We start from the raw sequence: 922,746 nt of genomic DNA on the forward strand, positions 1-922,746 counted from the left end.
GTGGAGCTGGATCCCCAGTATTGAACGAGTAATAAAAATTGCCCCGTCGATGCTTGGACAATCTTGGATGGGTTCAGACTTCACCAATGATGATTTGATTAACCAATCTTCGATCGTCGTGGATTATGATCATAAGTTCGTAAAAGAAGAGACCATTGATGGTGATAAAACGTGGGTCATTGATGCCATAGCAAAGCCTGATGCACCCGTAGTATGGAGTAAGGTTCGTCTTTGGATATCTCAAAAAACGTTTATTCAACGTAAAGTTGAGTCTTATGATGAGTTTGATGAACTAGTAAATACGATGACGACTTACGATATCCAAGAAATGGGCAATCGCATGATAGCAACAAGAATGGTCATGATCCCTGCAGATAAGCCTGAAAATAAAACTGAAATGATCACTCATAAAGCGCAGTTTAACTTCTTAATCAATGATGAATTCTTCTCTCAAATGCAAATGAAGGCATTACGATACTAACTATAGGTGCTGAATATGCTTATTAAATTAGCTTGGCGAAACCTATGGCGACAGAAAAGAAGAACGATATTAACGGCCTCTGCATTAGCCTTGGCCTTATTACTTTCGTTGTTGATGCGTAGCATTCAAGAGGGGAGTTATACAGCAAATATCGAGAATGCCGCACGCTTATCAACTGGTCTTATTCAACTGCAAAACCCCGAATTCAAAGAAACGCAAAGTATTGATGATTTGTTGCCAATGAGTGACGACTTCATCGCCCCCACTAAGCAACAACCGAATATCCAATTTACCTTACCTCGAATAGAAACGTTTTCACTTGCGGCAGCAAAAGATAAGTCCAAAGGTGTATTGGTTGTTGGTGTCGATCCTCAACCTGAAAATACCTATTCATCTCTGGCAGATAAAGTGGTGCAAGGAGCGTATTTTACCGCAACGGATAAATCGGTATTGTTATCAGAAGGACTGGCGAGATATTTTCAGTTAAATGTAGGGGATGAAATTGTTCTCTATGGGCAAGGTTATCGAGGGCAAACTGCAGCAGGCTTATATGTAATAAAAGGCATTGTTCACTTTCCAATGCCAGATCTCAATAACCAATTAATCTACCTTCCGATTCAAGAAGCGGCGCAGCTCTTTAGTACTGAGAATCAGGTAACGTCATGGGTATTACATACACGTGATTTTTCTTTACTACCACAAACGGTTGAGCAATTACAAAAAGGATATGGGCAAGCTGTGTCTGTACGTCCATGGAACGATCTCAGCCCTGAAATGGAGCAGCAAATTCAAATTGATAGAGTGAGCGGTATCATCATGATGTACATTTTATATGGCATTGTGGGCTTTGGTTTGTTCGCCACATTATTAATGATGACCCTTGAAAGACAACGTGAATTTGGTGTGATGTTAGCGACGGGAATGGTTCGATTTCGATTATTAAAGCTATTAGTGATTGAATCTTTCTTTATTGGCTTATTAGGTATTCTTTTAGGCTTAGTTATCGCTATTCCGGTGCTTGGTTATCTCTATATCAACCCAATTACATTAACGGGTGACACCGCCAAAGCCATGCTTGAAATGGGGTACGATCCTGTTATTCCAGTATTAATCAGTGGGTGGCTTTTTATAAACCAAATGTTGATTGTTACAGGCTTACTTCTTTTATGCCTAATATATCCATTATGGCGTGTTTATCATCTCGATATTGTTACCGCATTAAAAGGAGGTTCTCATGCTACTTAAATTAGCGTGGCGTAATGTGTGGCGCAATAAAATGAGAACCTCAATTATGCTAGGAGCCATGATATTTGGTGTTGTAGGCGTGATTTTAATGATGGGTTTCATGTCTGGCTTTATTGATAATATGGTGAAAAATACTATTCAGTGGCAGACCAGTCATATTCAAATTCATCAAAAGAATTATGCGTTAAATCCGGATATCAATCTCGTTATTGATGAAGAAAAGGAAATCACTCAGCTATTAAATGATTCCTCAGAAGTGAAAGCATGGTCAAGCCGAACGTTAGTCAACGGCATGATAGCGTCAGCACGAAGTACCAGAGGTATTAAAATCAATGGTATCAATCTTCAAATGGAGAAAAAGATAACCCCGTTATCAGCGCATATCATTGATGGAAAATGGTTAAGTGCAACAGGTCGAAATCCCATTTTAGTATCGCAAAAAACCGCAGAGCGATTAAAACTGCGTGTAGGTTCTAAAGTGGTACTTACTTTTAGTGATACGACAGGTGAAGTGACTGGGGCAGCGTTTCGAGTCAGTGGTATATTTAAAACAGCGTCGAGCACGTTTGATGATGCCAACACTTACGTTCGTAAAGCAGATTTACAGAAAGTCGGAAAAGTATTCCAAGATCATGAAATAGCGATTTTATTAAACGACAATACAAAAGTAGAAGCGTTTAGAGATCAATTAATAGCAAACATAGATCCAGATAATAGTGTGCAAGATTGGCTGCAATTACAGCCTATTTTGTCAACGATGATGAGTTCTATGAATGCTGGTAATCAAGTTATCTTAGTGATTTTTATTGTCGCAATGGGTTTTGGGATCATTAATATTTTGTTGATGTCCGTATTTGAGCGAACTCGAGAGTTTGGTGTTTTGATGGCCGTTGGCATGAAGAAAGATCGGATTCGTTACCTAATCATTTTGGAGTCTGGATTTCTAGGGCTATTAGGTGGAGGGATAGGGGTATTACTGTCCATGTTATGCATAGCGGTGTTCAACCATACAGGTATCCCACTAGAATCCATGGCGCAAGGTCTTAATGCATTCGGTATTGATTCGGTACTTTATCCTAGTATTTCATGGCATCAATACGCAGTGGTATTCATTATGGTCTTCTTTGTTAGCGTGTGTGCAGGCCTGTATCCAGCACACCAGATCATTAAAAAGAATCCTGTTCAAGCAATGGCAGAAAAGCAATAAGGTGAGTGTATGACAATTCAAATTAAGCAACTATGTAAAACATACAATCAAGATACAGAGTTTCCAGTTCACGCCGTTGATCATCTTGATCTTACTATTGAGCAGGGAGAGTTTGTTGCTGTTATTGGCCCATCAGGTTCAGGTAAAACCACATTACTTAATATGCTTGGCGGTATTGATGCCGTAACGTCAGGAAAAGTGAGTATTGATAATCATGAATTAACTGAAATGGATGAAAAGCAGCTGATTGAGTTTCGACGAGACAATATAGGCTTTATCTTTCAAGACTACAGCTTATTGCCTGTTTTAACGGCATTAGAGAATGTTGAGTTTGTTATGCTGTTACAGGGTCACGAAGAGGCCGAGTGTAAATTACGAGCACAGCAATTATTAAAACGAGTTGGACTTGAAGATCAACAGCACAAGCGACCAGCTCAATTATCTGGTGGTCAACAACAACGAGTAGCCGTAGCTAGGGCATTAGCCCCACGACCTCGTTTTATTATGGCAGATGAACCAACGGCAAATTTAGATGCAAAGAGCACAGCAGAGCTGTTAGATATTATGGAAGCACTAAACCAAGAAGAGAATACAACGTTTATTTTTTCTACTCATGATTCCCGCGTATTTGAAAGAGCCAAAAGAATCATCGTATTTGAAGATGGCCAATTAAAAGAAGACAAACAACAATAATAATGTGAGATAGATCTTGACCTAAATCTGATAGTACATAAACTCCAATGATTAGTTTTAATTAAAGAAAGACGTAAGAGACTGTTCTTGCGTCTGATTCTATTCATTGACGAGGTTAAGTCATGTCTAAACGTGATTATTATGAAGTCCTTGGTGTTTCTAAAAGCAGCACAGAAAAAGAGATTAAAAAAGCATATAAACGTCTTGCGATGAAATACCACCCAGATAAAAATCAGGGTGATGCTCAAGCCGCTGATAAGTTTAAAGAAATTAAAGAAGCTTATGAAGTTCTAACCGATCCAGATAAGCGTGGTCAGTATGATGACTTTGGTCATGCAGCATTCCAAAATGGCGGTAACGGTGGTTTTGGTGGCGGCCATAGCCAAGGTTTTGGTGGGTTTGAAGATATTTTTGGCGGCGCATTTGGTGGCCGTTCTCGTGGCGGTTTTGGTAGTGGTGGATTTGAGGATATGTTCTCTCAACATCGTCAACCACGAGCGCAAAAAGGACAAGATCGTCAGTTTAATTTAACCGTTGATTTTGCTGATGCAATTAAAGGTTGCGAGCAGGTCATTGAATTGCCAGTGAATGGCGTAAATAAAAAGATCAATGTAAAAGTACCAGCAGGTATTGAAGACGGTGAAAAGATCCGTTTTGCGGGTAAAGGTGAATCAGGTATTAACGGTGGCCCAGCAGGGGATCTACTGATCCAAATTAATACTCGACCACACGCAACATTAAAACGTGATGGAAATGATTTAATTTGTCCTGTGACAACGGATTTTGTTACTGCAGCTTTAGGTGGTGAAGTTGAAATTCAGACTTTAGAGAGTCGTTTTAAACTAAAAGTACCAGCAGGAACACAAAACGGTCGTAAATTCCGCATGAAAGAAAAAGGTGTGAAAAGCCGTAAAGGTGTAACGGGTGATTTATTAGTTGAAATTACCGTAGCAACACCAACAAATTTAACGGAAGAGCAGAAAACATTGCTCATGAAGTTTAAAGAAATCGCATAACTAGCGGAAATATTTAACGAGAAAGGAGGCGTGAATATATGATGAGAAAAATCGGATTATTCATGCCTTTTTTGTTGTTTGTTAGTTATGAAATACAAGCAGAAATCCCCGGCCTTGCTCCAGAGAAAAAATGGGATTTAAATGGCTATGTAAAGTACATGGCAACCAATACCATTCCTAGCTCCTCCTTATATCCGTCTACCTTTGATAATTTAATTCACCAACGTTTTAATTTTGAATATCGTTTTTCGGATCATTTACGTGTGAATCTCGGCATGCGTAACCGCCTTATGTTTGGTGATACAGCTGAATACCCTAATTATGGAGAGTACATCTCTTATGATCCTGGTTACGTTGATTTATCGAAAAACTGGTTGGATAAAAAGGGCGTTGTGGGGAACTCACAGTTTGATCGCGCTTATATCAACTGGAATAAAAATGATTGGCAAGCGAGAGCTGGACGATTCCGTATCAACTGGGGAATGACGACGGTTTGGAATCCGAATGACATTTTCAATTCTTATTCCATTTATGATTTTGATTATGAAGAGCGTCCAGGAACGGATGCCATAATGGTAAGCAAAAAACTTGGTTTTGCTAGCTCAATTGATATGGCGTTTAACCCTAATTCAAACAGTGAACTTGATAGCTATGCAACACGATACCTTTTTAATAAACAAGGGTGGGACATGCAAGTTCTATTAGGTAAATCTCACCTTGATTATGTGCTTGGTGCCGGTTTTGCTGGGGATATTTATGGAGCAGGGTTGAGAGGCGAATTCAGTTGGTTTGAACCCACTCAGAGTCGTTATGACAACCAAGATCTTGTTGCATCCAGTGTATCAAGCCTTGAAATGGATTATCGATTTAACAGTGTGAATAATTGGGTGCTACAAGGCTCTGTTATGCATATATCTGAGCCACAAGATGTAGATAGTGCAATGAGCTATTTAAACCTCCCATTAACAGCGCGAACCCTCAGTTTTACCCACTGGACTTTGTATTCAAGCTTAGGTTTTGATATCTCTTCTTTATCACGCATGAATATCATGGGAAGTTATTATGATGACGGTTCATATTTTATAGGATTAAACCAAACTTATTCGTTATCCGATAACTGGCAGCTTATTGGGGTTGTGCAATATTTTGACGGCATCAATGATAGTGTATTTGGTGAAAACCCAAGTACCTTACTGTATGCGCAAGTGAAGTGGAGTTTTTAATATAATCATTTGCTCTCAAGCCTTTTTCTTTCGCCACTTTTGATTAATTACTGTGATTGGTATAAGTCTAGATTGCTTTTTGCTTTATCACGACATAACCACGCTGCAAACTCTCTAATCTTAGGAAGGATGGTAAGATTGGCAGTAATTGCCACAGGCCAAGCAATGGTAAAGCCATTCATCCATGCTGATACCCATTCAACACTGAATCCTCCCATTCTAATTGCCGACATAGAACCAGACATTAATAGTGCCATGGTAACTGAAGAAAGTAAGGCGGATACCCAAAATTGTTTTCTACTCATCGTTTCTCTCTTATTCTATTTAATAAATTAACGGGTTAGTTAGGTTGGTAAATTCAATAAGAATGAGTATATTGGTTTCATTAATGATAGAAAATAGCGAGAACTAGAAGTGTGAATTCCATATTTGGAAGTATTGATGATTTGTTTCTCTTCTGTAAAGTGGCTCAACTTGGGTCACAACAAAGTGCAGCGAAAGAGCTGAAAGTGCCTGTTTCAACGGTTTCACGCAGGATTTCATCTATGGAAGAGAAGTTAGGCGTTCGCTTATTAGAGAAAAGGGGACGAGAACTCGTACCAACAGAAACAGGGAAACACTATTATCAATTGCTTGAGAGTCAGTTTTCAGACTTAGAAAGTAACTGTCATCAACTTAATGAGCACATTGATGAAGTGACAGGGATGATCCGTTTATCTTTACCATATCGATTCTATCATCATTACGTTCGTGATTTGATCGTGGATTTTTTATTGGAATACCCAAAGACGCAAATTGAAATCAATCTATGTGCAGAAGATACATTACCAGCCACAGATCGAGATTTGGTACTGACTTTTGATATTAGCAGAGCCGATGGAATGATAGCTCGCCCTCTGTTTTTAGCAAAGCATGGTGTATTTGTGACGAAATCTTATTGGGAAAATAATCAAACAAAGAATATTGAAGAGTTAGATTGGATTCGATTGAATGATCAAAAAAATCTGACTTATACCGATGAGAAGCAAATCTTAAAGGAAATACATGTGCGTCCTAGGTTAGAGGTGAATGATCTTGACCAAGTTCTTCATGCTGCAATCAAAGGACTAGGGGCAGCTCGATTACCAGTGCATCTTGTTACTTCTGATATGGACTTAGTTGAGATCTTTCCTGATTATTCGTTTCCACCAAGGCAATCGTATTTAGTATATAAACAACGAAAATATCAACCTAAAGCATTAACGATTCTAGTAGAGCGGATTATTAGCGCGATGGAACGATAAAATCCAAGTGCGTTAACACTTGGATTTATTATTGAAATAGGGAAGCGTTAGTAAACGGTACACCACTCATTTTTCATATCGATTAAATACCAGTTATTACGCTGGTTAGCTTCATCCATCGCTTTATCTAAATGGCCAACACTTGATTTACGATCGTATTTCCACTCACGATCTTCGTCAGTGTGATGAACGATCATCGCCATTGAATTTGGCTGGCTAGTTGCCCATTGCATCATTGCATGGTCACCATCTGAGTTACCAACCGCTAATACTGGTTTCTTACCAATGATGTGTTGAATATTTTCAACCTTACCCGCTTTGTCATCAATGGTCAGGATTTCACCCAGTTTAGTGACTGTTGGATTGCCATTGTTGTAATCGTATTTGTATTTTAATGCGCTACCAATGATTTGTTCTTCAGGAATGCCATAAACTTCTGGTGCCCATGTACGCATGAAATCCACGCCACCGCCAGAAACGATATAAACTTTAAAATCATGATCTTGTAGGTAAGTGACCATTTCACGCATTGGTTTATAAGTAAGCTCAGTATAGGCTTTATTAAAATGTGGGTCTTTTGCTACTTCTAACCATTGTGCGACAGTTTGTTGATATTCTTCAACCGTCATGCCGCTGTGAGTTGCTGTAACTATGTCGAGTAAAGCCTTTTCACCACCAGCAAACACGCCTTTAATGTCGTTATTTAGAACAGATTTAAATGGTTCTTGTGTTTTCCATTCAGGGTGTTCTTTTGCCATGCTTTTTACTTGGTCCAGTGCGAATGCTAACTGAAAGTAGTAAGGTTTTTCTGACCATAATGTTCCATCGTTATCGAAGACAGCAATACGATCTTGTTCAGGTATAAATGTTTTTTTTGAGGTATCCGTAGATTGATCAACGTAGTTTACGATTGCTGTTTTACTTGCTCCATCTTGCCATGAAGGTAGTAGGTTTGGGTCACAATCTAAAGCCATCGCTGAAAAGGATAAGCCAGATAAGACTGCTAGGGCACAGAGTTTTTTCTTATTCATATTATTATTTACCTATTGTTTGTATCGTTTGAATACATTTATAAAGTCTAGCAATAAATGTCATGAAAAAAGGTTATAAGTGGTATAACAGCTTATACTGACTACTTGTTATATTAGATCCTATTCATAGTAGACGATATTTCATCAATCAACAGCTTAGCTTTATCACTTTTTATTTGTAACAACGTCATGAAGAGTAAATCGGTAATTACATTCTGAGCGGTTCTTGATGAGATGGATGAACTACGAAATTGTCTTTCATCTGCAATAGTATCAATACAAAAGTTAGCCAATTTACGTAGAGGGCTTTTCTTTGTACTTGTTAAAGCAATCACCGTTGCCCCTTTATCCATTGCTGTTTGTGCTGCCATTAGGATTTCTTTTCGGCTACCAGAATATGAGATAACGATTTGAACATCTTGTTTGGTTAAGGTATTCGCCGTTGCAATTTGAACATGACTATCTTGCTCAGTCAGTGCTGTCATTCCAATTTTCAGTAATTTGAACGCCAGATCTTTCGCTGTTAATGCGGAGCCACCAATCCCCACAATTTGAATACGTTGCGCTTGGTTAAGCAGAGTTGTGATGAGTTCAAATTCAGAGAAATTAATCGCGTTTGTCGTAGCAATCAGTGCGTGAGTTTTTTCTTGTACTAACTTCTGAGCAATGGTCAGGGAGGAGTCGTCACTATTGATCTTGTTATGGATAGGGCGCTCAGGTTCGAGGATGGCTTGTTTTCGACCAAGATCTTCAATAATCGCTAACTTGAATGCCGTAAATCCTTTAAACCCGAGCCGTTGAGTAAGTTTCACAATACTTGATTGCGATACGCCTACTTTAGCGGCAAGAGCTTGACTCGAATAGGAGCTGATTGAAGCTGGATCATCAAGAATAAAGTCCAAAATTTTTATCCCATTTGAGGATAAATTGCTTCTTTGGTTCTGTATCTTTTCTAAAATATTCATTCCATCTCATTTTTATTGAATTAATTATTCCAATTTTTCTTATATTATTCTTTTGTTTTTAACTCTGTATAACAAGTTGTATTTAAACAGTTTATTACATTTAGTGAACTGTTTTTACTTAATTTTAAAATGTATTTATTCCATCTATTTTGAGAGTTTAGAATAACTTTTGTTGTGATTTTGGTCACTTTATGGAATTTTTTATTCTTTATGATAGCAAGCATCAAAATTAAGCATTTAACTTTTAAAGAGTACAGATTATGAAAATCGATTTAACAACATTAGTAACAGAGAGCCGTAACAAAGCGAGTGAAAATATTGATGTGTTATCAACGGTAGAAATGCTAACCGTTATTAACCAAGAAGATCAAAAAGTCGCATTGGCTGTTGAAGCGATTCTTCCTCAAATTGCAGATGTTGTTGATGCCATTGCCGTTGCTTTTCAATCTGGCGGTCGTTTGATTTATACCGGTGCAGGTACTTCAGGGCGCTTAGGTATTTTGGATGCGAGTGAATGTCCTCCAACGTATGGTTCAAACCCTGATTTAGTTGTTGGCTTAATTGCTGGTGGTCACAAAGCGATTTTAAAAGCGGTTGAGAATGCTGAAGACAACCGTGAACTAGGTGCATCGGATCTACAAGATCTCGGTCTTAATGAGAAAGACGTTTTAGTTGGTATTGCGGCAAGTGGCCGAACACCTTATGTACTTGGTGCGATGGAATATGCGAAATCAGTAGGTGCAACGGTTGCGACACTAAGCTGTAATCCAAATAGCCCAATGACAGAGCTTGCAGATATTAACATGACACCTGTTGTAGGCCCTGAAGTGGTTACAGGCTCTTCTCGAATGAAGGCGGGCACAGCACAAAAATTAGTGCTGAATATGCTAACAACAGGAGCGATGATCCGTACTGGTAAAGTATTTGGAAACCTAATGGTTGACGTAGAAGCAACCAATGCAAAATTAGTTCAACGACAAAAAAATATTGTGATTGAAGCAACAGGTTGCTCAGAAGTCGAAGCTTCAGAAGCGTTATCTCAATGTGAGAATCACTGTAAAACCGCCATTTTAATGGTCTTGTCAGGGTTAGATGCACAAAGTGCGAAAGCTAAATTAGCACAACATAATGGCTTTATTCGAAATGCACTTTCAGACTAGTAATTGGTAACAAGGCCTTATACCAATCTGGATGAATCAAATGTTATCTAGGCTGGTACCTCAACGAACAAATTAAAAAGGAACAGAAGATGGCTAAAATAACCACTTCCATGATTCAAGAGATACTGACCGCAATTGGTGGCAAATCAAATGTCATTAAGTGTGGAAACTGTATGACACGTCTGCGCCTTACCCTTCATGATGATAATTTAGCAGATAGAGACACAATCAAACGCATTGCTGGTGTGATGGGACTGGTTGAAAGTGATGATCAATTTCAAATCGTATTAGGCCCAGGTAAAGCACAAACAGCAGCTGAGATGATGAATGAAATGATGGAAGGAGAGGAAGATAACTCTGCTTCAACAGCGACCGAAAGCCGAGATTTAAAAGACGTTGCATCAGAACATAAACAGAAATTGAAGAAAAAACAAACCAGCGCAGCACAACGTTTTTTGAGCAAGTTTGCTACCATTTTTACTCCATTAATTCCGGGGTTCATTGCTGCTGGTCTGTTACTTGGTTTCGCAACTTTACTTGATCAAATTTATATCATAGGTAATGAATCACCAAATGCGAATCTGGTGGATTTAATCCTTTATATGAAAGTCTTCAGTAAAGGCTTATTCAGCTTCTTAAGTATTTTAATTGGTTACAATGCTCAACAAGCTTTTGGTGGTTCAGGGGTAAATGGTGCGATCCTAGCGTCATTGTTTGTACTTGGTTATAACCCTGATGCAACCTCTGGTATTTATTCTGGTATGACGGATTTCTTTGGCCATGGTATTGATCCAAGAGGCAACATTATTGGTGTATTGATTGCTGCTATTATCGGTGCAAGCGTTGAGAAGAAAGTTCGCCAATACATGCCTGATAACCTAGATATGATTTTAACTTCGGTTGTGACGTTACTTATTATGGGTGCGGTTACCTTTGTGGTTATCATGCCGATTGGTGGTGTGTTATTCCAAGGCATGTCATGGTTATTCATGAACTTAAACGGTAACCCAATTGGTAGTGCAATTCTTGCGGGTCTGTTTTTAATCTCAGTAATGTTTGGTATTCACCAAGGCTTTGTACCGGTTTACTTTGCTTTAATGGATGCACAAGGCTTTAACTCACTGTTCCCAATCCTTGCGATGGCAGGTGCAGGTCAAGTGGGTGCTGCATTGGCTCTGTATGCAAAAGCAAATAAAGACGCATTGTTACGTACTCAAGTAAAAGGTTCTATTATCCCAGGCTTTTTAGGCATAGGTGAGCCACTTATTTACGGTGTAACACTTCCACGAGTGAAACCATTTATCACTGCTTGCGTAGGTGGTGCAGCAGGTGGCTTCTTTATCGGATTAGTTTCATACATGGGCTTACCCGTTGGTTTGAATACTGTATTTGGTCCATCAGGTATCGTTGCTCTACCTCTTATGACATCTAATGCAGGTATCTTTGCCGGAATGCTAGTCTTTGCAGCAGGTTTGGTCATCTCATACGTCGCTGGCTTTCTTGCAACTTGGTTCTTCGGAACAAAGAATGTTGATTTAAGCTAAGAGAAGAGTTCATAGAATAAATTAACGAATAAAAAGTACTTTCCCCTATAAGTACGCTAAGGCCTCACAGGTACCACTGTGAGGCCTTTTTTTATCAAAAATCAGACACCTCTGGTATAGCAACAAGAAAAGGGTACAATGCACGCAATTCTCATATTGTTAGGAAAGCTTGTGGCTCTTAAACCAACCATCTATAAATTTCGTGTCGCTTTAACAGACATGAATCGTGATCATTATGATTCATTGAATTTGACGATTGCTCAGCACCCTTCAGAAAACACTGAGCGCATGATGGCACGTGTATTGGCGTTTTGCTTAAATGCAAGAGAAGGTCTGGTCTTCACTAAAGGGCTATCAGAAGTTGATGAACCTGATATTTGGGTTCGTGAATATGATGATTCTGTTTCACTATGGATTGATGCCGGTGAGCCAGATGCGGATCGCATGAAAAAAGCAACGCGTCAGTCAAAAGAAACCAAAGTTTATAGCTTCAACTCAAAGTCAGAAGTGTGGTGGAAACAAAACCAAAGTAAATTTGCTCCTTATTCAGTTGATGTTGTTCGTTTTGATTGGGAACAAATTCAAGCGTTTGCCGCATTACTACAAAGAACGATGGATATTTCAGTGATGATCACAGGTGACTCTGCATTTATTTCAACTGAGCAGGGCGAGTGTGAAGTTACTTGGGAAACCTTACAATCAGTAGAATAAGTGATTTAGATTCATTTATTTGATTTTACTGTTTCAGTAATTAAATCTGGTTCATAATGCCTTCTGTTTAGCCTTTATTCAGAAGGCATTTTTTATGGAGCCGACTTTGATGGATCTTGGTTTATTATCTGCAATGTTTCTTATCTTTATAGGATCATTTGTTCAAAGCGCGATTGGTTTTGGACTTGCTATTGTTACTGCGCCACTGCTATTTTTAATTTCTCCTGATTACGTTCCTGCCCCAATAGTGATTGTCGGTTTATTCTTATCCATTATTAATGCGTATAAACATAAAGCGAATGTGTCTTTTCGAGGTTTAGGGTACGCATTTTTAGGTCGGATTCCCGGCTCTGTATTTGGTGGCTTACTGCTTTATTACGTAGATGCAAAACTGTTGTCTCTTTGGATTGGCGTAGTGGTATTACTTGCCGTTGCGATTAGCTTGCTTCCATTTCGTATTGAACCAAATAACTCAAGAATGACGATTGCAGGTTTCTTTTCAGGTCTCTTTGGCACCAGTTCTGGTATTGGTGGCCCTCCAATGGCACTGTTATTACAGCATCAAGAAGCAAACCTTATTCGAGCTAACTTATCCGCTTTCTTTGTTGTGAGTAGTTTTATTTCTCTTGCAGTGCAAGTACCTGCGGGATATATGAGCTTAAATCATTTATATCTTACGTTGCCATTACTTCCGGCTTCGGTTATCGGTTATCTGGTCGCAATGAAAGTAGTGGATAAAATCGATAAAGGAACAATAAGAAAGGTGTCTTTGGTGATGTGTTCGGTATCAGGTATTGCTGCGATAGTATTAGGAATGAGGTGAATGCCTTAACTTGTATTGCTAATTCAATATGGTGTGGTGTTAATAAAAATATCTATTGACCTGTCTAAAGCTTCATAGTCTATGCTTTATCAAGTAAACGGAAGGCGTTTTATTTCAAATGATTTATTTGAAGTGGTGCGCCTTCAAAAACGGTTTAAAACATTAGAGATAGACATGAAATTTAGAAGTGAAAAAGAATTCGATCATAAAGCAATTGAAAACGTAACTTATAAAGCGTTTGAAAACCATCCGCATCATGCTTCGGGTGCAAAACCAACAGAGCATAAAATCATTGAACGATTACGTGAGAATAATGCACTTACTCTGTCACTTGTGGCTGAGAAGGGTGACACCATCATTGGGCATATTGCATTTTCACCTGTATTAATTAATGGCAAGGATTCGAAATGGTACGGTTTAGGGCCTGTTTCGGTATTACCTGAGCATCAAAGTGAAGGCATTGGTTCCCGTTTAATTCGTTTAGGTCTTGAGCAATTAATCGAGCAAGGTGCGGAAGGGGCAGTGTTACTTGGTGAGCCAGAATATTATCAACGATTTGGCTTTAAATCGGATGAAAAATTAATATTAGAAGGTGTACCTGCTGAGTATTTCTTATGTCTGCCATTAACAGAAATTGAAATACCTCAGGGTGAAGTTAACTATCATCCGGCGTTCTTTGAATAAATAGAGCTGATAATTCGCTACATTGACATAAAAAAACCGCTGGAAGTTCAGCGGTTTTTTCATATTTAGCATTTAAGTTAATGCAAGATTAGCTTGGCGTGTTCAATCTTGTTTTAATCGCCAATTTTGCTTCTTCATTTGCTTGTAGTGTTTCTTCTTCAACTTTCTGACGCATCAGTGCATCAAAGGCAACACGTGCTTCTTGAGCAAGCTCAGACGCTGCTAATTTCGCTTCTTTAGCATTTGTCGAGTCATCAGTTAGTTGACGTAATTTTTCAATGATCTCATCAGGTGCATCACCTAAATCAACACTTGATTCACCACGAGCTAATGCTTCTTTACGTAATTGTTTTTTCAGCATCCAAATAGCATCGTTCGCTTCACGCTCTAGATCAGCCGCTTCAATTGCGTTATCACGTAGTTGTTCAAATCGTGCCAATGCTTGGCCTTCTTTGCTCCATGGATCAACATCTGGTAAGTCAGAAATATTGATAACAGGATCAACGTAATTATCTTGGTGCGATAAATCCAGCATGGCTGCTTTAACACCAGAGATCATTAGCATGATAGCGATAACTAATAGAGGTAAACCACCCACAATCGCTGCCGTTTGTAGTGTTGCTAGGCCGCCCATAAACATCAATGCAGATGGCATGAATGATAGAGTGAAAGCCCAGAACAGACGGTTCCAACGCATTGGGTCTTCAGTTACGTTCGTTTGTACTACTGACGCTAAAATGTAAGAGATAGAGTCAAACGTTGTCGCAGTGAAAATCACACATAACAAAGTAAACACAGCAATGACAAAAGTGCTGAATGGCAGTTGTTCTAAAACAGAGAAGATAGCACGAGTTGCGCCTTCGCTATTAAGAATACCAACAACGTCTAATTCACCAGATAATTGCAGTGATAAACCGTAGTTACCAAGGATGATGAAGTACATTGCACAGCCTAAAGAGCCGAAGAATACTGCACCTGAAACCATCTGTTTAATCGTTCTGCCACGTGAAATACGAGCAACGAACAGACCCATGCTTGGTGCAAATACTAGCCACCATGCCCAGTAGAAAATAGTCCAATCTTGTGGGAAGTGAGTATCTTCAAACGTACCCATACCACCAAACGGTTCTGCCCATGTCGCCATCACAAAGAAGTTAGATAGCATACGACCTATTGAATCTAAGCCTGTTTCCAACATAAAGATGGTTGGACCGCAAACTAATACAAACAGCAGTAAACCTAATGCACCCCAGAAGTTAATGTTACTTAAAATCTTAATGCCTTTGTCCATACCCATGTATGATGAGTAAGCAAAGATAGCGGTACAAACCATAAGTACTAAAATCTGGCTACCTGTTGTTGCAGGAATACCAAATAGGTAGCTAATACCTTCGTTGATAAGTGGGGCTGCTAAACCTAAGGTTGTTGCTGCGCCGCCCAATAGACCGAAGATAAACAGTACATCAATAACTTTACCCAGTTTACCAAAGCTGTTTGCTTCGCCAATAACAGGCATTAAAGCAGCAGATACTTTTAGTACAGGTTGTTTACGTACGTAGAAGAAGTAAGCAATTGGAATTGCAGGGATCATATAGATACACCAAGCAATTGGACCCCAGTGGAAAAGACCATAAGTCGCCGCCCAACGTACTGCTTCCTCACTGCCAGCTTCTAATTGAAACGGAGGGTTTTGGTAGTAGTATGCCCATTCAATCGTACCCCAGTACAAAATACTGGCACCGATACCGCCACAAAATAGCATTGCCGCCCAAGACGCCAGTGCAAATTCAGGCTTTTCATCTGGATCACCCAGTTTGATTTGGCCGATATCAGAGAACACGATGTAGATCATGAAGAAAAATGCCGCTAAACCTAGCCCTAAATAAGCAAAGCCCAGTTTGTCGGTCATGAATGTTTTAGCTACGGCAATCCACTCGGCACCTTCAGCTGGGAATACCAGTAAAGGAACTACAACCGCACAAAGCAGTAAAATTGCGCCGAAAAAGGTGGGTTTATCGATAAGCTCGAAGTGTTTTTTCATTTTTATTGTCCGTAATAAAAACAGATTTAATTAAGTTCACGCACCAATAATTCCCCATTCTGAGGGAGTTCAGACGGGTTCAACTTAAATAAATAGAGTATAAATATTGTGTGCGGATGTATTTTTGTAAGTAATGTAATGCTCGAAAATATTCAGGTCACGATTAACCTGAATCGAAGATAAAATAGTGCGAATTTGTCAATATGTCGACAAACTTATTTCTTTATTTTATGAAAAATGTGATCTAGATAACATAAAAATAAACTACGAAAAATCGCTGTTTAATAAACATTCTAAATGCACAAAAAGTGTTAATGGTTGGTTTTGATTGAACTTTAATGCTCTCGGTATCAATAACTAATCTTAAACCATCAAACAGTTGCATTCCTATTTTTAATGGGCGTATTCTACAAACAGATAACACAGACTAATTATAAATAGGGATGCATTATGATTTATCCTTTCACAAAACAAGACTCAACCGTTGACCACTATTTTTCACATGCCATTGCTGACCCATATCGTTGGCTAGAAGATGACAGAAGCGCTGAAACTGAAGCGTGGGTGAATAAGCAAAATGATGTCACCTTCGATTACCTTTCTCACATTGATTTTCGTGATGATATTCGAGCCTTAATTGCAAAAGGTCAGGATTACCAAAAAAACTCACAACCATTTAAACGTGGCGATTACACCTATTTTTATCAAAATGATGGCTTACAAAATCAGAGTGTCCTGTATCGCTCAAAAGAAGGGAAAGATATTGACGTCTTTCTTGACCCAAATACGTTCAGTGAAGAGGGAACCACCTCTTTAGGAACGGTTAGTTTTTCAAAGGATGCTTCATTAGTAGCGTATTCGATTTCAGAAGCGGGCAGTGATTGGCGCAAAATCTTCGTATTAAATACCGAAACCAAAGAACAAATTGAAGCGCCGATTGTAGACGCTAAATTTACCGATATCTCATGGTTAAGTTCAAAAGGCTTTTACTACTCAAGTTATGATAAGCCAGAAGGCAGTGAATTATCAGCAAGAACAGAGCAGCATAAACTCTATTTTCATGAGATAGGCAAACCACAAGCCGACGATGTTTTGGTGTTTGGTGGAAGTGAAGAAGAAAAACACCGTTACGTAAGTGGCTATACAACAGAAGATGATGCGTATTTGGTTATCTCTGCTGCTACATCAACATCGGGTAATAAACTGTTTATCGAACCATTAAACAGAGACGGGTCATATCGATTAACGGTACTTGATCATACAGATTCAGATACCTATGTGATTGAGAATGAAGACTCGCACTTGTTGATGTTCACCAACCTAAATGCACCCAATGGCAAAGTGGTATCTTATGATGTTGTCACCGGTGAGTGGACAGACATTATCCCTGAACAACCACAGCCATTAGATATCAGCGTTGGTGGCGGTACTTTGTTTGCAACTTATATGGTTGATGTACTGAGCCAAGTGAAGCAGTACGATTTTTCAGGTAATTTATTACGAGAAATTGAACTACCGGGTGAAGGCCAAGCAACGGGGTTCTCAGGTAAAAGGGAACAAACCGATCTATTCTTTACCTTTACTAACTACGTTACACCACCAACGATTTATCAATTTGATGTAAAAACCGGCGAGACGGAACTGTATTTAGCGTCTGCTTCACCTTTTGACTCAGAGAAGTTTGAATCGAAACAAGTGTTTTATACATCAAAAGACGGTACGCAAATCCCAATGCTTATCTCTTATCGTAAAGGCATTGAGCTTGATGGTAGTAACCCAACGATTCTATATGGATATGGTGGTTTTAATGTCAGCTTAACACCAAACTTCAGTGGCGTAATGGCCAGTTGGTTAGAGCTTGGCGGTGTGTATGCTATTCCTAATATTCGTGGTGGTGGCGAATATGGAAAAGAGTGGCATAAGGCAGGAACACAGCAACAAAAACAAAATGTATTTGATGACTTTATTGCTGCAGCGGAATTTTTAATCTCAGAAAAATATACCGACTCATCACATTTGGCAATTCGTGGTGGTTCAAATGGTGGATTACTGGTTGGTGCGTGCATGACTCAGCGACCAGAACTATTTAAAGTTGCTCTACCAGCGGTTGGTGTTTTGGATATGCTTCGTTATCACACTTTTACTTCTGGTGAAGGTTGGGCGTATGACTACGGCACTTCAGAGCAAAGTGAAGAGATGTTTAACTATCTATTAAACTACTCACCAGTGCATAACGTAAAAGAGGGCGTAGAGTATCCTGCGACATTAGTGACAACCGCTGATCATGATGATCGTGTTGTTCCTGCTCACTCTTATAAGTTTATTTCTGAGTTGCAAGCCAAACAATCGGGTGAGAACCCTGTGTTGATCCGCATCGATGTTAATGCCGGTCATGGTGCCGGAATGCCAATCTCGAAATCAATGGATTTAATGGCCGATGTTTACGCATTTACCTTAAGTAATATGAAGGTGAATCCGTTTGAGTGATTTGAGTTTAATACATTAATAGTTAAGAACACGACAAATTGAAATCACAATAAAAAAGCAGAATGAGGATTAAAATTCATTCTGCTTTTTTGTTAGTTAACTTAGCTAAAAATGCTTATGGTTGCTCAACCAATTCAGCGTCTTCTAGTTGTGAGCTTGTCATCATCTTATTTAATTTTGGTGCAGTGATTGCCATTACAATAGCGACCGCTAAAGTAACAAAACCAATGTTTTGGAATAGCTCAGTATAAACAGGCAGCGTATCCAGCGGATCAGTTAAATGCTCTGGCGTTGCACTGAATGTGGCTACATAACCACCAATGATGAAAGAAGCGGCTTGAGTCAAAAACCATGCCCCCATCGTAAAGCCCATTAAACGTTGCGGAACTAGACTTGCCACCATCGCAAGGCCAAGACCACTGATCATTAGCTCGCCTAAGCTTTGGAATAAGTACACCAATACCATCCACCAAACCGAAACCATACCGGCTTGGTCAGCAAACCAGTTACCCGCGGCTGCAACAGATAAGAAACCAAAGGCACACATGAACATACCAACAGTGAATTTACCTGGCATAGATAGGTCTTTGTTTTGGTTTCCATAGTAAGTGTATAGATAAGCCAATATAGGGCTACAGAAAATCACCCAGAATGGATTTAACGCTTGTAGACTAACAGGGTTAATGTCCATACCAAACAACTCAGAGTGGACGTTATTAATGGCAAAAAAGTTAAGTGATGTTGGCATCTGAGCATATAACACATAGAAAATGATCGCTTGCAGCATAAGAATGAAAGCCACAATCATTTTGTTGCGTTGTTCACCTGTTTCTTTAAACGTTTCTTTTAAGAAGAAGCCAACCACACCAACACCGATTAAACCGAGTGCTAAGTTTGCCATCATGATGTTTTGCAATAGCCATGCACACACTAGAGTAGATGCAACGGTACCAATTAAAACGATAAGCGCTTTGGTTTTGTTGAGAGGCAGAGCGTCAGGTTCAGAGCCAATCCCTTGCACTGTACTGCGCAATGAAAAGTAGCTAAATAAACTAGCGATAAGACCTAAACCACAGATGACAAATGCGTATTCATAACCATAATTATTAGCGATAACAGGGCTTATAGAAAGGGAAACCAGAGAGCCAATATTAATGGACATATAATAAAGAGTGAATGCGCCATCTAAGCGTGAATCACCTTTCTCATAACACTTAGCCAGTAGGCTTGATGGGTTTGCTTTGAATAAACCATTACCAACAGCGATAGCCCCAAGCGCCACATAAATAAAGTTAGGGTTTAAAATGGAGAAACCCATTAAAAAATAACCCAAAGCAAGAACAACGGCACCGAACACCATGGTGCGTTTTGTTCCTAGAACATAGTCTCCGACGTAGCCACCAACAGAGACAAGCCCATACACTAAGGCCGCAAATGCACCAAAGGTAACGAAAGAGTCTTGCATGCTAAAGCCAAGCTTATCTACGAAGTAGACGGCGAGGATCCCTTGAAGGCCGTAGTAACCAAATCGCTCCCATAATTCAATGAAAAATATCATCTTAAATGGTTTTGGTTGGTTTAATATACTTACTTTATTATCCATATTAGTTATTTCACCTAGCTGTTTGTTGTTATGTGCGCATTAAAAACTAATTATGAAAATTAAAACGTGATATTTGTTTGTTTTGTAATCTAGTCTTCGTGATCAAGCTCGCATTAGATTAAATGCTCTAATAATTAATCATTAGGAAAACCGAGTCGAGCAACGTAATTACGTGTCTACTAGGTTGCATAAGTTATTGATAGGTTGAAATTAAATATCATTAATGTAATCAAGTGGGATTTCAGAGCAATAAACAGCATTAGATTTGCTTATCTAAACTGATTATTTTTTGATGCATATAAAGCGTGAGGCGTGTTTAGGATGGGGGGAGCGTTTTTATATATCCTATAATTGATTGATTAATGAAATAACAATGAGGCCATAAATGATGAATATTAAGCCAATTAGAACTAAAGATGATTATAAAGCGACAATGGTTCGTATTAGCGAACTTACTAACAGCGATCCTGATGCACTACCTGATAATGAGTTTGATGAATTAGAAATGTTAACCGTTTTAGCAGAAGCATACGAAAATGGGCATTATAAAAATGAAGCAACAGATTCAGTAATCGGTCATTAAATTCAGAATGGAGCAGCTTGGGTAAGTGATAGTGATTTACAGCAATACTAGGTCAACGTAGTCGAGTGACTGAAATTTTGAAAGAAAGAGACGACTTTCTCTCGCCATGATTAGGACCTTAAATTGTAAGTTGGATATACCATTTGAGAGTCTGATTGGTGAATATCAATTGACTAAATAATAGGTAGTAGTAATGACTGCGAGGTATGGTTATTTTGTATGCTTATTGTTGATGCAGTTTAACTAGTGTTTTGGTTGTTTTTCCTATTATATTCAGTAAAAACGCATTCAATTTTTCATTTATCATTATAGAGGAGTTTTAGTAGTGATAGAGATAACATGGAAAAGAAGACCACAAAATTTATAAATGCTTACTTCCCATGGAATGAGGAGCTAGCAAAAGAATCTAAACCAGACCTACCTCATTATGAACCTGTTAAAGATTCACAAACCAAAGATGCTGCTTTTGAATATTCAATTGAGATAGCTTGCTCGCAAGATGAACTGAATACTTATCAAGTCGGTGTTTTTTCTTTAGGTAAGACTAAGGAAGAAGAAAGCATATCATCATGGCATAAAACACAAACCGACGAAGGTTTCACTCTACTTACTGCAAGCGTAAATATTAATGAACCTAAAAAACTTCATCGTGAATTTTTTCGTTTGAGTGGTAATGCAATTTCATTTGATGATGTAAAGCCAGTTAAGGTAGGTTCAGGGAGTCATACAGAATCTTTTGTTCCTATTAAACCTGCGCTTCAAGTAGGTGAACGTCTTGGTTGGCCTACTGAGGGATATTTTTATCATTTTATTGATGATACGTTAATTAATGAATATAAACTAAAAGGTTCAGGAAAATGGGCATTTCAAGTTACTCACTCAACGAAAGAAACTCTCACTGATGAGCTAGTGTCGGCTCATGATTATGCTTTTATTTTACTGCCGTGGAAAATTAATAATACAGTGATTGCACGTCAGCATTTGCTTTACCTTCCTCAAAAAATGTCGGTTAAGCAGTTTGAAGATATCGATTCAAATTGGTTAGATACACACGCTTGTTTGCTTGATGTTAATGCGATCGTTCAAAGCAGACATGAAGACAAACTATTGCGAGAACAAGAAGATGAGACGCTTCCTACTGCAATAATTCAAAGTGTTGGTCAATCAATAAGTTTTGATAATACTTATACAGCCCCATCAACTCCAAAGCTTCGTCATAATGTAGTTCCTGCTATTGAAGATACCGCGATACCGCAACGAACACCGATAGTCAATGTATGTAAGATAGACCTAATGGCTAAAGCCACAGAATTTGGTGATATGGCCGTTCTTGCCTTACCTGCATCTAGCGCCACTGGTAGCAGTGTATTGGGTACGCTAAGTAGCAATATAAGCAAATCAGTGGGGAGCTGGGCTTTATCTGATGCAGCAGTTAGTGGTATGGCGCGTTTAGGTGGTGGTATTATTGCTGCATTATGGCCATCACAATTAGGGGATGGTTCGCTTGATGGCAGTTTTCAATTTGATGCCTCAGATGCAATTAATACTACGGTTCGTTTTAATTTATACAAAGATGAAAATGGGGTTGAGCAAGTCGTTGGTATACATTCTGGCGATGGATATGCTTATGGCGAACGAGTAAAAAAGAAAGTCGCTGAGCAAAATGGTGATAAGTTCGTCATTGACCTTGAAGAGGGGATTACACTAACGTGGGTGCCCGATGGTGAAGAGTATAAGTTAGATCCAACTACAGAGCGTCCTGAGTATGACGGCTTAGATGTTCATGATGTATGGGTAAGGCCAATAGAAGAGCATGAGCAAGAATTAGGAACGGTACTTTACCCAGAAAATGAATTAGTAGAGTATATCGTTACATTCCCTGTTGATGCAGGTTTGCCGCCATTATATTTGGTGTTTAATAAACCATCTGGGGATTTAAAATTTGTACCAGCACCTAGAGGTGCGCCTCCTTTACCGGCATTTCCTGAAGCAAAAAAAGCTAAAGAAAAAACGTATGTTCAAGGAGGAGGGAAAAAAAGACCGAGATGGAAAGACAAAAAACGAATATATGAATGGGACTCTCAACATGGAAAGGTTGAAGTCTATGATAAAAATGGGAAACATTTAGGTGAATTTGACCATATTACTGGGAAGCAAACTAAGCCTAAAGATCCTACTCGTAAGGTGGAGAAGTAATTATGTATGAACTTAACTTTTTTGATAAAGATACAGAAGAATTGATTTATGAATTTGAACTAAATAATTTAAGTGATGAAAATGTATTTAGTATTTTTGGATTTTCGCTTGATGGAAATTGTGCAGATGTAAGTAAAGATCATTTGCTCCAAATTGAACGTCATGTTGATTTAAGGTTTCCTTCTGAAGATTATGATATATCAATATGTCAAGTTGAATGATAGCTGTTAGTTCATATCATTAGTGTAACTGGTTGGGATTTCAGAACAATAAACAGCATTATATTTGTTCATTTAAAGTAATTATTTTGATACGTATAAAGCTGAGGGCGTGTTTTGGCTGGATTGAGTGTAATGAATTTAGCTTCTGATGCCTTTGAAGTAGGTAAATAACAATCAAAAAAAATGACGATATATTGAATTGGTTATTAGGATAAAAGCAATAATTCAAATATCATATAAGTCTGTTTAGATAAAATTTAATGTTAATATTAACAGTAAGGTTAGAATTAATGGCTGAAAATGGGCCTCGTGAAGAAATCGCAAAGGTTGTATCTTCTGATTTGCTAAGTATTTTTAAATGGGAACAATATGGACCATATGATCAAGATTTCCCATGTAGAAAGCAAGATAAGCATTTAGACAAGGAAAAAAAACAAAAACATACACATCCTGTTGATGTGGTTTTTGGCTATAAAGACCCTTATAGCAATAAGAACGTTCTTTTTAATACTGATTTAAAAAGTTACGGTAAGGGGTCAATAAGCCCTACGAAGATAGAAGAAGCTTTAACGTCTCTGGCTAAGACTATAGATTGCGCAGAAAATAGCTCACACTGGCAAGCAAAATATCTAATTCCTGCCGGTGATTTTGAAGTCCGAGGCTTGTTGTTTGTTTATAACCATGATAACCAATACCAGAAAGGTTTTTATGATTTTTTCTATCCGCCAAAGCGAGAGAAAGGTCAAAAAGGTCAACAACCTAAGCCTGTTCAACTTTCAAAGATACCTGTACCTAAAGATAAAAAATTACACTTCGTTGAACCACTTCAGATTAACTATTGGATGACAATCGTCTCCGATATTAACGATATGATTCGTCATAGTACGTTTCCGAAAACTGAATTTGGATTTTATTACCCAGAGTTGACGTTCCACAAGGTTGTTTCTTCAGAGAAGTACCTCCCTGCAACTATTGAAATGCTGTCATCTCCTTTTATTATCATCAAACACGATGAGGTGTATGACATTGTTGGTGGTAAAATTAAATCCGTCTATGATCCTGGTTACGTTGTTTACTACAACCGAGATGCAAACACTGATAATGAGTTTCTATACCTTTTGGATCTGCTATCAAAGTATCAACTATTAAATGCTGAAAATAAAATTCGATTAAAAGTACCACATACTGGAACTAGTGGCTCAGCTCGCTCGCATTTTAATCGGGCACTAGAAAAGTATGCTCATGAATGGGGGTACGACGAAGAAATGAAGAAGAGACTCGATATTAAGTTGGAGTTGATTCCTTATAAGATTGAGTTCTATAACTCAGAAGATATTGGTTGGAAGGGTGTTCATGCATAAAAATTATCTTTATAGCGTTACGGATAAAGCTTTATTTGACGCACTTAATACATCGAAGATTAATAACTCTGAACTAAGGGACTTATTCTTGTCTCGGGGCGTAATCATATCGACCGAATCTAAAAGAGAAGAGCTTGCGCTTGAGTTTTCTAAATATAATCACGATTACTACGACCATCAAAGAATTGCTTCGGCTATGGGTGTGGTGCAGCGTAAAGAAAAAACGACGACGAGCGATTATGTCACTGAGGTAGAGCAAGAGTCTTTGGAAACGACGTTAAACGTTCTTAAGAAGCAAATTACCGAAGAAAAGGATTTATGTATCTGGCATGAAGACGAAAATGGTAATTTTATTGTTGATATCACGTATGAAACTCCTGATTACACTAAGTCTGATTTTAAGCAAATTGTTAAAAAAGAAGCGACTATTACTATCGAGAAAACGGGCTCTGGTTACACGGTAAGATATCCGGACAATCCAAAGGTAAAAGATTATGAAAGAACGATTCGAGAGTCTGTCGCATTAATTGCAGAAGAAGCAGGTCAGGAATTTGACTCTACTCGTATCAATTTGGCATCTATTGATGATCCCTCTGCTAGAACTAGTTTTTTCCAAAAATTGCTTTACAGAATGAGTGGGTTTCAGCCAATAGATGTAACGGACGTTTATGTGTTCCACCCGAAGCCAACAGATGATGAAAAAGATAAATCTGGGGATTCTGGCATTCACATTAGCAGAGCTTCCTTGAAGGGTGAGGGTGTACTTCAATCGGATGAGCTTCAAGATTTCTATAGTCGTGGTTTTTATATATCCAAAATTAGGTGGAAGTTTGAAGAGCAACTAGTGGGTTCGGACATCTATGTAATGGAAGCAATGTTCGGTAAACCAGAAACTTTTGAGGATTTTTCTTACATAACAAGAGGGAAATTCAAATATAAAAGTAAAGGTGAATATAACAAAAATCCATCTAAATTGGATAAAGTAGAAGAGCTACGAATATCTAGACTCATCGAAGACACTGCGCGTACAATAGTCGATGAAATCTTAGAAGAAACTCTAGGGGAGGGCGAAAATGAGTCGTCAGAGGCTGAAGTTACTACTGATAAACAGTAAAAAAAACGTACCAGAAATACTGTCCAAATTAAGACAACAATCTGATGAGCAGCATGACTTTACATTTCATAGCGTTTCACTGAGCGAATCGGATGCACTTTATGCTACGTATTCAGAAAAAGTTGAGTTTAGCGATGAAGCTTATGATCAATTTGGTAATGTTATCGATGAAATATCATATGTTACTTATCGGAACATTAGTTTTCATGTTGAGGTTCTTGATACGAATAAGCTACTGATGGTGATTTATAATTCACCTAAGTCGATACGAACTTTTTTAGACTGTTTTTCGAGACTTTTTGATTTTCAGGTAGGGTTTAGTAATCCAGAACTAAATTTAAAGTTATTTAAAAGCGTACTCGAAAGTGACCTTAGCGCCAAACTTGAAGGCACTGGAAAAGTAAAAGTTAGTCGTGTCGTGATAGATAAAGCGGCAAAAGCTACTATCGAAATAACGAGCATAAAAGACGCGTTTAAATCACTAGAGAAACTGATAGAAGGAAAGGTATATAAATTAGATAAGCTCAGTAGCTCAATTTATGTTGATGGCCAAACAGTTGACTTTGAACTTTCCAAAACATGTAGTTTAACGGTTAGAGATAGGAGTTTGAGTTATATTTTGCCATCAATCAAAAATACTCTCATAAATCAATAATTGCTTAATTAAAGGCAGTAAAGAAAGATGATAACCCAACTGATAATTGATATTGATATTGGTTGGGTTGTTATCAAATCCATCAGGTTAAGAATGTTTTTGACTACCGTACAGGTGTCAGGGGTGTCACGTTCTTCCATTCAAATACTAAAATAATTCTGATTATTCACCTAACACACCCAAAGCCCTTAATTTAAGCCCCTCAGTATACCCATTTATCTTCCAATGCTCTGGGCTCCAGCCTTTTACAAAGCGATGGAAATCAGCCCATGCGATGCAATACAGAGGTCGCCATTCTGCTTCTATCTCAAGGGCTGTTTCTAATTGGTTTTCCCCTAATGCGTGTTTGATTTGCTCAAAGTAGTGGTCGAGTAGTTCGCTCTCAAGCTCTGCGCATTTTTCTGGGGGAATACAACTACTGATAAATAAAATCACATCCTTCATGCCGCAGCCTTTTCCTATGTATTGGAAATCAACCGCAGCAACGTGTTTTCCATCTTCAGAAAAACAGAAGTTCGCTAATTTAGCATCACCATGTACAAGGGTTTGATAGCGGGTATTTTTAAGTGTTTGATCAATCTTAAGCGCAGCGTTTTTTAATGGTAAATCTGTTAAGGCTTCAAGCTCATCAGGGCGCGTGTCTAAATGCCAATAAGTACCCGTTTCCCATAATCCTATTGGCTGTGTGTCTAAGTGCTCGATATGAAAATACGCCAGCCAAGTTAAACAGGCTTTGGCTTCGTCTAATGATACGTCGGTTTTTACCAGAGGAAAGCCAGCGGTCGCCAGATCTTCAAGTACTAACACGAGCTCATTATCACGTTGCTCCACGTATAAACAACAGGGTACAGGGTTATACAGTGACACTGAGTTGGCATAATCTTGATACCAGTTAAGTTCCACTTGGTATGAATCAAGTTTACGTTGATGCGAGCGATCCGTATTCCAACCTCTAGGATGCACTTTAGGTTTTGGTAACGTGATTTGTTTGACGATAACCGAGGAGGTAGGAGCATTGCGTAAATGCAAACGCACCAATTCCCCATAACCGCCCCACAAGGTTTGTAGCGTATCAGTCTGAGTAATTGATGCGTTTTCGAAACCCGAAATACGTGATAAATCAAACATGTCGAGTTCCTTTATTTATCTAGCTTAATCTAGATTACTTATGGTTTGAGAAGTTGTCGCCTTTTGCCATGCGATCGTACATGATCACGTTTACCGCAGCCGCAAGGTTCATACATCCATTGGTTGGTACGTAAATCGTTTCACGACAGAAATCGGTGATCTCTTTTTTCAGCGTACCATCTTCAGGGCCAAAAATGTAAAACGCTCGTGGTGGGTGCTTGTAATCTGGCAGTGGTTTTGCGCCTTCAATCAAATCAACGGCCACAGGCACGCAATCTAGAGGAACGATGTCTCTTAGATCTTCAACACCGATTAACGGTAGGTTTAAATGCTGACTTTTTGTATCCGTACAAAACTGCTTAGCAATGTCATAACGCTTCCCTGTGTAGAATACAGAGTTTACGCCATAGCAACCCGCAGCGCGCATTACAGAGCCTACGTTTTCAGGTGTTTTTGGATTTACTAAACCAATACAAGAATAGCCTTTAGTCATTTTTACCGTCTTTCTCTTACAAAATTTGCGCGAAGTATACCTAAATTGATGCCATTCATATAGACTCATTAGAGAATTTCCTAAGAGAATGATTATGAAAACAGTAGCAATTTTGGTTGATGTGCAAAACATCTATTACACCACGCGTGATGTTTACCAACGTCATTTCGATTACAACACATTATGGGCAAAAGTAACCGAAGGAAGAACCGTGGTGGGAGCGAACGCTTATGCTATTGCCCGTAGCGACGATAAACAAAAGCAGTTTCATAATATTCTTCGTGGTATTGGTTTTGATGTTAAGTTAAAACCCTTTATTCAGCGTCGTGATGGCTCGGCAAAGGGCGATTGGGATGTAGGGATCACCCTTGATGCCATTGAACTGGCTGAGCAGGCGGATATTGTGGTTTTATTGTCTGGTGATGGGGATTTTGATTTACTCATTAAGCGAATTCAGTCACGTTTTAATAAAGAAGTTGAAGTGTATGGCGTAGCAGATTTAACTGCTAATTCACTCATTGATGCGGCAGATCGCTTTATTCCAATTGAAGATAATCTATTGTTATAAAACAGATTATTTATTGTAGGTCGTTGTGTTAAGTAATCTGTAATTGAGATAATTATCATTCTACGCCTTTCGACTCCTACTTTATTTTATAGAATGGGGAGGAGGGCAACGAAAAACGGCCTTTTTATAATTGGCTCACATCATAAAAAAGGATAATAATGAAATGAGTCAAGCAACACAGCAGCATTCCGATCCGGTTCCTATCGTGAGTAACGTGATACTTCACGCTTTTGATTGGAGCTATCAACGAATTACTGAACAAGCTGAATTAATTGCTCAATTGGGCTATCGCTCAGTGCTTGTTTCTCCTGCCATGAAATCTCTTAACTTGCCATCTGGAACTAAGTGGTGGCAGCGTTATCAACCTCAAGATTACCGTTTGATTGATAACCCTCTTGGCGATACGTTTGACTTTAAACGCATGGTTGAACGTTTAACTGAGCTTAATATTTGGGTTTATGTGGATGTGGTGTTTAATCACATGGCCAACGAATCGGATATTCGAGCTGATTTAGAATACCCAAATCAATGGGACAGAGAAGACTACGTTAAAGAGCCTGAAAAGTACGAGGCATTAACTTTATTTGGTGATTTATCTGAGCCTCTGTTTACTGAGAACGATTTTGTTGAAGCGTTTGGTATTGAGAATTGGAATGACAAATGGGAAGTGCAGAACGGACGTATTTCAGGTGGTCCACACGATCCCGGTTTACCGACATTAGCCGATAATGAACACGTTATTGCACAGCAACGTGCGTATTTAAAAGCGTTAAAAGCCATTGGTGTGAAAGGTTTTCGGATTGATGCCGCAAAGCACATGAGTCTTGAGCATCTTGAGAAAGTGTGGGACGAAGAGATCACGCATGATATTCATATCTTTGGTGAGATCATTACTGATGGCGGTGCAACAAAAGAAGAGTACGAAACCTTTTTAAGCCCATATTTACAAGAAACCAAATTAGGTGCTTATGATTTCCCTCTGTTTAATACGTTGTATCAAGCGCTAGAGGGAGAAGGGTCATTAACAAGCCTGATAGACCCGTATATTTACGGTATGGCGCTTTCTCCATTACGTGCAATTACCTTTGCTACCACTCATGACATTCCTAATAACCAGGTGTTTCAAGACCTTGTGATGTCTGAAGAACACGAATGGCTAGCTTATGCGTATCTGTTTGGACGTGATGGTGGCATTCCGCTTATTTACTCAGAGTATGAGATCAGTGGATTTAAAAATACGGAAGGTAAGCCACGCTGGAAAGATGAGTGGTGCTCTAAACGCATGACGCAATTGATTGGGTTTTATCATGAGATGTATGGCGAAACTCAAACGCAAGTTGAAGCCAGTGACGAGCACTTGGTGTTTGCACGAGGCGAGCGTGGTTTAGTCGCTATCAATAAATCTGATCATAATATTGAAGTGAATGTCGCGGTTAAGGCGGATATTGTTTGGTTAGAGCATACTTCTCAAACTTATCATGCACCGCAGCAAGGGAATTTGCGTTTCTTTATTCCTGCAAAATCGTATTTGCTGTTTTCTCGTTAATCGTTAGTTTTTAGAGCAAAATGTAATAAAAAAGGTGGATAATTTATCCACCTTTTTTGTTTGTTACATTGCTCATCTAAGATAATTACACTTTAAATTGATGCACGATATCACTTTGCTGATGAGCCAGTTCATTTAATGTTTGGCTTACATTAGCAATGTCGTTCATCGCTTCTTGGTTATTTTCTGCAATGTGGCTGATGTCTTCTAAGCTACGTGCAATCTCAGTTGTTGTTGCACTTTGCTCGTTCGCCGCTTGAGATATGTGATTACTCATGTGGCTGATCTCTTCAATTAAGTTTTGGATCATCACCATCGCATTATTGGCTTCGTTGGTTTGAGTAACGCTTTGCTGCATATCTTCAACACAGCTTTCAATCACTGTCGTGGTGGTTTTTGAACTTGATTGAAGGTTAGCAATCATCACTTCAATTTCAGAGGTCGACTTGGCTGTACGTTGAGCAAGAATGCGAACTTCATCAGCAACAACCGCAAAGCCACGGCCTTGTTCGCCGGCACGAGCTGCTTCGATAGCCGCATTAAGTGCCAGTAGGTTGGTTTGCTCAGCAATGTTATTAATCACATCCAAAATTGAGCCAATCTCGCTACTTACTTTCTGTAGATTTGATACGGCTTGTACTGATTCATCCAAACGAGAAGAAAGCTGCTCAATGGTCTCTAAGTTGTTTTTCATGACTTGTTGACCGTGTTCAGAAGCGGCTTCTACTTCTTGTACTTTTAGCAGTGAGCTTTCTGAACTTGATGCAACTTCAACAACCGAGTGTTCCATCTCTGTCATTGCCGCTGCAACGCTTGTGGTTTGTTCACGTTGGTTTAGCAGTTGTTGTTTCGCTTTTTCTGCGGTTGCGTTGTTATTTTGCGCCACTTCAGTCAGTTCGTCAGATGCACCACTTAACTGAATTAAAACTTTCTGTAGGTTGTCAGCAAGGGTATTAATATGACGAGATACACGGCTAAATTCGGTGTTTCGTTTGGTTTCAATACGCTGAGTCATATCTCCAGAGGTTAATGACTCTAGGATCTTAAGCATGTTTTGTAGTGGGGTACGAACTGATGTCGCTATATTAAAACCAATAAAGGTTGCTAGCAGAGAAACAACCACACCCAGTGCAATCCCTTTATAAAGGCTCTGTTGGTAAATGGTGTCTGCTTGTTGCAGTGAGTTTTGTAAATCTTGGTTTGCCAATTGATTAAATGAGGTAAGCAGGGTAATGGCTTTATCAATTTGCTGAGCAAGGTTTGAGATGTTGGTGTATAACGCATCATTAGCCGTTAGGTAGGCAAAGTGAGTATTTAGAATCCCTTCTTTTTGTCCTACTTCAGCGCTGAATTGTTTTACTGAATCATCAAATGTGCCTTTTAGCTCTGGCAATTGGTTTGCTAGCCCACGGTAAGCGTAGTTTAGATGCGTAACTGCTTTTTTGTTTTGATTAACAGCTTTATTAACCAATGCGATATCGTTACTTGCTAATGCATCCGAAGTAATAAGCTCTGCGTCTTCTAGTTTCACGAAGTAGCTTTTCGCCATCATCTTAACAGCGATACTTTCTTGGTCATTAATGTATTCTTTCATGCGTACACTTAACTCAGTGTAAAGACGCTGAAAGTTACGGATCGCTTGTTGTTTTTCATCTTCAGCCGTTAGTAGGGCTTGGTAGTTATCCATTGCTACTTTTGCTTCATTAAAATAAGCGCTTTCTATTTTAGCCAGTTCTGAACGTTGTTGTGCGCCCGTGTTTTTTTGTTGAGCGGTATTAATAAGTTGCTTAAAGGTATTTTTAAATTTGGTTTCTGCAACAGAAAATTGCTCACGAGCTTGCTGCATTTGAATAGGATCGCGAGTAGTAAGGAAATCTTTAAATGACTTATCAGCGGCAAGCAAGGAGACGCTTGTTTCGTTTGATAAGCTCACTAAAGGCATGGACTCTGAAGAGACAGATTGCATCTGTTTGTGAATATTGCTCGTTCCGTTGAGCATTAAGATAACCGTCGTAATAAATAGGATAACAATTAAGGAGAATCCTGCGTACATGCGACGAACTACCGAACTGTTCATGTTGTATCTCTCTTTCATCTAAAAGGGTATTAAGAGTGTGCAATGATGACTTTTTTGCTTGCGAGTCTTAAAATGGTTACAGTGATTATTCATAATATGATTAACACGTCACACAAATTGCGACCTTGTCTATAAAATTAACAATAACTGTTAAAATTTTTACATAATTTCGGGTGACTTCTCTGTTTGGGTTTTAGATGATTGCTTTTACTATTTCTCAAGTGATTGTTTTTGAGCTATTTGTAACGCATACTAAGTGAAAGTAAAAAATAAAATAGAATTCTGGGTATTATTGGAGGCGCTTCATGGCTGAAGAAACAATTTTTAGTAAGATTATTCGCAAAGAAATTCCTGCGGATGTGGTATATCAAGATGATTTAGTTACGGCTTTTCGCGATATTAATCCAAGAGCGCCAAGCCATGTATTAATCATTCCTAATAAATTGATCCCTACTACGAATGACGTAGAGCCAGAAGATGAATTGGTAATGGGACGTTTATTTACTGTGGCTAGAAAAATTGCACAAGAGGAAGGCATTGCTGAAGATGGTTACCGTTTAATCGTTAACTGTAACCCTCATGGCGGTCAAGAAGTTTACCATATTCACATGCATCTAGTTGGCGGTCGTCCTCTAGGTCCAATGCTACTAAGCTAATAGATATCATATAGAGGCTCCTGTTTTTTGGAGCCTTACTTTTCTAACGATGAGTTTCTTATAATAATGAATTCAATATTGAAGAAATCCACCATAGTTACTTTTGCTTTGCTGCTTTCTGGCTGTGCAAATATGTCTGTTGGCAATTTGTTTAGTCATTATTCAGCTCAAACTAATGATGTTTATCAATTAGTGAAAAGTGGTGAAGCAAAACAAGCTTATACTCTTGAAGAACAGGAAGTGGGTGGCCCAATTCTTGATAATATGGAGCTTGGTCGTATTGCTTTATTAAGCGAGCAATATGCGGAGAGTAAAACGGATTTTGAAGTAGCAGAGCAAGCCGCGAGAGTACAAAGTGATCAAGCGACTATCTCTGTTTCTGATTCAGCAAATCAAGTGGGCTCTTTAGTTACTAACGATAATTTAATTGACTATAAACCCGCGGATTACGAGTTAGGTTACTTGCATTTATATTTGTCTCTAAATTATCTAAAAAATAACGATTTAGAAGGGGCTTTAGTTGAGGTTCGTAAGGCGAACTATATTCAAGAGCAAGCCAAAAGAGACAGAGAAAAAGATTTACGAAAAGCAGAGAAAGAAGCAAAGAAAGAGGGCGTTAAGGCGAATGTTGGCGCGATTTTAGCGAATTACCCAGATGTTGGGAATGAACTTGCTGCAGTTCAAAATGGCTACCTTTTTTATTACTCTGGTTTGCTTTATGAAACCAATCGTTCGTTAAATGACGCTTATATTGATTACAAGCGTGCATTGGCCGTTGCACCAAATAATAAGACGGTGATCGAATCGGTTCAACGTGTTGCTCGTAAACTGGGTATGCGTAACGATATCAAAATGCTAGAGAAGCAATACGGTGCGTATCAAGTACCAAAACGCTCTGATAGTCGTGTGATTATTATTGATGAACAAGGTATTTTACCGCCATTGTCTGATTGGCGATTGGGCTTACCTATGTGGGATAGCCAAGGTAATTTTGTTCAATATAATTTAGCGTTACCTTACTATAAAAACATCAAACGTCAGGTATTTCCGCCACTAAAAGTGAATGGTAAGTCGTTAGCGAGTGATCAAGTTGCTGATGTGACATTAATGGCGAAAAACGATCTTAATGAACGCATTCCTGCAATGGTGATCCGACAAGCTTTACGTGTTGTTGCTAAAGATGAATTAAGAAAAACATCAAGAAACAGCAAAGAAGAAGAGTTAGTTAATGCGGTCTTTACTATCTTTAATACATTAACAGAACAACCTGATACACGTAGCTGGCAAACATTACCAGCTCAAATAAGTGTAACAAGTATGAGTATTGAGCCTGGAAAGAATCAAATTCAATATCAAGGAAATGAACTAGACTTTACAGTAAAGGAAGGACATACCGTTGTCGTCTGGTCATCTAGACAAGGAAACGCCGTCACTTGGTGGCATAAACAATTAGGGGAAATATAATGAAAAAATGGTTTATCGCACTTTTGTTACCACTGGCTTTGGCTGCGTGTAGTTCAAGTCAAACAGCAGGGATCAGTGTTGATAGCAGCACTCAAAAAGTTGTCTTTGGTGATAACGTATTGGGTAACCGTTTATCGGTAGAGCAGATCACAACACAAGACAATAATGGTTTGGTGCGTGGTATTGTGTCAGTTACAAGTAAATTTACGGGTGATCAACAGCTTCAATACCGTTTTTACTGGTATGATGAACAAGGTTTAGAGGTTAACGGTTCTGACTCTCCTTGGCGTACGTTTGTTGTTCGTGGTTTAGATACAATGAGCATTCAATCTGTGGCTATGAAGCCTGAAGCAACTCAGTTCCGTGTTCAAATTCGCACATTAGATTGATACTCATCTCTATGAATAGTTGACTACTCTGTTTATTAACATTATTTGGTCAGCTATTTATGTAGAAGGGTATGGTTTCTTTTATAAGATAAAGACTCACTAGAGGTAAAAATAAAATGAAGAAAAGTGTTATTGCATTATTAAGCTTGGCTGTATTACTTGGCGGTTGTTCAAACAAGGTAAGCTATGGCGATGCTCAAGCTGTTGAAACAACAACTGTAGATTTCGGTTCAACTGATTTACAAAAAATCGCAGGTGAGATGACTGAGAGCATGCTTTCTTCTGGTGCTGTTGCTCAAATTACTCAAGGTAATCGTCCAATTGTTTTTGTTGAAAGCATTAAAAACAAAACAAGTGAACACATTGATACGGAATCTGTAACGGATTCAATCAGCACTAAGCTACTTAACTCTGGTAAGTTCCGTTTTGTAGATATGGATCGAGTTGAAGCAGTTCGTTCACAACTTAACTTCCAAAATAATGATGAGCTAGTAAACCAAAACACAGCAATTCAGTTTGGTAAAATGGTTGGTGCTCAATACATGCTTTACGGCAACCTTTCTAGCATCGTGAAAAATGCAGGCAGCGACAAAGACGTATACTACAAAATGACAATGCGTTTAATGGATTTAGAAACAGGTCTAATCGAGTGGGCTGATGAAACTGAAATCCGTAAGCAACAAGAGAAAAGCCTACTAGGTTGGTAATCCTTCCTACGATGACTTAACTTCTATAAGCCAGAGCTAATCATGCTCTGGCTTTTTTGTTTATTTTCAATCAAAGCTTGGGTATTGGAGCCGAAAGGAGTATAAAGAGACTACATCCACCAAATGAGAGAAAAACGATGAAACTGAATAAGTTAGAAAACAAAAATCGCCGCATTCGTAAAAAACTGTACCTAGGTGAGTTTGCGATTCTTGGTTTCGAGGTGAGCTGTACTACTGAATTTAAAGATTTCGATCAATATGATGTATTCGTGGATGAGTTTATTGACTACATTAATAGCATTGACTTGTGCTTTGGTGGCGGTGGTCTTGAGCTATTTGAAGGCTTTATTTGTTCAACAGAGCGTTACCGTTCAGTAACAGAAGAAGAGCAATTAGCAGTAGCAAATTGGTTAGATGCACGTTCAGAAGTGAAGAAAGTGGAAGTTAGTGATTTAGTTGATGCTAACTACCTGTAATTTTGATTATCAATAAATCAGAATAAAAAAATCCGCCAATAATGGCGGATTTTTTATGAGTGCTATTTTTTCACGCATACCACGATGGCATTGCCTGATGAGGCTTCAAGTGGTGTGATTTTCTCGTAATCATGTTCAAACATATGAACATCAAAGTATGGCTCTAGCAAGGCTTTTAATTGGTCAAAATCAATGGCAACCATTGGGTGTTTATCATCCCAAATTTCTGTTACGCCATCTGTTGTCTTTTCTATTTTCAGCAATAGGTGCTGTTGTTCACCCTCGCCACAATAGTTCCAACCTGATTGAAAGCTAAATTGACTGCCTTCATGTTCTGCAGCGTGTTTTACAAATGAACGATTGTCGATTTTGTTTTTAGCTACAGAGTTAAAACAAAGCACACCTTCAGGCTTTAATGCGGCATGAGCACTTGCAATACATTCACTCAGTTTTTCTATATTTGCATTGTAATGAATGGAATAAAGAAAACAGGTGATTAAATCCAATGGTTCTTCAACTTTGAAATTACTCATGTCATGCAAAATAAAATTCGCATCAGGGTTACGCTGCTTAGCAATATCAAGCATGGGTTGGTTAATGTCTAAACCGCTTGCTTGGTAGCCATAATTAATAAAATGATGTACATGTGGGCCAGTTCCACACGCTAAGTCAAGATAATCTCTTCCTTGATTACCAAAGATTTGGTGTATACGACGTACAAAATTACTTTGTGATTGATAATCAATGTCAGCACACATTAAATCGTAATAGCCAGATAAATCAGTATATAAAGCGTTAGAGGACATTTTAGCCTATCCATTACAACACCAGTCTACTTTAAGTGTTTGATTAACTGCTTATTTTGAGAGGTATAAAAGAAAAACGTCTTATAAGGAATGACAAAGCGTTAAGCCTGAAGAGACGCGTAGGGCGCGGATAATAATTCAATTTGTAATGTTTGAATAGATAAAGTTAATCAATTTGTAAAATCATTTTTGTGAGTGATTTTGTCTCATGATCAAACTTATTATGACTCTGTGTTAAACTCGATTTACGCTTATTCTAATTCACTGATATAACGAGATTTTATGGATAAACAATTTAATGAATTTGGTTTAACTATTTCCCATGTTTCTGCTCTAAGCGGTGGATTAACCAATGCGTGTTTGAAAGTTGAAGCAAAGGAAGGCTCGTTTGTCTGGCGTCCAATATCTCTACAAGCAAAGATTCTAGGAGCGGATAGGGCGAAAGAACATGAAATTCTACAATCGTTATCTGGTGAGTATTTTTCTCCGAACGTATATGGAGCAAATGAAGAGGGATTATTAGTTGAGTGGCTTGAAGGTGAGGTTATTGCGCTTGATAAAGCCCAAGATGTCGCTGTCGATTTACTGTGTTCGGTACATCAAGTTTCATTAGATAAGTTAAGTGAACAAGTAAAAAATAAGCCGATGAGTTTAAAAGATCGAATTATTGATTATTGGAATTCGATTGTGCCAGAAAATCAAACACCAGAAATGAAAGCGTACTTTGAGCATTTCTCACAGCAAGATGAGCAAGCTTTCTTTTCTCATTGTTTATGCCATTACGATATTGGTGCATATAATATTATTGTTAAAGAAGATGGCTATGGTCTTATTGATTGGGAGTACGCCTCGATGGGCGATCCAAGCCAAGATCTCACATCTATGATTATTGCTAATCAATTTGATATGGATGATGTTATTTCACTGTATTGTCAAAAACGTCGTTTAAATATTGATGAGTGGAAGCGAGCGGTGATTCATTGGGCTCCATGGGTGACTTTTATGGGAGCGTTGTGGTTCTTATTAGGTCATCAATTACTCAAAAATACTTGCTATCAAGAGTTAGCTGAGCGAGAAATGAACAAAATAAGAAAATTATTGCCATTAAGTTAGAAATGAATCGGCAATAATCTAGTGTAGATCACTGTTCTCAGTATTGCTTCAGTTAAGAGATTTAAAAGCACAGTTTTCGTGGTAGATTAAATTCACTTATATGGAAAACTCTTACACAGAACAGGGGGAAACATGATTATTTATCTTCACGGCTTTGACTCAAATAGCCCAGGTAATCATGAGAAAGTAGTTCAACTTCAATTTATTGATGAAGATGTCCGTTTTATTAACTACAGTACACTGCATCCAAAGCATGATATGCAGCATTTGCTTAAAGAAGTGTATAAAGTGATAGAGCAAGCTGGTGATCCAAACCCTATTATTTGTGGTGTGGGCTTAGGTGGTTTCTGGGCTGAACGCATTGGTTTCCTCTGTGGTATTCGCCAAGTGATTTTTAATCCGAACCTGCATCCAGAAGTGAATATGGAAGGTCGTATTGATCGCCCAGAAGAGTATGCTGATATCGCAACTAAGTGTGTAGAAAAATTCAGAGAGAAGAATAAAGAAAACTGTTTATGCATTTTATCTAAAAACGATGAAATTCGTGATAATAGTGATTCTGCAGCTGAACTTGAGCCATACTACCAAATCATTTGGGATGAAAAAGAAACACACAAATTTAAGAAGATTTCACAGCATCTTCAAGCAATGAAATCATTTAAAGACGCGGAAACACTCATTTAAACAACCCTCTTTTTACTTAATGAAACATAATAAAAACCTCACATTATCGTGAGGTTTTTTGATCTAAACCAAAGAATTAAAATAATGTTACATTTCCTTTCAATTATATCAATTAATTTACACCTCTAAAAAAATCTTCTTCATAACATCTATATCTGCTTGATAACATCTGAAATACGGATATATAATGCGAAAAACAAGAAAAAGAAGCATATATTGCTCAACTTTGCGTAACGTGAACGCTGTTTCCTCAAGACTTACTCATTTCAGACAATCTAGATATTGCATTGTGAGGTAAGCACAAATTTTTTAATTCGAATGTGCGGGTTAAAACCTTTTTTATTTTTTAGAGGATAATTGTAATGACTAAAATTGTTATTGTTGGTGGTGGAGCTGGTGGTTTAGAGCTCGCTACAAAATTTGGTCGTACATTAGGTCGCAAGGGCCGTGCTGAAGTTACATTAGTAGATCGTAAAGCAAGTCACTTATGGAAACCATTACTACACGAAGTAGCAACGGGCTCACTGGATGAAGGTGTTGATGCTATCAGCTACCGTGCACATGCAAAAAATCACTCTTTCGAATTTCAAATGGGTAGCTTATGCGATATTAATCGCGAGAAGAAGTTTATTACTCTTGCAGAAATTAAAGACGAGCACGGTGATTTAATTATCCCTACTCGTCACATTGATTATGATTACCTAATTCTTGCAATTGGTTCTACATCAAATGATTTCAATACTCCGGGTGTTCGTGAAAACTGTATTTTCCTTGATAGCCCAGAGCAAGCACACCGTTTCCGTACAGAAATGAATAACCAATTCTTGAAACTGCACGCACATCCAACTCAAAAGACGGTTGATATTGCGATTGTGGGTGCTGGTGCAACGGGTGTTGAATTATCGGCAGAGCTTCATAATGCAGTTAAAGAGCTTCGTTCATACGGTTTCGGTGATTTAGATTCGGCAAAACTGAATGTGAACTTGGTAGAAGCGGGTGAGCGTATTCTTCCTGCGTTACCTCCTCGTATTTCATCTGCTGCACACAGTGAGTTAACTAAGCTGGGTGTGAACGTTCGTACTGCAACAATGGTAACAAAAGCAGATTCTGAAGGTCTTCATACGAAAGATGGCGATGTGATCCCTGCGCAAATCATGGTTTGGGCTGCGGGTATTAAAGCGCCTGATTTTATGAAAGACATTGCAGGTCTTGAAACTAACCGCATTAATCAGTTAGTTGTTAAACCGACGCTGCAAACCACACGTGATGACGATATTTTTGTTATTGGTGATTTGGCTTCGTGCGAAAAAGCAGACGGTGGTTTTGTTCCACCTCGTGCACAAGCTGCACACCAAATGGCAAGCCATGCGTTTAAAAACATCGTAGCCAAGATGCGAAGCCAAGAAATGAAGCCTTATGTGTATAAAGATCATGGTTCGTTAGTTTCTTTAAGTAACTTCTCAACAGTAGGTAGCTTAATGGGTAACTTAACCAAAGGTTCTATGATGGTTGAAGGTCGTATAGCTCGTGTTGTTTACATCTCACTGTATCGTATGCACCAAATTGCACTTCATGGCGTATTTAAGACGGCATTAATGATGCTTGTTGGTCGTATTAACCGTGTATTACGTCCAAACTTGAAGCTACATTAATCTTGTAGATAAACATAAATAGATTTAAAAGCAGAAATACTCCGGTGTTTCTGCTTTTTTTGTACCTAAATATGAAAAAATGTGCGCTAACTCACCGTAAATCATCTATAATGCGCGGCTAAATTAATAATGAATACATAGACTGTTTGCTTAAGGAATCCACTTTATGTCATTTTCATCTCAAGGTTTTGCACCTGAAATCGTAAAAGCATTAACTGAATGTGGTTATCAAAAACTGACCCCAATTCAACAAAAGGCTATTCCTTTAGCACGTAAAGGTCATGATATTCTGGCGAATGCTCAAACGGGTACAGGTAAAACTGCTGCGTTTGCATTACCAGTTATTCAACAATTATTAGATTCTAAGAAATCAACAACTCGTCGTACTGCACGAGCGTTGATCCTTGCTCCAACTCGTGAGCTAGCAGAGCAAATCGCAGTAAACATTGCTGATTACACTAAATACACATCATTGACAGTAACCTCTGTGTTTGGTGGTAAAAAAATGTCATCTCAAGAGCGTGCTCTAGAGCCGGGTGTTGATATTTTGGTGGCAACTCCGGGTCGTCTTCAAGAGCACATCGAAGAAGAAAACGTATCTATCGCTAATCTTGAGTTTTTGGTTTTTGATGAAGCAGACCGTATGTTAGATATGGGCTTTGTTAACGCTATTCGTAATATCATGATGGAAGTAAATACGTCTCCGCAAATCATGCTGTTCTCGGCGACATCTTCTGCTCAAATGAACAAGCTAGCGAGTGATATCTTACGTAAACCAAAACGTATCTCAGTTGATCCTGAAAACACAACAGCATCAACCATTGCACACGTTGTTTACCCAGTAGATGAAGAGCGTAAAACCGAGCTTCTTTCTGAGTTGATTGGTCGTAAAAACTGGCAACAAGTGCTGGTATTTGTGAACTACAAAGAAACAGCAAATGAGATCGTAAAAGAATTAAAACTGGACGGCATTAAAGCGGTTCTTTGTCATGGTGATAAAGCACAGAGTGCTCGTCGTCGTGCATTAGAAGAGTTTAAAGAAGGCAAAGCACGCGTGATGGTTGCAACAGATGTTGCTGCTCGTGGTCTTGATATTGCTGATTTACCTCACGTGATTAACTACGACATGCCTTTCTTAGCAGAAGATTATGTTCACCGTATTGGTCGTACAGGCCGTGCTGGCAAAAAAGGTCATGCGATTTCTTTTGTTAGCCGTGAAGAAGAGCTAACTGTGGTTCAAGTTGAAACATTGATTCAACAGCGTATTCGCCGTGTTGAACAACCGGGTTATGAGCCAAAGAACCGTGATGCTTACATTGATAAAGTAAACACGAAATCTGCATTTAAAAACCGTAAAGGTCGTACAAACAATCCAAATGAAGATCAATCTTCAGCTGAGCGTCGTATGCGTTTAAAAAATGTGATTCAAAATAAAGCACGCATTACTAAATTGAAGAAGTAGGGCTGAATTATGCAACGTGATTATACTTTTTCTTGTTTGGTAACTATGCCACGTCATGAGCTAGAAGAATTTAGCCACCGTGTCGTTAGCCGTATGGTTCCAGAAGAGACGATGCAAGAGATCTTTACGTTTGATCAAGAAGAAACGACGGATCAAGATCGCATGCAAACAGCGCAATTAGATGCGATGCTACGTCTTTCTGCTGTAGCGCTTGGTGAAGTGACACACGCTTTTTCTGAATCTGAAAATGCACAACAAAATAGCTTACGCATGATGCGCCTTATCTTATGGCACACTTATGCAATGCTATTTAATTTAGAAGAAGCGGTATCTTTAGAACAACACTGTGAATTAGTTGAGAAAATCTTAGCTAAGCCACCAACCGATGCGCTAAATTGGTTACCTGTATTATCAAAATTATTAAGTGACTATGCGGCGATTGCTGCGAAAAAATAAGTGATTTAATTGTCTCGTCCTAAAATACGTTGACGATTTTTAATTGAAAGCTAAGTGCGTACGCACTTGGCTTTTTTGTGTACTTGATTTGGTGTACTCATTCCCAAGCTTAAATGTGGCCGCATTTCATTATAAATAAAAATAGATTCTTCAACTAAATGCCTTAACTCCTCTAAATCTTTACAGTCATACAAAAGAAACTCTTGTTTAAGTATCCCATTTATTCGCTCTGCTAATGCATTTTGATAGCAATCATAACCATCCGTCATTGATGGCTTAATATCATTTTTATTCAATTTTTCCTGATAAACCTTTGAACAATACTGTAATCCTCGGTCTGAATGATGAATCGTACTCCTTTGATATTGACGGCTATCTATCGCCATATCAAGAGCTTTGACTACATCAGTAGCTTTCATTTCATCACTTAATTCATATCCCATTATCTTTCGACTATAAGCATCTGTTACTAAAGATAAATAATGAATACCTTTTTGTGATTGAACGTAAGTGATATCACTAACAAAAACCTCTTCAGATGCTTGAGGTGTTACTTCTTTAAGTAAATTAGGATGTTTTTTCATCCAATGCTTACTATAGGTAGTTTTTGTATAACTTCGTTTAGGTTTTACTAATAAGCACTCATTTCTTAAATAGGAAAAAAAGTTATCTCTGCCTAACTTTATGCCATGAGTGATGAATTTGGGCTTAAGTAAAAAATATAATTTTTTACCTCCAATACGAGGCATATATCGACGAATTTCTTGCACCATATTTTTAACCGGTGAAAGTTCAACGGCACGTTTCAGAGCTCTACGTTCTTGTTGGTATATACATTGTCTTGTAATGCCAAGTAGCTGACTAGCTCGCTCTAAGCTGATCATTTTCTGCTTTTGAAGACTTCTTGCTCCTTGGCAATATACTTTTTTCTAAGGCCTGCACCATGTTCTGCGTCCATGATATTCACTACTTCATTAAGTAATAAATTACGCATTCTTTCATCATCAAGCTCTCGCTCTAAACGTTTAATTTTTTGTGCAGGCGATTCTTTCGCTTTCGGGGATTTAGGCATAATAATCTTAGGTGATTGAGACCAGTCCATCTTACCGTGTTTTCTTAACCAAGTAAGTACGGTAGATCGACCTTGAATGCCATAAATGTTTTGAGCTTGCTTATAGGTCATATCGCCTTTTTCTATAGCGGCAACAAGCTGCAATTTAAAGCCTAATGAATAATCGCGTTGAGTTCGCTTATTCTTTGTTTTTTCTTGATTTGTCATATAAAAGTCCTAAATGTGTAAACACATTTCAGGACGAGACAAATTATAAAAACAAAAAGCCGAACTAAACAGTTCGGCTTTTTTTATGTAACGTGATTATTAAGATTGAAGACTTTCTTCTTCTGAATCAACTTCGCCATTATTTCTTGATTTAACAATTACAAGAGCTGCAATGGCTACCGCTGATACTACACCTGTAATGGTTGATAGCGTCATTGGTAAACCAAAACCTAGTTGGCTGTTGTTTAGAATGAAAGTAATACAAACACTTGTCATAAATACTGCAGGAACGGTTGTGATCCAGTGTAGTTTGTTATGACGAACTAGGTAAGCAGTTGCTGTCCAAAGCATCATTACCGCAGTCGTTTGGTTAGCAAAACCGAAGTAGCGCCAGATAATACCGAAATCTACTTGAGTTAGAATGCCACCAATAACAAATAGTGGTAGTGCCATTAATAGACGGTTACGTAATGTTTTTTGTTCCATGTTGAAGTATTCAGCAAGGATTAGACGGCTTGAACGAAATGCTGTGTCACCAGAAGTGATTGGTAGAATTACCACACCTAAGAAAGCAATGATGCCACCGAATGTACCTAATAGACCAAATGCAGAGCTGTATACCACATTACCTGGGCCACCGTTAGCAACCGCTGCTTGAAGTGCTTCCATACCATCAAAGAATGATAGAGCGATAGCACACCAGATAAGAGCGATAATACCTTCGCCGATCATCGCACCGTAGAATACGAAACGACCGTTCTTTTCATTTTCCATACAACGAGCCATTAATGGCGATTGTGTCGCGTGGAAGCCAGAGATAGCACCACAAGCAATGGTAATGAATAGCGCAGGCCATAATGGCAAATCATTAGGGTTCATGTTGGTGAACATTTGACTTGGTTCGTAACCACCTAATATTGAATGGTCACTAGAAATCGCAATCGCTGAAATAAGACCAACAGACATGAAGATGAGTAGGCCACCAAAGAGTGGGTAAAAACGACCAATGATTTTATCTACAGGAACAATTGTCGCAATAATGTAGTAGGCGAAAATGATAACTACCATTGCGGTCATGGTAATGCCTAAATTAAATTGGTCATTCATTAGGTTAGTTAACATGCTTGCAGGAGCTGATACGAATACCACACCAACAAGAAGTAGCAGTACAATCGCGAATACATTCATAAAGTGTTTTGCGCCATTACCTAAGTATTTACCAGTAATACTTGGTACAGAAGCACCACCATTACGAACAGATAACATACCTGAGAAGTAATCGTGAACTGCGCCTGCAAAAACACAACCTAGCACAATCCATAACATAGCTGCAGGGCCGTAAAGGGCACCCATGATTGGGCCAAAAATTGGGCCGACGCCTGCAATATTAAGAAGTTGAACTAAGTATACTTTTGGTGTCGACATTGGAACATAATCAACGCCATCTGTTTTTGTATGAGCGGGAGTTTGGCGGTCTTCTTTAATTCCGAATACTTTTTCTATAAAAGTACCATACAAAAAGTAACCACCGATAAGTGCAGCAACACAAGTTAAAAACCAAAGCATAATCCATTCCTTTTAAGAGTTAGCTAAGTAAATTTTAAAATTAGATGCTGTGTATAATACTGCTGGGCGTAAAGAGTTCACGCCCAAAAAAGGTGAGTGGTTATGATTTGCTAGTGAGTGGCTTTATAGCGGATTAAGTGGTTTTGATGATACTCACACGTTAATGATGAATACCTAAACGCTCTTTTATTTCTTTAAGATAACGTCGACTAACCTGTGCGATATGGCCATTTTGAGTCACTATCTCGCTAGTTCCGTTATCATGCAATTTAATCTCACGAATAAAGTGTGGATTAATTAAAAACTGGCGATGGCAGCGAATTAAAGGGGTCTTTTCTTCAAGTACTTTTAAAGTAAGTTGAGTGCAGGCTTTTTCTGTTTTAGACAGTAGCTCCACACCAGAGGCTTGGATACTTGCTACTTCAATTTCATTGGATGGAAGAAGCAAAATTCGGTTATGACCAGAGCAAGGGATCAGGTCAATATCGGGTTGGCTTAAAGGACTTAGATCTTGTTTCTGATCCGCTTGAATTAAACGCTTAATGGTTTTTTGTAATCGTGCTGGTTCTATTGGCTTTAATAGGTAATCAAACGCATTATCTTCAAACGCTTTAACAGCAAATTCATCGTAAGCGGTGACAAAAACAATGTTAGGCATGGTGTCAGGATCAAGCATGCTGATTAATTCCATTCCGGTAATCCTTGGCATTTGAATATCTAAGAAAACGACATCTGGTTTTAAAATATTAATTTGCTTTAGGCCGTCAATGGCATTTCCACATTCAGCAATAATATCGATATGACCAATTTCGTTTAATTGCTCTATTAATTCTTCTCTAGCAAAGAGTTCATCATCTATCACTATGGCTTTAAGCATGGTTTTTATTCTCTATTGGTAGGTGAATCGTTGCTTTTGTTTGTTGATTACTAATACAACTCATGGTTAAGCCAAAATTATCACCAAACTGGTTTTTTAAACGTTTGTCGACAATGGTGGTACCTAAACCATTATTTGAGTTTTGTTCAGTATATAACCCTGCATTGTCGATGACTTCTAAAATAATTTGATGATGTGAAGGGTAGGCTTTTATTGTTATTTCACCCGCTTCAAATAAGTTAGATGTTCCATGTTTAATGGCGTTCTCGACAAGAGGTTGCAAGGTAAATGTAGGCAATTTCAAACCGTATAGACTTTCATCAATATCCATATGTACGGTTAAACGATCAGCGAAACGAGCTAACTCAATTTCTAAATAAGATTGTACGTGATGCAGCTCTTCTCTTAAGGTGACTTGTTCAATGTTCTGTTTCAAGTTCATGCGGAAAAATTGCGATAAATGCTGAATCAGTTCTCTTGCGCGAGTTGGATCACGACGGATCACTGCACTAATAGTATTTAGTGCATTAAATAAAAAATGTGGGTTTACTTGGGCTTGAAGTACACGAAGTTCCGCTTGAGTAAGCAAAGATTGTTGTTGTAAATAACGTCCCGTTAAGATCTGGTTTGAGAGTAATTTAGCGATACCTTCGCCTAATGTTAGATTGATATAAGAAAATAGTTTCCGTTTTGGTTCATACAGCTTAATGGTGCCAATTACCTCATTATTTGCCCCGATAAGCGGAATAACAAGTGCCGATCCTAGTTTACATTTTTCACAAATAGAACATTGGTAAGGGTGTTCATCACCGTCAATGTACATAACTTTGCTACGTTTAATCGCTTTTTTTGTGTAGTCAGAAGCGATTGGCGTATCGGGTAAATGGTGGTCATCACCGATACCGATAAAGGCTAAAATTTTCTCTCTATCAGTAATTGAAACCGCACCAACACCAGTCTCTTCATAGATGATTTTCGCTATTTGTTTGCTGTTTTCTTGGTTGAAGCCTTGGCTTAAAATTCCAACCGAACGTTGGGCAATATTGAGCGCCTTATTTGAGAAGGCGGCAGAGTATTTTTCGTAAATAGCCTTTCTATCTTGAATGATACTCATGAACATGGCTGCGCCAATAGAGTTTGCGACTACCATTGGTAATACAATTGATGAGACAAGTGCATAAGCTTGGTCAAAAGGTTTTGCTACTGCCAAAATAATTGTCATTTGAAGTAACTCAGCGATAAGGGCAATCATTAATACGGTTCGAGGTCTAAATAATTGTTCAATTTGGTTTTTTCTAACAAAATAAAGATGAAATAAACCACCAAGCAAGCCTTCAGCTGTGGTTGATATTGCACAGGCAAGATCGGTAAAGCCGCCCATGGAATAACGATGTAGCCCTCCGGTTAAACCAACAAAGAATCCAACTAATGGTCCTCCTAAAACGCCACCCATTACTGCACCAATAGCTCGTGTATTTGCAATGGCATCTTGAATAGCGAGCCCGAAGTAAGTCCCTAGAATACAGAACCCAGAAAAGATGATGTAACATAGAAAACGGTGACTCCAACGAGCCGAAATTGTTGTAATTGGTAAGAAGAGAGGGGTTTTACTTAATAGGTAAGCAAGAACCAGATAGACACTTAATTGTTGTAATAACGAAAACACCAATTCCATTGGTTTACCTATTAAAATAATGACTGAGGCTATAGTGTAATCGTAAATTAATAATGAGTCTAAATAAGCAAGTTATATAAGTTAATCTTGTTAATGGTTTGTGTAAAACGACTTATTTATGAGACTTATATAAATGCAATGTAAGATTTCATAAATGATGGTTGTGATCTTCATCACCCGGAAATAAACTGCGCGCCTAAATACCTTTTTAATTTTTACACTTTTTTTTGAGGCTTCGGCATGTCAAACAAACTTGCAAACCCTGCACCATTAGGCCTAATGGCTTTTGGTATGACAACTGTACTACTTAACCTGCATAATGCTGGTTTCTTCCCATTAAACACAGCTATTTTAGCAATGGGTATCTTCTATGGTGGTACTGCGCAAGTAATTGCTGGCATCATGGAGTACAAGAAAGGTAACACATTTGGTACGACTGCATTTACTTCGTACGGTTTCTTTTGGTTATCTTTAGTTGCACTTATCCTTATGCCTGAAATGGGCCTAGGTCAAGCTACTTCAGCTACATTCATGGGTTGGTACCTATCTATGTGGGGTGTACTAACATTCTTCTTGTTCTTAGGTACATTTAACTACCCACGTGCAAAACAAGTTGTATTTGGTAGCCTAACTATTTTATTTGCATTACTTGCAGCTCGTGATTTCACAGGTAGCGTAGTAATTGGCCACTTAGCTGGTTACGTAGGTCTATTCTGTGGTCTAAGTGCAATGTACTTCTCTATGGCTCAAGTAATTAACGGTGAGTACGGTCGTACTGTATTACCTGTTGGTGAAGTAAAAGCTAAAGCTGAAACAGTAACTGCATAAGTTTTAAGTTTCTATGAAAAAGGCAGCTCATAAAAGAGCTGCCTTTTTTGTGTCTGTAAGAAAATGCTTACTTGTCTAAAGACATCAATGCTTCTTGTGTTTCCATAATTTGTTGCTGCAAATCATTAGAAGAGGAAATACCTAATTGTTCTTTTGCTTCTTCTTTTGATATTCCTAGGTGGCAACAAAGCATATCAATTGCCATTAAATGAGTTTCTTGCTCAGCCATGTCGTATCCTTGATTTTTTCGTCTATCATTGAATTAGTCACTAAAGTAAAACCAATTGAAGATGATGACAATACGACCAAAGTCTAAGACTCTTGATTCATGATTTTTATTTGTCGAAGGAAAAAGTCATGAGCAAAGGTAAATAAGCACAAAGAAAGTGTATCAAAGTGCGTCAAACCCTTGTATTTATAGAAAATGACATTATCTTATCGTTATGCCTGATTTATCGTGCTAGAAACGATAATCAGGGGTCTGCTCAATAAGACGATATACAAAAAATGAGCAGGTTGAATTAATAATTGGAGTAAAGAAATGAAGCGTATAGCGCTGTTTTTAGCAACAAACTTAGCGGTAATGATTGTATTCAGTATTGTTCTGAATATCGTTTACGCAGTTACGGGGATCCAACAAGGTAGTTTATCTGGCTTATTGGTAATGGCAGTATTGTTTGGTTTTGGTGGTTCACTAATCTCATTAATGATGTCGAAATCAATGGCACTACGTTCTGTAGGTGGTGAGGTAATTGAACAACCTCGCAATGAAACAGAGCATTGGTTATTAGAAACGGTTTCTCGTCAAGCTCAGCAAGTTGGTATTGGTATGCCAACGGTTGCTATTTACGATTCACCTGACATGAACGCATTTGCTACTGGTGCAAAGCGTGATGATTCACTGGTTGCTGTTTCTACAGGTTTATTGCACAGCATGACTCGTGATGAAGCTGAAGCGGTTTTAGCACATGAAGTTAGTCATATCGCGAATGGTGATATGATCACAATGACGTTAATGCAAGGTGTTGTGAATACCTTTGTTATTTTCTTATCTCGTATGATTGCTAATGCGGTAAGTGGCTTTACATCAAGCGATGAAGAGGGTGAAGGTGAAGGCGGAAGCTTTATGACGTACTTCATTGTGTCTACTGTACTTGAGTTAGCGTTTGGCTTCTTAGCAAGCTTCTTAACGATGTGGTTTAGCCGTCACCGTGAATTCCATGCGGATGCAGGTGCTGCTCAGTTAGTTGGCAAACAAAAAATGATTGCAGCTCTTGAGCGTTTACGTATGGGGCAGGAGTCTCAGCTAGAAGGTTCTATGATGGCATTTGGTATTAATGGTAAAAAATCGTTAACTGAATTGTTGATGAGCCACCCACCTCTAGAGAAACGTATTGACGCTCTTCGTCAAATGTAATCTTTAATTTGAAGATAAAAACCCGAGGTTTTCTCGGGTTTTTTTATATGTATAGATCACATAAATCTTTTACCAAAGATGATTACAAGTTATAGTCTGCACCTAATTTAAATTAATACATTTAGGATCTACCTTGACTAATAACGACATTCTACGACGCATTCGCTACACATTCGATTTCAACGATTCAAAAATGATTGCATTGTTTGCAGCAGCTGATCTGAAAGTAACTCGTGAAGAAGTATGTAACTGGTTGAAAGCTGATGACGATAAAGATTACAAAAGCTGTCAAGATGTACAATTAGCAACGTTCTTAAATGGTTTAATTAACGATAAACGTGGTAAGCGTGAAGGTGAGCAACCAAAGCCTGAAGAAAAGTTAACAAACAACATTATTCTGAAGAAACTACAAATTGCTTTAAACCTTAAAGCTGATGAGGTTTTAGATCTTCTAAAATTAGTTAACTTCCGTTTAAGTAAGCATGAGTTAAGTGCTTTCTTCCGTAAACCAGATCATAAGCATTACCGTGTGTGTAAAGATCAAGTATTACGTAACTTCTTACAAGCTGTACAACAAAACTTACGTGGCGAATCAACAGAAGAAGCTAAGTAATTATATAAGCTCTTTATTTAATAGAGAATGAATAAAAAAACCACTGAATAATCAGTGGTTTTTTTGTAGAGTTAAAAGCTCCATTGCATACTCATCACGATAATTCCGGGTAAGATAAAACCGGCTTCAACGCCAAAATAGTCTGTTAAATTATATTGAGCGGCGTGATATATGTAAGGGGCAAATCCAACACCAAATTTTTCTTTGGATGTTTTATAAATACCGCCATCGCCACAATCATCGAATGCATCAAAGAAAAACTCACCGGCATAAGAATAAATCCCTTTGATCACGACTTTATCGTTAACTTGATACCAATCTTTACGTACACCAATAAGCATACAGCGGTTAGCTTGGCTATTTAAAAAAGTACCAACCATTAAACTGTAATCTGATTCTTCGCTAAATTTACGTTCGATAGAAAAATACTGATTTCCAAAGTACTGGTGTGAATCAGGATCGTATGGCACTAAATGATACAAGAAAGAACCGGTATTCATTGAGTAAAGTGATAGAGATTCTGCACTTGTTCTGAAAGGAATAAGAGAAAGTAACAGAATAAATGTAAATAAATGAGGGTTCATAAATATAAAATGTTAAATAAAAAGGCGATTCATTATAATTGCTTTGTTCATAAATAAAAAGGGAGAGCCGTGATTGCTCTCCCATTATCGTTACTTAAGTGACTAAATTATAATTAATTTCTCATTGTTTGAGCGAATGTCGCCCCATCTTCAACTTCTGTTTCTGCGATTTCGCCTTCTGATTTTGCAACAATGGTATTTACTGCGGTATCACCAACCACATTTGATGAAGTACAGAACATATCGTTAATACGGTCAACGGCAGCAACAATTGCTAATCCTTCTGGTGGAAGTCCTAATTGGTGCAAGATAACACCAACCATAACAACGCCACCGCCAGGAACACCACCAGCACCAATAGAAAGTAATAGGATAGTAAAGCCTAGCGTGAATAAGTCGGCTGAATTAATAGGTTGTCCAAACGCATTTGCAACAAAGATGGCAGCAAGAGCGATATAAATAGATACACCTGACATGTTCATTGTTGCACCAAGTGGCACACCAAAACCAGCAACGGATTTAGATACGTTTAATTTCTCAGTCAATGTACGCATTGTTACAGGAATCGTTGCATTTGAACTTGCTGTTGATAGGGAGAATAGAATCTGCTCGCGAACGGCACGTAAAAATGTTTTTGGCGAAATCCCTGTTGTTAGGCCTACCATTATTGGATAGAAAACAAAAATCCAGAATACAAGCATAGCGATAACAAGAGCTACATAGCCTGCGACTGACATCAATGTATTTGCATCTAAAGTTGCTCCTAATTGAATCATAAGCGCGAATACGCCGTAAGGAGCAAGGCTCATCACTAAGCTAATTAGCTTCATCATGATTTCATTTGCAACTTTAAAGGTTTTAATTGCAGGGCCGCCACGGTGGTCAAGTGCCTGAATAGCTAGACCAGTAAGGATTGCCATAAAGATGATTTGTAGCATATCGCCACTTGCAAATGCTTGAATAGGGTTGCTTGGTACAATATTCGTTATTAGAGAAAAGATATCAGGTGTTTCTGTTGCTTTTAACTCAACCGTACCTGCAGCAATCGTTCCTGCTAAATTTGCGTCAGCGCCTGGCGCAAATATCATACCTACTGTCAATGCAGCAGCAATCGCAATGATGGTGTTAATAAGGTAAAGAGCAAAAGTTTTACCACCAAGACGACCAAATGAAGCAATGTCTTTTAATTCAACGATGCCACAAACAATGGAAACATAAACAAGAGGTACAACCAAAAGTTTAATTAGGGAAACAAACATTCCACCAACGCCTTCGGCAGCTCCTAATATAAATGAATCAAAAAAAGCAATGCCATTAAACATATATTGAATAGCAGTACCTATTAATAGGCCAGCGAATAAACCTATAAAAATTTTACTGGAAAGTGACTTTTTCATAATTTTCCTTTACTCCGGATATTGTGTTCACTAATGCGTGGTTTCTATAACGTTTCTCTATTGACTGAGAATTCAACAGGATGTTTACATATTGTTAATATATTTAAAAGAAAAAAATAACGTCCGATTTTTTAGAGAGAGAAGCTTGTTTCCGTATGCTTATTGAGCAATCAAACAATAAGAAATAAGAAAACCAATTACTTATAAGAAGTGTTTTGATATAGCTTTACGTTATAAAAGGACTTTTGAATGGTAAAATTAACTCTCATTTATGTGTTGTGTGTCACGTAAATGTGACGCCTTGTTGCGAGTGAATTCAATATTTAAAAGAAACTGTGATGTGTGCCATATCAATTAATCACAATGATCTTGATATAAAAGCAATAACGTATACCATTCCTGTCAATTTTATTAATAACGAGTTGACCCATGTATTTACGAAAATCGCTAGTCGCTGCAGCCGTTGCAGCAAGCTCATTATTTTCTTTTTCTGCTGTTTCAGCACAACAAGCAGACTTAATGATCACTGACGCAACAGTACTGACAATGAACGCTGCAAAAGACGTTTATGAAAATGGTGTTGTTGTGATTAAAGGCAATAAAATTTTAGCGGTAGGTACAGAAGAACTTGCTAAAAAATACTCAGCGAAGACCACATTAGATGTGGATGGCGATATTGTACTGCCAGGCTTAATTAATACTCATACACACGCTTCAATGACGGTTTTCCGTTCATTAGGTGATGATGTTCCTGACCGTTTGCACCGTTATATATTCCCTTTAGAAAAGAAATTAGTATCGCGAGACATGGTTCGTATCGGTGCTAACGTAGGTAATATCGAAATGGTAAAAGGTGGGGTGACCACTTATGCTGACATGTACTATTTTGAAGATGAAGTTGCAAAAACGGTCGATAAGATTGGTATGCGTGCAATTTTAGGTGAGAGCGTTATTAAGTTCCCTGTTGCTGATGCAGCAAATGCCGACGAAGGCATTCAATACGCCCTAAATGTTATCGAGCAATATAAAGATCACCCTCGTATTACACCAGCGTTTGCTCCTCATGCTCCATATACTAATACTACTGAAACACTGCAAAAAATTGCCAAGTTATCATTAGATCTAGATGTCCCTGTTATGATTCACTTAGCAGAATCTCATCGTGAAGAGGAAGTGATTGCTGAGCGTTCTAATGGGATGTCGCCAGTCGAATATATGCACAGTATTGGCGCGCTTAATAAGAATCTGATTGGCGCTCATATGATCTTAATTGATGACAAAGATATTGAGTTAGTAAAAGAAGCGGATATGGGTGTTGCTCATAATATGAGTGCAAACATCAAGTCAGCGAAAGGGGTATCACCAGCACTTAAAATGTACGATGAAAACGTGCGTATTGGTTTAGGTACAGATGGCCCAATGTCAGGTAACACACTAAGCATTATTGATGAGTTTAACCAAGTAGCGAAAGTTCATAAACTGGTGAATAAAGATCGTGCAGCAATGCCACCGGTAAAAGTCATTGATATGGCGACAATGGGTGCAGCAAAAGCATTACATATGGAAGATAAGATAGGCTCGCTAGAAGTAGGGAAATTAGCGGATATCATTGTGGTAGATACCAAAGCACCAAATATGTTACCAGTTTACAACCCATATTCAGCGTTAGTGTATTCTGCTAACTCGGGTAATGTTCGTCATACTATTGTTGATGGTGAAATTTTGATGAAAGATCGTGAACTATTAACGGTTAATGAAGATGAAATTCGTAAAGAACTGATTGAATTTACAAAGATTGTTCGTAAAACTGTTATCGATAGCGGTGAAGTTGTTCAATAATCTTTAATAAGAAAATGTTTGTTTAAAGCCAGTTGTTCTTCAACTGGCTTTTTTGCTATTTGCGTAATGAAGTCTAAGATCAATATATACCAATCATGTAATAGGTGCTGATATGGGACGATTGTTGATTATTCTTTTTGTGCTTTTTTCCTCTTTGTGTAAGCCTATTCATGCCGCTTTGATTGATACCTACATAGAGTATTATCAAGAACAACTTTTTTATCCTGAAATAACCCAACGTCTTTATAGCGATGATACTTTAAAGTGGAAGTCCCCCTTAGCAAGAAAATACCTTGAAAATCAACTCGCACTTCTCGCACTAGCTCAATTGAATGATTCTGTTACTGCTCGTTACTATCAGCTGCAAGATATGGATGGTGTTGAGTACGATGTTTTAGCAACTGATACATTAATCTATCTTCGAACTTATCAATCTAGTGTTTCAACAGAAGGAAAAAAATGGTTTTTTGGTGGACGAATAGAAGCGTCACTACCTAAACCACAACCAGAAACGATAAAAGGAATAATAAAAGCCATTGATGATCGTGATTTAGTGAGTTTTACTCATGCTTTAAGACCAAGTTCTGAGCAATATGAGGAGCTATATCTGCGTCTATTCAATTACTATCAACCTTATGAAGATAGCGAAAGTGTATTCATTAAAGAACGCTTGATTAGACCAAATCAAATCACTGACGTGAAAACCATTATTTATCGTTTACAAGTTTCTGGTGAAATTAATCATCAGGAAGCAGAGATGTTATTAAGGCAAAGTAATGGTCATTATGATTCATCTTTGGTTTTGATAATTAAAGAATTTCAGAAAAGACATGGTTTAAAACAAGATGGGATTATCGGTCCTAAAACTTTACATTGGCTGAATATGACAGCGAAAGAGCGTGTACGCATCATGGCATTAAATATTCAGCGTCTGCGCTTATGGGAGAATAAAAACTCGCATTTTGTATTAGTTAATATTCCATCTTATGAAATGGCTTATTGGCAGGAAGGGGAGTTAGTTTTTACGAGTAAAGTTATTGTTGGTAAACCTGAAAGGCGGACACCTATTTTTACTACTAGGTTAAATGCGATTGTGTTTAACCCTGAGTGGAAAGTACCAACAAAAATAATGAGAGAAGATATTTTACCAAAAGCATTAGACAATAAAGATTTTCTGCAATCACAAAATTTCGAGATTATTCCTACATGGTTAAGTAAAGACGTTATTTCTATTGACGATATTGATTGGGAGCAGGTGAGTGCAGAGACTTTTCCTTACAAGTTAAAGCAGAAATCGGGCAACACAAATGCTCTGGGAAGGTATAAATTCAATACGCCTAACCGAAATGCCATTTATTTGCATGATACGCCATCTCGTTCACTATTTAGTAAGCAGCATAGAGCATACAGTTCAGGATGCATTCGGGTTGAAAAGGCCTCGGAGTTTGCCCAATTGCTAATGAAAGAATCTCATTTCTCGACTCAAGATTATATGGATTATCATGAGTTACCAGAGACAAGCAAAGTTGCGTTGGATCAGCAGATATCCGTTTACACTATATATCAAACATCATGGGTTGGAGAAGATAACCAAGTGCAGTTTAGAAATGATATATACAAATATGATGAGTGGAGTAAAAGTCGAAATAGATAAAAATTAACAGATTGGATAGTGATAAAAAATCATTTATTGTTCAATAAGTAAGCTACATCGAACTCATAAGACAGATAAAAACGGCTGTTTATTATTTGACCAATTGATAATTGGTGTGTATCTTGCGCTCAGTTATTGATTGATCTATTTATAAGTGAGTCCTTTACTGCATGTCTGAATTTAGTCCATTACGTCGTAAGATCCTTCTTGGTGGCGCAGCTACTGCTGGCTTAAGTTTATTTCCTTCATTCTCTTTTGCTTCACAATTTGCAGAGACACCTCGTAAGTTAGCTTTGAGCAATTTACATACTGGTGAAGAGTTACAAACGGAATATTTCAATGGACGACAATATCAAAGTGCAGAACTTCATAAATTAAACCATTTATGTCGAGATTTCCGACGTAATGAAAGTATTGAAATGGATAAACGTTTATTTGATCAGTTATCAGCGATTCAAAATGTGATTGGTTGTGATACACAAGTTCAAATTATTTCGGGTTATCGTTCACCAGCTACCAATGAAATGTTACGTGGTAAGTCACACGGTGGTGTTGCGAAGAAAAGCTTACACATGCTAGGCAAAGCAATGGATTTTCGTTTAGAAGGTGTTCCGTTGGCTGAAGTAAGAAAAGCGGCATTATCATTAAAAGCGGGTGGAGTAGGCTATTACCCAGGTAGTAATTTTGTTCATATCGATACGGGTAGAGTTCGTTTTTGGTAACGAATACTTATTGAAAAAATGGCGACCAATGCGGTCGCCATTTTTGTATTCATTACTTGCTAATTAGGTTATCTCAATTGAGATAATACGAATTAGAAGTTAGCTGAACGTGGAGTACGTGGGAACGGGATAACGTCACGAACGTTGCCCATACCTGTTACGTAAGACACTAGACGCTCAAAGCCAAGACCGAAGCCAGCATGAGGAACTGTGCCGTAACGACGTAAATCGCGGTACCAGCTCATGTGCTCAGGGTCGATGCCCATTTCAATCATACGAGCATCAAGAACGTCTAAACGCTCTTCACGTTGAGAACCACCAATGATCTCACCAATACCAGGTGCAAGAACATCCATCGCAGCAACTGTCTTACCATCGTCATTTTGACGCATGTAGAATGCTTTGATGTCTTTCGGGTAGTTTTTAACGATAACTGGCGCTTTGAAGTGTTCTTCAGCAAGGTAACGCTCATGTTCAGAAGACATATCGATGCCCCACTCAACATCAAACTCAAAGTCACGACCAGAATCTTTAAGGATTTGGATAGCGTCAGTGTAGTCTACTTGTGCGAAATCAGAGCTTACGAATTGCTCTAGACGAGTGATTGCTTGTTTGTCGATGCGAGAAGCAAAGAACTCAAGGTCATCACGACGCTCAGCAAGAACCGCTTCGAATACATACTTAAGCATGTCTTCAGCTAGTTTAGCTACGTCATCAAGAGTAGCAAAAGCAACTTCAGGCTCAACCATCCAGAATTCAGCTAGGTGGCGGCTTGTGTGTGAGTTTTCAGCACGGAAAGTAGGACCGAATGTGTAAACTTTGCTTAATGCACAAGCGTAAGTTTCCGCATTAAGTTGACCAGATACGGTTAGGAATGTTTCTTTACCAAAGAAATCTTTGTCGTAATCAACATTGCCTTTGTCATCCATAGGAAGGTTCGCGTGATCTAACGTAGAAACACGGAACATTTCACCAGCACCTTCTGCATCAGATGCAGTGATCAGTGGAGCAGACATCCAGAAGTAGCCTTGCTCGTGGTAGAAACGGTGAATTGCTTGAGATAGACAGTTACGAACACGTGCAACCGCACCGATCACGTTAGTACGTGGGCGAAGGTGTGCAACTTCACGTAAATATTCAATTGAGTGACGAGTCTTAGCCATTGGGTAAGTATCAGCGTCTTCAACCCAACCTACAACTTTAACTTCAGTTGCAGCAAGCTCAAAATCTTGGCCTTTAGCAGGAGAAGCAACGATAGTACCAGTCACTTCAACAGAACAACCTGTTGTTAGTTTAAGAACTTCGTCGTTGTAATTATTTAAGTCATTAGGAACCACGGCCTGAATCGGGTCGAAACAAGAACCGTCATAAACAGCTAGGAAAGAAATACCAGCTTTAGAATCGCGACGTGAACGGATCCAGCCGCGAACAGTTACTTCACTGTCAACCGCTAGTTTACCGCTTAATACGTCTGTTACAGGCGCGTAAGTCATGTTAAATACATTCTCCATTGTTGTGCCACATGCACGAATATTTTTATTTCAAGAGTGACATATTACCTTTCTTATAGCTCGCATCAAGTGTTGTTACGCTATAAAGATAAAAATTCAGGATAAGAATCAATTTTCGTCCTAAATTCGTCGAAAAAAACATCAATATGGCTAGGTAGTATATACTTAAGTGCCACGAGTCTTGTCGTTTAGTAGGGAAGTAGAGTACTATCCCTGCTTCATAATATAGGTAATAGAGATTTTAACTAATGACAACTGAACTATATAAAGACTTCATGTTTGAAGCAGCACACCATTTACCACATGTACCAGAAGGTCATAAATGTGGTCGTCTTCATGGTCACTCTTTTTTAGTTCGTTTGTATGTTGAAGGTGAAGTTGATCCACATACCGGTTGGGTTGTTGATTTTGCTGAAATTAAAGCAGCGTTTAAACCAACGTATGATCGTCTTGACCATTACTACCTGAACGACATTAAAGGGTTAGAAAACCCAACAAGTGAAGTATTAGCTAAGTGGATTTGGAATGAAGTAAAACCAAACTTACCACTGTTAAGCAAAATCGAAATTAAAGAAACCTGTACAGCAGGTTGTACTTACCGTGGTGAGTAATTTCAGTTTGAATTAATGTGTTTATGAAGGTGCTTGTTTGAAGCGCCTTTTTTTATGACTGACGTATACGGGCGGTAATAGAAACCAGAGCATGATCGGTACTGAATTGGTCAATATCGAATCTTGGATTCACAATGTGTTTATCTGTCACCGTATAGTCAATGATTTCCAAAATATTGCCAGAAAATGAGCTATCAAACTCATTAGAAAGCAGTATGTAATCTAAAACAGATCCTTTCGCCCCGTGATAATGGGTGTGAGCACGCTTTTCTAATAAATCAGTGCCTTTTAATTCGCTATAAATATCCCAACTGTCTTTTAATTGAAATAGAGCTAAATAGTCAGAGCTAAACTTATCAAATCGCAACTCATGAGAGAGTAAGCCTTTGAACTCATCGTGAAACAAGGGCTTATTAAAATCGCCCATGACGACGACAGCTTGGCTTGTTTTTTTGCGTTGCTGAATAATATGGTTATGTAGAATATTCGCTTCCAACCCTCGTTGAACGGTAGATAGCCAAGATCCTAATTGTTCATCATGGAGTTGATTGAGGGAGGAAAGATTCTCTTCATCTATCTCGTTATTAACTTCAGGCTCTTTTGGGCGTTGAGATTTAAAATGCACCACATAGCAATCTGTTATACCCAAGTGAGGTAGTTCGATACTGGCATGAACGGGAATACGATTAAATTCAAACTGAATGCCAAATCGCTCAAGTTGTTCTTTTTCTGCAATAACGGGTTGAGCTCTCAAAATAGGGTAGCGTGAAGCGAAAGCCACAATAGGCGAGTTAAAGACATAGCCATCTTCAGATTTTGGTTCATCTACCGTACAAAAATACGCGTACCCCAGCTCATTGACTAGTGCTTCTAGTGCATTGGGACTAAATACTTCCTGAAAGCCAATTACATCAGAGTTTAATTCGGTAATTTTATCTCTAAACCAGCCTTGTTTTTTCAACCATTCATCTTGAGTCAGTATGTTTTCAAAATCGTAGAATGCATTAGGCGGCTCAACAAAGTTGAACATGTTAATGGTAGTAAAGATGAGGCTTTCAGGTGATGACAAAATACAAGCTCTTTATTTTTTATGATGAACTGAAGTGGATATATCTTAAGTGTAAAGGGGTTAGCTCACTCTTGCCAGTGAATAGTTTGATTTTAAAAGCTTATAAAAGTACATAGTTTGTCTTTCAAATGGTATAACTGACTCATAGTATTCTTCATCTAGCGAACAAGTTGATATATATGCGTATTTTACATACTTCAGATTGGCATTTAGGTCAAAATTTCTTCACAAAAAGTCGTCGTAATGAACATCAACAATTCATTACATGGTTACTTGAGCAAGTACAAGAAAATGCCATAAATGCGGTCATTATTGCTGGAGATGTGTTTGATACGGGTGCACCGCCAAGTTACGCACGTGAAATGTATAACCAATTTGTGGTGGAGATGAATAAAGTAAACTGTGAGTTGATTGTGCTTGGTGGAAATCATGATTCAGTTTCAACGCTAAATGAATCAAAACAATTATTGGCTCATTTGAACGCTCGAGTGATTGCCAATACCTGTGATGATTTATCCACCCAATTATTAACGCTTCCAGACAGTGATGGGACGGTTGGTGCTATTTTATGTGCGGTTCCTTTTATTCGCCCGCGTGACGTTGTCACTAGTATCGCAGGCTCAACGGGTGTAGAAAAGCAACAAGCACTCGGTGAAGCGATTAAACAACATTATCATCAGCTGTATCAAAAAGCGCTAGAGTTACGAAAAGAGTTAAATGTAGAAGTCCCTATTATTGCGACAGGCCATTTAACCGCGTTAGGGGTAAAACAATCGGATTCTGTTCGCGATATTTATATCGGTACGCTTGATGGGTTTGCAGCAGATGGTTTCCCGCCTGCGGATTATATTGCATTGGGTCATATTCATCGCCCGCAATTGGTGGCTAAATCTGAACATATTCGTTATTCAGGCTCACCCATTCCATTAAGTTTTGATGAGCTTAAATCTCAGAAACAAGTGGTGATGGTTGAGTTTGATAAACAAAGCGTCATTCAAATTGCGCCAATTAATGTGCCTATGTTTCAACAAATGAAGGCATTAAAGGGCGATTTGGAAACCATCGAAAAAGAGTTAGCTCAATTTCAAGAGTGTGAAGAAACGACTTGGTTATGTATTGAAGTAGAAGTACAAGATTACCTTTCCGATCTACAACAACGCATTCAGGCGCTAACTCAAGATCTTAACGTTGAGGTGCTGCAATTGCGTCGAGCAAGAAACCGTAGTGACCAAATGTTAACACAAGAAAAAACAGAAACCTTAGCTGAACTAACGCCTTTTGATGTGTTTACTAAACGTATAGAGCAAGAGACGTTTGAGACAGAAAAAGAGCAGCAACGAGCTGAAAGAATGACAGTGAAATTCAAGCAAATTCTGTCAGAAGTAGAACATAAAGATACGGATCCACAAGAAGGTGATGCATGAGAATTTTAAGTCTAAGTTTTTCAAATTTAAACTCATTAAAAGGTGAGTGGAAAATTGATTTCTCAGCATCTCCTTTTGCGGAAAACGGGTTGTTTGCGATTACTGGCCCAACAGGAGCGGGTAAAACGACGATTTTAGATGCGATTTGTTTAGCGCTTTATCATAAAACCCCTCGTCTTGGTGGTATTTCAACATCAAGCAATGAAATCATGACACGTGGGACTGCGGAATGTTCTGCGGAAGTGGAATTTGAAGTGAAAGGCAAAGCGTATCGTGCATTTTGGAGTCAGCGTCGCTCACGTGGCAAAGTGGATGGCAATTTACAAGCCGCTACCGTAGAGCTTGCAGAGGTGGACTCTGAAAAAGTATTAGCAACTCAAGTTAAAAAGAAAGATGAGCTAATTAATACCATTACAGGTTTAGATTTCTCTCGTTTTACAAAGTCTATGATGCTTTCTCAAGGGCAATTTGCTGCGTTTTTAAATGCGGATGCCAATGATCGTGCTGGTTTATTGGAAGAGTTAACCGGTACAGAGATCTACGGTCAGATCTCAGAAAAAGTGCATGAGCATTACACCGTATCAAAACAGAAATTGGCAGAACTTAAGGCAAAAGCTGAAGGGGTTGAGCTGCTTTCTGAAGAGGACAAACAAGCGCTAATTGATGAACAAACTGAATTGCAAGCCAACCAAGAACAGCAACAAGCGCAGTTAACCGAATGGCAAGCGCATGTTGAGTGGTGGAACGCAGAGGTTAAAAACCAACAGCAATACCAACAAGCGATTGAAAATCATCAATTAGCCTTGGATAAAGAAAAACAAGCGAGCGAACAATTACATCGTTTAGCACAAAGTGAACCCGCGGAAAAACTGCGTGCGCCTTATCAACTGTGGCAAGAAGCACAAGAGCGTTTTGATGAAGTGGTTAAAGAATTGAGTTTAACCGAGGTGTCTCATCAACAAAAAGCAAGTGATAAATTGACGCTTGAGTCTCATGTTATGTATCTAAAACAAGAGTTTGATGGCATTAAGGTGGAAAGTAAAACACTGGAGGCGTTAATTAATGATTCAGTGCAGCCGCTTGATACTAGAATAAGTCAATTAACTCAGCAGTCGCAGGAAAAACAGCAGAATATTGCCCACCTAACGACACGCTACGAAGAGAGTCACAAAAAACAACAACACTTAACGGTGACGTTATCTGATGTGACGGAAACATTGGCTCAGTTGGCAAGCTATGTTGAAAAGCATCAATCCGATGTGCAACTTGAGCGTTATTTAGGTCAGTGGAAGCATCAAGTTAGTTATATTTCACAGCAAGATAAAGAAGTGAGTGCGTTAAATAGCAAAGTGACATCAGCTAAGGCCACACTAGACGCTTTACTTGCGAATATGACGAAAAAAGAGACGGAACTACAGCAAGCTCAAGTTGTTGTTAATACTGAAGTGGATGCGTTAAAAGTTGCAGAGCTTGTATTACAGCAATCACAAAAAAAAGGCACAGAAGCACAACTGGCAGAGCAAGTCGCAGCACTAACCAATCGTCATCAATATCGTGTTGAATTGACTCATGTAAACAATGAGTATTTGCGAGCAACAAAAGAGCTGAAAAGCTTAGAGGTTACACAGAAAACGCAATCTGAAGAGATTCAGACGCTGGAAGCGCAGCGTACTGAACTCGGTTCGCAGTTTAAGCAGTTAGAGCAACAGGTAATTGATTTAACCACATTAATTGAGCAAGAAGGCGAGTTGGCAAAATATCGTGCTGAATTAATAAAAGATCAGGATTGTCCACTGTGTGGCTCAACACATCATCCATTGTTAGAACAGTCACAATCTCTTGATCTTAATGCCACAATGCAGCGTAAAAAAGAGGCTGAACAAAAGCGTGCAGAGATAGTTGAACAGGGCAAATCGGTACGTGAGCAACTGGATTCACTTAAAGTAAAACAAGAACATTGCCAATCTCAGTGCATGCAGTATCAAAATGTCGTTACATCTACTCAGCAGCAGTGGTCTGCCTTGTTAGAGGTCACTCAATTAACATTAAGTTTGGGCGACACAGATTCGATTAATCAATCTATTGCTGAATGCGAGGCTTTGTTAACGATACTTAATGTACAAGTTAAACAAGTACGCCAAGCGGATGACAAGTATCGAGCGCAGCAAAGTCAATTACAACAAGCTCAACACCGCTTTGATACTGTAATGACTGGATTAGAGTACGATCGTAAATCACATCAATCAGCGGCACAGCTACAGCTTGATGATTCGGTTAAATTAGAGCAACTGCAACAGCATGATGCTGAGTTGAAACAGCAATTGGTTGCTGAAATTGAGCAAACCGGATTTAACGCCCCTAAATTGGCGGAAATAGAATCGTGGTTTACGCAAAAAGAGCAAGATTTACAACGTATTCAGCAACAGATTTCGGAGCAACAAAGGTTTACTCAGCAGCAACAAAAGCTGCAGAGTGAGCATGGCCATTTATCAGATCAATTGAGTGAGTTAACTAACCAATTACAAACAACTCAAGCGGAGAACGTATTACTGACTTCAGATCTAGAACAGCAAAAAGAAAAACGTGTTGAGCTGTTTGGTCTGCAAGAAGTCAAAGTCGCACGTTCTGAAATGGCTGAGAAATTGGGTGATTCGGAGCAACGCTATCAGGTTGAGCAACAAAAGCTGCAAATTCTAGTACAAGAACTCGCGGTTATAGAAGGTAAGGTAACAAGCTTAAAACAAAGTCATGCTAATAATGACAAGTTAACAGCAGAGCGAAGTGGTGTATGGAAAGACGCATTATTGCAGAGTCCATTTGACACACTAGAGTTGTTCCAAGCCGCCTTGATTTCAGAAGAGGAGCGTCAACAGTTACTTGATCTGAAAACAGAAACACAACAAGCGATTGAACGAACAAGTGCGTTATTAGACAGTGCAAAACACACGAAAGAACAGCATTATCAAGTGCCAAAAGCGACAGAGTGGCAGTTAATGCCAAAAGAAGTAGTTGAGAGTGAATTGGCTCAAGTGAAGTCGTTATCTGAAAGCTTGGTGAAACGTGAAGGTGAGATTGCTCAAGCCTTACGCTCAAATGATGAACGTAAGAGCAACCAAAAGACTTTGTTTGAAGCAATAGAAGCGTATCAGTCTGAATACGATGATATTCAATATCTGCATTCATTAATTGGTTCGCAAAAAGGGGATAAATTCCGTAAGTTTGCCCAAGGGTTAACGTTAGAAAACCTCGTTTATTTAGCCAATAAGCAGTTAACTCGTTTACACGGTCGTTATGAGCTTAAGCGTAAAGCGAGCGATGGGTTAGAGCTGCAAGTGTTAGATACATGGCAGGGTGATGTGGTACGTGATACGAAAACCTTATCGGGTGGCGAAAGCTTCTTAGTTAGTTTGGCGTTAGCATTAGCGCTTTCTGATCTGGTTAGTCACAAAACGAGCATTGATTCGCTGTTCTTAGATGAAGGTTTTGGTACGCTAGATAGTGAAACGCTAGATATGGCGCTTGATGCTTTGGACAATTTAAACGCATCAGGAAAAATGATCGGTGTGATAAGTCACATTGAAGCGATGAAAGAACGTATTCCAGTTCAAATAAAAGTTACCAAACGCAGTGGACTAGGCGTGAGTGAACTAGAAAAACAATATAAAAAAGTCAGTTAATTTTGCAAATAGAGCAGTAAAAGGAATTTGAAATGGGAAAAACAAAACGTGAAGTAACGTTACGCTTTTTAGCTGAACCGGGCGATGTGAACTTCGGTGGTAAAGTTCATGGCGGGGCAGTAATGAAATGGATCGATTTAGCGGCTTACGCATCAGCGGCTGGTTGGAGTGGGAAATACTGCATTACAGCATACGCTGGCGGTATTCGTTTTGTTGAGCCTATCTTTGTTGGCAACCTTGTGGAAGTGACGGGTAAGGTCATTTATACCGGAACATCGTCTATGCATATTGCAATTGATGTGCAAGCAAGCGATCCCAAAGAGCAGAATAACCGTTTAACCACGCATTGTATCGTTATCATGGTGGCGGTAGATGGCAATGGTAAACCGACATCGGTGCCAGAATGGATACCAGAGACTGAAGAAGATATTAAATTAAGGGATTCTGCTATTAAGTTAATGAATATGCGTAAAGAGATTGGCGAAGAGATGGAAGCTCACGTTCAATATTTGAAATAAAAGAGAGTATCAATGCCATTAATTATTTGTTCATTATTATTGGTATTAATAACGATGTTTTGCTCTAGCCTCAAATTTTATGTATAGATTTGAGGCTTTTTTCTGTTCATATTAATTGTCATGGCAAAGTCATAAAATATTTGCAAAAGTTATAGGTTGGCAAATTTTTATATTCTTGTAGTTAGGTTAACCTTTTTTATACCTATTTATGAGTATTTATCTCATTTTCTGTACACTTAATTCATGTCTGAAATTTAGTGGTGATGAGAGTGAATGCAGTAAACAAATCGTTATTTTATAATGTTCGACAACATGCAAATCGTGAGTTTTTTTATCGATTGTTTGTTATTGCTTTCCCCATCACTCTGCAAAGTATTTTATTTTCCAGTAAAAGCCTTATTGATGTCTTCATGCTTGGTCAACTTTCAGAAGCTGACATTGCTGCTGTTGGCGTTGGTAGTCGTGCCATCTTCTTTACAACGATAATACTGACAGGAATAACAACAACAGGCGCTTTATTGGCAGCTCAGCATTGGGGAGCAAAGGATAATAAAGGCCTGCGAGAAACGACAGCATTAACTTGGCTTACTTCCACGTGTTCAGCATTGGTTATTGTTTTTCTTTTACAGTTCTTTGCCAGTTTTGTTATGCAGTTGGCATCTAAAGACCCTAGTGTTATTGCTCTTGGCGTGGAATATATTCAAATAACCAGTTGGAGCATGCTTGCGGTTGCTTTTACTGCGAGCCTTGGTGCTGGTTTCCGTTCGATACAGCAACCGGGAATTAGTACTTTTTTCAGTGGTATAGGCATTGTTCTGAATATACTACTGAATTGGGTTTTAATTTTTGGGTATTTAGGCTTTCCTGCTTTAGGTATAAAAGGTGCGGCCATTGCTACTGTGGTGAGTTCTATCATTGAAGTTGGTTTGCTTTATCTTTATTTACTCATGAAGAGTCATCTTTTAAAATTTGGTTTAAAAGAGATTATCCAAAGCCTTCAGGTAGATAAATTTCGTTCTTTTATTCGCTTAGCATTACCAACTACTACCAATTTTTTATTATGGGCAGGTGGGTTATTTGCGTATACCGCGATTATGGGACAAACAGGAACGGAAGGTTTAGCTGCCTTTGCAGTTGTTACGCCAATAGAGGCGGTTTCTCTTAGCTTTTTAATGGGGATAGCGAACGCATCTGGTGTGTTAGTAGGTAACCATATCGGAGCTAAAGAGTACGACAAAGTATATTATCAAGCGATGTTGATGATGATCATCGGCTTTGTGGTTACGATAGCTGTTTCTTTTTGTTTGTTTTTATCTAAAACTTGGATATTAGATTTATTTACTGCGTTAACACCTGAAACTCGAGAACTTGCTGATACTTTTGTGTCGATTCTTTGTATTGGTATTGTTTTACGCTCAATTCCAACGACACTAGTGGTTGGTATTTTAAGAGCGGGTGGGGATGTTAAATTTTGCCTATATCAAGACGTATTAACTCAGTGGTTTTTTGGTATTCCTATCGCTGCTTTAGGTGCCGTGTATTTTGGGTATTCGGCTGAAGTTGTCTATAGTCTTTTCTTTTTAGAGACGTTGTTTAAGTGGTTTGCTTCTATCTACCGTTTAAAAAGTAAGAAATGGATAAATAATTTAATAGATGTTAAAGGATAGGGGAAACAAGTTTATTTAAGGGTTGCATTGCCAAGTTCATTATATAGAATGGATCGGACTACTAGTTTGGTAGTTCGGTCAGTAAAGGATTTACGACCTATTATTATAAATGGAATGTGACTAATTAGGATGTACACATGATTTTCCAACTAACATCAGGCCCATTGTTAGAGCCTACAGAAGGTTCACCCCATCACACTGGTTTCAAATCATCAGTTGTTCTTTCTCTGCGTTTCTTCTCGTCTCAGTTTCTCGCGTTTCACTTCTTCTCGTATTTTCGATTTCTCCGTTTTTATTCGTAATTAATCAGCTCTAATTTCAACCGCGTTATCTTTGTGGGTAATTTCTTGCGCGTTGAATTTGACAAAAAATAAAACTAAAGCTCAAACTCGAATAAAAGTAAGGGAAACATTGTGAATTTAAAATTAATCGGAAGCTCACTTATTATTTCAGGTACTGCGCTAGGCGCTGGTATGCTGGCAATCCCAATGGTGTTGGCTCAATTTGGCCTACTTTGGGGCACGGCTTTAATGTTGTTTATCTGTCTTGGAACAACATATGCTGCTTTATTACTTCTAGAAGCGAGTATTAATGTTGGTGGTGGTTTAGGTATGAACACTATCGCTCGTAAAAGTTTAGGTAAAAGTGGACAAATTATTACTAATGGTCTGCTTTATGCGCTTTTAATCTGCTTACTAATGGCTTACATCCTAGGTGCAGGTGATCTATTAAATAAACTACTGCGTGGTGTTGGTTTTGAGCTGTCACTCATCCAAAGCCAGATTGCATTTACATTGGTGGCAGGCATTATTGTTGCTTCGGGAACTGCGGTTATCGATAAACTTAACCGTGTGTTGTTTGGCATTATGTTGCTGATGCTTGTTTTAACTCTTGTATTTTTAATTCCTGACATATCGTTTGAGAATATGACACAGGTGACGAATTCAAGTACGACCGATTTAGTTAAAACCAGTGCAATTATTTTTACCAGTTTTGGTTTTATGGTAGTTATCCCATCATTAGTGTCTTACAACCATGAAGCAACACCAAAACAGCTAAGAAATATGGTTATTCTGGGTTCATTAATCCCGTTAGTTTGTTACCTAGTATGGCTTTACGCCGTGGTTGGTAATTTAACCGCTGAACAACTGATTCATTTTACAAACGTCTCTGAGTTAATCTCTGTATTTAGTGCAGAACATGCATTTATTAGTGTTGTGTTATCTGGTTTTACAGGTCTTGCTTTATTAACCTCGTTCTTAGGTGTAGCAATGGCACTTTTCACTCAAAACCAAGATATGTTTAAACAGAACAAAGTAGTGACTTATGTTATTAGTTTTATTCTGCCACTGACTGGCGCTATTTATGCGGCTGATCAGTTCTTATCTGTTTTAAGTTACGCAGGGATCATCTTAGTTTTCTTAGCGGTCTTTGTACCTCTTGCAATGGTGGTAAAACTAAGAAAATCAGAGAATGCTGAGAAAACATACATTGCTGAGGGTGGGGTAGCGATGCTTATTTTCTCTTTTGCTTTTGGTGGTTTTCTTCTGATTTCACAAGTGATCTAACGTTATAAGCTCTTATTTATGGTGTTGTACATACTATGAATAAGAGCACATCATATCGACAGTCTAATTACAGTGTTGATATAAATTTGTTTCAAAAAGAATGATATACAATGAATTTTAAATTATTTGGTAGTGCGTTAATTTTATCTGGTACAGCATTAGGTGCAGGGATGTTAGCTATCCCTATGGTATTGGCACAGTTTGGATTGTTTTATAGCACTCTACTAATGCTAGTTATTTGTGCAGGAACAACGTACGCAGCTTTGCTATTAACAGAAGCATGTTCAAAAACAGAATTAGCATTTGGGATTAATACTGTAGCAAATAAGACCATTGGTAAAGGTGGTCAGCTTGTTACTAATGCTCTGTTTTACCTTTTATTATTTTGCATGTTAATTGCTTATATTTTAGGGGCAGCAGATTTAATTAAACGTATATTTTCTATGATGAATGTAGAAATGAGCATTGAATTTGCTCAGGTTGCATTCACCTTGTTTGCGAGTGCTTTTGTTGTTTGTGGAACACAAATTATTGATAAGTTAAATCGACTGTTGTTTTTCTTCATGATTTCAATGTTGGTATTGACTTTAATCATTCTAATTCCAGGTATGACAGCGGAAAATCTATCACAAGTAACAAACCACGATAAAGGTATGCTATTTGATACCAGTACGATTTTGTTTACTAGCTTTGCCTCTATGCCAGTAATTCCTTCGTTAGTTGCTTATAATAAAGAAGCGACAAAACAACAATTGCGAAATATGGTTATTCTAGGGTCGATCATTCCATTGATCTGTTATTTAGTATGGCTATATGCGGTTGTTGGTAACTTAACGGCAAATGAAATTACGCATTTTTCTAATATCTCTGATTTGATTCAAACATTCAGTGCGAAAAATGAATACATTGAAATTATTCTGTCGATTTTCACATCGTTAGCATTATTGACTTCTTTCCTTGGTGTGGCGATGGCTTTATATAATCAAAATAAAGATATGATTTCGCATAATAAGATCGTGACATATGTATGTACGTTTGTCCTACCTCTGTTAGGCGCTGGTTTAGCTGCGGATCAGTTCTTATCTGTACTTGGTTATGCTGGTGTTATCTTGGTTTTCTTAGCTATTTTTATTCCATTAGCAATGGTTGTAACGTTAAGAAAAAAAGAGACAGAGGAAGTGCATCAAAACCTTCATATTTATACAGCTGAAGGTGGTAAATTAGCTCTTGGTTTAACTCTTTTATTTGGTTTATTGCTATTAATTAGTCAAATTTAATAGATATTATGATCTGACCTGATACAGTTAACGTAATAGTTAAAGAATATTTACTGTAGAAGGTCAGCATTATGAAATACTTAATTATTGCATTTTCTGCTTTATTTTTAGCGGCATGCGCAACTCCTCCTCCTACTTCAATGCTCGATAGTGACTGGTCAACCTTTGGTTACGAAAGAGCCATGAAAGGACAAATCGCACAATCTGAATCACGATTAGATAAATTACTAGACGATCAAAATTTAAAATCGAGCAATTATCAAGCCTACTTAGCCGGTTACAAAAAAGGTCAGAATGAGTATTGTTCGCAAAATGCGTATATACTTGGTGTAACTGGTGGTCCATATAACGGAATATGCGACCTCATTGATTGGACTTTCCGAGAAGACTACAACAGTGGTCGATTTTCAACTGCGAATGGGATGTGAAAATAATCATTCGAAGTAAGGAGACATTACATGAAAGCATTTATAACCGTATTACTTAGTTCTTTGTTGTTTGCTTGCTCTACAACGGCACCAATTAGCTCAACGCAAGATAGTGACTGGAACCAGTATGGTTTTGAGAGAGGTTCTAAAGGGTGGAACCTAGAGACACAGGAGCAATTAAATAGTGCTTCAGACGGACAGCAAATAAAAGTATCTAATTATCAGGCTTATACCGCGGGCTACGCTAATGGACAGATGAAGTATTGTCAGCAAGATGCTTATGAATTGGGCATGAAGGGTGAGGTTTATACTGGTGTATGTGACAGCATAAATAAAGATTTTAAGTATGATTACTTACGTGGCTATCATTCACACACTAAAGATATGTAAATGACTTATGGTTTTGATATTAATAATGGCGGGAATTATTCCCGCCATTTTTTGTAATTAATCTACTTTAATAATATTAAAGCGTCCCATTTTCTTTAATATAGGGATGAACTCTTTGTTTACTTCAAGCATTACTTTTTTCGCTTTAGTATAAGCACTTAATTTATCGTTGCCGTTACCATGAGAGAATAGACGACTTTTCGGTTTATATTCACCATCAACTAATTCTTTCCAACGAACAATATAGTAATCAGTGGTTCTTACTTCACCAGAGAGTAGGGTACGTTTTTTAGTGATAATGTCAGGCTCAAGAGTATGAGGAAGACGTTCAAACAAACTAGGCGTATTTAATACTGCGTTCCAGCAGTTACCCCATAGTTCTTTACCCACTTTGTTTCGTTGTTTCACTGCTTCTTTTAATGCTTTTTCGCGGCCCTCTTTTAAGCAGCCAACGGAGCGGTTATACATACCATCATCAGGTGTATGGATGTGTATTTTTACGCAATTGAATGAATGGGAAATAAAGCGATAATCACTTTTCATACCTTTCCATTCAGCTCTTAACTTTTGCGCTCTAGGAGATAGAGTGTGCTTTTTCTTATTCATATTCATTATGTTGTGTGTTGATGCATTAATGACAATATTACATTAATTGAGCTTATTGTTAATAGTACAGTAGTGAGAAAGCGTAAAGTTTTTGTAAAAAATAAAAATATTTAAAATAATTGTAGTTTAGATAGCTGAATTTTGTAGTATTTTTTTGTAAAGCATAAAAAAAGGGACGATAAATCGTCCCTTAGTAATAGTATGTCATGCTCAATTAGCAAATAACTTTAATTGCTAGGCCACCCTGAGAAGTTTCACGGTACTTAGCATTCATGTCTTTGCCTGTTTCAAGCATTGTCTCGATAACTTTATCAAGAGATACACGAGGTGCTGATGCACGACGTAAAGCCATACGAGTCGCGTTGATAGCTTTAACTGCAGCAATACCGTTACGCTCAATACAAGGAACTTGTACTTGGCCAGCAACAGGGTCACACGTTAAACCTAAGTTATGTTCCATTGCAATCTCTGCAGCCATACATACTTGCTCAGGGCTACCACCCATAAGCTCAGCAAGACCTGCAGCAGCCATAGAACAAGCAACACCAACTTCACCCTGGCAACCAACTTCAGCGCCTGAGATTGAAGCATTCTGCTTGTAAAGACCACCGATTGCGCCAGAAGCCGCAAAGTAACGGATGTAATCTTTCTCAGTTACTGTTTGGATAAACTTATCGTAGTACGCTAGAACAGCAGGGATGATGCCACATGCACCATTTGTTGGAGCGGTAACAACTCGGCCACCAGCAGCATTCTCTTCGTTTACAGCAAACGCGTACATGTTTACCCAATCAACGACTTCCATTGGATCTTTAGACGTCTTTTCAGAAGTCAATAGTTGTTGGCGTAATGCTGCTGCACGACGAGGAACACGTAGAGGTCCAGGAAGGATACCTTCTGTGCTCATGCCTTTTTCCATACAGTCACGCATGGTTTTCCAGATCTTAGCAAAGTAAGTGCGAACTTCATCTTCTGCAAGAATTGCGTGTTCGTTTTTCATTACTAGAGTACTGATAGATAAGCCGTGCTCTTTACATAAATCAACAAGCTCAGAAGCGTAGTTGAATGAATAAGGAACTTGGATTGATGATTCTACTTCTTTACCAAAGTTTTCTTCATCAACAATAAAACCACCACCGATAGAGTAGTAAGTTTTAGAATAAGCAACTTCACCATCAATCCACGCATGGATTTGCATACCATTTTCGTGAAGTGAAAGGTTAGAAGTATGGAAGTTCATTCCACCTTCTTTTGGAAATTCTACCGTGTGGCAGTGCATGCCAACAGGTAAGCGCTCTGTTTCTTCAACACGAGCGATGAAGCCCGGAATAGAGTCAATATCTACGTGTTCTGGCGTGTTACCTGCCAGACCCATAATGATAGCGATATCAGTATGGTGACCTTTCCCTGTCAGTGATAATGAACCGTAAACATCAACAGTGATTTTAGTGATATCACGCAGTTTGCCCATGCCACGTAAATCGTCGATAAACTCTTTACCTGCTTTCATTGGACCAACGGTGTGGGAGCTAGAAGGACCAACTCCGATTTTGTAGATATCAAAAACACTAATCATGTAATTACCTCGAATAAGCCCCCAAAAGAGGGGGCTTTATTATCATTATTATTAACTTCGTTTAACTAAGTTTGTATTAGTTTACAAATTAGTTATTAAAGAGCGCCGTAGATTACAGAAGTAATCGCCGCAACACCACATAATGCTGTAAAGATTTGCACAGGTGCTGAAGTTTTGTACTTAGCCATTGCTGGAACTTTACGCATTGCGAATACAGGCATTAGGAATAGGATAGCGGCAATCATTGGCGCGCCCATAGTTTCAATCATACCTAAGATACTTGGGTTGATGATAGAAACGATCCATGTAGTAACAACGATGAAGATTAGAGATGCTTTTTCTAGCTTAGCAACAGGTGCTTTTGAGCGAGATTTAGCTAGGCCAACAAGACCTTCATGAGCACCAAGGAAGTGACCGAAGTAGCTTGAAGTAATCGCAGCGAAAGCAACGATTGGACCTAAGTAAGAGATAAGTGGTGATTCGTGTACGTTAGCTAGGTAAGAAAGTACAGAGATGTTCTGTGCTTGCGCTTGTGCTAGTTGCTCTGGAGACAGAGAAAGAACTACAGAGAAAACGAAGAACATAACGAAGCTCATTAGCATCATTGCCGCGCCACCAGTGATCATGTCAGTTTTTGCAACTGCATCGTCACCGTATACACGACGTTGTTCTTTAGAGAACTGGCTGATAACTGGGCTGTGGTTGAAAGAGAAAACGATGATAGGAATCGCTAACCAAACAACAGAAGGCATTGAACCCCAATCTGGGTCAACAGACATCATAGATGTGTTCCAACCAGGGATTAGGTATACAGAAAGAGCCATTAGGATGAATACAAGAGGGTAAACCATTGCTGAAGTTGCTTTCAGCATTAGTTCTTTACCAAATACTACACCACATGTCATCAGAGTGATAAGAACACCTGATAGTAACCAACGAGGAATAGATTCCATACCCATTTGGTTAACCATGAAAGAATCTACTGTGTTTGTAATACCAACACCGTAGATAAGTACAATCGGATAAATCGCGAAAAAGTAGGCAAAAGTGATTAGGTTCGCGCCTGTTTTACCGAAATGCTCTTCTACAGTATCAGTAATATCTGCATCTGGGTTTTTAGCTGAAAGAACGAAACGAGCCAAACTCTTGTGAGCAAACCAAGTCATTGGTGCAGCGATTAGAGCAAGAATAACTAAAGGCCAAAAACCACCAGCACCCGCTTTGATTGGAAGGAAAAGAACACCAGCACCTACAGCAGTACCGAACAGAGAAAGACACCAAGTGAAATCTTTATAAGTCCACTTAACTTTTTTTGCACCGATAGATGCAGTATTTGTTGTTTGCATAATTAACATACTCTTAATTTTTTGGAACAGGAATTTTAGGAACGGCGCTATTGTCGTTATTTTGACGAGAAAAACTTTGACCCAGATCCAGAAATGAAAAAAGATGAACGAAGATCCAAAAATAATTGATAATGATCACAGTAGTTGTAACTGTAATATTAGAAAAACTTATCGTTAATGATAAATTTTCTAAGCCGTTATGTAATTCATTGCGTGAATTATTTCGGCAGTTACGCCCCAAATGAGTTTTTTATCAAAAGGAATGAAAATCAGATTATATGTGTGCTTTTTGTTAAAAACGTGATGATTGTAGGTGTTTTTAGGGTTAATAAGATGATTTATCGGTGCCTCAAATGTGCTACTAACCTCACCGTAATCGATTGCGGTGGTATAATTTTCATCAATTAATGCAACGATAGGGGTTACTTTATAACCGGATATTGTTGGTATTGTGTTAAGTTTTACTAATGGTTTAATGTGTGCAGGATTAATGCCAATTTCTTCATTCGTTTCACGAATAGCTGTATGAATAAGAGACAAATCATCGGGTTCAGCCTTACCGCCTGGGAAGCTAATTTGACTAGGGTGGTGACGTAAATGTGGCGCTCGTTGGGTTAAAATTAAGTTGTAACCTGTTTCTCTCTTTACGATAGGAACAAGAACGGCTGCTGATTTAAAATCGCCATTTTTCAACAGAGGGTGGGAGAGCAAACTTGAGCTGTAATTTATCGGTTTATGAAGTAACAAATGAGAAAGTAAATGTGTGTCCATAAACCGATCCTTATCGTTATAAAATAGGTAAGATTTTGCTTAACTTGTGTAATGTCTCTTCATATTCTAGTTCAACTTGACTATCAGCAACGATACCACCGCCTGCTGATGCATATAAACTTCCTTCATAAGCAATTAGTGTGCGTATGGTTATACTGGTGTCCATTGTTCCACAGCGGCTAATGTAACCAATACTGCCACAATATAGATTACGACGATGAGGTTCTAACTCTTCAATGATCTCCATTGCTCTTATCTTTGGAGCGCCAGTGATAGAGCCACCCGGAAAAGAAGCTTTAAGCAGGTCTGTTGCAGAATATTCTGTATCTAGTACACCAGTAATGGTACTTACTAAGTGATGCACAGCAGGGAAAGACTCTATATCAAACAGTTTCGGTACTTTTACTGAGCCTGGTGTCGCAACACGACCTATATCATTTCTAAGCAAATCAACAATCATTAGGTTTTCAGAGCGATCTTTTGGACTATTACGTAATGTTTCTGCTTCTTGTCTATCAATCTCAGGAGAATTTGAACGCGGTCGGGTTCCTTTAATTGGTTTTGTTTCAATTTTTCTGTCTTTTACTTGTAAAAAACGTTCCGGAGAAACAGAGAGAATCGTTATTTCTGGAGTTTTTATATAAGCAGAAAACGGCGCACCATTTTGTGCTGCTAGTTTTTGATACGCTTCCCATTCTGAGCCTTGGTATTGTGCTTCAAATCGTTGGGCTAAGTTTATTTGGTAACAATCTCCTGATTCTAGGTAGCGCTGAATCACATCAAATTTTTTAGCATATTCAGACTCGGTCATGTTCGACTTCCAGTCTGATGTTAAGCTAAATGCAGTATCTACTTCTTTTATAGCAATAAATTGTTGAAGCCAATGCTGTCGATCACCACCTTTGGGTTGTATCAAATGCAATGTTGATGTTTTATTATCTGCCACCAGTGCCCAGTTATAAATTCCTATAGCCATATCGGCACTTAAAATGTCCTGCTGAGCCGTATTTGGAATACTTTCAACTCGGCGACCCAAGTCGTAACTGAAATAACCTAATGCACCACCAATAAAAGGTAAGTTTTCTATTGGTGAATGGTGGGGAATTAGACGTTCTTGATAATGATCAAGTAATTGGAAAGGACACGCTTCACTGGTTACAGGCTGTTTTCCTATTACATTAATTGTGGTGATAGCACCATGTGTTTGTAATGTAGCAATAGGATCAGCAACTAAAATGTCATATCGATTATCAATATGATTTTTCGCCGATGAGTTAAGCAACATCGCCCAAGGTTGATTTGCGATAGCTGAAAAGAAATCAATCACAGAGTTAGATTGATAATCAAGTTGAGTGATACTTAGTTTTGCATCTAATTGATTGTTCATTTTGAGTTTTATAACCAGAATGTGATGAGCAACGATAGCCTTGGATGGAGAGCAAGAGTATCATAATGCGTGTTCTAAAAGAAAATAATAGATGGCGATTGCTCACGTCATACACAATAAAAATCATCCTTAATTGCCATGGAAGCTTATAAAAAGAGGGCCCTATGATTAACGTTCACCAAGAAACATTGATTCGTAATGAAGATGTGATCAGTTCTGTAGCCGATGCTCTGCAATATATATCTTATTATCATCCGCTAGATTTTGTTCAAGCACTTGAAAAAGCGTATCACCGAGAAGAAAGCCAAGCTGCAAAAGATGCACTTGCACAAATCCTTATTAATTCTCGTATGTCAGCAGAAGGGCGTCGTCCTATCTGTCAAGATACGGGAATTGTGACTTGTTTTGTAAATATTGGTATGAACGTTAGGTGGGAAGGAGACTTAACGGTTCAACAAATGATTGATGAAGGTACCCGTCAAGCTTATACCAATCCCGATAATCCATTAAGGGCCTCAGTATTATCTGATCCGGCAGGTAAACGTATAAATACAAAAGATAATACGCCAGCAGTGGTTCATATTAATATGGTGCCGGGAAACAAAGTCGAGATTCAAATTGCTGCGAAAGGCGGTGGTTCTGAAAATAAGACTAAAATGGTAATGTTAAATCCATCAGATGATATTGCTGAGTGGGTAGAAAAGACACTTCCAACAATGGGGGCGGGTTGGTGTCCTCCTGGTATGCTTGGTATAGGTGTTGGCGGTACGGCTGAGAAAGCTGCAGTACTAGCAAAAGAAGCATTGATGGAACACATTGATATTCAAGATCTTATTGAACGAGGACCTCAGAATGCAGAAGAAGAATTGCGTCTTGATATTTTTAATCGTGTTAATAAATTAGGTATCGGTGCTCAAGGTCTTGGCGGACTTACTACCGTTGTCGATGTGAAAATTAAATCTGCACCAACGCACGCAGCCTCTAAACCTGTGTGTTTAATTCCTAACTGTGCTGCTACTCGTCACGTACATTTTACTCTTGATGGTACAGGCCCTGCGGACTTACAACCACCGAAACTTGAAGAATGGCCTGATATTACTTGGGAAGCGGGTGCGAACACTCGTCGAGTTAATCTTGATGAAATAACAAAAGAAGATGTTCAGGAGTGGAAAACGGGCGAAACGATCTTACTAAATGGCAAAATTCTAACAGGTCGTGACGCGGCACATAAACGCCTTCAAGGAATGATCGAAAGCGGTGAAGGTTTACCTGATGGCGTTGATTTTAATGGTAAATTCATTTACTACGTAGGCCCTGTTGATGCAGTAGGTGATGAAGCGGTAGGCCCTGCTGGCCCAACGACATCTACTCGCATGGATAAATTTACCGATATGATGTTGGCTACAGGCTTAACTGGCATGATAGGTAAAGCGGAACGTGGTCCAGCAACGGTTGCATCTATTAAAGAAAACAAAGCGGTATATTTAATGGCCGTTGGTGGTGCAGCTTACTTGGTTGCTAAAGCGATTAAAAAAGCACGTGTTGTTGCTTTTGAAGATCTTGGTATGGAAGCCATTTATGAGTTTGAAGTCGAAGATATGCCAGTGACTGTTGCCGTTGATTCAACAGGCGTAAATGCGCATCAAATTGGTCCAGATACATGGAAGGTAAAAATTGCTGAAATGAGTAATTAATTTACATCATAAAGCTTCTTAAATAATGAAAAAGCACTCATTTTGAGTGCTTTTTTTGTTTTTGTGTCTTTTATGTTAATCATTTGGGTGTAATATATAAGTAACTATTTGATAAATAAATGAGGGAACAATGAAGAAGTTAACAATCGGGTTATTCATTACTGTACTCGCTGGGTGCGCCTCCTCTGATGATGTAAAACAAGATAAGAACGTTGATGATTGGTTCGCAATAGGTGAAGCTAGAGCGAAAAATGGTTTTTTATTGCAGACAGAATCACGACTTGTTGACCGTTACCCTGAAGATAAAATCACAACCGAATTCTATAATGGTTATGTAAAAGGTCATGAAGCTGGCACAAAAGTCTATTGTTCTCAAAATCCATATATATTGGGATTAAGTGAAGAACCTTATTTCGGACTATGTGATCAAATCGATTCTAATTACTCTGATGAATATCAAAAAGGGAAAAAGCATAAAAAAGAATAAAAACATTGTTTTTTATAACTAATTTTATTTGTTGACTGGATGAACAAATAAATATGAGCAATAATTCTTTATGTAATCAATTAATAATGACAAGGAACGGCATATGTTCAAAAAGACTGCAATAGCCGCAGTACTTAGCTCCGTCTTACTCGTAGGCTGTGACAGTAAAGAGCCTAGTATTGCAGAGCCTGACTCTCGTCCAGCAAAGATCTTAACAGTTTCTGTTGGTGAGCATGAGACCTCACGCTTATTTCCGGCAAAAGCAGAAGCGGGTGATAAAGCCGTTTTGGCTTTTAGAGTTCCTGGGCAATTAAATACGTTAGATGTACATGCAGGGCAATCGGTTAATAAAGGTGAGTTATTAGCCACCATTAATCCTGATGAATATCGATTAATTCAAAAACAAGCTCAAGCACAATATCGTTTAATTGATGTACAATATCAACGAATTAAAAAGCTCAGAAAAGATAAAGTCGTATCAGAACAAGATTATGATACTGCGGTAGCAAATAGAAAAACAGCCAAAGCGTCTCTTGATCAAGCGACTGCAAATTTAAGCTACACAAAGCTTGTAGCACCATATGACGGTACGATTTCACTTCTTCCTACAGAAAATTTTGAATATGTAAATGCGAAACAATCAATTATGCATATTCAAACCAACGACATTTTGTATGTTGTTTTTCAACTCCCTGATTATCTGCTCCAACGTTTCAGTTTTACCGATGTATCAGCAACAGTTTCATTTGATTCGTTTCCAAACTCTACTTTTCCTCTTGAATTTGAAGAAATAGATACTGAAGCCGATCGTAAAACATCGAGTTACACCGTAAAAATGAGTATGCCTCGTCCTAAAGATTTAGGAATACTTCCGGGGATGTCTGGTCAAGTGAAAGTAACTATTCCTAAGGGCGGAAGTGAAAAACTGCCACTTTCAGCTATCGATCAAGATGGTGATACCACGTATGTATGGCGTGTGAAAGAAGATGGAATTGTTGAAAAAGTGGCAGTGGAATTAAATGAGAAACGCCAGGTAGTCTCTGGGATTGAAGATTCAGATCAAATTGTATCTTCAGGTATCGCAGGGCTAGAAGAGGGAATGAAAGTCCGTAAGTGGGTTAAGGAAAGAGGATTATAATAATGCAAAGATTAATGAAACTATCTTTACTTTCCAGTACGTTATTCCTTACTGCCTGTAATCCTGCTCCAACGGAAACGATTGTAGAAGTACCGAACGTTGTGATTAAAGACATTAATTCAAATGGGGTAAGCGATCGCCTTTATCTTCCTGCGGTAGCCACTGCTGCTGACCGATCTCATCTAAGTTTTCGACTTTCTGGTGAGATTAAAGAGCTAAATATAAAAGCAGGGGAAATCGTTAAAAAAGGTCAAGTTTTAGCTGTGTTAGATAAAACCGATTATAACATTGATGTTGATAATGCTAGAGCTCGTTATAACGTAGCAAACAGTCAATATAAGCGTTCAAAACCGTTAGTTGATAAAGGCTTGTTAGCCAAATCACAATTCGATGAATTATCAGCGCAACGACAAATTGCATTGGCGGATTTAGAGTTAGCAAAATTGCGTTTAAGTTTTACAGAGTTAAAGGCGCCAATTGATGGTGTTATTTCTCGAGTAAGTGTTGAGCAGTTTGAAAATATTCAAGTAGGACAACAGATCGTTAATATTAATAACCGAGATGCGGTAGATATTATTGTTCAAGTACCTGACAAGCTTTATGCAAAGCAACCAAATAAAGAGATAATTGAAAGCATTAAAGCAACCGTCCGTCTTGATAGTGGTGAGAGCTATTCCGCTAAAATTAAAGAATACACCACTGAGCCTGATCCTGATTCAGGCGCATATCTAGTTACACTGACAATGCCTATGCCTGAAGACCAATTTATATTGGATGGTATGGCAGTTGAGGTGGCAACGAGTGAAAGTGAAATTCGTTTATCAACTCAAGCTGGGATGGTAATTCCTATTGAAGCCATTTTTAATGAAGATGGTGACACTATTGATCTTGCTGAAAAATACGTATGGCTTGTTGATGAAAACAATACAGTGAAAAAACAAAAAGTAGTAACGACAAAAGCGACCTCATCTGGTTTACGAGTTGTTGAAGGTTTATCAACCGGTGATCGCATTGTAATAGCAGGGGTATCACGACTGCGTGATGGCATGTCAGTGAATGTTATTAATGCGGAGGAGAAAAAATGAGCCAAGAAAAAGGAATTGCAGCTTATTTCATACAGAATAAAGTCATCAGTTGGATGCTAACACTGATCTTTATGATTGGTGGTACATCCGCATTTTTTGGTTTAGGCCGTTTAGAAGACCCAGCGTTTACCATTAAAGATGCTATGGTCGTAACGAATTATCCTGGCGCGACACCAGAGCAAGTGGAAGAAGAAGTAACCTATCCACTAGAAAAAGCAATTCAACAATTAACTTATGTAGATGAAGTTAACTCGCTGTCTAGTCGCGGTTTGTCTCAGATCACTGTAACCATGAAAAATAATTATGGTCCTGATGATTTACCGCAAATTTGGGATGAATTGCGCCGTAAGGTCAATGACTTGAAACGTCAATTACCACCAGGTGTTGGTGAACCATCAGTTATCGATGATTTTGGTGATGTTTATGGGGTGCTTTTAGCCGTAACAGGAAAAGGCTACTCATATAAAGAAATCCTAGATTATGTTGATTATTTGCGTCGTGAATTAGAGCTTGTTGATGGCGTTAGTAAAGTATCTGTTAGTGGTGTTCAACAAGAGCAAGTGTTTATTGAAGCATCATTAAAGCGTATGACAAGTTTAGGAATTTCTCCTCAGACGTTGTATAGCTTATTGTCTAACCAAAATACGGTATCGAGTGCTGGTGCTGTAAAAATCGGAACGGAATATATTCAAATTCACCCAACAGGGGAGTTTGAAGATGTGGCACAGCTCGGTGATTTAATCATTACTGATGGTGGCGCTCAAGGGCTGATTTATTTAAAAGACATCGCAGAAGTTAAGCGCGGTTATGTTGAAGTGCCAAGTAATATTGTTAACTTTAATGGTAATTTTGCTTTAAACCTCGGTGTTTCATTTAGTGCAGGTGTTAACGTAGTTGAAATTGGTAAATTAGTTGATCAACGAATGGCTGAGCTTAAAGAGCAGCAGCCTATTGGTATTGATATCTCTGAAATTTACAGTCAACCAAAAGAAGTGGATAAATCGGTAAGTGGTTTTGTTGTCAGTCTTGGTCAGGCTGTTGCGATCGTAATTATCGTTTTACTTTTCTTTATGGGAGTACGTTCAGGCCTATTAATTGGTCTTATCTTATTATTGACCGTTGCTGGTACTTTCGTCTTTATGAAGTATTTTGCTATTGATTTGCAACGTATTTCACTTGGTGCCTTGGTTATTGCTCTTGGTATGCTCGTGGATAACGCCATTGTGGTGGTCGAAGGCATACTCATTGGTATGCAAAAAGGACGAACTCGTTTACAAGCAGCCACAGACATTGTGACACAAACAAAATGGCCATTGTTAGGAGCAACGGTTATAGCGGTAACCGCATTTGCGCCAATTGGCTTATCTGATGATGCGACTGGTGAATATTGTGGAACATTATTTAGCGTGTTGCTAATTTCGTTAATGCTAAGTTGGTTTACTGCTATTTCACTTACGCCTTTCTTTGCTTCATTATTCTTTAAAGAGAGAGTACAAAGCGAAGAAGAGAGTCTTGAAGAGAAAGATCCATACAATGGAATGATCTTCGTTATTTATAAGCGCTTCCTTGAATTCTGTATGCGTTACTCAGTTGCGACCATGGTTGTGCTTGTTATTGCTCTTGGTGGTAGCTTATATGGCTTTACTAAAGTAAAACAATCTTTCTTCCCGTCATCAACAACACCAATTTTTATGGTCGATGTATGGATGCCTGAAGGGACCGATATTCGTTCAACTAATGCGACATTAAAAGAATTAGAAGAGTGGATATTAGAACAACAACATATTGAACACGTAACAACAACCGCTGGTAAAGGTTTACAGCGTTTCATGTTGACTTATGCACCAGAGAAAAGCTATGCAGCTTATGGTGAGATAATGACTCGTGTTGATAACTATGAAGCATTACAGCCCTTGATGGCGAAGTTCCGTCAGCATATCGAAGATCAATACCCGCAAATTCAATATAAATTGAAACAAATTGAATTAGGTCCGGGTGGCGGTGCAAAAGTTGAAGCTCGTATTGTTGGTGCTGATCCAACGGTATTACGAGGCTTAGCTGCGCAAGTTATCGACATTATGCATAATGACCCAGGAGCAACAAACGTACGTCATGACTGGCGTGAGCGTACAAAAGTACTTGAGCCTCAATTTAATGAGAGTCAGGCTCGTCGTTATGGTATTTCAAAGACAGATGTAAACGAACTATTAGAAATGGCGTTCTCAGGTAAAGCAATTGGTGTTTACCGTGATGGTACAACATTAATGCCAATCGTTACTCGATTACCTGAAAATGAACGTGTTGATATCAGTACGATTGAAGGCATGAAAATTTGGAGTCCGGCACTGTCTCAATATATTCCATTACAACAGGTTGTTCTGGGCTATGATGTGATTTGGGAAGATCCACAAATCGTACGTAAGAACCGTAAACGTATGTTAACCGTAATGGCTGATCCAGATATTTTAGGTGAAGAGACTGCGGCAACATTGCAGAAACGATTACAAACACAAATTGAGGCGATCGATTTTCCTACGGGTTACAGTTTAGAGTGGGGCGGTGAATATGAATCGTCTCGTGATGCTCAGGCATCATTATTCCAAACGATGCCATTGGGTTATCTATTCATGTTCTTAGTTACTGTTTTCTTATTTAACAGTGTGAAAGAGTCTGTAATTGTGTGGTTAACGGTACCATTAGCTATTATTGGTGTAACCAGTGGTTTATTGCTGCTTAATACGCCGTTTGGCTTTATGGCCTTACTCGGTTTCTTGAGCTTGAGTGGTATGCTGTTGAAAAATGGTATCGTACTGCTTGATCAGATTGAAATTGAAATCAAGTCAGGTAAAGAACCTTATCATGCGGTGGTTGATGCGGCATTAAGTCGTGTGCGTCCCGTTTGTATGGCTGCGATTACAACAATTCTAGGTATGATACCTCTATTGCCTGACATATTCTTTAAGCCAATGGCGGTAACGATTATGTTCGGTTTAGGTTTTGCGACCGTTCTTACTCTAATTGTGGTTCCAGTTCTATATCGAATGTTCCACAGAATTAAAGTAGTGGAATACTAAAATAGACGCATAGAATAAATGTTCAAAAGCCCATATTAGAATATCTAGTATGGGCTTTTTTTGTGATATTCTATCTGTATCAATCTGGATAATACAAATGCAGTCCACATATTAGGAACAGTAAATGAGCCAATTAGATCAACAAGCAATAGAAAAAATCCAAAATTACAATGAAGAAGAGCGCTTTAATTACTTCATGAAAGAAGTGGTGGCAAATCGTCAAATTTGGATTTTAACCGATGAGCATGGTTGTGTAATGTTGAACACAGAAGAAGAAGATTGTGTTCCTGTATGGCCAAATCAAGAGTTCGCTGAAGCTTGGGCTACGGGTGAATGGGATGTGTGTAAAGCAGAATCTATCTCTTTGAATAAATGGCATAGTCGTTGGACTAATGGTTTAGAAGACGATGAACTAGCTGTGGTTGTATTCCCAAATCAGAATGAAGAAGGGCAAGTCCTTTTCCCCGACGAATTTGATTTTGAATTAACAAAACAAGAAAGAAAGCGTTAATCGAGTTTTGGGATTAGGTTATTTTTATGAGTAGAAATAGCCTAATTTTATGTCTTATAGTAAGTTAAGACATTGGCATTTAGTTCATTATTCCATAAACCATTACCGTTGAATCTTGATATGGGTTTTCAATTCGTGCTGCTCGATAAGGAGAGCACATTGGTTGTAAATGGTGAGCGACAAAGAAAGGTGAGCTAGCATCACATTCTTCTTTTGTATAATCGAACCATTCTGGACAAAACTCCAACATATCCTTCCAAATGAGATTATCTTCTAGCGGTACAGTAAATTGTCCCATCATTTTACCAAGATACTGCAAAGAGCTTAATTTCCCATTAATAAAAATAGCCTTAACTAAATTAGTTGCGGTGTTGTCTGTATTATTCATATTAAATCCCCGCAATTAAAGCAATACCAACACCAGCCGTGATAGTGCCAAATAAGTAAGCCATATAACGATATACTTGTTGCCATTCTTTCGATTGGGATTTATCTCGACAAGCTAAAACAAGTAAAGCGGTACACGGAGATAGTGTTATAAATAACGATGAAGTCATGGTGGTCGCCTTAATTTGAGTGTTAATGTGAAATACGAAATAAGTATTTCATGAACAATTCGTTTTAAGGGTATGAGAAAGGAAAACGTAAATCTAATTGGATCTAGTGATGTTAATAATAAGAGCTACTTATGATTTATAAAGCATAAGTAGCCATAGAAAGTAACCTTAGTTCTTTGATTTTAAATTTTAATTTAATGCGTCTTGATAGCGTTGCAATCCCTCATCAAGATCATGGATAAGATCTTCAACGTCTTCTAATCCAATGTGAACGCGGATCAGTGTTCCTTCAAAGTTTGGATTAGCAATGGTTCTTAATGCATTAAAACTTCGTGGTTCATTGGCAAGAATAAGACTTTCAAATCCTCCCCATGAATACCCCATACTAAAATGGGTCATACCATCAAGCAGTGCCGTTGTCGCTTTGCTATCAGACTGTTTTAAAACAAAGGAAAATAAACCATTACAACCTTTGAAATCACGTTGGTAAAACTCATGTCCCGGACAGCTTGCAAGAGCAGGGTGGCGAACATGATCCACTAATGGATGCGCTTCTAACCATTTAGCTACTTTGATGCTGCTCTTTTCATGCTGCTTTAAGCGAACGCCCATGGTGCGAATACCACGCATAGCAAGATACGCATCATCAGGTGAAATACATTGCCCCATCAAATAACTTTGCTCACGCAGTTGATCCCAATGTTTTTCGTTAGCAACCGCAGTACCTAACATGACATCCGAGTGACCAACGATATACTTGGTTGCTGCTTGTACAGATATGTCTACACCGTGATCAAACGGTGAGAAATTCACCCCCGCAGCCCATGTATTATCAAGCATAACCACAATATCGGACTCGTGCGCGATACGAGCAAGTAGCGGAACGTCTTGAACTTCCATTGTGATAGAGCATGGAGATTCAGTAAACAAAACCGTTGTGTTTGGGCGGATAAGTTCGCGAATACCTTCACCAATCATTGGGTCATAATAGGTGGTTTCTATCCCCATTCGTTTCAAGATGGTTTCACAATAGTCACGGGTCGGTTCATAGCAACCATCCACCATTAAAATGTGATCACCTGTTTTAACAAAGGCTAAAATAGTATTGGCGATAGCAGCCGTACCGCAAGGGTATAAAGCACAGCCTGCACCACCTTCAAGTTCAACCATGGCATCTTGTAGAGCAAAATGAGTTTCTGTACCTCGACGCCCATAGAAAAGCGTTTGTTTGGCACGGTTGATCATGGCGTGATTTTTTTCTGCAACCGTATTAAACACCACTGTAGAAGCGCGTTGTACTGGTGGGTTAACTACGCCTTTTGTCCATTTTTTGCTACGACCAGCGGTGACGTATTTTGTCTCTAGTTTTTCTGACATATGAATCCATTCAATAAAAAGTAAGCAATATACCCATAAAGCCAAAATGAGCACCAAATATCAAGGAATAAAGTGAATTGAGGTCGAATAAATTTTTTTTGCTGCTAAAATCACATCATCGTTAACCTCAGAGTTGAATATCAAATGCAACAGAATGAATTTGAAACATTAGTTAAAGCACTGTGTAAGAAAAAAAACCTTCCTCAAGTGCTAGAAGCATTAAAAGAATGCGAAGATCAAGACATCGTTGAAGCAGCACAATCGCTAGCGGGTCAATTTCGTCTTGCAGAAGTAGAAGGTGAGCAACGTATTTATCATGTATTTACGGATGAAGACGAAAACGGTGAAGAGCAAGAGCTTGCCGAGTGGATCATGAACGAAGGTGATGATGTTATTAAATTCATCGCTTGGTTCTTCTACGCAATGTTCGATATGAAGCAAAAAGAAACGTATCAAGCCGCAGGTAAAACGTATCAACAGCCAAAGCGTTCTTAAGTTTTAAAATAGACGTAAATGAATTGAATGAAACCGAGCCAATGTGAGCTCGGTTTTTTATTTATTATTTTTATTATCAATAAATTACGAGAAATATTTGTGATCCATGTCATTAGTGTAAATGCTCTACTTCACAGTTTTGTTGCAATAAATTAAACCTATTTCATTTTTTGTCTTAGATCAAAAAGTTATTACCTGTATCAATGTTAAAACATAAACAGTTCTTAAAAATTTATATAAATACTAATGGAGTTGGTTATGAGTGCATTTTTTATCCCTACAGTAAACTTAATGGGTGCAGGTTGTCTTACAGAAGCGATGGACAGCATTAAATCACAAGGTTACAAAAAGGGTCTTATCGTTACTGATAACGTACTAGTTGCAATTGGTATGGTTAAACAAGTATCAGATTTATTAGCAGAGCGCGGTGTTGAAGTTGCTGTGTTTGATGGTACGCAACCAAACCCAACAATCGGTAACGTAAATGCAGGTTTAAAAATTCTTAAAGATAATGAGTGTGACTTCGTTATCTCTTTAGGTGGTGGTTCTCCTCACGATTGTGCTAAAGGTATCGCTTTAGTTGCTGCAAATGGTGGTGAGATTGCTGATTATGAAGGTGTTGATCAGTCAGCTAAGCCACAATTGCCTCTAATTGCGATTAATACAACGGCTGGTACAGCATCTGAAATGACGCGTTTCTGTATCATTACAGATGAAGCTCGTCACATTAAGATGGCGATTGTAGATAAGCACACAACACCATTGATGTCTGTAAATGATCCTGAATTGATGCTTGCGAAACCAGCATCATTAACAGCAGCGACAGGTATGGATGCGTTAACGCACGCTATTGAAGCATACGTATCAATTGCAGCAACACCAGTAACGGATGCTGTAGCAATTAAAGCAATGGAACTTATCCAAGCGCATTTACGTACAGCGGTTAACGATGGTCAAAACCTAGAAGCTCGTGAGCAAATGGCTTATGCACAATTCATGGCGGGTATGGCATTTAACAATGCTTCTCTAGGTTATGTTCACGCAATGGCACACCAATTAGGTGGTTTCTACGACCTTCCACACGGCGTATGTAATGCGATTCTTCTTCCTCACGTACAAAGCTACAACGCTAAAGTATGTCCAGAACGCCTAAAAGACGTTGCAAAAGCAATGGGCGTGAACGTTGAAGGCATGACTAATGAAGAAGGCGCACAAGCTGCATTAGAAGCGATTAAACAATTATCACAAGATGTTGGTATTCCTTCTGGTCTAACAGAGCTTAACGCTAAAGAAGAAGATTTCGATACGCTTGCTGAAAATGCATTAAAAGATGCATGTGGTTTTACTAACCCTAAACAAGCGACGCACGAAGAAATCGTAAGTATCTTCAAAGCAGCAATGTAATTCTTATAGATAAAAGTATTAATTAGTTTAGAAAGGCCTAACAATAGTTAGGCCTTTTTTTTGATTCTTGCTTCCACGTTAGGGTATGCTTATGATCTTTTTATCTGATTAAGTCGTAGAAGATCTGATCTTCTCATTAAAAAAGGCAGTAAATTAGCATGGCAAACGTAAGAGCTCGTATAGAGTTAATGGTAGGGCAAAAAAGTAATATCCCTGCTGAGATGCTTTCATTTGAAGGGCTAGAGACTGAGAAAGAGCATGTTGCTGTTGTTTTTAATCAAGCCGATAAACATCAATCGACTCCCTTAGTACGTATGCATTCTGAGTGTTTAACAGGGGATGTCTTTCATTCATCTCGCTGTGATTGCGGTGAACAATTAGAAGAAACTATTAATCGTATGTCTGAAAGTGGCGGTATTATTTTATACTTACGCCAAGAGGGACGCGGTATTGGTTTATATAATAAATTAGATGCTTATGAATTGCAGAGCCAAGGTATGAATACCTATGAGGCCAATAATCATTTAGGATTTGGTGATGATTTACGTGACTTCAAAGAAGCGGCACAAATGCTTGAAGCACTGAATATATCTAAGATAAAGCTAGTTACAAATAACCCAAAAAAGATTGAGGATATTCAAAACTACGGTATTGAAATTGATGAAGTTGTTAATACTCACGCCCATGTAAAACAGGGCAATGAGCATTACTTACATTCAAAGGCCGCACACGGGCATAAGTTAAATTTTGATAAATAATATTGTCTTTATGATTAACTGTAAAAAACCCCACTTATTTGTTAATGCCGCTCGCTTAACAGCTAGTGGCTCTTTTTTTATAAGGGTAGCGCGGTGCTTTATAAAGCACTTGTCGCGGAAATGGTTTTCGCTTTCTTTTCTTTGGCAGGATTAGACGCTTTCCGCTTTCTCGTAGATTTTTCAGCTTCTTGGGCACTGTTCCTGGTGTTCGCCCTGAACACCACAGGAACTCATCTTGGATTAGCCTTAACGCATTAATAAAGCTTATTCTTAATGGTTCCATTTTATGAAAATCGGCCATTCTTTTCATTTCTAGACGAACGAGGTTATAAGAAATCAAAATCCCCCATAACTCTTGATATATTCCTTCTATTTTCAAGCTTCTAAGCACTGCTTGATTGTTAAGTTGACCTTGTTTTAATTCACCATAACCTTGTTCTATTTCCCATCGTTCCCAGTAAATTTCAACAATATCTTTCAATGGATAAGTCACAGGACACTCTAATGAAGTAATAAACCCTTTGATCTCTCCTTTCGGCTCAGGTATTAAAACTAAACGAGCTTGCCAGCTATCTCCGAGGTGAGGATATTTCTGTTTTGCATCAGGCGAAACTGGCATTTTAATCAGTTTATCGTAGTCTGAAAACTCTTCTAAAACGTCGTACCTAAATTTACTTTTTATTGGAGTTAACCAATGAGTATTTTTTCCTGCATTACGCCATGATTCAAAAAGTTCAGCGGACATAAAACCACGGTCAAAAAGAGTTAATGAATTATTTGGAGCGGAGCCAACTAATTGTTGTGCATAAGATATTTCACTATTGGTTATTGGTCCAAAAGCAGCATCTGAAATAAGGTGGGTGCGTGTAGACATGAGGGTAACAGCAAGAACTGAAGGAAATGTAGCCTTACCTGTCGCGTAGCCTAGCTTTTGGTTATCCTTAGTTTCAGGGGTTTTAAATTGAGTCCCGTCAACGCTCATGAGTTTAAGTCCACAAACTAAATCAGGCGATTCTTCTGTCTCCCATTTACTTGCAGTGGTATGAAATAGGTAACGTAATGGTTCATAACCAATACGCTGTCTAGCTTTTACGATACTACTTGTGGCCAAGGGAGGGAGTTCCCCTTTAGCATCAGGGAAGGCTAATTCTAATTTATCACAAACATCGCTAATGGAGCGGTTACGCATTAAGCCAATTCCAAGCACTAACCAAACAGCTTGTTCAGCAGGAAATCTGCGCTTTCTGATAGCGGCGCGACCAGTTTGGTTAACGGCTTCTGAAATCCACTCAATAGGAATATTTTTCCGAAATGAATCCATAGATTCAGGAAGGTGAAATTCTGCAGTTAATTGTAATTCACGAGAAAACTCAGACATAAAAAATCGGCCTTAAAATAAATTTAAGACCGATTATGAAGGCTGCAAAGGATCGTTCAAGTCCCTTAAACGATCGGCATTAACTTATTTGTGGGGTTTTTTATGAGCCACACAAAATTGGTAAAATAAATGATAAGGATTTGCATTTAGATTTAGAGTGAGTATATTACGCAAATAAAAATTATTATCATTAATGAATTCTTACAGTTTTCAATTAATGGTTTACAAGTCATATTCATTTGCTCAACAAGGACGATTCATGAATCACGTCAAATTTGCTCGAAATTTAATTACCGCATCTTTATTTGTTATTCCTTCTATTTCACAAGCAACGACTCAATCGGAAGTGGTAGAGCACTATGCTGATATCGCTCATGCTGTTTATAGCGATTCTTTATCTACAGCTCAAAAACTAGACAAAGCCATTACTACTTTTTTGAATAATCCTTCTAAAGATGGTTTAGAGACAGTAAAGCTTGCTTGGAAAGAGGCTCGTGTACCTTATCAACAATCGGAAGTTTTCCGTTTTGGTAATGCGATTGTTGATGAATGGGAAGGGCAATTAAATGCTTGGCCTTTAGATGAAGGCTTAATTGATTATGTTGCTGACGATTATCAATATGAATTAGGTAATGATGGCGCTAAAGCGAATATTGTTGCGTCTAAGTCAATAAAGATCGGTGCTGAAACGATTGATGTAACATCAATTAAGGCGGAGCAATTAGCAGACTTAAATGAGTTAGGCGGTTCTGAGGCAAATGTAGCAACGGGCTATCATGCCATTGAATTTTTACTTTGGGGCCAAGACCTAAATGGAACTAACTCTGGTGCAGGTGAGCGTCCATACACTGATTATGTTATCGGTTCTGCGTGTACTAACGGTAATTGTGAGCGCCGAGCTGAATATTTAAAAGCAGCTTCTGAATTGTTGATTAAAGACCTTTCTTGGATGGAAAAACAATGGAAAGAAGGTGAGAAAAATTATCGTGCTGAGCTTTTATCTGAATCATCAGAGCAAGGTTTGCGTAAGATGCTATTTGGTATGGGATCATTATCTCTAGGTGAGTTAGCCGGCGAGCGAATGAAGGTTGCATTAGAAGCAAACTCAACAGAAGACGAGCACGATTGTTTTTCTGATAATACACATAACTCTCATTACTACAACGAACAAGGTATCTATAACGTCTATACGGGAACTTATACACGAGCTGATGGTTCTCAATTATCTGGTCCGAGTATTCATGATCTCGTTGCAAAGAAAGATGCAAAAGCAGCAAAAGAGATTAAACAGCAGTTTGATGCAACTCGTACTCAAGTAGGTACATTGGTTTCTGCTGCGGAGAAGGATAATCAACACTTTGATCAATTGATTGCCGCTGATAACGCTGCTGGTAATGCATTAGTAAACAAATCAATTATGTCGTTAGTTTTGCAAACTGCTTCTATTGAACGTGCTGCAAACGTTATTGGCATTACAAGTTTAAATCCTGATACGGCTGATCATGAATTTTAATTCTAAGAAAAAGCAGTAATGCAATGATACCAGCCTAGAAATAGGCGTTAGCTCAATCACATTTCCCCCGATCTAGTGATTGAGCTCTTTTCTTTTTTCTATTGTGATTATTGAAATAATAACGATAACAATACCCATCGATACCCATAATAATATGACGATCAGGATGTGCGATTTTATGAAACCCGCAATGCTTGGAGCAATAACTTTATTATCTACATTTTCTTTTTCTTCTTTCTCAACTGATGTAAACCCTATTGATGTTGCTTCTGGTGGTAAAACAAGCGTAAAAAAAGAGGGGCAGAATGCTTTTTCCTTGCCTGCTGCAAACTTACCTATGAGTAAACGACTAGACTTTAGTGTCGGTAACAGTTTCTTTCGTAATCCTTGGGTACAAGCACCAGCTTCAACAGATGCCAGAGATGGACTCGGCCCTTTATTTAATACTAACGGTTGTCAGAATTGTCATATTAAAGATGGCAGAGGACATGCTCCTCGAGAAGGCGATACAAATGCCGTATCTATGCTTGTTCGACTAAGTATTCCAGCTTTTACTCCAGAGCAGAAAAAACGCATTATTTTAGAAGGGGTAATCCCTGAGCCTACTTATGGTGGGCAGCTTCAAGATTTCTCGTTATCTGGATTAAAGCCTGAGGGGCAAATACACATTACCTATAATGAGCTACCTGTAACGCTTTCTGATGGTTACGTTGTCACATTGCGAAAGCCAAATTTGGCTATTACCGAATTAGCTTATGGTGACATGGATGAGAATGTAATGATGTCTGCACGGATTGCCCCACCTATGATCGGTTTAGGTTTATTAGAATCTATCCCTGAAAAAACAATCCTTGGTTTTGCTGAACAACAAAAGAAGGAAAATAAAGGCGTTTCAGGTAAAGCAAACCGAGTGTGGGATGCAAAAACAAAGCAACTTGAATTAGGACGTTTTGGTTGGAAAGCTGGACAACCGACACTTATGCAGCAAAATGCGGCAGCGTTTAACGGGGATTTAGGCTTAACGAGTAACATGTTCCCAAAAGATGACTGTACTCAGGCTCAGACGGCGTGTGCGAAGCTTCCCCATGGCGGTGAGCCAGAGGTTAGCGATAAGATTTTAAATTTTGTTGAATTTTATTCTCAGCATTTAGCCGTTCCTATTCGTCGAAATGTAAATGTTCCTCAAGTAATTAAAGGTCAAAAGCTATTTAAAGATATTGGCTGTGAAAGTTGTCATAAAAGCAATATACAAACAGCAGAAATTAAAGAAAGACCAGCGTTATCTAACCAGTTAATTCATCCTTATACTGATTTACTACTACATGATATGGGAGAAGGGCTTGCAGATAATAGACCGGAATTTTTAGCTAATGGGCAAGAATGGCGAACGCCACCATTGTGGGGACTTGGCTATACACAGGAAGTGAATGGGCATACAGAAATGCTTCATGATGGTCGAGCTAGAAATGCATTAGAAGCGATTCTTTGGCATGGTGGCGAAGCTCAAACAACTCGTGATGCCGTAGTGAAACTATCAACGCAAGATCGCAATGCGTTACTTAAATTTCTGAATTCATTATAAAGGATAAGCAATGAAACCTAAGTATCTATTACTAAGCAGTACGGTTTTGCTTACTGCCTGTCAAAGTACTAGCCAAACCTCTACATCGAATGAAATGATTGAGCAAGTTTATGTTATTGAACAACAATCAGCTCAACGTTTAGCTGAATCAAGTTTACAACTAGCGCAAAAGTTTGAATCTTATTGTGTAAAGCAGGCTGATAAGCGAGAGGTTGAAGAGCAGTGGCAGCAAACAATGCATTCTTGGATGGCATTACAAGGACAAGAAAGGGGGCCTGAAGCGGCACTTGCATTAAATTGGAATATTCAATTTTGGCCAGATAAAAAAAACACAACGGGTCGAAAAATGTCTCAGTTATTACAACAAAATCAGAATTGGAATAGTGAGTTAATTCAACAACAAAGTGTGACAACTCAAGGTCTTGGAGCTGTTGAGTGGTTGTTATTTGACAAATTATCTACCTTGCCAAAACCTGAAGGGTGTCAGCTAGGAAATGCGATTACACGCAATTTGGCGCTTAATACGCAAAAAATAGAACAAGCATGGCAAGTTAATCCATGGTCTGAATTTGATCAAACAATGTGGTTAAATGAATATATAGCCTTGTTAGCGAATCAACTTGATTACAGTATGAAAAAACTGAGCCGTCCACTAGCAAAAATTGGGCAACCACGTCCATATTTTGCTGAGTCATGGCGTTCAGAAAAGTCATTAGCGTGGCTTAAATACAATGTTGAAGCAATGCGCACACTTTATATAGCTAATGGTGTCGGTCTTGATAATTATTTGCGTAAACAAGGACATGCAGAGTTAGCCGATCGAATTAATGATCATTTTGATTCTACATTAGCATCGTGGCCTGCATCTTCGTCGTTGTTTGCTGCATTGCAAACTAAATCAGGCTATCAAGATACACTCTCTTTATATAACAAATTAGAGTATTTGAAGTACTTAATTCATGAAGAAGTAGCGATAGAGTTGAATATTGTAATAGGGTTCAATGCAACTGATGGCGATTGATAATCATAAACGTAAGTTATTAAAAAGTAGTGCGGCTGCTTTGGCATTGTCACCGTGGCTAACAGCGTGTTCTTCTTCGTCGCTTCAGAGAGAAAAAGCGGCATTGGTATCTTGCTCTCGTACCGCTAATGGGCATTTTAGTGCAGTTGTTGCGGACAGTAACGGTTACCCAATTTATTCGATTCCACTACCAGAAAGAGGTCATGGTGTTGCTATCTCCCCTAATGGTGAGTTAGGTGTCGCATTTGCTCGACGCCCTGGTAACTATATGCAGTTGTTTAATATAGAAACCGGTAAAAGTTATGCCATTACAGTATCTAGCCCTGACCGCTATTTTTATGGGCATGGTGTATTTTCTTCTGATGGAGTGACTCTATATACCACTGAAGGTGAGAAGAAGACGAGCCAAGGTATTATTGGTGTTTATCAATTGCGTGGCCACAAGTTAGTTAAAGTAAATGAATTCTCTGGCTTTGGTATTGGCCCTCATGAAGTGATCCGTGTTGATGATACGACATTAGCGATAGGAGTTGGTGGAGTTCATACAGATGGTAGAACGCCTTTAAATTTAGAATCGATGCAACCAGTATTGGTATACTTGTCTACTGAGTCCGGAGAAGTGGTTGAACGTGTTGGATTAGCCGATCATAAGTTAAGCATTCGTCATTTATCTCAAACTCATGATGGACGGGTGTTATGTGGTCAGCAATATCGAGGAGAGCCTGAAGATGGTGTTCCCTTAGTGGCAATACATCAACGGGGTGGAGCCTTAATTCCGCTTAATGCTGAACCTGAAGAGTGGCTCAGATTTAATCATTATATTGCGAGTATTGCTGTATTAGGAACACATGTTGTCGCTACTTCTCCTCGAGGCAATTGTTATGGTGTTTGGGATCTAGAGACGAATCAATTAATTGAGATTGTGTCATTGGTTGATGCCTCTGGAGTCGTGGTGGAGCAAAGTGGAGTAAATCCGCCACAGTGGCATATAAGTTCAGGGGCAGGGAAAGTCGTCAACAGAACTGAAAGTGGGATGGTAACAAGTCATCAAACGAATGTGATGTGGGATAACCATTGGAATCGAATTCCCCTAAAATAATAGCCGTGCTATTCTTAGTGTAATTATTTTAGGAAGAGACAAATATGAGCTTACAATATCAAATTATTCCTGTGACTTCATACGAGCAAAACTGTTCAATCGTATGGTGTGATGAAACCATGAAAGGCGTTGTGATCGATCCAGGTGGTGATGTTCAATTGCTGAAACAAGCAATTGAGGCATTAAATGTTGATGTTGTGCATATGGTATTAACTCATGGTCATTTAGATCATGTAGGTGGTACAGAAGAGCTGGCTGCTATGACTAATGCAACGATTGTTGGTCCGCATAAAGAAGATAATTTCTGGTTGCAAGGTCTTCCAAATCAAAGTGAGCGATTTGGTTTCCCTCACACTGAGGCATTTGAGCCAAGTCAATGGCTAAATGAAGGCGATGTGATTGAGTTTGGTAATCAAAAATTAGACGTTCTGCATACGCCGGGCCATACTCCTGGTCATGTGGTACTGTTTAATCAAGAAGCAAAAATGGCATTCGTTGGCGATGTACTGTTTAAAGGTGCTATTGGTCGTTCAGATTTCCCTAAAGGGGACTTTGATACGCTTATTTCTTCTATCAAAACAAAACTGTGGCCATTAGGTAATGACATGAGATTTGTGCCCGGTCATGGTCCAGAGTCAACATTTGGTCACGAGCGTCAAACTAACCCATTTGTCGCTGATAAAATGCCACTTTGGTAAGAAATTTTGTAAAAGTGACGGACTTTTCACCATACAGTGTCGTCATGTCTATAAATATGGCGCGTTTTTTGGTATAAAACGCGCTTCGCCAATTCCAATACAACTATTTGGGTTACATTTTAGGAATTGACATCTTTTTTCCGCTATCAATTTGAGAGGGTAACTCACAAATATAGATATAGCGCAACGGAGTTTAAGTTTCATGAAAATTGCTCACAAACGTAAAGTTCAGTCTAAGCTGCATAAACGCATTAAAGCTAAAGTTACTGCACCAAAAACTGAAGTGAAAAAAGCAGCTAAACCTGCAAAAGTAGCTAAACCAGTTGAGAAAAAAGTGGAAGCAGTAGTTGCAGAAGCACCAAAAGCAGCAGCAACAGACATCGCACTTACGCCAAAGCAACAGACTGTATTTGACATTGTTTGTCAAAATCCTGAAGGCATCAATTCAAAAGAAATTGGTCTTGCAGCTGGTCAAGAAGAAGCAAAAGCGGCAGCATGGGCAACAGGTGGCTTGAAGAAGCTAGTTGAAGAAAACCTAGTTGTACGTGAACAACTTGCTGGTAATAAAGTGATTTATAAAGCGGCTTAATCGTTTAATAAACTATTTTATAGACACAAAGAAGCCGAGATTACCTCGGTTTTTTTGTGCCTTGAAAATGATGTTTAGATAGTACCAATTCCATTAATGACCATCTAATTATAAAAATAAAGGGCATACTAAGATGCCCTTTATTTTTGTCATTCTGATTGATGTGAATTTAGAATTTAAGTTTCACTTCAAGGCCGATAAACTGGTCGGTATAAGGCATACCCGCATCGTAAGCGTATTGAGCTGCATCACCATTACTAAACCATGCGTTGTAAGCTAGATTTACTTCTGTCTCATCACCCCAAGCATCGGTTACCCAGTAATGGATATGACCAACAGGGTTTAAGAAGAATAGACTCACGCTACCTAAGGTTTCAGAGCCCATCACTTCACCACCATTTTCAGTAATGCGAAGTTCTTGTTGAAGCATCACTTCACCGACAACAGCACCAAAGAATGGAGTAACGAATAAATCTTGAATAGATGGTACTTCAGCAAATGCCTCTACACCATACTCCCAGAAGAACGTTGACATTGTTGTCGAGTATAAGAAAGATTCAAATTCGTTAAAGCCTGCGTGACGAGCTGCTGTATAGTAAACACCACCAAAGTAAGGGTGCATTACATAGTTTAAGAAGTGCTCATCTTTATCCCATACAGGGCCTTGGCTTACGTTATCTTTCCACTTAGAGCCTAGGTTTTTAATGCTTGAATCTTCAGAATCCCACTTAGTGATGCTTTCTGGAAGAAAAGTCATTAAACCAACAGTTGCAACACTTAAACCAAGAATAGTGTATGACTGTTCCATTAGGTAGTCCCAATCACGCTCATCTGATACGCGAAGGTAGTGCGGTAATTGTGTGCTTTGTGCTAGGGAATCATTTTCAGCAACTTTAGACGGTGTCTCACCATCTAAGCGCATTGGAGAAAAATTAAATGACGCATTTGAACAATAGCTAGAGTAGATATTTGTAGAACAGTCGTTTTGATAATCCATATCATAAGCGCTATTAGTATCTAGTGCGAAAGCATTTGTTGATGCTGTACACCCTAAAAGCAAACTGGCTATTGCTTGTTTTTTCACGAAAAGTCCTTAATACAATTAAATTTCTGAGCTAGCTCACAATTATCTACTATTCGAGAAAAAATGCAAAACATAAAAAACAATAGCGCCCGTTTATCTAAATGTAATTTAGGTAAATGAGCGCTAAATAAGCAAAAAAATTTAAGTGTTATAAAGAACTGATAATTTGACTAGCAATAATAAGCACACCGAAAGCAACAACAGCTATTAATGCGCTATTTCCACCGATTACTTGGTATTCCGAACCTTTTTTAGTTTTTCTCGCTGAAATAACTAAAGCTACCGGCAAGAATAGAGCAAGAATAACAAGAGCAATAGCGGCATAGCCTAAAGCCATGATAAAGCCTTGTGGGTAGAACAAAGCAAATAACAATGGTGGCGTGTAAGTTAATAAAGCGGTCACAATTGATGATTGTTGCCATTTTTTAGATGAATCACGTAAAAATTCAAATAATCCCAAACTTACACCAATGAATGAAGTTAATAGCGCAAGATCGGCAAACAAAGAAAGTGCTTGTTGAATAAATTGGTGATCTATTGTGCTTTGAATTTCAGTGATGAATTGATTTAGTCCGTTTATTTGGCCAAATTCATTTTGTGACAACAAACCTAATGTCATTCCTTGCCAAAATAAGTAAACAATTAAAGGTAGGGAAGAACCCACTAATAGACTTATTTTGATCTTTTTAACATCTAACTCAAGGTAGTTCACGATTGCTGGAATACTGCCATGAAATCCAAACGAAGTGAAAATAACGGGTAATGCTGTGATAAATACACCTTGCTCAACAGGCAGTGCTAATAGATATTCTCCAGTAATACTTGGCGTTAAAAAGAACAGAATAGAAACTAACATAACTAATTTTAACGTGAATAAACCACGGTTAATAATATCAACTGTTTTCGTACCAAATGTAATGATGGTTGCAACAATACAGGTAAAGATAATCGTTGATGCAAAATTTGAAAGCTCAAAAGGAAGCAGTTCATTTAATTTAGAATGAAATTGTTCACTTCCTCCTGCAATGTAAGCCGCACACAAAGCGTAAAAAAGAAACAACATAGAGAAGGTTGCAACTTTTTGTCCATGTTTTCCTAAAAATTGACGAGCTAAACTATGAAGCGTTGCACTCTGTTCTCCGTATTGATGAACTTCTAACATCAGTAGACTTGTATAGCTCATGATTGCCCAAATACCAATCATTAATAAACTTGCTGTAAAGAATCCTAGACTAGCAGAAACAAGAGGTAGGGCTAACATGCCAGCCCCTATGGTTGTTCCTGCTATAATTAACGAGCTTCCAAGTACTTTTGTCTTCATATACTTCTTCTTTCTTAAATTAGAGTAAATTTGGGTGCTTATTTTCGATGGTAGAAATGTACGACTATTCTGAATTGAATACAATAAAAATGTACAATTATAAATACAATGACTGTAATTTTATGTTTACATATTGAGGTTGAAAGGCATTTTTATCAAAATAGAGTAAAATTAAAAGTAAGATGGTTTTTTAAAGTCACATATGTGATAAATTAGAAGTAATTATAGAAATATCAAAGAGGAAAGGTGCATGTTGCAAGTAGCAATGATTAGCACAGGCGAAGAAGTTTTACATGGTGATATTGTTGATACCAATGCTGCTTGGATGTCGCAACTTTTTTATCAACATGGCTTCAAATTATCAAATCGCTCTACTGTCGGCGATAACATTGATGCGTTAGCAGCAGAGATACACCATCAGACTAATCAAGCATCAATCGTAATTGTTAATGGTGGCTTAGGTCCAACCTCCGATGATATTTCTAGTGAAGCTGCTGCAAAAGTATTAAATACCAATTTGGTTATGTCTCAATATTGGCTTGATCGTATGCAAGCTCGTTACCTTGAACAAGGTAAAGAAATGCCACACAGTAATATCAAGCAAGCAATGCTACCTGAAGGTGCACAACTTATTGATAATCCGGTAGGGACTGCATGTGGATTCTTTATCGAAATAAACAAATCAATTGTTATTTTTACCCCAGGCGTACCGTCAGAATTTAAAGTGATGGTAGAGCACCAGATCTTGCCTCGAATGAAGCAATGGCATCCAATGGTTGAAGCGTCTGAATGTAGCCGTTTATTTACCTTTGGTTTATCAGAATCTGGTATTCAAGATAAGTTGCAACAAGTTCGTTTACCTCATGGCTTTGAAATTGGTTACCGCTCGGCACTTCCATTTATTGAAGTGAAATTGTTTGGCCCTAAAAATCATGATGGACGCTTTCCTACTTTAGAGAAAATGTATCATTTACTTGGTGATAATGTAGTGAGTGTTGATGAATCGATGCTACCTAACGTAGGTGCACTTTTAAATGAATTTTCACTAAACTTCACGGTTGCTGAACAAGCGACAGGTGGGTGGTTAACTAATTGGTTGCAAGAGGATGAACAAATTCGTTCTCATATGAAACAAGGTTGGATTTTATCATCTCAAGTTGACCAGCAAATGGCGGGACAAGATCCATTAGCTGCTGCGTTAGCATTAGCTGCAGCAACAAGAGAGAGAACACAGACATCAATTGGTTTATCTTCAGGACCAATGCTTGAAGGGAAAGTCGCAGTGGCACTTTCTACATCGTATGGCGAGTGGGGACAGTTGGTAAGTCTGAAGCGAGACTATAGCTATAATGAAATGCGCTCTATTATTTCAACACTAATGTTAGATATGTTGCGCCGTTGCTTAGAACGCAAACCTATGTTTGGTGAGTACCAATCGCTAAATAGAGAATCTGAAATCTATGTACCGCAAAGTGCGCTGTAGACACATTTCAGAATAAGACATAGAACCCAAATAAGCCCAATAGGATAACTCTTGTTGGGCTTTTTTATGCTTTTTTAACTAACGTTTGAAATTGTAGCCCTTCAATAACTAAGTCCGTTTTCGCTTTACAAACGCAGGGAAGAATTTCATTTGGTCCGATAAAAGCAAGGGGAAAAGATTGATATTCCACTTCGCCTGATACCAGAGTACAACGACAAGTACCACAATCGCCACTTCTGCATTGAGATTCAACAACCAGTCCTTGTTGCTCCATTACTTCTAATAAAGAACGATGTGACGTGTTGTGTAGCGTTATTATTTTGTTGATGTGTATTTTAGTCATGCTTAAAGAGCTTTCAGTTTATTTCCCTTAAGAAAGAGTAACACAAGCCATGAAATATTGAAGGTGATAAATGAGAAATTAATATATGGTTTCTTTGATATGCGCTAATTCAAAATAGCAATTTCGGCCATTTTCTTTTGCTTGATATAGTGCTCTATCAGCAGTATTAACCAGAGAATTCAGACTGAGTTGGTTTTCAGGATCTTTGTTATAACCAATACCGACAGAGATTGATAAATAGCACGAACAAGTTGATGCCTTATGTGGTATTAATAGCTTTTTCACTTCTATTAATAACTTATCTAATTTTTGGCGGATCTTTTCTGGCTTTATGCTCGGTATTAGGACGAAAAATTCGTCGCCACCATAGCGATATACTTGGGTCTCTAAACTATGAAAACCTTGCTTGATTAAACGACTCACTTGAATAAGAACTTCATCACCAGCAATATGGCCATAAGTATCGTTGTATTCTTTATAATGGTCGATATCGATCATTATCCCTGTGTACTCTTGATTCTGTTGTTGTTTTAATTGATTGAAATGAGCTTCAAGAGATTTTCTATTCCATACCTGTGTAAGGTGATCCGTTTGGGATAAATGCAAAAGTTGTTGGCGATTGTATTGGTTTTCAAGTGCGATGGATATGTAGCTTATGAGTTGTGAAAACAGTTCAAAATGGAAAGTTTGATACTGGTAGCTTTCTCTTGCTTGTATGGTGAACACCCCTTTTACTTCACCATTGATAGTAATAGGAGAGAACATAGCCGATTTAAATTGCACTTTGCTATCACAACGATCACCTAACATTGCTACTTTTTGTTCGCTGTTCATATGATTAAAATAAAAAGCAGAATTACTTTTTATGCAGTAACTCATATAAGTGGCTTCACTTTTACAATCGGTGATGTATGGCGTTTGCGCTGGTAAATTATTATCCAAGTAATGAATCGTAATTTGATCTTGTTCAGAGTTATAAAATCCCAGAGCGAGCGTATCTGTTTGAAACAGAGAGGCAAGGTCTTGCTGTATTTGTGGCAATGCATTTTTAATATCACTACTGGTATTAATGTAATGCCCAACTTTATTTATAACGGCTAAATTATCCGATAGTGATTTCATGGTACTTAGGTTTAATTTAGCAACGTTTAAGCGATACAGCTGTTGTAAATAATCACCTTCACGCTTAAGCAACTCTCTTCTTGAATTAAGTAATGAAGAGGTAAGGGTTTGATAATGTTTCTCACGAATATTGATATCATCGATGTCTTTTATTCTTAATAGAATGATATCGTTGAAACCATCGATAAGCTTGTCACTTTCTATTTTTTTTGCCACAGCTAAGCCAAGAGCAATAAATTGATCTAGTTTTTTATATTGCAAGCAACTAGTTAAAAAGTGGCAATATTCTAAGATCATTTCAGCATAATAATAATCATGCTCGGATATTTGCATATTCTCAATAGATAAGAGATGAAGTTTATCAGCTTGTTTGAATTCACCTGAATGGCTTGCTATCTCTGCTTTAATTTTGTAGTAAAACCCTAAATATCTTGGTTCATTTTTAATATCTTGATATAGCTTTTCAAGTAATTCATTTGCTTCGGCAAAAAGGAATTGCTTAGCTTTTATTTCTGCAATATTAAAATATGATAGGGCTGTGGCAGTCTTAGGACCATGTTGAGAAAGTAGTTCGGCAGCTTGTGTTAGGTAGATTAAGGCCTCATTAAAATTACCTATTTGACGGAAAATATCGCCAATGTTGTTTTTAATGATGCCCGTAATGTAACCATCACAAAACTGCTGCATTTTTTCGGCTTTTGTCAGAAACTTTTGAGCATAAAAGTAATTTCCGAGCATGCCATAAAGTGTGCCGATATTGTAATGACAGAAACAGATTAAAAATTCTTGTTGGTTTTGTTGACTAAAATTAATCGCATCAAAAAAGACACTAATAGAGTCAATGAGTTTTCCTGAGCGAGAAAGTTGATAGGCTTGAAAAATGAGCTCAAATTCAGTTGGGATCGTTTTTTTTTGCTTTGATGCTTCGACTATTAAAAGATTAAGACGTAACAGTACCTGCTCTTTTGAAGAAGCCATAGGTAATTGTCGTACTTGTTCGAGCAGCAACTCATTCCATTGATTCTTAGCCATAATTCTTTTTTATAATTTTTAGTCTAATTACAAGAGATTATCGCATGGATGTGTTTTTATATGAAGCGAAGTCTCATTTCTAAGTTGTTAAAAATGAAAATTGTGCGCAAGGTTGAATTATTATCCGCAAATCTATCAATAAGGTTTATTGCTGATAATAAAAAGCCGAGCATGAAAGCTCGGCTTCGGCGTTTATATATGTTTGTTTATAATTCGAAATCGCCTAAATCGTCCGCATCAACATCATTGTCAATTTGGCCTACTAGGTAGGAACTGATTTCGGTTTCTTGTGGAGCAACTTGAACGTTATCAGAACTTAACCATGAATTAATCCATGGGATAGGGTTCTGTGTTGCGCCTTCGTAAGCACTATTTAGACCAACCGCTTTCATGCGAAGGTTCGTAATATACTCTACGTATTGGCAAAGAATATCTTTGTTTAAACCAATCATTGAGCCATCTTTAAATAGGTAGTTTGCCCATTGTTTTTCTTGCTCAGCTGCTGCTTTAAATAGATCAAAACATTCTTGTTCGCATTCTGCTGCAATCTCAACAAACTCAGGATCATCTTGTCCAGTACGAAGTAAGTTCAACATGTGTTGAGTACTTGTTAGGTGTAATGATTCATCTCGAGCGATCAGCTTGATGATTTTTGCGTTACCTTCCATTAGTTCACGTTCAGCAAAAGCAAATGAACAAGCAAAACTTACGTAGAATCGAATGGCTTCTAATGCGTTAACTGACATTAAGCATAGGTACAATTTCTTTTTAAGCTCGCGTTTAGAAATAGTAATTTCTTGACCGTTTAAAACGTGTGTACCTTCACCGAAGCGATGATAATCATTTGTTGCTTGAATTAGATTATCGTAATAGTGGGCAATGTCTTTTGCGCGCTTTAAGATCTCTTCATTTTCAACAATATCATCAAAAATAACAGAAGGGTTATTCACGATATTACGAATAATATGAGTATAAGAGCGTGAGTGAATTGTTTCAGAGAACGACCAAGTTTCAATCCACGTCTCTAGTTCAGGGATAGAAACAAGAGGAAGCAGAGCAACGTTTGGACTACGACCTTGAATTGAATCAAGTAACGTTTGGTACTTTAAGTTACTGATAAAAATGTGTTGTTCGTGTTCTGGTAAGTTGTTGTAATCAATACGGTCACCAGAAACATCAACTTCTTCCGGACGCCAGAAAAATGAAAGTTGTTTTTCGATAAGTTTTTCAAAAATTTGAAACTTTTGTTGGTCATAACGAGCAACGTTTACCGAGTTGCCTAAAAACATAGGTTCTTTCAATTGATCATTTTTTTCTTGTCGGAAAGTACTGTACGCCATGGAAACCTCAATGTTATCAAAGCCAAAGAAATAGAAAAGGGCTCTTTATTTAAAAATTATGCCGATAGATACCTATACGAACTTAGGTACATATTGGATTAACCATTAAAGATGTTGAAACTAAAGATAATAAGCCCGCTAATGAAAGCGGGCTAAATATTAATGTGAAAACTTAGATCTTACAACCGCCGCCTGCACAATCGTCATCTTGTCCTAGGTCGTCTTGTGAGTCGCTAGCACCATCACGAGTGTTATGGTAGTAAAGTGTTTTAAGACCAAGCTTATAAGCCGTTAGAAGGTCTTTTAATAACAGCTTCATAGGCACTTTGCCATTTGGTTGAATGTTTGGATCGTAATTAGTATTCGCTGAAATTGCTTGGTCAACGAATTTTTGCATGATACCTACAAGCTGTAGATAACCATCATTTGAACCAATGTTCCAAAGTAGCTCATAGTTGTTTTTCAGATTCGCAAAATCAGGAACAACTTGTTTTAAAATACCATCTTTTGATGCTTTAACTGATACAAAGCCACGTGGTGGTTCAATACCGTTAGTTGCATTTGAGATTTGAGAAGACGTCTCAGATGGCATCAATGCAGATAGTGTAGAGTTACGTAGACCGTGTGTCTTGATCTCTTCACGCAATGTTTCCCAATCTAAATGCAATTCTTCATTACAGATAGCATCGATATCTTTCTTGTAAGAATCGATTGGTAGAATACCTTGAGCATAGGTTGTTTCATTGAAAGCAGGACATGCGCCTTGCTCTTTTGCTAGACCAACAGATGCTTTTAATAGGTAGTATTGAATCGCTTCAAATGTTTTGTGCGTTAAACCATTTGCACTACCATCAGAGTATTTCACACCATTTTTTGCAAGGTAGTAAGCGTAGTTAATAACACCCACACCTAATGTACGGCGGTTCATTGTTGATTTATATGCCGCTGGAAGAGGGTAGTCTTGATAATCTAAAAGCGCATCAAGAGCACGAACAGCAAGCTCAGCAAGCTCTTCAAGTTCTTCTAGTTTTTCAATTGCACCTAAGTTAAATGCAGAAAGCGTACATAATGCAATTTCACCTTCTTCGTCATTAACGTGAGTTAGTGGCTTAGTTGGAAGTGCAATTTCTAAACATAGGTTAGATTGGCGTACAGGCGCAACACTTGGGTCAAATGGACTGTGTGTATTACAGTGGTCAACGTTTTGAATGTAAATACGGCCAGTTGATGCACGTTCTTGCATTAGTAGTGAGAACAGCTCAATTGCTTTTACTGTTTCACGTTTAATCGACGTGTCTTGCTCGTATTGTTCATATAGGCGTTCAAATTCAACTTGATCAGCAAAGAACGCATCGTATAGCCCTGGAACATCTGAAGGTGAGAACAAGCTAATGTTTCCGCCTTTGATTAAGCGTGTGTACATCAGTTTATTGATTTGTACACCGTAATCCATATGACGAACGCGGTTCTCTTCAACACCACGGTTGTTTTTAAGAACAAGCAGAGATTCTACTTCACGGTGCCAAATAGGGTAGAACAGCGTTGCTGCGCCACCACGAACACCACCTTGTGAACAACATTTAACAGCTGTCTGGAAGTATTTGTAGAATGGGATACAACCTGTGTGGAATGCTTCACCATCACGGATTTCAGAACCAAGAGCACGAATACGACCCGCGTTGATACCGATACCAGCACGTTGAGATACATAACGAACAATAGAACCTGCTGTTGCATTAATTGAATCTAAGCTATCGTCACACTCAATTAATACACATGAGCTAAATTGACGAGTAGGAGTACGTACACCAGACATGATTGGTGTTGGCAGTGAGATCTTAAACTGTGACGTAGCATCATAGAAACGCTTGATGTAATCAAGACGAGTATCTTTTGGATATTTAGCAAATAGACACGCCGCAACAAGGATATAAAGGAACTGTGCACTCTCGTAAATTGCGCCCGTTACGCGGTTTTGAACAAAGTACTTACCTTCAAGTTGTTTAACTGCAGCATAAGAGAAGTCCATGTCACGATTGTGATCGATCATTTGATCCATTAGATCAAATTCTTCTTGAGTGTAGTCGTCAACAATATGTTTATCGTATTTACCAAGCTCGATAAGGTTCAGAACGTGGTTGAACAGCGTTGGTGGCTCGAATTGGCCATATGCTTTCTTACGAAGGTGGAAAACAGACAAGCGAGCAGCTAAATATTGATAATCTGGAGTGTCTTCAGAAATTAAATCAGCGGCAGCTTTGATGATGGTTTCATGAATATCAGAAGTCTTCATGCCATCGTAAAATTGGATATGAGATTTCATTTCGACTTGTGATACAGAAACATTATCTAGACCTTCTGCAGCCCATGTGATCACTTTATGGATCTTGTCTAGATTAATTTTTTCTGTGCTGCCATTTCGCTTAGTAACGGTAAGCTGTTGAGTCATTTGTCTACTTTTCCTTTAAATAAAGAACGAAGATGTAATTTTTGTAATTTTCGTTGTTAATTTGTGATCAAGCTCATAGTGGTGCGCTTTGAAATAAACACAAGATATAGGGCTTAATGATTAATTGACTACAAGATAGTGATTATTTTGCCTCTGATCAAGTTTCAAAATCATTGTCCCCTGTGGATAACCTATGAATTAAAAAAAACAGTAAGTATCTACTAACCTAATCACTTTAGTGATATCAAGGTGTGGGAAATGACGTTTTTTATTATGGTTGATAAGTAAGCAGTTAAAAAAATATTTTTCTTGATTTTTGTCGTTTATGAGGATCTTTGCATTTTAGAAAAAAATGATGATTTCTCATTCAATTTGGCATGATAAATGAAATGTGGAATTTAGGTATAGCAGTATATTAATTAAGGTTATAAATGGCTCTTTAATGAGACGCTTGTGTAATAAAAAGCCATTTAGTTTAAGAAAGAAGCAGTTGGTTACAATGTAGTGTGAACAATATAATTAACATCTACATTCTTACCAAGAGAGTAGCTATCGGTAAGAGGGTTATAATGCAAACCGGTAATACCGCGCTCTTGTAATGCGGTTTGATCTAACATTTTTAAGAGTTCAGAAGGGCGAATGAACTTATTATGATCGTGTGTACCTTTTGGTACTAACTTTAATAGTTGCTCTGCACCAACAATAGCAAATAAATAAGACTTGATATTACGGTTCAGCGTTGAGAAGAATACGTGCCCACCAGGTTTTACCATTTTCGCACAAGAGCGGATAACTGAAAGTGGGTCAGGTACGTGCTCAAGCATTTCCATACAGGTCACCACATCATACGTCTCAGGGTTCTCTTCAGCGTGTTGTTCAGCCGTTGATTGAACGTATTCGAGTTTTGTTCCTGTCTCTAAAGCGTGTAAGCGTGCAACAGTTAAAGGTTCTTTCCCCATGTCTAAACCAATAACATCTGCTCCTTGTTTTGCCATGCTTTCAGCTAAAATCCCGCCACCACAGCCTACATCAAGGACTTTTTTACCAAAGAGGCCATTTGCGTTTTCAAGCACGTAATTCAAACGAAGAGGGTTAATTTGGTGTAGAGGTTTAAATTCACCTTCTAAATCCCACCAACGTGAAGCCATATCTTCAAATTTTTTGATTTCTGCCGGGTCGACATTTAACTGCTGAGTCATAGTTAATATTCCTTTTTTATATCCCTCTATTATATACAGAAAAAAATGAGAAAGTGAGCATTTAAAATGGCGATTTTTTCAGCACATTTTCTGAGGTTTATCAAGAATATGATGCTCAGGTATGTGACTTGCTCCCGATTTCGCAGGATTCTTAAGCTTAAGAGCCATTTTGCAAATTAAAACGGTGCGAAATCCCACTTAACTGTGCTATATTTTGCAATCTTGCACGTTTATCAGTATTAATTATCTTGGTGCATAGAAGTAGTATTATTTGCTAAGGCAATTGATATTGATACGACAGAACTAATTGAGGGATATTGGCTCTATGAGCGATCTTGCTAAAGAGATCACGCCCGTAAATATTGAAGATGAGCTTCGAGGTTCTTACCTAGACTATGCGATGTCAGTAATCGTTGGTCGTGCTCTTCCCGATGTGCGTGATGGCCTAAAACCAGTACACCGCCGCGTTTTATTCGCAATGGATGTACTAGGTAATGATTGGAATAAACCATATAAAAAATCTGCCCGTGTTGTTGGCGACGTAATCGGTAAATATCACCCTCATGGTGATAGTGCTGTTTATGACACCATCGTACGTATGGCGCAACCGTTCTCACTACGCTATATGCTAGTTGATGGCCAAGGTAACTTTGGTTCTATCGATGGTGACTCAGCGGCGGCGATGCGTTATACCGAAGTTCGTATGGCGAAAATCGCTCACGAACTGTTGGCTGACCTAGATAAAGAAACTGTAGATTATGTTCCTAACTATGATGGTACAGAACAGATCCCTGCAGTATTACCAACAAAGATCCCGAACCTACTTGTAAATGGTTCATCGGGTATCGCGGTTGGTATGGCAACAAACATCCCACCACACAACTTAACAGAAGTGGTAAATGGTTGTTTGGCTTTCATCGAAAATGAAGAAATCACGATCGATGAGCTAATGAACTACATTCCAGGTCCTGACTTCCCGACAGCTGCATTGATCAGTGGTCGTAAAGGCATCGTTGATGCTTATAAGACAGGTCGTGGTAAAGTTTACATGCGTTCTAAAGCAAATATCGAAGCTGACAAGAATGGTAAAGAAACCATTATTGTTACAGAGATCCCTTATCAAGTTAACAAAGCTCGCTTGATCGAAAAGATCGCTGAGCTAGTTAAGGATAAGAAAGTAGAAGGCATTTCAGCACTACGTGACGAATCTGATAAAGATGGTATGCGTATTGTTATTGAATGTAAGCGTGATGCAGTAGGTGAGGTTGTTCTTAATAACCTTTACTCTCTGACTCAACTTCAAACTACATTCGGTATCAACATGGTTGCACTAGATAATGGTCAACCAAAATTATTCAACCTGAAAGAAATGTTGAAGTGTTTCGTTGATCACCGTCGTGAAGTAGTAACTCGCCGTACTATTTTTGAATTACGCAAAGCGCGTGATCGTGCTCATATCCTTGAAGGTTTAGCACTAGCATTAGCGAATATCGATGAAATCATCGAATTAATCCGTAATGCACCAACACCAGCAGAAGCAAAAGAAGGTCTAATCTCACGTGGTTGGGATTTAGGTAACGTTGCTTCAATGCTAGAGCGTGCTGGTACTGATGCTGCTCGTCCGGATTGGTTAGAGCCAGAGTTTGGTATTCGTGAAGGTAAATACTTCTTAACAGAACAACAAGCTCAAGCAATTCTAGAACTTCGTCTACACCGTTTAACTGGTTTAGAGCACGAGAAGATTTTAGATGAATACAAAGCACTATTAGATGAAATCGCAGAGCTAATGCATATTCTTGCAAGCACTGAACGTCTAATGGAAGTGATCCGTGACGAATTAGTGATGGTTCGCGACATGTACGGTGATGAGCGTCGCACTGAAATTGGCGCAGCGATCCATGACATCGACATGGAAGACCTAATCACACAAGAAGATGTTGTAGTAACTCTTTCTCGTGAAGGTTATGTTAAGTACCAAATTCTGAGCGATTACGAAGCACAACGTCGTGGTGGTAAAGGTAAGAGTGCAACTAAGATGAAAGATGAAGATTTCATCGAACGTCTACTTGTTGCGAATACTCATGATAATATCCTTTGTTTCTCTACACGTGGTAAAGCGTATAGCTTGAAAGTATTCCAATTACCTCAAGCAAGTCGTACTGCTCGTGGTAAGCCAATCGTAAACATTCTTCCTCTAGAAGAAGGTGAGCGTATTACAGCTATTCTACCAGTATCTGGATACTCTGAAGATAAGTTTATCTTCATGGCAACAGGTGATGGTACTGTTAAGAAAACATCACTAGATCAATTTGCAAAAGTTCGTGCAAACGGCTTAATCGCAGTAAATCTACGTGAAGATGATTCACTAATCGGTGTTGATATCACTGATGGTTCAAGTGAAATCATGCTGTTCTCTAAAGCAGGTAAAGTGGTTCGTTTCAACGAAGAACAAGTTCGTGGTATGGGCCGTACAGCTTCTGGTGTTCGTGGTATGAAACTGTCTGGTGAAGATCAGGTTGTTTCGTTAATCGTTCCTTCTAATGAAGGCGATATCTTAACAGTGACTCAAAATGGTTACGGTAAACGTACTGTTCTTTCTGAGTACCCTGCGAAGAGCCGTGCAACGCAAGGTGTTGTATCTATCAAAGTTTCTGAACGTAACGGCAGTGTTGTCGGTGCAGTTCAAGCTGAAGATGGCGATGAATTCATGATGATCACTGACGCAGGTACGCTAGTACGTACTCGTGTATCAGAAGTTAGCCAAGTGGGTCGTAATACTCAAGGTGTAACATTGATCCGTACTTCTGAAAATGAAAATGTAGTTGCACTGCAACGCATTGATGAAGTTGAAGAAGCTGAAATCATTGAAGGCGAAGAGGGTGAAGTAACAGAGGCAACAGTAACAACTGAAGCAACTGAGGCTCCTCAAGCTGATACCGATGCTGAGAGCACTGAAGAATAATTTATTCTGATGTTTCCAAATAAAAAGCCCGCTTAGAAATAAGCGGGCTTTTTTTATTATTATGTCTCGTCCTGAAATGTGTTTACACATTTAGGACTTTTATATGACAAATCAAGAAAAAACAAAGAATAAGCGAACTCAACGCGATTATTCATTAGGCTTTAAATTGCAGCTTGTTGCCGCTATAGAAAAAGGCGATATGACCTATAAGCAAGCTCAAAACATTTATGGCATTCAAGGTCGATCTACCGTACTTACTTGGTTAAGAAAACACGGTAAGATGGACTGGTCTCAATCACCTAAGATTATTATGCCTAAATCCCCGAAAGCGAAAGAATCGCCTGCACAAAAAATTAAACGTTTAGAGCGAGAGCTTGATGATGAAAGAATGCGTAATTTATTACTTAATGAAGTAGTGAATATCATGGACGCAGAACATGGTGCAGGCCTTAGAAAAAAGTATATTGCCAAGGAGCAAGAAGTCTTCAAAAGCAGAAAATGATCAGCTTAGAGCGAGCTAGTCAGCTACTTGGCATTACAAGACAATGTATATACCAACAAGAACGTAGAGCTCTGAAACGTGCCGTTGAACTTTCACCGGTTAAAAATATGGTGCAAGAAATTCGTCGATATATGCCTCGTATTGGAGGTAAAAAATTATATTTTTTACTTAAGCCCAAATTCATCACTCATGGCATAAAGTTAGGCAGAGATAACTTTTTTTCCTATTTAAGAAATGAGTGCTTATTAGTAAAACCTAAACGAAGTTATACAAAAACTACCTATAGTAAGCATTGGATGAAAAAACATCCTAATTTACTTAAAGAAGTAACACCTCAAGCATCTGAAGAGGTTTTTGTTAGTGATATCACTTACGTTCAATCACAAAAAGGTATTCATTATTTATCTTTAGTAACAGATGCTTATAGTCGAAAGATAATGGGATATGAATTAAGTGATGAAATGAAAGCTACTGATGTAGTCAAAGCTCTTGATATGGCGATAGATAGCCGTCAATATCAAAGGAGTACGATTCATCATTCAGACCGAGGATTACAGTATTGTTCAAAGGTTTATCAGGAAAAATTGAATAAAAATGATATTAAGCCATCAATGACGGATGGTTATGATTGCTATCAAAATGCATTAGCAGAGCGAATAAATGGGATACTTAAACAAGAGTTTCTTTTGTATGACTGTAAAGATTTAGAGGAGTTAAGGCATTTAGTTGAAGAATCTATTTTTATTTATAATGAAATGCGGCCACATTTAAGCTTGGGAATGAGTACACCAAATCAAGTACACAAAAAAGCCAAGTGCGTACGCACTTAGCTTTCAATTAAAAATCGTCAACGTATTTTAGGACGAGACATTAAAAAACGTCGAAAATGCCTTGTTCTGAATATAAGTTTGAGGCAATAACAAACGTTTTTTTGCCACAAGAAATACAAACAGGTGGACCAAACCACGCAGCATAGCATTCGCCACATGAATAATGAGCATTAATTAAACGTAAATGAGTTTTATCAGGAATTACGTTTAAAGCAGCTTGTTGTAATTTAATTTGTCTTTCATCTTTTATTATTGTTTTCATTCTAGCCAACTTTACGGTGTTAATGAGATACATAAATTTCATTAATGAGATACCTATAAAGGAGTATGATATGATATGGCTCGTAAAACAATAATGCAGATTGTGATCTAGATTATCTTTTTGAAAATAAAAAAGAGTGCGGAAGCACTCTTTTATAAGTCATTATTTATTTTATAAATTTTAGTTATTATAAGCGGTTTTTAGAGCAACAAATCGCTCGACTAAGTCATCGATAGAAGCTTGATCGTAAGCCTTTAAACCCGTCGCTATCATTCGCTTAGTACCATGACCCACTTCTTCACCGTTTTCAGTAAATTTAAAGTTTAACTTAACAATGCCACGTTTCCCTTCGATATCCATGGTTGCACCAGTGAATTCAACACTAGGCGCTGCAATATCTAATCGAGTAAATTCGATATCCATGCTTTCATAAATTACTAATGGGCGCTGGCAATTAATCATTAATTGTTTTTCTTCCATTAATGGAACCATGATATGAGGGAAGTTCATTCCTGAAAATTGAACATATTGTTTTACAACATGCTCAATAAACTCAGGGTTAAGATTTTTTTCACCGCTACGGCTTACGTGAAGGTATACTTTATCATTATCGTCTGAAAGCGAGTATTCACCTTGCTCTGTGTGGTTAATATGTAATGCTGTACCGTTAGATACCATACCTGCAAAATCGAAGTGCATTTTATTACTGATGCCAGTTTTGGATAATAAAACTGCAAATAATAAATCACCTGGAACACAGAAACGCTTAGAATCCACATCATGAATTGGGTTAAAATCACCAGCCACTTTTTTCGCAAAATCGCTTGCTTGTTGGCGTGTGAATTCAAATGAGTTATCTGTTTCTGAAAAATATTGATTTAACTGCATAATAAATTTGGTAAAAACCTAGCTAATGAAATAACTCGGCTAGTATAACCAATCTCTTCTCATCTAATGGTCTATCCAGTGTGAATAAACGTAAAAACAATCAGTTAAACGTTTCAAAATGTAGAAAAATTGACATTTACTTCACGATTATCTCGATATAATCACAAGTGAAGTACTCACATCAACCAATGTATTGATTTTATCTAAGGTTGAACACGTAAGGTTAAGGAATGAAATCGTTAATAACGGTAGGGCTAGTTTTTTCATTAATGGCACCAAGTTACCGTGCTCAAGCAGAAGAAAAGCAATCTGGAGATCTCGCTGCAGACATTGGTGCGGTTGGGATTCCTGTTATTGCAGGCTCGATAGCTTTATATAAAGAAGATTACGATGGCTTTTGGATGTTTGCTAAAGGTGCTACTTATACTTTAGCTGCAACACAAGCGTTAAAATATACGGTAAAAGAGGAGCGACCGAATGGAGAGGACAATTTAAGTTTTCCATCTGGGCATTCATCGTCTGCATTCCAAGGTGCTTCATACTTACAGTTCCGTTATGGTTGGGAATATGGGGTTCCTGCTTATATAGGGGCGAGTTTAGTTGGATATTCACGTGTAGAGAATGAACACCATTATTGGCGTGATGTAATTGCCGGTGCAGTATTGGCGACAACCATTCAATATTTGGTTACCGATAAGTACCTTGATTCAAATAGCGTCATGATTGCACCAGTGATCAGTGATGAACAAGTTGGAATCGCAGCATCTTTCTCATTTTAATTGGCAAATGGTGTACAAGCGAGTAAAATCAGCTCCCTTTTAATAATGCTAGGTGTACCACAATGTTTATTGGATTTGACTACGGAACCGCTAACTGTTCAGTTGCGACCATTCAAAATAACCAAACAAAATTACTAAAACTAGAAGGAGATAACACATTTATTCCTTCTGCGTTATGTGCACCTACTCGTGAAGCGGTTTCTGAATATCTATTTCGTATTTGGGGTGTTCAGCCAAGTACCGATATAAATGAACGTTTGCTCCATACCGCAATTTCATACAATCGTGAAGAAGATATCGATGTTGATGCTGAGTCGATGACATTTGGTCAAGCAGCATTAAATATGTACATCGAAGATCCTGAAGAAGTGTATTACGTAAAATCACCAAAATCATTCTTAGGTGTATCTGGTTTACGTGATGTACAAGTGAGTTTATTTGAGGATCTTGTTACTGCAATGATGAAAAACATCAAGAACAATGCAGAGCAAGAACTACAGCAAGATATTACGTCGACAGTAATTGGCCGCCCAATTAACTTCCAAGGCGCAGCAAGTGACGAAGCTAATGCACAAGCAATCTCAATTTTGTCACGTGCAGCAATGCGTGTGGGTTTTAAAAATATTGAGTTTCAATTTGAGCCAGTAGCGGCAGGTTTAGACTTTGAACAAACATTAACAGAAGACAAAACGGTTCTGATTGTTGATATCGGTGGTGGTACTACGGACTGTTCAATGATTCAAATGGGGCCGTCTTGGCGTGAACACCATGATAGAACGAAAGGGATCTTATCTCACAGTGGTTCTCGTATTGGTGGTAACGACTTAGACATTTACCTAGCACACCGCCAGTTTATGCCTTTACTTGGTTCACAAAGTCGAACTCATAAAGGTTTAGAATTACCAATGACGCAGTTTTGGAACCCAATAGCCATTAACAACATTGTTGCTCAATTGGACTTCTTTGGTTTTGGTAACCGTAAACATTTAATGCAGATGCTTAATGATACTCAAGAGCCAGAAAAAGTTGCACGTTTAATTAAACTTTATGATGAAAAGTTAAGTTACAAACTGCTACGCGATGCAGAGCAAACGAAAATAGCGTTGTCAGAATACGCTGAGAAAGCGGTAGATTTAAGTTATCTTGATGACGGTTTAACATTGAATATTTCTCAACAATGTTTAGCAGAAGCAATTGCGAAACCACAAGAGAACATTAATAAGTTGATTAAAGAAGCGATTGTTCAAGCTGGTACGACACCAGATATTATTTATGTAACTGGCGGTTCTGCTCGTTCTCCAATTCTGCGTTCAGCATTACAGCAGCAATTACCAAACATTGAGATTGTTGGTGGTAATTATTTTGGTTCGGTTACAGCGGGATTAGCACATTGGGCAAATTACTGCTTTGGATAATGAACTCCATTTTATTAATTGTTAATTTTCGAGCTGCATTGTCGCAGCTCGAATTGTATTAGGAAAACACAATGAAAACAGCACCAACAGAAATGACGTTTTTTGAGCGTTTTGAATCAGATATTTTATCGGGTAAGAAAGTGATCACAATTCGTGATGAATCAGAAAAGGATTATGTGGTTGGAACCGAAGTTGAAGTTAGCACTTATGAAGACAATCGTCGTTTTTGCCGATTAGCTATCGATAACGTTGAACCAATCAATTTTGATGATCTTAATCAGTACCATGCTGAACAAGAGAATATGACATTAGAAGAACTTAAAAATATTATCGAAGAAATTTACCCGAATAAAGGTCAACTTTACGTTATCTCTTATCATTTAGTTTAAAGGGAATAGAGGTCAATAATGGAATTATTATCTATCGACTTTTTAGGTCAGCCACTTCGTTTAGAAGGCTCAATGGCAGGTTGGCAGCAATTATTTTGGAGTAATACTCTCGTTGCTCAACACGCTGCATCAGCTGATCATAATGATCACTATCATCATGAGTTTCAGTTAACTCAAGGTGAAAAAATCATCACTTGTCAGTTAGAGGCCAAAGTGACTTGGCAACCATTCCTTATTGAATACTGCGTAATGATTGATGGTGAGTTAGTAGCAGAAGGCAGCCGTAACGAAAAAGACATTGAAAAACAGGTTCCGCATACTCCTATTAAAGCCGAGCGTAAATTCAGTTTAATAGGGTTAGTTTCATTAGGAATGAAGGCATTAAAAAGTGCCAAATTAATTAAGGTTGTTTTAGCTTCTGCAAGTCTTGCTGCATACTCGTGGTTATTCTCTATTGAATTCGCTTTATCTTTGATCGCCTGTTTGATGTTTCATGAGTATGGACATATAAAAGCGATGAAATATTTTGGAATGAAAACCAAAGGTATTTACCTTATACCATTTTTAGGCGGTTTAGCTCTGAGTGATGAGAAGATAAATACGCGATGGCAAGATGTTGTTATCTCGATTATGGGGCCATTTTTTGGTTTAATCCTTTCGCTTATTCTTATGGTGGTATATTGGATAACAGGGGAGATGTTCTTTGCTGGTCTTGCTGTATTTAATGCATTCTTAAATTTATTTAATTTATTACCAATACTCCCATTAGATGGTGGGCACGTTTTAAAAAGTATTAGCTTTTCAATGAACAGTAAGCTTGGTATTTTTTTATGTGCACTTGCTGCAGTTGGTGGTGTCATATTAAGTTACCAATTAGGCCTAGCACTATTTGGTTTTTTACTTATTATGGGGAGCTTAGAGATTGTATTTGAGTGGCGAGGTCGTCATCAAAGTCATTTATTACCACTGGATCGATACGGACAAATTATTTCATCGGTTTGGTATATAGGGTTAGTGAGTTCTTTAATTGGTATTATTTGGTATTTTGCAAGTAGCGGTGATGCTTTATTGCAATTACCTATGCAAATATTAGGAACTTAATCTCTAAAATTAAGATTATTAGCTCTTAATAGCTAAAAGGAATTTACGGATGTTTAAAAAATTAAAAGCGTCTCTTGGCATTGGTGCCGCAAAAGTGGATACCATTTTAGAAAATCCAGAGCTTTTCCAAGGGGATAAGCTTATCGGTGCTGTTCATATTCAAGGTGGTGATATAGAGCAGAAAATTGATGCTATTCATATCAAGCTGAACACAGAGATTAAAATTGAAAATGATAATGGTGTGAGTTATCAAACATTTACTCTATTCCATACACAAGCGGTTAATCCATTTATTATCCAAGCTGGTGAGCAGAAAAAATTACCATTTACGATTAAGTTACCTGATGAAACCCCAATTACTGCATTGAATGTTCGCAATAATCACTGCGACGTATGGGTTGAAACGGTATTAGATATTGATTATGCATTGGACCCAACGGATCGAGATCTATTGATTGTAAAACCATTACCAGTCGCTGGATCGATTATTCAGCAAGTTGAGCAAGCAGGCTTTAGTATGGTAAAAGCCGATGTTGAAAAGGGCTTTTTAAACGGAGGCCACTTCAAATCTCACTCTGGTTGTTACCAAGAAATTGAATTTAGAAGTAGTGGTTTTATTAATAAGAAAGAAATTGAATTGTCATTTATCTTAGATGGCAGTGTTCTTCATTGTTTAGCTGAGGTCGATCGTTCACTTGGGTTTAATCGTGGTGATCAATACATTTCATTTTCTTTAGGCTTAAATGCGTCTAGTGCTGAAATAAATAATGCCGTGCAACGAATTTTACGCGTATAAAGATTGACGAAGTACGGTGTAAATAAAAAGATTAAATGCATTAATAAAGCTCTCTACATTTAGAGAGCTTTATTTGTTTTATGCTTCTATAGCATTATAAAACGTTATTTTTGGTTCTTCTTCTAAAAGACCATCAAGGTTAGCAATCAAATCAGTAAAATGTGTTTCTTTACAATGTGAATCAAAAGCATTTTGGTCAGCAAACTGTTCTTGAAATAAAAATTTATGGTTATCTGATTGGTCTTGAAATAAACAATAGCGAAGACAGCCTTTTTCGTTACGAGTAGGAGCTAATATTGCTGTTAGTAGTTGATGTAATGCTTCTTCTTTTCCAGCTTTAGCGCAGAACTGTGCAGTCAAGTGAATCATTTTGTTTCTCCAATTTATTTATTATAAATAACGACCAGCTCGTTGAATAAATTCAATCTTGTAGCCGTCAGGATCAATAACGAAAAAGAACGTCGCTAATAACACACCTTCATGACCAAATGATTTAATGTCTGAAGTGTTAATACCATATGTATTTAGGCGCTTATGTGCCGTGTGAATACAATCCACACTTACTGCGATATGCCCATACCCGTTGCCGTGAACATAGGATTCATCTTGATTGTGGTTATGAGTTAATTCGAGTTCGAATCCTGTTTCAGAATTAGCAAGGTAAGTCAGTGAAAAATCATCAAAGTGATATTGATTCACGATATCTAGTTCTAGTGCATCACGGTAGAATTTGATGGAGGCAGATAAGTCATGCACTCTCACCATGCTATGTATTAGTTTTGTCATGGGTTCTCCTTGTGAACGAGAACATCATAATGAGAGTTTGAAGTAGGGTGGTAGTACGTGAGTACGACAAATGATAAATCTATTAAAATTAATGTGTCATTAAAGAGTTAAGAGTGTTTCTTGGGGTTTACGTGAATAAATTAGACAAGCGCAACGAAGTAACGAGGCAAAATTAGTGACCTCTCCGTTATGTTCTAATGCTTCTTTGTATATTGTTGAAATAAATCGAGGGACACTTAAACCTTGGTACTCAGCAATTTCTTCAAGTGTTTCCCAAAAGCTGGCTTCTAGTTTTACACTGGTAGCATGGCCATCAATTCGAATAGAGCGAGTGATGAATTGGTAGTTTTCAGTTGGCTGATGAGCAAATATTTCACACATAAATATCATAGGTCTGTTGAGTTATTGCATTATTCTGTATGGAAATGAAGCGAGAATCAAATAACTGGGAAATATCATTTTTGTGATCTTGATTCTTTTTTTGCATTAATGAGTTAAGAAACGTACAATAGCGCTCTTGTGAGTATTCCCGACCTTTGTGTGGTTGATTGATTCTCACAACAATTCTATATACAACGTATTTTTCGTTTATTAATTTTTAGCATGTGTTGCTTCGTGTGCAACACCACTGTAAAGGATAAAACATGCCTGTAATTACTCTTCCAGACGGTTCTCAACGTCAATTCGATAACGCTGTTTCAACTATGGATGTCGCTGCTGACATCGGTCCAGGTCTTGCGAAAGCTTGTATCGCTGGTCGTGTTGATGGTGTTCGTGTTGATGCGTGCGATTTAATTGAAAATGACGCTCAACTTGAAATCATCACAGCAAAAGATGAAGACGGTTTAGAAATCATTCGTCACTCTTGTGCGCACCTTTTAGGTCACGCAGTTAAGCAGCTTTTCCCTGAAGCTAAGATGGCGATTGGTCCAACAATCGATAACGGTTTCTACTACGATATCGATATGGAGCACTCTTTAACGCAAGAAGATCTTGATAAGATTGAAAAGCGTATGAAGGATCTTGCTAAGACCAAGTACCAAGTAATTAAGAAGAACGTAAGCTGGCAAGAAGCGCGTGATACTTTTGAAGCACGCGGTGAAACTTACAAGATTGAAATCCTTGATGAAAACGTATCTAAAGACGATCGTCCAGGTTTATATCACCACGAAGAATACATTGATATGTGTCGTGGTCCTCACGTTCCTAACATGAGCTTCTGTCAGAACTTTAAGATTCTGAACGTTGCTGGTGCATATTGGCGTGGTAACAGTGACAACAAAATGCTGCAACGTGTCTATGGCACTGCATTCCAAGATAAGAAGTTGCTTAAAGCACACCTTATCCGCCTAGAAGAAGCAGCAAAGCGTGATCACCGTAAAATTGGTAAGCAGCTTGATCTGTTCCATATGCAGCAAGAAGCTCCAGGTATGGTGTTCTGGCATCACAATGGTTGGACTATCTTCCGTGAACTAGAAGTATTTGTTCGTGAAAAACTAACTCAGTACGATTACCAAGAAGTAAAAGGCCCATTGATGATGGACCGCGTACTTTGGGAACGTTCTGGTCACTGGGACAAATACGCAGAAGCGATGTTCACAACAAGTTCAGAGAACCGTGAATACGCAATTAAACCAATGAACTGTCCAGGTCACGTTCAAATCTTTAACCAAGGTCTGAAATCATACCGTGATTTACCATTACGTATGGCTGAGTTTGGCTCATGTCACCGTAATGAACCATCTGGTGCTCTACACGGCATTATGCGTGTTCGTGGCTTCACTCAAGATGATGCACACGTATTCTGTACAGAAGCACAAGTTCAACAAGAAGTTAAATCTTGTATTGAAATGGTTTATGATACATATCAGACATTTGGTTTTGATAATATCGTAGTTAAGCTGTCTACACGTCCAGAACAACGCGTTGGTTCTGATGAAATGTGGGACCGTGCTGAGTCAGATTTAAAACTTGCTCTAGAGTCAATGGAGATTCCATACGAGATTCAAGAGGGTGAGGGTGCGTTCTACGGACCGAAAATTGAATTTACTTTGCATGATTGTCTGGACCGTGCGTGGCAATGTGGTACAGTACAGCTTGATTTTGCATTACCAGAGCGTTTAGGTGCAACTTACGTTGGTGAAGATAACGAACGTCACACACCAGTGATGATTCACCGCGCGATTTTAGGTTCACTAGAGCGTTTCATTGGTATCTTAATCGAAGACTATGCAGGCTTTTTCCCAACGTGGTTAGCTCCTGAACAAGCAATTGTTATGGGAATTACGGACAAACAAGCTGATTACGTACAAGAAATTGCAAAAAAACTGCAAAAAAATGGATTTAGAGTGAAAGCGGACTTGAGAAATGAGAAGATTGGCTTTAAAATCCGTGAACATACTTTGAAGCGTGTACCGTATATGCTTGTTTGTGGCGACCAGGAGATGGAAGCTGGAGAAATTGCAGTACGTACTCGTAAAGGTAAAGATTTGGGTAAATTCAAAATTGATGATTTTGTTGCATTCCTGCAGCAAGAAGTTAGTGCCCGAACGCTCAATACTGTGGAGGAATAAGGTATTAAAGGCGGAAAAAGAGCCCAACAGCCGGCTAAACAAAATGCTCATCGTCTAAACGGTGAAATTCGTGGCGTTAAAGAAGTGCGCCTAACAGGCCTAGATGGTGAATCAGTAGGTGTCGTTTCTCTAAACGAAGCTCTGGATGCAGCACTTGAAGCTGGTGTTGACTTAGTTGAAATCAGCCCAAATGCCGAGCCACCAGTTTGTCGTGTGATGGACTATGGCAAATTCCTCTTCGAAAAGGCGAAGGCTGCTAAAGAACAGAAGAAAAAGCAAAAACAGGTTCAGATCAAGGAAATTAAATTCCGACCTGGAACTGATATTGGAGACTATCAGGTAAAACTACGCAACCTGACTGGTTTCCTTGAAGACGGCAACAAAGTGAAGGTAACAATTCGCTTCCGTGGCCGCGAAATGGCTCACCAAAACATCGGTGTTGACGTTCTTAATCGTTTGAAAGCGGATACTGAAGAATTTGCAGTAGTCGAATCTTTCCCAACGAGAATTGAAGGTCGCCAGATGATTATGGTGTTGGCCCCTAAGAAGAAGTAATTTAGTGCATTCAAGTAATACAGCAGGGTAGCTGTTCGCAGTTACCCTGTTTTATTCGCCTAATTACTGTATGTTTAATCACGCAACAATGCGGAGTTATATTCATCATGCCTAAGATGAAATCAAACAAAGGTGCTTCTAAGCGTTTTAAGAAAACTGCTGGCGGTATCAAATTTAAGCACGCTACAAAACGTCACATCCTGACTAAACGTACTACTAAGAACAAGCGTCAGCTTCGTCCTAACTCTCTACTTCCAAAATGTGAAGTAGCAGCAGTTGCTCGTATGCTTCCATACGCATAATTTTTAGTATTTATTTATAATTTTAGTTTAGGAGAGACATAATGCCTCGCGTAAAACGTGGTGTACAAGCTCGTGCACGTCATAAGAAAGTTCTGAAACAAGCTAAAGGTTACTACGGTGCACGTTCACGTGTTTATCGTGTAGCTTTCCAGGCGGTAACTAAAGCAGGTCAATATGCTTACCGTGACCGTCGTAACAAAAAGCGTGTTTTCCGTCAACTTTGGATCGCTCGTATCAATGCTGCAGCTCGTCAAAACGAGATGTCTTACAGCCGTTTCATCAACGGTCTTAAGAAAGCATCTATTGAAATCGATCGTAAGATCCTAGCTGACATCGCTGTATTCGACAAAGTAGCATTCGCTGCTCTAGTTGAAAAAGCGAAAGCTGCTCTTTAATTAGAACAGTTTCAAGGCTTTAAGACTAAGAAAGGAGAGCACTAGCTCTCCTTTTTTTATGCCTGCAATTTATTCATATATTAAGCATCAACTTCCTAATTTCCTTTCTATCTGTCAGTTTCTGTAAAGCTTATACAACTAACGTAAAGTTACTTTTGATTTAAAAACAAAAGCCTATTATTCACTCAATTGATTCATTTAATGAGTATTGAAAATGCGTAAATTTACTGTTCTGTTGCTTTTGCTATGGCTGCCATCTTTTGTTTCATCACTTACTGAATTTGATAGTGTGATGGATTTACGTAAACAATTAATCGTCTTAACTGGTTGGCTTGGTTTTGCTTATATGGGCGCCGCTATTGTTCTTTCCGCTCGCTTTAAATGGACAGAACGATTAGTAAAAGGGCTAGATAAGGCTTATGGTTTACATAAAAAATTAGGGATTTCAGCTTTTATTGCACTGCTCTTGCACTGGTTAGTGATTAAAGCTGCGCATTGGGCTGTGCAACTAGGTTGGCTTGTTCGTCCAGCGCATGCAGGAAAAGAGAGAGTGATCACAGGTGTTGATTGGGTTTCTCTTGCAGAGAAAGTAGGTGATATATCGTTTAAGGTTTTTATACTTTTTACTATCATTAGCTTGGTTGAAAGAATCAGTTATAAAAAATTTAAAGGGATCCACAAAATTGGTGGAGCATTAATGTTGGCTGGTGTGTTTCATACGCTGTTTTTGATCAAATGGGATCTTTCATTAATCCCAATGAATATAGCTATTATACTTATCTCTGCTATCTCAGTTTGGTGCGCAATACTTTCACTAACGGGTTCTATTGGTAAGAAAAATAAAATAGGTGGTCAAGTAGTTCAGGTTGCTAAATTTAAAGATGATTCTGAATTTACTGTGGTGGCTCGTCTTCAAATTAAACTGGAGAGTGAACTGCGATATAAAGAGGGACAGTTTGCTTATATCAATTTTCATGACGGTGAAGCGCCACATCCATTTTCTATTCTAAATTATAACGAAAAGACAAGATTGGTTGAGTTTGGGATTAAAGATCTTGGGGATTATACGCATCAATTAGTTAACCAAATTGCAGTAGGAAAAAAAGCAACAGTGGAAGGCGGTTATGGTTACTTTCAAATCCCATCTGATATGAACCAAGTATGGGTAGGGGCCGGAATTGGAATCGTACCATTATTATCTCGAATGTATTGGTTACAAAAGAGCACCGACAAAACCACAAAAAGGATTGAAAAAATTCACCTTTTTTATTGTGTAAATAATGAGAAAGAAGCTTTTTTTAGTACGGAAATAAAAACTATTTTACGTAAGATGGATTTTATTGAATTACACCTTATCGAGTCAGATAAGGGCTATAGATTAACCTCTGAGCATATTCTAAAGAAAATTGATAATGAGTCATTTTCTGTTAGTTTTTGCGGACCTGAAGGGTTTGGAATGAGTTTAAAGCAAGGTTTGATGGCAAATGGTCTTCCTGAGGCATCATTTCATAAAGAAATATTTAAAATGCGTTAATCTGTATTTTGTATTTTTATTTAATTTTAAAGAGCCAACATAAACATATTGGCTCTTTTTTGAAATCTCTTTGGGCTTTATGCTGCAAACACTACAGGGAAATTCAACGTAGGGTGAGCTTGCACTAAGGTTTTGTGTCCATAAACATTCTCTATCATTTCTGCTGTGATTGCCTCCCATGGCGCTCCGTCTGCTTGCAGCTTTCCATCTTGAAGAACAATGACTCGATCAGAGTATTGTGCCGCCAAATTCAAATCATGCAGTACCACAATAACCGCAGCACCTTCGTTCGCTAACTCTCTGGCTAACTTTAATGTATTGTGTTGATGTGAAAGATCTAACGCTGATGTTGGTTCATCTAACATCACGATTTTCTGCTGATGTTGGCTTACTTGGGTTAGCACTCGCGCTAAATGAACTCGTTGCTTTTCACCACCAGATAGAGAGGGGTAGGCTCTTTCTGCTAAATGGTTTATTCCCGTCTTTTGCATCATGTTCGATGTGATTTCTCGTAATGCTTGATTGGATAACGATAATGGCAACCCTCCTAGCTCTATCACTTCATTTACATTAAAAGCAAAAGAGAGGGTACTGTGCTGAGGAAGTACTCCAAGTCGTGTTGCTAGTTCGTTACAATCCCATTGATCTTTTGCTTTTCCGAAATAACGAATGTCATTAAAAGAGGCGATTTCATCACATAACAATTTTAGTAATGTACTTTTTCCGGCACCATTTGGCCCAAGTAGTGTTGTGACTTCACCACAACGAAGATCTAAGTTAATGTCATCTAAAATTATTTTAGATCCAATGCGATAGGAAATGTTGCTGGCTGAGATAGCTAATGAAGAAAGGTTCATTAAATTTTACCTCGTTGGGTAAAGAGTAAATACAAAAAGAAAGGCGCACCAATAATGGCCGTCACGATACCAACAGGCAGTTCAGCAGGGCTAACGGCAACACGAGCAAACATATCTGCTGCAGTTAATAGAAGGCCGCCAAGTAATGCTGAAAGAGGCAGTAAGGTTTTATGGTTTGGTCCAGATAGCATACGACCAAGGTGAGGGATGATTAATCCAATAAACCCAATCATTCCAGATAAGCTAACGGTAATACCAACGCCGACAGCACTTAAAATGATCATACGTTTCTTTAATGATTGAACATTAATGCCTAAATGTTTTGCTTCTGCTTCACCAAGAAGTAGGGCGTTAAGTCCTGACGCATTTTTCATAAATAAAATAAGCAAGGTGATAAGACCAATACTTGCAAGCAGTAGGTCATTCCACTTTGCTCCGGCTAATGATCCCATAGACCATAACGAGAGATCACGCAGCATTTGATCATCGGCAATGAAATTCAAATAGCCAATTCCAGCACCAGATAACGCGCTGATAGCAACACCAGCGAGTAGCATAACGGTGATTGAGGTGCCAAATTTACTGGTTCCTAATCGATAGACAATGAGCGTGGTTATTGCGCCACCAAGAAAAGCAAAAATAGGTACAGCGGCAAAATTCATAAAAATAGGAAATTGCTGAGCAACGGATGAAAATAATACGATTGCCATTGCTGCACCAAGTGCGGCCCCAGCCGATACCCCAATGATCCCAGGTTCAGCAAGAGGATTTCGAAATAACCCCTGCATGACAACCCCAGAAATAGCCAATATGGCACCAACAAGCATACAAAGAATGGTTCTTGGCAGGCGAACTTGATGAATGATCAAATTAATGTGTGCCGGAATTTCAGCGGTTGACCAAGGAATAAGGCTATTAAAACTATCACTTAGCGTAATGTTCATTGGTCCTGTCGCAATGGAGCTTACTGCGATAATTAGCAGAGAAAAGCCACTTAACCACAGTAATTTTGAATAAGAGAGGTATTTTAACAACATAATAATCACTTAAGGGTAAAGAAGGGTATTCAAACGAGCAGCCTCATCAAGCGTTGCTAAGCCAAGGCCACCGACGAGTGCTGAGCCATCAATACCAATAATTTGTTTATTAATACCAGCAGGTGTGGAGGCTAAGGTTGGAATCGATTCGATAATTTTATCAATGCCTTTTAACTTCTTGATACTACGGTTGCTGACTAAAACAACGTCAGGTTGCATTGAGATCATGGCTTCCATTGAAATAGGTTTAAACGATGATATAGATGAGCTTGCAGGGTTATTTGCTCCTGCTAAATGGATCAATTCATCCATTGTCGTATCACTGCCAGCCACATAAGGTGCTCTGCCTTCATGCAATAAAAGGTAAATGACTTTTTTCTGTTTCGCTTTGCTTGGAATATTACTGTTTAGTAATGCGACCTTTTTATTTACTTGATCCTTGATGGCTTCTGCTTGCGATTGATGCTGAGTAATAGAAGCAATTTCGTCAATACGATTTAATAAGCCTTGAACCGTTGGCGTGGTGTTTACGATATTCACCTTTACATTCGATTGAGAAAGCAAATCTAGTGTACTTTGAGGCCCCATTTCGTCGGAACCAATAATTTGTGTTGGTTGTAAGGCTAATAACCCTTCTGTCGATAATTGACGGTGATAACCAATTTTAGGTAAAGACTGTGTCTGCGGCATTTTGCTCGTTACATCAACGGCAATAAGAGAGTCTTCTGCACCTAGCGCGTAAATTAGCTCCGTAACGGCACTTCCAGCACTAATAATACGCTCTTGTGCTGTACTAATGGATGAGAATGAAAGCAATGCTATAGCAAAGAAAGAGGAGGTAAGTTTAGAATTAATCATGATTTATTTTCGTCCATTAAAATTTGAGTTGCTTTAATATTGTTATCTTGTAAAAAGGCCAATAATTTCACCATATGCTGAATTTCAGCTGTTTTATCTGAGGCAATAACCACTTGAAAATCTGGCTTACTTTTTACTTTTTGTAGTAATGCGTTAGTAAAAGAAGGCCAAGTAGAATAAGAATGACCATCCAATCCCCAATATGGCGCTTGTTCTAATATATTAATGGTAAAAGACTTACTGTCTACGTCACTTACCGATTCGGTATCTGCAGTCGGTAAGCTCACTTCTAAAGATTGAAGTTTCACGGTAGCGGTGAGTAATAAGAAAACCATTACGATGAAAATAATATCGAGTAAAGGAGTCAGATCAGGCTGAATGGATTCTTCAGCAGCAGAGGAAGGTGACTTAATCATGCATTCACCTTGATGATTTTATGTTGGATGTTCTCACTCATTGAATCATTTGAGCTAAATACACCTTCAATCCACAAATTAGTGTAATTTAATGAATGCTCTAAACGTGACAAGATACGATCAGCCCATAAGCCTAGAAGTTGTGAGCTTGCGATAGCAGGTAAGGCAATGATCAAACCAATTGCCGTTGTACGCATTGCTAACCCTAAACCATCAGCAAGAATATTTGGTGTGATAGACCCCGTTGTTGCTGCTACATCTTTAAACATATCTATCAAGCCAAGAACCGTACCTAATAAGCCGAGTAATGGGCTGATCATGCCAATAAGAGCTAAAAGACGTAATCCAGAACGCAATTGATGGCGCTTTTCTTGAAGCCATAATCCAGCCACATCCTCTCGTAATCCTTTTTTAAAATCACGATGAGCAAGTAGCATGGCATTACCTTTTGCTGAGAGAGCACGACGTTTTTTCAATTCTTGAATAAAGGAGTGAATACCTTGTGCATCGTCTTTTTCTAATTGACTTAGCGTTGACTGTATTTTTTTATGAGAACAGCCAGAAAAAAGTAAAAGCTGAATGGTTCGTTCAAGTAACAAGGCAAGAGTGAGTAATGAGCAGCCTAATAGCGGTAAAGCCATAATGCCAAGTTGCGAATATAAGTGTGAAAAGTTAAGCATAGTTAAATCCGGTATAACTGATTAATTTAGTGAAAATCTGACAGGGATCTGCACACGGTGCGCAATCGCTTGGCCATTGATAACTTGAGGTGAAAATTGCCAATCACGAATCGCATTAAGAGCGGCTTCATCGAGAACTTGTGCGCCTGATGACGTGATTAACTCTTGTTTAATTTGTTTTCCATTTTCATTTAGCCAAATTTCATATAGCGCAGTACCTTCAATACCTTTACGCTGAGCTATGCGAGGGTAACGTGGTGCATCAGGGCGTTTTAAGAAACTCGGTTTTTGGACTAATTGTGGTTTTTCTGTTGCCCCTGATTTAGAAGCAACAGGTTTTGCTGCTGATTCTTTTTCTACAGGTTTATCTGTTTTCTTAGCCGTTTTAGTTGTTGGCTTAGTTTCTGCTTTTTCTTTAATAATGTTTTTTTTAGTTTCAATTGGCTTTGACGTTTTTGGTTTTTTAACCATTTTCTTTTTTGGTTTAGGTTTGGTGGATTTCTTCTTTTGCACTTGTTTTTGAACTGTTTTTTCAACAGTGCTTTGTTGCTTTGGTTGTTCTTTCGGTTTTGTTACTTCATTTTTTTTCGTTTGTACTGACTGATGAGGGGTAGGAACACTTGGTGCGACAAACTGGATGTTTACTTGTGATGAAGTACTACCGGTAGGCATAGCAAAGGCTTTTTTTTCAGGAACAGACCAAATAAGCGCGGTATGAATAGCTAATGAAATACCAGCTGCAGCTAGATAACGAAAGTTCAGCACGAATGTCTCCATTTAATTCAGTACTTTTTAAGATGACAATATTATAAACAAAACAAGAATGAGATCAATTATCAATTGCATTCTCATTTAAAAATACTTTATGATGTAAAAAGAAGCAAAACTCTTTGAAGTAACGAGTTAAAAAGAATTGAAATCATGAGAACAGAAATTGACTTAAATCAGCTACCTATTTCACTTGTCGGTGAAAGTACACCAGAGCCATTGCTGTATGCCTTTCAAAGAAAAGCATCCGCTCATGCAGGGGGAGGCGCAACACCAATCTCGGCGGATTTGTTTAATGAGCGTTTTTCTTCCGTTTCATCGGAAACCACACAGATAAGTAAACATCGTTGCCTTTATGTACATATCCCTTTTTGTCGTGTGCGATGCACTTACTGCAATTTCTTTCAACACGCTTCAAGCAAGCAACTAGTACAAGAATATTTTGATGCCTTATTAGTTGAGTTGAAATGGAAAGCACAGCTCGCTTGGACTCAAGCTGCGCCATTTCATGCGGTATATATTGGTGGTGGAACGCCTACGGATCTTACTGCAGATCAAATTGAACAATTGGGTAAAGCCATTCGTTCTCAGTTCCCATTAACCCCTGATTGTGAAATTACGCTAGAAGGGCGAATTAACCGTTTTGATGAAGAGATGTTTGATAAGTCATTAGAAGGTGGCTTTAATCGTTTTTCATTTGGCGTACAGAGTTTTAATACAAAAGTAAGACGCTCAGCCAAGAGGCTTGATGATAAAGAGTATGTATTACGTCGTATTCAAGAGTTAAGTGATTCAGAGCAAGCGCCCATTGTGGTTGATTTACTTTATGGCCTTCCTTATCAAACCTCCGAGATCTGGCAGCAAGATCTTAACGATTTTTTAGAGACAAACGCACATGGTGTTGATCTTTATCAGCTGATCGAAATGGGCGGAACCCCTATGAAAGGTATGATTGATAAAGGCAAATTGCCACAACCCGCATCAACCGAAGAAAAAGCCTATATGTATAAATATGGTGTGGAGTTCATGAACAAACATCATCTTAATCGCTTGAGCGTTAACCATTGGGCACGCAGTAATCGTGAAAGAAGCATCTATAATAGTTTAGCTAAAACCACTGCAGAGGTATTGCCAGTGGGGTGTGGTGCTGGTGGTAATCTTGGCGGTGTAGGCATTATGCAACATCGAACGTTAGATGCGTATATTCAGTCAATTAACGCTCAACAAATGCCGATTGCAATGATGACACAATCCGCTTCTTCAGCAGGATTATTCTCAATGATTAAAGCAGGGTTTGATCGTGGTGTTCTATCAAGAAAAGCATTAATGCAGCAGACGTCAGAGGATGTTTATCAATACTTAATGCCATTATTTAAACAGTGGCAAAACAATGGATTAGTTAAGGTTAATGCCGATTATTTAAGTTTAACGCTAGCGGGTGAATTTTGGGCAGTGACTTTAGCACAAAGTGTGATATCCGCTTTATCAATGACGAACAAACAGCCTGTTTTTAATGAACATGCTGCATAAATTTAATCAACATAATAAGAGTATTCCAGTGAATAAACACGTTATCGAATTATTAGAAAATGACCCATCATTATTACCAAGTGATATTGCTAAGCAACTGTCTATTAGTGAATTCGAAGTGGTTAAATCATTACCTAAAGAGATGGTGACTATGGTTTCTGGCCTGAAAACCCAAGAGATTTTAGAAGGGCTAGTAGGTTTTGGTGATGTAACGACCATCGTGCATTCATTTGGTTCTATCTTTGAAGTGAAAGCGCCGTTTCCAAAAGGGAAAGTTGCACATGGTTACTATAATCTGATGGGGCGAGAGGGGCAGTTACACGGTCACTTAAAATTAGATTTAATTCAAGATATCGCATTAATTAGCAAACCGTTCAGAGGGACAGAAAGTCATTACTTTGGCTTCTTTAATCATGAAGGGCATTCCGTATTTAAGATCTATTTAGGTCGAGATAAAAAGCGTCAACTTATTCCTGAACAAGTTGAAGCGTTTAATGTCTTAAAACAAGAATATAAATAAAAAATAGTCAGCTCAGCATACAACTCAGCACCAAATTTAAAAGGAAAGAAAAATGAACTCAAATGTTAAGCAGGAAAGATTACAAAGTCGTCTTGGCCCTGAAATTCAAGAGTTTCGAGACTCACGTAAAACCCTTCAATTAGCAACCGTAGATTGCGAAGGAAAGCCAAACGTAAGTTACGCACCTTTTGTTTTATTAGAAGATGGTTACTATGTCTTGATCTCAGAGATCGCACGCCATGCAAGAAACCTGTTACAAAACCCAGATGTATCGTTAATGCTTGTCGAAGATGAAGATTCATCGAAACAATTATTCGCTCGTAAAAGATTAACGTTTGATGCGACGGCGATTTTAATTGATAGAGAAGAAGCTAATTGGCAGCTTGCGGTTGATGAAATGAAACAACGCTTTGGCGATATTATCGACGGCTTGAGTTCGTTGGAAGACTTTAAAATGTTCCGTTTAAAACCCATTCAAGGATTGTTTGTAAAAGGATTTGGTCAAGCATTTCAAGTAAGTGGTGATGATCTTGTCGACTTTGTTCACCTAGATGAAGGGCATAAGAAAAGAACTGCTTAATTCCAGCTACATAACATCCATAGAATTTAAGACTAAAGCTCAATATTTTGAGCTTTTTCTGTATCTGGAATACCATATTAATTGTAGTAAATTACGGGGCTCTCTAACTTGTTAAAATGCTTGATAATTTCGTTGGCGTTTTTGATTATAAAATTGCAGAACATGTATTTATTATGATTGGTATCAGATCTCACTCGAAAAAGTAGTAAACAGAATAAGTGACCAATAATTTTGGCATGAATTTTAGTTTGATTGATTTTCAAGCGTGGAAGTGCCGTCGATCGCATATTTATTCATCAAATTAGGAACTAAATATTAACTTGATATCATTCAGTGTGAATTTTACTAAGTAACTGATTAATCTATTAATTAAGGGCTGAGTTGACCATGCAGGATGCAAATCAATCAAAGTTTGAGTTGAACGTAACCACGGTAGATATACCGCTCCAAGTCTATGAATTTACAGGTGAAGAAAAAATAGGTGAAAGTTACCAATTTGACGTTACTTTTATCTGCGAAGATCCCGATCTTATTTTAGAACAGTGGTTGCAACTGCCTGCACGACTAAGTATCTATGGATATAATGCAAATAGTGATGTCAATACTCGTTATGTTCATGGTGTTATTCAATCCATGGAGCAGATCAGTACATCATTTAGATTTAGCACGTATCGATTGTCGTTAGTTCCAGTATTTTCTCTATTATCACTTCGTCACAATTATCAGATTTTTCAACACAAACCAGTACATGACATCATTTCTGAAATTTATTCTAAAGCAGGCATTTTAAATCATCATTATGAAATTGAACTTCATCATGTTCATGAATACCGAGATTATTGTGTGCAATATGGTGAAACTGATACGCAATTTATACAGCGTTTAATGGCTGAAGAAGGATTAATTTCCTACTTTGAACATACAGAGTCGCAATCTAAATTAATTATTTCCGATGGTAAAGAAACACACACTAATCTCCATGAACTTGAATTTATGCCTGAAAATGGCATGGTTCAGGAGAGTGATGTTATTTATTCTTTGGCTAAAGAACAGAACATTCAAATCGGTAAATATGCAATAAAAGATTATGTTTTTCAGCAACCAAAGCAAATGATTAACGCTGAAAAGAGTACAGAGCAAGTAGAAGATACTGCGAGTGAAGAGGCGTTAGAGTGTTACGATTATCAAGCATTAAATCAAGCCAACCTTTATCTTGAAAGAAAACGCACTAATCAAATCGTATTGCATGGAGAGAGTGACAGTCCGCAATTAATACCAGGCTATTTTCAACCTATCTCTCATCATCCGATAGAAGAGTGGAATACTAATTGGTTAATTACTTCAGTGAATTATGAAGGGAGGCAACCGCAAGTGCTAGAAGAACTTGCAGAGGGAACCTCTCATTTTGAATCTCGTTTTCAATGTATTCCTTGGTCAGTTCCTTACCGTCTAGCAAAAATAGAGAAACCTCGCATTCATAATATTGATACCGCAATAGTAACGGGTCCTGAGAATGAAGAGATCTATTGTGATGAATATGGGCGAGTAAAAGTGCAATTTCATTGGGATAGAAATGGTCAAGCGGATGAGAAAACAAGTTGTTGGCTTCGTACCTCACAAGGCTGGGCTGGTAATCAATACGGTCAATTTGTACTACCAAGAATAGGACACGAGGTGATCGTTAGTTTTATTCAGGGAGATCCCGATAAACCCATCATCACAGGTTCATTGTATAACGGGGATAATAAACCACCATACACATTGCCAGAGCATAAAACACGCAGCACATTTAAAACATCAAGCTCAATTGGTGCAGATAATTTTAATGAATTACGTTTTGATGATAAAAATGCGTCAGAGCAGATCTATATTCATGCGGCGAAAGACATGGATAGTCAAATTCAAAACAACCGTACTAGTGAGATATTTAATGATGATCACTCTGTTGTGCATCATGATCAATTTCATCAAATCACCAAAGATAATCATCTGACTGTGCAATCAGATAATTTAAGCTCAATTAAAGGTGACGCACACCAGCAAGTATTAGGCTCTGTTCAACAAAAGATCCAAGGCAGTCGGCTTGAACAAATAGGCACAGAATTACACATTAAGGTGGGTAATAAAGCGGTCCTTGATGCTGGCAGTGAGCTGACCATCACCACAGGCAGCAGTACCATGAAACTTGATTCTGGTGGTATTCATCTATTGGGGACGGCCATTGATTTAAATAAAGGCGGCAGTGCAGGAAGCGGTAGTGGATATGCAGGTATTACAGCTACACAACCTATTATGAAGCAGAGTGAAACGGCAGGCAGTGCGGCTGCAATCGCAACGGCCTCTGAATACACAAGAAGTAAAATTAACGCTGCTCATCAGATAGAAGCACTAAAGACATCGGATCCTGTTTGTGAAGAATGTGAACAAGAGCAGGAATAAGAATAATGGAAATGCAGTGTTTTGATTCTCTGAATATTGATGACTTCACCTCCTTTTATTTGATGCTAGACACATGTCAGAGAGCAGACGTATTAAAAGAATTATATCAATTAGATACGGTGATTGAGCAAGAGCCTCTTTATTTGTATGAGCCTTGGAATGACATGATATCTGTCTCTCCTTATTTGGTAAAAGCAACGCCTGTTATTGCACAGTGGTTTGACAGTCAACGTGGTCAGCTAGACGGTTTCTTATTCAGTTCGGCGTTAGATCTAGAAAGCCTTGCAGAGCATTTAAGAGGCGTGATTAAGGTTCAGTCGCCTTACGGTTCATCCATCATATTGAAATCTGCGCATTCAGGGTGTGCCAATGTTTTATTCTCGACAGGAACTGATTGGTATTGGCAACACATTGATGAAGTTTGGCTTCCATATAAAAAGGGATGGGCGCATTACTTATCGCCTTGCTCTGAGATGAAAAGTGTCAAACCTTATCGTTTAACGGACGAACAATGGCAAGCGTTAGGAGAGTTAGTAACTGAAAATGCCTATGCCCATGTGCTTAATCATGTAGAGCACTTCTTCCCACATTGTTTAGTGGACGTGACAGATAAACAAAAATGGATTCAGTATTGGTTTGAGGCCGCTTATAGCAGAGGGTTTCAAAATGAATCTGACGTCTGTCTATTTATGAATGTGATGGGCTATTTAGGAAAAGAAGCGATCACAACCGATAAATATCCAAAAATCACAGAATTGATTTATCAAACATCACAGCAAACCCCATCACAAAGAATTAAACAAGCGGCTGATTTAGCCTATCAATATCGTCAATCTATGCAAAAGGATTTACAAGAATGAGCGAAGAAAACAATGCAGCCAAATGTGGCAATAAAAAAGACGCAAAAAACCCAGCAGGGTCTTGCCCTGTAAAGTTTGGCGTTATTGACATTGTTCCAGTTCGTTATGCGATTGATGATATGGATGATGAAGAGAAAGAGCAAAAACACCCATTGCTTGATACCCATAAAGGGAACGGTTTTTTTGATGTTGCTCATTCAAAATATACATTAAGACAATTAAGAGACGGTTGGCTTTACGTTTATAGCAATAAAGATAAAACCTTTCATGAATATCAGGTAAAAGGCACTCAATTCATTAAGATTGATTGGGGCTCAAATGAAGCCGATAAAGCACCAGAAGAGAGAGGGCAAGCAGGAGAGGCTAAAAGCTGTTTGTCTTACTCTAAGAATGACACATTAACCATATCATTTTCTCACCAACGCTGGACATGGCGTTTATGTGAGCACATGCGTTCAAATAACCAGTGTCGCAATGAATGGATGCGAACTGTCGACTTAAAAACCTATTCAAACACATTAGAGATAGAACACGGTGGTGGCATGCGTGATTTTGTTCATGCTGTTGCTGATATTGGAACTCCCAAACCCTCCGATGTCTTGTTTGAAAAAACATGTTCCCCATTAAAAGACGATGATCCTTCTGATGATGAGTTTCATCTCGCTACTCATAAGAAACCCGTATTAGAAACCGATTATCAATGCGATTTATTAGAAAAGAACAGCGCTTTGTATATCGCACTGGATGATCAGTTGGCAGATATAACGGATTTGTTTTTGAAGTTGTCAGAAACATACGTGCGTATTGTTGAACTACAAGGAACAGAGGAGGATGAGTACAAAGCTCAAATGGCTGAATTAACACGATCTTTAGCAAGGGTAACATTTAGTGATGATCAACTTCCTGAACATATTAAATCAGATCCAATTGAACGGTTAAAGCTAGAAATAGAGATAAATGAGTATTTATACCAAGAGCAAAATGTCCAACAATCTTCAGCATCTTATGAATATCATGTCGGCGAAGGGGTAGAAAATACCTCATGGTATAAGGCGTTAGAAGCGAAAAAACAAGCCATAAAAGAGCGGTTTAATTTTGAAATTAAAAAGGAACATACTTCTCAGTGGAAAAGGCAATATCGAAATTTTGATGAAATTCGATGGAATGAATTAAATGAATACCTATTTGAGCAATACGATAAATTATCAGAATTAGAAACATTAAATAGTAAGTTAGTTTATCAACATAAAGAGGTAACCGATGCCATTGAACAGATGGGTATCAATCCTATGTATTTTGGAATTGATAACCAAACAGAGGTTGGTCAACGTTATTTATCCGAACTATTTTCACCAATAACCGTTGAGCTTGTTCAATCGGCTTTTAATGTTCCGGAAATTAAGCATTATTTAGAAAAAATGCTAGATCTGAGTTACCCAAACAATTTATTAGCATTAGCCCCGTTTGCTTATTCAAAAGAAGTGGTGGATGAGTTAACTACTTACTCTGAAGGTGGGGCTGCACTTAATATGAGCAGCCCAAGCGACATGATCGCACTGCATACTCGGTTATCAGAATTCGATACATTAACAGGTGACGTAAGAATTCAAGATTCTGATTGGTACAAGTTGCTTCATATCGATATTAAAGCCGTTTTTGCCGCATTTATTGCCAGTAATAAAGCCAATCCGATACTGCAATTTCGACCTTCGATGGAGATGCTCAACGCAATTCAACCTCGTACTAATCAATTCAGTGTACTTAGTTTTATGACTCGCTTCAGAGTTCTCATCATGGAAAATCTAGCAGATAGCCATTTTATTGTTTCTGTAAACCCTAATTACCCTAAAGAACTGGCGGCATTTAATAAAAAATATGATCAGTTTTTATTATCTAACAGTAAAACAATGGCTGCGATTATTCGGAAAGAACAATTTGCAGCGGTGCTAGTACAAAAAGCGTCTGAATTTATTTCAGAGAACATGCCTCAAATGCTTAAGGTTTCGCAAAATGGATCAAGCTTAAATATAAAAGGAGCAATCAATAAAGGTGTAGCAGATAGTTGGGCTGCATATAAGAATACAAAGGCAGATCTTGTTAGTTTTTCGGAAAGGAAGTGGAAAGGATCAGCAAGTTGGAATGGGGCTGTTGCAGCATTAAACATTTGGAACTCAATAACCGTTTTTTCAAATTTACTTCAAAGAAACCAAGAGAGTAAGACGACAGAGGAATATAAATCAGTCGTCGCGGAGCTTGTTTATACGGCTTCTTGGACAGTAAATTCGTGCGCCTTGGTATCAAGAGACGCGGCATGGGCTGAAGTGATGAAAGATAAGCGTTTATTAGAACTACAGAGGAAGCAAGCACTTAAAGCAAATAAAAAACTCATTACTAAATTTGTAAATCTAACTCGATTAGTAGCTGTTACTGGATTAATTGCCAGTGTATCTGAAATTTATTATGTCTATAAGCGCTTAGATAGTCCTCTTTTATCAAAAGAAGAAAGGATGGCAGAAATTCTAAAATCAGGATCATTAGTAGGCCAAGCATTTATTTATTCTACTCAATTAATATCATGTTTTATGAATGGAACCATTGGTGCTATTTTTGCTCCTTGGATGGTTATAGGGTTGGTTATTTTTGGTGTAATTTATATTGCTGCAACGGTATTCATTAATATGTTTAAACGAACTGATATGGAGTTGTGGTTAGTGCAATCAATATGGGGAGCAAAGACGGCTAAGTGGTCACCAGAAATTGAATTAGTTAACTTGCAAAACATATTAAATAAACCAGTAGCCCAGATAAACACTGGAATAGTTAGAACGTATCAGTCAATTTCTGATTCAGACAAACAATGGACATTAACAATTGAGTTACCTGATTACTTATCTGATAAATGGTTTGGAATTAAAGTGATTAAAAGCACATCTAAAAAAGCAATAAAACATTATAATTTCATTGGAAATAATGAGGTCAACCAATCAGAAGTTGAAGCCAACTTCACTAAAGTAAACAATGATAATAATTGTTATAAAATGAAAATTGAACGTAACAATTCAGAAGTTATTTCCAATATAACCATTTATTTAGATGTTTTAGCTAATAGAACTCCTCATGTTATTTCTTATTCTGGATTTCAAGGTGGTAGTGGAGATATAAAGCTAAATGTAAATAAGGTTATTTCATTTAATGATTATTTAAAAAAAGAAAATTTAGATATGGAGATTGTGAGGTTAAATAATGCTAACTCATAAAGATATAGATAATAACGATAAAATAGAAACCATGAGAATGGATTTATACAACGAAGAAGTGCTTTATGAGTATGAAACCATAGAGCATCAATATTTGGGATATTTTGCTGGTGTTGGTTTTTTTAGTGTTATGAGTTGGATGTTATATGACTTTAGTCAAGATATGCTAGATACAGGTGGTGTGGTGGCATTTAGTTTACTTACCATTTTCATGACATTGTTTTTTATCTTTTTTGGTTCTGCAGACATAAAGCGGGTTTACAAATTCACTAAAAACGGAATAGTAACTGAGAAGGCAGATGTGGTACCAGAGTACGCTTATCAATGCATACGAATGATAGGTCGAGTGGGTGTCGTTGTATGTTTGATTGCCGTTGTTTTTGTTGGCCCTATGGCGTTCATTGGAGCTGGGACCAGTGCGTTACTCTCATTTAAACTGGTTAACTTTAGACTGAAACCTATGTTGTTTGAAAGTTTGTATTTTGATGAATCAGTAATAATAAAATCATCAAAGATAAATTATATAACGGTCGTTCCCAATGCTAACTTTCTATTGTCGTTAAATGGTCTTTTTTGTAATAAAGAAAATGTAGATGATATTTTTAATACCTTGAGGGAATTCTACCCAAATGGTTATTTTTATGAGGTAGAGGAAGAAGATGATATTTATGAGCATGAAAAATTTAAAGAGTTCTTACATCCAATGGATCAAGATTGATGTGAAATAGTAAGGGATGAAGTTAAATAATGCATGATAAAGACAATGAATTAGAACTTGAGCGTGAACTTCATGAGTTACCTATTATTTATCAATGGGAAGCTATTAGGTGCGATAGAGCTAGTTATGCTTTGCGCTGGATGATTGCTATTGGCTCGTCATTAATTGTTTATGGTGGCCTATATTTACTAATTAAAGATAGCGAAACGATAATTCCATTATTGCTAATGGGCATAGCTATGGCATTAGTATCGCGTTATTTATTTCTGGCAGATAATCAACATCATTATTTTTTAACGAAAAAAGGTATTCACTTTACAACAGAGCAGATAATCCCTGAAATGGCGTATAAAGTGATGAGAGGTTTTGCTTGGTTTGGTGTGGCGGTAAGTTTTTTTGCTGTAACTATAATAGGGCCAATGGCTTTTATTGGAGCTGGCGCTTGTGCATTGCTGTCATTTAAAATGACTGGTTTTAAATCAGTACCTCGCAGTTCTTTTGTATATTTTGTAGATGAATATACTGTATTTGATATTCAGAAAGAAAATACTTTTTCAATAATAAGTCATCCACATGATATATATGATTCATGTTATCGCTTGTATTATTTTCTTGAAGATAGAAATGAAATAAAAAAACAATTACTTCAGGTGATTAAAAAAAGTCATTATAAAATCATTAACCATCCAGATGATATTTATGACTATGCTCCATTTGAACCCTCTGAAAACCTGAACATAAACAATGCTAACTCATAAAGATATAGATAATACAAACAAAATAGAAACCATGAGAATGGCCTTATATAACGAAGAAGTGCTTTATGAGTATGAAACCATAGAGCATCAATATTTAGGGTATTTTGCGGCTGCCGGTTTTTTCAGTGTGATGCTTTGGTTTTTATATGATTTTAGTGATGATGGAATAGACGCAGGTGAAGCCATTATATTTGGTGGTGGTGGAACCATAATGACACTATTTTTAATTTTTTTTGCTTCTGCAGACATAAAGCGGATTTACAAGTTCACTAAAAACGGAATATTAACCGAGCAGGCAGATGTGGTACCTGAGTATGCTTATCAATGTATACGAATGATAGGTCGAGTGGGTGTCGTAGTATGTTTAGTTGCAGTTGTTTTTGTTGGCCCTATGGCGTTTGTTGGAGCTGGAGCGAGTGCGTTACTCTCATTCAAACTGGTTAACTTTAGATTGAAACCTATGTTGTTTGAAAGTTTGTATTTTGATGAGTCAGTGATATTTAAAACAAGCAAAGAAAATTATATAGATATTACAGCAAACACTAATGATACCTGCTCTTCGATGGGTTTTTTTTGTAATAAAGATAACGTAGAAGAAATTTTTAATACAATAAAAATATTTTATCCAAATGGATATTTTTTTGAAGTTATGAGTGTTGAAGATATTTGTGAACACGAAAAGTTTAATGAATTCTTACATCCAGCAGATCAGGATTGATGTGAAGTCGTAAAGGATGTGCTAAATAATGCATGATAAAGACAATGAATTAGAACTTGAGAATGATCTTTATAACGCTAAGGTTATTTATCAGTGGGAAGCAATTAGATGTGACAGGTTGGGGAATAAGCTGCGTTGGTTTGTATCTTTAGGTATTCCTTTTTTTGGTTATAGTTTTTTATTATTACTAATACAAGATATGGATGCGGTTCCAGTATTGTTTTTTATTGGTTTAATAATGACTTTTGTTATTCGTTATTTATTTCTGGCAGATAATCAGCATCATTATTTTTTAACGAAAAAAGGCATTCACTTTACAACAGAGCAGATAATCCCTGAAATGGCGTATAAAGTGATGAGAGGTTTTGCTTGGTTTGGTGTGGCGGTAAGTTTTTTTGCTGTAACTATAATAGGGCCAATGGCTTTTATTGGAGCTGGTGCTTGTGCATTGTTGTCATTTAAAATGACAGGGTTTGAGTCAAAAATCAGCAAGTCATACATACTTTTTTCTGATGAATATACATTATTTGATATTAGAAAAGAGGATACTTTTGCAATTATAAGCCATCCATATGACTTATATGCTTCATACGAATGGTTATTTTATTTTCCTAAAGACCGAGAAGAAATAAAGAAACATTTATTGAGTGTGTTTCGTAAAAGTAGATACGTTGAAATATATCACCCTAAAGAAATAGATAACTACGGTCCATTTGAACCCTCGAAATAGTAAAATCATAATACAACAAACATAAAAAAAGCGGCGATGACGCCGCTTTGAACTAGCCAATTAACGTTGAGTGCTATTTATTTTTAGAATTTATAGTCTAACTCAATGCCCCAGTTACGACCTGCTTGAGCCTGTCGGTCAATTCCTTCCTCACCAACTTCGGTTCCAATCATGTCGTTGTATAGCCAGTATTGTTTATCAAATGCATTAAATAAACCACCACGAAGAGTTAAATCCTTCATTGGTTTATAGTAAGCGGTTAAATCAACCAAGGTGTAGCCTGCAACATTGATGTTTTCATTGCCAACGTTTGACCATTTGTCTTTGCCAGCAACCATATTAATGTTTAATAAAGCACCGTAAGTGTAACCAACTGAGTCATAACCTAAGCCTAGGTTTGAAGTAAGAGGAGCAACACTGTCTATCGGAGCTCCCGTCTTTTTATCTCGACCTTCTGCGTAAGCAATGCTCAATTTAGAGTACGTGCCTTGAGGCGCATTGAAGGCTTCATCTAATAAATACGTTGAGTTAAATTCAATACCGTAAATTTCTGCTGAATCGATATTCTCTTTTGTATAATGCTCTTTACCGTCGTTCGGGCCACCAACGACTTTACCTATGTATTTTTGGTTGATGAAATCGGAATAATCATTATAGAAAGCAATTAACTCAAGTTGTGCGGCATTAGATTGAGCTCGAATACCTGCTTCATACGAAATACTGCTTTCTGCTTTTAGATCTGGATTTGCATCGATGACAGCGCCACTATCGTAAAAGTAGTACATATCTTGCAGAGTAGGGGCTTTAAATCCTTGGCTAATTTGACCAAGTACGCTGAAATTATTATTGATATGATAAACCGAACCTAGCTTAGCTGTGAAAGCGTCATTTTGACTATCAGGATATTCGGTTTTAAAGCCTTCATTGGTTTCAGGTTCTGCTTTGAATGAGTCATAGCGTAAACCTGCTGTTAGCACTAATTGTTCATTGAATAAGAAAGCTTGGTCTTGTGCAAAAATACCGTATTGAGTCATTGTTGCATCAGGCATATCGGTATGGCCCGGTCCAACGGTGCCTTTGTCGTATTTATAATCGGTGTTTTCAGTTGCGAACTTGTTTTGTCTAAAGCTTACACCATAAGTGATTTGATGGAATCCTTCTCCAAACTCGGCAATTTTATCAAATTGTGCGTCAAACTGGATAGAATCATCAGTAGCAATACGTTCACGCATACGACGACCACTACCATAAGGACCTGTTGAAGTATCGTAGTTTTCTGACAATGATTCAGTTTGTTGCACGTTTAATTTTGATTCTAGTGTATCGAATAGTGAATTATTCGCTTGCCATTCGTGCTCTAAACCAACACGTAATCGAGTGTTTGTATCTTTATTGTAATTGTCATAATAAGTAATGATTGGGGTGCCTCGACTCATCATCGAATAACCATTTTGTGATAATTCATCTTCATCGTATTGAGAGGTGAAGTATTCAACAGTAGCACCGATGCGATGTGAATCGTTTAATTGGTAAAAGGCTTTAGCAAGAAGGTTACCGATTTGTGCATCGGCTGGGTTAGCAGCACCGCGATCAGGACCTTCAATATCAGCACCATTTGAATGAGTTTGTGATTCATTGCCTTTTTTATACGTTAGCATGATCAGTGTTTCTAACTCTGCCGCACGCATTGCCCATGTGCCCGTTGTCTTTGAGCTTGTATCAATGCTGTTATAGCTAGTTTTTACTTCAAATGCGTTTTCATCGCCATCGGTTCTTAAGATATCTTCAGGATTTTTCGTTTCCATTAGCACTGTTCCGCCAAGTGCATCTGAGCCATATAGAGTAGAAGAAGGCCCTTTATTTACCTCAATTGCTTTTAGCGTATCTATTTCAATCGTACTTGGGTATTTACGTTGTTCGTTTGAACCTGGGTTATAAGGAGTAGGTTGTTGAACGCCATCAACTAGCATTTTTATACGGCTATCACTCATACCACGAATGGTAAATCCGGATAACCCAAAACGGCCACCACCATTAGCCGACACACCAGGAGTGTATTTCAGAGCATCTTGAATGTCGGTTGCCATTGTTTTTTCAATATCATCTGATGTGACTTTTGAAATCGAACTTGATGTGTCTTTAATGCTTTGCTCTGTACGAGTTGCAGAAACAACCACTTCATCAAACATGGTTGTTTCTTTATTTGATGAGGTTTCAGCGTGGAGAGTGGGAGATAGTGCAACGAGAATAGACGCTGCTAAAAATGTTTTTTTATTAGACATGAATTTTTCCTTTGAAGTTGTCCTCTCATAATTCGCCGGAGATAATACATATTACGAATGATAATTACTATCATTTTCATTTGATCTTTTCGTTTTTTGTTCTATGGCAGCAAAAATTGATTTGAAATAGGGAAGAAAGACAGTGGAAAAGAAAGAAATAGTGCAGATAGGGTAAGCAATTGGTTAAGAAAAGCACTTTTTTCTATTAGATTGAATATTTTATCTAATTCAATTTGGATTTAGCGCTGTGATTTATTACTATGTGTTGTTATATGTATTTTACTCGCAACGGATACCACCTATAAGTGGATGAGGAAACGATGCAACATCTAGACGAGATCATTGCCAATGCAACGGCAGAAATTGAACAAGCTGGCTCTTTAGTCGCTCTGGACGAAGTCCGTGTTCAATATTTAGGTAAAAAAGGCCACTTAACACTTCAACTTCAAGGTCTAGGTAAACTTGACCCATCTGAGCGTCGTGAAGCGGGTCAATTAATCAACAAAGGTAAGCAAGCAGTACAAGCAATGCTAACAGAGCGTAAAGACGCACTGCAAACGGCTGAGCTTGAAGCAAAACTTGCTGCTGAAACTATCGATGTGAGCCTTCCTGGCCGTCGTATCGAGAACGGTGGTTTACACCCTGTTACTCGTACTGTTGAGCGTATTGAGCAATTTTTTGGCGAGCTAGGCTTTAGCACTGAGTCTGGTCCTGAAATCGAAGATGCATTCCATAACTTCGACGCATTAAACATTGCAGAAGATCACCCAGCTCGTACTGACCACGACACCTTCTTCTTTAACCCTGATCTAATGCTACGTACGCACACATCAGGTGTTCAGATCCGTACAATGGAAAATGGTAAACCACCATTCCGTTTCATTGCACCAGGCCGTGTATACCGTAACGATTACGACCAAACACACACGCCAATGTTCCACCAAGTGGAAGGTATGTTAGTTGATGAGAACGTAAACTTTGCACAACTTAAAGGTATTCTTCACGATTTCCTTTGTAATTTCTTTGAAGAAGAAGTTGAAGTGCGTTTCCGTCCTTCATTCTTCCCATTCACTGAGCCTTCTGCTGAAGTTGATGTTAAGCGTAAAGATGGCAAATGGTTAGAAGTATTAGGTTGTGGCATGGTTCACCCTAATGTACTTCGTTCTGTTGGCATCGACCCTGAAAAATACTCAGGCTTTGCGTTTGGTATGGGTGTTGAGCGTCTAACTATGCTTCGTTACGGCGTAAATGACCTTCGTGCGTTCTTCGAGAACGATCTTCGTTTCCTTAAACAATTCAAGTAATTCGGGGCTAGAAACTTATGAAATTCAGTGAATCTTGGCTACGCGAGTGGGTTAAACCTGCTATTAACAGCGAAGAGCTAGCTCACCAAATCACAATGGCTGGTTTGGAAGTTGATGAAGTTGCACCTGTTGCTGGTGAGTTCACCGGCGTTAAAGTAGGTAAAGTGGTTGAGTGTGGTCAACACCCAGACGCAGACAAACTTCGTGTAACTAAAATTGATATCGGCGAAGAAGAGCTTTTAGATATCGTTTGTGGTGCATCTAACTGTCGTCTTGGTCTAACGGTTGCTGTTGCGACAGTTGGCGCAGTACTTCCTGGTAACTTTAAAATTAAGAAAGCAAAACTACGTGGCGTTCCATCACACGGTATGCTTTGTTCTTTCTCTGAGCTAGGTATCGATGTTGAATCTGAAGGTATTTTAGAATTACCTGAAGGTACAACACTAGGTGCAGATGTTCGTGATATTTTAGAACTTAACGACGTTGCTATCGACGTTGACTTAACAGCAAACCGTGCTGACTGTTTCAGCATTCGTGGTTTAGCTCGTGAAGTAGGTGTTCTTAACCGTGCAGACGTTACAGAACCTACTATTGCAGCAGTAGCGACAAGCATTGAAGATGCAGTATCTATCGAAGTTAAAGCAACTGAAGCGTGTCCACGTTACCTTGGTCGTGTTATCAAGAACGTAAACGCTAAAGCTGAAACACCAATTTGGATGCAAGAGAAACTGCGTCGTTGTGGTATTCGCTCAATCGATGCGATTGTTGATATCACAAACTACGTAATGCTTGAGCAAGGCCAACCTATGCACGCGTTTGATCTAGCTAAGATCGACGGTGGCATTGTGGTTCGTATGGCTGAGCAAGATGAGAAACTGACTCTTCTTGATGGCAACGAAGCAAAATTAAACGACAACACATTAGTGATTGCAGACCAAAATAAAGCACTAGCAATCGCTGGTATCTTTGGTGGTCAAGAGTCTGGTGTTACTTCTGAAACAACTGACATCATGCTTGAGTGTGCATTCTTCGCACCTGATCACATCCGTGGTCGTGCACGTGCATACGGTCTACACACTGATTCTTCTCTACGTTTTGAACGTGGTGTTGATTCAACGCTACAAGCAGCAGCAATGGAGCGCGCAACACAGCTTCTAGTTGAACTTTGTGGTGGTGAAGTAGCTCCTGTTGTTGCTGTTGAATCAGAAGCTGATTTACCAAAAGCAAACACAGTTGAATTACGTCGTAGCAAGTTAGATGGTCTATTAGGTCATCACATCCCATCAACAGATGTGGTTGAGATCCTTACTCGTCTAGGTTGTGCAGTTGAAAGTACTGACACAGGTTGGACTGCAAGCTCTCCATCATGGCGTTTTGATATTGCAATCGAGCAAGACCTAATTGAAGAAGTAGGTCGTATCTACGGTTACAATAACATTCCTAACCAAGCGCCTGTTGCTGCACTAAACATGAACGATCACAAAGAAGCAAACCAACCGCTTAAGCGTGTTCGTGATCTTCTTGTTGACCGTGGTTACCACGAAGCAATTACCTACAGCTTTGTAGAGCCAGAGCAACAAAAACTGATCGTGCCTGAGATTGAGCCGTTAATTCTGCCATTCCCAATCTCAGCTGAAATGTCAGCGATGCGTTTAAGCCTATGGACTGGTTTGATCAATACCGTTGTTCATAACCAAAAACGTCAACAACCACGCGTTCGTTTATTCGAATCTGGTCTGCGTTTTATTCCAGAAGAATCAGCAGAAAACGGCATGCGTCAAGAAATGATGCTTGCTGGTATCATCGCTGGTACTCGTGGTGAAGAACACTGGGATATCGCAACAAACACAGTTGATTTCTTTGATCTTAAAGGCGATTTAGAAGCGGTTCTTGAACTAACTGCTAACGAATTAGCGTATGAGTTTAAAGCGGCTAAGCACCCAGCACTTCACCCAGGCCAAACAGCAGCAATCGTTGTTGATGGTAAAGAAGTTGGTTTCATTGGTACAGTACACCCAGAGCTAGAGCGTAAGTTTGGCTTAAACGGTCGTACAATCATGTTTGAAATCGAGTGGGACGCAATCAATACTCGCGTTATTCCAGAAGCTGCATCAGTATCTAAGTTCCCTGCAAACCGTCGTGATATCGCGATCGTTGCAGACGAAGCAATTGCTTCTGGTGACATCGTTGCTGAATGTTTAGCATCAGGTGGCGAGCTATTAACTAGCGCGAAACTGTTCGATGTTTACCGTGGTCAAGGCGTTGAAGAAGGTAAGAAGAGTCTTGCAATCGCACTGACACTTCAATCTGTTGAGCGTACGCTAGAAGAGGCTGATATCACTTCAGCTGTTGATGCTATCGTTGCTGCAATTGGTGAGAAGTTCTCAGCAACACTGCGTGACTAATATACTTCTTTTCTAACGAAAGAATATAAGATCCAGTACTGACATTTGTTGGTACTGGATTTTTTTTATTCAAAATTTAAGATTTATAAATTAATCTTGATAACACATTCATGCATCTTATGTGAAACATATTAACTCCACCTTATTAACGCTAAATCAGTAAAGAAATAGGCGCTTTCAGTATATAATCCTGAAACCACAATAAGCGTGAGTTTATGGCTATTTAGCGGCTAAAACTAACTACAACATAATCATATAGATGGACTATCTTCAAATTTATTAATAAAAGTTTGGCCTTTATCACAGAGTTAAAAACAGAGTTTTATCCTGTTATTTTTAAATATTTAGGTTTAGATATTATTTCAATAACTTAGCATGGCAAATAATAAGAGATTTCAGTAGATAAGACTTATAAACTTGATCTTTATCTCATAAATGCAGCATTAAATTTTAGAAAAAAGTTGGCGAAAATCAGTCGGTTGGCATACACTGTCATTAGTTAAACAATGCAGATGCATCGTACTAACTGTTCAGTTTCCAGTTACAGCAATGCTGTGACTCTGTCTAACGTAACTTGAGGGTAGTTTTTATGGCACTCACTAAAGCTGATTTGGCTGAGACCTTATTTGAAAAAGTTGGATTAAGTAAACGCGACGCCAAGGAAACGGTAGAAGTATTTTTCGAAGAGATTAAGCAAGCTCTAGAGAGTGGTGAGCAAGTGAAATTATCAGGATTTGGTAATTTTGACTTACGCGAAAAGAGTGAGCGTCCTGGACGTAACCCAAAAACTGGGGAAGATATTCCAATTTCTGCACGCCGAGTTGTAACATTCAAACCGGGTCAGAAGCTGAAAGCTCGTGTAGAGAATCTACCTGTAGAAAAATAGTCTTGCCATTTTAGGCGAACAAGAGAGAAGCCGTGTGATGCAGTTAATCACATGGCTTTTTTATTGCCTGTAATATTAACTCTATGAAGTGAAAGGTTTATACCAATCGTAGTATAACTGCGTTGAATTATTTGATTGTAGAATAACGACTTATCGAAACTATTTCTGATCATTTACTACAGTGATTGGTATTATTCAGGTTGTTATCACAGAATTGTTTTTAATTTGTTATTGTTTTGTTTTTGTAATGGTACAGTTTTTAGTATTAAGTTTTACTAAAAACAGGAAGTGCCGATGGATCGCATTGCATTTATTAAAGACACACTGGATTTCTCTAAGCCAATAAAGTGCACAACTTGGTTATTAGACAATGGAACGCAAGTTAATTATTTAACTAGAGGAATCATCGAAATTGCGCCTAAAAATCCATCAAGTAAAGCAATCGTTTTATCTTCAGGTATTCATGGAAATGAAACCTCACCAATTGAAATCCTTAATGACATAATCAACGATATTCAAGATGGCTCATTAGTATTGCAGCATCCATGTTTGTTTATCTATGGGCATCCAGCAGCAACGCATCAACATATTCGATTCATTGATACCAATTTAAACCGATTGTTTTTACATCACCAAGCACCAGACGATGCTATTCAAGAAGTTGCTATTGCTAATCAATTAATGTCATCTGTTGATGATTTCTATGCTAAATATTCTGAAAAAGAAAAATGGCATTTAGATCTGCATTGTGCGATTAGGCGTTCTAAACATTATACTTTTGCAATACATCCTTTTAATCGTCATTACCAACGCTCTGAACCATTACTTCAATTTTTAAAACAGAGTCAGATAGAGGCATGTTTATATTCAGACGCGCCAGCATCTACTTTTAGTTGGTACAGCGCAGAGCATCATGGAGCACATGCGGCAACGGTTGAGCTAGGGAAGGTATCCCGAATGGGAGAGAATGATTTCTCGTTGCTGAGTGGTTTTATTCAAGGGTTAAAGCGATTTATTTCTTCTTCAGATACGAATGCTACAGAATTAAGTAATAGAGAGATTGCTGAGTATCAAGTCACTCGAAGCATTATGAAAAAAAGTGATGAATTTGAGTTCTCTTTTGCAGCGGATTTATCAAACTTTACCTACTTTGAAGAGGGCGAGTCATTAGCTCTTGATGGTGTTGACCACTACAAAGCAAATAGTGATGGCGAATCGGTTGTATTTCCTAACGCCAATGTAGAGATTGGCCATAGAGCGTGTTTGCTTGTACAAAAGTGTAAATAATATGCTTATCTGTCTTATAAATTGAGTCGATGAAGTGGAAGGCTTTACCTTGGACAGTAGCTTGATATGATAGAGGAAAAATATATAAGGACACTATTATGACAGCACCAAGCTGGGATCTTTCTATCGCATTCCAATCTCTTCAAGATCCGAAATTAAAACAGACTATTTCTCAATTAGAGCAACAGATTGCCGATTTCCCGCAGTTAGACTCTGATGCCGCTGTATCGCAATTGCAGCACGCTATTTTAATGAAAGAAGCTATCACTGTGAATCTTGCAACCGTGGCCAGTTATGCAAACTGCATTGCCTCGGTTGATTCTGCGAATAACGAAGCAAAAGCTTTAGTTAATCACATGACAAAGCTAGGCTCTGCATTATCACAAGTATTCAGCCCATTTTTAGATAGTATCGTAAATTCACCTCTTGAACAGTTTGAGCAGATCATTTCAGAAAATGAAGAACTGAATGCACATCGTTTTCTGCTTGAAGAAGAGCGCAAGCTTGTTGAAAACCGCTTAAGTGTAAAAGAGGAGCAATTGCTGTCTGCGATGAGTGTTGATGGTAAAAATGCATGGGGTAAGTTATACGATAATATAACAGGCTCTATGAAGGTCACATTGGAACTTGCTGATAGTACAGAAGAAGTGATGGGACTGTCACAAGCAGCAAGCATTTTATACGGCAGTGACACCTTACGTAGAGAACCTGCGTGGCGAGCGATTCAACAAGGTATGAAACAGAATCAAGAGAGTTTCTCTGCCATCTTAAATGCGCTAGCGGGTTGGCGTTTAACTGAATATCAAAAGCGCAGTAAAGAAAAATCGGTTCACTTTCTTGAGCCAAGTTTACATGGCAGCCGAATCGAGCAAGCCACGCTAGATAGTATGATGTCTGTGGCGAAAAAGAATCGAGAAGTAGGACAAAAAGCTGGGCGATTAATGGCCAAAATGTTTGGAACAGAGCAGCTAACGCCTTGGGATCAACTTGCATCAATGCCACCATTAGTTGGAGACGCTTCTAATTATAGTTTTGATGAAGCCATTGATATCATAAAAGATGCATTTTCAGGTGTATCACAAGAGATGGCTGATTTTGTTGATGTAATGGTGAAAAACGGTTGGATAGATGCAGCACCACAAGAAACCAAACGTCTTGGTGCTTATTGTACAAAGTTTGCTGACTCACGTACGCCATTGGTCTTCATGACGTGGGGTAACAGCATGTCTGATGTGCTTACTCTTGCTCACGAACTCGGTCATGCATTTCATAACTGGGTAATGCGAGACATGCCATTGTGCACGACACGTTACCCAATGACACTTGCTGAGACAGCATCTATATTTGCTGAAAACGTAGTACGTGATGCTTTGCTTGCAAAAGCGAAAACCAAAGAAGATAAAATTGAAATGTTATGGGAAGAGTTGTCATCAGCATTGGCATTGACGATTAATATTCCTGTTCGTTATGAGTTCGAAAAAGCATTTTATGAGCTGCGTTCATCAAAAGAGCTTGGTGCCGAAGATTTATCTGAGCTAATGCGTGTCACTTGGGAGGAGTGGTATGGTGACTCAATGAATGAAGCGGATTCACTTTTCTGGGCAAGCAAATTGCATTTCAGTATTCCTGAAGTAAGTTTCTACAACTACCCATACTTATTTGGTTATTTATTCAGTATTGGTGTGTATGCACAAAGAGAAGCGAAAGGGGCTGATTTCTATGGAGATTATATTAATCTTTTAAGAGATACAGGAATCATGCGAGCTGAAGAAGTAGTACAAAAACACCTACAAATGGACTTAACACAAGAGACATTTTGGCAGCAGAGTTTGGATAGAGTTAGTAACCAAATTGACGAATTTGAACGTTTGATAAGCGAATAGAATTGAACAGTAAATAATAATACCAATTCTATTAATTAGTTGTTCATTATTACAGGTTAAATCACTCAATAGTTGCGTTAAAAATTATTATTGTAGAATAACTACTTATAAGAATTTTTGCCTTACTCTTAAGTGATTTTCCTGCGTAATAAATAGATCACCTAATTAGTTACATTGGTATAAAAAGCGCCTCACTGAAAAGTAGAGGCGCTTTTTTTATCTATCAAACTTAAACTAACAGTAATTAGTCACGGAAGTTAGTGAATTGGAAAGGTTGACCAAAATCACCTTCACGAACTAGTGCCATTACCGCTTGTAGATCATCACGCTTTTTACCAGTGATACGCAGTTGTTCACCTTGAATCGCTGCTTGAACTTTGATTTTAGATGCTTTGATTTCTTTTACTAATTTCTTAGCAATTAGTGTATCAACACCTTGTTTAAAATCGATATCTTGGTAAAAATTCTTACCTGAGTGAACCGCATCTTTGATATCCATAGCACGAGCATCAACGCCACGTTTTGCTAGGTTACCACGAAGAATATCAACTAGTTGAGACAGTTGGAAATCATCTTCAGCTTTGATTTTGATGTTTTCGCCTTTAAGTTCAAAGCTAGCGTCAACGCCACGAAAATCAAAGCGAGTTGCAAGTTCACGTGTTGCGTTATCAACCGCATTCTTCAGTTCTACATTATCAACTTCAGAGACAATATCAAAAGCAGGCATAGTTTTAATCCTTAAATTAACGAGATGTTTTAATAGTATTCGATAACATGTCTAACATAGCCACGGTATCTTCCCAACTTAAACATGGGTCTGTAATAGATTGACCATAAGTTAGGTTATTTAAATCCGTCATTGGTTGGTTGCCTTCAACAATGAAGCTTTCAGCCATAATACCAACAACTTTGTTGCTACCAGATTCGATTTGAGCACAAATATCTTTGGCTACATCAAGCTGGCGGCGGTGTTTTTTCTGACAGTTAGCATGGCTAAAGTCAACGATTAGGTGAGGAGGCAAATCAACATCCGCTAAACGTTGGCAGGCATCTGTCACAGAATCGATATCGAAGTTAGGCTTATCATTACCACCACGAAGGATCACATGACCAAATGGATTACCTGCAGTGCGGTAAACTGTCATACGGCCTTGTTTATCTGGCGAGTAGAAAAAGTGAGAAGCTTTCGCTGCACGAATCGCATCCATAGCAATTTGAATATTACCATTTGTACCGTTTTTGAAACCGACAGGACATGATAATGCAGATGCCATTTCACGGTGGATTTGAGATTCAGTTGTACGAGCGCCAACAGCACCCCAAGTGATCAAATCAGCAATATACTGACCTGTGATCATATCTAAAAACTCAGTCGCTGTAGCTAAACCCAGTTTGTTGATATCAAGGAGCAGTTTACGAGCCTTATGTAAGCCAGCTTCAAGTGCATAGCTGCCATCTAAATTAGGATCTGTAATTAAGCCTTTCCAGCCCACAATCGTGCGCGGTTTTTCAAAATAAGTACGCATAACGATGAACAACTCATCTTTATACTGTTCTTGAATGTTTGCTAAGCGTTGTGCGTAATCCAATGCCGCTTCTGTATCGTGTACAGAGCATGGTCCCACAACAACTAAAAGGCGCTTATCTTTGCCAGTTAAAATTGCTTCAACCTGCGCACGAGATTGCTCGATATGTTCAGCAACATCGTCCGTAATAGGGTGAGCAGTCGTAAGCTCAGCTGGCGTTGGCATTGGGCCTAGAGGCTGAGTACGAAGTTCATCTGTTTGAAATGGCATAAAAGTTCGCCTGTTAATTCTTTTTTAATACACACCGACTAAGATAACGGAAAATGAGAGGGGATGAAACCCAAAACTTTTATTGTTAGCCACAATAAGTAAATAAAAGTTAACTTGTTGTATCTTTTGGACTTGAGTTGTTGGCAATGTATCGGTATGTTCACATTAATAACAACATAAATGGTATTTACGCGTTTACTGGAGCAAGCATGACAGACACAATTTTACCGACACTTAATCGTGTTGCGAGTTTACCTTCATATCAATCAGAGACAGACTCAGACGCTTCATTGTATGTATCTATTGCCGCACTTATTCAAGAACACTTGTTTTACCATCCAAAAGCGGTAATCAAAGCACCTGAAATGACGTCAATTGATGCTCAAAGTTTTGCTGCAATCATTGAAAGTGCGGCAGATGGAAAAACGCATTTTATTGATACACTAGCAAACGTGATTCTATCGAATGTTACTGAAGCGACAAAAGAAATCAAAATTGCATTTTCAGATGCAGATAGCGCGGCTTTTGCAGGTCTTCTTGCTGGCCAACTAGAAGAGAAAGAAGCCAATCCAATGATGGGAGTTCGAGGTGTGACTCGATACGCTTCTGACGCTAGCGCCGACCAATTTGCTCTAGAGTGTGAAGTGATCAAAAAGGTCATTGCAAACACATCAGCAAGTGTGCAAATCGTCGTACCATTTGTTCGTAATTTAAGTGATGCTGCAACCATTATTGATCGTCTAGCGATTCAAGGCTTACCGCGTGGTTTAGATAGTTTAAAAGTACACTTTGTGTGTGATGTGCCAGCTGCAGCATTAATGGCAGATAAATTACTGCAATACTTTGATGGTATGGTGATTAATGTTGATACATTAACACAGTTTACATTAGGCGTTGATAAGCAAAATGAAGCACTAGAACATCATTTTGATCCACAAAACGATGCGGTTATACACCTTATTGGACATGCAATTCAATCAGCGAATAAAGCAAATAAGCCAGTGTTAACCACCATTGATGAACTGGCTCAAAACCCTCGTATTCAAGAGTTGTTAGAGCAACTGAATGTCATGGATGTTGTAGTTACCGCGTAACTTAATGTTATTAAGTAGCAATAAAAAACGCCTTTATCTCGTTAAGCAATAAAGGCGTTTTTTTGTATCATAAGCTGTTTAATTATTTTTCGTCAGATATCTTTTCTATATCAATAATCTTTGAACGGTTAACAATGATTTTCCAGCGGTGCAACTGCGTGCTGTAATCATCCATTGTCTCTCTAATGACCAAATTAATTAAATGACGTTTCTCAACAGATTCTTTACTGACTTGACCATCATTTAAGTGATAAATCTTTTGAGATCCTTTCTCCATTAAACGAGCAATAGGGCGCAAATCAATCAGCATGGTTTCACGAGTTTGTTCATAACCACTCATGAATTTGGTAATGGCCATTTTAGTTTGACTTTTATAGGCTAAAACCACTTCTTCACGTTGCACAACACGGTGTTTACGTAATTTTTGAATATCAGAATCAAGCTCAGCAAACGTCATGTAATCAAGCCATTCTAATTTTCGTCCAACATAAGTATTACTTGTTGGGTCAAGGTAGCGTTTACGCCACTTAGGTTGTCCTTTACGTATCCAACGCCACATTACATCACGTAAGTCATCCTTAAAGACTTCACGCATGGCATAGATAAATGAGACCGCAAAAATGAAAGAGGCCGTAATTTCACCCAAGAAACCACGAGCTTGAATCACCATTAATGATACAAAGATCATAACCACAGCCGTTGCACCGCCTTTGACCATACGCTTAATATGTTTACCTAAAGCAAGGTTCTTTTCTTTAAGCACGATAGGGAATTCGATTAAACGACGCAGTAGACGCATTTTGTTTGACATACGAGTGATATCTTCCCGAGCTTTACGAGAGTTATAACTCTTATCTAAACGATGCAGATCTTCTTTTTCACAGAAATCGATAAGCTTCTCTTTCACTTCTTTATAATCTTCATTGCGTGGCATGTGCGCAATCAGAGAAAGGAACTTCTGCTCGGTGTACCAAGAAAGGTAATTGTCGATGTTTGCGTAGTAACGCTTTAGCGTATCGTCATAAGGTACGTTACGTCGTAACTTTCTAAGGATATCAATTGCGAGTTCAATAGCATCTTCAACTTCCTCGTGCGTAATGTCGTCACGAGTCGTATCGCTTAGTTGTTGTATCGCTTTTTCTAATGCAAGTGCATATTGATAGGCGTATAAACTCAAACTTAAACGATATTGTTCGCTAGATAAACGTCCACGTTGTGCAAGGCGAGAGTGCACAAGAGGTAGGTGGTTTTTATCACTAAAATAGGTTCGTTGGCTTTGAATCGAGTTGTAATAAAACTCAGATTCAGAAATCATATCCTTGTTTAATCCAAGCTCACCAGGAATAAAAAGAAACATTTCTAGTTCATGTTGTTTGGATTCTTCAACAATATGAGAAATTTTTAGTGATAAGCCATCCTTCTTACCAACTGTAATCACAGGAAATTCCTATAAAAATGCTAATTCATACAGCAAGCATATCAGAGTTCGGGTATAATCACCGAGTATTTTATTTAGGAATTGAAGTAATGGTTAAAATTGGTCAAATCAACAAATTAGAAGTAACAAAAACCGTAGATTTTGGTGTCTTTTTAGATGGCGAAGATTTTGGTTCAATTCTTCTTCCAAGTCGTTTTGTTCCAGAAGGCACAGAAGTAGGCGAAGCACTGGATGTGTTTATCTATTTTGATTCAGAAAATGAAGTGGTAGCAACAACTGAAACGCCAAAAGCACAAGTGGGTCAATTTGGACTAATGAACGTGATCGGTACAAACAGTATCGGTGCATTTGTGGATTGGGGCATTGCGAAAAAAGATTTGCTTATTCCATTTAGTGAGCAACGTGGTCGTTTAAATGAAGGTCAATCAATCCTTGTTTACGTATACACAGATAAAGCCTCTGGTCGTATCGTAGGAACAACACGTTTCAACAAGTGGTTAGATAAGACACCAGCAAACTACGAGAAAGGTCAACAAGTTGATATCTTAATTGCTGAGCGAACGGATCTTGGTTACAAAGCCGTTGTGAATGGCGAGCATTGGGGATTAATTTTCCACTCTGATGTGTTTGGCAAACTGTTCATTGGTAAGCAACTAAAAGCATTCATTAGTGATGTGCGTGAAGATGGTAAAATCTCATTATCACTTCAACGTCCAGGTAAAGCACGTATGGATGACTTAAGTGAAAAAGTGATTGCGACATTAGAGAAGAAAGACGGTTTCTTACCGCTAAGTGATAAATCATCACCAGATGCTATTTTTGCTGAGTTTAGAACCAGTAAAGGCACGTTTAAGAAAACCATTGGTGGTTTATATAAAGCAGGTAAGATCACCATCGAAAAAGACGGTATTCATTTAGTTAAATAACGTTTTTACCCAAAAAAATAGCCCGTAACTATTCCTGGTCACGGGCTTTGGGAAACGGCTCATCGCGAGCCTTGCGCTAATAATAAAATGGAAAGCATTACCTTATTTAGCGTAGTTCAAGGGCTCGTCCTGTCCAGTTTTTCTTCAATTTATTTTCTTTAATTAGATATCTTGATAATGGGTGATTTTATTACGTCCATTATGTTTTGAGTAATATAGCGCTTTATCCGCTTGTTCAATCACATCATCTAATAGTACGTTTGGTTTATTAATTGTCGTAATCCCAGCGCTCAGAGTAATGTCTTCATGAAGCGTATTATAGTTTGAGATTTGTGTACGTATTTGGTCGGTAAATTCAATCACTGACTCAATGTCATTATCTCGAATAAAAAGAATAAATTCCTCACCACCATAACGACCAGCTAACACATTAGGGTATTGAGCCATTGTTCTACCCACTATAGCGATCACCTTATCACCGACTAAATGTCCGTAATTATCATTAATACGTTTAAAGAAATCGATATCCAATAAAATAATCGAATAGGGCTTAAATTTGTTATTACTGTTACTCGATTTTATGAGTGGTGATACCTTGCTATGAAACGTTCCACGGTTGTACAAACCAGTGAGATAGTCTCTATTAAGTACATTAATTAATTTTCTGTGGCGATGGTTAAGTAACAGCATCAAAATTAAAATTAAAGCCGTTAAGCTGATCACTAAAGTCAGTAAGCTATACAGCAATGTATTTGTAGGTTGATTTAATTCATCTCGAGAGATACCAGAAATGATCGCCCAGTCCAAATAAGGGTAATAAATAAACAACACATCTTTTTGGTATGTTTTATTATCTAAAGTAATTTGGTAAGTGTAATCCTCAATATCCATACGAGAATGATCATTTGGAGTGGTTTGGTTTTGATTCATTTGTAAATTGTACGCATGAGCAGACTGGCGTATCTTCTCTAACAATCCATCAGCGTGAGAGCCTATTAGATCACGAACATTTTCGCCTTCATAGCTAGGGTGCAACAGCAGATTGCCATTTAAATCGATGACATATACATAGCCAGTTTCACCATACTGGTACTTGTCTAATTTATCTTTTAATAAACTTTTATCAATAAAGTGAAGAAGCTCATCTTTATACGCACTTGCGGATACGATCAGATCAGAGTCAGGTAAATAAACGGAGTAAGTGATTTTCTTTCTTGGCTTCTCATCCCCCGGATTCGTCCATAAGTACTCAACAAAATTATCATTATTCCCAATTTGTTGTTGAATATGAAGGTACTGGCCTACATTACGACCCTGAAAAATAGGGTGGTAAAGCAAATCTCCGTTCGAGTTTAGAATGTAAGGATAACCGGTATCCCCAATTTTACTGTCGTTAATATAATCTTGTATGAGTCTTCTTTTTTGCTCAGCACTTAATACTGGAGAGTTTTGAATTTGAGAGATAAATTCAGCAGAGGTTGTCACTATGCCTTTTAAATAACGCTTGATAGATTCATTAAGTGCAGTGTCTACAATATCGTAACTGGCTTCAATTGAGTTATTGAATGCTTGAAAGGACGAAGTTTTGATTGTTTTTTCAACAGATTTAAAATTTTTGACACTAAATGTAAGAGAAACTGCGGCCATTCCAACCAAGATTAAAATGATGATTGGCTGCAAGAATGACAAGCGTTGAAGACGAGATTGAGGCATAAGATAAAAATCCTTTTAACGGTACATGCAATTGTATTGGAAAGTATGGACTCTATCAATATGTTCTGATTTTATTCGGATTGAATGAGAAATAGACAAACGATTGATAATGAAAAAAAATTACTTGCAGACTGATTCTGAACTCGATAATATCAGCCTCGTTCTAAAGGAATGCGTCTGTAGCTCAGTTGGTTAGAGTACTACCTTGACATGGTAGGGGTCGGTGATTCGAGTTCACTCAGACGCACCATTCCTTCTGTTTGTTTTTGTCAAACAACAACTATTGATTTAGTCACAATAGGTTTTATAGAAGATTTAGAACACAGTGCGTCCGTAGCTCAGTTGGTTAGAGTACTACCTTGACATGGTAGGGGTCGGTGATTCGAGTTCACTCGGACGCACCATTATTTAAACGAAGAAGCCCACCTAGTGTGGGCTTTTTTGTGCCTGTGATTTACATCATCCTTTGATAATATCCTCAATCTTCAATATTTGGTAAATTTGCCTATTCATTTAGTAAAAATGCAGTTAGTTGATGCATTTCTGGTTCTTTTTTTAGTAACTCTTCATCTTGTGTCGTTCCCATACGACGTAAATAGTAATGTACTAAAGCTTTTCTAGTTGTGATTTCTAACTCTTTATTTTCCATAGCATAATCATCAGCAACGATAGATTGTTGTTTTTCAGATAAATAAGGGTTAGGTGTAATAGTTAATTTAACTTGGTGATTCCAATCATCATCATACTCTCGCGTATTTGGTGATTTATCCATTAAGTCAGGTTCGTTTCTAAAGCGGCTTAATACAAAATCGCGATAATTACTTCTATCTTCACAAAATGCTCTTACATGCCACCTAATACCATCATAGACCAAGCTATGAGGAGCAATGATACGACCTCGAACTTCAGGTGTAGATAGAGACACGTAGTCAATATCCACACGAAGATTAGCTCTTGCAGCAGCTATTAAACTTCGAACAATTTTTGGCGATATAGCCCTTTCAGGAACATTCAATACTGTCGATTGAGCTTCCCCCCAATTAAAGAATTCAAATGTTTCTTTTTGATTGTACTGTTGATGAAGCATCATAAGATATTCATGAGCAGTACCTTGAGTAAATAGAGGCTTAAAGCTATCTGCTGGTCTGTAACCTTTAATTGTCCTATCAAGGACCAATTGATCTTGGCCTGTAAGGCTAATGTACTTATTGATATCTCTAGAAGCCTGTTGGCGGCCTATATGAAAAGCGTCACATAGGTGATTTGTTGTCAGCCGGCCTTCCCACTGGGCTATGATTTCAATTAGTCGAAATCTTACTTGTTGGTCCCATTTAATATCTACTTGAATCATGCTCCTGCTCACAAATGTTACATGTTGATGTATACAGTATATACATGTATACAAAAAGTACATATATTTATTGTGGATATTGAGAAGGACGTATTAGATTCAGGAGCCATTGCTGTGAAAGCATAAAATTATATGGTAGGTGAAGTGTAGCCTGACTTATGTTGCCAAAAATTTAACTGGTTGGTTTTCAATCAAGAAAACAACAAAGATTGAGAGAAATACGATGATGAATGCAGGATTAACCAAAGTTATCACAATAAATTCTTATCAGAAAAACAAGATGTTTTCTGAGTATTCTTTTGACGCCCCCACTCAGATCACTGGCGGTAACGGAGAAGGCAAAACATCACTGTTAAGGCTCATTCCGTTCTTTTATGGAGCGACTGGCACGCAGATCGTCAGGAAATCGAATGTCAATAAGCCCTTTGCAGAATGGTATTTACCACACAACAACAGTTATATTGTTTTCGAGTACATTACTGCTCGTGGTCAAGTTGCTCATGTCATTTGTTATCGAAACCTTAGTACTAAAGGTGGCATTGTTTACCTTTTCGTTAAAGGTCAGTTTGAGCAATCAGTGATCATTAAACAAGGCAGCGAAGACAAGCCTTGCGCTATCGGCTGTACAAAGTTGGCCGCGGAGCTGAACGCCAACGGTTTGGATTACGAGTCGCGTATTACTAGCGTCAAAGAGTACCGAGAAATTATCCAAAACATTAATACAGGGTATTTGAGCAATCAGTTCCTCAGCTACTCTTTGTGCTCTGGTCGTCATGATGTCCGTCATATTGAAAAAATCACAGCGGCGTTGATTCAAGGTGAATTCAATATGGCCGACACAAAGGCGCTTTTCCTAGATATCCTCGAGCAAGGGAATAGCACATTAGAGTTTGGTGTGGATGCAAACAGAATTGAACAATGGTGTGATGACTACAACGGCCTAACAGCGTTCCTAGATAAAAAAGAAGCGTTCATTGAAGCTATTGCGAACAATAAGCAGATTGTCTATCTAACCACTCAGCTCGCAAGTGCCTTAATAACCATTCGTGATGCGTCTGAAAGCCTTGATGGATCTCTTAAGAAAACCGAACAGCAGCGCTCAGATTTTCTTGAAAACAGTGACAAGCAGATTGGCGAAATTAATCAAGGTAAGCTTGACAAAGAGGTTCAAAAGAGTGCTCTTCAACGCTCTATCACAAGTATTAACTCTGAGATCGAAGTACATCACAGCAAGCTTATAACATACGAAAATAGTGGTTATCCAGAGCTGTCCGTTAAGCTAAAGCAATTGCCAGAAATGGAAGACAGGGTGGCACAACAAAGACAAAGTTACGCAGATCTTGAAACTAAGGTAAATGATGCCAAAGCAAAGTATGAGAAAGACAAACAAAGCCTTGTTAGTAAGTTCAATAAAGAAAAGTCTGACCTAACAGAGCAAAAACTTGATGCCGAGAAAGAGTGCAAGGTTAAAAAAGACAAGATAGACGATGTATATCAGCCTCAGTTAAAGGAACTGACCCAAACCCATACGAGTTTTATAGCGGATAAATCTCTGGCTCTTATGGAACATAAGGCTGAACTCGCCACTCAAAAACAGCGACTAAAGAACCCAGATATTGATGAGCTTCTTATTGTGCAGAGAGAGCAGTTGGAGTCTGAGAAGGACAGATTGCAAGAACAAGTAGACACGTTAAAACACACGACAACTGTGAGTGAGAAGGAAGGAATCAACTTACAAACTAAACGTGAAAAGCTACTCGAAAGATTAGAGGCCACTCGTCGAAATATGCGCGATGCTGAAGCCAGGTTAAAAGTAGTCAGTAACCGATTAGACCCAGATTCAGGAACCTTGTTCTCGTTCCTGGAGGCTAATCGACAGGGATGGCAAAGCTCTCCACTTGGTCGTATTCTTACCGATGAGCTTCTGATGGACACGACACTCACGCCTTCAATGACTGATGATTCCGGTTCAATGTACGATTTATATATCGATACGAGCAATCTAGCCGATTGTAGTGTCACCAACAAAGCTGATGTAGAAGAGCAGGCTCAATTGATGGATCTTATCGGTGAGCTTGAAGATGCAGAGGCCGATTTCAATAAGAACATTTTGAAAAATGATTCGGCTGTTAAACAGTCAGCGCTTGAGTTGTCACGACTACGTAATGAGCTGCGAAATACTGAGGGTGACCTAGCACAAACTAAGATTAATCTTAAAAACAAGAAAATAGAGATTGCCCGTGCAAAAGAGGGCTTAGTCGAAAAAATTAATGTAAGCATCAAATCGATTGAGAAAGCTATAGCCCTGATTGATCAGGAAATCTCAGTGACGCTTGAACGTTTTGAAGAAGCAAAATTAAAGTTAAACAACGACAGGCTTACTCAAATTAGCAATGTTGAATCATCACTTGATCTCATGATTGGAGCTATCGACGAACTACTTGTAAAAAGTACTCTGACGTTAGGCGAGAACAAACAGCGCATCAAAGCGGAATATGAACAGCGGTTGAGTTACCAAGGCATTAGTGGTGAAATCTATCAACGCTACAAAGAAGAAATTGAATTTCTTGATAATGAAATCAAAAGCTTAAAAGTGAAGTCTCATAAAATCAAAGAATACGAGACATGGCTTGCTGTTTATGAAATGGATGACCCTAAGAGACGTGACGATCGCAATACTAAGGTCAAAGAACTTGAAACTGTGCAACAAGAGATTAAATCTTTTGAAATTAAACTGAACGAGTTGAGAGCCAAAGCTCATAGAACCAAAAAAGAGTTTGATGAGAAGCTCTCTATCTTGAGAAACCACAAACAGCGAGCTGACAGTGCAATCTCTCGCCTAACTAACTACGTGATGTTTGAGGGTGAAGAAGGCAGCCAAGAAGCGCTCGACTATAACGGCGATTTAAATTCACTATTGAGTGATGTGGAGAGCAAACTCCCAGAGTTAGAGAGGCTTACTAAGCTACGTAAAAAAGATATACAACAGATGGAAACTATCACTCTCAATCTTGGTGACGGGGAGCTGTATCGTTTCTGGAATGAAAGCAGCCGAAACACCATTACAGAGGATATTGTTGCTAGTGACTCTAAACGAATAGATATTCTAGAAATCATCATGAATGACATTATTCCTCAGGTGACCAGCATAACAATTGAAAGCGCGGTCAACATGGGGCGTATGCTCGTTGATTTCAAGCATCGGCTACTTGGTTTCGACCGTGATATTAAAAAGCTTGGTCGTAATATCTCTGAACAAGTAAAACTCAATAATACGTTCTCAGTGGTTGGTTCTATTGACATTAACGTTGAAAGTACACTTTCCAAGCTACAAGGTTGGGAAGATATTATTAACTTCTCTGAGATTTATGAAGAGTGGGATAAAACGGGATCTGCTGAGCTACCAACCAAAGAGTTTTACAATGCTTTAGATACGCTGACTTATCATATTAGTGCCGAGAAAGTTAAGAAGCCTACTGAGCTGTTTGACATCAAATTTGAAGTTATCGAGAACAACCAGCGTAAAACCGCCAAAACAGATAAAGATATGCGTGACTTAGCCAGTAATGGCACGAACTTGCTTATTCAATCCATGTTGTATTTAGCGCTACTGACTCAACAACGTGGATCAAGTCGACTATCAATAACTTACCCAACAGATGAGATTGGTAAGTTGACTGCAGAAAACCAAGCCAAACTGCTTAAAATGATGGGGGCACACAACTTCAATGTCATTGCTGCTCAACCTGATGGCAATAATCGTACAGCTAATTTATTCAAGTACCTGTACCACTTAACGCCTTACAAGAACATTTTTAATAAACCTAAAGTAAGCAAACTCGCGTTAGCCAAAGCCGCTGAAACTAGCACAGGAGTAGAAGCATGAAACCAGTATCACAAGTCTTAGAGTCTCTACTTAGTGGTTGTTTTATTTGCCCAGCAACTGATCGTGAAGCTTACAAGACGCTTAAAGAGGATCGTACATGCCGAGAAATCAATCAAGCGTTGACTCTTATGGGCCGCGAGCTCCAATGTACGAGTCGAACCAGTGCCTATTATGTCACCTATAAAAGTATTGACGACCACAATCGTCGTCAGGTGACCGCGTTGATGGGTAATGTACACGGTATAATTCGACCTTTGATTAAGTTCGTGGCGACAGTCAGTGAGGCTGCTCAAGTTGAAGCCGTGATGGTTGGTGGTGATGAGTTAAGTGTGCCTGTCCTGAGTGCGCAAATTCAATCGTCTCCTAGCTTGATGGAGAAACTCGATAGTATTTATCGACTCCCGAAAGTGAGTCGAAAAAAAGTGCGTGACAGTGCAACTGATAAACTCAATGTAGTCGTCGAATTCTTGGTTAAAGAAGGGGTGGCTCATTTAGTAAATAAAGAGCGTCAGCTCTATGTGATGACAGGAAAGTTAGATTTTATTTACGAAGTGCTCGATTTCATCGATACCCATGAAAAGATCGTTGAAGCAGTTAACAAAGCAAACGAGAACCAAGAGGAGTTCGACTTTTGATGAGCTCTCAAAATAATGGGAAACATGGTGGTGTCAATCACATGCTTAGCTTAATCAGCCAAGCAAAGGACACATTAACGCATGTTTTTGAAAATGGCACGATACGTGAAACTCATGAGAACGCCAACGACCTACGTAAATTAAAAGAAGCCCGTGTTGTTATCGTGACAAGCCGCGGCTACCGTGTGCATCCTAAAATGGAGGCACTGATGAACTATTTCCTTGAAACGGAAGCAAGTTCGTTTCTTGGGACTCAACACGCTGAGCGCATTCCAGAAATTCAGAGTCTCGCACAAGAATATCTTGAAGCTAAATTAAATGGCAAAAGAGAGGAAGAGGCTGATCGGTTTAATAGCTTAGAAGGTGTCGTTTATGAAATCACAATGGATTTGCAAGAGTCTTGTCGTCGCCTAAGAAACCGTATCAGTTATGATTTTGGTTATGGTCATACGCTCGCTCAAAAACAAAAAGAGAATCAAGTCGCGATAGAGCAAGCTGAAAAGCTTGTTAGTGGCATGAAAGCTTTTTCTTTTAAGTTGTTGAGTGAAATGGCTGGAGATAACTCAGAGCTCAATACCTTGTTTTGTACTGAAATGCACAGTGCTATTCGTAGTTGCCAGCAAGAGCTCGGCTCTATCCTAATTCAACTTCGAGCTTTGATGCTGAAGTATCGTAACCGAGAGCGTGATAAGGACCTGATCAATGCCTTTGAACGGTTTATTGATCAAGAGCCACATTGGACACCAAGTGACGATTTGATTTTGCCCGATGAGATAGCAAAGTACGATGGCATACCGACGTTTTGGCTTTCAGAGCCTATTCAATTTGCGCATCACCCAAATCCTGATGATATGGAGCAAGAGCTGGAATTAGCCGATATTGTTGAGAAAATTACGGTGCAGCCTGTTGAAAAAGAAGAACTTCCGGTTGTTGAAGAGGCTGAGCGCCGAGAATTGGCACTTGATGTTGAAATACAAGAGCTGATTGAAGCGGACATTGATTCTCATTGTGATACCTTTTTTGCTGAAGCCTTTATTGGCAAGGGAAAAACCAGCATTTCCGCTTTGGAATATTATGAGCAAATCAATAATGATTTGCCGGAAGATCTTGAACAGCTTACTTGCGCTAAAGATGTGTGGCTATTTAGCGTGCTTAATTTCCATAGTTCAATGCTTCCCGAAGATAGCAAAGGCTTTACCGTTGAGCCTATCGGGTCTTATACCTATTTAGCAAAAGGTAGCAATATAGGTTATGGCAACCTTCACTTAGAAGATGTATCTATAGCGAGGAAACTGTGAGTAGAATTATTGATAATATAACCAGTAGTGATTTAAATCGGCTTAAACAACTTTTTTCTCCAGCGAAAGTTAAAGACGGTACCAATGTAGTGCTGAGTGGCGTTTTTGAGATTTTTCACCGCGACTTTAGTGTTGGAATTACCAGTGGTGAAAAGTTACAGCTAACGTCTAGAGATATACGTCAAATTAGAAAAGTAATTAAAGAACAATCAGGCTTTGATCTTTTAACTGATCCTATTCCAAATTCTCGAACGGATATCGCTCAGTTCTTTCCAAATGAGAAGTTAAGCTCAAGGCCAGTCAAAGACAAGGTAATTAAAGTTTATGGGATTTTGTCCACGAACATAAATAATAAAACATACGACTTAGAAGAAGGCATGAACATTGAGATAGCTCTAAGTCATTTGAAGAGCATTGAGCACAGCCAAGTTGTTATTGTTGAAAACTATGAAGCGTTTTCTAAGTTTAGATTGGTGAAAACGGATATGGAGCCTAATCCTCTTATCGTCTACCGAGGAGATAAGGATTGTAGCGTGATATCAAAAGAAATTGCCCTAACTTTTCCAGATATAGAACTTGTCGCTTGGTTTGATACAGATCCTAAAGGTATTTCTTTAGCCTTTGCATCAGGTGCTGATTATATGCTTGTTCCAGATTTATCAAAAGAGGTGCTTAAACAACATGGGCGCTCAGATCTATTTAGTAATCAGTATCAAAATTGGGAACGAGTATCAGTACTAATTCCTTCTAATCTAGAGTTATTAATGTCTAATGTAGAAAAAGGGATAACCCAAGAATCAATAATGGCAAACGATATAAGTGTGAGTCTATATAAAATCTAGTTATGAGATTGTTCTAAATAGAGCATCACGAATTAGTTAAACAATAAAGATTTGTTATTAAAGTTATGCTAGAGCTAGTGTGGCTTTTTTATCTAATTTTTACCATTCCTTCTCCAATATCAATGTTTCCTCTCTAATTTAGTGTACAATATACTGCAAAAGTGCGATTTTACTTATTCAGATGACAAGTTATTAGAACTTGCTAAGCGCATGAAGGTTATAAAGCCCAATACCCAGACTGGAGCCAACGAGATGATATCAAAGCCTCATTAAAAGTAGAGCTAATTGTATTGTTGCATGAGTTTGGTTAGTCACCTGTGATGATGTGTACAGGGGCGTGCTAGAGTAGGTAGAGAATTTTAAGAAAGGAAAAAGTTAATGAGCAGTGATAATAATCAGAAGCAAACTGGTGATGTGGCAATTGATGAAATCAATTATTACTTAAAACAATATGAAGATCGTCGAGATGGCTTTCGTGGCAATCATAAACTGACGCGTAGATTGTCGATTTTGAGTGTTTTTTGGGCGGTGCTTTCTTTAGCTATATTATTCAGTGATGCTGTTCTTAAAGTAGACCTGGTTAAACTCAATCCTTATCAATTTGTTGGTTTTGATGTGGTTAACTGGCATTTAATTATATTTTGGCCAATAGTGATAGTTTTCCTCTCTATTAAAACGTTCAGCAAATTCTTTAAAGCACTTTGGTTATTGGAATTTGGTGTGTTTTTAGCCTTTTATTCTAAGGAAATGATTGCATTGTTTGCTGTAGTTCATATAACGCTGTTTGTTACATGTTATGCACTGAACAGAATGAATGGTTATACAAGAGGTTGGAGTCGAAATCGATTAGCAACGGAACATCTTGAACGATTAAAAAGGGAATATCAAATTGCCATCAAAGGGCAAAAAAAAGAGTTTGTGCGTATTGAACAAGAGAATACGCTCGCAAAGTTATCAGATATCGATACAAAGAATAGAGAAGCAACACATGCTGACATTGTTGGTGATTATATAGCGGTAAATAATGGCGCATTTAGTTGGATTAAAGGTTTAAAAAAGTAGGCTAGTTATGACAAATATTTTAAAATTAAATTACAAAAAAGCTGAATATCGAGATGATTATTCAGATTCTAGTGGTGAGTTTTGGCAGTGCGAGGCTCAAGAAAGTTTAATAAATAAACTTGAAATTACATTGCGAGAAGCAAAAGAATATAAAAAAATAGGGAGAAAGATAATAAAAAAACATGGTTATCTCATAATGCAATTCTTGTTTTTGGTCAGAGAGGTACAGGGAAAACTGTATTTTTGAGAAATTGTGAGAAGTTATGGAGCAAAGCTTGTAAGAAAGAAAAACAAAAAAACATACAGGAAGAAGAACTTAAGTTTCTGAATGTGATTGATCCAACAATGCTTGTAAATAACGACCATTTTTCTAATGTTATAATTGCTCAAATTTATTACGTAGTTGAAAAAAAGATTAAAAGTTTAAGTGGATGTCATGGTCTAAGTTCCGTTAGTGAACAAGAAAAGACGCATTTTTATAATTCATTAAAAAAATTAGCAGATGCACTTGGAAAGAAAGATGATTTTAATGGTCATTCAGGAATTGATAAAATTCTACAATATAATTCTGGTATTCAAATTGAAAGTTATTTCCATTTATTTATAGAGTCGGCAATTAATTTATTGGGGTGTCAAGCTTTGGTGCTACCAATTGATGATGTGGATATGGCACTTGGGCGAGCATTTGAAGTTGTAGATGATGTGCGTCGTTTACTCGGGTGTCCATATATTATTCCTATAGTTAGCGGTGATATGCGTCTATATGAACAAATGACAAATGTTCATTTTGATAGCAATGCTTATGATAATAAATCTAAAAATGATGATTTAATTGCTGAAGGGATCTTAGTATCAAAAGAGCTGACTACATCTTATTTAACAAAAGTTTTTCCTAATCAAATGAGAATTGGTTTACGACCGATAACACAAATTATACAAAATCTAAACATTGTAAATAATGAAAATGACATTGGATTGAAAATATCAGAATATTATAGCCTGATATTTAACCGATTTTATTTTCTATGTTCAAATGAAGAGGTTATAAATAATTGGCCTGAACCAGAGTCTGCACGAGAACTAACCCAGTTAGTACGTTCTATTAATCCTGAAGTGTTACGTGATAAAAGTATCAATCCGGTATGGATGGCTTACCAAAGTTGGGCTACACAAAAGAAAAACGGTGTTTCTTTTACTAATGCAATGTCATGGTTTACGCTTAATAATTTAGATAAGGGCTCTTCTTTTAATATTGAATCTTTAATTGCATTTAACCCTAAAATGCAAATGAGCAAAGATCGATATCCTTGGGCTAACAAATGTTTTTTTGGTTCTCAAAAAGATTCTTTAAACTCAATGTTTTCATTACAACCCAAGCAAGTGTCAGCTCAACTAAATGGCAATTTATCTATACTGGAGAGTGCATATAATGAAAAAAGTTATACTTTACGAAGTATGCCACCCTATGAATTTTTTGATGATAAAAAGTATATTACACAAGGTTCGATAAAAAATACAAACTCTTTATTATCTAACGAAAGTAAAATTAACGCTAATATATTACTCGATGTTTATACATATGGTGACTATTATTCAACATTATCAAATACATATCAGTATGTATTTTGTAGTCGTGCATTTGAATTGATCTTATTTTCATTCGTAAATAAGTCTATAGATATCGAAAAAGATATTTATAATATTCTTGGGCGTAGACCATTTTATTCAATATTTAATGCAAGTCCAACTAAAGTTATTCAGGATGGCGATTATGAAGAAGAGGTTGAAAAAGAAAGTGATTCTAAGCGATCTTCGGCAGAGATTCTGGCAGGTGAAATTAATATATGGAAAATAAATAATAGAGAGTTCTTTGACGAAATAAATTCAAGTGATCTTATATCTATATTTTCATTTATGTTTAATAAGACATTTTCTGCGCTAAATTTATATAAATCTAATAAAACTTATACCGATGAGCATTTAACAGATTTAGCAAGACGTTTTGAATTGATTCTTGTTAATTCAGCAATGACAGCATCAATTAAAGGCAATGCAATTAATGCTAATGTTGCTCAAACAGATAATTATAGTACGTTAAGAAATTATAAGGAATTTGAGAAGTATGACCGAACAATTACTAGAAATAATGAGAAATTAAAAGAAGAAAATATTGCTGATGGTTTTTGTGTGCGTTTTATAGATGTACTTTGGAAACATCCAATATTTGTTATTAATAAATCAAAAGATACTGAACCTTTGGAGCCACTATTTTCTTTAGGGAGAGGAGAGTTGGAAAGCAAATTAGCGAAGTTAAGGAAAGATTTTGAACTTAAAGATCTTAAGCTAGTATCTGCACTTAAAAAGAGATTAGATGGATTTGATGAAAAACAGAAAGATAAATTAATTTCTTTTATTAAAGAAAATAAAATAACAAACAAAACTTCATTAGTTGATCCAAAAGAGTTAAATGCTAACTTATTAAAAGCAATACAGTCATATATAGAGGGTGATGATGCTTAAAGTTAGTGATGAGAGTATCGCTTATGCTTCTTTACTTGCTTCTGATCGTTTTTTATTTAATGAGGTTGGTATTGAAAATAAAAAATTCTATTACAAGAAAAGAGTATTTTTGACTATCAACCATATATATTAAGGATGCTAAGAAATGAGGATATTACAGCTCTTATTTGTTCATTGAATCTTGATAAGATTAATTTGAAAAAACTATTATCATTATTAGCTGAAAAGTATTTAATTTGGCAAGGTGATCGTTTCGAAGTTAAGTTAAGTTATCTTGAGGAGTGGTTAGAACTAGCCTCTTTAATTGATGTTAGTTGGATTATTGCAAAAGCCTATAGTGATTTAGCTTACGATTGTGATATTAGTGAGCAGAATATTATAACATGTATTAAAGATAACCAGTGCCCTACAGCTCTTCAACAATTAAAAGGAAAGAAAGGTTTTGCTGATAATCATGTCCACCTTGGTGGACATGGATATACTGGTCCATCTCTACTAAGTTTTTCATTATATGGGGTAGAGGTTACTGGAAAAATTAAATGGCCAAGAAGACCTGAAAGCACTTTATTTGAGAGTGAACGATATAAAAAGAATGATTTACCTAAGTGGAGCGCCTTATTAGGTGATAATTTAGCAGCTTTTGCGTTTGATCATGATTATAAACGTGTAAATAAATTGCATATAAAGCCTCATATTAATATTGAGTTCAAAGGTGATGCGATTTCATATATTGAACGTGGTGAGTGTGCTAATTTTTCTCAGCATTGTTTATCACAATCTCATTGTTTATTAATTCCATCAGCGAATCGTTGGCTTTTATTTTGTACTGGCTTAATTTCTTTAAGTAAAGAAGCAGATAAAGCTCTAGATACTTATATTCGTATAAGCAATGTTTTGCGTAATTATATGATTGTAATGGGGGTTGGATTAGGTCAATTTGTAGAATCTTTTCATTTTCCACTTCGTAAGAGTAGACATTTAGGCTCACAAGATATTGTCGGTTTGGATGCTTTTAAATCAGATATATCAAAAGAAACAGTAAGGGAATTTAGAGTATCACCAAATATTGCTATTGGGAGTAATAGTTTTCCAGCAGATCCAAAGTCGTTGAAGGTTAGTTTAGAGGCACTCTTTAAAGAATCATTAGCAGAAAGGGTCCACTTTGTTTTGCATTTTACCAGAAGCGGCAAAAGCGAAGACAAAAGACAGTCTAAGTTTAGGGCTAATATTAAGAATCAAGTTAGACTTCTTCAGCAATTTCATGGTTCTGTTTCTTTTTCTGATACCGAGATAAAAGCATTTCAAATTGAAGATGAATCATTAAAAGTTGATTTGCGTAAAGCAATACGCGGGTATGATGTAGCAGGTAATGAAAACGAACTACCAATTGAGGTATTTGCTCCTGCTCTACGGGTTTTGCGTTCAGCTAAACATTCATCACAGAGTCTATTTACAACTCGTCATCAGAGACCTTTTTTAACTATTCATGCAGGTGAAGATTATAGTCATTTACTTTCTGGATTAAGAGCAATCGATGAAGCTGTGTATTTTTGTGATTATCAGTCAGGAGATCGAATTGGTCATGGACTAGCACTAGGGGTCTCGCCTAGTTCGTGGGCACAAAGGCAACAAACGGCTTATGTTACAATTGGTGAACATTTAGATAATCTTGTTTGGTGCTTTCAGAAGTCACTTGAAGTTATTCAGAAAGTGCCTAAATTTACTGGTGTTTTACATTTACTTCAAGAGAAAATTAATTTCTGGTCTGGCTATCTTTACGAAGAAGAACATTCATGTCGAAGTTTATACGAAGCTTGGAAGTTGAGACGAAATTGCCCTTATGCGTTAAATCTTGATGAGTTATCTAATGATAAGCCACCAGTTATAGATGGTAAGAACCCGTTATATCGTGATTGGATAATAGATTTTGACCAAATTCAATGCAACGCTAGTAGCCAAAAGGCATTCGTACTTTGGCAAAAATACATACTAGCTGAGTTAGATGTCCACTTTTTTAAGAGACGTGAAAAATCAGTAATTATTAACTGTAATCCCAAGCAAGGTTTTGAACCTTTTGGTTATAAGCATGGGACATACTTTGACTCTATATCAGCAGCAGAATTAGAGTTGTATGAAGCAATCCAAGATCTACAAATAGAAAAGTATGGGTCTCAAGAAATAATATTTGAAGCTTGTCCAACATCAAATATCTATATTGGGCGCTTTGAGTATTATCATGAGCATCCTATTTATCGTTGGAATCCACCTATTGAATCTTGGCTAAACGAGGGAGAACGTTTTAACAAGTTTGGTTTAAGACGTGGCGCAATTTCAGTATGTGTAAATACCGATGATTCAGCCTTAATGCCTACATCAATTCAGAATGAGCATAGAGTATTACAGCGAGCAGCTGTTGAGTATTATGGCGTTGGATCAAATAAAGCGGAAGACTGGATAGATCGTATTCGTCAAAAGGGTGTTGATGTATTCGAAGAGAATCACTTGGATTGGGTGAATTAGAAGCACTAAACATTAGTGGTAGTTAGTATAAATGTGAGTTGGTTATGAATGATTTAAAAGTTGCATGGGATGAGTTTATAGAAAGATGGCCTATTAGCACTGTGCAAAATATGACGTTGGAGCAATATGTTTCTACTGGTGATAAGGATACTTTCACATACTGGGTAGAGACAAAAACAGGTATCTTAGCAAATATAAAAGGTTCACCATCGACAAAATTTGGTATCTATAAGCAAAAAGGAATACCAAAAGAACGAAACGGAATGAGCCATGGAGAAGTATATTCTTGGCAATCAAGGTTTGGTGGTAATGAAGCAGATGCATTTTTTAATGTGAAAAAGCATATCTTAAATATTATTGAGGCTGCCCAGCGTGGTGATCTTGAAATGATTGATAATGTGGAATTAGCTCCATTATTTAAATGGAAAATAGCATTTTTATACCAAGATACCGTGTCACCAAAGATCTTGAATATTTTCTCACTTGATAAACTTCAAGAGATAACGGGACTATCTGGGCGAGGTTATTCTTATCCTCAATATTACGATGAAATTATGAAGAGTTATGATCCTAAAAGGGTTCAAAATGTAGCTGAATTTGGTCGTCAGATTTGGAGAGAGTTAGATAATAATCAAGAAATGGATAATACAGAGAGTTCTAATATGAAGATATGTCAAAGTTCTTTAAATACAATTTTATATGGTCCTCCAGGTACAGGTAAAACTTACACCACAATTAATAAAGCATTGCAGATTGTGGCTCCTGATTTTTATCTTAAAAATAAAGATGACCGTGAAAAATTGAAATGTCGTTTTGATGAACTCCTGAATAATAATCGCATTGGATTTGTGACTTTTCATCAAAGTTTTAGTTACGAAGATTTTGTTGAAGGCCTTAAAGCATCAACGACAGAAGGTAAGCAGATTAGCTATGATGTTGAAGATGGTATCTTTAAAAGTATGTGTAATTCTGCAAGCGTAAAAGCCACAGTTAATACTGAACAACAAGCGTTAGATATATCCAATAGAAAAATCTGGAAAATGTCATTAGGGGATACTTCTGGAGAAGATACTTTTATTTATCAGCAGTGTATTGAAAATAATTATGTTCTTTTAGGCTATGGTTATGACATAGATTTCTCTAATACATCTAATCGTAAAGAGGTAATTGAAACCTATCGTACTAATGAAGTTATTATTGACAAAGAGAGTAGTGATTACAGAGTCACATCGGTAAATAACTTTAAGAACGAAATGAGTATTGGTGATTTAGTTGTCATTTCTGATGGCAATCGTAAGTTTAGGGCGATTGCTGAAATTACGAGTGATTATATCTTTGATGAAACTTTAGTGAGTGATAGTGGATATTCTCAAGTAAGAAAAGTAACTTGGCATCGAGTGTATGAACCGTCATTACCTGTAGATGAGTTATTCAAAAAGAACTTATCTCAAATGACATTATATCGCCTTTATGGCGCAACTATTGATTTAGATAAGTTACAGGGTATCTTTTCATTACCTTCGATAGAAGACAAAACAGAAATAAGCAATGATCGTGTACTTATCATTGATGAAATTAACCGAGGTAATATCTCTAATATCTTTGGTGAGCTAATTACATTGATTGAACCAAGTAAGCGTAGTGGTGGCACGGAATCTTTGTCTGTGAAGTTACCGTATTCAAAAGAGACGTTTTCTGTACCATCAAACTTACACATCATAGGTACGATGAATACCGCAGATAAATCACTGGCACAGCTTGATATCGCACTTCGTCGTCGCTTTGAATTTGTCGAAATGATGACAAATTACGAGCTACTCAAAGATATTCCTAATATCGAAGGCATTAACGTTGCTAAGCTTGTAAAAACCATGAATCAACGTATTGAATTATTGTATGACCGAGAGCATACAATTGGTCATAGTTTATTTTTACCGTTACTTGGTAACCCAAGTCTACAATTATTAGCAGAGATCTTTGAGTTACAGATCTTACCGCTATTGGAAGAGTACTTCTTTGAAGATTGGGAACGTGTAGGGCAAGTACTTGGTGATCATTTAAAAGATAACCACGAGTTACGTTTTGTTATTGAACAATTTGGTAATAGTAAGATCGCTGAGTTAATGGGCGATGATTGGGAAGTGCCAGGAATACAGCCTTATTGCCGTAATCAAAAAGCATTTAAAAATCCTCAAGCGTATATCGGTGTTTATACTCGATGATAAGCAAAAAGAGCAATCCTATTGTTAAGGTGCGTGAGTTTGGTTTGTTGCTCAATGGCGGCGACAAATCAGACGTTGACTGCCATTCAATAACGAAAAAAGCATTTGAATGGTTATTAGTGAACGGACAAAGTGCTAATGAAAAATCAGTTGAATTAGTTAGAGTCAAAAAATACGGCAAAGACATAGCACTTCAAGTGGTTAACTATGTTGGAGTGATAGAAACGCCGTGTGGTACTCGTATTGAGATTCTACCTAAGATATCAGATCAACATGATTCAGAGACTGCGAAGAAAGTATTATTAAAAATGCTTTCAACGGTAAACAAGCTGTCTATGCAGCAATTTGAACAATCTTCTTTAAAGACAGTAAAACAGCCATTGTTTGAAGTGCTAATAGGGTATTTTTTAAAAGAGGTCGCTGATGTTGTTAAACGTGGTATCCGTAGTGAGTATAAGCGTGTAGAAGCAAAAACACCGTATTTGAAAGGGCAACTTCAAACATCAAAGCAGCTTCGTGAGCGTCCGGGGTGCCAAAATCGTTTTAACGTATCTTATGATCAATTTTCTTCTGATCGTTCAGAAAATAGATTAATGCATTCAGCATTGAAGCAAGTACTGAAATGGACAAAGAGCAATGAGAATCATCGTTTAGGTAAAGAGTTATTATTTGTCTTTGATGAGATCCCATTATCATCGAACTATTCTTTAGATTTCAGAAAGTGGTCTGTTGATCGCTCGTTAGTTCACTATCGGAGTGTGAAGCCATGGTGTGAGCTAATTTTGAGTTATCAATCTCCAATTGCTTTGTCTGGTGCGCATAAAGGGATTTCATTTTTATTCCCAATGGAAACTCTATTTGAGCGATATGTGGCGATAAAACTACAAAAAGATCTACCATCACATTTGAAGTTAAAAACACAAGCAAGCAGTCAGTCTTTGGTTTCTCATACTCCACCTAATACAGAGAAAGAGCAGGGTTGGTTTAAACTAAAACCAGATCTTGTCATTAGTGAAAAGAAAACCAATAAAGTGGTTTGTGTCGCTGATACTAAATGGAAGCGGATATACGAGAATCAAGGAACTGCTAAAGATAAATACGGAATAAGCCAATCCGATATGTATCAAATGTTTGCTTATGGTCATAAATACTTAGAAGGCGAGGGAGTAGTGTATTTAATTTATCCTAAGCATGCTCAGTTCAATGATTCGTTAGAGTCATTTAAATTTAGTGAAAAGTTAACGGTTAAAGCAGTCGCATATGATTTAGATTTAGATAAGTGTGATGCTTATTTTTAAAATAAGGGCAATAATTGCATCGGTTTGGTTGTGCTAGCTAGACTAGGTAGGTACTTTATATTGATTAGCCCAATCGAATAAGGCTAATCAATCGGAAACTTTTGCTTTTGGTGGAGGACGCGCATTATTCTAATGCTCTCTCCATCAATCATGTATGAAACAATCATTGATACTTCAGGAATAATGAGTAGTCGTCCTCTGATATTTTCACGTTGCACACCCATTTGAGGTTGATCTAACAAAGCCTCAACCGTCTGTTCGATGGTGTTATCTGTTCTTTCAGCGACACTTGGATTAAAGTCGTAAAGAAATTCAAATATTTTCTCACGATCATTTAAAGACTCTTCTTCCCAAAAGATCATTTATCTTTGACCTCGAATTCGAGCTTTACGCTCAGCCATAGTTTCTTTTGCTTCATTATGACTAATAAAGTTAGTTTTACCTGAATCGAATTTATCGAAAGCTAAATTCACTTGTTCAGTTAACCATTGATCGTGAGATAATGCTTTACGCTGTTGCTCTGCCATTTGCTCTGTCAGCTCTCGGCAAGCATCACTTAGAGTACGGCCTTGGCTCTCAGCAAATTGTTGAGCTAATAGCTTAACTTCATCATTAACACGGAATTGAATTCTAGTATCCATAATTTAGCCCTTAAAATATGTACGTACAAATGTTAGCACAATATTTAGTGGTAGCAACTAACAATCGGTTTAAGTACGACAAACACAGTGTTGTTTTTCGATATCAAAAAGTATCATGGAAGCGAACAATGCTGGGTTTATCCCATAAATAAATGAATCAATGGAAATATTTCATCACTGACACACAATGTAATTAAGTTAATGTTGAGAATAACTATTTAATGAGCAATAAAATGCCATAAACTCAGCAGAATCAAATGATAAAATCATTTATTACTTGTGCATACATCTTATTTTTATGACAATACTCGAAAGTTTTTATCAAACAGATGAAGTTGTGAGAAAAGTATGAAACAGAAAAAAAGTATTATTCTGGTAGCGTCGCTAATGTCTTCGTTAGTTCTTACTGGTTGTGCGTCAAACGATGAACTGATCGGACAACAAAAGCAGCATGCAGAACAAATTAACACCTTAGAATCAACAGTAAGTACGCTAGAGTCTCGAGTAACAACGTTAGAGAGCGAGTTACAAGCTCAAAAAGAAACTGATAAAGATATTTACCAAGAAGTAAACAAGCTAAATACAGAGCAAGGTAAATTGAAACAGCAAGCACAACAACAAGTTGAGCAAGCAGATAAGTTCTACACAATTAAACAAGACGATACGCTTTACAGCATTTCAGTTGAGTTTGGTTTAACAGTAGATGAATTACTTCAATTAAACCCAAAAATTGAAAATCCAAGACGTCTACTTATCGGACAAATCATCAACATCAAATAATGGTGTTAAATGAATAATGAAAAAGCCGCTAATCAATAGCGGCTTTTTTTATGGTTTGTGGAAGTGTGGATTATCTTTCTAAGGCTTCTTTAATTCGCTGCATCGCTTGAATAAGTACTTCACGAGGACAACCTAGATTTAAGCGAATAAAGCCTGAACCTTCATTGCCAAACGCAATCCCCATGCTTGGAACTATCCCAGCTTCTACTAATTTACGCTCTAGTTCTTTATCTGTTAGTCCAAGATCTCGGCAATCTACCCATGCTAAATAACCCGCTTCTGGTGGGGTAAAGCGTAGCTCTGGCAGTTCGCTTTCAATAAAAGTTGCTAGGGTAGTAATGTTCTTTTGTAGATAGGTTTTCAGTTCATTTAACCAAGGCGCTGAAGTTTGATAAGCAGCAGTGGCAGCACACATCGCCAAGCTATTATAAACATCCATGCCGTGAGCATCTAAACGGCGAACCAAACGTGCTTTTAACTCTTGATTTGGGATCATGAAATTAGAAATACGTACAGAAGACAAACCGAATGTTTTACTCGCTGCGGTAGCGACAATCAGTTTTTGTTGCAACTCTTTTGGCAATGATAATGCTGAATGGTAAGTGTTATCTCCCATTGCTAAATCGCCCCAGATCTCATCACTTAACAACCACACATCGTATTGATGACATAGCTCTGCTACAGCGGTTATCTCTTCTTTTGACCATGCTTTACCGACAGGGTTGTGAGGGTTACAGAAAATCATCACTTTAGCACCTTGCTGAAAACAAGATTCTAAATGAGCAAGGTCGATAGTGTAGTTTCCTTGCTGCTCAATTAATGGGTTCTCAACTAATACGCGGTCATTAAATTCAACGATTTTACGAAACGAACCATAACCCGGTGTTTGCATTACCACTTTATCATTGGTTTCTGTTAGCAATTGAATTGCCATTGAAAGCCCCGGTAATACACCGTGTACAGTGGTTATCCATTCTTTTTCAATGTGAATATGATGCTGCTGTTGATACCAAGTGATGATCGCTTGGTAGTAGTCATCATTACGTTCTGCATAACCAAAAATACCATGGTCTATGCGGTTATGAAGCGCTTCTAATACGTGTGGTGGCGCTTGAAAGTCGTAATCAGACACCCACATAGGTAATCGGTCTGTGCCATCTAATCCGAGCTTTTCTTTCATGAAATCCCATTTTAATGAGCCTGTGTTACAGCGGTTGTGAATGCAGTCAAAAGAAGTTGTCATGAGATAGCCTTATTTTACGTCAATTGGAGATAGTGAGTCGTTGTCTTGAGTTACTGGTACTTTTGCAATACCAAAGCCTGTGAAACCATAAATGATGGCGAAAATCACGCCTGTGTAACATTGAATTGCCCATGGTAGGTAATCAAGCGTTGCTACGCCTAGTGTGCTTGCCATGTAAATACCTGCTGCAGTCCACGGAACCAGTGGTTCGATAATGGTGCCGGCATCTTCAATGGTTCTTGAAAGGTTTTTTGTATCTAATCCCATTTTGCGATAAGCGTTTTGAAATAATTCACCTGGGATTAAGAGTGCAAGTTTGCCATCAGAAGTTGTGAGTACCACAGTAATGGTTGCAATCACAGTTGATAGAATTAACTGACCAGTGCTGTGAATAAGATGTAAGAAGCGACCTAACACCACATTTAATGCACCTGTTAGGCTCAAAATACCCGCGAAAGCAAAGGCACAAAATACAAGAAGAATGGTGCTCATCATTGAGAATAGACCACCACGATTAAGCAGTTTTGCAATATCTGGAACTAAACCATCTGTTGTGTGACCGTTAGTGTTCAACATATCGATATTGAAACCATTAACAAACGCTTGTAGTGCTTGTTGTAAGCTGAAACCTTGTAGAAATACACCGATAAGTAGAGCAAGAGCAGAGGCTGCAAGCATAAGAGGAAGTACTGGTTTTTTAGTTAATGCACCCCATAAGATCATGATTGGTGGTACGATTAATAGGATATTAAGGTTATATAGGCTTTCTAACCCTGCAAGAATATCTAATACTTTTTGAGGCTCGCTTACATTCGCAATATCACCATATTGGCCAGCGAAGAAGAAGACAACAGAAGCGATAACAAAGCCTGGCAGCGTTGTATAAAGCATGTGTTGGATGTGTTCGTATAATGTAGTGCCAGAAACAATAGGGGCAAAGTTTGTTGAATCAGAAAGAGGGGATATTTTATCACCAAAGTAAGCACCAGAAACCACCGCACCAGCAGCGGCGGCCAAGGATACGTCAAGACCTGCTGCTACACCCATTAACGCAACACCTACTGTTCCTGCAGATCCCCATGATGTACCAGTACACACAGAAACCACACTGGTAACAAAGAAAGCAGCGATTAAAATATATTGAGGGCTAATAACTTTTAATCCCCAATAAACCATGTAGGGGATAGTACCACTGATCATCCAACTTGCGATTAAGCCACCAACCGAGACTAAAATTAAGATAACTGGCATTGCTTTCGCCAATTTCTCAACAATAGCATTCATTATTTCATCCCAGTTGTATCCCATTTTGTATGCGATAAAACCAGTGAAGGTTGCTGAAGTAAGCAGTAGTGCTTCAATTTGTAGACCAAATAGGCCGTATCCAATAGCAAGTAGACCAAACATTACAGCGATAGGTGCTATCGCTAATGCAAAGGATGGAAGAGGCTTTGATTGTGTCATTTTGTATTCCTCGTAAACAGATGTAGGGTTGTTTTGTTTTTATGAGGTCATAATAAGAGTTCTATTAATTAGAATATGAGATACAGGTAACGCACCTATGTAAGCGCTTACATGGAGTTATTACCTAAGATGTTCATCACACTTTTAGGGCTTGTTTATCTGAAAAAGGTATAACGGTTTGTCGCTCGATCAAGCTGGCATTAAAGCGATGATTAGATGGTGGAACATAGCCAGTGTTTTTTATTTTTAATGCTAAATCAGCAGCATAGCTCGACATTTCATCAATAGGGTTGTGCATTGTGGTTAAGCGTGGGTAGAGGTATCGAGCCAATAAAACATCGTCAAACCCAATAATAGAAATATCGTCAGGTACACGAATATTGTTTTCATGTAAATTAGCCATTAAACCTGCGGCCATTACATCGTTAAAGGTAACCACAGCTGTGACTTCTGGGCATTGAGCCAATAATTGTTCACCAGCCAGTTCTCCACCTTGTTCGCTAAAGTTCTGATTTATTATCCAGTTTGGTTCAATAGTAATGTTGGCTTCTGCCATGGCATCGCGGTAACCGTTAAGGCGCTCTGTTCTGTCTTCAATAGGAAGATTACTGGTGACACAGGCGATCTTGCGGTGACCTTGTGAAATCAAATGAGCCACAGATTCTTTAGCTCCTGCTCTATTATCAATATAGACAGAACGGTTGGATATTTGTGGAATGGTACGGTTGAGCAATACCATCGAAGGGAGTTGAGCGCTGTATCGTAATAGGGTGGCATCATCTAGCATTTTTGCGTGAACCACCATGGCTTCACATCCTTGGCTTATCAAAAAATCCAACCCCTCTTTTTCTCGCTGTGCATCATGACCTCCGCTTACCACGACTAATTGGCATTTATGTGTACGTGCGACTTCTTCCACGTGTTTGGCTATTAGGGCAAAGAAAGGATCTGCTAGGTTGCCGGTTAATAATCCGAGGGTATTATTTGTTTTTTTAGCTAAGGCGCTGGCTCTTGCATCTCGTTGATAGTTGAGTTTACGAATGGCACTTTGTACTCGCTCAAGAGTCACTGGTTCAACATAAGCGGAATTATTGATTACGCGGGAAACGGTAGCGGTAGAAACTCTTGCTAACTTTGCAACGTCACTGATTGTCGCCATGATTACTACTTATGGTGATTAACATTAAGTCGGAGTGTAGCGCGGATTTTTCGATAAAGATGTTAGAACTATCAAATTCTGTGGAGCATACCGCTTATAATTACCTTCCTATCAATAGTCTTAAATATTTAATACATCATTCATTTATCTCATTGTATTATCTGATTGAGCACAAGGGTGTGCAGTATTATTTAAGGTTGGATATGTTTAAAAATAAATTAGCAGTGTTATTTACGTGTTTGTCTGTTTTTTCTTTTTCGGCTCAATCTGGGAGTTTTGATACCGTTACGTTAGGAAGTAAAGGTGGGATCCAAGATGGTAATTTAACGGCTTTTTTAATTAAAAGTGAGGCGGATTCTAATTTTGTTATGCTTGATGCAGGCTCTGTTGTTAATGGATTAATTGTTTCAGAGCAGAAAGGAGCGTTTAAAGATATTACTGTGCCAGACAGTTCTCCTTATACTAAAGTAGGTTACCTATTAAAGGATAAGATTAAGGGTTACTTTATCAGCCATGCTCATTTAGACCATGTTGCCGGTTTAGTTATCTCTTCTCCTGATGACAGTAAAAAACCGATATATGGATTAGCAGCGACAAATAAAGATCTCATGAAGAATTACTTTAATTGGTCAGCATGGCCTAATTTTGGTAACAAAGGTGAAGGCTTTAAACTGAGCAAATACAATTACGTGGATCTTCAACCGGGTGCTTGGAGTCCGGTAGCTGAAACAACAATGAGTGTGATGTCATTGCCTTTATCTCATTCTGGTGGGCAATCTACGGTCTTTATTCTAAAAGACAGTGAAGGGGATGTATTTGCTTATTTTGGTGATACAGGACCTGATGAAGTAGAGAAAAGTTCGGCAATGAAAACCGCGTGGTCTGCTTTAGCTCCTTTTGTAAAACAAGGGAGGTTAAAGGGGATTATTATTGAAGTTTCTTTTACCAACGAAACTCCAGATAAATCTTTATTTGGACATTTAACGCCAAACTGGTTAGTTAAAGAATTAAGAGTGCTTGAAGGAATGAATGGTAAAGGCTCTTTAAATGATCTAGATGTAGCCATCAGTCACATCAAATACAGCTTAAAGAACAGTGAAGATCCTAAAATTATCATCCAAAAGCAGTTAGCAGAAGCAAATAATCTAGGTGTAAACTTTATTTTTCCAGAGCAAGGTGATTCACTGCTGTTTTAAAAAAGTCATTGTAAAAATGGATATGGTCAATATAAAGACCATATCCATGCATTTGTTTCTTATCTCTTAAATCGTCGTCTCTACCTTTTTAAGCACGGCGATCTCATTGGGTACATCAATGTTATAAATATGCCCTTGGTCAGTATAAATAGTAAAGCCCGTTTTATGTGGGAATACTTTATCAACTTTTCCAGGTAATTTTATATTTGTTAAACCAGCACCAAGCTCTTTAAATCCCCATGAGTTAAGGATGAAGTGGGGAGAGGATTCTCGCTTTGCTTTTTCTGTTAATAAATAAGCGCCTTCATTTGATGTGAAAGAGGTAACACTATCTGGAGATGCTTTGATAAATGCATCAGAGAACCCTACATGGCTCGGTCTATTTTGGTCATAATAATAATATTTAATATATTCACCAAATTGTATCTCGGCTGCAATATCCCATATTCCTTGCCATGAAGTAATATCACCATCTTGTCGTATGGTTGAATACCCGTTTGTGTTTGTTTTTATATCTACGATATTGGTTAAATCATTTGCATGGTTAACTTTATCTGAGTAAATATTACCTCCACTGAAGATAGTTCCCCATGTAATAACATCACCATCAAGAGTTAAGGCCGCAAAAGAACCAGACGCGCCAACGATTTTTTTAACATTGGTCAGTTCAGTATCTAATTTATGCTCAGAGTGTTTTTTTTCTGGTGAATAATACGCAGGAATAGACACTTGCTCATAACCTCGGCCACATACTGGATCATAAGCCGGTTCATAGTCAGGATCATATATATCGCTTGAGTCATAGTTTGGTTCATCATTTTTTACAGGTACACATTTCTTACTGGCTTTAAAGTAAGTTTGCTCAAAACTATAATAATCATAGATGAATTCACCACCTTGAGTTCTGCTTCCCCAAGCACCAACGGTTCCATCTAGTTTAAGAAAAGCAAAAGCACTATCATTTGCAATAATAGTCTCTACATTTTGGCTAACTAATTCGCCTTGTGCTTTTGCTAGTTTTCCCCATCGATATAGATTGCCTTGATCAGTTAAAAGCGCGTAGTTACCTTTATAATCGTATTTTAGCTCTACAAGATTCTTTATATCGCCTTGTATATCACTGCATGATATTTTTCCGCTATCTTCAATTAAGCAAGCTTTGTCTTCTTCAGTTTGAATAATAGTACTGCTTTCACTTGTTAACATATCAATACCATTATCGATAGTTAACTTTTTAGTTGTGCCTTTAGTGCTACCAATAATATAAACATTGCCTGTATTGGTTAATATTGAAAAATAGTTATTTGCAGAAGTGACTTTTTTAACTCCTTCAGCGTTGATAGCATCAATTAAATCAACATTATCTTTTATTTTTGGACCCCAAAGGTAGAAGTCACCATTATTTTTTATACCAGAGAAGGCATTAGCATGCGCATAGATGGCGATAAACTGATGATTATCCATTGATGGGATTTTTTCAAAGCGTCTTTCTGCTTGATAAGCGTATTCTCCATCAAGAATATGGTTCCATTCTATAACTTGACCAGTATTAAGCAGAGTCACTTTACTATAACTATTTTCTACTTGTTGAATAGGAAATGCCTTAGTAAATGTTTTTACGAATGGCTCAGTTACTTGTTCTTTATAATTAAGTTGAGCAGATACAACAATAGGAGAAAGGTGTTCATTTTCTTTCAACTGATATTCACAATCATTTGAAACAGTAATGTTATCTATCGTCCAATTGCAAGATATGGTTTCTGAACCATCAGTAATATTATCTGTGGAAAAGACGACTTTTAAGTGATCTTGGTTAGAGTAATCATTTATTTTATCTGGGTAAATAATTGACTTTAAACTGATGCCATCAAGATTTACGTTTTTTTCTGGTGTTGTTACATGATTAACTACGGCTTTATTGTCGGAGGAGCTGTCACCACCACACCCAAATAAAGATAAAGCAAGCAAAGCAGTTAAGATATGTTTCATAATATACAATTCTATTTTAATTAATATAAATATATGTACTGCTTTGTAATCAAACAGCGTTATTATCGACATGCTACATTAAGGCTATTATTTATAAGTGCCTTTTAGTGAATAGTATTTTATAAGTGAAATGAATGCTAGGTATAAATTACTTAACTTAATGAATGTAAAAGTAATTAAAAAATGATAATACAAAACATTTTGTATATTTAATTATTAAGAGATTTAAGAGTAAGGTGACTACTATTGAATTCATCGTGAGGATAAATCTTTTATTAGAGTGAATACCTCTGACGATAGTTTAAAAATGTGATATCTTTCACAGAATTATTTTGTATGGAGAATCATTTTGAGAACTGAATTAAACACTAACCAAACACCAAAAGGGCAGCTACTTCTTCGAACTCTTTCTATGCCAGCAGATACTAATGCTAATGGCGATATTTTTGGTGGTTGGATTATGTCTCAGCTTGATTTAGCTGGTGCAATTTTAGCTCAAGAAATCTCTGGTGGACGTATTGTAACGGTTTCAGTGTCTAGTATTACGTTTAAAAAACCAGTGAAAGTGGGTGATGTGGTTTGTTGCTATGGTGAATGTGCAAAAGTAGGACGAACGTCAATGTCGATAGATTTGGAAGTGTGGGTTAAACCAATTAAAGAGGACGAAGTAAGTCACCGTTTCCAAGTGTGTGAAGCAACCTTTAATTACGTAGCAATTGACTCAAACGGAAAACCGCGCGCAATTCCAAAGCACTCTTAATGGAGATTGGTCTTAAGTAGAGCTTACACATGCAAGGGTGATCTCTGTTTAACATCAAAAAAGAACAGCCTGCTTAATGAAGATTGAGCAGGCTATTTTTTATCTATAATAGGTTATCTATAATAGGTGTGGTTTATTATGCTCAATCACAAGTAGTGATACAGAGATAAACACAATATCTTTAAGTAAAAAGAAGTTGGTTGTTAATACGCCATCAACGACTTTCCATGTATTTGGTGTAGTTGCTAAAAAGCTAAGTGTTGCAATAAAAGTAAGTAAAGCAAGGATCCCTGAATAGTAACCAATTTTAGGATTAAAGAAGCCAGCGATAAGTCCTATTGCAATTACAATTTCAGTCAATCCAATGATATTTGATACCATTTGTACTGACATAAATCCGTATATCCAGCCCATTAAAGGGTGGTTTGCAACTAATGGTTCGATAGCTGCCGCTTCTGTTGGGGTAAATTTAAAAATACCTATCCAAAGTAGGGTAAGTACGACACCAAAGACCCCAACTTTATAACCTAATGACGTTTCTTCTGAGATGGCTTTACAAGTTTGAGTATTCATTTTTATCTCCTGATTAATAAACTAAACTGTTTAGTTTAATTTATCGTTTATTTTGATACTGTCAATCAATTTTTGAACTAAACAGTTTATTTTGCTAAAATCACAGCATTAATGGAGAGTGATGTATGAAAGAAGAAAAAAGAGTAAACGCACTTAAAAAGACAATAGAGCTGTGCGCATTACATGGTTTTCATGGTACGAGTATGGATAAAATTACCGCGGCGACGGGGTTATCTAAAGCGACCATTTATAAATATTTTCAATCTAAAGAGAACTTAATTGCTAATGCATTAGAGCTGTTTAGCCAACAATCTCTTTCTTATGTTCAGGCTTTATTTGAAAATATAGAACTGACATTAGAAGAAAAAATTGCGCTTCGTTTTGAAGGCCTTGCTGGGTGTATTGATATTGAATCATTTAATGGCTGTTATTTTCAATTGGCATACAGTGAATACAGCAGTGAAGATCAAGGAATTACTGAGGTAAGTGCGCAATACAAACAACGCACACAAGAGTTATTAATCGAGTTATTTAAAAGACACGATATTAAAGATGCAGAATTGAAGGCCAAAAAAGCAGGGTTAGTTTATAACGGGCTATTGGCATCGTTACAGCTAACAAAAGATGCAGAGCTGATTGAACTCGCTCACCAAATGTTTTTAGGTATTATCTTTAAATCTGAATAATGTTTTACGTTTTTGTTTCATAGGGAATGAATCATGAAAGTTGCACGTTTAGATCATCTTGTTTTAACGGTTAACAGCATTGAAGTGACGAGTCAGTTTTATTCAAACGTGCTCGGAATGGATATCGTTACCTTTGGTGAGGGCAGGGTCGCCCTTACTTTTGGTGAGCAAAAGATAAACCTTCATCAATTGGGAAATGAGTTTGAACCTAAAGCTGCACAGGTTAAAAGCGGCAGTGCGGATCTGTGTTTTATTACTCATACGCCTATTAATGAAGTTCAAAGCCATATTGAATCACAAGGCGTGACTATCATTGATGGTCCAATTCAACGAACAGGTGCGATGGGCAAGATTATCTCAGTCTATTTACGAGATCCCGACGGTAATTTGATTGAACTCTCTAACTATTTATAACTCCTAATTAAGTAAGCCATATTACTTACACCTCAAAACCATTTTCTTAGCATATACTTATATCGTGTAGCGATAATATTAATCATAAAGGTTGACTTAAATTGAAATTCAACTAAATTAAACTAAACGGTTCAGTTTAATTTTAATAAATCAGTTTGCTGATAGGGGAAGTCGCAATGAAACCTGTAAAAATCACATTATATCGTTGGGCAGGCAGTTGGGGTCCATTTAAAGTCAATATCCCGTGTGGAGAGTGCACCTTAACGAAAGACATTCTTGAAGATACATTTAACACTGAGCTTGATGGTATTCCTATTGAGCTTGAAGTGAAAGATTGGCTGTCTTACTGGTGGGAGCCTTTAAAACTTAAAGCGTGGCACGCACCGATTATCATTGTTGAAGATAAAGTGATAAGCCAAGGTGAAGCGTTAAATCGTGGTGTTTTGGTTCAAGCGGTTATAGCTCAAGTTGCTAAGCGTGATGATATCAAGGGCAATGTAGTATTTGGTAAAGCAACATGTCCTTATTGTATTAAAGCAAAAGCGGCGCTGGATGAGGCCGGAGTTGAATATACTTATCACGATGTGGTGAAAGACAGTGCGGCTCTATATCGAATGATCCCAGAGGTTAAAGCCATTATTGGTGAGAAAACGCCTGTGACAGTGCCTCAAATTTGGTTGGATGGTAAATACGTTGGTGGCTTTGATGATTTATCTAAACAGATGAACACTGATGTGAAAGCGGGGCATTAATATGAATAAAAAACTGATTTTACTACTTATTCTTCTTGCGTCATTTGCTGCTGTGTATGTCAATTTCGGGCATTTATTGACACTTGAGCAGGTGAAAGTATTCCATCAAAACGTGCAAAATGACATACAAGCCAATTTGTTTGTATACAGTGCCGTTTACTTTATCTCTTATGTTGTTATTACGGCGTTGTCTATTCCTGGTGCAGCGGTTGTGACTTTGCTTGGCGCTGCATTGTTTGGTTTTTGGTGGAGTTTACTACTGGTGTCGTTTGCCAGTACCATTGGAGCAACCATTGCGTTTTTAAGCAGCCGTTATTTGTTAAGAGAGTGGGTTGATAGTAAGTTTAAAGATAAGCTGGTAGCAATTAATGACGGTGTGGAAAAAGATGGCGCATTCTATTTGCTGACATTACGCTTGATCCCTGTGTTTCCGTTTTTCTTAATTAACTTACTTATGGGGTTAACCAAAATATCGGTAGGTCGCTTTTATCTGTTTAGTCAGCTAGGTATGTTACCGGGGACGATGGTGTACTTAAATGCAGGTACGCAACTCTCAGAAATAACCTCGTTGTCTGGACTAATTTCACCACAAATTTTAGGCTCACTCGCTTTACTTGGTTTGTTCCCAATTATCATTAAATTTATTATGGGACAGATCCAAAAGCGCCGCTCTCAAGTAAAAGAGTAGTCGATAGAGAGACCTATCCCACAATCTTATCTTTTGGTGGGCAGAATCATCTCGTAATCGTTATATTTATCAATTAAATTAATTAAGAAGAAGCATTTTCCCCAATGCTTCTTTTTTTATTTTCGGGGGCATGATTAAGGTTTAGGAATGAAGCTTAAAAGCTTGGTATTGAGTATTAGCGCCGTCTTGCTATCTGGTTGTGGAACAATGGCAAAACAACAAGAATATAATGCAGATTTGATCATCAATAACGGACAAGTATTAACCGTCAACGCTGATATGGAAGTGATTGATGATGGCGTTGTGGTGGTTAAAAACGATAAAATTATTGCTGTTGGTGACGAAAAACTACTAGAGCAATATTATGCACCAAGAAGTATTGATGCTAATGACGGCATTGTGATGCCAGGAATGATTAACGCTCACAACCATCTTCCGATGATCGCATTTCGTGGTTTAGGTGAAGAAGGCATTTCTAATCGTTTATTTGCTTACTTTTTTCCATTAGAAGCGCAAAAGTTAAGCCGTGAGTTGATTTATAATGCCACTAAGCTCGGTGCTATCGATTTAGCCCAGAGCGGCGTTACGACTTATGCCGATATGTATTATCACATGGATGAAATGGCTAAAGCGACCAAAGAGGTTGGGTTAAGAGCTGTATTAGGTGAAACGGTTATTAAGTTCCCTGTGGTGGATGCAAAACAACCATATGGTGGAATTCAATATGCGAAGTCATTTATTGAAGAGTATCAAAACGATCCGTTAATTACGCCAGCTTATGCGCCTCATGCCGTATATACGGTAAGTAAAGAAAAGCTTCAAGAGATCAATCAGCTTTCAGAAGATTACGATGTACCTGTTTTAATCCATGTTGCTGAGTTTCCAAATGAAGAGGCAAGAATTAAAGATCCAACGAAAGTGACATCTCCTGTTGAGTATCTAGAAGAGATTGGTGTACTGGACGAGCGTATGGTGATTGCTCATGGCATTCATTTGTCTCAACATGATCAAGCGTTATTAAAACAAGCGGATGCGGGAGTGGTTTATAACCCAATGGCGAATGCGAAAGGGGCAACAGGCATTGCTCCGGCTTGGGATATGTTTCGTGCGGATATGCGAGTTGGTTTAGGAACGGATGGACCAATGAGCTCAAACCAAGTGGATTTATGGCGAACCTTAAGTTATGCCGCAAATATGCAGCGCTTAAAAAACTCAGACAGAACCATAATGATCCCGGAACAAGTGATTGAAATGGCAACCATTGGTGGTGCAAAAGCATTGCATATGGAAGATGAGATCGGTTCTTTAGAAGTCGGAAAGAAAGCTGATATCATTATTGTTGAAACTCAATCAGCGAACATGATGCCAAGTTATGATCCATACGCAACATTGGTTTATCAAGCCAACCCAAGTAACGTGGATACAACGATTGTAAATGGCAAAGTGGTCATGGAGCAGCGCCAGATGAAGACGATTCAATTAGATGATATTCGACAAAGTGTTGAAGCGTTTGAATCAGATATCGCCGATTTTGCAAAAGAACTATCTAAAAAAGCGATAAAATCCAAAAGTTTGATGGATTAGTTTTATACAAAAAGCCTGATTTTTAGATGTTGAGTCAGGCTTTAAAAGATTCTCATATTTTGGATAGAATGAGACGATCGATTCCCTTATTATTCGACCTTAAATCGATTGTCGGATAAATAGGGTGTTTAAGTATTTATTGTTAGTAGGTGTACTTTTTAGCGGTACTTCTTTTGGTCGTGAATTGTTTGAAAAAGAAGCTGAGAGCAACAAAGATGAGATGTATCGAGTTCAAGCTTATGCTTTCTCATCTATGCCTGATCTAAATTTCAAAGTATGCAGTAGTAATATGCTGACACTATATAAAATAGAAGATACGTATTATTTAGTGACTGACTTTACTACCTATGAAAATGCAAAAGACATAGTAAGTTCTTTAAGAGTAGAGTGCGGATATAAATCATGGATCCGACCTCAAGCGATGGATTTGTCATTTACTCAGGATAACCGAGCTTACTAAGAAGATGGGCAAAGGTATTTACTTTTGCCCATTTTTGTTTACTACGATTGGTATTAGATAAGATTAAACTTAGTCCATACTTTAGAGCGCCAACGGCGAGCCATGATTATTCCACGAACCCATTCATCTGCTGCAAGTGCGAGCCATGCGCCAAGTACACCAAATCCAAATTGAACGCCGAGTAGATAAGTTAAGCTAACCGCCACTCCCCACATACTTAATATCCCTAATTGAACTGGAAATTTAATATCACCAGCCCCTTTAAGTGCGGATATAAAGACAAGGTTAAATACCCGTCCAGCTTCCACTAAAATAGAGCCTGCAATTAATCCTGCAGTTAAAGTTATGACCTCTGGATCTTGTGTGAATATATCGAGTAACTCATAACGGAAGAAAAAGACGATACAAGTAAGGGCAACAGAGACAGCAAAAGAGACTAAGAAGTAGAGCTGAACTCGTGTAAGAATCTGTTCAATCCATTTCTTTCCTACGTAATAGCTGGTTTGTATTTGGCTTGCTTGACCGACGGCTAATGCAAAAGCAAAAGAGACTCGAGCAATATTTTGGGCGTAAGTAAAAGCGGTTAACGAAGCGGTACCCATTCTTACTACTAAGTAAATAATGACCATTTGTGACAAGTTATATGAGAGCATTTCACCTGCATTCATTACCCCAATATGCATGATCTTTTTATAGGTTGTTTGAGGTATTTTTTTAAAGCTCATCATTGGCAGCGCAATGTGTTTTCTATGGGTCATTATCCATAAAATAATCGTATTAATGACTTGGCTAAACGCAGTCGCAACAGCCACACCCTGAACACCATAAACAGGCAATCCAAAAGGTTGATATAAAGCACAGTAGTTACCAAATATATTAAGTCCACCAGTGAGAAGATTCACTATCATTGGTGTACGAGAGTATCCATTACTGCGTAATATGGTAGAGAAGACGATACCAAGAGTTACGGTTAACGTGAAAGAGCCTGTAATAATCAAATAATCGTAGGCAAAAGTTGCAACGTCACTTTCTAGTCCATACATGATGACAATAGGATTTGCGGCAAAAAAGGCAAATAAACTGAGGCCAAGTCCTAATACCCCACCAAGCACAACACTGGCTACTGCAACATCGGTTGATTGTTGAGTTCGTCCAGAGCCGTTGTATTGACCAATAAGAATGCCAGTACCGGTACTCACCATCATTGAAATGATCATTAAAAAGAAAATGATTTGAGAGATAACCCCAATAGCAGATACTGCCAGATCAGAGTAGCCACTAAGCATGAATACATCACTGGTACTAATGGCTGTACGCAGTAAAATTTCCACCAGAATCGGCCACGCTAATGTCGTGATCTGCATTCGGCGTTCAATAGGATTGCTTTTATCAAGCATAGTTTGTCCTTAAAAAAGGGAAGAGAGGATGCTCTTCACCATACAGCTAGGAAGGAAATATAAAGGTGTCTACTTTGACGAAATTCATTCTCCCAATCTGGGAGCTGGAACTCATTTTTGGATAGTATATTAATTCACACAATTATCTATGAAAATAGTGAGAATAATTGGTATTAACATCGAATTTTAGGAATGTCTTTCCATTTGGTAGTGTATTGCGGGGTGAGCATTTCTCGTTTCATTCCCCATTGGGTATTTATCCCTTGAGCGCCAAGAAATAGGGTGTCTGTACCGTATTTATGATTGATTTTATCAAAAATAGTCATTAACTGATTATTGTTTGGGGCTGGGTTTAATAAATCGAATTGCTCATGTCTTCCATCAAGTAAATCTAATAAACCAACACCTACTTTATAATAGCGAACATCTGGATGAAACAACTCTTTAGCGATGTGTGTGACCACTGAGGTGATATGATTTACATCGGCTGTTGGGTAAGCAAAATGGTGAGTTGCACGTCCATTGACTGGTTTATCATCATGAGGAGAGTTTGAAGCAAAGCAAAGTAATGTTTTACATAATGAACCTTGTTTTCTGGCTTTCTGTGAAGCAATAGCTGCATGTTTTGCTAACGCTTGTTGTAATGCATCAAGATCGGTAATGCGGTTTCCCATACTGCGAGTTGAAAATATTTGTTTTTTATCTGCACGAGCAATATCCCATGATTTACATGGTGTTCCATTTAACTCTAATACAATACGTTCAACTTCAACGTTGAAGTTTTTTCTCACTAAGCCGATTGGCATATTGGTCAGTTGGAGTGCTGTATGAATACCCATTTGATGCATACGTTCAGAGAGTTTTCGACCGATCCCCCATACTTCTTCAACAGATAAAAGGTGGAGTGCATTTAAACGTTCTTGTTCATTATCCAATACACAAACACCATGATAGCCTGCGAACTTTTTGGCTGCATGGTTTGCTACCTTAGCCAAGGTTAATGTGGTTCCCATACCGACACAAACCGGTAATCGACACTCTTTCCATACGGCTTTACGTAGTTGATTTGCATGTGAACGTAAACAAGGTATTGCGGGAAAGCTACGTTTAAAAGAGAGAAAGGATTCATCAATGGAATAAATATGTTGCTCTGGCGCAAAGCGTCCAATTACTTCCATCATTTTAGACGACAAATCAGAATACAATTCATAATTAGACGATAGAGCAATAACGCCTTTTTCTTCACATTGTTTTTTTATTTGAAAGTAAGGTTTAAATTTAGGTATACCTGCTTCTGTCGCTTGGCGATTGGCTGCGACAATCATGCCATCGTTATTGGATAACACAATAATAGGGCGGTTACGCCATTCAGGACGAAAGACTTGCTCTGCACTGCAATAAAAAGAGTTAGCATCAACCAGAGCAAACATTATGATTGGCTCAGTAAATAACTTGGACGGTGGCAGCGAATAGAGCGAGTAACAACGCCCTCAATGGTGAAGGTATCGTAATCATTAATGGGAACGGTTTGATATCTTTCATTGGCTGAAACTAATAAACGACGTTGTGTATCCAGTATTTTACAGACGAATTCACCATTAAAATTAGCGACAATAACATCATTGCTTTGTATTGTTACATAGCGATCGACAATGAGTAAATCACCATCAAAAATGCCAACCCCTTGCATTGAATCACCACTGGCACGTCCAATAAAGGTTGAACTTGGGTGCTCAATTAATAATTCATCGAGATCAAAAGAAAGCTGAGAATATTCAGCAGCAGGGCTTTCAAAGCCACTAATACCAGCACTGGCGTGAAGAGGAATTACATTCATAAAATAACACTGTATATAAGTACAGTGTTATTTTGGGTGTGAATGAATAAAATAGCAAGTGATTAGATACAAAATATCGTTAACTGCTTATTTTATAACAAGGCATTTTTCTTCATTAATTCTTTATCTGCGCCTTTTAGCTTCATTTCATCCATAATGAAGTTAACCGCATTTAGCAATTCTTGCTCGCCTTTAGGTACTAAATAACCAAATTGGCTTTTTGTGAATGGGTCGTCACAGCGAGCCGCTTCTAATCGCTTATCTGTTGCTTGATAGTAAAGTGCTTCTGGTGTTTCGGTTACCATTACGTCAACTTTTCCTGTCGCAACGGCTTGAGGAACATCAAGGTTATTTTTATAACGTGTGAACGTTGCACTTTGTAGATGAGTATCAGCAAATATCTCGTTAGTACCACCAATGTTAATACCTAAACGAGTGCTTGATTTGTTGACTTTATCGATGGTGTTATAAGTTTCAGCTTTTCCTTTTGCAACAAGGAAGCATTTACCAAACGTCATGTAGCCTTGGCTTTGTTCAGCATGCAGCTGACGCTGTATTTTACGTGTGATGCCGCCCATTGCGATGTCGTATTTGTCAGCATTAAGATCGGGAATGAGGTTTTTCCATGAGGTTTGAACTAACTCTAGTTTTACATCTAGCTGTTCTGCTATGTATTTAGCAACATCAATATCATAACCAGAAAATTGCTTACCATCGAAAGAAGAGAAGGGCTTATAGTCACCCGTTGTACCGACTCGAATAATTCCGGCTTCTTGGATTTCATCTAAGCGATCTGCGTGAGCTGTGAAGGAAGCGGCAAATAGCACAGATATGCATAAAAGTTTCTTTTTCATCATCAAATCTTTTTGTTTATTAATTTAACTAACAAACTTATCACTATTTTGTAAATAAACAGATCAAACCATTCTATAAATAACGATAAAAAAACATGAGTGAGACATATTTCAAGTGGATGATTATCATATGTATTGATCTAATCTATTTGAATGTCATCAAATGTAAATAATATGGATTAATTGTTATTGAGGAAATGGAGTAAGCCTTTGCCATACAAGGGCTGCTCTGGTTTTTCTTATTAATCTGAATTACTATTCTCAGCTTTGTTTCAACTGTGTGATGTATTGATGACAGTTTTATTATTCTTACAGATTGGCCTTATTATTGGAGGCCTAACGTTCCTTTTTATGCTTGTATCATTATGGCTTAAGAAAAAGGACTCAGAAAAAGACACTAATATATGGGCAGTTGGTCTAATTGGTGGTTTTGCAAACTTTTGTGACACTCTTGGTGTCGGAAGTTTTGCCATTAAAACGGCTGGTTATAAGCAGTTTAATTTAATTGATGACAAAGTATTACCTGGCACCTTGAATGCTCAAGCAACCATGGCAACGGTTTTTCAAGCATTGATTTTTCTTACCGCTGTTAATGTGGATTTAACGACGCTATTGAGTTTAATTATTGCTGCATGTGTTGGCGCAACCGTTGGTGCTCGATTGGTATCAAATTTTGATCGCCAATTGATCCGTTTGATTATGGCTGGCGCTTTACTCGTTGTTGCATTGCTGATGTTTGCTGGACGCTTAGATTTATTTCCACTAGGTGGGGAAGCGTTGGGATTAACTGGCGAAAAATTGGTTATCGGTATTATTGGTAACTTTATTTTTGGTGCATTAATGACAGTAGGGATTGGTTTATACGCGCCGTGTATGACCATGATTTATCTATTAGGCATGAATCCATTGGCGGCATTTCCTATCATGATGTGTTCATGTGCTTTCTTGTGTTTCTTTTCTGCTGGTGGCTTTATTAAGCAAAAAGCGGTGAATTCAAGAGGGGCGCTTGTGGTGGCGATAACCGGTCCGATAGGGGTATTAATTGCTGCCTTTATTGTGAAGTCATTGGATGTGGATATGCTGGCTTGGCTTGTGGCATTTGTGGTGCTTTATACTGCCGTTATGATGCTACGATCGTGGCAGCAGGGACGAGTGGCGAATAAAGCGTCATAAAATACGTGTTTCTGTCACATTATTATTGGAGATATAAAAAGTTCGTGGTATTTTCCTTCTACCAATTATTTATGGATTTTTTATCATGCCAAAGGCAAGTGACATCAAAAAAGGTTCAGCAATTGAACACAACGGTAAAGTATTTTTCGTTAAAGAAATCAGCAAGCTAACTCCAAGTGGCCGTGCAGGTGCAACATTATTCCGTATGCGTATGTACGATGTGGCAACTGGCTCAAAAGCAGATGAAAGCTTCAAAGCTGATGATGTGATCAATTTAGCTGACTTTAGCCGTCGCAGCGCAACGTTTTCTTATGTTGATGGTAATGAGTATGTATTCATGGATGCTGAAGACTACACTCCATACAACTTCAACAAAGAAGCGATTGAAGAAGAGTTACTTTTCATCACTGAAGAGACTCAAGGTCTTCAAATCCTTATCGTTGATGGCGATCCAGTTGCGATCGAACTGCCATCTGCAGTGGATCTAGTGATTGTAGAAACCGCACCGTCAATTAAAGGGGCTTCTGCAAGTGCTCGTACTAAACCTGCAACGATGACAACAGGTCTAACAGTACAAGTGCCTGAGTACATCGCAAACGGCGAAAAAGTGAAAATTAACACGACTGAACACAAGTTCATGAGCCGTGCTTAATCGCTGCTAGACAGTAGGTTTTAATACTGTTAACAACATAAAGAAAAGGCCAGCTATTCGTTAATAGCTGGCCTTTTTTTATGTCTTGTGTTTTGGTATTACAAATCTCGTTCTATTTTCGGGGAGTAAATTGAGTAGGCGGTAATTTGCCCAGCAACAATGGCTGAAAACATAAAGAGTGCCGATAAACCAATGCTTGGAATAGGGAGGATGGATTGCTCAAACACACTTTGGCTTGCGCTGACTAGGATGCGACTGCCCGGCACAAGGATGATGATCCCTTGCACAATAAAGATGATCCCTGTTAGGTTTAACCGTCGCGCAATCCATGTTCCATAAAGCGTGATGAAAACCGTGGTTACCCATGTCCCCACAACCCATCCACCATCAAAACCAAGATAAGCCGGACCCCACATACCTAATACAGCAACAGGTAAACTATACAGAGTATCGATTGGGCGAGCTTTAAACATGACCCCTAATGAAAATGAGATAATCGGTAAACCTAATATTTGTAGCCAGAGTGGAAATGCGTTTTGATACGCTATTGATTCGGCTTGGCCAAACATCGCTTCGCCAATATGCAAGCCAATAATGATCCCAATAAGAAGTTTGATAAGAGTGAGAAAGCACTGACCAAGTAAACTGGTACCAGAGACGAGATCGTTAAAGGCTAAGCATTCCAATGCGTTTGAGATTGACAGTCCGGGCACAAAGAGTACCACCGCGGCAATGCACACGCCAAGAATCGGGATTGGAACGCCAAGGCTGGCAATTAATGCAACACTAAAAGCAACAAGTAACGCACCAAAAAACTCTACCGCGATACTGCGGCGTTGACTGCAAAAGACTTGGGATAACCACACTAAAAAACCGAGTAAAAAACTGACGCCTAACGCTTCGTAGGTTGATCCGACAAGCATAAGAAAACTGGGTGGTATGCACATGTTTGCCAAACAGACGGCCCATGAAGGATAACGTATGCCTTCGGCTGGTGCGGGTGGGATTGGTGTTAATGGCTGTTGAAGTTGAATGATGGTATTGGCAAGGAGACCAAGATCAATACTGGCTGGTTTATGACGTTTCATAATGACGGCGTTGTTGTCATCAGGAAACTGATAGTTAATGGACGTCGGCGTGGCTTGGATCATACAATTAACGCCATATTTATTGGCGTAAAAGGTGGTATAGCGCTCTACTTTATAAGGAGCACAACCGCAGCGGTGCAGCGTGTCTCCAATCTCTACAATACGATTGATTCGATATTGTGACGGCATATCCTTATTCCTACTGCTTGATGTATGGCACCAACCTAAGTGTGTACGATTTACTTAGATTGGCACGCATTTAAAAACGTATTAATTAAAATAAGTTTCCATCACGAACAAGTTCACGAGGTAATCCATTTTTGATTCGATTACCCACCCATTTCCCTAAGCCAATCACGGCACCGTTGTAGGTGACAATGGTTTCGCCTTTTCCTGAAAAATCAGGTCGAACGTCACGACCCATATACCATTCACGGGCTTGCTCTGTATTGAGTTCAGCACACGTTGGGTTGTCGGCGGTAGCCAGTGCCATGATGGCTTCGTGCTGCCAGCGATACCCTTTTTTATGGGTTTCAGCCAGTTTGAATCCAATTCGGTGATAGCGCATTTCGCCAATTAATGGTTTCATGCGTTTAGGGAAAGCCCAGACTTCTTTATCTCGGATCCAAAACTCATTGTCCTCAGGGATGGCTAATTGTAATGTTGATTTCAGTTCCGCTTCAATTGCCTGAGCTTCTTTATTTGATGCTGGTACAAAAGGAAATTTACCCAAACGTTTTTTCACGTCAGGAGGTGTCGTTGAACTGTTTTTACGGATCTTCGCAACAAAGAATCCTTCGCTATCAAAAATCTGAGGGTAGATGTGTAAGAAGCCTTCTTTGGTTAAGGCTTTTTCGGCATTCTCAAATAAGTCGCCTAACGGTTCAAACGTGACACTGTCACCAAATTGTTCCACAAGGTGATGGCAAATGTTTTGGTTTTCTTCGTGGTTTAATGTACAGGTTGAATACACCATGACACCACCCGGTTTTAGGGCATGAAACGCACTTTCAATTAAATCACGTTGAGTATCACCAATTTCGATAACGGATTCTGGGCTCCAGTTATGCATGGCATCTGGGTCTTTACGAATGGTGCCTTCACCAGAACAAGGGGCATCGAGCAAGATGGAATCAAACGTTTCTGGTAACCAACCACCAAATACGCGGCCATCAAAGTGGGTTAGGGCAACGTTGCTGACACCGCAGCGCTGAATGTTTGAGCACAGCACTTTTACACGGCTTGACGAAAATTCATTTGCAACCAATGCGCCTTGGTTTTTCATGCCAGCAGCCAGTTGTGTGGTTTTAGAGCCGGGTGCTGAAGCCATATCAAGTGCGATGTCAATGTCATCATTGTCTTTTAATAAGGCCGTTACTGGCATCATAGAGCTGGCTTCTTGAATATAAAACAAGCCCGCCATGTGCTCAGCGGTACTGCCCAGTTTTACGGTGTCGTGTTCAGGTCGAGTGATCCAAAACCCTGTATCACACCAAGGCACAGGCTCTAAGTCCCATTGTTTTTCAGCGGCACGTTGTTTAAATTCTTCAACGCTGTTTTTTAATGTATTTACACGAATACTACGACGCAAAGGTCGTTTGCAAGCAGCAACAAACTCATCCATAGATAAGTGGGAAGGCATGGTTTCTTGTACTTGTGCCAAGAACGCATCAGGAAGAAAAATATTATCGTGCACGGGTGAATCTCATTGGAAGATATAATGGCAGGAAGTGTAAACGCTATTCCCGTCCTTGTCTAAATGGATTTGAGAATAATAGAGTAAATAGTGGAGGGCGAGTAAAAAAAGGCAGTTGCTTAAAGCACAACTGCCTTATTTAGTTAACTCTTTGAACGGTTATTTATTTGGGTTTGGAATGGCAGCATTCCACAATGCCCAATCTTCTTCTGCGGTTTTATGCAGTAGGTAAGATTTATGTGCTTTTGCTTGTGGTTTTAGCGTTTCGTCATCTGGTGTAGAGAAAGCAATACCACCACGCAGGATACTATCTACCGTACCGGCTTGAACTTTTGCACCGCTTAAACCAATAGACATATTTACACCTGATACATTCCAGAAAACACTGTTTTCTCGAACAAGGTATGCAAATTCAGAGTGAATACCAATCGTGATAATAATGCGATCTGATAAATCACCAAGTCTTACATCTGTCACTTCGCCGACTTCGATTTCTCTAAATAGGATAGGTGTCCCAACTTTGACTGAGCCACGAGAAAGCGCTTCTAATGTATATGAGATGAACTGATCACCTTGTGGTTGATCCGACAACGTAAATTGAGTTTTCGTTTTTCCTGAGCCTGGCGTTACTTGAATGTAGCTGCCAAGTAGGGTGTCTAGATTCTCTGCACCAGCTAAGCTAATGCTAGGTTCTACAACCCAGAAGTGACTTCCAGCGACTGCAATCTGGTCAACATATTCAGGGTAAATACGAGCTTGCACATAAACGTTATCGCTAGAGAAGTTTGGTGTGATTTTACTTACTTCACCAACAGAAACGCCTTTGTATTTAATTTGTGTTCCTTTGTCTATCGCATTGCTGTCTTTGGCTGTAAACGCGATGATTTTACCAAATTCTTGGGCTTCAGATAGGTTAGAGTAAAGTTTCCACTTTTTACCTAGTTTATTTTCAACACCTTGAATATTATCAAAACCAATACCACCACGGATCATTGACATTAATGGTGCCGCTTGAATGTTAACACCACTTAAACTCGCTTCTACATTAACCCCTGAATAGTTCCAGAAAACCGTATCAGCTTGAATTAAATGCGCATACTGCTTTTCAATGTTTATTTTTATGTTAACGCCATCATTACCTAAGTTGAAATCCGTTACCTTACCTACAACAAGGTTACGATAAAGAATTGGGCTATTTTTGGTTATTGGCGGTAACTCTGTACTAAATAGCGTGAGTTCTGTGCTTTTTTCTGTTTTAAATTGTGCCAACTCAGCAAGAGAGCTGTTTTTAAATAAGGTATAGCTTTTTTGTTTATAGCCTTTACCTTCACTCGTAAAGCTAATCGAACCAGAAATCAAAGCTTGAGTCGGTGGCACATCAATGTTTAAACCTGAGTCAGTTAATTCAGCAGAGACACTACCTGAAACAAAGAATTTGTTGTTTGATTTGATAAGGTGTTTGTATTTCTCAAATACCATTGCATCAAATTTAACTCTGTCGTTAACTAGTGCAACATGAGTAATAGAGCCGACCTTAATACCTTTATATAGAATAGTAGTATCAGGAGTTAAGCCAAAAGAGCGATCGGCGTACAGAGAGAAAGTGAGCGCTTTTGCATCTTGCTTAATCAGTTCTAGTTTGCGAATCGCTGTAAACTCACGAGAGCGTTCACCATTGCCAGGTACAAGAGTTAGGAAGTTTCCTCGAACAAGGTTACCAATGTTCTCAACGCCAGATAAGCCTAACTTTGCTTCTTCTAATACAAAACGAGAACCATCGTTTAAATAATCCGTAAAAGCAGGTTCAACAGTGGCAGAGGCAATAATGTCTTTTTTATCATCAGATAATTTTAAACTGTTTATTTGACCAATCTCTAAACCACGATACATGATGGCAGAGCCATTTGGACTAATTTGGTTGTTATCTGGTAGTGTTATTTTAATCGGAATACCACGCCCTGCGGTTTTGATATTAGAGTAAAGTCGGAATTCTTTACCATTCTCAATGGCTTTACCATCATCAGGAGAATCAACAGCAATGGCGCCACCAATAAGAGCAGATAAGCTTTCAAACTGAACATCTACGCCATTAAAACCAATATTTGCACCAATGCCACTCGCATTCCAAAAACGGCTTTTAGATGTGATTAAATGTGCATATTGTTCTTCAATTAATGCTTTGATACGAACGTTGTCTGTTTCTTGGTCTAGTTTGAAGTTATAGACTTCACCAATAGGAATTTTTTTATAGTAAATTTTTGAACCAACAGAAATGGAACCTAAGTCCTTAGATCGTAGAGTCACACTCAAGCCTGTGGTGTTTGGTTGAATGGCCGGAGAGTTAGCTAAAGCGGTAAACTTTGTTTTTGCCGCACCAGAACCCGGTAAAATAGCAATGTAGTTACCAGAAACCAGAGCATCTAGTCCTGATATACCAGTAAGAGAAGCTTGCGGTTTTACTAACCAAAATTGAGTATTTTCTTTTAATAGATCACTGGCTTCAGGATAGATATCCGCATCAACATAAATATTAGAAAGATCTTTTGAAAGGGTGATGTTTTTAACCATACCAACTTCAAGACCTTGATAACGAATCGTAGTTCGGCCAGCCATTAAGCCTTGAGCGTCTTCAAAATAGATTTGAATACGTTGCCCAGCTTCCATCAGGGAAGAATAAACAAGCCAACCACCAAGACATAAAGCGAGTAAAGGTAGGATCCAAAGGGGTGAAATGCCACGCTCTTCTTTGATGTTGACTTGCTCAATCGAAGAATCAAGATTTTTTGGTTGGTTCATAATTATCCCAAATTAAACGAGAATCAAAACTTTCGGCTGCTAACATAGTGAATACGACCACTAAACCAAAAGCCACAGCACCGAGGCCGGGAGTAAAATCTAAAATTTGTCCGCGATCTATTAATGTCATCATAATAGAGATAACAAATAAATCCATTACAGACCACTTTCCAATCCATTTAACCGCAGTATAAATGGACATTCTTTGACGATGAAAAACTGAGCGTTTAAATTGCACACAAAGCAATAAATAGCCAAGTCCAAGAATTTTAGCAACAGGAACGACAATACTGGCAACAAAGATGATGATCGCAATGCCATACATGTCTGTTCTGATTAAGCCGGCAACACCTGAAAAAATTGTATCTTCTAAGCGTTTACCATTAGTCAGTAAAATTGAGATAGATAAGATATTTGCTGGAATAATGAAGATTGCCGCCGCAATTAAATAGGCCCAAGTTTTTTGAACCGATTTAGGTTTTCTGAAATGAATAGGGCGTTTGCAACGAATACAGTGGCTGCCTTTTTGTTGTGTAAAATGACAATGGCCACAATGAATAGAATGTTCAGGATCTACAATAGGGGCTTCCGTGTCTTTTTGATGCTTTCTTTGCCATACACGCCAATAGCGACGAACACTGACATGAGTAAGCAATAAAGAAGTAACAAACTGAAGCAGAACCAAACCATACAAACCAGAACCAACAAAGATATCTGCATGATCTTGAATTTTGAAACAGGCAATGGCTAAGCTGACTAAAAAGACGTCAAGCATCATCCAATCTTTTAAGTGTTGAACGATTGATAAACTCAGTCGGTAGGTTTTGAACCATTTTTGTCTAAGTGCTAGGTGAGCGGTAACCACTGAACTGCATACAAGGAAAGGAACAATAGAACTACAAAATAAAATAAGTAACCCAAGCATTGGGAAACCTTCAGCCATTAATGTAATTGTGCCTGAAGGTAAAGTCGCAGGGATCATGACTCCAAATAGTTTGATGGTAACCATTGGGAAGAAATGAGAAGGAATAAATAGCAACAGTGCAGCAATGGCGATAGCAAGGTCACTATTTAATGAAATTCTATTTCCACGATAAAGCTGTGTGTTGCAGCGAGGGCAATGAGCGTTTTGCTTTTTCTTTACCTTCGCTACTTCAACAACGAGATCACAGCCGTGGCAGCGACGAAATTTAGCGTCTTCCACTTCGGTGATCCATTAAATTAGCTTTGAATAGTGCCATACAGTGTTTGATACAGTCCTTGCTGTGTAACTAATTCATGGTGTGTACCTGATTGAGATACTTTACCATCATCTAAAACATAAATCGTATCGGCTTGTTTCACCGCACTTAAACGGTGAGCTACTATTAGTGTAGTACGTCCAACTAAAAAATCACTGAGTGCTTTGTGTAAAGCGGCTTCAGTCGCCGTATCTAATGCCGAGGTTGCTTCATCTAAAATTACAAATTTAGGGTCGGTTAAGACCATTCTTGCAATAGCTAACCGTTGACGTTGTCCGCCAGAAAGTTTAACACCTTGACGACCGATTTGGGTATCAAGCCCTTCTGTTAGTTGTGCTACTACATCTTGTAATTGCGCTACATTAAGAGCATCCCAAAGTAAATTATCAGAATAATCAGCGCCTAACGTAAGATTATGCCTTAAAGTATCATTAAATAGTATAGGTTGTTGTAGCACTACTGATATTTGGTTTCTAATATTATCGAATCCAATCTCTTTCGTATTGTGTCCATTAAAGGTGATAGTACCGTCTGATGGTTGGTATAACCCCAGTAATAGCTGAATCAGTGTTGATTTACCACCTCCGCTAGCACCAACTAAAGCGACTTTTTCACCGGCTCGAATGTTCAAAGATAAATCATTTAGGACTTGGCATTCATTGTTATAACTGAAATTTATATTGTTAATAGATATTTCAGCGGTATCACTTTTGTAGAATGGGTCGATATCTGAGTGAATTTTAGGCTCTTCATCAATATGCAATAGCGTATTAATTCGCTTTAAGGCAGCGGATGCACCATACCAAGAGAATTGAATATTAAGTAATTCTTGAATGGGAGAAAGCATTACCCATAAATAGCTGAAAATGGCAAACATCTGACCGATACTTAAATCACTAAATAGCACCATGATCATTGCTGCAGCACGAAACAATTCAAAACCGAGTAAAAATAATAAAAAAGATAGACGGCCAGCTGCTTCAGATTGCCAAGCAAACTGGTCGGCACTGTGCCTAATGTCATTGGCCTGATTTTTAAGTTGTTCTAGAAAAAGTCGTTCACGATTTGATGCTCGTAATTGATAAATACCATCTAAGGTTTCAATTAAACGTGATTGAAAACGTTCATACGATTGGTTTTCTTTTCTCTTTAAGTCTTTTACACGGTTTCCAAGTTTACGAGAAAAGTAGATAACGATTGGATTCACAAGAAGAATGAATAAGCCTAATTGCCAGTTAATCCATAATAGAACACCAGCCGTGCCTATAACGGTTAAAAAAGAGACGATAAAGCGACTTAATGTCGGACCAAGGAACTTATCAATGGTATCAATGTCAGTAATGATATGAGAGTTAATACCGCCACTGCCGCGTGATTCATACTCTTTCATACTAATACGACTTAACTTATCTAAGAGTTGTAGTCGAATTTGATAAGTGATCGTTTTTGAAACCAAACTGAATTGGCGACCTTGAACTATATTGAGCATTTGGCTTATTACTCGCATGAGAATAACCAAAACAAGCACAAGAAGGATATAACCCGTCGCATTTTGCCAAGCCGCTGGTAAAAGGTGATTTAAGGTCTCAACACCGGACGCGGGTTTATGTAGCAGAACTTCATCTACCATTAATGGCATAAGTAGAGGAATTGGAACGCTAATTAAGGTTGCAATAATAGCGATGACATTTGCTGCAACTAGGCGTGTTTTGTAGTTTTTTGCTTGCCTTAATAGCCAATTCCAGTTAATTGTAGAAGAGATGGTACTGCTCATAGTGATAATGATTCCTATTATTATCTTTTCAAGGGCATTGTACTCAGTATAAATAGAGTCGCAAGTGATTGGTACAAATACAGGATAAATAAAAAGATGGAATTAAAACATTACGCGCGATTAACACAGCAAGCACTGGGTTTGATTGAAGGTGAAACTGATTATATTGCAAATTTGGCAAATATCAGTGCGCTATTGAATATGGAACTGGATGATATTAACTGGGTTGGTTTTTATCTATTTAAAGAAAATGAATTAGTTTTAGGTCCATTCCAAGGTAAACCCGCTTGTATTCGAATTAGCGTAGGGAAGGGAGTGTGCGGCACTGCTTTCGCTACAGAAACAGTTCAACGTATTGACGATGTTCATCAATTTGCTGGTCACATTGCATGTGATGCAGAAAGTAACTCTGAAATTGTTATCCCATTTTATAGAAATGGAAAACTTGCAGGAGTGTTGGATATTGATAGTCCAAAATTTAATCGATTTAGCGAAATCGACGAAAAAGGACTGGTTGATTTCATGAAAGAAGCAGAAAAGAGACTTTAATTTTCTTTCAGTAGTGGTTTTTCACGCTTAAGTATCTATAATAGCGGAATATCTTTACTAGAAATAAACCTAAATACGGCTAGAACCGTACTATCAGGAAACTACATGGAAAACTCTGAAAAATTAGCGAACAGCAAAGAAGTAATTGCATACATTGCTGAGCGTTTCCCGAAATGCTTTATTTTAGAAGGCGAAGCTAAACCTCTTAAAATTGGTATCTTCCAAGATCTTGCTGAACGTTTAAGCGATGATCCTAAAGTAAGTAAAACTCAGCTACGTGCTGGTTTACGTCAATACACATCTTCTTGGCGTTACCTACACGGTGTTAAGCCGGGCGCATCTCGTGTTGATTTAGATGGTAACCCTTGTGGTGAACTAGAAGAAGAGCACATTGAACACGCTAAAGCGACTCTAGAAGAGAGCAAAGCAAAAGTTGCTACTCGTCGTAAAGAGCAAGCTAAAAAAGCAAGAGAAGAAGCAAAAGCTAAGAAAACAGCTCGTGCTGCTACTCCACCTAAGCGTCGTCCTCAACCAGCTGCGAAGAAAGTTGAACAGCCAGTTGAAACTCGTGCTCTAAACGCTGATGAAATTACTGTTGGTAACAACGTAAGCGTGAACATGGGTAAAGGTAATATGCCTGCGACAATCGTTGAAATTAACAAGGATGATGTACGAATTCGCTTATCAAACGGCCTACAAATGGTTGTTAAAGCGGAGAATCTTCGTTCATAAAGGAGCACTCCCGACGCATGAATTGTCGATTTAGAGTCTCGCTGATTGCTGCTGGCGTTATGCTAGCAGCATCTGCACACGCACTTGAAGCTAAGGTATTAGACGCCAAGTTTTCCGAAACTGACTTACCAGTATTAGCCGCAGAAACGCAGCATGCCACTGCAAGTAAGCGCGTTACTTCTCGTTTTACACGTTCTCATTATAAGCATTTCTCATTAGATGATGACTTTTCAGTTGCCATTTATGAGCGATATTTAGATATGCTTGATTATAATCGAAACGTGTTTACACAAGCAGACCTTGCTTCGTTCGCCCCATTATCAACTCAATTAGATGACCAGTTAAAAGTTGGTGATACAAAAGCAGCTTTTGATATTTATAACTTATCTTTAAAACGCCGTTTTGAACGATATGTTTATGCATTGTCATTATTAGATAAAGAATTTGACTACACAGTTGATGAATCTATTGAACTTGATCGCTCTGAAGCGGCTTGGCCAAAAGATGAAGCTGAGTTAAATGAACTTTGGCGTAAACGTGTTAAATATGATGCACTTAACTTGTCTATGGCAGGTAAAGATTGGCCTGAAATCCAAGAGATGTTAGGCAAGCGTTATAATAATGCGCTTAAGCGTTTAACTCAAAGTCACAATGAAGATGCGTTCCAACTTTATATTAATGCGTTTGCGCGTGAAGTTGATCCTCATACAAGTTATTTATCTCCACGTAATGCAGAGCAATTCCAATCAGAAATGAATTTATCATTAGAAGGAATTGGGGCAGTATTACAAGCAACGGATGACTACACGGTTATTCGTTCTCTGGTTGCTGGTGGGCCGGCATTAACAAGTAAAAAATTGTCTGAAGGCGACCGAATTATCGGTGTTGGCCAAGAAGGTGAAAAGATTGTTGATGTTATTGGATGGCGTTTAGATGACGTTGTTCAACTTATTAAAGGACCAAAAGGGACAAAAGTGAAGCTTGAGATCTTGCCTGAAGGTAAGGATTCAAAAAGTCACACTGTCACAATTGTTCGAGATAAGATCCGCTTAGAAGACAGAGCAGTAAAATCTGAAGTGATTGAGCAGAATGGCAAGAAAATTGGTGTATTAGAAGTACCAAGTTTCTATGTTGGTCTTGCTGAAGATACGAAAAAAGAAATTGCTGAGCTAAAAGAGAAAGATATCTCAGGTATTATTGTTGATTTACGCAACAATGGTGGTGGGGCATTAACGGAAGCAACTGCGTTATCTGGCTTATTTATTACTGCAGGACCTGTTGTTCAGGTGCGTGATAGTTATGGCCGAGTTAATGTAAATGCGGATACTGATGGTGAAATTTCATATACTGGCCCAATGACGGTTCTTGTTAACCGTTATAGTGCGTCAGCATCTGAGATTTTTGCTGCAGCAATGCAAGATTATGGTCGTGCGGTTATCTTGGGTGAAAACTCATTTGGTAAAGGTACGGTTCAACAACATAGATCATTAAATCATATCTATGACTTGTTTGATAAACCACTTGGTCATGTTCAATACACAATTCAGAAATTCTACCGTATCAATGGTGGTAGTACTCAGAATTTAGGTGTTGTGCCTGATATTGCTTTCCCAACAGCTATCGATCCAAAAGATACTGGTGAGAGTGTTGAAGATAACGCACTTCCATGGGATAGCATTAAAGCTGCTGATTATGCTAAAACAAATCAAATCGCAGAAACGATTGAACCATTAGCGAAAAAACATGTTGAACGAATTAAAACCGATAAAGAGTTTGGTTTTATTCAAGAAGACATTGCTCGTTATAAAGCTGAAAAAGACATTACTTCTATTTCATTGAATAAAAAAGTTCGTGAGAAAGAGAGTGATGATGCAGATGCTCGTCGTCTAACTCGTGTAAATGAGAGACAAAAATTACTTGGAAAAGAAGAGTTTAAAACACTTGATGATATTCCAAAAGATTACGAAGTGCCTGATGCTTATTTAGATGAAGCGGTTTCAATTACGATTGATTTAGCATTAATGAATCAGAAAAAGTAATCTCAATCTGAATTATTTTAAAACAGAAGTCATGATGGCTTCTGTTTTTTTATGTCTAAAAAACGGCAAATCATTGAACTTACAACTAGGCTTAACATAGTAAGCATTCAATTTACTTGGAGTCTTGATATGAAGTCGATGATTTTATCTGTATTACTTTTCTTTATTAGTCCCTTTGTATCTAACGCAACGGTAGAGTTAGAAAATAAATCGCTAACGTATTTTGAAAATCCATTTTTATTAGGTGATTGGTATTTCTTTAAACCACCACATATCGAAAATGATTTTGATGTTCTTCATATTCGACTCAATTCTGAGCATCAATTCACGATTGAAATGATAAAAGTAGAAAAGAATACGGCGGATTCGTGGTCGGGAGAGTTTCAGTTATCACCAGAGCGAATTCTGTTTAAAGGCGATGAAGATGAATCTCATGTTTATCACTACCAAGTTAGTCATAACCGACTATATTTGAATGGTGTTGAATTCTTTAAAGTTGTTCCTGAAACATACACTGGAGCCTGGCGTTCACAGCTCGTTTCTGGTGAAGATATCATGGTGAGTGATGTTCAAAATTTGAATCTGTTTTTAGGGTCAGATTTTATTTTTTCATTAGAAGTGGTTTCGAGTACAGGTAAACGAAATCAAAAAATTGGTTACTATTATTTTGAAGATGATGACTTGGTTCTTCTATATGATGAAGGGGAGCAGGAATCGACATTTGAAATTAATGAAAATGCACTTGAGTTAAAAAATGAGCAATTTGGAATGTATGCGCTATTAGTTCGGGATTAATGTTACTCCAAGTATAGAAATATGAGACTAGAATATTTTTTAATAACAAATTTGTTGGATCTTATGCGAGAATGTAGGCGTTAAATAGCTATTATCACTAGCTTTGTTTTCAGTGATAGAAATCATAAGGATATATTATGAGCCAACAACCTCAGGCTAAATTTCGCAGTGATTATCAATCTCCAGAATTCACAATTTCAGATATCGATTTAGTCTTTGATCTCGACGATACCAACACATTAGTTTCGGCCACTTCAAAAGTACAACAATTAAAACAATCTACGGACCTTCTTCTTGAAGGTGAAGGGATGAAGTTGGTGTCTTTAAAAATTGATGATGTTGAATACAGTGACTTTACTCAAATAGACACTCAACTAACCATTCATAATGTGAGTGGTGATTTTACATTAACTATCATTACTGAAATTAATCCTCAAGAAAATACCGCATTAGAAGGTTTGTATAAATCAGGTGATGGATTCTGTACTCAATGTGAAGCAGAAGGTTTCCGTCGAATTACCTATTATTTGGACCGTCCTGATGTTCTTGCACGTTTCACAACAAAAGTGATTGCAGATAAAGAGGCATACCCACATTTATTAAGCAACGGCAACCGCATTAGCCAAGGTGATCTTGAAGGTGGAAAACACTTTGTTCATTGGCAAGACCCATTCCCAAAACCGGCTTATCTTTTTGCTTTAGTAGCGGGTAATTTTGATGTATTAACAGATACTTATAAAACTAAATCAGGCCGAGATGTCGCATTAGAGATTTATGTTGATCAAGGCAACTTAGATAGAACTCCTCATGCAATGACTTCTTTGATTAACTCAATGAAGTGGGATGAAGATCGTTTTGATTTAGAATATGACCTTGATATTTACATGATCGTTGCCGTTGATTTCTTCAACATGGGGGCGATGGAAAATAAAGGCTTAAATGTATTTAACTCTAAATTTGTTTTAGCTAAACAAGAAACAGCAACAGATACTGATTATCTAGGTATTGAAGCGGTAATCGGTCACGAATATTTTCATAACTGGACTGGTAACCGAGTGACTTGTCGTGACTGGTTCCAACTAAGTTTAAAAGAAGGTTTAACTGTTTTCCGGGATCAAGAGTTCTCATCTGATCTTGGTTCTCGTTCAGTAAATCGAATTAATAATGTTCGTATTATGCGTGGCCCACAATTTGCTGAAGATGCGAGTCCAATGGCTCACCCAATTCGTCCCGAAAAAGTGATAGAGATGAATAACTTCTATACTTTAACGGTATACGAAAAGGGCAGTGAAGTGATCCGTATGATGCATACCTTATTAGGTGAAGCGAATTTCCAAAAAGGAATGAAACTTTATTTTGAACGTCATGATGGTACTGCTGCAACCTGTGAAGATTTTGTATTGGCAATGGAAAATGCATCAGGTATCGATCTGACTCAATTCCGTCGTTGGTATAGTCAGTCAGGTACACCGGTACTAACAGTGAGTTCTTCTTATGATGATGCTAAAAATGAATACGCTTTAACGGTAAAACAACATACTCCAGCAACAGAAGACCAAACGGATAAATTGCCACTTCATATTCCTTTTGATATTGAGTTATATGCACAAGATGGTTCCGTTATTCAGTTACGCTGTAACAATGAAAAAGTCAGCAATGTATTGAATGTAACTGAAGAAGAACAAACCTTTATTTTTGAGCAAGTTTCTGAAAAACCAGTTGTTTCTTTACTTCGTGAGTTTTCAGCACCTGTTAAATTAAATTACGCTTATTCAGATGAAGAGTTGATTTTCTTAATGGTTCACGCACAAAACGACTTTGCTCGTTGGGATGCTGGCCAAATGTTATTAGCTAACTATATTCGTAAGAACATCGCTAATATTCAAGACGATAAAGAACTTGTTCTTCCTCAATCTGTCGTTGATGCGTTCCGTGGGGTATTACTCAATGCTGAATTGGAACAGGCTTTTATTGCGGAAATGTTTGTATTACCAAATCATAATGAAATCACCGGTTGGTTTGATACTGTCGATGTCGATGCAATTGATAAAGCGCTTGGATTTATCAAACAAACATTAGCGACAGAATTGAAAGATGAATTTTCTGCTACGTATCATAGTTTAAAACAGGGTAGTTACTCTGTAGAACATGATGCGATTGGTAAACGAGCTTTACGAAACTGTTCATTAAGTTATCTTGCAAAAACAGAAATTGGTGAAGCGTTAGTTGAGACACAATATCAAGATGCAGACAACATGACAGATACTATGGCTGCAATGGGTGCCGCGAATGCTGCTGAGCTCTCAATTCGTCAAACATTAATGGATGATTTTAGTGCGAAATGGTCACATGACGGATTAGTCATGGATAAGTGGTTTATTCTTCAAGGATCAAACCCAAGTTCAGAAGCGTTATCAATCATCAAAGAAACAATGAACCACAAAGCGTTTAGTTTGAAAAATCCAAACCGAACACGCAGTTTAATTGGCTCATTTGCTGGTGGTAATGCGGTTAACTTCCATAGTAAAACCGGCGAAGGGTACGCATTCTTAGGGGATATTCTTATTGAAATGAATGAGAGTAACCCACAAGTTGCTTCACGCTTGGTTGATCCATTATTGAAATTTAAGAAATACGATAGTGATCGTCAATCGCTTATCAAGGCTCAACTACAGCGCCTAGCGGATCTTGATAACCTAGCTAAAGATCTTTATGAGAAAGTAACGAAAGCATTAGCTTAATTACTCGATCTTAATTCATGAAAATGGTCAGTATTTTACTGGCCATTTTTTTATTTAAGATCCAAAATAGGAAAACAAATCAGCCATATATCCAATATGTAATAGAGAACAATGAATAAATTTTATTACTTTAGAATGAATGTTACTTATCAGGCGTTTTTAAGTCATTATTCAGGTGCCGCAAGCACGGTGTTAGTCGTAACAGAACAAGGGCTAAAATTGCAATTGCCCGCGTCACGTTTTCGTTCGTTTCTGACTCAACTAGGAGTGAAAGGACGCTTCAGATTGACAACAGACCAAAATAATCGTTTTCTAAATTTAGAGCAAGTAGGATAAACCGCTACCTTAATCACAAATCTAACGATTAAGCTTCTAGCACGCAAAAAAGTCATAACGTTTCTGCCATATAATCCTTACAATGTAAGGTGCGTGGGCAGTTTCAACTGCTACACTATATAAATAATACTAATCATAAAAAACGGAGCATTCGCTTTATGACGACGCGTGATCCTATTGTTCCTGTACTACTTGAGAAAGTGTACGCTCTTATTGCTGAAAAGCTTGAAATGCCTCAACAATCCCTAATAACGCAACTTGCTCAGCGTTTATTTGCCAACATTGATAATGACGATTTACTGCAACGCAATGAATCAGATATGTATGGTGCAACACTCAGTCTTTGGAACCATTTATCTGATGTTAATATGTCAGATATTTCGGTTCGTGTTTTTAATCCAAAACTCAGTCAAGATGGGTGGCAATCAACACATACTGTAGTTGAGATTGTCACACCAGATAGTCCATTTCTAGTTGATTCCGTAAAAATGGCTTTAGCTCGTTTAGATATGACGAGCCATTTTATGCTCCATGGACCGCATTGTTTTGGCCGTAACGAAAGCGGCGAGATCATTTCAGTTTGTGAGAGTAATGCTGAGATGCAGCAAACTCTATTTCATTTTGAAGTTGATCATTTAAATGACAAGGTTGAAATGGAAAGGCTTCAAAATGAATTACTTATTGTTCTGCAAGATATTCATCGGGTTGTGAATCAATGGAAACCGATGTCAGATAAATTGACAGATGTAATTGAAGAGTTAAAAACGTCAGATTTACCAATAGTAAAAGAAGAGATAGATGAAGCCATTTCATTTCTTTCTTGGCTTAAAAATCACAACTTCACTTTAATGGGTTATAAGAACTTTGATTTACAAGCGGTAGAAGGTGATCATGAGTTAGTTCCAACCCAAGAAGAAGGGTTAGGGCTGTTCTCGTTAGCGTCACGAATTCATACGACAAAGCTTTCCGAAATGCCATCTTCTGCACGAGCTGCAGCAAAGAAATCAGATCTTCTTATTCTTACCAAATCAAACACCAAATCACGAATTCACCGTCCTGCTTATACTGATTACATCGGCATCAAACGTTTAAATAAAGAAGGAAAAGTAATAGGCGAACATCGCTTTACAGGTCTTTATACGTCAACTGCATATAACCAAAGCGTTTCAAACATTCCATTATTGAGTAACAAAGTTGAACGTATCTTGGATGCGAGCAAATACATTAAGGGTTCACACTCTTATAAAGCTTTGCATAATATTCTAGAAACGTACCCACGAGATGAATTATTCCAAGCCAATGAAGAAGAAATGCTTGAAGTTGGCGTGGGTGTGGTAAAAATGCAAGATCGTGATTTATTACGATTGTTTGTCCGTCGTGATCCATTCGGACGCTTTTTCTCATGCATGGTGTATGTTACCAAAGAGCGTTATAACACAGAGTTACGTCGACAAACTCAACGTATATTACGAAATTATTTTGGCTCAAAACAAGAAGTTGAGTTTACGACTTTCTTCTCTGAAAGTGCGTTAGCAAGAACGCATTACATCGTTCGTGTCGATAATAATAATGGCGATATTAATGTGAAAGACATTGAAAATAATCTAATGGAAGCCGCTTCAACATGGGATGATCGTCTTTGTGATGTGATTGTTGCTAATTTAGGTGAGAGTAAAGGAACGGCAATAGCTAAACAGTATCAACGTGCTTTTCCTCGCTCGTATAAAGAAGCAACATTACCAGGCTCAGCGGTTGCGGATATTGAAAGATTAGAACTGCTAAACGATGATAACAAATTAGGTATGCTTTTCTATCGTCCACAAGAAGAGAAGAAAGGGTCAGCTAACGTTAAATTAAAATTGTTCCATCGTGATGAACCCATTCACTTATCTGATGTGATGCCAATGCTTGAAAACCTAGGGTTACGAGTTATTGGAGAGTCACCTTATGCGGTGAAAAAGAGTGATGGATCGGTTGATTGGATCTTAGATTTCTCGATGATTCATAATGGATCTGCTGAGGTGGATCTTCGTCAAGCTCGTGATCGTTTTCAAGAAGCGTTTGCTCAGATTTGGAACGGTCAATTAGAGAGTGATGGTTTTAACCGATTGGTTTTAGGTGCTGGTTTATCTGGCCGCGAAGTGACTATTTTACGTGCTTATGCGCGTTATATGCGTCAAGTTGGCTTCCCATTTAGTCAGCAATATATTGAAGATACATTATCAACCCACACTGATTTAGCGGTTTCTGTGGTTAAACTGTTTGAACTTCGCTTTGATCCTAAATCGAATTGGTCTGATAAAAAAGAACAAAAACAACTAGATGCAATTTATTCAAGCTTGGATAAAGTAGAGAGTCTAGATGATGATCGTATTATTCGCCGTTATGTAGAAATGATCGTTGCGACGTTACGTACCAACTACTATCAAACTGCAGAAGATGGGCAAGCTAAGCCTTGGTTATCGTTAAAGATGCAACCATCAAATATTCCTGAAATCCCAGCACCAGTACCTGCGTATGAAATTTTCGTTTATGCGCCAGATATTGAAGGTGTGCATTTACGTGGTGGAAAGGTAGCTCGTGGTGGATTACGCTGGTCTGATAGACAAGAAGATTTCCGAACCGAAGTGCTTGGCTTAGTTAAAGCACAACAAGTTAAAAATACGGTTATTGTTCCTGTTGGTGCAAAAGGCGGTTTTGTTTGTAAGAAACAGCATAACTTTACGACTCGTGAAGATATCTTTGCTGAAGGTCAACGTTGCTATAAACAATTCATTCGAGCGTTATTGGATGTATCTGACAATATTATTGAAGGCGAGGTGGTTCCTCCATCTAATGTTGTTCGCCATGACGACGATGATCCGTATTTGGTTGTTGCAGCAGATAAAGGTACGGCAACCTTTTCTGATTTAGCAAACTCAGTATCAGAAGAGTATAACTTCTGGTTAGGGGATGCATTTGCTTCCGGTGGTTCTAATGGTTATGACCATAAAGCCATGGGTATTACGGCAAAAGGGGCTTGGGAATCGGTAAAACGTCATTTCCGTGAAATGGGAATTGATTGTCAAACAACGGATTTTACAGCCATTGGTGTTGGCGATATGGCTGGTGATGTGTTTGGTAATGGTATGCTTTTATCAAAACACATTCGATTACAAGCCGCATTTAACCATTTACATATCTTTATCGATCCAAACCCTAATTCTGAATTGACTTGGCCAGAGCGTAAGCGTTTATTTGAGCTTCAGGGATCGAGTTGGGAAGACTACAACAAATCATTGATCTCTCAAGGCGGTGGTATTTTCTCTCGCCGAGCGAAATCGATCGAACTTTCTCCTGAAATTCAGAAAATGTTAGGTACTCGCAAGCAATCTCTTGCTCCAAATGATCTTATTCAGATGATCTTAAAAATGGACGTTGATCTGTTATGGAACGGTGGGATTGGTACTTACGTTAAATCCAGTAAAGAAACCAGTGTTGATGTTGGTGACCGTGCTAACGATGCCTTACGTATCAATGGCTCAGAGCTAAATGCTAAAGTGGTTGGCGAGGGTGGTAACTTAGGCATGACTCAATTAGGGCGTATTGAATATGCACTAAAAGGTGGTCGAGTTAACACCGATTTTGTTGATAATGTTGGTGGGGTTGATTGTTCTGATAATGAAGTAAACATTAAGATCTTACTGAATGGCTTAGTGGCTAATGGTGATCTTACTTATAAACAACGCAACGTACTTCTTGAGAAAATGGAAGATGAAGTCGGTGAAATTGTTCTTGATGATGCGTATTGTCAGTCTGAATCGATCTCTGTAACAGAGCAACAAGGTACATCATTGGTGAAAGAGCAGATCCGCTTTATTCACCACTTGGAAAAACAAGGTAAGTTAGATCGTGCTTTAGAGTTTATTCCAGACGATGAAACTTTAATTGAGCGTGAGAAAATGGGGCAGGCATTAACTCGTCCAGAGCTTTCTGTTCTTGTTGCCTACGGAAAAATGGTATTAAAAGATCAGCTAGCTTGTGATGAAATCGCAAATAATCCGTATCATGCTGATTTATTAACAATGTATTTCCCAACTGAGTTACAACGTAACTATAAAGCTGCAATGGATAACCACCCATTACGTTCAGAGATTATTGCGACGTGTCTAGCCAATCAGATGGTTAACGAGATGGGGTGCAATTTTATCACTCGTCTACAAGAAGAAACAGGTTACGCTGTCACTGATATTGCTAATGCGTATGCCGCAACTCGAGCTATCTTTGAATTTGGTGATTTATTTAAGCAAATTCGAGAGCTGGATAATACAGCGACAACGGAAGCACAATATGAAGCCTTCTTTGCAATGCGCCGTACAATTCGTCGTGTTACTCGATGGTTATTGCGTAATGGCTCTCAAAACATGTCTATTCAATCGCTTATCGAAAAATACAAATCAGCGGTTGATGATATTAAAGTGAATCTCGATGGGTATTTGGTTAATGATGAGGTGGTGGAACATATTGAGCAGGCTAATCATTACTTTGAATTAGGGGTTCCTTGTGAACTTGGCAATGTGCTAGCACGCTTAAGTAGCTTATATTCAGCGATGGATATTTCAGAAGTTGCAGAAGCAGCAGGGCAACCAGTGTCTGTCGCATCACGTTTATACTATGTATTAGGTGACAAATTATCGCTTCATTGGTTCTTGAAACAAATTAACAACCAAGGAGTTGATAATCATTGGCAGGCCTTAGCTCGAGCATCATTTAGGGAAGATCTTGATTGGCAACAACGTCAATTAACGACCCTGGTTTTAGCTGAATATAAAGATGATACAAGCATCGAAAATGCAATAGAAGAATGGTGTTTGAATAATGCTGCTTCTGTTGAGCGTTGGGAAAATATCTTGAATGAATTTAAGGTCGGTTCAGTGCACGAATTTGCTAAATTTTCAGTCGCATTGAGAGAATTAACCTTATTAAATTTGAGTTGTTCTTCTGCTTTAATAAGATAAAAAAGCATAGGTTAAAATAGGGCAAGCCAAACGTTTGCTCTTCTATAAGGAAAGTGATTTTTTATTCACTTTCCTTTTTTATTACCCCGAGAATTTTCTCATTTACTTACATTTTTAATCGGAAAGAATGAATATATAATAATTTTGATAAATGTGAGATGTCAGTTTGCAATAATTAATTATGAATAAAGTACGATTAAGTTTGAATTGTGAATAAAATCAGTGAATAATGTCTCCCCGTTTATACGGGACTTAATTTTGGAGTTACAATGTTATATCGCATCGCCAGAGCTGGCATTTTCAAACTTGATGCTGAAAAAGCACATGACCTAGCAATTCAAAATTTCAAACGCTTCAACGGCACTCCTCTTGATATCTTCTATCGTCAAAACCTTGCTTCTAAACCGGTAGAAGTGATGGGTATTAAATTCAAAAATCCTGTTGGCCTTGCAGCTGGCCTTGATAAAAACGGTGAATGTATTGAAGCATTTGGCGCTATGGGTTTTGGATTTGTAGAAGTCGGCACTGTAACACCTCGTCCTCAATCTGGTAATGATAAACCACGCTTGTTCCGTCTTATTGAAGCTGAAGGTATTATTAACCGTATGGGTTTTAACAACCTAGGCGTAGATAACCTTGTTGAGAACGTTAAGAAAGCTAAATACGATGGCGTTATCGGCATTAACATTGGGAAAAACAAAGATACGCCAATTGAAAAGGGCACGGAAGATTACTTAATCTGTATGGAGAAGGTATATCAATATGCAGGTTATATTGCGATAAACATTTCATCTCCAAATACTCCAGGACTTCGAACTCTTCAATATGGTGAAGCGTTAGATGATCTTCTATCTCAATTAAAAGAGAAACAAAAAGAGTTAGCAGAGAAATACGGTAAGTATGTTCCTGTTGCACTTAAGATCGCTCCGGATCTAGAAGACGATGAATTGACACAAATTGCAGAATCATTGATCAAATATAAAATTGATGGGGTGATTGCAACAAACACTACATTAGATCGTTCTATGGTTGAAGGCATGAAGCATGCTGAAGAGATGGGTGGCTTAAGTGGTCGTCCTGTTCAAACACGTAGTACTGAAGTTGTTCGTCGTCTTAAAGAATTACTTGGCGATAACCTACCAATTATTGGAGTCGGTGGTATTGACTCTTATGTAGCAGCAAAAGAGAAGATGGTTGCTGGTGCAGAGCTAGTTCAAGTCTATTCTGGCTTTATTTACAAAGGCCCAGGTCTGGTTCGAGATATTGTTAACAATATTTAAGGCTAAAATTTCAACAGTAAGTTGATTACAAGTGATTTTAACAAAGGGGAGAATAATATTTCCCCCTTTTTTTATTGCTAACCTCTTGTAAAATTAACAGTTAATTGCATCAATGAATTTTTTACGCGAAAACAGACGGAAATTTTCGCTATAAAATTGCATCCATTGATATTTGGCTGGCACGGGATTTTTCCCATTTTCAAGAGAGAATTCATAATGCTTAAACCTAGTGATACATGGACTTGGTATTACGATAATAAAGCACAATCTCTAATGCTTGATTTGGGCATGGATATGGTCTTTCGTGTAAACCTGCCACATAAAGTTCTCGTTGAAAGCGCATTTTCAGAATGTAAGTTCTCAGTGGATGATGCATCTGCCTATCAAATGTTCGTTGAACACATTTCTTATCTCCCTCTATCTGAGCCTCGTAAAGTAGAGCTTGCTCTTAATTGTGTAGCAGCTAAACGCTTTCATAAGCCTATGCTTCCTAAAAGCTGGTTTTTTGAGACTCAAAGTGATGCAGGCTATGCTCCAGAAGAAGGTGAAGTTATCTCTCTTAAGAATGATTTAGGGGAAGGGCACTTCATTATTGTTGAGAACTACGAATGTGCAAGTATGTGTATGTTAGTGGATATGGACGCATTTGCTCTAAATCCAACTAAATACATGGCGTTTTGTGAACCAATTAAAGTAATGCATGACCGTATGGCCCCAATGCAAGTAGTCAACTCTTCATACTATGCAATGGTAGGTTAAGGCAAAGCGACGTTTCCTTTCTTTGATACTGATATCAACTCCTCTCTAATTTAAAAAAGACACTTCAATAATAGTGATTAATAAAACCTATAGAACGGCCAAATACCGTCTTATTGGGTTGTATTTTTCTATCCAATCGTTTGCTTGAAATAGGCTAGTTAAATCGTGGTACTTAAGCTTCATAAAGAGGCTACGATGAAAACGCTCAACATTTAAACTCTTAAAAATGAGACCTAGAGCCAAGAAGTATAAAAAAACAACACTCAGAACAATAGTTTAGTACGTCTAGAAATAGGCTTTTTCCTTGTTATTTTCCCTTTTTATTTCATTCTGTAAGTAAATTACATGACCAAATTCCAACTGGTATAGTCCAGATTTGGTGGCGGGTATTGCTCTATTTTGTGTTTCTTTATGGAAACAAAGTTTGGGTTTGCTCTCTTGTTTGATTAATAAGCTTTTGTTTTAAAAGAAATTAAGTGGATAAAAGAGTTGTTATTTATCTGCTATCTAAATGTCCTATTTCATATAGATTCATGTATAATGCGAGGCAATTTAATAACGAAAAGAATCCCATGAAAAAATACTTAGCCATTACTTCTAAAGGCCTTGAAAACTTACTTGCAGATGAACTGATTGCACTTGGTGTGACTGACCCAAAAGTGGTTCACGCTGGTGTTAAATTCGAAGCGCCAATCGAGGTCGTTTATCGTTGTTGTTTGTGGAGCCGTATTGCTTCACGTTTCATTCAAATTCTTTCTGAGTTCGATGTCCGTGATGATATGGACTTATACCTAGGTGCCTCTTCAATTAATTGGCCTAGTTATTTCTCTGCTGATAAAACGTTAGTGGTGGACTTTAACGGTACTAACCGTGAGATTCGAAATAGTCAGTACGGTGCGTTAAAAGTAAAAGATGCGATTGTTGACCGTTTTACAAAGGCTGACTTACCACGTCCAAACATCAGTAAAGTAGAACCAGACTTACGTGTTCATATGCGTTTATCAGGCGAGAAAGGGATTCTTGGCTTTGATTTAGTGGGTTCAGGTTTGCACCAACGTGGCTACCGTACTGAGGCTGGTCGTGCACCACTTCGTGAAACACTAGCTGCAGCACTTGTTATGCGTAGTACATGGGATGAATCAAAACCTCTACTAGATCCAATGTGTGGTTCAGGTACATTACTGATTGAAGCGGCATTAATGGCATGTGAAATGGCTCCTGGTGTTAAGCGTGAGAAGTGGTGCTTTGAAGCACTGAATGATTTTGATGCTGAGCTTTGGGCTGAGATTCGTTCTGAGGCTCGTGTTAAGAGTCGCCGTGGCGTTAAGAAAGTAGATGCTCGTTTCTACGGTTTTGATCGTGATTACCGTGTCATTCAAACCGCTCGTGAAAACGCACGTCGTGCAGGTGTTGAAGATTTAATTACATTTGATGTGGGCGATGCAACCAAAGTTGAGCGTCCAGAAGGGTTTGAAAACGGTGTTATTCTTTGTAACCCTCCTTATGGTGAGCGTCTAAGTACAGAGCCTGCATTGATTGCACTGTACAGCGAATTTGGTCGTCAATTAAAAGAAGTATTTGGCGGTTGTACGGCATCTATCTATTCAAGCAATGATGATCTACTTGCTTGTTTACGTATGCGTGCAGATAAGCAATTTAAACTGAACAATGGTGCTTTGCCTTGTGTTCAGAAAAACTACTCAATTACTGAGTCTGCTGAACGTAAAGAAGCGGTAAGTGTTGAGGTAGCTCCTGAGTTCATGAACCGTCTTAAAAAGAACATTGGCAAGATTGGTAAATGGGCACGTAAAGAGAAGTTAGATTGTTACCGTATCTACGATGCTGACTTACCTGATTACAACGCGGCAATTGATGTTTATAAAGATTACATCATCATTCAAGAATATGCGGCACCAAAAACGATTTCAGAAGATAAAGCGCGTCGTCGTTTAACGGATATGATCCGTGCAACGGTTCTCGTAACGGGTGTTGAAACAAATAACGTTATTTTAAAAGTTCGTCAAAAACAATCAGGCAAAAATCAGTATCAAAAACTGGCAGAGAAATCTCGTTACTTTGATGTTGAAGAGTACGGTGTAAAACTGATTGTTAACCTACAAGATTACTTAGATACCGGTTTATTCTTAGATCATAAATTGACTCGTAAAATGTTAGGTGAAATGGCAGCAGGAAAAGACTTCCTAAACCTATTTGCTTACACAGGTTCTGCAACTGTTCACGCTGCTTGTGGTGGTGCTAAATCTACCATGACGATTGATATGTCTCGTACCTACTTAGAGTGGGCGCAGAAGAACATGAATACCAATGGTCAGACGGGTACACAACACCAGTTCTTGCAAGCTGACTGTTTACAATGGTTACAACAAGCGGACGGTGAATTCGATTTAATCTTTATCGATCCACCAACGTTCTCTAACTCTAAGCGTATGGAACAAACGTTTGATGTACAGCGTGATCACATTATGCTGCTTGAAAACTTAAAACGTATGCTACGTGAGAACGGTACTATTGTATTCTCTAACAACAAACGTAACTTCAAAATGGATGATGCGGCATTAGAGAAAGCAGGGCTTAAAGCGAAGAATATTTCTAAGCAAACTTTGCCTCTTGATTTTGCTCGTAACAAGCATATCCATAACTGTTGGATTATTACCCACAAGGAAGACTAAGAGATAATGATCACTCTCTATAGCACGGAAGGCTGCCACCTTTGCGAGCAAGCGTTTGACTTGCTTGTTGAGGTGGGTGTAGATATGGAACAAGTGGATACCGTCGATATTGCATTTAACGATGAGCTTTTCTCTCGTTACGGTGTCACTATTCCTGTAGTGGCGAATGGCTTATCTGAGCTAAATTGGCCCTTTGATGCATCACAACTAAAGAATTGGTTAGAAGATAATGGCATTACTTACAATTAATAACGGACAACTGGCTTTTGGCGATCATCCGTTATTAGATAAATCTGATTTCGCTTTACAAGAAAATGAGCGTGTTTGTTTGGTTGGCCGCAATGGTGCGGGTAAATCGACGCTTATGAAGGTAATTGCTGGTGACATCATTATGGATGACGGCAAATTGCAAATTAATCAAGATGTGGTGGTTTCACGTTTAGAACAAGATCCACCTCGAAATGAAGCGGGAACGGTTTTTGACTACGTTTCTGAAGGATTAGCAGAAGCGGGTGAATATTTAAAAGAATATCACCGTTTGCTTGATCTACTAGAGACTGACCCAAGCGAATCAAACATTAATAAGCTTTCTCGTGCTCAAGAAAAAATTGATCACTTAGGTGCTTGGCACTTTGATACGCGTATTAAATCGGTACTTGAATCATTAAAACTGGATGGTCATACACTTTTAACGGATTTATCTGGTGGTTGGCAGCGTAAAGCAGCACTGGCTCGTGCTTTAGTTTCTAATCCTGATGTTCTTCTTCTTGATGAACCGACGAACCACTTAGATGTGACAACGATTGAATGGCTTGAAACTTTCTTAAAGGACTTTAAAGGTTCAATTATCTTTATTTCGCATGACCGTGCATTCATTCAATCAATGGCGACACGTATTGTTGACTTGGATCGTGGGCAATTATCTTCTTTCCCTGGTGATTATGAAGGTTATTTACTTGCGAAAGAAGAGATGCTGCGTGTAGAAGCAGAGCAGAATGCCCAATTTGATAAAGTGCTGGCTCAAGAAGAAGCATGGATCCGTGAAGGTATTAAAGCGCGTCGTACTCGTAATGAAGGGCGTGTGCGTGCTTTAAAACAATTACGTCGCGAGCGTTCAGAACGTCGTGAAGTAATGGGTAAAGCGAACATTCAAGTGGATGAATCAAGTCGTTCAGGCAAGATTGTATTTGAAGCAGAAAAGATTAATTACGCTATTGAAGGTAAGACAATTGTTAAAAACTTCAGCTTTAATGTCATGCGTGGTGACCGTATCGCTTTAATTGGTCCAAATGGCTGTGGTAAGAGTACATTATTAAAACTGATGCTTGATCAATTACAACCTGACTCAGGCCGTTTGCATTGTGGTACTAAGTTAGAAGTGGCGTACTTTGACCAATACCGTGAAGCGTTAGATCCTGAAAAAACGGTAATTGATAACTTAGCCGATGGTAAGCAAGAAGTCACTGTTGGTGGCCGTGAGCGTCATGCATTAAGTTATTTACAAGATTTCTTATTCTCTCCAAAACGTGCTCGTCAACCAGTTAAAGCATTGTCTGGTGGTGAGAAAAACCGTTTATTACTTGCTCGTTTATTCCTTCGTCCTAATAATTTATTGATTCTTGATGAACCAACCAATGATTTAGATATCGAAACATTGGAACTTTTAGAAGAATTACTTGCCAATTATCAGGGTACGTTATTATTAGTAAGCCATGACCGTCAGTTTGTTGATAACACAGTTACGACAAGTTGGATCTTCGAAGGTGAGGGCCAGATCGAAGAATTCGTAGGTGGTTATCACGATGCACAGCAACAACGTGCTAATGTACAGGCCGCTCGTGATGCAATGGCACCTAAAGTAACCAAGAAGAAGCCTGAAACTGTTGAAGTTAAAGAAACAGCAGTGCAAGCGAAACCAAAGAAATTATCTTATAAGTTGCAGCGTGAGCTTGAACAGCTACCTGAACTTTTAGAGAAACTAGAAAACGAAATTACAGAACTTCAAGAGAAAGTGAACGACGCAACTTTCTTCCAACAAGAGCCTAAGGTAACTGAACCTGTATTGGCTCGCTTGGCTCAAGCAGAGCAAGAGTTGGAAGTGGCATTCGAGCGTTGGGAAGAACTTGAAGCTCTACAATAGGAAGTTAAATGAGTAGTAAATTACAATTAACCACATTAGCTGTTTTGGTGTCTGCTGCGCTTCCTGCGCAAGCAGCACTTTATAAAGTGGTGGAAGTAGCTCCAGGTGTTACTGGTAATGAAGCGTATGGAACTGCAATTCAGCCATCTGGAAATGATGCAAGTTGTTTTGATTCAGGAGCTATATCTGCAACATGTGAGGGGTATAAATTAGCAGGCGAAACTCGTAATCGTCCTGATGGTTTTTCATATCGTGAAGAAGTTCCTTTCGCAATGGATAACTCATTTGGCTATATTGAAGATGATTATGATGGTTTTGAAGACTACTGTTTTTATCAATTAGGTTATGCAACGTGTGAATACTGGGCTTCTGATCGTTGGTCTAGTTGGTACAACGAGACGTATAGCAGTAATACACCTAATTCATTAGCATTTATTGAAGGTAGTGCTGAAAAACCATCTGGTGCAATTAATACTGTTATTAACTCATTGGATCCTAGTGGCCAGCCAGTTGGTAACTTTAGTACTTCAAGTAAGCGTAATGAAGCTTTTTCTGCAGTAACAAATTCTACCTTAACATCAAAAGCTCAATCTCGAGCCTGGGCTAGTGATGGAACGTATACGGTTGGTAGCACTTCATCTAAGAGTGGTATAAGTGGTGAGCGTTATTATTACTCATCAGCGCCAGCTATTTGGAGTGCTTCAGGTTTTGTATCGATTCCAAGGGCTGGTGGATATGAAGTTGATGGAGATTATTACGCACAAGGCAGTATGCGTGATTTCTATATTGATAGTGCTGGTGGTAAGACTTATGGCGTAGGTTATAATAACTACAGCGATCAGCATATGAATGCGACTATTTTTATAGGTAATTCAGCGACACCGACTTCTGCTACTTGGAGCTCAGCATTAATTTATAATGCTCAAGTTGATATTAGTGGTGATAACATCAACTCTAATTCAGTAGCGACCAATATTAATAAAAACTTAGTTGTGGTTGGCCAAGCTAAACGATCTGGTGGCTTCCCGCAAAATGGTGCCGCATCGAATCGTTTGTTCATTGTTCCTGATGCATCAGCAAGTTCAATTAATGCTTCATTCTTCTACGGTGGTATCTTCTTTGATGGTGCTGGTGGTGAAATGGGTGGTATTAATAATTTCAATGAAATAGTTGGTCGCATCGATTCTGAAAACCACCGTGAATACGATGGTAAGCAGCGTCGTCAACGTGCATTTATTTACCCGTATGGCATGACACCTAAAACAGATTCTTCAGAAGAAACAGCAATTACTGCTAGAAGAGCGATATTTAAAAATAAAGCTTGGCTTCTTGATGATCTAACAAACGGTGGTTCTGAAAGCAGTAACAACAACCAATATCGTATCTATGATGCCAGTGACATCAATGATGCTGGCGTTATCTCAGCAACAGCGGTGAAGTGTTCTGGTGGTTATGACTCTACATCACATAACGCATATTGTGGAGATGGCAATGGAACTGAAAAAGTTGTGGCGGTTAAGTTAGTTCCAATTGCAGGGGCTGATGCTTCAGCAATACAGCCCCGTAGCTATGATAGTACAGCGACTGAACGTCAAGGTGCTGGTTTAGGCTTTGGTGCTTTGACCATACTAGGTTTATTTGGTTTCATGCGTAAACGAATTAAATAAAACTTAATTAATAAGATTAAGCCTGAAGTCACATTATGTGGCTTCAGGCTTTTTTTATACTTGAAAAACACACAAAATTAGTCGATTCTTAATATTGTCATCATGAAATGTTCATGATGAACCCTAACTAAATAAAAGGGTGAAGTAGTAAAGTAGTACATTTATGAAGCAACATGCTTTCCATCTATGAGGACTGAACTATGAAGAGACAAAAGCGTGACCGTTTAGAGCGAGCACAATCACAAGGGTATAAAGCAGGCTTAAATGGCCGCTCATCAGAGCATTGCCCGTATCAATCAATGGATGCTCGTTCATGTTGGCTGGGAGGCTGGCGGGACGCAAGAGACGACAAACAGTCCGGTTTGTTTAAGTAAACCCATAAAATAAAAAGAATTTTAAAATTAAAGCCTCTAGATGAGGCTTTAATTTTTTCTAGAGTTTATGAAAAATTAGTATTTAGAGTAGGTAATGTTAGTTACAAAATACCACTAACGCACTATAACTTGTTTGATGAGGGCAATAAAAAAGCTAGCCCGAAGCTAGCTTTTAGTCATTCTAAATGAATAATTTAATTAGAATGCAGATGTATCCTGGAAAAGACCAACTTTAAGATCTTTTGCAACATAGATTTCTTTTCCATCAACAAGTACACGACCATCAGCAAGGCCCATAACCAGTTTACGGTTGATAACGCGTTTGAAATCGATTTCGTAAGTTACTTTTTTCGCAGTAGGAAGTACTTGGCCTGTGAATTTAACTTCACCCACACCTAAAGCACGACCTTTACCTTCGCCGCCAATCCAGCCAAGGAAGAAACCAACTAATTGCCACATAGCATCAAGGCCAAGACAACCAGGCATTACTGGGTCGCCAGGGAAGTGACAATCAAAGAACCAAAGATCTGGAGTAATATCTAACTCTGCGATCACTTTACCTTTACCAAATGCGCCTTCAGTTTCAGACATCAGAGGGATACGATCCATCATTAGCATGTTTGGTGCTGGTAGTTGTGGACCATTTGGGCCAAATAATTCGCCACGGCTTGATGCTAGTAAATCTTCGCGATCATAAGAACTAGGTTTGTTTTGCATTAAAGTATTACTCCTAAATAAGTTGCAGAAATTCTAGCTAACACTTGTACTCATATCAAGTCGGATCAGCGCTGGTTAAACCAGTGTTTAATTCGACATAATAAAGCGGAACAATGAGTTGGATGATGTTCAACATCTTCAATATGTTGAGCAATTAAAGAGAAAACAGACTCATGTTCTTCTGACTGTAAAGGTAATCCCAATAAAATCTCAACTGCTTCTTCAACGTTATTTACAGGGTAGATAGTAAATAAGTTATCTTCTACAGCTTGAACGACATCATCGGAAAGTACAAGATTAATTCCATTTGTTGCTGGGATAATAACACCTTGTTCACCAGTTAACCCACGTTTTTGGCATAACTGGTAAAAGGCCTCAATTTTTTCGTTAACACCGCCAATAGGCTGAGCAGAACCAAACTGATCAACCGAACCTGTAATGGCGATACTCTGAGTTATTGGTTTAATTGATAGGGCACTTAATAATGCGCACAGTTCAGCTAAGCTAGCGCTGTCGCCATCAACTTCACAATAAGATTGTTCAAATACCATTGAAGCGGTAAAAGGTAAAGGTTCACGAGAATCAAGTTGGCTTAAGATATAAGCTTGCATGATCAACATGCCTTTAGCATGAATATTACCACCAAGTTCCACTTTGCGTTCAACATCAGATAGTTCACCATCACCAGTATGTACAACACAAGAAATGCGTGAAGCTTCACCATAAGAAATAGGGTGTCCTGGAACAGATACGACGGTTAGCCCGTTAATTTGGCCAACTTTTTCACCTTGTGTTTCAATAAGAATATTGTTTTCAAGAATATCGTCTAACGCACGTGATGGTAAATAAGATTCAATATAGTATTTAGATTCAATAGCACGATTAAAATCTGCGGCACAAACACTTGTTTTTGACTCAGAAGCTAATGAAGCATGAGCCAAAAATGAGTTTAGCCAAATTAAACATAAGTTTAATCGAGTTTGATCTTCACACTCACGCGCACCAACTTTTAATAATGGCAATAACGATAGGCCATCATTTAATGGTAAATGTCCGTTATCAGTTAATATCGCATTAATGAGTTGAACGTAAGCCGTTACGCTGTCACTTGATATTTTTGTATCAAATTCGTACTCAGAGTACATTGACATGCCGGCAAGTAAGTCGGGTTCTAACTGTTCAATTTCACCTAATAAAGCTCGGTCACCAACGATGAGCAATTTTACATCGACAGACAGTTGGTGGTTTGTTGCTTTAGGTGATTTAAGATCACTTGAAGGAATCGTTATAGAACTGCCTTGAAGTACGCTTTTTAATCTAGGCCATAAGTATGGATTAGCAAGTAAGATACTTGGCGATATAATTAAAAAACCACCATTAGCTTGCTGAAGTAAGCCTGATTCTAAATTGTCAGATTTATTATGGTAGATACCAAATAGCTCTGCTTCAGATGCACTTTCAGCAATAATGATTGGTACATCAGTATCCTGATCAACACGGTTCTTGCTATTATTCTTTAGCCATGTAGCAGCATATTCACGATAAACTCGGTTATCTAATGCGGTTAGCTGAAGTATATTAATGCCATTGATTTGAGAGAAATTCGTCAGTGCTTGAACTAATCGAGGTTGCAAAGAGTAGGCGTCTTGAACTTCAGATAAGAGTGCATTATTCAAATCGTTTTCGATATGCGCGAAATTTGGTGAAATTGTAAATGGCGTGTCTACTAACTGCATGCTTACTTATGACTAAAAAATAAAATCGATTATACATGACATAATGTAAAACGTCTGATTTTTCAGAGCTTACATTAGCAATTAGATCAGAATCTCATATTTGCTGTTATTTAATTGAACTTACCAGTGTCTACGGTTACACTGTCACCCAACATTTTCTTTTATAACGAGTGACTTATTATGAAATACCAACAACTTGAAAACCTAGAAGCTGGTTGGAAATGGATGTATTTGTTCAATAAGCACCGTATGGGAGAATCGATTACTTGTTATATTGATTCAAGTGAACAAAAAAAGTGGGTTGATGAGTTTGTAAAACTTGAACATGAACCCGTGAAAGCGCTTGAGTGGATTCAAAAACACATGAATCCAGATCTTGAAAATAAACTTAAGCAAGCAATAAGAGCGAAACGTAAACGTCATTTTAATGCAGAACAAGAACATACACGCAAGAAATCCATAGATCTTGATTATCGAGTATGGGAAAAGCTTTCATTAAGAGCACAAGATTTAGATTCAACGCTATCAGATACCATCGAATATTTACTTAGTGAAGCGTCAAAAACAGAAAAGGTTAGCCGAACTGTTTCTTCATTAAAGGCTGACTTACATGAGCTCCTGAAATAGGAGCTTTTTTCATTCCTCCTAATGCACTATAACTTAATTTCGTGTATTTAATTAATCAAATAACTCAATCACTAACTTATTGTTTTTTATAGCTAAATTAGGTTCAGAAGACTTAATAAAAGATTCTTTAAGCTTATTAGAATCGAGCTTATATGCAGGTTCATTTGAAAGTGCGTAGCCAATAATTGAAACCGCAGGCTTTAAAAGAGCAGCAATATCTTGCGGCAACTCGCCATTTTGATCTTCAAATTTTTCTAATCTAAGTGCTTTTAAATAAATTTCACCTGTTTTTTTATCGTATTCAGGAATCGCACTGAACTCTAGAGATAAAGCCATATTCTGGGTGAGTTGATTCATGATCTCAACATCAGCGGTTGTATTTGCATAAACAGCAATTCGATTGGCATCTACACGGCCAATAGTGACGTTAACATCCTCAACATTTACTTGCGCATAAAGCACACCAGGAATACCGACAGATTTTTCAACATGAACTTCATTAGAAAGATAATCTGTCATTTCTTGCTCGGTAACTGAATAGCTAGCACATCCAGATAATGAAAGAACGCAAGACAGAGATAATAGCATTGATTTACAGTGATTCATGGAAGTCTCATATTGAATAGTAATTAGGTATTGTGACAATGTAACCATTTAAAAATAACGGATACAGTTTACTGGTGGATTAAACTAATAACAAATTAAAACGTAAGATATCACCAAGTATTGACTTAGTGTCATGATAACTTAGCTGAACGGGTTACGCCTTAAATGAGTGATTTAAAGAAATGAATAAGAAACAGAAAACCAAGATAGTACTAGAAGCATAAAAAAAGCTTGAAACCATATAGAAACTAATAAGCAAAAATAGCATTTTAAAGCTGATTTTCTCTGATAATTAATCCAGTATCTTTGTCAATCCTATTTTAAAATGTCCTCTTTAGGGCAAGATAGAAATGTCCTTATTCTTTATATTGAAAGTAATAAGAATAGGGAGTATGAAAAAGACCTCATGAAAGAGGTCTTATGGATAGTTGAGTTAGAGGGGGAAGAGATGAATGAGTATCAGTAATACTTAAAATTTCTCACACTGTGAAATGTCTTTTACGTAATCGCGCATAAGATTTTTCTTGTAGCCTATTTTCTTAGGACATTCAATCATGTTATTAGGCTTTATCACTAAGTAATAATTAGCATAGTTAACACTTATTCCTACAATAAAGCCAAGCAATAGAGAGATATAAAACGATTTCATAGCACTTTTATATTCATTTTTTGTAATCAGAGACTTTACAGACATTAAAAGTGATATAAAACCAAAAATAGTAATCCCCCATGTTGCTATCAAGGGCATAGCAAAACTGCTAAACAATACCTTATTAACTTGTTCTATAGGTAATAATAATGGCTCAATTGTTCCATATGATGCATAAGTAAATGGAACAATTAAGAACAGTGATAATAATAACTTACGCATCGAAATTCTCTAAAACAAAATTGACAAGTTTCTTTTCAAAATCAGTAATCTGATCAACAGTCCAAATACCAAAACTAGCTGTTACTAAAATTATTGCGCTGCCTAAGAAAGTTGTAGGTGCTGCCAAAGTACCTATAGCTAAAGCAGTACCTGCCACAGCTAAAACATTAATAAGCAACTTAGCCTGATCAACACCTAACTTTCTTAGGGTATATTCATCGTTTAATACATACTGTAAAACGTTAATGGCTGAGCCCACCAATATCTCCATTGGAGCGGTAACTTTCACATAACGAGCCATGCCCTTAACGGAATCTAAAGCCCCCAAGCCCAGTTTAACAACTTGAGGATTAGAGGCTTTAAAACGATTACCTGCGAGTAACGTTTTCATGTGTTGTTTATAGCCTTTCAATATTAAGTAATCAACGCCATTATGCGTTTTTACATAAGCAGTGACACCAAATCCACCTAATTTTTTAGCGGTATCAAACGCATCGTAAACACCAGTAGCCGCGCCACCTATATTTTGAGTTTTATCGAGCATATCAAAAAATTCTGTCCATTCTTCAGGAGCAAGAACGGTTGTCTCAATAACATCTTGCGTATAAGTAACATGAATTTCTTTTTCTCCGTCTTCCGCGAGAAAATTATAAGGAGGCCAATAAGCATTTTTAGGATTAATTTCTGGCTGGAAAGAGGCATTACCTTGAGTCTCATTATTAACAAAACTCTGGCTCGCTTGAGTATGACTGTTTGATTCACCATCGAGCGATTGGGTAAACAAAGAAAGGGGAGATAAACATTTTTCACCAAATGGCTTTCGATATGCGGTTAATGACTCTAAACCGTCTTCAGTTGGTACTATACGATTTCGAATATTATCATTAAGAATTTTAGATGCTTTACACCCTCGATTTTCATCCGCTAAATCCCTTTGCTCTCTCGCTTCATACTCTGCATTCATCGTTTCAGTAAACACTTGTTGAGCTTCTTGGATCGTTGCGTATGTCACGCCTCTAAATACCTTTGAGTAAACCAAAGGATCATGCCCTAAATTCTGTTGTGTTGCTGTCTGATTAAAAAACATATCGACGGCTTGGTCGTACGTCACATGACTCACTAACCAATCAGCAGAGTGACGTGGGGCAAATGGAAAGCTTCGACCTTTAGGTGGCGGCATATTAAAACTCCAATAAAAGAGTTAATACTACCAGATAACTAAAAATCAAAACGCCTAAATACACCAAACAAAAACACTTTTTTACCTGTCATTTTGTATGGTTATGCTTTCTTTGAAGTACTTGCCTTAAATGTAGAAGGATCAGCAAGTACAGGATTTAACGCCCTCAATTGTTGTGCGATGGCTCGTTTTTGTGCCGTTCTTTTCGGTGCATTTTTACTGCGCTCACGAGCCTGATTTTTTTCAAACTCTTCTTGTTTTTGTTGTGCAAATTTAAGCACTTGCCCTAAACGCTTGTTATCAACAACACGCCCTTGATCTATTTTTGCAAGTTTGTCGAATACTTTAAAGTTTAAGGTTCGATATCCATAACGAATTGAAATTGTACCATCAGGGTAATCCAGCACTTTAACGCTTTCATTCACTAACTTAGCATTTTCTTCTGTATTTTCAATTAAATAAACGACTTTATCATATTGAAATGTTAATGATTTACTCAGTTTTCTTATTTCTTGCCACGAGAATATATCAGTGAGTTCATCTTTACTTTCGCGTACTGGACGGTGCATGTCTTTAGGATAATTTGCAGGTTTTGCAAATCGTTGATTAAAATCAGCAATGAAATAGGGTAGCCATGCATTGGCTTCCTCAATCGTATTTATATGCTGCAATCTCATCTCTTTAACTAAACGATCTTGTAGTGTTAAATTCGCTCGTTCAACACGTCCTTTTGCTTGAGAGCTATTCGCACATATTAATTCAATCCCCAAATCATGCAGCATACGACCATATTGAGTAGGATGTTTAGACTCAACGGCTTGCTTATTACTAGAATGAAAAATGGCATGTCGGTCGCTATAAAATGCCACCGGTTTACCATGCTCATCAATGTATTCACGTGTGGCCATCATATAATCAAAAGCCGATTCCGTTTCACTGAATCTTAAATTCATCAAGCGTCCCGTAGCATCATCAATGAAAACCAATAAACAACATTTTGAGCTACGACCTTCAAACCAATCATGATGAGAGCCGTCAATTTGGATCAGTTCACCAAGGCAATCTCGACGATAACGGGGTTGATAAACTCTAGGTTTTCGCTGTGAATGCGGGGTCCATAGTTGCTCTGCGATCATCCATTGCCTAAGCGTTTCTTTAGAAATGTGGATATCATGCAGTTCGATGAGTTTTTCACGAGCTAATGTCGGGGAAAAGTCGGCATAACGCTCACGAATAATAGTTAATATCTTTGCTCGGTGCTCAGGTGGATAACGATGGTTACTCGGCTTTCCTCGTGACAAATGAACAAGCCCAGCCGCACCATATTCACGCAAGCGAGTCATTAACCGTTGAACTTGTCGAACGCTGAGGTTTAGGTAAGTCGCAGCATCAGCGCGTTTTAATCGACGTTCACACACATCTTGGATCACTTTAAAACGATTTATATCTTGGTCACTCATAGTAATCAACATCTCGTTAACTCCGTAGCTGAACAAATAATATACAATCATTACTGTACGCTAAAGAGACAATTTAATCTTGCTAAAAAGTGACATTACTACTTTGCTCCTACAATCTTAGTGCGCATTATGTATATTATGTTAAATATGGTTTGGGTTAATATAGATTGTTGCTTGTCATACTGCACTATCTCTTGTCTTCATTACTTTCAGCTTCAATTTAACCATAATCGTATTTACCATAAAATAGCTAATAATCATTAAATAATACTTCGTATTTATCCATTGATTATTAGCCTCATTCTTACAAGCTAAGTTACTTAACAACTGTATTTGATCAGAATATTTGATAAGTCTTTTGCTCTGATTGGTTTTGATATGAAATCGTTCATGCCAGCTTCCAAACACATTTCTTTTTCTGTCTCCATGGCATGAGCTGTAATTGCTATTATAGGTAACTCTATACCTAATTTTCTTAATTCAGTTGTTGCGCTGATACCATCTTTAACTGGCATTGATACGTCCATAAGAATCACATCAAAAAAACGACAATTTGGCTGATGCTTAAATATTGAAATGGCCTCTTCACCATTACTGACTATTGATACATGGTGGCCTTGTTTTTCTAGCAATATCTGAAGAACAGCCTGATTTGCTTTATTATCTTCTGCTAACAAAATATTTAAGTTACGCTGATTAACCAATTTTTTATCTTCATTATTTAACTGTTTCGGTAAATCGCGGATTTCTTTTAAAGGCAGAGTTATCTTAAAAGTACTGCCGACATTTAAGCGACTCTCTACTGTTATCGTACCTTGCATTAGTTCAACTAAACGTTTAATAATGGCTAAACCAAGGCCAGTTCCACCATATTTTCTGGTTATTGAACTGTCTGCTTGCACAAATGGTTTAAACAATTGCTCTAGTGTTGTTGAAGCAATGCCAATACCAGTATCACTAACTGATATAGATATTGAATTATTAGCCAACTTCTCAATTTTAACAGCGACATGTCCATGATTAGTAAATTTAATCGCATTACCAACTAAATTGAAGATTACTTGAGATAACCTAGTTGCGTCAGCAAAAACATATTTAGGTACATTTTGTGACGACGTAACAGTTAAAATTATCCCTTTATCTTTAGCTCTTGTATCTAGAAAATTAATAGATGTATTTAAAGATCTTAATAAATCAATTGGTTGTTCATTTAAAACAAATGTCCCTGCTTCAATTCTTGATATATCAAGCACGTCACTGATTATTGTAAGCAGTAATTGAGAAGAACTTTCCATTTGATTTAGCCAATCTAGCTGTTCTTCTGAAAGCAAGCTGCCATGAAATATATCCACAAGACCAAGTATTGAGTTTAATGGCGTTCTAATTTCATGACTCATCATTGCTAAAAATTGTGACTTTGCTTTGTTTGCTTTTTCAGCTTCAGTTTTAGCGGTTTGAATATCTTTAATGCGTTTTTTTCTCGCTGAAATATCTTTTGCTGTTCCTCGGTAACCAACAAAAGTACCAAATTCATCAAAAAATGGTTTACCGCTAAGACTTAGCCAGACTTTGTTATTGAAAATATCAGGATTCCATTCAACTTCATGAAATGGCTCAAGTCTTTTTTCTGATTCTATTATCGTAGAGTTAATAAAATCATTACTGATCAAGCTAAGTAGGTTTTGAGAAATGATTGATGTGTTATTTATTTTGGTATCAGACAAGTAAGTAAAATTAAATTGAGGATCCGTTTCCCAAAACCAGTCACCGACGGTTTCAGCAAAATCTTGAAAACGTTCTTTACTTAAGAAAAGCTCTTTTGTTTTAAGTGAGACCATTGCGTTAAGACGTTCTTTATAATCAATATCAATGACTGCCCGCTCAACTAATGGCATAAAGCGCTCTATTTTATCTTTTTCTAATGTCGAATAAGCACCAAATCTTGAGCATGCTAAAATTATTACAGCATAACCAGAATGGGATTTCAGGCCACATATTGCAACGGAAGAAAACAGGCTTTGTAGAGCTGAGTTCTTAAACAAGAATGCCTCTGTTTTATGTGGCTGGAACAATACAATGGTTTCATCATGACAGGCACGATAAAAGAGATCGTTATACGACCATTTTAAATTATCAAAATATGGATTTGTTGATGCTAATACAGAGAAACTGTCTTTATCCGTAGATGAAACCACAATGGCATTATCAAATTCGACAAATTCTTTAATGACATTTAATAAACCATTAAAAATATCTTCTTTCGTTTGAGCATCAGAGATAGCAGATAAACCACGCAAAATAACTTGGTTTTCTTTATGAAGTTGAGCTTCACGTTCTTTGCTTCGTTTTAATTCCAACAGTATCTCTTGAAATTGTTCTTTTTCAGAATGATTTTTCACAGATAAATACCTAGTTATGAAATAAAACGGTTGATACCATTAAATTACCGTGAGCATTTTCCCCACCAGTAAAGCGACCTTGTTCACCAAAAGTAAATGGGCAAATATAAGGGGCTCCATGCATCGCCGTATTCACCGAATCACAAACATCTAACATAGAAGATTTAATGTGCATCATTGAACCTGCACAAAAAATATTAATACCACCAATCGGGACAAATTTCTCTTGTTTAAAATTCGTTGCAGAGTCAATAACTCGTTGAGGCCGCGATATAATTTGATCTTTTTCTCCATACATAACAAATACTTCTTCGCCCTCATATATATTAGCGAAGCATTCAATCCCTCCGTCATTCGTTATTTTAGTCGGATGTGCCAATTTGAAGTATGGAATATCATACATATAGCCGGCAATACGTCCGAATGGGTATTGAGCCATATTTTCCAATAAATTAGTTCTTTTGTTTAACAAACAAGACATATTCGTCCACTCTTTATAAACCTCTAGAGCAGGACGGTTATCTATTTCATAAATAGTTCGTTGGTCAGTTTTCGTGGCTATGCCAGAGACATTTGAAGGTGCATAACCAGAATGAAACGAGTAAGAAACTTTACAGGAAGGATAGAAAACAGAAATGGAAATACCACTTTTCACACAACCATCTTGAGTAAAGACACTCCATAAACCTTGGTTATGATTGTCTGCGGCTGTACCTCCAATAAGTGGAACTGGAGAACCAAAGAAAGTATCAATAACTGAAATTATTTTTTCTTCATGGCCGGAAGTTGCATGTAATAATACTAAAGAAGGTAATTCCCCTTCTCTACCACTATCTTTAATCGCTTCCTCTAGTAGGTGGATTGTTAATGACTCTATATCATAGTGAGAAACAAACTGACTGATACTTGTCCCATAGCAACCTAAACCGGAATCGAAAATTCCCCATACTGCTATGGAGTGATCATCCGCAAACCCCTGATCGGTCATGATCCCTTGACAAGACGTACATCCATGAATTTTACTGGACGGAAACTGACTTTTTAGTGTCGAGATGATCGTTTCTTTATTATGTCTCTCAGTGAAATAACATAAAATTAAATTTGGAGCAGATTGTTCAGTAGCCATATTTCGGATACAGTCATATACGGCATCATATGAATTGTTTTTTTGCGAAACACCACTAATTATCTTCAAAATTGCTCCAAATAGTCATATTTATATGTATATTCTACATATTTATGTTCGAGCGATTGATTTTTGAACGTTATCTATTTAACCCTATGAAAAGAAATTATTTTTTTGCAGTAAATGTGATTTCTTCACTTTTTCCACCTGTTGCAATCACAACTAACCATTCCATTTCATTATGTTTACATTTAGGTACAAAGGTTGAATAAGACGCTACACCATCGCTCTTTAATTCTTTTGTAAATTTCAATATGCCCATATTCATGTCGACACCTTTCGCTTGAAGGTTAAAGGCAAGATCTTCACCTTTAATGTTAACAATCATTTCGGCATTTTGTTGTATCGGTCTTGAAGCAACATCAATAATGATTTGATTATTATCAATATTAATCAAACATGCTTCTTCCGTTACATCACATATATTTGATAATTCACTGTCCGATGTTAAACCACTTTCAGGAACGTAGGTAATTGTTCTCCAAGTAAATGCGGCGATTAAGACAAATAATAAGAAAATAAGTTGAAATAAACGGGGGCCTGTTAACTTTTCCACTGCCATAGTTGTAAAAACCTTTGTTATCTAGTTCAAAAAAAGAGAAAAAATGTTGCTTAACCGTAAATTTAATGTGGCCACCAACTGTCATTCAATTTTTAAGTGAAGTATCATTGATGCCGAAAATGCCATTTTTGCATTAAAAAAGGATATTTCAAAATAAAAGAGTCACAAATTTAATTATTTAGAAATAGAATTTTGGATGGCATTGCGAACATTTTGTTCGCACTAAGGAAAGTAAAGTGTAGTTAATAATAAAAGTGGAAGCATGCAATTATGAGCCAAGTACAGCAGCATGAACAAAACTACAACTATACCGTTGTTCGTCAGTTCTCTTTAGTTACCATACTTTGGGGTATTGTTGGCATGGGTGTAGGTGTACTAATTGCCGCTCAGTTAGTTTGGCCGCAACTAAATTTCGACACACCATGGTTAACGTATAGCCGTTTGCGTCCTCTGCATACCAATGCAGTAATATTCGCATTCGGTACAAGTGCCCTGTTCGCAACATCTTATTATGTTGTGCAGAGAACTTGTCAAACACGTTTGTTTGGTGGTCCATTAGTTGCGTTCACCTTCTGGGGATGGCAAGCAATTATTCTAGCAGCAGCAATTACGTTGCCTCTAGGTATTACATCAGGTAAAGAATACGCAGAATTAGAATGGCCGATTGATATCGCTATTACACTAGTTTGGGTTGCGTATGCCATCGTCTTCTTTGGAACCTTGTTTAAGCGTAAAACATCTCATATTTACGTAGCTAACTGGTTTTTTGGAGCCTTCATTTTAACCGTTGCTGTTCTTCATATTGTGAATAGCCTTGCGGTTCCTGTATCTCTAACAAAATCGTATTCAATGTACTCAGGTGCAGTAGATGCGATGGTTCAATGGTGGTACGGCCATAATGCGGTAGGTTTCCTTTTAACTGCTGGTTTCTTAGGCATGATGTATTACTTCGTACCGAAACAAGCAGAGCGTCCAGTTTACTCTTACCGTTTATCTATTGTTCACTTCTGGGCATTAGTTTCTCTTTATATCTGGGCTGGTCCTCACCACTTACATTACACTGCACTACCTGACTGGACTCAGTCACTTGGTATGGTGATGTCATTAGTTCTATTCGCACCATCATGGGGCGGTATGATTAATGGTATTATGACGTTATCTGGTGCTTGGCATAAACTTCGTTATGACCCTATTTTGCGTTTCCTAATTGTTTCTTTGTCCTTCTATGGTATGTCGACATTTGAAGGCCCAATGATGGCAATTAAGTCTGTAAATGCCCTATCTCATTATACTGACTGGACAATTGGTCACGTACACTCTGGTGCTTTAGGTTGGGTTGCAATGGTTTCAATTGGTTCTTTATATCACTTAATTCCTAAGCTATTTGGTCAAGAGCGTATGTACTCTGTATCACTAATCAATGTTCACTTCTGGTTAGCGACAATTGGTACCGTTTTTTATATTGTGGCAATGTGGATTTCAGGTGTAATGCAAGGCTTAATGTGGCGTGCAGTAAATGCTGACGGTACATTAACGTACAGCTTTGTTGAATCATTAGAGGCGTCATACCCATTTTACTTCGTTCGCTTTATAGGTGGTTTAATCTTCTTATCAGGAATGTTCTTACTTGCATACAATACATATAAGACCATTACTGCTCCGAAGAACAGCCTAAAAGCTATTCCACAGCCGGCACAATAAGGAGACCATGTTATGAGTTCTAATCGTCATGAAATCATAGAAAAAAATGTTGGTCTTCTTGCGGTTCTTATCGTTGTTGCTATTAGTTTTGGTGCATTAGTTGAAATTACGCCTCTAATTTTCCAAAAACAAACAACGGAACCAGTAGAAAACCTACGTACTTATACTGCTCTTGAAATGGAAGGCCGTGATATCTATATCCGTGAAGGTTGTAATGTTTGTCATAGCCAGATGATTCGTCCATTCCGAGCTGAAACAGAACGTTACGGTCACTACTCAGTGGCTGGTGAAAGTGTTTGGGAGCATCCATTTTTATGGGGCTCTAAACGTACAGGTCCTGACTTAGCTCGTGTTGGTCAGCGTTACTCTGATGAGTGGCACCGTGTTCACCTTATCAACCCTCGTGATGTTGTTCCTGAATCAAATATGCCTGGCTTCCCTTGGTTGGAAGAAAACGTACTTGATGGTGAACTAACATCGAAGAAAATCGCCATTTTCCGTGATAATTTTGGTGTTCCATACACTGAAGAAGACGTGAAAAATGCTTCAGAAGAAGTAAAAGGCAAGACTGAAATGGATGCATTAATTGCATACCTTCAGTCTCTTGGACATGCAATGAAGTAAGGAGGTCCCTATGGACGCTGGTACTATTCATGCAATTTGGACGGTCATACTGTTTTTAAGCATGGTAGGCATTATTTTCTGGGCATACAGTAAAAAACAAAAAGCACGCTTTGAAGAAGCGGCGAATTTAGTTTTTGCTGATGAAGAAGAAAATACTACTTCAAGCAACAAAACGACAGGAGTTGACAAACAATGAGTACTTTTTGGAGTCTCTGGATAAGTGTCATTACCATTGGTACGTTGGTTGGTTGTGCTGTTTTACTTCGATTCTGTTTAAAAAATACAACAGGTATTGAAGAAGGCGAAGACATGGGCCATGAATACGATGGCATTCGTGAGCTTAACAACCCGTTACCAAAATGGTGGTCTTATCTTTTTTGGGCAACGCTAATATTCTCGATTGTGTATTTAATCCTTTATCCGGGATTAGGTAACTTTAAAGGAGTATTAGGTTGGACAAGTTCGGATCAAACCGTTCGAACAATTGAAGAATCTCGCGCATCTATCGAGCGCTCTCATAAGGAGAAAACGCTGGATCAATTTGCACGAGAACTGGACGATGCAAATACGAACTTTGGTGAAACATTTTCAAAACTTGCATATAAACCAGGAACGTCTGATTTCCGTGAAATTACAGACATAGCTAATGATGATGAAGCACTAAAAGTTGGACAACGTCTATTTTTACAAAACTGCTCTCAGTGTCATGGTTCAGATGCGCGTGGCATGATTGGCTTCCCTAATCTAACTGATACAGCATGGTTATATGGCGGTGAACCACAAGCAATCAAAACGACTATTATGGAAGGTCGTATTGGTAACATGCCTGCTTGGGGTGATGCTTTAGGTGCCGATGGTGTAAAAGAAGTTGTTTCTTATACGCTTAGCTTATCTGGTCGTAAAGTAAATGCTAAAGAAGCGGCAGCAGGAAAACAACGTTTTGTTGTCTGCGCAGCTTGTCACGGTACAGATGGTAAAGGTAACCCGGCATTAGGTGCTCCTGACCTTACTGATCAAGATTGGCAATTCGGTGATTCACGAGCTGCTGTAACTGAAACTGTGACTAATGGCCGTCAAGGTGTTATGCCTGCATGGAAAGACGTATTAGGTGAAGAAAAAGTACAACTTCTATCTGCTTACGTTTGGAGTTTAAGCAACAAATAATATAATAAAAGCCTCTGTATCATCAGAGGCTTATTCTTTTCTTATTCGTTTTGAATAAGAGTCTTTTATAGGAATTATTACTATGCCTCAACCTTGGTATAAGCAGTTCTGGCCTTGGTTTCTCATTATCCTTCCAGCCACTGTTGTTGTTGCCTGTATTACAACGTTTGTCCTTTTTGTAGAGAATGATGTTGATCTTGTTGCTGAAGATTATTACAAAAAAGGAAAAGCGATTAATGTTGATCTTTCTAAGATTAAAGTCGCTCAAAACTTAGCTATTCACGCTCAAGTCCGTAATCTTGATAACGTTATTGAAATAAAGTTAGATAAAGGGAAGTTAGAACATAACCCTGCTATTAAGGCTATCTTTACTCATAGAACATTACCAAATCATGATTTCTCGCAGATCTTAACCTCTGATGCGAAAGGCATTTACCGCATTACATTAGAAGAACCTATTACCGGTCCTTGGTTTATTGAATTACTACCACATGACAGTTCATGGATGGTTCAAGGCCGAACTAACTTCCCTAGCAAAGATTTTTTCCCTTTAGGTAAATAATTAAAATAAGTAGACCATATGTCGAAGGAATGTTACCACTGCAATGAGCCTGTACCATCAGGCTCAAATTTTCATGTTGATATCTTAGGTGAAACTCGTGATATGTGTTGCCCAGGCTGTGAATCAGTAGCGCAAACTATCGTTGAAAATGGCCTGTCTTCTTATTATCAATATCGTACGGCTCCAGCAGACAAAGCTGATCTAATTCCTGAACAATTAAAAGCACTTACCCATTATGATCATGAAGAAATTCAAAAAGAGTTTGTAAGAACAAATGATAATTATCGTGAAGTGACATTGTCACTTGATGGTGTATCTTGTGCAGCATGTGCATGGCTAATTGAAAAACAACTTTCAGCCGCTAAAGGCATTCATCAAATTAAAGTGAATACCTCAACACATCGAGCGTTGCTTAGTTGGAATCCAGAAGAAACCGAGCTTAGCTCCCTACTTACTTTAATTCATCAGCTAGGCTATAAAGCAGCTCCTTTTGAAGCAGACAAACAAGAAGAAGAATATCATCGTTCGATGAAGCAATATTTATATCGTTTAGGTATTGCTGGATTAGCGACAATGCAGGTAATGATGCTTGCTGTTGCTCTTTATCTTGAAGTATTTGGTGATCTCGACGAAGAGTTCCGTAATTACTTACGCTACGTCAGTCTGGTTTTTGCAACGCCAGTAATGCTTTATTCCGCCTTACCATTTTACATGAATGCGTGGCGTAGCCTTAAAACACGAACATTAGGTATGGATGTCCCTGTTTCAATTGCTATGTTATTTGCTTATTTTGCAAGTGTCGTTGCAACCGTAACTGAAACGGGAGAAGTTTTCTTTGAATCTGTGGCGATGTTTACTTTCTTCTTATTACTTGGTCGTTTTCTTGAAATGCGCGCGAGAAGAAAAGCCGCTGCAATTACAGGTAACCTCCTTAAACTTATTCCAGTAATGGCAACGTTATCTTCAGGAAAGCGAGTTCCGGCTCGTACATTAGATATCGACGATATTGTTGTTGTTCCACCAGGTGAGCACCTTCCAGCTGATGGTATTGTTATTTCAGGAACAAGCGCTATTGATGAATCCATGTTTACCGGTGAATCAATGCCAATAGCAAAGAATGAATCCGATACAGTTTATGCAGGTACGATTAATGGTGATGGCAACCTAACCATCAAAGTTACCAAAACAAAAGCAGACTCGCTCATCTCTAATATTGTGAAACTGCAAGATGAAGCGCAAATGTCCAAACCAAAAGTGGCAGAAATCGCCGATCTTGTTGCTCGCTATTTTGTTGCTGGAATATTGATAATCTCTGCATTTACTTGGTTCTATTGGCATGAAACAAAACCAGATGACGCCTTCTGGATTATGCTTTCAGTACTTGTTGCAACCTGTCCATGTGCCCTTTCATTAGCCACTCCGACAGCCATAACCTGTTCCACATCACGCTTAGCTCAATTTGGACTGATGTTACGTAGAGGACATGTTCTAGAAACGTTATGTAAAGTAAATCGCCTAGTTATTGATAAAACAGGAACTTTAACCGAAGGTAACATTCGCTTAGTTAAGGTGAATACATTCACGAATACGACTGAAGAAGAATGCAAAGCGCTTGCTGCAGAACTCGAATCTTTTGCTAATCACCCAATTGCACAAGCATTTTCATCATTTAGAAAGCCTGAAACTACCTATTTTGAGCGTGTTGAAAATGTAATAGGCTCTGGACTCATTGGTTATCACAATAACAGTGAATGGAAAATTGGTCATAAAGCGTTTGCAGCTCCGTCAGCTCAAATTGCCGATGAAGATAACTATCAAGTTTGGCTATCTAAAGATAATCAAGTTGTAGCTGCATTCTCACTTGATGATCCAATAAGAAAAGAGAGTAAAGAGTTTATTGATGCCTTGCATAAGTTAGGCATCAAAATAACTATGCTTACTGGAGACAGTAGCTCTGCAGTATCTAAAGTTGCTAATGAATTGGATATTGATACCGTCGTTTCTGGTGCTTCTCCGCAAGGAAAATTGGAATATCTCACCTCATTACCAAAGCATGAAATTAGCTTAATGGTTGGTGATGGAATAAATGATGCTCCGACTCTGGCTGGCGCCCATTTATCCATAGCAATGGGATCTGGAACCGATGTTGCTAAAGCCTCTGCTGATATGATTCTACTTGGTGACCAATTAACTCGATTAATTGATGCTCGAGAATTAGCAATGAAAACACGTAAAATTATTCGTGAGAACCTAGCTTGGGCTTTAGGTTACAATGCAATTATTCTACCACTTGCTGTTATGGGATTAGTTGCACCATATATTGCCGTTATCGGAATGTCTGGGAGCTCTATTATTGTAGTAACTAACTCATTGAGGTTATTAAAAGAAAATGGCTAGTTTATATTTATTAATCCCTATCGCGATCATGTTAGTTTGCGTCGCTGTCGCTATTTTCATCTGGGCAGTAAAAAGCGATCAATTTGAAGATTTAGATAGACAAGGTTCCGAAATCCTTTTTGATGAAGAGACGAAAGCCTCAGTAAAAGATAAAAAAAATGAACATTGATTTTGTTGCTGCATTTTTTGTGGGCTTAATGGGAGCTGGCCACTGCATAGGTATGTGCGGTGGGATCTCTGCAGTAATTTCCATGAATGCGTCTACTAACCGCTTTCCTAAGTGGCAATTTATAGTTTGTTACAATATTGGAAGACTCCTTTCTTACTCTATTTTTGGAGCAGTGATTGGTGGTGTTTTTGTATCGATAGCGAGTGCAAGTCAAAGTTATAGTGCTTTAGTTTATTTGCGTATATTTGCAGGCTTATTAATGTGTTTGCTTGCGCTTTATATTGCTAACTGGTGGAAAGGCTTAGTCTACATCGAACTATTAGGCAAAAAATTATGGCAATACATCTCACCTCTTACTAAACCACTATTGCCTCTAAAAAGCCCATTTCATGCAGTTCCTTTCGGTTTTCTTTGGGGTTGGCTACCTTGCGGATTAGTTTATTCCACTCTAAGTTGGGCTGCAGTTTCTGGAAATGCCATTAATGGCTCACTATTAATGCTTTCATTCGGATTAGGAACTTTACCCGCAATGTTACTTGTCGGTCTTGGCGCAGATGCACTAAAAAAATGGTTAAATCATGTTGTTACCAAAAATATTAGTGGATTGCTATTAATGGGCTATGGTTTACAAACGATATATATTGCGCTAAATCAATTAAGTTAATCGCAAATTTTTTGCATAGTCTTATTTTTATGCTACCACTTTAGTGCGACTTAGTTTAAAATTGACCTATATCAAATATAAGAGCATTGAATGAGATGATGTCAGATAACTCAGCAAACAAACGAATTCAGTCAGGCGGTTGTGCTATTCACTGTCAAGATTGTAGTATCAGTCAGTTATGTATCCCATTTACTTTGAATGATTCTGAATTAGATCAGTTAGATGAGATCATTGAACGTAAAAAGCCAATTCAAAAAGGCCAAGAGCTATTTAAAGCTGGTGATGAACTTAAGTGTTTATACGCTATACGTTCAGGCACCATCAAAAGCTATACGATTACAGAACAAGGTGATGAGCAAATTACTGCATTCCACCTAGCTGGTGATCTTGTTGGTTTCGATGCGATTACTGAAGCCCAACACCCTAGTTTTGCTCAAGCTCTTGAGACATCGATGGTATGTGAAATTCCTTATGAGATCTTAGATGATTTATCAGGAAAAATGCCAAAACTTCGTCAGCAAATCATGCGCTTAATGAGTAATGAAATTAAAGGTGACCAAGAAATGATCCTTCTTCTTTCTAAAAAGAACGCAGAAGAACGTTTAGCGGCATTCCTTTACAACCTATCAACTCGTTTTCATCAACGTGGTTTCTCTCCAAGAGAATTCCGTTTAACAATGACTCGTGGTGATATTGGTAACTACCTAGGTTTAACTGTTGAAACAATTAGCCGTTTATTAGGTCGTTTCCAAAAAACTGAAATGCTAACAGTAAAAGGCAAATACATCACAATCAATGATCATGATGCCCTAGCTGAGCTTGCTGGTTCTGCGAAAGAAATTAAGTAAATCATAAACAATTACTACTTTTAAAAAGTGAGGTATATCTCTTGATGTACCTCACTTTTTTGCATCTAACTTCCCCATTTTCACTCCCTAACTGCTACAGTATAAGTAACAGAACAGTTTTATGAATTTGGTTTTTACCAAGGAGGTTAGTATGAACCGCTACCGTAAAATACTTGTTGCTGGAATCATAGATCAGGAAGAACAACCTGCACTAAAACGTGCGTTAGATATTGCGAATCGAAGTACAAAGCCAAGTGAGATCACCTTGTTTTGTACCACTTATGATTTTTCTTATGAGATGACTTCTATGTTATCTGCTGATGAGCGGATGGCAATGCGTAATGGCGTAGTTTCTCAAAAAGTAAAAATGCTTAATGATGTTATTGCTGATTATTCTAAATCAGATCATGTCACCATAACCATCAAAGTCGTTTGGCATAACCGCCCTTATGAAGCCATCATTAATGAAATCTTCGATGGCAGTTATAACATATTAATAAAGGCAACACGTCAACACGCAAAATTAGAGACCGTATTCTTTACGCCAACGGATTGGCATTTGTTACGCAAGTCTCCGATTCCGGTCTTATTGGTTAAAGAGCGCCCATGGCCTGAAAATGGTAACATTCTAGCCTCAGTACATGTTGGGTCTGAAAACCCTGCACACTTACAACTGAATGATAAAATGGTTGATGAAGCCATCTATTTCGCTGAAGTGTTAAACTCAACACCTCACCTAGTTAATGCTTATCCATCAACACCACCATCTATTCATGTCGAATTACCTGAGTTTAATGCTGTGCAATATAAAGATGCTATTCGTGGTCATCATTTGACACAAATGAAAGCATTAAGACAAAAACACGGAATTCCAGAAGAGCAAACTCATGTTTATGAAGGGCCAACTGAAGAAGTAATTTCTGAAGTTGAAGACGAACTTACCGCAGGGCTTGTAATTCTTGGTACCACAGGCCGTACTGGCCTATCTGCAATTTTTATTGGTAATACAGCTGAAAACACTTTAGATTTACTTAACTGTGATATTTTAGCATTAAAACCAGATGGTTATATTAGCCCTTTGGACCCTAACCATATCAGCTAAATGTCATTAAGGCCTAATTCTGAACAAGTTTTAGGCCCTTTTCTCCCAAAATAATCCCGTCTAAACTCGCTTATTGATCTTGTTTGGGTATAATACCCGCCTTATCAGTTCCACCATTAGTTTAGAGTAAGTAAATGAGCGAATTAACTAAAGCGCAGCAATACAATTTCAATAAGCTTCAAAAGAAAATCCGTCGTAATACAGGTAATGCTATTGCCGATTACAACATGATTGAAGACGGTGACCGCATCATGGTATGTCTATCTGGTGGTAAAGATAGCTTCACTATGCTTGATATCTTAATGAGCTTAAAGAAAAGTGCGCCGATCTCATTTGACTTAATCGCTGTAAACCTAGACCAGAAACAACCAGGTTTCCCTGCTCATATTCTTCCTGAATACCTTGAGAAGTTAGGTGTAGAATACAAAATTGTAGAAGAAGATACCTATTCTATCGTTCAGGATAAAATTCCTGAAGGTAAAACAACTTGTTCTCTATGTTCACGTTTACGTCGTGGCATTCTTTACCGCACAGCAAAAGAACTGGGTGCAACTAAAATTGCTCTTGGTCACCATCGTGATGATATCCTAGAAACTATGTTCTTGAACATGTTCTATGGCGGTAAATTAAAAGGCATGCCACCAAAACTAGTTTCAGACAATGGTGAGCACGTTGTAATCCGTCCTTTAGCGTACTGTCGTGAAAAAGACATTATCAAATACGCTGACATGCGTGATTACCCTATCATTCCATGTAATCTTTGTGGTTCACAACCTAATATGCAACGTCAAAACGTTAAGCAAATGCTTAATACATGGGATAAGCAGTTCCCTGGACGTATTGAGACTATGTTTACTGCAATGCAAAACGTAGTTCCAAGTCATTTGGCTGACTTTAATACGTTTGACTTTAAGAGCATCAACCGTGATTCAGGTGTTATTAACGGTGGTGATATTGGTTTTGATAAAGAAGAAATGCCAACATTACCCGTTGATGCTGACGATGCAGTTGCAGAGTTTGACCCATCATTAAAATTAGATGTTGTAAATGTAGATTAATTATCTAATACCAAATAAAAAAAGGCGCAAACGGTTAACGTTTGCGCCTTTTTTATTTTGATTGTCTCGTCCTGAAATGTGTTTACACATTTAGGACTTTTATATGACAAATCAAGAAAAAACAAAGAATAAGCGAACTCAACGCGATTATTCATTAGGCTTTAAATTGCAGCTTGTTGCCGCTATAGAAAAAGGCGATATGACCTATAAGCAAGCTCAAAACATTTATGGCATTCAAGGTCGATCTACCGTACTTACTTGGTTAAGAAAACACGGTAAGATGGACTGGTCTCAATCACCTAAGATTATTATGCCTAAATCCCCGAAAGCGAAAGAATCGCCTGCACAAAAAATTAAACGTTTAGAGCGAGAGCTTGATGATGAAAGAATGCGTAATTTATTACTTAATGAAGTAGTGAATATCATGGACGCAGAACATGGTGCAGGCCTTAGAAAAAAGTATATTGCCAAGGAGCAAGAAGTCTTCAAAAGCAGAAAATGATCAGCTTAGAGCGAGCTAGTCAGCTACTTGGCATTACAAGACAATGTATATACCAACAAGAACGTAGAGCTCTGAAACGTGCCGTTGAACTTTCACCGGTTAAAAATATGGTGCAAGAAATTCGTCGATATATGCCTCGTATTGGAGGTAAAAAATTATATTTTTTACTTAAGCCCAAATTCATCACTCATGGCATAAAGTTAGGCAGAGATAACTTTTTTTCCTATTTAAGAAATGAGTGCTTATTAGTAAAACCTAAACGAAGTTATACAAAAACTACCTATAGTAAGCATTGGATGAAAAAACATCCTAATTTACTTAAAGAAGTAACACCTCAAGCATCTGAAGAGGTTTTTGTTAGTGATATCACTTACGTTCAATCACAAAAAGGTATTCATTATTTATCTTTAGTAACAGATGCTTATAGTCGAAAGATAATGGGATATGAATTAAGTGATGAAATGAAAGCTACTGATGTAGTCAAAGCTCTTGATATGGCGATAGATAGCCGTCAATATCAAAGGAGTACGATTCATCATTCAGACCGAGGATTACAGTATTGTTCAAAGGTTTATCAGGAAAAATTGAATAAAAATGATATTAAGCCATCAATGACGGATGGTTATGATTGCTATCAAAATGCATTAGCAGAGCGAATAAATGGGATACTTAAACAAGAGTTTCTTTTGTATGACTGTAAAGATTTAGAGGAGTTAAGGCATTTAGTTGAAGAATCTATTTTTATTTATAATGAAATGCGGCCACATTTAAGCTTGGGAATGAGTACACCAAATCAAGTACACAAAAAAGCCAAGTGCGTACGCACTTAGCTTTCAATTAAAAATCGTCAACGTATTTTAGGACGAGACAGATTTATTCAAACTATTTGACTAGCCACGGTGTTACTTTTAATACTTCAGTTGGTAGTTCAAATTTAACATCATCACTGTACTTTCGAAGATCAATTGTTACTTTCCCATTATTAAGTGGCAGTAACTCACCTGTCGAAGTGCTAACACCCTTAGTGACAGTGTCACTAAAAACAAAAGTAACGCCTTCTACATCAGGCATGAAATACTTGGAAAACATTCCACCAATATCTGCAAGCATCGCATCCATCTGAATCGTTAATTCTTTAAGCTCTTTAGCTGATACAGAACCACGGAAAGATTTGTTTGCTAATACCTCCATCGAGATATCACATTGCTTGCCTTCTTCAGTTTGAATATAAACTAATGGATTAGCTGACTTTAAATTGTTATCAATAGGAAGAGGTAATTCTTGGTTACTTGGAATCGTAAATTCCTCATAATGCTCTTCTTTTTCCATCCATGCTTTTGTTATCTGACAAGCCTTACCTGTTTGTGCATCATTAAAGAAAAGCGCCATACGTACATCTTCATGCCCTTCTTTTTGATTTACTTTTAGCTGGTAATAAAGCTTTGTATACGTAAAACGATACTGCTCGGCTTTTACCGGTAGTGCCAAACACAATAGTGACAACGTCGTCGCACTAATCCATTTTTTCATTTTATCTCCAGTATTGACTATTATGGCGGATCATAGCTTGAATCTCTTCTACATATGCCTCGCCACGCTCTGAGTAACGAATTAAGCCATTCGCTAATACATTCGCTTCTTGCTCTGGTGTTAAGTTTTGTGGAGAAGCATGCAATTCCATACGAATTTTACGAAGATCTGCATACGCGTTATTGCGATTTACATTCATAAAATATGCATGTACCGCTTCTTGAGATGAATCAAACTTAGCAACCTCATGTGCAGCACCTTCATTACGTTTACTCGGTACAACACCACAACCTTTAGTGTAACACCACTGACCGAAGTAGTTATTAGCCTCACGAGCAAAACGAGATGTGCCCCATGCAGATTCGTTAGCCCCTTGGCTAAGAACTAGAGGCGCAGGAATATAATCAACCTTAACAAGCATATTATTAAGCCACTCAGCAGTTATGCCTTCATCAGTTAGCTTTTCTTTATATGCTTTTGATAACTCAGTAGCCTTTTCTAACTCTTTTGATGACAAAGCAGTATCGTTGTCGTTTTTGATAACTAAAGACTCAATAAACGCACGCTCTTCTTTAACACGAGCGTTTTCGGCAATAACCGCTGGATACATAAAGTTAAAAAAAGCAGCCTTTTTTTCTTTTACATCTTTAAATGCTTTAAAATCCGGCACATCTTCTTTAGGTGTACACGCCGCCATCATTAACACTGTAGATAAAATTAAGATTTTTTTAATCATTATTAAACTCACGCATTGAAAATATCATTTTGAACAGATTGATCAGGTTTATCCTCATCATCTCCACTCTTATCTTTCACCATCACTTTTAAAGTAATGCCAAACATATTGCGGTAAATAATTCCCTTCACGTTAAAAATGAAAGGCATAACTACAATCAAACCTACGCCATATAATGCAATACCGAACACTAACGCCAGCATAATAACAATATGAATTAACAGCATAGACGCCAGTTTTTTATTTGTCGCTCTAAATGACAGCAATAACGCTTGTAATGGCGGAACCTTTTTCTCGCACACAAGTAGAATAGACATACCAAAAGCCATCGATAAATATAGGGCTACCATAGGTAAATAAATATTTACCATGCCTTGCAGCACTTCAGACAAAATCGTAACTAGCGCCACCATACCAGCTGAAGCGATCCCTTTAAAAATGTAGCTTGTACGACATTTTAAACCCGCTGCATGGCTCATTCCCATTAAGCTTGCTCCTGCCGTTAACGGAGAAACAATGACTTGAGCACTCAAACCAGCGACAAATGCAGCATATGAAATCTTTGTCGTTAGTTCAGTTTCACCTAAAAATGCCTTAAATAAAACAGCAGGATCACCAAGTTGGATTTGAAGCGCTAAAAAGAATACCGCCATATATGAGAATGTTAGCAATAGTATTGCTGGAGAAAAGACGAAAAAATGTTTAACCGTATTTTTCCAAGCTTCTTGAAGAACACTCACAGGACTCAACTCAAATTGACCTGAAACTGCCTTTTCAATACTGCCACCTAAGATAAACGTTTTCTCTTTTGGTTGTTCACTCATTTCTGTGTACCACAATAAAACATGGGGCGATTATACGTATTTCAAAGCATGAGTGCAGTATTCATAAAAAAGAAATTATCTAAATACAAAATTATTTGTAACAAATGACACCAACTTACTGATTTTCGTCTATAATAAAGCTCAAAATAGATACACAAACAGATTGAAAATCAACGACTTTTAAAAAAGTTTGCCATATCAAATAAAAAAAACTTTTCATATTGTGAGATGGGGTCTATTATGCGCCCGAAATCCCCATTTATAATCAACACTTAAACGCGGTATCACTACCCAAGGCGGAGATAAAAAGACATTGAACGTTACACAACAATCCGAAAAAGAAGCAGTTATTAAATTAACTGGTATTTCTAAAAGCTTTGATGGAAAAGAAGTGATTTCTAATTTTGACTTAGATGTAAATCACGGTGAATTTTTAACAATTCTTGGTCCTTCAGGTTGTGGTAAAACCACAGTGTTACGCATGATCGCAGGTTTCGAAACCGCTGATGCTGGAACAATTTTATTGGATTCGACAGATGTAACGTCAATGCCCGCAGAACAAAGGCATGTGAATACCGTATTCCAAAGCTACGCCCTATTCCCGCACATGACGGTGTTTGAGAACGTTGCGTTTGGTTTACGTATGCAAAAAGTTGCAGAATCAGAAATTGAGCCTCGTGTAACAGAAGCTCTGCAAATGGTTCGTTTAGCTCAAATGGCAAACCGTAAGCCTCATCAGTTATCTGGTGGTCAACAACAACGTATCGCAATTGCTCGTGCAGTTGTAAATAAGCCTAAGGTTCTTCTTCTTGATGAATCTCTATCTGCGCTTGATTACAAACTACGTAAGCAAATGCAAATTGAACTTAAACAATTACAACGTCAGTTAGGTATTACTTTTATTTTCGTAACTCACGACCAGGAAGAAGCTCTTTCAATGTCTGACCGTATTATCGTAATGCGTGATGGTGTTATTGAACAAGACGGTACTCCTCGTGAAATATACGAAGAACCAAAGAACTTATTTGTTGCTCGCTTCATCGGTGAAATCAACGTATTTGCTGCTACAGTGCAAGAACGTCTTGATGAAAAACGTATTAAAGCAGAAATCGAAGATACTTCAGCTATCGTATATTGCGACCTTGATGTTGCTCCTGGCGATAAAGTGAAAGTATTACTTCGTCCTGAAGATTTACGCCTAGAAGAAATTAAAGAGTCTGATAATAAAGGCATCACTGGCTATGTACGTGAACGTACGTACAAAGGTATGACTTTAGACTCTGTACTTGAATTAGATTCAGGTATGCGTGTAATGATCAGTGAGTTCTTTAATGAAGATGATCCAGATGTTGATCACTCTTTAGGTCAAAAAGTAGCAATTACTTGGGTTGAAAGCTGGGAAGTGGTGTTAGCAGATGAACAAGAAGTTTAATCTCCAAAATATCATCATCACAATTATTGTTAGTTGGTTACTGCTGTTCGTTTTCATTCCAAATGTAATGATCATCGGTACTAGCTTCTTAACTCGTGATGAAGCAAATTTAATCGAAATGACGTTTACGATAGATAACTATCTACGTCTTTTTGATCCACTATATGCAAAAGTGCTATGGCATTCATTTTATATGGCCATTGTTGCAACGTTAATCTGTTTGGTTGTGGGTTACCCATTTGCCTACATCGTTGCAAAAATGCCTGAAAGATGGCGCCCATTTATGCTGTTTTTGATTATTGTTCCTTTTTGGACTAACTCGTTAATCCGTACTTATGGGTTAAAAATTGTGTTAGGTACTCAAGGTATTTTAAATAAAAGCCTAATTGCAATGGATATCATCGATAAACCATTACGCATTATGTACACAGAAACAGCAGTAATGATTGGTTTAGTTTACATTCTATTACCTTTCATGATTTTGCCACTGTATTCAGCAATTGAAAAACTTGACGGTACTTACTTAGAAGCGGCTCGTGATCTAGGTGCAAACAAACTTCAAACTCTATGGAAGATTGTATTGCCACTAACAATGCCAGGAATCATCGGTGGTTGTTTATTAGTATTACTTCCAGCTCTTGGCATGTTCTATATTTCTGACCTATTAGGTGGTGCGAAAAACCTACTAATTGGTAACGTAATTAAGAGCCAAGTATTGAACGCACGTGATTGGCCATTTGGTGCAGCGACCAGTATCGCCCTCACCTTGGCGATGGCATTAATGCTTTATGCTTACTACCGTGCAGGCAAGTTATTAAACAAAAAGGCGGATCTAGACTAATGGGACGCACAATTAGATTTAGTTTTATGAGTTTGGTATATCTTTTCTTATACCTACCAATCATCGTTCTGATTGCGAACTCATTCAACGCAAGTAAATTTGGTATGAAATGGGGCGGCTTCACTACAAAATGGTATGAAGCGCTAGTAAACAATGACAGCTTAATGCAAGCAGCTTGGCACTCTATTACTATCGCAGTAATTTCAGGTACTGCTGCAACCATTATTGGTAGTTTAACTGCAGTTGCCCTTTTCCGTTATCAGTTTAAAGGCAAAAAGTTTGTTAATGGTCTACTGTTTGTTGTGATGATGTCTCCTGATATCGTGATGGCAATTTCATTACTGGCTATTTTCCTTGTAATCGGTTTTGAGCTTGGCTTTTTAACACTATTAATTGCTCACATCACTTTCTGTTTACCATTCGTGGTAGTAACAGTTTATAGCCGCTTAAAAGGCTTTGATGTGAAAATGTTAGAAGCTGCACGTGATTTAGGTGCAAGTGAATGGGTAATTCTTAAACAAATTATCCTTCCTCTAGCAAAACCAGCTGTCGCTGCTGGCTGGTTATTAAGTTTTACCCTTTCATTGGATGATGTAATCATCAGTTCATTTGTAACGGGTCCAACTTACGAAATTTTACCATTGAAGATTTACTCGATGGTTAAAGTTGGTATTTCACCTGAAGTGAATGCCTTGGCAACAGTAATGTTGTTTGTTTCTCTGATTTTAGTTGTACTGTCACAACTATTAGCAAGAGAAAAAATTAAGTAATAGTTCTAATGTTTTAAATTAATTGTTTCATGTAAACCATCGTTTCATGCAAACAATAAATCTGGAAGACATGCCTTTTGTTCGACATGTCTTCTTTTTTATCACTCTAATGGAGAGTCAATCAATGAACAAAATGGCTGCGTTTTTTACTGGAACCGCCTGCGCTTTAGCACTAACAATGAATGTTGCAAACGCAAAAGAAAATGATGAATTGGTATTCATGAACTGGGGACCATACATCAACAGTGATATTTTAGAAGAATTTACTAAAGAAACTGGCATTAAAGTTATCTACTCTACTTATGAGTCAAACGAAACTTTATACGCTAAAATGAAGGCTCACAATAAAGGTTATGACCTAGTTGTTCCTTCAACTTATTTCGTTGCAAAAATGCGTGACGAAAAAATGCTTCAACCAATTGATAAATCAAAACTATCAAACTTCACTCAATTGGATACGAACTACTTAGACAAGCCATTTGATCCTAAGAATGAATACTCTATTCCACACGTAGTGGCGATCACAGGTCTTGCTGTAAACACAGAAATGTACAACCCAGATGACTTCAATAGCTGGGGCGATCTTTGGAACCCAGAGTTTGAAGGTCAATTAATGTTAATGGATGATACTCGTGAAGTATTCCACATTGCATTACGTAAATTAGGTTACTCAGGTAACTCAACAAACCCGAAAGAAATTGACGAAGCGTATGCTGAGCTTCAAAAACTAATGCCAAACGTATTAGTATTTAACTCAGACAACCCAGGTGCACCATACATGGCTGGCGAAGTTGGTCTTGGTATGCTTTGGAATGGTTCTGCAGCAGCCGCTCAAGCTGAAGGTTTACCTATTAAACTTATCTTCCCTAAAGAAGGTGGTATCGGTTGGGTTGATAACTTTGCAATCCCTTCAGGCGCAAACAATGTAGAAGCCGCTCATAAGATGATCGACTTTTTACTTCGTCCAGAAATCGCAGCACGCATTTCAGCAGATACTGGCTACCTAACAGCAGTTAAAGCATCAAACGACAAGTTTAAAGACGTTGCACCTCTGTTCCCATCACAAGAAGATTTAGACCGCGTTGAGTGGCAATCTGCAGTTGGTGACATGACAGTTAAATATGAAGAGTACTTCTTAAAACTGAAAGCCGGACAGTAACCTAACCCTTACTGAACCTTACTAATGGCAGCGTATATCGCTGCCATTTTTGATCTCCCTCGCACAAATTTCCTTACAAACTAATTTATATTACCTTGATTTAAGCCAAGTTATTGATTTGCAATGACATGCAGTCTCCTGCAAAAATTGCTATAATGCGCGCTCAATTATGGATACTCCCCTCATATATAGGAGAAGGAAATGAAAAAGTGGACAACTCTCGTCTCTACAGGACTGTGCGCTGCAGCCTTAATCGCTGGTAATGCACAAGCTGCAGATAAAGAGCTCTATTTTTATAACTGGTCAGAATACATTCCAAATGAAGTTCTTGAAGACTTCACTAAAGAAACTGGTATCAAAGTTTATTATTCGACGTATGAGTCGAATGAAAGCATGTACGCTAAATTAAAAACTCAAGGTTCTGGATATGATCTAGTTGTTCCTTCAACTTACTTTGTATCGAAAATGCGCAAAGAAGGTATGCTACAAAAGATTGATAAATCTAAATTACCTCATTTCAAAGACTTAGATCCAAACTACCTAAATAAGCCTTTTGATCCAAGTAACAACTACTCTATTCCTTACATTTGGGGCGCTACAGGTATTGGTGTAAATGCTGATATGATGAACCCGAATGAGCTTCATTCTTGGAATGATTTCTGGGATGAAAAATGGCAAGGTCAGTTAATGATGATGGATGACTCACGTGAAGTGTTCCATATCGCATTAACTAAACTTGGTTACTCAGCAAATACAACAAATCCTGAAGAAATCAAAGCCGCTTACGAAGAGCTGAAAAAACTAATGCCTAACATTTTGGTGTTTAACTCAGACTTCCCTGCAAACCCATACTTAGCGGGTGAAACAAGTGTTGGTATGCTTTGGAACGGTTCTGCTTACATGGCTCGTGAAGAAGGTGCAAACATTCAAATCGTATGGCCAGAAAAAGGCGCTATCTTCTGGATGGATAGCTTAGCAATCCCTGCTGGTGCAAAAAACATCGATGCAGCACACCAAATGATGGATTTCTTACTACGTCCTGAAAACGCGGCTAAAATTGCATTAGAAATCGGCTACCCAACGCCAGTTAAATCTGCATACCCTCTTTTACCTAAAGAGTTTGCTAATGATCCAAACATCTTCCCTCCTCAATCTGTAATGGATTCAGGTGAATGGCAAGACGAAGTTGGTGAAGCAAGTACGCTTTATGACGAATACTTCCAAAAGCTAAAAGTTGATATGTAATACTCATCTATTACATCGTTATACAACATATTAAAAAGCCAATGAATCTAATGATTTATTGGCTTTTTTATTAAACGTTATATTTCTAATAGTTCAGAAACCAATTCAGGAACTAACTCGCCCGCTTTACCATAACGTTTCTCTTCAAACTCGTCATCTACAGCACTTGGCTCCAAATTGATCTCAATGGTATGTGCACCATGTAAACGAGCTTCATGCACAAAACCAGCCGCGGGATAAACAGAGCCCGATGTACCAATCGAAATAAATAAATCAGCCTGATTTAACACTTCATGGATTCTGCCCATTTCTAATGGCATTTCACCAAACCATACGACATGAGGACGTAATTGAGCAGGTATTTGGCAACAATGACACAAATCACCAGTATGAATATCATCACTACACTCAAACACTTGATTCGATTCTTCACAACGAATCTTGTTTAACTCACCATGCATATGAATCACATTTGTGCTTCCACCGCGCTCATGTAGATCATCAATATTCTGAGTCACGATTGTCACCGTACCATCCAACTCTTTTTCAAGCTTAGCGAGTGCTTTATGAGCTGCATTAGGTTGAATATTATCGCTTTTCAATAAAGCTCTACGCTTATTATAAAAATCCTGCACTAAATCTGGGTCATTCAAAAAACCTTCTGGTGTTGCAACATCTTCAATTCGGTGGTTTTCCCATAAACCATCACTAGCCCGAAAAGTTTGGATCCCCGACTCTGCCGATATTCCAGCACCAGTTAAAATTACGATATTCTTATACGGAAATAACATAGCATCATCCTTAATCAATTTGATTCTTACTGAAACTCTACCATGAATAACATTACAGTTTCTATGGATACTAAAAACAAACACCTAAGCTACTTTATTCAACACAGCCCCTCCATTACAATGGAATCAACCATACTAATAATGAATAGAGATATACATGTTAAAGCAAGCCAAGCAAATGATTGTATTCAACGCCTTAACTCAACAACAAAGCTTTACCAAAGCCGCACAGCTTCTTGATATATCTCGAACTCAAGTAAGCCAACAAATTCAATTATTAGAAGAACGTTTAGGTGTCCAATTGGTTCAACGTACAACACGTTCATTTTCTCTAACTGAAGCAGGACAAACCTTCGCAGTTCATTGTGCTAATATCGCCGATGAAATTAACGAAGCTGAAAATGAATTGTTAACCAATATTGATAACCTGCAAGGAAAATTGCGTGTTGGTATCGCGCAATCATTTGCTACTAACCACATTCTTCCTTATCTATCAGAGCTGCACCATGCTTATCCACAACTAAATATAGAGATCACTTTATTCGATCATAAGATCGATGTGATTGCAGAGCAATTAGACTTATGGATAGGTGTAATGGATTCCCCTCCAGAAGGATTTGTTGCGCGCCACCTCATTGATTGCCACTTTGTATTAGTTGCAAGCCCTCTATACCTGGCAAAACAAGGGATCCCTTACCATCCTTATGACTTAAAAAAGCATAACTGCTTAACTTATATCAGTAGAGAGCGTAAAGACGACGTCTGGGGCTTTCATAAAGAGAATGAAAACCTTCAGATAAAAGTGTCTGGTAACTATCGTATTGACTCGGCTGATGCCATTCGTAATGCCACCACTGCAGGTAATGGTATTGGTTATATTGCCACTTATCTTCTTTCTGATGAATTGCAAACAGGTAAACTCGTTCAACTTTTGCCTGATTGGGAATTAAACCAATCAATGCCCCTGTATGCCGTTTATCCAAGACGAAAATTCCTTCCTAAGAAGGTACATGTTTTCATGGAATTTGTTCGTCAGCATATTAATGAAACGCAAATTGGCAAAATTTAATCATTCTGCTGATGGGATTATTAATTAAAAATCCACCACAATTGTTTTATATAATAAAAACTGACTTCTAAATATGTGACAAAAGCCTCAATTAATAGGTTTTTGTCTACTAATTCAACAAATAAGCTTCTTTTTGTTATCATGATGTTTTTAGCTTAACAATTTGATCCTTGTCACATTTTTATTTTTGAATAGAATACCTCCGCAATCATTACACTAGATACTTTTGGAGTTTGACCGTGAACTTTTTGGTCAGTATTTTAGGCATTGTTTGCCTATTCGCGATTGCAATTCTTTTCTCAGAAAACCGTCAAGCCATAAAATGGAGAACAGTATTAGGTGCTTTCCTAATTCAACTGTTATTTGCCGGTTTTATCTTATACGTTCCTATTGGTCGAACTATTCTAAATAGTATTTCTATGGCAGTATCAAGCATTATTGATTACGGTCGTGTAGGTACAGAATTCCTTTTTGGTGATCTTGCGCAGTACAAACTGGGCTTCATTTTTGCCGTCAACGTTTTACCTACGATTGTATTCTTCTCTGCTCTTATCTCAGTACTCTATTACCTAGGTGTTATGGGTTGGGTTATTCGCACCATTGGTGGCGGATTACAACGCTTCTTAGGTACAACTCGTACAGAATCTATGTCTGCAACCGCAAATATTTTTGTTGGTTCTGTTGAAGCACCACTGGTTGTTCGCCCTTTCCTTGCAAAGATGTCACGTTCTGAACTGTTTGCTGTTATGGTTGGTGGTCTTGCCTCTGTAGCTGGCGGTACAATGGTTGGTTACGCAGGATTAGGTGTTGAACTGAGATACTTAATTGCCGCAAGTTTCATGTCAGCACCTGCGGGTCTAATGATGGCAAAACTTCTGGTCCCACAAACAGAAGAAATCAATGAAGCCGATCAATATTCAGAAGATGAAGTTGATGATGCTCCAGTAAACATTATCGATGCCGCTTCACAAGGCGCATTAAATGGCTTACAAATTGTATTTGCTGTTGGTGCGAGCTTATTAGCTATTATTAGCTTAATTGCATTATTAAATGGTGGTTTACATCAATTAGGGTTACTTGTTGGCTTAAACAATTTAAGTTTAGAACTGATCTTTGGTTACCTATTCGCACCAGTTGCTTGGTTAATCGGTGTGCCATGGTCTGAAGCAACCGTTGCTGCAAGTTTGATTGGTAAAAAAATTGCAATTAATGAATTTGTTGCCTTTGCTGATTTAATGGCAGTGAAAGATCAATTAAGTGAACATTCTCAAGCTATCGTCACTTTTGCCCTATGTGGCTTTGCAAACTTAACCTCTATTGCAATGCTAATGGGTGGTTTAGGTGGTGTCGTTCCAAGTCGCCGCCCTGATATTGCACGTTTAGGTATGAAAGCAATCTTTGCAGCAACATTAGCAAACTTAATGAGTGCAACCGTTGCAGGCATCTTCCTGTCTTTCTAATAGTAAGTAAGACAATAAAAAGCCACTTGTGAATAATCATAAGTGGCTTTTTTTATAAATGAATAATGGATTTAAAGCTTAGTCATTCGATTCAAAACAAACGAAGCAATAGAACCATCCACCGCTTTTACATAATTAATAATATGAGGCGTATCTAAATGAGCTTGAAGGCACTCTTCGCTTTCCCACTGCTCATGAAACACAAATACATTTGGATTCTCATTATCTTGGTGAAGATCATATTGAATACATCCTACTTCTTTACGTGTTGGATCAAGTAGTTTAAGCATTTCGGTTTTCACCAATTCTGTTTTACCTTCTTGCGCTTCAATTCTTGCGACAATCGTTAATATTTTAGTCATTGTATAAGTTCATTCTATTTAAAAAGCTTTGATTAACTATTAAAACACGTCTTTATTCAGGAAGTACAATTAATCCTAACGGTTCTAACAATTGCTCTTGTTGCCATCCACAAATTTTCACACCAGTTAAATCAACACGACGAGGATCTAACCCTTCTAATTCACAATGGCATAAATCACTCTCTTGAAACTTAAATTGCTCCCATGCATCTTCTGAGAAAGAGCCTCGACTTAAATCTGAGCCTTTAAAGGACGCACCTTGTAAATTCGCCCCATTCCATTTATTTTCAAACAAATCACACTTTTCAATGCATAAGCGTTCAAGATTTGCATACGATAAATTACAACCCGTAATGTAAGCAGAACAAAAGTACATTTGATGATTAATTTGATTTGAAAAGCTCGCTTGAGAAAAATTAGCGCCTTTTAAATCACACTCTCTGAACTCAATACCAAATGCATTTGCACCTTTAAAATTAGCCATTGCTATTTTACAACTCTTAAAGGACGAATCTCTTAAGTCTGCATATTCAAAGTGACAGCCTTCAATTGCTCCTTGCTCAATGAAACTGCAATCAACAAACTGAGCATCTCTTAAATTTGTTCGAGAAAAGTTACATAGGTAAAACTTACACCCTTCATAATATGCGTTACTCAGATCTTGATGTGAGAAATCAACACCATCAAATGTTTCATTATAAATAGCCATAAATACTCCTTAAGCTTATTAAGGAGAAGACTACCAGTAACCATGATAAACTCAACAAAAACAAAGCCTTTAATATCAACAAGTTAAAGCTGCCATTTTTATCCCCTAGAGCGAGCTATAAAATGGGTTAACGCCGTTTTAAACTGACAACCGAACGACAAGACCAAAAAAATAATTTTACAAGCCAGCGATGCATATAGCGCGTTGATACATAACTTTCTGCTCATACTAAGAACATACAAACATTTTACTCTTTGCTCTTACGAACGCTGATACTTGAATACTACGCGGTAGATTAAGCTTCATTACATTCTCACAGCATGTCATTAGAACTTCTGTCGCTTTCTCTTCCCATTCATGTTCCGTCTCTAGCGAGTGAAGAGAAACGCAAGGCTCTGTCTTTGAGTTTTGCTGAAAAGTAGTAAAAGATTTATTAAAAATAACATCTTCACACGCTCTTGCCTGAGATTCAGAAACAAGTTTTTTTCTTAAAATTGTCTGCGCAGAATTACTTAATGTAATCGTACAAATAAAGTCACGCTCATTAAAATAAAGATCAATCGCTCTATTTAACTGATGTAATGCAATAGTCACACTGTCCATAGTTACCTCCTTGTGGTTATAGATATATTCTAGGAAATTTTTTTAAAACAATGTGCCGTTGTGATCACTAATAAATGATATTGTTCACAAATTATTCAATTGTGTGTTTTATTGATAATAATAATTATGTTAGATCTGCCCACATTTCATCAAGTTCATCGTCAGATGGCATGTCTGAATGAGTAATTGTCTTAATCACTCGACAAGGATTACCGACAGCGACACAGTCTGGTGGAATATCTTTTGTCACTACACTTCCTGCACCAATCACACTTCGATCACCTATTGTCACACCATCCAATATAACGGCATTAGCACCAATCCAAACATTATCTCCAATCTTAATTGGGTTAGCTGAAGCAATCGGTAATACTCGTTCCGCTAGATCAAAAGGATGCCCTGCTGTACTTATCACAACATTTGGTCCAATTTGAACATATGCTCCAATAAAAACAGGAGCAAGATCTAAGATCTTAACTCCTGCATTTAAAAATCCACCACTCTCAAAATGTATGTTCTTTCCCATATCACAATAAAATGGAGGAACGATAGTCACTCCCTTGTATTGACCAAGGATAGATTGCAATACATCGGCTCTTAATTGATCTTCTGATGGCCGAGAGTGATTAAAGTCATACAGTTGCTCTTTTACTTCATCCTGAAATGTACACAGTTCTTTATTAATAGGAATTTGAACTGAAAAATCTGACAATTTATGACTCATAACCACTCCTTAGTTAAGCTTGCTCCTACTTATTGAGTAACTTGGTTTACCTCATTAATAGGGAATGCTTTATCATAAGCTAAATTATAAACATACGCATAAAACAGATAGAAAACCACGAGACCGATATCAAGAATAAACGCTTCCAAGATACTAATATTTAAGAACCACGCCATGGCAGGAATAGTCAGAATCAATAACCCGCCTTCAAACCCTAAGCTATGAACAACACGGTTTAATGTCGATTTTACCGTGCTGCCTGTTTTTCTCAGCATGTACTTATCAAATAAGATGTTATAGACATAATTCCACCCAGTAGCGACAAGTGAAAATACGACACCCATAATGCCAACATGGCCCATTTCAAAGCCAAATTGACTTAAAACACCGACAATAAGAATAAGACCAATCAACTCAAACATAATAGCGTGACGAATTCGGTCAAAACGACTTCTCATAATAAAAACTCCAAAGGTTAATGTTGGCGTCATTATATAAAGAAAAATAGAGAGTAAAAGTTAGAACCTATCCGCTATCCGTATACTAATTTTAAGTATGATTAAAAATATACTCATAAAATACAACCATAGGATGCTTTTCTTCTTTGTCTGTAAATCCAACTTTTTCTAGTAGCTTAGCAGAGGCAATATTATCTTTATCAACACCACCAACAAGTCTCTCTATAAATGGATATTGATGCAGGTAATCTAAAAGGCCACTGAGTAATTCTGAACCATAGCCTTTATGCCAATACTCGTCACCCAATAAGTAACCTAAATGAACTTCCTCATTATCTGAACCTGATAAAAATAAAAAGCCGATAATATCGTTAGTATTCTTAGCCGACACCGTAAATAGCTGACTTTCATTCGACATCTTTTTCAGCCATATCTCAGCCTCTTTTAGCGTGTCTATATCATGAAAATAAGGAGGCAACCCTTGGGTAACTTGAGGTGTTAATAGCACAACAATCTTATTCAATACGACTTGGCTTGCTTGCTCGGTTACTATCACAGAATCTATATGTTCAATGATAAGGCGTGACGTTTTATAATTCAGTTCAGCCAATTGATCTTGATGATGCATACCTATAATTATTCCTATTGTTGGTTAAATCGAATTGGTCAATTCGGAAGGTCTTAAGAAGTTACCTTCTAGTTTTAAGATTTCTCGATAATACATTTCAAACATAAAAATATTCTTTACGTATACTCGAGTTTCTTTAAAGGAAATAGACTCTATATAACCAAATATATCGATCTCTTTACTTACTGCTCTTCGCCATACCGTCACCATAGTTGGTCCTGCATTGTAAGCAGAAAATGCGTAAGCTCTATTGTTCTTATAGCGAGCAAGCAAATGACTTAAGTAACGGCTACCTACGGCAACATTTTTATCTAAATCAAACAAGTCACTCGAATGTCGATAATTTAAATTATACTTCTGTGCCATAAATGCAGCAGTACTTGGTAGCACTTGCATCAATCCGCGAGCACCAACAGGTGATTTGGTAGTTAGCTCTAAGCCACTCTCTTGTCTTGAAAGGGCTAATAGGGTTACAGGATCCACATTATATTTAGCACCATAGCGTGAAAACTCTTTCCAATAACGAACAGGAAAACGCAAATAAATATAATCCCATAACTCCCCACGAATGGTGGCTTCATGTGCAAACAAATGCCAATGTTTCTTTTTAGCATAACAAGCTAAAACCGCACTCTTGGCTTGATTTTCTTTTGCTACTACGTGACGCCAATGTTTTCTTGCAGGATATGTTTTACCTAATGCTAGTAATTCCTCTACACGATCAATATCATCTTGATATGGCTCTATTTGCTCTTTGTTACACTCTACACGGGCAATAGGAAATCGAGGTTCTCTTTTTAGTGCAATAGATGCCGCAATACTATAAAAGTGTCTATTACCAGCAATGCGCTTTAAGCGTGTTTCACCAGACTCAGTATCCCCTAACTTCATTTCACTACGAGCTAACCAGTACTGCCATCGATATGACGCTTGTTCTTCACTAGTAAGCTTATTAATCCAAAATATAATTTCGTTCCATTCCGTTTTTCTAATTGCTAAACGGATACGCTGCTCTAGAACGAGATTATCACTTGAACGTTCTAAAACCTCATCTCTCCATTGGATTATTTCAGGATCTTTTGTATCTAGTAACCTAACGGCAAGAAACTCAAGTGTTGATTGAAGTTCATTATCTTCAAACGAAAAATGACTCTGTACAAAACTCACCTTATCATAAGCAGAATTTATATTGTGTTTTGCCAAATGCTTTAACGCTGTTTGAACATAATTACGATTAAATTGCGTATCTTCTTTAGTTTCAAAAAACACAGTAAACTTTTCAGGCTGACGATACAATCGCAGCATTTCCGTTAGTGTATCTTTACTATCAACCGTAGAGGCTAATTTTCGCAAATAGGTAATCAATCTAGGGTTCTTTGCATCAACAGCGTATAACGCACGCTCAAGTATCATATCATCGGTACGCTCACCAGCCTTATCCCAATATGAAAAAAGCGAATTACAAGCGCTAGAGACACTCTCACCATCTAACCAGAGTAGCTTTGCCCCATCAAATGCAGTGTCCAATTCATTCTCATGATAAAAAGCAGTGTAATACCAACATTGGTAATCTTGATCACGAGGTAACTCTGTTTGATAAGCAATTAAGTATGGCCAATTTTTGGTGGCAATCAACGCATTAAGGTAATCAGCACGAATGGATACGGAGAATGGATAATCAGCAAACTCGTTTGAAAACTGATTTACTTCTTCTGGTGTTTTATTTTTTAAATCAAAAAGAAAGGCACGATAATCAGCATACCCAGACAATGGATAGTTATCTAAATCTCCGCGCTTCTTATGGTAAACAGAAATGTCTTTTTTATTAAACCCTTGCTGAATCGCATCATAAGCGTAACGATCAAGCCATAACTCTGAAATCGCAAAAGCACTGTTTGAAACACACCCGAGCATTAACCCGACAAATCCTTTTTTCATTAGTCGCATCAATTATCCTTTTTCTGCATTTAATGAGTGTGGTATAGAGTTTCTAAATCTTCCATTAGTTATGATAGATAAATTTTAAAAATGAGAGTGTCCCAATTTTGTAAAATCTGTTTTTTAGACATAAAAAAGACTGGTTCCCCAGCCCTCTTATAAAACAAGAATGATTTAGTAATTACACCCCTAGCGGATTAGGAAATTGCACCACTTTAATGTCATAAGTTTTTGGTTTATACGCTTTACTGCCTTCCATTACATAAACTATTTCTACTTCACATTCCAAAACAGACTTAATGTTGGATAAACAAATAAGCTCAGCTTCAGATAAGTGTTTTCCGGCCTTTTGTACTTTCACAAATAGCAATGAACCATCAGGCTTAAATAAAAACAATTCAGGCTCACCAGCAGTTAACCCAGTTCTTATCCCTTTTAGTAAAGAAAGCTTCACAGGACAAATATACTGAGAAAGCAAAACTCGGCCTGCGTCATACAGAGAGTTAGATGTCGGCGTATTCCCTAATGCATAAAACGCAGTCCCATACCATCCATTATCCAAATAATGCGTTAGTGCATAACACTCATGAAAATATTTATTAAAGTAACTTTTGCAATCAACAAGCTCAGTTAAATCAATGGGTAACCAATCTTTATTTCCTTTCTGCCACTCTTTTAATACTTGCTCTGGATACGTAATCACTTTTTCTTGTATCGTATAAATCATCATAAATCCCTTTTATGAAATACATAATATACGTACAAAAATATCATGATTTTTTAGCCCAATTTGTGAAGTATTTTAAAAATACAGCAACTTCAGTTCTCTATTTCTTCATAATGAGTTTTCACTCGTGCAATCGATACCAACAACTGCACCAACAACAAAATGCCTGTTACTCCTAACCCAATGCCAATCCCAGCCCATATGCCACTTAATCCGAATATAGGCATTAAATACCAAGCCGCTGGTAAACCACATACCCAATAACCAATAGCGGTCATTACGGTAGGTAAAGAGACAATCTTCATTCCTCGTAATAAATTGATTGCCAGCAATTGCCACGCATCAACAACAAAACATAAAGCAACAACCCAGATTACCGAGGTAAGTAAAGCTGACATATTATTTTCGCCATTATCTAACTGGAATAGATCAGCAATACTCTCTGGCCAAATGATAAAGACAGCAGCAATAAACACACTCATTACCGTAACCAGTACAAAACTATGCTGTGACGTTTTCTTAATTCCATCCACATTGTTTGCACCAAAATCTCTTCCAACTAAGATGGCAGCAGCTTGCGAAAAACCAAAGTTGAAGTTCCAAGTAAAGCTCAAACATTGCAATAGGATTTGGTGCAAAGCTAATGAGGCAATACTAATGGTACCCGCCATTAACGTACCACCATAAATCAACCCATGCTCCAATAAAGCAGCAAGAGCAATGGGTAGCCCCATCACTAATAAAGGAGTAATCAACTTTATTGAGTACTCTTCTAGGTTTAACCAAGGGGCAAACGGATTGTATTCTTGTTGTTTAAAGACCCAAAGCCCATAACCTAGCATCACCATGAATGCCGCAATGGCAGTACCCAGTCCTAATCCATGCAGTCCCATGCCAAACTGAAAAGTAAGTACATAACTAATAGGAACATTAAGGACAACCGTGATCACGGACATCACCATAATAGAACGAACATTGCCCAACGCGCTTGTTAAACCACGTAAAACCAGCAGTATTAGTGATGGAAACATTGCCCACTTTAAAGCATCAACGTATTCCATCGCCAATGAAATCATTTCTTCTGGTTGTCCCGCTAAACGCAACACATTTGGAGCATAAGAAAAGGCAAATAATAAAATAACGCTCAATATTACAGATAATAAAACCGCGCCCTTTATAGCAAGCCTAATTTGTTGGTTCCCAAACTCAGGTCTCGCCAATCGTTGCCCATAAGCAATAGCAATCAAATTAGCGACGCAACCGACCGTACTGCTTGCTACGATAAAAATAAAAAAGTAAACCGATGCCCCCAAGCCACCACCAGCTAATGCCGAAACACTTAATCGTGACATCATCCAAACATCAGTAAGAACTAACGCCATAGAGATCAACTGAGAAATAATAAGAGGAAAAGCGAGCGTAAGAATTTTTTTCATAAAAAAGATAGATTAAATAATTTCACATCACGTTATCGTTTAAAAAAGTAGTATTCAATTAATTAATCCGTCAGACTGGCATTCCAAAAACTCATGCGAGAATCTAATGACACCCTATCCAACATTACCTTATTCACATAACGGCTTTAAAGCGTTTGAATCGGTTGCAAGGTTGATGAGTTTTACCTCTGCGGCAAATGAGCTTAATGTAACTCAAAGTGCTGTCAGCCGCCAAGTAAAGCAACTTGAAGATGATCTCAATGCATCTCTGATTATACGCAAACACCGTTCGATTCAACTGACGACCCAAGGTTTAGAACTGTATAAAACGTTACAGGATAACTTTACTTCCCTCGAATCAGTGATTTCATCTTGGCAAGATCCCAAGCCGAAGCGTATTGTTATCAAAGCAGCATTAAGCTTTGCTACCCGTGCTCTCTTACCTAAAATTAAAGAAATGAATGAGAGATATTCAGATTATGAAATCGTCATCATTCCTTCTTTAGAAGAAGACGAAGCCCTCAATACCACTGATTATGATTTATTGATTTTCCATACAAGATTAAAAAATCATTACGATAATAGATCTAATTTTTCTCTGTTACGTGAAGAATTTATGGCACCGGTTTGTGCAACCAGCATTACAACAAAAGACACGGTGTTAGATGACGTTCTTCAATTACCAAGGTTGCATCCTACGGTTGATCATCTCGATTGGATTACTTGGCTAAATAATGAAAAATATGTTCCCCATCAAAAAGTGAGAAACACCAGTTTTCACTCATTAGATCTCGCATTAAGTGCGTGTTTGTCAGGTCAAGGGGCAACCGTTACTGATCTCTTATTGATCTTACCGGAATTAGAAAGAAACTTTTATTACTGCCCACAGCACACCACACTTCAGCACAGCGCATGGGTATATTATATCCATCAACACACACATTCTTCAGCGATTAACGAACTTGTCGAATGGTTACAGCAGGAGGCAAAACGTGAGATTGAATCATTAAAATATTTAGCTAAGGAACATCATTGGGGAGGAATTATTAACCAGATCTAAGCTCAACTGTTTTATTACAACTCACTCTCTAGTTGAGTTAAGTAATCGCGCATATATTGAGTGCGTTTTTCGGCTTCAGCTACCGCAGATGTCGTTTTCATTGTATTCGCTAGTGTTAGCAACTTGGCATAAAAATGATCGATGGTATAAGCCTTATCATTCGGTTCTCTGTGATAACAAAATGGATCATCAATGGAGTAAAGTGGTGAATTTAATTTTGTACTGACTTGTAGACAACGAGCGATGCCTATTGCCCCTAAAGCATCTAGCCTATCTGCATCTTGAACGATCTTCGCTTCTAACGCTCTTGTTTCTACTTTAGCACTAAAGCTATGAGCGACAATCGCATGGTGTATCTCATCATAATACTCTGATGGATAGCCAATCTCCTTTAAAAATACCAACGCTTTATCCGCAGCAAATACCGAGCTTTGAGAACGGTTAGGATGATCTTTAGCAAAAGAAAAACAGTCATGTAAATAAGCAGCAGGAATAACCACTGCCTCTTTTCCCTTCTCTTCAACACATAGACGCTTTGCCATACTGACCACTCGCAACACATGGTTAATATCATGCGCTAAATCTTGAAGCATTTCTTTTTGGATAAAACTCAAAAACAGAGGTTCAAAATGTTCTATAGATTGCATTGTTGTTTCTCCAACTTAAGTTCAGCCGATACTTTGGTCACTCGAACTGAAATCGCAATACAAATTAAATAAGGGCTTAAATACCAGAATATCTCTTCAAGTGGGTGTTTCTTCGTTTCTTGTAGCGTAGTTTCATAAACCTGTTTTTGAGTTTTATAATTATCAAACATACCACGCAGCCAAATCACATCGGATTCAATAATGCTTTGACTAAACGTAATTGGCGGTAGACTTTCAAATCCAATATTGGGTAAATCATTAAATCGAACAGATTCTAAATATTTTGCTGAATCAAGAAACCAAGAACACGATTGTTTTGATACAAGATCATCCTCTACACCCGTCGCTCCAGAGCACAAATAGCTTTTTAATTGATTAACGGTATAACTATTAATGGATTCTAGGCTGGTTACTGCTCGTGTGTGTTCAGTTTCAGCCCAATCGGTAGCCACTCTTGAGCGAACCTCTGAGACCGTCCCCATCAACCCAATAGCGGCAACCAAAGGCCAAAGGTAATCCACTTTCTTCCATTGGATCTTCGTTAAATTTTTACCACACCATAATGGAATATGAAGAAACCCAGTCAGCAGCAATGTCATAAAGAAAAAGAAAGTCGAATGCGCAAGAATAATCTCACTACTAAAAAAACTATCCATAACTACCTAAATATGTTTATTTTTCTAAATATACAACACAAAAAATAAGTAATGGTGCCCAAATAGGACACCATTACTTAAATAAAACTCAGTGATTTAGCCGAAAGTAATTAATGAAAAAAAGTTCTTTCGCAAATAGCTCACACTAAACGGATTTGATGACTCTACAAGGATTACCCACCGCAACGCTATTATCAGGAATATCTCGATTAACAACGCTTCCAGCGCCTATCACACAATTATTTCCAATACGCACACCAGGAAGAACGGATACATTTCCTCCTAGCCATACGTCATTACCAATAGAAATACTCGCACCGAACTCCGTTTTTTGGCGCTCGATAGGGTCAATCGGATGCGTACCAGTAGAAATCATCACATGTGGCCCAAACAGCACATTGTTTCCAATAGTAACCTTACATACATCCACAATCGTCAAATTATGGTTAGAATAAAAATTACTTCCAATTTCAATGTTATAACCATAATCACAAAAGAAATTTGGCTCTATATGTGCTTTGTCCTTTATACACAGTAACTCATTTAAAATGGCCATTCTTTCATCAAGCTTAGTTGGGTCAGCTAAATTAAATTGGTGGCAAATCGCTTTGGCATTCATACGGTCATTTAATAGCGTTTCATCCCAAGCATCATAAGGAAGCCCTGCTAACATTTTTTCTTTTTCAGTCATTGAAACCTCAATACACAAAACAACTGAGGCTCTTATACCTATCTTCCATCACACATTCTGCTAGAAAGATCACTAATTTACGCTCTTTACTAAAAGCTTACACAAACCTCATCAATTTCGGCTAGCGGTAGACAATAAAGCCCCTGCGCCGACAAAAACGGTTCCGCTTAATTTGTTAAACCATTTGGCACGCCCTTTAACCATTAGCCAGCGAGACGATGTAGAACCTAGATACGCATAAAACAGTAACCAAGAAAGCTCTAATACAATAAATGTACTCGCAAATATCAGGTATTGAGGAACGAGAGCCGCAGATGGGTCAATAAATTGAGGAAATAGTGCGGTAAAAAACAAAATCGCTTTAGGGTTACTGGCACCAACAATAAAGCCACTTACAAAATGCGCTTTAAATCCTGTTTTAATCTCTGTATTTTCGGCCGTTGATGTATAACTTTCTTGTTTTGATAAAAAGGCTTTTATTCCCATATAAACAAGGTATGTCGCACCTATCCACTTAATGATTGTGAATACCAATTCAGATGAAGCGATGACAACCCCAAGCCCAGTAAAAGAGAGTGACAAGATAATAGTGATGGCACTTAAGCTACCTAACGCCGTAAAAAAGCCATGTTTCCATCCATGCGTCACCCCTTTTGTCATGCATAATAATGAGCTGGGCCCGGGTGAAGCCGTAAGAACCAAGACCGCTAACACATAATAAATCCATATTTCTAACGCCATAATAGAATCTCCTTATTCCATTTTTTTATCCATAAAGGATCTATTAAAGCGTATATATGGAATTTTACAAATTACGCATCCCGCTCATCTTGCTTTAACGATTTCAAGATACCCAATAGTTACCTAAAACTGATTGCAAATTACGTATAAAAATCTACTATCTATCCATATTTCAAGTGATAAATTTCAAGTGATAAGGCTCTTTCTATGATTGATCGTATCTATAATGCTTATCAAGGCGAAGTGTATGGCAATGCTTTTTTTACTTACTTCTCCGAACACTACTCTATGCTCAGCAAAAACGAGTTATGGAACACGTTAATTAACGTTGAAGTGCTAACGGCACAATTACTAGAACCGACACTCGCAAAACATAGCGTCCAGTTTGATATCAAAGATCAAGCGATGTTAATAAAAGGTACTTCTGATGCAAAAAAATGGATTCATTTAGAATGGAATGAATTAGTGAATACGTTGACTCACTGGGTAGAGCCTTATGAAGTGAAATATCGAGAATGGGCAGCAGAAGCCAGAGAAGAAATGGAAGCGTTTCAACTCATTGCTGATCATGAAACCGCTATTTATGAGTGTTGGAAAGCCGAGCTTAATCAACAATCAGGATTACCTATTCTGCTCTCTTTTATTGAAAAGTATCGTCAGCGATAAGTTAGCTAAGCGTATTTAGGCTTTATCACTCGATAAAGCCTTCTTTAACTTACTGATTATTATCCCCTAAAAGGATGTCTGAAAGTTTACTTCCAATACTAAAGCACGCAATAAGTACAACAAAAACAATTAATAGCGATACGACATATCCCATAAGGACGGATAATCCAAATCCCCATACGACAGAGAACACTAATCCTTGAAGTGCCTCATACGGCCATTGGTAAACCGGAAAATGAGAGCCTCCCGCTAGTAACAAGATAACTCCCAACAAACCCAACAATGACGCCAACAACCCAAATACAGTTGCTCTTTTCATTTTTCTTTCTCAGCACAAAATCGAAGATACTAATTTACCGCATAACTTCAAATTATCAGAGCTTTTTAAACGATTTAAATTGATGGAAAAGACACCACAACCTACAGTAGAAACAATATATTGATATGTTCAATCGTTGTTTTGGAGAACATCATGAAACTGATCTTAAATGCTGATGATTTTGGTTTATCAGAAAGTGTAAATAACGGCATTGTTGAGTGTTTTCGAGCAGGCACAGTGAAATCAACGACCGTTATGATGAATCAGCACGGCATCGATCATGCCATTCAACGCTATAAACAAGGTTTAGTGCCCGACATTGGTTTGCATTTTACGGTGACCGCAGGCAAACCCTTATCCAATCCAGAAGATGTGTCTAGCTTAATTGATGAGAATGGATATTTTCTCAATAGACAAACACTCATGACCAAACAGGTTTGCGAAGAGGAAGTCTTTTTAGAGCTGAACACACAATATCAAGCGGCACTTAATGCGGGTTTCAAGATCAACCATATTGATAGCCACCACTTTGCAGGTGTTTACCCGCCATTAAAAAATGCGTTTATTCGCTTTGCTAATGAAATTAACTTACCGGTGCGTAGAGTTGATAACATCGTTGCAGGTCAAGATACGCTGGCAGTGCCGACCCCAGATGCATTTGATATGCGCTTTTTTGATAGTGGCGCAACGTTTGAAAATCTAAAAGCCATTCTTTTAGAATACAAACTCACACACCCTAATGGCATCGTTGAGTTAATGTGTCATCCAAGTAGCGAAAAGCACCACGATCTGATTGAGCTAAGTAGCTACAATGAAATGCGCAGTATTGAAAAAAACATTCTAACCTCACCTGAGTTATCTCATTGGTTAGAAGAACAAGGCATTGAGTGTGTCGGGTTTAATTATCTAAATTAAACACAACCTAGCGATAGAAAACAGCAAGCCACACTGTCGTCTCATTTGGTGCTGTGGCTTGCACCTTATGCTTTTCGTGCGCTTTAATATTAAGGTAATCCCCTTTATTTAGGGTAATAACACGCCCATCATCAAACTCAATAACACCAAACCCAGATAAAACTAACACCCATTCGTTTTCATCTTGATCATACCAACCTTGTTCAGGGGAACTATGCCCATGAGATAAAATCCGCTCAATACGAATGTTGGGGGTAGATAAAATATCTTCAAAGATCTCACTAGGTAATTCGTTTGGGATTTCTTTAAATAAATTTGGCATCGTCTAATCCGTAATTATGCGTTCTTATAGTAATAACGATAATAGCCAACTAAATTACTACTAATAAACAAGGCTTCCATTAATACCGCAGTTGGTGAACCAATAATATAGTTATGAACAAGCCAAAAGCTAGTGCCAATAACCATCAACTCTCTTAATCGTTTGTCATCTTTATTAAATGCCGCAACCGTTTGAAAAACAGATCCAATACAACTTAATACACTTGCAATGCCTGCATATGTGACGACTGATGTAACAATAGATAAGCTACAGAAAAGATATTTAAGCTTACTAGAAGTAGAAAAAATACTGGTTAAGTAACGAATGGTAGCAATAATCATTAACCCCGCAGCAGTCCATTGCTCTAACAAAAGAAAGTGGCTTGAAATTAAAATCCCAGCGCAAAAAAGACAGCCAACAATTTTTTTTCTTTCTTTGAATTGAAAAGACATCAAATCAAATCCAATCGCTATTGCAACTAATACCTGAGATAAAAAGAATAATGACACAACAGCTTTCTCCGAAAATCAAAAGATTTGCTTACATAACAAACAACAATTCAAAGAAATTAACGGATAGATATCAAACATTCAATAAAGAAATCAAATAAACCTACAGTATCCAACAATTATCCGTAATTAAGCTCTCCATATCTTCACTAAAGATAATTACTGAATATATTCAAGGCAAAAAACATAGAATAACGCTATCTAAATCCATCTACATTTTATTTTAATAATGCATTTTCAATGTTAGACGACACTAGCTCAAATTTATCTAGGATCTGTTTATAGCCATATTCTGAAGGCAATTCCCAATCGTGACAGCCTGAAAGACTTGGTACCCCGGGTAAAAGCTTAAGTTGTAGCCGAGCCTTGTTATTTCTTGCCATAAACCGAAAATCATACGCTGAGTAACAATATAAAGGCGTTGTTGGTGATATTTTCCACTTAACAATCCCTTTCCCAATAAATGACGCATTAGCGCGATCCATTACCCTGATCTCAGTTTGATGCTGTTCATAATGGTTCATCAAATACTGATGGGTTATCTCCCACAATTCATTCTGCTTTTTATTCAGATCAGAGTAAGTATACATTTGAGCTTTTACATTAACGGGATCGATCTGCATAGTTAGTGGATCTGATGAACTGCACCCATTTAAAAACAATACAAAAATAGACATTATAAGGTGTCTTTTTAGAATGATTACGCTCTGATTTTTCACAATAATTACTACTCAAATTAATTATAAAATTTGTCTTTCCATTACATAGTTGATTAACTGCTCGCCTCTCACATCAATACATTGAGGTTTAACAACCGTAAAACCAAAACGCTCATAAAAAGGTTTTGCTGTAATACTGACATGAGAATACACACGAGGCAGTTTTCGCTCTTTAGCAAGCTGAAGAATGTGTGTCATTAAAGTACTACCAACCCCTTTTCCTTGATGTTGGTAATGACAAAAGAAATGATCAATCAAGCCATCGTCTTGCAAATCTGAATAACCGACAATCTCATCGTCTATCTCTGCAATAAAAGGATTCAACGATTGCATTTTGTTCTTCCAAACATCGGTATCAAAAGATTCAGGAGCCCAAGCAGTCACTTGCTCATTAGAATAATCTTTACGATTTACTTTTCGTACCGTATTAAAAAACAGATCCCACAAAGCTGATGCATTTTCTTCCTGATATATTTTGATGACTATCATTGATGGTTATCTTTTATTAAACCATAAATAGCATGGTCAATAATGCGGCCATTCAAGTTCTCACTGCTGGTGATAATCCCTTCTAATGTCATTCCAAGTCGTTCGCAGACCGCTCGGCTTGATTGGTTACCTACCGCAGCAGAAATTTGAATCTTATTTAGACCTAGTTCATTAAACGCCATATCAATAAGTTTAGATACACAACGAGTGATGATCCCTTTCCCTTGAAAATCCTCATTTAACCAATAGCCAATTTCTGCCGTTTTCAGGTTTTGATTAATCGAATTAAAACTGATATTCCCAACTAATTCACCCTGATAAATCATGCCGCAAACCATGCTTTTTCCTTCAGCATAATCTAATAAAGATTTAGTTATAAAAGAATGGAAAAAGGCTTCTGAATCAGCATGTGGTGGCCAAACTAGCCATTGAGATAGATACGCTCGTTGCCTTGATACAATATCGAAGTACTTAGGCGCAAAAGAAGGCTCAATAAGAGCTAAATTTAATTCGTTATCCACTTTTAACGTAAACATGGTGAGTTACCTTCCATTGGTCTTACTCTCTTTAAGAGATTTCAACATAAAAAAATCACACGCAACACGGTTTGCCATTGTTGGTTGATCCCAAGCACCGCATAAATCCTTTGAATTATTTGGCGTACGAGTAAACTGACGACACTGTCCGCATTTATAAATTTTCCCATCCATTGGGTTATCCTCCTCCCTGATTAATTAGGCTTTAGGCTTTCTTTACAAACTGAGCCGTCACCATCATTTCACCAACACCATCAACCTTACAATCTAATTGATGATCTTTTCCATCAACAATACGTTTAATAACCGCTTTTGTTCCCACTTTAATCACTAAAGAGCTGCCTTTAACTTTTAAATCTTTAGCTACCGTTACCTTATCGCCTTCTTCCAACAACGTACCGTTAGCGTCTTTAACGATCACCTTCTCTTCCATAAGTGCTTCTTCAGGGTTCCATTCATGAGCACATTCAGGGCAGATAAGATGATTTTGATCTGGGTAAACAAATTCAGAATTACATACAGGGCAAGGAGGAAGAGACATATTGGATTACTTCTTAGTTAATGAACGTAATCTATATAGTAATAGGTCTATATAAAGAATGAAATGCCTTCATGAAGATCATTAAACCGCAAATACAAAAACGCCCCATTCAAGATGAGGCGTTAATATTTAAAACTGCTTTTACGCTAATTGTTTTAGCTTATGCTCAACTAACGGATCATTAGGCACTAATAATTGCGCCATTTCTAAAAGCTGAATGGCATCTTTTGGATGCTCATCTTGGTGCTTAAGTGCGATATCAATTAAAGGCTGAACATCTATCTGCGCTTGGTGCTCTTGTACGTGCGCTTCTTTCTCACCAATAACAATATTATGTGCTTTACTCAATAACCCCAGACGATGCTCAGAGCTTGAGTTCGCTTTATTAAGGCGTTTGTAATAATCTTCTTTAAAACGTAACGTTTTAGTCTGCTGACGAAATTGGGCAATATCAACCTTTTGATGGCGCATGAAATCAACCGCCACCTGCTTATAAAAGCCGAATTTATTAAGATAAGTAGCGTGAGTACCATGTCCCATACCAAACACACGTAAATGCGTCAGTTCAGGATAACGTTTAGCGTGCAAACGATCGATGCGGTTTGTTGGGTCATAAATGATATAGCCCTTCGCTTTTCCCAAATCAAGATCGTGATAATCGCCTTCCCAATCAAACTTCTGTGCAATTTCAGTGCTTGATCTGTCATCCCATGGTGCAATGTTTTGGTTTTTCGTACTAACAGGATGAAACAACAAAACTTGGTCAAGTTGCAACAAATTAGCAAATGCACCAATAGCGAATCCACCACGACTTAACCCATACCCTAAACGATACGTAAATGGTTCAAGCAAGGTAGATAATTGCTCTAAAAAGAAGATTAAGTTTCGGCTACGGAACCAGTTACTTTGGCCCAAGTGCTGAAATGAAATCACATTAACATCTTGTTTGCGTGCTAAATGATAGCCCCAAGGCGCATAATCTTCATGAAGATCTTGCTCTTTTAAGTTAGTTCCCGCAGGAGAAAACGTAAACAGTAGTGGCTTGTCCAAATCAACAAACTCATACTTAACAAACACATCGTCAAGTAAATCGCTGCCCGTCATCGGAAGTCGCGCTTGTTGTTGTGAACGTGAGTTGGTTAACCACTCATCTAACCAATACAGTAATTTCATTTAGCTCTCCTTTAAAACAGGCGCGAGATTGTATCAAAGATAACCGCTGAACGAAAATTTAGTTTGAACACTAATATTTATAACTGGAATGATTTGAATAAACACTTGATACAAAAGAACAAAAAATGAACAGTCATTTTTTAAACAATCTAATAAAATGGGCTATTCGCATAGATGGTTTATTTGCCAATCGTCACATAACAGTAAAAATACCCTCTCAATAATAAGATCTGAATGTATATTTATACTAATTCTATTGATAAAATAAATAATACTGATTTGTTTTTGATATTCCTGCATGAACCTTAGGCTTTTAACAGCTTCGCTGATTTCTCTTATTTTAATTATTATTCTTTCTATTAACTTTTTATCTGAAGATGTATCTGTACATTCAACTAAAGAATCACCTTCAATTAAAAAAGCCATTGAATTAATCCTTAACATTCAATCAGCCCGACGTGGTGAACACCTAGATTATTTAGAATCTGTTGTCTCTCAACACGCTAGGTTAAAAGCAAACAAATCAGAAACCTTCTATATAGAATTTCTTAAAGGTTATATCGCCTCTGCAAACAATCAGTTTAATTTGGCTGAAAAGCATTTTAACCGTGCTCAACAATACATCTACCCTGCACTTCCTTCGCATGTATTATCGCGTTTTTATTATGAAAGAAGTTATATTGAAATAGAACAAGATCAATATGAAAGATCGAAACTTAGCTACCAAAATGCAGAAAATTTATTTAATTCAAATCAAGACTATAGTCGTGCTTTCATTTCGATCTCATTAGGTCGAACGTATGATCTTGCACACGTAGAACAAGGCAGTTTACTCAGCATTCAGCAAGCCCAAAAAACACTCGAATTTGCACAAAAAATCAAATACCCAGAAATGGAGAACGTCTACTTTATCCTTGGCCTTTCCTACTGGAACAATAACCAAACCATTCTCGGCATTGATTTTAAATTAAAAGCGTTAAATATTTACATAGAGAAAAAACAGTATAGCGATATCGTTTACACCTTAACGGATATTGGTATCGATTATCTATTTTTAAAAAACTATGACGAAGCGATTCGCCAATTAACGCAAGCACTTGAATATCAGAACAAAAATAACCACACAGAGCCTGATGAAGCCTATTACATCGTATACAAGCTATATAGTGCTTATCTTCAAATCAACGACATGGAAAATGCAAAGTATTATTTAGATGAAGCTGCGAGACTCCTAAGAATACAAAAAGACTCCATTGTTAAAGAGAATTTTCAAACAAACCAATTATTACTAGAAGCTGAATACCTATCGATTACAGGAAAAGCGAAAGAAGCACTCATGCTGCTAACCCAAGCTAATGAGCGCCATAAAAATGGGCTTTCAAACAGCTTTTATCATTTTGATGTCACCTTATATAACACTTATGGCAAGGTATACAATCACTTAGGTTTGTATGATGACTCTATTTATCACCACACTTTAGCCAAAGATGCGATTCAACAACGTAAACTGTTTTATCTAGAAGATGAAACGTATTTCTACTTATATGATGCTTATCAAAAACAAAAAGACTATCAAAAAGCGGCTTTGTATTTAGCAAAAAGCCACGCAGTAAAAACTAAACAGTTGAATGATAATAACCAAGCACAAACGCAGTTTTTACTTCACTCTTTCGATAATAAAAAGAAAGAAAATAGGATTTTACAACTTGAAAGAAACGCCAGTAAGATCATGTTCTTCTCTGGTTTCCTTCTTTGTATTTTGATCGTTATTGCCGCCTTCGCCCGAATTTTGATGAATAAAAACAAAGAGATCAACGCACTTAATCTAAAATTGCATGATCTTAGCTTAACGGACGGTTTAACAGCAGTACCCAACCGCAGAGCATTAGAACTTCACCTATTAGAGAATAAGCAAGATTTAACGGTTCGCTCTGTTATGATGATAGACATTGATTACTTTAAAAAATACAACGACACCTATGGTCATAAAAAGGGTGATGAAGCATTAATTGCCGTCGCTAAGACATTAAAAGAAAGCTGTAAAGAAAATGACTTTCTTACAAGATTTGGTGGTGAAGAATTTATTATTGTGATGAAAAATACCAATAAAGCAGAATCAATACAGATGGCCGAAAAAATTCAAGCCTGTATTACTTCTCTATCTATTCCTCACGAGAGTTCTGATGTCTCTTCCTTTATCACTTTGAGTATTGGTATTACCACCTACTCTATTAATAAAGAAGATGATTCAAACAATGAAAAGGCGATCATCGAAGCTGATAAGGCGCTGTACTATTCTAAAAACAATGGCAGAAACCAGAGCAACCACTTTTATGATATTTAAATATAATGTTTAAAGCCTGTAATTACACAGGCTTTAAATCGCGCATTATTTAGCAGGAGCAAAGTCTTCTGCAGCTTGACGGTGCGCCGTGTAAATTGCCTCACCATCACTCTCTGCATCAAAAATTACCGTTACATCAGGTGAGAAAAGAAGCACATCACCTACTTCTGCAACGTATTTATTACCAGCAACGTCACGAACAACGATCTTGCCTTTAGTAATTACTTTGTATTCAACTGAATCATAAAAGTATTCAAACTCAACACCCGGAGACATAGTAAAGTGTCCCATCGTTAATGCGTTGGTGTTATTTGTTACAGCTACTTCTGCCATATCACTCTTTAAGCCAGGCTCATTTAATAATTGGCTAAGATCGTTCAGTTTAAAGCTACCAGATTTAATCAGCGTGATGCCTGATTTTTCAGTCAATGTTGTCATATTAATATTCTCTTTGTAATTATATCCAAACTTTACATACCAGTAGGCCACTGATATTTAAGGGTAATACCTCTAAGGCATGGAAAAGAGTTTAACTATATTTAAAACACGAACAATATGACCAAAACGTAAAACATTCTTACGTAACCTGTTGTAATGACAAAGATAAGCTCAGAATACGAAAATGATGGTTAAACGAGCGATGTTTTGAGATTAAAAGCACTCACAATACCGTGAATACACAAAACACTTTTACAGTATTAATAGTAATATTTTGGCTTCGTTTAAATATAAAAAGCCGAACAAGTTACCCTGCTCGGCTTTTAGGTGTATTTTGTCTCGTCCTGAAATGTGTTTACACATTTAGGACTTTTATATGACAAATCAAGAAAAAACAAAGAATAAGCGAACTCAACGCGATTATTCATTAGGCTTTAAATTGCAGCTTGTTGCCGCTATAGAAAAAGGCGATATGACCTATAAGCAAGCTCAAAACATTTATGGCATTCAAGGTCGATCTACCGTACTTACTTGGTTAAGAAAACACGGTAAGATGGACTGGTCTCAATCACCTAAGATTATTATGCCTAAATCCCCGAAAGCGAAAGAATCGCCTGCACAAAAAATTAAACGTTTAGAGCGAGAGCTTGATGATGAAAGAATGCGTAATTTATTACTTAATGAAGTAGTGAATATCATGGACGCAGAACATGGTGCAGGCCTTAGAAAAAAGTATATTGCCAAGGAGCAAGAAGTCTTCAAAAGCAGAAAATGATCAGCTTAGAGCGAGCTAGTCAGCTACTTGGCATTACAAGACAATGTATATACCAACAAGAACGTAGAGCTCTGAAACGTGCCGTTGAACTTTCACCGGTTAAAAATATGGTGCAAGAAATTCGTCGATATATGCCTCGTATTGGAGGTAAAAAATTATATTTTTTACTTAAGCCCAAATTCATCACTCATGGCATAAAGTTAGGCAGAGATAACTTTTTTTCCTATTTAAGAAATGAGTGCTTATTAGTAAAACCTAAACGAAGTTATACAAAAACTACCTATAGTAAGCATTGGATGAAAAAACATCCTAATTTACTTAAAGAAGTAACACCTCAAGCATCTGAAGAGGTTTTTGTTAGTGATATCACTTACGTTCAATCACAAAAAGGTATTCATTATTTATCTTTAGTAACAGATGCTTATAGTCGAAAGATAATGGGATATGAATTAAGTGATGAAATGAAAGCTACTGATGTAGTCAAAGCTCTTGATATGGCGATAGATAGCCGTCAATATCAAAGGAGTACGATTCATCATTCAGACCGAGGATTACAGTATTGTTCAAAGGTTTATCAGGAAAAATTGAATAAAAATGATATTAAGCCATCAATGACGGATGGTTATGATTGCTATCAAAATGCATTAGCAGAGCGAATAAATGGGATACTTAAACAAGAGTTTCTTTTGTATGACTGTAAAGATTTAGAGGAGTTAAGGCATTTAGTTGAAGAATCTATTTTTATTTATAATGAAATGCGGCCACATTTAAGCTTGGGAATGAGTACACCAAATCAAGTACACAAAAAAGCCAAGTGCGTACGCACTTAGCTTTCAATTAAAAATCGTCAACGTATTTTAGGACGAGACATTTTGATAATACAATCGTTTGTTATGTATTGATTACGCAAGCGCCCTAATTACAGCTTTAGGATCTTTAGCGAGTACATTTAATAGCACCAAAGCTGGACCTCTAGGCGTTCTATCTCCACGTTCCCAATGACGTAACGTTCCTAAACTAATACCAAAAGTAGATGCAAATTCAGCTTGAGTCATTGCTATGTTATTGCGAACGGCTTTAACGTCAACAGGAGAAAATTTGTGGACTGTCGCACTTTTAGTTTCACCTTCAGCAAACTCAATTGCTTCCATTAAGCCTTGTTGGATACTCTCAAATGCACTACTCATGATTGTCTCCTGTAATTATCTGCAAGTATTTTGGTTAATTTATTAAGAACATTACATTCAGCTTTGGATAGATTTGCTTTCTCATTTTTTCCAAAGAGTGAAAGCATAAACAGTGGTATATCTTCATTATGATAATAATAAATAACTCTTACACCACCACTTTTTCCACCGCCTTCTTTCGCCCATCTCAGCTTACGAACTCCACCAGTACCTTGCATTAATACACCTGCTTTAGGATGCTCTGCAAGATAACTGATGATTTGTTTGTTCTCATCTTCAGAAAGGAGTTTCTCAACTCGTTTCTTGTATTCGGGTAATTCAACGATAGTATGCATAAGCTCAGTGTAAGCCAATGGATTACTTCTGGCAAGTTCTGCTTACATCTACCCGATAAAGGGCATTAACGGGCTTTTCTACAAAATACGACCACACATGCTTAAACACCGCATGCTGATTTGGAAATGGAGCTAACTCAAGTGCTTCTTCTAAACTACACCACTTATATTCGGTATGTTCTTCATTTAGCACCACCTCTTGCTGTGGTGGACACATCACAACAAAAACAGGGATGAGTTGAATAACATTAACACTGGCTTCGTAAAATTGTTCTAAATACTGGGCATTGTATAGGTTTGAAACGTTAATTTGAGTCTCTTCCTTAAACTCCCGAACGATTGCATCAATGCCCGTTTCACCCTGCTCAATTGAACCTGCAACATGACACCAAAAGCCACCCTTTACTCTTTTCATGAGTAGCATTTTTATTTCGCCATCAATTTTTGATAACGCGACGCCAGACACAACAGACGAACTTAGTGGGATCATATTTACCTCGAATTTGAAATGATGAACAACACAAGCCTATTTATCTTTTTCTTTGCTTTGTAAATATTCGGCATATTTTTTAGAAATAAGCTTGTGGATATGAAACCCTGTTTTACGAAGTAAATACCAATCTATCGCAATTAATATTAGTAAGCCTATTACCGTTCCCATTTGAAACCCTCCTTGAACATAGAATCATAACTCTACCAAACCATTGGTAAAATTTATAAACCAGAAAGCGATTTATGCTAAGTAGCTATGATTTTTAGAGAAGTTACGTCTATTGAGGAATAAAAACTCATTTGAAGTAGAAAGAAAAGACGACATTAGTTAAATATGGAAAGCTCTCATAATTGTAGTGAGTAACACTACCATCTCACCTAAACTATTGCGCCTTAAACACAAAATCCAACGATGAAATTAATAATGCCATGCGTTGGGAATCACTCTTAAATTGTTTGTTATGCTAAATTTCACGTGTGAGATTGAGCTTTTTTTAAAATGCTAATTTGCGCCTCTGTCGCTGCTGCAATTACTTTTTTATAAACCTTCTTTTTATCTCTTGATGAAGCATTCTTTACGAAACGAGATAACGGCGAGGCTGTATTACTATTTGTATTCATCATTTAATTCCTACTATTTCTTCCACTTCTTTAGACGTGTATGTTGGTTTTAAATATGGTTTTAGTGAATTTACATTACTATGATAATTTCTAGTTGAACCATCATTATCTTTTAGCAGCAAATCGACCTGAATTCCTTGTCCAAATTTCTCTTTCAGCTGTTCAACTACAGCCTGAGAACCAAAAAATTGTTGAACAAAGTGTTCTGGGAGAATCTTTCGCCCTTCAACAATTTCCCTTGCTTGTACAAACTGCCATGCTAGTTCTGGTCGTTGATAAACAAAGATAATGAGAACTGCACGTTCTCTTTTCAAAGAACGTTCTATATTCTTTTCAGCTACATTGTAGCTAGCCAATGTGCCATCAAGTAAAAAGCTTTGACCATTCTTTAGAATGTAATCCATCGCTCGTTCAACGAGAATGACTACAGGTTTTTGGAATAAATATGAATTCGAACCATCATAATCTTCAAACTCACTTCGCAAGTCATCAGGGTCTAAGCGGAGTACATGACCACCCTCGCTTGTTAATGAAGTAACTAATTCCTTTGATGACTCAGTTTTTCCAGCTCCTGGGGATCCGCTCATAAAAACAGATACAGGTTCCGATTCGGGGAGATAGATAGATGTATCCGTCAAGTTTCGACAGATCCTAGTTCTATTTCTTTTAGCAAATTCTATTGCCTTTTCAGTCAGTTCAATATCACTAAACAACGTCAAGTGCCCCTAACAAATCTTGAATTTAAGATTATACTATATTTTTCAATATTTGACATAACACTGTATTAAGATGTGATTAACACAATACCGAAGCCACCGCATACTACCGTAAACGCAACACATGGCAAAACTGCTACACGTTGCAAATTACTTTTAAACAGATTGCTATAGTTCAGCGATGTGCGACAGAGTTTCGGGGTGACGCTGAACCAACTTTAGAAGAGTAACAGCTTGCCCATTAGGTGCGCTACGCCCCTGCTCCCAGTTTTCTAATGTGCGTGATGATGTATGCAGTAAACGAGCAAATACACCACGAGACATATTGAATTGCTCACGAATACTCACAATTTCATCAGGCGAGATATCTAACTCACTGATGTCATTAACTTGGTGAGTTTTCAGAGTTACTTTACCCTCTGAATGCTCTATAGCTTCAACAAGTGCTGAACTTAGTTCAGTAAATAAGTCACGATTGCTCATTGCGCCACGCCTCCATAAAAGCCTTTAGTTGTTTCTTTTGATCTGCGGTTAAATCTGACATTTCATTCTTGCCATAAATCGTAAGCAAGTAGAAACGACGCTTTTCATCGAGGAAGTAGTAGATAACACGAGATCCGCCGCGCTTACCTTTCCCTTTACTTGCTACTCGAATTTTTCGCAAACCACCTGTACCTTGAATCACGTCACCTTGTTTCGGATTCGACATAAGTTCAGCTTGGAACAGTCGAAACTCCTCGTCACTGAGATATTCGTTACGATACTTTTCAAATATGCTTGATTCGACAAATATACTTTTCATACGCAAAGTATACGCAAATAACGTACAGATAGCAAAACTATACGTGATTAACGTACGTAGTTATGAGTTTTGGGACTGTAAATCTGACCTGAGCTATCGCCGCATTAAGTGGTAAACAACGCCTCCTTAAGCACTAAACGCAATACATTAAACGTTTTGTTAGGCAATATCCTCATAACAACCATTAAAGTACGTTGCCAATAATATTTTGCACAAACATCGTTCCTGATGAGGTAAATGTCCAAGCAAAAGCGCCGATATTCACAAAAATGGTGATCCACAGGATCGTTTTAAAAGGCTGTTTTTTCGATTTGTGGCGAAATTGATTTTGCGCAAACAATGCTCCTGGCCAACCTCCTAACAAAGACAACACATGAAGAGTGTTCTCTGGTGTTCTCCAGTTACCTTTTTTCGCTGCATTTTTATCAACCGCATACATTGCATATGTTAGTAAAGACATCCCTAAATATAATACTAGAAACATCTTTTCACCATTGAACATGACAAGAGCAACGCTCGCTAAAACAAGATAAATAACGCAAAACATTATCGTTGACGGGATGGTATTTGCCCCCACAATTGAGACATTATTTGCATTGAAGCGTCCCTTTATTTCTTCATTTATATCGAAGCTAACTTCATCACCAACCTTAGGGCGACGATTCTTGTTTTTTAATGTTGAAATATGAAGAAAAACCTTCAACTCGCCATTTAAAGCGGAAATGAATCCATAACCTTTTGAGTCATTCCACTCTACAACTCTACCTTTCATCATTTTCCACTACTCTATCGATATTCGCTTGTGAGTTAACACTCTGTTAAGCTGTGAGCAGTGCAATACTAAAGCCGCCGCATACTACCTTAAACATCGAATGCAACGCATAGCAAAAATGCTACGCGTTGCGAATCACTCTTAAACAGATTGTTATATGCTTTTTTAGTTCATCGTATCTTGCAATAAAGGGCCTAACTCTGAATCTTCAAGAACACACCATCTAATAAATGCAGAATACGGAGAAGATCGTTCGATAATAACCTGAATTCTTTCAATTGCCTGTCCCTTATCAGTTTTTGTCGCTACTGGTGAGTAATAGGCATTAATCTGGTCTAGCAGTAAATTATATTGCTCAAATACTTTCCGGCGTAGAAAAGAACCAGACACTTTTTTATTAACAGTGTGTTCACTATTAAAGATTTTATCCAAAAGTTCTTGAGTTTCAGTTGTTTTAATATCGTCGTTCATCGCAACTATTTGGACACTTTTCGCATAAGGCGTTGCCGGTGGAAGGTGTTTAATTGCCCTAAAAACATCTGTCCTATTATCACAACAGTTAATCAGGTTATTATATTTTGCTCCTTTAATATTGTTACATCTACTACAAACAAAAAACAAATTATTCCAATCAAATTTTTTGTCTAAGTTCCCCATATGAGCATCAAAATGCTCTACATTGATGTCTTGCGGTTCTTTTGTTTCACATAGATAGCATTTATTGAAAAAAATCTCTTCAAGTGCATCATAAACATCGTTACCATCATATTTAATTCTATCTTTCAGTGATGCAGGGGCTTCTTCTGGTCTAATTACATTAAACATTACACCCCCTTACTCATCACTTTATTGACAACTAATTGCGCCGTTTTCAAAAAGAATTTGGATTCATCATCTAATTTATTTTCGTGCTGACGGACATCATTTACTAATCTTTCAAGTTCCGTAATATCAGGGGAAGTTGAAGAGGCCATTTCACTCATCTTAAGGATTTTACTTTTTAAAATTTCAGATACTGGCAATACATTGAAAAGCCCTTCAAGCACAGATTCATAGGAGTACATTGATAAATCATCAACATGTTCAAGCCTAGATAAGTCATAAATCACTGCATCATCAACCGAAGAAACCACAAATGGCGAGTGAGTTGTAACGATGAACTGCACTCTAGGGAACGCTTTATCTAAGAACGAGAATATCTTACGTTGTAGAGATACATGTAAGTGAGCATCTATTTCATCTATAAAAACAACACCGTCTATTTCATCAGGGGCAATAGATCTAAGCTCGACCTTAGTTAACAAGTCTGCATACACTGACAATATTGATGAAAAACCAGATGACAACTGTTGAAGACGATAAGGTTCTTTATTGTTTTGTTTTATAAAAAACGTCTGTTCTTTTGAATCAAAATTTAATTTAAGTGATTGATCTTCGAATAACTCTCTAAGATCTTTTTCTAACTTGTCAAACCACTCTTTAATTTGTTGCGCTTCTGCCGGGTTATTATCAATTGATGGAGATTCTGCATAAGCCTGAGATGTTTTATGGCTAACAAGGTATTCTTCAAATAATGTGGCTGCTGCATTACCCTGCCTTTCGTTATTCTCTTCTTGTTTAAGTTTCTCTTTACTAACAGCTGCGCGAGATGCTTTTATATTTGCTTGTCGCGTAGCATCAAATTTGGAAAATAGTGCTTTCCGTTCATGATAACGAACCACAAATTGCTCAAGCTCAGATAGGGAAATAGGTGGATTTCTAGTTTCTTCCAACTGTTTTTGCCACGTATTAATGTTACTTAAATAACTGTTATAGTTAGCACTTGCCTTACTTGTATTTTCAAGCAATGATTGGAAATGATTAATGTTATTTACAAGCTCTTGCTCATTATGATGTTGCCTATTCACAATGCTTTTTTTAAGAACTTCATACAGAAAGTTTAGAAGCTGAGTCTTACCGCAACCATTACCACCCGTAAGAATTAAATTCTTACCCATAACATCAATTTCAACTTCTCTCGTTGAATACGGTATTTTTGTTTTTATCGTTTGTATGTAACCTGTCATATTTTAAATCTCTAAAAATTATTAAAAAACCTTCATTGTGTAAAGCATGCTTCAAGCATATAACGCCCTTTTAAGGTGTGAGCAACGCATTACCGAAATTCCCGCATACCACCACGCAACGCATAGCAAAAATGCCACGCGTTGCGAATCATTCTTAAACAGATTGTTAGGTTTATAATTCCGTAAAGTTCAGGGAGTACTCTTCTGGACTAATCGAAGCTCTGTAAACTGAAACATTTGGCATTGACTCAGAAATTAATTTCCGATATTCAAAGCATTGCTCTTCTTTCATATTAGCGCCAAAATAAATTTCCTTGATACAATCTAGTGGGACTTCATGGAGATAAATTGAGCAATCAAAGGCACACGTAGATTTTTGTTTTTCACATATTTCAAGGTCCTTAAACAAACGCTCCTCTTCCTCGTATGCCCAATCTAGAGACTTCTCGCAATACAAACTATCCAAAGTTGGTAATTCAGAAATCTTTCTATTATGTCGGTAAGTAACGCGCTTTAAAGGTGGATTAAATTCTTCACGACCACTATCACTGAAAAAACTATGATTTTCGTCCAACGCAACAACAAACCCTGTATGTGAATCAGCATAATGTGACCACATAAGCATATTTCTGTGGTTTCTTGAAAGCGACAATATACCAAACAAACTCGATAGATAGTTCGTAACCATTTCTCCCTGAACATGAGGTAGGCTCAGATAATCTGAAGCTTGCTGCATACGCTCAAATTGAGTATCTATTTGCGCGCTTTTTGCAGGGAATCGCTGTTTACGTTTAGCTTTCATGTCTTCAAGAGTCTCCGCTTTTACAACATCCCCCACTTCCATTTGCAATAAAACATTAGACTCAAACGGGTCATTTAATGCCTGAAGTTGAGTAAACCTAAGCTGTCTCTCTTTAATGAATTTTTCAATGCGTTGACCGCCCAAATATTTGTATAACACTGATTCCTCCATAAACATAACGCTCTTTCTACGACAAAATGTCTTATAGTTCCCTACCACATTTGTCGCAAATTATTCTATTAAGTGTCTCGCCTTTCCTAAAACTCAAATAAATCACCACCATAAACTCGTCGATATCACTTGCCGCTTTCATGCTATGCGACAATCTGTCGTTTTATGCGATTAGCTCACAGGCGGCTTGGATAAACCATAAATAGCGTGGTTGATAATACGACCGTTTAAGTTTTCGCAATTAGTGACAAAACGTAAAAAGAAATCTTCAAACTTGGCGTGTGATGGCTAAACAAGCCATTGAGATAAATAGGCTGCATCCTTTGAGTTGGTTATTTATCTTTCGCACATCATACCCTTTAATGGGTAGATTTCATTTACTTTTTTTATGTTTTGCTTATAAGTTCTAATTTTTCATTAAACTCTAAGTTATTGATAATATTAACTATAAATATTGATATTTCTCTTTCACCAAGCATCAGGCACAAAAAAGCCGAGCAAGTTACCCTGCTCGGCTTTTGAATTTATGACAATAAAAGTGATTAACTTGTTTAGCCTACTTTCTTATCTTGTGGTTGGTTTTCAGGAAGGTCTTTCACTTCGTGATACCATAAGTCATGGTGCTCTTTTGCCCATGTCTCATCAACATCACCCGTTACCATGCCATCTAGACCCGCTTCCATACCGAACAGGCCGATATAGATGTGGAAGATGAAACCACAGATAAGGATAAGTGCTGATAGCATATGCACAAGGTTAGATAGTTCCATGTCACGACGTAATTGGCCGAACATTGGGAAATCTAAAACAAAACCACTGAAAGCAACAACGATACCGAATACAATTAGTAACCAGTAAATTGCTTTTTCACCACCATTAGAGAAACCAGCTGATGGGTGTGAACCTTTGTGTTTACCTACCATACCGCCCATTTTCATGAACCATTGAATGTCTGTCTTGTTGAAGATAGATTTTCTCCACCATTTCAGAAGTACACACATTAGTAGGATAAAGAAGATCGGTCCCATGTAGTTGTGATATTGCTTCGCGGCATAAATGATCATGCCCCAGATTTCACTTGGTAAAATCGGTTTTAAAAAGTGTTTACCATAAACTAAACATAAACCACTGAACGCTAGAGTTAAAAAGCTAAATGCCATGCTCCAGTGTAAGGCGCGATCCATACGAGACCAACGTTTGATCTTACGGCCTGTTTTTGGTTTGCTTAGTTTTAATGGACCCACAACGAAATACGCCAGTGTTACCATTACTAAACTACCAAAAATAGCAAGTGCACCTAATGGTGACATCCACTTCTCTTTTAGTACAAACCACGTTTCGCCTGCCGTACTAATAAGTACGCCATGTTCAGGCCATTGCGAAGTTGTGTAGCCTTCTTGACCGGCTCTTACTTCACGCCAGATATCTGCGCCAGCAAGTTGGGTCATTTCTTTCTCTGCGCTCTTCGCGGCTGCACTCTCATTTGCCATGCTTGGCATAGCAAATGAAAGCGTTAATGCTGCCATTAGCGGCAGCAATAACGAAAGAGAAAGACGTTTTAATTGTTTCAACATCACTCTCTCCACCGGATTAGCTCTTAGTCGCATCAAACGCAAGATCTTCACCGTCAGTCCAACCAGCGTCTTTCGCGCCACGCTCAACCACACGTTGACGGAAGATGTCAGACACTTTCTCTGCATCACCAGCCAATAGTGCTTTTGTTGAACATAGAGAAGCACACATTGGTAATTTACCTTCAGCGATACGGTTTGCACCGTATTTCTCACGTTCTTCTTTAGAACCTGGTTCTACACCTGGGCCACCAGCACAGAATGTACATTTGTCCATTTTACCACGCTCAGCAAATGCACCCTGTTTAGGGAACTGAGGTGCACCAAATGGGCAAGCAAACAGACAGTAACCACAACCGATACAAAGATCTTTGTTGTGACGTACGATGCCGTCTTCTGTGTGTTCAAAACAGTCTGCAGGACATACTGCTTTACATGGCGCATCAGTACAGTGCATACATGCTACTGAGATTGATGTTTCACCTGGTTCACCGTCGTTTAGTGTTACTACGCGACGACGTTGAATGCCCCATTCTAGAGCATCGTCATTTTCGTTTTTACATGCAGTGACACAGCCGTTACATTCGATACAACGCTTGGTGTCACATAAGAATTTCATTCTAGCCATTTTATATCACCCCTTACGCTTTTGTGATTTTACATAGTGTCACTTTGGTTTCCTGCATTTGCGTTACAGGGTCATAACCATAAGTGGTTGCTGTGTTTGCTGCTTCACCAATAACGTATGGATCAGTGCCTTCTGGGTATTTATTACGTAAGTCTTCACCTTGGAATTTACCGCCAAAGTGGAATGGTACGAATGCTAAGCCAGGCTTAACGCGACGAGTTACCATTGCCTTAACGTGAATGCGACCTTTCTCTGCACCTTCAACCCAAACCATGTCACCGTCTTTAAAGCCGATGTCGTTTGCGTCTTTCGGGTTAACTTCAACGAACATTTCTTGTTGAAGTTCAGCTAGCCATGGGTTTGAACGTGTTTCTTCACCACCACCTTCGTACTCAACAAGACGACCAGAAGTCAGAATAATTGGGTATTCTTTTGACTTGTCTTGGTCTTGAATTGTTTTGTACAGCGTTGGAATACGGAAGTTCGCAGCGCGGTCATCCCATGTTGGGTAATCAGCAACAAGATCACGACGTGGTGTGTATAACGGCTCACGGTGTTGTGGAACACGGTCAGGGAACGTCCATACAATTGCACGCGCTTTTGCATTACCAAATGGCATACAACCGTGTTTAATAGCAACACGTTGAATACCGCCAGATAAGTCAGTTTTCCAGTTTTTACCTTCTGCTGCTACTTTCTCTTCTGGTGTTAAATCGTCCCACCAGCCTAGTTGTTTAAGCAGTTTGTCAGTGAATTCTGGGTGACCATCTTCGATTTCACAACCTACTGGGTAGCTGTCTTCAGCTAGTAGGCTTTGACCTTCATATTCCACACCAAAACGTGTACGGAAGTTACCGCCACCTTGAGCTACAGGTTTAGACGTATCATAAAGGATATGCGTACCTGGGTGCTTCATTTCTGGTGTACCCCAACAAGGCCAAGGAAGACCGTAGGTTTCACCATTTACTGGGCCGCCTTCTGCTTCTAGCGTTGTTTTGTGGAACGTGTGCCAGTTTTGTGTGTGCGCTTTAATACGCTCAGGGCTTTGACCTGTGTAACCGATTGTCCACATACCTTTGTTGAATTCACGTGTGATGTCTTCAATTACAGGTTGGTTGTTTTCATCAATTTGGATGTTTTTGAACAGTTGATCTGCATAACCAAGTTTTTTACTTAGTAGGTACATGATCTCGTGGTCAGGTTTTGATTCAAACAGTGGCTCAACGATTTTTTCACGCCATTGGAATGAACGGTTTGATGCCGTTACAGAACCGTGCGTTTCAAATTGTGTTGTTGCTGGTAGTAGGTATACGCCATCAGTACGGTCGTTCATTACCGCTGCAACCGTTGGGTATGGGTCTACAATAACCATCATATCCAGCTTGCTCATTGCTTTTCTGATTTCAGTACCACGTGTTTGTGAGTTTACTGCGTGACCCCAGTAGAACATTGCACGGATATTGTCGTTTTGTTCGATGTTTGCTTTGTCTTCTAAAACACCATCAACCCAACGAGATACAGGAATACCAAAGTTATTCATTGGCGTTTTGCCGTTGTATTTACCTTGGTCGAAGCGGCCTTTCACCCACTCGAAATCCAATTCCCATACTTTAGACCAGTGTTTCCATGCGCCTTCACCAACACCGTAGTAACCAGGAAGCGTATCAGAAAGAACACCTAAATCCGTTGCACCTTGTACGTTATCGTGACCACGGAAGATGTTTGCACCACCACCTGATTTACCCATGTTGCCAAGAGCAAGTTCTAGGATACAGTATGCACGTGTGTTGTTGTTACCTGTTGTATGTTGAGTACCACCCATACACCAAACAACACAACCTGGACGGTTTTCAGAAAGCAGTTTTGCTGTTTCGTAAACTTCAGCTTCAGTAATGCCTGTTACACGCTCAACTTCTGCTGGGTTCCATTTTGCAACTTCTGTGCGGATCTCATCCATACCAAATACACGTTGGTTAATGAATTCTTGATCTTCCCATTTGTTTGCAAATACATGCCATAGTACACCCCAGATGAAAGCGACATCTGACCCCGGACGCAATGCAACATAGTGATCAGCTTTTGCTGCCGTACGTGTACGACGTGGATCAGCAACAACGATCTTACAACTGTTCTTCTCTTTTGCGATCAGAATATGTTGCATTGCTACTGGGTGCGCTTCTGCTGGGTTTGAACCAATGAACAGAATTGACTTACAGTTGTGCATGTCATTGAATGAGTTTGTCATCGCACCGTAACCCCAAGTGTTTGCTACACCGGCTACAGTTGTTGAGTGACAAATACGCGCTTGGTGGTCAATGTTGTTTGTGCCCCACATTGCTGCGTTTTTACGATACAAGTATGCTTGTTCGTTGTTGTGTTTTGCAGAACCTAACCAGTAAACTGAATCAGGACCTGACTCTTTACGGATCTCAAGTGCTTTGTTACCCACTTCTTCAATCGCTTGTTCCCACGATAGTTTTTTCCACTTACCGTTCTCAAGCTTCATTGGGTATTTTAGACGACGCTCACCGTGACCATGTTCACGAAGTGCTGCACCTTTTGCACAGTGACCACCTGCGTTGAATGGGTGGTCAAATGCAGGTTCTTGACCAGTCCATACGCCATTTTGTACTTCAGCGTAGATACCACAACCTACTGAACAGTGTGAACAGATAGTACGTTTCACTTCTGTAGGTGCATCAACTGGCACTTCTTTCGCTTGTGCTTTTTTCATCATGCTTGGAACAAACATGCTTGCACTTGCTACTGCACCCGCAGCAATTGTTGAAGTACGCATGAACATACGACGTGTAATGCCCAGTTGGTTCTCTTGCTTCTGTACCGAATCGGAACGTTTAGTCAGTTTCATTATTATGCTCCGTTATAGGCTGTCGTAATAATCACGAATGTGTTGAGTTTCACGATATCCATCGCCTTTTTTCTCAACGTTTTTAGTTTCCGCTACTGTGTTTGCATTTGCAGTACCAGATACCGCTGCGGCTACTGAACCTGCGGCAGCAGCAGTTGCAAGGCCTTTCAGTAGGTTACGGCGGTTTAGGTCCGTTTTTTTATCGCTCATTCAATGCTCCTATGATTCCAATGTATTTGGAATGGGCTTTTGTTTTTATGGTTCTAATTCTCGTTAAATGAATTGATTTACGTACTATTGCACTTCTGTAATTTCAATTTCATTTGGGTTCTTAGCAAATCGTGTTTGCTCTACGCTGAAAAACGCCAGAGTCAAACTCACTACCGATTTGTAGAAATTTGCATGTTCAGCCTGTGTAATTTGATCACAAAGTGAAACAAACCAAGGTTGAATATGTCGATTAAAGAATCGCTGTTGCAGAACTTCTGCATCACCTGACTCGATAAGCATAGCCATTACTTCACATAGTGCTGAAATATGATCTTCTGGCTCTTTTACTTCTTCTGCACGCTCGAAACCAAGCTGCATTAGATCTTGTCGTAATGCGACTAATGGTTTTTCCATTAATGCACCAGCCATGTGCCATGAGCCAAACGGCATCACTTCACCACGGCCTACACCAATAAATAAGTTTTGATACTCATCTTCTAGTGCTTCTTGTTCTGAATTTTTTGCTGCATCTGAAATCACAGACCATGCTTTGCTCATTTCGTGGCTGTCATCGCCTTCGACTTCAATACCACTTAACCAATCAATCACATTTTGATCTGGTGCTACTCGGTATAAATGCGCTAATAAACCGTAGATTTCTTGTCGAATTTGTTGTTGTTCATTCATGCCATTACACCTTTAACTGTTTTTCAGGGTTTGCAGACAAATCGGTAAAGATGTCTCGAACTCGACAATCTTCACACATATATAGACGTTTAATTGATGCTTCGTCGTTGAAGTGAGGGTTACCCTGTAACTTAGAGCGTAGCATTTCAATCATTGATGCTGGCGCAAAAGGAGTACCGCAGCTAATACAGCATGCCGCGTCTTCTTTATGCACAATTTGTGTTTCTTGACGTGTCTCTTGGTTCCAGTTCATTTGAACTTTCATGCTTAACACTTTTTCTGGACAAGCACTTACGCAAAGACCACATTGAACACAATCTTGCTCAACGAATTTCAGTGTTGGTGAATCTGGATCACTATGAAGTGCACGTGTTGGACACACAGCGACACAACCCATGCACAAGGTACAATCTTTAGTTTCGCAACTGATTGTTCCGTATGGTGCGTGTGATGGTAGAGATTGGATCTCTGTGATTTCAATTTGGTTTGCTTTTGAGTCAGCAGCAAGGTGATCCAATGCACCCATTAGACGTTCACGCTTGTTACCTTTTAAAGGTGCGTCCATTACAGATAGCGGCGTATCAATCAGTGTCATCTCATTTAACGCTTCCATGTAAACCACTTGGATTCGTTGAGGATCTAAACCTAATTGAGTTAACAATGCTTGAGCAATTTCCACTTCTTGTGTTAGTACACGTTGAATGGTTTCTGGCATTCGGCGGCTTGCGATAAACAGAACTTGCGCAGCACCATTCACCAACGCAGAGAACCAAGTATCAATACCCACTGATAACAATTCATCAAGAACCACTGGAATAACATGGTCTGGCATGGTTTTAAGTGCCATTACATTGAAGTTCTCATGACGATCACTACAAAAAGCGATAATAGGAGTCTCTCCCCCCTCTTTTTTGTAGTTTGCTAATAAGCGAGTTGCAAAGTTTTGCGTTTTCTCTGCTTCTGGTAATGCGTAGCTGATCGCTTCTGTTGGACACGCAGTTGCACATGTACCAACACCTTGGCATAGGTATGGGTTAATTTGGATGTGGTGACCCGTTTGATCTGAACCTTCACTGGTTAATGCGCCAGCAGGACAAGCATCAACACAACGCTCACACCCTTTTACGCCACGTGAACTGTGTGCACATAACTCTGGGTTTAAGCGGAAATATTTTGGTTTATCAAACGTACCAACAAGACCCGGTAATTCATCAAGCACTTGTGCAAGTGTTGGATAACCACGGCCTACTGGGTAGTAACCTGGTACTGGCACTTGTTCTTTCATCACGCTATCTAGTTTCATATCTAAAACTAAATCAAAAGCGGTTTTTCCGATGGTTGTTTTGGCAAGGTTTACTCGCTCACCATTAACCACGCACTCAACATCAAACGCACCTAAGAAGCCTTTAATGGTGACCTCTTTTGCGTGATAAACGGTTTTGTCTGTTTTTTTATCTTGAGTATCTGATTCTGTCGATACCAATGTGATGCTGTTTAATTCAGAGAACTGCTCTGCTACATCAACAATGATGCTCGTAGGCCCGATAATGACCAAGTTACCACGGCTTTCGTAGCTCACCGTTGGTGGGATCAAGTTGTTTAACTCAACGGTTTGCTCAATAGCGAACTTACGCGCTTTGGCATTCGTTGTTTCTGATTGTGCTAAAAATTGGGTTAACATTGCTTCACCTATTCTTGACCCCATTCGGGCCTATTCAGTTCTATGACTGGTTTATAGGTTCTATATCGCAATATCCGTACCAACTTAATGGCTAATTATGAGAAATATTAATAGGTCGATTTGTTGATTATTTAGACTATTTGGCGGGAGTTATTTTTATACGGGACATTTTGTCTCAACTTGGTTCAAAATGTCCCGATTCTTTATATGGTCTTTTTTGTCTCACTTGGGTCAATATCGTCGCCTTTAACGTATTGATATTCATTATCATTTTCATTTGTAGCGTCAGTATCAAGAGCAATTTCTTCGTCTGAAATCTCCTCTTGTTCTTCTTCAGGCTCAACTAACCATTCACGTAATTTGCTTGCTGTTTCACTGTCCAGTTTTGGTGGTGTTGAGTAGTTTGGCTCATCTTCCATCGCAAATTCTGGATTCAAAAACATCTTACGAAGTGCTGCTTTTTTCAAGTTTTTGTCTACACCTTCAGCCATAAATTGACTGACGTTACTTGTGCCTGTGATAGTAACTAAATCTGCTTCGGTAGGCAGTTCAGGCTCTATCTCAGTTTCGCTTTCTTTTTCAACAGCAACACTCGGCTCAACAAGGGCTTGTGAATCTTCTACCGTGTCTGATTCAGTAGTTAATACTGGCTCATCACTGACTTCTTCACCCTGCTTAACCTTTTGTTTTCTTAAAGACCATCTACTTAGGAAGTTGCTCACTTGCGCGCCCCGCACCTTTACGTTTTTTCTTACGAACTTCTAATAACTCACCGTGTTTACCAATATAAGCTTCTAACCATGCTTGCATCGGTAGCGGCATTGCTGTTGAAAGGACTAAATAATCACCGTCCATATATTGTCCGATCATGCTTTGTGATGCAGTGATCATAACGGGTGTTAGTTGGTCATTATCGTTTTCAAAAGCAAAGAACAATTTAGGATCTTGCGAGCTTAGATTGAAACGATAATCCGTTCTTTCATCGCGGAAAATTTCTAAATCACGCTCAAACAGTGAAACATTATCTTGTGTCTCATTTACCTTCTCATAAAGATGAATATCACCAAGTCGCCATGACGGTGCACTCCAACGGCCAACCTGTTTGATTTCTTCAATCACTTCAAATTGTAATGGCCATTTGTTTTCTGTTTTCTGTTCCACAAGTTATCCTTCTTTTGATGAAGTTTTGTATTGCTATTTATACTCTAAAGCAAAGCTTGTACCAACCACACTTTCTTTTTTTACTCTATGGTATAAAATTTGCCTAACCTAGATAAATAATCAAATCTCATTCATTTGGAGCTTACTTTGAGCCAATCACCTAAAATAATTACTACTGGCACTGTACCAAAACAAACCATTTCTGTTGATGTTTATGATGAATATGGTGAAAAGCTAACAAAAGAGATCGCATGTGAACAACCTTTAACCGTAATGCTGAATTGGCAAGAAGTCGTGACGTTAATGACCCTTGGTGCTCGCCCTGCTGAATTAGTTTTAGGGTATTTAAAGAACCAACATTTTGTTACTGATGCTTCTCTTTTAGAATCGGTGATTATTGATTGGGAAACCAAAACGGCTGCAGTAAATACGAAAGAAACCACTGAACACGTTAAAGAAAACTTGAAGAAAAAGACAGTTACCTCAGGTTGTGGTCAAGGCACCATGTACGGCAACGTAATGAAGCAACTGGAAAACTATCAAGTACCACAAGTAACTATCAATCAATCTGATCTTTATGAATCATTAGAAGCGCTGACATATCACAACGATACTTACAAAGCGGCAGGTGCCGTTCATGGCTGTGCGGTGTGCAAAGACAATAAAGTGCTTTCATTTGTGGAAGATGTAGGTCGCCATAACGCAGTTGATACCTTAGCTGGTGAGCTATGGTTAAAACAAGAAGCTGGTGATGACAAACTCTTCTACACCACTGGCCGTTTAACGTCAGAAATGGTGATTAAAGTCGCTCAGATGGGTATTCCTGTTCTGCTTTCACGCTCTGGTGTAACTCAAATGGGGTTAGACTTAGCTCAAAAATTTGGTATTACCATTATTGCTCGTGCAAAAGGTAAGCGTTTCCAAGTATTTGCTGGACATGAAAAAATCAATTTTGATGTGAAAGGTTAAGTAGAGCTTAGGGGCTAGGGGCTAGAAAAAGCAGGTGCAAGGAAAAGCAGGGACGAGTAAGAGCGAAAAGCAGTTACTCGTCCCTAAAAACTAGTCCCTGCTCTTACTGCTCCCTAGCCCCTGCTCTTACTGATTTTTCTCAAAAATAGCTCTGAACTCTTCATGGTGCTCTAAGAATATATCGACAATCTTAGGGTCGAAAGAAACACCCTTTTCTTCTTCGATGATCTTAATCGCTACTTCATGGGTAAAGCCTTCTTTGTAAATACGCTTTTGTCGTAATGCGTCATACACATCCACAATACTTACAATTCGAGCTTCAATCGGTATCTCTTCACCCACTAAACTCAAGTACCCTTTACCATTCCATTTTTCATGATGGTAAAGCACGATATTTTTAGTTATCAAACTCAAGTCAGTATTCTTGATAATCTCGTAACCAATGTTTACGTGTTTTTTCATTACATCAAATTCATCAGGATCCAGTTTTCCCGGTTTCTTTAATATGTAATGAGGTATACCAATCTTTCCAATGTCATGCAGCGAAGCAATCATACGAATTTCTTCTACAAACGAGCTTGGCATGTTCAATAAATTAGAAAGATGCTCAGAATATACGTTGATTCGCTTGTTATGCTCACTGGTTTCTTCATCACTGTATAACGAGGCCATCTCCAATGATCCAATCAATGATTCGTTCATTCTTAAAAGACGAGCTTGTGCTTTTTTCTCTATATAAACTCGAGTTATCAACACGCCAATGATAAATAAGCTGACAAGTAGAACTGCGATTAGTAGCCAGAAATCATCTTTCTGATACTTTTCATTCTCATTGATATAGATGTTTTTAATCAAACGTTCATTATCTGATGATGTTGATATCAGATTAATGGCATTAAATAGTGCTTCATGCTCTTTCTTTACTGCGATATACACAGAGAATGTTTTGGTTAAGGTTCCTGCGGTTTTTAAATCATACATGTCATGGTTGATTGTATGATTCATTAATAAACGTTGGTCACCAAAAGCATAATCAACACGTCCGTCATCTATTGCTTCAATGATCTCTTCAAAGGTATCAAAAAAGACCATTTTCACATTTAATGTGTTGTTTTTTATATAATCGTAATAATAAGCGTTTTTTAACATCCCCACCGTCGAGTAGTTTATATCTGCAATACGAGATATAAAGTTCCTTTCTAACTTATTAAATACTGACAATTCAAAACTGTAATACGGTTTTGTTAGAAAATATTTATCTGTGATGCACTCATTTTCAAATGTTGATAATAAAACATCATAATCTTTACACTCGCCAACACTTGGCTCAGTAAATGTGACCGAACCTTTAAATATTCGCTTAATACTGTCGAACAACGTAGGTGCAATGCCGTGATACTCTTCATTAACTAAGTAGCTTGCAGGAAACTCATTAACGCCATAACCAACACTGATGCTTGCTCCTTTAAGTTCATTATTCCCTTTAAAAAGATACAAAAAATAATCTTCACGGGATTGTTTAACAAACTCTTTTACTTCTTCAGATTTCAACTCTGTAAAGTATTTCACTAATATACTGTACAACTCAGATTGCGATTTTGGTATTGCAAATGACGTATATAAGTTATTCAACCTTGGTAAGTTTAATGTCGGAAATGCTTTGTCCGTTATCTCTTGTGTATCAGCAACAAAAGCGTCAATCTCTCCGGAATTAAGAGCGTTTATCAGCGAATTAACATCCGCAAATTTTACTGGCGTATATTGTATAGAGTCAGAGTATTGTTCAATAAAATTCGTAGTAGAAAACCAATCTTCAACTAAGCCAATTTTCTTATTATTTAAACTTACAAGGTCAATAATTTGATCCGTATTTTTGAAAAACACTTTAGTGCTAACACGATATAACGTTGGGACAAAAAAATAGTTTTCTTTTCGGTTTTCTGTATCAGCAAAATCTAAATAAGCCCCACTCTCTAAACGGTCAAACATTGCATGTAAATCATCAATGCCTTTTACTTTTAGTTGGAAGTTTGTATTGAGTTTTTTGTTAATATCTTGAATTAGGTTGCTGTACAGTCCTTTTGGTATCCCATCCTCAATAAAAAATAATCTTGAATTATAATCATCATTATAAAAAACGAAATCTTTATTATTTTGTATCCATACTTGCTCTTCCTTTGTTAAATCCATTGAAGAAACAAATGAAGAAAAAACACACATGATAAAAACGAAAAGTCGTTTCAATTTGCATACACCATAACAATCAATAAACACAAATAAGTGCAAAAAACGCACACTAACAAAGCACTCTGCAAATGTATAATGGAATTTATTGCACCTATCAATCAATAAAATTTATCTAACTTTTCTCATTAAATTCTTTTTGAAATTTAAGCACTTTTTCTAAATATCTACGAGCTTCAGCCTTAGGATGTTTGTTTGTTAACGCCCAATAAAGCTGATTTGGTTGCAAGCTATTTATCTCATCAATGGCTTTAGTTCTGCTTGGATCAAATGTTGAGAAAACGCCACCTGAGCCACCGTTATAAGCCGAGATCATACTATAATGCTTATTGGTTGGGTGTTTGATGTCTCTTAAATAACGATTCTTCAAAATATAGAAATACGCTGTACCTGTATCGATATTATGCGCAGGATTAAACAAGTACTCTTTTGTTGGGATCCCCGGCTTATTCTTAACTAATTTAAAGACATCCGCTCCTGCTGTTTTTGGGATCACTTGCATTAAACCATAAGCCCCAGCATGGCTTACAGCATAAGGGTTAAAGCTGCTTTCTGTCTGAATAATTGCATAAATTAAGTCGATTGAAATATCGTACTCTTTTGATGCTTTTTTAATTAAATCAGCATATTGGAATTCGCGTTGCTCTAAATGGTCATCAACCATAGAGATCTCAACGTAATACGCTTTGCCATTTTTAATGATTTTCGTTTGTAACTTATTTTCGATTAAGTAATCAGCATAACGCCCTGCTCGCCATGGCCATTCAATGTCTTTATTCTCTTGGTCTTTAATTTGACCAAGTAAGAATGGACGTCCACGCAGCGGAATTGATTTATCACTAAATAAATCCACATATGATGGGTCTGCTGGCATTAATACGGTGCCGATGATCGCTTTCTTCAACGTTTCTTTTGGTTGGTATTGAGAGATCGTCGAAACGTAAATTTTGCCTTTATCAAAATCGATATGTGCACGAGTTCTATAACCATCTAAATATTTTACGTAGCGATGCTTACCCGCTTCTAGAAACTCTTTATCTCCCCATGTTTTATGAACATGATTAGCAAGATTTTCTAACTGCTCTTCAATGCTTTGATTTGGTTTTGATGTGCTAGGTTTCCAAGAATCAGGCTTTGAAGTTGCACTATTGTTCGAGTTGGTAATGTCACTCTCACAATTGCATGAATTCGAGTTAGGTCTTTGGAAATTGCCATCAAAAATAGGCGTACAAGAGACTGTCGCTAAAGAAATAATAAAAGGAATTAATACGTTTTTCATCGATGTCCTAAATAGCGTATTGAATGGATTTTTCAATGCACTGGGATAGATTACACATTAGGTGTTACCAATAAGGAGGCGTATTTTACACATTGTTTATTTTTTTGGAATAGCATACGAAACAAACTTCATAAGTTTTTTTACAAGGTGTTGCCTTACACAACATTGGAAACAAAATCACACTTTTTTTGACGTAAAAAAACCGTCACTATTGGACGGTTTTTTACTGTTTATTAATAAGTTACAGTTTATATCGTTTAATTTCTTCTTCTAATGAATCAGCTAACGATTTTAATGACTCAGCCTGCAATGCTGCGGTCTCTGCCTCATGCGCCATTTGGTTTGCTACTTCCTGAACCCCTTCGGTATTTCGACTAATTTCAGCCGTAACACTTGACTGCTCTTCTGCAGCAGAGGCAATTTGAGTGGCCATATCGCTAATCACATTAATTTGCGCAGCAATATTCCCGATACTGACTCCCGCTTCATCAACGTCTTTTACGCTTGTTTCTGCCAAGTGATGGCTGTCCGACATGACTGAAACCGCTTCTTGTGTTGTTGATTGAAGTGTTTCTATCATGGCTTGAATCTCTTCTGTTGAAGTATGTGTTCGTTGTTGAGATAGAACTCGAACTTCATCAGCGACAACCGCAAACCCTCTGCCTTGCTCACCAGCACGTGCTGCTTCGATTGCTGCGTTTAATGCAAGTAAGTTTGTTTGCTCAGCTATCGAACGAATCGTAGCCAAAATTGAGCTAATTTTTAATGCGTGCCCGTTAAGATCTTCAATAATGCCTACTGCACTATTTACTTCACGAGCAAGGTTTCCGATAGATGCTTGGCTTTGATTTGCTTGATCGTGGCCTGTTTGTGTTAACCCCACCGCTTGCTCTGCCGATTTCGCTGTGTTTTCAGCATTTCCAGCAATCTCTTGTGTCGCACTCGCCATCTCAGTTACTGCAGTAGCAACCATGGTTATTTCATCTTGTTGATGACGAATATTTTGACTGCGTTGAACGGCTGAATCTGCACTTTCTGCTGCTGAGCGATTTAGCTCAAAGGTTATTTCACGTAAATTTGATGCCATCGCATGCAAGCGTGATACGAACTGGTTGAAGTTATCAGCTAACTTACCTACTTCATCATCCGATTTAACATTAATACGAACCGTAAGGTCGCCTTCACCATTTGCGATATCCGCTAACGCATCCGAAACCGTACCAAGCTCTCGTAATTGACGAGTTACAAGCCATCCTGTGAACATAGATACAAACAGTAAGATTAACGATCCAATAGACAGCAATTCAAAAAGCATCGAATTTAATGGCGCTTCTAATGTGTCTTTGTCCATCACCAAGGTAATTGCCCAATTGGTATTTGGAACCGCCGTTATCATGACCGCTTTCTCTTTCCCATTATCTTTGGTAAAGAAAAAACCATCAGATGCAATTTCATTACTTAAATTGTTAGCATCGAATCCATTGCCAAGTTCTGAAATTGGTTTTAACGCCATTTTCTCATTTGGGTGAGCAACAACGATTTTATTGCTCACATCCAGTAGCATGGCATAACCATTGCCTGGAACGGGAATATCAAGAACATCATCAATTAATGCCCCTAATGCCAAGTTAGATGCAGTAACACCGACAATACGCCCATTTTCACGAACCGGTTCTGTTAAGGTAACAACAAGAGCTTGCATAGTATGACTAACATAAGGTTTTGTTGTTATCCCCTTATTAGCTGCCAATGTTTCTTTGTACCAGCCACGAGTTCGAGGATCATACCCTGCTTTATTTAACGATGGATCTTGGCGTTGCATCACGCCATTTTCGTCACCGTAATAACTTAAACCAAAACCGCCTGATGTGAATGTCTGTTTTAAATGAGCAACCATATCCAAGTTAGGATCTCGCTCTATTACTTCTTTCATGGCAACAATCGCATCTTGACGACCTTTAAACCAATCGCCAATACCTAAGCTATAAGCCTTCGCTGTATTTCCACTTTCACTTTGAATGGCATCCCATGCTTGAGTTTTCATTGTCTGATACGAGAAAGTACCAAGAGATACAATGGTTAATACAATAAGCGCAAGACTCGTCAACACGAGTTTAGTTTTTAATGTTAGATGCATAATACGTCTACTTCTAATAATTTTAATTGGTGATATATGCGGAAACAGTAAAACGAACCTAGCCAACCTCGGTTTACTGACATATATCTCATAATTGAAACAAATAGTTACACTACGCATCATATAACATTCGACGCACATCAAAATGTGTTCATTTTCACAAACTTAACTGTCTATCTCGTTAAATCTCTTATAATTTCTTTCAGGCATAAAATACCTAAGAACAATTAACATTATTCTTAGGCTTTAAAAAAGTGAGGTAAATGCTCTTAACAGATCGTTCCTGCACCTTGTTGGATATCAGAATCGTTATCAATGATGACTTGCGCCGCTATAGCTAAACCTTCTGCAATTTGCTCAAGTTTCATCGTTGGTTGTGAACCATCAACCGATTGCTCTGGTAATAATGGAATATGTACAAAACCATGACGAACATTCGTGTCTTTTAAGTAATGTTGTATTCCATAAAACAGATGGTTACAGACAAATGTCCCTGCGGTATTTGAAACCGTGGCAGGTATGCCTTGCGCTTGAATTTCGCTGACCATTGCTTTGATAGGAAGCGTCGTAAAGTAAGCGTCTGGCCCACCAGCGACAACAGGTTCATCAATTACTTGGATACCCTCGTTATCAGGGATTCTAAAATCATCCACATTGATTGCAATACGCTCTGGTGTAATGGCTGCACGTCCTGATGCTTGACCCACAGTAATAACCGCATACGGTTGTTGCTCTTCAATTGCTTGTTTAACGGTTTCAATCGATTTGTATCGAACCACAGGAACCTGACAAATAACGATCTCACCGCCATTAAGCTTACGCCCTGCAATTAACTTAACCGCTTCCAATGCCGGATTGATTTTATCGTTACCAAATGGTTCAAAACCCGTAATTAAAATCTTTTTCATTGCCTAATTCCCTAAAACGCAAACAGATACATAAATGTAGTATTAATAAGTAACATGATAAAACCAGGAATAAACTGAGTAATAATCACTTGGTTTTTATTCTCTAACTCTAATAGTGCGGCAGGTACAACATTAAAGTTGGCCGCCATCGGTGTCATTAAGGTTCCGCAATAGCCAGAAACCATACCAAGCACACCAACGATCACTGGATTACCACCCATTTCAACTATGAGTAGCGGAATACCAATACCTGCAGTGATAACAGCAAACGCAGCAAACGCATTACCCATAACAATGGTGAAGATAGCCATGCCGAATGTATAAGCAATAACATAAGCTAAAACGCTACCATGAGGCACAATTTCTTTTACGATTTGTGAAACGGTATCACCAACACCCGCTTGACCAAACAGATAACCAAGTGCCGCTAAGAATTGCGACAAAATAGCCGCCCACCCAATGGTATCAATTAAACGACGACCTTCATGTATGCTTTGCATAGGTCGACATTTGGTCATTCCATTTGCAACTAATAAAGCCGCAACAGAGCTTATTCCTAAACCAATAAGCGCACTTTCACCAGTGACTTGGCTCCATAAAATGGTGCCGACAGGAACGATGATCGCAGGAAGAAATAGCATGTTTTGTAATGACTTCGCACTGGCTTTTCTAAATTCATTATCACTTGAATGATAAGAACCAATTCCCATTAGCCCAGCAGAAGCAATCAGTGTCATAAGTAACACCAAAACGCCGACAAACCAATCAGGTAAAATGCTTCCTAAACAGAAAGAAACACCATATGCCAACCAAAATAAACCTGTACCAATTGCTTTTGGATTTTCCTTATCCATAAAGCTTTGAACCGAAAAGGCAATTAATAATAAACCCGTTGCTTGATAAATATATTCTAACATGATGAATCCCTACTCTTGCTTACCAGCTTTTGCCAAACGCGAATCTTCTATCCATGCTCGAACATAAAACACAACACATGATGCCAATGCGGTTGGAATGGCCCACATAAACATATCGTTTAACGCTACACTGTAACCGTGTTCTTCCAACACGCCCTTGATAAGCAACAAACCACCAGCACCAATAAAGATCAGCTGACTAAAGAAGTTAGCAAAGTTTTCACTCATTGCAGCTAAAGCGCGCAAATGTTGTTTCTCTTTATTTGTTAATGGTTTTCTACCTTTTTCTGCTGCAGCTTCTGCCATTGGAGCAACCAACGGACGGATCATTGATGGGTGACCACCCAGATTCAAACCAAGTGCGTTTGTCACTTTACGTAATAATAGATACGTAAGCATTACACGACCTGCGGATGCTTGTTTGATTGAACCAATCAAGGTTTCTGCTCTTTCTCTTAATCCAAAACGCTCTAGAACCCCTATCATAGGTAGAACAAGAATGAATAAAGACATATAGCGGTTTTGCGTAAAAGAAGCCCCGAGGATTGATAAAATCTCGATAAAATCAATCTTAGCAACCAAACCGGTAACAATACCGGCAGTTAAAATAACTAATAAAGTGTTCAAGCGTAATGCAAGACCGACTGTGATGATTAAGACACCAATTAATGGCCAAAAATCAATCATATTACATCCTTATAAATAGTATCTTTACTCCCATAGCAAGATACAGTTAGTTTTTAAAATGGGTAAAACCAAACAACCCCAAAACGTTATAGGACGTTTCGGGGCATTTAACGAGTATATTCAAAATTAAGTAGATGAGAAGTTTTTAAATATTTTTTATTATTAATTTGTGCAAAATATTTAAGAAAGTGTGCCTCATAGGTTAAATAATCAACATATATAAGGTATATACACTCATTGCTGCCATCATTGCAGTAATTAACCACCCAAACACCGACATCCATAGCGGGTGCTTATAGTCTCCTACAATTTGCGCTTTCTTTGCCGCTATTAACATAATGCCTAAGGTAACAGGTAGAATAAATCCGTTTAGAGCACCAGCAACAATAAGAAGAACAACAGGCTTACCGATAAAGCAGAAGATAAAAGTAGAGATAACAATAAAACCAATAATAAATTTACGAGAGTGCAAATCAATCATCGGGTGTAATGTTTTTAAGAACGACACTGACGTATATGCAGCACCGATAACGGAAGTAATGGCCGCAGCCCAAAGAACTAAACCGAAAATTTTGTAACCTATATTACCGGCAGCGTGTTGGAACATTGATGCTGGCGGATTTGAAGGATCCAGAGTGACCCCTGTACTAATTACACCTAACGCTGCTAAAAACAAAATAACACGCACGATTGAAGCCACACTAATCGCAGAAACTGAACCTCGATTCACTTGTGGCAGCGCTTCTTTTCCTGTTACTCCAGCATCAATTAATCGGTGTGCCCCAGCAAAAGTAATATAACCACCAACCGTGCCACCAACTAACGTGATGATTGCAAGAACGTTTAATTTTTCAGGCCAAACTGAACGATACAATGCCTCTCCAATCGGTGGAGACGTTGAGAAAAGAACATACAGAGTCATTACTATTAATGCCGCACCCATTAAAATAGTAAAACGGTCCATCACTTTAGCGGCATCTTTTAACATAAAAATGGTTACAGCAATAACGGCACTGATTGAGGCCCCTACTATCGGAGAAATACTCGGGAATAACACGTTCATCCCCATCCCTGCACCACCAATGTTACCGATATTAAATGCTAACCCTCCTAGAGCTACGGTTCCTGCAATTGCATAACCTAAACCGGGAAGTAAATCATTTGCTATATCCTGAGCGCGTTTTTTGGAAACAACGATTACACGCCAAATATTTAATTGAGCACCAATATCTAAAATAATAGAAACCAGAATAACAAACGCAAAACTAGCCCCTAATGTTTGTGTGAATACTGTTGTTTGAGTTAAAAAACCGGGACCAACTGCTGAGGTTGCCATCAAAAAGGCAGCGCCCATTATCAATGACCAACTAACACCTGAACTTTTCGGTAGCTGTCCTTCCTTTGTGGACGCATTTGACGACTCACTCATGACTTTTTCTGATGACATATCATTTCCTTTTGTTATCACGTCACTGCATCCTTATTGTTGCAGTAGTTTCTCGTCTATCGACGATATTTATTAGAATTATTAAGAGTTATAAGAAGTAAAAAACTGACGTTGAATATGTAACTCTGCTTCTGCGTTATGCAGTTCTTTTTCGTAGAACTGAACCGTTGAACCCGGAACACATTGAGATAAACGACTAATATCAGCGTGTATTACACAGCCAATTTTCGGATAGCCCCCAATCGTTTGACGATCACGCATTAGTACAATAGGTTGACCATCATTCGGAATTTGTATTGCCCCAAGAGCAATCCCTTCTGAAATCAGGTTATTACGTTGACATTGAATGGCTTCACCAGATAGTCGGTATCCCATTCGATCAATGTTATTTGACACAGTATAAACCGTAGAAAAGAATTGTTCACGCTCTTCCGGTAAAAAATCATCATACTGATAACTCGGGATCACTCCTACCTTTATATGTTTACCATATGTGGGAATAAAACGATTTGGAACTTGTTTACGTAATCTTGGTTCTGAAAATACCGTTGATAACTGAGATACATCTACAGAGTAACGAATAAGTACGTTTGCTTTGAGTGGTTTACCATTTCCTTCGAGGCCGCCTAACCCATCACGAACCACTGTTGCTGTACTGCCTAAAATATTATCAATTTTAAATCCACCGCTCACTGATAAATAAGCTCGCAGCCCCGCACTCGCAGCCCCCATTTCAAGCTTATCACCTGAATTAATAGCATAACTCTGCCAAGGGACTATTGGGTTACCATTTAATTTGGCCTGCATATCCGCACCAGTTAATGCCATCGTGGTTGCAGCATAAAAAGTACAGCTAAATTGCCCTAGCGTGATTTCAATTTGAGTTGCATTAGGATCATTACCAAGTAACTTATTTGCCCAATCAAACGCATGTTCGTCCATTGGACCACCCGGAGTAACACCAACGGACTGGTGACCAAATCGTCCTTTATCTTGAAGTAATGCTAATGGGCCAGTGCTATTAATTCGTAAAGTCATTTATATCCCTCACAGACTCTGGTTCACATGGTAATTCACCACCCATTTCAATATAGGTTTCACGAGAAATTGAAACAAAGGTTACTTTCGCTCCCATCTCAAACAAGGTTAAGTTTTTACGATTAAAATCAATAAGGTTGACAGGCGTTCTTCCTATTATTTGCCAGCCACCAGGAGATGATTTTGGATATATAGCCGTTTGTTGTTCTGCAATAGCTAAACTTCCAGCTGGCACCATTAAACGTGGTGTGCTTTTTCTAGGCACATGAATTCTAGAATCCGTATTTCCCAAATAAGCAAATCCGGGAGCAAAACCTATGGCATAAACTCGATACGTTTGAGATGAATGTATTGATATCACCTCTTCAAAACTTAACCCTGTATGTTCACAAATCTCATCAGCATCAAGCGACACTTCTTTTCCATAATAGACTGGCAGTTCTATTTCTACTGTAGACTTACTTGATTGCATCTTCTGTAAATCAGAAGGTAGACACTGACGTAACTGCATCGTAAAACGTCGTAAATCTACACTAGAGGTGTCATATGTGATTAATATAGAAGTATATGAAGGAACAATATCGACGATAAGTGAACCGAGCTCTCGAGTAAAAAGAGTGACTGATTCAGCAATCATATCAGCGACTTCAGGACTGACTTTATCAGCAAAGGTAAGTAACAACGTCGATTCATTTACAGCGGATATTTTCATCATTACTCCGCCTTTGATTTTAATTTTTTTCGTAGATACTCAGCCGTAGAGACAGCAAAGGGTCCATCCCCATGAATACACAATGTATCTGCGTGTATTTTTATAATGTCGCCATTTAAGGTCGTTACACAGCCTTCATCTATTAATTGATTTGCTTGTTTTTGTATGGCTTCATCAGAGTGATGGCTTGAACCGGGAATACTTCTTGGAACTAAACGCCCTTGCTCGTCATATGCTCTGTCTACAAAGGCTTCAAACCAAAGTGTAATGCCATACTCATTCGCCATATCTACATAACGTTGATGATCAGGAACGGCCATAATAACCAAAGGTAACGTCGCATCATATCGCTTCAAGGCTTCTAATAACGTTTGAAGAATGGCGTCATTTTTCATCATTGCGTTATATAATGCGCCATGTGGTTTTACATAGCTCAATGTTGTCTGCTGACTTTGACAAACTCCTTCTAACGCACCTAACTGATAGATAAACAGCGCAGCTAAATCGTCTGAATCCATTGATATATCACGTCGACCAAAACCTTGAATGTCGTTATAGCCAGGGTGAGCCCCAATCGTCACGCCATGCGCCTTTGCCAGTGCAACCGTTTTCATCATGACACTTGGATCTGAAGCATGCATACCACATGCAATATTCGCCATATCTAACGCTGGCATCACTGCACTGTCATTACCTAATTGCCATAAACCGAAACTTTCGCCCATATCACAATTAATTCTCATTCCCTGCTCCTTAATTATTAAATTTGGTAGTAACAATAAATGTCTGCTTTAAAGCACGGCAAACTCTGAACTTAGACGATCAGTGATCAACATTTTTCCCGGAGCATGAGTAATACAAAATGGCGGTCGACTCTGACGAATAACATTTTGTGGTGTCACGCCACACCCCCAAAAAACAGGCACTTCATTTGGTTTTATTTCAACGGCATCGCCATAGTTTGGGGTTGATATATCGTTAATTCCGATAAGGCTTGGATCGCCAAAGTGAACTGGTGCTCCATGCGCTTTAGGAAAACGAGTAGTGATTTGAATAGCACGAATGGCATCAATGGAAGTGAATGGACGCATTGACACCACATAGTTTCCACTGAACTTTCCTGATGATTGGCAAGGAATACTGGTGTCATACATTGAGACGTTCTTCCCTTCATCGATATTTCGGATGGATAAACCGGATTGTATTAACGCCTCTTCAAACGAGAAAGAGCACCCTAAAACAAAAGTAACTAAATCTTCTCTCCATAATGTGGAAAGATCAGAGACTGCGGTTTCAAATTCCCCATCATAAAAAACATGATATTCAGGAACGTCAGTTGATAAATCAATATCCCTTCCGATTGATTGCAGGTACTTTTCTCCTGGTTGAGTAACATCAATTAAAGGACACGCCACCGGATTTTTTTGACAAAACAGCAAAAAATCGGTTGCCCACTCAGCTGGCAATATAACAAGGTTGGCTTGTAAATATCCTGCAGCACACCCCGTTGTTGAACCCGTAAATTGATTATTTCTAATAAGATCACGTAATTCTTTAAGAGGCAGTGTATTGAGCGACAGTCCTTGATCCATATAACAATCCTTTCGTCATTTGTAATTTTATCGTTAATCAAGGGTTACATTACTGCTTATTTATATAATGTCTATTCGTATTTTTCTGCTATTCTTGATAAAAAAAATTTATCACTCTTCAACAAATTCATAAAAGAGAGGCTTAAATGCTCAATTTAAAACAGCTGGAAACGTTTGTCTGGATAGCGCATTTAGGGAGTTTTCGCCAAGCCGCAAAGCATTTATGTACAACACAACCAGCCATCTCTACGCGTATTGCAAACCTTGAAGATACACTTAATACGACATTGTTTTATCGTGATACTGGTTCAATTTCACTAACAGCCAAAGGACGTGAATTATTACCTTTAGCCGAAAAGTTATTGAACAATGCCGATCAATTACGCGTTTTAGCAAACAGTGCTGAAGCAATATCTGGAATTTTACGGATTGGAGTTTCTGAAACGGTCGTACATACATGGTTACCGCACTACTTAGCGCTTATTCATCAGAATTTACCTCACTTAGAGATAGAGCTTATCGTTGATGCCACCATAAATTTACGAAAAGAATTGCTAGCACGAAATATTGATATCGCGATTTTATTAGGAGTAGTTGATGAACCGAATGTGGTTAGTCAAGGCATCTGTAATTACGATTTACACTGGGTGGCAAGCCCGACATTACAACAAACACAAAAAAACAGAGTACTTAACTTTGCTCAGTGGCCATTGATTACCTACGCCCGAAACACATCACCATACTATGAAATAGAACGTTATTTTAATACGCACAATAATCAAGCAACACGCTTCTATTCTGCGAGTTCTCTATCCGCAAGTATTAGGCTTGCTGAGAGTGGTATTGGTATCGCTATCCTACCTCAAGAAGTCATACATACTTCTCTACAAAACAATACGTTAGAAATAATTGAAGCAGACTGGTCACCAAGTCCGCTTCAATTTTCTGTTGCTTATATTGATACACCAGTAAATCTGATGACAATGGAGTCAGTTAAACTAACTTTTGAGGCCGTAAAACAATATAAAAACGCTAACTAATTTAACAAAGAAGGATACCCCCAACCGTTTTCATTTTTTATCACTTTTTCTTCAGTTAAATATTGATACAGTGTTGGAGCTAAAGAACCGTTCTCTTCAATGATAAGTGGTGCCATCTTATTCTTTATAGGCTTACCCCAAAATCCTAAGAACGCATCTTTCTCTAAATAATGCTCTCCAGCATGACGGCCTGGCACCTTGGTGTTAAAGCCAACACCAAACTTAGGAAATAAATTGATCGTTCCTGCTCTGTCTTCTTCATACAAATAAGCTAATTGGTTTACCACATCAGGACGAGCGGTAAATGATGTTAATGTTCGCCATTCTTGCTCAGTACACCATGAATTCTCTTCATTAGCATCAGCTGAGATCATGCAACGTTGGTATAATTCATCATATTGCTTTTGTTCAGTCTCGTTTAACTGTGGTTTATAGATATTAAGTACATCGACCTCAAGTAATTGAGATGAACCAGCAACAGGTTGATAAAACAATCGGTTGCCCTTCTTAGAGATCAATTCATCAACTCTTATATCGTCTTTAAAGCCAATCACTCGTATCTGACATTCATCCAACGAACAAGGTGTTTCTCTCACAACCAGATAATCTAACGATTCTTTTAAACGTGAAGCAATTTCATTCACAATATTAATCGGTTGATCTTCAAGTGCATTAACGGGTATCCATGTTGTGAGTTCGCTATACGTTGGTTGTACTTTCCATCCTTGTTGAGAATTAAAAAAGTCCATCATAAAATTACCACCAGCAGTAGAAGCCACCACAACATCGACCTCTTTATTACTTTCATAATTTAAGGCGTTCGTAATTTTTGGACCTTCTCCTTCATCCGATGATATTTTTTTAATGACTAATGGGTAATCTAACTCAGCCTGAAGCGTTTCAAATACTTGTTTCTCAGGGTTTAATGAATAATAAACTGGAGCCAAACCATGATCGCCCGCCATTCCCCACAACGTGCGATCATAAACATTAGCGGATTGATACACATCTGAAATTTGCGTTAACCAATAGTCCAAACGGTTAAGCTCCCCCGTAGGCATCAATATTTCATCACTAAAAGGGCCTGTAAAATGAGCAAAGTGATCTGGCCACGGATTATAAATAAGGGCGTAATCCGGCATTCCTTTTTGCTCTAATTTAGAGAACATTTCTAGTTGTTGCTGAATCTTCCATTTCTGTGTGAGCTTACTGTAAATATCCAACACAAAAATATTTTGATAAATGCCAATCTCTTCAATTAGCTCTGCTCTCATTTCTGTTATGTTTTTTTCTGTTTTTGCTCTTTGAGTTAATTCACGTAAACAACGTTTTTCCCCAAAATCACGCAGGCTTTCTCCTGCCCCTAAATTTACTAAACCATCGTAAGTTGTATGTGCATTCCAATCATACTGAGCATTGCAGTTGAGCGTAACTAAGTAATCTAATCGATCAAACATAGTTTGAACTTTATTTACATCCATTAATCGATCTAACTGCAACGCATCATTACCAAAAAAGTAATAGGCTCGGTCATCTTGTCTGTCAACAAAGTGGAAATTAGGGATCCCAGTTCCTCCCTTGCCAGATACCTTTGCTCCTGTTTTGATTATTGGTAAATTACGAACGCTTATCGTAGGTGTTGATGAAATGCCAACATTAACAATGCTCTTTTCATACTTTTGGTATAACTGGCTAAAGAAAGGCAGATAGTTTGGGTCTTGATAACCCTTTTCTACCATGGTTTTTAAGAAAGTAAGTTGCTGTTCATGCTCTGGTTGAGAGGTTGGCTCCCCCTGAGGCTTATATTCATTGCGATTTAAGTAATCTTGATATATCTGATTTAAAAACGTTTTTTCTGTTGGTGTAACTAAGCCTTCAATAAGTCCTTGTTGCAGACCATCTACCGTAATTTGTACAGCCAATCGACGCTGTTGACGTGATGCTAAATAAGCAACCAAGGTGTCAGGATTGTCTTTAAATGTTTCTTGTAACCACGAATTTAATGCAATTTGTCGTTGCTCTTGATACACAAATTGACGATAAGATTTCAGCACGTTAAGACGAACAAAATCAATCAACGTTATGGTCAGGGCTTCTGCTTTATTATTTACTTTGTTTTTATTCTCGGGTTTACCATCTGCAATAATAAGCTCTAATGCACTTCGCATCTCTCCCTTATCCATACCAAGCACAGATTTCTCTAAACCAGATAATATAATTGGCTGAATCTTATCAATAATGGCTTTGTCTTCCGGGCTATCTGAAAGATATGTATAGCGATCCGGTAAGGTATTAAGATCTTTCCACTCACCAATTTGAACCAATTCATCATAAACCACGACCATATTGGCGATAAATTTACGATCAACCTTCAATCCTTGATGATGTCCTTCTGATGGTTTCGATGCATCTTCTGCTTTTTGAAGCTCATTAAGTGTGAACAAAGAATGGCTAAAACGCTGTAATTCTTCTTCACTGTATTTAGTTTTTAAATAAGCTTTAAACGCATCTTCATTATCCATGTTTCCGTATTTATCAACGAAAGTATAAAGAAAATGCCCAAGAGGAATGGCGTAATAAGGATTAGATAATTGTGCAATAACGCGTTTTTTGACGCTACTATCAAGCGGTAGAGATAAAATGTAAGCATCTAGCGTAAGGCCTGCAATAGTAAAAATAGCAGCGTCACGAACGGTGGTTGTCGTATAAGTAATAGAATCATTGATTTGATGTTTTAAGATCTCGCTTGAATTAACAATGCCGCCAACAACAGGCACTGCACTGATATTTGCGGAACATGGCAAACTCAACATAGAAAATGATAATACACTCATTCCTAATAACGACGACACCGTTCTTTTTTTCACTTTAATTTCCTTTATTCATCTCATTAATCTGTTTTATTAAGTTATAGTTCAAGTGGGATATCAATATTATTGAAAATAATAAAGGTAATGAGATGAAGCTTAACGTATAACGATTCATGGAAGTCCTCTACAAAACTCATAACATTGAATTTATAGAATACTCCCACCACATCTTAATATTGTAACTTGAGTCAGAATTACGATTTACAATTCACTTTTATGCAATTGATTTACTTACCAATTACATTAGCTTTCATATTATAAACCGAATCCAATTTTAGGCTGACGACGAACAGATCGCACGCCCCATGGGGTTAAATCAGGTTTTGGCTGCCCTTCAAAATCACCAAGACAAATGTATCCCTTAGAAAGGTAACGATATAAGAAGTCACCTCCATCTAATGAACCTGTTTTATCATCACCAAATGGCAAATAAATTCGCTCAACACGAAGATCTGGTGCTTTTTTAAATGCAGGATATGCTGTTGAATTAACTTGGCGTGAGTCTAAGCTATTGAGAAGCGCTTTATCTGACATTTTAGCTTTCATACGGCTAAAAATCATGATCATTCGTTTCTGTCTTTCTGAAGAGACGATTATCATTTCCATTATTGGATTTCCTTTGAAACGAGAAAGTATATAGTAAACCCCTTCTCACAACCATGTTTACTCTACATAACCGGTGTCAATTGCTGAATCAGGCAACGATATTCATAACAATCAATAATTTCACCATCGACGAAAGCAAACTCAGGCTTAAATCCAACTTGTTTAAATCCATTTTTTGCTAAGACTTTCTGAGATGCGGCATTATCTGTCGATGCTACTGCATTTATCGATGATAGTTCATATCTGTTTTTCCCTATCTCTAACAGCTCTTTTGTAGCTAATGTTGCTAAACCTTGCGAAGTAAACTCTTCACCAATTCGATATCCAATTGAACCGCTGTTTTTCACTCTATCGATATTGTATAAATTTGCTCTGCCGAGTATTTGGCCATTTTCATCTTTAATCAACGTTGGATAAAGTAGCCCTTTTTTATATTCAGCCAGACAAAAATTAACGTGATCTTTTATGCCATTATCATCAAAAAAATCATCGTCTCTGGCTTCAATGAAAGATTCAAACCACTCTTTATTGTTTAGTTCAAACTCTAGTAATGCCGACGCATCAATTTGTTTTAGTAATTCTAATTTGACCATTATTAATCCCTCTTATGTTATTTCCTTTAGCAATGGCGTTAACTGAATTTGCGTTAATATTATGTTGCTATAAATTGATTATAGACAAAAAAAAGCCACGATATGTGATCGTGGCTGACTATTTAAATCAAAGCGAGAATTCGATTAAAGACCTTTCACATACTGATTATGTGTATTAATAGGAACCATTGAATATAACGTTTCTTGAACCGCAGTTTCACCTTTAACCAGAGCCTCAAAGTGCGTTGCTAACTCAACAATATCCGCTTGTTCTTTAGAACCGCCACCAATATTGGTTAGATCAATAAAGAATTCATCAAACAAATCAGATAAGTCATTAACGACATCCATGTTTAAGAATTGCTCATGGTTATAAATACTTGGATAGCCACCTTTTTGCTTGTCTACAGCAAAAGAAACCCCTTTCATGTTCGTAATGGTTGTCGCTTTTTCACACTTAATCATACAACCAGCTTCAATCGCACGCTTATTACAACCAACGGTTTGTTGGAAGAAACACTGACGACTTGTCATCAACAAAATTGGATGATAAATGCTGTAAAGTAACTTAAAGTTTTCAGGACGACGAATGTGTTTCATTTGCCCTTGATTTATTTCATTAGAAATGAACGCACCAGCACAATTAAACTCTTCTTTTAGTGTAATTAATGCATGTGAGTTGGTGGTATTCATGAATGGACCCGCAACCCACTCAATTCCCATTTCATAAGCTTTATAAGCAATACCTGTATTATTAGTAACAATACGTGCAGGTTTTACTTCTTCAAGGAATTTCACAGCTTCATTATAATCTTTACCAATCAATACCGCAGGGAACCATGGGATCAATCTTGGATTTTCTGAGAAGATGTTGATGTACGTTTTATCATTGCGTCTAAAGCTTTCTGGTAACTTAAAGTAAATATCTGCATCAGTGACATCGCATACTTTTAAGTCGGCAATATCTGCGATAAGCATAGATAACTTTGGTTGCTGTTCAACTTTTGGTTTTTGAGCTAATTTTGGTAATTCTACATGTTTAATAACGGCTTTATTTCCATTTAAACGATACGCAATCTGATCTTTTAGATCTGAAAGCTCTTTAAATAGCAGGATTAAGCCTTCATCAACTTGAGAAAAATCATAGCCAGAGAACTCATAATCGCTATTAGATACCCCTTTAAAGCGTTTCTCTAGCTCTTTTGGTGTAATTGACTTCTCACCGGCAGCCATAAGTAACGATGTCGATTCTAATTCAAAGATCTCTTTTGAAGTTGCTACCACCACTTTTAATGGACTATCAAGCTGTGCTTTAAATGCAATGGATAATGGCAGTTTTGAAATATCTAGATCTTGAATTTTCTCACGTAACTCTTCACCAAGGTTGTCTTTTGCTGCGTTCAATTCAGCTTTAACATCATGAATTTGAACCACATCAATGGCATTACTTTTCTCTACCGCATGAGTAACACTGTGATCTCTAGGATTATCGATGAACATGTCTTTGGTTAAGTTACCAGTCAAAAATGAATTGGTAAAATCACGGTTAAACACTTTGTGAAGGTTTGAATCATCTTCTAATAAATCACCAGACTCGATGAATTTATTGATGTTTTTGCGCCAATTATCAATAACCGTATAAACGTAATGAGAACCTTTAATACGCCCTTCTACTTTTAAAGAATCAACTTTAGCATCGACCAAATCAGGCAAATCAAAATACGCTGAGTTGTCTTTTAAGTTTAGAGGGTATTTGTTACCAACCGCGGTTTCTTCGTATTCATCACGACATGCTTGGCTACAACGTCCACGGTTACCTGAGTTACCCGCACTTACTGATGTTGAATAACATTGACCAGAAAATGCAATACATAATGAACCATGAACAAACACTTCAGTTAGAACATCGTGCTCATGAGCAACAGCAGTCAGTGATTTCACTTCTTCAATATTTAGTTCACGAGATAAGTTAACACGAGAAGCCCCTAACTTAGCTAAGAACTTAATTTGTCCTTCATTATGCGTAGTTAATTGCGTTGAAGCGTGAACATCGAGTGTTGGGAAGTATTTTTTCACTAAATCAAACATCGCTAAATCTTGCACAATGATGCCATCAACTGATGTATTCACTAGTTGATTAAGTAATTTAGCAATGCTTTTAATTTCATGTTCAAGAAGCACGATATTCAAAGTAAGGAATACTTCACAGCCATGCTCATGAGCAAGGCGTAAAATACCTGTCAATTCATCAAATGAGAGATTGGATGCACGGTTACGGGCGTTAAATACATCTAAGCCACAATAAACGGCATTTGCCCCTGCTACGATGGCCGCTTTTATCGCTTCTACATCACCGCCGGGTGCCAATAATTCAAGTTTTCTGCTCATTCTGAAATTGCTCACTTCGTTTTGCTGTAATAATTTTTGAGGGAGTATTCTACTCGCCTCACACTTTTATTACCAGAAGTAAGGTTTTTTATTGATCCAGATCATGAGGTATAACTATGATTTTTATTAGCAATGACACATATTCAACTTCATTCAAAGTTTAAGGTAACGATGACTATTCCTATTCTCTACTCATTACGACAATGCCCATACGCAATGCGTGCACGCTTAGCCATTCTGTATGCAGGGCAAACTGTTGTGCTACGAGATGTAGACATGATCAATAAACCCAAAGAAATGTTATCCATTTCCCCTAAAGGCACGGTACCTGTACTTCATTTTGAAGATACTGTTATTGAAGAAAGTGTTGATGTGATGCTTTGGGCACTGATCCAATCCGACCCAAGGAACTTACTATACCATCATGATTTGCTTCAGCTTCCATTGATGTTGGAGCTTATTCAAAAAAGTGACTCTGAATTTGTGCAAATTTTACAAAAATATAGGGCTGCTTCTCGCTATCATGACGATAATGAAATGGAGTATAGGGACAAGTGTGTCGAATGGTTATCAGACATTGAAGAGCGATTATCTAAACATGCATTTATCATGGGGGAAAGTGCCAGTATCGTTGATTACGCGCTTTTGCCTTTTATTCGCCAATTTTCTCGAGTAGATAAGAAATGGTATAACATCGCTCCTTTGCCACATTTAAGAGCTTGGCTCATTCGCCATTATAACGACCCTATTTTCTCGAAAGCCATGACGATCTACCCTAAATGGAACCGTAATGCTGAACCTGTCATTTTCGGTTAAGATTCACCCATATAACCACTGAAACAAAGAGAGCGTTCCATCTCAACAAAATGTTCATCTTCTCTGACAACTTGATAGCCTAACGAAAGATAAAAGTTGATAACCGATTTATTGACTTTGAATGCTGACAAGCAAGATTTCGTGACAACGTCACTATAGTGCTTTTGATAACACTTCATCACTGCGGTGCCTACGCCTTTATTTTGGTATTTTTCAAAAACAATCAATAAGTGAATATGAATCGTACTTCTAATGGCATCGGGCTTAGTGCAAATGATCCCTAGCCGCTCACCATTATACATTATCCAATCAAACCACTCTTTTTGGTATGACTGATTAAAGCGCTGTTGTTGATACAATTCATCCCACCCCAACGCTTCCTCTATCGTTGGTTTCAAGTACTTTTTGTAGATAGAGAATAAGGACGGATATTCACAATCAGTTACGCGTTGAAATATGATTTTATCCATAACATTATCCTTATCTCATAAATCCATGACTCATACTTGCAATAGACTCTTTCAGTTTAGACCATCACGGTGGTTTCACTTAACTACCACTACAATTTCTTTAAAAATTTGATCTTACTATTATCACTTGAGCCTTCATCTTCGTAGCCTGAAATGTGATATCCACTAGAGATAAGCAGTTGCAACATGGCAGGATAACGATTCATTGATTTAACACTGATCGCTTCATAGCCTTGCTTTTTAGCCCACTCTTCTTGGGTAACTCTTAACTGAGTTGCAATGCCTTGCTTTCTGGCACTAGGGACGACACCACCTAGCCAACTATAGAACTCAGAATCAGAAAATTGGTAGCCCATCTTATACGCTACTGGAATACCTTCAGAGACAGCAACTAAGATAAGGTGCTTTTTATCACTTAGGCGTTGTGTCAGTTTTTCATGTGTATTTCGGTTATCAAATTCAGGGATTTGTTGATCAACAATAAGAACGTCAGCCACAGTGCCTTGATGTATTTCTATTTTCATTTTACTTTCCATCTAAAACCATTGCCTTGATTTTATGTGCTTTTTCAAAGTGATCTAATTTATGTGTTGATATCCACCATGTCGCCGCTTCCATTAACAGCTCAGGGTCATCATTTTTATTAGCAAAAAAAGCATAAAAAGAGACACCAACGTTAACTCCCTTTTGTTCTATTTTTTTATCACAAACCGCAATTATTTTATCTCTTAAACTTTTTTGCACTGTCTAGCCTCTCGCATTTTTTATATGAATTATGCAAAACCAATCATTCATATGTACAATTAATAATTGATTTAGATCAATTTATTAATTAGGTAATTCCACGGATGGAAACTATGACAACTCATTATCTTAAAATAATTTTACCGCTTATCACTCTTACTGGTTGTAATTCTGACTCGAAAACATCAGCAGAAATTAATCCACAAGCCACAACAGAGTATACGTTATTGTCTTCTTATAGCTATAACATGTCCGTTCTTAATTCGACAAATATCCATTCAAAATGGAGCTCCCTTAGAATAATTAAAGAAAATCCAAATGAAGCTCTTTATTACCCAGATGTGGCGACCGATGGGAAAGGTGTACTTATTTCAGTATGGCAAAGCGAATATAACCCCTTATACGGTGGCGAATATGATGTAGTGTTTTCTGCATCATATGACAATGGTGTGACTTGGAGTGATACAGAACTGGTTAATCCTACAGATACCACAGATTCTGAATCAGATGAAGATCCTCAAATTTCTACCGATGGATATGGAAACTGGGTGATTATTTGGAGCTCAAGTGAGGATATAAATGGTTCTGGAAATGATTCAGATATTGTGTTTTCACATTCTGAAGATAATGGTAAGACTTGGACAACACCTAAACTGATCAATAATTATGCAGATGATGATTCTAGTCGAGATTGGAGCCCACAAATATCATTAAAAGAAAACAGATGGGTTGCAGTGTGGTCAAGTTCACGCTCACTAGATCCTATCGATAACACCGACGATATGGATATCCTGACAAGTTATTCATTAGACAACGGAGTAACATGGAGTACTCCTATATATGTTAATCAAACAACAATATCCGATGATAAAACAGATTATTTTAATCAATTCGATATGAATGATAGTGGATATGGCGTCGTTGCTTGGGCTGGTGAGCATGATTCTTCCGATTTAGATATTTACGCAGCAATTACTCATGATTTTGGAGAGTCTTGGAGTCAACCGACACTTATCAATAATTATGCATTAAGTGAGACATGCATGAGCAATTGTAATGATTATCCAACCTCTGTAGCAGTTAATAATACAGGAGATAGTGTTATCGCATGGGAAGGTATTAATCCCGTAACAGGTAGTGATAATGAAGCTTATATAAGCTATTCGAAAAATTTGGGGGCATCATGGTCAAATGAAACTTACTTAAACACCAACGCATTAACTGATGGGACAAGAGATAATGATGATGCATTAAAAATCCATCCTATTTCGAATACTAAGTGGGTTGCTTATTGGGTTGCAACTAATGGTGATAATGTGATTTTTAGAACAAGCAATGACCTAATTCAATGGTCTGATGAAACAATTATCACAACAGGTGTAGATGAAGTCGTTGCGTTAGCCATCCATTAATTATTTACTATTTAAATGTCGCTTAAATTTCTTAATTTAAGCGACTTACAATCACTCAATCGGTAACTTGTGATTACTCCCCCAATCAGCCCATGAGCCATCGTATAAGACGACATTTTTATAGCCAATTGAAACCGCTGCCAAAATTAAAATACAAGCCGTTATGCCTGAACCACAACTGAAAAATACCCTTGTTATATTTGATGGTACTCTTTCTTGAAAGATAGAGTTCAACATCGCTTTATTTTTAAAGGTCGTATTATCTAACAACATAGCAAATGGGAGATTTTTAGAACTTGGAATATGACCGCTACGAACCCCTTCACGAGGCTCAGCTGCTTTACCTAAAAATCGCATCTCACCGCGTGCATCTAAAATAACGGCATCCGTATCGATAACGTGAAGGAGCTCATCTGAATCACACGCTAAATGCATATTCGGCTTAGCAACTGCATTACCTAAAGAAGGTATTTGTTGATAAGAAGTAACAACTTCCCTCTCTTCTTCATGCCACTTTGGTAAGCCTCCATCCAATACATAAACGTGCTTAAATCCCATGACTTTAAATGTCCACCAAGCACGTGGAGATGAGTAGATTCCTTGGTTATCGTATATCACAACGATGGAATCTGAATTAATACCAAGCTCTTGAACGGCTTTTGTAAACTGCGATTCTGTTGGTAATGCATGAATTTGAGAAGAAGCGTGATCGCAAAAATCCAACTCAACATCAAGCTTACGCGACTTCGGTAAACAACAAAACTCGTCATAAACTATCGGTTCTTTACCCACAATATTCGCCATATAAGCATCAACAACGACAAGGTTTGTATCATTAATATGTTCTGCTAGCCACTCGGTAGTAACTAATGGGTTATCAGCTAATAATTGGTTCATGATGACTCCCTATTTGGTCTTTGTTAGCTATCATACGTAATATTCATTACATCAGGGTGAATAAATTCATAGCCTAACGCTTCTTTTATTTTATGATTACTGATGATTTTAAATGTTTGTTCACTGGATTCGATAAACGTAGGTGTTTCAACGCCAATACGTTGCGTTGCTTGTGTATAAAACTCACGCTTACTTGGATGAGTATCAGCACACGCATTAAAGATCTCATTCCATTTTTCTTGCTTAATAATTTGAGTGATCAACCCAATACAGTCATCCTGATGGATCATATTTACAGGTGCATCAGGGTTACTTACAGAACGCCCACTTTTGGCAAAAAAGCGTCCTGGATTCCGTGAATACCCTACAAGTCCGCTAAATCGAATTACGGTTGTTGTGAACTTAGTCGACTGCATAAATAAACGTTCAATCTGTGATAATGCAGAAGAAGGTATGGTTGCATCTTCTTCAGTAACCACTCGATTAGCATCTTCATAAACCGATGTGGAGCTTACAAATAGCACATGTTTTATCGACGAGGCTTCAATGATAGGAATTAAAGAGGTAAACCCTTCGATATTTTTTGATGGTATCGCAATGATTAAAACATCAGAGATCAGAAATTGACTCCATGATTGTTCAACGGCATCGATATCCAATAAATACGGCTTAATGTGATTTTTTTCTAGGTCACTTATTTTGCTGGAACTTCTTATAGAACCTTTTACCATAAAACCAGAATCAATTAGGTGTTTTGCTAAAGGCAACCCTAACCAGCCACATCCGAGTACGCTTATTGATGTCATAATAGTCCTTATTCTTTATTAATTTATATCTAAAGCAAGTACCAAACGATCTTCACCAAGACCAAAATAATCCTGCTCTTCCTTCAATAAATAGAATCCATAGGATTGGTATAATGCGTATGCTTTTTTATTTTTTGGGCATACGGTCAACAATAGTCTGTCATACTCTTCTGCGGTTGCAATTGCCGTTTCAAGCAATTTTTTTCCAAGGCCACAACCTTGTGCTGCTTTTGATACCGCGACCGCTAATATCCAAGCATCACCTTTAACTACACTTGATGGTACTTGCAATACATAACCAAGCGTTTCATTCTCTTTTCTAGCGACTAACAAGCCATTAGCCCAGCAATCAAATGCTTGTCGAATAAAGAAAGATGGATAACCATGCTCACCGAAGGCTTCAGTTTCAATATCAAAAATTCGAGCCAAATCGGTTTTTTCTGCTGTGCGAATACTTACCATCAATACATTTCCCTTTCTACTTCATGAATCACATTACGTATGTGCTTTTGTTTATATTTCATACTATTTGAAACAACTCGCATTGTTAAAACAGATATAACGGATGAGATAACTAAATCTACTAAAAACTCCTATAGTTATTCCAACTTAATTTCGTTTTAAAATTATCACAAGGAACGTTAATCATGTTTAAACTCGCTCTTTTACCTTCATTGCTAGCATGCAGTTTTGCAGCGAATAGTTTTACAATGAATCCTCAACCTGACCCTGATAATCCAACAGGTTATGTTGTATCTAAAGCTGAAATTAAAGCAGCTGAAGATGCGAAAACATTAGACCCTATGTACGATGTTTGGGCTAAAGCATTAGAAACTCGTCCTAATAGCGTTGTTGAAGCCATTGATGCGGGCGTTCCTACTAACCCAGATAACGTGAAACGTGTTGAACGAGTTTTTCCGCAATCTGAATGGTTCTTCCTAACCCAAATGGCGGCTCCAGAATATACTTATACTCGCTTCTTACGTGCTATTGGTAAATTCCCCGCGTTCTGTGGTGACTATACCGATGGACGTGATGCTGACGCTATCTGTAAAAAATCCATTGTAACGGCATTTGCGCATTTCTCACAAGAAACCGGTGGCCACATTGCTGTAGATAACGTATCAGACAATCCACTAGGACTTGAAGAATGGCAGCAAGCGCTTGTTCACGTTCGTGAAATGGGATGGTCAGAAGGTCAAGAAGGTTATACAACAGGTTGTGGTCAAAATGATTGGCAAAACAAGCGTTGGCCATGTGCAGCAGGCCAAGGTTACTTTGGCCGCGGTGCTAAACAGCTTTCTTACCACTTTAACTACGGTGCTTTCTCTGAAGTCATGTATGACGGCGATGCGACTGTATTATTAAACAATCCAGGTTTAGTTGCTGATTCTTGGCTAAACTTAGCGTCTGCTATTTGGTTCTTCTTAACACCGCAAGCACCAAAACCAGCAATGCTTCACGTTATTGATCGCACATGGACACCATCACAACGTGAAACAGATGCAGGAATTGGTTACGGATTTGGTACGACTATTAACGTAATTAATGGTGGTATCGAGTGTGGTGAGCAGAATAAGGATAAAGGACAACCCGTTAACCGTATTCGTTACTGGGAAGGACTGTCTTCACATTACGAAATCCTAGTAGAAGCTGATGAGAAGAATACTTGTTGGCAACAAACGCCTTACGGTAGCTTGAACCTAAATGGTGCAACGGATGTACTTTACACTAACTGGGATGGTAACTGGAAATATTACCCAGATCGTCCAGAAGGTGCGTCTTTTGAGTGTGAATTAGTTGGCTTCCAAACCGCCTATTCTGCGCTTGTTCCTGGTGATTACGAAAAATGTGTCACTAACTTCTATGGTTCTCATGCAAATTGGCCTGAAACTCGAGTTGTAGAAACACTACCAACAGACCCATCTGAACCAACGGATCCGACAGACCCGACAAATACATGGGATGCAAACAAAGTTTATAATACAGGTGATCAAGTTGTCGTTAACGGCGTGACTTATCAAGCTAAATGGTGGAATCAAGGTGATAACCCAGCAACAAGTACAACTGGTGTTTGGGAAGTAATCAGCGGTACACCAACAGAACCAACACCTCCTGTAGCCGTTGAGCCAACTCCTGTTGAACCAACGCCACCAGCACCAGTTGAACCTACTCCGCCAACAGAGCCATCATCAACATGGGATGCAGCAGCAACATACAACACTGGTGACCAAGTTACGGTTAATGGTGTTACGTATCAAGCTCAGTGGTGGACTCAAGGCAATAATCCAGAAACATCTGGTGAATGGGGAGTTTGGAAAAGAGTTTAATCATATCCAATAAAAAATGGGCCGTTTTGTCGGCCCATTCTTATTTAAAATAACTCTATATATAAAGTTTCATTCGACTTAAAGTTTAACGTTATATTTCCAATATGTTGGTCCGGTACTGAAAGAAGATTACGACCATTTATATCCGCTAATATTGAGCACTGATCATAGTTTTCTTTTAACCCTTCAATAGTTTCATTGTAATGGTTCAGCAAATCAAAACTTGCGAATGCAAAACCTTCAGAAACAATATAATTTGGTTGTTTAGATTCTTTACTAAGGGCTACATCTCCATTGCTATAACAACGTAAAGAATGTATATCTATATCATAACGATGATCAGATGCAGCACTCCATTGGATACGAACACTATTAGTTAATTCATAAGAGTTTATTGAAATATCACTAATTGGCTCAGGAAGGCGATCAAGAGTTGTATATCCAACAAGTTCATCATTTCTATACCAATTGAATTCATACATTGCTCCCATTGCATCGATTGTTGGAAACTCAATACCTGACAAATTATCTCTACTATGTACAACTCCATCTTGAACTATTTCAACACGATCAATATCTGAAACATACATTTCATATGGAAATATAGAGGGTTTATAATCACTATAAAAATCACCTCTAAAATACATGCTGTTATCATGTCTTAAGTACATTGTATATCTCAATTCAAGCTGAGAAACAGGATATGTGCATGTCATTTCTTGTGCATTACTGCAAAATCCATAAGGAGGATCTGTCTCATCACTTCCACCACCATCACTACCGCCACAAGCAGCAAGTAGCCCAAAACATGGGATCATTAATAAACTCTTTTTCATAATAATCTGTCCTTGATAAATACCCAGAACAATTTTACAAACAAGAATCATACAGTTCATTTACATAAATTATACCGAATGATAGGCGTCGCAATTTTGTATTTTAATGAAAACAATCTGCGAGCGACTTCATTATTATGAATTGAACAGCAAAAGACATAATTGACTTCATTCAAAACATCATACCTAAAAACAAAGAAAAGCCCTTTAACTCTATAGAATTAAAGGGCTTTATTTACTATGCCGTAGCTAGTGTTAACTGCTTATCTTGATTTTCTACATACCAGAAAGCCAATAATGATACCGCCCAGAATTGAAATAAATATTGGACGTCAGAGGCCCCTGCTAATGTTTGTGTAACAGCCATTGATGCCGTTACAAACAAAGAAGATAACAAGCCTGCTTTCAATAACGTTTTAGGCTTATTCGGTAAGATTTCTAATTTCAAAAACGAGGTAATTAATAACACAACAGGTAAAATTTGAAACACTATTAATACAGGAAATAAATAATCATACATAGGTACAAATATCGCGTCTGTTAATGGTTTTTTCGACCACGTACCTGCTATATATTCTTTCCATCCATCCCAACTATCACCTTGTCGAGTTCCAAATAAAATCCCATAAAACTTATCGACAACTCCGTTTGAGAACCAAAACGGTGCAAACAACATATAAAATGGAAGATATTTAATAATTTCAATCGCTTTTTCTAATTTTTTCATTGTCATTTCCTAAGTATAAAATAAAAATATTTAATTAAATTTATACTAATTCCATTCACGCACTCGTTATCCTAAACACAACAATTAAGTGGTGTAATTCGTAACAGTTAACGAGCAATCACTGAAATTAGTATTACTTAGGTTTTTATTCTAGAAAAACGCAGAATCTAAGATGCCGACGCCGAACCTTCTGAACTTGTCGTTCTATGGGTTCAATAAAGATTGGAGGTGAATGAAGTAAAGGGATAACAACAAGAGCAATCGCTATGAATAACCAAGCACCTAAAAGTAAATCGTGCATGCTATTTTCAAAGGATAATAAGTGCTCAACCAATTCGCATTTAGGCGCTATCTGCTGCGAATCACTTCCTGTCACCGCCTCTAATTGGTGTACTTTTGTTTGCGCCTCAATCAAGTGTTCTTTACAGCTCGAAGTTACACCAATCAATTGACTAAAACAGATAAACACACTTAAAAGAACTAAGCATAATAATAGCTTAGCTCTAAATTGTTTATTTCTATTTGAAATAAGTGTGCTCATAAATATCTTAGTAATAAGTTGAATATCAATTACACCAACCCTAACAAAGAATCTCTTTGATATAAATCAGTTTTTTACTTATCAATAACCCATCACTTGATTAATATTGCTCAGATACGTTATCTAATACTCGTGTTTGAGCTAACTTAAGATAAGAGTGCAATTCATTATTCTTGTACTCTATTGCTGAATGAATATTTACTGATGAATTTGCCACAACCACGAAGTCGTATTGATTTTCGTTCTTAAAAATTGATATATAGAGCAAACCATCAATGAGTTCCCAGTGCCCTACCGTTTTTAATCGCTCAAACAAAGTAAACTCAATCAAGCTCCCATTTTGACTAAATATAAGCTCTGTAATATAACCAGCCGTACAGGTTTTTATCCAATGAGATTCAAAGATTTCGTCAAATGAAAAATCTCTCTTTTGTCTAAACCACGTAGCAAGTTCTGTTTCAGAAATATCACAACTCGAAAGTTCATGACGTTCTACAATTGAAGCTCCTTTTACTTCACGCAAGAATAACTGCTGCAATACGGCTTTTTTACTTGGCATACATTCACTCCTAAATGGTTATTTATCCATAATAAAAAAGGCTTACCGCAGTTTCTGCGATAAGCCTCTCATTCAATCAAAAGTTTTATTGATTCGTTATCAATAACTACACTGTAACGCTTTTTGTGCAATCTACCGATGATTTACTTTCAAGCTCTGCACTCTTCATACGTAGAACCGCAATCGGTCCAGTAATAAAAGTAACACCCACCAAGAAAGAGACCGGTACAGCTGTAATTACGATAAAAGATTGAAGTGCATTTAATCCACCATCACCTGCAATCAATAAAACACCAGCAACCACACCCATCATAACCGCCCAAAATAGACGCTGATATCTTGACGGTGTATCAGTACCCTCTACTGCCATTGCAATAGAATAAGCCATTGAATCACCTGTTGTTGCCACAAACGTCGTTGTCAGTACAAGGAATGCAGGTATCAATAAGAAACTAAAAGGTAATTGAGCTAATGAAGCTAATAACACCGCTGGTAAGCCCGCTTCTTGCAATGGTTGAGAAATGCTACCCGGAGTTTGTAGCTCAAGGAAAATCCCTGTTCCACCCAATGATGAAAACCAAAAGTTTGTCGCAATTGGAGCAATAATTGCTACCGTAATAATCAACTCACGAATGCTTCGGCCTTGAGAAATGCGCGCAATGAAGATAGCCATCATTGGGGCAAAACCAATAAACCATCCCCAGAAGAACCACGTCCACCATGAATTCCAAGAAGGATCTGCAGTACTCAAGCTCATTTCCGGTAAGTGCTGAATATAAGTACCAAAAGCCATACCAAACTCTTTAAAGATAAAACCGGTAGGACCAAGAACTAAGATCGCAACTAATAATGCAACAGCACCAATAACATTCATACGACTCAACCACTGTAAGCCCTTGTCCATGCCTGAGAAGGCCGAAACAGAATAAATGCTAACAATCACGGTCAAAATGATGATTTGACTCATCAGCGAGCTTTCAAGGCCTGTCAGAACAGTCAGACTGTAACTTAGCTGTGTTGCTAAAAATCCAATTGGTCCAATGGTTCCTGCTGCTACAGCAATAATAGAACAAGCATCAATGACCGAACCAATCCAATGATTCTCTAATTTGTCACCTAAAATAGGATATAACAATGCACGAGGACGAAGTTTTACACCGCAGTTATAGTGGGCATACATAAGAACAATCGTACTTAATGTGCCAAGCACAGCCCATGCTAAAAATCCCCAATGCAAGAAGCTTTGGCTTAAAGCTGGAGCAACAGCTGCCAACGTGCCACCTTTAACATCAGTAAAGCTTGGTGATGGTGTAATGAAATGGAAAATAGGTTCAGCTGCTGACCAAAACACGCCGCCTGCAAGCAGAGTACACATGATCATAGCTACCCAACGGAAAGTACCGATAGTGGGTTTTGATTCACTGCCCATCTTAATTTTGCCATAACGGCTCATCGCAATGATAAGAGCCAAAACAAAAGTGATAATCATTAACCACTGCCACCAATAGCCGAACATGGTCGAAACCGACATGAACAAAGATTGAATAGTTGCAGTGAATGCTGAGAGATCAACAAAGGCAGCTAAAAGAAATAGAAGGATAAATCCTATTGTGAGGGTTGGAACAAGTTTGTCGCTAGTTTGCTTACTATTTGTAGACATAAATATCTCACTTGATGCGTGAGGGACGGAACTCTAGCAGCTTAAAAAACGTAAAACCAGTGAAATATTTTTCAACTTTTCGATTTTCTAGTGAAAAAAACATGAATATCATCACAAAAAACAAATATTACGCCTAAAAATCAGATAGTTATAAAATCAACCATAAAATAATACAAACAACCAAAAAAATTTACACTTTTATCAAAATAATCCATTTGAGGTAGATTGTTTTTTAATCATTTGCGCTGTTATTTGTTATTCTTCTCTCTCCTACAAAATTCATTTTATATTCATATTCGCTGTTTTATACTTAATCACATAGCTAACCTATTGAGATAAATCATGCTTAAAAAATCAGTCATATACCTCGTAGCACTGTCCTCTATATTCTCTCAGAATGTATTGGCCAATAGTCATCAAAATGGGCATGAATTAGTCCAAGATATTCAAACGGCAGACACGCGTATAGAAATAGATGAAGATCAAGATGAGGTATATGAAGCAGTGAAATCTGGGTTAATTAAGCCATTTTCTGAACTGTATACCACTGTCGCTCAAGATTTTAATGGCCGTATCATTAAAGTAGAACTTGAAGAAGACGATGATGAGTGGACTTATGAGCTAAAAATCGTACACGATAATAATGTATTAAAAGTTGAATACAATGCAGCTAATCTTGCCATCACAGAAATTAAAGGCCGTGATATTCGAGCTGCACTTAAGTAAACCAATCCACAATATATAGAGATAACAATAATAATGAAGATTTTAGTTGTAGAAGATGACTTACGTTTAGGTGAACAAATTGTTGAGACGTTAGAGTCTGCCGATTGGGTTCCTGAATTATCTCAAGATGGTGTTGATGCATTATATAGAGCAACAACTGAAGAATGGGATGCTATCGTACTCGACCTAGGCTTACCAAAATTAAACGGCTTAACCGTACTTAAAAGCATTCGTGATGAGAACATTAACACGCCCGTTATTATTTTAAGTGCTCGAGATACTTTATCTCAGCGTGTTGAAGGCTTAAATGCAGGCGCAGATGACTATTTAACTAAACCGTTTGAAATGGTGGAATTGATTGCTCGCATTCGTGCTCAATTACGTCGAGCTTCTGGTAATGCCTCCCCTATTTTGAAAATTGGTGATTTAAGCTTAGATACCCGAAGTTCCAAAGTATTATGGCAAGATCAAGCAGTAAGTCTAACCGCATTAGAATATAAAGTGGTTGCTTATTTCATGCACAATCCAGATAAAGTGATCTCTAGAACGACGCTTGTTGAACATATTTACAAACAAGATTTTGACCGTGATTCAAATACCGTAGAAGTATTTATTGGTCGAATTCGTAAAAAGATAGCACCAAATATCATCAAAACCGTTCGTGGACTTGGTTATCAGCTAAATTCATAGCACTAATAAAGGGTTACTATGAAAAGAACACCACGTCGCCTCCAGCATGCATTTAAAAAATTAAGTCTAAAAAGCCGCTTGCTTCTTGCCGCGGCTTTTTGGCTATCTTCAATGATTTTAGCGGCCGGTATTGGCATACCAAAATTAGTTAATGACTATCTGGTTAAAGACGTAAAAGAACAATTGGCTTTGTCTATGGATGAGATCACGGCGAATTTAGAAACCAATGAACAAGGGAAATTGGTTTTATTTTCGCGACTTTCAGATCCTCGTTTTAATCAGCCTTATAGCGGCCTATATTGGACTGCGAGTACAAAAAAAGATGAATTACGATCTCGCTCTTTATGGGATAAAAAACTCAATTTTAAAGACAATACTTTAGATATTGACCCTACCGTTAAAGGAGCAAAAGACGAAAAACTTATCTATATTCAAAAACAAATCTACCTTCCAGAAATTAAAACACCAATAACAATAACGATTGGTGTGGATGAAGATCCTTTAGAAAAAACATTGCACCAGTTAACTGGGCAAGTTTGGATTATCTTAGGATTATTATTTAGCGGAATTTTATTCCTTATTGGTATTCAAGTCAGTTGGTCTTTACGCCCACTTGCTAAAATGCAATCTGAATTAATTCAGCTGCGTAAAGGTGAGCAGCAAAATTTGAGTCAACACTACCCTCAAGAAATTGCTCCCTTGGTTTCGGATCTCAATGCGCTTTTATTTCACTATCAAGAATTGCTTGAACGTGCCCGTAATCACGCTGGTAACTTATCTCATTCTTTAAAAACACCACTATCCGTCCTTAAAAATGAATTAGAACATTTAGATAAAGAGGATAAAAAGCGATTATCTCTGCCTATTAATAAACTTCAAGAGCACATCGACTACCATTTAGGGCGTGCTCGCATGGCTGGTTCAATGAATATCTTATCTGTTGCAACCTCTCCATCTGATCGCGTCGATGCCATATCAATGGCTTTTGATAAAGTCTATGCTGCTCGTGAAGTCATGTTAATTAACGAACTTAACAGTGATGACAATATTGCCGTAGAAGCAACAGATCTTGATGAAATGCTGGGTAATTTACTTGAAAATGGCTATAAGTGGGCAAGCTCTATGATTCGTGTTCATTCTAAATACGCTGCTGACAATCTCATTGAAATCATAATCGAAGATGATGGAAATGGCATACCAGAAGATAAACTAGAGCACGTAATTCGACGAGGTGTTCGTCTGGATGAATCAACCCCGGGAACAGGACTTGGTTTAAATATTGTAGACGAAATGGCGCACAGCTATCGCGGTTCATTGCTTTTAGGTAGAAGTAAAATGGGCGGCTTAAAAGCAACCCTCACCTTTCCACTGGTGGCTAATTAACAATAAATAACCTCATACGTTATCCATTATTACCAATAGGTAACGTACGAGTACTGATAACCAATATCTCTCCATCAGAATAATAATCATGCTCTTCATCTTTACTTATAGGTGCTGAATAAGCTTGTTTCGATGTAGATAGATTGTTCGACAATAAATCGATCGTTCTTTTAAATTTATCTCTTTCTTTATCTACATCTGAATCAATGCTGTGCAGCATAGTCACAATTCCTCGATATGGAGTAAAGGTAAGGCCATCATCATAACTTAACGCACCTAGCCAAACCTGTTGTTCCCCGTTATTTCTTCCAGCATTCCACCAACGAATATGACTTCGTTTTAATAAATTGCCTGGTAATTGAAAAGCCATATCTTGAACTCGCCCATTCCAAAACAAATCAGATACTGGTGGCGTCTTATTCCTCATAAGTAAAAAATAATCGACTAAATTAATATCATTTCTTGAAAATGTTTTGTTTTCAATCCACCCAAGTTGGTTCATTATCGTCTGAGGATTATTACCGATAAACACAACGTTAATCGCTTGAGCATCAAAAAAGGAAGACTCTCCAGGGAATGCTTTGAATACGGTGCGTGTTTCATCAAAATACAACGGTTTCGTCTTAACATCTTCGGTTACATCATCGGCCGTCCAAAAAAAGTGACTGTAATTTAAATAAGCCACTGCCGCTATAAGGGCAAAGGTGAACTTTAATCCAAGTCTGCGCCATTGATAACGTTTAGCTATGAACAAAAAAACAATCAAGAAAATCAACATCAGAATAGACTGTATATGCTCTATAACAAAAAGCTCAGCTTCTTTCAGCAATGGCAGCGTATCAATGCCATAAGATAATAAATATCCCCATAAAACAAATTGAGTAACACCAAGTAGCAAACCAATAGAAGTCAATAATGTAAATCGAACCCAACCAATATGATTAACACCAGCGATAAAAGGAACTATCCATGCTACAGGTCCTAACAAGCGAGAAAACACAAGAACAATGGTTCCCTTCTTTTGCAATAGCAAACGGCAACGAGCGATAGGACGTCGTGTTTTTGGCAGCCACCTCATTAACCATGATTGAGCATTTCGGCCAAATCGGCGACCAATAACATAGCTGAGTTGATCGCCTAAAAAACCGCCCAAAATAACCGCAACAACGCCACTCCAAATACCTTGATGAAGCTGAAAGCCAGCTGCAATTAAAAAAGGTTCCCCAGGAATAAATACATTAGGTCCTATGAGCGCATCAAATAATGCGCCCCAAAACAAAGTCATCGTATCAAACATAATTTACCTTTACGTATAAATTACTTTTGATTTGAATAATGTCCGAACTTATATTCCATTTCGTTATTGCGCATTTCTCCAAATAAGAAACGGCGAACATTAGCTTTTAAATAGGTATACCCCATTCGCAAAAAGCCATCTTGTTCTAAACGACGTGGATCAAACTCAAATGTCATTGAAAGAAAACGAAAACGCCAAGTTCTGCTTGCTCTTTTTACGTAGTCACAATCTTCGCATAACGTAATATTTTCATCGAAGCCAAGAAGCCCTTTATGCGCTCTTTTAGTTGAAAAGATACACGCTCCAACTGCAGTAGGAAATGCAAATTGAGTTAAAAACAGACCAATATTAAACGTCATATAACCAAGTTTATGCGCAACAGGTAACCCCTTCGACCCCATATACACACCTGCCACTTCAAGTCCTTTTTCATTAAGTTGAGTTAATGCTTTAGTAAGAAAGTCTGGAGACAAACGAACGTCAGCATCTAAAAATAATAGACGTTCATGTTTTGCTATCGATGCTCCAGTATTACGACCTAAACTAACTCCTTGTTTATCCATTTTATGAACGGTTAAATCAGGAATACTTGCAGAGAAGGATTGTGCAACCTCACACGTCGCATCTGAACTATTTGAATCAACAACAATTACTTCAAAATTTTTGAATGTTTGCTCTGTTAAATCTTCAAGTAAACGTCCAATACGTTTTTCTTCATTTAAAGTAATAATAACAATGCTTAATGGGTTCATAGTGTACCTCCAAGTAAAATGAATTAAGCTACTTGAAGCCATAATAGCGATTGCTATCTTAACCAATGGTGAGGGATTTATTCATCTTTGATTCATCCTTTGCAATCGAACTTGTTATTTGCATATAAACCATCGTCTGTTTTTTATTCAATCTAACATTTCATTTTTAGCTGTAGCACATTACTAGCACCTCATTTATTGTTAAATTTGTGTTTAAGAAGGAGAAAGAAATGAAAGTGATAATTCAATACACTCAAACAGGTATGTACAAAGATCATGCATGGGAAGCATCTACGATTAGGATTCAAGGACAGTATCATGCAGTTACACCGTCCTATGCAGCTCAACTTATCGAGCAAAATAAAGCACAGTTACATACCGATAATAGCAATAATATTGTGTTAGTTGATTGATTTTAAAGATTGAAAATTCGATTGGAATTTGATGATTTATCAATAAGATAAAAAGAGAAAGGAAAGCCACACGTCTCAAAATGTGGCTTAATTTGGAACTGTTCGGGGTCATAACCGGACGTGTTAACTATCTAATATCACTGACTTAATTTCAACAATTTTCGTGAACACAATGGTCAGAAAAAGTACAAAATTTGAAGTTGTTCCGTATTTTGTGAGTCGTGTAACACTTATTGACTCGTGACTCAACCAACCAAATTATGATATTGCTGCTCTTCTGTCTTTGTTGGTAAATAGATAGTAAAGACAGTTCCCTTTCCAAGTTGAGATCTCACTTTGATTTCACCGCCAGTTTGACTTAATAAACTTTGAGAAACGGATAAACCAAGCCCTGTTCCATCACGTTTTGTTGTATAGAACGGGTCAAAGATTCGATTCAGCTGTTCGCCAGCGATACCACATCCAAAATCTTCTACTTCTATAATCGCACCAAACTCGACCCCTTCATGACACCAAGTTCGACTACGAATGATAAGTTTACCTTTACTGTTCATTGCATGAATGCCATTCATTTGCAGATTGACCAATACTTGCAATAAATGATGGCGATTCACTTCCACTCTTGGTGGCTGCTCAAAATCAAACTCAACCTCAATATCTCGTTTGTGAGCCCCTGTACGAACTAAAGTAACGCTTTCTTCAATGATCGGATTAATGTATTGCCATGTCACCTCATCTTGAATCCCACCTTGTCGACTGTACTGCAATAAACTACGAGTGATATTACGGATTCGGTCTATTTGCTCCATAATGGTTTCTAGCTCTTCAGCTATTACATGGGCCTCTTCGCCTAATTCATATTTAATTAATTCTGCATTACCTAGAATAACAGCTGTAGGATTATTAATTTCATGTGCAATACCGGCAGTCAACTCACCAAGTGATGCCAATTTTTCGCTCATTACCAGCTTATCTTGAGCTTGTTTTAGCAATTTTATGTATTGCTCTAATTCCACTGTCTTTTCATGCAAACTTGCCGTTCTTGACTCAACTTTTGACTCTAACTCTTTAGATGCCCTTTGGATCTCTAAATTTCGTAACTGAAGTTGATCAAGCATATTGTCAAACTGCTGCGCTAAGCTGGCCAGTTCATGACTATTATCTAACCCTAAATCCCCAATTCGAACATCTTTACCTAATTGGACAGACTTTACTACAAAGTGAATTTTTTCAATCGGTTGAAACAGATCTCGAGCACCTCGGTGCACAAAAAAAGTCGACAACAATAACGTAATAAGAATGGTAATTCCTGCTTCAAGCAAGTTTTGTAAATACTGTTTTAATAGCGGCCACTCTAAATAGCCGGTATAAAGCATTCCAATCACATCTCCGTTCATATCCTTAATTGGTTGATATGCGGATATGTACCAATCGTTATAAACATAAGCTCGATTTACCCAACGCTCACCAGTTTCGATGACTTGAGCTTTCACTTCTGGAGATACTTTTGTTCCAATAGCACGACCTTGATTTAACTCTTTATTTGCAAAATCAGTATGCAGTGGAACGTTGGTACTAATACGAAGTCCATCTAAAAATAACGTTACTGTCCCTAGATTATTAGACGGTAAATCACCTGATGGATAGATCAAATCACGGATTCTATCTACAAGTAATGTGCTGTTATTTAATATTATTCCACTATCAACAATCCAAGTTAACTTCCCTTTATTGTCAAAAATTGGTATCAATGTTCGGCTAATCAAACCACGCTTTTCTATACTTCCATCTTCTTTGTTAGTCACCCAAACCTGTTGTTTCAGTTTAGGATTAATATCCGCTAATTCTTTTTCAGACATGACTTGAAAGAAGGTTCGTGACATACCAATCTTCATATCATTAACTAAAGAAGAAGGTAGCTCATTTATATAAGAGACTGGATGTAACGCAATAAAATCAGAGTTGTATTTACCCGCTTGTTGCGAAACCCATAGCTTAAAATCAGGCGCTTTATTTTCAAACTTTTTTTGAAAATAATACGATTCAACAAAGCCTCTTAATTCTGCGCTTTGCTCTCGCTGTAAAAAATCAATACTGTTATTTGCAACAGATAATTTGCTACCAACATCATTCAGTGCATTTTGCCAAGTATAATGTGTAGACCAAAATGCTGTAATGATCACTAGAGCCAATAAGGTTAAAAATAATGGAACCGAGTTCAACCAAAGTAAGCGGTAACGCACCATGGTTTTTATGCGTTTTTTCCAAACCGTCGGAGATAGCGTCATGCGTTTTCTTCGCTCCACTCTTTAAACTTACGCTCTAAAGTTTTACGAGCAACCCCCAACTGCCTTGCAGCTGCAGATTTATTACCATCATGAAGATCCACGACAGTGATGATGTGTGATTTTTCCACTTCTTTTAATGTCCATTTTTCTGGGTAGGTATCTAAGATAGGCATACAAGTACACTCGCCTTCTTTATTCCTTGATGCGTCATCATTTTTATTCTGTTCATCGTCTTGATGAATTGGCTCATCACCTTGTAATTCAGCCCAATGTTCAACAGGTGGTTTACCTAATAAAATACAACGTTCAATCATATTTTTAAGCTCACGGATATTGCCCGGCCAATCGTAATTTGCCATTGCTACAATGTCTTCATGAGCCCAATGTACAGGTTTTACCCCCATTTCACTCGCGATCATTTGCGAAAAATGTTCGGTTAAACATGCAAGATCCGCTTTACGCTCTCGTAATGCTGGTAGAGAAACCGTTAAGACATTTAAACGATAAAACAAATCTTTTCTGAAATTTCCTTTTTCCACTTCTTCTAATAAATTACGGTTAGTAGCTGCAACAATACGAACATCAACAGGAATTTCTTTTTCAGAGCCTACAGGACGAATAGCTTTTTGCTCTAACGCTCGAAGCAGCGATGATTGCATTCCAATTGGCATTTCACCGATTTCATCTAAAAACAGGGTGCCTCCATTCGCAACTCTGAATAAACCTTCACGCCCTTTCTTGGCACCAGTAAACGCGCCAGAAGTATGACCAAACAATTCACTTTCAAGTAAGTCGGGAGCAATAGCCCCACAGTTTAATGGTACAAATGGCCCTTTACGTTCACTTAATTGGTGCAAACCACGAGCAACTAACTCTTTACCGGTTCCTGATTCACCTTCAATTAATACAGCAGCATTAGAGGGAGCAAGCTGAGCAACCATCTTCTTTAACTGCAAGGTTTTCTCTGCATTACCGATGATCTCAATCGGATTCTTCTTCTCGACTTCTCTTTTTAAAGCAAAATTGGTTCGCTCAACTAAACGACGGTCCATGCATCGTTTTACTGCTTGTAGCATGTTTTCAAGATTAAACGGTTTTAAAATAAAATCAGATGCGCCAAGTCGAAGTGCTTGAATAGCCGTATCTAACTCCGCATAACCTGTCATGAAAATCACATCATAATTACGTGCATCACATGCAATGCTTTCTTGCCACTCTAAACCAGTTTGACCGGGTAAGTTAATATCAAGAATGATTAAATCAAGATGGTGAGATTGTCGAATTTCTTCTGCTTCTTCAATCGTACCTGCGGTATGCACTTGTCCAAATTGTTTACTTAATGCTTTTTTTAGTATGGTTTGCATACCAATTTCATCATCAACAACAAGAACTGAAAACGCATTCCAATCTGATTTTACAACCATATTTATTCCTAATAAGATCTAAAGAGTTATGTGGGTCAAAATGTCCTAATTATTCTAACCTGTTATTTGCAAAATGTATCCTTTCTATTGCGACATTTTGTCCTAATCACATTTTTTGTAAGGTTTTTATGTAAGAATCCTATTCAACCACTTAAATATCATTACGTTAAGTGTGTGTTTAAAGGCATTATACTTGGCATAGTGATTGCTTTAGTGGGTACGAGTCTATTCACTTCAGAGCATTATGCTTTGCAAGTTAAACTTCATTACATGGATATAACATGAACAATAAAATTAAGACATTTTCTGCAGTTGCTGCACTGGCTTTAGGTTCTTTCTCTGCGACTGACGTTTACGCTAATGACGCGAACGTTGTACGTTTAGCAACAACAACAAGTACTTACCACTCAGGCCTATTAGACTACCTTCTTCCTGAATTCCAAAAAGATTCTGGCTACGAAGTTCAAGTTCTTGCTGCTGGTACTGGTAAAGCATTGAAAATGGGCGAAAATGGCGATGTTGATTTAGTAATGACTCACGCACCAAAAGCTGAAGCAAACTTTGTTGAAAAAGGCTATGGTGTTGAGCCAAAATCACTGATGTACAATGACTTTGTGCTAGTAGGTCCTAAAGCTGACCCTGCTCATATTCACGGTATGAAAGACGTTACTGCAGCTTTCAAAAAAATGGCTGAATCTGACGTAACTTTCGTATCACGTGGCGATGATTCTGGTACAAACAAAAAAGAATTGAATCTTTGGGCTCAAACTAAAATTGAACCAAACTTTGGTGGTTATAAAGCGGTTGGTCAAGGCATGGGACCAACTCTAAACATGACATCCGAACTACAAGCTTACACATTAACAGACCGTGGTACTTGGTTAGCTTACCAAAACAAACTAGACCTTGAGATCATGGTTGAAGGTGATAAGCGTCTATTTAACCCTTACCAAGTGATTCTAATTAACCCAGAGCGTTACAAAAACCTAAACACGAAAGGTGCGCAAGCATTCAGTGATTGGTTAGTAAGCGACAAAGGCCAAGCAATGATCGATAGCTTTACTCTTAATGGTAAAAAACTGTTCACTGCGGACGCTAAATAATCCATGACTATCTTAGCCACCTCTCAAGAGGCAATTCAATTACTGTTTAGTGGTGATACTGCATTATGGAGCATCGTAGGTGTTTCTTTCTCTGTATCCCTATTTGCAATGGCAGTTGTATTATTACCTGCTCTTTTGTTGGCATTTGCGCTTGCTTATGGATCTTTTCCTGGGCGGTGGCTATTACTTTCTATAATGAATACCTTACAGTCAGTTCCTACCGTTGTTATCGGTTTACTGCTGTATATGATGCTTTCACGCGCTGGTCCATTAGGGGATTGGCAACTATTATTTACTCAAGAAGCGATGATCATAGGACAAATATTTATCTGTTTTCCGATCATGGTCGCGATGATGCATGGCGCATTCCAACACAGTGACCGCCGTGTTTGGGAAACCTCATTTACGCTTGGTGCTTCACTTCCACGGGCATTTGGCAGTTTAATTTGGGAGACTCGCTTCCCTATCCTAGCCGCCGTTATTGCTGGGTTTTCTCGTATAATTACTGAAGTAGGTTGTTCAATGATGGTTGGTGGTAACATCTTCAACTCTACTCGAAATATTCCAACTGCGATTGCAATGGAAAGCCAAAAAGGCGCATTTGCACAGGGTGTTGCTCTTGGTATGGTGTTATTAGTTTTAGCACTCGTTTTAAACTTTTTACTCTCTATCACTCGTGGTAAAGGGTATTTACGTACTTAGTAGGCATATAACGATGACAATTAGAATTACTGCCGATAATCTATCTATGCGATTTAACGATCGTGTGCTTTTTCATATCCCACATTTATCTCTTGGACCAAAAGAATCTGTTTATTTACGTGGTGCCAATGGCGTAGGTAAAACCACTCTACTCAAAATCTTATCGGGTCTGCAAACCGCAACAACGGGTAAGATCAACCTTGACCAACCTCATTGGTCTGTTCGTCTACTCGGCCGTTCAGGTAACAATCAAATCGTTTATTTGCATCAGAATCCATTTCTGTTTGATGGTACGGTTTATGACAATGTCATTTACGGTGTGAAATACACAGCAATGAGCAAGCAAAACAAACGTAATATGGTTATCAACGCCTTACGTATGGTTGGCCTTGAAACCTTAGCTGACGAACATATTTCTGTTTTATCTGGTGGTGAAAAACAACGTGTCGCTATGGCTCGAGCTTGGGTATTAAAACCGTCTATTTTGCTAATGGACGAACCAAGTGCCAGTGTTGACCAAGAGTCCATCGATTTATTGGTAATTATGGCTAAAGATCTACTTGATCGAGGCTCTAGCATTGTCGTTACCAGCCACCAAACCAATGCCTTAACTGAAATTTGTCATCGTCAATGGACCATTTCAGATGCAAAGCTGATAGAATCAACCCCATTAAAAGTGATTGTTAGCAAGGATAAGTATGCTCCAGCCAAAGCAAACTAGTTGGGTAATATTAGCGGGTGGGCAAGCTCGTCGTATGGGTGGTAAAGATAAAGGGTTTGTTTTATTTCAAGATAAACCACTCATCGAGCACGCTCTAGAAACATTAACATCTCAAACTGACCAAATTGCCATTAATGCTAATCGCAGTATTGAAGAATATTCACGTTACGCCGTCACCTTCCCAGACCAATTTAGTGAATACCCAGGGCCTTTAGCGGGTATGCATTCTGGCCTTGTAAATATGAATTCTGACTGGGTTGGGTTTATTCCATGTGATTCCCCTAACCTGCCAAGCAATTTAGTTTCTTTACTTTGCAATGCTGTAAAAAAAGATACTGATATTGTGGTGGCTCACGATGGTGAGTACATGCAACCTGTTGTCACTTTAATGCACAAACGTATTATTCCAAAAATTGATGCCTTTTTAACGCGTGGAGACAGAAAAATCATCCTATTATACAAAGAGTGTAATACTGTTTTTGCTGATTTCTCTGACTACCCTAACGCGTTTATCAATTTGAATAGTCCTCAAGAACTTGAACAATTTGGAACTTTATTATGAGCTTAACGTCTGCGTCTATCCCTTTATTGGGTTTTGCTGCTTATAGCGGCACAGGTAAAACAACATTACTTGAAAAACTGCTGCCTAAACTGACTGATATGGGACTAAAAGTCGCAGTCATTAAACACGCTCATCATAATTTTGATATCGACCAAGAAGGCAAAGACAGTTACCGCTTACGTAAAGCGGGCGCTAGCCAAATGTTGATCAGTTCACGCTTTCGTAATGCCTTGATCACTGAAACACCCGATGAAGAAACGACATGTCAGCAGTTAATCAATAAACTCGACCAAACTGAATTAGACTTAATTCTTATTGAAGGGTTTAAACAACTGCCATACACCAAGATTGAATTACATCGTGATGAAATCGGCAAGCCTTGGATTTTCCCAGAAGATGAGAACATCATTGCGATTGCCTCGGATTCAAAAGCCGACTCTGAACTGCCTCAAATGGATATCAATGATACCGACTCAATCACGCAATTCATTGTTGACTACGTAAAACAACATCAACATAAACAACAAAGTGACCTATCTGCTAACTGCGATGAGTTATCTCCTGCGTTTTTATCTGTTAGCCAAGGCAGAGCTAAGATTTTAGAGGCAATCACTCCACTAAGTTCACAAAGTAATGTTTCTTTAGTTGAGTCGATTAACGCATTAGCCGCTCAAGATATTTTATCGCCGATTAATGTTCCTCAACATAACAATTCAGCAATGGATGGCTATGTGATTTGTGGTGATGATTTAGAGCGTGAAAGCTATACGGTCGTTGCCGAAATCATGGCGGGTCACAGCTATGATCGCCCCCTTCAACATGGTGAAGCCGCAAAAATCATGACGGGTGCCCCTGTACCTGAAAATGGTCATGCTGTGATCATGCGAGAACAAGCGACTCAAGAAGGTGATCAAGTATACTTCGATGCGGGTAAATCAGGCATTCGTAAAGGCCAAAACGTTCGTCTAGCCGGTGAAGACCTGGCTATGGATCAGATCTGTGTGGCTAAAGGTTCACGTATTACAGCACCTGAAGTGGGTATGCTTGCATCTTTAGGCATTGCTTCTGTTCCTGTTATCGCTAAAACAAAAGTGGCTATCTTCTCGACTGGCGATGAAGTTCAAGCGCCGGGTGAAGCACAAAAAGCCAACTCTATTTACGACTCAAACCGTTTTACTTTAACGGCATTACTGCAAAAATTAGGCTGTGAAGTGATTGATTTCGGTATCATTGAAGACAGTGAAGCCGCTTTAGAATCAACGCTTTCTCAAGCATCACAACAAGCAGATATGATTTTATCTTCTGGTGGTGTGTCGGTTGGTGATGCGGACTACATCAAAACGATTTTAGACAAACTGGGCAATATTAATTTCTGGCGTATCAATATGCGTCCGGGACGCCCTCTTGCCTTTGGTCATATTGGTGATACTCCATTCTTCGGTTTACCAGGTAACCCTGTAGCAGTAATGGTGGCGTTCTTACAGTTTGTTGAGCCTGCACTTCGCAAACTTCAAGGCGAAGATAATTGGCAGCCTGAAACCTTTACTGCTATTGCAAAAGAGTTTATTCGTTCTCGCACTGGCCGAACTGAATACAGCCGTGGCATTTACTCGATTAACCAAAATGGTCAAATGGAAGTGGTAACCACAGGTAAGCAAGGCTCTGGGATTTTACGTTCAATGAGTGAAGCCAATTGCTTAATTGAAGTGCAACCAGAAGTTGAGTCGGTAGATATTGGTCAGAAAGTGACAATTATTCCACTGGGTTCGAGAGTTTAAAGCGCCTAAATAATTTTAAATAACTCTAAATTTAGCCTCACTTTTGTGAGGCTTTTTCTTATAAAGCTACATAAATAAACAATACTTACATGACATAAACATAACTCTTATCACTCCTTGTAAGCACTGAACAAATATCACGTTTTACTCCCTGTTGCACCTTCAATGAGAGCGCGAAATAGCTTAAAATAGAGACATAAAATTATAAGGAAGAATCATGAAAAACAAATGGTTAGGATTTGCTTGCTTACTACCATTATTAAGCGGCTGCAACGATGCCAACTCCTCTATTAGCGCATCAAGTGACACGGTATCAAAACAACAGATTGATACCATTATTACCAACATCAATAAGTTGTACCCCGATGCATCAACCGAATTAAAACAAAACGCATTAAACACTGCGGTTCGTGCTATTGAGAATCTAGTGTTCGTAAAAGGCGGCAGTTTTGAAATGGGAGATTTTGGCTCCCCTTGTGAAATTCCAAGTGTAACTAGAAACAGAATAGACTGGTCACCTGATGTAAAATGTTTGGCCTCCTTCAGTAGTGTAGAAACAGGAGCTAATAAGGTTCACAAAGTCACTCTTGATTCTTATTCTATGTCTGCTTATGAGACCAGCTTTATGGATATGGAATGGATGCGCCAAATTAATGGGTTGCCTGTCGCAGATAATAAATGGGATGGCTACCATATCATTAAAGGCGAAGTCATCGAAAGAGACTCTGAAGATTATGAATACCTATTAACACGCAGAAAAAATCAATCAGCAGGAACAAAAAATTGGCACCAGGCTAAAGATTATTGTCAATGGTTAGGTAATCTCACAGCACTGCCTTTTGACTTACCAACCGAAGCGCAATGGGAATATGCTGCACGTAACCGAGGTGAAAAACGTTATTACTCGACTAATAATGGTTATTTGCAATACCGCAATGGGCAATATTTCAACCCAAATACTGGTTACTACATTAATTATACTGATGATGAGGTCAATGCAGGAACAGGGCTAGAAAACAATCTCGGCAAATGGCCTGCCAACCCATTAGGCATATACGGCATGAGTAATAATATTAGCGAGTGGACCAATGATTGGTATTCACCTGATTATTATCAAGGATCTCCAGAGTTGAACCCACAAGGGCCAAAATCAGGCGAAGAAAAAGTCATGCGAGATGGAAAGGGGTCAATGACTATTGATAGAGTCAATAAACCTATAAAACGTGATAGTTATTATCCAAGCAGCAGCTTTCGCTGCTCCCTGCAACAAAAAACTCCAGCGACCATAGTTAACCCTTAATATTTTATCGCTCCTAATCGTTAGGGGCGATCTTTATTAATCATGTGTTTGATTACCGAAACAACCTACTAATCATATCCTCAACCAATTTCTGTCTTTGGCGTAAATGGCATAGACGGTATTTCTGATTGTTTTTTCGCTTTTGCTAAACGATAAACCCAGCCATTAAACTCCCTTTGTTGCTCGCCATCTAATACTGTATTAATACGCTTTAAGTTAGCAAACAATTTTTCGTAACCTACTTCCTCACGCCCCAAACAGTAATATTTACATAGCATAAATGTCACTCTTATCACTCCCTGTGAACACTGAACAAATATCACATTTTACTTCCTGTTACACCTTCAATGAGAACGCGAAATAGCTTAAAATAGAGGCATAAATTATAAGGAAGAATTATGAAAAACAAATGGTTAGGATTTGCTTGCTTACTACCATTATTAAGCGGCTGCAACGATGCGAATTCCTCTATTAGCGCATCAAGTGACACAGTATCAAAACAACAGATTGATACCATTATTACCAACATCAATAAGCAGTACCCTGATGCATCCAATGAATTAAAACAAAATGCATTAAACACCGCGGTTCGTGCTATTGAGAATCTAGTGTTCGTAAAAGGCGGCAGTTTTGAAATGGGGGATTTTAAAGCTCCTTGCGAAATTCCAAGCAGAACCACAAATAGAATAGACTGGTCACCTGATGCTCAATGTCTGAGTTCCCCACTAAGCACACGTAAAGGAGCTGATTACCTTCACAAAGTCACTCTTGATTCTTATTCTATGTCTGCTTATGAAACCAGCTTTATGGATATGGAGTGGATGCGTCAAATTAATGGATTGCCTGTCGCTGCTGATAAAATGGATGGTTATCATGTTGTTGAAGGTGAAATCATCGAAAGAGGATCTAAAGATTATGAATATCAATTAACACGCAGAAAAAATCAATCAACAGAAACAATAAATTGGCAACAAGCTAAAGATTATTGTCAATGGTTAGGTAATCTCACGGCACTGCCTTTTGACTTACCAACCGAAGCACAATGGGAATATGCCGCACGTAACCGAGGTGAAAAACGTTATTACGCGACTAATAATGGTTATTTGCAATACCGCAATGGGCAATATTTCAACCCAAATACTGGCTATTATATTCGTTATACTGAAGATGAGGTCAATGCAGGAACAGGACTAGAAGACAGCATAGGCAAATGGCCTGCCAACCCATTAGGGATATATGGCATGAGTAATAATATCAGAGAGTGGATCAATGATTGGTATTCTCCAACCTATTATCAAGAATCTCCAGAGTTAAATCCACAAGGGCCAAAAACAGGTGAAGAAAAAGTCATGCGTGATGGAATGGGAGCAATGACTATTGATAGAGTTCCAAATAAAATTGAGGAAGATAGATATTATGCCAGTTATAGTTTTCGCTGCTCTCTTCAGCAACAAACGCCTGCTATTATCTTAAATTAACCTTTGAGTATATGTCGCCCCTAATCTTTAGGGGCGTGTCTTTATTAAGTAGAAGCTTTCTTTTCACAACCTAACCTAACAATCATATCATCAACTTATTTCTGTTTTTGGCGTAAATGGCATAGACGGTATTTCTGATTGTTTTTTGGCTTTTGCTAAGCGATAAACCCAGCCATTAAACTCTCTTTGCTGCTCGCCGTCTAACACCGTATTTATGCGTTTTAAGTTAACAAACAATTTTTCATAACCCGCCTCTCTTGTACCAAAATCGTTCATACGAGATAAAATCTCTTCAAACTTACGCCAACTGTAAGTGGTTTTCTTTAATAGATAACAAATAGCAGTCTCTTGTGCTTCTTCACCATGCATGAAAAAATCTTCCACTAAAGTATTGAGCATCATACCGACCACCTCAGGCAAGAGTTGGTCTGAAGGTACACCACTAAATACCTCTTCAGTCATGATGCGTTGAGAGAGCATTTTCGCTTCTTTTTGACGTTCACGAATAGCATCACGATCCCTCCAAATATCATTAATAATAGTTTGACCTAGCATTACCCCTTTCTTTAAAGCTTCAACAGCATCAGAAGCAAAGGTTAAATAACTGGTTCTAACTAAATATTCATACGCTCGATCATCAATATTTTCAAGCAGTCGATACCCTACCCACTGCAGTCCTTGCAAAATAACTTTAGCTAGCTCCCACAACTGATCTAACTTGATTAATGAAGCAAAACTACCACTGCCTCCAGCACCAAATACGAAGCGGCCTGAGCATGCAAAATAAAATCCATCAGGAGTTAATCTCAATTGAAAATCAACCCCAGCACCAAGGCCTCCTGCAATGTTTCCTTCGGCAGATACTTCGGCTAACTGTTGAAAGTCGATTTTAGCGTTCTCTTTTTCTTTCGCTTTAGATGTTGCTGGTGGTGCTTGCCACTCTGCACTGCCTGTAACTTTTCCGCCAACTTGTCCACCCGCAAAGCCATCAACTTTAAGACCAACTTCGCCACCAGTATTGGACGTTGCTAACCCTACATTTGGGCTATATAGCGCACCAACACTGCCTTCTCCAACTTCAGGTAATAATATTTTTGCTGACGCATCTCCACTCACCATTGCGCCTACAAACGCACTGATTTGTATTTCCCCTTTGAGTCTAAAGCAACCAAAAGCATAGGTAGCAGTATTTTTATTTGCATCGGTGTAGGTTAACTTAGCGGCATAACCTCCTTTATACGGCAGAAATCCTTCTATTTTCGCTGATGCCTCTGCAAGCGCAATTGCCGCAGAGCCACCAATCGCCATACCTGTTTTATCTAGGCTTGCTGCAGCATTCGCTCCCCAACGAACTAGCTGAGCTTCATGGCTTACGGCAATTTTGCTGTTATCGCCTTCTCCCCAAAGGTCATATTCCTTTTTAGATTCAAGCCAGTACCCACCGTCAGCTTTCCATTCCGCTATCTGTTTTTTTAATGGTCCACTTTTGATATCACTTTTTATATCTGCAGCAATGTCTTTTGCTACTGCTGTCATTAAGCCTTTTTTATCATTATCAAGCAACGCTTGCCTAGTATTCGTTCTATCTGGTACTTGACGCCAATGCGCATACTCTCGCTCAAAAAAATCAGCGCGAATATACATATACCTATTATCTAATACCGAGAACACCTCAATAACATGACGCTTAGCAGCGCTTTTTCCCTTTATATTATTTAACTTAACTGATTGATTATTTGGTTTTATAGGAGATGGGTTACTCTGCGCTTTCTCTTCACTTTGTTGTACCATAGCCAATTGTTGTTGACGTAATCGCCCTAAATCAGCATCGATACGCTCAAGAGCTTCTCTTTTTAATGTGCCAACAGATAAGTTATCAGTATATAAAGGATTTTCGTTATAATCCTTCACAAACAGCTTTGTATTCTCAAGCTCTTTTATTTGTCCTTGTAGAGCCTCCCAATTCTCGTTGTCTTGTTTTTTTATTTGTGCAGCTTCATTTCTTTTTCTTTGTTTATCAAGACTTGATTCTGATAGAAAAATCGCTCCTGCATAATTTGCCGCCTCTAGCCATGCCTGTCTCTTTCTGGCATGAGCTGCAATCTGCTCTTTTGTGGCACTTTCTACATTAAGTGCAGCACTAACAAGATCAACATACCCTTGGATCAGTTTATTTAATTCACTTACTTCCTCTTTTATAAATTTGAGCGCTTTTTCATCCACACAATAAAAATCTGTTTTATGTACCCCTGTCACAAACAAAATGTCATGCACTTCTTTAGCTTCGCATTCTGGCGGAGACATTAATGTGCAGGTGTCTGATACTGGGCGAGGTTTTACAGGTTCAATAAAATAATCTTGCTCTATCTCCTCATCCTCGACTTCTTCTGGCAGACGAATGCTATCACCTACATGTATTAAATCAGGGTTTGGTTGATATTTCGGGTTCAACTCTAATAACGTGGTGAAAGGGACATCATTATCAATGGCAATTTTAAGTAGCGTATCACCGCTCTGAACAATATAAGATTGGCTCATGGTATTTCACTCCTTTACCATTGAGTTAAAATAAATTGCATGGACGCAAGATGTAGTTCAGTCATTGTCCATTGATAATCAGAAAATGGAGGTGCAAGAGATTCTGAAATGGGAACAGTAAGCCACGCTTTATTAAACCATGTGATTTTAGTCACCGGTGCAAAATAATCTCGACGCTCTGTATCTGACATTGAGGCAACTAATGGCAATAATCCTCTAGGGTCGTAATAGCGTAAAAACACTTCTCCATTGCCTCTTTTAACGACCAAAGCATTACGTAATGAATACATTAATTCACTACTGCTGGTTGTGTTTTCAGTATAAAACAACGCTCCACAATGCGTGGAGTTCATTTTATTTACACTCGCTTCGAATAATGCTTGTGACGTTGCGATATTAACCACTACAGGACCATTTTTTATCGCATTAAACTGCGTTGCTTTAAATAGTTCAAAGATCTCTAATTCATCAACATGTGAACTAAGCTCTGCATGCCACTCTGCCCATAGCTCTGGTTCAATTAACGCATAAATGTTTTCTGATGCATCAAATAATGGTTGTTCAACAATATTCAATCGCCATTCACTATTTAGTTGTGAAGTTGACATACGCCCCCCTTACCACATTGGCATAACTCTTTCATTAATGCGCCATCTTCCACCATTGCACTGTATGCTGCTGACGTCATCACAGGCTTAGTTGATGCCAAAGGTGACATGGAAAAGGCTCTAGGAGGATTAACACTCACACTACTGCTTTGACTCGAAGCTGCACCAGGGTTAATTGCAACATTCCCTCCAACTAAAGTGACGGAACTTGCACCATCAACCATAATGTTTGAACCATATAAGGTTATTGTTCCATTATTTTTTAAGATAAAGCCTGAGCTACCCACTTTTGCACTGATTTCATCTGCACAGATAATCGTATGCTCACCATCGGATTTTATAGAGGCATTACTTCCCACTTCTACCGTAAAATTCTTACCAACAGTTAATGTATCATCAGCACTAATATCAGTGCTTCTTGCTCCCATCGTTATCGCGCTTTGTTCACCTTTAATAGTTAAATCATCATTTTTACCCACGGTGCTATTGCGGTTATCATGGATAGTTAACGTCTGATCAACCGCTACGCTCTTTTCTATGTTAGCGTTGTAACTTACGTCGACATCTTGATGAACTGTTTCTGTGAACGTTTGGTTTGTAATTGATGTTTTATGGCCTTCGATGGTCTCTTTTCGATCTTTTCTTATTTCATTTTCTTGGTTACGTCCAACGGCTAACTCTTCATCGTTACCTATGGTTCTGAAACGGTTATTAAGTACCTTAGTTTTCATATCTTTTTGAGCATGAAAATAAACTTGCTCTTGGTTCGCTTCATCTTCAAACGACATTTCGTTATAACCATCCCCTTTATGAGTTTGGGTACGAAACACCGTTTTAGTTTTATTCTCTGGTAACACATAAGGTGGTGTGTTCAAACCATTGTATACAGCACCTGTCACTAGAGGTCTATCTGGATCCCCCTCTAAGAAGGTGACAACCACTTCATGCCCTATTCTTGGTAAATAAACTGCTCCCCACGTTGGCGCAGCCATAGACTGACTTACTCGTAACCAACAACCAGAGTGCTCATTATTGTTACCATAACGATCCCAATGAAACTGCACTTTAATACGCCCCATTGGATCGGTATAAATCTCTTCACCCACAGGACCAACAACAACCGCCGTTTGAGGACCATCGATCACAGGCGCAGGTAACTTTTGAGCTTTATATTCAACATCACGTGGAATACAAATAAACTGATTTTGGTAAGAAGCCGGAGATTCACTTGCTTCCTCTTCATACGCTTGTGGGTTATAACCGCTATGTGTCACTGAAAGTAAAGTATAGTCACGGTTAATAGCACTTCTTGGATGCTTTGATAAGTCGAAGCTATAACCAGCGATTAAACGCATAATATTACTTGAAGCTTCAATCTGATGATTTTCAACCTGATTATCAGCTAATAGATAATTGGTGTGCTGTTGACCTTGATGTGTATTTTCGTAACGTCCCGGATAGTCAAAAACAGCCAAGTCCGTATCTAGCATACCTTGCTGCTGCACTTGCTGAGGGATGCGTGGTTGCTCGTAGTTATAATCTGTTTGAGTAATATGCCCTGTACGAACACAGTTATAAGCACTTAATTCAAAAATATGCTCTCTATCTGCATTACCACCACCGTCAGATTGATAAACCAATGGACCAATATAAGAAGCATTTAACGGCGAACTGATTAACTCTGGAATAGCATCATTTTTATCTACAATCACCATCGTATGATTGCTTGCAGTGTGTTCAAAGTAATACCACAGACCATGCTCTGCTAACAGGCGCTGAACAAAATGACTATCTGTTTCACGATATTGAAGTAAATATTCTTGATTTGGATAAGTATTAAATAACTCAAAACGATAATCAGTTACTGATGCACCATCAAGCACTTCAGTTAAAATGTCGACAATAGATTTATCTTGGAAAATACGACAATCTTGACGTTGAGTTAAAAACCATAATTGAGGGACAAGCGTGATTTGATAACGTGAAAAACGGCGACCTACGCCTAAATAGCGCACTTCATTAACAACCCCATGAAATAACCGTCCGGCATTGATGCCCTGTCCTAAAATAGTTAACACTGCTGGTTTTCGGCTGAGTACATCAAACTCAATATCAGGATCGAGTGATAATAAAGACAAAGTCATTTTAAAGGGCAGAGAAACCTCTTCAACGACATTAAAACTCTCGACACGAAATTCATGATGTGTGCCGAGGACTTCAAATTTAAACTCTAACTCGCGACTCATTATATTTACCTGATAGAAGCTCGATTGCATTGCTTATGGAGCACTCATAAACCATAAGCAATGCAATAGAAATAAAACGACAAACAGGGCCAACATGTGGCCCTTACTTTAATGATTGTTATCTATAATCATTACGCTTCGCGCGGTGTGCGCCAGTCGTCATTACCTGCTGTACCGCATGTTTCGTGAGTCACTTCAATTGCACGGTAAGTAAACTTAAGCACTTCTTCTGTTACACGATCAGCCATTGCTGCATCTTGACAGTGAGCCATGCGAGTTTGCATATCAACTAGTAGTGCATCAATCAGTTTAATTGTGTAGTAATGCTCTTGCTTACCTGAAGTCGAAGTGCGGTAGAAGTTGATGCTACACTCAGGCAGTTTTTCACCAGATACAAGAGCATTGAATAGTAGTGGAGAACAACGGTCTTGTTGCTTAGTTACGACTACTGGACGGTGAACGCGTTGACCTGTTGGTTGGCCGCTTTGTGGATCACGTGGAACCGTTAATACGTGATCAAGTTCTTGAACAAGAAATTCATCAACGTGCGCTTCTTGCCATACGTTACCTACTGAATCTGCTGAGTAAGCATCTTTAGTGATATCGCCTTGAGTTTCACCTTTAATTGACATATAAGCTGGAGTTGGCATGGCTTTATTCCTTAATATTAAATTCTATTGATAATCGTGCTCTTCACGAGTTAACTTCAATAGAGCAATTAAGATGCCAAAAGTTAAACACTTAAAATACAATAAGTTACAATACTTCAGTATAAATCGCCCAAAAAATTGAAACAACTTATTGGATAATTATCCAATAAGTTGTTTCAAGCATGTTATATTATTCGTTTAGGCTCCCCTCCTACCCCATCTTGTTGATTAAAATGACTATAAAAAAACACCATAACCACGTATTATATCCCCATATTTCATTCGCTTAATCAGCACTAATACCATTCTGGATAAGTAGTTGTTCAGATAATCACGTAGATTGATACAAATAAGCGCTATACATAACAGCTAGGTAACTCATGCCACATACCCAAATCAACCAAGACGACATCAACAAAGCCGTATGGTCAGCTTGCGATACGTTCCGCGGCACCGTAGATCCATCTATATACAAAGACTTCATCTTGACCATGCTGTTCTTAAAGTACATCTCAGATGTTCGCCAAGACAAAGTCGAAGAACTGACTAAACAGTTCGGTGACAACAAAGAAATGGTTGAAGCCATGCTTGCGAGTCAATCATTCAAAATTCCAGCAGGTTCAACCTTTTGGGATTTGTATGATGCACGTAATACCGCAGGTAACGGTACTCGTATTGACCAAGCATTACACGCAATTGAAGAAGCCAACGGCACCAAGCTTAAAGGCGTGTTCCAAGACATCAGCTTTAACACCGATAAATTGGGTGATGAAAAGCAAAAGAACGACATTCTACGCCACCTATTGGAAGACTTTGGTAAGCCAACCCTAAACCTACGTCCAAGCCGTGTTGGTTCGCTGGATGTAATTGGTAACGCTTACGAATACCTGATCAAACACTTTGCCGCTGGCAGCGGTAAATCGGCAGGTGAATTCTATACCCCGCCAGAGGTATCGGATCTGCTTTCTATCATCCTAGAGCCACAACAAGGTGACAGCATTTGTGACCCTACATGTGGTTCAGGCTCGCTATTGATGAAGTGTGGTAAGCAAGTTCAAAAGAACTTTGGCGGCTCTAAGCAGTATGCCCTGTTCGGTCAAGAAGCGATTGGCTCAACATGGTCATTGGCGAAAATGAACATGTTCCTGCACGGTGAAGACAACCACCGCATTGAATGGGGCGACACCATTCGTAACCCTAAGCTGCAAGACAGCAATGGTGGTTTACTGCACTTTGACGTGGTAACCGCAAACCCGCCATTCTCATTAGATAAATGGGGACATGAAGAAGCAGAAAGCGATCACTTTGGTCGTTTCCGCCGTGGCGTGCCACCGAAAACTAAAGGCGACTACGCGTTCATCTCGCACATGATCGAAACCTTAAAACCAGAGACAGGCAGAATGGGTGTAGTTGTGCCTCATGGGGTGCTATTCCGCGCATCTTCTGAGGGTAAAATCCGACAAAAGTTGATTGAAGAAAACTTGCTAGATGCCGTGATCGGCTTACCTGAAAAACTGTTCTTTGGTACAGGTATTCCAGCGGCAATCTTGATCTTCAAGAAGAAAAAAGACACCAAAGATGTGATGTTCATTGATGCTTCGCGTGAGTTCAAATCTGGCAAAAACCAGAACGTACTGACACAAGAGAACATCGATAAGATCGTCAAAACTTATCGCAGTGGCGACAACGTGGATAAGTACGCGTATGTAGCAACACTCGATGAGATCCGAGAGAACGACTACAACCTGAATATTCCTCGTTACGTGGATACCTTTGAAGAAGAAGCTGAAATTGATTTGATGGCTGTGCGCAGTGAGCGTTTGGCGCTGCAAGCTGTGTTAGCCGAGCTAGAAGCGGAAATGAAGGGCTACCTAGAGGAGTTGGGTTATGGTGCCTAATTCAATCTCAAAGCTTGATTTAGTGCAAGCTCAGATATCTGAAATTCCTGACGATTGGAAACTTTGTAAGGTGGGCGAAGCTTTACGTATTCGCAACAATTTTAGAAAACCAATTAGCCAAGAAGTTCGTGAGACTATGAAAGGGCAATACCCTTACTATGGTCCAACTAAAATACAAGATTACATTTCTGAGTACGAACAAGATGGAATTTATGCGTTAATTGGAGAGGATGGCGATCATTTTTTAAAGTATGCCACAATGCCTCAAACGCAGTTTATCTCTGGAAAATGTACTGTAAACAACCATGCTCATATTTTAGAAAGTTCAAGTATCTGTGACTCAGAGTGGTTCTTCAATTACTTTAAGCATAGGAATATAACCAATTTTCTATCAAGGCAAGGAGCTGGGCGCTTTAAACTAAATAAAGCCACACTGGAAAAGCTACCACTGCTAGTTCCTCCACTCCCAGAACAACGCAAAATCGCCCAAATCCTTTCTATATGGGATCGCGGTATTGCAACCACTCAAAAGCTGATTGAAGCCAGCAAGCAGCAGAAAAAAGCGTTAATGCAGCAGTTGTTGACAGGTAAAAAACGCTTGGTTGATCCTGAAACGGGTAAAGCGTTTGAGGGGGATTGGGAGCGTACACATTTAAAGTCGCTACTAATCGAAGAAAAATCTCGCAATAAAGATAACAAAATCACTCGTGTTTTAAGTGTTACAAATCACAGTGGTTTTGTTTTACCCGAAGACCAATTTTCTAAGCGAGTAGCGAGTGAAAATATCAGCAACTACAAAATTGTGAAGCAAGGTCAATTTGGCTACAACCCTTCACGTTTAAACGTTGGGTCCTTTGCCTGTTTAAATCAGTTCAGTGAGGGTGTTCTCAGTCCTATGTATGTTGTATTCAGTACAAATGACTCAAAGCTTCAAAGAGCTTACTTAAGCTATTGGATGCAGTCACATGAGGCAAAACAAAGAATAAAAAATAGTACACAGGGTTCTGTTAGAGAATCGGTTGGGTTTGATGCTTTATGCAGTTTTCCATTTATTTTGCCTGCATTAAATGAGCAACAAAAAATCGCTTCGGTCCTCACTGCTGCCGATAAAGAAATCGAATTGTTCGAAGCCAAGCTTGCCCACTTGAAGCAAGAAAAAAGGCATTGATGCAGCAGTTGTTGACGGGGAAACGTCGCGTAAAAGTTGCTGAAACCGCATTTTTTGACAACCAAGACAGTGCTTGTTTAGCAAGCCCTGATTAACAATAAGAACAACGTCATAGGCTAAGTATGGAAACATTATCTCCTAGTGAACCTAAGCATCACGCACCGAATTTCAAAGAAGAACAAAGCGCAAAAATCCCTGCACTAACTTTGCTTACTAACCTTGGCTACCATTTCATTTCGCCGAGTGAATGCATGGCAATGCGTGGCAACAAAACTACGGTGATCTTGCCGCAAATCTTACGCAAGGTACTAAGTTTCAAAACCTATTCATTCATGGGTAAAGAGCGCAATTTGTCGCAAGCTGCGATTGATAAAATCGTGCAAGAGTTGGCTAACCCTGCCATGAATGAAGGACTTAAAGCCGCCAATGAAAAGCTCTATAACGCCTTAACTTACGGCATTAGCGTCACTGAGTTTGTCGAGGGTAAAAAAGCCAACCCAACCATTCAAATTATTGATTGGGACACGCCTGGAAACAACCAATTTCATTTCACCGAAGAGATGGAAGTTGATAATGCACTTGGTACAGGTAAACGCATTCCTGATGTGGTCTGTTTCATTAATGGCTTGCCTTGGGTAGTGATCGAGGCAAAACGACCTGATAGCAGCATAAATGGCAAACCCACCATTACAGAAGGTATTTCGCAAAACATTCGCAACCAAAAAGTGGATGAAATTCCTCATCTGTTTGCTTACAACCAACTGTTGTTATCCATCAATGGGGCTAATGGTTTATATGGTACGTGCGGTACACCTGAGAAGTTCTGGGCGAAATGGAAAGAAGAAGAAATCATCGAAAGCACCTTTGAACGCCTTAAGAACACGCCACTGAATGACGCGCAACTGAATGCGATTTTCAGCCATCGCACGCCAGCGATCAAAGATGAATATCTATCACTGATTGCAGGCGGTGATTTGGTGGTGACAGACCAAGACCGCTTATTGGTATCCTTACTGCGCCATGACCGCCTACTAGAGTTAACCCGTCTATTTACCCTGTTTGATAAAAAAGCAGGCAAGATCGTTGCGCGTTATCAGCAAGTGTTTGGCATCAAAGCCTTAGTGGAACGCATCACTTCTTTTGATGATAAAGGAGCACGTAATGGCGGTGTGATCTGGCATACCACAGGTTCAGGTAAATCATTCACTATGGTGTTTTTGTCAAAAGCACTGATTTGGCTAAAAGAGTTAGCGAAATGTCGCGTTGTGGTTGTGACCGACCGTGTGGATTTAGAAGACCAACTTGCTCGCACCTTTGCTTCTGGCGGCGCATTGTCAGATAAAGACAAAAAGGATGCAATGGCAACCACAGGTAAACGCCTTGCTGAGCAAATTGGCAAAGGTAATGAACGTATTATCTTCTCGATCATCAATAAGTTTGGTACAGCGATTAACCTACCTGAATGCTACAACGATAGCCCAGACATTATCGTATTAGTGGATGAGGGACACCGCAGCCAAAATGGTGAAAACAACATCCGAATGCAACAAGCCTTGCCGAAAGCCGCTTACATCGGCTTCACAGGTACGCCTCTGCTGCAAGACGATAAAACCGAGAACAAGTTCGGTAAGATCATTCACTCTTACACCATGCAGCAAGCCGTCGAAGATGGTACGGTTACGCCACTGTTGTACGAAGAGCGTAAGCCTGATCTGAGCACCAACGACAAAGCCATTGATGCGTGGTTTGACCGTATTACCGATACTCTGTCGGAAAAGCAACGCGCAGACTTAAAACGCAAGTTCGCTCAAAAAGGTCAGATCTACCAAACCGAAGGGCGATTAGAGTTAATTGCGCACGACATTTCGGATCATTTCCAGAACTTCAAGCAGCAAGGTTTGAAAGGACAACTGGCGTGTGATTCTAAAGCCTCTGCAATTCGCTATAAGAAGCTTCTCGATCAAATCGGTAAAGTCACTTCAGTGGTTGCGATGTCGCCACCTGATACCCGTGAGGGACACGATAACGTCGATAATGAAAGTACCGATCTGGTGCAAAATTGGTGGAAAGAAAACGTCGCACAGAAAGGCTGGAGCGATGAAAAAGCCTACACCAAGCACATCATCCAAGAATTTGAAAAGGATGAAGGTCCCGACATTATGATCGTGGTCGATAAGCTGTTAACGGGCTTTGATGAGCCTAAAAACACGGTGCTTTATATCGACAAGCCGTTAAAACAGCACAACCTTATTCAAGCCATTGCGCGTGTTAACCGACTGCACAGCAAAAAGCAGTTCGGTTATTTGATTGATTATCGTGGCATCCTCAAAGAGCTGGACATCACCATTGAGAAGTACCAAGACTTGGCTGAACGCACCCAAGGCGGCTTTGATATCGACGATCTCAAAGGCTTGTATAACCGCATGGATACCGAGTACAAGAAGTTGCCAGGTTTGTATGATGACCTTTGGGCAATTTTTTCTGGTGTGAAGAACAAGCAAGATGGACAAGCACTTCGTCAGGCTTTGGCACCTAAAATTGATACCATTGATGGTCAATTAACGGATACCAACTTAAAGCTGCGTAATGATTTTTATGATGCGCTGACCGCATTTGCTAACTGCTTAAAAGTCGCATTGCAATCAGCGACCTACTTTGAAGATAAAAGCTTCGACGCTATTTTCCCCAACACGGCTGTGGGCACTCGAGATCATTACAAGAGCACGCTGAAATCCATGAGTCAACTACGCCAACAAGTACGTGCTGATGCAGAGGAAACCGTGGACTACGACGAATATTCGGAAAATATTCGCGCCATGTTAGACAAGCACATAGCTGGTGTGTCGATTGAAGAGCCAGAAGGCGCTTATCTGGTTGGCAACATGGGTAAAGATGCCAAACCAGAGCAAATGACCGATGATGAAGCCAAAAACAAAAAGGATGTCATCACTGGTCGTGTAACCAAGATGATTGAGCAAGATTTGGCGGATGATCCGTATGCCCAAGAGTATTTCTCAAACTTGTTAAAACAAGCCATCGAGAAAACCAAGGAGATGTTTGATAGCCCTGTTAAACAGTACCTTCTATTTGCGGATTTTGAGCAGCAGGTTAAAGACCGTGATGTGGCAGGTTTACCGACTGATCGCTTTGCAGAGCTTGATCCTAAAATCAAACGTCATGTTCAAGCGTATTATGGTTTGTTCTTAAAAGCGCTAGGTGAGCCGTTACCTCTAACGGAAGACCCCACTCTTGAAGATAAATACTTTCAGTATGCGTTAGACATTGATGGCATTGTACGTAAAGCGGTTGCTGAGTTTTCAATTAACCCATCGGAGATTGAAAACCAGATCCGTTTGGGGCTGCTGCCACTGCTGTTCGCTGATGTGGGTATCGACAAAGCGCAAGCCATTATCACTGATGTCATTCAAATCACCCGATTTGGCCTGTCTGGTAACAATAAGTCAGGCCACTAAGCATGACTTCGGTTAACCATAAAGAAGGCAATACCGAGGAATACAGCTTCATCTATGGTGATGAAGCTGTTACCTATGAGGTGATCCGCAAAACTTTTTCTCTAGGGAAAAACGGCGAAGGCAAAAAAAAGAAAATCACCATTCGAGTTCACCCAGATTGCCGAGTGGCTGTTACTGCGCCTCAAGATGCTGAAAAATCAGCAATCAATGAGGCGGTCATGCAACGCGCTCAATGGATTTGGAATGCACTGGTCGAGTTTCGAACTCACTTAGAATATGTGCAAACCAAACACTACGTGAGCGGCGAGATGCAATTCTATCTAGGCCGCCGCTATGTGTTAAAAGTGGTTGAAGACCAAGATGCCATTTCCAACGTGAAGATGGAACGAGGCAAGCTGTTAGTCACGCTCAACCGCTTTAACGAAGATAAGCCAAAGCTCGTTAAAGCACTGGTATCTGGTTGGTATGGCGTTAGTGCAGAGCGCGTGTTCCATGAACGTTTAGCTGAGCTTTTACCACAAGCAACGTGGGTAGAGGGCATCCCTTCATTCCGCATTATGCCGATGCAAAAACAGTGGGGAAGCTGCTCAGCCAAAGGCACGTTGATGCTCAACCCTCATCTGATCAAAGCGCCTAAAGAGTGCATTGATTACGTGATCTTACATGAGCTTTGCCACATTGCAGAATACAACCACAGCGAGCGTTTCTGGCGCTTATTAACCAGCGTGATGCCTAATTGGAAAGAAGTAAAAAGCAAGCTCGATGGTATGGCGGAGTTGTATTTGAATGAATGAAAAAAGAGCTACTTCATTGGTAGCTCTTTTCTATTTAATTATACACCAAATAAATAATTACAACTTTCCATATGATACTTATTTTCGTTTGCCAGTAATTCAGCAAGGTAGCTTTTCCGTTTATTCATATGAATTTTGGAAATAATTGCTTGCTTTTTATCTTCTCCAACTAAGCGGACAGCTTTTCTCACTGCAGCTCTATCTCTATAATTTAAATAGTAAATTTCAAAATTAATGAGTTGAATACTTTCATTAATACTCATCCCTCTTTTCTGCAATTGAGTAAGTATCTCTTTATCTAAAAATGTAAAATCAATAGAATTCATGCTTTACCTCTATTAAAAACACTTCCTTGTGCGTGTCTATAGAGAGAAGAATAATGATTTAATGATAGGGGGCACATAGCATTCACAAATTAAATTACATTGTTTCGCCTATTTGAATAGAAAATAACTCGGTACATATAATAAACTAAAAATATACACTATAGTTAAAACCTCATTTATCACACCATACTAAAAAATTCATTCTATCGACTTCCATTTCCCTAACTCTTTTATAGCTAACCATTTATCACTAACATCATAAATTTCAATACGCTCCGTACTCATTGGAGCCATTGATGATGAAGAGCGCTTCGCTGCTCCGAGGTTTTTCATAAAGATACTTTCACAATGTAGTAGCTCTTTTTTTGAATTAAAATATTTAACTTTGAACGCTGACATTATTATTCCTCAATTAAATTTAGTTCTGAACTAAAAATATATTAATACTCATTTAATGATTTTCGAATCTGATTAAGCTCAACTCTTCTTTTGAATTCTGTAAACGGTATCAAATTAGTAATTTCATTCTTACGTTGCTCTAAACTTGCCTTTTGAACTAGGTATCTGGTTCTTTCTTCCGAACCAATATCTTTTGGCATAGGCCCAAGAGCCTTTAACGATCTGCGAACCTGGTTAAGTTCAACTTCTCTTTTGTATTCGCTAAACGGTATCAGATCGGTAAGTTCACTCTTACGTTGCTCTAAACTAGCCCTTTGAACTAAATTATTCGTAGGTTTAGCTCTGATTACAGAATGTATCTGCAGTGTATTCTCAAGTGACTTCTTATATTGTGTCGCAGTCATGCGAAGCTCAACTACACGTTTAGTTGTCGATAATGCTCGATACTGCTCTAAAGGAGCTGATTTACTACCACCTGTTGGTTGGACGTAATCCCCCATAAAATAGTTGGGTGGTAATGGACGCCCTAAACTCAGTAAAAGCACCCCTACTCCAGCTCCTCTTGGTTCATTTCCAATAGAGTTTTCTCGTTGCACACCTGAAATATAAGAATCTGACGTTCTGCGTGATATATCCGTTGTGTTATACCTTAAAGACTCAGAATCTTTTGTTGACGTGTTGCAACGTAAAAAAGAAAAAGCCTGAGTAGAGCTTTTTGTATAGTCCATAAAATCTTACTCTTAACTAATAAACGCGTAATTTTAAGTTAGCACGAATAAAAATAAACCTATAGAATCAACAACCGCAACAAAAATAAACCACTCGTTCAAAAAATGAAAAATATTATAAACAGGCCTATTTTACAACTAGGCCTGTTTTCTTTTCTAATTACTTTATCCAATCCCATGTTGATGGTATAAAGTGCCTAAAATACTGTGTTCTAAATTTATAAGGCTCCAAGATGTCTAAAATGTTCTTCAAAGGTCGTATCGAGACTCGTCAAAACCACGTTCTTTCTGGTTACAACACTAAGCGTGACGTTAAGTTAGGTACTGAAGAAGCGCCATTAACTCTAGTTGTTCAAACTGAAGAGCGTAAAATCGAAGTTGAAGCCCAAGTTGCTGAGCATAAATTGTTTGCTAGTATTGAAGTGAATGCAGAGAAAGAAGAAAATATTCTTGAGCTTGAAGGTGTATTAAATAAACCTAAAACGACTCGCTTTGAGAAAACACCTAACCGCAACGATCCTTGTTCTTGCGGTAGCGGTAAGAAATACAAAAAATGCTGTGCTTAATAATTAATTAACTTTAAGTTACTTAATTAAATCTAAGCGCATTGCAAAAAAGAGCCTCTGTTTATCTGTTAGTAATAACAAACAACATGAGGCTCTTTTTGTAGAACTTAGTCTTTAATATTCAAGAATGCTGCACCACGTACACCACCAGAGTCACCGTGCTTCGCTTTAATAATACGAGGTACACGCGCTACAGATAAAAGGTGTTTTGGTAAACGCTTTGGTAGCTCTTCGTAAATTAATTCAAAGTTTGATAATCCACCACCAAGAGCGACAACGTGTGGGTCAAAACAAGTAAATAGATTCGCGAAACAGATTGCTAAAAGCTCCATAAAGCGATCAACATGTTCGACCGCATTCGCATCACCTTCGGCATGAGCTTTAATGATATCAATCGCTTTCTTTTGCTCGCCATAGTAATGCGCATAAAGTAGCTCAAAGCCACGTCCAGAAAGATAACTATCTAAACAACCTTTATTTCCACAACCACAACCCAGTAATGGTGCGTTCTCTCCTAGATGAAACCATGCATCAATAGGTAAACGTGAATGACCTAGTTCACCAGCTACATGGCTGTAACCCGAGAAAGCTTGACCATCAAAAATTAAACCACCACCGAAGCCAGTTCCTAGAATTAGCCCCATGACTGATGGTGAATCTTTTAACTCTTCATCCCACGCTTCTGATAGTGCAAAACAATTAGCATCATTATCAATTTTTACTGAACGACCAATTTTTGCTTCTAAATCTTTACGTAAAAATTGCCCTTTTGCTGCAGGGACATTGCTTGTTAATAAAGCCCCTGTTTCAGCATCTTCCATTCCTGGAATACCTAAACCGACTTTACCTTCAACGCCAAACTCTGCATCATACTTTGCAATCAATGATGCAATATCATCAACCAACAGTGAGTAATTTTCAGTTTGTGTTGGAATTCGCTCAGTTGCAACACGCTCAAGTTTTTCATTAAACGCGCCGAACTCAATCTTAGTTCCACCCACATCAAAACCGTAGTACATAAGGTATCCTTGTCCTAAACCATTCTAAATTTTCATGGTGTTATCTTACCTAATTTTTAGCTATACAGACTGTGACCTATCCGATATTCGTCGGTTTTTAGTGTGAATTGAACCTCAAACTGGTATTAGATTTCGTTATTTACTTTCAGATTTGTACGAAATTCAATCAAACGTTTTAAGCCCATGCCTCGTTCTGCACCTTTTACTGGGCGCTTACTATAAAGATAATGCTCTCGGAACAATTCAAACCAGTGTTCTAAATGTCTTGCGTTCTGTTGTTCACCAAACAGATCAAGCACCATGCTGGCAACTTCTGCAGTAGCAAGCTGATGATCTTTTGAAGCTTTACGCATAATGTAATTAGAAAGTTGTTCACTCTTAAAAGAAAGAACAGGTAACTGATGTAAATATGGGCTTTTACGATACATTCTTCCTGCTTCACGCCAGCTACCGTCTAATAAGATAAATAGTGGTGTTTTCCCTTCTTCCATAATCACTTCGTTACGCACTAATGACTTATCTTCAATTTGCTCTTCTGGGAAAACCACAAAAGGCTGATAAGCTTCATTATTTAACAATGCTAACATTTCTTCACTTGGCTCAGAACGTGACCAAAGATAGGCGTGCGTTTCTGGGATCACATCAGCAATTAATTTACCTGTATTACTTGGTTTTAATACCTCTGTATCAAACATAATAAGTAAGAAAGCAGCGTCTGATGTAGTTTCTGGTTGATATTCACAGATACAGTGGTCTTTATGTACTTGGCAAAATTCACAGCGATTCACATTCGCCCCTCTTGCATTAAAAGGTTTAGAAGAACGAGCTAATCTTTCTTTATGTAACTGGTGAACTTTATGAATGCGCATGAACAACAACCAAGCAATTTTATTTATATGGAAAAAAAAGCGCATTTTACTTACAGTATGAGTAATAACAAGTTCTAAAGAGAAATTCCTAATGGAAAATAATTGGATTGAATACAGTGACACGTTACGTTTTGGATTTTTTGTTACTGCTTTCATCATTTTTGCTTTAGCAGAATACAAATGGCCTCGCAAAGCGCTCACTCAAAATAAACGGTTCCGTTGGTTAAACAATATAGGCTTAATTTTTTTCAACAGTATCGTCCTTCGTCTAACCTTACCGTTATTAGCCGTTGATGCTGCTCTTATCGCAAATCAGGAGCAATTTGGTTTATTTAATTACCTCAATACGCCTACTTTCTTAACGATTCTCTTATCCATTTTATTATTGGATTGGTTAATTTATTGGCAGCATCGAGCGTTTCATCGCATTCCTTTACTGTGGCGATTACATCGAATGCATCACTCAGATCAAGATATTGATGTTACAACGGGTACACGCTTTCATCCCATCGAAATTATTCTCTCTATGTTGATTAAAATCGCAGCGATAGGGTTACTTGGTATTCCGGTTGAAGCCGTCATTATTTTTGAAATTGTTTTGAATGTCAGTGCGATGTTTAATCACAGTAATTTATTTATTCCACGCACACTTGATCGGTACATTCGAGGGTTATTCGTTACTCCAGATTTTCACCGAGTTCATCATTCAGTTCATATCTCTGAAATGCATAATAATTATGGCTTCTTTTTATCTATTTGGGACCGAATTGGAAATACTTATTTAGTTAAGCCTATTGATGGACATCAAGATATGAAGATTGGCTTAGGATTTTTCAGAAAAGAAAGAGAACAACGCTTAGATAAAATGCTTACTCAACCCTTTAGAAAGAAATAAACAAAAAAGGCGATCCGAAGATCGCCTTTTTTATTTATAGATTATGTATTTCTAGCTAAATTTCTATATTGATTATGGTGTATAGAACGTAGCAGCACCAGGACCAACTGGTAGACCAAATACAAATACCCACACGTAAAACAGAATACTCCAACCAAACATAAAGCAGATTGAATATGGCAGCATAGTTGCAATCAGCGTACCGATACCTAGATTCTTCATGTAACGTGTTGCTACGGCAAGAATAAGACCAAAGTAGCTCATCATTGGTGTAATGATGTTCGTCGTTGAATCACCAATACGATATGCCGCTTGAATTGTTTCAGGCGCATAACCTACTAGCATTAACATTGGAACGAAGATTGGTGCGGTTACTGCCCATTGTGCAGACGCTGAACCGATCATTAAGTTAATGAAGCCACACATTAAAATAAATGCGAAGAACAACATTGGTCCAGTAAGGCCTACATCTTGTAGAAAACTCGCCCCACCAACCGCAATCACTTGACCAAAGTTAGTCCACTTAAAGAAAGCAACAAACTGCGCAGCAAAGAATACAAGAACAATGTACATACCCATTGACGACATTGATGTAGCCATTGCATTGATGACATCGCGATCATTCTTCATTGAACCTGTCACTTTACCGTAAACAAAGCCTGGAATAGCAAAGAATACAAAAATAAAGGCAACGATACTCTTAAGGAATGGTGAACCAGCGACGGTACCAGTTTCTGAACGTAAAACACCATCTTCAGGAACAATTGTCCATGCAAGTAATGCACTCACAGCGAGAACAGCGATACCTGCTAGTTTAAGACCTTTCTTTTCAACATCCGTTAGTTTACCCATCGAATCATTAGATAGATCTTCAGATGCTTCTTCATCATTGTATTTACCCAGTTTCGGCTCAACAATTTTCTCTGTTACAAATGCACCAGTGATAGCAATGAAGAAAGTAGAAACAAACATGAAGTACCAGTTTGCTTCAGGACCAACAGTATACGTTGGGTCAATCATTTGCGCTGCTGTTTCAGTAATACCTGAAAGCAGTGGATCAACCGTACCAATAAGAAGGTTTGCAGAATAACCACCAGATACACCCGCAAACGCTGCAGCAAGACCGGCTAATGGGTGACGACCCAATGAGTGGAAAAGCATAGCTGCAAGAGGAATAAGTACAACATAACCAAGCTCTGATGCTGTATTTGAAATAATACCAGCAAAAACAACGGTTACAGTAACCATACGCTTAGATGCACCCATTACCATGCCACGCATTGCTGCTGATAATAGACCTGAATGTTCTGCAATAGCAACACCAAGCATCGCTACAAGTACGGTACCTAATGGAGCAAAACCAACAAAGTTTTTCACTAAGTTAGTTACGATTAATTGTAAACCTTCTGCATTAAACAAGCTTACTACGTGGATCATTCCATCAGCTGCGCGCCCTTTCGCTCCTTCTGGACGAGGGTCCATAACTGATAGCTCAAAATAACCTGCGATACCGGATAAAACGAGAATGGCCACACAAAAGATTGCGAAAAGAGTAATTGGGTGTGGTAGTAAGTTTCCTAGGTATTCAACAGAATCAAGAAAGCGAGTGAATAAAGGCCTTTTAGGCTGTTGTTGGTTTTGTTGTTGTGATGCAGACGAACTCATCTGTAACTCCTTGTTTTTGACCTACCTTAAACAAATCATATTAAACGTTAGAAACAATGAACAATATTGTGTGATTTAGTTAAAAGTAAGTACATCCAAAATTCACAGAAAGGTTACTTGATTGTTACAACCATTAAAAGAGCAAAATGTCACAAAGTATTTCAAATGTAGTTAATTTGACCAGTTTAACATCACAAAACAAAACTTTTGATTAACAACTAATCAGTTTGTTTCACATAAAAGTCGAGATAAAAAATGAGAAAGTACTATAATTAGCTTTCAATATTCTCTATTTTGATGTTAATTCCCGTGAAATTCATTCAAAATAGTTATCTGCATTTTTTTATATAGGCTTGTTATGTTTCGTCACCTTTTCGCTATATTTACTGTTGTTGGCTTATTGGGGTGCTCATCAACTCCTCCAGTAGCAGAGTTATCAAAGCAAGAGATCACCACTCAACATCCACAGCTCTCATCATCAGATGCTTATCAAGATTATTTTTATCAATGGCAAGGCGTTCCGTATAAATACGGGGGGGCTTCTATGAATGGTGTTGATTGTTCCGCATTTACTCAAAACGCATTTGATGTTTTACATCGTTTATCACTGCCAAGAACAACAGAATATCAAGCAACTTCTGGCACTCAAATCGCATTAGCTAATGCTAAAAAAGGCGATTTAATCTTTTTTAAAACCAGTGTAAAAGTAAGGCATGTTGGTGTTTATATTGGAAATAGAGAATTTATGCATGCATCAACATCCAAAGGCGTGATTATCTCTAGCTTAGATAATCCTTATTGGAAAAAAGCATTCTGGCAAGTTCGAAGAGTGTTATAAACAAAAAAGCTAAGTGAAATACCCCTACTTCACTTAGCTTCACGATTTTTGTTCTTTATGGTATGAATTACTTAAATGCGCTATCAAATAAGTTTTTAATTAGACCAATATAATCATCTAAAAACATTACTTGTTCATTTGTCGCTTTTTGAACCCATTCTCCAGCTAATACTTCCCCTAAGTCATCAACAACGGCATCAGCTTCTCTTAGCAGTGTAAATCTAACATCAGGATCCAGTTCAGGATTTTGCTGAAAAACGACCATCAAATTTGAAGCAACAAGATCATTAACGATATCTTCAACCGTCTCTTCTCCTGTATCACCTTGTTGGTTTGCAAAAATTGAAAGGTGTTCAGTCAAATATTCAATTAATGCGTGGTATCCATCAGTGTTGACAATCATATTCTGTCCATTTAGTTGTAATTTATTATTAACTAACCAGTAATTTATCAAAATTGAGATTGACACTCAAACGCTTTCCATTAAGCTTGACAGATAGATCAACTCTTTAATTGATTTACTTCACGCTTATTACCTCCTTTTTACGAATTGCTTATAAGCTTTTCACATTGAGGTATTTTTTAGTCTTACCTCACAGATATTTATCTCAAATATACTATGCTTAGTGTCTGTTTATCAGATATTGTGAGGTAATATTATGTGGCAAGCTATTGCAAAACAAATCTCTGAAGTAACTCAACAACCTTTCAGTATCTCAGAACGTGAGAGTGTGAATGGTGGCGAAATAAATGACTGCTACATGATAAGTAATGGAAGTCAGCGCTATTTTGTCAAAATTAATGAAAAAGCAGAACTTCCTATATTTGAAACTGAAATAGAAAGCCTCACTCAACTTGATAAATCAGATCATATCTTTGTCCCCTCTCCAATCCATATAGGAACAACCAAAGAACATTCATTTTTAGTTCTTAATTACCTCCCAACAAAAAGTATGGATAAAGACGCTTTTTATGAATTAGGTGTCAGTCTTGCTAATCACCATCTATGGGGTGATCAACTTGAATACGGTTTTGATTGTGATAACTATCTTGGAAATGTATTACAAGTAAATACTTGGCACCGTCGTTGGGATTGTTTTTTTGCAGAGCAGCGCATTGGCTGGCAACTTCAACTACTCAAAGAAAAAGGGATGATCCTTGGGGATATCGATACTCTAGTTAAAAATAGTAAATTAATTCTTCATAACCACCAACCTAAACCTGCATTACTGCATGGTGATTTATGGCATGGTAATATTGCTTTAAGTGTTAAGGGACCAATAAGTTACGATCCCGCATCTTATTGGGGAGATGCTGAATGTGATTTAGCAATGGTTGAACTGTTTGGAGGGATTCAAGACAGTTTCTTTGAAGGGTATGAATCCATATCCCCTATTTCTGAAGGCTTTGAAACTCGTCAGCACTTATATAGTCTTTATCATGTATTAAATCACTGCAATATGTTTGGTGGTGAATACATGTTCCATGCACAACAGCTGATCGATAAGCTGAATTTAAATGAATAACATCAGACATTCACCCAATAAATACAATGAGATGGTACTTGCCATCTCATTTTTTGTTTAATGTTAAACTCTTTGGCTTAAAACATCGCATCAATCAACTTTTTTACTTAATTCACTGCAGAAACAAACTCTTTTTTCTACTATTAAATGGATATTCATTAATGCGTTATACCAATTCTATAGAAAGTTAATTAGAACTGGCATTTACGATTACAGAACAGTAAAAGGAGTTTGTTGTGAATAATTACATTAATAAAAATATCCAGTGCCCTAACTGCCATCACTCAATTGATATGGTTATCGACCAATCTCAATCAAATAAAAAAGTATACGATGACTGTCCATCTTGTCATCGTGCCATTGAATTTAACATGGAGATTAACCCATATACTCAATCGGTAAGTCTTTCTATCAATAATGATGAAGATGGATTGTTTTAGCTGATCTTATTGTTGGTTCGCTAACACTCGCTCAACAGTATCTACAATAGCTTGTGTTTGCGGATCAATCTCTAGATTAATTTTATCGCCAATTACTCTAGAACTTAAATTGGTACGCTCTAGAGTTTCAGGAATTAAATTTACATTAAATCCTTTTTCATCGACATCACCAATCGTCAAACTGATCCCATCAACCCCAATATAGCCTTTATGTAAAATGTATTTTGTCCATTGTGCAGGAACATCAAACCATATTTGGCAATTCTCACTGGTTTTATTGATTGCACGTACAACCATTACATCAACGATATGGCCAGACATTGAGTGCCCACCAATCTCATCTCCAAAGCGGGCTGCACGTTCAATATTAACCTCTTGCCCTACTTCTAATAAACCAAGATTCGTTAGACGTAACGTTTCCTCGATAAGGTCAAAGTGCGCTTGTTGGCCTTCAATCTTAGTTACGGTCAAACAACAACCATTATGAGCAACTGAAGCACCAATTTCTAAACCTTGATGGTACGGAGTAGGAATTTCAATAATATGAGTTTGAAACTTGTCTTTTTTTACAATATTAACGACTTTTGCAGTGGTCGCGACAATACCTGTAAACATTTACTTCTCCAATAATCTTTTATCAAGTATTTGAGCTATAAATAATTAACTCAACTTTATTACAATAATCTACAATACTTGGAATATTTCATTTTGTGAAGCTCACTGTTTTCTATATAATGACGCCTTTCTGCTTACCTTTAACAGTTCCTCTGTTCAAAGCACTCAATCAGACCTTTTTTCTTCATTACATCCTTATGTGATGATGAATCGATAAATTAAACTCCTTATTTACAAATATATTGATACGGTGACGCAGTGCACAGATACCAAAAAGAAATCGTTCGCTTAATTAAACTCTCTACACCTGTATTAATTGCAAGTGTGGCACAAACAGGCATGGGCTTTGTTGACACAGTAATGGCTGGTGGCGTAAGCGCAACTGACATGGCTGCTGTAGCCATTGCTGCAAGTGTGTGGCTACCTTCTGTATTGTTTGGTGTTGGTCTACTTATAGCCCTTGTGCCTGTTGTAGCTCAACTAAACGGTTCAGGAAAATCAAAAAAAGTACCATTTGAGATCCACCAAGGTGTTTACCTTGCTTTATTAACCTCAATTCCAATTATGCTGGTGTTATATAATGCTGGCTTTATTATTGCTGCAATGGATGTAGAACCTGAGCTATACGAAAAAACTCAAGGCTATTTACATGCTGTATTGTGGGCTGCGCCAGCATTTTTATTATTCCAAACTCTGCGTAGTTTTTGTGAAGGTTTATCTCTAACCACTCCAGCAATGATTATCGGCTTCATTGGTCTTGCTTCTAACGTTCCATTAAACTGGATGTTTGTTTACGGTGAGCTTGGCGCTCCTGCTCTTGGTGGTGTTGGTTGTGGTGTTGCTACCGCTATCGTTTATTGGTTGATGTTCTTAACCATGACATTGTATACGTTTATCGCTCCTAAATTACGCCGCGTAAACCTATATGAAAACTGGAATAAGCCGCAAAGAAAAGAGATCTATCGCCTTTTCAAACTGGGGCTTCCTGTTGCTTTGTCTATTTTCTTTGAAGTGACCCTATTTGCTGCTGTTGCATTATTGGTTTCTCCATTAGGTTCGACAGTTGTTGCCGCTCACCAAGTTGCGATTAATTTTTCATCCTTAATCTTTATGATCCCAATGAGTATTGCCGTTGCGGTAAGTATTCGTGTTGGTCATAAATTAGGTGAGAAAGATCTTGATGGAGCAAAAATCGCTAGTTACTGTGGCTTAGCATTTGGGTTATTAATGGCGTGTTGTACTGCGGTATTAACTTTATTATTCCGTGAGCAAATTGCCTATTTATATTCAGATAACCAAGAAGTAATTACTTTAGCGGTAAGCTTAATGTTATTAGCTGCTATTTATCAGTGTACTGATGCCGTGCAGGTAGTTGCTGCTGGTGCCCTTCGTGGTTATAAAGATATGAATGCCATCTTTAAGTGTACTTTTGTGTCTTACTGGATAGTTGGTTTACCTTCTGGTTATATCCTTGGTATGACAGATTGGGTTAGAGAACCAATGGGCGTATATGGTTTTTGGTTCGGTTTTATTGGTGGCTTAACGACATCAGCAATCTTACTAACTTGTCGTCTACTATGGCTACAAAGAAACCCTGCTCGCATCGATATGGAAGTAGATGAACTGCAAATCATGCACTAACTTTCCAGCTTAAAACAATAAAAAAAGCCGAACATATTAGATATGCTCGGCTTTTTTATTTTCTAATCAAGTAATTATTTGAGTTGGTATTACTTACGCTTCTCTTTTAATTGCTCAATAACATAGTCAGGCGCTACCTTTGCTAGCTCTTCTAAACACGCATCTGCTTTTTCATTTCCATATCGCACATAGATATCACACACAGCGTATAACTGCTCTGGAGAACCAGAAATTAAATACGCTTTCTCAAAAGATTCCGTTGCTAATTTAACATCAATACTCTCTTGTAGAACACCATTCAAATACCAATAATAACTATTATTATCAGCCAATGTTGCAGCTGTCTGAATTGATTTAGCGGCGTCTTCTTTTTGATTTAAACGCACTTGAGTTAATGCTTTTGAATAAAATAAACTCGCTTCTTTTGGTAATTGCATTATACCTTGATTTAACGTAGCTAGCGCTTGTTCATCTTGATTTTGACCACGGAAATTATCTGATAAGTTCAACCATACTTCTGCATTTTCAGGTTCAGATTTAACTAATTTTTGATAAATAACATCGGCTTTAGTCCACTCACCATGCCAGCGGTATATGTCCGCTAATTGCAGTTGAGTATCCTCTCTATTTTGCGATGTTAAAGTATCAACTAGCTCTTTATATACAGGTTCCATTTGAACCTGTTGTTCTACCGTCATAGAACGATATTCACGCATTAAATTAATACCAGCAGCGAGACGAACACTCATTTCAGAATCACTCAATAACGGTGAAATCATTCTCCAACGATGAGATAACTTGTATAACTCTGATCCTGTAATTGCCGCTTCTCGGATAACCGGATTTGGATCTTTTAGCCCTCTAGCGACCGCAACCAAACTGTTTTGGTTAGGAAATCGAGCTAATTGGCGTAATGCATCTGCTCTATTTTCTATCGTTTCATTTTTATTTTGAGCCCTATACGCTAATTCTTGCTCAGGGCTCATCTTTTGTGCTTGATTCACCGTAGGATCTTGTTGAACACTGTCACTAGCAAATGAAGGCGCAGAAAATCCCAATATGGATAACAAACTAATACAGACTATTTTTTTCATAAGGTACTCTTAAACGTACGATCTTAAAGATTAAACTATTAGTACTTAAATTATTAAAACTTAGTAGGAAAAGCATTTTGGTTAACTTGGTGCATCTTCGCATCGCTGTATTTACCGTGCTGAACAGGGTTCCCTAGCATTTTCAATATATAAGCGATGGATTTATCGGCATGAGCAAAAAACTTCTTCCAACCTGCACATAGATAATTTAATCCTGGTTCACCATCACGTGTTTTAATAAAACGGTTTTTAGGGCATTCACCATGACACGCAAATTTGTATTCACACTTCTGGCATTGAGTGGTTAACGTTTTTGATTTTGCAAAACCAAACTCTTGTTGCTTACGGCTAAACGCTAATGTATCCAGCTCTTCATTATGAATATTTCCGATTTTATATTCAGGGTACACATAATGGTCACAAGCAAACACATCCCCATTGTGTTCCATTGCTAAGCCTTTTCCGCAAATCTCACCTAATGTACATAATGGGTTTTTACGCCCCATCCATGTTTCAACACTGGCTTCAAAATACTGAACAAATACTTTACCTAGATCATGCTGAGTCCATTCATCAAATACAGCAATTAAGAAATTACCCCATGCTTCATCTGAAACACACCAAGGTTCCATAATAGATTCTTTATTACCTGGAATTAAACGTTTATCGCCTTGACGTAGCTGTGCTGCAATTTGCTCAGTTTGAGGTGCAACTGTTCTAAACGTTTTTTGCTCAACGATTGGAATAAACTGCATTTGTGGCGATTTCACCACATCACGTAAGAATCGATATACCTCAAGAGGGTTTCGACTCGTTAAATTATTCACACACGTTAACGTGGCAAATTTCACATTGTGTTTATGCAATAATTCAACAGCGTTCATCACTTGCTTAAACGTACCACGCCCCGCTTTATTGGTGCGATAAGCATTATGTAGCATTTCAGGGCCATCAATACTTAAACCAACTAAAAAATTATTTTCAGCAAGAAACTCGCACCATTTATCGGTTAATAACGTACCATTTGTCTGTAAATCATTAGAAATCAAGATCCCTTCAGGTTGGTATTTCTTTTGAAACTCAACAATTCTTTTAAAATAATCAAGGCCTAATAACGTCGGCTCACCACCTTGCCATGAAAAAATAATCTCTGGCGTGTTTTGCCCTTCGATATATTGACGAATATAAGTTTCAAGTGTTTCGTCATCCATTTGAGGTGAACAACCCTTTTTATACTCAAGTAAATCTTCTTTACTTAGGTAATAACAATAAGAACAATCGATATTACATACAGCACCAATAGGCTTGGCCATAACATGTAATCGTTTTGATGCTTTACCTTGAAATTGTGGGCCTTGAGTAATGATCATATTGATTCCTATTATTTTACGAATTTGGTTAAGTAGAACTTACCTAGCAAAACAGAAAACCACCCTTATAGTTTTGCCACTAAGTAAGTTCTAACTTTATAATAAACAAAAAGAACTACTCTATTAGTTATATACGTTATTCCAATTTGGAATGTTAAGTTACTGTATGATAAACGTACAAAAATAACTGTTGAGGATGTCATGTTTAACGTCTCTTTTTTTACCAAAAACAAAACTTTTTTACCTATCTCAATCTTCTGCTTTGCTTTGTTGGGATGCACAAGTACACCTCCACATCCCATCACTCAAAAAATTGAACAAAATATGGTGTCCGTTCAAGGTGGAGAATTTGAAATGGGGTCAAATACGCCTGAAGCAAAAAAATCAGAAAAGCCGGCTCACACCGTGATGGTGAATGATTTCTATATTTCTAAGTTCGAAGTTACTCAAGAAATTTTTGAGTCAGTCATGGGCTCTTCTCTCAGCTATTTCCAAGATCCTAATGTTCCAGTTAATAACTTAAGTTGGCAGCAGGCTAATTTTTTCATTCAAAAATTAAATGAGCTGACAGGTGAAACTTATCGACTACCTACCGAAGCTGAATGGGAATTCGCTGCTCGTGGAGGAAATTTAAGTAAAGGTTATATTTATAGTGGTTCAGACAATATTGATGATGTGGCTTGGTATTCTAAAAATGCCAATAATCGCGCACACCCTGTTGGAATGAAGCAACCGAATGAACTAGGTTTATATGACATGACTGGTAATGTTGGTGAGTTCGTGAGTGACGCCTATGATGATAATTTTTACCGCGTTTCACCAAAAGATAACCCTAACAACGCACGAGACGAAGCAAGTGGTTTAGTGCATAAATCAGTTCGCGGCAGTAGCTTTTCTTATGATGCAAATGAGTCAGAAAACTATCGACGAGATTTTGCAAGTCAGTCCATTATTATGTCGGACATGGGATTACGATTAGTAAGAGATAAAAACTAAACTTACTAAAAATCTTCATTCAAAATTAATTCTTCACAAATAAAAACAGCGCCGCAAGTTCGGCGCTGTTTGTTTAAAAATCGTTTTTTGCTGCTTTTTGAATTTGCTGACGCAACCAACGATGACCACTGTCATTACTTCGACTTGGATGCCAAATACTGCATAGTTCATGTTGTTGACGATTAAAAGGTAAATCCAACGACTTCAAATTATAATAATCACCTAAATCATCCAATGTTGACTGAGGTAACATTCCAATCATCTCTGTCGAGCCAATGATTGGCATCATCTCAAAAGCACCAGCTGCACGAATAACAATATTGCGGGCTTCTAACTCTCCTATATCTTCAGCATTAAGCAAACTACTACGGCTATGCCAGCGAGATGCGGCAACATGTTCTTCACTTAAAAATTGTTCAAGGCTAATTGAATCCCCTATTCTTGGATGATCTTTACTGCAAACAACTTTTAATATTTCAGTATAAACCACTTCAGATTTTAAAATAGTTCGTCCTCGTATCGCCATATCGATAACTAAATCATAACGTTGCAAACGTAAATCTGATTCTAAATCTTCAGTAAATTGAGGATGAATCTCTAGTGATATATTAGGTGCCGATGTTCGGATCTGTTTAACTAACTTTGGTATCAAAGAATAATTTACTGTTGATACCACTGCTATTGAAAAGATTCGATTGGATGTTTTAGGGTCAAATTCCCTTGACGCTGACAACGTAGAAGTAAAATTCTTCAACGCTGCAGACATTGCAGGGTAAATATCTGAAGCAAAAACGGTTGGTTCTACTCCTGTTGTATTTCGATGAAAAAGCCCATCATCATATATCTCTCGTAGACGCTTTAATGCTTTACTTACTGCAGGTTGACTAATGTTCATTCTTATCGCCGCCTTTGAGAGGTTTTTCTCTTCATAGATAGCGACAAAAATGGGGATCAAGTTTAGTTCTGTGCTTTTCATAATAACCGACACGGCTGATTCATCCTGATTTCACTTTATATAACTGAGCAGATGAAACAAGTACAGTCCATCAGTTCTGTGTTGATTATCTTACTTTTTCTTTTTGTTTATTCGATACTTATTCAGCTGAGGCAAAGCCTTCTTAAATTTAATTCTTTCTCCTAATTGATATTTAGCAGTATCTCGACGACTAATTGCTTTCCATAACCGCTTAGATAGTGACGTTGTCACCTTCTTATTTTGAAATTGTGTTGTTTCACTCTGCCATTCTTGCTTGTTTTCATACGCTTTGAGCTCAACGAGACTATCTGTTTCTCTCAATAAACGATAAAGCAGCATTCTAACTGTTCCCCATTCCTCTTGATTTACCGCTCTAGAATATACGAGCCATGCCGGAAGTGGATGAGTTTGATAATAACGCACGGTTTTAATCGCAGCGACGATAATAAGAAGAAGAATGAATACACAAACTGCGAATGGTTTCCAATATTCAATAAACCAAGAGCGCAAAGTGTGTGATACCGCAAAGGTTTGTCCTTCAATATTAATCGTTTTTAATTCACCTGAATCAACATCCCACCAAACTAACTCAAGAGCAGGAAACGTAACTTCTCCACCCGTTTGTAATACATAAACGGAAGATTCTTCTCGTTGAGATAAATAGTCACCTCGAGTTTGTGTATCACTCAATTTAGGTGGTTGATTATAGGTTTGATAATGCGTGCTTGATGTCGCTGGCAAAATCTCAGGGATCAACATGGCAAGGGTATCAGCCCCTTTAATCGTAATCGTACGAGTTATCGAATCGCCAGCTTCGAGTTCTGAATTAGACGTATCCCATTTTTGTTGCACGGTAAAATCCAGCCCAGACACCCATTGTTGCTTATCATCAAGCAACCCAGATGGTTTCATTACTTTAAATGTTTGAGCTTGGGTATAAAGGGTTCCTGAGGCATTACCCACACCTTTTTTTGATACTTGCACTTTTACCGCCGTAGGAGGAATAACATAAGTACCTGCTTTTTGAGGATATAATGTCACTTCCCAGCGTTGATGCGTCCAAGTGACTCCGTTTTTGCGTTCAGTAAAATTGGTTGCAAGTTGATTACGTTGTTTAACTGCAACGTTGGGAATATCAATTGCAGCAATGCGAGTACCACCAGTAAACCACCTTGGAGTAACCACTTCTATATACAAAATAATTTGTTGATTAATGGCATATGCTTTCTGGTCTTCATCTGTTTTTGATGGTTCACTTAGCCACGTTTTAATGGATACATTATCCGAGCCATCCAGTTGAGTCGCGGCATGTATTTTCATACTAAAAACGATGGCGATAAGCAGAAAAAGCACATGACAGAAAAAGTAAATACCGCGTTGTTTATCAGTGTATTGAAACATCACTTTACCCCTCTCTCTTGTGGTTGAAGCGTATTTTCTTGTTCACGAAGTTGTAATTGAAACTTGGCACGCAAGAAATATTTTGGGTCTGCCTCAACACGACGAAGCCATTTGTCCGCCAACTCTTGACTTCCTAAGATCTCATTTGCATTTAAACTTTCTTTCGTCATTAAAGAAGAGTCTACTTCTTCATCTGCACCATCACCGGTTCTAGGTTTATCATCACCCAGTTCAAATGACTCTTCTGGGCCATCGGTCGTGCCTTTTTGGCTTTCACTCATCCGGTTGACCTCATCAACAATGCCTTGCATGACGTTTACGTTATTCTGCGTTTTTTCTTTTAAATCAGGAGCAAGATCTTTCTTTAACAACATACGATAGATGTCTCTCGCAGCAACATATTCTCTTTGTCGAGCCAACGCATTTGCCGCGTTAAACATTCCTAAATCAGATTTCACAGCAATAAAAGCACTGTGAGCTAACTTGTACTCACCTGCATAATAATACGCAGTGCCCTTCATTAATGGGTCTTGATAACTTTTTGCTGCTTTTAAATATTCTGATTTATCAAAATACCATTGCCCTTGTTGATCGGGGGTTAACCACAAATCCATCCACCAACCTGTCGTTTTTTCCCATAACGTCAATTCTTTAACAGGTTCTTGAGTTTTCGCTTTTAAACTTACGGTTTCTGCGTATGTTGGTATTGAATAAAATGTAGGGGAAACCAATACTACCACCAGACACCATTTTACTAGCCACCCTCTTCTGAACCATGACAACATAAGTAATGAAACAGGAAATAATAGGTAATAACCCATGTCTTTCCACGGCATAGCTGATTCATTATTTAATTGCATATGTCGCTCTACTTTACTGTTTAAGCTACGAACGTCGCTATCATCCACAGTGACGTTTATAACGCTTCCACCACTTTTATTGGCTAATTTTTTTAATGAGGCATAATCCATCGGATTGTCACTGGCTCTGTTTTCATTACCAGCAGCAAGCACAAGCAGTTGATGACGACGCTTAGAAAAATATTTCTCATAAGCCGCGATGGTCTCAGGGTTAGCGCCATCCGTAATTAATAACACGGTTCCCGCACTCTCTGTCCCTAATTGAGGCTCAATGAGTGGTAATGCACTTTCTGCATTCTTCCCTTCTATAGGCATGATATCTGGCTGAATCGCCGCTAAGAATGGCGCAAAAACGGAGTTATCTTTGGTTAACGGCATAGCCAAGTGTGACGTTCCTGAAAAGACAACAAGCCCTGTTTTCCCACCTTTACGTAATGCAATCAAATCTCGAATTTTTTGCTTAGAGCGCTCTAATCGATTCGGAGCTAGATCTTTTTGCAACATGGATTCACTATTATCTAATACAATAAGCAATGCGGCTTTATCTTCACCAAATGGCGAAGCCTCACGCTCCCATGTAGGACCAGCACAAACCACAATGGCTACGAGCATAGAAACAGCCAATAATTTTAGTGGTAGTTGTTTTTTCCAACCAACATCATTGACCGTTAGCACTGAACGGAGGTGTTTTGGTAATTCTTGCTGCCACTCATTTTTGCTGTCTTGTTTCCAACGTAAATAAATAACAATACTTAATGGAATCAAGGCCAATAGCCATAGTGGACGAATAAAATGAAATTCATTAACAATTTGTTGCCACATCAGAAGATCAAACATGCTTTTCTCCTGCTTTTTTTGAAGACGATGAAAAATGACGTCTAATAGTGGCAAAACCAAAGGCAAACAAATACATTGCAACAATTAGCATTGCTGGGTATTGGTGAATTGACTGCTTTGGTCGGTAAGTCGTACTTTCATAAAGTTGAGGTTCTAACTCACCAATTTCATCATAAGCTTGTTCTAATTCATCACGGTTAATCGCCTGGAATGCTTTACCTCCAGACTCTTTAGCAACACGATTAATGATGTTCATATCCAAGGCTTGCTCACCCACAGTTCGAGGATCACCCATTGCAATCATATGTATACGCACGCCTTTCGCTGCTGCAACTTTCGCGGCATCAATAGGTTCAACATAACTGCCAGTGTCGTTACCATCCGTTAAAACAATCGCGACTTTTTCTCGTGGTTTTGCATTTTCTTCTGCTGACGCTTTATCTTCGCTGCTCTGCTCAAACACTTTAATCGCAAGGCCGATAGCATCACCTAGGTGGGTACTTTGACCTGCCATTGCAACGTCTGTTTGATTCAACAATTCAAGCCAAACGGATTGATCAGCCGTGAATGGCGTTTGTACAAAGGCAGCATCACCAAATAAGATAAGTCCTAAACGATCGCCTTTGCGTGTCTTAACAAAATCGGCTAGTACTTCCTTTGTTGCTTCGAGACGTGAAATCTTCTTTACTGTGCCTGAATCTGATGATTGTTTAGAGACAAAGTCTTGCTCAGCCATTGAACCTGATAAATCCACCACAACCATGACATCACGGCCTAAACTTTCACGGGTTTGTGGTTCACCTAATATCGTTGGCTTTGTTAAAGCAAAAATAAGCAGACACCACGACACAACCAAAAATGCTTTTTGCCATAAACTTGCACTTAATTGGCTTGCCCCTTCTGATGGTTCCTCATCTAACGCTTTAACCAACACATCAAAAAATGGCACTTTAATCGCTGATTGCCGTGTTCGATATGCAGGTATAAACCAATATATTATCAATGGTAGAGGAAGCATCCATAACCAATATGGATTTGCTAATTCAAGTTGATCAAACGGCATAATCCTCTCCTTTTTTAACGTCTTGGCTCGCCGTTTTTATATCTTTGTGACTTTCTAACCAATTGATGCACAACGTAATTAGTGCAGCGGTTTCTTGCTCATTTAATGCTTTTTGTGATTGCACTAAAGATCGCATCCACTTCTCACCTAATTCTGAATGAAATGTCTCTTTGTCATCGCTTCCATATGAATCCAGCGCCTTCAAAAAAGCATCTCCAAATTGATTAGAGCGACGCGGGTCGATATACACTAATACCGCTTTCATCACTTCAAATATTTCATAACTGATGGATTGATTAGGTACTTGTGAATCTCGCAGTAATAAAAGCACATCCAATGCTTCACGACGATAACGATTTGTCCACCATCGTTTTAGCCATAACACACTTTTGTAGACAATAAATGCAAGCAATACACATGCGAGAATTTTCCATCCAATGGTTTGAGGAAACCAACTGACGTGCTCAGGAACCGTCACTTCACTTAATTTTTTTAATATATAACTGCTAGGTGGTTGATGTACGCTCATCGACGCCCTCCTATTGCACGCTTGAACTGCTCAATATGAGATCCTGACGTATCCACTTCTACAGTAGGAAGTCCTTTTGCTGCCATTAATTGAATAAGTTGTTCTTTTTTCAATGACTGATGCTCAGCAAGTCCTTTGTTCGCTAAATCAAACTTTTTGGCATCATTTAGGTTAATTTGAAAATCCCCATCACCAACAACCCATTCATTACTTAATGAGGGAAATGTTGATTCGAAAGGATCAGAGATAAGAACACCAAGCACATCATTATGCTTTTGAAGGTGTTTTAAATGAGTAACATCATCAGGCGTTGCACCACTCCAATCACTCAAAATAATAATCGTGGCTTCTTTGAGTTTTAAACGACCAAGCAGGGTGACAAATTGGGTAAAACTAACAGAATCAACATCGGTACTCGTCACGTTTAAAGATTGATTTGAACTTGCTAACAATTGCAATCGATGGAGTAAATCACCTTGAGAACGTTTTGGAGTCAACCAATGTAATTTCTCGGTTGCATTAATCACAAAACCAACACGATCACTGTCTTGCAAAATGCGCCATGCCGTTAAAGCAGCTAATTCTGCCGCAACAACCGATTTCATCGTATCGACCGACGAAAAAAACATACTACTGCGTTGATCAACACAGATAATAAAATTTCGATCTTTCTCTTCGGTATAGGAACGAACATGAGGTTTGCCTGTTCGCATGGTCACTTTCCAATCAAGGTTTCGGATATCATCCCCTAATTGGTAGTGTCTTAACTCTTCAAAATTTAATCCGCGTCCACGAAATACTGAAGAGTGACGACCAGACAATGCCGTCCCTGATTTTAGGTTAGGAAGCAAACTAAAAAAACCAGCTTGAGACTGTAATTTTACCAGTTTGCTATATTCACAGTGTATGCGTGCGTCTGTGCTTTTCTCTGTCATCAAAAGCCCTACCCAATAACAACGTGATCCAATAATTCATTTATCACCTGTTCTTGCGTTATACCATCCGCTAAAGCGTCATAACTTAACGTAACACGATGACCGAGAACTGAATGCGCCATTGCTCGAATATCATCGGGCTCTACATAATCTCTACCCTGTAACCAAGCATAAGCACGGGCACATTTATCTAATGCAATAGATGCTCGCGGACTTGAACCAACTTCAACCCAACGAGATAAATTAGATTCTTCGTAACGATCAGGCTTACGTGTCGCCATCACTAACGCCACAATATAACGCTCACTAATTTCTGAGACTTCAATTTTGGACAGCTCAGCTCTCGCTTGCATAACTACCGACGGATCCAATTGAATAGCATCAGGCTTAGGAGTCGTATCATTTTCTGAACACGCCTTATCCAATGGTTTTTTATCAAGATTTTCTTCGCTTCTTACTAAACGAATAATATCTAGTTCTGCATCATCATCAGGATAATCAACCGATACTTTCATAATAAAGCGGTCCATTTGCGCTTCTGGTAATGGGTATGTGCCTTCTTGCTCTACGGGGTTTTGTGTTGCTAATACCATAAACAAATCAGGCAAAGTATGTGTTCTATCGCCAACGGTGATCGTTCCTTCTGCCATTGCCTCTAAAAGCGCGGCTTGAACTTTGGCTGGTGCCCTATTGATTTCGTCCGCTAGAACGATACTGTTAAATATAGGGCCAGGCTGGAAATTCAATTGTGGTTTACCATTTTGCTCTTGGTAAACCTCTGTTCCGGTAACATCAGAAGGCAAAAGATCTGGAGTAAACTGAATACGACCAAATGATGTATGTAAATTATCAGCCAACGATTTTACTGATCGTGTTTTTGCCGTACCGGGCAAACCTTCAAGCAAAACATGACCTTGAGTAAGTAACCCAATAACTAATGAACGAACAACATGAGCTTGACCAATAACTGATTGCTCAACCTGTGACATAAGTGTATTTATTGCTTGTTGCGTTTGGTTCATGCTTCCTCCTAAACCCGATACGATTCGTTATCCATATTCATTGTATGTAAATTAACTATAACTATTGGTTATACACATCATTAATTGGGGTTCACCTGATTAAGACGTTGGTTTAATGAATTAATCACATTCTCAGGGGCGTATTTCTGTAATTCATTAATGCATGTTTTTGCTTTATTTGACTGATATTTCAATAACATGTCACATTGTGCAAATAAATGCTGAGGATTTCCGCTAATGGTAAAAGCACGCCCCAATGCATCTGCTGCTTGCTTAGCATTAAAGGATTCCATGGATAAGCCATATACATACCAATATTGAGCATTTTGTTTTTCTATCTGAGTCGCTTGTTTAAACCGCTCTGCCGCTTCCGCTTTTTGATTCAAACGTAAGAGCGATAATCCCGCACTATAACGAAGAGCTCCTGAATTAGGCTGCGCGTTAATGCCCTTTCTTAATATCTTGTATCCTTTATTTTCCTTACCTTGAGAGCGATATAAATCAGCAAGATTAACGTAACTATTCACAAAATACGGTTCTATCTCGATTGCTCCTAAATAGGCTTCTTCCGCTTTAGCTAACTCTCCCTGAGCACGGTATACATTACCTAAGTTTGTTCGACCAAAGCCTCTGTCAGAATTAAATTTTTGAATCTCGATGTATTCATCTAGTGCAGGTGACAACTGCTCTCTTTGTAATGGATTCAATTCAGACCAATAAGCAGCTAAAGCGCCTGCTGTTTCTGTTCTAATCGCTAATACAGGATCGGTTAATAAAGGAGAGATAATTTGCCAACGATCAACTGCCTTATAACCCGCAGAACCTTGAATGGCTCCTAACCTTATTAGCTCATCATTATTTTTAACCGCTCGTCCTAAAGCCACTAAGGTATTTTTACTTGGGAAAGCGCTTAATCTCTGTAATGCAGATCCTCTGATTATTCCTGCTTGTTTCGCATCTTGAGCGGTATAAGACAATGCATCACCGGCTCCTCGATAATGAATATCTGATGCATAGAATGCCACGGCAAAGTGTTGTTGGTTTCTATACGGAGAATCAGGAAACCATTGCCCAACTTGCTCATCAGCCCAAACATCATCTTTATCTTCATGGCATTGAGTACAGACGTTCGGAGTACCAATGTTCTTACTAAGATCGGGTCTTGGTATTTGCCAACTGTGATCACGCCTTGCATCAACTCCCATATAAACCGTTTCAGGCATATGGCACGTCGTACATTGAGAGGCTTCCGTATTGGCTAAATGAAAGGTGTGTTTCTCTGGTGTGTATTCTGATGCGATATGACATTGACTGCATATTGCTTCTTCAGGAATGCTTAATTTTGTTGTGTGAGGATCATGACAATTTGTACATGTCACTCCTTTTTTGGCCATTTTTGACTGCATAAATGAACCATAAACATAGTCTTCATCATAAATTTGGCCATCATTATGATAAAGCTCTGGTGTAATTAAACTAGGAAGGTAGCTATCCAGTAAAGAACGTTCATCAAGTTCACCTTTTGTATGTGCTTGCGCCTCATTTAATTGAGTTCTACGACTATGACACTGGGCACATACGGTAATTTGATCCGTTTTGTGAATGGCTTTTGGTTGAAGAATGGATGAACCTTGTTTAAATACCCACTCTTTTACTGATTTACTCAGATCGCGATCAAAACCATAATGAAGTCCAATAACACCCTCTTGCTTTTTGCTCCATTTAATATGCTCGCTCGCTGGACCATGACACGCTTCACAACTGACATTTATTTCTGACCATGACGTTTCATAACTGTTTTTCTCTGAATCGTAATTTTTTTGTACATTGGTTGAGTGGCAATCCGCGCACATGAAATTCCAATTTTGCCCTGTATTAGTCCAATAAAATTCGTCCGTTTTTTCCATATCAGGGTATAAATGATACCAACGTTGACCACCCTGATTTTTGTGTCTTGAATCCCACGCAAATGGAATTAATTGAATTCGCCCATCGTCAAACTCAACCATGTATTGTTGTAATGGTTCGAACCCAAATGTATAGCTAATTTTATAATCATGAAACTGACCATCAGGCCCTTCAATATTGACCCAATACTCTTTGCCTTTTTTGAAAAATCGGTTGGTTTTGCCTTCAAACTCAAAGATAGCATTATCAAAATCGCCAAATACACTACTTTTATCCGCATGTTTCATCGCCATATCATGATCCGATCCCTGCCAAGCATCAACGGCTTCTTTATGACAATCAATACAAGATTCGCTACCAATAAAATCAGCAGAAAATACAGTTGGTGAAAACAACATAATATTCACCCACATTACCAAAAATACGTAGGTAAGTTTTTTCTTAGTCATATATATCCTTATACATCTTGACCATAATTCTGATTTCAAAAGTAAACAAATAGCTATAAATTAGATATAGTTCACTTGTTATAAACTTTCCATTTAACTCATTGATTTTGCGTGTTCCCTCTTAATTTCTATTGCAATGCCTTTATATAAAAAGGGGCTCCGAAGAGCCCTCTTAATGAAGAACTGCCATAATAAATTAAGTTATTTACTATGAGGCTGTTGAAGTTTTTCCATTACCTGATCAAGACCAAAGCTTGCTGCTTTTTGACGAGGTGGGAACTCTTCAAATGTTTCTAAGTATTTTCCTACATAAGCTTGCGCAGGGACGAACATATAAGCGTGGTCTAGCAACCAATCATAATAAGTATTCGACGTTACATCAGCGACTTCATATGGGTCCATACGCAGGTTAAATAGTTTAGGTACTCGTAAGGTGACAAACGGTTCAGCCCAAATTTGAAGCGTGCCCTTCACACGTTGCTCCATAAATACCGCTTTCCACTTGTTATAACGAAGTGCCGCTAAATCACCATCATCAGTGAAGTAGAAGATTTCTTCACGACGGCCTTTCTCTTCTTCACCAGTGAGGTAAGGAAGGAAATTATAGCCATCTAAATGGTTTTTAAAGCTCTTATTACCCAGTTTGGTTCCTTTTTTCAGATCCTTTTTAATATGATCATTACCTGCTGCGGCTGCAAACGTTGGCAACCAATCCATGTGGTGCATGATTTCATTAGATACGACACCCGGTTCAATTTTACCCGGCCAACGCACCATTGCAGGAACACGGTATGCCCCTTCCCAGTTGGTATTTTTCTCACTACGGAATGGGGTTGTACCCGCATCTGGCCATGAGTTCATATGAGGACCATTATCGGTAGAATAGAAAACAATGGTGTTATCTTTAATACCTAGTTTATCCACGGTTTTTAACAGTTCACCCACGTGGTTATCGTGCTCAACCATACCATCAGCATAGTTACTAATGCCTGTTGAACCTTGTAATTCAGGCTTTACGTGAGTTCTAAAGTGCATACGAGTTGCATTCCACCATACAAAGAATGGCTTATCCGCTTTTACCGCTCGTCCCATAAAATCAATGGCTGCAGAAACCGTTTCATCATCCACCGTTTCCATACGTTTACGAGTCAGAGGACCGGTATCTTCAATCTTGCCATCAGCAAACGATTTAATGACACCACGAGGACCAAATTTTTTGCGGAATTCAGGGTCTTTTGGATAGTCAATATTTTCAGGTTCTTCTTCGGCATTTAGATGGTAAAGGTTACCAAAAAATTCGTCAAAGCCATGTGCTGTAGGAAGGAATTCGTCTTTATCACCAAGGTGGTTTTTACCAAATTGCCCTGTCATGTAGCCCATTGGTTTAAGTACTTCAGCGATCGTTGCGTCTTCAGCTTGTAGACCGATATCTGCACCAGGTAAACCAACTTTACTTAGACCTGTTCGTAATACACTTTGACCAGTTATAAACGTTGAACGACCAGCAGTACACGATTGCTCTGCGTAATAGTCGGTAAACATCATCCCTTCTTTTGCTATGCTATCAATGTTTGGGGTTTTGTATCCCATCAAACCAAAGGTATACGCACTGATATTTGATAGACCAATATCATCACCCCAAATAACCAGAATATTTGGTTTCTCTGCTGCTAATGTATACCCAGAAGCTCCCATTAACACTGCACTTAGTATTGTTAATCTACGCTTCGTTCCTTTTTTGACTTCCATATAAACTCCTGTTTCCATTGATAAAAAGAGCATCATTAAAGGTATAGTACATAAACCTAAAACTGACAACGGAATATACAACAATAATTTTACTTTTTAACTACATAACCGCTAGTTATGAGCTTAATAACCAATTCCAACACATCGTTTTTTCCGCTTTTGCAGCATAATGCCGTTTCCTTTCCAATATCATCTAGCTGAAATCATTCGTTCAGGAGATACAGATGAACAAAATAGTAAAAAAAACGGCCATTGCAACGGGTCTTGCTTTATCAGGGATCCAAGTGGCCTATGCTGCAGCTCAACCAAATATCCTTGTGATTTTTGGTGATGATATTGGTTACGGCAATATCTCTGCTTATAACCAAGGCATGCTTGGCTATCAAACACCGAATATTGATAGCATTGCAAATGATGGTGCCCTCTTTACCACTTATTACGGTCAGCAATCTTGCACGGCAGGACGTTCAGCTTTTATTACAGGTCAAATGCCTATCCGTACAGGCTTAACTAAAGTTGGACTACCCGGTGCTAAACAAGGTCTGCAGGAACAAGACATTACACTTGCTCAAACCTTAAAGGATCAAGGTTACGTTACTGGTCAATTTGGTAAAAACCACCTTGGTGACCGTGATGACATGCTGCCAACGAACCATGGTTTTGATGAATTCTTTGGCAACCTTTACCACCTAAATGCTGAAGAAGAACCAGAAAATGCAGACTACCCTAAAGATCCTGCTTTCCGTAAAAACTTTGGACCTCGTGGTGTTATTCACTCATACGCCGATGGAAAAATCGAAGATACGGGCCCTCTAACTCGAAAACGTATGGAAACCGTCGATGAAGAAACGCTTGATGCGGCGATGAACTTCATGACAAAAGCAGTAAAAGCCGACAAACCGTTCTTCACTTGGTACAACGCGACTCGCATGCATATAAGAACTCATGTTAAAGCTGAAAACTCAGGTAAAACAGGGCTTGGTGACTATGCAGATGGCATGGTTGAACATGACAATATTGTTGGTGACCTGCTTGATAAAGTCGATGACCTTGGTATCAGTGATAACACTGTCATCATTTATACAACTGATAACGGTCCGATGAATGCGACATGGCCTGACGCTGCATTTAGTCCATTCCGAGGGGAGAAAAATACAGGTTGGGAAGGCGGTTTCCGCGTACCAGCCGTTATAAAATGGCCGGGACACATCAAAGCTGGCACAAAACTTAGTGGCATGTTTGCTGGTGAAGACTGGCTACCAACACTAACAGCAATCGCTGGTAATAAAGACATTAAGCAACAACTACTCAAAGGCTACAAAGCGGATAATGGTAAAACGTACAAAAACCACTTAGACGGTTATAACCAAGTTAACTACCTAACAGGCAAATCAAAAGAGAGTGCTCGTCAAGAATTCTTCTATTGGTCTGATGATGGTGACCTACTGGCTATGCGTGACGGCCGTTGGAAAATGCACTTCAAGATACAAGAAAACCAAGGTTGGAAAGTATGGACACGTGAACTTACCAACCTACGTATGCCAATGATCTTCGATATGCAAGTAGACCCATATGAAAAAGCAGATCAAGGCTTTGGGTATGATGAATGGGTTTTTGATCATGTATTTTTACTTGTTCCTACTCAAGCAAAAGTGGCGAAAATGATGGAAAGCTTTAAAGAGTTCCCACCACGTCAAGAAATTCCAAGCTTCTCTGTCGATAAAGTAATGCAACAGATGAAAAACATGGAAAAAGTCGCAGACGCTCATAAATAACACAAACAAAACTTAGGGCTCATATGGGCCCTATTTTGCTATTTATAAGATACATAAAGGTAAACCTATGCAGATAAATGCAAACTTTACATTTGATGAGTTCAGTGAAAAATTATGGTCAATATTTCATGGACAAGCCTTAATCACAAAATTCAGTTTTCCATTAAATGATGCCTGCTTCTCATTTAAGTATCTGAAACGAAATAATGTAAATTTTTACCTATTTGAAAGCCCTGACCCATTCTCTTTATTTAGTTTTCAGCTTCCTTCTACGCCACAACCAAAGACATTGTTATTACTCGATGTAAATAATACAGGCATGCTTTTTAATGGCATTCTATGTGAAGAACACCAATTTGCTTTAATTTCAGAAAAAAGCCAACAACCATTTTGCTTACAAATACCACCTAATAGCCCTATTTTGGTATGCGATATCAATACCGATAACAAACAATTTCACCAACTTTGCGGTAGCTTGGTACCTGTAGGTATTGATATAAAATACGCAGAAGAATTAAAAACTGCCGTCCGTAATGCAAGCAATATGTTTCCAAATAATCAATCAAATGTAGGGGCAACCTTGCTGATGCATATTGTCGAGCTTTTATCTTTACATCCAATTCCAATGCGCCGACAAGCATTAATGGGAAGAAGCCGTTTACCAAGACGCAATTTTATTCCTAAGTGTATTGATTATATGATGGAAATGTCTTCAACCGATGCTATTAATAAACTATCTAAAGAAAAAAATATTTCAGAAAAAACCATTAGAAATGCGTTTAAAGAAATGATTGGATTTACCCCAAAAGAATTTGAACAAATCAGTAAACTTTTTGCCTTTCGTCGAGCATTAAAACAACCAGATATCAAAACTGTTTTTGAAGCCGCAATTGCAAGTGATGTATATCGATGGTCACGTTATGCTAGTCGTTATTCTAAAATATTCAATGAATTACCACTTCAAACACTTTGAGAAAGCTCTCAGTTTAGTTATGTATGAAAACATTCAAAAATACGTAAAAAACCTTTGTAATCAACAAAATAACCAACAACATAACTTTTAGTTATAAAGTCTATAAAGCGACGATTCCAAAATTGTTAATTAAAGTGAGCTCAAATTAATCACAACTACTATTTTGGAGTTATTTATGAGTAATCATTTAAGTAAGATTGCTGTTGGTGTAGGCTTACTTGCAACTTCTGGTGCTGCAATGGCAGCTGCACAACCTAACATTCTTGCTATTTTTGGTGATGATGTTGGTTATTGGAATATTAGCGCCTACAACCAAGGAATGATGGGTTATAAAACACCTAACATCGATCGTATCGCAAATGAAGGTGCATTATTCACTGATCACTATGGCCAACAATCTTGTACTGCTGGACGTGCTGCTTTCATTACAGGTCAAGAACCCTTCCGCACAGGCCTATTAACCATTGGTATGCCAGGTTCTGATCATGGTATTCCTGATTGGGCTCCAACCATTGCCGATCTACTCAAAGAACAAGGCTACATGACGGCACAATTTGGTAAAAACCACCTTGGTGACCAAGATAAACATCTTCCAACTAATCACGGTTTTGACGAATTCTTTGGCAACCTTTACCACCTAAATGCTGAAGAAGAGCCAGAAACTTACTACTACCCTAAAGATCCTGAGTTCCGTAAAAACTATGGTCCACGTGGTGTAATTAAATCTTATGCTGATGGTAAGATTGAAGATACGGGCCCAATGACTCGTAAGCGTATGGAGCACGCAGATGAAGAGTTCTTAGATTCTTCATTAGCATTTATGGAAAAAGCGGTAAAAGCAGATAAACCTTTCTTCATCTGGCATAACACAACTCGTATGCACGTTTGGACTCGTCTACAAGAAAAATACCAAGGTAAATCAGGCGTAAGTATTTATGCTGATGGTATGCTTGAACACGATGATCAAGTCGGTGTTCTACTTGATAAACTGGATGAGCTTGGTGTAGCTGATAACACGATCGTTATTTACTCAACCGATAACGGTGCAGAAACAGTAACATGGCCTGATGGCGGTGCCACACCATTCTACGGTGAAAAAGGCACAACATGGGAAGGTGGTATGCGTGTACCACAACTGGTTCGTTGGCCAGGAACCATCAAGCCAGGAACGAAAATTAATGAAATGATGGCGCACCAAGATTGGCTTCCAACCCTACTTGATGCTGCAGGTGTTCCAAACGTAAAAGAAAAACTGGCTAAAGGTTACAAAGCAAACGGTAAAGAGTTCAAAGTTCATATTGATGGTTACGATTTCAAACCATACTTTGAAGGAAAAGTAGATAAAGGCCCTCGTGAATCACTGCTTTACTTCACTGCAAATGGTGAGTTGAATGCGGTTCGCTGGCAAGATTGGAAACTGAACTTTGCGGTAATGGAAGGTAATATTTCTGATGCGGTTCGTTTATCACCAAACTGGCCTCAAATTATCCATCTACGTGCAGACCCATTTGAAAAAGCACCACATGAATCAGGTATGTACTTACGCTGGATGGCAGATAACATGTGGTTATTTGTACCAATGCAAGACGTATTAGCCGAGTTCTTTAATACTCTACCTGATTACCCAATGCAAATGAGTACTCAAATGAACCCTGCTGCTATTAGTGCACAATCACTTGGCTTAAAAGCGAAAATGCAACAGCTAGATAAGCTTCAAGCTCAAATGAATAAATTAAATACTAAATAGTAATATCTAAAACTAAAACGCCCCGAGCGAATATTCACTCGGGGCGTTTTTCTATCTGAAATCTAGCGACGCTGACAAGTTGTGCAACCACGACACGCCGAACGTGTATGTGGGTCTAGTCGCCCTCTTTGTATTTTACAATACGCATTTTTAAGTGCTCGGCGAGCTGAAAACCAATCGTCAGGTTTTGCTAAAATCAAGTTGCCATTAAAACGTTTCATTAATGGCACTCGATACTCATCAATAAACTTACTGTCGAACTCAATCTCAAAATGCTCAAGTGCTTGTTCAATCGAAGTGAAATTCGCAATCACTTGTTGGATAGTAGATTGGTTCATCGTTTTATTAATGTTTAAATGCGTTCATTTCTGCAGCACTTTTCGCTGTTAAATCGCCAGTTGGATTTAATAGATGTGGCAAAATTTTTGGTAGATTTAATACGATATCTTGATTTTCTACTGGGTAAATAATCTCGTTATACCAGCCTAATAAACCCATTGTTGCATAACCAATTGCATCATTATCTTCACGGTTTTCAATAATGATTTGTAAAAAACGTAAAATCGCTCTGTCGTTTGAACCAGCTTGATTACGAGTGTCATCAAAGATAGTTGTCGCTTCTGAAACTAAGCCTTCAAATTCAGTTTCAATCGATACTTTAAACGAACCACCATCAACAGATATTTTCATATTTTATAGCCAATTATTTATTTTAATTGTGGCGATATTAACGAATAAATTGCCTCTTGTCGCTACCCTCAGATAAGTGATTTACACAAAAATTAAAAAATGCGTTTCTATGATTGTTTTTTAATCTTCGCTGTCAAGTTCATGGCATATGCCAAAAATAATTATTGGCATATGCCAGTAATGAGCCTATACTTTCATCAAATTTAATGGAGAGCATTGATGGCTAGACCTAAAAAATGTCGTCGAATTTGTAGTAGAGCACCATATAGTTGCTTTAAACCTAATGGCGTACCAACAACAGAATTACCGCAAGTCCAATTACTTGCTGAAGAATTAGAAGCATTGCGATTGGCTGATTTTGAAGGATTAAGTCAGCAAGACGCAGCCGATCAAATGATGGTGTCACGCCAAACCTTCGGCAACATAGTGAAACAAGCAAGATTTAAAGTAAGCAGTTGTTTAGTTAATGGTCAGGCTTTAATGCTCCAAGTGGAGACTGAATAATGAAATTTGCTATTCCATACCAAAATGGTCGTATCGCAGGACACTTTTCTAAAGCAGAATCGTTTCTATTTACGGATAAAGAACATTCAGAAATAACACCAAACCCTGCACTGAATAGTACGGGCTGCGGTGGCAAAAAATCACTACTATCATTATTAAAAAGCCAACAAATTGATGCACTTGTCGTTCGTAACATTGGGCAAAAGATGCTTGGTAACTTACTTAAATCCAACATTCGAGTATTTCATGCCAAAGGCAATGTATCATTAAATCATACTGTATTTACAGATTTGCCTGAACTGACCAATGTAACTCAAGGCCGGCCTTGTAAAAATACAAAGCAAGGGTGTTGTAGTAAAAAACAAAATGTTATGACGCCAAAGTTAACAGCACCATCACGACCAAAACAAACATTCACTGTATTAGGATGTAAAGCATGAGTACCGTTTTAATTACTTTTGGCGCTTTTGTATTGGTCATTTTACTAATGGCACTAGGCGTGATTTTTGGGCGTAAAGAGATCCAAGGAAGTTGCGGAGGATTAAATAATGTTGGTGTTGATAAAGTATGTAATTGCGAAACAACTTGTGATGAACACAAGCTTTATCAAATTTCAGAACCAACGGACAAATAAAAAGTGAAACCAGTTATCTAGTTTCACTTTGCAATTTTGGTAACGTTTTATTTCGTTTCTTTTGTATTATACCAATCACAGTAAGTAAGTGATCAGAAATAGCGAAGGAAAAATGCTTGAGAACAAGGCAGAATTTTTCGATAAGTAGTTATTCTACAATCAAAAATTCTAACGTAGTTATCGAGCATTTTAACAAGCTAGAGCGAACAATTATTTACTACGATTGGTATTACATAAATAAGCGTTACCAAACATGGTCACAGAGCTTGAAAAATCTAAAGACTGGTATAGATACAATGTATCCGCCCCTAACGCTGCAGCTTTGATACGCATTTGGTTTAATGTTCCCCAAACCATATCCTTATCAGCATGTAGCCAGTAATCATAAAAATGCCCTTCTGAACCAAAAACGATTCCCAGACGTTGGCAATTCTCAACTACTTTTACTTCATCCCAAATAACGTCGACCTTTTCAGACTCTTTAGTTGGAAAAGTTACACAACCGGTTAGCAGCGTTGTTAAAGCAAACATTGAGCTAATGACACGTTTTTTCATTAAATAATCACTACAGAATAAATGTTGCGCGATTTTAGTAAAAAAAGTATTAATAGCAAGTAATAAGTAACTAGACGATAAATTAAAAATTATCCCTTAACTTATTATGTTATCGCCACTTGCTTGCTTCAGCTTCTCCATTTACACGACGAGCCGCCGCTGCCACTTCTTTATCCACGATAGTTTGACCAATAGGTGCAATTGAAATCGCCGCCAATTTTAAGTGCTGAATAGCAAACGGAATACCAATAATAGTAACAAAACACGCAACAGCAGACATTACATGACCAAGAGCCAACCAGAAGCCAGCAAAAATAAACCATAAAACATTGCCGATAAAACCTAAACTACCTGTACCAATATCTTCAGAACGCGTTAATTCATCACGGTAAATAGCTTCTTTACCAAATGGGAAGAAAGAGAATCCAGCCATAACAAAACACGCTCGCCCCCAAGGGATACCAATAATACTAATAAAGGCTAAGATCCCAAAAAAGCACCATGCTAGCCCCATAAATACGCCACCAAAAAGGAACCAAATTAAATTACCAATTGCGCTCATTTTATTTCCTTAACTACAATTCTTACTATAAATAAATGACAAATTCGTAGAGTGATTAATCACTTGCACCACATTTGGCACATTCATCATATGTTCTATCGCCTTCGCTAATAACAATATATTCTGTGACGCACTTTTCACATAACGCCAGAATAGGATAAGCTTCTTTTTGTTTTTTGGAAGACGTATTTCCTTCCGTTGTATAAAATTTTCTCATTTTGTCTCTATAATCTTTCTTGTTTCAAATAGCATGATTATCACTCTAAAATGATTTTTGCATTTTTCTCTCGGTCTTCACTTACCAAACTTTGCATTGATGGATTACTAGGGTAACTCTCACCATCAAAGCGCATTAATACACTTCCCTTTCCTTTTGACCATACAATTATATCGTTCCATCCACTCGTTTTTGTTTCAGCAATACGTATTGGTGAACCCGTTACTGTACTTTTAGATATGAATGTAAAATCCGAACCCGTATTTTGAAAAATTAATACGGTACACCCACCAGACCCACACCAATTCATTCCTTTCAACATTACAATTGCATCATCAAATCCATCTGAATTTAAATCAGCATAACCAACATCAAAATTTGGTTTATTTTCTTGAGATATTAATGACACTGCTTGATTAATGTCTGGAATCTCATGGGCTTCTTCATTACAACCAAATAAGAATAATGAAAATAGAATCCACCAGTATTTCATCTTATTCCTCTCTTATAAAAACAGAATGATTAAAACAAAAACACTCGACAAATTTTAACTGTCGAGTGTTTTTTAGATTATTCATATAACAGTATAGAGTTACCAGTTATCTTTATATTTCTTTTTGTTCTTTTTACCAGTGCCTTCAGGCTTAGCGACAGGCTTAATTGAAGCTAAAAGTGCTTCTGTGATCTCTTCATTCACTTCAAATCCTTCAACTTGCTCACGCTCAAGACGAATTTTATTTTTCTTCTCAATAATTTTAAAGTGATGGTAATCTTCATAATCAATCAAAGATAATGCTAGACCAACTTCTCCTGCACGGCCACTGCGACCAATACGGTGCATATAATCTGCTGGACTTCTTGGTAAATCAAAATTAATCACAACAGGCAGTTTTTCAATATCCAAACCACGAGCGGCAATATCTGTTGCGATCAAAACATCAATCTCACCTGCTTTAAATGCTTCAAGAACGCGAGTACGAGCACCTTGACCTTTATCACCATGGAACACTTCCGCTGCAATACCACGTTTAGCAAGCTTATCGGCTAGATGATTACACGCATTTTTAGCGTTTACAAAAATAAGCGCTTGTCGCCATTGGTTCTTTTGAATCAAATGAGCAAGAACCGATGTCTTCTCACCTTTATTCACGGTAAAGACACGTTGTACGACGGTACTTGCATCTGCGCTTTGTAATTGAATTTCTACAGGATTATTCAATAGCGCTTGAGTTAATGTTTGAACTTCTTCTGGAAACGTTGCTGAAAACAGTAATGTTTGTTTTTGCTTTGGCGCTAATGCTAATAATTCATTAAGCTCTTCAGTAAAGCCTAAGCTCAGCATTCTATCTGCTTCATCAAGCACTAGCGTTTTTACTTTATCTAGCTTAACTGCATTACTTGAAATCAAATCAAGTAAACGTCCTGGAGTCGCAACTAAAATATCTGCACCACCACGTAGTGCAAGCATTTGAGTATTTACGGATACACCACCAAAGACAGAAACGGTTTTGATTGCACCATTAAAATGCACAGCGTAAGACTTAATACTATCCGCAACTTGCTTCGCTAACTCACGAGTAGGTACTAATACTAAACCAGTAACAAAGTTCCCTTTGCTCGCTTGTGCTTTACTCGATTGAAGCTCCGCAATCTGTTGCAATAAAGGCAAAGCAAACGTTGCAGTTTTACCAGAACCTGTATTTGCTCCTGCAATCAAATCACGTCCAGCAAGCACACTTGGGATAGCTTGTGCTTGAATTGGTGTTGGCTGTTGATATTCCAACTCAGTTAAACGAGCTAAAAGAGGCGAAATAAGGCCAAGTTCTGTAAAATTGGCAGGTGCTGTCGTAGTGGTCATGTATATAAAGAACTCAAAGCTAAAAAATAGCCGATCATTTTAGCCTATTTCGGTGCGATTAAGTGAATTAATTACGTAATAAATTCAGCACTCTTAAAGATCATTAAAAGCAATTTATCTTTCACGACTGCGATATGAATCATTTCTTCTATTGTTTTTCAATAAACCATGTACCTCGGCACGGTGCATTCGTTACTTTCCATTCTCCTTCTATATGGTTATTTCTAGCTAAACCAGTGAAGCGATAGCCCCACTTTTGACTCTCTGCATACAGGGCTAACTCTCCGTTATCGGATATCCACCCTTTTAGGGTCGTATTGTTATACACCAATCTTAACGACACCTTTCCTTCTTGAATGGTACCGACAACGCTTGTTTGGCGACAAATACCATCACCACTAATATCAATACGTTTTCCGCTCCAATCACCATCAAAATCGTTTGATATATTAAATGAAGGATTATCAGGTAATGGCGTATTTAATGGTACTCTTTCCGTATTGTTCATATTAGTAGCAATAAAAACAAATAGACCAACCGCAATAACACCCAATAATCCTTTTTTCATCTTATTTCCTTATAATAAGTTCAAATAACAAACTACTCTGTTGCTTTATTATCACGTAAAGTGGCTTTTACAGGTTCGACAACAATGGTATTTATATCGATATCAGCGACATTATTTCCCACATAATTAAGATCTCGTTCATTTTTATCATGCACCATAATAGTAATGTCTCCATTACCACCACAGCGATCACCATAAATTTCACCGATGTACTTTATTTCTTTCGGTTTTAATGTAAATGATTCGGTGATCATCGGCTCATCATAACTAAAAAACGGATTCGTATTTGATAACCAGAAATCATAAGTACCCGGTTCAAGAACGGTTGAATAAACTAAGGCATATTCTGATTCAAAAAAACTATCAATATATCCATTATTTAACTGATAAACACCAATACTATCAGCGAACACAGCCGGATCTTCTGCTTTTTTTATAACGACTTGAACGGTATTAATCTTACAAGCTTCGTATGCACCAGCTGAAAAAATTAATACGGATTGATTCTCTTCTAAGTTATTTACATCAACATCATAAACCGTTGGCAACGTGGTCGCACAACCAGTCAATACGCTTAATGCAGTACCGATAAATAATGCTTTCGTTTTCATTTTTCATCCCTGTATAAACAATATATTCACTAACTAAAACTAAGTTTATATAGGTATTTTTACTTCATCATCACTGTTTTTATTTCTGATAATAAATTTGCCAAGTCACTCTAATAACTTGGCATTGAATATAAAAAAATGAGAGTCACTCGATATATCAGTTAAATTCGCCGTAATATTTATTCTAAACAACAAATAAAAGTATCGACTTCTTGGTAAAATAAAGCAGCATTATTTTGAACCCAATGATTTTCATCTTGAAATGGTTTATTTTCTAATGACGTAATAAATTTTAATGCGTCTCCACATCCTTCAAGGCTAGCCGTTCCCCAATAATAGCATTTAGGTAAACGTAAACTTTCATAAATTTGTCCCCATTGAACAACACCTCTTGAATCAAGCGTTTTATGCTGTTCGTATATTTCACTGGCCGTTTCACCTAATACAATTGGAGAACAGCGTCTCAATGACGATAAGTATTTAACTCCAGCACTGTGTCCCCAAGATAAAGAGAATTGTTCTGCAAAACCGCTTCCATGTACCCATGATTTGAACTCAGATTTATCACTGCTACGATATTTATCAGAGATAATTTTAGACAAAATAATGCTTTCTTCATGTAGTCCACCTTCAGCATTAATGAAGCCACCAATTCTATTCTGATCATCAAGGTGACACACTAGCGTACCAATATCGCCCCCCCAAGAGTGACCAATAAGAATACATTGCTTTACCTCTAGTAAATCAAGCGCTTTTAATACTCGTAGAGCTTGAAATTCTGTCGTGTGTGAAATTTTTGATGCAGGAGAATACCCATATCCACACATATCAAACATGACTAAATTATATTGAGACAGATAATCCAGCGCATCAACAAAACAGAGGTGAGACTCTCCTAAGCCATGAATAAATACAACTGTTTTCTTAGCTGGTTCAAATTGAGTTGATAAGCAATATAATTGATCACCATCGATATCTAACCATTGTTCATTTAACATGTAATCCCTCAACCTTACAATTAATACACCTATTGATACTATACCAAATCAATAAATAATTTAAATCATAAAAGAGCAAATCTAAAGACAGATTATGAACAATAATGCATCTATTTATCAATATTTAATACTAAGTATTACAACCCTACAGATCTAAAATTGACTGTTTTCAAAACGATATTTAAGATCGATAGCCAGGTTGCTTGGTAACGTAAGTTTGACATCAAGCGCGTTAGGTAATCTGTCACCATCCGTATTTTGATAGTTATATTCATACTGAGTGATATTATCACCGCTTGTTTCTTTGAGGTATTTAATCGGAAAGAAAGCAAGCCCAAAAAAGTCCATATCAACTTTCCACTCTTTTATTGGGTCTACATAATGTACACCGTATATCAATGAACCATCATCTATGTATTCTAATTCCACTACTCTTACCAAGTTACCTTGTTTTTCATGGGTTGCTTTTTTAATTTCACCATTATCATAATAGTCTAATTTCAGAGTATTTCTATCCAAAACGGTATGGCTCAATTTCTTAATCTCTTTCACTCTTTTTAGTCGTCCATCAGAGTAATAAGAATAACGGTAAACAAGTTTCAATTTATCTAAACGGTTATCTGATTTTTGAATACGTTTAATTAAATGTCCTTCATCACTGTATTCATATTTAATAGTATACGTTTCCTCTGGTAACCCCTCTAAATTGGAAACATGATCGTTAAACACCTTCTTACGCTCAATACTAACAACCCTTTTGTCATTAATTTCTTTGTATTCATATTCAGAAATAAAATTTTGTTTGGTATGTTTAATATGAGAATCAGGATTATTAGGTTGCATCAAAGCCTTCGCTACTTTTACAGTCCCATCGGGGTTATATTCGTAGTTAAAAATACTGTCTAAATACTTACGTTGAGTGACTTTATTTTGTTCATTATAGAGATACTCTCCAACAATACTTTCCTTTTCTTTAAGGATTTTAACGAAGGTGTTTAGCCGTAAATTATTTGCTATTACTGAATTTTGATCGACATAATCTTCAAAAACAGAATAACGTTCATAAGCATAAAGTTGAGGACTTATTATTAAAGCGATAGCGGTAACCGCACATTTTATATTCACAATTATTTACTCTTAATTAATAGTTAATACGAAGGAATGATTTAGTGTACAGTCACTGTATAAGTAAGCATGTTCTGTCTACCTATAGGTTCATTCACTCCCGATATCTGAGTAAATATTGCCATACCATAAGTATTTGTTAAGCACTTAAAAAGTACAGAATGAGAAGGTTTAGTTAAGGGGAATTGCTCATCTCCAAAATAAATCCCAATACCATTATCTTTGTCTAATACCTTATAAGTATAACTACCATTAAAAGGACCTAATTCTCTATTAAGAAATTCAGTCATATATTTTTTATTAGAATACGTTACTTTAACAATAGCACCGGCATTAGAATTTAAAGCAGAGTAAGTAGGATCAACGACATTAATAAATGTCATATTCTCTAAGGTGTCAGGAACCGAACAATTTGCAAAAGTGAATCCTGAAAATGTCATTAGTAACATCGTAATGTGTTTTTTTAGCATAAAATTATTCCCTTTAATATTTTATAATAATCCGCCCCAGCATGGGAACGATACCAATAGGAATATATATCATTTATATGCTTTACAACTATAGTGTATGTCTATAATTGCTGTGAGACATTTGCTATATTTATGATAAGTGTCAACTATTACAAAAAACTAATGGCTAATCAGTTAAATTGAAACTCTCCCTTCTCTATTTATCATGAGAATTTAAATGAAAGGCTTTGTGTTAAAAATAATTTAAGTCTTACCAAGGTTGAATAATAAAAATTTGCGCTAGATCTCTTATTCAGTCTTTCATCAATTAGATTCCTGCGTTTGATCACACTTAGTTACATTCCTAGATGCAATGAGTCAATTCTTGCTCTAAATTCATCATCGAAACGTTTACGCAAACGTTTCGATGGGCATAAAATAGACAATAACCGCTCATTGCATTTTTAACTTAAGGTGTCCTCATGAAAAAAAATACGCTGCTAAATTCTGAATTGTCATACGTTATCGCAACACTTGGTCATACTGATGAGATCACCATTTGTGATGCTGGCCTTCCTATTCCTGACGCTTCACAACGTATTGACCTTGCTCTAATTCGAGGCATACCGACCTTTATAGACACCGTAAAAGCAACACTTGCTGAAATGCAAATCGAAGGAGTAATTGTTGCCGAAGAATTTAAAACTGTTAGCCCACAAATGCACGATGAGCTAATGACACTCATTGCAGCCGAAGAAGCGCAATGTGGTAAATCAATCACTGTTTCTTACATTCCTCATGAAGAATTCAAAATTCATACTCGCGAGAGTAAAGCGATTATTCGCACAGGTGAATGTACCCCTTATGCCAATGTGATTTTCCAATCTGGCGTTGTTTTTTAAGTAGGATACGTTATGACTCAAGCTATCTTAGAATTAAACGGCATTGAGAAAGCCTTCCCCGGAGTGAAAGCTCTGAATGGTGCTTGTCTTAATGTCTATCCCGGCAAAGTCATGGCCCTGATGGGTGAAAATGGCGCGGGTAAATCAACCTTAATGAAGTCACTAACGGGCATCTACGCAATGGATGCTGGCGAAATCCGCTATGAAGGCAAAGCGGTTAACTTTAATGGACCTAAACACTCTCAAGAATCAGGTATCAGCATTATTCACCAAGAGTTGAATCTTATTCCTGAATTGACCATTGCAGAAAACATCTTCTTAGGCCGTGAAAAAACCAATGCGTTTGGTGGGATCAAATGGTCTGAAATGTACAAAGATGCCGATGTCCTACTTAAACGTTTGAATGTAAAACACCACTCTCGCCAGCTATTAGGTGAACTGAGTTTAGGTGAACAACAAATGGTTGAGATTGCTAAGGCACTGTCGTTCAAATCCAAAGTTATCATCATGGATGAACCGACAGATGCGTTAACGGATACCGAAACTGAATCGCTATTTAAAGTGATTAACGAACTGCGTGATGAAGGTTGTGGCATTGTTTATATCTCACACCGCTTAAAAGAGATCTTCGAGATTTGTGATGACATCACAGTACTGCGTGATGGTAAATTCATTGGCGAGCGTGTGGTTGCGGATATCGATGAAGACACACTAATTGAAATGATGGTAGGCCGTCGTCTTGATGAGCAATACCCGCGTATTGATGTTCAACATGGTGAGAAGTCGCTAGAGCTGTTCGATGTATCAGGTCCTGGTGTTCATAATGTTAGCTTCTCATTAGATCGTGGGGAAATCCTTGGGATCTCAGGTTTGATGGGTGCTGGCCGTACTGAATTAATGAAAATCATCTACGGTGCACTACCAATGACTTGTGGTGCTATCAAACTAAACAACAAAATGATTAATCCTATTTCACCACGTGATGGATTAGCAAACGGCATTGCCTACATCTCAGAAGACCGTAAAGGTGATGGTCTGGTTCTTGGATTGTCGGTTAAAGAGAACATGTCGATTTGTTCTTTAGATCAATTATCGAAAGGCATTCAATTAGATCATTATGCGGAAGTCACCGCGGTTGAAGACTTTATTCGTTTATTCAACATTAAGACCCCTACTCGTGATCAAATCATTGGTAATTTATCTGGTGGTAATCAACAAAAAGTAGCCATTGCTAAAGGATTAATGACTCGTCCAAAAGTATTGATTTTAGATGAACCGACACGTGGCGTTGATGTTGGTGCGAAAAAAGAGATCTACCAATTAATTAACCAATTTAAAACGGAAGGCATGAGCATCATTTTAGTCTCATCCGAAATGCCTGAAGTTCTAGGAATGAGTGACCGCATCTTAGTTATGCATGAAGGCCGTATTAGTGGCGAATTCATGGCAAAAGATGCCGACCAAGAAAAATTATTGGCTTGTGCAGTAGGTAAAACTGTTGAGCAAAATGTAGAGGTAACAGCATGAGCACTAAATCAATGACTTCAACTGAAACGCAACAAAAGAAAGGCGGCATTTTTTCTAAAGAATGGCTGATTGAGCAAAAATCATTAATCGCGCTATTACTTTTGATTGTCGTGGTTTCCTTTTTGAACGACAACTTTTTTACTGTCGACAACATCCTAAACATCCTGCGTCAAACCTCAGTTAACGCGATTATTGCGGTAGGTATGACGTTAGTTATCTTAACGGCAGGTATCGACTTAAGCGTTGGTTCTGTATTAGCCCTTTGTGGTGCCTTTGCTGCAACCATGATTGGCCTTGAAATTCCGGTAATGATTGCGGTTCCAACGGCGCTACTTGCAGGTGCTGCTTTAGGTGCAATCAGCGGTATTATTATCGCAAAAGGTAAAGTTCAAGCATTCATTGCAACGCTAGTAACCATGACGTTATTACGTGGTGTGACAATGGTTTACACAGAAGGTCGCCCTATCTCTACTGGTTTTACTGATGTTGCTGACAGCTTTGCATGGTTCGGTACAGGTTACGCGCTTGGCATCCCCGTTCCTATCTGGTTAATGGTTATCGTGTTTGCATCTGTATGGTACTTACTAAATCACACACGCTTTGGTCGCTACGTTTATGCTCTAGGTGGCAATGAATCAGCAACTCGCTTATCTGGTATCAATGTGGATCGCGTTAAGATCGGTGTTTACGCTATCTGTGGTCTACTTGCGGCACTGGCTGGCTTAATCGTAACATCTCGTCTTTCTTCAGCTCAACCAACAGCAGGTATGGGCTATGAGCTAGACGCAATCGCAGCGGTTGTACTTGGTGGTACAAGCCTAGCAGGTGGTAAAGGTCGCATCATGGGTACATTAATTGGTGCGCTTATCATCGGCTTCTTAAACAACGCTCTGAACTTATTAGATGTTTCTTCTTACTACCAAATGATTGCCAAAGCTGTGGTTATCTTACTGGCAGTATTAGTGGACAATAAAAACAAGTAACACCTTATTATTTATACAATAACTTATTACGAATACCCCTATAAATTCGTTTGCTGTTAACACAAAAATAGGCACAACCAGACGTACCATGTTTGACTTGTGCCGCCCTACACCCTTATAAGGAATATAGAATGAAAAAGTTAGCAACCCTAATCTCTGCAGCCCTACTTTCAACCTCTTTCGCATCAACAGCGGCAGCTCAAGATACGATGGCAATGGTCGTTTCAACATTGAATAACCCATTTTTTGTGACCATGAAAGAAGGCGCTGAAGCAAAGGCAAAAGACCTAGGCTACAAACTGATTGTTCTTGATTCTCAAAACGATCCAAGTAAAGAACTTTCAAACATTGAAGATCTTACGGTTCGTGGCGTAAAAGCAATTCTTATCAACCCAACTGATTCTGATGCTGTTTCAAATGCGATTCGTATGGCTAACCGCTCTGGTATTCCTGTATTAACGCTTGACCGTGGTGCAAGCCGTGGTGAAGTAGTTAGTCACATTGCATCTGATAACATTGCTGGTGGTGAGATGGCAGGTAAATTCATCATGGAAAAAGTGGGCGAAAAAGCACGCGTTATCCAACTTGAAGGCATCGCTGGTACCTCTGCTGCACGTGAGCGTGGTGAAGGTTTCATGAAAACAGTAGATAATGGTGATCTGACTCTACTTGGTAGCCAACCTGCTGATTTTGACCGTACTAAAGGTCTTAACGTAATGGAAAACATGATTGCAGCAAACCCTGATGTTCAAGCGGTATTTGCTCAAAATGATGAAATGGCGTTAGGTGCTCTACGTGCAGTTCAAGCATCAGGTAAAGACGTATTAATCGTCGGTTTTGATGGCACAGAAGATGGGATTGCAGCGGTTAACCGTGGTCTACTTGGCGCAACTATCGCACAGCAACCAGACCTAATTGGTGCACTTGGTGTAGAAACAGCAGCTAAAGTTCTTAAAGGTGAAAAGGTTGAGAAATTCATCCCTGTTGACCTAAAAGTTATTACAAAGTAATCAGCTTATAAAGTAATAAAACGGAGCATTGATACGCTCACAACAACCAGTATCAGTGCTCCCTCTTTTCAAACATTAGAACCCTATAAAACCTATCGTTAAATGAACGAGTTAATCAATAAACTGATCGCCCATTTACCCATAAGTTTTAAGACCACATTCCGGTCACAGATAAGAAACAAGGCACATTATGAATAAATTAGTTGTTTTAGGTAGCGTAAACGCAGACCACGTTCTTCAAGTTGCTTCATTCCCTCGCCCAGGCGAGACGTTACACGGTCACAGCTATTCCGTTATTCCTGGTGGCAAAGGCGCAAACCAAGCGGTTGCGGCGGCACGTTTAGGTGCTGATATCGCATTTATCGCAAGCGTGGGTGATGACAGTTTTGGCCACCAGATGATTGAAGCTTTTCAGTTTGATGGCATTAATACCGAAGCGGTCATGATAGAAGAAAATACACCAACCGGCATTGCGATGATCCAAGTGGCTGCAACTGGCGAAAACAGCATTTGTATTTCAGCAGAAGCAAATGCGCGTTTAACGGCAGATCGTATTGCGCCTCATCACGGATTAATCGAAGCCGCTGATACCCTATTAATGCAACTTGAAACGCCTATTGAAACCATAGAAATAGCAGCACAAGTGGCCAAAGCAGCAGGTACTAAAGTGGTATTAAACCCAGCCCCTGCGCATCAATTAAGTGATGACTTATTACAACTTGTTGATATCATTACACCAAACGAAACAGAAGCCGAACTATTAACTGGCATTCAAGTCACGGATATGGCGAGCGCTCAACAAGCGGCTGATGCACTTCATGCAAAAGGCATCGAAACCGTAATGATCACCCTTGGCAGCAAAGGAGTTTGGATAAGCCAAAATGGTTCTGGTCGCCAAGTTGAAGGTTTCAAAGTGCAAGCGACAGATACAACAGGCGCAGGAGATACTTTCAACGGTGCATTCTTAACTGGATTACAATCAGGCCGTAAATTGGATGATGCTATCAAGTTTGCTCACGCTGCTGCCGCAATATCTGTAACTCGAATGGGTGCTCAAACGTCAATACCTTCAATCACTGAAGTCGAACGTTTTCTCTTAGAGCATTGATAATTAAATATCGTTGCCTGTATTTGTATTTAATGTAGGCAACGATATAAACAAGGATTGAATTTATGGCAACAATCAAAGATGTAGCCAAACATGCAAGTGTCTCAACCTCAACAGTAAGTCATGTTTTAAATAAAACTCGATTTGTTAGCGAAGACATTTCAGAACGTGTCATGGCCGCAGTAGCAGAACTAAACTATGCCCCTTCTGCCCTCGCCCGCAGTTTAAAAGTCAATCATACAAAAACCTTTGGCATGTTAGTGACAACCTCAACGAACCCATTTTTTGGTGAAGTGGTAAAAGGGGTAGAACGTCGCTGCTATGAAAAAGGCTATAACCTCATCTTATGTAATACCGAAGGTGACGCCGAACGTGTTCATTCAAGCTTAGATACCTTGCTACAAAAGCGTGTCGATGGTTTATTGCTGATGTGTACCGAGATAGAAAATCAAGTGCTTGAGCTCTTTTCTCGTTATCAACCAGTTCCTACCGTTGTAATGGATTGGGGATTGATTGATTTTCCAAGCGACAAAATTCAAGACAACTCGCACCACGGTGGCTATCTAGCAACAAAACACCTTATTGAACAAGGTCACACTGAAATTGGTTGTTTAACTGGCCCTCTTAACAAACTGCAAGCGCAACAGCGTTTAAGTGGTTTTGTGCAAGCAATGGAAGAATCCGGATTAGAAATCAATAAAAACTGGATTGCATCGGGCAATTTTGAATGCGAAGGCGGTGAAGCGGCTTTCAACGAAATTCATGCTAAAGGCAAACTACCAACGGCATTATTTGTTTGTAATGACATGATGGCAATGGGAATGATCAATTGCGCAAGCAAAAAAGGCATTTCAGTTCCTAGTGACATTTCAATTGTTGGTTACGATGACATTAAAATGGCTAAATACATCACGCCATCACTTACTACCATTCATCAACCAAAACACCGATTAGGCCAACAAGCGGTCGATTCACTACTAGAAAAAATAGCAACAAAATCAGAAACGAATCGAGTTTTTCAGCTAGAGCCTACACTCATGGTTCGAGACAGCGTAAAAACGCTATCAAATTAGAGCCACCACTGAATACAAAGTAAAACCGATCAAAGAGTCTCTTATCATATTCCTTTCTAATGGAAAATAATAAGAGACTCTTTCTATTCTAATAATGCTTTCTTACTGCAACGTATCGCGCAAATCTTGGGATTCCGTTATCCGTATAACCGTTATAACGATAAGTCACCGTAGAACCCAATTTAGGTGGGTTTTCTCTCACTTCCACACTCAAACCGCTGCCAACTTTAAATTCTTTTCCATTTGGCATACGTAAAATCATTGCGCCCACCATACCGCGAAACTTACCTTTCCCATCGGTATAGCCGATCACAATGGCTTCATTGTCTTGGTGTTTTTTCACTTTAATTAAATCGTCACTGCGTCCGGGTCTATAAACTTCGCTGACCTTTCTTAGCATCACCCCTTCACCATTACGTGCAGAGATATCATCTAATGCTTCTAATAGAGAGTCTTCATTACTGATAGGATAATGTTCAACCAATTTTAAGTGCGGGTGATCGAGCTTTTTAACTATGGTTGATAGCTCATAATATCGTTTAGGAAACATACCGGCAGAGCTAGGTAAATCGAATGCCATGAAGCGAATTTTTTTCCATAGCTCGTCATCTGGTTGACTGTCTAACACTGTCTTTGCAACTTGCTGAAAACCTCCTCTTCCAGCCCATAACTCTCCATCAATCTTATGATCGGGTAATGGATCAGTAAACCAATCTGGTGCATATATCGTGTGGCCTGTTCGTGTTATTAACTTTTCCCCTGTCCATAATGCTCGAATACCATCTAACTTCTCACTTGCCCAATACCCTTCAATATCCATTCCTTTTTCGTATTGAGTAGCAAGAACTACATCTATTGATGCAGTATTTGGTTCATCATGTGAATATGTGGGGAGTGGGGTTAACCCAAGCGCAACCAAGGCTGCAAGTAGCTTTATTTTCATCATCCTGACCTATTATCACTATTCCTTTATTTCATGATTACATAAGCTCGTGAACAACTAACGAAAAAATTGAACAAACATCACTCTATTTCGATCCATCTCCAGAAACAATGAAATGCGAGAACTATCACTTTCACTGTTTAAATATCCACTATTACCATAATTGTTATTTCATTGAGCTCTGCCAGATTTGCGACTTACCAAAAAGATCAATATCTCACTCTTAATGCAAAAGTAATGTTTGTGACACATCAATATGAGATGTTTATTTATAGATAATTCTAATATCTATAAATAATTCATATAACTCAACTATGGAAAGTAGTGAAATGAAAACAACACAAATAAAAACCTCTCTTGCTATGGCGATTGGCTTGGCGCTATCTGGCAACGCTTCTGCTGACATCATCATCTCTCAATACGTGGAAGGTGGAAGTTACAACAAATCATTGGAGATCAGTAACACCTCTGATAGTCCAGTTTCCCTTTCAGGTTATGTACTTAAATCTAAATACAACGGCCTCAATGAATGGAAAAACGATTTAGATTTATCGTCTATTACTCTTGATGCCAAAAGTGTTTATGTCATCTCTAATGGCCGATCATCCGACCCTATCAAAGCCGTTACCGACAGCATTGAAAGCATTGTAAATCACAACGGTGATGAAACTTACATGCTATTTAAAGATGGTGTAGAGCATGATCGCATAGGCATTGATGGCGATGTAGATTGGGGGAAAGATAAGAGTTTTGTTCGTGCTGATTTAACCCCAAGCACAACGTTTGATGCCAACATGTGGATTGAAAAACCAAAAGACAACATTGACGGATTAGGGGCATATCAAGAAGGCGTCACACCACCTCCGGCATTTGCATGTCAAACAGAATCAGGTGCAACACCCGTATTTACAGAAATAAACCAAATTCAAGGAACCGGAGACAAATCCCCTCTTATCTCTAGCGGCTTTATTTCAGATGATGAGTATTTTGTTCAAGGTGTTGTTACCGCTCGTGGCGAAAGCTTACTAAAAGGATTTTATTTACAAGGTCTCAACGATGATTTTGCTCCTAACAGCTCAGAAGGCATATTTGTTAGCACAGGAAGTGCGCCATCGTTAGAAATTCAACCCGGCGCATTAGTGTGTGTAAAAGCTAAAGTTCAAGAATATTACGGTCAAACGCAATTAAAACCTGATACCAATAACTTCTTAGTTCAAGGCCACCAAGCCCCTGTATCCGTTACTGAGCTAACCATTAATGAAAACGAAACGCTTGCGCAAGCCCTTGAGCGTCATGAAGGGATGCAGGTTAAACTCACTTCGCACTCAGATTTACGTATCACACGTAATTTCAGCTTTGACTACGCAAGTAAACGCAACAACATGGTACTTTCTCATGGTGAACCACTATTCAAACCTACACAGCTCTTTGCTGCAGAAAGCCCTGAAGCCATTCAACTTGCTGAAGAGAATGCAAAACGCCAAATCACCATAGAGTCTGATAATAAAGCACCTAATGGAGAAGTGCCTTATTTCCCTGATTTTGCGACCGATTCCAATCAAGATGGTAGCGCAGATTCATACTTACGTCTTGGTGCTCGCATTGAAGGTTTAGAAGGGGTTATCGCCTACTCTTACGGCCAATACCGCCTTGTTACCACCAATACCATTTCACAAGAAAATATCATCACTCAAGCTTTCGATGAAGATGGTGAAGCCTTATTTAATGTAGAGCGTACTGACGAACCGAATGTTGACGATGCTGATCTCACCATTACTAGTTTTAACGTATTAAACTACTTCACATCCGTTGCTGCTGGTGGCGATGCCAACCCAACAGGTCAAAACCGTGGTGCAACAAGTGCTGATGACTTTGCGATTCAACAGGCTAAAATCCTCTCGGCATTAGTGGCTATTGATGCTGACATTATTGGTTTAATGGAAGTTGAAAATAACGGTTTTGGCGAAAACAGTGCCATTAACGATCTAACCACTGCATTAAATGCTCAATTTGAAGACGAAGAAGATCACTACAAATACGTAGAGATAAAAAACAAAGACAAATACCAAGGGGAATACCTAGGCTCTGATGCCATTATGGTTGCCCTTCTTTACCGCCCTAGTGAAGTCAAACTCAAAGGCAAAGCACGTGTAATTAAAACACCAGAACAACACATTGCTGAAAATACCATTACTCGTGACAACAACGGGACCATTGAATTTAACCCAGCTTATGACAAATACCAACGTCATAGCCTAGTTCAAAAATTCATGGTGAAAGACGCTAAAGAGCCATTAACCGTTGTTGTTAATCACTTAAAATCAAAAGGCTCTGAGTGTATTGAGCAATGGCAAAACTTTGAAGAAGATAAAGATCCATCAGATCTACAAGGTAACTGTAACCGCTTTAGAGTATCAGCAGCAAAAGCCATTGGTGATGAGCTAGAAAGCGTAAAAGGCGATGTGTTAATTCTTGGCGATATGAATGCTTATGGCATGGAAGATCCACTATTAACCCTTACGGATTACAGCCAAGAGAAATATAACCGTGACATCTTTACCGCTTCTTACACCACATTAGGCACAGATAAAGATGGTAAACCCCTGCCTTATGAAACAACAGGCGGTCAGATCTCTCAAGGTTACGGTTACATTAACTTAAATACCTTACTGCATGGAACGGATACTTTCTCTTACACTTACTCAGGTGAATTAGGGAACCTTGACCACGCTTTAGCGAATAAGTCTCTAGCAAAACGTGTTGCAGAAATCGAAGATTGGCACATTAACGCTGCTGAAAGTAACTTATTTGAATACAGTCCAAAATACACGGGAGACATGGTGAAATACAATGACATGTATTCAGCATCTGATCATGACCCAATTGTGATCACACTTGATTATGAGAAAGGCGCATCATTTAACTTCTTTGCGTTAGCTTCTTTATTAGGCTTTGGTTTCTTGCGCAGAAAACTACGTAAATAACCGTTATAAATAGCATTAAATAAAAATGGCGGAGTATCTACACTCCGCCATTCTTTTATTTTGAAGCCACAGAAACTTCCAACTCTTCGTCGGTTTCTGCACCACTTTGCATGATGACGGCATCGTTATTACAAAACGGCGTCATGGTGACACTAATATCTGCTAATGTATCTTCTGTGCATACGGTTTCACAATGCTCTCTCACCATACTGATCACGTGCATTCTTAACACGATTAAACTGATAATACCGAACACCACATTACCTACGGCTTGACCATATAACACACCCAAACCGCCATACCACTGCGCACCGAAGTACACAAAAGGCAAAGTACCAATGGTTGCTTTACTTAGGTTAAGTGCCGTTGAATATAAAGGTTTACCCAAGTTATTAAATGACGTGTTTGCCACAAACATTGCGCCATTAAAGATAAAGGTGATAGCCACAAAACTACAGAATGTCATCATAATCAGCGACGCATCACCAACTAAGTTAAAGGCTTTAACAATGTAATCTTGCAGTAAAAACAAGATCAGTGAGACCGCAATACAATAAATCGCAGTAAAGAACAGCGAATTACGCAGCGTGTCTTTTACTCTATCAATGCGTTTTGCCCCAAAGTTCTGTCCAATGATTGGACCAACCGCTCCAGACAACGCAAAAATCACCGCAAACGTAACAGGAATTAATCGTCCAATTACCGCAAAGCCAGCAACAAAATCTTCACCAAACGGCGCAAGGGTTGATGTCACAATCGCATTACCAATCGGTGTTGCCGTATTCGTAATAATAGCCGGAGCCGCAATAGTAATAATGGCAGGTGTATGATCTTTTATGATCGACCATTCAGGCCATTTCACTAAATTGTGCGTTTTCACTAATGGGTATAAAGAGAAAACCAATACGGTAATTCGAGAGATTACCGATGCAATCGCCGCCCCTTCAACATTAAGTCCAAAACCAAAAATGAAAATTGGATCTAAAATGGCATTCACAATACCACCGTATAATGTGGCTAACATTGAACGTTTAGCATCACCTACAGCACGAAGACCTGCACCCGCGGCCATAGCAATGGCAATAATTGGGGTACTTGGTAATAAAATTGAAAGATATGCTTGAGCACGCTCAGCAACAAACCCTTTTGCTCCTATCATTGAAAGCAATTCAGGAATAAAGCAGAACATAACAATCGTTACAACGGTATTCACAATAAAGGCGATCGCCAGTGTACTACTCGCTAATTGTTGTGCTTTTTCGTTCTCTTTTGCCCCTAGCGCTTTAGATACCAAAGCCCCCATGGCAATAGAAGAACCGATAGAAACTGAGGTTGAAAAGAATATTATCGTTCCAGCAAAACCAATAGCAGCGGCTAACTCAACTTGTCCTAATAAACTAATAAAAAACATATCTAATAAGTCAACGACAAACAGTGCCATTAAACCAATAGAAGATGCTCCCGACATTACTAAAATGTGTCTCATGGTCGATCCATGAACAAATTTAGCCGTTTGATTACTCACATATCTCTCCTACCATTATCTTTCTACTCTTTACCATTTTAGATAAAAATAGCGTAATGGTGTTGAATACTAAAAATTAAATCATTATTTCCTAAAAATAAAAAAAACCACAAACTAATTGTGGTTTTCTTCAAACAGTGGAAGTAATAACGATTACATGCCTATGCTTTCACTAATGCTATCAATTTCTTTGATATCCATCTGTAGCAATTGTAATTCATCGTTATATTGAGTGATGAGTTTTTTCGCTGCTTCTTGACGTTGGCAAACATCAGACTTCACATCCCAACTTTTACCTTCAAGGTACACTTCACACTCTTTCGCTAAGCGCTTTTCATTTGATGTGGTTACTTCAATCTTAACTTCAAGAGCACTTGCTTCTTCTTTCAATTGAAGTTGACGTTGGAACAACTGCTTTGCGCGCGTCAACATCGTCACTTGTAAATCAACTTGGTTAGTTAATTTATCAATTTGCTTATTCTGCTCTTCAACTTGCATTTCTAGTGAGGCTTTTTGAGACTTCAATGCACCCACTTCTTTTGTTAATGTCGCGTGTTTTTTCGATTCTTCAACAATCGCTTGTGCTTTTTCTTCATCAAGCGTTTGCTTTTGAACTTCTAATGCTTGCTGTTTTTCTTTTTCAACAAGAACATCAACCTCAGCACTCTTCTCTTGTGCTTGAGTTAATTGAGTTTGATATTGCTTAGTTTGAGTTTCTAATTGAGTGTAGGCTTCTGTCCATTTATTTTCTGAAATACTAGAGCCAATTAAACCACCAGCAACCGCACCGATAATCAAGGTTACCCCTGCTACCCAATGGCTCGCTTTTGATTTCTCTTCAATAATAATGACATCTTCATCGTGCTCATCAGATGTTCTTGTTTGATTTTCTACACTCACGTGATAACCCCAAGCAAATAGATTTTATTGAGTATAGTGTTATTCCCTATACTCTTTGTTAAAAATAAGACAACTTATCGAATTAGCTCTGAAATCATGACATATGCCACATAAATGACAAGCCCTACAACAGAGGTATAAATAACCGATTTTTGAACCTTCTCATTTGATCTGAACTTGAACAGCACAGCAGCAAATACGAATAATAAAATGATGACCGCAATTCTTAGCATAGTACACCTCACTTTTCTTATACTTTAGCACATTTTTGCTTTCTAAATACTTGAGTTTTAGTCGTTATTTTGAACAAAGAAATCGGTTTCTTATAATATTTTTGAATTTTTCAAATAAAATGCATGACAATAAAATGTGACTTAGCTAACATAGCGTCTTGCTGTTATACAGCACACAATTTGTTGATCCGATGAAGACTGCAGGAGAGTGGCAAAAACCGTCAAGGTTACGCCCGCCGAAGAAGTAAATCTTTCAGGTGCCGAGTTCATTTTTTAAGTGAATAAGGTGAGGACTGTAGTTGGAGGAATCTCTGGAGAGAGCCGTTAAATCGGCCGCCGAAGGAGCAAGCCCTTATCTGAAAAATGATAACGGTGAAACTCTCAGGCAAAAGGACAGAGGAGAAAGTGATCCGATTAATCTCGGCTCTATACTATTTGTCGATCTTTTGACTTTGGTACACCACTCTCTCTTCTCCTTTCTATATGTTTTATTAAGGGGAAACCATGAACACTTTTCACAACACGCTTGTTACTATAGATAACTTCATTTGGGGTCCACCTCTTTTGATTTTATTGGTTGGTACGGGTATCTACTTTACGTTTCGTTTACGTATTTTCCAACTTCGCCACTTACCAACTGCACTTAAAATGGTTTTTTCACGAGAAGAAAACCAAAGTACAGGTAAAGGTGACGTTTCAAGCTTTGCGGCGTTATGTACAGCCCTATCAGCAACCATTGGTACAGGTAACATCGTAGGTGTAGCAACCGCCATCAAACTGGGTGGTCCTGGTGCCCTTTTCTGGATGTGGCTTGCTGCTGTATTTGGAATGGCAACAAAATATGCCGAATGTTTACTTGCGGTTAAATACCGTAAAACAGACAGCAAAGGCGAAATGGTTGGCGGCCCAATGTATTACCTTGAATACGGTATGGGTAATAAATGGTTAGCAAAACTGTTTGCTCTATTTGCTTTAGGTGTTGCTTGCTTTGGTATTGGTACATTCCCACAAATTAACGCTATTGTTGACTCAGCACAGCTAACAATGAATGCACCAGCATGGTTAACGGGCGGTATCCTTACAGTCCTTGTTGCGGTTGTAACACTTGGTGGTATTCAATCTATCGCTAAAGTCGCTGAAAAAGTCGTTCCAACAATGGCAGTAGTTTACGTTGTATCGTGTGCTTCTGTTTTAATTATGCAAGCCGAAGCTTTACCCGCTGCATTTCAATTAGTGATTACGTCTGCGTTTACAGGCACTGCTGCAACCGGTGGTTTTGTTGGTGCATCGATCATGCTAGCTATCCAATCAGGTGTGGCTCGTGGTGTATTCTCAAATGAATCAGGTCTTGGTAGCGCCCCAATGGCAGCGGCAGCCGCCAAAACTGACTCTTGTGTAAAACAAGGCCTTGTATCAATGACAGGTACCTTCTTTGATACTGTGATCATTTGTACTATGACAGGATTAACTTTAGTGGTTACTGGTGTATGGCAAGGTGAAGCAGCGGGTGCCTTAATGACAACTCAAGCATTTGCTATTGGCCTAGGCTCTGAGCAAATTGGTCCATACCTTGTATCTATCGGTTTAATGTTCTTCGCTTTCACCACTATTTTAGGCTGGAACTACTACGGTGAACGTTGTGTGACTTACTTATTTGGTCGCAAAGGTGTTTTACCATACAAAATAATCTTTATTAGCTTAGTGGCTTCTGGTGCTTACATGCATTTAGATACTATTTGGGTTATTGCTGATATTGTTAACGGCTTAATGGCTATTCCGAACTTGATTGGTTTAATCGCTCTTCGTCATATTATTATTGAAGAAACCCACCTATTCTTCAGTAAGCAAAAAGAGACTGAAAACGAACAAGTTTTTAATAGAATATAGCGTACCAATGAATTGTCTCTGTTAATTTTCAGAGACAATTTGAAACATTTATGTAAACCAAATCTCACAAATATATTATTTATTCTGCTATTATTACCTTATACATTAAGTGAGGTGATATATGGACATATTAACTCTTATATTTGGCTCAGTACTTTTAGTTTTAGTCATAGGCTTTTTTATCTCCTTTTGCAAAGGACTTATTAACGAATATAAAGAGCTACATAAATGATAGACCCAATTTAAAAGCAGCTTTCTCGGCTGCTTTTTCATTTTTGTGACTACCAGTTAAAAAGTTATCCTGCCACTCTTGATAAAATTTCACTACAATAGACCTAGCTTAATTCACAGTTATCGAGGCTCTATGCGACATTTTATTTGGATCTTACTCTTCTTTAGTTCACTTTCCTTTGCTAGCGAAGCACAAGACTTAAGTCATTTAGAGAAAATTAATGCTGAAATTGCACGACTAAAAACAGAGTCAAACTCATTCAGCGGCAGTGAATTGGCTATTATTCGAGTTCAACAAGTCGAAAAAAACAATGAACTGCGATCTGTTTTATCAACGCTAATTCAAGAACATGACAAAACAACAAAAGACCTTTTAATCTCAGAAGTGAACAATCAAATTGGTTATGCAGAGCGATCTTTTGCCTATTTGGATAAAGAACTAAAATCAAAACAAGCACAACTTGATAAAGCTGACATTGAACATAAGCTAGCGCTTCAAAACACATTAAAAGAAACCCGAGACTACTATTACCTATCCCTTAGCGACCAGCTTGAAAATTATCAATGGCTCGCAGATCTTGGTGAATCTAACGAAGCTCAAATCGATGCGTTCAAATTACTCATTGATCAAAAAATCAAATTTCTTTCTGCTTCATTAAGCTTTGATGCTAGTCGTGAACAACGTTTATCCGACCAACTTCAACACTCTTCGGAATCAGAAAAATCATCATTAACCCTAGATCACCTGTTCTTTGAGCGTAAAGTATTTAACTCTACATCAGGGTTAGAAAAACTGATCAGTATTGCCGATCAGTTGGACATCAATACCACCGACTATAAGCGTCAGCTCTTCTCAACAACGGGTAACCTAACAGAAGATATTCTTAAGTTCCCTGTTATTGCCGCTATCTTAAGTAATTGGATATCTTCAGGTAGTAACTGGCTACTTAAACACGCTCCGGATCAGCTATTAAAATTCTTAGTCTTTATTCTGATCTTATTTGCTACCCGCTTAATTGCCCGTTTAACAAGCCGCGTGGTATTAAAAGCAGTTGTTCAGCCTCATTTACGCATGAGTAAATTGATGCAAGACTTCTTTGTATCCATGTCGAGCAAGCTCATTTACTTTATTGGTATCCTAATCGCCTTTTCAAAAATCGGATTAGATCTGGCACCTGTATTAACAGGTTTCGGTGTTGCCGGTATTATTATTGGTTTCGCATTACAAGATACGTTATCTAACTTCGCATCGGGCATGATGCTACTTATCTATCGCCCATTCGATGTCGGTGATTTAGTAGAAGCAGGTAGCGTATCAGGCAAAGTAAGCCACATGAGCCTAGTAAACACCACCATCAAAACCTTTGATAACCAAATCATTATTCTACCTAACAGTATGATTTGGGGGGATGTAATCAAAAACGTCACCCACGAGAGAGTGAGACGTGTGGGCATGGTATTTGGGATAGGATACGAAGACAGCATAGAGCACGCAGAGAAAATCTTAGCTGAGATTGTAGACGCACACCCTGCTGCACTGAAAAAACCAGAACCAAACATCAGAGTCCACACACTAGGTGCCTCTTCAGTTGATTTCATTGTTCGTCCTTGGGTAAAAACCGATGACTATTGGGATGTGTATTGGGACATTACTCGTGAAGTAAAACTGCGTTTTGATAAAGAAGGCATTTCGATTCCATTCGCACAGCAAGATGTGCACGTTCACTTTGCGAAGAAAGATAAAAAACCAAAGAAGCCAAATCCAATCACCGAGAAAATTGGTAGCGTGATTGACTCAGTAAGATCAAAAGACAGCTAAACAAAAAGTGCCATGCGTATTCAATAATAGGCATGGCACGGTTTCATTCATATTTTATATCAAGCTTGGCATTTTAAACAATTATTTAGAAACAAGTAAGTTCACACCAAGCATCACAAGTACCGCCCCTGTCACCCTTTCAATTCTATTTTTAACCACAGAGCTCGACATCAATTGCTTGGCTTTTTCCACCAACAAAGCAACGCCTCCCTGCCATATCATCGCAATGACAAAATGAATGCTCGCCATCAATAATGATTGAGCAAACGCGCTGTACTCAGGGTTAATAAATTGCGGTAATAACGCCAAATAAAATACTGCGGTTTTTGGGTTTAAGATATTAGATAAAAAACCTTCTTTAAACGACACTTTTAATGACGGTGCTTCAAGGCTTTTATTACTGCTCATGCCTATGGATTGTGAGTGACTAAAAGTACTTCTTATGGATTGCACACCAAGCCAGATAAGATAAATCGCACCAATGGTTTTCACTACGGTAAACAACTCAGCCGAGCTCACCAACACCACAGACAAACCAACCGCTGACATGGTTGCATGAACAAACAGCCCACAACAAATACCAAGACTGCAAGTTATGCCATCTTTCCAACCACCACGCGTTGTATTACGAATCACCAACGCCGTATCCAAACCAGGTGTCATTGTAAGCAGCAATATGGCAATAAAAAACGCCCAAAAATCCATTATCATAAAATATCCATTTTTAATTTGAGCGAATCTTCAAATGTCGCTTCTTTCCATCAATATATTGAAGAATAAACAGCAATACAATATTAACAATTAAGCATGGTTAATTTGGTTGCCCTCTGACGCTTAGGAATTCGGATATAAGAGAACACATAATTAATTGAAGCGTAAAAGATAACCGTATATCCAAGCAGTTCATAACCATCGCCCATCACTTGCTGCCACATATCTCCCATTCCAAACAGGCGTGAGAATACGAGCAAAATAGCTAATCCTAAACACAATACAGGAAAGTGAGATTGCTTCATCATCTTAGATAATCCCAATAACACATTGTTACGATCCGTTAATGCATAACCAATAGCAATCAGAGCAACAATAATCGCAGGAACTGCCCAGAATCCGTGATAAACAAGATGATCAAAAAAAGCGTCAAACTCACGGATTAACATGCAAGAAAAGAAAGCTGCAATTAAAAAACTCGCACGACGATATGCCGCATTATCCCAACCGATATAAGCAAAAGATAAAACACTCGCAAGTAATAAAAGTTGCTCCACATACTCGGTTGCCTATTGTTCTGAGATAGTATTTTGTAACACTAATACATCATAACGAATAACCAGAACAGGCAATGAAACAAGCACAAGCAAAAAGAAAAAGTTTATAAACTTAAAGCTAATAAATTTTAATGAAGAAGACATTTAACACCACATATTATTTTAGTTACGAGCCCCTTCCGTGGTTCTTCTATTAACAAATTAATCAATTATTTCTGTTAATCAGCATACGGAAGCTAAAATAAGAGTGCAATTCAATTAAACGCCAAAATAAGTAAAAGACTTTTACGAGATCTTACTGAATAAATTATCAACAAGTAAAAAACCATTAGTGCTTTAACTCTATTAATTATCGCGCCCTTCATAGATTCATCATATTTATATAAAATAGGCCATATATGGATCTTTTTGACCTTTATCGGAAAGTTATTTGTTCGATATACGGTTAAAGTACAGGCATTCATATCACGGGGTAAACAGCAATGAATCATGTAAAATTTGAATATCAAATCATGGGGATTGGAAGGTGGATTTCTGCAACCGTCTCTTTGGATATTGCGACCAAATTAGCAGAAGAATATACATCTTACGGTTGGCCCGTAAAAATTAGCTAATACATTTTCTCATCCTTTTCGAATTAGCTTCTCTCTCATTTGGCCTCGAACTCTCGGGGTCATTTTTTGATATTTTAAAAATCACTGAATAACTCACTTCCCCATCTTAAGAAAATCGCGATATCATGAGCCTTAACTAAAAAACCTTACAAGGAACTAGCCTCATGAGTCATTATCAGAAACTTGTTGCTCACAGTTTAAAAATATCTCGTTTTGAACACTTATCTGCTATTTGCGGTTGGGATCAAGCCGCTGTAATGCCATCAGGCGGTAACGACGCTCGTTCGGAAGCCATGGCCGAACTTTCTGTACATCTTCATAAACTGGGTACAGAACCACAACTAGCAGAATGGTTTGATAAAGCAGAATCAGAATCTCTGTCTGATAACGAGCAAGCAAGCCTACGTGAAATGAAGTCAAAATGGCAACAAACCACAGCCCTACCTGAAACGCTAGTAGAAGCACAATCGTTAGCAGGCTCGAAATGTGAACACGCTTGGCGCTCACAACGCAGTGAAAACGACTGGGATGGCTTTAGTAAAAACTTTGCAGAAGTCGTTGCCCTATCTCAAGAAGAGGCACAGATTCGCGCTGAGATCACAGGCCTAACCCCTTATGATGCCATGCTTGATTTATACGAGCCGGGAACCACCACAGCAAAACTGGATGTGGTATTTAATGACGTAAAATCATGGCTACCAGCGCTCATCCAAAATATCCAAGAGAAACAAGCGACAGAGTCTATCTATTTGCCACAAGGTCATTACCCAACCGAGCAACAACGTCAGTTGAGTTTGGATGTAATGAAGTTTTTAAACTTTGATTTTAACCATGGTCGTCTTGATGTCAGTATGCACCCTTTCTGTGGCGGTGTACCAACGGATGTTCGTATTACCACACGTTACGATGAAAACGATTTTGTGCAATCTTTGATGGGAACTGTTCACGAGACAGGACACGCTCGTTACGAACAAGGTTTACCAAAAGAATTTGCTGGCCTTGCCGTTGGTGAAGCACGCTCAATGGGAATTCACGAATCTCAAAGTCTATTTTTTGAAATGCAGTTAAGCCGAAGTGCTGAGTTTATTTCTCAACTATCACCATTAGTGCAAAAGAACTTTGTGAATGCGGATCAAAAGATCTTTGAAACAGATAACCTGCAAAAAATCTACACTCGTGTAAAACCTGATTTTATCCGTGTTGATGCCGATGAAGCGACATACCCTGCTCACGTTATTTTACGTTATGAAATCGAGCGTGATTTAATGAACGGTAACATCAGCTATAAAGATATCCCTGAACTGTGGGATGCAAAAATTCAGCAATACCTAGGTTTAACCACCAAAGGCAATTACAAAAACGGCTGTATGCAAGATATTCACTGGACAGACGGCAGCTTTGGTTACTTCCCAAGCTACACATTAGGTGCAATGTACGCAGCACAGTTTATGGCTGCAATGAAACAAACCGTAGATGTAGAGAAAGCCACACTAAGCGGTGATTTAAGCCCTATTTTCACTTGGTTATCAGATAATATCTGGACCAAGGCATCACTATTCTCAACCGATGATTTAGTGAAGCAAGCAACGGGGGATGTGCTAAATGCAAGTTTCTTTAAAGCACACTTAGAGAAGCGTTATTTGGGGTAAGAGCTAGACGTTAATTCGCCTCTTTACTCTATGTAATTAATAAAATGGATGTGGTTTTGGCTGCATCCATTTTTTGTAATTCGTTTTTGACCATCACTTTATCCCCGACAAGGTATAATATCTACTTTATCCTCGGTCGGGGATATCACATAATATGACGGGGTGTTGATTTATAATCCAAAACAATTAGTTAATGTGATTATTTTTAGGTCAGTACTAAAAAGATTAATTACGGTATAATATACAACATTCTTTTTCGTTGATTAGGTAGGACAAATTGACAACTAAAGCACTAAAACTTCGCGATATGGTTCATACCGTACTTGGTAGTGACGCCCTTCACTCTCATCAAGTTAATGCAGCAACTAAAACATTTAACGCACTAAAAGGTGAGGTTCGAGCAGTTGTTACAGCAGCAGAGATGCAGGCTGGAAAGTCAGGTATTGCCCTTGCTTTATGTTGTTTGCAGCGTTTAAGTTTGAATGACCTTGATATTTGTGACCGTAAACAGCTTAAAGACACCCTATACCTTGTCACCATGCCAGATACAGCCTTAAAAGAGCAGGCTGAAGATGATCTTAAACTGGCAAAAAACGTTGTTGTCAGTAATTTCGTTAACTTTGAAAAAGCACTAGAAAATGAATTTAAAGGCAACCCTCCGAAACTGATCATTATTGATGAATGCCACTACGGTTCGAATGTATCTGCTGTTAGATACAGTAAAGTCTTCGATTACCTTGAGAAAGAAAATGATAGCTGCAAAGTGGTATTTATTTCAGCAACGCCTTTTGGTGCTTTATATGGCGCTGAAACTGAGTATCAAGAAGCAATAGAACTTCAACAAGAAGCTGAAGACGAAGACAATCAAGCATTAATTATTGAAGCAAAGCAAGCAGCCCAGAATGCTCTTAAAGACTCTATTTTAAGACGTGATTTCAATACCCGATTAGTATTTCACAAAACAAGCGATGAATACTACGGTGTTCGTGAAATGCTTAAGAGCAGTAAGGTGAAAGGGCTTGGGCAAGATACTAAAAACTTCCTCGTTGATTCACCAGAACGCAATGAGTTTATTGAGCAATTCAATTCTCATGAAGGCATGGGCTGGTCACTAGTACGTGTGCCTGCTGGTTTTGCCATGGACGCGAAAGAATTTCTAATTAGCCAAGGGATCGATGAAAGTTCTGTTTATATCCTTGGTAACTCACTTACTGGCGTTCCCGAAGATGAACATTGCAGCATAGAACGTTTTAAACGTGAGTTTGATGACGCCCAAATATTTGAGGATAAATTAATTGCAATTACCGTTGCTGGAGCAAGAGCTGGCATCAACTTCGGTGCCATGATGAAGAACAACCTCATCTCTACTTGGGATAGCACTGTTGCTAGCGTTGCAGCAGTAGTACAAGCCAACATAGGTCGTGCATGTGGTTATCACGGCAATAATTCATCACTGCACTTTACCAACCTTAATGCAACAGAAGCCTATGCCTCTATCTTGGATCACTTAGAAAAAACTTGCTCTGAGGAAGCGGCATCAGATTTTGACGGACTAAGAGAATTCTTTGAGGATGTTTGTCAAGAATATCAAGTTAATGGATTAGATGTTGGCTTAACCATCAAATACAAACGTAGACGCCCTATCGGTGACGTTGAGACCTACCGAACAGATAGTTATATCGCTGTACCCGCAAAATTATTAGAAGACGAAGCAGACTTTAGTCAGTTCACCAGAGATAAACACCTTCTTCAAGCAATCGAGATAATTCGCAACGAATTTACTGCTAAAGGAGCGCCAAGCGTCAAAGGCAACCGAGCTATGCGTGGCAAAAAGAAAAACTGGATAAAAGCACAATGGGTCAACGGCGATAGTTACAACAACCCAGAGAAAGCTCATGCAGACGGGACTCAAGAAGAGAAAGCTAAGCTCTACACAACAATGATCGACAACGATGAATATCTTGAGTTTAACCGTGTTGTCGCTCCTGGTTCAGGTGAACTATCGGAAAACAAACTGATCACTGCAACCATATTCAGTGTGTACAACATTTCTCGCCGCCAAGTTGATAAGAAGATCATGACGTTAGAAGATGTTCATGATATGTGTGATTACTTTGGCATTGAGCGAGATGATACTATGTTTGTTCTCTACAAGCGCGGAGAGTACGATATTGATCGTTCCATTGCGAAAAAGCAGCATAACGAGTTACCTGAAAAAACGGGAGACCTAAGTGATGAGTCTCATTTTTCAGATAAAACTGAATCAATGTATAATTAAAGCTCGAATGGGGCTTTTCACATAGCCCCACTTCTCGGTAATAGTCATGAATAATTCTAATAAACACCGCAAACTTGCTGAGTATACAATCTCAAGCAATACGTTCTCGCACCAACGTGAAGCGGCACAACAAGCATTCAAGCAGTTTGAAGCAGGTTCTAGAGCTGTAGTCATTGCTGCGGAAATGCAATCAGGTAAATCTGGCATTGCTCTCGCCCTATCCTGCTTACAAAGACTATCACTTTCGGACGAAGCCATAGTAGACAGAAAATGTCTGAAGGACACTTTATACCTAGTGACCATGGCTGACACTGCACTTCAGGAACAAGCAAAGCAAGATCTTGCAGCTAGTAAGAACGTTGTTGTCAGTAACTTTACAAATTTTGAAACAGCACTAAAAACACATTTCAAGTTTCAAGCCCCTAAGCTAATCATTATTGATGAGTGTCACTATGGCTCGAGTAGTGATAGCGTTCGATATGACAAGATCTTCAATTACCTTGAACACAACAACCAAGCCTGTAATGTCGCCTTTGTTTCAGCTACGCCATTTAGTGCGCTCTATGCCGCAGGTGCTGATTCAATACTCCGCCATAACTTCGATACTTCCTTGGTCTTCCATAAAACAAGTGATGAGTACCATGGCATTAGGCAGATGCATCGCAACAACCAAATCATTAAATTGGATGAAAATTCGCGAGACTTCTGTGATACCTCTTTACTTCGAAATCGTTTTATCCGTCAGATCAAAGAACATGAAGGTTCAGGATGGTCACTAATTCGAGTACCTAGCAGTCAGGCAAAAGTTGCAAGGGACGTTTTGCTCTCTAACGGTATTGAACCACATCAAATCCATATCATTGGTCAAAAACTTGTTGGCCTCGAAGATCACGAGCTTTCTTCTATCAATGACTTTAAACGTGAATACGAAACCGCTGCATTATTCGATGAAAAGCTAATAGCAATCACTGTGGCAGGTTTTAGAGCTGGTGTTAACTTTGGTCAAGAGATGAAAGAAACGCTGATAAACTCTTGGGATAGCACAATTGCCAATATTGCAGCAGTTGTACAAGCTAATATTGGTCGAGCTTGTGGTTATCATCAGAATACAACAGCAAAACACTATACTAACCTAGATGCGGTGAGAGCCTATGGTGAGCTACTTGATCACTTAGAATCCAATCACAACAGTCATGAGCTTAGTGGTCTTCATCAATTGTTCGAGCAAATTTGTTCACGCTATGAGGTAAGAGGGTTTGACCGTGGCACAACAATAGCTCCAGTTTCTGAAACTAGAGTAATAAAGAAGCTTATTGACAGTAAATCATACTCAACCAAAGGTTATATTGCTGTTCCAGGTAAACTTCGAGACCCTGACTTCGACTTCTCCATGTTTACAACTGACCCAGAGCTTTTAGAGGCTATTAGCTTAATTCGTCAAGAGTTGATAGGTGACGATGGACCATATAGAAAGAAAAACCGCGCCCTTCGTGGTGAGCATCAGAATTGGATCAAAGCACAATGGGTGAATGGCGCAACTTATGATGACGGGACTCAAAGTTGTGCAAAGGCAAGAACACTAGCCTTCACTTCTCAGTTAAATCAAGAAGAGGAAGTATCATTTAATCAAGTTGTGAACCCTGGCGGCGGAGAAAAAACTGAGGATAAAAAGGTAATGGCAAGTATCTTCAGTACTTATAATCTCTCAGGTCAGATGGATGCTTTCAAGCGCTCTTTAGATTCGGATGATCTGGAGGAAATTTGTAGTTTACTAGATGTAGAGCACGACCGAGATACCCTGATTGTTCTTTACAAACGAGGGACAATATTAGAAAAAGATTTAGATGATAAGTCGAATTTCAACCAGGAAATTCACACCACTCGAATACGACATAACAGCGTCTTCTAGATACAACAAAGCCGCGACTTTTCGCGGCTTTGACTCTTCTAAATTATATATTAGTTGTTACATTATTGAGTTTTAGCGCCTTCCAACCCCATGACATTTTCTTTTTATTATAGTTTAACACTGCTGTACCCTTGACCAGCACACCATCGTTAACACCATGCTGTTCCATCAATGGTGGAGCAATAAAAATATTATCATCAGTAAAACCCATTCCATTAGATGCTCTAACACTACAACTAAAGTCTTTATACACGAGTGAGCTAGGTGCTTTATCTGTTGGTTTCACTGATAAAACTCTATAACGCTCGCCCTGCTTAGTTTTAAATTGAGCTACTTTTACAGCAAGAAAATTGCCTTCTTTTACATTAAAATCGATATCCGAAAAGTGAACAACTGAGCTAACCTTCCTATTTACGATGAAATGAAATATCTCTTTTTTCTGATTCACATGGTCAACTACCGCGATATGATCGGTAAAGATATCCCAGTTAGCATCATAATCACGCTGAGCTATCAAAAAAACTTGGTATCTACCACTAGCATCAAAGTCACCTTTAATGCTTAATCCAGATCCAACATCACCAAATTTGTACTTGTTTTCAGGAACTGAAATTTCTATTGGTTCACTTTTGCCTTGCGGTACTAGATACAACTTTCTTTTTGGTTTATTTGGCTTATCGGGTATCGTGAATTTTTCTCCAACACAAGCTTTCACCAATGGCAAATCGCTAAATAGCAACTCTTCTGCCTTTGATACATTCAATTGATAGTATTTCTTGTTAGATTCTGTAGCAGTAAAGGTTTTATACCACTCCTGAGCTTGAAGCTTCTCTGCGTCTTCTGGAACCTTCAGTCCGTCTTTGGTTTTAGATGTAATTACTTTCTCTATTTCATGTTTGGCTTCAGCAAATTCGCCCAGAGAAGCCAATGCTTGCGCCATTTTAATACGTACTTTAGCTGTAAATTTATCATCCGTGTAACAAAGCAAAGCTTTGCAATAGCAACTCAGTTCAATTGACTTATCAAGACCTGCATTAACTTCCCCAAGCAATGCCCAAGACCAGTAATCACTGACTTTAGAGCGGGTAACATCGGTAGCAAAACGTAAAGCCTCTTTACTTTGCCCTAATTTTAAGAGCAATTTCGCTTTATTGAGTTTGAGCCAAATATTTTCAGGAAAACGTTCAATAGCACTATCTAAATGTGGGAGAATATATTGGTGATTCTCAATAATATCAGAAGCAACAGATTCCTTAGCTGCCTGCTGTATTACTTTTTCAGCTAACGATGGATATTGCTCCCCGTTATTGTTGATATAAGGTTCATAGTCCTCCTCTCTGAGAGAGTCTAACTGCCAATATCTCGAAAAGCTGATGAGATTAAAACTAGAATTACCAGCTAACTTAGCTGCTTGTTGTAGTATGCTTGAATGTAATAGTGAAGGCTTTTCAACTAACTGGAGCTTGAGATAGTCAGCTAACAACCTTTTTGAACTAGATACATTTATGTGCTCTTGAGCCAGCGAATGCTGTAAGAGTCGAAATAACTCCCACCCTAAAGAGGTTTGTACATTCAAATCGCCTGCACCAGCGCTACAAAGCTGCCTATAAATATTAGCAGCCTGAAGGTGACTCCCTTGTTTGCTTAAAGATTTGGCCTTTTGTATCAGTTGCCCATTAGGGTTACACAACGATAGTGCGTATTGAACCTGAGTCGTTAATATCTCATCATTTGCAGCAACGTCTATCGATTGAAGTTGCTGTGAATAATAAGCTAAATTTTGTTGCTGATTGGACTGAGAGTCTCGTTTCAACAAATCAATTAAGCACCAAGCTAGTGCCTTAAAATTCCACTCATCAGAAGCATTCACCTTAACAAGCTCTACAGCCATTTTATAGGCTTCATCAAGCTGCCCTGATTTACGTTTAGCAAAAACGTCTTTACTAGTAATCATTCGCTTAGCCCCTCTGTCAGTATCTTATTAATCACACCAACAAGCTCCGAACCCACACTTTTATTTCGTAAAACAGACATTTTCGTAAACCGTTGCTTACCGTTAAAGTTAATATCAAAAACTGCAACAGAATTCCCTTTGCTAAACGTATACCTCAATGCCCATTGCTGCTCTTCTGCTGAATTCAAAGTAATATCCGCACAACTCACAAGTTCCATCAGACGCTGGTGAAACTGATTTTGAAATTCTTGCGAAAATAAAACTTCAGGTACTTCGCTCGAATCATTCACCAAGCCAAATTTTAATGGTGCGAGTAAATCTGCAACCTCGCTACTAAAAGGGTTAACTTCAATAGACTTAACCTGACTCACTTTTCCTTTTGCGTTATACCAAATATTGATCCGAGCAAATTCACTTCCTCGTTGGATAGTATATGCCTCATGATATTGCTTATGATCAATATCAACTACAGCACAACCACTACCTTTTAAGGAGTGACGGACTGAGCCTAATAGCTGCATTAAAAATGCTTCACTCTGAGGTATACCAAAAGTAGAGTCATCTAAGAATTCAAATACTGAAGTGTGATCAGTATTGCTACCTTCAAATGGTATTGGTTCAGGCTCTTCTATAAACGTCTCACCAATAGGTGTTACTTCCTGTATAGTGCCCCCAAGCTTTATTTTTGGCGGCTCTAATAAATACAATTGTTTAGCGGTACGAGTAATTGCGGTATAAAACCAACGGAAATATCCTGCACTGAGTGTGTTTTGATGCATTTTACATTTAACAAAAACATGATTCCATTCGCTGCCTTGAGCTTTATGACATGTTATCGCATACCCAAATTTGACACGAAGCGCATTAAAGTACGGATCTGCGCGTAGTGTTTCTTTGAACTCTAAGCTATTCCTACGTAGATTTGAATTCCGCATACAAAAATCAATATACAAAGCCTTACTTTCATCAGAGGATAACTGTGGCTGTTCTGAGTAAAGTAAATTCTCCACAATCTTTGCCTTAAAGAAGCGAGACGTTCCTGTGAGATCTTTAAAACCAATATCCACCTCTCGGAAGCTCAGCTCTACTTCAACTCTCTTATCTTTACTTCTTGGGTTTAGAACTACTTTTCTTATTTCAGTTGGGCCAAGAACCTGACGAACTAAGCCAAACTCACCGTTAGAAATATAGAATCCATAGCGATCATTGTTTGAGACCGCTATTACTTTGTCGCCATTTGAAATTTCTGGTTGCTCAGGGAAGAAGTGCTCTCGAATTCGACAGTTGTATTGCATCACATCACGATTTGAGCCAGCAACGACTATAGATTCACCATTGATCTTCCCATGACATGACTCAAGATATTTAGGTAGTAAATCAGCGTACTCAACTTCTTCAACATCGGCAAAGGTAGTGTCTAGACTAAGTTGGTTAAAGACACCTGCTTTCAGTGCATTACGTAACTGAATTGAATTTTTCATTACACCGCTGTCAGCTTTTTGTCTGACAACTTCAGTTAACTCGTAACTTACCGTATCTAACCCAAATTTCTGTTTCAGGTAATCTGCTGAGAGTGCTGGTGAAAAACTCATTCCCACTGGTGGTAACTGTGCATCGTCCCCAATAAAAATAACTTTCTTACGGTGATCATTGTGATCTAAGTTTACGAACTTCAATAAATCACTCAATAATTTTCCAGTCCCACATCGGAAAAACTCATTGTCATTGTACACATCAGAAATCATGGAAGATTCATCAATGATAAATACCGTATCAGCAGACAACTCATTTACCGCGATCTGAGCATAGAGCTTATAAGTCTCAGAGTCTTCACCAGATTCATCTCGATATTCAACTAAGTCTTTGAAAGAATAAATTGTTTTATGGATTGTGTAGGCGCTGCATCCTGTCTTATTTGAGATAACCTTTGCTGCTTTGCCCGTAGGCGCAGATAGTACACATGTACGACCGATTGACTTAAAGTACTCAGTAAGCCCTTTTGTAATGAAGGTCTTACCTGTACCCGCATAACCTTTTAACTGAAAGACACTTTTTTCTTTATTAGAAAGAAATTGATCTAATTGGTCTACAAGTTTAGCTTGCCCAGCTGTTAAACTATATTCCGAAAAGCTATCAAAAATAGAAATATTCTTATTAGTTACTTCCTGTTCAAAATCAATAGATTGAGCAGCCTGATTTGCATTCGCCTTAAACTTCTCAAGTTTAAGTGCGTCAACTTCTCCACGAAGTTTAGAAAGCTCATCTAAAGCACTTTGCTCATTTGCTTCAACAGATAACAACTCCTGTTTAGCTACTTCAAGCTGAGACTTCAACTCTTCGTGGTTTTTAAATTGCAACCCAGATAACTCTGGTTTCTTTGGTCGAACGAAGGCTGGATAAATTTCATTTGATTCACCACTGTATGCTTTATACAGCCATTGACCTAAAAAGTAGGCCTCTTTAATTAGCCATAGTGCATCGTCTGTCGTTCCTTCATCATGATGAACGGCTCTATTTCCTTTCATACGAAGCGCATGAAGTTTCTGACACACATCATCGCCCACAACTTCGATAAACTCATCTGACTTAAGTTTATCAATTAAGTTGCTTCTAGGCTCACATGGTAAGGAAAGCTCACGATACAACACACCAACAATCGCCTCACAGAAGCAACGAAGTTTTGTTAAAGACGACTGAGGGTCAGTATATGCGTAACCCTCTGCGTATTGAGCAAAACTAGCTAACTGAGGCCAGCGCTGCTCAAGAAGTTCAAAGTTCCCAGCCATTTATTACCTTTATTATTATTGTGACCTCATATACGAGTCACTTTTATTTATCGATTAATATTCAACACTGGCGTCAAACATTCCTGTAATGACAGACCACCGTGATTATAGTGATCACCCGACACGTAGCCTGAAATTCCTGGAGCCATTGCGATAGAAACGCTCGGATTCCAGAACCAAGGTACAACTAAACCATCGTATTGAACATTACTCTTCAATATCGCACAGCGGCGTTGACGGTTTGTCCCCAATGACTTGTGAATTTCACCTTTTGGTAAGCCATCAGGCACCCATAACCAGCCATGATCAGTAACGATTTTGATACGCTTCCAATCTGCTTCAAATAATCCTCGGATTCGGTCAACTACACTGTCTAAAACCTGTTCAATGTACTGTGGCATTCTTAACTGATGATCGTGACCTAAGTGATCTAAGTCTCCCGTTTGAACCCAGGCAAATCCATTAGGCTCACCTGTTTCGAGACCATCAAGGTATTGCCAACCTCGCTCAGGTAGTAGTTTCTTAAGGTACTGACTACTAAAAGAGGCTTGCGTACTCGCTAGCGCAGGAATGAAATCATCATTATCTTCTAAACCTGTTAACAGATCTGCCAGTGGTGTCACAGCGGCTTTTGCTGTTGCAGTTAATGACGGAAGTGCTGACCATTGAGAGGTAAGATCGCTATTAATACCAATGTCAGAAAGCTTCTTCTCTAGTCGCTTAGCGGTATCAAAACGCAACCCATCCACAAAGAAGATCACTTGGCTACCAGCAAAATAATTTGCTGATGTTTCTTTTACCTGCTTATCGCCAGGGTATCCATTTAACCTAACTAGGTCTTGGAAGTTAAGTGCCACCTTTTCTAACCAAGGCGTATAGATAACTGCAAGCCCATCGGCAACCAACTGCTGGTGATGAATATCTTTCGCTTTTGCCATCGCATTCAGCACTGCGGCATCTGCCTGCCAGAAACGACTGGTATACAAATCGGCCATTCCCTCAGGAGAGCCTGAAGTGAAAGGTATCTCCGTATGCTCTAGAACAAGCGTAATTTGTTCTAAAATATCTAACCATGGCGACAAACCAAGCTGAGACCATACCCAGCCTTTACGAGATTGCTGATTGCTCCAAAGTGAATTGAATACCTGCTTCAAACTCTCACGGTTACTGCCTGCACTTTGTTTAAATGCAGTTTCAATAACCGATTCATCACGTAAGTTTTCGGATAGATAGTTTTGCGCCTCAAAAGCCAGCCCTGCTGGGAGCACATCTTTTAAACGATCCACTAAAGAGGAAAGATTACCTGCGGTTTCTTCAAATCGCTCCCAAACACCTTGCCATTCACCTTGAGCATCACATAAAAACTCTAGGGCAAGTGAAATATTAGCTTCGTTCGGTTCAAAAGCGTATCTTGAAATACAAGATTGGGTGAATACCTCCCACTTACTCCCCTGCCATTGCTCAGCTTTTTCAGTTGGATTGTTTAGCCATCCCAAAATATCTTTGATAGGATCATCTAGAACAATGGAGTAAAAATCTTCTGCTTCTAGCTTTTTACCCAGCAACTTAGTTGCTGGTGTTTCTAGTAGATCTGGTAGAACTTTAAGGATAGCTTCTTGAGTCTTGCTATCTTTGGCAATATCAAGTTCTAAACCTACTTTAGGATTAGTTAAGAACGAACCAACAGACCAGTCACGTCCTGCCGTGTTATACGCCCACCAGCAACCACGGTATTGCAGCTCAGCTAACGGTTGTAAATATTCAGGGCATTGCTCAATAGCTCGCAAATCTTTTCGCCCAACACCAGGAAGATAAATGATCGGCGTTTTATCTTCAGGTAGTTCGCACTCTTCTAGTTTTGCGGCAATCGCACACTTAACCCAAATTGCTGGGCCTGTACGTTCTTCTGGCTTGTATTCACCGAGTTCAATAAGTTCAGGCAACTGTTGTTTTATGTATGGCATTGCAGATTGCCACTGGCTATCTATATCTGTCCACAAAATTGCAGCAGGTGCCACTTGCACTGATTTATTAAACGTTGCAGAGTTTCGCAACTGCTTGATTAAATAATTAACAACTAACATTATTACTCCGCTAATGCCTCAATTTGTTTTAACCATGCATCAAACAAAACGCACTGTTCACGCATGCTATCAAGACCAACCTCTAAAGCAGCTAGAGTACCAAGTAATGGCTTCTCATACCCCCAGATTAGCTTTTCAATACGTTTGCTCGGTGCCGTTTGCGGACTATTGTTAATGTGCTCTGGTGATTCAAAACTGTTTGCAATATCGATAAACGATTGCTCAACATCACTTCTATCCATGCCTTGAGCCATTTTTTGAGGATCACTAAACAGCAAGCCTTCAAACTCATACATTTGCACGTAAGGAATAAACCTACGTATCACATCACCACCCACTTTTTCCGTTAACTTCTCAGTTAAAGCATCTTGTAGGGTAGTCGCTTTTGTTTGGATAGAAGCCGTTACATCCGTTCCATTTTTACCAGGAAAGCTTTCAGGCAAACCATAGAAATCGAAGAATGTGGTGCAATAACAGTTCTTATCCGCAAGCAGACGTTTTTCAACATCAGCACTTAGGCGTTCAAATTTAAAGTTGCCACCTTTATGACCAGGTCTACCAATCAATGCGGGCATTAAATAAATACCTTTATGCGCAAAAGGTTCGACTAGAAGCTCACGAACAAAGCTCTCTTCTGTTTGCCCTTCACAGATCACATGAACGATTATCGGCTGTCGTAACGTCATTTTGATGGTCTCCCACCGATGATGTTTTTCTCCCAAAGCTCTCCTACGGAATAATCATCAAGCCAGCTCTCAAATTTTTCCGCATCCAAGCGTTTAAATGTGGATGCACCATCTTCACGTTCAACCACAATAAGATCGCATAGTTCAAACTCATTTAATAACGGGACTGATTGAGTAGAAACAATAACTTGCATGCGCTTTGATGCACTACGCAGTAATGCGCCAAGCAACGTAATAGCGTATGGATGCAAACCTAACTCGGGTTCATCAATAATGATGGTTGATGGTGGATTAGGCTGTAACAAAGCTGTCACCAAACAAATAAAACGAATCGAGCCGTCTGACAGTTGACTAGGCCACAATGGGTAATCACTATCCGATTGCTTCCAGAGCAGTCTAATCTGCTCTTCACCTGATGAAAGCTGTGTCGGTTTCAGTACGAAATCATCAAAGAACGGCACCGCTAAGCGAACCGTTTTGCAAATTTGCTTATAGATATCTTGGTTATCGCGCTGTAACTTAAATAAATAAGCAGCAAGATTTGAGGCATCACTTCGAAGATACTCGTTATCATGCACTGCCCCAACGCGCTTTACTGCTGCCGTTTCACTGGTATCGTGAAAGTGAAAGACTTTCCAACCTGAAATAGCCGAGTAGCAGAACGAAGCAACTTTTGCTGATGCTCCTCCACTGATCTCACTTTTTAGGTTAGATTCTTTATGACCTGAACCTAAATCTGGCTTAGTGACCCCATGATAGGGGCCATCAAAGTAAAGCTGCTCTCGATTAAAGGTAAATGCGTCTTCTGCTGTAGGCGCTAAATCAGCGAGATAACCGTTATCACCAAAACGAATAACGGTTTGCAGGTTTTCGGTCTCTTTTACGCCATAGCTAACAACACGATCGGCACCGCCTTGCTTACTCGTCCATACTTGCAATCGACCTTCAACCAGCTCATGCAGCAGTCGAAAATAGCTGACAAAGTTACTTTTACCGACGCCATTAGCGCCGATAAGTACATTCAAATCATTCAACTTTAGTCTTTCAAGCTGACGTATAGATTTATACCCAAGAATAGACAGATGATCTATTTTACTCATTGGCTTCCTCTCTTGCGGCTTTCTTCTCTGCCAGCGTTAAATGATGATCGTTAATACGACTACCCTCACTCTCACCGTAGACTGGGCCAAGATCAAACCATGGTGCGGATGCTACATCTGTACCACGGTCTTTTCTCCAGTGGATGTTTGGCTTACCACGAAGTACACCTGCGCCTTTTTTACCCACGTCTTTCGCCAGCATAAATGGACGGATGTTGAGACGTACCCCATCATTCAGATCTGGGTTCCAACCAATTGGTTGTTCTTCTAACGGTTTCCAGCGCACGAAGATGTCTAAGCCAGGCCCCCCAGGTAAAGAGTCACCTGCTAGGATAGCTTCTAGCTGTGTTTTGAGGTTTTCAGCCGCAGTTAATCGGATATCTGCACCATCTTTGCCATCAGCTAAATCACGTTTCTGGGTACTGATCCAGTCATCCAGATAGGTGTAAATCAGGCGCTCAAGCCCTTTGTAATCAAGCTTGTGGTAGTTAACCAGTGCTGAGAAGCCATCCTTCAAGCCATCCCAAATTTGCCAAATAAATGGGCGGTGTTGGAACAGTTTAGAGTGCTGATCAAAGAACTTATCACGCAACCAACTTTCTAGGTCTTTGCCTTTAACCGCTTTCAACAAATTAGCTTCTACTGAGTTTGTCCACTCATCACCGTAGGCTTTGTGTAAAATCGCTTCCAAACGCTTGGCTGCTGTTTTTTCACCACGCACTGCTGGAATACAAACAATGCCGTCATCATCAATCAAGCCAACAAAGTCTGCGTTCTTCTTCATCACTTCACGCATTTCTGGCGCAAGTTCCATTTCAGGATCAAGTTCAGCAGGCCATTGGTAGCCAAGTAAACGAGCTACAGCGACTTGTAGTACTGAGTCATCTTGACGCAGACTGGCTACAGCAGTCATTTTAGACTCCTCATCCCATGTAACTGAAGCACATGGGTGACCATGGAATATCCACTGAGTTAAATCGTCACTATAGGGCTTGGGTAGACCATTAGGATACTTTGTGTTTGCAATCTCTTTCCAGTAATTAAGATCAAACGGAATTCTTATCATAGACCCAACGGTCACCGAAATTTTTTGATCAATTTGTCTAACAACTTCGTTGTAGCTTGATGATGAACACAAACACCAAATTGCGGGTAAGTCCTCTGTGTTAAATGTGATTAATGTTCCGCCACTTTTGCCAAATATTTCTCCATTGTACAACGTGGCGCGTAACTCACCCATCTGTGTGATGCGAATACCTTTATTTCCAAGAACATTAAACCCATTCATTTGCTTAGAAGGTATATTATGAGCTGAAGGGAAGTCCCTCAATCGCCCACGATCATGTTCCCAATGTATATAATCGCTTCGACCAGAATAATGTGTACTTACGCTTGTATTCTGAATAAATGGCACCCAGTTAGTTATATCTTTTACCTCCCAAAATTTTTGCACAAACTGAGGGCTATCTCCTGATGACAAACCTTCGATACAAGTTGAGTTGTCAGATAGCAATGCTATTTCACCCAAACCTTGTGTTGAAATAACATAATCAGGATTTTCTAGTTGTTTTTTCTGGCTAGTGGATTGAGCACATTCCGACATAATAATTTTAGATTTACTCAAAGGGGTTTTACCTTTTTGAGCATCAAGTACAGCAATAGTGTTTTCATCAGGCTTTAAATTTTCAATCGAAATTAAAGCTATATTTGTAATATTACCAGGGCCGTCCTGAAAAGCCTCAGCGCCCCCCCCCAATCGAGAAAGAGTTCGCCAACTATATTTATTAAGTAATTTTTGTCTAAAAGCAGCATAACTTGATAAAAATAACCAATTTTGAGTCAACACAATACTTGAACACCCGCCAACATCACTAAGATGAATGCACTTTTCTAAAAAAACCGTTGCTAAATCGTGTTTTGCTTCAGGATAAAAACTATCGCAGAATATTCTTAAGTTTTTATCCTGTCGCCCCCTAGTTAAATAGGGTACATTTGTAATAATCCACTTATATTTTTGCGAAAGTAAGCTTGCTGCTTTAGCTAAGCCTTTCGCTGCAACCTTAGATTCATTTGTTGCTTCAAAACTAGTTGTTAACGCACTCTGAATTAGTTCCCAAGGTAGGGTACCCTCTACTTTTGTAGCTTTTGTTGGATCAATCAAACTTCCTAAAGTCGGCGCATCTTTAAACGTATGCTGCATCCATGCAATGGCTCCTGTTAATGCTTCATCGCCTTTCGCTAAGTCTTTCCACCCTTTTTGTGCTTCACCAATCGACATACCTGAACAGGCTAGTTGTAGCTCTGGTAACACACGGTAGCCACCTGCATTTGGGTAACGCCATGCCTCCAAAGCCAGCGCAAATGCCGCCAGTTCGACACAGCGTTGGTCAAGTTCTAAACCATGGATGTTGTCGCGCAGTACCGCATCAACCGCTTGCTTCTCAGATAAACCTTCAAGTTGCATACGCATAGGGACAAGCATTAGGAAAGCCGCGACTAGGAAATGGCCAGAGCCACAACAAGGGTCGAGGGTTTTAAGCTCTGATAGGTGCTCAGGCCATTTTTCAAACCCGCCTGCTGCTGGTTTCCATGATTCTGCTTTTTGTTCGCTGTCGGCACTCTCTTCTTTAGAAAAACGAAGGTACTCTAGAGGAACGCCAGGAATAGAAGCCAACTCACGAAGCTCTTGTTCGTTATTTGCACGAATTAAATCATCTTGAGAAAGGCGTTTGTTTGCCCACCAAGCACCGAGCGCATTATCAAGTAAGAAACTTACCATGTAAGGCTCCGTAAATAACTGCGTTACAGGGCTTAGTTCCTGCGCACCAATTTTCACACCTGACTTGTTAACTTGATCTTTCTTCTTGGTTTGCCAGAACTGGTAACACCAACCTAAGCTGTCTTGAGCTTGGTATGTTTGAGGATCTAGCTGAGCGATCAGACTTTCTAACTCTTCCACACGGTTCATCGACAGCTTAATATCGAAAACAGGCGAGTCCATACGGAAAATTTGTGGCAACATTTTTTGCGCCAAGCGACCTGCTAATGCCCAGCCGTCCGCTCTTCCCGAAATAGGATCTGGCTCTTCTTCTGCCAGCTCAAAACACTCTTCCAGTGTGACAGGCGTATACTCGTCATACATCAGCAGGTTGTTTTGCTCTAGGTAACGAGCAAACAACATACGATGCCAATGCTCATACGCCATTTCATTAATTAGGCGCTCAGTTTCTTGCTTACCCTTGTTTCCTGGTGAATGGTCTAACTTATCGCCTAGCTGACGAGCATGCGCACGCAACTTATTACGTAGCGTACGCTCTTCTTCGTTTAGATAGCTTGGAGCCTGAGCTTCTGCCACACCCAAACGTTGTAGCGCTTCAAATACGGCTTGCTCTACAATATCACGGGCTTTAACAACCGTATCTTCTAGCTTTTTACGCAATGTTTTATCTAATGCTTGTCTCATATCATTCTTCTTAATTCTATTAGTCTGCTCTACCTAGATAGGAGCATTTGGACTATTGAGATAGTGTCCGTTACCCACAAACTTCAAATCGCCTAGGGGAATACCTCCTAGGCGACGCCCTTTTAGACGGTGCTTCTAAAAACAAAGTGGGATTACTGTGGTACAACTGGCCCTTTTTCTAACTCAGCTCGAAGCTCTTGTTCAATAGTAACTAGCCACTTCTGCAAATCGTTTTCATTTTCTAGCAATGGCTTATTAAGCTTGTGGTACTTCGTTTTCGGTTGAAGCGCACTGATCGCATCTTTTAATACCGCATCAAAGATGCCAGGAAGCAATGCTACTTTGTCATTCCATCTATTAAAGCTGGTTTCATCCAGTGAGTTAAATACCGAATCTTCATCTGCAATATTAATTGATGGGATGTTATCTAAATTACGCTTCTTCAAAAACTCATTACGTTTTGCTTCATCAAGCTTTTGCCAGTTTTCATCCGCTAATAGATCAGACATGCACGCTCGATGTTCTTCTTCATAACGCTCACGATGTGCAGTTAAAGAAGTTCGAAGTTCATTTGTTGCTTTGTCCAGCAATGGTTTGACTGGGCAAGGATCAGATAACAAGCTTCGGTTAGTAATGATCGCCTGTTGTTCTTGTTGTAGCTCTTTGTATATCGCAAGTGGATAACAGTACTCCATAGCCTGAGTTAGCTTCTTCCAAAGCTTCATACGAAGTTCAGCTTTATGCGTTTGATCTTTCCACTGCTGGAAGTCACCAATCAATTGCTCTTTGCTATCAAATGCTTTTTGCAGTTGTTGATTACCTGAGTGCATTTCTAGCTCTGATAGCAAGGCTGTACTTGGTGCCATAGGTAGTGGCGCGTCACCACCCGCACTACGGGCCACATTTTTCGCATTGATAATGGCAAGCGGCAATTTAGTCGCTTCTTCGCCAGTATTGCACGCTTCTTCAAGCAAGGTAGAAACCACACCACGGACTTTAATAAGTTGTACTTTAGATAGCGTTACGTTTTCTGGACGGAACTTCGTTTGCGTTACTGAACTGCGATCTAGGCTTTTGGCATCAATCGGTCGCTCTTGCACATCAGACGCTCGTAGTACGCCTGCTGCTAACATTGCATACAAGGCACCATCGACTACATCGTTACCCCAACCGTATGGTGCGTCTTTGAAGTTATCGCGAATATCTTTACCCGTTTTCATTGCACCGATATAGCGATAAACCTCTGCACACACTGGTTGCTGGTGTGCTTCGCCATTGAAATCTACCGCTTCAAGCGCATTTGGGTCGGCAAGTTGACTAGCTTGATTGTACACTTTTGCCCAGCCACGGCTGTCTGCCATTTTGAATTTGTTGTACAAACGCTGACAAGCTAAAGCACCTGCATTTTGCATCTGCTCTGCAAGTGTGTCGCCTTCCACTTCCTGACCACCAGCCAAACGAACTTGGATCTGGGAGAAGATTTCATTCAAGAAACCTTTTTTGGCACGTTCGGCTTCACTTAAGCGAGTTTCCATCGCTTGCAGTGCATCTTTACCCGCTTCTGTTGTTGCTCGACCACGTACTTCTAACGTGTTTTCTGCCGCCTTAAGCGCAACAATAGCATTCTTCAACTCACTACGATGAATGGTTGGTACATAGACATAGATGGTCGCACTGTCTGGATCTGCACCACGAGAAAGGTCGTTAAACTGCTTCTCGGTCTGCTCTGGCGCCCAAGCATAAATACGTTTTGTGGCTTCAGTTGGTAATTCAGAATCAAATGAAGGATTAATTGCTCTTGGCTCCTTTACTTCTCCTTGAACAATTCGAGCTTGAGCCACTTGCTTGGTGATATAACGTTGGATTTCTTTCGAGCGGTACGCCTCTAACGTCTGAGGGTTACCCATAAGATCGTTTTCTTGACGGCGGAACTCATCATACCAAGCTTGGCTTTCTACTGTTTGCAAGCTGAACTCTCGACCTTGACCTGTCTCGCGAGACATGATCTCATGCTCATCTTCCAATTGTTGAAGCATCTTAGGTACAAGTGGGCGCAGCTTATGCTTGTCGTTGTGTAGATCCTCTAACAGTAAATCAGATAGTGTATCTACTGTTGCATGGATGCCGTATTCCATCTCTGCTGGTAGCTTACTTATCAATAAGATTAGAGATAATAAACGACCTTGCAGTTGAGAATCCTCGTCACCACCACGCTTACGGCTAATGGTTTCATAGATTTCTTTAGAGATCACACCTGTTTGAAGTAAGTTTGTTGAAATCTGATCATACAAAAAATCAGCAGGTACAACGTAGCCTAGCTCTTTGTCTGCGGTTGTCTTTAGTGCTTCATGCACAACACGGAGTTGGTTACGCAGTTGAGAACCTGTGCCCGTTCTGTCTAGTGCTGGTAAGATACGCTCCCAGAAACGACGGCGGACAGGGAGTAGCGGATAGTCTGGCACCATCCATTGTTCGTCATCTTTATTGTGTTCGATGGTGCTGCCACGAAGGTGACGAGAAATCTCACCTAAGTTGTCATCAACAACTGTTCTAACGGCGCTTTCTGCTGACGGTTTCTTTTGCAGGATAACTTTACGGATTACTGCGTCTACATCCGTGTCTTCCAACTGCACAGGAACTTGGAAGCGACCCATTAGACGCTGGAGGTTCGCCATACCAGACAAGGCACTTTGCCCTGTTGCTACAAATAATAGCTTTGACTTAAGCGCACTAGCGCCACTACAGGTTTCGACTACCTCTTGTACATCAAAGGCTTTTTGAACGTTATCACCGATGTATTGCTGTACCTCATCCAGAACAACTAAAGTTAGAGGCAATTCACCGTCATTAGAAATGGCATCTACAATCGCAGAGACCATCTCATCGTTGGTCACATCATCAATAATCTTGTATTGAGCGCGTAGCATCTCGCGCACTTCTTTCATATCTGCGCCGATGCCTGGAATGGCTTGTAGCACCGCATCATGCATGATTGGAGATACGTGCAGGTTTTTAAGCTCTTTCGTCCAAGGGTCTACACCCTCTTTCACTTTTGCCTTAGCTTCAACAAATGACTTAACTTGTTCAAAGACACCTTCTGCTTTTAACCACATGACAAAGCGAGCAAGGTGATATTGCTCTGGTAAACCAGCAGACTTAAAAATAATACCAAGGAATGCCATGCGAACTTTATTACCAGCACCTGCACCTAACGTACCTGAAGCAGCGTAAAGCCCACCGTTACCTGCGGCAATAGAAGATAGCTCGTCAAAGTGTTTTACAATGTGCTCAGGTAAGTCTGCGGTTGAGCGTGCATTAGAGCCATTATTTAGCGTTTGGTTTGTCCAAAGAGTACGAAGCATTTTAGCAAGGTGAGATTTACCCGAACCAAAGAAGCCACTGATCCATACGCCTGGTTGCTCATTGTTTGTCTTAAACGCTGACAAATAGTTGCTCAGAATGCTGTCCATGCCTTTGGCATAGGCACCATCACAAACGAATGTACGCAGCTCATATTCCAGCGTGTCTAATGCACCTTTAGACAGGTCATCCTTTACTTGAGCAACCCCGTTGTTAGCCAAGCGGCTGCTAACAGGATCGTTAACGAAAATTTCACGGTTTAACATTGAATAAAGCCCTTATGACGTTGCTGAAATGGCAGTTGCGTGATATCCCCAACCGTCTTTCGCATCTAATAATTGATAATTGTTATTTTGTACTTCACCTGGGAAGAAAACCACTAAACGACCAGTCACCTTTTCTGCTAACGACTCTACAACGCCCGATACAGACGCAAAGCCAAACAAGGAGCCACAACCTAATAGAGTGATAACCCCATCTTCCGATTGGTTTGACTCGACTTTCTTTGTCAGTTCTTCAACTAGCTCATCGGCGAAGTCATCGTATAACCCTTTAAGATACTCAGGATCTTCAAAGTAGGTTTCTTTGTAATCTTGCTCTGACATCCAGTTTTCAAAACTATGAGTCAAATCTAGCAGTTGCCATGGGTGATCATGCTTAACACACGCTTGTTCGAACTCTTCGACACGCGCACGTAGTTTTAGCTCGTCTTCTTTGTGGTAAACCAAAAAGATAGTTCGCTCATCAGCAGAGACTGCAACAGGCCACGGAATGCTTATGTGTTTTTCAAAGCTTGTTAGTAGTTTGGATAATCGATCTGACATCATTCGTCCTCAGATTCATTAAATTCGGGCATAACTAGACCAGGGAAAGTCACTTCAACAATCTCACTTGCTTGTTTAAAGTTAATCAACCCTCTTAAAGAGGCTCTATGTGCTAGTTCAAACAGTCGCTCTTTATCTTGAGCCAACATGCGACACCAAAAACTATCGAACAAACGTTGACCACTAAGCCCATGGCAGTGAGCAAGAAATAGAGCATAAGCAACGTTCACGTAGCTTACTTCTGGGATTTCACGGTACTTCTTTGCTTTACCAGATAGGTATCCAGCTTGCGTCCAGGTGCCATTAATATTTTGCGCAAATGATTTTAGTGATGCTGCACTGAAACGCTCAGGATCATCCTTCGATAAGAACGTTTCCATCGTCTCTCTAGCTAGGTGCTGACCAGGCTCAAGGCTTAGAATCATTTCTGCTGAACTACGCAAAAACGGATCTCTCGCCACAGCAAGTTGCAGCGCTAGAATCGGCTGTGATTCCTCATGTTGCTCCCACCAATCTCGAAACACTTGAAATAGGAAAATATCTGGTGATAAACCATACATTGAAGCCAGAGGTTGGAAACTGTACTTACGCGCATTTTCGCTTGGTTTTTGAAGGACATTGAATACTTCAATATCTTCTCTATAGTCTTCAAGTGTTGCGTTTTCAGGGCGTCCAAATAATAAGATCTTTAGCTCTTCAATCATCATGCTACGAGATGTATGAGCACCGCTATTACCAAACTTAAAGCCTAGTGCTTTTAATTGAGCTTCATTATTCATTGCTGTTACCTTCATAACCAGGAGCCAAACTCGCAGTCTCAACACCATAAATGGCTGCACTTTCTTCCAAAGCTAAGTGGTATTGCAGTGGGTTTAATTGATAAGTACTTGAGCAATCCACACTCCATTGGTTTAACAAATAGCCTACCAGCGCAGCACGGCATTCAACTTGAAGCTTGCCATTAACCATGCCGTAATCAAGCTCTATCGCTTCAGGGTGTTTTGCTGCTGGATGAGGAATAAAGGTTAAATCAACAATACGGTTCCACTGCTTGTCTGCTGAAATGGATTCTTTAGCACTATCGATTTCGTTCGAAGTAAGGATCGCGGATTTCATGCGAGTAAGAACGAAATCACGAAAAGAGCTTGTCGAACGATCATAAGCACGAACATGCCAACGACTGCCGTTATTCGCAAGACTATGAGGCACAATTGTTCTTGTTGAGTTGCCTGAACTAAAGGAAACGTACTTAATCTTTAAGGCTGTCTTTTTGTGGATAGCACGCATAACCGCTGACAAGATATCTGTTGAAGGTTTATTCAACTGCTGTGCCTGAACACAAACTTGGCTGTTTTCCAATTGGCTCGCTAATCCATCACCAAAACCTCTAGCAAGGCTCACTAATACGGTCTCTGGATCGTGCTCAAACAGAGGCACAAACTGCTCTGTACGATGATAAGACTTTGATTGATGAATTAGCTCTAGGTTGCAAGGAGCGAACTCTTTGTAAGTGGCGAAGTCACGAGTTGCAGCGGCTAAACCTGTTTGGAATTTAGCGATGAGGTCTGCTCTAGCAATCTCGCCAAAATAACTCAAGCTAAAATCAATAAAAGCTAAGCGCTCTCTTTGAGCGTGAGGTAACTGTTCGAGTTTTTTCATCAAAGGCTTCTATTCAGAATATATGGTACTAAATATACTCTAAACACAAGCATGGAACAATCAAAATGATTAGATCATGTGATATAGAAGTGAGTTCTAAAGTCTAAAATCAATAGAAACAAGCAACGGGTGATGTGTTAAATGCGAGTTTCTTTAAAGCGCATCTAGAGAAGCGTTATTTGGGATAAGAGCTAGACGTTAATTCGTCACTTTACTTTGAGTAATTAAGAAAATGGATGTGGTTTTGGCTGCATCCATTTTTTGTTCAAGGACTAATAAACCATTCCTCTCTCTCCTATTCTATTTGGGAATAGAACGAATACCGAGCTTTCCTTTATAAAATAAAAAAATCGCCCGTAGAATATTTCTTCTAATTCATCAAACTTAGAAGTGATCATCCATGAAATACATCTGCATGACGTGTAATAAAGAATACGCACCGAAACCTGAACTCATTAAATGTGAATGTGGCTCTGCCCTATGGGTTAAACCTCAAACGTCATTTAGTAAAAAAGATCTCATAGAAAATGAATTCACACCTAGACGCTATTCTAGTGCTTTCCCAGTAAAAAAAGACGATATCAATATCACTTTCAATGAAACCATCACACCTCTTTGCCAAGCTGAAATATCAGGAACGCCAATACTGGTTAAACTCGATTCGCTACAACCAACAGGCTCATTTAAAGACCGAGGCGCATCTCTTGTAATCAACTACCTTAACAACCATGGAATAACGAGCATTGCTGAAGACTCAAGCGGTAATGGAGGAAGTGCTTATGCCGGTTATGCCGCTAAAGGAAAAATGCAATGCAATATATTTGTGCCTGCTGGTACATCCAAAGGAAAGACAACACAAACCCGATTATACGGCGCTAACTGTATTGAAGTAGAAGGAACAAGAGAAGATGTTGCTCGAGCGGCAATAGAGAGCAGCGTCACTCATGGAAGTCATTATGTTGGGCATAACTGGCATCCGCTATTTATCGAAGGCGTCAAATCCATCGCTTATGAAATATGGGAACAATGTGGATATAAAGCTCCTGATAATTTTGTTGTTCCCGCAGGGAATGGAAGTTTACTCGCCGGAGCATATATCGGTTTCTCTGAATTATTAAAAGGCGGAGAAATAAGTAAACTCCCTCGCCTTTTTGGTATTCAAAGTGAAAGTATTCAGCCGTTCGTTCAAACCTTTAACAATAAAGAAATCAACATTACTTCAGAAGATACCATTGCTGAGGGTATTAAGATTAAGCGTTCATCACGAATGAATGAGATCGCTCAATTTGTCAAAGAAACGGATGGAAATTTTATTAGTGTTAGTGAACAACAAATCCAATCAGCATTAAAAGAAATGGGGGCACAAGGATACTTTATCGAACCAACATCAGCGACGGCATTTGCAGGAATCGCTCAGCTTATAAAAACACAAGAAATCAAACCTGACGAACTCACCGTTGGTGTCGTAACCGGAAATGGACTCAAGGCAACAAACTCAATTGAACATTTAATCAATGATATGAGAGGTTAATAATGAAATATATTCAAACTAAAAATTCATTAAAAGCAGCAGGACATTACTCTCAAGCAATAGTACATAATGGATTAATTTACGTATCTGGCCAATTACCAATTAACCCAAACACAGGGGAAAAAATAAACGGTGATATAAGCCAACAAACCCGTCGTGTATTAGATAATTTGAACACAATTCTTGAAGAAGCAGGAAGCGATCTTCAACAAGTATTAAAACTGGTTATCTACATTTCAGACATTGATATGTGGGACACGGTTAATGATATTTGCAAAGAATACTTTATGGACCATAAACCGGTGCGAACCATAGTACCAACCAGAGAACTGCACTTTGGATTAAAGATTGAAGTCGATTGCATCGCTATATGTGAATAACGCCTCATAGCTTAATATTGATGTGTTCAGAAAGAGCGGTAATGACTTTTTGAACTCGCTCTAACCGATAATTATTTTGTCTGGTGCATATATAGATGGGTCTAAAAAGCGGTTTGAGCTCGCTATATTGATATAAATAACGCTCTTCTATATTTAATGCTTTTATTACCGAAAAAGGAATCAGTGCCGGAGCTGTCCCTTGTAATGCTAAATGGGCTGCTGCGGTATATGAATCTAGCTCCATTATAGGGTTCACTTTTAAGGCTTCTAAAATAACCGACTGATGAGTATTCGCACTGTTTGTCAGATCGGTTGTTATCAATTCATTAGGTAGCTTATCCAAATGTTTGTTACTAACAACATAAAATGGTTCATCAAAAAGATGGAAGCTTAATAACCCATGCCCAGATGGTAAATACCCAGCACAAAGGCCTAATGTGGCTTTTCCTGATTTTACGTTTTCGACAATTCGTGGCGTGTGATTCGTTGTGACGGTCAAATTTGGATCATCATGAAAACATGTTGATAGCGCTTGGCTGAAATACCCTGCCACAAGCGTTTCAGAGCAATCAATTCTAAGTAAAGAATCATTCGCTAAGGCTTGTTGTTCATATATGCGCCCACAAAGTTCGCTAAATGTTGGAGCGATATTGTCAATTAGCGATTTAGCATCAGCCGTAAGCGTGACATAACGGCCATTTGGCTCTATTAATTTTTTCCCTAAACGCTTTTCTAGTTTTGTAATACGCTTACTCACCGCAGATTGACTAAGGTACAGTACGCTGCCTGTACGGCTCATTGTCTTCTCTTTACTTAAAACTAAAAGCGTTTCAATGCCTTCAAGTAACATCTCATTATCTTATGAAAATCAGGAATAGTTAACTCAGTTTATCTATGTTTTATGATGCTTGCAAAAAAGTTGGTGGGGAGTGATTTGTTTATCAAACTTTGAAAACCATTCAGAGACAACCTTAAACGGGATTCATTTTGTAATTCGTTTTTGAGCATCACTTTATCCCCGACAAGGGATAAGAACCGCTTTATCCTCGATCGGGGATATACATTGACTTATCCTCGATAGGGGATATATTATTAATTATCCTCTGCCGGGGATATCACATAATATAATGGGGTGTATGATGATTTATAATCCAAAGCAATTAGCTAACCACTTAAAGCTTATTAGAACCAAACACAATTTGACTCAAACAGAGCTTGCTAAAAAAGTTGGTGTAAAACAATCCACCCTATCTAGCTTTGAGAACCATCCTGAAACGACTCAGTTACAGACACTCTTTAAGATCCTTCATGCATTAGAAGTTCATTGCATTATTCAAGAGCAAGTTCCAACAAGTCACGAAGACAATCTAGACGATGAGGCATGGTAATGGCTGTATTAATTGCATACATGAATGGTGAGCGTGTTGGAGAATTTACTAAACTCAGTAACGGTGCGCATCAGTTTCAATACGATAAATCATGGATTGAAAGCACGGTAGGAAGGCCTCTTTCATTATCCCTCCCCCTACAATATCCAAAAATAACCAGTGATTGCGTTATTAATTACTTCGACAACCTATTACCTGATTTATCAGAAGTCAGAGATCGAATTGTTGCCAGATACCAAGCTAAATCTCGTCAAACGTTCGATTTACTTCATGAAGTTGGTAAAGACAGCGTCGGAGCCATTTCTTTATTAACTGACGATGAAGAACCAAATACCAAACAACTGGATTATGAAGTTTTAACTCCAGCACGGCTCAAACAAGTACTCTCAGCCTATCAGTCCAATATCCCATTAGGAATGTTAGAAGATGAATCAGACTTTCGAATTTCGGTTGCCGGAGCACAAGAAAAAACAGCATTACTCAAAATAAATAATGAATGGTGCATACCAAAAGCATCTACCCCAACAACACATATTATCAAATTACCCATAGGTAAAATTCAGCAACCTAATGCAACTCTCGATATGAGTGATAGTGTAGAAAATGAATACCTGTGCATCCAATTAGCTAAGAAGTTAGGATTCAATGTACCTAATGTTGAAATAATTCATTGTGATGGAATAAAAGCCATTGCTGTAGAACGATTTGATCGAAAGTGGATTAAAAATAACACCAAGCTATTAAGATTACCGCAAGAAGATATGTGCCAAGCATTTGGATTGCCATCATCAATCAAATATGAAGCAGATGGAGGCCCAAGTATAAAAATCATTATGGATCTTCTTATGGGCTCAAGCCAATCACTAAAAGATCGTGATGCTTTCATGCGATTTCAGGTATTTCAATGGTTAATCGGTGCAACAGATGGACACGCAAAAAACTTCTCAATTTTTATTAATGCACAAGGCAGTTATCACCTTACGCCCTTTTATGACATTTTATCCGCCTACCCAATCTTAGGCGGTAAAGGGATGAATATCCGCTCACTAAAACTGGCAATGGGACTAACAGCATCGAAAGGAAAGAAATATCCTATTGATAAAATATACACACGTCATTTTATTGATACGGCTAAAGCTGTTGGATTTGATACTGCGAGAATGGAGGAGATAATAAAAGAATTTGCGATAAATATGCCTAAGGCCATTAAGGAATTAGAAGCACAATTACCAAGCGATTTTCCAAAAAGTATCTCTGACAGCATATTCAGTAATGCATTAAGAATGGTAAATAAGATCGGCTTGAGTAATGATTTGCAGTAACGATGATTTAAGGCCTATCTTTACTCGATAATCAGAGAATATCTAGAATGAATATAATTGATGGAAATGGATGCCGGTATTAACTGCATCCATTTTTCTAGTTAGGTAAGTTGTTTTGGGCAAAGGTATCTTAAGGACTTTGCTAATTTAGCGTTCTATGGGTTATCTCAAGTATGGAAAAACTGACAGATAAAAGGCAAGATGTGCCCAAATTTCCTGTTAATCCTCCCCTAAAAGTTGGGTGATTATATCTCTTTTGAGTTTACCTAACTGTACAACAGAAATATATTCTGGGCACTGTGGTATATCACAGTAGTTCAATCCATATATCATATCAACATACACATCTAAAAACTCATCTTTTAGATAACTATATTTAATATACTTCATTGCTAGATTATTTATTGTAGTAATCTCATTTTGATATCGTTCAGCCAACTTGAGGTCTCTAACCGAGAAGTCATTAACTCGTTTTGAATTTTCTCTCAACTCAATATCTACACTTGAAAATGGATTATCACACCCAATATTTAACTTTACCAGTTGCTCAAGTGGCAGTCTAAATCGATATTCTGAATCAAAACAATTTTCATATGGATTGATATGATTATCATTGGTAAACTCAATACTCCCCCTGACTGTAGAGTTACATAAACCACAGCAAGGAATCAAATTAAAGAAAGACAAAGAAAGGTAAGGATACTTACTCTTTAAATAAAAATGATCCAAGTCAAAAAATAGCTTATCCTTAGTGGATTCATATTTGACAACATCCATCTTATGATTATTACAATAAAAGCATTGAGCTTGTGTCCCAATCAACTTTTTGTAAGTATCAATACATCCTTTTGAGTTTCTATAACCACTGTAATTAAATACATTCTCACTAATTATTCTATGAAACTCAGTTTTATTACCATGAATATCGTTCCAATCACTAGGTATCACTATCTTATTTATCTCAGAGATTATATTTTTAAATACATTTGGCTCTGCAAGGATTATCCTATTAATGTTTATAGAGCAATAGTCGACAAACTTCAGCAACCTAGACTGATGTTTCTTATCATTATTACAAAAATTAAGTAGGTATCCTTTATCTAAAAACGTCTTCTTAGCTAGTAACAATTTATGCGTGATTGAATTTAAAGATGGTTTAGTATCTTTTCTGATAGGGTTAACCTTTGATAAATGAAAATCAGCAATAGTTTGTAAGTTCCCCTTTGACTTTTGTACCAAACAAGAATTCCCCACCTTAATCATGATTTGATTAACCTCTTAATTTCATTTTTATTATCGAATAAATGTCGAGCGATAAGCGTAGAGTCTTCCAATTGTTTTGCTCTTATCGCAATGTCAATTCTATCTGTAATCAAATCAACATGTTTATCACTAAGATGTAAATCAACGTTTAATTCTGGATTCTCTTTCAAGAACTCTGACAAAATTGGGCTAATAAATTGCCTTCCAAATACCACAGGAGCGGAGACTCTTAATTGACCTGTTGGTCTTCCCATCTGAGAACGAGCATTTGACTCTGCTTCATCTAATTGGCTAAGTATCGACACGCAGCGATGAAAATAGTCCTGACCAACCTCAGTTAATGACAATTCACGACTTGTGCGAGACAGTAATTTAACTCCCATCAGTTCTTCTAACGCCGCAACTTTTTTACTCACGGTCGCTTGAGTCGTTCCTTGCTCTCTTGCAGCAGCTGAAAAGCTACCTGTTTGTACTACAAGTACAAATGCTCGTATAGCGCCTAATTGATCCAAATCGAAGTTCTCTCATAAAAATGATATCAATAGATATTGTAAAGTATATTACAACAATTCAATAATTGAATAGATAGACTCTTATTATCATTAGTATTATTCCTTCAATGAAAGAGGACCATTCTGAAAGCCTTCAATAGAAACTTTTATATACTGCTCTACTTTCTCACTTAGTGTCTCGGCCATACTTTGCTGCTGGCTATGCTTAAGGAAAGTAATATGAAGACTAGAAGTGGCATCAAATGGTTCCTCTGTTTTCAATTCATCTACTTTTATTCTGTCTCCAAGAAAGAAGGTATCTATTTGCTTAATCTCGCCTGTCTCTGTATTTAATTTAAATAACCCTAAATACCAAAATACGCCTGTTCCTTGATTTGATACAAAAAATGGCACAGAGAAAATCATCTCATCGTCAATATTGCCAAGATTTAAAGGCGTGATTTTGTAGTAATCTAAACCGACTGAACCACGTTCCTCACCATTTTGATATTTTCCGGTAGCCAAATGAAGATCATCATATTCTCTCAATTCTGTCAGAGAAGCTTTGGCTTTAGAATTAGGCAATTGGATCTGCCAGTAGTCGTCGGTATTAATACTAAATAACGTCAACATCACATTATTCTCTGTATCTAAGCTACTTTCTGCATCCACTACATAAATATCATCATTCGTAAAATTGAAACGATAAACGCCAGCAGCTGCGATTAATAAACTAACAGAAACAATACCCAACAAGATTTTCTTCAGCATGAGTGCCCCTACGATTTAGAAATAATTAAAAACATCATCACAATAACGTTAGCTAGGCTCAAAAACTACCCCACTCCTCAATCCATTCCAGAATAAGTCCAAACACTTCTGCATCTGGTTTTCCATAACAATAAAAAGCATTAAGACCAAAAGAAAGATTGTTACCAAGCTCTTTTAAATTGAGTTCGACAAGTTCACTTCTCTCTACATATGGAGTCATGTAGTGCCTTGGCATAATTGTCCAACCGCTCTGTTTTACTAACTCACACAACAGATCGTTATTACTAACGGTGTGCATTTTTGGGGAAACCTGAATCGAGGCAAAATTCAGTTTTAAGGTCGCAAAGTTCTCGGTGACGTATTGTGTCTCTAGCATCAGATTTTCAAGCCTTAAATCATCAATTAATGCCAAAGGTGAGTTGACGCCTGCATAACAACCAACTTGGATCGGCTTTATCGCCTTCCATGTGACTTCTTTCTCTGCAAACAACTGCCCACGATATGGCATGATGGCGATATCGCATTCACCTTCTTGCAATTTATCCATTGCTTCTTGCCGAGTGCGATGCTTCCAATTTATAACGATGTCTGAGTTGTAATCCATCACACGTTTTTCAATGTGCGTAATTAAACTGAGAGGCGTGATCACATCATAATAGATCGTAACGGTATGAACGTTAGATTCGTACAAGGCTTGGCTTTGCACAAACAGAGAGCGATTTTGTTTTTCAACTAACTTAGCACGGTGATACAAATGATCAGCTTTCTCTGTTGGAATGGCTTTTCTGCCTTCAATCACAAACAGCGAATAACCTAACAGATCTTCATAGGCCACCACATGTTCACGTACTGTAGTTCGAGATTTTTTAAGCTTTCTTGCTGCGCTGCTGTATGAGCCTTGTTCATATACGGCAACAAAAGCGCTCACTTGTTCTAATGTATGCATTCAATCACTCCTTTGATTTTATATTTCCACCCATCTTGTTAGGCATACCCTATCATAACTGACTTCTTTGTTTTGGTATTACATGAAAAGATATTACTTAATTTTAGTTATGGCAAAAACAGAGAGGACATTATGAAGACGTTCCCATTGAGTTTACTTGCAGGCTTTCTTGTTTCACCTTTTGTATTGGCTTCACCTGATCTGATTTTTACCAATGGTGACATAATCACGGTGACCGGTGAATCTGATCGCGCAGAGGCTATCGCCATTAAAGATGGCATTATTGTGGCGGTAGGCAATAACCAAGAGATCCTTAAACAAAAAGGCACCACTACCCAAGTAAGAGATTTAAAAGGCAAAACCCTTGCGCCGGGATTTATCGACAGTCACGGACACTTTGCTCAATATTTACCTTTAATTGAAAGCCCGTTCCTTTACCCTGCACCAATGGGAAAGGTGAACTCGTTTGATGACATTAAACAGATAATGACCAACTACTTTAATCAACCAAATCTTGATACCAACAGCCTTCATGTGGCTTTTGGTTATGACGATGCCGAGCTAAAAGAGAAGCAACACCCAACTAAGCAGTTCTTCGATACGTTCAGTAAAGAGTACCCTTTCTGTGCCATACATATATCAGGACACCTTGCGAGTTGTAACAGCAAAGGGCTTGATTTTATTGGATTCACTAAACAAAGCACGAACCCTGATGGTGGCGTATTGCGCCGTGATAATAATGGCGAGCTCACTGGCGTATTAGAAGAATCTGCCATTTATCCGATTTTAGGAAACCTACCTGAAATGACGCAAGAAGATGCGGTTCGTCGTTTTGGTAAGGTTCAGGATTTATACGCAGGTTATGGCATTACGACCACACAAGAAGGCTTAGCGACGCTTCCTGCACTTAACGCAATGAAAACCATGGCAGAGAATGATTTGCTAAAAATAGATCTGCTTGCTTATGCGAAATGGGTTGATTTAGAAGAAGCAATGACATTATTGCCGATGAAATCATCCATTAATGGCTTAACGTTAGCAGGGGTTAAAATGGTTGGTGATGGTTCACCACAAGGTAAAACGGCTTACCTTTCCACTCCGTATTTTGAGCCACCACACAGCCACGCTTATGATTATCACGGCTACCCAGTGTTAACCCAAGAGGAAATGAATCAATGGGTAGATAAAGCATATCAAGTCAATGCTCAGATCCTAAGTCACAGTAACGGCGATGCGTCGGCAGATATCCTATTAAATGCGGTTGAGCTTGCTGATGCCAAATATGGCAAAGAAGATCGCCGAACCGTAGTAATCCACGCTCAAACCACTCGTTTAGATCAGATAAAACGTATGAAGAAAAATGAGATGATCCCTTCTTTCTTCCCTGCTCACACCTTCTTTTGGGGAGATTGGCATCGTGATTCGGTGTTAGGCCCTTGGCGTGCATCTAACATCTCACCTATGGGTTGGGCAAATTCAAATGATTTGATGTTTACGATTCACATGGATGCCCCTGTGTTATTTCCAGATATGATGACCAATATGTGGAGTGCGGTAAATCGTGTAACACGCAGTAATCAAATCTTAGGTGAGCATCATAAAATAACGCCATACCAAGCATTAGAAGCGATAACCATTAATGCGGCGTATCAAAATTTTGAAGAGAAAAGCAAAGGCTCTATTGAAGTTGGAAAACGTGCCGACTTGGTGATCTTAGATGATAACTTACTTGAAATTGACCCAATGAAGATAAAAGACATTCCAATTCTAGAAACCATTAAAGATGGAAAAACCATATACATAAACGAACAACTATAAAAAGAAAGCAACAAAGAAGCAGCTGAGATTGGCTGCTTTTTTGTAAATCTGCAAATTCATCGTTACATATCTTCTTATCTCTCCTTTTAGCTTTACTTTTCTATCTCCCTCTCGCTACACTGTCGCCGCCTTTTTATTGTTAATAATTTTATATTTATGATCCGTTCTGTTTTACTTGCTGTAGTTCTGCTTTTTAGTTTCACCGTTCATGCTGATTCTCTTGAAGATAAAGCGGAATCTGGTGATGCTCGTGCTCAATTAAAATTAGCAATGGAATACGAATCAGGTACTAACCGTCCTAAGAACATCGATTATTCTATTCAGTGGTATAAACAAGCAGCGATGCAAGACCTTACCTCTGCGCAATTTAACCTTGGACAAATTTACAAAAATGGTTACGGAGTTGCTCAAGACATTAAACAAGCCATTTATTGGTTTACGCGAGCTGCAACACAAAACCACCCACCTTCACAATTCTATTTAGGTGAAATTTACGAATACGGTCTTTCTGGCTCTGTTGATTTATATAACGCATCTTTGTGGTACCAAATTGCGTCTCATAATGGTCATGGCGAAGCAATGCTTGGTTATGAGCGTGTACTTCAAGAAATTAAGGCGCAGCAAAAAGAAGAACAACTGAAATCAACACAACAGCCTGAAGAACCGAAAGTTGTCGAGCCAGAGCCAAAAACCATCATCATCACTCAAATGGAAAAACCAACAGCTCTAATTACTCTTGGCAGCTACCTGTTAATCGCCATTATGATTGTGGTGTTAGTCTTCTTAGTTCTACGTCTTAAACAAACCATGAAGCGAACTAAAAATGACGATCCACTTAAAACCAGTTTCGCTAAATCATTACAAAATGAAAAAATGAAGCAGCTGCAAGACAGTAATGACAAATTAAAGATCCGCGTAGATGCTCAAGAAGCCACAATTAAAAGACTAACTATTGAGTTAGATGGCAAGAAACCACTTTCACAGTTTACACCTCATCAATTATTAGGGGTAACTATTGCAAGCGAGAGCAGCGAAATTAAAAAACAATATCGTAAACTGGCTCAACTCCATCACCCTGACCACGGTGCAGATGGTGTGATGCTTGCTGAAATTAATAAAGCTTATAATTCAATTAAACGATAACGTACACGGAATACGAGCCTCAGACTTTACTTATCATTCTTGTTCGGTATACTTCGCACCACTTTATATGTTATCAAAATGTAACAACAATAATTTAACGTATAAATCTTAATAGAATAAAGAGAAAGAAGTCTTATGTTTAATTTAGAAGGTTATTGCGACTGGTGTAGAAAGCCAGCGATGGTTCTGCAACATCAATACTGCGACGGTGCAAAATATTACGCCTGTGAACACTGCAACGATTACGCAAAAATCGATATCAGACAGTATGATTTAGCTGAAATGGAAAAGATGAACCAGAAGTAAAAATAAAAATGCCGATGACGTTAATCATCGGCATTTTTGTATGTGTTTATAATGAAACAGCGATTATGATTCTTTCGCCATTACTTTATAGATAAGTGCACCAATTACCGCACCTACAATCGGAGCAACCCAGAACAACCAAAGTTGTGATGTTGCCCAATCACCAACATAAACCGCTACAGCTGTACTACGAGCCGGGTTAACTGATGTATTTGTTACAGGGATACTGATAAGGTGAATAAGTGTTAAACACAGACCAATTGCAATTGGAGCAAAACCTGCTGGAGCACGGCTATCTGTTGCACCCATGATCACAATTAAGAACATTGCCGTTAATACTACTTCTGTAATAAGTGCAGCAGTCATTGTGTAACCACCTGGAGAGTGCTCACCAAAACCATTTGATGCAAAACCACCAGCTAGATCAAAACCTGCTTGACCGCTTGCGATTAGGTATAAAATACCACCTGCTGCAATACCACCAAGAACTTGAGATACGATGTATGGAACTAAGTCTTTAGCATCAAAACGACCACCTACCCATAAACCAACTGATACTGCTGGGTTTAAGTGACAACCTGAAATGTGACCAATGGCAAACGCCATGGTTAATACTGTTAGACCAAACGCCAGTGATACACCAACAAACCCGATACCTAGTTCAGGAAACCCTGCCGCCAGTACTGCACTACCACAACCACCCAGTACAAGCCAAAATGTACCGATAAACTCTGCCATATATTTATTCATAATTATTCCTATGTTGTTATGTCTTGATTTCAGTATTAATTTTTTATACGAACCAAGTTCCATTGAGAATAAATATAGGTGATGGTTAACAAATTAGACACTTAAATATTTCAATTTATTTCAAATTTTCATTTTTAAGACACGATTTTTAAAGATAAAACACCTTCTAAGGCTTAAATTACAATAACTTGCTTATAAAGCAGGCAAAATTCACTTCTGATTTTTTATTAACAATACCCCTAAAACAACAAAAGCTTGGATTTCGCCAAGCTTTTATAAGAATTAATCTCAGTTTATTTCTTAACGTGTTTATTGTCGCTGGCTCTACCACAAATTGATTACACCCTCTCTTTCTAATCACTTAATTTTAACATCTAAACCAAGTGATACTAAGGTTCCGAGCAATGTAGTGATAACCACTGATAACATTGAACCAATCAATACATATTCAGTCATGCTTCGATCATTTGATTTATTCAATTCACCAAATCTAAATATTGACTTAGCTGCTAATACAAAACCCACCGCTGAATAACTCCCTACGAGGGTAAAGGTCAATATTAAAACTCGTTCTAAATAACCAATCAACTCACCACCAGCGACAAGACCACTAATACTAGAATTACTCTCTCCACCTAATATTGGATACTTTCTTAAAATACTGCCAATAACAATTGAAGTCGGCTTGAGAATTATCAAGTAAGCAAAAATCACCATAACGCCATTCGAGAAATTCTCATGTTGTATCACGGTATCAATAGTTAGACCATCTGCCATGTAAAAAGCAATGATCGCTAGAACAAAAACATGCAAAACCTGATCAATAACAAAGTAAGAAAATTTATCACCATTCTGTGCTGTGACCTTCCACAGATCGATAGCAAAATGACTTATAGCTACGGTAGCTACCAAGCAAGCTGCTGAAGACCAATCAATATCTAATATTAATACAGGAACTAATAATGCGATGCCGTGTAATAGAGAATGAAGATATAACCCAGGTGAGCGGTAGGTGGATTCTTTCTTTGATTCTACCCATTGCTTTGGTTGTAGATAGAAATCGCAGATAATATGCATCAGCAAGAACGGTATTAGAATACCAAAAAAATCAAACATGCCTCAATCCCACCACTTTGTTTATAAATTTTCGATTTAGCTCACTAATTAATGACCAACCAGAAGCTTTAAGTGACTTACTGATAGTTGAGGTCGCAACATTAAGCTTTTCTGCTAGCTCACCAACCAGCAAACCTTCATTAGTTTGAAGCATAGGAAGAATCACTTCACATTGGCGCGAAGTTAATTCGGTGAGTTGTCTATCAAGATATTTAAAGAGTAAGTCAAAGTACTCTGCGAGTTCGGAGCTGTCAGAATTAAAAAGTAACCTAGCGTTTTTCAAGGTTTTTAACCCTCGACCAGAAAGAACAAATGCTTCACCCATTGACTCAGACACCGACTCGCGTAAATCGGCATTAGAGGCAATAGCAAAACTAATGCGGCTATCAAACTCATTACCAAGAGCCTTAATACCAAGCCGATAAATAATGGTGTATCTCAGAGCGCTTTCAATATCATGTACTACAGACTGAAACTCATCACCACGCTCAATACTATGTACATTTGATGAATTCCCTTCAGTAATCCATTTCTGGATCTCTTTGATTCGATTAAGTAATTGTTCAAATTGCTCAGAGGTTAACTTAGTTGAATTGACAATATCGCCGCTGATCACTGCGATAGGCTTATAAATATGCTCCACATTAAAACTCCTCTCTTTACATAAAAATGTAGATTTAGCCATTTTTGGCTAATAAATTAAATTTAGCCGTTTTTGGCTAAAAATACAAATTCAATCATTTATAGCCAATAATGCAAATTTAGCCATTTTTGGCTAATAATTAAGGATTGGTAGAGCTAAAAACTTTTCCCGTATTCAATAAGCCTTACGCGTTACGCATCACGACAACTCAAAATAGAGTATTAAACTATCAATCTATCTGTATAACACTTATAAACCTTTAACTGCCCTGCTCTCTAATACTCAATCTTTAAAGTCACCTTTAAATAACGAATGTATTGGTTCGCCTCTGAGGTGATTATTAAGCAAAGATCGCCACTTAATAAATACCCTTTTAATTTTTCTTCACCTTCCCTCCCTAATGCCTTGCGATTGTGTGATAGATCTCTGATAATCAATGTATTGCTTATCATTGGACATCACTTATGCCACAAAACAATGCACCTAGTTTCTTCTTCTTTGATTATGAAACATGGGGAACTAGCCCTTCTCTTGATCGACCGTGCCAATTTGCTGGTGTCCGCACTGATGAAGATTTCAATATTATCGGTGAGCCTTTAGTTATTTACTGCCGCCCTCCGGTTGATTACCTTCCCTCACCTGAAGCGTGTTTGATTACAGGTATTACGCCACAAACAGCCGTTAATAAAGGACTTTCTGAACCAGAATTTATTGCCAAAATTCATCATGAATTATCACAGCCTAATACGTGTTCTTTAGGTTATAACAACATTCGTTTTGATGATGAGGTTTCTCGCTACACACTCTATCGTAACTTCTTTGAACCTTACGGTTGGAGCTGGCAAAATGGCAACTCTCGTTGGGATCTATTAGATGTAATGCGTGCGGTTTATGCTCTTCGCCCTGAAGGTATTAATTGGCCTAAAGATGAAGAAGGCAGACCAAGTTTTAAACTGGAAAAGCTCTCTGTTGCCAATAGCATTGAACACGCCAATGCCCACGATGCCATGGCGGATGTTATCGCAACCATTGAGCTAGCTAAAAAAGTAAAACAAGCACAACCAAAAATGTTTAACTATTTGCTTTCTATGCGTAACAAGAAGAAAGCAGCGACATTAATCGACATAGTTGAAATGACACCACTGATGCATGTTTCAGGCATGTTTGGTGTAGATAGAGGTAACATCAGTTGGATAGTGCCAGTGGCTTGGCATCCAACCAATAACAACGCAGTTATTACTATTGATTTGGCTTTAGACCCAAGTGTTTTTCTTGAGTTAAATGTTGAAGAACTGCATCAGCGTATGTACACCAAACGTTCTGAACTTGGCCCTGATGAGCTTCCTGTTCCTGTTAAACTAGTGCATTTGAATAAGTGCCCTGTTCTTGCGCCTGCAAAAACATTGACTGCTGAAAATGCCGCTAATTTGAATGTGGATCGCGAAGCGTGTTTACGTAATCTTAAAGTGATACGTGAAAACCCTGAGATCAGACAAAAACTGATTGAGCTGTACAGCATTGAGCCAAACTACGAGAAATCAACCAATGTGGATACGCTTCTTTATGATGGTTTCTTCTCGCATGCTGATAAAGCGACCATTGATATTATTCGTCAATCAACGCCTGAGCAGCTAATTGACTTTGAGCCAAACGTGACAGATCCACGTATCAAACCACTGTTATTCCGATACCGTGCACGTAACTTCCCGCACACATTAAACGAAGCTGAGCAATTAAGATGGCACGCTCACCTTCAAGACTATTTTCAAACTCACTTGCCAGATTATGAAGCGAGTTTTGAAAGTCTATACCTTGAGTCCGAAGGTAATGACAAAAAAGTGGCTATTTTAAAAGCCGTGTATAACTACGTACAACAATTAATATCATGATTAAATATCTTTATTCTTTCGCTTGGATCTTCGCCTCGTTGTTTGCTGGTAACGGCATTCAATCTTGGCTGAACATATCTGTTCCGGGAAGCATTATTGGAATGCTTATTTTATTCACCGCTATGGTTATCGGTATTTGCAAACCAGATTGGACAGCCACAGGTTGCCAATTTTTTATGCGCAATATGCTGATCTTGTTTATTCCTATTTCGGTAGGCTTAATGACCCATTTTGATTTGCTACTTAACAATGCAATTCCAATTATTGTGAGTACGGCTGGTGGTTCATTATTAGTATTGGTTTGCTTGGCACTCTTTATCGACAAAATTGATAGAGGTAACAGCTAATGTGGGTCATTCTTACGCTTATCGTTTTTTATTCTGCTCGTTGGTTTGCAAAACGTTTCCCTCACCCAGTGAATAACCCGTTATTACTGAGTGTGTGGAGTGTGTGTATTGTTATTCCTATCTTGATGGTTCTGCATGTACCTTACGAAACCTATTATGCTGATAATGCTTTCCTAAGTTACTTGTTACAGCCTGCGGTGGTTGCACTTGCTTATCCTTTATATGAGCAATTGCCTCATATTCGAGCGAACTGGAAAATCATCTTGCTTGCATGTAGCGTGGGGTCATTGTTCTCAATGATATCTGGTGCGTTCCTTGCAGTTTGGATGGGAGCTGATATGCAACTGGTTGCGAGTATTTTACCAAAATCAGTGACAACACCTATTGCTATGGCTATTTCAAGTCAGCTTGAAGGTGAAGCGGCAATCGCAGCAATCTTAGTACTTCTGGCTGGTTTGATGGGGGCGATTTTTGCTTACCCAATTTATAACATGTTGGGTATTAAGAGCTCACTTGCTCGTGGTCTAACAATGGGTAATGTTTCCCACGCATTGGGGACAGCTCAAGCTGCTGAAGAGAATCCACAAGATGCAGCATTCAGTTCATTAGCCCTAGTTATTTGTGGGATCATCACTTCCCTCGTTGCACCGATTATCTACTCCTTCATGGTAATGATGAAATAATCGCGCTCAAAACAGCACCAATATGGTGTGACTTCTCTCTCATTGATGTAATTTATGTAACTTTACATCAATGAGTGTGATTTTGATCTATGTTTCCAGCTCAATTGTCACTAAAATGATCCTATAAGAACTTAAAAGGATCACCCTACTCATGACAAGACTACAACAACGCTTAGAAGAAGCCCTAGCGAACTTACCTGACGCCCTGCGTACTTCATTAACACCAATCATCAATGCTGAATTTAAAGGTGTTATTAGCAAGGAACAATTTCAATCACTGCAAGCTGACAGCGAGTTAAGCGATAAAGAATTACGCTTAGTATTATTACCTCTTGCTGCTGCTTTCTCTGTTGCTCCTATTTCTAATTTTTATGTCGGTGCGATTGCTCGTGGTTTGACTGGTAACCTTTATTTTGGCGCAAACATGGAATACAACGATGTTCAACTTGGCCAAACTATTCACGCTGAACAATCAGCAATTAGCCATGCGTGGATCCAAGGTGAAACGGGTATTTCTGACATCACAATTAACTTCAGCCCTTGTGGTCACTGTCGCCAATTTATGAATGAGCTAACCACCGCTGATTCTTTAATGGTTCAACTTCCTGAGCGTAATGAAAAATCACTACAAGAATACTTACCTGAGTCTTTTGGTCCTAAAGATTTAGGCATTGAAGGCGGATTACTTGCTCCTCTTTCGCACAACTTAGCGTTAGAAACAGAGTCTCCACTATTACGTAAAGCATTAGAAGCGGCAAACCGCAGCCACGCACCTTACTCACATAACTTAAGTGGTATTGCGCTTGAGATGGAAAGCGGCGAAGTATATTACGGTATGTATGCTGAAAATGCGGCATTTAACCCAAGCTTACCACCACTACAAGTGGCACTGGTTCATGCAAATATGTCTCGTGAAGACATCTTAACGGTTAAATCAGCTGCGCTAGTTGAAGATCACAAAGGCGCTATTAGCCACCTTGCGATTACACAAAGCACATTAGAAGCACTAAATCCAGATGTAACATTAGAGTACGCTTCTTTATAAGAAGTAGAAATTATTCTATAGATAACGTAAAGGAGGCTTTGTTGGCCTCCTTTTTATTTGATTAACATCTCTGATGTCTATTGATTGCCTTTCCAACGAATAGCCACATCAATCAGTTGTCTATCCATTCCTTTTTGCCCAACTAATGAAATGCCCCAAGGAGAATCATTTACCGTAAACCAAGGTAAATGCAACTGAGGTAAATCCGCCAAGCTTGCTAACGAAATGTATTTTAAAATTTGAGCGTTCAATTTGTATAACTGCTCATCCGTTGCCGTTGTAGGCGGTGCAATATTGGCTGTTGTTGGCATAAGTAACAGTGTTTTTTCATCTAAAATGGATTCTAAAACAGAAATCACTAACTCTCTTTGTTCTAAAGCGATCCTTTCATCTTTATATTTTAAAGACGCAAGCCACTTCATCTGCATCTTTATTTCATTACCTACTGCCGCTTTGTTCTTTTCATACCACAGTTCTAAATTACGCAAACCTCGCGTTGCCGAAAGCACTTTGAAACTCTCTGCTGCCTTAGTGGTGATAATTTTACTGATCGATTTGCTGCGTATCACTTCATAAGGAGAAGATTTAATTAATGTCTCTAACTTTGTTTTCGCTTCTTCTGGAATATCAGCAAATAAACTATCAAGGACGACAATACGTTCCACTGTCACTAATGGAGACATAGGCGTAAGCACGGTTGCTACTTTTCGTATATCTGATAAATTTTTTGCCACCCACCCCAATGAAGTATCTTCTTTTGCAATACAATCGATACCTTGCATGTTTACTGCACTGGCAGATGCTTTAAAACCATATAAACCAGCATATAAAGCAGGAACACGAATCCCACCACCAAAATCAATGCCTAAACCAATATCTGCATCGCCATTAACCACGGCTGCTACTGCACCACTCGATGAGCCGCCAATAAAGCGCCCTTCGCTGTTTTTATTTGGTATTGGGCCGTAGTGTGGATTGTGTCCATGTAGACCAAACCCAAATTCGTCCATTTGAGTTTTACCGACAAATATAGCGCCTTTTTTTAATATAAGATCAACGGCAGGAGCGTTCTCTCTCGCTTTTTTTTGCTCTAATAACCACGTTGGATTACCTTGGCCATTCGGCGTATTTTTTATATCAATGCAATCACTTACAACAAATTTTTTATTTTCTAAAAGGCCATAAAACGCCCATTGTTGTGACTCAACTTCATGAGAGACATACATGGTTTGCTCATCCATAACTCAGCGTACTGTTTAATTTCGAAAATGCAGCATACCAGTCACATAAATGAATACAATTTCACTTATTCTCATTATCAAGAAAACTATCAGTTACGTGATCCAGTTTGCATTTTTAATTCCATTCTATTTATAAGGAATAAATAGCAAACGTTTGCGTATTTAATTAATTTTAGTATGATAGCGCCATCTTTCTTTATTACATGAGAATTTCATATGTTTGGTACAGCTCTGTCTTCTTCTGCAACAAAAGTATTATTACTTGGTTCTGGTGAACTAGGTAAAGAAGTGGCTATTGAATGTCAGCGTCTTGGTTTTGAAGTGATTGCGGTTGATCGCTACCTTAATGCTCCGGCAATGCAAGTGGCTCACCGCAGCTACGCGATTGATATGCTTGATGCCAACGCCTTAGAAGAAGTCATTAATAAAGAACAGCCTGATTTTGTAGTTCCTGAGATTGAAGCGATTGCAACGGATAAGTTAGTTGAACTAGAGAAACAAGGCCTTAATGTTGTTCCAACGGCTAGCGCAACAAAATTAACCATGAACCGTGAAGGTATTCGCCGTTTAGCCGCTGAAGAATTACAACTGCCGACGTCTCCTTATCGCTTTGTTGATAGCTATGAAGAACTTGTTGAAGCTGTGAAATTTGTCGGTATGCCTTGTGTTATTAAACCGGTAATGAGCTCTTCTGGTAAAGGTCAGAGTGTTATCAAAACAGAAGCAGACATTCGTACTTCTTGGGATTATGCGCAAGATGGTGGCCGCTCTGGTGCTGGACGTGTCATTGTTGAAGGGTTTGTTGATTTTGATTATGAGATTTCATTATTAACCGTTCGTGCTATTGATGGCGTTCATTTTTGTGCACCAATTGGTCATCGTCAAGAAGATGGGGATTACCGTGAATCATGGCAGCCACAAGTAATGACTGAGGCTGCATTAAAACAAGCACAAAATGCGGCAGAGAAAGTGGTAAACGCCCTTGGTGGTTATGGTTTATTTGGTGTAGAGCTTTTCATTAAAGGCGATAGAATTTACTTCAATGAAGTTTCCCCTCGCCCACACGACACAGGTCTTGTGACACTTATTTCTCAAGAGATGTCTGAGTTTGCGCTTCATGTTCGTGCCTTTACTGGAATGCCTATTAATCAAATTACGCAATACGGTCCTTCGGCATCGTCAGTAATTTTAGGTCAAGGCACTTCAACTAATATTCGTTTTGATGGCTTAACAGACGCACTTTCGCAGCCTCAAACTCAAATCAAATTATTTGGTAAACCAGAGATTGATGGACGTCGACGTTTAGGTGTTGCGATTACACGTCGTGATAATTTAGAAACCGCTATTGAGGATGCAGTAACGGCTTCAAATAAAGTTCAAGTGATCTATTAAGTTACAAATATGTATAGCAGAATGGTTTCAAATACCGTTCTGTTGTACTTTTTTAACCTTCTTATTCTTTTTTTACTGCTAAATCCATTTAATTTGCTTTTTTCGTTACCTAACCGTTGCAAACTTACAGGATTAACAGGTATAAATAAGCTAACTCTTTTATTTTACTTACACCATGGATGATGACTATGTTTGAAAAAATCGCTGCCGCTCCTGCTGACCCTATTCTTGGCTTAACAGATGAATTTAAAAATGACCCTCGTGCTGAAAAAATCAACCTTGGTGTTGGTATTTACAAAAACGAAGCGGGTCAAACTCCAGTTTTAACCACAGTTAAAAAAGCAGAAGCAGTATTGCTTGATACAGAAAAAACAAAGTCATACCTAACCATTCAAGGTACCGCAGAATACGGCCTTGCAGTACAAAAGCTACTGTTTGGCGCTGATGCACAAGTAATCACTGAAAAACGCGCACAAACAGCTCAAGCTCCTGGTGGTACTGGTGCGCTACGTGTAGCTGGTGAATTCATCAAACGTCAACTTGGCGATGTAAAAATTTGGATCAGTAACCCTACATGGGCAAACCACATTGGTGTATTTACTGCTGCTGGTATTGAAACAGCGCAATACACTTACTACAACGCAGAAACGAAATCTAAAGACTTCGCTGCAATGCTAACGGATTTACAACAAGCGGAAGCTGGTGATGTGGTTCTTCTACACGGTTGTTGTCATAACCCTACTGGTATCGATCCAACGGCTGATGAGTGGGAAGAGCTAGCTAAGCTGTGTGCAAATAAAGGTCTACTGCCATTATTTGACTTTGCATACCAAGGTTTTGCAAAAGGTGTTGAAGAAGATGCGGCTGGTTTACGTACTTTTGCTCAATACTGCCCAGAGCTACTTGTAGCAAGTTCATTCTCTAAGAACTTTGGTTTGTATAACGAGCGTGTTGGTGCATTTACTCTTGTTGCTAAAGACGCAACGGTTGCTGCGGATGCATTCTCTCAAGTTAAAGCTATCATCCGTTCTATCTACTCTAACCCACCAGCTCACGGTGCTGCTGTTGTTACGCATATTCTTAATGACGATGCGCTACGTGCAGAATGGGAACAAGAAGTCGCTGAAATGCGTGACCGTATTCAAGAGATGCGTACTTTGTTTGTTACAACACTAAAAGAGCAAGGTGTGGATGCAGACTTTAGCTTTATTGAACGTCAAAACGGTATGTTCTCTTTCTCTGGCCTTTCTAAAGAGCAAGTAAACCGTCTGAAAGACGAATTCGCAATTTACATCGTTGGTTCTGGCCGTATCAGTGTTGCTGGTATGACAAAAGACAACATGCTTCCTCTATGTAAAGGGATTGCTGCGGTTCTTTAAGAATCAGAAGTAATTGTAAGATATAGAAAAGGCGCTTTAATTAGCGCCTTTTTTTAGGTTCATCGCAGATTAGCGGGAATTGAAAACAAAAACGGCAGTTAGTGGTAAAGTTACATCGCCAAACACAACTTTTCACAAACTGCCGTTTTCATGCCAAATAATACTTTTTTATCATCCTTCTGGAAAGGTTTTCAGATCGTAAAGTCTCATAAAACTGATTCATTAATCTCTATAACCTTAAAACCTGACTCCCCAGCATTCTGCTCTTGCGGGCGACTCTCTGAATTTACTCACGATACTCAGTGGCGAACTATTAAAGACGCTATGATATTAGGAACTCCAGTTGAACTTTTGATTCAGACTAGGCGCATTACATGTTTGCTATGCGGTACAAAAACGGAAGCAATATCTTGGCTTAAACCATACTCACGCCTGACTAATCGATTGATAGAATATATTGAACAACTGCTGCCTTTGCTGCCGATTAAACATATTTCAGAACTGACTGGAGTACATTGGCACACGATAAAGAATATTGATAAACAACGACTTAAACGAGTTATCCCTGACATACCATGGGATAAATTACGCCAACTAGTGATGGATGAGTTTGCCATATTTAAAGGACATCGATATGCAACAGTGATTGCCGATGCGCAGACACATCAAGTGCTTTGGATTGGTTTAGGTAGAAGCCGAACTGATATCAGGCCTTTCTTTGAAGAGCTTGGTAAGCATGCCGAAAATATCGAAGCAGTGGCTATGGATATGAATACAGCTTTCGATCTCGAAGTGAAAGCTCATTGCCCTAATGCACGTATTGTATACGATCTTTTTCATGTGGTAGCCAAATATGGACGAGAGGTAATGGATAGGGTTAGGGTAGATCAAGCGAATCAACTCAAAGAAGACAAAAAAGCTCGTCGTTGGATTAAGCGTTCACGCTGGATCCTTTTGAAAAATAGAGACAATCTAGACGTAAATCAACAGAGTTATTTAGATGAAATACTTTCGGTAAACCACGATTTAATGGTGACTCATTTGCTAGGAGAGCAATTAAAAGAGCTCTGGTATTGTGACTCAGAAACGCAGGCAATAGAACTATGGGATGTATGGTGGCAACAGGTAAATGAGAGTGGGATCAAACCACTAATCAGTTTTGCACGAAAGTTAAAACCATACCTTCACGGAATTGTTAGTTCGTCTTTATATCGATTAAATACATGTACACTGGAAGGAATAAATAACAAAATTAAGTTAATCAAAAGAATGGGGTATGGCTACAGAGATACGGACTATTTCTTTATGAAGATAAAAGCGGCTTTCCCCGGAAAGCCGCGATGAACCTTTTTTTATGCCAGTTTCACACTCTCTTAGCCTGAATGACAATATTTCTTGGGGTATCTTCTTTTAAACAAAACTCCCCGATGCGAACGTTATAGCCTGCCTCTTCTAATAATAAGACACGATCCAAACATAACCAGACTTCTAACGGACGTTTAAATACTTGCTGCACTAAATCGCACTTTTCCATCACTAGAAAGGCTTCTTTCCCTTTGTTTAACCAGTGAGAGAAATCAACGTCATCTGGTAATTGCAGTTTTTTATGCTCACTCGCCCATCGGCAAAAAGCGTCAAAGCCATCACTTAATAATGATTTTTTAATGCTTGGTACAGGGACATAATTATCATTGCCAGTAACAAACTGCTGCAAGGCATTAAACCCTAATCGATATTGCATTTCCTGCTCTCGATGATGTTGTGTGCGTTTCCCTGCGGTTACTGTCTCTTGCAGTGGCAATCGTAAATCTTCTTTAGATAAACGGATCTGCGCTTGTTTTGATAATGCAGACAGTCCTTCATAAACCGATGACTGAGTTAAATGAAAACAGCAAGGAGATAAAGTAACGGCATCTATAGACTTATCTATGCCCTTTTGAATTAAACTTACGTGAAGATCACCACAAGCATGCAACGCTATCGCATGTTGGTTAGCTTTAATCAGTTCAGATGCACTTGTTGCCAACGCATCACCTTGAATAAACGTCATGTCTAATTGATGTTTATCTGCGTATTCTTGACCACTACGGCACAACGCATCTTGCCACTCTAATGTGGTTACAGGTTTATCTGATGCCACATTAAGCACCCGACCTAAATATCCTTTACCACCACACCACTCTAGCCATTGCTCTTTAGGCTGTGAATATTGAATACCTAAAGCACTTAAATTGGTAATTTGCTGCCATTTACGACCGTTAATTCCAGAATCCAACCCTTTTGGCATCATTAGCGGAGCCGCTTGTAATTGCTCAAGCTGACTTAATGCATGAAGGCCATTAACTTCTGGAATAAAAGCTGAGAGTGCTTGCGTTAATTTTTCAGGGACTCGCTTTAATTCCTGCACCTCTGCCAGAGTTAATCCATCAAGCCAATGGCTTAAATTTTCATGCATGGTGCGCCATGGATAATCTGAACTATGAAAAGCAGAAAATTGCCAAAAAAAGACCGTCTGCGATAACAAACGGTCTATATTTAAAAACTGCTGAGAATGCATTATATGCCCCTGAAAATAATATCAGGGCGATCTTAACGGACAGGAAGGTTTATGTCTTTAAACATCTCTTCAATTTCATGATTATTTTTCAGCATCGTTGCTTGCTCAACAATTGGACGTGTTAAATGCGGTGCAAAGCGTTCCATAAAATCAAACATGTAGCTTTTTAAGAATGAACCACGCTTAAAGCCAATGGTTGTGGTACTCGCATCAAAAATATGGCTTGCATCAATGGCTACAAGATCAGAGTCTCGCTCTTCATCCATTGCCATGCTTGCTATTACACCAACACCAATCCCTAAGCGAACATAGGTTTTAATGACATCTGCATCGGTTGCTGTAAAGACAATTTTCGGTTTTAGGCCCGCTTTATTAAAGGCACTATCCAAGGCTGAACGACCCGTAAAACCAAATACGTAAGTAACTAATTCAAAGGCTGCAAGATCTTCAATCGTCACTTGCTGTAGTTGTGCTAATGGATGATCTTTTGTGACCACAATAGAACGATTCCAGTGATAACAAGGAAGCATGATCGCATCTTGATATAAATGAAGTGCTTCCGTTGCTATAGCAAAATCGGCCGTACCTTTGGCTATTGCATCGGACATCTGGCTTGGTGTGCCTTGATGCATATGCAATGAAACCGCTGGATATCGATTCTTAAAGCCTTTAATTACATCCGGTAACGCATAACGAGCTTGAGTATGCGTAGTAGTAATATTTAAAGTTCCTTTTTCTGGGTGCGTATGCTCACCAGCAACCGATTTAATACTCTCAACTCGAGATAAAATTTCACGTGAGATTTTAACGATCTCTTCACCTGATGGGGTTACTCTTGTTAAATGTTTACCACTGCGCTCAAAGATCTGAACACCAAGTTCATCTTCTAATAATCGGACTTGTTTACTAATGCCTGGTTGTGAGGTGTATAGCGACTCAGCAGTTGATGATACATTCAGACTGTGGTTCACAACTTCAACAATGTACTTTAATTGCTGTAATTTCATTTTATGATTTCCTGTAATCCTTTACATTAAATTCTACTTATACGATACAGTTATATACCTATTCCTACCTATTTTCAAAGTGTTATGTTTATTAATTATATTTCGAACATATTACAGACAAATACATTAAAGAAATGTGAACAGGTGTCGATATATCTTAATGACAACCCGTATATAACTCCCCTATACGCTAAAATAGCTATTGGAGTTAATCACCTGCTATTCATTTAGTTTACAAGGTGTTACACTGGAAAATATTACTACTGGATGTATGATAAAAATATGAATATTGCTCTTATTATTGGTCTTTTTGGGATTCTGCTTACATTGATTATTGGCTACAACATCATTGTTCAATATAGAACAAAGATTGAATCTGCCAAAAAACAAGAATCTGCAAAGCATATGGTTATCATTGATTCTACCGAAGAATTAATCAGTAATGCGCATCATCTACCATACAGTAAAGAATTACTCGTTTGTTTAAACCAACGTATTCTTGATGCTTTAAGAGCCATTTCAGAGCTTGAACCACATGATCGCTCATACCCAGGTCGTATTGAAAATATGGAGCAGCAGCTTCAGCAATTAAAAACAGAATACACAGGTGGCGATAGCACTAACTTTAAAGTGCCAAGTAACGATAAACAAGCGATTGTAATGTTAAAACTTGTTAAACGCCTTCGTGATACGCTTCGTGCTGAACACCGTAAAGGACGTGTTAATACACAAGTATTTGTGGCTGAAAACGCTCGCCTTGAGTCTATTCAAGTTCGTATCAATATCGAAAACGTAGTTAAACGTGCTAAAGAAGCAACACAGCGTGGCCAAGCTGGTACAGCTCGTCAATTACTTAAGAAAGGTATTGATGCTCTTTCAAGCAAAAACGATGGCTACTCAAACAAGGCTCGCACTCGTTTACAAGAAATGCTTGATGAATTAAATAATAAGACTAAGAAGAAACAAGACCAAGAATTACAAGATCAATTGGATAAGAATAAAGACGACGATATCGATGTTCTTTTCCAGCCAAAGAAAAAATGGTAACCAATACCTACCAAAAAAAAGATCGCATTATGCGATCTTTTTTTATGTCTGTCTTAATATCACTTAAGCTGGAACACCACTGTGGAATTTAAAATCACTGTCTGGTGTTAATATCAAATCCGCTTCAACCTGAGCAAAGAATGCAACACGCTCATCCACATTCCCACTAGCAACCTGCTGTGCCAGTGCTAAATAATCTTGGTAATGACGAGATTCAGATCGAAGTAATGAAATGTAGAACTTAGCCAAATCATCATCTAAAAACGGAGCTAACTTAGCAAAACGCTCACAAGAACGGGCCTCAATAAAAGCACCAATGATCAGCTTATCAATTAAGGTACACGGCTCATGGGTAATCACTCTCGTAAATAATCCTTTTGCATAGCGCCCTGCTCTAATATTTTGATAAGGCACACCACGCTGATCCATGATTTCTAATACTTGATAAAAATGATGAAGCTCTTCTTTTATCAATAACACCATTTTATCAATCAGATCTTGGCTATAAGGTGAATCAGCACGTGCAGTGATCTTTTTAGAGATGTTACTTTTACCCTTTAGCGTCTCTAATGACCCTACGTGTTTATAGGCAAATTCTTCATACGGTTTAAACCAATCCAATAACGCCTTTGCTCCTTCAGCATCAACAGCGTATTTGCGTATTAAATACATTGCACTCTGTGCCGCTTTTAATTCACACATTAAGTGGTCACGCAAAATAACCGATAAGTTTTCAGGCTTTTTTGCTTCTTCTATCCATTCGTCAGGCGTTTCACACTGCAGAAAAGAATAAATTGGGTCTAATAAAGATTTGTCGTACATAGTTTTTAACCATTAAAAGTTCTTATCGCCAGTATACCAAACCTCACCATATAAATTCATTACGTAAGGTAAAAATCAACAGTCCTTTTCTTTCAATAACTTAAAATCAAAGCTGCTTTAATTGCGTTTAAGATCTCAATAAACAAGCAAAAATAGCTTGATCATTAACCGATTTAAAAGTACTGTATAAATACACACTGTATGGATGAACAGGTATTTTATTATGAACACAGCAATGGCTCTTACTACTTACTCAAACTCATTTAATTATTCTATCTCTCAACGCATTTCTAGCGCGGCTAGCCAAGTAAATGCACAGTGTGAGAGCCAGTTTATTCAAATTTTAAAAAGCTTGTCTAAACAAAATAAATGGATTTTTATTACTGCAAATACAACAATGCCAAGTAGCGAGTCGCTTCTAAAGCATGGTATTGAATTAAGTAAATTCGTACGTTTAAAAGAATCTCATCGTTTAACTGAAAATGAAACGATTGAAAAAGCAAAACAATTAGGCACAGCCAGCGCCATTATTTCGAATGCTAATTGTTTTTATTTTTCCGATTCACAGTGGTTAACCCTGAACAGAAAATTAACCGTACTGCATTAAATCTAGGTGAGAGTAGCTGTAAATTAACAACTACTGTGTTTTCTCATTCAAGTGTACATGAAGTAAATCAAAGTCATCAGTTGATTGAGAAATGTCTGTGAAAGTGTTTTCGAGAATATAATTAATCTGCTCTTCATCCAAAGTATAAGGCAGTTTAATTTCTAGATCGGTGATCCCTTCAATACGCGCTAGGCGAATTAAACGGATAATATTTGATTCGTCATTAATATGAGAAGAAAGCACTTGAAGCGCTTCAGCTTGGAGTCTTTCTGATAATGGTCTTGCATCATGAACAGAAGCATTCCATACCGTTCCAAATGTCGGAATGATACTTTTTAACGCTTGCGAAAACGTCCACTTTTGCTTACTTGAATTAACAAGAAACGAGCTGTAATCAAACTCTATTTTATTGCTCATGAATTGCCTCGATATATTCCAACATCTACCTTCAACATCCTATTGAAAAGCATTATTTTTTGTTTCTAATTATTAGTATCCCGAATATTGTTCTTATCGCAAGCATAAAATTGGACATTGATCACACTTAATAATTCTTAGCTCTTTACCTTATCATTGCTCTAACACATATTTTACACTCGCACATTTTAGCAACAAAAAACCGCTACAATGAGCGGTTTTTATATCATTTGATTCTAATCGAATTGACGCTTAATCATCCGTTAAACTCGTATTTTTAGAGACGATTGGATCTATCTTTATTTCATATTCATTAAAGTAGATCTTACATGGACTGTGTTCACGTTTAGTGGTTACTTGTTCATCTGAATATTGAATCGTCACTTTTGGATAAACTCGTTCCGTAACCTTAACAACATTTTCAGTTAGTTGTTTTCTTAGATCTTCTTCAGCAGATTGGAAACGGTGCATTGAAGCGGCAATTTCACGATTCGATTCTTCTTTCATGTTTTGCACACGTTCGATTTGCTCTGGTGTTCTCTCTGCTTTTGGAATTTTTGCTAAATCCATTTCTGCGCGAACCACTTTCATGGTGTTTTCTTGCGCTTCTTTGTATTTGGCATTTAAAGCAACGATGTTCTCTTTGTACTTATCAAAACGAGTAAATGCTTTTACTAATGTTTCAGTACCTGCCGTAGCACCTAAGTTTACGGTCGTGATATTAGAACCTGCGTAAACTTCACCACCAACAATAGAGCCGTTACGTCCTGTTTTGTCCATCACCGTAATTGAGTTCTTACTCTTGATGAAACTCTGAATTGCATGAATACCAAGCTCAATATCACCCGACGCTTGTAAGTCAGCTGATTGCACAAACTTAGCCGTGATTTTTCCACCTGCTTTTACAAAACACGTGTAATCTTCACCCGCTTCTACTTGGTGGCCGATGATGCCTTTCATAGCAATGACATCGCCATGCGCTTGAACATCAGCAGATTCAATAAAGCCACCAACAGTTACGCTGCCAGTTGCTCTTACAATCATATCTGGTGCAATATCACCACTTACAATCACACTACCTTTAAACTTAATGTGGCCTGTTGAAATATCAACCGCATTCAAACAAAGTGCGTTATCGACATCTGCACCATCTTTGTTAATCCAAGGCATTCCAGATGTCGCAGCAATAACCAGATCAGGGTCATCAGGAGATATCGTCGCTCCTTTACCTGCTCGCAGTTTGGTATTTTTTCCCGCGGTTGCTGGAATCACTTCGCCACGAACGGTAAAACCATCAACACCTTTTGTTGGTGGAATACGTCGAATCAGTTCATCGCCTTCCACAACCGTGATGGTTTCACCCAGATCACGCATATCAACTTTATCTTCTTCTCCTTCTTTTTCCTGAGGCTTTAATGCTTGCTCACGAAAATCTTCAACTAGGGGAACAAAACTTGCGTTGGTACCATCAATCGGTTCTTTACCTTTAGCGATAACAAGCGACACTTTCTCACCAGCAGGTAAATTACGACTCAAAAACATGATTTTCTTGAGTGCATTTTTACTGATACCACGGGTGATCTCCATGCTAGTTAAGCCAGAAATCACATCACTACTTACAAGATCACGACCACCATACGCACCGATGACAGCCATCGTCGCTTTCATGTCACGCTCTTCTATCGCAATGATAACTTCTGCATCACGTCGAGCTGCAACCGTACGGTTCTGATGATGAGTCATCATGCCGTTTTTCACATCTTGTATAATCGTTGTAATGATTTTTTCATCAAAATAAAAATTACACGCATTAATCTCTTCTAAACAATCTTTAAAGCTTTTTAATGTCGGTTCTTCATCCGGCTGAAACTTATCAGGAAAACGTAATACTACAACTGAGTCATCTTCCACTAATGTTAGAAGAGATTTCCACATACTTATCACTCTTATTTATCATTAAACCCAAAGCATTTGGATTAACTATGTTAATTTACTGTATTCTACAGTTCAAAACCACCTAAATCCATGTCGGTGTCTTGACGCTCAAAAAACGCCACTAAATCGTCATGTCCACCGATATATTTACGGTCAAGGTAGATTTGAGGAACGGTATTCACTGCAATGTTTTCTTTTTCTTGAATTAAAGCAACCATTTCTTCTTTTGTAAGGTCTTCATCTAAGGTTAATACTTTATATTCAATGCCTTTATCGTCCAAAATTGCTTTTGCTTTAACACAAAAAGGACATACTGTTTTTGAAAAAATAATCGTTTGATGAGTATTTAACATTTTTTGCTCTCTTTAAGTTCAATAATACGAATTCGGTAATTAAATGCTGAACACTGGGTATGGTTGCAGTTCAGGGATCAACTGATGCAATTGCTGTTCATCTTGTGCAATACCTTTTGCTGAATCACATAAGTTTTGTGCTTCATCTTTCATTTCGGTGCTGTGTTGTTTCATTTTCTCTTTGATCTTAACTTGCACATCAGCAAACTGTTGCTGTAACTCAGTAAAGTTCAATTCCCCTTCTTGCATCTTTAAAGACAAAGAGTTAAATACACTCGCAAAAAGTTCTTTATCCATACTTTGCATCATCACTTCAAAATCTTGTTTCCAAGTGGTATCCACTTCTTTGAAAAAGTCATGCTCTAATACCATGTCTTTTCCTTGATAAAACTTTTGCTTGGCTGTGTGGCCATATTCATCAATTTTAGTCTTAACGCCTTCAAATGATCCTTTTGCATCAAATGAGGTTTCAATTTCACTGACAAAATCATTAGCTGCGGCAATGCCTTTATCAGTAAAGTCGACAATTTCAGGAATATAAGTCGACACTTGTTGCTGATAACGCTCTATCGCCTCTTTTTGCTTTTGAGTTAACTGTAACTCTCTACCGTTCACAAAAACTCGACCATCTTGATCAATTCGTAATTTATCTTGTGCTTTTTCAACTTTCACTTCGCCGTTTTGCGTTAAAAGAACATCATTTTCAACATTCACTGGGCACATACTCGCCCACGCATTACCAGATATAATTAACAGGGCAGTAGCGATCATTTTTTTAGCTGACATACGTCTTTCTTCTCTTTATTTTAATTAGTCGCTCAGTTTAACTGATTGCACCTATCTAGCTCAACTCAGAAAATTAACAGAAAAAATAGCAATCGTTTGCTTTTCTTGTGGTAGTCCCAAATAGTTCTGGTATGATGCTCTCAGTTTTTAAACTTTCTTTATATAGGAATTCTACAATGAGTCTTTCCGATCAAGTGCTTGCAGTTAATGACGATTTACCTATTCGTACTGATAAACCAGTGCATAGCGGTAAAGTACGTTCAGTGTATTGGTTAACTGAAGAAGACAGTCGCCGTCTTATTAAAGAAAAGGGATACAACGTCGCTCCTGATGCTCCCCTAGCTATCATGGTGATCAGTGACCGTATTTCTGCATTCGACTGTATCTGGCGTGGTGAAGGCGATTTGAAAGGTATTCCTGGTAAAGGAGCTGCACTAAATGCTATTTCTAACCATTGGTTTCAATTATTTAAGGACAACGGTTTAGCGGATAGTCATATTCTTGATATTCCACACCCGTTTGTATGGATTGTTCAAAAAGCAAAACCAGTAATGATTGAAGCTATTTGTCGTCAATATATTACTGGCTCTATGTGGCGTGCATACACTCAAGGTGAGCGTGAATTTTGTGGTATTACCTTACCTGAGCGTCTTGAAAAAGATGAGCAGTTGGCTGAACTACTTTTAACACCATCAACGAAAGGCATTTTAAAAGGCATTGATGGGGTTCCTGAAGTAGATGATGTAAATATCACTCGCAAAAACATCGAGGATAACTACGATAAATTTAACTTTTCTTGTATCGAAGATATCGCTACTTACGAGAAATTATTGAAGGAAGGTTTTGCTGTAATCGCAAAGGCCTTAACTAAAATTGATCAAATCTTTGTCGATACTAAATTTGAATTTGGCTATGTAGAAGATGCGCAAGGTAATGAAAAACTGATCTATATGGATGAAGTTGGTACGCCTGATTCTTCTCGTATTTGGGATACCAAAGCATATCGCTCAGGTCATATTATCGAAAACTCAAAAGAAGGTTTCCGTCAGTTTCTATTAAATCACTTCCCTGATCCGGATATTTTATTAAATAAAAACCGCATGGAAGAACGCTTTGCTTTAGCTAAAGAAAATGCCCTTCCTTTGGAAGCGATGATGGACCTATCTAAAACGTATTTAGATATCGCAGCAAAAATTACTGGCGCACCAATTACGTTGAGCGATAATCCAAAAGCAGAGATCATCAAAGTATTAAAAGAAGAGTATCAATTAGTCGATTAATCGATTAGTACTTATTCTACTGATGACCAAATAAAAATGGCGACCGCATTGGTCGCCATTTTTTATCTCTTCATATAATGAAAACGAAAGAATTCGTAATTATAGGAAGTGAACCGTTAGGTTAAGAGATGCGAAATCGATGTTTTCGTCACCAACAGTGAAGTTGTTGTAACCAGCACCTACTGTGAACATTGGGATGATGTTGTATTCAACACCTAAACCGAAGAATGGGTCTACGCCATCATCTTTACGGAAACCTTTCGCTTCCCAGCTGTGCATACCTGCTTTGCCGTAAACGTGTAGAGGACCAAAATCGATGCTTGGTTTAACAGCAAAGTTTACAGAAGTTACGTCTGTTGTTTGGCTACCGTAATCGTAAGAACCTAAGTTCCAAGCACCCATTTCAAGACCAATGAAAGGCAGTAGACCTGTACCAATGTGAGCACCGTATACCGTTGAGCTCTCGCTTCTGTAATCAGCAGAACCAACTTGTACGCCACCATAAATTAGAGAGTCTGCAGCAGCTGTTACTGATACGCTTGCTAGAGCTAACGCTAAAAGTGTCTTTTTCATCTTAAATCCTATTTTTACAAAAGGGAGCGGCAACCTTTGACGCTCTTTTTAATATTATTGTTATTGAAGCAATTAACATGCCGAAATTAATTCTAGTTTAGGTGATACATTAACAATCGGCAATGGCATTTTTGACTCGTTTATCAGAAACTGGGTATGGTGTACCCAATTGTTGAGCAAAATAGCTCACTCTTAACTCTTCAATCATCCAACGGATCTCTTTTACTTTGTCAGGGATTGGCTGTCCTTTCGGTATCTTATTCAGCAATTCTTTATAATCACTGGTGATCCCTTCAACTTTAAGCAAATGCATACGGTCCCGATTTGGATCGATCGGCAATTTTTCCATTCGACGCTCAATCGCTTTCATGTAACGGTGGATATCTTGAAGACGCTTCCAACCGCACTCCGTTGCAAATCCTTTAAAGATAAGATTTTCTATCTGAGCCTTTATATCCGAAAGCGCAAACGCCATGCTTAAATCAACACGCCCTTTTAACTTTTTCTGAATTTGGAAAGCGGTAGTTAAAATTGTTTCAACTTGTTTTGCGATCTCAACAACCGTATCCCCAAGCTCTGCTCGGATATGTTCTTTCATTTTTTCAAAGGCTTCAGGTTGCCAAACAAGACCACCCTGCTCATCTATTAACTTATCGATACCACAAGCAATACAATCATCAATCAAGTCCATCACACGACCATACTGATTAAAGTACAAACCTAATTTCGATTTATTAGGAAGATTGTCATGTAAATACTTAATTGGTGATGGCACATTAAGAAGAATTAGACGACGTTGGCCGGCCTTCATTGCATTGTGCTGCTCTTCTTCTGTTTCAAACAGTTTAATTTCTACACTGTCTTTACCATCAACAATCGCTGGATATGCTTTAACTTCAAATCCACCACGTTTCTGTTTATACAACGTTGGTAACTCACCAAAGCTCCATGTTTTAAGGCCTTTTTGCTCAATATCATCATCCGCAACTTGTGATAATGTTTCTTGAACTTTATCTTTTAAGCCTTCTTTTAACTCATACAAATCACGGCTTTCTTTTAGCTTGCGATTACGATGGTCAACAACACGATATGTCACTTTTAAGTGATCTGGGATCTGTTCTAGTTTCCAATCGTCACGGAACACTTCAAACCCTGTCATTCGACGAAGTTCTTTTTCTAAACTGTCTAATAACGGCGCTTCGAACGGTACAGCACGAGATAAAAATGCATCAGCATAATTAGGTGCTGGTACGAAATTCTTACGAACGGTTTTAGGTAACGACTTAATCAACGCCATCACTAATTCGTGACGTAAACCTGGGATCTGCCAATCAAAGCCATGAGGTTCAACTTGGTTTAAAATTGGTAGTGGTACATGTACCGTTACACCATCGCTGTCTTGCCCCGGCTCAAATTGGTAACTTAATTTTAGTTTTAAGTTTCCTTGATGCCAGAAGTTTGGATAATCTAAATCCGTTACATGGCTTGCATCACCACGGAACAGCATTTCTTTTTCAAAGTTTAATAACTCTGGCGTCTCTTTTTGCGCTTTCTTCCACCACGTATCAAAATGACGGCCAGATACTACATCTACGCCAACTCGTTGATCGTAGAATTCAGCGAGTTGATCATCATCAACAAGAATATCGCGACGACGAGACTTATGCTCAAGTTCTTCAACTTCTTGTAATAACTTACGGTTTTGTTTAAAGAACTGATGCTTAGTATGCCAATCACCTTCAATTAGAGCTGAACGAATAAAAATTTCACGACACACAGGCGCATCAATCGCACCGTAGTTAATTTGGCGTTTAGGTACAATCGGAATACCGTAAATAGTGACTTTTTCATAAGCCATTACTGCTGCTGATTTCTTCGACCAATGTGGTTCACTGTAACTGCGCTTAATCAAATGCCCTGCTAATGGTTCAATCCATTCAGGCTGAATTTTCGCAACAATTCGTCCCCATAATTTTGAGGTTTCAACCAACTCTGCAACCATGACCCATTTTGGTTGTTTCTTAAATAAACCAGAAGCTGGGAAGATATGGAATCGTGCATTACGTGCACCTTGGTACTCATTCTTTTCTTGATCTTTTTGACCAATATGAGAAAGCATACCCGCTAAAATTGCAGTATGAACGCCTTGATAGCCTGCCGCTTCTTGATTCACTTTGTAATTAAGCTCTTTCATTACTTGGCTTAATTGGTAGTGAACATCTTGCCATTCACGTACACGTAAATAGTTCAAAAAGTCTTTACGACATTGCTTTCTAAATTGATTACTTGAAAGCTCTTTCTGTTTTGCTTTTACATGTTCCCACACGTTCACAAACGTTAAGAAATCCGAATCTTCATGATTAAAGCGTTTATGTTTATCGTCAGATTGTTGTTTCTTATCACTTGGACGCTCACGTGGGTCTTGAATTGATAGTGCCGCCGCAATGATCATCACTTCTTGTAATGCATTATACTTCGGTGCTTCAAGTACCATTCTAGCTAAACGTGGATCAATCGGAAGACGGGCTAATTCACGTCCAACTTTAGTTAAGCTCTTCTTCGGATCTTTCGCATTTGAATTAATCGCACCTAATTCTTCAAGTAGCTTAATACCATCTTGAATATTGCGATTATCAGGGGCTTCTACAAATGGGAAAGCTTGAATATCCCCCAACCCTAACGCTGTCATCTGCAAAATTACAGACGCTAGGTTAGTACGTAAGATCTCAGGATCGGTAAACTCTGGACGAGAAATAAAATCTTCTTCAGAGTAAAGACGAATACAGATACCTTCAGATACACGACCACAACGACCTTTACGCTGATTTGCACTGGCTTGTGAAATCGCTTCAATTGGTAAACGTTGTACTTTGGTGCGATAGCTATAACGACTAATACGTGCAGTACCAGGGTCGATAACGTATTTGATCCCCGGAACAGTAAGCGATGTTTCCGCTACGTTAGTCGCTAATACAATTCGACGACCAGCGTGTGGTTGGAAGACACGATTTTGCTCTTGTGCAGATAAACGCGCATATAACGGTACAATTTCTGTATCACGTAGGTTACGTTTTTCTAATGCTTCTGCGGTATCACGAATTTCTCGCTCACCCGTCATAAAGATCAGAATGTCACCCAGCCCTTCTTCACACAGTTCATCTACTGCATCAAAGATACCTTCTAATTGGTCACGATCGGTATCATCACCATCTTCAACAATTGGGCGATAACGAGTTTCAACCGGATAAGTACGACCAGATACTTCAATCATTGGTGCATTATTGAAGTGTTTTGAGAAACGCTCAGGATCGATAGTTGCTGACGTGATAATGACTTTTAAATCAGGACGCTTTGGTAATAACTCACGTAAATAACCCATAATAAAATCGATGTTTAAGCTGCGTTCATGCGCTTCATCGATAATTAATGTGTCGTATTGATTTAAATAGCGATCGTTTTGGATCTCAGCCAGTAAGATACCATCCGTCATTAATTTAACTTGTGTACGATCAGAAACTTGATCATTAAAACGAACTTTATAACCAACATGGCTACCTAGCTCTGTTTCCATCTCTTCTGCAATACGGTCTGCTACTGAACGAGCCGCTAAACGACGAGGTTGTGTATGACCAATATGACCAAACTTACCACGACCTAGTTCTAAACAGATTTTAGGTAACTGAGTGGTTTTACCTGAACCCGTTTCACCAGCAACGATAACCACTTGGTTATTTTTGATTGCTTCTGCAATTTCATCTTTTTTCTGGCTAACAGGAAGTTGTTCTGGGTAAGAAATCGTTGGACGATCAGTTTCACGATTATTCGCCGTTTGCATTGATTGTGCGATATCTAATGCAATTTCATCAAACACGGCGTGTCTTGACTCTTCTTTTTTGATTCGCGATGCGCCTTGAATGCGTTTACTTAGGCGAAAACGATCACGCATCATACATTCACTTAATGCTTTTCTAAGTGTTGATGCTGAATTTTGATTTGATTGACTCAAAATATTTCCTACTGAATCTTTTATTTATTCTAATAACTAAAGCAATTCTATCACATTCTTGTCTCTATCGAGCCTTAGTAGACAAAAATCTGTTTTACTTAAATGTAATAATTCTCGATTGCTCGAACTGATACCTATTTGCTAAACTGAATAGATTAATCCCAACCATTAAGACAGTTGTATGGAATTTAACGGTAAGCAAATCGAGCGTGACGCTCAAGGGTATTTAAAAAATCACACGGATTGGTGTGAAGAGTTAGTTCCACTTCTAGCAAAAGAAGAGAATATTGAACTGACCGAAGCACACTGGGAAGTAGTACGTTTCGTTCGTAACTTTTACGATGAATTTAAAACATCTCCAGCAGTTCGCATGCTTGTAAAAGCAATGGAAAAAGAGCATGGCCCTGAAAAAGGTAACAGCAAATACCTATTTCAATTATTTAAATTAGGACCAGCAAAACAAGCGACAAAATTAGCGGGTTTACCGAAACCGGCAAAATGCCTATAACATCGCTTCTTATTGCTTAACTTTGGCAAGAATTAATACATTTTAAAATCGGTTAATTCTTGCCATTGTGTCTCTTCTTTTTCAATTGAATCTACTCTCGCTAATTGCGGCCCAACCTGTAACCATTCAAGAAATTGATTAATTTTATCTTCACTGCCACATACTAACACTTCGACAGAACCATCTTCTTGATTACGTGCATAGCCAGTTAAGCCAAGCTTTAACGCGGTATGTGCCGTATGAAAGCGAAAACCTACACGCTGTACTTTTCCCTTTACATTAAATAGATACGATTTTTGTGACATGCTTCACCTATAAGTGTCGATTATAATAAGAATTTCTTAATCATGAGATATTATCCTTCGCTCCTCATCATATATACGGATTTATTATGAAAGAAACGGCATTTCGTTGGATTGACAAATATCTTATTCACTTCAAGATCCAAGAAAAATTTTATTTACTCTTCTTGCTTCCTGCTTTGGCACTTTTCAGCCTGATGTTTATCATGGACTCAGCTGCTGACAATATGATGTCTGAAACATTGGAGCATGAAGTCCAGTTTGTTGCTTCTATGTTAGATCAACAAAATGTATCTCGCCAAGATGCAATTACCCTACTTTCTCAATCAGCGGAGTTTACAGTTGGTACTGGTGAGCATACCGCTTATGTTGCTTCTGGAAACTACAGCATAAATGCAAATTCCGATGTCACTCTATGGTCTACATTATCAAGCCTACAATTATCATTAATCATAGGCATTTTATTAATAATGGCTATTGGTGTTTATTACATTATGACATTCATCGGTGGCGCGATGTTCACGATGAATAAAGCGTTAGAAACACTTGAGTCTGGTGATCTTACGCAACGTCTAAACTTCTTTCCAGTAAGAGACGAATTTAGCACCATTGCTATGACTATTGATAAACTGGCTGAGCGTGAACAACAGTTAGTGTTAGCCATGCAAGAATCCGTGGCACTAATTCAACAAATGAGTTCAGAATTAAGCCAAAACAGTTATAAAAGCTCAGATGCTTCCGATAAACAGTTAGCTCAACTCGATCTTTTATCTAGCGCAGCAGAAGAGATGGCGACATCTATTCAAGAAGTAGCAAGCTATACACATGAAGCCTCCTCTCAATCAACAGACGCGATGGAGTCTGCACGCCTAGGACAATCGCAAGTGGATTCTGCTGTTAGCTCTATTCAAGCTTTAGCACAAGAAATTAACCAAGCGGCAAATGCGGTGCAAGAGTTAGATACGGATGCTGCAAAAATTGATGAAGTGGTCACTACTATCAATGCCATTTCGGAACAAACCAATTTATTAGCACTAAATGCAGCAATTGAAGCAGCACGAGCTGGTGAGCAAGGTCGTGGATTTGCAGTGGTTGCCGACGAAGTTCGCACATTAGCAAGCCGAACTCAACAAGCAACGGTTGAGATTCAGACCATGATTGAAACATTGCAAAATAACAGTAAGTCATTATTAACATTAACCTCGAACACGGTTACCAATGCTGAAACTGGTCAAGAATTAATGCATAAGGTTCACAGTGATATTTCAAACATTGCTGAGCGCAACAATACGATCGCTCAAAGTAATAATGAAATTGCCACTGCAGCCACTCAACAAGGTGAAGTAGCAGCAAGTATCGCTTCAACCGTTGAAGATGTTCGTACTCAGTCAAATCAAGTTCATCAGATGATCAAAGATTCTGAATTGAATATCGAACAATTAAGAGTAAAAGGCCAAGATTTAGAATTACTATTAAATGGCCTAAAAGCATAGTTAATAAATTTAAGCCATTTATATTTTTTATTTATAGATGGCTTTTATTCCTTCCATTTAAATATATGTGTCAACATTCGTTTGACGCTTATTTACAATAAGTAACATTTTTATCATTATGCAAATTGTAAACGTTTGCTTAATGATAAATACATCACACTTCCTATTTTTATTTTACTATAAATTCCGCTCTCAAGTGCTTTGACATAAAAGCACTTATTTAAATAACAAAATAACATTATTTTTGGATATATATCACTTATAGATAATAAGTGGAATATATATTCAGGAGAGCAAACATGAATCACTCCTTTATATTTAAACTTTCGTTAAATAAACCTTTACTTGCACTATTGCTTGCCCCAGTTTTTACTTCACTTTTTTTATTCGCCGTCGTCGCTTTTTTAATAGATGGTCGTAATAATGAAGTAGAAAACAATATTATTCAGACTGGCGAACGTGCTGAACTTGGTTCTGAAATCATGCAACTTCGTCATAATTGGCAAGAAATTCGCGTTAAAAATCGAGATACCATGTCTGAAAATGGCCAAGCAATGCAAGAGCAACAAAAAGAATTACAAAAGGCATTTGTATCTACAAACACCCATATCAAAGAGAACATTCTTACTTCAAAAGTCTTAAGTGATGCAGGTAAGTCCGATATGGCTAATTTACAAAAAACATTAATCGATTACGAAAAAAGTATTAATACTTCAGTAAAAATATTAACTGAGTTATATGAAGCTCAAATCGCTACGCCTATTTTTTGGCAACCTATGGTGGAAATGCTAACTTTCATAGATTCTATATATAATGGGCCAGAATCTGAATGGGAGAAAGAGCGTATTACTTTCACCACTAACGTTGAACGGTTTTATGACAGTTTAAACCGAATGGTAAGTGGAAGAGATTTAAGTGAACAAAAAACTGCTGAACAATACCTTACTTCAATTACTTCTTTTTTAAATAAATATAATAAATATCCTGAAGTTAAGTACTTTACAGATAATATATTCTCTTCATACTTATCTCTTTATCATGAAAGTATTCGTTCTTTACAAGCAAATACTGAACAATCTAAATTACGTGTAAAAATGGTTGAAGATATTACGAATGTAATTTCAACTGTAAATACACGCCAAGTTGAATTCACTCAAACACTAAATCAACGTTCTTTGAACGCTAGCCAAAATGTAGAAAGCACTCAAATTTGGTCATGGTTTGGTGCTGCCCTACTTTCTACATTTATCGCCCTCGTACTTGCTCGTAATATTAATAATGTGTTAGCTGCTATTTCAAAAACCATCGCTGCAATGGCTAAACAAAATTTAACTACGTTAACTAATTTATCGGGCACAAACGAACTTGCGGTTCTTGCTACAAATTTAGATGCTTCAATTAAAAACATGGCCAACATGGTTGGTTCCGTCAGAGAACAAAGTAATGATGTTGCTTCTTCTTCAACTGAGCTTGCATGTGTGATGACACAAAGTTCAAGTAATGCAGAGGAACAAAGCGCACAAATTGAACAAATTGCTGCAGCGGTAACTGAACTTTCAGCCTCCTCAAACTTAGTCGCTGATTCGGCGAAAAACACAGAATTGCAAGCAACAGAAGCAGCAACACTATGTGAATTGGGCCAAGAGATTGCAGAGCAAAATAAAACGCGTGCAGATGACTTAACCACTCAATTAAGCGAAACAGCTGCGGTTGTTGAGAACCTACGTACTCACTGTGTAAGTATTGAAGAAGTTGCAACAGTTATTAATAATATATCTGAACAAACTAACTTACTGGCACTGAATGCAGCGATTGAAGCCGCTCGTGCTGGTGAAATGGGCCGAGGCTTTGCGGTTGTTGCTGATGAAGTTCGTAACCTTGCAGGAAAAACGCAGCAATCAACCGTTCATATTAAAAAGATCATTTCTGAGCTGCAATCGTACTCATTAGATGCAACAGAAAAAGTAGACGGCTGTTTAGATACGATTACCTTAACTCGTGAAACGTCAATTCAATCTTACGACCACTTAGCGAATATCAATGCTGCTATTCAATCCATTTATGGTAGCTCAACTGAAATGGCTTCAGCTGCGCTACAACAATCAAATGCAGTTGAAGAAATCACAGGAACCGTTATTGGTATTAAAGAAATTATTAATCAAAACGTAACTGGTATTGAAGAATCAAGCAAAGCGTCAAACTTCTTATCTGAGTTAGCAGAACAGCAACGTTCACAACTTGAGCTGTTTAAAATTAAATAAAATCCTTCCCCAATCTAGCCATGGAAAGTTTATAGCTTTTCATGGCTTATTTGATTTTCACTTCTATTTCCCTTTCCTAGCTATATAAATCGTTTTATTCATTGCTTTTATGACACGCATCACAGAGAATATCGGCTCACTTTTTATCAACAGAGCATCAATATGACTGTTTCAATTTATTTAGCAAAAGGACGTGATAAAGCATTACGTCGTCGTCACCCTTGGATCTTCTCTCGCGGTATTGACCGTATCGATGGTAAAGCAGAGCTAGGTGAAACAGTTGAGATTTATGCAAACAACGGCGAATGGCTTGCTCGTGGTGCTTTTTCTCCACAGTCTCAGATCCGTGCTCGCGTTTGGACTTTTGATAAAAACGAAGCGATTGATAAAGATTTCTTTGTTCGTAAGTTAAATCAAGCGCAAGCATTACGTGATGTATTAGCTGAGCGTGATGGTTTAACAGGTTATCGTTTAATTGCTGCAGAATCGGATGGTTTACCGGGCATCACAATTGACCGTTACCAAGATTACTTTGTGTGCCAATTGCTCAGTGCTGGCGCAGAAGCAACAAAAGATCTATTAGTTGAAGCATTAGTTGAATGCTATCCAGACTGCAATATTTACGAGCGCTCAGATGTGTCAGTTCGTAAAAAAGAAGGTCTAAAACAACGTACTGGCGTTCTACATGGTGAAGAGCCACCAGAATCAGTGGTTATTGAAGAAAATGGCGTAAAAATTAGCGTTGATATCGTCAATGGCCATAAAACAGGTTTCTATCTTGATCAACGTGATAGCCGTGAACGCGCTTGTAAATATGTAAAAGATAAATCCGTTCTAAACTGTTTCTCTTATACTGGTGGTTTTGGTTTATACGCTCTAAAAGGCGGCGCAAAACACGTAATTAATGCGGATGTATCTCAACTTGCTTTAGACACAGCGAAATACAATGCTGAAATCAACAAGTTTGATTTATCTAAAGCTGAATTTTTAAATGCTGACGTATTTAAGTTATTGCGTGAATACCGTGATAATGGCACTAAATTTGATGTTGTTATTATGGACCCACCTAAATTTGCTGAATCTAAAAATCAGCTGACAGGTGCATGTCGTGGTTATAAAGACATTAACATGTTAGCAATGCAAATCCTAAACCCAGGCGGTACGCTATTAACTTACTCTTGTTCTGGTTTAATGGATGCGGGTTTATTCCAAAAAATCGTTGCTGATGCAGCACTAGATGCTCATCGTACGGTTCAGTTTATTGAGCGCTTTGAACAAGCAGCGGATCACCCTTTAGATTCTGCTTACCCTGAGGGTTTCTACCTTAAAGGTTTTGCTTGTCGAGTTGTATAATACTCACATTAGGCTCCAAGCTACTCAATAATCAAATGAAAAATTAATAAAAAGGCGAGAAGAATTACCCTTCTCGCCTTTTTTATTCACTATTTTATAAGTTATTAATCCACTTTAAACATATTAAAATCATTATAAAGTGTACTTAGAATATCTTGGTCACTCATAGAACCCAAGTCACTGATACCTAGTGTTGTACTATCAACGCCTTTTAGAGTGATGTCTGTTTGATTTCCTAACTCATCGGTAACAGATAATACAGTTTGCGAGTTGCTATCATCAATATTCACATTAATGTGTTGCAACATATCATCCATGGTTGAGTTAGCTTGAATTGAATCAGGCAATAACTCAGCTAAATCAAGAATATCTGCTTCATTATTAGCTGCAACCCCATCAACAGCAAAGTCAGCAATGGATGTTTGAGCTGGTGAAGCTGAACTGCCTGCAATTTCATCTGCAAAATAGAAGATATCATTACCGCCACCACCGGTTAGAATGTCGTTTTGGCCTGAAGCATATAATGTATTATTCGCTTCATTACCAAAACTTTCAGACACAACTAAATGTCCTGAATTCGTAAGTGACGTTAATTTCTCTTCATCAGTCATTGATGCTGTTGATTCACCAGTTAACTCATCTAGAGTAACACCATCGACAACAATGGTTTGAACCGTACTTCCTGCTTCATTGATATAAATTTCAGTACTACCATCAACTTCTGAAATTTGTATTTGAGAAGCAAGCGTTGCCGAATCCCAAACAGTGGTGATATTTGCGATGTCAGTTAAATCAATTCTGTCACTATTTACATCAAAATCTTTAATGATATCGCGAGCTAAATCTCCACCAATCGATGCATTTGTCCATGTGAATGTATCAGCCGTTCCCGCATCAGATAAATCTAGTGGATTACCAAACAACAATTCATCATTTGTCGTTCCAGTTAAAATATCTGAGCCAGAAACCCCTTGAACCACATTAGGTACAGCTACAGCAACAGTGATGACCTGTTGAGTAACTCCACCTTTTCCATCTGATGCTTCAACAGTGAAAACATCTGTTGTATCAGTTGCTAATGCCAAGGTACTGTTTTCAGTAAGAACATATGTCCATAACCCTGCTGCATTGATGCTTAACGTACCATAAACACCTGTTGTTGAAGATGACGAAGCAATTTGCCATCCTACCGGATCATTCTCTGCATCGGTTGCACTTAATTGACCAGTGACTGTCTCAACAACGCCCTCTTTGACATCAGCTGTAGTAGTTCCAGTAATAACTGGAGCATCATTCTCGCCTGTAATATCAATAGTAATGACTTGCTGTGTTACCTGTCCTGTCGCATCAGTAACATCAATAACTAAAGACTCTTGCGCCCCATCAGCACCAATTGCTTGTGCTAATGTATTATCTAAATCGTATTCCCATTTACCTGTTGCAGGATCAACAATGAATATTCCATATAAAGGTGTCGATGTTGTTGAAACAGTATAGCCAACTGACGTCCCTTCAGGATCTAGATACGTAATCGTACCTTCTGCATGTAGCTCTCCATCTTCAACAACCGTTCCTGTCGTTTCCTGAGCAACCTCTACATCAACAATTGGTTGATCATCATTACCAGTAATATTAACAGTGATAACTTGCTGTATTGTTCCGCCTGTTTGATCGGTTATTTCAATGGTATAAGTTTCTTGAGTACCCGCAGCGCCAATCTCTTGTGCTAACGTATTATCTAACTCATAAGTCCATACACCATCCGCACCTACAGTGAACGTTCCATAAGGTGAAGACGGAGGATTAATCACATTATAATCAATTACCCCACCTTCAGGATCCACATAAGCAACTTGACCTGTTGTCGTCAATGTTCCGTCTTCAACTACCGTTCCCTCTGTTACCTGAGTAATTGTCGTATCTATTATTGGATCATCATCATGCCCAGTCACACTCACCGTAATTTCTTGGGTTACTGTTCCACCATTACCATCTGAAACTTCAATTGTGAAAATTTCGGTTTCAACAGTATCACCTAAAGCTTGAGCTTTGTCGTTATCCAGAAGGTAAGTCCACTCACCATTAGCATCAATAGTTAGCTCGCCATATAATCCAGTAACATCTCCAGGTGTGGCTGCGGTATTCGGACCTGAAACAACAGTGTAACTGAAACTACTATCAGTTAAATCAACATCTGATACATCTAGTTGACCACTAGCGCTAGCTGTAACATCTTCTTCAACACTACCAATAATGACACTCGATACATCTATCGTTGGATCGTCATTTTCACCTGTAATATTAATAGTGATCTCTTGCTGTATTGTTCCACCGGTTTGATCGGTTACTTCAATTGTGTAAGTTTCTTGAGCACCAGCAACACCAATTTCTTGCGCTAATGCATTATCTAACTCATATGTCCATGTACCATCGGCACCCACAGTGAAGGTCCCATAAGGCGAGGATGGCGGATTAATCACATTATAATTAATTACATCCCCTTCAGGATCCACATAAGAAACTTGACCTGTTGCTGTCAGTGTTCCGTCTTCGACTACCGTACCTTCGGTTACTTGCGGAATTGTCGTATCGATAATAGGATCATCATCTGTACCTGTGATATTTACGGTAACGTCTTGTGTAATAACCCCACCATTTCCGTCATCAATTTGAATCGTAAACGTTTCTGTAATGGTTTCATCACCGATATCTTGTGCTTTATCGTTATCTAATACGTAAGTCCATTTCCCGTTTGCATCAACAGTTACAGTACCATAAGCATCTGTTGGTGATGTAATGACACTGAAATCAAACGTGGTATCTGAAATATCAATATCCGTAATATCTAATTGTCCAGATTGAGTCAAAGTACCATCTTCTTCAACATCAACAGCGAGAACACTAGTATTAACCACTTCAGGATCATCGTTTGTGCCATTGACTGTAAAAGTAATGTCTTGCGTACTACTTAGGCCATGTTCATCGGTCACTTTAACGGTATAGGTTAGATCTAGTGATTCACCAACACCCAGTTGCTGTATTTCTAGTGCTGAATTATCAATTACTAATTTATAATCGCCATTAGGATCAAAAGTTAAGGTTCCCAAGCTATCGCCACTTAGTACTTCCCAGATATGGGTATCCGCTGTATCAGGATCACCATCATCCCAATTACCTGTTACCTCAAGATTATCATCAGCATTAAGAGCGGTATCTTCTGTTACTTCTGCTGGAACAGTTACAACAAGGTCTGGAGCATCATTTTCACCATTAATAGTAATAGTGATTGTCATTTCAGATGTTTCGCCTTCATCATCAGTTGCAATAATGGTGACAGTATCGGTTAACGTTTCACCTTTTGATAAGCTATTAACCGCTGGATCATTTCCATCCACCGTATAAGTCCAACGGCCAGTATTGTTATCTACGCTGACGGAACCATAGCTTCCTTGAGTACCAGGAGAGACAACCACATTATCACCAACATCTACATCGGAAGTAACAAAGTTTCCTGACGCTGTACTGCCATCCGCTTCCTCTACCGAAGCAGTATCCATTCCTGATATCTTAGGCACATCATTAGTACCAGTAATATTGATCGTTACTTCTTGAGCTGTTTTCGCGCCATGTTCATCTACAGCGAAAACAGTGAAACTCTCAGATACCACTTCACCTTCACGTAAACCTTGAATGTGTGCTGCATCATTATCAAGTACATATGTCCAGACACCATTCTCATCAACCGTAAATACACCGTATGTGCCCGTTAATGTTTTGGCATCAAAAGTAACATCATCACCATTAGGATCAGTTACAACTAACGTATTAGAATCCGTTATTTTTTCGTCTTCTTTTAACTCCATGATGATCTGATCATCTTGAGCTATTTCTGGTGGTAAATTTGAACCATCAATAGTTACGGTAATTGTTTCTGTTGATGTTTCACCATATGAATCTGTTACTGTTACTTCAAATGTATCAGATAGCGTTTCTCCAACACCAAGTAATTTAACTGCATCTAAGCTTGTGTCTAATGTATATGTCCATTTTCCATTAACTAACATTAAACGACCATAATCACCTTGATTATCGGCAACTGACCAAGTATGCGTATCACCTGTATCTATATCACCATCATTTAAGTTTCCTGAAATACGCCCATCAGAATCTGTATTCGATATTGTCCCCGTCAATTGTCCTGATATTTCTGGTGCATCGTTAGTACCTGTGACATCAACTTTGAAAATCATTTCAAGAGGATCACCATTTTCATCAACGACGGTTTTACCAAATTTATCAACAACGGTAACACTGAAGGTATCGGTAACTAATTCACCTTCATTCAGCTGTTGAACAGCTAAGGAGTCATTATCAAGAACATAAGTCCAATTACCATTGTTATCTAACGTTAAATGACCGTATGTTCCATCACCGGTAACTAAGTTCCATGTTAATTCTGGTGTTAAACCTGCTACATCATCCAAGACGCCTGTTTGTGTTAATGGGGAACCGTCTTCTTTGAATTCAATTTCTTCAATAACAGCAACAGCTGGAGCATCATCGGCCACGCCAATAATATTAATATTTATCGTTGAATCTGAACTTACCGCACCTTTATCATCCTCAACAACAACTCGTACGTATTCTTTTTCGATTTGATCTGGTGTTAGTGCCTGTACGATCTCACTATCATTATCCAGTACATACGTCCATTCACCTGACGATTGATTTAAGGTTAATTCACCATACACACCTTGAATAACGATGTTTTCTCCACTTGGATCTAATGTTCCGATCTTATTTCCATCTACATCGACCAAATACCATGTATGAGTATCACACGAATCAGGATCAACAACTTCTAGCTGACCAGATACTTCAAGAATGTCATCTTCAACTACTTCACCTAATTCCCCCGTAGGTGTATCGGCAACTATCACAGGAACATCATTAGAGCCCGTGATTGTAACGTTAACTAGAATCGTTTCTGTGCCACAATCGGTTTGTACTGTAACAGCCCATCGTTCTGTGACTTCTTGACCTTCACATAACGAATCTACATACGATTTATCATCGGCAACATCGTAAACCCAGTTACCATCATTATCGACAGTAAGAGAACCAAATAATCCACCATCAATAGATGATGTTCCATCAACACTAATAATTTCACAACCACTAGGGAGATCTATCGTACCTGAACTACTACCACCAATTGCATCTCCATCACCATCAACACCTTCTTCGATTGAATCGATGTCAATCACTTCATCATATGAACCGCCGCCGCCACCATCAGGGTCGGTATTACCTTCAACAGTGATTGTCACCTCAAATGGTTCTGAAATACCACCGTGCTTATCTGTTGCTGTGATTTGGAAAACTTCTGTACGTACATCACCAAAGTTAAGTGCATTTGTGTCCGGGTCAGTATTGTCTAACAAGTATGTCCATTGGCCATTTTCATCAATAGTGAAAATACCATAAACACCACTTCCGTTAATAACTTGCCAACTAACGACTTCATCACCTAGATCAATATCATCAGCAACAACATTGCCTGTTACTTTTGTAAATTGACCATTAAATGTCTCACCTGGTGGTAAGAAATCTTGTGCATCTTCAATAACCGTCGCTGCATTATCTCCAGAGACGACAGGTCTATCGTTTGTTCCTGTAATAGTGAAATCTATTTGTTCGTTAGTAAAACCACCATTAGAATCATGAACAACCGCGGTAAAGGTCTCTGAGATCATTTCACCTTCATTTAACGATTGTATTGCCGCTGAATCTTTATTGATTTCATAACGCCATGAGCCATCAGCTTCTAAGTAAAATGTGCCATAGTTACCAACATAGGTTCTCACTTCAAATGTTGTCGTATCTCCGGCATCAACATCCGTTGCTATTAATTGACCTGTAACTACATCAGGAGAGACATCTTCAATATATTCCCCTGTCGTCCCTCCAGTAATTTCAGGAAGATCATTAGTACCTTCAATCGTAATAGTGATGTCTTTTTGTACTGATTCACCTTGAGAATCTGTCACGATAACAGTAAAGATTTCTGTCAAAGTATCAGATGGGCCAAGTGCTTGAACCGCAGCTAAAGAGTTCATTAAGGTATAAGTCCAGCGCCCATTCGCATTCATAGTTAACGCACCATATTGGCCGACACCGTCAACTAAATTCCATGCATGAACATCACCCACATCTGGGTCACCACTCTTCAACTGACCTTCTATCGTCGTTGTTGTATCTTCTACTACCGTACCGCTTAAAGCTCCAGTCATAGTTGGTGCATCATTTGTACCTTCAATAGTGATTTCTACTTCTTTTTCTGAGACCTCACCAAATGAATCCGTCACTTTAACCGTTATCGTATCAACAAGTTCTGCACCTTCTTTTAGGCCATTCACAGTGTTATTGCTATTATCTAGGGTGTATGTCCAATGACCATTTTGATCTAAGGTAAATTGACCGTATTGACCTGGGCTACCAACAATTTCCCACGTTAATGTGTCTTGTGTATCTAAATCACCTGAATTTAAATCCCCATCAATAACATTAACTGCCGCATCTTCTTTTATCTCTCCCGTTGTATCACCAATAATACCCGGAGAACTATTTGTACCAGCTATATCAATAACCACTTCAATTTGATTTGTCCCGCCTTGACCATCATCCACTTGAACAACAAATTTATCTTGAACAATTTGTCCTGAAGAGATTCCGATAGTTGCAGGGCGCGAGTTATCAAGTTGATAGGTCCACATACCAGTATTAGGGTCAACCACTAAGCTGCCATATACACCATCAGGCGTAACAACAGACCATGTATGCGTATCTAATGTATCAATATCAACAGCAGTTAACTCACCTGTTGCAACATCTTTTCCAGGTGTACCTTCAATTGTACTCCCCGTTGTTGCACCGCTAATTGATGGTTGGTCATTATCACCAACAATATCAATGACAATTTCTTTTGAGGTTGAAGCACCAAAACCATCTGTTACTGTAACTGTAAAGGTATCTTGAACACGTTCACCTTCAGATAAACTCTGAACTGATGCTTTGTTATTATCTAAATTGTAAACCCAACGACCATCAGCAGTTAATGTTAACGTTCCGTATGAACCTGTTTTAGAATCAAGTGTCCATGTGTAAGTATCACCAATATCTTTATCATCTGGCTCAAGTTGACCATTAACCATGGTGATTGCGGAATCCTCTTCGACGACTCCACTAAGATCACCTGATAATTCAGGCACATCGTTAGTACCTTTGACTTTTACGATAACTTCAACTGTATCAATTGCTCCATATTGGTCTTCAACTTGAATAATGAATTTTTCTTTAACCGTTTGACCTTCTAATAGCCCTTGGGTTAATGGTGAAGAATTATCAATGGTATATGTCCATTTGCCATTGGCATCAAGGGACATTGAACCAAATATCCCTTTAGGATCCGTTAATAAAGTCCAAGTATGTGTATCAGTCAGATCGACATCGCCATCAGTTAGTTGACCTGAAACTGATGCTTGATCATCTTCCATAATGGTTCGAGATGTTTTACCGCCAATAATTGGAGCATCATTAGTACCTAAGATTTCAACCGTAATAACAATTGCATTTTGTCCACCATTTCCATCGTCTACTGCAATAGTGAATGTTTCAAATTCTTGCTGGTTTTCAGCTAAAGCCTGCGTATCAGGGTTTGATGGGTCTAAGGCATAAACCCAATTACCATTCGCATCAACGGTCATCGTACCGTACTTACCAATACCACCGCCATCAACAAGCCAAGTGTGTGTATCCGTAAAATCAACATCAACCGCTGTCAACGCACCTGTTGCTGTAGGAATAATGTCTTCTACCGCAGTACCTGTTGTTCTACCTGTAATCTCAGGTCTATCATTAGTACCAACAATTGTCACTTCGACGGTATGTTGTGCATAACCGTTGTTTCCATCACCAACGACAACCACAAAACTTTCGACAACAGTTTCATCTTTTGCTAATAACTGAGCTTCATCATTTTTGAGAATATAAGTCCATTCCCCAGTAACTGCATCAATAGAGAAATTACCTAATTTAGACTCATCGGCACCGATGACAAACCAATTATGAGTATCCGCTAAATCAACATCTTCCACGCTCAATGTATCTGATATAGTTTGTACACCATCTTCGGTTACAGTCCCTGTATCATTACTATCTACAACACTTGGTAGATCATTCGTCCCTTCCAGAGAAATAACGATTTCTTTTTGCTCTGTTCCGCCTTGACCATCATCAACAGTAACAACAAATCGGTCTTCCCCAGATTCACCTTCTGCCAACTGCTGTGTTACATCCAACGAATTATCAATGGTGTATGTCCATTTACCATTCGCATCAACAACAATAGAGCCATATTTACCCGTTGCAGGTTCAACACTCCAAGTGTGAGTATCCGTTAAATCAACATCGTCGACAATCAGTTGCCCTTCAGTTGTTTCAATAGAGTCTTCTTTTACTGAACCTAATGCTTGTCCAGATAATTCTGGTTTATCGTTAGTGCCATTAATGGTGATTTCAACCGTTTCTGTAATGACGCCACCTGCGCCATCACTTAGCTCTACGGTATAATACTCTTTGATCGGATCATCACCCGCACCAAGCGATTGAGCAGCATCGTTATCTAATGTGTATAACCAAACACCGGTTGAAGCATCAAGAGTAAATTTACCGTAAGTACCCGTATCTGAACCAACAATATTCCAATTAAACGAACTCGTCGCATCTTCATCTGTTGCAGTTAACGTACCTGTTGTTGTTAGTGTGGTATCCTCAGTTACTTCTCCAACCGTATCTCCACCAATAATAGGCACACCGTTTGTACCAACAACAGTAATAATGATTTCTATCGTATCTGTACCACCTTGACCGTCATCGACAGTCACGGTGAATGTATCTTCAACACTTTCACCTTCTGTAAGTGCTTGTGTTGCAGGTAACGAATTATCAATACTATAGGTCCAAAGCCCTGTTACAGGGTCAATAACAATGGAACCATAAGTTCCTGCGTTATTATCGACACTCCAAGAATGAACATCGATTAAATCCACATCATCAACCGTCAGTTGCCCTTGCGCTTCAGCTTGTGTTGCCGTGTCTTCCTTCACTAACCCTGTTGATTGACCAGAAACAATCGGATCATCATTAGTACCAGTAATTTCTATCGAAATAGTTTCTGTTGTAACACCACCTTGTCCATCATCAACTTGAACCTGGTATTCAACTGTATGAGTTTCGCCATTAGCTAATGCTTGTACTTGAGCTGCGGTATTATTTAAGGTGTATTCCCACTTACCAGAGCCATCTGGGTTTGTGCTCACAGTAATAGAACCATATGGATCGTTATTTGAAGAGAGAAGCGTCCACGTATGAGAATCTAAAGTATCCACATCATCAACAAACAGATCACCACTTGTTGTTAGCGTTGTTTCTTCTGTCACTGCTCCAGCGATAACTGAGGTATCCGTGATTTCTGGAAGATCATTGATGCCGGTAACTTCAACAGTTACGGTGTGTGTCACTGTGCCGCCATTACCATCATCAACCACAATCTCAAAGGTTTCTGTTTTCACTTCTCCATTTGAAATCGCTTGAGTATCTGTAAGAGTATTATCTAAAACGTAGGTCCATTTACCCGTTGAATCTACCGTTAATGAACCATAAACACCGGCACCATCGGTTACTGACCACGTTGCGGTATCATTAACATCGGCATCTGTTGCTTCTAGCTGCCCACTGGCTTCTGATACGGTATCTTCAACAACAGCACCTGTATCAGTACCGCTAATAACTGGACCATCATTTGAGCCAGTAACGGTAATAATCACTTCTTGAGAATCAATGCCACCATGGTTATCTTCAACTTGAACTACATAGGTAATATCTAAAGTTTCACCGACACCAAGAGCAATAACGCTCGCTGAGTTAGTGTTTAAATCAAAGGTCCATTTACCATTCGCATCTACGCTGAAAGTACCTAAATCATCATTACTATTGGCTTCAACTGTCCATGTGTGAGTATCAAGAGCATCAACATCTTCAAGAATTAAATCGCCCGTTGCGCTTTCTGTTGTGCGGTGTTCAACTGCACCTGTTGTCACAGATGTATCCGTGATTTCTGGAAGATCATTGGTGCCGGTAACTTCAACAGTTACGGAGTGTGTCACTGTGCCGCCATTACCATCATCAACCACAATCTCAAAGGTTTCTGTTTTCACTTCTCCATTTGAAATCGCTTGAGTATCTGTAAGAGTATTATCTAAAACGTAGGTCCATTTACCCGTTGAATCTACCGTTAATGAACCATAAACACCGGCACCATCGGTTACTGACCACGTTGCAGTATCATTAACATCGGCATCTGTTGCTTCTAGCTGGCCTGATGCTTCTGCTACGGTATCTTCAACAACAGCACCTGTATCGGTACCGCTAATGACAGGACCATCATTTGAACCTGTGACGGTAATGGTCACTTCTTGAGAATCAATACCACCGTGGTTATCTTCGACTTGAACTACATAGGTAATATCTAAGGTTTCACCGACGCCAAGAGCAATAACGCTCGCTGAGTTAGTGTTTAAATCAAAGGTCCATTTACCATTCGCATCTACGCTGAAAGTACCTAAATCATCATTACTATTGGCTTCAATTGTCCATGTGTGAGTATCAAGAGCATCAACATCTTCAAGAATTAAATCGCCCGTTGCGCTTTCTGTTGTGCGGTGTTCAACTGCACCTGTGGTCACAGATGTATCCGTGATTTCAGGAAGATCATTAGTACCAGTAACTTCGACAGTTACCGTGTGTGTCACTGTACCGCCATTACCATCATCAACCACAATCTCAAAGGTTTCTGTTTTCACTTCACCGTTTGAAATCGCTTGAGTATCTGTAAGAGTATTATCTAAAACGTAGGTCCATTTACCCGTTGCATCTACCGTTAATGAACCATAAACACCGGCACCATCGGTTACTGACCACGTTGCGGTATCATTAACATCGTCATCTGTTGCTTCTAGCTGCCCATTGGCTTCTGATACGGTATCTTCAACAACAGCACCTGTATCAGTACCGCTAATAACTGGACCATCATTTGAACCAGTAACGGTAATGGTCACTTCTTGAGAATCAATACCACCGTGGTTATCTTCAACTTGAACTACATAGGTAATATCTAAAGTTTCGCCGACACCAAGAGCAATAACGTTCGCTGAGTTAGTGTTTAAATTAAATGTCCATTTGCCATTCGCATCAACGCTGAAGGTCCCTAAATCATCATTACTATTGGCTTCAACTGTCCATGTGTGAGTATCAAAAGCATCAACATCTTCAAGAATTAAATCGCCCGTTGCGCTTTCTGTTGTGCGGTGTTCAACTGCACCTGTGGTCACAGATGTATCCGTGATTTCAGGAAGATCATTAGTACCAGTAACTTCGACAGTTACCGTATGTGTCACTGTGCCGCCATTGCCATCATCAGCAACAATCTCAAAGGTTTCTGTTTGAGTTTCGCCATTAGATAATGCTTGAGTAGCAGACAAGTTATTATCGATGCTATAAACCCACTTTCCTGATGCATCAATAGTTAATGAGCCAAACATACCTAGGCTTGGATCCGTTACAGACCATGTAACCGAATCACCCGCATCAGCATCAACAGCGATCAATTGACCTTCAGCTGAATCAATTAAATCCTCGACGACACGCCCAGAGTTAGTGCCACTAATTACCGGTTCATCATTAGTACCGTTAATCGTGATAACAATTTCTTGTTGATCCGTTCCACCGTTCCCGTCATCAACTTCAATCGTAAACGTTTCAGTTACAACATCACCTTGACCAAGAGCTTGCGTAGCATCACGAGAGTTATCTAGCGTATATTCCCAAACCCCATTATTGATAGTGAGCACACCGTAAGTAGCATTACCACCTTCTAAAATTGTCCAAGTATGAGTATCTGTTGCATCAACATCTACTACTGTTAATGTATCACTGACCGTTGGATCAGGATCACCTACATCCCCTTCAGTTAAATCACCGACAGCAATCCCTGAGATAACTGGATCATCGTTAGTACCAATAATAGTTACGGTAACTTCTTGCGTTGACGTTAAATTACCGCCAGCAGAAACAGAGACTTCAAATACATCAGTAATAATCTGACCATTAGCTAAAGATTGAACTGAAAGAGCGCTATTATTAAGAATATATTCCCACTCACCAGTCACCGCATTTAGAGATAATGTTCCATATTCACTGGTTGCATTACCATTAATAGACCAAGTATACGAAAGATTACTTTGAGGGTTCGTAACGGCCAGTTGCCCATCAGCATTAGTAATTTCATCTTCTTTTGTTAGACCTGTATTATTTGCAGTAATAATCGGGTCTGCAGGGAGATTACTTCCGTTACCTCCCCCCAGCTCATCAATATACTCTTGATTATCATAAGAAAATTCATTAGAAGTAGTAAAGCTTGTTGTGGCTATTGATGCTGTATATGCGTAATTAATAGTAACAAAACCACTGTTTGCAGAACTGCCACTCTCACCAGCAGCCGTAGCCTCAAGAATTTCAGTAGGATCTTCTCCACCGAGAATGGCATCTTGGATTGCTGCAATATCAACGTCATCAGCTGATTGGGTAGGATCTAGTTCTATATCACCTTCAATATTCTTTACTTGCAATGGTTCTTCTAGTTTTGTTTCATCAAGGCAACTTATACAGTTTTTATCGATAGTTACTAACTTTCCATTAATCTGAACAACAACCTTTGCATCATAACCAGTAAATAAAACGTCATCTGCATTAATAGACTGACCAACATTTACTTTTGTTGGTACACCTGACTTATTGAGTGTGTAGGCATCACCTTCTATATTTTTGACTTCTACTTTTGAAGGTATTAGTGTCTCTTTCATGTAACCACCTAAAATCCATTTAACAGCATCAACAAATTAATTTTTACTTAGTCTTTTTAATCATAGGACAAAAATGATTATCCCCCAAAAAACCAATAGTTAATTTGTTGTTATAAAAATATTAATTGATAGTTTTATAACATAAAATCATATAAATTTAAGTATCAATATTCTCATATTCCTTTATTATTCGTTATGTTTATCCTAAAAGAGACATTGTCATGAGCAAATTAACGTCAGATACTCAAGCAAACCTAGAGCTTTTCATTTCAGAGACAAAAGAAACACAATTAGTGTGGAGTCTTTATAATGAAGACGGTTGGATTTCAGTAGAGTCAACAGAATTTGAAAACTCTGAAGTAATGCCATTCTGGTCTAATAAAGAAGATGCTGCTTTTCACAACGTTGAAGAATGGGCTGACTTTGAAGTAACAGAAATCCCACTAGATATTTTTGTTGAAGATTGGTTAATCACTCTTTCTGAAGATGGTGTTTTAGTTGGTACAAACTGGAACCAACAACTAGAAGGTCAAGAAGTAGAAGCAAGCGATTTAGCTAAGCTTTACTTATAATATTTATTTTATCTTTGTGATAAATAAAAATAAAGGTGGCTCAATTATGGCCACCTTTTTTGTTGTTTAATTCAGTGCCTTTGCAATTACCATATCGCGATGGATTCGTGCTTTTTCAGCCTCAGTTGTCGCCTTATCTAAAGATTGTTCAAGTTTACTTAAATAAGTCGTTAATTCAGCTTCCGTTGAAAATATCTTATCTTTTACATTAATAGATTCAACATTGGTATATCGACCATCTTTGCTTTTTGGTACGTCTATTTTGCCACTGTTAATTAACGTCTTTACTGTTTCTCGCTCTTTCTCATAGCCTTCAAGACCGATCAATGTCCAGCGACTCATTGGCTTACCTTCGTATTTACCTTTTTTTACCTCGTCTAAGTAGCGAATGGTTAAATTCCGAATTGTTCCATCTTCTTCTCCAAACTCTTCTTCGGTATCAAACAATACTGGGAAATGTCTACCTTCAAGCACACCGCCATCTTTAGGTTAAATGCCCCATTCGATAGCTGTTCATTCCGATACGAATTGGCGTTTTATTCGTAATATCTCTACCATCGGCAAATTTAAGATCGGTAATACGTTCACCTGCTGGCTTGGTTAAATCTATTGCATAAGTCACACCAGCAAAGAAATCGTTGGTTGAATATTTTGATGAGCGACGTTCAAGATTAAAACTGTATGTAACATCCCCTTCTTTTACGCTATTGAAGTAACCCGCTGACCACTCCATATATTTTTTCAGCTCTTTACCTGTCATTTCATAAACAGTAATTTCACCACCAGCATACTGATAGTTATAAGCAATATCTTTAGCTTTAATTTCTCCAACATTTAATTCAGCCATATCATTATCAATTTGTAAGGCAATCACATTTGCTAATGGTGCATAATGCATACTGGCTTCTTGGAACAGAGCACTGATCCCTGTATCCTGAATATGAACTTGTGGAATACCTTTAATTTCATTTTCAGGAACAAGATCAACACCTAGTAATTCTGCGACGACACGGTTTGCATTTTCACGCAGACGTTTATGATATGGAGCATACAATTCTTCCATCTTTTCGTCTGATTCAACGCCTTTTATCTTGTATGTAAAGCTGTCTTTATTAACTAGAGTGAACTGTCCATTCTTCTCTTCAAACTGTAAATCAATCCGAGAAAGCGCTCGTCCATATTTATCTGGCTCGGTAATAATCACACCATTTACCGTCGCTTTATCAATACGAGTGTGCATATGACCTGCAACGATAGCATCTATCTCTGGATTGGCATTCGCGATATCAGTAACCCCAGTCGCTTCTATATTGTTTTCATTATCGAGTCCCATATGAGCAACTAATACAATCGCATCTACTTTATCATCTATTTCTTTAATGACTTTTTTCACTTCAAAAGATGGATTGGTAAAAGTCATACCGTCAAGGCGATTTGTGCCTTCAGCAAATACTTGTGTCATTGGTGTATCCATACCAATCACACCAATTTTAATTCCATTTTTCTCAATAATTTTATAAGCAGGTAAGAATGGATTACCATCTTTTCGCTTTATATTCCCACCTAATGATGTACCTTTAAATTGTGTCAATGAACGATTAAGTACATTCAAGCCAAAATCAAACTCATGATTACCTAAAACCCAAATATCATATTTCATTTCATTAAAGCCGAGCATCATAGGATCTATAGGCTCATCCTTAAAAGTTTCGACAAAATTGCCTTGAATCGTATCACCGGCATCTACCAATATTACATTTTCTTGTTCATCACGAATCGTTTTCACTTTAGTGGCGATTTGGCTCAAACTGCCTTTCATATTAAGCTTATCGCTCGCATAATCCCAAGGCATAAAATAACCATGAATATCTGATGTACCTAGGATCGTGACATCAACAATATCGCCATCTGCCGCTGCTGCATAACCACTTAATGAAAGTAAAATTGCTGAAGTTAATATATGTTTTTTCATTATTATCTTTATTTTTATGTAGGGAAACTCGATCTTAAATCGTTATTCCCCCTCATAAATAAATATCGATCACATTTAAAATGTAACAAGAAAAAGCAAATTACAAATTTATGATGCATAACTCATTAACAACAAAAAAGGCTATCAAACAAACTTGATAGCCTTCATACAAAATTACTTCACTTTTTTATTGATTAATTTTCAATTAACCACACTTCTTCAGCAAAACGAGATAGCCCTTTTTTAATTTTAGGGTGCTCCGCATCAGCTTCATCTCGTTGTAATCGTGTAATTTTCATTCCCGAAAACAGCGCTCGTACTTCTTCTTCAGGTACAGAGAACGGAGGCCCAGCCATTTCATTTTGATCGTAATCTAGTGTCACTAATAATATACGCCCACCTTCTTTTAATCGACTACGTAACACTTGAACGTATTCTTCACGCATCTCTTTTGGTAGTGCAACCAATGCGGCGCGATCATAAATTAAATCAGCGGCTTCAATAGGAGCAACAAAGTAATCACCTGAATAAATAGTAAATTCATCAAATTCATAAAGTTCTAGCGTACTACTTAATTGTGTCACTGTCGGTGTATATAAACGTTCAGCAAAGAAAGCACGAACAGCTATCTGGCTCAGTTCTACCCCTGTTACAGAGTGATGACGCTCTGCTAACCAATCAAGATCCATCGATTTACCACACAATGGAACAAAAACAGTTTCATTTCTTTTTGGTTCTAAAGCTGACCAGTATTGAGTTAAAATTGGATTAGTATCAGGCAGGTGGAAACCAATGACATTACTTGCCCATTTTTTTTGCCAAAATTCATGTTCCATTTACTTTCCTTTATTTAGCTTATTTTTATGCTGAAATGGTACCGCATCACATACTTTTGTTCTAGGTGTTAAACGATAACGGCTGTATCTATAACTTAATACAAATCTGTTATTCCATTTGGTTATATAGAATAACTTTTATCAATTACCCTACTAACCTACGAATCGTTATTATCCTTACTAAATCAAAGTGCTTTGCGTCTTACCCCTTAAAAATGGGCGCATTTATGAACAGGAATGCAGTATGTCATTAGCCATTATAATCAATTTAGCCGTATTTATCGGCCTCATCTTTTTTCTCAATACACAGCAACGTAAAGAATATACATTATCGAGATTAGTTTTGATTGGTCTTGTTGCTGGTAGCTTATATGGCTTAGGGCTTCACCTAGTATACGGTGGAGGCAGCGACGTAATTAACACAACACTTGATTGGGTCAATATTGTAGGCAGTGGTTACGTTGGTCTACTTAAAATGGTAATAATGCCTCTAGTGCTTGTTTCTATGTTTGCCGCAGTGGTTAAACTGGATAAATCAGGTTCACTAGGAAAAATCAGTGGCGTAACTATTAGTGTTTTACTTGTTACTACTATGATAGCCGCTCTTATTGGTATCACTGTTACTCATACTTTCGGCTTAACTGCTGAGGGGTTAACAGAAGGTGCTCGTGAAACAGCTCGTGTTGCTGTACTTGAGTCTCGTATTGGTAGCGTGAGTGATTTAAGTATTCCTCAAATGCTAGTTAGCTTTATCCCAACCAATCCATTTGCTGATTTAACTGGAACTCGCTCAACATCTATCATTGCAGTTGTTATTTTTGCCATTCTATCTGGTATTGCGGCTCGTAAAGTGAGTCAAGAAAAGGAAGAGCTAGCTGCGCCTATTAATACTTTTGTTGATGTTGCACAGTCAATCGTGATGCGATTAGTTAAAATGATTATGGCTCTAACCCCTTACGGTATCTTAGCGTTATTAACTAAAGTGGTTGCCACATCAAATGCGGCCGATATTTTAAACCTACTTGGTTTCATCGTAGCTTCATATATCGCTATTTTATTAATGTTCGTTGTACACGGCTTATTGGTATCACTAGTAGGTGTTAGTCCTATTGATTACTTTAAAAAGATTTGGCCGGTACTGACATTTGCATTCAGCTCTCGTAGCTCAGCAGCAACGATTCCACTGAATGTTGAAGCACAAATTACAAAACTACGAGTACCACCAGCAATTGCTAATTTATCAGCGACCTTTGGGGCGACAATTGGTCAAAATGGTTGTGCTGGTATCTACCCTGCAATGTTGGCGGTAATGGTTGCACCGACTGTGGGAATCCCGATTGACGGACATTTCATTTTATCTCTAGTTGCGATTATCACGGTAAGTTCATTTGGTATTGCAGGGGTTGGTGGCGGAGCAACATTCGCAGCGTTAATCGTGTTACCTGCGATGGGATTACCCGTTACTATTGCTGCACTGCTTATTTCTATCGAACCATTGATTGATATGGCTCGTACCGCACTAAATGTAAGTGGAGCAATGACAGCAGGTACAATCACAAGTCGAGTATTAGGACAGAAAAGTACCGATGAACAGGTAGAAAGCGCACAAGCTTAATCAAAGATGTTAAACCGAAAAGGAAGCTAAATTGGCTTCCTTTTTTTATTGCTGCTTTTTATAAGTATCCCACTTACATTCACTCTTCAAATAAAAAATAATTGCATTAGAAAAACTAATCTGAAAATACAATTTTACTAGCTAGAAATTATTAAATTAATATCTATAATGCGCGCCATACAAAGACGAAATATCTCGTTTATTTATCAGATTAAAAGGTGGCGCTATGGCTAAAAATATCATGACAAAAATCGCAAATGCTTATCAGCGTTCATTCACTGAGTTATACAAACGCGATAACAAATAATACGAATTTAGTATTAACAAATACAAAAAAGGAGCTCATCGGCTCCTTTTTTATTTTCCAACTTTTACAATATTTTCAATGCTAACTGAGCCAAATTATACGCATCAACATACCCTGAATGTTGACGGCCTTCCCATTCGATATTCAATTCTTCCATTGCTCTACGTTGCCCCATTCGCTCGTTTTTCTTACGCGAACGAATTCGATAGATAGTGGCAAGGTTTAAAAACTCATTAAATGGAACTTCAATACCTTTAGCTTTACATTCCGCTTCAAGGATTTGTTCATCATGTCCCCACGCAGCATAAATTTTATTTGTTCCGCCAAAGTTTTTAACCATGGACTTCAATACATCAGCTAATGGACGGCCTTGTTTTTCAATTTTACGTGGAGAGATACCTGTAAGATCAACACAAAATAGAGAGATTTCATCTTTTTCTGGTTTTACATAATACTGCGCACGCTTAACCACTTCACCTTTTGTAAGATCAATTTCAGCTAAACCAACCTCAATGATCTCCCCTGTTCTACCTTTGCCATTTTCATTCCAACAGCACATTTCTAAATCAAAACAGACGATACGATTAAAGTTCATGAAGATCCTTGGTACACAATAAAAAGCGAAGCGCTATTCTACCTAAACTCCGCGCTAAGCGCGACACTATGAAAGTTGATTGCTGAAAATTCAGCCTCGAATGGTAACTTGGTTACGCCCCATCGCTTTACTTTGATATAACGCTTGGTCAGCAGCCTTCAACAACTCTTCAAGAGTTTCTCCTTGCCAAAGAACAGCACCAAGACTGATAGTTTGAGCGATATCGAAATCATTAAGCACCGTTGGAGATGTGGCTACAAGATCATGAATTTGTTCTGAAATTAACGTTAGTTCATCGATACTATTCAGCTTCATCACAATAGAAAACTCATCACCTCCAAGACGTGATACGTAGGCATTATTTCCCAATGTTTCAGACATTAAGTGACCAATATGTCGCAAAACTGCATCCCCTTCAGGATGACCATATGTGTCATTGATTTGTTTAAATTTATCAATATCAAAACACAACAAAGCAAAGGATTTTTTTGTTTCAATATAGCGACTAATCACATCACGTATAGCACGACGATTTAATAAGCCAGTAAGATCATCATGCATTGCCATATAACGTAATTCTTTGGTTCTAATTTCGAGCAGATTTTCAATTCGTTGTTTATCTCGAGTAACAACAGAAGTTAGTGCCGCAATCAGCATTGAAATCGTTAAAATACCAAAAAATAACCAGATCAACGTGAGTCTTTGATATTCGTTTAATTTATTGTCAGCTTTATATTCAATTTTCCAAAGCCGATTTTCGATTTTTACGCTAGTTGTATAATCAACTCCTTTAAAATTATTCCATGTACTGCTTTGGTACATGATAGGATCATCACCTGCATCAAATCCCGTATCAATAATACGAACAACTAATTCCTCACCTAAAGAAGTAGAATTAACTAAGCGATCAAAGTAGCTTGTGATCCTAACTACTCCAACCATTACCCCTTTTAACGATGTTTTATCTGAAGTAAATACTGGGTGATAAACTAGCATGCCTGTTTTCGGAGCAATCTGATCAAGACTGTCTCTTAACAAACGAATTTTATCTGAAACACTCGGCCGCCCCGTTGTTAAAAACTCTTCGACAACAAGATTAAAACGCTCTCTCGATGAATAAAATCCAATTAGAGGTGAGTTTTTCTCATCTCTTGGATAGATATCTGTTGCGATATAAATGGGCTCATGATTTTTCATCACATAACCGTAGGTTTTAGGCTGGTCTTTTGGGACGGTATATAATCGAGCTAAGGGATAATTTTTATGTATTTGTTTAAAATGATCATCAATATCTTTTTCTTCCACTTTCTCCATCCACTGAAGTGAAATAAGACTATTAGAACGATGCAATAATGAATCCGCAAACAAAGGAAACTGAGACCAATCCTTTTTACTGCCTACTTGATAGAAGTTTGCCCCCGCACCTATAAAATCAATATCTTTCTCTATTAACATCGAAAGCAGCGCTGACTGTCTATCTGCTTCTTTATAGAAGTTCTTTTGATTATTATCCAAATCGGATAGATAAACGAACCTCATACTTAATAGACCTAGAGATAGAGCTAACAAAAAACTGGTCATTACATAAAAGTAATTACTCTTAAACACTCTGCTCTCCAACGGTTGATAACCCTTTAATTCTAATAAAATTTTAAAATTTTCGAAACCAAAAGCCTATATTTAATTTTTATTACTCAGATTTGATTCATTCTGTTCAAAATTACATCATTCAGCATATATTAGTCGCTTTGATTGCCCTTCTTTTTATCTCTTATCCCTTGAATATGCTACTATTAGCCACAATTTAGTTAGAAACGTTTGGTGCTAAGCACCCTAGAATATAGAGAATGAATTATGAATTTTGACTTGAATGCTATTCCTTCTACCTTTGATTTAGGACACATTGTCCTGTTCGGTACATCTGCTCTATTTGCATTATTGTACATAACGAAGAAAGGTAAAGCGGTAGAGATCGAAAAAACAGTTGAAGTCGAAAAAATCGTCGAAGTTGAGAAACCTGTAGAAAAAATCGTCGAAATCGAAAAAGTCGTTGAAGTTGAAAAGATCATTGAGAAAATCATCGAAGTTGAGCCAAAAGTAAAAGCATCAACGCCTGAATCTGCTTTACAACTATTGGCTTTATTACAAAAAGAAGCACGTTTTATCGACTTTATGCAAGAAGACCTAAAAGGCTTCGCAGATGCAGAAGTTGGTGCTGCAGCTCGTGTTATTCATGAAGGCGGCCAAAAAGTATTATCTGACTACTTTACTCTTACTCCAGTTCGTACTGAGGAAGAAGAGTCTCGTTTATCTATTCCTGCTGGTTTTAACCCATCGGAAATTCGTCTAACGGGTAATGTAGTTGGTGAAGCTCCATTTAATGGCACATTAATTCACCGTGGTTGGAAAGTTGCGGAAGTGAAGCTACCAAAGCTGGCTGAAGGTTATGACGCAACAATCGTTGCTCCAGCAGAGGTTGAACTGTAATGGAACAAGCTAAATACAGCATTGGTATCGATTTAGGTACAACTCACTGTGTTCTTTCTTATGTGGATTTACATGATGAAGACGCAAGCGTTCAAGTAATGCCAATCCCTCAACTAACCGCCCCAGGTCAAGTTGAAGAAAAATCGCAGCTGCCTTCTTTCATGTATCAAGCACATGAAGCTGAACTATTAGAAGGTGATACAAGCCTTCCTTGGACAACCAAGCCAAACGCAATTGTTGGTAGCATAGCTCGTAACCTTGGAAGCAAAACGCCAATTCGTTTAATTGCGAGTGCGAAAAGTTGGTTATGTCACGGTGGCGTAAACCGTCGTGAAGCCTTCTTACCATTAAACAGCCCTGAAGAAGTGATCAAAGCGTCACCTCTTGAAGTAACAAAGCGTTATTTAGAGCATTTACAAAACGCTTGGGATCACCAAAACCCAGAGCACCCTCTAAATGAACAAGACATTACAATTACAGTACCTGCATCATTTGACCCTGCTGCGCGTGATTTAACAGCAGAAGCGGCAAATAATCTTGGTTTCCGTAACTTAACGCTTTTAGAAGAGCCACAAGCAGCGGTATACAGCTGGATCAAAAATAACGATGATTCATGGCGTGACCAAGTATCGGTTGGCGATGTTATTTTAGTTGTCGATATCGGTGGTGGTACAACGGATTTATCATTAGTTGCGGTTACTGAAGAAGAAGGTAATTTAAGCCTAAACCGTGTTGCGGTAGGTGATCATATTCTTCTTGGTGGCGACAACATGGATTTAGCCCTAGCTTATCGTTTAAAAATGAAGCTAGCGCAAGAAGGTAAGCAACTGCAACCTTGGCAAATTCAAGTGATGACTCACGCCTGTCGTGATGCTAAAGAAGCCCTTCTTAATGATGCTGAATTACGCGCAGTGCCAATTGTGGTTCCTAGCCGTGGTTCTAAATTGTTAGGTGGCACGCTACAAACTGAATTAACTCAAGAAGAAGTTCAACAAACTTTGGTTGAAGGCTTCTTCCCTGTTGTTCCTGTGACTGAGCACCCAGTTCAATCTGCACGTGGTGCATTAACTCAAATGGGTCTTCCTTATGCACAAGATGCAGCGGTAACTCGTCACCTTGCTAGTTTCTTAACACGTCAACAAGCAGCAACTGATGAAGTATTTGGTCAACAAAACGAATCCGATTTTATTAAACCAACGGCCATTCTTTTAAATGGTGGAGTTCTAAAATCAAACCTACTTGCAGAGCGTCTACTTGGCATTATTAATCAGTGGTTAATCGATGGCGAAGCGGAAGACGCAAAACTGCTTGAAGGTCTTGACCTTGATTTAGCTGTTGCGGCTGGTGCTTCTTACTACGGCTCTGTTCGTACCGGTAAGGGTGTTCGTATCCGTGGTGGCATTGCATCAAGTTACTATGTTGGTATCGAAAGCTCTATGCCTGCGATTCCTGGAATGGAACCACCAATGGAAGCATTGTGTGTTGCTCCATTTGGTATGGAAGAAGGCTCGCACGCCGATGTACCTAGCCAACAATTTGGTTTGGTGATTGGCCAACCGGTGCAATTTAAGTTCTATGGTTCAACGACTCGTCGTGACGACCAAGCCGGTACACATTTGGATTTCTGGATGCCAGAAGAGCTAGAAGAGTTACCTGCAATTCAAGTGACATTACCTGTTACTGAAGGCCGCACAGCAGGTGAAGTGGTGCCTGTTCGTTTAGCCTCTAAAGTGACTGAACTTGGTACTCTTTATCTTGAAGCTATTGCTGCTGACAGCGGTGAGAAATGGCACGTTGAGTTCGATGTTCGTGAAGCGTAATTTAAATATTATTCTTCGCTAGTTACGCATCTTAAGAGTTCAGTCACCGTTATGGAGGCTGAACTCTTTTACTATATATCCTTTGTATTTTTGCTGTTGCCTTCTTATACCAATGTAACTAATTAGATGTTCATTATTGATATTGGTATTACTAACAGCTACAAGACTAACATTACGTCGGGGTTTTTATGAGTTCTTCTAATCGCTATTTAATTGGTATCGATCTTGGTACTACTCACACCGTTGTTGCTTATACTGATATTTCTCTTGGTATTGAAACTAGCCCAATTGAAATCTTCAATATCGACCAATTGGTTGGACCGGGTGAAGTGGCTCGTAAACCCCTACTTCCATCATTTCGTTACCACGCATCAAAAAGTCAGCTCACTGAAAATGATCTGACGCTGCCTTGGAATGTAAAGACAATTGAGGGGGAGATAAAAAACGCCATCATTGGTGAATGGGCCCGTGAATTGGGATCAAAAGTAGAAGGTCGCCAAGTCGTGAGTGCTAAAAGTTGGTTATCTCATACCAAAGTTGATCGCACCTCTGATATTCTTCCTTGGGCAGGCGCAGATGATGTCGAAAAAGTGTCACCTATTGTTGCCAGTGCAAGCTATTTAAACCATGTACGCCAATCGTGGAATTATCATCACCCAGACGCTCCAATGGAGCTTCAAGAAGTCGTTGTTACTGTACCAGCCTCTTTTGATGAAAGTGCTCGCTCATTTACTATCGAAGCAGCAAAACTGGCAGGTCTTGATAAGATCATTCTATTGGAAGAACCACAAGCCGTTTGTTATGACTGGTACCACCATCATCAAGATACTGCAAAAGACATTTTAAAGAACATCCCGTTAATGGTGGTGTGCGATGTAGGCGGCGGTACTACCGATTTAAGTTTAATCCAAGCACGTTTTAATAAAGACGAATTAGCTCTTGATCGTATCGGTGTGGGTGATCACCTAATGCTAGGCGGCGACAACATCGATTTAGCCTTAGCGCATTTAGCTGAACAGCGTTTAGATAGCGGTAAGAAAATGACGGCAGCCGCGTTAACCAAACTTATCCAACAAACTCGCAAAACCAAAGAACGTTTGCTATCTGCTAACGCCCCTGAATCTGGTCACATTACTCTTCTGGGGTCAGGCTCTAAACTATTAGGTGGCAGCCGCAAAGTTGAGTTAACCAAAGAAGAAGTACATCAGATCGCACTGGATGGATTCTTACCACTGACCGACTTTAGTGACCGTCCAAATCAGCGTCAAACTGCTGTTGTTGAATTTGGCTTACCTTACGCATCAGATCCTGCGATCAGTAAACACCTAGCTCAATTCTTAGATAACCATAAAGAAGTCTCTGCAAAAGCATTAGGTTGGGATGATGCGGAATTAGCTAATCATGACGACCGTGCTATACCTGTGGGTCTGTTACTCAATGGCGGCGTATTTAATAGTCCGCTATTAGCTGAACGTTCACTTGAATTGATGAATAACTGGAAAGGTGACACTGTCACTCAACTATCTAACCCTCATCCTGATTTGGCTGTTGCTTACGGTGCCGTTGCTTATGGTAAAGCACGTCATGGTGCACAGTTAAAGATTGGCGGTGGTTCGGCTCGTTCATTCTATTTGCAATTAGAAGAGAAAAATAAACAGCCTCAAGGTTTATGTTTATTGGCAAAAGGCAGTGAAGAAGGCGAAGAAATTCGCATGACAAGTCGTCGTTTCTCACTAACTTTAGGCGAACCAGTTCGATTTAATTTGCTTTCAACAACAAAAGGTCAACTTGCGACCTCAGGAATGATCACTGAGTTATCCGACCCTAGTTTTGTTAGCTTACCTCCTTACGTAGTAACACTTGAATCAAGTAAATCAAAAGATGAACTGCACGCAAACCAGAAAGATCGCGTTGAAGTAACTCTCGCTTGTCAATTTACAGAAGTCGGAACCATTAAAATTGAATGCGTTTCTGTTGAAGACGATTCGCTGCGTTGGTTAGTCGAATTTGAAGTACGTAATCAAGCCTCCAATAAAAGTGCTAACCTTGCGGATCAAATTAGCCTTCCTCCTCGTCTACCGAATGCTATAGCAAGTATTAAAGAGGCTTATGGCGGCAGCAAACAAAACCCAAATGCCATTAAAGCCTTTTCTAAAAACATAGAGAAGCTGATAGGTAAACGTGAATCATGGGATTTAATTACCTCACGGGAACTAGCAACCGCATTACTTGACAGTAAAAAACGTCGCCGCCGTTCTGATAAACATGAACAAAACTGGTTAAAAATGACAGGTTTTGCTCTGCGTCCTGGTTTTGGCTACCCTGCCGATGAATGGAAGATATCTCAAGCATGGGAAACCTATCAACAAGGCATTCAATTCGAGTCGAAACAATCTTGGAACGACTGGTGGACATTCTGGCGTCGAATTTCTGGAGGTCTAAACCAAGAGCAACAAGAAACGATTTTAGCTGATATGGCAAAATACCTACATCCAGGTTCTTTGCGCAACCCAAAAACATTGGAAGAAGCCAGTAACAAAAGTTATGAGGCAATGGTTCGCCTAGCTGCAGCACTAGAACACCTCGATGTAGAAGATAAAATGTTAATTGCTTCTTGGGTACTAGGCCATGCAAAAAATGGTAACCAACCGCAGGTGCACTGGTGGGCTTTAGGTCGAATTTGTTCACGTTCACCATTTTATGGTAGCCAACATAATTTAGTGCCTCCAAGTCAAATCTCTCAGTGGCTACCAACATTATTAGAACAAGACTGGAAAGAACAACCAATGGCTGGTTTTGCTGCTGTCATGATGGCTCGCTTAACTGGAGATAGAACCCTAGATGTATCGGATGATTATCGAGAAAAGATCATTGATAAATTGAAAAAAGAACGCTGCCCACAAAGTTGGATTGGACTAGTATCAAGTCAACAAGCATTAACAGAAGCGGATTCTAAACGCTTATTTGGTGATGCATTACCTGCAGGCTTACGTCTAATTAATTAGATGAATTCTCATTAATGCTTTAATTTGTTATATGAGAAATGAATATCTTTGGTGAAAAATTGCACACCACTGTCAAAGGTGTGCAAACATCATCTTATTCTTCTTCTAATTGCATTTGATTCAAGTATACTGAAATCATCACATTTTGAAGGTAACTTTTATGATTGAAAGCGCCATATTGGCGATCATAGTGTTACTTTATTTTGTTGGTTGGTCCCGTTTCGGTACTCGAGAATTACGCAATGCAGCTAAGAGGTTAAGTGATATCGCCTCTGTTCCACAAGAGCTGATTATTGAATGGATTATGTATAATAAACAGATATTGGATATCAATGAGTTTCAACGTTTTATCATCCATTTAAATAAAGCCGACACCGAAAACTTAAAACATGAATTGGATAGCTTTTCTCATTATCTTGAAATTCATGCGCCCGAACATACTATTTCAATTAATCGGGTATAATATACAAAAAAAGCTCATTGCCTTCACAATGAGCTTTTCTTTTAAATAAAATGGCGAATCTAGCCTAACTTCTTGTTCCTAACTTCACTTTGCCCTTAGAATTAAACCATAAGACTTGTGATTTTTTCTTACCAATTAATAATGGTAAGTCATCATAAAATAAGAAGTTCTTCCACGTTTTCTTAAACGTTCCCCATGAGGTTTCAATTAAGTTATATTTCTCATAACAAAAATAGATAGTTACTTCATCTGACCAATCAATAAACTCTAGCACTTCTTCAGGTAATGATTCATTATCGCTGTCCCAGCGGTGTTGCCAATCAATTTCATTTGTCCACGAGCTTTTCTTCATTGGCCACTCTTTTGAGCCAAAATGATCTGCCGTAGGGCTATTACTACTAATAAAGTCATTCCAAACTTGAGCTGATTTTGCTTGAGTGAATGGTTTAATTAAAGGCAGCAAGGCATCATCAACAGGCATTGATTGATGAGTAAAAATCCACTTGCGATTGTATTCATCTAAAGGTAAATAGCTCATAAACTCTTTCTATAGTAAGGCATGTGCCTCTATTCTATCGTCTTTTTTTATTAAGCCCAAATAAGAATATCTAACAATAGCTTGATTTTTATCATCCTCCCCCTCATAACAGTAGTATTGAATAGTCAAAATTATTCAAAACCATAAATATAACGAAAGATTACACATGCCTTCTTGCTTCCATTTATGTGTAATCGCCATTACAAGAATTATTAAATGATTACGCATGTTGGCATTTTAGATCAAGACCCCGTACGTCTAATCACCCCACTTTTAGATTTATCGGTGAAAGGCGAACACATGGTGTTCATTGGCGATGAAACTCAAAAAGAGATGTTCCATCGACTGGAGTCAATTCTAAAATATAAAGGGATCAGTTCTGATTTTTTTGAAATCCCTAATATTGTTGATACCCACGCAATCAAGCAATCATTGCAAGCACTTGCTGCTGAAATGAAACTTCACTTTAGTGACATCAAATTAAATGCAAGTTGTGGTCTTCGTCACCGTCTTCTTTCTGCCTATGAAGTGTTCCGTTCATATCATTGGCCAATCTTTGTTGTAGAGCCATACAGTGACAAATTATGTTGGTTATACCCAGATGGTCGCAAACAAAAACACGTTGCTGATAATATTCGCTTGAGTGATTATCTTGCTATTTTTGGGGCTCGCTGTGAGTTTTCAGAAACTGAATTACCAGAAAGTATCGATAAGCGCTTAAGAGAACTATGCCAACGCTGGGCAAGCAACGCATTAGAGTTAGGCCCGGGCTTAGCAACATTAAACTATTTAGCCACCACTTGTCGTAAAGAACAACGTTTAGATGTTGAAGTAACAGAGAAACAACAGAGCTATAAAGAACTTAATATGCTACTAACTGATCTTGTTGAAACAGGGTTAGCTACGTATGAAAATGGCATACTCACTTTTGATTGCGAAGAAGCTCGTCGTTTAGCCAATGGTGAATGGCTTGAAATATTGGTTCACAACACGGTTGTCGATATTCAGCAATATTTACCAACTCTGCAAGACCACTCGTTAAATGTTCAAGTGCATCGGGAAATTGGTGAAAAAGACGTTCGTAATGAACTTGATGTGGTTAGTATCGTAAATAACAAACTGCATATCATTGAATGTAAAACCAAAGGCATGCGTGATGATGGTGATGATACGCTATACAAATTAGAATCATTACGTGATTTACTTGGTGGACTGCAAGCTCGTGCAATGCTTGTTAGCTTCCGTCCTCTACGTAATAACGACATTATGCGCGCACAAGACTTAGGCTTGGCGATTATCGGCCCTGATGAATTAGGCGATCTTAAAAAACATCTTCTTAACTGGTTCTTAGCGGCCGGTGGTCATTAATATTTTCGATTAAGATCCTCTCTGATACTAAAAAGGCCCTGTTGTGGGCCTTTTTTAATGCTTTTCAATTCATATAAAAAATGCCGCTGATTCTCTATGAACCAGCGGCATTCTATACTTATTTATGCTCTTTCTATTATAGAAGATTTCGAGCCGCTTCAATTACCACTTTAATTGAACGCGCTTCTGTTTCTTTTAGCGTAGCGTGATCTGGGATTTCTTTTTGAGTACGGTTAATAATTACACCTGCTACACAACCAGCACGTAAACCAGAGCTTGCACACATAGTTAATAGCGTCGCTGATTCCATTTCAAAGTTCAATACGCCCATGTCTTGCCATTCTTGCATAGAACCTTGGAAACGCTTAACAACACGACCAGAGAATGTGTCGTAACGCTCTTGACCTGGGTAGAAGGTATCACTTGATGCTGTTACACCTGTGTGTACATTTGCACCTTGATCAACAACCGCTTTACGCATTGCAGTTGCAACGTCAAAGTCTGCAACTGCAGGGAATTCCATTGGAGCAAAGTGAAGACTTGCGCCATCTAAACGAACTGAGCCTGTAGTAACGATCATATCACCTACATTCACATGAGGTTGAATTGCACCTGTTGTACCTACACGTAAGAAAGTACGAACACCAAGTTGAGCAAGTTCTTCAACCGCAATCGATGTTGATGGACCACCAATACCTGTAGAACATACAACAATTTTCTTGCCATCTAATTCAGCTAAGTACACTGTGTATTCACGGTGGCTTGCTAAAAACTTAGGGTTTTCCATTTGTTCTGCGATTTTCTGAACACGTGCTGGATCACCTGGGATGATCGCCATTTCTGCACCTTGAAGATCTTCTTTTGTTACGCCTAAATGGAATACTGCTGCTGTCATGGTTAGCTCCTTGCGGTTTTGTAGGGCCGCGTTAATTAAATTAGTTATATTTGATTTGATGAAGTTACTTTACCCAATTAAATGACGGCTTTATGTGACAAAGACCTCAAATGACATGCTTTCACATTACATTCTTGCAAAGAAAATCGATTGGCATCACATAAAAATAGAAAAGCGCTCATAATACGAGCGCTTTAATTTGAGTTACTTCACTAAATTCATTTGTATATTATTACTCTTTCTCTTTAAAGCGTAATAAACGAAGCGCATTTAAAGTAACGAGAACTGTTGCGCCGCTATCTGCTAATACCGCAACCCATAAACCGGTAATACCAAACAAGCTAGTCACTAAGAAGACAGCTTTTAAACCAAGCGCTAAGGTAATGTTCTGACGAATATTGCTTAGTGTTGCTTTTGATAGTGCCACCATTGGTGCAAGCTCTTCTAAGCGGTTATGCGTTAACGCAGCATCTGCTGTTTCAAGAGCAACATCGGTTCCCCCTCCCATCGCTATACCAATAGATGCGGTTTTCATTGCTGGTGCATCGTTAATGCCATCACCTACCATTGCCGTTTTCGCATTAGCGGTTAATTGCTCAACATACTTCACTTTATCTGAAGGTAATAAACCTGCTTTATAGTCAATATTTAACTCCGCAGCGATGGCTTTTGCTGCTCGCTCATTATCACCAGTAAGCATGATTGGTTTAATTCCTAATTTAACCAACTTTTCTACAGCCATTTTAGCATCAGCGCGGAGTTCATCACGCCATGCTAATAATCCAGAGATCTGCTCATTAATCAGAACCAGAACAACGGTTTTACCTTGCTGCTCTAAGAAGGCGATTTGGCTTTCAATTTCAGGAATAACTTCACCATCAAATTGTTGAGGTGCATACAATTCAATATGTTGATCGTTAACCGTTCCTTTAATGCCTTTACCAACAACGGTCTCACGATTATCTGCTTCAATAACCGTTAGCCCCTGCTCTTGCGCTCTAACTACAACAGCTCTTGCTAGCGGATGAGACGATCCCATTTCTACCGCAGCTGATTGAAGTAAAATACTTTCTTCCGTTTCGGTTTCAGTTAATACTCGGATATCGGTTAAAACTGGTTTTCCTTGTGTTAATGTGCCTGTTTTATCAAATGCGATATTTTGGATATGACCTAACTCTTCTAGAGCTGCGCCACCTTTAATTAATGCACCACGCTTTGCAGCCGTTGCTAAACCAGAAGTAATCGCTGCAGGCGTAGAAATCACTAACGCACAGGGACAAGCAATCAATAACATAGCTAAACCACGATAAATCCATGTATCCCATGACTGACCAAACATCAGTGGTGGAATAATGATAACCAATAACGACAGCACCATCATTGCCGGAGTATACCAACGGCTAAATTTATCAAGGAAACGCTCTAATGGTGCTTTACGTGATTCTGCTTCTTCAATTAGGTGAAGAATACGATCAATGGCATTTTCACCTTGAGCTGAAGTAATCTGAATCTCAATAACGCGATCATTAACAATAGAACCTGCCATCAATGGATCGTTTGCCTTTTTATCAACAGGTACAGATTCCCCTGTTAAAGCACTTTCATCAAACGATGCAAACTCAGAAAGTAAAATTGCATCCGCCGCTAATCGGTCACCTGGGCTCACCTGCACACGATCACCTACATTCAATTCAGAGGCTGCAACTTCTTCTTTGGTTCCATCACTATTAATTCGTAGAGCGGTATCTGGCACTAAATCCATTAATGCTTTAACACCACTTCTCGCTTTTGCTGATGCATAGCCTTCTAACTGTTCACCTAACATAAACAATAAGATGACCATTGCCGCTTCAACGGTTTCACCTAGATACACTGCACCAATAGCAGCAACCGTCATTAGCGTTTCAATTGAGAATGGTGAACCATTTTTTGCCAAACGAATGGCTTTACGACCAATCGGAATCAAACCAAACAGTCCTGCAACGGTAAATGCAATCGTTCCCAGTTCTTTGTTTACAATATTAATGCCTGTAGCAATTACTAAAAAAGCAACCAATAGCAATAACAATGCGTTCTTTTTCCAAAATGGTTGAGCCACATTTTCTGATGCATTTTTTGCATTCATATCCGTTAGTGGAAAGCCTGTGGTTCTAGCAACACTTTCAACCACATCAAATACTGATTCATCTTTTGTTCTTACTGTAAGTTTTTCTGTTGCAAAAACAACATTCGCATCAACTACATCTGGAATGGCAAGAATGGCTTTTTTTAGTTTTGCCGCGCAACTTGGGCAATCCATCTCAGAAATTAACCAGCTACGAGATAACGTACCTTTCTCGGATACTTGAGGAATGACAACTAAGGGGTCTGATTCTCCAGGATCTGAGCCGCAACATGAATCAGAACTCGTTGGTTTATCAACGCCGCTGCAACAATCCGTAGTAGCACTTTCTGCTTTGATAGTTGATATTTTTGGCGTTGCACAACATGAGCTTGATGGGTTGTGCTTATGATCATGGCTGTGTGTCGATTTATGAGTAGTACACATGAGATATTCCTTTGTTAAATGTTAGGTTTGAATTCACTCTCACCATTAACTATAAACCTTAGAGTTAACTCTAAGGTCAAGGATATTTTTTCTATCAGAAACAAAAAAGACACCGAAGTGTCTTTTTGTAAGAAGAGATGAAACTAAAGATTAAACGGGGTGTTTAAAACAGTGACCTATTGATTCACTAATAGCCTGAAGAACATTGCGACGAGTAATAATTCCAACTAACTTACCACCTTCAACCACTGGGTAAATCTTTGGCTTGTTTTCTGTCATCGTCTGAGCCAAATCAACAATCGCATCATCAGGTGTAACGGTTAACACTTCGGTCTTCATTACATCTGCAACAACATGTGTATCTTGACAGTGATAACTCACACCTAATAATGACTTAATTAAATCTTGCTCAGAAATAAACCCAATAACCTCACGTTGCTCGTTAACAACTGGACCACCAATATGTTGTGAAGTAATAAATTGATCTAACGCCGCTGCTAATGACATATCCGCTGTCAAATATAGAGGTCGTACACTCATGTATTGTTTTACTTTTTTATTTTCCATTATAGCCCCCTAACGTGCTATCGCTTACTTCGATAACTTAAGTGTGGACTATTTTTGGAAAATTGCTAAATCGCTCTTTCCTATCTCTGTGATGGATAAAACCTATTGAGCAAAAAAGAAGTAGAAAATTATGCACTACCTAACAAAACATCGATCAATATTTTCTTGTTTTGTTCAACAGAGGACATTACGTTTTCATACCCAGCAGTGTTATTTGTGCGCTCCATTCTATGAATAATAGCTAGACACTGTTTGATATTTTCAGGGTTTCTCATTAAGTTCTTACCCTTCAACGTTAAAGTAAGAAGCATATAGTTCAAATCTGATGAATACGGATACGTTTGTCCTATTTTGATCAATTGAAGTCTATTCTCATCTGCGGATTTTTGTGCTCTGAGCCACTGATACACTTTATTTAATTTTTGGAAATGTACCATTGATTGTTGCAGTAATTGTGGTGAGTTCTTTTTTAGATTCGCTTGATCAAACACTTTATATAAAGCGACACACAGCTTCACTTCACCAGCCATAGCTAAAACGCCAAATGTAGCCACACGAAATTCATCTGATGCGACTTTACGCTCGGATAAAAAACGATGATAACAAGTTGCTGCAATTGCTTTTGCTTTATAACGCTTACCTTGTTTAAACAATTGTCGCGCTATAAAAATATTAATATAACCTTGCAATTCATCACGCTTATCCATGGATACTCGTTTTTTCAACGTGATAACTAATTGACCAAAAAATCGTCGATATTTTTCTTTATTAAACTGATGATTCGATTTATATACTGTATCGGCAATATCCAATATCATTTTGTTTAATGTTACTGGTGTAATACCAATATGATAAAAACGTTTCATTATCATGTTATGAATAAGAGTATGCTCATTATTCTCGATGATAAAAGTTAAATAAGAATAGAAAGCACTGTCACTTTTTGGGTTATTTTCAAACGCTTTTGATAGAGATGCTTGCTGCTTACTTTTTTGTTTTGCTTCTTCATATATTTCAGCCAACATTAAATTAGCTTTAAATAAGTATTTTTTAGAACGCAATAACAATTCTAAAACGGGTATCGCTTTTGGTTTTTCAACCATTTGGCAATACGCCATTAAATTTTGTGGCATGATTTCGCTTTTATCATGACGTTGATATACCTTTTTGAACGTCATAAAGTCTTTCGCTTTATAAAGTTCTTCTAAGGTCATGTTCAACAGCATTCTATTTTTGTACATACCTGTAAACGTCTGCGCTCTTTTTATAAAAGCCGCTTGTGATCCTTTAACTTCCGCGATTAACTTTTCTATTAATAACGTTAAGTTAAATGATTTCTTTATTAGTTCATCAATATAACCGTAATTGATAGGGCTATTAACAATAAAATCAGGGAACAATTCTCTCGCATTTAAATCATCGACTTGAGAATCTTCATTCTCAATATCAACGATAAAAATAGGACGCTTACCAAACTTAGCTTTCGCTCGAGCATTATCAACAATTTCAGCAATAACTTCATGCGATGAGTAATGATACTCAATGAAATAATAATCATAGACAGGTAGATCTGATGCTTTCATGCCAAGATTAAAATTATCCGCACTTTTAAAACCCGCTTTTTGAAAAAATTGACGAATTTGAGTGCTGCGTTCACGTTTTTCAGTAAACACCAAAACATTCATTTGCGGAATACGTCTAATTAATTCGGCACTGCTCATTTATATTACAACTCTAATGAAAACAACAAACACAATATACCAACCTGTAAAAATCAACTTATATTAGTTTTAACAAACACAACACAGTTCGTTTGCATTTAACTCATTACAGGAATTTCGCGCTACTTTACCACAAAATAGCGCGAAATTAGATCATTATATGTTAGTCAGTAGCGCTTGTAATGGATGCTTTAATTGCTGCCCTTCAAATCGCTTAACCTGACTACGGCATGAATAACCTGTAATCAAGCAACGTTCCTTATCCAAACTAGCTAGATTTCCTTTCCAACTTAATTCATAGATTGCTTTGGATGAGGCCAATTTGTCAGCCTCGTGTCCATAAGTTCCTGCCATGCCACAACAGCCAACAGGAACCGTATTTAATCGTAAACCAAAATGACCAAAAATTGCCCCCCACTCCTTTTCAGCGTTCGGCAATTTCGTTTTTTCCGTACAATGGGCAAATAATTGCCAAGCTCTAGTATCAAATACTGTCGCTTTATCAAATGAGGATAATCGAGGGTATAACCATTCATGAACGGTTAACACAGCAAAATCACCACGCTTATCAGCTAAAATCTCATTATACTCATCTCGGTAACAAAGAACTAAAGCAGGATCCACGCCAACCATTGGAATATTCAACATAGCAACTTGATTTAAAAATTCACCGCTTGTTTTTGCAGTAGAAGCAAACTGCTTTAAAAACCCTTTAATATGTTGCGCTTTTCCATTTGGTTTAAATGGCAAAAGTACTGGTTTTAATCCTAGTCGTTGTATTAATTCAATAAAATCACTAACCACTTCTGCATCGTAATAACTGGTGAATGGGTCTTGAACAATTAATACATACTTCTGGCGTTCTTTATCAGTTAGCTCACTTAACCTCTTAAGATTAAACTCAGTCATATCATTTCTTTTACAACGCTCTTTTAATGTAGGAACAGATAAAAGAGGCATGTCGACATAGCCTAGTGTTTTCTTTGTGATATTTTGTGTTATTGATTGCTTTAAAACACCATTAATTAGTTTTGGCGCTTTAGCCATTAACGGCAACATGGTTTCAATATTTGCAACCATATAATCTTTCATTGGACGCTGATAACGACTGTAATAGATATTTAAAAATCGCGACCTAAAACTCGGTACATCCACTTTTATTGGACATTGACTCGCACACGCTTTACAAGCTAAACAGCCCATCATCGCTTCATGAACTTCATGAGAATAATCGTATTCTCTTTCTTTATTTAAAGTGTTTTTAATTCTATCAATAATCTGTTTAATCGATGGACGTTTAGTTAATAGCTCTTTTTCTAATTCAATCGGGTCCACACCTTGCTCAGAAAGTTGGCGTAACCATTCTCGAACTAACCCAGCTCGACCTTTTGGTGAGTGACGTCGATCAGCCGTTACTTTCATTGATGGGCACATTGGCGAACTGGTTTCATAGTTAAAACAGAGACCATTCCCATTGCATTCCATTGCTTGATTAAAACTGTCTCTTACTTCTACAGGTATTTGGCGATCATAAAATCCACGCTTAGTTCCACTCACTTTAACTAGCTCATCAGAACTTTCAAGAGGCGTACAAATTTTACCTGGATTCATCTTATTGCATGGATCAAAAGCGGTTTTTACACGGCGCAATTCAGTAAATAGCTCATCACCAAAGAACTCAGGACCATATTCAGAGCGGAAACCTTTACCGTGCTCTCCCCACATTAAGCCGCCATATTTAGAGACTAAAGCCACAACTTGATCTGAAATAGTATGCATCAATGCTTCTTGTTCAGGGTCACACATATCCAACGCTGGACGCACATGTAGAACCCCTGCATCAACGTGACCAAACATACCGTAATTTAACTTATGTGAATCCAGTAATGCTCTAAACTCTTGGATAAAATCAGCTAAGTTTTCAGGTGGAACGCAAGTATCTTCTGCAAATGCGACCGGTTTTGCAGCTCCTTTTGTTGCACCAAGTAAACCTACGGCTTTTTTACGCATCGTATATATTTTACCGATACTAGCCACATCACTAGTTACTTGATAACCAATAATCCCTGCAGAATCGGCTTCTTGTAATGCTTCAAGCTTTTTAAGCAAATCATTAACTTGCTGGGTCACTTCTTCAAGATCTGCCCCTGCAAACTCCACCATATTCAAACCAAGCATTTCTTTATCAGGAACATCTGTAATGAGATCACTCACCGTATGCCAAACAATGTCCTGTTTTGCAAAATTAAGAACACGTGAATCAATGGTTTCAACCGATAGTGCGTTCGCACTCACCATAAATGGCGCATTTCTTAATGCCGCATCGAAACTGTCATATTTAATATTAATGAGTGTTCGAGCTTTAGGGATCGGCGTAATATTAACTTTTGCTTCAGTTAAGAATGCAAGCGAACCTTCTGCACCGCATAAGACTCGAGTAATATCGAATTTATCGTTGCTGATATCTAATGCATTTTTTAAATCATACCCAGTCAAGAATCGATTTAATGGAGGAAATTTATCTTCTATTTTCTGGCGATTATCTCGACACACTTTAGCCGTAACATCTAAAACCTTACGTATTCTCTCCGGCTGTTTATCATCATCAAGTTCCGTATTTAAGCATTCTCCATTTGCTAAAATAGCAGTAACAGCCAAAATATGATCTGATGTTTTTCCGTATTTAAGCGAACCTTGACCAGAAGCATCAGTATTGATCATTCCACCAATAGTTGCTCGGTTACTCGTGGATAAATCAGGGGAAAAGAAAAAACCATGAGGTCGAAGTGCATCATTTAATTGATCTTTAATTAAACCTGTTTGAACTCTCGCCCACCCTTCCTCAATATTAATCTCTAATACCTGATTCATATGACGAGAAAGATCGACAACAATTCCTTGCGTTAAAGATTGTCCATTTGTCCCCGTACCTCCACCACGTGGAGAAAACTGAATAGAACGGTATTCTTCTTTATTTGCCAAGGTCGTTAGACACTCGACATCTTTTGTTGTTTTTGGAAGTAAAACGGCTTGCGGCAATTGTTGGTAAACACTGTTATCTGTTGCAACAGCTAAACGACTCGAATATGTCGTTTCTATATCACCACTAAAATCAGTACGGCTTAATTGCTCTAAATAATCTACAACTTTTGAATCAATCGTAGATTGAAATTGTAACGCTGGTAACATTGCTCCATGCTCCTTAACTCGCTGATCCCTCAGCTCTATAATGTTGTTCTATACACACTTTACAACATCTCGATTGGATAAAACATCCGGTATATGCTATATCCGATAAATATTTGCCGCTTTAAAGGCACATATTTTGCTTTGATAATTATTATCTGTGACATTTTTAATAGAGAACGCTATGAAACCAGCAATAAGAAAATCAAAAATAATTACGACGGACGATATCCTATTAACCTTATGTCGCTCAATGTCAGGAGTGTTAAGTAAAGCTACGCAAAGCTCTGTGACCTATTCTGCTATGGTACAAAAGATCACTAAAACAAGTTTAAAACCAGATTTTGGCTGTTTTGTTTTATTTGATGGTGGTTTTTCTGGCCTTGTTGTAACTAACTTCACTAAAGACGCTGCATTAGAACTATATACAAAATACATGCGTAATATGGGCATGCCAGCTGAAGAATTAGCGATTTTACATACTTCTGATGAAGTGGGTGACGTGCTAGGTGAGCTAATGAATCAAATCGTTGGTGATTTCACAGGTCAGATCCGTAAAACACTACAAACAACGATTTCACAAAACCAACCTAAAATGTTGTCTTTAAACAAACAAGTAATCTTATCGGTTGATACCAATCTAGACCGTCCACAAGCTCGTCGTGTCACCTTCACTACTGAAAATAATCACATTTTCTATCTTGAATTAGCGATGGATAAGACTGAATTTATTCAATTAGAAGAGTTTGAGCAAGAAGATGAATTCGATGCTGACGATCTATTAGATCAACATCGTTCAAGTAAAAAAGAAGAGAAGAAGCAGGAATCTAATCAAGATTTCGATGACTCTTTATTTGATGAGCTAGGCATTTGATAAATTAGGTATTTAATACCAACCTACATAAATATTTCATCCTTACAAATAAAAAACAGCCAATAATTGATATTGGCTGTTTTTTTACTTACAAAACTAAACTACACCTAGTAATACTGAAACATCTTTTGAATTTCTTTGTAGTTTTCCGTTTCAGTTAGCGACAACATCAATAAAATTCGTGCCTTTTGAGGATTCAATGTGCCTGATGCCACAAAACCGTATTTCGCATCATCAATTTCCGCATCCAACGTTGTCGAACCAGAGCCAGTACGCGCACTACGAACAACAACAACCCCTTCTTTACTTGCTTTAGTTAACTCATCAAACACCGTATGATAAATATTACCGTTACCAACACCTGCACTCACAATACCATCAAACTTCGCATCAACCATTGCAGTCACAGGCAATGCTGTAGCGTTGGCATAATTGTATACAATACCGACTTTAGGTAACGTCTTTAGCTTAGATACATCAAATTCAGCTTCAGTTGTATGCTTACGTTCAGGGCTACGTTGATACTGGACATCGCCATTATGAATATAACCTAGCGGACCAAAGTTCGGTGATTGAAAGGTATTTACAGACGTTGTATTGGTTTTAGTTACGTCACGAGCATCAAATACAGTATCGTTCATTGCGACTAATACACCACGCCCAGCAGAATCTTTATCCGTTGCTGCTACAACCGCATTGTATAAATTAACTGGACCATCAGCACTCATTGCCGTTGATGGTCGCATTGCGCCAACCAAAATTACAGGCTTATCACTTTTAACAGTAAGGTCTAGGAAATAAGCGGTTTCTTCCATCGTATCTGTGCCATGAGTAATCACAACACCATCAACATCATCTTGAGCTAATAACTCATTTACACGCTTTGATAATGTTAGCCATACCTCATCATTCATATCTTGAGAACCGATACTTACGACTTGTTCACCACTAATATCCGCAATTTCTGTCATTTGAGGTACAGCATGAATCAAAGAATCGACTCCAACTTTACCAGATGTATAGCTAGAACCCGTTGCGGATTGACCTGCGCCAGCAATAGTACCGCCAGTCGCTAAGATTTTAATATTTGGTAAATCATCAGCAAGACTGATTGAGCTAAAGCAAAGACCAGAAAGCAACATACCTACTGCAATGGCATTCTTTTTCATGTTAGTACTCCATTATAAAAACAATTAATTACGAGAAAATAAAATTACACATTTTGATTTAATTCATCATATTTGCTTTTAATTAATGTACCGTGATAACAATCACAACTATCATATCCACACAGAGCAATATTAGATTTAATTTTTGAAAATCAACAATTTACAAACACAACAAACCACAAAATACACATTCGGAAACATGGTAATTACATAGTGATCTGCATCATTAAAATACACATTAACGCCTGAACTTTCCTACTTATCATTTCACTCTATTTCTTTCAAAACCTAGCAGAGAAAGGTAGAATATCGCCCCCGAAAAAAAGAAAGGTAAAGTCATGTCATCAACAAAGCAAAAGGCCCTTAAAAAGATAGCTAAATGTCTTGAGCTCGGTAATTCAGCAAATGTGAATGAAGCCGCTCAAGCCATAAAAATGGCTCATCGCCTTATGCTTAAGTATGGCCTTGAAAAAGATGACATCGAATTTATCAAGATGGGTAAGACACAAAGTATCCATCTGCTTCCTGCTAATGTAGGCAGCAATATATTAAAAATCATCCGTGGTATTAATACCCGTTTTGGTGTCGAAGCCGTATTACTTAATCATAAAGGCTTAAAGAAAGTGGAATTCATCGGATCGGCAGATCGTGCTATTTTTGCAGCTTTCGCATTTGACATCGTTTATCGTGAAATGAATGAACAAACGGGACAATTTAAAAACAGCTTTGCAGGAACGGGCACAGGACAGTTAGAAGTCACTAAACGTGTAAATTCATTTTTAGCAGGCTGGATTGAGGGTGCATTAGAAAAATTACCTGTGATCGCCCCTGATGAAGACTCAGCAAACAAAATTAATGACTACATTGATAAAGAATTCAAAAATATAGACCGCGAAACGTTTAAACAGCAATTAAAAGAGGCGATGGCTAATATTACTGCTGATTACGAAAAAGGTTTAAAGAAAGGTCGAACTATTTCAGTTAACCGCCCTGTCGCAGGTGCGCAAGCTCCAAAACTTCTGAAGTAATACTTTAGTAGCAAAGTTGTTAAAAAGTTAATGTTATTTTGATTTAAATCAAACGAATGCTCTAGATTGCACGATACCTTTAAGTTGTTAAGCAAATGTTGCAAGGAGCGATTATGACATTACTAAGAAACCCAAAATGCTATACGGATGTGTGTATTGATGGAAAGTGGTACCACTATGATCACTGTGGTACCCAAGTTTATATGCTAAAAGGCGGAGCTGAAGCGTGTTTTGAATTAGATTCCGAGCCCGTAACTGAATATGAATTAATTGAACAAATTAAGCAGTTTGGCTAATTTTCAAATTAATTGCATCATGGCAACAACGAATTGTCTGTAATAGAAAAGGAGTCTGACTTTTGTTACAGGCAACTTGATTGATTGATAACAACATACTTCCAGAACTTAAATTCAATGCATTAGATTCAAGCTGAGACGCTGGAACAATCCCGACCTCTATCTCATGTTTTGCAGAATCATATTCAAAGCTATTCAATAATTGAGTTAATACGTCCGTTTGTTCGTCATAACTTAATGATGTCGTCATTTCCTCTGGAATATACCGATACTGAACCGCTACCCTTCTTCCATCAATATAAATAAGAGAAACTTGTTGTGTGACGTAAGAAAATGGAGACAACTTTAAAACGGTCAGCATTTCTTTTGTTGCTAACAACCGATGAGAAGAAAGCTCTTCAATTTGAAACCTTCTTTTTTGTTCCTTACATACATCAGCAATATCAATGTCTTGCATCGGGTTAAATATTAACTTAACCGTTGATACAAACCAGCCTCTACGCTCTTCTTTGTATATTTTCCCTGATAAGGCTAAATGATTTAATGCTTCTCGTAATGTAATTCGTGTTGTAGCAAATGTTTCAGCTAGCGTTCTTTCTGAAGGCAACTTTTGTCCAGCCTCAAACATGCCAGTGTCAATTTGCTCTTCTATTGCATCTTTAATCGTTAAATACTGCATTAATAAACCTATAATGTAGGGACGTATACATCATTTGCTAAATAATGCTGAATATTTGAATCACTGAATAATTGGCCTTTTTTCACTAAAACGGTCACTCGGATGTTTTCATCATTTGCTTTATCCAAATAATCCGCCATCTCTTTTTCAGAGCGAATATAAATACGCTCCGCATCACGACGGCAAAGCTCAATGAATTCAGCAGGACAACTTTCAAAAGCAATAACCCATTCTGCTTGCTGCATTAATCGCAGTGCTTTTAGAGTCAGCATTTCAGTATCCGAATTATACTCAATCCAATTCCGTTCAGACTTAATTTGAACATCAGTCGTTAATGCTTGTTGAAATAATGCTTCTAATTCATTTCGAGTATTTATCTTCTCGATTTCAGGCAGTCGCAAAAAGGTTTCCCAAAATTTTCTTCTTTCATCAACAGTTTTAAAATGCTGTTTAATAAGATTTCGCTTATCAGCACCAAAGTCCGCTAACATGGCAACTTTTGTTGATAACTGAGTTTCAAGCTGTTCTCTAATAATTCGGATCAATACCGGAGATGCTCCACCACTTGAAATAGCGACCTGAACACGACCTCGATTGACCATTGATGGCGTTATAAAATCACAATATTCCGTATCATCAACAACATTCACCGAAACGCCGACGTCATGCGCATCAGCATGTACTTGGTGATTTAAATCAGAATTGTCTGTTGTTGCCCATACTTGTACGTAATCATTACTTAATAAATTTTTATGATAAAAACCCTTTATATATTCAAGCTTCCCTTCTTCTACGTACTTCATTAAATAAGCTTTAATTGATGGTGCGACAACGGTAATACTTGCCTCAGCTTGCAGCAACATATCTATCTTACGACAGGCTACTTCACCACCACCAACAACCAATACTGGTCGCTTTTTAATATCCATAAACATGGGAAAATATCTCATTACAATCCGCTTCCTTAATATCTCTTTGAATATACAGCTTTAATATACCTTGATTTTAAAAAATAAGGTATGCATTCAGTAAACCATGATTGTTTAGTTAACACATTCAAAATTTATAATAATTAACAATCTTACAACAAATACACTCATTAGACCTGATCACTATGACCATATAAAATCAAAAAAGCAGTGTTTATCACCAATAAACATAAAAATAAACCGATAGATCAACTGGTTTTTACATTATCTTGAATTTCACAAATTGTTAACCTTTAGTTATCTTTAAATACAGTTGCTTAAAAAATAAAGCAATCGTTCTATCTAACGGCTAACTCAACACAATAGATTGAGATAAGCCAGCTAAATTACGCACAACAAGGAAGAACACAGATGAAATTTAAAACAAATACACTGTTTGCTGCTATTGCTACTTCTGCGGCACTTTTATCGGCTCCAGCACTCGCTGCAAGTGGAACATTAGAAAAAGTTCAAAAAAATGGATATTTACAATGTGGTGTGAGTACTGGTTTACCTGGTTTTTCAAACCCTAACTCAAAAGGTGAATGGGAAGGTATCGACGTTGAATTCTGTCAAGCCGTCGCTGCTGCCGTACTAGGTGATAAATCTAAAGTAAAATACGTACCTTTAACAGCCAAAGAGCGATTTACAGCTCTACAGTCAGGCGAGATTGATGTGCTTTCTCGTAACACTACATGGACTTTACACCGAGACACTTCTTTAGGCCTAAATTTTGTCGGTGTAAATTACTATGATGGTCAAGGCTTCATGGTGAAGAAAGAACTTGGATTAACGAGTGCAAAAGAGCTGGATGGCGCATCGGTTTGTGTTCAATCAGGTACAACTACCGAGTTAAACCTTGCTGACTACTTCCGTAATAATAATATGGAATACAAGCCTGTGGTTTTTGATACTGCAGCACAAACATCTAAAGGTTTTGATGCTGGACGTTGTGATGTCCTTACTACAGACCAATCCGGTCTCTATGCCCTACGCCTTAATTTAAAAGACCCTAAAACCGCTCAAGTTTTACCAGAAATAATCTCAAAAGAACCCTTAGGTCCGGTAGTTCGCCAAGGGGATGATCAATGGTTCAACATTAATAAATGGGTTTTAAATGCCATGATCAATGCTGAAGAATACGGTATCAGCTCTAAAAACGCTGACCAAATGCTGAAATCAAAAGATCCTAACATTAAACGTATTCTTGGTGTTGATGGACCAAAAGGCAAAGGATTGGGAATTCGTGACGATTGGGGATACCAAGTAGTGAAACAAGTGGGCAACTATGGTGAAAGTTTTGAACGTACCGTAGGTGAAGGTTCTCCATTACAAATCTCTCGTGGCGTCAATGCACTTTGGAATGCCGGTGGCTTTATGTATGCGGCACCCATTCGTTAATCAACTCATAGTCTAATTATAAATATAAAAACACAATTTATGGGGTGAGTCTTCACCCCTTTTAATAAATGGATTTAAGGTTGTAGTTGTATGTCATCTAAAAATAAAAACATCTTATATAATCCAACATTTCGTGCGATTTTATTTCAAGTGATAGCCGTTGCTGCACTTGTCTTTTTCTTTTACACCATAGTTAACAATGCATTATCCAATTTAGAATCTCGTGGTATCGCAACTGGCCTTGGCTTTTTAGATCAAGAAGCCGGCTTTGGTATCGGTCTTTCTTTAGTGGAGTACGATGAAACATACAGTTATGGTCGCACGTTTGTTGTCGGGTTATTAAACACCGCTCTTGTGTCTGTTCTCGGTATCTTATTTGCTACCGTTTTGGGCTTTACTATTGGTATCGCACGACTCTCAAGTAACTGGCTAGTTAGTCGATGTGCCGCAGTTTATATTGAGACTTTCCGAAATATCCCTCTTTTATTACAAATTTTCTTTTGGTATTTCGCCGTCTTACAAGCGCTTCCTTCTCCTAGGCAAAGTTTGAGTTTAGGTGAAAGTGTCTTTTTAAACGTACGTGGTTTATTTTTTCCAAGCCCTATTTTTGAGGAAGGATCGAACTTAATTGGTATCGCTGTTATTGCTGCGATTATATTTATTTTATTCTTATCAAAATGGGCAAAAAACAAACAGCGCCTAACAGGGCAACAAACACCGGTATTACGTTACTCTCTTCTTGCTCTGTTTGGTTTACCCACTTTAGCCTATTTTATTTCTGGAATGCCAATATCTATTGAATACCCAGAATTAAAAGGATTCAACTTCCGTGGTGGTATTAGCATCATTCCTGAATTAGCGGCATTGGTCGTTGCTCTTAGTGTGTATACTGCCTCTTTTATTGCTGAGATTGTTCGTTCGGGTATCAATGCCGTGAGCCATGGTCAAACAGAAGCAGCGATGGCACTTGGTTTACCAAGAAAACGTACCCTTAAATTGGTCGTTATTCCGCAAGCAATGCGAATCATCATTCCACCTCTAACTAGCCAATATTTAAATTTAACTAAAAACTCCTCCCTTGCAATGGCAATTGGTTATCCTGATCTGGTTTCTGTTTTTGCAGGAACGACATTAAACCAAACAGGACAAGCCATTGAGATCATCACAATGACCATGGCGGTGTATCTAACACTAAGCCTATTAACCTCATTTTTGATGAATATTTACAACAGCAAAGTGGCATTGGTTGAGAGGTAATTATGAGTACACATCAATTTCAGCCAGATTTACCACCACCAGCTAATACCGTTGGTGCAGTAACTTGGCTTAAAAAACATTTATTTAATGGACCAATTAACTCCGTTCTGACTCTTATTATTGCTTATCTTGCAATCGTTGGACTATGGAATGTGGTTTCTTGGGGCTTAATTAACGCAGATTGGATAGGAACAACCCGTGATGCCTGCTCCAGTGAAGGCGCTTGCTGGGTGATGATAAACGTTCGCTGGGACCAATTTATGTATGGTTTTTATCCTAGTGAGGAGTTGTGGCGTCCTCAGCTGTTTTATGGGCTATTGGCAATTTTTGTCGCATTATTAGCTTATGAACATACGCCAAAGAAATTTGCGATTTGGTTAGTTTTTGTAAATATCTTTCCTATCTTCGCAGCCTTTCTTCTTTATGGCGGTGTTTTTGGCTTACCGGTTGTAGACACTCACTTATGGGGCGGATTACTAATAACTCTCGTGATTGCCATTGTAGGTATTGTCGTTTCTCTTCCTATTGGTGTTGCACTGGCACTTGGTCGACGTTCAGAAATGCCGATCATTCGAAGTATGTGTACCGTGTATATCGAAATCTGGCGTGGTGTACCACTCATTACCGTACTTTTCATGGCTTCTGTGATGCTTCCGCTATTTTTATCAGAGGGAATGGAGCTAGATAAACTCTTTAGAGCATTAATTGGTGTTGTTCTATTTAGTGCCGCTTACATGGCAGAAGTTGTCAGAGGTGGTTTACAAGCGATTCCAAAAGGCCAATACGAGGCTGCAGACGCACTTGGTTTAGGATACTGGAAAAAGATGCGTTTAATCATTTTGCCGCAAGCATTGAAAATTACGATCCCTTCCATTGTGAATACCTTTATCGGTCTATTTAAGGATACCAGTCTGGTTCTTATTATCGGTATGTTTGATGTGCTAGGTATTGGCCAAGCCGCAAACACCGACCCTGAATGGCTTGGGTTTTCAACAGAAAGTTATGTCTTCGTCGCTTTGGTTTTCTGGGTGTTCTGTTTCTCTATGTCGAGATACTCCATCTACTTAGAAAATAAACTTCATACAGTTTTCCTAATATTGCTTTTCACCTTCAAATGTTGTCAGTATATATTCTATATCTTACTGATAGGTTGTAACGGATAGCTGCATTGATTTTAGTATACCTGCCTTTGATACATCCGTATCCATTTCACTTCTACCCTCTCTACTTTCTAGAAAAAGAAACATAAATCAATTATAGGGTGTTCGCCAGATGAATAAATATTCATTATATAATGTGAGTTGATTCTAATTAGTTAGCTCATGAAGTAAAGTTTATACCTTAGAGGGGGAACATCAGATAGGATCTAGCGTAAACATGGAAAGCCGTTAAACTGAGTGACCTGATTTGGATTAGGTAGAATAACGATTCAGACATTCACTATATGACTACCGCATTTCCCATAAAATGTAAGCGTAAATGTGTTGCAACACATTGAAAGAAATAACAATCTCGTATAGCATTCGGTACACATAATAATAGAGTTGCTTATTTGCATTGGGAGCACAAGTTGCAAATTGTTGGTAGCAAGTGGTTTAAGGTTGATTTTCATTGTCATTCTCCTGCCTCGGATGACTTTCCTAGGTCTGACAGGTCACTTATCTGTACTAGCCGTGAATGGCTCCTTGGTCAAATGTCCAATGAAGTGGATTGCGTGGTATTGAGTGACCACAATACGGGGTCTGGTCTAGATACCATTCGAGCAGAACTTGATGCGCTCAAAGCTGAGTCTGATTCTGGTGTGAGTAATGGGTATCGGGACATTGTTATTATGCCTGCAGTGGAGCTCACTGCAGCGGGTAACGTACATGTTCTTGCTATCTTGCATGACGACGCTACGTCCTCAACCATTAGTGAGCTGGTGGGTAGTTGCGGTCTTCCTTCCACCCAAGGCAAGAATCATTCATTGGAGCTGACATATGGTACACGCGGGATTATTGAGGCTATCCATGGCTTTTCTACACCTGCTTTGGCCATTCTGGCGCACGTAGACATGCATAAAGGAATTTTCAAGAATTCCAATCAGGGGTCAGTAAGCAGTATTTTTGATGCAAATCCTGATGCTATAGAGCTAATCGGTGAGATGGATGCTCTCGAAACTTATCAGAAGAAGCTCATCGAGGATCTGGCTTGGGTAAAAGGGTCTGACGCGCATTCTATTGATGAGATGGGTCAGGGTTACACTTGGGTTAAGATGATAAAACCTTCTTTTGAAGGGTTAAAGGTCGCACTGTCTGATCCTAAGCACTGTATAAAACGCGGACCTAAACAGCCACCAGCGATCCCATCGCAGCAAATCACCAAATTAACTTTAAAGACCAAGATGTGCCAAGACGTCAATGGTAATCCCATTAGCATTGACCTAAGCCCTTGGTATACATCAATTGTAGGGAGTCGTGGTTCGGGTAAGTCAACGTTGATAGAAGCGATACGCTTGAGTCTCCGTCGTGATGAAAACCTTCCTCTAATACAACAAAGCAATATCGATGTATTCAAAAAGGCGGGGCCGGACGGGGCTATGTCACCTGACTCATTCATCGAACTTGAGTACCGTAAAGGTCAAGAGAGATACAAGCTGACATGGTCACCGACAAATACTCATTTTCATCACCTTAATAAGGTAAGTGGGCTGTGGGAGGAGGAAGAAACCTTTAATACATCGCGCTTTCCAGTCTCGATTTACTCACAAAAAATGTTGTATGAAATGGCGACTCAACCGAATTCATTTCTTCGCGTAATCGATGAAAGTGAAACGGTAAATTATGCTAAGTGGGAACAAGATAAACTCAATCTTGAAACTAAATACAAACAGTACTGTTCTGACGAGCGTGAAGCCCTGCGATCTATCGAAAACCTAACAATTACTAAAGGCCAACTACAAGACGTTGATCGTAAGCTTCAAACCTTAAAAGAGGCCGGATTAGAGTCACTTCAACAGACGCTTACTAACGATAAGGAAGAGTTAAGCAAAGCTGAAGGCAGTAAGCAGAAAGTGGACGACTTAATCGAGACGCTGGAAAGTGCTTGCGCGGAGAGTACCGTAACAGATATTGACGATCCTGAGTCTGATTTAGGTAAGTGGCAACTAGAGGTGAATGAAATTCACGACACCTTGAGTACAGCTGTACTCTCATTAATTGATGAATCAAAGGCAAAATTAATTAAGTCATCTGAGCAAAGCTATCTTCAGACGCTCAAGCTTAGAATTTCTGATAATACTAGTGAGTTGAGTACCAAGGTATCTGATTTAAACAACGCGAGCATTGACCATGAAGAGCTGAGTGCTCTTATGGACTCGCAAGCGGAGTTCCAGCTGGTTCTAAATAACGAGCAAGGTTTGAAGGACGAACTTGCTTTGATTCAAGCAAACAAAGCTGATGTATACGAGCAGCTTGTCACTCATAGGGAGAATCTAACCACAGTTCGCAATCAGTTTATTGCTGATCTTGGTTTAGTGGAGCTGAAAATCCAGGTGCTTCCTCTGGCATGTTCGAGCGACCGATTAGTCAAAAGTTACCAGGCAGCCTCTGGAATCGAAAGATTCGAAAGTCACATTTTTGATGAAGGTACTCCGAATAGCTTGTTGTACGACCTAAACAGTTTTAACAAATTCAATCCTAAAAGTGCGGAGCAGCGATATTCTGAGTTGGCAAAACTAAAGCGTTTTCATATCGCTTGTGTCAAAAAGGAAGGTAGTAGTGACTATGCCGGGATACACGGCTCACTAAGAACTCGATTGGGACAACTACAAGATGAAAGATTGGATGACTTACATTGTTGGTTTCCTGATGATGGTCTTCAAATTCAGTTCCAAGACTCGATTGGTGAATTTCGTCAATTAGAAAGGGCGTCACCAGGTCAAAAATCTGCGTCTATGTTGTCGTTTTTGATGTCATATGGCGAAGACCCACTTATCCTCGATCAGCCTGAAGATGACTTGGACTGCGCAATGCTTGCCAGTTCTGTGATCCCTGCGATTTCAAATAATAAGAAACGCAGACAATTAGTTGTCGTAACTCACTCTGCGCCAATTGTTGTGAACGGGGATGCTGAGCTAGTGGTAGGGATGAAACAGCAAGCTCAAAGGTTAGAGCCTCATATATCAGGAGGACTTCAGGAAGAGGCGGTCAAAGCGTTTATATGTTTCCAAATGGAAGGTGGTGAGAAAGCCTTTAGAACTCGATTTAAACGCATCATAGGCTAGCTAATGTCAACGGAAAGCTCACTTTGTGAGCTTTTCAATTCCAATAGTTTAAATCTAGCAGCCAATAAATGTGGGATTAAGTGGAAGAGTGACTCTAGTCACGGCTCAATCAAAGCCCATAACGCATCGTTTATAGCGTGTGAACTTCATAAATTGCCGAAAGTTATCGTATAACTCCGGCGATATCTGGAAAGTACGGCTTCCAACCTATTCATATTCCCAAAAATGCACGCACATAAATTTTGTAGAGTATTTGATTTAACAAGTTTTGGGGCGTAAACGAGTTAAAATATTCTCCAGTAACCTTTTGGGCAGTATTTAATTTAAAGCTAACCACAGACTGCCATCCCATTTAAAAGTTAATTATGCAAGTTGCATAATGCAACTTGCATAATTTATAAGTAACTGATAGTAATGGGGAATGAGCATTTTTATTCGATCGTGTAGATATAATTAAACAACTTATTCACCTTTATTTTCTAGGGATAAAAACAACTCAGCTTGATGAGGTGTGTTAGCTGCGATAGGCTCTTGCACACCTCTGGATAGAAACAGTTTAGAGGTGTTACACTAAACTGCTAGATATTGATAAGCTGAGTTTGAGCAAAATTGAACTTGTTAAGGTTTACAAGTTGGGTGGCAATTCATACCTTAAAAATGAAATGCTATGAAGACAAGTAATACACAGCTAATGCTTTGTCGTTGTAATCAGTACAGTTTGACTTTAGAAGTAATCGTTGCACATTTTTATCATAAAGACCTCCTTCGGGAACTAAAGCTGTAAAGTTAATTGAATCACCCCCAGGTTCATGAGCTTTGATTTTTATATCTAGTTCAACAGCCTGCGCCTTCTTCTCAGATATTGCATTTTGTTCTGAGTTATTTGAAGCTACTAAAGCATGGGAAGACTTCAGCCAATCTCGGTACATAACAAAATTCGCACTTGTTGATTTACGAAACGAATTCATTGCTTGAGAGTCTACTGGAACCATCGTGACTGTATCGTAAACTTCACTCCAAGGATAAGTCGCTATTCCTTGGTTTCGATGTTGAGCTGTATGAAACTCAACCCATCTAGATTCACTGTCGGTTACAATTACCGAACCTGTTACTTGAGCTAAAAATAAACCCATTTCATAGTTTGGTGCCATGCTAAAGGGCATAAACTGACCTCCTAAGTCTTGTAAGGGGATTAATGGATCAATTTTGGCTTTCTCATTTAAAGTATCATTCACGTCTTCAGCTTGGCTGTCTGTCAAATGAGGAAACTCACTCAATAGCATTCTCTTTCGTACTTCTCGAGGCCTCATATATGTAGAGTTTAAAAGGTCTTCTGTCATCAAATGCAAGTGCAACAGGTGATCTGACGGGCTAATGAAAGTTCCTTTTCTAGAAGCTGCCATGTCTAGCATTTCACGATGTAAGCTATAGTCAAAGCAACAAGGATCAGGAATGAGATTTACCAACCCTAAACCAATATATGGCTCAATCATTAACATGAAGCGAAAATCTTTCAGGGCCTGATATTTGTAACTATTAGGTGTTTCAACAGGACTAAATTCAGGCTTTACATTGTTAGGATTGATAAATGGGTGTTGAATCAGAAACTCCTCAAAATGAGGTGCCATAGCAAGTGCGTGTATACCTATCCTTCTAATATCTAATGGGCCAGTATAAAGTCCACGAAACTTACCATCAGGTTTAGGCAACATAGAATAGATATCAGTATCAGTGGGCCATAGTACGGAATAAAACCTATAGATTTCTGACACCTGTTCATCTGACAATTCACGCCTAACATCATCCCATGACTTTCCTTTATTGAGCCCCAGAACGTCTCTGATTGCATTACACAACGCTAGATTTCGTTCCCTAATACTTAGATACGACCAAGTCGAACGCTTCTCTATCGGTATATCTCTACAGCACTTCTTGAACTTTCTACCACTACCGCACCCACAGCTGTCATTGGGACCTAGCATTTTTTCATCAATTGTCTTTTTAAGAAAACTACTTTCGGGTGTTTGCCGGCCAAATTCATCTTGATAATGAACATGGCCATCATCAAATTTTGCAAGCATCTCCCCACCATAACAATAAAGTTCGCTAGATGGTGGTAACAATACATGTTTTAAATCAGCCCAATCGCAATGAACTTCGTTATCAGGATGTAGCCAAGAATCAGAGCCAGCAGCTACAGACTCATTTGAACGACTTTTGATTATATAGTTAATCTTAGTTACTTCTTCATCTGACAACTTTCGAGTATTGATAAACTCTATGGTATTAACCATGCTTTGACGCATCTTTGCTGCGTTAGTGCGAGGCTCTAGAGGGTCTACTGATTCAGGGGCTTTTGCATATTCAAGATTGGTCAAAATTAAGCATCTATTTTTATCTAATGGAAAAATAGTTTGTGAGCCTTTTAGTGAAATATCTGGATCGTTGGGGTATTTACATAGCTTTGAGTCAGGTGGGCATGCATTGTTGTATACCGTTACAGGATGATCTGAAACTATAAATTTAACCGCTGAATCTTCGGCTGAAACGAGTTCTCGTACTCCCTCAGCCCACAGAGTACAATGCAACGACCTTACTGATTGCATTTCTTTCATCAAGTCATTTTGACTAAGCTCTGGGTAATGGCTTTTTATCCAATCTAAGCCCTTTGGTGTTCTTATTTTTTGGGCATCTAAATACGAAAAGAAACTTTCAAAATGCTGATGCCATTCAGCTGGGTCATCTGTTAGAAACGCCTTTACAGCATGTGAGCCATTATCATCAATATACCCAAACAATTTTTTCTCAATTTCATCGTTGATTTCATCTCCAAAGAAAGTCGTGTATAGGTCTTTTTGATAAAAACGTTGGGTCGGAGTCTGCCACTTTTTGGATGGAGGGATAATTTTTTCAGTCCCATTCGGCAATATAATTATTTTTTGCTTGAGATGGCAAAGCTCGTTTTCTCTTTCACTAACAAAGCCCTTTTGATGCCACTGAGGCACATAATGATTATCTCTTGTTTTAGGCATTAAATCACCATAAGCTACTATAAATAAAAAGATTATACTGGATACTGTTGTTTAACAAACTAAAAAATCTCGATAGCCCTCACTGATATTAGATTTATAGTCATAATTTTGGCAATAAGATAAATACTGCCGAGTATCAGATGGTAAGGATAACTATATCGTTTGCCCCTTTGAGTAATGCGTCTACTTTTATTATATGGTAGAAAATGCCGAGATTACTCGCTGCTTAAAAGCTCCAAGCCGAAGTTCATCAAACGTCCCTTGAGTGCCATAAAGAGCGGTTGAACTGCCTATACCATTTCCCCAAGATACATTTGAACTTGTGTGACTTAGAGGCTCAAGCAAAGGTTTTTTATCATTCAAACCATTTCGTTTATTAGGGAGTTCAGTCTTGATTGGTTTTCCCATGTTCGCATAAATACATGACTCAGGAATATCGTCTTCAATTCGCTCAGCAAACTGGATAAGGTTTTGTTCTGCAAATGTAAATAACCATGCTTGTTGAGCCGTGGAAGAGTCGATTCGAAGAATACGTCCTAGCACTTGCCTGAAATACAGTTCCGTTTTTACAGCGCTCATATGACAACACACTTGAAGTCTAGGGATATCCGTTCCTTCGCTTATCATTCCGACACTAACGATCCATTGAGTGTCGCTTTGTCGATAACGTTTTATTTCTGCTAGCGGTTCTTCATGTCGATAAGTAACAATTGAAACGGTTTGACCAAATTTCTGAGAGAGAACCTCTTTGATTTCGTGTGCATGCTGAACTGACGCAGCAACAATGAGTCCGCCGGCATTTGGAGAGTCTAAGCGCACTCTTGCTAATCGTTCACACCCTAAACTTAGTAGATATTCTATAGCCTCTTGGTTGTGAATTACACTCTGGTAAGACGCTTTTGTCTGCTTAAGCATCTCTAATATTGATGAAAAAGATTCCACTTTTTCGCTACTACTAACAGACAAGTGTTCATTATCAATTAACACGATTTTAGGCGATCTACAGACACCATCAGTAATCGCTTGTTCAAGAGTATATTGGTAATCGACAAGAAGTTGTCCTTCTGGGTCGCTGTATTCACCCATCACAATAGGTAAAGAGTCTGATCGCCATGGTGTTCCTGAAAGTGCAAGTGTAAAAGTAGCAAGCCCTTGTATCTTTGTTAGAATTTGCTGCCCCTAAATGTTCGCATTTTCAACCTCAGAGCCAGCGCAGTGGTGTATTTCATCAAAAACAACAAAGACTCTATGATTGCGTAATGTTTGCCAAAACTCATCATTAAGGAACTGGATAGATTGATAGGTTAAAGATTGTCCGATAGCTCCCATCCCACCATTAAATGTGCAATTAAGGAATGATGAAAAGGTTTTCTTAATACTATCAGAAACCGTCAACGATGGTGAAAAGCACAACACAAGATCCACCATGTCGTTTTGTAGCAGTCTTAATGCAATATTAGCAGCAAGAACCGTCTTTCCAGCCCCTGGTGTAGCTTGGCAAAAAAAATGGGAGCCGTTAGATTGGTATTTCTCCAATGCTCTGTCAGAACATTCACTTTGCCACTTTCTCAACATGCTTCATTTCCTTCATAAAGAGTGTTAAGAACTTTTGTTAAAACGTTCACTTTACCGAGCAATAAAGCAGCGCGCTCCTTAGCCTGCTGATGCAAAGGGGCCAGTTTATTTTCTAGCTCAGGAAATCGGGATATGACCGACTGATACTCGTCAACCTCCCCAAGTACTATCTCCAGTTCGCCCTTGTATTCATTACGCTCATTGTTCAAAATAGAATAGTCTTGAACGAGTGCCTGAGATTTTGTATTTACTTGATTATTCGTGGTTACATTTTTATGTAACTCTTTAAATTGAACAGTTTGAAAGTAACGTTTTGCCCGTCCAGATCCTTCAGTTCGCAACCAACATTTCTTTTCAAAGTGTAAAATGGAACGATACACTTTTTTGCGAGCTTCAGCAGAATTGGTGTTCATATTATTAAGTGATAGCCACAAATCTCTAGCTTCTAGCACAGTGAACCCATTTAACCCATTTTCTATCAATAACTTGTGCATCACCGCACTAATTCTTCGAGACCGTTTCATTTTCAAAATCACATTAACTAAAAACTAAGTATTGCTTAGTATACAGGAATCGATAAAACTAAGACAATCTTAGTTATTAGAGTCTACCGAAATGAAATTTAAGTGTTATTTATTAGTCCAATCCCAGAGCGACTCAAACAAGCTCGTAAAAAAGCGAAACTCTCTCAAAAAGCATTGGGAGTGTGTATAGGTATGGATGAAAGTTCAGCAAGCCCTCGAATGAATCAATACGAGAAAGGCAAGCACACCCCTGATATTCAAACCTTAAAGCTTATCGCTGATGAATTAGGTGTGCCGCTTAATTATTTCTTCTGTGAAGATGAAAGTGCAGCCGAGTTAGCCTGTTTAATTTCTCAAATGACTGAGAGTGAAAGAAAAAAACTCATTGCATCACTAAATCAAAGTAAAGACTAAAGAAAAAGGGTATATTCCTCCCTAATTACATAATTCAATTTGTTATGGGTTTCTCAGGAGAATATTAGACCTTCTTCCCATAACTTAGCCGCTATCAGGACACTCAAAACATGTTTGAACAAGTATTCAAGAACGTTGATGACATCTTCCATAAAGATGCAGGTTGCTCTTCTGAGCTAGATTACACAGAACAGTCTTCATGGATGCTGTTTTTAAAGTACCTTGACGATCTTGAGTTCACCAAATCCCAAGAAGCGGAAATGATGATGGAAACTTACGAGTACATCATCGAAGAACAATTCCGTTGGAGTAACTGGGCTGCGCCTAAAGATGCAGATGGTAAGTTTGATCATAACAACGCCTTAACGGGTGATGACCTGATGGATTTTGTGGATGGCAAGCTTTTCCCATACTTAAAAGGCTTTAAGCAACGTGCTGATAGCGCAAACACCATCGAATACAAAATTGGTGAGATTTTTAGCGAGATAAAAAACAAGATTCAAAGTGGTTATTCACTGCGTGACGCATTGGAAAAAATTGATACATTACGTTTTCGCTCACAGCAAGAAAAACACGAACTGAGCCACTTGTATGAAGCTAAAATTAAAAACATGGGTAACGCAGGTCGTAACGGTGGTGAATACTATACGCCGCGCCCATTAATCCGAGCGATGATCGATGTCGTTCAGCCTAAAATCGGTGAAACTATTTACGATGGCGCAGCAGGTTCTGCGGGGTTCTTGTGTGAAGCCTTTGATTATCTACGTCAAGGTGGCCGCGAAAAAGTAAAATTAAGCACCACTGACTTAGCGACACTGCAAAAAGATACGTTTTATGCCAAGGAGAAAAAATCTCTGGCGTATGTTATCGCTATCATGAACATGATTTTGCACGGCATTGAAGCGCCTAACGTATTACACACCAATACACTGTCTGAAAATCTGCAAGATATTCAACCAAGCAGTCAACACGACATCATTCTGGCTAACCCGCCATTTGGTGGAAAAGAGCGTAAAGAGGTTCAAGAGAACTTCCCTATCCAAACGGGCGAAACAGCATTTTTGTTTTTGCAGCACTTTATCAAAATGCTTAAACCCGGTGGCCGTGCGGCTGTAGTTATTAAAAATACCTTTTTAAGTAATACCGATAAAGCGGCAATTGCACTGCGTAAGGAACTACTTGAAAACTGTAACTTGCATACAGTACTCGATTGCCCTGGTGGTACGTTCTTAGGTGCAGGTGTAAAAACCGTGGTGCTGTTCTTTACCAAAGGCGAACCTACGCTTAATACATGGTTTTATGAGCTAAATGTCGGTCGTAACATGGGTAAAACAAACCCACTAAACGACAAAGATTTAGAAGACTTTGTTAAGCTGCAAAAAGCCGCTATGGGTGATTTGAAAAAAGGGGTTTCAGATAAATCATGGTCATTAGCAATTAGTGATATTGATGAAAACACCTATGACCTATCGGTTAAAAACCCGAATGTTGCAGAAGACGCACCACTGCGTGAGCCTAAAGCTATTATTGATGACATTATTAAACTTGATAAAGAATCTGAAGCGATTTTAGCTAAGATTCAGGAGTTGTTGTAATGGAGTGGTCAAATCAATCTTTAGGTGATTTCTGTGAGGTAATTGCAGGTCAATCACCTCAAGGTAAATATTACAATACTGAGGTGGAAGGCTTACCTTTTTATCAAGGGAAAAAGGAGTTTGGTGACCGTTTTATAGGTGCTCCACAAAAATGGACGACAAAAGTCACGAAAGAAGCACAAGCTGGTGATATTTTAATGTCAGTAAGGGCACCTGTTGGCCCTATTAATTTCTCAACACAGAATATTTGTATTGGCCGAGGTCTAGCTGCAATTAGACCGAGTGAAAAGCTAAATAAAGACTTCTTATATTATTACTTATTATCTAAACAAGATGAGATAACAGGTAATGAAGGGGCTGTATTTGCATCAATTAATAAAAAGCAAATAGAGTCATTAAGCTTTTCGTATGTAAATTTAGTGGAACAAAAGCGCATTGTGGCATTGCTCGATACTGTATTTTCCGACTTAGAACAAACCCGTGCTAAAACCGAACAAAACCTAAAAAACGCCCGCGAGTTATTTGATAGCTACTTGCAACAAGTGTTTAGCCAGAAAGGTGAAGGTTGGGTTGATTTACCCCTAGGAGATATTTGTAATTTTAAGCATGGATTTGCATTTAAATCTGAGTTTTTTGTAGATAAATCGAAGTTGATATTATTAACTCCAGGTAGCTTCTACGAAGATGGTGGATATAGATATAGAGGTGAGAAAACAAAATATTATGAAGGTGATTTTCCTGCTGAGTATTTACTTAAAAAAGGTGACCTTCTGGTTGCTATGACGGAACAAGCAGTAGGTTTACTAGGCTCTTCTGCTTTAGTACCTGAAAATAATACCTTTCTTCATAATCAGCGTTTAGGATTGGTTGAACTTACACCTGAGTTTAAAAATAAAGTCAGTTTGAAATTTTTATTTCATCTATTTAATACAAAAAATTTCAGAGCAAAGGTTCAAGAGACCGCTACAGGATTAAAGGTTCGACATACGTCACCAAAAAAAATGCAGGTGATATCTGTTCCAATTTTAAATGATGTGATTGAGCAGGAATTGATTGCGCAAAAGTTATTTGAAGCTAAAGAAAGGGTTATTGAGCTTGAAGCAATTTACCAGCAAAAATTAGACTCGATAGACGAACTTAAAAAGTCCATCTTACAAAAAGCCTTTAGCGGTGAATTAACTCACGATTAAGCATCAGTCTAAACAGTAAACACAAGGTAAGTGTCATGAGTAGAAATGAATCTGAAACCCGTGCTGAGTTAATCTCGCCTAAATTGACGGTCGATGGTTGGGGTAAAGCTGATCACAGCATTATTCGCCGAGAGGTGAGTATTACTGCTGGCCGTATTTTGGGCGGCGGTAAACGTGGCTCAAAACTCAGTGCTGATTACGTTTTAGAGTTTCAAGGCCGTAAACTCGCTGCTGTTGAAGCCAAACGTGAAAGCCTAAGTTACACCGAAGGTGTACGCCAAGCCAAAGACTACGCCGAGCGTTTACAGTGCCGTTTCGCTTATGCCACAAATGGTCATGACATTTACCAAATAGACATGCTGACGGGTGAAGAACAGCTCGTTAACCGCTATTTAAGCCCTGAAGAGATGTGGGCGATTGCATTTAATGGTGATGACGGTAAAGCCGAGCCAGCGTTTACGAGCACTTGGCGTGAAAACTTTGCAAAAATCCCCTTTGAATGTAAAGGCGATTGGCAACCTCGTTATTACCAAGAAAACGCCATTAACCAAGCGTTAGAGGCAATAGCAAAAGGCAAAGACCGTATTCTACTCACACTTGCAACAGGCACGGGTAAAACCTGTATTGCCTTTCAATTGTCATGGAAGCTGTTTAATAGTCGTTGGAGTTTACAAGCGGCTAAGAACCCAAGTAATGCTAAAAAACGCCCACGTATTCTATTTTTAGCCGACCGTAATGTATTAACCAAACAAGCCTTTAACGACTTCGGCGCTTTTGGTGAAGATGCCGTCGTGCGTATTACTCCAAGTGAAATCAAAAAAGCCAAGGGTGTACCTAAAAACGCCAGTATCTTTATGGCAATTTTCCAAACCCTAATGACCGACTCTGCAAATAAACACAGCTTAAATGCAGAAGAAGTTGAAGATGAAGAATTTGAACAAGCGGTAATAACAGATACAAGCAACTGTAACTTCAGACAATACCCAGAAGACTTTTTCGATTTTATCATTATTGATGAGTGTCACCGAGGCGGTGCGAATGATGAGAGTTCGTGGCGCGATATTCTAGATTATTTCTCTCCTGCGGTGCAGTTAGGTTTAACAGCAACACCAAAACGTACTGACAATGCCGATAGTTATAAATACTTTGGTGAGCCAGTTTACAGCTATACCTTAAAACAAGGCATTAACGATGGTTTTTTAACGCCATTTAAGGTGTATCCGATAGTCGGCACCATGGATGAGTATGTTTACACACCTGGCGATGCTGTTACGTTTAAAGGCGAGCCTGAAGCTGGCAAAGTTTACAAAGAAGGGGACTTTAACCGCATCATAGTAATGCCGCAGCGTGAGCAAAAGCGTGTGCAGTATTGGATGGATCATATTAACCCATCTGAGAAAAGCATCGTGTTTTGTGCCACACAAGAACACGCAGGTATGGTACGTGATTTAATCAATCAATATGCAGTAAAAAAAGGGTGGACGACTAACCCAAGCTATTGTGTGCGTATTACTGCAAATGATGGTGCAGCAGGCGAAAATGATCTTCGCACATTCTGTGATAATGAAAAAACCATTCCGACCATTTTAACTACTTCACGCAAGTTATCGACAGGCGTAGATGCCCGTAATGTGCGAAACATTGTGTTAATGCGTGAATGTAAAAACATGATTGAGTTTAAGCAGATCATTGGCCGTGGTACGCGGATGTATGATGGGAAGTCATTCTTCACCGTGTATGATTTTGTAAAAGCCCATCATAATTTTTCTGATCCTGAATGGGACGGTGAGCCGTTACCACCAGACGAAAAACCAGAGCAAGAGCCATGTGATATCTGCAATCACAATCCATGTAGTTGCGTATGTGAAACCTGTGGATTTAACCCGTGTAACTGCGTCATAGAAGATCCTGACGTGCTTTGTGGCAAATGTTTTCACTCTCCTTGTCAATGTATTGTAGAACCTTGCAATAACTGCGGAAACTCGCCGTGTAGTTGCCCTATAGGTGATGATGAAGACGATACGGGTAAACCAGAGAAGATATTCATTACGTTAACCGATGGAAAAGTGCGTCAAATACAGCACATGAAGAGTGTGTTGTTTATGGGAGCCGATGGCGCAATGCTGACAGCCAAACAGTTCGTTGAGCAATTGTTTGGGGACTTACCAAGGTTTTTTGCTAATGAAGATGAGTTACGTGAGATATGGAGTAATCCAAATACCCGTGAAAAGCTATTAGCTGATTTATATGAAGCTGGGTACGACGATGAAAAACTCGATAGCATGAAAGATATTATCGATGCCAAAGACAGTGACGTATACGACTTATTATCTTTTGTGGCTTACGCTAGAGATACGCATACACGTAAAGAGCGTGTCGCCATTGCGAAACCGGCTATTTCAAGTCATTTTTCCTATAAACAAGTTGAGTTTATAGAATTCATTTTGGATAAATATATTGAAGATGGTGTACAAGAACTAGCTGCACAGAAAATGCGTAGTTTGGTTGAGCTTAAATACAATACGATTAGTGATGCAGCCGTAGAGTTTGGATCTCCTTTGGCGATACGAGACACGTTTATTGGGTTTCAGAAGTATTTGTATGAGTAGAGGCTATTGACCACAACAACCCATACTACAACGTAGATAAAAAGAAGCAGTATTGCTAACAACGAGTAATACTGCTTTTATGACTCTATTTATTACTCATAATCTGACGCATATGTATCTTCGTAAGAGTGTGAGTAAAATTCAAATAAGTTGCCAAATGGGTCTTCTAGGTAAACCATTTGTGCTTGCTTTGAATCGTCTTCTGGATGGTATCGCATGATATCCATACGAACCTTACCTCCGAACTCTTCAACACGTTTAATAGCTGAATCAAATTGCTCTTTTGGCAGTTGTAAACAGAAATGGAAAATGCCTAGACGAGAGAAATCAACTTCATGACGTTCTTGGCGATCTTTCATTTCAAATAACTCAACACCAATACCATCAGTTGTTACAAGATGAGCAATGTTAAAACCTTTAAAGCCTTCACCGAATACCGCGATACACATGCGGCCAATCGCACTTTCACGCTCTTCAATAACCTTGGTATTGTTCATTACAATGCGAAGACCTAAAGCTTTAGTGTAGAACTCTACTGCTTTATCCATATTTCCGACCATTAGGCCAACATGATTCATTTTCATTACTTTCTCCAAATATTTATGTAATTGTTTTGATGTGAGAAGTATAGGTAAATAATCCTGAAATTAATAATTATCAATAATTATATTTTTGATAACAAAAAATTATAAAGCTTAGTGTTTCATGGGTTTTTCTTCAGTGCATTTCTTAATATCGGATTTAAATGCATTTAATAAACTTTTGATCTCAATAAGAGCTGCAGTAGTTTTTAATTCCTTTTTGAGTATCTGTTCTTCTAATACTGCAATCTGACGCTCCATCAACTTTACACTACTTGATAGCGATACTGCGTTATAAACAGTCGTATAGCCATTTAAATCAGCGAACACTAAGTCTATATAAGTATCTAATGAATTTAAGTTAGTGTGGCCTGTCCATTGCTGCAATTGTTGCTTAAAGGTAGCAGTGTGTAATAAGCGCCTTCTGAAATCATCTTTATTGTTTATTTCAGCATCAGTGAGAATTAGTTCTTTGAGTTTATCAGTGACAAATGCATGTCTCCACAAATGAGGGCTGATGGCTCCTTCTATCCCTAATTCTTTCTGCCAGTTGTTTATGTAGGTTGTCCAAGAGCCTGCTGCAATCGGTTTGCCTGTTGTTAAGCTGATAAAAAGAAAGTCATGTTTAACCTTCTTTTTCTTCATGATTTTTTTTCTAACTTTTCCGTAATCACTAATACTTGCTAGTAAAATATTGGGGACTGGGACATAACGCGTAGTTTTGTCATCCTGTCGCTTCAAGGTAATTAATTTAAGTGAACCCGTTCGCCTAGCTTCCTCATAGTCACTCCACTTCATTAAACTCAATTCTTCAACACGAGCTCCAGTTTGTTCCATGGTTGTATAAAGCGCCATATCACGCTTGCGTTTGTCTTTTGATGTTTGAAGCTTGATATATTGCCAAATTTTTATGGCATCCTCTTCTGATACTGGATGGCGTTTCTTTTTTGCATCTGGAGTAGGAAAAGCAGAATGAGTGTACTTTACCCCTTCACTAAAACCTTTGTATCCCTCAGGTTTACGTTTGTAGTTTTTTTTCAATATTCGAATCGAGTTGCTTTTATCTGTTCCAATAAAATTACTTAGGTCATGGAATGACTGCACAAAAAGCAAAAAATCGATACAACTATGGGCTATGGTAATCACCGTGTTATTCGACTTTTTCAGCTCACCGTTAGCTTTACGTTCTACCTGTAGCCCCTGAATAAACAGCCTAAAGGTTGAATCATTAAGTTGGCTGAATTTAGTGATGCTAGGTTGATTCTCAACAAAACGAACCAAGGTATTAATGTTGTGCGCTTTACTACGAAGAGTGCCTTGCTTTTTGTTTGTCACAACCAAATAGTGAATGTAAGCATTTGCCTCAACACACGGTAGATGGTTGCTGTAAGTTATAAAAGGGATGTTGATGGGCTTGCGAAATTGAAGTTTCTTGTCAAACCCAATATGAGTCCATTGTTTATGGTTATTTAGCTTATGTAGTGGCATCTAGAAACCTTGTAAATTCAGTTATAAACTTATTAAAATCATCAGATTGTTGTGCGTGACTGAGTTTCACTTCGAGTCTTGCGTTTACTTCTTTGTACAATTCGATACGCTGGTCAAGAGTACCGTTGTGCACTGCCAATGTTTTAGCTTGAGAGTGAAGTTCATCAACTACTGTTGTTAAATTAAAGCAAGCAAAGCGCATTGCAATTAGCTGCTCTTCCAACTCATCTATTTTTAGTTTTAAACCTGTTATAGATTGCTTGTTTGGTTTTCCTGTTTTTTCTGAATGCAGAGCAGCTTCTATAGCAGCCTTAGCGTTAATTCTTAACTTATCCAGACCTAAAAAACCTCTATCCAAAAGAGCTTCAGAGACGCTTTTTACGGTATTCAGCGAACATGAGAATATTTGTCTATCTGGGTTTTCAAGTTTCGCTATAGCTGCTTGAGATTTCAGTGCCTTATATAGCTCAGCATCGCCTTTATAGCCATGAGGATCTTTGATAATTTCGAGTAGAAGCTTTTCGGTTTCAAATACCTTAGTTTGGTTTTTTTCTTTTGCTTTCATTGAGAATCCCCTAATCAAGGTCTTTTATTTTTAGTATTAAGTTAAATGTTCGTACTTCGTCACCATTAGCTTCAGTAATCGTAAAAAACTCTGGCTCTAATGTGATCGAACCTACTTCAAGCATATCTATGATTTCATTTTCGATGGCTTGTTCTTTCTGTATTTGACTGATATGCGGTATGGTTTTATAGGATTCATCCTTATAGTATTCACTGGCATCACTCAAAGTACTGAGCTCTACAGCTTTAGCTTCGTTGCCTAACACACGCCTTGCAATGACTTTACGCAATTCTTCAATTTCGATGGTATTGTGAAGTTCGGATGAAGGGTCAATTATGCTGCGAGTTATGGTTGTGGCTTTAACACCTGTAAGAACTACACCTGACTCTGATTCTGAAATATAGTGATATAAGTGCTCTATGTCTGAATGAGCGAGCATCCAACGTAAAGACTCCATTCCTTTAAAGCGCTTAGACCAGAAAAAAACCATTGCAAAAAATCGTCTAAGTTGATGTTGGCGTACATAGTTACGGCGATATTCACCTGTGTCATATTGCACCAAAGGTGTTTCAAAGTAGTCACATACAGCATTAAGGTGGTTATTAAAGCTTCGGTAGTTCAAACTACTGAACCTACAAGTCCTCGAAGTTAAACAATTAAATAGAGATAGGGGACCGTTGTTTAATTTTCGTCGAATGACTTCAATGTTGAACTGCTCTAGTTGCCAAATCAGTTTTGCGATAGACCGTGGTATTGGTCTCTTTGCTGTTTCATTTCTTCCTTTGTTTCCACCAATCCCTGTCTTTTTAATATTGAACTTTAAGCTGTAGTTGGATGTTGATCCTTTATCGGTGAATGGATTGATATTGGGTGACAAGTTACCATGAGCTTTAAGTTTTATGAGTTCATCTTGTCTCCTTGCCATAATTACACCCACAAGGATTTGAATAGAGCCTTGCAGAATATCAAATAGATCGAACAGACTCTCGTTAGCCCTGATTCTTTTGTGCCGATCTAGAATATTTATATCAAATACGTGAATTTGCTTAATGCCCTTAGCAAGGTAATCACTGCTCAAAAAATTCATTGCTTCACTATGGAACCAATCTTTACGTTCCGTTGTTGGTAAGTTATCTCGTAGAACTTCGGTAAATTCCTTCACTTTTTTAGCCGATTTAGACCGGTTTTTACGTTTTGCTACCGACTTCGATGCCCCCTTCGTTACGCTTTGTAAAATCTCACTGAGTAGAGATGTTTCATTTGAATTAGTTACGTCATCTTTGGGTAAATGTTCTTTGGTAAACTCGTAACATTGGCGAATTAAATTAAAAACAAACTCAGGAGAAAGTGTGCGTGTCCTTCCTGCCTTTTTCAGCTTAACAAGTTCATTTTGACTCACACTGACTGCGGTTATGTGTTGACCGAGAATATTGGGAGAGCAGGCATTATTTCGTTCAAAGTTGGTATAAATAAAGCGAATAGCATTTATGTAGTCTGAAATTACTTTCTGAGTTAGCTCAGAACTTGTATTTTTATTTGCTATAGCAGCGTATTCTGTCGTGAGTAAATGACCTTTTAAGCTCAACTCAGGGTATGCAGGAAGTACAAAATCGGTTGATAGGATGGTGCCATTGAATAGTAATGAAGCCAAAATAGAGGAATTTCCTTGAAGTCTAGGAGACCCACCCTCGAGCCTGTAGTAACCTTGCTCATAGAGCCACGCACAAGCTTTGGCTTTATCATTTAATGATAGCTTTATTTCATCACTAGCTAGGCTCTTAGATAAATATGGGTATTTTTTTTTGAATTGTTCCGCTTGCTCACTTGTAATGTTTAAGCTTTCTTTGTTTAAAAGTTTCTCGAGATTAATATCAGGTCTATAAATTCCTGAAAAACTTCCTTGGATGGCTATTTGTATAAGGATATTCAGCCAAAAATCATCGTTTACATTGACTAATTGAAACTTTGCAAGCTTTAATGATTTAGAGTGTAGTAATATTGCGTTAACTAAGTGAATGACAGTATTAAACCTTCCATATGCGGTTCTTACGGCAATTAATTTTCCGCCATTTTCTAACGGATTATCGATAGCGACTATCCAATATTTGAAACTATTTAATAGTTTTTTGTGCTTGATGGCTGTTAGTCGCTCGCCATCGTCAAGATAAACAGCACTCCAATTTAACTCCTTTGTTTTAGTATCAAATTTTTTCCTTGTTTTTTGTTCATCACTGGTAAAGTCAATTAACCATACATCATCATCAAAATCAGAAAGTAACCACCAAGGTTTACGGTCATTGTATTCATAAACTCCTGTGTATATATTGGTTAGTTTTTGTAATGCACGATAATCATTGCTGGCAATTGACTCTTGAATCAGTTGCTCTAACTCTTGCGAACCCAAGCTTTCAAAACTCAGCTTTTCATCAAAAATTTTCTCGATAAGTCTTAACATGTTATTGCTCCACGAATTAAGTTAATATCTAATGCGTTTTGATTAGCGTCATGGAGCATTGATGCAAGCTCTGTATCAGAACGATACTGCTCAGTAGAAAGAGAGTTAAGGATAAACACCGCTGACTCGTACCAATCGTTTACAATATCTAAAAATGTATGTTTATTTTCTTCATTTTCTACAATCGCCCTAATTGCTATGAGTAACTGTAATAACGATGTCGAAATTAGAAATGAGATTTCGTCGAAGCTGGACTCTTTTATGCTTCTTTCATCAGTTTGCTCTTGAAGTCTGCAATCAAAGTGAGGAGGCAGATGACCAAGACCATGATTACGAAGAAACTCTTCAATATCTTCAGCCGTCAAATCGGTAGCATCGAGTAGATATGGTGAGTTCTTCATCGCTTCAAGAATAATTGCATTCTGGAATTGACGTATCCAACGATCATTAAAAAAGTCCATGAGTGGTTTGGGGAGGTATGAAGCCAATAATACCAAGTCTTTTTTCTTGTGTCCCAAAGCCTCAGCTACAGCATCCATAGAACAGGTTTCAAGGTAAATCTGAAGGCCTCTATGTTTACGAATTGAGCGTAGAGATATTAATTTGGCGAGCTTTATTGCATTACATGGTGTCATTAAACTACTAGATTCAACTAGTAATGGGTTACTTATCCACTCTAAATATTGCGAAGCATTATTGATAATATTTATAGAGCTGATATGTTTGACCTCTGTTGTCGATGCAGTGAGAAGCATTTTTCTCCAAGCGGCCTTACCACTTGCCTTTAATTGCTTACGAGCAAACGACGTATGCTCAATCAAATACTCGACCACAACTTTTGAACGATCATTTAAAACAACGGATTGCTGGGCAGTGATTATTCCTTTCCTATCTTTGTTGCTCACCGCTATATACTGATTATTCGATTTCTTAAAACCTGCTTGTTTTCCATTTTTATCGTACAGTTCCCATGTTTCTAGCCATGCCGGAGTAATTTCAGGGTGTTCCATTACAAGTAATGTTAATAGGACTGCCAAAGAGGAAGTTGTAGGAAGATTTAATTCTTCCAACAAAATACTATTTTTACCTTGGAAACCTAAAAAATTAATGTAATTACCAAATTTTTTCGGATTAAAACCATGTGTATAAAAAGTTGCTACTGTATTGGCAAGGTTATTCTCACCAACAAAGCCTCGATATTTATGGTCGTTTTTAGTTCCCAAAAGGGGTTTAGCATTGCCTGTTTTGATAAAAATAGCGTTTCGTTTAGTTCTTTCTTTAAATTCTTTAAATTTTGTCATACATATTTGGTGAATGTACGCTAAGTCGTCATCAATCTTTGATTTGATAATTGATATCGCTTCTTCATCGTTAATTTTAATAGGTATATCTACAAACCAACGTTGCTTTTCCTTTTCCGTCGCTTGAGCGCCTACTGAAAATGTTGGAGCGGTATCTTTGGGATATTTCCACTTTGGAACAATAAACGGTTTTATGGGGAGATCAAATATACCAGTATCAATAAAGGATTCAGTATATATCTTTACAATTTTGTGCCAATAAGAAAAAAATGTTTTGGGCTCATTACCTCTCGATAAATGTGAGGCGAACCATACATTCATTATATCGTTGAAGAAGCTTTGAACGTGGCTACGGCTAAGACATTTTTTAATTTCATCGTGATTTGGACATACTAAAACCATCGCTTCAAAAAACGCTTTTATATATATAACATAAGTTTGTAAGCTTCTTTTCTTTTGGGTATGCCCATAGTCAATTAATGCCTTGTGAACTTGCGCCGTAAATTCAACCCCATATGTGGTATAGATAGAATTAAGGTGTAACTCAAATTCAGTACCATCTTTTGAGAGTACTTGCCATCCGTTAAGGTAATTAAGTTTATTTCTATCAACATTCAACTCGTTGAAGCTATTTATACACTTTTGTATATCATCACTGACTTCAAGCCTACTTATTTTCAAGTCATTGAAGTTAAGGTGCTTATCCGCCGCAATTGTTTTGAAAATTTTTTTAAATACACACAGGTATATGTAATTAGTGCTGAGTAAACTTTGATTTTCTTGATATATAAAGCCAACAAATAGTTCAAAGTGTTTGTTGAAATTATCATCACAATTTAATATATCAATTGCGGTATAGCTGTTAGGTTTAGTTAAGAAACAGAATGATGAGTAAATATTCAAAAAAAACTTTTTCTTGTAATTAACAGTGCTAGTTTGGACTATCCGAGCAAAGTAATCATAATATTCAGGTGATAACGCATTACTTAGCAAAGATAGTTCCCTTAAGATACTTGCTCTCATATCTAACCTTTCATTTATTGACATATAATAATCAGATTAGTCGATGTTTGATAGTTGTCAACATGATAGGTTGGTTTTTAAATCTATTAAACCATTGTTATTTAGCTGGTTTTATTGGCTTTGACTAGTTTTTAATATTGGGATTAGTAGGCGTCACAAGCGATAATTAACAGAATTCAAGGAAGTAGCAATTATGGAAAATCAACAAGATTATATGATCCAACTAGAAGACATGAACAAATGGTATGGTCAATTTCATGTTTTAAAAAACATTAACTTAAAGGTTAAAAAAGGCGAAAAGATCGTTATTTGTGGACCTTCTGGTTCTGGAAAATCAACAATGATCCGCTGTATTAATCGACTAGAAGAGCACCAAAGAGGACACATCTATGTTTCTGGTACAGAATTAACAGAAGATCTAAAAAACATCGAAGCGGTAAGAAAAGAAGTTGGAATGTGTTTTCAGCACTTTAATCTCTTCCCTCACCTAACGGTGTTAGAAAACTGTACTCTCGCTCCTATTTGGGTAAAGAAAATGCCTAAAGCAGAGGCTGAAGCCTTAGCAATGCAATATCTTGAACGTGTAAAGATCCCTGATCAAGCAGATAAATACCCAGGACAACTCTCTGGTGGACAACAACAGCGTGTAGCTATCGCCCGATCATTATGTATGAATCCGCAAGTGATGCTATTTGATGAACCAACATCGGCACTTGACCCTGAAATGGTTCGAGAAGTATTGGATGTAATGGTTGAACTGGCAAGTGAAGGCATGACAATGCTGTGTGTTACACACGAGATGGGCTTTGCTAAAGAAGTGGCAGATAGAGTGATATTTATGGATGCAGGCGAAATCATAGAAGAGAACAACCCTGTCGATTTCTTTGAAAACCCACAATCAGATCGAACTCAATTGTTCTTAAGTCAGATCTTGCATCATTAATGTTTAAATACTAAATCCTCAGGTTAAAGCAGTGATCGTTTGATTGCTGCTTTTTGTTACAGATGCTTACAAACTACATCTGCTAAGTTAATGTACTGATGTAAAATGGTTTCCAGCTCAATAAATTCAAACCGAAAGTCAATTCTATCTTGATTTTTGGAACTATAAGCGCCATAACTGTCTATATAATTATGTCAGTACATTCCAAGGGGAATACGATGAATAATCAAATGTTCAGCCAAACTCATACACAAGAGTCGGCTCTACAAACTAACAAAGTATTACGTAATACTTATTTCTTATTATCAATGACACTACTTTGGTCTGCGGTAGTTGCTGGTGTTTCAATGGCAATGAACCTACCTCGTCCGGGTATCATCATCATGCTTGTTGGCTTCTACGGTCTACTTTTCTTAACGGAAAAAAACCGTAACAACAACATGGGTCTTGTATTTACGTTCTTATTTACAGGCTTCCTAGGCTACACCATTGGTCCAATCCTTAACATGTACATTGGTGCAGGTATGGGTGATGTGATCTTAACTGCACTTGGTGGTACTGCGCTTTCTTTCATGGCAGCATCTGCTTATGCACTAACAACCAAGCGTGACCTATCATTCCTTAACGGTGTGTTATTGGCTGGTTTTGTTGTTCTATTAATTGGTATGGTAGCGAACATCTTCCTACAAATGCCTTTATTACACCTAGCTATGAGCGGTATGTTTATCCTGTTCTCAACGGGTGCAATCTTGCTAACAACACAATCAATCATTCGTGGCGGTGAAACAAACTACATCTCAGCAACGATTACGCTGTATGTTTCTATCTACAATATCTTCATCAGCCTACTAAGCATTCTTGGTATCATGCGTGATGATTAATCGATAATATCGAATAAAAAAAATGCCAGTCAATCGACTGGCATTTTTGTATCTATGGTTTCTCTTATTGTACCAATCACAGTAACTAGGTATTAATTCACATACATAGCACATTCATCATCAATATCTTCTGGTGGGAAATAGTTCTCTCTCACGTAGAATTTATTTAGTAATTTAATCACTGAATGTTTCTTTACTGGTTTTTCTTCCATCAAACCATGCAGCTTTCTCGCTACATTTTGAATGCTTAATAAGTTCTCTAAAGGCAGTATTGCTTCTAGTTCATTCTTTAAATCATGTGCATCTTCATTATGGTTCGCTACCGCTAAATAAGCCCAAATATAAGCGACAGCATTATGCGATGAAGATACCTTTTGGTTATATTGAGCCGCTCTGTATTGTGATTCAGGCGCTTTAAGCTCACCACCACGTTCTGCCCAGTAAATTGCCTTATAAACGTTTTTCTGCGTCCCTATTCCATGGTAATAACAAGAGCTTACCGTTGTCATTGCTTTAGGATCGTCTTGATAAGCCGCTTTTAGCATCCAATAAAACCCTTCAGGGTGTCCATCTTGTTGCTTTTGATACCATTGCGCCAAAAACAGCTGAGACTCTAAATGATTTTGCAGTGCCAGCTTTGTAATTGTTTTCGTTCCAAGCTCTATATCTTTCTCACATCCAGAGCCTGTGAGGTACAACTTACCTAGAGTTAAAGATGCACTGATATCACCTTGGCTATCACCCAGTCTAGCCGCCCAATAATCAGACTTTTCTGTTGCTTCAGGGTCATCATAATTATCATCATATAAGCGCACTAGAGCATAAAAGGCTTGTTGGCTATTTTGTTCTGCCGCTTTTAAGTACCACTTAATCGCTCCATTTTGATCGACCAATTCAAGATCAGCACCTAAAGCTAGCTGAGCTGTAATATTTCCGTTTTTCGCTCGTTGAATTTTGTCCTTTTTATCCGCTTCGTCATCAAACGGAGCAACGGGAGATTTATGACTACTTTGTTGATTTTGTCGAATCGTTAACTTTTTTTTCTTTTCTGTAGTTTGGAAGTGTAAAACCATCAAAACGAGGCACACAACACTACCGAAAAATAAGAACCAATACATATCTATATCATCGAAAAAGGAATACGTTTTTTTGAGGCCTTATTCTAATGATTTTTGTTCTGAATGAGAACGAATACCTGTCGACAAAATGGTAATTAAGGCCACTTTTTACAAAAAAATGCGACAAATTTAAATAAACAAAACATATTCGTTTTTTATTCAATATTCCTAGCTTTGTGACTGGTTTTTTTCAATAAGTTAGCTAAGGTATAATTAAAATTATTATTTATTTGGTTAGTATGAAAGAACTCTATCGTTACGTTTTATTTACTTTTTTGTTGATATTCTCTCAGCTCAGTTTTGCCAATTGGGATCTCATTGATAATCAACCAATAGAGATTAGCGCTCAAGCGACAAATATTGAGGCGGATATTCGTGCACTTCCTGAACAGCATTTTTTTTCAAATAACGATTATGCTCAAGTAAAACGTCTGCTTTCCACTACTATTCTGCAGCAAAAAAAGCATGCTGCGAGTCTTAAAGAGGCATTAACGGCTTATCGAAATGACAGCAGTAATGAAAACTGGATAGCTGTAGAAAACGTTCACCAATCTCTTACTTCACTAAACCTAAGTAAAGAACAATTGCTTAAACTAACGGACACCACAACACGAGAGCAATTAACCGGTTTTGGCCCTTATGGTGTAACTCAATTTTACTCTGAATTGTCGATTACCCAACTTAATATTGAATATTATCTCCATTACCAAATTCGTAGCTTTAAAAGCTTATTAAAAGATTTAACTATTTCACCAGTTCCTATTATTAGTGTCATTTTTAAAGTCCTTTTTGTGTTCTTTATTTTTAGTTGGTGGATGAAAAACAGCACTCGACTTATTAATGATTTCAAAACATCAAAACTAGAAAATACTACAAGTAAACCGAATTTCTTTATCAGAACGATTTGGTATTTAACTCGTGCACATAAAGCAATTGCTTGGTTATTATTAATCACGGTAACGTTACGAATTGTATCTACATTACCGAGCTTACAGCATTTAATATTCTTAGAAATATTCACTTGGTGGATTTTAGGTGGTTCTATTGCCGTCAGCCTTATTCTTGAATTTATTTATCGTAATAGTAAGCACAATAAAAAAGAGATTATTGCTTTGCGACTCTCAACCATCCGTCACTATGTTTGGGGGATAATTGTTGCTGGCGTTATTTTGCAAATATCATCACGTACATTAGGACAAGGAACGATCTATGCGTGGATAAATTCTCTGGTTTATTTATTTTTTATACTTCTTACTATTCATACATTAAGAAAATGGAAACCAACGGTTTTCGAAAGAATCGAGCGTGTCGAACCTGTTCCGATATCGATCCAATGGGCAATACGAAATAAAAATACCTTTTTAATCTCAATTGCTGCTACCGCTTGTGGTGCTGCTTGGTTATCTTGGCGTGCGCTTCAACATTCGATCATTGCTTTATTATCGCAATATGCCGCTTTTAGCCACGCTTTAGCCTACCTATTTAGAATTGAAGTTGCCAAACAAACCGAAGTAGCACGTGAGCAATCCAATCTTGTTCGTGTTAAAGGTACGGCAGCTTTTGATTACATTGCTCCTGGTTCTGAAGATTCAGAGCTTATTGAAGACTATGCTAAAGATGAAATGTCCGCTCTTTCACGTTACTTATTAACCGAAAGTCCTGCGGTATGCGTGCTATCTGGTGAACGTGGTGTAGGTACAACTACCCTTCTTAATCGTATTTTAAATAAAGTAAAAAACGCGACACCGATTTATATTAATTGCCCATACGATGGCTATTCTGCTTTGCTTCCTGAGCTGGCAAAACAATTAGGGCTAGATGAAGAATCAAGTGAGCGTGATATTCTTCAATACCTACGTAACAGCGATACTTGTTATCTGCTTGCATTTGATAGTGCGCAACGGTTAGTAAAACCCAAAGTGAATGGCTTAGCCGATTTAATGAAGCTGACTAATTTATTGCGCCGAGCTCGTAAAAGTCACCGAGTGGTACTGGCTATTGAAAAATCGTGCTGGCGCTTTATTGATCGCGCTCGTGGTGAACGATTACTATTTGATTTAGTCACTTTTATGCCTAAATGGGATGAAAAGCAAATTGGCCAATTATTAGAATCGCGAATTACGTTATCTGAAAACCAACCAACGATTTCATTTGATGGTTTAGTACTACCAAGACAGTGGGATGAAGAGAACTTAACCGAAGAAGAACGAGCGAGAAATGGATTCTATCGTATTCTTTGGGATTACTCTGATGGTAACCCTACGGTAGCTCTTCGCTTCTTTAGACTATCACTTCACCGTGATAAAGACACTGATGCAATTTTGGTTCGTTTATTTAGAGCGCCACACTCTGATGATTTAGAAACCATGCCAAAACCTATGTTGGCGGTGCTTAGATCAATTGTACAGTTGGAGGTCGCCTCTCCTGCCGATGTATGTGATTGTAGCCGCTTAAGTATGGCTGAAGTTATCAGTACACTTCGTTATTTCCAAAGTCGTGGCTACATTGAATGGAGTGATGATAAAGCAAGGATCTCCGATCACTGGTTCCGTCACATTACTAATGTTCTTCATCGTCAACATTTATTGGTGAAATAATATGCTTCGTATTTTTATATTTTTTATAACGCTCGGATTTGGTTCGCTTGCATTTGCAGAAGAAACACAATCCATCGACAACTTACAGCAGTTCGCCAGTCTAATTCGTTGGAGCGGTGTTGCTTTCTCATTTGTTATTGTCTTTGTTGCTTGGTTACTGTTGCGCTTTACCCAATCCATTGTAGATGGAATAAGTAGTCAATTTGCTCAACGTCGAATGTTGATGCAAAAACTGCAATCTTTCTTTCAATTCTTCATTTATATGTCAACGGGTATGGCTGTTTTCATGCTTAGCTTCCGCGTTGATGAGCGAGTATTAGCACTGATTGGTGGTACGATTGCTGTCTCTGTTGGTTTTGCACTGAAAGACTTAACGGCATCATTCATCGCTGGGTTAACGGTAATGATTGATCGCCCTTTCCAAGTAGGTGATCGTGTAACATTTGAAGGAAATTATGGGGATATTATCGCTATCGGTTTACGCTCTGTTCGAATGCAAACTCTAAACGATGACATTATTACTATCCCTAACAACAAATTCTTAAATGAAGTTGCCGTAAGTGGTAACTATGGTGCGTTAGATATGCAAGTTGTCATTCCATTTTATATTGGTATGGACCAAGACATTAATACCGCAAGAGATATTATTCAAGAAGCAGCATCTTCTAGTCGTTATATCCACTTACCTAAGCCTGTGGTTGTGTTAGTGAAACAAACCATTACAGATAATTATTTAGCCATTCAATTAACTTGTAAGGCTTATGTGGTAGACATTAAGTTTGAAAAGCTGTTCGAAACGGATATCACCTTACGTGTTATGCAAGAATTCAGAAAATCAGACATATTCCCACCAGCCATTGCCGTTCAAAACAAATAGTTCTTCAATCAAAGGTAGCATGATTATTCGTGCTACCTATCTCTTTTCTCTTCTTCGACATTCACTTATCGCTCGCCGTACTGTGCTTTTATTGCTAACATACAAACAATAATATTTTGTTAACTCGTTGGTTATGTAATGAAAATACTTTTAAAATCGTTAGTTATATCTGCTTCATTATGCTCACCTTTTGTTCTAGCTAACAGTGAAGCTCATAGTGACTATCTAAAAGGCACAGCTTACTTAAATCAAAATAACTATAAAGAAGCAATTACTTGGTTAACCAGTGCTGCTAATAATGGTTCTATTGAAGCCCAAAACAAAATTGGAACTATTTATGCAAAAGGGATTGGTACTGAAGCAAACACACAGCTTGCTACCCAGTATTTTTTGAAAGCCGCAGCAAACCAAAGCTCTATGGCTTACTATAACCTTGGAAAAATCTACGAATCTGAAGAAAAGTATTCCACATCTATTGATTGGTACAACAAAGCAATTGAAGAAAACAACAGTAATGCAATGAATAACCTTGCAGACTTATATCTTCATGGAAAAGGACTTGTTCAAAATACTCACCAAGCAGAGTTACTGTATATTCAAGCAGCTGAATTAGGTAATGCTACAGCGATGCGTAATCTTGGTTTCTTATACACGAACAATAAAGAAGTTAAACAAGACATGAGCAAAGCGTATTTTTGGTTTAACCTTGCTGCTGAAAAAAACTTCCCAGACGCAGACAAGTACCGTGACTATACCGGGAAAAAGCTAAGTAAAAATAAACGCATTAAAGTTCAAAACGAAGCGCTTGAATGGTTAGAACAACATAACAGTTAATTTATAACCATAAGATAAGCAGACAAACAAGGCCACATCAGTGATTCACTGATGTGGCCTTTTGAATTATCGTTTAACGAACTTATTTTCGATTACCTTAGGCAACCATGCGGCATAAACAAATAGGCCAAAAATAACGGTAAAATTACCAATAGTTCTAATTACCAACACATTCAAACTACTCGCTTCAACTTGTGTTAATAAATAATTCACGCCATACCTAGCTAACATTACACTCAATACAATGGTTATTAATGCAATTAATTTTACTTTTACATCCGTAATAACTTTAGGTTTAGAACACATAATCGCAGCGACGACACCCCAGCATATTGCTGCAGCATATAGGTAATTAACATACGCCATAACAAACGCGATACCACTAATAACCACACTTAGCAGTAGCCAAAAATGTAACCCCCCAATCACTTTGTATAATAAATCACCATGTTTTTTCTGCATATTTGAGAAATGATAGAAAACCATTCCACCCAAACACAAACCAACAATGGCATCAGAGACAAAATGAACACCGAGCCAAACTCGAGCAATTGATTGTCCTATTATTAGAATAATGAAAATGCATGCGTACCGTTTTAATATTTTTTCTGAGAGTGGTAATCTTTTTAAAATTAAATAAAAAGTACCGTAAATCACAACAGATAACATACTGTGCATACTTGGCATACCAAAACCAACGGCTTCAGTTAATTGCAATTGCGGTATATACACAAAAGGACGAGGTAAACCTAAACCTTGCTTTGCCAACCCTGTCAAAACTATCGATAAAATAATGCCAAACAATAAGGTTAAAGCCGAATTTCGACCAAAATAAACCAACGCTATAATAACGAAAAAGTAGAAGAAGCCTTCCTTGCCAGTTTCGTTAATTAAGGTGAATATCGTTTTAACACTCAGCGTGACCACTTGCGGTAATTGATCTATTTTCGCGCGAAGTGACGAGAGTAAATCTAATTCAAACTGATGAACTTTAGGAGCTTGGTCTACAAGATTGGTTACCCACAATATTTTATTTTCTGCGCTCGCTGTATCTAAAGACCATTGTTGTAATAACGGTAATTGTCCCGGATAACGATATTTATGTTCTGGGATCTTATAGACTTCACTTAAATAGACAGCTTCAGTTTCTATACCGTAATGAGGAGCAAACCACGAAGGTATACGAAATAAGCCATTAATGGTTTCTAGATCAAACGCAACAATATCGGATTCACTTACACAACGAAATATTGCTGCTGTTTCATCCTCGATAAGCAGCTCTTTAGCTGTAACAACTAATCCCGTTTCTTCCCATACCTCTCTTTCTGCTGCTTCTTGAGGTGTCTCTCCTTTTACTTTATCAATAGTCCCACCTGGAAGTGACAATTTTCCAGTGATTAACTCTTCAACTAAAACAATATGGCTACCATCACCAATAACGCACACCGCGCCCTTAGGCTGTACAATATTCGCTGATGCGCTGTGCATTGAAAATAGAGATAAAATGAATACAAATATGTTAAATAGTGGCATTTTCATTCTTATATTACCTATTCAATGGCTTACGTAAATAATGAATATGATCATGCAACCCTTGTTTATTATAGAATTCCAATGCCCCTTTATTAAAATCCCACACTTCGACAAAAATTTCTTTTACACCATAATCTTTTAATTCTTGTTCTATTCGCATCATTAATTGCTCAGCAACACCTTCGCGTCGATATTCTTTTTCAATATATAATTCATCTATGGTTGCCATCATTACTGGTTTACTCACCGTTGAAATTAATTCGCAAAAATGACCAGTAACAAATCCAATAATGGTGTCATTCATTTCCGCCACATACACCATACATTCTGGATCATCTAGATATCGAGCAATACTTTTCTCTTCTTCGATTTCAGAAGCAGTTTTGAATAAACCTGGACATTGTTGGTGATGTTCATCGTGCAATTTATACATCAGTGAATTTAAACAATAGAGATCGGTCTCTTTTGCTCGACGGATAACTGGAGCCATGTAAATACCAAATGAGAAATGAGGTGTAATTAGAGCATGTTTACTAAACAAAAAAAAGGCTCGGAATAATCAGAGCCTTGAATCATTGAGGTGCATAGCAATTTTATGAGTTATTTTAGAAACTATGGCTCAATTGAATAGCTGCCAACACCGCATTAGCATGTGTGGTTGCTGTAACCGCTGGTGCAGGAAGTGACTCTTCAATGAACTCATGAACTTCAACATCCTCACCAATTAGATAAGTAAAGCCAAAATCAATGGCTGTATTTGAGCTCCAATTATAAGTAAACCCAGCAGAAAACCACTGACGATCTGAATCAGGAATAGAAATAGATGTTAACTCATCAACAGGAGTTTGGTCGTACATATAACCCGTACGCAAAATCCATTTGTTATTTAGGTAATGAGTAGCGCCGATAGAATAATGGTAAGAATCTTTCCAGTGATACTCTTTAATCGTATCGTATTCAGTTTCGATTGTATCAAATGCAGACCAACCGACCCACTGAATACTATAATGAATCGCCGTTTTATCTGTAATCATATGAAAGCCTGAAAACTCGGCAATATCTGGTAACGGAAGGTATATTTTATCGCTATTTTTACCTGTTAAAGCAGAAGGTGCATAATATACATCACCTTCTGCTTCTATTTCAGGGCTGTATTTATAGCTAAATCCAAAACGATTTTTCTGATCAAATTCATACACCATACCGATATTAGCACCTAAACCAACACCAGTTGCATGAACATCAAGCGCATTTTCTTTTAATACAAGATTACCTACAGGAGCTCCACCAACTGAAGCCCCTACATTAACGTCAATATCTCGGTATAAGTCCCCTACACCATATATAACATCTATTCCACCACCTACACTCAGATGTTCATTAAGACGATAGGCTATGCTCATTCCTAGATTCATACTTTGAACACTGGTTTTCCCACCGAAAATTGGAGCTTCATAATTAGATTTAAACTCAGTTCCTGTACCAAAGTTAGAATATGCAGAAACACCTACAGCCATTTTTTCATTAATCGGATGTATATAATAAAAATTCGGGACAACTGCTGTTGGCGCAATACCATCAACATCATTCATTGAAACTGCTTCATATGAAGTGGACGCTGTAATGTTACCAAAGATAGGTTTATTCACATCAACTTCAGGACGATAATACGTACCATTTTTCACTGTTACATCTGGTTGAACTATGGTCATACCGACAGAGATTGCATCTTTATCAAACATCGTCATCGCCGCCGCATTACGGCTTAATACCGAAGCGTTATCTGCAATTACCGCCTCACCTGCAAATGCTCGACCTAAACCTGTAGCTGAGTGCTCATTTACTTGAAATCCTCCAGCCATAGATGTTGCACTAATAAATAAAGTACTCGTTGCAAGCAGCGTACGCGAAAATGTTGTATTCATAATTGTGTTATATCCACTTTGGACAAATCAAACCGAACTTTATTTAAAAGGAAATGTCTGAAATTTGCTGTGTTATTTTTTTAGGGAAAAAGTGTAACAGCATGTGTATCGTCAGAAATCTGACCAGTGTTTTTTTGACGATTATTTAAAGGAGCTCTGACAATGGTTAATAAATTTGAGAATTTATGTAATCAAGAAAAGAGATATAAATCACTGACTTTGTTATCAAATAGAGCGAATACTCTATTACATCACCTTTTTATTACTTTAGCTTGACTTGCCTAGGCCTCAGGAAGTTACACTACTCCCACTCATTTACTCTATGATTTCATTATGACTTTTTCATTTTCGCCTAAAAACAGAATTTACGAACTCATTGCGCTAGGTTTCTTTTCATTAATGATGATTTGCGTTTTATTATTAACACCAAAACCTGACTTATTTGAACCGTTATCAACAAATGTAAATGCACTACTCAATTTTTTAAGTAACTCTGCCGGAAATCCATTTTTTCTTGTTACTACTTTTGTTCTTTGTCTTATTCCTGTAATTAAACGCCTACCAAGAAAAAAATTGGCATCGCTATATGTGCAATTTGCTTTGTTGCTGGTGTTAAGTTTTGCTCTTAAAACTGGATTAAAATCAGCAACAGAAGTGCCCCGTCCATACAGCTATGCATTAGCAGAAGTAGGATTAGTCGATAATGCAGCCAGTTTTTATCAATTAGAGCCAGCACTTAAAGATGAATTGATTGAACGTATCGCTTCAAAAGTGAGCTCTGCCAGAATCGAACAATGGCACGGTGAAACTAACTATGCGTTTCCATCTGGTCATACGATCTTTGTTGCTATCTGTATTTTGTTTTGGGGTGGTTTTTTACTGAGAAATAATCATTACATCACAGCTGGTATATTACTTACCTGGGGGGTTGGTGTAGGGTTCAGTCGTATTTGGCTTGGAATGCATTGGCCAACGGATTTAATGGCTTCAACTGTTTTAGCTTCATTACTCATATTTTGCGTACCAACTATTAATTTTGAAAATAATCACCAAGTAAGTAATACCGTAAATTAAGCATTTAAATTACATAAGATACTCCATACTTTCTCGCCTGCAGGATGTAATCTTGCTTGATAACGATACGCATAATATTCAATAGGAAGTCGTAGTAATTGATCACCAATTATTGCGACTTTTTTCTGTGCTAACTCTTCTTGAATACTGTAAGCGGGCAACCACGCGATGCCTTGTTTATTCAGGACTAATATCTTCAACATATCAGTCATTGATGACGAAAAAATAGGCGTTAGCGCCACTTTCTCTCTTATAATTTCTACCTGTCTCCCCATATAGGATGTCGAACTATAAGTTAACCATGGTACAGAATGTCCAGATTCAAAATCATAAACAGAGTTACCCTCATCATCACACGCACTTACAGGTAACAGCTCCGTTTTTGCTATAAGTTGCGATTGATAAGGTGGTAAACGTAAAATCTCATCATCAAAAGCCAATAATATGTCGCACGCCCCCTCTCTTAACTCTTTTGTCGCTTCATCTACATCAATGGCTTCAACACTTAAAATCGGTTTATAATCCCCCTCATTAAACCCTTGTTGTATCTTAGGTATTAAGCTTGTAGCCAAAGAGTGTGCCGCTGCGATTTGAACTACATTTCCACCTAATTGAGATAAATCTGATATTTGGCTTATGCCAGCTTCAATCTGATTAACCAAGGTTCTTGCGGTTATTCGGAATAATTTACCACTTGGTGTTAACTCTATCGGCTTACTCTTTCTATCAACTAATTCAGCACCTACGGTATCTTCTAATAGACGAATTCTTCGACTGAATGCAGGCTGAGTGACATTTCTCAATTCCGCGGCTTGTGAGAAATTTTTCACTTTTGCTAGCACTAAAAAATCTTCTAACCATTTACTTTCTACATTCATTTCAACCTCATCCAAGCATTCTATTTGAGATAGTTATCACTATTCCGAAACTGCATTATCACTCCTATTAAAAAAATTTAATGTCGATAAACCCTAAATATTCGCTTTAATTTTCGAGTTATCTGCCTTTTATGTTTAAAAAAAACATCAAAAAAGTAGTTACCGAGATCAAGTTCAACTCTTTTATCATTTAGCTATGCCGATTTGGCATGATGAAACAATTCTTAGCATTTAACAAAACACATACCGACTGACATGATTTATTTAGCTTATCCATCGCAAGATGAATTAAAAAAAATCAATTACTTAAAATTTAAATAGGATGTTTTATGTCGGTAATAATTGAAATCTCAGTAGTGTTAATTTGCATCTACTGGGGATTAAAAATGGGTGGCCTTGGCGTTGGTTTGGCTGGTGGGTTTGGTCTTGCGGTGTTAACGCTTGGATTAGGTCTTGAACCTAGCGCGCCTGCTATTGATGTTATTCTTATTATTATGTCTGTTGTGACTGCTGCTTCAACCATGCAAGCTGCGGGCGGTATGGAATGGCTAGTTCATCATGCAGGTAACTTAATGCGCCGCCACCCAAAATACATAAATGTATTAGCTCCAATCATTACTTGGTGCATGACGATAATGGCAGGAACAGGGTATACGGTTTTTTCAACTCTTCCAGTTATTTCTGAAGTAGCAAAAGAGATTGGTGAAAGACCATCAAGACCTTTATCTGCCGCAGTTGTAGCTTCACAAGTTGCAATTTCTGGATCTCCTATCTCTGCGGCTATGGCGGCTATGATTTCAATCATGGAACCAGCAGGAGTCAGCTTCTTACAAATTATGGCTATCTGCTTACCCGCATCTTTCATTGCAGCGATGGTTGCGGCGTTTGTTGCCTCTCGACAAGGTTGTGAATTAAAAGACGATGTGGTGTATCAACAAATCCAAAAAGAAGATAAACAACAAGTTACTTCCACAACAAAAGAAATTGATCCTAAAGCTAAATATTCTGTTTTTCTTTTTGCATTAGCTACCTGTGCCATTGTTCTTTATGCCGCTATTCCATCGCTACGACCTGCTTTTCCAAGTGGCGATATCATGACGACACGAGACATCATTATTGTCAGTATGTTTGCCGCAGCATGTCTAATGGTGCCTATGTGTAACATTCACCCAGATCGTATTATTAAAACCACGACGTTCCGTTCAGGAATGAGTTCTGTAGCGGTTATTTTAGGTATTGTGACCATGGGCTCAACCGTTGTTAATGCTCACCTTCCTGAGATTAAAGAATTTGCAGGCTCTCTACTTAACTCTTACCCAATGTTGCTATCACTTGTTCTTTTTGGAACCTGCACATTATTAATGTCACAAGGTGCAACTACCCCATTAATCGTTCCTTTAGCGCTGAGTTTAAACGTTCCACACTGGGCGATCTTAGCGTCATTCGTTGCAGTAACAGGCGTGTTTGTTCTACCGACATACCCTACCTCTCTTGCGGCTATAGAGTTTGATTCAACAGGCTCAACTCGAATGGGAAAAAACATCTTTGATCATCCATTTATGTTACCGGGTCTAACGGGTGTCATTGTTGCCATTGGCTTTGGTTTCTTACTCGCTCCAGCAGTGCTTTAACACTTACTACAACACGTATTTCATTTAAAGGAGTAAATATTATGAACAAGAAATTAGGTATTTTAGGCGGTATGGGACCTTTAGCAACGGTTGAGTTTATGTTGAAGATCATTAGCCAAACCCCTGCACATAATGACCAAGAACATATTCCGATGGTAGTAAGTAGCGTTCCACAAATCCCTGACAGAACGGCTTTTATTATGGGACATGGCCAAGATCCTTATCCTGAATTAAAGCACAGCTTTGAACAACTTGAGCAATCTGGCGCTGAATGTATTGTTATCCCTTGCAATACCGCTCATTACTGGTATCCACAACTGAGTGCGACTAGCCATGTGCATACCATCAGTATCATCGATAGTGTTGTTCAAGAAGCGCAGGCTCGCCGATATAAGACCGTTGGTTTATTAGCAACGACGGCGACAATGAAAGCCAGAATGTATCAACAAAAGCTTAACCAATATAATATTGATGTTATTGAAACTGATGACACTCAACAACGTGATGTCATGCAGGGTATTTATGAGGTAAAAGCAGGTAATGTAGAAAAAGGAAAAGCGTTAATGCTACCGGTATTTAAATCAATGCTCGCTCAAGGCGCAGAGGCGGTTATCTTAGGCTGTACTGAAATACCTGTTGCTCTGGCCGAGCAAAACCTCAAACAACCACAACAATGTTTAGATTCTCTTGAGATCTTAGCCAAGTGTTGCGTTGATTGGTCTTATGAAAAACAAACCGCTTTAGCAAGTTAACGATTTCTTCTTACTGAATTCACCGCCATGATGCAAAAAACGACAAGTAACAATAATGGTAATAACCAAAGTACGTATGTTTTAGCATTCAATGGCGGTTCATATAATACGAAATCACCAAATCGATGCGTCATAAAAGCAATCACTTCATCTTCACTTTTTCCTGCTTTAATCTGTTGATACACAGTTAATCGTAAATCTTTAGCTATTGGTGAATTAGATTCTATTAAGTTTTGATTTTGACATTGTGGACATCGCAAGCGTTTAGCCAGTTCAATCGCCTGCTTTTGTTGCTCTTGAGAATCAAACTCAAACAATTCAACACTTTCAATCGTCTCTTTATCTGCGGAAACAAATAGACCATTGCTACTATTTGATGAGGCATTGGCTGAAAACACACCCAATAAGCAGAGCAAATACAACAATGATTTAAAAGAATGCTTCATTATTTTTCCTCAAAAAAACCAGCAAATTCACGTTGCCACTTTTCTTCATTCAACGCACCAGTAAATCGATGTAATATTTCACCTTGTTGATTAATTAAAAACGTCGTAGGCGTACCATAAACACCCAAGTCCATCGCTAAAATTCCTTGAGGATCATAAATAACCGACTGATACGGGTTGCCAGTTTGCTCTAATACATGTTTAGCTGCACTTCTATCATCACGATAATCTAAACCTATGATAGGTATTCCTTGGTCTTTTAATTGATGTAAGAATTGATGCTCTGTTTTGCATATCCCACACCACGCTGCCCATACATTAAGTAAGGTGAGTGGTTCATTATAAAAATGAGCTTCTGTTACATGCGTAGAAGCTTCAGTTAGATCTGATAATTTAAAAGCAGGAACCATTTCCCCCACCATTGCCGTAGAGCCTGAGGATTCCTTGGTCTCTAGACCACTTAATAAAATAAAAAAAACCGCAATACACAAAATGATAGCAGTGAGAACTTTAACTATTTGCTTCATGCTGTTTTTCTCTTTCTTTTCATCATTGCAACTAAACCACCAATGCACATTAATATCGAACCAAACCAAATCCATCTCACGTACGCTTTATATTGAAGTCGCAACGCAAAACTTCCATCCTTTAGCTTCTCACCCAGTGTAACGTATATATCACCGTGCCAAAACCAGTGCATTGCCGGCTCACTCATATTCATCACTCGTACTTGATAATGTCGACGTTGAGGGTGAATATTCGCTATCTCTTTCCCACTTTCATAAATACGTAAATTCGCTTGCTCTGCAGTATAATTAGCACTAACTAATAGCTCAGTCTCTTTATAATAGATGTCATAATTCGCTAGCTTCGCACTCATTCCAGGTTCCATTTTTGCACTGGCTTCAAATGAATGATAACTGTTCATCGCAGCACCAATCATAACCATCGCCACCCCGATATGTGCGATCGCCATACTTAGACTTTTACCCGTGGACAGCTTTATCCCCCACACACACCCAATAATAACCGCGATAGAGAGAACCCATACGGTAAGAGGAATAACATAAATGCGATGATATTGAAGTTTATAAATTAGTATTCCGCTAATTACAGCGATACTTACTAAGATAATTGTATTTTTTACCGTCGCAACTTCTGTTTTCTTACGCCACCTAACAAAAATAGACAACGCCATCATACCGAGTGCAATAAGCGCCATAGGAACAAAAAGTAAATTAAAATAAGGAGCCCCTACTGATATATTTCCTAATCCTAAAATCTGGAAAATCATAGGATAAAACGTGCCAAGTAATACGGTAATTGTCGCAATAGTAAATAAGCCACAAAGGACTAAGAACATAAAGTCACGGCTGATAAATTGACGAATAGGCTCACTCTGAATCTGTTTACTCTTTAATGAATAAAGACCAAATGAAAATAGCATAGTAATAAACAAAATCAGCAATAATATGATGCCTCTTGTTGGATCTACTGCAAACGCATGAACGGATGTTAATACACCAGAACGAACCACAAAAGTACCCAAAATACTTAAGCAGAATGTAACTAATGCTAAAATAAGTGATGTTTTTAGTAATAGCTTTCTTTTATGGCTAGCAATTAATGTGTGCAGTAATGCTGTCGAGGTTAACCAAGGCAACAAAGAAGCGTTTTCTACTGGGTCCCAAAACCACCATCCACCCCAACCTAATTCATAATAGGCCCACCATGAGCCAAGACTTATCCCGCCAGTCAATAATGACCATGCTAGCAATGTCCAGTTTCTCGCATAGTCTACCCATTCAGATGGGACTTTTTTCATCATTAATGCAGCGAGTGCAAATGAAAAGGTAGCGGCAAAACCAACATAACCGAGATATAACAATGGGGGATGAAATATCAATCCAATATCTTGCAACATTGGATTCAAATCTCGTCCTTCTAAAGGAGTATTGGTATAAATAATAAAAGGATTAGATGCAAATAAAGTAAATGCTGAAAAGATAACAATTAATCCATTTAATATTAAAAGAACTCGTACTAAATAAGATTGTTCAATGCTATTTCTTTTTAATGTAATTAAACCTGCCCATAAGGTGAGTGTTAATACCCAAAATAGCAATGAACCTTCATGCCCACCCCAAATCGCAGCAATTTTAAAAAATACAGGTAATTCAGAATTAGAATGTTCAGCAATATATCGAATAGAGAAATCATCAATATAAAACCCATAACCTAAAGCGGATATTGATAAAATACAGAAAAGAGTTGTTAATAATGAAAGTGGGAAAATAGATACGGCCCAATTGTCTTCATTTCTAAAAATACCGTAACTAGCTGTCACACAAGCAACAGCAGACAACACCATAGTGGTTATTAACCAAAATTGTCCAATTTCAGCAATCATATTGCTCCATACATTTTTCACATAAAAGCCATGCTTATGCTCATAATTATTGGCATAAGCATGGCATTACCACATTATACGACCGTCATTTGTCCTGCATACAACACAAACGTACGAAGCATTAATACACCAATTAAACTTAATGATGTCACAACAAAAATAAACCCTTTACCGTGAGCCAATTCCTTTGGAGCAAACGCATTCAAAGTTAAAGGGGCGATCATACCTAAACCAATAACGCCAACCCAGAACCATGTTCCCCAAAAACCACCACCAATAGCAGCCCAAGCAGCAGCTTCGCCCTGCCCTCCACTAAAGATTAAACCAGTAAAGAAGGTAACAAGTACGAACAGCTCAAACAGTACAACAGGTCGTTCAAAGTTATGGATCCACTTCACCGAATGGCTATGACTTGGTTCTTTAAAGCCTAAAATACCAAACAGTAAACACGCCGCTGCACCAGACGATAAACTTGAGAACAAGAATAAAATCGGCAATACCGGGTTATTTAACATTGGATACGTTTGTAATGCAGATAATAAGAAACCGGTATAAGCCGCAAGCATAATAGCAAGCACAGCTAAAAAGATTTCTAACGCATTTTCAAACTGTTCAATCTTAAGCAAGATAGTATCGATAAAACCAAACTTTCCTTTTAGAAAGCTCATGATATCCTTTCTAAACATCACGCCAAGCCAAGCAAATAGCACAGCCATATACACTTGGAATAGAATAACCCCCATCGACATCACAGATGTTGGGTTAAAGAAAATCATAATTTTCCAAAAAGAGAGTGGTTTGGTTAAGTGGAAAATCAAAATGGTTAAACCTGCAATAATGCCAAATGGCGCTAAAATTGCGGTTGCTTTGATAATACCGTTATCTGCTGGGTTACCTTCAATCACTTTACGTTTTAAGTAAATCGATATCATAACCGCACCAGCAGACATACCGGCTAAGAAAAGGTAGATCGCAATGATCCAATCCCATACTAAAGAGTCGAAATTAAACGCTGCTTCCCATGCACTCATCTTAAATCTCCCCTTTTAAATATGGAATCTTATACAATTTAGGTTTGGTACCTAGATCCACTTTGTCACGGTATACCGGATTCGTATTTAATACGGCATTTATCTCGCTATTTTTGTCATTGAGATCACCAAAAGTCAGTGCTTTTGTTGGACAAGATTCAACACAAGCCGGTTGCTTACCTTCTGCTAAGTTTGTTTCACGGCAAAAATCACACTTATCTGCCGATTTAGTCACAGGATTAAAGAAACGGACTTGGTACGGACAAGCAGCCAAACAATAGCCACAACCAACACATTTTTCGTTATGAACATCAACAATGCCTGTTGTTTCATCTTTATATGCAGCGCCTGTAGGACACACCATTACACAAGGGGCATTTTCACAATGTTGACACGATTTACGAGTAAAACGGTATTCAACATCAGGAAACTCACCTTTAGGCTCACTACGAATGATTTCTAAACGTGTTACCCCTTCAGGAACACGGTTTACTTCTCTACATGCTTCCGTACATGCTGTACAGCCGATACACGCATTTTCATCATGAACCATACCATAACGCTTTGAACCATCTTCCATAGAATACGCTAAGGTTTTTTTACTGTTTATTAATGATGTTGTCGCGACACCTGTTGTGAAAATAACCGCACCAGAACCAGCTAAAAAATTTCGTCTAGAACAACTCATACTATTCTCCTAGCTTATTTTCTTTCTGATTAAAATCAGCATGGCAGTCAACACACATTTTGATCTTCGCTGAATGGTCAAAAGAAAGCACGGCTTCTTTCTCTCCATGAACGATATGACAAGATGAGCAGGTTAGGTTTTTAGCATGAACATCGTGTGTCCAGCTATCTTCACGTAATCTATCTGGCGTATGACAATCAGTACATTGGCTATTAGCTTGTAAAATTTCATCAAACGAAAGGGTCACTTTTTCCGTGCCGACTTTTGATTGTGCTGCCGAGTATTTGATGACTTGCGGAGCGCCTTCTCGATGATCAGGCCCAATTGATTTATGACACTCTACACAATTCACATCACGTTTAAGAATCGCAAATGAATCTTCCCCGTGTGATCCTTTAAGTGTCTCTTTTTCGTCTTTATGACATTGTGTGCACGCATAATCGCGATCTCGAATTAATGTCACTTCATGTCGATTGGATGAGTTAGCCTCTACTTGGGGCGATTCATCTGCAGCAACATTCAGAGACAAACCATAGAGACAAAATGCGAAGGTAAGCTTCAACATTGTGGCTATGGCTAATTTGACTTTGCCCATTTTATATCCTTCCCTTTCCATTCTATTTATCAAATTCATAAATAGTTGGATGAGTAATTGTTGTTAAAGAGCTCGTGCTCTTCTTTGGTATCAATTCTCATTGGATAGTTAGCCACAACGCTTAACAAAGACATTTTATAATTAAATGTGTCTAAATAATACAACTTATGAGTCTATTGTTACAATTATCTACTACTTTTGTGATATAGGCCAAGTTGGTATATCTATCTGTTATTTAAAGAAAATAAGAATCATTCTTAATAAGAACGCTCAAAAATAACACCAAAGAGGTATACGCCTTTAATGGTGACATTGATCACTTATGTAACTTGATGTAAATCAACTCTTATATTGATGTAAAAATTAATAACCTCTAATTAGTATACAATTTACTTGTTTCCAATTCTGATTGATGGTCGCTTTCACAACGCTTGGCTAATTAATTAAAAGAATATTGGAGATACAATAGTGAAAAAGCAATGGACCCGTCGTTCAGCCGCTGCAATAGCAATGGTGACTACTTTATTATTAAGTAGCCACAGCTTCGCTGCCTCTGAAAACAGTGAACGAGTTGACCCTCGTAATGAAGCCTACGCAAAAGATCATGCCGATCAATATGATTCATGGCGATCTACCTCTGATAGTGTGCAAATCGAAGATGCATTAGCTGAAGATCCAAATATGGTTATCTTATGGGCTGGCTACGGTTTTGCAAAAGACTACAACAAAGCTCGTGGACACTTTTATGCTGTCGATGATGTAAGACAAACCCTACGTACCGGTGGCCCAACCGATGAAAATTCTGGCCCAATGCCAATGGCATGTTGGAGCTGTAAAAGCCCTGATGTTGGTCGAGTTATCGAAGAACAAGGCGAAGATGGTTATTTCTCAGGAAAATGGGCTCGTTTAGGCAGTGAAATCCAAAACCCTATCGGCTGTGCAGATTGTCATGATACTCGTAGCGAAGAGTTTAAAAATGGTGGCCCTGCACTCGCCTTAACTAAACCTCACGTTAAACGTGCAATGGATGCCATTGGCAAACCTTTTGGTGATCAATCTCGTTTAGATCAACAGGCAGCGGTATGTGGTCAATGTCACGTAGAATATTACTTCACTGGTAAAACTAAAGCCGTGAAATTCCCTTGGGATAATGGCACTACTGTTGACGAAATGGAAGAATACTATGATGAGATCGGCTTTAAAGACTGGACTCACAAAGTATCTAAAGCTCCTATGTTAAAAGCTCAGCATCCTGGTTATGAAACTTGGCGTGATGGCATTCATGGCAAAAACAAAGTGACGTGTGTTGATTGTCATATGCCTAAAGTAACAAAAGAAGATGGCACTGTTTATACAGACCATAAAGTGGGGAACCCATTTGATCGTTTCGAAGATACCTGTGCAAATTGTCACACTCAATCTAAAGAAATGCTTCAAAGTGTTGTTGCAACCCGTAAAGCGCAAGTGCTTAAAATGAAACTGACTGCAGAGCGTCAAATCGTTGCTGCTCACTTTGAAGCTGGTGCAGCATGGGATGCAGGTGCAACTGAAAAAGAAATGGCACCAATCCTACAAGACATTCGTCATGCACAATGGCGTTGGGATTATGCGATTGCTTCGCATGGTGTTCATATGCACGCCCCTGAAGTTGCTCTAGAAGTGTTAGGTACCGCTGTCGATAAAGCGGCAGATGCACGAACTAAACTTGTACGCTTACTTGCGAAGAAAGGCATTACAGAGCCAGTTGCTATTCCTGATATTTCAACGAAAGCTGCAGCACAAAAAGCATTAGGAATGGATATGGAAGCGATGAAAGCTGAGAAGAAACACTTCTTAGAAACCGTTGTTCCAGAGTGGGAAGAACAAGCAAAAGAACGTGAAGCTCGAGATTACGATCCAATGTAATTACTACTAGCCTAAACAAGTAGTAGTCATAAATAAAAAGCCGACAGTTAAGTCGGCTTTTTTATATTTCTTATTTATTAGTACAGCTTATATTGTTTAATTACGGCGTACATGCATCAACTGCTTGGCTTCATTAATTGAGTTAATAATTGTAACTCGATCTACATCAACTCGCTCAGAGTCTAAAATTTTCTGCCACGTATTAATGGCCTTCTGATAACGGAAAGTAACAAAATGATCAGAAGCAATTAATGTTAAAGCAGCTTGATTATATTCATCAAGAGCTAACGCCTTCTTAAGTAACTCTTCTACTTCATCATTCATAATCTGAGAATGTAAATAATACTGAGTCGTCGCTTTCGCTGCGTATTGATTGGCTGTTGGCTCTTCTGTTAAACGAATTGCGTATCCAAAACAGATATTCGCATTGTTTAATTCACCATTAAGTAGATAACCCTGCCCAATTTCAAACCACAATTTAGCGTCATTTGGGTTCTGTTTCAGTTGATCCTCTAAATAGCGCATCTTATCTTCATAAGAGAGAGGACCTAGCGGCTCTGTAATTAACTCATTTTGTACTGCGAATTTTTCTGGTCTTAATCCTGAAGAAAAGACCACAATCACACTGACTACAACAACAAATATCATCCATACAGGATTTAAAGAAGCGGCATTTCCACGGCTATAAAACCACCATAATACTGCCCCAATAAGAACAAAACTTAGTAACATCGTTATAATCATACTGAGTATCCAAATAAAAAATCGGCCAGATCGTAATTGAAATCATCATTTTTCGCAATGATCGCCATCATAGATGTCCTTTCTCCAAACATAAAAAAAGCTTCTTGATCACAGAAGCTTTAAATTATTTCGCAATAAATAACACTGGCATTAATTTGGCGGCATTAATTTAATACCAAGACCAATTCGAGTTTGATCATGATTATAATCAATTAAGGTTTCCCCATACCCTTTCCATGCTTGAACATATAAACCAACAAATTGATTAACATTTAATGTGTAGCCAAGCTCTGCACCACCTTTATCCGTTTCAAAATTATAATGGAAACGAGTACTAAGTGTACCAATATCATTGCCAACAGACGCCCAAACATCGTAATTTCCTAAATAATCCGTTATATCCGCATTATTTTCTTCATCAGCAATGACATACCAAGCTCTAACGCCGTATTGTACAGGGCCATCAATTCGTTCTAATGCGCCATAAATGCGATCCCAACTACGAGATAAACTTGCTGTTTGACCATTAGATTCATGCATATAACCAAGTTCAGCATTGTTAAAAATCAACATATTTGACTGATGCATCAAGAAAAATTGTGGTTTATAGTTAGTTTCTCTAAAAGGGGATGAAATATCGCTATTACCTAACTGCCATAATGACTTTTGTGTATAAGCAAACATGATCGAAGAACTTTGACTAACTGGAAACAAAGGCACTGCAAATGAAAATTTAAACTTCACTTCGACATCATGAAGACCATCAGCATCTTCAAAACCACCATCAATGTAAGTTTGTTTATTCAAATCACTAATATAAGAACCTAAAATATAGCTATCTTCATAGGCGTGTATACGATTTAACTCTTTTGCGAACGATAAAGAGGGTATTACCAATGCAATTAATAGCATCCATTTTTTCATAGTCGACCTTTTGTCATTAACTTGCCTTTCTTAACCTTAATGCAAAAACCATACCTAATAATAAAGCGTTTTATCTATACATTCATAATGTTAATACTATTTGATATCGACTGTTCGACTTGCTTTCTTATATTGTAATTTCCATCCTGCCCAGCTTGGTAGTTCCCAACGCTTAACATCACCTTTACGTTGTCCTTTATGATAATGCAGTAAAATGCGCTTACTTAGCGGAAAATATTCAACAGACAATACAATATCTGGTAGCACAACTTTTTGAGGATAGGTATCTAGAAAATCTTGAAGCTCCCACTCAGGGATACCATGAAAGACAAAATCCGTTTCATCAAATAACTCCATCTCATCAACAGAGATTACTCCAAGGCTTTCTAATTGCTCTTTAAACCAAATCTCAAATGAAATTGGAGAACATGTTTTATTGTTTAACTGACAATAAAGTTTCCAAGCGGCAATTTCTTTCTCTCTTGTCTCTTTTAATTGAGGCATAAGCAAACCGCTACAGACTTGGTTGACGATCACTGCGATATTATCGGTATTCTCAGGAGCGGCAAATTCCGTTTTCAATTTTCGATTTGCATAAAAGTATTCGTGCATTATTTTAAATTCACCATCCTGATTTACGACCTCGCCCGTTCTACATTCAGCTAATCCAGAATTTAAAACTAACGATAAATCAATCGGTGCCAGTGCAGTTGCAATAGTTAATGTCTGCTTCGAGCCTCTTCCAGGTAAAGAAAACTGATCAAAAACCAGTGCAGCTTCATACGATGATGGAAAACAGCTATGACGTCCTAACAAGACCTCTTGTTTACCATTACCCAATGCTTCTTTTCTTTTTTCTCTTCTTACAAAGACGAGTTCAGGTAACTTTTCTACCAATTGTTGTAACACTTCATCACGTTTAATACAGCTACTAACCTCTAAATCAGGTAGACCGAGTTCATGTCTAATTTGCTTTGATAGCTGGCGAGCTTCAAACTGCAGTTCTTTATCAACGACCACTCCATCACAAGAGTAATCACGAATAATAGAAACTAATGTAATTAGATCACAACCTTTAGGGTTCCAACGATTAAAATCTTCTAATGCATCTTGATTTCTAGACATTGAATAAAGCTTGTTTGATACGGATAAAGCAGAAACTAAATCTACAATGGTTTCTTTCTCCGCCCGACCAACCACCACCGAAAGCATATGTGAAAATAACGTATCAATCGGTAAAGGAAAAAGTCGACGACCATAATCGGTTATCTCACCTTGCCCATTAAGCGCTTTCATCGCTTGAAGTTTCAATTCAGCATTACTCAGAGATTTCGTCGGTAACATTTCCAAAAACGGTAAATTACGCAGAATAGAACCACAGCTTGCTGCCGCCAACATAGGTTCTACTAACTCTTCTCGTTGTAATTCTGGTGGGGTTGTTTTTTCTAATGGCGCAAATTCACCATACATATGAATAGCCGTACCCGCTTGTGTTCTCCCTGCACGACCAGAGCGTTGGGAAACACTTGCTTTAGAAATCGCTTGTAATGATAACGTTGTCCGACCATTTCGTTGATGAGTTCTTCGCTCTAATCCAGAATCAATAACAACTGTAATATTGGGAATAGTCAGAGACGTTTCAGCCACGTTCGTTGAAAATACAAATCGTTGCTGATCTGAAGTACTCAATACTTGTTGTCGAATATCATCACTCACTCCTGCATACAAAGGAAGAATAAGAACATCTTGAAATTTTGTTTGTACTGCTTGAATACAGTGCTGAATTTCTTTTTTACCTGGCAAGAAAATTAATATATCACCATGCTCATTTTGAGCACTTAAATCCATTAATATATTTAATATACGTACCTCTAAATCTTTATTTGAAGGCATGCCTTGAGAATGTGTAGATATATAACGATGAGTTACTGGATACTGACGACCTTTTGATTGTAATACATCAGCATCAATATATTGAGCTAATGAAGTACTATCCATAGTAGCGGATGTTAGAATAAGGCGGTGTTGTTGATGTAACTTTAATAATGATAGTAATAGATCACTATCCCAGCGACGTTCATGAAACTCATCAATAATGATGAAGCGAAAATTAACTAATCTATCTTCCATGAACCATTTTAATGCAATACCTGGAGTTACAAATACCACTTTACTTTTATCTGTGTATTGAGCATCTAGCTTAATGGCATACCCAATATCATCTCCCACAACCTGTTCTCTTTGATCAGATAAATAGTCAGCTAAAGCAGTACAAGCTATACGGCGCGGTTCAACAACTAATACTCTCCCATGTTCAGCCCCCCATAGAGGTAAGTGAGTGGATTTTCCAGAACCGGTTTCAGATTCAACCACTAAATTTTTATGGTTAACTAAAGATGAAAACTCATCGTATAAGGCATTAATTGGTAATAAAGACATATAAACCGATAGATAATAGAATATTTCACTACTTTAGCGGATTTGATTGATAAAAACATGACTCTATTCGCACTTTATTTTCAATCACGCTTTGATATTTGCTTAAAGTAGGCATAGGATCTGTGGTTCATTCTCGATTTGAAGAAGCCTAACGATGAATAACAATAAACGTCCCCTATATATCCCTTATGCAGGTCCTGCACTTCTAAGTACTCCTCTACTCAATAAAGGTAGCGCATTCAGTACTACAGAGCGTAAATATTTTAACTTAGAAGGTTTGCTTCCTGAGGCTATTGAGAGTATTGAAGAACAAACAGGCCGTGCTTATAAGCAATATCAGAGCTTTGAAAATGATATGGATAAGCACATTTACCTGCGCAATATTCAAGATACAAACGAAACACTTTTCTACCGTTTAGTACAAAACCACATTAGTGAAATGATGCCTATCATTTATACGCCAACGGTAGGCGCTGCTTGTGAGAACTTCTCAAACATTTACCGTCGTGGTCGTGGTTTGTTTATCTCTTATGAAAACAAAAACCGCATCGATGATTTATTAAATAACGCGGCTAACCAAAACGTAAAAGTAATCGTAGTTACTGATGGTGAACGTATTCTTGGTCTTGGTGATCAGGGTATTGGCGGCATGGGGATCCCTATCGGGAAGCTTGCATTATATACAGCATGTGGTGGTATCAGTCCTGCTCATACATTACCTATCGTTCTTGATGTAGGCACAAATAACCCGCAACGCCTTGCTGATCCTATGTATATGGGTTGGCGTCACCCTCGTATTACTGGTGATGAATACGCAGATTTTGTTGAAGATTTCATCCAAGCAGTTCAACGCCGTTGGCCTGAAGCGCTTGTTCAGTTTGAAGATTTTGCACAAAAAAATGCAATGCCTCTTCTTGAGCGCTACAAAAATCGCATTTGTTGTTTTAATGATGATATTCAAGGTACTGCAGCGGTTACTGTTGGTTCATTACTTGCTGCTTGTAAAGCTGCAGGCAGCTCTCTATCAGAACAACGTGTAACATTCCTAGGAGCTGGCTCGGCTGGCTGTGGCATTGCTGAAGCAATCATTGCACAAATGGTCTCTGAAGGCATTTCAGATGCTCAAGCACGCTCGCAAGTATATATGGTTGACCGTTGGGGTCTACTGCAAGAAGGAATGCCTAATCTATTAGATTTCCAACAACGTCTTGTACAAAAAGCTGAAAATACAAAAGATTGGGTTTCTGAGGAACCTAACTTCTCACTTGTCGATGTTATGCGTAATGCAAAACCAACCGTATTAATCGGCGTATCTGGTGCTCCTGGCTTATTTAGTAAAGAAGTGATCCAAGAGATGCATAAACATTGTGAACGTCCGATTGTTTTCCCTCTATCAAATCCGACAAGCCGTGTTGAAGCAACTCCAAACGATATTATCCGTTGGACTAATGGTCAAGCGCTAGTCGCAACGGGAAGCCCGTTTGATCCTGTATCACACAATGGTCAGACTTATCCAATTGCTCAATGTAACAATAGCTTTATTTTCCCAGGTATTGGTTTAGGCGTACTTGCAATTAAAGCAACTCGCGTTACCGATGAAATGCTGATGGAATCAAGCCGTGCTCTTGCTGAATGTTCACCACTTGCAATTAACGGTACTGGCGCATTACTTCCACCACTGGAAGAAATTCACAGCGTATCGAAACGAATCGCATTTGCTGTAGCTAAAAAAGCTATTGAACAAGGCCACGCACTTGAAATTACAGATGAAGCCCTTCATCAAAAAATTGAAAGCTACTTCTGGAAACCAGTTTACCGCCGTTATAAACGAACAGCATTCTAATAAGTAACTGATTTCACTATAAACCAGAGTAATTATTACTCTGGTTTTTTTTCAACTTTTACTGAGCTTAGCCGATATATTTATTATGAATAAATAATCGTGTATACCTTATGAACCAAATACTTTCTTTTTTTAATACCTTAGGCAGTTACCTTACTCCCTATTTATCTGATATCTCAGTAGCTATGATTGCTTGTGCACTCGTGATGCTTGGCGGCGATATTAACCGTGCCCTAAGGGCTTTTTTAGCAGGAAAACATTTTTTAATTCGTACTTGTGCTTTTATTGGCATTAACGCTTTTGGCTATGGATTATTGATTGTAAAAGCTTCTCCATTTCTCACATCTGCTTTGCGTTCTATACAACCTGCTTTTATGCTTGCTATTGTTTTTTCGACCTTTATTATTATCGGTATATGGGCACAAAAAAATCGTCAAGTATGATCATGATTCATTAAAGTTGAGGGATAATGGTAGTTTTAAAAATAGAGACATTTAAGAAATGGATAAAAATAGTATTGGTAGTGGCTATCATTGCTACATCGGCTATTTTGGCTCCAGATATCTATATGTCACTATCGACTCAATCGCAACTTTATAAGCAAGTTAAGGCTCTACCAGAGCAAGAAACGGCTCTGGTTCTTGGTACAAGTAAGTACATTCGTCGTACACTAAACCCTTATTATCAATACCGTATAGACGCGGCAATCGAATTATTTAAACAGAATAAAGTATCTCATTTTTTACTCAGTGGCGATAATGCCCATCGTTCATATAATGAACCGTGGACAATGAAGCGTGATCTATTAAAAGCAGGAATACCTGAAGATAGAATAACATTAGACTATGCAGGGTTTCGTACTCTAGATTCAGTTCAGCGAGCAAAAGAAATTTTTGATGCAAACAGCTTGACGATAGTTTCACAACAATTTCACTGCCAACGAGCTGTTTTCATTGCGAATCATTTTGATATGGACACGGTTTGTTTAGTGGTTCCATCCCCTTCAGGATGGGCGAATACAAAAATTAGGTTTAGAGAAGTATTAGCAAGAACCAAAGCCGTATTAGATTTGTATATTTTTAATGTACAACCTAAATTCCTTGGACCTAAAGAGCCAATTGACCACAGATCCCTTCCTAAAGAATAATTATCCAGAACCCATTAGATATAAAAAACCCTAGCCTCATTAGCTAGGGTTTTTATTTAATTCATATAATGTATATTTGAAACTGGCTTAACAATATTAGAACTGGCTTTTACATTATTTCGCCCTGCATTTTTTGCTTTAAATAAAGCATCATCAGCACGTGCAATAACTTCAGTAATCCGTTCATCTTTCATTTCAGCAACACCAAGACTGCAAGTTAAGCGTTCATTGTGACACCATAAATGATGCTCTACAGTACGACGTATATGTTCCGCTTTTTCTTCTGCCTGTTGAAGATCATTATTTGGAGAAAATACGATAAACTCTTCCCCTCCCCAACGAACCAAAAAATCAGTACTTTTAATTGCTCCAGTAATAACTAAAACAAACTCTCGTAAAATATCATCACCTGTTTGATGCCCTAAGTCATCATTCACTTTTTTAAAGAAATCAATATCTATATAAATTACAGAAAAAGTCTGTTTACCCCAACGAACTTGTTGTGACATACGCTCTAACCAATCACGAACCGCGTTACGGTTACGAGCACCAGTTAAAGAATCTCGATGAGCTAATTCTGCAAACTCTACATTTTTCTCTTTTAATGTATCATTCAGTTTACGTAAGCGGCTTTCACGGTAAGTACTGGCTTTTAATCGCTTATTCAATGCACGCTGTTCATACAAAACATAAGCAATAATAGCAACAAGCCATGCCCCTAGAATCGTTTTTAATAAGGTTGTTTCTTTAATCCAAACACCTCGTAATTCAATACTGTTTATGGTCATTTCGAAATGACCTTCGTTTACACCTGAAGCTGTTGCTATTTCAATGATTGAAACATTCGAAAACTCAGGAGAAGCATGTTCTACAGCAACTTTATAATCTGCAATCCACCAAGTTAGCACTTGAAAATCTGATAAGCTAATTTCTTTAGGACCGGTATTAAAACCTGGTTCATACTCAATCCCATTAAATTTCAACGATGCAGCGTCATTACGTTTAGTGTATGCAGGATTACTATTACGTAAATAAACACGTAAACGCCCATTTGGATCCGAGTTTTTATAATCAATATCTAAAACAAGCTTTGAATAATCGGAAAGATCAATCCCTTCAAACATACTGTCTGATAAATGAATTGCAGCTTCGCAGTATGGCCAAGCATAATTACCTTGTTTAAGATCGCACTTAATCGTCGGTTTATTATTGGTTTGAACTAAAACGGAATCACTAATACCACCAACTTTTCGGTCATCTGTTGCAAAATATTGATATTTTTCGGGGCTGATGGTTAATGTTTTCGAGTCACCATCAAAGTGATACCAGACAAGAATGCCAATCGACAGTATCAACATCACCACTGCAATTTTTTGAAAAATTCTCATAGTAATCCTTTACGCAAACTCTTAATTATTTTGATCTTCATTCCAAAAAAAATAATACCCCACTTATTTTTCATTGCAAAGAAATAAAAATACGATATATCACGAAAAGAAGAACTTACATTCTATTTTATGATGTAGTTCAAAAAACAATAAGCACATTCACACAGTAAATATAACTCATTGATTTAAATGTCATTAAACCGTCTACTCGCCATATTTTTGTCACGCACTCTAAAAAATGCAATCAATAAAAAAGCGCCTGTTTAGGCGCTTATCTTAAAGATGAGGATAGAAATTAAACTTATAAGTCAAATTGTAAGTAAACTGAATTGTAATTACTTCCACCTTTAATTCTTCCGTATTGTGATGAATTTTCAAAAATAGCAGAACGATGATGAATGCTATATCCTAACCAGACACTGTCCCATTCTCTTTTATTGAAAAGATCGCCCAAATTAATATCAAAAGAAAAATCTAAATAATTTAATAATTTACTTTCTCTATATCCTTTTCTATCCATCTCTGTTTGTTCTATATAAGATACGTGATTGATGTATGATAATCCCTCCGCTACACCAAAGCGCCATTTCGTAGGCCAAGGGATTGTTGCATAAGCTTTTATGGCAACAACAAATTCTGAACTAAAATTCTGAACATCTGATTTCCAGTGTTGGACATAGCCAGGGGTTAAATATAGATCAAGAGGAAGTGAAAACAACTCATCAGTCAGAGGTAAACCATAAAATACCGAAGTCATTTGGTTATTATGCGGATCTTTTTCTGAATCTAAACGAATAATATCACCAATATTAGATGGTGTTGCCCATCCATGAGCAACTCTCAAATAAGGTTTATTACCAATATTTTTTCTTGTTGGTTTGCCTTCTTCAGCAAAGAAACCGACACCAAGAAAATATTCATACTCCCAACGATTATCAATATATTGACTATCGTATGCATTGGCGTCTAATCGAGAAACATAAGTTCCGCCAAGAAGGTAAAGATTTGAAATTACGTGGTAGCGAGACATAAAGCCAGCTTTAAAATCAATTCCCGAACCAATACTTTGGTTAGAATCATCACTCAGGCCGTAATAGTAATTGTTAAACTCAGCTTCTTTAAATCGAGTTTCGATTGTTGGATTAAACCACCAATCACCAGAACTAATTTCAGCCCCTAACTTAAAATTCAAATAGGAACGAAACTCAGGATCTACCATTACTTCTGAATCAAAAAACCATTCATCATTTATTTGATAACGCGCTTGAAGGCCAGTATCAACAACATCTCCACCAGCTTTATTCTGCACTTCTTTTGGCAAATCAAAATAACGTAACCTCATTAAAGCACTAAATTGCCAATCGCTCGCTTCATAAATATAAACTCCACCTTCCATGCCATTTATAAACACGTATTCATTTTCAAAAAACATCATTGGAATGAAGGTTGAAACTGTTTCTGATTCAGTTTCATAAGGAATACTTGCTGTTCTAATTACCCCAGCAATACCCCAGTTCTTTTCAGTTTCTAATGATTCTTCATTTGTATTTTTAGTTTCTTCTGCAACAGAGAAAAAACTCATAAATAAAAATGAAAATATCCAGTTCAATGATTTTTTTTGAAAATAAAAAAGATTAGACAAAATAGCTCTCTAGATGAATAAATTTTGATATATGTGATGAATAGATAAGCAATTGAAGTAAAAAAACAATTCAATCAACTTTATAATTTGAGTATAGTGTCGTTATTAAAAAATATAAATCATCGCCTTGAGAAATTAACGTGAAAATTTCAGAATTGATTCAAAATTTACAAAGCATTCAAAAAGAACATGGCAATGATATTGAAGTCGTTACAGGCGAAGAATGGTTCCCTGAACAGCTGTTAACTTCTTCAGTTAATCATAATATGGCTTTTTTAAAGTTTGATCGTTTACCTTGCGATATTCCTGCAGAGATAGACGCCCGCGGTTTTCTAGAACACGAAGAAATTTTAATAAAACAATTAGTAAACAATGTGATTTTTAGCGAGCTAGAACCAGAAATGATGGTAGATAAACTGACCGACATGCTCGTATTTAGTCATGAAAATATTAGTTGCGATGTTATCGAACATTTTAGTCAATTAGAAAATAAAAAAATAGGCGTATAGCACGCCTATTTTTTTTGTCTTAATTAAGATAAAGGATACCAAAACAATGATGTATCCATTATTTTTTTAGTAATAGCTAAAGAAACAACCAAAAATAAACTAAGCATTATTAATTTATCTGTTTTAGTAATACTTTTTTCGCTAAACCAAGTTCTGCTTTTTCCTCGGCCAAAACCACGTAATACCATTGCATTTGATATTTCATCAGCTCGATCTAAGCTTGAGAATATCAATGGGCCTAAGATTTTCGCCAAATTACTAATTCGCGTAAATACAGAAACATTTTTTGATAAATCGACACCTCGTGCTTGCTGTGCATGCATAATATTAACAAAGTCGCTTTTCACTTCCGGTAAATAACGAAGCGTTAAGCTCACGGCATAAGCAATCTTATAAGGTAGTCCTATTCGATTTAGACTTGCAGCAAACTCTGTTGGGTGCGTTGTAAAAACAAACACTAATGCAATTGGAAACATACTAAAATATTTTAGTGTTACCGTGACCAAATAAAAAAGTGTCTCTTGTGTAACGACATAATTACCGAAAATAGGAAACAATTCTGTCGTTGTACCTATCAATTCATTTCCTTGATTTGGTGCAAGTAAAAACATAAAAACAGCATTCATACTTAAAACCGATAATGTACCAATAAGTAACGGTTTATAAGCAATGTATGGTACTTTTGTTTCTTTTAATAAAAACAAACCAAATAAAATTAATGGAATAATAATTCGTAAATCAAACGTTGTTAGTACTACTGTTATCCAAGAGATAAAAAGAAGAAACTTAGTTACGCCATTTAAACGATGTAACCATGTATCAATATCTACATAGTTAATTCCAAAGCTTTGCTTCTTAGTGGACATTTTTCGTACTCTCACACTCTTCAGTAATAAACTGTGTTATAAACCCATTAATATTTTCAATATCCACTTTCTGAGCTAACTCAAATAAGCTTGTTACTGTTAAATTTGCTCTATTTAGCAACTCTGGTTGACTAAATACCTGTGTAACAGACTCATCAGCAATACAATGACTATCAGCAATAACAATCGCTCTTGTCGTATGCTCAAGAACCAAATGCATATCGTGTGAAATAATAATAACGGTTAATCCAAGAGCTCTATTTAACTGATTAATAAAACCAAGCATAGACGTATAATTACGGTAATCTTGTCCAGCAGTCGGCTCATCAAGGATTAATAACTCAGGCTCTAATACCAAAATTGAAGCGATTGTGACTCGTTTTTTCTGACCATAGCTTAAAGCATCAATTGGCCAATGACGAAAACGGCTTAAACCACACAGTTCTAAAGCATTAAGTACTTTTTTCTCAATATCACTTTCAGATAATCCACTATTAACTAAGCCGAAAGCAACTTCATCATAAATCATATGATGTGAAATCATGTGATTTGGATTTTGCAGTACAACACCAACTTTCTGAGAACGCTCATAAATAGACAATTCAGATAAATCAGAGCCGCTTAACTGGATACTTCCTTGATCAGGTTGCAAAACTCCCATGATCAATTTAGTAATCGTTGATTTACCCGAGCCATTTTTACCAAGAATAGAAACGAATTCGCCTTTATTAACGGTAAAACTGACATTTTCAAGAGCATTAACTTCGCCATCATAAGAATACGTTAGATCCTTAATAGTTAATAACGCTTGCTCTGCATCCACTAACGATTCATTGAAGCATTCATCTTTAAACCAGTTAGTCACTTCTTTATGAAATTGAACTGGGTTTACACCACTTAATGGCGTAATCGGCTTTAAAGCGTCCAAAGCAACATTTGTTTGTTTTAATAACGAGATGTATAGCGGTTCACGGATACCATGCTTCTCTAATAAAGGAGATTTCAATAACGCATCAGGCGTCATATCTGCAATAATTTCCCCCTGATCCATTAAAATAATACGGTCAACCGATCTATGCAGAACATCTTCTAATCGATGCTCAATAATAACAACGGTCTTACCGCTATTTTTATGCAGGTCATCGATAATCTCTATTGTCGCTTTACCTGTTTTTGGGTCTAAACTCGCTAAAGGTTCATCAAACAATAAAAGATCAACATCATCGACAAGAATACCACCTAGCGATACTCGTTGTTTTTGGCCACCACTAAGATCGTAGGGAGATTTTTTCAATAATGACTCTAAATCCACCATCTTTGCGGTATCACGAACTATCGGATACATTTTTGCTCTTGAAACCATCTGATTTTCAAGTGCAAAAGCTATATCTTCGCCCACAGTTAACCCTACAAACTGGCTATCTGTATCTTGTAAAACTGTACCGACATTTTCGGTATACTGCTCAATCTTCCATTCAGATACATTCGTATCATTAATCGTCAATTGACCTTGTGATTCACCTTTAATGGTGTGCGGAATTAGGCCATTTAGGCACTGACCTAATGTTGATTTGCCGCTTCCACTTGGTCCTATAATTAGGATCTTTTCACCTTGCTCTATCCTTAGATTAATATTTTTCAGCGTCGGTTTATCCTGTGACGCATATCGAAAAGAGAAATTAGAAAAGGTTACGCTCATTAATTATGGCGCCTCTGTTAAATTAGTACTTTGTTTTTTACGCTTCGCTAAATTGTTTAAAATAAAATAGCCAACAATTGCGATTAAGAACGTATTACCTGCTGCGATAATACACAGTTGCATAAATACTTTTGTAAATGGTTCTGCGTATAAAATAGTATCTAAAAATGCAGAAGTACCATAACCGAACACATTGCCGAAAAAAGCCAATACAACGAAAATTAAGAAGTCTTTCTTATCAAATAAACCTGATTCAATTCGGTTCTTAGTAATGATTGGAAATAAACCAATAATCATACCAACAATACCCGAGCCTAATACCCATGTAAGCCAAACGCCCCAACCAGCAAATAGATCCGTCACCCAGTGACCGATAAAACCAACCAGAAAGCCTACAATTGGACCATATAGCACAGAGAATAGCGCCAGTACAGCCATAGCGGGTTTTAGTGTTGTGTTTGCAAATACTGGAATACCAAACATTGGTAAACCACCAATACCATATAGCGCAGCGCCTATAGCAATAACAACAACAGTCTTAGCAGAAAGGTTCATAGTGTTCGCCTTGAAGCAAAAATGAGATTATAGGAAAGAAAGGCGCGCATTATACAGTAACTCACTCGGTTTGGAAATGTTTACATCTAGACGGCTATATGTTTTTTATATAAAAAAGCTCACTATAATAGTGAGCTTTAAATTATATTTTTTTGTTATCGTTCATATACATACATTTTATAAATTTCATCATTTAAGTTAGAAGCAAAAACAAAAATATAACGATTATCTTCTGAGAACTGTATTTCATTAATATAAACAGCTTCCTCATTAACAACCAATGGCGAACCTATCTTAAAAAACACGCCTTCATTTGATTGAATATCATACACTTCTATCTGCCTCTCACTAAAATCATAATGAGCAGCATATGACCCATCTAAAGAAACAAAAGTTCGATTCCATATATCATCATTCAATCCAACACTTCCAATCACAATGGCTTCATTATTATAAATGCTATTTTGGTAAGACGCTCGCTCACCAGTAGCGCTAATTGAAAATGAATTTAAATAAAAGTCATAACTACCATTCGTATCCAATTCATTAAACTTGTTATTTCGTACATCATAAACATAAGCATTTCTTGGAGAAGATATACCTGTTGAGTCCGCCCATATTAAGTGCGTTCCATTCTTACTCAATATAGCATTCGGTGAATAAACGCTTGGATAATTGACTGTCGCTAATTCCCAATTTGGATAATTGTAAATACTAGGCCATTGATTTGTATCAATAACAACAGTTTCTCCCGTGTAATATTGGCCAATAAAGCCAAAGTCCATGTAACCACAATGTGTGACACTTGGTGCATCCACAGTCACTTTTGTATCCAAATCAATTTTCGTCATAGAGCATGCAACACTGGACGTTAATAGCTGTGTACCATTATCAATAATCGCTAGTCCCTTAGGGCTCTCTCCTACAATTTGCTCGACTATCCATTGCTCATTGTCATGAGAGATTTCATATAATAGATTAGTCCAATTTGAGTAACTTCTAAAATAAAAGCGCTCCCTTTCTGAATCATAAATAACTTTTGATGCTGGGTTTTCTGGTAAGTTTATTGACGCAACGGGAAATACTGGAGTATGACGAACAACAACTTTTGCCTCTCCTCGTAAATAATCTAAGCGATTTTCAATAGAAAAGTTAATTTCTTGCTCTGTTGTATTAGCTTTAATATTAAGTTCAACTTCATTATCACTAATATAATTAACCGATTGAATAATTGGAGTAAATGCTTTGAAGTCCTCCTCTGTTAATGACATCAAATTATTACCCCAGACTCTTACGGTAACTTCATCTGATGTATAAAGAACATACGGAGAAATCTGTTGAATATCAGTAAAATCTATCTCTACATCAAACTCAATTTTACGTGTTTTTGGGAACAGTAGGTCACCATATTGGTATTCAAACTCAATCCATTGTTGATATATACCGTTATTTTGAGATAACAGATCAAATTCAAGACTAATATCGACACTATTTAAATTCTGAGTAACAGAGATCATAGAGCTTGAGTCAATAACATTCCATATAACACCTTCACTGGTAGGAGTAACAGGGATAGTCATATTTAGTTCAGATGCTATTGTTTCGTTATTTATCGTTAACTTGTTTACATTACCAATATTAAATTCAGGTTCTGTTACGAGATAAACAATTTTCACTTTTCTAAAGCGATAATTTTGGTCTAAAAACTCAATATATCCGACATGCTCTCCAACGCTCAGATCTGTTTTTATGATCTTAGCTTTGTATTGATTATTAACAACTTCAACATCTAACCAGTCCCAATCACTAAATGCACCATAAGTAATATAAGTACTGTTTCCTTCAACTGGCCCCGAATCTGAAACGGAAATCATACTTTCTAAAGATACATTTTGCTTTCCAGCAACTACGGTAAAGACAAGCGGCTCTTTTATTGTTAATTCAATAGGAACATCTTTATATGCTACGCTACCGTTGTTATACGCTGTCACAAATCGTAATACTGAGTTATAAACTCCTGTATCAATATTTCCATGTAAATAAACTCGAAAGACAGCTTGCTTTGAGCTTATACTCTGCTCGTCTACACCTAGCCAAATAGGGACTTCATTGACCCCTTTAGGCATTCCGACCAATACACCTTCGCCTTGATAATTTACTGTAACATCGACTTCATAAATATCACCTTGATATACAGATGCCGTAATTTGGCTGGCATTTAATGTTATGGAAGCCGTTCCTCCTCCTCCATCGTCATCACTACCACCGCACCCAACTAAAAATAAACTTAATAAAGTAAATACAAGTTTCTGTAGGTATCTCATTTTATTCCCTTAAATTGATAACCAATAATGCGTAATTTTATCGTTTATCTAACAACGTACTTACTTTGTTTTTATACAAAAAAATAACTTTAGGGCTGAGATAACATGATACTAAATAACAGTTTTATAAGTTGCATATAAAGTGTCGAGTAGAATCCGCTTAAAACAAAAATAGATAACAATGAAAGCAAATAGTAAGTAGGTATGAAGATAGCTGTATGGATTATTGTGAAATGACGCTTTTGCAGGAATAAAAAAGGCTCATCATTTCTGATGAGCCTTCTTAAAAGATGGTGCCCCGGGCCGGACTTGAACCGGCACAGCGCGAACGCCGAGGGATTTTAAATCCCTTGTGTCTACCAATTCCACCACCAGGGCACGCAATTTCTTGCGATGCCGATTACTGAAAAGTAAAACACCATCTGTAATTATCGCTATTGCAATAATTTTCAATTTGGAGCGACACACGAGGTTCCCGATCTTCAAGGCTTAGGCGTGACCTCAACCTTGCTTAGGTTGCTCTTTCATACAAAAGAACATTCAGCGTATCTCACTTTAAAATTTGGAGCGACACACGAGGTTCGAACTCGTGACCTCAACCTTGGCAAGGTTGCGCTCTACCAGCTGAGCTAGTGTCGCATTACATAAAGAAATGGAGGCGCCTCCCGGAATCGAACCGAGGTCCACGGATTTGCAATCCGCTGCATAGCCACTCTGCCAAGGCGCCATTCTTTATTTAAGTTGCTTACTTAAGTAAGCTAATAGATGGTGCCCCGGGCCGGACTTGAACCGGCACAGCGCGAACGCCGAGGGATTTTAAATCCCTTGTGTCTACCAATTCCACCACCAGGGCACGCAATTTCTTGCGATGCCGATTACTGAAAAGTAAAACACCATCTGTAATTACCGCTATTGCAGTAATTTTTAATTTGGAGCGACACACGAGGTTCGAACTCGTGACCTCAACCTTGGCAAGGTTGCGCTCTACCAGCTGAGCTAGTGTCGCATTACATAAAGAAATGGAGGCGCCTCCCGGAATCGAACCGAGGTCCACGGATTTGCAATCCGCTGCATAGCCACTCTGCCAAGGCGCCATCTCTTTACGGGGCTTAATGTAACTGATTTAAAAAAAGAGTCAAATAAAAATTAGTATTTAACTCTCCGTTTGTAGACTTTATCGCCAAAATGCTGACAAATCAGCTAACATGTTGAAAAAACGGTCTATTTTGGTCGCCATACTTTTATTTCAGATTGTGGCTTACCTTGCTCTTTACGATCATTTTTACGCTTAGGTGCCGATTTGCTAAAACGCCCTTCTTTGGCTTTTTCACGACGATTTTCTTTAAACGTATTATTTGAGTGATGATTTCTTCCTGAACTCGCTTTTTTCAATACACGAACTTTACCGTCAATTTCTTTTACTTTGCGAGACGCTTCTTCTGTCTTACTTGATGTACCAATCATTCCGTTTAGGTGGTCCATCTCAGCTTGACTTAAATAACGCCATTCTCCTGAAGCAAGCTTACCTAAATCAATATTCATAATACGAACACGTTTTAATTTGAATACTTCATAATCTAAGTACTCACACATTCTACGAATTTGACGATTCAATCCTTGAGTCAAAGTGATACGAAATACAAATCGAGATTCTTGCTTAATCTTACATGGCAAAGTTACCGTATCTAGGATCGGTACACCCGCAGCCATTTTTTGTAAAAACTCATCAGTAATCGGCTTATCAACACGAACCACATATTCTTTTTCATGGGCGTTACCCGCTCGCAGGATCTTATTTACAATATCGCCATCATTAGTTAAGAATATTAAACCATCTGACGGTTTATCCAATCGACCAATAGGAAAAATACGCTGCTCATGATTAATGTAATCAACAATATTACCTTCAACATGTCGCTCTGTCGTACAAGTAATTCCAACAGGCTTATTAAAAGCAATATAAATACGATCTTGTTTCTCTTTTAACGGCTTCTTATCATGGTGATGAACCAGGTTTTGAGCACCAATCACACATGCCTGAAATCGCAGGCCCCGAAAACTTTGCATCAGAAACACAATTAGCAGAAGCGATCAAACATGTTTTACCACCAGCGGTACAAAAAATATTCTGTGGTGAAAAACCCATCGAAGTTCGCCCTGTCAATATTGTGAATCCACTGGCTCCGAAAAAAGCGGCACCTACACAACATTTATGGATCAAAGCCAACGGTGAATTACCTGATAATCAATTAATTCATCAATACTTATTAGCTTATGCTTCTGATTGGGGCTTTTTACCAACCGCTCTTCATCCACATGAAGTGAGTTTATTAACACCGAACTTCCAAGTGGCTACGATTGATCATTCCATGTGGTTCCACCGTCCATTTAAAATGGATGAATGGCTGCTTTATTCAATTGAAAGCACTAATGCAAGTGGCTCTCGTGGACTAGTAAGAGGTGAAATATTCAATCAAAAAGGTCAACTTGTTGCTTCTGCTATGCAAGAAGGCGTGATGCGAATGAAGAAAAAATAAACGTTCTTTCTTTTTCTATCGGTCAGGCTATCGTTGCCTGACCTATTTATTTGAATGTAAGATTATAGCGGCAATTCAGTCGTGTATTTCAGCGGCTCCATAGCAAATGTACTGGTTACATTTGATATGTCATCAATACTATTAACCAACTTCTTATAAAACCCGTCAAACGCTTTCATGTCTTCAGCAAGTACTTTCATCATATAGTCGTATTCTCCTGCCATTCGATAAAATTCCATGACTTCAGGAAAATCTGACACCGTATCAACAAACCGGTTATACCATTCTTGTGAATGATTGGAGGTTTTAATCAAAACAAACGCGTTAAAGCTCAAGCCTAGTTTTTCAGGATTAAGTAACGCTACTTTCTTTTCAATAATGCCTTCTTCTTCAAGTCTCTTTAATCGCTTCCAACACGGCGTTGTGGTTAAATTAACTGCATCAGCTAACTCTTGTAATGAAACAGTGCAATCTTTTTGCAATAATGAAAGTAAAGTTGTATCCACCTTATCTAGCTCATGCTTCCCCATAAAAACCTCAACGTAGAAAATTTTTCTATTTTATTGCTAATATAAAGTAAATATAGCAAAGTTTTTCTCATCGAACAGCGGTAAATTATTCACATAGTCACTTTTAAAGGAAAATCATTATGTGTACCGATCATAACTGGATAAATAACGCTATTCGTAAAATTGAAGCAGATTACCAACGCTCTGCTGATACGCATCTTATTAAACTTGATTTGCCTATGCTTGAAGGTATCGATGTATACCTAAAAGATGAAAGTACACATCCAACAGGTTCCCTTAAACACCGTTTAGCGCGCTCTCTATTTCTTTACGCTATTTCTAACGGTTGGATTGGTCCAAACACACCAATTATCGAATCATCATCTGGCAGCACTGCCGTATCAGAAGCGTATTTTGCGCGTTTATTAGGTTTGCCATTCATTGCCGTTGTACCTCGTAAAACAGCAACAAAAAAAATTGAAATGATAAAGTTTTATGGCGGCCAAGCGCACTTTGTAGAACGTTCTGATGAGATTTACGCTGAATCTCGCCGTTTAGCAGAAGAATTGAATGGTCATTACATGGATCAATTTACTTATGCTGAGCGTGCCACTGACTGGCGTGGTAACAACAACATTGCAGATAGTATTTTCCGTCAAATGAAATTAGAAGACCACCCAGAGCCAACATGGGTTGTAATGAACCCGGGCACAGGTGGCACTTCAGCAACGATCGGTCGCTTTATCCGTTATCAAAAATACAATACAAAACTGTGTGTTGTTGACCCTGAAAATTCCGTTTTTCATGATTTCTATAAAACAGGCAATAAAGATCTAACATTAGATGCTGGCAGTAAAATTGAAGGGATTGGTCGCCCTCGCGTAGAACCAAGCTTTATTCCTGGGGTTATTGATGAAATGCGTACTATCCCGGATGTTGCTAGTGTCGCTACTGCACGTTGGTTAGAAGGCATTCTTGGACGTAAAGCCGGCGCATCCACAGGTACTAATCTATTTGGTGCATTACAACTCGCTTGTGAAATGCAACAACGTGGAGAGAAAGGTTCTATTGTCACTCTATTATGTGATAGTGGTGAGCGATACCTTGATACCTATTATAACGATGAGTGGGTTGCGAATAATATTGGTGATTTAACACCAACTTTAGCGCTATTGGCTAATTTTGAGAAAACAGGTCAACTGTAAAGCAAAGTTATAATAATAACGTCAGTTTGGCTTAACACCATTTATTGGTATTAACCGCAAAGCCATCGATTATCGATGGCTTTTTTATTACAATATCAATAAATAACTCTACTGAGATTTCCTATTATTATGTCGACTGCAATCGTTGTATTTAGTGGCGGACAAGATTCCACCACCTGTTTAATTCAAGCATTAACTCAATATGATCATGTTCATTGTATTACTTTTGATTATGGCCAACGTCATAATCAAGAGATTGAAGTAGCTAAAAAAGTCGCTATTGAACTTGGTGCAGCTTCTCATAAAGTCATGGATGTCGGCTTATTAAATGAATTAGCCGTTAGTTCACTTACTCGTGACAACATTCCTGTTTCTCATGAGCTTCAAGAAAATGGCCTACCAAACTCTTTCGTTCCCGGTCGTAATATTCTCTTCTTAACGCTTGCGGGCATCTATGCGTATCAATTAGGCGCTGAAGCCGTCATTACAGGTGTCTGTGAGACAGATTTCTCAGGTTACCCAGATTGTCGTGATGAGTTCGTAAAATCCATTAACCAATCACTTGTTCTTGGTATGGATCGCCAGCTAGAAATTAAAACACCACTAATGTGGTTAAATAAAGCCGAAACATGGGCCCTTGCTGATAAGTATGGCAAATTAGACTATGTTCGTAATCATACTCTAACCTGTTATAACGGTGTGATTGGTGACGGTTGTGGCGATTGCCCATCGTGTGATTTGCGAAAAAATGGCTTAGATGCTTACCTAGAAAATAAAGAATCTGTAATGGCTGATTTAGAATCTAAACTTTAAAAAACATTATCTCTATTTAGAAAATAATAAGGCCACCACGATTAAGTGATGGCCTTTTTATTTACTTTGTCTCGTCCTGAAATGTGTTTACACATTTAGGACTTTTATATGACAAATCAAGAAAAAACAAAGAATAAGCGAACTCAACGCGATTATTCATTAGGCTTTAAATTGCAGCTTGTTGCCGCTATAGAAAAAGGCGATATGACCTATAAGCAAGCTCAAAACATTTATGGCATTCAAGGTCGATCTACCGTACTTACTTGGTTAAGAAAACACGGTAAGATGGACTGGTCTCAATCACCTAAGATTATTATGCCTAAATCCCCGAAAGCGAAAGAATCGCCTGCACAAAAAATTAAACGTTTAGAGCGAGAGCTTGATGATGAAAGAATGCGTAATTTATTACTTAATGAAGTAGTGAATATCATGGACGCAGAACATGGTGCAGGCCTTAGAAAAAAGTATATTGCCAAGGAGCAAGAAGTCTTCAAAAGCAGAAAATGATCAGCTTAGAGCGAGCTAGTCAGCTACTTGGCATTACAAGACAATGTATATACCAACAAGAACGTAGAGCTCTGAAACGTGCCGTTGAACTTTCACCGGTTAAAAATATGGTGCAAGAAATTCGTCGATATATGCCTCGTATTGGAGGTAAAAAATTATATTTTTTACTTAAGCCCAAATTCATCACTCATGGCATAAAGTTAGGCAGAGATAACTTTTTTTCCTATTTAAGAAATGAGTGCTTATTAGTAAAACCTAAACGAAGTTATACAAAAACTACCTATAGTAAGCATTGGATGAAAAAACATCCTAATTTACTTAAAGAAGTAACACCTCAAGCATCTGAAGAGGTTTTTGTTAGTGATATCACTTACGTTCAATCACAAAAAGGTATTCATTATTTATCTTTAGTAACAGATGCTTATAGTCGAAAGATAATGGGATATGAATTAAGTGATGAAATGAAAGCTACTGATGTAGTCAAAGCTCTTGATATGGCGATAGATAGCCGTCAATATCAAAGGAGTACGATTCATCATTCAGACCGAGGATTACAGTATTGTTCAAAGGTTTATCAGGAAAAATTGAATAAAAATGATATTAAGCCATCAATGACGGATGGTTATGATTGCTATCAAAATGCATTAGCAGAGCGAATAAATGGGATACTTAAACAAGAGTTTCTTTTGTATGACTGTAAAGATTTAGAGGAGTTAAGGCATTTAGTTGAAGAATCTATTTTTATTTATAATGAAATGCGGCCACATTTAAGCTTGGGAATGAGTACACCAAATCAAGTACACAAAAAAGCCAAGTGCGTACGCACTTAGCTTTCAATTAAAAATCGTCAACGTATTTTAGGACGAGACACTTAAAAACCAATATTAATGGGAAATTCGCCCTTTAATATCATGATCTAATTCTTTATTTAGTAAGTCTTCAACATAACCTGGAGAATGCGTTCCACCCGAGATTAAGCGATACATTGCAGGAATAACAAACAAGGTTACCAAGGTCGCAAATGCCATACCAAAGAAGATGACCGTACCAACCGCTACTCGGCTTTCATAGCCAGCACCTGTTGATACAATCAATGGAATTGCACCAGCAAGTGTTGTAAATGCAGTCATTAGAATTGGTCGTAAACGTCGAGCAGAGGCATCTACAATCGCCTGTTCAAGTTCAACGCCTTTATCTCGTAATTGGTTGGCAAATTCCACGATTAAAATACCGTTTTTAGTCACCATACCAATTAGCATGATCATACCGATCTGACTATATATATTCAGGCCTTGATTCATTAACAACAAACCTAAGAAACCACCAAATACCCCCATTGGCACCGTAAACATAACAACCAACGGGTTAATAAAGCTTTCAAACTGTGCTGCCAATACCAAATAAGCCACTAATAGAGCTAAGCCAAACACAACAAGAATACTGGATTGGTTCTCTTTAAAGTCTTTAGATTCGCCAGTATAACCAACAGATATATCACTCGGTAATATCTCAATCGCCTTCGCATCCAGATAATTCAATGCGTCACCTAAGGTTGCACCATCCTTTAAATTAGCACTTAAGGTAATCGATTTTTGCTTATTAATATGTGATAAACGAATAGCCGATGCGACTTCATTAATCTTAGTGACCGTATCAAGTGTCACCAAATCCCCTGATGACGTTCGCATATAAATCTGGCTTAAGTCAGCAGCATTATTAAAACTGTTTTCATCGCCGCGAAGATAAACATCATATTCTTCCCCACGTTCAACAAATGTCGTTTCACTTTTACCACCGAGCATGATTTCAAGGGTATCCGAAATATCAGAGATCTTAATACCTAACTCCGCAGCACGGTGGCGATCAACCGACACCACTAATTCAGGTGTTTTTTCTGAATAGTTAATATCAGCACCTTCCATTAATGGGCTGTTATTCGCTTCTGCTTTTAATATCTCGCCCCATTTTTGCAATTCACTGTAATCTGAGCCGCCCAAGACAAATTGAACCGGTTCGCTTGAGCCACCACGGAAGCCTGGCATCATTGGAAATACACGCACATCAGGAATATCAGCAAGTGCTTTTCGGATCACTCCCAACCCTTGTTGAGCCGTTAAATCACGATCTTCCCAGTCCTCTAGGATCATAATAACAAAACCCGTTTGATCCCCTGCATTACCACCAAACGCTGGTGATTGAATACTAAATGATTTCAAAAAGCCTTTACCCAATAACGGCATTAAACGCTCTTCAACAATATCCATATTCGAGCTCATGCGATTGTAACTGGTTGCATCCGCACCTCGAACAAAAGCAAATAATACGCCACGGTCTTCCTGTGGTGTTAATTGAGATGGTACGTACTGCATCAAGCCATAACTACCACCAATACACGCAAGAATAATCACAGGGGCCAAAAAACGCCACGCTACGGCTTTCGATACTGCTTTACGATAAGTACGCTCTAATGCTGAGAAAACTTTATCGATAAATAAGTTAAAACGATTCGGCTTCACATTTGCTTTTAAAATCTTACTACCTAAAACTGGTGTTAACGTTAAAGCGATTAATGAAGAGAACAGCACTGACATAGCAAGTAGCACTGAAAATTCAGTAAAGAGCAAACCAACCATTCCATCCATAAATGAAATTGGTAAGAACACCATAACAAGCACTAAGGTTGTCGCTATAACGGCAAAGCCTACTTCTCTCGCTCCTTTATAAGCAGCAAGTAATGGTGACTCTCCTTTTTCTAAATGATGGAAAATATTTTCAACCACTACAATGGCGTCATCCACCACCAAACCAATGGATAAAATCAACGCCATCAAGGTGATTAAGTTAATAGAAAAACCAAAGTAATAAGCGGCAATAAATGACGATATTAATGAAACAGGAACGGTTACCGCAGGGATCAAGGTTGCACGAGCTTGACCAATAAAGATATACAGAACCAGAATAACCAGCCCACCAGTGATAAATAGTGTGCTATAGACCTCCGCAATTGAACGCTCAATAAATACCGTTGAGTCATAATCAATGGCTAAACGAGTCCCTTTTGGCAAAAATTGCTGGATCTTAGCGACTTCTTCGTGAACTAAGTTTGCCACATCTAATGGGTTGGCATCTGATTGAGGAACGATCCCCATACTAACGTTTACTACGCCATCGCTTTTAAATGTTGAGTTTTCATTTTCTGCACCAATAAATACATCAGCAACATCTTTTAAATAAATCGGTGTTCCATCACTGGCTGTTTTCACCACCAAGTAATTAAAGTCTTCTGCCTTATTATATAAACGCTCAGTTCTAACCGACATAACAATGGCATCATTTCGAACTTCACCGCCAGGACTTTCAATATTTTCAGAACGAAGTGCTGCTGTAATGTCTGATGCCGTTACGCCACGTCCGGCCATTAAATCCGGTTGTAGCTTCACATACATCACTTTATAAAGGCCGCCAGAGACATCAACAGAACTCACACCAGTAATTAAGCTAAAACGGTCAACCAATACACGTTCGATGTAATCAGTTAACTCGGTTCGGTCCATTACACTTGAGCTTAAATTAATATAAAGAGAGGCTTCACCACTGCCGTTATTTTTAAATACAATGGGATCATCCGCTTCATCAGGTAAGCTACGTTGTGCACGAGCAACCGCATCACGAACATCACTCACGCCTGTATTTAAGTCATACCCTAGATCAAAAGTAATCATGATACGAGACATGCTATTTCGCGTAGTAGACTCGATCTCATCAATCCCGCTGATACCAGAGAGCTGGTCTTCTAATACCGTTGTAATTTGGCTTTCAATAATGGTAGCAGAGGCCCCTTCATAACGCGTACTGATCGAAACGACCGGGCTTTCAATATCAGGCATTTCACGAACAGCCAATTTACTGAACGACACCGCACCAAATACACATAACAGCAAACTTAAAACAATGGCAACGACCGGCCTTTTTACTGAAACATCAGATAACCACATGATTACTGTACCTCAGTTTTATTTTGTTCAAGTTGTTTAACCGTCACACCATCACGCATGTTCACTAAACCTTGAACGACAATTTCATCACCAACATTTAAACCACTCGCGATGACAACACGGTTTTCAACACGAGCGCCTAAAGTAACTTCGGTGCGAATTGCTTTGTTATCTTCACCTATTACATAGACATAACGCTTAGTACCTGAATACTCTAAAGCTTGAACTGGAATAATTGGGGCATTAATAGCAGGAAAATCTAACGTTGCAGCCATCAGCATTCCCGGCTTCATTTTTAAATCTTTATTCGGAAACTCAATACGAACACGTAAATTCAACGTTTCTGCATTAATTCGTGAATCAACACCTATCAATTTTCCTGAAAACACTGAGTTTTCCCACGCTTGACTCGTTGCTTCTACATTCATCCCCACAGAAAGCATTGATAGGTAACGTTCTGGTACTTGCAAGTCGAGTTGCATAACAGATAAGTTATCTAACGTCAGTAATTCCGTACCAGCACTCACCATTTTTCCTCGACTAAAATCAATAAAACCAACCGTACCAGCAAAAGGAGCAGAGATATGAAGATCAGATAAATCTGCATTTGCTGCATCTAAACGAGCTTGAGCAATATCAACGCTGGCTTTTTGTCCATCAATTTCAGTTTGAGTAATGGCATTCTTTTTCGCTAAGCGCTGAAATTCTGTTAATTTACGTTTTTCATCATTTAAATAAGCACGAGCCTCTTTAATAGCCGCAATCGCCTTATCGTCATTAAGTTGAACGACTAACTGCCCTTTTCTTACATTTTGGTTAGCTTTAACCGCAATACGCTCAATCTTTCCAGCAACCTCAGGAGAGATCACAACAGACTCAGAAGCCTTTAGTTTTCCGATTAATGATAATGATTGAGATATTTCATGAGTAGCCACTTCTTCAGAAAGAACAGCAACCGACTGATTTCCTCTTGTTTTCTTAGCATAAGAAGGAGTTGATAAAGTGCATGCTAATAAAACGACTAGAGCGATAGACTTAGTTTTATTCATATTGATACTTATAATCTAAATGATGGAATTAATTTCTGTCCATAGTTTACCAAGGTAAAGACCTTTTGTTCGTCAATGAATGTAAAGATGACGAAATAAACTGTAAAAACAACTGCTTCTATATGACTGATATTGAGTTATTTTGTTCCGATATGGCGAATTTTACTCCTTTTTGACGAAAAACCCATCATTCAAACCAAAAATCAAAGAAAAGTGCTTTACAGAAAAACGAAGTTTGCTATTATTCGCTCCGCACTTGGCAAGGTCGTTGGGAAAACTCTCGCTAAGTATAAAAATTCTCGTTGGAGGGGTTCCCGAGTGGCCAAAGGGAGCAGACTGTAAATCTGCCGCGAAAGCTTCGATGGTTCGAATCCGTCCCCCTCCACCATTATTCAGTTAATTGATTCATCAGTTAACACACTTGATTGCTCCTTTGGGAAAAGAGTAAGTTAAGTATAAAAATACCCGCTGGAGGGGTTCCCGAGTGGCCAAAGGGAGCAGACTGTAAATCTGCCGCGAAAGCTTCGATGGTTCGAATCCGTCCCCCTCCACCATTATTAAGTTAATTGATTCATCAGTTAACGCACTTGATTGCTCCTTTGGGAAAAGAGTTAATTAAGTATAAAAATACCCGCTGGAGGGGTTCCCGAGTGGCCAAAGGGAGCAGACTGTAAATCTGCCGCGAAAGCTTCGATGGTTCGAATCCGTCCCCCTCCACCATTATTCAGTTAATTGATACGTCAGTTAACAAACTTGATTACTCCTTTGGGAAAAGAGTTAGTTAAGTATAAAAATACCCGCTGGAGGGGTTCCCGAGTGGCCAAAGGGAGCAGACTGTAAATCTGCCGCGAAAGCTTCGATGGTTCGAATCCGTCCCCCTCCACCATTATTCAGTTAATTGATACGTCAGTTAACAAACTTGATTACTCCTTTGGGAAAAGAGTTAGTTAAGTATAAAAATACCCGCTGGAGGGGTTCCCGAGTGGCCAAAGGGAGCAGACTGTAAATCTGCCGCGAAAGCTTCGATGGTTCGAATCCGTCCCCCTCCACCATTATTCAGTTAATTGACTCGTCAGTTAACGCACTTGATTGCTCCTTTGGGAAAAGAGTTAGTTAAGTATAAAAATACCCGCTGGAGGGGTTCCCGAGTGGCCAAAGGGAGCAGACTGTAAATCTGCCGCGAAAGCTTCGATGGTTCGAATCCGTCCCCCTCCACCATTATTTATCTCGTAAGAGATCGAAAAGCCAATTCAGAAATGAGTTGGCTTTTTTTGTGCCTGTAATACCTACCTATTGATTTCCTGCACAATTGTCTGAGTAACTACGGATCTAAATTGAAATAAATTTTATCCTTAAATACCCCTTGCCAAAATAACTGTATAAATATACAGTTACCCTGTTTTGTTAAATATAGAAATAGAGGCATTACAATGCACATTGCACAAGTTCAAAAGCAGCAAGAACCGTCACAATGGAAAACATGTAGCTTATGTAATAAAGAGGCTTTTTGTCATCCTTCTACTAGTGTCACAATGGCTTGGATAAAAGCAGGTTTAGGTCAACAAAAATGCACGTGGCGCTGTGAGACATGTCAGCCAAGTGCTAGATTAATAAACTAAACTTACATGACTTAATGCCAATTAATGTTAGTATCATTATATTAAAGATCCTCGCTCAACTAGGATTGACTATATTTATAAGGACTTGATAACCCAATGAAAGTAATCTCATTTAATATAAATGGCCTTCGTGCTCGCCTTCACCAATTACAAGCGATCATTGATAAGCACAACCCTGATGTTATTGGTCTTCAAGAGATCAAAGTTCATAATGAAATGTTCCCAGTCGAAGCCGTCGAAGCGATGGGCTATAAAGTGTACTTCCATGGCCAAAAAGCACATTACGGTGTGGCTATGCTATGTAAACAAGAACCAATTTCTGTGCAATATGGTTTTGATACGGATACAGAAGAACATCAAAAGCGCATGATCATGACTACTCATCAGCGTGAAGATGGCTCAAAAATAACGGTAATGAATGGTTACTTCCCGCAAGGTGACAATATTAAGCACGAAACAAAATTTCCGTATAAACGCCAATTCTACAAAGATTTGATGACTCATTTGCATACACACCATACTAACGATGAAGAGATCATCGTCATGGGCGATATTAATATCAGCCCTATCGATGCAGATATCGGTATCGGTGAACCAAACGCAAAACGTTGGTTAAAAACAGGCAAATGCTCGTTCCAACCAGAAGAGCGTGAATGGTTACAAACATTAAAAGATTGGGGGTTTGAAGACACGTTCCGTAATCTTCACCCTGAAGTAACCGATCAATTCTCGTGGTTTGATTATCGTTCAAAAGGGTTTGTAGATAACCGTGGTTTACGCATTGATGTCATTATGGCAACACCAACATTAGCAGCAAAATGTACAGAATCTGGCATTGATTACGAATTACGTGGTATTGAAAAGCCTTCAGATCACGCACCAATTTGGTCAACATTCTGTCTCGTCCTAAAATACGTTGACGATTTTTAATTGAAAGCTAAGTGCGTACGCACTTGGCTTTTTTGTGTACTTGATTTGGTGTACTCATTCCCAAGCTTAAATGTGGCCGCATTTCATTATAAATAAAAATAGATTCTTCAACTAAATGCCTTAACTCCTCTAAATCTTTACAGTCATACAAAAGAAACTCTTGTTTAAGTATCCCATTTATTCGCTCTGCTAATGCATTTTGATAGCAATCATAACCATCCGTCATTGATGGCTTAATATCATTTTTATTCAATTTTTCCTGATAAACCTTTGAACAATACTGTAATCCTCGGTCTGAATGATGAATCGTACTCCTTTGATATTGACGGCTATCTATCGCCATATCAAGAGCTTTGACTACATCAGTAGCTTTCATTTCATCACTTAATTCATATCCCATTATCTTTCGACTATAAGCATCTGTTACTAAAGATAAATAATGAATACCTTTTTGTGATTGAACGTAAGTGATATCACTAACAAAAACCTCTTCAGATGCTTGAGGTGTTACTTCTTTAAGTAAATTAGGATGTTTTTTCATCCAATGCTTACTATAGGTAGTTTTTGTATAACTTCGTTTAGGTTTTACTAATAAGCACTCATTTCTTAAATAGGAAAAAAAGTTATCTCTGCCTAACTTTATGCCATGAGTGATGAATTTGGGCTTAAGTAAAAAATATAATTTTTTACCTCCAATACGAGGCATATATCGACGAATTTCTTGCACCATATTTTTAACCGGTGAAAGTTCAACGGCACGTTTCAGAGCTCTACGTTCTTGTTGGTATATACATTGTCTTGTAATGCCAAGTAGCTGACTAGCTCGCTCTAAGCTGATCATTTTCTGCTTTTGAAGACTTCTTGCTCCTTGGCAATATACTTTTTTCTAAGGCCTGCACCATGTTCTGCGTCCATGATATTCACTACTTCATTAAGTAATAAATTACGCATTCTTTCATCATCAAGCTCTCGCTCTAAACGTTTAATTTTTTGTGCAGGCGATTCTTTCGCTTTCGGGGATTTAGGCATAATAATCTTAGGTGATTGAGACCAGTCCATCTTACCGTGTTTTCTTAACCAAGTAAGTACGGTAGATCGACCTTGAATGCCATAAATGTTTTGAGCTTGCTTATAGGTCATATCGCCTTTTTCTATAGCGGCAACAAGCTGCAATTTAAAGCCTAATGAATAATCGCGTTGAGTTCGCTTATTCTTTGTTTTTTCTTGATTTGTCATATAAAAGTCCTAAATGTGTAAACACATTTCAGGACGAGACATTCAAATAATATGTTTAGCCCTCACCAATTTGTGAGGGCTTTTTTATCCCAATCCATTTCTTACTGCGATTGGTATTTAAGGAAATACAATGAAATTATTCATCTTTGATCACTGCCCATTTTGTATGAAAGCCAAAATGGTTGCTGGTATAAAAAAGCTACCCGTTGAATTTGTTTATCTTCAAAATGACGATGTGAATGCTCGTATTGAAAAAGTGGGCGCTAATATGGTACCTATTTTAGAGAAAAATGATGGTAGCTATATGGCAGAAAGCCTTGATATTGCAAAATATCTGGATGAGCATGATCACCATCCAATCATAGAAAAATCAACACACGAAGAAGAGATATCTGAGTGGCTAAACGCAGCAAGACCACTGTTTGCTAAACTTACTTTCTCTCGTTGGACTCAACTTTATTTACCTGAATTCGCTCGACCTGAAGCGATTACTTGGTTTACAGAGAAAAAAGAAGAATTCATTGAGATGAGCTTTGAACAAGCATTAGCAAACAGTAATGAATATATCAATGCATTAAATCCACTATTGGTTAATGCGAACTTCATTACTCTTCCTTCAGAGAAAGGAAATCAAATCACATGGGATGATATTAATTTTTTCCCATTTATCCGTAATTTGACTGTTGTTAAAGGACTAGATTTTCCACCACACTTAAAAAACTATCTGGAAGAAATAAGCGAATTAACTGGTGTTCACCTTTTCTTTGATGTTGCTGTGTAATAACAATCTATTTTTAACAATAAAAAAGAGCACGTTAATGTGCTCTTTTTCTTATCAAAATTATGCAAACCAGCGTTGATACCAAAGTATTTCACCGTGTTCAATAAAATCAAATACGCTCAAAAACAATGCACAAATAAATACTAACTTTATTACTCTTATCAATATTAACGATAATCCCATAACTATCACTACTTCCTCTAACGAACAACCCATTCATATATACACGATATCTACTTAAATGGATATTAATACCAATCGTCGTAACTAACTGGTCATCTAGTTTGTTTAAATGCTCGATAACTGCGTTGGAGTTTTTGACTGTGAATAATCTAATTAACTTAATGGCCTCATAAATCTGAGCATTCGAGTTTCCAATTGCTTAAATACAAAAATAATAATAAACGTTAAACACATATAGAACATGCCGGCAGCTATATAGGATTCAAACGGTGCGTAATATCTCGAATTCACTAATCGAGCAGCGCCTGTTAAATCAAGTAAAGTAACAATCCCCGCAATGGCTGAACCATGAAGCATGAAAATCACTTCGTTACTATAAGCTGGCAATGCTCTACGTAACGCACTAGGTAAAATAATACGTTTATACGTTTGGAATTGATTCATACCATATGCTTTGGCCGCTTCAATCTCTCCTTGTGGTAAACCATTAATAGAACCACGCACAATTTCAGCTGTATAAGCTCCTGTATTTAAAGCAAAAGCAACGAGAGCACAAAATGAAGCATGTTCCCATAAGGTATCTTTAACAGGGAAAAATTGATCCATACCATAATAAATAAGATACAGTTGAATCAGTAAAGGCGTACCACGAAAAAAGTAAATGTATGCCCAAGCTGGTAACCATAAAACTGGGTTATTACTGTTTCTTGCTATCGCTGTTGGTACTGCAATACACAAACCAATAACCAAAGATACCGCAACTAACCACACCGTTGTCCATAAGCCTTCAAGATAAACAGGAAGGCTCTCAATGATAATTGAAAAATCCATATCTACCTCATGTGAATACTAAATTTACGTTCAATAAGTTTTAACGCACCAGTTGAAACTGCTGTGAAAAATAAGAAAATACAAGCCACTGTCATATAAAAAGTAAATGGCATCTTAGTTGTCCCAGCAGCCATTGAGCTAACACGAACCATATCTTCTAAACCAATAATCGAAACCAAAGCAGTGGTTTTAAGTAGAACTAACCAATTGTTACCAAAACCAGGCAACGCATGACGGATCATTTGCGGAAACAAAATACGACGAAATGCCATTATGCCACTCATACCATAGGCTTTTGCTGCTTCCATTTCACCACGATCTACCGCCATGATTGCACCACGAAATGTCTCAGCCATATACGCGCCAAAAATAAAACCAATGGTTAGGACTCCTGCGATAAAAGGACTAATTTCTATATAATCAGGAAGATAAGAAACCCATTCATGATCTGGGTTTGAGTTTGTCATCCACTCATTTATCCATTCATTACTCGCATACAACCCATTGTTTAATAGCATTTGTCCGCCAAAAAACAGTAGCATCATTAATACTAAATCAGGGATCCCTCGAACAATAGTTGTATAAAGTGTGGCAATAGATCGAGCCCAACAATATGGAGCCATTTTCGCCAAAGCACCAAGTAAACCAAGAAATACGGCTAAGAAAAGAGATAGGAGCGCAACCTGCAGCGTGACCAATGCTCCATCTAAAATGGAGGATTCATATCCTTGTAAATCTAACATACTACTTCCAAGCTTTCGCTTTAATAACAACGCCAATACATATCAAAAATGGTTCATTGGCGTTGCTATAACTATTAGAATGAAAGAGGGATATTCCACCCTCTTTCCTTAAGGCTGATTCAACAATTACTCGCCATATACATCATAGTTAAAGTATTTCGCAGCAATTTCTTGGTAAATGCCTTTTTCACGTAAAGAATCAATTGCAGCATTTAATTGCTCAGTTAGATCCTTATCTTGTTTACGTGTTGCGATACCAAAACCTTCACCAAACCATTTTGGATCAGTTAGTGACGGACCAACAAATTCATACTCTGTACCGCCAGGTTTATTAAGAAGACCTTCTTCTAGTGCTGATGCATCACCTAAAACCGTATCAATACGACCCGCCTTCAGATCTAAATAGGCTTCATCAAATGAACCGTAGCGCTTAAGATCAACACCTTTACCAAAGTTATCCGTTAGGTATTTATCATGTGTTGTTGCACGTTGAACACCAACAGTAACCCCTTTAAGGCCTTCTTTAGTCATTACTAATTTCGTGCCTTTTTTAGCGACAAATTTATTTGGAATAAGTGCATATTTTTCAGTGAAATCAATCTTCTTTTTACGCTCTTCTGTAATAGACATTGCGGCAATAATTGCATCATATTTACGAGCAAGTAATGAAGGGATAATACCATCCCAATCTTGAGCTACAATTTTACAACGTGCTTCCATTTCCTTACATAACGCATTAGCAATATCCACATCAAAACCTTTAAGCTCACCTGAAGGTTCTGTCCAACTAAATGGAGGATAAGCGCCTTCAATACCAAAACGGATTTGTTTCCATTCTTTTGCTTGAGCTGCGCCTGTTAGTGCTGTTGATGCAACAACTGCTGCTAATAACCATTTTTTCATTTCCTTACTCCTGTAACTTTTATTCCGTTTAATTGATTTAATTTTTATTGGTAGTGTTTGCTTTACAATATGTTTAATAAATAGATGAAATAAATTGCTGTAAACGTTCTGATTCTGGGTTAGTAAACAACTTCGCAGGATCTCCCTGCTCTTCAACTAGTCCTTGATGCAAAAACATTACATGATTTGAAACATCGCGAGCAAAAGCCATCTCATGAGTAACAACCAACATAGTTCGTCCTTCTTCAGCGAGATCACGCATTACACCTAAGACTTCGCCAACTAATTCAGGGTCTAGAGCAGAGGTTGGCTCATCAAACAACATAACTTCAGGGTCAACCGCCAATGCTCGTGCTATTGCAGCTCGTTGTTGTTGACCGCCAGATAAATGTCCAGGGTAATAATCTCTGCGCTCATATAATCCAACTTGTTTCAAAAGTTGTTCCGCTTTTTCAATTGCTTGTGCTTTTGGCATACCTAATACATGTACTGGTGCTTCAATCACATTCTGCAGTACCGTCATATGGGACCAAAGATTAAACCCTTGAAAAACCATAGCCAGACGTGAGCGAATTCGCTGAACTTGCTTTTCATCAACAGGAACGGATTCACCTAAACGATTATTTTTCATTTCTATCAGCTCACCATTTACCCATATTTCGCCTTTACTTGGCGTTTCAAGTAAGTTGATACAGCGTAGAAAAGTACTCTTACCTGAGCCAGATGAACCAATAATAGAAATCACATCACCTTTATTTGCTTCTAATGAAATACCTTTTAGTACTTCATTTTGGCCAAAATGCTTGTGTAAATCTTTTATTTCTAGCGCGACTGCATCCTTCATGCGCCATATACTCCTAATTCAGCTACACATTAATCGTTTGCTTTTTACTTTATTCTTAGAATTTAACACTCAAAATTATCACAAGCAACAATTTATTAACCAAAGCATGTTATAGGGACGTAAATTAAACAAGGGTTGAATTCTTATTCATGCTAAGTGGTGAATTTCAATGTTTTATTCCCTATTTGAAAATTTACATTCAACAAATAATTAACATTATATAAACAAGTGAATATGATTCATTATTGTTTTAAAATACAGCTTATAGCACAAATACCACGTATTACATGTAAACGAATTACTGCTATTATTTATGCTTTATTAAGAATTGTTAACAAGTTCAATATTGTTGATACCATTGAAAAAATGCATCAAAAACACTGTAGTAAGTTGATATTAAAGAGATTTATGACTGATATTTTTATCATTAACATAATAACACCAAAGTGTTAACGGTCTCATTTTGTAGTTTTCTTTCATATACAATTATATAGTGATCGAGATCAATCATTGGCTTAATTTTCGTGTGCTACACTCGGCGAAAATAAAAAGAACAAGCTTCAATACCTACTGTATTGATTCATTATTTACTTTAAATTCCATATGAGGATTCTATGTCTACAGACAAAGAACTGAACGAAAAAAGCTATAGCGAATTACACCGCCCAGCTTCTGAGTTCAATAGCCGTTCAGATTACTTAGATCATGAACTTCAAATCATGAAACCACGCCGTTTTGGTTTAAACTTACCAGGCCGTGATTTCCGTTTTGAACTAGAAGATCTTGTTCCTGCTCTAGCGGGTACGATTGGTATCATTGCAATGTACTCTGCTGTAATGATGTCTTGGGCTGACGGTCTAACACAAGCATGGCCTCACATTACTTTAGGCAAAGATTTTGCTATCGAAGTTGCTCGTGTTGAAATGCTTATCCCTGCTTTCTTATTCTGTATCTTAGCTTCTGGTTTCTTTAACCCTCGCGCTAACCTTGCAGGTAACCATGGCCCTATGATCCCACTTATCGGTGCGATCGCGTTAGCTGGTGCACACCCTCTTGCTCTTGCCATTTTATTAGGTGTATTCGGCTTACTACTAAGTTACTTTAAAGGTGGTTCAAAACTGGTTAACCTAACATCGGAAGGGGTTGCTGGTGGTTTACTTGTTTTCTTAGGCTTCAGCGGTGCAATGGGCCAAATTAGCAAAATCCAATCTTGGTCAACAGGCTTAGAAGGCAATTATGGCTATGTTGGTTTGATTGTATTAGCTGTGAACATTGTTCTGTACGCTTACCTTGCTCGTATCAACAAACGTTGGTTAGCAATCCCAGCTTGTGCGTTTGCAGGTCTAGCAGTAGCCCTTGCTCTAGGTGCAGGTTTTGACCTTAAGTTTGAAACTGAAATGGGTCTTCCTAATCTAAACCCTGTTTACTGGTGGGGCTCAACTGAAGAAGGTTGGATGCTTGGCCTACCAAACCTACAACACTTCTTAGCGTCTTTACCATTTGCTATTCTTGCTGTTGCTATGTGGTCTCCAGATTTCCTTGGTCACCGTATCTTCCAAGAACTAAACTACCCTCGTCGTACTGAAAAAGTATTAATGGATGTTGATGACACAATGACTATGTGTTCAATCCGTCAGATGGTAGGTACTGCCGTTGGTGGTGGTAACATCACGTCTTCTTGGGGTACATATATGATCCCTGCTGCGATTGCTAAGCGTCCTATCCCTGGTGGTGCTATCCTTCTAGGTACGATTGTTATGGTTATCGCTATCCTTGGTTTCCCAATGGATGTAGCAGTATGGCCACCAGTTATGTGTATGGCTCTGTTAGTAGGTGTATTCCTACCAATGCTTGAAGCTGGTGTTCAAATGGTTAAAGAGAACAAAGACGCACAATCTGCAGGTATTTGTATCTTTGCAGCTGCTGTTGCAAACCCTGTTTTAGCATGGGCAATGACTATGCTTCTTGATAACAATGGTTTAATCGGTGATAAAGAGCGTCCTAAGAATCTTTCTTTTGTTGACCGTATCGTTATTCCTGGTGGCGTATTAGTAATTTGTTTAATTGCTATGCTTGCTGTTGGTATGCTTGAAGGTCAATATGGCATCAAGGCACTACTATAGTCGCCTCACCTAACGTATAATACTTATGGGGTAACCAAAAAAGTTACCCCTTTTTATTAAAAAAATTGAAAATTTATTGATTTAGTTTAAGGTTTGCAAAAAAAGTTTAAGGTAATCTTGAAAAATAGAGTGGTTAGTCGCAATATATATGCTTATAAGCTAGATTTTGTAATTATTTATATTGTTATTAAATTGAGTGTACTATTTTTCCTTCTAAGGAAGGTTATGGGTAACTCAAACCCATTTTAATAGTACGTATTTTTTCTACTAAAAAGGTAGGTATATCATGGCAGAGCAATTTGCTAAAGCTTGGACAGGTTTTGCAGACGGTGAGTGGCAAAACGAAGTTAACGTTCGCGATTTCATCCAAAAGAACTATGCACCATATGAAGGTGATGAAGCATTCCTAGTTTCTGAAGGTACTGAAGCAACTAACAAGCTTTGGGCTAAAGTAATGGAAGGCATCAAACAGGAAAACGCAACTCACGCACCTGTTGATTTTGATACTGACGTTATCTCTACCATCACTGCTCACGATGCTGGTTACATCGAAAAAGACCTTGAAACTATCGTAGGTCTACAAACTGATGCTCCTCTAAAACGTGCTATCATCCCTAACGGTGGTGTACGTATGGTTGAAGGTTCTTGTAAAGCATACGATCGTCAACTTGATCCTATGATTTCAAAAATCTACTCTGAATACCGTAAAACACACAATGCTGGTGTTTTCGATATCTACACTCCAGACATCCTAAAATGTCGTAAATCAGGTGTTCTAACTGGTCTTCCAGATGCTTATGGTCGTGGCCGTATCATCGGTGATTACCGTCGCGTAGCACTTTACGGTATTGACTTCCTAATGAAAGACAAGCTTGCTCAATTCACGTCTCTACAAGAGCGTTTTGAGAAAGGCGAAGACCTAACAGCAACTATGCAACTTCGTGAAGAAATTGCTGAGCAACACCGTGCTCTAGGTCAAATCAAAGAAATGGCTGCGAAATACGGTTTCGATATTTCTAACCCTGCAACTACAGCTCAAGAAGCGGTTCAATGGACTTACTTCGGTTACCTAGCTGCTGTTAAATCACAAAATGGTGCTGCAATGTCTCTAGGTCGTACTTCGACTTTCCTAGACATCTACATCCAACGTGATATCGATGCTGGTCTTCTAACTGAAGAACAAGCTCAAGAAATGATCGACCACTTCGTAATGAAGCTACGTATGGTTCGTTTCCTACGTACTCCTGAATACGATGAGCTATTCTCTGGTGACCCAATCTGGGCTACAGAATCTATGGGTGGTATGGGTCTTGACGGTCGTACACTAGTTACACGTACTAACTTCCGTTTCCTAAACAGCCTATACACTATGGGTCCTTCTCCAGAGCCAAACATCACTGTTCTTTGGTCTGAGCAACTACCTGACGGCTTCAAACGTTTCTGTGCGAAAGTGTCTATCGATACTTCTTCTATCCAGTACGAAAATGATGACCTAATGCGTCCTGACCTACAATCTGATGACTACGCAATCGCTTGTTGTGTATCTCCAATGGTTGTTGGTAAGCAAATGCAATTCTTTGGTGCTCGTGCTAACCTTGCTAAAACTATGCTTTACGCAATCAACGGTGGTGTTGATGAGAAGCTGAAAATGCAAGTTGGCCCTAAAGAAGCGCCAATGACAGACGAAGTTCTTGATTACGCTAAAGTAATGGATCGTCTAGATCACTTCATGGATTGGTTAGCAACTCAATACGTTACAGCATTGAACTCTATCCACTACATGCACGACAAATACAGCTACGAAGCGTCTCTAATGGCTCTTCATGATCGTGACGTTCGTCGTACAATGGCTTGTGGTATCGCTGGTCTTTCTGTTGCAGCTGACTCACTATCTGCAATCAAGTTCGCTACAGTTAAACCTGTACGTGACGAAGACGGCATTGCTATCGATTTCGAAATCGAAGGTGATTACCCTAAATTTGGTAACAACGACCCACGCGTTGATGATATCGCATGTGAACTAGTTTCTACGTTTATGGGCAAAATCCGTAAACTGAAAATGTACCGTAACGCTATCCCAACTCAATCTATCCTTACTATTACATCTAACGTTGTATACGGTAAGAAAACTGGTAATACACCAGACGGTCGTCAAGCAGGTGCTCCTTTTGCTCCTGGTGCTAACCCAATGCACGGCCGTGATGAGAAAGGTGCTGTAGCATCTCTAACTTCAGTAGGTAAACTACCGTTTGCTGATGCACAAGATGGTATCTCTTACACATTCTCTATCGTACCTAACGCTCTAGGTAAAGACGATGACAACCGTCGTTCTAACCTTGCTGGCCTAATGGATGGTTACTTCCACCACGAAGCAAACATCGAAGGCGGTCAACACTTGAACGTTAACGTTCTTAACCGTGAAACTCTAGAAGACGCAGTTAAGCACCCAGAGAACTACCCACAACTAACTATCCGTGTATCGGGTTACGCTGTGCGTTTTAACTCTCTAACTACTGAACAACAAAAAGACGTAATCGCACGTACTTTCACTGAATCACTATAATTCAGCGTTAATTAAGTAGAATTAAGCCCTGCCATTTTGGTGGGGCTTTTTTATGGTTCATCGCGGCTTTCCGGGGAAAGCCGCTTTTATCTTCATAAAGAAATAGTCCGTATCTCTGTAGCCATACCCCATTCTTTTGATTAACTTAATTTTGTTATTTATTCCTTCCAGTGTACATGTATTTAATCGATATAAAGACGAACTAACAATTCCGTGAAGGTATGGTTTTAACTTTCGTGCAAAACTGATTAGTGGTTTGATCCCACTCTCATTTACCTGTTGCCACCATACATCCCATAGTTCTATTGCCTGCGTTTCTGAGTCACAATACCAGAGCTCTTTTAATTGCTCTCCTAGCAAATGAGTCACCATTAAATCGTGGTTTACCGAAAGTATTTCATCTAAATAACTCTGTTGATTTACGTCTAGATTGTCTCTATTTTTCAAAAGGATCCAGCGTGAACGCTTAATCCAACGACGAGCTTTTTTGTCTTCTTTGAGTTGATTCGCTTGATCTACCCTAACCCTATCCATTACCTCTCGTCCATATTTGGCTACCACATGAAAAAGATCGTATACAATACGTGCATTAGGGCAATGAGCTTTCACTTCGAGATCGAAAGCTGTATTCATATCCATAGCCACTGCTTCGATATTTTCGGCATGCTTACCAAGCTCTTCAAAGAAAGGCCTGATATCAGTTCGGCTTCTACCTAAACCAATCCAAAGCACTTGATGTGTCTGCGCATCGGCAATCACTGTTGCATATCGATGTCCTTTAAATATGGCAAACTCATCCATCACTAGTTGGCGTAATTTATCCCATGGTATGTCAGGGATAACTCGTTTAAGTCGTTGTTTATCAATATTCTTTATCGTGTGCCAATGTACTCCAGTCAGTTCTGAAATATGTTTAATCGGCAGCAAAGGCAGCAGTTGTTCAATATATTCTATCAATCGATTAGTCAGGCGTGAGTATGGTTTAAGCCAAGATATTGCTTCCGTTTTTGTACCGCATAGCAAACATGTAATGCGCCTAGTCTGAATCAAAAGTTCAACTGGAGTTCCTAATATCATAGCGTCTTTAATAGTTCGCCACTGAGTATCGTGAGTAAATTCAGAGAGTCGCCCGCAAGAGCAGAATGCTGGGGAGTCAGGTTTTAAGGTTATAGAGATTAATGAATCAGTTTTATGAGACTTTACGATCTGAAAACCTTTCCAGAAGGATGATAAAAAAGTATTATTTGGCATGAAAACGGCAGTTTGTGAAAAGTTGTGTTTGGCGATGTAACTTTACCACTAACTGCCGTTTTTGTTTTCAATTCCCGCTAATCTGCGATGAACCTTTTTTATTACCTTAAATTAAAGTTTCTCTCCCCTTTCTCTTCTTCATTACTACTTAATTGACCGCTTTTGTAATAAAATAACCGCATAATTATAGTTCGGAGAAATGTCGTCATGTCTGTAGGTCGTATTCACTCTTTTGAAACATGTGGAACTGTTGATGGTCCTGGTATTCGCTTTATTGTTTTCTTACAAGGCTGCTTAATGCGTTGTATGTATTGCCACAACCGTGATACTTGGGATACACATGATGGTAAAGAAGTGACCGTTGCTGAATTGATTGAAGAAGCAAAAAGCTACCGTCACTTTATGAAAGCCTCAGGAGGCGGTATTACTTGTTCAGGTGGTGAAGCAATGCTACAACCTGAATTTGTACGTGATTTTTTCCGTGCAGCTCAAGCAGAAGGCATCCATACTTGTTTAGATACCAATGGGTATATTCGCAAACACACGGATGTAATTGATGAAGTTTTAGAAGCATCAGATCTTGTTATGCTTGATCTAAAACAGATGAAAGATGACATCCATAAAGAATTCATCGGTGTATCAAATACTCGAGTTCTTGATTTTGCACGTTATCTTCATAAGATTGGACAAAAAACATGGATCCGTTACGTTATTGTTCCTGGCTATACTGATGATGAAGAATCAGCACACCTTCTAGGTGATTTTATTAAAGATATGGATAACATTGAAAAAATAGAATTACTTCCATACCACAAATTAGGTGCTCATAAATGGGAAGCATTAGGTCATGACTACCCTCTTGAGGGCGTAAACCCTCCATCAAAAGAAACGATGGAAAAAATGGTCGAAATCCTAAGCCAATACCACAACAACGTAAAATATTAATTACGTCGTTCCCTTTATCAGCAACACAAATGCCCGATCTTCGGGCATTTTTATTGGAAAAAATAATGTATCAATTAAGTTTTTCGCTACAAGAATTCCTATCTGAGTATTGGCAAAAAAAACCAGTGATCATCAAAGGTGGATTTGAGAACTTTCAAGATCCTGTTACTCCAGAAGAGTTAGCAGGACTTACTTTAGAAAACGATGTCGATTCTCGATTCATTTCTAACGCTAATAACCAATGGAAAGCAGAACACGGCCCCTTATCTGAAGAGTTATATGAAACACTTGGCGAAACCAATTGGTCTATTATCGTTCAGGCGGCTAATCATTGGCATGAAGGTGCGGCTGAATTGTTTAAACCTTTTAAACAAATGCCAAATTGGTTATTCGATGACATCATGATCAGCTACTCAGTACCTCATGGTGGTGTTGGTCCACATATTGATCAATATGATGTATTTATTATTCAAGGTCAGGGAAAGCGTCATTGGCGTGTTGGCGATATCGGTGAATATCAAGAAGAACATAGACATTCTGCACTAAAACAAATTACTGGATTTGAACCGATTATCGATCAAATTCTAGAGCCTGGTGACATTCTTTATATCCCACCAGGCTTCCCGCATGATGGCTACGCCTTAGAGCCATCTATGAGTTATTCAGCCGGTTTTCGTTCTCCAAAAGAGCAAGAGTTAATCAGCAATTTTGCGGACTTCATTATTGAAAATGAAAAAGGCGATGTTCATTACCATAATCCAGATCTTCCTGCACAAATTCACGGTAGTGAAATCACAACAAAAAGCTTTGAAGACTTAAAAGCCATGATGTTAAGTGCGATGTCAGATGAGCAAACACTAAAACAGTTTATGGGAGAGTACTTAAGTAATTCTCGTCATCATTTAAATATTATTCCAGATTCTGAGAAGTGGACAACTGAAGAGTTGCTTAGTTACTTACAATCAGGTCAAGCATTGATCAAAGTGGCAGGCGTCCGCGCGTTTTACCATGAAGTAGAATCATGTGAAGAAAACATGACTCTTTTTATTGATGGTGAAAGTTATGTTTTCCCATTAAAAATGAAAAATGATGTGATTATATTATGTGAAGCTAATGAGGTAACACTGAACAATATTGAACAGCTTTTACTAGACCCTCATTCAGTCGCTAATTTGCTTCAACTGGTAAATATCGGTTATTTTTACGCGGAATAGCTACAAAAAAAGCGCGATATAAATTGCCTATCGCGCTTAAGCCTGTCACAGGCTGAATTTAAATACATTTTGTTAACCCATCATAAATATCATGATAGGGTTTTATTAGATATCTGCTACCGCCAAACACGATACAGCGTGTACATCATTACCTTTTAATTCAGGCTTTGTTTCTGCACATGCATCTGTTGCTTGAGGACAACGTGTACGGAACACACATCCAGATGGTGGATTAATTGGAGATGGTAAATCCCCTTCTAGCATTTCAATCGTTTTTGCTCTTTCTAGCTTTGGATCAGGAATTGGAACTGCTGACATCAAGGCTTTTGTATAAGGGTGTTTAGGATTACTAAATAACGCGTCAGACTCACCAAGTTCAACTTCGTTACCTAAATACATAACTAGAACACGATCTGAAATATGCTTCACAACCGATAAATCGTGAGCAATAAAGACTAGACTTAAACCAAGTTCTTTTTGAAGTTCTTTAAGTAAATTTACTACCTGTGCTTGAATCGATACATCCAGAGCCGACACTGGCTCATCACAAATGATCATCTTTGGCTTTAAAATAAGTGCTCGTGCAATACCAATACGCTGGCATTGTCCACCAGAGAATTCATGAGGGTAGCGGTTGATTACGTTAGGTAACAAACCTACTTTTGCCATCATCTCTTTAACTCTATCCTTCACTTCATCTTTTGTTAGCTTTGGATAGAAAGTAAGTAATGGCTCAGCGATAATGTCACCTACTGTCATACGAGGATTCAATGATGCCAAAGGATCTTGGAATATCATTTGTATTTCTTTGCGCTTTTGACGAAGTGGTTCATCTTCTAATTTAGTCAGATCTTCTCCTAACCAAACTACTTCACCATCTGTCGCCTCAACTAAACCAATAATGGCACGAGCAAAGGTTGATTTACCACAACCAGATTCACCAACAACACCCAGTGTTTCACCTTCATACAAACGAACGTTAACACCATCAACCGCTTTTAAGTTTGCAGGTTTTGCCCAAGGCCATACTGATTTAGCTGCAATGCTAAAATGCACTTTAAGGTTCTTTACATCTAGAATTAATTTTTTATCTACTGACATTACCACGTCTCCTGATCAGAAAAACAAGCACGTAAACGATCTTGACCAAACGGCAATAAAATCGGAGCTTCTTGCTTACAACGGTCCATAACACGATGACATCGTTCTTGATAAGGACAGCCTGTAGGTAAACGGAGTAAATTGGGTGGGTTACCAGGAATAGTCGGTAATATTTCACCTTCTGTATCTAAACGTGGAATCGCTTTTAATAACCCCTCAGCATAAGGGTGGCTTGGTTCGTAAAATATTTCATTTACTGTACCGTATTCCATTGTACGACCAGCATACATAACAAGCACTTTGTCACAAGAACCAGCAACAACACCAAGATCGTGAGTAATCATGATAATCGCTGTATTAAATTCACTTTTCAGCTCATTCAATAATTCCATAATTTGCGCTTGTACCGTTACGTCTAACGCAGTCGTTGGTTCATCAGCAATAAGAAGTTTCGGACGACAAAGCAATGCCATTGCAATCATCACACGCTGGCGCATACCACCCGAAAATTCATGTGGGTACATCGTAATACGTTTACGCGCTTCTGGTATTTTAACTGCTTCTAACATTCGAACAGACTCTTCAAATGCTTCCGCTTTACCCATGCCTTTATGTAGCATGAGCACTTCCATTAATTGCTCACTTACTTTCATGTACGGATTAAGTGACGTCATTGGATCTTGGAAGATCATCGCCATCTGTTCAGCACGAATACTGTTTAACTCTTTTTCTGGAAGGTTAAGGATCTCTTTTCCTTCAAACTTTGCGCTACCAGTAATAATACCGTTTTTAGCTAATAAACCCATTAAGGCAAATACAGTTTGTGATTTACCTGAACCTGATTCACCAACAATACCTAATGTCTCACCTTGTTTTAGTGAGAAGTTTAAATCATTTACTGCCGTTACATTACCATCTTGTGTGGTGAACTCTACTCGCAGATCTTTTACATCTAATAAACTCATAATTCTTTCCTGCTCAAATTTGTTTAATAATTAACTGTCCACACAGAGGATTATCTGTCTTTTGGATCCAGCGCATCACGTAAACCATCACCTACATAGTTAAAGCAGAACAAGGTAACGACCATAAATAAAGCTGGGAAAGTTAACTGCCAAATTGCCACTTCCATAGTTTGAGAACCTTCTTGAAGTAAGGCGCCCCAACTAGTCATCGGCTCTTGAACACCCAGACCAAGGAAAGATAGGAAAGATTCAGTTAGGATCATACTCGGGATAAGTAATGTTGAATAAACAGCAACAATACCTAGTACGTTTGGTACGATATGACGAGTGATGATGCCCCACTTACTCACACCACACACGTGTGCTGCTTCAATAAACTCTTTACTACGTAAGCTAAGTGTTTGACCACGAACAATACGAGCCATATCAAGCCAAGCAATTGCACCAATAGCAACAAAGATAAGAACGATATTACGCCCAAAAAATGTTACTAATACGATAACCAAAAACATAAAAGGCACAGCGTATAAGATTTCAATAAAACGCATCATTACTCGGTCAACTTTACCACCAACAAAGCCTGATGTTGCGCCGTAAAGCGTTCCAATTAGTACAGCAACTAATGCACCTAGAATACCAACCATCAATGAAATTCGTCCACCAACTAAGGTACGAACAAATAAATCACGACCTAAGCTGTCCGTTCCAAATAAGTGCGCCATACTTGGGCCTTGGTGTAGAGCATACCAATCTGTATCATCATAAGCATATTGACTGAACATCGGCAGGAAAATTACAGCCAAAGTCATCAAAGTAAGAATAAACAAACTGATCATTGCCGCTTTGTTTCGCATAAAGCGGATTCGTGCGTCTTGCCATAGACTGCGACCCTCAATCTCCAAACTTTCAGAGAATTTTTCGATCGCTTCTAAATTTTCTTTTTTCGTTAACATGCGTCCATTCCCTATTAATAACGAATTTTCGGGTCGATAATTGCTAGTAATACATCAACAATTGCGTTGAATAAGATAAATAGGAAACCAATCAGAATGGTTACCCCCATTACTAACGAATAATCACGGTTAAATGCAGCATTGACGAAAAGCTTACCAATTCCAGGTAGACCAAAAATCGTTTCAATAACAACAGAACCGGTAATAATGCCGACAAATGCTGGTCCCATATAAGAAACAACAGGCAACATTGCAGGCTTTAGTGCATGTTTAATAATAATGTAGCGATAACTTAATCCCTTCGCACGAGCGGTTCGAATAAAGTTACTGTTTAATGTTTCAATCATGCTGCCACGAGTAATACGTGCAAAAGTCGCAACATAAAGGAATGACATACCTAGAATTGGTAAGAACATGTATTTAAATGAGCCATCATGCCAGCCACCAGCAGGGAACCAGCCAAGCTCAATAGAAAAGAGATAAATCAGTGCAGGGGCCAATACAAAGGATGGCATCACCACCCCCACCATAGCGGTGGACATAATCGTATAATCAAGCCATGTATTTTGCCTTAATGCGGCTAAGGTACCGACAGTAACCCCAAGTATCACCGTAAAAATAAACGCAAAAAAACCAACTTTAGCTGACACTGGTAATGCAGCTTCAACCAATTCATTTACTGTATAATCTTGATATTTAAATGAAGGACCGAAATCACCTTGTAAGATATTACTAAGGTAAGTCGTATATTGTTCAAATACCGGTTTATCTAAACCGTATTTTGCATTGATATTCGCCATAACTTCCGGAGGAAGTGGGCGTTCTGTTGAAAATGGATTGCCAGGTGCAAATCTCATTAAGAAAAAAGAAATGGTGATCAAAACCAACATTGTTGGAATTGCTTCAAGTATCCGTTTGATAATGAATTGAAACATAATTCACTCTTCCAGTCTGTGACAAAAAATATTAAAAGATGGATCTAGCCACTACACGCGATCCTGCGTGTAGTGACATTTTTTATAGTTTTATTTTGCTAAATTACTTAGCTTTGATATATAGATCTTTCGAGTAGATTTTTTCTTCCGCATTGCCCGTTGGGAAGCCACCTACTTGTGGAGATAATAGACGAGATTTGACATACTGATAGATAGGAGCAATCGGCATATCTTTAGCTAGAAGTTTCTCAGCTTCCAGATAGATAGCATTACGCTCTTCTTCAGAAGTTGATGCTAGGGCTTTTTCAATTAATGCATCATACTCTGCACTACCGTAGTGTTGACCACCAGTCGTGTTCTTACTTACCATTAATGTTAGGAATGCTGACGCTTCGTTATAATCGCCACACCACCCCGCACGAGCCACTTCAAACTGACCTTGATCTTTAGAATCTAGGTATGTTTTCCACTCTTGGTTTTCTAAAACAACTTCAAGCCCAAGTGTCTTTTTCCACATAGAACCAGCCGCAACTGCGATCTTCTTATGGTTTTCAGACGTGTTGTATAGCAGTGTAAATTTAAGTGGATTCTCAGGACCAAAGCCTGCTTCTGTTAATAAACGTTTTGCTTCTGCATTACGCTCATCTTGGGTCATTTTGCCATAAGCAGGAAGTTCAGGATTAAAGCCAGCAGTAATTTCAGGTGTTAAGAAATAAGCTGGTTTTTGACCTTGACCTAGAATTACGTCTGAAACAATAGAGCGGTCAATAGCGTAAGAAATCGCTTTACGCACACGAACATCATCAAATGGCTTTTTCTTAGTATTAAACGAGTAGTAGTAAGTACATAAGCTACCTACAACAGAAACTGAATCCGGTTCTTCTTTTTGTAGACGTTTAAAGTGTTCAACTGGAAGTTCATTAGTAAAGTCTAATTCTCCAGATAAGAAGCGGTTCATTTCTGAAACCTGATTTTCGATAGGTAGGAACGTAACCTTAGTTAATTTAGTATCTTTGTTGTCCCAGTATTGTTCATTACGAACAAGCTCTAAACGTTCATTTACAACCCAGTTATTAACAACGAATGCACCATTACCTACGAAGTTGCCAGGTTTAGTCCATTGGTCACCAAATTTTTCAATTGTTGCCTTATGAACAGGCTTCACTGTCGTGTGGCCCATCATTTTTACAAAATAAGGAACAGCAGTATCAAGTTGAACTTCTAGAGTATGAGCATCAATCGCTTTAACACCAAGTTCACTCTTATCTTTTTTACCAGCAACAATGTCTTTTGCATTTGCCATCTTAGTATATTCCATATACCAAGAGTATGGTGATGCTGTCATTGGATCCACTGCTCTTTGGAAACTGTATACAAAATCATCAGCAGTTACAGGATCACCATTTGACCATTTAGCATCTTTACGTAAATGGAATACAAATTTTTTGTTATCTGTTGTTTCCCAACTTTCAGCAACACCCGGGATCGTATTACCATCAGCATCCTGATTTACAAGACCTTCTAATAGATCACGGATAACGTGAGATTCAGGAACACCTTGAGATTTATGAGGGTCTAAAGTCGCAACCTCAGTACCATTACCACGAACCAACTCTTGTACATCTGCATATACGACTTCAGTTGATTCAGGCTTTTCAGCAGGTTTCGTTTGTTTGACAGGTTGCTCTGCGGTTTTGTCTCCACAGCCAGCAAGTGCTAGTGACAGGCCACCAAGCAAAATAGCTTGTGTAATTTTATTCTTATACATGCATTAACTCCAATACATTCAATTTGCATCCATGACATTCTTCGGGCAAAACGACTCGCCAATCATTTAAATCTAAAAAACGTTAAATACGCCTAAAAAAGATTAAATCCTTCGAAGAATTGTGGGCAACATTATCAATCATTGAAGTAATTTGCCACATTTTTGTCACAAAACACCCGATAATTTTTAAAATCATCACAAATAACCGAATAATTAACCAGATTATTTATCCTTTATGGATTGAACGAATACAAAGCTTAATAAAGGTAGAATCCCCTACTATTTTGTCTAGTTTCTCATCAATAAACCACATATTAACCTAACAATTTCATAACAAAAAAATATAATATCGATGGAATTTCAAGCAAAAAAACCTTAAAAACTAAATTCAAAGCGCAAATAAACATCTATTTTTATAAAGCAATAAAAAAATGACATTCTTTAGGGCAGTCCAACATTCTTTTTTTGTAATTGCATTTAAAACATGTGAATACCTAAGGTTGATGCCAAACTAAACACTTCTTCTGGAAATTTATAAATTATAAACAAAGATAATATGGATGCTGAAATTTCAGCAGTAATCCAACTTGGATTAATTTATCAAGGACGTTATTTATGTTTAAAAAGAAACTTGGACTGTGCTCAGCAGCCGTAACTCTTGCTCTTTCTGCCCCAACTTTTGCGGCAGCCCCAGGGCAAGCGATCATCTCTTGGATGGAAACTGATTTTTCTATTATTGAGATCGATCAAGCAGCCACCTCATACAAAAGTCTGGTAACAGTAAAAGATTTTGCTGAAGTTCCTGTTACATGGGATCGTTGGTCTGGCGAGCCTGCTGAAAAATGGCGTGTGCTATTAAATGGTGTTGTTGTTCATGAAGAAAGTGTTTCTCCTGCGGCTTCACAAAAAGCGTCAACAACTCTACAGGTTCGTCAAGGCGGTCAGTATGAAATGACGGTGCAGCTTTGTAATGGTTCTGGTGCAGCAGAAGAATGTAGTACAAGTGCTGCAAAATCAATTGTTGTAGCAGATACGGATGGTAGTCACTTAGATCCTTTACCAATGAATGTCGATCCTGCAAATGGCAATTACACCACACCTGCGGGTATGGTTTCAGGCGCCTATTTTGTTGAATGGGGTGTTTATGGACGTAAATTTGCTGTAGACCAAATCCCCGCGCAAAACTTAACTCATATACTTTATGGTTTCATTCCAATTTGTGGCCCTAACCCATCATTAGGTGAAATTGAAAATGGAAACAGCCTAGCAGCTCTTAACCGTGCGTGTGCAGGTACTCCTGATTACGAAGTAGTTATTCATGATCCATGGGCAGCGGTTCAAATGCCACAACCACAATCTGGTCACGTTCATAGTACTCCTTATAAAGGAACTTACGGCCAAATGATGGCACTTAAGCAACGCTATCCAGACCTAAAAATTGTTCCATCGATTGGTGGCTGGACATTATCTGACCCTTTCTACGATTTTGTTGATAAATCAAAACGAGACATTTTTGTTGCTTCAGTTAAAAAGTTTCTTAAAACATGGAAGTTTTATGATGGTGTAGACATTGACTGGGAATTCCCTGGTGGCGACGGTGCAAGTGCTACTGGTGGTGACCCTCTAAATGACGGCCCTGCTTATGTTGCATTAATGCAAGAGCTAAGAGCAATGCTTGATGAATTAAGTGCTGAAACAGGAAAAACCTATGAATTAACATCAGCAATTGGTGCTGGTTATGACAAAATTGAAGATGTTGATTACGCTGCTGCATCTCAATATATGGATTACATCTTTGCAATGACATACGATTTCTTTGGCGGTTGGAATAATGTTGTTGGTCACCAAACTGCACTAAACTGTGGTTCTCATATGTCTCAAGGCGAATGTGATGGTACAGGTCTTGATGATAAAGGCGAACCTCGTAAAGGACCTGCTTATACAACCAGCAATGCAATTGACTTATTACTTGCTCAAGGTGTTGATGCTAAGAAGTTGGTTGTAGGTGCTGCTATGTATGCACGAGGTTGGACTGGTGTTACACGTGACAGCATGACCGATCCAACAAATCCAATGACAGGGGTTGGTAACGGTAAAGTGGCAGGTTCATGGGAAGCAGGCGTAATTGATTATAAAGACGTCGTTACTCGCTACATCAACAAAGCTGGCGTTGAAGTTGGTTATGATGAAGTAGCTCAAGCCGCTTACGCTTATGATCCAAGCAATGGCGATTTAGTTACTTATGACAATAAAAGATCGATTTTAGCTAAAGGGGACTATGTTCGTTCATTAGGCTTAGGCGGTCTATTTGCATGGGAAATCGATGCTGATAATGGTGACATTCTAAATGCAATGCAAGAAGGTCTTGCTGGTGATGGTACAGTTACGCCTCCTGCAAACAAAAAACCTGTCGCTAATGCTGGTGTAGATGTTTCAGTTATTGCACCTGCATCTGTACAACTTGACGGTTCATTATCCTCGGATAGCGATGGTTCGATTGTTTCTTATGCATGGACACAAGTTTCTGGACCTAATGTAACACTAATTGGCGCAGATTCAGTTAACCCAAGCTTTGCTACTGATACTTTTACTCAATCTGAAACACTTCAATTCACACTAACAGTGACAGATGATAAAGGTGCGACTGCATCTGATTCAGTCGCAGTATCAGTAACCGTTGAAGGAACAGAACCAGTAAATAACCCACCAGTAGCCGTTATTGTTGCTCCAACATCAGTAAATAAAGGCGACGTGGTTACACTTGATGCATCCACATCAACAGATGCAGACAGTGATCCATTAACATTCACATGGGTCGTTCCTGCAGGTGTTGATGCTAGTGTTGTTGGTTCTCAGGTTACCTTTACAGCGGCCTCTTACCCTGTCGACACACCTTTTGCTTTCTCTGTTACAGCAAATGATGGTCAAGCATCAGACACAGCAAGTGTTACTGTTACTGTACTTAAAGATGCTGGTGAACCACCAGTAACTTGTGATAACGCATGGGATGCTTCAGCAGTCTATACAGGTGGTGACCAAGTTTCTCAAGCTGGTAAAGTATGGGAAGCGAAATGGTGGACAAAAGGTGATGAACCATCAAAATCTGGTGAATGGGGAGTATGGAAAGAGGTAGGTATTTCTACTTGTAACTAATCCTTTCATTTAAAAATGAAAAGACCAAGTTCATTTATCTGAACTTGGTCTTTCTTTTCAAACCGTACAAGCTAATTAAGTAAACTCTATTTACCTAGCGCTTCTTTATAATGGCGTCGACATACTGAAACGTACAGCTCATTACCACCGATAGCAACTTGATCACCATCCGCAATAGCTACACCATGCTCATCCGTACGGATCACCATGTTTGCTTTACGTCCACAGTGACAAATGGTTTTTAATTCAACCAATTTATCAGCCCAAGAAAGTAAATATTTACTTCCCTCAAACAACTCTCCTAAAAAGTCAGTTCGTAAGCCATAACAAAGTGCTGGGATGTTTAATTTATCAACGACTTCTGTCAGTTGATATACTTGTTCTTTGGTTAAAAACTGACATTCATCAATTAAAACACAGTGAAGTTTTTCTGCTTCATGCAACTCTTTAATTGCATCGAATACATTCGTTTCTTTATTAAACAAGTGTGCTTCTGCATGTAAACCAATTCGAGAACTTACTTTACCAACACCATAACGATCATCAATCGCTGCTGTAAAAATAGCAGGATTCATACCGCGTTCTTGATAGTTAAATGATGATTGAAGAAGTGTTGTTGATTTCCCCGCATTCATTGCAGAGTAATAAAAATACATTTGTGCCACAAATGTGTCCTCTATTAAAGTTTAAAAATTTGGTAATAAAAAAGGCTGGAAATACCAGCCCTTTATATAAAACTGTTTGTATTACTTACGACGCCACGTTGTTCCTTCAGGGCCATCTTCTAATACAATATTTAATGCCGCAATCGCATCACGAGCGGCATCTGCTGCTGCCCAATCTTTTGCTGTACGAGCATCATTACGCGCTTTAATTAACGCTTCGATTTCCGCAACATCATCATTGCTGCTTCCACCTTGTAAGAATGCTTCAGGCTCTTGTGATAATAAACCCAATACATCTGCTAGTTCACGCATCAAAGCACCTAATTTAGACGCAGTGTCTAAATTTTCAGTTTTAAGACGGTTCACTTCGCGAGCCATTTCAAATAATACTGAATACGCTTCTGGTGTATTAAAATCATCATTCATCGCTGTAGAGAAGCGACCAACAAACTCTTCACCACCAGCAGGAGTCACTGATAAATCAAGACCACGTAGCGATGTGTATAAACGTTCTAGTGATGCACGAGCTTGATTTAGATTCTCTTCACTGTAGTTTAATTGGCTACGGTAGTGGCCAGACATTAAGAAGTAACGAACCGTTTCTGAATCGTAATGAGCAAGAACATCACGAATAGTAAAGAAATTACCTAACGACTTAGACATTTTCTCACGATCAACCATCACCATTCCACTGTGCATCCAAGTGTTTACGTATGGTGTATCATGTGCACAGCAAGATTGAGCAATTTCATTTTCATGGTGTGGGAACATTAGATCAGAACCACCACCATGAATATCGAAATGATCACCTAGAATAGATGAGTTCATCGCAGAACATTCAATGTGCCAACCTGGACGGCCTGGTCCCCATGGAGATTCCCATGTTGGTTCACCTGGTTTTGACATTTTCCATAAAACGAAATCCATACCACTACGTTTTACACTTGCTTCTTCTAATGTAACGCGAGAGCCTGCTTGAAGTTGTTCAAGATCTTGGCGAGAAAGACGACCATATTCATCGTATTTTTTCACTTCAAACATAACATCGCCATTCGATGCAACATAAGCAAAACCACGCTCAATTAATCGCTCAACTAATGCAACGATTTCTTTAATGTACTCTGTTGCACGAGGTTCTACATCTGGGCGTTTCATGTTTAACGCATCAAAATCAGCATGCATGTCAGCAATCAAACGCTCTGTTAATGCATCACATGTTTCGCCATTTTCAGCGGCACGTTTAATGATTTTGTCATCAATATCTGTGATGTTACGAACGAAAGTTAAGTCGTAACCAAGAAAACGTAAATAACGAGAAATCACATCAAAAGAGACAAATGTACGACCGTGGCCGATATGACACAAATCGTAAATGGTAACCCCACACACATACATACCGACTTTACCTTCGGTAATTGGCTTAAATTCTTCTTTTTGACGTGTAAGTGAGTTATATATTTTCAACATGCTCTTTTTTTACTCATTATTTGTTTAAAGGATATATATAAGCTATTAGACCTATATTAAGTGCTGATAGCAAGAAAATTCCCTGTAGATTCTGATTAATCTTAGGTAAAATCAAATTCTATTTAAATACAATTACAAAGGTAATTCCATGATCATCCTACATACATCATTTGGTGACATCACAGTTAAACTTCACGAAGACAAAGCACCAGCAACTTGTGCTAACTTCCTACAATACTGTAAAGATGGTTTCTACGACAACACTCTTTTCCACCGTGTAATTGATGGTTTTATGGTTCAAGGTGGCGGCATGACTTCAGGTCTTGAAGAAAAAACTGGCCGTGCAACTATCAAAAACGAAGCAAACAATGGCCTAAGCAACAAAGTAGGTACATTAGCGATGGCTCGTACTATGGAACCGCATTCTGCAAGTTCTCAATTCTTCATCAACGTTAACGACAACAAATTCCTAGATTTCAAATCTGAATCTCTAGATGGTTGGGGTTACTGTGTGTTTGCTGAAGTTGTTGAAGGCATGGACGTTGTAAACAAAATCAAAGGTGTTGCTACGGGCAACTACGGTTACGTACACCAAGATGTTCCTGTTGAAGAAGTATTCATCACAGGCACAACAATCACAGAATAATTCTGTTTTTTTGCCAGCTTTATTCGAAGCTGGCATTTTCTCATTACCAATAAAGTATTTATGACTATCTTATTTATTTCTGATCTTCACTTATCCCCTCTTCGCCCTGACATCACTGATTGTTTTATTGATTTTATGCAGAATGAAGCCATACATGCTGAAAAACTCTACGTATTAGGTGATTTATTTGAGTTTTGGATTGGTGATGATGATAATTCTCCATTTAATGTTTTAGTTAAAAATGAATTTAAAGCATTAACGAAAAAAGGAGTCAAATGTTACTTTATTCAAGGTAATAGAGACTTCCTGCTTAATAAACGCTTTTGTAAAGAAACGGGAGTTGAGCTTTTAGATGATCACACGGTTATCGACCTTGATGGTGAAAAAGTCCTTATTATGCACGGTGATACCTTGTGCATTGATGATATAAAATATCAAGAATTTAGAGCTAAAGTGCACAAACCATGGCTTCAATGGGTATTCAACCGAATTCCACTTTTCATTCGCCAGCGTATAGTAAAAAACGTTCAGGATAAGATTAAAGAGAAAAAACAAACTAAAACGCTATGCATCATGGATGTTACTCAAAGTGAAGTTGAACGTGTCATGCAAGAAGAAGGAGTTCAACGTCTTATTCATGGACATACTCACAGGCCAGATACACATACCTTTATTAGCAATGATAAAGAGATGACTCGCATAGTATTAGGCGACTGGTATAGCCAAGGTTCGATCCTTGAATATTCAGATAAAGTCTACTCACTTCACAAAAAAGAGTTTAAATAATTATTTTTAATCGTTTGCCTTTAAATGTCTCAAACAAGAAACATAGTTTTTTTACTGTAAAGCGTTTATTATGAGCGCAGTTCCGATTCAACACGCTGTAGAGAAAAGTTGTTATGTACACATATGTTGCTCGTCAACCAATCTTAGACCTAAGTAAAAATACGATTGGTTACGAATTATTATTTCGAGACGGTCCAAAAAACACTTTTCCACTTGTTGAAGCAGAAGAAGCAACGAGCCGACTCTTATCTGATCATTTTTTAAGCTCGTACTGCAATGCAACAAATGATAAATTAGGTTTTGTTAATTTTCCTCAACAAAGCCTACTAAATCTGGTTCCTACGCTTTTTAACCCTGATAACTTAGTGGTTGAAATACTGGAAGACTGTATTCCAAACCCTGAATTATTAGTAGCGATTAAACGCCTTGCAAAACTAGGTTACAAACTTGCTCTTGATGATTTTGAGCCAAACCCAGACTGGACCCCTTTTCTACCGTACATTGATATCATCAAGTTTGATATGCGTACAATGCCAATTCTGAAAGCAAAACTATTCATTCGTCATTGTGAAAAATACAATATTAAATTTTTAGCTGAGAAAGTAGAAACTTACGAAGAATTTGAGCAAGCAAAAGATGCTGGTTTTACTTATTTCCAAGGCTATTTTTTCAGTAAGCCTGAAATGCTTCAGCAACGAGCAATTCAACCAAATCAACTTGCAATTATTCAGTTGTATCAAGAGATCTCTGCACCTAGTGTTGATTTCAACACCGTAGAAAAATACATCACTCAAGATGTTTCACTTTCTTATAAACTGCTTCGCTTTGTTAATTCATCTTCGATTATTGACAAGCCGATCACTTCTTTTAAACAAGCATTAGTCTATTTAGGTGAAACTAAGCTTCGCCAATTTGTATCATTAGTCGCTGTGGCTCATGCAACCCAACACAAACCGCAATCTCTATACACCTTATCAATCCACCGTGCTAGATTATGTGAGTTAATCGTAACTAAAACGGATATTGAATTAGAGCCAAGCCAAGCTTTTTTAGTTGGTCTGTTTTCTTTACTTGAACCTTTACTAGATCAACCGCTTGAAACACTTATTCAGCATTTACCTATTTCTATTGAAATAAAACAAGCACTGACTGAGCGTAAAGGATTATTAGGAAAGCTGATATTAGCCATCGAAAGCTATGAAAAAGCAGATTGGAGTGTCGTTGCGGAATGCTGTCGAGTTCTAAATATTACAGAAAAAGAATTTACCGCTTGTTATAAAGAATCTGCCAAATGGGTAGATGAGATAGCAAAATAGAGACGTCTGAATATGTCAAAATCAAATCATTGCCCTTGCGGTACAAAAAAAAATTATTCTGTTTGTTGTGAGCCTATTCATAACAATCATTCACTAGCGATAACTCCTGAACTTTTAATGCGCTCTCGTTACAGTGCCCATGTTAAAGAATTAGTGCAGTATATTATTGATACCTACCACCCTTCTTGTAATGCGGAAGAGTTTAGAGAAGGTATTATTGACTCTGTTGAGTTGGATTGGCGTAAACTTAAAGTTATCTCTTCTTCATTATCAAAAGAAAATGCTAATGAAGGTTTTGTGACATTTAAAGCGACCTATTCAGAAGATGGCCAACTGCATCAATTGAAAGAATGCTCTCGCTTTGTCAAAGAAGATGGAAAATGGTTCTATATTGATGGCGATGTGGAATAAAAGACATAAAAAAACGAGAGCCTTTGCTCTCGTTTTTATTTTCAATGCTAATTTCTCAAATTAGAATTTTTTCGATATTAACGCAGCACCTGCAATAATACCTACACCAAGCAACATAATAGCGCCTTTACCACTATCAAATCCTGATGAAATCCCCATAAATGCAACAATTGCGATTGCTACAGGGATGATAAACTTAACTAAAACATACCATAGACCGAACAATGGGAATTTAACTTCACCACCGTTTGTTATCTCATCTTCCAGATCTTCTCGTTTCAATCTCCAACCCGCAAAGATACATACCAACATACCACCAACAGCTAAGAAGATCTTATCAGTTAACAAGTCAAAGATATCAAAAGCACCAGTATCAAATAATGTTGGTCCTACGCCACCTAAAGATAGAGAAGCAAAAATACATAAAATAGCCATTACCGAACTTGCTGTAATCACCGCTTTAACACGTGATAGTCCTTTTTCATCAATTAAGTACGCCACAACAACTTCTAATAGAGAAACAGAAGATGTCAGTGCTGCAACACTTAAACCAATAAAGAACATAAGAGCTAAAAGAAGACCAATAATGCCACCCATTTCAGCAAATAGTTGAGGCACAACTACAAATACAAGACCTGGGCCTGCTGTTGGAGCCATACCAAATGCAAACATTGCTGGGAACATTGCTACACCAGCAAGGATTGCGACACCGGTATCCATTGCTGTAACCATTGCTGTTGTTTGTACTAGATTTTCTTTTTTCTTCAAATAAGAACCGTACGTCATCATACAACCCATACCTAAAGATAATGAGAAGAAGGCTTGACCTAAAGCAGCCAAAATAACGTTACTATCAATTTTAGAAAAATCAGGACTAAATAAAAACTCAAGACCCGCCATTGAACCTGGAAGCATTAATCCTTTTACAGAAACAATAATCAGGATAATGAAAAGCAGTGGCATTAAGATTTTACCTGCTTTCTCGATCCCACCAGAAATACCTTTCATTACAATGACAATATTTAAAAACAGATAAAAAGCCATCCACATTAACGGTTGGATTGGATCAGAAATAAATCCACCAAAACTATCACCAATCGCTTCTGGAGCGCTTAATAATCCCGTGCCAACTTTGGCGATGTAAGCAATCGCCCATCCACCAACTACAGGATAGAAACCCATGATCAATAGACCACTTGTTACACCGATAACACCAGCAAAGGTCCAACGGCGATCAGTAGATTTAAAAGCACCTACGGCTGATTTTTGTGTTCGACGACCAATAGCAAACTCAGTCAACATCACACTAAAACCGATAAAAATAACGAAGAACAGATAGATAGCAACAAATGCACCACCACCATTATCTCCTGCTGTATATGGAAATTTCCAAATATTACCCAAACCAACAGCTGATCCTGCTGCTGCCATGACAAACCCTAATTTTGAACCCCAATTGTCGCGGGGCTTTGTAGAAGCGCTCATACCCACGTTTATCTCCAAACTATCCATGCTGTGTTAATAAATTTACGCCAAAAAAGTTGTGTACATATTTTTGTACATTCTAAAAATTTGGAATGGCGTACCATCAATTGCAAGTAAAACAGTTTAAGAATAAAATCGGAACCCCACAGTTGCATTTTTTTAACATATGACACCTTTTTGTGCCTTATGTGTTTACAATTTCATCAATAATTTTTATTTTGTAAATTTTTGCATTCCTATCTACTCTTTTCTTATCACTCCTGATTTAATAGAGATCCTCTTACTTTTTTCACTGATAGAGCGCTAATGGATAAATTTTATCAAGCACTTACGATTGTTAGCTTCGTTTTATATTGGCTTCTTGTAGCCGGCGTAACAATTCGTGTTGTTTTCAAACCAAGACCCGTAGGCGTATCATTAGCTTGGCTTATGATTATTTACATTCTTCCTGTTATTGGGGTCATGGCTTATTTTTTAATTGGTGAGCTTAACTTAGGTCGAACTCGTGGTGAACGTGCACGAGCTATGTTTACACCTTATGAACAATGGTTCGCACAAATTCACCATTGCCAATATCACCAACCACACTCGATTTCCCATCGAATCTCAGCAATTCACAATTTATGCTCTAATCGACTCGGGATCCCAGCATTAAGTGGCGATACACTCTCGCTATTAAATACCCCTTCAGAAATTCTCAATGCGATTATTTCTGATATAGAAAAAGCCGAACATGAAATAAATATGGAGTTTTATATTTGGCATCACGGTGGGTTGGCTGACAGCGTTGCCAGTGCATTAATTGGAGCAGCAAAACGAGGCGTAACAGTCAATGTATTGCTTGACTCTGCAGGTAGTATGGATTTCTTTAAAAGCCACTGGCCTAAATTACTCAAACAATCAGGTGTCAACATTGTAGAAGCACTAAGTGTTAGTCCATTTCGTATGTTCTTTCGACGCTTAGATTTACGCTTACATCGTAAAATTGTTGTGATTGATAACCGTATCGCTTATACCGGCTCAATGAACCTAGTTGATCCACAGTACTTCAAACAAAACTCAGGTGTTGGCCAATGGATTGACGTAATGGTTCGCCTTACAGGACCTAATGTCGCTATTTTAAATACTATTCATGCGTGGGATTGGGAAGTTGAAACGGGTATTCGCGAGCTACCTCATTTACCGGAATGCCCTGCCTCTATTGACCCATTTAATCATACAACTCAAGTGGTTCCTTCTGGCCCTGGTATGCCGGATGACATTATTCAGCAAGTGCTTATTACTGCTATTTGCCAAGCCAGAAAATCCATTACCATCACCACGCCGTATTTTGTGCCTAGTGAGATTTTATTGCACACCTTAAGAACCACAGCACACCGCGGCGTTGAAGTGAAACTCATATTGCCTAAGAAGAATGACTCATTAATGGTGAATTGGGCATCAAAATCTTTTTTTGAAACCCTCTTAAAAGCCGGAGTTCAAATACATGAATTTAATGGTGGTTTATTACATACAAAATCAGTCGTGATTGATGAAAGCCATTGTATTATTGGAACCGTAAACTTAGATATGCGCAGCTTCTGGCTCAACTTTGAAGTAAGTTTGATCGTCGATGATCCTGAGTTTACAAAACAATTATCATGGGTTTTAGATGGCTACCTAGAGCAATCAACTCAAGTCTGTTTTGATACATGGCGTCATAGAAGTTGGGGAAACCGCTTTACCGAACGATTCTTCTCCATGTTCAGCCCATTACTCTAAAAACACATAAAAAAAAGCCAGTAACTTCTTTACAAAGGTCACTGGCTTTTTAATGTTTACTTTGTTGTGGTATTTAACAAGATGGCTGTATTTAACGAATTCCGCTTAAAAACTCATGTCTTGTTGCTGGGTTTCTCTTAAAGATCCCACCAAGTGCAGTCGTTGTTGTACTACTTGTTGCATCCATTACGCCACGAGATTTAACGCAATAGTGCGTCGCTTCCATAGTAATCGCTACATCGTCGCTACCTAATAAGGTTTGTAAAGCCACAAGTATTTGTTGAGTCATGCGTTCTTGTACTTGTGGACGCTGAGCGAAAAATCGAACAATGCGGTTAATTTTAGATAATCCGATGATCTTTCCACGAGGAATATAAGCAACCGTCGCTTTACCATCAATGGTCACTAAGTGATGTTCGCAAGTACTGGTTAACGTAATATCATTAACACGCACCATCTCATCACAGTTCATCTTATTTTCAATCACTGTAATTTTAGGGAAATTGGCATAATCTAACCCAGAGAAAATCTCGTCCACATACATTTTTGCAATACGGTGTGGCGTTTCTTCTAAACTATCATCACTAAGATCAAGACTTAATAGGGTTAGGATCTCACGCATATGCTCTTCAATGCGCTCTTTTTTCTCTTCTCGACTAACACCATTTTCTTTCATTGGCGTCTCAAGACCACGTGCAACAAGGGCATCACGCACTAATATGGCTGATTCACTAAGTGATGACATCGTATACTCCAAAATTCCATAATCAATTGAACTTCGCTAAGGATACCTCCTCTATCAAATAAATACACCCTGATTTTACTAGGTCTATTAGATGTTAAAGGTCAAAATATGGTAATGTTCAATCATTATTACGATTAATGTAGAGAGTACCCTAATGGATTGCTGCGCAACTCAAGGTTTAATTCCAGTAGAAACCGCTTTAGAAACCTTATTATCTCAAGTTTCTCCGGTATCAAATACCCATTCTTTAGCTCTTGCTGATGCAATTGGCTTTGTATTAGCTGAAGATATTCGTTCTCCTATTAATGTTCCTCCATTTGCTAACTCGGCAATGGATGGCTATGCGGTACGTATTGCTGATTTAGAGCAGTCATTAACTTTACCTGTTGTTGGTAAATCTTTTGCAGGCATTCCTTTTGAAGGTGAATGGCAACCACAAAGCACTGTTCGTATTATGACTGGCGCTAAAATCCCTGAGGGTTGCGATGCTGTCATTATGCAAGAGCTAACCACTGAAACAGATGCAGGTATTACCTTCGAATTAAACTTTGCTGATGTAAAACCGCAAGCAAACATCCGCCCGATTGGCGACGATGTATCTCAAGGCCAAACTGTGCTAGCTAAAGGTCACCGTTTAACACCACGTGATATTCCGTTAATTGCATCATTAGGTATTAATGATATTCCCGTAGTAAATAAGCCAAAAGTCGCTTTCTTCTCAACTGGTGATGAACTTAAACCCCTTGGTCAACCACTAGAAGATGGTCAAATCTACGACAGTAATCGCTACGGTATTAAAGTATTAATTGAACGTTTTGGTTGCGAAGCGATCGATCTTGGTATTATCCCTGACTGCCCAGAAACACTAAAAGAAGTGTTCTTAAAAGCAGATAAAGAAGCCGATGTGGTTATTACGTCTGGCGGTGTAAGTGTTGGCGAGGCGGATTACACTAAAGATATTTTGGATGAATTAGGTCAAATCGGCTTTTGGAAATTAGCCATTAAACCGGGTAAACCTTTTGCTTTTGGTCAATTACCAAATTCTTACTTCTGCGGTTTACCTGGAAACCCAGTATCAGCAATGTTGACCATGTATGTACTTGTACAGCCAATGCTTGCAAAACTTGCGGGTCATACAAAATGGGAAGCGCCAAAATCAATTCCAGCAAAAGCAACGTCTGCATTTAAAAAACACCCTGGCCGTACTGACTACCAACGTGGCATTTATTCTATTAATGAACAAGGTCAATTTGAGGTATCGACGACCGGTAACCAAGGTTCTGGCGCCTTCAGTTCAATGAGTATTGCCAATTGCTTCGTCGTATTAGAACGTGAGCGTGGCCGTGTTGAAGCCGGTGAAACGGTTAACATCGAACTTTTCAACGCATCACTATACTAAGAGCTTATTCATGAGTGAATTAACTGATAATGAAATGCTTCGCTATAACCGTCAGATCATCTTACGTAATTTTGATTTTGATGGCCAAGAAGCATTAAAGGCAAGCTCTATACTTATTATTGGTGCCGGTGGCCTTGGTTGCGCATCCAGCCAATATTTAGCGGCGGCGGGTGTTGGTACTCTAACACTTGTTGATGATGACTGCGTTGAACTTTCAAACCTGCAACGTCAAGTATTGCACTGTGATGAGACTATCGGTGTAAAGAAAGTTATGTCAGCAAAAATGGCGTTAAATCGAATTAACCCCAACTGCCACATCAACACCGTAGATAAACGTCTATCTGATGACGAATTACGCTCATTAATTGCATCTCATGATCTAGTACTTGATGGTACTGATAATGTTGATACACGTAACCAATTAAACCGCTTATGCCACGAATCTAAGACACCATTGGTTTCTGGTGCAGCTATTCGTATGGAAGGCCAAGTAAGTGTTTATACTTATCAAGATGATGAACCTTGCTACCAATGCTTGAGCAGTTTATTTGGTCAACAAGCATTAACTTGTGTTGAAGCTGGAGTGATGTCACCTGTTGTGGGCATTATTGGTTCCGTTCAAGCACTAGAAGCGATAAAAGTATTAGCCAACTATGGTCAACCTTTAATCAGCAAACTTCTCATTTTAGATGCCCTATCGATGAATTGGCGTGAAATGAAGCTGGCTAAAATGCCTAATTGCTCTGTTTGTGGTCACTAAAAATACATTTAATTATTTATTTAAAGGCGGTAAACCTATTAAAAGTTACCGCCTTTTCTATTTTCAAACACCATAAATTCCCTAATAAAAACAAATACAAATATAATTCCCCTCTCTCAGAGCTGCAAGAATCAGAGCTAAATCTCTTCCCCATGTAATACACATTTAAGAAAAGTGAAATATAACTGTCACATAACTTTCCTAAAGTGACCTCGTCAACTTAATTACGGCATGAATGCCAGACAAAGGAAATGAAAATGAAAAAGTCAGTAATCGGCGCACTAGCAATTATTAGTTCAGTAGTAGCAGCACCAACTTTAGCAAAGGAAACCATTTCTGCAGTTGGTTCAAGCAGTGTAACTCCACTTATGGAAGTTTTTTCTGAAACATACATGAAAGAACATTCAAATGTATTTATCGAAGTTCAAGGCCCTGGCTCTTCAGCTGGTGTTAAAGCAGCAAAAAATGGTTCTGCTGATTTAGGAATGTCTTCTCGCAACTTAAAATCAGATGAGAAAGATCCTGCACTTAAAGAGCTTATTGTTGCTCACGACGGTATCGCTGTTGTTGTAAACCCAAATAACAAACTTAAGGGTCTAACATCAGAGCAAGTGACGGCTATCTATAAAGGTGAAGTTAAAAACTGGAAAGAAGTGGGTGGAGCAGACAAGCCTGTTGTTGTAATTACTCGTGATACGGCTTCTGGTACTCGTGGCGCATTTGAAGACATCATGAGCCTGAAGAAAAAAGTATCAGGCATGAAAGTATCAGCAATTTCACAACGAGCTCAAGTTGCTAACGGCAACGGTGCACTAAAAACAATGGTAGCAAGTAACCCATACGCAATTGGTTACATCTCTTTAGGTACTGTTGATAGTTCTGTACACGCACTAGCAATTGATAACGTAGAACCAAGTGTTGCTGACATCAAAAACGGCACTTACAAAGTATCTCGTCCATTCCTTGTTCTATACAAAGAAGGTAAACCATCAGCTGAAGCTCAAAAATTCCTTGATTGGATGACAGCTGAAACAGCTCAAAACCTTGTTGAAAAGAAAGGCTACATCTCAGTTAACTAATTTCTACCCTATTGCCTGACCTGCGAAGGTTGGGCATTTTTCCATTTCGAATTTTTCGACATGTGAGTATTTATTATGACCATCGCAATGAATAATCAAAGCACAGAAAATCAAGTAAAACCATCGAACAATCCACTACGAGAAAAAAAGCGCGTGGATTGGAGAGAACGTATTTTTCACGGTTTATTTTTAAGTTGTGCTGTTATTGGTATTGTTTCACTAGCGACTATCGCTTACTTCATCATTAAAGAAAGTATTCCTGCATTTCAACAAGCTGGTGTAAGCGGCATTGTATTAGGCCAAGATTGGCTACCACCGGCATTATATGGTGTATTCACCATGATCGTTGCATCAATTGTATCGACCTTTGGTGCGGTATTAGTTGGTGTTCCTGTCGGTATTTTAACGGCTATTTTTATTGCAGAAATAGCACCAAAACAAGTCGCTGATATTATTCGACCTGCCGTTGAACTATTAGCTGGTATACCATCGGTTGTATACGGCTTCTTTGGCCTAGTTATTATTGTTCCATTAATTCAAGACATATTCCAAGTCCCTGCAGGTAACACCATTCTTGCTGGTATTATCGTTCTTGGTGTAATGATTCTTCCTACTGTAATCACCGTATCAGAAACGTCTATTCGTGCTGTACCGTCAACATACAGAGAAGGCTCACTGGCACTTGGGGCTTCTAAAATATTCACTATTTTCCGTATTCTTCTTCCTGCCGCTCGTTCAGGTATCATGACAGGCGTTATTCTTGGTATCGCTCGTGCACTGGGTGAAACCATGGCAATCATCATGGTAATGGGTAACGCCCCAGCAATGCCTGAAGGAATTTTAGATTCAGCACGAACATTAACCGCAAACATCGCAATTGAAATGTCATACGCAAGTGGCATTCACGCCAACGCTCTGTACGCAACCGGTGTGGTATTGCTTGTATTTATCATGTCTCTTAATGGCATTCTTCTTTACTTAAACCGTGAAACGGCGAAATAAGATCATGAATAAATTAAAAAAACAGCGTCAAATAAAAGACCAAATTGCTTCAGGATTTATTTGGTTATCAGCTGCAATTACTGTAGGTTTCCTATTTTGGATTATCTGGTACATCCTTTCGAATGGCATGCAACACGTAAGTTGGTCATTCATTACAGATAACTACACTCGAACAGGTGAAGAGCACGGTATCTTCCCTATGATAGTTTCAACGTTATACATGGTACTTGCTTCAATTGCTGTTGCTGCACCACTTGGTATCATGACAGCTATTTACCTAACCGAATATGCAAAAGTAGGAAGCAAATTAGTTAAAGCGATCCGCTTCTGTACTGAATCGTTAGCTGGCATTCCATCGATTATCTTTGGTCTGTTTGGTATGACTTTCTTTGTCGGTATTTTAGGTCTTGGCTTCTCTATCTTATCTGGTGCTTTAACACTGAGTATTTTAATACTACCCGTTATCATTCGTACAACAGAAGAAGCGTTAATGGCTGTACCTCAAACATTTCGTGAAGGTTCATACGGACTTGGTGCATCAAAAATTTATACAATTTGGCGCTTAATTTTACCAAGTGCAATGCCAGGCATTTTGACTTCCGTTATTTTAAGTATTGGTCGTGTTATTGGTGAGTCTGCACCCGTGTTTTTGACCGCTGGTATGGTTGCACGTATTCCCGATTCATTACTGGATTCAGGACGTACACTAACAGTTCACCTTTATAAGCTAACCACTGAATTATTTACTATCGACGAGTGGAACCAAGCTTACGGAACGGCAACCGTACTTATCGTTCTTGTCCTTGTCATTAATATGCTAACCAAGCTATTGGCTCGAAAAATTAATAAAGCATCTTACTAAAATATAACGTTATCAAATTAAATCAGTCGCACGACAATAAGTTGCGGCTGATGAGGAAAATACAATGAACAAATTTAATATTGAAAATCTAGACCTTTTTTACGGACAAAACCAAGCGCTTAAAAACATCAACTTGCCAATTCCAGCAAAACAAGTAACGGCACTAATTGGCCCTTCTGGCTGTGGTAAATCAACATTGTTGCGTTGTTTAAACCGCATGAATGATTTGATTGAAGGCGTAAAAATCACAGGTCTTGTTAATCTTGATGGTAACGATATTTACGGAAACATTGATGTAGCAGATCTTCGTATCAAAGTAGGTATGGTATTCCAAAAAGCAAACCCATTCCCAATGAGCATTTACGAGAACGTTGCTTATGGCTTAAAAGCTCAAGGCGTAAAAGATAAGAAAGTGCTAGATGCAGTCGTTGAGAAATCATTACGTGGTGCTGCACTATGGGATGAAGTGAAAGATCGTCTTAAATCTCACGCTTTTGGTCTGTCTGGTGGTCAACAACAACGTCTTTGTATTGCTCGTACCATTGCAATGGAACCAGATGTCATCCTAATGGACGAACCAACCTCAGCTCTTGACCCAATTGCAACGCATAAAGTGGAAGAGTTAATGGAAACACTGAAGAAAGATTACACCATTGTTATCGTAACCCACTCAATGCAGCAAGCTCGTCGTATCTCAGATAAAACAGCCTTCTTCTTAATGGGTGAACTTGTTGAGCACGATGACACACAAATCATTTTCTCTAATCCAAAAGATGACCGTACACAAGGCTATGTTAACGGTGATTTTGGTTAATTAACACAAAGAATAATAACAAAGCGATGGAAACTCTTGCCCCTCTAGTTAGGGGCTTTTTTGTTGCAATCTAATATTTTTAATAAGAAAAAACTTAACTACTACAACTAATTATCAACATCTTTTATCTATTATATTTAAAACCAATATTTTTTGTTTTTTAGAAACTGGTTGTTTATATATAACCTTATGTAAAATATTTGAAATAAATGCTCTTTCCCATAAGTTAAAATTATTATAATCCAACAATATCGCGTCATTTATTTTTGTAAAAAAATCATTATCATTCATTATTTACCGTTATACTATTTAGAGCATAAATTTATTGATATAACATATTCTGTCTCTTTAATTTTCTTAAAATTTAAAATAACAATTCTATAAGACACCCCTCGATTCAATAATTCTCTTATTTCAACATTATTACAAAAACGTAAAGTAATAAAATATAAAAATCTTTAGTCATTAAATTGCTATTTTTAATTACATATATATTAACATCTTTTTTAATACTCATTACTGACAGTAACACCATATCTCCCATATCATAAGGTAAGTATTGATGTAACATATCGGATCTATAATTAGCAAGTGAATAAGACGTTCTATTATTAACTGTTGCACTACAAGAACTAATTAATAAAAATAAAATCACAGTGAAAAACAATTTATATAATACCATCTATATTACTGCTTCTTAGGTAATTCAAATCCTTTTATATTTTGAAAATTCTTATGTACAAATGATGAAGACATTGAAGATAACAATCCACTATAATCTAATTCAAATTTTACCTTTTGCCCTACAAATAATGGATATTTATTTGTTTCAACAACTAAATGATCACTTGTTGAAGACATTATATTTATACCTTCAGGAGCCTTAATTCCTGTTACAATTACATCTTGACGACCTAAAGCAATAATCGCTTGTAGTACTAAACCTCTATCGAAAATATCATCTTTTTCTCCAAAAGCATTATATCCCCTATCCCCCCAAGGTAGAGATGGTTTTATCTTTGATTCAATGACCTCTGCTGTCAAGGTTATAGCATCGGTAAATAGCCCCTTAATTGGTTTTTGATATAGAGAATCACATCCCAAGAATATTGACTCTCCGAGTCGAAGATGATTAATTCTTGTTTTATTTTTATTATTAAGAGCCCAATAAAGAGATGCAGAATTACCACCAGATATGATATCTAATTTAATATTAAACTTTTTTTCTAAACTATCTGCAAGATTTGATAACTGAGATATTTTTAATTTATTAGGAATAACACCATAACGACAGGCAAGGTTCATCCCTATTCCTTTAATAAGGATGTTTGGTAATTTTATTATTTTATAAAAAAAATCAAATAATTGATGAGGCATAACCCCTTCTCTAAGATCGCCAAGTTCTACCATAACAATCACTCCATGATTGACATTTAACTTACTAGCTTCTAATGAGAGTTTTTTTATTACTGAAACTTCAGTATTAAGACTAATATCACAATACTTAATTACACTTTTAACTTGACTAATCATTGGACTTCTAATCAAAATAGTTGGTATTTTGATTCCAGATGATTGTATTCTATCCATATTTTCAATACGAGAATCGGCTATCATATTCACGCCTGCATGTACTAACACATTAGTAATTATCGGATTACCCAAACATACTTTTGTTACTGGTGCTATTGATATCCCTTTTTTATATAACTTATTAATTAATGTCCGTGTATTAAGATAAATTTTAGTGCAATTAATATCTAACCGAGGGTAACTCATGTTTTTATTATCATGTTTTTTTCCAAATTTGGAAAAATAATTAACATCATTTTTAAAAAATCATCCGTAGGTTGATTTAAAGCATCAGTAACAGGAATATTCAATTGTTCTGAATACTCTTCAATAACAGCAGTAATTTCTTTCTGAGACATCCCTTCATGATTCAAAGTTAATCCGATAACAGACGTATTAGAAAATAATTCAATTAATTCAATTTCAGAAATAACAGATGGCATAAGCATTTCAGGGAAATCACTACGATGAAGTCGTTTAGGTGCATGCTGTAAAATCACACCGACCGGACAACTTCCTCGTAATATGAAAGCACTAGTAGAAAATGCCGGATGACTTAATGCACCTTGCCCCTCAATAATAATAAGATCTGGATTTTCTTTTTCATACGCTTCAACAATAACAGCTTCTAATTCACCCGCACAGAATTGAGAAGGTACAGCATCTAAAGCTACACTATAAGGAGCCCCTTGAATGATACCAGTCTGCCCTGTCGCAATCATAATAACTTTAAGCCCTTTCTCTTGTAATATTTTTGTTAAAATAGTTGCAGTTGTTCGCTTTCCTATCGCGCAATCCGTTCCCATAACAGCAATACGTGGACAAAGTACATTATGAATTTTACCACTAAATGATTGTAGCTCTTTTTTATCTTTAGGTTTTCGAACATCAATAACATGCACATTATAATTTTTACTAGCAGTTATAAATTTAGTATCTTCGCTTAAAAATTCATGTACTCCACTCACAATACTCATATGTAGTGACATTGCATAAAGCATAATTTCTTTTTCTAAATCAGTTAATATTCCATTAGAAGGCGCAATACCAAAAATGAAGTAATCAGGAAGATCTTTTGCAAGCACAATAGCTTCTTTAATATCTGAAACTATAGGAATACCATTTTTTTCATCTCCAAGAACCTCACCTGAATCTAAGCCTGCTTTTGTACTATCAATAACAGAAAGGATTCTATAGTTATGAGAATGTCTTATAAGACCATTGGCTGTTTTCCCATCAATATTTCCAAATTGACCTTCACAATAAATAATAGCGGTAGGCGTTATTGGGTTAACTTGAGTAAATAATAAATCGAATGGCTTAGATGTGGAGTCAATCTCATCAGTAGATTTTATTACTGTATGGTGTATGGAATTTATGGAGCATTGGTTTAGTTTTAACATAATGATGCCTAATAATTTAAGGCTTAGAAGGGCAACTAGCAGATGCCGAATGTCATATCGGAAAGAACAAGAGGTCCCTACTAAGCTGTAGGGAGGAAAGCACACAATAGCATATGCTACTTAAATAGCTACAATTAAAAAATATTTAATCCAACAATAGCTACAATTCAGTTACATGCCATCACCATAAATCAAAATAAACTGGTTATTACCCTCAGTAATAACAGAAACTTAGACACCTAAGAAATGTTTGCTATTTTGTTAATATATGTAACCAATTGGTTATACTTATGGACTTATCATATCAATTGTGAATAATAACTATAACTACATTGAAATTACGGATAATCATATGAAGTTATTGAGTTTTCTATTATTTATTTTCTTTTCTATTTCAGCTCATGCTGACAAGTCAGGGTATTACATAACGACTAACCTAGAAAATTCTTCTGTTACTTTTCTTGGCGTTCAAACCGATCTCGATCAAGGTTATAACATTAAAGGGGGTTATGACTTTCCTATCAGTGAAACCTTTTATATGTCCGTTGAATTAGAATACAACAACATGGGAGCCTTCGATTACGATTGGGCTGATGATAACGAATTTGCTAAAAGTCATATTGATGCACACTTCTTCGGCGCTAATCTGAAGTACCGAGCTTATGTTTTTGACTCCGACTTTTTCATCACCAGTATGTTTGGTTACGGTTATTATTATTTAGATATGGATGTTAACTTCTATCTAGAGGATGGTGGGAAAGGCTATATTGCAAATGGTTCTCAAAGCCGCAGTGCTCTTGGCTTATCTTATGGTTTTGAAGCCGGTTATGATTTTACTGAGCATCTTGCCCTAACTGTCGGTCACAATATTGCTAGAGCTATCATGGATGGCATTGGTTACGATTTTGGTACTTCATACCTAGGTTTAAGCTATAAATTCTAACTTTCTCCCGACATAACAAGTTGTTTGGATCATTTCATTCCATTTAAAATATGAGTACACTTGTTTTAATTATTACAACAGGTGTACTCCTATGAAAATACAATCTATTTTTGCTGCTAGCTTCTGTCTTCTTTCATCTATTTCAGCACATGCCGCTATTCAATTAACGATACCTGACGAAGTTGAACTGATTCTTGTTGATAACCAAGAAGTAAAGCTAGAGAGCTCATTCTTTTCTACTACGTCAACGCTTGATTTAGAAAATGGTAAACATCAAATTGTTTTTAGATATAATCCTGTATTCAAGCAAGGTAAAGATAACATCATTGTGTCAAGCGACATCATCGTCTCGACGTTTTCTGCAGAAGATAAACAAATAAGCTTTAAGTTCCCAACCTATAACTCTCCTGAAAAAGCCAAAGCATTTAATCATGATCTAAATTGGGAGTTAATAGATAAAAACAATAATAGTATTCCTTTCGCTCAGTCACAATTGATCTACAACGGAATGCAAGTTGGTCGAAATATTCAATTCGAAGTCGCAAAATTTAATACTACAGAGCACCCTGCAGCCTTTAAAGAAGGTATGCTTACCGTAACTCATAAAGAAATTAAAAATGAGCAAGGCGAAAATACAGCAGAACAAATGCTGCATTATTGGTATGAGAAAGCCGATCAAGCTACAAAAGAACGCTTCTTAAAATCAATTACTAATAAGTAAATTTATCCACATCAAAGGAATTGTATGGGTAAAAATGGACTTGGGTTTACCTTAATCGAACTCGTTATTGCAATTACTGTTATGGCAGTAATTGCAATTATCGCTATTCCAAAATTTTTTAGCTACACCTCAGAATCCTACGTTGCTCAAGCAGAAGGGATTGCTCAAAATTTTGAACAAAGTGTTCGATTAACCCAATATCGCTGGATTGCTAGTGGCAATTTACAGTCAGGAAATGATGTTCAAGGTTTTGCTAATGATCAGCTTGATGTAAACCTAAATGGCTTTCCTATTGGTATTAATAAAAACAATCCAATGGCACAACCAAATAATATTGGTAGAGGTAAGAAAGGGTGTAATGATCTTTGGAATACATTATTAAATGACCCACCTAGTGTATCCCACAAAAAAAAGGATGATGCTGATTTTCTATCAATACGTTATAGCAGTGAAGACAGTAGTTTTCAGGACGCTTGCTACTACATAAATAAGCATTACCAATACACAGCTGATCCGCTCACTTCTGGCATTGTTATTTCATATAACTCGACAACAGGCGAAGTTACTGTGATAACGCATTTATAAAAAAGGCTTATCAACTATGATAAGCCTTTCATTCTTAAAGTTAATATTACACTCTAAATTGCGACACCAATTGGTCTAATCGCTCACACTGCTCTGATAATAAAGCACAAGCGCTTTCTGATTGGTTTACCATTTCAACCATTTGACCGCTGTTGTCAGTAATTCGTTGAACGTTATTGTTAACATCTTCGCTCACTTGACTTTGTTGATTAGCCGCCGTTGCAATATGTGTATTCATATCGTTCATAACAATAATGGCATTGGTAATTTGAGCTAACGATTGAGATGCTTGGTGAGCTAACTCTATTGTCTCGACACCACTCTGATTACTCGCATTAATTGCCTGAACTGCTTCTTTTGCACCAAGTTGCAGGCGTTCAATCATTTTTTGAATTTCACCAGTACTATCTTGAGTCTTACTTGCTAACGCTCTTACTTCATCAGCAACAACCGCAAAACCTCGTCCTTGTTCGCCCGCTCGAGCTGCTTCAATCGCCGCATTAAGTGCTAACAAGTTGGTTTGCTCAGCAATGCCTTTAATCACATCTAAAATAGAAGCAATATTTGCAACATCAGTATCTAATGTTTGAATCACTTTGCCTGCTTGATTTATCTCATCCGCTAAGCTCTGAATTGAACCAACTGTTTGTTGAAGAATATTATCAGTAACCTCAGCTTCAGCTGTCGCTCCTTGACTCGCTTCTGCCGCGTCATTCGCATTTTCATTAACGGTAGCACTTGTTACTTGCATTTCATGTACTGCTGCTGCAACTACCTCACTCTCTTGTTGCTGATTCATCGAGAATTGAGCTACGTTTTGAGTTTGAGCTTTAATGCTTTCCATTTCAACACGAACGGCATTAGATGACACAATCACCTCTTGTACTGTGCCGTGAATTTTAGAAATAAATTGATTGAATGCTTGAGCTAATTTTCCTAGTTCATCAGTAGAATCAACGCTAATTCGTTTTGATAAATCACCTTCACCAGAAGCAACATCTGACATTGCACTTTCAAGTGAACGAATTGGTTTTACGATCCAATTAATCGATAGCCAAAGTGCTAACATAGCAACAATAATCGCACTAATCGCACCGACTTCAGATATCAATTTTCCTGCTTCAATACCATCTTGGCTTTGTTTTCTTAACTTAACTTGTTCAGCCATAATTAAACGACTGATTGATTTTAGCTGTTTTCTAATGACTTTAAATTGTTTCTCTAACTCTGCACTGTTTTGAACATAATAAGATTGAGCAGTTTCAGGACGCTCAAATAACGGTTCATAGAGCTGAATCCATCTTTGGGTTGCCGTTATCAAAACAGTCAATTCTGATGCCGTATTCATAGGCAGAATCTGGCTGTCATATAAATCTTGTACTTTTTTCATTCTAGGGATGGCTTTATACGCATTATCTTTGAATTCAAAAGTATGATGATCAATATCCGCTTGAGACTTTGACAACATAAGGCCTTGAGTTGCTGCGACAACTTGATAAAGATCACGATAGGCGTCTTCCAAATTATCATTAACAGGTTCAACGAACTCAATTAGTGTTTCATTTACTTCTGCTTGTTCGTTGAATTTGATCACACTTAAAAGTGATATAACACCAAATAGCAAAACAATAATAATAATTGGCATTGCTATTTTGTAACTGATTGATAAACGTCCAATTAGATTCATAACCTCTCCTTAAAGCAAACCAGTTCTAATTTTTCCGGATACTATCAGCAGAAAGCACTAAAATAAAACATAAACACCATGAATGCTTGATATAGATCTAATAATTTAAAGTTATACACTTAACCGTTTGTTTTTTAATCAAAAAAAGCATCCAATGCCAAAATGGCGGCGCCATAAACTTGGCTAATTTCATCGTTTTTACATAGAGAAATATCATTATTTTTTCCATACTGCTCATATTGATGACATAACGTATGTAGCTGTATTAATCCCATACTACCTGCTGAACCTTTTAATTTATGAGCTAACTGATTCACTTGATAACAATCTTGATCTGAAATTGCCGTTTGTAATTCCTCTAAATTTTCTTTAGAAGATTCTTTAAAAACACCGACAATTTTACGCATTCGGTCTTCACCTAATACGTTAATATCACCTTGCAATACTTTTTCATTTAGTATCATTTCATGTTCCTCTGTTTCGATTCCAGCTTCCATTTCTAGTTGCAAACTCGGAATAATGACGGGGGCTTTCAAATTTGATTTTCCATCATTTAAGATGCGATTCAATGTACTTACTAATTGATTTTCAACCAATGGTTTTGCTAAGAAGCCATTAAAACCGGCAGAAAGATAACTCTCAACATCTTCATGAAAAACATGAGCAGAAACCGCTAACATTGGGAGTTCGTCTTGGTGGTCACCTTTTGTCGCATAAATTTCTCTTAAACGTTTTTGCAAGGTCACGCCATCAGTATCAGGCAAATTAATGTCTAATAAAAGTAAATCAAATGGATGATTTTCAATCGCTTCTTCAGCTTTTTTACCCGTATCTACAGCAATAACTTGGTGACCTAGTCGCTCTAAGAAACCAATAGCAACCATCTGATTAACTGGATTATCTTCCACTAAAAGGATATTAACAGGAGCTATGTCTATTGTTGTTTTATCATCACTCAATGACTCAACAGGCTGACCTTCATCAAGCTCAAGGGAGAACCAAAATGTACTACCTTGCCCTTCTATTGAGTCGACACCAATCTCACCATCCATCGCTTCGATTAGACGCTGACTGATGGCTAGGCCTAACCCTGTTCCACCACTGACTTTCATGCCCTCTTCAGCTTGAGTGAATACATCAAATAAAGTATCTATTTCATGCTCAGCAATCCCAACACCGGTATCAATGACTTCAAATAAAAGCGTCGTATCCAAAATAAGGCTTAACTGAATCGTTACGCTACCTGTATGAGTAAATTTAATTGCATTGCCCACAAAGTTATTTAATACCTGACGAATACGTGAACAATCACCTATCCACCACTCTGGGGTATCAACAGGCGCATTAACCGATAAAGTAATGCCTTTTTGCTGTGCTCGAGAGCTAAATAAATGATGCACATCTGTGATCATTGATTGAACACTAAAGTTCCTCTTACGAATAGCTAAATGTCCAGCTTCAATTTTTGAGTAATCAAGTATGTCGTTCAATAAATCTAATAAGTTTTCACCACTACGATTAATAATATCAACATACTGTTTTTGTTGAGCAGTTAAACCGCTCCCACGGAGCAGCTCACCGGTTCCAAGTACACCATTTAAAGGCGTTCGAATTTCATGGCTCATAGTTGCAAGGAACGCTGATTTTGCTCTGTTTGCTTGCTCTGCGAGATCCCTTGCCTTATCGTGGTTAATAATCTCGACATTAAGTCGCTCATTACTCGACTTAAGCTCTTGAGTTCGTTGTGCTATTTGTAATTCTAAGCTGTCTTTATATTCTTTCAGTTCTTGAGCTGTATCCCTGGCAATAAGAATTGAACGTCCCATACGAGCTAACTCATCGTCACCTGTTGTATCTAATTCTATATCTAATTGACCATTAGCTACGTTAGTGATCGCTTCTTCATATTGATTTAATCGTGTAATCACACGAGCATAAACATAACGCCACATAATGTAGATAACGAGACATAAACCAAGCATTGTTATTGATATCAACAATTGCTGAACAACTTTCAATACAAAGTTAACATCAGCGACCGCTTGTTGAGTTACATCATTTGCCTGTTCAAGTAATTGTGAAATAGTTAAATTAAGCTCTTGAAACTTATGAACGTTTTCATCACCTAACAACTTTAGTTTTTGATTGATATTAACCAGTTGAATTAACTCATTAAACAAACGCTCACTCTTTGTTAAATCATTAGCTAGATCAAGCATTTGCTTTGTTCTGCTTGGGTCTTCTACTGCTTGTACCCTACGAGTTATAATGGTCATATCACGAGTAAAATCTTGTCTTAACTTCTCTATTTTTTTGATGTTATGACTGTTTCTTGCATCATCTATCGTATTGACCACTTTAAAGGTAAGTAAGCGTAATTCATGCAAACGCTCTGCTAAATCCAAATCCGTTTCTACTAGAGTATCTAATGCTTTATAGACCGCTTCTTTTTCGCCATTTTCAACTAAATCATAAATCTTCACGACATTAGCGATCGTAACAGTATTTGAATTTAATACTTGCGAACGTGATAACTCCTCCAAACGAAGAGCGGTTTCGGTTAACTTCTGGCTCTTCTCTTGAATAGTTCGATGCAGAACTACTTTCTCACCAACGCCTTCACCCATTGTTGCCAAATTATCGACAATGTCTTGAACTTGAAGATCTAAACGAGCTAATAACGCTTTATCAAATGGGTAGACACCGAGACCTTTTAAACGGTGATAAAGACTCTCTATCGACTCAAACAGATCTTTGCCGTATTTTTTTCTATCGTCTTCAGAGTCAACTTGCGAGAGTAATTGAGATGTTGAAATGATCTTTGTACTTAAATCTGAAATGTAACGAGCTTCAATAACCGCTGGTATTGCCGAATCAATTACCGTTCTTTCTGTTTTTTCTACGTATGAAAACCCAAGAACACCAACAACCGATCCAAATGCCATAAGCGCAATCATCACCATGAATGTGATAAGCAGCTTGCGACCGATCCCTGTAGAAGCAAATAACATAATATTGAAACACTTTGGAAAAAGAAGTAATGCGGGTATCATATCACCAACCTAAAGCCAGTGCGAAGATACCATGAAGCTTACTTTTCATCTTATATACATTATTTTATTCTCTGTCTTTTTATCGCCTCTTGCTCACGCAAAAACGCCTTGGAAACTGTGTGCTATTTATCCACATCTAAAAGACTCTTACTGGCTATCTGTTAACTATGGAATGGTAAAAGAAGCTAAAGCTCAACATGTTGAGTTAACCGTCTATGAGTCTGGTGGTTACCCTAACGTTGAACGACAGACTCAACAAATCGAACAATGTGTATTAAATGGTTCTAATGCGATCATTTTGGGTACCGTTGACCCTATGGCTTTTCAAGATAACCTTATTACGCTTACAAAAGGGATACCTGTTTTTGCTACCGTGAATCAGCTAATTAGTTCCTATCCTCCAGCCGCCCCAGTTCATCATGGTGAAGTCGGTGTTGATTGGTATGAAATGGGCTATAAAACTGGTGAATTTTTAGCAAAAAGACACCCGAAAGATTCTGGCATCACTTATATTGGCTGGCTTCCAGGCCCTAAAACTAGAGGTGGGACAAAACCCGTCACCCAAGGTTTTAATGACGCTATTAAAGACAGTGATATTATCGTCAGTGCAACATACTGGGGTGATAACAGCAAAGAATTACAACGCAACTTAATTCAAGATGCTCTGCAAACAGAGAAATTAGATTATTTGGTTGGGGGCGCTGTCGCAATTGAGGTGGCAATAAGTGAAGTCGCAAGTCGAAAAATGCAAAATCAAGTGGGTTTAGTCTCAACTTACTTAAGTCATGCTGTATATCGCGGTTTATTACGTAATCGCGTGTTATTCTCCCCCACAGATAAAATGGTATTACAGGGACAGCTTAGTATTCAACAAGCGGTGAGTTATCTTAATAAGCACCCGCTACCTTTTCAGTTATCACCAAAAATTGAAGCATTAACGCCACAGCATTTACCAAAAAAAGTTCTTGAAGAGTCACTCTCACCAGCTGAGTATCGCCCTACTTTTTTCGTATCATCTGAAAAACAATAATTGAAACAACGCTTATATAGTGTCATAAAATTGAGGTATAGACGTTGTACCCTCTATAAATTGTACCCTGCTATCAAATAGGAATAAGGAATATCAATGAATAAAACAACAAGGGTCATGCCTGCACATAAACACATTGCATTAGTTGCTCATGATAATTACAAACCAGAATTATTACGTTGGGTAAAAGAAAATAAAGACGCCTTACAAGGTCATTTTCTTTATGCTACGGGAACAACTGGCCGCATTCTAAGTAAAGAAACAGGCTTAGCAATAAAGAGTTTATTGAGCGGTCCTATGGGGGGAGATCAGCAACTTGGCGCTCTTATTTCTGAAGGAAAAATCGATATGATGATTTTCTTTTGGGATCCTCTAAACGCCGTACCGCATGATCCTGATGTAAAAGCACTTCTACGCATTGCAACGGTATGGAATGTTCCAGTAGCAATGAACCGTGCAAGTGCCAAATTTATGATTTCTGCTCCGCAAATGGAAGAAGAAGTATCAATCGAAATTCCTGATTATGATGCTTATTTAGCTGAACGCGTTTAGCCTAACAAAAAAACAGCCGCTATTTTCGAGCGGCTGTTTTTTATTGTCTTTAAATTATTCAATTATCACTGGATAGTCTTTATCCACGATCTCTTGTACAAATGGAGATGGTTTACCATGATAAACAATCCATACTTTTTTCTTTGCACGAGTTAAGGCGACATAAAATAATCGTCGTTCTTCAGCATATGGATAGCTTTCTGCATGAGGAAGTAAAGCCGCATCTAGCGACTCCGCTCGCTCTTTCATCGGAAATTGTCCATCCGTCATCTCGACAATAAAGACATAATCCGCTTCTGTCCCTTTACTAGCATGACACGTATTATATTCCAAATTCAAACCAGGGTAGAACTTAACCCACTCATCAAAGCTATCAGGCTTATGATTATGGTTACGGCCAAGAATCACGACTTTTTCGCCATCACGAATGTTTTTAGATAATGATAAGAGCTCTTTTTCTATAGATTGATGCTCTATTACTTTCACTGCCTTTCTTTTCTTTTTAGTGAAACTATTTAGCTCTTTTTTAAGCTGCATAGGGTTCTCTTGAACAAAGCGATTTGCTACCGCCCCTATTTGATCATTAAAACGATACGTTGTCGATAAATGAGCAATTTGTGTCGATTGAAAACGATTTTCAAACCCTGTAGTTAGCGACACATCTGCACCAGCAAAACGGTATATCGCTTGCCAATCATCACCAACAGCAAATAGCGTAGCCTTAGTTTGATGTTTATTTTCGGTGTGACAAATGGCTTCAATCAAATCTAAACGTTGCGGTGAAATATCTTGATATTCATCAACCATTACAAATGACCAAGGCAATTCATACTTGTTATCAGCAATGTATGCTTTAGCCTTAGTAATCATTGATTCATAATCAATAGCACCTTCATGTTTCAGCGTTCTTTCATACGCCTTAAAGAATGGCCAAACAATATTCAATTCACTTTTTAAACGCTGCACATCAGGATGAAATTCAATCTTTTCAACAATGCTTTTCTTATCTAATTGCAGGCTATTTAATTGGCAAATTTGTTTATAAAGCCACTCTTGTAACTTTTCATTGTGCGACTCTTCTCTTAAATCAACATCACCACGCAAATAAGCAATTGGCCATTTCTTAAGGTGCTTCTTCCAACGGTTCATCGCTGTTGCATTTTTCCATTCGGAATCCAAAACATGAACAAACCATTCTTTACGTGCTTTAACATCAGTAACTAAGCATGATAGCTTTGGCTGTTGGTATTCAACATGACGAATAATATCTAAGCCCAATTGATGAAAAGTAGCGACTTTGACTCGTTGGCCTATTTCAAAACCGAGTTTATCAATGATACGCCCTGACATTTCTTGTGCTGCTTGACGACCAAAAGCCAATAACAAAATTTCGTCGACTTGAGCTTGTCCACTTTGAATTAAATAATTTACACGAGCAACCAATACACTTGTTTTACCTGAGCCTGCACCAGCTAAAACTAAGGTGTGATCTTCATTTAATAACAAAGCACTTTGCTGAGATTCATTTAGTGGCTGTGATTCACACTCAGAAAAAAACGTTTTCCATTCTACTTTTTGCTCTTCTAACCAATTATCATTCAAGACTTTTAATTGTTCTTCTGGTTCAGTGAGCCAATCAATAACAGGTGCAATACAGTCAGGTTGAAGCTGTTCAGCTAAGGGAATGGATATCTTCGTCTGCTCGAAAAGATCATATAACTTTTCGACCATCATTAAAGCTTCTGTTTGTTTTAAAAAGCGCTTATTTGCACTAAAATCTTCAATTAATTCAATCATCTGTGGTTGCAGCTGATTTAACAGCAATACTTTTGATTCTTTCCAATCAGCATAAGCATTTAACACTGCATTAATTATGGCGTCACACTCTTCCCATGGAAGTCCAGATACTCGCCATGCAACTTGTTCATTACGATTATAAAAACAAAGCGCTCCCCAAATAAGGCCTCTTTCAAAAGTCACTTTTCCGCTCCATTTATCAAAAGGAACAGATACTTGATATTTATGTGAGGTAAACAACAGCTGCTCTTGCTCTAATTCAAGTTGATAAAAGTCACCTTGAACTAACCACTGAGCGAAAGGGGTTGCTTTGATCTGCATGATTCAATACTACCTAATTAATATGACACTATGAGAGTGTTTCATTTCACGAATTTGCTGAAGAGGTCATAGGATATCAGGTTCTTTTTTTGTTGTCTCAGATCAGTATTAAGACAATGATTCAGATTTAGGCTCTTTCTTCTCTGTATGACTTTGTTATGATAGGTTTTTTCCCTAAGCAGAAAGTAATATCGTGACTTATCGCCAGATTTTTCGCCAATATTGGGCCAATAAAACCATCAATTATAGTATCAGGGTATTACTCGCTCTTGTTGGTGCAGTTATTCCCTGTTGGTATCTTGAGCAAAATACGGCAATTACTCCACTCATTCTTGGAATTATTGCGGCCGCATTAGCTGAAACTGACGATAAACTATCCGGAAGACTCAAAGCCTTATTCTTCACTTTCATCTGTTTTGCTATTGCTGCTTTCTCCATTGAGATTCTCTTTCATACACCAATTTTATTTGCGATTGGATTATTTTGCTCAACCATTGCATTTATTATGCTTGGAGCTCTAGGTCCTCGCTATGCTAGCATTGCTTTTGGCTCACTACTTATCGCTATTTATACCATGCTAGGTGCTGCCGAAAGTCCAAATCTTTGGTATCAGCCAACCCTTTTACTAGGGGGTGCAGCTTGGTATTACACTATCTCGTTAACATGGCAAATATTTTGGCCATTGCAGCCAGTTCAACAAAACCTAGCAACTGTATTTGAAACCATGGCTACGTACTTAAATAGTAAAAGTGAGTTATTCCATCCTGTAACCAATCTAGTTCCACAGCCTTATCGCCTTCAAGAAGCCAAAAATAATGCTCAAATGGTAACTGCACTTAATAATAGTAAAGCATCGTTATTAACAAGAGCAAAGCGTGGCCATGTGGTTGGTGCTAGCGATAAGTTTTTAAAAATATATTTTATTGCACAAGACATTCATGAACGTGTAAGTTCTAGTCATTATCGCTATCAAGATTTAGCCAATACGTTTAATCGCAGTGATATTTTATTCCGCTTTAAACATCTACTGCATAGCCAATCATTAGCATGTAAAGAAGTTGCTCGCTGCTTATCTCTTGGTTTGCCTTATCAACATGATAACGCTTCTATTTTTGCTTTAGATGAATTACAGCAATCACTTATTGCATTAAAAGAGCAACAAAAACCAGAATGGCGGTTATCTCTTATTCAATTGGATTACCTGTTTAATAACTTAGCAACGGTTGAGCGCCAATTTGCTAATATTAGTAATCCAGAAAGGGCATTAGAAACAGAAGAAGATACAGTTTTAGCAGATCAAGGCGCTCACACTCCTAAGGCCATGTGGCAACGATTAAGAGCTAACTTAACTACGGATTCAGTCTTATTTAGACACGCTATTCGCATGGCGTTAGCCTTAACTGCCGGTTATGGCATTATCCAGGCATTTGAATTAGAACGTGGTTATTGGATTTTGCTCACTACCCTATTTGTTTGTCAGCCAAACTACAGTGCAACTAAAGAAAAACTTGTGGCACGAGTTGCTGGGACTTTAATTGGTTTATTAGCAGGAACAACTCTACTAGTTCTATTTCCATCTTTAGATAGCCAACTCGTATTAATGGTTATTTCTGGCGTATTGTTCTTTGCGTTCCGCCTTGCTAACTATGGATTTGCGACTGCCTTTATCACGATGCTTGTTTTATTCTGCTTTAACCAATTAGGTGAAGGTTACGCAGTCATTTTACCAAGATTAGGGGATACTCTCGTTGGCTGTGCTCTTGCGGTATTAGCGGTAACTTATATTCTTCCTGATTGGCAAGCAAAACGTCTAGATAAAGTTATGTCTGATACGGTGCATGCTCACCAAGATTACTTATCGAATATAATTTCTCAATATCGAGCAGGAAAGAAAGATTCTCTTCAGTATCGTTTATCACGCCGTGAAGCTCATAATAGCGAGGCGGCACTTAGTTCGGCGATCAGTAACATGTTGATTGAACCTGGGAAATACCAAACGGCTGTCGATGAATCCTTCCGCTTTTTATGCCTTTGTCATGCGATGTTAAGCTATATATCTGCACTTGGAGCTCATCGTATGCGTTTAAAAGATGAAGAAACGCATCAATTAGTTGCTGAATCACATCGTATTATTCATGCTCATTTAAATCAGATTCAATGCCAGTTAAACAATACTGATTGCAATGATAAACTAAATACCGTTAAAGAAGAGAGTATCGAAAAACGTCTTTCAGAATGGCGTGATGAAGATGAAAACTCAATTAGAATGGTATTGCAGCAATTGCATTTAATTCACCAAATATTACCTGAAATGCATACTTTATCTGCTTCACTAAGCACACAAATTCACAAAATGAAAACAAGTGCTAAAGTTTGAAGTCGATCTGTTATTCCGGTCGAATAATTGATGTTTCTCAATTATTTTTAACGCAAGACGCCTACACTATTATAAAGGGAGTTCATATTTGGACTCCTTAATTACCAATAATAATTGGAGGCGCCATTATGAAAAGTATATTTATTGCTGCTTTTGTTGGAATTTCAAGCCCTGATCTTATCAAACGCCTAGCGTCCGTTACTCATGAAGAAGGCGGCAAATGGCTAGTGAGTAAAATCCACTATCTAGATACACATATTTCTGCCGTAATTAAAATTGAAGTCCCTTCCGAACACAAACAAGCAGTCCAAGATTATTTTCTCGCTCAAGATGATCTAATGGTGACCTTTAGTGATGTTATTGATACCACAGTTCAAGATACACACAGCAAATTAAAAGTCGACTCTGAAGATAGAGCGGGTATTGTTAACGATATTAGCAATATTCTTCAAAATGAAGGCATTGAGCTAATCGATATGGACAGTCACCGTATTGGCGTTCCTGCTAGCGGTACAAGCGTATTTACTGCAACTCTTAGCCTTAAACTACCTGCAGCTGCAAACATCAATGATCTTGCTGCTGAAATTGAATCCTTAAGCGAAGACATGGTCGTCACTGTTATTTAATTTACTATATCGCAAACGTAAAAAAGCCCGTTCATTTCTGAATGGGCTTTCCAGTTTTTGGTATGAGCGGAGCGACACACGAGGTTCCCGATCTTCAAGGCATTAGGCGTGACCTCAACCTTAGCAAGATTGCGCTCTACCAACTGCCCCCCTCGACTCAAAGAGCATGAATCGAACCTCTTTTAGCTATATCGCAAACGTAAAAAAGCCCGTTCATTTCTGAACGGGCTTTCTTGTTTGGAGCGACACACGAGGTTCGAACTCGTGACCTCAACCTTGGCAAGGTTGCGCTCTACCAGCTGAGCTAGTGTCGCATTTGCTGCTCTATCGAGTCAGACTTTAATAGATGGTGCCCCGGGCCGGACTTGAACCGGCACAGCGCGAACGCCGAGGGATTTTAAATCCCTTGTGTCTACCAATTCCACCACCAGGGCACGCAATTTCTTGCGATGCCGATTACTGAAAAGTAAAACACCATCTGTAATTATCGCTATTGCAATAATTTTTAATTTGGAGCGACACACGAGGTTCGAACTCGTGACCTCAACCTTGGCAAGGTTGCGCTCTACCAGCTGAGCTAGTGTCGCATTTGCTGCTCTATCGAGTCAGACTTTAAAGATGGTGCCCCGGGCCGGACTTGAACCGGCACAGCGCGAACGCCGAGGGATTTTAAATCCCTTGTGTCTACCAATTCCACCACCAGGGCACGCAATTTCTTGCGATGCCGCTTACTGAAAAGTAAAACACCATCTGTAATTACCGCTATTGCAGTAACTTTTAATTTGGAGCGACACACGAGGTTCGAACTCGTGACCTCAACCTTGGCAAGGTTGCGCTCTACCAGCTGAGCTAGTGTCGCATAATCATTCATAAAGAATGGAGGCGCCTCCCGGAATCGAACCGAGGTCCACGGATTTGCAATCCGCTGCATAGCCACTCTGCCAAGGCGCCTTTGTTACCTTAAGTATTCAGCAACTTAACTCAGCGCCTTCCTCTTGGGTACGGGATGCATTCTACTGATTCAGCACTTAGAGTCAACACTATTTTTCTGTTTTTGTTTCGTTTGAATAAAATGCGATCAAAATGAATAGAAAACAAACGAAAACAGGCTTATTTAAGATGTTTTTTTTCTGAATAACTGCTCTTTTATCATTCTGAGATTAAAAAATCAAAACGATAAAGTCTGTAATATCAGCTGACTATGCAAAATAATATTTCAAATATAAAAAAAGCGAACCTAAGTTCGCTTTTCAATTCATTTATATCTATTCGTCTGCATTAAGTAGATCATCTTTTGCTGCAGCTAAGTACTGCACCATCGACCAGTATGTCAAAATGGTTGCAATATATAGAGCAGCATAACCTAACCAGATCATCCAGTCATCGTAACGCCAGATAAGAACCCAAAGCGCAAACATTTGAGATACAGTTTTTACTTTACCAACCCAAGATACAGCAACACTTGCTCGTTTTCCTATTTCAGCCATCCACTCTCGTAAAGCAGAAATAATAATTTCACGTGCAATCATTGTAATCGCAGGAATGGTGATCCAAATGGTATGGTAATGCTCAGTAATTAAAATTAAAGCAGCAGCTACCATCACTTTATCAGCAACTGGGTCTAAAAAAGCACCAAAGCGAGAAGTTTGCCCCAGTTTACGAGCTAAAAGTCCATCTAACCAATCAGTAAAACCTGCAACCCAGAATACCATTGCAGCAGCTACAGCTGACCATTCATAAGGCAAGTAGAACACAACAACAAACACAGGGATCAGTGCTAGTCGGATAAACGTGAGTATATTTGGTATTGTTAATCGCATAAATAATTCTTAAGTTTTGGTCCGCGAGTGTATGGTGCGCTTTTTTTATCCGTGTTTCAACGCATCATGTATTTTTTCTGCCAAAGAATGGCTAATGCCCGGCACTTTGGCTATTTCTTCGACACTTGCACTTTTTAATTCTTGTAGGCCACCTAAATATTGCAATAATGCTTGTCTTCGTTTTGGACCAACCCCATCAATATTTTGAAGGGTACTCGTTTTTCTTACTTTAGCACGCTGTGCTCGGTGTCCACCAATAGCATGATTGTGACTCTCATCACGAATATGTTGTATCAAATGCAAAGCTGGAGAATCACTTGGCATTGAAAACTCTTCTCCACTAATTTTCACTAGTGTTTCTAACCCATGTTTACGAGTAACACCTTTTGCGATACCAAGCAATAATGGCTGCTTAGGCCAATCTTCCCAATGCTTACTGATAACCTCATAAGCTCGATTCAATTGTCCTTTACCACCATCAATAAAAATAATATCAGGGATTTTATCAATATCTAATTGTTTACTATAGCGTCGTTCAAGAACTTGCGCCATGGCAGCATAATCATCCCCACCAGTAATGCCCGATATATTATAACGTCGATACTCTGATTTTACTGGTCCTTCCTGATTAAAAACAACACACGATGCGACTGTTTTCTCTCCCATCGTATGGCTGATATCGAAACATTCCATACGCTGAATAGAAGACAATACTAACGCTTCTTCTAATTGTTTAAAGCGCTGATACATTGTTAGTTTATGATTTGATTTACTGGTTAAAGCCGTTAATGCATTGGTATCTGCTAATTTTAAATAACGTCCTTTCATCCCTTTTGGATTTAATTGAAAAATAACTTTTCGTCCAGATAATTCAGTTAATGCCGCTTCTAAGCTATCACTATTAAATTCAAAGCTGGTTACTACACGGTTAGGGATAGTTCGACCTTGCGTATGATTTAAGTAATATTGAGTCAAAAAGCTTAAAAAGACTTCTTCTTTGTCTGTATTAGCAGGGATCTTCGGGAAAAAACTACGACTACCTAAAATCTTCCCCTGACGAATCATCAATAAGTGAACACACGCTAAACCATTTTCAATTGCAAACCCTAAAACATCAAGATCATCACCACTGTCATCAGAAACATATTGTTGCTCCTGTACTCGTCTCATGGCTTGAATTTGATCTCGAATGATCGCTGCTTTTTCAAAATTTAAGGATTGGCTGGCAATCTCCATTTGCTCAACAAGTGTTTGAATAACTTGTCTATCCTTACCTTGTAAAAACAATCGAATAAAATCAGTCTGCTCTTTATATTCTTCATCACTAACAATCCCTTTAACACAAGGGGCTAAGCAACGTCCAATTTGGTGCATTAAGCATGGTCTATGGCGATTTGCATATACCGAATCTTCGCATTGGCGAATAGGGAATAACTTTTGGATGAGGTGAAGACTTTCTCTAACGGCTCCAGAATCAGGGTAAGGGCCAAAGTACTCACCTTTTTTACGTTTCACACCACGGTGGATAGAGATCCTTGGATGCTTATGTTGTGAAATGAAAATATAAGGATACGATTTATCATCTCGAAGAAGCACATTATATTTAGGTAAGTATTGCTTAATATAATTGTGTTCAAGGATGAGAGCTTCTGTTTCAGAGTGAGTGACAGTAACGTCAACTTGATGAATATGGCTAACTAACGCCTTAGTTTTTTCTGAAGGTACATTACTACGAAAATAACTGGATAAACGTTTTTTTAAGTCTTTTGCTTTACCTACATAAATAACGTCAGCCTCGGCGTTATACATTCGATAAACGCCAGGCTGATGTGTTACAGATTTTAGGAACGCTTTTGAATCAAAGGAAGGCACTACAGCGTCTCAGCATCTAAAATACCATGACGAATAGCTAGATGAGTTAATTCAACATCTCCACTTATATTTAACTTACTGAATAAGCGATAACGATAGCTGTTCACTGTTTTAGGACTTAAATTCAGTTGTTCGGAAATATCCGTCACTTTTTCGCCTTTGGTGATCATCATCATTATTTGTAACTCTCGTTCAGAAAGTTCTTTAAATGGATTCTCCGCGTCGGGCGTAAATTGACTTAACGCCATCTGTTGTGCAATTTCAGGCGATAAGTAGCGTTGGCCACTTTGTACCATACGAATCGCATTAACCATTTCATCAGGACCTGCACCCTTAGTTAAATAACCAGCAGCACCGGCTTGCATAACTTTAGTCGGAAATGGGTTTTCAGTATGAATAGTCAAAACTATAACTTTCACATCTGGGTTAAATCTTAAAATCTTTTTGGTTGCTTCTAAGCCACCAATGCCAGGCATGTTCATATCCATAAGAACAATATCTGCCTGCTCTGTTCGACACCATTTAACGGCATCTTCACCGCTGTCAGCTTCCCCTACTACTTTAATTCCACGGACGTCTTCAAGAATACGTCTAATCCCTGTGCGAACCAGCTCATGATCATCTACAAGGAATACTTTAATCACAACTGACACTCCGATTTAATCTACAGCCACCTCTATAATAGAGGTCTTAACTAACTGTCTATTTTACCTTAAAAAAATAGATAAAAGCATATTGATTATGCGTTAGGCCGCAAAGTTTTGCTATTAAAATGCTATTGACTTTGATCCGGTTTCTTCAATATACAATAAAAATAATTCTTAAAATAGACCTAATTGAGAGTTAGATAATTCATTAAAATCTAAACCGATAAAAGGGAGAATTCCATCCGCGATCGGTTTCAATTGTTTCTCTACATAATGGTCATAATCAATCGGATTATTTATATATTCAATCGGTTCAGGTCCTGCAGTGGTAATAACATACTCTATCCATCCACCATATTGATATTGAGGCCTTTTTCCTATTTGTTGATTCCGATAATCCGCTAATCGTGCCGCTTTAACGTGAGGAGGAACGTTCTTTTGGTATTCATCCAACTGTCTTCTCAAACGCTTTCTATAAATAAGTTGCTTATCTAATTTGCCCTGCTTAGTATCATCGACATATTGTCGGACGTATTCCTTTACATCTTGCTGATGAAACACTTTATGGAATAACGTTTTCTGAAATTCTTGTGATAATGGAGTCCAATCCGTTCTCACAGTCTCTAATCCTTTAAATACAATTTCTTCCTTACCTTCTTTTTTTACTAAACCAGCATAACGCTTTTTAGACCCAGTTTCTGATCCTCGAATCGTCGGCATTAAAAACGTTCGATAATGAGTTTCATATTCAATTTCTAATGCTGAATCAATTGCGTATTTTTCAGATAAGTGGGAAATCCACCACTGATTTATCTTTTCAACTAAAGATGAACCAATAGCGTCAGCTTCTTTAGATGACATTGATTGCCCAAGAGTAACAAACGTAGAATCAGTATCGCCGTATATCACTTCATAACCTTCAGCTTCAATCAACTCACGCGTCATTTTCATAATTTCATGCCCACGCATGGTTATTGAAGAGGCCAATCGATGATCAAAAAAACGGCACCCTGACGAACCTAGCACCCCATAAAATGAGTTCATTATGATTTTTATTGCTTGAGAAAATGCTTTTTCATTATTTCTTTTTGCTTCATCTCGAGCGGACCATAAATTTTCAATTAATTTAGGTAAGAAGTGTTTATAACGATGAAATCGTCCCCCTCTAAAACCATCAATGGCTTGATTATCTTCCGTACCTACTTCTTGTTTTAATCCTTCAATCAAGCCTAAAGGGTCAATATTAAAGGTACGAATAATCGAAGGGTAAAGAGACTTAAAATCAAGAACGATAACAGATTGATATAAACCTGGCTTAGAGTTCATTACATAACCGCCAGGACTTGCAATCCAATTTTCACTCTCTAAATTAGGGGCAATATACCCTGCTCGATGGAGTCTTGGTAAATACAAGTTAGTAAATGCAGCAACGGAACCACCAACACGATCAAGCTCAACCCCCGTTAATTTCGTTCGCTCAATCAAAAACTCTAATAGATGAGTATGTTCGAATATACGAGTAACTAAAACACAATCTTGAAGGTTATATTTGGCTAAAGAAAGTTTATCTTCTCGATACATTCGATTGATCTCAGACATTTTATCACTTTGATCATTAATCGATTTACCTTCTTTCAATAACTCTTGAGCTACGGATTCAAGTGACCAACTAGAGAAATGATAAGTCGCAGTTTTCAAGGCATCAATACCGTCTAGCACAACGCGTCCAGGAAAAGATAAAAAACCTTGTTGGCGATTTTTATCCGAATCACGCCAATAAAGCGAACTATTACCCCGACCAATACGAAAAGGTAATTTGTGCCATTTTGCTCTCTGAATTAATAATCGAAAATCAAAATTAATCACATTCCAGCCAATAATAATGTCTGGATCAAATTGATAAAACCAAGACTCTAAAGCAAGAAGCAGTGCTTTTTCATTTTCCACCCATTGAATAGACAAATCACTGTCTTGTGAGTCGCCCACCATGATAATACGTGTATCGAGTTCACTATGTAGAGCAATAGAATATAGAATGCCTTTTTCTGAGCACTCAATATCTAATGAAACCATACTAAATTTAGGTGAACGATCCGTCGTTTTAACTTTTACATTACGATATTCAATATGGTCTTTTTTTTGTACTGGGTTGCCAATAAATGATAGACCACCACAAATAAAACGTTCCATTAAATAACGATCAGCTAAACGAATATCGCTTTCATATATAGGTAGATGTAACTGATCAATAAGTTGCGTCGCTGATCGTTTCTGATAGGTATTTTTAAAATATAAACCGAGCACGGAATCATGATTAAATGTGGATAATGCCGTCGGTTTTATATGAAAAGGGATATTTTCTTTCTGTAAACAGGCTTCATACTGAGAGCGCTTATTTTCTAATATGAAGGTAACTGCATCTTCGTTTTCAATAAGTAAGTGTGCAATATGGTCATCACACTTAACCCAGAGATCGACTAAACTTTGATTATTAATTTCTCTAGTTTGACGTGTAAGCAAAAAACCCTGTTGAGGTGAATTCAAGTTATTAACCTATTTTTCGTTCAATTTTATTAAATTCAGCTACAACCCAATCTCCAAATTCATTAAGTAAAGCAAGTACAGAACGCTTTGGAACTTTGCGCCCTTTTAATAATAAAACCACGCGTTCTATTTCAGTCTGTTTTTCTGGGTAATATTCCAAAAATTTTCGAGCACAAAGTACAGGATGATCGTACCAACCTTTATCTCGATGCATAACTAAAGAGTAGCAGCTTCTTAATAACTTTTTGGCGATGGTTTTTTGTTGTTCAACCTGAACTGCCATATCTTGGCTAGTAGATATTTTTTTAATATAAACACCTAACCATTCTTCAATATCCATGTTCATATTTTTCGCGATTTCCCAGCTAGGCTCAAAATCACCAAAACGTTCTGATAAATCATCACCATAGATACAAACACAACAGTGTCTCAACCAGAAACCCCAGCTAAAAATCGACTCTAATTGCAACGCATCTGCCGCCTCTCCAATATTAAATGTAACTCCGGTAATTTGAGGGTATTTAGATTGGAAACGAATTTTAATTGTATTAATTAGCGTTTGTTCTTTATTGGTCAATGGTGCAGATGTAATAAGGGTAACGTCAAGGTTAGAACGGCCAACAATAGCTTCACGTCTAGCAACGCTGCCATATAAATAAATACTATGAACGGATTTCGGTGCAGCAGAGCGAACATGAGTAATTAAATCATGAATTACTGGTTCAAACTCATTTTGAAATGGAGAGTGTTTATCAATAATTGGTAAAGTAAAACGAGACAAAATGCACCCCAAATAAAGAATATTAAGGGGCTTATGATCGCGATTTAACATTAAAAAAGCAATAAAAAACCGGCCATTTAAAGCTAATGCCGCTCGCTTAACAGCTAGTGGCTCTTTTTTTATAAGGGTAGCGCGGTGCTTTATAAAGCACTTGTCGCGGAAATGGTTTTCGCTTTCTTTTCTTTGGCAGGATTAGACGCTTTCCGCTTTCTCGTAGATTTTTCAGCTTCTTGGGCACTGTTCCTGGTGTTCGCCCTGAACACCACAGGAACTCATCTTGGATTAGCCTTAACGCATTAATAAAGCTTATTCTTAATGGTTCCATTTTATGAAAATCGGCCATTCTTTTCATTTCTAGACGAACGAGGTTATAAGAAATCAAAATCCCCCATAACTCTTGATATATTCCTTCTATTTTCAAGCTTCTAAGCACTGCTTGATTGTTAAGTTGACCTTGTTTTAATTCACCATAACCTTGTTCTATTTCCCATCGTTCCCAGTAAATTTCAACAATATCTTTCAATGGATAAGTCACAGGACACTCTAATGAAGTAATAAACCCTTTGATCTCTCCTTTCGGCTCAGGTATTAAAACTAAACGAGCTTGCCAGCTATCTCCGAGGTGAGGATATTTCTGTTTTGCATCAGGCGAAACTGGCATTTTAATCAGTTTATCGTAGTCTGAAAACTCTTCTAAAACGTCGTACCTAAATTTACTTTTTATTGGAGTTAACCAATGAGTATTTTTTCCTGCATTACGCCATGATTCAAAAAGTTCAGCGGACATAAAACCACGGTCAAAAAGAGTTAATGAATTATTTGGAGCGGAGCCAACTAATTGTTGTGCATAAGATATTTCACTATTGGTTATTGGTCCAAAAGCAGCATCTGAAATAAGGTGGGTGCGTGTAGACATGAGGGTAACAGCAAGAACTGAAGGAAATGTAGCCTTACCTGTCGCGTAGCCTAGCTTTTGGTTATCCTTAGTTTCAGGGGTTTTAAATTGAGTCCCGTCAACGCTCATGAGTTTAAGTCCACAAACTAAATCAGGCGATTCTTCTGTCTCCCATTTACTCGCAGTGGTATGAAATAGGTAACGTAATGGTTCATAACCAATACGCTGTCTAGCTTTTACGATACTACTTGTGGCCAAGGGAGGGAGCTCCCCTTTAGCATCAGGGAAGGCTAATTCTAATTTATCACAAACATCGCTAATGGAGCGGTTACGCATTAAGCCAATTCCAAGCACTAACCAAACAGCTTGTTCAGCAGGAAATCTGCGCTTTCTGATAGCGGCGCGACCAGTTTGGTTAACGGCTTCTGAAATCCACTCAATAGGAATATTTTTCCGAAATGAATCCATAGATTCAGGAAGGTGAAATTCTGCAGTTAATTGTAATTCACGAGAAAACTCAGACATAAAAAATCGGCCTTAAAATAAATTTAAGACCGATTATGAAGGCTGCAAAGGATCGTTCAAGTCCCTTAAACGATCGGCATTAGCCATTTAAAGCCGGTTTATTTTAAAATCTAACAAGTTATGCTGTTGCTGAGCGTCTTTTCGACATCATCATTAAAGCAAAACACGCTAAAACAAATGCAACACTTACACCAGCAAACGCCACCAATACTGAACTTGTAAAACCAAGTACGATATAGCCAACAGCTGAAACCGCTGCAATGGATAATGCATAAGGTAGTTGAGTTGATACGTGATCAATATGACAACAACGCGCACCTGTCGAAGACAGAATCGTAGTATCTGAAATCGGTGAACAGTGATCACCAAATACGGAACCAGCTAAAACCGCACCTAACATAGGAAGAATTAATGCGATATCGGTAGCGCCAGCCATATCACCAGCGATTGGTAACATAATGCCGAAAGTACCCCATGATGTACCAGTACTGAATGCCATAATTCCTGACAATAAGAACAAGATTACAGGGATCCAGTGAATACCAATGCTACCTTGTGCCAAACTCGATAAGTATGTACCAGTTTTCATATCACCGATAACTGAACCAATAGTCCAAGCAAAGAATAGAATTAGAATAGCGCCAAACATTGATTTCGCACCAATCCACATTGTCATGCCTATATCTTTAACTGACAGACCTTGACGGAATACAGTAATTAGCGCAGATGCTAGACCAATTAAACCACCGTAACAAAGTGAAGCACCAACATCGGTATTTTCAAATGCGCCTAATATATTAAACGCTTTACCATCTGCGGCTAACGCTTCGCCGCCGGTATAAACCATGAAAGAGATCGTTGCGACAATTAATGTAATAATTGGGAAAATTAAGTCAGAAACTTTACCTGTTTCACTCTCAACAATATTTAATTCTTCATTTAAATCTTTCGATTCAGAATTAACGGCTTGATCATCAAAACCATTACCACGAGCGGCTTCATTTTCGTGGTGACGCATTGGGCCCACATCAAGTTGGAACCAAACAACAGCGAATACCATTAATAGTGCAAATACAGCGTAAAAGTTCATTGGAATTAAACGAACATAAGCACCTAGAGCAGAATATTCAGTCACACCATGTGAAACTAAAATGCCACCAATAATTGTAATGATGTACGCACCCCAACTTGATGCTGGCATTAATACACACATTGGAGCAGCTGTTGAATCTAGAATATAAGCTAATTTAGCACGTGATACATAAAAACGGTCAGTAACAGGGCGGGATATTGAACCAACGGCTAAGCTATTAAAGTAATCATCAACAAAAATAAACACGCCTAAAAAAGCTGCAAGTAGTTTTGCGCCGCGTTTACTTTTAATTCTTGTCTGTGCCCATTCAGCAAAAGCACGTGTGCCACCTGAAAGAGTTAATAAAGCTGTTGTCATTCCTAATAATATAAGGAAAGCAACAATGCTCATATTCCATGAGTTAATTGAACCGCCATCGATGAAAACACCTTTAACAGAACTAAACACATAAGAAGCGGTTCCTGATACGGAAAAGCTAGACAGCAAAATAGCGCCTAACACGATACCTACACCAAGAGAAAGTAATACTCGGCGAGTTAAAATTGCCAAACCCAAAGCTATAAGCGGGGGCAAGATTGAAATTGGAGAATTTGAAAAATCAGCTAAGTTCATGATCTACAACAACCAGTCTGGTTGGAGATCTACTGCAGATACGATAAATATCGTTATTAAGGAAGTGAATGAATAACATTCCCCTACAGTAGCGCTCCATAGTTAAAAAATAAAATTGACTATGGCAGTGTTATTCCTCTTCGAAATAACCCCAGCTAATACGCTCGATTAACGTAATTAACTTCGGCACCGACTCCTTTCAATTGTCGTCGTAAGTATCACCCTCTTACAATTTACTCTTAGGCGGTGCGCCTCTACCCATTTAGGTGCGGTTATTGTACGGATTGAAAACAATTTTGCAATACTATATCTGAGTATTTTAACATTAAGTTATCTAGCTAATTAGAATGAAACATTTTAAAACTATTTAGTAGCAGTCTTATCTTTAAGAATGAATATTATTAACATTAATATCATTAATATTTTTTTATTCCTTTATCTAGAAATTTGTTATATTATTTTTCTGTTATATTATAATCATATTATCAAAATAATTATGGAACCAAATATGTCTGATACAATTAAAACGCTGCTTAACCTACGCAGCCTACGTGCTTTATCTCGCGAAATGACTTTAGAACAACTAGAAGAAGCATTAGAAAAACTTCAATCTGTTGTTGCTGAACGCCAAGAATCTGAAGCTGAAGAGCGTGCTCAACTAGCTGAAAAACAAGCTAAACTTGAAGAATTCCGTCAAATGATGATCGACAGCGGTATCGCTCCTGAAGATCTATTAGACACAATGTCAGCTACGACAGTAAAAACAAAACAAAAACGTGCACCTCGCCCTGCAAAATATAAATTCCAAGATCACGCTGGTGAAGAGAAAACATGGACAGGCCAAGGCCGTACTCCTTCAGCTCTTCAAGCGCAACTTGATGCTGGTAAAAAACTAGAAGAGTTTTTAATCTAATAATACTCTTTAAGAGCATATAAAAAGACCACTTACTCTAAGTGGTCTTTTTTTATTTTCATTTTATTACATTTAGAAACGTATTATTGCTCGAAACTTTAAACTGACTAAGAGAAACCTGAATAAGATAAAACCAGCTAGATCTTATAGAATAATTACTTAGTCGTATTTTTTAATACACCTATATTAGCAATATTATTAATAGTCACCTTTTCTATAAATCATAAGCTCTTACTCATTAATAAAGCGAACTAAATAATATATAAAAATTCCTAGAACACGTACGCTATACCGACATTACCAGTTGAACTCGTTGTATGCTCAATCATTGGACTGTTTTCTAAGTTACCCTCAAGATTCACATAACGCAAACCACCAGTCACTCGAACATTTGGTGTAATGTGGAAATAAGTCGATAATCCAATAAAAAACTGTCCATCCCAATCTGCATCAAATTGGTCAACTCCAGTTCGTAACGCTTCTTCATTGGATACTCCGTATAAATGATTATTTAATTTCTCACTATTATATGAATACCCTAATGATGGTGTAATTGCCCACCCTTTTCCTCTTAATGGTAAACGCCAAGCCGCTTCTGCATAAAAACCATTATGAGTACGACCTATGTCTGTTCCCCCTGTAAATTCAACAATGCCAACATGAGTAATCATCTGATAGCTCACCCCGCCAAGCACAGTACTCTTACGTTCATCTAATTTTTGCATTGCAGCATCATTTGAATCATTGGGCTTAAACGTTCTAGGATCATAGACAAATCGAAATATTATATTTTGAGGTGAGCCTACTGGTTTTAGACGATAACCACCACTAAACCCTCTCAGAAATAAATGTTCCCCCTCATAACCAATCATAGGAATAATTGTTGTATTCGAAGGCGTCTCTTTATAAAAGGAAGGTGAATATGCAGCGGCGGCACCAAGAGACCATTGTGAAATTTTTGCATTAGCACTGCTATTGAATAACACCAGAAGAAAAAAAACAGAGCGACTTACTAATATATTCACAATAACAACCTTATATAACCACAGAATTAACAATACACCGTACCATTATACATAACCGCCCATCATTTGATAGTTATTTAGGTTTTTTCTTTATTTTAGATATAAAAAAAGCAGGCTAAATGCCTGCTTTATTAAATTCTAAATAAGATTAACTATCATCTTCTCTAAAGTTGCTTGGTAAATTTAATTTCATTTCATTCCAAATCAAATTACCTTCCATACCGTACTGGCGCATTCTAGGCATTACTGCATCTTTGCGTTCTTCTTCGCAAATAAGCTTTAAGTCACGATAAAACTGTAAAGCTAACTCTCGCGCTTCAGAGTTAGAGAAGTAGTAACTACCTACTCGTACATAAAGCTTTTTCAAACCATTAAAGATAAGCCCATAAATTTGATTGCCAGATTTAAAAGCAACACCTTGGAAAAGCATATAATCATAATAGTTGAAGGTTTTAGCAATCAAGATCTCTTCACGTTTTGCAGGATCTTTTTCGTTATCTTCTTTCACTTCAGCTTTAATTTTTGCTCCGAATGGGGATGCTTCTATGAAACTATCCCAACTTTCTGCAGCAAGTAACTGTTCACACGATTCAATAACACGATTAAGTGTTCTTAAAGAACCTTCTTTATTTGTCTTGAATGCTTGTCTCATGAAAATACAGCTAATGTTAGTACGAGCAGCCAATAAGTCTTCAACGATTGAAGTCGCATTATTAGCATCAACTAATGTCATTAATGTATCTAAAATATGTAAACCAGAGGTTTCCATATAATTGTTCACTTTTGTTGGTTTACCATGTTGAATTGTCAACCAACCATCACGAGCTAAACGCTGTAATACTTCTCGTAATGTCGTTCTCGTTACACCAATTAATTCAGAAAGCTCTCGCTCAGCGGGTAAAATTGAGCCTGGTGGGAAACGACCATTCCAAATACTTTCAATAATGTACTTTTCAGCGAATGCTGCAGGACTTTTTGCCTTAATAACCATACAAGTTTAAAATCCGTTCTTTAAATAAGATAACTGCACTCATCATACCACCAGTTCAATAAATCCTTAACTATTTATTAAATTTACCTGTAATTTAGAAACACATTTCCAATTTTTAAGCCTTAATCTCCCTAATAAATCAAGAAATCTGCTACCTTTTTTCTATACATTTCTTTAGTTTTATTAATAAAACCGAGCAAAGGCACATTTTGATCAATTTACCTGTTTTCAAATATTGACTATTAAGGAATTAAGAGTAAAGTTCAGGCGTTTGGTATATAAGGTTAGGTATATATAGGTAGTTATTTGGCAAAGCAGTAAAATAAGCCTTGTTGTTTTTCTAAATAGTTGTTTATCTTTACTAATAACAATATGTTAGGCGATTATTATCAACTCCCTACTTAACCTTATTTTTTAGAATTATCGTAATAATGTAGAGAGCATCACATGTCTATTTCGCTAGGGAATGCATTTATCAAAAATTTTCTTGGTAAAGCCCCCGATTGGTACAAAATCGCAATACTTTCTTTTCTTGTAATCAACCCACTTGTTTTCTTCTTTGTAGATCCATTTACTGCAGGTTGGTTGCTTGTCGTTGAGTTTATTTTTACTCTTGCAATGGCGTTAAAATGTTACCCATTACAGCCTGGTGGTTTATTAGCTATAGAAGCAATTGCCATTGGTATGACAAGCCCAGAGCAAGTAAAGCATGAACTCGTAGCCAATATCGAAGTACTTTTACTACTCGTATTCATGGTTGCTGGTATCTACTTCATGAAGCAATTACTTCTATTTATCTTCACCAAGATACTTATTGGTATTAAATCAAAAACAGCGCTATCTGTTGCATTCTGTTTTACCGCTGCATTTTTGTCAGCTTTCCTTGATGCGTTAACGGTAATTGCGGTTGTAATTAGTGTTGCTGTTGGCTTCTATGCAATTTATCACCGTGTCGCATCTGGTCAAGGTGGTTCACAAACTCACGACCATACTTGTGATAGCGATGTTGATGAATTAACTCGTGAAGATTTAGAAGACTACCGTGCTTTTTTACGTAGCCTATTAATGCACGCAGGTGTTGGTACTGCTCTTGGCGGTGTAATGACAATGGTGGGCGAACCACAAAACTTGATCATTGCCGACCAAGCTGGTTGGATGTTTGGTGAATTCATTATCCGTATGCTTCCAATTACAGCACCAGTATTTATCTGCGGTATTTTAACTTGTATCGCTGTTGAAAAATTAGGTATTTGTGGCTACGGTGCAAAACTACCTGAAAACGTACGTAAAATCCTAGAAGACTACGAAGCTGAAGAACGTAAAAACCGTACTAATATCGATAACGCTAAATTAATCATCCAAGGTTTAATTGCAGTATGGTTAATTGTTGGTTTAGCACTTCATCTTGCGGCCGTTGGTCTAATTGGTTTATCAGTTATTATCCTTGCAACAGCATTTACAGGTGTTATTGAAGAACACTCTATGGGTAAAGCGTTTGAAGAGGCTCTTCCATTCACCGCCCTATTAGCCGTATTCTTTGCCGTTGTAGCTGTAATCATTGACCAAGAGCTATTTAAACCAATTATTGATGCAGTACTTGCTGTAGAAGATAAAGGCGCTCAATTAGCACTGTTCTATGTAGCAAATGGTGTTCTTTCGATGGTTTCAGATAACGTATTCGTTGGTACGGTTTACATTAATGAAGTAAAAGCAGCATTAATGGATGGCGTTATTACGCGTAATCAATTTGACTTACTAGCTGTAGCTATCAATACCGGTACAAACTTACCGTCTGTTGCAACACCAAATGGTCAAGCTGCTTTCCTATTCCTATTAACGTCTGCTCTTGCTCCGTTAATTCAATTATCATACGGTCGTATGGTATGGATGGCTCTTCCTTATACAATTGTATTAGCACTTGTTGGTATGTTTGGTATCATTTTCTTCCTTGAACCTATGACAGCAATGTTCTACGATCTTGGCTGGATTGCACCTGGAACAATAGAAAGTGCAACTTCTGCGATTTCTAGTGGTCATTAATAAGGTAAACTACTTTTGATAGCAAAGGCTCTGTAGATACGGGGCCTTTATTTTTATAAGGAATAAAAATGCAAGCCCTTAATCATTTCTCACGCATTCGCCTATCTTGGTTTCTGCTACTACTTTGTATTATCTTTTTCGAAGCATCTGCACTAACCTTTCAACACATAATGAAACTTCCACCTTGCGTCATGTGTATTTATGAGCGTGTTGCTATGATGGGAATTGGTGGCGCTGCTATTATTGGTTTATTAAATCCAAATAACCTTATTATTCGCTGGTGTGGTTTTATCGCATGGGGGATCAGTGCAGGATGGGGACTCAAACTTGCTCTTGAACATGTTGATTTCCAATTAAACCCTTCACCATTTTCAACTTGCGATTTATTTGTGACCTTCCCTTCATGGGCTCCATTAAATAAATGGGCACCATGGATGTTTGAAGCTTATGGTGACTGCAGCAAAATCGTATGGCAATTTTTAACGCTAACGATGCCTCAGTGGTTAGTTATTATTTTTGCAGGTAACTTAATTGCTTTGGCTATTTTTGTTATCGCACAATTCTTCAATAAAAAATAATAGCAATATTGCTAATAGTAAAAAGCCACCACTAATTTCGAATCAGTGATGGCTTTTTTATTTTTAGTGCTTTATTTACCACAACATTGTTTAAATTTCTTACCGCTATTGCACGGACAAGCATCATTGCGACCGATATTTTTATATGGATTGACTTTCTGGCCTTTATAGCCAATCTGTAACTCATCAGCAGCCATTGCGACTTCAAGAATCATCATATCTAATTGTGGAAGCATACCTTTTAGAGTAGGAGGTGTATCAATCCCCGCTTCTTTCATTTGAGCTTGTGTTTGTTCTTCATCAAGCGCAAGCATTAACGTTGTTAGTAGTGCTGATAACATACGAGATGTACCATCACCAATACTTACCTCAGCCCACATATCTTCAATTAAAGGCCATACACTCATAAAACCTTCAGCAAAATCAGCCAATAAGTCAACGTTTTCAATATCAATCAAAGTAGCAATTTCATATTCATTTCGTTTAAGTAATGTGTATTGCTGTTCAATTTGATGAATAACTGCATTTTTAATATTCAAAGTTACATCAGTACCAACAAGACCATTCAACCATACTTCTGGCTCTAAAGGTTTTGTTGCCATATTTGCAGCAAGTACAGCACCTTCAAGAAATACATTTGTGCAGCTTAAATCTGCATCACTTAGAGAAATTAATTGGTACTTCATTATTTTTTCACTTTTTAAATTAAGTTTTCGGCGTAGTATAGCGCAAATAATTATTAGAGCCTAAGTGCCGTTATTATTAATTTTTGCTTGTTGAGAACATTATGAAAAAAAATCGAGGATTTACACTCATAGAGTTGATCGTTGTTATTGTTATCTTAGGAATTTTAGCCGTTACGGCTGCACCACGGTTTTTAAGTTTGCAAAACGATGCTCATAAATCTAGAGCTAAAGGTGTCTTTGCCGAATTCACCTCTGGAGTTAATTTGTACCATGCTGCTTGGTTAACACAAGGTGAACCATCAGTCAGTTCAGGTGTAGCTGTAGAGTACGGAGACGAAAAGATATTTCCATCTGCTGAAGGGTTTCCACTCGGTACAACAAACCATCAAGGCATTATTACTGGTGAAGGTTGTGGTGAGCTTTGGAATGCATTATTAAATCAAGACTTAACTATTTCTGAATATAAAGGAGATGATTTTATTACTTCTAGTACAGATATAGAATATTGGTATGGCTCACCTGTTACAGGTAAACCACAAGCTTGTATGTATTACTATACATCAGATATCACAAATAAAAATCAGCAAGGTTATCGACTAAATTATTTCCCATCGACGGGAGAAACGATAATTACTACTTATAACAAAGGAAGTAAGTGACATAGGCTGCCTTTCCCCCTACAATCCCACCTCCAATAAAAGAGGTGGGATATGCAAGTAATACTAGGCCCTATGGAGGGCGTACTCGATCATTTAATGCGCGAGTTACTAACTGAAATTAATGATTACGATTTCTGTGTTACAGAGTTTGTTCGCGTTGTCGATCAACTGCTTCCCCCTCATGTATTTCATCGTATTTGTCCTGAGCTGCTAAATGACAGTAAAACCAAATCAGGCACCCCTATTCGTCTTCAGCTATTAGGTCAAGAACCTAACTGGATGGCAGAAAATGCTGCGAGAGCAATTGAACTTGGCTCTGACGGTATTGATCTGAATTTTGGCTGCCCAGCTAAAGCGGTAAACAAAAGTCGTGGCGGAGCTGCACTTTTAAAAGAGCCTGAGCTCATCTACCAAGTGGTTAAAGCCTGTCGAGATGCCGTAAGTAAAGATAAAAAAGTTACAGCTAAAATTCGTTTAGGCTGGGAAAACCCTGAAGAATGTTTTGTTATTGCCGACGCCATCAAACAAGCTGGAGCGGATGAACTAACCATTCACGCAAGAACCAAAGTAGATGGCTATAAAGCAGAAGAAATAAAATGGGATTACATTAACCAAGTTCGCCAAAAGATTGATATTCCAATTATCGCAAATGGTGAAATCTGGAACTATGATGACGGCCAACGCTGTATTGCAGCAACAGGAATCGATTCATTAATGGTATGCCGTGGCGCTTTTAATGTACCCAACTTAGGTAACGTAGTTAAACACAACCATTCAAAAATGCCTTGGCCTGAAGTCATTGCTTTGCTTATTCATTATTCGAAGCTTCAAATGGCGGGAGATAAAGGACAATATTACTCAAACCGAGTTAAGCAGTGGCTTGTTTATCTTCGTCAAGAGTACACCGAAGCAAGAGATATTTTTATGGATATTAGAAGCCATAAAAAATCAGAACCTATCGTTGCTCGTCTAAATCAAGAGCTAGAAAAAGTAAGCTAGCCTTATTTTTTCGTACATATTTCCCCGAACCAATGGCCGAGTTTATGAGAAGTAAACTCGGTTTTTGCCGTCTTGTTTAGCCTTATAAAGCAAGGCATCGGCTTTCTTGATTACATGTTCAAAAGAAAACTCTTGATGTGAATCAATTACCGTAACACCACCAGAAACAGTAAAGCCGCCTTTAACCACTTTTCCTGATGAATCCTGAATTGACTTCCTTACACGCTCACAGACACTTTCTAAGCTATTTCTTGATTCAGCATTGATACAGATAACAAACTCTTCACCGCCAAATCGAGATACAATATCACTATCACGTACACTCTTATTCAGCATTCTCGCGACATATTTAATTGCCTCGTCACCCACATCATGTCCAAACACATCATTAATTTGTTTGAAGTCATCAATATCGTAAATAGCAAAACCAACGTACTTCTTCACTACACGGTCTTGTAAGCTCATCTCAAAACCGCGACGATTATACAGGCCTGTCATTGGATCTTGCTTAGCCAAATCACGGTAGTATTTTTGAGATACCCTACTTTGGTAATAGAACATAGATAGTAAAGATAAGATGTACATCACTAACGTTAAAATTAACGAATTAGAGTCATGCACAAGAAAGCCCTTCAACTCTTCTTTTATCGATGTTTTATAATATAAGAAGTAGGTAAAGTCAGTGAAATCTAAATTAACTGGCTGCATAAAACGATATTGTTCAAATCGCTTATATTCAGCACTATTGAGCAACTGGATATGCTGTGATATTTCATTTGATGAACGCAAAAGCTTTTCAACTGAAAGATCAATAACTAACACACCTTTGAATATACCTTTATAGTATATAGGTGTTGAAAAAGTTAATACTTCAAGCCCGTCAAAAAATGCATCAGTATATGGAGGCGTAAACGTAATGTATTTTTCACTGTCGTTTTTCATACTGTTTTTCCAGTATGGTCGAGAATAAATAACATCAAGCGTTTTTTGCGATAAATTCTCAGCAATCTCTTTTGGTGAAGAGATAATATAATTATATTTTGAAATGAAATAGATCCCATGAAGGTAGCTTTCATAATCATGGATAAAAGAAATGACAGGAGCAAGGCTCACTTTCTTAGATGCTATTTCATATACTTCAGACGATGGATCACATAAATCTTTTTTACCAGCGATACTATAATCAAGGCGTCCTTCTGCAACTGAAATGTCTTGCTCTGCCATTACCGCATCTAAATTTTCGCTTGGACGAATAACACAAAGGCCACTATCTTTCTTAATTTCAAAGTTGTGATTATAAAAACTACCTTGATTTTGCTTATATAGCTGCGAAATATTGTAATCCAAAGAAATAATTACTTTAATTGAACGTTGAAGTGAATTTATAATACGATCATACTCTCGATTAACTTGACGTTGTACGGAGTTCATGTGGTTATTTAAAATAAAACCTACGATCAACACTAAGAATAGTGTTGGTATAAGAAAGATATGTTTTAAATTAAATTTCGGCATGTATAAATTCTTTAACACGAAGTGAACAGACTATATTACATACATTTTTGTGCTATTTCTTCCAAAAATGTCAGTTTTAACAGACAACTGACATTTTTATAGGAATCACAATAATGAATATCTCTTAGATAACCTGTTGACTTAACAACGAAATACCTAATTTTTCAAACGAATTCATTTTTGCCATTGTTTCGATTTCGTCACTTGTGTATTTGTCACCATCATAAACGACAACAATGCTTTTATCACCTGACTTTAAAAAATTAATCTCGCCGTATGGAGTGTATCTTGTCGCTCCAATACTAATAATTGCCTGCTTAGGGTAACTAGCATTAGCCAAATAAATAGATAAATTCTCCGCAGGTCCTTCATCTTTTTGATTATTCATTTTATCGATAATCCAATCATTTAATTGCTCATGAAAGTAACTATAATCAATCGCCGCGCTGTCTTCTCCGTATCGATTAAGCTCACCATTTCTCATATGAAAACTAGCAATACGGTATTTATCTAACTCACAACCTTTAGTAAATGATGACAATTCGATGAAATCTTGAGAAATACCTTTGGTCTCTGCCCCCCAATTTTTCTTTTCACTGATTTTTTTTGCATTGGGTTTTCTTATTGAGCAGTCATTGTATGCAGCAAATTTAACTGGAGTCAGTGCCACCACTTTATTGTCTTGATAGCTAATATCAAAAACGATTGCAACTTCTGGTTCAATTTGCAGATTATCCGCATCATTTGGCGGAATAATAGTATCAGAAGATAATGGGTATTGAGATAAGAAACCAGCATGTTGTGATGGAACATAAAAAGGAAACAATGCTTTCGGTTGAATATTGTTCTCAACTTTCACATTTAAAAAATCAGTTGCTTCGCCAGCTTGCTCTAAATGACCCGCGAAATTACCTGCCACCCCAAAACCGATTGCATCTTTAAACATATTGCGCCTTTTCATAAATAATAAATATCAGGGCACAATAGTGTATTCTTAAAAATGAATCGATGATGGGGATCGTATTTTAAGATTTCTTTGCTTTTCTTTTACGTTTAAATTGTGGTTTAGCTGGGCTTTTTAATGTTCTTAATGACTCTGGTACTGGGCCTTGCTGAACACCTTGCATAAAATTAGTCACTTTTATTTCTAATTCCGACATAAAAGGTCGATAAGCGTGTGTTTTCTCTGTCATACCTTGAAGCTGAAATTCCCAATGAGCGGTCATGTCCGGGTAAGTTGCTTCATTTGGTAGAGCATGAATAAGCCCTCTACCAGCTTCACTGGCATGAATGGACTTTCCATTTCGAGTTAATAACTGACGTTTAAATAATGTATCTAAAATACCCGCACGAGTCGCTTCGGTTCCTAGACCATCCGTATCTCTTAGTATTTTTTTCAGTTCTTTATCTTCCACAAAGCGTGCAATACCTGTCATTGCTTGCAAAAGAGTCGCCTCAGTAAAATGTTTTGGAGGTTCTGTCATCCGATGTTTTATTTCACCTTCTCGGCAAATGCGAACCTCACCTTTATTTAATGGTGGAACTTTACTCGCTACATCGTCATCACTATTTTGAGATTGCACTTTGCCAAGCAGAGCTCGCCAGCCAGCAAACAGCATTTGTTTTCCTTTTGCAACAAACACCCCACCAGCAATATCAAACACCAATTCAGCCTCAGCATAAACCGCAGCAGGATAAAATTGCATTAGGTATTGGCGAGCAATCAAATGATAAACTTTTTCTTCATGGCCAGATAAGCCAGCTGAACCACTGGATTTCGGTGTTGGAATAATGGCATGGTGAGCATCCACCTTACCGTCATTCCAAGCTCGCGACTTCAGTGAAAGGTCGGCTTTTGTAACGGCAGGTGATAGTTGCTTATCATTATTTCCTATCGCAGCACACACTTGCTCACGCTGTTTATAATGATCTTTTGGTAAATGGCGACTATCTGAACGAGGATAAGTTATTAATTTATGTTTTTCATATAATGCCTGACACGCATCTAGCACTTGCTGTGCACTTAATCCGTAACGTTTTGCCGCATCAATTTGAAGCGACGATAAAGAATATGGTAAAGGCGCATTTTGTTTGGTTTCTTTATTTTCAGCTTTAGTTACTGTCGCCGGTTGATTCGCTATGCGCTGAGCAACATTTTCAACCAGTTTAAGATTAAGAACTCGTCCCTCTTCATCCTGCCATGGCTGACACGCTTCACTAGGTTTCCATTTTGCTCTGATATCAAAAGGAACACCGTCGTTTAATTGATCATTCTGATAAGGAATAAGGGCATCTAGCGTGTAATACGCTTTTGGTACAAAATTAGCAATTTTTTCATCACGGCGAGTAACCAAACCTAAAACAGGAGTTTGTACTCTTCCTACTGATAATACACCTTGATAACCACCTCGTTGACCTAATAATGTGTAAGCTCGTGTCATATTCATACCATATAACCAATCGGCACGAGAACGAGCTAAGGCCGAAATAGAGAGAGGAATAAACTCTTGATTACTTCGCATAGAAGTCAACGCACGCTTCACCGCAGGAAGGTTTAAATCACTGATCAATAAACGTTGAGTTGCAGCCTTCTTTGTCTTAGATAATTTTAAATAATCCAGCACTTCATCCACTAACAACTGACCTTCCCTATCAGGGTCACCCGCGTGAACAACCTGCGTTGCATTTTTTAGCAACTTTCGAATTACCGTTAATTGCTTGCTAGAGGCTTTTCTTGGTCTAAGTTGCCATTGCTCTGGCACGATAGGTAAATGCTCCATACGCCATGATTTATATTTATCATCATACGCATCGGGTTCAACTTGCTCTAATAGGTGACCAATACACCATGTCACAATATCTCCATTGCCGCATTCGATGTAACCTTGTTGGTTTTTTTGTGGTTTTGCTAGGCCTGCGGCAATTGCTCTGCCAAGGCTTGGTTTTTCGGCAATAAATAATCGTGACATAAAAAATGCTGATGTTGTGAATAACATCAGCACTATACCTGTATGAATAGACAGTTATCAAGTTTTTGTTTATTAAGAGGCTATAACTTTGAAGCCAACTCTACTCCTTGACGAATCGCTCTTTTCGCATCCAGTTCACCGGCATAATCAGCCCCACCAATAACATGATGCTTGATTTCGTTTATTGTTAATGCTTCAGCTAACTCATTAACAGACACCTGCCCTGCACACATAATGACATGGTCGACATCTAACAACTTAACCTCATCATTATGTCGAATATAAAGACCATCATCATTCACTTTTAAGTATTCAACGCCTGCTAACATATTAACGCCACGTTTTTCTAATGTGCGCTTATGAATCCAGCCTGTTGTTTTACCTGGGCCTTTACCAATACTTCCTTTTTTACGTTGCATAAGCCACACTTCTCGAGTTGGTTTATAGGTATCTTGGGGCTTTAATCCACCTTCAAATTCAATATTTTTATCAATGTCCCAATCTTGTAACCATGTTTCTAATGTCTGATTTTCCGGTTCAGTTATCATTGTGGCGACATCAACACCTATTCCTCCTGCACCAACGACCGCCACTTTTTGCCCTAATGTCGGTTGGGTTTTAATATAGACTTGATAATCAATCACTTTAGGGTGCTCACTACCTTCTAATTGAGGAGTCCTTGGTTTCACCCCTGTTGCTACGACAACTTCATCAAATTTGCGTAATTCATCCATTTCAACACTGTAATTTAATTTTACGATAATGTTCTTATGGTCGAGCTTATTGGTAAAATAACGAATGGTCTCTTTAAACTCTTCTTTACCAGGGATCTGCATCGCTAAATTAAATTGACCACCAATACGCTCATTACGCTCGAAAACCGTGACCTGATAACCACGTTCAGCCAATGAAACAGCACAGGATAAACCTGCCATCCCAGCACCAATGATCCCTATAGATTTCGTTTTACTACTTGGTTCTAAGACTAATTCTGTTTCATAACACGCTTGAGGATTAACTAAGCAAGTTGCTCTTTTTGCCTTAAACACATGGTCGAGGCAAGCTTGGTTACATCCGATACACGTATTGATGAGTTCCGCTTTATTTTGTTCCGCTTTATTTACAAACTCAGGATCGGCTAAAAATGGACGAGCCATTGACACCATATCCGCCTGACCTGTTGCTAATATATTTTCTGCTACTTCTGGCGTATTGATTCGATTACAAGTAACCAAAGGTATCGATACTTTATCTTTTAATTTTTCAGTTACCCAACTAAACGCCGCTCTTGGTACTTGGGTGGCGATGGTTGGAATACGAGCTTCATGCCAACCTATTCCGGTATTTAATATAGTAACGCCTGCTTTTTCTAATTCTTGTGCAAGCTCAACGACTTCATCAAATGTGCTACCTTGCTCAACTAAATCAAGCATAGATAAACGAAAAATAATTATGAAATCTGCACCTACTTTTTCTCTTATCGCTTTAATGATTTCGAGAGGAAAACGAATTCTATTTTGATAACTCCCTCCCCAATTGTCATAACGAACATTAGTACGGGCACAGATGAATTGATTAATTAAGTACCCTTCAGATCCCATGATTTCAACACCATCATAATTTGCCTGCTTAGCAAAATTAGCGCTATTCGCAAAATCACGGATTGTTTTTTGAATTTGACGCTCACTCATTTGAGATGGAGTAAACATCCCAATGGGGGCTCTAATGTCTGAAGCACTTAATGCAAGTGGATGCATGGCATAACGACCTGCATGCAATAACTGAAGAGCAATCTTACCATCATTATCATGCACAGCTTGCGTTAGCACTTTATGCTTTTCTGCCGTACGAGACGAACTAAATTGGGCACTAAATGGAGTTAACCGCCCTCGAAAATTTGGAGCAAAACCACCTGTGACAATGAGCCCAACACCACCTTTTGCTCTTGCGGCATAAAAAGCAGATAACTTTTTAAATCCATCATTACTCTCTTCAAGACCAGTATGCATGGATCCCATCAGTACTCGGTTTTTTAACTGAGTAAATCCTAAATCTAACGGCTGAAACAAATGTGGGTAGCTCATATCAATCCATCACTTATAATTATTGTGGTCTGACCAGAATAGTATCAATATACGTTTGTTACAATTACCTTTTTACAATTATGCAACATTCATCAAATCTTTTAATTATTACGCATAAATCGTACTAATTCTCACTTAGACCTTTTGGCCTAGTTACTTTATTTACTACTTAGAGTAGGATATAGACATAGATCATAAAATGTATAATAAGGAAATATATGAAAGGGTTATTCCACTTCATAGGCAAATGTTTTCAAGCGATATGGAAGTTACTTTCCTTTACGCGCCAGCTCGTACTTAATCTTTTTTTTCTCATTTTTATTGGCGTCATTGCTTTCGCATTCTTAGATAGCACTCCTCCATCAACAGAAGATAAAGTTGTTGAACCAAAAGCATTAATTCTCGACTTATCTGGCCCAATTGTTGAAGAAAGCAAATTTAGAGAACCATTGGAAAGAATTACTTCTGATGTTTTAGGTAGCCAAAAATCACAAGAAAATGTGTTATTTGATATCGTCGATACAATTCGTTTCGCAGCACATGACAATAATGTGTCTGGTTTGGTGCTGCATTTAAAAGAAATGAATGAAACTAGCCTAACTAAACTGCGCTATATTGCTAAAGCGATTAATACATTCAAAGCAGCAGGAAAACCTGTTTATGCTATTGGTGATTATTACAATCAGAGCCAATATTACCTAGCAAGCTATGCTGATAAAGTATTCATGGCTCCAGATGGTACTGTTTTGTTACGCGGTTATGGTGCATATACACTTTACTACAAAGATTTGTTAGAAAAATTAAATGTGTCTACTCATGTATTCCGTGTCGGCACATATAAATCGGCAGTTGAACCCTACCTTCGTAATGACATGTCTGATGCTGCAAAAGAATCAGCTTCTGCTTGGTTAACCCAACTTTGGGATGCGTACTTAGATGACGTTGCGACCAATCGTCAAATCGATCCAAAAACACTCACTATGCCAATGGATCAATTTATTGCGAAATTAAAATCAGTAAATGGCGATCTATCGCAAATGACGGTAGAACTGGGTTTAGTCGATAAACTAGCGACACGACAAGAAGTTCGCAAAGACCTCATTGAGCAATTTGGTTCAAATGGTTACGACAGTTTTAAACAAATTAGCTATTACGATTACTTACCGCAAGTTCAACCAACCGTCATTCCTGATGCTCAAGATATTGCCGTTGTTGTAGCAAGTGGTGCAATCATGGATGGAACACAACGCCAAGGTACTGTTGGTGGTGATTCAACGGCGTCTCTTCTACGTCAAGCTCGTGGCGACGATAAAGTAAAAGCGGTGGTACTTCGTGTTGATAGCCCAGGAGGAAGTGCTTTTGCTTCTGAAGTCATTCGCAACGAAATTGATGCATTAAAAGAAGCAGGAAAACCAGTTGTTGTGTCGATGTCTAGCGTAGCAGCTTCTGGCGGTTATTGGATTTCTGCGAGTGCCGATAAAATTATAGCTCAGCCAACAACAATTACTGGATCAATTGGTATTTTTGGCATTTTAACGACATTTGAAAAAGGCTTAGAGAAAATGGGAATCCACAGTGATGGGATCTCCACCTCTCCTTTTAATGGTGTTGGTATTACTCGACCATTAAATGATGATGTTGCTCAAGTTATGCAGCTAGGTATTGAACATGGTTACCATCGTTTCATTAAACTTGTCAGTGATCATCGTAACCTATCATTAGAGGCGGTAGACAAAGTGGCGCAAGGCCGAGTTTGGACAGGTAAAGATGCGTTAAAACATGGCTTAGTAGATCAACTTGGTGATTTTGATGATGCAGTACAAGCAGCCGCTCAATTAGCGAATATGGAATCATACAACCTGTATTGGGTAAAAGAACCATTAACACCAATGGAACAGTTCTTAGAAGAATTAAGTATGAATCTAAATGCAAGTGTTAGAACTGAATTATTTTCATTTGCACCAGAGGCCCTGCAACCTACGATTAATAAAGTTGCAACAGATATCAATATGTTAAATAACTTTAATGATCCAAAAGGGCAATATCTCTTCTGTTTAAACTGTAGCAATCTTTAAAAGCATGACGAGCCCGACACATGTCGGGCTTTCTTTATGCCAAATGCACAGTATAATCCCCCCACCTCCCATAACTCTGTACCGTTGTTATTATGGAAAGAAAACACATTTACATCGCCTATACAGGCGGCACAATCGGCATGATAAAGTCTGATGATCATGGTTATGTTCCAGCTGCTGGATTCATGCAACATCAACTTAAACAAATGCCAGAGTTTCACCGTGCAGAAATGCCAATTTTCACCATTCACGAATACGAGCCCTTAATTGACTCTTCAGATATGACGCCTGAAGACTGGCAACGTATTGCTGACGATATTCGTGCTAATTACGACAAATACGACGGATTTGTGATTCTTCATGGTACGGACACCATGGCCTACACAGCATCAGCTCTTTCTTTCATGCTAGAGAATCTTGGAAAACCAGTTATTGTTACTGGCTCTCAAATTCCTCTTGCAGAACTTCGCTCTGATGGCCAAAGCAACTTATTAAATGCACTGCATATCGCAGCAAATTACCCGATCAATGAAGTAACGTTATTCTTTAATAATAAATTGATCCGTGGTAACCGCAGTACTAAGTCACATGCAGATGGTTTTGATGCATTTTCTTCACCAAATTTACCACCTTTATTAGAGGCTGGTATTAATATTCAAATTAATGGTGCAGAAATCAACAAACAACCTGAAGGTGAGTTCACGGTAAATAACATTACACCACAACCAATCGGTGTCGTGACTATGTATCCTGGGATCTCGGCAGAAGTGATCAAAAATACACTACGCCAACCAGTGAATGCGATGATCTTACTGACCTTTGGTGTGGGTAATGCGCCACAAAACCCTGAGCTTCTTGCGCAATTAAAAGAAGCATCTGAACGTGGCGTTGTTGTGGTTAACTTGACTCAATGTTTATCTGGAAAAGTAAACATGGGTGGATATGCAACAGGCTGTGCTCTAGCTGAAGCTGGAGTGATTAGTGGTTATGATATGACACCTGAAGCTGCTCTGGCTAAACTTCATTATATTCTAAGCAAAGAGTTACCGTATGAAACCATGCGTACTATGATGCAACAGAATTTATGTGGTGAATTAACGCATTAATTCCGATTTGCGTAAAATAAATTACGTAATACAAAAAGGCTTCCCTGATATTTTCATGGGAAGCCTTTTTTAATTCTAGATAATTAACGGTAGATTATCTTTTTTCGTTCAGAATAATACGCAATGTACGACGAAGTGGCTCTGCTGCACCCCATAACAATTGGTCACCAACGGTAAAGGCATTTAAAAACTCATTACCCATCGACATTTTGCGTAAGCGACCAACTGGAACAGATAATGTCCCTGTTACTTTCGCCGGAGTTAATTCCTGTGCCGTAATATCACGCTCATTAGGGATCACTTTAACCCAATCATTATGCGTTGCGATGATCTCTTCAATCTCATCCATTGGAACATCTTGTTTTAGTTTAATCGTCAATGCTTGAGAGTGACAACGCATTGCACCAATACGCACACACGTACCGTCAATTGGCACTGGAGTGTTTTCAAGCCCTAGAATCTTGTTCGTTTCTACTGTTGCTTTCCATTCTTCTTTACTTTGGCCGTTTTCACGCTTTACATCAATCCATGGGATCAAAGAACCCGCTAATGGAGCACCAAATTCAGAGGTAGGGAAAGAACTAGAACGAATGGTTTCAGCCACTTTTCTATCAATATCTAAAATTGAACTCGCAGGATTTGCCAACTCAGAAGTCACACAATCATTAACCACGCCCATTTGTGAAATCAGCTCACGCATATTTTTCGCTCCAGCACCTGAAGCGGCTTGGTATGTCATTGCACTCATCCATTCAACTAGACCTGCTTTATACAAACCACCTAACCCCATTAGCATTAAACTAACGGTACAGTTACCACCTACGTATGTATTGGTTCCTGCATGGATGCCTTGCTGAATTTGCTCAAAGTTGACAGGATCAAGGGTAATAATGGCATCGTCTTTCATACGTAATGTCGATGCAGCATCAATCCAGTAACCTTTCCAACCTGCTTGTCTAAGTGCTGGGTACACTTTTTCAGTATAACTGCCACCCTGACACGTAATGATGGCATCTAATTTTGATAGTGATTGAATATCAAATGCATCTTGTAATAGCCCTGCATCTTTACCAAGGTTTGGAGCTGGAATCCCAACTTGCGATGTGGTGTAAAATACAGGTTCGATATGATCGAAATCGCGTTCTTCAACCATACGTTGCATCAATACAGAACCAACCATACCGCGCCAACCAACTAAACCTACTCTCATTTTACTCTCCCTGTAATCTTAAAAATTAAATATGCTTCCTCCATCTATATGATGAACAGAATAAAATCTCAAGCACTATTTTTGTATGGCGTAAAATTAATCTCGTCTTTTTTTCTTACAAATTAACGAATACCTAAAAAGAACAAAGTGCATTTATTCACCAATAAAATATTTATCTTTTTATTAAACGGAAATTTAAAACAACATAAATATAACTTTCATGAGTTTTATACCAATAAACATTAAAACCCTTTAAAAGTGAACACTTTACATATATTACACCTAGTTACATTTCACAAAATCTCGCCAGAAATAAAAAAAGCAAACGTTTAAACTAGCAATCACAGACAAAATTTAAGGTTAAGTTACTTTTTATGCCATTTTTTAATACAAAATAAACACATCAACCTAGGATCAAAATCAATGACACTATAAATAAAAACCATTTATTAACATGATAATTACGCTTTTATTATTAAATTAACAAGAGTAGAGATAAAAATCACAAATCAACTAGAGTTAATCGATCTATTGTTGATCATAAGGTAAAGTGCACCTCGTTTAGAAAACACAATCCCTTATCGTGTGAATTTTATTCATACATACAAAAAAGAGGCTTTATACATGAAGCAAGCAACAACAAAGTTACCTTCGATTACGCAGGTGATTATATCTTTAGGGCTATTTCTACTTCTTGCCTTTTCGTTCACGGCACAACTTGATCTACCTATTCAACTAGCTCTTTACATTGGCTGGTTCATTATCATGACATTAGGTATCAAATTAGGCCATGACTACAAATCTTTAGAAAAAGCAGCTCTAAATGGCATCTCCAATGGACTAGGAGCGGTATTAATTCTCTTGGCTGTTGGCGCGTTAGTGGGTACTTGGATATCTGGCGGTATTGTTCCAACCATTATTTACTATGGTTTGAAAGCAATTCACCCTTCTATCTTCCTTCTTGCAACAATGATCATCTGTTCATTAACCGCTCTTGCTACGGGTACGTCTTGGGGCGCAGCAGGTACAGCAGGTATCGCAATGATGGGGATCGGTCAAGGTCTTGGTGTTCCAGCACCAATTACTGCTGGTGCAATCCTTTCAGGCTGTTACTTTGGCGACAAAATGTCACCGCTTTCAGATTCTGTAATCCTTGCTTCTTCAATGTCTAACGTTGAAGTTATGGAGCACATTAAAGGCATGCTGCCTGTTGCTCTTATCAGCTACATCATCACTGGTATTATGTTTACTGCATTTGGTTTCCACTTTGCAGGTAACGTAGACATGAGCCAAGTTGATTCAGTTATCTTAGCAATGGAAGAGCAATTTGTTATCTCTCCATTCTCATTTGTTCCTGTTGTTATTGTTCTTGGCCTATTAGCGATGAGAATGCCTTCTTTCCCAGTGATCAGCTTTGGTTCTCTTTTGGGTATTGTATGGGCAGTAATGGTACAAGATATCGATTTCTTAACTGCATTTAATACTGCATGGGCACCGTTCTCAATTTCATCTGGCGTTGAGTTTATCGATGCGATACTGAATCGTGGCGGTATGTCTTCAATGCTTGGTTCAGTTGCAGTTATCGTATTTGGTCTAGGCTTTGGTGGTCTATTAGATAAAGTAGGTGTTCTTGAAACTGTTGCTAAACTCTTTGAAAAACGAGTTCAAGGTCCAGGCTCTCTTGCAACAAGTACGATTGCTACTGCTTTCTTTGGTAACATCTTCGGTTCGGCGATGTATGTATCGCTTATCCTTACACCAAAGATTTGTGCGAAAAACTACGACCGTTTAGGTTACAAACGTAAGAACCTATCTCGTAATGCTGAGTTTGGTGGTACGTTAACTTCAGGAATGGTTCCTTGGAGTGATAATGGTATCTACATGGCAAGCATCTTAGGCGTCGCTACACTGTCTTATGCACCATTCATGTGGTTAAGCTTCGTATGTATTATCGTAACGATTGTAACGTCATACTTCGGTTGGTTTGTTGATAAATGCGAACCAACAGTAACGGTAGAAGAAACTGATGAAGCTATCGCTGTAGAAACAAAAACAGCATAATTTCTTAGTTTACTCATTAAATAAAAATGCCAGTGATTGATCACTGGCATTTTTGTATCTAGCGCTTAATTATTCGGATTACGTTTATTACACTGTGGTTTTCTTAACTGCCGCTCTTTTTCCTAAGAAATAGCCTAAACCCAAAGGTGCAAAGAAAATAGCCAAGATAAACAAAATGAAGTAAATGATTGTACTCTTAATTAAATCGATCACTTTATCCATAGCAAGAGTTAAAACATCTTGGGATACTTGATCTAAATCCTGAGTAAACTTCTCACGCTCTTGAGTTACAATGATAGCAATCGCCTTACGCTCTCTTTCAACCATATCAACCAATTCTTTACGCTCACGAGCGACCATAGCTTCTAAAGCAATACGCTCTGCACTTAATTGATTCAGTTTATCATCGGTTTTCATGTCCAAATCATCAAGCAATGGCTGCAGCTGAATACTCATCTGCTCGGCAAGATTTTGCATATATTCTGGGTTATTTTTCACGAAATCTTGGAACGATTGCGATGTATTTCGTAAGCTCTCTAGTGTTTTGTTCACGTCATTGCCATTAATCGTACTATTCATGGCAATCAATTCAGCTTTCCACGTCATAATTTTTGGCGTTTGTTCAGAAACTAAACCAAGACGATCAGATACATCACCTAGTGCTTCAGGCATAGTGCCTAGCGTCGCTACTGCTTCTGTTTCATCAATATTTTGATGAGCTAACCAAGCCTTTAATGCAGGTGTTCTACGCATCATTAAGCTATCAAATGCATGATCTTTTACAAATTGAGTTACAAACTCTTTCCCTGCTTTAAACTCTGAGCCAGATAATAGTTTTTCTGCCATATTTTCAATATCGACGTATAAAGCCTGACTGGTTTTATAATCAATATCGCTATCAAAAAGCTCTGCACCTTTACCTTCAGGAGAGAAAAACTGCTCCATTTGTGCAGCAAATACCCAAGTATCAATTAGAGCAACTTTTGGGGAGACCTGATAAGCCGCACGTTGAAGCCCTTCTTCTGCATGAATCTTCCACAATAAAACATAAGACTGATGTAAGGTGTCGTCTTTAGGGTAAGTTAATGCGATTTCATCTGCCGCAGACTCTACTTCACTAAAGAAATGCTTACTGTATTCACGAGTTAGAATACGTGTGTTTAGCTCTGCTGTTGTTAATGGCACGGATTGAGACTCTAACTTTACTTCAAGAAGAGAACAGCCATTAAGCATCAAAAGAGAGATAATAATAGAAAAGAATTTAGAGGTGTGTTTCATGAACAACCCTACCTAACCAAAAAATGATAATTAAAGAGTAGATAGGGTATCATTTTGTAAAAAGCAAGCTATCAAATATTTGAGAAGAGTTGTCAAAACGCACTCAAATAGACAGCTTACTTTTGATCATATAAGCAACAATTATGATTCAGAAGAACCTAATCGACGCGTTAATTGATCTTTAAGGTTTGGCGGTGTGCCCTTGATTGTTAGCGTATCCGTTTCTGGATCATAAAAAACACGCTCACCAAGCAACATTGCATCAAAATTTAATGATAAACCACCGCCAGCTCCAACAAATTTTGTTAATTTACGTAATGCTGTACGATCAACTGGGAAAGACTCTTCTAATTCATATCCTTGCTCTTCTGCAAATTGATAAAAATTTGAGCCTGACTCAGACGTTGGTAATTCACTAGCTAGCTCTTTAACTGTTAACTCTTCACCCGCTTGCAGTTGACCATTACAGTAATCATAAACTTGTTTACGATATTGTTGTTTTTCTTCTTTATCTAAACGTTCATCAGCACAAAAATCTTCCACCGCTTGCATTAATACTTGGTTTTGAACCTTAGTATCCATACCAACATCAGCTTGCAAGAAATCTAAGAAGAAATCAGAAACTTTACGACCAACACGACCTTTAATGAAAGTCAGGTAACGATTTGAATCTGAATCTGTTTCCCAAGTTGATAAATCGATACGTGCAGCAATGTCCATTTTTGCAATATCAAGGTAATCAGTCGCACTAATATCTAGTTGCTCAGTAACTTTCATACTTTCATTTGATGGTAATACCGCAACAAACAGATATTCAGTAGCCAATGATTGGTATTCAGCAATAACTAAAATACCTTCTTCTGCAAATGGGTACTTAATCAGCTCAGACTTTAATTTCTCTGCTGAATTGTTGCTAAACTCTAAAAAAGGCGTTTCGTTCTTACGAACAGATGATAACCAATGACCAAACTCACTTTCAGTTTTGAAAACACCGAAGCCTTTACCCGCTTTTGAATTAAATACACGATGTAACTCAGAAACAAGGGCTTCTGTGAACTCTTCGTTCTCAAGAGTTTGATTTCTTAGACAAACTTCAAGTTCATCTTGGTCATTTTTTACTAATTTATGTAAAATTACGTTTGAAAGGGTTAAACTCATAATAGAAAAGGTTTTTAGTTGACGTACATAGTAGGTTATCATAAGCCGCTTTCACTATCATTAACTGACTGAAAAGACTTATGGCTATTACTTCAAAATACAGCAACAAACAAATTGAACAAATGTTAACAGAGATGGTCGATGTATTAGACAAACATCGTGCACCAGCTGATTTATCTCTAATGCTAGTTGGTAACATTGCAACAAACGTTCTAAACCAAGAAGTGCCAGCAGAACAGCGCCAAATCATCGCTGAAAAATTTGCTCAAGCACTACTTAGCTCACTAGATAAACCAAAAACTCACTAAGAGCGAGAATTCACAGACCATGGTTGATAGCGGGAATACATACGGCGACAAAGTTTCTAAGTTAATTACTTGGGGTCACTGGTTTAGCTTTTTCAATATCATTGCAGCAATGCTTATTGGTACGCGTTATATAGCGCAATCACCATGGCCTGAGACCTTTCTTGGTCAAACCTATCTTATATTAAACTGGATAGGTCACTTTGGTTTCTTAATCTTTGGATTTTACATTCTTGTTCTGTTTCCGCTGACCTTTATTACGCCATCACAACGACTTATGCGTATTTTAAGTGTCATCATTGCAACGGCAGGAATGACTCTACTCTTATTAGATACATACGCTTATCAAAACCTTCATTTACATATCACGCCGCTTGTGTGGGATATGTTACTTAATAACGATAAATCCAATTTAAATACACAATGGCAATACTTATTCATTGTGGTACCCGTTATATTCCTACTGCAACTCTCACTATCTGAATGGGTTTGGAATAAACTACGTAAACTTGCTCATAAGCATGTTGGTCGTCCATTTGCGATCACATTTGCCATCGCTTTTATTGGTAGTCATTTAATTCATACTTGGGCTGATGCATCAGCTTACGGTCCAGTAACGGCTCAGCGTGCTACATTCCCGCTCTCTTACCCTATGACAGCTCGTTCATTTTTAGAAAAGCACGGATTCATTGATCGCGAAGCACTTGCAAAACAAATTCAAAATGAAGGAACTGGTGGCGCAACAGAAGCCATGCGCTACCCTCTTGAACCTATTGTATTTAAAACAAAACAAAAAGATTACAACTTGCAGATCATTATGATTGATAGCCTTCGAGCAGATACGCTTAATCATACTGACACGCCAAATTTAACTCGGTTCGCACAAAATAACCTGAACTATAACAACCACTACAGTGCAAGTAATAATCCAACAAGTTTATTCGGGTTATTCTATGGCCTGCCTGGTAATTACGTAGACAGTTTTAGAAATTCGCACATCGAGTCACCAATTTTAACCGAGTTACACGCTAGAAATTACCAATTTGGTCTATTCAGCGGCGATGATTTTGATTCATCTCTGTATAAGCAAATCATCTTTACCAAAGGTGAAATTGCTCAATCAACAGAAAAAATGAATGATAAAAAAGCAATTTCACAGTGGAAAGAGTGGTTCGGTAAACAAACAAGTGATAAACCTTGGTTTAGTTATTTAGAGCTTACTTCTGTTTCTGAATACGATGACGCTGCGCCGATTTCGACTTCGAATGTAAATCAAAACTTATTTGAAACGAACTACCGTAAGGCAGTACAAAGAACAGATAAACAACTTAAAGCCGTTTTATCGACCTTAAAACAGTCCCCTGACTGGGAAAAAACCATTGTTATCATCACTTCAAACCACGGTATGGAATTTGATGAAACACAAACAAATAGTTGGGGCTCAAGCACTAACTTTAGTGAGTATCAACTACGTGTTCCAATGCTTATCCATTGGCCAAATGTAGAACCAGAACTAATTACAACAACATCCAGTCATTTGGATTTAGCTCCTACTTTAATGGAAGAGTTTTTAGGTACAACAACCTCTGCAGATAGCTACAGCAGCGGTATTAACCTATTTGACCAAACAGAAGAGCGTAATTGGTTACTTGCTGGAGACAGAAAAAACATCGCGTTAATAACAGGAACAAATACTGTTGTTATTGATACTTTTGGCAACTATCGAGTTTACGATGAAAACTATCGTCGTTTAAAAGATGAGAAACCAAAACTGTCTTTATTAATGCAAGGTATCTCTGAATTGAAGCGTTTTTATCACCCTAAAAAATAAAAGGTGAATTAAAAACTCAAGGATATTTCTAATCCCTTCCTTAATTGTGAAGGGATTTTTTTACCTATAAAATACGAACAACTGCTTTTTCCACCCTAAATTGTCGCAATTGCGATCAAAGTGAATATTTTTAAAGCAAACGGAAAATATTTTAAAAAGAATACTTTACAATAAGTAAGGGTATCGCTATTATTCACCGCGTTGGAGGGATGGCTGAGTGGTCGAAAGCACCGGTCTTGAAAACCGGCAAGGGTTAATAGCCCTTCTAGGGTTCAAATCCCTATCCCTCCGCCACTTTCGAGATTCAGATAGAGTCTGGGTTTCAAAAAATTGGAGCGGTAGTTCAGTTGGTTAGAATACCGGCCTGTCACGCCGGGGGTCGCGGGTTCGAGTCCCGTCCGCTCCGCCAATACAACGAAGGCATTGTCGAAAGACGATGCCTTTTTTGTATCTGTCGAAAATGAAAAAGCTTCCGAGACTCCAGATAGAGTCTGAGTTTCAAAAAATTAGAATGGTAGTTCAGTTGGTTAGGCTTTTTATTGGAGAGCTTAGCGGCCTGACACGCCGAGGGTCGTGCTGCTCTCAAGGTGAGATAGAAAGTCCCGTCCGCTCCGCCAATACAACGAAGGCATTGTCGAAAGACGATGCCTTAATTATATGGTCCGCCTCACTCTCAAACTCCTATGCTTAGAGTAGGCATGCAGAAATGAGGTGAACCATATGTCTTCCATCCAAATTTTAGGTATCGATTTAGGTAAACATAGCTTTCACGTGGTTGGTCATAACCACTTGGGAAAAGAAGTTTTACGGAAAAAATATAGTCGTAATCAATTAATCTCTTTTATTGCGAAGCTAGAACCAACAATAATTGCTTTTGAAGCATGTGGTGGCTCCCATTGGCTCGCTCGAAAATGCATAGACTTAGGCCATCAGGCCAAACTTATCCCGCCTCAATATGTAAAACCTTATGTGAAAGGTAATAAAAATGACTTCATTGATGCGGCTGCGATAGCAGAAGCAGCAAGCCGACCATCTATGCGTTTTGTTGCGGTAAAAACAGAAGATGCACAAGTTATAGCAACCATTCATAGAATTAGAGATGGTTATATAAAAGAACGAACGGCATGTATGTCTAGAATTGGCGCCATTCTACTCGAATTTGGGCTGAGCCTGCCCAAAGGGCATGCGAAGATGAAAGCTCTTTTTCAATGGTTAGCAGAGCAAAATCAAGAATTACCCCCGAGTTTACTCAATGAGTTATGCAGTATTCATGAGCATTACTCTTATTTGAGCCAACAAATAAAGGAACAAGACATTAAGCTTCATGATATTTCTGAAAATAATGAATTAGCTCGGTTATTAAAAACAATTCCTGGTATTGGAGATTTAACATCAACGCTTTGTATCGCTGATGTGAGTTCTTCAAATAACTTTGCAAATGGTCGTAATATGGCAGCATGGCTAGGTCTTGTTCCTAGGCAGTTTTCGACAGGAGGTAAACCCAAGTTATTGGGTGTTAGTAAACGAGGAAATAAACAGCTTCGAACCTTATTTGTTCATGGTGCTAGAGCGGTGCTATCTAGACCTGACACCACAGGGAAAGTATTTGGTCAGTGGTTGGTCAATTTGAGGGCAACCAAGCCGTTTAATGTTGTAGTGGTAGCGCTTGCCAACAAGCTAGCAAGAATAGCTTGGGCGGTGTTACAACACCGCCAAGCTTTTAAGGCTGCAAAGCAGCCATAACCGAGTTTGCAACGTCAATGAATGTGATGACAAAAACGGTCAATCGGCCAGATTAAAAACCTGATACAAAAAACAGCATAAAAATGCTTTCGGCTTTTTAAGGATAATCTGGCGCGGATATCATCGTGGAGCTGGTAAGCCATGGGCTCACCAAACGTGACTCCGAATACATTAGCGCAAACTAACTCCGTCATTAATTAATTGTAGTTGCAATTAAGAGGCGGACCATACATTTTTGTATCTGTCAAAAATGAAAATACTTCCGAGCTCCAGATAAAGTATGGATTTCAAGTTTCTAAATAATTCTCCGATTCTTACCCACTCATTTCTAAAGACTGTAAATTAAAAATCGATCTACTATCTCTTCATATCCTTCATTGTACAACACAATAAAAACAACGAACTTTGCATTGATTTGCTTTAAATGCCATCAAAATGAATAAATTTGAATCAAACGAATTTATTTTTAAAAAGAAGTCTTTACAACAAGTATGGGTATCGCTATTATTCACCGCGTTGGAGGGATGGCTGAGTGGTCGAAAGCACCGGTCTTGAAAACCGGCAAGGGTTAATAGCCCTTCTAGGGTTCAAATCCCTATCCCTCCGCCACTTTCGAGATTCAGATAGAGTCTGGGTTTCAAAAAATTGGAGCGGTAGTTCAGTTGGTTAGAATACCGGCCTGTCACGCCGGGGGTCGCGGGTTCGAGTCCCGTCCGCTCCGCCACTACAACGAAGGCATTGTCGAAAGACGATGCCTTTTTTGTATCTGTCGAAAATGAAAATACTTCCGAGTTCCAGATAAAGCCTGAGTTTCAAAAAATTAGAGCGGTAGTTCACATCACTACCGTTAATGATATCTTTCGGCTATTACGCAGGAAAAATCTTTTATATCAAGGAAGAAATTGCAGAAGCTAGTGGACCTAACTACAAAATTTCTAACACAGATAAAAAAGATTTTAACCAGTAAGAGCAAAGAGATAATTAATGATAGTGATGCCAAGTTAGACTTTCTATTGGAGAGCTTAGCGGCCTGACACGCCGAGGGTCGTGCTGCTCTCAAGGTGATATAGAAAGTCCCGTCCGCTCCGCCAATACAACGAAGGCATTGTCGAAAGACGATGCCTTTTTTGTATCTGTCGAAAATGAAAATACTTCCGAGTTCCAGATAAAGCCTGGATTTCAAAAAAACCATCACATCAATTCTTTAATTCTCAAAATTTGCGTTAAAACTAAGACAATCAAACAAAGCATTTCAAAGAATTAGAAGCAGGTTGCGAAACTTCATTCAAACCATTATTAACCAAGGTACATTTGTATTAGCCTAAGTTCGATTTTATAAAATAATAAGGCTAGATAAATACCATGAAAAAATTATTTACTACATTAGCTGTACTAAGTGCTCTTTCTGCAACGCCATTCGCTTCTGCATCTGAATGGGGTTATACGGGAGATACTGGCCCTAATCACTGGCATGGCGTTTGCCAAACAGGCGTAAATCAATCTCCAATTGACATTACCAATGCCATTGAAAGCGAATTAGAGCCAATTACGTTTAATTATGGTCAGGCTGGTGAAAACATCGTTAATAATGGCCATACGGTGCAGGTAAACATAAAAAGCCCACAATCAATTCAAGTTGAAGGTAAGACATTTAGCCTACTGCAACTGCACTTCCATGCTCCAAGCGAGAATTTAATTGCAGGGCACTCATATCCGTTAGAGATGCACTTAGTTCATGCTGATAAAGATGGAAACTTAGCGGTTGTTGGCGTGATGTTTAAAGAAGGTAAGGCAAATCCAGAACTTGCTAAAATCTGGTCGCAAATGCCTGAATCAGGAGAAGTCACTCTTGATAAGAAATTAACACTAACGAACTTATTACCAAATGATCAAGCCTACTATCGTTTTAATGGCTCATTAACGACACCACCTTGTTCTGAGGGGGTAACTTGGCTAGTAATGAAAAATCCTATTGAGATTTCATCTGAACAATTAGCTCAATTTAGAGAACTCTACAACGGTAATAACCGTCCAACCCAGGCAATTAATGCTCGCCCTATCTTAAAATGATAACGAAAATGCCGTAAATCCACACAAAATGCTCGAATTTACGGCAAACAGTACTTAATTTTAAAAGAGTGCTTTACATGAAGGTGGGGAACGCCTATTATTCACCGCGTTGGAGGGATGGCTGAGTGGTCGAAAGCACCGGTCTTGAAAACCGGCAAGGGTTAATAGCCCTTCTAGGGTTCAAATCCCTATCCCTCCGCCACTTTCGAAGCCCTAGCAGAAATGCTGGGGCTTTTTCGTATAAGCAAATAAAAATTGCTTTCCAAAAAATAAGCCTTAAAGCCCTTCTCTTTGTTGGTAACAACCAAAAAGCACTGCTTCTTATCTAGATACGTACTATTCAAATAATGACTAAAAGTCGATCTCTTATTTTTTGTTCAACATCAAATCAACCTTGCCTAACAATAAAGCGAAGTGTTCGATTTTAAAGCAAACGATGCGTAATTTAAAAAGAGTGCTTTACATGAAGGTAGGGAACGCCTATTATTCATCGCGTTGGAGGGATGGCTGAGTGGTCGAAAGCACCGGTCTTGAAAACCGGCAAGGGTTAATAGCCCTTCTAGGGTTCAAATCCCTATCCCTCCGCCACTTTCGAAGCCCTAGCAGAAATGCTGGGGCTTTTTCGTATCTGACATTCAATCATCTATTTATTCGTGATTATCATCATTACCTAGCCCGTCCAAAGCAAAAGATAATAAGATTTTTCTCTACGTTATTACTTTACTCTTACTTATTTTCTTTAACCTAAATAATTTATATTACTTCCCTATAAATATAATTACTATCTATTAATTATCATATTTTCCATCAAAATAAGAAAACAATTAATAACATTCGCGAAATTCAGTTTTTAATAGTTATATATTCTTATATAGAACTTTTAAATTCTCTTACAAATTAAAAATTGATAACTTTAATTTAATTAGAGTACACTCGCGAAAATTAACATATGGAAAAAGAAAGATAAATAAAGTCAACAATTCTAGCTCAATCATAAATAAATTAAATAGATATATTATTAATTCTACCTAAGATGATCACATCATGAATCTAACATTAAAAAATACCGTTTTTATATCTACATTCTCCCTGTTATTTATAATATCAATAGTTTTAACAGGAACAGGATATTTTACATTTAAAAATTACAACATTAGCTCTACTGAAGAACATAAAAAAAATATTGGCTCTTTATTAGCTATATCATTAGAAGAAAACATAAACAGCTATTTTACTGCTATGGAAGCCTTATCTATCGACTTTGATAGCAATGGAAATATCAGTGACATAAAACAAGCGACAACAAGTTTAGAATTATTACGTAAAAGTACGAATGTACCTTTAGTCTCTATTGGACTTAAGAATGGGTTAACGTTTGAAAATGGTGCTTTTATTCCTAATTTCAATGCAAAGGAAATGAAGAGAGAATGGTATCAGCGTACATTTAATGGTGAAACTAAAGTTATCACACAAGCTTATAACGATGCCGCGACTAACCGTACTGTTTTCGCCTTTTCAAGTCCCCTTTATAAAAACAATGAAATTATTGCTGCAGTAGTTATTACAATTGAATTAGATACAATTAAAGAATTCATTAGTAAACTTACACCTGAGAATCAGGTTTTTGTCTACGATAACAGTGGATATATTGTCTCTGCTCGTAGGGACCACTTAATCAGTAAAAATATATTTTCTGAACGTCCTGAATATAAAAGCTTTATTAATAATGAACTAAATTACAACATCGATAATCGATATGTATCAGCATACAAAACAGAAGTACCATCAATAAATTGGAATGTTGTAAGTTATGAATGGGACGATGTTATTGCTCAACCAAGTAAAGACATGTTGATTGATTCAATAATATTATTTGTTATCGTATTAAGTATAGCTCTTATTCTTGTTCACTTTTTATTAATAAGATTAATTTATGCACCAATAGGTGGAGAGCCCGCTTATATTTCTTCTATTCTATCAAATATCGCAAATGGTAACCTATCTGAAAAATTCACAATTACAGGTAAGGAAACAGGGATTTACGCATCCGCTATTGCCCTTAATCAAAAATTATCATCAATAATCAAAAATAGCTTATTACTTTCTGATAGCGTGTCTTCGGCTTCCGAAGAACTAACACTAGTGATGAATGATACTTCAAACAACTCTCAACAAGAGTTAACCCAAGTTGAAGCTATCTCAACAGCGATAAACGAACTTTCGAGTACATCCAAAGAAGTAAGTATCAATGCGCTGCATGCGGAAAATGAAACACAAAACGCAATCAATAATGTAACGAAAGGATTAGAGGTTCTTAACTCTTCGATTTCGCTAGCTGGCAATATCAATGATTCTGTTCAGCAAACTGCGGACATGATCTCAGAGCTTAAAATTAACTCTAACAATATTGGAGAAGTAACAACGGTTATCAGCTCTATTTCAGAACAAACTAACTTACTTGCACTAAACGCAGCAATCGAAGCTGCTCGTGCTGGAGAGCAAGGACGAGGCTTTGCTGTTGTCGCTGATGAAGTCCGAAATTTAGCGGCAAAAACTCAAGAATCGACAAAAAACATTCAAGAAATCATTCTTAAATTACAAGAGCAATCTGAAATTGCCAATACGAATATTGCTTCGAATGTTGTTGCTATTCAAGAGTATATAAATCTGTCTGAAGATGTAAAAACTTCATTTGATAACATCGTTCTTTCTGTTCAATCAATCTCTGATGTTAATACTCTTGTAGCAACAGCTTCACAAGAACAATTAGCGGTAACAGAAAATATTGCTCAAAATACAACAGCTACTTTTGATTTAGTACACCAAAACGTATCGGCAATAAACCAAACACAACAAGCTGCTGCTGAACTTTCGCAATTAGCTGTATCACAAAAAAATGAGTTATCTTTCTTTTTAATAGATGATAAATAATACAAAGAAGTGACAATAAGATATTTAAAGCCCTAACAGAGACACTAGGGCTTTTTTATATGTGCGGGTAATTATTTTTGCTTCGCAATCCACTGCTTAACAAAATCAATTACGTATTTTTGGTTAGTAATTGCCGTTGCAGGATCAAAATCTTGATTATGTAAATCTGTGTTCGATAAGATTCGAATACCGATAAATGGTACTTTATAAGCCTCTGCAACTAATGCTGCTGATGAGCTCTCCATCTCTTCTGCCGCAGTTTGGTAGGTTTTGTGTAGCCAATTAATTCGAGCAACTTCTCGGTTCCATTCATCAGCGGTACCAATCACGCCTTTAACCACTTTGCCTTGAGCCGGATGCTTTACATTCTTATAAGCAAAATCCACTAACTCTGGCGTTGAATAAAATGCGTCATGCTCAGCAAACTTATTATCTTCTCTTAATCGCATTGTTACTGTGAAGTTTTTCCATTTTTCAGGTTGAATCCCCTCTTCTACTTTAGAGAATTCAGAGCGATTTGCTCCCATATTGAAGCTCTTAACGGCTAAAACAATATCGCCACGGTAAAGCTCTGGATCATGACCACCAGAAGTTCCTTGGTTGATAATCATGCCTGGTGAAAACTTCTCAATAGCTAGAGTTGTTGATGCTGATGCATTAGCAATACCCACTTCCGTTCTTGATACAATGACTGGGTAATCATCAATAGTTCCAGTCCAAAACGTCCAAGAGCCAAAAGTTACCTCTTGTTTATTTTGTAACTGCTCAACCATATAGTTAACTTCAACATCCATGGCACCTTGTAAAACAATAGGCTTTGGTGCTGCAGCTAAAGAAAACGAAACAATCGTAAATAAACTAGCAAGAAAATAACGAAGGTACTGCATGTATATATCCCTAATTAATATTTTTATGATTAAAAATTTTGGCGGATAATACAGGAACACCAACAAAAAGCAATCGTTTGCTATTTTATTTCACACTCTGTCAAATTCTTGAGCATCCAAACATCACATCCATTGTGTTCAGTTCCATCAAGAGGCTTAGATAAACGCTTAAAGCCTAAATCTTCATAAAGAAAGATCGCAGACTTCATACTGGATAGCGTATCTAGGTAACATTGGGTATACCCAACTTCTTTTGCAAACTTTAAGATTTTCCCCGCAATGGTTTTACCAAACCCACGTCCTCTTGCTTCTGGTAGGAGAAACAATTTTTTCAATTCACAGACCGTTTCACTGTTATTAAATGGCGATAAACCGCAACCTCCCACCACTCTGTCATTAAGTAGTAGGATAAGATATTTACTTTTTTCTTTTGGATTATAGTGAGCACTCATTTCTAACACTTCGTCATCACTAGGTCCAAATCCTTCTCCAACAGCACCGAATTCGACACCTACATTTTTAATGATGTAGCAAATGTCATTATCGTGCTCACTAGATATATCTACGATTCGATATTTCATTTTAATTCTCCGAAATCAGCTATTTTTCATTATAGAAAAATAAATAGAACATAATGCTGCCAAAAATTGATTGTGTGGGCTCAGTACAGATTTTGATCACAGAGAAAGTTATTTCTTTTCATTAATTACATATTTTATAAATCACGAAATTAATTACATTAAATCACAACTAAATGACGCTTTTTGTTTCCGATTTGGTGCGTTTTACAAAAAAATAGATAAATTGCCACATTGATCACATTTCCTCTAAACCAACGCATTACCTATCATCAACACTGACGCTTTATTTCGTCATAATTATTGAGACTTTTTCGTCACTTATGAATAATATTGTTACTCATTTGCTTTTAGCGTTTGCTCTATTTTGTTCCTCACAAGCTTCTGCTGAATGGGGTATTAATACCTACAACCCTGTATCAATCTCTGAATCGGCGCAAAAAATTGCGACCGATATTAAGCAACTACCCGAACAGCACTTTTTCTCAAATAACGAATATCGACAAGTAAAAGAGTTGATGTCTCGAACTCTGTTTGAGCAAAATAAGCAATTAAAAATATTAGAAAATTCTTTAATTAACTATAGAAATGATGCGACAGATAAAAACTGGGCTAAGGTAGAGCAAAACCATCGTTCATTGGCTTCTTTTAACGTGAGTAAAGAAAAATTATTGCTGCTTAGTGATACAAAAACACGCGACCAACTAACCGGATTTGGCCCTCGTGGTGTGACTCAGTTTTATTCTGAATTACGTATTACAAAACAAAATATTCAATACTATATTCACTACCAATTGCGCAGTTTTAAAAAACTACTGAGTGATTTAGCCATTTCACCAGTGCCTATGATTAGCGTGCTGTTTAAAGTGTTGTGTGTCATGTTCATCTTTAATTGGTGGATGCGTAACAGCGATCGTCTAATTCACGACTTTAAAGTGTCTAAACTAAAGAGCACTTCAAATCCAAGTTTACTGATCCGTACTATTTGGTATTGCAGTCGTGCGCATAAAGCCATTGCATACTTGCTACTAATTACAGCGACATTACGCATTATTTCAACGTTACCAAGCTTACAGCATCTGATTTTCTTAGAGATCTTCACATGGTGGATCCTTGGGGGTTCCATTGCGGTAAGTTTTATTCTTGAATTTGCTTTCCGTAATAGCAAACACAATAAAAAAGAAAACATTGCACTTCGCTTATCCACGATTCGCCGTTATGTATGGGGGATAATTGTCGCTGGTGTTATTTTACAGATTTCATCAAGAACATTAGGGCAAGGTACCATTTACGCATGGATTAACTCCTTTGTTGCTTTGTTCTTTATCTTACTGACGATCATCAGTTTAAAGCAATGGAACAGCACTATCTTTAGTCGTATTGATCGCTTCGAAACCTATCCTATTTCGGTTCAATGGGCTATTCGAAATAAAGATTCAATGTTCATGTCTATTCCTGCAACCGCTTGCTGCGCTGCGTGGTTAATAGGCAGAACACTGCAACATCTAGTGCTTTCTACTTTGTCACAATACGCCGCATTCAGTCATGCTCTTGCTTACCTATTTAGAATAGAAGTAGCAAAACAAACAGAAGTCTCGCGTGAGCAATCAAATCTTGTACGCGTTAAAGGTCCATTAGCGTTTGACTATATTGCACCGGGCTCTGAGGAATCAGAACTTATTGAGGATTACGCTAAAGATGAAATCATCTCACTGTCACGCTATTTATTAACAGATAGTCCAGCAGTATGTGTATTATCTGGCGAGCGTGGCGTAGGTACGACAACGGTACTTAAACGCATTCTGAATAAAACTAAAAACGCAGTACCTATTTACATTAACTGCCCTTACGACGGTTACGCTGCACTATTACCAGAGTTAGCTCAATTACTAGGATTAGATGCAGAATCATCTGAAAAAGATATCTTACAACACCTAAGAAACAGCGAGCAGTGCTACCTAATCGCTTTTGATAATGCACAACGATTAGTAAAACCAAAAGTGAACGGGTTAATTGAGCTAATGAAGTTAACCAACCTACTAAGACGTGCACGTAAGAGTCACCGTGTGGTTTTATCCATTGATAAATCAAGCTGGCGTTTTATTGACCGTGCGCGTGGCGAACGTTTATTGTTTGATCTTGTTACGTTTATGCCTAAATGGACAGAGAAAGAAATTGGTCAATTACTTGATTCTCGTATCGTAAAAGAAAATAACGTAAACACCATTTCGTTTGATGGGTTAGTGCTGCCTAGACAATGGGATGAAGATAATTTAAGTGATGAAGAACGCGCTAAAAATGGCTTCTACCGTATTTTATGGGACTACTCAGATGGTAACCCTACGGTTGCGCTGCGCTTCTTTAGATTGTCACTATTTAGAGATAAAGACACAGATGCCATTTTAGTTCGTCTATTTAGAGCTCCACAATCGGATGATTTAGAAACCATGCCAAAACCAATGTTGGCCGTACTTCGCTCTATCGTACAGTTGGAAGTCGCTTCCCCTGAAGATCTGTGTGATTGTAGTCGCCTAAGCATTGCGGAAGTCATTAGTACACTACGCTACTTCCAAAGCCGAGGCTACATAGAATGGAATGATGAAAAAGCACGTATATCGGACCACTGGTATCGTCACATTACTAACGTATTACATCGTCAACACTTACTGGTGAAATAACATGATTCGTTTATTTGTACTTTGCTTATCATTGATGATGAGCTCAACTGCATTGGCTGAAGATCCTCAATCAATTGATAATTTACAACAATTTGCCAGTTTGATCCGTTGGAGTGGTGTTGCTGCCTCCTTCTTTATTATCCTAGGTGCGTGGTTATTCTTACGTTTCATTCAATCAATTGTGGATGGGGTAAGTAGCCAATTTGCTCAACGCCGTATGTTGATGCAAAAGCTGCAATCGTTCTTTCAATTCTTTATCTACATGTCGACAGCCGTTGCGGTTTTCATGCTGAGCTTTCGAGTTGATGATCGAGTATTAGCTTTAATTGGTGGTACGATTGCGGTATCTGTGGGTTTTGCCTTAAAAGACCTTACCGCCTCTTTCATCGCGGGCTTAACCGTAATGATTGACCGTCCATTCCAAGTGGGCGACCGAGTGACGTTTGAGGGCCACTACGGTGATATTATCGCCATTGGTCTTCGCTCTGTTCGCATGCAAACCTTGAACGACGATATTATTACCATTCCAAATAACAAATTCTTAAATGAAGTGACCGTTAGTGGCAACTACGGTGGGTTAGATATGCAGGTGGTGATCCCTTTCTATATTGGAATGGATCAAGACATCAATAAAGCGCGAGATATCATCCAAGAAGCGGCCTCTTCAAGTCGTTATATTCACTTACCAAAACCGGTTGTGGTATTAGTAAAGCAGACGATTACCGATAACTATTTGGCGATTCAACTGACCTGTAAAGCTTATGTGGTAGATATTAAGTTTGAAAAACTCTTTGAAACAGACATTACGTTACGTGTGATGCAAGAGTTTAGAAAGGCCAATATCATTCCACCAACCATCGCAATACAGAGCAAATTAGCGTAATTAAAAATAAAAAAGGTAGAGTTATTAAGCTCTACCTTTTTTTATTGGATGAGATTCAGAACTAAATAACCCCTAACTCTCGTAAACGCTCCATCAAATAGCTATTTGCAGTATGACGCTCAGACAATACAACCTCTGGTTTTGGGTGTAAGAACAAAGGTAAAGAAATACGAGACTTCGTCTTATCAGCACCTTCAGGATTAATCACTCGGTGCGTTGTTGATGGGTAATAGCCACCCGATGCTTCTTGCAACATATCACCGATATTAATGATCAGATTACCAAAATCACATGGAACATCTAACCAATCACCCTCTTTTGTCTTAACTTGTAAGCCCGGCTCATTTGCTGCTGGTAACACCGTCAGTAAATTAATATCTTCATGCGCTCCAGCGCGAATCGCACCAAGCTCCTCATCCCCTTCTAGCGGTGGATAATGAAGAACACGCAATAATGTTTTTTCACTTCCCTCTATCATGCTAGATAAAGATTGTGAATACAGTGCTGATACCTCTTCTGGTGAATGTTCTTCTACCCAAGACAACAACTCAATCGCTAATGTATTCGCGTTATCGTAGTACTCTTGAATTTGTGCTTTTAATTCAGCAGGACATTGACCGGTAGGATAATAATGATAGTACTCTTTAATGTCTTTTTTAGTATGGCCTTTGGCTACTTCTGATACTGAAGCAGGAAAAAAACCATCTTGAGTATCGACATTAAATTGAAAGTTTTCTTTCTCTTGGCTATTAAAAAACGCATACCAATTATCATAAATACTTTGTACTGATTCTTGCTGAATTGGATGATTTTTTAACACCCCAAATCCAGTTTCTCTTAGCGACTTTACAAACAGCTCTGCTGCATTTTCAGCAGTGTAATCAATGGCTTCTAATTTCATAATTGTATTCTTTTTATTGTTGAGCAAGGGGTGATCTCAATAGTCTTTATTCACCTTAAGAAAAGGCATTCTGCTATTTGAGTATACAAAGCGAATTGTATTAAGATGAGGCTATAGGCTCAAGGATTAACGTCTAAAATATAGAAACAATTTGTTTACATCTAAAAACACAACTTTTCCGTGCAACAACATAAGGGATATTCATGAAACACATTTTCATTACAGGCGCTAACCGTGGCATTGGTTTATCTTTTGTAAAATACTATTTGCAGCAAGGCCATAAAGTCAGTGCGACTTATCGTGATACCTCAACGGCTCAAGAGCTTCTTCAACTTGAAAATGACAACCCTGAACTTTCCTTGTATCAATTAGAACTGACTAATTACACTACCATACAAGATGTAGCAAAAACGCTTTGCCATACTCCTATAGATATTCTAATTAATAATGCCGGTTATTATGGCCCTAAAGGTTATGGTTTTGGGCACTGTGATGTTGAGGAATGGAAGAAAGTATTTGAAATCAACGCTATTGCACCACAAAAGATCGTAGAAGCGCTCTACCCTAGCTTGCAATTAAGTCGTGATAAAACCATCGTATGTATCTCTTCTAAAGTCGGCAGTATGACAGAGAACACTTCAGGTGGAGGTTATATTTATCGTTCATCTAAGGCTGCATTAAACTCTGTAGTAAAAAGCTTAAGTAATGATTTAAAACCAGAAGGATTTACTGTTATTGCTATGCACCCGGGCTGGGTTCAAACGGAAATGGGTGGACCAAATGCTTTAATTTCAACAGAAGAGTCTGTGAAGGGATTAACGAAAGTCATTGCCCAACTATCCATTGAAAATAGTGGGCAATTTTTAAATTTTGATGGTACTGAATTACCTTGGTAGTGGTTCTAAAATTCCGTTTCTTACCAAGCCACGTCGTACGTTTTTACACAGTTTAGCGAACTTATCAATCTCAGAGAAATTGGGCGTTTCACCACGCTCAATATAGGATTCCCAATACAAGAGTTCACTTTCAACCAGTTCAATCAATTTTCGTGGACAACCTACACACGTATCACCACATATCTGCGCTTCTGGCGCATCAAATGGAAAGTCAGCTTTCACCAACTCAATGATGTTACGCATTGCAGTTTTGCGATCGGGCTTTTGTGTTTTTACTTTTTCAGACATTAGCTTCTATGCGGATGGTTAGTGATGTGATCTTCCCAGTTCTTCACATCAATAGCATAAACCACTTTATTTCTTACACTTTCACCAGCAGCGTGCATTGCTGATTTTGAACCAGTGATCAGCGGGTGCCACTCAGGTAACGGCTTATTTTCCGCTAATAAACGGTACGCACAAGTCAGTGGCAACCAGTTAAATTCTGCGATATTTTCACGGCTTAGTTTTAGACACTCTTCACCTGATGTGAAACGTTTAGGGTAATCTTTACATGCACATGTTTTGCTGTTTAACCAGCTACATGCCACGTTGGTGTAGTAAACTTCATCTGTATCTTCATCCATTAATTTGTGTAGACAGCACTTACCACAGCCGTCACAAAGAGATTCCCACTCTTGTTCTGTCATTTCTTCTAATTTTTTTTGTTGCCAAAATTGCTCTGTCATTGCTTTACACTCATTATGGGAAGAGGCCGTTTTATACCACTCTGTTCCAAAAAAGCAAGTTTTGACCTAAAGATAGAAGAGTGATACCTTGCGCATCCTTTATTTTTTGCGTGAGTTTAATTATGGAATGTCGATTAGGTTGCGGTGCATGTTGCATTGCTCCAAGTATTACGTCATTTATCCCGGGAATGCCAAATGGTAAGCCTGCTGGTGTTCGCTGTGTGCAATTAAATGAAGAGAATTTATGTAAGCTTTTTGGTAAGGCTGAACGCCCAAAGGTATGTCATCAATTTAGTGCTTGTCCTGATGTATGCGGTTCAACCTCAGAACAAGCTATTCAAACCATCACTGAACTAGAGTCAATGACGTTATAATTCTTTTATAGAAGAATACGCTTACGATAGTACACGAACAACGTTTTGTACTTGCTCTGCGATTTCAATACCGTGGCTTGTTAAATAGCCACCATCTTCTTGTGTTACCAATCCTTTACTGAAAAGACGCTTCATTGCTTCAATTGCTTCGGGTGCTGCGTCTGAGTGAACCTTTAAACCCGCTTGAGTGCTTTCTAGTGGGAATTGCTTGAGAAGGTTCATTTCTTCTACGATGTCTTTATTAAATGGCATATTTATATCTCTCTTATTTATTAACTGAATTCAGCATAGACTGTCTAAAAAATATTAAAACAGAGCTGGATCACACCTATAAAAAATCCCTATAGGATTACTCACTATAGGGATATTTTTTAATCAATTTTCAGCTAGTTAAGTGCTTAAGCTTGAATACCGATAATTAACCATGGCGCATTTGGTTGCGTTAAATCACGCTCAAGGTGCCAAATATCAGTAATGTCCTCTTCAATGCCTTCTACCGCATCACGGTAGCGACCAGAGAACTGAATACTTAATTGAGCACGGTTTGCATCGTGATCAGCACGAACCACTTCTGCATCCACATACATTACGTCTGTGTGTTGCTCACCTTCAAGGGTTGCACGCTCTTGTACAAGGTCATTGTACAGGCTGATTGAAACATATTCTTGAATCGTCTCAAGCTGGTTATGGTTCCAAGCACCTTGTAAAATACGGTAGTGTTCACGAGAACCATTAATGAATGATTGCATATCAAAACCCGGTGGGTAGTTATGCGGAACGTCATCAGCACTTGCTGCACCAAAACCACCAGTAGGTTGTGCTGTAGCTTGATCAGCTTGGAAGTATTGTTGATTATCACGGAAACTAGGCTGTGCGTCTTGCTGACCTTGTGGGCCTGCATAAGCTGCACCTTGTCTCTGATTCATACTACCCGCCTTGGCTGCCATCATTGAGCGGAATACCTTGAATAGAATGAATGCGATACCTGCCATGATAAGAATATCCATGAATTGGATACCTTCAAACGCACCACCACTAAATAGAGCAGCTAATAAACCACCAGCAAGTAGACCACCAAGCAAGCCACCCATTAGGCCTTTTTTGCCTGATGCACTTTTTGTTGTGTCTTGCTTACCAATCGTATTGGTATTTTGTTGTTTTTGTTTTGGCGCAGGCGCCGTTTTAAAGCTTTTACCAAATGACTTACCGCCACCGAATTTCTTTGCTTCTGCATGCGGTGCTGAGACCACAAAAACAAACATAAGGGCAACAATAGATAAAAGACGTTTCATTACCTCTTCCTTATTTTTGGAATTAATTTGGATTGATAATAGCTTGCATTGAGGAACAATGGCAGCATTAATCTTCAATAGAATGTTTCAGAGTGTTAAAACAAACAGTTATCCGTCTCAAACATGTGCACTAACTCCTAATTGACATAACTCTTACTTGAAGATTATAGCCATACATTTAAAATTAAGAACAATGTACATAATTTTATAGCTCAGGTTAATATGGCGCGCAGAAACGACCATTCTCATCAAGAAATACGCGAAATGGCATTAGATAATGTTAAATTATTTCTTAATGAGCATAGTCATCACGAACTCAGTTTACGCAAACTGGCAAAAAGCATTGGTTATGTACCGAGTACATTAGTCAATATTTTTGGTAGCTATAACTTATTGCTACTTCGCTCTATCGCGCAAACCCTTGATGAATTGATGCTTCAAATCTCACAAGGTATTGAAAACAGTGCAACCCCTGAGGAGGCACTAAAAGCCATTGCTTATTGTTATTATGATTTTGCACAGCAGCAACCTAATCGTTGGAAGTTGGTATTTCAACATAATATGAATGGTGAGGCGCTGCCTGAATGGCAAGAAAACCGCATTAATCAAATGATGTCGATCCTTGAAAGAATGATCTTTAGTATTAACAATACGAAAACTCACGAAGATATTGTAGAAACAAGTCGTGTAATTTGGGCTGGTGTTCATGGTATTACGCTACTAAGCCTTGATGATTTACTTTTTTCATCAACACCGATTGATGGCCACAAACTTATTGATAACTTGCTGCTAAACTACATCAATCAATGGAAACTGCATTAACCAATATTCTTTGGTAAAAAGGATCTTTTATGGCAAAGCAAGCCAAACTACTTACACAACGTCGATTCCTCCCCTACTTTCTCACTCAATCTCTAGGGGCTTTTAACGACAACATATTTAAAAATACCCTATTATTGTTTGTTGCTTTTGCTAGTGTTGATTCTCTACCTATATCATCTAATTTATTTATTAATTTAGCCGCTGGGTTATTCATTCTTCCTTTTTTTCTGTTTTCTGCTTTTGCTGGTGTACTGGCTGACAAATATGAGAAATCGGCTTTTATACGCAAAGTTAAACTCGCTGAAATCATTATCATGCTCTTTGGGGCTATTGCCTTTGTTTTAAAAGACTTCACGCTATTACTTATTTTATTGTTTTTAATGGGCACTCAATCCGCTTTTTTTGGTCCAGTAAAATACGCTTTACTCCCTCAGCAATTAAAAGAAGATGAGTTAGTTTCTGGTAATGCTTTAGTTGAAACAGGCACTTTCTTAGCCATTCTATTTGGAACCATTGGCGCTGGCATTATTGCATCCCAAGAGAATGCGCAATATATTGCTGCTGGTGCTGTGCTTCTTTTCGCAGTACTTGGTTATTTATCTAGTCGTTTTATTCCTTATGCAAAAGCCATTGACCCAACACTTTCATTTCGCTGGCGACCAATTCAGCAAACACGAAATACTATTTCAATCGCAAAAAAAGATACGTCTGTATTTTTAGCGATTATGGGGATCAGTTGGTTTTGGTTTTTAGGTGCAAGTTACTTAACTCAGTTTCCTAATTACACTCACCATTTTTTAAACGATAATGCGATTACTGTTAGTGTACTGTTGGCGTTGTTCTCAGTTGGCATTGCAGTAGGTTCATTAGCCTGTGATGTATTATCTAAACACCGTGTTGAACTAGGCATTATTCCTCTTGGCAGCCTTGGTATTACTATTTTTGGTTTCAACCTGTTTTTAGCGACACCCGCAAATCCAATACATACCACTGATTTTTTTGAAATCTTAACGCATCCAGATCTTTTCTCTGTTTTTGTTAATCTCTTTTTTCTAGGGGTTTCTGGTGGGATATTTATTGTCCCTTTATACACGTTAATCCAAAAACGACCCCAAGCGAAACATCGCTCTCAGATCATTGCTGCCAATAATATTTATAACGCCATCTTTATGGTAACAAGTGCCATCCTTGGAATTATTTGTCTATCTGTCATTGAGTTAAGTATCCCTCAATTTTTCCTTCTTCTTGCGATATTAAATGGTATCGTCACACTCTTTTTGTTTTTCCGTGTGCCTATTTTTATTATTCGCTTTGTTTTATGGGTTCTCACTCACACGGCATACCGAGTAAACCACAAACATTTGCATCATATCCCAGAAGAAGGTGGCGCCTTGTTAGTGTGTAATCACATCACTTATATGGATGCTTTTATTATCAGTGGAGCGTGCCCTCGCCCTATTCGATTTGTAATGGAAGAGGAATACGCTGAATTACCTTTAATTAAATACTTCTTTAAATTAACTAAGGTTATTCCAATTAATGCCACTAAAAGTAGCTCAATTCGACGAGCATTTATGGAGGTTGAAAACGCACTAACAAATGGGGAGATTGTGTTGATCTTTCCTGAAGGTGTCTTAACTCGTGATGGTGAAATCGGTGCTTTCTTACGAGGTATGGATATCATTTTGAAACGCTCGCCAGTGCCCGTCATTCCAATGGCGCTGCGAGGCTTATGGGGAAGTTTCTTTAGTCGCCATGGCGGTAAAGCAATATTAAAACGCCCTAGTCGCTGCTGGTCTAAAGTAGAAGTGGTAGCAGGAGAACCCGTACTACCACAAGATGCAACATCAAAACTGATGCGTGAAAAAGTAGCTCAATTACGCGGTGATTGTCAGTGATAATGCTTTAAAGCAACATAAATAAAAATACTGAGATTAATACACCTATACCTAATACTGCTGGGTATGCATAGCGGGTGGTATCTTTGGCGATTTCAACCTGAACGTCTATTTCTTTTTTACTCTGTTCATAATTTTTGCTGTCCTCATTACCATCAAATAATGACATAACCTCTTGTGTTGAGCTCGCAGCCAGTAACTGTTCTCTAAAATCATCTTCAACCAATAATGAAGTAAGTGTAGTTAATACCTCCATATGAGTCGACCCCGCTTCAGCTGGTGGGATTGCCAATAAGAAAATCATCTTAACTGGTTCATCACCATCTAAACCTGTCCACATCAGTTCTTCTTTTACAAACGCGCAAGCAAAAACAGGTGCTTTAACCGCTTCTGATTTTCCATGAGGAACGGCTAAGTACTCACCAAGTGCTGTTGGTCCTTCCTCCTCTCTTGTTAAAACAGCCTCTAAAAACTCTTGTTTGTTGGTCAATTTTCCATGTAGATCTAACTTATCTGTTAATGCATGAATGGCTGACAATCGATCATCAAATACGGCATCAATTAAAATAAGATCAGGTGAAGTAAGTTGTGCTAATTTCATTTTAAATTCCTTATTGCTGCATTAACCAAACAAATTGATATGGCTTTAAAGTAAACGTATTTGAAAATGATGCGTTTGTAATAACATCTACTCCTCCATCATCCAGATAAATATCTTGAGGGCTTGATGTGATATTTACTATAAATCGAATGGCTTCTTCTCCTTCACCACGTATCAAAGCAAAAATACCCTCACCTAACTCAAGTACTTTTTGTGATGATTGTGGAGAAAATGCTGAAAGCTGTTGACGTAAACCCAGTAATGAAACCATTTGGTTATACACTTTATAGCGTAATGCTTCTGAATCTTCGAGTTCTGTTTCTAACTCATCTAAATTAAATTTCTCACGATTAATACGGCGATTAATTCCTGATTCAAGCATTGCTTTTACATCATTTTCACTGCCTAACAAACTATGATAATAAATGGCAGGTACACCAATAAATGAAAGTAATATTGACTGTGCAGCTAAAAATTTATCGGATTTTTTCGTTGAATTATCATCAGGTTCCGTTAATGCACTTAAATAGTTAATATTAAGTTCATAAGGTGATTGGGTTCCATCGCCATTATCTTTATAGTTAACCCTTCCGCCCTTTCGTTCAACCTGTTTACACATCATTAATCTATCATCATTCGTTAATATCCCTTCTGTTGGACGAACTCCAATACCATCGTGACTAGCTAAAAAGTTGAAATACGTTGTTTTATGCCCTTCATGTAAACTTTGCATTGCTTCTGATGTTAACCCTTTTGCCCACATAGTCAGCATTTGACTATTTTCGCTCATAAATGCATGTAAAGTTAATGGCGGCAGCGGAAATTGATACACCATATGAGCCTCATTACCTTGCCCAAAGTAAGAGATATTTTCTCTATGAGGGACATTCGTTTCTGTGATTAATAATGTTCCAGGAATAGCCTTATCAAGAATAATTCGCCAAAGCTGAATAATTTCATGAGCCTGTGGTAAATGAATACATGATGTCTCTAATATCTTCCAAATAAACCCGATAGCATCTAAGCGAATAGAACGACCACCATTAGCAGCATACATGAGTAGAATATCTATACTCTCTAATAAAACTTTTGGATTATGAAAATTAATATCTATTTGATCATCTGAAAATGTTGTCCAAACATAAGAAATCTCGCCCGAAGCCTTATTAAATGGAGTTAAAAGTGGTAATGAGCGGGGACGCGTAACACTTGAATAATTAAGGCTAGGATCTGACTCGATAAAATACTCTTGATATTGCTCATCACCAGCTAAATAACGTTGAAACCAGTCACTACTTTTAGAAATATGATTAATTACGCAGTCATACATCAAATCAAAGTTATCTGATAATGCATTTAACTCTTGCCAACTCCCTAATTTCGGGTCAATTTTACGATAATCAACAACACTAAAACCATCATCTGAAGTATAAGGAAACATAGGTAATATATGAATATTACTAATAATGTTTTTTAAATATTTATCAGCAAATTTTTTCATTGTTGATAACGTTTTTTCTCCATCAGATGAAAAGCTATCCCCATAGGTAATAAGATAAGACGTTTTCTCATCAACCCATGATTGATAAATTGGTTTCTCTACTTTCCATTTGTTAATGAGTCCCAAAATATCTTGAGTAATCGATATCGCATTACCTTTGCCGTATATTTTTTCGACCTTGTTGAAAATAACGTTTTCTATCATTTTAATCACTCCAATTACTCTGCTGATTTAAATGTAAGACGTAAATCAATACTGTTATTAGGACGAACAATGGCATCACCCGATAATTCTTGTCCAAAATACGTTATCGCTTGTTCTCGATAATTTACCAATTCAACACTTTCACAATGTTCGAATGCTGTTAGATCAAGGTGTTGCTCACTATCTGTCGCATTGAATAAACGAACAATAACTGCATTTTCTTTATAAAAAGAGTGCCCAATACTTGATAGCTCTAACGATTGTTTAATTGAAAACAAGCTAAATAATGGTTTTCGTTTATGTGTATCGAATCTAACTTGGAAGCGTTCTAATCGATTTTCAAAGCTATTTAATGTTTGTTTTTGATAACTGAATGGAAGACCCAAGTAACAAGCCTCCAATTTGCGAATCGTACTGTGTTTTGCATCATCCGTTAAAGCAATAGCAAAACTAAATTGCATTGCTTTTTGTAATTGAGCGTCGGGTGTATGTACGACGGTATTGTTGATACCTGAAGCTCTACCAGGTCGCCATAAGAGGTCATCTTTACCAAGTACTCCCGTCGATTTAAATAAGGTCAAAGCCAATTTGTCACACGTTGAACCTTTGATGATTTGAAACTCTTTTAACCCTCTTCCATTCACAATAATCGCTTTATTATCTTGCTCTATCGCAACCGCTCCCTCAGTTGTTTCAATATCAATTGGGCATTCACGGTATGTATCTCTCCAATTATCAATATTGGTATCAACCATTCGCTCCATTACAGCAAAAGGCTGAGTACTTATCGATGTATTGGTTTGTATGTCTGAATTAATTAATACTCGAACACGATGATCTTTAATTTGATTCACTGTTGAAATATCTACTAATAATTGTTTTTGCTCTTTAACTAAGCGTAATGTGATATCAAATACCGCTGTTTCGGTAATTTTTTGGGTTTTTCTCTCAATAAGATCTTGTGGGACAGTTAAAGTTGCACGAACTTTCATGCTTTGCTCAGTTAGTCCTATATGACTTTCTAACCATTGAATAGAATTATTATAAAGAGGAATATCATTCTTTAATGGCGAAAAATCATATGAATCACCATCATCAGCTTGTTCTTCAAACTCCAACAATTTTGAAATAGTTCGACCATTCATTTTGTTTGTAACTTGAAGCTCATCATCATTAATCGTGAGTATTAGTACTTCGTTTTCAATACTATTTTCATTTTCAGATGCAACCATATGATTTTCTGATTGATTTTCTATAATTTGGAATATTTTATACCCCATTGCTGGTAATTGATTAACACAGATATTCAATTCAAAACGGTAATACGGTGGCACAGCAACTTCTTTCTCTCCATCTTTTGTTACTTCAATAACTTTTCCACCATCTAAAGTCTCTTTTTTTATAACCTCAATAGGTAATTCGATTTCTTTATCTATGATTGAAATATACTCATGATGGCTAAATACAACAGCTTTTACGACACCGTTATAAGGTGTTAACTGGCCATTAAATAACATCAACTCATTATCATGGCAGCTACTTGCAATTTCTTTCACTACAAGGTTATACAGTCCGTGACAAATTTCTTGTGCCTGTTTAAGACGATGCATAATATCTGTATTTGTTGCGTCACTATTACATCCCCCCATACTGTCATGAGCATGGCATTCCAGTATTTTTTTCCATGCAATATCAATCAACTCAGTATGTACAATGATTCCTTGAGCTTTAGCAATAGCAACAACTACTTCTAATTTTTTTAATAAAAACTGTTCAATTTCAAAATTGAGTTTCTTAATATCGTAACGAACAGATCCTATAGTTTTATGTATTCGTGCGTATCGTGGCGACTTAAATTCTCCTTGATAAGTCTCAAAGTCTTCACTGTTATTACGCAGCACATCAATAAAAGCTTCCATTGAAGAAATAGTATAAACATCGTATTCGGAAGATCGTTCTGTTGCTGAACGTAATGTTTGTGGTAGTGCAGGATCAATATTGACTTGATCTCCTCCAGATGGGATCAACACATCGTTTAATCCCGATAGAGATTTAATTTTCTCTATCATTGGAAAGATTTTTTTATCTAAATGCTCAGGGGTTGCTACAATATTCTTTGCAGCTCCATATCCATGAACTAAGTTATAAGCATAGATATCATCGCCACCAGATGAACGCCAAAAGAAATGAGATTTCTCGACTTGTTTTCCATAATCAATACCGCGCCAAAATACAATATTATCAATACCTACTCCCTTAAATAAGGTTGGCATTTGTGCATTATGACCGAAGGTGTCAGGTAAATAACCAACCTTCATGCTATGGCCTAACTCTTCCGCGACATGCATACCATACTTCAGGTTTCGAATAATCGACTCACCCATAACATTGTAAGTATCAGTCTGTGTATACCAAGGTCCAATAAACAATTTTTTATCAGTAATCAATTTCGCCATGCGATCTCGCATATGTGGCAACACTTTCAAATAATCTTCCACAATAGAAGATTGCCCATCTAAGTGGTAACAACTGTAGTCTGTTTGTGTTTCTAATATTTCAATTACTTTTGTAAAATTATAAGCTGCTAAAACGTCACTATCTTGTTGAGTAAAATACCACTCACGATCCCAATGCGTATGAGGAATTACATGTACTTTAGCCATTTGATTATCTCTTTATCTTAATTGGAATTATGAGGAGAACAGTCATCTCCCCTATTTTTTAAATGTTACTTGTATCTGGTTTAGTACAAAGCAATAACGCTATGGCAATAAAGCTTGAGCCAACAAATACAGATATGGTGTAACTGATAGGATCTGAAGATAAGAACCATCCCCATACGGCAGGTAAAGGCAAGCTCTGGAATACATTAAGTACAACGGCCAATTGAGTACCAATAATTGAGCCAAGAATCATTATTGGGATCATTTTCGGATTTTTAAGAATAAAAGGAATTGCCCCTTCAGAAATACCAATCATACCAAGCATTAATGATGTTTTACCGACCGTTTGCTCTTCATTAGAAAAAACACGTGGACGAAATTTGCCATCAAGTAATGCAGCTAGTCCAACTCCAATAGGGGGAATAACAATACCAAGTTCACGAGCGATTAAATCAAAACCATCCCCCATACCATTCAAACCAAGAGCAACCGAACCCGCAGCCTTATTAATTGGTCCACCAAGATCAAAAGCAGTACCTGCTGCAATCACCATAGAATAAATACCACGCCCTGCATCTCCAGCTTCGGTAAACAAATTAATCATGGCAATATTCAATGCACCAAAAAATGGGTTAATGATGTATTCCATGGTAAGCACCATTACAACACCAGTAACGGCTGGAACTAATAGCATGGTTTTTAATGTTGTAAGTTCTGATTTAACTTTGATGACATCATTAAGATAACGAACTAAATAACCAACCAGAAAACCAATTGCAATTGCTCCAAAGAAACCAGATGGTGCCCAACCTTCTAAATCAAAAAATCGTTTATATACTTCATCACTCATGATCCCACCGATAAACGCAGGGATCAGCGCTGGTTTACCTGCAATGGAATACGCTAAATAAGCAGCAAAAATTGGATACATAAATTTAATTGTCATGAAGCCTAATTTATCTAGCGTTTGAATTGGCGTTCCACTTATATCAATAAACTCCCCTGTAATCTTTGCTACTGCCATTAATAAACCACCCAAAACAACAACCGGTAACATGTAACTAATACCCGTCATAATATGGCCAATAGCAACTTGATAAACTGAACGTTTTTCTTCTATAGGTAATTCGTCTGTAGCATCTAACTTCTCTTTACCACGCTTCATTGCTGAAGGAAGTAATGTATCAACATGCTTTATTAATTCTTGAGTTCGCACCTTTAATGGATTGGTGTTATCAAAGCGTTCCATATCCATAATTGGCACATCTACAGCAAGAACAACCGCATCAGCAGTAGCAATATCATGCGTGGTAAGCCTATTTTTTACACCATCACTACCCTGTGTTTCTACTTTCACTTCATAGCCTTGCTTTTCAGCCCAACTTTGAATTTTTTTAGCGGCCATAAACGTATGAGCAATACCTGTAGGGCAAGCGGTCACTGCTACCAGTTTTTTTGTATTCATTTTTATACCCTGATGTAATCAACTTATATTCAGTATAGGGATCTTGAAGTATGCAGATACTGTTTCATCATACTATTCACGTATGACGATACATCTGTGACTCGAATCAAAGACTTTATTTACTATTTCAAGCCTAATACAACTTATTAACTTAAATGTAAATAATAGAGAGCGATGAATACTTTCCGAGGAATAGAGCGCACCATTTATGAATATTTAATTGGTCACGCGAGTGATTTACAAAATATTCCAGCGAAAACAATTGCAAACAAAGCATTAACAACGACAACTTCAGTTAATCGAGTTTGTAAAAAGATGGGATATGCAAGTTACACAGAGCTTCGCTACAAACTTTCTAATGAGTTAAATAAAGAGAGCAACTCACAGCAAAATGAAGGCAATGAGCAACAGCAAATCGCAGAGCTTGCAAATACCTTAAAATCCTCTCCCGTTGTGTACCTCTACTCTAGAGGTGCATCAATTGTGAGTATCACTTATTTATCTCGATTTTTATCTTTAGCGAATGTTCCACATTTAGTCATCACAGACATACATCAATTAACAAGAGCTGAATTAGGGACTCTACTTCTCGTTAGTAAATCCGGTGAAACAACAGCGGTGATAGATATGGCTTATAACGCCAAACGGAAGGGATTAAAGGTTCTCGGTATTAGTCATAAAGGTTCTACACTTGAACAAGCTTGTCATTTAAATATTATATTAGAAGAACAGGTAGATGGTGTTTCACTGTATGGTAGGGAGTCTCAAATTCATATTTTGCAAATTATTGATCAAATAGGTAAAGAATTGCTGACCTTTTAACATTAAAATTACGCAACTAAAAAACAGCGGTTAATCCCAATAATTAATAATAAGCGGTTCTATTAAGTAAAAACACTCAATAATATGTTTAGAATATTAGTAAAATTGGTATAAGTATAAATAACCGCTGTTATTTAACATTATAAATTCATAACAAAGCCGAGACGAATTGCATAATCATTTTCACGATTACCATTAGAATCTACGTAAGTTTCATCTACTGATACTAGCTCCATATATGGAGTCCATGTATCATCAATTTTATAATTAATCATCACGGTATGCTCCCAGTAATCATCACGACCAGTACCTTGATCAACACCATCTTGATAACGATAACGAGGATTATACATTAAACCCACATCACCAAAGCTTTTCGATACCCAAAGGTCAAATTGATTCGATGCACCTCGAGTTGTACCGCTTCCATCAAGATAATTTTTACCGTTTTCATCATTAGACCAATTGTAACGATATCGGCCAGTCACTGAGATACCATTATCAAAATTCGTCCCTAACTTTAAGTATGGTCGGTATTCGGTCCAATTTGGTGCCGTTACCATAACTAGACCAGGAGACCAATACCAATCTTCATTAATGTTAAACTTATATGTCGCTTCAAATTCTTGAGCTGCGGCCTTCAAACCATTTTTATTAGAATCGTTTGAATCGTTTCCAGCAAAATAAGCATCGTTATGAATTTGCGCAGCCTCGGCACTGAAATAAAATCCAGTATCAAATGTATGCATAAATTTAACGCGACTATCTTTAATATCTGATGCAGTATTATTACCAAATCGAACATCAAGTTTTGTTTCGCTAGCAATTGTAGGATTTGCTGTTAGTGCAATAAGAGTCGAACAAAGTAGGGCTTTAATTTTCATTTTTGACCTTTTATAAATTATTTTTGCAAAGGATAACTGTTCATGGCCACTATATATATTCACTCTTTTCCTTGTAAAAAGTATTATCGTACAAACGGTGTATTAGGGTGCTACTTGAACATCAATCACACTTATTTGGCGAAAAATAAAAGGAATGTGGAAATTTAAATAAAAAAAAACAGTAACTCTAATTACTGTTTTAATATTTTCTTTATAAGTTCCGATTACGAATCAACCCACTCTTTAACCAATTTACGTGAAATTTTAATGCCAGAAATAAGCAAATGTTCTGGCATGATTTCATAACGTATCGGTTGCTCAAATTTAGCCAATTTATCTTGAGTAAACTCGACTAACTTAGCAGGAATTTTGCCTGTGTTTGAAACAAGAACGGCAACAGGTCGTTGTCCATACTCCTCATCAGGCACATCGACAACAATCACATTATCGATCTCATGATGTGTCAGTAGCACTTGCTCTATTTTTTCAGGATGGATATTTTCGCCACCAGAAATAAACATGTTATCAGCACGTCCGTGAATATGGAGCTCAGCATTAATCACAGAACCAAGATCCTTAGTCTCAAACCAGCCATCTTCGTTCGCTACATCAATAATGCCTGAAGAGCGATAATAGCCTAGAGTTAAACTCTCTCCTTTTACCCACACTTCGCCTTCTTCAATACGTAATTCTCGATAAGGCAGAACATTCCCTACTCCTGGCTCACCATCTGCTCTTTTTGCTGTTACGGTTGAGCCCATCTCGGTCATACCATAACCGAGCCAACATTCGACGCCCTGTTTTTGCGCAGCTATTGTTAATTCGGTTGGAATAACACTACCACCTAGTAGAACACGTTTTAATGCGAGCTGAGATGTTTCACCACTATCTAAGATACGTTGCAGTTGAGTTGGAACTAACGACGCATGCGTAACACCAGCTAAATCATTCAGTAAGCCTTGCTCTGTTGGCATAACCAGCATTCCGCCAGAAAGTAACCAACGCCAAACAATAGCTAAGCCTGAAACATGAAATAAAGGCAGTGATACCAGCCAAGAATCACTGACATCAAAGTGTAACCAACTTAATAAACCAGCGGCTGAGTGTAAGTGGTTACTTGCACTGTGCGCGACAGCTTTAGGGTTTCCCGTTGAGCCTGATGTAAACGTTAATGTTGCTAAACGAGTTGGTTGCCATGTAGCTGCTACTGCGCCATATTCTGCGTTTATCAGTTGCAAATGATGCCATGTACCAGAGATGGTCTCTTGACCTTCACCAAACCAAATATGATTAGCAGCAATGCTAGTAACTAATTGGTGCAGCTGTTTGCTCGGTGTCTTTGGATTAATTGCAGCAAAGCGAGCTCCAATACGAACAGAGGCCAGCTGCAACCAAATTAATTCTATGCAGTTTTTAGCAATGCCAACAATAACATCATCACGCTTAACGCCTTGCTGAAGAAGACCATTAGCATAACGGTTGGTTTGTGTAGACACTTCACTCCATGTCCACACTTTATCGCCATCACGCAATGCAATGTCTAATTCTCGCTCTTCACTCCACTTAACCCAAGGCCAAGTCGTGAATGCTGGTGAGATCAGTTTTCCCATATCACCTCGAGATCAGCCAATTGTGCCACTGGTAAGTCACAATTAGGCCAAGAAGTATGTAGCTGCATTTTAAACAGATCGATAGTATCTAAACCCGGAATCGTTTCTGGTGTTTTCCAAGCGGCTAATCGTGCAAGTTGTGTTAATGCCAAACTAGATTCAATGCTTGAGCTGATCACCGCTTGCATGCCTAATTGGTGCGCTTGTTCAATTAACGAAATACACTTTTCAACAGAACCGACTAATGTTGGCTTGATGACAATAGCAGCAACACCTTCTTGAGTTTCAACAGTAAAACCATCATCACGTACGGTTTCATCCCATGCGATTGCAATATTTGTGGCTTTAGAGAAAGCTAAACTCTCTTCTGGTGTAGTACATGGTTCTTCTAAGAATTCGATACGAGAACGAAATTGTGGATGTACGTAATTAGCAAATTGCTCTGCTTTCTTTGTAGTCCAGCCACGGTTGGCATCAAGGCGTAAAGAGAGATCAGAAATCAGTTCTAAAAACATATTCACAACCATGCCATCACGAATAGGTTCGTATAAACCCACTTTGATTTTGGCTATTTTCTTACCGCTCATTTCATTAAGCTTAACAACCAAGTCATCAGGATCGCCAGAACACAAAGGTGCAGCTTGGTAGTTACCTTCTTGTGGCAACTGTTTTTCAAGCTCTAACAAAGCCATGCTAAAGCCAAATGCAACTGATGGGCAGTTTGAATCAAGATCCAACTCTTCACTGTTTAACCATGATTGAGTTAATGAAATTAAATCTTCACGAGCTTGTTCTAGCGTTTCTTGGCTGAATTCAGGTAAAGGCGCAACCTCACCTCTTGCTGTATGTATTCCATCACTTAACTCAATGACCAATCCATCTCTCTGCTGAAGACGTTGTTCACGAAGAATTACTCCACTGTCCATAGGGAGTTGGTATTGATAGATCTTGGCTGTTTTCATCTCTTACTCCAACCAATAAAAGAAAAAAGAGACTCAAAGGAGCCTCTAATACTTAATTGAATCTGTAACAGCGAATTATGGGTTACGAGGGAATTTATCGAAGTCTGGACGACGTTTTTCGTTAAACGCGTTACGACCCTCTTGGCCTTCTTCTGTCATGTAGAACATCATTGTTGCGTTACCCGCTAACTCTTGAAGACCTGCTTGGCCATCACAATCAGCATTTAGTGCCGCTTTTAGACAACGTAATGCCATTGGGCTATGTTGCAGCGTTTCACGACACCAACGAACCGTTTCTTTTTCTAGATCAGCAACAGGAACAACCGTGTTTACTAGACCCATATCCAACGCTTCTTGAGCATCGTAGAAACGGCAAAGGAACCAGATTTCACGAGCTTTCTTTTGACCAACGATGCGAGCCATATAAGAAGCCCCCCAACCACCGTCAAAAGAACCTACTTTAGGTCCTGTTTGACCAAACTGTGCATTTTCAGCAGCAATGGTTAAGTCACACATCATATGAAGAACATGGCCACCACCAACTGCGTAACCTGCTACTGCAGCAATCACTGGTTTTGGACAAGTACGGATTTGACGTTGGAAATCCAATACGTTTAAGTGGTGTGTACCGCTGTCATCACGGTAACCGCCGTAATCGCCACGGATCTTCTGATCGCCACCTGAACAGAATGCGTCTTCACCTAAACCAGTTAAGATGATCACACCGACTTTTTCATCGTAGCGTGCATCTGCTAACGCATCGATCATCTCTTTTACTGTGCCCGGACGAAATGCATTACGCACTTGTGGACGAGCAATCGTAATTTTTGCGATACCATCTGCTGATTTGTGGTATTGAATGTCTTCGTATTGCGCAGTGCAATCTGTCCAATTTACTGGAGCGTAAAGTTCTTCTTCTGAAATGCCAACAGTTCTTGCCATGGGATTTATGTCCATTGTTGTAAGAATGTATTAAGTACATGTGTAAAGCGTTCGGGCTGTTCCACATGAGCGTTATGCCCTGCCTGAGCAATGATTTGATACGTTAATTGACTTTGCTCAGCCAAGTGTTGAAATTTTTTATCTGCTTCACCGCAAATATAAAGAATTGGAATGGTGCTACGATGTAATGCATCAAGCAAATATGGTTGCTTAGCAAGTGACGTAGATCTCAACATCATTCCAATTGCGTGCCCAAGATTATCACTTCTCTTGGTTACTAAAACTTGTCTTTGCTCAGGGTTTAGTGAAGAAAACACCGCTTGTTGATACCAATTGTCTAAAACATCAACAATAGGTAGTTCTTCAAAGCGCTTTGCCCATTGAATATCATTTGCCAAGCGCAGCTGCTTTTCTTCTTCTGAAACTAAGCCAAAGTTTCCACCTTCAATGCACAGTCCTTTCACTTCTATCGAAGAAGGCAAAGAATACATCGCATGAAGATACATCGCTAATCGCCCACCCAACGAGTACCCAACAAAGATAAAGGTCTGATAAGGTGATTTTTCCAATTGTTCAACAATCAACTGGCAGCTCTGTTCAAATCCCTCATTGTGATCCAATAAGGTTAATTGACTGTTTCCATGTCCTGGAAGATCAATTAATAATACTGGATGCGTTTTTGCAACCTTTGTAGCAATGCTTGACCAATCTTTCGTTGATCCTAACAAACCATGTAAAAATACCACACAAGGTTGAGTGGTATTTTTCATTGTTTCTAATTGTTTAGAATAAAGCGGCATGCTGAATGGTCTGAAAAAGACGTGTTAGCTCTTCACCAGATTGACCTGCTGGTGTATTGATCTCAATTAAATGAATACCCTTTTCCAAACCATCGTTAATCATCGACATGGCACAGCTTAGTGTTTCTGGCCTATGATAGGACAGACCAAACATCGCAGCAGCATGACTAAACTCTAGCTGATGAGGCATACGATAGAAATCATCTTTCTTTTTCTCATTCACGGGTAATAAATCAAAAATACCACCGCCATCGTTATTCATCACCACAACAACCATAGGTTGCGTCGCTTGCTTTAATAACGCTAAAGAATTCAAATCATAAAGTAATGACGTATCCCCAACTAAAGCGAGTAACGGTTTATCATTAGCTAACTGAACCCCAACGGTTGTAGCCACTAAACCATCAATACCTGACGCACCACGGTTGGTATATACATCCTTTTGGCTCAGCTCACCTGTCATGTCCAATAAACGAACGATCAAGCTGTTACCAATAAACCAATCACAGTCATTGGCTTTTTGGCCTACGGTAAGCGCAAAGCTTAATTCAGATAATGTTTCGCTATTGCACGCCATAGAACGAGCCAGTGCCAATGCATTCTGTGATGCCACTTTAAGAGATTCACTCCAATGGACAGATGGCGCATGGTCAAATACACAATCTCTATCAGCAAGGCTGTCTGCATGTGTTTGGCACCAAGTTGAAATATCAGCACGATAACGAACATGCGCATGACAACTTTCGTTTAATAACTCACTATGAGGATCTATTAAATAATAGGCCTGTTGGTAGTTTTTCAACCATGCACCCAAACGTTTTGATACTAATCGAGCACCAAATTGCAAAACGCACTCAACTTCGGATAACAACTCAAAACACGCATTATTTTGTAGCCACAAATCGTAATGTGCCCACTCTGAATAATAACCTGATTGTGGATCTGCCAATACTGGCCAACCAAGCTCTTTTGCTAACTGTGCTGCGCAATTTGCTTCTTCTAAAGAAACTTTACCGATAATCACAACCCCTTTCTTACGTGCTGTTTGCATCCAGTTAGGTGATAACGTTACGTGAGAAAAATATGGTGTTTGTTCGATATAAGAAGAAGACTTTGCTTTCCAATTCTGAATAGGCGTTAAATAATCAACAAGAAGGCTATCGTCTTTTTTACCATAAAACGGCTCAGGAAAAGGACAATTAATATGAATAGCCCCCCCCTGCTCTTGTTGAATAAAGCACGCTTGATCAAGACGACTTAATAACCACTGTGCCGGCACGTTTTGATTTGGAGAAGGTAATTGAAGCGAATGGCAAACGTGTGACGAGAAGATACCTTGTTGATTAATCGCTTGGTTCGCACCACAGTTAATCAGCTCTACAGGGCGATCAGCGGTGAGTAACACGAGTTTTTCTTTGGTTAACCCCGACTCAGCCACTGATGGCAATAAATTAGCGACAGCTGTACCTGAAGTAACAATAACAGCAACAGGATCATTGGATGCTTTAGCAATACCTAAAGCCAAAAAGCCCAAGCCACGCTCATCAAAATGGGTATGGATGGATAAAAGAGCATGTTCAGAAGCGGCAAGAGTTAGTGGAGTCGAACGCGAGCCCGGAGCGATGCAAATATGCTTTACTCCATTTCGAACTAACTCCTCAATAATTAACTCAGCCCAAACTTGATTTAGCATTACTTGCTGCTCAGGTTGCATCATGCGACTTGCGACTCCGTGATATCTGAACTCACATTAGTATCAGATTCTAATAAGGTACATAAAGTAGAAGTTTTTCTATCTAATTCGTCCCATTCACTGCTTGGCTCTGAACCTGGAACAATACCTGCACCTGCAAATAAATGAAGTTTATTACCCATAACCAAAGCACTGCGAATAGCAACACAAAATTCACTGCGCTGTTGACTCAAGAAACCAACTGCACCGCTATACCAACCACGGGCAAAGGGTTCATTATCAATAATGAAATCCAAAGCCGACATACGAGGTAACCCTGCGATGGCTGCCGTTGGTTGTAAATTATCAAGTAATTGAGAGTCACTGCATTCCGCATTAATTTCAGCAGAAATAGGACGTTTTAAATGCTGAACTTTGCGTAATTTCACCAATTCAGATGATTCTGCAACGTTCATTGAAAGACTGAACTTAGATAAACGGTGAACAATATCGTCCACCACTAAACGGTTTTCATACTGGTTTTTCTTATCAGCAATTAACCATGAGGCCAATTGATTATCTTCTTCTTCATCATGACCACGCCTAATCGTGCCTGCTAATGCTTCGGTTTTAAGCGCATAACCATTACGTACATACAAACGCTCAGGTGTAGAACCAATAAAACAATGCTCGCTGTCTAACGCCATCATAAAATGAAAACTATGGCTGTTAGCTTGACGGCTGGCTTTTAAAAATTGAGCAGAAGATAAATTTTGATCGAGAGTCAATGTGGTTTTACGCGCTAACACCACTTTTTCAAATTGTTTATTTGAAATTGCAGTGAGTGCTTTATTCACCATATTAGACCAATCTGCTTTTTCAGGCGTATTGATGCGCTGAGTTACTCGACAATGCAATTCAGATAAACATTCAAACTCTTCTGTCATTTTATTTAAGGTAGAGAGCAAACGAGAATTATCATCTGACAAGTTCACCATAAGATTCCATGATGAACCCAAACGCGTAATTTCTACTTGAGGAAGAAAAAAGAAAGAAGACATACAGCGACGATTGCGCTCAGTTCGACCATCAAAAGAGCGACCACCCCAAATACGTTGTTGAGGTGCGAGAACTTTTTGAGCGGTACTAGGATCGGTAAACGTCTTAACTTGACCCAATACTGCCACTTCTTCTTCACCGTCACGTGATTGCCAATAAAACTTAGGAAATACAGGTTGTGCTTCTAACCAATCAATTAGCTGCTCACCAATAGACCAATCCAGTTTTAAAGAAATTGTATGGGATGTTGTTGCCTGTGTAATTTGATGACGAATCGATTCAATGGCATCTTGAAAAGTGGACAAATTAACCTCTCTTGATCGTTTTCAGCCATCATGGCAACCGACTTGCACAAGCGGAATTGCTTGTTATTTCCTTGTATGAACTAGTGATTCTAGCAAAAGGTTTGTAAATAAAAAATAATTCACATCAATTGTATGTCTAAAAAATAAAACTCTTATCAAATTTTGCTTGTTTATGAAAATCTAAAACAAGAAAAGCAATACCTAAAAAATTCTTAAGCCACGCAAAAAAGGCGATGAAATTAAAAGAAGAGAAATTATCTATTTTTAGATAGAAATATGGCAGAAGATGTTTTTACATGATTTTTTTCTAAAAATTGGTTCTCAGCCTATTAGAAATAGTGTAATTTGAATCTATATCGTTTTTATATCATCAGGGTTTCACCATGCAAAATATTGGAATGTCATCAAAACTTAGCAGTGTATGCTACGACATCCGTGGTCCAGTTCTTAAACATGCTAAGCGAATGGAAGAAGAAGGCCACAAAATTCTTAAGTTAAATATTGGGAATCCAGCCCCATTTGGCTTTGACGCCCCTGATGAAATCCTTGTTGATGTGATTAAAAATCTACCAACATCGCAAGGTTACTGTGATTCAAAAGGCATTTACTCAGCACGTAAAGCCGTTGTTCAGCACTATCAACGTCGCGGTCTATTAGATTTGGACGTAGAAGATGTTTACATCGGTAATGGTGCATCTGAGCTGATCGTTATGGCAATGCAAGCATTGTTAAATAATGGCGATGAGATGCTAGTTCCTGCTCCTGATTACCCATTATGGACAGCGGCAGTGTCACTTTCAGGTGGTAAACCTGTGCATTACATGTGTGATGAAGGGGCAGATTGGTACCCAGATTTAGACGACATTAAAAAGAAAATCACACCAAACACTAAAGGTATCGTGTTAATTAACCCGAATAACCCAACAGGTGCGGTATACAGTCGTGATTTCTTACTGCAAGTTGTCGAAATTGCACGTCAAAACAACCTAATCATTTTTGCTGATGAAATTTATGACAAAGTACTTTATGACGGTGCGGTTCATACTACATTGGCAACATTAGCACCTGATATCTTAACGGTGACATTCAACGGCCTATCTAAAGCCTATCGTGTATGTGGTTTCCGTGGTGGTTGGATGTTCTTAAACGGTCCTAAAGATCACGCTCAAGGTTATATTGCTGGGTTGGATATGCTTGCTTCAATGCGCTTATGTGCAAACGTACCGATGCAACATGCGATTCAAACAGCGTTAGGTGGTTATCAAAGCATTAATGAACTTCTGCTTCCAGGTGGTCGTTTATTAGAACAGCGTGATAAAGCGTATGACCTCATCACCCAAATTCCTGGTGTAAGTTGTGTGAAACCAAAAGGTGCAATGTATCTGTTCCCTAAACTTGATCCTAAGATGTACAAGATTAAAGATGATCAGAAGTTTGTGCTAGATTTCTTAATCAAAGAGAAGGTTCTACTAGTTCAAGGAACTGGCTTTAACTGGCCAACACCTGATCACTTCCGTATCGTGACATTACCACGAGTTGATGATCTAGAAACCGCGATTGGTCGCCTAGAGCGCTTCCTACACACTTACAAGCAATAATTGTTCTTGTTATAAAATTCAAAAGCCTGCTCACTTGCAGGCTTTTTTATGCAATAAATATTAACGCTCACGTACAAAGTGGTTCTGAACAATCGCACTAAGGAAAGTTTCGCTCTTCACAAACTTAAAGTTTAGCGGTTGTTCTAAACCAGCAAATAATGGTGAGCCTCCACCTAACAGCACGGGTATAGTGGTAATAATAAGCTCATCAATCAAGTCCTCTTTTAAGAAGTTTTGAATAGTCACTCCACCATCGATATACAAGTTTTTAAAGCCTTTGGCATGAATCTCATGAAGAACCTCTTTCAACTCACCCTTAACTAAAAAGACTTTGTCTTCATACCCTTCAGGTACAGAGGTCATGGTATTACTCAGAACAAAAACCGGTTTTGAATAAGGCCACTCAACATCAAAACTTAATACCGTATCCAAAGTATTACGCCCCATCACCATGGCATCGATACGTTCAAAATGTTCGATAAATCCCATAGAGTTCTGATCTGGATTTGGAATCGCATGTAGCCAATCAAGGCCTCCGTTTTTATCTGCAATATAACCATCTAAACTTGTCGCTATAAATACACTGTTTGACATTAAAAACTCCGATATATCTAAATTTACTCTATTCTTTGGTAATAATTATTACGCAATACTGCCCTTAGGCGTCACATTAAAATGGCGCTTAAACTCACGACTAAATTGAGAAGTACTGGTATATCCAACTAAATGAGCAGCGTCATTCACTCGTTTACCTTCTAATTGAATCAACTCTTTTGCTTTATTCAAACGTACTTTTTTTAAATACTGCAATGGCGACTCTAGCGTGATTTTCCTAAATGCAGAGTGAAAAGCAGAAACACTCATGTTGGCTTCTTCCGCCAAATTTTGCACAGTTAAGCTATTTGCATACGATTGATGCATCTTATTCATCGCTTTAGCAACACGAGCATACTGGCTATCATGATGCGCTAAATTAAATAATACGTGACCTTCTGGTCCAGTCAGCACTCGATACACAATCTCAGTCAATAATGCCTCTCCTAGCATTTTTGTATCTAGATCTGTATGTAATGCCGCCATTAATCGCTTACAGCTCTCCAACATATCATTCGCCATTTTTACGGATGTTAGTCCAAAGCCATCTGAAGAGGTTTGTATACAAGGTTGAAACTTTGCTTCTTCTAGTTCATTTACTAAACGATGTAACAAAGCGGAATCCACATCAATACTTAAACCTAACAACGGCTCTCCATTTTCTGGGAATGCTTCGCACTCTAATGGCATCGGCACGCCCACCACTAAATAATCATCAGGGCCATAATGAACCGGCTGATTACCTATATAAATATTCTTATGACCTTTACCAAGGACAATAATCCCTGACTGATAAACAAAAGGCTGACGTTGATTTCCTTTACTACTGCGATAAAACCACACACCAGGAATAGCGGTTTCTTTAATACCTTCAAGATCATTAAACCCACAATGATCCGCATAGCTTTGCATCAATTCGCCCAAAGACTTCATTCATTATCCTTTATCTGATTAAGATCACATCTATTCAATTCTATTTAAAAAAATACGCTTAATTGTAGAAATAGGCAATAAAAAAGCAGGAATTCGCCTTTATAGATCGAATATCAGCTACTAATATGCACTTATTGAAATAATAAGCTCTAGCAAATAGAGCATCCTTTTTGGAAGAAATGAGGTACAGCAATGAAATTCTCTTACGTTAACCCTACTCTAATCCATTTTGGCCAAGGTCAAATCGAAGCTATCGCAACATCTATTCCACAAGACCAAAAAGTGCTTGTCATTTATGGTGGTGGTTCTATTAAGCACAATGGTGTTTACGATCAAGTTGTCGCGGCTTTATCCAATCATACATGGCTTGAGTTTTCAGGCGTAGAACCGAATCCAACAGTAGAAACATTAGACAAAGCGGTCACTATCGCTAAAGAAGAAAACGTAGATTACATTCTTGCTGTTGGTGGTGGCTCAGTTATTGATGGCTCAAAATATGTTGCAGCAGCAACCAAATATGACGGTAATGGTTGGGATATCTTAATTGGTAAACACACAGTGACAGAAGCCGTTCCACTTGGTGCAATCTTAACCTTGCCAGCTACAGGTTCTGAATCTAACTCTGGTGCTGTGATTACTCAAAAATCAACACAAACCAAACTGCCTTTCATGGCTTCAGCAGTACAACCTAAATTTGCGGTTCTTGATCCTGATTCAATGAAGACATTACCAGAACGCCAATTAATTAACGGGATTGTTGATGCTTGGGTTCATACTTGTGAGCAGTACTTAACTATGCCAACCGGTGCAATGGTACAGGATGGCTATGCCGAAACCCTACTACGCAACTTACTGACTCTAGGTGCTCAATACGATAACCGTGACAATAATGAGTGGCGCTCAAACCTAATGTGGACAGCTAACCAAGCGCTAAATGGCTTGATTGGTACAGGTGTTCCTCACGATTGGGCAACACATATGATTGGTCATGAGTTAACAGCGCTTTATAACGTAGATCACGCACGCTCTTTATCTATCGTTCAACCGTCTTTACTTCGTAATCAAATCGAAGCAAAACGAGCTAAATTAGAACAAATGGGTAAGAATGTATTTGGGCTTGTTTATACCGATGATTTAGCAGAACGTACTATCATTGAAATTGAAAACTTCTACCACAGCTTAAACTCTCCAACTGAGTTAACGGAGCATGGTAATGATAAAGCATCTGCTATTGATGCCATTATCAAACAGCTTGAAGCTCACGGAATGGTTGCTTTAGGTGAACATCAGGCAATTACACCTGATGTATCACGTAAAATTCTTGAAGACGCTGTAAAATAACTTTCTAAATGCTGACTCAGAATAATCTGTTCTGAGTCAGTATGATTTTACAAACTAACTCATTGTTGTTTAAAGAAATCAAAGCCTGTTAAATGCTCGGCTAGTGCAGGCTCAGTTAGAACTTTATCCTGCTCAACATCGTATTTAATAAATCGGATACCATCTGATTGATAATCATCATATTGCTCACCATCCGGTCTTAACAAAATAAGAATCTTACCGTTTTCAAAATAATTTGAAGCCGCTGTAATGTCCCCTGCATAAGCTTCTAACGCTTTATTTCCCGTATCTTCCCATGTATCTGTTAATAAAATATGCCCATTTTCAGTCACAACCATACCAATATTGTCATCATTAGGATGATGGAACGCTGCAACAAATTTTTGATCTATATTTTTAAAAGTCACATCTGAAGAATATGGCGTTACGATAATCTCTTTATCTTGTTTTAAGTTATAAGTAAAAAAGTGCATTTTATCTTGAGACTCAGAATAATAGCCCGCAGAAATAAAGTTTGCATCCTCGCCCAGTTCTGGATAGTAATCAGAAATATTACGAGGGCCGCTTAATAAACCATTTTCATCGGCGGTAATGAAGGTATCACCCGTGAGCTTTCCATAACCACTGCCTTCATTATCATGCCACCCTGCCCCATTCACGGTTCTTGAAATACTTTCAGCTATATACCCTGGATCAGGCAAATCTTTATATTTACTTAATGGGTACCATTTTGGTACAACCGTATTCCAGTCAAAGGCTTGTGCAAAATTAACATTGTCATTTTTTGGTACGATTGAATTAAATAAATTACCCGCAAACCAAGCACAGTTTCCATACAGCGTATATTTACCACCATTCCAATCTTTTCCTATTCCTAAAAATAGCTTGGCGATCTCTTTACTCTCAACATATAGCGCCTCTTCTTTTTCCGCTATATCCTGCTTTATTTGTTGATAGTTTTTATCTTCAATATGAACACACTTTTGAAAACTAAATTCTCGACTGGCTTGGTTGCCATCGCTACCAAATCCATATCCATCAAACTGAACTTTTCCTTCATCATCTTTATAAAAAAGATCCACCCATGTATGTCCAACCGCTCCAGAATCAGCCCATTGAACCATTCTTTCTAATAATTGAACGATATTGTCATCAGGGTAATCGTGTTGAAATTGTTGATAAGTTTCTAATAGGGGAATTCGATTAGCTTTTCGATTTATTCGAATACACACTTGAGGATAACCAATATTAGGATCTCCCTCTAAAGCAACACGGTGCCCATTTCGATATTCATCGGCAGTGGCAACATTAGAAAAAAGAGCAAGGGAAAGCATAGTTGATGCTGTAATAATGGTTCGATTCATAATTAATCCTTAATATTATTAAGTCGCATCATTAGCCTATTTAATTATTTTTCGAAGGTCATAGAGATAATATTCAAAATGCAAATAATTAAGCATTTATACCAATTTGATTAATTTTAAATAAAAAAACCGCACCAATTAAATTGGTACGGTTTATTTTAATTCTATCAATAAAGATTATTTCTTCTTGCGTTCCCATTGTGTAATAAACGCAACAGAAGCAATAATAATAGCAGCACCTAACCATAAACGACCAGGTGGAACCCATCCAAATACCATCCAACCAGCTAACACATTTAATGGCAATTTTGCATGATCAAAAGGTTGAACAAATGAAGCATCGGCAACCGAATACGCTTTTACAATTGCCCATTGCGCTAATGCTGTCATTACACCAGCACAAAACAGCAATAACCACACATTCATACCACTTGGGGTTTGCCATTCAGGTAGCGCTAATAAAATATTAAATGGCGTAATCAGAACCAATAAATACACAACCATGGTCGATGGTGAATCGTTTGATGACATTTTCTTCACCATTAACGAATAACAAGCCCAAAAGAAAGCCGCACCAACAGGCAATAATGTGGCCCATGTAAAGCTATCAGACCATGGCTCTAGAATGATCATTGCACCAACAAAACCCGCTAAAGTCGCAAACCAACGAGCCGCTCCTACTTTCTCTTTTAAAAATAGACCAGAACCTATGGTTGCAAATAATGGAGATGTCATCAAAAGAGCGATACCTTGCCAAATAGGAACAGGATAAGCGAGAGCCCACAGCCATAACTGAATGCCGATAACTGATAAAAATACACGCAGAGCATGCATACCAAAATGTTCAGTTCGAAGTGAATTACGAAGACCCAATGTTCGTAGGTAAGGTAAAATAACAACCAAAGCAATAGCGTATTGAACCAAAGCAACCATAGTCGATGGAAGACCAAAATTCATACTTACATATTGAGCAATACTGTTTACTATCGCAAAAGCAAGTCCCGCGGTAAGCATCCAAGAAGCGCCTTGAACCGGTTGATGTTGAGACATAAAGGGCAATTCACATTAAAAAAGGGAAGCAGATCATACGACTGTTCCCCTCATTTGCCAACTGCTAAACCACAACAAAAGCCGACTAACTGGCCTATTTCATAAATTTTAAGCCTAATACTTTAAGCATCGACTTTTTATGCTTCAATAATAACCGCGCTCTTGGCAACCACGTTGGCGTTGATAATACGGTTTTAGCATGTGAAAACGTAATAAAACCTTCTATGCCATGATAGCTTCCCATACCAGAATCACCGATTCCACCAAATGGGGCGTCATCAGCAGCAACATGCATCATAGTATCGTTAATTGCCACACCACCACTGTGTGTACTTTCAATAATTTGTTTAATTAACAGCTTATCGGAAGACATCACATACAGAGCTAATGGTCTCGGTCTCTGCTTAATATAATCAAATGCTTCTTCAATGGCCTCGTAGCCAATGATGGGTAAAATGGGTCCAAATATCTCTTCTTGCATCACTAGCATATCGTCATTAACGTCAGTAAGCAGGTGTGGCAAAAACGAACGTCCTTCGGATTGAACATCACATTCTATCGAAGTAAGCGTCGCTCCTTTTTCTTTAGCATCCGTAAGATACGATTCTAAACGTTCATACTGAGCTTGATTAATAATATGGCTATATTCGCGTTTTCCTTTTTTTTCAGGGAATGCCTGTGAAAATCGACGAACATACAAAGAGATAAACTTTTCGACCTTATTTTTAGGAATGAAGACATAATCAGGTGCTACGCATATTTGCCCTGCATTCATTGATTTTCCAAGCATAATGGCATCAACCGCCGATATTAAATCCGCATCATCAGCGATAATAACAGGTGATTTCCCGCCAAGTTCAAGCGTAATAGGCGTAAGATTTTTGGCTGCTGCACTTGCAACTAATTTTCCTACTTGAGTTGAGCCCGTAAATAATAAGTGATTAAAAGGTAACTGAGAGAATTCAGCAGCAACCTCAGCGGCACCTTCAATGATGCATACATGTTCAGATAAATCGGAAAAGACTCGACGAAGTACTTGATTGGTTTCTGGCGTATATTCACTCAATTTCACCATCACTCTATTACCTGCTGCGATAGCTGTAACAATTGGCGCTATACTTAAATAGATTGGAAAATTCCAAGGAACAATAACACCTATCACGCCTAAAGGTTGGTAAACGACTTGTAATCTTGATGGAGAAAGCAATAAACCAGCACTTCGTTTTTGGGGTTTTAACCACTTTGATAAACGTTTGGTCGTGTAATTAATATGCTGAATTGACGGCATTAAATCACAAACAGTGGAGTCAAAATGACTTCGATATCCATAATCTTTTTCTAATGCGCTCGTTATATTTTCTTTTTCAGATAATAAAGCCTGTTTTAATTGGCCAAGCAGCAACAATCGCTCATCTTTTGATGAATTCGGCGATGCTTGATACGCGTGTTTAAGCTGTTCAAATTGATCTAGCAAATTAGCAACACTACTCATATTGTTATTCCATTCAACAAAGTGGTTTTCATTATAACAATCCGTATACATGAACAAAATAATACAAATATAACTGTGTGTTCTTGCTCTATATTCTCTGATATATAAGCAAATTAATTCAGTGATATCCGCATAAATAATGTCGAGTTAATATCTAGAATTGCTATAAACCATTGATCTTTTTGTAGCAAGCCTGTAATGATATAGAGGTAGAAATAACTTCGAGAACAATAATAATGAATAAAACGAATGAAATTACTCTATCCCCTCACTGGGAAGATCGTATAAGCAACGAACAAAAGTTACGTCGTAATGACCAGCGCAGCGTTTTTCAACGAGATCGTGCTCGTATTCTTCACTCTGCCGCTTTTCGCCGCCTTCAAGCTAAAACTCAAGTGCACGGCCCAGGTAGTGCCAATGACTTTTATCGCACTCGATTAACCCATTCTCTTGAGGTCTCTCAAATAGGTACAGGGGTTGTCGCACAGTTAAAGCTTAGACAGCCTGAGTTTCGTGCCCTTTTAACCTCAACTAGCTTAATGGAAAGCATTTGTTTGGCTCATGATATTGGCCACCCACCTTTTGGTCATGGTGGCGAAATCGCTCTAAATTATATGATGCGTGATCACGGTGGTTTTGAAGGTAATGGGCAAACTCTACGAATTTTAAGCAAGTTAGAACCCTATACTGAGCATTTCGGTATGAACTTAGCCAGAAGAACCTTGTTGGGGGTTTTAAAATACCCTGCATTTCTTGATCAAGTTCATTCAACAGAACGCCCGCAAGAAGTAAGTAATGTTCGTCATTTAAAATCCATAGATTGGCATCCACCCAAAGGGGTTTATCGTGATGACGCAGATATTTTAAATTGGATTTTAAAACCGCTATCGGACGTCGATAAAGCGCTATTTTCTACTTTCCGTTTTCAGCAAGAGAGTCAACACACACACCGTAAAACTCGCTTTAAATCTATAGATTGTTCCATCATGGAACTGGCTGACGATATTGCTTATGGCGTTCATGACCTAGAAGATGCGATTGTAATGGGAATTGTTACTCGTAATCAGTGGCAAGAATCAGTCGCGAGTAAATTAGCAGAATGTGGTGATGAGTGGTTTGAGGCCAACATTGAAACCATCAGCGATAAACTATTTTCAGGCTTACAGTATCAACGTAAAGACGGCATCGGCAGTATCGTAAATGCGCTATTAACATCGATTACCATTAAACCGACCACCTTTAATGATGAACCAGAATTTGAATCTGAATTGCTGCGTTGGAATGCTTTTTTAAGTCCTTCTATGAGTTATGCCTTAGAAGTATTGAAAAAGTTTGTTGGTCAATTCGTAATTCACAACTCTGAAATGCAGCGTATTGAATATAAAGGCCAACAAATAGTCATGGAGATATTTGATGCTCTCAATTCAGATCCTGAACGCTTGTTACCAGAAAACGACAAAAGAGAATGGAGAGAAGCGAAAGAATCTGGTGCTAATGCACACCGTGTAATTGCTGATTATATCGCTGGTATGACCGATGGCTATGCTCAGCGTTTATATAATCAACTCTTTGTTCCGATTTAAGAATCAATACCAATTCAAATAAGTATTAATATTTACTTACTTGGATTGGTATATTACAAGCTATGAACGGTAGTTCTTCTCAAATACACCTTCTGGCATTTGGCTAATATGAAACTCAATCATGTTATCAAATGCCGTTAAAATCGAATCAAATTTTTCAACATTATTTGACGCCACACAATCATTATCTAGCTGAGTTAAAATGTGGTATCCCGCTTCCGCTGTTGATAATGCATTGTCTTTTGGCGCTTTACGAACTCGATAATTACCAGATAAATCGGTATTTAAATGCACCTTAAGTAAGGAATGCAAATTGGTGGATAACTGCCACATTTTATATGCTTTTTTCCACGTACCATCTAATAGAATAACGCGTTGTTTCTTTTGAAGAAGAGCTTTATCTGTACCAATAGCTTGGCTTTCATTATCTAAAAACAACACTTGATGATGATAGCTATCGTCAGCTAATAATTGGTTTAACTCAGAATGTTCTGAAAAATTCTCACCGATAAAAGTACGACAATTCGCCAAACTTAAAGATAAAATTTTCGCTGTTCCTAATGGGCGCTTAGCTTCTGTTGGATGCTGTAGTATGATTAATTCAATATCCGTGGTAATGGGTGTGATCCACTCACATATACAGGCTTTTTTTGTTTTTAAACATTGAAGACAAAATCGAATCACAAGGAACCTTTACTTGTTTAAATTATTACTTCCCATTCTAATTGGGCTTGGTATTACTCAATTTAGTATGGTATCGGATATATTGGTATGGGATCGCTATCTGATAGAACATGGCGAACTTTGGCGTATCGTAACAGGGAACTTTACCCATACGAATCTAGCACATTTAATAATGAATGCTGCTGCACTCGTCCTTTTTAGTTATATTTTTAAAGAGTTACTTACCCTTAAAAAATTATCGATTTTACTGTTTTCTATCAGTTTACTAACTGGACTAGCACTACTCTTTACGCCAATACAAGCTTATGTTGGACTCTCAGGCGTATTACACGGGCTGTTTGTTTGGGCTGCCATCGAAGACATAAAAAATAAACGTCAAACCGGATGGTTACTACTGCTAGGTGTAATTGCTAAAATCAGTTGGGAGCACTATTTTGGAGCCAGTGCATCAACCATCTCATTAATAAATGCAAAAGTAGCAACAGAAGCGCATCTATTTGGAGCAATCGCAGGCGGACTACTCCAAATTCCAGCTCTATTTCTCAAAACTAATAAAGCTTCTGACGGCCTAAAATAGAGTGAGATAACGTTGTACCATCAACTAATTCTAATTCACCGCCCATTGGAACACCATGTGCTATTCGACTAGCAGGTACTTGGTGCTCTTGGCAAAGCTCAGCAATATAGTGTGCCGTTGCTTCCCCCTCAACCGTTGGGTTAGTTGCAAGAATAACTTCTTTGATATCACCACGATTCAGACGATGATCTAATAAATCTAAACCAATATCGCTTGGACCAATACCATCCAGTGGCGATAAATGTCCCATTAGTACAAAGTAACGCCCAGAAAACTGCCCTGTTGCTTCTACTGCAACAATATCTGCAGGACTTTCAACAATACACATTTCACCACTTGCTTGACGCTTTGGATTCAAACAAATAGCGCAGGTATCTTCCTCAGTAAATGTTCGACATTCCGAGCAGTGACCAATCTCTGACATCGCTTGAGAGAGTGCATCAGCTAATTGCATTCCGCCTTGGCGATTACGCTGAAGCAAGTGGAAAGCCATTCGCTGAGCTGATTTTGGACCGACACCAGGTAAGCATCGTAATGATTCCATTAATTGTTCTAGTAAACCACTGGTTCGCATAGTTTCTTATATTCCTAAAAAGAAAAAGGCAGCCACTGAGCCGCCTAATTATTCCAAGATTAATAATGCGTTATTAATCTCAGCTTTATCATAAAGATAAATTAGAATGGCATTTTAAAGCCCGGTGGCATTTGCATTCCACCAGTTACACTTGCCATTTTTTCTTTTTGTGTTTCTTCAATGCGACGAGATGCATCATTGAACGCAGCTGCGATCAAATCTTCTAGCATTTCTTTTTCATCTTCTTCCATTAGGCTTGGATCGATTTCAACACGACGAACACTATGAGAACCAGTGATAGTTACTTTAACTAGACCAGCACCTGATTCACCAGTTACTTCCATGTTTGCGATTTCTTCTTGCATCTTCTGCATGCGATCTTGCATTTGCTGGGCTTGCTTCATCAAGTTGCCCATGCCGCCTTTACCACCGAACATAATTATTCTCTCTTAAGTTTACTTCTTTGTTACTAAAAAAATGGGGGTTAAATTTTTGTTTTCAACCCACTCTAAATTTTAAATTAGATTGTATGAACGCTTATGTTAAATAGGTCTCACACTTTCTTGATCCATCTCTGCCCCAAATCTCTGAATAAAGAAATTGACGTGTGGATCTTGCTGCAAACTCTGATAAGCCGTTTGCAATTTGGTTTGATACATTTGCTCACGCAGCTCTAAAGGTGTTGTGCCTTCATCACTAATATCGATGGTTACCGTCACTTCTCGATTTAATGTTTGTGCTAGAGCTTGAGTGATCAGCTCATTAGCTTTGTCGCCATTTAAATGCGATTGAGCTGCTCGTAAATGTAACTTAACTTGGTTATCTTGCTCAACAAATGCTGAATTTAAAACAAGCTGCTGTACTAACTTTGGTAATGTTAATGACATTGCTAAAGCAGACCAAGTATCTTGTTTTGATGACTCTTCAACAAGCAATTTCACCATTTCAGGCGTTTTTTCATGCTCTAGCGCTTGTTTTAGTTTCGTTGGAGTAACATCACTCACCACTTTTTTCATTTCTGGTTGAGTTGATTTCCAGCGATACGGCTCTTCTGGTTTTTTCTCTTGTGTTGCGGAATTTCCAATTTGCGACACCTGAGCACGAGGCGCTAAATGTTGCTTTTCAGCAATACGCTCTAACACTGAACTCGTTTTTTTCTTATCGGATGCCGCACTAGCCTTTTTTGAGCCAGTACCTGTATTGGTTAAATTGTTTTTTGCACTACGCAATTGGTTACGAACACCTAATAGTCCACTTCGTGGGGCTGGCGTCTCTTGCATAGGAGGCTGCGCTGAAGAAGACTGTTGAGGTGCTTGTGACGCAGATTCACCTGACGGCGTTCCCATAGGAGGCGCATCATACATTGGTGGTTGCTCAGAATGCATTGGTGGTACATTCGCAGGCGCATGACCTTGCTGCGTTTGTTGAGACATTGCTGGACGTTGTTGAGGCGTCATTGGTCTCTGTGCTTGAGGTGCAAAATTAACAGTAACTGAAGGGGCTTGTTGCTGCACTCTTGGTGCCGTATTGATTGCTTGAGGTTCTGTTGATGGCACCGCAATTGGCTGTGCTTCTAATGCCTGAGCGTGTACGGGACGGAATGCTACCATTCTCAATAACATCATCTCAGCACCGGTTCGCTCATTTGGAGCTAATGGCAAGTCTTTACGGCTTTGCAGTACAATTTGATAAAACAATTGCACTTCTTGAGGAGATAATTGTGTACTTAAAAGCTCAATACGTTCAGCATCTGGCTGTGTTTTATCTAGAGTTGCAGGCAACGCTTGATACATAGCTAATTTATGAAGCTGATTAGCTAACTCTTTCGCTAATCCATCCCATTCAACACCAATATCGGCAAGATCATTTACGCAATTCATGAGTGTCTGCATATTCTTAGTGCTGATCGCCTCTAGAATACGAATTGCCTGATCGGTATCTAAGGTTCCGAGCATTGCCGATACAATTTCAGCCGTCACTGAACCGTTACCAAGCGCAATAGCTTGATCGGTTAAACTTAATGCATCACGCATACTACCGTCAGCGGCATGAGCAATAAGCCCAAGAGCTCGAGCTTCTTTTGAGACTTCTTCTTTATCAAGAACAAAGTCTAACTGCTCATGAATTTGGTCCACACTGATGTGCTTAAGGTGAAACTGTAAACAGCGAGAAAGGATCGTTACAGGTAGCTTCTGTGGATCCGTTGTTGCTAGTAAGAATTTTACGTATTCAGGCGGCTCTTCCAATGTCTTTAATAAGGCATTGAAACTGTGGCGTGATAACATATGAACTTCATCGATCAAATAAACCTTAAAGCGACCACGCGCAGGCTTGTATTGAACGTTATCTAATAGTTCACGTGTATCTTCCACTTTCGTTCTAGAAGCAGCATCGATTTCAAGTAAATCAACAAAACGTCCTTCGTCGATTTCTTTACATGTAGAACACACACCACACGGTGTTGATGTGATCCCTTCTTCACAGTTCAAACCTTTAGCAAATAAACGCGCAATCGTGGTTTTACCCACACCACGTGTTCCGCTAAATAGATAAGCGTGATGAAGTCGATTATGGTCAAGTGCGTTTTCCAACGCAGTAAGCACATGAGGTTGGCCAACAACATCTTTAAAATGATGTGGTCGCCACTTCCGTGCCAATACTTGATAGCTCATAGAATACAGCCCAAAATAAAATAGTTCTAAATCGTAGCACAGCAAAAAAATGAGATCTTCCTTGATAGAGAGATCTCACGTAATTAACTGTGTATATGAAGAATTAGTGACCAGCAAACTCACAAATGCTGTATACGTTTAGACCTAGGCCTTCTAAACGTGCTTCGCCACCAATTTCTGGAAGATTAATAACAAATGCGGCATGCTCAACTTCACCACCAAGTTGGCGGATCAGTTTTACCGTTGCTTCAATCGTTCCACCTGTTGCTAATAGGTCATCAACAACAAGCACCTTGTCACCTTCAACGATCGCATCAGTATGAATTTCTAATGTATCCGTACCGTACTCTAAATCGTAAGTTTGTGCGATTGTTGGACGAGGCAATTTACCTGGTTTACGAACAGGAACAAAGCCAACACCTAACTCTAATGCTAATGGCGCACCAAATAAGAAACCACGAGCTTCTGTACCAACGATTTTAGTAAAACCGCCTTGCTTATACTTTTCAACTAATAGTTGAATTGTTGCTTGGTATGCTTTTGGGTCTTCCATTAAGCTTGTTACATCACGGAACATAATGCCAGCTTTAGGGTAATCAGGAATTGATTTAATACTGTTCTTAATCAGTGTTAGTGTTTCTGTAGACATGGTTATTTGACCTGCTTTGCCTCTATTCGGGCTTAAAAATAAATTAACCGAGCAATGGTATTCACTTTCTTATCCATGAGCAAGTATTACCAAACAAGGTGCGTAGTTGATCAAAGAGTTAATACAAATCTACCCCGAGGTAGGAATCCTTGAAAAACAGACCAAAAGCACAATAGCAAAACAAAATAGACCTATTTTTACCCATAAAAGTGGAGCAAGAGCAATTGAAATAACAAAACTTAGTATTATCAAAAAGAAGGCTTTTTTCTTTATTGATTTTTTAATCGTTTTTTTCTCTTGCCACTCCACAATCGGAGGGCCTAAAGATGGATGAGTGATCAACCAATGGTTCACTCGCGGCGATGCTTTCATAAAACATGCACTGGCTAATAACAAGAAAGGCGTGGTTGGTAAAAGTGGCAGAATAACACCGATTAAACCTAGAATAAGCGATGTTAATCCAGTAACAAACCAAAATACTCTACGGGTAAAATGCAAATCAGCCTCTAAATAATCAAAAAGTTAACCAGAATGTAAACAAGCATCGACTTTAATCAATTCTAAAACGATGTCAATTCTAACTTAAAGCTGCTGCACCCTACATTATTTAATGAAAGGCTATTCGCTCCTTCTTTCACAGAAAAACGATGGACTTGGTTACTTGACGCATTAATCGTTAATTGATTATTTGCCCGGAGCACATTACGTTGATTATTACTCTCCCAGATCGCATCAAGACCAGCTGATAAAATAAAAACCGCTTGCTCGGACAAATCCACATAACCAAAAACGCCCGACATAGCTTGGCTATTCTCCATTGTACTCATGCCTTTTTCTATTGATGCAACCATTGCAGAAATCGTATTCGTTGACATCTGTTGGTCTCGAATAAAATCATTAAAGAACGCTCTAATTAATAAACAAGAAATAACACCGTTTTCTCCACCTGAATCGGAATCAACAAGATAGAAAAATAAACGACCATCCAATAACCATTCATAATCAAAGATTAAAGGCATACCATCGGTTGACTGCAATAAACGATAACTTAATTTCCAGTTAGCATGCTGAGCTTCACTCTCTGGCAATAACTCAAACAATAATTCTCGACCAACATTAGGCTCTTCTTGTAAATACTCTAAATGCCAATGCAGTTCATCATTACAGCTTTTATCAAGCTCTGACGTTCTGAACCACTGACTAGAAAAATCTTGCATTCTTAACGAACTTTCTTCACTTAGCTTTAATGCTGAAGAGAGCGATTTAATTAAAATTGATACATCACTAATTGGTTTAACCAGAAAATCTTTTGCTCCAAGACGCAACACCTTAGCGACATCTTGCATATCACCGCTACCTGAAATAACAATGATTGGAAGCATTGGGTATTCCAATACTGCTTCCTCTACAAATTCGATGCCATTCAAAATAGGCATGGCTAAATCACACAGCAATACATCAGGTAAAGAATGCTTAAGCATTTGTAAACCTTCAAGGCCGTTGTTCGCTTCTTTAACATTGCACGAATATGTTTCTAAGACCGCTCTTATCATTGAGCGAAAGATTGGATCATCATCAACAATTAAAATATCTTTGTTTTTTAATAGATCTTCTACAGGAGTGTTCCCCTCTCCTTCCTTTCTTCTTGTTGCCTGCTCTACTGACACTGACATACGACTACCCTCTGCACGCACCCAAATTCAATACCTATTATTTTTATTATCTAAAATAAATTTAGTTCGAGATCCAAGCGAGCACAAATAATTTTAGCTATCATTATTAATAAAATGCTAAATTAGCCGTGAATTTGGACTTTTATTTACAGATTTTCATTTTAGTTGACTTATAACAACACCAATTCACGCATTTTTGTTACACTTTAGCGCTCTAAAGAACGGAGAGTATCTTAATATAATGAAATTAGATGATTTAAATTTGTTTCGACAAGTGGTTGAAAATGGCAGCTATACTGCAGCTTCAAGAAAAACCCTAATTCCTGTTGCGACAATTACTCGTCGGATTCAAGCTTTAGAAGATTCTTTAGATATTCGCTTACTCAACCGTCATGCTAGGAAATTATCTCTTACTGAAGCTGGTCAAAAGTTTTACGATGAATGTGCCCCTATTCTAGCGACATTGGTAAACACCAGTGAATATCTAGGTGAAGAATGTCGTGGTGCAGCAGGAAAGCTAAAGATTGCAGCCCCTTCAAACCTAACTAAACGCATGATCCAACCCATTTTGAATAAGTTTATGCTGCTTTATCCTGATATTAGCATCAACTTAACCATGAGCAATCAACCCGAGCAACTTGACCCTACTGATTGGGATATTATTTTCCGCGTTGGTAAGCAGCGAGATTCTTCTCTTATTGCTCGTCAAATTGGCTCTTTGGAAGATATTTTAGTTGCAAGTCCAACTTACTTAGAAAAAAATTCTGAACCAACTCATGCGCAAGAACTGCATAAACACAGTCTATTGAAAGGCAACCCTTTAATGCGTTGGCGCTTAACCAACAGAGATGGTGAATCAGTTACAATTACCGATGCTGGACGTTTTGAAGCAAGTGAACTAAATGTAATTCGTATGGCGTGTTCAAATGGATTGGGTATTACCTTAATGCCAGATATCATGATCAGCCAATACCTAGAGGAAGGTTCGCTTATTCGAGTTCTAAGTGATTGGTCTGCTAACCCTCGTGATATTTACATGATATACAACTACAAAGATCATCAACCTGAAAAAGTACGTCTGTTTATTGATTTTGTAAGTAATCACATTCCTGATTAATGTATTACATACAAAAAAAGCCTGTGAAATCACAGGCTTTTTTTATTCTGAACGAAAAATTAAATCTCTTCGTTATAAATGTCGAGACTTGCTACATTTTGTGCTTCGTTATCTTGTTTTGCATCATCATTACGTAGGCTTTCTAAGTACTCTAAGTAATTTTGATCAACATCACCCGTAACATAATGCGCATTGAAAACCGATGTTTCAAATTTCTCAATCTCTCTGTTACCACAACCAACCGCATCAACTAAGTCCGAAAGATCTTGGAAAATAAGAGCATCAGCACCAATAGCCTTACAGATCTCATCCACTTCACGACCATGTGCAATCAATTCATTTGCACTTGGCATATCGATGCCATATACGTTAGGGAAACGAATCTCAGGGGCCGCTGACACCATATAAACGTTCTTAGCACCAGAATCACGAGCCATTTCAATAATCTGCTCTGAGGTTGTTCCACGCACAATAGAGTCATCAACTAATAAAACGTTTTTATCTTTAAATTCTGAACGAATAGCATTCAATTTACGACGAACTGATTTCTTACGCTCTTGTTGACCTGGCATGATAAAAGTACGGCCTACATAACGGTTCTTAACAAAACCTTGACGGTAAGGTTTATTAATAATTTGTGCGATTTCTAATGCGATATCACACGATGTTTCAGGGATCGGCAGTACCACATCAATATCAAGATCTTCCCATTCACGTTTAATTTTTTCACCCAAACGCTTGCCCATTTCAACTCGAGCACTGTATACCGAAATTTTATCGATAAAAGAATCAGGGCGAGCAAAGTAAACAAACTCAAAAATACATGGGTTTAGTTTAGGTTCATGTGCACATTGTTGTGTATATAGCCCACCTTCAAATGGAGCATAAATTGCTTCACCAGGTGCAACATCACGAACAAAATCGAAACCGACAGCATCTAAAGCTACAGACTCTGAAGCCACCATATATTCTGTACGGCCTTCAACTTCGCGTTTACCTAGACATAATGGGCGAATACCATTTGGGTCTCGGAATGCAACCATACCGTGTCCAATAATCATTGCGGTTACCGCATAAGCACCACGAATTTGCTCGTGAACTTTAGTGACTGTTTTAAAAATATCTTCTTGAGTTAATGGGTAATTTTTTGATTCATCAAGATGGTGCGCAAAAATATTTAATAACACTTCTGAATCTGAAGTTGTATTAACATGACGACGTTCTTGTTCAAATAAAGTCTCACGGATTTCGTTAGCATTGGTTAAGTTACCGTTATGCGCGAGGGTGATACCAAATGGAGAGTTAACATAGAAAGGTTGCGCTTCTGAGGCACTAGAACTACCTGCTGTAGGGTATCGAACATGACCAATACCAACGTTACCTTGTAGGCGTTGCATGTGTTTTGTTTCAAATACATCCTTCACCAAACCGTTCGCCTTTCTCAGACGGAAACGATTGCTTTCTATGGTAATAATACCAGCAGCATCTTGGCCACGATGTTGTAGCACTGTTAAAGCGTCATAGATTGACTGGTTTACTGGTGTTGCGCCCACGATTCCAACAATACCGCACATGTCCTAGAGTCCTCAATTTGCTAAAAAACTGGCGCTATTTAGCGCCAGGAAGAAAACTTGATGTATCCTTTAAGTAATCGAAGAACCACTCAATTACTACCGAAAATTGCGGTATTAATTGTGATTGCTTCCACCACTCTGAATCTGATAAAGAAGTAAAGGCATCAATAAAGAATAAAACAGCTGCTATGATTAGCACACCTCTTAATCCTCCAAAGACAATCCCTAAAATCCTATCGGTTCCTGACAACCCTGTTTTTTGTACTAATTGACCTACTACGTAGTTAACAACCGCACCAACAATTAAGGTTGCCACAAACAAGGCAGCTATTGCACTGCCATTTCTTATCATTTCGTCATGAATATTTGTAAAGTAAACCGCTAGTTTTGGATAAAAGTTGCTGGCAATAAAAAATGCACCAAACCAAATAACCAAAGACAACGCTTCTTTTACAAAACCTCTAATCAAACTGATTAAAGCTGACAGGCTAATAACGCCTAAAATGACAAAATCGATCCAAATCATAATTTATCTTTTCTCTGTTGCTGCGCATTTTAACAGAAAAATCCGCTACGCAAACGTTTTCTTATGGGTTTAGTGGTGTAAATTTGAGCAATTGACCATTTAAGCCAGTTATTTCTTTTAATTTTGGCAGTTGCTTTTCTAGATCAGGTTTAGAAACATCTGGACCAACAGCAACTCGAACTAAATCACCTGGTTGTGGATCTTTAGGGAAAGTATGCGCTTGGTAACCTTGCTTACGTAACTTAAGAGCAAGATTTTTTGCGTTATCTGCATTTCTAAATACACCAAGCTGAATGATCCATGCGCTTTTTGCATAATCCACTTTAGAAGGTTGTGGTTGTTTTTTCTCAACAATCGTCAACGCTTCCTTTTCAGGCTCAGTAGGTGAAGATTCAATAGTTACTTCGACAGGTTCATCTGGAAGTTCCGCATCAAAATCAACCGGCTCTTGAATCTCAAATTGCTCTACATCTTTAGAAAGCTCAGGCTTAATTGGAATACTTGCAAACTCTTCTTGGTAATGTTTTTTCTTACCATCAAATAGATCAGGTAAAACAATTACCCCAATAGCAACCAATATTATGGTTCCGACTAAACGTCGTTGAAATGGACTAGACACTCATGTTCCTCATGCTTCTTTTTTCCAGTAATCCCATACTTCACCGACCGTATGGAATGATCCGAAGACTAAAATTAAATCATCATTTTCAGCCTGTTGTAATGCTACTTTAAAAGCATCAACAGGTGATGAATATTCTGTTATTTCTTTTGATAAAACGGCGGTTAATTCACTTGCATTAGCCGCTCTTGGTCCTGATAGCGATGCAGGATACCAAACATCAATCACTCTCGTGAACTCGCCTAAGGTAGATTTAATGTCTTTATCATGTAACATCCCTACTACTGCATGGATTTTCTTATTTGGGAAACGCTGTCTTACTTGCTGTACAAGATAGTGCGCTGAATGTGGGTTATGCGCAACATCAAGTATAATCGTTGGCTCAAATTCAGAGTTACCGCGAGTTAATCGCTGCATTCTTCCAGGTAACGTTGCTGATTTTAAACCTTCAACAATATTAATATCACTCAATTCTAATCCTGAAACACCTAAAGCCATAATGGCCGTCGCTGCATTCGCTAGTGGTAAATTAGGTAATGGTAAATTATCTAAATCAAATGCCCCACTCTTCCACGACCACGTTTGAGTATCTGCATGCACGTTATAATCAAATTGATAACCAACCTGATATAAATCAGCATTAATATCATCAGCATGGGCAGCAACACTTGAGGGTGGATTAGGTTGACCACAAATAGCTGGTTTTTCTGAACGAAAAATACCCGCCTTTTCAAAACCAATGACTTCGATATCGTCACCTAACCAATCAACGTGATCGACAGCTAAGCTTGTAATAATTGATACATCATGATCAACAACATTCGTCGCATCTAAACGTCCACCAAGACCAACTTCAAGCAAAACCACATCAACTTGATGCGCTTTAAAAGCCCAAAGAGCGGAAAGCGTACCGAATTCAAAAAGACTAAGTGAAATATCTTTACGCCATGCTTCAATAGCAGCAAAAGACTGGGAAATAAGAGAATCAGATAGATCGTTACCATTAATACGAATACGTTCGTTGTAACGAATAAGATGAGGGGAACTATAAACGCCAACACGATAACCGGCATTAATTAAAATAGATTCCATTAATGCACAGGTTGAACCTTTACCGTTCGTTCCTGCAACTGTGATTACCGTTGGTGCTGGTTTAGTTAATTTTGCTCGTTGTGCAACACGCTGAACACGGTCTAAACCTAAATCTATTGCACTGGTATGAATGCTTTCTAAATAACGAAGCCACATCGACAAATCAGATGTGGCTTTCGGAGAATCAAATGTTGTCATAATTCAACTACTTCACTAACGAATATAGTGACAGTATATATGACTTAGGTTGCTGTTTTAAAGTAAGAACTAACAACCTTGGTCCCATTTGATTTAATTCTTAGTGCGAACCATCAACAGGAACAACTAATGGTGACTCTTGATTCGTCATTTTAGCCATTAACCCACCGATACGTTGACGCATTTCACGACGATCAACAATCATGTCAATGGCACCATGTTCAAGCAAGAATTCACTACGTTGGAAACCTTCAGGAAGATCTTCACGTACAGTTTGCTCAATAACACGACGGCCAGCAAAACCGATTAACGCTTTTGGTTCACCGATATTGATATCACCTAGCATTGCTAAACTTGCTGACACACCACCCATTGTTGGGTCGGTTAGTACAGAGAAAAATGGTAGGCCTTTACGAGACAAACGAGCTAGAGCAGCACTTGTTTTTGCCATTTGCATTAGAGACATAAGTGCCTCTTGCATACGTGCGCCACCACTTGCAGAGAAACATACAAGAGGACAGTTATTTTCAATTGCAGCATCTACCGCTTTAACAAAGCGAGCGCCAACAACAGAACCCATTGAACCACCCATAAATGAGAATTCAAATGCACATGCAACAACCGGTAATTCTAATAGAGTACCTTTCATTACCACTAGAGCATCTGTTTCATCACTTGATTTTTGTGCAGCAGAGATACGATCTTTATAACGTTTTGAATCTTTAAACTTTAAAACATCTTTTGGTTCTAATTCAGCACCAATTTCAACACGACCTTCTGCATCTAAGAATGTTTCAAGACGCTTACGAGCTTTCATTCGCATATGGTGGTCACATTTTGGACACACTTCTAGGTTACGCTCTAATTCTGCTGAATAAAGAACTTGTTCACATGACGTACATTTCGTCCAAACCCCTTCAGGGATCGATGCTTTACGTGAACTAACAATATTGCTTGTATTAAAAATCTTTTCAAGCCAACTCATGGACGACCTTTCTATTAGTGATCTCTCGCACCATCGCAAGAGAATAAAATTCAATTAAATAGATTAAACCATAAATATCCGCCAGTGTAGATAAAAAACTGGTTGTACCTATTTTCAATATTGAATCCATCTCTACTTTTCGTAGTGATAAATCAATCATTATCCAGAAATAAAGGACCTAGTGGTACTCGTGGTAATTCCCACTCTAACGGATAATCTACATCCACAAGATACAAACCTTCAGCTTTAGCCGTAGCTCCAGCCAATTTTCGGTCTTTAGCTTCTAGTAACCATTTAATCCATTCTGGTTTTTGTTTTCCTTTGCCTACTTCAATTAAGCTGCCTGTAATGTTACGCACCATGTGGTGAACAAAGGCATTCGCTTTAATATCAATTACAATAAAATCACCGTAACGAGTGACTTTGAGGTGCATTAAGTTGCGCCACGGTGAACGTGATTGACAGTGAACGGCACGAAATGACGTAAAATCATTTTCGCCTAATAAATATTGACCAGCTTCATGCATTAAATTTGCATCTAGCGCATCATGATAGTGGCTAACACCATGCCCTAAAATTGCAGGACGTAAACGGTTATTATAGATGATATAGCGATAACGACGAGCTGTAGCAGTAAAACGAGCATGAAAATCCTCGTTTACCTCTTTTGCCCAACGAACAGCAATGTTCTTTGGTAAGTTCGCATTCGCCCCCATCATCCACGCGGCCAATTTGCGAGAACTTGTTGTATCAAAGTGCACGACTTGTCCTGTACCGTGAACGCCAGCATCCGTTCGACCTGCACAGTGAACCTCAATAGGCTCATTAGCAACGATCGTTAATGCTTTTTCCAGTTCTTCTTGGACACTGTTTACATCTCTTTGACGTTGCCAACCGTAATATTCGGCACCATCATATTCAATACATAGAGCTATTCGCATGATTTCTTTTCTTTTAATTCAATTAGACGTCATTATAAAAAAAGGCGGAGCTCACTGCCACCGCCTTTTTAATATTGTTTCTTAAGTTAGCCGACTTGTTTCATTAATTTTTCAGCTTCGATTTTTAAGGAAACATCATCACTACGAAGAACGTCCTCAAGCAACTCTAAAGCGCCTTTATCATCAGACATTTCAATGTATGCTTTTGCTAAATCTAGTTTACTTTGAGCATCGCTGTTTACATCAACATCATGTTCTGCAACGTTGCCTAGCATGTCTGGAAATTCATCCAAGCCTACATCTAGATTTAAATCTTCTTCTTCAAAGTCATTTTTATCGCCCTTTTCAGTTTCGGCAATCAATGCTTCAATGCTTAAAAAACGATTTTCGCCATGCGGATCATTTTCAACATTAGGTTGTTCTGACCAATCTTCATCTTCAAGAGCTGATTCTGTATTAGAATGTCCATCAAGACTAAAACCACTCCAATCACTGCCACCGTCTTCAAGCATACTGTCGATATCTAAGCCAGCGCTATCTAGATGAGTTAATGCTTCTTTCTCTTCATCAGATACTTGCGAAGTAAAATTAAACTCTTCACGAGATGGAGTGATTTCTGTTTCTTCCTCAGTTGAATCAAGGTTAAACGCAGAATCATCGATTTCATTGTCATCATCACCTAAAGCCGCTAATGCATCTTCAATAGACAATCCGTCAAACTTTGTATCTTGCTCTTCTTCGTCACTATCTACATCTAGTTCAGATAAAGAGTTCTCTTCTTCACTCTTTTGACTAAAGTCTGTAGCGTTTTGTTCTACAAAATCATCTAGAGAAAAATCATTATCATCTTCATCGTCAGTTAATTCTGTAAGTTCAACTGACTCTTCGTCTAAGTCAAGTAGGTTTTCATCATCTGCTAACAGCGAATCAAACGTTGCTTCATCAAGATCATCTTCTTCAAGAACTTCTGTGCTTTCAACATCAGGAGTTACTGTTTCTTCAGTAACATCTTCTGCCATTACTTCAGGTTCTATTGGCTCTGCAAGTTCAGAAACGTCTGTTTCTTCTACTTCAGACTCAAGTTCTTCATCGAATGAGAATGCATCTTTGCTTGCTTCATTCAGCGCTTCACCTTCATTTAATACGTCAAGATCAACTGACTCTTCGTCTAAATCAAGTAGACTTTCATCATCAGCTAACAGCGAATCAAGATCATCTTCATTAAGCGTATTTTCTTCAAGAGCTTCAGTATTTTCAACATCAGATGTCACCGATTCTTCAACAGTATCTTCTGCTATTACTTCAGATTCTGTTGACTCTTCAAGTTCAGAAACGTCTGTTTCTTCTACTTCTGACTCAAGCTCTTCGTCGAATGAGAATGCATCTTTGCTTTCTTCATTCAGCGCTTCACCTTCATTTAATACGTCAAGATCAACTGACTCTTCCTCTAAATCAAGTAGGCTTTCATCATCAGCTAACAGCGAATCAAGCGTTGCTTCATCAAGATCGTCTTCTTCAAGAGCTTCTGTGCTTTCAACTTCAGGAGTTACTGTTTCTTCAGTAACATCTTCTGCCATCACTTCAGGTTCTGTTAGCTCTGCAAGTTCAGAAACGTCTGTTTCTTCTACTTCTTCAGACTCAAGTTCTTCGTCGAATGAGAATGCATCTTCACTTTCTTCATTCAGCGCTTCATCTTCATTTAATGCGTCAAGATCAGCAGACTCTTCCTCTAAATCAAGCAAGCTTTCATCATCAGCTAGCAGTGAATCAAGATCGTCTTCTTCAAACTCTTTTAAAATGTCAGATTCAGATACCGATTCAGCTAATTCATCTTCTTGTACTTGAGGTTCTGTTGATTCTAATAAATCAGTTTCAGATGTAATTTCATCCTCTTTTGAATCTAGCTCAGAAACGTGCTCATTTTCTGGCTCTGATTCAAACAAAGGAATGTCATCTTCGTCTTCTTCATCATCTTCAATTAACCAATCTTCATCTCTAGGGGTGTCTTCAGAAAGCGCTTCTGATGCTGCTACACCGTCAACTTCAGCATCAACGCCAGTCTTTCCCAGAGTTTCATTTTCCTCATCAGCGTCATCACCAATAAGTTCATCTAAAAGAGCGGTACTGTCTTCATCTAACTCAAAGTTATCACTCTTTTCATCATCATCAGCTAATAACTCATCAAGTAGAGCTGTGCTATCTTCTTCTAATGTGATGTCATCTTCATCATCAAGTTCTTCATCATCTAACAGCTCATCAAGTAAAGCAGTGCTATCAGCATCAATATCTAGATCATCGCCTTGCTCTTCATCAGATTCATCAATTAACTCATCTAATAAAGCAGTACTGTTATCTTCTAAATCGAACTCATCTTCTGTTTCATCATCAGATTCGTCTAATAGTTCATCAAGTAATGCCGTACTTTCGTCTTCTGAATCTAAATCAATATCATCTTCAACAACCGATTCTTTTTCTGACTCTTCGTCAGCCATACCAGAAAGCAGTTCATCAAAATCCAACTCATCTTCAAGTGAGTCTGTTTTTGCTTCTACTTTTTCAGTTTCTGGTGCAAGCTTAGTTTCTTCATTTTCATCAAGATCCCAACCTTGGTCTAGAACGGATTCGTCTTCATCTTCGTCGTCAACTGAAGCAAATAAATCATCTAGCATCGATTGATCAAGCTCACCACCTTCCAGCTCTTCAGTTTCTTCAAGCTCTGGAATTGATGATGTTTTTTCTGAATCTGAATCATCAATTAACGATAAGTCAAAATCATCATCTTCTGCTTCTAAATCACTTTCTGAGAATAGGTCACTATCAAAATCATTCAGTGCTTTTTCCATCTCTTCAAGGCCAAGCGCCTTCTCTTCAGCACCTACGGTCAAAGCACTTGATGACATATCTAAGTCATCATCAAGATCATCTAATCCGCCAAGCTCTAAATCAAGATCACTCTCATCTTCTAAACTCAGAGAATCCAAATCAGAATCTGATTCTAACTCTGCAAATGGGTCTTCATCTGTGTTGTCGTTGTCTGTTTCAAACTCAGCAAATAGGTCATCATTTGAATCTGACTGTTCATCAAAGATGAATTCATCATTATTTAAATCGCTAAGAATATCATCATCGTCATCCAAACTAATTTCAGGGATATCATCATCCATATTGAAATTGTCTTCAGGCATAACTAGCGGCGCAGGTTGTTGCTCTGATTGAGCTTCACCTTCGCCTTCTTCTTCCTCTTTTTTACGACGGAATAAGAAGAATGCAATTAAACCAGCAATGAGAGCTCCTGGGATTAATGCCAAAGAGGCAATTAAACCTGGGCTAGATGCCAACTTATCCATTGCTGTTGGTTCAACTTTTTTATCAGCAGCAGCAAGTTGTTTTTGTTCATTAATGAATTTTTCTACTTCATTGCGAATACGGTCTTCATCGCCTAATTCACTTTTTAAGTTATCAACTTCATTTTGAACTTGTGCTAGTCGCACTCGTAATTGGTGATTGTTTTCTTGAAGTGCAGTGAACTCTTGTTCTGTTGTATCTAATTCAGTTTTTAAAGCAACAACAGAGGCCGTTGGTTCAGCAACTGGTGCAACTGATTTAACCACGTCTTTAGCTGGCTTTGGCTCTTGAACCTTAGCTTCAGTTTTAACTGGAACTACCGCAGGTTTTGGCGTAGGTGCTGGTTTTTCAGTCTTAACAGTTCTTTTAACTTGAGCTTCAGACGCTTTTTGAGCTGCTAACTTTTTATTATGCGCAAGCAGTAACTGTTTAGCATCATCTGTATTTTCACGTCGAACTTGCTCTAGTGTCGGTAAACGTAATCGGCTATTTGGCTCTAACCCATGAATATTATTATTTTCAAATGCTTGTGGGTTCAAACGATAAATAGCAAGCAGTGTTTGCTGCACAGATGTTGTGTTTGATGGATTTACACGACTAGCGATAGACCATAATGTTTCGTCTTCTCTCGTCGGCCCATAAATTCTGGTTGATGCTTTTGCTTGTGGTGCTTTTTCAGCGGGTACTGATTTGGTATATACCTTAGCCGGTTGTGCTTCAGTTACAACCTGTGAGCTGACGGTTTGATCCTTACCTTCAGGACCAACGATTTGAATAGTGCTCGCAGCGTGCGCTTGTGAGCACTGTGCGGCAACGAATAACGCTAAAGGTGTCAGCGTTTTAAATATTTTTTGTGATGCGTCAGACACTAGAGATGCCTCTTAATAAAATGAAAAATCAATACCTGTGTAACTATATCGGATAATAATAAAAAAACTGTAGTTTTTAAGCAAAAACTGTGTGCTTTATGGAAGAAAAAAGCCTTAGTTTTCACTAAGGCTTTTAATTTAAAGTAAATAACGCTCTTTATTTTATAAAAAACAAGTTAACGCATTATTATTAGTAGTAATCACGGATTAACACTTCAGCAATTTGAACTGCGTTTGTTGCAGCGCCTTTACGTACATTATCCGCAACTACCCACATATTTAAGCCCATTGAATGGCTAATATCTTCACGAATACGAGCCACCATTACGTGGTCTTTACCCGTGGCGTCGCTTACTTGTGTTGGGTAATCATTACCGTGGAAGACTTCGATACCATCAGTTTCTTCAAGTAGACGTGTTGCCTCTGCAGCATCGATTGGTGCACGAGTTTCAATATGAACAGCTTCTGCGTGACCGTAGAATACTGGTACACGTACACATGTTGGGTTTACTGTAATCGTATCATCAGCAAAGATTTTTTGCGTTTCCCACACCATTTTCATTTCTTCTTTGGTGTAGCCGTTATCCATAAACTCATCAATGTGAGGTAAACAGTTAAACGCAATTTGCTTATCGTAAGCTTTGTTCTCTGCTGGTAAGCCATTTAGCAATTTAGCTGTTTGACCCGCTAGCTCATCAATCCCTGCTTTACCTGAACCAGATACTGATTGATATGTTGATACGTTGATACGATCAATACCTACAGCATCATGAATTGGTTTTAAAGCAACTAGCATTTGAATCGTTGAACAGTTAGGGTTCGCAATAATATTGCGATTACGGAAATCAGCTAACGCTTCAGGGTTCACTTCAGGAATCACCAATGGAATATCGTGATCGTAACGGAAGTGTGATGTGTTATCGATAACAACGACACCTGAATCAGCTGCGATTGGCGCCCATTTAGCGGATAATTCACCACCTGCTGAAAATAAACCAATTTGTACTTGGCTCCAATCAAACTCTTCTACGTTCTCAACGGTTAATGTTTTACCATTAAAACGAACTGTTTTACCTTCACTGCGCTCTGACGCTAAAAGGTATAAATTGCGAACCGGAAAATTACGATCTTGTAATACTTCTACGATTGCTTCGCCAACGGCACCAGTTGCGCCAAGAATGGCAACATCAAATTCTTGAGTCATTAGACTTCCTCGATTGTAAATCCAAGTTGTTGTAACGGAGTAAGATCACAGCATTGAGTCCCTGTGATCGTGATAGCACTGTATTCTCTTCTATCCCAATAGTCTTTGCGCATTTTATCAAATGCTCCGACGGTTGCGATTTCTTTTCGAAATACGGCATCATCTTTTCGCACATCATAGACTAACTGAATCAAATTGTGCAGTGTTGAATGATCCCATTGTTGATTTAATGTCACATTCGGAATGGGTGCTATCGGTAATAATGTTTGAGGGTCAGCTCTTTCACTGCGCTTTAAAAACTCACAATAAAAGTTAAATATCATTGTCGTACCACGCGCTTTCCCCTCTAATCCATATCCTGCAATATGCGGAGTAGCAAAAGATAATAACGGTAATAATTCCATATCAACGTCTGGTTCAAACTCAAAAACATCCAGTACCGCTTTAAAGCCGTCTTGTTTTAGCAAACGTTGTTTTAAGGCTTGATTATCTACCACAGGGCCACGGGCAGCATTAATTAATATTTGGTCATTACGTAATTTTGATAATGTTTTTTGTCCAATGAGGTGATGCGTAGGATATTCACCATCACGAGTAATCGGTGTATGAAGAGTGATTACATCTGATTTTTCCAATAATTCATCTAATGCTACAAATGAGCGAGAGTCGCCCTCTTGCTCTTTAATTGGGTCATTCAAAAGATAAGAAATATTCAATGCATCTAAACATTGAGCTAAATAAGACCCAACCTGCCCAGCACCAACAATACCAAAGGTTTTATCGAAAATAGAAAAACCATGTTGTTGAGCTAATACCATTAAACAGCTTAGTACATACTCTGCCACCCCTACTTTGTTACAACCAGGAGCAGCCGTAAAAAAGATGCCTTTCTCTTTCAACAATGCTTGATCAACGTGATCCATACCCGCTGTTGCCGTACCAACAAATTTAAGTTTATTGGCTTTTTCAATCAATTCAGCATTCACTTTCGTTACTGAACGAATCATTAATGCATCCACATCAATCAGATCGTCAGCGGTTAATGTTCTGCCTGATTTAGCAATAACTTCACCTAATCCACTAAACAGTTCAGCAGCATAAGGCATATTTTCATCAATCAGTATTTTCATCTCTTACTCATCTATCCTTTTGACTTATGGCTTGAGTTTATACCAATGTAACTAATTAATGGAATTGGTATCATCACTTCCATAACAGAAAATAGGTATAAAAAAACCCAGTCAATTTAAGTGACTGGGCTTTTACTATTTGTTTTCAGTGATGACGCTATTACGCTTCGTATTTCTTAATAACTAGCGTTGCGTTTGTACCACCAAAACCGAAGCTGTTTGACATTACTGTGTTCAGTGCTTGATCACGTTTTTCAGTTACGATATCAAGACCTTCAGCTGCTGGGTCTAGCGTTTCAACGTTGATGCTTGGTGCAATGAAACCGTGCTCTAACATTAGTGTTGAGTAAATAGCTTCATGAACACCAGCCGCGCCTAGTGCGTGACCTGTCATTGCTTTAGTTGCAGAAATTGCAGGGCTATTAGCACCAAATACTTCTTGGATTGCACCTAGCTCTTTTGCATCACCTACAGGTGTTGATGTGCCGTGAGTGTTCACGTAATCAACGCTGTCTACATTTTGCATCGCCATTTTCATACAACGAACTGCGCCTTCGCCTGATGGAGCTACCATGTCGTAACCATCAGATGTTGCACCGTAACCTACGATTTCACCGTAAATTTTAGCGCCACGAGCAAGTGCGTGCTCAAGTTCTTCGATAACTAGCATACCGCCACCACCAGAAATTACGAAACCATCGCGGTCTGCATCATAAGTACGTGATGCTTTTTCTGGAGTATCGTTATACTTAGATGATAATGCACCCATTGCATCAAACATCATAGTAAGAGACCAATCTAGCTCTTCACCACCACCAGCAAACATTACGTCTTGTTTACCTAGTTGGATAAGCTCTACTGCGTGGCCAATACAGTGTGCAGATGTTGCACAAGCTGAACTCATTGAGTAGTTCACGCCTTTAATTTTAAACGGTGTTGCAAGACATGCAGAAACCGTTGACGCCATTGTACGTGGAACCATATAAGGACCAACACGCTTAACGCCTTTCTCACGCAAGATATCAACTGCATTTACTTGGTTTAGTGATGATGCACCACCAGAACCCGCAACAATACCTGTACGTTCATTTGAAACTTGATCTTCTGTTAAGCCAGAATCCGCTACTGCTTGCTCCATTGAGATGTAAGCAAATGCAGCCGCATCACCCATGAAACGCATTTTTTTGCGATCAATGTGATCAGCAGGGTTCATTTTCAAATCGCCCCAAACATTACTGCGCAGACCTTTTTCAGCAAACTGCTCAGAGAAGTTAATGCCTGATTTACCTGCTTTCAGAGACTCTAATACTTCTTCTGCATTGTTACCGATACTTGAAACAATGCCCATGCCTGTAATTACGGCTCTTTTCATGATTCTTTCCTAATAAGTCATAAATCTTGGTAGATAATAGCGAAGATAGCACAACAAAGTGGTCAGCTTTCCTATAAGTCGTTAAAATCCGACGTAGATTATCTTTAATGGTACAAATTTATGTCACAAAACCACATTTTACCACAAAACAGCATCACTAATGCAGTCCTTGAATGGAATGAGTCTGGAACACCCGTCTCAAATGATTTTGATGACGTGTATTTTTCTAACGATAATGGGTTAGAAGAAACACGTTATGTTTTCTTACAACAAAATCATCTTCCACAAAGATGGCAAGAATATGACCAGCGTCGTTTTGTGATTGGTGAAACAGGATTTGGGACTGGATTAAACTTTCTTGCTGTATGGCAATGGTTCAAAGAGTTCCGCTCACAATATCCTGATGCTCCTTTAAAAGAGCTTCACTTTGTTAGCTTTGAAAAATTCCCAGTTACTAAATCTGATTTAATTAAAGCTCATCAAGCGTGGCCAGAATTGGCTCAATTTGCTGAACAATTACAAGAACACTATCCAGCTGCCGTACCTGATTGCCATCGTTTAGTACTAGAAGATGGCATGATAACACTTGATCTCTGGTTTGGTGACATAAAAGATTGTATGCCTCAGATCTGGATGGACGACAAAGGGTTAATTGATGCATGGTTCCTCGATGGTTTTGCACCAAGCAAAAACCCTGAGATGTGGAATCAAACTCTGTTTAATAACATGGCAAGCCTAGCTAAAAAAGACTGCACCTGTGCAACGTTTACTGCAGCGGGATTTGTTCGTAGAGGTCTAATTGAAGCTGGCTTTGATATGAAGAAAGTCAAAGGCTTTGGGCATAAACGCGAAATGATTGCAGGCACATTAACGGAGCGTACAACCAAAGCAAACCACGAAGTATGGTATGCCCGCTCAACCAAAGAAAACATCACTGACGTTGCTATTATCGGGGGAGGCGTTGCTAGTGCTGCATTAGCGACAACCTTAATTAAACGTGGCGTAAAAGTGAGTGTTTACTGCAAAGATGAGAAATCAGCACAAGGGGCATCAGGTAACAAACAAGGTGCCGTATATCCATTGCTCAATGAGAAATTCAATTCCCTTTCTCGTTTTTTTGCTCCAGGATTTATTTTTGCTCGTCAATTCATCGACCAAGCAGCCAAACACGTAGAATTTGATCATGATTGGTGTGGTGTTACCCAGTTAAAATGGGATGAAAAATCCGCCAATAAGCTAAATAAAATGCTTGAGGGAAATTTCCCTAATGAACTTGTTTCTTCTTTTGATATTGATAAAACCAATCAAATGGTTGGCTTACCGATTAATATGGAAAGCGTCCACTACCCATTAGGTGGCTGGTTATGTCCAAAACAATTAACTCGTGGATTATTTGAACATTTATCAAATAATCCACTGTTCACTCTACATTGTGATTCAGAAATAACCGCCTTAACACAGAACGAAGAACAACAATGGATTCTGTCATCAGATAGCAATGCTTACCAACATCAAGCCGTTGTGGTTGCAAATGGGCACAGATTTACTGATTTTGAGCAAACTAAAGACATTCCAGCAACGCCTGTTCGTGGACAAGTCAGTCATATTCCAACGACAGAATCACTAAAAAATCTGAAAACCGTATTATGTTATGACGGTTACTTAACACCTGAAAATAGCAAGCATCAAACTCATTGTATTGGTGCTAGTTATGATCGTCGTGATTTAGATCTTGCATTTAAAGAGTCAGATCAAATCGAAAATGGCGAGAGATTACGAAAATGTATTCCAAACGAGGTATGGCCAAACGACGTTGATACTAGCGATAACCAAGCTCGTGTAGGCATTCGATGTGCTAGTCGTGATCACCTACCATTTATCGGAAACGTGGTACGTTTTGAAGATATGCAAGAAGAATACAAAAACATCTATAAGAAACGCCACTGGTTACGTGAAGCGAAAGATATCCCTGTTTATGATGGTTTGTTCTGCATGCTAACACTCGGTTCAAGAGGATTGAGCTCTGCCCCATTATTAGCAGAAACTTTAGCATCACAAATTATGGGTGACCCAATTCCACTACCCAATTCAGTACTTGAGGGATTGCATCCAGGAAGATTATGGGTAAGAAGGTTGTTGAAAGGAAAACCGTTGGATATTTAAGAGAAAGTAAGAGCTGGGACTAGGTCGGTCGCCAGCTCTCTTTCAGGTCTCAGGGGACTAGTTGTAAGCAATAAACTCACAACAAACACCCCTGAATCCTTTGAGCGAAGCGATTTGAACCCTGCTCGGTTACTTAATCGAATCAGCCAAGTGACTTACCGCTAACGCAAAATAATGCGAACGGTTCCAATCCATTAATACTTGGTAGTTATTGTATACAAGGTATGCTCGACCATCTTTATCATCAGGTTGAACTAACCATGCTTTAATATCTGCATCAGGTAATGCTTTACCGGTTAAACGACGAACACCTAACTCTTGCCATTGTGCCAATGATTTACCTTTTTCTTCCGATAAACCTTTCAAACTTTCAGCATCTAAAGAGTCTGGCAATTGCACTTGACGTCCCCATGTATAAGTATCGTCCCAACCCACTTGTTTTAAGTAATTAGCGGCAGAAGCAAATACATCGGCATGTGTATTCCAAATGTCTTTTTTTCCATCACCATTTCCATCAACAGCATAAGATAAAAATGATGTTGGCATAAATTGGCATTGACCCATTGCACCAGCCCATGAGCCTTTCATGTTTTCAGGTGTAATGTGACCTTGCTGTAAAATGGTCAATGCTGCCATGGTTTGCTTTTTGAAGAACGCTTCACGACGGCCGTCATAAGCCAACGTCGTTAATGCTTCAATAACGTTATAACCACCCGTTAATTTACCAAAGTTACTTTCAACACCCCATAACGCGACAATAAATCGTGGTTGAACGCCATACTCTTCACCAATTCGATTTAACTCTTTGTAGTGCTTTTTATATAAATCATTCGCTTGCTTAATTTTCCATTTTGGAACAGCTCTTGGAATATACTCATCCAGAGTCAATTTCTTCTCTGGTTGATTACGATCTGATTTTACGGCTTTCTCTTTAAATGCAACGTTTTTAAATGCACGTTCTAAAATCGGTTCTGAAATCCCAATTTCCCGAGCTTCATTTTTCAACCCTACAATGTAATCTTGAAAGTCACCCTCAGGTGTTGCTGATGCTGATGTTGCCAAAAATAAACTGACTATCCCTAGCAGTAATTTTCTCTTCATAAAATTAATTCTCTTCTCTTGCTGCTTTATCTTTTTTGTATTTTTCAAGCAGATTTTCTGGTGGTGGCGGTAACTGCAAAAAGAATCCATTTTCTTTTATTGCTGTTTTTACTTTTTCTACATCAACTGAAGCCAGTTTTCTGCCTTCTAAATTTACCACCATTACCATGGTTGGAGTACCGAACATCGACATAAGTTCTTGCGGTACAGGGGCAAAATCATCTTTTTTCTCAATATAAAGATAAGCACCTTGTTTTTTCGTGCTTTTATAAATAGAACAGAACATTTTATAACCTATTTTTTGAAAGGATTGATCTTGCTCTCAACTTATTTCAAATGATTAATGTCTATTTGGTGAGAGGCTTGCTAAAAAGTAGACTTCTGACAATAAGATAACTTGCTGTACAGTCGAAGTGACTATAACATGGTATCAGATTTGTGGTATTAAAATTATCAAGATACAGAATAGTATGACAAAAACAGCCGATTTAAAGGGCAGTAATTTCACCCTTTCAGTATTACATTTGCCTAATGATGACGTTGCCTTAGCATTAAATATGCTTGAGCAAAAAGTGGCACAAGCGCCTTCTTTTTTTGCTTCAGCTCCTGTTGTCGTTAACATTGAAAATGTATCGAATGAAATTAACTTTGTTGAGCTAAAATCTGGTGTCGAACGTACCGGCATGATTCCTGTTGGAATTACAGGTTGTAAAGATAAAGAAAAGCAAGCTCAAGCAACTGCTGCTGGCTTTGCAGTAATGACATCTTTTACACCTCAACAAGTAACGCAAAAAGCAAATATGCAACCAACGAAAGTGATAAAAACACCAATTCGTTCAGGCCAACAAATATATGCAAAAGATGCGGATCTTGTGATCTTAAATCACGTAAGTCCAGGTGCTGAAGTGATAGCAGATGGCAGTATACATATTCATGGCACATTACGCGGCAGAGCAATTGCTGGTGCAAGTGGCCAAGCAGAAGCAAAAGTCTTCTGTAAAAACTTACAAGCTGAGCTAATTTCCATCGCAGGTAATTATTGGCTAAGCGATCAAATTGACAAAGAGTATTGGCATCAAAATGTCATGATCACTATGGTTGAAGACCGTATTCAGATCGATACCCTAACGTTATAGCACAATAGAAAAAGGAATAATAAAAATGGCACGTATTGTCGTTGTGACTTCAGGCAAAGGTGGCGTAGGTAAGACTACTTCTAGCTCTGCAATTGCATCGGGTCTTGCATTGGCTGGCAAAAAAACTGCGGTAATCGATTTTGATATTGGTTTACGTAACCTTGACCTAATTATGGGTTGTGAGCGTCGTGTTGTTTACGATTTTGTAAACGTGATTAACGGCGAGGCAACTCTAAACCAAGCGTTAATTAAAGATAAGCGTGTAGGTAATCTATTTATCCTACCAGCTTCTCAAACTCGTGATAAAGATGCATTAACCAAAGACGGTGTTCGTCGCGTTCTTGATGAACTGATCGAAATGAACTTTGATTTCATTATTTGTGATTCTCCAGCGGGTATCGAAGCGGGTGCTTTAATGGCACTGTACTTTGCAGATGAAGCGATTATTACCACCAACCCTGAAGTTTCTTCAGTTCGTGACTCTGACCGTATCCTTGGCATTTTAGATTCTAAATCACGCCGAGCTGAAGACTCATTAGAACCTGTAAAACAACATCTACTACTAACACGCTACTGCCCTGCTCGAGTGAACCAAGGCGAGATGTTAAGTGTGGGTGATGTTGAAGAAATTTTAAACATTCCACTTTTAGGTGTAATTCCAGAGAGTCAATCAGTACTAAATGCATCAAACAAAGGTGTTCCTGTAATTTTTGATGAAGAGTCTAACGCTGGTGCAGCATATCAAGATGCTGTCGATCGCTTATTAGGTAAAGAAGTATCATTCCGTTTCTTAGAAGAAGAGAAAAAAGGCATCTTTAAACGACTATTTGGAGGTTAAGCATGGCATTGCTTGAGTTTTTTAGACCACAGAAAAAAGCCACTGCTAACATAGCTAAGGAAAGGCTACAGATTATTGTTGCAGAACGTCGAAATGGCGGCCCTGCACCATCGTACTTGCCTCAACTTAAAGAAGATATTCTTAAAGTGATCAGCAAATATGTTGAAGTAAATCCTGATATGGTTACTGTTTCTTTAGAACAAAAAGAAGAAGATTTATCTGTTTTAGAATTGAATGTCACTCTTCCTGACGAAGACGATCATTAAACTGAAAATACAGTTTTAAGCGCGCATTAAAAAGGTGACTAATGAGTCACCTTTTTTATTTTTAGACTGTTATTTCTCTATCACAGACATAAAACGCGCTTCTAATAGTTCACCACGCCACCCTTTTAATACATCAGGTTTTAGCTCTGGTGCTGCGTTCTTTTTCCATTTCCAAGATAATAATTGATTTAACTGTTTTTTCGATGCTAAAAACTCAGGCATTAAACCTGACTTATCCGAAGCGATTTTCACTTCATCTTTTAATAATTTAAAGATTTGCTTATAGCCAGGGTAATCCATTAATCGTGTTACTTGCTCTGGGTATTCGTTTGGATTTAAATCATCGGCTAAATAAGTAAAACGTAATAATTTACCACCATGACGTTGGACTTCTCTTGGATCAAACTCTTCTTTAAGCATTTGCTCTTTACTACGAAGTCCAAAGCGAGCCAGTTTCCAAAGACTCAGCTCTTTTACAACAAAGTTAACCGCTAAATCACGCTTTCTTGCTTCTTCTAAACGCCACTTTGCAGCCATTTTTAAAATAGCTAACTGTTTAGGATTAAGCTGCCACGCATTTTTAATATCTAAATAGGCCTTCTCTGCATCAGGTTGCTTTTCACGTTTTTTAACTGCAAGTGTTGATTCCTGATAAGCTGCATCTTCCCATTGAGTTTGAGATAACTCAGCTTGAAGCTTTTCAAATAATGGCAATAAATAATGCACATCTGCCGCTGCATAGTGAAGTTGCTTATCGGATAATGGACGTGCCATCCAATCCGTTCTTGCTTCGCCTTTATCTAATTCAATGCCTAGGTAGTCAGAAACTAGCTTAGCGAATCCCGTAGAAAGTCCATAACCTAAAAATGCCGCCATGATTTGTGTATCAATCATCGGCGTTGGCATACAACCAGCGTAATGTTGGAATACCTCTAAATCTTCACCACATGCATGAAGTACTTTTGTCACTGATTCGTTTTTTAATAAATCCCAAAGAGGCGTTAAATCATCAATCTCAACCGGATCAACAAGCGCTAATGTCTCACCATCAAACATTTGAATTAAACCTAAACGTGCATATAACGTTCGTGTTCTTACAAACTCGGTATCCAACATTAAAAATGGTTTAGTGCTTGCCTGCTGACAGATCTCAGCTAAACGCTGGCTCTGGGTAACAATTTCAAATTCCACAGTATTTCCTTAATAGATGCCAAGGCAAGATAGCTTAATCTCAGTAAAACTAAGCTATCTTGTCTCTATAAATAAAAATAATGCCAGCGATTAGGCTGGCATTATCGTATTTTTATATTGTACCTAAATTATGCGTTTTCTTCTGCTTTATATTCATCACGCAGTTCACGACGCAAAATCTTACCTACGTTTGTTTTTGGCAGATCATCTCTGAACTCAACAATACGAGGAATTTTGTAACCTGTAAGGTGTTTACGACAGTGTGCAACTAACTCATCTTTAGTCAGGCTAGGATCGCGCTTAACTACACAAATACGAACCACTTCACCTGACGTTGGATGCGGTTTACCAACAGCCGCCACTTCTAGTACTTTGCCATGAAGCGCTACAACATCTTCAATTTCATTTGGATAAACGTTAAAGCCAGATACTAGAATCATGTCTTTTTTACGATCAACGATATGTAAGAAACCTTCATCGTCAAATTTAACGATATCACCCGTACTCACCCAACCGTCTTCACAAATCATATCTTTTGTTGCTTCTGCACGGTTCCAGTAACCTTTCATTACTTGTGGTCCACGCACTTGAAGCTCACCAACTTGATCGTTAGTTAGTACGTTACCTTCATCATCAATCATACGAACTTCTGTTGATGGGACAGGTAAACCAATTGAACCATTGTATGACGTTAAATCATGTGGGTATGCCGCTACCAGTGGTGAACACTCAGTTAAACCGTAGCCTTCTAATAAGTAACAACCTGTATGTTGCTGCCATTTTTCTGCAACAGCACGTTGCACAGCCATACCACCACCAACAGCCAGACGTAAATTACTAAAATCTAACTCATGGAAATCTTCATTATTTACTAATGCGTTAAACAGCGTATTTACGCCAGTAATCGCCGTAAATGGGTATTTTTGAAGCTCTTTAATGAAACCTGGGATATCACGAGGGTTAGTGATAAGCAGGTTACGGCCACCCATTTCAATAAACAGTAAACAGTTAACCGTTAACGCAAATACATGGTAAAGAGGAAGTGCAGTAACAATCAGTTCACGGCCTTCTGTCAATACAGGGCCATAAGCGCCTTTTGCTTGCATTACGTTTGCGATCATATTGCGGTGAGTTAGCATTGCGCCTTTTGCAACGCCTGTAGTACCGCCAGTGTATTGTAGGAAGGCTAAGTCTTCACTTTCAATAAATGGCTTAATGTACTGCATTCTACGACCTTTACGCAGTGCATTACGCATAGATGTAGCATGTGGAAGATCGTATTTTGGTACCATCTTCTTCACGTACTTAACAACGAAGTTAACAATCGTTCCTTTTGCACGAGGAAGTTGCTCACCTAAATTCGTTAAAATAACGTGTTTAACAGGAGTGTTATCAACCACTTCTTCTAGGGTGCTAGCGAAGTTTGAAACGATAACAATAGCAGCAGCGCCTGAATCATTCAGTTGATGCTCTAATTCACGTGGTGTGTAAAGTGGGTTAACGTTCACCGCAACCATACCTGCACGAAGTACACCAAATAATGCAATTGGGTATTGCAGTAAGTTTGGCATCATTAACGCAACACGATCACCTTTTTTAAGCTTCAGTTCATTTTGTAAGTAAGCTGCAAAAGCACGGCTACGCTCTTCTAGCTTACGGAATGTCATTACTGAACCCATATTAATGAATGCTGGTTGATCGGCATACTTGTGAACCGATTTTTCAAACATATCCACTAATGAGGTGTATTCATCTGGGTTAATTTCTGCTGGTACGTCTTTTGGGTAACGTGAAAGCCAAACTTTATCCACGCTTTTCTCCTATTCTTATATGTGACTTATTGCTAGTACGACAATAACTCTATGACAGTGATCACTATCACTTTTGTGGTGTAGACTATTTACTCTACAATTTTAGTCAACTATTTTTATTCACAATTATTCATTCGATGTTTTTTTAAACAAGAATGAGGGCTTTTTTTAAAGATGTGAAGTATTTATGTAGTAATAGTGTTAATTAATGTGGTTAAGTGCTCACTTATTAAATTTGGGTTTTCCAAATGACAATGGTGACCACCTTTAATGTGATAACAGGTAAAATCCGCAATAAATTTATATCTGTGTTCTTTCTGTTTTAAATGACCATAGCCATTCTGCCCAACTACTGCAAACACTGGGCATTCAATTTTATCCAACAATGCTAAAGCGTGAGTTTCCGACATTCGATATAAAGAATCACACTTTACTTTCGCATCTGTGGTCCATTGAACATATTCAGATTCTACTCTTAATGAACGTAAAACCATCGGCTCAATAAGAGATTGAGGTAACTGATTAACTTTAGCTCTTAATTCTAAAGCCGATTGAGCATCTTTTAACGTTCTCTGCGGTTTATTTCGGTAACGCTGACGACTCAATATCCCTTGACGCAATCTATCTGTTATTTGGTCTTCATCTTCACTCAAAGGGCCTAGTGCTTCTATCATCATTAGAGCTGATACTTTCTCTGGGAAAGCAGCACAATAAGCACTAGCAATTAAGCCACCTAAAGAGTGTCCAACCAAAATAACGGATTGTTGATTTAAATGTAGGATAACTTGGTGAAGATCATCAATATAATCAAAAAAGTGATAAAAATTATCCCCACCTTTATGAGAGGACAATCCATGCCCAAACCAGTCAAACGCAATCAAATGGTGGGTTGGATTCGTCTTTGCGTACGATTCCATTGTGGTAAGAAACGTCGCCGCATTATCTTGCCAACCATGTAAAAACAGAATCGTTTGATCGACCTGTTCAGGTTTAACTTCAAGTAAAGCTATTTCACCATGGTAAAGAGGCAGTGATCTTTCATGAAACAATGACATCAGCGTTTACTTCACTTCCTGTACCACTTTGCCACGACGGGTTTCAAGGTGACTTCTTTGATGAAAACAACGAGCACCAGCGCATGGCATATAGCTCATATCCAAATCATTAGTCACTACATACTCTTGTATTTGCCATAGATGAATAGCCGATGCTTGAATTACAGGAAAAGGATAAACAAATTCACCTACGTTGGCCTGCTCAATACCATCAGCCTGACCAATCACCGTAATTAATCGCCCTTTAGCGTAAGTAACAGGATCAATAAATCCATTTACATACACAACAAAACGACCATTAGGTTCTTCGGAAATATCTGGCTTTCCAACAGAAGAAATTGGAAGGTTTACAATTTCAATTCGAGTTTGATCCGACAAGTTATCAAGGCGAGCAATCACACCACCTAATCGTACTTCCGCTTTTTCCCCAGCATTTGCAGCATCAGAGAAAGCATTATATTCAACCAGAGTCGTTGCTTGAGTTGATTTAAGTTCTTGAGGAAGAGAGCTACACCCTACAAGTAATAATACAGAAAGAAAATAAATAACTTGTTTCATATTGAACCTCTCACGATTGAAGTCATACCAATTAACATAAGATCTGAGTTACATAAAGGTATGGGCTAGCGTTATATATAGAGATCGACACCGACTAATTGAGCAAGTTCCTCTCTTCGCTTTTGAAGCATGACTTCCATATATTCTTCCATTGCGTGACGATTACGCCCTTCAGGTAAGTCATATTGAACACGAGAGTTCGCATATTCAGATGCATTCAGTTGTTTAACTTGTGTCGTTACAGCAGTCGCCACTTTTGATGGCTGCGCAACTAGAGATTTACTTCCAGTCGCCTTTTTAACTTGGCTCTTTTTTCCTACTGCTTGCTGTTTTTGTATCAGCGCAGGCGGCAACCCTTGAATCGATACCATAATGACCTTTTGAATAAACAACTAAGCGAGGTTTTCACTCCTCGCTTGGATATTAAAAACTATTCGCGTCCCGGTAATTTTTTCCACGTCACCGTATCACGAACATAAACAGGACTTGATTCTTCTGCAGGAAGCGCCAAGCCTTGTTCGAATTTTTGCTGTGCAAGTAATGCCATATCTTCAGCATCAGGGTAAAGCACATCAGAGGCTTTACGCTCTAAAGGCAATGTTGCCAATGCTTCTGTATAAGCATCCCAACCTGTACCAACCATTAACCATTCACCTGATTGTTCCGGTAAATACGTTGATAACGCCTCTGGTGCAGACACAGTTTCAGCTACGTCATAAGTCCAAGTACCATCTTGATTACGTTGGTACATACCAAAGTACACTTCCCCCATGCGCGCATCAATTGAAGCTGCAACTTGAGTAGCTCCGTGTAATCGGTAACCCGCTTGTGCCATTGCTTCTAATGTTGAAATGCCTACCATAGGTAAATCGGCACCAAACGCTAAACCTTGAGCAATACCAATACCAATACGTACACCAGTAAAACTACCAGGTCCTTGGCCAAATGCTAATGCATCTAAATCTTGTAAGCGCACACCCGCTTCTTTTAATACTTCATCCACAAAAGGAAGAATTTTAATGGTGTGTTCACGCGGTGCCACTGCACGTCGAGAATAGACTTTTCCGTCAACAATTAGTGCGACTGAACAGTTTTCAGTGGCGGTATCAACCGCTAAAATTTTTGCGCTCATTAATGCCTCAATTTTCTAAAATGGCTTTTTGTTCTACTTGTTCTATTTCTGTCTGATTCGTTTGTGCTAAAAATTCAGACACTTTTTTCAAATCTCGTGTTCTTGGTATTGGTGGCAAACTTTGTAAAAAAGTCGAACCATAAGGACGAGTCACTAAGCGATTGTCACAAATCACCAATACCCCTTTATCTTTGGTATCTCGAATAAGACGCCCAACACCCTGTTTTAAGGTTATCACCGCATCAGGGATCTGCACTTGAGAAAAGGCATCCCCACCGCTTAATTGACAATCTTCAATACGCGCTTTTAATAGCGGATCGTCCGGTGCCGTAAAAGGTAATTTATCAATGATAACACAGCTTAAGGCATCACCTCTAACATCAATACCTTCCCAGAAAGCTCCAGTTGCAACCAACAATGCATTACCCAGTTCCATAAACTCTGTAAGTAACTTTTGCTTAGTGGTTTCACCTTGAACTAATACTGGTAAATCAAGTGTTTGCCTAAAGAGTTCAGCTAAGTCTCTCATCATTTGATGTGATGTACATAAAAAGAAACAGCGACCTTGGTTTTGCTTAATAACCGGTTCCAATAATTCAACCAACTTAGGAGCAACACCATAGCTATTTGGCTCAGGTAAAAATCGTGGTACGCATAATAGAGCCTGTGATTGATAATCGAATGGGCTTGGTAGTGAGAACTGTTTTGTCGGCTCTAACCCTAAACGTTGCGTAAAGTGTGAGAAATCATCATTAACCGCTAACGTTGCCGATGTAAAAATCCACGCGCCCTCTTTTTCTGCCACTTGCTCTTTGAACTTATCAGCAACCGACAGTGGCGTTATATGTAAACTAAAATGTCTTGGGGTACATTCATACCAATATGAATAGCCACTTATTGTAGTATCACATACACGCTCTAAACGATTTTTCAATAACGTGCATCGCTCAAAAGCTGCATCCAACAATTGACTGCGACCTAAAGCTAGTTTTAATACATCATAAGCAAGTTCAAAGGCATCATTGATGCGCAAAATTTCTCGTTGAACCGCTTGTGATTTTATTGCCTCTCGCCAATTACCTCTAAAGCTGGTATCCCCTAAAATAATACGTAAATCCATTGCGGAACCAGCTAAGCGTTCTGCCACTTTTTGTAATTGACGCATATCTCTTGCTTCAGTGCGATAACCTATTTCAATGTCTTTTGCTAATTCGGTTAATTGGCGACTTGATAAACTTTGCCCAAAATATTGACTCGCAATATCAGGTAACTGATGGGCCTCATCAAAAATAAAAATATCCGCCTCGGGGATCAATTCACCAAATCCCGTTTCTTTAATCGCCAAATCAGCAAGAAATAAGTGATGGTTAACAACCACTACATCCGCATCAAGGGCTTTTTTACGCGCCTTAACAACAAAGCACTCTTCAAAGCTTGGGCACTCTTTACCTAAACAATTATCGTTAGTTGATGTGATAGAAGGAATGATTGGACTATCTTCAGCAATCGCTTCACAGTCACCTAAATCTCCCGTTTTGGTTTCAGAAGACCAAGTTCTTACTTTAACTAATTGCGTCAGTAATTCCGGGTCCGCTTGAGGGGTATGGCTTTCAATTAATTGACGATTCAACCGTTCAGGACATAAATAATTTGAACGACCCTTTAACAAAGCCACCTGGCCATAAAAACCAAGAGATGACACCATTAATGGCAAATCACGATGGAAAAGTTGTTCTTGAAGGTTTTTTGACCCAGTACTAATGATGGTTTTTTTACCACTAACCAGAGCAGGCGCAAGATAAGCGAACGTTTTCCCCGTCCCCGTTCCTGCTTCAACGACTAATTGAGTACCATTTTTAATTGCATCATGAACAGCATGAGCCATATCCAACTGGGGTTGACGAGGTTGAAAGCCGGGAATGGCTTTACCTAATGCACCTGATGACGAAAAAATCTTGGCAATCATATCAACCGATATCCATCGTGAATAAAAAAGAGAAAGAGATTATGCCAAGAAACCAGAAGAAACTAAACGGGAAGTTTGTACTGAATCGAAGCTAATTTACTCCACCTAATAATACTAAATTCACTTAGTGTTTTGATTTGATATGGTAAAAACTCCTTTACGCTCCCTTCTTTTATCGGTAAAAGAATAAGGTGAATAAAATTAATAATTACACTATGTAAGCACGAGAGATAAAATGGAAAAGAAAATACTATTAACGGATTGCCCTGATTCTCGTGGGCTAATAGCAAAAATAACCAACATTTGTTACAAACATCAGCTAAACATTGTTCATAACAATGAATACGTTGATAACGTAACAGGTCAGTTTTTTATGAGAACTGAGCTAGAGGGCATTTTTAATGATGTCACTTTCCTAGCAGATATTGATGAGGCACTCCCATCAGGAAGTCATCGTAAATTGGTGACTGAACCACGAAAAAAAGTGGTTATTCTCGTCACTAAAGAGGCACACTGTATTGGTGATATTCTTATAAAGGCCTATTCTGGCGCGATGAATATCGATATTGCTGCTGTTGTGGGGAATCACGATGTCTTAGGTGGGCTCATTGAAAAGTTTGATATCCCTTTTCATCATGTATCTCATGAAGGGCTATCACGCGAAGAGCATGAAGAGAAAATGCTTGAAGTGATTAACTCTTATGAACCAGAATACGTTGTATTAGCAAAATATATGCGTGTGTTAACACCAAACTTTGTTGCTCAATTCCCTAAAAAAATCATTAACATCCACCACAGTTTCTTACCGGCTTTCATTGGGGCAAAACCTTATCAGCAAGCTTATGACCGCGGTGTAAAAATCATTGGTGCCACCGCACACTTTGTGACGAATGATTTAGATGAAGGCCCAATCATTAAACAAGATGTTATCCCTGTGGATCACAACTTTAGTGCTGAAGACATGGCAATGGCTGGTCGTGACGTAGAAAAATCAGTATTGAGTAAAGCGCTAACAAAAGTATTAAACGATCACGTTTTTGTTTATGGCAATAAAACCGTTATTCTTTAACGGCTGAAATAAAAAACGGCGATCATGATGATCGCCGTTTTATTTTTAATTCATGGTTATTGAGCCGCAATAAACTCTATTGCGTATTTATTAAATTCTTTCGGTCTATCAATATTACACACATGCCCACATTCAGGGATTTGTAATAACTGACTGTGTTGATGAACTGCCACCATCTCTTCCACTGGTTTCATGAACAAATAATCATTTGCACCCATCAAGTAAAGTGTTGGAATCGCTAATTCTTTATCTTTAAAGTAACGCATTAACGGATTCACATCAGCAGCTAATTTAAACCAACGCTTAAACTCTTTTTGGCACAATTTTTTAGCTTCACGAGTGAACACATGTCGAGACTCTTTTTGGCTTTTTTGTGGCATCACCACATAAGAAAACAACTTATAAAGCCACATATAAGGCATGATATTCTTTGTCATATCGCCCATTTTGATCAAAAACTGAGAGCGAAAATTAAAACGAGTAATCGCTCCAGCTAATACCATTGAGCTCACACGATCTTGTGCTAATTCAGCTAAGTTTCGAATAATAATCGTACCAAGAGACATACCAACAAAGTGCGCAGATTTAATATTAAGATGATCAAGTACATCTAAAATATCCTGACTTACCACTTTAAAAGAATACTGTTTATTGATGAATTCTTTGATTTGAGAGAAATGGTTCGAACGTCCATGACCACGTAAATCAATGAGCAATACATTAAAATTCTTTCTAAAAGCAGCGATTTGCTTAAACCATGTTGTTGAGCTTCCACCCGCACCATGGACAAACACTACCCACTTAGAGCTCGATTCATGCTCATAGGTTCTATGGAATAATAAAGACTCAGACATCCTTTCAACTTCATTCAAAATTTACGTTAACATTGACTATAGCATTTCAAATAGAAGATGAATACTTCACACTGCATTTCCCATCACAGCATTAATATATTCATACAAAAATAATCTAACTATCTGATTTTAAAAAATCAATAAGAGTGATTACTCTATAGTTATCTATTTTCCCTGCTGCTCTTTTCTAAACTGTTCAGGAGTTACTCCCGTATGTTTACGAAACATCTTAATAAAAGAGGAACCTTGGCTATAGCCTAATTGATATGCAATTTCATTGATTGATATAGCATCTTTTAACAACACCATAGCCTTCGCTAATTTAGCCCTCTGACGCCAATCATTAAAACTCATTTTCAACTCTTTTTGAAAGCGCCTTGCCAAGGTTCTTTCAGTACTAAATACCCGCTTTGCCCATATTTCTAAACTTGAATCATCAGCAGGATTTTCTTGTAGTTGCATTAAAATAGGCGCTAATAATTTATCATCCGTAAAAGGAAGATAGTTTTCTATTGGATTGGTTTTTGATAAACGCTCTATCAGAACATGACTTAAATATTTATCTTCTGTCGTAAGAACTGCTGTAGTTTGACGCGCGACAAGATCATCAACTATAGCCCTTAATAATGGCGTTAAAGGAAACATACAAGCGCTCGTAGGTAGCTTCTGACTCAATTCAAATTCAATATTAATCGCACAATATTCAACATCATTATGATTAAACGCACGATGCAATAAATGAGCTGGCGTCCAAATAGCATAATTGGCAGGACAAAACATTTTTTGCTTATCCACTTCCATTTCAAGTCGCCCTTGCTTAATCAAATGTAACTGACCCCAAGGATGTGAATGCGATAACGTTTCTGTTTTTGCCTCAAGGAAAAAATAATGAAAAAACACATCCGTTGGCAGACTTTCATCTAATTGAGGCAGGAATTTTTTATCTGTCATGTTCGCTATGTTAGGTGTCCTAAATGGCATACAACTCTGCTCGCTATTGATGTGACAATTCTATCAATTATTTCTGATAGAGGTTTTTATGACTATCTTCTTCCCTATTACAGCCGTATTTATCTGGGCGACGAATGCCGTGATAAGTAAACTCGCTACCGAAGCAATCGAACCTGGTGCTATCGCATTCTATCGCTGGTTTTTTGCTATATTTATCTTGCTGCCTTTTTGTATAAAACCGGTATGGCAACAAAGACAACAGATTAAAGTTCACTTAGGAAAGTTAACCATACTGGCTTCATTAGGTATGGTGCTAAACCAATGCCTTGCTTACTACGCCGCTCATACAACAAGCGCAACCAACATCGCTGTCTTTTTATCACTGATGCCTTTATTTGGATTATTCCTAGCCGTTCCTTTATTAGGTAATAAACTTAAAAAACAAGCGTTAATTGGCGCTATCATTTCGTTTTCAGGGCTTATTTATATGCTAAGTGAAGGAAACCCAATGAACTTATTATCAAATGGAATAAAACAAGGTGATGGCTTAATGTTTATCTCAAGTTTGGCTTACGCTTTATATTCCGTTTTACTTAATAAATGGAAACTACCGTTGGCACCTTGGACCTCCGTTTTTTGCCAAGTCGTTATTGGAGCTGCACTTCAGTTACCTTTATTACTAACAAGTGACTCTTATATGATCAGTCATACCGCGCTGCCTATGGTTCTATTTGCTGCTGCTTTTGCTTCTGTTATTGCACCATGGTGTTGGCTGCAAGGCGTACAAAGGATTGGGTCTTCACAAGCTACGTTATTTATGAATTTAGTGCCTGTATTTACTGTAATAGTCAGCTTTATTTTTCTGGGTAAAGTTCCGACTTGGTATCACTTAATTGGAGGAAGTGCTGTACTTACTGGCTTACTCTTGGCTCAAGTCAAAATCACATCAATGCAAACAGCACTCTCAGAAAAAGTCGTTTAATGTCAGGTAGCACAAGCAATCATCAAAGAATATGCACCTCTAATATAAAGAGGTGCATCACTTTTATTCAGTCAATTCTTTAACCGCAGAAATCAGCGCCATCAGTCCTTTTTCTACTTTTTCTCTTGGACAACCTAAATTCAAACGGACAAAATATTTTCCAACCTCACCATAGGTACTCCCTTGCATTATCGCTACCTTATGTTTCTTAATAAGACACTGATTTAGTTTATCCATATCAATAGAGAGCGAAGAGAGATCAATCCAAGCAAGATAAGTTGCATCTGGAATTTGGTAACCAACGCTCGGTAACTGTTCTGCTAAGGTTTGTGCAACATAATGATGATTTTCATAAAGATAGGTTTTTAATTCGTCTAACCAAGGCGCTCCTTTTTGATACGCCGCCATTAAACCAATAACACCAAGGATCGATGGTGATGATAAGCCATCCACTTGCTTAAGATTAAACAGGTAGTTATCTCGTGCAGGTTCTTCTGCAATAAATGCATAAGCTCCATTTAGTGCAGGGATATTAAATGATTTTGATGCTGAACTGACTAACGCCCAACGTTCCCCTGCACCAAAACCCTGCCAAGGCGTATGAGGCTTAAATGAAACATCCATGTGGATCTCATCACTAATCACAGCAACATTATGCTTTTGACACAACGAAGCCATACGAGTTAATTCTGCAGATGTCCAAACCCTTCCCGTTGGATTATGCGGGCTACATAGAAGCAAAATCGTATTATTTGGATCCGCTAACTGTGTTTCAAATTGCTCCCAATTAATCTGATAACCAGAGTCTGTAGCTTGCAACTTATTAGCGACGATGGTACGCCCTAACCCTAGAATCATTTTGTCAAAAGCATCATAAGCAGGAGTATGGATAACCACCCCTTGATTCGGTTGACTCCATTCACGTATTAATTGAGAGACGATATAAATAACGGAAGGCCCATACACTAGATGCTCATCATTAAATTCAGCATCAAAACGGCTCTTAAACCAATGGGTAACCGCATTTTTAAAATCACTGTGATTCCATCGACTATAGCCAAACACAGGGTGATTAATACGAGAGTTTAAGGCTTCAATCACAGCAGGAGGTGCTGCAAAATCCATATCCGAAATAGTAAATGGAAGCAAATCCGCTTCCCCAAATCGGTCCTCAACATAGTCCCATTGAGTGCAGTAACTGCCTTTACGATTAATTTGTTCAGAGAAATTGAACATAGATAAATACTCCCAAAAAACAAACCAGAAATAGAAACAAAAAGAAAAAGCGGAGTTAAATAAACTCCGCAATGAAAACCAACCTAAACATAGATTAACAACTGATTTAGATTGGCATCGTACTAAGCTGGCGTTGCCATTAATGATTGAATTTCATTTTTAACCATATGAACTTGAGTACCAATAACCACTTGTAAACTGTGTTCATCAAGCTTCACAACACCAAGAGCACCGTAAGCCTTTAGCTCAGCATCATTTACCAATCTCATATCAGCAACGGTTAAACGTAAACGTGTAATACAGTTATCAAGTGAAGTAATGTTTTCTGCACCACCAAGAGCCGCAAGGATTAACGCTCCTTTACCACCTTCAGTAGCTAGGATCGTTTCAGCTTCAGCCGATACAGGAACTTCGTTCGTTTCACGTCCAGGTGTTTTCAAGTTAAACTTAAGAATCGCAAACTTAAATACGAAGTAGTAAATAGTAAACCAAACGCCAGCAACAACAGGAACCAAGTACCATTTCGTTGCAGTACCTTGAAGTACACCAAAGACTAAGAAATCGATGATGTTGCCATCAGTATTACCAATAGTGACATCTAACATCCCCATTACCATGAAACCTAAACCAGTTAGCATCGCATGAATAAAGTACAGGACAGGTGCAACAAATAGGAATAAGAATTCAAGAGGCTCAGTAATACCACCAACGATACAAGCCACAACACCAGAGATTAATAACGCTTTAATTTTGCTTCGATTTTCAACTTTAGAACAGTGGTACATAGCTAGAGCAGCACCAGGAAGACCACCTAAGAAGGCTGGCATCTTGCCTTGAGATAGGAATGCTGTCACAGATGGTGTAAAACCTTGTGTGTCTGGACAAGATAATTCTGAGTAGAAAATATTAAGAGCACCAGATACCGTGTCACCACACACTTCCATCGTGCCACCCGCTTCTGTGAATCGAATCAGCGCAACCAGAATATGATGAAGACCGATAGGAAGCAGTAAACGCTCACCAGCACCAAATAAGAAAGGTCCGAAATCTCCTGCACCTGCTATCGCATAACCAATACCGTTAATGCCAGCTGCAAAATAAGGCCAAATAAAAGGAACAAGCAGACCAACAACGCCAAGTGTAATTGAAGAGATAATTGGAACAAAACGAGCGCCACCAAAGAAAGCTAACGCATCTGGCATTTTAAATGTGTAGAAACGAGTATGCAGTTTCGCAACAATAATACCAACGATAACGGCACCTAAAATGCCCGTATCAATAGATTCGGTACCAAGAATAGACGTTACGCCGTATGACTGACGCAGAGCTTCACTATCTAGAGCTCCTGTCACAGTTAAATAGAAATTAATTGAAAGGTTAAGTGCGGCGTAACCAACTAAACCTGAAAATGCCGCAACCCCTTTTTCTTCACGAGCTAATCCCATTGGAATCGCAATCGCAAACATCACTGGTAAGTAGATAAAAGCCACTAAACCAATTTTTGTCATCCAAATAAAAATATATTGAAGAATAACGTTATCAAAAAAAGGCATTGCTTCTTTTAACGCTGCACTAGAAAAAGAACTCCCGATACCAAGAAGAATACCCGAAAAAGCGAGCAAAGCGACAGGAACCATAAAGGTCTTACCTAAACTCTGTAAGAACTCCCACAGAGTAGTTTTATTAGCTTTTTGTTGCATAGGATTTCTCCATTAAATAAATCAAATAGACAACTGGAGGTAATTCAACAGCTTTAAATTTGTTGAGTACGCTTTCGTATTTATCGACACAATACACATGATAAAGACTTGGTAAAACGTTTTACCACTTTTCCTGTGATCACGATCGATATAATTTTTCAATTTATATATAAATGCTATAGAATGAGGAATCTAAAGAAGGTTTTGTTAGGTGAAACGTTTTATCAAAGACAACTAAAAGAAGAATCATGATAAATAAAAAAGCAAATATAAAGGATGTCGCTGAACGTGCAGGGGTTTCTGTAACCACGGTTTCGATGGTGCTAAGCGAAAAAGGACGCATATCTTCTGATACGATTGATAAAGTGAATCAAGCCGTACAAGATTTGGGTTATATAAAAAACCGCACAGCCTCTAACCTACGCTCACAAAAGTCGACTTTAATCGGCCTAATCTTACGCGACATCAGTGATCCTTATTATGCGGAAGTTGCCGCAGGAATAAGTGAAGTCTTAGAAGAAAAAGGTTATATGCTTTTTCTTGCTCAATCAGGCACAAGCCAAGAAAAATTTGATCAATGTTTAGCAACCATGATTGCTCAAGATATTGGTGGAATCATCTTCTGCCCTATTCGTGATTCAGGGATCCCAAACCTTGATAAAGTTAAAAACGTAGGCCTTCCTATTGTTTGTGTGGCTCGAGCTAAAATAAATCAACAGATCGATTTCGTTGGTCCTGATAATATGCAAGCGGCTAAAATTGCTACTGAATACCTTATTAAACAAGGCCATCGACAAATTGCTTATGTTGGTGGACAAAGTGATTCTTTAAGTCGTGCTGAGCGTTTAGGTGGCTATTGCAGCACCCTAATGCAGTTTGGTTTACCTTTTAAACCAGAATGGGTTGTTGAATGCGATAAAAGCCAAACCGCATCAGCAGAAGCCGTGAATCAATTGATGAATAAGAACCCTAAAATTACCGCTATACTTTGTCACTATTCATCAACAGCTTTTGGTGCAGTATATGGCGTTAACCGAGCGAATCGCAGTGTAGGTAAAGATAACTACATTGGACAACAAGTTGCGATTATTGGATTTGATGATGTGCCTGAAGCTGAACTAATTCAACCATCACTTACCTTTGTATCTTCTCCAATTCGGGATATTGGTCGCCAAGCAGGCCATCGTTTAATTAATCAAATCAATGATAAAGACAGCGTACCTCAAAGCTTAATTTTAAGCCCTGAGTTAATTGCTCGTAATTCTGCATAAATAAAAAAGTATAGCTTGGGTTATTAATGGGAATAATATTAATAACCAAACAAATACATTGATATTAATGTAATAACAAACTAACGTGAAATCTCAACTTCATTTTATTAAGGATAATATATGAACAAACTGGTTTTAATTATTTTATGTGTATTACTGCCACCACTTGGTGTTTTCTTTGCCAAAGGTGTCGGAAAAGATCTTCTTATTAATATCATATTGACGCTTTTATTCTGGATTCCTGGAATGATCCACGCACTGTGGGTCACAACTCGATAGCACAAAATAAAAAGCGAAGCCTATGATTGGCTTCGCTCTTACTTAAAAATATATTATTGCAAATTAAGCCGCGTTTGATTGCCATTTCTTACGCAATATTTTTGCCGCATTCACCATGTTTTCAAGCGCCACTTCTGTCTCTTTCCAGTTTCGGGTTTTCAGACCACAATCAGGATTAACCCACAAACGCTCTACTGGTATTTTTGCTGCCGCGGTTTCAATGAGGTCAACAATCCACTCTTGGCTTGGAATATTGGGCGAGTGAATATCATACACACCCGGTCCAATTTCATTTGGATAGTTGAAGTCTTCAAACGCTTTCAATAACTCCATATTTGAACGAGAGGTTTCAATCGTAATCACATCCGCATCTAACGCCGCTACTGATTCAATAATTTCATTGAACTCGCTATAACACATGTGAGTATGAATTTGTGTTTCTGATTTAGCACTGGCCGCTGAAATCTTAAAGGCTTCAACTGCCCAATCTAAATACGCTTTTTGATCGCTTTTCTTAATTGGCAACCCTTCACGAATCGCAGGTTCATCAATTTGAATAATATTAATACCCGCTTGCTGAAGATCAGAAACCTCATCTCGTAATACCAAAGCTAGCTGCTGTGCGATTTCTTTACGTGTAATGTCTTCACGAGGGAACGTCCAACCAAGAATAGTTACCGGGCCAGTTAACATTCCTTTCATTTGTTTGGTCGTTAACGATTGAGCGTATTGCGTCCAACTCACTGTAATAGGTGCTTCACGCTCAATATCAGCCACCACGATTGCTGGTTTTACACAACGAGAACCATAACTTTGCACCCAGCCAAATCGTGTTGCTTGAAATCCATTTAGATTCTCAGCGAAATATTCAACCATGTCATTACGCTCAGCCTCACCATGTACCAGCACATCCAGATCCAAACGCTCCTGACGCTCTACTGCATCAGCAATATGTCCTTTCATTGCGGTAACATAATCTTGTTCATTCAACTTACCCGTTCGATATGCACTGCGTTGCTGACGAATATCTGAGGTTTGTGGAAAAGAGCCAATCGTGGTGGTTGGTAATAATGGTAAGCCCAGCTTTTCAGCTTGATACTGTGCTCGAACAGAATATGCTTCTGCACGCTCGGCTAACGCTGGCGTAATAGCAGCTAAACGTTGCTGTACTGCTGGCTTATTAATGTGCTCCGCACTCTCACGCTCACGCAGTGGTTGACTGTATTGATGACAAGCTAAAATCGCATTTTGATTGCCATCTAGCGCATCTGCTAACAGCGTCACTTCTCTTAATTTTTGCTTAGCAAACGCAAACCATTGCAGCGTTTCTTTTGATAGTTCCGTCTCTTGATCTAAATCGACGGGGCTATGCAATAATGAACATGAACTTGCAATCCATAACTTCTCACCCAACACATCTTTTACTGGCTGCAGTTTTTCATGCAAACGTTCTAAATCAGCACGCCATACATTACGGCCATTAACGGCACCGACGGATAATACCCACTCTTTTGGCAGTGCACTCACAATCGCATCTAACTGGTCAGGAGCCGCAGAAACATCAATATGTAAACCATTTACTGCAAGTTTTGTGATTTTATCTAAATGATGCTCTACGCCGTCAAAATAGGTGGTTAAAAGTAATTTCACATCACTTTGAATCACTTGATAAGCTAATTTAAAAGAGTCCGCCCATGCTTTTGGTAATTCTAATGCGAGAATTGGCTCATCAATTTGAACCCATTCAACCCCTAACGCACTAAGTTTAGAAAAAATAGCTTGATAAGCGGTCAATAGACGAGGCAATAATGATAAACGATCAAATCCTTGTTCAACCTCTTCATCATTCACTTCTTTCCCTAACCAAAGGTAACTAAGTGGGCCTAATAAAACAGGCTTAACGTTATGTCCTTGCTTTTGTGCCTCTGCAATCTCATCAAAAAGTTGTGACCAACTCACATTGAATTTATCGTTTTTAGAAAATTCCGGCACGATGTAGTGATAATTGGTATTAAACCACTTGGTCATATCCGATGCGGCTTCACCACAGCCACAGCTGTTTTGAGATTGACCACGCCCTACTTTAAATAACGTATCTAAATCAGGGAAACCGTTACTATGACGGGCTGGCACATGCCCTAAGAGTAAACTTGTGGTTAATACATGATCGTACCAAGCAAAATCACCCGCAGTCACAAAATCCAGCCCTGAAGCGGATTGATCTTTCCAGTGACGTTGGCGTAATTCACTGCCTACGGCCAATAGTTCTTTCTGCTCTATCTCGCCACGCCAATATTTTTCCTGAGCAAACTTTAATTCTCGCTGAGCACCAACTCGTGGATAACCTAAAATATGAGTTACGGTTTTTGTCTTCAATTCTGTTGTCATTTGTCTAATTCCTTTAGCCGTTTGGATGGCTAAACAATGACGTTTTTTTTCTAACTGTACAATTTCTAATCTTTCACTTTGATTATGAATTATATTCAACTAAACAAATTTCTATTTAAATCGATTAACTTTATTTAGCCGTCTAGATGTTTACTTTGTAGCCTTTTCACTTTACTGTGAAGATAATTGAACTTACTCAAACGGAACTTGAGGAACAGTAATGATTGAATTAAAACATCTAAAAACCTTAACCACATTGCGTGATACAGGATCATTAACCGCAACAGCAAACGCTCTTCATCTCACTCAATCAGCGTTATCACATCAGCTTAAAGATTTTGAAACTCGTTTAGGCAGCAGCGTATTTTTACGAAAAACACGTCCAGTAAAGTTCACCTCTGAAGGCGAGATCCTATTAAAACTCGCCGATGATCTTTTACCTAAGTTAGCAAAAGCGGAATACGAAATTGCCAGTTTGAAAGAAGACTTACACGGACGATTACACATGGCAATTGAATGTCATTCTTGCTTTCAATGGTTAATGCCTGCCATTAAAGAATATCAAGTAAGTTGGCCAGAAGTAGAATTGGATTTTTCATCGGGTTTTGGATTTGAGCCTTTACCTGCTTTGGTTAATGGCGATTTAGATCTCGTTATTACCTCTGATATTCAGCCACGCAGTGAAGTGCATTATGAACCATTATTTGATTTTGAGATGCGTTTAATCATAGCAACCAATCACCCGCTCGCCAATAAAGACAGTATTGAACCAAAAGATTTATTAGATCAAACCATGTTGACTTATCCAGTGCAAAAGCAGCGATTAGATGTCGTTAAGCATTTCTTATCACCCAATCATGTAGAACCTGCAAAATGGAAACAAGCCGAAAACACATTGATGTTAGTACAAATGGTATCAGCAGGTTTAGGAGTAGCAGCTCTACCAAATTGGGCTATCAGTGAGTTTTCACGACAAGGACTAATCGAGAGTAAACCGTTAGGGAAAGGATTGTGGCGAAGATTGTTCGCTGCCGTTAGAGACAGCGAACATGATAAAAAATATTTACAAGCATTTTTCTCTACTGCGAAACAGCAGAGCCAGAGTCATTTAGTTGGGATTAAAATGACTTAAATTGATTTGTTAATGGGTCATACTGGTAACCCAAACTACTGAGCTTGTCTTGAACTCCTTGTGTATCAAGCTCATACATGCTGGATAATTCTTCTAGACTGTGGCATTCCAAGCGCAATTTTTCATTTATGATGCCGAGTAGAATCCCACTTTCTAGGCCATGTGCGTTGCTTAAATCCAATCTATACCCTCCATGTTGCTTAAGAGACAAACTTAGATTAGACCAATTTTCGAACAGAATGTTTGCTCTATCTCACAAAAAACAACTGAAACTGATAATAACCAGAAATAGCCATAATAATGTTCGCTATTAGCAAAAATTGCCACTTGATCGCCTGTTGTTTAAATAAGTGATAAGTCCAAAAACCAATACTTAATAGCATCAAACCTAAAGCAATCGCTAACTTCACTGCCATACGATCTAGAAAGATCTCATGAACACTTAATGTTTGGCAAAGTAAAATCACAGCCATAATGATACCGCCAACGATACCACTAATTGGTAAAATCTTATGGAAGGCTTGTAGACGAGTACGAGCAAGAGTTAAAAGCAGGTGAGCAAATAGAGCACCAAAAATAAATGGACCGATTAACGCATAAAATAATTGAGTAAAGGACCCAGAACCAAGTGCTAAATTAACAAAACTTGCAGCGGCAAAACCATTGGCTAATGCCAAAACAATCAGTGGCCCTTTATCTCGTGTTTTACCCGTTTTTACACTTAAATAAAAACCAGTAATTGCGATTGCAGGAATAAAATTCATTGCAAATATCGGCGCGTAAGTCATACCAAAACCAGCAATCGCACACCAACCTAAAATCAGTGCAGGCAACCACTTATGTACGCGACCACGTTGACCTGGGCAAATATCTCCTTTATGCAAAATGATGGTCAAAATAATTTGAGCACCAAGCAAAGCAGGAATAAGGATATATTGCATAGTTTGAAATAACATAATGAAGTTCTATTTACGGAATTTGAATCAAGCTAGTATAAACGCTATTTTCCCTTCGTCTAGTCACGGTTAAAAAACAACCTATTCTTATTAAGATCTCAAAAATACCTTGCTTAATTTCAAGTTTTTATCCTTTTGTTACAATAAAAATAACAATTATTCATCGCACTATTAACAGAATTGTTTTTTGTTTGTTTTAGATCATATAGATGCAAAGTATCAGATGTGCCACAGATAAAACTTAGGTAAATTTGTGTGATGAAATGTGTAAGAAGATGTTTGTAAATTACACAATTTTTGAATATTTGAAACTTAATAGAGGGAAATTCCATGTTGGAGTTATTAATTGGTTTAGTGATCACCATATTTGTTGGTTACTTTATCGTAAAAGGATATAAAGCTGCAGGCGTATTACTGACAGCGGGTTTAGCACTGCTAATTATTGCAGGTCTTTTAGGTCATTCAGTTCTTCCTGCAAAAGTAACGGCTACAGGTAGCCTATTAACCGATGCGCTTGAGTATGTAAAATACATGCTTCAGTACCGTGGCGGCGGCTTAGGTATGCAAATCATGCTTCTTTGTGGTTTTGCCTCTTACATGACTCACATCGGTGCAAATAATGTCGTTGTTAAGCAATTTTCAAAACCATTAGCATTCATTAAATCACCTTACATTCTATTAGTTGCTGCTTACATCGTAGCGTGTCTAATGTCTCTTGCTGTAAGTTCTGCTACAGGCCTTGGTGTTCTATTAATGGCAACCCTATTCCCGATGATGACGGCAATGGGTATCTCACGCCCTGCAGCGGTTGCAGTATGTGCATCACCAGCAGCAATCATCCTTTCACCTACATCAGGTGACGTTATTGTTGCAGCAGAGAAGTCAGGTTTACCACTTCATGTTTTCGCAGTTGAAACCGTACTTCCTGTATCTATTTGTGCAATCATCGTGATGGCAGCAGCCGCTTTCTTCTGGAATAAATATCTTGATAAGAAAGAAAACACACCAATGGAGAAAGTCGATATTTCTGCAATGGAAGTGAACGCACCATCTTACTATGCGATTCTTCCTTTCTTACCAATCGTAGGTGTTTTCCTGTTTAACGGCGAGACAATCCCTGGTCTATCTTTAGATATTTACACTATCGTTGTTGGTTCTATCTTTATTGGTGCGTTAGTTAACTTTACGACCAATAAACTGAACGGTAAAAAAACATTAGAAGATTTAGAATCTTGCTATGAAGGTATGGCTGATGCATTTAAAGGCGTAGTTATGCTATTAGTTGCTGCGGGTGTATTTGCTCAAGGTCTAATGTCTGTTGGCGCAATTGATAACCTACTTCACTTAGCTGATAAAGCAGGTGCGGGTGGTATGGCTCTAATGCTTCTACTAACGGGTTTAACCGTTGCTGCTGCTATCGCAACAGGTTCTGGTAATGCTCCTTTCTACGCATTCGTAGAGCTTGCACCTCAGCTTGCTGGTAAAATGGGTCTTAGCCCTGCATTCCTTATCATTCCAATGCTTCAAGCATCTAACCTTGGTCGTACTATTTCACCAGTATCTGGTGTTATCGTTGCGACATCTGGTATGGCAAAAATCAGCCCGTTTGAAGTGGTAAAACGTACATCGGTTCCGGTTATCTGTGGCTTAATCACAGTAATCATCGGTACTATGGTTCTTGTTCCAATGTACGCATAATACGTTAAATCGATAACTTATTGAAACGCCAGTAATTCAACGTTACTGGCGTTTTTTTATCTTTCAGAATAAATAGGCTGGTAGGCATTTTCCTTACAAACAATTTACCTAATGCTCACGCAAATCTTATAAATTAACGATACATTTGTCTTATCAATATTTATAACCATACGGACACATACTAATGATTAAAGATACGGCTATCATTTTCGCACTTTCCTTTTTAGCCATTTCTATCACCTATTTATGTCGTTTATATATGTAGTTCAACGACCACTAGAACTCCCTTACTCATAATGAGGGCTTTCTTTTCTGGTTAATCCCCCCTCAAATCGGTATAATTCGGCCTCCAAATTCTGAGGTGAACTAATGCACAACGTAACTCCAATTAATCAATACCCGAAATTCTGGGCAGAATGCTATGGAACGGCTCCGTTTCTACCAACCTCTCGTAAAGAGATGGAACAATTAGGATGGGATAGCTGCGACATCATTATTGTTACCGGAGATGCATATGTTGACCATCCAAGTTTTGGTATGGCGATTATTGGACGTTTACTTGAATCTCAAGGCTTCCGTGTTGGTATTATTGCTCAGCCTAAATGGGATAATAAAGATGCGTTCATGAAGCTAGGAAAACCAAATTTATTTTTTGGTATTACTGCTGGCAACATGGATTCAATGATCAACCGCTATACATCAGATAAAAAACTTCGCCACGATGACGCCTACACGCCAAATAATGAAGGCGGAAAGCGCCCTGATCGTGCTGTTCTTGTATACTCGCAGCGTTGTCGTGAAGCTTTCAAAGACACACCGATTGTTTTAGGTGGTATTGAAGCAAGCTTACGCCGTTTAGCACACTACGATTACTGGTCTGATAAAGTTCGCCGCTCAGTATTATTTGATGCAAAGGGTGACATCCTTCTTTTTGGTAATGCTGAACGTGCATTAGTGGAAGTTGCTCATCGTCTTGCTAATGGCGAAGACGTAAAAACAATGACAAACATTCGTGGTACCGCAGTGAATTTACCTGCTGAACCTGAAGGCTTTAAGATCATTGATTCATCGCGTATTGAAAAGCCAAGCCAAGCCGTCTTTGTTCCTCAAAATCCTTACGAAACGGAAGAACAATGTGAGAGCAATAAAGCGGACGCTAAAGAAGACAAGCCGCAAGTTATTACCGTTCGCCCATCACGACATGACGCAAAAACGACGGCAGTTCGACTTCCTCCATTTGAGAAGTTAAATAATGACCGTATTCTTTATGCTCATGCTAGCCGTGTTATGCATTTAGAAACCAATCCATACTCTGGACGTGCGCTAATTCAACGCCACGGTGACCGTGAATTATGGGTAAACCAAGCGCCTATTCCACTCACAACAGAAGAGATGGATTTCGTGTTTGATTTGCCTTTTGCTCGTGTTCCTCATCCAATGTACGGAAAAGCAAAAATCCCTGCATACGACATGATTAAAACATCGGTCAATATTATGCGTGGCTGTTTTGGTGGTTGTTCATTCTGTAGTATCACAGAACACGAAGGTCGCATCATTCAAAACCGTTCAAAAGAATCCATTTTGAACGAATTAGAAGAAATTCGCGACAAAGTACCAGGGTTTACCGGTACGATTTCAGATCTTGGTGGCCCAACAGCCAACATGTATCGTTTAGGCTGTTCGGTACCTAAAGCAGAAGCAACGTGTCGTCGCCCATCATGCGTATTTCCTAAGATCTGTGAAAAGCTGAATACTGATCATAAACATACAATTGATTTATATCGTGAAGCACGAAAAGTAAAAGGCGTAAAAAAAGTCTTAATCGCATCAGGTGTACGTTATGATTTAGCGATTGAATCTCCTGAATACGTTCGTGAATTGGTAACACATCACGTTGGTGGTTATCTAAAAATTGCCCCAGAACATACTGAAAAAGGCCCATTAGATTTAATGATGAAGCCGGGCATGGGAACGTACGATCGCTTCAAGTCTATGTTTGAAAAATACAGCCAAGAAGCAGGCAAGAAACAATATTTAATTCCTTACTTCATCTCAGCTCACCCAGGAACAGAAGATGAGGATATGCTTAATCTTGCTCTTTGGCTTAAGAAGAATAATTTTGAATGTGACCAAGTTCAGAACTTCTATCCATCGCCTATGTGTAATGCAACATCAATGTATTATTCAGAAACGAACCCATTAAAACGCGTAAAATACAAAAAGCGCGAAGATGTACCAGTCGCTAAAGGTGAACGTCAACGCCGATTACATAAAGCGTTACTTCGTTATCATGATCCTAAAAACTGGAAGTTGATCCGTGAAGCGCTTATCAACATGGGTAAGAAACATTTAATTGGCGATAAGCCGAACTGTCTTGTTCCTGAAGAAGATTTAGATGCTCAAACACCAGCAGAACGTCGTCAAACTGGACGTCATGGTGCCAAACGCTTTGCGACTAAACATACGAAAGGCCAATTTGATGGTGATCCACGTACGAGCAATAATAACAACCGTAACGGAAAAAATAATCGTAATGGGAATGCACATTCAGAAAAGCCAACATCAAGCGGTAAGAAAAATGGCGTTCGCAACGGTTACTCTAATGGTAAACCAAGCAATAATGGCAAACCAAACGGCAATAAACCGTCAGGTTCAGGTCCTAAACGTAAGCCAAAACATCGTTAACGGATAATACCAATCGTAGTAAATATAAAAAAAGCGAACCACAATAATGAGGTTCGCTTTTTTATTATCTAATATATTATGTGATGGACTAGAGTATCACTTATCTACTCCACCACGATTGGATTATTATTTCCAGATGTATAGGTTAAATAGCTTCTTACCACGTTTGATTACGCTGTATTTACCAAACAGTGCATCTTCTTTCTTAAGTACTGCTTCTGTATCAGCTACTTTCTCGCCGTTTACAGACACTGCACCGTTACCGATGAATTCACGCGCCATTTTGTTTGATTTAGCTAGTTCAGATTGAGTTAGAACTTCAACAATCGTTTGTTCAGAAGCTTCTAATTCTGTTGATGGAAGACCATCTAAAGCAAGTTGTGCTAAATCTGTTTCTGTTAGTGAAGAAAGATCACCAGAGAAAAGTGCTTTAGTGATACGTTCAGCAGATGCTAAACCTTCTTCACCGTGAACTAGACGAGTTACTTCACGAGCTAGAATGCCTTGACCTTCAGGACGGCCTTGAACACTCTTATCGCTCTCTTCAATAGCTGCAATCTCTTCTACTGTTAAGAAAGTGAAGAAACGTAGGAAGTTATATACGTCAGCATCCGCAGTACCTAACCAGAATTGGTAGAAAGCGTATGGTGATGTTTTACTTGAGTCTAACCAAATTGTACCTGATTCAGTTTTACCAAACTTAGTACCATCTGATTTTGTTACTAAAGGAAGCGTTAAACCAAATACTTTATTGCGGTTCATACGACGAGTAAGGTCGATACCACCAGTGATGTTACCCCACTGATCTGAGCCACCAATTTGTAATGTACACTCTTTTTCTTTGTTTAATGCTGCAAAATCGTATGATTGAAGTAGCATGTAGCTGAATTCAGTAAATGAAATACCAGAACCTTCACGATCGATACGTTGTTTTACTGATTCTTTTTGGATCATCGCATTTACGCTGAAATGTTTACCCACATCACGCATAAATTCAATTACGTTAATTTGACCGATCCAATCTAAATTGTTTACTACTTCTGCACCGTTTTTCTCTTCTGTAAAATCAACAAAAGCTGAAACTTGTGCTTTAATTTTGTTAACCCAATCGCCAACCACTTCATTCGTGTTAAGTTGACGCTCAGCAGCTTTAAAGCTTGGGTCACCGATTAAGCCTGTAGCACCACCAACAAGAGCTAATGGTTTATGACCAGCTTGTTGGAAACGCTTAAGAACTAATAGTGGTACTAGGCTACCAATATGTAAGCTGTCTGCTGTCGGATCGAAGCCACAATAGAGAGTACGACAGTCAGTTGAAAGGTGCTCAGCTAATTCTTCGTCTGCTGTGCACTGTGCAATAAGCCCACGAGCTTTTAAGTCTTGCAATAATTCGTTTGTTGCTGTCATAGATAACCTACTTGTACTCTAAATTTAGGTATAAAAAAGAATACTCGATTTTACACATTTAGCGGCTAAATAACAGAGTTTACGAGTAAAAATACTTCAATAAGTAAATTATCAAATTATTGTCAGGAAAACGCCTTTTGTGACCGTTAGCGCAAACTCGAACAACATTAATTTTCCTGCCTTGAAACTGCTATCTATGCCCATATTTCTTAATTAGGTGTTGCTAAGATATAGTCCTCTTAGTTGCTATTTCTTTCTACTTCATAAAGGAAACAGAATGAAAAAGTTTGCCCGTGCTGCAGTCTTAATGGTTTTAGTCTTTGGACGACCTCAAGCACAAGCTGCCTCTTTACTTGAACATATAGAGCCAGATTACCAAGAATCCAATCAATCTGAGATCGATCACCACCATGTACTTCACAGCTTAAATGGTCTTCTGTCCATTGATAGCTGGAACCATTTCTCGCATCAACCTTACAATGACTTTGATATTTTAAGCTCTAAAGCGCATCAAGCTCAGCATGAGTTAGAAAATATCTGTAAGCAAACCGCTCTTATTTCCAATAGCCAGACTCAATTTGCGGGAGTAAAAAACAACGAGCGAGCAAAAATTAAAATTGAGCAAGAATTAAATGGTCAGGTTAATCAACTGACTGATATCGCAAGAGCGACTGTCGTAGCTGACTCAATTCCTGATTTAGTTACCGCATATGAAGCATTAAATAGAGAAACAACGGTTGTTAGTGTTACTAACCGCTTTTCTCAGCCTGCTAAATCTGGGTACAGAGACATAAAATTATTGGTTGAACTACCTAAAACAAAACTCATTGCAGAAATACAACTTCATTTAAAAGACATTGCAGATGTTAAGAATGGTGTTGAACATAAGATTTATGAAGAAATTCAAAGTATGGAGCGTCTTGCTTTTATCGAAGATCGCGAGTTTACAGAATTTGAAGAAGCTCGATTCACTAAGTTAAGAGGTCTTTCTCAATCTTTATATACCAACGCATGGCAATCTTACCTTCCTATACAAGCTTTTGCATAGAATAAATACTAAAAAGAGCAATAGGCTTAACCTTATTGCTCTTCTTTTCATACTCTCTCATCACTTTCTTACGCCATTAGTACCAGAGCCCCAAAAAAAGCTAATCCTGAAAAAACAGCAATGGTAGTAATAAGAGCAAATTTAAAATCGTGATCCATAACGACTCCTTGTTATTTTTATATACAGACAATTAATAAAAACGATTGCATTATCTGTTTACAAAAAATTAACAGTAATTTGAAGTATCTTCAAGGAATTGATCTTATTCAATCAGCAAGTTGGTATAAGCATCACAATGTCAGCATAATAGAATAAAATTTGTGGTTTTTATGAAAAGGAATTCTAGGAGAAAACATGAAGCGTTTATCACTATTAGGGCTGTTAATATTAGCTCCCTTACCCTCTCTCGCCCAAATCCATATAACTCCTTCAATTGGCTACGCTTCAGGTGGTGAAATTGAAGATACAGAAGGAGAAATATACGATTTAAAAGGGAATACCGCTTATTCATTAGCTATTGAAACGGATTACGATGCAGGCCGTATCGGTCTATTTTATAGTAATCAGAGCAATGACATTGAAGGTCTTAACCAAACCTCAAACATGCATTACCTTCACTTTCAAAGCGCCCTAGACTACCAATTAACTAAAAATATCACTTCATTTTTCGGTTTAAGTATTGGTGGTACTTATGCGGATGTTGATTGGATAGATGAAAACATTCGATTTTCAGCTGGTGCTTTTGGTGGTTTCCAATATCACTTTACTGATAATTTTGCATTACAACTAGAAGGACGCTGGCTAGGTACCTCTGTTGATAGCAACTTTGACAGCAGTTGTGTTTCTACACCGAATAAAAACTCTTGTACGATTAAATATGAGGGAAGCTGGGTCAATCAATTACAAGCGAATCTAGGACTCAGATTCAGTTTTTAATCCCACTTTATTTATGAAAAGAAAGGTTAGGCATTTTCAAAAACAATGAAAATGCCTAAATTTACAACACTTAATCATTATTTTATAAATAACACAATTGATTATGTAACCTTTATTTAACAATAAATAGCCCCGCACAGCCACACATCATCAATAATCATATCTAAAAAAACCTCATAAATTAGCATAAAACACTATTTGAAACATATAAACCTACCTTTTCGTCATGTTGCGTTAACATATATAAATAGGTAATCTGACTTTAATGCTTAGGGAATACATCCAATTTAAGCAAAATCAATTTGAATTTATTAGAGAATGATACCAATTAAGCTTCAATTCTCAGGGAAAAGTTTTTTAAAGGAGTAATTTATGAAGCGTGAACAATGGGGTTCTCGTGCAGGATTTATTCTTGCAGCAGTAGGATCGGCTATCGGTTTGGGTAATATCTGGCGCTTTCCATATATGGCATATGAAAATGGTGGCGGTGCTTTTTTCATTCCTTATTTATTTGCCATGATCACTGCTGGTATTCCATTTATGATCATGGAATTTGGTATGGGTCATAAATATAGAGGGTCAGCACCACGCACCTTCGCCAAGCTCAACCAAAAATATGAATGGTTAGGTTGGTTTCAGGTAATGATCGCAGCCGTTATCGCCGTTTATTATGTTGCAGTTATTGGCTGGGCAATCTCTTATTTCAGCATGTCTTTCTCACAAAGTTGGGGACAAGATACTAATGCTTACTTTTTCAGTGAATATCTACAATTAGGTGACAACTCACCAAGTAAGCTAGGTAGTATTCAATGGCATATCGCTATACCTATGCTTCTTGCTTGGGCAATTACTTTTGCAGCCATTTTTGGCGGTGTAAAAAGCGGTATTGAACGAGCAAGTAAAATTATGATGCCTCTACTGTTTATCATGGTTATTGCTCTTATTGGTCGTATGGTTTTCTTACCTGGCGCATTGGATGGCCTGAACTACTTATTCCAGCCAGATTTTAGCAAAATTACAGATCCAAAAGTTTGGTCTGCGGCATACGGACAAATCTTCTTTACCCTAAGTGTAGGCTTCGCCATTATGCTTGCTTATTCAAGCTATCTTCCTGAAAAATCAGATGTTAATAACAACGCCTTTATGACGGTACTAATTAACTGTGGCTTTTCTATTATTGCAGGTATTCTTATCTTCTCTGTTCTTGGTTACATGGCTCAAGAACAAGGAAAGCCATTAACTGAAGTCGTTAGTGCAGGCGTTGGTTTGGCATTTGTTACTATTCCTGCTGCAATTAACTTACTGCCAATACCTTATATTTTAGGTCCATTATTCTTCTTAGCACTTGTTGTGGCAGGTTTAAGCTCTCACATCTCTATTATTGAAGCCGTTACCTCTGCATTTATCGACAAGCTAAATTGGTCACGTAGAAAAGCGGCTTCTGTTGTTTGTGGTTCTGGTTTAATTATTTCAATGGCATTTGCAACAAATGGCGGTCTACTGCTGTTGGATCTAGTTGATTATTTCATTAACAACATCGCTCTACTTGCAAGCTGCTTGATTGAACTACTTATTATGGGTTGGCTAGTAAAACTTGCAGATATTCGCTCACACGTAAATGCTGTATCAGAATTTACAGTTGGTAAATGGTTTGAAATTTGCCTACGATTCGTAAGCCCTGCTTTCTTAGTCGTTATCCTAGGCACCAACATTATTAATACGCTAACTGATGGTTATGGTGGTTACGCACAATCAGATTTACTGCTACTAGGCTGGGGCTTAATTGCAGCAATGCTAGTTGTCGGTATTATTATTAATAAATCAAGCAAGGAGGCTTAATATGGAAACGGGTGCAATCATTATGATGATTATTGGTTTAGGGATTACTTGGGGGGGCGCAGCCTTCTGTATTCGTAAAGCAATGAACGGTAACTAGAAACTAGAAGCTAGAAGCTAGAAACTAGAAACTAGAAACTAGAAACTAGAAACTAGAAAATGCTAACCTTAAAGCAGATCTTCGGATCTGCTTTTTTATACTGCTCTGATAATGGATTAAATCATGAATACACTCTACTCTTTTCGACGTTGCCCTTATGCCATGCGCGCACGGCTTGGCATAGTTCAATCAAACAAAACCGTGCATCTTCGAGAAATTATATTAAAAAACAAACCTGAATCTATGCTTCAAGCCTCACCTAAAGGCACTGTACCTGTTTTAATTAATAATAAGGGTAAAGTTATTGATGAGAGCTTAGATATTATGAAATGGGCGTTAGAAGGCTCTGAGCTATTGCAATCAACAACAAGCGAGATGTTTCAATTGATTCGAGAGAACGATGATATTTTCAAAAGTTGGTTAGATAAATATAAGTACGCTGATCGCTACCCTGAATATTCTGAAATTTACTACCGAGAACAAGGTGAGCTGTTTTTAAATAAATTAGAACAAAGACTAACGACTTCACCGATGCTTTTCTCTAAACAATACAGCTTTGCAGATTTAGCGATTCTTCCATTTATTCGTCAATTTGCTTTTGTTGATATTCATTGGTTTCGCCAAAGTAAATACAAAAATTTACAGCGTTGGTTATTTGAGTTTATAGAATCAGAGCTGTTTAATTCAATAATGAATAAATACCCTGCATGGTTAGATTCACACCAAGAATTTATCTTCCCAGAACAAAAATAAAAAAAGGAGACCAATTGGCCTCCTTTTTATTCTTTCAATGATGAATTAGTTGTTGCTAATCCACTCATTCATGTCTGTTTTAAGGTTATCAGACTTAGTACCGAAGATAGCTTGTACACCAGAACCAGCCACAACAACACCAGCAGCGCCAAGTTGTTTTAGTTTATCTTGGTTTACAGCTTCAACATTCGCTACAGAAACACGTAGACGAGTGATACAAGCATCAAGGTTAGTGATGTTCTCTTTACCACCGAATGCAGCAACTAGTTCACCAGCTAGTTCAGAACCAGTTACTTTAGTAGCAGTATCATCTTCATCTTCACGACCAGGTGTTTTTAGATTCATTGCTTTGATTACAGCGCGGAATACTACGTAGTAAACAACAGCGTAAACAAGACCAAGACCAACAAGAAGAAGCATATTCTCAGCACGTGGAGATTGAACAACGAAGTCAATGAAACCATTTGAGAATGTGTGACCGTGAACGATACCTAATGCGTTAGTTAGCATGTATGCAACACCAGCTAATACAGCGTGGATAGCGTACAGTACAGGAGCAACGAATAGGAATGCGAATTCGATTGGTTCAGTAATACCTGTTAGGAATGAAGTTAACGCAGCAGATGCCATGATACCCATTACTTTAGCGCGGTTTTCAGGTTTTGCTGAGTGTGCAATTGCGATTGCAGCAGCAGGAAGACCGAACATTTTGAATAAGTAACCACCAGCTAGTTGACCGAAGCCGTTACCTGCAGCACGAGATGCATCATCAGCAGTTAGGAAACAAGTCATGATACCATTTACGTGTTCACCAGCATTGTTCACACAAGAACCAGCTTCGTAGAAGAACGGTACGTTCCAGATATGGTGTAGACCAAAAGGAATTAGAGAACGTTCAATAACACCGTAGATACCGAATGCAGCTACTGGGTTTTGATGTGCAGCCCAGTCAGAGAATGCTGCAATAGCACCACCGATTGGAGGCCATACAACTGATAGGATAAGACCTAGAGCGATAGATGCAAAACCAGTTACGATTGGCACAGCACGCTTACCAGCGAAGAAACCTAGGTATTCAGGAAGTTGAATACGGTAGAACTTGTTGAATGCCCAACCAGCAACACCACCAGCTAAGATACCACCAAGAACACCAGTCTCAATGCCATCAACACCCATTACAGTTGCCATTACTTTTAATGTAGCAACCATGATGCCATAACCAACAACAGCAGCTAGACCAGCAACGCCATCATTGTTTGTAAAACCAAGTGCAGTACCAACAGCAAATAGCAGAGCCATTTGACCGAATACTGAACCACCAGCTTGTTCCATTAAGTGAGAAACCACTTCTGGAAGGAAACTAAAGTTGGCTGCACCAACCCCTAAAAGAATACCAGCAACAGGAAGAACTGATACAGGCAGCATTAGCGCCTTACCGACTTTCTGTAGACTAGCAAAAAGGTGTTTAAACATGTTTTGCTCCTAATATTTATAACTACAATTTGGATTTAATTATCTACTTATTAATTACGGCAATATCCCCCTTGCCTTTGATGCAATTAATAAATTGTAAATAATCGTATCTCAAATCAAACTGCGCTAAATATAGACCTATGCAAAACCAGTTTCTAGCATGTTTTCATTTATTGTTTTAAAACCCTGCAGTGATCACAAAAGCAAGGCTTAGAAATTTCTTCCAGAAAAAACAAATTTAAACTCAAGATGTTGATTTAAAAGACATTATGTTGAAAAAATCAAAAACTGAAATGTTATTTTTAGCAACAAAAATAGATAGTACAAATATAATACAAACGTAAACGTTTACGTATCGTGATCGGTATAAAAAACAGGGTTAAATCCGTAAAACAAAAAAAAAGGAGACCTAAGCCTCCTTTATCGATTACTTTACAACCAATATCTAATTATTTGTTCAAAAAAAGATTTTTGAAATTAGTGGTGGTAGTTTGTGCTACTTCTTCGACACTTTTCCCTTTAAGTAAGGCAATATATGCTGCCACTTCTTTCACGTATGCAGGTTGATTTTCCTTTCCGCGAAAAGGTACAGGAGCTAAATAAGGAGAGTCTGTTTCAACTAATAAACGCTCAAGAGGAAGACGACGAACCACATCTTTCAGCTCGGATGCTTTATTAAAAGTAACAATCCCTGAAATTGAAATGTAAAAACCAAGTTCCATCGCAGCTTCAGCAAAAGCCCAATCTTCAGTAAAGCAGTGAATCACCCCACCACATTTATCTGCTTTACCATTTTTTAGAATGGCTAGAGTGTCTTCTCTTGCTTGTCTAGTATGAATAATTAGAGGCTTATTATACTCAACAGCAACCTCAACTTGTTGCTCAAATAGCTCTCTCTGACGCGGCGCACTTTCTGGTTGATAAAAATAATCTAGCCCCGTTTCACCAATGGCTATCACACGTTCATGTGCTGCGTATTGACGAAAAAGTGATAAATCAAATGCAGAATCCACATCCAATGGATGAATACCACAAGATGCATGAACTTCTGGGTGTTCTGCTATCATGTTCATCATATTTGGAAAGTCATCTAAGGTAACACCTACAGTTAAAAACTGCTCGACTCCTTGTTTCTTCGCTTTATCAAGTACATCAGCAACATTTACGTGTAAGTCATCATAATTTAATTTATCTAAATGACAGTGTGAATCAATTAACACTCAACTCTCCAGTAAACTCAAACATCCATTGAGTTAGTAGTAATTCTTTATTTAAACCAGGGAAACTATCCAATTGCTCTTGTAACGAATTCAGTGCAATGTATTGCTTATAGACCACATTACTCGATAATGTTTTCGCTAAGCTTTCTATGAGCTTTATTTCGTCACAATGAACCCAAGGCTGCATTACTCCCATCTGTCTCTTCTGAATATCAGCAAGTAAGTAACTTAGCCAAGTTAAGCCTTCACTTTCAAGTTTTAGAACAGTTTTAACTACATCAGCAGTCTGGCAAAAATCACTTTTCACACAGGATTCAAAGTCTGAAAGTAGCTGTTTATGTAATGCTTGTTTCTTATCTTGATAAAAGCTTTTCACTGCTAATGGGAGTGAGTCATTCAAAGCAATAGACTGCATTGATACTGAAAGGTTTTCAGTTTCTCTAAGCCAGATTGTGATAGATTCAGCATCAATTTTCGATTGATGCCATACCTGACAACGACTACGTATTGTTGGTAATAACTGATGAGGAGAATCGGCCAACAATACAAATTGACAATTTTTCGGTGGTGCTTCTAATGTCTTAAGTAATGCATTAGCTGCAGATTCTGTCATTTTTTCTGCAGGATCAATGATGATCACACGCTTAGCGTTGAATTGTGAGGACTCTAAAGCCCATGAATTACATTGGCGTATTTGTTCCACTGAAATAGACTTACCTTCAGTTTCTGGCTTTATCCAATGCAGATCAGGGTGTGTTTGTGATTTAATTAACTCGCAACTATGACAAAAACCACAAGGTTCAATACCTTGCGTTAAACACAATAGCGTATCAGCAAAATACTGAACTAATGCTTCTCGTCCTGCCCCTACAGGCATGGCACACAATATGGCATGAGGAAGTCGATCTGCCTGAATCAACTGCTGCCATTGTTGCCACAAACTTTCCTGCCATGGATAAAGTTTAGTTGCCATTCTTAACTAGCCAAGCTTCTAAAGCGGTAATAATTGAATTTGTCACGGTTTCTAAATCTTGTCCCGCATCAATAGTAATAATACTTTCATCACTATTTGCAAATTCTAAATAACGTTCACGACTTCTTTCAAAAAAATCTAGTTTCATTTGTTCAATTCTATCAAGCTCACCGCGAGCAGATGCTCTCTGTAAACCTAGTTTAGGGTCAATATCCATGTAAATAGTTAAATCAGGCTTAAAATCACCTAATACTGTATTTCTCATGGTCATCATTAACTCACGATCAAATCCACGACCACCACCTTGGTATGCTTGTGAAGATAAATCATGACGATCACCAACAACCCATTCTCCTCTTGCAAGAGCAGGCTTAATCACGTTACCTACTAACTGAGCACGTGCAGCATAAAGAAGAAGCAATTCAGCCATATCCGTTAGTGGCTCATCAGGATGACCTTGTTTAACCAGTTCACGCATTTTCTCAGCAAGAGGGGTTCCTCCTGGCTCACGCGTTGTAACTGGTGACGTAATACCGTGTTTTGCCAATGTAGCTAGTACGTTCTTAATTGCTGTACTTTTACCTGCGCCTTCTAGGCCTTCGATTACAATAAATTTAGACATGATTAATTTCTTAAAGTTCTTAAGTAAGCTCTAACCGCTTTGTTATGCTCAACTAGTGATTTAGTGAATTTATGACCGCCAGTACCATCAGCGACAAAATATAAGTATCGGCTTGTTTCAGGATGAAGAGCTGCTTTTATTGAAGCAGGACCGGCCATAGCAATCGGCGTTGGCGGTAATCCATTAATGGTATAAGTATTATAAGCCGTAGGTGTTCGTAGATCTTTCTTACGAATATTACCGTCGTATTTGTCACCCATACCATAGATAACTGTCGGATCAGTTTGTAAACGCATACCACGCTTTAAGCGATTAACAAAAACAGATGAAACTCGCTCTCTCTCAGAGTCAATTGCCGTCTCTTTTTCGATAATAGACGCTAGAATTAATGCTTCATAAGAAGATTTTAACGGTAAATTAGCTGACTTTGTTTTCCATTCTGCATCTAATAATGTTGTTAATGCTTTATGAGAACGTTCCAAAATATCAAAATCACTCATACCTGCGGTGTAATGGTATGTTTCAGCTAAAAATAAGCCTTCCAATTTAGTTCGTTCAATACCCAACTTATTTGCAATTTCTTTTTCTGACATTCCTTCAAGCTCGTGATCTAGATAAGGAGCTTGTTCTAACTGTTGTTGCCATTCAGAAAAACGACTTCCTTCTACAAAAGTAATTGAGAATTGATGTTCTTTACCTGTTTTTAGCTGAGTTAACACATCTGCAAGTGTTTGGTTTGGTTCAACCCAATAAGTACCGGCTTTAATATTTGTTAGCTGAGGTGATACTTTATGAGTAAACCGTGCCCATTTAGCATCAGATATCCATTTATTTTCTTCAAATTGACGGATGAGTTTTCGATAACTTGTCCCTGGTTTTACTTCAACAAGTTGAGCGTTCTCTAGCATTACAGGTTGTTGTGTAAAATTGATTGCCTGCTGATAAGCCCAAAAGCCCGCACCAAGTGCAGCGACTGCTAAAAATAAAATAATGATAATTAGTTTTTTCAACACGAGTACAGTTTCTCCTGAAACCAATGAGTTAATGTATGTTTGGTAAAATGAATTTCTTTGATCTTATTTATCGGTACAACTTCAAATAAGGAGTTAGTGATAAAAACTTCATCTGCATTTGCAAGCGTATCAATATTACAATGTACTGATTCTATGTCGATATGATGACTCTTAGCAATTTCACTAATGTGCGTCTTCATCACCCCTTCAACACCTGCTAATGATAAATTAGGGGTAAATATTCTATCACCCTTAACCCAAAAAATGTTTCCTATCGACGTCTCAACGATGTTGTTATTAATATCGAGAACAATGACATCTAAGTAATCTGTTTTCTTCACTGATTGTTTTATTAGTACTTGCTCTAGGCGGTTTAGATGTTTCATTCCAGCTAAGAGTGGATTGAGTCCTAGATGAATATCGGATATTCCTACATCTATGCCTTTTTGTTGCCATTCTTGATATTCAACAGGCAGTGTAAAAGTAGACACAATCACTTGCGTGTTTGTACATCCTTCTGGAGAGTAACCTCGCCCACCACGTCCTCTTGTTATTAAGATTTTAATGCCACCATTCATTACTTTAGAAGCAAGTCCAGTCATTTGCTCTTCAAGTACACACCAATCTGGCTCCGTTATACCTAAACGCTCTGCTGAGGTTTTAAGTCGAGTTAAGTGCAGTTTCCACAAACAAATCTTCTTATTTAATACCTTCATGGTAGTAAAAAAACCATCACCATACTGAGTTGCTCTATCACTGATTGGAAGTGATTCAGATTCCATTCCATTAACCCAAAACATAACAACTCCTAACCAACAGACTAATAAATAAAAAGGCGGTTTGATATAATATCAAACCGCCTTTAAAGTGTAACTGACTCTTGGAAACTAGTTAAGCTTCACAAACAAGTTATTACATTTTCTTGAAGATTAGTGAACCGTTTGTACCACCAAAACCGAATGAGTTACAGATTGCGTATTCCATATCTGTTACTTTACGAGCTGTGTGTGGAACAAGGTCAATATCTAAACCTTCTTCAGGATCATCAAGGTTGATTGTTGGTGGAACGATTTGATCAACCAAAGACATCGCTGTGATGATTGCTTCAACAGAACCTGCAGCACCCAAAAGGTGACCAGTCATTGATTTTGTTGAAGATACTAAAACTTGCTTAGAGCCAGCTTCACCAAGAGCACGTTTAATGCCTTTAATTTCAGCTACATCACCAGCAGGAGTGGACGTACCGTGTGCATTTACGTAACCGATTTGTTCACCTGTTACGCCAGCATCACGCATCGCAGCTTCCATAGCTAACGCACCACCAGAACCATCTGGCGTTGGCGAAGTCATATGGTAAGCATCACCACTCATACCAAAACCTACAAGTTCACAGTAGATCTTAGCACCACGAGCTTTAGCGTGTTCATACTCTTCAAGAACCATCATGCCAGCACCATCACCTAGAACAAAACCATCACGGTTTTTGTCCCAAGGACGAGATGCGCCTTGAGGGTTTTCATTATTTGTAGATAGTGCTTTTGCTGCACCAAAACCACCCATACCTAGCTCTGTAGATGCTTTCTCTGCACCACCAGCTAGCATTGCATCAGCATCACCATAAGCGATCATACGTGCAGCATGACCAATATTATGAAGACCTGTAGTACAAGCAGTTGAAATTGCGATATTTGGACCACGTAAACCACGAATAATCGACATATGACCTGCGATCATATTAACGATGGTAGAAGGCACGAAAAACGGGCTGATCTTACGAGGACCTTTTTCACTGAATGCTTTGTAGCCAGCTTCAATTAAGCCAAGGCCACCAATACCTGAACCAATTGCAGCACCGATACGATGAGCATTTTCTTCAGTAACTTTAAAACCCGAGTCATCTAATGCCTGAATGCCAGCAGCTACGCCGTATTGGATAAATAAATCCATCTTACGAGCGTCTTTCTTAGACATGTACTCTTCAGCATTAAAGTCTTGAACTAGACCTGCAAAACGAGTAGTAAACTCAGTGGTGTCAAAGTGTTCGATATTAACGATACCGCTTTGGCCTGCTAACAGCGCTTTCCAAGATGCTTCAACAGTGTTACCCACCGGTGTTAGCATACCCATGCCTGTAACAACTACACGACGTTTGGACACGATATATTTCTCCGGAATTAATTGAAATTAGATAGGGATTTGTTGCGTATAAAAACTCAGGCGGTCAAGATGACCGCCTGGAGGGTATTTCTTACTGTGCGCTAGTTACGTAGTCGATAGCAGCTTGAACAGTAGTGATCTTCTCAGCTTCTTCATCTGGAATCTCAGTATCAAACTCTTCTTCTAGAGCCATTACTAGCTCAACTGTGTCTAGTGAGTCTGCACCTAGGTCATCAACAAATGATGCTTCGTTTTTAACTTCAGCTTCATCCACACCTAGTTGTTCAACGATGATTTTCTTTACGCGTTCTTCAAGATTACTCATTTTTTATTTTCCTAATTACAGATTCGCTGATTTGCGATACTTGCTGTATTTTATTCATTAATAAGAAAGTTGCAAGGCCAACATTGCTGGTCAAACCACGATTTTCGTGATTTTTAGTGCAATTTTGACTCAGAATTGACCTAAGTCACCCTTAAATCAATTCTATGAATTAAACCATGTACATGCCGCCATTTACGTGCAGTGTTTCGCCCGTAATGTATGCCGCTTCCGGAGAAGCCAAAAATACCACCGCTGATGCGATTTCTTTTGGATCACCTAGACGTCCAGCTGGTACCGCTGATAGTGTTGCAGCTCGTTGGTCATCATTCAAGGCTTTTGTCATATCTGTTTCAATAAAACCTGGTGCAACAGTATTTACTGTTACGCCACGTGAAGCAACTTCACGAGCCATAGACTTAGTAAAACCAATTACGCCTGCTTTTGCAGCTGCATAGTTAGTTTGACCAGCGTTACCCATTGTACCAACAACAGAACCAACGTTAATGATACGACCGTTACGTTTCTTCATCATGCCACGAAGAACCGCTTTTGATAAACGGAAAATAGACGTTAAGTTAGTATCCATGATATCTGTCCACTCATCGTCTTTCATACGCATAAGTAGGTTATCACGAGTAATACCCGCATTGTTTACCAAGATATCAATCGCACCAAACTCATCGTTAATGCTTTTTAGTACAGACTCAATCGACTCTACATCAGTTACATTTAAAGCAAGACCTTTACCGTTCTCACCTAGGTATTCACTGATTGCTGCAGCACCACCTTCAGACGTCGCTGTACCAATCACTGTTGCGCCACGAGATACAAGTAGTTCAGCGATTGAACGACCAATACCACGGCTTGCACCAGTAACTAAGGCAATTTTGCCTTCTAGATTCATCATTTTATTTTCCCTTTAATTACTTAGCAGCTTCAAGTGAAGCAGCATCATTTACCGCTGCTGCGCTAAGTGATTTAACGATGCGTTTCGTTAGACCAGTTAATACTTTACCTGGACCAACTTCGTATAACGTTTCAACACCTTGTTCAGCCATGTTTTCAACAACTTCAGTCCAACGAACTGGGCCGTATAGTTGACGAACTAGTGCGTCTTTAATTTTTGCAGGATCAGTTTCTGCAATAACATCAACATTATTAATTACAGGTAATGCTGGTGTGTTGAATTCAATACTTTCTAATGCAACAGCCAATTTATCTGCTGCTGGTTTCATTAGTGCACAGTGTGAAGGTACTGATACTGGTAAAGGAAGTGCACGTTTTGCACCCGCTTCTTTACATAATACGCCTGCACGTTCAACTGCATCTTTGTTACCAGCGATAACTACTTGGCCTGGAGAGTTAAAGTTTACAGGAGAAACCACTTCACCTTGCGCCGCGTCTTCACATGCTTTAGCAATTGAGTCGTTATCTAAACCAATAATTGCATACATAGCACCAATACCTGCAGGAACCGCTTCTTGCATTAATTGGCCACGCAATTCTACTAATTTAATCGCTTCTTTAAAGTCAATGACACCCGCACAAACAAGCGCTGAATATTCACCAAGGCTATGACCAGCCAATACTGATGGTTGAGCCAAACCTTGTTCTTGCCATACACGCCATAATGCAACAGATGTTGCTAACAATGCAGGCTGCGTACGGAAAGTTTGATTTAAATCTTCTGCTGGTCCATTTTGAACTAAAGACCATAAGTCATAACCTAACGCGTCAGATGCTTCTGCAAATGTTTGAGTTACCACTTCGTGTTGCTCACCTAATTCAGCAAGCATGCCAACAGCTTGAGAGCCTTGGCCTGGAAAAACGATAGCAAAATTGCTCATGAATATTATTTCCTTTAAATAAGCTTATTTAAGAGGGTCAACCACACGTAGGGTTAACCTCTAAATTTAAAACTTAACCAGAGCCGAGCCCCAAGTAAACCCACCACCAAATGCTTCAAGTAGTAAAGTTTGACCTCGTTGAATTCGGCCATCACGTACCGCTTCATCTAACGCTGTAGGAACAGTCGCAGCTGAAGTGTTACCGTGGCGGTCTAGAGTTACAACAACTTGATCCATCGACATTGATAGTTTCTTTGCTGTCGCTTTAATAATTCGTAAGTTAGCTTGATGAGGAACCAACCAATCAAGTTCAGATTTATCCATCTGATTTTCTTGAAGTGTTTCTTTAACCAAGTTAGACAGTTGAGTTACTGCTACTTTAAATACTTCATTACCAGCCATATATAGCCACTTGTCTGCTTCTTCATTCTTACGAGAAGGAACAGGTAATGAAAGTAATTCACCAAACTTACCATCAGCATGTAAATGTGTTGAGATAATGCCAGGCTCTTCACTTTGTCCTAAGACAACAGCGCCTGCACCATCACCAAATAAAATGATAGTTGAGCGGTCTTCTGGATCACAAGTATGAGAAACAGCATCAGAACCAATAACAAGTACGTTCTTTGCCATGCCTGTTTTAATGTGTTGGTCTGCAACACTTAATGCATAAACAAAACCTGAACATGCTGCTGATAAATCAAATGCAGGACAGCCTTGAATACCTAATAAACCTTGAACTTCACACGCTGCAGATGGAAATGAGTACGTAGGTGTACTTGTTGCCAAAATAATAAGATCAATATCGTTCTTATCAATACCAGCCATTTCAATTGCATTTACAGAAGCAAGGTGAGCCATTGTAGCTACCGATTCATCTTCACCAGCAATGCGACGTTCACTAATACCAGTTCGAGCTAAGATCCACTCATCACTAGTATCGACCATTTTTTCTAAATCCGCATTTGAGCGAATTTGTGCTGGTAAATAGCTACCAGTACCTAAAATTTTGCTATACATGAAGACTAATAATGCCTCTCGAGTAAAACTGCCTCCAAGCGATCACTAATACGGTTAGGTATTTGTCGCTTGACCTCATGAACCGCTTCCTTGATGGCATTGTTAAAGGCAGATACATCTGCGCTTCCATGACTTTTAACAACAATGCCGCGCAATCCTATCAGACTTGCGCCGTTATACTGGTCGGGGTTCAGCCCTTTTAAGCAAGAAATGACATCACCAAAGAGCCATTTCGCTATAAATTGTTTAAATTTTGATGTGATCAGGTGTGATTTTAGTTGATCTAAAAATAAATGCGCTACACCTTCACTTGTTTTCAAGCAAACATTCCCAACAAAGCCATCACACACTACTACATCTGCAATGCCTTGATAAAGCTTATCACCTTCAATATAACCGATAAATTCAATATCTTGGCATTGATTTAACATTTCAGCGCAACGTTTAATCTGATCGTTACCCTTAATCTCTTCTTCACCAATATTTAATAATGCGACTTTAGCTTTACGTTTCAATGTTTGCTCAGCTAATTCTGAACCCATTACCGCGAACTGAAAAAGGGTTTCAGCATCGCACGAAACGTTAGCACCAAGATCTAACATCCAAGTTCTTTGATTATTTTTAGTTGGTAAAGGGCTAATTAGCGCAGGACGTTCGACACCAGGAAGAAGCTTTAATGTAAATCGAGATAATCCCATCAGCGCACCTGTATTGCCGGCACTAATGCACGCATCTGCTTCTTTATTTGCGACCATGTCAATGGCCATTCGCATTGAGCTTCCGCGACTGTGACGTAAGGCTTTTGAAGGTTGTGTGTTATTGCCTATAACGCTCTCGCTATGAACAATAGAAAATCTTGAGTTGGGGATATAATTTAGATGTGTCAGTTGTGTAGAAATCGCGTCACGATCTCCAATAACTGTAATTTTTAGCTCTGGGAATTGTGACAATGCCTGCACGGCGGCAGGCACTGTAACTTGGGGACCGAAATCCCCACCCATCGCATCAATTGCAATGGTTAGCTGCTGCAAAGCGTCAACCTTACTTGTTGATTACCTTGCGGCCACGGTAGTAACCGTCAGCTGTAACGTTGTGACGAAGGTGAGTTTCGCCACTTGTTGCGTCTACAGATACTGCACTTGTAGTTAGTGCATCGTGTGAACGACGCATGCCACGCATTGAACGTGATTTCTTGCTCTTTTGTACGGCCATGGACCCTACTCCTCAATTACTGTTGTTTTAAAGATTTTAAAACATCAAACGGATTCGGTTTCTCTTCCTCTTCAGGAATTTCGCCAAATACCAAATTGTTAGATTTGACCTGACAATCTTCAATGTCATGCATAGCGACTTGCGGCAACGCTAGAATAAACTCGTCAGTTACCAGCTCAACGAGATCGACTTCACCAAACTCATTTAAATCTACAAGCTCATAGTCCTCAGGAACTAAAGCTGCCTTCTCTTCGCTTAAAAAAGGCGTGTAGGTAAATGATACGCTTAGATGATGTTCGAAATTTTCATTACAGCGTTGACATTCCAACAACACATCGACGTCAGCTTTACCAGAGATAACGGCTAGTCGTTGTTCGTCAACTTTAAATGACAAAGTGACTTCAGCATCACTTTTCACATCTACAGTAGATTCAGCTAAACGCTTTAAAATACTAGACTGGATGATTCCATCGTAGTCCATTCTTTTTTGAGCAGTTCGAGCAGCATCAACTGTTCGTGGTAATTTTACCTTTTGCATAGGGCGCGCATCTTATCTTTCTAAAGCCTTCGAGTCAAAGAAAAATGGCACAAATTTATGCTTTTTTTCTTCCCAGTTGCTATTTCAGCAGAGTTATACCAATGTAATTAATTAGATGTTCTATTTATTACACAGGAAAATCACTTAAGAGTAAGGCGAAAAATATTATAAGTAGTTATTCTACAATACTATTTTTTAACGCAGCTATTAAATGATTTAACCAGTAATAACGAGTAGATAATTACTGGAATTGGTATCACTAATAATAAACGAAAAATTTGAGAAGAAGAACCCATTATGCAATCAAAACTCATTCTTGCCTCTACATCCCCATTCCGTAAAGAGATCTTGTCAAAGATCCAACTTGATTTTGATGCAATTTCACCCATTTGTGATGAAACTCCGCTTAAAAATGAATCACCTATTAATTTAGTTACTCGTTTAGCAGAAACAAAAGCAAGTTCATGTGACATTGAAGATCCAAATCATTTGATCATTGGATCCGATCAAGTTTGTGTGATTAACGGAAAAATTATAGGTAAACCACTTACTCGTGAAAAAGCAGTAAAACAACTTGAAGAAGCAAGTGGTCAAAAAATTACATTTTATACGGGTCTTTCCGTATTTAATACTACAACAAAACAAGCAGAAACCATCTGTGAAGAGTTCAATGTTTATTTCAGAAAACTAAGCCGTCAACAAATTAAAAACTATGTTGACAAAGAAGAACCGTTTTATTGTGCGGGAAGCTTTAAGTGTGAAGGTTTAGGCATTGCATTGTTTGAGAAATTAGAAGGGAAAGACCCAAATACACTGATTGGATTACCGTTAATTTCTCTTATCGACATGCTAGATAAACAAGGCCTTAGTGTTTTGTAATTAATAAAAAAGCGATAAGTAACAATCTACTTATCGCTTCTAGCATTTCAATTAATTATATAAACTTACATCGTTAAATTAATTTTTACTGCGTAAGCCTTTTAGTACACGTTCTAGTTTTGCTTCCATTGGTGCACTAATATCCATTAACTCTTCCGTCGCAGGATGAGTGAACTTGATGTTTGCAGCATGCAAAAATAGACGGTCTAAACCAAACTGACCTGTATATGCATCAAATCGACGATCACCATAACGGTCATCCCAACCAATTGGATGCCCCGTATATTGTGTATGAACACGAATTTGGTGTGTACGGCCTGTAATTGGACTTGCTTGAATTAATGTTGCTTGTTCGAATTTCTCAAGCACTTTAAATCGAGTCTCAGATGGTTTTCCGTTTGGATTAACACGAACAATACTATTCACTTCATTTTTTAGTAATGGAGCATTAACAACCTTGCAGCTGTTTTTCCACTGTCCCATCACTAATGCAAAATAATATTTCTGTACCGTTTTATTTCTAAACTGCTCTTGAAGTCGACGCAGAGCCGAACGTTTTTTCGCAACCAATAAGATACCAGACGTATCACGGTCAATTCGGTGTACTAATTCTAAAAAACGAGCATCAGGTCGCAAAGCTCGTAATGCTTCAATCGCACCAAATTTTAAGCCACTACCACCATGCACTGCTGTACCTGATGGTTTATTCAAAATTAAAACATGGTCATCTTCGTAAATAATACAATGTTCAAGCTCTGCTACTTTACCTAATTTTACATTAGGAAGATCTGGTGCAGTTGATTCCGGCACTTTTACTGGAGGGATACGAACTACGTCCCCTTCTTGCAGTTTATATTCAGGCTTAATACGTTTTTTATTTACGCGCACTTCTCCTTTACGCACGATTCGGTAAATCATACTTTTAGGAACATTTTTTAAGCGGGCAAGAAGAAAATTATCGATTCGTTGCCCTGCAAAATCGTCATCAATATCGACGAATTGCACTTTTGGTTTATCATCATTCATTAGGGCATTCTACTGCTATATTCTCATTTGATGAAATTTTTTTAACTCAGATCTAAATAATGAAGATTGCTGCGATTTCATCTGACTGTTATAGTTGCACTCTGAAATTAGCCCAGATGGCTATTTCTTCACCTTGGTGAGCATAAAAGCACCAACACGAACTAAAAATATACTGCTCAAACGCAGTGATGCAGCAATTGGCGTAAGACATCTGTACTGCTTTGAGTTTTTTTGCTTGTTATGCCTAAACCATTTTTGATGTTTTAACGACCGTGAATTATTGCGGATCAGCACTGTTGATTAATGGTGTTGATGTGGATTGTGCCCTAGAGCATCCCTGAGTTCCAGCCGTGAGGCTGCACATGTAATCAGCCTTGGGATCTGGCACCATTTGAAATGGATTAAGATACACAAGCTCGACAATTTGTAATGAGTATTCACTAATGAAAAGAATGTTGATTAACGCAACCCAAAAGGAAGAGTTGCGCGTCGCATTAGTTGATGGCCAACGCCTTTTCGATCTAGATATCGAAAGTCCTGGTCACGAATCTAAAAAAGCTAATATTTATAAAGGCAAAATCACACGTATCGAACCAAGCTTGGAAGCAGCTTTTGTTGATTACGGCGCTGATCGCCATGGTTTCCTTCCCCTTAAGGAAATCGCAAAAGAATATTTCCCTCAAGGCTACACATATCAAGGTCGTCCAAACATTAAGGACGTTTTGAAAGAAGGCCAAGAAGTTATTGTTCAAGTTGAAAAAGAAGAGCGCGGAAACAAAGGCGCAGCTTTAACAACGTTCATCTCTCTTGCTGGTAGTTACCTTGTTCTTATGCCAAACAACCCTCGTGCTGGCGGTATTTCTCGTCGTATCGAAGGTGAAGAGCGCACTCAATTAAAAGCAGCATTAAGCACATTAGAACTACCTCAAGGTATGGGACTAATTGTACGTACTGCAGGTGTTGGCAAATCAGCTGAAGAACTTGAGTGGGATTTAAATGTTCTACTGAACCACTGGGAAGCGGTTAAACATGCTTCTGAATCAAACCAAGCTCCTTTCCTAATTCACCAAGAAAGTAACGTAATTGTTCGCGCAATTCGTGATTACTTACGTCGTGATATTGGTGAAATCTTAATTGATAGCCCGAAAATCTTTGACCGTGCACGTCAACATATTCAACTTATTCGTCCAGATTTCTTATCTCGCGTTAAGCTGTATGAAGGCGAAGTTCCTCTGTTTAGTCACTACCAAATCGAAAGCCAAATTGAATCGGCATTTGAGCGTGAAGTTCGTCTTCCATCTGGTGGTTCTATCGTTATTGACCCAACAGAAGCACTAACATCAATTGATATCAACTCTGCTCGTGCAACGAAAGGCGGTGATATTGAAGAAACAGCACTAAATACAAACCTTGAAGCTGCTGACGAAATTGCACGTCAATTACGTTTACGTGACTTAGGTGGTTTAGTCGTTATCGACTTTATCGACATGACGCCAGTTCGTCACCAACGTGAAGTTGAAAACCGTATGCGTGAAGCCGTTCGTATGGATCGTGCTCGTGTTCAAATCGGTCGTATTTCTCGCTTCGGTCTTCTAGAAATGTCTCGCCAGCGCTTAAGTCCATCTTTAGCAGAAGCAAGCCACCATATTTGTCCTCGTTGTACGGGTACTGGTGTGGTTCGTGATAACGAATCTCTAGCACTGTCTGTTCTACGTTTAATTGAAGAAGAATCATTAAAAGACAATACAACACAAGTTCTTGCTGTTGTGCCTGTTTCTATTGCTTCTTATTTATTAAATGAAAAACGTCGCTCAGTTCAACACATTGAAAAATTCCATGATGTTCGCGTAATTATTGTTCCTAACTCTGATATGGAAACGCCTCACTTTGAAGTGATCCGTATCCGTGATGGTGAAGAGCAAGAGATGCTGTCTTACCTTCTTCCTAAGAAGCTAGAAGCACTACGTGAAGCTGAATCAAAAGAAGCTCCAGTTGTAAATATTGCTCCTAAGAAACGTGAAGAACCTGTTCTTCAAGGTTTCAGTGCACCAACTCAGGCTGCACCAGTTGCTAAAGCGCAACCAGAGAAAAAAGCAGAAGCAAAAACTGAAGAAAAACCTGGCATTATCAGCCGTTTCTTCAAAGCAATTGCTAACTTCTTCTCAGCTCCTGATGCATCAGAAAAAACTGAAAAGAAAGTTGAAGAAGAGAAACCAGCTCAACCTCAACGTCGTAATCAAAATCGTAATAATGATCGTCGTCGTAATAACGAAAACGGTCGTAATAACCGCAACAACCGTCGTAACGGCAATGATAACCGTAACGAAAATCGTCGTGGTAAAAAACAAGACGATGCGAATGCAACAACAGGTAAGCAAGTTAAAGCAAATGATAACAAGCCAGCTAAACAACCTAAAGTGCGCAAAGAAATTGCAGAACAAGGTCTTAAATTAGCGGCTGATGCACAACAAGCTCCTGCTCAAAATACTGAGAAACAAACTGAAAAACGTGAAAAAACGGCACAAGTTAAACAACGTCGTCAACGTCGTCAGTTACAGAAGAAAGTACGTACAGGTAAAGCGGTTGAAGCTGAAACAGATGCAGTTGTAGTAACAGCGCCAGTAGAAGCACAACAGCCAAATACTGAAGTAAATACAGAGAAAAACACTGAACGTAAAGAAGGCCAACGTCGTAATCGTCGTTCACCTCGTCACCTTCGTGCAAGTGGTCAACGCCGTCGTCGTCGCGATCGTCGCCCTGTAAATCCTTCACGCTTATCGTCTGGTGTTGCATCACCTGAAATGGCAATGGGCAAAGCTTATCCTGATTTCGCGCGTATTCTTGAAATGAAGCAAGCGAAACAACGCCAACAAGAGAAATTCGTAGATAACGAAACTCAAGCGGCTCAAGATAAAGCACCAAAAGTTAAAGTTCAAATCGGTGGCGTTGCTTTCCCTGAAATGGCTATGGGTAAAGTATTACTTCCTTATGTTGAGGCATCTGTTGCTCCAATTAAAGAAGCGGTACAAACTCCTGTTGTTGAAGAAGTGAAAGAGACAACTCCGGCACCAGTTGCAGTTGAAGCAACAGTCACTGAAGCTCCAATCGCTACTCCTGTAGTAGACGTCGTAGCAGAAGCACCTGTTAAACCAGCGGCAGAAGTAAATGAAATTGCTGTAGCAGCTGTAGAAACCGTTGTTGAAGTTGAAGAAGTACAACCTGTTGTTGAAACTAAGGTTGCTCCAAAAACTCAATACAAAGGACATGCTTCTTCTGGTATGACGAAAGCAACAGGGCCAACAGAGATTAAAGAGATCACTGTTACTGCTGCTGAATTCAGAACAGAGCGCTTTGCACCTAAGCAGGCGGGCAGCCAAACAGCCACTTCTCAAGCAAGTGCTGCAATGGCAAAAACGGCAGGTTTATAATTTTTTAGGCAAACACCTTTAAAATAAATAACCAATAAAATTAAGCAAGTTACGTTTCGACGTAACTTGCTTTTTTTATATCTAATTCCGAATAAACATTGAAGTTCATCACGCTTTTCTGTACGATTCGCCGCACACTATGCTTGAAAAACAACCAAAGAAGATATCTAAAAAACATGTTTGAATTTCCAAAATTTTCTAATCATTCTGTAAAGAATGATGTCTTATCAGGTCTAACCGTTGCGCTAGCCTTGGTACCTGAAGCTGTAGCTTTTGCTTTTGTAGCAGGTGTTGACCCAATGGTTGGTCTATATGCAGCATTCATCGTAGGCTTAATTACTTCTCTTATTGGCGGCCGCCCAGGTATGATTTCTGGTGCTACAGGTGCGATGGCAGTTGTAATGGTTAGCTTAGTAGCAGTTCACGGCGTTCAATACCTTTTTGCTGCCATTATGCTCGCCGGTATTCTTCAAATTTCAGCTGGTTTATTTAAGCTTGGTAAGTTCATCCGTATCGTGCCTCACCCAGTAATGATAGGGTTTGTGAACGGCCTTGCTATTGTTATCTTCCTTGCTCAACTTGGTCAATTTAAAGCACCCGATGCATTAGGTAATCTGGATTGGCTTCAAGGCGATCAAATGATGTTAATGCTGGGTCTTGTTGCTGTAACTATGGCTATCATTCATTTCTTACCAAAGTTAACAACTGCAGTTCCATCATCATTGGTTGCTATTATTGTTGTTACAGGCTTAGTGCAAGGTTTAGATTTAGATACTCGTACTGTAGTAGATTTTCTACGTACAATGAGTGGTAATGATACCGCGACACTTGCGGGATCTTTACCAACATTTGCATTACCGGTTGTTCCTCTTTCATTAGAAACACTTTACATCATCTTCCCATATGCGCTTATCTTAGCGGCAATTGGTCTTATCGAATCCCTTCTAACATTAACGGTAATTGATGAGATGACAGGTACTCGTGGTCAATCAAACCGTGAATGTGTTGGTCAAGGTGTAGCAAACATCACTTGTTCTGTGTTTGGCGCTATGGGCGGTTGTGCAATGATTGGTCAATCAATGATTAACGTAAACTCTGGTGGTCGTGGTCGTTTATCTGGCATCGTAGCCGCGGTAATGCTGTTAGTCTTCATCCTATTTGCTTCTTCACTAATTGAGATGATCCCTCTAGCTGCTCTTGTTGGTGTTATGTTCATGGTAGTTATTGGTACATTTGAATGGGCAACATTCAAACTGGCACGTCGTGTACCAAAACAAGACTTCTTCGTGATTGTACTAGTAACGGTAGTAACTGTGTTTACTGACCTTGCGGTAGCTGTGGCAGTAGGTGTGATTGCATCAGCACTTATGTTTGCATGGCAACACGCTAAACATATCTTCTCTACAAACTCTGTAAACGAAGAAGGTTCTAAGGTTTATGAAATTAATGGTCCAATTTTCTTTGGCTCAGCAGCAAACTTCTTAGAGTTATTCGACGTTGAAAATGATCCTCAAGACATCATTATTGACTTCGCAGCATCACGTGTTGTTGACCATTCAGCTATTGAAGCCGTTGATACTATCGCTGAGCGTTACTCTAAAGCAGGTAAAAAAGTACATCTTCGTCACTTAAGCCAAGATTGCCATGCACTTCTAAACAAGGCAGGCAGCTTAATTGAGATCAATGTACAAGAAGACCCTATCTATAAAGTTGTGAGCCAGTAATTAGGCACATAACTCAAATTCATTGATAGACTTTAAAAATCCCGATATGGTTCTCCTATCGGGATTTTTTATATTCACCTTTCTTTTAATGGAATAAAACATGACTGAACAAGATAAAAAAGACGAACGTTATAAACAACGACAAGAAAAAATTAAAAACAACGTTGATAAACGTGTGGCTGAGGCTCAAGAAGAAAAAGGTCTACTCTTAATCATTACAGGAAATGGTAAAGGCAAAACCACAGCAGGTTTTGGTACTGTCGCTAGAGCGGTTGGTCATGGACTTAGTTGCGTAGTCGCGCAATTTATCAAAGGCACTTGGGATTGCGGTGAACGAAACTTATTAGAAATGCATAACGTGCCATTCTATGTAATGAAAACTGGCTTTACTTGGAATACTCAAGATAAAGAATCGGATACAAAAGCAGCTCAAGCCGTATGGACAGAATGTAAAAAAGCGCTCGAAGATGATTCTATCGATTTAGTTTTACTTGATGAAATGACGTATATGGTCACCTATGGCTATATTGATTTGGAAGAATTAAAGATAGCGCTATCTAATCGCCCTAAAATGCAATCTGTCGTAATTACAGGGCGAGCAGCCCATCGTGAGTTAATTGAAATGGCAGATACCGTTTCTGAAGTGCGAAGTGTTAAACATGCATTCGATTCTGGTATTAAAGCATTAAAAGGCATTGATTGGTAATAGCTCAAACAAAAATGGCCTACAATCTTAATAATGCAGGCCATTTCTTTATATGATGCTATAACTCAAACTTAATTAAAAAGTCCTTTAAGTAATTTATTTGCTGCATCTTTTACTTTTTCATCTTTAATCTTATCGCCATATTTTTCTTCTAGCTTCTCAATACCACGATCAATTTCCTTTTGTGCCTTTTGTTTCATCACATCATCGAATTCAAGTTTATATTTAGGATTTGTCCAAGATCCCGTTACTCGAATTGGAATCGTCACATCTTTTAGATCGTCAATATCCTTACCGCCCTGCCCCTTCAATGTACCCACAATAGATGTTTTAATCAGCATGTTTGCTGTTTCATTCACATAATGTGCAGAACCTTCGCCATGAATACGAAGCAAAGGAGAGACCATCTTAATATTTTTAGTTGTTGCATTACCGTTTGCTAGATAAAAGTCAGCAGTAAGGGCACTGAAGTCTGTTTTTTCAGCTTCTTCGCTTCCTTTAACCTTTTCACCTTTAATTTTTGCATAAGTAGTGCGGATTAATAACGGAATGTTAATACCATTTACAGCACCATCAGCAAAGTTAATCGAAGCTTTCCCTTTAAGGTTTTGCTTAAGTGCTGTTGGTTTTAAACTTTTTCCTGATGCATTAATTGCTATATTACCAGTACCTTCTATAAGACTTTCACCCATAACATCCGTTAATAAAGGCGCAACTTTTACTCCTTTAATCGTCTGTTTAACGCTATAAGTCGGTACTGATTTTCGAGCATCAAGCGTTGCCGTCATATCAATTCCACCACTGTATAAATCAGAATGAAATTTCGTTAATTTCAATACACCACGATTAACAGAGAACACAGACGTCACATTCTGCATTTTTGCGTTATTCGCTTTAAATTTATCAATAATGATTGAACCCGCAACATCTAACGTTTTCAATGCACTTAAGTCAGGTTCCACTTCTTTTACTGGTGTAGATGATGCTTTTGTTGATGTATTTGAATCTACTGTTTTAGATGACTCATCTTTTGGTAACGTTGCTAGTAAAGCATCAACATCAATACTTGGGCTACGTAGATCAAAGCGAACTTTAGGAATATCATTTAATTGAACGCTCAGCTTACCAGTAAAATCGGTATCGACCGCTGATAAAGCAAGCTTGTCTATCTTCAAGAACGATTTGTTTAGATCAAAGGAACTATTAAATCCAATAACAGCGGTCACATCTTCATTTGGAATGCCTTTTCCCTTCACATTGTTAGTACTTGTGAATTCTTTGATTTTAATTAGGTCTAACGCTTTTGGTACATAAAGAGCAAATGTTGAATTCGAATTAACCTCTAAATTATTTGCTTTACCTTTTGCTTTTAAAGCTAAATTAGCCCATTTATCAAAAGAAAATTGATCAATCGTAAAGGTAATATCATTAAATTTATTTACGGCATCAGCATACGAAGCATTAAATTCAACATTCTTAAATGAAGCATCATCTAGCGTTTCAGCTATATTAAGCTCTGTTTTACCTTTTAGTGCGACTTTTTGCTTACCTAAATCACCTTTTAAGTCAAAGTTTAACTCAGCCCACTGTCCCGGAATGAACTGTGAAAGAGATAAATTCATATCACTAAAGTGAATTTTTGAACCTGCTTTATCATCTTGGATAAGCACTTCAGCATTAGTTAAAGCAATACCTTGTAACGAGACTTTCCAGCCATTGAATTCTGTACTTGTTGCTGACGATGCTTCTGACTTAACGTCAGATTCTTCTGCTGGAGCAGTTGGATTATTATTTTCTACTTTTGGTGTTTCTTTTTTAGCAACAAGACCATCTAAATTAGTCACGCCATTCTTTAATGTATGTAACGTAAATGAAGCCCCATCCAAAGTAATAAGACCGATACTAACTTCATGTTGAAATAAAGGACGAACATTAAGATCAAGTATCGCATTATCGAATGAGACTAAGTTTGGCTCCACAAATCCTTCAGGGTTACTTAATGCCATCTTACCAATAGAGAAACCTACTGACGGAAAAAAACGCCATTCAATATCACCATCAATCGTTAATTGACGACCTGTTTGCGCTTCAACTTGTTCTGTTATCAACGGTTTAAATTCATTAGGGTTAACAAGTAACACTAATACCAATACGGCACCGATTACAGCAATAAACGGTATACTAATTAATAGGGCTATTTTCTTCACGGCCAAAATCCATCTAATTGTTCTTAAATAGTAACGATAGTGTTAAGTATGCCATCAGTTAAGCATAATAAACATGAGCTTATCGATAGTTATACATTGGAGTATAGCGAAATTATAAGGTATGAGACAAAAAAAAGGCCGACATAATTGCCGGCCCTTTTAAAGATAAATGTCTGTCTCGTCCTGAAATGTGTTTACACATTTAGGACTTTTATATGACAAATCAAGAAAAAACAAAGAATAAGCGAACTCAACGCGATTATTCATTAGGCTTTAAATTGCAGCTTGTTGCCGCTATAGAAAAAGGCGATATGACCTATAAGCAAGCTCAAAACATTTATGGCATTCAAGGTCGATCTACCGTACTTACTTGGTTAAGAAAACACGGTAAGATGGACTGGTCTCAATCACCTAAGATTATTATGCCTAAATCCCCGAAAGCGAAAGAATCGCCTGCACAAAAAATTAAACGTTTAGAGCGAGAGCTTGATGATGAAAGAATGCGTAATTTATTACTTAATGAAGTAGTGAATATCATGGACGCAGAACATGGTGCAGGCCTTAGAAAAAAGTATATTGCCAAGGAGCAAGAAGTCTTCAAAAGCAGAAAATGATCAGCTTAGAGCGAGCTAGTCAGCTACTTGGCATTACAAGACAATGTATATACCAACAAGAACGTAGAGCTCTGAAACGTGCCGTTGAACTTTCACCGGTTAAAAATATGGTGCAAGAAATTCGTCGATATATGCCTCGTATTGGAGGTAAAAAATTATATTTTTTACTTAAGCCCAAATTCATCACTCATGGCATAAAGTTAGGCAGAGATAACTTTTTTTCCTATTTAAGAAATGAGTGCTTATTAGTAAAACCTAAACGAAGTTATACAAAAACTACCTATAGTAAGCATTGGATGAAAAAACATCCTAATTTACTTAAAGAAGTAACACCTCAAGCATCTGAAGAGGTTTTTGTTAGTGATATCACTTACGTTCAATCACAAAAAGGTATTCATTATTTATCTTTAGTAACAGATGCTTATAGTCGAAAGATAATGGGATATGAATTAAGTGATGAAATGAAAGCTACTGATGTAGTCAAAGCTCTTGATATGGCGATAGATAGCCGTCAATATCAAAGGAGTACGATTCATCATTCAGACCGAGGATTACAGTATTGTTCAAAGGTTTATCAGGAAAAATTGAATAAAAATGATATTAAGCCATCAATGACGGATGGTTATGATTGCTATCAAAATGCATTAGCAGAGCGAATAAATGGGATACTTAAACAAGAGTTTCTTTTGTATGACTGTAAAGATTTAGAGGAGTTAAGGCATTTAGTTGAAGAATCTATTTTTATTTATAATGAAATGCGGCCACATTTAAGCTTGGGAATGAGTACACCAAATCAAGTACACAAAAAAGCCAAGTGCGTACGCACTTAGCTTTCAATTAAAAATCGTCAACGTATTTTAGGACGAGACAGTCTTACGCTTTTAATAAGCGTGAGATATGTGCTTTTAATACATCAATCGCAATGCGGTTTTTACCACCACGTGGGACAATGATGTCAGCGTGTTGCTTTGATGGATCAATGAATTGCATGAACATTGGACGTACTGTTTTTTGGTACTGTTCAAAAACAGATTCCATTGTACGACCACGCTCTTCTACATCACGTCGAGCACGACGAAGTAAACAGATGTCTAAAGGAGTATCCATAAATACACTTGCATGCATTAAATTACGTAAACGAGGATCTGTTAGTAATAAAATACCTTCAAGAATGATTACTTTCTTTGGAGTCATTACATCAACTTCAGAAGTACGCGTATGCTCTGTATAACTGTAAGTTGGAATATTAACCGCTTCACCACGCATCAATTGCTCTAAATGCTCACAAAGTAATTCGTGATCTAATGCATTTGGGTGATCGTAATTTGTTTTGACTCTTTCTTCCATGGTCAGGTGGCTTTGGTCCTTGTAGTAACTATCTTCAGTTATTACACCAATCTGATGATCGCCAACTTTTGCTCGTAGTTCATTATAAATTGTTGAAGCAATCAAGCTTTTACCTGAAGCTGATGCGCCTGCAATACCTACGATAATACAGTGATGATTACTGTTCTCTGACATAAAAGATACCTAAAAGTGTGCGATATACGGATATTTAATAAAACCGCCTGATTATAGGGATTACTAATGATACTTTCCAGCTCAAATTTCACTTAAGTGTGATCCTACAATGACTTGAACATTATTTGGTCAGGAATCACCTCTCCTTGCCAGTATAGTCGACTTGATACTTGTTCTGCCAAGTTAATATACAATTTACTGTGGGGACTTGTTGGATTTATAGCCACGCTAGGCGTCCCAGAATCCGTTTCACTTCGGATATCGATATGCAGTGGTAATTGAGCTAATAATGGGATCGAGTAACGTTGAGCCATAGTTAATGCGCCACCTGTTCCAAAAATTGCTTCTTGATGCCCACAATTAGAGCAAATATGAATACTCATGTTTTCTACCACACCAATAACAGGCACATCCACTTTCGTAAACATATTCACGCCTTTAATCGCATCAGTTAATGCTAGATCCTGTGGTGTAGTGACGATTACAGCTCCTGTCGTCGGCACCTGTTGAGACAGTGTAAGTTGAATATCACCAGTACCGGGTGGCATATCAATAATAAGATAATCCAAATCTGGCCACCATGTTTCATTAAGAAGTTGAGATAAAGCTTTAGATGCCATAGGACCGCGCCACACTGCCGCTTCGCCTTTCTCGACTAAATAACCTATCGAGTTACTGTATAATCCATGAGCCTCAATTGGCATCATTCTATTATTATCAACAATCGCAGGTTTCTTATCTTCAACCCCCAACATCAAAGGTACAGAAGGGCCGTATATATCTGCATCCAAAATACCAACACGAGCTCCTAAATGGTGTAGAGCTAATGCTAAATTCACAGCCGTCGTTGATTTACCGACCCCTCCTTTGCCTGAACTCACCGCAATGATATTTTTTACGCCTTTAACTGCTTGTTGATTTGTTTTTAAAGACGACGTTTTAGATGAGACGAATACAGAAAGGTCGGGCAGCGCCAACTCAAGCTTTTGTCCTTCTAACCAGTGGTTAAAATCAGTTTGTAGGCTCTTTGATACAAAAGGAAAAACAACATTAATATTTCCTGTTGCTTCAATCGATACCACATTTGAAATATCAGCCCAACCTTCACAAAGTTGCGAATGCGTAAACGTATTTAACCAATTTTTAATCTCTACCATCGTTTGAAATGCCATCTTCAATGCTCCACGGTTATTTTTACTCATCCTATCACTAATTGGACCCTTGATCCTCTATGCTTTCTAACTTGGTTCAGGTACTATTTATCTCTTAAATTTTCACCCATCACATTAAGCGAAAGAGAAGATATGGCTACAGATCCGAGAAAAATTCTGGTTACATGTGCCCTACCGTATGCAAACGGTTCAATCCACTTAGGCCACATGCTTGAGCATATCCAAGCGGATATCTGGGTTCGTTACCAACGTTTACGCGGCAACGACGTTAACTTTATTTGTGCAGATGATGCTCACGGCACACCAATCATGCTTAAAGCTCAACAGATGGGTATTTCTCCAGAAGAAATGATCGCAGCCGTTAGCGAAGAGCACCAAAAAGATTTCGCAGGCTTTGATATCAGCTTTGATAACTATCACAGCACTCACAGTGATGAAAACCGTGAATTAGCTTCTCACATCTACCTTGAGCTAAAGAAAAACGGCTTTATTACAAGTCGTACAATTTCTCAGCTGTTCGATCCTGAAAAAGAAATGTTCTTACCAGATCGCTTTGTAAAAGGTACATGCCCTAAATGTAAAGCAGAAGAGCAATACGGCGACAACTGTGACAACTGCGGCGAAACATACAGCCCAACAGATTTAATTAATCCAAAATCAGCCGTTTCTGGTGCGACTCCAGTAATGAAAGATTCTGAGCATTTCTTCTTTGATCTTCCTCAATTTGAAAGCATGCTTAAAGAATGGACTCGTTCAGGTTCTCTTCAAACTGAAACTGCAAACAAAATGCAAGAGTGGTTTGAATCAGGCTTACAGCAATGGGATATCTCTCGTGATGCACCATACTTTGGTTTTGAAATCCCTGGCGAAACAAATAAATTCTTCTACGTTTGGCTAGATGCTCCAATTGGTTACATGGGTTCATTCAAAAACCTATGTAATAAGCGTGACGATTTAAACTTTGATGAATACTGGAAGAAAGACAGCACAACTGAGCTTTATCACTTCATTGGTAAAGACATTGTTTACTTCCACAGTCTATTCTGGCCTGCAATGCTTGATGGCGCAGGTTTCCGTAAACCAAATAACGTATTCGTTCACGGTTACGTAACGGTTAACGGTGCGAAAATGTCTAAATCTAAAGGCACTTTCATTAAAGCTGGTACTTACTTAAATCACTTAGACCCTGAGTGCCTACGTTACTACTATGCAGCGAAACTAAACAGCCGTATTGATGATCTTGATTTAAACCTTGAAGATTTCACTCAACGTGTGAATTCTGACGTAGTAAACAAGATTGTTAACCTAGCTTCTCGTAACGCTGGTTTCATTACTAAACGCTTTGATGGCAAACTTGCAGATAACTTTGCAGAGCCTGAGCTTTACAATGAATTTATTGCAGCAGCTGATCGTATTGCTGAGCTATATGAAACTCGTGAATTTGGTCGTGCTATCCGTGAAATTACAGCACTAGCTGATAAAGCAAACCAATACATTGATGAGAAAGCACCTTGGGTTCTTGCAAAAGAAGAAGGTAAAGAGCAAGAGTTACAAGAAGTATCTTCTGTAGGCATTAACTTGTTCCGTGTACTTATGGCTTACTTAAAACCTGTAATGCCAGAACTTGCAGCTCGTACTGAAGCGTTCTTAAATGAAACACTAACGTGGGAAGGCGTTGCACAACCACTAGTTGCTCATGAGATCACTAAGTTTAAAGCATTATTTGCGCGTATTGATCCTAAGAAAGTTGAAGCTATGATTGAAGAGTCTAAAGAAGACGCTGCAATCGAAATGGCAGCAAAAGAAAAGGCAGAAGCGGAAAAAGAAAAAGCAAGTCAAACTGAGCTAGATAAAGATCCAATCGCAGATGAGATTGAGTTCGATGCATTCGAAGCGGTTGATATGCGTATTGCACGTATTATCTCTTGTGAGGAAGTACCAAAGGCAAACAAACTGCTTAAATTCCAACTAGACATCGGTGGCGAAACTCGTCAAGTATTCTCTGGTATTAAATCAGCATACAAACCTGAAGAGCTAGAAGGCAAGCTAACTGTTATGGTTGCCAACCTAAAACCTCGTAAAATGAAGTTTGGTATGTCTGAAGGCATGATCCTAGCTGCAGGCCCTGGTGGTAAAGATCTTTGGATTTTAGAACCACACGAAGGTGCTCAACCTGGTATGCGTGTAATGTAATTCTTCTTTTTAGAAGATAATACCAATCGTAGTAAATCAATTACTTACTGTGATTGGTATAACTTACAAACAAAAATAGAGACCCAATGGTCTCTATTTTTTTATGTTTTAATAATATTATCAGTTATAAAACAGAAGCGAGAGAAAGATTAATCTCATTAAGGACCTGTGATGGATTCTCCGCTTGTGTAATCGGACGACCTATAACTAGGTAGTCAGAACCTGCTGTAATCGCATCTACTGGCGTCATAATACGCTTTTGGTCACCAACATCAGCACCTGCTGGACGAATTCCTGGTGTTACTAACTGGAACTCTTTACCTAAATCAGCTTTTAGCATTGATGCCTCTTGAGCTGAACATACGACACCATCTAAACCGCTGTTTTTCGTTAATGCCGCTAAACGTTTTACTTGTTCTTGTGGTGCTATGTCTAGACCAATGCCAGCTAAGTCTTGCTGCTCCATGCTCGTTAACACCGTCACACCAATTAATAATGGACGGTCACTACCATAAGGTTCTAATATTTCACGCGAGGCACTCATCATACGCTCACCACCACTCGCATGAACGTTAACCATCCATACACCCATTTCAGCTGCCGCTCTTACCGCTTTTGAACAGGTATTTGGAATATCATGAAACTTTAAATCTAGAAAAACAGAAAAACCACGTTTATGAAGTTCTTTAACAAACTCAGGGCCAAATAAAGTAAACATCTCTTTGCCTACTTTTAAACGACATGAACTTGGATCAATTTTATCAACAAACGTTAACGCATCTGCTTGATTATCATAATCCAGTGCCACGATCACCTTTTGGTCTTTCATTTTCTCTCCTTTAAAAATTTATACCAATCCCATCAATTCATCATGAGGATTAGTCGTACTCACGGTCTTTTCTTACATTCAAAAAAAGAGGCACTCAGAGCGCCTCTTCAATTATTCACCATCTAAACCTCTAATAGGCTTAATCACTCCCCATCCTTTACAAGATGGACATTGCCAAAACAATCGATGAGCAGAGAAACCACACTTACTGCAGCGGTAATTAGGTTTCATTTTCAATTGCTCGCCTACTAGGGTTTGCAAACTAGTTAAACTTGCTTTCGCCCTACCATCTTCAGCTTCATCGGTATGGTAGCCCATGAGACGATAGAAGCCTTTCATTGTCGGATTCTTAAGAAGCTGTTTAGTCATATACCCTTGAGCTAAAGCGACACCTTCATGCTTGGCAATCAAATTTGAAAGCATCAATTCAGCACTAGCACCTGCTCCTTTTGAAATCGCTTCTTTTAAAAATTGAAGTAATGCGCCTTCTCTGTCTAGTTTTTCATAACATTCAGCAAGCAATGGTAATGCTTCACTGACAAAATCAATGTCTTGATCCAGTACTGACTCAAGGTGAGCAAGAGCACTTTTGTAATTCTCTTCTTCCATAAGAAGTTTCGCCATCATAATAGAGGCTCGTACACATTGATTATCAGAAGATAAGGCTTTTTTAAGATTCTGTTTTGCTTTGTTCAAATTCTCATCTGCAAGCTCTTGCATTGCGAGTTCACAGTAATAGTGAGCAATATCAAGCTTGAGCTTTTTACGACCCATACGAACCAAACTGTTCGCAAATTGAATCGCTTGCTCCCACTCTCGAGTCTGTTGATGAATAGCAACTAATTGCAGTAAAGCGGCCTCTCTGTGATCAGGCTCTTCAAGCAGCTGCTCAAATATTTTTTCAGCACGATCAAGAATACCTGAAACCATATAATCTTTTGCTAACTGCTGTAAGGCTATATTTCGTTGGTCTATCGTAAGGTTCGGACGTGCGATGAGGTTTTGATGAATTTTGATGGCGCGATCGACTTCACCTCTTCGTCTAAAAAGGTTACCTAATGCAAGGTGGGTGTCTATGGTATCGCTATCTACTTGAAGTAATTCTATGAAATGATCGACTGCTTTATCTGATTGATCAGACAGCAATAGATTCAAACCCGCCACGTATTGACGTGACAGGTGATTCGTTTCTTTTTGGCGTTGTTGTCTCGCACTCCTATTACCCATATACCAGCCATAACCGGCAGCAATAGGTAATAATAGGAATAGCAGTTCTAACATTCAGTCACTACCCTTTCGTTGACTCAATTCGCAACTTATCAAGCTCAGCCGTTTTTTTATCTAAGCGTTTGCGAAGGCGGCGTTGAGTCATGCTCGCTTTTAGATACATGCTGCCACAAATTAACCAGCCTAAACCAAAGCCAGTTGCAAAGAAAATACCCAATAATGTGGACAGTTGAAAATCACCTTGAGCTAACAGGTAATTAAAATTAACAATAGCTTGATTCTGTGCACCAATAGCCAGTGAGATCAAAAATAAAACAAGTAATAAAATGGCAACGATAATTTTCACTGGTATTCCCTCCAGTTAATTGAGTATCTAAAAGTTTTTATTTTACAGCTCTAAAGATACACCTAAATGCATTGAAAATGAACATAAAAAAACGGCATACTCAAAAGTATGCCGTTTTTGTATGCCAATTAGCATTAGCTATAATTCACACGTTCACGCAGTTCTTTACCTGGTTTAAAGTGTGGAACGAACTTACCGTCCAGCTCTACCTTATCACCAGTTTTAGGATTACGACCTAAACGTGGCTCTCGATAGTGTAGAGAAAAACTACCAAAACCACGAATCTCTATACGATCACCGCCTTCTAGCGTTGTTGCCATCTGCTCAAGGATTTCCTTGACTGTATCTTCCACCTGCTTAGCAGAAAGTTGAGGCTTTTTACTACACAGTTGTTCAATCAGTTCAGATTTTGTCATAAATGACCTCTCTTACGTTATCGAAAGAAAAGGGAGCAATGTTGCTCCCTTCTAATTTACTTATTCGCCTTTAGCTGCTTTGAAAGCGTCAGCCATTGCGTTACCGAAACCACCGTCTTCAGACTTAGTGTTCAGTGAAGCCATTGCTTCTTGCTCGTCAGCTTCATCTTTAGCTTTGATAGATAGGTTAACTACGCGGTTCTTACGGTCTACACCAGTGAACTTCGCTTCAACGCTATCGCCAACGCTTAGGATTAGAGATGCATCTTCAACACGGTCACGAGATAGCTCAGAAGTACGGATGTAACCTTCTACGCTGTCTGCAAGAGTGATTGTAGCGCCTTTAGCGTCAACAGCTGAAACAGTACCGTTTACTAGAGTACCTTTCTTGTTGTCTGCTAGGTAGTTGTTAAATGGGTCTTCTTCCATTTGTTTAACACCTAGAGAAATACGCTCACGCTCTGCATCTACTGCTAGAACAACAGCAGAGATTTCGTCGCCTTTCTTGTACTCACGTACCGCGTCTTCACCTGTAGCATTCCAAGAAATGTCAGATAGGTGAACTAGACCGTCGATGCCGCCGTCAAGACCGATGAAGATACCAAAGTCAGTGATAGATTTGATCTTACCAGTAACTTTGTCGCCTTTAGCTTGCGCTTCAGCGAATGTCTGCCATGGGTTAGCTTTACATTGTTTTAGACCTAGAGAGATACGACGACGTTCTTCGTCAATCTCAAGAACCATAACCTCAACTTCGTCGCCTACGTTAACAACTTTAGAAGGGTGGATGTTCTTGTTAGTCCAATCCATTTCAGAAACGTGTACTAGACCTTCAACGCCTTCTTCGATTTCAACGAAGCAGCCGTAGTCAGTTAGGTTAGTAACACGACCAGAAAGCTTGTGACCTTCTGGGTAACGCTTAGCGATAGCTACCCATGGATCTTCGCCTAGTTGCTTAAGACCTAGAGAAACGCGAGTGCGCTCACGATCGAACTTAAGAACTTTAACGTTGATCTCGTCACCAACATTTACGATCTCAGATGGGTGTTTAACACGTTTCCAAGCCATATCTGTGATGTGTAGTAGACCGTCTACGCCACCTAGGTCAACGAATGCACCGTAGTCAGTAAGGTTCTTAACGATACCTTTAACTTCCATGCCTTCTTGTAGAGAAGCAAGTAGCTCATCACGTTCAACACTGTTTTCAGACTCGATAACAGCACGACGTGAAACAACAACGTTGTTACGTTTTTGGTCAAGCTTGATTACTTTGAACTCTAGCTCTTTGCCTTCAAGGTGAAGAGTGTCACGTACTGGACGTACATCAACAAGAGAACCAGGTAGGAATGCACGGATACCGTTAAGTTCAACTGTGAAGCCGCCTTTAACTTTACCGTTGATAACACCCATAACTGTTTCAGCATCTTCGTATGCTTTTTCAAGTTGGATCCACGCTTCGTGACGCTTCGCTTTCTCACGAGAAAGTTGAGTTTCACCGAAACCGTCTTCAACAGCGTCAAGAGCAACGTCTACTTCAGAACCAACTTCAACTTCAAGTTCGCCAGCAGCGTTCTTGAATTGTTCAGCTGGGATAGCTGCTTCAGACTTAAGGCCAGCGTCAACAAGAACGAAACCGTTCTCGATAGCTACTACAGTACCTTTAACGATGCTGCCTTGTTGGAATTCAGTTTCATTTAGAAACTCTTCAAAGAGTTGAGCAAAAGATTCAGTCATTATTTGATCTTCAAATTTAAACGTCCATGGGTATCCTACCGCATGGGGTTGATAGTAAGGTTAGTTATCATCCTTGCAACTAACTAAGTTTAATATTATAGCTTAGATTCAATAAAAGTAATGGCTTGCGCGACAACTTCTTCAATATTCATTGACGTTGAATCTAGAACTAAAGCGTCTTCCGCAGGACGTAATGGTGCGACAGCGCGATTGCGGTCTCGATCATCACGTTCTTGAATTTCGCTTAAAAGACGGTCAAATTTAACATCTAACCCCTTCTGTTGCAACTGCTTCATTCGGCGATTCGCACGTTCTTCAGCACTTGCATCTAAAAATATCTTAACTTCAGCGTTAGGGAACACAATAGTCCCCATATCTCGACCATCAGCAATCAAGCCAGGTTGAGCAGAAAACGCACGCTGACGACGTAATAAAGCTTCGCGAACTTGAGGTAACGCAGCAACTTTAGATGCAGCCATACCAGTTTCTTCTTTACGAAGTTCTGCAGATACGTCTTCACCTTCAAGGATTACTTTAACCAATTCACCTTCAGCTTTGAATTGCACATCCAAATTGGCCGCTAAAGGAACTAGTGCATCTTCTGAATTAAGATCAACACCATGGTGAATAGCAGCCAATGCTAGCACTCGGTAAATAGCGCCAGAGTCTAATAAATTATAACCTAGCTTTTCTGCAAGTAACATGCACAACGTGCCTTTACCTGCTCCACTTGGACCATCAACAGTAACGACTGGTGAATGAGTAGTCATGGAGTTCTCCAATTAATTATTGTGATTGGTTTCTACGGGCAGCATTATACCCAAGTAAGATTATTTATATACTCTTGATTATGAAAAACTAAAAAAGCTCTGAATTTTGATACAGAGCTTTCATTGAATATAAGGTAATAATTTAAAATACAATCAATTAGCAGCTTAATTCTTTTAATTTATCAAAATAATCAGGGAATGTTTTCGATGTACAACCTGGATCATTAATCGTTACAGGAGTATCACTCAATGCAACTAAAGAAAAACACATCGCCATGCGGTGGTCATCATAAGTATCAATCGATGCATGTTGTAATGAAGCTGGCGGTGTAATCGTAATATAATCTTCCCCCTCCTCAACTACTGCACCCACTTTTCTTAACTCAGTTGCCATCGCAGCTAAACGATCAGTTTCTTTTACTCGCCAATTGTATACGTTACGAATCGAGGTTGTTCCTTTTGCAAATAACGCAGCGGTTGCAATTGTCATTGCTGCATCAGGAATATGGTTGAAATCCATATCAATGGCATTAAGCTCACCTTTTCGAGCGATAACATAATCATCGCCCCATTCAATTTCAGTCCCCATTGCAGCTAATGCATCTGCAAATTGAACATCACCTTGAATACTCTTTTTACCAATACCTGTTACTTTTACTTCACCGCCCTTAATTGCAGCAGCAGCAAGAAAATATGATGCCGATGAAGCATCACCTTCCACAAGAAAGTCACCAGGAGCTACATAATTTTGATTAGCAGGAACTACAAACGTTTGATAGTTCTGATTCTCAATTTTCACACCAAATGTTGCCATTATATCTAATGTGATATCAATGTAAGGTTTTGATACTAAATCACCAACAATCTTAATCGTTGTTTCTTGTGTAGATAATGGTGCAGCCATTAAAAACGCAGTAAGAAATTGGCTAGAGATCGAACCATCAATTTCCACAGTTCCACCATGTAGGCCGGTACCTTTAATTTTTAACGGTGGATAATTTTCATTTTCTAAATATTCTACATCTGCTCCAGCAGCTTTAAGAGCTGTTACAAGGTGACCGATTGGTCGCTCTTTCATGCGAGGTTCACCCGTTAGAACAAACTCACCTTGGCCTAAACATAGTGCTGCAGCCAATGGTCGCATCGCCGTGCCAGCATTGCCTAAGAAAAGCTCTAATGCTTCATTAGGTTCAAACGCTCGTCCTAATCCTGTTACTTCGCATTCTGTTTTATCTGCTGATAATTTATATTCAACGCCCAATGCTTTAAGCGCATTCAACATATGACGAATATCATCACTATCTAATAGATTCGTTAATTTTGTAGTTCCTGAAGCTAACGCAGCTAGAAGTAACGCTCGGTTTGATACACTTTTTGAACCAGGTAGATTGATTTGTCCATCAATTTTAGAGATAGGTTGAAGAGTTAAGCTTTCCATGTTTGTGTAAAAATTCCTGTACAAATAAATAATAATGTCATGATTAATTTTTCATGACTGCTTCAGCTTTAATTGTTATTTTTTGTTATTCTTCATACTTTCAGAGTAACGAAAACCAACGCGATGTACCAGAGGCAATATCGTCTCTTTGACCTAAAAATAATGAATAGTGATTTCTTTTATCTATGACTATCTATTTACCTGAGCTTATTCCATCTCATTCAACCGTTTTTCCTAATATAGAAAACGCATTAAATAACCCTGATGGTTTACTCATAATGGGTGGAGACTTATCCTCTGCGCAGCTGATCAGTGCATACCAGCATGGTATTTTTCCATGGTACAGTGATGGTGATCCTATCCTATGGTGGAGTCCAAGCGTTCGAGGCGTATTTTTTCCTGAGCAATTTTCTCCATCTAAAAGCTTAAAAAAGTTCTTCAGAAAATCGAACTACAACGTAACTCTTAACAAAGCCACTTACCAAGTTATTGACCTTTGTGCATCAACCAGACCAAAAGAAGAAACATGGATAATGCCGGAAATGATCAAAGCTTATAAAACATTGGTTGATCTTGGTTATTGCCATTCTGTTGAAGTATGGAATGACAATGAGTTAATTGGTGGGTTATATGGATTACAAATAGGCCAAGTTTTTTGTGGTGAGTCTATGTTTTCATTGCAAACTAATGCATCAAAAATTGCGTTATGGAAATTTTGTGAGCACTTTGTATCATCTAATGGAAAGCTTATCGACTGCCAAATGATGAACCCTCATTTAGAAAGTCTTGGAGCTCAAGAAATGAAACGAAGTGACTTCAAAACATTACTTGAAGAACTGCATGTAAAACCAACATCATCTGACTGCTATTTAGCTCAAACTTTAGGGGGTAGTTCATTTTCATGAGTCAATATTCACTTCAAGTTGGTTTAACACCCGAGGGGCCTTGCAGCTACCTACCAGAACAAAAAGAACGATTAGCCGTTGTAATGGAACAAGAATTACACACAACGTTAGGTTATCAAGCCCTAATTCGTCTTGGTTTTCGTCGAAGTGGTGAAACCATCTATAAACCAATGTGTGAGCATTGTGATGCTTGTAAGCCACTAAGAATTAATGCAAATCAATTTAAACCAAGCAAAAGTCAAAAAAGATTACTAAATAAACTCTCTTCTTTGCGATGGGAGCTAAAATCAGAAATGGATGAAAATTGGTTCGAGTTGTATGAGCGTTATATTAATGCTCGTCATCAAACAGGTAGCATGTACCCTGCAAATCAAAAACAATTTTTCGAGTTTTCACATACAAACTGGCTAACGAATCAGTTCTTGCATATTTATGAAAACGAAACTCTAGTAGCCATTGCTGTTAGTGATATTCTAACTGACTCTATCAGCGCTATGTATACCTTTTTTGAGCCAGAACACCCTCTATCTCTAGGGACGATCTCCGTTCTCATTCAGCTAAAATTATGCAAAGAGTTATCTAAAGAGTGGCTTTACCCTGGTTATCAAATAGACGATTGCCCAGCAATGAAGTATAAAGATCAATATAAACCGAACCAAAAGCTAGTAAATATGGTCTGGCAGGGTTAAAATGCAGCCCAAACTTTACATACATCATTTTTAAGGGCATTATTAGCCGCTTAAAAATCAGCCAAAGCTATCTATATAAAGAGGATTCAATGGCAAAAGAAGACGCAATTGAACTGCAAGGCACAGTTCTAGATACACTACCAAACACAATGTTTCGCGTAGAATTAGAAAACGGTCACGTTGTTACTGCTCATATCTCAGGTAAAATGCGTAAAAACTACATCCGTATTCTTACTGGTGACAAAGTAACAGTTGAAATGACTCCTTATGATTTATCTAAAGGCCGTATCGTCTTCCGTGCGCGTTAATTTGTCATTCTATTAGTTTAACGCTTTAAACTAATAAAAAAACAATAACAAAAACCCAGTCAATGACTGGGTTTTTTATTAGCTTTTAAAACAAGCTAGCTAATAGCAATAGAATTGGTTTATTAATGAACCGCTTCAGTTTCACTCGTAAATTCAAATACAAGCTCATCCTTCTTAAGTTTCACTCGTACCGTACCGCCATCAACCAAATCACCAAACAATAATTCATTTGCCATTGGTTTTTTAAGGTTTTCTTGAATAACTCGCGCCATTGGACGTGCACCCATCGCTTTGTCATAGCCTTTTTCAGCAAGCCATGCTTTTGCTTCTTTGGATACTTCCATTGATACACCACGAGCATCTAACTGTGCTTGTAGCTCTGCAATGAATTTCTCAACAACCAGTGAAATGACATCTTTACTTAGATGCTCAAACCAAATGATATTATCCAAACGGTTTCTGAATTCAGGCGTAAATACTTTTTTAATTGCCGCCATTGCATCAGTAGAGTGATCTTGTTGAATTAGACCAATCGATTTTTTAACCGTCTCTTGAACACCCGCATTGGTCGTCATAACAAAAATTACGTTACGGAAATCCGCTTTACGTCCATTGTTATCTGTCAACGTACCATTATCCATTACTTGTAGCAGCAGGTTAAAGATATCTGGGTGCGCTTTTTCAAGTTCATCAAGAAGAACAACAGAGTGTGGGTGTTTAATTACCGCATCCGTTAATAGACCACCTTGCTCGTAACCAACATAACCCGGAGGCGCACCAATTAAGCGGCTAACAGTATGCTGCTCACCATATTCAGACATATCAAAACGCAGTAATTCAATACCTAAAGCTTTGGCTAATTGAACTGTGACTTCCGTTTTACCAACACCAGTAGGACCAGCAAATAAGAATGAACCCACTGGTTTATTCTCTGCACCAAGACCAGCACGACTTAATTTAATTGCTTCACATAGTGCATCGATACCCTGATCTTGCCCAAATACCAGCATTTTCAGTTTGTCATCGAGTTTTTTCAGAACATCTTTATCACTTGAGGATACAGATTTTTCTGGGATTCGAGCCATTTTAGCGACCATGGATTCAATATCAGCAACATTGATGGTCTTTTTACGACGACTCGCAGGTGTTAAACGACAACGGGCACCGGCTTCATCAATAACGTCAATCGCTTTATCTGGAAGGTGGCGTTCATTAATGTATTTAGCTGATAGCTCTACCGCAGCACGAAGTGCTTTATTGGTATAACGAACTTCATGATGTTCTTCATACTTACTTTTCAAACCGATCAGAATTTTTGTCGTATCGTCTAAAGATGGTTCTAAAATATCAATCTTTTGGAAACGACGAGCTAATGCACGCTCTTTTTCAAAAATAGTGCTGTGCTCTTGATAAGTCGTTGAACCAATACAACGTAATTTACCACTACTTAATAACGGTTTAATTAAATTAGCTGCATCCACTTGACCACCAGAAGCAGCACCCGCCCCTATAATCGTGTGAATTTCATCAATAAATAAAACCGCATGCTCTTCTTTTTCAAGCTGTTTTAAAATCGCTTTAAAACGTTTTTCAAAATCACCACGGTATTTAGTGCCAGCAAGTAATGAACCAATATCCAGAGAATAAATAATACAATCTTTAATGACATCAGGAACTTGTTCTTCAACAATACGCCAAGCAAGACCTTCTGCAATCGCCGTTTTACCAACACCAGCTTCACCCACTAATAATGGGTTATTTTTGCGACGACGACACAGTACTTGAATGGTTCGCTCAAGCTCTTGATCACGTCCAATAAGCGGATCAATACCACCATTTTTAGCAACTTGATTTAAGTTAGTAGCAAAACTCTCTAACTTATCTTCAGCGTTAGCCTCAACCGCCGCTTCAACATTATTTGGTTCGCTATTCTCATCTCGATTTTCTGGAGCACCATGGGAGATAAAGTTAACGATATCTAAACGGCTAATATCATTCTTTTTAAGGAGATATGCTGCATGCGATTCTTGCTCACTAAAAATAGCAACCAATACGTTGGCACCAGTAACTTCACTTCGACCAGATGATTGAACATGAAAAACTGCTCGTTGTAATACACGCTGAAAGCTAAGCGTAGGCTGAGTTTCACGACTTTCATCGTCCAGAGGAATTAATGGGGTTGTCTGTGTAATAAATTCGTCGATTTCAGTTGCCAAGGCATCTAAATCAGTATGACAAGCAATAAGCGCTTCGTGAGCTGATGGGTTCTCCAGCAGAGCGAATAGCAAGTGCTCTACTGTCATGAATTCATGACGCTTTTCTCGCGCACGAGCAAACGCTGTGTTCAAACTCGCTTCTAATTCTTTGTTTAGCATAGGAACCTCCCAAAACACCAATTTATGGTGTAACGAACAAACTTACGCTTGCTCCATTGTACACAGCAGCGGGTGCTCATTATCACGCGAGTAAGTATTCACTTGCGCAACTTTAGTTTCAGCAACTTCAGCAGTGAACGTCCCACATACTGCTTTCCCTTCATAATGCACTGTTAGCATTAATTGTGTTGCTTTTTCCAAATCCATGGAAAAAAATTTATCTAAAACTTCAACAACAAACTCCATTGGAGTGTAATCGTCATTATTTAAAACCACTTTATACATTGATGGCGGTCTTAACTCTGTTTTCTCTTGCTCCAAAACATCTGAATCAGGAGAAATCCATTCATATAGTTTACTCATGTCGACAACTAAATTAGTAAAAAAATAATCTGATACTTCAAGGTATCCCCTTAATACTCAGACTAATCTAGACGAGAGATTACATCAAACAAAAGATACTATTTTAAAGTCTTTATCACTTATTTTTTAGTTAATTGAATAGAAAACCATCGAAACAATAAATAAAGAATAGAGCCTTTTGCTCATGTTCTCCACTATATTTATCAATCTGATATTACTGATAAATATGTTAATCTTAAATGTGATATTGAGTATAAATGTTAAAAAAGTGACAACATTGTACTTGACTCACATTTTATATTTAATAGAGTGTACTTGTAGTGGTTATCAATTGAACAGATAAATGATTAATTCATAACCATTGTGCTAGGTAATTAAAATGCAGAGGGATGTATAGCATGGCAACAGGTACAGTAAAGTGGTTCAATAACGCCAAAGGGTTTGGCTTCATTTGTCCTGAAGGAGAAGATGGCGATATTTTTGCCCATTACTCCACCATTGAAATGGAGGGATATCGAACTCTAAAAGCAGGACAAGCCGTCACTTACGAAATCCACGAAGGCCCAAAAGGTTTTCACGCAAGTGAAATTAAATTACTCGAAGGTGAAAACGCAAAATAGCTGCTTTATTTTCAAGTTTATAAAAAAGGTGAGTCGACATGCTCACCTTTTTTGAACCAATCGTTCCAAAACCACTCCAATATTAATTCACTTCTGTTAGGGCCTATTTTGAAATATCTATTTACTTTTGTTCTACTTTTGACGCTAAACGGTTGTGTTACTGAAACACATCAAGAAAAAAGCACAGTAAACCTTGTGACAACAGGCGATATCAATACAGTAATAGCTGGACGAACTTTCTTTAGTTGGCACCCAGATATTAACGCCAACTACCTAAATAAAAAGTTAAATAAAAATGATACTGAAGAAAAATTCGTTCTTGCTTTAAAAAATGAATTAAAACAAAAAGGGTTTACTTACACGGATGATCTACAAAAAGCCGATTTTTATATTGGCTATGGTTTAGGTGTAGATACTAAGATCAGTGATGATCAAATTCTAAATAAAACAGGATTATCCGCTGGTATAGAACCACATGGCATCGATGAAAATGACAGTGATAAAGCCAGTGTTTTTATTGCAATCTATTTACCAACCCAACTGACGCCGCAATGGACAATATTAGCCCAAGGCTATACAGATAGTGAGCAAACAGGTGCAATGGACGAATTACTTCAGCTCATGTTTCATAGCTTAGAAGAGAAAAACTAAGCGTAAAAAGCAGCAAACATGGCTGCTTTACTGCGTCACAAATTACTTTGCTCTATGATGAACAACTGATTTCCATTCTCTTCCCCCACTCTGGTGGTAATTCAGCATAACGCTCAAAGTCAGGATGTTCATCAAATGGTGATGCCAATAGCGTAGATAAAATTTTAACATCACTAAAATCCCCTTCATTTGCTTTAACAATTGCTTGCTGAGCTAAATAGTTTCTTAAAACATATTTCGGGTTCACTTTTCTCATTTTTGAACAACGCATATCGAAGCTATCTGCTTCTAACTTACATCGTGTTAGATATAGGTCTACCCATAATGTTGCAGCTTCTCTATCGACAAATAAGTCAATGACCGTTTGTTTATCTTGGGAATCTAGGTCAGACAACGCCCTCATAAATCGAGTGTAATCCACCGTATTTTGTGACAGTAACTCAAACATGGATTCAAATAGACGGGTATCCCCTTCTTGTTTAGAAAGCAGCCCCAATTTTTTTCGCATCAATTGACTAAAATAATCATGCAATTTTATTTCATATTGCTCTAATGCTTTTTCTAAATCGGACTTATCAATTAATGGTGAAAGCGAATGTGCTAAGGCCGATAAATTCCATAAGCCAATTCTAGGTTGTTGATTAAAGGCATAACGTCCTTGGTAGTCAGAATGATTACAGATATAGCCGGGTTCATAATCATCAAGAAAGCCAAAAGGACCATAATCGAACGTTTGGCCAATAATCGACATATTATCGGTATTCATAACACCATGGGCAAATCCCACAGCCTGCCATTGCGCAATCATATAGGCAGTTCTATCTACAATATTGTTAAACATTGCAAGATATGGTTTATCTTCACCTAAACAACAAGGGAAATGCCATTCAATCACTTTGTCCGATAATAACTTGAGCTCTTCCAATAAATTTGAATAAAACAGATGCTCAAAATGACCAAATCGAATATGAGTTTCAGCCATTCTAATGAGTAAAGCCCCAGTCTCATACCCTTCTCTAAATACCGGAGTATCACTCGTCATCATTCCTAGTGCTCGTGTCGTAGGAATACCAAGCCCAGCCATCGCTTCACTACATAAATACTCACGAACTGTAGAGCGTAATACAGCTCGGCCATCACCAGAACGAGAGTAAGGCGTTAAACCCGCTCCTTTTAAATGAAGATCAAAACTATTCCCTTTTTTATCTTTTATTTCTGCTAGTAAGAGTCCTCTTCCGTCACCAAGGTCTGGGTTATAACTGCCAAATTGATGCCCCGCATATTTCATGGCTAGTGGAGCAAAGACGGATGGCACTGTCTCACCCGAAAACGCATCTAACAACTCAGAATGATTATGTACGTTCTCAGGTAAATCAAACTGTTTAGCTAATTCACTGTTCCATATAAGCCAACGTGAGTTATCTAAAGGGGTCGGTTGTACATACGTGAAAAAACAACGAGGTAATCTTGAATAGCGAGTAGTAATTGAAAGAGAATTCCAAAAAGACATAAGAGTAATCCATTAACTATGCAATGAACTAACGCTAGCATATTGATAAATAATATGACAGAAATGAAAAAAGCCGCACTAACCATAAGGTTAATGCGGCTTTTCCAATTTTGGCGCGCCCTGTAGGATTCGAACCTACGACCACATCCTTAGAAGGGACGTGCTCTATCCAGCTGAGCTAAGGGCGCTTTGTGTGGTAGGATTATACGAATATCCGAAATCAGATCAATCCTTTTCTTATCATTATCTTACTGAGTGATGAAAAATGAGTCACTTTGCTCACTTTATAGCAACAAGAAAACCATTCTGAATAAAAAACCTACAAATATCATTGATATTACGATGTTTTGATACTTAAAAAACCTCGAACGCAAACGTTTGCTCTATAGCTATTCTGAATTAATTCTGCGACAATACTTAGGTCAATCAGTAACTGCCCTTTAGAAGGATCACTATGACCGCTCAAATTATCGATGGAAAACTCATTTCTCAAACCGTTCGCTCTGAAGTTGGAGCTCGTGTTAAAGCTCGTGTAGAAGCAGGATTACGTGCTCCAGGCCTTGCAGTTGTATTAGTTGGACAAGACCCAGCATCTCAAGTTTATGTTGGTAGTAAGCGTCGTGCCTGTGAAGAAGTCGGTTTCGTTTCAAAGTCATATGATCTTCCAACGACCACATCTGAATCAGAACTTCTTAACCTAATTGATGAGCTAAACCAAGATCCTGAAATTGATGGTATTTTGGTTCAATTACCTCTTCCAGCAGGAATGGATAGCACTAAAATTTTAGAGCATATCGATCCTGAAAAAGACGTTGATGGCTTCCACCCATACAACGTAGGTCGATTATCACAACGTATTCCAAAACTGCGTTCTTGTACACCAAAAGGGATCATCACTCTACTTGACCGCTACAACATTCAAGTTCGTGGTATGCATGCCGTTGTTGTTGGTGCTTCAAATATTGTTGGTCGACCAATGACGCTTGAATTACTTCTTGCTGGTTGTACAACCACCACTTGTCATCGCTTTACAAAAGATTTGGAAAGCCATATTCGTCAAGCTGATTTGGTTGTTGTCGCCGTTGGTAAACCAAATTTCATTCCAGGTGAATGGATTAAAGAAGGTGCTGTTGTTGTCGATGTAGGTATTAATCGACTGGATTCAGGTAAATTAATTGGCGATGTCGAGTATGATGTAGCCAAAACAAAAGCAAGTTATATTACTCCAGTACCAGGTGGAGTTGGTCCAATGACTGTCGCGACACTTATCGAAAACACCCTACTTGCCTGTGAGCAATACCACAGCAAATAACTTTTAATAGTTACAAAACTATCAATTAGCGAGCAATTTTACTGCTCGCTTTTTTATATCTGCGCTTCCCCACACTTCTTGACCAAATTTCACTCTATTTTCAGTTTTTTCTTGGACAAAATAAGCATTTAGTTACTAGGCTTAGTATGCGTAATTTAAAAAACGGATGACAAGAGGAAATGGATATGAGTATTTTTGACCACTATCAAGCCCGTTATGAAGCGGCAAAAGATGAAGAGATGTCACTGCAAGATTTCTTATCACTATGTAGTAATGACAAAAGTGCTTATGCTAATGCAGCAGAAAGACTACTGCTAGCCATTGGAGAGCCGGAGGTCATCGATACTGCACTTGATCCGCAACTCAGTCGCATTTTCTCTAATCGTGTTATTTCTCGCTATGAAACCTTCAAAGATTTCTATGGTATGGAAGAACCAATAGAACAAATTGTTTCTTATCTAAAGCATGCTGCTCAAGGTCTTGAAGAGCGTAAGCAAGTGCTTTATTTATTAGGCCCAGTAGGCGGTGGTAAGTCTTCACTTGCTGAAAAACTAAAAAGCTTAATGCAAAAATTACCTATTTATGTACTTAGCGCAAATGGGGAACGCAGCCCAGTTAACGATCACCCTTTCTGTTTATTTGATGTCAATGAAGATGGTGAACTACTCAAAAACGAATACGGTATTGAACCACGTAACCTACGCTCCATTATGTCTCCTTGGGCAGCAAAACGACTGCATGAATTTGGTGGTGACATAACAAAATTTAAAGTCATTAAAGTTCACCCATCGATTCTTGACCAAATCGGTATCGCAAAAACAGAACCGGGCGATGAAAATAATCAAGACATTTCCTCTCTTGTAGGTAAGGTCGATATTCGTCAATTAGAGCATTTCGCCCAAGATGATCCTGATGCTTATAGCTATTCGGGGTCATTATGTAAAGCGAACCAAGGCCTAATGGAATTCGTAGAGATGTTTAAGGCTCCGATTAAAGTGCTTCATCCTCTTTTAACTGCAACCCAAGAAGGTAACTTTAATGGGACTGAAGGACTGTCAGCGTTACCATTTGATGGGATGATCCTTGCTCACTCAAACGAATCAGAATGGCAAACATTCCGAAATAACAAAAACAACGAAGCCTTTTTAGATAGAGTTTATATCGTAAAAGTCCCTTATTGTTTACGTGTATCGGAAGAAATGAAGATATACCAAAAACTACTAGAGCACAGTGAATTGTCTCATGCGCCTTGCTCTCCTAGTACGTTGGATATTCTGGCTCAATTCTCAATATTATCGCGTCTAAAAGAACCAGAGAATTCATCTCTCTTCTCTAAAATGCGTGTTTATGATGGTGAAACCCTAAAAGACACCGATCCAAAAGCCAAAAGTTACCAAGAGTATCGAGATTTTGCTGGTGTTGATGAAGGCATGTCAGGCTTATCAACTCGATTCGCCTTTAAGATCCTCTCTCGTGTCTTTAATTTTGATCAAACCGAAGTCGCAGCCAACCCTGTTCATCTTTTTTATGTAATAGAACAACAAATAGAAAGAGAACAGTTTGCACAAGACATTGCAGATAAATACACCGAATTCTTAAAAGGGTTCTTAATCCCTAAATATGTCGAGTTTATCGGTAAAGAAATTCAAACCGCTTATCTTGAGTCTTATTCAGAATATGGTCAGAACATTTTCGACCGTTACGTAACCTATGCTGATTTTTGGATTCAAGATCAAGAGTATCGTGATCCTGAAACTGGCCAACTGTTTGACCGTTCAGCACTTAACGATGAATTAGAAAAAATAGAAAAAACAGCGGGGATCAGCAATCCAAAAGATTTCCGTAATGAAATAGTGAATTTTGTTCTTAGAGCAAAAGCAAACAACAACGGACAAAACCCAACTTGGACCAGTTACGAAAAACTGCGTGTAGTTATTGAGAAGAAAATGTTCTCCAATACAGAAGATCTTCTTCCAGTTATCTCCTTTAACGGAAAAACCTCAACCGACGATCAGAAAAAACATGATGATTTTGTAGCTCGAATGATGGAAAAAGGCTACACCAAAAAACAAGTAAGACTATTAGCAGAATGGTACTTACGTGTTCGTAAATCATCATAAAAATAAACAGGACGTTACAGCCCATAGCTGATTATGGGCTGATCTAATAACATTTTAGCTAATTTGTTGTCTATATAAGTAGGTTCCTTTAGACAATCGCTAAGGTGATATGAATCAGGAGGGCAATATTATGGCTCAATTTATTGACCGAAGGTTGAATGGTAAAAAGAAAAGTACCGTCAATAGACAGCGCTTTATTCGTCGCCATAAAGACCAAATAAAACGTGCGGTTTCTGATGCTGTAAATCAACGTTCAGTAACCAATACAGAAAGTGGTGAAAGTATCTCTATTCCAAAGGGAGATATATCTGAGCCTGTTTTTCATCAAGGTCAAGGTGGTATTCGTGAGCGTGTATTACCCGGCAATGACCAATTTATTAAAGGTGATAAAATTGAACGTCCTCAAGGAGGAAATGGTGGCGGAGGTGCTGGTGATGGAGATGCCAGTGCGGATGGCGAAGGTCAAGACGACTTTATTTTTCAAATTTCGAAAGATGAATACCTTGATATTCTTTTTGAAGAGCTTGAATTGCCTAACCTTGAGAAAAACCAAGTTCAAAAAATAACAGAATGGGAAACCCATCGAGCAGGTTATCAAACCGCCGGTGTCCCTTCTAATATTGATATCGTCCGTTCTCTACAGCAATCACTTGCTCGTAGAACTGCCATGACAGCGGGTAAAAAACGATTACTCTCCGAATTAGAACAAGAATTAGAAACCATTAAAAACAGCGAACCGAGTCAACCGCTTGCAGTTCGTAAAATGCAGGAACAAATAGAGGAGCTTCGAGAAAGAATCAAACATGTTCCTTATATTGACTCATTTGATTTGCGTTATAAAAATTACGAGCGAACCCCTATCCCATCCAGTCAGGCGGTGATGTTTTGTTTAATGGATGTATCTGGGTCTATGGATCAAGCAACCAAAGACATTGCAAAACGTTTTTATGTCCTGCTTTATCTCTTTTTAACTCGAACTTATGAAAACGTAGAAGTCGTTTTTATTCGCCATCATACTCAGGCAAAAGAAGTAAATGAACACGATTTCTTTTACTCTCAAGAAACTGGTGGGACCATGGTTTCAAGCGCATTGAAACTAATGAGAGACATCGTTGCTGAACGTTTTCCTGCAAATGAGTGGAATATTTATGCCGCACAAGCTTCTGATGGTGATAATTGGGCTGATGACTCACCAAAATGTAAAGAGTTGCTGACATCATCCATTCTTCCAACTTGCCAATATTACTCATATATCGAAATCACAAAACGTCATCACCAAACATTGTGGACTGAGTACGACAAGTTGGCACAAGGCTTTGATAATTTTGCCATGAAAAATATTCGTTCCGTTGAAGATATTTACCCAATATTCAGAGAATTATTTCAAAAGCAGCTGGCTTAAGGAGGCAATGATGAAAAGGACGACAAAGCTACCTGATGGGCCTGATTGGACCTTTCAAATGCTTGAAGAATATCATGTAGAAATTAAGCGTGTAGCCGAGCATTACCGTTTGGATACCTACCCAAACCAAATCGAGATCATCACAGCTGAACAAATGATGGATGCTTACTCTAGTGTGGGTATGCCTATTAATTATCATCACTGGTCATTTGGTAAAAAATTCATCCAAACAGAACAAAACTATAAGCATGGTCAGATGGGGCTCGCTTATGAAATCGTTATTAACTCCTCCCCCTGTATTGCTTATTTAATGGAAGAGAACACCATTACCATGCAAGCCTTAGTCATGGCACATGCTTGCTATGGTCATAACTCGTTTTTTAAAGGTAATTACCTATTTCAAACTTGGACAGACGCCAGTTCGATTGTCGATTATTTATTGTTTGCTCAACAATACTTAACCAAGTGTGAAGAAAAATACGGTGTTGATGAAGTAGAAAAAATTCTCGATTCTTGTCATGCCTTAATGAACTACGGCGTAGATAGATATAAGCGCCCTGAAAAAATCTCAATAGCAGAAGAAAAAATTCGTCAAGAAGACAGAGAAGCCTATCTTCAATCTCAAGTAAATGACCTATGGCGAACCGTTCCAAAATCAAAAGAAGAAAGTAACGAAGAAAAAATTCGCTTCCCATCAGAACCACAAGAAAACATACTTTATTTTATTGAGAAGCACGCCCCACTCCTTGAGTCATGGCAACGAGAGATTGTTCGGATTGTACGAAAAATTAGCCAATATTTTTATCCTCAAAAACAAACCCAAGTAATGAATGAGGGTTGGGCAACCTTTTGGCACTATACGATCCTTAACCATCTTTATGACGAAGGATTAGTGTCTGAGAAGTTTATTCTAGAATTCTTACACAGCCACACAAATGTTGTTGCCCAACCGAGTTATAACAGTCCTTATTACAGCGGAATTAATCCTTACGCCCTTGGTTTCGCCATGTTCCAAGACATTCGTAGAATATGTGAAGAACCGACAGATGAAGACAGAGAATGGTTTCCTGATTTAGCAGGAACCGATTGGTTAGATGCCGTACATTTTGCTATGCATAATTTTAAAGATGAGAGTTTCATTAGCCAATATTTATCACCCAAGTTAATACGAGAGTTCAAACTGTTCTCCATCTTAGATAATGATAAAAACAAACATATTGAAGTCAGCGCAATTCATGATGATACAGGCTATCGTGAAATCAGAGAGAAGCTTGCTGCTCAATATAACTTAAGTAACCTAGAGCCGAATATACAAGTATGGAATGTAGATGTACGAGGTGATCGTTCGATGATTCTACGCCATATTCCTCATAATCGTATTCCTTTAGATAAAAGCCATGAAGAAGTAATGAAGCATCTTCATCGTTTGTGGGGATTTGATGTGATTTTGGAAGAAGTGATTTCATTTAATCGAGCAGAAATAATATCTTCTTGCCCAAAGCGTAATTACTACAATACGAGTATTTAAATACTATCTAAATACTGAAATATACATAACAAAAAGCCTTGAGGTATCACTACCTCAAGGCTTTATTATATCAATCTAATGCATTAATCAATTAAAGTGACGACAATGCTGCATTCAATGTTGCACTTGGACGCATCTCTTTTGCTGCTAACTCTGCAACAGGTTGGAAATAACCGCCAACATTACCAGCAACACCTTGTGCTGCATTAAGCTCATCAACAATTTTTGCTTCATTTGATGTTAATGTCTCAGCCAATGAGCCAAAGTAAGTTTGAAGCTCTGCATCTTTTGTTTGTGCAGCAAGCTCTTGAGCCCAGTACATCGCTAGGTAGAAATGGCTACCACGGTTGTCTAACTCACCGACACGACGTGATGGTGATTTATTGGTTTCTAAGAATTTAGATGTTGCTGCATCTAATGTATCAGCCAGAATTTGTGCTTTTGCATTACCTGTTGTCACACTTAAATGCTCAAACGAAGCAGCAAGCGCTAAGAATTCACCTAAAGAATCCCAACGTAAATGATTTTCTTTTTCAAACTGTTGAACGTGTTTTGGTGCTGAACCACCCGCTCCTGTTTCAAATAAACCACCACCATTCATAAGAGGAACAATCGACAGCATTTTCGCTGATGTGCCTAACTCAAGAATCGGGAATAAATCGGTTAGATAATCACGTAAGACATTACCAGTTACCGAAATAGTATCCTCGCCTTTAACAATGCGCTCTAATGAGAACTGAGTCGCTTCTACTGGCGCTAAAATACGAATATCTAGCCCCGTTGTATCGTGATCTGCAAGGTAAGTATTTACCTTTTTAATCAGCTCCGCATCATGCGAACGATTAGCGTCAAGCCAAAAAACAGCAGGTGTTCCAGTTGCACGAGCACGATTTACCGCTAATTTCACCCAATCTTGAATTGGTGCATCCTTAGCTTGGCACATACGCCAAATGTCACCTTCAGCAACAGCATGCTCAATAAGTGCATGGCCTGCACCATCAATCACTCGCACTATACCTGCTGCAGGAAGAATGAATGTTTTATCATGAGATCCATACTCTTCTGCTTTTTGTGCCATTAAACCAACATTAGGTACTGAACCCATTGTTGTTGGATCAAATGCACCATTTGCTTTACAGAAATCAATCACGGCTTGGTAAACACCCGCATAACAACGATCTGGGATCATCGCTTTCGTGTCTTTGAGTTGACCATCAGGTCCCCACATTTGACCAGAAGTTCGCAGTGCAGCTGGCATAGAAGCATCGATAATCACATCACTAGGAACATGAAGGTTTGTAATTCCACGATCTGAATCCACCATCGCAAGCTCTGGTTGGTATTCATATACCGCTGCTAAATCAGCTTCAATTTGTGCTTTCTCTGCTTCAGGTAAAGAGGCAATTTTAGAATAAACATCACCAATGCCATTATTCGCATCAACACCTAGTTTTTCAAAAATCGCTGCGTGCTTTTCAAATACATCTTTGTAGAATACTTTTACGGCATGACCAAAGATCACTGGATCAGACACTTTCATCATGGTTGCTTTCATATGTAGCGAAAGTAACACATCTTCTTCTTTTGCTTTTTTAGTCTCAGCGTCAAAGAATTCAACCAGTGCTTTTTTACTTAAGCGAGAACCATCAATGATCTCTTTATCTTGCAATGCAAGACCTTCTTTAAGCACTGTGATATCGCCACTTTCAGCCACAAATTCAATACTTACATTCGTTGCACCATCAATAGTTACTGATTGTTCACTTGAATAAAAATCACCATCGCTCATGCTTGCTACGTGTGATTTTGAATCCGAAGACCACGCCCCCATTGAATGAGGATTATTACGTGCGTATTGCTTAACGGCACCAGGCGCACGGCGATCAGAGTTACCTTCACGTAATACTGGGTTTACTGCAGACCCTTTAATTTTATCATAAACCGCTTTAACGGCTTTTTCTTCATCCGTTTTTGCTTCTTCTGGGTAATTAGGCAAAGCATAGCCTTTCGCTTGAAGCTCTTTAATTACTGCATGAAGTTGAGGTATAGATGCACTGATATTCGGAAGTTTAATGATGTTTGCTTCTGGTGTTTTTGCTAGTTCACCAAGCTCTGCTAATGCATCACCAATACGCTGCTCTTCCGTTAAATATTCAGGAAAGTTAGCAATTACACGACCAGCAAGAGAAATGTCACGTGTATCAACATCAATGTCTGATGATGCTGCAAATGCTTGAATAATTGGAAGAAGTGAATGTGTCGCCAATGCTGGCGCTTCATCAGTGATAGTATAGATAATCTTAGATTTTTGCGTTGTCATTTAATTTCCCTATTTAATCCACAAAACCCACAACAAAACGTATAATAGGTTCTGTAATTTACCGACTTTGATACCAATTCTAATCATTCATTACATTGGTATTATTTTTATTAGTCTCTTGTTTCACGCGCACACTATAGCGAAAAGCGGTGAACTTTAAAACTAAACACCACAAAAGCTTTACAAATCTGCAAGGTAGTTAACATGACATTCAAGCGATCCCCTAATTGGAAAAAACCGGCTTTTAAGAAAAAAAACACACAAAAGCCACGCCCTGCACCTAAAGATCGTAAAGTTATTATCTTTAATAAACCTTTTGATGTATTGAGTCAATTTACCGATGACCAACATCGCCAGACCCTCGCAGATTTTATTTCTGTTAAAGACGTTTATGCGGCTGGCCGTCTTGATCGCGATAGCGAAGGCTTATTAATTTTAACTAATGATGGGGTGTTGCAAGCACGACTAACGCAACCTGAATCTAAATCACCAAAAACTTACTGGGTACAAGTTGAAGGCGCACCTACTGAAGATGATTTAGATAAATTACGTCAAGGAGTTGAGCTAAAAGATGGCATGACACTGCCAGCAAAAGTAGAAATCATACCTGAACCCAACGTGTGGGAACGCAATCCTCCTGTTCGTTTTCGTGCTGCGATTCCAACAACATGGATTTCAATTACGATCATTGAAGGTCGTAACCGACAAGTTCGCCGCATGACAGCAAATATTGGTTTTCCCACATTACGCTTAATACGCTATTCAATGGGAGATTGGACAATAAAAGACGTAGCTCACGGCACCTGGAAAGAAGTATCACTTTAAAAACAACAGATTAAATTGTAATAAAAACGTTAATTCCCCTATCTGTTTACTGCTTTTTAAATTAGACTGGTTACATTAATTATAAAAAATAAAGGGATCATTATGAACACTATGATTAAGGCAGTAGGAATTGCTAGCGTACTGCTGTTAAGTGCTTGCGCTCCAGCAGATAGAGCTGACATTAACTCAACAGAATTGACTAATGAGCATTATAAAAACCAAGAGAAGCAGCAACAAAACTGTATGCTAACTGGTGAAATTGGCTGTGCTGATTAACGTATTGTCTCGTCCTAAAATACGTTGACGATTTTTAATTGAAAGCTAAGTGCGTACGCACTTGGCTTTTTTGTGTACTTGATTTGGTGTACTCATTCCCAAGCTTAAATGTGGCCGCATTTCATTATAAATAAAAATAGATTCTTCAACTAAATGCCTTAACTCCTCTAAATCTTTACAGTCATACAAAAGAAACTCTTGTTTAAGTATCCCATTTATTCGCTCTGCTAATGCATTTTGATAGCAATCATAACCATCCGTCATTGATGGCTTAATATCATTTTTATTCAATTTTTCCTGATAAACCTTTGAACAATACTGTAATCCTCGGTCTGAATGATGAATCGTACTCCTTTGATATTGACGGCTATCTATCGCCATATCAAGAGCTTTGACTACATCAGTAGCTTTCATTTCATCACTTAATTCATATCCCATTATCTTTCGACTATAAGCATCTGTTACTAAAGATAAATAATGAATACCTTTTTGTGATTGAACGTAAGTGATATCACTAACAAAAACCTCTTCAGATGCTTGAGGTGTTACTTCTTTAAGTAAATTAGGATGTTTTTTCATCCAATGCTTACTATAGGTAGTTTTTGTATAACTTCGTTTAGGTTTTACTAATAAGCACTCATTTCTTAAATAGGAAAAAAAGTTATCTCTGCCTAACTTTATGCCATGAGTGATGAATTTGGGCTTAAGTAAAAAATATAATTTTTTACCTCCAATACGAGGCATATATCGACGAATTTCTTGCACCATATTTTTAACCGGTGAAAGTTCAACGGCACGTTTCAGAGCTCTACGTTCTTGTTGGTATATACATTGTCTTGTAATGCCAAGTAGCTGACTAGCTCGCTCTAAGCTGATCATTTTCTGCTTTTGAAGACTTCTTGCTCCTTGGCAATATACTTTTTTCTAAGGCCTGCACCATGTTCTGCGTCCATGATATTCACTACTTCATTAAGTAATAAATTACGCATTCTTTCATCATCAAGCTCTCGCTCTAAACGTTTAATTTTTTGTGCAGGCGATTCTTTCGCTTTCGGGGATTTAGGCATAATAATCTTAGGTGATTGAGACCAGTCCATCTTACCGTGTTTTCTTAACCAAGTAAGTACGGTAGATCGACCTTGAATGCCATAAATGTTTTGAGCTTGCTTATAGGTCATATCGCCTTTTTCTATAGCGGCAACAAGCTGCAATTTAAAGCCTAATGAATAATCGCGTTGAGTTCGCTTATTCTTTGTTTTTTCTTGATTTGTCATATAAAAGTCCTAAATGTGTAAACACATTTCAGGACGAGACATATTATACAAAAAGGCCTGATAGTATTAACACTATCAGGCCTTTTTATTTCAATATCAAAGACAATGACTGCCTACTAATATTGGAATTATTCATCACCCATAAAACTCATGTCAGGCAATGATTCTAAGTTTTCTTTATAACGCTTTTGATTAAACTCAGCGCCATTTTTCATTACATCAAAGACTTCAATTGCAAGCGCACACGCCATCATTTCAATCGCTTCTTCACGTGGATTACCCGTCATAACTAAACGCATTAATGTTTCTTTAACTGCGATAGGACTGCCATCTTCAATTTGATTTTTTACGGTTTCAATCAATGTTTCTTCAGTCATGAAATCGTCTAGTTGTTCTGTCATCTTACTTCTCACTTAATAATTTCGTCTACTATGCCATAGAACAAGTAAAAAACGCATTCATTTGGAAAATATTAACAGTAGAAAAATCGACTTTAACACCAAATATTCATATAAAAACAAAATGCAATAGAAGCTAGATATGCAAAAAAAATATCAACAATAATGCCAGAAAATAAAAACGCTCATTTTTAGTGCAAACACTCTAAATAATTAAAAGGTTAATATTCCCTTTTCATTTTTTATAAATACAATCCGCATCACATTTTTTTCAGCATCTTACATTTTATATGTTTACTTTTCTAAAAAACGTTAAATTAAAAACACAATTACTCGGTTTAAGTTGGATCACTATTAGTTTTTTCTTTTTAGTCATTTATATCTCATTTCAATATTTTGAAACTGCACAAAAAGAATCAAGCCTTCAAATATCAAATGCAGTGAATACAATCAACTTTGTGAATGACCAAGAAGTAACCCAACTATGGGTTATACGTGTTCATTATTTCCGTTCACTTCAAGATGATAAATATCGTCAAACCTATACAAACGCACTAAATACTTGGTATGCCGACGTTAATAAATTATTTAAAGATGATGGTCGACAATCGACTAGAGAAAGAAAAATGGCGTTTGATACTTACTATCAGCACATGGCACAAACCGAAACCGTATTAAATAATTATGCTAATGGCTTAATGTCTAAAGAAGAACTTAGACAATGGCAAGACCATGCAAGTATGCTAGGCATGGATCTAGTCAATAAATTAAACTTATTTACTACTGAACTTTCTGATCGTGTTGATGATTCAATTTCAAATTCTGAAGAAAAATTCTCTTCCTTAATTACTATGTTCAGTATGATTAGTTTTCTTTTCTCAATGTTAATGCTTGCTATTTCATTTGTATTATCAAGCTCAATTGTTAATCCAATTATTTCTATAAAAGATGCAATGCTGAAAATTGCAGAAGGTGATTTATCATCAAAGCAACCAGAAGATAATGGTTCAAATGAACTGGCTCAATTAACTTATAGTATAAATCAAACGGTTGATAAATTAGCCACCATAGCTCAAGGGTCTCACACTATTGCAGAAAAAGTATCTTCTGCATCACTAGCGTTAACAAGCGTAATGGAAGAATCAACAACGAATGTTCAAATTGAATTAGAACAAATTGAACAAGTTGCGACTGCTGTCAATGAGTTATCTCAGACAGCCACGGAAGTCAGTATTAATGCTTCTAATGCAGAAAAAGCAACAGTGAATGCAAACAATAGTATTTCTGAAGGCTACGATGCATTAGAACGTTCAAAAAACATTGCTGAAAAAATTAATGATTCGGTAAAAGAATCAGCAACGATAGTAAATCAATTACGTGAATATTCTTCCGATATTGGCTCTGTCGTTGAAGTTATTAATAATATTTCTGAGCAAACGAATTTATTAGCACTTAATGCAGCGATTGAAGCGGCTCGTGCTGGTGAGCAAGGAAGAGGGTTTGCTGTTGTTGCTGATGAAGTTCGTGCACTAGCGGCAAAAACTCAACATTCCACAGTTAGCATTCAAGAAATCATTTCAAAATTACAAGAACAGTCAGAAAAAGCAGATCAACACATGACAGGAAACTCACATTTAGTGGAAGAGTCTCAAGTCATTGCAGAAGAAGTGAATATGGCTTTCAATCAAATCTCGAACGCAGTACTGCATATCTCGGAAATGAATACACTAGTAGCTACGGCTTCTGAAGAGCAAGCTTGTGTAACCCAAGAAATAACGAAAAATATCATGTTAACCTCAGAAATGGTCAACCAAAATGCTGAGAGTATTAAAAAGAATGCTCAGGAAAGTGAAATATTAGCTCGACAGTCTGAAGAACAAAAACACCTCCTTTCTTTCTTTAAAATCTAATATTAATTGTTTCTCGCCATCAATGCTCACAAGTGCATTGATGGCTGAAATACATTCTCTATACAAAAAGTATAAACTATTTCGTATTAAACATTTTCTTACCGCTTTTATCTTGATCAGACCAAAAATTAATATTGAATTGAGCATCGTCACTTAACTCAATACGGTGCCAATATTGCGGTGGGCTTGTAGCAAACTGTCCTGCATTAATGACAACTTTAATCTCAGCTTCTGTTGCTTCTGAATCTGCAAATCCATAATAAGTGACAACCCCCTCCATTACACATAGCTGCCCGAATACATCTTCAGCTGTATTATGATGAGTTAATAGTGCCTCAGGTACATTATCTTTAGTAAAGAATGGCGTTGAACGCTGAATTGTCCAATTTTTTGGAATACGTAAATGACTCATGATATTTCTCCAAATCGTTTTGTATGATTCGAACCGTGTAAATCATTACCAATAATTTTCTGAGCTAAATTGCCCAAGTTTGCGACGTAAATGCTTTTCAAAACCGAATACTTTTAGTGCATCAGATGTGTCTTTAACCATGTTAGGGTTGCCACAAATATATAAGAAGCTAGATGCTTTACTAAGTTGAAGTTCTGCTCTCTTTTCAAGCTCTCCGTTGAGCAATAAAGACGGGATTCGTCCACATAAAGCTCCGCTGACATATTCTCTAGAAACAATTGGTACATAATGAAACCTCTTATTATATCGTTTAGATAACTGCTCAATTCGTTGTTGATAAATTAGTTCAGACTCTGTTCTTACCGCATGAACTAACACGAGATTTTTAAAGCGCATTTCAAGTTCTGGTGTTTCTAATATCGATATAAATGGACCAATGGCTGTACCTGTTGATAATAACCATAAATCCTCCACGCCTTGAGGTATCTCATCAATGGTCATAAAACCACTGGCATCTTTGCCAACAAAAACCTCATCACCAGCATTCAGTTTTTGCAAACAAGGAGATAACTCCCCGCTTTGATCAGCTATGATCAGAAATTCCATTCGCTCTCGCCCTTCAATATGATCAGGGTTATTAACGATAGAGTACGCCCTTCTTATCCAATCGCCTTTATCATTTAATAATGCCAATTTGGTAAACTGCCCCGCTTGATAAGCATTAATTGGCGCTTCAACAAACAAACTGAATAATCTATCAGTCCAATCATGACGCTTTAAGACAACGCCTTTAATTAAGCCATGAGGAATTTCTGTCATAGTTCACCTCTTTTTAATTCGTTGTATTTAACTCTCTAAATAGTGTGAAAGCGTTTTTAACTCGCTCATTTGTTACTACAAATCCCGTTAATTGATTATTTACGTCGTAAGCTTTCGCACACACACCTTGTGTATCGATATCAACAGACCATCGTTCAATATCAGTGGATGTATTACCTGCTAACTGTACTGGATAATTAGGTGTTTTCACTTTCACCATCATATTAGGCAGTGCAAGAGCAGTATCTGTACCTAATAGTGTTTTAGCTAATGCATTCGCGCTTAATAAGATAGGTTGAAGATACGCCATCACTTTGCCTTCAATTTCCGCACAATCACCTAAAGCATAGATATTATTAGCTGATGTTTGTAAATTTGAATCCACCACAATCCCCCGATTAACCATGAGATTTGCTTCTGTTGCTAATTGCGTATTAGGTTTTAATCCTGCTGCCGATATTACACAATCCACGTAATACGAATGACCATTACTGGTTGTTACTCTGTAACCTTGTTCTTGCTTATTCACGGCTTGCACACAATCGGATAAATTGACAGTAACTCCCTTTTCTTTACAAGCGTTCTCAAGAGGTAAAGAGATAAAATCAGGCATCATATTGGCCAGTAAATGACTATTTGGCTCAACCAAGGTCACCATTTTTCCTGCATTTGCCAAATCCATTGCAAGCTCTGTACCTATTAAACCACCACCAATAACCAGTATATTTTTTGCATCCAGTATTTTTTGTTGAATCGCTGAAAACTCTTTCAAGCTATTTAAGGTCAAAATGTCCTCACATCCGTCCCCATGAAAAGGTGGAACAAACGTATGAGATCCAGTCGCTAATACTAATTTATCGTAAGTATATTGCTCACCATTTGCCGTAATGGTTTGCTGCTCTGGGTTAATCGATTCAACCAAAGTGTGCCTATGTAGAATGACGTTGTATTGCTCAGCAAAATCCCCTCCAGATAATGTAACTACCTCTTCTGGGCTTTGTTGTTTTGAAAATACGTGACTCAAATCTGGCTTGTTATAGTCATCACCACTGTCATTCGTAAAGACGTGAATTGGACAATCACTGTTAGTTCGACGAATGGTTTTAATTAATTGGTAAGAGGCAAAACCACTACCAATAATAACGATAGGTAAATTCATGATCTTTTCTCCTAATTAATTTCCACAAATACGTCTTTACCTAAATGACATTCAGGGCATAAGAAATCATCAGGAACCAAAGACCACGGTGTATTCGGTTCTACACCTTGGTTCTGCTCACCAATTTCAGGGTCATAAACCCAATTACATACCGAGCAAAGCATGCACTGTTTTGCATCTTTTGATGATGTCACTTCTTTCGCCGTTTTTTCTAATTCGACACTTGGTTCAACGAGAATAACTGGTTCCTCTATTGTCTGAGTTTCTTTCTCAACATTGATTGTATTAAATGTCGTTGTTAATGGTGCTAACGCCCACTGTTTTGCAATACATTGTCCATGCTCTCGACATAACTGCATTGCTTTACCATCTGGACGCCATTTCGCTTTTAAACCAACGGCAGTTTCAAAACCGGCATCGGTTAAACGTGAATGGATTCGATCAACAGCACCACCATTCCAACCGTAACTACCAAATGCTCCTGCTTTTTTTGCTCTAAATCGAAGACCGGTGATCTCTTCTAACATGCCCGCAATTTTAGGCATCATTACATTGTTCATGGTTGATGAACCTACAAGGATCCCTTTTGAGCGGAACACACTGGTTAAAATGTCATTTTTATCTTGGCGAGAAACATTGAATACTTTGACTGCAACAGCAGGGTCGACATCGTGAATACCTTGGGCAATAGCATCAGCCATCATTCGAGTGTTGTTTGACATAGAATCATAAAAAATCGTAATACGATCTTCTTGGTAATTATCAGCCCACTCTAAATATTGATGAATAATTTGAGTTGGATTCTTTCTCCATACACAACCATGAGAGGTTGCGATCATATCGACTGGTAAATTGAAGCTTAATACTTCTTTAATTTTAGCGATAACCAGAGCACTGAATGGCGTAAGGATATTCGAGTAGTAACGTAAACATTGATCCATCAATTCCGTTTGATCTACCTCGTCATTAAACAAACGTTCGTCACAATAGTGTTGGCCAAATGCATCATTACTAAACAAAATTGCATCACCTGTTAAGTACGTCATCATGCTATCTGGCCAGTGCAGCATTGGTGCTTCAACAAAAATCAATTGCTTGCCATTACCTATATCTAACGCATCACCCGTTTTAATTGGGTTAAAATTCCATTCAGGGTGATGATGATGCCCGACAATGGAATCAATCGCATTTTCAGTGCAATAAATTGGCGTTCCAGGGATCTTTTCCATTAACGCAGAAAGCGCACCTGCGTGATCTTCTTCTGCATGGTTAATTACGATGTAATCAATGCTAGCAAGATCAATTTCCATTTCTAAATTCTGAATAAACTGGTGGCTAAAACGATGGTCCACCGTATCAATGAGTACTGTTTTTTCTTCTTGGATAAGGTAACTGTTATAGCTTGTGCCTTTGGTCATTTTAAATTCAGTACCATGGAAATCAGATACTTCCCAATCACGTTGGCCAACCCAGTTAACATTATTTTTAATATGAATAGTCATTGTTTTTTCTCATTTAATTATTAGCGTTACTACTCATATTGCATTGCGCATGCCAATTTTTATCTCATTGTTTTATAATAACTTTAATATTAAACAGTAAATATAAATGTCATAATGACAGCCATTTACTTATGTTAAAATGACACTATAATTGTCAAATTAACACTGTTTATATCTACGAGGTTTCAATGAAAAATATTAAAGATGAATGGGTTCAAATTGCATTGGATCTCACCTCTGGATTATCAAGCAAAGATCGTTTTGAACGTTTATTATCAACGATCAGACATGCCTTAAAATGCGATGCTTCCGCTCTTCTATTATTTAAAAATCAATATTTTTCTCCTCTTGCTACCAACGGCTTAGACAGTGATGTCATTGGTCGTCGTTTTTCTATTTCTCAACATCCTCGTTTAGAGGCAATTGCTCGAGCTGGAGACATTGTTCGATTTCCTTCAGATAGTGATTTACCTGATCCTTATGATGGTTTGATTGCTAACGAAGAGCGTCAGTTGCAGGTCCATTCATGTATTGGATTACCTCTACTGGTTAATGAGCGATTAATTGGAGCGGTCACAATAGATGCATTTGACCCTACTCAATTTGATACATTCACAAACAAAGAGTTAAGAATAATCAGTGCATTAGCAGCAACTAGCTTGCATACCGCTTTATTGATGGAAAGATTAGAAAATCAATCGGGAGAAAACTCAAATAACTCATCATTTGAGGGATCATCTGATAATCATGTTGAAATGATTGGTGAATCCCTTGCAATGCAAGAGTTGCAAGCCAACATTAACGCCGTTGCTAATACAGAATTATCCGTATTAATTACGGGCGAAACAGGTGTAGGTAAAGAACTAGTTGCAAGTGCTTTACATCAAAGATCAGCACGCTCTCAACAAAACTTAGTGTATTTAAACTGCGCGGCATTACCTGAATCCGTTGCAGAAAGTGAACTATTTGGGCACGTTAAAGGCGCTTTTACTGGGGCGATCAGTAACAGAAAAGGAAAATTTGAATCGGCTGATAATGGTACGCTATTTCTGGATGAGATAGGCGAGTTATCATTGGCTCTGCAAGCTAAATTACTGCGTGTTTTACAATATGGTGATATTCAACGTATTGGTGATGACAACCATATTAAAGTAAATACACGAATTATCGCTGCTACCAACAAAACACTGAGTGATGAGGTAAAAAATGGTGATTTTCGTGCTGACTTATATCATCGATTAAGTGTCTTCCCTATTTTTGTTCCACCGCTTAGAGACAGAGGTAATGACGTCACTTTACTCGTTGGTTACTTTGCTGAAAAAAGTCGTATTAAATTAGGGGCGACGAGTATACGAATCACACCAGAAGCCATCACTTTACTTAATGAATATTCATGGCCTGGGAACATTCGAGAATTAGAGCATGTAATAAGCCGAGCTGCCGTTTTATCAAGAGCTCAAAATGACGATTCTGATTTAGTATTATCTCCTACACATTTCTTAATAAAAAAAGAAAACCATGCAGAAAAAAGCATAACGAATCAGATTGTTACATCACATTCAAAAAACACAAAAGATTTACGCTCTGCCACGGATGAATTTCAAGCTAATTTAATTAAAAAAACATATCAAGAACAGCAACAAAATTGGGCTGCAACAGCCAGAGCATTGCAACTTGATACAGGAAATTTACATCGTTTAGCAAAACGGTTAAATCTAAAAGACTGAAAGCCATAAAATCACATATTTTTACCGATATAATTATGTGATTTTGCTCTCGGATCTGTCCCATGCATATTCTTTCTGTTAGAATCTGCCTCAAGTTTTATTAGTGGTGTTAAAGAATGTCAGACAACAGCCAAAAGAAAGTCATCGTCGGTATGTCCGGTGGTGTGGATTCTTCAGTATCAGCCTACCTACTTCAGCAACAAGGATACCAAGTTGAAGGTCTTTTCATGAAAAACTGGGAAGAAGATGACAACGAGGAATATTGTACTGCAGCCGAAGATTTAGCAGATGCGCAAGCGGTGTGTGACAAATTAGGTATTCACCTTCACACCATTAACTTTGCTGCTGAATATTGGGATAACGTATTTGAATATTTCCTAGAGGAATACAAAGCGGGTCGTACACCAAACCCAGATATCTTATGTAATAAAGAAATTAAATTTAAAGCCTTCTTAGAATTTGCTGATGAAGTGCTTGATGCTGATTTTATTGCTATGGGTCACTACGTTCGTCGTACCTTCCCAACAGCTGAAGAAATCGCTAATGGTATTAAACCACAGATGTTACGTGGTTTGGACTCAAATAAAGATCAAAGCTACTTCCTATACACATTAAGCTCAGAGCAAGTTGCTCGTAGTTTATTCCCTGTAGGTGAACTTGAGAAACCAGAAGTACGCCGCATTGCCGAAGAGCAAGATTTGATCACAGCGAAGAAAAAAGATTCAACAGGTATCTGCTTTATCGGTGAGCGTAAATTCACTGAATTCTTAGGCAAATACTTACCAGCACAACCAGGTAATATCGAAACACCTGAAGGTAAAGTGATTGGTCAACACCAAGGTTTGATGTATCACACTTTAGGTCAACGTAAAGGTCTACACATTGGCGGCACCAAAGGCGGTGGCGGTAATGAAGATCCATGGTTCGTTGGTGAAAAAGATCTAAAACGAAACGTATTAATTGCAGTTCAAGGCAAAGATCACCCATTATTGAAATCTCAAGGTCTATTGGCTTCTCAACTTCATTGGGTTGATCGCACACCGATTAAAGCACCATTGAGCTGTACGGTTAAAACACGTTACCGTCAAACTGATATCCCTTGTACTATCATCCCAGTTGATGATGAAAACATTAAAGTGATTTTTGACGAGCCGCAAATTGCAGTGACTCCGGGTCAATCTGCAGTATTCTACTTAGACGAAGTATGTCTAGGTGGCGGTATTATCGAAGAGCGTATTTAAGGAGTTAACGCGTGGCAAACACTTTATTTGACAGAACCATTGCATTTGCTGGCATTTGCCAAGCTGCAAGCTTAGTTCAAAAAATGGCAAAAGATGGTCACTGTGATCAAGAGGCGTTTGACACAGCTATTCAATCAATTCTAGAAACCAACCCAAGTAATACGGTTGCTGTTTATGGAAAAGAATCAAATTTACGAATTGGCTTAGAGTGCTTAGTTCGCGATTTTGATAATACGCCTTCAGGTAGTGAATTAACTCGTTACCTTATTAGCCTTATGGCTCTAGAGCGCAAGCTAGCAGGTCATCGTGATGGCATGAGTAAATTAGGTGAGCGTATCGGTACTATCGAACGCCAGCTTGAGCACTTTGACATTCACGATGAACAAATGCTGAGTAATATTGCGAGCATTTACTTGGATGTGATCAGCCCAATGGGTCCACGAATTCAAGTAACAGGTACTCCATCAGTTCTTCAACAACCGATGACTCAGCATAAGGTACGAGCTCTATTGTTATCAGGTATTCGCTCAGCCGTGCTGTGGCGTCAAGTGGGAGGCAAACGCCGTCACTTGATCTTTGGCCGAAAGAAAATGGTTGAGCAAGCAAAAATTATTCTCGCTCGAATTTAAAAAATTAAAGCCTACTTGATTTCAGGTAGGCTTTTTCCTTTAACATTTATACATATCTAGGAGATTCACATGGAATTGTCAGCATTAACTGCTGTTTCACCTGTAGATGGTCGCTACGGAAGTAAAACAATTTCTCTACGCAGCATCTTTAGTGAGTATGGCTTACTAAAGTACCGTACTGTTGTTGAAGTTCGTTGGCTTCAAAAACTAGCTGCTACGCAAACGATTGCGGAAGTAGCTGCATTAAGCGCAGAAGCGAATCAATTCTTAGATAACATCGCAGCAAACTTCAATGAAGAAGATGCAATGCGTATCAAAGAAATTGAACGCACTACAAACCATGACGTTAAAGCAGTTGAATACTTTCTAAAAGAGAAAGTAGCTGAAGTTCCAGAGCTTCACGCTATTAATGAATTCATTCACTTTGCATGTACTTCAGAAGATATCAACAACACGTCTCACGCTCTAATGCTTAAAGAAGCTCGTGATACAGTAATTCTTCCAGAAATTCGTAACGTTATTGATGCGATTAAAGCATTAGCAAACGAATACCGTGACATTCCACTTCTGTCTCGTACACACGGTCAACCAGCTTCTCCATCGACTATGGGTAAAGAAATGGCTAACGTGGCGTACCGTATGGAACGTCAATACAAGCAAATCGAAAACGTTGAAATCCTAGCAAAAATCAATGGTGCTGTTGGTAACTATAACGCTCACCTTTCTGCTTACCCGGATGTTGATTGGCACAAATTCAGCGAAGAGTTCATCACAGAGTCTCTAGGTGTAACTTGGAACCCATACACAACTCAAATCGAACCTCACGATTACATCGCTGAGCTATTTGATGCGATTGCTCGTTTCAATACTATCCTTCTTGATTTTGACCGTGACGTATGGGGCTACATTGCTCTTGGCCACTTCAAACAAAAAACGATTGCTGGTGAAATCGGTTCTTCAACAATGCCGCACAAAGTTAACCCAATCGATTTTGAAAACTCAGAAGGTAACCTAGGTCTTGCTAATGCTATCTTTAGCCACCTAGCACAAAAACTGCCTGTATCTCGCTGGCAGCGTGACCTAACTGACTCAACGGTTCTTCGTAACCTAGGTGTTGGTTGTGGCTACGCTATCATTGCATACACATCAACTCTAAAAGGCATTAGCAAATTAGAAGTTAACCGTGCTGCACTTGAAGCTGAGCTAGATAAAAACTGGGAAGTTCTTGCTGAACCTGTACAAACAGTAATGCGTCGTTACGGCATCGAAAAGCCATACGAAAAACTAAAAGAACTGACTCGTGGTAAGCGTGTAGATGGCGAAGGCATGCGTGCATTCATCGACGGTTTAGAAATCCCTGCAGATGAGAAAGCTCGTCTAAAAGAGATGACTCCAGCTAACTACATCGGTCAAGCTATTGAACTGACAGACAAGCTGTAATCTTTATCAATTCAAGTAGTTTACTTACTTGAATTGATCATAAAGACTAACAAGCAATAAAAAGCCCTGCGATACTCTTTATACAGAGACCATCACAGGGCTTAAATTTATACACTTATATTTCTACATTACACACTCTTGCATCTCTTTTACGCTTTCTACGCCTTTTTCAATCAAGCTTTGTGCATCTTCATTTGTGATTTTAGACATTACCTTATTTAGCAGTTTCTCTGCATTTGATTCAGATGAAGCCTCAACCAAACAACTATATGCATTGGCAATGTGCTCTTGTATCTCAGTTAACGCCTTTGGATTGGTATAATCTGCATTTAATGCTTCATTAATTGATTCAGCAAACTCAGATGCAGAACCAACAGCGCCATCAAATTGCTCTAAATTCAGGTCTTTAAAATCCATACTTTCTAATTTTGATTGCATGCTATCCACGGCTTGGTTAGCTGCATTTTGTGCCTTATCAATGGTTTCACTTGCATCATCACAACCCATCAAAGCAATCGAGCACAACAAAGGTAATAGTATTTTTTTATTCATTTTCTTTCACCATTAAAAGTAATATAGATTTAACTAACATTCTAAGAATAACAGAAAAGCAATAAATAGAGAGAGTTAGCATGTGTCTAAATATGAATTATCAGTATAAACCAGCAATTGTGAACTTAACGTGAATAGCAATAAGTACAAAACTTATAAAACATCCTTTCTTTTATTAAGGATTATTTATTTTCCGCCGATAAGTAAATCTATAAATAATTATTTGAAATGGATTAATTATGTTCAAATCAATAAAAACACGTATTGCAGTTAGCGCAGGTCTTGCAATATTCATAACTCTAAGTACAGCAATGTTTTTTACAACAGTGTCATATAACGGGGTAAATAAAGAGATCACTCAGCAAGTTTCAAATCAACTTGCTGCAAATATTGACTATAAATTGTTGTCTATCGCAGACCAACAACGTGCCGAGTTAAACGGTCAATTTGCACCCGTAATCAGTAACCTAAAACAGTTACAGTCACTGTTAGAACTTTCAAACCAACATCAAGCAAATGCAAGTCTTTTGGTTGAGCAATTCACGTCTTCTCTAAAAATTCAAAATGAAAGTGTATTTGCTGGGTATATGGTATGGGAAGAAACTAATTTCATTAAAGATGACTCCGTACTCACACAAAAAGCGCTAAACAAGCAAGGCGTATTATCCCCATTTTTCTCTCCTACAGGTTCAAGCTTTGAAGCTTTAGGTATGGATAGCTTTAACAATACGTCTTTAAATAATAATGGTGAACGTATTGATGAATGGCATCTAGCTCCTTTTGAATCAGGAAAAAGTTTTGTTATGGAACCTTATTACTACAATGTAAGAGGTAACCAAGAACTTATTACGACCATCAGCTTACCATTACTTTACAACAATAAAATTGTAGGTTCATTAGGATACGATTGGTCTATCAAAAGCTTCCAAGAAATCAGTAAAAAAGCAGCTCAATCTATTGGTATTCCAGAGGCCGCTGTTTCTATTGCATCATGGAACGGTACACTACTTTCGTTCAGCCAAAATGAAGAATTAGTCGGTAAAAAAGTAAAGGATGATTTCGCCAAAAACTGGGGACAAATCCAACAAGAAGCTCAAAATAAAACAGTTTTCTTAAAAGACATTGGACAATTTAAAACGGCGATTGCAACCATTGAAACAGGGTCTAAACCTTGGATCGTTATGGTTTCTATACCATCAAATGTATTACAAAAAGAGATCACTGATTTTAATTCATTAAGTCATGAATTAAGCAATGATGCCCTTTCAAACGGCCTTCTAAGCGGTTTAATTTCATCGATTATCGGTATTGCTATTATCTTTATTTTAGCAAGACAAATAGGTAATTCACTTATGAACTTAACCTCTCGTTTTGAAAATATTGCTCAAGGTGATGGTGACTTAACTCAACGAATTAATATTGATTCAAAAGATGAAATTGGTCAGTTAGCCTTCTGGTTTAACTCTTTTATTGAAAAAGTTCAGAACACATTACATAACGCAAAAGACACTGCTGAGTTAGTATCTCAATCTTCTATGAACACCATGGCAGAAACAGAGAAATCACAAGTTAAACTGCAAAACCAAGTGAATGAAGTAACTCAGTTGGCAACAGCAATTAATGAAATGAGTGCAACGGCAATGGAAGTGGCTTCATCTGCACTACAAGCAGCGACAGCAGCAAGCCAAATTCAAACAAGCAGCGAAGATGGTCAAAAGATCATGGATAGAGCTGCAGCTTCTGTTGAAGAACTAGCACAATTTATTAATGAAGCTCAAGAACAAGTGGTTAACCTATCAGCATCAAGCAATGATATTCAAAATATCTTGGCGGAAATTGGAGGTATTGCAGAGCAAACCAACCTACTTGCACTAAATGCTGCAATTGAAGCCGCTCGTGCAGGTGAATACGGTCGTGGTTTTGCGGTGGTTGCAGATGAAGTAAGAAATCTAGCGAGTCGTACGCAAACTTCTACTCAAGAGATCAATAACATGCTTGGTGTCCTACAACAAAATACTCAAAGTATTGTTACTGTAATGGATAACAGCCAAAAACAAGCATTATCAACAAAAGAAGAAACGTTAATTGCACAAGAAAATCTCAAAGAGATCAGCAGTGCAATTCTGGTTGCTAATGACATGAATAATCAAATAGCTTCGGCAGCTGAAGAGCAAAGCTCAGTATCAGAAGAAATTAATCGTAATGTTACAAGCATTAATGAAGCAGCCAACGAAGTATTGTGTGATATGCAAACGTCACTAAAAGATACGGAAGAGCTAACCAAAGAAAGTCATTCATTAACTGAAAAATTAAATGAGTTCAAAACTCAATAAAATTTAAGTAACATCAGTAGTAATAAAAAAGCCATGCAATCCATTGAATTGCGTGGCTTTTTTCGTTCCTAAAATCTGCATGAACTTTATGAACTAAATTCCCTTTATGTTCTAAATATCCTTTATTTTCCCTATATAGAAAAAAAAGACTCAACCAAATAACATTTTCGCAACAACTAAGAAAAAGCAGTAAATAAGGTGAACATAAACAGCCCAAAGAGGTTGGTATCCCTACTATACATAAGGAAATGCTATTCATGCTTACTTCATTTAAAAAACAGATCACCGCTTCAATGATTGCAGCCACAGTTGCATTTTCAAGCTCAGCGATTGCTGCTGATATTGAAAAAATCCACTTTATTATCCCTGGAGGTGCCGGTGGTGGTTGGGATATGACCGCTCGTGGGACGGGTGATGTCTTATTAAAATCTGACATTATTGAACAAGCTTCCTACCAAAACCTCTCTGGTGGCGGTGGCGGTAAAGCAATTGCACATTTGATTGAAACCGCTGAACGCCAACCCGACACATTAATGGTGAACTCAACACCTATTGTGATCCGTTCTCTAAGCGGTATCTTCCCACAATCATTTAGAGACTTGACACCAATTGCAGCAACCATTGCTGATTATGGAGCCATCGTCGTCAATAAAGACTCTAAGTATACGAGTTGGGAACAAGTCGTTGCTGATTTTGAAAAGAACCCTCGCTCAGTAAAAATCGCTGGAGGTTCAGCTCGTGGCAGTATGGATCATCTCGTAATTGCAGCCGCCTTTAAAGGTGAAGGATTTGATGCTCGAAAAGTTCGTTATATCGCTTATGACGCAGGTGGAAAAGCAATGGCAGCTTTATTGTCAGGTGAAACACCATTACTTTCAACAGGACTTGGAGAAGTTCTTGAGATGTCGAAAAGTGGTCAAGTTCGCATCCTTGCGATTACAGCGCCAAAACGTTTAGATAGCGCTCCAGATATTCCAACGCTTACTGAATATGGCAACGAAACTGTGTTTGCTAACTGGCGAGGTTTCTTTGCGGCACCTGGAACACCACAAGCAAAAATCGATGAGTATACTCAGGCATTTGAAAAAATGTACGAAACAGAGCAATGGACTGTGGTTCGTGACCGTAATGGTTGGATTGATAACTACAAGGGCGATAAAGATTTTTACGCTTTCCTTGAAGACCAAGAAAAACTCATGGGCGATTTAATGCGTGAACTTGGCTTTCTAAAATAACCTTTCAAGCTACCTTGGATCGGTTAATGACTCCTCCGGATATGGTTCATTAATCCTCCTTGCTTTAGATGTGACTTGCTCTATTCCAAGGTAGCTTTTCTTTTTTCATTGATTTAACCACCTCATGGAGAGAACTTATGTCGTATTCTGGCTCTTCTCTATTATGTCGTGACCGTGTTGGCGCAGTTATATTTTTAATTGTCTGTCTCTGTTATGGCTACCAAACCAGTTTAATCCCTTTATTTCCTGGCGATGAATATGAGCCCTTCACCGCTCGTACGCTCCCTTATCTATTAACATTTGCAGGAATATTCCTTTCATTACTTCTTATCGTTACAGCTCAACCCGATGAAAAAAGTGGCGCTGTTCTAGGTTTTAATTGGAAGCTATTGTTTGGTTTTATTAGTTTAATGGTTCTGTATGGCATCGGATTAACTTGGTTAGGTTTTGTTTTAGCGACCAGTTTCTTCTTACTTGCAGGATTTTATTTATTGGGTGAGAGACGAAAATCTATATTATTTGGAGCATCCTTCCCATTTGTTACTGGATTTTGGTTGCTGCTGACTAAAGGCTTAGATATTTATCTAGAACCCGGCTATCTATTTATTGGTTAGTAATTAAAGGAATTAGTTATGTTAGATGGAATTTTATCAGGTTTATCTACTGCGATTATGCCGACCAATTTAATGATGGTAATGCTCGGTTGTTTTGTCGGAACTTTTATTGGAATGCTGCCTGGGTTGGGACCAATTTCCGCCATTGCGTTAATGATCCCAATTAGCTATGGGTTAGATCCTGCGTCAGGCATGATCTTAATGGCAGGCGTTTATTATGGTGCTGTTTTCGGTGGCTCTACCTCATCTATCCTAATCAATGCTCCGGGGTGCTCTTCAACGGTTGTCACTGCCTTCGATGGCTACCCTATGGCACAAAAGGGGCAAGCAGGTAAAGCACTCGCGCTCGCGGCTTATTCTTCTTTTACCGGCGGTACACTATCGGCAATCATGCTATTAGTTGCGGCTCCTGCCTTAGCGAAAGTTTCCTTAAGTTTCCAATCTTCTGATTATTTTGCCTTAATGCTTGTTGGACTTTCCGCGGTTGCTGCATTTGCAGGTAAAGGTCAAGTCATTAAGGCGTGGATGATGACAGTTCTCGGCTTAATGCTTTCAACCGTAGGAATCGATAAAGGTGTTGGTGTTGAGCGCTTTACTTTTGGATTAACCGATTTAATGGATGGTTTTAGCTTCTTATTACTGGCTATGGCAACATTCGCGTTAGGGGAAACCTTAATGGGAATTTTAAAACCAGAACAAGACACGCGTGAAGATGAACAAAGAAAAATGTCTGATTTAGGTAGTATGAAAATCACCAAAGAAGAAGTGAAAGAAGTTGCGCCGGTTGCAGTTCGTTCATCCATTCTTGGTTTCTTTACTGGCGTACTACCCGGTGCCGGCGCTACCATTGCTGCATTTTTAAGCTATGGTATGGAGAGAAACCTTGCACCTAAAGAGAAAAAAGAAAAGTTTGGTAAAGGCAGCATTCGTGGTCTTGTCGCACCAGAATCAGCCAATAATGCTGCATCAAGTGGCTCTTTTGTTCCACTACTGACTTTAGGTATTCCGGGATCTGGTACCACCGCGATAATGCTTGGTGCGCTTATTGCCTATGGTATTCAGCCGGGCCCAAGATTGTTTGTAGATCACCCTGATATTTTTTGGTCTGTCATTATCTCAATGTATTTCGGTAATATTGTTTTAGTCATCCTTAACTTGCCATTGATCCCTTACATTTCAAAATTATTAGCAGTACCAAAAACCGTATTAATGCCGATGGTACTATTCTTCTCGATTACAGGAGTTTACTTAGTTTCCTTTAATACCGTTGATGTTTTTATCATGATATTAATTGCAATTGTGGCTATTGCATTAAGGCTAGCTAACTTCCCTCTCGCTCCACTACTACTCGGGTTTATTTTAGGGGGAATGATGGAAGAAAATTTGCGTCGAGCGTTAATGATCAGTGATGGTGAATTAAGTTTCTTATGGGAGCGTCCTATCACCCTGACTTTTACCGCTATCGCTGCGATAGTACTAATATTACCAATGGTTCTCTCTATAATAAATAAAGTAATCCGCCCTAAGATGGCATTAAAGTCATAACCTACTCAAATCCCGAATTGAAGTAAACTAAGCACCAATACTAAGAAAAGTATTGGTGTTTATTCCTCTGCTGTCATTTCTTTTTTTCATGCTACAATCCCCTTCTATTCATATATCTGAGATTTCACATGCCATTTTCTAAACTTGGGTTAAGTGACCCAATTTTAAAAGCTATCGACGAGTTGGGTTATAAAGCACCAACACCAATCCAACAAAAAGCGATCCCTGTTGCGCTTACTGGTAAAAACCTAATTGCAGCAGCACAAACTGGTACAGGTAAAACAGCCAGCTTTGTATTACCTATTTTAGAAATTCTCAGTGAAGACTCAACAAAGGTTCGAGCAAAACGTATTCGTGCCTTGATCTTAACGCCAACTCGCGAACTCGCGATTCAAGTTGAAGAAAACATCCAACAATACAGCAAACATATCGATATCACCTCTCTTGCTATGTATGGTGGCGTTGACTACAAAGATCAAAAACAACGCTTAATTGAAGGTGTTGACGTATTAGTTGCAACGCCGGGTCGTTTGCTTGATATGTACACTCAACGTGCGATTCATTTTGATGAATTAGATATTCTGGTTCTTGATGAAGCTGACCGCATGTTAGATATGGGCTTTATCGAAGACATTAATAAAATTATCGAACGTTTACCGTTGGATCGTCAAAACATGCTGTTTTCAGCAACGTTATCAGATCAAGTTCGTTATTTAGCAAAAACAGCCATCAATAACCCAATTGAGATTTCAATTTCTCCAAAAACGACATCTTCACCACAAATTGATCAGTGGTTAACGACAGTTGATAAAGATAAGAAATCAGCACTGCTTAGTCATTTAATAAAAGAAAACAATTGGGATCAAGCACTGATCTTTATTGAAACCAAGCACGGTGCCGCAAAACTAGTTAGCCAATTAGAAAAACGTGATATCAGAGCTGAAGCGTTCCATAGTGGACGTAGCCAAGAAGCACGAGCAAAAGTATTAAACGACTTTAAAGAAGGCAAACTGCAATATTTAGTTGCAACTGGCATTGCTGCTCGTGGTATTGATATTGATGAATTAACACGTGTAGTTAACTATGATTTACCTTTCCCAGCTGACGATTATGTTCACCGTATTGGTCGTACTGGTCGTGCGGGAGCAAAAGGTGAGGCAATTTCATTTGTTTCTAAAGACGATTTTAAAAACTTATGTATGATTGAAAGCCGTTTAGGTCATTTAATTGTGCGTAAAGAAATTGAAGGCTTCGCACCTCGTAAAGAAGTACCAATTTCAATTCTAAACTATAAACCAAAAAGAAAACCGGCACCAAAAAACTGAGTTATTTAACCAGTAATCATAACCGGATTATTATTGGTATTGATGGTGTTACATCCAACTAAAATACGAAAAAGCTCATACAAATAGTATGAGCTTTTTTATTGGATTTTCGCCAATTACAACAGATGCTTTAGAGCATATTCAGCTCTCTCATAACCTAAATCGATCATTTCTGCAGTACGTTCAAATTCAAATGTACCACACGCATCTCGTGCAATTTCAACCGTAATATCTGGCGGATATGATGCTAGCTTTTGTCTCGCAATGGTACTTTGCATCGCATCAAAGGCTTGGTTAGCAATATCATACATCCCTAAATCAATTCTTGATGTTTTTGCTGTTAAAGAACCAAAGTAGTCACTGACTTTTCTATGGAACGGTGTGTCTTCTTCTTTTGAATCTTCAGCTGAAATATTTACTTGGTTAACTTCAAAGTCATCAATACTATGACTGATTTCTCCTGCTAAATTAACCGCTAACGTTATATCTGAATGGTCACCGAACGTTGGAGCGATCGGCACCGGGTTTAGCACCCCACCATCAATTAACGTCTTACCATTAAATTCAATTGGCATTAAATACAAAGGCAATGAAATAGACGCTCTAATAGCTTGCAGCAAAGAGCCTTTTTGTAACCACACTTCTTTTTCATTACTGATATCAGCGGCAACCGCAGTATAAGGGATTGAAAGGTCTTCAATACGAAGGTCTCCTAAAATATCCCCAAGGCGATTCATCACTTTTTCACCTTTAATTAAACCACCTTTGCCCCAGTTAAAATCCATTAAAGAGACAATATCTAATTTAGTTATTGTGCGCATCCACGCTTCAAACTCATCAAGCTTACCTGCAGCATAAACGCCTCCAACCACAGTACCAATTGAGCAGCCTGAAACCGATACAATCTCAAAATTATGTTCTTCTAACCAGCGAATCACACCAATATGAGCAAGCCCTCTCGCCCCTCCGCTACCAAGAACAAGCGATACTGTTTTTTTTCTCATGGTTTTCTCCCTTCCATGATGTGAATTACTCAGCTTTAATATCCAAAAACTGCGCATTTAACACTTGTTGTAAATCTTTTGGAGCAAGACCAATATCTAGCCCCCTTTTACCACCACTAACATAAATGGTTTCCAGATATTCAGCGGTAATATCAATAACTGTTTTTAAACGCTTCTTTTGGCCAAGAGGACTGACACCACCAAGTACATAACCGGTTGTCTTTTGAACTACGGCAGGATCAGCCATTTTTGCTTTTTTACCTTTAACCGCTTTTGCAATTAACTTCATACTAAGTTGCTCTGCAACAGGAATAATACCTACAACGAGCTCTTTTTCATCCACTTGTACAACTAATGTTTTAAATACTTCTTTTTGATCTAACCCCAACTTTTCGGCGGCCTCAAGACCATATGCTTGAGCTTTAGGATCATGATGATACTCAAGCACCTGATGTTCAATTTTTGCTTTTTTTAATAATTTTGTTGCCGGTGTCATGGTGTTACGCCTTAAAAATAATTCTATGCTTTGAAATAGGTTCGTTCAGGTCGCCCAACGCTGCCATAAGACAGATCAGCACTCAATTCTCCTGAACTAATTAAATACTCTAAATAGCGACGAGCTGTGGTTCGACTTGCACCGATTAATTCCCCTGCTTGATCCGCCGTTAATTGCTTTTCAATATGAAATAGCTGACGCACCTTATCGAGTGTTACGCCATCAATACCTTTGGGTAATCTTATTGTTTGAGTACTGGTATTAGAATGCAACATGGCGTCAACCATGGATTGATCAATATCAACTCGCTCTGTAAATTGTTTCTTTTGCTGTAAATATTTATTAATTGACTCTTCTAAACGACTAAAAATAACCGGTTTAAGAAGATAATCAATCACACCACCACGCATTGCTTCTTGTAAGGTATTCATATCTCTATCTGCGGTAATTAGTATTACGTCAGGAGACGATTCTTTTTGACGCAATTCTCTTAAAATTTCGAGTCCATTGCCATCAGGAAGGTAAATATCCAATAACACTAAATCAGGCGTTAGCACATCAAGTAACGTCATTGCCTCATCTTTACTTGCCGCAATACCTATAACTTCTAGTGACTCTATTTTTTCTAAATTACGTCGATGAATTTCGGCAATGCCAATATCATCTTCGACAATAATAATCCGTATATTCTTATTCACACAATTTCCTTTTGCTTATATATCGGCAATTAAGACAACTTTTTGGGTAAATAAATCGTCATGACGGTGCCTGTTTCAATCTCACTACTTACAGTCAATTCACCTCGGTATTGCTCAACTAATTGATGAATCAAATGCAAACCAACACCACGCCCGTGCTCAGATTTCGTTGACACACCTTTTTGCGTCAGTTGCTCTAACGTCAGTGAATCAGGCAAACCGCAACCTTTATCTTCAACTTCAATAATGACTTCTTGGCCAATATCCGTAATGCTCACGATAACTGGAGAATATGGGAGTTCTTGTTTTGTTAATGTCGCATCAAAAGCGTTATCAATAAGATTACCAATGATCGTCACTATGTCTTCCGCACGAATATGCTCCGGTAACGTATCAAGCTGTGTTCCTTCTTCTATATCTAACGTAAGTCCTAATTCTCGCGCTCTTTCACTTTTTCCAAGGAGTACCCCTGCAATCATTGGCTCTGAAATACTTTCCCGTAAAAACTCAATTAATTTTTGATAGCGTAAACTTTCTTGTCCTATAATTTGCTGAACTTCTTCTATTTTCCCTAATTGGATTAACCCACTAATTGTATTCAATTTATTTCGGTGTTCATGAGTTTGAGAACGAAGCAAGTCTGCATATTGTTTTACTTGGGATAATTGACTCGTCAGTTCACTGATTTCATCTTTACGTCTAAAGCTAGATACCGCACCAATCACCTTACCATCCATTTGGATCAACTCTCGGTTAGCAATCACAGCCTGCCCATTCAAAAGTAGCTCAATATCATGTTCAGATTTATGTGTTACTAACAACTTAGTCAAATCACTGTCCGGTAATACCTGAACAAACGGTTTATTTATTGCGATGTTGGCGTCAATTCCCAATATCTCACAGGCACTGTTATTAATTGAACGTAATTTCCCGTCAGCATCAATACTTAATACGCCTTCTCTTAACGTCGATAATGTTACTTGTTGTTCTTTATATAGGCGACCGAACGCTTCAGGCTCAAATCCAAAAATTGATTGTTGAAAACGCCTAGTAATAAAGTTTGCGATAATGGCATTAGCAAAAATAACCAATACCGCCATGCCCAAGAAAAAACCAAGGAAATGAGACACTTTGGTATCAATACTCGTAAGCAAATACCCAACAGAAACGACCCCAATAATATTACCGTCTAAATCAAATATTGGCGTTTTTCCTCGAACAGACTTTCCCAGTGAACCTTTTGCGTATGACACATAAGATTGCCCAAATTGCAAAGCTTGCTGGTTATCACCTCCTTGCATTGGTTTGCCTATTCTCTCTTTTATAGGATGAGCAATCCGGATCCCATCAATGTTACCAACCACTATAAATGCAGCGCCAATTGATGATCGCAAACGTTCTATTTTATTTTCAATTAATCTCGGAGCATTTTGCTCAACAGCTTTAATAACTAATGGAGACTGAGAAATAAATCGAACAATACCAAGTGCTTTTTCACCACTGTCTTGTGATTCCCAATGCTTGATATATAAAAAAGCACAAAAAGATAAAATCAATAACTTCCCTATACCTGAAATCGTCATAACGGATAATAAACGACGCCGGAAACTTAAGTTACGCCAAGACATGAATCGCTATTCCTTGCTTATAAAACTGATAATAAATCGTATCACAAACCATTAACCTAATCTTAAAGCTTGCTCATACTCTTGATCACACCTTATAAATAATTCAGTCAATTCTGAGTTATTTTTATGGAATAGATTCTGTATCACCTCAATTATGTGGTATAAAAAGCACGCTTTCTTTTCTGATGTTTTAACTACTTCCTATAGGTTCCCGTTATTATGAAAAGCGATATTGAAATCTGCCAAACTGCGACACTTACACGAATGAAAACGATTGCGTCAAACTTAGGACTGCATGATGATGACATTACTCCGCAAGGTCCATTTAAGGCAAAAGTAAATATCGACGCCTTAAAACGATTGAAAACAGAACCAAATGGTAAGTTAATTTTAGTAAGTGCTATCACTCCGACACCACTTGGTGAAGGTAAGACAGTGACCACAATCGGACTTGCTCAAGGGCTGGCGAAATTAGGGGAATCTGTCAGTGCTTGTATTCGACAACCATCAATGGGACCTGTTTTTGGTGTGAAAGGAGGAGCTGCTGGTGGTGGTTACAGTCAAGTTGCTCCAATGGAAGAGTTAAACTTACATTTAACTGGTGACATTCATGCTATCACTGCTGCTCATAATCTAGCTTCTGCTGCCATTGATGCTCGTATCTATCATGAACAGCGTTTAGGTTATGACGTTTTCTCAGAAAAAAATGAGTTACCCGCTTTACGTATTGACCCTGAACGCGTGGTCTGGAAGCGTGTAATGGACCACAATGATCGTGCTCTTCGCATGGTAACCATTGGCAAAAATGAAGATGGCAAAACCATTAATGGCTATGAGCGTGAAGATGGATTTGATATTACTGCAGCTTCAGAATTAATGGCTATCTTAGCACTTGCAACCGATTTACAAGATTTACGCCAACGAATCGGCCGCATTGTCGTTGCTTATAATTTAGATGGTGAACCAGTAACAACTGAAGATTTACAAGTCGCTGGTGCAATGACGGTAACCATGAAGTTTGCAATTAATCCAACATTGATGCAGACATTGGAAGGTGTACCTACCTTTGTTCACTCTGGACCATTTGCAAATATTGCCCACGGTAACTCATCAATCATTGCTGATAACATCGCTTTAAAATTAACGGATTACACCGTTACCGAAGGTGGCTTTGGCTCAGATATGGGATTCGAAAAAGCCTGTAATATCAAAGCACCGTTATCAGAAAAATCACCAGATTGTGCGGTTTTAGTCGCAACATTACGTGGTATTAAAGCCAATTCCGGCCTATTCCCTCTATCACCAGGCCAATCGCTACCTAAAGAATTATTTGCTCCAAATAAAGAAGCATTAGATGCGGGTCTTGATAACTTATTATGGCACATCAATAACTGTGCTAAATACGGTTTGCCTGTCGTTGTCGCTATTAACCGATTCCCGGAAGACACTCAAGAAGAGCTAGATTCATTATTAAATTGGGTTTCTAATTTAGACATGAATGTCGATGTAGCAATTAGCGAAGCGTTTGTTAAAGGCGGTGACGGTACATTAGAGTTAGCTGAGAAAGTAATTAAAGCGTGTCAACAAGAGACACAATTTACTCCTTTATATACTTCTGAGATGAGCTTATTCGATAAACTTAATGCTGTGGCAATAAAAGGTTATGGTGCTGAACGAATCGAATTATCAGAAAAAGCCCAGCAACAATTAGCGGCATTTGAAAAATTAGGTTACCAATCATTATCTGTCTGTATGGCAAAAACGCCTGCATCTATTTCTACAGATGGGAACATTAAAGGTGCGCCAACAGATTTTGTGGTACCTATCAGAGAATTAAAACTTTGCGCAGGTGCTGGCTTTATCTACGCATTATGCGGAAATGTAATGACAATGCCAGGGTTACCAGAAAAGCCAGCATTCATGAATTTGGACATTGATGGCGATGGTAACATCGTTGGATTAAGCTAAGATCACATAACTTAATGTAGATCATGTTCTATGTGTTACATTTACTGTTAATCTAGCTTCAACTTTTTATACAATTTTAATTATAATTTTTGAGGTTATCCTAATGGATATGACAAATGCTCAACGCTTAATCCTTTCAAACCAGTACTACTTAATGTCTCAAATGGACCCTGCAAATGCAGAAAAGTACAAACGCCAACAACTGATTGTTGAACGTGGTTATGAATTACAAATTCGCGAACTTGATAAAGACTTTGGCTGCATTACAGAAACAGAATGTCGTGAAATTATCGACTTCATGGAGATGTACCATGCAATGCAAGAGTCTTACAATATGCTTTCTGAAGAATGCCAAGCAAAAGTAGATGCTCGCCGTCTTCAATTCTTAGGTTTTGATATCGCAACTGAAGCACAACAAGTAAACTATGTTCGTTTCTTAACAAGCTCAGAAGGTTTATACCCTCAGTTTGATAAAGCAGACCACCACTTTAATAGCCAAATGCCAATGCTTGATAAGTACCGTCGTATGCTAACAACATGGCGTAACTGTCCTCGCCAATATCACCTATGTTCAACGGAATTAGCGCAAATTTTTAACGCATAATTCAGCTAACATGAAACCAATTTGAATCCTCGCCTTTGCGGGGATTTTTTATACCCGCTATACACCCACAAAACTAATAAACAAAAAAATCCTCACTGACGGATCAGTGAGGATTTAGCTTCTAACCTGATTGATAGTTAACTAAAAATCCACCCTTATAGATTAACAGTTGTATCAATATTATCGGTCAGATTAGAATTCATAGCGAAGACCTAAGTGGTAGTAATCTTCTTCAGCATCGTTCCAACCAGACCAGATATTCGAGTTACCTGTTCCATTGTCACCATTACGCATTACGTAACTTGTGTAAATAGAAGAGCGAGCCGTTAAGTGATATTGAACCTCTAATGTTGTATCTTTGTATTCTGCTTCATCACCACCGGTATTCTCTAGTGCACGGTAACCAGCACGAGCTGTCCAATCATCATTAATGTTATATACCGCTGTTAATTCGTAGCTCTTATCTTTCGAAGTACCGGAAATACCTTGTCCTTCAATTTCATCTTGGTTATACATAGCACCAAGTGTTAATGCATTTAGTTTATATTGAAGACCTGCGCCCCAGAATGTGTAATCACGGTTTGCAGTCGCTGCATTATCTGGACCAGTTGCATCACCAGTACTGTTCGCTTGATATGCAACAACAGGTGCTAATGTACCTGCATTGCCTAAGTCAAATGTATAGCGACCAACTGCATTATAAGAACCATCTTGATTAGACTCAGAGTTACCTAAAATGTAAGCAACAGACATATCAAAAGCACCAAAGCTGTTTTGATATTGAAGAGTACCGTCTTGACGGAAGGTTTGAGCCGCTGAGTTATCAATAAGCTCCATTTGACGACCTAAAACAACATCTGATGCAGCAAATACATCACCAATATCTGAAAGCATGATGATACCTGAAGCCACACGACCAAATGTAACTTTACCAGCTTCAGATGCATCAATACCTGCCCATACATAACGAGGAGACCAATCACCATTACCACGAGCTTCAGCAGCGTTTACTTGGTATTCAGCCCAACCAATTACAGAAACTTTATCGTTAACTACTTGAGAACCACCTAAACCAATACGTGCATCAAAATTACCAACGGCATCATCTTCTTGACGGTCAGTAATATTGAAACCTAAACGGCTATATACATCGATTGTCGAACCATCTTCTGCTGTATATACAGTTGCAGCTGATGCTGAGCCAGCCATTAATAGTGCTGGTACCGCTAGTGCTAAAAGTGTCTTTTTCATGTTCTATACCCTATATATTTAAATTTTATATTGGTTTGATGGTTCTTTTAATGAACACCAAACTCAAGAATTCTTGCATTCCATACATGTTTTCTGAATCCGTTGACAACAATCATGCAATATTAATTCGCATCACAAAATTAATAGGGGGAATAGTTTGAAGGAGCTCAAAAACACAGCACATAAAAAAACAAAAAACATTTTAAAACATATAGATATAAAGAATTGATAAATTTAACTTTTAGGAAAATTTGCACTCAACTTGGTTCACATCACAAAATAACAGTTATAAAAGAAAGCTTATGGTGATCAAAATCACTCTATTTTTACAACAAAAAAGGTCTTATTAGCTTCTATTAGGAGGTGTATTTGAAGTGAATCACATTATTAATTTTGAGAGTAAAAATAAATAGACCAAAATTATTTTCACTGATAGTTCTTTTTATTCAATAAACGAACCAGTACACTGCTGCTTCTCTTTAATTCTAGGTATGGTTATGTCTTATCAATGTCCTTTGTGCCAGCATGAGTTGCACTTTTCTAACAATCAATATCGTTGTGAAAACAATCATCAATTTGATAACGCAAAAGAAGGTTATGTAAACCTAATGCCTGCTCATCACAAACGATCTAAAAATCCAGGCGATAATAAAGAGATGATGCAAGCAAGACGTGCATTTTTAGAAGCTGGGCATTACCAACCAATGCAACAGAAAGTGGCTGACTTATGCCAACACTATGTCACCAATGACTCAGCTTCTTTGCTTGATATTGGTTGTGGTGAAGGTTATTACACCTCAAAAATAGCAGAGCAACTAAGCGGTGAAAAGGCACAAGTATTTGGTTTAGATATTTCCAAAGTAGCTATTAAATATGCAGCTAAGCGATATTTAAACTGTAAATTTAGTGTGGCTTCAAGCCATCGTTTACCTTTCGCAGATCAAAGTTTAGATGGCGTTGTTCGCATTTATGCTCCTTGCAAGGGCGAAGAATTGCATCGTGCAATTAAAGATGGAGGCTACCTGTTTACAGTAACCCCTGCAGGCCATCATCTATATGAATTACGTGAAGGCGTTTATGGTGATGTTCGCTTACACGATGAAGAACCAGAAAATATCGATGGATTTGAACTTATTGAAGAGCAGAAATTAACTTACCATATGCTATTAAATGGTACAGAAGCATTACAGCTGCTTGATATGACGCCGTTCGCTTGGAAAGCGACTCCTGACTTTAAAGTGAACCTAAAATCGCTAGAAAACTTCAATTGTAAAGCCGATTTCATGATTCGAGTTTACAAAAAATAGCCTCATCTCAAAAATAAGACACTACATAATTCGATGATAAATAAGGAATTATGTGGTGTTTTTTATTTCCCCGTCAAAAAAGCCTCAAGCTTGTTCTCATTTTTAAAGCATTCCTGTCTACACTATAAAAACGCAGCGTGAAAACTTGATGTAGATCACAATACATCGATAAAGCAAATTTTATCGAACTTCAAAAAGCATTATTTGAAGAGCTATTGTCTGGTCTGATACTTACATAATAATCAATATGGATGAATCTTATGAAGTACTTACTTTCTTGCGCATTGCTGCTTATTTCTTGTAACTGTTTTGCTAAATTTGATGGTCTTTATCTATCATCAGGCTTGGCTAAATCATCACTCACCCTTAACGGTGCTGAAATTGATTTAGATAACGGATTATTTATCAAAGCGGGCTACCCATTTATGCTTGCTCCAGAGTATTACCTTATTGTTGAACTTGAATACAACAAAATGGGTGATTACGAACATCATTATTCAAATGGCGCCAATTACGACAATACTGAGGTCGAAGCGAGTTCAATTGGAGCAAACTTAAAATACCAATCTTATTTGTTTGATACTGAGTTTTACCTAGCAAGTATTTTGGGTGTACATCAATATTCTTTAGACTTAATGGTTGATACGTATTCTCAAAATACGCTAAATGGAAAAACAATTACCACAACCATTACGGGTGAGAATTCAATTAATGAAGTGGGTTTATCGTATGGAGTTGAACTAGGATACTCGCTGCCCTACTCTCTAAATATTGCAGCGAGTTATACAATGGGACGTATTATTGCTAATGGGATCGGAATAGACTTTATTACCAGTCAGGTTACATTAAGTTACGTCTTTTAAAGGGGTTTGGTGATCTGCTCTTAACTCTTTATCTTTAACTAACGATTGTTTCAATAAGGCAGAATAAAGGGGTTGACCACCCAAAGCCTGAGCAATAAACGTTGCACCTAATGTTGTTACCAATAAAGGTAGGATTAATTGGTAATTATTGGTCATTTCCACCACAAGAATCACTCCAGTTACAGGTGCTCTAACCGTTGCAGCAAACAATGCTCCCATACCAGCAATAGCGTAAACACCAGGCTCAGCTATCCAACCCGGGAACCAAGCTGACATCACTACACCATAAGATAAACCAAGCAATGTACCTAAAGCTAACATTGGCGCAAAGATACCGCCGGGTGCACCCGATGAAAAACAAGCAACAGTTACAATAACTCGAAGAACAAAGAAACCTACCATAATTATCCAAGTCATTGGGCTGTAGAACATTTCAGTAATGATCTCCATACCACTACCCGATAGCTTAGGTGCAACTAAATGTAATAATGAAAATGTTGCACCAAAAATCGCCCCCATAAATACAATTCGAGATAGCTTATTTTGATGATATTTTTTAACTTTAGCAGTCCCTTTTAAAATCCATTTATTAAAGTTAACCCCTATAATGCCAAAAATAATCCCTAGAATTGCAAACAAGATAAGCGATCTTAGTGGTGGAACTTCAAAGCTTGGAATTGTTAAAAAGGCCTCTTGTCCGTGTAATGAACGCATAACAATCGTTGCAACCGCCGTTGCCAATGTCACACATTTAATTGAGGTAATGTTATATCTAAATTGTGGACGCATCTCTTCAACGATGAAAAGAATACCGGCTAATGGTGCATTAAAAGCAGCAGCTAAACCTGCAGCAGCACCAGCGGCAGTTAATATATGTGAAGAATGGCTGAATCGTTTACCTTTACAAGCAACCATTCGACCAACTGCACCACCAATTTGTATAGATGGACCTTCACGTCCTAACACCATACCTGAGCCAATGGTTAATGTACCGGCTATAAATTTAACAGGTAATACTCGATGCCAACGAATCTCATGAGTGCCATCCAATGCACCCTCAATGTGTGGAATACCACTACCTGCTACTTCTGGGGCAAATTTAAACGTTAACCAAAAACCTACCGCAGCCATTGCAGCGCCAGCAACTACAGCACCAACAGGGGCAATAAATTCAGAGTATGGAAGCGAATCAAGAAAATGTAAGCGTTGTTCGCCAATTAATCGAATAGACGCTTCGAACATTGCAACAACAGAACCAGCAATACCGCCAACTAGAGCAGATAAAAACAGTAGTGCATAGTAATCAGTTTGTGTGGTTAAAAATTTTGGGGTTGTGCGATGTTTAAGCATCCCACCTTGAAAGAAACGAAAATTGGGTGATTTTGGCATTTATCGAATCAACTTAGCACTTAAAGAGCATTGGCAACATTATTAGAATAAAGATCACAAATAATTATACGCTTCAGCAGCCGATAGACCCTAACCATTTACAAAAACTTAGATTGATTAAATGACCAAGATCGACCTTTGATATAAATCAAATAAATAACTCCTAGTTATTCTGTTACAAAACAAATAACAATAATTCCCATGAGATATAAAAAACCCGCAGAATGGTGTAATTCTGCGGGTTTCAAATAAAAGTAAAAGCTTAATAACAAAAAATTAATACAAACGGCTACCGTCTGGACGAGAGCGTAGTAAGTTTAATACCCACATATATTGCTCAGGGCGCTCAGTAACTAATTGTTCAATTGCAATATTCATTGCTCTAGCATCTGTTTCTTCATCACCAGATGGGAAATCAGCGATAGCAGGCAAAGTAATAATTTCAAACTGACCTGTTTCAGAATTATAAGATGGCAACATTGGTACTACTTTCGCTTTTGATAAGCGAGCCAGTTTACCAAACCCTTTTAGTGTCGCTTTTTGAGTCGCAAAGAAAGGAACAAATACGCTATTTTGGGGACCATGATCTTCATCTGGTAGGTAATAAGCTAAGTAGCCCTCTTTGATCGCCTTAATTAACGGTTTAATACCCGCACTACGAGCATAAATCTTACCGCCATATTGCATTCGCTGAACGTGCATTAGCCAGTCTGTAATTGGGTTTTTCTGTGGTTTCATCATAGTGGTTACATGATAACCACGAGAAGCTAATAAGATAGCTGGAAAATCAATAGCCCACGCATGAGGTGCTAAAATAATGATGTTTTCTTTCTGTTCAAGTAAAGGAAATAAATTATCTCCTCCCACAAAAATACCACGTTTTTCATTATGCTTACGGCTACGAACAAGCAACTCAGAAAAACCAAGCATAACTTGAGCACCCGTAATATAAGTATCTTCAAGTAGTTTCTGTCGCTCTTGTTCTGATTTTTCAGGAAAACAGGTCGCAATATTTAACTTAGCACGCTTAATACCACCACTTGGTTTCTTAAGTACTAATTTAACGATTTTCGCTGCTAATTTGTCACGTAATCGAAATGGAATAAAAGCCAAAATAATAGCAAAACCAATCCCAAGCCACGTTGGCCAGTATCTAGGATGAAGGAATGCCCATTGAAAAGTTGGGTTATAAACGTTTTTATCGATTTTTTCAGTCATGAATTGCTTCACTGTCTCATTATTATAAGTGAGTTATGATATAACAAAGCATTGCTGATAGAAACCTAGGAGATAGGGATGGCTTTCCAATTACACCCACGTTTGCAACAAGACTGTATTGTTTTAGGAAATTTACCTTTATGTAAGGTACTTTTAATTAAAGAAGATATTGGCCCTTGGTTAATTTTGGTACCAAGAATTGAAGAGTTAAAAGAAATTCATCACATGACTGATGAGCAACAGATCCAATTTATTAAAGAATCAAGTGCGGTTGCTCAACTATTAGAAGATAATTTCTCGCCTGATAAAATCAATATCGGTGCATTAGGTAATTTAGTGCCTCAACTGCATATTCATCACATTGCCCGCTTTACTACTGATGTGGCTTGGCCGGGACCTGTATGGGGGAATACAACGGGTATTATCCGTGCGCAATCTTCTCAAACTCAACTAGTTGATCTACTTAGAGATAAGCTAAGTAATATTACAGGCTTTAAGGGCTAAATTTATATAAGAAACAAAAAAGGCAGTGATCTCTACACTGCCTCTATTTACTAACACTTATTCTTCATATTCATTAAGCGTGTTGTAACTCATCCCACAGCTCAGCAACAATAATACGGTCTGCTGGAGATAATTCTGATTTTGCTTTTTCAAGACTATCATTAATATGACTTTTTAAGATCTCGATATCGTTAATACCTTGCTCTTCGCAATTAGCTACTGATAACGAAATATGACCACGTAAGTAGCCACCTGCAAATAACTCATCATCAGATGCCGATTCAATTCGAGCATCAATTAATTCAAGCATTTTTTCTTCAAATTCAATGATCATCTTTTTCCTATTGGACAATAAATTGTTCTTTAGTTAATGGGGCTATTTGATAAAACTCGCGCAATGCATTAGACAGCATATCAACTCGTGGTGGTAATCCACTATCTAAAATTGTCATTACTTCATTATGTACTTTTGCCATGAATGCTAAACGATCTGGTTCAAAATCGCCATTCAAGTTATCGCAGCTAACGTTAAATTTTAATCCTGCGCTTAATGACAAAATCCATTCATATGCTTGTGGTCTAATTTCAACCTTTTCAAATTCAGCTTGAACTTGCTCTGTACGTCCATCAGGCTCATACCAATAACCGAAATCTTCCAATAATCGACGTTCAGGTCCAGCGACACACCAATGTGCTATTTCATGCATGCCTGATTGATAGAAACCACGAGCAAAAATAATACGATGATAAGTAAATTCATCATCGGCAGGTAAATAGATAGGTTCATCACCACCAAGCTCAAGCTTAGTGTTGAAAGAATCATAAAAGGTATTATTAAAAATAGAGATTAAATCTTGGTATTGGTGCGACATGCCACGAGCTTCAAATTATAAATTGAACGACATTCTACCGCATGAATATTAAAAGACATATGTAGATAAATTTTTTTTATCTTCTTTTTCAAAATTATTCATTATGTGTAAAAAGATCGAACTGATACTCTCCGCAAAAATTACCTATGTGAATTATTTTATCCCTTTTTATTTGGAGCTATCAAAGCTGTGAATGACATCACTTTAGATTTAACTCAATTACTCGATTTAGGCCCTTTTTCCTGGACTGCGATTTTTGCTTGTGCATTTAATGGCTTTCTTATTGGCACAGAGCGCCAAACGCGTGGAAAACCAGTAGGAATAAGAACCTCAATTTTAATTATTTCGGGCACTTACTTCTTTCTTGCAATGGCGGTATCTCTATCACCCAATACATTAGATCAAGCAAGAGTATTAGGACAAATTATTACCGGTGTCGGTTTCCTAGGTGCTGGCGTAATGATGACCCTTGATGGAAAAATACATGGTGTAACCTCTGCGGCCATTATTTGGGTGCTTGCGGCTTTAGGTATGATGATAGCACTAAGTTATATTCAACAATCCATTATTATTACTTTACTCGCTCTGTTTGTACTCTTAGGAATTGATAAGCTTGAAAATTCATTTAAAAGTTTACGCCGCGGTGTACACCAAAAAATTCTAAATATCAGAATACACAAACCAAAAGCTCAAAAAATAGACATTAGACATAATAAAAACTAATCCGAATTAATTCAGAATAGTTTTTTTCATTCGTCATTAGTCGTTTAATTACATAAAATCTGTGGCTTCTTTTTTCGCCTACTTGGCACGTTACGGTATTAGAAAATGTTATTAACAATTCTTTATATTATTGGGATCACCGCTGAAGCTATGACAGGCGCATTAGCTGCCGGTAAGAAAAAAATGGATTGGTTTGGCGTAATGCTGGTTGCAAGTGTAACTGCCATTGGCGGTGGTACTGTACGAGATATCCTTCTTGGACACTACCCTATCGGATGGGTGAAAAACCCACAGTTTCTAGTAATTACGTGCATTGCGGGTGTATTAACTACTTGGATCGGCCCATGGGTGGCTAAAAACCATCGCTTCTTTGTTTTACTTGATGCGATTGGTCTTATCGTATTTAGTATCATCGGCTCCCAAGTTGCGTTAGATATGGGATTACACCCACTAATTTGTGTTGTTGCTGCTATCGTAACTGGTGTATTCGGCGGTTTACTTCGTGATCTTTTCTGTCGCCAACAACCTATGGTATTACATAAAGAGCTATACGCATCCGTCTCTTTATTATCTGCTGTTTTATACATTGGCTTACTTCATTTTGGCGTTGATGAGCTAATTACAACGATTACCACTATCGTTATTGGTTTCTCTGCACGTATGGCTGCAGTTAAATTTGGTTGGTGTTTACCAGTATTCCACTTGGATATTGGAGAAGAGCAACCAGAAACGATTGAAAAAAGATAAACCCTAAAGAGACTCGATTTTAGGGACGAGTAAGATCAGAAAGAGCCAGATTGAATATAAAGTCAATCTGGCTCTTTTTATTTATGTCAGTAGTAGGGGCTATTCTCCCTGCTTTTAATTCGCTCTGACTCGTCCCTAAAAACTAGTCCCTATCTCCTACAACTAAATCTTAGGCGTTTCTGTTTGTACACCAAAGTTCTGTCCACGATGGCGAACTAAATGATCCATTACAACAATCGCTAGCATCGCTTCTGCAATTGGTACAGCACGAATACCAACACATGGATCATGACGACCTTTAGTTATCAATTCTGTTTTTTCTCCGCTGCGAGTAATGGTTTCACCCGGAACCGTAATGCTTGAAGTTGGTTTTAAGGCAATATGAGCCACAATATCTTGGCCAGATGAAATACCACCTAAAATACCACCTGCATGATTTGAGCTAAAACCTTCAGGCGTTAAAGGATCACGATGTTCAGAACCACGCTGATTAACCACTTCAAAGCCATCACCAATCTCAACACCTTTAACTGCATTAATCCCCATAAGAGCATGAGCAACATCTGCATCTAAACGATCAAATACCGGCTCGCCTAAACCAACAGGAACGCCTTGCGCTACAACCGTGATCTTTGCTCCAATAGAGTCGCCTTCTTTCTTTAATTTACGAATAAGCTCATCAAAAGCATCAACTTTACTCGCGTCAGGACAGAAAAAAGCATTATTTTCAATTTCATTCCAATCAACAGAATCGATCGATACATCGCCCATTTGTGATAAATAAGCTCGAATCTCAATACCAAACTCTTGCTTCAAATACTTTTTAGCTACTGCACCGGCTGCAACACGCATAGCCGTTTCACGTGCCGAAGAGCGACCACCACCACGGTAATCACGTTGCCCATACTTCTGATGGTAAGTGTAATCAGCATGACCCGGACGGAATTTATCTTTTATCTCAGAGTAATCTTTAGAGCGTTGATCTGTATTTTCAATTAATAGACCAATAGAAGTACCCGTTGTTTTTCCTTCAAAAACACCAGATAGAATCTTCACTTCATCCGCTTCGCGGCGTTGTGTGGTGTATTTTGATGTCCCCGGTTTACGACGATCAAGATCAACTTGTAAATCAGCTTCGGTTAATTCCAAACCTGGAGGGCAGCCATCAACAATGCAGCCTAACGCTAACCCGTGGCTTTCACCAAACGTCGTTACTCGAAAATGTTGTCCTATAGAATTTCCAGCCATTACTTCCTCTGTAAATATAAGTGATTAGTCATCATTCACCTGACTAACAATCAGTTCTTAATAAAACCATATTGGCTTGAATCGTATTGAGAGTAAACCCCTATCCCAAGGTTTATCTTTCAGTTATTGGATTTTTTAATTTTCATTCTTTTTTGCCACCTTAACCTTACAACGGCAAAATGTGACCGCCATTCCAAAAAATATGGTAATATAACTCTCAGATTGAAGAATAAATGAATTTAAAAAACTTAAAACTTGCTATTAAAAATAAAAATTGAACATTTTTGATACAAAAAAGCAAAAGTTTTCAATTTTACTGTCGATATAATTATCAGTAGCAAGTAATTGGCACTAATCCTGCTATATACAATATGTAGTTAATTTAATGGATATCAATTCAATGAAACTGATTCGTTTAGTTAAAAAAGCATTAAGTAAGAAGCATTCAAGTCAAAAACAACAAGAACTTCGCAGACGATTGGATTTTGCAATGTCACAAAGCAAACAAGCATAAAAAAAGCCCGATGTTTCCATCAGGCTTTCATTTAGATTAATTTGGTTTAGTCGCGATAAAGAGCAAACTCATCAGCACAATCAAGAAGTTGCTGCTTAGTTAACATGAATACACCATGTCCACCTTCCGCAAACTCAATCCAAGTAAATGGAATGTCTGGGTATTGCTCCATCATATGAACCATTGAGTTACCCACTTCACAGATTAAGAAACCGTTATCCATTAAATAATCTGGTGCATTTGCTAAAATACGGCGAACTAACTTCAATCCATCAGTACCTGCAGCTAAACCTAATTCAGGTTCATGCTCAAACTCTTCCGGTAAACTGTTCATGTCTTCTTCATCCACATAAGGTGGGTTAGAGACAATAAAGTTATACTGATCTTTAGGAATATCACGTAATAGATCTGAACGAATTGGGAACACTTGTTGCTCCATACCATGATCTTGAACATTTTGTTCAGCAACCATTAGCGCATCCGTCGAAATATCAATCGCATCAACTTCCGCATTTGGGAACGCATGAGCACACGCAATCGCAATACAACCACTACCCGTACATAAATCCATAATACGTGTAGGCTCTTCGGTTAACCACGGTTCGAATTGTGTTTCAATCAATTCTGCAATTGGTGAACGAGGCACAAGTACACGCTCATCAACAAAGAACTCAAGACCACAGAACCACGCTTTATTCGTTAAATAAGCGGTAGGAATACGTTCATTAATACGACGAACAACACGCTCAACAATACGTAAACGCTCTGTTGACGTTAAACGTGATTCACGAACATGTGCTGGTACATCAATTGGCAAGTACAGTGTTGGAAGCACAAGTTGAACAGCTTCATCCCACGCATTATCTGTACCATGACCATAAAAAAGACCTGCGGCATTAAAACGACTTACCGTCCAACGCAGCATATCTTGTAACGTATGAAGCTCAGCGACCGCCTCTTCTACAAAAATCTTATCCAAAATTGCCCCCAAAACAAGTTATAATACTGCTGTTAATTATTGGAATTTAAAAATGAGCAAAAACGACCACCTATCAGATGACGAACTTTCGCTGTTCCGTGAAGCAGTACAAGGCTCTAAAAAGTTGCAACAGGATACCATAATCCATCAACCGAGTAAGAACTTTAGCGACCTTCAACAGCAAAGAAAATCATTAAAAGAAGGGAAAAATGAAGAGTTTTTCTTTTCTGATGAATTTGTACCACTTCTGAGTGAAGATGGTCCGATCCGCTATGCCCGTGATGACGTATCAAAATACGAAGTAAAACGCTTACGACGTGGTGTATACGTACCTGATGTATTTTTAGATATGCATGGTATGAAACAAGATGAAGCCAAGCGTGAATTAGGCTCTATGATTGCTTATTGCCTTAAAGAAAATATCTCTTGTGCGAGTGTTATGCATGGTATTGGCAAACATATCCTTAAACAAAAAGTACCTCTATGGTTAGCCCAACATCCCGATGTAATGGCTTTTCACCAAGCCCCTCTAGAGTTTGGTGGTGCTGGTGCCATTCTAGTATTACTCTCAATACCTGATAGATAAAAAAAGATCCCACAGCCACTCAGCTCTGGGATCTTTTTTATTTCAGGTATTCTTTATCGCGACTTATGGTTGTTGTAACCAAAGCAGCTCACTTTTCCCGGTTGTATATGAATATTCAACACAAGACATTGCAGATGTTGGGAACATCGGAGGCATAATTCCCGGAACAAAATCAGCAGTAAGATAGCCAACTAATGGCAAGTGAGATACCAACAAAATATTCTCAATATCCTCAACGCTACCTAAGGCTTTTACATATTCAACCACATCATCTGAATCACCATAAGGAGTAATGTCTTCACATATTTCTACTTTGGCATCCGTCACATTCAAAATTGGCTTAATCGTATTCCACGTTTGTTGTGCTCGCACATAAGGACTAACTAATACATAATCAAATTGTACTTTATGTTCAGCCATCAACCATTGCGCTATTTTCGCAGATTGGCTTTCACCATGAGCGGTTAAATTGCGCTCTTCATCTGAAGGTGCATAAGCTTCTGCCTCACCGTGACGCATTATGAATACTTTCATTTATTCATTCTCAAATCATTACTAACTTCACAATAGTAGCAAGCAATAGTAAAAATAGGAAAGAGAGAGTTTGCTAGTCTGTGGTATCAGCGCCATAATTGATAAAATAATTATACAAATAATGTCAAAAGAGTTAGCCATTATATTCAATTGGTTATCTTATTATTGATAACCATTGTTAAACTCTGCATTCAATAATTGACTATAAAAATAAAGTCCTTACGCCTTAAAACAGGAGCACCCTGTGCATATCAGTCCGAATGATAAAAAACATTACCGCTTAATTGAGCTTGATAACAAATTGCCTGTCTTGCTCATTCAGGATGAAACAGCACCACGCTCAGCCGCCGCCCTTTCTGTTAATGTCGGTCACTTTGATGATCCTGATGATCGACAAGGCCTTGCTCACTTTTTAGAGCATATGCTGTTTCTTGGTACACAAAAATACCCAAAAGTTGGGGAATTCCACTCTTTCATTAATCAGCAAGGTGGCTCTAATAACGCATGGACAGGAACCGAAAATACCACCTTCTTTTTTGAAGTCTCGCATTCAGCGTTTGAAGAAGGACTGGATCGTTTTGGTCAATTTTTCTACGCCTCTTTATTCAATGAGGAAGCTGTAGATAAAGAACGTAATGCCGTTGATTCAGAGTATAAACTCAAACTAAAAGATGACGTTCGCCGTATTTATCAAGTTCATAAAGAAACCGTTAACCAAGCCCACCCTTTCTCTAAATTCTCCGTTGGTAGCATTGACACATTAGCAGATAAAGAAAACTCATCTATTCGTGATGAAATGCTCGCTTTTTATCAAGCACATTATTCTGCCGATTTAATGACTGCTGTTGTACTTGGTAACCGTCCTCTTTGTGAGTTAGAGCTATTAGCAACTCAATCTTTTGCATCCATCCCCAATCAAAACCTTGGACATAAAGAAATTGATGTTTCTTATGTCACACCAAAAGAACAAGGTTGCTGGATTAACATTGAACCGCTAAAAGAAGTTAGAAAGCTAAGTCTTGCGTTTCATTTACCTAATCAAGATCGTTTTTATAAAACAAAACCCCTTAACTATCTTGGACATCTACTTGGCTATGAAGGTGATGGTAGCTTAATGCTTTACCTGAAAAAGTTAGGGTATATTCATTCATTAACTGCAGGTGGTGGGGTAAGCGGAAGTAACTTCAGAGAATTTACTCTTTCTTTTAATCTAACCGAAAAAGGCATGCTTCATCTTGATGAGATCATTCTCAATACCTATCAGTATATTGAATTGATTAAACAACAAGGTCTTGATGAGTGGCGCTACAATGAAAAGAAAGCAGTATTAGAATCCGCATTTCAATTCCAAGAAAAAACTAAACCTCTTGATTTAGTCAGCCACTTAGTTATGAATTTACAGCGTTATCATAAAGAAGATGCCATGTACGCTGATTACATGATGGAAGGTTATCATGAACAACACGTTCTCGATCTACTTGAGCAATTTACTCCTGAAAAAATGCGAGTCACTCTCGTAGCTCAAGATTTACAATATGATCGTAAAGATAAGTGGTATCACACCCCTTACTCTGTTCAGCCATTAAGTGAAGCCCAAATAAAGAGTTGGAGTCATGCTGAACTGCATCCTGAACTTCATTTGCCAGAGAAAAACCCTTATATCTGCTATGATTTAGAGCCTCAAGAATTAAAAGAAACCACCGTTCTTCCAACATTACTTGAAGACCTACCTGGTTTTCGCCTATGGCATAAGCAAGAAGAAGAATTCCGTGTGCCAAAAGGCATGGTATACATTGCAATAGATAGCCCACATGCCATTTCTGATCCAAGAAAAATAGTAAAAACACGCTTATGCGTTGAAATGCTTATGGACGCACTCAGTGAGCAAACTTACCAAGCTGAAATTGCAGGAATGGGGTATAACCTATATTGCCATCAAGGAGGCGTAACATTAACGCTTTCTGGCTTTAGTCAAAAACAGCCCTTATTACTGGATGTGATATTAAAACGTTTTTCTACACGTGAATTCAGCGCTGAACGATTTGAGTTTATAAAAAATCAATTGATCCGTCATTGGGGAAATGCATCAAAAGAACGTCCAATTTCACAGCTTTTCAATGCATTATCTGGGATTTTACAACCAAATAACCCTCCATACCCTGTACTTCTTGAAGCATTAGAAAGTATTGAAGTGGATGATTTACCGAATTTTGTTCAAGCTATGTTCGCGGAATTACACGTTGAGATGTTTGTCTATGGCGATTGGACTAAAGAACAAGCATTGGAATTAGGTCGTTCTTTAAAAGATACCCTACGAATGCAAAATCAAACTTATGGCGAATCATTCCGTCCATTGGTGATGCTTGGGGAATCAGGAACATTCCAAAGAGAATTAATCTGTGATCATTCTGATTCTGCGCTTTTAGTTTATTATCAATCTCCGCAAGAAGATCCTCGCAGTTTTGCCCTTTATACTCTTGCAAACCATTTAATGTCGGCTTCCTTTTTCCATGAGATCCGTACAAAGCAGCAACTAGGTTATATGGTAGGAACAGGAAATTTACCTCTTAATAAGCATCCTGGATTAATTTTATACGTACAATCCCCAATGGCACCACCTGCTATTTTACTTGATGCTATTGATGAATTTTTAAATGCTTTTTATATGGTGTTATTAGAGTTAAATGAACACCAATGGCAATCCAGTAAACAAGGGTTAATCGATCAGATATCAGATCCTGATACCAATTTACGAAGCCGAGCTCAACGTTTATGGACATGCATAGGAAATAAAGACACGAATTTTGATCATAAAGAGCGTGTCACTGAGGAGCTTAAGAGTTTAACAAGAATTGAAATGATCCGTTTTGTCGTTGGCATATTAAAACCAAGAACAGCAAATCGTTTAATCATGCATTCTCAAGGAACGGAACACCAGCAATATGACCGCTTAGATGTTGGCTTTGAAATTGATTCTATTGACCAATTTCAGCTAAGAAAAAAAGACATCAACCTCGGTTAATAATCTAAAATTCACGCCATAAAAATAAGGCCATCACAACGATGGCCTTTTAATTACATTGATATTATTACTCAATAAATCGATCACCGTATTTATCGGCATAGTTTCTCATTAAGGTCGCTAACTTCTCTTCCCCTAACGTATTCATATAAGTAAAAGGACCACCTAAAAATGGTGGGAAACCAATACCAAAAATAGCACCGATATCACCATCTCTTTCAGAAGCGATTATTCCTTCATCTAAACAACGTTTTGCCTCTGCCAACATAGGTAATACGCAACGCATTGCGATTTCATTTTTGCTTAGTTGTGACTGCGGCTTGATATTTAATAAGGTATAAACCTCTTGATCAGGTTCTTTCTTTTTCCCTTTATAAACATAAAATCCACGTTTTGTTTTTTTGCCCAATCGCTTATCGTCAATTAAGGTCTGAAATACATCAGGGCTTCGGAATCTATCTCCTAACTCCGCTTCCAATATCGGCATAATTTTCGCGCCAATATCAACTCCAACCTCATCTAATAATGAAATAGGCCCAACAGGAAATCCAAAATCCAATAAGGCTTCATCGAGCACCTCAATTGGCTCTCCGGCAAGTAACAGACGTGCCGCCTCATTCATATAAGGCGCAAGGATACGATTAACATAAAAGCCCGCAGAATCTTTTACAACAATAGGCGTTTTACCTTGTTGCTTAGCCAAAGCCACTACGGTTGAAATAGTTTCATCACTGGTTGCTGCATGGGGAATTACCTCAACCAATGGCATTTTTTCAACTGGACTAAAATAGTGTAGGCCAACAATGTTTTCAGGCTTTTGTGCTCCTTCGGCTATTTGGCCTATAGGAAGCGAAGACGTATTGGTTGCAAAAATAACGTCTTCTTTGCCTTGTGCTTGTACTGCTTTTACCATCTCTTGTTTTAGGTTTAAATCTTCAAATACGGCTTCAACAACCACATCTAACTTTTTAAAACCGTCAAACTCCGTCACTCCAGTTAGTTGCAACATTTGCTGTTGTAATTGCGCTTTTGAAATAATTCGGCGCTTTCTCAGCGTATCTAATCGTTGATAGTGATATTGGTAAGCATTAAGTAATCCATCATTATTGATGTCTTTTATTGTTACTTTCTTTTTCGCTTTAGCAATAGAAACATGGGCAATACCTCCTCCCATTAATCCACCACCTAGTATCCCAACATAATCGATGGATTTAGGTTCAGCGTCACTGCCTTTTTCCTTTTTCATCTCTGTCATGGCAAAGAATAAAGAGCGTAATGCCGCCGATTCTGGCGTCATGGCCAATCGAGCAAATTGTTCAGCCTCTCGTTGTAATCCTTTTTTCATCCCTTTATCTAAACCATGCTCGATACTATCTAAAATAGCGGCAATGGCAGGATAATTACCACGAGCTTTTTTCTGTGCTTGTTTTTCCGCTTGCGAAAAAATGACATTACGTCCTAATGGATTTCGAGATACCCCCCATTCTTTTGCACTCAATTTACGTTTCGCTTTTTTCTTTAAAGCAAAGCCCGCAGCTATACGAGACAAAATAGTATGAGGAACAGAAGCATCTACTACGCCTAATTTCAGTGCTTTTTTAGGTCTTAGTTGCTTACCCGTTAAGATAATATCCAAACTTGGCAGTAACCCAATTAATCGTGGTAATCGCTGAGTTCCACCTGAACCTGGGAGTAACCCTAATTGAACCTCAGGTAAACCGAGCTTGGTTTTATTATCATCACTACAAACACGATAATCACATGCTAAAGCTAGCTCTAATCCACCTCCTAGGCATGGACCATGTATTGCTGCAACCGTAGCGAATGGAAGATCTTCAATCCGCTGAAATAATTGCTGTCCTTTTTCAGCCAACGCTTGTGCTTCTGAGGCATTTTGGCAATTAGCTATCATATTAATATCAGCGCCTGCGATAAAATTATCGGGCTTACCTGATTGAATCACTAGTCCTTTAATGTGCGCTTGTTGCTCTTCAATCTCATCTAAAACTTGAGTCACTTGCTCAGCAAAAGCGGCTTGGAATGTATTCATTTTTTCATTCGGAACATCGATGGTTAACCATGCAATTTGGTCATCATCTTTAGTCCATGCAAATGCACTGGTATTTTTAACGGCTTCAAGCGTATTATTTTTCGTTTCTAACGTCATTATTCAACCTCCAACACCATTGCTGCACCTAAACCACCAGCGGCACAAGCCGTATTTAATCCTAATCCACCACCACGACGTTTTAATTCTCGTAATGTTTGAATGATCATTCTGGCTCCTGTTGCTGCAAATGGATGTCCATAAGCAATTGACCCACCAAGGACATTAAATTTATCCATATCAATTTCGCCAATGGCTTTATCTCTACCTAAACATTCTCTAGTAAATTTGTTTGAAGCAAACATTTTCACATTTGAAAGAGTTTGTGCTGCAAAAGCTTCATGCATATCAATTAAGGTAAGGTCTGATAATGAAATTCCCGCTTTATCCAAAGCCATTGGCGTCGCATAAGATGGTCCCATTAACATATCGTGATGCACATCTATCGCACTGAACGCAAACGAACGAATATAACCTAATGGTTCATAACCTAATTCTTTTGCTCGTTTTTCACTCATTAATAATAAAGCGGCGCCACCATCCGTTAATGGCGTACTATTAGCTGCAGTGACTGAACCATATTTACGATCAAATGCAGGGCGCAATTTGGCATAACTTGCTAGTTCTGAATCATGACGAATATTATTATCATGATCTAACCACGCGGTATAAGGTTCAGGAAAAGCGGTCATTACTTCATCTTGAATAAGCCCATCTTTCCATGCTTTGGCTGCAAGTGTATGTGAACGGTGTGCTAGTGCATCTTGTTCTTCGCGTGTTATTCCGTGACTTTTAGCCATTTGTTCTGCTGTTTGTCCCATAGAAATTCCCGTTGAATACTCAGCTACAGCAGGAGGAACAGGAGCAATATCTTTTAATGATAAAGTGCGAAGAAGTGATAACTTTTGGTAAACGGTTTTTGTTTTACTAAGAGCAAGTAAAGTAGAAGCTAACTTTTTAGAGACACCAATAGGCAATACAGAGGAAGAATCTGCACCACCAGCAATACCAATATCAATCGTGCCGGCCATGATACTTTCAACCACATTTGCCGTCGTTTGAAAACTGGTCGCACAAGCTCTAGTCACACTGTAAGCATCAGTACCTATATTCATCCCCGTACCCAAAACAATTTCGCGAGCAATATTCGGAGCTTCTGGCATTTGTACCACTTGGCCAAACACGACTTGATCAATTAATTTAGGGTCAATATCCGTTTTATCCATTAATGCCTTTACCGCTAACTTACCAAGATCTACAGCTGGTGTAGTGCTGAATGCTGTAGATTGTTTAGCAAACGGAGTTCGAATGCCTGATACAACAGCAATACGATCACCTTGTCGTGTCGTTAACGGTTGATACTTACTTGAATTTAAGCTGTTTGACATTGCTTCTCCTTGCATACATCAAAGGTGGTCAGACCTCAAATTGTAACCAAGTTGTTAATAAGATATAGTGATGATAATCACAGGCTCATCATAGAATAATGAATTTGGTCATGGGCTTAATTAAACGATAAATAGCAATACTTTTATTGGTATATAAATTTCGAGGTTATAGATAAGATATTAAGGAGGTTTTTGATCTAATTCTGTTTTTTTGGTAAAAAAAAACCACATCAGTCGATGTGGTCAGAATAAAAAACAATTAACGAGTAGCCAATTGTAAAAATCAGTTTCACCTGATAAGGAGAAAGTAAAGTCAGCCTTCAAAAGGAAATGTTATCTTGCTCAACGGGTTGATTACTCAACCAGATAACGAGATTAACTATAACGTTAATCTCAATTCATTTATTGAAATAGATCAATTTTATGTTCTTTTACTACTTTTTGGTCTTATGAATACAAAATCCACCTTCCGTTCATCAAACTGATGTTTTTTCCTCATCATAAAATTAAAATACAAAAACGGGTTAAAAATCACGATTTTTCATTTAGTTAACCATTTTTTTGACGCTCAGTTAGAGTATAAGCTCTACTTTGACTTAAATGGACAATCTATAACTTTAAAATCAACAAGTTATAAATATAAAAATAAAAATTAAAAAGCACAAAAAATAGAGTTAAAGCTCTATTAACATCAATTAGAATGCCATTTACGAACAAATCACGCCCAGATCACGAATTTTAACGATTTTTTCGCAGTGGTCGGATTTGTCGTCTATGCTCAGATCGTTATTATCTCGCCATCGAGATTTAAGTCTCAACTAAATAAATCTTTTCAGTCTTGAGAATTGAAAGGAAATAACAATACACGGAATATAATAATTATGAATAAGAAGCGTCTGTTTTCAAAAACACTTCTAGCAGCAACCATCACTCTTGCAACACAACAAGCTACTGCTGCCGGTTTCCAACTAAACGCACAATCAGCAACAGGCCTAGGCCGTGCATTTGCTGGTGATGCTGTAATCGCTGATAACGCATCAGTAATGTCACGTAATGCCGCTGCAATGGCTCTTTTTGATTCATCACAATTTTCAGCAGGCTTAAATTACATCGATACAGATATCGAAGTAAGCGATGTTAAATATCTTGGCCAAGATGTAGATGATGCTAATAACGGCAGTGGTACTCCTGTTCCTAATATTTACTACATCCACCGTCTAAATGATAAATGGGCGTTTGGTGCTGGTATTTATTCAAACTTCGGAACTGAAAATAATTTTGATAACAGTTTTGGGAAAGGTTCTGGTTTCGGAATGGCTCCTGATGCGACAGTATTTGGTGGTACTACTGAAATTAAGAGTGTCAATTTCGCCCTAACTACATCATATCGAATCAACGAACAATGGAGCGTTGGTGGTGGTATTGATGTAATTTATGGTACAGGTGTTCTTAAAAGAGAAGCTGTACTTACTAACCCTGCAACCGGTGCCGAAATGGGTCGTGCAAGCCTAGTTGATATCGATGCATCTGGAACAGGAGTTGGATTCAATTTAGGTACAGTATATGAACTTGATGAACGTAACCGTTTTGGTTTCTCATACCATTACAGCCCTGAAATTGAAGCAGAAGATGGGAATCAAAAGGTAACACTACCTCTTCCTGACATGATTGAATTTTCTGGTTACCACGAAATCAAAGACACTAAATTTGCAGTGCATTACTCTGTTCAATACATTGGTTGGAGTGACTTTGATAAAATTGAATTCACCAATAACCCAAGCGGTCTAAGTGAGAGCGTATATGATTGGCAAAATGGCATGCACTACGCAATTGGTGGTACTTATTTCCTAAACGACGCATGGACATTACGAGCAGGCTACATGTATGACACAGCAGCTCAAGATGAACTAACATCGATTTCTGTACCTGATTCAGATCGTCAGTGGTTCTCAGCAGGCTTTAGCTACCACTTTGAGAAGAAACACACAATTGACTTCGGCTTTACTTACCTAATGGGCGATGATGTTGATGTAACTGAAAATGCTGCACCGGGCGTTGATTTAACAGCAACAACACACGCAGATGCAATTCTTGCTGGTGTTCAGTACAGCTACAGCTTCTAAGATTCATTCTTAAAAGTGTCAATTCAAAAGGTCAGCGTATGCTGGCCTTTTTTGATCTTGAAGGAACAGTATTTAGGACGCTTCGCTTCAAGGGGCTAGGGGCTAGGGGCTAGGAGCAAGTAAGAGCAGACAACCCCCTCTAACTCCCCCTTCTATTTACTTTATCGATCATCATGACTCATCAATCAAGGGGGAGAACCTTCTTTGATACCATACGTTCAGCGTTCTGAATCCTGCTCTTCCTAAACTCTAGTCCCTAAAAACTCGTTCCTGCCCATACCCCCCTAAAAAATTCAGCGTACACATATACCCTCAAATACATATTCAGACCTACACCTGTACGCCCAAATAACACATCCGACCAGATAAATACAGAAAATTTAGCTAATTTTGAAGTTTTTTGCAGAAAAAAGCCCTTAAAACACGAAAATATCGATTTTTTATTTGAAGTTTTTGCTCTAAAACGTATTATCCACCCCAACTAATCACCACCAAATTCAGCGAACACTTGAATTTGATTTTGGAATTTATAATGAACAACAATAAAAATCGTCTATCTATCGCAGTGGCACTTGGCCTATTAGGTTCAGTTGCAAGCTCAAACACTATGGCTGCAGGTTTCCAACTTGCAGAATATTCAGCTATAGGTCTAGGCCGTGCTTACGCAGGTGAAGCAGCAATCGCTGATGGTGCTGACACACAATGGCGTAACCCTGCAATGCTGACATATTTAGAAGGCACTCAAATTTCTGTTGGTGGTATTTATGTTAATCCAAACGTTGATGTAAATGGTTATGTTGATGGCTCTAAATCACTAACTCAAAAAAGTGGACATACCTCATCTAAAGATTTTGCTCACAGTGCAGTAATCCCTAACTTTTACCTATCGCACCGTGTTAATGAAAAATTAGCTCTTGGTGTCGCTCTTGGTACCAACTACGGTATGGAAACCGATCTTGATGATAACTTTGCAGCAAGCCATTTTGGTAACACAGCAAGCATCATCACTAAAGAGTTGAATCTAAACATCGCTTACCAAGTAATGCCACAAGTAAGCATTGGTGGTGGTGTACGTTATGTTATGGGTGAAGGACATTTTGGCGCGAAAACACCAAGCAACATAAACCTTGGTCCTCTTGGAAATATCCCTAAAGGTACCACACTAAAATATATGGAAGGTACGGATGAAGCTTTTGGATGGCAATTGGGGACAGCTTGGCAAATCAACGAAGCTAACCGTATTGGTTTTACTTATAAATCAAAAGTCGATTTAAGCTTAGAAGGTCATGCGGAAGGGTTTGCATTTAACCCTAAAAACCCAACACAACATTACTCTGGCTCAATGGCTTTAGCTATGCCAGCAACAGCTGAATTAGCTAGTTTTCATCAGCTAACAGATACCATAGCAATTCACGCTAGTTTTAACTGGACAGATTGGAGCAGCTTTGAAAAATTAGAAGCGAATATCCCTTCTCTTAGTACACCAGTTCAAGATATCAAAGAAGAACATTGGGAAGATAACTACCGTCTAGCTATCGGTGGTACTTACCAATTAGATCAAAAACTAACTCTACGTTCTGGTATTGCTTACGATACTTCAGCGGTTAGTGATAAAAATCGTACAATTACCATTCCAGAAACCGATCGCTTATGGTTAAGCATTGGTGCAGGTTATGACTGGTCTAAAAACTTAAGCTTAGATGCTGGTTTTACTTACATCGTAGCTAAAGACGCACCGATCACTGAATCTCGTGGCTATGAGTCAGATGATGCTGCTCAAGCAATCGGTGGTCAATTCAACGGCGAAACAACTGGTAATGTATGGCTAGTTGGTGTTCAAGCGAACTACCGTTTCTAATCTGAAAACCATTTATATTGAGGCCTCTAATTTTAGAGGCCTTTTTTATTGAACTTTACAACAGAAACACTCAATTCTAAATAAATCAACTTGATAGAAACCACTTTCCGGTTACACTTTTTATATTCATTCTTTAAGTGTGCAACTCGGAGTATTGATTTATGTCTATACCTCAATCCATAAAACAGCAACCTATGCTACTGGCTCTTACATCTCTTTATTCTGTGATATTTCTTTTTTCTGCTTTTGAGCCTGTATCACGAGCGGTGTGGTTTGCTGAAATTATTCCTGCATTATTAATTTTAGCTGGCATTTTTTACATGGCGACACGCTTTCAGTTCAGCAAAACAGCCTTGGTATTTATGTTTATTTGGCTATTTCTTCATACTATTGGCGCTAAATATACTTTTGCCGACGTTCCTTTTGATTGGTTTAATAACTTGATTGGATCAGAACGAAATAACTTCGATCGCGTCGCGCACTTCTCAATTGGTTTTTACGCTTACCCTATCGCTGAATATCTCATCAAAACAAAGAAATGCTCTACTCCTCTTGCGATGGCTTTTGGCTTATTCACATTAATGAGTGTTGCTGCTGGATATGAGATTATTGAATGGTGGTACGCCGCTATTGCAGGCGGTGATGAAGGGATTGCTTTTTTAGGCTCTCAAGGTGACATATGGGATGCACAAAAAGATATGCTATGTGATACAACCGGATCTCTATTTGCTTTATTAATCTTATTTTTCCAGCGGAATAACCGCTAGGTTTCAGGTTTCAGGTTTCAGGTTTCAGGTTTGATATTGATATGACCCCTTAAAAGTAGACACGGGGTTTTAGTTACTTAACTCAAAATCTATGGGGCTCTTTCCTCCTAGAGTCCCATGCCTTCTTATCGGATTATAATAGCCATCGATATAAAGTCGACTTTGCATTGTCATCTCTTCTCTTGATAGTTGCCCTAAACAGCTTATCCATTCCTTTTTATACTGAGCAAAGAAACTCTCTGAACAAGCATTATCCCAACAGTTTCCTTTACGGGACATACTGATTGTTATTCCTCTCTTGTACAACCAACGCATCGTCATCTCTGACGTATACTGAACTCCTTGGTCTGAATGAAACATCAATTGACTACCATCAGGTCTACGTCTTTCCCAAGCCTTCTTTAAACTACGAACTACAAGCTCTGCGTTGTTAATCCTACTCGTCGACCAACTGATGACCTTTCTTGAGTAAAGGTCTAATACAACACATAAGTACTGCCAACCCTCACTACATCGGACCTGAGTAATGTCTGAAGTCCAAACCCTGTTTGGCTGTGATACTGAAAACTTTCGGTCCAGTAAATTAAAAGCTGGAAAGCCTAATTTCTGCTTAGGCGCACACCCATGCCTCTTCTTACTCGCTCTGGAACGATAACCAAGACTTTGAAGCAGACGTTGGATCCGTTTCTTATTACAAATAAAACCATAAGAGATAGCGGCTTCATAGAGTTTTCTATAGCCAGGGACACAGTGTTGACGTTCGCTTTCGTCTTTTAAAAAACACTTCAATTCAGCGTTATATCTATCGCGAAGCGTAGGCTCTCTATTTAACCACTTATAATACCCTGAAGTGGACACATCAAGATAGCGACAAAGTTTTACTACCGGCCTTACTGGGCTTGAGTACTTGGAAATAAACTCAAATCTTATTCTCTTCGTCTTTCGAAGTAGGCCGTCGCCTTTTTTAAGATATCGTTCTCCAACTCCGCATCTGCTAAGCGTTTTTTAAGTTCGACAACCTCACGCTCTAGTTCTTTTAGCGATTTTTCAGGGCCTTTATTAGGAATGGGCGCTACTGTGTGTTTTTTAGATGTCATCTGGCTTCTCCATTTTACCAATAGCTGAGGAGCGATCCCAATAGAGATCGCCACTGATTTTACTGTATCTGGAGAGTCTAATGACTGTTGAACTGCGTTTCTTTTGAACTCATTAGAAAACTTTCGTTGTGATTTGATTTTCATGTCACTCAATCCTCGTGATCGAGTGTCCACTTTATTGGGGTCAAATCAGGAGAATACTAACCATGAAACCTGAAAGACTATGACTGTTTTTACTCGTCTATTTCATCTAAATAGTCATCGATATCATCTTCAGCATCTAAATCAACTTTCGGTTCAATCTCAGCTTTAAAGTCTTGACGTTGTAAATAAACATCTCGTGTTAATACATAAGGATCTGGTGACGCTTCTAGCATAGGTTCTTGCGAAATCAGCTGTACACGAGATTCCATGCCTTCTAATCCCCACTTACCTAAACCTTGCCAGAAGTTAAGATATGACAGCGGCATATATAAACCATCAACAAAATCCCCTGCTTCTCGCAGTGTCCAAGGCCCGTAGCCAGGTAGCATAAAGTAAGGGCCATTACCTACACCATAATGTCCTAAAGCATCACCAAACGACTTACTATCAGGTTTCTGTATCTCTGCTGCACTAGCAATATCAATTAATCCAACCAAACCCAGCGTCGTATTTAACCAAAATCGATTAAAGTGAACCATTGCCATATTGCCATTACCCATGAGTAAATTATTTATCATGCTTGATGGCTCATCTAAGTTTGCTAAAAAATTCGCTACCCCATATCGAATTGGGGTTGGTGTGTATTCAACATAACCAATAGAAACAGGACGAACTAAATATGGGTCTAAGTAATCATAATTTAGCCCCCACATAACACGGTTAAATCCTTCTAGAGGATCACCAATATGAGATTCATCGTATTCTGTATCTACTTGCGGTGTTGTATCTAACTCGTCTTCTGTCTGTTCTGGTGTTTGTGAGCAAGCACTCACCAAAAGTAGAATACAACAAGAAGTCCATATTCTTTTCACTACTAAAAACCTTTGCCAATAAGTAACGATACCAATCAAAATAAATAATTAATCAACTACTTACTACGATTGATATAACTGTATGCATTTTATTATTATAGATTATAAAAAACGGGCAGAAGCGCTATGCCTCTGCCCGTTCTAGTATGACACTTGTGATGTATTATTGATATTGCTTATCAATACTTAGTGATACATTTTTACCTAATGTACTCACTTCACTTTCACCGTACCAGTCACCTGATTTTGTTGCTACATTGCCATCTTGGTCAATACGAGCTCGAACAATAAAGCTCTCCATATCTGACAATTTACGCTGTTCTATCATGTTGTTTTCATCTGACATCATGATCTTAAGCGGGAAGCTACTTAATGGTGCTCTTGCTGCAGCAATCGGCATTGGTGAACCATCCGCAGGGTGAATTGATACAATCACGAATCCCTGTTTTGGTAGTTGTACGTTATTGCCAAGATTAATAGTAACAGGAACCTGCTTCTCTAACGTTGCTTCAGGGTTTAGTTTAGATTGTGCGCGTTCAATACTACGAACTAGCATTTCATAACGAGAGTCATCAGGGCCAATCAACATCTGCATTGCTTTCCATGCAGAAATAGCGCCTTTATAGTCTTGATTCTCAAATGAGTAGAAAGCAAGTAATGATAAAGCACGTAAATTTGTTGAGTCTTCGCGTAGAGCTTCACGAAGTAATTGTTTCGCTTGCTCTGCTTTTGCTTCATTACCACTTAACATTAATGATTGAGCATAACCCAACTTAATCTCAGTATCTTTTGGTTTAAGTGCATAGGCTTTTTTCATTGCACCAACTGATGTATCAATGTCACGATTCATCATACCAATACGACCAAGTAGCAACCAACCCATTGCATCATCAGGTTCGTGATACAATTTAGTTCGCAGCGCTAACGTAATATCTCTGATTTCAGAGTCTGTTAAACCTGCACTTTCTGGATCGAGTAATTGTTGTGATAATTCAGGTAAGCGTGCACTTACTTCTTGCCACTTTTCTACTTTATCGATATTGCCAAATTTAAAATATAAACCGTAAGAAATAGCAACAAGTACAATTATCGACGGAAGAATAAATAATCTTGCGTTTAAACTGTCTTGCTGTGCTTTTTCTTTTACTGGAATATCATCAAGCAGTGATTGCTTAAGCTCTGTGATTAACTCTTCTTGGTTATTCACAAGACCTTCAGCGTCTTCTTCTTCCAATTCAGCTAAGCGATCTTTATAAAACGCTTTATTTAATTCATCTCGACGAGCTTCATCATCTTGCGCTCTTGCTTTCCATAGCGGAAGAATAATAAAAAACACGCCAACAAAAATCAGGGCTAAGGTTGAAATCCAAAACAAAGTCATTTGTTTACCTTCCCATTGTCATTATTGTCTTCATTTAATAAAGCGTTCAAACGTTCTTCATGTTCGTTATCCCACTCTTCAGATTTTGCTTCTTTTTCTGCTGCTGTTTTACGACTGCGAATCACAATAAGACCAAAACCAAACACTAAGACACTTAATGGGCCTAACCATAAAACAAGTGTTCCTGCCGTTAACGGTGGATCATAGGTTACAAAGTTTCCATAACGATCAATCATGTACGAAATAATTTCATCATCAGATTTACCTTGTTTAGTCATTTCATACACTTTATGGCGCATGTCTTGAGCCAACTCGGCACTTGAATCTGCAATGTTGTTATTTTGACATTTTGGACAACGTAAAGTCTGACCTAATTCTTTAAATTGCTGCTCTTGTTCTGGCGAATCAAACTCATATAAGTCAATCGTTGCGTAGCTTACTTGCACTGCAAATAAACTAAACGCAATCACCGCAAAACTGCGAAGACCTAATTTACGTAGGTTTAATTTCATTATTTCGCCTCCGCAACAAGTTTGTCGTACATTGGTTTTAGAGTTTCATTCCAATTACGCTCATTAACATCACCAACATGACGGTAGCGAACAATGCCATTACTATCAATTAAGAAAGTCTCTGGTGCACCATACACACCAAGATCCATACCTAACATACCATCGCCATCAAAAAGAGTAATGAGGTATGGGTTGCCTAGCTCTTTTAGCCATTGCACAGCACCTGCACGGTCATCTTTGTAGTTCATACCGATGATTTTGACGCCTTCTGTTGCTAGTGTATTTAAATACAGGTGTTCCGCATAACACGTTGGACACCATGTAGCCCATACATTTAGCAGTAAAGGTTCGCCTTTGAAGATGCTTTGATCATAAAGCTTTCCTTCTTGAGCAAGATCTTCTAGGCGGAATTCAGGTACTGGTTTACCTACCAGTACCGATTCAAGTTTAGTTGGATCATCACCATTTGAGTTGCGAGTTAATTGGGTAGCAAACACAGCAACTAAAATTAAAAACAGCGCTAATGGTGCAAATAAAAAGTTCTTATTCATAAATTAAGCTTCCTGTTTTTTAGCATTTTTACGGAAACGGTAGCGTTTATCAGACATAGCTAATGCGCCACCAAATGCCATAAACAATGAACCAGCCCATATCCAACGAACGAATGGTTTGTAGTAAATACGTACAGCCCATGAACGGTTGTCATCTAAACGCTCACCCATTGCAATGTATAAGTCACGAGTAAAACCACGATCAATTGCTGCTTCTGTCATCATTGAACCTGCAGTTTCATAAAAACGTTTTTCTGCGTGCAGTGTATTAATCGCTTTACCATCTAGTGTGATGTCAAAATCAGCGGTATACCCATCATAGTTAGGACCATCTGTATCTCTAACACCAGCAAAATAGAACTGGTAGCCATTCATTTCAATGTGCTCGCCCGGCGCTAAACGTACGTCTTTTTCGATACTGTAGTTCTGCACCATGGCAATACCGATAATCGTAACGGCAAGACCAATATGAGCAAAAATCATCGCCCAGTGACTGCGTCCTAGCTTAGTAATACCCACAGAGAATGAGTGACGGTGCGTCGCACGTTCATACAGCTCAAATCCATGTAAAATCACAATCCAAATCGCCATCATCCAGCCTAAATAAGGCATGAATTGGAATTTATCTGCAAACATCACCATCATTAACGCTGCAAGCGGTACAGTTATCGCACCTGAAATCACAAGACGTTTTGATAGGTTGTTTAGTTTGTCTTTCTTCCAACGAATCAGTGGACCAATACCCAATAAGAAAGCAAATGGGATCATCAACCATGCAAATAGCATGTCGAAGAATGGAGCACCAATTGAAACTGAGCCTAAGCCTAGTTGCTTATGTACTAGTGGTAATAAAGTACCAACAAGTACCACAACTAATGCTGTAACTAATAAAATGTTATTTGCTAATAACGCATTCTCACGAGAGAACAGTGAGAAGTTACCTCGAACACGAACTGATGCACCTTTTAGAGCAAACAGTAACAATGAACCACCAATAACCATCACCAAGAAGCCAAGGATAAACATGCCTCGAGAAGGATCTGATGCAAAGGCGTGAACTGATACTAAAATACCAGAACGAACTAAGAATGTGCCTAATAAGCTTAATGAGAACGCTGAAATTGCCAGTAATACTGTCCACGCTTTAAACGTACCGCGCTTTTCTGTTACTGCTAATGAGTGCATTAATGCAGTACCAACAAGCCAAGGCATAAATGATGCGTTTTCTACTGGATCCCAGAACCACCAGCCGCCCCAGCCAAGTTCATAGTACGCCCACCAAGAACCTAGAGAGATACCTACCGTTAGGAATGACCATGCAGCGATAGTCCAAGGACGAGACCAACGAGCCCAAGCGGTATCTAAACGCCCTGTCATTAATGAAGCAATTGCAAAAGAGAATGCAACAGAGAAACCAACATACCCCATGTAAAGCATTGGAGGGTGAATAATTAAACCTGGATCTTGAAGCAATGGGTTTAAGTCACGACCATCAATTGGGAAATAAGGCAGAGTACGTAAGAATGGGTTAGACGTTAAAATAATAAACAGTAAGAAACCAACGGTTATCCACCCCATTACAGCTAATACACGTGCAACAGATTCTTGTGGCATGCCACGACTGAATGTCGCTACAGCAACAGTCCAACCCGCTTGGATTAATACCCAAAGTAATAGTGAGCCTTCATGCGCACCCCAAACCGCGGTTAAACGATAGTACCAAGGTAATAAGCTGTTTGAGTTACTTGCTACATACTGAAGAGTGAAATCATTAACGTAGAATGCCCACATTAAAATTCCAAATGATAAACTTAGGAGTAAAAACATCCCCCAAGCTAATGGTCTCGCACTCTGCATTAATGCCTTATTACCACGGCTTGCGCCATACATAGGTAATATGCTCAAAAGGACCGCAAGTCCTAATGAAGCAATCATTGCAAAGTGACCAAGTTCTGCGATCATTGACCCGTTCCTTGTTTTTGTTGTTCAGTGTACTGAAGCGGTTCATGTGTCTTTTTCATCGCTTCGGCAACTTCTGGTGGCATGTATTCTTCATCGTGTTTTGCTAACACTTCATGAGCTTTGATCGTTGTTGCATCAACTAAGACACCTTGAGCAACAATACCTTGGCCTTCACGGAATAAATCAGGAAGAATCCCATCATAAATTACGGTCACTTGAGGGCCGACATCGGCAACCTTAAATGATACTTCAAGAGAATTACTATCACGTACAACAGAACCGGCTACAACCATCCCACCAATGCGTAGACGTTGTCCAACCTCAGGTTTTGTACCGTCAGGTTTGCCGTTAACTAATTCCGTTGGGGTATAAAACAAGTCCATGTTTTGATTTAATGCATACAACATTAATCCCACTGTTGCACTGATCCCTACAAATAGAGCAAGGATCAATCCTAGGCGCTTTTTACGTCTCGGATTCATAGTGTATTCTCCATAGTTTTTGCTTTTTTAATTCGTTCTTCTCGTGCCATTTTTTGCTCAATCTCTTTTAGCAATTGACGACGTTTGCCTAAGCTAGAAAATAGAATCCAAAATAATGAAAGAAAAGTGGCACCAAATGCGCCCCATACATAAGTGGCATACCCACCCATGGCTAAAAAATCACTGAATGTATCAAAATGCATGACAATAATTCCTATTTCTTACATTACTTAGATTCGGTAGATTTAGTCTCTACCAATGCTCTAACCCAAGGTCTGTGGCTCTCTTTTGCTAAAATTTCATTCCTAAAGCGAATAAGAGTCACAGAAGCGAAGAAAGTTGCAAAGCCAAGTATATTTAATAGCAATGGCCACAACATATCTGCTGAAATTGAAGGTTTATCAAACTTTGTGATGGTTGCGCCTTGATGAAGCGTGTTCCACCACTCAACAGAGAAGTGAATAATTGGTAGATTAATTACACCTACAATCGCAAGAATACCTGCTGCTCGCGCAGCCGTTCTTTGATCATCAAATGCATTATAAAGCGCCATTACACCTAGGTATAAGAATAGAAGGATCAGTTCAGAAGTTAGACGAGCATCCCATACCCACCATGCACCCCACATAGGTTTACCCCATACTGCACCAGTTAATAGAGCGATAAAAGTAAACACTGCGCCAATAGGAGCCATTGCAGCCGCCGCCATATCAGACAATTTTAATTGCCAAACTAGACCAATAAATGCAGCAATAGCCATCGACATATACGCCCCCATAGACAAAATAGCCGAAGGCACATGAATGTAGATGATTCTAAAACTATCACCTTGCTGATAATCAGATGGAGCAAAAGCAAGACCCCAGATGGTTCCTACTGTTAAGCTGATAATAGAAATCACCGCAAACCACGGCAATAGTGTGGTACTTAGTTGATACGCTTTTTCTGGTTTAGCGTAAGGATGTAGCCATTTCCACATTGATTTATCTCACTTACTTTCAAATATAAAAATTATAATTATGTTATTGCACACTGACTCGTAATGCCGAACTAATAGCAAACGGAGTCAATGTTGCAGAGCCCATTAGTAAGGCTCCTAAAATCGCTAATTGGCCATTATAAGCCATACCTAAACTTGCAGCATCTATCGCTGATGTTGCAAAAATTAAAACGGGAATATATAGAGGAAGGATCAACAAACTTAATAGCACCCCTCCCTTCTGCAAGCCTACGGTTAATGCTACCCCAACACCACCAAGAAAACTCAATGTCGGCGTGCCCAACAATAATGTTAGTACAATCGCTAGCCAAGTATTAAAATCCAAAGAGAGCAAAATAGCGAGTAATGGGCTAATAATAATTAAAGGTAGTCCAGTTAATAGCCAGTGAGCAACCACTTTGGCTAACACCAATACTGAAAGAGGTGTTGGCATTAACATCATTTGTTCTAATGAGCCATCAGAGAAATCATCTCGAAATAGACGCTCTAATGAAAGTAATGCAGATAATAATGCAGCAACCCAAACAATACCTGCTGCAATACGTGCTAACAAATTTGGCTCAGGACCAATACTTAAAGGAAATAGCGTAATAACGATAATGAAGAACCATAATGGATTCAAAATATCGGCTTTACGGCGAAAGGCAATCAATAGCTCACGTCGAATAATGGTTGTCATGGATGTTAACATTTACTCACCTAACCTAATTTTTTTAAGTTCATTACTATCAATGAATAAATCTTGGTGAGTCGTTAATAACACAATTCCACCTTGTTTTGCATGATCCATAAATAACTTTTCGAGCACCTTTACACCTTGCTTATCAATCGCAGTTAAAGGCTCATCCAGTATCCATAATTTATGGTTACTTAACCAAAGACGCGCTAAAGCAACTCGTCTCTGTTGTCCTGCAGATAATTGTCCAGCGGCTACATCTTCTCTACCCGCTAACCCAACGCGAGCGAGTGCATCCCATATCGCAGCTTCGTTATAGTTATCATGCATTGATTGATAAAAGGCTAAATTCTCAAACGCAGTTAGCTCTCGTTTAACACCAGTATGGTGCCCAAGAAACAATAAGTCAGAATGAAACTCTTCACGATTCTGTTTTATCGATTCATTTTTCCAAAAAATATCACCTTCATCGGCATAGCCTAGCCCTGCGATAATTCGGAGTAAGGTTGTTTTACCCGCACCATTTTGTCCTTCTATCTGAATTAGCTCACCATCAGAGATAGTAAAGTTTAAACGCTCAAACAAAACACGTTCATCACGGATACAGGTTACGTTGCGGATTTCTAACATAGACTTCTATTTATTGGAAAATATTGAAGGCATTCTAGCACAGCAAAAAATGGGAAACTTAGATATTAAACAAATCTAATTGGATAGATAAGTAAATAAATATGTCTTTTAGTGATAGTTTTGTAATACCTTGTAATTTGTATGGCTATCATAGAGTTAGTTTACGATTTTACAAATACCACTTTATAGGTATGAAAATTATTATCCTCAATTTATGGATAAAAAAAAGCCCCTCAAATAAGGAGCTCTTAAATATTAACTTATCAATAGAAGCAGAGGACTACTCTTCGTCTTCCATTCTCAATGGTGGCATTGACCCTTTACCAGCTGCAATTTTCGCCTGTAAAGACATCATTAACTCTGCTTCTGCTTTTGGAAGTTCACACTCTTCCATCAACTCATTGATCCCAGCGCCAAGTTGAACCAGCTTATTCGCTCTTGAATACAAACGACTATCGGCGTCTGTATTTTCTAACTCATTTAAACGATCATCAAAATGTTGATTTAATTGAGTTATATCAGCTACTTTTTGTCCCATATTAATGGAACCAGCACGAAACTCTACAAATTGCTTTTGCAGTTTTTGTTGTTCATCTTGTAGCTGCTTATATTGCTCTTGTGACTCAGTTAATTGTTGCATTAACTGTTTATTCTTACGGTTTAAGACCAAAAAAATCACAAGTACAAGGATCATTGTTGTTATTGCTAGTAGCTCAGGGAGCTGAGTTAAATTATCAACCATTATAGGTTTGCCATGTCATCCCATTCGTCGTCAGACAAAAGTTTGTTAAGGTCTACCAAGATAAGTAGGTTGCCGTCACGGTTGCTAACGCCTTGGATGAACTTGGCGCTTTCTTCCGTGCCAACACTTGGCGTCGTATCAATTTCAGATGAACGTAAGTATACAACTTCCGCTACGCTATCAACAAGGATACCGATAACTTGACGCTCAGATTCGATAACAATAATACGTGTGTTATCTGTAATTTCACCCTGCATTAAACCAAAACGTGAACGAGTATCAATAACTGTTACTACATTACCACGTAGGTTAATGATACCTAACACGTAATCTGGAGCACCTGGAACTGGTGCAATTTCAGTATGGCGAAGTACTTCACGCACTTGCATTACGTTGATACCGTAAGTTTCTTCTTCTAATTGAAATGTTACCCACTGCAGAACTTCATCGTTCACTTGATCTTTGCGGATCTCTACTTCATTAACCTGAGACATTTTATTTCCTCGTCCTATTAGAGTTATTTTACTCTATTCCCTTAATGTCGAGACCGGCATTAAGCATAGCAATCATCGCCTCAACATGAATTAAGGCACACATCTTTTCTTTTACCATTCCAGATAACCAAGGTCGTTTTCCTGCGGTCTCACGCCATCGAATACGATCACTTGTTAATGTTTCCGTCCCGGCTAGCGCGTTACACGCTAATCCCCATTTGCTTTCACCAAGCATAACAAGGTATTGGTAATCTTCTTTGTAACTTTCATCTTTGATACTTTGTGGCATCACCCACTTAGCAGTATCAAGCGCATCAATTTTTAATTCTCGACTAGTTTGTAAGCCAAGGTACCAATCAGGACGACCAATTAAATGACTAAACTCTGTAATTTGGTGAATACCACCTAATTCAGCTAATGGTACTGCAAACATCACTCCCATAACTTCAAAGAAAAGTACTTGGAATTCTTCTTGATGCTCTGCATTTTTCCAATCAAGTCCACTTGGCGGTGGTGCTTTGCCTGCTTGGGTTTCTAACTCTTCGCTGTTATCTATATCGGCAGTAACTTCAATCTCTTCAGATTCTGTCTCTTCGATAACAGGAGCAACCTCAATTTTATCCGATAAATCCCATGCAGAAAGATCAAGCTCTTCAGGCTCTTCTTCTGTAATAGGTTGGAGCTCATTAGCATCCGATTCTGTTTTTTCAATTTCACCAGAAACTAAGGCATCAATTTCATCTTGAACGTTTAATTGAGAATTTTCTAACTGGCTTAATAAACGCTGCACATCTTCTAATTGAGGCATCTCAAATGGATAATCATCATATTCATCCACTTGCGGAGACGCTTGCAACTGATACTGAGGTTCAGGAGTATCTAATGTTACTGAATCAGACTGCCAATCAGAAACTGACTCGGATTCTGGTTCGTCCTCAATTTCAATATCAGCGACTGGTTCAGGCTCAACTAACTCTTCACGAACTTCTTCAAGATTAACGTCTTGCTCAATGACATCTTCATCTAACAGTGACGAGAAATAATCATCAAGAGCTTCTTCACTGGTAAATGTTTTAAAATCAGCCATTAAGCTAATCTCTCCAAGTAGTTCAGTAATGTTTTATACGCAAAAACGCCACGACTATTTGGAGATACAAATGACGGTGGCATTCTTTTTAAGCTGGCATCTCTAAATTTTGTATCAATAGGTACTGCAGATGCCCACACCTGATCTTGATAGCTATTTTTTAAATCCATCAAGGTTTGTAACGAAGCATTTGTACGCTTATCGTACATAGTAGGAATAATGGTCACATCAAACAAAGAAGGTTTATTTCTTTGCATTATCGTTAATGTTCTCATCATTCGTTCTAAACCTTTCATCGCTAGGAATTCAGTTTGAACAGGAATAAGCACTCGAGTACTTGCCGCTAATGCATTAACCATCATCACACCAAGAATCGGTGGACAATCAATCAATACATAATCGTAATCAGCTTCTAAGGCTTTAAGTGCGCGCTTTAGCACTAACCCCATCCCATTACGGTTTCCCATAACACGATCAAGTGTCGCAAGTGACATATGAGCAGGAATAATATCAAGCCCTGGGATATCACTTTTTAATACAAAAGGAGCTACCGTGGTTTTATTGATTGTAGGTAATTGAAACAACTCAAATAAGCTGCATGGTAAATCGTCTGAATCATAGCCTAAGTAAGTAGTTAGAGACCCATGGGGATCCGTATCTACCATTAGTACACGTTTACCACGTTGATTTAACAACCCTGCTAATGTGATTGTGGTTGTGGTTTTACCCACGCCACCTTTCTGATTAGCTATGCTCCAGACAATCATGTTATTTCCTACTTCAATCCAACTTCAACAAGCATTCTTTCAGCAATGCGATCAAGCGGTAAACTTTCTGAAGATAAACCGGCTTTATCGACAGCTTGAGGCATACCATATACCACACAGCTTTGCTCATCTTGAGACCAAATAGTTGCGCCACCAGCTTTAAGCATTCGACAGCCTTCTCGACCATCTGCGCCCATACCAGTTAAGATCATCGACAGAACTTTATCACCGTATACTTTCGCAGCAGATCCGAAGGTAACATCAACACATGGTTTATAATTCATGCGTTCACCACCATCTAAAATCTTCAAGCGTGAAGCGCCCGGACGGCCATCAACCATCATTTGCAAACCACCTGGAGCCAAATATGCACAACCTGGTTTTAACACATCGCCATCTTCTGCTTCTTTAACTTGAATTTTGCACAAGTTATTTAAACGAGCAGCAAACGCCGCCGTAAAAGTGGCAGGCATATGTTGAACCAAAATAATTGGATGTGGGTAATTCGCCGGAATCGCCGTTAATATCTTTTGCAGTGCAACTGGACCACCCGTTGAAGTCCCAATAGCCGTTAATTGATACTTTTTACCCGTCGCTTTAAAGCGTTGTGCAATTGGAGCTGCTGGTGCTGCTTTTACAGGAGATGCTGTTAATGCAGAAGTCGCAGTTCGTGTTGTTGCTGTACGAGATTCAACAGTACTTGTTGATTGCGAACTCAGAACTGGTCTGCGCATAAATGATTTTTTACGCGCAATTTCAGCAATTCGTTTCTGTAGTAAAGAAACCGCTTCATCACGATTACGTGCTATGTCTTCAAATTTCTTAGGTAAGAAATCAAGAGCTCCCGCATCCAAAGCATCAAGTGTTGCTTTTGCGCCATCGTGAGTTAGCGAAGAGAACATTAAGGTTGGTGTTGGACACGCCTTCATGATCTCTCGGACTGCAGAGATGCCGTCCATGACTGGCATCTCAATATCCATTGTTATTACATCTGGCTTTAATGATTTCGCTTTTTCTACCGCTTCTTTACCATTTACAGCCACGTCGATAACTTCAAGACGTGGATCTGAATTGATAATTTCACTTACTCGGCGGCGGAAAAAACTAGAATCATCTACCACTAATACTTTTATAGCCATGTCAATCCTTGTGCATTAACGCATGCGAACGGCGTAACGCTTTAACAAGTTAGGAACGTCAAGGATCAATGCAATATGACCATCAGAAGTAATCGTTGCACCTGCCATACCTGGAGTGCCTTGCAATAGTTCATCTAGCGGTTTAATAACCACTTCTTCTTGACCTATTAAGGTATCAACAACAAAACCAACACGTTGAGCGCCAAGTTGAATAATTACAACATGACCTAACCCTGTACGTTCTGTTTGACGACTACCAGGAACCAACCAATCTTGTAAGAAGAACAGTGGGATCGACTTTTCACGAACAATTGTTGTTAATTGACCATCAACGATGTTTGTCTTAGACAGATCAAGATGGAAAATCTCATTTACACTTGCTAATGGAAGTGCAAATGGTTGATTCGCAACACCAACCATTAACGTTGGTAAGATTGCAAGAGTCAGTGGCACTTTGATTACGATCTTAGTACCTTCACCCATGTTTGAATCAATATCAATTGAACCATTTAATTGGTTGATCGCTGTTTTAACCACGTCCATACCTACACCACGACCTGAAATATCTGAAATTTCAGTCTTAGTTGAGAAACCTGGTGCAAAAATAAGGTTATAACATTCTTTATTTGTTAAGCGTGATGCAGCATCGCTGTCCATCAAACCTCGGTTTACCGCAATACCACGAAGTTTATCTGCATCCATACCACCACCATCATCAATGATGCTCAGTAAGATGTGATCCCCTTCTTGAGATGCTGATAAAATCACTTTACCTGTGCGATCTTTACCCGCTTTTAAACGGTCATCAGGCATTTCAATACCATGATCCACAGAGTTACGAACTAAGTGAATCAATGGATCGGCAAGCGCTTCAACCAAGTTTTTATCTAAATCAGTTTCTTCACCGCGCATTTCTAGCACGATGTCTTTTTTCAGTGTACGAGCCAAGTCACGTACAACTCGTGGGAAACGACCAAATACTTTCTTAATTGGTTGCATACGAGTTTTCATTACTGCACCTTGAAGATCGGCAGTAACGACATCTAGATTTGATACTGCTTTTGACATTTCTTCGTCATTGCTGTTCAAACCTAAACTCACTAAACGGTTGCGAACAAGTACAAGTTCTCCCACCATATTCATGATGTTATCTAGCGTTGATGTATCAACACGTACCGTACTTTCTGATTGTGATTTTGCTGGCGCTTTTGCTGGTGCCTTTGCAACCGCTTTCACATCTTCTTTCGGTGCTTGTGTTCTTGTCGGCGCCGGTGCAGTTGTTCTTGTTGGTGCTTCAGCTACTGGTGCTGGTGCACTTGTCGTCTGATTCATAGCAGCAACAGGCTGAACAGCTTGATCAAGCTCTTCTTCAGTAGGACCTTTGCCTGAACCATGCAGTTGATCAAGTAATTTCTCAAACTCATCATCTGTCATTAAATCTGAATCACCAGAATTTGACAGAATATCTTCTACAGGCTTAGCTGCTGGAGCTGTCGTTGCATTACTTGGGCTTTTACCTGAGCCATGAAGTTCATCAAGCAAACGCTCAAACTCATCATCAGTAATATCGCCATCATCAGCATTCGTTGACGATGCAATAGGCGCAGCAGGAGCTGGTGTTACTGAAGCAGCACTACTTGGAGACGCGCCTTTACCGTGTAATTCATCTAATAATCGCTCAAATTCATCTTCTGTAATATCATCAACAGAATCATGATTATTAGCCGAAACAGAAACCTCTTCTACAGAAGGAGTTACTTCAATTACTGGTTCTTCAACAACAGCTTCGTTTGCAGCTGATGCAATTTCATCTTCTGATGCTGGTTTGCTTAAACGATGCAGTTCATCAAGCAAGCTTTGTTCTGCCGGCTCTAAAGCTTCACCATTTTGCACTGAGCTGAACATAACATTCACAGTATCAAGTGCTTGTAAGATGGTATCCATTAGCTCAGAAGTAACTTTACGTTTACCTGTTCTAAGAATATCAAATACGTTTTCCGCACCATGACAAGCATCAACTAATTCAGTTAATGACAAAAAGCCTGCACCGCCTTTAACGGTATGAAAACCACGGAAAATAGCATTTAATAAATCAGCATCATCAGGGCGTTGCTCTAATTCAACTAATTGTTCAGAAAGTAGCTCGAGAATTTCTCCTGCTTCAATTAAGAAATCTTGCAGGATGTCTTCATCCATTTCAAAGCTCATAGTATTCCTCTAAAATCCTAGACTGGCTAATAGGTCATCAACATCATCTTGAGATGCTACAGCGTCTTCGCGTTCATGCGGGTTGATAATTGGTCCTTCAGCAACAGCAGGTTTCTTCGATTGGTCCGCTGCATCTAACCGCTCTTCCACTTTAAACAACGTCAAGATATCAACCAATCGGTCTTCAACTTCTTGAACTAACGTAATTACTCGTTTAATAACTTGACCAGTAAGGTCTTGGAAGTCTTGTGCCATTAAGATAGTGGTTAGTTCATTACGAAGCTCTGAACTATTACCTTCAACTTGAGTTAATAATCCATCAATGTTGTGGCATAAGGTTTTGAACTGAGCAAGCTCAATTCGACCTTTCATTAAACTGTTCCACTGTGGGCGAACTTGAAGCAAGCCTTCGTGCAATTCGTCTGCAATAGGTAATGAACGATCAACAGCATCCATAGTTTTATTGGCTGCCATTTCCGTTTTATCAATCACATATTGCAAACGATCACGCGCATCTGGAATCTCATCATTAGCAATGGCAACAACTCGATGATCAAGTTTAAAGTTCTTCAAAGACTCATGAAGATCACGAGTTAAAGAACCTATCTCTTTCAACATTGGTTGTTCACTTGGCATTGCTAACGAAGCAACTAATTGATTTGCTTCTTCTTGCTTGCCATCTTCTAATAAAGCGACAAGTTCCTTAGCATCAGTTAATGAAATCATCTTTTACTAATCCTTCCAACGCAACATCGACTTATAAACGTTCAAAAATCTTGTCTAATTTTTCTTTTAATGTTGCAGCAGTGAAAGGCTTAACAATGTAGCCATTTACGCCAGCTTGAGCAGCTTCAATGATTTGTTCACGCTTAGCTTCAGCTGTGATCATTAATACTGGTAAGTGTTTTAACTCGTCATCGACACGAATTGTCTTTAGCAAGTCGATCCCCTGCATCCCTGGCATGTTCCAATCTGTTACTACAAAATCGAAACCACCTTTTTTAAGCAGTGGCAGTGCTGTTAAACCATCATCCGCTTCTTGGGTGTTATTAAAACCTAAGTCACGTAATAAGTTTTTTACAATACGGCGCATTGTTGAAAAGTCATCAACAATAAGGATCTTCATGTTTTTATTCAAAATCGCCTCCAGTGAGGGCAAAGTAACGGGATTTAATTATTCTACTGTCCAAGATGATAGCTTGGCCCGTAGTCGTTGCATCGATTGGCTATGTATTTGACTTACGCGAGACTCGCTTACACCAACTACAGCACCAATCTCTTTTAAGTTAAGTTCTTCATTATAATAAAGGGACAAAACCAAAGCTTCTCTTTCAGGAAGCGTTTTAATCGCTTCCACAAGAGCTACTCGAAAGTGTTCATCGGCAACACCTTGAAACGGAAGATTATCATCAGCTTGTTCTTCAGTTGCGATCACATCATCAGAAACGCCTAAATCTTCTATACCAACTAGTTTACCGCAATTTACATCATTAAGTATCTGATAATATTGATTTAACGGTAATTCTAGATAGTCTGCTATCTCTTTATCGGTCGGATCACGAGAAAGTTTAGCTTCAAGTTCTCTAATTGCCGAATTAATCATCCGGCTGTTCTTATGTACTGAGCGAGGAACCCAATCTCCACGTCGAATTTCATCCAACATAGAGCCTCTAATTCGAATCCCAGCATAGGTTTCAAAACTTGCGCCTTTACTGCCATCATAATTTTGCTGGGCTTCTAATAAGCCAATCATGCCAGCTTGAATCAGGTCATCAACTAATACACTCGCTGGCAATCTAGCCATTAAATGATGAGCAATACGTTTAACCAGATCAGAATAACGTTCTAAAAACGCCTTCTGACTGTTTACATTGCCTTTATGATCATAAGTTAAACCATCAGACATAATCGTCCTCAATTTCACTTGTTTTTTCACTCCGTAATAGCTTTTCTACAAAAAACTCTAAGTGACCGCTTGGTGCTTTAGGTACTGGCCAAGTTACCACTTTGTTTGCAAGAGATTTCATTGCTAACGCTGCTGGAGAGCGTGGATATACATCCACAACGACTTTTTGTTTTCTAACTGATAAACGAACTTTTTCATCTAATGGAATACAGGCCACTAATTCCATATTTGCAGATAAAAAGCGATCTGTTACTAGCGTTAGTTTTGCAAATAATTCACGGCCTTCACGGTAACTTCTTACCATGTTAGCAACAATCTTAAATCGTTGAACATTATGCTCACGGCTTAGAAGCTTTATTAATGCATATGCATCGGTGATTGATGTTGGTTCATCACACACCACAACTAAAACATCTTGAGCCGCACGAGAAAAACTGGTCACCATATCAGAAATACCAGCAGCAGTATCGATCAAAAGTATATCGACTTCTTCTTCTAAACTACTGAATGCTCGAATTAATCCTGCATGCTGTGCCGGTGTCAGTTCTGCCATAGATTTGGTTCCTGACGTTGCAGGAATTAGTCTCACACCGTATGGACCTTCTACAATAATGTCTGCTAATTCGCATTCACCATCTAATACGTGTCCTAGGTTTTTATGTGCACGAACACCCAGCATAATATCAATATTTGCTAAGCCTAAATCGCCATCTAGCACCATCACTTTTTTCCCTTGCTGTGCAAGTGATAATGCTAAATTTAATGTTACGTTTGTTTTACCTACGCCACCTTTACCACCCGTAACAGCAACCACTTTGGTCAAAGTTGGCTTGGTTAAGCGTCGTAATCCACTAGCCTGATCGTATATATTATTATCAATCATAAATTGTCCGCCTCTGGCATATCACTATTCCAGAAATGAGGGTCCTTTTCCGTCGCTTTTTCTAGTAATTCATTTGCTTTTGCAACTAAGTATTTTGGTTGAGCTAAAACAATGTCCTCAGGAACACGTTGCCCATTTGCAATATAAGAGATTGGAAGGCCATTCTCTATAGTTACACTAATTAATTCACCTAAACTTAGAGATTCATCGATTTTACTTAAAATACAACCAGATAATGGAATGCGTTTGAAGTGCTCAATGGTTTCTTGCAGTACTCGGCGTTGTGCCGTTGCTGGCATCACAAGATAGCTATTAATTTGTGAACCACTGTTTTTCATAATCGTATCTAACTGTTCTGTTAAACGCACATCACGTTGCCCCATACCAGCAGTATCCACAAGCACTAAACGACGATTACGTAATTGATGCAGCACCGATGCTAATTCATCTGCATCTTTAGCAATGCGTACCGGACAGCCCATAATGCGGCCATAAATAGCCAATTGCTCTTGAGCGCCAATACGGAATGTATCTGTTGTAACTAATGCTACTTGATCAGGGCCATATTCCATTGAAGCACGAGCAGCAAGTTTCGCAATAGTCGTTGTTTTACCAACTCCTGTAGGACCTAATAACGCAATAATGCCACCACGCGATAGCGTATCCACTTTTGAGGTTGGAATTTGCTCAGCAAGTAGTTTCAATAGTGCCGGCCATGCATCTTTTGCAGGTACATTTTCTGGAATATAACAGGCAAGTTGATCAGCAAGATCTTCTGATAATCCCATTTTTTCTAGACGTTTAATAAGCATTGCTCGTAGAGGTTCACGACGCTCTACTTCCTGCCACATAAGACCAGATACTTGATGCTCTAATAAACGACGAATAGATGACATTTCAGAACGCATGTTTTCTAATTCTTCGTTCGATTCGTTATGAGAACGACGACCTTTCTCATAACGAGATGGATCCAATCTCGGTTGCGATCGCTCTGTTGAATGTCGAACAGGCTCATCAGAAATAAGGTGCGCTAATTTTGGATTATTTTGAATTGCACGAGTCATTTCTGATGTATCTAATCTTGGAGTAGACACAGAGTTTAAATACGAATCAGTTGGGTTAGCCTGAAACTTAGACTGGCGCTGTAATAATGCAGCTAAACTGTCTTCTTCACGCTCAGCTTTTTCTGGCTCTGGAGAACTATTATGTGAACCATATTGCTTGATCATATTTGCAAAACGACGTGTCATAGAACCTTTACCAACACTCACCTTATCTTCTTCAACTTGACGCAGTGATACTGCTGGGAATGATTGAGATTGTGCACTCGGATCAATAGCCGCAACAATTTCAATCCCACCAGTTACTTTTTTGTTGGACATAATGACAGCATCAACACCTAGCTCTTCTTTTACTTGAACCAGAGCAGAGCGCATGTCTTTTGCAAAAAATCGTTTAATTTTCAATATCGTATTCCTGCGTTAAAATAAGTTGACGCGGTTAGTTACCAACAGCTTGAACAATTCTAATTTGTTTCTCATCAGGGATCTCTTGGTAGGAGAGTACTCGTAAGTTTGGAATCGTATTCTTCACAAACTTAGCTAATGTCGAACGTAATACCCCTGATGTTAACAGCACAGCTGCTTCACCTTTTAACTCTTGCTCTTGAGTGGCTTGAGTTAATGATGCTTGCAAACGCTCTGCTAACCCAGGCTCAATACCAGTGGTTTCACCGCCTGACGCCTGCATAGTTTGGTGCAAAATTTGTTCCAATTCCGGAATCAGAGTGATAACTGGCATCTCCTCCTCTATTCCATTGATTTCCTGAACAATTAAACGTTTTAACGAAATTCGAACAGCCGCCGTCAAAATGTCAGGTTCTTGACTTTTTGGCGCATATTCAGACAAAGTTTGGATAATGGTTCGAATATCACGAATTGGAATTGCTTCATTCAATAAATTCTGAAGCACTTTTACAACCACCCCCAAAGGTAATTGCTCAGGAACCAGTCCTTCAACCAATTTAGGCGAACTTTGTGCCAACAGCTCAAGTAAATTCTGAACTTCTTCGTGACCTAGCAGTTGAGCTGCATTATTCGTTAATAGCTGACTTAAGTGAGTTGCTAGTACTGTTGCAGCATCTACTACAGTATAGCCTAATGCTTGAGCGTGCTCTCTTTGCTCTTCATTGATCCAAACCCCTTCTAATCCGAACGCAGGATCGAAGGTTGGTTCACCTTCAATCGAACCATAAACCTGACCTGGATTGATAGCCAGTTCTTTATCAGGGCGAATTTCTGCTTCACCACCAGCTACGCCCATCAGTGTAATTCGGTATACATTCGGTGGTAATTCTAAGTTATCTCGAATATGTACAGCTGGTACTAAGAAGCCAAAATCTTGAGATAACTTCTTACGAACCCCTTTAACACGATCAAGCAATTCACCACCTTGCTCTTTATCCACCATAGGGATCAAGCGGTAACCTACTTCTAACCCAATAACATCAACAGGTTGAACGTCATCCCATGACAGCTCTTTAGGTTGAGAAGAAGACAACTCCATTGGTGGTGCCGCTTTCTTTTCTTCTGTTTCTTGATCTTTTTTCTTCGTTAAATAATATGACCAACCGCCCGCTAATAATGCCAATAAGATGAATGGGAAATGAGGCATACCTGGGACAATACCCATAACAAATATAATCGCAGCCGTTACCATTAGCGCTTTTGGATTATCAACCAATTGGAAAACTAACTGTTCACCCATGTCTTCATCGGTGTTTTGACGAGTCACCATGATAGCTGCGCCAATCGATAAAAGAAGTGATGGAATTTGTGCAACCAGACCGTCACCGATAGTTAGCAATGTGTAGATTTGAACCGCTTCACCAAACCCAAGATTAAATTGCGCCATACCAATGGCAAGACCACCGATGATGTTGATGAATAGAATAAGGATACCAGCGATAGCATCCCCTTTTACGAATTTAGAAGCACCGTCCATTGAACCGTAAAAGTCCGCTTCTTTTGTCACTTCAAAACGACGAGTACGTGCTTGCTCTTGGTCAATCAAACCGGCATTTAAGTCCGCATCGATTGCCATTTGTTTACCTGGTAATGCATCCAAGGTAAAACGC

Annotated in this window: 791 protein-coding genes, 27 tRNA genes, 7 pseudogenes and 2 riboswitches (2 of these 827 cut by a window edge); of the genes and pseudogenes, 372 read left to right on the forward strand and 453 right to left on the reverse strand. The window is 38.3% G+C overall.

Annotation, left to right across the window (positions count from 1 at the left end; genetic code table 11):
- The 6 genes from AVFI_RS05690 to AVFI_RS05715 all read left to right on the forward strand — a co-directional run.
- Positions 1-481, forward strand: partial view of an outer membrane lipoprotein-sorting protein gene (locus AVFI_RS05690; RefSeq protein WP_063654719.1) — the 3' portion only. Its footprint begins 296 nt before the window's first position; the window shows 481 of its 777 coding nt (coding positions 297-777); its start codon lies off the left edge, out of view; the stop codon is at positions 479-481.
- A 15-nt stretch (positions 482-496) separates the two neighbouring features.
- Positions 497-1,726 carry an ABC transporter permease gene (locus AVFI_RS05695; protein WP_054775547.1) on the forward strand — a complete coding sequence of 410 codons (1,230 nt, stop codon included), beginning with the start codon at positions 497-499 and terminating at the stop codon, positions 1,724-1,726.
- Positions 1,716-2,933, forward strand: coding sequence for an ABC transporter permease (locus AVFI_RS05700; RefSeq protein ID WP_054775548.1), 1,218 nt, complete (start codon positions 1,716-1,718; stop codon positions 2,931-2,933). Before AVFI_RS05695 ends, AVFI_RS05700 begins: the two co-directional genes overlap by 11 nt.
- Before the next feature lie 9 nt (positions 2,934-2,942).
- The gene (locus AVFI_RS05705) at positions 2,943-3,626 is read left to right on the forward strand and encodes an ABC transporter ATP-binding protein (RefSeq protein WP_011261737.1); all 684 of its coding nucleotides are present in this window, start codon (positions 2,943-2,945) and stop codon (positions 3,624-3,626) included.
- Between the two features lie 122 nt (positions 3,627-3,748).
- Entirely contained in the window at positions 3,749-4,642 is an 894-nt protein-coding gene (locus AVFI_RS05710; RefSeq protein WP_054775549.1) for a DnaJ C-terminal domain-containing protein, read from the forward strand.
- A 38-nt stretch (positions 4,643-4,680) separates the two neighbouring features.
- Entirely contained in the window at positions 4,681-5,865 is a 1,185-nt protein-coding gene (locus AVFI_RS05715; protein ID WP_188863245.1) for a hypothetical protein, read from the forward strand.
- Between the two features lie 47 nt (positions 5,866-5,912).
- Here AVFI_RS05715 and AVFI_RS05720 read toward each other — a convergent pair whose 3' ends face one another.
- Positions 5,913-6,170, reverse strand: a complete 258-nt coding sequence (locus AVFI_RS05720) for a DUF2798 domain-containing protein (protein WP_011261740.1) — start codon at positions 6,168-6,170, stop codon at positions 5,913-5,915.
- A 111-nt stretch (positions 6,171-6,281) separates the two neighbouring features.
- On the opposite strand from AVFI_RS05720, the gene AVFI_RS05725 reads away from it, so the two are divergent.
- Positions 6,282-7,148, forward strand: a complete 867-nt coding sequence (locus tag AVFI_RS05725; protein WP_054775550.1) for a LysR family transcriptional regulator — start codon at positions 6,282-6,284, stop codon at positions 7,146-7,148.
- A 47-nt stretch (positions 7,149-7,195) separates the two neighbouring features.
- On the opposite strand, the gene AVFI_RS05730 is transcribed toward AVFI_RS05725, so the two are convergent.
- Both AVFI_RS05730 and AVFI_RS05735 read right to left on the reverse strand, forming a co-directional pair.
- On the reverse strand, positions 7,196-8,179 hold the full coding sequence (locus tag AVFI_RS05730) for an HAD family hydrolase (RefSeq protein ID WP_188863244.1): 984 nt from the start codon (positions 8,177-8,179) through the stop codon (positions 7,196-7,198).
- Positions 8,180-8,292: 113 nt separating this feature from the next.
- A complete protein-coding gene (locus tag AVFI_RS05735) occupies positions 8,293-9,144 on the reverse strand; it encodes an SIS domain-containing protein (protein ID WP_054775552.1) in 852 nt (283 codons plus the stop codon).
- A 260-nt stretch (positions 9,145-9,404) separates the two neighbouring features.
- On the opposite strand from AVFI_RS05735, the gene murQ reads away from it, so the two are divergent.
- From murQ to AVFI_RS05760, 5 genes are all read left to right on the forward strand, one after another.
- Positions 9,405-10,304, forward strand: a complete 900-nt coding sequence (gene murQ, locus AVFI_RS05740; protein ID WP_054775553.1) for an N-acetylmuramic acid 6-phosphate etherase — start codon at positions 9,405-9,407, stop codon at positions 10,302-10,304.
- 89 nt (positions 10,305-10,393) lie between these two features.
- Positions 10,394-11,848, forward strand: a complete 1,455-nt coding sequence (gene murP, locus AVFI_RS05745; RefSeq protein WP_017018167.1) for a PTS N-acetylmuramic acid transporter subunit IIBC — start codon at positions 10,394-10,396, stop codon at positions 11,846-11,848.
- 171 nt (positions 11,849-12,019) lie between these two features.
- Positions 12,020-12,559 (forward strand): YaeQ family protein, encoded by a 540-nt coding sequence (locus AVFI_RS05750; RefSeq protein WP_054775554.1) that lies wholly within the window; start codon positions 12,020-12,022, stop codon positions 12,557-12,559.
- 109 nt (positions 12,560-12,668) lie between these two features.
- Positions 12,669-13,382: a sulfite exporter TauE/SafE family protein gene (locus AVFI_RS05755; protein WP_005418886.1), complete on the forward strand. Its 714-nt coding sequence runs from the start codon at positions 12,669-12,671 to the stop codon at positions 13,380-13,382.
- Between the two features lie 174 nt (positions 13,383-13,556).
- A complete protein-coding gene (locus AVFI_RS05760) occupies positions 13,557-14,066 on the forward strand; it encodes a GNAT family N-acetyltransferase (RefSeq protein WP_236782047.1) in 510 nt (169 codons plus the stop codon).
- Between the two features lie 88 nt (positions 14,067-14,154).
- Here AVFI_RS05760 and AVFI_RS05765 read toward each other — a convergent pair whose 3' ends face one another.
- Positions 14,155-16,107, reverse strand: a complete 1,953-nt coding sequence (locus AVFI_RS05765; protein ID WP_188863243.1) for a BCCT family transporter — start codon at positions 16,105-16,107, stop codon at positions 14,155-14,157.
- A 450-nt stretch (positions 16,108-16,557) separates the two neighbouring features.
- Here AVFI_RS05765 and AVFI_RS05770 point away from each other — a divergent pair, with 450 nt between their 5' ends.
- The gene (locus tag AVFI_RS05770; protein WP_188863242.1) at positions 16,558-18,594 is read left to right on the forward strand and encodes a prolyl oligopeptidase family serine peptidase; all 2,037 of its coding nucleotides are present in this window, start codon (positions 16,558-16,560) and stop codon (positions 18,592-18,594) included.
- Between the two features lie 115 nt (positions 18,595-18,709).
- On the opposite strand, the gene AVFI_RS05775 is transcribed toward AVFI_RS05770, so the two are convergent.
- The gene (locus AVFI_RS05775) at positions 18,710-20,197 is read right to left on the reverse strand and encodes an oligopeptide:H+ symporter (protein WP_188863241.1); all 1,488 of its coding nucleotides are present in this window, start codon (positions 20,195-20,197) and stop codon (positions 18,710-18,712) included.
- Between the two features lie 385 nt (positions 20,198-20,582).
- On the opposite strand from AVFI_RS05775, the gene AVFI_RS05780 reads away from it, so the two are divergent.
- The 6 genes from AVFI_RS05780 (at position 20,583) to AVFI_RS05805 (ending at position 26,327) form a co-directional block, all read left to right on the forward strand.
- Positions 20,583-20,780, forward strand: coding sequence for a hypothetical protein (locus AVFI_RS05780; protein WP_054776115.1), 198 nt, complete (start codon positions 20,583-20,585; stop codon positions 20,778-20,780).
- A 339-nt stretch (positions 20,781-21,119) separates the two neighbouring features.
- The gene (locus AVFI_RS05785) at positions 21,120-22,976 is read left to right on the forward strand and encodes a colicin E3/pyocin S6 family cytotoxin (RefSeq protein WP_236781472.1); all 1,857 of its coding nucleotides are present in this window, start codon (positions 21,120-21,122) and stop codon (positions 22,974-22,976) included.
- 2 nt (positions 22,977-22,978) lie between these two features.
- Positions 22,979-23,197 carry a DUF7683 domain-containing protein gene (locus tag AVFI_RS05790; RefSeq protein ID WP_054776112.1) on the forward strand — a complete coding sequence of 73 codons (219 nt, stop codon included), beginning with the start codon at positions 22,979-22,981 and terminating at the stop codon, positions 23,195-23,197.
- Positions 23,198-23,487: 290 nt separating this feature from the next.
- Positions 23,488-24,558 carry a hypothetical protein gene (locus AVFI_RS05795; RefSeq protein ID WP_155661644.1) on the forward strand — a complete coding sequence of 357 codons (1,071 nt, stop codon included), beginning with the start codon at positions 23,488-23,490 and terminating at the stop codon, positions 24,556-24,558.
- Positions 24,551-25,672, forward strand: coding sequence for a hypothetical protein (locus AVFI_RS05800; protein ID WP_155661643.1), 1,122 nt, complete (start codon positions 24,551-24,553; stop codon positions 25,670-25,672). Before AVFI_RS05795 ends, AVFI_RS05800 begins: the two co-directional genes overlap by 8 nt.
- Positions 25,632-26,327: a hypothetical protein gene (locus AVFI_RS05805; protein WP_155661642.1), complete on the forward strand. Its 696-nt coding sequence runs from the start codon at positions 25,632-25,634 to the stop codon at positions 26,325-26,327. Before AVFI_RS05800 ends, AVFI_RS05805 begins: the two co-directional genes overlap by 41 nt.
- Positions 26,328-26,489: 162 nt before the next feature.
- Here the strand turns inward: AVFI_RS05805 and AVFI_RS05810 are convergent, their stop codons facing one another.
- Positions 26,490-27,455, reverse strand: coding sequence for a phosphotransferase (locus AVFI_RS05810; RefSeq protein ID WP_188863240.1), 966 nt, complete (start codon positions 27,453-27,455; stop codon positions 26,490-26,492).
- 34 nt (positions 27,456-27,489) lie between these two features.
- Positions 27,490-27,948: an RNA methyltransferase gene (locus AVFI_RS05815; RefSeq protein ID WP_005418920.1), complete on the reverse strand. Its 459-nt coding sequence runs from the start codon at positions 27,946-27,948 to the stop codon at positions 27,490-27,492.
- Positions 27,949-28,042: 94 nt separating this feature from the next.
- Here AVFI_RS05815 and AVFI_RS05820 point away from each other — a divergent pair, with 94 nt between their 5' ends.
- Positions 28,043-28,516, forward strand: coding sequence for a LabA-like NYN domain-containing protein (locus AVFI_RS05820; protein WP_054776111.1), 474 nt, complete (start codon positions 28,043-28,045; stop codon positions 28,514-28,516).
- Positions 28,517-28,679: 163 nt separating this feature from the next.
- On the forward strand, positions 28,680-30,062 hold the full coding sequence (locus AVFI_RS05825; protein ID WP_188863239.1) for an alpha-amylase family protein: 1,383 nt from the start codon (positions 28,680-28,682) through the stop codon (positions 30,060-30,062).
- An 85-nt stretch (positions 30,063-30,147) separates the two neighbouring features.
- On the opposite strand, the gene AVFI_RS05830 is transcribed toward AVFI_RS05825, so the two are convergent.
- Positions 30,148-32,139, reverse strand: a complete 1,992-nt coding sequence (locus tag AVFI_RS05830) for a methyl-accepting chemotaxis protein (RefSeq protein WP_065603513.1) — start codon at positions 32,137-32,139, stop codon at positions 30,148-30,150.
- Between the two features lie 305 nt (positions 32,140-32,444).
- Between AVFI_RS05830 and hinT the strand changes: the two genes are divergently transcribed.
- From hinT to AVFI_RS05855, 5 genes are all read left to right on the forward strand, one after another.
- A complete protein-coding gene (gene hinT / locus AVFI_RS05835; protein ID WP_005418924.1) occupies positions 32,445-32,795 on the forward strand; it encodes a purine nucleoside phosphoramidase in 351 nt (116 codons plus the stop codon).
- Between the two features lie 66 nt (positions 32,796-32,861).
- Entirely contained in the window at positions 32,862-34,259 is a 1,398-nt protein-coding gene (locus AVFI_RS05840) for a COG3014 family protein (protein WP_054776110.1), read from the forward strand.
- The gene (locus AVFI_RS05845) at positions 34,259-34,648 is read left to right on the forward strand and encodes a YcfL family protein (protein WP_005418928.1); all 390 of its coding nucleotides are present in this window, start codon (positions 34,259-34,261) and stop codon (positions 34,646-34,648) included. Before AVFI_RS05840 ends, AVFI_RS05845 begins: the two co-directional genes overlap by 1 nt.
- A 116-nt stretch (positions 34,649-34,764) precedes the next feature.
- The gene (gene lpoB, locus AVFI_RS05850) at positions 34,765-35,355 is read left to right on the forward strand and encodes a penicillin-binding protein activator LpoB (RefSeq protein ID WP_005418930.1); all 591 of its coding nucleotides are present in this window, start codon (positions 34,765-34,767) and stop codon (positions 35,353-35,355) included.
- A gap of 137 nt (positions 35,356-35,492) precedes the next feature.
- Positions 35,493-35,831, forward strand: coding sequence for a YggL 50S ribosome-binding family protein (locus tag AVFI_RS05855; protein WP_012534078.1), 339 nt, complete (start codon positions 35,493-35,495; stop codon positions 35,829-35,831).
- Positions 35,832-35,893: 62 nt separating this feature from the next.
- On the opposite strand, the gene AVFI_RS05860 is transcribed toward AVFI_RS05855, so the two are convergent.
- Positions 35,894-36,637 carry a class I SAM-dependent DNA methyltransferase gene (locus AVFI_RS05860; RefSeq protein WP_188863238.1) on the reverse strand — a complete coding sequence of 248 codons (744 nt, stop codon included), beginning with the start codon at positions 36,635-36,637 and terminating at the stop codon, positions 35,894-35,896.
- Positions 36,638-36,919: 282 nt separating this feature from the next.
- Here AVFI_RS05860 and thiK point away from each other — a divergent pair, with 282 nt between their 5' ends.
- From thiK to AVFI_RS05885, 5 genes are all read left to right on the forward strand, one after another.
- Complete coding sequence (gene thiK, locus AVFI_RS05865; protein WP_188863237.1) at positions 36,920-37,750, forward strand: thiamine kinase; 831 nt, start codon at positions 36,920-36,922, stop codon at positions 37,748-37,750.
- Positions 37,751-37,882: 132 nt separating this feature from the next.
- A complete protein-coding gene (gene ycfP, locus AVFI_RS05870; protein WP_017018147.1) occupies positions 37,883-38,434 on the forward strand; it encodes an alpha/beta hydrolase YcfP in 552 nt (183 codons plus the stop codon).
- Positions 38,435-38,796: 362 nt separating this feature from the next.
- On the forward strand, positions 38,797-40,086 hold the full coding sequence (locus AVFI_RS05875) for an NAD(P)/FAD-dependent oxidoreductase (protein ID WP_005418943.1): 1,290 nt from the start codon (positions 38,797-38,799) through the stop codon (positions 40,084-40,086).
- Positions 40,087-40,252: 166 nt separating this feature from the next.
- Complete coding sequence (locus AVFI_RS05880; RefSeq protein WP_188863236.1) at positions 40,253-41,548, forward strand: DEAD/DEAH box helicase; 1,296 nt, start codon at positions 40,253-40,255, stop codon at positions 41,546-41,548.
- A 9-nt stretch (positions 41,549-41,557) separates the two neighbouring features.
- The gene (locus AVFI_RS05885) at positions 41,558-42,004 is read left to right on the forward strand and encodes a hypothetical protein (protein ID WP_011261773.1); all 447 of its coding nucleotides are present in this window, start codon (positions 41,558-41,560) and stop codon (positions 42,002-42,004) included.
- A gap of 50 nt (positions 42,005-42,054) precedes the next feature.
- On the opposite strand, the gene AVFI_RS05890 is transcribed toward AVFI_RS05885, so the two are convergent.
- From AVFI_RS05890 to AVFI_RS05905, 4 genes are all read right to left on the reverse strand, one after another.
- Positions 42,055-43,283, reverse strand: a protein-coding gene (locus AVFI_RS05890; RefSeq protein ID WP_408580437.1) for an IS3 family transposase whose coding sequence is annotated in 2 segments (ribosomal slippage) — positions 42,055-42,920 and positions 42,920-43,283 — 1,230 coding nt in all. Because the reading frame shifts where the segments join, the coding sequence is not laid out codon by codon here.
- Positions 43,284-43,382: 99 nt separating this feature from the next.
- Entirely contained in the window at positions 43,383-44,849 is a 1,467-nt protein-coding gene (locus AVFI_RS05895) for a carbon starvation CstA family protein (protein WP_188863743.1), read from the reverse strand.
- Positions 44,850-45,009: 160 nt separating this feature from the next.
- The gene (gene btsR / locus AVFI_RS05900; protein ID WP_054775906.1) at positions 45,010-45,726 is read right to left on the reverse strand and encodes a two-component system response regulator BtsR; all 717 of its coding nucleotides are present in this window, start codon (positions 45,724-45,726) and stop codon (positions 45,010-45,012) included.
- On the reverse strand, positions 45,719-47,401 hold the full coding sequence (locus tag AVFI_RS05905) for a sensor histidine kinase (RefSeq protein ID WP_065641377.1): 1,683 nt from the start codon (positions 47,399-47,401) through the stop codon (positions 45,719-45,721). Before AVFI_RS05905 ends, btsR begins: the two co-directional genes overlap by 8 nt.
- Positions 47,402-47,641: 240 nt before the next feature.
- On the opposite strand from AVFI_RS05905, the gene AVFI_RS05910 reads away from it, so the two are divergent.
- Entirely contained in the window at positions 47,642-48,229 is a 588-nt protein-coding gene (locus AVFI_RS05910; RefSeq protein WP_065597291.1) for an acetate uptake transporter, read from the forward strand.
- Positions 48,230-48,296: 67 nt separating this feature from the next.
- Here AVFI_RS05910 and AVFI_RS05915 read toward each other — a convergent pair whose 3' ends face one another.
- Positions 48,297-48,458 (reverse strand): hypothetical protein, encoded by a 162-nt coding sequence (locus AVFI_RS05915; protein ID WP_005418974.1) that lies wholly within the window; start codon positions 48,456-48,458, stop codon positions 48,297-48,299.
- 312 nt (positions 48,459-48,770) lie between these two features.
- Here AVFI_RS05915 and htpX point away from each other — a divergent pair, with 312 nt between their 5' ends.
- Together htpX and AVFI_RS05925 are read left to right on the forward strand one after the other, a co-directional pair.
- On the forward strand, positions 48,771-49,646 hold the full coding sequence (htpX, locus tag AVFI_RS05920) for a protease HtpX (protein WP_005418976.1): 876 nt from the start codon (positions 48,771-48,773) through the stop codon (positions 49,644-49,646).
- 133 nt (positions 49,647-49,779) lie between these two features.
- The gene (locus AVFI_RS05925; protein WP_026029210.1) at positions 49,780-50,259 is read left to right on the forward strand and encodes a YehS family protein; all 480 of its coding nucleotides are present in this window, start codon (positions 49,780-49,782) and stop codon (positions 50,257-50,259) included.
- A 71-nt stretch (positions 50,260-50,330) separates the two neighbouring features.
- Here AVFI_RS05925 and AVFI_RS05930 read toward each other — a convergent pair whose 3' ends face one another.
- Together AVFI_RS05930 and AVFI_RS05935 are read right to left on the reverse strand one after the other, a co-directional pair.
- Positions 50,331-50,843 (reverse strand): hypothetical protein, encoded by a 513-nt coding sequence (locus tag AVFI_RS05930; RefSeq protein WP_005418978.1) that lies wholly within the window; start codon positions 50,841-50,843, stop codon positions 50,331-50,333.
- A gap of 113 nt (positions 50,844-50,956) precedes the next feature.
- Positions 50,957-52,240 carry a dicarboxylate/amino acid:cation symporter gene (locus tag AVFI_RS05935; RefSeq protein WP_005418980.1) on the reverse strand — a complete coding sequence of 428 codons (1,284 nt, stop codon included), beginning with the start codon at positions 52,238-52,240 and terminating at the stop codon, positions 50,957-50,959.
- A 429-nt stretch (positions 52,241-52,669) separates the two neighbouring features.
- Here AVFI_RS05935 and AVFI_RS05940 point away from each other — a divergent pair, with 429 nt between their 5' ends.
- The 3 genes from AVFI_RS05940 (at position 52,670) to AVFI_RS05950 (ending at position 56,455) form a co-directional block, all read left to right on the forward strand.
- On the forward strand, positions 52,670-54,079 hold the full coding sequence (locus AVFI_RS05940) for an amidohydrolase (protein WP_188863744.1): 1,410 nt from the start codon (positions 52,670-52,672) through the stop codon (positions 54,077-54,079).
- A gap of 112 nt (positions 54,080-54,191) precedes the next feature.
- Entirely contained in the window at positions 54,192-55,733 is a 1,542-nt protein-coding gene (locus AVFI_RS05945; RefSeq protein WP_065623939.1) for a L,D-transpeptidase family protein, read from the forward strand.
- A gap of 170 nt (positions 55,734-55,903) precedes the next feature.
- Entirely contained in the window at positions 55,904-56,455 is a 552-nt protein-coding gene (locus tag AVFI_RS05950) for a YcbK family protein (protein WP_054775908.1), read from the forward strand.
- A 92-nt stretch (positions 56,456-56,547) separates the two neighbouring features.
- On the opposite strand, the gene asnS is transcribed toward AVFI_RS05950, so the two are convergent.
- On the reverse strand, positions 56,548-57,948 hold the full coding sequence (asnS, locus tag AVFI_RS05955; RefSeq protein ID WP_054775909.1) for an asparagine--tRNA ligase: 1,401 nt from the start codon (positions 57,946-57,948) through the stop codon (positions 56,548-56,550).
- Between the two features lie 266 nt (positions 57,949-58,214).
- Between asnS and queD the strand changes: the two genes are divergently transcribed.
- A complete protein-coding gene (queD, locus tag AVFI_RS05960; RefSeq protein ID WP_005418986.1) occupies positions 58,215-58,577 on the forward strand; it encodes a 6-carboxytetrahydropterin synthase QueD in 363 nt (120 codons plus the stop codon).
- 52 nt (positions 58,578-58,629) lie between these two features.
- On the opposite strand, the gene AVFI_RS05965 is transcribed toward queD, so the two are convergent.
- Entirely contained in the window at positions 58,630-59,646 is a 1,017-nt protein-coding gene (locus AVFI_RS05965; RefSeq protein WP_054775910.1) for an endonuclease/exonuclease/phosphatase family protein, read from the reverse strand.
- Between the two features lie 179 nt (positions 59,647-59,825).
- Between AVFI_RS05965 and sbcD the strand changes: the two genes are divergently transcribed.
- The 8 genes from sbcD to AVFI_RS06005 all read left to right on the forward strand — a co-directional run bounded on the left by sbcD (position 59,826) and on the right by AVFI_RS06005 (position 70,595).
- Positions 59,826-61,070 (forward strand): exonuclease subunit SbcD, encoded by a 1,245-nt coding sequence (gene sbcD / locus AVFI_RS05970; protein WP_054775911.1) that lies wholly within the window; start codon positions 59,826-59,828, stop codon positions 61,068-61,070.
- The gene (locus tag AVFI_RS05975) at positions 61,067-64,747 is read left to right on the forward strand and encodes an SbcC/MukB-like Walker B domain-containing protein (protein WP_188863745.1); all 3,681 of its coding nucleotides are present in this window, start codon (positions 61,067-61,069) and stop codon (positions 64,745-64,747) included. The genes sbcD and AVFI_RS05975 overlap by 4 nt, the downstream gene beginning before the upstream one ends.
- Positions 64,748-64,779: 32 nt before the next feature.
- Positions 64,780-65,265, forward strand: a complete 486-nt coding sequence (locus AVFI_RS05980; protein ID WP_005418991.1) for an acyl-CoA thioesterase — start codon at positions 64,780-64,782, stop codon at positions 65,263-65,265.
- Between the two features lie 263 nt (positions 65,266-65,528).
- Positions 65,529-66,932, forward strand: a complete 1,404-nt coding sequence (locus tag AVFI_RS05985; protein ID WP_054775912.1) for an MATE family efflux transporter — start codon at positions 65,529-65,531, stop codon at positions 66,930-66,932.
- Positions 66,933-67,345: 413 nt separating this feature from the next.
- Entirely contained in the window at positions 67,346-68,500 is a 1,155-nt protein-coding gene (locus AVFI_RS05990) for an amino acid permease (RefSeq protein WP_054775913.1), read from the forward strand.
- Between the two features lie 110 nt (positions 68,501-68,610).
- Positions 68,611-69,777 carry an amino acid permease gene (locus AVFI_RS05995; protein WP_054775914.1) on the forward strand — a complete coding sequence of 389 codons (1,167 nt, stop codon included), beginning with the start codon at positions 68,611-68,613 and terminating at the stop codon, positions 69,775-69,777.
- A 71-nt stretch (positions 69,778-69,848) separates the two neighbouring features.
- Positions 69,849-70,205 (forward strand): DUF2799 domain-containing protein, encoded by a 357-nt coding sequence (locus tag AVFI_RS06000; RefSeq protein ID WP_005419000.1) that lies wholly within the window; start codon positions 69,849-69,851, stop codon positions 70,203-70,205.
- 30 nt (positions 70,206-70,235) lie between these two features.
- Positions 70,236-70,595, forward strand: coding sequence for a DUF2799 domain-containing protein (locus tag AVFI_RS06005; RefSeq protein ID WP_054775915.1), 360 nt, complete (start codon positions 70,236-70,238; stop codon positions 70,593-70,595).
- Between the two features lie 57 nt (positions 70,596-70,652).
- Here the strand turns inward: AVFI_RS06005 and AVFI_RS06010 are convergent, their stop codons facing one another.
- The 5 genes from AVFI_RS06010 to pabB all read right to left on the reverse strand — a co-directional run bounded on the left by AVFI_RS06010 (position 70,653) and on the right by pabB (position 76,281).
- Positions 70,653-71,201 carry a hypothetical protein gene (locus tag AVFI_RS06010; protein WP_005419004.1) on the reverse strand — a complete coding sequence of 183 codons (549 nt, stop codon included), beginning with the start codon at positions 71,199-71,201 and terminating at the stop codon, positions 70,653-70,655.
- 214 nt (positions 71,202-71,415) lie between these two features.
- The gene (locus tag AVFI_RS06015; RefSeq protein WP_005419006.1) at positions 71,416-72,777 is read right to left on the reverse strand and encodes an L-serine ammonia-lyase; all 1,362 of its coding nucleotides are present in this window, start codon (positions 72,775-72,777) and stop codon (positions 71,416-71,418) included.
- 95 nt (positions 72,778-72,872) lie between these two features.
- Positions 72,873-74,123 (reverse strand): aromatic amino acid transport family protein, encoded by a 1,251-nt coding sequence (locus tag AVFI_RS06020; RefSeq protein ID WP_188863746.1) that lies wholly within the window; start codon positions 74,121-74,123, stop codon positions 72,873-72,875.
- A gap of 189 nt (positions 74,124-74,312) precedes the next feature.
- A complete protein-coding gene (locus AVFI_RS06025) occupies positions 74,313-74,894 on the reverse strand; it encodes a CoA pyrophosphatase (protein WP_054775916.1) in 582 nt (193 codons plus the stop codon).
- 16 nt (positions 74,895-74,910) lie between these two features.
- Positions 74,911-76,281 (reverse strand): aminodeoxychorismate synthase component I, encoded by a 1,371-nt coding sequence (gene pabB / locus AVFI_RS06030; RefSeq protein ID WP_054775917.1) that lies wholly within the window; start codon positions 76,279-76,281, stop codon positions 74,911-74,913.
- Between the two features lie 164 nt (positions 76,282-76,445).
- Between pabB and AVFI_RS06035 the strand changes: the two genes are divergently transcribed.
- The 6 genes from AVFI_RS06035 to AVFI_RS06060 all read left to right on the forward strand — a co-directional run bounded on the left by AVFI_RS06035 (position 76,446) and on the right by AVFI_RS06060 (position 84,270).
- Complete coding sequence (locus AVFI_RS06035; RefSeq protein ID WP_011261801.1) at positions 76,446-77,975, forward strand: fumarate hydratase; 1,530 nt, start codon at positions 76,446-76,448, stop codon at positions 77,973-77,975.
- Positions 77,976-78,105: 130 nt separating this feature from the next.
- Positions 78,106-78,462 (forward strand): DUF2799 domain-containing protein, encoded by a 357-nt coding sequence (locus AVFI_RS06040; protein WP_005419016.1) that lies wholly within the window; start codon positions 78,106-78,108, stop codon positions 78,460-78,462.
- A 103-nt stretch (positions 78,463-78,565) separates the two neighbouring features.
- A complete protein-coding gene (locus AVFI_RS06045) occupies positions 78,566-79,600 on the forward strand; it encodes an efflux RND transporter periplasmic adaptor subunit (RefSeq protein ID WP_054775918.1) in 1,035 nt (344 codons plus the stop codon).
- 2 nt (positions 79,601-79,602) lie between these two features.
- Positions 79,603-80,685 (forward strand): efflux RND transporter periplasmic adaptor subunit, encoded by a 1,083-nt coding sequence (locus AVFI_RS06050; RefSeq protein WP_188863747.1) that lies wholly within the window; start codon positions 79,603-79,605, stop codon positions 80,683-80,685.
- The gene (locus AVFI_RS06055) at positions 80,682-83,759 is read left to right on the forward strand and encodes an efflux RND transporter permease subunit (RefSeq protein WP_072054467.1); all 3,078 of its coding nucleotides are present in this window, start codon (positions 80,682-80,684) and stop codon (positions 83,757-83,759) included. The genes AVFI_RS06050 and AVFI_RS06055 overlap by 4 nt, the downstream gene beginning before the upstream one ends.
- Before the next feature lie 124 nt (positions 83,760-83,883).
- On the forward strand, positions 83,884-84,270 hold the full coding sequence (locus AVFI_RS06060; RefSeq protein ID WP_005419024.1) for a DUF2750 domain-containing protein: 387 nt from the start codon (positions 83,884-83,886) through the stop codon (positions 84,268-84,270).
- Between the two features lie 79 nt (positions 84,271-84,349).
- Here the strand turns inward: AVFI_RS06060 and AVFI_RS06065 are convergent, their stop codons facing one another.
- The 3 genes from AVFI_RS06065 to AVFI_RS06075 form a co-directional block, all read right to left on the reverse strand.
- On the reverse strand, positions 84,350-84,658 hold the full coding sequence (locus tag AVFI_RS06065; protein WP_017018123.1) for a hypothetical protein: 309 nt from the start codon (positions 84,656-84,658) through the stop codon (positions 84,350-84,352).
- A 1-nt stretch (position 84,659) separates the two neighbouring features.
- Positions 84,660-84,827, reverse strand: a complete 168-nt coding sequence (locus AVFI_RS06070; protein WP_170618959.1) for a hypothetical protein — start codon at positions 84,825-84,827, stop codon at positions 84,660-84,662.
- A gap of 189 nt (positions 84,828-85,016) precedes the next feature.
- Positions 85,017-86,204, reverse strand: coding sequence for a cystathionine beta-lyase (locus AVFI_RS06075; protein WP_069580901.1), 1,188 nt, complete (start codon positions 86,202-86,204; stop codon positions 85,017-85,019).
- Positions 86,205-86,348: 144 nt separating this feature from the next.
- Between AVFI_RS06075 and AVFI_RS06080 the strand changes: the two genes are divergently transcribed.
- From AVFI_RS06080 to AVFI_RS06090, 3 genes are all read left to right on the forward strand, one after another.
- Positions 86,349-86,699, forward strand: a complete 351-nt coding sequence (locus AVFI_RS06080) for a hypothetical protein (RefSeq protein ID WP_054775920.1) — start codon at positions 86,349-86,351, stop codon at positions 86,697-86,699.
- A 258-nt stretch (positions 86,700-86,957) separates the two neighbouring features.
- A complete protein-coding gene (yiaY, locus tag AVFI_RS06085) occupies positions 86,958-88,103 on the forward strand; it encodes an L-threonine dehydrogenase (RefSeq protein ID WP_011261808.1) in 1,146 nt (381 codons plus the stop codon).
- Between the two features lie 158 nt (positions 88,104-88,261).
- Entirely contained in the window at positions 88,262-88,861 is a 600-nt protein-coding gene (locus AVFI_RS06090) for a GTP cyclohydrolase II (protein WP_017018119.1), read from the forward strand.
- Between the two features lie 55 nt (positions 88,862-88,916).
- Here the strand turns inward: AVFI_RS06090 and AVFI_RS06095 are convergent, their stop codons facing one another.
- Positions 88,917-90,239: an IS4 family transposase gene (locus AVFI_RS06095; protein ID WP_199414946.1), complete on the reverse strand. Its 1,323-nt coding sequence runs from the start codon at positions 90,237-90,239 to the stop codon at positions 88,917-88,919.
- 259 nt (positions 90,240-90,498) lie between these two features.
- Between AVFI_RS06095 and AVFI_RS06100 the strand changes: the two genes are divergently transcribed.
- The 6 genes from AVFI_RS06100 to AVFI_RS06125 all read left to right on the forward strand — a co-directional run bounded on the left by AVFI_RS06100 (position 90,499) and on the right by AVFI_RS06125 (position 96,741).
- Complete coding sequence (locus AVFI_RS06100; protein ID WP_054776174.1) at positions 90,499-91,752, forward strand: imelysin family protein; 1,254 nt, start codon at positions 90,499-90,501, stop codon at positions 91,750-91,752.
- A gap of 178 nt (positions 91,753-91,930) precedes the next feature.
- Complete coding sequence (locus AVFI_RS06105) at positions 91,931-93,334, forward strand: di-heme oxidoreductase family protein (RefSeq protein ID WP_065623949.1); 1,404 nt, start codon at positions 91,931-91,933, stop codon at positions 93,332-93,334.
- A gap of 10 nt (positions 93,335-93,344) precedes the next feature.
- Positions 93,345-94,355: an imelysin family protein gene (locus AVFI_RS06110; protein WP_188863882.1), complete on the forward strand. Its 1,011-nt coding sequence runs from the start codon at positions 93,345-93,347 to the stop codon at positions 94,353-94,355.
- Complete coding sequence (locus AVFI_RS06115; protein ID WP_054776175.1) at positions 94,345-95,454, forward strand: DUF1513 domain-containing protein; 1,110 nt, start codon at positions 94,345-94,347, stop codon at positions 95,452-95,454. The genes AVFI_RS06110 and AVFI_RS06115 overlap by 11 nt, the downstream gene beginning before the upstream one ends.
- Before the next feature lie 44 nt (positions 95,455-95,498).
- Complete coding sequence (locus AVFI_RS06120; protein WP_054776176.1) at positions 95,499-96,152, forward strand: MBL fold metallo-hydrolase; 654 nt, start codon at positions 95,499-95,501, stop codon at positions 96,150-96,152.
- A 202-nt stretch (positions 96,153-96,354) separates the two neighbouring features.
- Positions 96,355-96,741: a hypothetical protein gene (locus AVFI_RS06125; RefSeq protein ID WP_005419044.1), complete on the forward strand. Its 387-nt coding sequence runs from the start codon at positions 96,355-96,357 to the stop codon at positions 96,739-96,741.
- A 169-nt stretch (positions 96,742-96,910) separates the two neighbouring features.
- Here the strand turns inward: AVFI_RS06125 and AVFI_RS06130 are convergent, their stop codons facing one another.
- Both AVFI_RS06130 and AVFI_RS06135 read right to left on the reverse strand, forming a co-directional pair.
- Positions 96,911-97,825 carry a DUF3943 domain-containing protein gene (locus AVFI_RS06130; RefSeq protein ID WP_054776177.1) on the reverse strand — a complete coding sequence of 305 codons (915 nt, stop codon included), beginning with the start codon at positions 97,823-97,825 and terminating at the stop codon, positions 96,911-96,913.
- 148 nt (positions 97,826-97,973) lie between these two features.
- Positions 97,974-99,146, reverse strand: a complete 1,173-nt coding sequence (locus AVFI_RS06135) for an aromatic amino acid transport family protein (RefSeq protein WP_054776178.1) — start codon at positions 99,144-99,146, stop codon at positions 97,974-97,976.
- 250 nt (positions 99,147-99,396) lie between these two features.
- Here AVFI_RS06135 and AVFI_RS06140 point away from each other — a divergent pair, with 250 nt between their 5' ends.
- Positions 99,397-100,629 carry a CinA family nicotinamide mononucleotide deamidase-related protein gene (locus AVFI_RS06140; RefSeq protein ID WP_188863883.1) on the forward strand — a complete coding sequence of 411 codons (1,233 nt, stop codon included), beginning with the start codon at positions 99,397-99,399 and terminating at the stop codon, positions 100,627-100,629.
- Between the two features lie 64 nt (positions 100,630-100,693).
- On the opposite strand, the gene yfaE is transcribed toward AVFI_RS06140, so the two are convergent.
- From yfaE to ubiG, 5 genes are all read right to left on the reverse strand, one after another.
- Complete coding sequence (yfaE, locus tag AVFI_RS06145) at positions 100,694-100,972, reverse strand: class I ribonucleotide reductase maintenance protein YfaE (protein ID WP_011261818.1); 279 nt, start codon at positions 100,970-100,972, stop codon at positions 100,694-100,696.
- Positions 100,973-101,050: 78 nt separating this feature from the next.
- Positions 101,051-103,126, reverse strand: a complete 2,076-nt coding sequence (locus AVFI_RS06150; protein ID WP_188863884.1) for a sensor domain-containing diguanylate cyclase — start codon at positions 103,124-103,126, stop codon at positions 101,051-101,053.
- A 206-nt stretch (positions 103,127-103,332) separates the two neighbouring features.
- Complete coding sequence (gene nrdB / locus AVFI_RS06155) at positions 103,333-104,466, reverse strand: class Ia ribonucleoside-diphosphate reductase subunit beta (protein ID WP_005419053.1); 1,134 nt, start codon at positions 104,464-104,466, stop codon at positions 103,333-103,335.
- A gap of 172 nt (positions 104,467-104,638) precedes the next feature.
- Positions 104,639-106,915 (reverse strand): class 1a ribonucleoside-diphosphate reductase subunit alpha, encoded by a 2,277-nt coding sequence (gene nrdA / locus AVFI_RS06160; protein WP_054776179.1) that lies wholly within the window; start codon positions 106,913-106,915, stop codon positions 104,639-104,641.
- Positions 106,916-107,409: 494 nt separating this feature from the next.
- The gene (gene ubiG / locus AVFI_RS06165; RefSeq protein WP_005419055.1) at positions 107,410-108,114 is read right to left on the reverse strand and encodes a bifunctional 2-polyprenyl-6-hydroxyphenol methylase/3-demethylubiquinol 3-O-methyltransferase UbiG; all 705 of its coding nucleotides are present in this window, start codon (positions 108,112-108,114) and stop codon (positions 107,410-107,412) included.
- A gap of 325 nt (positions 108,115-108,439) precedes the next feature.
- On the opposite strand from ubiG, the gene gyrA reads away from it, so the two are divergent.
- Together gyrA and AVFI_RS06175 are read left to right on the forward strand one after the other, a co-directional pair.
- Positions 108,440-111,076, forward strand: a complete 2,637-nt coding sequence (gyrA, locus tag AVFI_RS06170; RefSeq protein WP_188863885.1) for a DNA topoisomerase (ATP-hydrolyzing) subunit A — start codon at positions 108,440-108,442, stop codon at positions 111,074-111,076.
- 103 nt (positions 111,077-111,179) lie between these two features.
- A protein-coding gene (locus AVFI_RS06175) for an IS3 family transposase (RefSeq protein ID WP_408580437.1) occupies positions 111,180-112,408 on the forward strand; the annotation gives its coding sequence in 2 pieces (ribosomal slippage) (positions 111,180-111,543 and positions 111,543-112,408; 1,230 coding nt in all).
- Positions 112,409-112,448: 40 nt separating this feature from the next.
- Here the strand turns inward: AVFI_RS06175 and AVFI_RS06180 are convergent.
- Both AVFI_RS06180 and AVFI_RS06185 read right to left on the reverse strand, forming a co-directional pair.
- Positions 112,449-112,670, reverse strand: coding sequence for a hypothetical protein (locus tag AVFI_RS06180; protein WP_005419057.1), 222 nt, complete (start codon positions 112,668-112,670; stop codon positions 112,449-112,451).
- 180 nt (positions 112,671-112,850) lie between these two features.
- Positions 112,851-113,558, reverse strand: coding sequence for a DUF3581 domain-containing protein (locus AVFI_RS06185; protein ID WP_012533360.1), 708 nt, complete (start codon positions 113,556-113,558; stop codon positions 112,851-112,853).
- Positions 113,559-113,788: 230 nt separating this feature from the next.
- Here AVFI_RS06185 and AVFI_RS06190 point away from each other — a divergent pair, with 230 nt between their 5' ends.
- From AVFI_RS06190 to AVFI_RS06210, 5 genes are all read left to right on the forward strand, one after another.
- Entirely contained in the window at positions 113,789-114,337 is a 549-nt protein-coding gene (locus tag AVFI_RS06190; RefSeq protein WP_054775357.1) for a phosphatase PAP2 family protein, read from the forward strand.
- Positions 114,338-114,399: 62 nt separating this feature from the next.
- Positions 114,400-115,752 (forward strand): molecular chaperone, encoded by a 1,353-nt coding sequence (gene yegD / locus AVFI_RS06195; protein WP_054775358.1) that lies wholly within the window; start codon positions 114,400-114,402, stop codon positions 115,750-115,752.
- 71 nt (positions 115,753-115,823) lie between these two features.
- Positions 115,824-116,141 (forward strand): N(4)-acetylcytidine aminohydrolase, encoded by a 318-nt coding sequence (gene yqfB / locus AVFI_RS06200; protein WP_012533341.1) that lies wholly within the window; start codon positions 115,824-115,826, stop codon positions 116,139-116,141.
- An 18-nt stretch (positions 116,142-116,159) separates the two neighbouring features.
- Entirely contained in the window at positions 116,160-117,242 is a 1,083-nt protein-coding gene (locus tag AVFI_RS06205) for a site-2 protease family protein (RefSeq protein WP_188863458.1), read from the forward strand.
- Between the two features lie 49 nt (positions 117,243-117,291).
- Positions 117,292-118,038, forward strand: a complete 747-nt coding sequence (locus tag AVFI_RS06210) for a sporulation protein (RefSeq protein ID WP_188863457.1) — start codon at positions 117,292-117,294, stop codon at positions 118,036-118,038.
- A gap of 78 nt (positions 118,039-118,116) precedes the next feature.
- Here AVFI_RS06210 and AVFI_RS06215 read toward each other — a convergent pair whose 3' ends face one another.
- The 3 genes from AVFI_RS06215 to AVFI_RS06225 form a co-directional block, all read right to left on the reverse strand.
- The gene (locus AVFI_RS06215; protein ID WP_054775359.1) at positions 118,117-118,407 is read right to left on the reverse strand and encodes a putative quinol monooxygenase; all 291 of its coding nucleotides are present in this window, start codon (positions 118,405-118,407) and stop codon (positions 118,117-118,119) included.
- A gap of 21 nt (positions 118,408-118,428) precedes the next feature.
- Complete coding sequence (locus AVFI_RS06220; RefSeq protein WP_054775360.1) at positions 118,429-118,824, reverse strand: glyoxalase superfamily protein; 396 nt, start codon at positions 118,822-118,824, stop codon at positions 118,429-118,431.
- 99 nt (positions 118,825-118,923) lie between these two features.
- The gene (locus tag AVFI_RS06225) at positions 118,924-119,205 is read right to left on the reverse strand and encodes a ribbon-helix-helix domain-containing protein (RefSeq protein ID WP_012533207.1); all 282 of its coding nucleotides are present in this window, start codon (positions 119,203-119,205) and stop codon (positions 118,924-118,926) included.
- 263 nt (positions 119,206-119,468) lie between these two features.
- On the opposite strand from AVFI_RS06225, the gene thrS reads away from it, so the two are divergent.
- The 5 genes from thrS to AVFI_RS06250 all read left to right on the forward strand — a co-directional run bounded on the left by thrS (position 119,469) and on the right by AVFI_RS06250 (position 124,183).
- A complete protein-coding gene (thrS, locus tag AVFI_RS06230; RefSeq protein WP_011261833.1) occupies positions 119,469-121,397 on the forward strand; it encodes a threonine--tRNA ligase in 1,929 nt (642 codons plus the stop codon).
- 84 nt (positions 121,398-121,481) lie between these two features.
- Positions 121,482-121,952, forward strand: a complete 471-nt coding sequence (infC, locus tag AVFI_RS06235; RefSeq protein ID WP_005419079.1) for a translation initiation factor IF-3 — start codon at positions 121,482-121,484, stop codon at positions 121,950-121,952.
- Positions 121,953-122,059: 107 nt separating this feature from the next.
- Complete coding sequence (rpmI, locus tag AVFI_RS06240; protein ID WP_005419080.1) at positions 122,060-122,254, forward strand: 50S ribosomal protein L35; 195 nt, start codon at positions 122,060-122,062, stop codon at positions 122,252-122,254.
- A gap of 41 nt (positions 122,255-122,295) precedes the next feature.
- The gene (gene rplT, locus AVFI_RS06245; RefSeq protein WP_005419081.1) at positions 122,296-122,649 is read left to right on the forward strand and encodes a 50S ribosomal protein L20; all 354 of its coding nucleotides are present in this window, start codon (positions 122,296-122,298) and stop codon (positions 122,647-122,649) included.
- 214 nt (positions 122,650-122,863) lie between these two features.
- Complete coding sequence (locus tag AVFI_RS06250; protein ID WP_188863456.1) at positions 122,864-124,183, forward strand: ferredoxin reductase family protein; 1,320 nt, start codon at positions 122,864-122,866, stop codon at positions 124,181-124,183.
- Positions 124,184-124,260: 77 nt separating this feature from the next.
- Here the strand turns inward: AVFI_RS06250 and AVFI_RS06255 are convergent, their stop codons facing one another.
- Genes AVFI_RS06255 through AVFI_RS06280 form a run of 6 tightly spaced genes read right to left on the reverse strand, consistent with a single transcriptional unit; the run spans position 124,261 to position 128,796 of the window.
- Entirely contained in the window at positions 124,261-125,040 is a 780-nt protein-coding gene (locus AVFI_RS06255) for a heme ABC transporter ATP-binding protein (RefSeq protein ID WP_054775362.1), read from the reverse strand.
- On the reverse strand, positions 125,040-126,077 hold the full coding sequence (locus AVFI_RS06260) for a FecCD family ABC transporter permease (protein WP_054775363.1): 1,038 nt from the start codon (positions 126,075-126,077) through the stop codon (positions 125,040-125,042). The genes AVFI_RS06255 and AVFI_RS06260 overlap by 1 nt, the downstream gene beginning before the upstream one ends.
- A 9-nt stretch (positions 126,078-126,086) precedes the next feature.
- Positions 126,087-126,935, reverse strand: a complete 849-nt coding sequence (locus tag AVFI_RS06265; RefSeq protein WP_155661614.1) for a heme/hemin ABC transporter substrate-binding protein — start codon at positions 126,933-126,935, stop codon at positions 126,087-126,089.
- Positions 126,932-127,351 (reverse strand): ExbD/TolR family protein, encoded by a 420-nt coding sequence (locus tag AVFI_RS06270; RefSeq protein ID WP_054775364.1) that lies wholly within the window; start codon positions 127,349-127,351, stop codon positions 126,932-126,934. The genes AVFI_RS06265 and AVFI_RS06270 overlap by 4 nt, the downstream gene beginning before the upstream one ends.
- Entirely contained in the window at positions 127,348-128,031 is a 684-nt protein-coding gene (locus AVFI_RS06275) for a MotA/TolQ/ExbB proton channel family protein (RefSeq protein ID WP_155661613.1), read from the reverse strand. Before AVFI_RS06275 ends, AVFI_RS06270 begins: the two co-directional genes overlap by 4 nt.
- Positions 128,032-128,052: 21 nt before the next feature.
- Positions 128,053-128,796 (reverse strand): energy transducer TonB, encoded by a 744-nt coding sequence (locus tag AVFI_RS06280; protein ID WP_188863455.1) that lies wholly within the window; start codon positions 128,794-128,796, stop codon positions 128,053-128,055.
- A 156-nt stretch (positions 128,797-128,952) separates the two neighbouring features.
- On the opposite strand from AVFI_RS06280, the gene hutW reads away from it, so the two are divergent.
- From hutW to AVFI_RS06330, 10 genes are all read left to right on the forward strand, one after another.
- A complete protein-coding gene (gene hutW / locus AVFI_RS06285; RefSeq protein ID WP_065604938.1) occupies positions 128,953-130,329 on the forward strand; it encodes a heme anaerobic degradation radical SAM methyltransferase ChuW/HutW in 1,377 nt (458 codons plus the stop codon).
- The gene (gene hutX, locus AVFI_RS06290) at positions 130,319-130,849 is read left to right on the forward strand and encodes a heme utilization cystosolic carrier protein HutX (protein WP_054775365.1); all 531 of its coding nucleotides are present in this window, start codon (positions 130,319-130,321) and stop codon (positions 130,847-130,849) included. The genes hutW and hutX overlap by 11 nt, the downstream gene beginning before the upstream one ends.
- Before the next feature lie 52 nt (positions 130,850-130,901).
- Positions 130,902-131,429 carry a heme utilization protein HutZ gene (gene hutZ / locus AVFI_RS06295; RefSeq protein ID WP_012534214.1) on the forward strand — a complete coding sequence of 176 codons (528 nt, stop codon included), beginning with the start codon at positions 130,902-130,904 and terminating at the stop codon, positions 131,427-131,429.
- Between the two features lie 387 nt (positions 131,430-131,816).
- Entirely contained in the window at positions 131,817-133,868 is a 2,052-nt protein-coding gene (tssI, locus tag AVFI_RS06300) for a type VI secretion system tip protein TssI/VgrG (RefSeq protein WP_155661610.1), read from the forward strand.
- A gap of 5 nt (positions 133,869-133,873) precedes the next feature.
- The gene (locus AVFI_RS06305; RefSeq protein ID WP_054775366.1) at positions 133,874-134,728 is read left to right on the forward strand and encodes a DUF4123 domain-containing protein; all 855 of its coding nucleotides are present in this window, start codon (positions 133,874-133,876) and stop codon (positions 134,726-134,728) included.
- Positions 134,725-137,985: a T6SS effector BTH_I2691 family protein gene (locus tag AVFI_RS06310; RefSeq protein WP_155661609.1), complete on the forward strand. Its 3,261-nt coding sequence runs from the start codon at positions 134,725-134,727 to the stop codon at positions 137,983-137,985. The genes AVFI_RS06305 and AVFI_RS06310 overlap by 4 nt, the downstream gene beginning before the upstream one ends.
- Positions 137,972-138,703 (forward strand): hypothetical protein, encoded by a 732-nt coding sequence (locus AVFI_RS06315; RefSeq protein ID WP_155661608.1) that lies wholly within the window; start codon positions 137,972-137,974, stop codon positions 138,701-138,703. The genes AVFI_RS06310 and AVFI_RS06315 overlap by 14 nt, the downstream gene beginning before the upstream one ends.
- A 29-nt stretch (positions 138,704-138,732) precedes the next feature.
- Positions 138,733-139,461, forward strand: a complete 729-nt coding sequence (locus tag AVFI_RS06320; RefSeq protein ID WP_188863454.1) for a hypothetical protein — start codon at positions 138,733-138,735, stop codon at positions 139,459-139,461.
- Positions 139,448-140,179 (forward strand): hypothetical protein, encoded by a 732-nt coding sequence (locus tag AVFI_RS06325; protein WP_054775367.1) that lies wholly within the window; start codon positions 139,448-139,450, stop codon positions 140,177-140,179. Before AVFI_RS06320 ends, AVFI_RS06325 begins: the two co-directional genes overlap by 14 nt.
- A gap of 28 nt (positions 140,180-140,207) precedes the next feature.
- Positions 140,208-140,909: a hypothetical protein gene (locus AVFI_RS06330; RefSeq protein ID WP_188863453.1), complete on the forward strand. Its 702-nt coding sequence runs from the start codon at positions 140,208-140,210 to the stop codon at positions 140,907-140,909.
- A gap of 83 nt (positions 140,910-140,992) precedes the next feature.
- Here AVFI_RS06330 and AVFI_RS06335 read toward each other — a convergent pair whose 3' ends face one another.
- On the reverse strand, positions 140,993-143,191 hold the full coding sequence (locus tag AVFI_RS06335; RefSeq protein ID WP_188863452.1) for a TonB-dependent hemoglobin/transferrin/lactoferrin family receptor: 2,199 nt from the start codon (positions 143,189-143,191) through the stop codon (positions 140,993-140,995).
- A 320-nt stretch (positions 143,192-143,511) separates the two neighbouring features.
- Here AVFI_RS06335 and pheS point away from each other — a divergent pair, with 320 nt between their 5' ends.
- From pheS to AVFI_RS06360, 5 genes are all read left to right on the forward strand, one after another.
- Positions 143,512-144,495: a phenylalanine--tRNA ligase subunit alpha gene (pheS, locus tag AVFI_RS06340; RefSeq protein ID WP_005419116.1), complete on the forward strand. Its 984-nt coding sequence runs from the start codon at positions 143,512-143,514 to the stop codon at positions 144,493-144,495.
- A gap of 17 nt (positions 144,496-144,512) precedes the next feature.
- Positions 144,513-146,900, forward strand: coding sequence for a phenylalanine--tRNA ligase subunit beta (gene pheT / locus AVFI_RS06345; protein WP_011261851.1), 2,388 nt, complete (start codon positions 144,513-144,515; stop codon positions 146,898-146,900).
- Positions 146,901-147,489: 589 nt separating this feature from the next.
- The gene (gene ihfA, locus AVFI_RS06350) at positions 147,490-147,786 is read left to right on the forward strand and encodes an integration host factor subunit alpha (RefSeq protein ID WP_005419121.1); all 297 of its coding nucleotides are present in this window, start codon (positions 147,490-147,492) and stop codon (positions 147,784-147,786) included.
- A 294-nt stretch (positions 147,787-148,080) separates the two neighbouring features.
- Positions 148,081-149,073, forward strand: coding sequence for a succinylglutamate desuccinylase (locus AVFI_RS06355; protein ID WP_054775368.1), 993 nt, complete (start codon positions 148,081-148,083; stop codon positions 149,071-149,073).
- Positions 149,074-149,171: 98 nt separating this feature from the next.
- Positions 149,172-150,956, forward strand: coding sequence for a M3 family oligoendopeptidase (locus AVFI_RS06360; RefSeq protein WP_054775369.1), 1,785 nt, complete (start codon positions 149,172-149,174; stop codon positions 150,954-150,956).
- Positions 150,957-151,200: 244 nt separating this feature from the next.
- Here the strand turns inward: AVFI_RS06360 and AVFI_RS06365 are convergent, their stop codons facing one another.
- Both AVFI_RS06365 and AVFI_RS06370 read right to left on the reverse strand, forming a co-directional pair.
- Positions 151,201-151,683, reverse strand: coding sequence for a YajQ family cyclic di-GMP-binding protein (locus AVFI_RS06365; RefSeq protein ID WP_005419131.1), 483 nt, complete (start codon positions 151,681-151,683; stop codon positions 151,201-151,203).
- 16 nt (positions 151,684-151,699) lie between these two features.
- The gene (locus AVFI_RS06370; protein WP_011261854.1) at positions 151,700-152,752 is read right to left on the reverse strand and encodes a 3-deoxy-7-phosphoheptulonate synthase; all 1,053 of its coding nucleotides are present in this window, start codon (positions 152,750-152,752) and stop codon (positions 151,700-151,702) included.
- 209 nt (positions 152,753-152,961) lie between these two features.
- On the opposite strand from AVFI_RS06370, the gene AVFI_RS06375 reads away from it, so the two are divergent.
- A complete protein-coding gene (locus AVFI_RS06375) occupies positions 152,962-153,846 on the forward strand; it encodes a putative PEP-binding protein (RefSeq protein WP_054775370.1) in 885 nt (294 codons plus the stop codon).
- Positions 153,847-153,928: 82 nt separating this feature from the next.
- On the opposite strand, the gene AVFI_RS06380 is transcribed toward AVFI_RS06375, so the two are convergent.
- Positions 153,929-155,284, reverse strand: a complete 1,356-nt coding sequence (locus tag AVFI_RS06380) for a hypothetical protein (RefSeq protein ID WP_005419137.1) — start codon at positions 155,282-155,284, stop codon at positions 153,929-153,931.
- A gap of 89 nt (positions 155,285-155,373) precedes the next feature.
- On the opposite strand from AVFI_RS06380, the gene AVFI_RS06385 reads away from it, so the two are divergent.
- Entirely contained in the window at positions 155,374-156,210 is an 837-nt protein-coding gene (locus AVFI_RS06385; protein ID WP_005419139.1) for a CvfB family protein, read from the forward strand.
- Positions 156,211-156,372: 162 nt separating this feature from the next.
- Here the strand turns inward: AVFI_RS06385 and AVFI_RS06390 are convergent, their stop codons facing one another.
- Entirely contained in the window at positions 156,373-157,923 is a 1,551-nt protein-coding gene (locus AVFI_RS06390) for a diguanylate cyclase (protein WP_188863451.1), read from the reverse strand.
- Positions 157,924-158,096: 173 nt separating this feature from the next.
- Between AVFI_RS06390 and AVFI_RS06395 the strand changes: the two genes are divergently transcribed.
- A tRNA-Val gene (locus tag AVFI_RS06395) sits at positions 158,097-158,173 on the forward strand.
- A 77-nt stretch (positions 158,174-158,250) separates the two neighbouring features.
- Positions 158,251-158,327 (forward strand) — tRNA-Val (locus AVFI_RS06400).
- A 101-nt stretch (positions 158,328-158,428) separates the two neighbouring features.
- Here the strand turns inward: AVFI_RS06400 and AVFI_RS06405 are convergent.
- On the reverse strand, positions 158,429-159,274 hold the full coding sequence (locus AVFI_RS06405) for a WYL domain-containing protein (protein WP_188863450.1): 846 nt from the start codon (positions 159,272-159,274) through the stop codon (positions 158,429-158,431).
- Between the two features lie 223 nt (positions 159,275-159,497).
- Between AVFI_RS06405 and AVFI_RS06410 the strand changes: the two genes are divergently transcribed.
- The 10 genes from AVFI_RS06410 (at position 159,498) to AVFI_RS06455 (ending at position 175,557) form a co-directional block, all read left to right on the forward strand.
- Positions 159,498-163,160 carry an ATP-binding protein gene (locus AVFI_RS06410; RefSeq protein WP_188863449.1) on the forward strand — a complete coding sequence of 1,221 codons (3,663 nt, stop codon included), beginning with the start codon at positions 159,498-159,500 and terminating at the stop codon, positions 163,158-163,160.
- Positions 163,157-163,795, forward strand: coding sequence for a hypothetical protein (locus AVFI_RS06415; protein WP_054775371.1), 639 nt, complete (start codon positions 163,157-163,159; stop codon positions 163,793-163,795). The genes AVFI_RS06410 and AVFI_RS06415 overlap by 4 nt, the downstream gene beginning before the upstream one ends.
- Positions 163,795-165,093 carry a hypothetical protein gene (locus tag AVFI_RS06420; protein ID WP_188863448.1) on the forward strand — a complete coding sequence of 433 codons (1,299 nt, stop codon included), beginning with the start codon at positions 163,795-163,797 and terminating at the stop codon, positions 165,091-165,093. Before AVFI_RS06415 ends, AVFI_RS06420 begins: the two co-directional genes overlap by 1 nt.
- The gene (locus tag AVFI_RS06425; protein ID WP_188863447.1) at positions 165,090-165,935 is read left to right on the forward strand and encodes a DUF7281 domain-containing protein; all 846 of its coding nucleotides are present in this window, start codon (positions 165,090-165,092) and stop codon (positions 165,933-165,935) included. The genes AVFI_RS06420 and AVFI_RS06425 overlap by 4 nt, the downstream gene beginning before the upstream one ends.
- Before the next feature lie 378 nt (positions 165,936-166,313).
- Positions 166,314-166,997: a hypothetical protein gene (locus AVFI_RS06430; protein WP_188863446.1), complete on the forward strand. Its 684-nt coding sequence runs from the start codon at positions 166,314-166,316 to the stop codon at positions 166,995-166,997.
- Between the two features lie 7 nt (positions 166,998-167,004).
- Positions 167,005-167,244 carry a hypothetical protein gene (locus AVFI_RS06435; RefSeq protein WP_188863445.1) on the forward strand — a complete coding sequence of 80 codons (240 nt, stop codon included), beginning with the start codon at positions 167,005-167,007 and terminating at the stop codon, positions 167,242-167,244.
- Positions 167,199-169,517 (forward strand): antiviral RADAR system adenosine triphosphatase RdrA, encoded by a 2,319-nt coding sequence (gene rdrA, locus AVFI_RS06440; protein ID WP_308424509.1) that lies wholly within the window; start codon positions 167,199-167,201, stop codon positions 169,515-169,517. The genes AVFI_RS06435 and rdrA overlap by 46 nt, the downstream gene beginning before the upstream one ends.
- Before the next feature lie 135 nt (positions 169,518-169,652).
- Positions 169,653-172,037 (forward strand): antiviral RADAR system adenosine deaminase RdrB, encoded by a 2,385-nt coding sequence (gene rdrB / locus AVFI_RS06445; protein WP_321576969.1) that lies wholly within the window; start codon positions 169,653-169,655, stop codon positions 172,035-172,037.
- Positions 172,038-172,081: 44 nt separating this feature from the next.
- Positions 172,082-174,259, forward strand: a complete 2,178-nt coding sequence (locus tag AVFI_RS06450) for an AAA family ATPase (RefSeq protein ID WP_188863442.1) — start codon at positions 172,082-172,084, stop codon at positions 174,257-174,259.
- On the forward strand, positions 174,256-175,557 hold the full coding sequence (locus AVFI_RS06455; protein WP_188863441.1) for an McrC family protein: 1,302 nt from the start codon (positions 174,256-174,258) through the stop codon (positions 175,555-175,557). The genes AVFI_RS06450 and AVFI_RS06455 overlap by 4 nt, the downstream gene beginning before the upstream one ends.
- Before the next feature lie 83 nt (positions 175,558-175,640).
- On the opposite strand, the gene AVFI_RS06460 is transcribed toward AVFI_RS06455, so the two are convergent.
- Entirely contained in the window at positions 175,641-175,919 is a 279-nt protein-coding gene (locus AVFI_RS06460) for a type II toxin-antitoxin system RelE/ParE family toxin (RefSeq protein ID WP_054775379.1), read from the reverse strand.
- Positions 175,920-176,198: a type II toxin-antitoxin system RelB/DinJ family antitoxin gene (locus AVFI_RS06465; RefSeq protein WP_017019676.1), complete on the reverse strand. Its 279-nt coding sequence runs from the start codon at positions 176,196-176,198 to the stop codon at positions 175,920-175,922.
- A 348-nt stretch (positions 176,199-176,546) separates the two neighbouring features.
- On the opposite strand from AVFI_RS06465, the gene AVFI_RS06470 reads away from it, so the two are divergent.
- Complete coding sequence (locus AVFI_RS06470; protein WP_041941331.1) at positions 176,547-176,978, forward strand: LysM peptidoglycan-binding domain-containing protein; 432 nt, start codon at positions 176,547-176,549, stop codon at positions 176,976-176,978.
- 70 nt (positions 176,979-177,048) lie between these two features.
- Here AVFI_RS06470 and AVFI_RS06475 read toward each other — a convergent pair whose 3' ends face one another.
- The 3 genes from AVFI_RS06475 to AVFI_RS06485 all read right to left on the reverse strand — a co-directional run bounded on the left by AVFI_RS06475 (position 177,049) and on the right by AVFI_RS06485 (position 180,844).
- Positions 177,049-178,221: a MalY/PatB family protein gene (locus AVFI_RS06475; protein ID WP_155661592.1), complete on the reverse strand. Its 1,173-nt coding sequence runs from the start codon at positions 178,219-178,221 to the stop codon at positions 177,049-177,051.
- A gap of 9 nt (positions 178,222-178,230) precedes the next feature.
- The gene (gene nhaC, locus AVFI_RS06480; RefSeq protein WP_155661591.1) at positions 178,231-179,685 is read right to left on the reverse strand and encodes a Na+/H+ antiporter NhaC; all 1,455 of its coding nucleotides are present in this window, start codon (positions 179,683-179,685) and stop codon (positions 178,231-178,233) included.
- 136 nt (positions 179,686-179,821) lie between these two features.
- Positions 179,822-180,844 (reverse strand): LacI family DNA-binding transcriptional regulator, encoded by a 1,023-nt coding sequence (locus AVFI_RS06485; RefSeq protein WP_155661590.1) that lies wholly within the window; start codon positions 180,842-180,844, stop codon positions 179,822-179,824.
- A 203-nt stretch (positions 180,845-181,047) separates the two neighbouring features.
- On the opposite strand from AVFI_RS06485, the gene AVFI_RS06490 reads away from it, so the two are divergent.
- Positions 181,048-182,040, forward strand: a complete 993-nt coding sequence (locus AVFI_RS06490) for an MBL fold metallo-hydrolase (RefSeq protein ID WP_155661589.1) — start codon at positions 181,048-181,050, stop codon at positions 182,038-182,040.
- Positions 182,041-182,106: 66 nt separating this feature from the next.
- On the opposite strand, the gene AVFI_RS06495 is transcribed toward AVFI_RS06490, so the two are convergent.
- Complete coding sequence (locus AVFI_RS06495) at positions 182,107-184,029, reverse strand: hypothetical protein (protein ID WP_069581724.1); 1,923 nt, start codon at positions 184,027-184,029, stop codon at positions 182,107-182,109.
- 412 nt (positions 184,030-184,441) lie between these two features.
- On the opposite strand from AVFI_RS06495, the gene yciA reads away from it, so the two are divergent.
- Complete coding sequence (yciA, locus tag AVFI_RS06500) at positions 184,442-184,789, forward strand: acyl-CoA thioester hydrolase YciA (protein WP_236781477.1); 348 nt, start codon at positions 184,442-184,444, stop codon at positions 184,787-184,789.
- A gap of 117 nt (positions 184,790-184,906) precedes the next feature.
- Here the strand turns inward: yciA and AVFI_RS06505 are convergent, their stop codons facing one another.
- Positions 184,907-185,362: a DUF417 family protein gene (locus AVFI_RS06505; RefSeq protein WP_054775380.1), complete on the reverse strand. Its 456-nt coding sequence runs from the start codon at positions 185,360-185,362 to the stop codon at positions 184,907-184,909.
- A gap of 125 nt (positions 185,363-185,487) precedes the next feature.
- On the opposite strand from AVFI_RS06505, the gene AVFI_RS06510 reads away from it, so the two are divergent.
- The 6 genes from AVFI_RS06510 to AVFI_RS06535 all read left to right on the forward strand — a co-directional run bounded on the left by AVFI_RS06510 (position 185,488) and on the right by AVFI_RS06535 (position 189,946).
- Entirely contained in the window at positions 185,488-186,048 is a 561-nt protein-coding gene (locus tag AVFI_RS06510; protein WP_065596790.1) for a TetR family transcriptional regulator, read from the forward strand.
- Positions 186,049-186,081: 33 nt separating this feature from the next.
- Positions 186,082-186,462 carry a VOC family protein gene (locus tag AVFI_RS06515; protein WP_054775381.1) on the forward strand — a complete coding sequence of 127 codons (381 nt, stop codon included), beginning with the start codon at positions 186,082-186,084 and terminating at the stop codon, positions 186,460-186,462.
- A 176-nt stretch (positions 186,463-186,638) separates the two neighbouring features.
- Positions 186,639-187,214: a glutaredoxin family protein gene (locus tag AVFI_RS06520; RefSeq protein ID WP_054775382.1), complete on the forward strand. Its 576-nt coding sequence runs from the start codon at positions 186,639-186,641 to the stop codon at positions 187,212-187,214.
- Position 187,215: 1 nt separating this feature from the next.
- Positions 187,216-187,902 (forward strand): TVP38/TMEM64 family protein, encoded by a 687-nt coding sequence (locus tag AVFI_RS06525; RefSeq protein ID WP_054775383.1) that lies wholly within the window; start codon positions 187,216-187,218, stop codon positions 187,900-187,902.
- A gap of 147 nt (positions 187,903-188,049) precedes the next feature.
- Positions 188,050-189,486, forward strand: a complete 1,437-nt coding sequence (locus AVFI_RS06530) for an amidohydrolase (protein ID WP_155661586.1) — start codon at positions 188,050-188,052, stop codon at positions 189,484-189,486.
- Positions 189,487-189,610: 124 nt separating this feature from the next.
- Positions 189,611-189,946 (forward strand): SPOR domain-containing protein, encoded by a 336-nt coding sequence (locus AVFI_RS06535; RefSeq protein WP_012534283.1) that lies wholly within the window; start codon positions 189,611-189,613, stop codon positions 189,944-189,946.
- A 53-nt stretch (positions 189,947-189,999) separates the two neighbouring features.
- On the opposite strand, the gene AVFI_RS06540 is transcribed toward AVFI_RS06535, so the two are convergent.
- The 4 genes from AVFI_RS06540 to AVFI_RS06555 form a co-directional block, all read right to left on the reverse strand.
- Positions 190,000-191,343 carry an MATE family efflux transporter gene (locus AVFI_RS06540; RefSeq protein WP_188863440.1) on the reverse strand — a complete coding sequence of 448 codons (1,344 nt, stop codon included), beginning with the start codon at positions 191,341-191,343 and terminating at the stop codon, positions 190,000-190,002.
- A gap of 173 nt (positions 191,344-191,516) precedes the next feature.
- Positions 191,517-192,773: a Y-family DNA polymerase gene (locus AVFI_RS06545; RefSeq protein WP_065640374.1), complete on the reverse strand. Its 1,257-nt coding sequence runs from the start codon at positions 192,771-192,773 to the stop codon at positions 191,517-191,519.
- A complete protein-coding gene (locus AVFI_RS06550) occupies positions 192,773-193,180 on the reverse strand; it encodes a LexA family protein (RefSeq protein WP_054775384.1) in 408 nt (135 codons plus the stop codon). Before AVFI_RS06550 ends, AVFI_RS06545 begins: the two co-directional genes overlap by 1 nt.
- Positions 193,181-193,272: 92 nt before the next feature.
- On the reverse strand, positions 193,273-194,037 hold the full coding sequence (locus AVFI_RS06555) for a transporter substrate-binding domain-containing protein (protein WP_054775385.1): 765 nt from the start codon (positions 194,035-194,037) through the stop codon (positions 193,273-193,275).
- A gap of 288 nt (positions 194,038-194,325) precedes the next feature.
- Between AVFI_RS06555 and AVFI_RS06560 the strand changes: the two genes are divergently transcribed.
- Both AVFI_RS06560 and efpL read left to right on the forward strand, forming a co-directional pair.
- Positions 194,326-195,207 carry a sulfite exporter TauE/SafE family protein gene (locus AVFI_RS06560; protein ID WP_054775386.1) on the forward strand — a complete coding sequence of 294 codons (882 nt, stop codon included), beginning with the start codon at positions 194,326-194,328 and terminating at the stop codon, positions 195,205-195,207.
- Positions 195,208-195,292: 85 nt separating this feature from the next.
- Positions 195,293-195,859, forward strand: a complete 567-nt coding sequence (efpL, locus tag AVFI_RS06565) for an elongation factor P-like protein EfpL (protein ID WP_188863439.1) — start codon at positions 195,293-195,295, stop codon at positions 195,857-195,859.
- Positions 195,860-195,957: 98 nt separating this feature from the next.
- Here the strand turns inward: efpL and AVFI_RS06570 are convergent, their stop codons facing one another.
- The 5 genes from AVFI_RS06570 to AVFI_RS06590 form a co-directional block, all read right to left on the reverse strand.
- Positions 195,958-197,136 (reverse strand): threonine/serine exporter family protein, encoded by a 1,179-nt coding sequence (locus tag AVFI_RS06570; protein WP_054775387.1) that lies wholly within the window; start codon positions 197,134-197,136, stop codon positions 195,958-195,960.
- A gap of 85 nt (positions 197,137-197,221) precedes the next feature.
- The gene (gene rsmF / locus AVFI_RS06575) at positions 197,222-198,643 is read right to left on the reverse strand and encodes a 16S rRNA (cytosine(1407)-C(5))-methyltransferase RsmF (protein ID WP_188863438.1); all 1,422 of its coding nucleotides are present in this window, start codon (positions 198,641-198,643) and stop codon (positions 197,222-197,224) included.
- A 159-nt stretch (positions 198,644-198,802) separates the two neighbouring features.
- On the reverse strand, positions 198,803-201,439 hold the full coding sequence (locus tag AVFI_RS06580; RefSeq protein WP_188863437.1) for an MlaD family protein: 2,637 nt from the start codon (positions 201,437-201,439) through the stop codon (positions 198,803-198,805).
- Positions 201,417-202,643: a paraquat-inducible protein A gene (locus tag AVFI_RS06585; protein ID WP_188863436.1), complete on the reverse strand. Its 1,227-nt coding sequence runs from the start codon at positions 202,641-202,643 to the stop codon at positions 201,417-201,419. Before AVFI_RS06585 ends, AVFI_RS06580 begins: the two co-directional genes overlap by 23 nt.
- Positions 202,644-202,660: 17 nt before the next feature.
- On the reverse strand, positions 202,661-204,454 hold the full coding sequence (locus AVFI_RS06590; protein ID WP_188863435.1) for an ABC transporter ATP-binding protein: 1,794 nt from the start codon (positions 204,452-204,454) through the stop codon (positions 202,661-202,663).
- Between the two features lie 96 nt (positions 204,455-204,550).
- Here AVFI_RS06590 and AVFI_RS06595 point away from each other — a divergent pair, with 96 nt between their 5' ends.
- The 14 genes from AVFI_RS06595 (at position 204,551) to rmf (ending at position 225,553) form a co-directional block, all read left to right on the forward strand.
- Complete coding sequence (locus AVFI_RS06595) at positions 204,551-205,003, forward strand: GAF domain-containing protein (RefSeq protein WP_012533689.1); 453 nt, start codon at positions 204,551-204,553, stop codon at positions 205,001-205,003.
- A gap of 105 nt (positions 205,004-205,108) precedes the next feature.
- Positions 205,109-205,735, forward strand: a complete 627-nt coding sequence (gene proQ / locus AVFI_RS06600) for an RNA chaperone ProQ (protein ID WP_005419190.1) — start codon at positions 205,109-205,111, stop codon at positions 205,733-205,735.
- A 17-nt stretch (positions 205,736-205,752) separates the two neighbouring features.
- Positions 205,753-207,774 (forward strand): carboxy terminal-processing peptidase, encoded by a 2,022-nt coding sequence (gene prc / locus AVFI_RS06605; protein WP_188863434.1) that lies wholly within the window; start codon positions 205,753-205,755, stop codon positions 207,772-207,774.
- 129 nt (positions 207,775-207,903) lie between these two features.
- Positions 207,904-208,569, forward strand: a complete 666-nt coding sequence (locus AVFI_RS06610; RefSeq protein WP_188863433.1) for a hypothetical protein — start codon at positions 207,904-207,906, stop codon at positions 208,567-208,569.
- A gap of 137 nt (positions 208,570-208,706) precedes the next feature.
- Complete coding sequence (gene pepN, locus AVFI_RS06615) at positions 208,707-211,310, forward strand: aminopeptidase N (protein ID WP_017019652.1); 2,604 nt, start codon at positions 208,707-208,709, stop codon at positions 211,308-211,310.
- A gap of 111 nt (positions 211,311-211,421) precedes the next feature.
- Positions 211,422-211,646 (forward strand): DUF2835 domain-containing protein, encoded by a 225-nt coding sequence (locus AVFI_RS06620; protein WP_005419199.1) that lies wholly within the window; start codon positions 211,422-211,424, stop codon positions 211,644-211,646.
- Positions 211,647-211,804: 158 nt separating this feature from the next.
- Complete coding sequence (locus AVFI_RS06625; protein WP_065603192.1) at positions 211,805-216,643, forward strand: NAD-glutamate dehydrogenase; 4,839 nt, start codon at positions 211,805-211,807, stop codon at positions 216,641-216,643.
- Positions 216,644-216,912: 269 nt separating this feature from the next.
- The gene (gene pyrD / locus AVFI_RS06630; RefSeq protein WP_005419204.1) at positions 216,913-217,923 is read left to right on the forward strand and encodes a quinone-dependent dihydroorotate dehydrogenase; all 1,011 of its coding nucleotides are present in this window, start codon (positions 216,913-216,915) and stop codon (positions 217,921-217,923) included.
- Positions 217,924-218,139: 216 nt separating this feature from the next.
- A complete protein-coding gene (locus AVFI_RS06635; RefSeq protein ID WP_012533854.1) occupies positions 218,140-218,682 on the forward strand; it encodes a cell division protein ZapC in 543 nt (180 codons plus the stop codon).
- 572 nt (positions 218,683-219,254) lie between these two features.
- Positions 219,255-221,372 carry a bifunctional 23S rRNA (guanine(2069)-N(7))-methyltransferase RlmK/23S rRNA (guanine(2445)-N(2))-methyltransferase RlmL gene (gene rlmKL, locus AVFI_RS06640; protein WP_012534301.1) on the forward strand — a complete coding sequence of 706 codons (2,118 nt, stop codon included), beginning with the start codon at positions 219,255-219,257 and terminating at the stop codon, positions 221,370-221,372.
- 6 nt (positions 221,373-221,378) lie between these two features.
- On the forward strand, positions 221,379-221,621 hold the full coding sequence (locus AVFI_RS06645) for a glutaredoxin family protein (RefSeq protein ID WP_005419207.1): 243 nt from the start codon (positions 221,379-221,381) through the stop codon (positions 221,619-221,621).
- The gene (locus AVFI_RS06650) at positions 221,602-223,512 is read left to right on the forward strand and encodes an ABC transporter ATP-binding protein (protein WP_011261895.1); all 1,911 of its coding nucleotides are present in this window, start codon (positions 221,602-221,604) and stop codon (positions 223,510-223,512) included. Before AVFI_RS06645 ends, AVFI_RS06650 begins: the two co-directional genes overlap by 20 nt.
- 8 nt (positions 223,513-223,520) lie before the next feature.
- Positions 223,521-225,179: a DUF3466 family protein gene (locus AVFI_RS06655; RefSeq protein ID WP_054775389.1), complete on the forward strand. Its 1,659-nt coding sequence runs from the start codon at positions 223,521-223,523 to the stop codon at positions 225,177-225,179.
- Between the two features lie 200 nt (positions 225,180-225,379).
- Positions 225,380-225,553: a ribosome modulation factor gene (gene rmf / locus AVFI_RS06660; RefSeq protein WP_005419214.1), complete on the forward strand. Its 174-nt coding sequence runs from the start codon at positions 225,380-225,382 to the stop codon at positions 225,551-225,553.
- A gap of 198 nt (positions 225,554-225,751) precedes the next feature.
- Here the strand turns inward: rmf and fabA are convergent, their stop codons facing one another.
- Positions 225,752-226,270: a bifunctional 3-hydroxydecanoyl-ACP dehydratase/trans-2-decenoyl-ACP isomerase gene (fabA, locus tag AVFI_RS06665; RefSeq protein WP_005419215.1), complete on the reverse strand. Its 519-nt coding sequence runs from the start codon at positions 226,268-226,270 to the stop codon at positions 225,752-225,754.
- A 65-nt stretch (positions 226,271-226,335) separates the two neighbouring features.
- Positions 226,336-228,006, reverse strand: coding sequence for an AAA family ATPase (locus AVFI_RS06670; RefSeq protein ID WP_188863432.1), 1,671 nt, complete (start codon positions 228,004-228,006; stop codon positions 226,336-226,338).
- Between the two features lie 180 nt (positions 228,007-228,186).
- Between AVFI_RS06670 and matP the strand changes: the two genes are divergently transcribed.
- A complete protein-coding gene (matP, locus tag AVFI_RS06675; RefSeq protein WP_011261898.1) occupies positions 228,187-228,633 on the forward strand; it encodes a macrodomain Ter protein MatP in 447 nt (148 codons plus the stop codon).
- Positions 228,634-228,684: 51 nt separating this feature from the next.
- Here matP and AVFI_RS06680 read toward each other — a convergent pair whose 3' ends face one another.
- The 7 genes from AVFI_RS06680 to AVFI_RS06710 all read right to left on the reverse strand — a co-directional run bounded on the left by AVFI_RS06680 (position 228,685) and on the right by AVFI_RS06710 (position 236,897).
- Positions 228,685-229,239, reverse strand: coding sequence for a DUF1439 domain-containing protein (locus AVFI_RS06680; protein WP_054775390.1), 555 nt, complete (start codon positions 229,237-229,239; stop codon positions 228,685-228,687).
- A 469-nt stretch (positions 229,240-229,708) separates the two neighbouring features.
- A complete protein-coding gene (locus tag AVFI_RS06685) occupies positions 229,709-230,110 on the reverse strand; it encodes a hypothetical protein (RefSeq protein WP_188864009.1) in 402 nt (133 codons plus the stop codon).
- On the reverse strand, positions 230,103-231,290 hold the full coding sequence (locus tag AVFI_RS06690) for a hypothetical protein (protein WP_188864008.1): 1,188 nt from the start codon (positions 231,288-231,290) through the stop codon (positions 230,103-230,105). The genes AVFI_RS06685 and AVFI_RS06690 overlap by 8 nt, the downstream gene beginning before the upstream one ends.
- Before the next feature lie 101 nt (positions 231,291-231,391).
- Positions 231,392-232,750 (reverse strand): ISNCY family transposase, encoded by a 1,359-nt coding sequence (locus tag AVFI_RS06695; protein ID WP_199414927.1) that lies wholly within the window; start codon positions 232,748-232,750, stop codon positions 231,392-231,394.
- A 320-nt stretch (positions 232,751-233,070) separates the two neighbouring features.
- Complete coding sequence (locus AVFI_RS06700; RefSeq protein ID WP_188863917.1) at positions 233,071-235,149, reverse strand: ATP-binding protein; 2,079 nt, start codon at positions 235,147-235,149, stop codon at positions 233,071-233,073.
- Between the two features lie 10 nt (positions 235,150-235,159).
- A complete protein-coding gene (locus AVFI_RS06705) occupies positions 235,160-236,344 on the reverse strand; it encodes an FIST signal transduction protein (RefSeq protein WP_081300324.1) in 1,185 nt (394 codons plus the stop codon).
- A gap of 97 nt (positions 236,345-236,441) precedes the next feature.
- Entirely contained in the window at positions 236,442-236,897 is a 456-nt protein-coding gene (locus AVFI_RS06710; RefSeq protein ID WP_012534171.1) for a hypothetical protein, read from the reverse strand.
- Positions 236,898-237,167: 270 nt separating this feature from the next.
- Between AVFI_RS06710 and ccoN the strand changes: the two genes are divergently transcribed.
- The 12 genes from ccoN (at position 237,168) to AVFI_RS06770 (ending at position 248,518) form a co-directional block, all read left to right on the forward strand.
- Positions 237,168-238,598 (forward strand): cytochrome-c oxidase, cbb3-type subunit I, encoded by a 1,431-nt coding sequence (gene ccoN / locus AVFI_RS06715; protein ID WP_011261903.1) that lies wholly within the window; start codon positions 237,168-237,170, stop codon positions 238,596-238,598.
- 12 nt (positions 238,599-238,610) lie between these two features.
- Positions 238,611-239,222 carry a cytochrome-c oxidase, cbb3-type subunit II gene (gene ccoO, locus AVFI_RS06720; protein WP_011261904.1) on the forward strand — a complete coding sequence of 204 codons (612 nt, stop codon included), beginning with the start codon at positions 238,611-238,613 and terminating at the stop codon, positions 239,220-239,222.
- A 10-nt stretch (positions 239,223-239,232) separates the two neighbouring features.
- Positions 239,233-239,418: a cbb3-type cytochrome oxidase subunit 3 gene (locus AVFI_RS06725; RefSeq protein WP_005419228.1), complete on the forward strand. Its 186-nt coding sequence runs from the start codon at positions 239,233-239,235 to the stop codon at positions 239,416-239,418.
- Entirely contained in the window at positions 239,415-240,386 is a 972-nt protein-coding gene (gene ccoP / locus AVFI_RS06730; protein WP_012533688.1) for a cytochrome-c oxidase, cbb3-type subunit III, read from the forward strand. The genes AVFI_RS06725 and ccoP overlap by 4 nt, the downstream gene beginning before the upstream one ends.
- A gap of 82 nt (positions 240,387-240,468) precedes the next feature.
- Complete coding sequence (locus tag AVFI_RS06735) at positions 240,469-240,948, forward strand: FixH family protein (RefSeq protein WP_017019643.1); 480 nt, start codon at positions 240,469-240,471, stop codon at positions 240,946-240,948.
- Between the two features lie 18 nt (positions 240,949-240,966).
- Complete coding sequence (locus tag AVFI_RS06740) at positions 240,967-243,345, forward strand: heavy metal translocating P-type ATPase (RefSeq protein ID WP_188863918.1); 2,379 nt, start codon at positions 240,967-240,969, stop codon at positions 243,343-243,345.
- Positions 243,338-243,514: a cbb3-type cytochrome oxidase assembly protein CcoS gene (ccoS, locus tag AVFI_RS06745; RefSeq protein ID WP_005419232.1), complete on the forward strand. Its 177-nt coding sequence runs from the start codon at positions 243,338-243,340 to the stop codon at positions 243,512-243,514. Before AVFI_RS06740 ends, ccoS begins: the two co-directional genes overlap by 8 nt.
- Complete coding sequence (locus AVFI_RS06750) at positions 243,504-244,178, forward strand: sulfite exporter TauE/SafE family protein (protein ID WP_188863919.1); 675 nt, start codon at positions 243,504-243,506, stop codon at positions 244,176-244,178. The genes ccoS and AVFI_RS06750 overlap by 11 nt, the downstream gene beginning before the upstream one ends.
- Before the next feature lie 95 nt (positions 244,179-244,273).
- A complete protein-coding gene (locus AVFI_RS06755) occupies positions 244,274-245,026 on the forward strand; it encodes an FNR family transcription factor (RefSeq protein WP_005419235.1) in 753 nt (250 codons plus the stop codon).
- A 151-nt stretch (positions 245,027-245,177) separates the two neighbouring features.
- Positions 245,178-246,128 (forward strand): universal stress protein UspE, encoded by a 951-nt coding sequence (gene uspE, locus AVFI_RS06760; RefSeq protein WP_005419236.1) that lies wholly within the window; start codon positions 245,178-245,180, stop codon positions 246,126-246,128.
- Positions 246,129-246,262: 134 nt separating this feature from the next.
- Positions 246,263-247,186 (forward strand): tRNA 2-thiocytidine(32) synthetase TtcA, encoded by a 924-nt coding sequence (gene ttcA, locus AVFI_RS06765; RefSeq protein WP_011261911.1) that lies wholly within the window; start codon positions 246,263-246,265, stop codon positions 247,184-247,186.
- A 103-nt stretch (positions 247,187-247,289) separates the two neighbouring features.
- A protein-coding gene (locus AVFI_RS06770; RefSeq protein ID WP_408580437.1) for an IS3 family transposase occupies positions 247,290-248,518 on the forward strand; the annotation gives its coding sequence in 2 pieces (ribosomal slippage) (positions 247,290-247,653 and positions 247,653-248,518; 1,230 coding nt in all).
- A gap of 52 nt (positions 248,519-248,570) precedes the next feature.
- On the opposite strand, the gene AVFI_RS06775 is transcribed toward AVFI_RS06770, so the two are convergent.
- From AVFI_RS06775 to AVFI_RS06785, 3 genes are read right to left on the reverse strand one after another with little or no spacing between them, the layout of a single operon-like run.
- Complete coding sequence (locus AVFI_RS06775) at positions 248,571-249,218, reverse strand: DUF2987 domain-containing protein (RefSeq protein WP_017019638.1); 648 nt, start codon at positions 249,216-249,218, stop codon at positions 248,571-248,573.
- Position 249,219: 1 nt separating this feature from the next.
- A complete protein-coding gene (locus AVFI_RS06780; RefSeq protein ID WP_054776044.1) occupies positions 249,220-249,954 on the reverse strand; it encodes a glucosaminidase domain-containing protein in 735 nt (244 codons plus the stop codon).
- An 8-nt stretch (positions 249,955-249,962) separates the two neighbouring features.
- On the reverse strand, positions 249,963-250,778 hold the full coding sequence (locus tag AVFI_RS06785; RefSeq protein ID WP_005419243.1) for a DUF2189 domain-containing protein: 816 nt from the start codon (positions 250,776-250,778) through the stop codon (positions 249,963-249,965).
- A 313-nt stretch (positions 250,779-251,091) separates the two neighbouring features.
- On the opposite strand from AVFI_RS06785, the gene potA reads away from it, so the two are divergent.
- From potA to AVFI_RS06810, 5 genes are all read left to right on the forward strand, one after another.
- On the forward strand, positions 251,092-252,210 hold the full coding sequence (potA, locus tag AVFI_RS06790; protein ID WP_012533573.1) for a spermidine/putrescine ABC transporter ATP-binding protein PotA: 1,119 nt from the start codon (positions 251,092-251,094) through the stop codon (positions 252,208-252,210).
- On the forward strand, positions 252,194-253,051 hold the full coding sequence (gene potB / locus AVFI_RS06795) for a spermidine/putrescine ABC transporter permease PotB (RefSeq protein ID WP_005419248.1): 858 nt from the start codon (positions 252,194-252,196) through the stop codon (positions 253,049-253,051). The genes potA and potB overlap by 17 nt, the downstream gene beginning before the upstream one ends.
- The gene (gene potC / locus AVFI_RS06800) at positions 253,051-253,821 is read left to right on the forward strand and encodes a spermidine/putrescine ABC transporter permease PotC (protein WP_005419249.1); all 771 of its coding nucleotides are present in this window, start codon (positions 253,051-253,053) and stop codon (positions 253,819-253,821) included. The genes potB and potC overlap by 1 nt, the downstream gene beginning before the upstream one ends.
- Positions 253,822-253,945: 124 nt before the next feature.
- Positions 253,946-254,980, forward strand: coding sequence for an extracellular solute-binding protein (locus tag AVFI_RS06805; RefSeq protein WP_005419251.1), 1,035 nt, complete (start codon positions 253,946-253,948; stop codon positions 254,978-254,980).
- A gap of 201 nt (positions 254,981-255,181) precedes the next feature.
- Positions 255,182-256,225, forward strand: coding sequence for an extracellular solute-binding protein (locus AVFI_RS06810; protein ID WP_155662443.1), 1,044 nt, complete (start codon positions 255,182-255,184; stop codon positions 256,223-256,225).
- Between the two features lie 77 nt (positions 256,226-256,302).
- Here AVFI_RS06810 and cobB read toward each other — a convergent pair whose 3' ends face one another.
- Positions 256,303-257,016, reverse strand: a complete 714-nt coding sequence (gene cobB, locus AVFI_RS06815; RefSeq protein ID WP_054776046.1) for a Sir2 family NAD+-dependent deacetylase — start codon at positions 257,014-257,016, stop codon at positions 256,303-256,305.
- Positions 257,017-257,173: 157 nt separating this feature from the next.
- Here cobB and AVFI_RS06820 point away from each other — a divergent pair, with 157 nt between their 5' ends.
- The gene (locus tag AVFI_RS06820) at positions 257,174-258,085 is read left to right on the forward strand and encodes a LysR family transcriptional regulator (RefSeq protein WP_065622127.1); all 912 of its coding nucleotides are present in this window, start codon (positions 257,174-257,176) and stop codon (positions 258,083-258,085) included.
- 239 nt (positions 258,086-258,324) lie between these two features.
- Positions 258,325-259,545, forward strand: a complete 1,221-nt coding sequence (locus tag AVFI_RS06825) for a NupC/NupG family nucleoside CNT transporter (protein ID WP_012533536.1) — start codon at positions 258,325-258,327, stop codon at positions 259,543-259,545.
- A gap of 71 nt (positions 259,546-259,616) precedes the next feature.
- Here AVFI_RS06825 and AVFI_RS06830 read toward each other — a convergent pair whose 3' ends face one another.
- The 9 genes from AVFI_RS06830 to AVFI_RS06870 form a co-directional block, all read right to left on the reverse strand.
- Positions 259,617-259,907, reverse strand: a complete 291-nt coding sequence (locus AVFI_RS06830) for a putative quinol monooxygenase (protein ID WP_012533379.1) — start codon at positions 259,905-259,907, stop codon at positions 259,617-259,619.
- Positions 259,908-259,959: 52 nt separating this feature from the next.
- A complete protein-coding gene (locus AVFI_RS06835; protein WP_054776047.1) occupies positions 259,960-260,616 on the reverse strand; it encodes a Qnr family pentapeptide repeat protein in 657 nt (218 codons plus the stop codon).
- A 228-nt stretch (positions 260,617-260,844) separates the two neighbouring features.
- A complete protein-coding gene (locus AVFI_RS06840) occupies positions 260,845-261,219 on the reverse strand; it encodes a hypothetical protein (RefSeq protein WP_054776048.1) in 375 nt (124 codons plus the stop codon).
- 124 nt (positions 261,220-261,343) lie between these two features.
- On the reverse strand, positions 261,344-261,943 hold the full coding sequence (locus tag AVFI_RS06845; RefSeq protein WP_054776049.1) for a sugar O-acetyltransferase: 600 nt from the start codon (positions 261,941-261,943) through the stop codon (positions 261,344-261,346).
- Positions 261,944-261,972: 29 nt separating this feature from the next.
- Entirely contained in the window at positions 261,973-262,401 is a 429-nt protein-coding gene (locus AVFI_RS06850) for a PACE efflux transporter (protein ID WP_012533214.1), read from the reverse strand.
- A gap of 91 nt (positions 262,402-262,492) precedes the next feature.
- The gene (locus AVFI_RS06855; protein WP_054776050.1) at positions 262,493-263,029 is read right to left on the reverse strand and encodes a GNAT family N-acetyltransferase; all 537 of its coding nucleotides are present in this window, start codon (positions 263,027-263,029) and stop codon (positions 262,493-262,495) included.
- Between the two features lie 24 nt (positions 263,030-263,053).
- Positions 263,054-264,976, reverse strand: a complete 1,923-nt coding sequence (locus AVFI_RS06860) for a transglycosylase SLT domain-containing protein (protein ID WP_188863829.1) — start codon at positions 264,974-264,976, stop codon at positions 263,054-263,056.
- Between the two features lie 172 nt (positions 264,977-265,148).
- On the reverse strand, positions 265,149-265,697 hold the full coding sequence (locus AVFI_RS06865; protein ID WP_236734303.1) for a VRR-NUC domain-containing protein: 549 nt from the start codon (positions 265,695-265,697) through the stop codon (positions 265,149-265,151).
- A gap of 89 nt (positions 265,698-265,786) precedes the next feature.
- Complete coding sequence (locus tag AVFI_RS06870; RefSeq protein ID WP_155662446.1) at positions 265,787-267,130, reverse strand: MATE family efflux transporter; 1,344 nt, start codon at positions 267,128-267,130, stop codon at positions 265,787-265,789.
- Positions 267,131-267,236: 106 nt separating this feature from the next.
- Here AVFI_RS06870 and AVFI_RS06875 point away from each other — a divergent pair, with 106 nt between their 5' ends.
- Positions 267,237-268,190, forward strand: coding sequence for a LysR family transcriptional regulator (locus AVFI_RS06875; protein ID WP_054776052.1), 954 nt, complete (start codon positions 267,237-267,239; stop codon positions 268,188-268,190).
- 14 nt (positions 268,191-268,204) lie between these two features.
- On the opposite strand, the gene AVFI_RS06880 is transcribed toward AVFI_RS06875, so the two are convergent.
- The 4 genes from AVFI_RS06880 to AVFI_RS06895 form a co-directional block, all read right to left on the reverse strand.
- A complete protein-coding gene (locus AVFI_RS06880; protein ID WP_054776053.1) occupies positions 268,205-268,837 on the reverse strand; it encodes an HD domain-containing protein in 633 nt (210 codons plus the stop codon).
- Entirely contained in the window at positions 268,825-269,493 is a 669-nt protein-coding gene (locus AVFI_RS06885; protein WP_017019626.1) for a hypothetical protein, read from the reverse strand. Before AVFI_RS06885 ends, AVFI_RS06880 begins: the two co-directional genes overlap by 13 nt.
- Before the next feature lie 145 nt (positions 269,494-269,638).
- Positions 269,639-270,184, reverse strand: coding sequence for a sugar O-acetyltransferase (locus AVFI_RS06890; RefSeq protein WP_065595118.1), 546 nt, complete (start codon positions 270,182-270,184; stop codon positions 269,639-269,641).
- A gap of 111 nt (positions 270,185-270,295) precedes the next feature.
- Entirely contained in the window at positions 270,296-270,925 is a 630-nt protein-coding gene (locus AVFI_RS06895) for a LysE family translocator (RefSeq protein WP_063645456.1), read from the reverse strand.
- Positions 270,926-271,132: 207 nt separating this feature from the next.
- On the opposite strand from AVFI_RS06895, the gene AVFI_RS06900 reads away from it, so the two are divergent.
- Entirely contained in the window at positions 271,133-271,591 is a 459-nt protein-coding gene (locus AVFI_RS06900; protein ID WP_054776054.1) for a hypothetical protein, read from the forward strand.
- A 49-nt stretch (positions 271,592-271,640) separates the two neighbouring features.
- On the opposite strand, the gene AVFI_RS06905 is transcribed toward AVFI_RS06900, so the two are convergent.
- Positions 271,641-271,910: a hypothetical protein gene (locus AVFI_RS06905; protein ID WP_017019622.1), complete on the reverse strand. Its 270-nt coding sequence runs from the start codon at positions 271,908-271,910 to the stop codon at positions 271,641-271,643.
- A 153-nt stretch (positions 271,911-272,063) separates the two neighbouring features.
- Between AVFI_RS06905 and AVFI_RS06910 the strand changes: the two genes are divergently transcribed.
- Positions 272,064-272,825: a carbohydrate deacetylase gene (locus tag AVFI_RS06910; protein ID WP_065640269.1), complete on the forward strand. Its 762-nt coding sequence runs from the start codon at positions 272,064-272,066 to the stop codon at positions 272,823-272,825.
- Positions 272,826-272,832: 7 nt separating this feature from the next.
- Here the strand turns inward: AVFI_RS06910 and AVFI_RS06915 are convergent, their stop codons facing one another.
- From AVFI_RS06915 to AVFI_RS06950, 8 genes are all read right to left on the reverse strand, one after another.
- Positions 272,833-273,147 carry a cupin domain-containing protein gene (locus AVFI_RS06915; RefSeq protein WP_017019620.1) on the reverse strand — a complete coding sequence of 105 codons (315 nt, stop codon included), beginning with the start codon at positions 273,145-273,147 and terminating at the stop codon, positions 272,833-272,835.
- Between the two features lie 14 nt (positions 273,148-273,161).
- Complete coding sequence (locus AVFI_RS06920) at positions 273,162-273,656, reverse strand: YgjV family protein (RefSeq protein ID WP_017019619.1); 495 nt, start codon at positions 273,654-273,656, stop codon at positions 273,162-273,164.
- A 218-nt stretch (positions 273,657-273,874) separates the two neighbouring features.
- Positions 273,875-274,333 (reverse strand): hypothetical protein, encoded by a 459-nt coding sequence (locus AVFI_RS06925; protein ID WP_017019618.1) that lies wholly within the window; start codon positions 274,331-274,333, stop codon positions 273,875-273,877.
- A 63-nt stretch (positions 274,334-274,396) separates the two neighbouring features.
- Positions 274,397-274,864: a GNAT family N-acetyltransferase gene (locus AVFI_RS06930; RefSeq protein ID WP_017019617.1), complete on the reverse strand. Its 468-nt coding sequence runs from the start codon at positions 274,862-274,864 to the stop codon at positions 274,397-274,399.
- The gene (locus AVFI_RS06935) at positions 274,861-275,400 is read right to left on the reverse strand and encodes a GNAT family N-acetyltransferase (protein ID WP_054776055.1); all 540 of its coding nucleotides are present in this window, start codon (positions 275,398-275,400) and stop codon (positions 274,861-274,863) included. Before AVFI_RS06935 ends, AVFI_RS06930 begins: the two co-directional genes overlap by 4 nt.
- A gap of 6 nt (positions 275,401-275,406) precedes the next feature.
- A complete protein-coding gene (locus AVFI_RS06940; RefSeq protein ID WP_012532924.1) occupies positions 275,407-275,574 on the reverse strand; it encodes a hypothetical protein in 168 nt (55 codons plus the stop codon).
- 31 nt (positions 275,575-275,605) lie between these two features.
- Entirely contained in the window at positions 275,606-275,941 is a 336-nt protein-coding gene (locus AVFI_RS06945) for a zinc ribbon domain-containing protein YjdM (protein WP_005419306.1), read from the reverse strand.
- 141 nt (positions 275,942-276,082) lie between these two features.
- On the reverse strand, positions 276,083-277,114 hold the full coding sequence (locus AVFI_RS06950; RefSeq protein ID WP_054776056.1) for a cytosolic protein: 1,032 nt from the start codon (positions 277,112-277,114) through the stop codon (positions 276,083-276,085).
- A gap of 298 nt (positions 277,115-277,412) precedes the next feature.
- On the opposite strand from AVFI_RS06950, the gene AVFI_RS06955 reads away from it, so the two are divergent.
- Positions 277,413-279,458: a tetratricopeptide repeat-containing diguanylate cyclase gene (locus tag AVFI_RS06955; protein WP_188863828.1), complete on the forward strand. Its 2,046-nt coding sequence runs from the start codon at positions 277,413-277,415 to the stop codon at positions 279,456-279,458.
- Between the two features lie 45 nt (positions 279,459-279,503).
- Here AVFI_RS06955 and AVFI_RS06960 read toward each other — a convergent pair whose 3' ends face one another.
- On the reverse strand, positions 279,504-279,896 hold the full coding sequence (locus tag AVFI_RS06960; RefSeq protein WP_012533080.1) for a hypothetical protein: 393 nt from the start codon (positions 279,894-279,896) through the stop codon (positions 279,504-279,506).
- A gap of 376 nt (positions 279,897-280,272) precedes the next feature.
- Here AVFI_RS06960 and AVFI_RS06965 point away from each other — a divergent pair.
- A protein-coding gene (locus tag AVFI_RS06965; protein ID WP_408580437.1) for an IS3 family transposase occupies positions 280,273-281,501 on the forward strand; the annotation gives its coding sequence in 2 pieces (ribosomal slippage) (positions 280,273-280,636 and positions 280,636-281,501; 1,230 coding nt in all).
- A 72-nt stretch (positions 281,502-281,573) separates the two neighbouring features.
- Here the strand turns inward: AVFI_RS06965 and nadS are convergent.
- The 20 genes from nadS to AVFI_RS07065 form a co-directional block, all read right to left on the reverse strand.
- Entirely contained in the window at positions 281,574-281,858 is a 285-nt protein-coding gene (gene nadS / locus AVFI_RS06970; protein WP_017019613.1) for a NadS family protein, read from the reverse strand.
- Positions 281,855-282,211: a type II toxin-antitoxin system RelE/ParE family toxin gene (locus AVFI_RS06975; RefSeq protein ID WP_196582701.1), complete on the reverse strand. Its 357-nt coding sequence runs from the start codon at positions 282,209-282,211 to the stop codon at positions 281,855-281,857. The genes nadS and AVFI_RS06975 overlap by 4 nt, the downstream gene beginning before the upstream one ends.
- A 4-nt stretch (positions 282,212-282,215) precedes the next feature.
- Positions 282,216-282,683, reverse strand: a complete 468-nt coding sequence (locus tag AVFI_RS06980; RefSeq protein ID WP_054775272.1) for an NUDIX hydrolase — start codon at positions 282,681-282,683, stop codon at positions 282,216-282,218.
- 36 nt (positions 282,684-282,719) lie between these two features.
- Positions 282,720-282,854: a hypothetical protein gene (locus AVFI_RS20430; protein ID WP_265338951.1), complete on the reverse strand. Its 135-nt coding sequence runs from the start codon at positions 282,852-282,854 to the stop codon at positions 282,720-282,722.
- A gap of 302 nt (positions 282,855-283,156) precedes the next feature.
- The gene (locus AVFI_RS06985) at positions 283,157-283,309 is read right to left on the reverse strand and encodes a hypothetical protein (RefSeq protein WP_188863376.1); all 153 of its coding nucleotides are present in this window, start codon (positions 283,307-283,309) and stop codon (positions 283,157-283,159) included.
- Positions 283,306-284,019, reverse strand: coding sequence for a zeta toxin family protein (locus AVFI_RS06990; RefSeq protein WP_188863375.1), 714 nt, complete (start codon positions 284,017-284,019; stop codon positions 283,306-283,308). Before AVFI_RS06990 ends, AVFI_RS06985 begins: the two co-directional genes overlap by 4 nt.
- Positions 284,020-284,190: 171 nt before the next feature.
- A complete protein-coding gene (locus AVFI_RS06995) occupies positions 284,191-284,505 on the reverse strand; it encodes a helix-turn-helix domain-containing protein (RefSeq protein WP_054775270.1) in 315 nt (104 codons plus the stop codon).
- Positions 284,492-284,824 (reverse strand): type II toxin-antitoxin system RelE/ParE family toxin, encoded by a 333-nt coding sequence (locus AVFI_RS07000; protein ID WP_054775276.1) that lies wholly within the window; start codon positions 284,822-284,824, stop codon positions 284,492-284,494. The genes AVFI_RS06995 and AVFI_RS07000 overlap by 14 nt, the downstream gene beginning before the upstream one ends.
- A gap of 184 nt (positions 284,825-285,008) precedes the next feature.
- A complete protein-coding gene (locus AVFI_RS07005; RefSeq protein WP_188863379.1) occupies positions 285,009-285,596 on the reverse strand; it encodes a DUF1294 domain-containing protein in 588 nt (195 codons plus the stop codon).
- 165 nt (positions 285,597-285,761) lie between these two features.
- Complete coding sequence (locus tag AVFI_RS07010; protein WP_188863374.1) at positions 285,762-286,421, reverse strand: hypothetical protein; 660 nt, start codon at positions 286,419-286,421, stop codon at positions 285,762-285,764.
- Positions 286,421-287,662 carry an AAA family ATPase gene (locus AVFI_RS07015; RefSeq protein WP_188863373.1) on the reverse strand — a complete coding sequence of 414 codons (1,242 nt, stop codon included), beginning with the start codon at positions 287,660-287,662 and terminating at the stop codon, positions 286,421-286,423. The genes AVFI_RS07010 and AVFI_RS07015 overlap by 1 nt, the downstream gene beginning before the upstream one ends.
- Before the next feature lie 172 nt (positions 287,663-287,834).
- Positions 287,835-288,623, reverse strand: a complete 789-nt coding sequence (locus AVFI_RS07025; protein WP_188863372.1) for a DUF2971 domain-containing protein — start codon at positions 288,621-288,623, stop codon at positions 287,835-287,837.
- Positions 288,624-289,186: 563 nt separating this feature from the next.
- Positions 289,187-290,209, reverse strand: coding sequence for a formate dehydrogenase subunit gamma (locus AVFI_RS07030; RefSeq protein WP_054775268.1), 1,023 nt, complete (start codon positions 290,207-290,209; stop codon positions 289,187-289,189).
- A gap of 16 nt (positions 290,210-290,225) precedes the next feature.
- Entirely contained in the window at positions 290,226-290,834 is a 609-nt protein-coding gene (gene fdh3B / locus AVFI_RS07035; RefSeq protein ID WP_005419330.1) for a formate dehydrogenase FDH3 subunit beta, read from the reverse strand.
- 13 nt (positions 290,835-290,847) lie between these two features.
- Positions 290,848-293,703: a formate dehydrogenase subunit alpha gene (locus tag AVFI_RS07040; RefSeq protein ID WP_005419336.1), complete on the reverse strand. Its 2,856-nt coding sequence runs from the start codon at positions 293,701-293,703 to the stop codon at positions 290,848-290,850.
- A gap of 12 nt (positions 293,704-293,715) precedes the next feature.
- Positions 293,716-293,913, reverse strand: coding sequence for a twin-arginine translocation signal domain-containing protein (locus tag AVFI_RS07045; protein WP_005419337.1), 198 nt, complete (start codon positions 293,911-293,913; stop codon positions 293,716-293,718).
- A gap of 84 nt (positions 293,914-293,997) precedes the next feature.
- Positions 293,998-294,600 (reverse strand): TorD/DmsD family molecular chaperone, encoded by a 603-nt coding sequence (locus tag AVFI_RS07050; protein WP_011261957.1) that lies wholly within the window; start codon positions 294,598-294,600, stop codon positions 293,998-294,000.
- Between the two features lie 4 nt (positions 294,601-294,604).
- Positions 294,605-296,281, reverse strand: coding sequence for a 4Fe-4S dicluster domain-containing protein (locus AVFI_RS07055; protein ID WP_054775267.1), 1,677 nt, complete (start codon positions 296,279-296,281; stop codon positions 294,605-294,607).
- Between the two features lie 203 nt (positions 296,282-296,484).
- On the reverse strand, positions 296,485-297,003 hold the full coding sequence (locus AVFI_RS07060; protein WP_063658396.1) for a DUF3306 domain-containing protein: 519 nt from the start codon (positions 297,001-297,003) through the stop codon (positions 296,485-296,487).
- Positions 296,984-297,442, reverse strand: a complete 459-nt coding sequence (locus AVFI_RS07065) for a DUF3305 domain-containing protein (protein WP_005419342.1) — start codon at positions 297,440-297,442, stop codon at positions 296,984-296,986. Before AVFI_RS07065 ends, AVFI_RS07060 begins: the two co-directional genes overlap by 20 nt.
- 147 nt (positions 297,443-297,589) lie before the next feature.
- On the opposite strand from AVFI_RS07065, the gene AVFI_RS07070 reads away from it, so the two are divergent.
- Complete coding sequence (locus tag AVFI_RS07070; RefSeq protein ID WP_017019603.1) at positions 297,590-298,411, forward strand: formate dehydrogenase accessory sulfurtransferase FdhD; 822 nt, start codon at positions 297,590-297,592, stop codon at positions 298,409-298,411.
- Positions 298,412-298,537: 126 nt separating this feature from the next.
- Here AVFI_RS07070 and AVFI_RS07075 read toward each other — a convergent pair whose 3' ends face one another.
- From AVFI_RS07075 to AVFI_RS07125, 11 genes are all read right to left on the reverse strand, one after another.
- On the reverse strand, positions 298,538-300,631 hold the full coding sequence (locus AVFI_RS07075; protein WP_188863378.1) for an HD domain-containing phosphohydrolase: 2,094 nt from the start codon (positions 300,629-300,631) through the stop codon (positions 298,538-298,540).
- Between the two features lie 139 nt (positions 300,632-300,770).
- Positions 300,771-301,934 (reverse strand): membrane-bound lytic murein transglycosylase MltC, encoded by a 1,164-nt coding sequence (gene mltC, locus AVFI_RS07080; RefSeq protein ID WP_188863371.1) that lies wholly within the window; start codon positions 301,932-301,934, stop codon positions 300,771-300,773.
- A 241-nt stretch (positions 301,935-302,175) separates the two neighbouring features.
- Positions 302,176-304,071 carry a methyl-accepting chemotaxis protein gene (locus tag AVFI_RS07085; RefSeq protein ID WP_188863370.1) on the reverse strand — a complete coding sequence of 632 codons (1,896 nt, stop codon included), beginning with the start codon at positions 304,069-304,071 and terminating at the stop codon, positions 302,176-302,178.
- 269 nt (positions 304,072-304,340) lie between these two features.
- Complete coding sequence (pcp, locus tag AVFI_RS07090; RefSeq protein ID WP_054775266.1) at positions 304,341-304,979, reverse strand: pyroglutamyl-peptidase I; 639 nt, start codon at positions 304,977-304,979, stop codon at positions 304,341-304,343.
- An 11-nt stretch (positions 304,980-304,990) separates the two neighbouring features.
- Positions 304,991-305,896, reverse strand: a complete 906-nt coding sequence (locus tag AVFI_RS07095; RefSeq protein ID WP_054775265.1) for a DUF979 domain-containing protein — start codon at positions 305,894-305,896, stop codon at positions 304,991-304,993.
- 9 nt (positions 305,897-305,905) lie between these two features.
- Complete coding sequence (locus AVFI_RS07100) at positions 305,906-306,583, reverse strand: DUF969 domain-containing protein (RefSeq protein ID WP_005419355.1); 678 nt, start codon at positions 306,581-306,583, stop codon at positions 305,906-305,908.
- Positions 306,584-306,785: 202 nt separating this feature from the next.
- Positions 306,786-308,030 (reverse strand): NRAMP family divalent metal transporter, encoded by a 1,245-nt coding sequence (locus AVFI_RS07105; RefSeq protein WP_065597459.1) that lies wholly within the window; start codon positions 308,028-308,030, stop codon positions 306,786-306,788.
- Positions 308,031-308,111: 81 nt separating this feature from the next.
- On the reverse strand, positions 308,112-309,068 hold the full coding sequence (locus tag AVFI_RS07110) for a 5-oxoprolinase subunit C family protein (protein WP_054775264.1): 957 nt from the start codon (positions 309,066-309,068) through the stop codon (positions 308,112-308,114).
- A complete protein-coding gene (gene pxpB / locus AVFI_RS07115) occupies positions 309,052-309,783 on the reverse strand; it encodes a 5-oxoprolinase subunit PxpB (RefSeq protein WP_236782054.1) in 732 nt (243 codons plus the stop codon). Before pxpB ends, AVFI_RS07110 begins: the two co-directional genes overlap by 17 nt.
- The gene (locus AVFI_RS07120; RefSeq protein WP_054775263.1) at positions 309,783-310,523 is read right to left on the reverse strand and encodes a 5-oxoprolinase subunit PxpA; all 741 of its coding nucleotides are present in this window, start codon (positions 310,521-310,523) and stop codon (positions 309,783-309,785) included. The genes pxpB and AVFI_RS07120 overlap by 1 nt, the downstream gene beginning before the upstream one ends.
- A 48-nt stretch (positions 310,524-310,571) precedes the next feature.
- Complete coding sequence (locus AVFI_RS07125; RefSeq protein WP_188863369.1) at positions 310,572-311,372, reverse strand: putative hydro-lyase; 801 nt, start codon at positions 311,370-311,372, stop codon at positions 310,572-310,574.
- Between the two features lie 146 nt (positions 311,373-311,518).
- On the opposite strand from AVFI_RS07125, the gene AVFI_RS07130 reads away from it, so the two are divergent.
- A complete protein-coding gene (locus AVFI_RS07130) occupies positions 311,519-312,412 on the forward strand; it encodes a LysR family transcriptional regulator (protein WP_054775262.1) in 894 nt (297 codons plus the stop codon).
- On the opposite strand, the gene AVFI_RS07135 is transcribed toward AVFI_RS07130, so the two are convergent.
- The 4 genes from AVFI_RS07135 to AVFI_RS07150 form a co-directional block, all read right to left on the reverse strand.
- Entirely contained in the window at positions 312,409-315,246 is a 2,838-nt protein-coding gene (locus AVFI_RS07135; protein WP_188863377.1) for an alkaline phosphatase family protein, read from the reverse strand. The two genes, AVFI_RS07130 and AVFI_RS07135, sit on opposite strands and share 4 nt — an antisense overlap.
- Positions 315,247-315,537: 291 nt before the next feature.
- Entirely contained in the window at positions 315,538-315,888 is a 351-nt protein-coding gene (locus tag AVFI_RS07140) for a hypothetical protein (RefSeq protein ID WP_005419372.1), read from the reverse strand.
- Positions 315,889-315,950: 62 nt separating this feature from the next.
- Complete coding sequence (locus tag AVFI_RS07145) at positions 315,951-316,481, reverse strand: GNAT family N-acetyltransferase (RefSeq protein ID WP_054775261.1); 531 nt, start codon at positions 316,479-316,481, stop codon at positions 315,951-315,953.
- A 144-nt stretch (positions 316,482-316,625) separates the two neighbouring features.
- Positions 316,626-318,869, reverse strand: a complete 2,244-nt coding sequence (locus AVFI_RS07150; protein ID WP_188863368.1) for a peptidase U32 family protein — start codon at positions 318,867-318,869, stop codon at positions 316,626-316,628.
- A gap of 171 nt (positions 318,870-319,040) precedes the next feature.
- On the opposite strand from AVFI_RS07150, the gene AVFI_RS07155 reads away from it, so the two are divergent.
- Positions 319,041-319,685, forward strand: coding sequence for a glutathione S-transferase (locus tag AVFI_RS07155; protein WP_065597464.1), 645 nt, complete (start codon positions 319,041-319,043; stop codon positions 319,683-319,685).
- Here AVFI_RS07155 and AVFI_RS07160 read toward each other — a convergent pair.
- The 3 genes from AVFI_RS07160 to AVFI_RS07170 form a co-directional block, all read right to left on the reverse strand.
- Positions 319,682-320,155: a GNAT family N-acetyltransferase gene (locus tag AVFI_RS07160; RefSeq protein ID WP_005419379.1), complete on the reverse strand. Its 474-nt coding sequence runs from the start codon at positions 320,153-320,155 to the stop codon at positions 319,682-319,684. The two genes, AVFI_RS07155 and AVFI_RS07160, sit on opposite strands and share 4 nt — an antisense overlap.
- Before the next feature lie 89 nt (positions 320,156-320,244).
- Positions 320,245-320,679 carry a GNAT family N-acetyltransferase gene (locus tag AVFI_RS07165; protein ID WP_235621214.1) on the reverse strand — a complete coding sequence of 145 codons (435 nt, stop codon included), beginning with the start codon at positions 320,677-320,679 and terminating at the stop codon, positions 320,245-320,247.
- A gap of 1 nt (position 320,680) precedes the next feature.
- Positions 320,681-320,899, reverse strand: a complete 219-nt coding sequence (locus AVFI_RS07170; protein ID WP_188863367.1) for a DUF6500 family protein — start codon at positions 320,897-320,899, stop codon at positions 320,681-320,683.
- Positions 320,900-321,012: 113 nt separating this feature from the next.
- Here AVFI_RS07170 and AVFI_RS07175 point away from each other — a divergent pair, with 113 nt between their 5' ends.
- On the forward strand, positions 321,013-322,311 hold the full coding sequence (locus AVFI_RS07175) for a sialidase family protein (protein ID WP_188863366.1): 1,299 nt from the start codon (positions 321,013-321,015) through the stop codon (positions 322,309-322,311).
- A 51-nt stretch (positions 322,312-322,362) separates the two neighbouring features.
- Here AVFI_RS07175 and AVFI_RS07180 read toward each other — a convergent pair whose 3' ends face one another.
- Genes AVFI_RS07180 through AVFI_RS07190 form a run of 3 tightly spaced genes read right to left on the reverse strand, consistent with a single transcriptional unit; the run spans position 322,363 to position 324,476 of the window.
- Positions 322,363-323,208, reverse strand: coding sequence for a sulfurtransferase (locus tag AVFI_RS07180; protein WP_054775258.1), 846 nt, complete (start codon positions 323,206-323,208; stop codon positions 322,363-322,365).
- A 23-nt stretch (positions 323,209-323,231) separates the two neighbouring features.
- A complete protein-coding gene (locus tag AVFI_RS07185) occupies positions 323,232-324,014 on the reverse strand; it encodes an SDR family oxidoreductase (RefSeq protein ID WP_188863365.1) in 783 nt (260 codons plus the stop codon).
- An 18-nt stretch (positions 324,015-324,032) separates the two neighbouring features.
- Positions 324,033-324,476: a GNAT family N-acetyltransferase gene (locus tag AVFI_RS07190; protein ID WP_188863364.1), complete on the reverse strand. Its 444-nt coding sequence runs from the start codon at positions 324,474-324,476 to the stop codon at positions 324,033-324,035.
- 185 nt (positions 324,477-324,661) lie between these two features.
- On the opposite strand from AVFI_RS07190, the gene AVFI_RS07195 reads away from it, so the two are divergent.
- Positions 324,662-326,344 (forward strand): chitinase, encoded by a 1,683-nt coding sequence (locus AVFI_RS07195; RefSeq protein ID WP_188863363.1) that lies wholly within the window; start codon positions 324,662-324,664, stop codon positions 326,342-326,344.
- Positions 326,345-326,388: 44 nt separating this feature from the next.
- Here the strand turns inward: AVFI_RS07195 and AVFI_RS07200 are convergent, their stop codons facing one another.
- The 5 genes from AVFI_RS07200 to AVFI_RS07220 all read right to left on the reverse strand — a co-directional run bounded on the left by AVFI_RS07200 (position 326,389) and on the right by AVFI_RS07220 (position 330,667).
- Positions 326,389-327,180 (reverse strand): hypothetical protein, encoded by a 792-nt coding sequence (locus AVFI_RS07200; RefSeq protein ID WP_236782053.1) that lies wholly within the window; start codon positions 327,178-327,180, stop codon positions 326,389-326,391.
- 238 nt (positions 327,181-327,418) lie between these two features.
- On the reverse strand, positions 327,419-327,907 hold the full coding sequence (locus AVFI_RS07205) for a hypothetical protein (RefSeq protein ID WP_063666265.1): 489 nt from the start codon (positions 327,905-327,907) through the stop codon (positions 327,419-327,421).
- Positions 327,908-328,052: 145 nt separating this feature from the next.
- A complete protein-coding gene (locus AVFI_RS07210) occupies positions 328,053-328,448 on the reverse strand; it encodes a hypothetical protein (protein ID WP_017019229.1) in 396 nt (131 codons plus the stop codon).
- A gap of 100 nt (positions 328,449-328,548) precedes the next feature.
- On the reverse strand, positions 328,549-329,007 hold the full coding sequence (locus AVFI_RS07215) for a hypothetical protein (protein WP_188863361.1): 459 nt from the start codon (positions 329,005-329,007) through the stop codon (positions 328,549-328,551).
- Positions 329,008-329,113: 106 nt separating this feature from the next.
- On the reverse strand, positions 329,114-330,667 hold the full coding sequence (locus tag AVFI_RS07220; RefSeq protein WP_054775254.1) for a BCCT family transporter: 1,554 nt from the start codon (positions 330,665-330,667) through the stop codon (positions 329,114-329,116).
- Positions 330,668-331,009: 342 nt separating this feature from the next.
- Here AVFI_RS07220 and AVFI_RS07225 point away from each other — a divergent pair, with 342 nt between their 5' ends.
- From AVFI_RS07225 to AVFI_RS07235, 3 genes are read left to right on the forward strand one after another with little or no spacing between them, the layout of a single operon-like run.
- A complete protein-coding gene (locus tag AVFI_RS07225) occupies positions 331,010-331,393 on the forward strand; it encodes a PepSY domain-containing protein (protein ID WP_054775253.1) in 384 nt (127 codons plus the stop codon).
- 33 nt (positions 331,394-331,426) lie between these two features.
- A complete protein-coding gene (locus AVFI_RS07230; RefSeq protein WP_012534090.1) occupies positions 331,427-332,083 on the forward strand; it encodes a response regulator transcription factor in 657 nt (218 codons plus the stop codon).
- Positions 332,084-332,101: 18 nt separating this feature from the next.
- Complete coding sequence (locus AVFI_RS07235) at positions 332,102-333,466, forward strand: ATP-binding protein (protein WP_188863360.1); 1,365 nt, start codon at positions 332,102-332,104, stop codon at positions 333,464-333,466.
- A 19-nt stretch (positions 333,467-333,485) separates the two neighbouring features.
- On the opposite strand, the gene AVFI_RS07240 is transcribed toward AVFI_RS07235, so the two are convergent.
- Both AVFI_RS07240 and AVFI_RS07245 read right to left on the reverse strand, forming a co-directional pair.
- Entirely contained in the window at positions 333,486-334,763 is a 1,278-nt protein-coding gene (locus tag AVFI_RS07240; RefSeq protein ID WP_065621761.1) for an LssY C-terminal domain-containing protein, read from the reverse strand.
- Between the two features lie 20 nt (positions 334,764-334,783).
- On the reverse strand, positions 334,784-335,515 hold the full coding sequence (locus AVFI_RS07245) for a glycosyltransferase family 2 protein (RefSeq protein WP_054775252.1): 732 nt from the start codon (positions 335,513-335,515) through the stop codon (positions 334,784-334,786).
- 230 nt (positions 335,516-335,745) lie between these two features.
- Here AVFI_RS07245 and AVFI_RS07250 point away from each other — a divergent pair, with 230 nt between their 5' ends.
- Entirely contained in the window at positions 335,746-335,928 is a 183-nt protein-coding gene (locus tag AVFI_RS07250) for a hypothetical protein (RefSeq protein WP_005419410.1), read from the forward strand.
- 245 nt (positions 335,929-336,173) lie between these two features.
- Here AVFI_RS07250 and AVFI_RS07255 read toward each other — a convergent pair whose 3' ends face one another.
- Both AVFI_RS07255 and AVFI_RS07260 read right to left on the reverse strand, forming a co-directional pair.
- Entirely contained in the window at positions 336,174-338,216 is a 2,043-nt protein-coding gene (locus AVFI_RS07255) for a sensor histidine kinase (RefSeq protein ID WP_065597476.1), read from the reverse strand.
- A complete protein-coding gene (locus AVFI_RS07260; RefSeq protein WP_005419413.1) occupies positions 338,213-339,640 on the reverse strand; it encodes a sigma-54-dependent transcriptional regulator in 1,428 nt (475 codons plus the stop codon). Before AVFI_RS07260 ends, AVFI_RS07255 begins: the two co-directional genes overlap by 4 nt.
- Before the next feature lie 281 nt (positions 339,641-339,921).
- Between AVFI_RS07260 and AVFI_RS07265 the strand changes: the two genes are divergently transcribed.
- The 6 genes from AVFI_RS07265 to AVFI_RS07290 all read left to right on the forward strand — a co-directional run bounded on the left by AVFI_RS07265 (position 339,922) and on the right by AVFI_RS07290 (position 345,806).
- On the forward strand, positions 339,922-340,743 hold the full coding sequence (locus tag AVFI_RS07265; protein ID WP_017019238.1) for a substrate-binding domain-containing protein: 822 nt from the start codon (positions 339,922-339,924) through the stop codon (positions 340,741-340,743).
- Between the two features lie 3 nt (positions 340,744-340,746).
- Positions 340,747-341,445, forward strand: a complete 699-nt coding sequence (locus AVFI_RS07270) for an ABC transporter permease (protein ID WP_017019239.1) — start codon at positions 340,747-340,749, stop codon at positions 341,443-341,445.
- Positions 341,446-341,458: 13 nt separating this feature from the next.
- Entirely contained in the window at positions 341,459-342,166 is a 708-nt protein-coding gene (locus tag AVFI_RS07275; RefSeq protein WP_005419418.1) for an energy-coupling factor ABC transporter ATP-binding protein, read from the forward strand.
- Positions 342,144-342,728, forward strand: a complete 585-nt coding sequence (gene mobA, locus AVFI_RS07280; RefSeq protein WP_054775251.1) for a molybdenum cofactor guanylyltransferase MobA — start codon at positions 342,144-342,146, stop codon at positions 342,726-342,728. The genes AVFI_RS07275 and mobA overlap by 23 nt, the downstream gene beginning before the upstream one ends.
- On the forward strand, positions 342,725-344,506 hold the full coding sequence (locus AVFI_RS07285) for a bifunctional molybdopterin-guanine dinucleotide biosynthesis adaptor protein MobB/molybdopterin molybdotransferase MoeA (RefSeq protein ID WP_188863359.1): 1,782 nt from the start codon (positions 342,725-342,727) through the stop codon (positions 344,504-344,506). Before mobA ends, AVFI_RS07285 begins: the two co-directional genes overlap by 4 nt.
- 217 nt (positions 344,507-344,723) lie before the next feature.
- The gene (locus AVFI_RS07290) at positions 344,724-345,806 is read left to right on the forward strand and encodes a formylglycine-generating enzyme family protein (protein WP_188863358.1); all 1,083 of its coding nucleotides are present in this window, start codon (positions 344,724-344,726) and stop codon (positions 345,804-345,806) included.
- Between the two features lie 80 nt (positions 345,807-345,886).
- Here the strand turns inward: AVFI_RS07290 and AVFI_RS07295 are convergent, their stop codons facing one another.
- The gene (locus tag AVFI_RS07295) at positions 345,887-346,093 is read right to left on the reverse strand and encodes a hypothetical protein (protein ID WP_188863357.1); all 207 of its coding nucleotides are present in this window, start codon (positions 346,091-346,093) and stop codon (positions 345,887-345,889) included.
- 111 nt (positions 346,094-346,204) lie between these two features.
- On the opposite strand from AVFI_RS07295, the gene AVFI_RS07300 reads away from it, so the two are divergent.
- Complete coding sequence (locus tag AVFI_RS07300) at positions 346,205-347,284, forward strand: formylglycine-generating enzyme family protein (RefSeq protein ID WP_188863356.1); 1,080 nt, start codon at positions 346,205-346,207, stop codon at positions 347,282-347,284.
- Positions 347,285-347,374: 90 nt separating this feature from the next.
- Here the strand turns inward: AVFI_RS07300 and AVFI_RS07305 are convergent, their stop codons facing one another.
- The 4 genes from AVFI_RS07305 to AVFI_RS07320 all read right to left on the reverse strand — a co-directional run bounded on the left by AVFI_RS07305 (position 347,375) and on the right by AVFI_RS07320 (position 353,326).
- The gene (locus AVFI_RS07305; RefSeq protein WP_188863355.1) at positions 347,375-349,822 is read right to left on the reverse strand and encodes a LysM peptidoglycan-binding domain-containing protein; all 2,448 of its coding nucleotides are present in this window, start codon (positions 349,820-349,822) and stop codon (positions 347,375-347,377) included.
- 14 nt (positions 349,823-349,836) lie between these two features.
- Positions 349,837-350,430 carry a DUF4123 domain-containing protein gene (locus AVFI_RS07310; protein ID WP_054775246.1) on the reverse strand — a complete coding sequence of 198 codons (594 nt, stop codon included), beginning with the start codon at positions 350,428-350,430 and terminating at the stop codon, positions 349,837-349,839.
- Positions 350,412-352,676, reverse strand: a complete 2,265-nt coding sequence (gene tssI / locus AVFI_RS07315) for a type VI secretion system tip protein TssI/VgrG (RefSeq protein WP_188863354.1) — start codon at positions 352,674-352,676, stop codon at positions 350,412-350,414. Before tssI (AVFI_RS07315) ends, AVFI_RS07310 begins: the two co-directional genes overlap by 19 nt.
- Before the next feature lie 131 nt (positions 352,677-352,807).
- Positions 352,808-353,326: an Hcp family type VI secretion system effector gene (locus AVFI_RS07320; RefSeq protein ID WP_012533499.1), complete on the reverse strand. Its 519-nt coding sequence runs from the start codon at positions 353,324-353,326 to the stop codon at positions 352,808-352,810.
- Between the two features lie 380 nt (positions 353,327-353,706).
- On the opposite strand from AVFI_RS07320, the gene AVFI_RS07325 reads away from it, so the two are divergent.
- From AVFI_RS07325 to AVFI_RS07340, 4 genes are all read left to right on the forward strand, one after another.
- Positions 353,707-355,224, forward strand: coding sequence for a type I restriction-modification system subunit M (locus AVFI_RS07325; protein WP_188863353.1), 1,518 nt, complete (start codon positions 353,707-353,709; stop codon positions 355,222-355,224).
- Positions 355,214-356,392 (forward strand): restriction endonuclease subunit S, encoded by a 1,179-nt coding sequence (locus AVFI_RS07330; RefSeq protein WP_199414881.1) that lies wholly within the window; start codon positions 355,214-355,216, stop codon positions 356,390-356,392. The genes AVFI_RS07325 and AVFI_RS07330 overlap by 11 nt, the downstream gene beginning before the upstream one ends.
- 122 nt (positions 356,393-356,514) lie before the next feature.
- Positions 356,515-359,865 carry a type I restriction endonuclease subunit R gene (locus tag AVFI_RS07335; protein ID WP_188863352.1) on the forward strand — a complete coding sequence of 1,117 codons (3,351 nt, stop codon included), beginning with the start codon at positions 356,515-356,517 and terminating at the stop codon, positions 359,863-359,865.
- A 2-nt stretch (positions 359,866-359,867) separates the two neighbouring features.
- Positions 359,868-360,659, forward strand: a complete 792-nt coding sequence (locus AVFI_RS07340) for a M48 family metallopeptidase (RefSeq protein ID WP_054775243.1) — start codon at positions 359,868-359,870, stop codon at positions 360,657-360,659.
- Between the two features lie 38 nt (positions 360,660-360,697).
- Here the strand turns inward: AVFI_RS07340 and AVFI_RS07345 are convergent, their stop codons facing one another.
- From AVFI_RS07345 to AVFI_RS07355, 3 genes are all read right to left on the reverse strand, one after another.
- Positions 360,698-360,985, reverse strand: a complete 288-nt coding sequence (locus AVFI_RS07345; protein ID WP_054775242.1) for a hypothetical protein — start codon at positions 360,983-360,985, stop codon at positions 360,698-360,700.
- 198 nt (positions 360,986-361,183) lie between these two features.
- Positions 361,184-361,384 carry a hypothetical protein gene (locus AVFI_RS07350; protein WP_054775241.1) on the reverse strand — a complete coding sequence of 67 codons (201 nt, stop codon included), beginning with the start codon at positions 361,382-361,384 and terminating at the stop codon, positions 361,184-361,186.
- A 41-nt stretch (positions 361,385-361,425) separates the two neighbouring features.
- Positions 361,426-362,112: a hypothetical protein gene (locus AVFI_RS07355; RefSeq protein WP_188863351.1), complete on the reverse strand. Its 687-nt coding sequence runs from the start codon at positions 362,110-362,112 to the stop codon at positions 361,426-361,428.
- Positions 362,113-362,345: 233 nt separating this feature from the next.
- Between AVFI_RS07355 and AVFI_RS07360 the strand changes: the two genes are divergently transcribed.
- On the forward strand, positions 362,346-362,678 hold the full coding sequence (locus AVFI_RS07360; RefSeq protein WP_054775239.1) for a PBPRA1643 family SWIM/SEC-C metal-binding motif protein: 333 nt from the start codon (positions 362,346-362,348) through the stop codon (positions 362,676-362,678).
- 107 nt (positions 362,679-362,785) lie between these two features.
- Here AVFI_RS07360 and nagK read toward each other — a convergent pair whose 3' ends face one another.
- Positions 362,786-363,697: an N-acetylglucosamine kinase gene (nagK, locus tag AVFI_RS07365; protein ID WP_005419422.1), complete on the reverse strand. Its 912-nt coding sequence runs from the start codon at positions 363,695-363,697 to the stop codon at positions 362,786-362,788.
- Positions 363,698-363,822: 125 nt separating this feature from the next.
- Positions 363,823-364,566: a tRNA-uridine aminocarboxypropyltransferase gene (locus AVFI_RS07370; protein ID WP_188863350.1), complete on the reverse strand. Its 744-nt coding sequence runs from the start codon at positions 364,564-364,566 to the stop codon at positions 363,823-363,825.
- A gap of 91 nt (positions 364,567-364,657) precedes the next feature.
- Here AVFI_RS07370 and AVFI_RS07375 point away from each other — a divergent pair, with 91 nt between their 5' ends.
- Complete coding sequence (locus tag AVFI_RS07375; RefSeq protein WP_012533498.1) at positions 364,658-365,461, forward strand: sterol desaturase family protein; 804 nt, start codon at positions 364,658-364,660, stop codon at positions 365,459-365,461.
- Positions 365,462-365,533: 72 nt separating this feature from the next.
- On the opposite strand, the gene AVFI_RS07380 is transcribed toward AVFI_RS07375, so the two are convergent.
- Positions 365,534-367,126 (reverse strand): AbgT family transporter, encoded by a 1,593-nt coding sequence (locus tag AVFI_RS07380; protein ID WP_054775238.1) that lies wholly within the window; start codon positions 367,124-367,126, stop codon positions 365,534-365,536.
- A 358-nt stretch (positions 367,127-367,484) separates the two neighbouring features.
- Here AVFI_RS07380 and AVFI_RS07385 point away from each other — a divergent pair, with 358 nt between their 5' ends.
- Positions 367,485-367,964 carry a C40 family peptidase gene (locus tag AVFI_RS07385; protein WP_188863349.1) on the forward strand — a complete coding sequence of 160 codons (480 nt, stop codon included), beginning with the start codon at positions 367,485-367,487 and terminating at the stop codon, positions 367,962-367,964.
- 67 nt (positions 367,965-368,031) lie between these two features.
- Here the strand turns inward: AVFI_RS07385 and AVFI_RS07390 are convergent, their stop codons facing one another.
- Positions 368,032-368,367: a DUF3802 family protein gene (locus tag AVFI_RS07390; RefSeq protein ID WP_054775274.1), complete on the reverse strand. Its 336-nt coding sequence runs from the start codon at positions 368,365-368,367 to the stop codon at positions 368,032-368,034.
- Positions 368,368-368,623: 256 nt separating this feature from the next.
- On the opposite strand from AVFI_RS07390, the gene AVFI_RS07395 reads away from it, so the two are divergent.
- Entirely contained in the window at positions 368,624-369,490 is an 867-nt protein-coding gene (locus tag AVFI_RS07395; RefSeq protein ID WP_054775237.1) for a fructosamine kinase family protein, read from the forward strand.
- A gap of 236 nt (positions 369,491-369,726) precedes the next feature.
- The gene (locus tag AVFI_RS07400; RefSeq protein WP_005419435.1) at positions 369,727-369,930 is read left to right on the forward strand and encodes a CPXCG motif-containing cysteine-rich protein; all 204 of its coding nucleotides are present in this window, start codon (positions 369,727-369,729) and stop codon (positions 369,928-369,930) included.
- Positions 369,931-369,936: 6 nt separating this feature from the next.
- On the opposite strand, the gene AVFI_RS07405 is transcribed toward AVFI_RS07400, so the two are convergent.
- Complete coding sequence (locus AVFI_RS07405; protein ID WP_005419437.1) at positions 369,937-370,545, reverse strand: riboflavin synthase; 609 nt, start codon at positions 370,543-370,545, stop codon at positions 369,937-369,939.
- Between the two features lie 258 nt (positions 370,546-370,803).
- Between AVFI_RS07405 and AVFI_RS07410 the strand changes: the two genes are divergently transcribed.
- On the forward strand, positions 370,804-372,186 hold the full coding sequence (locus AVFI_RS07410; protein ID WP_188863348.1) for an MATE family efflux transporter: 1,383 nt from the start codon (positions 370,804-370,806) through the stop codon (positions 372,184-372,186).
- 89 nt (positions 372,187-372,275) lie between these two features.
- Here the strand turns inward: AVFI_RS07410 and AVFI_RS07415 are convergent, their stop codons facing one another.
- Both AVFI_RS07415 and AVFI_RS07420 read right to left on the reverse strand, forming a co-directional pair.
- Positions 372,276-373,280 (reverse strand): HEAT repeat domain-containing protein, encoded by a 1,005-nt coding sequence (locus tag AVFI_RS07415; RefSeq protein WP_188863347.1) that lies wholly within the window; start codon positions 373,278-373,280, stop codon positions 372,276-372,278.
- A 53-nt stretch (positions 373,281-373,333) separates the two neighbouring features.
- Positions 373,334-374,650, reverse strand: coding sequence for an anaerobic sulfatase maturase (locus AVFI_RS07420; protein ID WP_188863346.1), 1,317 nt, complete (start codon positions 374,648-374,650; stop codon positions 373,334-373,336).
- A gap of 324 nt (positions 374,651-374,974) precedes the next feature.
- Here AVFI_RS07420 and AVFI_RS07425 point away from each other — a divergent pair, with 324 nt between their 5' ends.
- The gene (locus AVFI_RS07425) at positions 374,975-375,646 is read left to right on the forward strand and encodes a formylglycine-generating enzyme family protein (protein WP_233650523.1); all 672 of its coding nucleotides are present in this window, start codon (positions 374,975-374,977) and stop codon (positions 375,644-375,646) included.
- Positions 375,647-375,719: 73 nt separating this feature from the next.
- Here the strand turns inward: AVFI_RS07425 and AVFI_RS07430 are convergent, their stop codons facing one another.
- The 10 genes and pseudogenes from AVFI_RS07430 to AVFI_RS07470 all read right to left on the reverse strand — a co-directional run bounded on the left by AVFI_RS07430 (position 375,720) and on the right by AVFI_RS07470 (position 387,375).
- Positions 375,720-376,622 (reverse strand): LysR family transcriptional regulator, encoded by a 903-nt coding sequence (locus AVFI_RS07430; RefSeq protein ID WP_026029245.1) that lies wholly within the window; start codon positions 376,620-376,622, stop codon positions 375,720-375,722.
- A 90-nt stretch (positions 376,623-376,712) separates the two neighbouring features.
- Entirely contained in the window at positions 376,713-378,023 is a 1,311-nt protein-coding gene (locus AVFI_RS07435) for a BatD family protein (protein WP_054775236.1), read from the reverse strand.
- The gene (locus AVFI_RS07440) at positions 378,023-379,720 is read right to left on the reverse strand and encodes a vWA domain-containing protein (protein ID WP_188863345.1); all 1,698 of its coding nucleotides are present in this window, start codon (positions 379,718-379,720) and stop codon (positions 378,023-378,025) included. The genes AVFI_RS07435 and AVFI_RS07440 overlap by 1 nt, the downstream gene beginning before the upstream one ends.
- Positions 379,713-380,783: a vWA domain-containing protein gene (locus AVFI_RS07445; protein WP_012533122.1), complete on the reverse strand. Its 1,071-nt coding sequence runs from the start codon at positions 380,781-380,783 to the stop codon at positions 379,713-379,715. The genes AVFI_RS07440 and AVFI_RS07445 overlap by 8 nt, the downstream gene beginning before the upstream one ends.
- Entirely contained in the window at positions 380,773-381,312 is a 540-nt protein-coding gene (locus tag AVFI_RS07450; protein ID WP_188863344.1) for a DUF4381 domain-containing protein, read from the reverse strand. The genes AVFI_RS07445 and AVFI_RS07450 overlap by 11 nt, the downstream gene beginning before the upstream one ends.
- Positions 381,309-382,247 carry a DUF58 domain-containing protein gene (locus AVFI_RS07455; protein ID WP_054775235.1) on the reverse strand — a complete coding sequence of 313 codons (939 nt, stop codon included), beginning with the start codon at positions 382,245-382,247 and terminating at the stop codon, positions 381,309-381,311. The genes AVFI_RS07450 and AVFI_RS07455 overlap by 4 nt, the downstream gene beginning before the upstream one ends.
- An 8-nt stretch (positions 382,248-382,255) precedes the next feature.
- Positions 382,256-382,603: pseudogene (locus AVFI_RS20465) on the reverse strand (AAA family ATPase); the annotation flags it as partial.
- Positions 382,604-382,690: 87 nt separating this feature from the next.
- A pseudogene (locus AVFI_RS20470) lies at positions 382,691-383,269 on the reverse strand (AAA family ATPase); the annotation flags it as partial.
- An 80-nt stretch (positions 383,270-383,349) separates the two neighbouring features.
- Positions 383,350-385,626, reverse strand: a complete 2,277-nt coding sequence (locus AVFI_RS07465) for a multiheme c-type cytochrome (RefSeq protein ID WP_188863343.1) — start codon at positions 385,624-385,626, stop codon at positions 383,350-383,352.
- A 201-nt stretch (positions 385,627-385,827) separates the two neighbouring features.
- Complete coding sequence (locus tag AVFI_RS07470) at positions 385,828-387,375, reverse strand: arylsulfatase (protein WP_188863342.1); 1,548 nt, start codon at positions 387,373-387,375, stop codon at positions 385,828-385,830.
- Positions 387,376-387,599: 224 nt separating this feature from the next.
- On the opposite strand from AVFI_RS07470, the gene AVFI_RS07475 reads away from it, so the two are divergent.
- From AVFI_RS07475 to AVFI_RS07485, 3 genes are all read left to right on the forward strand, one after another.
- Positions 387,600-389,150, forward strand: a complete 1,551-nt coding sequence (locus AVFI_RS07475; protein WP_012533951.1) for an arylsulfatase — start codon at positions 387,600-387,602, stop codon at positions 389,148-389,150.
- A gap of 67 nt (positions 389,151-389,217) precedes the next feature.
- The gene (locus AVFI_RS07480; RefSeq protein WP_065640475.1) at positions 389,218-390,123 is read left to right on the forward strand and encodes a hypothetical protein; all 906 of its coding nucleotides are present in this window, start codon (positions 389,218-389,220) and stop codon (positions 390,121-390,123) included.
- Between the two features lie 175 nt (positions 390,124-390,298).
- Positions 390,299-391,870 carry an arylsulfatase gene (locus tag AVFI_RS07485; protein ID WP_012533827.1) on the forward strand — a complete coding sequence of 524 codons (1,572 nt, stop codon included), beginning with the start codon at positions 390,299-390,301 and terminating at the stop codon, positions 391,868-391,870.
- Positions 391,871-391,932: 62 nt separating this feature from the next.
- Here AVFI_RS07485 and AVFI_RS07490 read toward each other — a convergent pair whose 3' ends face one another.
- Both AVFI_RS07490 and AVFI_RS07495 read right to left on the reverse strand, forming a co-directional pair.
- A complete protein-coding gene (locus AVFI_RS07490) occupies positions 391,933-392,208 on the reverse strand; it encodes a nitrogenase-stabilizing/protective NifW family protein (RefSeq protein WP_017018554.1) in 276 nt (91 codons plus the stop codon).
- A 7-nt stretch (positions 392,209-392,215) separates the two neighbouring features.
- Positions 392,216-392,560, reverse strand: a complete 345-nt coding sequence (locus AVFI_RS07495) for a hypothetical protein (RefSeq protein ID WP_012533008.1) — start codon at positions 392,558-392,560, stop codon at positions 392,216-392,218.
- A 219-nt stretch (positions 392,561-392,779) separates the two neighbouring features.
- Here AVFI_RS07495 and AVFI_RS07500 point away from each other — a divergent pair, with 219 nt between their 5' ends.
- From AVFI_RS07500 to nqrM, 3 genes are read left to right on the forward strand one after another with little or no spacing between them, the layout of a single operon-like run.
- On the forward strand, positions 392,780-393,064 hold the full coding sequence (locus AVFI_RS07500) for a DUF134 domain-containing protein (RefSeq protein ID WP_011262024.1): 285 nt from the start codon (positions 392,780-392,782) through the stop codon (positions 393,062-393,064).
- Entirely contained in the window at positions 393,064-393,504 is a 441-nt protein-coding gene (locus AVFI_RS07505; protein WP_017018552.1) for a NifB/NifX family molybdenum-iron cluster-binding protein, read from the forward strand. The genes AVFI_RS07500 and AVFI_RS07505 overlap by 1 nt, the downstream gene beginning before the upstream one ends.
- Positions 393,501-393,698 (forward strand): (Na+)-NQR maturation NqrM, encoded by a 198-nt coding sequence (gene nqrM, locus AVFI_RS07510; protein WP_005419476.1) that lies wholly within the window; start codon positions 393,501-393,503, stop codon positions 393,696-393,698. Before AVFI_RS07505 ends, nqrM begins: the two co-directional genes overlap by 4 nt.
- 210 nt (positions 393,699-393,908) lie before the next feature.
- Here nqrM and AVFI_RS07515 read toward each other — a convergent pair whose 3' ends face one another.
- The 10 genes from AVFI_RS07515 to AVFI_RS07560 form a co-directional block, all read right to left on the reverse strand.
- A complete protein-coding gene (locus tag AVFI_RS07515; RefSeq protein WP_012533310.1) occupies positions 393,909-394,253 on the reverse strand; it encodes a DUF4156 domain-containing protein in 345 nt (114 codons plus the stop codon).
- 109 nt (positions 394,254-394,362) lie between these two features.
- Positions 394,363-394,815, reverse strand: a complete 453-nt coding sequence (locus AVFI_RS07520; protein ID WP_054775234.1) for a YccF domain-containing protein — start codon at positions 394,813-394,815, stop codon at positions 394,363-394,365.
- Between the two features lie 55 nt (positions 394,816-394,870).
- A complete protein-coding gene (locus tag AVFI_RS07525; RefSeq protein WP_011262028.1) occupies positions 394,871-395,032 on the reverse strand; it encodes a hypothetical protein in 162 nt (53 codons plus the stop codon).
- A gap of 40 nt (positions 395,033-395,072) precedes the next feature.
- A complete protein-coding gene (locus AVFI_RS07530; protein ID WP_054775233.1) occupies positions 395,073-395,525 on the reverse strand; it encodes a hypothetical protein in 453 nt (150 codons plus the stop codon).
- Between the two features lie 99 nt (positions 395,526-395,624).
- On the reverse strand, positions 395,625-396,890 hold the full coding sequence (locus AVFI_RS07535; RefSeq protein ID WP_054775273.1) for a DEAD/DEAH box helicase: 1,266 nt from the start codon (positions 396,888-396,890) through the stop codon (positions 395,625-395,627).
- 148 nt (positions 396,891-397,038) lie between these two features.
- Entirely contained in the window at positions 397,039-397,458 is a 420-nt protein-coding gene (locus AVFI_RS07540; protein ID WP_054775232.1) for a hypothetical protein, read from the reverse strand.
- A 32-nt stretch (positions 397,459-397,490) separates the two neighbouring features.
- Positions 397,491-398,069: a hypothetical protein gene (locus AVFI_RS07545; RefSeq protein ID WP_012533556.1), complete on the reverse strand. Its 579-nt coding sequence runs from the start codon at positions 398,067-398,069 to the stop codon at positions 397,491-397,493.
- Between the two features lie 179 nt (positions 398,070-398,248).
- Positions 398,249-399,067 (reverse strand): alpha/beta fold hydrolase, encoded by an 819-nt coding sequence (locus tag AVFI_RS07550; RefSeq protein ID WP_054775231.1) that lies wholly within the window; start codon positions 399,065-399,067, stop codon positions 398,249-398,251.
- 153 nt (positions 399,068-399,220) lie between these two features.
- The gene (locus AVFI_RS07555; protein WP_054775230.1) at positions 399,221-400,192 is read right to left on the reverse strand and encodes a hypothetical protein; all 972 of its coding nucleotides are present in this window, start codon (positions 400,190-400,192) and stop codon (positions 399,221-399,223) included.
- A gap of 41 nt (positions 400,193-400,233) precedes the next feature.
- The gene (locus AVFI_RS07560) at positions 400,234-400,662 is read right to left on the reverse strand and encodes a hypothetical protein (protein ID WP_054775229.1); all 429 of its coding nucleotides are present in this window, start codon (positions 400,660-400,662) and stop codon (positions 400,234-400,236) included.
- A gap of 461 nt (positions 400,663-401,123) precedes the next feature.
- On the opposite strand from AVFI_RS07560, the gene rbsD reads away from it, so the two are divergent.
- The 6 genes from rbsD (at position 401,124) to AVFI_RS07590 (ending at position 407,244) form a co-directional block, all read left to right on the forward strand.
- Entirely contained in the window at positions 401,124-401,543 is a 420-nt protein-coding gene (gene rbsD / locus AVFI_RS07565) for a D-ribose pyranase (protein ID WP_054775228.1), read from the forward strand.
- A 12-nt stretch (positions 401,544-401,555) separates the two neighbouring features.
- Positions 401,556-403,070 (forward strand): ribose ABC transporter ATP-binding protein RbsA, encoded by a 1,515-nt coding sequence (rbsA, locus tag AVFI_RS07570; RefSeq protein WP_188863341.1) that lies wholly within the window; start codon positions 401,556-401,558, stop codon positions 403,068-403,070.
- Complete coding sequence (gene rbsC, locus AVFI_RS07575) at positions 403,067-404,053, forward strand: ribose ABC transporter permease (protein ID WP_005419501.1); 987 nt, start codon at positions 403,067-403,069, stop codon at positions 404,051-404,053. Before rbsA ends, rbsC begins: the two co-directional genes overlap by 4 nt.
- 131 nt (positions 404,054-404,184) lie before the next feature.
- Entirely contained in the window at positions 404,185-405,063 is an 879-nt protein-coding gene (rbsB, locus tag AVFI_RS07580) for a ribose ABC transporter substrate-binding protein RbsB (protein WP_054775227.1), read from the forward strand.
- A gap of 190 nt (positions 405,064-405,253) precedes the next feature.
- Positions 405,254-406,171, forward strand: a complete 918-nt coding sequence (rbsK, locus tag AVFI_RS07585) for a ribokinase (protein ID WP_054775226.1) — start codon at positions 405,254-405,256, stop codon at positions 406,169-406,171.
- A 65-nt stretch (positions 406,172-406,236) separates the two neighbouring features.
- Complete coding sequence (locus AVFI_RS07590; RefSeq protein WP_063648804.1) at positions 406,237-407,244, forward strand: substrate-binding domain-containing protein; 1,008 nt, start codon at positions 406,237-406,239, stop codon at positions 407,242-407,244.
- A gap of 88 nt (positions 407,245-407,332) precedes the next feature.
- Here AVFI_RS07590 and AVFI_RS07595 read toward each other — a convergent pair whose 3' ends face one another.
- The gene (locus AVFI_RS07595; RefSeq protein ID WP_080951927.1) at positions 407,333-408,190 is read right to left on the reverse strand and encodes a DNA ligase; all 858 of its coding nucleotides are present in this window, start codon (positions 408,188-408,190) and stop codon (positions 407,333-407,335) included.
- Between the two features lie 326 nt (positions 408,191-408,516).
- Between AVFI_RS07595 and AVFI_RS07600 the strand changes: the two genes are divergently transcribed.
- A complete protein-coding gene (locus tag AVFI_RS07600; RefSeq protein WP_188863340.1) occupies positions 408,517-411,171 on the forward strand; it encodes an ExeM/NucH family extracellular endonuclease in 2,655 nt (884 codons plus the stop codon).
- Positions 411,172-411,226: 55 nt separating this feature from the next.
- On the opposite strand, the gene AVFI_RS07605 is transcribed toward AVFI_RS07600, so the two are convergent.
- The gene (locus tag AVFI_RS07605) at positions 411,227-412,696 is read right to left on the reverse strand and encodes an MATE family efflux transporter (RefSeq protein WP_054775225.1); all 1,470 of its coding nucleotides are present in this window, start codon (positions 412,694-412,696) and stop codon (positions 411,227-411,229) included.
- A 153-nt stretch (positions 412,697-412,849) separates the two neighbouring features.
- Positions 412,850-413,596, reverse strand: coding sequence for a hypothetical protein (locus AVFI_RS07610; RefSeq protein ID WP_065598018.1), 747 nt, complete (start codon positions 413,594-413,596; stop codon positions 412,850-412,852).
- A 534-nt stretch (positions 413,597-414,130) separates the two neighbouring features.
- Positions 414,131-414,236: riboswitch (glycine riboswitch) on the forward strand.
- 97 nt (positions 414,237-414,333) lie between these two features.
- Between AVFI_RS07610 and AVFI_RS07615 the strand changes: the two genes are divergently transcribed.
- Both AVFI_RS07615 and AVFI_RS07620 read left to right on the forward strand, forming a co-directional pair.
- Entirely contained in the window at positions 414,334-415,716 is a 1,383-nt protein-coding gene (locus AVFI_RS07615; RefSeq protein ID WP_012534186.1) for an alanine/glycine:cation symporter family protein, read from the forward strand.
- 364 nt (positions 415,717-416,080) lie between these two features.
- Complete coding sequence (locus AVFI_RS07620) at positions 416,081-417,766, forward strand: mechanosensitive ion channel family protein (protein WP_188863339.1); 1,686 nt, start codon at positions 416,081-416,083, stop codon at positions 417,764-417,766.
- Between the two features lie 81 nt (positions 417,767-417,847).
- Here the strand turns inward: AVFI_RS07620 and AVFI_RS07625 are convergent, their stop codons facing one another.
- On the reverse strand, positions 417,848-418,477 hold the full coding sequence (locus AVFI_RS07625; RefSeq protein ID WP_065598020.1) for a LysE family translocator: 630 nt from the start codon (positions 418,475-418,477) through the stop codon (positions 417,848-417,850).
- Positions 418,478-418,560: 83 nt separating this feature from the next.
- Complete coding sequence (locus tag AVFI_RS07630; RefSeq protein WP_236783542.1) at positions 418,561-419,034, reverse strand: hypothetical protein; 474 nt, start codon at positions 419,032-419,034, stop codon at positions 418,561-418,563.
- 482 nt (positions 419,035-419,516) lie between these two features.
- On the opposite strand from AVFI_RS07630, the gene AVFI_RS20435 reads away from it, so the two are divergent.
- The 4 genes from AVFI_RS20435 to AVFI_RS07645 all read left to right on the forward strand — a co-directional run bounded on the left by AVFI_RS20435 (position 419,517) and on the right by AVFI_RS07645 (position 425,484).
- On the forward strand, positions 419,517-419,648 hold the full coding sequence (locus tag AVFI_RS20435; protein ID WP_005419525.1) for a hypothetical protein: 132 nt from the start codon (positions 419,517-419,519) through the stop codon (positions 419,646-419,648).
- Between the two features lie 164 nt (positions 419,649-419,812).
- Positions 419,813-421,297, forward strand: a complete 1,485-nt coding sequence (locus AVFI_RS07635) for a carboxypeptidase M32 (RefSeq protein WP_188863338.1) — start codon at positions 419,813-419,815, stop codon at positions 421,295-421,297.
- 277 nt (positions 421,298-421,574) lie between these two features.
- On the forward strand, positions 421,575-423,575 hold the full coding sequence (locus AVFI_RS07640; RefSeq protein WP_188863337.1) for a DEAD/DEAH box helicase family protein: 2,001 nt from the start codon (positions 421,575-421,577) through the stop codon (positions 423,573-423,575).
- Between the two features lie 46 nt (positions 423,576-423,621).
- Complete coding sequence (locus AVFI_RS07645) at positions 423,622-425,484, forward strand: DEAD/DEAH box helicase family protein (RefSeq protein ID WP_188863336.1); 1,863 nt, start codon at positions 423,622-423,624, stop codon at positions 425,482-425,484.
- 43 nt (positions 425,485-425,527) lie between these two features.
- On the opposite strand, the gene AVFI_RS07650 is transcribed toward AVFI_RS07645, so the two are convergent.
- The 10 genes from AVFI_RS07650 to AVFI_RS07695 form a co-directional block, all read right to left on the reverse strand.
- A complete protein-coding gene (locus AVFI_RS07650) occupies positions 425,528-427,438 on the reverse strand; it encodes a DUF7017 domain-containing protein (protein ID WP_188863335.1) in 1,911 nt (636 codons plus the stop codon).
- Positions 427,435-430,224 carry an ATP-dependent DNA helicase gene (locus AVFI_RS07655; protein WP_188863334.1) on the reverse strand — a complete coding sequence of 930 codons (2,790 nt, stop codon included), beginning with the start codon at positions 430,222-430,224 and terminating at the stop codon, positions 427,435-427,437. Before AVFI_RS07655 ends, AVFI_RS07650 begins: the two co-directional genes overlap by 4 nt.
- Before the next feature lie 47 nt (positions 430,225-430,271).
- The gene (pglZ, locus tag AVFI_RS07660) at positions 430,272-432,308 is read right to left on the reverse strand and encodes a BREX-1 system phosphatase PglZ type B (RefSeq protein WP_054775224.1); all 2,037 of its coding nucleotides are present in this window, start codon (positions 432,306-432,308) and stop codon (positions 430,272-430,274) included.
- A gap of 2 nt (positions 432,309-432,310) precedes the next feature.
- Complete coding sequence (locus AVFI_RS07665; protein WP_054775223.1) at positions 432,311-432,994, reverse strand: DUF4276 family protein; 684 nt, start codon at positions 432,992-432,994, stop codon at positions 432,311-432,313.
- On the reverse strand, positions 432,991-434,094 hold the full coding sequence (locus AVFI_RS07670; RefSeq protein WP_054775222.1) for an AAA family ATPase: 1,104 nt from the start codon (positions 434,092-434,094) through the stop codon (positions 432,991-432,993). Before AVFI_RS07670 ends, AVFI_RS07665 begins: the two co-directional genes overlap by 4 nt.
- Complete coding sequence (locus tag AVFI_RS07675; RefSeq protein ID WP_188863333.1) at positions 434,087-437,557, reverse strand: Eco57I restriction-modification methylase domain-containing protein; 3,471 nt, start codon at positions 437,555-437,557, stop codon at positions 434,087-434,089. Before AVFI_RS07675 ends, AVFI_RS07670 begins: the two co-directional genes overlap by 8 nt.
- Positions 437,558-437,709: 152 nt before the next feature.
- Entirely contained in the window at positions 437,710-441,183 is a 3,474-nt protein-coding gene (gene brxC / locus AVFI_RS07680; RefSeq protein ID WP_199414880.1) for a BREX system P-loop protein BrxC, read from the reverse strand.
- A gap of 12 nt (positions 441,184-441,195) precedes the next feature.
- Entirely contained in the window at positions 441,196-441,741 is a 546-nt protein-coding gene (locus tag AVFI_RS07685; RefSeq protein ID WP_054775221.1) for a BREX protein BrxB domain-containing protein, read from the reverse strand.
- Positions 441,741-442,520 carry a hypothetical protein gene (locus tag AVFI_RS07690; protein WP_054775220.1) on the reverse strand — a complete coding sequence of 260 codons (780 nt, stop codon included), beginning with the start codon at positions 442,518-442,520 and terminating at the stop codon, positions 441,741-441,743. Before AVFI_RS07690 ends, AVFI_RS07685 begins: the two co-directional genes overlap by 1 nt.
- Complete coding sequence (locus AVFI_RS07695; protein ID WP_054775219.1) at positions 442,513-443,400, reverse strand: WYL domain-containing protein; 888 nt, start codon at positions 443,398-443,400, stop codon at positions 442,513-442,515. Before AVFI_RS07695 ends, AVFI_RS07690 begins: the two co-directional genes overlap by 8 nt.
- A gap of 400 nt (positions 443,401-443,800) precedes the next feature.
- On the opposite strand from AVFI_RS07695, the gene AVFI_RS07700 reads away from it, so the two are divergent.
- Together AVFI_RS07700 and AVFI_RS07705 are read left to right on the forward strand one after the other, a co-directional pair.
- Entirely contained in the window at positions 443,801-444,931 is a 1,131-nt protein-coding gene (locus tag AVFI_RS07700) for a threonine synthase (RefSeq protein WP_054775218.1), read from the forward strand.
- 2 nt (positions 444,932-444,933) lie between these two features.
- Positions 444,934-445,311, forward strand: coding sequence for a RidA family protein (locus tag AVFI_RS07705; protein WP_005419569.1), 378 nt, complete (start codon positions 444,934-444,936; stop codon positions 445,309-445,311).
- A 4-nt stretch (positions 445,312-445,315) separates the two neighbouring features.
- Here AVFI_RS07705 and AVFI_RS07710 read toward each other — a convergent pair whose 3' ends face one another.
- The gene (locus AVFI_RS07710) at positions 445,316-446,161 is read right to left on the reverse strand and encodes a LysR family transcriptional regulator (RefSeq protein ID WP_017019265.1); all 846 of its coding nucleotides are present in this window, start codon (positions 446,159-446,161) and stop codon (positions 445,316-445,318) included.
- A 274-nt stretch (positions 446,162-446,435) separates the two neighbouring features.
- Between AVFI_RS07710 and hipB the strand changes: the two genes are divergently transcribed.
- On the forward strand, positions 446,436-446,699 hold the full coding sequence (gene hipB / locus AVFI_RS07715) for a type II toxin-antitoxin system antitoxin HipB (protein WP_012532966.1): 264 nt from the start codon (positions 446,436-446,438) through the stop codon (positions 446,697-446,699).
- The gene (locus AVFI_RS07720; protein WP_188863876.1) at positions 446,699-448,021 is read left to right on the forward strand and encodes a type II toxin-antitoxin system HipA family toxin; all 1,323 of its coding nucleotides are present in this window, start codon (positions 446,699-446,701) and stop codon (positions 448,019-448,021) included. The genes hipB and AVFI_RS07720 overlap by 1 nt, the downstream gene beginning before the upstream one ends.
- Positions 448,022-448,240: 219 nt before the next feature.
- On the opposite strand, the gene AVFI_RS07725 is transcribed toward AVFI_RS07720, so the two are convergent.
- The 4 genes from AVFI_RS07725 to AVFI_RS07740 form a co-directional block, all read right to left on the reverse strand.
- Complete coding sequence (locus AVFI_RS07725; RefSeq protein WP_236782052.1) at positions 448,241-449,260, reverse strand: hypothetical protein; 1,020 nt, start codon at positions 449,258-449,260, stop codon at positions 448,241-448,243.
- A gap of 20 nt (positions 449,261-449,280) precedes the next feature.
- Positions 449,281-449,796 (reverse strand): LysR family transcriptional regulator, encoded by a 516-nt coding sequence (locus tag AVFI_RS07730; protein WP_236782051.1) that lies wholly within the window; start codon positions 449,794-449,796, stop codon positions 449,281-449,283.
- A gap of 96 nt (positions 449,797-449,892) precedes the next feature.
- Positions 449,893-450,546: a hypothetical protein gene (locus AVFI_RS07735; protein WP_054775217.1), complete on the reverse strand. Its 654-nt coding sequence runs from the start codon at positions 450,544-450,546 to the stop codon at positions 449,893-449,895.
- A gap of 58 nt (positions 450,547-450,604) precedes the next feature.
- A complete protein-coding gene (locus tag AVFI_RS07740) occupies positions 450,605-451,492 on the reverse strand; it encodes a LysR family transcriptional regulator (RefSeq protein WP_188863877.1) in 888 nt (295 codons plus the stop codon).
- A 132-nt stretch (positions 451,493-451,624) separates the two neighbouring features.
- Between AVFI_RS07740 and AVFI_RS07745 the strand changes: the two genes are divergently transcribed.
- The 3 genes from AVFI_RS07745 (at position 451,625) to AVFI_RS07755 (ending at position 454,759) form a co-directional block, all read left to right on the forward strand.
- The gene (locus tag AVFI_RS07745; protein ID WP_188863878.1) at positions 451,625-453,310 is read left to right on the forward strand and encodes an amidohydrolase; all 1,686 of its coding nucleotides are present in this window, start codon (positions 451,625-451,627) and stop codon (positions 453,308-453,310) included.
- Between the two features lie 156 nt (positions 453,311-453,466).
- Complete coding sequence (locus AVFI_RS07750) at positions 453,467-454,453, forward strand: J domain-containing protein (RefSeq protein ID WP_054775216.1); 987 nt, start codon at positions 453,467-453,469, stop codon at positions 454,451-454,453.
- Positions 454,454-454,588: 135 nt separating this feature from the next.
- Positions 454,589-454,759, forward strand: a complete 171-nt coding sequence (locus AVFI_RS07755; RefSeq protein ID WP_011262064.1) for a hypothetical protein — start codon at positions 454,589-454,591, stop codon at positions 454,757-454,759.
- 63 nt (positions 454,760-454,822) lie between these two features.
- Here AVFI_RS07755 and aqpZ read toward each other — a convergent pair whose 3' ends face one another.
- The 3 genes from aqpZ to AVFI_RS07770 all read right to left on the reverse strand — a co-directional run bounded on the left by aqpZ (position 454,823) and on the right by AVFI_RS07770 (position 457,268).
- Positions 454,823-455,509 carry an aquaporin Z gene (gene aqpZ / locus AVFI_RS07760; RefSeq protein WP_005419605.1) on the reverse strand — a complete coding sequence of 229 codons (687 nt, stop codon included), beginning with the start codon at positions 455,507-455,509 and terminating at the stop codon, positions 454,823-454,825.
- 357 nt (positions 455,510-455,866) lie between these two features.
- Positions 455,867-456,625, reverse strand: coding sequence for a DUF3307 domain-containing protein (locus tag AVFI_RS07765; protein ID WP_017019274.1), 759 nt, complete (start codon positions 456,623-456,625; stop codon positions 455,867-455,869).
- The gene (locus tag AVFI_RS07770) at positions 456,618-457,268 is read right to left on the reverse strand and encodes a hypothetical protein (RefSeq protein ID WP_054775214.1); all 651 of its coding nucleotides are present in this window, start codon (positions 457,266-457,268) and stop codon (positions 456,618-456,620) included. Before AVFI_RS07770 ends, AVFI_RS07765 begins: the two co-directional genes overlap by 8 nt.
- A 464-nt stretch (positions 457,269-457,732) precedes the next feature.
- On the opposite strand from AVFI_RS07770, the gene sbcB reads away from it, so the two are divergent.
- The 4 genes from sbcB to cdd all read left to right on the forward strand — a co-directional run bounded on the left by sbcB (position 457,733) and on the right by cdd (position 461,232).
- Entirely contained in the window at positions 457,733-459,157 is a 1,425-nt protein-coding gene (gene sbcB / locus AVFI_RS07775) for an exodeoxyribonuclease I (RefSeq protein WP_199414879.1), read from the forward strand.
- Positions 459,154-459,504, forward strand: a complete 351-nt coding sequence (locus tag AVFI_RS07780) for a CidA/LrgA family protein (protein WP_005419612.1) — start codon at positions 459,154-459,156, stop codon at positions 459,502-459,504. The genes sbcB and AVFI_RS07780 overlap by 4 nt, the downstream gene beginning before the upstream one ends.
- On the forward strand, positions 459,504-460,187 hold the full coding sequence (locus AVFI_RS07785; RefSeq protein WP_054775213.1) for a CidB/LrgB family autolysis modulator: 684 nt from the start codon (positions 459,504-459,506) through the stop codon (positions 460,185-460,187). Before AVFI_RS07780 ends, AVFI_RS07785 begins: the two co-directional genes overlap by 1 nt.
- A gap of 151 nt (positions 460,188-460,338) precedes the next feature.
- Positions 460,339-461,232: a cytidine deaminase gene (gene cdd / locus AVFI_RS07790; protein ID WP_188863879.1), complete on the forward strand. Its 894-nt coding sequence runs from the start codon at positions 460,339-460,341 to the stop codon at positions 461,230-461,232.
- Positions 461,233-461,309: 77 nt separating this feature from the next.
- Here cdd and AVFI_RS07795 read toward each other — a convergent pair whose 3' ends face one another.
- Positions 461,310-462,473: an amidase family protein gene (locus AVFI_RS07795; RefSeq protein WP_188863880.1), complete on the reverse strand. Its 1,164-nt coding sequence runs from the start codon at positions 462,471-462,473 to the stop codon at positions 461,310-461,312.
- A 216-nt stretch (positions 462,474-462,689) separates the two neighbouring features.
- On the opposite strand from AVFI_RS07795, the gene purT reads away from it, so the two are divergent.
- The 3 genes from purT to AVFI_RS07810 all read left to right on the forward strand — a co-directional run bounded on the left by purT (position 462,690) and on the right by AVFI_RS07810 (position 466,588).
- Positions 462,690-463,865 carry a formate-dependent phosphoribosylglycinamide formyltransferase gene (gene purT / locus AVFI_RS07800; protein WP_054775212.1) on the forward strand — a complete coding sequence of 392 codons (1,176 nt, stop codon included), beginning with the start codon at positions 462,690-462,692 and terminating at the stop codon, positions 463,863-463,865.
- A gap of 188 nt (positions 463,866-464,053) precedes the next feature.
- On the forward strand, positions 464,054-465,244 hold the full coding sequence (locus tag AVFI_RS07805) for an amino acid aminotransferase (protein WP_005419624.1): 1,191 nt from the start codon (positions 464,054-464,056) through the stop codon (positions 465,242-465,244).
- Positions 465,245-465,394: 150 nt separating this feature from the next.
- A complete protein-coding gene (locus AVFI_RS07810) occupies positions 465,395-466,588 on the forward strand; it encodes an ISL3 family transposase (RefSeq protein WP_199414938.1) in 1,194 nt (397 codons plus the stop codon).
- Positions 466,589-466,607: 19 nt separating this feature from the next.
- On the opposite strand, the gene AVFI_RS07815 is transcribed toward AVFI_RS07810, so the two are convergent.
- Positions 466,608-467,801: a methyltransferase gene (locus AVFI_RS07815; RefSeq protein ID WP_188863606.1), complete on the reverse strand. Its 1,194-nt coding sequence runs from the start codon at positions 467,799-467,801 to the stop codon at positions 466,608-466,610.
- A gap of 32 nt (positions 467,802-467,833) precedes the next feature.
- Complete coding sequence (cysB, locus tag AVFI_RS07820; protein ID WP_005419628.1) at positions 467,834-468,808, reverse strand: HTH-type transcriptional regulator CysB; 975 nt, start codon at positions 468,806-468,808, stop codon at positions 467,834-467,836.
- A 282-nt stretch (positions 468,809-469,090) separates the two neighbouring features.
- Between cysB and AVFI_RS07825 the strand changes: the two genes are divergently transcribed.
- A complete protein-coding gene (locus tag AVFI_RS07825; protein ID WP_026029322.1) occupies positions 469,091-469,855 on the forward strand; it encodes a hypothetical protein in 765 nt (254 codons plus the stop codon).
- 63 nt (positions 469,856-469,918) lie between these two features.
- Here the strand turns inward: AVFI_RS07825 and miaE are convergent, their stop codons facing one another.
- The gene (miaE, locus tag AVFI_RS07830; protein WP_188863607.1) at positions 469,919-470,677 is read right to left on the reverse strand and encodes a tRNA isopentenyl-2-thiomethyl-A-37 hydroxylase MiaE; all 759 of its coding nucleotides are present in this window, start codon (positions 470,675-470,677) and stop codon (positions 469,919-469,921) included.
- A 223-nt stretch (positions 470,678-470,900) separates the two neighbouring features.
- On the opposite strand from miaE, the gene AVFI_RS07835 reads away from it, so the two are divergent.
- Positions 470,901-471,284: a hypothetical protein gene (locus AVFI_RS07835; RefSeq protein WP_054775705.1), complete on the forward strand. Its 384-nt coding sequence runs from the start codon at positions 470,901-470,903 to the stop codon at positions 471,282-471,284.
- Between the two features lie 30 nt (positions 471,285-471,314).
- Here the strand turns inward: AVFI_RS07835 and AVFI_RS07840 are convergent, their stop codons facing one another.
- The 4 genes from AVFI_RS07840 to AVFI_RS07855 all read right to left on the reverse strand — a co-directional run bounded on the left by AVFI_RS07840 (position 471,315) and on the right by AVFI_RS07855 (position 474,775).
- Positions 471,315-471,701 (reverse strand): transporter, encoded by a 387-nt coding sequence (locus AVFI_RS07840; RefSeq protein WP_005419636.1) that lies wholly within the window; start codon positions 471,699-471,701, stop codon positions 471,315-471,317.
- A 252-nt stretch (positions 471,702-471,953) separates the two neighbouring features.
- Positions 471,954-473,636 carry a DUF342 domain-containing protein gene (locus AVFI_RS07845; protein WP_188863608.1) on the reverse strand — a complete coding sequence of 561 codons (1,683 nt, stop codon included), beginning with the start codon at positions 473,634-473,636 and terminating at the stop codon, positions 471,954-471,956.
- 65 nt (positions 473,637-473,701) lie between these two features.
- Positions 473,702-473,989 (reverse strand): glutaredoxin, encoded by a 288-nt coding sequence (locus AVFI_RS07850; protein WP_188863609.1) that lies wholly within the window; start codon positions 473,987-473,989, stop codon positions 473,702-473,704.
- A 39-nt stretch (positions 473,990-474,028) separates the two neighbouring features.
- Positions 474,029-474,775, reverse strand: coding sequence for a YggN family protein (locus AVFI_RS07855; RefSeq protein WP_054775704.1), 747 nt, complete (start codon positions 474,773-474,775; stop codon positions 474,029-474,031).
- Between the two features lie 176 nt (positions 474,776-474,951).
- Between AVFI_RS07855 and AVFI_RS07860 the strand changes: the two genes are divergently transcribed.
- Positions 474,952-476,055 (forward strand): phosphoribosylaminoimidazolesuccinocarboxamide synthase, encoded by a 1,104-nt coding sequence (locus AVFI_RS07860; RefSeq protein WP_017019284.1) that lies wholly within the window; start codon positions 474,952-474,954, stop codon positions 476,053-476,055.
- Positions 476,056-476,154: 99 nt separating this feature from the next.
- Here the strand turns inward: AVFI_RS07860 and AVFI_RS07865 are convergent, their stop codons facing one another.
- Complete coding sequence (locus tag AVFI_RS07865) at positions 476,155-476,628, reverse strand: outer membrane beta-barrel protein (protein WP_054775703.1); 474 nt, start codon at positions 476,626-476,628, stop codon at positions 476,155-476,157.
- Between the two features lie 109 nt (positions 476,629-476,737).
- Positions 476,738-480,577, reverse strand: a complete 3,840-nt coding sequence (gene hrpA, locus AVFI_RS07870; RefSeq protein WP_236782082.1) for an ATP-dependent RNA helicase HrpA — start codon at positions 480,575-480,577, stop codon at positions 476,738-476,740.
- A 238-nt stretch (positions 480,578-480,815) separates the two neighbouring features.
- Between hrpA and AVFI_RS07875 the strand changes: the two genes are divergently transcribed.
- Positions 480,816-481,142: a TusE/DsrC/DsvC family sulfur relay protein gene (locus tag AVFI_RS07875; protein WP_005419649.1), complete on the forward strand. Its 327-nt coding sequence runs from the start codon at positions 480,816-480,818 to the stop codon at positions 481,140-481,142.
- A 32-nt stretch (positions 481,143-481,174) separates the two neighbouring features.
- Here AVFI_RS07875 and yccX read toward each other — a convergent pair whose 3' ends face one another.
- Positions 481,175-481,447, reverse strand: coding sequence for an acylphosphatase (yccX, locus tag AVFI_RS07880; protein WP_005419651.1), 273 nt, complete (start codon positions 481,445-481,447; stop codon positions 481,175-481,177).
- Positions 481,448-481,533: 86 nt separating this feature from the next.
- Here yccX and AVFI_RS07885 point away from each other — a divergent pair, with 86 nt between their 5' ends.
- The 3 genes from AVFI_RS07885 (at position 481,534) to AVFI_RS07895 (ending at position 486,551) form a co-directional block, all read left to right on the forward strand.
- Entirely contained in the window at positions 481,534-482,937 is a 1,404-nt protein-coding gene (locus AVFI_RS07885; protein WP_054775702.1) for a methyl-accepting chemotaxis protein, read from the forward strand.
- A 299-nt stretch (positions 482,938-483,236) separates the two neighbouring features.
- Positions 483,237-485,198, forward strand: a complete 1,962-nt coding sequence (locus AVFI_RS07890; RefSeq protein WP_188863611.1) for a methyl-accepting chemotaxis protein — start codon at positions 483,237-483,239, stop codon at positions 485,196-485,198.
- Positions 485,199-485,360: 162 nt separating this feature from the next.
- Positions 485,361-486,551, forward strand: coding sequence for a class I SAM-dependent methyltransferase (locus tag AVFI_RS07895; protein ID WP_005419656.1), 1,191 nt, complete (start codon positions 485,361-485,363; stop codon positions 486,549-486,551).
- 104 nt (positions 486,552-486,655) lie between these two features.
- On the opposite strand, the gene AVFI_RS07900 is transcribed toward AVFI_RS07895, so the two are convergent.
- Entirely contained in the window at positions 486,656-499,531 is a 12,876-nt protein-coding gene (locus tag AVFI_RS07900; RefSeq protein WP_199414898.1) for a retention module-containing protein, read from the reverse strand.
- Between the two features lie 221 nt (positions 499,532-499,752).
- Between AVFI_RS07900 and AVFI_RS07905 the strand changes: the two genes are divergently transcribed.
- Entirely contained in the window at positions 499,753-500,103 is a 351-nt protein-coding gene (locus AVFI_RS07905) for a DUF2750 domain-containing protein (protein ID WP_005419670.1), read from the forward strand.
- Between the two features lie 66 nt (positions 500,104-500,169).
- Here AVFI_RS07905 and AVFI_RS07910 read toward each other — a convergent pair.
- Together AVFI_RS07910 and AVFI_RS07915 are read right to left on the reverse strand one after the other, a co-directional pair.
- Positions 500,170-502,075 (reverse strand): annotated as a pseudogene (locus AVFI_RS07910) (bifunctional metallophosphatase/5'-nucleotidase).
- A 194-nt stretch (positions 502,076-502,269) separates the two neighbouring features.
- Positions 502,270-502,911 (reverse strand): thiopurine S-methyltransferase, encoded by a 642-nt coding sequence (locus tag AVFI_RS07915; RefSeq protein ID WP_188863614.1) that lies wholly within the window; start codon positions 502,909-502,911, stop codon positions 502,270-502,272.
- Positions 502,912-503,155: 244 nt separating this feature from the next.
- Here AVFI_RS07915 and AVFI_RS07920 point away from each other — a divergent pair, with 244 nt between their 5' ends.
- Positions 503,156-504,526, forward strand: a complete 1,371-nt coding sequence (locus AVFI_RS07920; protein ID WP_065641269.1) for an L-cystine transporter — start codon at positions 503,156-503,158, stop codon at positions 504,524-504,526.
- 371 nt (positions 504,527-504,897) lie between these two features.
- Here the strand turns inward: AVFI_RS07920 and AVFI_RS07925 are convergent, their stop codons facing one another.
- Positions 504,898-505,428, reverse strand: a complete 531-nt coding sequence (locus tag AVFI_RS07925) for a 3'-5' exonuclease (RefSeq protein ID WP_005419687.1) — start codon at positions 505,426-505,428, stop codon at positions 504,898-504,900.
- Between the two features lie 90 nt (positions 505,429-505,518).
- Positions 505,519-507,036, reverse strand: a complete 1,518-nt coding sequence (locus AVFI_RS07930) for a sensor domain-containing diguanylate cyclase (RefSeq protein ID WP_054775701.1) — start codon at positions 507,034-507,036, stop codon at positions 505,519-505,521.
- 246 nt (positions 507,037-507,282) lie between these two features.
- Here AVFI_RS07930 and AVFI_RS07935 point away from each other — a divergent pair, with 246 nt between their 5' ends.
- From AVFI_RS07935 to AVFI_RS07950, 4 genes are all read left to right on the forward strand, one after another.
- On the forward strand, positions 507,283-507,915 hold the full coding sequence (locus AVFI_RS07935; protein ID WP_011262095.1) for a DUF2760 domain-containing protein: 633 nt from the start codon (positions 507,283-507,285) through the stop codon (positions 507,913-507,915).
- Complete coding sequence (locus AVFI_RS07940; RefSeq protein ID WP_017019852.1) at positions 507,915-509,735, forward strand: Hsp70 family protein; 1,821 nt, start codon at positions 507,915-507,917, stop codon at positions 509,733-509,735. The genes AVFI_RS07935 and AVFI_RS07940 overlap by 1 nt, the downstream gene beginning before the upstream one ends.
- 188 nt (positions 509,736-509,923) lie before the next feature.
- Positions 509,924-512,740: an Hsp70 family protein gene (locus AVFI_RS07945; RefSeq protein ID WP_188863615.1), complete on the forward strand. Its 2,817-nt coding sequence runs from the start codon at positions 509,924-509,926 to the stop codon at positions 512,738-512,740.
- A 160-nt stretch (positions 512,741-512,900) separates the two neighbouring features.
- Positions 512,901-513,203, forward strand: a complete 303-nt coding sequence (locus tag AVFI_RS07950; protein ID WP_017019850.1) for a hypothetical protein — start codon at positions 512,901-512,903, stop codon at positions 513,201-513,203.
- Positions 513,204-513,267: 64 nt separating this feature from the next.
- Here the strand turns inward: AVFI_RS07950 and AVFI_RS07955 are convergent, their stop codons facing one another.
- Positions 513,268-513,741: a DUF2947 domain-containing protein gene (locus AVFI_RS07955; protein ID WP_005419704.1), complete on the reverse strand. Its 474-nt coding sequence runs from the start codon at positions 513,739-513,741 to the stop codon at positions 513,268-513,270.
- A 216-nt stretch (positions 513,742-513,957) separates the two neighbouring features.
- Between AVFI_RS07955 and AVFI_RS07960 the strand changes: the two genes are divergently transcribed.
- Complete coding sequence (locus AVFI_RS07960; protein ID WP_005419707.1) at positions 513,958-515,109, forward strand: DUF1887 family protein; 1,152 nt, start codon at positions 513,958-513,960, stop codon at positions 515,107-515,109.
- A gap of 136 nt (positions 515,110-515,245) precedes the next feature.
- On the opposite strand, the gene udp is transcribed toward AVFI_RS07960, so the two are convergent.
- From udp to ydiJ, 5 genes are all read right to left on the reverse strand, one after another.
- Positions 515,246-516,004, reverse strand: coding sequence for a uridine phosphorylase (udp, locus tag AVFI_RS07965; RefSeq protein WP_005419708.1), 759 nt, complete (start codon positions 516,002-516,004; stop codon positions 515,246-515,248).
- Positions 516,005-516,236: 232 nt separating this feature from the next.
- Positions 516,237-518,552, reverse strand: a complete 2,316-nt coding sequence (locus tag AVFI_RS07970; RefSeq protein WP_188863616.1) for a zinc/cadmium/mercury/lead-transporting ATPase — start codon at positions 518,550-518,552, stop codon at positions 516,237-516,239.
- 150 nt (positions 518,553-518,702) lie between these two features.
- Positions 518,703-519,119, reverse strand: coding sequence for a CBS domain-containing protein (locus AVFI_RS07975; protein ID WP_005419725.1), 417 nt, complete (start codon positions 519,117-519,119; stop codon positions 518,703-518,705).
- Between the two features lie 128 nt (positions 519,120-519,247).
- On the reverse strand, positions 519,248-520,840 hold the full coding sequence (locus tag AVFI_RS07980) for a tetratricopeptide repeat protein (protein WP_012533327.1): 1,593 nt from the start codon (positions 520,838-520,840) through the stop codon (positions 519,248-519,250).
- Between the two features lie 156 nt (positions 520,841-520,996).
- Positions 520,997-524,029, reverse strand: a complete 3,033-nt coding sequence (ydiJ, locus tag AVFI_RS07985) for a D-2-hydroxyglutarate dehydrogenase YdiJ (protein ID WP_188863617.1) — start codon at positions 524,027-524,029, stop codon at positions 520,997-520,999.
- Between the two features lie 181 nt (positions 524,030-524,210).
- Between ydiJ and AVFI_RS07990 the strand changes: the two genes are divergently transcribed.
- Entirely contained in the window at positions 524,211-524,900 is a 690-nt protein-coding gene (locus AVFI_RS07990; RefSeq protein ID WP_012533529.1) for a DUF3334 family protein, read from the forward strand.
- Between the two features lie 107 nt (positions 524,901-525,007).
- Here AVFI_RS07990 and ansB read toward each other — a convergent pair whose 3' ends face one another.
- Positions 525,008-526,069, reverse strand: coding sequence for an L-asparaginase 2 (ansB, locus tag AVFI_RS07995; RefSeq protein WP_188863618.1), 1,062 nt, complete (start codon positions 526,067-526,069; stop codon positions 525,008-525,010).
- A gap of 338 nt (positions 526,070-526,407) precedes the next feature.
- Here ansB and AVFI_RS08000 point away from each other — a divergent pair, with 338 nt between their 5' ends.
- Complete coding sequence (locus AVFI_RS08000) at positions 526,408-527,097, forward strand: DUF2786 domain-containing protein (protein ID WP_005419733.1); 690 nt, start codon at positions 526,408-526,410, stop codon at positions 527,095-527,097.
- Between the two features lie 113 nt (positions 527,098-527,210).
- A complete protein-coding gene (locus AVFI_RS08005; protein ID WP_054775699.1) occupies positions 527,211-527,393 on the forward strand; it encodes a hypothetical protein in 183 nt (60 codons plus the stop codon).
- Here the strand turns inward: AVFI_RS08005 and AVFI_RS08010 are convergent.
- Together AVFI_RS08010 and AVFI_RS08015 are read right to left on the reverse strand one after the other, a co-directional pair.
- Positions 527,377-528,072 carry a GntR family transcriptional regulator gene (locus AVFI_RS08010; RefSeq protein WP_188863619.1) on the reverse strand — a complete coding sequence of 232 codons (696 nt, stop codon included), beginning with the start codon at positions 528,070-528,072 and terminating at the stop codon, positions 527,377-527,379. The genes AVFI_RS08005 and AVFI_RS08010 overlap by 17 nt on opposite strands.
- Before the next feature lie 8 nt (positions 528,073-528,080).
- Positions 528,081-529,022 (reverse strand): precorrin-2 dehydrogenase/sirohydrochlorin ferrochelatase family protein, encoded by a 942-nt coding sequence (locus tag AVFI_RS08015; protein ID WP_236782081.1) that lies wholly within the window; start codon positions 529,020-529,022, stop codon positions 528,081-528,083.
- A gap of 390 nt (positions 529,023-529,412) precedes the next feature.
- Here AVFI_RS08015 and AVFI_RS08020 point away from each other — a divergent pair, with 390 nt between their 5' ends.
- From AVFI_RS08020 to ppl, 4 genes and pseudogenes are all read left to right on the forward strand, one after another.
- Complete coding sequence (locus AVFI_RS08020) at positions 529,413-530,441, forward strand: amino acid ABC transporter substrate-binding protein (RefSeq protein WP_017018548.1); 1,029 nt, start codon at positions 529,413-529,415, stop codon at positions 530,439-530,441.
- Positions 530,442-530,531: 90 nt separating this feature from the next.
- The gene (locus AVFI_RS08025; protein WP_054775698.1) at positions 530,532-531,698 is read left to right on the forward strand and encodes an amino acid ABC transporter permease; all 1,167 of its coding nucleotides are present in this window, start codon (positions 530,532-530,534) and stop codon (positions 531,696-531,698) included.
- A 2-nt stretch (positions 531,699-531,700) separates the two neighbouring features.
- Positions 531,701-532,783 (forward strand): annotated as a pseudogene (locus AVFI_RS08030) (amino acid ABC transporter permease); the annotation flags it as partial.
- 485 nt (positions 532,784-533,268) lie between these two features.
- Positions 533,269-535,962 (forward strand): anti-phage protein Ppl, encoded by a 2,694-nt coding sequence (gene ppl, locus AVFI_RS08035; protein ID WP_199414916.1) that lies wholly within the window; start codon positions 533,269-533,271, stop codon positions 535,960-535,962.
- Positions 535,963-536,627: 665 nt separating this feature from the next.
- Here the strand turns inward: ppl and AVFI_RS08040 are convergent.
- The 3 genes and pseudogenes from AVFI_RS08040 to AVFI_RS08050 all read right to left on the reverse strand — a co-directional run bounded on the left by AVFI_RS08040 (position 536,628) and on the right by AVFI_RS08050 (position 541,093).
- Positions 536,628-538,994, reverse strand: coding sequence for a DUF4238 domain-containing protein (locus AVFI_RS08040; RefSeq protein WP_188863925.1), 2,367 nt, complete (start codon positions 538,992-538,994; stop codon positions 536,628-536,630).
- A 192-nt stretch (positions 538,995-539,186) separates the two neighbouring features.
- Positions 539,187-540,569 (reverse strand): annotated as a pseudogene (locus AVFI_RS08045) (DEAD/DEAH box helicase).
- Positions 540,563-541,093: a hypothetical protein gene (locus tag AVFI_RS08050; RefSeq protein WP_188863924.1), complete on the reverse strand. Its 531-nt coding sequence runs from the start codon at positions 541,091-541,093 to the stop codon at positions 540,563-540,565. The pseudogene AVFI_RS08045 and the gene AVFI_RS08050 overlap by 7 nt, the downstream one beginning before the upstream one ends.
- A 102-nt stretch (positions 541,094-541,195) precedes the next feature.
- Here AVFI_RS08050 and AVFI_RS08055 point away from each other — a divergent pair, with 102 nt between their 5' ends.
- From AVFI_RS08055 to hsdR, 4 genes are all read left to right on the forward strand, one after another.
- Complete coding sequence (locus AVFI_RS08055; protein WP_188863923.1) at positions 541,196-541,507, forward strand: helix-turn-helix domain-containing protein; 312 nt, start codon at positions 541,196-541,198, stop codon at positions 541,505-541,507.
- A gap of 110 nt (positions 541,508-541,617) precedes the next feature.
- Positions 541,618-543,102, forward strand: coding sequence for a class I SAM-dependent DNA methyltransferase (locus AVFI_RS08060; RefSeq protein WP_188863922.1), 1,485 nt, complete (start codon positions 541,618-541,620; stop codon positions 543,100-543,102).
- Complete coding sequence (locus AVFI_RS08065) at positions 543,102-544,292, forward strand: restriction endonuclease subunit S (protein WP_188863921.1); 1,191 nt, start codon at positions 543,102-543,104, stop codon at positions 544,290-544,292. The genes AVFI_RS08060 and AVFI_RS08065 overlap by 1 nt, the downstream gene beginning before the upstream one ends.
- Before the next feature lie 35 nt (positions 544,293-544,327).
- Complete coding sequence (gene hsdR, locus AVFI_RS08070) at positions 544,328-546,901, forward strand: EcoAI/FtnUII family type I restriction enzme subunit R (protein ID WP_199414915.1); 2,574 nt, start codon at positions 544,328-544,330, stop codon at positions 546,899-546,901.
- Positions 546,902-546,993: 92 nt separating this feature from the next.
- Here the strand turns inward: hsdR and AVFI_RS08075 are convergent, their stop codons facing one another.
- The 5 genes from AVFI_RS08075 to AVFI_RS08095 form a co-directional block, all read right to left on the reverse strand.
- Positions 546,994-547,485, reverse strand: coding sequence for a VOC family protein (locus tag AVFI_RS08075; RefSeq protein ID WP_054776165.1), 492 nt, complete (start codon positions 547,483-547,485; stop codon positions 546,994-546,996).
- Positions 547,486-547,596: 111 nt separating this feature from the next.
- A complete protein-coding gene (locus AVFI_RS08080; RefSeq protein ID WP_199414914.1) occupies positions 547,597-548,970 on the reverse strand; it encodes a tyrosine-type recombinase/integrase in 1,374 nt (457 codons plus the stop codon).
- Positions 548,957-549,535 (reverse strand): hypothetical protein, encoded by a 579-nt coding sequence (locus AVFI_RS08085; RefSeq protein ID WP_236782100.1) that lies wholly within the window; start codon positions 549,533-549,535, stop codon positions 548,957-548,959. The genes AVFI_RS08080 and AVFI_RS08085 overlap by 14 nt, the downstream gene beginning before the upstream one ends.
- A gap of 10 nt (positions 549,536-549,545) precedes the next feature.
- A complete protein-coding gene (locus AVFI_RS08090) occupies positions 549,546-551,990 on the reverse strand; it encodes an integrase (RefSeq protein WP_188863960.1) in 2,445 nt (814 codons plus the stop codon).
- Positions 551,984-554,338 carry a hypothetical protein gene (locus tag AVFI_RS08095; RefSeq protein ID WP_252653949.1) on the reverse strand — a complete coding sequence of 785 codons (2,355 nt, stop codon included), beginning with the start codon at positions 554,336-554,338 and terminating at the stop codon, positions 551,984-551,986. The genes AVFI_RS08090 and AVFI_RS08095 overlap by 7 nt, the downstream gene beginning before the upstream one ends.
- Before the next feature lie 169 nt (positions 554,339-554,507).
- Between AVFI_RS08095 and AVFI_RS08100 the strand changes: the two genes are divergently transcribed.
- Together AVFI_RS08100 and AVFI_RS08105 are read left to right on the forward strand one after the other, a co-directional pair.
- On the forward strand, positions 554,508-555,257 hold the full coding sequence (locus AVFI_RS08100) for an amino acid ABC transporter ATP-binding protein (RefSeq protein ID WP_012533544.1): 750 nt from the start codon (positions 554,508-554,510) through the stop codon (positions 555,255-555,257).
- Positions 555,258-555,475: 218 nt separating this feature from the next.
- Entirely contained in the window at positions 555,476-556,138 is a 663-nt protein-coding gene (locus tag AVFI_RS08105; RefSeq protein ID WP_005419742.1) for a Bax inhibitor-1/YccA family protein, read from the forward strand.
- Positions 556,139-556,230: 92 nt separating this feature from the next.
- Here AVFI_RS08105 and AVFI_RS08110 read toward each other — a convergent pair whose 3' ends face one another.
- Entirely contained in the window at positions 556,231-557,256 is a 1,026-nt protein-coding gene (locus AVFI_RS08110; protein ID WP_005419744.1) for a tetratricopeptide repeat protein, read from the reverse strand.
- Positions 557,257-557,495: 239 nt separating this feature from the next.
- On the opposite strand from AVFI_RS08110, the gene AVFI_RS08115 reads away from it, so the two are divergent.
- The 3 genes from AVFI_RS08115 (at position 557,496) to AVFI_RS08125 (ending at position 561,564) form a co-directional block, all read left to right on the forward strand.
- Positions 557,496-559,853, forward strand: coding sequence for an ATP-binding protein (locus tag AVFI_RS08115; RefSeq protein ID WP_017018544.1), 2,358 nt, complete (start codon positions 557,496-557,498; stop codon positions 559,851-559,853).
- 1 nt (position 559,854) lies between these two features.
- Positions 559,855-560,730, forward strand: coding sequence for a mechanosensitive ion channel family protein (locus tag AVFI_RS08120; protein WP_012533532.1), 876 nt, complete (start codon positions 559,855-559,857; stop codon positions 560,728-560,730).
- 138 nt (positions 560,731-560,868) lie between these two features.
- Positions 560,869-561,564 (forward strand): tetratricopeptide repeat protein, encoded by a 696-nt coding sequence (locus AVFI_RS08125; RefSeq protein ID WP_065598060.1) that lies wholly within the window; start codon positions 560,869-560,871, stop codon positions 561,562-561,564.
- Positions 561,565-561,630: 66 nt separating this feature from the next.
- On the opposite strand, the gene AVFI_RS08130 is transcribed toward AVFI_RS08125, so the two are convergent.
- The 3 genes from AVFI_RS08130 to AVFI_RS08140 all read right to left on the reverse strand — a co-directional run bounded on the left by AVFI_RS08130 (position 561,631) and on the right by AVFI_RS08140 (position 565,022).
- The gene (locus AVFI_RS08130) at positions 561,631-563,103 is read right to left on the reverse strand and encodes a bifunctional NUDIX hydrolase/phosphatase PAP2 family protein (protein ID WP_188863767.1); all 1,473 of its coding nucleotides are present in this window, start codon (positions 563,101-563,103) and stop codon (positions 561,631-561,633) included.
- Between the two features lie 7 nt (positions 563,104-563,110).
- On the reverse strand, positions 563,111-563,587 hold the full coding sequence (locus AVFI_RS08135) for a GNAT family N-acetyltransferase (protein ID WP_054775992.1): 477 nt from the start codon (positions 563,585-563,587) through the stop codon (positions 563,111-563,113).
- A gap of 115 nt (positions 563,588-563,702) precedes the next feature.
- Positions 563,703-565,022 carry an outer membrane protein transport protein gene (locus AVFI_RS08140; RefSeq protein ID WP_017018542.1) on the reverse strand — a complete coding sequence of 440 codons (1,320 nt, stop codon included), beginning with the start codon at positions 565,020-565,022 and terminating at the stop codon, positions 563,703-563,705.
- Positions 565,023-565,421: 399 nt separating this feature from the next.
- Between AVFI_RS08140 and AVFI_RS08145 the strand changes: the two genes are divergently transcribed.
- Entirely contained in the window at positions 565,422-566,096 is a 675-nt protein-coding gene (locus AVFI_RS08145; RefSeq protein ID WP_188863771.1) for a phosphatase PAP2 family protein, read from the forward strand.
- On the opposite strand, the gene AVFI_RS08150 is transcribed toward AVFI_RS08145, so the two are convergent.
- Complete coding sequence (locus AVFI_RS08150) at positions 566,093-566,974, reverse strand: LysR substrate-binding domain-containing protein (protein ID WP_017018540.1); 882 nt, start codon at positions 566,972-566,974, stop codon at positions 566,093-566,095. The two genes, AVFI_RS08145 and AVFI_RS08150, sit on opposite strands and share 4 nt — an antisense overlap.
- Positions 566,975-567,303: 329 nt before the next feature.
- Here AVFI_RS08150 and AVFI_RS08155 point away from each other — a divergent pair, with 329 nt between their 5' ends.
- Together AVFI_RS08155 and cuyB are read left to right on the forward strand one after the other, a co-directional pair.
- Positions 567,304-568,605: an anaerobic C4-dicarboxylate transporter gene (locus AVFI_RS08155; protein WP_188863768.1), complete on the forward strand. Its 1,302-nt coding sequence runs from the start codon at positions 567,304-567,306 to the stop codon at positions 568,603-568,605.
- 41 nt (positions 568,606-568,646) lie between these two features.
- On the forward strand, positions 568,647-569,357 hold the full coding sequence (gene cuyB, locus AVFI_RS08160) for a cysteate racemase (RefSeq protein WP_054775993.1): 711 nt from the start codon (positions 568,647-568,649) through the stop codon (positions 569,355-569,357).
- Here the strand turns inward: cuyB and nrfF are convergent.
- From nrfF to nrfB, 6 genes are all read right to left on the reverse strand, one after another.
- Positions 569,354-569,803, reverse strand: a complete 450-nt coding sequence (gene nrfF / locus AVFI_RS08165; protein ID WP_054775994.1) for a heme lyase NrfEFG subunit NrfF — start codon at positions 569,801-569,803, stop codon at positions 569,354-569,356. The two genes, cuyB and nrfF, sit on opposite strands and share 4 nt — an antisense overlap.
- Positions 569,803-570,330 (reverse strand): DsbE family thiol:disulfide interchange protein, encoded by a 528-nt coding sequence (locus AVFI_RS08170; protein ID WP_069581942.1) that lies wholly within the window; start codon positions 570,328-570,330, stop codon positions 569,803-569,805. Before AVFI_RS08170 ends, nrfF begins: the two co-directional genes overlap by 1 nt.
- The gene (locus AVFI_RS08175; RefSeq protein WP_188863769.1) at positions 570,327-572,213 is read right to left on the reverse strand and encodes a heme lyase CcmF/NrfE family subunit; all 1,887 of its coding nucleotides are present in this window, start codon (positions 572,211-572,213) and stop codon (positions 570,327-570,329) included. The genes AVFI_RS08170 and AVFI_RS08175 overlap by 4 nt, the downstream gene beginning before the upstream one ends.
- A gap of 74 nt (positions 572,214-572,287) precedes the next feature.
- Positions 572,288-573,244, reverse strand: coding sequence for a cytochrome c nitrite reductase subunit NrfD (gene nrfD / locus AVFI_RS08180; RefSeq protein WP_012532895.1), 957 nt, complete (start codon positions 573,242-573,244; stop codon positions 572,288-572,290).
- Between the two features lies 1 nt (position 573,245).
- The gene (gene nrfC, locus AVFI_RS08185) at positions 573,246-573,932 is read right to left on the reverse strand and encodes a cytochrome c nitrite reductase Fe-S protein (protein ID WP_017018534.1); all 687 of its coding nucleotides are present in this window, start codon (positions 573,930-573,932) and stop codon (positions 573,246-573,248) included.
- Between the two features lies 1 nt (position 573,933).
- Complete coding sequence (gene nrfB / locus AVFI_RS08190) at positions 573,934-574,527, reverse strand: cytochrome c nitrite reductase pentaheme subunit (protein WP_012533888.1); 594 nt, start codon at positions 574,525-574,527, stop codon at positions 573,934-573,936.
- Positions 574,528-574,995: 468 nt separating this feature from the next.
- Here nrfB and nrfA point away from each other — a divergent pair, with 468 nt between their 5' ends.
- Positions 574,996-576,432 (forward strand): ammonia-forming nitrite reductase cytochrome c552 subunit, encoded by a 1,437-nt coding sequence (gene nrfA, locus AVFI_RS08195; protein ID WP_054775995.1) that lies wholly within the window; start codon positions 574,996-574,998, stop codon positions 576,430-576,432.
- A 96-nt stretch (positions 576,433-576,528) separates the two neighbouring features.
- On the opposite strand, the gene AVFI_RS08200 is transcribed toward nrfA, so the two are convergent.
- The 3 genes from AVFI_RS08200 to AVFI_RS08210 form a co-directional block, all read right to left on the reverse strand.
- Positions 576,529-577,176 (reverse strand): TPR domain-containing protein, encoded by a 648-nt coding sequence (locus tag AVFI_RS08200; protein WP_054775996.1) that lies wholly within the window; start codon positions 577,174-577,176, stop codon positions 576,529-576,531.
- A 150-nt stretch (positions 577,177-577,326) separates the two neighbouring features.
- A complete protein-coding gene (locus AVFI_RS08205; RefSeq protein WP_017018530.1) occupies positions 577,327-578,100 on the reverse strand; it encodes a phospholipase A in 774 nt (257 codons plus the stop codon).
- A gap of 96 nt (positions 578,101-578,196) precedes the next feature.
- The gene (locus AVFI_RS08210; protein WP_188863770.1) at positions 578,197-580,539 is read right to left on the reverse strand and encodes a helicase-related protein; all 2,343 of its coding nucleotides are present in this window, start codon (positions 580,537-580,539) and stop codon (positions 578,197-578,199) included.
- Between the two features lie 154 nt (positions 580,540-580,693).
- Here AVFI_RS08210 and AVFI_RS08215 point away from each other — a divergent pair, with 154 nt between their 5' ends.
- The 3 genes from AVFI_RS08215 to AVFI_RS08225 all read left to right on the forward strand — a co-directional run bounded on the left by AVFI_RS08215 (position 580,694) and on the right by AVFI_RS08225 (position 583,529).
- Positions 580,694-582,382, forward strand: coding sequence for an NAD-dependent malic enzyme (locus AVFI_RS08215; protein ID WP_065598070.1), 1,689 nt, complete (start codon positions 580,694-580,696; stop codon positions 582,380-582,382).
- Positions 582,383-582,492: 110 nt separating this feature from the next.
- Entirely contained in the window at positions 582,493-582,825 is a 333-nt protein-coding gene (locus AVFI_RS08220) for a DUF3392 domain-containing protein (protein ID WP_011262134.1), read from the forward strand.
- 26 nt (positions 582,826-582,851) lie between these two features.
- On the forward strand, positions 582,852-583,529 hold the full coding sequence (locus tag AVFI_RS08225) for a SanA/YdcF family protein (RefSeq protein ID WP_054775998.1): 678 nt from the start codon (positions 582,852-582,854) through the stop codon (positions 583,527-583,529).
- 56 nt (positions 583,530-583,585) lie between these two features.
- On the opposite strand, the gene AVFI_RS08230 is transcribed toward AVFI_RS08225, so the two are convergent.
- The gene (locus AVFI_RS08230; RefSeq protein WP_155663080.1) at positions 583,586-584,917 is read right to left on the reverse strand and encodes a GGDEF domain-containing protein; all 1,332 of its coding nucleotides are present in this window, start codon (positions 584,915-584,917) and stop codon (positions 583,586-583,588) included.
- A 301-nt stretch (positions 584,918-585,218) separates the two neighbouring features.
- Positions 585,219-586,499, reverse strand: coding sequence for a MipA/OmpV family protein (locus AVFI_RS08235; protein ID WP_069581953.1), 1,281 nt, complete (start codon positions 586,497-586,499; stop codon positions 585,219-585,221).
- 200 nt (positions 586,500-586,699) lie between these two features.
- Here AVFI_RS08235 and AVFI_RS08240 point away from each other — a divergent pair, with 200 nt between their 5' ends.
- The gene (locus tag AVFI_RS08240; RefSeq protein WP_011262138.1) at positions 586,700-587,068 is read left to right on the forward strand and encodes a VC1380 family protein; all 369 of its coding nucleotides are present in this window, start codon (positions 586,700-586,702) and stop codon (positions 587,066-587,068) included.
- Between the two features lie 23 nt (positions 587,069-587,091).
- On the opposite strand, the gene AVFI_RS08245 is transcribed toward AVFI_RS08240, so the two are convergent.
- The 11 genes from AVFI_RS08245 to AVFI_RS08295 form a co-directional block, all read right to left on the reverse strand.
- Complete coding sequence (locus AVFI_RS08245; protein ID WP_017018525.1) at positions 587,092-587,934, reverse strand: energy-coupling factor transporter transmembrane component T family protein; 843 nt, start codon at positions 587,932-587,934, stop codon at positions 587,092-587,094.
- Entirely contained in the window at positions 587,924-589,633 is a 1,710-nt protein-coding gene (locus AVFI_RS08250) for an ABC transporter ATP-binding protein (RefSeq protein ID WP_069581955.1), read from the reverse strand. Before AVFI_RS08250 ends, AVFI_RS08245 begins: the two co-directional genes overlap by 11 nt.
- Before the next feature lie 3 nt (positions 589,634-589,636).
- Complete coding sequence (locus AVFI_RS08255; protein WP_005419808.1) at positions 589,637-590,188, reverse strand: ECF-type riboflavin transporter substrate-binding protein; 552 nt, start codon at positions 590,186-590,188, stop codon at positions 589,637-589,639.
- 155 nt (positions 590,189-590,343) lie between these two features.
- Complete coding sequence (locus AVFI_RS08260; RefSeq protein ID WP_054775999.1) at positions 590,344-592,512, reverse strand: hypothetical protein; 2,169 nt, start codon at positions 592,510-592,512, stop codon at positions 590,344-590,346.
- Between the two features lie 291 nt (positions 592,513-592,803).
- Positions 592,804-592,890, reverse strand: a tRNA-Leu gene (locus AVFI_RS08265).
- Between the two features lie 185 nt (positions 592,891-593,075).
- A tRNA-Gly gene (locus AVFI_RS08270) sits at positions 593,076-593,151 on the reverse strand.
- A gap of 14 nt (positions 593,152-593,165) precedes the next feature.
- Positions 593,166-593,239: transfer RNA gene (locus AVFI_RS08275), tRNA-Cys, on the reverse strand.
- Between the two features lie 39 nt (positions 593,240-593,278).
- Positions 593,279-593,365: transfer RNA gene (locus AVFI_RS08280), tRNA-Leu, on the reverse strand.
- 77 nt (positions 593,366-593,442) lie between these two features.
- A tRNA-Gly gene (locus AVFI_RS08285) sits at positions 593,443-593,518 on the reverse strand.
- A 14-nt stretch (positions 593,519-593,532) separates the two neighbouring features.
- Positions 593,533-593,606: transfer RNA gene (locus tag AVFI_RS08290), tRNA-Cys, on the reverse strand.
- 127 nt (positions 593,607-593,733) lie between these two features.
- On the reverse strand, positions 593,734-594,543 hold the full coding sequence (locus tag AVFI_RS08295; protein WP_236783585.1) for a pseudouridine synthase: 810 nt from the start codon (positions 594,541-594,543) through the stop codon (positions 593,734-593,736).
- On the opposite strand from AVFI_RS08295, the pseudogene AVFI_RS08300 reads away from it, so the two are divergent.
- Positions 594,495-595,049, forward strand: a pseudogene (locus AVFI_RS08300) (acyl-CoA thioesterase II); the annotation flags it as partial. The gene AVFI_RS08295 and the pseudogene AVFI_RS08300 overlap by 49 nt on opposite strands.
- Positions 595,050-595,111: 62 nt before the next feature.
- On the opposite strand, the gene AVFI_RS08305 reads toward AVFI_RS08300, so the two are convergent.
- Positions 595,112-595,579, reverse strand: a complete 468-nt coding sequence (locus tag AVFI_RS08305; RefSeq protein ID WP_005419827.1) for an Lrp/AsnC family transcriptional regulator — start codon at positions 595,577-595,579, stop codon at positions 595,112-595,114.
- A gap of 119 nt (positions 595,580-595,698) precedes the next feature.
- Here AVFI_RS08305 and AVFI_RS08310 point away from each other — a divergent pair, with 119 nt between their 5' ends.
- From AVFI_RS08310 to AVFI_RS08320, 3 genes are all read left to right on the forward strand, one after another.
- Positions 595,699-596,763: a PLP-dependent cysteine synthase family protein gene (locus AVFI_RS08310; RefSeq protein WP_054776306.1), complete on the forward strand. Its 1,065-nt coding sequence runs from the start codon at positions 595,699-595,701 to the stop codon at positions 596,761-596,763.
- Positions 596,764-596,892: 129 nt separating this feature from the next.
- On the forward strand, positions 596,893-597,576 hold the full coding sequence (gene queC / locus AVFI_RS08315; protein ID WP_063664426.1) for a 7-cyano-7-deazaguanine synthase QueC: 684 nt from the start codon (positions 596,893-596,895) through the stop codon (positions 597,574-597,576).
- 108 nt (positions 597,577-597,684) lie between these two features.
- Positions 597,685-598,913 (forward strand): IS3 family transposase gene (locus AVFI_RS08320; RefSeq protein ID WP_408580437.1). Its coding sequence is split into 2 segments (ribosomal slippage): positions 597,685-598,048 and positions 598,048-598,913, totalling 1,230 coding nucleotides; the frame shifts between segments, so codons are not numbered across the junction.
- A gap of 54 nt (positions 598,914-598,967) precedes the next feature.
- On the opposite strand, the gene vexH is transcribed toward AVFI_RS08320, so the two are convergent.
- Both vexH and AVFI_RS08330 read right to left on the reverse strand, forming a co-directional pair.
- Positions 598,968-602,078: a vibriobactin export RND transporter permease subunit VexH gene (vexH, locus tag AVFI_RS08325; protein ID WP_155662385.1), complete on the reverse strand. Its 3,111-nt coding sequence runs from the start codon at positions 602,076-602,078 to the stop codon at positions 598,968-598,970.
- A 2-nt stretch (positions 602,079-602,080) separates the two neighbouring features.
- Positions 602,081-603,127 (reverse strand): efflux RND transporter periplasmic adaptor subunit, encoded by a 1,047-nt coding sequence (locus AVFI_RS08330; RefSeq protein ID WP_005419837.1) that lies wholly within the window; start codon positions 603,125-603,127, stop codon positions 602,081-602,083.
- A 304-nt stretch (positions 603,128-603,431) separates the two neighbouring features.
- On the opposite strand from AVFI_RS08330, the gene AVFI_RS08335 reads away from it, so the two are divergent.
- The 7 genes from AVFI_RS08335 (at position 603,432) to xthA (ending at position 605,676) form a co-directional block, all read left to right on the forward strand.
- Positions 603,432-603,515: transfer RNA gene (locus AVFI_RS08335), tRNA-Tyr, on the forward strand.
- Positions 603,516-603,597: 82 nt separating this feature from the next.
- Positions 603,598-603,681 (forward strand) — tRNA-Tyr (locus AVFI_RS08340).
- Positions 603,682-603,763: 82 nt separating this feature from the next.
- Positions 603,764-603,847 (forward strand) — tRNA-Tyr (locus tag AVFI_RS08345).
- Positions 603,848-603,929: 82 nt separating this feature from the next.
- Positions 603,930-604,013: transfer RNA gene (locus AVFI_RS08350), tRNA-Tyr, on the forward strand.
- Positions 604,014-604,095: 82 nt separating this feature from the next.
- Positions 604,096-604,179, forward strand: a tRNA-Tyr gene (locus tag AVFI_RS08355).
- An 82-nt stretch (positions 604,180-604,261) separates the two neighbouring features.
- Positions 604,262-604,345, forward strand: a tRNA-Tyr gene (locus tag AVFI_RS08360).
- Positions 604,346-604,842: 497 nt separating this feature from the next.
- Positions 604,843-605,676 carry an exodeoxyribonuclease III gene (gene xthA / locus AVFI_RS08365; RefSeq protein WP_188864015.1) on the forward strand — a complete coding sequence of 278 codons (834 nt, stop codon included), beginning with the start codon at positions 604,843-604,845 and terminating at the stop codon, positions 605,674-605,676.
- A gap of 7 nt (positions 605,677-605,683) precedes the next feature.
- Here the strand turns inward: xthA and AVFI_RS08370 are convergent.
- Positions 605,684-606,912, reverse strand: a protein-coding gene (locus tag AVFI_RS08370) for an IS3 family transposase (RefSeq protein ID WP_408580437.1) whose coding sequence is annotated in 2 segments (ribosomal slippage) — positions 605,684-606,549 and positions 606,549-606,912 — 1,230 coding nt in all. Because the reading frame shifts where the segments join, the coding sequence is not laid out codon by codon here.
- A 130-nt stretch (positions 606,913-607,042) separates the two neighbouring features.
- On the opposite strand from AVFI_RS08370, the gene grxB reads away from it, so the two are divergent.
- Entirely contained in the window at positions 607,043-607,693 is a 651-nt protein-coding gene (gene grxB / locus AVFI_RS08375) for a glutaredoxin 2 (RefSeq protein ID WP_188863945.1), read from the forward strand.
- 336 nt (positions 607,694-608,029) lie between these two features.
- Here grxB and AVFI_RS08380 read toward each other — a convergent pair whose 3' ends face one another.
- From AVFI_RS08380 to AVFI_RS08395, 4 genes are all read right to left on the reverse strand, one after another.
- Positions 608,030-608,707, reverse strand: a complete 678-nt coding sequence (locus AVFI_RS08380) for an ABC transporter permease (RefSeq protein WP_065623223.1) — start codon at positions 608,705-608,707, stop codon at positions 608,030-608,032.
- A gap of 2 nt (positions 608,708-608,709) precedes the next feature.
- Positions 608,710-609,450: an ABC transporter permease gene (locus tag AVFI_RS08385; protein ID WP_188863944.1), complete on the reverse strand. Its 741-nt coding sequence runs from the start codon at positions 609,448-609,450 to the stop codon at positions 608,710-608,712.
- Positions 609,451-609,576: 126 nt separating this feature from the next.
- Positions 609,577-610,353 (reverse strand): ABC transporter substrate-binding protein, encoded by a 777-nt coding sequence (locus AVFI_RS08390; RefSeq protein ID WP_005419848.1) that lies wholly within the window; start codon positions 610,351-610,353, stop codon positions 609,577-609,579.
- 73 nt (positions 610,354-610,426) lie between these two features.
- A complete protein-coding gene (locus AVFI_RS08395) occupies positions 610,427-611,197 on the reverse strand; it encodes an ABC transporter ATP-binding protein (RefSeq protein ID WP_005419849.1) in 771 nt (256 codons plus the stop codon).
- A gap of 614 nt (positions 611,198-611,811) precedes the next feature.
- Here AVFI_RS08395 and AVFI_RS08400 point away from each other — a divergent pair.
- On the forward strand, positions 611,812-613,320 hold the full coding sequence (locus AVFI_RS08400; protein WP_188863943.1) for a DUF3360 family protein: 1,509 nt from the start codon (positions 611,812-611,814) through the stop codon (positions 613,318-613,320).
- A 286-nt stretch (positions 613,321-613,606) separates the two neighbouring features.
- Positions 613,607-615,883, forward strand: a complete 2,277-nt coding sequence (gene pflB, locus AVFI_RS08405; RefSeq protein WP_005419853.1) for a formate C-acetyltransferase — start codon at positions 613,607-613,609, stop codon at positions 615,881-615,883.
- Between the two features lie 57 nt (positions 615,884-615,940).
- Here the strand turns inward: pflB and AVFI_RS08410 are convergent, their stop codons facing one another.
- The gene (locus tag AVFI_RS08410) at positions 615,941-617,134 is read right to left on the reverse strand and encodes an ISL3 family transposase (RefSeq protein WP_199414938.1); all 1,194 of its coding nucleotides are present in this window, start codon (positions 617,132-617,134) and stop codon (positions 615,941-615,943) included.
- A gap of 207 nt (positions 617,135-617,341) precedes the next feature.
- Between AVFI_RS08410 and pflA the strand changes: the two genes are divergently transcribed.
- Entirely contained in the window at positions 617,342-618,079 is a 738-nt protein-coding gene (gene pflA, locus AVFI_RS08415) for a pyruvate formate lyase 1-activating protein (protein WP_005419854.1), read from the forward strand.
- Positions 618,080-618,144: 65 nt separating this feature from the next.
- Positions 618,145-619,293: a cupin domain-containing protein gene (locus AVFI_RS08420; protein ID WP_054775953.1), complete on the forward strand. Its 1,149-nt coding sequence runs from the start codon at positions 618,145-618,147 to the stop codon at positions 619,291-619,293.
- 105 nt (positions 619,294-619,398) lie between these two features.
- Here AVFI_RS08420 and oppF read toward each other — a convergent pair whose 3' ends face one another.
- The 5 genes from oppF to AVFI_RS08445 form a co-directional block, all read right to left on the reverse strand.
- A complete protein-coding gene (gene oppF, locus AVFI_RS08425; protein ID WP_012533729.1) occupies positions 619,399-620,394 on the reverse strand; it encodes a murein tripeptide/oligopeptide ABC transporter ATP binding protein OppF in 996 nt (331 codons plus the stop codon).
- On the reverse strand, positions 620,394-621,359 hold the full coding sequence (oppD, locus tag AVFI_RS08430) for an ABC transporter ATP-binding protein (RefSeq protein WP_005419857.1): 966 nt from the start codon (positions 621,357-621,359) through the stop codon (positions 620,394-620,396). Before oppD ends, oppF begins: the two co-directional genes overlap by 1 nt.
- A gap of 50 nt (positions 621,360-621,409) precedes the next feature.
- The gene (oppC, locus tag AVFI_RS08435; protein WP_012533085.1) at positions 621,410-622,312 is read right to left on the reverse strand and encodes an oligopeptide ABC transporter permease OppC; all 903 of its coding nucleotides are present in this window, start codon (positions 622,310-622,312) and stop codon (positions 621,410-621,412) included.
- Positions 622,313-622,326: 14 nt separating this feature from the next.
- Positions 622,327-623,247: an oligopeptide ABC transporter permease OppB gene (oppB, locus tag AVFI_RS08440; protein WP_065604864.1), complete on the reverse strand. Its 921-nt coding sequence runs from the start codon at positions 623,245-623,247 to the stop codon at positions 622,327-622,329.
- Between the two features lie 103 nt (positions 623,248-623,350).
- Complete coding sequence (locus AVFI_RS08445) at positions 623,351-625,015, reverse strand: ABC transporter substrate-binding protein (RefSeq protein WP_005419860.1); 1,665 nt, start codon at positions 625,013-625,015, stop codon at positions 623,351-623,353.
- 615 nt (positions 625,016-625,630) lie between these two features.
- On the opposite strand from AVFI_RS08445, the gene AVFI_RS08450 reads away from it, so the two are divergent.
- On the forward strand, positions 625,631-628,168 hold the full coding sequence (locus AVFI_RS08450) for a glycosyl hydrolase family 18 protein (RefSeq protein WP_054775951.1): 2,538 nt from the start codon (positions 625,631-625,633) through the stop codon (positions 628,166-628,168).
- Positions 628,169-628,254: 86 nt separating this feature from the next.
- Here AVFI_RS08450 and AVFI_RS08455 read toward each other — a convergent pair whose 3' ends face one another.
- On the reverse strand, positions 628,255-628,833 hold the full coding sequence (locus AVFI_RS08455; RefSeq protein ID WP_011262167.1) for a thymidine kinase: 579 nt from the start codon (positions 628,831-628,833) through the stop codon (positions 628,255-628,257).
- Between the two features lie 81 nt (positions 628,834-628,914).
- The gene (cysS, locus tag AVFI_RS08460) at positions 628,915-630,300 is read right to left on the reverse strand and encodes a cysteine--tRNA ligase (RefSeq protein WP_054775950.1); all 1,386 of its coding nucleotides are present in this window, start codon (positions 630,298-630,300) and stop codon (positions 628,915-628,917) included.
- A gap of 148 nt (positions 630,301-630,448) precedes the next feature.
- Between cysS and AVFI_RS08465 the strand changes: the two genes are divergently transcribed.
- The 4 genes from AVFI_RS08465 (at position 630,449) to AVFI_RS08480 (ending at position 633,459) form a co-directional block, all read left to right on the forward strand.
- Entirely contained in the window at positions 630,449-630,946 is a 498-nt protein-coding gene (locus AVFI_RS08465) for a peptidylprolyl isomerase (RefSeq protein ID WP_005419869.1), read from the forward strand.
- A 60-nt stretch (positions 630,947-631,006) separates the two neighbouring features.
- Positions 631,007-631,732, forward strand: coding sequence for a UDP-2,3-diacylglucosamine diphosphatase (lpxH, locus tag AVFI_RS08470; protein ID WP_065598082.1), 726 nt, complete (start codon positions 631,007-631,009; stop codon positions 631,730-631,732).
- A gap of 113 nt (positions 631,733-631,845) precedes the next feature.
- The gene (locus AVFI_RS08475; protein ID WP_188863772.1) at positions 631,846-633,048 is read left to right on the forward strand and encodes an EAL and HDOD domain-containing protein; all 1,203 of its coding nucleotides are present in this window, start codon (positions 631,846-631,848) and stop codon (positions 633,046-633,048) included.
- Positions 633,049-633,060: 12 nt separating this feature from the next.
- The gene (locus AVFI_RS08480; protein ID WP_054775949.1) at positions 633,061-633,459 is read left to right on the forward strand and encodes a YchJ family protein; all 399 of its coding nucleotides are present in this window, start codon (positions 633,061-633,063) and stop codon (positions 633,457-633,459) included.
- Positions 633,460-633,519: 60 nt separating this feature from the next.
- On the opposite strand, the gene AVFI_RS08485 is transcribed toward AVFI_RS08480, so the two are convergent.
- Positions 633,520-634,944, reverse strand: coding sequence for a sodium-dependent transporter (locus tag AVFI_RS08485; RefSeq protein WP_041941415.1), 1,425 nt, complete (start codon positions 634,942-634,944; stop codon positions 633,520-633,522).
- Positions 634,945-635,250: 306 nt separating this feature from the next.
- Here AVFI_RS08485 and cls point away from each other — a divergent pair, with 306 nt between their 5' ends.
- Positions 635,251-636,705, forward strand: coding sequence for a cardiolipin synthase (gene cls / locus AVFI_RS08490; protein WP_005419878.1), 1,455 nt, complete (start codon positions 635,251-635,253; stop codon positions 636,703-636,705).
- Positions 636,706-636,796: 91 nt separating this feature from the next.
- Here cls and folE read toward each other — a convergent pair whose 3' ends face one another.
- On the reverse strand, positions 636,797-637,450 hold the full coding sequence (folE, locus tag AVFI_RS08495) for a GTP cyclohydrolase I FolE (protein ID WP_005419880.1): 654 nt from the start codon (positions 637,448-637,450) through the stop codon (positions 636,797-636,799).
- A 154-nt stretch (positions 637,451-637,604) separates the two neighbouring features.
- Here folE and moeA point away from each other — a divergent pair, with 154 nt between their 5' ends.
- From moeA to pstB, 6 genes are all read left to right on the forward strand, one after another.
- Positions 637,605-638,849, forward strand: coding sequence for a molybdopterin molybdotransferase MoeA (moeA, locus tag AVFI_RS08500; protein ID WP_188863773.1), 1,245 nt, complete (start codon positions 637,605-637,607; stop codon positions 638,847-638,849).
- 10 nt (positions 638,850-638,859) lie between these two features.
- Entirely contained in the window at positions 638,860-639,609 is a 750-nt protein-coding gene (gene moeB / locus AVFI_RS08505; RefSeq protein WP_054775947.1) for a molybdopterin-synthase adenylyltransferase MoeB, read from the forward strand.
- A 257-nt stretch (positions 639,610-639,866) separates the two neighbouring features.
- On the forward strand, positions 639,867-640,688 hold the full coding sequence (locus tag AVFI_RS08510) for a phosphate ABC transporter substrate-binding protein (RefSeq protein WP_017019751.1): 822 nt from the start codon (positions 639,867-639,869) through the stop codon (positions 640,686-640,688).
- Positions 640,689-640,763: 75 nt separating this feature from the next.
- Positions 640,764-641,690 (forward strand): phosphate ABC transporter permease subunit PstC, encoded by a 927-nt coding sequence (gene pstC / locus AVFI_RS08515; RefSeq protein ID WP_011262177.1) that lies wholly within the window; start codon positions 640,764-640,766, stop codon positions 641,688-641,690.
- A gap of 4 nt (positions 641,691-641,694) precedes the next feature.
- Positions 641,695-642,552, forward strand: coding sequence for a phosphate ABC transporter permease PstA (pstA, locus tag AVFI_RS08520; RefSeq protein ID WP_005419891.1), 858 nt, complete (start codon positions 641,695-641,697; stop codon positions 642,550-642,552).
- 64 nt (positions 642,553-642,616) lie between these two features.
- Positions 642,617-643,366 carry a phosphate ABC transporter ATP-binding protein PstB gene (gene pstB, locus AVFI_RS08525; RefSeq protein ID WP_005419893.1) on the forward strand — a complete coding sequence of 250 codons (750 nt, stop codon included), beginning with the start codon at positions 642,617-642,619 and terminating at the stop codon, positions 643,364-643,366.
- A 305-nt stretch (positions 643,367-643,671) separates the two neighbouring features.
- On the opposite strand, the gene AVFI_RS20475 is transcribed toward pstB, so the two are convergent.
- The 3 genes from AVFI_RS20475 to AVFI_RS08535 all read right to left on the reverse strand — a co-directional run bounded on the left by AVFI_RS20475 (position 643,672) and on the right by AVFI_RS08535 (position 646,341).
- Positions 643,672-643,755 carry a hypothetical protein gene (locus tag AVFI_RS20475; protein WP_408580439.1) on the reverse strand — a complete coding sequence of 28 codons (84 nt, stop codon included), beginning with the start codon at positions 643,753-643,755 and terminating at the stop codon, positions 643,672-643,674.
- 298 nt (positions 643,756-644,053) lie between these two features.
- A complete protein-coding gene (locus AVFI_RS08530; protein ID WP_081301956.1) occupies positions 644,054-645,145 on the reverse strand; it encodes an alanine/ornithine racemase family PLP-dependent enzyme in 1,092 nt (363 codons plus the stop codon).
- Positions 645,142-646,341, reverse strand: a complete 1,200-nt coding sequence (locus tag AVFI_RS08535; RefSeq protein ID WP_017019747.1) for a DUF1611 domain-containing protein — start codon at positions 646,339-646,341, stop codon at positions 645,142-645,144. Before AVFI_RS08535 ends, AVFI_RS08530 begins: the two co-directional genes overlap by 4 nt.
- A 352-nt stretch (positions 646,342-646,693) precedes the next feature.
- Between AVFI_RS08535 and AVFI_RS08540 the strand changes: the two genes are divergently transcribed.
- The 3 genes from AVFI_RS08540 (at position 646,694) to AVFI_RS08550 (ending at position 648,590) form a co-directional block, all read left to right on the forward strand.
- The gene (locus AVFI_RS08540) at positions 646,694-647,284 is read left to right on the forward strand and encodes a porin family protein (protein WP_012533752.1); all 591 of its coding nucleotides are present in this window, start codon (positions 646,694-646,696) and stop codon (positions 647,282-647,284) included.
- 91 nt (positions 647,285-647,375) lie between these two features.
- A complete protein-coding gene (locus AVFI_RS08545) occupies positions 647,376-648,005 on the forward strand; it encodes a YccT family protein (RefSeq protein WP_054775945.1) in 630 nt (209 codons plus the stop codon).
- 24 nt (positions 648,006-648,029) lie between these two features.
- A complete protein-coding gene (locus AVFI_RS08550) occupies positions 648,030-648,590 on the forward strand; it encodes a type II secretion system protein (RefSeq protein WP_065623209.1) in 561 nt (186 codons plus the stop codon).
- A 46-nt stretch (positions 648,591-648,636) separates the two neighbouring features.
- Here AVFI_RS08550 and AVFI_RS08555 read toward each other — a convergent pair whose 3' ends face one another.
- The gene (locus AVFI_RS08555) at positions 648,637-650,277 is read right to left on the reverse strand and encodes a methyl-accepting chemotaxis protein (RefSeq protein ID WP_188863774.1); all 1,641 of its coding nucleotides are present in this window, start codon (positions 650,275-650,277) and stop codon (positions 648,637-648,639) included.
- A 134-nt stretch (positions 650,278-650,411) separates the two neighbouring features.
- Positions 650,412-653,288: a TMAO reductase system sensor histidine kinase/response regulator TorS gene (gene torS, locus AVFI_RS08560; protein ID WP_188863777.1), complete on the reverse strand. Its 2,877-nt coding sequence runs from the start codon at positions 653,286-653,288 to the stop codon at positions 650,412-650,414.
- A 73-nt stretch (positions 653,289-653,361) separates the two neighbouring features.
- On the opposite strand from torS, the gene torT reads away from it, so the two are divergent.
- Entirely contained in the window at positions 653,362-654,360 is a 999-nt protein-coding gene (gene torT / locus AVFI_RS08565) for a TMAO reductase system periplasmic protein TorT (RefSeq protein ID WP_188863775.1), read from the forward strand.
- 96 nt (positions 654,361-654,456) lie between these two features.
- Positions 654,457-654,912: a methylglyoxal synthase gene (locus AVFI_RS08570; protein WP_005419907.1), complete on the forward strand. Its 456-nt coding sequence runs from the start codon at positions 654,457-654,459 to the stop codon at positions 654,910-654,912.
- Between the two features lie 54 nt (positions 654,913-654,966).
- On the opposite strand, the gene helD is transcribed toward AVFI_RS08570, so the two are convergent.
- Positions 654,967-657,030, reverse strand: a complete 2,064-nt coding sequence (gene helD / locus AVFI_RS08575; RefSeq protein ID WP_188863776.1) for a DNA helicase IV — start codon at positions 657,028-657,030, stop codon at positions 654,967-654,969.
- A 193-nt stretch (positions 657,031-657,223) separates the two neighbouring features.
- Here helD and yccS point away from each other — a divergent pair, with 193 nt between their 5' ends.
- Both yccS and AVFI_RS08585 read left to right on the forward strand, forming a co-directional pair.
- The gene (yccS, locus tag AVFI_RS08580) at positions 657,224-659,407 is read left to right on the forward strand and encodes a YccS family putative transporter (protein WP_012533784.1); all 2,184 of its coding nucleotides are present in this window, start codon (positions 657,224-657,226) and stop codon (positions 659,405-659,407) included.
- Positions 659,408-659,535: 128 nt separating this feature from the next.
- The gene (locus tag AVFI_RS08585) at positions 659,536-660,033 is read left to right on the forward strand and encodes a glycine cleavage system protein R (protein ID WP_017019977.1); all 498 of its coding nucleotides are present in this window, start codon (positions 659,536-659,538) and stop codon (positions 660,031-660,033) included.
- A gap of 238 nt (positions 660,034-660,271) precedes the next feature.
- On the opposite strand, the gene AVFI_RS08590 is transcribed toward AVFI_RS08585, so the two are convergent.
- From AVFI_RS08590 to AVFI_RS08650, 13 genes are all read right to left on the reverse strand, one after another.
- Positions 660,272-660,347, reverse strand: a tRNA-Gly gene (locus AVFI_RS08590).
- A 33-nt stretch (positions 660,348-660,380) separates the two neighbouring features.
- Positions 660,381-660,467 (reverse strand) — tRNA-Leu (locus AVFI_RS08595).
- Positions 660,468-660,544: 77 nt separating this feature from the next.
- Positions 660,545-660,620, reverse strand: a tRNA-Gly gene (locus tag AVFI_RS08600).
- A 32-nt stretch (positions 660,621-660,652) separates the two neighbouring features.
- Positions 660,653-660,739: transfer RNA gene (locus AVFI_RS08605), tRNA-Leu, on the reverse strand.
- A gap of 77 nt (positions 660,740-660,816) precedes the next feature.
- Positions 660,817-660,892: transfer RNA gene (locus AVFI_RS08610), tRNA-Gly, on the reverse strand.
- Between the two features lie 18 nt (positions 660,893-660,910).
- Positions 660,911-660,984, reverse strand: a tRNA-Cys gene (locus AVFI_RS08615).
- A 314-nt stretch (positions 660,985-661,298) separates the two neighbouring features.
- Positions 661,299-661,853, reverse strand: a complete 555-nt coding sequence (gene pgsA, locus AVFI_RS08620) for a CDP-diacylglycerol--glycerol-3-phosphate 3-phosphatidyltransferase (protein WP_005419911.1) — start codon at positions 661,851-661,853, stop codon at positions 661,299-661,301.
- A 45-nt stretch (positions 661,854-661,898) separates the two neighbouring features.
- Positions 661,899-663,725: an excinuclease ABC subunit UvrC gene (gene uvrC, locus AVFI_RS08625; RefSeq protein ID WP_038155320.1), complete on the reverse strand. Its 1,827-nt coding sequence runs from the start codon at positions 663,723-663,725 to the stop codon at positions 661,899-661,901.
- Entirely contained in the window at positions 663,725-664,369 is a 645-nt protein-coding gene (uvrY, locus tag AVFI_RS08630; protein WP_005419913.1) for a UvrY/SirA/GacA family response regulator transcription factor, read from the reverse strand. The genes uvrC and uvrY overlap by 1 nt, the downstream gene beginning before the upstream one ends.
- A gap of 177 nt (positions 664,370-664,546) precedes the next feature.
- A complete protein-coding gene (locus tag AVFI_RS08635) occupies positions 664,547-666,916 on the reverse strand; it encodes a DNA polymerase II (RefSeq protein ID WP_188863962.1) in 2,370 nt (789 codons plus the stop codon).
- Between the two features lie 4 nt (positions 666,917-666,920).
- Positions 666,921-667,697, reverse strand: a complete 777-nt coding sequence (locus tag AVFI_RS08640) for a nucleotidyltransferase (protein WP_005419915.1) — start codon at positions 667,695-667,697, stop codon at positions 666,921-666,923.
- A 97-nt stretch (positions 667,698-667,794) separates the two neighbouring features.
- On the reverse strand, positions 667,795-669,117 hold the full coding sequence (locus AVFI_RS08645) for an IS4 family transposase (RefSeq protein WP_199414946.1): 1,323 nt from the start codon (positions 669,115-669,117) through the stop codon (positions 667,795-667,797).
- 118 nt (positions 669,118-669,235) lie between these two features.
- Positions 669,236-670,822 carry a Na+/H+ antiporter NhaC family protein gene (locus AVFI_RS08650; protein ID WP_188863848.1) on the reverse strand — a complete coding sequence of 529 codons (1,587 nt, stop codon included), beginning with the start codon at positions 670,820-670,822 and terminating at the stop codon, positions 669,236-669,238.
- Between the two features lie 81 nt (positions 670,823-670,903).
- Positions 670,904-671,087, reverse strand: a riboswitch (Lysine riboswitch).
- A 243-nt stretch (positions 671,088-671,330) separates the two neighbouring features.
- Between AVFI_RS08650 and AVFI_RS08655 the strand changes: the two genes are divergently transcribed.
- Entirely contained in the window at positions 671,331-671,735 is a 405-nt protein-coding gene (locus AVFI_RS08655; RefSeq protein ID WP_005419917.1) for an H-NS family histone-like protein, read from the forward strand.
- A gap of 272 nt (positions 671,736-672,007) precedes the next feature.
- On the opposite strand, the gene AVFI_RS08660 is transcribed toward AVFI_RS08655, so the two are convergent.
- Both AVFI_RS08660 and fadR read right to left on the reverse strand, forming a co-directional pair.
- Positions 672,008-672,760, reverse strand: a complete 753-nt coding sequence (locus tag AVFI_RS08660) for a MipA/OmpV family protein (protein WP_188863847.1) — start codon at positions 672,758-672,760, stop codon at positions 672,008-672,010.
- Positions 672,761-672,908: 148 nt separating this feature from the next.
- Entirely contained in the window at positions 672,909-673,751 is an 843-nt protein-coding gene (gene fadR, locus AVFI_RS08665) for a fatty acid metabolism transcriptional regulator FadR (RefSeq protein ID WP_054776066.1), read from the reverse strand.
- 447 nt (positions 673,752-674,198) lie between these two features.
- Here fadR and nhaB point away from each other — a divergent pair, with 447 nt between their 5' ends.
- Entirely contained in the window at positions 674,199-675,791 is a 1,593-nt protein-coding gene (gene nhaB / locus AVFI_RS08670) for a Na(+)/H(+) antiporter NhaB (protein WP_188863846.1), read from the forward strand.
- A 68-nt stretch (positions 675,792-675,859) separates the two neighbouring features.
- The gene (gene dsbB, locus AVFI_RS08675; protein ID WP_005419921.1) at positions 675,860-676,369 is read left to right on the forward strand and encodes a disulfide bond formation protein DsbB; all 510 of its coding nucleotides are present in this window, start codon (positions 675,860-675,862) and stop codon (positions 676,367-676,369) included.
- A 71-nt stretch (positions 676,370-676,440) separates the two neighbouring features.
- On the opposite strand, the gene AVFI_RS08680 is transcribed toward dsbB, so the two are convergent.
- A complete protein-coding gene (locus AVFI_RS08680) occupies positions 676,441-677,055 on the reverse strand; it encodes a YecA family protein (RefSeq protein ID WP_054776065.1) in 615 nt (204 codons plus the stop codon).
- 101 nt (positions 677,056-677,156) lie between these two features.
- Here AVFI_RS08680 and AVFI_RS08685 point away from each other — a divergent pair, with 101 nt between their 5' ends.
- Together AVFI_RS08685 and dusC are read left to right on the forward strand one after the other, a co-directional pair.
- Entirely contained in the window at positions 677,157-677,714 is a 558-nt protein-coding gene (locus AVFI_RS08685; RefSeq protein WP_041941360.1) for a type II secretion system protein, read from the forward strand.
- A gap of 51 nt (positions 677,715-677,765) precedes the next feature.
- Positions 677,766-678,713 (forward strand): tRNA dihydrouridine(16) synthase DusC, encoded by a 948-nt coding sequence (gene dusC / locus AVFI_RS08690; protein WP_005419924.1) that lies wholly within the window; start codon positions 677,766-677,768, stop codon positions 678,711-678,713.
- A gap of 42 nt (positions 678,714-678,755) precedes the next feature.
- On the opposite strand, the gene AVFI_RS08695 is transcribed toward dusC, so the two are convergent.
- The 4 genes from AVFI_RS08695 to AVFI_RS08710 all read right to left on the reverse strand — a co-directional run bounded on the left by AVFI_RS08695 (position 678,756) and on the right by AVFI_RS08710 (position 685,281).
- The gene (locus AVFI_RS08695; RefSeq protein ID WP_017020020.1) at positions 678,756-680,228 is read right to left on the reverse strand and encodes a sensor domain-containing diguanylate cyclase; all 1,473 of its coding nucleotides are present in this window, start codon (positions 680,226-680,228) and stop codon (positions 678,756-678,758) included.
- Between the two features lie 124 nt (positions 680,229-680,352).
- Positions 680,353-681,174: a DUF5718 family protein gene (locus AVFI_RS08700; RefSeq protein WP_188863845.1), complete on the reverse strand. Its 822-nt coding sequence runs from the start codon at positions 681,172-681,174 to the stop codon at positions 680,353-680,355.
- 79 nt (positions 681,175-681,253) lie between these two features.
- Positions 681,254-683,197, reverse strand: a complete 1,944-nt coding sequence (locus tag AVFI_RS08705; RefSeq protein ID WP_188863844.1) for a DNA topoisomerase III — start codon at positions 683,195-683,197, stop codon at positions 681,254-681,256.
- Positions 683,198-683,277: 80 nt separating this feature from the next.
- On the reverse strand, positions 683,278-685,281 hold the full coding sequence (locus tag AVFI_RS08710; protein ID WP_188863843.1) for an NADPH-dependent 2,4-dienoyl-CoA reductase: 2,004 nt from the start codon (positions 685,279-685,281) through the stop codon (positions 683,278-683,280).
- A gap of 218 nt (positions 685,282-685,499) precedes the next feature.
- On the opposite strand from AVFI_RS08710, the gene sppA reads away from it, so the two are divergent.
- Positions 685,500-687,356, forward strand: coding sequence for a signal peptide peptidase SppA (gene sppA / locus AVFI_RS08715; RefSeq protein ID WP_054776064.1), 1,857 nt, complete (start codon positions 685,500-685,502; stop codon positions 687,354-687,356).
- Positions 687,357-687,448: 92 nt separating this feature from the next.
- Entirely contained in the window at positions 687,449-688,462 is a 1,014-nt protein-coding gene (gene ansA / locus AVFI_RS08720) for an asparaginase (protein WP_005419937.1), read from the forward strand.
- Positions 688,463-688,556: 94 nt separating this feature from the next.
- Here ansA and asd read toward each other — a convergent pair whose 3' ends face one another.
- Positions 688,557-689,672, reverse strand: a complete 1,116-nt coding sequence (gene asd, locus AVFI_RS08725) for an aspartate-semialdehyde dehydrogenase (protein ID WP_011262205.1) — start codon at positions 689,670-689,672, stop codon at positions 688,557-688,559.
- Positions 689,673-690,296: 624 nt separating this feature from the next.
- Here asd and nhaC (AVFI_RS08730) point away from each other — a divergent pair.
- The gene (gene nhaC / locus AVFI_RS08730; protein WP_011262206.1) at positions 690,297-691,733 is read left to right on the forward strand and encodes a Na+/H+ antiporter NhaC; all 1,437 of its coding nucleotides are present in this window, start codon (positions 690,297-690,299) and stop codon (positions 691,731-691,733) included.
- An 87-nt stretch (positions 691,734-691,820) separates the two neighbouring features.
- Here the strand turns inward: nhaC (AVFI_RS08730) and AVFI_RS08735 are convergent, their stop codons facing one another.
- Both AVFI_RS08735 and yejK read right to left on the reverse strand, forming a co-directional pair.
- The gene (locus AVFI_RS08735; RefSeq protein ID WP_017020025.1) at positions 691,821-693,011 is read right to left on the reverse strand and encodes a hypothetical protein; all 1,191 of its coding nucleotides are present in this window, start codon (positions 693,009-693,011) and stop codon (positions 691,821-691,823) included.
- 141 nt (positions 693,012-693,152) lie between these two features.
- A complete protein-coding gene (gene yejK / locus AVFI_RS08740; protein ID WP_005419943.1) occupies positions 693,153-694,169 on the reverse strand; it encodes a nucleoid-associated protein YejK in 1,017 nt (338 codons plus the stop codon).
- An 80-nt stretch (positions 694,170-694,249) separates the two neighbouring features.
- On the opposite strand from yejK, the gene AVFI_RS08745 reads away from it, so the two are divergent.
- From AVFI_RS08745 to AVFI_RS08795, 11 genes are all read left to right on the forward strand, one after another.
- Positions 694,250-694,477: a YejL family protein gene (locus AVFI_RS08745; protein WP_005419945.1), complete on the forward strand. Its 228-nt coding sequence runs from the start codon at positions 694,250-694,252 to the stop codon at positions 694,475-694,477.
- 19 nt (positions 694,478-694,496) lie between these two features.
- Positions 694,497-696,305 (forward strand): DUF3413 domain-containing protein, encoded by a 1,809-nt coding sequence (locus AVFI_RS08750; RefSeq protein WP_188863842.1) that lies wholly within the window; start codon positions 694,497-694,499, stop codon positions 696,303-696,305.
- Between the two features lie 203 nt (positions 696,306-696,508).
- Positions 696,509-696,599 (forward strand) — tRNA-Ser (locus AVFI_RS08755).
- A gap of 38 nt (positions 696,600-696,637) precedes the next feature.
- A tRNA-Asp gene (locus AVFI_RS08760) sits at positions 696,638-696,714 on the forward strand.
- Positions 696,715-697,025: 311 nt separating this feature from the next.
- The gene (locus AVFI_RS08765) at positions 697,026-698,048 is read left to right on the forward strand and encodes an IS110 family RNA-guided transposase (RefSeq protein WP_065624874.1); all 1,023 of its coding nucleotides are present in this window, start codon (positions 697,026-697,028) and stop codon (positions 698,046-698,048) included.
- A 518-nt stretch (positions 698,049-698,566) separates the two neighbouring features.
- Positions 698,567-698,657 (forward strand) — tRNA-Ser (locus tag AVFI_RS08770).
- A 38-nt stretch (positions 698,658-698,695) separates the two neighbouring features.
- Positions 698,696-698,772, forward strand: a tRNA-Asp gene (locus AVFI_RS08775).
- Positions 698,773-699,410: 638 nt separating this feature from the next.
- A complete protein-coding gene (locus AVFI_RS08780; protein ID WP_012534238.1) occupies positions 699,411-700,118 on the forward strand; it encodes a carbonic anhydrase in 708 nt (235 codons plus the stop codon).
- A gap of 111 nt (positions 700,119-700,229) precedes the next feature.
- Positions 700,230-700,320 (forward strand) — tRNA-Ser (locus AVFI_RS08785).
- A 295-nt stretch (positions 700,321-700,615) separates the two neighbouring features.
- A tRNA-Ser gene (locus AVFI_RS08790) sits at positions 700,616-700,706 on the forward strand.
- A gap of 456 nt (positions 700,707-701,162) precedes the next feature.
- Positions 701,163-703,049 (forward strand): methyl-accepting chemotaxis protein, encoded by a 1,887-nt coding sequence (locus tag AVFI_RS08795; protein WP_017018345.1) that lies wholly within the window; start codon positions 701,163-701,165, stop codon positions 703,047-703,049.
- A 71-nt stretch (positions 703,050-703,120) separates the two neighbouring features.
- Here the strand turns inward: AVFI_RS08795 and AVFI_RS08800 are convergent, their stop codons facing one another.
- Complete coding sequence (locus AVFI_RS08800; RefSeq protein ID WP_054775353.1) at positions 703,121-703,936, reverse strand: 5'-methylthioadenosine/S-adenosylhomocysteine nucleosidase; 816 nt, start codon at positions 703,934-703,936, stop codon at positions 703,121-703,123.
- A gap of 80 nt (positions 703,937-704,016) precedes the next feature.
- Positions 704,017-704,517: a GNAT family N-acetyltransferase gene (locus AVFI_RS08805; RefSeq protein WP_017018343.1), complete on the reverse strand. Its 501-nt coding sequence runs from the start codon at positions 704,515-704,517 to the stop codon at positions 704,017-704,019.
- A gap of 320 nt (positions 704,518-704,837) precedes the next feature.
- On the opposite strand from AVFI_RS08805, the gene AVFI_RS08810 reads away from it, so the two are divergent.
- Together AVFI_RS08810 and AVFI_RS08815 are read left to right on the forward strand one after the other, a co-directional pair.
- Positions 704,838-707,192 (forward strand): ATP-binding protein, encoded by a 2,355-nt coding sequence (locus AVFI_RS08810; protein ID WP_188863417.1) that lies wholly within the window; start codon positions 704,838-704,840, stop codon positions 707,190-707,192.
- Position 707,193: 1 nt separating this feature from the next.
- The gene (locus AVFI_RS08815; protein ID WP_054775352.1) at positions 707,194-708,075 is read left to right on the forward strand and encodes a mechanosensitive ion channel family protein; all 882 of its coding nucleotides are present in this window, start codon (positions 707,194-707,196) and stop codon (positions 708,073-708,075) included.
- 61 nt (positions 708,076-708,136) lie between these two features.
- Here AVFI_RS08815 and AVFI_RS08820 read toward each other — a convergent pair whose 3' ends face one another.
- On the reverse strand, positions 708,137-708,976 hold the full coding sequence (locus AVFI_RS08820; RefSeq protein ID WP_012533665.1) for a 2OG-Fe(II) oxygenase family protein: 840 nt from the start codon (positions 708,974-708,976) through the stop codon (positions 708,137-708,139).
- 203 nt (positions 708,977-709,179) lie between these two features.
- Here AVFI_RS08820 and AVFI_RS08825 point away from each other — a divergent pair, with 203 nt between their 5' ends.
- Complete coding sequence (locus tag AVFI_RS08825) at positions 709,180-709,872, forward strand: SDR family oxidoreductase (RefSeq protein ID WP_054775351.1); 693 nt, start codon at positions 709,180-709,182, stop codon at positions 709,870-709,872.
- Here the strand turns inward: AVFI_RS08825 and AVFI_RS08830 are convergent.
- Together AVFI_RS08830 and AVFI_RS08835 are read right to left on the reverse strand one after the other, a co-directional pair.
- A complete protein-coding gene (locus tag AVFI_RS08830; protein ID WP_012533410.1) occupies positions 709,861-710,160 on the reverse strand; it encodes a hypothetical protein in 300 nt (99 codons plus the stop codon). The two genes, AVFI_RS08825 and AVFI_RS08830, sit on opposite strands and share 12 nt — an antisense overlap.
- On the reverse strand, positions 710,160-710,600 hold the full coding sequence (locus tag AVFI_RS08835) for a YcgN family cysteine cluster protein (protein ID WP_054775350.1): 441 nt from the start codon (positions 710,598-710,600) through the stop codon (positions 710,160-710,162). Before AVFI_RS08835 ends, AVFI_RS08830 begins: the two co-directional genes overlap by 1 nt.
- A gap of 122 nt (positions 710,601-710,722) precedes the next feature.
- On the opposite strand from AVFI_RS08835, the gene AVFI_RS08840 reads away from it, so the two are divergent.
- Positions 710,723-710,974, forward strand: a complete 252-nt coding sequence (locus tag AVFI_RS08840) for a YkgJ family cysteine cluster protein (protein WP_005419964.1) — start codon at positions 710,723-710,725, stop codon at positions 710,972-710,974.
- A gap of 21 nt (positions 710,975-710,995) precedes the next feature.
- Here the strand turns inward: AVFI_RS08840 and AVFI_RS08845 are convergent, their stop codons facing one another.
- A complete protein-coding gene (locus AVFI_RS08845) occupies positions 710,996-711,226 on the reverse strand; it encodes a TIGR02647 family protein (RefSeq protein ID WP_005419965.1) in 231 nt (76 codons plus the stop codon).
- A 146-nt stretch (positions 711,227-711,372) separates the two neighbouring features.
- Positions 711,373-712,266 (reverse strand): Tim44 domain-containing protein, encoded by an 894-nt coding sequence (locus tag AVFI_RS08850; RefSeq protein ID WP_188863418.1) that lies wholly within the window; start codon positions 712,264-712,266, stop codon positions 711,373-711,375.
- Positions 712,267-712,488: 222 nt separating this feature from the next.
- On the opposite strand from AVFI_RS08850, the gene AVFI_RS08855 reads away from it, so the two are divergent.
- Both AVFI_RS08855 and AVFI_RS08860 read left to right on the forward strand, forming a co-directional pair.
- Positions 712,489-713,088 carry a TetR/AcrR family transcriptional regulator gene (locus AVFI_RS08855; protein WP_026029226.1) on the forward strand — a complete coding sequence of 200 codons (600 nt, stop codon included), beginning with the start codon at positions 712,489-712,491 and terminating at the stop codon, positions 713,086-713,088.
- 29 nt (positions 713,089-713,117) lie between these two features.
- The gene (locus AVFI_RS08860; protein ID WP_065640818.1) at positions 713,118-714,986 is read left to right on the forward strand and encodes an MFS transporter; all 1,869 of its coding nucleotides are present in this window, start codon (positions 713,118-713,120) and stop codon (positions 714,984-714,986) included.
- Positions 714,987-714,993: 7 nt separating this feature from the next.
- On the opposite strand, the gene AVFI_RS08865 is transcribed toward AVFI_RS08860, so the two are convergent.
- The 4 genes from AVFI_RS08865 to AVFI_RS08880 are packed head-to-tail and all read right to left on the reverse strand — an operon-like array spanning position 714,994 to position 721,420.
- Entirely contained in the window at positions 714,994-715,587 is a 594-nt protein-coding gene (locus AVFI_RS08865) for a fructose PTS transporter subunit IIA (protein WP_065604702.1), read from the reverse strand.
- 10 nt (positions 715,588-715,597) lie between these two features.
- Complete coding sequence (locus AVFI_RS08870; protein WP_017018336.1) at positions 715,598-717,292, reverse strand: sugar phosphorylase; 1,695 nt, start codon at positions 717,290-717,292, stop codon at positions 715,598-715,600.
- A 14-nt stretch (positions 717,293-717,306) separates the two neighbouring features.
- Positions 717,307-719,955 (reverse strand): glycoside hydrolase family 38 N-terminal domain-containing protein, encoded by a 2,649-nt coding sequence (locus AVFI_RS08875; RefSeq protein WP_188863419.1) that lies wholly within the window; start codon positions 719,953-719,955, stop codon positions 717,307-717,309.
- A 58-nt stretch (positions 719,956-720,013) separates the two neighbouring features.
- Complete coding sequence (locus AVFI_RS08880) at positions 720,014-721,420, reverse strand: PTS fructose transporter subunit IIC (protein ID WP_188863420.1); 1,407 nt, start codon at positions 721,418-721,420, stop codon at positions 720,014-720,016.
- 174 nt (positions 721,421-721,594) lie between these two features.
- Between AVFI_RS08880 and AVFI_RS08885 the strand changes: the two genes are divergently transcribed.
- Complete coding sequence (locus tag AVFI_RS08885) at positions 721,595-722,242, forward strand: MurR/RpiR family transcriptional regulator (RefSeq protein WP_017018333.1); 648 nt, start codon at positions 721,595-721,597, stop codon at positions 722,240-722,242.
- A 140-nt stretch (positions 722,243-722,382) separates the two neighbouring features.
- Here the strand turns inward: AVFI_RS08885 and AVFI_RS08890 are convergent, their stop codons facing one another.
- From AVFI_RS08890 to AVFI_RS08920, 7 genes are all read right to left on the reverse strand, one after another.
- A complete protein-coding gene (locus AVFI_RS08890) occupies positions 722,383-723,126 on the reverse strand; it encodes an oligogalacturonate-specific porin KdgM family protein (protein WP_017018332.1) in 744 nt (247 codons plus the stop codon).
- Positions 723,127-723,350: 224 nt separating this feature from the next.
- Positions 723,351-724,736: an o-succinylbenzoate--CoA ligase gene (gene menE / locus AVFI_RS08895; RefSeq protein ID WP_188863421.1), complete on the reverse strand. Its 1,386-nt coding sequence runs from the start codon at positions 724,734-724,736 to the stop codon at positions 723,351-723,353.
- Positions 724,724-725,698: an o-succinylbenzoate synthase gene (menC, locus tag AVFI_RS08900; RefSeq protein ID WP_054775349.1), complete on the reverse strand. Its 975-nt coding sequence runs from the start codon at positions 725,696-725,698 to the stop codon at positions 724,724-724,726. The genes menE and menC overlap by 13 nt, the downstream gene beginning before the upstream one ends.
- Before the next feature lie 75 nt (positions 725,699-725,773).
- Positions 725,774-726,640, reverse strand: a complete 867-nt coding sequence (gene menB / locus AVFI_RS08905) for a 1,4-dihydroxy-2-naphthoyl-CoA synthase (protein WP_012533733.1) — start codon at positions 726,638-726,640, stop codon at positions 725,774-725,776.
- A 5-nt stretch (positions 726,641-726,645) separates the two neighbouring features.
- Positions 726,646-727,440, reverse strand: a complete 795-nt coding sequence (menH, locus tag AVFI_RS08910) for a 2-succinyl-6-hydroxy-2,4-cyclohexadiene-1-carboxylate synthase (protein WP_017018329.1) — start codon at positions 727,438-727,440, stop codon at positions 726,646-726,648.
- Positions 727,424-729,157: a 2-succinyl-5-enolpyruvyl-6-hydroxy-3-cyclohexene-1-carboxylic-acid synthase gene (menD, locus tag AVFI_RS08915; protein ID WP_188863422.1), complete on the reverse strand. Its 1,734-nt coding sequence runs from the start codon at positions 729,155-729,157 to the stop codon at positions 727,424-727,426. Before menD ends, menH begins: the two co-directional genes overlap by 17 nt.
- Positions 729,154-730,476 (reverse strand): isochorismate synthase, encoded by a 1,323-nt coding sequence (locus AVFI_RS08920; protein WP_188863423.1) that lies wholly within the window; start codon positions 730,474-730,476, stop codon positions 729,154-729,156. The genes menD and AVFI_RS08920 overlap by 4 nt, the downstream gene beginning before the upstream one ends.
- A 383-nt stretch (positions 730,477-730,859) precedes the next feature.
- On the opposite strand from AVFI_RS08920, the gene AVFI_RS08925 reads away from it, so the two are divergent.
- The gene (locus AVFI_RS08925; protein WP_005419982.1) at positions 730,860-732,074 is read left to right on the forward strand and encodes a pyridoxal phosphate-dependent aminotransferase; all 1,215 of its coding nucleotides are present in this window, start codon (positions 730,860-730,862) and stop codon (positions 732,072-732,074) included.
- A gap of 60 nt (positions 732,075-732,134) precedes the next feature.
- On the opposite strand, the gene AVFI_RS08930 is transcribed toward AVFI_RS08925, so the two are convergent.
- Both AVFI_RS08930 and AVFI_RS08935 read right to left on the reverse strand, forming a co-directional pair.
- A complete protein-coding gene (locus AVFI_RS08930; protein ID WP_054775348.1) occupies positions 732,135-732,668 on the reverse strand; it encodes a dihydrofolate reductase family protein in 534 nt (177 codons plus the stop codon).
- A gap of 48 nt (positions 732,669-732,716) precedes the next feature.
- Positions 732,717-733,601: an AraC family transcriptional regulator gene (locus AVFI_RS08935; RefSeq protein ID WP_069582482.1), complete on the reverse strand. Its 885-nt coding sequence runs from the start codon at positions 733,599-733,601 to the stop codon at positions 732,717-732,719.
- Positions 733,602-733,793: 192 nt separating this feature from the next.
- Here AVFI_RS08935 and AVFI_RS08940 point away from each other — a divergent pair, with 192 nt between their 5' ends.
- Complete coding sequence (locus AVFI_RS08940; protein ID WP_054775347.1) at positions 733,794-734,942, forward strand: iron-containing alcohol dehydrogenase; 1,149 nt, start codon at positions 733,794-733,796, stop codon at positions 734,940-734,942.
- Between the two features lie 59 nt (positions 734,943-735,001).
- Here AVFI_RS08940 and AVFI_RS08945 read toward each other — a convergent pair whose 3' ends face one another.
- The 3 genes from AVFI_RS08945 to AVFI_RS08955 all read right to left on the reverse strand — a co-directional run bounded on the left by AVFI_RS08945 (position 735,002) and on the right by AVFI_RS08955 (position 738,848).
- On the reverse strand, positions 735,002-736,306 hold the full coding sequence (locus AVFI_RS08945; protein WP_188863424.1) for a hypothetical protein: 1,305 nt from the start codon (positions 736,304-736,306) through the stop codon (positions 735,002-735,004).
- A gap of 177 nt (positions 736,307-736,483) precedes the next feature.
- Positions 736,484-737,356: a DMT family transporter gene (locus AVFI_RS08950; RefSeq protein ID WP_005419994.1), complete on the reverse strand. Its 873-nt coding sequence runs from the start codon at positions 737,354-737,356 to the stop codon at positions 736,484-736,486.
- Between the two features lie 94 nt (positions 737,357-737,450).
- On the reverse strand, positions 737,451-738,848 hold the full coding sequence (locus AVFI_RS08955; RefSeq protein ID WP_054775346.1) for a coniferyl aldehyde dehydrogenase: 1,398 nt from the start codon (positions 738,846-738,848) through the stop codon (positions 737,451-737,453).
- A gap of 236 nt (positions 738,849-739,084) precedes the next feature.
- Here AVFI_RS08955 and AVFI_RS08960 point away from each other — a divergent pair, with 236 nt between their 5' ends.
- Positions 739,085-740,431: an anti-phage deoxyguanosine triphosphatase gene (locus tag AVFI_RS08960; RefSeq protein ID WP_005420001.1), complete on the forward strand. Its 1,347-nt coding sequence runs from the start codon at positions 739,085-739,087 to the stop codon at positions 740,429-740,431.
- Positions 740,432-740,491: 60 nt separating this feature from the next.
- Here the strand turns inward: AVFI_RS08960 and AVFI_RS08965 are convergent, their stop codons facing one another.
- Entirely contained in the window at positions 740,492-741,115 is a 624-nt protein-coding gene (locus AVFI_RS08965) for a tRNA-uridine aminocarboxypropyltransferase (RefSeq protein ID WP_065624113.1), read from the reverse strand.
- Positions 741,116-741,128: 13 nt separating this feature from the next.
- Between AVFI_RS08965 and rrtA the strand changes: the two genes are divergently transcribed.
- Positions 741,129-741,692: a rhombosortase gene (gene rrtA, locus AVFI_RS08970; RefSeq protein ID WP_188863425.1), complete on the forward strand. Its 564-nt coding sequence runs from the start codon at positions 741,129-741,131 to the stop codon at positions 741,690-741,692.
- Here rrtA and recR read toward each other — a convergent pair.
- The 6 genes from recR to AVFI_RS09000 all read right to left on the reverse strand — a co-directional run bounded on the left by recR (position 741,664) and on the right by AVFI_RS09000 (position 747,260).
- On the reverse strand, positions 741,664-742,266 hold the full coding sequence (gene recR, locus AVFI_RS08975; protein WP_011262239.1) for a recombination mediator RecR: 603 nt from the start codon (positions 742,264-742,266) through the stop codon (positions 741,664-741,666). The genes rrtA and recR overlap by 29 nt on opposite strands.
- A gap of 101 nt (positions 742,267-742,367) precedes the next feature.
- Positions 742,368-742,703, reverse strand: coding sequence for a YbaB/EbfC family nucleoid-associated protein (locus AVFI_RS08980; RefSeq protein WP_005420010.1), 336 nt, complete (start codon positions 742,701-742,703; stop codon positions 742,368-742,370).
- A 105-nt stretch (positions 742,704-742,808) separates the two neighbouring features.
- A complete protein-coding gene (dnaX, locus tag AVFI_RS08985; RefSeq protein ID WP_199414889.1) occupies positions 742,809-744,938 on the reverse strand; it encodes a DNA polymerase III subunit gamma/tau in 2,130 nt (709 codons plus the stop codon).
- Positions 744,939-745,041: 103 nt separating this feature from the next.
- The gene (apt, locus tag AVFI_RS08990; RefSeq protein WP_005420014.1) at positions 745,042-745,587 is read right to left on the reverse strand and encodes an adenine phosphoribosyltransferase; all 546 of its coding nucleotides are present in this window, start codon (positions 745,585-745,587) and stop codon (positions 745,042-745,044) included.
- A 129-nt stretch (positions 745,588-745,716) separates the two neighbouring features.
- Positions 745,717-746,085 (reverse strand): YbaN family protein, encoded by a 369-nt coding sequence (locus tag AVFI_RS08995; protein ID WP_081304237.1) that lies wholly within the window; start codon positions 746,083-746,085, stop codon positions 745,717-745,719.
- Between the two features lie 62 nt (positions 746,086-746,147).
- On the reverse strand, positions 746,148-747,260 hold the full coding sequence (locus tag AVFI_RS09000; protein ID WP_155652509.1) for a response regulator: 1,113 nt from the start codon (positions 747,258-747,260) through the stop codon (positions 746,148-746,150).
- 241 nt (positions 747,261-747,501) lie between these two features.
- Here AVFI_RS09000 and AVFI_RS09005 point away from each other — a divergent pair, with 241 nt between their 5' ends.
- Entirely contained in the window at positions 747,502-748,377 is an 876-nt protein-coding gene (locus tag AVFI_RS09005; protein WP_005420019.1) for a LysR family transcriptional regulator, read from the forward strand.
- A gap of 59 nt (positions 748,378-748,436) precedes the next feature.
- On the opposite strand, the gene purF is transcribed toward AVFI_RS09005, so the two are convergent.
- From purF to fabB, 11 genes and pseudogenes are all read right to left on the reverse strand, one after another.
- Positions 748,437-749,951, reverse strand: coding sequence for an amidophosphoribosyltransferase (purF, locus tag AVFI_RS09010; protein WP_012533916.1), 1,515 nt, complete (start codon positions 749,949-749,951; stop codon positions 748,437-748,439).
- Between the two features lie 34 nt (positions 749,952-749,985).
- Positions 749,986-750,477, reverse strand: coding sequence for a colicin V production protein (cvpA, locus tag AVFI_RS09015; protein WP_005420022.1), 492 nt, complete (start codon positions 750,475-750,477; stop codon positions 749,986-749,988).
- 61 nt (positions 750,478-750,538) lie between these two features.
- Positions 750,539-751,096: an SPOR domain-containing protein gene (locus AVFI_RS09020; RefSeq protein WP_188863426.1), complete on the reverse strand. Its 558-nt coding sequence runs from the start codon at positions 751,094-751,096 to the stop codon at positions 750,539-750,541.
- A gap of 9 nt (positions 751,097-751,105) precedes the next feature.
- Positions 751,106-752,386, reverse strand: coding sequence for a bifunctional tetrahydrofolate synthase/dihydrofolate synthase (folC, locus tag AVFI_RS09025; protein ID WP_054775344.1), 1,281 nt, complete (start codon positions 752,384-752,386; stop codon positions 751,106-751,108).
- 100 nt (positions 752,387-752,486) lie between these two features.
- Positions 752,487-753,371, reverse strand: coding sequence for an acetyl-CoA carboxylase, carboxyltransferase subunit beta (accD, locus tag AVFI_RS09030; RefSeq protein ID WP_005420025.1), 885 nt, complete (start codon positions 753,369-753,371; stop codon positions 752,487-752,489).
- Between the two features lie 152 nt (positions 753,372-753,523).
- The gene (gene truA / locus AVFI_RS09035; protein ID WP_054775343.1) at positions 753,524-754,312 is read right to left on the reverse strand and encodes a tRNA pseudouridine(38-40) synthase TruA; all 789 of its coding nucleotides are present in this window, start codon (positions 754,310-754,312) and stop codon (positions 753,524-753,526) included.
- Between the two features lie 86 nt (positions 754,313-754,398).
- The gene (locus AVFI_RS20480; protein ID WP_373367043.1) at positions 754,399-755,889 is read right to left on the reverse strand and encodes a FimV/HubP family polar landmark protein; all 1,491 of its coding nucleotides are present in this window, start codon (positions 755,887-755,889) and stop codon (positions 754,399-754,401) included.
- A 2,229-nt stretch (positions 755,890-758,118) separates the two neighbouring features.
- Positions 758,119-758,526: pseudogene (locus AVFI_RS20485) on the reverse strand (FimV/HubP family polar landmark protein); the annotation flags it as partial.
- 190 nt (positions 758,527-758,716) lie between these two features.
- Positions 758,717-759,730, reverse strand: coding sequence for an aspartate-semialdehyde dehydrogenase (locus AVFI_RS09045; protein WP_063655663.1), 1,014 nt, complete (start codon positions 759,728-759,730; stop codon positions 758,717-758,719).
- Positions 759,730-760,860 (reverse strand): 4-phosphoerythronate dehydrogenase, encoded by a 1,131-nt coding sequence (locus AVFI_RS09050; protein WP_054775342.1) that lies wholly within the window; start codon positions 760,858-760,860, stop codon positions 759,730-759,732. The genes AVFI_RS09045 and AVFI_RS09050 overlap by 1 nt, the downstream gene beginning before the upstream one ends.
- Before the next feature lie 160 nt (positions 760,861-761,020).
- Entirely contained in the window at positions 761,021-762,232 is a 1,212-nt protein-coding gene (fabB, locus tag AVFI_RS09055; RefSeq protein ID WP_005420034.1) for a beta-ketoacyl-ACP synthase I, read from the reverse strand.
- A 120-nt stretch (positions 762,233-762,352) separates the two neighbouring features.
- Here fabB and mnmC point away from each other — a divergent pair, with 120 nt between their 5' ends.
- Complete coding sequence (gene mnmC, locus AVFI_RS09060; RefSeq protein WP_155662948.1) at positions 762,353-764,395, forward strand: bifunctional tRNA (5-methylaminomethyl-2-thiouridine)(34)-methyltransferase MnmD/FAD-dependent 5-carboxymethylaminomethyl-2-thiouridine(34) oxidoreductase MnmC; 2,043 nt, start codon at positions 762,353-762,355, stop codon at positions 764,393-764,395.
- 129 nt (positions 764,396-764,524) lie between these two features.
- Here mnmC and AVFI_RS09065 read toward each other — a convergent pair whose 3' ends face one another.
- Both AVFI_RS09065 and AVFI_RS09070 read right to left on the reverse strand, forming a co-directional pair.
- Entirely contained in the window at positions 764,525-765,496 is a 972-nt protein-coding gene (locus AVFI_RS09065) for a lytic murein transglycosylase (RefSeq protein WP_005420038.1), read from the reverse strand.
- Between the two features lie 4 nt (positions 765,497-765,500).
- On the reverse strand, positions 765,501-765,782 hold the full coding sequence (locus AVFI_RS09070) for a YcgL domain-containing protein (protein WP_005420040.1): 282 nt from the start codon (positions 765,780-765,782) through the stop codon (positions 765,501-765,503).
- A 184-nt stretch (positions 765,783-765,966) separates the two neighbouring features.
- On the opposite strand from AVFI_RS09070, the gene minC reads away from it, so the two are divergent.
- The 3 genes from minC to minE are packed head-to-tail and all read left to right on the forward strand — an operon-like array spanning position 765,967 to position 767,736.
- Positions 765,967-766,632 carry a septum site-determining protein MinC gene (gene minC / locus AVFI_RS09075; RefSeq protein ID WP_054775341.1) on the forward strand — a complete coding sequence of 222 codons (666 nt, stop codon included), beginning with the start codon at positions 765,967-765,969 and terminating at the stop codon, positions 766,630-766,632.
- 25 nt (positions 766,633-766,657) lie between these two features.
- The gene (minD, locus tag AVFI_RS09080; RefSeq protein ID WP_005420047.1) at positions 766,658-767,470 is read left to right on the forward strand and encodes a septum site-determining protein MinD; all 813 of its coding nucleotides are present in this window, start codon (positions 766,658-766,660) and stop codon (positions 767,468-767,470) included.
- Positions 767,471-767,472: 2 nt separating this feature from the next.
- Positions 767,473-767,736 (forward strand): cell division topological specificity factor MinE, encoded by a 264-nt coding sequence (gene minE, locus AVFI_RS09085; RefSeq protein ID WP_005420052.1) that lies wholly within the window; start codon positions 767,473-767,475, stop codon positions 767,734-767,736.
- A gap of 69 nt (positions 767,737-767,805) precedes the next feature.
- Here the strand turns inward: minE and rnd are convergent, their stop codons facing one another.
- From rnd to AVFI_RS09120, 7 genes are all read right to left on the reverse strand, one after another.
- Positions 767,806-768,927 (reverse strand): ribonuclease D, encoded by a 1,122-nt coding sequence (rnd, locus tag AVFI_RS09090; protein WP_005420054.1) that lies wholly within the window; start codon positions 768,925-768,927, stop codon positions 767,806-767,808.
- A gap of 128 nt (positions 768,928-769,055) precedes the next feature.
- Positions 769,056-770,738 (reverse strand): long-chain-fatty-acid--CoA ligase FadD, encoded by a 1,683-nt coding sequence (fadD, locus tag AVFI_RS09095; RefSeq protein ID WP_005420056.1) that lies wholly within the window; start codon positions 770,736-770,738, stop codon positions 769,056-769,058.
- A 185-nt stretch (positions 770,739-770,923) separates the two neighbouring features.
- Positions 770,924-771,793, reverse strand: coding sequence for an alpha/beta fold hydrolase (locus AVFI_RS09100; RefSeq protein WP_012533198.1), 870 nt, complete (start codon positions 771,791-771,793; stop codon positions 770,924-770,926).
- A gap of 6 nt (positions 771,794-771,799) precedes the next feature.
- On the reverse strand, positions 771,800-772,351 hold the full coding sequence (locus AVFI_RS09105; protein ID WP_012534203.1) for a Slp family lipoprotein: 552 nt from the start codon (positions 772,349-772,351) through the stop codon (positions 771,800-771,802).
- 71 nt (positions 772,352-772,422) lie between these two features.
- Positions 772,423-772,722 carry a hypothetical protein gene (locus AVFI_RS09110; protein WP_011262262.1) on the reverse strand — a complete coding sequence of 100 codons (300 nt, stop codon included), beginning with the start codon at positions 772,720-772,722 and terminating at the stop codon, positions 772,423-772,425.
- Positions 772,723-772,781: 59 nt separating this feature from the next.
- Complete coding sequence (tsaB, locus tag AVFI_RS09115; RefSeq protein WP_017020114.1) at positions 772,782-773,483, reverse strand: tRNA (adenosine(37)-N6)-threonylcarbamoyltransferase complex dimerization subunit type 1 TsaB; 702 nt, start codon at positions 773,481-773,483, stop codon at positions 772,782-772,784.
- Between the two features lie 7 nt (positions 773,484-773,490).
- Entirely contained in the window at positions 773,491-775,449 is a 1,959-nt protein-coding gene (locus tag AVFI_RS09120; RefSeq protein WP_065598266.1) for an ATP-dependent DNA helicase, read from the reverse strand.
- Between the two features lie 235 nt (positions 775,450-775,684).
- On the opposite strand from AVFI_RS09120, the gene purU reads away from it, so the two are divergent.
- Positions 775,685-776,518, forward strand: coding sequence for a formyltetrahydrofolate deformylase (purU, locus tag AVFI_RS09125; RefSeq protein WP_017020112.1), 834 nt, complete (start codon positions 775,685-775,687; stop codon positions 776,516-776,518).
- A 56-nt stretch (positions 776,519-776,574) separates the two neighbouring features.
- On the opposite strand, the gene AVFI_RS09130 is transcribed toward purU, so the two are convergent.
- Positions 776,575-777,372: an alpha/beta fold hydrolase gene (locus AVFI_RS09130; protein ID WP_005420070.1), complete on the reverse strand. Its 798-nt coding sequence runs from the start codon at positions 777,370-777,372 to the stop codon at positions 776,575-776,577.
- 165 nt (positions 777,373-777,537) lie between these two features.
- On the reverse strand, positions 777,538-778,323 hold the full coding sequence (locus AVFI_RS09135) for an AraC family transcriptional regulator (protein WP_017020111.1): 786 nt from the start codon (positions 778,321-778,323) through the stop codon (positions 777,538-777,540).
- Between the two features lie 88 nt (positions 778,324-778,411).
- On the opposite strand from AVFI_RS09135, the gene AVFI_RS09140 reads away from it, so the two are divergent.
- A complete protein-coding gene (locus AVFI_RS09140) occupies positions 778,412-779,305 on the forward strand; it encodes a DMT family transporter (protein ID WP_155662949.1) in 894 nt (297 codons plus the stop codon).
- A 63-nt stretch (positions 779,306-779,368) separates the two neighbouring features.
- Here AVFI_RS09140 and AVFI_RS09145 read toward each other — a convergent pair whose 3' ends face one another.
- Both AVFI_RS09145 and malX read right to left on the reverse strand, forming a co-directional pair.
- Entirely contained in the window at positions 779,369-780,541 is a 1,173-nt protein-coding gene (locus AVFI_RS09145; protein WP_054775355.1) for a MalY/PatB family protein, read from the reverse strand.
- 122 nt (positions 780,542-780,663) lie between these two features.
- The gene (gene malX, locus AVFI_RS09150) at positions 780,664-782,241 is read right to left on the reverse strand and encodes a maltose/glucose-specific PTS transporter subunit IIBC (RefSeq protein ID WP_005420079.1); all 1,578 of its coding nucleotides are present in this window, start codon (positions 782,239-782,241) and stop codon (positions 780,664-780,666) included.
- A 248-nt stretch (positions 782,242-782,489) separates the two neighbouring features.
- Between malX and AVFI_RS09155 the strand changes: the two genes are divergently transcribed.
- Together AVFI_RS09155 and AVFI_RS09160 are read left to right on the forward strand one after the other, a co-directional pair.
- Positions 782,490-783,512 (forward strand): Mal regulon transcriptional regulator MalI, encoded by a 1,023-nt coding sequence (locus tag AVFI_RS09155; RefSeq protein ID WP_017020108.1) that lies wholly within the window; start codon positions 782,490-782,492, stop codon positions 783,510-783,512.
- A gap of 120 nt (positions 783,513-783,632) precedes the next feature.
- Positions 783,633-783,791, forward strand: a complete 159-nt coding sequence (locus AVFI_RS09160; RefSeq protein WP_005420081.1) for a YqaE/Pmp3 family membrane protein — start codon at positions 783,633-783,635, stop codon at positions 783,789-783,791.
- Positions 783,792-783,854: 63 nt separating this feature from the next.
- On the opposite strand, the gene metE is transcribed toward AVFI_RS09160, so the two are convergent.
- Positions 783,855-786,179, reverse strand: a complete 2,325-nt coding sequence (gene metE / locus AVFI_RS09165) for a 5-methyltetrahydropteroyltriglutamate--homocysteine S-methyltransferase (RefSeq protein ID WP_054775354.1) — start codon at positions 786,177-786,179, stop codon at positions 783,855-783,857.
- A 220-nt stretch (positions 786,180-786,399) separates the two neighbouring features.
- On the opposite strand from metE, the gene AVFI_RS09170 reads away from it, so the two are divergent.
- Positions 786,400-787,311 (forward strand): LysR substrate-binding domain-containing protein, encoded by a 912-nt coding sequence (locus AVFI_RS09170; protein WP_155662950.1) that lies wholly within the window; start codon positions 786,400-786,402, stop codon positions 787,309-787,311.
- Here AVFI_RS09170 and AVFI_RS09175 read toward each other — a convergent pair.
- Both AVFI_RS09175 and AVFI_RS09180 read right to left on the reverse strand, forming a co-directional pair.
- The gene (locus AVFI_RS09175) at positions 787,298-787,492 is read right to left on the reverse strand and encodes a DUF4250 domain-containing protein (RefSeq protein WP_005420090.1); all 195 of its coding nucleotides are present in this window, start codon (positions 787,490-787,492) and stop codon (positions 787,298-787,300) included. The genes AVFI_RS09170 and AVFI_RS09175 overlap by 14 nt on opposite strands.
- A 67-nt stretch (positions 787,493-787,559) precedes the next feature.
- On the reverse strand, positions 787,560-788,267 hold the full coding sequence (locus AVFI_RS09180) for a hypothetical protein (protein WP_017020105.1): 708 nt from the start codon (positions 788,265-788,267) through the stop codon (positions 787,560-787,562).
- 330 nt (positions 788,268-788,597) lie between these two features.
- Between AVFI_RS09180 and dcuC the strand changes: the two genes are divergently transcribed.
- Together dcuC and AVFI_RS09190 are read left to right on the forward strand one after the other, a co-directional pair.
- Complete coding sequence (dcuC, locus tag AVFI_RS09185) at positions 788,598-789,965, forward strand: anaerobic C4-dicarboxylate transporter DcuC (RefSeq protein ID WP_005420093.1); 1,368 nt, start codon at positions 788,598-788,600, stop codon at positions 789,963-789,965.
- 369 nt (positions 789,966-790,334) lie between these two features.
- On the forward strand, positions 790,335-792,650 hold the full coding sequence (locus AVFI_RS09190) for a YgiQ family radical SAM protein (protein WP_054775340.1): 2,316 nt from the start codon (positions 790,335-790,337) through the stop codon (positions 792,648-792,650).
- Between the two features lie 126 nt (positions 792,651-792,776).
- On the opposite strand, the gene tyrS is transcribed toward AVFI_RS09190, so the two are convergent.
- A complete protein-coding gene (gene tyrS / locus AVFI_RS09195) occupies positions 792,777-794,057 on the reverse strand; it encodes a tyrosine--tRNA ligase (protein ID WP_017020103.1) in 1,281 nt (426 codons plus the stop codon).
- A 277-nt stretch (positions 794,058-794,334) separates the two neighbouring features.
- Here tyrS and AVFI_RS09200 point away from each other — a divergent pair, with 277 nt between their 5' ends.
- Positions 794,335-795,105 carry a phosphoribosylglycinamide formyltransferase gene (locus tag AVFI_RS09200; RefSeq protein WP_005420099.1) on the forward strand — a complete coding sequence of 257 codons (771 nt, stop codon included), beginning with the start codon at positions 794,335-794,337 and terminating at the stop codon, positions 795,103-795,105.
- A 68-nt stretch (positions 795,106-795,173) separates the two neighbouring features.
- On the opposite strand, the gene cydH is transcribed toward AVFI_RS09200, so the two are convergent.
- A complete protein-coding gene (cydH, locus tag AVFI_RS09205) occupies positions 795,174-795,263 on the reverse strand; it encodes a cytochrome bd-I oxidase subunit CydH (RefSeq protein ID WP_005420101.1) in 90 nt (29 codons plus the stop codon).
- 196 nt (positions 795,264-795,459) lie between these two features.
- On the opposite strand from cydH, the gene AVFI_RS09210 reads away from it, so the two are divergent.
- The 4 genes from AVFI_RS09210 to AVFI_RS09225 all read left to right on the forward strand — a co-directional run bounded on the left by AVFI_RS09210 (position 795,460) and on the right by AVFI_RS09225 (position 798,730).
- Positions 795,460-796,041: an outer membrane beta-barrel protein gene (locus AVFI_RS09210; RefSeq protein ID WP_005420102.1), complete on the forward strand. Its 582-nt coding sequence runs from the start codon at positions 795,460-795,462 to the stop codon at positions 796,039-796,041.
- A 372-nt stretch (positions 796,042-796,413) separates the two neighbouring features.
- Positions 796,414-797,880, forward strand: coding sequence for a sodium-dependent transporter (locus AVFI_RS09215; protein WP_005420103.1), 1,467 nt, complete (start codon positions 796,414-796,416; stop codon positions 797,878-797,880).
- Between the two features lies 1 nt (position 797,881).
- On the forward strand, positions 797,882-797,977 hold the full coding sequence (locus AVFI_RS09220) for a MetS family NSS transporter small subunit (protein ID WP_054775339.1): 96 nt from the start codon (positions 797,882-797,884) through the stop codon (positions 797,975-797,977).
- A gap of 123 nt (positions 797,978-798,100) precedes the next feature.
- The gene (locus tag AVFI_RS09225) at positions 798,101-798,730 is read left to right on the forward strand and encodes a glutathione S-transferase (RefSeq protein WP_065604723.1); all 630 of its coding nucleotides are present in this window, start codon (positions 798,101-798,103) and stop codon (positions 798,728-798,730) included.
- Between the two features lie 45 nt (positions 798,731-798,775).
- Here AVFI_RS09225 and ptsG read toward each other — a convergent pair whose 3' ends face one another.
- The 14 genes from ptsG to yceD form a co-directional block, all read right to left on the reverse strand.
- A complete protein-coding gene (gene ptsG / locus AVFI_RS09230; protein ID WP_005420108.1) occupies positions 798,776-800,203 on the reverse strand; it encodes a PTS glucose transporter subunit IIBC in 1,428 nt (475 codons plus the stop codon).
- 449 nt (positions 800,204-800,652) lie between these two features.
- Complete coding sequence (locus AVFI_RS09235) at positions 800,653-801,423, reverse strand: TatD family hydrolase (protein ID WP_188863428.1); 771 nt, start codon at positions 801,421-801,423, stop codon at positions 800,653-800,655.
- Entirely contained in the window at positions 801,413-802,396 is a 984-nt protein-coding gene (gene holB, locus AVFI_RS09240; protein WP_065622315.1) for a DNA polymerase III subunit delta', read from the reverse strand. The genes AVFI_RS09235 and holB overlap by 11 nt, the downstream gene beginning before the upstream one ends.
- Positions 802,386-803,018: a dTMP kinase gene (tmk, locus tag AVFI_RS09245; protein ID WP_011262285.1), complete on the reverse strand. Its 633-nt coding sequence runs from the start codon at positions 803,016-803,018 to the stop codon at positions 802,386-802,388. Before tmk ends, holB begins: the two co-directional genes overlap by 11 nt.
- A gap of 2 nt (positions 803,019-803,020) precedes the next feature.
- Positions 803,021-804,031, reverse strand: a complete 1,011-nt coding sequence (gene mltG / locus AVFI_RS09250) for an endolytic transglycosylase MltG (RefSeq protein WP_063644670.1) — start codon at positions 804,029-804,031, stop codon at positions 803,021-803,023.
- Positions 804,025-804,831 carry an aminodeoxychorismate lyase gene (gene pabC / locus AVFI_RS09255; protein WP_155662954.1) on the reverse strand — a complete coding sequence of 269 codons (807 nt, stop codon included), beginning with the start codon at positions 804,829-804,831 and terminating at the stop codon, positions 804,025-804,027. The genes mltG and pabC overlap by 7 nt, the downstream gene beginning before the upstream one ends.
- 112 nt (positions 804,832-804,943) lie before the next feature.
- On the reverse strand, positions 804,944-806,188 hold the full coding sequence (gene fabF, locus AVFI_RS09260; RefSeq protein WP_005420122.1) for a beta-ketoacyl-ACP synthase II: 1,245 nt from the start codon (positions 806,186-806,188) through the stop codon (positions 804,944-804,946).
- Positions 806,189-806,279: 91 nt separating this feature from the next.
- Positions 806,280-806,513, reverse strand: coding sequence for an acyl carrier protein (gene acpP, locus AVFI_RS09265; RefSeq protein WP_004737381.1), 234 nt, complete (start codon positions 806,511-806,513; stop codon positions 806,280-806,282).
- Positions 806,514-806,682: 169 nt separating this feature from the next.
- Complete coding sequence (gene fabG, locus AVFI_RS09270; protein WP_005420124.1) at positions 806,683-807,417, reverse strand: 3-oxoacyl-ACP reductase FabG; 735 nt, start codon at positions 807,415-807,417, stop codon at positions 806,683-806,685.
- A 19-nt stretch (positions 807,418-807,436) separates the two neighbouring features.
- Positions 807,437-808,360 (reverse strand): ACP S-malonyltransferase, encoded by a 924-nt coding sequence (gene fabD / locus AVFI_RS09275; RefSeq protein WP_017020093.1) that lies wholly within the window; start codon positions 808,358-808,360, stop codon positions 807,437-807,439.
- A 66-nt stretch (positions 808,361-808,426) separates the two neighbouring features.
- A complete protein-coding gene (locus AVFI_RS09280; protein WP_005420128.1) occupies positions 808,427-809,380 on the reverse strand; it encodes a beta-ketoacyl-ACP synthase III in 954 nt (317 codons plus the stop codon).
- A 5-nt stretch (positions 809,381-809,385) separates the two neighbouring features.
- The gene (plsX, locus tag AVFI_RS09285) at positions 809,386-810,411 is read right to left on the reverse strand and encodes a phosphate acyltransferase PlsX (protein ID WP_005420134.1); all 1,026 of its coding nucleotides are present in this window, start codon (positions 810,409-810,411) and stop codon (positions 809,386-809,388) included.
- 10 nt (positions 810,412-810,421) lie between these two features.
- Positions 810,422-810,592: a 50S ribosomal protein L32 gene (gene rpmF, locus AVFI_RS09290; protein ID WP_005420138.1), complete on the reverse strand. Its 171-nt coding sequence runs from the start codon at positions 810,590-810,592 to the stop codon at positions 810,422-810,424.
- A 16-nt stretch (positions 810,593-810,608) separates the two neighbouring features.
- On the reverse strand, positions 810,609-811,130 hold the full coding sequence (yceD, locus tag AVFI_RS09295; protein ID WP_005420140.1) for a 23S rRNA accumulation protein YceD: 522 nt from the start codon (positions 811,128-811,130) through the stop codon (positions 810,609-810,611).
- Positions 811,131-811,427: 297 nt separating this feature from the next.
- Here yceD and AVFI_RS09300 point away from each other — a divergent pair, with 297 nt between their 5' ends.
- The gene (locus AVFI_RS09300; RefSeq protein ID WP_188863429.1) at positions 811,428-812,009 is read left to right on the forward strand and encodes a Maf family protein; all 582 of its coding nucleotides are present in this window, start codon (positions 811,428-811,430) and stop codon (positions 812,007-812,009) included.
- Between the two features lie 78 nt (positions 812,010-812,087).
- Here AVFI_RS09300 and rluC read toward each other — a convergent pair whose 3' ends face one another.
- On the reverse strand, positions 812,088-813,035 hold the full coding sequence (rluC, locus tag AVFI_RS09305) for a 23S rRNA pseudouridine(955/2504/2580) synthase RluC (protein WP_005420144.1): 948 nt from the start codon (positions 813,033-813,035) through the stop codon (positions 812,088-812,090).
- 443 nt (positions 813,036-813,478) lie between these two features.
- Here rluC and rne point away from each other — a divergent pair, with 443 nt between their 5' ends.
- The 3 genes from rne (at position 813,479) to cobO (ending at position 818,893) form a co-directional block, all read left to right on the forward strand.
- Positions 813,479-816,463 carry a ribonuclease E gene (rne, locus tag AVFI_RS09310; RefSeq protein WP_188863430.1) on the forward strand — a complete coding sequence of 995 codons (2,985 nt, stop codon included), beginning with the start codon at positions 813,479-813,481 and terminating at the stop codon, positions 816,461-816,463.
- Positions 816,464-816,639: 176 nt separating this feature from the next.
- Positions 816,640-818,187: a SulP family inorganic anion transporter gene (locus AVFI_RS09315; protein WP_017020090.1), complete on the forward strand. Its 1,548-nt coding sequence runs from the start codon at positions 816,640-816,642 to the stop codon at positions 818,185-818,187.
- A 100-nt stretch (positions 818,188-818,287) separates the two neighbouring features.
- Positions 818,288-818,893 carry a cob(I)yrinic acid a,c-diamide adenosyltransferase gene (cobO, locus tag AVFI_RS09320; protein WP_017020089.1) on the forward strand — a complete coding sequence of 202 codons (606 nt, stop codon included), beginning with the start codon at positions 818,288-818,290 and terminating at the stop codon, positions 818,891-818,893.
- Between the two features lie 71 nt (positions 818,894-818,964).
- On the opposite strand, the gene AVFI_RS09325 is transcribed toward cobO, so the two are convergent.
- Positions 818,965-821,100: an AsmA family protein gene (locus AVFI_RS09325; protein WP_188863431.1), complete on the reverse strand. Its 2,136-nt coding sequence runs from the start codon at positions 821,098-821,100 to the stop codon at positions 818,965-818,967.
- Between the two features lie 215 nt (positions 821,101-821,315).
- Here AVFI_RS09325 and AVFI_RS09330 point away from each other — a divergent pair.
- Positions 821,316-822,544, forward strand: a protein-coding gene (locus AVFI_RS09330) for an IS3 family transposase (RefSeq protein ID WP_408580437.1) whose coding sequence is annotated in 2 segments (ribosomal slippage) — positions 821,316-821,679 and positions 821,679-822,544 — 1,230 coding nt in all. Because the reading frame shifts where the segments join, the coding sequence is not laid out codon by codon here.
- A 43-nt stretch (positions 822,545-822,587) separates the two neighbouring features.
- On the opposite strand, the gene udk is transcribed toward AVFI_RS09330, so the two are convergent.
- Together udk and apbC are read right to left on the reverse strand one after the other, a co-directional pair.
- Positions 822,588-823,235, reverse strand: a complete 648-nt coding sequence (gene udk, locus AVFI_RS09335) for a uridine kinase (protein ID WP_005420153.1) — start codon at positions 823,233-823,235, stop codon at positions 822,588-822,590.
- A 104-nt stretch (positions 823,236-823,339) separates the two neighbouring features.
- On the reverse strand, positions 823,340-824,407 hold the full coding sequence (gene apbC, locus AVFI_RS09340) for an iron-sulfur cluster carrier protein ApbC (RefSeq protein ID WP_005420154.1): 1,068 nt from the start codon (positions 824,405-824,407) through the stop codon (positions 823,340-823,342).
- A 132-nt stretch (positions 824,408-824,539) separates the two neighbouring features.
- On the opposite strand from apbC, the gene metG reads away from it, so the two are divergent.
- On the forward strand, positions 824,540-826,600 hold the full coding sequence (metG, locus tag AVFI_RS09345; protein WP_005420155.1) for a methionine--tRNA ligase: 2,061 nt from the start codon (positions 824,540-824,542) through the stop codon (positions 826,598-826,600).
- 124 nt (positions 826,601-826,724) lie between these two features.
- On the opposite strand, the gene pyrF is transcribed toward metG, so the two are convergent.
- From pyrF to aroA, 7 genes are all read right to left on the reverse strand, one after another.
- Positions 826,725-827,429 (reverse strand): orotidine-5'-phosphate decarboxylase, encoded by a 705-nt coding sequence (gene pyrF / locus AVFI_RS09350; protein WP_005420156.1) that lies wholly within the window; start codon positions 827,427-827,429, stop codon positions 826,725-826,727.
- Between the two features lie 111 nt (positions 827,430-827,540).
- Positions 827,541-828,710, reverse strand: coding sequence for a lipopolysaccharide assembly protein LapB (lapB, locus tag AVFI_RS09355; RefSeq protein WP_005420159.1), 1,170 nt, complete (start codon positions 828,708-828,710; stop codon positions 827,541-827,543).
- Positions 828,711-828,717: 7 nt separating this feature from the next.
- Complete coding sequence (locus AVFI_RS09360) at positions 828,718-829,002, reverse strand: LapA family protein (RefSeq protein ID WP_005420160.1); 285 nt, start codon at positions 829,000-829,002, stop codon at positions 828,718-828,720.
- A gap of 134 nt (positions 829,003-829,136) precedes the next feature.
- Positions 829,137-829,418 carry an integration host factor subunit beta gene (gene ihfB / locus AVFI_RS09365; protein WP_005420161.1) on the reverse strand — a complete coding sequence of 94 codons (282 nt, stop codon included), beginning with the start codon at positions 829,416-829,418 and terminating at the stop codon, positions 829,137-829,139.
- 60 nt (positions 829,419-829,478) lie between these two features.
- The gene (rpsA, locus tag AVFI_RS09370) at positions 829,479-831,152 is read right to left on the reverse strand and encodes a 30S ribosomal protein S1 (RefSeq protein WP_005420162.1); all 1,674 of its coding nucleotides are present in this window, start codon (positions 831,150-831,152) and stop codon (positions 829,479-829,481) included.
- Between the two features lie 95 nt (positions 831,153-831,247).
- On the reverse strand, positions 831,248-831,922 hold the full coding sequence (gene cmk, locus AVFI_RS09375; protein WP_054776063.1) for a (d)CMP kinase: 675 nt from the start codon (positions 831,920-831,922) through the stop codon (positions 831,248-831,250).
- 157 nt (positions 831,923-832,079) lie between these two features.
- Positions 832,080-833,360: a 3-phosphoshikimate 1-carboxyvinyltransferase gene (gene aroA, locus AVFI_RS09380; RefSeq protein ID WP_054776062.1), complete on the reverse strand. Its 1,281-nt coding sequence runs from the start codon at positions 833,358-833,360 to the stop codon at positions 832,080-832,082.
- A 185-nt stretch (positions 833,361-833,545) separates the two neighbouring features.
- On the opposite strand from aroA, the gene aat reads away from it, so the two are divergent.
- The 3 genes from aat to infA all read left to right on the forward strand — a co-directional run bounded on the left by aat (position 833,546) and on the right by infA (position 835,262).
- Entirely contained in the window at positions 833,546-834,265 is a 720-nt protein-coding gene (gene aat / locus AVFI_RS09385; RefSeq protein WP_012533114.1) for a leucyl/phenylalanyl-tRNA--protein transferase, read from the forward strand.
- Positions 834,262-834,954, forward strand: a complete 693-nt coding sequence (locus AVFI_RS09390; RefSeq protein ID WP_188863841.1) for an arginyltransferase — start codon at positions 834,262-834,264, stop codon at positions 834,952-834,954. The genes aat and AVFI_RS09390 overlap by 4 nt, the downstream gene beginning before the upstream one ends.
- Positions 834,955-835,043: 89 nt before the next feature.
- Positions 835,044-835,262 carry a translation initiation factor IF-1 gene (gene infA / locus AVFI_RS09395; RefSeq protein WP_005420180.1) on the forward strand — a complete coding sequence of 73 codons (219 nt, stop codon included), beginning with the start codon at positions 835,044-835,046 and terminating at the stop codon, positions 835,260-835,262.
- A 122-nt stretch (positions 835,263-835,384) separates the two neighbouring features.
- On the opposite strand, the gene clpA is transcribed toward infA, so the two are convergent.
- A complete protein-coding gene (gene clpA / locus AVFI_RS09400; RefSeq protein ID WP_012534340.1) occupies positions 835,385-837,637 on the reverse strand; it encodes an ATP-dependent Clp protease ATP-binding subunit ClpA in 2,253 nt (750 codons plus the stop codon).
- A 42-nt stretch (positions 837,638-837,679) separates the two neighbouring features.
- Positions 837,680-838,000 (reverse strand): ATP-dependent Clp protease adapter ClpS, encoded by a 321-nt coding sequence (gene clpS, locus AVFI_RS09405; RefSeq protein ID WP_005420184.1) that lies wholly within the window; start codon positions 837,998-838,000, stop codon positions 837,680-837,682.
- 398 nt (positions 838,001-838,398) lie between these two features.
- Between clpS and cspD the strand changes: the two genes are divergently transcribed.
- Both cspD and AVFI_RS09415 read left to right on the forward strand, forming a co-directional pair.
- The gene (cspD, locus tag AVFI_RS09410) at positions 838,399-838,620 is read left to right on the forward strand and encodes a cold shock domain-containing protein CspD (RefSeq protein WP_005420186.1); all 222 of its coding nucleotides are present in this window, start codon (positions 838,399-838,401) and stop codon (positions 838,618-838,620) included.
- A gap of 108 nt (positions 838,621-838,728) precedes the next feature.
- The gene (locus AVFI_RS09415) at positions 838,729-839,271 is read left to right on the forward strand and encodes a DUF4136 domain-containing protein (protein WP_012533568.1); all 543 of its coding nucleotides are present in this window, start codon (positions 838,729-838,731) and stop codon (positions 839,269-839,271) included.
- 52 nt (positions 839,272-839,323) lie between these two features.
- Here AVFI_RS09415 and AVFI_RS09420 read toward each other — a convergent pair whose 3' ends face one another.
- Positions 839,324-840,781 (reverse strand): protein adenylyltransferase SelO, encoded by a 1,458-nt coding sequence (locus tag AVFI_RS09420; protein WP_188863840.1) that lies wholly within the window; start codon positions 840,779-840,781, stop codon positions 839,324-839,326.
- Between the two features lie 111 nt (positions 840,782-840,892).
- Positions 840,893-840,969: transfer RNA gene (locus AVFI_RS09425), tRNA-Arg, on the reverse strand.
- 266 nt (positions 840,970-841,235) lie between these two features.
- Between AVFI_RS09425 and folD the strand changes: the two genes are divergently transcribed.
- From folD to AVFI_RS09445, 4 genes are all read left to right on the forward strand, one after another.
- Positions 841,236-842,093, forward strand: coding sequence for a bifunctional methylenetetrahydrofolate dehydrogenase/methenyltetrahydrofolate cyclohydrolase FolD (folD, locus tag AVFI_RS09430; protein WP_005420192.1), 858 nt, complete (start codon positions 841,236-841,238; stop codon positions 842,091-842,093).
- A gap of 185 nt (positions 842,094-842,278) precedes the next feature.
- The gene (locus tag AVFI_RS09435; RefSeq protein WP_005420194.1) at positions 842,279-844,213 is read left to right on the forward strand and encodes a PrkA family serine protein kinase; all 1,935 of its coding nucleotides are present in this window, start codon (positions 842,279-842,281) and stop codon (positions 844,211-844,213) included.
- A 130-nt stretch (positions 844,214-844,343) separates the two neighbouring features.
- Positions 844,344-845,615 carry a YeaH/YhbH family protein gene (locus AVFI_RS09440; RefSeq protein ID WP_011262305.1) on the forward strand — a complete coding sequence of 424 codons (1,272 nt, stop codon included), beginning with the start codon at positions 844,344-844,346 and terminating at the stop codon, positions 845,613-845,615.
- 10 nt (positions 845,616-845,625) lie between these two features.
- A complete protein-coding gene (locus AVFI_RS09445) occupies positions 845,626-847,143 on the forward strand; it encodes a SpoVR family protein (RefSeq protein ID WP_005420198.1) in 1,518 nt (505 codons plus the stop codon).
- Positions 847,144-847,234: 91 nt separating this feature from the next.
- Here the strand turns inward: AVFI_RS09445 and AVFI_RS09450 are convergent, their stop codons facing one another.
- Entirely contained in the window at positions 847,235-849,463 is a 2,229-nt protein-coding gene (locus tag AVFI_RS09450) for an NADP-dependent isocitrate dehydrogenase (protein ID WP_054776061.1), read from the reverse strand.
- 204 nt (positions 849,464-849,667) lie between these two features.
- Between AVFI_RS09450 and AVFI_RS09455 the strand changes: the two genes are divergently transcribed.
- Both AVFI_RS09455 and AVFI_RS09460 read left to right on the forward strand, forming a co-directional pair.
- A complete protein-coding gene (locus AVFI_RS09455) occupies positions 849,668-850,288 on the forward strand; it encodes a pseudouridine synthase (protein ID WP_005420201.1) in 621 nt (206 codons plus the stop codon).
- A gap of 102 nt (positions 850,289-850,390) precedes the next feature.
- Positions 850,391-850,564, forward strand: coding sequence for a hypothetical protein (locus AVFI_RS09460; protein WP_054776060.1), 174 nt, complete (start codon positions 850,391-850,393; stop codon positions 850,562-850,564).
- 45 nt (positions 850,565-850,609) lie between these two features.
- Here AVFI_RS09460 and AVFI_RS09465 read toward each other — a convergent pair.
- Both AVFI_RS09465 and AVFI_RS09470 read right to left on the reverse strand, forming a co-directional pair.
- Positions 850,610-851,838 (reverse strand): IS3 family transposase gene (locus tag AVFI_RS09465; protein ID WP_408580437.1). Its coding sequence is split into 2 segments (ribosomal slippage): positions 850,610-851,475 and positions 851,475-851,838, totalling 1,230 coding nucleotides; the frame shifts between segments, so codons are not numbered across the junction.
- Between the two features lie 128 nt (positions 851,839-851,966).
- On the reverse strand, positions 851,967-852,239 hold the full coding sequence (locus tag AVFI_RS09470; protein ID WP_012532917.1) for a hypothetical protein: 273 nt from the start codon (positions 852,237-852,239) through the stop codon (positions 851,967-851,969).
- A gap of 287 nt (positions 852,240-852,526) precedes the next feature.
- Here AVFI_RS09470 and AVFI_RS09475 point away from each other — a divergent pair, with 287 nt between their 5' ends.
- The gene (locus tag AVFI_RS09475) at positions 852,527-854,146 is read left to right on the forward strand and encodes a methyl-accepting chemotaxis protein (RefSeq protein WP_065640842.1); all 1,620 of its coding nucleotides are present in this window, start codon (positions 852,527-852,529) and stop codon (positions 854,144-854,146) included.
- Between the two features lie 76 nt (positions 854,147-854,222).
- Here the strand turns inward: AVFI_RS09475 and AVFI_RS09480 are convergent, their stop codons facing one another.
- From AVFI_RS09480 to norV, 4 genes are read right to left on the reverse strand one after another with little or no spacing between them, the layout of a single operon-like run.
- Positions 854,223-854,558, reverse strand: a complete 336-nt coding sequence (locus AVFI_RS09480; protein ID WP_054775873.1) for a DUF1971 domain-containing protein — start codon at positions 854,556-854,558, stop codon at positions 854,223-854,225.
- 45 nt (positions 854,559-854,603) lie between these two features.
- A complete protein-coding gene (locus AVFI_RS09485; protein ID WP_054775872.1) occupies positions 854,604-855,377 on the reverse strand; it encodes a ferredoxin--NADP reductase in 774 nt (257 codons plus the stop codon).
- 13 nt (positions 855,378-855,390) lie between these two features.
- Positions 855,391-856,536: an NADH:flavorubredoxin reductase NorW gene (norW, locus tag AVFI_RS09490; protein WP_065640843.1), complete on the reverse strand. Its 1,146-nt coding sequence runs from the start codon at positions 856,534-856,536 to the stop codon at positions 855,391-855,393.
- 11 nt (positions 856,537-856,547) lie between these two features.
- A complete protein-coding gene (gene norV / locus AVFI_RS09495) occupies positions 856,548-858,038 on the reverse strand; it encodes an anaerobic nitric oxide reductase flavorubredoxin (RefSeq protein ID WP_065640844.1) in 1,491 nt (496 codons plus the stop codon).
- A 188-nt stretch (positions 858,039-858,226) separates the two neighbouring features.
- Here norV and norR point away from each other — a divergent pair, with 188 nt between their 5' ends.
- From norR to purB, 4 genes are all read left to right on the forward strand, one after another.
- The gene (norR, locus tag AVFI_RS09500) at positions 858,227-859,765 is read left to right on the forward strand and encodes a nitric oxide reductase transcriptional regulator NorR (protein WP_065640845.1); all 1,539 of its coding nucleotides are present in this window, start codon (positions 858,227-858,229) and stop codon (positions 859,763-859,765) included.
- Between the two features lie 116 nt (positions 859,766-859,881).
- On the forward strand, positions 859,882-861,006 hold the full coding sequence (gene mnmA / locus AVFI_RS09505) for a tRNA 2-thiouridine(34) synthase MnmA (protein ID WP_017020071.1): 1,125 nt from the start codon (positions 859,882-859,884) through the stop codon (positions 861,004-861,006).
- An 11-nt stretch (positions 861,007-861,017) separates the two neighbouring features.
- Positions 861,018-861,635, forward strand: a complete 618-nt coding sequence (hflD, locus tag AVFI_RS09510; RefSeq protein WP_005420216.1) for a high frequency lysogenization protein HflD — start codon at positions 861,018-861,020, stop codon at positions 861,633-861,635.
- Positions 861,636-861,704: 69 nt separating this feature from the next.
- The gene (gene purB / locus AVFI_RS09515; protein WP_005420218.1) at positions 861,705-863,075 is read left to right on the forward strand and encodes an adenylosuccinate lyase; all 1,371 of its coding nucleotides are present in this window, start codon (positions 861,705-861,707) and stop codon (positions 863,073-863,075) included.
- Positions 863,076-863,198: 123 nt separating this feature from the next.
- Here purB and AVFI_RS09520 read toward each other — a convergent pair whose 3' ends face one another.
- The gene (locus tag AVFI_RS09520; RefSeq protein WP_054775871.1) at positions 863,199-863,627 is read right to left on the reverse strand and encodes a hypothetical protein; all 429 of its coding nucleotides are present in this window, start codon (positions 863,625-863,627) and stop codon (positions 863,199-863,201) included.
- 239 nt (positions 863,628-863,866) lie between these two features.
- On the opposite strand from AVFI_RS09520, the gene AVFI_RS09525 reads away from it, so the two are divergent.
- The 5 genes from AVFI_RS09525 (at position 863,867) to AVFI_RS09545 (ending at position 870,679) form a co-directional block, all read left to right on the forward strand.
- A complete protein-coding gene (locus tag AVFI_RS09525; protein WP_012532980.1) occupies positions 863,867-865,960 on the forward strand; it encodes a methyl-accepting chemotaxis protein in 2,094 nt (697 codons plus the stop codon).
- A gap of 257 nt (positions 865,961-866,217) precedes the next feature.
- Positions 866,218-867,195, forward strand: coding sequence for a tripartite tricarboxylate transporter substrate binding protein (locus AVFI_RS09530; RefSeq protein ID WP_065640846.1), 978 nt, complete (start codon positions 866,218-866,220; stop codon positions 867,193-867,195).
- Between the two features lie 137 nt (positions 867,196-867,332).
- Complete coding sequence (locus AVFI_RS09535; RefSeq protein WP_054775869.1) at positions 867,333-867,809, forward strand: tripartite tricarboxylate transporter TctB family protein; 477 nt, start codon at positions 867,333-867,335, stop codon at positions 867,807-867,809.
- Positions 867,810-867,827: 18 nt separating this feature from the next.
- Positions 867,828-869,354: a tripartite tricarboxylate transporter permease gene (locus tag AVFI_RS09540; RefSeq protein WP_069593865.1), complete on the forward strand. Its 1,527-nt coding sequence runs from the start codon at positions 867,828-867,830 to the stop codon at positions 869,352-869,354.
- A gap of 128 nt (positions 869,355-869,482) precedes the next feature.
- Entirely contained in the window at positions 869,483-870,679 is a 1,197-nt protein-coding gene (locus tag AVFI_RS09545) for a DEAD/DEAH box helicase (protein WP_012533815.1), read from the forward strand.
- Positions 870,680-870,795: 116 nt separating this feature from the next.
- On the opposite strand, the gene AVFI_RS09550 is transcribed toward AVFI_RS09545, so the two are convergent.
- The 4 genes from AVFI_RS09550 to AVFI_RS09565 are packed head-to-tail and all read right to left on the reverse strand — an operon-like array spanning position 870,796 to position 874,505.
- Positions 870,796-871,683, reverse strand: a complete 888-nt coding sequence (locus tag AVFI_RS09550; protein ID WP_054775868.1) for a patatin-like phospholipase family protein — start codon at positions 871,681-871,683, stop codon at positions 870,796-870,798.
- Positions 871,684-871,708: 25 nt separating this feature from the next.
- Positions 871,709-872,179, reverse strand: a complete 471-nt coding sequence (gene ybaK / locus AVFI_RS09555) for a Cys-tRNA(Pro) deacylase (protein WP_155662968.1) — start codon at positions 872,177-872,179, stop codon at positions 871,709-871,711.
- A 23-nt stretch (positions 872,180-872,202) separates the two neighbouring features.
- On the reverse strand, positions 872,203-872,877 hold the full coding sequence (locus AVFI_RS09560; protein WP_005420237.1) for a response regulator: 675 nt from the start codon (positions 872,875-872,877) through the stop codon (positions 872,203-872,205).
- Positions 872,878-872,906: 29 nt separating this feature from the next.
- On the reverse strand, positions 872,907-874,505 hold the full coding sequence (locus AVFI_RS09565; protein ID WP_054775867.1) for an ATP-binding protein: 1,599 nt from the start codon (positions 874,503-874,505) through the stop codon (positions 872,907-872,909).
- A 219-nt stretch (positions 874,506-874,724) separates the two neighbouring features.
- Between AVFI_RS09565 and AVFI_RS09570 the strand changes: the two genes are divergently transcribed.
- Both AVFI_RS09570 and AVFI_RS09575 read left to right on the forward strand, forming a co-directional pair.
- Positions 874,725-876,473 carry a formate--tetrahydrofolate ligase gene (locus AVFI_RS09570; RefSeq protein ID WP_054775866.1) on the forward strand — a complete coding sequence of 583 codons (1,749 nt, stop codon included), beginning with the start codon at positions 874,725-874,727 and terminating at the stop codon, positions 876,471-876,473.
- Between the two features lie 103 nt (positions 876,474-876,576).
- A complete protein-coding gene (locus AVFI_RS09575; protein ID WP_005420240.1) occupies positions 876,577-877,077 on the forward strand; it encodes a YfbU family protein in 501 nt (166 codons plus the stop codon).
- 192 nt (positions 877,078-877,269) lie between these two features.
- Here the strand turns inward: AVFI_RS09575 and AVFI_RS09580 are convergent, their stop codons facing one another.
- A complete protein-coding gene (locus AVFI_RS09580; RefSeq protein ID WP_054775865.1) occupies positions 877,270-878,328 on the reverse strand; it encodes a porin in 1,059 nt (352 codons plus the stop codon).
- Between the two features lie 497 nt (positions 878,329-878,825).
- Between AVFI_RS09580 and rlmA the strand changes: the two genes are divergently transcribed.
- The gene (gene rlmA, locus AVFI_RS09585) at positions 878,826-879,635 is read left to right on the forward strand and encodes a 23S rRNA (guanine(745)-N(1))-methyltransferase (protein ID WP_155662969.1); all 810 of its coding nucleotides are present in this window, start codon (positions 878,826-878,828) and stop codon (positions 879,633-879,635) included.
- A gap of 260 nt (positions 879,636-879,895) precedes the next feature.
- Positions 879,896-880,498 (forward strand): outer membrane beta-barrel protein, encoded by a 603-nt coding sequence (locus AVFI_RS09590; RefSeq protein WP_054775864.1) that lies wholly within the window; start codon positions 879,896-879,898, stop codon positions 880,496-880,498.
- On the opposite strand, the gene clcA is transcribed toward AVFI_RS09590, so the two are convergent.
- Both clcA and lpxM read right to left on the reverse strand, forming a co-directional pair.
- Entirely contained in the window at positions 880,481-881,887 is a 1,407-nt protein-coding gene (gene clcA / locus AVFI_RS09595; protein ID WP_041941365.1) for a H(+)/Cl(-) exchange transporter ClcA, read from the reverse strand. The two genes, AVFI_RS09590 and clcA, sit on opposite strands and share 18 nt — an antisense overlap.
- Before the next feature lie 276 nt (positions 881,888-882,163).
- Positions 882,164-883,105, reverse strand: coding sequence for a lauroyl-Kdo(2)-lipid IV(A) myristoyltransferase (lpxM, locus tag AVFI_RS09600; RefSeq protein ID WP_065624156.1), 942 nt, complete (start codon positions 883,103-883,105; stop codon positions 882,164-882,166).
- A gap of 78 nt (positions 883,106-883,183) precedes the next feature.
- Here lpxM and AVFI_RS09605 point away from each other — a divergent pair, with 78 nt between their 5' ends.
- Entirely contained in the window at positions 883,184-883,609 is a 426-nt protein-coding gene (locus tag AVFI_RS09605) for an HIT domain-containing protein (RefSeq protein ID WP_054775862.1), read from the forward strand.
- Between the two features lie 73 nt (positions 883,610-883,682).
- Here AVFI_RS09605 and AVFI_RS09610 read toward each other — a convergent pair whose 3' ends face one another.
- Complete coding sequence (locus tag AVFI_RS09610; RefSeq protein ID WP_012533551.1) at positions 883,683-883,943, reverse strand: YfcL family protein; 261 nt, start codon at positions 883,941-883,943, stop codon at positions 883,683-883,685.
- 7 nt (positions 883,944-883,950) lie between these two features.
- The gene (locus AVFI_RS09615) at positions 883,951-884,481 is read right to left on the reverse strand and encodes an elongation factor P hydroxylase (protein WP_054775861.1); all 531 of its coding nucleotides are present in this window, start codon (positions 884,479-884,481) and stop codon (positions 883,951-883,953) included.
- A gap of 189 nt (positions 884,482-884,670) precedes the next feature.
- Between AVFI_RS09615 and AVFI_RS09620 the strand changes: the two genes are divergently transcribed.
- Positions 884,671-885,204: an MgtC/SapB family protein gene (locus AVFI_RS09620; protein WP_065597876.1), complete on the forward strand. Its 534-nt coding sequence runs from the start codon at positions 884,671-884,673 to the stop codon at positions 885,202-885,204.
- A gap of 105 nt (positions 885,205-885,309) precedes the next feature.
- Positions 885,310-885,951: a trimeric intracellular cation channel family protein gene (locus tag AVFI_RS09625; RefSeq protein WP_155662971.1), complete on the forward strand. Its 642-nt coding sequence runs from the start codon at positions 885,310-885,312 to the stop codon at positions 885,949-885,951.
- A gap of 162 nt (positions 885,952-886,113) precedes the next feature.
- On the opposite strand, the gene aroC is transcribed toward AVFI_RS09625, so the two are convergent.
- A complete protein-coding gene (gene aroC, locus AVFI_RS09630; protein ID WP_011262335.1) occupies positions 886,114-887,199 on the reverse strand; it encodes a chorismate synthase in 1,086 nt (361 codons plus the stop codon).
- Positions 887,200-887,759: 560 nt separating this feature from the next.
- Positions 887,760-888,692, reverse strand: a complete 933-nt coding sequence (prmB, locus tag AVFI_RS09635) for a 50S ribosomal protein L3 N(5)-glutamine methyltransferase (RefSeq protein ID WP_005420259.1) — start codon at positions 888,690-888,692, stop codon at positions 887,760-887,762.
- Between the two features lie 52 nt (positions 888,693-888,744).
- On the opposite strand from prmB, the gene smrB reads away from it, so the two are divergent.
- The gene (gene smrB, locus AVFI_RS09640; protein WP_005420263.1) at positions 888,745-889,278 is read left to right on the forward strand and encodes an endonuclease SmrB; all 534 of its coding nucleotides are present in this window, start codon (positions 888,745-888,747) and stop codon (positions 889,276-889,278) included.
- Between the two features lie 63 nt (positions 889,279-889,341).
- On the opposite strand, the gene sixA is transcribed toward smrB, so the two are convergent.
- Positions 889,342-889,812 carry a phosphohistidine phosphatase SixA gene (sixA, locus tag AVFI_RS09645; protein ID WP_026029401.1) on the reverse strand — a complete coding sequence of 157 codons (471 nt, stop codon included), beginning with the start codon at positions 889,810-889,812 and terminating at the stop codon, positions 889,342-889,344.
- 244 nt (positions 889,813-890,056) lie between these two features.
- On the opposite strand from sixA, the gene AVFI_RS09650 reads away from it, so the two are divergent.
- Positions 890,057-892,834, forward strand: a complete 2,778-nt coding sequence (locus AVFI_RS09650; RefSeq protein WP_188863739.1) for an insulinase family protein — start codon at positions 890,057-890,059, stop codon at positions 892,832-892,834.
- Positions 892,835-892,901: 67 nt separating this feature from the next.
- Here the strand turns inward: AVFI_RS09650 and fadJ are convergent, their stop codons facing one another.
- Both fadJ and fadI read right to left on the reverse strand, forming a co-directional pair.
- Positions 892,902-895,001 carry a fatty acid oxidation complex subunit alpha FadJ gene (gene fadJ, locus AVFI_RS09655; RefSeq protein ID WP_188863738.1) on the reverse strand — a complete coding sequence of 700 codons (2,100 nt, stop codon included), beginning with the start codon at positions 894,999-895,001 and terminating at the stop codon, positions 892,902-892,904.
- Positions 895,001-896,329 carry an acetyl-CoA C-acyltransferase FadI gene (gene fadI / locus AVFI_RS09660; RefSeq protein WP_188863737.1) on the reverse strand — a complete coding sequence of 443 codons (1,329 nt, stop codon included), beginning with the start codon at positions 896,327-896,329 and terminating at the stop codon, positions 895,001-895,003. The genes fadJ and fadI overlap by 1 nt, the downstream gene beginning before the upstream one ends.
- Before the next feature lie 881 nt (positions 896,330-897,210).
- Here fadI and AVFI_RS09665 point away from each other — a divergent pair.
- The 3 genes from AVFI_RS09665 to AVFI_RS09675 all read left to right on the forward strand — a co-directional run bounded on the left by AVFI_RS09665 (position 897,211) and on the right by AVFI_RS09675 (position 901,077).
- On the forward strand, positions 897,211-898,452 hold the full coding sequence (locus AVFI_RS09665) for an outer membrane protein transport protein (protein ID WP_054775859.1): 1,242 nt from the start codon (positions 897,211-897,213) through the stop codon (positions 898,450-898,452).
- 532 nt (positions 898,453-898,984) lie between these two features.
- Positions 898,985-900,310, forward strand: coding sequence for an outer membrane protein transport protein (locus tag AVFI_RS09670; RefSeq protein ID WP_188863736.1), 1,326 nt, complete (start codon positions 898,985-898,987; stop codon positions 900,308-900,310).
- Positions 900,311-900,471: 161 nt separating this feature from the next.
- Positions 900,472-901,077, forward strand: coding sequence for a DUF2238 domain-containing protein (locus tag AVFI_RS09675; RefSeq protein WP_017020050.1), 606 nt, complete (start codon positions 900,472-900,474; stop codon positions 901,075-901,077).
- Between the two features lie 69 nt (positions 901,078-901,146).
- Here the strand turns inward: AVFI_RS09675 and AVFI_RS09680 are convergent.
- The 23 genes from AVFI_RS09680 to flhA all read right to left on the reverse strand — a co-directional run.
- Positions 901,147-902,318, reverse strand: a protein-coding gene (locus tag AVFI_RS09680) for an IS3 family transposase (RefSeq protein WP_139073841.1) whose coding sequence is annotated in 2 segments (ribosomal slippage) — positions 901,147-902,048 and positions 902,048-902,318 — 1,173 coding nt in all. Because the reading frame shifts where the segments join, the coding sequence is not laid out codon by codon here.
- An 89-nt stretch (positions 902,319-902,407) separates the two neighbouring features.
- On the reverse strand, positions 902,408-903,190 hold the full coding sequence (locus AVFI_RS09685) for an MlaA family lipoprotein (RefSeq protein WP_188863481.1): 783 nt from the start codon (positions 903,188-903,190) through the stop codon (positions 902,408-902,410).
- Positions 903,191-903,353: 163 nt separating this feature from the next.
- The gene (gene ccmI / locus AVFI_RS09690) at positions 903,354-904,571 is read right to left on the reverse strand and encodes a c-type cytochrome biogenesis protein CcmI (protein WP_017020049.1); all 1,218 of its coding nucleotides are present in this window, start codon (positions 904,569-904,571) and stop codon (positions 903,354-903,356) included.
- Positions 904,568-905,083, reverse strand: coding sequence for a cytochrome c-type biogenesis protein (locus AVFI_RS09695; RefSeq protein WP_011262346.1), 516 nt, complete (start codon positions 905,081-905,083; stop codon positions 904,568-904,570). Before AVFI_RS09695 ends, ccmI begins: the two co-directional genes overlap by 4 nt.
- Positions 905,083-905,634 (reverse strand): DsbE family thiol:disulfide interchange protein, encoded by a 552-nt coding sequence (locus AVFI_RS09700; protein ID WP_054775470.1) that lies wholly within the window; start codon positions 905,632-905,634, stop codon positions 905,083-905,085. Before AVFI_RS09700 ends, AVFI_RS09695 begins: the two co-directional genes overlap by 1 nt.
- Before the next feature lie 3 nt (positions 905,635-905,637).
- Positions 905,638-907,596: a heme lyase CcmF/NrfE family subunit gene (locus AVFI_RS09705; protein WP_188863480.1), complete on the reverse strand. Its 1,959-nt coding sequence runs from the start codon at positions 907,594-907,596 to the stop codon at positions 905,638-905,640.
- Positions 907,593-908,078, reverse strand: a complete 486-nt coding sequence (gene ccmE, locus AVFI_RS09710; protein WP_005420292.1) for a cytochrome c maturation protein CcmE — start codon at positions 908,076-908,078, stop codon at positions 907,593-907,595. Before ccmE ends, AVFI_RS09705 begins: the two co-directional genes overlap by 4 nt.
- Entirely contained in the window at positions 908,075-908,281 is a 207-nt protein-coding gene (gene ccmD / locus AVFI_RS09715; RefSeq protein ID WP_005420294.1) for a heme exporter protein CcmD, read from the reverse strand. Before ccmD ends, ccmE begins: the two co-directional genes overlap by 4 nt.
- Before the next feature lie 23 nt (positions 908,282-908,304).
- Complete coding sequence (locus tag AVFI_RS09720) at positions 908,305-909,057, reverse strand: heme ABC transporter permease (protein WP_005420296.1); 753 nt, start codon at positions 909,055-909,057, stop codon at positions 908,305-908,307.
- A gap of 43 nt (positions 909,058-909,100) precedes the next feature.
- Positions 909,101-909,769: a heme exporter protein CcmB gene (ccmB, locus tag AVFI_RS09725; RefSeq protein WP_012533485.1), complete on the reverse strand. Its 669-nt coding sequence runs from the start codon at positions 909,767-909,769 to the stop codon at positions 909,101-909,103.
- Positions 909,770-910,384 (reverse strand): cytochrome c biogenesis heme-transporting ATPase CcmA, encoded by a 615-nt coding sequence (gene ccmA / locus AVFI_RS09730; RefSeq protein WP_005420299.1) that lies wholly within the window; start codon positions 910,382-910,384, stop codon positions 909,770-909,772. It lies immediately after the preceding gene.
- A gap of 280 nt (positions 910,385-910,664) precedes the next feature.
- Positions 910,665-911,126 (reverse strand): DUF2802 domain-containing protein, encoded by a 462-nt coding sequence (locus tag AVFI_RS09735; RefSeq protein ID WP_005420303.1) that lies wholly within the window; start codon positions 911,124-911,126, stop codon positions 910,665-910,667.
- On the reverse strand, positions 911,126-911,620 hold the full coding sequence (locus AVFI_RS09740; protein WP_005420305.1) for a chemotaxis protein CheW: 495 nt from the start codon (positions 911,618-911,620) through the stop codon (positions 911,126-911,128). Before AVFI_RS09740 ends, AVFI_RS09735 begins: the two co-directional genes overlap by 1 nt.
- A gap of 28 nt (positions 911,621-911,648) precedes the next feature.
- Positions 911,649-912,707 (reverse strand): chemotaxis protein CheW, encoded by a 1,059-nt coding sequence (locus AVFI_RS09745; RefSeq protein ID WP_012533952.1) that lies wholly within the window; start codon positions 912,705-912,707, stop codon positions 911,649-911,651.
- Positions 912,707-913,474 (reverse strand): ParA family protein, encoded by a 768-nt coding sequence (locus tag AVFI_RS09750; RefSeq protein ID WP_005420307.1) that lies wholly within the window; start codon positions 913,472-913,474, stop codon positions 912,707-912,709. The genes AVFI_RS09745 and AVFI_RS09750 overlap by 1 nt, the downstream gene beginning before the upstream one ends.
- 8 nt (positions 913,475-913,482) lie before the next feature.
- The gene (locus AVFI_RS09755) at positions 913,483-914,613 is read right to left on the reverse strand and encodes a protein-glutamate methylesterase/protein-glutamine glutaminase (RefSeq protein ID WP_005420308.1); all 1,131 of its coding nucleotides are present in this window, start codon (positions 914,611-914,613) and stop codon (positions 913,483-913,485) included.
- Positions 914,614-914,628: 15 nt separating this feature from the next.
- Positions 914,629-916,821 carry a chemotaxis protein CheA gene (locus tag AVFI_RS09760; RefSeq protein WP_188863479.1) on the reverse strand — a complete coding sequence of 731 codons (2,193 nt, stop codon included), beginning with the start codon at positions 916,819-916,821 and terminating at the stop codon, positions 914,629-914,631.
- Between the two features lie 9 nt (positions 916,822-916,830).
- On the reverse strand, positions 916,831-917,547 hold the full coding sequence (locus tag AVFI_RS09765; RefSeq protein WP_054775468.1) for a protein phosphatase CheZ: 717 nt from the start codon (positions 917,545-917,547) through the stop codon (positions 916,831-916,833).
- Positions 917,548-917,578: 31 nt separating this feature from the next.
- Positions 917,579-917,947: a chemotaxis response regulator CheY gene (cheY, locus tag AVFI_RS09770; protein WP_155659291.1), complete on the reverse strand. Its 369-nt coding sequence runs from the start codon at positions 917,945-917,947 to the stop codon at positions 917,579-917,581.
- 48 nt (positions 917,948-917,995) lie between these two features.
- Complete coding sequence (locus AVFI_RS09775) at positions 917,996-918,727, reverse strand: RNA polymerase sigma factor FliA (RefSeq protein WP_054775467.1); 732 nt, start codon at positions 918,725-918,727, stop codon at positions 917,996-917,998.
- Complete coding sequence (locus tag AVFI_RS09780) at positions 918,720-919,610, reverse strand: MinD/ParA family protein (RefSeq protein ID WP_188863477.1); 891 nt, start codon at positions 919,608-919,610, stop codon at positions 918,720-918,722. The genes AVFI_RS09775 and AVFI_RS09780 overlap by 8 nt, the downstream gene beginning before the upstream one ends.
- Positions 919,607-921,076, reverse strand: coding sequence for a flagellar biosynthesis protein FlhF (flhF, locus tag AVFI_RS09785; RefSeq protein WP_188863476.1), 1,470 nt, complete (start codon positions 921,074-921,076; stop codon positions 919,607-919,609). The genes AVFI_RS09780 and flhF overlap by 4 nt, the downstream gene beginning before the upstream one ends.
- Before the next feature lie 34 nt (positions 921,077-921,110).
- On the reverse strand, positions 921,111-922,746 hold the 3' portion of the coding sequence (flhA, locus tag AVFI_RS09790; RefSeq protein WP_188863475.1) for a flagellar biosynthesis protein FlhA. Its footprint extends 458 nt past the window's final position; the window shows 1,636 of its 2,094 coding nt (coding positions 459-2,094); its start codon lies off the right edge, out of view; its stop codon occupies positions 921,111-921,113.

The sequence above is a fragment of the Aliivibrio fischeri ATCC 7744 = JCM 18803 = DSM 507 genome (assembly GCF_023983475.1).
Classification (GTDB): Bacteria; Pseudomonadota; Gammaproteobacteria; order Enterobacterales; family Vibrionaceae; genus Aliivibrio; species Aliivibrio fischeri.

Excerpts from the sequence above, each read along its gene's own strand:
- AVFI_RS05695 (WP_054775547.1), top strand. The coding sequence starts at position 497 with ATGCTTATTAAATTAGCTTGGCGAAACCTATGGCGACAGAAAAGAAGA.
- AVFI_RS05700 (WP_054775548.1), top strand. The coding sequence starts at position 1,716 with ATGCTACTTAAATTAGCGTGGCGTAATGTGTGGCGCAATAAAATGAGA.
- AVFI_RS05705 (WP_011261737.1), top strand. The coding sequence starts at position 2,943 with ATGACAATTCAAATTAAGCAACTATGTAAAACATACAATCAAGATACA.
- AVFI_RS05710 (WP_054775549.1), top strand. The coding sequence starts at position 3,749 with ATGTCTAAACGTGATTATTATGAAGTCCTTGGTGTTTCTAAAAGCAGC.
- AVFI_RS05715 (WP_188863245.1), top strand. The coding sequence starts at position 4,681 with ATGATGAGAAAAATCGGATTATTCATGCCTTTTTTGTTGTTTGTTAGT.
- AVFI_RS05720 (WP_011261740.1), bottom strand. The coding sequence starts at position 6,170 with ATGAGTAGAAAACAATTTTGGGTATCCGCCTTACTTTCTTCAGTTACC.
- AVFI_RS05730 (WP_188863244.1), bottom strand. The coding sequence starts at position 8,179 with ATGAATAAGAAAAAACTCTGTGCCCTAGCAGTCTTATCTGGCTTATCC.
- AVFI_RS05735 (WP_054775552.1), bottom strand. The coding sequence starts at position 9,144 with ATGAATATTTTAGAAAAGATACAGAACCAAAGAAGCAATTTATCCTCA.
- murQ (WP_054775553.1), top strand. The coding sequence starts at position 9,405 with ATGAAAATCGATTTAACAACATTAGTAACAGAGAGCCGTAACAAAGCG.
- murP (WP_017018167.1), top strand. The coding sequence starts at position 10,394 with ATGGCTAAAATAACCACTTCCATGATTCAAGAGATACTGACCGCAATT.
- AVFI_RS05755 (WP_005418886.1), top strand. The coding sequence starts at position 12,669 with ATGGATCTTGGTTTATTATCTGCAATGTTTCTTATCTTTATAGGATCA.
- AVFI_RS05760 (WP_236782047.1), top strand. The coding sequence starts at position 13,557 with ATGAAATTTAGAAGTGAAAAAGAATTCGATCATAAAGCAATTGAAAAC.
- AVFI_RS05765 (WP_188863243.1), bottom strand. The coding sequence starts at position 16,107 with ATGAAAAAACACTTCGAGCTTATCGATAAACCCACCTTTTTCGGCGCA.
- AVFI_RS05770 (WP_188863242.1), top strand. The coding sequence starts at position 16,558 with ATGATTTATCCTTTCACAAAACAAGACTCAACCGTTGACCACTATTTT.
- AVFI_RS05775 (WP_188863241.1), bottom strand. The coding sequence starts at position 20,197 with ATGGATAATAAAGTAAGTATATTAAACCAACCAAAACCATTTAAGATG.
- AVFI_RS05780 (WP_054776115.1), top strand. The coding sequence starts at position 20,583 with ATGATGAATATTAAGCCAATTAGAACTAAAGATGATTATAAAGCGACA.
- AVFI_RS05785 (WP_236781472.1), top strand. The coding sequence starts at position 21,120 with ATGGAAAAGAAGACCACAAAATTTATAAATGCTTACTTCCCATGGAAT.
- AVFI_RS05790 (WP_054776112.1), top strand. The coding sequence starts at position 22,979 with ATGTATGAACTTAACTTTTTTGATAAAGATACAGAAGAATTGATTTAT.
- AVFI_RS05795 (WP_155661644.1), top strand. The coding sequence starts at position 23,488 with ATGGCTGAAAATGGGCCTCGTGAAGAAATCGCAAAGGTTGTATCTTCT.
- AVFI_RS05800 (WP_155661643.1), top strand. The coding sequence starts at position 24,551 with ATGCATAAAAATTATCTTTATAGCGTTACGGATAAAGCTTTATTTGAC.
- AVFI_RS05805 (WP_155661642.1), top strand. The coding sequence starts at position 25,632 with ATGAGTCGTCAGAGGCTGAAGTTACTACTGATAAACAGTAAAAAAAAC.
- AVFI_RS05810 (WP_188863240.1), bottom strand. The coding sequence starts at position 27,455 with ATGTTTGATTTATCACGTATTTCGGGTTTCGAAAACGCATCAATTACT.
- AVFI_RS05815 (WP_005418920.1), bottom strand. The coding sequence starts at position 27,948 with ATGACTAAAGGCTATTCTTGTATTGGTTTAGTAAATCCAAAAACACCT.
- AVFI_RS05820 (WP_054776111.1), top strand. The coding sequence starts at position 28,043 with ATGAAAACAGTAGCAATTTTGGTTGATGTGCAAAACATCTATTACACC.
- AVFI_RS05825 (WP_188863239.1), top strand. The coding sequence starts at position 28,680 with ATGAGTCAAGCAACACAGCAGCATTCCGATCCGGTTCCTATCGTGAGT.
- AVFI_RS05830 (WP_065603513.1), bottom strand. The coding sequence starts at position 32,139 with ATGAACAGTTCGGTAGTTCGTCGCATGTACGCAGGATTCTCCTTAATT.
- hinT (WP_005418924.1), top strand. The coding sequence starts at position 32,445 with ATGGCTGAAGAAACAATTTTTAGTAAGATTATTCGCAAAGAAATTCCT.
- AVFI_RS05840 (WP_054776110.1), top strand. The coding sequence starts at position 32,862 with ATGAATTCAATATTGAAGAAATCCACCATAGTTACTTTTGCTTTGCTG.
- AVFI_RS05845 (WP_005418928.1), top strand. The coding sequence starts at position 34,259 with ATGAAAAAATGGTTTATCGCACTTTTGTTACCACTGGCTTTGGCTGCG.
- lpoB (WP_005418930.1), top strand. The coding sequence starts at position 34,765 with ATGAAGAAAAGTGTTATTGCATTATTAAGCTTGGCTGTATTACTTGGC.
- AVFI_RS05855 (WP_012534078.1), top strand. The coding sequence starts at position 35,493 with ATGAAACTGAATAAGTTAGAAAACAAAAATCGCCGCATTCGTAAAAAA.
- AVFI_RS05860 (WP_188863238.1), bottom strand. The coding sequence starts at position 36,637 with ATGTCCTCTAACGCTTTATATACTGATTTATCTGGCTATTACGATTTA.
- thiK (WP_188863237.1), top strand. The coding sequence starts at position 36,920 with ATGGATAAACAATTTAATGAATTTGGTTTAACTATTTCCCATGTTTCT.
- ycfP (WP_017018147.1), top strand. The coding sequence starts at position 37,883 with ATGATTATTTATCTTCACGGCTTTGACTCAAATAGCCCAGGTAATCAT.
- AVFI_RS05875 (WP_005418943.1), top strand. The coding sequence starts at position 38,797 with ATGACTAAAATTGTTATTGTTGGTGGTGGAGCTGGTGGTTTAGAGCTC.
- AVFI_RS05880 (WP_188863236.1), top strand. The coding sequence starts at position 40,253 with ATGTCATTTTCATCTCAAGGTTTTGCACCTGAAATCGTAAAAGCATTA.
- AVFI_RS05885 (WP_011261773.1), top strand. The coding sequence starts at position 41,558 with ATGCAACGTGATTATACTTTTTCTTGTTTGGTAACTATGCCACGTCAT.
- AVFI_RS05895 (WP_188863743.1), bottom strand. The coding sequence starts at position 44,849 with ATGCTTTGGTTTTTAACTTGTGTTGCTGCACTTATCGGTGGTTACTTT.
- btsR (WP_054775906.1), bottom strand. The coding sequence starts at position 45,726 with ATGCTTAAAGCCATAGTGATAGATGATGAACTCTTTGCTAGAGAAGAA.
- AVFI_RS05905 (WP_065641377.1), bottom strand. The coding sequence starts at position 47,401 with ATGGAATTGGTGTTTTCGTTATTACAACAATTAAGTGTCTATCTGGTT.
- AVFI_RS05910 (WP_065597291.1), top strand. The coding sequence starts at position 47,642 with ATGTCAAACAAACTTGCAAACCCTGCACCATTAGGCCTAATGGCTTTT.
- AVFI_RS05915 (WP_005418974.1), bottom strand. The coding sequence starts at position 48,458 with ATGGCTGAGCAAGAAACTCATTTAATGGCAATTGATATGCTTTGTTGC.
- htpX (WP_005418976.1), top strand. The coding sequence starts at position 48,771 with ATGAAGCGTATAGCGCTGTTTTTAGCAACAAACTTAGCGGTAATGATT.
- AVFI_RS05930 (WP_005418978.1), bottom strand. The coding sequence starts at position 50,843 with ATGAACCCTCATTTATTTACATTTATTCTGTTACTTTCTCTTATTCCT.
- AVFI_RS05935 (WP_005418980.1), bottom strand. The coding sequence starts at position 52,240 with ATGAAAAAGTCACTTTCCAGTAAAATTTTTATAGGTTTATTCGCTGGC.
- AVFI_RS05940 (WP_188863744.1), top strand. The coding sequence starts at position 52,670 with ATGTATTTACGAAAATCGCTAGTCGCTGCAGCCGTTGCAGCAAGCTCA.
- AVFI_RS05945 (WP_065623939.1), top strand. The coding sequence starts at position 54,192 with ATGGGACGATTGTTGATTATTCTTTTTGTGCTTTTTTCCTCTTTGTGT.
- AVFI_RS05950 (WP_054775908.1), top strand. The coding sequence starts at position 55,904 with ATGTCTGAATTTAGTCCATTACGTCGTAAGATCCTTCTTGGTGGCGCA.
- asnS (WP_054775909.1), bottom strand. The coding sequence starts at position 57,948 with ATGACTTACGCGCCTGTAACAGACGTATTAAGCGGTAAACTAGCGGTT.
- queD (WP_005418986.1), top strand. The coding sequence starts at position 58,215 with ATGACAACTGAACTATATAAAGACTTCATGTTTGAAGCAGCACACCAT.
- sbcD (WP_054775911.1), top strand. The coding sequence starts at position 59,826 with ATGCGTATTTTACATACTTCAGATTGGCATTTAGGTCAAAATTTCTTC.
- AVFI_RS05975 (WP_188863745.1), top strand. The coding sequence starts at position 61,067 with ATGAGAATTTTAAGTCTAAGTTTTTCAAATTTAAACTCATTAAAAGGT.
- AVFI_RS05980 (WP_005418991.1), top strand. The coding sequence starts at position 64,780 with ATGGGAAAAACAAAACGTGAAGTAACGTTACGCTTTTTAGCTGAACCG.
- AVFI_RS05985 (WP_054775912.1), top strand. The coding sequence starts at position 65,529 with ATGAGAGTGAATGCAGTAAACAAATCGTTATTTTATAATGTTCGACAA.
- AVFI_RS05995 (WP_054775914.1), top strand. The coding sequence starts at position 68,611 with ATGAATTTTAAATTATTTGGTAGTGCGTTAATTTTATCTGGTACAGCA.
- AVFI_RS06000 (WP_005419000.1), top strand. The coding sequence starts at position 69,849 with ATGAAATACTTAATTATTGCATTTTCTGCTTTATTTTTAGCGGCATGC.
- AVFI_RS06005 (WP_054775915.1), top strand. The coding sequence starts at position 70,236 with ATGAAAGCATTTATAACCGTATTACTTAGTTCTTTGTTGTTTGCTTGC.
- AVFI_RS06010 (WP_005419004.1), bottom strand. The coding sequence starts at position 71,201 with ATGAATAAGAAAAAGCACACTCTATCTCCTAGAGCGCAAAAGTTAAGA.
- AVFI_RS06015 (WP_005419006.1), bottom strand. The coding sequence starts at position 72,777 with ATGATTAGTGTTTTTGATATCTACAAAATCGGAGTTGGTCCTTCTAGC.
- AVFI_RS06020 (WP_188863746.1), bottom strand. The coding sequence starts at position 74,123 with ATGCAAACAACAAATACTGCATCTATCGGTGCAAAAAAAGTTAAGTGG.
- AVFI_RS06025 (WP_054775916.1), bottom strand. The coding sequence starts at position 74,894 with ATGGACACACATTTACTTTCTCATTTGTTACTTCATAAACCGATAAAT.
- pabB (WP_054775917.1), bottom strand. The coding sequence starts at position 76,281 with ATGAACAATCAATTAGATGCAAAACTAAGTATCACTCAACTTGATTAT.
- AVFI_RS06035 (WP_011261801.1), top strand. The coding sequence starts at position 76,446 with ATGATTAACGTTCACCAAGAAACATTGATTCGTAATGAAGATGTGATC.
- AVFI_RS06040 (WP_005419016.1), top strand. The coding sequence starts at position 78,106 with ATGAAGAAGTTAACAATCGGGTTATTCATTACTGTACTCGCTGGGTGC.
- AVFI_RS06045 (WP_054775918.1), top strand. The coding sequence starts at position 78,566 with ATGTTCAAAAAGACTGCAATAGCCGCAGTACTTAGCTCCGTCTTACTC.
- AVFI_RS06050 (WP_188863747.1), top strand. The coding sequence starts at position 79,603 with ATGCAAAGATTAATGAAACTATCTTTACTTTCCAGTACGTTATTCCTT.
- AVFI_RS06055 (WP_072054467.1), top strand. The coding sequence starts at position 80,682 with ATGAGCCAAGAAAAAGGAATTGCAGCTTATTTCATACAGAATAAAGTC.
- AVFI_RS06060 (WP_005419024.1), top strand. The coding sequence starts at position 83,884 with ATGAGCCAATTAGATCAACAAGCAATAGAAAAAATCCAAAATTACAAT.
- AVFI_RS06065 (WP_017018123.1), bottom strand. The coding sequence starts at position 84,658 with ATGAATAATACAGACAACACCGCAACTAATTTAGTTAAGGCTATTTTT.
- AVFI_RS06070 (WP_170618959.1), bottom strand. The coding sequence starts at position 84,827 with ATGACTTCATCGTTATTTATAACACTATCTCCGTGTACCGCTTTACTT.
- AVFI_RS06075 (WP_069580901.1), bottom strand. The coding sequence starts at position 86,204 with ATGTCAGAAAAACTAGAGACAAAATACGTCACCGCTGGTCGTAGCAAA.
- AVFI_RS06080 (WP_054775920.1), top strand. The coding sequence starts at position 86,349 with ATGCAACAGAATGAATTTGAAACATTAGTTAAAGCACTGTGTAAGAAA.
- yiaY (WP_011261808.1), top strand. The coding sequence starts at position 86,958 with ATGAGTGCATTTTTTATCCCTACAGTAAACTTAATGGGTGCAGGTTGT.
- AVFI_RS06090 (WP_017018119.1), top strand. The coding sequence starts at position 88,262 with ATGGCAAACGTAAGAGCTCGTATAGAGTTAATGGTAGGGCAAAAAAGT.
- AVFI_RS06095 (WP_199414946.1), bottom strand. The coding sequence starts at position 90,239 with ATGTCTGAGTTTTCTCGTGAATTACAATTAACTGCAGAATTTCACCTT.
- AVFI_RS06100 (WP_054776174.1), top strand. The coding sequence starts at position 90,499 with ATGAATCACGTCAAATTTGCTCGAAATTTAATTACCGCATCTTTATTT.
- AVFI_RS06105 (WP_065623949.1), top strand. The coding sequence starts at position 91,931 with ATGAAACCCGCAATGCTTGGAGCAATAACTTTATTATCTACATTTTCT.
- AVFI_RS06110 (WP_188863882.1), top strand. The coding sequence starts at position 93,345 with ATGAAACCTAAGTATCTATTACTAAGCAGTACGGTTTTGCTTACTGCC.
- AVFI_RS06115 (WP_054776175.1), top strand. The coding sequence starts at position 94,345 with ATGGCGATTGATAATCATAAACGTAAGTTATTAAAAAGTAGTGCGGCT.
- AVFI_RS06120 (WP_054776176.1), top strand. The coding sequence starts at position 95,499 with ATGAGCTTACAATATCAAATTATTCCTGTGACTTCATACGAGCAAAAC.
- AVFI_RS06125 (WP_005419044.1), top strand. The coding sequence starts at position 96,355 with ATGAAAATTGCTCACAAACGTAAAGTTCAGTCTAAGCTGCATAAACGC.
- AVFI_RS06135 (WP_054776178.1), bottom strand. The coding sequence starts at position 99,146 with ATGAAGACAAAAGTACTTGGAAGCTCGTTAATTATAGCAGGAACAACC.
- AVFI_RS06140 (WP_188863883.1), top strand. The coding sequence starts at position 99,397 with ATGTTGCAAGTAGCAATGATTAGCACAGGCGAAGAAGTTTTACATGGT.
- yfaE (WP_011261818.1), bottom strand. The coding sequence starts at position 100,972 with ATGACTAAAATACACATCAACAAAATAATAACGCTACACAACACGTCA.
- AVFI_RS06150 (WP_188863884.1), bottom strand. The coding sequence starts at position 103,126 with ATGGCTAAGAATCAATGGAATGAGTTGCTGCTCGAACAAGTACGACAA.
- nrdB (WP_005419053.1), bottom strand. The coding sequence starts at position 104,466 with ATGGCGTACAGTACTTTCCGACAAGAAAAAAATGATCAATTGAAAGAA.
- nrdA (WP_054776179.1), bottom strand. The coding sequence starts at position 106,915 with ATGACTCAACAGCTTACCGTTACTAAGCGAAATGGCAGCACAGAAAAA.
- ubiG (WP_005419055.1), bottom strand. The coding sequence starts at position 108,114 with ATGACTCAGCAGTTAAATGTCGACCCGGCAGAAATCAAAAAATTTGAA.
- gyrA (WP_188863885.1), top strand. The coding sequence starts at position 108,440 with ATGAGCGATCTTGCTAAAGAGATCACGCCCGTAAATATTGAAGATGAG.
- AVFI_RS06180 (WP_005419057.1), bottom strand. The coding sequence starts at position 112,670 with ATGAAAACAATAATAAAAGATGAAAGACAAATTAAATTACAACAAGCT.
- AVFI_RS06185 (WP_012533360.1), bottom strand. The coding sequence starts at position 113,558 with ATGCAGTTAAATCAATATTTTTCAGAAACAGATAACTCATTTGAATTC.
- AVFI_RS06190 (WP_054775357.1), top strand. The coding sequence starts at position 113,789 with ATGAAATCGTTAATAACGGTAGGGCTAGTTTTTTCATTAATGGCACCA.
- yegD (WP_054775358.1), top strand. The coding sequence starts at position 114,400 with ATGTTTATTGGATTTGACTACGGAACCGCTAACTGTTCAGTTGCGACC.
- yqfB (WP_012533341.1), top strand. The coding sequence starts at position 115,824 with ATGAAAACAGCACCAACAGAAATGACGTTTTTTGAGCGTTTTGAATCA.
- AVFI_RS06205 (WP_188863458.1), top strand. The coding sequence starts at position 116,160 with ATGGAATTATTATCTATCGACTTTTTAGGTCAGCCACTTCGTTTAGAA.
- AVFI_RS06210 (WP_188863457.1), top strand. The coding sequence starts at position 117,292 with ATGTTTAAAAAATTAAAAGCGTCTCTTGGCATTGGTGCCGCAAAAGTG.
- AVFI_RS06215 (WP_054775359.1), bottom strand. The coding sequence starts at position 118,407 with ATGATTCACTTGACTGCACAGTTCTGCGCTAAAGCTGGAAAAGAAGAA.
- AVFI_RS06220 (WP_054775360.1), bottom strand. The coding sequence starts at position 118,824 with ATGACAAAACTAATACATAGCATGGTGAGAGTGCATGACTTATCTGCC.
- AVFI_RS06225 (WP_012533207.1), bottom strand. The coding sequence starts at position 119,205 with ATGTGTGAAATATTTGCTCATCAGCCAACTGAAAACTACCAATTCATC.
- thrS (WP_011261833.1), top strand. The coding sequence starts at position 119,469 with ATGCCTGTAATTACTCTTCCAGACGGTTCTCAACGTCAATTCGATAAC.
- rpmI (WP_005419080.1), top strand. The coding sequence starts at position 122,060 with ATGCCTAAGATGAAATCAAACAAAGGTGCTTCTAAGCGTTTTAAGAAA.
- rplT (WP_005419081.1), top strand. The coding sequence starts at position 122,296 with ATGCCTCGCGTAAAACGTGGTGTACAAGCTCGTGCACGTCATAAGAAA.
- AVFI_RS06250 (WP_188863456.1), top strand. The coding sequence starts at position 122,864 with ATGCGTAAATTTACTGTTCTGTTGCTTTTGCTATGGCTGCCATCTTTT.
- AVFI_RS06255 (WP_054775362.1), bottom strand. The coding sequence starts at position 125,040 with ATGAACCTTTCTTCATTAGCTATCTCAGCCAGCAACATTTCCTATCGC.
- AVFI_RS06260 (WP_054775363.1), bottom strand. The coding sequence starts at position 126,077 with ATGTTGTTAAAATACCTCTCTTATTCAAAATTACTGTGGTTAAGTGGC.
- AVFI_RS06265 (WP_155661614.1), bottom strand. The coding sequence starts at position 126,935 with ATGATTAATTCTAAACTTACCTCCTCTTTCTTTGCTATAGCATTGCTT.
- AVFI_RS06270 (WP_054775364.1), bottom strand. The coding sequence starts at position 127,351 with ATGATTAAGTCACCTTCCTCTGCTGCTGAAGAATCCATTCAGCCTGAT.
- AVFI_RS06275 (WP_155661613.1), bottom strand. The coding sequence starts at position 128,031 with ATGCTTAACTTTTCACACTTATATTCGCAACTTGGCATTATGGCTTTA.
- hutW (WP_065604938.1), top strand. The coding sequence starts at position 128,953 with ATGAGAACAGAAATTGACTTAAATCAGCTACCTATTTCACTTGTCGGT.
- hutX (WP_054775365.1), top strand. The coding sequence starts at position 130,319 with ATGCTGCATAAATTTAATCAACATAATAAGAGTATTCCAGTGAATAAA.
- hutZ (WP_012534214.1), top strand. The coding sequence starts at position 130,902 with ATGAACTCAAATGTTAAGCAGGAAAGATTACAAAGTCGTCTTGGCCCT.
- tssI (WP_155661610.1), top strand. The coding sequence starts at position 131,817 with ATGCAGGATGCAAATCAATCAAAGTTTGAGTTGAACGTAACCACGGTA.
- AVFI_RS06305 (WP_054775366.1), top strand. The coding sequence starts at position 133,874 with ATGGAAATGCAGTGTTTTGATTCTCTGAATATTGATGACTTCACCTCC.
- AVFI_RS06310 (WP_155661609.1), top strand. The coding sequence starts at position 134,725 with ATGAGCGAAGAAAACAATGCAGCCAAATGTGGCAATAAAAAAGACGCA.
- AVFI_RS06315 (WP_155661608.1), top strand. The coding sequence starts at position 137,972 with ATGCTAACTCATAAAGATATAGATAATAACGATAAAATAGAAACCATG.
- AVFI_RS06320 (WP_188863454.1), top strand. The coding sequence starts at position 138,733 with ATGCATGATAAAGACAATGAATTAGAACTTGAGCGTGAACTTCATGAG.
- AVFI_RS06325 (WP_054775367.1), top strand. The coding sequence starts at position 139,448 with ATGCTAACTCATAAAGATATAGATAATACAAACAAAATAGAAACCATG.
- AVFI_RS06330 (WP_188863453.1), top strand. The coding sequence starts at position 140,208 with ATGCATGATAAAGACAATGAATTAGAACTTGAGAATGATCTTTATAAC.
- AVFI_RS06335 (WP_188863452.1), bottom strand. The coding sequence starts at position 143,191 with ATGTCTAATAAAAAAACATTTTTAGCAGCGTCTATTCTCGTTGCACTA.
- pheS (WP_005419116.1), top strand. The coding sequence starts at position 143,512 with ATGCAACATCTAGACGAGATCATTGCCAATGCAACGGCAGAAATTGAA.
- pheT (WP_011261851.1), top strand. The coding sequence starts at position 144,513 with ATGAAATTCAGTGAATCTTGGCTACGCGAGTGGGTTAAACCTGCTATT.
- ihfA (WP_005419121.1), top strand. The coding sequence starts at position 147,490 with ATGGCACTCACTAAAGCTGATTTGGCTGAGACCTTATTTGAAAAAGTT.
- AVFI_RS06355 (WP_054775368.1), top strand. The coding sequence starts at position 148,081 with ATGGATCGCATTGCATTTATTAAAGACACACTGGATTTCTCTAAGCCA.
- AVFI_RS06360 (WP_054775369.1), top strand. The coding sequence starts at position 149,172 with ATGACAGCACCAAGCTGGGATCTTTCTATCGCATTCCAATCTCTTCAA.
- AVFI_RS06365 (WP_005419131.1), bottom strand. The coding sequence starts at position 151,683 with ATGCCTGCTTTTGATATTGTCTCTGAAGTTGATAATGTAGAACTGAAG.
- AVFI_RS06370 (WP_011261854.1), bottom strand. The coding sequence starts at position 152,752 with ATGCCATTTCAAACAGATGAACTTCGTACTCAGCCTCTAGGCCCAATG.
- AVFI_RS06375 (WP_054775370.1), top strand. The coding sequence starts at position 152,962 with ATGACAGACACAATTTTACCGACACTTAATCGTGTTGCGAGTTTACCT.
- AVFI_RS06385 (WP_005419139.1), top strand. The coding sequence starts at position 155,374 with ATGGTTAAAATTGGTCAAATCAACAAATTAGAAGTAACAAAAACCGTA.
- AVFI_RS06390 (WP_188863451.1), bottom strand. The coding sequence starts at position 157,923 with ATGCCTCAATCTCGTCTTCAACGCTTGTCATTCTTGCAGCCAATCATC.
- AVFI_RS06405 (WP_188863450.1), bottom strand. The coding sequence starts at position 159,274 with ATGATTCAAGTAGATATTAAATGGGACCAACAAGTAAGATTTCGACTA.
- AVFI_RS06410 (WP_188863449.1), top strand. The coding sequence starts at position 159,498 with ATGATGAATGCAGGATTAACCAAAGTTATCACAATAAATTCTTATCAG.
- AVFI_RS06415 (WP_054775371.1), top strand. The coding sequence starts at position 163,157 with ATGAAACCAGTATCACAAGTCTTAGAGTCTCTACTTAGTGGTTGTTTT.
- AVFI_RS06420 (WP_188863448.1), top strand. The coding sequence starts at position 163,795 with ATGAGCTCTCAAAATAATGGGAAACATGGTGGTGTCAATCACATGCTT.
- AVFI_RS06430 (WP_188863446.1), top strand. The coding sequence starts at position 166,314 with ATGAGCAGTGATAATAATCAGAAGCAAACTGGTGATGTGGCAATTGAT.
- AVFI_RS06435 (WP_188863445.1), top strand. The coding sequence starts at position 167,005 with ATGACAAATATTTTAAAATTAAATTACAAAAAAGCTGAATATCGAGAT.
- rdrB (WP_321576969.1), top strand. The coding sequence starts at position 169,653 with ATGCTAAGAAATGAGGATATTACAGCTCTTATTTGTTCATTGAATCTT.
- AVFI_RS06450 (WP_188863442.1), top strand. The coding sequence starts at position 172,082 with ATGAATGATTTAAAAGTTGCATGGGATGAGTTTATAGAAAGATGGCCT.
- AVFI_RS06455 (WP_188863441.1), top strand. The coding sequence starts at position 174,256 with ATGATAAGCAAAAAGAGCAATCCTATTGTTAAGGTGCGTGAGTTTGGT.
- AVFI_RS06460 (WP_054775379.1), bottom strand. The coding sequence starts at position 175,919 with ATGATCTTTTGGGAAGAAGAGTCTTTAAATGATCGTGAGAAAATATTT.
- AVFI_RS06465 (WP_017019676.1), bottom strand. The coding sequence starts at position 176,198 with ATGGATACTAGAATTCAATTCCGTGTTAATGATGAAGTTAAGCTATTA.
- AVFI_RS06470 (WP_041941331.1), top strand. The coding sequence starts at position 176,547 with ATGAAACAGAAAAAAAGTATTATTCTGGTAGCGTCGCTAATGTCTTCG.
- AVFI_RS06475 (WP_155661592.1), bottom strand. The coding sequence starts at position 178,221 with ATGACAACTTCTTTTGACTGCATTCACAACCGCTGTAACACAGGCTCA.
- nhaC (WP_155661591.1), bottom strand. The coding sequence starts at position 179,685 with ATGACACAATCAAAGCCTCTTCCATCCTTTGCATTAGCGATAGCACCT.
- AVFI_RS06485 (WP_155661590.1), bottom strand. The coding sequence starts at position 180,844 with ATGGCGACAATCAGTGACGTTGCAAAGTTAGCAAGAGTTTCTACCGCT.
- AVFI_RS06490 (WP_155661589.1), top strand. The coding sequence starts at position 181,048 with ATGTTTAAAAATAAATTAGCAGTGTTATTTACGTGTTTGTCTGTTTTT.
- AVFI_RS06495 (WP_069581724.1), bottom strand. The coding sequence starts at position 184,029 with ATGAAACATATCTTAACTGCTTTGCTTGCTTTATCTTTATTTGGGTGT.
- yciA (WP_236781477.1), top strand. The coding sequence starts at position 184,442 with ATGCCAGCAGATACTAATGCTAATGGCGATATTTTTGGTGGTTGGATT.
- AVFI_RS06505 (WP_054775380.1), bottom strand. The coding sequence starts at position 185,362 with ATGAATACTCAAACTTGTAAAGCCATCTCAGAAGAAACGTCATTAGGT.
- AVFI_RS06510 (WP_065596790.1), top strand. The coding sequence starts at position 185,488 with ATGAAAGAAGAAAAAAGAGTAAACGCACTTAAAAAGACAATAGAGCTG.
- AVFI_RS06515 (WP_054775381.1), top strand. The coding sequence starts at position 186,082 with ATGAAAGTTGCACGTTTAGATCATCTTGTTTTAACGGTTAACAGCATT.
- AVFI_RS06520 (WP_054775382.1), top strand. The coding sequence starts at position 186,639 with ATGAAACCTGTAAAAATCACATTATATCGTTGGGCAGGCAGTTGGGGT.
- AVFI_RS06525 (WP_054775383.1), top strand. The coding sequence starts at position 187,216 with ATGAATAAAAAACTGATTTTACTACTTATTCTTCTTGCGTCATTTGCT.
- AVFI_RS06530 (WP_155661586.1), top strand. The coding sequence starts at position 188,050 with ATGAAGCTTAAAAGCTTGGTATTGAGTATTAGCGCCGTCTTGCTATCT.
- AVFI_RS06540 (WP_188863440.1), bottom strand. The coding sequence starts at position 191,343 with ATGCTTGATAAAAGCAATCCTATTGAACGCCGAATGCAGATCACGACA.
- AVFI_RS06545 (WP_065640374.1), bottom strand. The coding sequence starts at position 192,773 with ATGTTTGCTCTGGTTGATGCTAACTCTTTTTATTGCAGTGCAGAGCAA.
- AVFI_RS06550 (WP_054775384.1), bottom strand. The coding sequence starts at position 193,180 with ATGAATGTAATTCCTCTTCACGCCAGTGCTGGTATTAGTGGCTTTGAA.
- AVFI_RS06555 (WP_054775385.1), bottom strand. The coding sequence starts at position 194,037 with ATGATGAAAAAGAAACTTTTATGCATATCTGTGCTATTTGCCGCTTCC.
- AVFI_RS06560 (WP_054775386.1), top strand. The coding sequence starts at position 194,326 with ATGACAGTTTTATTATTCTTACAGATTGGCCTTATTATTGGAGGCCTA.
- efpL (WP_188863439.1), top strand. The coding sequence starts at position 195,293 with ATGCCAAAGGCAAGTGACATCAAAAAAGGTTCAGCAATTGAACACAAC.
- AVFI_RS06570 (WP_054775387.1), bottom strand. The coding sequence starts at position 197,136 with ATGCCGTCACAATATCGAATCAATCGTATTGTAGAGATTGGAGACACG.
- AVFI_RS06580 (WP_188863437.1), bottom strand. The coding sequence starts at position 201,439 with ATGAACCAACCAAAAAATCTTGATTCTTCGATTGAGCAAGTCAACATC.
- AVFI_RS06590 (WP_188863435.1), bottom strand. The coding sequence starts at position 204,454 with ATGAGCAGTACCATCTCTTCTACAATTAACTGGAATTGGCTATTAAGG.
- AVFI_RS06595 (WP_012533689.1), top strand. The coding sequence starts at position 204,551 with ATGGAATTAAAACATTACGCGCGATTAACACAGCAAGCACTGGGTTTG.
- proQ (WP_005419190.1), top strand. The coding sequence starts at position 205,109 with ATGGAAAACTCTGAAAAATTAGCGAACAGCAAAGAAGTAATTGCATAC.
- prc (WP_188863434.1), top strand. The coding sequence starts at position 205,753 with ATGAATTGTCGATTTAGAGTCTCGCTGATTGCTGCTGGCGTTATGCTA.
- AVFI_RS06610 (WP_188863433.1), top strand. The coding sequence starts at position 207,904 with ATGAAGTCGATGATTTTATCTGTATTACTTTTCTTTATTAGTCCCTTT.
- pepN (WP_017019652.1), top strand. The coding sequence starts at position 208,707 with ATGAGCCAACAACCTCAGGCTAAATTTCGCAGTGATTATCAATCTCCA.
- AVFI_RS06620 (WP_005419199.1), top strand. The coding sequence starts at position 211,422 with ATGAATAAATTTTATTACTTTAGAATGAATGTTACTTATCAGGCGTTT.
- AVFI_RS06625 (WP_065603192.1), top strand. The coding sequence starts at position 211,805 with ATGACGACGCGTGATCCTATTGTTCCTGTACTACTTGAGAAAGTGTAC.
- pyrD (WP_005419204.1), top strand. The coding sequence starts at position 216,913 with ATGTTATATCGCATCGCCAGAGCTGGCATTTTCAAACTTGATGCTGAA.
- AVFI_RS06635 (WP_012533854.1), top strand. The coding sequence starts at position 218,140 with ATGCTTAAACCTAGTGATACATGGACTTGGTATTACGATAATAAAGCA.
- rlmKL (WP_012534301.1), top strand. The coding sequence starts at position 219,255 with ATGAAAAAATACTTAGCCATTACTTCTAAAGGCCTTGAAAACTTACTT.
- AVFI_RS06645 (WP_005419207.1), top strand. The coding sequence starts at position 221,379 with ATGATCACTCTCTATAGCACGGAAGGCTGCCACCTTTGCGAGCAAGCG.
- AVFI_RS06650 (WP_011261895.1), top strand. The coding sequence starts at position 221,602 with ATGGCATTACTTACAATTAATAACGGACAACTGGCTTTTGGCGATCAT.
- AVFI_RS06655 (WP_054775389.1), top strand. The coding sequence starts at position 223,521 with ATGAGTAGTAAATTACAATTAACCACATTAGCTGTTTTGGTGTCTGCT.
- rmf (WP_005419214.1), top strand. The coding sequence starts at position 225,380 with ATGAAGAGACAAAAGCGTGACCGTTTAGAGCGAGCACAATCACAAGGG.
- fabA (WP_005419215.1), bottom strand. The coding sequence starts at position 226,270 with ATGCAAAACAAACCTAGTTCTTATGATCGCGAAGATTTACTAGCATCA.
- AVFI_RS06670 (WP_188863432.1), bottom strand. The coding sequence starts at position 228,006 with ATGCAGTTAGTAGACACGCCATTTACAATTTCACCAAATTTCGCGCAT.
- matP (WP_011261898.1), top strand. The coding sequence starts at position 228,187 with ATGAAATACCAACAACTTGAAAACCTAGAAGCTGGTTGGAAATGGATG.
- AVFI_RS06680 (WP_054775390.1), bottom strand. The coding sequence starts at position 229,239 with ATGAATCACTGTAAATCAATGCTATTATCTCTGTCTTGCGTTCTTTCA.
- AVFI_RS06685 (WP_188864009.1), bottom strand. The coding sequence starts at position 230,110 with ATGCGTAAGTTATTATTATCACTGTTCTTAATTGTTCCATTTACTTAT.
- AVFI_RS06690 (WP_188864008.1), bottom strand. The coding sequence starts at position 231,290 with ATGCCGCCACCTAAAGGTCGAAGCTTTCCATTTGCCCCACGTCACTCT.
- AVFI_RS06695 (WP_199414927.1), bottom strand. The coding sequence starts at position 232,750 with ATGAGTGACCAAGATATAAATCGTTTTAAAGTGATCCAAGATGTGTGT.
- AVFI_RS06710 (WP_012534171.1), bottom strand. The coding sequence starts at position 236,897 with ATGGCAGTGGAAAAGTTAACAGGCCCCCGTTTATTTCAACTTATTTTC.
- ccoN (WP_011261903.1), top strand. The coding sequence starts at position 237,168 with ATGAGCCAAGTACAGCAGCATGAACAAAACTACAACTATACCGTTGTT.
- ccoO (WP_011261904.1), top strand. The coding sequence starts at position 238,611 with ATGAGTTCTAATCGTCATGAAATCATAGAAAAAAATGTTGGTCTTCTT.
- AVFI_RS06725 (WP_005419228.1), top strand. The coding sequence starts at position 239,233 with ATGGACGCTGGTACTATTCATGCAATTTGGACGGTCATACTGTTTTTA.
- ccoP (WP_012533688.1), top strand. The coding sequence starts at position 239,415 with ATGAGTACTTTTTGGAGTCTCTGGATAAGTGTCATTACCATTGGTACG.
- AVFI_RS06735 (WP_017019643.1), top strand. The coding sequence starts at position 240,469 with ATGCCTCAACCTTGGTATAAGCAGTTCTGGCCTTGGTTTCTCATTATC.
- AVFI_RS06740 (WP_188863918.1), top strand. The coding sequence starts at position 240,967 with ATGTCGAAGGAATGTTACCACTGCAATGAGCCTGTACCATCAGGCTCA.
- ccoS (WP_005419232.1), top strand. The coding sequence starts at position 243,338 with ATGGCTAGTTTATATTTATTAATCCCTATCGCGATCATGTTAGTTTGC.
- AVFI_RS06750 (WP_188863919.1), top strand. The coding sequence starts at position 243,504 with ATGAACATTGATTTTGTTGCTGCATTTTTTGTGGGCTTAATGGGAGCT.
- AVFI_RS06755 (WP_005419235.1), top strand. The coding sequence starts at position 244,274 with ATGATGTCAGATAACTCAGCAAACAAACGAATTCAGTCAGGCGGTTGT.
- uspE (WP_005419236.1), top strand. The coding sequence starts at position 245,178 with ATGAACCGCTACCGTAAAATACTTGTTGCTGGAATCATAGATCAGGAA.
- ttcA (WP_011261911.1), top strand. The coding sequence starts at position 246,263 with ATGAGCGAATTAACTAAAGCGCAGCAATACAATTTCAATAAGCTTCAA.
- AVFI_RS06775 (WP_017019638.1), bottom strand. The coding sequence starts at position 249,218 with ATGAAAAAATGGATTAGTGCGACGACGTTGTCACTATTGTGTTTGGCA.
- AVFI_RS06780 (WP_054776044.1), bottom strand. The coding sequence starts at position 249,954 with ATGATTAAAAAAATCTTAATTTTATCTACAGTGTTAATGATGGCGGCG.
- AVFI_RS06785 (WP_005419243.1), bottom strand. The coding sequence starts at position 250,778 with ATGAGTGAACAACCAAAAGAGAAAACGTTTATCTTAGGTGGCAGTATT.
- potB (WP_005419248.1), top strand. The coding sequence starts at position 252,194 with ATGAACAAGAAGTTTAATCTCCAAAATATCATCATCACAATTATTGTT.
- potC (WP_005419249.1), top strand. The coding sequence starts at position 253,051 with ATGGGACGCACAATTAGATTTAGTTTTATGAGTTTGGTATATCTTTTC.
- AVFI_RS06805 (WP_005419251.1), top strand. The coding sequence starts at position 253,946 with ATGAACAAAATGGCTGCGTTTTTTACTGGAACCGCCTGCGCTTTAGCA.
- AVFI_RS06810 (WP_155662443.1), top strand. The coding sequence starts at position 255,182 with ATGAAAAAGTGGACAACTCTCGTCTCTACAGGACTGTGCGCTGCAGCC.
- cobB (WP_054776046.1), bottom strand. The coding sequence starts at position 257,016 with ATGTTATTTCCGTATAAGAATATCGTAATTTTAACTGGTGCTGGAATA.
- AVFI_RS06820 (WP_065622127.1), top strand. The coding sequence starts at position 257,174 with ATGTTAAAGCAAGCCAAGCAAATGATTGTATTCAACGCCTTAACTCAA.
- AVFI_RS06830 (WP_012533379.1), bottom strand. The coding sequence starts at position 259,907 with ATGACTAAAATATTAACGATTGTCGCAAGAATTGAAGCGCAAGAAGGT.
- AVFI_RS06835 (WP_054776047.1), bottom strand. The coding sequence starts at position 260,616 with ATGGCTATTTATAATGAAACATTTGATGGTGTTGATTTCTCACATCAA.
- AVFI_RS06840 (WP_054776048.1), bottom strand. The coding sequence starts at position 261,219 with ATGGACAGTGTGACTATTGCATTACATCAGTTAAATAGAGCGATTGAT.
- AVFI_RS06845 (WP_054776049.1), bottom strand. The coding sequence starts at position 261,943 with ATGAGTCATAAATTGTCAGATTTTTCAGTTCAAATTCCTATTAATAAA.
- AVFI_RS06850 (WP_012533214.1), bottom strand. The coding sequence starts at position 262,401 with ATGAGAAGTCGTTTTGACCGAATTCGTCACGCTATTATGTTTGAGTTG.
- AVFI_RS06855 (WP_054776050.1), bottom strand. The coding sequence starts at position 263,029 with ATGCATCATCAAGATCAATTGGCTGAACTGAATTATAAAACGTCACGC.
- AVFI_RS06860 (WP_188863829.1), bottom strand. The coding sequence starts at position 264,976 with ATGCGACTAATGAAAAAAGGATTTGTCGGGTTAATGCTCGGGTGTGTT.
- AVFI_RS06865 (WP_236734303.1), bottom strand. The coding sequence starts at position 265,697 with ATGATGATTTATACGATACAAGAAAAAGTGATTACGTATCCAGAGCAA.
- AVFI_RS06870 (WP_155662446.1), bottom strand. The coding sequence starts at position 267,130 with ATGAAAAAAATTCTTACGCTCGCTTTTCCTCTTATTATTTCTCAGTTG.
- AVFI_RS06875 (WP_054776052.1), top strand. The coding sequence starts at position 267,237 with ATGACACCCTATCCAACATTACCTTATTCACATAACGGCTTTAAAGCG.
- AVFI_RS06880 (WP_054776053.1), bottom strand. The coding sequence starts at position 268,837 with ATGCAATCTATAGAACATTTTGAACCTCTGTTTTTGAGTTTTATCCAA.
- AVFI_RS06885 (WP_017019626.1), bottom strand. The coding sequence starts at position 269,493 with ATGGATAGTTTTTTTAGTAGTGAGATTATTCTTGCGCATTCGACTTTC.
- AVFI_RS06890 (WP_065595118.1), bottom strand. The coding sequence starts at position 270,184 with ATGACTGAAAAAGAAAAAATGTTAGCAGGGCTTCCTTATGATGCTTGG.
- AVFI_RS06895 (WP_063645456.1), bottom strand. The coding sequence starts at position 270,925 with ATGGCGTTAGAAATATGGATTTATTATGTGTTAGCGGTCTTGGTTCTT.
- AVFI_RS06900 (WP_054776054.1), top strand. The coding sequence starts at position 271,133 with ATGATTGATCGTATCTATAATGCTTATCAAGGCGAAGTGTATGGCAAT.
- AVFI_RS06905 (WP_017019622.1), bottom strand. The coding sequence starts at position 271,910 with ATGAAAAGAGCAACTGTATTTGGGTTGTTGGCGTCATTGTTGGGTTTG.
- AVFI_RS06910 (WP_065640269.1), top strand. The coding sequence starts at position 272,064 with ATGAAACTGATCTTAAATGCTGATGATTTTGGTTTATCAGAAAGTGTA.
- AVFI_RS06915 (WP_017019620.1), bottom strand. The coding sequence starts at position 273,147 with ATGCCAAATTTATTTAAAGAAATCCCAAACGAATTACCTAGTGAGATC.
- AVFI_RS06925 (WP_017019618.1), bottom strand. The coding sequence starts at position 274,333 with ATGTCTATTTTTGTATTGTTTTTAAATGGGTGCAGTTCATCAGATCCA.
- AVFI_RS06930 (WP_017019617.1), bottom strand. The coding sequence starts at position 274,864 with ATGATAGTCATCAAAATATATCAGGAAGAAAATGCATCAGCTTTGTGG.
- AVFI_RS06935 (WP_054776055.1), bottom strand. The coding sequence starts at position 275,400 with ATGTTTACGTTAAAAGTGGATAACGAATTAAATTTAGCTCTTATTGAG.
- AVFI_RS06940 (WP_012532924.1), bottom strand. The coding sequence starts at position 275,574 with ATGGATGGGAAAATTTATAAATGCGGACAGTGTCGTCAGTTTACTCGT.
- AVFI_RS06945 (WP_005419306.1), bottom strand. The coding sequence starts at position 275,941 with ATGTCTCTTCCTCCTTGCCCTGTATGTAATTCTGAATTTGTTTACCCA.
- AVFI_RS06950 (WP_054776056.1), bottom strand. The coding sequence starts at position 277,114 with ATGAAATTACTGTATTGGTTAGATGAGTGGTTAACCAACTCACGTTCA.
- AVFI_RS06955 (WP_188863828.1), top strand. The coding sequence starts at position 277,413 with ATGAACCTTAGGCTTTTAACAGCTTCGCTGATTTCTCTTATTTTAATT.
- AVFI_RS06960 (WP_012533080.1), bottom strand. The coding sequence starts at position 279,896 with ATGACAACATTGACTGAAAAATCAGGCATCACGCTGATTAAATCTGGT.
- nadS (WP_017019613.1), bottom strand. The coding sequence starts at position 281,858 with ATGAGTAGTGCATTTGAGAGTATCCAACAAGGCTTAATGGAAGCAATT.
- AVFI_RS06980 (WP_054775272.1), bottom strand. The coding sequence starts at position 282,683 with ATGATCCCACTAAGTTCGTCTGTTGTGTCTGGCGTCGCGTTATCAAAA.
- AVFI_RS20430 (WP_265338951.1), bottom strand. The coding sequence starts at position 282,854 with ATGGGAACGGTAATAGGCTTACTAATATTAATTGCGATAGATTGGTAT.
- AVFI_RS06985 (WP_188863376.1), bottom strand. The coding sequence starts at position 283,309 with ATGATGAATACAAATAGTAATACAGCCTCGCCGTTATCTCGTTTCGTA.
- AVFI_RS06995 (WP_054775270.1), bottom strand. The coding sequence starts at position 284,505 with ATGAGCAATCGTGACTTATTTACTGAACTAAGTTCAGCACTTGTTGAA.
- AVFI_RS07000 (WP_054775276.1), bottom strand. The coding sequence starts at position 284,824 with ATGAAAAGTATATTTGTCGAATCAAGCATATTTGAAAAGTATCGTAAC.
- AVFI_RS07005 (WP_188863379.1), bottom strand. The coding sequence starts at position 285,596 with ATGAAAGGTAGAGTTGTAGAGTGGAATGACTCAAAAGGTTATGGATTC.
- AVFI_RS07010 (WP_188863374.1), bottom strand. The coding sequence starts at position 286,421 with ATGTTTAATGTAATTAGACCAGAAGAAGCCCCTGCATCACTGAAAGAT.
- AVFI_RS07015 (WP_188863373.1), bottom strand. The coding sequence starts at position 287,662 with ATGACAGGTTACATACAAACGATAAAAACAAAAATACCGTATTCAACG.
- AVFI_RS07030 (WP_054775268.1), bottom strand. The coding sequence starts at position 290,209 with ATGTTGAAACAATTAAAACGTCTTTCTCTTTCGTTATTGCTGCCGCTA.
- fdh3B (WP_005419330.1), bottom strand. The coding sequence starts at position 290,834 with ATGGCTAGAATGAAATTCTTATGTGACACCAAGCGTTGTATCGAATGT.
- AVFI_RS07040 (WP_005419336.1), bottom strand. The coding sequence starts at position 293,703 with ATGAAACTGACTAAACGTTCCGATTCGGTACAGAAGCAAGAGAACCAA.
- AVFI_RS07045 (WP_005419337.1), bottom strand. The coding sequence starts at position 293,913 with ATGAGCGATAAAAAAACGGACCTAAACCGCCGTAACCTACTGAAAGGC.
- AVFI_RS07050 (WP_011261957.1), bottom strand. The coding sequence starts at position 294,600 with ATGAATGAACAACAACAAATTCGACAAGAAATCTACGGTTTATTAGCG.
- AVFI_RS07055 (WP_054775267.1), bottom strand. The coding sequence starts at position 296,281 with ATGTTAACCCAATTTTTAGCACAATCAGAAACAACGAATGCCAAAGCG.
- AVFI_RS07075 (WP_188863378.1), bottom strand. The coding sequence starts at position 300,631 with ATGTGTGTTTTTTCTTCATTTGTTTCTTCAATGGATTTAACAAAGGAA.
- mltC (WP_188863371.1), bottom strand. The coding sequence starts at position 301,934 with ATGAAAAACGTATTAATTCCTTTTATTATTTCTTTAGCGACAGTCTCT.
- AVFI_RS07085 (WP_188863370.1), bottom strand. The coding sequence starts at position 304,071 with ATGCATCTAACATTAAAAACTAAACTCGTGTTGACGAGTCTTGCGCTT.
- pcp (WP_054775266.1), bottom strand. The coding sequence starts at position 304,979 with ATGAAAAAGATTTTAATTACGGGTTTTGAACCATTTGGTAACGATAAA.
- AVFI_RS07095 (WP_054775265.1), bottom strand. The coding sequence starts at position 305,896 with ATGTTAGAATATATTTATCAAGCAACGGGTTTATTATTAATTGCCTTT.
- AVFI_RS07100 (WP_005419355.1), bottom strand. The coding sequence starts at position 306,583 with ATGATTGATTTTTGGCCATTAATTGGTGTCTTAATCATCACAGTCGGT.
- AVFI_RS07105 (WP_065597459.1), bottom strand. The coding sequence starts at position 308,030 with ATGTCATCAGAAAAAGTCATGAGTGAGTCGTCAAATGCGTCCACAAAG.
- AVFI_RS07110 (WP_054775264.1), bottom strand. The coding sequence starts at position 309,068 with ATGACTTTACGAATTAATAGCACTGGCCCATTAGCATTACTTCAAGAT.
- pxpB (WP_236782054.1), bottom strand. The coding sequence starts at position 309,783 with ATGATGAAAATATCCGCTGTAAATGAATCGACGTTGTTACTTACCTTT.
- AVFI_RS07120 (WP_054775263.1), bottom strand. The coding sequence starts at position 310,523 with ATGAGAATTAATTGTGATATGGGCGAAAGTTTCGGTTTATGGCAATTA.
- AVFI_RS07125 (WP_188863369.1), bottom strand. The coding sequence starts at position 311,372 with ATGGATCAAGGACTGTCGCTCAATACACTGCCTCTTAAAGAATTACGT.
- AVFI_RS07130 (WP_054775262.1), top strand. The coding sequence starts at position 311,519 with ATGCTCAATTTAAAACAGCTGGAAACGTTTGTCTGGATAGCGCATTTA.
- AVFI_RS07135 (WP_188863377.1), bottom strand. The coding sequence starts at position 315,246 with ATGAGTGTATTATCATTTTCTATGTTGAGTTTGCCATGTTCCGCAAAT.
- AVFI_RS07140 (WP_005419372.1), bottom strand. The coding sequence starts at position 315,888 with ATGGAAATGATAATCGTCTCTTCAGAAAGACAGAAACGAATGATCATG.
- AVFI_RS07145 (WP_054775261.1), bottom strand. The coding sequence starts at position 316,481 with ATGGTCAAATTAGAATTACTAAAACAAATTGATGCGTCGGCATTACTA.
- AVFI_RS07150 (WP_188863368.1), bottom strand. The coding sequence starts at position 318,869 with ATGAGCAGAAAACTTGAATTATTGGCACCCGGCGGTGATGTAGAAGCG.
- AVFI_RS07155 (WP_065597464.1), top strand. The coding sequence starts at position 319,041 with ATGACTATTCCTATTCTCTACTCATTACGACAATGCCCATACGCAATG.
- AVFI_RS07160 (WP_005419379.1), bottom strand. The coding sequence starts at position 320,155 with ATGGATAAAATCATATTTCAACGCGTAACTGATTGTGAATATCCGTCC.
- AVFI_RS07165 (WP_235621214.1), bottom strand. The coding sequence starts at position 320,679 with ATGAAAATAGAAATACATCAAGGCACTGTGGCTGACGTTCTTATTGTT.
- AVFI_RS07175 (WP_188863366.1), top strand. The coding sequence starts at position 321,013 with ATGACAACTCATTATCTTAAAATAATTTTACCGCTTATCACTCTTACT.
- AVFI_RS07180 (WP_054775258.1), bottom strand. The coding sequence starts at position 323,208 with ATGAACCAATTATTAGCTGATAACCCATTAGTTACTACCGAGTGGCTA.
- AVFI_RS07185 (WP_188863365.1), bottom strand. The coding sequence starts at position 324,014 with ATGACATCAATAAGCGTACTCGGATGTGGCTGGTTAGGGTTGCCTTTA.
- AVFI_RS07190 (WP_188863364.1), bottom strand. The coding sequence starts at position 324,476 with ATGGTAAGTATTCGCACAGCAGAAAAAACCGATTTGGCTCGAATTTTT.
- AVFI_RS07195 (WP_188863363.1), top strand. The coding sequence starts at position 324,662 with ATGTTTAAACTCGCTCTTTTACCTTCATTGCTAGCATGCAGTTTTGCA.
- AVFI_RS07200 (WP_236782053.1), bottom strand. The coding sequence starts at position 327,180 with ATGAAAAAGAGTTTATTAATGATCCCATGTTTTGGGCTACTTGCTGCT.
- AVFI_RS07205 (WP_063666265.1), bottom strand. The coding sequence starts at position 327,907 with ATGAAAAAATTAGAAAAAGCGATTGAAATTATTAAATATCTTCCATTT.
- AVFI_RS07210 (WP_017019229.1), bottom strand. The coding sequence starts at position 328,448 with ATGAGCACACTTATTTCAAATAGAAATAAACAATTTAGAGCTAAGCTA.
- AVFI_RS07215 (WP_188863361.1), bottom strand. The coding sequence starts at position 329,007 with ATGCCAAGTAAAAAAGCCGTATTGCAGCAGTTATTCTTGCGTGAAGTA.
- AVFI_RS07220 (WP_054775254.1), bottom strand. The coding sequence starts at position 330,667 with ATGTCTACAAATAGTAAGCAAACTAGCGACAAACTTGTTCCAACCCTC.
- AVFI_RS07225 (WP_054775253.1), top strand. The coding sequence starts at position 331,010 with ATGCTTAAAAAATCAGTCATATACCTCGTAGCACTGTCCTCTATATTC.
- AVFI_RS07230 (WP_012534090.1), top strand. The coding sequence starts at position 331,427 with ATGAAGATTTTAGTTGTAGAAGATGACTTACGTTTAGGTGAACAAATT.
- AVFI_RS07235 (WP_188863360.1), top strand. The coding sequence starts at position 332,102 with ATGAAAAGAACACCACGTCGCCTCCAGCATGCATTTAAAAAATTAAGT.
- AVFI_RS07240 (WP_065621761.1), bottom strand. The coding sequence starts at position 334,763 with ATGTTTGATACGATGACTTTGTTTTGGGGCGCATTATTTGATGCGCTC.
- AVFI_RS07245 (WP_054775252.1), bottom strand. The coding sequence starts at position 335,515 with ATGAACCCATTAAGCATTGTTATTATTACTTTAAATGAAGAAAAACGT.
- AVFI_RS07250 (WP_005419410.1), top strand. The coding sequence starts at position 335,746 with ATGAAAGTGATAATTCAATACACTCAAACAGGTATGTACAAAGATCAT.
- AVFI_RS07255 (WP_065597476.1), bottom strand. The coding sequence starts at position 338,216 with ATGACGCTATCTCCGACGGTTTGGAAAAAACGCATAAAAACCATGGTG.
- AVFI_RS07260 (WP_005419413.1), bottom strand. The coding sequence starts at position 339,640 with ATGGTTGTAAAATCAGATTGGAATGCGTTTTCAGTTCTTGTTGTTGAT.
- AVFI_RS07265 (WP_017019238.1), top strand. The coding sequence starts at position 339,922 with ATGAACAATAAAATTAAGACATTTTCTGCAGTTGCTGCACTGGCTTTA.
- AVFI_RS07270 (WP_017019239.1), top strand. The coding sequence starts at position 340,747 with ATGACTATCTTAGCCACCTCTCAAGAGGCAATTCAATTACTGTTTAGT.
- AVFI_RS07275 (WP_005419418.1), top strand. The coding sequence starts at position 341,459 with ATGACAATTAGAATTACTGCCGATAATCTATCTATGCGATTTAACGAT.
- mobA (WP_054775251.1), top strand. The coding sequence starts at position 342,144 with ATGCTCCAGCCAAAGCAAACTAGTTGGGTAATATTAGCGGGTGGGCAA.
- AVFI_RS07285 (WP_188863359.1), top strand. The coding sequence starts at position 342,725 with ATGAGCTTAACGTCTGCGTCTATCCCTTTATTGGGTTTTGCTGCTTAT.
- AVFI_RS07290 (WP_188863358.1), top strand. The coding sequence starts at position 344,724 with ATGAAAAACAAATGGTTAGGATTTGCTTGCTTACTACCATTATTAAGC.
- AVFI_RS07300 (WP_188863356.1), top strand. The coding sequence starts at position 346,205 with ATGAAAAACAAATGGTTAGGATTTGCTTGCTTACTACCATTATTAAGC.
- AVFI_RS07305 (WP_188863355.1), bottom strand. The coding sequence starts at position 349,822 with ATGAGCCAATCTTATATTGTTCAGAGCGGTGATACGCTACTTAAAATT.
- AVFI_RS07310 (WP_054775246.1), bottom strand. The coding sequence starts at position 350,430 with ATGTCAACTTCACAACTAAATAGTGAATGGCGATTGAATATTGTTGAA.
- tssI (WP_188863354.1), bottom strand. The coding sequence starts at position 352,676 with ATGAGTCGCGAGTTAGAGTTTAAATTTGAAGTCCTCGGCACACATCAT.
- AVFI_RS07320 (WP_012533499.1), bottom strand. The coding sequence starts at position 353,326 with ATGCCAACTCCAGCTTATATGTCAATTAAAGGTGAAACTCAAGGCGAT.
- AVFI_RS07325 (WP_188863353.1), top strand. The coding sequence starts at position 353,707 with ATGCCACATACCCAAATCAACCAAGACGACATCAACAAAGCCGTATGG.
- AVFI_RS07330 (WP_199414881.1), top strand. The coding sequence starts at position 355,214 with ATGGTGCCTAATTCAATCTCAAAGCTTGATTTAGTGCAAGCTCAGATA.
- AVFI_RS07335 (WP_188863352.1), top strand. The coding sequence starts at position 356,515 with ATGGAAACATTATCTCCTAGTGAACCTAAGCATCACGCACCGAATTTC.
- AVFI_RS07340 (WP_054775243.1), top strand. The coding sequence starts at position 359,868 with ATGACTTCGGTTAACCATAAAGAAGGCAATACCGAGGAATACAGCTTC.
- AVFI_RS07345 (WP_054775242.1), bottom strand. The coding sequence starts at position 360,985 with ATGAATTCTATTGATTTTACATTTTTAGATAAAGAGATACTTACTCAA.
- AVFI_RS07350 (WP_054775241.1), bottom strand. The coding sequence starts at position 361,384 with ATGTCAGCGTTCAAAGTTAAATATTTTAATTCAAAAAAAGAGCTACTA.
- AVFI_RS07355 (WP_188863351.1), bottom strand. The coding sequence starts at position 362,112 with ATGGACTATACAAAAAGCTCTACTCAGGCTTTTTCTTTTTTACGTTGC.
- AVFI_RS07360 (WP_054775239.1), top strand. The coding sequence starts at position 362,346 with ATGTCTAAAATGTTCTTCAAAGGTCGTATCGAGACTCGTCAAAACCAC.
- nagK (WP_005419422.1), bottom strand. The coding sequence starts at position 363,697 with ATGTACTACGGTTTTGATGTGGGTGGAACTAAGATTGAGTTCGGCGCG.
- AVFI_RS07370 (WP_188863350.1), bottom strand. The coding sequence starts at position 364,566 with ATGCGCATTCATAAAGTTCACCAGTTACATAAAGAAAGATTAGCTCGT.
- AVFI_RS07375 (WP_012533498.1), top strand. The coding sequence starts at position 364,658 with ATGGAAAATAATTGGATTGAATACAGTGACACGTTACGTTTTGGATTT.
- AVFI_RS07380 (WP_054775238.1), bottom strand. The coding sequence starts at position 367,126 with ATGAGTTCGTCTGCATCACAACAACAAAACCAACAACAGCCTAAAAGG.
- AVFI_RS07385 (WP_188863349.1), top strand. The coding sequence starts at position 367,485 with ATGTTTCGTCACCTTTTCGCTATATTTACTGTTGTTGGCTTATTGGGG.
- AVFI_RS07390 (WP_054775274.1), bottom strand. The coding sequence starts at position 368,367 with ATGATTGTCAACACTGATGGATACCACGCATTAATTGAATATTTGACT.
- AVFI_RS07395 (WP_054775237.1), top strand. The coding sequence starts at position 368,624 with ATGTGGCAAGCTATTGCAAAACAAATCTCTGAAGTAACTCAACAACCT.
- AVFI_RS07405 (WP_005419437.1), bottom strand. The coding sequence starts at position 370,545 with ATGTTTACAGGTATTGTCGCGACCACTGCAAAAGTCGTTAATATTGTA.
- AVFI_RS07415 (WP_188863347.1), bottom strand. The coding sequence starts at position 373,280 with ATGAAAAAAATAGTCTGTATTAGTTTGTTATCCATATTGGGATTTTCT.
- AVFI_RS07420 (WP_188863346.1), bottom strand. The coding sequence starts at position 374,650 with ATGATCATTACTCAAGGCCCACAATTTCAAGGTAAAGCATCAAAACGA.
- AVFI_RS07425 (WP_233650523.1), top strand. The coding sequence starts at position 374,975 with ATGGTGTCCGTTCAAGGTGGAGAATTTGAAATGGGGTCAAATACGCCT.
- AVFI_RS07430 (WP_026029245.1), bottom strand. The coding sequence starts at position 376,622 with ATGAAAAGCACAGAACTAAACTTGATCCCCATTTTTGTCGCTATCTAT.
- AVFI_RS07435 (WP_054775236.1), bottom strand. The coding sequence starts at position 378,023 with ATGTTTCAATACACTGATAAACAACGCGGTATTTACTTTTTCTGTCAT.
- AVFI_RS07440 (WP_188863345.1), bottom strand. The coding sequence starts at position 379,720 with ATGTTTGATCTTCTGATGTGGCAACAAATTGTTAATGAATTTCATTTT.
- AVFI_RS07445 (WP_012533122.1), bottom strand. The coding sequence starts at position 380,783 with ATGCCGTTTGATCAACTTGAATTAGCAAATCCATATTGGTTATGGATG.
- AVFI_RS07450 (WP_188863344.1), bottom strand. The coding sequence starts at position 381,312 with ATGAGCGTACATCAACCACCTAGCAGTTATATATTAAAAAAATTAAGT.
- AVFI_RS07455 (WP_054775235.1), bottom strand. The coding sequence starts at position 382,247 with ATGACAGAGAAAAGCACAGACGCACGCATACACTGTGAATATAGCAAA.
- AVFI_RS07465 (WP_188863343.1), bottom strand. The coding sequence starts at position 385,626 with ATGACTAAGAAAAAACTTACCTACGTATTTTTGGTAATGTGGGTGAAT.
- AVFI_RS07470 (WP_188863342.1), bottom strand. The coding sequence starts at position 387,375 with ATGGAAGTCAAAAAAGGAACGAAGCGTAGATTAACAATACTAAGTGCA.
- AVFI_RS07475 (WP_012533951.1), top strand. The coding sequence starts at position 387,600 with ATGAACAAAATAGTAAAAAAAACGGCCATTGCAACGGGTCTTGCTTTA.
- AVFI_RS07480 (WP_065640475.1), top strand. The coding sequence starts at position 389,218 with ATGCAGATAAATGCAAACTTTACATTTGATGAGTTCAGTGAAAAATTA.
- AVFI_RS07485 (WP_012533827.1), top strand. The coding sequence starts at position 390,299 with ATGAGTAATCATTTAAGTAAGATTGCTGTTGGTGTAGGCTTACTTGCA.
- AVFI_RS07490 (WP_017018554.1), bottom strand. The coding sequence starts at position 392,208 with ATGAACCAATCTACTATCCAACAAGTGATTGCGAATTTCACTTCGATT.
- AVFI_RS07495 (WP_012533008.1), bottom strand. The coding sequence starts at position 392,560 with ATGAAAATATCTGTTGATGGTGGTTCGTTTAAAGTATCGATTGAAACT.
- AVFI_RS07500 (WP_011262024.1), top strand. The coding sequence starts at position 392,780 with ATGGCTAGACCTAAAAAATGTCGTCGAATTTGTAGTAGAGCACCATAT.
- AVFI_RS07505 (WP_017018552.1), top strand. The coding sequence starts at position 393,064 with ATGAAATTTGCTATTCCATACCAAAATGGTCGTATCGCAGGACACTTT.
- nqrM (WP_005419476.1), top strand. The coding sequence starts at position 393,501 with ATGAGTACCGTTTTAATTACTTTTGGCGCTTTTGTATTGGTCATTTTA.
- AVFI_RS07515 (WP_012533310.1), bottom strand. The coding sequence starts at position 394,253 with ATGAAAAAACGTGTCATTAGCTCAATGTTTGCTTTAACAACGCTGCTA.
- AVFI_RS07520 (WP_054775234.1), bottom strand. The coding sequence starts at position 394,815 with ATGAGCGCAATTGGTAATTTAATTTGGTTCCTTTTTGGTGGCGTATTT.
- AVFI_RS07525 (WP_011262028.1), bottom strand. The coding sequence starts at position 395,032 with ATGAGAAAATTTTATACAACGGAAGGAAATACGTCTTCCAAAAAACAA.
- AVFI_RS07530 (WP_054775233.1), bottom strand. The coding sequence starts at position 395,525 with ATGAAATACTGGTGGATTCTATTTTCATTATTCTTATTTGGTTGTAAT.
- AVFI_RS07535 (WP_054775273.1), bottom strand. The coding sequence starts at position 396,890 with ATGACCACTACGACAGCACCTGCCAATTTTACAGAACTTGGCCTTATT.
- AVFI_RS07540 (WP_054775232.1), bottom strand. The coding sequence starts at position 397,458 with ATGAAAAAAGGATTATTGGGTGTTATTGCGGTTGGTCTATTTGTTTTT.
- AVFI_RS07545 (WP_012533556.1), bottom strand. The coding sequence starts at position 398,069 with ATGAAAACGAAAGCATTATTTATCGGTACTGCATTAAGCGTATTGACT.
- AVFI_RS07550 (WP_054775231.1), bottom strand. The coding sequence starts at position 399,067 with ATGTTAAATGAACAATGGTTAGATATCGATGGTGATCAATTATATTGC.
- AVFI_RS07560 (WP_054775229.1), bottom strand. The coding sequence starts at position 400,662 with ATGCTAAAAAAACACATTACGATGTTACTAATGACATTTTCAGGATTC.
- rbsD (WP_054775228.1), top strand. The coding sequence starts at position 401,124 with ATGAAAAAAAATACGCTGCTAAATTCTGAATTGTCATACGTTATCGCA.
- rbsA (WP_188863341.1), top strand. The coding sequence starts at position 401,556 with ATGACTCAAGCTATCTTAGAATTAAACGGCATTGAGAAAGCCTTCCCC.
- rbsC (WP_005419501.1), top strand. The coding sequence starts at position 403,067 with ATGAGCACTAAATCAATGACTTCAACTGAAACGCAACAAAAGAAAGGC.
- rbsB (WP_054775227.1), top strand. The coding sequence starts at position 404,185 with ATGAAAAAGTTAGCAACCCTAATCTCTGCAGCCCTACTTTCAACCTCT.
- rbsK (WP_054775226.1), top strand. The coding sequence starts at position 405,254 with ATGAATAAATTAGTTGTTTTAGGTAGCGTAAACGCAGACCACGTTCTT.
- AVFI_RS07590 (WP_063648804.1), top strand. The coding sequence starts at position 406,237 with ATGGCAACAATCAAAGATGTAGCCAAACATGCAAGTGTCTCAACCTCA.
- AVFI_RS07595 (WP_080951927.1), bottom strand. The coding sequence starts at position 408,190 with ATGATGAAAATAAAGCTACTTGCAGCCTTGGTTGCGCTTGGGTTAACC.
- AVFI_RS07600 (WP_188863340.1), top strand. The coding sequence starts at position 408,517 with ATGAAAACAACACAAATAAAAACCTCTCTTGCTATGGCGATTGGCTTG.
- AVFI_RS07615 (WP_012534186.1), top strand. The coding sequence starts at position 414,334 with ATGAACACTTTTCACAACACGCTTGTTACTATAGATAACTTCATTTGG.
- AVFI_RS07620 (WP_188863339.1), top strand. The coding sequence starts at position 416,081 with ATGCGACATTTTATTTGGATCTTACTCTTCTTTAGTTCACTTTCCTTT.
- AVFI_RS07625 (WP_065598020.1), bottom strand. The coding sequence starts at position 418,477 with ATGATAATGGATTTTTGGGCGTTTTTTATTGCCATATTGCTGCTTACA.
- AVFI_RS20435 (WP_005419525.1), top strand. The coding sequence starts at position 419,517 with ATGAATCATGTAAAATTTGAATATCAAATCATGGGGATTGGAAGGTGG.
- AVFI_RS07635 (WP_188863338.1), top strand. The coding sequence starts at position 419,813 with ATGAGTCATTATCAGAAACTTGTTGCTCACAGTTTAAAAATATCTCGT.
- AVFI_RS07645 (WP_188863336.1), top strand. The coding sequence starts at position 423,622 with ATGAATAATTCTAATAAACACCGCAAACTTGCTGAGTATACAATCTCA.
- AVFI_RS07650 (WP_188863335.1), bottom strand. The coding sequence starts at position 427,438 with ATGATTACTAGTAAAGACGTTTTTGCTAAACGTAAATCAGGGCAGCTT.
- AVFI_RS07655 (WP_188863334.1), bottom strand. The coding sequence starts at position 430,224 with ATGGCTGGGAACTTTGAACTTCTTGAGCAGCGCTGGCCTCAGTTAGCT.
- pglZ (WP_054775224.1), bottom strand. The coding sequence starts at position 432,308 with ATGTTAGTTGTTAATTATTTAATCAAGCAGTTGCGAAACTCTGCAACG.
- AVFI_RS07665 (WP_054775223.1), bottom strand. The coding sequence starts at position 432,994 with ATGACGTTACGACAGCCGATAATCGTTCATGTGATCTGTGAAGGGCAA.
- AVFI_RS07670 (WP_054775222.1), bottom strand. The coding sequence starts at position 434,094 with ATGAGTAAAATAGATCATCTGTCTATTCTTGGGTATAAATCTATACGT.
- AVFI_RS07675 (WP_188863333.1), bottom strand. The coding sequence starts at position 437,557 with ATGAGACAAGCATTAGATAAAACATTGCGTAAAAAGCTAGAAGATACG.
- brxC (WP_199414880.1), bottom strand. The coding sequence starts at position 441,183 with ATGTTAAACCGTGAAATTTTCGTTAACGATCCTGTTAGCAGCCGCTTG.
- AVFI_RS07685 (WP_054775221.1), bottom strand. The coding sequence starts at position 441,741 with ATGTCAGATCGATTATCCAAACTACTAACAAGCTTTGAAAAACACATA.
- AVFI_RS07690 (WP_054775220.1), bottom strand. The coding sequence starts at position 442,520 with ATGAATAATGAAGCTCAATTAAAAGCACTAGGCTTTAAGTTTGGTAAT.
- AVFI_RS07695 (WP_054775219.1), bottom strand. The coding sequence starts at position 443,400 with ATGAAAAAACTCGAACAGTTACCTCACGCTCAAAGAGAGCGCTTAGCT.
- AVFI_RS07700 (WP_054775218.1), top strand. The coding sequence starts at position 443,801 with ATGAAATACATCTGCATGACGTGTAATAAAGAATACGCACCGAAACCT.
- AVFI_RS07705 (WP_005419569.1), top strand. The coding sequence starts at position 444,934 with ATGAAATATATTCAAACTAAAAATTCATTAAAAGCAGCAGGACATTAC.
- AVFI_RS07710 (WP_017019265.1), bottom strand. The coding sequence starts at position 446,161 with ATGTTACTTGAAGGCATTGAAACGCTTTTAGTTTTAAGTAAAGAGAAG.
- AVFI_RS07720 (WP_188863876.1), top strand. The coding sequence starts at position 446,699 with ATGGCTGTATTAATTGCATACATGAATGGTGAGCGTGTTGGAGAATTT.
- AVFI_RS07735 (WP_054775217.1), bottom strand. The coding sequence starts at position 450,546 with ATGCTGAAGAAAATCTTGTTGGGTATTGTTTCTGTTAGTTTATTAATC.
- AVFI_RS07740 (WP_188863877.1), bottom strand. The coding sequence starts at position 451,492 with ATGCATACATTAGAACAAGTGAGCGCTTTTGTTGCCGTATATGAACAA.
- AVFI_RS07745 (WP_188863878.1), top strand. The coding sequence starts at position 451,625 with ATGAAGACGTTCCCATTGAGTTTACTTGCAGGCTTTCTTGTTTCACCT.
- AVFI_RS07750 (WP_054775216.1), top strand. The coding sequence starts at position 453,467 with ATGATCCGTTCTGTTTTACTTGCTGTAGTTCTGCTTTTTAGTTTCACC.
- AVFI_RS07755 (WP_011262064.1), top strand. The coding sequence starts at position 454,589 with ATGTTTAATTTAGAAGGTTATTGCGACTGGTGTAGAAAGCCAGCGATG.
- aqpZ (WP_005419605.1), bottom strand. The coding sequence starts at position 455,509 with ATGAATAAATATATGGCAGAGTTTATCGGTACATTTTGGCTTGTACTG.
- AVFI_RS07765 (WP_017019274.1), bottom strand. The coding sequence starts at position 456,625 with ATGTTTGATTTTTTTGGTATTCTAATACCGTTCTTGCTGATGCATATT.
- sbcB (WP_199414879.1), top strand. The coding sequence starts at position 457,733 with ATGCCACAAAACAATGCACCTAGTTTCTTCTTCTTTGATTATGAAACA.
- AVFI_RS07780 (WP_005419612.1), top strand. The coding sequence starts at position 459,154 with ATGATTAAATATCTTTATTCTTTCGCTTGGATCTTCGCCTCGTTGTTT.
- AVFI_RS07785 (WP_054775213.1), top strand. The coding sequence starts at position 459,504 with ATGTGGGTCATTCTTACGCTTATCGTTTTTTATTCTGCTCGTTGGTTT.
- cdd (WP_188863879.1), top strand. The coding sequence starts at position 460,339 with ATGACAAGACTACAACAACGCTTAGAAGAAGCCCTAGCGAACTTACCT.
- AVFI_RS07795 (WP_188863880.1), bottom strand. The coding sequence starts at position 462,473 with ATGGATGAGCAAACCATGTATGTCTCTCATGAAGTTGAGTCACAACAA.
- purT (WP_054775212.1), top strand. The coding sequence starts at position 462,690 with ATGTTTGGTACAGCTCTGTCTTCTTCTGCAACAAAAGTATTATTACTT.
- AVFI_RS07805 (WP_005419624.1), top strand. The coding sequence starts at position 464,054 with ATGTTTGAAAAAATCGCTGCCGCTCCTGCTGACCCTATTCTTGGCTTA.
- AVFI_RS07810 (WP_199414938.1), top strand. The coding sequence starts at position 465,395 with ATGCCAAATAATACTTTTTTATCATCCTTCTGGAAAGGTTTTCAGATC.
- AVFI_RS07815 (WP_188863606.1), bottom strand. The coding sequence starts at position 467,801 with ATGCATTCTCAGCAGTTTTTAAATATAGACCGTTTGTTATCGCAGACG.
- cysB (WP_005419628.1), bottom strand. The coding sequence starts at position 468,808 with ATGAAATTACAGCAATTAAAGTACATTGTTGAAGTTGTGAACCACAGT.
- AVFI_RS07825 (WP_026029322.1), top strand. The coding sequence starts at position 469,091 with ATGAATATTGCTCTTATTATTGGTCTTTTTGGGATTCTGCTTACATTG.
- miaE (WP_188863607.1), bottom strand. The coding sequence starts at position 470,677 with ATGTACGACAAATCTTTATTAGACCCAATTTATTCTTTTCTGCAGTGT.
- AVFI_RS07835 (WP_054775705.1), top strand. The coding sequence starts at position 470,901 with ATGAACACAGCAATGGCTCTTACTACTTACTCAAACTCATTTAATTAT.
- AVFI_RS07840 (WP_005419636.1), bottom strand. The coding sequence starts at position 471,701 with ATGAGCAATAAAATAGAGTTTGATTACAGCTCGTTTCTTGTTAATTCA.
- AVFI_RS07845 (WP_188863608.1), bottom strand. The coding sequence starts at position 473,636 with ATGTGGAAATCTCTTCTAACATTAGTGGAAGATGACTCAGTTGTAGTA.
- AVFI_RS07850 (WP_188863609.1), bottom strand. The coding sequence starts at position 473,989 with ATGTTAAATACTCATCAAACGATTATTTTTTCAAAAACAGTATGTCCT.
- AVFI_RS07855 (WP_054775704.1), bottom strand. The coding sequence starts at position 474,775 with ATGTCAGCTAAAAAAATGATCGCTACTGCCCTGTTAATTATATCTGGT.
- AVFI_RS07860 (WP_017019284.1), top strand. The coding sequence starts at position 474,952 with ATGAGTCTTTCCGATCAAGTGCTTGCAGTTAATGACGATTTACCTATT.
- AVFI_RS07865 (WP_054775703.1), bottom strand. The coding sequence starts at position 476,628 with ATGAAAAAGACACTTTTAGCGTTAGCTCTAGCAAGCGTATCAGTAACA.
- hrpA (WP_236782082.1), bottom strand. The coding sequence starts at position 480,577 with ATGATGCGTGATCGTTTTCGCCTAAGTAAACGCATTCAAGGCGCATCG.
- AVFI_RS07875 (WP_005419649.1), top strand. The coding sequence starts at position 480,816 with ATGGAATTTAACGGTAAGCAAATCGAGCGTGACGCTCAAGGGTATTTA.
- yccX (WP_005419651.1), bottom strand. The coding sequence starts at position 481,447 with ATGTCACAAAAATCGTATCTATTTAATGTAAAGGGAAAAGTACAGCGT.
- AVFI_RS07885 (WP_054775702.1), top strand. The coding sequence starts at position 481,534 with ATGAAAGAAACGGCATTTCGTTGGATTGACAAATATCTTATTCACTTC.
- AVFI_RS07890 (WP_188863611.1), top strand. The coding sequence starts at position 483,237 with ATGAATCACTCCTTTATATTTAAACTTTCGTTAAATAAACCTTTACTT.
- AVFI_RS07895 (WP_005419656.1), top strand. The coding sequence starts at position 485,361 with ATGACTGTTTCAATTTATTTAGCAAAAGGACGTGATAAAGCATTACGT.
- AVFI_RS07900 (WP_199414898.1), bottom strand. The coding sequence starts at position 499,531 with ATGAAAGAGACACTAATACCTTCAAAAGTAGAAGTCAAAAATATAGAA.
- AVFI_RS07905 (WP_005419670.1), top strand. The coding sequence starts at position 499,753 with ATGAGCAAATTAACGTCAGATACTCAAGCAAACCTAGAGCTTTTCATT.
- AVFI_RS07915 (WP_188863614.1), bottom strand. The coding sequence starts at position 502,911 with ATGGAACATGAATTTTGGCAAAAAAAATGGGCAAGTAATGTCATTGGT.
- AVFI_RS07920 (WP_065641269.1), top strand. The coding sequence starts at position 503,156 with ATGTCATTAGCCATTATAATCAATTTAGCCGTATTTATCGGCCTCATC.
- AVFI_RS07925 (WP_005419687.1), bottom strand. The coding sequence starts at position 505,428 with ATGAACTTTAATCGTATCGTCTGTTTTGATTTAGAAATGTGCTGTTGG.
- AVFI_RS07935 (WP_011262095.1), top strand. The coding sequence starts at position 507,283 with ATGAATTTTGACTTGAATGCTATTCCTTCTACCTTTGATTTAGGACAC.
- AVFI_RS07940 (WP_017019852.1), top strand. The coding sequence starts at position 507,915 with ATGGAACAAGCTAAATACAGCATTGGTATCGATTTAGGTACAACTCAC.
- AVFI_RS07945 (WP_188863615.1), top strand. The coding sequence starts at position 509,924 with ATGAGTTCTTCTAATCGCTATTTAATTGGTATCGATCTTGGTACTACT.
- AVFI_RS07950 (WP_017019850.1), top strand. The coding sequence starts at position 512,901 with ATGATTGAAAGCGCCATATTGGCGATCATAGTGTTACTTTATTTTGTT.
- AVFI_RS07955 (WP_005419704.1), bottom strand. The coding sequence starts at position 513,741 with ATGAGCTATTTACCTTTAGATGAATACAATCGCAAGTGGATTTTTACT.
- AVFI_RS07960 (WP_005419707.1), top strand. The coding sequence starts at position 513,958 with ATGATTACGCATGTTGGCATTTTAGATCAAGACCCCGTACGTCTAATC.
- udp (WP_005419708.1), bottom strand. The coding sequence starts at position 516,004 with ATGACAGCAGCAGTATTCCATTTAGGCGTAACAAAAGAAGATCTTCAA.
- AVFI_RS07970 (WP_188863616.1), bottom strand. The coding sequence starts at position 518,552 with ATGTGTACTACTCATAAATCGACACACAGCCATGATCATAAGCACAAC.
- AVFI_RS07975 (WP_005419725.1), bottom strand. The coding sequence starts at position 519,119 with ATGGAAAATAAAAAAGTAAAACAATACATGAGTGTACGACCTCTATAT.
- AVFI_RS07980 (WP_012533327.1), bottom strand. The coding sequence starts at position 520,840 with ATGAGCAGTGCCGAATTAATTAGACGTATTCCGCAAATGAATGTTTTG.
- ydiJ (WP_188863617.1), bottom strand. The coding sequence starts at position 524,029 with ATGTTACCAGCGTTACAATTTCAATCTACGATTGATTCAAAAGTTGTA.
- AVFI_RS07990 (WP_012533529.1), top strand. The coding sequence starts at position 524,211 with ATGAAACCAGCAATAAGAAAATCAAAAATAATTACGACGGACGATATC.
- ansB (WP_188863618.1), bottom strand. The coding sequence starts at position 526,069 with ATGAAAAAGAATGCCATTGCAGTAGGTATGTTGCTTTCTGGTCTTTGC.
- AVFI_RS08000 (WP_005419733.1), top strand. The coding sequence starts at position 526,408 with ATGTCATCAACAAAGCAAAAGGCCCTTAAAAAGATAGCTAAATGTCTT.
- AVFI_RS08005 (WP_054775699.1), top strand. The coding sequence starts at position 527,211 with ATGACATTACTAAGAAACCCAAAATGCTATACGGATGTGTGTATTGAT.
- AVFI_RS08010 (WP_188863619.1), bottom strand. The coding sequence starts at position 528,072 with ATGCAGTATTTAACGATTAAAGATGCAATAGAAGAGCAAATTGACACT.
- AVFI_RS08015 (WP_236782081.1), bottom strand. The coding sequence starts at position 529,022 with ATGAGATATTTTCCCATGTTTATGGATATTAAAAAGCGACCAGTATTG.
- AVFI_RS08020 (WP_017018548.1), top strand. The coding sequence starts at position 529,413 with ATGAAATTTAAAACAAATACACTGTTTGCTGCTATTGCTACTTCTGCG.
- AVFI_RS08025 (WP_054775698.1), top strand. The coding sequence starts at position 530,532 with ATGTCATCTAAAAATAAAAACATCTTATATAATCCAACATTTCGTGCG.
- AVFI_RS08040 (WP_188863925.1), bottom strand. The coding sequence starts at position 538,994 with ATGCCTAAAACAAGAGATAATCATTATGTGCCTCAGTGGCATCAAAAG.
- AVFI_RS08050 (WP_188863924.1), bottom strand. The coding sequence starts at position 541,093 with ATGAAACGGTCTCGAAGAATTAGTGCGGTGATGCACAAGTTATTGATA.
- AVFI_RS08060 (WP_188863922.1), top strand. The coding sequence starts at position 541,618 with ATGTTTGAACAAGTATTCAAGAACGTTGATGACATCTTCCATAAAGAT.
- AVFI_RS08065 (WP_188863921.1), top strand. The coding sequence starts at position 543,102 with ATGGAGTGGTCAAATCAATCTTTAGGTGATTTCTGTGAGGTAATTGCA.
- hsdR (WP_199414915.1), top strand. The coding sequence starts at position 544,328 with ATGAGTAGAAATGAATCTGAAACCCGTGCTGAGTTAATCTCGCCTAAA.
- AVFI_RS08075 (WP_054776165.1), bottom strand. The coding sequence starts at position 547,485 with ATGAAAATGAATCATGTTGGCCTAATGGTCGGAAATATGGATAAAGCA.
- AVFI_RS08080 (WP_199414914.1), bottom strand. The coding sequence starts at position 548,970 with ATGCCACTACATAAGCTAAATAACCATAAACAATGGACTCATATTGGG.
- AVFI_RS08085 (WP_236782100.1), bottom strand. The coding sequence starts at position 549,535 with ATGAAAGCAAAAGAAAAAAACCAAACTAAGGTATTTGAAACCGAAAAG.
- AVFI_RS08090 (WP_188863960.1), bottom strand. The coding sequence starts at position 551,990 with ATGTTAAGACTTATCGAGAAAATTTTTGATGAAAAGCTGAGTTTTGAA.
- AVFI_RS08095 (WP_252653949.1), bottom strand. The coding sequence starts at position 554,338 with ATGTCAATAAATGAAAGGTTAGATATGAGAGCAAGTATCTTAAGGGAA.
- AVFI_RS08100 (WP_012533544.1), top strand. The coding sequence starts at position 554,508 with ATGGAAAATCAACAAGATTATATGATCCAACTAGAAGACATGAACAAA.
- AVFI_RS08105 (WP_005419742.1), top strand. The coding sequence starts at position 555,476 with ATGAATAATCAAATGTTCAGCCAAACTCATACACAAGAGTCGGCTCTA.
- AVFI_RS08110 (WP_005419744.1), bottom strand. The coding sequence starts at position 557,256 with ATGTATTGGTTCTTATTTTTCGGTAGTGTTGTGTGCCTCGTTTTGATG.
- AVFI_RS08115 (WP_017018544.1), top strand. The coding sequence starts at position 557,496 with ATGAAAGAACTCTATCGTTACGTTTTATTTACTTTTTTGTTGATATTC.
- AVFI_RS08120 (WP_012533532.1), top strand. The coding sequence starts at position 559,855 with ATGCTTCGTATTTTTATATTTTTTATAACGCTCGGATTTGGTTCGCTT.
- AVFI_RS08125 (WP_065598060.1), top strand. The coding sequence starts at position 560,869 with ATGAAAATACTTTTAAAATCGTTAGTTATATCTGCTTCATTATGCTCA.
- AVFI_RS08130 (WP_188863767.1), bottom strand. The coding sequence starts at position 563,103 with ATGAAAATGCCACTATTTAACATATTTGTATTCATTTTATCTCTATTT.
- AVFI_RS08135 (WP_054775992.1), bottom strand. The coding sequence starts at position 563,587 with ATGGCTCCAGTTATCCGTCGAGCAAAAGAGACCGATCTCTATTGTTTA.
- AVFI_RS08140 (WP_017018542.1), bottom strand. The coding sequence starts at position 565,022 with ATGAATACAACATTTTCGCGTACGCTGCTTGCAACGAGTACTTTATTT.
- AVFI_RS08145 (WP_188863771.1), top strand. The coding sequence starts at position 565,422 with ATGATGATTTGCGTTTTATTATTAACACCAAAACCTGACTTATTTGAA.
- AVFI_RS08150 (WP_017018540.1), bottom strand. The coding sequence starts at position 566,974 with ATGAATGTAGAAAGTAAATGGTTAGAAGATTTTTTAGTGCTAGCAAAA.
- AVFI_RS08155 (WP_188863768.1), top strand. The coding sequence starts at position 567,304 with ATGTCGGTAATAATTGAAATCTCAGTAGTGTTAATTTGCATCTACTGG.
- cuyB (WP_054775993.1), top strand. The coding sequence starts at position 568,647 with ATGAACAAGAAATTAGGTATTTTAGGCGGTATGGGACCTTTAGCAACG.
- nrfF (WP_054775994.1), bottom strand. The coding sequence starts at position 569,803 with ATGAAGCATTCTTTTAAATCATTGTTGTATTTGCTCTGCTTATTGGGT.
- AVFI_RS08170 (WP_069581942.1), bottom strand. The coding sequence starts at position 570,330 with ATGAAGCAAATAGTTAAAGTTCTCACTGCTATCATTTTGTGTATTGCG.
- AVFI_RS08175 (WP_188863769.1), bottom strand. The coding sequence starts at position 572,213 with ATGATTGCTGAAATTGGACAATTTTGGTTAATAACCACTATGGTGTTG.
- nrfD (WP_012532895.1), bottom strand. The coding sequence starts at position 573,244 with ATGAGTGCATGGGAAGCAGCGTTTAATTTCGACTCTTTAGTATGGGAT.
- nrfC (WP_017018534.1), bottom strand. The coding sequence starts at position 573,932 with ATGAGTTGTTCTAGACGAAATTTTTTAGCTGGTTCTGGTGCGGTTATT.
- nrfB (WP_012533888.1), bottom strand. The coding sequence starts at position 574,527 with ATGGGCAAAGTCAAATTAGCCATAGCCACAATGTTGAAGCTTACCTTC.
- AVFI_RS08200 (WP_054775996.1), bottom strand. The coding sequence starts at position 577,176 with ATGATTATAACGATGTTACTAAGTTTTGTTCTTATTGGGGCAGTATTA.
- AVFI_RS08205 (WP_017018530.1), bottom strand. The coding sequence starts at position 578,100 with ATGAAAAAATGGATGCTATTAATTGCATTGGTAATACCCTCTTTATCG.
- AVFI_RS08210 (WP_188863770.1), bottom strand. The coding sequence starts at position 580,539 with ATGTCTTTATTACCAATTAATGCCTTATACGATGAGTTTTCATCTTTA.
- AVFI_RS08215 (WP_065598070.1), top strand. The coding sequence starts at position 580,694 with ATGAATAACAATAAACGTCCCCTATATATCCCTTATGCAGGTCCTGCA.
- AVFI_RS08220 (WP_011262134.1), top strand. The coding sequence starts at position 582,493 with ATGAACCAAATACTTTCTTTTTTTAATACCTTAGGCAGTTACCTTACT.
- AVFI_RS08225 (WP_054775998.1), top strand. The coding sequence starts at position 582,852 with ATGGTAGTTTTAAAAATAGAGACATTTAAGAAATGGATAAAAATAGTA.
- AVFI_RS08230 (WP_155663080.1), bottom strand. The coding sequence starts at position 584,917 with ATGAGAATTTTTCAAAAAATTGCAGTGGTGATGTTGATACTGTCGATT.
- AVFI_RS08235 (WP_069581953.1), bottom strand. The coding sequence starts at position 586,499 with ATGAGTTTTTTCTCTGTTGCAGAAGAAACTAAAAATACAAATGAAGAA.
- AVFI_RS08245 (WP_017018525.1), bottom strand. The coding sequence starts at position 587,934 with ATGTCCACTAAGAAGCAAAGCTTTGGAATTAACTATGTAGATATTGAT.
- AVFI_RS08250 (WP_069581955.1), bottom strand. The coding sequence starts at position 589,633 with ATGAGCGTAACCTTTTCTAATTTCTCTTTTCGATATGCGTCACAGGAT.
- AVFI_RS08255 (WP_005419808.1), bottom strand. The coding sequence starts at position 590,188 with ATGAACCTTTCTGCTAAGACTGTTGTTGTTATTGCTATAGGCGCTGCG.
- AVFI_RS08260 (WP_054775999.1), bottom strand. The coding sequence starts at position 592,512 with ATGAGATACCTACAGAAACTTGTATTTACTTTATTAAGTTTATTTTTA.
- AVFI_RS08305 (WP_005419827.1), bottom strand. The coding sequence starts at position 595,579 with ATGGGGAAGCATGAGCTAGATAAGGTGGATACAACTTTACTTTCATTA.
- AVFI_RS08310 (WP_054776306.1), top strand. The coding sequence starts at position 595,699 with ATGTGTACCGATCATAACTGGATAAATAACGCTATTCGTAAAATTGAA.
- queC (WP_063664426.1), top strand. The coding sequence starts at position 596,893 with ATGTCGACTGCAATCGTTGTATTTAGTGGCGGACAAGATTCCACCACC.
- vexH (WP_155662385.1), bottom strand. The coding sequence starts at position 602,078 with ATGTGGTTATCTGATGTTTCAGTAAAAAGGCCGGTCGTTGCCATTGTT.
- AVFI_RS08330 (WP_005419837.1), bottom strand. The coding sequence starts at position 603,127 with ATGAATAAAACTAAGTCTATCGCTCTAGTCGTTTTATTAGCATGCACT.
- xthA (WP_188864015.1), top strand. The coding sequence starts at position 604,843 with ATGAAAGTAATCTCATTTAATATAAATGGCCTTCGTGCTCGCCTTCAC.
- grxB (WP_188863945.1), top strand. The coding sequence starts at position 607,043 with ATGAAATTATTCATCTTTGATCACTGCCCATTTTGTATGAAAGCCAAA.
- AVFI_RS08380 (WP_065623223.1), bottom strand. The coding sequence starts at position 608,707 with ATGGATTTTTCAATTATCATTGAGAGCCTTCCTGTTTATCTTGAAGGC.
- AVFI_RS08385 (WP_188863944.1), bottom strand. The coding sequence starts at position 609,450 with ATGTTAGATTTACAAGGATATGAATCCTCCATTTTAGATGGAGCATTG.
- AVFI_RS08390 (WP_005419848.1), bottom strand. The coding sequence starts at position 610,353 with ATGAAAAAATGGTTATTAGCAGCAGTTGTTGCATCAACAGCACTAACA.
- AVFI_RS08395 (WP_005419849.1), bottom strand. The coding sequence starts at position 611,197 with ATGAAGGATGCAGTCGCGCTAGAAATAAAAGATTTACACAAGCATTTT.
- AVFI_RS08400 (WP_188863943.1), top strand. The coding sequence starts at position 611,812 with ATGTCTACAGACAAAGAACTGAACGAAAAAAGCTATAGCGAATTACAC.
- pflB (WP_005419853.1), top strand. The coding sequence starts at position 613,607 with ATGGCAGAGCAATTTGCTAAAGCTTGGACAGGTTTTGCAGACGGTGAG.
- AVFI_RS08410 (WP_199414938.1), bottom strand. The coding sequence starts at position 617,134 with ATGCCAAATAATACTTTTTTATCATCCTTCTGGAAAGGTTTTCAGATC.
- pflA (WP_005419854.1), top strand. The coding sequence starts at position 617,342 with ATGTCTGTAGGTCGTATTCACTCTTTTGAAACATGTGGAACTGTTGAT.
- AVFI_RS08420 (WP_054775953.1), top strand. The coding sequence starts at position 618,145 with ATGTATCAATTAAGTTTTTCGCTACAAGAATTCCTATCTGAGTATTGG.
- oppF (WP_012533729.1), bottom strand. The coding sequence starts at position 620,394 with ATGTCAGTAGATAAAAAATTAATTCTAGATGTAAAGAACCTTAAAGTG.
- oppD (WP_005419857.1), bottom strand. The coding sequence starts at position 621,359 with ATGAGTTTATTAGATGTAAAAGATCTGCGAGTAGAGTTCACCACACAA.
- oppC (WP_012533085.1), bottom strand. The coding sequence starts at position 622,312 with ATGTTAACGAAAAAAGAAAATTTAGAAGCGATCGAAAAATTCTCTGAA.
- oppB (WP_065604864.1), bottom strand. The coding sequence starts at position 623,247 with ATGTTTCAATTCATTATCAAACGGATACTTGAAGCAATTCCAACAATG.
- AVFI_RS08445 (WP_005419860.1), bottom strand. The coding sequence starts at position 625,015 with ATGTATAAGAATAAAATTACACAAGCTATTTTGCTTGGTGGCCTGTCA.
- AVFI_RS08450 (WP_054775951.1), top strand. The coding sequence starts at position 625,631 with ATGTTTAAAAAGAAACTTGGACTGTGCTCAGCAGCCGTAACTCTTGCT.
- cysS (WP_054775950.1), bottom strand. The coding sequence starts at position 630,300 with ATGTTGAAAATATATAACTCACTTACACGTCAAAAAGAAGAATTTAAG.
- AVFI_RS08465 (WP_005419869.1), top strand. The coding sequence starts at position 630,449 with ATGATCATCCTACATACATCATTTGGTGACATCACAGTTAAACTTCAC.
- lpxH (WP_065598082.1), top strand. The coding sequence starts at position 631,007 with ATGACTATCTTATTTATTTCTGATCTTCACTTATCCCCTCTTCGCCCT.
- AVFI_RS08475 (WP_188863772.1), top strand. The coding sequence starts at position 631,846 with ATGTACACATATGTTGCTCGTCAACCAATCTTAGACCTAAGTAAAAAT.
- AVFI_RS08480 (WP_054775949.1), top strand. The coding sequence starts at position 633,061 with ATGTCAAAATCAAATCATTGCCCTTGCGGTACAAAAAAAAATTATTCT.
- AVFI_RS08485 (WP_041941415.1), bottom strand. The coding sequence starts at position 634,944 with ATGAGCGCTTCTACAAAGCCCCGCGACAATTGGGGTTCAAAATTAGGG.
- cls (WP_005419878.1), top strand. The coding sequence starts at position 635,251 with ATGGATAAATTTTATCAAGCACTTACGATTGTTAGCTTCGTTTTATAT.
- folE (WP_005419880.1), bottom strand. The coding sequence starts at position 637,450 with ATGTCATCACTTAGTGAATCAGCCATATTAGTGCGTGATGCCCTTGTT.
- moeA (WP_188863773.1), top strand. The coding sequence starts at position 637,605 with ATGGATTGCTGCGCAACTCAAGGTTTAATTCCAGTAGAAACCGCTTTA.
- moeB (WP_054775947.1), top strand. The coding sequence starts at position 638,860 with ATGAGTGAATTAACTGATAATGAAATGCTTCGCTATAACCGTCAGATC.
- AVFI_RS08510 (WP_017019751.1), top strand. The coding sequence starts at position 639,867 with ATGAAAAAGTCAGTAATCGGCGCACTAGCAATTATTAGTTCAGTAGTA.
- pstC (WP_011262177.1), top strand. The coding sequence starts at position 640,764 with ATGACCATCGCAATGAATAATCAAAGCACAGAAAATCAAGTAAAACCA.
- pstA (WP_005419891.1), top strand. The coding sequence starts at position 641,695 with ATGAATAAATTAAAAAAACAGCGTCAAATAAAAGACCAAATTGCTTCA.
- pstB (WP_005419893.1), top strand. The coding sequence starts at position 642,617 with ATGAACAAATTTAATATTGAAAATCTAGACCTTTTTTACGGACAAAAC.
- AVFI_RS08530 (WP_081301956.1), bottom strand. The coding sequence starts at position 645,145 with ATGAGTTACCCTCGGTTAGATATTAATTGCACTAAAATTTATCTTAAT.
- AVFI_RS08535 (WP_017019747.1), bottom strand. The coding sequence starts at position 646,341 with ATGTTAAAACTAAACCAATGCTCCATAAATTCCATACACCATACAGTA.
- AVFI_RS08540 (WP_012533752.1), top strand. The coding sequence starts at position 646,694 with ATGAAGTTATTGAGTTTTCTATTATTTATTTTCTTTTCTATTTCAGCT.
- AVFI_RS08545 (WP_054775945.1), top strand. The coding sequence starts at position 647,376 with ATGAAAATACAATCTATTTTTGCTGCTAGCTTCTGTCTTCTTTCATCT.
- AVFI_RS08550 (WP_065623209.1), top strand. The coding sequence starts at position 648,030 with ATGGGTAAAAATGGACTTGGGTTTACCTTAATCGAACTCGTTATTGCA.
- AVFI_RS08555 (WP_188863774.1), bottom strand. The coding sequence starts at position 650,277 with ATGAATCTAATTGGACGTTTATCAATCAGTTACAAAATAGCAATGCCA.
- torS (WP_188863777.1), bottom strand. The coding sequence starts at position 653,288 with ATGTTATTTGCTTCTACAGGGATCGGTCGCAAGCTGCTTATCACATTC.
- torT (WP_188863775.1), top strand. The coding sequence starts at position 653,362 with ATGAAGCTTACTTTTCATCTTATATACATTATTTTATTCTCTGTCTTT.
- AVFI_RS08570 (WP_005419907.1), top strand. The coding sequence starts at position 654,457 with ATGAATAAAACAACAAGGGTCATGCCTGCACATAAACACATTGCATTA.
- helD (WP_188863776.1), bottom strand. The coding sequence starts at position 657,030 with ATGCAGATCAAAGCAACCCCTTTCGCTCAGTGGTTAGTTCAAGGTGAC.
- AVFI_RS08585 (WP_017019977.1), top strand. The coding sequence starts at position 659,536 with ATGAAAAGTATATTTATTGCTGCTTTTGTTGGAATTTCAAGCCCTGAT.
- pgsA (WP_005419911.1), bottom strand. The coding sequence starts at position 661,853 with ATGCGATTAACAATACCAAATATACTCACGTTTATCCGACTAGCACTG.
- AVFI_RS08645 (WP_199414946.1), bottom strand. The coding sequence starts at position 669,117 with ATGTCTGAGTTTTCTCGTGAATTACAATTAACTGCAGAATTTCACCTT.
- AVFI_RS08650 (WP_188863848.1), bottom strand. The coding sequence starts at position 670,822 with ATGAACTTAGCTGATTTTTCAAATTCTCCAATTTCAATCTTGCCCCCG.
- AVFI_RS08655 (WP_005419917.1), top strand. The coding sequence starts at position 671,331 with ATGTCTGATACAATTAAAACGCTGCTTAACCTACGCAGCCTACGTGCT.
- fadR (WP_054776066.1), bottom strand. The coding sequence starts at position 673,751 with ATGGTTATTAAGGCAAAAAGTCCTGCAGCATTCGCTGAAAAGTACATT.
- nhaB (WP_188863846.1), top strand. The coding sequence starts at position 674,199 with ATGTCTATTTCGCTAGGGAATGCATTTATCAAAAATTTTCTTGGTAAA.
- dsbB (WP_005419921.1), top strand. The coding sequence starts at position 675,860 with ATGCAAGCCCTTAATCATTTCTCACGCATTCGCCTATCTTGGTTTCTG.
- AVFI_RS08680 (WP_054776065.1), bottom strand. The coding sequence starts at position 677,055 with ATGAAGTACCAATTAATTTCTCTAAGTGATGCAGATTTAAGCTGCACA.
- AVFI_RS08685 (WP_041941360.1), top strand. The coding sequence starts at position 677,157 with ATGAAAAAAAATCGAGGATTTACACTCATAGAGTTGATCGTTGTTATT.
- dusC (WP_005419924.1), top strand. The coding sequence starts at position 677,766 with ATGCAAGTAATACTAGGCCCTATGGAGGGCGTACTCGATCATTTAATG.
- AVFI_RS08695 (WP_017020020.1), bottom strand. The coding sequence starts at position 680,228 with ATGCCGAAATTTAATTTAAAACATATCTTTCTTATACCAACACTATTC.
- AVFI_RS08700 (WP_188863845.1), bottom strand. The coding sequence starts at position 681,174 with ATGTTTAAAGATGCAATCGGTTTTGGGGTGGCAGGTAATTTCGCGGGT.
- AVFI_RS08705 (WP_188863844.1), bottom strand. The coding sequence starts at position 683,197 with ATGTCACGATTATTTATTGCCGAAAAACCAAGCCTTGGCAGAGCAATT.
- AVFI_RS08710 (WP_188863843.1), bottom strand. The coding sequence starts at position 685,281 with ATGAGCTACCCACATTTGTTTCAGCCGTTAGATTTAGGATTTACTCAG.
- sppA (WP_054776064.1), top strand. The coding sequence starts at position 685,500 with ATGAAAGGGTTATTCCACTTCATAGGCAAATGTTTTCAAGCGATATGG.
- ansA (WP_005419937.1), top strand. The coding sequence starts at position 687,449 with ATGGAAAGAAAACACATTTACATCGCCTATACAGGCGGCACAATCGGC.
- asd (WP_011262205.1), bottom strand. The coding sequence starts at position 689,672 with ATGAGAGTAGGTTTAGTTGGTTGGCGCGGTATGGTTGGTTCTGTATTG.
- nhaC (WP_011262206.1), top strand. The coding sequence starts at position 690,297 with ATGAAGCAAGCAACAACAAAGTTACCTTCGATTACGCAGGTGATTATA.
- AVFI_RS08735 (WP_017020025.1), bottom strand. The coding sequence starts at position 693,011 with ATGAAACACACCTCTAAATTCTTTTCTATTATTATCTCTCTTTTGATG.
- yejK (WP_005419943.1), bottom strand. The coding sequence starts at position 694,169 with ATGAGTTTAACCCTTTCAAACGTAATTTTACATAAATTAGTAAAAAAT.
- AVFI_RS08745 (WP_005419945.1), top strand. The coding sequence starts at position 694,250 with ATGGCTATTACTTCAAAATACAGCAACAAACAAATTGAACAAATGTTA.
- AVFI_RS08750 (WP_188863842.1), top strand. The coding sequence starts at position 694,497 with ATGGTTGATAGCGGGAATACATACGGCGACAAAGTTTCTAAGTTAATT.
- AVFI_RS08765 (WP_065624874.1), top strand. The coding sequence starts at position 697,026 with ATGTCTTCCATCCAAATTTTAGGTATCGATTTAGGTAAACATAGCTTT.
- AVFI_RS08780 (WP_012534238.1), top strand. The coding sequence starts at position 699,411 with ATGAAAAAATTATTTACTACATTAGCTGTACTAAGTGCTCTTTCTGCA.
- AVFI_RS08795 (WP_017018345.1), top strand. The coding sequence starts at position 701,163 with ATGAATCTAACATTAAAAAATACCGTTTTTATATCTACATTCTCCCTG.
- AVFI_RS08800 (WP_054775353.1), bottom strand. The coding sequence starts at position 703,936 with ATGCAGTACCTTCGTTATTTTCTTGCTAGTTTATTTACGATTGTTTCG.
- AVFI_RS08805 (WP_017018343.1), bottom strand. The coding sequence starts at position 704,517 with ATGAAATATCGAATCGTAGATATATCTAGTGAGCACGATAATGACATT.
- AVFI_RS08810 (WP_188863417.1), top strand. The coding sequence starts at position 704,838 with ATGAATAATATTGTTACTCATTTGCTTTTAGCGTTTGCTCTATTTTGT.
- AVFI_RS08815 (WP_054775352.1), top strand. The coding sequence starts at position 707,194 with ATGATTCGTTTATTTGTACTTTGCTTATCATTGATGATGAGCTCAACT.
- AVFI_RS08820 (WP_012533665.1), bottom strand. The coding sequence starts at position 708,976 with ATGAAATTAGAAGCCATTGATTACACTGCTGAAAATGCAGCAGAGCTG.
- AVFI_RS08825 (WP_054775351.1), top strand. The coding sequence starts at position 709,180 with ATGAAACACATTTTCATTACAGGCGCTAACCGTGGCATTGGTTTATCT.
- AVFI_RS08830 (WP_012533410.1), bottom strand. The coding sequence starts at position 710,160 with ATGTCTGAAAAAGTAAAAACACAAAAGCCCGATCGCAAAACTGCAATG.
- AVFI_RS08835 (WP_054775350.1), bottom strand. The coding sequence starts at position 710,600 with ATGACAGAGCAATTTTGGCAACAAAAAAAATTAGAAGAAATGACAGAA.
- AVFI_RS08840 (WP_005419964.1), top strand. The coding sequence starts at position 710,723 with ATGGAATGTCGATTAGGTTGCGGTGCATGTTGCATTGCTCCAAGTATT.
- AVFI_RS08845 (WP_005419965.1), bottom strand. The coding sequence starts at position 711,226 with ATGCCATTTAATAAAGACATCGTAGAAGAAATGAACCTTCTCAAGCAA.
- AVFI_RS08850 (WP_188863418.1), bottom strand. The coding sequence starts at position 712,266 with ATGAAACGTCTTTTATCTATTGTTGCCCTTATGTTTGTTTTTGTGGTC.
- AVFI_RS08855 (WP_026029226.1), top strand. The coding sequence starts at position 712,489 with ATGGCGCGCAGAAACGACCATTCTCATCAAGAAATACGCGAAATGGCA.
- AVFI_RS08860 (WP_065640818.1), top strand. The coding sequence starts at position 713,118 with ATGGCAAAGCAAGCCAAACTACTTACACAACGTCGATTCCTCCCCTAC.
- AVFI_RS08865 (WP_065604702.1), bottom strand. The coding sequence starts at position 715,587 with ATGAAATTAGCACAACTTACTTCACCTGATCTTATTTTAATTGATGCC.
- AVFI_RS08870 (WP_017018336.1), bottom strand. The coding sequence starts at position 717,292 with ATGATAGAAAACGTTATTTTCAACAAGGTCGAAAAAATATACGGCAAA.
- AVFI_RS08875 (WP_188863419.1), bottom strand. The coding sequence starts at position 719,955 with ATGGCTAAAGTACATGTAATTCCTCATACGCATTGGGATCGTGAGTGG.
- AVFI_RS08880 (WP_188863420.1), bottom strand. The coding sequence starts at position 721,420 with ATGAATACAAAAAAACTGGTAGCAGTGACCGCTTGCCCTACAGGTATT.
- AVFI_RS08885 (WP_017018333.1), top strand. The coding sequence starts at position 721,595 with ATGAATACTTTCCGAGGAATAGAGCGCACCATTTATGAATATTTAATT.
- AVFI_RS08890 (WP_017018332.1), bottom strand. The coding sequence starts at position 723,126 with ATGAAAATTAAAGCCCTACTTTGTTCGACTCTTATTGCACTAACAGCA.
- menE (WP_188863421.1), bottom strand. The coding sequence starts at position 724,736 with ATGGGAAAACTGATCTCACCAGCATTCACGACTTGGCCTTGGGTTAAG.
- menC (WP_054775349.1), bottom strand. The coding sequence starts at position 725,698 with ATGAAAACAGCCAAGATCTATCAATACCAACTCCCTATGGACAGTGGA.
- menB (WP_012533733.1), bottom strand. The coding sequence starts at position 726,640 with ATGGCAAGAACTGTTGGCATTTCAGAAGAAGAACTTTACGCTCCAGTA.
- menH (WP_017018329.1), bottom strand. The coding sequence starts at position 727,440 with ATGCCGCTTTATTCTAAACAATTAGAAACAATGAAAAATACCACTCAA.
- menD (WP_188863422.1), bottom strand. The coding sequence starts at position 729,157 with ATGATGCAACCTGAGCAGCAAGTAATGCTAAATCAAGTTTGGGCTGAG.
- AVFI_RS08925 (WP_005419982.1), top strand. The coding sequence starts at position 730,860 with ATGCAAAATATTGGAATGTCATCAAAACTTAGCAGTGTATGCTACGAC.
- AVFI_RS08930 (WP_054775348.1), bottom strand. The coding sequence starts at position 732,668 with ATGTCAAACAGTGTATTTATAGCGACAAGTTTAGATGGTTATATTGCA.
- AVFI_RS08935 (WP_069582482.1), bottom strand. The coding sequence starts at position 733,601 with ATGAAGTCTTTGGGCGAATTGATGCAAAGCTATGCGGATCATTGTGGG.
- AVFI_RS08940 (WP_054775347.1), top strand. The coding sequence starts at position 733,794 with ATGAAATTCTCTTACGTTAACCCTACTCTAATCCATTTTGGCCAAGGT.
- AVFI_RS08945 (WP_188863424.1), bottom strand. The coding sequence starts at position 736,306 with ATGAATCGAACCATTATTACAGCATCAACTATGCTTTCCCTTGCTCTT.
- AVFI_RS08950 (WP_005419994.1), bottom strand. The coding sequence starts at position 737,356 with ATGTCTCAACATCAACCGGTTCAAGGCGCTTCTTGGATGCTTACCGCG.
- AVFI_RS08955 (WP_054775346.1), bottom strand. The coding sequence starts at position 738,848 with ATGAGTAGTGTTGCTAATTTGCTAGATCAATTTGAACAGCTTAAACAC.
- AVFI_RS08960 (WP_005420001.1), top strand. The coding sequence starts at position 739,085 with ATGAATAAAACGAATGAAATTACTCTATCCCCTCACTGGGAAGATCGT.
- recR (WP_011262239.1), bottom strand. The coding sequence starts at position 742,266 with ATGCGAACCAGTGGTTTACTAGAACAATTAATGGAATCATTACGATGC.
- AVFI_RS08980 (WP_005420010.1), bottom strand. The coding sequence starts at position 742,703 with ATGTTCGGTGGTAAAGGCGGCATGGGCAACTTGATGAAGCAAGCCCAG.
- dnaX (WP_199414889.1), bottom strand. The coding sequence starts at position 744,938 with ATGAGCTATCAAGTATTGGCACGGAAGTGGCGACCACATCATTTTAAA.
- apt (WP_005420014.1), bottom strand. The coding sequence starts at position 745,587 with ATGTCTACAGAAACACTAACACTGATTAAGAACAGTATTAAATCAATT.
- AVFI_RS09000 (WP_155652509.1), bottom strand. The coding sequence starts at position 747,260 with ATGTCAGTGTCAGTAGAGCAGGCAACAAGAAGAAAGGAAGGAGAGGGG.
- AVFI_RS09005 (WP_005420019.1), top strand. The coding sequence starts at position 747,502 with ATGAAATTAGATGATTTAAATTTGTTTCGACAAGTGGTTGAAAATGGC.
- purF (WP_012533916.1), bottom strand. The coding sequence starts at position 749,951 with ATGTGCGGTATTGTTGGAATCGTGGGCGCAACACCAGTAAACCAGTCA.
- cvpA (WP_005420022.1), bottom strand. The coding sequence starts at position 750,477 with ATGATTTGGATCGATTTTGTCATTTTAGGCGTTATTAGCCTGTCAGCT.
- folC (WP_054775344.1), bottom strand. The coding sequence starts at position 752,386 with ATGACAACATTTGATTCTCCGAAAGCCACATCTGATTTGTCGATGTGG.
- accD (WP_005420025.1), bottom strand. The coding sequence starts at position 753,371 with ATGAGTTGGCTTGAAAAGATTTTTAATACAAGCAATATTGTTAGTTCA.
- truA (WP_054775343.1), bottom strand. The coding sequence starts at position 754,312 with ATGCGAATAGCTCTATGTATTGAATATGATGGTGCCGAATATTACGGT.
- AVFI_RS20480 (WP_373367043.1), bottom strand. The coding sequence starts at position 755,889 with ATGGCAGAAGATGTTACTGAAGAAACAGTAACTCCTGAAGTTGAAAGC.
- AVFI_RS09045 (WP_063655663.1), bottom strand. The coding sequence starts at position 759,730 with ATGACTCAAGAATTTGATGTTGCCATTCTTGGCGCAACTGGTGCCGTT.
- AVFI_RS09050 (WP_054775342.1), bottom strand. The coding sequence starts at position 760,860 with ATGAAAATACTGATTGATGAAAATATGCCTTATGCTGCTGAACTGTTT.
- fabB (WP_005420034.1), bottom strand. The coding sequence starts at position 762,232 with ATGAAAAGAGCCGTAATTACAGGCATGGGCATTGTTTCAAGTATCGGT.
- mnmC (WP_155662948.1), top strand. The coding sequence starts at position 762,353 with ATGTCACAAAACCACATTTTACCACAAAACAGCATCACTAATGCAGTC.
- AVFI_RS09065 (WP_005420038.1), bottom strand. The coding sequence starts at position 765,496 with ATGAAGAGAAAATTACTGCTAGGGATAGTCAGTTTATTTTTGGCAACA.
- AVFI_RS09070 (WP_005420040.1), bottom strand. The coding sequence starts at position 765,782 with ATGTTCTGTTCTATTTATAAAAGCACGAAAAAACAAGGTGCTTATCTT.
- minC (WP_054775341.1), top strand. The coding sequence starts at position 765,967 with ATGACAAAAACAGCCGATTTAAAGGGCAGTAATTTCACCCTTTCAGTA.
- minD (WP_005420047.1), top strand. The coding sequence starts at position 766,658 with ATGGCACGTATTGTCGTTGTGACTTCAGGCAAAGGTGGCGTAGGTAAG.
- minE (WP_005420052.1), top strand. The coding sequence starts at position 767,473 with ATGGCATTGCTTGAGTTTTTTAGACCACAGAAAAAAGCCACTGCTAAC.
- AVFI_RS09100 (WP_012533198.1), bottom strand. The coding sequence starts at position 771,793 with ATGTCATTGTTTCATGAAAGATCACTGCCTCTTTACCATGGTGAAATA.
- AVFI_RS09105 (WP_012534203.1), bottom strand. The coding sequence starts at position 772,351 with ATGAAACAAGTTATTTATTTTCTTTCTGTATTATTACTTGTAGGGTGT.
- AVFI_RS09110 (WP_011262262.1), bottom strand. The coding sequence starts at position 772,722 with ATGGTATCGATTCAAGGGTTGCCGCCTGCGCTGATACAAAAACAGCAA.
- tsaB (WP_017020114.1), bottom strand. The coding sequence starts at position 773,483 with ATGAGCGCAAAAATTTTAGCGGTTGATACCGCCACTGAAAACTGTTCA.
- AVFI_RS09120 (WP_065598266.1), bottom strand. The coding sequence starts at position 775,449 with ATGATTGCCAAGATTTTTTCGTCATCAGGTGCATTAGGTAAAGCCATT.
- purU (WP_017020112.1), top strand. The coding sequence starts at position 775,685 with ATGGAAAAGAAAATACTATTAACGGATTGCCCTGATTCTCGTGGGCTA.
- AVFI_RS09130 (WP_005420070.1), bottom strand. The coding sequence starts at position 777,372 with ATGTCTGAGTCTTTATTATTCCATAGAACCTATGAGCATGAATCGAGC.
- AVFI_RS09135 (WP_017020111.1), bottom strand. The coding sequence starts at position 778,323 with ATGACAGATAAAAAATTCCTGCCTCAATTAGATGAAAGTCTGCCAACG.
- AVFI_RS09140 (WP_155662949.1), top strand. The coding sequence starts at position 778,412 with ATGACTATCTTCTTCCCTATTACAGCCGTATTTATCTGGGCGACGAAT.
- AVFI_RS09145 (WP_054775355.1), bottom strand. The coding sequence starts at position 780,541 with ATGTTCAATTTCTCTGAACAAATTAATCGTAAAGGCAGTTACTGCACT.
- malX (WP_005420079.1), bottom strand. The coding sequence starts at position 782,241 with ATGCAACAAAAAGCTAATAAAACTACTCTGTGGGAGTTCTTACAGAGT.
- AVFI_RS09155 (WP_017020108.1), top strand. The coding sequence starts at position 782,490 with ATGATAAATAAAAAAGCAAATATAAAGGATGTCGCTGAACGTGCAGGG.
- AVFI_RS09160 (WP_005420081.1), top strand. The coding sequence starts at position 783,633 with ATGAACAAACTGGTTTTAATTATTTTATGTGTATTACTGCCACCACTT.
- metE (WP_054775354.1), bottom strand. The coding sequence starts at position 786,179 with ATGACAACAGAATTGAAGACAAAAACCGTAACTCATATTTTAGGTTAT.
- AVFI_RS09170 (WP_155662950.1), top strand. The coding sequence starts at position 786,400 with ATGATTGAATTAAAACATCTAAAAACCTTAACCACATTGCGTGATACA.
- AVFI_RS09180 (WP_017020105.1), bottom strand. The coding sequence starts at position 788,267 with ATGTTATTTCAAACTATGCAATATATCCTTATTCCTGCTTTGCTTGGT.
- dcuC (WP_005420093.1), top strand. The coding sequence starts at position 788,598 with ATGTTGGAGTTATTAATTGGTTTAGTGATCACCATATTTGTTGGTTAC.
- AVFI_RS09190 (WP_054775340.1), top strand. The coding sequence starts at position 790,335 with ATGCACAACGTAACTCCAATTAATCAATACCCGAAATTCTGGGCAGAA.
- tyrS (WP_017020103.1), bottom strand. The coding sequence starts at position 794,057 with ATGACAGCAACAAACGAATTATTGCAAGACTTAAAAGCTCGTGGGCTT.
- AVFI_RS09200 (WP_005420099.1), top strand. The coding sequence starts at position 794,335 with ATGAAAAAGTTTGCCCGTGCTGCAGTCTTAATGGTTTTAGTCTTTGGA.
- cydH (WP_005420101.1), bottom strand. The coding sequence starts at position 795,263 with ATGGATCACGATTTTAAATTTGCTCTTATTACTACCATTGCTGTTTTT.
- AVFI_RS09210 (WP_005420102.1), top strand. The coding sequence starts at position 795,460 with ATGAAGCGTTTATCACTATTAGGGCTGTTAATATTAGCTCCCTTACCC.
- AVFI_RS09215 (WP_005420103.1), top strand. The coding sequence starts at position 796,414 with ATGAAGCGTGAACAATGGGGTTCTCGTGCAGGATTTATTCTTGCAGCA.
- AVFI_RS09220 (WP_054775339.1), top strand. The coding sequence starts at position 797,882 with ATGGAAACGGGTGCAATCATTATGATGATTATTGGTTTAGGGATTACT.
- AVFI_RS09225 (WP_065604723.1), top strand. The coding sequence starts at position 798,101 with ATGAATACACTCTACTCTTTTCGACGTTGCCCTTATGCCATGCGCGCA.
- ptsG (WP_005420108.1), bottom strand. The coding sequence starts at position 800,203 with ATGTTTAAACACCTTTTTGCTAGTCTACAGAAAGTCGGTAAGGCGCTA.
- holB (WP_065622315.1), bottom strand. The coding sequence starts at position 802,396 with ATGGCAACTAAACTTTATCCATGGCAGGAAAGTTTGTGGCAACAATGG.
- tmk (WP_011262285.1), bottom strand. The coding sequence starts at position 803,018 with ATGTCTAAATTTATTGTAATCGAAGGCCTAGAAGGCGCAGGTAAAAGT.
- pabC (WP_155662954.1), bottom strand. The coding sequence starts at position 804,831 with ATGTTTTGGGTTAATGGAATGGAATCTGAATCACTTCCAATCAGTGAT.
- acpP (WP_004737381.1), bottom strand. The coding sequence starts at position 806,513 with ATGAGTAATCTTGAAGAACGCGTAAAGAAAATCATCGTTGAACAACTA.
- fabG (WP_005420124.1), bottom strand. The coding sequence starts at position 807,417 with ATGAATCTAGAAGGCAAAATTGCCTTAGTTACTGGTGCAAGCCGTGGT.
- fabD (WP_017020093.1), bottom strand. The coding sequence starts at position 808,360 with ATGAGCAATTTTGCTATCGTTTTTCCAGGCCAAGGCTCTCAAGCTGTT.
- AVFI_RS09280 (WP_005420128.1), bottom strand. The coding sequence starts at position 809,380 with ATGTATAGCAAAATTTTAGGTACTGGTAGCTATTTACCAGCACAAATT.
- rpmF (WP_005420138.1), bottom strand. The coding sequence starts at position 810,592 with ATGGCCGTACAAAAGAGCAAGAAATCACGTTCAATGCGTGGCATGCGT.
- yceD (WP_005420140.1), bottom strand. The coding sequence starts at position 811,130 with ATGCAAAAGGTAAAATTACCACGAACAGTTGATGCTGCTCGAACTGCT.
- AVFI_RS09300 (WP_188863429.1), top strand. The coding sequence starts at position 811,428 with ATGCAATCAAAACTCATTCTTGCCTCTACATCCCCATTCCGTAAAGAG.
- rluC (WP_005420144.1), bottom strand. The coding sequence starts at position 813,035 with ATGAATGATGATAAACCAAAAGTGCAATTCGTCGATATTGATGACGAT.
- rne (WP_188863430.1), top strand. The coding sequence starts at position 813,479 with ATGAAAAGAATGTTGATTAACGCAACCCAAAAGGAAGAGTTGCGCGTC.
- AVFI_RS09315 (WP_017020090.1), top strand. The coding sequence starts at position 816,640 with ATGTTTGAATTTCCAAAATTTTCTAATCATTCTGTAAAGAATGATGTC.
- cobO (WP_017020089.1), top strand. The coding sequence starts at position 818,288 with ATGACTGAACAAGATAAAAAAGACGAACGTTATAAACAACGACAAGAA.
- udk (WP_005420153.1), bottom strand. The coding sequence starts at position 823,235 with ATGTCAGAGAACAGTAATCATCACTGTATTATCGTAGGTATTGCAGGC.
- apbC (WP_005420154.1), bottom strand. The coding sequence starts at position 824,407 with ATGGCATTTCAAACGATGGTAGAGATTAAAAATTGGTTAAATACGTTT.
- metG (WP_005420155.1), top strand. The coding sequence starts at position 824,540 with ATGGCTACAGATCCGAGAAAAATTCTGGTTACATGTGCCCTACCGTAT.
- pyrF (WP_005420156.1), bottom strand. The coding sequence starts at position 827,429 with ATGAAAGACCAAAAGGTGATCGTGGCACTGGATTATGATAATCAAGCA.
- lapB (WP_005420159.1), bottom strand. The coding sequence starts at position 828,710 with ATGTTAGAACTGCTATTCCTATTATTACCTATTGCTGCCGGTTATGGC.
- ihfB (WP_005420161.1), bottom strand. The coding sequence starts at position 829,418 with ATGACAAAATCTGAACTGATTGAACAACTGTGTAGTAAAAAGCCTCAA.
- rpsA (WP_005420162.1), bottom strand. The coding sequence starts at position 831,152 with ATGACTGAATCTTTTGCTCAACTCTTTGAAGAGTTTCTAAATGAAACT.
- cmk (WP_054776063.1), bottom strand. The coding sequence starts at position 831,922 with ATGACTACTCATTCACCAGTCGTTACTGTTGATGGTCCAAGTGGAGCA.
- aroA (WP_054776062.1), bottom strand. The coding sequence starts at position 833,360 with ATGGAAAGCTTAACTCTTCAACCTATCTCTAAAATTGATGGACAAATC.
- aat (WP_012533114.1), top strand. The coding sequence starts at position 833,546 with ATGACTATCTATTTACCTGAGCTTATTCCATCTCATTCAACCGTTTTT.
- AVFI_RS09390 (WP_188863841.1), top strand. The coding sequence starts at position 834,262 with ATGAGTCAATATTCACTTCAAGTTGGTTTAACACCCGAGGGGCCTTGC.
- infA (WP_005420180.1), top strand. The coding sequence starts at position 835,044 with ATGGCAAAAGAAGACGCAATTGAACTGCAAGGCACAGTTCTAGATACA.
- clpA (WP_012534340.1), bottom strand. The coding sequence starts at position 837,637 with ATGCTAAACAAAGAATTAGAAGCGAGTTTGAACACAGCGTTTGCTCGT.
- clpS (WP_005420184.1), bottom strand. The coding sequence starts at position 838,000 with ATGAGTAAACTATATGAATGGATTTCTCCTGATTCAGATGTTTTGGAG.
- cspD (WP_005420186.1), top strand. The coding sequence starts at position 838,399 with ATGGCAACAGGTACAGTAAAGTGGTTCAATAACGCCAAAGGGTTTGGC.
- AVFI_RS09420 (WP_188863840.1), bottom strand. The coding sequence starts at position 840,781 with ATGTCTTTTTGGAATTCTCTTTCAATTACTACTCGCTATTCAAGATTA.
- folD (WP_005420192.1), top strand. The coding sequence starts at position 841,236 with ATGACCGCTCAAATTATCGATGGAAAACTCATTTCTCAAACCGTTCGC.
- AVFI_RS09435 (WP_005420194.1), top strand. The coding sequence starts at position 842,279 with ATGAGTATTTTTGACCACTATCAAGCCCGTTATGAAGCGGCAAAAGAT.
- AVFI_RS09440 (WP_011262305.1), top strand. The coding sequence starts at position 844,344 with ATGGCTCAATTTATTGACCGAAGGTTGAATGGTAAAAAGAAAAGTACC.
- AVFI_RS09445 (WP_005420198.1), top strand. The coding sequence starts at position 845,626 with ATGAAAAGGACGACAAAGCTACCTGATGGGCCTGATTGGACCTTTCAA.
- AVFI_RS09450 (WP_054776061.1), bottom strand. The coding sequence starts at position 849,463 with ATGACAACGCAAAAATCTAAGATTATCTATACTATCACTGATGAAGCG.
- AVFI_RS09455 (WP_005420201.1), top strand. The coding sequence starts at position 849,668 with ATGACATTCAAGCGATCCCCTAATTGGAAAAAACCGGCTTTTAAGAAA.
- AVFI_RS09460 (WP_054776060.1), top strand. The coding sequence starts at position 850,391 with ATGAACACTATGATTAAGGCAGTAGGAATTGCTAGCGTACTGCTGTTA.
- AVFI_RS09470 (WP_012532917.1), bottom strand. The coding sequence starts at position 852,239 with ATGACAGAACAACTAGACGATTTCATGACTGAAGAAACATTGATTGAA.
- AVFI_RS09475 (WP_065640842.1), top strand. The coding sequence starts at position 852,527 with ATGTTTACTTTTCTAAAAAACGTTAAATTAAAAACACAATTACTCGGT.
- AVFI_RS09480 (WP_054775873.1), bottom strand. The coding sequence starts at position 854,558 with ATGAGTCATTTACGTATTCCAAAAAATTGGACAATTCAGCGTTCAACG.
- AVFI_RS09485 (WP_054775872.1), bottom strand. The coding sequence starts at position 855,377 with ATGACAGAAATTCCTCATGGCTTAATTAAAGGCGTTGTCTTAAAGCGT.
- norW (WP_065640843.1), bottom strand. The coding sequence starts at position 856,536 with ATGAATTTACCTATCGTTATTATTGGTAGTGGTTTTGCCTCTTACCAA.
- norV (WP_065640844.1), bottom strand. The coding sequence starts at position 858,038 with ATGACTATTCATATTAAAAATAATGTTAACTGGGTTGGCCAACGTGAT.
- norR (WP_065640845.1), top strand. The coding sequence starts at position 858,227 with ATGAAAAATATTAAAGATGAATGGGTTCAAATTGCATTGGATCTCACC.
- mnmA (WP_017020071.1), top strand. The coding sequence starts at position 859,882 with ATGTCAGACAACAGCCAAAAGAAAGTCATCGTCGGTATGTCCGGTGGT.
- purB (WP_005420218.1), top strand. The coding sequence starts at position 861,705 with ATGGAATTGTCAGCATTAACTGCTGTTTCACCTGTAGATGGTCGCTAC.
- AVFI_RS09520 (WP_054775871.1), bottom strand. The coding sequence starts at position 863,627 with ATGAATAAAAAAATACTATTACCTTTGTTGTGCTCGATTGCTTTGATG.
- AVFI_RS09525 (WP_012532980.1), top strand. The coding sequence starts at position 863,867 with ATGTTCAAATCAATAAAAACACGTATTGCAGTTAGCGCAGGTCTTGCA.
- AVFI_RS09530 (WP_065640846.1), top strand. The coding sequence starts at position 866,218 with ATGCTTACTTCATTTAAAAAACAGATCACCGCTTCAATGATTGCAGCC.
- AVFI_RS09535 (WP_054775869.1), top strand. The coding sequence starts at position 867,333 with ATGTCGTATTCTGGCTCTTCTCTATTATGTCGTGACCGTGTTGGCGCA.
- AVFI_RS09540 (WP_069593865.1), top strand. The coding sequence starts at position 867,828 with ATGTTAGATGGAATTTTATCAGGTTTATCTACTGCGATTATGCCGACC.
- AVFI_RS09545 (WP_012533815.1), top strand. The coding sequence starts at position 869,483 with ATGCCATTTTCTAAACTTGGGTTAAGTGACCCAATTTTAAAAGCTATC.
- AVFI_RS09550 (WP_054775868.1), bottom strand. The coding sequence starts at position 871,683 with ATGAGAAAAAAAACAGTATCGCTTGTTCTTGGTAGCGGAGGGGCGAGA.
- ybaK (WP_155662968.1), bottom strand. The coding sequence starts at position 872,179 with ATGACACCGGCAACAAAATTATTAAAAAAAGCAAAAATTGAACATCAG.
- AVFI_RS09565 (WP_054775867.1), bottom strand. The coding sequence starts at position 874,505 with ATGTCTTGGCGTAACTTAAGTTTCCGGCGTCGTTTATTATCCGTTATG.
- AVFI_RS09570 (WP_054775866.1), top strand. The coding sequence starts at position 874,725 with ATGAAAAGCGATATTGAAATCTGCCAAACTGCGACACTTACACGAATG.
- AVFI_RS09575 (WP_005420240.1), top strand. The coding sequence starts at position 876,577 with ATGGATATGACAAATGCTCAACGCTTAATCCTTTCAAACCAGTACTAC.
- AVFI_RS09580 (WP_054775865.1), bottom strand. The coding sequence starts at position 878,328 with ATGAAAAAGACACTTTTAGCACTAGCGGTACCAGCACTATTAATGGCT.
- rlmA (WP_155662969.1), top strand. The coding sequence starts at position 878,826 with ATGTCTTATCAATGTCCTTTGTGCCAGCATGAGTTGCACTTTTCTAAC.
- AVFI_RS09590 (WP_054775864.1), top strand. The coding sequence starts at position 879,896 with ATGAAGTACTTACTTTCTTGCGCATTGCTGCTTATTTCTTGTAACTGT.
- clcA (WP_041941365.1), bottom strand. The coding sequence starts at position 881,887 with ATGCCAAAATCACCCAATTTTCGTTTCTTTCAAGGTGGGATGCTTAAA.
- lpxM (WP_065624156.1), bottom strand. The coding sequence starts at position 883,105 with ATGACTGAAAAAATCGATAAAAACGTTTATAACCCAACTTTTCAATGG.
- AVFI_RS09605 (WP_054775862.1), top strand. The coding sequence starts at position 883,184 with ATGGCTTTCCAATTACACCCACGTTTGCAACAAGACTGTATTGTTTTA.
- AVFI_RS09610 (WP_012533551.1), bottom strand. The coding sequence starts at position 883,943 with ATGATCATTGAATTTGAAGAAAAAATGCTTGAATTAATTGATGCTCGA.
- AVFI_RS09615 (WP_054775861.1), bottom strand. The coding sequence starts at position 884,481 with ATGTCGCACCAATACCAAGATTTAATCTCTATTTTTAATAATACCTTT.
- AVFI_RS09625 (WP_155662971.1), top strand. The coding sequence starts at position 885,310 with ATGTTATTAACAATTCTTTATATTATTGGGATCACCGCTGAAGCTATG.
- aroC (WP_011262335.1), bottom strand. The coding sequence starts at position 887,199 with ATGGCTGGAAATTCTATAGGACAACATTTTCGAGTAACGACGTTTGGT.
- smrB (WP_005420263.1), top strand. The coding sequence starts at position 888,745 with ATGAGCAAAAACGACCACCTATCAGATGACGAACTTTCGCTGTTCCGT.
- sixA (WP_026029401.1), bottom strand. The coding sequence starts at position 889,812 with ATGAAAGTATTCATAATGCGTCACGGTGAGGCAGAAGCTTATGCACCT.
- fadJ (WP_188863738.1), bottom strand. The coding sequence starts at position 895,001 with ATGACGTTAGAAACGAAAAATAATACGCTTGAAGCCGTTAAAAATACC.
- fadI (WP_188863737.1), bottom strand. The coding sequence starts at position 896,329 with ATGTCAAACAGCTTAAATTCAAGTAAGTATCAACCGTTAACGACACGA.
- AVFI_RS09665 (WP_054775859.1), top strand. The coding sequence starts at position 897,211 with ATGAATAAGAAGCGTCTGTTTTCAAAAACACTTCTAGCAGCAACCATC.
- AVFI_RS09670 (WP_188863736.1), top strand. The coding sequence starts at position 898,985 with ATGAACAACAATAAAAATCGTCTATCTATCGCAGTGGCACTTGGCCTA.
- AVFI_RS09675 (WP_017020050.1), top strand. The coding sequence starts at position 900,472 with ATGTCTATACCTCAATCCATAAAACAGCAACCTATGCTACTGGCTCTT.
- ccmI (WP_017020049.1), bottom strand. The coding sequence starts at position 904,571 with ATGACTTTGTTTTGGATTTCAACCTTAGCCCTGATTTTTGTTGGCGTG.
- AVFI_RS09695 (WP_011262346.1), bottom strand. The coding sequence starts at position 905,083 with ATGAAATTAAACCTACGTAAATTAGGTCTTCGCAGTTTTGCGGTGATT.
- AVFI_RS09700 (WP_054775470.1), bottom strand. The coding sequence starts at position 905,634 with ATGAATAAGAACTTTTTATTTGCACCATTAGCGCTGTTTTTAATTTTA.
- AVFI_RS09705 (WP_188863480.1), bottom strand. The coding sequence starts at position 907,596 with ATGATCGCAGAACTTGGTCACTTTGCAATGATTGCTTCATTAGGACTT.
- ccmE (WP_005420292.1), bottom strand. The coding sequence starts at position 908,078 with ATGAATCCGAGACGTAAAAAGCGCCTAGGATTGATCCTTGCTCTATTT.
- ccmD (WP_005420294.1), bottom strand. The coding sequence starts at position 908,281 with ATGCATTTTGATACATTCAGTGATTTTTTAGCCATGGGTGGGTATGCC.
- AVFI_RS09720 (WP_005420296.1), bottom strand. The coding sequence starts at position 909,057 with ATGTGGAAATGGCTACATCCTTACGCTAAACCAGAAAAAGCGTATCAA.
- ccmB (WP_012533485.1), bottom strand. The coding sequence starts at position 909,769 with ATGTTAACATCCATGACAACCATTATTCGACGTGAGCTATTGATTGCC.
- ccmA (WP_005420299.1), bottom strand. The coding sequence starts at position 910,384 with ATGTTAGAAATCCGCAACGTAACCTGTATCCGTGATGAACGTGTTTTG.
- AVFI_RS09735 (WP_005420303.1), bottom strand. The coding sequence starts at position 911,126 with ATGGTTGATAATTTAACTCAGCTCCCTGAGCTACTAGCAATAACAACA.
- AVFI_RS09740 (WP_005420305.1), bottom strand. The coding sequence starts at position 911,620 with ATGTCTCAGGTTAATGAAGTAGAGATCCGCAAAGATCAAGTGAACGAT.
- AVFI_RS09745 (WP_012533952.1), bottom strand. The coding sequence starts at position 912,707 with ATGGCTGATTTTAAAACATTTACCAGTGAAGAAGCTCTTGATGATTAT.
- AVFI_RS09750 (WP_005420307.1), bottom strand. The coding sequence starts at position 913,474 with ATGATTGTCTGGAGCATAGCTAATCAGAAAGGTGGCGTGGGTAAAACC.
- AVFI_RS09755 (WP_005420308.1), bottom strand. The coding sequence starts at position 914,613 with ATGGCTATAAAAGTATTAGTGGTAGATGATTCTAGTTTTTTCCGCCGC.
- AVFI_RS09760 (WP_188863479.1), bottom strand. The coding sequence starts at position 916,821 with ATGAGCTTTGAAATGGATGAAGACATCCTGCAAGATTTCTTAATTGAA.
- AVFI_RS09765 (WP_054775468.1), bottom strand. The coding sequence starts at position 917,547 with ATGATTTCATTAACTGATGCTAAGGAACTTGTCGCTTTATTAGAAGAT.
- cheY (WP_155659291.1), bottom strand. The coding sequence starts at position 917,947 with ATGAAGATCCTTATTGTTGATGACTTTTCAACAATGCGCCGTATTGTA.
- AVFI_RS09775 (WP_054775467.1), bottom strand. The coding sequence starts at position 918,727 with ATGTCTGATGGTTTAACTTATGATCATAAAGGCAATGTAAACAGTCAG.
- AVFI_RS09780 (WP_188863477.1), bottom strand. The coding sequence starts at position 919,610 with ATGATTGATAATAATATATACGATCAGGCTAGTGGATTACGACGCTTA.